General features: G+C 69.6%; 824 protein-coding genes, 55 pseudogenes and 1 riboswitch (2 of these 880 cut by a window edge). Of the genes and pseudogenes, 429 read left to right on the plus strand and 450 right to left on the minus strand.

Going from position 1 to position 922746, the window contains the following annotated elements; all coding sequences use genetic code 11:
• The 8 genes from OG522_RS00595 to OG522_RS00630 all read right to left on the minus strand — a co-directional run.
• Positions 1–86, minus strand: partial view of a hypothetical protein gene (locus tag OG522_RS00595; RefSeq protein ID WP_329460934.1) — the 5' end (the start) only. It extends 1747 nt beyond the left edge of the window; 86 of the gene's 1833 nt are visible here — the first part of the coding sequence; it begins with the start codon at positions 84–86; its stop codon lies beyond the left edge, outside the window.
• Positions 83–346 carry an acyl carrier protein gene (locus OG522_RS00600; protein ID WP_329460935.1) on the minus strand — a complete coding sequence of 88 codons (264 nt, stop codon included), beginning with the start codon at positions 344–346 and terminating at the stop codon, positions 83–85. The genes OG522_RS00595 and OG522_RS00600 overlap by 4 nt, the downstream gene beginning before the upstream one ends.
• Entirely contained in the window at positions 343–1212 is an 870-nt protein-coding gene (locus tag OG522_RS00605; protein ID WP_329460936.1) for an aspartyl/asparaginyl beta-hydroxylase domain-containing protein, read from the minus strand. The genes OG522_RS00600 and OG522_RS00605 overlap by 4 nt, the downstream gene beginning before the upstream one ends.
• Positions 1213–1252: 40 nt before the next feature.
• Positions 1253–2254, minus strand: coding sequence for a proline racemase family protein (locus tag OG522_RS00610; RefSeq protein ID WP_329460937.1), 1002 nt, complete (start codon positions 2252–2254; stop codon positions 1253–1255).
• A gap of 1 nt (position 2255) precedes the next feature.
• Positions 2256–3089, minus strand: coding sequence for a PhzF family phenazine biosynthesis protein (locus tag OG522_RS00615; protein ID WP_329467426.1), 834 nt, complete (start codon positions 3087–3089; stop codon positions 2256–2258).
• A 2-nt stretch (positions 3090–3091) separates the two neighbouring features.
• Positions 3092–4192, minus strand: a complete 1101-nt coding sequence (locus OG522_RS00620) for a DUF6421 family protein (protein WP_329460938.1) — start codon at positions 4190–4192, stop codon at positions 3092–3094.
• A 23-nt stretch (positions 4193–4215) separates the two neighbouring features.
• Complete coding sequence (locus OG522_RS00625; RefSeq protein WP_329460939.1) at positions 4216–5001, minus strand: DUF6202 family protein; 786 nt, start codon at positions 4999–5001, stop codon at positions 4216–4218.
• Between the two features lie 784 nt (positions 5002–5785).
• Complete coding sequence (locus OG522_RS00630) at positions 5786–6271, minus strand: IS5 family transposase (protein ID WP_329467427.1); 486 nt, start codon at positions 6269–6271, stop codon at positions 5786–5788.
• 200 nt (positions 6272–6471) lie between these two features.
• Here OG522_RS00630 and OG522_RS00635 point away from each other — a divergent pair, with 200 nt between their 5' ends.
• Both OG522_RS00635 and OG522_RS00640 read left to right on the plus strand, forming a co-directional pair.
• A complete protein-coding gene (locus OG522_RS00635) occupies positions 6472–7674 on the plus strand; it encodes an IS110 family transposase (RefSeq protein WP_329460940.1) in 1203 nt (400 codons plus the stop codon).
• 187 nt (positions 7675–7861) lie between these two features.
• Positions 7862–9523 (plus strand): IS4 family transposase, encoded by a 1662-nt coding sequence (locus tag OG522_RS00640; RefSeq protein WP_329460941.1) that lies wholly within the window; start codon positions 7862–7864, stop codon positions 9521–9523.
• A 14-nt stretch (positions 9524–9537) separates the two neighbouring features.
• On the opposite strand, the pseudogene OG522_RS00645 reads toward OG522_RS00640, so the two are convergent.
• Positions 9538–9885: pseudogene (locus OG522_RS00645) on the minus strand (transposase); the annotation flags it as partial.
• 419 nt (positions 9886–10304) lie between these two features.
• Between OG522_RS00645 and OG522_RS00650 the strand changes: the two are divergent.
• The 3 genes from OG522_RS00650 to OG522_RS00660 are packed head-to-tail and all read left to right on the plus strand — an operon-like array spanning position 10305 to position 11709.
• Entirely contained in the window at positions 10305–10484 is a 180-nt protein-coding gene (locus OG522_RS00650) for a CopG family transcriptional regulator (protein ID WP_329460942.1), read from the plus strand.
• A 1-nt stretch (position 10485) separates the two neighbouring features.
• Positions 10486–10830, plus strand: coding sequence for a VOC family protein (locus OG522_RS00655; protein WP_329460943.1), 345 nt, complete (start codon positions 10486–10488; stop codon positions 10828–10830).
• A 21-nt stretch (positions 10831–10851) separates the two neighbouring features.
• Complete coding sequence (locus OG522_RS00660; RefSeq protein ID WP_329460944.1) at positions 10852–11709, plus strand: class I SAM-dependent methyltransferase; 858 nt, start codon at positions 10852–10854, stop codon at positions 11707–11709.
• A gap of 31 nt (positions 11710–11740) precedes the next feature.
• Here OG522_RS00660 and OG522_RS00665 read toward each other — a convergent pair whose 3' ends face one another.
• From OG522_RS00665 to OG522_RS00675, 3 genes are all read right to left on the minus strand, one after another.
• Positions 11741–12478, minus strand: a complete 738-nt coding sequence (locus OG522_RS00665; RefSeq protein ID WP_329460945.1) for an MFS transporter — start codon at positions 12476–12478, stop codon at positions 11741–11743.
• Positions 12479–12607: 129 nt separating this feature from the next.
• On the minus strand, positions 12608–13195 hold the full coding sequence (locus OG522_RS00670) for a nuclear transport factor 2 family protein (RefSeq protein WP_329460946.1): 588 nt from the start codon (positions 13193–13195) through the stop codon (positions 12608–12610).
• 136 nt (positions 13196–13331) lie between these two features.
• Positions 13332–13625 (minus strand): cupin domain-containing protein, encoded by a 294-nt coding sequence (locus OG522_RS00675; RefSeq protein WP_329460947.1) that lies wholly within the window; start codon positions 13623–13625, stop codon positions 13332–13334.
• Positions 13626–13724: 99 nt separating this feature from the next.
• Here OG522_RS00675 and OG522_RS00680 point away from each other — a divergent pair, with 99 nt between their 5' ends.
• Positions 13725–14210 carry a MarR family winged helix-turn-helix transcriptional regulator gene (locus OG522_RS00680; protein WP_329460948.1) on the plus strand — a complete coding sequence of 162 codons (486 nt, stop codon included), beginning with the start codon at positions 13725–13727 and terminating at the stop codon, positions 14208–14210.
• A gap of 980 nt (positions 14211–15190) precedes the next feature.
• On the opposite strand, the gene OG522_RS00685 is transcribed toward OG522_RS00680, so the two are convergent.
• The gene (locus tag OG522_RS00685) at positions 15191–17023 is read right to left on the minus strand and encodes an FG-GAP-like repeat-containing protein (RefSeq protein ID WP_329460949.1); all 1833 of its coding nucleotides are present in this window, start codon (positions 17021–17023) and stop codon (positions 15191–15193) included.
• Positions 17024–17090: 67 nt separating this feature from the next.
• Positions 17091–17810, minus strand: coding sequence for a hypothetical protein (locus OG522_RS00690; protein ID WP_329460950.1), 720 nt, complete (start codon positions 17808–17810; stop codon positions 17091–17093).
• A gap of 373 nt (positions 17811–18183) precedes the next feature.
• Here OG522_RS00690 and OG522_RS00695 point away from each other — a divergent pair, with 373 nt between their 5' ends.
• Positions 18184–19278 (plus strand): hypothetical protein, encoded by a 1095-nt coding sequence (locus OG522_RS00695; RefSeq protein ID WP_329460951.1) that lies wholly within the window; start codon positions 18184–18186, stop codon positions 19276–19278.
• Between the two features lie 40 nt (positions 19279–19318).
• Positions 19319–19819, plus strand: coding sequence for a hypothetical protein (locus OG522_RS00700; protein WP_329460952.1), 501 nt, complete (start codon positions 19319–19321; stop codon positions 19817–19819).
• A gap of 52 nt (positions 19820–19871) precedes the next feature.
• Here the strand turns inward: OG522_RS00700 and OG522_RS00705 are convergent, their stop codons facing one another.
• From OG522_RS00705 to ltrA, 4 genes and pseudogenes are all read right to left on the minus strand, one after another.
• Entirely contained in the window at positions 19872–21392 is a 1521-nt protein-coding gene (locus OG522_RS00705) for an NHL domain-containing protein (RefSeq protein ID WP_329467428.1), read from the minus strand.
• Between the two features lie 1116 nt (positions 21393–22508).
• Positions 22509–23024, minus strand: a complete 516-nt coding sequence (locus OG522_RS00710) for an RICIN domain-containing protein (RefSeq protein WP_329460953.1) — start codon at positions 23022–23024, stop codon at positions 22509–22511.
• Between the two features lie 326 nt (positions 23025–23350).
• Positions 23351–24055, minus strand: a pseudogene (locus OG522_RS00715) (ISAzo13-like element transposase-related protein); the annotation flags it as partial.
• A 121-nt stretch (positions 24056–24176) separates the two neighbouring features.
• Positions 24177–25292 carry a group II intron reverse transcriptase/maturase gene (gene ltrA, locus OG522_RS00720; RefSeq protein WP_329460954.1) on the minus strand — a complete coding sequence of 372 codons (1116 nt, stop codon included), beginning with the start codon at positions 25290–25292 and terminating at the stop codon, positions 24177–24179.
• 151 nt (positions 25293–25443) lie between these two features.
• Between ltrA and OG522_RS00725 the strand changes: the two are divergent.
• Both OG522_RS00725 and OG522_RS00730 read left to right on the plus strand, forming a co-directional pair.
• Positions 25444–26247 (plus strand): annotated as a pseudogene (locus OG522_RS00725) (transposase).
• 91 nt (positions 26248–26338) lie between these two features.
• Positions 26339–26854, plus strand: a complete 516-nt coding sequence (locus OG522_RS00730) for a hypothetical protein (RefSeq protein ID WP_329460955.1) — start codon at positions 26339–26341, stop codon at positions 26852–26854.
• A 212-nt stretch (positions 26855–27066) separates the two neighbouring features.
• Here the strand turns inward: OG522_RS00730 and OG522_RS00735 are convergent, their stop codons facing one another.
• Positions 27067–27378 (minus strand): hypothetical protein, encoded by a 312-nt coding sequence (locus OG522_RS00735; RefSeq protein WP_329460956.1) that lies wholly within the window; start codon positions 27376–27378, stop codon positions 27067–27069.
• Between the two features lie 976 nt (positions 27379–28354).
• On the opposite strand from OG522_RS00735, the gene OG522_RS00740 reads away from it, so the two are divergent.
• The 8 genes and pseudogenes from OG522_RS00740 to OG522_RS00775 all read left to right on the plus strand — a co-directional run bounded on the left by OG522_RS00740 (position 28355) and on the right by OG522_RS00775 (position 36165).
• The gene (locus tag OG522_RS00740; protein ID WP_329460957.1) at positions 28355–28855 is read left to right on the plus strand and encodes a GNAT family N-acetyltransferase; all 501 of its coding nucleotides are present in this window, start codon (positions 28355–28357) and stop codon (positions 28853–28855) included.
• Positions 28856–28990: 135 nt separating this feature from the next.
• Positions 28991–31003 (plus strand): S9 family peptidase, encoded by a 2013-nt coding sequence (locus OG522_RS00745; RefSeq protein ID WP_329460958.1) that lies wholly within the window; start codon positions 28991–28993, stop codon positions 31001–31003.
• A gap of 116 nt (positions 31004–31119) precedes the next feature.
• Positions 31120–32211 (plus strand): annotated as a pseudogene (locus tag OG522_RS00750) (IS3 family transposase).
• 358 nt (positions 32212–32569) lie between these two features.
• On the plus strand, positions 32570–32746 hold the full coding sequence (locus OG522_RS00755; RefSeq protein WP_329460959.1) for a hypothetical protein: 177 nt from the start codon (positions 32570–32572) through the stop codon (positions 32744–32746).
• A gap of 147 nt (positions 32747–32893) precedes the next feature.
• Positions 32894–33220, plus strand: a complete 327-nt coding sequence (locus tag OG522_RS00760) for a nucleoside triphosphate pyrophosphohydrolase (RefSeq protein WP_329460960.1) — start codon at positions 32894–32896, stop codon at positions 33218–33220.
• Positions 33221–33420: 200 nt separating this feature from the next.
• Positions 33421–33675 (plus strand): DUF2283 domain-containing protein, encoded by a 255-nt coding sequence (locus OG522_RS00765; RefSeq protein WP_329460961.1) that lies wholly within the window; start codon positions 33421–33423, stop codon positions 33673–33675.
• 39 nt (positions 33676–33714) lie between these two features.
• The gene (locus tag OG522_RS00770; RefSeq protein ID WP_443074638.1) at positions 33715–34836 is read left to right on the plus strand and encodes an IS630 family transposase; all 1122 of its coding nucleotides are present in this window, start codon (positions 33715–33717) and stop codon (positions 34834–34836) included.
• A gap of 52 nt (positions 34837–34888) precedes the next feature.
• Positions 34889–36165, plus strand: a pseudogene (locus OG522_RS00775) (IS701 family transposase).
• A gap of 99 nt (positions 36166–36264) precedes the next feature.
• Here the strand turns inward: OG522_RS00775 and OG522_RS00780 are convergent.
• Entirely contained in the window at positions 36265–37386 is a 1122-nt protein-coding gene (locus OG522_RS00780) for an IS630 family transposase (RefSeq protein WP_443074639.1), read from the minus strand.
• 74 nt (positions 37387–37460) lie between these two features.
• Between OG522_RS00780 and OG522_RS00785 the strand changes: the two are divergent.
• The 4 genes and pseudogenes from OG522_RS00785 to OG522_RS00800 all read left to right on the plus strand — a co-directional run.
• A pseudogene (locus OG522_RS00785) lies at positions 37461–37787 on the plus strand (IS701 family transposase); the annotation flags it as partial.
• A 283-nt stretch (positions 37788–38070) separates the two neighbouring features.
• On the plus strand, positions 38071–38403 hold the full coding sequence (locus OG522_RS00790) for a hypothetical protein (RefSeq protein ID WP_329460962.1): 333 nt from the start codon (positions 38071–38073) through the stop codon (positions 38401–38403).
• 300 nt (positions 38404–38703) lie between these two features.
• A complete protein-coding gene (locus tag OG522_RS00795; protein ID WP_329460963.1) occupies positions 38704–39090 on the plus strand; it encodes a helix-turn-helix domain-containing protein in 387 nt (128 codons plus the stop codon).
• 85 nt (positions 39091–39175) lie between these two features.
• Positions 39176–39349: a hypothetical protein gene (locus OG522_RS00800; protein WP_329467883.1), complete on the plus strand. Its 174-nt coding sequence runs from the start codon at positions 39176–39178 to the stop codon at positions 39347–39349.
• Here OG522_RS00800 and OG522_RS00805 read toward each other — a convergent pair.
• Positions 39330–39833, minus strand: coding sequence for an AAA family ATPase (locus OG522_RS00805; protein ID WP_329460964.1), 504 nt, complete (start codon positions 39831–39833; stop codon positions 39330–39332). The genes OG522_RS00800 and OG522_RS00805 overlap by 20 nt on opposite strands.
• 217 nt (positions 39834–40050) lie before the next feature.
• On the opposite strand from OG522_RS00805, the gene OG522_RS00810 reads away from it, so the two are divergent.
• Positions 40051–41259 (plus strand): IS701 family transposase, encoded by a 1209-nt coding sequence (locus tag OG522_RS00810; RefSeq protein WP_329467431.1) that lies wholly within the window; start codon positions 40051–40053, stop codon positions 41257–41259.
• A gap of 144 nt (positions 41260–41403) precedes the next feature.
• Here the strand turns inward: OG522_RS00810 and OG522_RS00815 are convergent, their stop codons facing one another.
• A complete protein-coding gene (locus OG522_RS00815) occupies positions 41404–41862 on the minus strand; it encodes a hypothetical protein (RefSeq protein WP_329460965.1) in 459 nt (152 codons plus the stop codon).
• 4 nt (positions 41863–41866) lie between these two features.
• Between OG522_RS00815 and OG522_RS00820 the strand changes: the two genes are divergently transcribed.
• Entirely contained in the window at positions 41867–42085 is a 219-nt protein-coding gene (locus OG522_RS00820; RefSeq protein WP_329460966.1) for a hypothetical protein, read from the plus strand.
• Positions 42086–42100: 15 nt separating this feature from the next.
• A pseudogene (locus OG522_RS00825) lies at positions 42101–42472 on the plus strand (CopD family protein); the annotation flags it as partial.
• 130 nt (positions 42473–42602) lie between these two features.
• On the opposite strand, the gene OG522_RS00830 reads toward OG522_RS00825, so the two are convergent.
• The 4 genes from OG522_RS00830 to OG522_RS00845 form a co-directional block, all read right to left on the minus strand.
• A complete protein-coding gene (locus OG522_RS00830; protein WP_329460967.1) occupies positions 42603–43067 on the minus strand; it encodes an RICIN domain-containing protein in 465 nt (154 codons plus the stop codon).
• Between the two features lie 258 nt (positions 43068–43325).
• Complete coding sequence (locus OG522_RS00835) at positions 43326–44096, minus strand: MBL fold metallo-hydrolase (protein WP_329460968.1); 771 nt, start codon at positions 44094–44096, stop codon at positions 43326–43328.
• A gap of 73 nt (positions 44097–44169) precedes the next feature.
• Positions 44170–44301: a hypothetical protein gene (locus tag OG522_RS00840; protein ID WP_329460969.1), complete on the minus strand. Its 132-nt coding sequence runs from the start codon at positions 44299–44301 to the stop codon at positions 44170–44172.
• 752 nt (positions 44302–45053) lie between these two features.
• Positions 45054–45296 carry a hypothetical protein gene (locus OG522_RS00845; protein WP_329460970.1) on the minus strand — a complete coding sequence of 81 codons (243 nt, stop codon included), beginning with the start codon at positions 45294–45296 and terminating at the stop codon, positions 45054–45056.
• Positions 45297–45584: 288 nt separating this feature from the next.
• Here OG522_RS00845 and OG522_RS00850 point away from each other — a divergent pair, with 288 nt between their 5' ends.
• From OG522_RS00850 to OG522_RS00860, 3 genes are all read left to right on the plus strand, one after another.
• Positions 45585–46142 carry a hypothetical protein gene (locus tag OG522_RS00850; protein WP_329460971.1) on the plus strand — a complete coding sequence of 186 codons (558 nt, stop codon included), beginning with the start codon at positions 45585–45587 and terminating at the stop codon, positions 46140–46142.
• Between the two features lie 31 nt (positions 46143–46173).
• The gene (locus OG522_RS00855; RefSeq protein ID WP_329460972.1) at positions 46174–46677 is read left to right on the plus strand and encodes a hypothetical protein; all 504 of its coding nucleotides are present in this window, start codon (positions 46174–46176) and stop codon (positions 46675–46677) included.
• A 102-nt stretch (positions 46678–46779) separates the two neighbouring features.
• A complete protein-coding gene (locus OG522_RS00860) occupies positions 46780–46935 on the plus strand; it encodes a DUF6131 family protein (protein WP_329460973.1) in 156 nt (51 codons plus the stop codon).
• 298 nt (positions 46936–47233) lie between these two features.
• Here the strand turns inward: OG522_RS00860 and OG522_RS00865 are convergent, their stop codons facing one another.
• On the minus strand, positions 47234–47656 hold the full coding sequence (locus OG522_RS00865; RefSeq protein ID WP_329460974.1) for an HAD family hydrolase: 423 nt from the start codon (positions 47654–47656) through the stop codon (positions 47234–47236).
• A 6-nt stretch (positions 47657–47662) separates the two neighbouring features.
• Positions 47663–47911, minus strand: a complete 249-nt coding sequence (locus OG522_RS00870; protein ID WP_329460975.1) for a hypothetical protein — start codon at positions 47909–47911, stop codon at positions 47663–47665.
• Positions 47912–48031: 120 nt separating this feature from the next.
• Between OG522_RS00870 and OG522_RS00875 the strand changes: the two genes are divergently transcribed.
• Both OG522_RS00875 and OG522_RS00880 read left to right on the plus strand, forming a co-directional pair.
• Positions 48032–49264, plus strand: coding sequence for an IS4 family transposase (locus OG522_RS00875; RefSeq protein WP_329460976.1), 1233 nt, complete (start codon positions 48032–48034; stop codon positions 49262–49264).
• Positions 49265–49870: 606 nt separating this feature from the next.
• On the plus strand, positions 49871–50134 hold the full coding sequence (locus OG522_RS00880; protein WP_329460977.1) for a hypothetical protein: 264 nt from the start codon (positions 49871–49873) through the stop codon (positions 50132–50134).
• 46 nt (positions 50135–50180) lie between these two features.
• On the opposite strand, the gene OG522_RS00885 is transcribed toward OG522_RS00880, so the two are convergent.
• From OG522_RS00885 to OG522_RS41130, 5 genes are all read right to left on the minus strand, one after another.
• On the minus strand, positions 50181–51257 hold the full coding sequence (locus OG522_RS00885) for a Rieske 2Fe-2S domain-containing protein (protein WP_329460978.1): 1077 nt from the start codon (positions 51255–51257) through the stop codon (positions 50181–50183).
• An 86-nt stretch (positions 51258–51343) separates the two neighbouring features.
• Positions 51344–52150 (minus strand): class I SAM-dependent methyltransferase, encoded by an 807-nt coding sequence (locus tag OG522_RS00890; RefSeq protein ID WP_329460979.1) that lies wholly within the window; start codon positions 52148–52150, stop codon positions 51344–51346.
• 83 nt (positions 52151–52233) lie between these two features.
• Positions 52234–53280 (minus strand): terpene synthase family protein, encoded by a 1047-nt coding sequence (locus tag OG522_RS00895; protein ID WP_329460980.1) that lies wholly within the window; start codon positions 53278–53280, stop codon positions 52234–52236.
• Positions 53281–53392: 112 nt separating this feature from the next.
• On the minus strand, positions 53393–54481 hold the full coding sequence (locus OG522_RS00900) for a polyprenyl synthetase family protein (RefSeq protein WP_329467432.1): 1089 nt from the start codon (positions 54479–54481) through the stop codon (positions 53393–53395).
• A gap of 43 nt (positions 54482–54524) precedes the next feature.
• Complete coding sequence (locus OG522_RS41130) at positions 54525–55508, minus strand: zinc ribbon domain-containing protein (RefSeq protein ID WP_443074640.1); 984 nt, start codon at positions 55506–55508, stop codon at positions 54525–54527.
• 57 nt (positions 55509–55565) lie between these two features.
• On the opposite strand from OG522_RS41130, the pseudogene OG522_RS00905 reads away from it, so the two are divergent.
• From OG522_RS00905 to OG522_RS00930, 6 genes and pseudogenes are all read left to right on the plus strand, one after another.
• Positions 55566–55754 (plus strand): annotated as a pseudogene (locus OG522_RS00905) (hypothetical protein); the annotation flags it as partial.
• Between the two features lie 232 nt (positions 55755–55986).
• Positions 55987–56340: a DinB/UmuC family translesion DNA polymerase gene (locus tag OG522_RS00910; protein ID WP_329467433.1), complete on the plus strand. Its 354-nt coding sequence runs from the start codon at positions 55987–55989 to the stop codon at positions 56338–56340.
• A gap of 8 nt (positions 56341–56348) precedes the next feature.
• Positions 56349–56837: a hypothetical protein gene (locus OG522_RS00915; protein WP_329467884.1), complete on the plus strand. Its 489-nt coding sequence runs from the start codon at positions 56349–56351 to the stop codon at positions 56835–56837.
• A gap of 1528 nt (positions 56838–58365) precedes the next feature.
• On the plus strand, positions 58366–59019 hold the full coding sequence (locus OG522_RS00920; RefSeq protein WP_443074811.1) for a GmrSD restriction endonuclease domain-containing protein: 654 nt from the start codon (positions 58366–58368) through the stop codon (positions 59017–59019).
• Positions 59019–59297 carry a hypothetical protein gene (locus tag OG522_RS00925; protein WP_329460981.1) on the plus strand — a complete coding sequence of 93 codons (279 nt, stop codon included), beginning with the start codon at positions 59019–59021 and terminating at the stop codon, positions 59295–59297. Before OG522_RS00920 ends, OG522_RS00925 begins: the two co-directional genes overlap by 1 nt.
• A gap of 219 nt (positions 59298–59516) precedes the next feature.
• Positions 59517–60125, plus strand: a complete 609-nt coding sequence (locus OG522_RS00930; protein ID WP_329460982.1) for an SMI1/KNR4 family protein — start codon at positions 59517–59519, stop codon at positions 60123–60125.
• Between the two features lie 171 nt (positions 60126–60296).
• On the opposite strand, the gene OG522_RS00935 is transcribed toward OG522_RS00930, so the two are convergent.
• Positions 60297–60425, minus strand: coding sequence for a hypothetical protein (locus OG522_RS00935; RefSeq protein WP_329460983.1), 129 nt, complete (start codon positions 60423–60425; stop codon positions 60297–60299).
• A gap of 377 nt (positions 60426–60802) precedes the next feature.
• On the opposite strand from OG522_RS00935, the gene OG522_RS00940 reads away from it, so the two are divergent.
• The 3 genes from OG522_RS00940 to OG522_RS00950 all read left to right on the plus strand — a co-directional run bounded on the left by OG522_RS00940 (position 60803) and on the right by OG522_RS00950 (position 64425).
• Positions 60803–62167: a NucA/NucB deoxyribonuclease domain-containing protein gene (locus tag OG522_RS00940; RefSeq protein ID WP_329460984.1), complete on the plus strand. Its 1365-nt coding sequence runs from the start codon at positions 60803–60805 to the stop codon at positions 62165–62167.
• A 120-nt stretch (positions 62168–62287) separates the two neighbouring features.
• Positions 62288–62782, plus strand: coding sequence for a hypothetical protein (locus OG522_RS00945; protein ID WP_329460985.1), 495 nt, complete (start codon positions 62288–62290; stop codon positions 62780–62782).
• A 65-nt stretch (positions 62783–62847) separates the two neighbouring features.
• On the plus strand, positions 62848–64425 hold the full coding sequence (locus tag OG522_RS00950) for an IS1182 family transposase (protein WP_329460986.1): 1578 nt from the start codon (positions 62848–62850) through the stop codon (positions 64423–64425).
• 117 nt (positions 64426–64542) lie between these two features.
• Here OG522_RS00950 and OG522_RS00955 read toward each other — a convergent pair.
• The 3 genes and pseudogenes from OG522_RS00955 to OG522_RS00965 form a co-directional block, all read right to left on the minus strand.
• Positions 64543–65043 (minus strand): annotated as a pseudogene (locus OG522_RS00955) (hypothetical protein); the annotation flags it as partial.
• Positions 65044–65165: 122 nt separating this feature from the next.
• The gene (locus OG522_RS00960; RefSeq protein ID WP_329460988.1) at positions 65166–65981 is read right to left on the minus strand and encodes an ExeA family protein; all 816 of its coding nucleotides are present in this window, start codon (positions 65979–65981) and stop codon (positions 65166–65168) included.
• Complete coding sequence (locus tag OG522_RS00965) at positions 65978–66256, minus strand: hypothetical protein (RefSeq protein ID WP_329460989.1); 279 nt, start codon at positions 66254–66256, stop codon at positions 65978–65980. The genes OG522_RS00960 and OG522_RS00965 overlap by 4 nt, the downstream gene beginning before the upstream one ends.
• Before the next feature lie 131 nt (positions 66257–66387).
• Here OG522_RS00965 and OG522_RS00970 point away from each other — a divergent pair, with 131 nt between their 5' ends.
• From OG522_RS00970 to OG522_RS00980, 3 genes are all read left to right on the plus strand, one after another.
• Positions 66388–66519, plus strand: coding sequence for a hypothetical protein (locus tag OG522_RS00970; protein ID WP_329460990.1), 132 nt, complete (start codon positions 66388–66390; stop codon positions 66517–66519).
• A 72-nt stretch (positions 66520–66591) separates the two neighbouring features.
• Entirely contained in the window at positions 66592–67854 is a 1263-nt protein-coding gene (locus OG522_RS00975) for a tyrosine-type recombinase/integrase (RefSeq protein WP_329460991.1), read from the plus strand.
• A 1256-nt stretch (positions 67855–69110) separates the two neighbouring features.
• On the plus strand, positions 69111–70049 hold the full coding sequence (locus tag OG522_RS00980; RefSeq protein ID WP_329467435.1) for a tyrosine-type recombinase/integrase: 939 nt from the start codon (positions 69111–69113) through the stop codon (positions 70047–70049).
• Here OG522_RS00980 and OG522_RS00985 read toward each other — a convergent pair.
• The 4 genes and pseudogenes from OG522_RS00985 to OG522_RS01000 form a co-directional block, all read right to left on the minus strand.
• Positions 70000–70524 (minus strand): annotated as a pseudogene (locus OG522_RS00985) (transposase); the annotation flags it as partial. The gene OG522_RS00980 and the pseudogene OG522_RS00985 sit on opposite strands and share 50 nt — an antisense overlap.
• Positions 70525–71316: 792 nt before the next feature.
• Positions 71317–72390, minus strand: coding sequence for a DDE-type integrase/transposase/recombinase (locus OG522_RS00990; protein WP_329460992.1), 1074 nt, complete (start codon positions 72388–72390; stop codon positions 71317–71319).
• A gap of 105 nt (positions 72391–72495) precedes the next feature.
• Entirely contained in the window at positions 72496–73080 is a 585-nt protein-coding gene (locus OG522_RS00995) for a DUF6431 domain-containing protein (RefSeq protein ID WP_329460993.1), read from the minus strand.
• Positions 73081–73241: 161 nt separating this feature from the next.
• A complete protein-coding gene (locus OG522_RS01000; RefSeq protein WP_329460994.1) occupies positions 73242–73964 on the minus strand; it encodes a hypothetical protein in 723 nt (240 codons plus the stop codon).
• A gap of 161 nt (positions 73965–74125) precedes the next feature.
• On the opposite strand from OG522_RS01000, the gene OG522_RS01005 reads away from it, so the two are divergent.
• Positions 74126–75310 (plus strand): IS701 family transposase, encoded by a 1185-nt coding sequence (locus tag OG522_RS01005; RefSeq protein WP_329460995.1) that lies wholly within the window; start codon positions 74126–74128, stop codon positions 75308–75310.
• A 329-nt stretch (positions 75311–75639) separates the two neighbouring features.
• On the opposite strand, the gene OG522_RS01010 is transcribed toward OG522_RS01005, so the two are convergent.
• Positions 75640–77010: a hypothetical protein gene (locus tag OG522_RS01010; protein ID WP_329460996.1), complete on the minus strand. Its 1371-nt coding sequence runs from the start codon at positions 77008–77010 to the stop codon at positions 75640–75642.
• Positions 77011–77343: 333 nt separating this feature from the next.
• Here OG522_RS01010 and OG522_RS01015 point away from each other — a divergent pair, with 333 nt between their 5' ends.
• The gene (locus OG522_RS01015) at positions 77344–78714 is read left to right on the plus strand and encodes a hypothetical protein (protein WP_329460997.1); all 1371 of its coding nucleotides are present in this window, start codon (positions 77344–77346) and stop codon (positions 78712–78714) included.
• Between the two features lie 521 nt (positions 78715–79235).
• Positions 79236–79742 (plus strand): annotated as a pseudogene (locus tag OG522_RS01020) (DUF998 domain-containing protein); the annotation flags it as partial.
• A gap of 53 nt (positions 79743–79795) precedes the next feature.
• On the opposite strand, the pseudogene OG522_RS41135 reads toward OG522_RS01020, so the two are convergent.
• Positions 79796–80142, minus strand: a pseudogene (locus tag OG522_RS41135) (transposase family protein); the annotation flags it as partial.
• Between the two features lie 96 nt (positions 80143–80238).
• On the opposite strand from OG522_RS41135, the pseudogene OG522_RS01025 reads away from it, so the two are divergent.
• From OG522_RS01025 to OG522_RS01035, 3 genes and pseudogenes are all read left to right on the plus strand, one after another.
• Positions 80239–80993, plus strand: a pseudogene (locus tag OG522_RS01025) (transposase family protein).
• A 101-nt stretch (positions 80994–81094) separates the two neighbouring features.
• The gene (locus OG522_RS01030; protein WP_329460999.1) at positions 81095–82003 is read left to right on the plus strand and encodes a phytoene/squalene synthase family protein; all 909 of its coding nucleotides are present in this window, start codon (positions 81095–81097) and stop codon (positions 82001–82003) included.
• Between the two features lie 492 nt (positions 82004–82495).
• Positions 82496–82744, plus strand: a pseudogene (locus tag OG522_RS01035) (FAD-binding domain-containing protein); the annotation flags it as partial.
• A gap of 52 nt (positions 82745–82796) precedes the next feature.
• Here the strand turns inward: OG522_RS01035 and OG522_RS01040 are convergent.
• The 5 genes from OG522_RS01040 to OG522_RS01055 form a co-directional block, all read right to left on the minus strand.
• A complete protein-coding gene (locus OG522_RS01040; RefSeq protein WP_329461000.1) occupies positions 82797–83069 on the minus strand; it encodes a hypothetical protein in 273 nt (90 codons plus the stop codon).
• A gap of 317 nt (positions 83070–83386) precedes the next feature.
• The gene (locus OG522_RS01045; RefSeq protein WP_329461001.1) at positions 83387–83698 is read right to left on the minus strand and encodes a WYL domain-containing protein; all 312 of its coding nucleotides are present in this window, start codon (positions 83696–83698) and stop codon (positions 83387–83389) included.
• A 272-nt stretch (positions 83699–83970) separates the two neighbouring features.
• A complete protein-coding gene (locus tag OG522_RS41140) occupies positions 83971–84474 on the minus strand; it encodes a VOC family protein (RefSeq protein ID WP_443074641.1) in 504 nt (167 codons plus the stop codon).
• A gap of 698 nt (positions 84475–85172) precedes the next feature.
• Positions 85173–86090, minus strand: coding sequence for an IS3 family transposase (locus tag OG522_RS01050; RefSeq protein WP_329461002.1), 918 nt, complete (start codon positions 86088–86090; stop codon positions 85173–85175).
• Entirely contained in the window at positions 86087–86395 is a 309-nt protein-coding gene (locus OG522_RS01055) for a transposase (protein WP_329461003.1), read from the minus strand. Before OG522_RS01055 ends, OG522_RS01050 begins: the two co-directional genes overlap by 4 nt.
• A gap of 373 nt (positions 86396–86768) precedes the next feature.
• Here OG522_RS01055 and OG522_RS01060 point away from each other — a divergent pair, with 373 nt between their 5' ends.
• The 5 genes and pseudogenes from OG522_RS01060 to OG522_RS01080 form a co-directional block, all read left to right on the plus strand.
• Positions 86769–87224, plus strand: coding sequence for a hypothetical protein (locus tag OG522_RS01060; RefSeq protein ID WP_329461004.1), 456 nt, complete (start codon positions 86769–86771; stop codon positions 87222–87224).
• A gap of 50 nt (positions 87225–87274) precedes the next feature.
• Positions 87275–88468 (plus strand): hypothetical protein, encoded by a 1194-nt coding sequence (locus OG522_RS01065; RefSeq protein ID WP_329461005.1) that lies wholly within the window; start codon positions 87275–87277, stop codon positions 88466–88468.
• On the plus strand, positions 88468–88674 hold the full coding sequence (locus tag OG522_RS01070; RefSeq protein WP_329461006.1) for a hypothetical protein: 207 nt from the start codon (positions 88468–88470) through the stop codon (positions 88672–88674). The genes OG522_RS01065 and OG522_RS01070 overlap by 1 nt, the downstream gene beginning before the upstream one ends.
• Positions 88675–89793: 1119 nt before the next feature.
• Entirely contained in the window at positions 89794–90255 is a 462-nt protein-coding gene (locus OG522_RS01075; protein ID WP_329461007.1) for a hypothetical protein, read from the plus strand.
• Between the two features lie 355 nt (positions 90256–90610).
• Positions 90611–91543 (plus strand): annotated as a pseudogene (locus OG522_RS01080) (transposase); the annotation flags it as partial.
• Between the two features lie 32 nt (positions 91544–91575).
• Here OG522_RS01080 and OG522_RS01085 read toward each other — a convergent pair.
• From OG522_RS01085 to OG522_RS01100, 4 genes are all read right to left on the minus strand, one after another.
• Positions 91576–92787, minus strand: a complete 1212-nt coding sequence (locus OG522_RS01085) for an MFS transporter (protein ID WP_329461008.1) — start codon at positions 92785–92787, stop codon at positions 91576–91578.
• 201 nt (positions 92788–92988) lie between these two features.
• Positions 92989–95118, minus strand: a complete 2130-nt coding sequence (locus OG522_RS41145) for an IS4 family transposase (RefSeq protein ID WP_443074642.1) — start codon at positions 95116–95118, stop codon at positions 92989–92991.
• 771 nt (positions 95119–95889) lie between these two features.
• Positions 95890–97440, minus strand: a complete 1551-nt coding sequence (locus tag OG522_RS01095; RefSeq protein ID WP_329461010.1) for an FG-GAP-like repeat-containing protein — start codon at positions 97438–97440, stop codon at positions 95890–95892.
• A 213-nt stretch (positions 97441–97653) separates the two neighbouring features.
• Positions 97654–98172 carry a hypothetical protein gene (locus OG522_RS01100; RefSeq protein ID WP_329461011.1) on the minus strand — a complete coding sequence of 173 codons (519 nt, stop codon included), beginning with the start codon at positions 98170–98172 and terminating at the stop codon, positions 97654–97656.
• A gap of 323 nt (positions 98173–98495) precedes the next feature.
• On the opposite strand from OG522_RS01100, the gene OG522_RS01105 reads away from it, so the two are divergent.
• From OG522_RS01105 to OG522_RS01150, 10 genes and pseudogenes are all read left to right on the plus strand, one after another.
• Positions 98496–102425 carry a polymorphic toxin-type HINT domain-containing protein gene (locus OG522_RS01105; RefSeq protein WP_329461012.1) on the plus strand — a complete coding sequence of 1310 codons (3930 nt, stop codon included), beginning with the start codon at positions 98496–98498 and terminating at the stop codon, positions 102423–102425.
• Between the two features lie 32 nt (positions 102426–102457).
• Complete coding sequence (locus OG522_RS01110) at positions 102458–102742, plus strand: hypothetical protein (RefSeq protein ID WP_329461013.1); 285 nt, start codon at positions 102458–102460, stop codon at positions 102740–102742.
• Between the two features lie 170 nt (positions 102743–102912).
• Positions 102913–103068, plus strand: a pseudogene (locus tag OG522_RS01115) (helix-turn-helix domain-containing protein); the annotation flags it as partial.
• Between the two features lie 280 nt (positions 103069–103348).
• Positions 103349–104212, plus strand: a complete 864-nt coding sequence (locus OG522_RS01120) for an IS630 family transposase (protein ID WP_329461015.1) — start codon at positions 103349–103351, stop codon at positions 104210–104212.
• A 358-nt stretch (positions 104213–104570) separates the two neighbouring features.
• Positions 104571–105119: an EF-hand domain-containing protein gene (locus tag OG522_RS01125; protein WP_329461016.1), complete on the plus strand. Its 549-nt coding sequence runs from the start codon at positions 104571–104573 to the stop codon at positions 105117–105119.
• Positions 105120–105273: 154 nt separating this feature from the next.
• A complete protein-coding gene (locus OG522_RS01130; RefSeq protein WP_329461017.1) occupies positions 105274–106683 on the plus strand; it encodes an FAD-dependent oxidoreductase in 1410 nt (469 codons plus the stop codon).
• Positions 106684–107240: 557 nt separating this feature from the next.
• Positions 107241–111623 carry a non-ribosomal peptide synthetase gene (locus tag OG522_RS01135; protein WP_329461018.1) on the plus strand — a complete coding sequence of 1461 codons (4383 nt, stop codon included), beginning with the start codon at positions 107241–107243 and terminating at the stop codon, positions 111621–111623.
• Between the two features lie 281 nt (positions 111624–111904).
• Complete coding sequence (locus OG522_RS01140) at positions 111905–112657, plus strand: hypothetical protein (RefSeq protein WP_329461019.1); 753 nt, start codon at positions 111905–111907, stop codon at positions 112655–112657.
• A 77-nt stretch (positions 112658–112734) separates the two neighbouring features.
• Entirely contained in the window at positions 112735–113832 is a 1098-nt protein-coding gene (locus OG522_RS01145) for a terpene synthase family protein (protein WP_329461020.1), read from the plus strand.
• A gap of 83 nt (positions 113833–113915) precedes the next feature.
• Positions 113916–115277, plus strand: a complete 1362-nt coding sequence (locus OG522_RS01150; RefSeq protein ID WP_329461021.1) for a cytochrome P450 — start codon at positions 113916–113918, stop codon at positions 115275–115277.
• Positions 115278–115679: 402 nt separating this feature from the next.
• Here OG522_RS01150 and OG522_RS01155 read toward each other — a convergent pair whose 3' ends face one another.
• From OG522_RS01155 to OG522_RS01180, 6 genes are all read right to left on the minus strand, one after another.
• Positions 115680–116102 (minus strand): hypothetical protein, encoded by a 423-nt coding sequence (locus tag OG522_RS01155; RefSeq protein ID WP_329461022.1) that lies wholly within the window; start codon positions 116100–116102, stop codon positions 115680–115682.
• Positions 116099–116929 carry an IS5 family transposase gene (locus OG522_RS01160; RefSeq protein ID WP_329461023.1) on the minus strand — a complete coding sequence of 277 codons (831 nt, stop codon included), beginning with the start codon at positions 116927–116929 and terminating at the stop codon, positions 116099–116101. Before OG522_RS01160 ends, OG522_RS01155 begins: the two co-directional genes overlap by 4 nt.
• 471 nt (positions 116930–117400) lie before the next feature.
• The gene (locus tag OG522_RS01165; protein ID WP_329461024.1) at positions 117401–117844 is read right to left on the minus strand and encodes a DUF7144 family membrane protein; all 444 of its coding nucleotides are present in this window, start codon (positions 117842–117844) and stop codon (positions 117401–117403) included.
• A gap of 534 nt (positions 117845–118378) precedes the next feature.
• Positions 118379–120154 carry a cation:proton antiporter gene (locus OG522_RS01170; protein WP_329461025.1) on the minus strand — a complete coding sequence of 592 codons (1776 nt, stop codon included), beginning with the start codon at positions 120152–120154 and terminating at the stop codon, positions 118379–118381.
• A gap of 121 nt (positions 120155–120275) precedes the next feature.
• Positions 120276–121196, minus strand: a complete 921-nt coding sequence (locus OG522_RS01175; RefSeq protein WP_329461026.1) for an aldose 1-epimerase family protein — start codon at positions 121194–121196, stop codon at positions 120276–120278.
• A gap of 217 nt (positions 121197–121413) precedes the next feature.
• Entirely contained in the window at positions 121414–122367 is a 954-nt protein-coding gene (locus OG522_RS01180) for a DUF389 domain-containing protein (RefSeq protein ID WP_329461027.1), read from the minus strand.
• A 239-nt stretch (positions 122368–122606) separates the two neighbouring features.
• Between OG522_RS01180 and OG522_RS01185 the strand changes: the two genes are divergently transcribed.
• From OG522_RS01185 to OG522_RS01200, 4 genes are all read left to right on the plus strand, one after another.
• On the plus strand, positions 122607–124433 hold the full coding sequence (locus tag OG522_RS01185; RefSeq protein WP_329461028.1) for a glycoside hydrolase family 15 protein: 1827 nt from the start codon (positions 122607–122609) through the stop codon (positions 124431–124433).
• Between the two features lie 3 nt (positions 124434–124436).
• On the plus strand, positions 124437–125381 hold the full coding sequence (locus tag OG522_RS01190) for a cyclase family protein (RefSeq protein WP_329461029.1): 945 nt from the start codon (positions 124437–124439) through the stop codon (positions 125379–125381).
• Complete coding sequence (locus tag OG522_RS01195) at positions 125378–125893, plus strand: gluconokinase (RefSeq protein WP_329461030.1); 516 nt, start codon at positions 125378–125380, stop codon at positions 125891–125893. Before OG522_RS01190 ends, OG522_RS01195 begins: the two co-directional genes overlap by 4 nt.
• A 172-nt stretch (positions 125894–126065) precedes the next feature.
• Positions 126066–127646 carry a GMC family oxidoreductase gene (locus OG522_RS01200; protein ID WP_329461031.1) on the plus strand — a complete coding sequence of 527 codons (1581 nt, stop codon included), beginning with the start codon at positions 126066–126068 and terminating at the stop codon, positions 127644–127646.
• A gap of 36 nt (positions 127647–127682) precedes the next feature.
• Here the strand turns inward: OG522_RS01200 and OG522_RS01205 are convergent, their stop codons facing one another.
• The 6 genes and pseudogenes from OG522_RS01205 to OG522_RS41150 form a co-directional block, all read right to left on the minus strand.
• Positions 127683–128723 (minus strand): cytochrome d ubiquinol oxidase subunit II, encoded by a 1041-nt coding sequence (locus OG522_RS01205; RefSeq protein ID WP_329461032.1) that lies wholly within the window; start codon positions 128721–128723, stop codon positions 127683–127685.
• Positions 128723–130210 (minus strand): cytochrome ubiquinol oxidase subunit I, encoded by a 1488-nt coding sequence (locus tag OG522_RS01210; protein ID WP_329467436.1) that lies wholly within the window; start codon positions 130208–130210, stop codon positions 128723–128725. The genes OG522_RS01205 and OG522_RS01210 overlap by 1 nt, the downstream gene beginning before the upstream one ends.
• Positions 130211–130300: 90 nt before the next feature.
• On the minus strand, positions 130301–131638 hold the full coding sequence (locus OG522_RS01215; RefSeq protein WP_329461033.1) for an NAD(P)/FAD-dependent oxidoreductase: 1338 nt from the start codon (positions 131636–131638) through the stop codon (positions 130301–130303).
• A 6-nt stretch (positions 131639–131644) separates the two neighbouring features.
• Entirely contained in the window at positions 131645–132451 is an 807-nt protein-coding gene (locus tag OG522_RS01220) for an SDR family oxidoreductase (RefSeq protein WP_329467437.1), read from the minus strand.
• A 29-nt stretch (positions 132452–132480) separates the two neighbouring features.
• Positions 132481–133059: a hypothetical protein gene (locus OG522_RS01225; protein WP_329461034.1), complete on the minus strand. Its 579-nt coding sequence runs from the start codon at positions 133057–133059 to the stop codon at positions 132481–132483.
• Positions 133060–133119: 60 nt separating this feature from the next.
• Positions 133120–133332, minus strand: a pseudogene (locus tag OG522_RS41150) (zinc finger domain-containing protein); the annotation flags it as partial.
• 446 nt (positions 133333–133778) lie between these two features.
• Between OG522_RS41150 and OG522_RS01230 the strand changes: the two are divergent.
• Positions 133779–134518, plus strand: a pseudogene (locus tag OG522_RS01230) (transposase family protein).
• Positions 134519–134620: 102 nt separating this feature from the next.
• Here the strand turns inward: OG522_RS01230 and OG522_RS01235 are convergent.
• Together OG522_RS01235 and OG522_RS01240 are read right to left on the minus strand one after the other, a co-directional pair.
• Positions 134621–134905 (minus strand): hypothetical protein, encoded by a 285-nt coding sequence (locus tag OG522_RS01235; protein WP_329461035.1) that lies wholly within the window; start codon positions 134903–134905, stop codon positions 134621–134623.
• A gap of 353 nt (positions 134906–135258) precedes the next feature.
• Entirely contained in the window at positions 135259–135702 is a 444-nt protein-coding gene (locus OG522_RS01240; protein ID WP_329461036.1) for a transglycosylase SLT domain-containing protein, read from the minus strand.
• 579 nt (positions 135703–136281) lie between these two features.
• Between OG522_RS01240 and OG522_RS01245 the strand changes: the two genes are divergently transcribed.
• Positions 136282–136743 carry a hypothetical protein gene (locus OG522_RS01245; protein ID WP_329461037.1) on the plus strand — a complete coding sequence of 154 codons (462 nt, stop codon included), beginning with the start codon at positions 136282–136284 and terminating at the stop codon, positions 136741–136743.
• On the opposite strand, the pseudogene OG522_RS01250 reads toward OG522_RS01245, so the two are convergent.
• Positions 136721–137254: pseudogene (locus OG522_RS01250) on the minus strand (SDR family NAD(P)-dependent oxidoreductase); the annotation flags it as partial. The gene OG522_RS01245 and the pseudogene OG522_RS01250 overlap by 23 nt on opposite strands.
• 345 nt (positions 137255–137599) lie before the next feature.
• Here OG522_RS01250 and OG522_RS01255 point away from each other — a divergent pair.
• Positions 137600–137926, plus strand: coding sequence for a DUF2399 domain-containing protein (locus tag OG522_RS01255; protein WP_329461038.1), 327 nt, complete (start codon positions 137600–137602; stop codon positions 137924–137926).
• Between the two features lie 18 nt (positions 137927–137944).
• On the opposite strand, the gene OG522_RS01260 is transcribed toward OG522_RS01255, so the two are convergent.
• The gene (locus OG522_RS01260) at positions 137945–138301 is read right to left on the minus strand and encodes a hypothetical protein (protein ID WP_329461039.1); all 357 of its coding nucleotides are present in this window, start codon (positions 138299–138301) and stop codon (positions 137945–137947) included.
• Between the two features lie 414 nt (positions 138302–138715).
• On the opposite strand from OG522_RS01260, the gene OG522_RS01265 reads away from it, so the two are divergent.
• From OG522_RS01265 to OG522_RS01280, 4 genes and pseudogenes are all read left to right on the plus strand, one after another.
• The gene (locus tag OG522_RS01265) at positions 138716–139090 is read left to right on the plus strand and encodes a VOC family protein (RefSeq protein WP_329467438.1); all 375 of its coding nucleotides are present in this window, start codon (positions 138716–138718) and stop codon (positions 139088–139090) included.
• 160 nt (positions 139091–139250) lie between these two features.
• Positions 139251–140195, plus strand: coding sequence for an RNA polymerase sigma-70 factor (locus OG522_RS01270; protein ID WP_329461040.1), 945 nt, complete (start codon positions 139251–139253; stop codon positions 140193–140195).
• A 113-nt stretch (positions 140196–140308) separates the two neighbouring features.
• A complete protein-coding gene (locus OG522_RS01275; protein WP_329461041.1) occupies positions 140309–141511 on the plus strand; it encodes an NAD(P)/FAD-dependent oxidoreductase in 1203 nt (400 codons plus the stop codon).
• Between the two features lie 342 nt (positions 141512–141853).
• Positions 141854–142075: pseudogene (locus tag OG522_RS01280) on the plus strand (transposase); the annotation flags it as partial.
• Between the two features lie 222 nt (positions 142076–142297).
• Here the strand turns inward: OG522_RS01280 and OG522_RS01285 are convergent.
• Complete coding sequence (locus OG522_RS01285) at positions 142298–143419, minus strand: PP2C family protein-serine/threonine phosphatase (protein WP_329461043.1); 1122 nt, start codon at positions 143417–143419, stop codon at positions 142298–142300.
• A gap of 564 nt (positions 143420–143983) precedes the next feature.
• On the opposite strand from OG522_RS01285, the gene OG522_RS01290 reads away from it, so the two are divergent.
• From OG522_RS01290 to OG522_RS01300, 3 genes are all read left to right on the plus strand, one after another.
• Entirely contained in the window at positions 143984–144184 is a 201-nt protein-coding gene (locus OG522_RS01290; RefSeq protein ID WP_329461044.1) for a hypothetical protein, read from the plus strand.
• A gap of 302 nt (positions 144185–144486) precedes the next feature.
• Complete coding sequence (locus OG522_RS01295; RefSeq protein ID WP_329461045.1) at positions 144487–144900, plus strand: hypothetical protein; 414 nt, start codon at positions 144487–144489, stop codon at positions 144898–144900.
• 92 nt (positions 144901–144992) lie between these two features.
• A complete protein-coding gene (locus OG522_RS01300) occupies positions 144993–145904 on the plus strand; it encodes a hypothetical protein (RefSeq protein ID WP_329461046.1) in 912 nt (303 codons plus the stop codon).
• A gap of 1121 nt (positions 145905–147025) precedes the next feature.
• On the opposite strand, the gene OG522_RS01305 is transcribed toward OG522_RS01300, so the two are convergent.
• On the minus strand, positions 147026–147883 hold the full coding sequence (locus OG522_RS01305) for a hypothetical protein (RefSeq protein ID WP_329461047.1): 858 nt from the start codon (positions 147881–147883) through the stop codon (positions 147026–147028).
• A gap of 74 nt (positions 147884–147957) precedes the next feature.
• Here OG522_RS01305 and OG522_RS01310 point away from each other — a divergent pair, with 74 nt between their 5' ends.
• The 5 genes from OG522_RS01310 (at position 147958) to OG522_RS01330 (ending at position 153288) form a co-directional block, all read left to right on the plus strand.
• Positions 147958–148923, plus strand: a complete 966-nt coding sequence (locus tag OG522_RS01310) for a DUF1152 domain-containing protein (RefSeq protein ID WP_329461048.1) — start codon at positions 147958–147960, stop codon at positions 148921–148923.
• A 128-nt stretch (positions 148924–149051) separates the two neighbouring features.
• Positions 149052–150758 carry an IS1182 family transposase gene (locus OG522_RS01315; protein ID WP_329461049.1) on the plus strand — a complete coding sequence of 569 codons (1707 nt, stop codon included), beginning with the start codon at positions 149052–149054 and terminating at the stop codon, positions 150756–150758.
• A gap of 103 nt (positions 150759–150861) precedes the next feature.
• Entirely contained in the window at positions 150862–151173 is a 312-nt protein-coding gene (locus OG522_RS01320) for a hypothetical protein (protein ID WP_329461050.1), read from the plus strand.
• Positions 151174–151263: 90 nt separating this feature from the next.
• Positions 151264–151584: an integrase core domain-containing protein gene (locus OG522_RS01325; RefSeq protein ID WP_329461051.1), complete on the plus strand. Its 321-nt coding sequence runs from the start codon at positions 151264–151266 to the stop codon at positions 151582–151584.
• A 132-nt stretch (positions 151585–151716) separates the two neighbouring features.
• Positions 151717–153288, plus strand: a complete 1572-nt coding sequence (locus tag OG522_RS01330; protein WP_329461052.1) for a hypothetical protein — start codon at positions 151717–151719, stop codon at positions 153286–153288.
• A 132-nt stretch (positions 153289–153420) separates the two neighbouring features.
• On the opposite strand, the gene OG522_RS01335 is transcribed toward OG522_RS01330, so the two are convergent.
• Positions 153421–154821 carry an NF041680 family putative transposase gene (locus OG522_RS01335; protein ID WP_443074643.1) on the minus strand — a complete coding sequence of 467 codons (1401 nt, stop codon included), beginning with the start codon at positions 154819–154821 and terminating at the stop codon, positions 153421–153423.
• Between the two features lie 277 nt (positions 154822–155098).
• Here OG522_RS01335 and OG522_RS01340 point away from each other — a divergent pair, with 277 nt between their 5' ends.
• Complete coding sequence (locus OG522_RS01340; protein ID WP_329461054.1) at positions 155099–155422, plus strand: hypothetical protein; 324 nt, start codon at positions 155099–155101, stop codon at positions 155420–155422.
• Between the two features lie 151 nt (positions 155423–155573).
• Here the strand turns inward: OG522_RS01340 and OG522_RS01345 are convergent, their stop codons facing one another.
• Together OG522_RS01345 and OG522_RS01350 are read right to left on the minus strand one after the other, a co-directional pair.
• A complete protein-coding gene (locus tag OG522_RS01345) occupies positions 155574–155723 on the minus strand; it encodes a hypothetical protein (protein WP_329461055.1) in 150 nt (49 codons plus the stop codon).
• 194 nt (positions 155724–155917) lie between these two features.
• The gene (locus tag OG522_RS01350; RefSeq protein ID WP_329461056.1) at positions 155918–156532 is read right to left on the minus strand and encodes a class I SAM-dependent methyltransferase; all 615 of its coding nucleotides are present in this window, start codon (positions 156530–156532) and stop codon (positions 155918–155920) included.
• A gap of 350 nt (positions 156533–156882) precedes the next feature.
• Here OG522_RS01350 and OG522_RS01355 point away from each other — a divergent pair, with 350 nt between their 5' ends.
• A complete protein-coding gene (locus OG522_RS01355; protein WP_329461057.1) occupies positions 156883–157122 on the plus strand; it encodes a hypothetical protein in 240 nt (79 codons plus the stop codon).
• A 587-nt stretch (positions 157123–157709) separates the two neighbouring features.
• Complete coding sequence (locus tag OG522_RS01360; RefSeq protein WP_329461058.1) at positions 157710–157934, plus strand: hypothetical protein; 225 nt, start codon at positions 157710–157712, stop codon at positions 157932–157934.
• Positions 157935–158224: 290 nt separating this feature from the next.
• Here the strand turns inward: OG522_RS01360 and OG522_RS01365 are convergent, their stop codons facing one another.
• Together OG522_RS01365 and OG522_RS01370 are read right to left on the minus strand one after the other, a co-directional pair.
• Positions 158225–160549, minus strand: coding sequence for a heavy metal translocating P-type ATPase (locus OG522_RS01365; RefSeq protein WP_329461059.1), 2325 nt, complete (start codon positions 160547–160549; stop codon positions 158225–158227).
• Between the two features lie 32 nt (positions 160550–160581).
• Positions 160582–161082 (minus strand): response regulator transcription factor, encoded by a 501-nt coding sequence (locus OG522_RS01370; protein WP_329461060.1) that lies wholly within the window; start codon positions 161080–161082, stop codon positions 160582–160584.
• A 306-nt stretch (positions 161083–161388) separates the two neighbouring features.
• Here OG522_RS01370 and OG522_RS01375 point away from each other — a divergent pair, with 306 nt between their 5' ends.
• The 3 genes from OG522_RS01375 to OG522_RS01385 all read left to right on the plus strand — a co-directional run bounded on the left by OG522_RS01375 (position 161389) and on the right by OG522_RS01385 (position 162854).
• Positions 161389–161775: a hypothetical protein gene (locus tag OG522_RS01375; RefSeq protein ID WP_329461061.1), complete on the plus strand. Its 387-nt coding sequence runs from the start codon at positions 161389–161391 to the stop codon at positions 161773–161775.
• A 100-nt stretch (positions 161776–161875) separates the two neighbouring features.
• Positions 161876–162262, plus strand: a complete 387-nt coding sequence (locus OG522_RS01380) for an IS3 family transposase (protein ID WP_329461062.1) — start codon at positions 161876–161878, stop codon at positions 162260–162262.
• Positions 162192–162854, plus strand: coding sequence for an IS3 family transposase (locus OG522_RS01385; protein ID WP_329467439.1), 663 nt, complete (start codon positions 162192–162194; stop codon positions 162852–162854). Before OG522_RS01380 ends, OG522_RS01385 begins: the two co-directional genes overlap by 71 nt.
• Here the strand turns inward: OG522_RS01385 and OG522_RS01390 are convergent.
• Both OG522_RS01390 and OG522_RS01395 read right to left on the minus strand, forming a co-directional pair.
• Positions 162778–163695: a GNAT family N-acetyltransferase gene (locus tag OG522_RS01390; RefSeq protein ID WP_329461063.1), complete on the minus strand. Its 918-nt coding sequence runs from the start codon at positions 163693–163695 to the stop codon at positions 162778–162780. The two genes, OG522_RS01385 and OG522_RS01390, sit on opposite strands and share 77 nt — an antisense overlap.
• A gap of 97 nt (positions 163696–163792) precedes the next feature.
• Entirely contained in the window at positions 163793–164071 is a 279-nt protein-coding gene (locus OG522_RS01395; RefSeq protein ID WP_329461064.1) for a hypothetical protein, read from the minus strand.
• Positions 164072–164913: 842 nt separating this feature from the next.
• On the opposite strand from OG522_RS01395, the gene OG522_RS01400 reads away from it, so the two are divergent.
• Positions 164914–165312 (plus strand): recombinase family protein, encoded by a 399-nt coding sequence (locus OG522_RS01400; protein WP_329461065.1) that lies wholly within the window; start codon positions 164914–164916, stop codon positions 165310–165312.
• On the opposite strand, the gene OG522_RS01405 is transcribed toward OG522_RS01400, so the two are convergent.
• Positions 165293–166231 (minus strand): alpha/beta fold hydrolase, encoded by a 939-nt coding sequence (locus tag OG522_RS01405; RefSeq protein ID WP_329461066.1) that lies wholly within the window; start codon positions 166229–166231, stop codon positions 165293–165295. The genes OG522_RS01400 and OG522_RS01405 overlap by 20 nt on opposite strands.
• Positions 166232–166456: 225 nt before the next feature.
• On the opposite strand from OG522_RS01405, the gene OG522_RS01410 reads away from it, so the two are divergent.
• Positions 166457–167101, plus strand: coding sequence for a TetR/AcrR family transcriptional regulator (locus OG522_RS01410; protein WP_329461067.1), 645 nt, complete (start codon positions 166457–166459; stop codon positions 167099–167101).
• Positions 167102–167360: 259 nt separating this feature from the next.
• On the opposite strand, the gene OG522_RS01415 is transcribed toward OG522_RS01410, so the two are convergent.
• Together OG522_RS01415 and OG522_RS01420 are read right to left on the minus strand one after the other, a co-directional pair.
• Positions 167361–167516, minus strand: a complete 156-nt coding sequence (locus OG522_RS01415) for a hypothetical protein (protein ID WP_329461068.1) — start codon at positions 167514–167516, stop codon at positions 167361–167363.
• A 40-nt stretch (positions 167517–167556) separates the two neighbouring features.
• A complete protein-coding gene (locus tag OG522_RS01420; RefSeq protein ID WP_329461069.1) occupies positions 167557–168591 on the minus strand; it encodes a helix-turn-helix transcriptional regulator in 1035 nt (344 codons plus the stop codon).
• Between the two features lie 103 nt (positions 168592–168694).
• Between OG522_RS01420 and OG522_RS01425 the strand changes: the two genes are divergently transcribed.
• Together OG522_RS01425 and OG522_RS01430 are read left to right on the plus strand one after the other, a co-directional pair.
• The gene (locus OG522_RS01425) at positions 168695–169099 is read left to right on the plus strand and encodes a hypothetical protein (protein ID WP_329461070.1); all 405 of its coding nucleotides are present in this window, start codon (positions 168695–168697) and stop codon (positions 169097–169099) included.
• Between the two features lie 103 nt (positions 169100–169202).
• Positions 169203–169904: a TMEM175 family protein gene (locus OG522_RS01430; protein ID WP_329461071.1), complete on the plus strand. Its 702-nt coding sequence runs from the start codon at positions 169203–169205 to the stop codon at positions 169902–169904.
• A 543-nt stretch (positions 169905–170447) separates the two neighbouring features.
• Here the strand turns inward: OG522_RS01430 and OG522_RS41155 are convergent.
• Positions 170448–170735 carry an IS3 family transposase gene (locus OG522_RS41155; RefSeq protein ID WP_443074644.1) on the minus strand — a complete coding sequence of 96 codons (288 nt, stop codon included), beginning with the start codon at positions 170733–170735 and terminating at the stop codon, positions 170448–170450.
• On the opposite strand from OG522_RS41155, the gene OG522_RS01440 reads away from it, so the two are divergent.
• From OG522_RS01440 to OG522_RS01450, 3 genes are all read left to right on the plus strand, one after another.
• A complete protein-coding gene (locus tag OG522_RS01440) occupies positions 170649–171017 on the plus strand; it encodes a nuclear transport factor 2 family protein (protein ID WP_329467440.1) in 369 nt (122 codons plus the stop codon). The two genes, OG522_RS41155 and OG522_RS01440, sit on opposite strands and share 87 nt — an antisense overlap.
• A gap of 338 nt (positions 171018–171355) precedes the next feature.
• The gene (locus tag OG522_RS01445; RefSeq protein WP_329461072.1) at positions 171356–171832 is read left to right on the plus strand and encodes a hypothetical protein; all 477 of its coding nucleotides are present in this window, start codon (positions 171356–171358) and stop codon (positions 171830–171832) included.
• A gap of 295 nt (positions 171833–172127) precedes the next feature.
• Positions 172128–172970 carry a serine protease gene (locus OG522_RS01450; RefSeq protein ID WP_329461073.1) on the plus strand — a complete coding sequence of 281 codons (843 nt, stop codon included), beginning with the start codon at positions 172128–172130 and terminating at the stop codon, positions 172968–172970.
• Positions 172971–173123: 153 nt separating this feature from the next.
• On the opposite strand, the gene OG522_RS01455 is transcribed toward OG522_RS01450, so the two are convergent.
• Entirely contained in the window at positions 173124–173624 is a 501-nt protein-coding gene (locus OG522_RS01455) for a hypothetical protein (protein ID WP_329461074.1), read from the minus strand.
• Between the two features lie 436 nt (positions 173625–174060).
• Here OG522_RS01455 and OG522_RS01460 point away from each other — a divergent pair.
• Positions 174061–174432, plus strand: a pseudogene (locus OG522_RS01460) (scabin-related ADP-ribosyltransferase); the annotation flags it as partial.
• Between the two features lie 336 nt (positions 174433–174768).
• Here the strand turns inward: OG522_RS01460 and OG522_RS01465 are convergent.
• Entirely contained in the window at positions 174769–175227 is a 459-nt protein-coding gene (locus tag OG522_RS01465; RefSeq protein ID WP_329461076.1) for a MarR family winged helix-turn-helix transcriptional regulator, read from the minus strand.
• A gap of 63 nt (positions 175228–175290) precedes the next feature.
• Here OG522_RS01465 and OG522_RS01470 point away from each other — a divergent pair, with 63 nt between their 5' ends.
• From OG522_RS01470 to OG522_RS01480, 3 genes and pseudogenes are all read left to right on the plus strand, one after another.
• Positions 175291–175659 (plus strand): VOC family protein, encoded by a 369-nt coding sequence (locus OG522_RS01470; RefSeq protein ID WP_329461077.1) that lies wholly within the window; start codon positions 175291–175293, stop codon positions 175657–175659.
• A gap of 518 nt (positions 175660–176177) precedes the next feature.
• A pseudogene (locus OG522_RS01475) lies at positions 176178–176579 on the plus strand (transposase); the annotation flags it as partial.
• Positions 176580–176592: 13 nt separating this feature from the next.
• The gene (locus OG522_RS01480; protein ID WP_329461078.1) at positions 176593–176799 is read left to right on the plus strand and encodes a hypothetical protein; all 207 of its coding nucleotides are present in this window, start codon (positions 176593–176595) and stop codon (positions 176797–176799) included.
• Here the strand turns inward: OG522_RS01480 and OG522_RS01485 are convergent.
• Together OG522_RS01485 and OG522_RS01490 are read right to left on the minus strand one after the other, a co-directional pair.
• Positions 176793–177686, minus strand: coding sequence for a hypothetical protein (locus OG522_RS01485; protein ID WP_329461079.1), 894 nt, complete (start codon positions 177684–177686; stop codon positions 176793–176795). The genes OG522_RS01480 and OG522_RS01485 overlap by 7 nt on opposite strands.
• Before the next feature lie 294 nt (positions 177687–177980).
• A complete protein-coding gene (locus OG522_RS01490; RefSeq protein ID WP_329461080.1) occupies positions 177981–178232 on the minus strand; it encodes a hypothetical protein in 252 nt (83 codons plus the stop codon).
• A gap of 325 nt (positions 178233–178557) precedes the next feature.
• On the opposite strand from OG522_RS01490, the gene OG522_RS01495 reads away from it, so the two are divergent.
• On the plus strand, positions 178558–178953 hold the full coding sequence (locus OG522_RS01495) for a DUF6183 family protein (protein ID WP_443074812.1): 396 nt from the start codon (positions 178558–178560) through the stop codon (positions 178951–178953).
• A gap of 61 nt (positions 178954–179014) precedes the next feature.
• Here the strand turns inward: OG522_RS01495 and OG522_RS01500 are convergent, their stop codons facing one another.
• Positions 179015–179407 (minus strand): hypothetical protein, encoded by a 393-nt coding sequence (locus OG522_RS01500; protein WP_329461081.1) that lies wholly within the window; start codon positions 179405–179407, stop codon positions 179015–179017.
• 509 nt (positions 179408–179916) lie between these two features.
• Positions 179917–180318 carry a hypothetical protein gene (locus tag OG522_RS01505; protein WP_329461082.1) on the minus strand — a complete coding sequence of 134 codons (402 nt, stop codon included), beginning with the start codon at positions 180316–180318 and terminating at the stop codon, positions 179917–179919.
• Positions 180319–180433: 115 nt separating this feature from the next.
• Between OG522_RS01505 and OG522_RS01510 the strand changes: the two genes are divergently transcribed.
• The 6 genes from OG522_RS01510 to OG522_RS01535 all read left to right on the plus strand — a co-directional run bounded on the left by OG522_RS01510 (position 180434) and on the right by OG522_RS01535 (position 187088).
• On the plus strand, positions 180434–180586 hold the full coding sequence (locus OG522_RS01510) for a DUF6332 family protein (RefSeq protein WP_329461083.1): 153 nt from the start codon (positions 180434–180436) through the stop codon (positions 180584–180586).
• 494 nt (positions 180587–181080) lie between these two features.
• Positions 181081–181818, plus strand: a complete 738-nt coding sequence (locus tag OG522_RS01515) for a helix-turn-helix domain-containing protein (RefSeq protein WP_329461084.1) — start codon at positions 181081–181083, stop codon at positions 181816–181818.
• 69 nt (positions 181819–181887) lie between these two features.
• Entirely contained in the window at positions 181888–183333 is a 1446-nt protein-coding gene (locus OG522_RS01520) for a CoA transferase (protein WP_329461085.1), read from the plus strand.
• Between the two features lie 164 nt (positions 183334–183497).
• The gene (locus tag OG522_RS01525; protein ID WP_329461086.1) at positions 183498–184691 is read left to right on the plus strand and encodes a CaiB/BaiF CoA transferase family protein; all 1194 of its coding nucleotides are present in this window, start codon (positions 183498–183500) and stop codon (positions 184689–184691) included.
• 64 nt (positions 184692–184755) lie between these two features.
• Positions 184756–185925, plus strand: coding sequence for an acyl-CoA dehydrogenase family protein (locus OG522_RS01530; RefSeq protein ID WP_329461087.1), 1170 nt, complete (start codon positions 184756–184758; stop codon positions 185923–185925).
• Positions 185925–187088: an acyl-CoA dehydrogenase family protein gene (locus OG522_RS01535; protein ID WP_329461088.1), complete on the plus strand. Its 1164-nt coding sequence runs from the start codon at positions 185925–185927 to the stop codon at positions 187086–187088. Before OG522_RS01530 ends, OG522_RS01535 begins: the two co-directional genes overlap by 1 nt.
• 118 nt (positions 187089–187206) lie before the next feature.
• On the opposite strand, the pseudogene OG522_RS01540 reads toward OG522_RS01535, so the two are convergent.
• The 3 pseudogenes from OG522_RS01540 to OG522_RS01550 all read right to left on the minus strand — a co-directional run.
• Positions 187207–187626 (minus strand): annotated as a pseudogene (locus tag OG522_RS01540) (transposase); the annotation flags it as partial.
• Between the two features lie 21 nt (positions 187627–187647).
• Positions 187648–187998: pseudogene (locus OG522_RS01545) on the minus strand (helix-turn-helix domain-containing protein); the annotation flags it as partial.
• Between the two features lie 699 nt (positions 187999–188697).
• Positions 188698–188868, minus strand: a pseudogene (locus tag OG522_RS01550) (IS701 family transposase); the annotation flags it as partial.
• Positions 188869–188998: 130 nt separating this feature from the next.
• On the opposite strand from OG522_RS01550, the gene OG522_RS01555 reads away from it, so the two are divergent.
• The gene (locus OG522_RS01555) at positions 188999–189205 is read left to right on the plus strand and encodes a hypothetical protein (RefSeq protein WP_329461089.1); all 207 of its coding nucleotides are present in this window, start codon (positions 188999–189001) and stop codon (positions 189203–189205) included.
• Positions 189206–189523: 318 nt separating this feature from the next.
• Here the strand turns inward: OG522_RS01555 and OG522_RS01560 are convergent, their stop codons facing one another.
• Complete coding sequence (locus tag OG522_RS01560) at positions 189524–189841, minus strand: BTAD domain-containing putative transcriptional regulator (RefSeq protein ID WP_329461090.1); 318 nt, start codon at positions 189839–189841, stop codon at positions 189524–189526.
• A gap of 292 nt (positions 189842–190133) precedes the next feature.
• Positions 190134–190754, minus strand: a complete 621-nt coding sequence (locus OG522_RS01565; protein WP_329461091.1) for a TetR/AcrR family transcriptional regulator — start codon at positions 190752–190754, stop codon at positions 190134–190136.
• 37 nt (positions 190755–190791) lie between these two features.
• On the opposite strand from OG522_RS01565, the gene OG522_RS01570 reads away from it, so the two are divergent.
• From OG522_RS01570 to OG522_RS01585, 4 genes and pseudogenes are all read left to right on the plus strand, one after another.
• A complete protein-coding gene (locus tag OG522_RS01570; RefSeq protein ID WP_329461092.1) occupies positions 190792–191586 on the plus strand; it encodes an alpha/beta fold hydrolase in 795 nt (264 codons plus the stop codon).
• Positions 191586–191800: pseudogene (locus OG522_RS01575) on the plus strand (helix-turn-helix domain-containing protein); the annotation flags it as partial. The gene OG522_RS01570 and the pseudogene OG522_RS01575, both read left to right, overlap by 1 nt.
• A gap of 124 nt (positions 191801–191924) precedes the next feature.
• Positions 191925–193133, plus strand: a complete 1209-nt coding sequence (locus tag OG522_RS01580) for an IS701 family transposase (RefSeq protein ID WP_329467442.1) — start codon at positions 191925–191927, stop codon at positions 193131–193133.
• Between the two features lie 158 nt (positions 193134–193291).
• Positions 193292–194292 (plus strand): annotated as a pseudogene (locus OG522_RS01585) (IS5 family transposase).
• Positions 194293–194311: 19 nt separating this feature from the next.
• On the opposite strand, the gene OG522_RS01590 reads toward OG522_RS01585, so the two are convergent.
• From OG522_RS01590 to OG522_RS01605, 4 genes are all read right to left on the minus strand, one after another.
• Positions 194312–195160, minus strand: coding sequence for an inositol monophosphatase family protein (locus OG522_RS01590; RefSeq protein WP_329461093.1), 849 nt, complete (start codon positions 195158–195160; stop codon positions 194312–194314).
• Positions 195161–195329: 169 nt separating this feature from the next.
• Positions 195330–195734: a hypothetical protein gene (locus OG522_RS01595; protein WP_329461094.1), complete on the minus strand. Its 405-nt coding sequence runs from the start codon at positions 195732–195734 to the stop codon at positions 195330–195332.
• Between the two features lie 397 nt (positions 195735–196131).
• Positions 196132–196776 carry a GAP family protein gene (locus tag OG522_RS01600; RefSeq protein WP_329461095.1) on the minus strand — a complete coding sequence of 215 codons (645 nt, stop codon included), beginning with the start codon at positions 196774–196776 and terminating at the stop codon, positions 196132–196134.
• A 162-nt stretch (positions 196777–196938) separates the two neighbouring features.
• Positions 196939–197136 carry a hypothetical protein gene (locus OG522_RS01605; RefSeq protein WP_329461096.1) on the minus strand — a complete coding sequence of 66 codons (198 nt, stop codon included), beginning with the start codon at positions 197134–197136 and terminating at the stop codon, positions 196939–196941.
• A 484-nt stretch (positions 197137–197620) separates the two neighbouring features.
• On the opposite strand from OG522_RS01605, the gene OG522_RS01610 reads away from it, so the two are divergent.
• The 3 genes from OG522_RS01610 (at position 197621) to OG522_RS01620 (ending at position 199723) form a co-directional block, all read left to right on the plus strand.
• On the plus strand, positions 197621–198076 hold the full coding sequence (locus OG522_RS01610; RefSeq protein WP_329461097.1) for a DUF6325 family protein: 456 nt from the start codon (positions 197621–197623) through the stop codon (positions 198074–198076).
• Positions 198077–198108: 32 nt separating this feature from the next.
• Positions 198109–198387, plus strand: a complete 279-nt coding sequence (locus OG522_RS01615) for an SHOCT domain-containing protein (protein WP_329461098.1) — start codon at positions 198109–198111, stop codon at positions 198385–198387.
• Between the two features lie 502 nt (positions 198388–198889).
• On the plus strand, positions 198890–199723 hold the full coding sequence (locus tag OG522_RS01620; RefSeq protein ID WP_329461099.1) for an IS5 family transposase: 834 nt from the start codon (positions 198890–198892) through the stop codon (positions 199721–199723).
• On the opposite strand, the gene OG522_RS01625 is transcribed toward OG522_RS01620, so the two are convergent.
• Positions 199683–200216 (minus strand): hypothetical protein, encoded by a 534-nt coding sequence (locus OG522_RS01625; RefSeq protein WP_329461100.1) that lies wholly within the window; start codon positions 200214–200216, stop codon positions 199683–199685. The genes OG522_RS01620 and OG522_RS01625 overlap by 41 nt on opposite strands.
• Before the next feature lie 773 nt (positions 200217–200989).
• Here OG522_RS01625 and rho point away from each other — a divergent pair.
• The gene (gene rho / locus OG522_RS01630) at positions 200990–202153 is read left to right on the plus strand and encodes a transcription termination factor Rho (RefSeq protein ID WP_329461101.1); all 1164 of its coding nucleotides are present in this window, start codon (positions 200990–200992) and stop codon (positions 202151–202153) included.
• 199 nt (positions 202154–202352) lie between these two features.
• A complete protein-coding gene (locus OG522_RS01635; RefSeq protein WP_329461102.1) occupies positions 202353–202679 on the plus strand; it encodes a hypothetical protein in 327 nt (108 codons plus the stop codon).
• Between the two features lie 147 nt (positions 202680–202826).
• On the opposite strand, the gene OG522_RS01640 is transcribed toward OG522_RS01635, so the two are convergent.
• The 5 genes from OG522_RS01640 to OG522_RS01660 all read right to left on the minus strand — a co-directional run bounded on the left by OG522_RS01640 (position 202827) and on the right by OG522_RS01660 (position 205666).
• Positions 202827–203453 carry a flavodoxin family protein gene (locus OG522_RS01640; protein WP_329461103.1) on the minus strand — a complete coding sequence of 209 codons (627 nt, stop codon included), beginning with the start codon at positions 203451–203453 and terminating at the stop codon, positions 202827–202829.
• A gap of 92 nt (positions 203454–203545) precedes the next feature.
• The gene (gene sigJ, locus OG522_RS01645) at positions 203546–204436 is read right to left on the minus strand and encodes an RNA polymerase sigma factor SigJ (protein ID WP_329467443.1); all 891 of its coding nucleotides are present in this window, start codon (positions 204434–204436) and stop codon (positions 203546–203548) included.
• Between the two features lie 275 nt (positions 204437–204711).
• Complete coding sequence (locus OG522_RS01650; RefSeq protein WP_329461104.1) at positions 204712–204873, minus strand: hypothetical protein; 162 nt, start codon at positions 204871–204873, stop codon at positions 204712–204714.
• A 122-nt stretch (positions 204874–204995) separates the two neighbouring features.
• Entirely contained in the window at positions 204996–205166 is a 171-nt protein-coding gene (locus OG522_RS01655) for a hypothetical protein (RefSeq protein WP_329461105.1), read from the minus strand.
• Positions 205167–205372: 206 nt separating this feature from the next.
• Positions 205373–205666 carry a DUF1330 domain-containing protein gene (locus OG522_RS01660; protein ID WP_329461106.1) on the minus strand — a complete coding sequence of 98 codons (294 nt, stop codon included), beginning with the start codon at positions 205664–205666 and terminating at the stop codon, positions 205373–205375.
• Positions 205667–205824: 158 nt separating this feature from the next.
• Between OG522_RS01660 and OG522_RS01665 the strand changes: the two genes are divergently transcribed.
• Together OG522_RS01665 and OG522_RS01670 are read left to right on the plus strand one after the other, a co-directional pair.
• Positions 205825–206727, plus strand: a complete 903-nt coding sequence (locus OG522_RS01665) for a LysR family transcriptional regulator (RefSeq protein WP_329461107.1) — start codon at positions 205825–205827, stop codon at positions 206725–206727.
• A gap of 54 nt (positions 206728–206781) precedes the next feature.
• Positions 206782–207171 carry a LysR substrate-binding domain-containing protein gene (locus OG522_RS01670; RefSeq protein ID WP_443074645.1) on the plus strand — a complete coding sequence of 130 codons (390 nt, stop codon included), beginning with the start codon at positions 206782–206784 and terminating at the stop codon, positions 207169–207171.
• Positions 207172–207394: 223 nt separating this feature from the next.
• On the opposite strand, the gene OG522_RS01675 is transcribed toward OG522_RS01670, so the two are convergent.
• Together OG522_RS01675 and OG522_RS01680 are read right to left on the minus strand one after the other, a co-directional pair.
• On the minus strand, positions 207395–207607 hold the full coding sequence (locus tag OG522_RS01675; protein WP_329461108.1) for a hypothetical protein: 213 nt from the start codon (positions 207605–207607) through the stop codon (positions 207395–207397).
• A 139-nt stretch (positions 207608–207746) separates the two neighbouring features.
• The gene (locus tag OG522_RS01680) at positions 207747–208355 is read right to left on the minus strand and encodes a helix-turn-helix domain-containing protein (RefSeq protein WP_329461109.1); all 609 of its coding nucleotides are present in this window, start codon (positions 208353–208355) and stop codon (positions 207747–207749) included.
• Positions 208356–208497: 142 nt separating this feature from the next.
• Between OG522_RS01680 and OG522_RS01685 the strand changes: the two genes are divergently transcribed.
• Positions 208498–209484: an alpha/beta fold hydrolase gene (locus tag OG522_RS01685; protein ID WP_329461110.1), complete on the plus strand. Its 987-nt coding sequence runs from the start codon at positions 208498–208500 to the stop codon at positions 209482–209484.
• Positions 209485–209744: 260 nt separating this feature from the next.
• A complete protein-coding gene (locus OG522_RS01690; protein WP_329461111.1) occupies positions 209745–210506 on the plus strand; it encodes a class I SAM-dependent methyltransferase in 762 nt (253 codons plus the stop codon).
• A 1291-nt stretch (positions 210507–211797) separates the two neighbouring features.
• Here the strand turns inward: OG522_RS01690 and OG522_RS01700 are convergent.
• From OG522_RS01700 to OG522_RS01720, 5 genes and pseudogenes are all read right to left on the minus strand, one after another.
• Positions 211798–212775 (minus strand): transposase, encoded by a 978-nt coding sequence (locus OG522_RS01700; RefSeq protein ID WP_329461112.1) that lies wholly within the window; start codon positions 212773–212775, stop codon positions 211798–211800.
• The gene (locus tag OG522_RS01705) at positions 212699–213094 is read right to left on the minus strand and encodes a hypothetical protein (protein WP_329461113.1); all 396 of its coding nucleotides are present in this window, start codon (positions 213092–213094) and stop codon (positions 212699–212701) included. The genes OG522_RS01700 and OG522_RS01705 overlap by 77 nt, the downstream gene beginning before the upstream one ends.
• A gap of 523 nt (positions 213095–213617) precedes the next feature.
• A pseudogene (locus OG522_RS01710) lies at positions 213618–213842 on the minus strand (amino acid permease); the annotation flags it as partial.
• Positions 213843–214117: 275 nt separating this feature from the next.
• A pseudogene (locus OG522_RS01715) lies at positions 214118–214846 on the minus strand (sensor histidine kinase); the annotation flags it as partial.
• Between the two features lie 218 nt (positions 214847–215064).
• A pseudogene (locus OG522_RS01720) lies at positions 215065–215572 on the minus strand (response regulator transcription factor).
• A gap of 483 nt (positions 215573–216055) precedes the next feature.
• Here OG522_RS01720 and OG522_RS01725 point away from each other — a divergent pair.
• The 5 genes and pseudogenes from OG522_RS01725 (at position 216056) to OG522_RS01745 (ending at position 219743) form a co-directional block, all read left to right on the plus strand.
• The gene (locus OG522_RS01725; protein ID WP_329467445.1) at positions 216056–216526 is read left to right on the plus strand and encodes a pyridoxamine 5'-phosphate oxidase family protein; all 471 of its coding nucleotides are present in this window, start codon (positions 216056–216058) and stop codon (positions 216524–216526) included.
• A gap of 69 nt (positions 216527–216595) precedes the next feature.
• A pseudogene (locus OG522_RS01730) lies at positions 216596–216709 on the plus strand (IS5/IS1182 family transposase); the annotation flags it as partial.
• Positions 216710–217074: 365 nt separating this feature from the next.
• Positions 217075–217941: a helix-turn-helix transcriptional regulator gene (locus tag OG522_RS01735; protein ID WP_329461114.1), complete on the plus strand. Its 867-nt coding sequence runs from the start codon at positions 217075–217077 to the stop codon at positions 217939–217941.
• The gene (locus OG522_RS01740) at positions 217938–218837 is read left to right on the plus strand and encodes an aldo/keto reductase (protein ID WP_329461115.1); all 900 of its coding nucleotides are present in this window, start codon (positions 217938–217940) and stop codon (positions 218835–218837) included. Before OG522_RS01735 ends, OG522_RS01740 begins: the two co-directional genes overlap by 4 nt.
• A 129-nt stretch (positions 218838–218966) precedes the next feature.
• Positions 218967–219743, plus strand: coding sequence for an alpha/beta fold hydrolase (locus OG522_RS01745; protein ID WP_329461116.1), 777 nt, complete (start codon positions 218967–218969; stop codon positions 219741–219743).
• 1308 nt (positions 219744–221051) lie between these two features.
• Here OG522_RS01745 and OG522_RS01755 read toward each other — a convergent pair.
• Both OG522_RS01755 and OG522_RS01760 read right to left on the minus strand, forming a co-directional pair.
• Positions 221052–222152, minus strand: coding sequence for a methyltransferase domain-containing protein (locus tag OG522_RS01755; protein ID WP_329461117.1), 1101 nt, complete (start codon positions 222150–222152; stop codon positions 221052–221054).
• 546 nt (positions 222153–222698) lie between these two features.
• The gene (locus tag OG522_RS01760; protein ID WP_329461118.1) at positions 222699–223388 is read right to left on the minus strand and encodes a DJ-1/PfpI family protein; all 690 of its coding nucleotides are present in this window, start codon (positions 223386–223388) and stop codon (positions 222699–222701) included.
• Positions 223389–223486: 98 nt separating this feature from the next.
• Here OG522_RS01760 and OG522_RS01765 point away from each other — a divergent pair, with 98 nt between their 5' ends.
• The 3 genes from OG522_RS01765 (at position 223487) to OG522_RS01775 (ending at position 225247) form a co-directional block, all read left to right on the plus strand.
• Positions 223487–224455, plus strand: coding sequence for a GlxA family transcriptional regulator (locus OG522_RS01765; protein ID WP_329461119.1), 969 nt, complete (start codon positions 223487–223489; stop codon positions 224453–224455).
• A gap of 199 nt (positions 224456–224654) precedes the next feature.
• Positions 224655–224945 carry a hypothetical protein gene (locus OG522_RS01770; protein WP_329461120.1) on the plus strand — a complete coding sequence of 97 codons (291 nt, stop codon included), beginning with the start codon at positions 224655–224657 and terminating at the stop codon, positions 224943–224945.
• Positions 224946–225112: 167 nt separating this feature from the next.
• On the plus strand, positions 225113–225247 hold the full coding sequence (locus OG522_RS01775; protein ID WP_329461121.1) for a hypothetical protein: 135 nt from the start codon (positions 225113–225115) through the stop codon (positions 225245–225247).
• 190 nt (positions 225248–225437) lie between these two features.
• Here OG522_RS01775 and OG522_RS01780 read toward each other — a convergent pair whose 3' ends face one another.
• The 4 genes from OG522_RS01780 to OG522_RS01795 form a co-directional block, all read right to left on the minus strand.
• Positions 225438–225722, minus strand: a complete 285-nt coding sequence (locus OG522_RS01780; protein WP_329461122.1) for a hypothetical protein — start codon at positions 225720–225722, stop codon at positions 225438–225440.
• Between the two features lie 83 nt (positions 225723–225805).
• A complete protein-coding gene (locus tag OG522_RS01785; RefSeq protein ID WP_329461123.1) occupies positions 225806–226018 on the minus strand; it encodes a hypothetical protein in 213 nt (70 codons plus the stop codon).
• 90 nt (positions 226019–226108) lie between these two features.
• A complete protein-coding gene (locus OG522_RS01790; RefSeq protein ID WP_329461124.1) occupies positions 226109–226639 on the minus strand; it encodes a GNAT family N-acetyltransferase in 531 nt (176 codons plus the stop codon).
• A complete protein-coding gene (locus OG522_RS01795) occupies positions 226620–227141 on the minus strand; it encodes a hypothetical protein (protein WP_329461125.1) in 522 nt (173 codons plus the stop codon). The genes OG522_RS01790 and OG522_RS01795 overlap by 20 nt, the downstream gene beginning before the upstream one ends.
• A 599-nt stretch (positions 227142–227740) precedes the next feature.
• On the opposite strand from OG522_RS01795, the gene OG522_RS01800 reads away from it, so the two are divergent.
• Positions 227741–231703: a Pls/PosA family non-ribosomal peptide synthetase gene (locus OG522_RS01800; RefSeq protein ID WP_329461126.1), complete on the plus strand. Its 3963-nt coding sequence runs from the start codon at positions 227741–227743 to the stop codon at positions 231701–231703.
• 479 nt (positions 231704–232182) lie between these two features.
• Here OG522_RS01800 and OG522_RS01805 read toward each other — a convergent pair whose 3' ends face one another.
• Complete coding sequence (locus tag OG522_RS01805; protein WP_443074813.1) at positions 232183–233103, minus strand: EamA family transporter; 921 nt, start codon at positions 233101–233103, stop codon at positions 232183–232185.
• A 52-nt stretch (positions 233104–233155) separates the two neighbouring features.
• On the opposite strand from OG522_RS01805, the gene OG522_RS01810 reads away from it, so the two are divergent.
• Complete coding sequence (locus tag OG522_RS01810) at positions 233156–233692, plus strand: MarR family winged helix-turn-helix transcriptional regulator (protein ID WP_329461128.1); 537 nt, start codon at positions 233156–233158, stop codon at positions 233690–233692.
• Between the two features lie 110 nt (positions 233693–233802).
• On the opposite strand, the gene OG522_RS01815 is transcribed toward OG522_RS01810, so the two are convergent.
• A complete protein-coding gene (locus tag OG522_RS01815; RefSeq protein WP_329461129.1) occupies positions 233803–235011 on the minus strand; it encodes an NRAMP family divalent metal transporter in 1209 nt (402 codons plus the stop codon).
• An 86-nt stretch (positions 235012–235097) separates the two neighbouring features.
• Positions 235098–236444, minus strand: a complete 1347-nt coding sequence (locus tag OG522_RS01820) for a magnesium transporter MgtE N-terminal domain-containing protein (protein WP_329461130.1) — start codon at positions 236442–236444, stop codon at positions 235098–235100.
• A gap of 1761 nt (positions 236445–238205) precedes the next feature.
• Here OG522_RS01820 and OG522_RS01825 point away from each other — a divergent pair.
• A complete protein-coding gene (locus tag OG522_RS01825; protein ID WP_329461131.1) occupies positions 238206–239909 on the plus strand; it encodes a S53 family peptidase in 1704 nt (567 codons plus the stop codon).
• A 103-nt stretch (positions 239910–240012) separates the two neighbouring features.
• On the opposite strand, the gene OG522_RS01830 is transcribed toward OG522_RS01825, so the two are convergent.
• On the minus strand, positions 240013–240609 hold the full coding sequence (locus OG522_RS01830) for an NADPH-dependent F420 reductase (protein WP_329461132.1): 597 nt from the start codon (positions 240607–240609) through the stop codon (positions 240013–240015).
• Between the two features lie 42 nt (positions 240610–240651).
• Positions 240652–241470: an inositol monophosphatase family protein gene (locus OG522_RS01835; RefSeq protein WP_329461133.1), complete on the minus strand. Its 819-nt coding sequence runs from the start codon at positions 241468–241470 to the stop codon at positions 240652–240654.
• 136 nt (positions 241471–241606) lie between these two features.
• Between OG522_RS01835 and OG522_RS01840 the strand changes: the two genes are divergently transcribed.
• Together OG522_RS01840 and OG522_RS01845 are read left to right on the plus strand one after the other, a co-directional pair.
• A complete protein-coding gene (locus tag OG522_RS01840; RefSeq protein ID WP_329461134.1) occupies positions 241607–242512 on the plus strand; it encodes a LysR family transcriptional regulator in 906 nt (301 codons plus the stop codon).
• A 660-nt stretch (positions 242513–243172) separates the two neighbouring features.
• Positions 243173–243937, plus strand: coding sequence for a hypothetical protein (locus OG522_RS01845; protein WP_329461135.1), 765 nt, complete (start codon positions 243173–243175; stop codon positions 243935–243937).
• A gap of 61 nt (positions 243938–243998) precedes the next feature.
• Here OG522_RS01845 and OG522_RS01850 read toward each other — a convergent pair.
• Positions 243999–244616 (minus strand): annotated as a pseudogene (locus OG522_RS01850) (IS5 family transposase); the annotation flags it as partial.
• A gap of 523 nt (positions 244617–245139) precedes the next feature.
• On the opposite strand from OG522_RS01850, the gene OG522_RS01855 reads away from it, so the two are divergent.
• The 3 genes from OG522_RS01855 to OG522_RS01865 all read left to right on the plus strand — a co-directional run bounded on the left by OG522_RS01855 (position 245140) and on the right by OG522_RS01865 (position 248342).
• Positions 245140–245466: a hypothetical protein gene (locus OG522_RS01855; RefSeq protein WP_329461136.1), complete on the plus strand. Its 327-nt coding sequence runs from the start codon at positions 245140–245142 to the stop codon at positions 245464–245466.
• Positions 245467–245588: 122 nt separating this feature from the next.
• Entirely contained in the window at positions 245589–246956 is a 1368-nt protein-coding gene (locus OG522_RS01860) for an ammonium transporter (RefSeq protein WP_329461137.1), read from the plus strand.
• Positions 246957–246995: 39 nt separating this feature from the next.
• A complete protein-coding gene (locus OG522_RS01865) occupies positions 246996–248342 on the plus strand; it encodes an ammonium transporter (RefSeq protein WP_329461138.1) in 1347 nt (448 codons plus the stop codon).
• A gap of 198 nt (positions 248343–248540) precedes the next feature.
• On the opposite strand, the pseudogene OG522_RS41160 reads toward OG522_RS01865, so the two are convergent.
• Positions 248541–248659: pseudogene (locus OG522_RS41160) on the minus strand (alpha/beta hydrolase); the annotation flags it as partial.
• Positions 248660–248957: 298 nt separating this feature from the next.
• Between OG522_RS41160 and OG522_RS01870 the strand changes: the two are divergent.
• The 3 genes from OG522_RS01870 (at position 248958) to OG522_RS01880 (ending at position 251100) form a co-directional block, all read left to right on the plus strand.
• Positions 248958–249161: a hypothetical protein gene (locus tag OG522_RS01870; protein ID WP_329461139.1), complete on the plus strand. Its 204-nt coding sequence runs from the start codon at positions 248958–248960 to the stop codon at positions 249159–249161.
• A 250-nt stretch (positions 249162–249411) separates the two neighbouring features.
• Positions 249412–249795: a beta/gamma crystallin domain-containing protein gene (locus OG522_RS01875; protein WP_329461140.1), complete on the plus strand. Its 384-nt coding sequence runs from the start codon at positions 249412–249414 to the stop codon at positions 249793–249795.
• 378 nt (positions 249796–250173) lie between these two features.
• Positions 250174–251100, plus strand: coding sequence for a helix-turn-helix domain-containing protein (locus OG522_RS01880; protein ID WP_329461141.1), 927 nt, complete (start codon positions 250174–250176; stop codon positions 251098–251100).
• Positions 251101–251547: 447 nt separating this feature from the next.
• Here the strand turns inward: OG522_RS01880 and OG522_RS01885 are convergent, their stop codons facing one another.
• The 3 genes from OG522_RS01885 to OG522_RS01895 all read right to left on the minus strand — a co-directional run bounded on the left by OG522_RS01885 (position 251548) and on the right by OG522_RS01895 (position 255346).
• Entirely contained in the window at positions 251548–253110 is a 1563-nt protein-coding gene (locus tag OG522_RS01885) for an FAD-dependent monooxygenase (protein WP_329461142.1), read from the minus strand.
• A gap of 175 nt (positions 253111–253285) precedes the next feature.
• Positions 253286–253822, minus strand: coding sequence for a TerD family protein (locus OG522_RS01890; protein ID WP_329461143.1), 537 nt, complete (start codon positions 253820–253822; stop codon positions 253286–253288).
• A 120-nt stretch (positions 253823–253942) separates the two neighbouring features.
• A complete protein-coding gene (locus OG522_RS01895; protein ID WP_329461144.1) occupies positions 253943–255346 on the minus strand; it encodes an amino acid permease in 1404 nt (467 codons plus the stop codon).
• Positions 255347–255630: 284 nt separating this feature from the next.
• On the opposite strand from OG522_RS01895, the gene OG522_RS01900 reads away from it, so the two are divergent.
• Positions 255631–257571, plus strand: a complete 1941-nt coding sequence (locus tag OG522_RS01900) for a galactose oxidase early set domain-containing protein (RefSeq protein ID WP_329461145.1) — start codon at positions 255631–255633, stop codon at positions 257569–257571.
• 23 nt (positions 257572–257594) lie between these two features.
• Here the strand turns inward: OG522_RS01900 and OG522_RS01905 are convergent, their stop codons facing one another.
• On the minus strand, positions 257595–258122 hold the full coding sequence (locus OG522_RS01905) for a MarR family winged helix-turn-helix transcriptional regulator (protein ID WP_329461146.1): 528 nt from the start codon (positions 258120–258122) through the stop codon (positions 257595–257597).
• A 252-nt stretch (positions 258123–258374) separates the two neighbouring features.
• Positions 258375–260165, minus strand: coding sequence for a chloride channel protein (locus OG522_RS01915; RefSeq protein ID WP_329461147.1), 1791 nt, complete (start codon positions 260163–260165; stop codon positions 258375–258377).
• 1105 nt (positions 260166–261270) lie between these two features.
• Here OG522_RS01915 and OG522_RS01920 point away from each other — a divergent pair.
• Complete coding sequence (locus OG522_RS01920) at positions 261271–261627, plus strand: hypothetical protein (RefSeq protein WP_329461148.1); 357 nt, start codon at positions 261271–261273, stop codon at positions 261625–261627.
• 1227 nt (positions 261628–262854) lie between these two features.
• On the opposite strand, the gene OG522_RS01925 is transcribed toward OG522_RS01920, so the two are convergent.
• Genes OG522_RS01925 through OG522_RS01960 form a run of 8 tightly spaced genes read right to left on the minus strand, consistent with a single transcriptional unit; the run spans position 262855 to position 268799 of the window.
• Positions 262855–263148 carry a Dabb family protein gene (locus OG522_RS01925; RefSeq protein WP_329461149.1) on the minus strand — a complete coding sequence of 98 codons (294 nt, stop codon included), beginning with the start codon at positions 263146–263148 and terminating at the stop codon, positions 262855–262857.
• Entirely contained in the window at positions 263145–263408 is a 264-nt protein-coding gene (locus tag OG522_RS01930; RefSeq protein ID WP_329461150.1) for a chorismate mutase, read from the minus strand. The genes OG522_RS01925 and OG522_RS01930 overlap by 4 nt, the downstream gene beginning before the upstream one ends.
• Entirely contained in the window at positions 263401–264591 is a 1191-nt protein-coding gene (locus OG522_RS01935) for an aminotransferase class I/II-fold pyridoxal phosphate-dependent enzyme (protein WP_329461151.1), read from the minus strand. Before OG522_RS01935 ends, OG522_RS01930 begins: the two co-directional genes overlap by 8 nt.
• Positions 264581–265864, minus strand: coding sequence for an MFS transporter (locus tag OG522_RS01940; protein WP_329461152.1), 1284 nt, complete (start codon positions 265862–265864; stop codon positions 264581–264583). Before OG522_RS01940 ends, OG522_RS01935 begins: the two co-directional genes overlap by 11 nt.
• 52 nt (positions 265865–265916) lie before the next feature.
• Positions 265917–266666: an SDR family NAD(P)-dependent oxidoreductase gene (locus tag OG522_RS01945; protein WP_329461153.1), complete on the minus strand. Its 750-nt coding sequence runs from the start codon at positions 266664–266666 to the stop codon at positions 265917–265919.
• A gap of 14 nt (positions 266667–266680) precedes the next feature.
• On the minus strand, positions 266681–267448 hold the full coding sequence (locus OG522_RS01950; protein ID WP_329461154.1) for an SDR family oxidoreductase: 768 nt from the start codon (positions 267446–267448) through the stop codon (positions 266681–266683).
• Positions 267445–268161 (minus strand): cupin domain-containing protein, encoded by a 717-nt coding sequence (locus tag OG522_RS01955; protein WP_329461155.1) that lies wholly within the window; start codon positions 268159–268161, stop codon positions 267445–267447. Before OG522_RS01955 ends, OG522_RS01950 begins: the two co-directional genes overlap by 4 nt.
• Complete coding sequence (locus OG522_RS01960; protein WP_329461156.1) at positions 268158–268799, minus strand: hypothetical protein; 642 nt, start codon at positions 268797–268799, stop codon at positions 268158–268160. The genes OG522_RS01955 and OG522_RS01960 overlap by 4 nt, the downstream gene beginning before the upstream one ends.
• Before the next feature lie 1031 nt (positions 268800–269830).
• Between OG522_RS01960 and OG522_RS01965 the strand changes: the two genes are divergently transcribed.
• Entirely contained in the window at positions 269831–269971 is a 141-nt protein-coding gene (locus OG522_RS01965) for a hypothetical protein (protein WP_329461157.1), read from the plus strand.
• Between the two features lie 693 nt (positions 269972–270664).
• Positions 270665–271711, plus strand: a complete 1047-nt coding sequence (locus OG522_RS01970) for an SGNH/GDSL hydrolase family protein (RefSeq protein ID WP_329461158.1) — start codon at positions 270665–270667, stop codon at positions 271709–271711.
• A gap of 90 nt (positions 271712–271801) precedes the next feature.
• Here the strand turns inward: OG522_RS01970 and OG522_RS01975 are convergent.
• Together OG522_RS01975 and OG522_RS01980 are read right to left on the minus strand one after the other, a co-directional pair.
• Positions 271802–272212 (minus strand): annotated as a pseudogene (locus OG522_RS01975) (transposase); the annotation flags it as partial.
• Positions 272213–272362: 150 nt separating this feature from the next.
• Complete coding sequence (locus OG522_RS01980; protein ID WP_329461159.1) at positions 272363–272755, minus strand: hypothetical protein; 393 nt, start codon at positions 272753–272755, stop codon at positions 272363–272365.
• Between the two features lie 824 nt (positions 272756–273579).
• On the opposite strand from OG522_RS01980, the gene OG522_RS01985 reads away from it, so the two are divergent.
• Together OG522_RS01985 and OG522_RS01990 are read left to right on the plus strand one after the other, a co-directional pair.
• Positions 273580–275799, plus strand: coding sequence for a sialidase family protein (locus OG522_RS01985; protein WP_329461160.1), 2220 nt, complete (start codon positions 273580–273582; stop codon positions 275797–275799).
• 466 nt (positions 275800–276265) lie between these two features.
• Entirely contained in the window at positions 276266–276553 is a 288-nt protein-coding gene (locus tag OG522_RS01990; protein ID WP_329461161.1) for a hypothetical protein, read from the plus strand.
• A 787-nt stretch (positions 276554–277340) separates the two neighbouring features.
• Here OG522_RS01990 and OG522_RS01995 read toward each other — a convergent pair.
• The 3 genes from OG522_RS01995 to OG522_RS02005 form a co-directional block, all read right to left on the minus strand.
• The gene (locus OG522_RS01995) at positions 277341–278018 is read right to left on the minus strand and encodes a class I SAM-dependent methyltransferase (RefSeq protein ID WP_329461162.1); all 678 of its coding nucleotides are present in this window, start codon (positions 278016–278018) and stop codon (positions 277341–277343) included.
• 894 nt (positions 278019–278912) lie between these two features.
• The gene (locus tag OG522_RS02000) at positions 278913–279755 is read right to left on the minus strand and encodes a hypothetical protein (RefSeq protein WP_329461163.1); all 843 of its coding nucleotides are present in this window, start codon (positions 279753–279755) and stop codon (positions 278913–278915) included.
• 262 nt (positions 279756–280017) lie between these two features.
• On the minus strand, positions 280018–280608 hold the full coding sequence (locus OG522_RS02005; protein ID WP_329461164.1) for a TetR/AcrR family transcriptional regulator: 591 nt from the start codon (positions 280606–280608) through the stop codon (positions 280018–280020).
• A gap of 126 nt (positions 280609–280734) precedes the next feature.
• Between OG522_RS02005 and OG522_RS02010 the strand changes: the two genes are divergently transcribed.
• From OG522_RS02010 to OG522_RS02015, 3 genes and pseudogenes are all read left to right on the plus strand, one after another.
• Positions 280735–281688, plus strand: coding sequence for an NADP-dependent oxidoreductase (locus OG522_RS02010; RefSeq protein ID WP_329467446.1), 954 nt, complete (start codon positions 280735–280737; stop codon positions 281686–281688).
• 685 nt (positions 281689–282373) lie between these two features.
• Positions 282374–282652: pseudogene (locus tag OG522_RS41165) on the plus strand (hypothetical protein); the annotation flags it as partial.
• Positions 282653–282708: 56 nt separating this feature from the next.
• Positions 282709–282960: a hypothetical protein gene (locus OG522_RS02015; protein WP_329461165.1), complete on the plus strand. Its 252-nt coding sequence runs from the start codon at positions 282709–282711 to the stop codon at positions 282958–282960.
• Between the two features lie 533 nt (positions 282961–283493).
• Here the strand turns inward: OG522_RS02015 and OG522_RS02020 are convergent.
• Complete coding sequence (locus OG522_RS02020; RefSeq protein WP_329461166.1) at positions 283494–283766, minus strand: hypothetical protein; 273 nt, start codon at positions 283764–283766, stop codon at positions 283494–283496.
• A gap of 456 nt (positions 283767–284222) precedes the next feature.
• Here OG522_RS02020 and OG522_RS02025 point away from each other — a divergent pair, with 456 nt between their 5' ends.
• From OG522_RS02025 to OG522_RS02040, 4 genes are all read left to right on the plus strand, one after another.
• The gene (locus OG522_RS02025) at positions 284223–284519 is read left to right on the plus strand and encodes a transposase (protein ID WP_329461167.1); all 297 of its coding nucleotides are present in this window, start codon (positions 284223–284225) and stop codon (positions 284517–284519) included.
• 15 nt (positions 284520–284534) lie between these two features.
• Positions 284535–284705, plus strand: a complete 171-nt coding sequence (locus OG522_RS02030) for a hypothetical protein (protein ID WP_329461168.1) — start codon at positions 284535–284537, stop codon at positions 284703–284705.
• Entirely contained in the window at positions 284702–284953 is a 252-nt protein-coding gene (locus OG522_RS02035; protein ID WP_329461169.1) for a hypothetical protein, read from the plus strand. The genes OG522_RS02030 and OG522_RS02035 overlap by 4 nt, the downstream gene beginning before the upstream one ends.
• A 283-nt stretch (positions 284954–285236) precedes the next feature.
• Positions 285237–285503 carry a hypothetical protein gene (locus OG522_RS02040; protein WP_329461170.1) on the plus strand — a complete coding sequence of 89 codons (267 nt, stop codon included), beginning with the start codon at positions 285237–285239 and terminating at the stop codon, positions 285501–285503.
• A gap of 540 nt (positions 285504–286043) precedes the next feature.
• Here the strand turns inward: OG522_RS02040 and OG522_RS02045 are convergent.
• Complete coding sequence (locus tag OG522_RS02045) at positions 286044–286256, minus strand: hypothetical protein (RefSeq protein ID WP_329461171.1); 213 nt, start codon at positions 286254–286256, stop codon at positions 286044–286046.
• A 104-nt stretch (positions 286257–286360) separates the two neighbouring features.
• On the opposite strand from OG522_RS02045, the gene OG522_RS02050 reads away from it, so the two are divergent.
• Entirely contained in the window at positions 286361–287212 is an 852-nt protein-coding gene (locus tag OG522_RS02050; protein WP_329461172.1) for a class I SAM-dependent methyltransferase, read from the plus strand.
• A gap of 76 nt (positions 287213–287288) precedes the next feature.
• A complete protein-coding gene (locus OG522_RS02055) occupies positions 287289–288089 on the plus strand; it encodes an inositol monophosphatase family protein (protein WP_329461173.1) in 801 nt (266 codons plus the stop codon).
• 311 nt (positions 288090–288400) lie between these two features.
• Here OG522_RS02055 and OG522_RS41170 read toward each other — a convergent pair whose 3' ends face one another.
• Positions 288401–289150: an NAD(P)-dependent oxidoreductase gene (locus OG522_RS41170; protein WP_443074646.1), complete on the minus strand. Its 750-nt coding sequence runs from the start codon at positions 289148–289150 to the stop codon at positions 288401–288403.
• A gap of 461 nt (positions 289151–289611) precedes the next feature.
• Here OG522_RS41170 and OG522_RS02070 point away from each other — a divergent pair, with 461 nt between their 5' ends.
• Entirely contained in the window at positions 289612–289857 is a 246-nt protein-coding gene (locus OG522_RS02070) for a hypothetical protein (RefSeq protein ID WP_329461174.1), read from the plus strand.
• A gap of 749 nt (positions 289858–290606) precedes the next feature.
• Here OG522_RS02070 and OG522_RS02075 read toward each other — a convergent pair.
• Positions 290607–291959 carry an alpha/beta hydrolase family protein gene (locus OG522_RS02075; protein ID WP_329461176.1) on the minus strand — a complete coding sequence of 451 codons (1353 nt, stop codon included), beginning with the start codon at positions 291957–291959 and terminating at the stop codon, positions 290607–290609.
• Between the two features lie 455 nt (positions 291960–292414).
• Positions 292415–292795 carry a winged helix-turn-helix transcriptional regulator gene (locus OG522_RS02080; protein ID WP_329461177.1) on the minus strand — a complete coding sequence of 127 codons (381 nt, stop codon included), beginning with the start codon at positions 292793–292795 and terminating at the stop codon, positions 292415–292417.
• 89 nt (positions 292796–292884) lie between these two features.
• Between OG522_RS02080 and OG522_RS02085 the strand changes: the two genes are divergently transcribed.
• Complete coding sequence (locus OG522_RS02085) at positions 292885–293709, plus strand: polysaccharide deacetylase family protein (protein WP_329461178.1); 825 nt, start codon at positions 292885–292887, stop codon at positions 293707–293709.
• Positions 293706–294632 carry an NmrA family NAD(P)-binding protein gene (locus tag OG522_RS02090; RefSeq protein ID WP_329461179.1) on the plus strand — a complete coding sequence of 309 codons (927 nt, stop codon included), beginning with the start codon at positions 293706–293708 and terminating at the stop codon, positions 294630–294632. Before OG522_RS02085 ends, OG522_RS02090 begins: the two co-directional genes overlap by 4 nt.
• 133 nt (positions 294633–294765) lie before the next feature.
• Here OG522_RS02090 and OG522_RS02095 read toward each other — a convergent pair whose 3' ends face one another.
• Both OG522_RS02095 and OG522_RS02100 read right to left on the minus strand, forming a co-directional pair.
• The gene (locus OG522_RS02095) at positions 294766–295254 is read right to left on the minus strand and encodes an aldehyde dehydrogenase family protein (RefSeq protein ID WP_329461180.1); all 489 of its coding nucleotides are present in this window, start codon (positions 295252–295254) and stop codon (positions 294766–294768) included.
• A 768-nt stretch (positions 295255–296022) separates the two neighbouring features.
• Positions 296023–297063, minus strand: a complete 1041-nt coding sequence (locus OG522_RS02100) for a polysaccharide deacetylase family protein (protein WP_329461181.1) — start codon at positions 297061–297063, stop codon at positions 296023–296025.
• Positions 297064–297241: 178 nt separating this feature from the next.
• Here OG522_RS02100 and OG522_RS02105 point away from each other — a divergent pair, with 178 nt between their 5' ends.
• From OG522_RS02105 to OG522_RS02115, 3 genes are all read left to right on the plus strand, one after another.
• On the plus strand, positions 297242–298831 hold the full coding sequence (locus tag OG522_RS02105; protein ID WP_329461182.1) for a putative glycoside hydrolase: 1590 nt from the start codon (positions 297242–297244) through the stop codon (positions 298829–298831).
• A 292-nt stretch (positions 298832–299123) separates the two neighbouring features.
• On the plus strand, positions 299124–299966 hold the full coding sequence (locus tag OG522_RS02110; protein WP_329461183.1) for a class I SAM-dependent methyltransferase: 843 nt from the start codon (positions 299124–299126) through the stop codon (positions 299964–299966).
• A gap of 256 nt (positions 299967–300222) precedes the next feature.
• Entirely contained in the window at positions 300223–301050 is an 828-nt protein-coding gene (locus OG522_RS02115) for a ZIP family metal transporter (protein ID WP_329461184.1), read from the plus strand.
• A gap of 155 nt (positions 301051–301205) precedes the next feature.
• Here OG522_RS02115 and OG522_RS02120 read toward each other — a convergent pair whose 3' ends face one another.
• On the minus strand, positions 301206–301652 hold the full coding sequence (locus tag OG522_RS02120) for an alpha/beta fold hydrolase (RefSeq protein WP_329461185.1): 447 nt from the start codon (positions 301650–301652) through the stop codon (positions 301206–301208).
• Positions 301653–301735: 83 nt separating this feature from the next.
• On the opposite strand from OG522_RS02120, the pseudogene OG522_RS41175 reads away from it, so the two are divergent.
• Both OG522_RS41175 and OG522_RS02135 read left to right on the plus strand, forming a co-directional pair.
• A pseudogene (locus tag OG522_RS41175) lies at positions 301736–302619 on the plus strand (IS5 family transposase).
• Positions 302620–302789: 170 nt separating this feature from the next.
• Positions 302790–303893, plus strand: a complete 1104-nt coding sequence (locus OG522_RS02135) for an IS110 family transposase (RefSeq protein WP_329461187.1) — start codon at positions 302790–302792, stop codon at positions 303891–303893.
• Positions 303894–303995: 102 nt separating this feature from the next.
• Here the strand turns inward: OG522_RS02135 and OG522_RS02140 are convergent, their stop codons facing one another.
• Positions 303996–304337, minus strand: a complete 342-nt coding sequence (locus tag OG522_RS02140; RefSeq protein WP_329461188.1) for a DUF5713 family protein — start codon at positions 304335–304337, stop codon at positions 303996–303998.
• Between the two features lie 133 nt (positions 304338–304470).
• Here OG522_RS02140 and OG522_RS02145 point away from each other — a divergent pair, with 133 nt between their 5' ends.
• Positions 304471–305562: a CehA/McbA family metallohydrolase gene (locus OG522_RS02145; RefSeq protein WP_329467449.1), complete on the plus strand. Its 1092-nt coding sequence runs from the start codon at positions 304471–304473 to the stop codon at positions 305560–305562.
• 611 nt (positions 305563–306173) lie between these two features.
• On the opposite strand, the gene OG522_RS02150 is transcribed toward OG522_RS02145, so the two are convergent.
• The 3 genes from OG522_RS02150 to OG522_RS02160 all read right to left on the minus strand — a co-directional run bounded on the left by OG522_RS02150 (position 306174) and on the right by OG522_RS02160 (position 309293).
• Positions 306174–306923 (minus strand): hypothetical protein, encoded by a 750-nt coding sequence (locus OG522_RS02150; protein ID WP_329461189.1) that lies wholly within the window; start codon positions 306921–306923, stop codon positions 306174–306176.
• A gap of 50 nt (positions 306924–306973) precedes the next feature.
• On the minus strand, positions 306974–307672 hold the full coding sequence (locus OG522_RS02155; protein ID WP_329461190.1) for a helix-turn-helix transcriptional regulator: 699 nt from the start codon (positions 307670–307672) through the stop codon (positions 306974–306976).
• A gap of 166 nt (positions 307673–307838) precedes the next feature.
• The gene (locus OG522_RS02160) at positions 307839–309293 is read right to left on the minus strand and encodes an amidase (protein ID WP_329467450.1); all 1455 of its coding nucleotides are present in this window, start codon (positions 309291–309293) and stop codon (positions 307839–307841) included.
• Between the two features lie 327 nt (positions 309294–309620).
• Between OG522_RS02160 and OG522_RS02165 the strand changes: the two genes are divergently transcribed.
• The gene (locus OG522_RS02165; RefSeq protein ID WP_329461191.1) at positions 309621–310256 is read left to right on the plus strand and encodes a hypothetical protein; all 636 of its coding nucleotides are present in this window, start codon (positions 309621–309623) and stop codon (positions 310254–310256) included.
• Between the two features lie 298 nt (positions 310257–310554).
• Here the strand turns inward: OG522_RS02165 and OG522_RS02170 are convergent, their stop codons facing one another.
• The 4 genes from OG522_RS02170 to OG522_RS02185 all read right to left on the minus strand — a co-directional run bounded on the left by OG522_RS02170 (position 310555) and on the right by OG522_RS02185 (position 316283).
• The gene (locus OG522_RS02170) at positions 310555–313329 is read right to left on the minus strand and encodes a hypothetical protein (protein WP_329461192.1); all 2775 of its coding nucleotides are present in this window, start codon (positions 313327–313329) and stop codon (positions 310555–310557) included.
• A gap of 87 nt (positions 313330–313416) precedes the next feature.
• Positions 313417–315231: a peroxidase family protein gene (locus OG522_RS02175; protein ID WP_329461193.1), complete on the minus strand. Its 1815-nt coding sequence runs from the start codon at positions 315229–315231 to the stop codon at positions 313417–313419.
• A gap of 55 nt (positions 315232–315286) precedes the next feature.
• Positions 315287–315676, minus strand: a complete 390-nt coding sequence (locus OG522_RS02180) for a hypothetical protein (RefSeq protein ID WP_329461194.1) — start codon at positions 315674–315676, stop codon at positions 315287–315289.
• Positions 315677–315824: 148 nt separating this feature from the next.
• Positions 315825–316283, minus strand: coding sequence for a hypothetical protein (locus OG522_RS02185; RefSeq protein WP_329461195.1), 459 nt, complete (start codon positions 316281–316283; stop codon positions 315825–315827).
• Positions 316284–316911: 628 nt separating this feature from the next.
• Between OG522_RS02185 and OG522_RS02190 the strand changes: the two genes are divergently transcribed.
• Complete coding sequence (locus OG522_RS02190) at positions 316912–318705, plus strand: alpha-L-fucosidase (protein ID WP_329461196.1); 1794 nt, start codon at positions 316912–316914, stop codon at positions 318703–318705.
• Positions 318706–318961: 256 nt separating this feature from the next.
• Here OG522_RS02190 and OG522_RS02195 read toward each other — a convergent pair whose 3' ends face one another.
• Positions 318962–319525 (minus strand): TetR/AcrR family transcriptional regulator, encoded by a 564-nt coding sequence (locus OG522_RS02195; protein WP_329461197.1) that lies wholly within the window; start codon positions 319523–319525, stop codon positions 318962–318964.
• 83 nt (positions 319526–319608) lie between these two features.
• On the opposite strand from OG522_RS02195, the gene OG522_RS02200 reads away from it, so the two are divergent.
• Positions 319609–320493: an NAD(P)H-binding protein gene (locus tag OG522_RS02200; protein WP_329461198.1), complete on the plus strand. Its 885-nt coding sequence runs from the start codon at positions 319609–319611 to the stop codon at positions 320491–320493.
• A gap of 712 nt (positions 320494–321205) precedes the next feature.
• On the opposite strand, the gene OG522_RS02205 is transcribed toward OG522_RS02200, so the two are convergent.
• Complete coding sequence (locus OG522_RS02205) at positions 321206–321880, minus strand: Pr6Pr family membrane protein (RefSeq protein WP_329461199.1); 675 nt, start codon at positions 321878–321880, stop codon at positions 321206–321208.
• A 409-nt stretch (positions 321881–322289) separates the two neighbouring features.
• Between OG522_RS02205 and OG522_RS02210 the strand changes: the two are divergent.
• Positions 322290–322435, plus strand: a pseudogene (locus OG522_RS02210) (transposase family protein); the annotation flags it as partial.
• Between the two features lie 143 nt (positions 322436–322578).
• Positions 322579–322704, plus strand: a pseudogene (locus tag OG522_RS02215) (dTDP-4-dehydrorhamnose reductase); the annotation flags it as partial.
• Positions 322705–322828: 124 nt separating this feature from the next.
• Here the strand turns inward: OG522_RS02215 and OG522_RS02220 are convergent.
• Positions 322829–323755 (minus strand): SMP-30/gluconolactonase/LRE family protein, encoded by a 927-nt coding sequence (locus tag OG522_RS02220; protein ID WP_329461200.1) that lies wholly within the window; start codon positions 323753–323755, stop codon positions 322829–322831.
• Positions 323756–323839: 84 nt separating this feature from the next.
• Between OG522_RS02220 and OG522_RS02225 the strand changes: the two genes are divergently transcribed.
• Positions 323840–324292 carry an Lrp/AsnC family transcriptional regulator gene (locus OG522_RS02225; protein WP_329467451.1) on the plus strand — a complete coding sequence of 151 codons (453 nt, stop codon included), beginning with the start codon at positions 323840–323842 and terminating at the stop codon, positions 324290–324292.
• A 362-nt stretch (positions 324293–324654) separates the two neighbouring features.
• Here the strand turns inward: OG522_RS02225 and OG522_RS02230 are convergent, their stop codons facing one another.
• Complete coding sequence (locus OG522_RS02230; protein ID WP_329461201.1) at positions 324655–325149, minus strand: GNAT family N-acetyltransferase; 495 nt, start codon at positions 325147–325149, stop codon at positions 324655–324657.
• Positions 325150–325241: 92 nt separating this feature from the next.
• Positions 325242–325721 (minus strand): MarR family winged helix-turn-helix transcriptional regulator, encoded by a 480-nt coding sequence (locus OG522_RS02235; RefSeq protein WP_329467452.1) that lies wholly within the window; start codon positions 325719–325721, stop codon positions 325242–325244.
• A gap of 211 nt (positions 325722–325932) precedes the next feature.
• On the opposite strand from OG522_RS02235, the gene OG522_RS02240 reads away from it, so the two are divergent.
• Positions 325933–327063 carry an NADH:flavin oxidoreductase gene (locus tag OG522_RS02240; protein ID WP_329461202.1) on the plus strand — a complete coding sequence of 377 codons (1131 nt, stop codon included), beginning with the start codon at positions 325933–325935 and terminating at the stop codon, positions 327061–327063.
• A gap of 133 nt (positions 327064–327196) precedes the next feature.
• On the opposite strand, the gene OG522_RS02245 is transcribed toward OG522_RS02240, so the two are convergent.
• Positions 327197–327682, minus strand: a complete 486-nt coding sequence (locus OG522_RS02245) for a hypothetical protein (RefSeq protein ID WP_329461203.1) — start codon at positions 327680–327682, stop codon at positions 327197–327199.
• A gap of 319 nt (positions 327683–328001) precedes the next feature.
• Between OG522_RS02245 and OG522_RS02250 the strand changes: the two genes are divergently transcribed.
• Both OG522_RS02250 and OG522_RS02255 read left to right on the plus strand, forming a co-directional pair.
• Positions 328002–328166 (plus strand): cold-shock protein, encoded by a 165-nt coding sequence (locus tag OG522_RS02250; protein WP_329467885.1) that lies wholly within the window; start codon positions 328002–328004, stop codon positions 328164–328166.
• 156 nt (positions 328167–328322) lie between these two features.
• Entirely contained in the window at positions 328323–328697 is a 375-nt protein-coding gene (locus OG522_RS02255) for a hypothetical protein (protein WP_329461204.1), read from the plus strand.
• A gap of 191 nt (positions 328698–328888) precedes the next feature.
• Here the strand turns inward: OG522_RS02255 and OG522_RS02260 are convergent, their stop codons facing one another.
• On the minus strand, positions 328889–330262 hold the full coding sequence (locus tag OG522_RS02260) for a M14 family zinc carboxypeptidase (RefSeq protein WP_329461205.1): 1374 nt from the start codon (positions 330260–330262) through the stop codon (positions 328889–328891).
• Positions 330263–331128: 866 nt separating this feature from the next.
• Here OG522_RS02260 and OG522_RS02265 point away from each other — a divergent pair.
• Entirely contained in the window at positions 331129–332139 is a 1011-nt protein-coding gene (locus OG522_RS02265; protein ID WP_329461206.1) for a DUF1259 domain-containing protein, read from the plus strand.
• Between the two features lie 729 nt (positions 332140–332868).
• On the opposite strand, the gene OG522_RS02270 is transcribed toward OG522_RS02265, so the two are convergent.
• Positions 332869–334476: an MFS transporter gene (locus OG522_RS02270; protein ID WP_329461207.1), complete on the minus strand. Its 1608-nt coding sequence runs from the start codon at positions 334474–334476 to the stop codon at positions 332869–332871.
• Between the two features lie 606 nt (positions 334477–335082).
• On the opposite strand from OG522_RS02270, the gene OG522_RS02275 reads away from it, so the two are divergent.
• The 5 genes and pseudogenes from OG522_RS02275 (at position 335083) to OG522_RS02295 (ending at position 338975) form a co-directional block, all read left to right on the plus strand.
• Complete coding sequence (locus OG522_RS02275; RefSeq protein ID WP_329461208.1) at positions 335083–335229, plus strand: hypothetical protein; 147 nt, start codon at positions 335083–335085, stop codon at positions 335227–335229.
• A gap of 139 nt (positions 335230–335368) precedes the next feature.
• On the plus strand, positions 335369–336577 hold the full coding sequence (locus OG522_RS02280; RefSeq protein ID WP_329461209.1) for a cytochrome P450: 1209 nt from the start codon (positions 335369–335371) through the stop codon (positions 336575–336577).
• 20 nt (positions 336578–336597) lie between these two features.
• Positions 336598–337149 carry a cupin domain-containing protein gene (locus OG522_RS02285; protein WP_329461210.1) on the plus strand — a complete coding sequence of 184 codons (552 nt, stop codon included), beginning with the start codon at positions 336598–336600 and terminating at the stop codon, positions 337147–337149.
• Positions 337150–337410: 261 nt separating this feature from the next.
• Positions 337411–338460, plus strand: coding sequence for a quinone oxidoreductase family protein (locus OG522_RS02290; RefSeq protein ID WP_329461211.1), 1050 nt, complete (start codon positions 337411–337413; stop codon positions 338458–338460).
• A 90-nt stretch (positions 338461–338550) separates the two neighbouring features.
• Positions 338551–338975, plus strand: a pseudogene (locus tag OG522_RS02295) (VOC family protein).
• 83 nt (positions 338976–339058) lie between these two features.
• Here the strand turns inward: OG522_RS02295 and OG522_RS02300 are convergent.
• From OG522_RS02300 to OG522_RS02335, 8 genes are all read right to left on the minus strand, one after another.
• Entirely contained in the window at positions 339059–339403 is a 345-nt protein-coding gene (locus tag OG522_RS02300; RefSeq protein ID WP_329467453.1) for a gas vesicle protein K, read from the minus strand.
• Between the two features lie 61 nt (positions 339404–339464).
• Positions 339465–339692, minus strand: coding sequence for a gas vesicle protein (locus OG522_RS02305; protein WP_329461212.1), 228 nt, complete (start codon positions 339690–339692; stop codon positions 339465–339467).
• The gene (locus OG522_RS02310; protein WP_329461213.1) at positions 339689–340522 is read right to left on the minus strand and encodes a GvpL/GvpF family gas vesicle protein; all 834 of its coding nucleotides are present in this window, start codon (positions 340520–340522) and stop codon (positions 339689–339691) included. Before OG522_RS02310 ends, OG522_RS02305 begins: the two co-directional genes overlap by 4 nt.
• Positions 340519–340932, minus strand: a complete 414-nt coding sequence (locus tag OG522_RS02315; protein ID WP_329461214.1) for a gas vesicle protein — start codon at positions 340930–340932, stop codon at positions 340519–340521. The genes OG522_RS02310 and OG522_RS02315 overlap by 4 nt, the downstream gene beginning before the upstream one ends.
• An 18-nt stretch (positions 340933–340950) precedes the next feature.
• Positions 340951–341199: a gas vesicle protein GvpG gene (locus tag OG522_RS02320; RefSeq protein WP_329461215.1), complete on the minus strand. Its 249-nt coding sequence runs from the start codon at positions 341197–341199 to the stop codon at positions 340951–340953.
• Between the two features lie 49 nt (positions 341200–341248).
• The gene (locus OG522_RS02325; RefSeq protein WP_329461216.1) at positions 341249–341965 is read right to left on the minus strand and encodes a GvpL/GvpF family gas vesicle protein; all 717 of its coding nucleotides are present in this window, start codon (positions 341963–341965) and stop codon (positions 341249–341251) included.
• A gap of 3 nt (positions 341966–341968) precedes the next feature.
• The gene (locus tag OG522_RS02330; RefSeq protein WP_329461217.1) at positions 341969–342442 is read right to left on the minus strand and encodes a gas vesicle structural protein GvpA; all 474 of its coding nucleotides are present in this window, start codon (positions 342440–342442) and stop codon (positions 341969–341971) included.
• Positions 342443–342470: 28 nt separating this feature from the next.
• Positions 342471–342845, minus strand: coding sequence for a gas vesicle protein GvpO (locus OG522_RS02335; protein ID WP_329461218.1), 375 nt, complete (start codon positions 342843–342845; stop codon positions 342471–342473).
• 194 nt (positions 342846–343039) lie between these two features.
• On the opposite strand from OG522_RS02335, the gene OG522_RS02340 reads away from it, so the two are divergent.
• Both OG522_RS02340 and OG522_RS02345 read left to right on the plus strand, forming a co-directional pair.
• Positions 343040–344029 carry a histone protein gene (locus tag OG522_RS02340; RefSeq protein ID WP_329461219.1) on the plus strand — a complete coding sequence of 330 codons (990 nt, stop codon included), beginning with the start codon at positions 343040–343042 and terminating at the stop codon, positions 344027–344029.
• A 3-nt stretch (positions 344030–344032) separates the two neighbouring features.
• On the plus strand, positions 344033–345076 hold the full coding sequence (locus OG522_RS02345; protein ID WP_329461220.1) for an SRPBCC family protein: 1044 nt from the start codon (positions 344033–344035) through the stop codon (positions 345074–345076).
• A gap of 252 nt (positions 345077–345328) precedes the next feature.
• Here OG522_RS02345 and OG522_RS02350 read toward each other — a convergent pair whose 3' ends face one another.
• The 3 genes from OG522_RS02350 to OG522_RS02360 all read right to left on the minus strand — a co-directional run bounded on the left by OG522_RS02350 (position 345329) and on the right by OG522_RS02360 (position 347691).
• A complete protein-coding gene (locus OG522_RS02350; protein WP_329461221.1) occupies positions 345329–345727 on the minus strand; it encodes a nuclear transport factor 2 family protein in 399 nt (132 codons plus the stop codon).
• Positions 345728–345895: 168 nt separating this feature from the next.
• Positions 345896–346885 (minus strand): aldo/keto reductase, encoded by a 990-nt coding sequence (locus tag OG522_RS02355; protein ID WP_329461222.1) that lies wholly within the window; start codon positions 346883–346885, stop codon positions 345896–345898.
• 218 nt (positions 346886–347103) lie between these two features.
• A complete protein-coding gene (locus tag OG522_RS02360; protein ID WP_329461223.1) occupies positions 347104–347691 on the minus strand; it encodes a flavodoxin family protein in 588 nt (195 codons plus the stop codon).
• 238 nt (positions 347692–347929) lie between these two features.
• Here OG522_RS02360 and OG522_RS02365 point away from each other — a divergent pair, with 238 nt between their 5' ends.
• Positions 347930–348658, plus strand: coding sequence for a TetR/AcrR family transcriptional regulator (locus OG522_RS02365; protein ID WP_329461224.1), 729 nt, complete (start codon positions 347930–347932; stop codon positions 348656–348658).
• Positions 348659–348819: 161 nt separating this feature from the next.
• Here the strand turns inward: OG522_RS02365 and OG522_RS02370 are convergent, their stop codons facing one another.
• The gene (locus OG522_RS02370) at positions 348820–349260 is read right to left on the minus strand and encodes a VOC family protein (protein ID WP_329461225.1); all 441 of its coding nucleotides are present in this window, start codon (positions 349258–349260) and stop codon (positions 348820–348822) included.
• 519 nt (positions 349261–349779) lie between these two features.
• On the opposite strand from OG522_RS02370, the gene OG522_RS02375 reads away from it, so the two are divergent.
• A complete protein-coding gene (locus OG522_RS02375; protein ID WP_329461226.1) occupies positions 349780–350478 on the plus strand; it encodes an ATP-binding protein in 699 nt (232 codons plus the stop codon).
• A gap of 243 nt (positions 350479–350721) precedes the next feature.
• Here the strand turns inward: OG522_RS02375 and OG522_RS02380 are convergent, their stop codons facing one another.
• Positions 350722–351549, minus strand: a complete 828-nt coding sequence (locus OG522_RS02380) for a class I SAM-dependent methyltransferase (RefSeq protein WP_329461227.1) — start codon at positions 351547–351549, stop codon at positions 350722–350724.
• 72 nt (positions 351550–351621) lie between these two features.
• On the opposite strand from OG522_RS02380, the gene OG522_RS02385 reads away from it, so the two are divergent.
• On the plus strand, positions 351622–352224 hold the full coding sequence (locus tag OG522_RS02385) for a TetR/AcrR family transcriptional regulator (protein ID WP_329461228.1): 603 nt from the start codon (positions 351622–351624) through the stop codon (positions 352222–352224).
• Between the two features lie 293 nt (positions 352225–352517).
• The gene (locus OG522_RS02390; RefSeq protein WP_329461229.1) at positions 352518–352922 is read left to right on the plus strand and encodes a hypothetical protein; all 405 of its coding nucleotides are present in this window, start codon (positions 352518–352520) and stop codon (positions 352920–352922) included.
• A 141-nt stretch (positions 352923–353063) separates the two neighbouring features.
• Here the strand turns inward: OG522_RS02390 and OG522_RS02395 are convergent, their stop codons facing one another.
• From OG522_RS02395 to OG522_RS02420, 6 genes are read right to left on the minus strand one after another with little or no spacing between them, the layout of a single operon-like run.
• Complete coding sequence (locus OG522_RS02395) at positions 353064–354122, minus strand: class I SAM-dependent methyltransferase (RefSeq protein ID WP_329461230.1); 1059 nt, start codon at positions 354120–354122, stop codon at positions 353064–353066.
• A gap of 45 nt (positions 354123–354167) precedes the next feature.
• The gene (locus OG522_RS02400; RefSeq protein WP_329461231.1) at positions 354168–355364 is read right to left on the minus strand and encodes a glycosyltransferase; all 1197 of its coding nucleotides are present in this window, start codon (positions 355362–355364) and stop codon (positions 354168–354170) included.
• Entirely contained in the window at positions 355361–356218 is an 858-nt protein-coding gene (locus OG522_RS02405) for an alpha/beta fold hydrolase (RefSeq protein WP_329461232.1), read from the minus strand. The genes OG522_RS02400 and OG522_RS02405 overlap by 4 nt, the downstream gene beginning before the upstream one ends.
• Positions 356209–356562, minus strand: coding sequence for a phosphopantetheine-binding protein (locus OG522_RS02410; RefSeq protein ID WP_329461233.1), 354 nt, complete (start codon positions 356560–356562; stop codon positions 356209–356211). Before OG522_RS02410 ends, OG522_RS02405 begins: the two co-directional genes overlap by 10 nt.
• Positions 356559–361073, minus strand: coding sequence for a type I polyketide synthase (locus OG522_RS02415; RefSeq protein WP_329461234.1), 4515 nt, complete (start codon positions 361071–361073; stop codon positions 356559–356561). The genes OG522_RS02410 and OG522_RS02415 overlap by 4 nt, the downstream gene beginning before the upstream one ends.
• Before the next feature lie 34 nt (positions 361074–361107).
• Positions 361108–368097 (minus strand): SDR family NAD(P)-dependent oxidoreductase, encoded by a 6990-nt coding sequence (locus OG522_RS02420; protein WP_329461235.1) that lies wholly within the window; start codon positions 368095–368097, stop codon positions 361108–361110.
• Positions 368098–369019: 922 nt separating this feature from the next.
• On the opposite strand from OG522_RS02420, the gene OG522_RS02425 reads away from it, so the two are divergent.
• Positions 369020–369397 carry a hypothetical protein gene (locus OG522_RS02425; RefSeq protein WP_329461236.1) on the plus strand — a complete coding sequence of 126 codons (378 nt, stop codon included), beginning with the start codon at positions 369020–369022 and terminating at the stop codon, positions 369395–369397.
• 340 nt (positions 369398–369737) lie between these two features.
• Here the strand turns inward: OG522_RS02425 and OG522_RS02430 are convergent, their stop codons facing one another.
• Positions 369738–371039, minus strand: a complete 1302-nt coding sequence (locus tag OG522_RS02430) for an acyltransferase family protein (protein ID WP_443074647.1) — start codon at positions 371037–371039, stop codon at positions 369738–369740.
• A gap of 399 nt (positions 371040–371438) precedes the next feature.
• On the opposite strand from OG522_RS02430, the gene OG522_RS02435 reads away from it, so the two are divergent.
• From OG522_RS02435 to OG522_RS02445, 3 genes are read left to right on the plus strand one after another with little or no spacing between them, the layout of a single operon-like run.
• Complete coding sequence (locus tag OG522_RS02435; protein ID WP_329467454.1) at positions 371439–371870, plus strand: GntR family transcriptional regulator; 432 nt, start codon at positions 371439–371441, stop codon at positions 371868–371870.
• Entirely contained in the window at positions 371867–372778 is a 912-nt protein-coding gene (locus OG522_RS02440; protein ID WP_329461238.1) for an ABC transporter ATP-binding protein, read from the plus strand. Before OG522_RS02435 ends, OG522_RS02440 begins: the two co-directional genes overlap by 4 nt.
• Entirely contained in the window at positions 372775–373731 is a 957-nt protein-coding gene (locus tag OG522_RS02445; RefSeq protein WP_329461239.1) for a transporter, read from the plus strand. Before OG522_RS02440 ends, OG522_RS02445 begins: the two co-directional genes overlap by 4 nt.
• Before the next feature lie 308 nt (positions 373732–374039).
• Here the strand turns inward: OG522_RS02445 and OG522_RS02450 are convergent.
• Positions 374040–374578 (minus strand): annotated as a pseudogene (locus tag OG522_RS02450) (phenolic acid decarboxylase).
• 95 nt (positions 374579–374673) lie between these two features.
• Here OG522_RS02450 and OG522_RS02455 point away from each other — a divergent pair.
• Positions 374674–375111, plus strand: a complete 438-nt coding sequence (locus OG522_RS02455) for a MarR family winged helix-turn-helix transcriptional regulator (protein WP_329461240.1) — start codon at positions 374674–374676, stop codon at positions 375109–375111.
• A gap of 276 nt (positions 375112–375387) precedes the next feature.
• On the opposite strand, the gene OG522_RS02460 is transcribed toward OG522_RS02455, so the two are convergent.
• Positions 375388–376590, minus strand: a complete 1203-nt coding sequence (locus tag OG522_RS02460; RefSeq protein ID WP_329461241.1) for an alpha/beta hydrolase family protein — start codon at positions 376588–376590, stop codon at positions 375388–375390.
• A 113-nt stretch (positions 376591–376703) separates the two neighbouring features.
• Between OG522_RS02460 and OG522_RS02465 the strand changes: the two genes are divergently transcribed.
• The 3 genes from OG522_RS02465 to OG522_RS02475 all read left to right on the plus strand — a co-directional run bounded on the left by OG522_RS02465 (position 376704) and on the right by OG522_RS02475 (position 378801).
• A complete protein-coding gene (locus OG522_RS02465; protein ID WP_329461242.1) occupies positions 376704–377327 on the plus strand; it encodes a TetR-like C-terminal domain-containing protein in 624 nt (207 codons plus the stop codon).
• Between the two features lie 284 nt (positions 377328–377611).
• Positions 377612–378172, plus strand: coding sequence for a GNAT family N-acetyltransferase (locus OG522_RS02470; protein WP_329461243.1), 561 nt, complete (start codon positions 377612–377614; stop codon positions 378170–378172).
• 221 nt (positions 378173–378393) lie between these two features.
• Entirely contained in the window at positions 378394–378801 is a 408-nt protein-coding gene (locus OG522_RS02475; protein ID WP_329461244.1) for an amidohydrolase family protein, read from the plus strand.
• Between the two features lie 407 nt (positions 378802–379208).
• On the opposite strand, the gene OG522_RS02480 is transcribed toward OG522_RS02475, so the two are convergent.
• Both OG522_RS02480 and OG522_RS02485 read right to left on the minus strand, forming a co-directional pair.
• The gene (locus OG522_RS02480; RefSeq protein WP_329461245.1) at positions 379209–380213 is read right to left on the minus strand and encodes an IS3 family transposase; all 1005 of its coding nucleotides are present in this window, start codon (positions 380211–380213) and stop codon (positions 379209–379211) included.
• 20 nt (positions 380214–380233) lie between these two features.
• The gene (locus OG522_RS02485; RefSeq protein WP_329461246.1) at positions 380234–380617 is read right to left on the minus strand and encodes a hypothetical protein; all 384 of its coding nucleotides are present in this window, start codon (positions 380615–380617) and stop codon (positions 380234–380236) included.
• Between the two features lie 124 nt (positions 380618–380741).
• On the opposite strand from OG522_RS02485, the gene OG522_RS02490 reads away from it, so the two are divergent.
• Positions 380742–381320, plus strand: a complete 579-nt coding sequence (locus OG522_RS02490) for a GNAT family N-acetyltransferase (protein ID WP_329467455.1) — start codon at positions 380742–380744, stop codon at positions 381318–381320.
• A 35-nt stretch (positions 381321–381355) separates the two neighbouring features.
• Here the strand turns inward: OG522_RS02490 and OG522_RS02495 are convergent.
• Positions 381356–381502, minus strand: a pseudogene (locus OG522_RS02495) (arabinofuranosidase catalytic domain-containing protein); the annotation flags it as partial.
• A 187-nt stretch (positions 381503–381689) separates the two neighbouring features.
• On the opposite strand from OG522_RS02495, the gene OG522_RS02500 reads away from it, so the two are divergent.
• The 6 genes from OG522_RS02500 to OG522_RS02525 all read left to right on the plus strand — a co-directional run bounded on the left by OG522_RS02500 (position 381690) and on the right by OG522_RS02525 (position 386632).
• The gene (locus OG522_RS02500; protein ID WP_329461247.1) at positions 381690–382358 is read left to right on the plus strand and encodes a DNA polymerase ligase N-terminal domain-containing protein; all 669 of its coding nucleotides are present in this window, start codon (positions 381690–381692) and stop codon (positions 382356–382358) included.
• A 6-nt stretch (positions 382359–382364) separates the two neighbouring features.
• Complete coding sequence (gene ligD / locus OG522_RS02505) at positions 382365–383375, plus strand: non-homologous end-joining DNA ligase (RefSeq protein WP_329461248.1); 1011 nt, start codon at positions 382365–382367, stop codon at positions 383373–383375.
• Entirely contained in the window at positions 383372–383521 is a 150-nt protein-coding gene (locus OG522_RS02510) for a hypothetical protein (protein ID WP_329461249.1), read from the plus strand. The genes ligD (OG522_RS02505) and OG522_RS02510 overlap by 4 nt, the downstream gene beginning before the upstream one ends.
• A 37-nt stretch (positions 383522–383558) precedes the next feature.
• Entirely contained in the window at positions 383559–384485 is a 927-nt protein-coding gene (ligD, locus tag OG522_RS02515; protein ID WP_329461250.1) for a non-homologous end-joining DNA ligase, read from the plus strand.
• A gap of 55 nt (positions 384486–384540) precedes the next feature.
• Entirely contained in the window at positions 384541–385017 is a 477-nt protein-coding gene (gene coaD, locus OG522_RS02520; protein ID WP_329461251.1) for a pantetheine-phosphate adenylyltransferase, read from the plus strand.
• An 823-nt stretch (positions 385018–385840) separates the two neighbouring features.
• On the plus strand, positions 385841–386632 hold the full coding sequence (locus OG522_RS02525; protein WP_329461252.1) for an alpha/beta fold hydrolase: 792 nt from the start codon (positions 385841–385843) through the stop codon (positions 386630–386632).
• A 323-nt stretch (positions 386633–386955) separates the two neighbouring features.
• On the opposite strand, the gene OG522_RS02530 is transcribed toward OG522_RS02525, so the two are convergent.
• On the minus strand, positions 386956–387273 hold the full coding sequence (locus OG522_RS02530; protein WP_329461253.1) for a hypothetical protein: 318 nt from the start codon (positions 387271–387273) through the stop codon (positions 386956–386958).
• 356 nt (positions 387274–387629) lie between these two features.
• Entirely contained in the window at positions 387630–387977 is a 348-nt protein-coding gene (locus OG522_RS02535) for a hypothetical protein (protein WP_329461254.1), read from the minus strand.
• A 22-nt stretch (positions 387978–387999) separates the two neighbouring features.
• Between OG522_RS02535 and OG522_RS02540 the strand changes: the two genes are divergently transcribed.
• Positions 388000–388608, plus strand: a complete 609-nt coding sequence (locus OG522_RS02540) for a polysaccharide deacetylase family protein (RefSeq protein ID WP_329461255.1) — start codon at positions 388000–388002, stop codon at positions 388606–388608.
• A 153-nt stretch (positions 388609–388761) separates the two neighbouring features.
• Here OG522_RS02540 and OG522_RS02545 read toward each other — a convergent pair whose 3' ends face one another.
• Genes OG522_RS02545 through OG522_RS02555 form a run of 3 tightly spaced genes read right to left on the minus strand, consistent with a single transcriptional unit; the run spans position 388762 to position 391658 of the window.
• Positions 388762–389856, minus strand: a complete 1095-nt coding sequence (locus OG522_RS02545) for an ABC transporter substrate-binding protein (RefSeq protein ID WP_329461256.1) — start codon at positions 389854–389856, stop codon at positions 388762–388764.
• 60 nt (positions 389857–389916) lie between these two features.
• Positions 389917–390798, minus strand: a complete 882-nt coding sequence (locus tag OG522_RS02550; protein WP_329461257.1) for an ABC transporter permease — start codon at positions 390796–390798, stop codon at positions 389917–389919.
• Positions 390795–391658, minus strand: a complete 864-nt coding sequence (locus OG522_RS02555) for an ABC transporter ATP-binding protein (RefSeq protein WP_329461258.1) — start codon at positions 391656–391658, stop codon at positions 390795–390797. The genes OG522_RS02550 and OG522_RS02555 overlap by 4 nt, the downstream gene beginning before the upstream one ends.
• A 236-nt stretch (positions 391659–391894) precedes the next feature.
• On the opposite strand from OG522_RS02555, the gene OG522_RS02560 reads away from it, so the two are divergent.
• The 4 genes from OG522_RS02560 to OG522_RS02575 all read left to right on the plus strand — a co-directional run bounded on the left by OG522_RS02560 (position 391895) and on the right by OG522_RS02575 (position 396422).
• Entirely contained in the window at positions 391895–393559 is a 1665-nt protein-coding gene (locus OG522_RS02560) for a sensor histidine kinase (protein WP_329461259.1), read from the plus strand.
• Positions 393556–394245, plus strand: coding sequence for a response regulator (locus OG522_RS02565; protein ID WP_329461260.1), 690 nt, complete (start codon positions 393556–393558; stop codon positions 394243–394245). The genes OG522_RS02560 and OG522_RS02565 overlap by 4 nt, the downstream gene beginning before the upstream one ends.
• 705 nt (positions 394246–394950) lie before the next feature.
• Positions 394951–395502, plus strand: coding sequence for a hypothetical protein (locus tag OG522_RS02570; protein WP_329461261.1), 552 nt, complete (start codon positions 394951–394953; stop codon positions 395500–395502).
• Between the two features lie 533 nt (positions 395503–396035).
• On the plus strand, positions 396036–396422 hold the full coding sequence (locus tag OG522_RS02575) for a hypothetical protein (RefSeq protein ID WP_329461262.1): 387 nt from the start codon (positions 396036–396038) through the stop codon (positions 396420–396422).
• Between the two features lie 767 nt (positions 396423–397189).
• On the opposite strand, the gene OG522_RS02580 is transcribed toward OG522_RS02575, so the two are convergent.
• Both OG522_RS02580 and OG522_RS02585 read right to left on the minus strand, forming a co-directional pair.
• Positions 397190–397735, minus strand: coding sequence for a hypothetical protein (locus OG522_RS02580; protein WP_329461263.1), 546 nt, complete (start codon positions 397733–397735; stop codon positions 397190–397192).
• 571 nt (positions 397736–398306) lie between these two features.
• The gene (locus OG522_RS02585; RefSeq protein WP_329461264.1) at positions 398307–398546 is read right to left on the minus strand and encodes a DUF5302 domain-containing protein; all 240 of its coding nucleotides are present in this window, start codon (positions 398544–398546) and stop codon (positions 398307–398309) included.
• Positions 398547–398706: 160 nt separating this feature from the next.
• On the opposite strand from OG522_RS02585, the gene OG522_RS02590 reads away from it, so the two are divergent.
• Positions 398707–398811 carry an EF-hand domain-containing protein gene (locus OG522_RS02590; RefSeq protein WP_329461265.1) on the plus strand — a complete coding sequence of 35 codons (105 nt, stop codon included), beginning with the start codon at positions 398707–398709 and terminating at the stop codon, positions 398809–398811.
• A gap of 321 nt (positions 398812–399132) precedes the next feature.
• Here the strand turns inward: OG522_RS02590 and OG522_RS02595 are convergent, their stop codons facing one another.
• The 3 genes and pseudogenes from OG522_RS02595 to OG522_RS02605 all read right to left on the minus strand — a co-directional run bounded on the left by OG522_RS02595 (position 399133) and on the right by OG522_RS02605 (position 401887).
• Entirely contained in the window at positions 399133–400779 is a 1647-nt protein-coding gene (locus OG522_RS02595) for an APC family permease (protein ID WP_329461266.1), read from the minus strand.
• 175 nt (positions 400780–400954) lie between these two features.
• A pseudogene (locus OG522_RS02600) lies at positions 400955–401154 on the minus strand (transposase); the annotation flags it as partial.
• A gap of 124 nt (positions 401155–401278) precedes the next feature.
• Complete coding sequence (locus tag OG522_RS02605) at positions 401279–401887, minus strand: dihydrofolate reductase family protein (RefSeq protein ID WP_329461267.1); 609 nt, start codon at positions 401885–401887, stop codon at positions 401279–401281.
• Positions 401888–402730: 843 nt separating this feature from the next.
• On the opposite strand from OG522_RS02605, the gene OG522_RS02610 reads away from it, so the two are divergent.
• From OG522_RS02610 to xdhC, 3 genes are read left to right on the plus strand one after another with little or no spacing between them, the layout of a single operon-like run.
• Positions 402731–404194 carry a xanthine dehydrogenase small subunit gene (locus OG522_RS02610; RefSeq protein WP_329461268.1) on the plus strand — a complete coding sequence of 488 codons (1464 nt, stop codon included), beginning with the start codon at positions 402731–402733 and terminating at the stop codon, positions 404192–404194.
• Entirely contained in the window at positions 404191–406617 is a 2427-nt protein-coding gene (xdhB, locus tag OG522_RS02615; protein ID WP_329461269.1) for a xanthine dehydrogenase molybdopterin binding subunit, read from the plus strand. Before OG522_RS02610 ends, xdhB begins: the two co-directional genes overlap by 4 nt.
• Before the next feature lies 1 nt (position 406618).
• Entirely contained in the window at positions 406619–407428 is an 810-nt protein-coding gene (xdhC, locus tag OG522_RS02620; RefSeq protein ID WP_329461270.1) for a xanthine dehydrogenase accessory protein XdhC, read from the plus strand.
• Between the two features lie 254 nt (positions 407429–407682).
• Here xdhC and OG522_RS02625 read toward each other — a convergent pair whose 3' ends face one another.
• From OG522_RS02625 to OG522_RS02655, 7 genes are all read right to left on the minus strand, one after another.
• Complete coding sequence (locus OG522_RS02625; protein WP_329461271.1) at positions 407683–408186, minus strand: nucleoside deaminase; 504 nt, start codon at positions 408184–408186, stop codon at positions 407683–407685.
• Positions 408187–408917: 731 nt separating this feature from the next.
• Positions 408918–409535 (minus strand): histidine phosphatase family protein, encoded by a 618-nt coding sequence (locus tag OG522_RS02630; protein ID WP_443074648.1) that lies wholly within the window; start codon positions 409533–409535, stop codon positions 408918–408920.
• A gap of 5 nt (positions 409536–409540) precedes the next feature.
• Positions 409541–410020, minus strand: a complete 480-nt coding sequence (locus OG522_RS02635) for an SRPBCC family protein (RefSeq protein WP_329461272.1) — start codon at positions 410018–410020, stop codon at positions 409541–409543.
• Positions 410021–410239: 219 nt separating this feature from the next.
• Complete coding sequence (locus OG522_RS02640; RefSeq protein ID WP_329461273.1) at positions 410240–412051, minus strand: carbamoyltransferase family protein; 1812 nt, start codon at positions 412049–412051, stop codon at positions 410240–410242.
• Positions 412052–412073: 22 nt separating this feature from the next.
• Complete coding sequence (locus tag OG522_RS02645) at positions 412074–413120, minus strand: NAD(P)/FAD-dependent oxidoreductase (RefSeq protein ID WP_329461274.1); 1047 nt, start codon at positions 413118–413120, stop codon at positions 412074–412076.
• An 85-nt stretch (positions 413121–413205) separates the two neighbouring features.
• Positions 413206–414165 (minus strand): hypothetical protein, encoded by a 960-nt coding sequence (locus tag OG522_RS02650; protein WP_329461275.1) that lies wholly within the window; start codon positions 414163–414165, stop codon positions 413206–413208.
• Positions 414166–415023: 858 nt separating this feature from the next.
• Positions 415024–415206, minus strand: coding sequence for a hypothetical protein (locus tag OG522_RS02655; protein ID WP_329461276.1), 183 nt, complete (start codon positions 415204–415206; stop codon positions 415024–415026).
• 1064 nt (positions 415207–416270) lie between these two features.
• Between OG522_RS02655 and OG522_RS02660 the strand changes: the two genes are divergently transcribed.
• From OG522_RS02660 to OG522_RS02670, 3 genes are read left to right on the plus strand one after another with little or no spacing between them, the layout of a single operon-like run.
• Complete coding sequence (locus OG522_RS02660) at positions 416271–417281, plus strand: ABC transporter ATP-binding protein (protein WP_329461277.1); 1011 nt, start codon at positions 416271–416273, stop codon at positions 417279–417281.
• Positions 417278–418636, plus strand: coding sequence for an ABC transporter permease (locus tag OG522_RS02665; protein ID WP_329461278.1), 1359 nt, complete (start codon positions 417278–417280; stop codon positions 418634–418636). Before OG522_RS02660 ends, OG522_RS02665 begins: the two co-directional genes overlap by 4 nt.
• A gap of 4 nt (positions 418637–418640) precedes the next feature.
• Entirely contained in the window at positions 418641–421397 is a 2757-nt protein-coding gene (locus OG522_RS02670; RefSeq protein ID WP_329461279.1) for an alkaline phosphatase family protein, read from the plus strand.
• Between the two features lie 233 nt (positions 421398–421630).
• Here the strand turns inward: OG522_RS02670 and OG522_RS02675 are convergent, their stop codons facing one another.
• Positions 421631–421972, minus strand: coding sequence for a hypothetical protein (locus OG522_RS02675; protein ID WP_329461280.1), 342 nt, complete (start codon positions 421970–421972; stop codon positions 421631–421633).
• A 421-nt stretch (positions 421973–422393) separates the two neighbouring features.
• Positions 422394–423575: a glycerophosphodiester phosphodiesterase gene (locus tag OG522_RS02680; RefSeq protein ID WP_329461281.1), complete on the minus strand. Its 1182-nt coding sequence runs from the start codon at positions 423573–423575 to the stop codon at positions 422394–422396.
• Positions 423576–424300: 725 nt separating this feature from the next.
• Here OG522_RS02680 and OG522_RS02685 point away from each other — a divergent pair.
• Entirely contained in the window at positions 424301–424864 is a 564-nt protein-coding gene (locus tag OG522_RS02685; RefSeq protein ID WP_329461282.1) for a papain-like cysteine protease family protein, read from the plus strand.
• A 10-nt stretch (positions 424865–424874) separates the two neighbouring features.
• A complete protein-coding gene (locus OG522_RS02690) occupies positions 424875–425738 on the plus strand; it encodes a hypothetical protein (RefSeq protein WP_329461283.1) in 864 nt (287 codons plus the stop codon).
• Between the two features lie 505 nt (positions 425739–426243).
• Here the strand turns inward: OG522_RS02690 and OG522_RS02695 are convergent.
• The 5 genes from OG522_RS02695 to OG522_RS02715 form a co-directional block, all read right to left on the minus strand.
• A complete protein-coding gene (locus OG522_RS02695) occupies positions 426244–426399 on the minus strand; it encodes a hypothetical protein (RefSeq protein ID WP_329461284.1) in 156 nt (51 codons plus the stop codon).
• A gap of 68 nt (positions 426400–426467) precedes the next feature.
• Positions 426468–426929 (minus strand): hypothetical protein, encoded by a 462-nt coding sequence (locus tag OG522_RS02700; RefSeq protein WP_329461285.1) that lies wholly within the window; start codon positions 426927–426929, stop codon positions 426468–426470.
• A 496-nt stretch (positions 426930–427425) separates the two neighbouring features.
• Positions 427426–427947: an HAD domain-containing protein gene (locus OG522_RS02705; RefSeq protein ID WP_329461286.1), complete on the minus strand. Its 522-nt coding sequence runs from the start codon at positions 427945–427947 to the stop codon at positions 427426–427428.
• A gap of 159 nt (positions 427948–428106) precedes the next feature.
• Complete coding sequence (locus OG522_RS02710; RefSeq protein WP_329461287.1) at positions 428107–428964, minus strand: oxidoreductase; 858 nt, start codon at positions 428962–428964, stop codon at positions 428107–428109.
• Entirely contained in the window at positions 428961–429182 is a 222-nt protein-coding gene (locus OG522_RS02715; RefSeq protein ID WP_329467456.1) for an Atu4866 domain-containing protein, read from the minus strand. Before OG522_RS02715 ends, OG522_RS02710 begins: the two co-directional genes overlap by 4 nt.
• 203 nt (positions 429183–429385) lie before the next feature.
• On the opposite strand from OG522_RS02715, the gene OG522_RS02720 reads away from it, so the two are divergent.
• The gene (locus tag OG522_RS02720; protein ID WP_329461288.1) at positions 429386–430228 is read left to right on the plus strand and encodes a helix-turn-helix transcriptional regulator; all 843 of its coding nucleotides are present in this window, start codon (positions 429386–429388) and stop codon (positions 430226–430228) included.
• A gap of 149 nt (positions 430229–430377) precedes the next feature.
• Here the strand turns inward: OG522_RS02720 and OG522_RS02725 are convergent, their stop codons facing one another.
• On the minus strand, positions 430378–431154 hold the full coding sequence (locus OG522_RS02725; protein WP_329461289.1) for an Atu4866 domain-containing protein: 777 nt from the start codon (positions 431152–431154) through the stop codon (positions 430378–430380).
• Between the two features lie 149 nt (positions 431155–431303).
• Positions 431304–432698 (minus strand): amidohydrolase family protein, encoded by a 1395-nt coding sequence (locus OG522_RS02730; RefSeq protein ID WP_329461290.1) that lies wholly within the window; start codon positions 432696–432698, stop codon positions 431304–431306.
• Between the two features lie 575 nt (positions 432699–433273).
• On the opposite strand from OG522_RS02730, the gene OG522_RS02735 reads away from it, so the two are divergent.
• Positions 433274–433954, plus strand: a complete 681-nt coding sequence (locus tag OG522_RS02735; protein WP_329461291.1) for a pyridoxamine 5'-phosphate oxidase family protein — start codon at positions 433274–433276, stop codon at positions 433952–433954.
• A 95-nt stretch (positions 433955–434049) separates the two neighbouring features.
• Here the strand turns inward: OG522_RS02735 and OG522_RS02740 are convergent, their stop codons facing one another.
• The 3 genes from OG522_RS02740 to OG522_RS02750 all read right to left on the minus strand — a co-directional run bounded on the left by OG522_RS02740 (position 434050) and on the right by OG522_RS02750 (position 436617).
• Complete coding sequence (locus tag OG522_RS02740; RefSeq protein WP_329461292.1) at positions 434050–434283, minus strand: hypothetical protein; 234 nt, start codon at positions 434281–434283, stop codon at positions 434050–434052.
• 283 nt (positions 434284–434566) lie between these two features.
• Positions 434567–435400 (minus strand): PIG-L family deacetylase, encoded by an 834-nt coding sequence (locus tag OG522_RS02745; RefSeq protein WP_329461293.1) that lies wholly within the window; start codon positions 435398–435400, stop codon positions 434567–434569.
• Between the two features lie 326 nt (positions 435401–435726).
• On the minus strand, positions 435727–436617 hold the full coding sequence (locus OG522_RS02750; RefSeq protein ID WP_329461294.1) for a helix-turn-helix domain-containing protein: 891 nt from the start codon (positions 436615–436617) through the stop codon (positions 435727–435729).
• 136 nt (positions 436618–436753) lie between these two features.
• Between OG522_RS02750 and OG522_RS02755 the strand changes: the two genes are divergently transcribed.
• The 3 genes from OG522_RS02755 to OG522_RS02765 are packed head-to-tail and all read left to right on the plus strand — an operon-like array spanning position 436754 to position 439322.
• On the plus strand, positions 436754–437671 hold the full coding sequence (locus tag OG522_RS02755; RefSeq protein WP_329461295.1) for an MBL fold metallo-hydrolase: 918 nt from the start codon (positions 436754–436756) through the stop codon (positions 437669–437671).
• 29 nt (positions 437672–437700) lie between these two features.
• Entirely contained in the window at positions 437701–439155 is a 1455-nt protein-coding gene (locus OG522_RS02760) for a carboxylesterase/lipase family protein (RefSeq protein ID WP_329461296.1), read from the plus strand.
• Positions 439152–439322, plus strand: coding sequence for a hypothetical protein (locus tag OG522_RS02765; RefSeq protein WP_329461297.1), 171 nt, complete (start codon positions 439152–439154; stop codon positions 439320–439322). The genes OG522_RS02760 and OG522_RS02765 overlap by 4 nt, the downstream gene beginning before the upstream one ends.
• Here OG522_RS02765 and menC read toward each other — a convergent pair.
• The 4 genes from menC to OG522_RS02785 all read right to left on the minus strand — a co-directional run bounded on the left by menC (position 439319) and on the right by OG522_RS02785 (position 442854).
• Positions 439319–440431 carry an o-succinylbenzoate synthase gene (gene menC / locus OG522_RS02770; RefSeq protein WP_443074649.1) on the minus strand — a complete coding sequence of 371 codons (1113 nt, stop codon included), beginning with the start codon at positions 440429–440431 and terminating at the stop codon, positions 439319–439321. The genes OG522_RS02765 and menC overlap by 4 nt on opposite strands.
• Complete coding sequence (locus tag OG522_RS02775) at positions 440428–441222, minus strand: GNAT family N-acetyltransferase (RefSeq protein WP_329461298.1); 795 nt, start codon at positions 441220–441222, stop codon at positions 440428–440430. Before OG522_RS02775 ends, menC begins: the two co-directional genes overlap by 4 nt.
• Positions 441219–442301: a M20 family metallopeptidase gene (locus OG522_RS02780; RefSeq protein ID WP_329467458.1), complete on the minus strand. Its 1083-nt coding sequence runs from the start codon at positions 442299–442301 to the stop codon at positions 441219–441221. The genes OG522_RS02775 and OG522_RS02780 overlap by 4 nt, the downstream gene beginning before the upstream one ends.
• 241 nt (positions 442302–442542) lie before the next feature.
• Positions 442543–442854: an ABC transporter ATP-binding protein gene (locus OG522_RS02785; protein WP_329461299.1), complete on the minus strand. Its 312-nt coding sequence runs from the start codon at positions 442852–442854 to the stop codon at positions 442543–442545.
• Positions 442855–442976: 122 nt separating this feature from the next.
• Between OG522_RS02785 and OG522_RS02790 the strand changes: the two genes are divergently transcribed.
• Positions 442977–443402 (plus strand): isochorismatase family protein, encoded by a 426-nt coding sequence (locus OG522_RS02790; protein ID WP_329461300.1) that lies wholly within the window; start codon positions 442977–442979, stop codon positions 443400–443402.
• Between the two features lie 22 nt (positions 443403–443424).
• Here OG522_RS02790 and OG522_RS02795 read toward each other — a convergent pair whose 3' ends face one another.
• The 3 genes from OG522_RS02795 to OG522_RS02805 form a co-directional block, all read right to left on the minus strand.
• Positions 443425–445092, minus strand: coding sequence for a PucR family transcriptional regulator (locus tag OG522_RS02795; protein ID WP_329461301.1), 1668 nt, complete (start codon positions 445090–445092; stop codon positions 443425–443427).
• 382 nt (positions 445093–445474) lie between these two features.
• On the minus strand, positions 445475–446911 hold the full coding sequence (locus OG522_RS02800; protein WP_329461302.1) for a sensor histidine kinase: 1437 nt from the start codon (positions 446909–446911) through the stop codon (positions 445475–445477).
• The gene (locus tag OG522_RS02805) at positions 446904–447581 is read right to left on the minus strand and encodes a response regulator transcription factor (RefSeq protein ID WP_329461303.1); all 678 of its coding nucleotides are present in this window, start codon (positions 447579–447581) and stop codon (positions 446904–446906) included. Before OG522_RS02805 ends, OG522_RS02800 begins: the two co-directional genes overlap by 8 nt.
• Before the next feature lie 134 nt (positions 447582–447715).
• Between OG522_RS02805 and OG522_RS02810 the strand changes: the two genes are divergently transcribed.
• Entirely contained in the window at positions 447716–448294 is a 579-nt protein-coding gene (locus OG522_RS02810) for a hypothetical protein (RefSeq protein WP_329461304.1), read from the plus strand.
• Positions 448295–448612: 318 nt separating this feature from the next.
• On the opposite strand, the gene OG522_RS02815 is transcribed toward OG522_RS02810, so the two are convergent.
• Positions 448613–449329, minus strand: a complete 717-nt coding sequence (locus OG522_RS02815) for an SDR family oxidoreductase (protein WP_329461305.1) — start codon at positions 449327–449329, stop codon at positions 448613–448615.
• Positions 449330–449405: 76 nt separating this feature from the next.
• Here OG522_RS02815 and OG522_RS02820 point away from each other — a divergent pair, with 76 nt between their 5' ends.
• Complete coding sequence (locus OG522_RS02820; RefSeq protein WP_329461306.1) at positions 449406–450218, plus strand: helix-turn-helix transcriptional regulator; 813 nt, start codon at positions 449406–449408, stop codon at positions 450216–450218.
• 223 nt (positions 450219–450441) lie between these two features.
• On the opposite strand, the gene OG522_RS02825 is transcribed toward OG522_RS02820, so the two are convergent.
• Both OG522_RS02825 and OG522_RS02830 read right to left on the minus strand, forming a co-directional pair.
• Positions 450442–452787 carry an ABC transporter permease gene (locus tag OG522_RS02825; RefSeq protein ID WP_329461307.1) on the minus strand — a complete coding sequence of 782 codons (2346 nt, stop codon included), beginning with the start codon at positions 452785–452787 and terminating at the stop codon, positions 450442–450444.
• Complete coding sequence (locus OG522_RS02830; RefSeq protein ID WP_329461308.1) at positions 452784–453527, minus strand: ABC transporter ATP-binding protein; 744 nt, start codon at positions 453525–453527, stop codon at positions 452784–452786. The genes OG522_RS02825 and OG522_RS02830 overlap by 4 nt, the downstream gene beginning before the upstream one ends.
• A 137-nt stretch (positions 453528–453664) precedes the next feature.
• Here OG522_RS02830 and OG522_RS02835 point away from each other — a divergent pair, with 137 nt between their 5' ends.
• The 12 genes from OG522_RS02835 to OG522_RS02890 all read left to right on the plus strand — a co-directional run bounded on the left by OG522_RS02835 (position 453665) and on the right by OG522_RS02890 (position 471044).
• The gene (locus tag OG522_RS02835; protein ID WP_329461309.1) at positions 453665–454516 is read left to right on the plus strand and encodes a sensor histidine kinase; all 852 of its coding nucleotides are present in this window, start codon (positions 453665–453667) and stop codon (positions 454514–454516) included.
• Positions 454513–455277 carry a response regulator transcription factor gene (locus OG522_RS02840; RefSeq protein ID WP_329461310.1) on the plus strand — a complete coding sequence of 255 codons (765 nt, stop codon included), beginning with the start codon at positions 454513–454515 and terminating at the stop codon, positions 455275–455277. The genes OG522_RS02835 and OG522_RS02840 overlap by 4 nt, the downstream gene beginning before the upstream one ends.
• Positions 455278–455819: 542 nt before the next feature.
• Entirely contained in the window at positions 455820–457706 is a 1887-nt protein-coding gene (locus OG522_RS02845; RefSeq protein ID WP_329461311.1) for an Ig domain-containing protein, read from the plus strand.
• Positions 457707–457789: 83 nt separating this feature from the next.
• Positions 457790–458284: a hypothetical protein gene (locus OG522_RS02850; RefSeq protein ID WP_329461312.1), complete on the plus strand. Its 495-nt coding sequence runs from the start codon at positions 457790–457792 to the stop codon at positions 458282–458284.
• A 324-nt stretch (positions 458285–458608) separates the two neighbouring features.
• Complete coding sequence (locus OG522_RS02855; protein ID WP_329461313.1) at positions 458609–461926, plus strand: BTAD domain-containing putative transcriptional regulator; 3318 nt, start codon at positions 458609–458611, stop codon at positions 461924–461926.
• A gap of 341 nt (positions 461927–462267) precedes the next feature.
• Positions 462268–462858, plus strand: a complete 591-nt coding sequence (locus OG522_RS02860; protein WP_329461314.1) for a snapalysin family zinc-dependent metalloprotease — start codon at positions 462268–462270, stop codon at positions 462856–462858.
• Between the two features lie 785 nt (positions 462859–463643).
• Positions 463644–464636 (plus strand): glutathione S-transferase family protein, encoded by a 993-nt coding sequence (locus OG522_RS02865; protein WP_329461315.1) that lies wholly within the window; start codon positions 463644–463646, stop codon positions 464634–464636.
• Positions 464637–465654: 1018 nt separating this feature from the next.
• Positions 465655–466956 (plus strand): phosphatase PAP2 family protein, encoded by a 1302-nt coding sequence (locus OG522_RS02870; RefSeq protein WP_329461316.1) that lies wholly within the window; start codon positions 465655–465657, stop codon positions 466954–466956.
• 290 nt (positions 466957–467246) lie between these two features.
• Positions 467247–467672 carry a hypothetical protein gene (locus tag OG522_RS02875; protein WP_329461317.1) on the plus strand — a complete coding sequence of 142 codons (426 nt, stop codon included), beginning with the start codon at positions 467247–467249 and terminating at the stop codon, positions 467670–467672.
• 311 nt (positions 467673–467983) lie between these two features.
• On the plus strand, positions 467984–468973 hold the full coding sequence (locus OG522_RS02880) for a phospholipase (protein WP_329461318.1): 990 nt from the start codon (positions 467984–467986) through the stop codon (positions 468971–468973).
• A 256-nt stretch (positions 468974–469229) separates the two neighbouring features.
• Positions 469230–469991 carry an endonuclease/exonuclease/phosphatase family protein gene (locus OG522_RS02885; RefSeq protein ID WP_329461319.1) on the plus strand — a complete coding sequence of 254 codons (762 nt, stop codon included), beginning with the start codon at positions 469230–469232 and terminating at the stop codon, positions 469989–469991.
• A gap of 660 nt (positions 469992–470651) precedes the next feature.
• Positions 470652–471044, plus strand: a complete 393-nt coding sequence (locus tag OG522_RS02890; protein ID WP_329461320.1) for a hypothetical protein — start codon at positions 470652–470654, stop codon at positions 471042–471044.
• A gap of 96 nt (positions 471045–471140) precedes the next feature.
• Here OG522_RS02890 and OG522_RS02895 read toward each other — a convergent pair whose 3' ends face one another.
• Positions 471141–472103 carry a DUF1259 domain-containing protein gene (locus OG522_RS02895; protein WP_329461321.1) on the minus strand — a complete coding sequence of 321 codons (963 nt, stop codon included), beginning with the start codon at positions 472101–472103 and terminating at the stop codon, positions 471141–471143.
• Between the two features lie 735 nt (positions 472104–472838).
• On the opposite strand from OG522_RS02895, the gene OG522_RS02900 reads away from it, so the two are divergent.
• The 8 genes and pseudogenes from OG522_RS02900 to OG522_RS41180 all read left to right on the plus strand — a co-directional run bounded on the left by OG522_RS02900 (position 472839) and on the right by OG522_RS41180 (position 481057).
• Positions 472839–473423 carry an alpha/beta hydrolase gene (locus OG522_RS02900; protein WP_329461322.1) on the plus strand — a complete coding sequence of 195 codons (585 nt, stop codon included), beginning with the start codon at positions 472839–472841 and terminating at the stop codon, positions 473421–473423.
• A gap of 22 nt (positions 473424–473445) precedes the next feature.
• Positions 473446–474711: an IS701 family transposase gene (locus OG522_RS02905; protein WP_443074650.1), complete on the plus strand. Its 1266-nt coding sequence runs from the start codon at positions 473446–473448 to the stop codon at positions 474709–474711.
• 149 nt (positions 474712–474860) lie between these two features.
• Positions 474861–475982 carry an IS630 family transposase gene (locus OG522_RS02910; RefSeq protein ID WP_443074651.1) on the plus strand — a complete coding sequence of 374 codons (1122 nt, stop codon included), beginning with the start codon at positions 474861–474863 and terminating at the stop codon, positions 475980–475982.
• Between the two features lie 6 nt (positions 475983–475988).
• Entirely contained in the window at positions 475989–476339 is a 351-nt protein-coding gene (locus OG522_RS02915; RefSeq protein WP_329461323.1) for a hypothetical protein, read from the plus strand.
• Positions 476340–476432: 93 nt separating this feature from the next.
• Positions 476433–476909 carry a nuclear transport factor 2 family protein gene (locus OG522_RS02920; RefSeq protein ID WP_329461324.1) on the plus strand — a complete coding sequence of 159 codons (477 nt, stop codon included), beginning with the start codon at positions 476433–476435 and terminating at the stop codon, positions 476907–476909.
• A gap of 329 nt (positions 476910–477238) precedes the next feature.
• Positions 477239–477865, plus strand: a complete 627-nt coding sequence (locus OG522_RS02925) for a TetR/AcrR family transcriptional regulator (RefSeq protein ID WP_329461325.1) — start codon at positions 477239–477241, stop codon at positions 477863–477865.
• 101 nt (positions 477866–477966) lie between these two features.
• Positions 477967–479556, plus strand: a complete 1590-nt coding sequence (locus OG522_RS02930; RefSeq protein WP_329461326.1) for an FAD-dependent monooxygenase — start codon at positions 477967–477969, stop codon at positions 479554–479556.
• Between the two features lie 81 nt (positions 479557–479637).
• Positions 479638–481057: pseudogene (locus tag OG522_RS41180) on the plus strand (MFS transporter).
• Positions 481058–481090: 33 nt separating this feature from the next.
• Here the strand turns inward: OG522_RS41180 and OG522_RS02945 are convergent.
• The 4 genes and pseudogenes from OG522_RS02945 to OG522_RS02960 all read right to left on the minus strand — a co-directional run bounded on the left by OG522_RS02945 (position 481091) and on the right by OG522_RS02960 (position 484248).
• Positions 481091–481828 (minus strand): LysR family substrate-binding domain-containing protein, encoded by a 738-nt coding sequence (locus tag OG522_RS02945; RefSeq protein WP_329461328.1) that lies wholly within the window; start codon positions 481826–481828, stop codon positions 481091–481093.
• 94 nt (positions 481829–481922) lie between these two features.
• Positions 481923–481994: pseudogene (locus OG522_RS02950) on the minus strand (hypothetical protein); the annotation flags it as partial.
• A 226-nt stretch (positions 481995–482220) separates the two neighbouring features.
• Positions 482221–482625 carry a hypothetical protein gene (locus tag OG522_RS02955; protein WP_329461329.1) on the minus strand — a complete coding sequence of 135 codons (405 nt, stop codon included), beginning with the start codon at positions 482623–482625 and terminating at the stop codon, positions 482221–482223.
• A 240-nt stretch (positions 482626–482865) separates the two neighbouring features.
• Entirely contained in the window at positions 482866–484248 is a 1383-nt protein-coding gene (locus OG522_RS02960) for a cytochrome P450 (RefSeq protein WP_329461330.1), read from the minus strand.
• Positions 484249–484433: 185 nt separating this feature from the next.
• Between OG522_RS02960 and OG522_RS02965 the strand changes: the two genes are divergently transcribed.
• Positions 484434–484790, plus strand: a complete 357-nt coding sequence (locus OG522_RS02965; RefSeq protein ID WP_329461331.1) for a VOC family protein — start codon at positions 484434–484436, stop codon at positions 484788–484790.
• A gap of 28 nt (positions 484791–484818) precedes the next feature.
• Here OG522_RS02965 and OG522_RS02970 read toward each other — a convergent pair whose 3' ends face one another.
• Complete coding sequence (locus OG522_RS02970; RefSeq protein ID WP_329461332.1) at positions 484819–485661, minus strand: COG4705 family protein; 843 nt, start codon at positions 485659–485661, stop codon at positions 484819–484821.
• A gap of 200 nt (positions 485662–485861) precedes the next feature.
• Positions 485862–487745: a ricin-type beta-trefoil lectin domain protein gene (locus OG522_RS02975; protein ID WP_329461333.1), complete on the minus strand. Its 1884-nt coding sequence runs from the start codon at positions 487743–487745 to the stop codon at positions 485862–485864.
• A 589-nt stretch (positions 487746–488334) separates the two neighbouring features.
• Here OG522_RS02975 and OG522_RS02980 point away from each other — a divergent pair.
• Positions 488335–488440: pseudogene (locus OG522_RS02980) on the plus strand (IS5/IS1182 family transposase); the annotation flags it as partial.
• 75 nt (positions 488441–488515) lie between these two features.
• On the opposite strand, the gene OG522_RS02985 reads toward OG522_RS02980, so the two are convergent.
• A complete protein-coding gene (locus tag OG522_RS02985) occupies positions 488516–489424 on the minus strand; it encodes a LysR family transcriptional regulator (RefSeq protein WP_329461334.1) in 909 nt (302 codons plus the stop codon).
• Positions 489425–489496: 72 nt separating this feature from the next.
• Between OG522_RS02985 and OG522_RS02990 the strand changes: the two genes are divergently transcribed.
• From OG522_RS02990 to OG522_RS03000, 3 genes are all read left to right on the plus strand, one after another.
• Positions 489497–490129, plus strand: a complete 633-nt coding sequence (locus tag OG522_RS02990) for a carboxymuconolactone decarboxylase family protein (RefSeq protein WP_329461335.1) — start codon at positions 489497–489499, stop codon at positions 490127–490129.
• A gap of 37 nt (positions 490130–490166) precedes the next feature.
• Positions 490167–490598, plus strand: a complete 432-nt coding sequence (locus tag OG522_RS02995) for a tautomerase family protein (RefSeq protein ID WP_329461336.1) — start codon at positions 490167–490169, stop codon at positions 490596–490598.
• Positions 490599–490753: 155 nt separating this feature from the next.
• Entirely contained in the window at positions 490754–491176 is a 423-nt protein-coding gene (locus OG522_RS03000; RefSeq protein ID WP_329461337.1) for a DUF3592 domain-containing protein, read from the plus strand.
• A gap of 48 nt (positions 491177–491224) precedes the next feature.
• Here OG522_RS03000 and OG522_RS03005 read toward each other — a convergent pair whose 3' ends face one another.
• Together OG522_RS03005 and OG522_RS03010 are read right to left on the minus strand one after the other, a co-directional pair.
• Positions 491225–491347: a hypothetical protein gene (locus OG522_RS03005; RefSeq protein WP_329461338.1), complete on the minus strand. Its 123-nt coding sequence runs from the start codon at positions 491345–491347 to the stop codon at positions 491225–491227.
• A 214-nt stretch (positions 491348–491561) separates the two neighbouring features.
• The gene (locus tag OG522_RS03010) at positions 491562–491891 is read right to left on the minus strand and encodes a hypothetical protein (RefSeq protein ID WP_329461339.1); all 330 of its coding nucleotides are present in this window, start codon (positions 491889–491891) and stop codon (positions 491562–491564) included.
• A 208-nt stretch (positions 491892–492099) separates the two neighbouring features.
• Between OG522_RS03010 and OG522_RS03015 the strand changes: the two genes are divergently transcribed.
• The 3 genes from OG522_RS03015 to OG522_RS03025 all read left to right on the plus strand — a co-directional run bounded on the left by OG522_RS03015 (position 492100) and on the right by OG522_RS03025 (position 496261).
• Positions 492100–493644 (plus strand): AMP-binding protein, encoded by a 1545-nt coding sequence (locus OG522_RS03015; RefSeq protein ID WP_329461340.1) that lies wholly within the window; start codon positions 492100–492102, stop codon positions 493642–493644.
• A 256-nt stretch (positions 493645–493900) separates the two neighbouring features.
• On the plus strand, positions 493901–494632 hold the full coding sequence (locus OG522_RS03020) for a hypothetical protein (protein WP_329461341.1): 732 nt from the start codon (positions 493901–493903) through the stop codon (positions 494630–494632).
• 306 nt (positions 494633–494938) lie between these two features.
• A complete protein-coding gene (locus tag OG522_RS03025) occupies positions 494939–496261 on the plus strand; it encodes an LmeA family phospholipid-binding protein (RefSeq protein WP_329461342.1) in 1323 nt (440 codons plus the stop codon).
• A gap of 905 nt (positions 496262–497166) precedes the next feature.
• Here OG522_RS03025 and OG522_RS03030 read toward each other — a convergent pair.
• From OG522_RS03030 to OG522_RS03050, 5 genes are all read right to left on the minus strand, one after another.
• Complete coding sequence (locus OG522_RS03030; RefSeq protein ID WP_329461343.1) at positions 497167–497922, minus strand: MBL fold metallo-hydrolase; 756 nt, start codon at positions 497920–497922, stop codon at positions 497167–497169.
• 81 nt (positions 497923–498003) lie between these two features.
• Entirely contained in the window at positions 498004–498522 is a 519-nt protein-coding gene (locus OG522_RS03035; protein ID WP_329461344.1) for a LeuD/DmdB family oxidoreductase small subunit, read from the minus strand.
• Positions 498522–499775, minus strand: a complete 1254-nt coding sequence (locus tag OG522_RS03040; RefSeq protein ID WP_329461345.1) for a 3-isopropylmalate dehydratase large subunit — start codon at positions 499773–499775, stop codon at positions 498522–498524. Before OG522_RS03040 ends, OG522_RS03035 begins: the two co-directional genes overlap by 1 nt.
• Positions 499766–500686: an isocitrate lyase/PEP mutase family protein gene (locus OG522_RS03045; protein ID WP_329461346.1), complete on the minus strand. Its 921-nt coding sequence runs from the start codon at positions 500684–500686 to the stop codon at positions 499766–499768. Before OG522_RS03045 ends, OG522_RS03040 begins: the two co-directional genes overlap by 10 nt.
• A gap of 26 nt (positions 500687–500712) precedes the next feature.
• Entirely contained in the window at positions 500713–502158 is a 1446-nt protein-coding gene (locus OG522_RS03050) for an MmgE/PrpD family protein (protein WP_329461347.1), read from the minus strand.
• A 123-nt stretch (positions 502159–502281) separates the two neighbouring features.
• On the opposite strand from OG522_RS03050, the gene OG522_RS03055 reads away from it, so the two are divergent.
• On the plus strand, positions 502282–503001 hold the full coding sequence (locus tag OG522_RS03055) for a GntR family transcriptional regulator (RefSeq protein ID WP_329461348.1): 720 nt from the start codon (positions 502282–502284) through the stop codon (positions 502999–503001).
• Between the two features lie 58 nt (positions 503002–503059).
• Here OG522_RS03055 and OG522_RS03060 read toward each other — a convergent pair whose 3' ends face one another.
• The 3 genes from OG522_RS03060 to OG522_RS03070 all read right to left on the minus strand — a co-directional run bounded on the left by OG522_RS03060 (position 503060) and on the right by OG522_RS03070 (position 505565).
• A complete protein-coding gene (locus tag OG522_RS03060; protein ID WP_329461349.1) occupies positions 503060–503914 on the minus strand; it encodes a helix-turn-helix domain-containing protein in 855 nt (284 codons plus the stop codon).
• A gap of 9 nt (positions 503915–503923) precedes the next feature.
• Positions 503924–504109, minus strand: a complete 186-nt coding sequence (locus tag OG522_RS03065) for a hypothetical protein (RefSeq protein ID WP_329461350.1) — start codon at positions 504107–504109, stop codon at positions 503924–503926.
• Between the two features lie 601 nt (positions 504110–504710).
• A complete protein-coding gene (locus OG522_RS03070; RefSeq protein ID WP_329461351.1) occupies positions 504711–505565 on the minus strand; it encodes an alpha/beta fold hydrolase in 855 nt (284 codons plus the stop codon).
• A 218-nt stretch (positions 505566–505783) separates the two neighbouring features.
• On the opposite strand from OG522_RS03070, the gene OG522_RS03075 reads away from it, so the two are divergent.
• The gene (locus OG522_RS03075; RefSeq protein ID WP_329461352.1) at positions 505784–506326 is read left to right on the plus strand and encodes a GNAT family N-acetyltransferase; all 543 of its coding nucleotides are present in this window, start codon (positions 505784–505786) and stop codon (positions 506324–506326) included.
• A gap of 79 nt (positions 506327–506405) precedes the next feature.
• Here OG522_RS03075 and OG522_RS03080 read toward each other — a convergent pair whose 3' ends face one another.
• From OG522_RS03080 to OG522_RS03095, 4 genes are all read right to left on the minus strand, one after another.
• Positions 506406–506780, minus strand: coding sequence for a hypothetical protein (locus OG522_RS03080; RefSeq protein ID WP_329461353.1), 375 nt, complete (start codon positions 506778–506780; stop codon positions 506406–506408).
• 74 nt (positions 506781–506854) lie between these two features.
• Complete coding sequence (locus OG522_RS03085; protein WP_329461354.1) at positions 506855–507289, minus strand: roadblock/LC7 domain-containing protein; 435 nt, start codon at positions 507287–507289, stop codon at positions 506855–506857.
• The gene (locus tag OG522_RS03090; RefSeq protein ID WP_329461355.1) at positions 507286–508080 is read right to left on the minus strand and encodes a DUF4388 domain-containing protein; all 795 of its coding nucleotides are present in this window, start codon (positions 508078–508080) and stop codon (positions 507286–507288) included. Before OG522_RS03090 ends, OG522_RS03085 begins: the two co-directional genes overlap by 4 nt.
• Positions 508077–508469 carry a hypothetical protein gene (locus OG522_RS03095; protein WP_329461356.1) on the minus strand — a complete coding sequence of 131 codons (393 nt, stop codon included), beginning with the start codon at positions 508467–508469 and terminating at the stop codon, positions 508077–508079. Before OG522_RS03095 ends, OG522_RS03090 begins: the two co-directional genes overlap by 4 nt.
• 400 nt (positions 508470–508869) lie before the next feature.
• Between OG522_RS03095 and OG522_RS03100 the strand changes: the two genes are divergently transcribed.
• Entirely contained in the window at positions 508870–509187 is a 318-nt protein-coding gene (locus OG522_RS03100; RefSeq protein ID WP_329461357.1) for a hypothetical protein, read from the plus strand.
• A gap of 207 nt (positions 509188–509394) precedes the next feature.
• Complete coding sequence (locus OG522_RS03105; RefSeq protein WP_329461358.1) at positions 509395–510771, plus strand: S41 family peptidase; 1377 nt, start codon at positions 509395–509397, stop codon at positions 510769–510771.
• Between the two features lie 103 nt (positions 510772–510874).
• On the opposite strand, the gene OG522_RS03110 is transcribed toward OG522_RS03105, so the two are convergent.
• Positions 510875–512146, minus strand: coding sequence for a phosphatase PAP2 family protein (locus tag OG522_RS03110; protein ID WP_329467461.1), 1272 nt, complete (start codon positions 512144–512146; stop codon positions 510875–510877).
• A 321-nt stretch (positions 512147–512467) separates the two neighbouring features.
• On the minus strand, positions 512468–513616 hold the full coding sequence (locus OG522_RS03115) for an FAD-dependent oxidoreductase (RefSeq protein ID WP_329461359.1): 1149 nt from the start codon (positions 513614–513616) through the stop codon (positions 512468–512470).
• Positions 513617–513901: 285 nt separating this feature from the next.
• Here OG522_RS03115 and OG522_RS03120 point away from each other — a divergent pair, with 285 nt between their 5' ends.
• The gene (locus OG522_RS03120) at positions 513902–515524 is read left to right on the plus strand and encodes an alpha/beta hydrolase (RefSeq protein WP_329461360.1); all 1623 of its coding nucleotides are present in this window, start codon (positions 513902–513904) and stop codon (positions 515522–515524) included.
• A gap of 128 nt (positions 515525–515652) precedes the next feature.
• Here OG522_RS03120 and OG522_RS03125 read toward each other — a convergent pair whose 3' ends face one another.
• From OG522_RS03125 to OG522_RS03140, 4 genes are all read right to left on the minus strand, one after another.
• Positions 515653–516357, minus strand: coding sequence for an SRPBCC family protein (locus OG522_RS03125; protein WP_329461361.1), 705 nt, complete (start codon positions 516355–516357; stop codon positions 515653–515655).
• Positions 516358–516887: 530 nt separating this feature from the next.
• Positions 516888–518033 carry an RNA polymerase sigma factor gene (locus tag OG522_RS03130; protein WP_329467462.1) on the minus strand — a complete coding sequence of 382 codons (1146 nt, stop codon included), beginning with the start codon at positions 518031–518033 and terminating at the stop codon, positions 516888–516890.
• Between the two features lie 8 nt (positions 518034–518041).
• Positions 518042–518449, minus strand: coding sequence for a YciI family protein (locus OG522_RS03135; RefSeq protein WP_329461362.1), 408 nt, complete (start codon positions 518447–518449; stop codon positions 518042–518044).
• Between the two features lie 138 nt (positions 518450–518587).
• Positions 518588–519517, minus strand: a complete 930-nt coding sequence (locus OG522_RS03140; RefSeq protein WP_329461363.1) for a LysR family transcriptional regulator — start codon at positions 519515–519517, stop codon at positions 518588–518590.
• Positions 519518–519588: 71 nt separating this feature from the next.
• Here OG522_RS03140 and OG522_RS03145 point away from each other — a divergent pair, with 71 nt between their 5' ends.
• Entirely contained in the window at positions 519589–520476 is an 888-nt protein-coding gene (locus OG522_RS03145) for an SDR family NAD(P)-dependent oxidoreductase (protein ID WP_329461364.1), read from the plus strand.
• Positions 520477–520546: 70 nt separating this feature from the next.
• Here OG522_RS03145 and OG522_RS03150 read toward each other — a convergent pair whose 3' ends face one another.
• The 4 genes from OG522_RS03150 to OG522_RS03165 form a co-directional block, all read right to left on the minus strand.
• Positions 520547–521458, minus strand: a complete 912-nt coding sequence (locus tag OG522_RS03150) for an AraC family transcriptional regulator (RefSeq protein WP_329461365.1) — start codon at positions 521456–521458, stop codon at positions 520547–520549.
• Between the two features lie 94 nt (positions 521459–521552).
• A complete protein-coding gene (locus tag OG522_RS03155; protein ID WP_329461366.1) occupies positions 521553–522428 on the minus strand; it encodes a geranyl diphosphate 2-C-methyltransferase in 876 nt (291 codons plus the stop codon).
• Positions 522429–522442: 14 nt separating this feature from the next.
• Positions 522443–523771 carry a family 2 encapsulin nanocompartment cargo protein terpene cyclase gene (locus OG522_RS03160; protein WP_443074652.1) on the minus strand — a complete coding sequence of 443 codons (1329 nt, stop codon included), beginning with the start codon at positions 523769–523771 and terminating at the stop codon, positions 522443–522445.
• 119 nt (positions 523772–523890) lie between these two features.
• The gene (locus tag OG522_RS03165; protein ID WP_329461367.1) at positions 523891–525303 is read right to left on the minus strand and encodes a family 2B encapsulin nanocompartment shell protein; all 1413 of its coding nucleotides are present in this window, start codon (positions 525301–525303) and stop codon (positions 523891–523893) included.
• 531 nt (positions 525304–525834) lie between these two features.
• On the opposite strand from OG522_RS03165, the gene OG522_RS03170 reads away from it, so the two are divergent.
• Both OG522_RS03170 and OG522_RS03175 read left to right on the plus strand, forming a co-directional pair.
• The gene (locus tag OG522_RS03170; RefSeq protein WP_329461368.1) at positions 525835–527079 is read left to right on the plus strand and encodes a S53 family peptidase; all 1245 of its coding nucleotides are present in this window, start codon (positions 525835–525837) and stop codon (positions 527077–527079) included.
• A gap of 355 nt (positions 527080–527434) precedes the next feature.
• A pseudogene (locus OG522_RS03175) lies at positions 527435–527523 on the plus strand (short-chain dehydrogenase); the annotation flags it as partial.
• 28 nt (positions 527524–527551) lie between these two features.
• Here OG522_RS03175 and OG522_RS03180 read toward each other — a convergent pair.
• The 8 genes from OG522_RS03180 to OG522_RS03215 all read right to left on the minus strand — a co-directional run bounded on the left by OG522_RS03180 (position 527552) and on the right by OG522_RS03215 (position 534725).
• Positions 527552–528166 (minus strand): endonuclease, encoded by a 615-nt coding sequence (locus OG522_RS03180; protein ID WP_329461369.1) that lies wholly within the window; start codon positions 528164–528166, stop codon positions 527552–527554.
• A gap of 154 nt (positions 528167–528320) precedes the next feature.
• Positions 528321–529091, minus strand: a complete 771-nt coding sequence (locus tag OG522_RS03185; RefSeq protein ID WP_329461370.1) for a maleylpyruvate isomerase N-terminal domain-containing protein — start codon at positions 529089–529091, stop codon at positions 528321–528323.
• 159 nt (positions 529092–529250) lie between these two features.
• A complete protein-coding gene (locus OG522_RS03190) occupies positions 529251–529730 on the minus strand; it encodes a polyketide cyclase (RefSeq protein WP_329461371.1) in 480 nt (159 codons plus the stop codon).
• 149 nt (positions 529731–529879) lie between these two features.
• Positions 529880–530749: a YihY/virulence factor BrkB family protein gene (locus OG522_RS03195; RefSeq protein WP_329461372.1), complete on the minus strand. Its 870-nt coding sequence runs from the start codon at positions 530747–530749 to the stop codon at positions 529880–529882.
• Complete coding sequence (locus OG522_RS03200; RefSeq protein ID WP_329467463.1) at positions 530746–531588, minus strand: RNA polymerase sigma factor SigF; 843 nt, start codon at positions 531586–531588, stop codon at positions 530746–530748. The genes OG522_RS03195 and OG522_RS03200 overlap by 4 nt, the downstream gene beginning before the upstream one ends.
• 198 nt (positions 531589–531786) lie before the next feature.
• Entirely contained in the window at positions 531787–532227 is a 441-nt protein-coding gene (locus OG522_RS03205; protein WP_329461373.1) for an ATP-binding protein, read from the minus strand.
• A gap of 214 nt (positions 532228–532441) precedes the next feature.
• Positions 532442–533416, minus strand: a complete 975-nt coding sequence (locus OG522_RS03210) for an SMP-30/gluconolactonase/LRE family protein (RefSeq protein WP_329461374.1) — start codon at positions 533414–533416, stop codon at positions 532442–532444.
• 136 nt (positions 533417–533552) lie between these two features.
• Positions 533553–534725, minus strand: coding sequence for an alpha/beta hydrolase family protein (locus OG522_RS03215; RefSeq protein WP_329461375.1), 1173 nt, complete (start codon positions 534723–534725; stop codon positions 533553–533555).
• A 198-nt stretch (positions 534726–534923) separates the two neighbouring features.
• Between OG522_RS03215 and OG522_RS03220 the strand changes: the two genes are divergently transcribed.
• Together OG522_RS03220 and OG522_RS03225 are read left to right on the plus strand one after the other, a co-directional pair.
• Positions 534924–535916 (plus strand): MsnO8 family LLM class oxidoreductase, encoded by a 993-nt coding sequence (locus tag OG522_RS03220; RefSeq protein ID WP_329461376.1) that lies wholly within the window; start codon positions 534924–534926, stop codon positions 535914–535916.
• A 123-nt stretch (positions 535917–536039) separates the two neighbouring features.
• Positions 536040–536384: a hypothetical protein gene (locus OG522_RS03225; protein ID WP_329461378.1), complete on the plus strand. Its 345-nt coding sequence runs from the start codon at positions 536040–536042 to the stop codon at positions 536382–536384.
• Positions 536385–536410: 26 nt separating this feature from the next.
• Here the strand turns inward: OG522_RS03225 and OG522_RS03230 are convergent, their stop codons facing one another.
• Positions 536411–536881, minus strand: coding sequence for a Dps family protein (locus OG522_RS03230; protein WP_329461379.1), 471 nt, complete (start codon positions 536879–536881; stop codon positions 536411–536413).
• A 266-nt stretch (positions 536882–537147) separates the two neighbouring features.
• Between OG522_RS03230 and OG522_RS03235 the strand changes: the two genes are divergently transcribed.
• On the plus strand, positions 537148–537417 hold the full coding sequence (locus OG522_RS03235) for a GlsB/YeaQ/YmgE family stress response membrane protein (protein ID WP_329461380.1): 270 nt from the start codon (positions 537148–537150) through the stop codon (positions 537415–537417).
• Between the two features lie 70 nt (positions 537418–537487).
• On the opposite strand, the gene OG522_RS03240 is transcribed toward OG522_RS03235, so the two are convergent.
• A complete protein-coding gene (locus tag OG522_RS03240) occupies positions 537488–538624 on the minus strand; it encodes a hypothetical protein (RefSeq protein WP_329461381.1) in 1137 nt (378 codons plus the stop codon).
• A 519-nt stretch (positions 538625–539143) separates the two neighbouring features.
• Here OG522_RS03240 and OG522_RS03245 point away from each other — a divergent pair.
• The 5 genes from OG522_RS03245 to OG522_RS03265 all read left to right on the plus strand — a co-directional run bounded on the left by OG522_RS03245 (position 539144) and on the right by OG522_RS03265 (position 541878).
• On the plus strand, positions 539144–539800 hold the full coding sequence (locus tag OG522_RS03245) for a HemK2/MTQ2 family protein methyltransferase (protein ID WP_329461382.1): 657 nt from the start codon (positions 539144–539146) through the stop codon (positions 539798–539800).
• A 28-nt stretch (positions 539801–539828) separates the two neighbouring features.
• The gene (locus tag OG522_RS03250; RefSeq protein ID WP_329461383.1) at positions 539829–540023 is read left to right on the plus strand and encodes a CDGSH iron-sulfur domain-containing protein; all 195 of its coding nucleotides are present in this window, start codon (positions 539829–539831) and stop codon (positions 540021–540023) included.
• Positions 540020–541015, plus strand: a complete 996-nt coding sequence (locus OG522_RS03255; RefSeq protein WP_329461384.1) for an iron-containing redox enzyme family protein — start codon at positions 540020–540022, stop codon at positions 541013–541015. Before OG522_RS03250 ends, OG522_RS03255 begins: the two co-directional genes overlap by 4 nt.
• A gap of 94 nt (positions 541016–541109) precedes the next feature.
• Positions 541110–541271 carry a DUF5670 family protein gene (locus tag OG522_RS03260; protein ID WP_329461385.1) on the plus strand — a complete coding sequence of 54 codons (162 nt, stop codon included), beginning with the start codon at positions 541110–541112 and terminating at the stop codon, positions 541269–541271.
• A 433-nt stretch (positions 541272–541704) separates the two neighbouring features.
• On the plus strand, positions 541705–541878 hold the full coding sequence (locus tag OG522_RS03265) for a CsbD family protein (protein ID WP_329461386.1): 174 nt from the start codon (positions 541705–541707) through the stop codon (positions 541876–541878).
• A gap of 77 nt (positions 541879–541955) precedes the next feature.
• Here the strand turns inward: OG522_RS03265 and OG522_RS03270 are convergent, their stop codons facing one another.
• Positions 541956–542804 carry a Rieske (2Fe-2S) protein gene (locus OG522_RS03270; protein ID WP_329461387.1) on the minus strand — a complete coding sequence of 283 codons (849 nt, stop codon included), beginning with the start codon at positions 542802–542804 and terminating at the stop codon, positions 541956–541958.
• Positions 542805–543019: 215 nt separating this feature from the next.
• Positions 543020–543937 (minus strand): DUF6891 domain-containing protein, encoded by a 918-nt coding sequence (locus OG522_RS03275; protein ID WP_329461388.1) that lies wholly within the window; start codon positions 543935–543937, stop codon positions 543020–543022.
• A gap of 445 nt (positions 543938–544382) precedes the next feature.
• On the opposite strand from OG522_RS03275, the gene OG522_RS03280 reads away from it, so the two are divergent.
• Positions 544383–545306: a glutaminase gene (locus OG522_RS03280; RefSeq protein ID WP_329461389.1), complete on the plus strand. Its 924-nt coding sequence runs from the start codon at positions 544383–544385 to the stop codon at positions 545304–545306.
• Between the two features lie 145 nt (positions 545307–545451).
• Entirely contained in the window at positions 545452–545835 is a 384-nt protein-coding gene (locus OG522_RS03285) for a tautomerase family protein (RefSeq protein ID WP_329461390.1), read from the plus strand.
• Between the two features lie 84 nt (positions 545836–545919).
• Here the strand turns inward: OG522_RS03285 and OG522_RS03290 are convergent.
• Positions 545920–546242 (minus strand): annotated as a pseudogene (locus tag OG522_RS03290) (oxidoreductase); the annotation flags it as partial.
• A gap of 165 nt (positions 546243–546407) precedes the next feature.
• On the opposite strand from OG522_RS03290, the gene OG522_RS03295 reads away from it, so the two are divergent.
• The 5 genes from OG522_RS03295 to OG522_RS03315 all read left to right on the plus strand — a co-directional run bounded on the left by OG522_RS03295 (position 546408) and on the right by OG522_RS03315 (position 552429).
• Complete coding sequence (locus tag OG522_RS03295; protein ID WP_329461391.1) at positions 546408–547238, plus strand: alpha/beta fold hydrolase; 831 nt, start codon at positions 546408–546410, stop codon at positions 547236–547238.
• 117 nt (positions 547239–547355) lie between these two features.
• Entirely contained in the window at positions 547356–548771 is a 1416-nt protein-coding gene (locus OG522_RS03300; protein ID WP_329461392.1) for an amidase, read from the plus strand.
• Positions 548772–548968: 197 nt separating this feature from the next.
• Complete coding sequence (locus OG522_RS03305; RefSeq protein WP_329461393.1) at positions 548969–550354, plus strand: hypothetical protein; 1386 nt, start codon at positions 548969–548971, stop codon at positions 550352–550354.
• A 57-nt stretch (positions 550355–550411) separates the two neighbouring features.
• On the plus strand, positions 550412–551818 hold the full coding sequence (locus tag OG522_RS03310) for a PLP-dependent cysteine synthase family protein (protein ID WP_329461394.1): 1407 nt from the start codon (positions 550412–550414) through the stop codon (positions 551816–551818).
• A 134-nt stretch (positions 551819–551952) separates the two neighbouring features.
• Positions 551953–552429: a hypothetical protein gene (locus OG522_RS03315; RefSeq protein WP_329461395.1), complete on the plus strand. Its 477-nt coding sequence runs from the start codon at positions 551953–551955 to the stop codon at positions 552427–552429.
• A gap of 25 nt (positions 552430–552454) precedes the next feature.
• On the opposite strand, the gene OG522_RS03320 is transcribed toward OG522_RS03315, so the two are convergent.
• From OG522_RS03320 to OG522_RS03365, 10 genes are all read right to left on the minus strand, one after another.
• A complete protein-coding gene (locus OG522_RS03320) occupies positions 552455–554098 on the minus strand; it encodes an ABC transporter substrate-binding protein (protein WP_329461396.1) in 1644 nt (547 codons plus the stop codon).
• 53 nt (positions 554099–554151) lie between these two features.
• On the minus strand, positions 554152–556275 hold the full coding sequence (locus OG522_RS03325) for a hypothetical protein (protein ID WP_329461397.1): 2124 nt from the start codon (positions 556273–556275) through the stop codon (positions 554152–554154).
• Positions 556276–556490: 215 nt separating this feature from the next.
• Positions 556491–558143, minus strand: a complete 1653-nt coding sequence (locus tag OG522_RS03330; RefSeq protein ID WP_329461398.1) for an APC family permease — start codon at positions 558141–558143, stop codon at positions 556491–556493.
• A gap of 111 nt (positions 558144–558254) precedes the next feature.
• Positions 558255–559115 (minus strand): DUF4190 domain-containing protein, encoded by an 861-nt coding sequence (locus OG522_RS03335; RefSeq protein WP_329461399.1) that lies wholly within the window; start codon positions 559113–559115, stop codon positions 558255–558257.
• 87 nt (positions 559116–559202) lie between these two features.
• The gene (locus tag OG522_RS03340) at positions 559203–560117 is read right to left on the minus strand and encodes a glycoside hydrolase family 25 protein (protein WP_329461400.1); all 915 of its coding nucleotides are present in this window, start codon (positions 560115–560117) and stop codon (positions 559203–559205) included.
• Between the two features lie 184 nt (positions 560118–560301).
• Positions 560302–562221 carry a phospholipase C gene (locus OG522_RS03345; protein ID WP_329461401.1) on the minus strand — a complete coding sequence of 640 codons (1920 nt, stop codon included), beginning with the start codon at positions 562219–562221 and terminating at the stop codon, positions 560302–560304.
• A gap of 184 nt (positions 562222–562405) precedes the next feature.
• Entirely contained in the window at positions 562406–563638 is a 1233-nt protein-coding gene (gene efeB / locus OG522_RS03350; protein WP_329461402.1) for an iron uptake transporter deferrochelatase/peroxidase subunit, read from the minus strand.
• Complete coding sequence (locus tag OG522_RS03355; RefSeq protein ID WP_329461403.1) at positions 563635–564909, minus strand: EfeM/EfeO family lipoprotein; 1275 nt, start codon at positions 564907–564909, stop codon at positions 563635–563637. Before OG522_RS03355 ends, efeB (OG522_RS03350) begins: the two co-directional genes overlap by 4 nt.
• 160 nt (positions 564910–565069) lie before the next feature.
• The gene (locus tag OG522_RS03360) at positions 565070–566002 is read right to left on the minus strand and encodes an NADP-dependent oxidoreductase (protein WP_329467464.1); all 933 of its coding nucleotides are present in this window, start codon (positions 566000–566002) and stop codon (positions 565070–565072) included.
• A gap of 195 nt (positions 566003–566197) precedes the next feature.
• Entirely contained in the window at positions 566198–569356 is a 3159-nt protein-coding gene (locus OG522_RS03365) for a bifunctional cytochrome P450/NADPH--P450 reductase (protein WP_329461404.1), read from the minus strand.
• 105 nt (positions 569357–569461) lie between these two features.
• On the opposite strand from OG522_RS03365, the gene OG522_RS03370 reads away from it, so the two are divergent.
• The gene (locus OG522_RS03370) at positions 569462–570136 is read left to right on the plus strand and encodes a helix-turn-helix transcriptional regulator (protein ID WP_443074653.1); all 675 of its coding nucleotides are present in this window, start codon (positions 569462–569464) and stop codon (positions 570134–570136) included.
• Positions 570137–570184: 48 nt separating this feature from the next.
• Here OG522_RS03370 and OG522_RS03375 read toward each other — a convergent pair whose 3' ends face one another.
• On the minus strand, positions 570185–571741 hold the full coding sequence (locus OG522_RS03375) for an alpha-L-arabinofuranosidase B (protein WP_329461406.1): 1557 nt from the start codon (positions 571739–571741) through the stop codon (positions 570185–570187).
• Positions 571742–572351: 610 nt separating this feature from the next.
• Between OG522_RS03375 and OG522_RS03380 the strand changes: the two genes are divergently transcribed.
• Entirely contained in the window at positions 572352–574145 is a 1794-nt protein-coding gene (locus OG522_RS03380; RefSeq protein WP_329461407.1) for an RICIN domain-containing protein, read from the plus strand.
• 216 nt (positions 574146–574361) lie between these two features.
• The gene (locus OG522_RS03385; protein ID WP_329461408.1) at positions 574362–576461 is read left to right on the plus strand and encodes a glycoside hydrolase; all 2100 of its coding nucleotides are present in this window, start codon (positions 574362–574364) and stop codon (positions 576459–576461) included.
• A gap of 217 nt (positions 576462–576678) precedes the next feature.
• On the opposite strand, the gene OG522_RS03390 is transcribed toward OG522_RS03385, so the two are convergent.
• Both OG522_RS03390 and OG522_RS03395 read right to left on the minus strand, forming a co-directional pair.
• Positions 576679–577128: a hypothetical protein gene (locus OG522_RS03390; protein ID WP_329461409.1), complete on the minus strand. Its 450-nt coding sequence runs from the start codon at positions 577126–577128 to the stop codon at positions 576679–576681.
• Positions 577129–577514: 386 nt separating this feature from the next.
• Positions 577515–578624, minus strand: coding sequence for a CorA family divalent cation transporter (locus OG522_RS03395; RefSeq protein ID WP_329461410.1), 1110 nt, complete (start codon positions 578622–578624; stop codon positions 577515–577517).
• Positions 578625–578793: 169 nt separating this feature from the next.
• Between OG522_RS03395 and OG522_RS03400 the strand changes: the two are divergent.
• Positions 578794–579120: pseudogene (locus OG522_RS03400) on the plus strand (trehalase-like domain-containing protein); the annotation flags it as partial.
• Between the two features lie 158 nt (positions 579121–579278).
• Here OG522_RS03400 and OG522_RS03405 read toward each other — a convergent pair.
• Positions 579279–580886, minus strand: coding sequence for an adenosine deaminase (locus OG522_RS03405; protein WP_329461411.1), 1608 nt, complete (start codon positions 580884–580886; stop codon positions 579279–579281).
• A gap of 180 nt (positions 580887–581066) precedes the next feature.
• Between OG522_RS03405 and OG522_RS03410 the strand changes: the two genes are divergently transcribed.
• Both OG522_RS03410 and OG522_RS03415 read left to right on the plus strand, forming a co-directional pair.
• Positions 581067–583256 (plus strand): hypothetical protein, encoded by a 2190-nt coding sequence (locus OG522_RS03410; protein ID WP_329461412.1) that lies wholly within the window; start codon positions 581067–581069, stop codon positions 583254–583256.
• A 31-nt stretch (positions 583257–583287) separates the two neighbouring features.
• Complete coding sequence (locus OG522_RS03415) at positions 583288–583989, plus strand: HAD family hydrolase (RefSeq protein WP_329461413.1); 702 nt, start codon at positions 583288–583290, stop codon at positions 583987–583989.
• A 7-nt stretch (positions 583990–583996) separates the two neighbouring features.
• Here the strand turns inward: OG522_RS03415 and OG522_RS03420 are convergent, their stop codons facing one another.
• A complete protein-coding gene (locus OG522_RS03420) occupies positions 583997–584575 on the minus strand; it encodes a TetR/AcrR family transcriptional regulator (RefSeq protein WP_329461414.1) in 579 nt (192 codons plus the stop codon).
• A gap of 405 nt (positions 584576–584980) precedes the next feature.
• On the opposite strand from OG522_RS03420, the gene OG522_RS03425 reads away from it, so the two are divergent.
• From OG522_RS03425 to OG522_RS03440, 4 genes are read left to right on the plus strand one after another with little or no spacing between them, the layout of a single operon-like run.
• Positions 584981–585562 carry a (2Fe-2S)-binding protein gene (locus OG522_RS03425; protein WP_329461415.1) on the plus strand — a complete coding sequence of 194 codons (582 nt, stop codon included), beginning with the start codon at positions 584981–584983 and terminating at the stop codon, positions 585560–585562.
• A complete protein-coding gene (locus OG522_RS03430) occupies positions 585559–586551 on the plus strand; it encodes an FAD binding domain-containing protein (protein ID WP_329461416.1) in 993 nt (330 codons plus the stop codon). The genes OG522_RS03425 and OG522_RS03430 overlap by 4 nt, the downstream gene beginning before the upstream one ends.
• Entirely contained in the window at positions 586548–588686 is a 2139-nt protein-coding gene (locus OG522_RS03435; RefSeq protein ID WP_329461417.1) for a xanthine dehydrogenase family protein molybdopterin-binding subunit, read from the plus strand. The genes OG522_RS03430 and OG522_RS03435 overlap by 4 nt, the downstream gene beginning before the upstream one ends.
• 37 nt (positions 588687–588723) lie before the next feature.
• A complete protein-coding gene (locus OG522_RS03440) occupies positions 588724–589911 on the plus strand; it encodes an XdhC/CoxI family protein (RefSeq protein WP_329461418.1) in 1188 nt (395 codons plus the stop codon).
• Between the two features lie 68 nt (positions 589912–589979).
• Here OG522_RS03440 and OG522_RS03445 read toward each other — a convergent pair whose 3' ends face one another.
• From OG522_RS03445 to OG522_RS03455, 3 genes are all read right to left on the minus strand, one after another.
• Positions 589980–590429 carry a nucleoside deaminase gene (locus OG522_RS03445; RefSeq protein ID WP_329461419.1) on the minus strand — a complete coding sequence of 150 codons (450 nt, stop codon included), beginning with the start codon at positions 590427–590429 and terminating at the stop codon, positions 589980–589982.
• Positions 590430–590500: 71 nt separating this feature from the next.
• A complete protein-coding gene (locus OG522_RS03450) occupies positions 590501–591103 on the minus strand; it encodes a dihydrofolate reductase family protein (protein WP_329461420.1) in 603 nt (200 codons plus the stop codon).
• 109 nt (positions 591104–591212) lie between these two features.
• Complete coding sequence (locus OG522_RS03455) at positions 591213–593471, minus strand: eCIS core domain-containing protein (protein ID WP_443074654.1); 2259 nt, start codon at positions 593469–593471, stop codon at positions 591213–591215.
• A gap of 241 nt (positions 593472–593712) precedes the next feature.
• Here OG522_RS03455 and OG522_RS03460 point away from each other — a divergent pair, with 241 nt between their 5' ends.
• Complete coding sequence (locus OG522_RS03460) at positions 593713–595143, plus strand: serine/threonine-protein kinase (protein WP_329461421.1); 1431 nt, start codon at positions 593713–593715, stop codon at positions 595141–595143.
• Between the two features lie 8 nt (positions 595144–595151).
• Here the strand turns inward: OG522_RS03460 and OG522_RS03465 are convergent, their stop codons facing one another.
• The 15 genes from OG522_RS03465 to OG522_RS03535 all read right to left on the minus strand — a co-directional run bounded on the left by OG522_RS03465 (position 595152) and on the right by OG522_RS03535 (position 611000).
• Positions 595152–595583 carry an STAS domain-containing protein gene (locus OG522_RS03465; RefSeq protein ID WP_329461422.1) on the minus strand — a complete coding sequence of 144 codons (432 nt, stop codon included), beginning with the start codon at positions 595581–595583 and terminating at the stop codon, positions 595152–595154.
• A 388-nt stretch (positions 595584–595971) separates the two neighbouring features.
• A complete protein-coding gene (locus tag OG522_RS03470; RefSeq protein WP_329461423.1) occupies positions 595972–596784 on the minus strand; it encodes a transglycosylase SLT domain-containing protein in 813 nt (270 codons plus the stop codon).
• A gap of 2 nt (positions 596785–596786) precedes the next feature.
• Positions 596787–596981, minus strand: a riboswitch (cyclic di-AMP (ydaO/yuaA leader).
• 1041 nt (positions 596982–598022) lie between these two features.
• Positions 598023–598709, minus strand: coding sequence for a hypothetical protein (locus tag OG522_RS03475; protein WP_329461424.1), 687 nt, complete (start codon positions 598707–598709; stop codon positions 598023–598025).
• Between the two features lie 147 nt (positions 598710–598856).
• Positions 598857–599474 (minus strand): phosphatase PAP2 family protein, encoded by a 618-nt coding sequence (locus OG522_RS03480; protein ID WP_329461425.1) that lies wholly within the window; start codon positions 599472–599474, stop codon positions 598857–598859.
• Positions 599475–599640: 166 nt separating this feature from the next.
• Positions 599641–600828 (minus strand): MFS transporter, encoded by a 1188-nt coding sequence (locus OG522_RS03485; RefSeq protein WP_329461426.1) that lies wholly within the window; start codon positions 600826–600828, stop codon positions 599641–599643.
• Positions 600819–601193, minus strand: a complete 375-nt coding sequence (gene crcB, locus OG522_RS03490) for a fluoride efflux transporter CrcB (protein ID WP_329461427.1) — start codon at positions 601191–601193, stop codon at positions 600819–600821. The genes OG522_RS03485 and crcB overlap by 10 nt, the downstream gene beginning before the upstream one ends.
• On the minus strand, positions 601190–601537 hold the full coding sequence (locus OG522_RS03495) for a DUF190 domain-containing protein (RefSeq protein ID WP_329461428.1): 348 nt from the start codon (positions 601535–601537) through the stop codon (positions 601190–601192). Before OG522_RS03495 ends, crcB begins: the two co-directional genes overlap by 4 nt.
• Complete coding sequence (locus OG522_RS03500; protein ID WP_329461429.1) at positions 601534–602025, minus strand: fluoride efflux transporter FluC; 492 nt, start codon at positions 602023–602025, stop codon at positions 601534–601536. Before OG522_RS03500 ends, OG522_RS03495 begins: the two co-directional genes overlap by 4 nt.
• Before the next feature lie 226 nt (positions 602026–602251).
• Positions 602252–602746 carry a universal stress protein gene (locus OG522_RS03505; RefSeq protein ID WP_329461430.1) on the minus strand — a complete coding sequence of 165 codons (495 nt, stop codon included), beginning with the start codon at positions 602744–602746 and terminating at the stop codon, positions 602252–602254.
• A gap of 7 nt (positions 602747–602753) precedes the next feature.
• Positions 602754–604010 (minus strand): SLC13 family permease, encoded by a 1257-nt coding sequence (locus OG522_RS03510; RefSeq protein ID WP_329467467.1) that lies wholly within the window; start codon positions 604008–604010, stop codon positions 602754–602756.
• Positions 604011–604085: 75 nt separating this feature from the next.
• Positions 604086–605954 (minus strand): bifunctional metallophosphatase/5'-nucleotidase, encoded by a 1869-nt coding sequence (locus tag OG522_RS03515; RefSeq protein WP_443074814.1) that lies wholly within the window; start codon positions 605952–605954, stop codon positions 604086–604088.
• Between the two features lie 675 nt (positions 605955–606629).
• Entirely contained in the window at positions 606630–607310 is a 681-nt protein-coding gene (locus OG522_RS03520) for a formylglycine-generating enzyme family protein (protein WP_329461432.1), read from the minus strand.
• 53 nt (positions 607311–607363) lie between these two features.
• Positions 607364–609265, minus strand: a complete 1902-nt coding sequence (locus OG522_RS03525; protein ID WP_329461433.1) for a bifunctional metallophosphatase/5'-nucleotidase — start codon at positions 609263–609265, stop codon at positions 607364–607366.
• 219 nt (positions 609266–609484) lie between these two features.
• Positions 609485–610327 (minus strand): SDR family oxidoreductase, encoded by an 843-nt coding sequence (locus OG522_RS03530; protein WP_329461434.1) that lies wholly within the window; start codon positions 610325–610327, stop codon positions 609485–609487.
• Positions 610328–610385: 58 nt separating this feature from the next.
• Positions 610386–611000: a TIGR03086 family metal-binding protein gene (locus OG522_RS03535; RefSeq protein ID WP_329461435.1), complete on the minus strand. Its 615-nt coding sequence runs from the start codon at positions 610998–611000 to the stop codon at positions 610386–610388.
• Between the two features lie 62 nt (positions 611001–611062).
• Here OG522_RS03535 and OG522_RS03540 point away from each other — a divergent pair, with 62 nt between their 5' ends.
• On the plus strand, positions 611063–612079 hold the full coding sequence (locus OG522_RS03540) for a helix-turn-helix transcriptional regulator (protein ID WP_329461436.1): 1017 nt from the start codon (positions 611063–611065) through the stop codon (positions 612077–612079).
• Here OG522_RS03540 and OG522_RS03545 read toward each other — a convergent pair.
• Positions 612067–613332 carry an RNA polymerase sigma factor gene (locus OG522_RS03545; RefSeq protein WP_443074655.1) on the minus strand — a complete coding sequence of 422 codons (1266 nt, stop codon included), beginning with the start codon at positions 613330–613332 and terminating at the stop codon, positions 612067–612069. The genes OG522_RS03540 and OG522_RS03545 overlap by 13 nt on opposite strands.
• 112 nt (positions 613333–613444) lie before the next feature.
• Here OG522_RS03545 and OG522_RS03550 point away from each other — a divergent pair, with 112 nt between their 5' ends.
• The 3 genes and pseudogenes from OG522_RS03550 to OG522_RS03560 form a co-directional block, all read left to right on the plus strand.
• Complete coding sequence (locus OG522_RS03550) at positions 613445–613843, plus strand: MerR family transcriptional regulator (RefSeq protein ID WP_329461438.1); 399 nt, start codon at positions 613445–613447, stop codon at positions 613841–613843.
• A gap of 174 nt (positions 613844–614017) precedes the next feature.
• Positions 614018–615193 carry a glycoside hydrolase family 88 protein gene (locus tag OG522_RS03555; protein ID WP_329461439.1) on the plus strand — a complete coding sequence of 392 codons (1176 nt, stop codon included), beginning with the start codon at positions 614018–614020 and terminating at the stop codon, positions 615191–615193.
• 125 nt (positions 615194–615318) lie between these two features.
• A pseudogene (locus OG522_RS03560) lies at positions 615319–615582 on the plus strand (esterase); the annotation flags it as partial.
• A 143-nt stretch (positions 615583–615725) separates the two neighbouring features.
• On the opposite strand, the gene OG522_RS03565 reads toward OG522_RS03560, so the two are convergent.
• Positions 615726–616604: a class I SAM-dependent methyltransferase gene (locus OG522_RS03565; protein WP_329461440.1), complete on the minus strand. Its 879-nt coding sequence runs from the start codon at positions 616602–616604 to the stop codon at positions 615726–615728.
• 251 nt (positions 616605–616855) lie between these two features.
• Here OG522_RS03565 and OG522_RS03570 point away from each other — a divergent pair, with 251 nt between their 5' ends.
• Positions 616856–617299 (plus strand): SPW repeat protein, encoded by a 444-nt coding sequence (locus OG522_RS03570; protein WP_329461441.1) that lies wholly within the window; start codon positions 616856–616858, stop codon positions 617297–617299.
• Between the two features lie 96 nt (positions 617300–617395).
• Here the strand turns inward: OG522_RS03570 and OG522_RS03575 are convergent, their stop codons facing one another.
• On the minus strand, positions 617396–617965 hold the full coding sequence (locus OG522_RS03575) for a GNAT family N-acetyltransferase (RefSeq protein WP_329461442.1): 570 nt from the start codon (positions 617963–617965) through the stop codon (positions 617396–617398).
• A 767-nt stretch (positions 617966–618732) separates the two neighbouring features.
• Between OG522_RS03575 and OG522_RS03580 the strand changes: the two genes are divergently transcribed.
• Positions 618733–619788: an isopenicillin N synthase family dioxygenase gene (locus OG522_RS03580; protein ID WP_443074815.1), complete on the plus strand. Its 1056-nt coding sequence runs from the start codon at positions 618733–618735 to the stop codon at positions 619786–619788.
• A gap of 10 nt (positions 619789–619798) precedes the next feature.
• Here the strand turns inward: OG522_RS03580 and OG522_RS03585 are convergent, their stop codons facing one another.
• Positions 619799–621040: a styrene monooxygenase/indole monooxygenase family protein gene (locus tag OG522_RS03585; RefSeq protein WP_329461443.1), complete on the minus strand. Its 1242-nt coding sequence runs from the start codon at positions 621038–621040 to the stop codon at positions 619799–619801.
• A gap of 151 nt (positions 621041–621191) precedes the next feature.
• Between OG522_RS03585 and OG522_RS03590 the strand changes: the two genes are divergently transcribed.
• Both OG522_RS03590 and OG522_RS03595 read left to right on the plus strand, forming a co-directional pair.
• Positions 621192–621794: a cupin domain-containing protein gene (locus OG522_RS03590; protein WP_329461444.1), complete on the plus strand. Its 603-nt coding sequence runs from the start codon at positions 621192–621194 to the stop codon at positions 621792–621794.
• A gap of 224 nt (positions 621795–622018) precedes the next feature.
• Positions 622019–623224, plus strand: a complete 1206-nt coding sequence (locus OG522_RS03595) for an ATP-grasp domain-containing protein (RefSeq protein ID WP_329461445.1) — start codon at positions 622019–622021, stop codon at positions 623222–623224.
• 14 nt (positions 623225–623238) lie between these two features.
• Here OG522_RS03595 and OG522_RS03600 read toward each other — a convergent pair whose 3' ends face one another.
• From OG522_RS03600 to OG522_RS03610, 3 genes are all read right to left on the minus strand, one after another.
• Positions 623239–624120: a PIG-L family deacetylase gene (locus tag OG522_RS03600; RefSeq protein WP_329461446.1), complete on the minus strand. Its 882-nt coding sequence runs from the start codon at positions 624118–624120 to the stop codon at positions 623239–623241.
• Between the two features lie 176 nt (positions 624121–624296).
• A complete protein-coding gene (locus tag OG522_RS03605) occupies positions 624297–625289 on the minus strand; it encodes a zinc-binding dehydrogenase (protein WP_329461447.1) in 993 nt (330 codons plus the stop codon).
• A gap of 235 nt (positions 625290–625524) precedes the next feature.
• Positions 625525–628695: a GH92 family glycosyl hydrolase gene (locus tag OG522_RS03610; RefSeq protein WP_329461448.1), complete on the minus strand. Its 3171-nt coding sequence runs from the start codon at positions 628693–628695 to the stop codon at positions 625525–625527.
• A gap of 415 nt (positions 628696–629110) precedes the next feature.
• On the opposite strand from OG522_RS03610, the gene OG522_RS03615 reads away from it, so the two are divergent.
• The gene (locus OG522_RS03615; RefSeq protein ID WP_329461449.1) at positions 629111–630118 is read left to right on the plus strand and encodes a LacI family DNA-binding transcriptional regulator; all 1008 of its coding nucleotides are present in this window, start codon (positions 629111–629113) and stop codon (positions 630116–630118) included.
• Here OG522_RS03615 and OG522_RS03620 read toward each other — a convergent pair.
• Positions 630081–631922, minus strand: a complete 1842-nt coding sequence (locus OG522_RS03620) for an immunity 49 family protein (protein WP_329461450.1) — start codon at positions 631920–631922, stop codon at positions 630081–630083. The genes OG522_RS03615 and OG522_RS03620 overlap by 38 nt on opposite strands.
• A gap of 649 nt (positions 631923–632571) precedes the next feature.
• Here OG522_RS03620 and OG522_RS03625 point away from each other — a divergent pair.
• From OG522_RS03625 to OG522_RS03650, 6 genes are all read left to right on the plus strand, one after another.
• Entirely contained in the window at positions 632572–634854 is a 2283-nt protein-coding gene (locus OG522_RS03625; RefSeq protein WP_329461451.1) for a D-alanyl-D-alanine carboxypeptidase, read from the plus strand.
• A gap of 555 nt (positions 634855–635409) precedes the next feature.
• Positions 635410–635976, plus strand: a complete 567-nt coding sequence (locus OG522_RS03630) for a DUF2165 domain-containing protein (protein ID WP_329461452.1) — start codon at positions 635410–635412, stop codon at positions 635974–635976.
• 484 nt (positions 635977–636460) lie between these two features.
• Complete coding sequence (locus tag OG522_RS03635) at positions 636461–636919, plus strand: hypothetical protein (RefSeq protein ID WP_329467469.1); 459 nt, start codon at positions 636461–636463, stop codon at positions 636917–636919.
• An 80-nt stretch (positions 636920–636999) separates the two neighbouring features.
• On the plus strand, positions 637000–637680 hold the full coding sequence (locus OG522_RS03640; protein WP_329461453.1) for a toxin: 681 nt from the start codon (positions 637000–637002) through the stop codon (positions 637678–637680).
• A gap of 77 nt (positions 637681–637757) precedes the next feature.
• Entirely contained in the window at positions 637758–639005 is a 1248-nt protein-coding gene (locus OG522_RS03645; protein WP_329461454.1) for an MAB_1171c family putative transporter, read from the plus strand.
• Positions 639002–639601: a hypothetical protein gene (locus OG522_RS03650; RefSeq protein ID WP_329461455.1), complete on the plus strand. Its 600-nt coding sequence runs from the start codon at positions 639002–639004 to the stop codon at positions 639599–639601. The genes OG522_RS03645 and OG522_RS03650 overlap by 4 nt, the downstream gene beginning before the upstream one ends.
• A gap of 9 nt (positions 639602–639610) precedes the next feature.
• Here OG522_RS03650 and OG522_RS03655 read toward each other — a convergent pair whose 3' ends face one another.
• The gene (locus OG522_RS03655) at positions 639611–640411 is read right to left on the minus strand and encodes an AraC family transcriptional regulator (protein ID WP_329461456.1); all 801 of its coding nucleotides are present in this window, start codon (positions 640409–640411) and stop codon (positions 639611–639613) included.
• A gap of 49 nt (positions 640412–640460) precedes the next feature.
• On the opposite strand from OG522_RS03655, the gene OG522_RS03660 reads away from it, so the two are divergent.
• Together OG522_RS03660 and OG522_RS03665 are read left to right on the plus strand one after the other, a co-directional pair.
• Entirely contained in the window at positions 640461–640892 is a 432-nt protein-coding gene (locus OG522_RS03660) for a DUF2000 domain-containing protein (RefSeq protein WP_329461457.1), read from the plus strand.
• Between the two features lie 340 nt (positions 640893–641232).
• Complete coding sequence (locus OG522_RS03665; RefSeq protein ID WP_329461458.1) at positions 641233–641841, plus strand: histidine phosphatase family protein; 609 nt, start codon at positions 641233–641235, stop codon at positions 641839–641841.
• Between the two features lie 36 nt (positions 641842–641877).
• Here OG522_RS03665 and OG522_RS03670 read toward each other — a convergent pair whose 3' ends face one another.
• From OG522_RS03670 to OG522_RS03710, 9 genes are all read right to left on the minus strand, one after another.
• Complete coding sequence (locus tag OG522_RS03670; RefSeq protein ID WP_329461459.1) at positions 641878–642699, minus strand: ATP-grasp domain-containing protein; 822 nt, start codon at positions 642697–642699, stop codon at positions 641878–641880.
• Between the two features lie 5 nt (positions 642700–642704).
• Positions 642705–643640, minus strand: coding sequence for an ATP-grasp domain-containing protein (locus tag OG522_RS03675; protein ID WP_329461460.1), 936 nt, complete (start codon positions 643638–643640; stop codon positions 642705–642707).
• Between the two features lie 105 nt (positions 643641–643745).
• Positions 643746–644714 carry a DUF6397 family protein gene (locus OG522_RS03680; RefSeq protein WP_329461461.1) on the minus strand — a complete coding sequence of 323 codons (969 nt, stop codon included), beginning with the start codon at positions 644712–644714 and terminating at the stop codon, positions 643746–643748.
• A gap of 124 nt (positions 644715–644838) precedes the next feature.
• Positions 644839–645252: a roadblock/LC7 domain-containing protein gene (locus OG522_RS03685; protein ID WP_329461462.1), complete on the minus strand. Its 414-nt coding sequence runs from the start codon at positions 645250–645252 to the stop codon at positions 644839–644841.
• Between the two features lie 125 nt (positions 645253–645377).
• A complete protein-coding gene (locus OG522_RS03690) occupies positions 645378–645971 on the minus strand; it encodes a GTP-binding protein (protein ID WP_329461463.1) in 594 nt (197 codons plus the stop codon).
• Positions 645952–646368, minus strand: coding sequence for a DUF742 domain-containing protein (locus OG522_RS03695; protein WP_329461464.1), 417 nt, complete (start codon positions 646366–646368; stop codon positions 645952–645954). The genes OG522_RS03690 and OG522_RS03695 overlap by 20 nt, the downstream gene beginning before the upstream one ends.
• Positions 646365–646868, minus strand: a complete 504-nt coding sequence (locus OG522_RS03700; protein WP_329461465.1) for a roadblock/LC7 domain-containing protein — start codon at positions 646866–646868, stop codon at positions 646365–646367. Before OG522_RS03700 ends, OG522_RS03695 begins: the two co-directional genes overlap by 4 nt.
• Positions 646865–649360 carry a sensor histidine kinase gene (locus tag OG522_RS03705; RefSeq protein WP_329461466.1) on the minus strand — a complete coding sequence of 832 codons (2496 nt, stop codon included), beginning with the start codon at positions 649358–649360 and terminating at the stop codon, positions 646865–646867. Before OG522_RS03705 ends, OG522_RS03700 begins: the two co-directional genes overlap by 4 nt.
• Positions 649361–649406: 46 nt before the next feature.
• A complete protein-coding gene (locus OG522_RS03710; RefSeq protein ID WP_329461467.1) occupies positions 649407–650174 on the minus strand; it encodes an MHYT domain-containing protein in 768 nt (255 codons plus the stop codon).
• Between the two features lie 170 nt (positions 650175–650344).
• On the opposite strand from OG522_RS03710, the gene OG522_RS03715 reads away from it, so the two are divergent.
• The gene (locus OG522_RS03715) at positions 650345–650953 is read left to right on the plus strand and encodes a class I SAM-dependent methyltransferase (protein ID WP_329461468.1); all 609 of its coding nucleotides are present in this window, start codon (positions 650345–650347) and stop codon (positions 650951–650953) included.
• Between the two features lie 38 nt (positions 650954–650991).
• Here OG522_RS03715 and OG522_RS03720 read toward each other — a convergent pair whose 3' ends face one another.
• On the minus strand, positions 650992–651750 hold the full coding sequence (locus OG522_RS03720; protein WP_329461469.1) for an alpha/beta fold hydrolase: 759 nt from the start codon (positions 651748–651750) through the stop codon (positions 650992–650994).
• Positions 651751–651862: 112 nt separating this feature from the next.
• Here OG522_RS03720 and OG522_RS03725 point away from each other — a divergent pair, with 112 nt between their 5' ends.
• From OG522_RS03725 to OG522_RS03740, 4 genes are all read left to right on the plus strand, one after another.
• Positions 651863–652384, plus strand: coding sequence for a PadR family transcriptional regulator (locus tag OG522_RS03725; protein ID WP_329461470.1), 522 nt, complete (start codon positions 651863–651865; stop codon positions 652382–652384).
• 446 nt (positions 652385–652830) lie between these two features.
• Complete coding sequence (locus tag OG522_RS03730) at positions 652831–653097, plus strand: hypothetical protein (protein ID WP_329467470.1); 267 nt, start codon at positions 652831–652833, stop codon at positions 653095–653097.
• A gap of 92 nt (positions 653098–653189) precedes the next feature.
• On the plus strand, positions 653190–654383 hold the full coding sequence (locus tag OG522_RS03735) for a hypothetical protein (RefSeq protein ID WP_329461471.1): 1194 nt from the start codon (positions 653190–653192) through the stop codon (positions 654381–654383).
• A 455-nt stretch (positions 654384–654838) separates the two neighbouring features.
• On the plus strand, positions 654839–656365 hold the full coding sequence (locus OG522_RS03740; RefSeq protein WP_329461472.1) for a DUF4429 domain-containing protein: 1527 nt from the start codon (positions 654839–654841) through the stop codon (positions 656363–656365).
• Between the two features lie 53 nt (positions 656366–656418).
• Here OG522_RS03740 and OG522_RS03745 read toward each other — a convergent pair whose 3' ends face one another.
• The gene (locus OG522_RS03745; RefSeq protein ID WP_329461473.1) at positions 656419–657339 is read right to left on the minus strand and encodes an undecaprenyl-diphosphate phosphatase; all 921 of its coding nucleotides are present in this window, start codon (positions 657337–657339) and stop codon (positions 656419–656421) included.
• Between the two features lie 236 nt (positions 657340–657575).
• On the opposite strand from OG522_RS03745, the gene OG522_RS03750 reads away from it, so the two are divergent.
• Positions 657576–658085, plus strand: a complete 510-nt coding sequence (locus OG522_RS03750; RefSeq protein WP_329461474.1) for an SAM-dependent methyltransferase — start codon at positions 657576–657578, stop codon at positions 658083–658085.
• Between the two features lie 157 nt (positions 658086–658242).
• Here OG522_RS03750 and OG522_RS03755 read toward each other — a convergent pair whose 3' ends face one another.
• The 3 genes from OG522_RS03755 to OG522_RS03765 all read right to left on the minus strand — a co-directional run bounded on the left by OG522_RS03755 (position 658243) and on the right by OG522_RS03765 (position 660212).
• Entirely contained in the window at positions 658243–658794 is a 552-nt protein-coding gene (locus tag OG522_RS03755) for an MOSC domain-containing protein (protein ID WP_329461475.1), read from the minus strand.
• A gap of 84 nt (positions 658795–658878) precedes the next feature.
• Positions 658879–659061 (minus strand): hypothetical protein, encoded by a 183-nt coding sequence (locus tag OG522_RS03760; protein ID WP_053724879.1) that lies wholly within the window; start codon positions 659059–659061, stop codon positions 658879–658881.
• Positions 659062–659150: 89 nt separating this feature from the next.
• Complete coding sequence (locus tag OG522_RS03765; RefSeq protein WP_443074656.1) at positions 659151–660212, minus strand: fatty acid desaturase family protein; 1062 nt, start codon at positions 660210–660212, stop codon at positions 659151–659153.
• Between the two features lie 256 nt (positions 660213–660468).
• Between OG522_RS03765 and OG522_RS03770 the strand changes: the two genes are divergently transcribed.
• Positions 660469–663321: an SNF2-related protein gene (locus OG522_RS03770; protein WP_329461476.1), complete on the plus strand. Its 2853-nt coding sequence runs from the start codon at positions 660469–660471 to the stop codon at positions 663319–663321.
• Complete coding sequence (locus OG522_RS03775) at positions 663318–664592, plus strand: SWF or SNF family helicase (protein ID WP_329461477.1); 1275 nt, start codon at positions 663318–663320, stop codon at positions 664590–664592. Before OG522_RS03770 ends, OG522_RS03775 begins: the two co-directional genes overlap by 4 nt.
• Positions 664593–664618: 26 nt before the next feature.
• Here the strand turns inward: OG522_RS03775 and OG522_RS03780 are convergent, their stop codons facing one another.
• Positions 664619–665041, minus strand: coding sequence for a hypothetical protein (locus OG522_RS03780; protein WP_329461478.1), 423 nt, complete (start codon positions 665039–665041; stop codon positions 664619–664621).
• Between the two features lie 448 nt (positions 665042–665489).
• Between OG522_RS03780 and OG522_RS03785 the strand changes: the two genes are divergently transcribed.
• The 9 genes from OG522_RS03785 (at position 665490) to OG522_RS03830 (ending at position 676995) form a co-directional block, all read left to right on the plus strand.
• Entirely contained in the window at positions 665490–666518 is a 1029-nt protein-coding gene (locus tag OG522_RS03785) for an acetamidase/formamidase family protein (protein ID WP_329461479.1), read from the plus strand.
• Positions 666519–666534: 16 nt separating this feature from the next.
• A complete protein-coding gene (locus OG522_RS03790; protein WP_329461480.1) occupies positions 666535–667113 on the plus strand; it encodes an N-acetylmuramoyl-L-alanine amidase in 579 nt (192 codons plus the stop codon).
• A gap of 86 nt (positions 667114–667199) precedes the next feature.
• Positions 667200–668492 carry a GAF domain-containing protein gene (locus tag OG522_RS03795; RefSeq protein WP_443074657.1) on the plus strand — a complete coding sequence of 431 codons (1293 nt, stop codon included), beginning with the start codon at positions 667200–667202 and terminating at the stop codon, positions 668490–668492.
• Between the two features lie 56 nt (positions 668493–668548).
• On the plus strand, positions 668549–670072 hold the full coding sequence (gene adh, locus OG522_RS03800; RefSeq protein WP_329461481.1) for an aldehyde dehydrogenase: 1524 nt from the start codon (positions 668549–668551) through the stop codon (positions 670070–670072).
• A 544-nt stretch (positions 670073–670616) separates the two neighbouring features.
• The gene (locus tag OG522_RS03805; RefSeq protein ID WP_329461482.1) at positions 670617–673976 is read left to right on the plus strand and encodes a CHAT domain-containing protein; all 3360 of its coding nucleotides are present in this window, start codon (positions 670617–670619) and stop codon (positions 673974–673976) included.
• Complete coding sequence (locus OG522_RS03810) at positions 673973–674308, plus strand: hypothetical protein (protein ID WP_329461483.1); 336 nt, start codon at positions 673973–673975, stop codon at positions 674306–674308. The genes OG522_RS03805 and OG522_RS03810 overlap by 4 nt, the downstream gene beginning before the upstream one ends.
• A gap of 535 nt (positions 674309–674843) precedes the next feature.
• Positions 674844–675005, plus strand: coding sequence for a hypothetical protein (locus OG522_RS03815; protein ID WP_329461484.1), 162 nt, complete (start codon positions 674844–674846; stop codon positions 675003–675005).
• A gap of 114 nt (positions 675006–675119) precedes the next feature.
• Positions 675120–675440 (plus strand): hypothetical protein, encoded by a 321-nt coding sequence (locus tag OG522_RS03820; protein ID WP_329467886.1) that lies wholly within the window; start codon positions 675120–675122, stop codon positions 675438–675440.
• A 559-nt stretch (positions 675441–675999) separates the two neighbouring features.
• Positions 676000–676995 (plus strand): hypothetical protein, encoded by a 996-nt coding sequence (locus OG522_RS03830; RefSeq protein ID WP_329461485.1) that lies wholly within the window; start codon positions 676000–676002, stop codon positions 676993–676995.
• Here OG522_RS03830 and OG522_RS03835 read toward each other — a convergent pair.
• The 13 genes from OG522_RS03835 to OG522_RS03895 all read right to left on the minus strand — a co-directional run bounded on the left by OG522_RS03835 (position 676986) and on the right by OG522_RS03895 (position 697109).
• Positions 676986–679574, minus strand: coding sequence for an AAA family ATPase (locus tag OG522_RS03835; RefSeq protein WP_329461486.1), 2589 nt, complete (start codon positions 679572–679574; stop codon positions 676986–676988). The two genes, OG522_RS03830 and OG522_RS03835, sit on opposite strands and share 10 nt — an antisense overlap.
• Complete coding sequence (locus tag OG522_RS03840; protein WP_329461487.1) at positions 679571–680965, minus strand: hypothetical protein; 1395 nt, start codon at positions 680963–680965, stop codon at positions 679571–679573. The genes OG522_RS03835 and OG522_RS03840 overlap by 4 nt, the downstream gene beginning before the upstream one ends.
• On the minus strand, positions 680962–681636 hold the full coding sequence (locus OG522_RS03845) for a 4Fe-4S single cluster domain-containing protein (protein ID WP_329461488.1): 675 nt from the start codon (positions 681634–681636) through the stop codon (positions 680962–680964). The genes OG522_RS03840 and OG522_RS03845 overlap by 4 nt, the downstream gene beginning before the upstream one ends.
• A complete protein-coding gene (locus OG522_RS03850; RefSeq protein WP_329461489.1) occupies positions 681636–683207 on the minus strand; it encodes a vWA domain-containing protein in 1572 nt (523 codons plus the stop codon). Before OG522_RS03850 ends, OG522_RS03845 begins: the two co-directional genes overlap by 1 nt.
• The gene (locus tag OG522_RS03855) at positions 683204–684607 is read right to left on the minus strand and encodes a sugar kinase (protein WP_329461490.1); all 1404 of its coding nucleotides are present in this window, start codon (positions 684605–684607) and stop codon (positions 683204–683206) included. Before OG522_RS03855 ends, OG522_RS03850 begins: the two co-directional genes overlap by 4 nt.
• On the minus strand, positions 684607–687051 hold the full coding sequence (locus OG522_RS03860) for a hypothetical protein (RefSeq protein ID WP_329461491.1): 2445 nt from the start codon (positions 687049–687051) through the stop codon (positions 684607–684609). The genes OG522_RS03855 and OG522_RS03860 overlap by 1 nt, the downstream gene beginning before the upstream one ends.
• On the minus strand, positions 687048–688163 hold the full coding sequence (locus OG522_RS03865; protein WP_329461492.1) for a TRAFAC clade GTPase domain-containing protein: 1116 nt from the start codon (positions 688161–688163) through the stop codon (positions 687048–687050). The genes OG522_RS03860 and OG522_RS03865 overlap by 4 nt, the downstream gene beginning before the upstream one ends.
• Before the next feature lie 48 nt (positions 688164–688211).
• Entirely contained in the window at positions 688212–690002 is a 1791-nt protein-coding gene (locus OG522_RS03870) for a hypothetical protein (RefSeq protein ID WP_329461493.1), read from the minus strand.
• Between the two features lie 536 nt (positions 690003–690538).
• Positions 690539–691615, minus strand: coding sequence for a hypothetical protein (locus OG522_RS03875; RefSeq protein WP_329461494.1), 1077 nt, complete (start codon positions 691613–691615; stop codon positions 690539–690541).
• Positions 691616–691674: 59 nt separating this feature from the next.
• Complete coding sequence (locus tag OG522_RS03880; protein ID WP_329461495.1) at positions 691675–692352, minus strand: RES family NAD+ phosphorylase; 678 nt, start codon at positions 692350–692352, stop codon at positions 691675–691677.
• Positions 692352–693035, minus strand: coding sequence for a hypothetical protein (locus OG522_RS03885; RefSeq protein WP_329461496.1), 684 nt, complete (start codon positions 693033–693035; stop codon positions 692352–692354). The genes OG522_RS03880 and OG522_RS03885 overlap by 1 nt, the downstream gene beginning before the upstream one ends.
• Positions 693028–696462 carry a CHAT domain-containing protein gene (locus OG522_RS03890; RefSeq protein WP_329461497.1) on the minus strand — a complete coding sequence of 1145 codons (3435 nt, stop codon included), beginning with the start codon at positions 696460–696462 and terminating at the stop codon, positions 693028–693030. The genes OG522_RS03885 and OG522_RS03890 overlap by 8 nt, the downstream gene beginning before the upstream one ends.
• A 104-nt stretch (positions 696463–696566) precedes the next feature.
• On the minus strand, positions 696567–697109 hold the full coding sequence (locus OG522_RS03895; RefSeq protein WP_443074658.1) for a hypothetical protein: 543 nt from the start codon (positions 697107–697109) through the stop codon (positions 696567–696569).
• A gap of 120 nt (positions 697110–697229) precedes the next feature.
• Here OG522_RS03895 and OG522_RS03900 point away from each other — a divergent pair, with 120 nt between their 5' ends.
• From OG522_RS03900 to OG522_RS03910, 3 genes are all read left to right on the plus strand, one after another.
• Entirely contained in the window at positions 697230–698945 is a 1716-nt protein-coding gene (locus OG522_RS03900; RefSeq protein ID WP_329461498.1) for a protein kinase family protein, read from the plus strand.
• 160 nt (positions 698946–699105) lie between these two features.
• The gene (locus OG522_RS03905) at positions 699106–699552 is read left to right on the plus strand and encodes a hypothetical protein (protein WP_329461499.1); all 447 of its coding nucleotides are present in this window, start codon (positions 699106–699108) and stop codon (positions 699550–699552) included.
• A 50-nt stretch (positions 699553–699602) separates the two neighbouring features.
• Positions 699603–699944, plus strand: a complete 342-nt coding sequence (locus tag OG522_RS03910) for a hypothetical protein (protein WP_329461500.1) — start codon at positions 699603–699605, stop codon at positions 699942–699944.
• Positions 699945–700357: 413 nt separating this feature from the next.
• Here OG522_RS03910 and OG522_RS03915 read toward each other — a convergent pair whose 3' ends face one another.
• The 14 genes and pseudogenes from OG522_RS03915 to OG522_RS03980 all read right to left on the minus strand — a co-directional run bounded on the left by OG522_RS03915 (position 700358) and on the right by OG522_RS03980 (position 717158).
• Complete coding sequence (locus tag OG522_RS03915; RefSeq protein WP_329461501.1) at positions 700358–701893, minus strand: DUF4189 domain-containing protein; 1536 nt, start codon at positions 701891–701893, stop codon at positions 700358–700360.
• Positions 701894–701979: 86 nt separating this feature from the next.
• Entirely contained in the window at positions 701980–702753 is a 774-nt protein-coding gene (locus tag OG522_RS03920) for a protein phosphatase 2C domain-containing protein (protein WP_329461502.1), read from the minus strand.
• A gap of 374 nt (positions 702754–703127) precedes the next feature.
• Entirely contained in the window at positions 703128–703805 is a 678-nt protein-coding gene (locus OG522_RS03925) for a vWA domain-containing protein (protein ID WP_329461503.1), read from the minus strand.
• A gap of 297 nt (positions 703806–704102) precedes the next feature.
• Positions 704103–704555: a hypothetical protein gene (locus tag OG522_RS03930; protein WP_329461504.1), complete on the minus strand. Its 453-nt coding sequence runs from the start codon at positions 704553–704555 to the stop codon at positions 704103–704105.
• Positions 704552–707935 (minus strand): CHAT domain-containing protein, encoded by a 3384-nt coding sequence (locus OG522_RS03935; RefSeq protein WP_329461505.1) that lies wholly within the window; start codon positions 707933–707935, stop codon positions 704552–704554. The genes OG522_RS03930 and OG522_RS03935 overlap by 4 nt, the downstream gene beginning before the upstream one ends.
• A 265-nt stretch (positions 707936–708200) precedes the next feature.
• Entirely contained in the window at positions 708201–708554 is a 354-nt protein-coding gene (locus OG522_RS03940; RefSeq protein WP_329461506.1) for a hypothetical protein, read from the minus strand.
• Positions 708555–708790: 236 nt separating this feature from the next.
• On the minus strand, positions 708791–709276 hold the full coding sequence (locus tag OG522_RS03945; protein ID WP_329467476.1) for a serine hydrolase: 486 nt from the start codon (positions 709274–709276) through the stop codon (positions 708791–708793).
• Positions 709165–709908 (minus strand): serine hydrolase domain-containing protein, encoded by a 744-nt coding sequence (locus tag OG522_RS03950; protein WP_329461507.1) that lies wholly within the window; start codon positions 709906–709908, stop codon positions 709165–709167. Before OG522_RS03950 ends, OG522_RS03945 begins: the two co-directional genes overlap by 112 nt.
• 278 nt (positions 709909–710186) lie before the next feature.
• Positions 710187–710506: pseudogene (locus OG522_RS03955) on the minus strand (flavoprotein); the annotation flags it as partial.
• Positions 710507–710629: 123 nt separating this feature from the next.
• Positions 710630–710962: a hypothetical protein gene (locus OG522_RS03960; RefSeq protein WP_329461508.1), complete on the minus strand. Its 333-nt coding sequence runs from the start codon at positions 710960–710962 to the stop codon at positions 710630–710632.
• Between the two features lie 415 nt (positions 710963–711377).
• The gene (rph, locus tag OG522_RS03965) at positions 711378–713981 is read right to left on the minus strand and encodes a rifamycin-inactivating phosphotransferase (protein WP_329461509.1); all 2604 of its coding nucleotides are present in this window, start codon (positions 713979–713981) and stop codon (positions 711378–711380) included.
• 1398 nt (positions 713982–715379) lie between these two features.
• Positions 715380–715523 carry a hypothetical protein gene (locus OG522_RS03970; RefSeq protein WP_329461510.1) on the minus strand — a complete coding sequence of 48 codons (144 nt, stop codon included), beginning with the start codon at positions 715521–715523 and terminating at the stop codon, positions 715380–715382.
• Between the two features lie 572 nt (positions 715524–716095).
• The gene (locus OG522_RS03975; RefSeq protein WP_329461511.1) at positions 716096–716305 is read right to left on the minus strand and encodes a hypothetical protein; all 210 of its coding nucleotides are present in this window, start codon (positions 716303–716305) and stop codon (positions 716096–716098) included.
• Between the two features lie 277 nt (positions 716306–716582).
• Positions 716583–717158, minus strand: coding sequence for a CGNR zinc finger domain-containing protein (locus tag OG522_RS03980; protein WP_329461512.1), 576 nt, complete (start codon positions 717156–717158; stop codon positions 716583–716585).
• Between the two features lie 84 nt (positions 717159–717242).
• Between OG522_RS03980 and OG522_RS03985 the strand changes: the two genes are divergently transcribed.
• The 3 genes from OG522_RS03985 to OG522_RS03995 all read left to right on the plus strand — a co-directional run bounded on the left by OG522_RS03985 (position 717243) and on the right by OG522_RS03995 (position 720110).
• A complete protein-coding gene (locus OG522_RS03985; protein WP_329461513.1) occupies positions 717243–718136 on the plus strand; it encodes an alpha/beta fold hydrolase in 894 nt (297 codons plus the stop codon).
• A 253-nt stretch (positions 718137–718389) separates the two neighbouring features.
• The gene (locus OG522_RS03990; RefSeq protein WP_329461514.1) at positions 718390–718569 is read left to right on the plus strand and encodes a hypothetical protein; all 180 of its coding nucleotides are present in this window, start codon (positions 718390–718392) and stop codon (positions 718567–718569) included.
• 407 nt (positions 718570–718976) lie between these two features.
• A complete protein-coding gene (locus OG522_RS03995) occupies positions 718977–720110 on the plus strand; it encodes an FAD-dependent monooxygenase (RefSeq protein ID WP_329461515.1) in 1134 nt (377 codons plus the stop codon).
• A gap of 284 nt (positions 720111–720394) precedes the next feature.
• Here OG522_RS03995 and OG522_RS04000 read toward each other — a convergent pair whose 3' ends face one another.
• From OG522_RS04000 to OG522_RS04045, 10 genes are all read right to left on the minus strand, one after another.
• The gene (locus tag OG522_RS04000; protein WP_329461516.1) at positions 720395–722119 is read right to left on the minus strand and encodes an acyl-CoA dehydrogenase family protein; all 1725 of its coding nucleotides are present in this window, start codon (positions 722117–722119) and stop codon (positions 720395–720397) included.
• Positions 722120–722198: 79 nt separating this feature from the next.
• A complete protein-coding gene (locus OG522_RS04005) occupies positions 722199–722753 on the minus strand; it encodes a PadR family transcriptional regulator (protein WP_329461517.1) in 555 nt (184 codons plus the stop codon).
• 194 nt (positions 722754–722947) lie between these two features.
• Positions 722948–723943, minus strand: a complete 996-nt coding sequence (locus OG522_RS04010) for an alpha/beta hydrolase (RefSeq protein WP_329461518.1) — start codon at positions 723941–723943, stop codon at positions 722948–722950.
• A 269-nt stretch (positions 723944–724212) separates the two neighbouring features.
• Positions 724213–725637 carry a serine/threonine-protein kinase gene (locus OG522_RS04015; RefSeq protein WP_329461519.1) on the minus strand — a complete coding sequence of 475 codons (1425 nt, stop codon included), beginning with the start codon at positions 725635–725637 and terminating at the stop codon, positions 724213–724215.
• Positions 725638–725685: 48 nt separating this feature from the next.
• Entirely contained in the window at positions 725686–726492 is an 807-nt protein-coding gene (locus tag OG522_RS04020) for a serine/threonine protein kinase (protein ID WP_329461520.1), read from the minus strand.
• Positions 726493–726829: 337 nt separating this feature from the next.
• Positions 726830–727813 carry a methylmalonyl Co-A mutase-associated GTPase MeaB gene (gene meaB / locus OG522_RS04025; protein WP_329461521.1) on the minus strand — a complete coding sequence of 328 codons (984 nt, stop codon included), beginning with the start codon at positions 727811–727813 and terminating at the stop codon, positions 726830–726832.
• A gap of 5 nt (positions 727814–727818) precedes the next feature.
• Positions 727819–729993, minus strand: a complete 2175-nt coding sequence (gene scpA, locus OG522_RS04030; RefSeq protein ID WP_329461522.1) for a methylmalonyl-CoA mutase — start codon at positions 729991–729993, stop codon at positions 727819–727821.
• A complete protein-coding gene (locus tag OG522_RS04035; RefSeq protein ID WP_329461523.1) occupies positions 729993–731807 on the minus strand; it encodes a methylmalonyl-CoA mutase subunit beta in 1815 nt (604 codons plus the stop codon). Before OG522_RS04035 ends, scpA begins: the two co-directional genes overlap by 1 nt.
• 281 nt (positions 731808–732088) lie before the next feature.
• A complete protein-coding gene (locus OG522_RS04040; RefSeq protein WP_329461524.1) occupies positions 732089–732892 on the minus strand; it encodes an alpha/beta fold hydrolase in 804 nt (267 codons plus the stop codon).
• 77 nt (positions 732893–732969) lie between these two features.
• Complete coding sequence (locus OG522_RS04045) at positions 732970–733428, minus strand: cupin domain-containing protein (RefSeq protein ID WP_329461525.1); 459 nt, start codon at positions 733426–733428, stop codon at positions 732970–732972.
• Between the two features lie 165 nt (positions 733429–733593).
• Between OG522_RS04045 and OG522_RS04050 the strand changes: the two genes are divergently transcribed.
• On the plus strand, positions 733594–734208 hold the full coding sequence (locus tag OG522_RS04050; protein WP_329461526.1) for a TetR/AcrR family transcriptional regulator: 615 nt from the start codon (positions 733594–733596) through the stop codon (positions 734206–734208).
• Between the two features lie 128 nt (positions 734209–734336).
• Here the strand turns inward: OG522_RS04050 and OG522_RS04055 are convergent, their stop codons facing one another.
• From OG522_RS04055 to OG522_RS04065, 3 genes are all read right to left on the minus strand, one after another.
• Complete coding sequence (locus tag OG522_RS04055; protein ID WP_329461527.1) at positions 734337–734753, minus strand: TOBE domain-containing protein; 417 nt, start codon at positions 734751–734753, stop codon at positions 734337–734339.
• A 170-nt stretch (positions 734754–734923) separates the two neighbouring features.
• Complete coding sequence (locus OG522_RS04060; RefSeq protein ID WP_329461528.1) at positions 734924–736075, minus strand: hypothetical protein; 1152 nt, start codon at positions 736073–736075, stop codon at positions 734924–734926.
• A gap of 147 nt (positions 736076–736222) precedes the next feature.
• On the minus strand, positions 736223–737347 hold the full coding sequence (locus OG522_RS04065; protein ID WP_329461529.1) for a hypothetical protein: 1125 nt from the start codon (positions 737345–737347) through the stop codon (positions 736223–736225).
• 404 nt (positions 737348–737751) lie between these two features.
• On the opposite strand from OG522_RS04065, the gene OG522_RS04070 reads away from it, so the two are divergent.
• The 4 genes from OG522_RS04070 to OG522_RS04085 all read left to right on the plus strand — a co-directional run bounded on the left by OG522_RS04070 (position 737752) and on the right by OG522_RS04085 (position 740615).
• The gene (locus OG522_RS04070) at positions 737752–738399 is read left to right on the plus strand and encodes a TetR/AcrR family transcriptional regulator (RefSeq protein ID WP_329461530.1); all 648 of its coding nucleotides are present in this window, start codon (positions 737752–737754) and stop codon (positions 738397–738399) included.
• Between the two features lie 159 nt (positions 738400–738558).
• Positions 738559–738966, plus strand: a complete 408-nt coding sequence (locus OG522_RS04075) for a hypothetical protein (protein WP_329461531.1) — start codon at positions 738559–738561, stop codon at positions 738964–738966.
• A gap of 285 nt (positions 738967–739251) precedes the next feature.
• Positions 739252–740481, plus strand: coding sequence for a PP2C family protein-serine/threonine phosphatase (locus OG522_RS04080; RefSeq protein ID WP_329461532.1), 1230 nt, complete (start codon positions 739252–739254; stop codon positions 740479–740481).
• Complete coding sequence (locus OG522_RS04085) at positions 740478–740615, plus strand: hypothetical protein (RefSeq protein ID WP_329461533.1); 138 nt, start codon at positions 740478–740480, stop codon at positions 740613–740615. Before OG522_RS04080 ends, OG522_RS04085 begins: the two co-directional genes overlap by 4 nt.
• A 58-nt stretch (positions 740616–740673) precedes the next feature.
• Here the strand turns inward: OG522_RS04085 and OG522_RS04090 are convergent, their stop codons facing one another.
• Positions 740674–741360 (minus strand): SDR family NAD(P)-dependent oxidoreductase, encoded by a 687-nt coding sequence (locus OG522_RS04090; RefSeq protein WP_329467477.1) that lies wholly within the window; start codon positions 741358–741360, stop codon positions 740674–740676.
• Between the two features lie 102 nt (positions 741361–741462).
• Between OG522_RS04090 and OG522_RS04095 the strand changes: the two genes are divergently transcribed.
• The 3 genes from OG522_RS04095 to OG522_RS04105 all read left to right on the plus strand — a co-directional run bounded on the left by OG522_RS04095 (position 741463) and on the right by OG522_RS04105 (position 745033).
• Positions 741463–742059 carry a TetR/AcrR family transcriptional regulator gene (locus tag OG522_RS04095; protein ID WP_329461534.1) on the plus strand — a complete coding sequence of 199 codons (597 nt, stop codon included), beginning with the start codon at positions 741463–741465 and terminating at the stop codon, positions 742057–742059.
• Between the two features lie 695 nt (positions 742060–742754).
• Positions 742755–743681 (plus strand): adenosine kinase, encoded by a 927-nt coding sequence (locus tag OG522_RS04100; RefSeq protein ID WP_329461535.1) that lies wholly within the window; start codon positions 742755–742757, stop codon positions 743679–743681.
• A gap of 110 nt (positions 743682–743791) precedes the next feature.
• The gene (locus tag OG522_RS04105) at positions 743792–745033 is read left to right on the plus strand and encodes an ROK family protein (RefSeq protein ID WP_329461536.1); all 1242 of its coding nucleotides are present in this window, start codon (positions 743792–743794) and stop codon (positions 745031–745033) included.
• Between the two features lie 81 nt (positions 745034–745114).
• On the opposite strand, the gene xylA is transcribed toward OG522_RS04105, so the two are convergent.
• The gene (gene xylA / locus OG522_RS04110; protein WP_329461537.1) at positions 745115–746284 is read right to left on the minus strand and encodes a xylose isomerase; all 1170 of its coding nucleotides are present in this window, start codon (positions 746282–746284) and stop codon (positions 745115–745117) included.
• A gap of 164 nt (positions 746285–746448) precedes the next feature.
• On the opposite strand from xylA, the gene xylB reads away from it, so the two are divergent.
• From xylB to OG522_RS04135, 5 genes are all read left to right on the plus strand, one after another.
• Positions 746449–747930 (plus strand): xylulokinase, encoded by a 1482-nt coding sequence (gene xylB, locus OG522_RS04115; RefSeq protein WP_329461538.1) that lies wholly within the window; start codon positions 746449–746451, stop codon positions 747928–747930.
• Between the two features lie 156 nt (positions 747931–748086).
• Positions 748087–748755, plus strand: coding sequence for a GntR family transcriptional regulator (locus OG522_RS04120; RefSeq protein ID WP_329461539.1), 669 nt, complete (start codon positions 748087–748089; stop codon positions 748753–748755).
• A complete protein-coding gene (locus OG522_RS04125) occupies positions 748752–749663 on the plus strand; it encodes a dihydrodipicolinate synthase family protein (RefSeq protein WP_329461540.1) in 912 nt (303 codons plus the stop codon). Before OG522_RS04120 ends, OG522_RS04125 begins: the two co-directional genes overlap by 4 nt.
• Positions 749660–751381: an L-arabinonate dehydratase gene (gene araD / locus OG522_RS04130; RefSeq protein WP_329467478.1), complete on the plus strand. Its 1722-nt coding sequence runs from the start codon at positions 749660–749662 to the stop codon at positions 751379–751381. Before OG522_RS04125 ends, araD begins: the two co-directional genes overlap by 4 nt.
• Before the next feature lie 191 nt (positions 751382–751572).
• The gene (locus OG522_RS04135; RefSeq protein ID WP_329461541.1) at positions 751573–752352 is read left to right on the plus strand and encodes an ATP nucleotide 3'-pyrophosphokinase; all 780 of its coding nucleotides are present in this window, start codon (positions 751573–751575) and stop codon (positions 752350–752352) included.
• 36 nt (positions 752353–752388) lie between these two features.
• Here OG522_RS04135 and OG522_RS04140 read toward each other — a convergent pair whose 3' ends face one another.
• Positions 752389–752616 carry a DUF5133 domain-containing protein gene (locus OG522_RS04140; protein WP_329461542.1) on the minus strand — a complete coding sequence of 76 codons (228 nt, stop codon included), beginning with the start codon at positions 752614–752616 and terminating at the stop codon, positions 752389–752391.
• A 224-nt stretch (positions 752617–752840) separates the two neighbouring features.
• On the opposite strand from OG522_RS04140, the gene OG522_RS04145 reads away from it, so the two are divergent.
• From OG522_RS04145 to OG522_RS04155, 3 genes are all read left to right on the plus strand, one after another.
• The gene (locus tag OG522_RS04145; protein ID WP_329461543.1) at positions 752841–753074 is read left to right on the plus strand and encodes a DUF6479 family protein; all 234 of its coding nucleotides are present in this window, start codon (positions 752841–752843) and stop codon (positions 753072–753074) included.
• 83 nt (positions 753075–753157) lie between these two features.
• Positions 753158–753712, plus strand: coding sequence for a DUF6328 family protein (locus OG522_RS04150; RefSeq protein WP_329461544.1), 555 nt, complete (start codon positions 753158–753160; stop codon positions 753710–753712).
• A gap of 217 nt (positions 753713–753929) precedes the next feature.
• On the plus strand, positions 753930–754256 hold the full coding sequence (locus tag OG522_RS04155; protein ID WP_329461545.1) for a plasmid stabilization protein: 327 nt from the start codon (positions 753930–753932) through the stop codon (positions 754254–754256).
• A gap of 71 nt (positions 754257–754327) precedes the next feature.
• On the opposite strand, the gene OG522_RS04160 is transcribed toward OG522_RS04155, so the two are convergent.
• Both OG522_RS04160 and OG522_RS04165 read right to left on the minus strand, forming a co-directional pair.
• A complete protein-coding gene (locus OG522_RS04160; RefSeq protein ID WP_329461546.1) occupies positions 754328–755200 on the minus strand; it encodes a class II glutamine amidotransferase in 873 nt (290 codons plus the stop codon).
• Positions 755201–755352: 152 nt separating this feature from the next.
• Entirely contained in the window at positions 755353–755892 is a 540-nt protein-coding gene (locus OG522_RS04165; protein ID WP_329461547.1) for an ATP-binding protein, read from the minus strand.
• A gap of 265 nt (positions 755893–756157) precedes the next feature.
• Between OG522_RS04165 and OG522_RS04170 the strand changes: the two genes are divergently transcribed.
• On the plus strand, positions 756158–757252 hold the full coding sequence (locus tag OG522_RS04170; RefSeq protein ID WP_329461548.1) for a carboxylate-amine ligase: 1095 nt from the start codon (positions 756158–756160) through the stop codon (positions 757250–757252).
• A 279-nt stretch (positions 757253–757531) separates the two neighbouring features.
• Here OG522_RS04170 and OG522_RS04175 read toward each other — a convergent pair whose 3' ends face one another.
• The 4 genes from OG522_RS04175 to OG522_RS04190 all read right to left on the minus strand — a co-directional run bounded on the left by OG522_RS04175 (position 757532) and on the right by OG522_RS04190 (position 764730).
• Positions 757532–758542 carry an SDR family oxidoreductase gene (locus tag OG522_RS04175; RefSeq protein ID WP_329461549.1) on the minus strand — a complete coding sequence of 337 codons (1011 nt, stop codon included), beginning with the start codon at positions 758540–758542 and terminating at the stop codon, positions 757532–757534.
• Positions 758543–758620: 78 nt separating this feature from the next.
• Positions 758621–759736: an enolase C-terminal domain-like protein gene (locus OG522_RS04180; protein WP_329461550.1), complete on the minus strand. Its 1116-nt coding sequence runs from the start codon at positions 759734–759736 to the stop codon at positions 758621–758623.
• Positions 759733–761547, minus strand: coding sequence for a thiamine pyrophosphate-requiring protein (locus OG522_RS04185; RefSeq protein ID WP_329467479.1), 1815 nt, complete (start codon positions 761545–761547; stop codon positions 759733–759735). The genes OG522_RS04180 and OG522_RS04185 overlap by 4 nt, the downstream gene beginning before the upstream one ends.
• An 81-nt stretch (positions 761548–761628) precedes the next feature.
• Positions 761629–764730 (minus strand): FAD-binding and (Fe-S)-binding domain-containing protein, encoded by a 3102-nt coding sequence (locus OG522_RS04190; protein ID WP_329461551.1) that lies wholly within the window; start codon positions 764728–764730, stop codon positions 761629–761631.
• Positions 764731–765044: 314 nt separating this feature from the next.
• Here OG522_RS04190 and OG522_RS04195 point away from each other — a divergent pair, with 314 nt between their 5' ends.
• The 5 genes from OG522_RS04195 to OG522_RS04215 all read left to right on the plus strand — a co-directional run bounded on the left by OG522_RS04195 (position 765045) and on the right by OG522_RS04215 (position 768648).
• Positions 765045–765998, plus strand: coding sequence for an LLM class F420-dependent oxidoreductase (locus tag OG522_RS04195; protein ID WP_329461552.1), 954 nt, complete (start codon positions 765045–765047; stop codon positions 765996–765998).
• A 116-nt stretch (positions 765999–766114) separates the two neighbouring features.
• On the plus strand, positions 766115–766318 hold the full coding sequence (locus tag OG522_RS04200; protein WP_329461553.1) for a hypothetical protein: 204 nt from the start codon (positions 766115–766117) through the stop codon (positions 766316–766318).
• Positions 766319–766434: 116 nt separating this feature from the next.
• On the plus strand, positions 766435–767079 hold the full coding sequence (locus tag OG522_RS04205) for a diguanylate cyclase (RefSeq protein WP_329461554.1): 645 nt from the start codon (positions 766435–766437) through the stop codon (positions 767077–767079).
• Positions 767076–768059, plus strand: a complete 984-nt coding sequence (locus tag OG522_RS04210) for an SMP-30/gluconolactonase/LRE family protein (RefSeq protein WP_329461555.1) — start codon at positions 767076–767078, stop codon at positions 768057–768059. Before OG522_RS04205 ends, OG522_RS04210 begins: the two co-directional genes overlap by 4 nt.
• Positions 768060–768111: 52 nt before the next feature.
• Entirely contained in the window at positions 768112–768648 is a 537-nt protein-coding gene (locus tag OG522_RS04215) for an isochorismatase family cysteine hydrolase (protein ID WP_329461556.1), read from the plus strand.
• 37 nt (positions 768649–768685) lie between these two features.
• Here the strand turns inward: OG522_RS04215 and OG522_RS04220 are convergent, their stop codons facing one another.
• Together OG522_RS04220 and OG522_RS04225 are read right to left on the minus strand one after the other, a co-directional pair.
• A complete protein-coding gene (locus OG522_RS04220) occupies positions 768686–769360 on the minus strand; it encodes an HAD family hydrolase (protein ID WP_329461557.1) in 675 nt (224 codons plus the stop codon).
• Between the two features lie 57 nt (positions 769361–769417).
• Positions 769418–769552, minus strand: coding sequence for a hypothetical protein (locus OG522_RS04225; RefSeq protein ID WP_329461558.1), 135 nt, complete (start codon positions 769550–769552; stop codon positions 769418–769420).
• A gap of 220 nt (positions 769553–769772) precedes the next feature.
• Here OG522_RS04225 and OG522_RS04230 point away from each other — a divergent pair, with 220 nt between their 5' ends.
• Genes OG522_RS04230 through OG522_RS04240 form a run of 3 tightly spaced genes read left to right on the plus strand, consistent with a single transcriptional unit; the run spans position 769773 to position 771599 of the window.
• Entirely contained in the window at positions 769773–770738 is a 966-nt protein-coding gene (locus OG522_RS04230) for an LLM class F420-dependent oxidoreductase (protein ID WP_329461559.1), read from the plus strand.
• A 48-nt stretch (positions 770739–770786) separates the two neighbouring features.
• Positions 770787–771158 (plus strand): VOC family protein, encoded by a 372-nt coding sequence (locus OG522_RS04235; protein ID WP_329461560.1) that lies wholly within the window; start codon positions 770787–770789, stop codon positions 771156–771158.
• A 48-nt stretch (positions 771159–771206) separates the two neighbouring features.
• Entirely contained in the window at positions 771207–771599 is a 393-nt protein-coding gene (locus tag OG522_RS04240) for a hypothetical protein (protein WP_329461561.1), read from the plus strand.
• A gap of 124 nt (positions 771600–771723) precedes the next feature.
• Here OG522_RS04240 and OG522_RS04245 read toward each other — a convergent pair whose 3' ends face one another.
• A complete protein-coding gene (locus OG522_RS04245) occupies positions 771724–772155 on the minus strand; it encodes an SsgA family sporulation/cell division regulator (RefSeq protein WP_329461562.1) in 432 nt (143 codons plus the stop codon).
• 282 nt (positions 772156–772437) lie between these two features.
• On the opposite strand from OG522_RS04245, the gene OG522_RS04250 reads away from it, so the two are divergent.
• Positions 772438–772593 carry a DUF6131 family protein gene (locus OG522_RS04250; RefSeq protein ID WP_329461563.1) on the plus strand — a complete coding sequence of 52 codons (156 nt, stop codon included), beginning with the start codon at positions 772438–772440 and terminating at the stop codon, positions 772591–772593.
• A gap of 116 nt (positions 772594–772709) precedes the next feature.
• Positions 772710–773933 (plus strand): GDSL-type esterase/lipase family protein, encoded by a 1224-nt coding sequence (locus tag OG522_RS04255; protein WP_329461564.1) that lies wholly within the window; start codon positions 772710–772712, stop codon positions 773931–773933.
• A gap of 33 nt (positions 773934–773966) precedes the next feature.
• Here OG522_RS04255 and OG522_RS04260 read toward each other — a convergent pair whose 3' ends face one another.
• From OG522_RS04260 to OG522_RS04270, 3 genes are all read right to left on the minus strand, one after another.
• Entirely contained in the window at positions 773967–774509 is a 543-nt protein-coding gene (locus OG522_RS04260; protein WP_329461565.1) for an FABP family protein, read from the minus strand.
• Positions 774510–774669: 160 nt separating this feature from the next.
• Positions 774670–776115, minus strand: coding sequence for a glyceraldehyde-3-phosphate dehydrogenase (locus OG522_RS04265; RefSeq protein WP_329461566.1), 1446 nt, complete (start codon positions 776113–776115; stop codon positions 774670–774672).
• A 93-nt stretch (positions 776116–776208) separates the two neighbouring features.
• Positions 776209–777339 carry an AI-2E family transporter gene (locus tag OG522_RS04270; protein WP_329461567.1) on the minus strand — a complete coding sequence of 377 codons (1131 nt, stop codon included), beginning with the start codon at positions 777337–777339 and terminating at the stop codon, positions 776209–776211.
• 404 nt (positions 777340–777743) lie between these two features.
• Between OG522_RS04270 and OG522_RS04275 the strand changes: the two genes are divergently transcribed.
• From OG522_RS04275 to OG522_RS04320, 10 genes are all read left to right on the plus strand, one after another.
• Positions 777744–777920, plus strand: coding sequence for a hypothetical protein (locus tag OG522_RS04275; protein WP_329461568.1), 177 nt, complete (start codon positions 777744–777746; stop codon positions 777918–777920).
• The gene (locus OG522_RS04280) at positions 777917–778375 is read left to right on the plus strand and encodes an MrpF/PhaF family protein (RefSeq protein ID WP_329461569.1); all 459 of its coding nucleotides are present in this window, start codon (positions 777917–777919) and stop codon (positions 778373–778375) included. The genes OG522_RS04275 and OG522_RS04280 overlap by 4 nt, the downstream gene beginning before the upstream one ends.
• Positions 778368–778628 carry a Na(+)/H(+) antiporter subunit B gene (locus tag OG522_RS04285; RefSeq protein ID WP_329461570.1) on the plus strand — a complete coding sequence of 87 codons (261 nt, stop codon included), beginning with the start codon at positions 778368–778370 and terminating at the stop codon, positions 778626–778628. Before OG522_RS04280 ends, OG522_RS04285 begins: the two co-directional genes overlap by 8 nt.
• The gene (locus OG522_RS04290) at positions 778625–779365 is read left to right on the plus strand and encodes an MnhB domain-containing protein (protein WP_329461571.1); all 741 of its coding nucleotides are present in this window, start codon (positions 778625–778627) and stop codon (positions 779363–779365) included. Before OG522_RS04285 ends, OG522_RS04290 begins: the two co-directional genes overlap by 4 nt.
• Before the next feature lie 22 nt (positions 779366–779387).
• Complete coding sequence (locus tag OG522_RS04295; protein WP_329467480.1) at positions 779388–779735, plus strand: sodium:proton antiporter; 348 nt, start codon at positions 779388–779390, stop codon at positions 779733–779735.
• Positions 779732–781480 carry a complex I subunit 5 family protein gene (locus OG522_RS04300; protein WP_329461572.1) on the plus strand — a complete coding sequence of 583 codons (1749 nt, stop codon included), beginning with the start codon at positions 779732–779734 and terminating at the stop codon, positions 781478–781480. Before OG522_RS04295 ends, OG522_RS04300 begins: the two co-directional genes overlap by 4 nt.
• A 287-nt stretch (positions 781481–781767) precedes the next feature.
• The gene (locus OG522_RS04305; RefSeq protein ID WP_329461573.1) at positions 781768–782724 is read left to right on the plus strand and encodes a hypothetical protein; all 957 of its coding nucleotides are present in this window, start codon (positions 781768–781770) and stop codon (positions 782722–782724) included.
• A 168-nt stretch (positions 782725–782892) separates the two neighbouring features.
• Positions 782893–784344: an amino acid permease gene (locus OG522_RS04310; protein WP_329467481.1), complete on the plus strand. Its 1452-nt coding sequence runs from the start codon at positions 782893–782895 to the stop codon at positions 784342–784344.
• A gap of 55 nt (positions 784345–784399) precedes the next feature.
• Positions 784400–784795, plus strand: a complete 396-nt coding sequence (locus OG522_RS04315) for a DUF779 domain-containing protein (protein ID WP_329461574.1) — start codon at positions 784400–784402, stop codon at positions 784793–784795.
• A gap of 82 nt (positions 784796–784877) precedes the next feature.
• Entirely contained in the window at positions 784878–786113 is a 1236-nt protein-coding gene (locus OG522_RS04320) for an epoxide hydrolase family protein (RefSeq protein ID WP_329461575.1), read from the plus strand.
• 58 nt (positions 786114–786171) lie between these two features.
• On the opposite strand, the gene OG522_RS04325 is transcribed toward OG522_RS04320, so the two are convergent.
• The 7 genes from OG522_RS04325 to OG522_RS04355 form a co-directional block, all read right to left on the minus strand.
• Positions 786172–787347 (minus strand): winged helix DNA-binding domain-containing protein, encoded by a 1176-nt coding sequence (locus OG522_RS04325; protein WP_329461576.1) that lies wholly within the window; start codon positions 787345–787347, stop codon positions 786172–786174.
• Positions 787344–787538: a hypothetical protein gene (locus tag OG522_RS04330; RefSeq protein WP_329461577.1), complete on the minus strand. Its 195-nt coding sequence runs from the start codon at positions 787536–787538 to the stop codon at positions 787344–787346. The genes OG522_RS04325 and OG522_RS04330 overlap by 4 nt, the downstream gene beginning before the upstream one ends.
• 273 nt (positions 787539–787811) lie before the next feature.
• Positions 787812–788471, minus strand: a complete 660-nt coding sequence (locus tag OG522_RS04335) for an ABC transporter ATP-binding protein (RefSeq protein ID WP_329461578.1) — start codon at positions 788469–788471, stop codon at positions 787812–787814.
• Positions 788464–789372: an ABC transporter ATP-binding protein gene (locus OG522_RS04340; RefSeq protein ID WP_329467482.1), complete on the minus strand. Its 909-nt coding sequence runs from the start codon at positions 789370–789372 to the stop codon at positions 788464–788466. Before OG522_RS04340 ends, OG522_RS04335 begins: the two co-directional genes overlap by 8 nt.
• 44 nt (positions 789373–789416) lie before the next feature.
• Positions 789417–790283, minus strand: a complete 867-nt coding sequence (locus tag OG522_RS04345) for an ABC transporter permease (protein WP_329461579.1) — start codon at positions 790281–790283, stop codon at positions 789417–789419.
• A complete protein-coding gene (locus OG522_RS04350) occupies positions 790276–791238 on the minus strand; it encodes an ABC transporter permease (protein ID WP_329461580.1) in 963 nt (320 codons plus the stop codon). The genes OG522_RS04345 and OG522_RS04350 overlap by 8 nt, the downstream gene beginning before the upstream one ends.
• Before the next feature lie 32 nt (positions 791239–791270).
• A complete protein-coding gene (locus OG522_RS04355) occupies positions 791271–792863 on the minus strand; it encodes an ABC transporter substrate-binding protein (RefSeq protein ID WP_329461581.1) in 1593 nt (530 codons plus the stop codon).
• Between the two features lie 147 nt (positions 792864–793010).
• Between OG522_RS04355 and OG522_RS04360 the strand changes: the two genes are divergently transcribed.
• The gene (locus OG522_RS04360) at positions 793011–793865 is read left to right on the plus strand and encodes a class I SAM-dependent methyltransferase (protein ID WP_329461582.1); all 855 of its coding nucleotides are present in this window, start codon (positions 793011–793013) and stop codon (positions 793863–793865) included.
• A 90-nt stretch (positions 793866–793955) separates the two neighbouring features.
• Here OG522_RS04360 and OG522_RS04365 read toward each other — a convergent pair whose 3' ends face one another.
• From OG522_RS04365 to OG522_RS04375, 3 genes are read right to left on the minus strand one after another with little or no spacing between them, the layout of a single operon-like run.
• Positions 793956–795065 (minus strand): acyl-CoA dehydrogenase family protein, encoded by a 1110-nt coding sequence (locus OG522_RS04365; RefSeq protein WP_329467483.1) that lies wholly within the window; start codon positions 795063–795065, stop codon positions 793956–793958.
• Complete coding sequence (locus tag OG522_RS04370) at positions 795062–796243, minus strand: acyl-CoA dehydrogenase family protein (protein ID WP_329461583.1); 1182 nt, start codon at positions 796241–796243, stop codon at positions 795062–795064. The genes OG522_RS04365 and OG522_RS04370 overlap by 4 nt, the downstream gene beginning before the upstream one ends.
• Positions 796240–797208: an NADPH:quinone oxidoreductase family protein gene (locus OG522_RS04375; RefSeq protein WP_329461584.1), complete on the minus strand. Its 969-nt coding sequence runs from the start codon at positions 797206–797208 to the stop codon at positions 796240–796242. The genes OG522_RS04370 and OG522_RS04375 overlap by 4 nt, the downstream gene beginning before the upstream one ends.
• 185 nt (positions 797209–797393) lie before the next feature.
• On the opposite strand from OG522_RS04375, the gene OG522_RS04380 reads away from it, so the two are divergent.
• Positions 797394–798302 carry an SDR family oxidoreductase gene (locus tag OG522_RS04380; RefSeq protein WP_329461585.1) on the plus strand — a complete coding sequence of 303 codons (909 nt, stop codon included), beginning with the start codon at positions 797394–797396 and terminating at the stop codon, positions 798300–798302.
• A 13-nt stretch (positions 798303–798315) separates the two neighbouring features.
• Here the strand turns inward: OG522_RS04380 and OG522_RS04385 are convergent, their stop codons facing one another.
• Positions 798316–799152, minus strand: coding sequence for an enoyl-CoA hydratase/isomerase family protein (locus tag OG522_RS04385; RefSeq protein WP_329461586.1), 837 nt, complete (start codon positions 799150–799152; stop codon positions 798316–798318).
• A gap of 252 nt (positions 799153–799404) precedes the next feature.
• Between OG522_RS04385 and OG522_RS04390 the strand changes: the two genes are divergently transcribed.
• Positions 799405–800832, plus strand: a complete 1428-nt coding sequence (locus tag OG522_RS04390; RefSeq protein WP_329461587.1) for an alkaline phosphatase family protein — start codon at positions 799405–799407, stop codon at positions 800830–800832.
• Positions 800833–800934: 102 nt separating this feature from the next.
• Here OG522_RS04390 and OG522_RS04395 read toward each other — a convergent pair whose 3' ends face one another.
• Positions 800935–801531: a hypothetical protein gene (locus OG522_RS04395; RefSeq protein ID WP_329461588.1), complete on the minus strand. Its 597-nt coding sequence runs from the start codon at positions 801529–801531 to the stop codon at positions 800935–800937.
• Positions 801532–801809: 278 nt separating this feature from the next.
• Here OG522_RS04395 and OG522_RS04400 point away from each other — a divergent pair, with 278 nt between their 5' ends.
• The 7 genes from OG522_RS04400 to OG522_RS04430 are packed head-to-tail and all read left to right on the plus strand — an operon-like array spanning position 801810 to position 809358.
• Entirely contained in the window at positions 801810–803174 is a 1365-nt protein-coding gene (locus OG522_RS04400) for an efflux RND transporter periplasmic adaptor subunit (RefSeq protein WP_329461589.1), read from the plus strand.
• A complete protein-coding gene (locus OG522_RS04405) occupies positions 803171–804022 on the plus strand; it encodes an ABC transporter ATP-binding protein (RefSeq protein ID WP_329461590.1) in 852 nt (283 codons plus the stop codon). Before OG522_RS04400 ends, OG522_RS04405 begins: the two co-directional genes overlap by 4 nt.
• Positions 804019–805230: an ABC transporter permease gene (locus tag OG522_RS04410; protein WP_329461591.1), complete on the plus strand. Its 1212-nt coding sequence runs from the start codon at positions 804019–804021 to the stop codon at positions 805228–805230. The genes OG522_RS04405 and OG522_RS04410 overlap by 4 nt, the downstream gene beginning before the upstream one ends.
• Before the next feature lie 29 nt (positions 805231–805259).
• Positions 805260–805850, plus strand: coding sequence for a hypothetical protein (locus OG522_RS04415; protein ID WP_329461592.1), 591 nt, complete (start codon positions 805260–805262; stop codon positions 805848–805850).
• A gap of 49 nt (positions 805851–805899) precedes the next feature.
• Positions 805900–806625, plus strand: a complete 726-nt coding sequence (locus OG522_RS04420) for a response regulator transcription factor (RefSeq protein ID WP_329467484.1) — start codon at positions 805900–805902, stop codon at positions 806623–806625.
• Between the two features lie 12 nt (positions 806626–806637).
• A complete protein-coding gene (locus tag OG522_RS04425) occupies positions 806638–808134 on the plus strand; it encodes a sensor histidine kinase (protein WP_329461593.1) in 1497 nt (498 codons plus the stop codon).
• Positions 808135–808194: 60 nt separating this feature from the next.
• Positions 808195–809358, plus strand: coding sequence for an ATP-binding cassette domain-containing protein (locus OG522_RS04430; RefSeq protein WP_329461594.1), 1164 nt, complete (start codon positions 808195–808197; stop codon positions 809356–809358).
• 89 nt (positions 809359–809447) lie between these two features.
• Here the strand turns inward: OG522_RS04430 and OG522_RS04435 are convergent, their stop codons facing one another.
• From OG522_RS04435 to OG522_RS04445, 3 genes are read right to left on the minus strand one after another with little or no spacing between them, the layout of a single operon-like run.
• Positions 809448–810386, minus strand: a complete 939-nt coding sequence (locus OG522_RS04435; RefSeq protein WP_329461595.1) for an ABC transporter substrate-binding protein — start codon at positions 810384–810386, stop codon at positions 809448–809450.
• Positions 810383–811057 carry an ABC transporter permease gene (locus OG522_RS04440; RefSeq protein WP_329461596.1) on the minus strand — a complete coding sequence of 225 codons (675 nt, stop codon included), beginning with the start codon at positions 811055–811057 and terminating at the stop codon, positions 810383–810385. The genes OG522_RS04435 and OG522_RS04440 overlap by 4 nt, the downstream gene beginning before the upstream one ends.
• Positions 811054–811734 carry an ABC transporter permease gene (locus tag OG522_RS04445; RefSeq protein WP_329461597.1) on the minus strand — a complete coding sequence of 227 codons (681 nt, stop codon included), beginning with the start codon at positions 811732–811734 and terminating at the stop codon, positions 811054–811056. Before OG522_RS04445 ends, OG522_RS04440 begins: the two co-directional genes overlap by 4 nt.
• 186 nt (positions 811735–811920) lie before the next feature.
• Between OG522_RS04445 and OG522_RS04450 the strand changes: the two genes are divergently transcribed.
• Positions 811921–812211, plus strand: coding sequence for a hypothetical protein (locus tag OG522_RS04450; RefSeq protein WP_329461598.1), 291 nt, complete (start codon positions 811921–811923; stop codon positions 812209–812211).
• 59 nt (positions 812212–812270) lie between these two features.
• Here the strand turns inward: OG522_RS04450 and OG522_RS04455 are convergent, their stop codons facing one another.
• Positions 812271–815453, minus strand: coding sequence for an amidohydrolase family protein (locus OG522_RS04455; RefSeq protein ID WP_329461599.1), 3183 nt, complete (start codon positions 815451–815453; stop codon positions 812271–812273).
• Positions 815454–815566: 113 nt separating this feature from the next.
• A complete protein-coding gene (locus OG522_RS04460) occupies positions 815567–818155 on the minus strand; it encodes an alpha-L-arabinofuranosidase C-terminal domain-containing protein (RefSeq protein WP_329461600.1) in 2589 nt (862 codons plus the stop codon).
• Between the two features lie 235 nt (positions 818156–818390).
• Here OG522_RS04460 and OG522_RS04465 point away from each other — a divergent pair, with 235 nt between their 5' ends.
• The 7 genes from OG522_RS04465 (at position 818391) to OG522_RS04495 (ending at position 826728) form a co-directional block, all read left to right on the plus strand.
• Positions 818391–819551 carry a mandelate racemase/muconate lactonizing enzyme family protein gene (locus OG522_RS04465; RefSeq protein ID WP_329461601.1) on the plus strand — a complete coding sequence of 387 codons (1161 nt, stop codon included), beginning with the start codon at positions 818391–818393 and terminating at the stop codon, positions 819549–819551.
• Complete coding sequence (locus OG522_RS04470; RefSeq protein ID WP_329461602.1) at positions 819548–820561, plus strand: zinc-dependent alcohol dehydrogenase; 1014 nt, start codon at positions 819548–819550, stop codon at positions 820559–820561. The genes OG522_RS04465 and OG522_RS04470 overlap by 4 nt, the downstream gene beginning before the upstream one ends.
• 82 nt (positions 820562–820643) lie before the next feature.
• Positions 820644–821624, plus strand: coding sequence for a hypothetical protein (locus OG522_RS04475; protein ID WP_329461603.1), 981 nt, complete (start codon positions 820644–820646; stop codon positions 821622–821624).
• Positions 821624–822739 (plus strand): multiple monosaccharide ABC transporter substrate-binding protein, encoded by a 1116-nt coding sequence (gene chvE / locus OG522_RS04480; RefSeq protein WP_329461604.1) that lies wholly within the window; start codon positions 821624–821626, stop codon positions 822737–822739. Before OG522_RS04475 ends, chvE begins: the two co-directional genes overlap by 1 nt.
• A 32-nt stretch (positions 822740–822771) precedes the next feature.
• The gene (mmsA, locus tag OG522_RS04485) at positions 822772–824292 is read left to right on the plus strand and encodes a multiple monosaccharide ABC transporter ATP-binding protein (protein ID WP_329467485.1); all 1521 of its coding nucleotides are present in this window, start codon (positions 822772–822774) and stop codon (positions 824290–824292) included.
• A gap of 5 nt (positions 824293–824297) precedes the next feature.
• Positions 824298–825533 (plus strand): multiple monosaccharide ABC transporter permease, encoded by a 1236-nt coding sequence (gene mmsB / locus OG522_RS04490; RefSeq protein ID WP_329461605.1) that lies wholly within the window; start codon positions 824298–824300, stop codon positions 825531–825533.
• 37 nt (positions 825534–825570) lie between these two features.
• Entirely contained in the window at positions 825571–826728 is a 1158-nt protein-coding gene (locus OG522_RS04495; RefSeq protein ID WP_329461606.1) for an aldose epimerase family protein, read from the plus strand.
• 55 nt (positions 826729–826783) lie between these two features.
• Here OG522_RS04495 and OG522_RS04500 read toward each other — a convergent pair whose 3' ends face one another.
• Together OG522_RS04500 and OG522_RS04505 are read right to left on the minus strand one after the other, a co-directional pair.
• Positions 826784–827626 (minus strand): SMP-30/gluconolactonase/LRE family protein, encoded by an 843-nt coding sequence (locus OG522_RS04500; RefSeq protein ID WP_329461607.1) that lies wholly within the window; start codon positions 827624–827626, stop codon positions 826784–826786.
• Positions 827623–828393, minus strand: coding sequence for an IclR family transcriptional regulator (locus tag OG522_RS04505; RefSeq protein WP_329461608.1), 771 nt, complete (start codon positions 828391–828393; stop codon positions 827623–827625). The genes OG522_RS04500 and OG522_RS04505 overlap by 4 nt, the downstream gene beginning before the upstream one ends.
• Before the next feature lie 375 nt (positions 828394–828768).
• On the opposite strand from OG522_RS04505, the gene OG522_RS04510 reads away from it, so the two are divergent.
• From OG522_RS04510 to OG522_RS04520, 3 genes are all read left to right on the plus strand, one after another.
• Positions 828769–829368, plus strand: a complete 600-nt coding sequence (locus OG522_RS04510) for a hypothetical protein (protein ID WP_329461609.1) — start codon at positions 828769–828771, stop codon at positions 829366–829368.
• Positions 829355–830107: a class F sortase gene (locus tag OG522_RS04515; protein ID WP_329461610.1), complete on the plus strand. Its 753-nt coding sequence runs from the start codon at positions 829355–829357 to the stop codon at positions 830105–830107. Before OG522_RS04510 ends, OG522_RS04515 begins: the two co-directional genes overlap by 14 nt.
• A gap of 147 nt (positions 830108–830254) precedes the next feature.
• Complete coding sequence (locus tag OG522_RS04520; protein ID WP_329461611.1) at positions 830255–831157, plus strand: carbohydrate-binding protein; 903 nt, start codon at positions 830255–830257, stop codon at positions 831155–831157.
• Positions 831158–831184: 27 nt separating this feature from the next.
• Here the strand turns inward: OG522_RS04520 and OG522_RS04525 are convergent, their stop codons facing one another.
• Complete coding sequence (locus OG522_RS04525; protein ID WP_329461612.1) at positions 831185–832219, minus strand: sphingomyelin phosphodiesterase; 1035 nt, start codon at positions 832217–832219, stop codon at positions 831185–831187.
• 190 nt (positions 832220–832409) lie between these two features.
• Here OG522_RS04525 and OG522_RS04530 point away from each other — a divergent pair, with 190 nt between their 5' ends.
• Both OG522_RS04530 and OG522_RS04535 read left to right on the plus strand, forming a co-directional pair.
• A complete protein-coding gene (locus tag OG522_RS04530) occupies positions 832410–833492 on the plus strand; it encodes an NAD(P)H-dependent amine dehydrogenase family protein (protein WP_329461613.1) in 1083 nt (360 codons plus the stop codon).
• The gene (locus OG522_RS04535) at positions 833489–833968 is read left to right on the plus strand and encodes a carboxymuconolactone decarboxylase family protein (RefSeq protein ID WP_329461614.1); all 480 of its coding nucleotides are present in this window, start codon (positions 833489–833491) and stop codon (positions 833966–833968) included. The genes OG522_RS04530 and OG522_RS04535 overlap by 4 nt, the downstream gene beginning before the upstream one ends.
• Before the next feature lie 51 nt (positions 833969–834019).
• On the opposite strand, the gene OG522_RS04540 is transcribed toward OG522_RS04535, so the two are convergent.
• Positions 834020–835669 (minus strand): GMC oxidoreductase, encoded by a 1650-nt coding sequence (locus OG522_RS04540; protein ID WP_329461615.1) that lies wholly within the window; start codon positions 835667–835669, stop codon positions 834020–834022.
• Positions 835670–835741: 72 nt separating this feature from the next.
• Positions 835742–836833 carry a hypothetical protein gene (locus OG522_RS04545; RefSeq protein WP_329461616.1) on the minus strand — a complete coding sequence of 364 codons (1092 nt, stop codon included), beginning with the start codon at positions 836831–836833 and terminating at the stop codon, positions 835742–835744.
• Positions 836834–836897: 64 nt separating this feature from the next.
• Here OG522_RS04545 and OG522_RS04550 point away from each other — a divergent pair, with 64 nt between their 5' ends.
• Both OG522_RS04550 and OG522_RS04555 read left to right on the plus strand, forming a co-directional pair.
• The gene (locus tag OG522_RS04550; RefSeq protein WP_329461617.1) at positions 836898–837074 is read left to right on the plus strand and encodes a hypothetical protein; all 177 of its coding nucleotides are present in this window, start codon (positions 836898–836900) and stop codon (positions 837072–837074) included.
• A gap of 32 nt (positions 837075–837106) precedes the next feature.
• Positions 837107–837700: a helix-turn-helix domain-containing protein gene (locus OG522_RS04555; protein WP_329461618.1), complete on the plus strand. Its 594-nt coding sequence runs from the start codon at positions 837107–837109 to the stop codon at positions 837698–837700.
• A 9-nt stretch (positions 837701–837709) separates the two neighbouring features.
• Here OG522_RS04555 and OG522_RS04560 read toward each other — a convergent pair whose 3' ends face one another.
• Both OG522_RS04560 and OG522_RS04565 read right to left on the minus strand, forming a co-directional pair.
• Positions 837710–838300 (minus strand): TetR/AcrR family transcriptional regulator, encoded by a 591-nt coding sequence (locus tag OG522_RS04560; protein ID WP_329461619.1) that lies wholly within the window; start codon positions 838298–838300, stop codon positions 837710–837712.
• A 99-nt stretch (positions 838301–838399) separates the two neighbouring features.
• The gene (locus OG522_RS04565; protein ID WP_329461620.1) at positions 838400–839176 is read right to left on the minus strand and encodes a LysR family transcriptional regulator substrate-binding protein; all 777 of its coding nucleotides are present in this window, start codon (positions 839174–839176) and stop codon (positions 838400–838402) included.
• A gap of 57 nt (positions 839177–839233) precedes the next feature.
• Here OG522_RS04565 and OG522_RS04570 point away from each other — a divergent pair, with 57 nt between their 5' ends.
• The 3 genes from OG522_RS04570 (at position 839234) to OG522_RS04580 (ending at position 841089) form a co-directional block, all read left to right on the plus strand.
• The gene (locus OG522_RS04570) at positions 839234–839650 is read left to right on the plus strand and encodes a DUF5997 family protein (RefSeq protein WP_329461621.1); all 417 of its coding nucleotides are present in this window, start codon (positions 839234–839236) and stop codon (positions 839648–839650) included.
• Between the two features lie 366 nt (positions 839651–840016).
• Positions 840017–840466: a MarR family winged helix-turn-helix transcriptional regulator gene (locus tag OG522_RS04575; RefSeq protein WP_329461622.1), complete on the plus strand. Its 450-nt coding sequence runs from the start codon at positions 840017–840019 to the stop codon at positions 840464–840466.
• Positions 840467–840501: 35 nt separating this feature from the next.
• Positions 840502–841089: a hydrolase gene (locus OG522_RS04580; protein WP_329461623.1), complete on the plus strand. Its 588-nt coding sequence runs from the start codon at positions 840502–840504 to the stop codon at positions 841087–841089.
• A gap of 7 nt (positions 841090–841096) precedes the next feature.
• Here OG522_RS04580 and OG522_RS04585 read toward each other — a convergent pair whose 3' ends face one another.
• Positions 841097–841597: a flavin reductase family protein gene (locus tag OG522_RS04585; RefSeq protein ID WP_329467486.1), complete on the minus strand. Its 501-nt coding sequence runs from the start codon at positions 841595–841597 to the stop codon at positions 841097–841099.
• A 252-nt stretch (positions 841598–841849) separates the two neighbouring features.
• On the opposite strand from OG522_RS04585, the gene OG522_RS04590 reads away from it, so the two are divergent.
• Complete coding sequence (locus OG522_RS04590) at positions 841850–842197, plus strand: PRC-barrel domain-containing protein (RefSeq protein WP_329461624.1); 348 nt, start codon at positions 841850–841852, stop codon at positions 842195–842197.
• Positions 842198–842247: 50 nt separating this feature from the next.
• On the opposite strand, the gene OG522_RS04595 is transcribed toward OG522_RS04590, so the two are convergent.
• The 5 genes from OG522_RS04595 to OG522_RS04615 all read right to left on the minus strand — a co-directional run bounded on the left by OG522_RS04595 (position 842248) and on the right by OG522_RS04615 (position 846305).
• Positions 842248–843165: a cation diffusion facilitator family transporter gene (locus OG522_RS04595; protein ID WP_443074659.1), complete on the minus strand. Its 918-nt coding sequence runs from the start codon at positions 843163–843165 to the stop codon at positions 842248–842250.
• 57 nt (positions 843166–843222) lie between these two features.
• Entirely contained in the window at positions 843223–844410 is a 1188-nt protein-coding gene (locus OG522_RS04600; RefSeq protein WP_329461625.1) for an SRPBCC family protein, read from the minus strand.
• Positions 844403–845065 (minus strand): DNA primase, encoded by a 663-nt coding sequence (locus OG522_RS04605; protein ID WP_329461626.1) that lies wholly within the window; start codon positions 845063–845065, stop codon positions 844403–844405. The genes OG522_RS04600 and OG522_RS04605 overlap by 8 nt, the downstream gene beginning before the upstream one ends.
• A gap of 107 nt (positions 845066–845172) precedes the next feature.
• Complete coding sequence (locus OG522_RS04610) at positions 845173–845889, minus strand: GvpL/GvpF family gas vesicle protein (RefSeq protein ID WP_329461627.1); 717 nt, start codon at positions 845887–845889, stop codon at positions 845173–845175.
• Complete coding sequence (locus OG522_RS04615) at positions 845886–846305, minus strand: gas vesicle structural protein GvpA (RefSeq protein WP_329461628.1); 420 nt, start codon at positions 846303–846305, stop codon at positions 845886–845888. Before OG522_RS04615 ends, OG522_RS04610 begins: the two co-directional genes overlap by 4 nt.
• A gap of 466 nt (positions 846306–846771) precedes the next feature.
• Between OG522_RS04615 and OG522_RS04620 the strand changes: the two genes are divergently transcribed.
• The 7 genes from OG522_RS04620 to OG522_RS04650 all read left to right on the plus strand — a co-directional run bounded on the left by OG522_RS04620 (position 846772) and on the right by OG522_RS04650 (position 851620).
• Positions 846772–847176, plus strand: a complete 405-nt coding sequence (locus tag OG522_RS04620) for an STAS domain-containing protein (protein ID WP_329461629.1) — start codon at positions 846772–846774, stop codon at positions 847174–847176.
• A gap of 149 nt (positions 847177–847325) precedes the next feature.
• A complete protein-coding gene (locus OG522_RS04625) occupies positions 847326–848180 on the plus strand; it encodes a DUF1206 domain-containing protein (RefSeq protein ID WP_329461630.1) in 855 nt (284 codons plus the stop codon).
• A 122-nt stretch (positions 848181–848302) separates the two neighbouring features.
• Positions 848303–848590 (plus strand): hypothetical protein, encoded by a 288-nt coding sequence (locus OG522_RS04630; protein ID WP_329461631.1) that lies wholly within the window; start codon positions 848303–848305, stop codon positions 848588–848590.
• 278 nt (positions 848591–848868) lie between these two features.
• Complete coding sequence (locus tag OG522_RS04635) at positions 848869–849363, plus strand: STAS domain-containing protein (protein WP_329461632.1); 495 nt, start codon at positions 848869–848871, stop codon at positions 849361–849363.
• 224 nt (positions 849364–849587) lie between these two features.
• Complete coding sequence (locus OG522_RS04640) at positions 849588–850139, plus strand: hypothetical protein (RefSeq protein ID WP_329461633.1); 552 nt, start codon at positions 849588–849590, stop codon at positions 850137–850139.
• A 76-nt stretch (positions 850140–850215) separates the two neighbouring features.
• A complete protein-coding gene (locus tag OG522_RS04645; protein WP_329461634.1) occupies positions 850216–850845 on the plus strand; it encodes a DUF3887 domain-containing protein in 630 nt (209 codons plus the stop codon).
• Between the two features lie 124 nt (positions 850846–850969).
• Positions 850970–851620, plus strand: coding sequence for a carbonic anhydrase (locus OG522_RS04650; RefSeq protein WP_329461635.1), 651 nt, complete (start codon positions 850970–850972; stop codon positions 851618–851620).
• A gap of 119 nt (positions 851621–851739) precedes the next feature.
• On the opposite strand, the gene OG522_RS04655 is transcribed toward OG522_RS04650, so the two are convergent.
• The 3 genes from OG522_RS04655 to OG522_RS04665 are packed head-to-tail and all read right to left on the minus strand — an operon-like array spanning position 851740 to position 856408.
• Positions 851740–853293, minus strand: a complete 1554-nt coding sequence (locus OG522_RS04655) for a GMC family oxidoreductase (protein WP_329461636.1) — start codon at positions 853291–853293, stop codon at positions 851740–851742.
• Between the two features lie 33 nt (positions 853294–853326).
• A complete protein-coding gene (locus OG522_RS04660; RefSeq protein WP_329461637.1) occupies positions 853327–854895 on the minus strand; it encodes an APC family permease in 1569 nt (522 codons plus the stop codon).
• 43 nt (positions 854896–854938) lie between these two features.
• Positions 854939–856408: an aldehyde dehydrogenase family protein gene (locus tag OG522_RS04665; protein WP_329461638.1), complete on the minus strand. Its 1470-nt coding sequence runs from the start codon at positions 856406–856408 to the stop codon at positions 854939–854941.
• An 855-nt stretch (positions 856409–857263) separates the two neighbouring features.
• Between OG522_RS04665 and OG522_RS04670 the strand changes: the two are divergent.
• Positions 857264–857970 (plus strand): annotated as a pseudogene (locus OG522_RS04670) (glycoside hydrolase family 2 TIM barrel-domain containing protein); the annotation flags it as partial.
• A gap of 73 nt (positions 857971–858043) precedes the next feature.
• Here the strand turns inward: OG522_RS04670 and OG522_RS04675 are convergent.
• The 3 genes from OG522_RS04675 to OG522_RS04685 form a co-directional block, all read right to left on the minus strand.
• Positions 858044–858547 carry a flavodoxin domain-containing protein gene (locus OG522_RS04675; protein ID WP_329461639.1) on the minus strand — a complete coding sequence of 168 codons (504 nt, stop codon included), beginning with the start codon at positions 858545–858547 and terminating at the stop codon, positions 858044–858046.
• A 231-nt stretch (positions 858548–858778) separates the two neighbouring features.
• A complete protein-coding gene (locus OG522_RS04680; protein WP_329461640.1) occupies positions 858779–860053 on the minus strand; it encodes an APC family permease in 1275 nt (424 codons plus the stop codon).
• Positions 860054–860133: 80 nt separating this feature from the next.
• On the minus strand, positions 860134–862038 hold the full coding sequence (locus OG522_RS04685) for a PAS domain S-box protein (RefSeq protein WP_443074660.1): 1905 nt from the start codon (positions 862036–862038) through the stop codon (positions 860134–860136).
• 244 nt (positions 862039–862282) lie between these two features.
• Here OG522_RS04685 and OG522_RS04690 point away from each other — a divergent pair, with 244 nt between their 5' ends.
• The 3 genes from OG522_RS04690 to OG522_RS04700 all read left to right on the plus strand — a co-directional run bounded on the left by OG522_RS04690 (position 862283) and on the right by OG522_RS04700 (position 864235).
• Positions 862283–862747 carry a cyclic nucleotide-binding domain-containing protein gene (locus OG522_RS04690; protein ID WP_329461642.1) on the plus strand — a complete coding sequence of 155 codons (465 nt, stop codon included), beginning with the start codon at positions 862283–862285 and terminating at the stop codon, positions 862745–862747.
• A 36-nt stretch (positions 862748–862783) separates the two neighbouring features.
• Positions 862784–863440, plus strand: coding sequence for a CBS domain-containing protein (locus tag OG522_RS04695; RefSeq protein ID WP_329461643.1), 657 nt, complete (start codon positions 862784–862786; stop codon positions 863438–863440).
• 102 nt (positions 863441–863542) lie between these two features.
• Positions 863543–864235, plus strand: a complete 693-nt coding sequence (locus tag OG522_RS04700) for a response regulator transcription factor (RefSeq protein WP_329461644.1) — start codon at positions 863543–863545, stop codon at positions 864233–864235.
• A gap of 218 nt (positions 864236–864453) precedes the next feature.
• Here the strand turns inward: OG522_RS04700 and OG522_RS04705 are convergent, their stop codons facing one another.
• Positions 864454–865359, minus strand: coding sequence for a universal stress protein (locus OG522_RS04705; protein WP_329461645.1), 906 nt, complete (start codon positions 865357–865359; stop codon positions 864454–864456).
• 352 nt (positions 865360–865711) lie between these two features.
• Here OG522_RS04705 and OG522_RS04710 point away from each other — a divergent pair, with 352 nt between their 5' ends.
• Entirely contained in the window at positions 865712–866695 is a 984-nt protein-coding gene (locus OG522_RS04710; protein WP_329461646.1) for an Acg family FMN-binding oxidoreductase, read from the plus strand.
• Between the two features lie 114 nt (positions 866696–866809).
• Here the strand turns inward: OG522_RS04710 and OG522_RS04715 are convergent, their stop codons facing one another.
• Positions 866810–867490 (minus strand): helix-turn-helix domain-containing protein, encoded by a 681-nt coding sequence (locus OG522_RS04715; RefSeq protein ID WP_329461647.1) that lies wholly within the window; start codon positions 867488–867490, stop codon positions 866810–866812.
• An 18-nt stretch (positions 867491–867508) separates the two neighbouring features.
• Complete coding sequence (locus tag OG522_RS04720; RefSeq protein WP_329461648.1) at positions 867509–868582, minus strand: zinc-dependent alcohol dehydrogenase family protein; 1074 nt, start codon at positions 868580–868582, stop codon at positions 867509–867511.
• Between the two features lie 175 nt (positions 868583–868757).
• On the opposite strand from OG522_RS04720, the gene OG522_RS04725 reads away from it, so the two are divergent.
• Positions 868758–870179 carry an MBL fold metallo-hydrolase gene (locus OG522_RS04725; RefSeq protein WP_329461649.1) on the plus strand — a complete coding sequence of 474 codons (1422 nt, stop codon included), beginning with the start codon at positions 868758–868760 and terminating at the stop codon, positions 870177–870179.
• 100 nt (positions 870180–870279) lie between these two features.
• Positions 870280–870924 (plus strand): CBS domain-containing protein, encoded by a 645-nt coding sequence (locus OG522_RS04730; RefSeq protein ID WP_329461650.1) that lies wholly within the window; start codon positions 870280–870282, stop codon positions 870922–870924.
• Positions 870925–870964: 40 nt separating this feature from the next.
• Here the strand turns inward: OG522_RS04730 and OG522_RS04735 are convergent, their stop codons facing one another.
• From OG522_RS04735 to OG522_RS04745, 3 genes are all read right to left on the minus strand, one after another.
• Complete coding sequence (locus OG522_RS04735; protein ID WP_329461651.1) at positions 870965–871813, minus strand: universal stress protein; 849 nt, start codon at positions 871811–871813, stop codon at positions 870965–870967.
• A 25-nt stretch (positions 871814–871838) separates the two neighbouring features.
• Entirely contained in the window at positions 871839–874181 is a 2343-nt protein-coding gene (locus OG522_RS04740) for a phosphoketolase family protein (protein ID WP_329461652.1), read from the minus strand.
• A 77-nt stretch (positions 874182–874258) separates the two neighbouring features.
• Positions 874259–875170, minus strand: a complete 912-nt coding sequence (locus OG522_RS04745; RefSeq protein WP_329461653.1) for a universal stress protein — start codon at positions 875168–875170, stop codon at positions 874259–874261.
• A gap of 212 nt (positions 875171–875382) precedes the next feature.
• Here OG522_RS04745 and OG522_RS04750 point away from each other — a divergent pair, with 212 nt between their 5' ends.
• The 3 genes from OG522_RS04750 (at position 875383) to OG522_RS04760 (ending at position 879668) form a co-directional block, all read left to right on the plus strand.
• Entirely contained in the window at positions 875383–878076 is a 2694-nt protein-coding gene (locus OG522_RS04750) for a bifunctional acetate--CoA ligase family protein/GNAT family N-acetyltransferase (RefSeq protein ID WP_329461654.1), read from the plus strand.
• 13 nt (positions 878077–878089) lie between these two features.
• The gene (locus OG522_RS04755; RefSeq protein WP_329461655.1) at positions 878090–878821 is read left to right on the plus strand and encodes a CBS domain-containing protein; all 732 of its coding nucleotides are present in this window, start codon (positions 878090–878092) and stop codon (positions 878819–878821) included.
• 154 nt (positions 878822–878975) lie between these two features.
• Positions 878976–879668 carry a response regulator transcription factor gene (locus tag OG522_RS04760; RefSeq protein WP_329461656.1) on the plus strand — a complete coding sequence of 231 codons (693 nt, stop codon included), beginning with the start codon at positions 878976–878978 and terminating at the stop codon, positions 879666–879668.
• A gap of 28 nt (positions 879669–879696) precedes the next feature.
• Here OG522_RS04760 and OG522_RS04765 read toward each other — a convergent pair whose 3' ends face one another.
• Together OG522_RS04765 and OG522_RS04770 are read right to left on the minus strand one after the other, a co-directional pair.
• A complete protein-coding gene (locus OG522_RS04765) occupies positions 879697–881409 on the minus strand; it encodes a sensor histidine kinase (protein WP_329461657.1) in 1713 nt (570 codons plus the stop codon).
• 204 nt (positions 881410–881613) lie between these two features.
• A complete protein-coding gene (locus OG522_RS04770) occupies positions 881614–882486 on the minus strand; it encodes a universal stress protein (protein ID WP_329461658.1) in 873 nt (290 codons plus the stop codon).
• A 334-nt stretch (positions 882487–882820) separates the two neighbouring features.
• Here OG522_RS04770 and OG522_RS04775 point away from each other — a divergent pair, with 334 nt between their 5' ends.
• The 4 genes from OG522_RS04775 to ppdK all read left to right on the plus strand — a co-directional run bounded on the left by OG522_RS04775 (position 882821) and on the right by ppdK (position 888940).
• Positions 882821–882976 (plus strand): hypothetical protein, encoded by a 156-nt coding sequence (locus OG522_RS04775; protein WP_329461659.1) that lies wholly within the window; start codon positions 882821–882823, stop codon positions 882974–882976.
• Positions 882973–883710 (plus strand): HAD family hydrolase, encoded by a 738-nt coding sequence (locus OG522_RS04780; protein ID WP_329461660.1) that lies wholly within the window; start codon positions 882973–882975, stop codon positions 883708–883710. The genes OG522_RS04775 and OG522_RS04780 overlap by 4 nt, the downstream gene beginning before the upstream one ends.
• Positions 883707–886187, plus strand: a complete 2481-nt coding sequence (locus OG522_RS04785) for a glycoside hydrolase family 65 protein (protein ID WP_329461661.1) — start codon at positions 883707–883709, stop codon at positions 886185–886187. Before OG522_RS04780 ends, OG522_RS04785 begins: the two co-directional genes overlap by 4 nt.
• Positions 886188–886276: 89 nt before the next feature.
• On the plus strand, positions 886277–888940 hold the full coding sequence (ppdK, locus tag OG522_RS04790) for a pyruvate, phosphate dikinase (RefSeq protein ID WP_329461662.1): 2664 nt from the start codon (positions 886277–886279) through the stop codon (positions 888938–888940).
• Here the strand turns inward: ppdK and OG522_RS41185 are convergent.
• From OG522_RS41185 to OG522_RS04810, 4 genes and pseudogenes are all read right to left on the minus strand, one after another.
• Positions 888859–889311: a cation transporting ATPase C-terminal domain-containing protein gene (locus tag OG522_RS41185; RefSeq protein WP_443074661.1), complete on the minus strand. Its 453-nt coding sequence runs from the start codon at positions 889309–889311 to the stop codon at positions 888859–888861. The two genes, ppdK and OG522_RS41185, sit on opposite strands and share 82 nt — an antisense overlap.
• A gap of 34 nt (positions 889312–889345) precedes the next feature.
• Positions 889346–889765 (minus strand): annotated as a pseudogene (locus OG522_RS41190) (cation-transporting P-type ATPase); the annotation flags it as partial.
• A 44-nt stretch (positions 889766–889809) separates the two neighbouring features.
• Entirely contained in the window at positions 889810–890673 is an 864-nt protein-coding gene (locus OG522_RS04805) for a universal stress protein (RefSeq protein ID WP_329461664.1), read from the minus strand.
• Positions 890670–891578 (minus strand): universal stress protein, encoded by a 909-nt coding sequence (locus tag OG522_RS04810; protein ID WP_329461665.1) that lies wholly within the window; start codon positions 891576–891578, stop codon positions 890670–890672. The genes OG522_RS04805 and OG522_RS04810 overlap by 4 nt, the downstream gene beginning before the upstream one ends.
• 309 nt (positions 891579–891887) lie before the next feature.
• Here OG522_RS04810 and OG522_RS04815 point away from each other — a divergent pair, with 309 nt between their 5' ends.
• Positions 891888–892496, plus strand: coding sequence for a CBS domain-containing protein (locus tag OG522_RS04815; protein WP_329461666.1), 609 nt, complete (start codon positions 891888–891890; stop codon positions 892494–892496).
• A 140-nt stretch (positions 892497–892636) separates the two neighbouring features.
• A complete protein-coding gene (locus OG522_RS04820) occupies positions 892637–893515 on the plus strand; it encodes a universal stress protein (protein ID WP_329461667.1) in 879 nt (292 codons plus the stop codon).
• A 78-nt stretch (positions 893516–893593) separates the two neighbouring features.
• On the opposite strand, the gene OG522_RS04825 is transcribed toward OG522_RS04820, so the two are convergent.
• The 3 genes and pseudogenes from OG522_RS04825 to OG522_RS04835 all read right to left on the minus strand — a co-directional run bounded on the left by OG522_RS04825 (position 893594) and on the right by OG522_RS04835 (position 896264).
• Positions 893594–894415, minus strand: coding sequence for a hypothetical protein (locus OG522_RS04825; protein WP_329461668.1), 822 nt, complete (start codon positions 894413–894415; stop codon positions 893594–893596).
• A pseudogene (locus OG522_RS04830) lies at positions 894412–895272 on the minus strand (ABC transporter ATP-binding protein); the annotation flags it as partial. The gene OG522_RS04825 and the pseudogene OG522_RS04830, both read right to left, overlap by 4 nt.
• Positions 895273–895667: 395 nt before the next feature.
• Positions 895668–896264 (minus strand): Rv1733c family protein, encoded by a 597-nt coding sequence (locus OG522_RS04835; RefSeq protein ID WP_329461670.1) that lies wholly within the window; start codon positions 896262–896264, stop codon positions 895668–895670.
• Between the two features lie 895 nt (positions 896265–897159).
• On the opposite strand from OG522_RS04835, the gene OG522_RS04840 reads away from it, so the two are divergent.
• Together OG522_RS04840 and OG522_RS04845 are read left to right on the plus strand one after the other, a co-directional pair.
• Positions 897160–897588 (plus strand): cyclic nucleotide-binding domain-containing protein, encoded by a 429-nt coding sequence (locus tag OG522_RS04840; protein WP_329467488.1) that lies wholly within the window; start codon positions 897160–897162, stop codon positions 897586–897588.
• A gap of 24 nt (positions 897589–897612) precedes the next feature.
• Positions 897613–898290 (plus strand): CBS domain-containing protein, encoded by a 678-nt coding sequence (locus OG522_RS04845; RefSeq protein WP_329461671.1) that lies wholly within the window; start codon positions 897613–897615, stop codon positions 898288–898290.
• 86 nt (positions 898291–898376) lie between these two features.
• On the opposite strand, the gene OG522_RS04850 is transcribed toward OG522_RS04845, so the two are convergent.
• Complete coding sequence (locus OG522_RS04850; protein ID WP_329461672.1) at positions 898377–899195, minus strand: universal stress protein; 819 nt, start codon at positions 899193–899195, stop codon at positions 898377–898379.
• A gap of 268 nt (positions 899196–899463) precedes the next feature.
• Here OG522_RS04850 and OG522_RS04855 point away from each other — a divergent pair, with 268 nt between their 5' ends.
• The 4 genes from OG522_RS04855 (at position 899464) to OG522_RS04870 (ending at position 902404) form a co-directional block, all read left to right on the plus strand.
• Complete coding sequence (locus tag OG522_RS04855; protein ID WP_329461673.1) at positions 899464–900342, plus strand: universal stress protein; 879 nt, start codon at positions 899464–899466, stop codon at positions 900340–900342.
• A 234-nt stretch (positions 900343–900576) separates the two neighbouring features.
• Positions 900577–900822 carry a hypothetical protein gene (locus OG522_RS04860; RefSeq protein ID WP_329461674.1) on the plus strand — a complete coding sequence of 82 codons (246 nt, stop codon included), beginning with the start codon at positions 900577–900579 and terminating at the stop codon, positions 900820–900822.
• Positions 900823–900929: 107 nt separating this feature from the next.
• Positions 900930–901802 (plus strand): universal stress protein, encoded by an 873-nt coding sequence (locus OG522_RS04865; protein WP_329461675.1) that lies wholly within the window; start codon positions 900930–900932, stop codon positions 901800–901802.
• 461 nt (positions 901803–902263) lie between these two features.
• Positions 902264–902404, plus strand: a complete 141-nt coding sequence (locus tag OG522_RS04870) for a hypothetical protein (protein ID WP_329461676.1) — start codon at positions 902264–902266, stop codon at positions 902402–902404.
• Positions 902405–902428: 24 nt separating this feature from the next.
• On the opposite strand, the gene OG522_RS04875 is transcribed toward OG522_RS04870, so the two are convergent.
• Genes OG522_RS04875 through OG522_RS04885 form a run of 3 tightly spaced genes read right to left on the minus strand, consistent with a single transcriptional unit; the run spans position 902429 to position 903791 of the window.
• A complete protein-coding gene (locus OG522_RS04875; RefSeq protein ID WP_329461677.1) occupies positions 902429–902680 on the minus strand; it encodes an acyl carrier protein in 252 nt (83 codons plus the stop codon).
• The gene (locus OG522_RS04880) at positions 902677–903066 is read right to left on the minus strand and encodes a 2-oxo acid dehydrogenase subunit E2 (RefSeq protein WP_329461678.1); all 390 of its coding nucleotides are present in this window, start codon (positions 903064–903066) and stop codon (positions 902677–902679) included. The genes OG522_RS04875 and OG522_RS04880 overlap by 4 nt, the downstream gene beginning before the upstream one ends.
• Entirely contained in the window at positions 902988–903791 is an 804-nt protein-coding gene (locus tag OG522_RS04885; protein WP_329461679.1) for an E3 binding domain-containing protein, read from the minus strand. The genes OG522_RS04880 and OG522_RS04885 overlap by 79 nt, the downstream gene beginning before the upstream one ends.
• A gap of 165 nt (positions 903792–903956) precedes the next feature.
• Here OG522_RS04885 and OG522_RS04890 point away from each other — a divergent pair, with 165 nt between their 5' ends.
• On the plus strand, positions 903957–904532 hold the full coding sequence (locus OG522_RS04890; protein WP_329461680.1) for a YidB family protein: 576 nt from the start codon (positions 903957–903959) through the stop codon (positions 904530–904532).
• A 50-nt stretch (positions 904533–904582) separates the two neighbouring features.
• Here OG522_RS04890 and OG522_RS04895 read toward each other — a convergent pair whose 3' ends face one another.
• The 8 genes and pseudogenes from OG522_RS04895 to OG522_RS04925 form a co-directional block, all read right to left on the minus strand.
• Positions 904583–905353, minus strand: a complete 771-nt coding sequence (locus OG522_RS04895) for a biotin/lipoyl-containing protein (RefSeq protein WP_329461681.1) — start codon at positions 905351–905353, stop codon at positions 904583–904585.
• Between the two features lie 2 nt (positions 905354–905355).
• Positions 905356–905628, minus strand: coding sequence for a transketolase C-terminal domain-containing protein (locus OG522_RS04900; RefSeq protein WP_329467489.1), 273 nt, complete (start codon positions 905626–905628; stop codon positions 905356–905358).
• 58 nt (positions 905629–905686) lie between these two features.
• Positions 905687–905764, minus strand: a pseudogene (locus tag OG522_RS41195) (hypothetical protein); the annotation flags it as partial.
• A 59-nt stretch (positions 905765–905823) separates the two neighbouring features.
• Positions 905824–905991: a hypothetical protein gene (locus OG522_RS04905; RefSeq protein WP_329467490.1), complete on the minus strand. Its 168-nt coding sequence runs from the start codon at positions 905989–905991 to the stop codon at positions 905824–905826.
• Complete coding sequence (locus OG522_RS04910; protein ID WP_329461682.1) at positions 905981–906934, minus strand: AMP-binding protein; 954 nt, start codon at positions 906932–906934, stop codon at positions 905981–905983. Before OG522_RS04910 ends, OG522_RS04905 begins: the two co-directional genes overlap by 11 nt.
• A gap of 178 nt (positions 906935–907112) precedes the next feature.
• On the minus strand, positions 907113–908138 hold the full coding sequence (locus OG522_RS04915; RefSeq protein ID WP_329467491.1) for an alcohol dehydrogenase catalytic domain-containing protein: 1026 nt from the start codon (positions 908136–908138) through the stop codon (positions 907113–907115).
• Between the two features lie 89 nt (positions 908139–908227).
• A complete protein-coding gene (locus tag OG522_RS04920; RefSeq protein ID WP_329461683.1) occupies positions 908228–909748 on the minus strand; it encodes a bifunctional aminoglycoside phosphotransferase/ATP-binding protein in 1521 nt (506 codons plus the stop codon).
• Positions 909741–910610: a universal stress protein gene (locus OG522_RS04925; protein ID WP_329461684.1), complete on the minus strand. Its 870-nt coding sequence runs from the start codon at positions 910608–910610 to the stop codon at positions 909741–909743. The genes OG522_RS04920 and OG522_RS04925 overlap by 8 nt, the downstream gene beginning before the upstream one ends.
• Before the next feature lie 208 nt (positions 910611–910818).
• Between OG522_RS04925 and OG522_RS04930 the strand changes: the two genes are divergently transcribed.
• The 6 genes and pseudogenes from OG522_RS04930 to OG522_RS04955 all read left to right on the plus strand — a co-directional run bounded on the left by OG522_RS04930 (position 910819) and on the right by OG522_RS04955 (position 917676).
• Positions 910819–911640, plus strand: coding sequence for a universal stress protein (locus tag OG522_RS04930; RefSeq protein WP_329461685.1), 822 nt, complete (start codon positions 910819–910821; stop codon positions 911638–911640).
• Positions 911641–911871: 231 nt separating this feature from the next.
• Positions 911872–913272, plus strand: coding sequence for a nicotinate phosphoribosyltransferase (locus OG522_RS04935; RefSeq protein WP_329461686.1), 1401 nt, complete (start codon positions 911872–911874; stop codon positions 913270–913272).
• A pseudogene (locus OG522_RS04940) lies at positions 913239–913406 on the plus strand (DNA-binding protein); the annotation flags it as partial. The gene OG522_RS04935 and the pseudogene OG522_RS04940, both read left to right, overlap by 34 nt.
• A gap of 198 nt (positions 913407–913604) precedes the next feature.
• Positions 913605–914507: a universal stress protein gene (locus OG522_RS04945; protein ID WP_329461687.1), complete on the plus strand. Its 903-nt coding sequence runs from the start codon at positions 913605–913607 to the stop codon at positions 914505–914507.
• Positions 914508–914560: 53 nt separating this feature from the next.
• Positions 914561–916972, plus strand: a complete 2412-nt coding sequence (locus OG522_RS04950) for a glycoside hydrolase family 65 protein (RefSeq protein ID WP_329461688.1) — start codon at positions 914561–914563, stop codon at positions 916970–916972.
• Positions 916973–917256: 284 nt separating this feature from the next.
• The gene (locus OG522_RS04955) at positions 917257–917676 is read left to right on the plus strand and encodes a CBS domain-containing protein (protein ID WP_329461689.1); all 420 of its coding nucleotides are present in this window, start codon (positions 917257–917259) and stop codon (positions 917674–917676) included.
• Positions 917677–917744: 68 nt separating this feature from the next.
• Here OG522_RS04955 and OG522_RS04960 read toward each other — a convergent pair whose 3' ends face one another.
• Positions 917745–918710: a pirin family protein gene (locus OG522_RS04960; protein ID WP_329461690.1), complete on the minus strand. Its 966-nt coding sequence runs from the start codon at positions 918708–918710 to the stop codon at positions 917745–917747.
• 376 nt (positions 918711–919086) lie between these two features.
• On the opposite strand from OG522_RS04960, the gene OG522_RS04965 reads away from it, so the two are divergent.
• The 4 genes from OG522_RS04965 to OG522_RS04980 are packed head-to-tail and all read left to right on the plus strand — an operon-like array spanning position 919087 to position 922542.
• The gene (locus tag OG522_RS04965) at positions 919087–920400 is read left to right on the plus strand and encodes an MGDG synthase family glycosyltransferase (RefSeq protein ID WP_329461691.1); all 1314 of its coding nucleotides are present in this window, start codon (positions 919087–919089) and stop codon (positions 920398–920400) included.
• Complete coding sequence (locus OG522_RS04970; protein WP_329461692.1) at positions 920397–921146, plus strand: polysaccharide deacetylase family protein; 750 nt, start codon at positions 920397–920399, stop codon at positions 921144–921146. Before OG522_RS04965 ends, OG522_RS04970 begins: the two co-directional genes overlap by 4 nt.
• Before the next feature lie 58 nt (positions 921147–921204).
• On the plus strand, positions 921205–921588 hold the full coding sequence (locus tag OG522_RS04975) for a BlaI/MecI/CopY family transcriptional regulator (RefSeq protein ID WP_329461693.1): 384 nt from the start codon (positions 921205–921207) through the stop codon (positions 921586–921588).
• Positions 921589–921591: 3 nt separating this feature from the next.
• A complete protein-coding gene (locus tag OG522_RS04980; protein ID WP_329461694.1) occupies positions 921592–922542 on the plus strand; it encodes a M56 family metallopeptidase in 951 nt (316 codons plus the stop codon).
• 33 nt (positions 922543–922575) lie between these two features.
• Here the strand turns inward: OG522_RS04980 and efeB (OG522_RS04985) are convergent, their stop codons facing one another.
• Positions 922576–922746, minus strand: partial view of an iron uptake transporter deferrochelatase/peroxidase subunit gene (efeB, locus tag OG522_RS04985; RefSeq protein ID WP_329461695.1) — the end only. 1101 nt of this gene lie beyond the right edge of the window; only the last 171 of its 1272 coding nucleotides appear in the window; its start codon lies beyond the right edge, outside the window; the stop codon is at positions 922576–922578.

The raw sequence follows: 922746 nt of genomic DNA on the forward strand, positions 1-922746 counted from the left end.
GAACGGGCCGACTGGAACTCGGTGACGGAGCGTTCGAAGTCCGAGGCGGTGACGACCGCGCGGAACATGGTCCGCGGGCCTGTCATTTCGGCACCCCGTCATTCGTGATCGCGGCGGCGAGGGCGGTGATCGTGCGGTGCTCGAAGATCACCCGGAGAGACAGGTCGCAGCCGAGTTCGTCCCCGAGCCGGGACGCGGCTCGCATCGCGCCCAGCGAATGACCGCCGAGTTCGAAGAAGTCCTGGTCGGGCTCGATCCGGTCGAGCGACAGGACGTCCGCCCAGACCTCGGTGATGCGCGCCAGCAGCTCCGGACGCGAGAACCGGTCCTTGTCGGCCACGCTCATCCCGGCAGGAAGGTGAAGTCCTCGCCGACTTCACGGGAGAGGACGAAGAACTTCTTGGCACGCTCGGCGATGTCGATCAGTTCCCGATCGCCGGACTCCCGGGTGATGTCGATGAGCCAGTCCCAGGAGGCGCCGATCGGCACCTCCTCGGTGAAGTGGATCCGGCCCAGCAGGAAGGCGATGTCCTTGATGTTGTGACGGGAGACGACAGTGCTCAGGGCGCGCAGCCGCTCGGGCAGCTCCGGCGATGCCGGTTTGCGCTCCACCAGGGCCGGCCGCAGATCGGGGTCGTAGAACTCGGGCCGGGCGAAGATGTCGGCCGGACGGAAACCCGGACCGGCCACGAAATCGAGGCAGAGCGACCAGCGGCTGCGTGAGGACATGTTCATGCCCGCGTGGACCTGGGCCGCGTCCAGGAACCACACCTCGCCCTTGCGCATGTGGAAGACCATGTCCTCGTCGGAGTTGACCGCGTGCTCGTTGTCCTCCAGGAAGAGGATCACCCGGAAGAACTCCTCCACATCCCCGGCCTCGATGAAGTCGCGGTGCGGGATGATGGAGAACTCGACGACGTTGCGCCCGCGCACCATCGTCATCCGATCCAGGTTGAACCGGGTGGTCAGCACTTCCCGGAGATAGGGGAGCTCGTCGAGGAGCTCGGTGGGACGTCCCGGACGCTGCTCGTGGCCGTACCAGAAGCCGTCCGCGTGGTCGCCGGAGGCGTTCCACAGATTGAGGTTGAGCCAGGTGCCCGTGGTGAAGACCTGGTAGGGCTCCTGCGGGACGGGCAGGGTCGTGAGCCGGGCGATGTCCTTGGCGAGGCGTTCGTCGTCGAACGGAATGCGGCCGAGTATCACAGAGGCCATGGGGAGGCGTGCCCTTCGTTACGAGGCCTTACGGGGGAGGTCAGAGCTCGAAGCCTGCGGGGAAGGGATCATCGGGAGACAGGAAGTACTGCGCGGTGCCCGTGATCCAGGCCCGTCCGGTGACGGCCGGCACGACGGCCGTGCGGCCGGCGACGGTCGTCTCCTCGACGAGGCGGCCGGTGAACTTCGATCCGATGAAGGACTCGTTGACGAATTCGGCGCCGAGGTCCAGCTCGCCGCGGGCGTGCAGCTGCGCCATCCTCGCGCTGGTTCCTGTGCCGCACGGTGAACGGTCGAACCAGCCGGGGTAGATGGACATGGCGTGGCGGGAGTACGAGGCGTCGGACCCCGGCGCCGCGAAGTACACATGCCGCACGCCCCGGATCCGGGAATCCTCGGGGTGCACCGGCTCGGCGGTGGCGTTGATCGCCTCCATGGTGGCCAGCCCCGCGGCCGTGATCTCGTTCTTGGCCTTCCTGTCGAACGGCAGCCCGTAGTCGTCGAGTTGGACGATCGCGTAGAAGTTGCCTCCGTAGGCCAGGTCGTAGCGGACGGAGCCGAACCCGGCAACCTCAAGCTCGGCGTCCAGCCTCTCGGCGAAAGCCGGAACGTTCCGCAAGGTGACATGGCGTGCGACGCCGTCCGAGACCGCCACATCGACGACGACCAGACCGGCCGGGGTCTCCAGGCGCACCGTCGTGACCGGCTCGGTCACGGTGACCATGCCCGTCTCCACCAGAACGGTCGCGACGCCGATCGTGCCGTGCCCGCACATCGGAAGGTAGCCGGACACCTCGATGAACAGCACACCCCAGTCCGCGTCGGGCCGGGTCGGCGGCTGGAGGATCGCCCCGCTCATCGACGCGTGGCCCCTGGGCTCGGTCACCAGCAGGGTCCTGATGTGGTCGAGGTTCTCCCGGAAGTGGATGCGGCGTTCCGCCATCGTCGCTCCGGGTATGACCCCGATTCCGCCGGTGATCACACGTGTGGGCATGCCCTCGGTGTGGGAGTCCACCGCGTGGAAGATTCGCTGGGTGCGCACGTTATCCCTCTCGGTTCTGGTCGAGGTCGTCGTCGGCCAGGCGGATCGTCCCGGCCATGTACGGTCTGGCCGCGCCGGACAGGGCGACCCGGTCCCCGTCGAGGCCGCAGTCAAGGCTGATCGTGAGCGTCCGGCCCAGCCGCGGCGAGAACTGGTGGGCGCGCAGCCGGGACTTGCCCAGCCGCTGCGCCCAGTACGGGACGAGCGCGCAGTGCGCCGACCCGGTGATCGGATCTTCTGGGATGGACAGCTTCGGCCCGAAGAAGCGCGAGCAGAAGTCGGCCTCCGTTCCCGGCCCGGTGATGACCACACCACGCAGGTCGAGCGCGGACAGCGCGACGAGGTCCGGCACCACCGAGCGGACCTGGGCCTCGCTGTCGTAGACCGCGACATAGTCCATGGACCGGTAGACCGCCGACGGCGCCACCGGACCCAGGCCCCGCAGCAGGTCCACCGGCGGTTCCACCGGGGAGAATTCGAGGGCGGGAAACGTCAGGCCGAACATGTCCCCGTGTCTGGCGACCACGAGAGGTCCGCTCGCCGAGTGGAACGTCACCTCGTCCCAGCCCGGCTCCAGATGCGTCAGTACGACATAGGCCGCCCCCAAGGTGGCGTGTCCGCACAGGTCCACCTCGGTGGCCGGCGTGAACCAGCGCAGATCGTAGGCGTCGCCGTTCCGGACGATGAAGGCCGTCTCCGGGAGGTTGTTCTCCAGGGCGATGGCCTGCATGACTGGCTCGGGAAGCCATTCCTCGAGCGGGCAGACGGCCGCTGGATTCCCCCACAGGACCCGGTCGGTGAAGGCGTCGACCTGGAAGATCGGAATACTGATCATGGTCACACGCCCAGCTTCCGCTTGGCTTCGGCGAAGAAGGGGATGTGGCGGTAGTCCTTCGCCTCCTGGTCGTAGTCGGTGTACCGGTTGGTGAATCGCAGCAGCCGGTCCCGGACCTGTTCAGCGGATTCGCTGTGGATGTGCCGTTCGATCGCCTGGATCTCCCCCAGGAACTCGGCCAGCACGGCGGGCAGCCCCGGGCTCAGATGGATCAGACCGTCCTTCAGCCGGATACCGTCCGCGGCGATCAGGTAGTTGAAGAGCAACTGGGAGGCCACAGCGTCGTAGTTGGGCCGGGGTATCCCCTCGACCGCGTAGCGGAGCAGCCGTTCGGACAGGACGTACTCATAGGTGAGCCTCGCGCCACGCTCAGGCAGCGCGGAGTCATGGAGGCAGGCCAGCATGGCGGACACGTCGACCCGCAGTTCCTCCAGTCCGGCCAGCGGCTTCAGCTTCTTCACCGGGAGGAAGCCGGGAATCGGCATGTCGCCCTGCCGGTGGTGGTATTCGTGCAACCGCACCCACCAGGCCGACGCCTGCTCGACTTCTTCCGGCCGCGCGGCTTCGACCAACGGGAACGATCCCTCGGCCATGACGTTCTTCGCCAGAAGCCGGGTCAGGCGCAGATGCCGTTCCACGAACTTGTCGATGAAGTAGAAGACAAGGTCGCCGCGCTCCTGGCGGCCGTCGATGTGGTTCTCGGGGAAGAGCGCCACCACGGGTCGTGCCTCGAAGCCCTTCGACATCCGCTCGATCGTCACCGGCATGGTCGGGCTGGGGTACCCGGCGTCCAGGCGCTCGTCGGTGGGCAGCGTCCGGTAGGTCAGGAATTCCAGGGACAGCGTCGGGAAGTAGGACGCGTCGAACAACGAGAAGATATGGTTGTCCGCCCGGGTGTTGATGTGCGCCTTGGTGCGGAGCAGCCGAGGATCCTCGGCGAACGCGAGGGCGTCATCGGCGAACGTCTGGACGGCTGGCACCTTCCGGAGCACCGGCGACGTGGTCAGCTCACGGGCGAGACGCTTGAGGAACACTTCGTCGCGCACTTCGTCGCGTCGGACCGAGCCGCGCAGTGCGTTGACCGCGTCGATGATGTCGTTCACTGGCTTTGTACGTCCTTCCCGGATCAGCCCGCGGAGATCTGATCGGCGAAGTCGTCGAGCGCGCCGGCCCAGTGGGCCGCGTAATCCGTGGCGAGCAGCACCAGCTCTTCGGCGTCCTCTTCACTCTCGACCAGGGCGGTCATGCCGGTCTCCGCGTCGCTGACCGACTGGGCGTGACTCGTCTCGGCCTTGATGTGCGCGTCGATCCAGACCAGCGCGTCGGACGCGGCGAAGAGCTTCTGCCCGCCGACAAGCACCTTGCCGTACATGCGCCGGAACGCGACGGCGATGTCCAACGCCGTGGCCTCCACGACCCGCAGCTGCACCGCAGCGCCCAGCCGATGAGTGGACAGCGACTCCATCGCCCCGAGCAGCTTGGCGACGCCCGCCGGCAGATCCCGTGGCGTCTCCTCGCCGGCCGCTTCCGCCAGCGGCCCCACAATCGAGTCCGCCCACCACAGGTAGTGGACCCCGGCCGCTCCACGAGGCGCCACCGCGCTGAAGTCCACGGCCAGGTTGTCCAGATCGTCGCCGATCACCCGATACGCCGTCTGGAAGGCCCCCAACGCCTCCCGCCCCGGAGCCTGCTGCACCACGAAGTGCCGCGCCGCCGCGCCGAGTCCCGAGATCGTTGTGAACATGAACGCCTTGGTCATCGCCTCCCACTGCCGCGCCACGGCCAGCGCGTCCGTAACGGAGACCACGTCAACAGCCCTCGCCGCCGCGAAGAACCGGTTCTCAGGCCTCACCAACCCAGCCGTTCTCACGACGGCGGCCACCCGCTCGTCAAGCCCCGTGTCAGTGGGCACGGCACTCCCCCTTTGCGCAGTAACATTTCACATGTCACAAGTTACATAGCACTGAAAGAGGCGTCAACAGCCGTCAGAGTGGCGGCGGGGCATCAACGCAGCATCGGGAGGGGACCAGGCACGCGGACTGAGGGAGGGGGCCTGGGGCCGTTCGGCGTTCGATCACGGCCCACGCTGGCGAAGGACTTCACGAGGGAGTACGACACCCTCCAGCGGAGCGCAGCCGGCTTCCGGACCGGCGTCGGCGCCGCGCAGGCCGATGTCCGTTCCGGCGTGGCGCTGCTCACCCGCCATGCGGCGCCGCGCTTCACCTCGGCCCTGCGCATGGTGAAGACAACAGCCCAGTACGTGCTGGTGGATGGCACTTCGACTGAGCGCGACCGGGTCGGCGCGATGCACCTGCCGACGACAGCGCAAAGCACCGCCGCCAGGCGTGAACCTCCAGGTCATCACGCCCTCGACAGCAGGTCCGGTCGTTATCCCGGGTGCGGCCCGGCCGCACGCACGTCCTCACCGCGTCCCTCGGCACCCCATTGTCACCACCCGTCGGCGCCTGGGTGTCCCCGCCCTGGCCGGGCCTGGGCTATCTCGGTGCTGGCGCAAGCATTCCCGTCCGGCGCCGCCCCGGCAATAAACTCCCCACCCGACAGAGGCCGTTGAGCAAGGCCCATGCCCAACTGCGTTACTGCGTTACCGCGTCGAGCGTGGCATGGCGAGACTCAAGACCTGGCGAATCTTCCGCCAGGCCCGCTCCAGCGCCAACTGGCACACGTCAGACGTCATCTCATTTGGCTAGCCTTCGGTAGCAGATGCGGGTGCAGGCGACGCTGGTGAAGGCGAGGAAATGGTCGGCCTTGCGCTCGTAGCGGCGATGAAGCCGGCGACAGCCGGCCAGCCACGACATGGTGCGCTCGATGGTCCAGCGGTGGCGTCCCAGGCGGGTTGAACTCTCCATTCCCCTGCGGGAGATGCGGTGGGTGATGCCCCGGCCGCGTAACCATTTCCGCAGATGGTCGTAGTCGTAGCCCTTGTCGGCATGCAGCTTGCCCGGCCGCCGCCTGCGGGGCCCGCGGCGCGAGCGGATGGGCGGGATACCCCGTGCCAGGGGCTCGAGCGCCTGGCTGTCGTGCAGGTTCGCCCCCGAGATCCCGACGGACAGGGGCAGACCGGTCCGCTCCGTGATCAAGTGGATCTTCGAGCTGTACTTGCCCCGGTCCACAGGATTCGGACCCGTCAGGTCCCCGTTACCGTCTTCGTGGCCCTGAATCAGGGCTCCCGGCCTCCGGCCCCGGTATGACTCGGTCCCCCAGTCGATGATGATCGAAAAGGTGGTGTCGCCGGTGTCGGAGGCATTGGCAGACCGCTGATTAGAGGCACGAGCGCCCCTTGGGCAGTCTCTTCGTAACGTGGATGCCGGCACGCTGATGCCGCAGGTGAGGCCGGGAGGAATACGAGCGCGGGAGCGAAGGCATGTCGGACGAGACGGGCATCGACATCTATCTGGGCCTGGACGTCGGCAAGGGCGATCACCATGCCGCTGCCGTGAACCAGGCGGGGAAGAAGGTTTTCGACAAGCCGCTGCCGAACAGCGAACCAAAGCTGCGGGAGCTGTTCGACAAGCTTCAGGCCAAGCACGGAACGGTACTGGTGGTCGTCGACCAGCCTGCTTCCATCGGGGCCCTGCCGCTGGCGGTCGCCCGGAACGTGGGTTGTCAGGTCGGCTACCTGCCCGGACTCACGATGCGGAGGATCGCCGACCTTTACCCTGGTGAGGCGAAAACGGACGCCCGTGACGCGTTCATCATCGCCGACGCGGCCAGAGCGATGCCTCACACCCTCAGGACCATCGATCTCGCGGATGAGGCCGTTGCCGAGCTCGCGATGATCGCCGGGTTCGACGACGATCTCGCGGGCGAGTCCACCCGGATCGCCAACCGGCTCCGTGGTCTCCTCACGCAGATCCACCCGTCCCTGGAACGAGTCTTGGGACCGCGGATCCAGCATCCGGCCGTGCTCAAACTGCTGGGCCAGTTCGGCTCCCCGGCCCAGATCCGCAAAGCCGGACGCCGTCGCCTCGTGACCCTGATACGTCCCAAGGCGCCGCGAATGGCCGAGCGACTGATCGAGGACATCTTCACCGCACTCGACGAACAGACCGTCGTCGTTCCGGGCACTGAAGCAGCTGCGCTGATCGTCCCCAGCCTCGCCGACTCACTCCAGTCCGTCCTTGACCAGCGAAAACTCCTCGCGACCCGGATCAAAGAACTCCTGGAGGCCCACCCTCTTTCCCATGTCCTGATCTCGATGCCCGGCATCGGGATCAGGGCCGCTGCCCGCATCCTCATCGACGTCGGTGACGGCAGTGGCTTCGCCACCGCAGGCCATCTCGCTGCGTACGCCGGCCTCGCGCCGGTGACCCGCAACTCCGGCTCCTCCATCCGCGGCGAACATCCCTCCCGGCGAGGCAACAAACAGCTCAAGAGGGCGTTCTACCTGGCTGCGTTCGCCTCGCTCTCCCAGCCCGAGTCACGCGCCTACTACGACCGCAAACGCCGCGAGGGGAAACACCACGTTGCCGCTCTGATCGCGCTCGCCCGACGCCGCATCGACGTCCTGTTCGCCATGCTCCGCGACGGCACCTTCTACCAACCACCCACACCAGCATCGGCTTGACGAAAACCATAGAGGCACCTTTTCAACGCCAATGCCACGTAGTTAAGCCTTGGCCCGATTCGTCAACTGCCGTCCGCAGACCCGAGGGTGGGCGCGGTGCGGCAAACGGGACCTCTGGTAAAGCAAGGAAGCTCGCCAAGATCTTCCTGTTACGAGAGGTCCCGTGTCCTGCCAGCCTGCAAACACCATGCTGACCCGTACTGTCACCGTGGCCGGCGGTGTCTACGCACCCGGCCACCTGGGCGAGTTGACCCCGTACGTGCCCTTCGAGCTGGTCGATGACGTGCTCGCGCGAACGCGCAGGGTTCAGCGGCGGCTGCGGCAGCTCCCGTCACGGGTCGGGGTGTACTTCCTGCTGGCCCTGGGCTTGTTCCCTTCCCTGGGGTACGCCCGAGTGTGGGACAAACTCACCGCTGGCCTGCAAGGACTTCCTCTTCAACGCCCGTCGGAGAAGAGTCTTCGGGATCTGCGCCGCCGGCTGGGGCCGGCTCCGATGAAGGAGCTGTTCGAGGTGCTGGTCGGGCCAATGGCCCAGCCCACGACACCCGGCGTGTGTTACCGGCGGTGGCGGACCGTCGCCTTCGACGGCTGCAGCTCTCTCAAGGCTCCCGACCAGCCGCAGATCCGCGGCCTGCTGGACAAGATCCGCCACCACCGGGGCATGGCCGGCTATCCGGCCCTGCGCCTGCTGGCCCTGTGCGAGACAGGCACCCGCGGCCTGCTCGGTGCGGTCTTCGGCCCGTCGGCCACGGGCGAGATGGCCTATGCCGCGCGGCTGCTGCCTCTGTTGACCCCGAGAACGCTGTTGCTCGCCGACCGCGGCTTTGACGCGGATGCGTTCCTCGCCTCAGTGTCCGACACCGGCGCCCAACTCCTGATCCGTCTCAACCCGCGCCGTCGTCCGGCCGTACTGGCCACCTTGCCTGACGGGTCCTTCCTGACCCGTTTCAACGGTCTCAAGCTCCGCATCATCGAAGCTCACATCACCGTCACCACCAACGACGGCAAGCACATCGGCGACCACTACTGGCTGGCCACCACGCTGCTCGACCACCGCACCGACCCTGCCGACGCCCTGGCGCGTCTCTATCACGAACGCTGGGAAGTCGTATCGGCCTTCTACGCTCTCCGCCACACACTGCTCACCGGCCGGGTGCTGCGTTCTTGCGATCCGTCCGGGCTCGAACAGGAGGTCTGGGCGCTTCTCACGCTCTATCAGGTACTGCGCAGGGCCATGGTGGACGCAACGGAATCCGCCCCGGGCACAGACCCGGACCGGGCGAGCTTCACTGTCGCCCTCCAGGCCGCCCGCAACCAGCTGATCACCGCCTCCGGCGTCCTGCCCGCCGACGAGGCTGCCGACACGACCAACATCCTCACGAACTCCGTCCTGACGGCCCTGCTTCCCAAGCGCCGCCCACGCATGAGTGCTCGCAGGGTGAAGTGCCCGCTGTCCCGCTACCCCTTGCGTCCGACCGAATCTCGGCCGTTGACCAGCCAGAACATCACACAGCTGGCCATCAGCATCCACCGCCCGCACGACACGCACCCCCCATCCGGGGGTGCGGAGACCACCGTCCGGACGCCCGGCACCGCGTTGGCCAGGACCGGCACGAAAGACCGCACGCTCCAGCTCCTGCGCTCCGACCCACACCGGACCTGGCGCGTCCGCGAGATCGCGCACGCGCTCCAGTATCCCAACTTCCACAGCCTATGCGCCCAGTTGAGCCGGTGGACTCGAGAAGGACTCCTCCATAAACCGGATCACGGCACCTACAGGCTCACCGCCTCGTGGATCCACCACGAACCGCCAGCGCCTCTGCCATTGACGGATCGGGCCAAGGCCTAACTACGTGGCATTGTTTTCAACGCCCGCATGTTCACCGAGTCGATCGCGCACCTCGACCAGTCCAACTCCCCACGGGCGCCGAGCTCGTCGAGGACCAGGCGGTGCAGCTTCGCCCACACCCTGGCCTTCGACCACTCGGCAAACCGCCGATGGGCCGTCGCTCCCGACGGCCCGAAGGACGCCGACGGCAACGGCTGCCAGGTACAGCCGGACGTCGCCACGAACACAATCGCGGCCAGCACCTCGCGATCACCGTGCCGACGCCGACCGCCCCCCTGAGGACGCAACGGCGCCTCCGGCACCACCCGCTGGAACAGCTTCCACAACTCGTCCGGCACCAGCCGCTCAACAATACCCGCCACAGCCGACAGCCTACCGAAGCAGCCAAATGAGATGACGTCTTACGGGTGTGAGACGGGACGGCGAAGCGGTGCAGCACCGTGATCGTGTCGTCCACGGTGGTGTGGAGGGCCAGGGTGCGGGCCGCGGTCGAGATGGCCAGGACCGTGATCCTGTCCCTCTGAGGCAGCCCCGACAGCCGGTCTGCACGGTCACCGGCGAGCGCGCTCGCAGCGGTGGCCATGGGCTCGGACATGAGCACGGTCTCCAGCCAGGCCAGTCCGGCCGGTGCCGGCACGGCCCGCGCATCCATTCGATCCGGGGCCGAGCATCATCAACCCCGCCCTGGCCGATCGACACCGATGTCCTGAAACCGGCTCGGGTTGGTTTGCCGTACCGTTGCACAAGGTGATCTAGCTTGCTAGGATGCTAGCATCTGCTTGTGAGTGATGAGGAAGTCAAGCAATTCAACGTGTACCTGCCGATCGGACTGATCAAGCAGGTCAAGTACCGCGCCATCGAGTCGGGCATGTCGTTGTCGGCGCTCGTCGCTGACGCGCTGCGCGCTTACCTTGACGACGCCCATGGGAACAAACAGCAATCGCCCAAGAAGGAGACCTGACATGCCGACCGAAGGAATCGAGGCCGTGTTCCTGACGACGCACAACTGGGGCAAGGCGGCGAAGTTCTTCCAGGAGCTCGGGTACGAGCTGGAGTTCGCGACGGACCACAACTCCGGCCAGCTCCGCAACGGCGGCGGTCCCTACGTGTTCATCGCCGAGGTTCCCGAGGACCAAGAGCCCCAGACGCGGATCGTGCTGAAGGTGCCGGACGCGGACGCGTTCCGTCCCGATCCTGTCGTCGAGGTGGTCACGCCGTTCGAGGACACGCATTACGGGACCAAGGAGATGACCGTCCGCGACCCCGACGGGCGCCTGTGGAGCCTTCAGGCTCCCGCCAAGAACTGACTGCGACGAAGGGCGAACACCATGGCGCACGAGGAGACAGAGGCACCGGACAACACCGCAGTGCGGACCGCCCTGTGGCGGGCGATGCACCTTCAGGTCGACGCGCCCCCGCATGTGGTTGAGGACGAGATCGGCCTGCAACTGGCGGCTCCCGGCGATGACTGGCGCGACCGCCCGGACATGGACCCGCAGGCCACCAGCGGGTTCCGGGCAGCCATCGTTGCCCGCGCTCGTTTCATCGAGGATCTGATCGCTGAGCAGGCCGACCGGGGAGTGACCCAATACGTCATCCTGGGAGCTGGTCTGGACACCTTCGCCCAGCGCAAGCAGGAGCTCGCCTCCCGCCTGCGCATCTTCGAGATCGACCAGCCTGACACCCAGGCATGGAAGCGCCACCGCCTGGTCGAGCTCGGCTACGGCATCCCCGACTGGTTGCACCTGGTGCCGGTCGACTTCGAGGCCGGCGCGTCCTGGTTCGAGCAGCTGTCCACCGCCGGCTTCGATCCCGGCCGCCCAGCGGTCGTCGTCTCCACCGGCGTCACCATGTACCTCACCAAGGACACCACCGTAGCCACACTGCGCCAGATCGCCGGGCTTGCTGCCGGCACAACGCTCGCCATGACCTTCCTGCTGCCGACCGGACTTGTCGACGATGCCGACCGCCGCGGCCTCCGGGCGAGCGAGGAAGGCGCGCGAGTATCCGGAACTCCGTTCATCAGCTTCTACACCCCGCAGGAGATGCTGGCACTGGCGCGCGAAGCCGGCTTCAAAGACGCCCGGCACGTACCGGGGACTTTGCTCGCCGAGCGCTACTTCACCGACCGGACCGACGGCCTTCGCCCGTCAAGCGGAGAAGACCTCCTGCTGGCCACCACCTGATCCCTCCTCAACGCCGTCTGGCCTCCGAGCCCTATGGTTCAAAAAAAACACCTAGCGAGCACTCCGTTTGCTCAACTGACCATTTAGTGAAGGTGCCAGAGGTGGAGATCGTGCTGCTCCTAGTGCTCGCCTTGGCCGGTGGGCGTACGTCGTCGGTGTACGTGAAGTCGGTGACGTACGGGGCGGGGCGCGGATGGGCGCCCGTGGCTCTGGGGTCGCGCGGCTGGCTGGGCGTCCGCGCGGCAGCCAGGTAGGCGGGGGAACGCACTCGATCCTCGGAGGGGATCGCACCCGCGACGAGTGCGCCCTCGGCTGACCGGCCCACCGATTCGAAGAAGGCGACGAGGCTTGCCACCGCCAGGAATTCCGTGAAGTCACCGATCAGGGCGTAGCAGCACAGGAGCAGGGCTTCCGCGACGCGTGCGGAGGCCCGTAAACCACGCGGGCCGCGGACGTCAGCGAGGCGTCCGGCGGGCACTCCTCCTAGCAGCCCCATCACTGAGGCCGCGGTGAGGCCGAGGCTCACCCGCGACACCGACAACCCCAGGGCCTGAGTGAGGTAGAGGGGGAGCACGGTGTGGAAGGGACCACGCCCCGACCGGCTGGCGAACGTGGCAACCGCGAGCGGACGGGCGGGGCCGGGATCAAGGATGACAGATTTCCGGATTCGGGCGACCGCGGAACTACTCATGCGGAGAACCGGCTGCCCACGCTGGCCAGGGTGTGATCGATAGCGGTGATCGTCTGGCGTGTCGTCGGTTTCCTGCATACGCTCGCCGCGGCCGTTCTGTCCGCAGGACACGGGGAGTTCACGGACGGGAAGGCCTTGCTGGTGGCCCAGGTGCTGACGTGGGTGATGCAGTGGCGGAGCGGGCCGAGCGACCCTGCAAGGAGCTGGTTACCCCTGGGGGCCGAGCCAGTCGAAAAGCGACCGGTAGAGCCGCTGGACCGGTGCGGGGCGATCGTCGCCGTAGAGGTCGTCGGCGACGGGGTAGCCCCTGACGTTGAGCAGGTGGGCGAGCATCCGATAGGAAGGCCGCGTCCCGGCCAGGGCGTCCGGGTCGATCTCCAGATGTGTTCCCGGCACGCTGGGGAGCAGGCTGTCCCGCTCGTAGACGGAGTCCAGGGAGACGATCAGCCAGCGGCCCGTACGCCGCTCGGCGCGGTACAGGAGCCGCGTGTTTGACGTGAGGTCCGCCTCCACGCCGTTGAGCTCGCTACGCATGTGGATGGCCACGGCGACCTCCACCACGGCCTTCGCGCCGAGAACGTCCACGACGGGCGGGCCGAGGGTGTGGGTCGCGCTGTCACCGCGGGCGGCCATCTCCCGCGAGGCGGCCACGAAGTCGGCGCCGCTGCCGCGAAACCAGCTGAGGCGGATGGCCGCGTCAGCCGCCAGACACTCCCGCATCTGCGACCACCAGCCCCGATCGCGGCTTCGGCGCTCGTGCAGGATCAGCCGTGACACCTCGGTGACGTCATCCATGAGCGGACCTTTCTGCTGGACGGAGGCGCGGCGCGCCTGCCGTGGAAAATTTGGCTCACTGTGCCCAGGGCGGCGGGAAGGTGGTGCCGCCGACGGTCGCCTTCATACCGGCCGAGGTCCCCGCCGTGACTGCCGCCTAGGCATGTGTTGAGGCGTTGTGCAGCCGCAGGACGGAACGGGCGGGGACGATGACGGCATCACCCGGCCCGGCGAGCACCTCCTTGCCCGCGATGCTGGCCGACACCTCTCCGTTGAGGACGACGAACGCCTCCTCGCGGTCCATGTGGTGCGGTTCGCTTTGTGCGCCCGGCGCCAACTCCAGCGACCGGACAGCCAGTTCTGTGCTGCATCGGGAAAGCACGGCCAGCGGACGGAAGGCGAAGCCGCCGCGGTCGAAGCCCGGCGCACCGGCGAGGGTGAACAGGGGCATGGCGCTCCTCCAGGAGATATAGTCAATCTGCTTGACCACTTCACACTATGGCCGCAGACGCGGACAGGTCAATGCGGTTGACCAATCGAAGGAGGCGCCGTGCCGTCCAACCCCAACCTCGCCGATCGCCGCCCGGGGCAGGTGCCCCTGCTGCTGGCCATCGCCTACCGGGCGATGACTGATCACTTCCACAGCCGCCTGGCCAAACTCGGACGCGAACCACTACGTCCCGCACACGGCTACACCTTCCGCTACCTCGCCGCCCACCCGGGCGCCACCACCGTCGACCTCGCCGCCCACCTGGGCATCACCAAGCAGGCCGCCTCCAAAGCCGTCGCCGAGCTCCAGGACTGGGGCTACGTCCAACGGCAACCCCACCCCGTCGACAAACGGGCCCAGTCGCTCACCCTCACCGAACGAGGCCACGAGTACCTCCGCCTGGCCGACCAACTGTGGGCGGAGGTGGAACAGCGGTTCGCCGAGCTCATCGGCTCCGACCGCCTCGCCGCACTCGACCAGGACCTGCGCGCCTACATCGACCACGTCTACGGTGACCAGCCCGTCCCGTTCCGTCCGGTGTGGTGACCGCACCGGCAACCCCAGCGCGGTCGAAGGCGTCTCACAACCTCTTTCCGTAGATCACGGTGCAGTACTCCAGCCGTAGATCGTGACCTTGGTCCCAGGGGCGTTACGGGCGAAATCCTGACGCTGAAAAGACGGTCGTGACGCTCATTCTGGGGCTCTGGCACAGCTTCCGTGCTCGATGACGCTCCGTGGCCTGTATTCATCGGCGGAGACCCTGGGGTCTGTAAGGCGAGCGGCCCTGTCTCACATCCGGTGGCAACGGACTGTGATGGCTGCGAAGGGTAGTTCCGTTGGCCCTTGATCCGCAAGGTCCGGAGGTTGAAGTGCCCCTTCCGTGGAAACGGCCGCCGCGCTGGAGGGAGCCGCACAATCGCCGGACGCGGAGTTCAACTCCAAGGTCATTGGAAACGAATCCCCAGGTCAGGAAGCTGACTTCACTCTCCGCGCTTACGGATACAGTCCGTTACCACCGGATGTGAGACAGGGCCGCTCGCTTTACAGACCCCCTTTTACCTGCTCGACCAGCAACTGCACACCGTGCCGACGTCGCTCCCGCACTGGCCTGACTGCGTGACGCACTCGGCGAGCCAGGGCGAAACGCCGCCCGGGAGGCGGCGCCTGCCGCGGGGCGGCGAACCTGCGTCCGCGGCTCGCCGCCCGCTTGGTCAAGGCGACGCTCGCGCCGCCAAGCTGGCCGCGTTCACTGCCTACCTACACACGGCCCTGGAGCGCCCTGGACCCGGTTCCCGATCGCGCGAGCCCGAGGTGTTCTAGGCTGGACCAACTCCCGACGAGAGTGCGTCGGCCCCGGTGCCGGGCGCACTGCCGACAAGTGACAGCACCTCTTCGGTGCGACGTCGGTTTCGGCGGGCACCCACGGCCAAGCAGATCGGGCTCGTTCGTGGCCATCATGGTCAGGCGCTTGCAGTCGCTCATCGATCGCGCACATGTTCCGTGATGGGTTGTGGGTGCCTCCGGCGTCACCGGGTCCGGAAGCGGCGGTGGAGGTTGCGGGCCACGTGTACGCCCGGGCCGCCGAAGCCGACGATGTCGACGCGTCCGTCGCCCGTGATGTCGGTGAGGAACCGGGGGTGACGGTCGACCCGCCAGGCGCCCGCGTCGTCGTTGTATCCGAACCCGCGGCACACCAGCTGGGCCTGCTCGAAGGTGCCGTCGCCGTTGTTGTGCGATACCCAGACGCCCTCGTTGCCGAAGCCGACGATGTCCGGGGTTCCGTCGCCGGTGGCGTCGGCCAGGAGCCGGGGGTGTTTCTCGCCCGTCCATCCCTGGGCCTGCCCGTAGTCGTTCAGGACGAGCTGGGAGGGCTCGAACGTGCCGTCGCCGCGTCCGCGTGCGACGGTGACGCCCTGCGGGCCGAACCCGACGATGTCCGATACCCCGTCGGGGGTAGTGGCGACCACGAACCGGGGGTGCTCCCTGATCGAGCTCCATCCCTGGTCGACCCCGAAGTCGTCGAGGACGTAGAGAGGTTCGGCGAATGCCCCGTCCTCGTCCTGGAGGGAGAACCAGAGGCCGTCGTCGTGGAAGCCGATGATGTCGAGCCTGCCATCGCCGGTGGTGTCCGCGAGGAACCTGGGGTGCCTGTCGATGAGCCAGCCACCGGCCTCCTCGCTTTGGCCGAACGCGCGGAGGACGGGTTCGTCGGCGAGCGGTGCGAACTTTCCTTCCTCGTCCTGGAGTGATACCCAGAGGCCGTCGTCGTGGAAGCCGACGATGTCGAGCCTGCCATCGCCGGTGGTGTCCGCGAGGAACCTGGGGTGCCTGTCGGCGAGCCAACTGCCGGCCTGCGGGCCGTGGCCGAACGCCTTCAGGACCAGTTCGCCGCCCGCGGGCGTGAACCTGCCATCCTCGTCCTGGGCGGACACCCGGACGCCTTCGGCGGCAAGCACGACGACACCGGGACGGCTCTCGCCGTTGAGGTCCGCGAGGGTCCACAGATCCTTGGGACTCGCGGAGGACGCGGGTGGGTGCAGAACCCGTTGCTCGTCCTCGAAGGTCCCGTCCCCTCGGCTGGGGGAGATCACCGCGCCCTTCGCGGGTTTGAGCCCGACGATGTCCGCGATCCCTGTCCCGGTGGTGTCGGCGAGAAACCACTCACCGAGCCCTGCCCACCAGCCCGGCTGTCTGGCAGGGCAGGGGCTGGAGTTGACGGGCTTCCACCCTCCGGCGTCCTGGTCGCTGCCGAGCTTGTCCAGGACCAGCAGTACGTTGCTGAAGGAGGGTGTCGCGTCGGGCGCCGGCCGCAGCGAGGTCTTGTTGTGGGTCAGCCTCCAGGACTGGCGGCTGTTCCAGTGGCTCAGCGGCGCCCAGTCCAGCACAAGGTCGCTGGTGCGCTCCGGATCGGCCGGGACCAATCGCCAGCGTTGGCTCTCCGCGAGGTCGTCGTACTCGCCAAGGACGATCCGGGTGTCGTCCTTCCCGGGTTCGTCGAGGTCGAGCACGGCGCCGTCGGCCGCGCCCTCGATGAAGTAGAGGCCCGCTTCGCCCGCGACAGGGACGAGGCGCCACTGCTGGCCCTTCTTGCCCGAGGCGTCCGACTGGCGGACGCCCTGGCCCGCGGCGGCTGGGGTGTCGAGCACTTTGCTGCCGGCCGTGTTGCGGATGACGTACGCCGGGTCGTCCTGCGAGCCCGGCACGGGGGTGAACTGCCACAGCTCCGGGCGCGGGCCGTCCTTGGGGTAGTCGCGGACGACGAGCGTCCCGTCCGCGGCCGGCGTGGCCTTCGCGCCGAGGGGCTGGCCTGTGGCGGCGTTGACGATCTCCAGCTTCAGTTTTTGCGTGGGCACGGGCATCGTGGTGCCTCTTCCAGGCGGTTGGTGCGACGGCTCGGGACGGGGGCGGGGCGGTGGTGGCTGCGGCTCACGTGAAGACGTGGTGGTAGGGGACGTCCCACTCATTGGGGAGCCGCGGGTAGAAGGTGTTGATGACCGTCCCGGTGAAGTCCCCGCCCCAGTTGTAGGTGAGCCGCGCTTCGCTGTCTTTCGCCACCGTGTGGTCCTTGAACCCGAGGATGGCGTCGGGGTGGGTGATCGGCACGAAGGTGATCCCGCCCCACGGCGTCACCGTGACGACCCAGAGTTGGGTGTCCTCCATCGCACCGTTCTTCCCGCGCCACTTGTCGGCCACCTTGGCGGGCAGACCCACCTGCAGAGTGTCGGCCGTGCTCTGCGGGGCATCCTGGTGGACGGTGACGCGCCGGCGCTGCGGCTTCGGGGTTCCGTCGTCGCCGCGACCGGCATCCGCGTCGGCCGTGCCGACGGGCGGGGGCGTCACCTGGCCCGCGGCGCTCTCGACGAAGTACAGCGGGCGCTGGCCGAAGAAGCCGCCGGGGGTGATGTGCCAGAGGTGGCCACCGGCGTCCTTGGTGGCCGGGTCGAGCGCGGTGGCCAGCTTCACGCCCTTGTCGTGACTGCTCGCCGCCAGTTCTGCGGGGCGCAGGTAGCCGCCGTTGAAGGCGTGGACGAGCATGACCGGCCGGTTCTCGACGAGCGCGGCCACAATCGCGTTGTCGTAGCTGTTCACCGCCACCGGGCCGCCGACCACCAAATTCGCCATTGCCGTGCGTTCTTGGGTGTACATCGCCGAAACCTCACCAGTTCTTGATGTGGAGAACAACGCCTCAGGCGCTCAGTGAAATTGTTTATCACGTGCCATTACCGGACTCTCCATCACGCACGATCGATTCGGCTCCATAAGCGAATATACGATCGGAGTAAATGCACCCAAAGTAGCGACTTTCGAGGTCAGGACGCTAAGAGGGCAAGCTGGAGAGTCCTCGATCGGGTGATCAAAGCCGCCACAGATCCTTGATCACCCGTTTGAGTGCGATACACAGAGACGCCTCCGCGCGCTGATGGGACCCTGCTAGCTTCGCTTGCCGGAGCGTGTGCGGATTCCCCTTTTTTGCCATTTCACCGAGTGCGGTTTCGGCCAGATCAGTCGAGGACAGAAATTGCCTTCCAACGCGTACAACCTGGAACGGGCCAAGCGCCAGCCGCTGACGAAGAAGAACCTGCGGGAACTCAACATCGAGCAGAACTGGCAGTCCATCCTGGAGCACCCCAACCTGGTCTACGTCGACGACTACGGGGTGCGGCACAAGCCTGTCGGCTTCTCCGTGAACAAGTCCAGCTTCGGCTCCTTCCCCGGCACCGCGTACGGGCTGGGCTGGCTCGCCTACATGAACCTCGGGGAGCCGCTGATCGAGGAGCGGCGCAACATCACCCAGCCGCCGCCCGACACTTTCTCCTCGCGCACCTACGTCAACCGCAGCGGCTCCGATATGACCTTCACCGACTCGGTCGACTTCAACGTGTCGAACGGTGCCACCTGGTCACTCTCGGGGGACACCAAGCTCACCTTCGGCGGCAACGTCAGCGCCCAGCTCCAGCTCCAGCTCCAGAACAAGCTCGGCCTGAACCTGCAGGGGCAGCTCGGGACGCAGCTCAAGAACGAGATGGCGAACAAGAACGCCAACACGATGACCAACAAGAACAGCAAGGACAGCGTGGGCGTGGACAACGCCAACACCGTCGACACGTCGGTGAGCAACGGGATGACGAACTCCGCCTCGGCCTCGATGACCGGCTCGGTGGACTTCACCACCACAGGCAGCGCCTCCGGCACCGCGGGCCTCAACGCCGCCCTGGCCCAGGGCATCACAGCCTCCGTCGGCGGTTCCCTCACCACCAGCTGGGCCTCGAAGTCCCAGATCTCCGGCACGGTCCCGCCAAACTCCCGCGTGGAGACCATCGTCACCCAGCGCCGTGCCCTCAAGCAGTACACCTACGAGATCCCGGTGACCTTCTCCGGGCTGCTCGCGGTGAAGTACGACGTGCCGGTGACCGTCCTGTCTCCCCCGCAGCCGGACGACTACCCCGGGCTCGACCAGTTGGTCGCCCGAGACATCAGCAACCTCGACCTGGCCGGCGGCGGCTTCCGCATGAAGGGCCTGGCCGAGGTCGTCTCCGCCCTGGAGGTCCACCACACGATGTTCGACGGCGAAAGCCTGACCGACAGCGAACGAGACCTGTACAAGAAGCCGTGACCGGCGGACGGCGCCGCCACAACGACCAGAGGTGACGACCATGGTGTTCAAAAACGTCTTCGACTCCGCCGGAACAGGCGCGGGACTCTTCTCGGTGACCACCGACCGCGACAAGCCGCAACCGGGAGCGGGTGTCGACTTCGAGGACGCCGACGACGACACGTATGACGACACGACCACGAGCCTGTTCACCAGCGGGATCCACGGTGCCTCCCACCGGGCGAAGACCGTGCAGGAACAGACGCCCGAAGCACGGGCAATCCTGGGCTTCCTGGCCTCCTTCATCCAGACTACCCAGGCGTCCGCCGGCACCCAGGCCGCCTACGCCCAGGACCCCGGCTCGGTGTCCACGGCCGCGGCCGCCGGCATGGAGAAGTCCAGCGAGACCGTGACGCAGCGCGGCGACCTGCAGAAGGATGAGGGCCTGCAGGCTCCGAAGAGGGACGACTTCAAGGCACCGGACGCCCCGGCGTCGCCCACGGCCGAAGAGCCTCCCAAGGCGCCCAAGGCCAACGCCGAGAAGCCGTCCGATCCCAAGTAGGTTCACAGGTCCGAGTGGTCAGGGGCGGCGACGCCCCTGACCAGTCGTGCGTTCACACGGGGAGCAGTTGCCATTGCCGGTCGCGGTGGTCGCCCTGCGCCCCGTACTGCTTGATCACCGTGGGGGCGTTGGTGTCGACCCGCAGGAGCAGACCGCTGTTCCGGTTCGCGATCTCGTACACCCGCGGGGTATCGGCCACGGAGCCCACCGGGATCAGCCTCCACTGCTGATGGCGCGCGTCAACACCCTCGTAGACGCGCTGCGCGACCACTGCCCCGGCCGCCACCCCCGCTCCGACGACCTCCAAAACCTTGCCGCTGCGCACGTTCTCGATCCTGTACAGGATGCCGCCGTTGTCCTGGCCCGCCGCGACCAGCCGCCACCGCTGGTGATCCCTGGGGACGGCGAGCGCCTGGTGGATCTCGGCCCCGTCCTTGGTGGACTCACGCAGGACCCCCATCCGCAACCTGCTGCGGACGTTGGCCAAGGAGACCACCGTGCCCGAATCGGGCAGCCCGGCCATCCTCGCCGACGCGACCCTCCGTACCCGGTTGTCGACGTGGTCGGCGATGTAGAGGGTGTCGACGCAGTCCACAGCGAGCCCGCGTGGGTTCTTCAGCTGGGCCGATGCGGCCGGGCCGCCGTCACCGCCGGAGCCCGCGGAGCCCACGATGCCCGCGACCGTGCTGATCTTCCCATCGGCCGCGACCTTCAGAACCCGGTGATTGCCGGAATCGGCGATGTAGAGGTCGCCTGCGCTGTCCACCACCACCCCCAAGGGGGAGTTCAGCTGGGCCGAAGCGGCCGGGCCGCCGTCACCGCCGGAGCCCGCGGAGCCCACGATGCCCGCGACCGTGCTGATCTTCCCATCGGCCGCGACCTTCAGAACCCGGTGATTGCCGGAATCGGCGATGTAGAGGTTGCCCGCGCCGTCCACCGCCACTGAGTGCGGGTTCTTCAGCTGGGCTGAAACCTCTGGACCGCCGTCTCCCGCGGACCCGTTCCCCACGAACGTGCTGATCTTCCCGTCAGTGGTGATCTTCCGGATTAGGTTGTTGTAGTAGTCGGCGACGTAGAGGGCGCCGGTGCTGTCCACCGCCACCCCCAAGGGGAGGTTGAACTGGGCGGCGGTGGCGGGGCCGCCGTCACCGCTGCATCCCGCGGTCGTGCCGGCGACTGTGTCGATCTTCCCATCGGCCGTGATCTTCCGGATCCGGTGGTTGTTGCCATCGGCGATGTAGACGGCACCTGCGCTGTCCACCGCCACCTCGCGCGGGTAGTTCAGCTGGGCCGAGACGGCAAGGCCCTTGTCACCCCGGGAGCCCGCGACCCCGTTCCCCACGACCGTGCTGATCTTCCCGTCAGTGGTGACCTTCCGAACCCGGTGGCTGCTGTACTCGGAGAAGTAGAGGGTGCCGGTGTGGTCCACCGCGATCCCGTACGGGCCGTTCAACTCGACCTTAACCGCAGGCTCGTTGTCCTCTTTGGACCCCGCACCCACGGTCCCCGCGACCGTGCTGATCACCGGGGCGGATTGCTCGCCGTCCGTGGCTTCCACCTGGGCAGTGCTCATCGTCATCCCTTCACCGTTCACCGGCCGCCCACTACAGCCGGTTGTAGGTCGATTCCAACAAGCCATGCGGGCATCCGGTCGGCAAAGTCACCAATGGGTGCCTTCACGCATTGCGTTGACGGAGGCCCGCGCCGATCGGCCGCGATCCACGGTCAGCGCCTGGAGGTGACAAACGGGCGCGGCGAGCCAAACAGTCGGTGATCTGCGGCGGACACTTACCCGGTGCCTGACATGCTGCGCATCTGGATGAGACACGAATCCCGGCGGACCGAACGGCGTGCCGCCCTTGTGCCTGAAGACGCCCACAAACTGATCGCGCGAGGCGTTCACCTGACCGTTGAAGAGTCTCCGCAGCGCGTCTTCCCCGCCACGCGTACGCCGACGCCGGCTGCGCGATCACGCCGCAGGGCAGCTGGACGAGCCGCTGCCCCGAGACGGACATTGTCCTGGGACTCAAGGAAATCCCCGACGAACCTGCGGACCTGATTCATCGGCACGTCTTCTTCGGACACGCCTGCAAGGGGCAGCAGGAGGCTCCGCGGCTGCTACGGCGCTTCGAGGCAGGCGGCGGCAGTACCGCAGGCCACCCCTGTCGAAAGGGCCGGGTGTGCAGCGCGGTCCGCGGGCAGAGGTGGTTCGGGTCTCCGTGGTCTACGCGGTGAGGAAGTGCACGGGGCCGCAGCCAAGGCGACCGGCACCTGGACGGGGCTCTCCTCCGTACTCGACCGCACCGGCCAGACCCGCCAAGGCGGCAGCCCTCCCCCGGACCCCTGACACAGAGCCGAGAGGACCGGCCCTCCCCCGCGCCGGTTCTTGCCAGCGCAGGGCGGACGCCGCCTTGGTACACGCACTTCGTCTCGCGGGACACCGACGAGCGCCGCACAGCGCGAGGCTGTGCAGCTGCGCCTCCAGCCGTTCCCCGAGGCCAGCCCGCCGGTGCTCAGCCCCCTCCTGAACGTCCTGCGGAGTCGCCGAGCAGGCCGGACGCGCAGGCTTCTTGCGGCTGGAGGAAGCCGGGGCCCCGGCGGGAGTACGAGCCGTTCCTGAGGTGCCCGTCGTCCGCCCGCGGGCGCCGGTGCACGGGCGGCTTCGCGAGCCCGCTGCCTCAGGCAGAGGCTACTTCCAGACCTGGTACTGACCGCCGTTGCACGCCATGGTGTACACGTCGCCGCTGGAATTGCTGTCCAGGCACTGACCGGTTTCGCGGTTGACCAGGTTGAAGCCGTCCCCGGTCCACTTCTCGTACCACTGCTCGTAGTAGTTGGCCGGGCTGGAGCACGGCTCGGTGTAGACCTGGCCCTGCCAGTAGGCGGTGAGGCACTCGCCGTTGGACGCCTTCTCGGTCCAGGCACCGTTGGAGTTCTGCAGGTTGTCCTGACCGTCGTACCAGTCGCTCTTGAGGTGGCCGATCGGGTCAAAACAGTGGACCAGGCCCGGAGCGTCCGTGCTGACGCGGTGCTCCGCGCCCACGGTGGACTCGGTGATCAGGCAGCCGCCCGTCTTCGCGTCGCGCCAGTGGACCTGGCTCTCGGCGAAGGCACTGCCCGACGTCGAAAGAATCAGAACGGGCGTCACAGCAGCGGCGGCCAGGACTGTGGTTATGCGCTTCTTGAACACGGGCGTCTTGAACACGGCAGACCCATTTCTTGGATGGAGGTGGTTGTCCGGGCGGGCGTCGGCCGGGCAGGCGGTGATCAGATCCGCCGCATGCCGACGCTCATCCGGTGCAACAGGAAACTAGCGCGGGGGCCGGTACGGTCACGCGCTGCCGGGCCACTGGGACGTCCCGACCGTGTCCCAACCTCCTGACCTGCGGTTTGGGACATCTCGGGGACACCTTGGCCAAGACCCGCGAGGCACCCTGAGGACACCGAGAGGCGTCTGGGTGCGGCGAGCCGGGGGCGGCCGGTGGCATAGGCGAGGAACACACCGATCTGGCTGTTCTCGGTACGTCCGGGGGCTTGTATTTGAATAACTGTCAGCGACGGGTTTGGGGGGCGCTCGGGCGTGTAGCTGTTCCCATGTGCGGGCGGCCGATCCGGGTATAGGTGTGATGAGGACCCGGTGCAGGTCCAGGAGCCGCTTTTCGTCCTGGTACTGGATGGACAGGTTGGTGCGGTTGACGCCCAGCAACTGGGCCAGGAACGTAATGGTTACGGCCCTTCGGCGGCGCAAGATGGCTGCCAGGAGCCGGTGGAGGTGGTCGATGCTGCTGATCTGCGGGTGGAGATAGCCGCGCGGACGGTGAAAGCGTCGTTGGAAGGCGGCTTCGGCCAGGGCGTCCCAGTACGGTTCCGAGACCGCCACGAGGTGGTCGAAGTCGGAGCGGTCCATGCCCGTCAGGGCTGGGTCGGTGAGCAGTTCGGTGAGAGCGGGTTCGATCCGGAGACGACTTCGTGGTGCCTCGGGAGGCATGGGTGGGGCGGGCGCGAGCGTGTAGTTCCAGTCGCCGTGGAACGTGCTCGGTGTGATCGGCAGGGCGCGGAACTCTGCGGGCGAGACGGTCACGCCAAGTGGATAGCTGCCGGTGTCGAGTCCGCGCCGATCGAGAGCCCGGTCGTGGTGGTCGTTGCGGAGATGGTCTCCAGGACGACCTCGTAGCTGGTCAGCGGCCGTCCTCGCCAGTTCGCGGCGATGTGGCAGAACATCCGGTGGTGAAGTCGGCCCAGAGCGCGGTCTCGTCTTTCGATCGAGCCGTTTCTCTGGACCGCTTCCCGCACCCGGCGTGCCACTCTCACGGCACCGGGCGCTCCACAAGTCCCGCCCAGCTGCAGATAGTTGTCCTCATCTGGCGGATGGCCACGGAGAAGGGATGATTGTCCCTCGGTATCGGTAGCGCGTGGTGCGTACCTTGCCGGGGTCGAACAGCGTCCGTTCCTCTCCTGATGGCCACCACCCTCCACCGCAGTAGCGGCGGCGAAGGTCCTTCCTGTTGATCCGGTGGTGCTTGCGGCGCAGCCACTTCATGACCTGGCTCCACGTGTACGAGCTCAGGTACTGGAAGGTCGCGCTGGACACTCCGGGGCGGAAGTACATGCACCAGCCGAACAGCATCTTGTTGATCTGGATGAGCAGTTCGTCCAGTGGCAGGCCGGTGGCCGTTCTGCGGCGGATCGCCTTGACCTTGTCCATCGCGGCCTTGAGGGCCTTGCGCGAAGGGTAGGTGTAGACGTAGCAGCGGCTGGAACCCCGTTTGCGGTGGCGCTGGATGTGCCACCCGAGGAAGTCCAGGCCCTCGTCGATATGGGTGATCAGGGTCTTCTCCACGGACAGGCGCAAGCCCACCGTGGACAACACCTCTGCGATCTCTTCGCGCAGAGCTTCGGCGTCGTCCTTGGTGCCGGAGACCATCAGACACCAGTCGTCCGCGTACCTGGAAAGCCGGTAGTTGGGGAGACCTTGGCGACGTCGCTTGGCCCGAGCCCAGGGCATGGACCCCGGATCTCCCGGCGCCTGGGCGACGTACTCGTCCAGGGCCGAAAGAGCCACGTTGCTCATCAACGGCGAGAGAATCGAACCCTGTGGGGTGCCGGCGGTGGTCTCTCGGAGCAGACGATCCTCGCCGAGGATGCCCGACTTCAAGAACGCCTTCACCAGGGCCAGGACGTGTTTATCTCCGACGCGCTTTCGCACCCGGTCCATGAGAGCGGAGTGTGAAATCTCGTCGAAGCAGGCTTTGATGTCGCCCTCCACGATCCACTCATACGACTTGGACGTGAAGATGCGCACCTCGGCCACCGCGTCGTGGGCCCGGCGGTTCGGACGGAACCCGTAGGAACACGGGAGGAAATCCGTCTCGAAGATCGGCTCCAGTACCAGCTTCAAGGACGCCTGCACCACCCGGTCCGTGATCGTGGCGATCCCCAGCCGACGTAACTTGCCGCCCGACTTGGGGATCATCCGCTCCCGCACCGGCAGCGGACGGAAACTGCGGTCCTTAGACCGACCGGCAAATGGTGGGCAGGGGTTCTCGGACGGGCCCGGACGCAAGGCAGGCACGAGCCTGAGTGATCATGGAGTTCTTGACGCTCAGTGATCACCCGGAGGGCTCGTGCCTGCGGTCCCATCATGCCTTTTGGAACCCCTGTGGGACCAATTTGCTGCTCTGCTACCCGTGCGGAACGGATACGCCGAGAGCCATCCGCTGGGGTGTCACCGGCGGCGGGTTCCGGACCGCACCGTCTTCGAGTACATCGTGCTCGCCCTGGTCCACGGCTCAGGGTACGAACGGATCGCTGGCGCCGGATGCTCGGACCGGACCATCCGGCGCCGCGTCAAACAGTGGGCTGAACTTGGGATATACGGGGCCTTGGTGATGCAGCCGTCTACCGAGATCTCACTCAGCCCGAGACCGATCATTCGATCGTAGGCTTCGAGTGCAAGGGCGTGGACCTTCTCGGAGCTGAAACGCTCCGTCGCATCCGATGCCTGCGGTGTCCCGCTCGGGATCGTCTCCGACGGTGCCAACCGGCACGACTCGCCCCTGCTCGGCCCCACCCTGGACGCTGCGCAAGCACAGGTCGGCGCGATGCCGGAGACCGTCAACATCAACCTCGACCGCGGCTACGACAGCGCCAAGTCCCGTGCACTTATCGCCGAGTTGGGATTCACGGCCGAGATCGCACGCAAGGGAGTGCCTGCCCCGATCCAGGCCGGCAAACGCTGGGTGGTCGAGCGCACGCACTCGTGGATGAACGACTACGGCAAGCTCCGGCGCTGCACTGAGAGGAGCGGCGCGGTCGTTGACTTCTACCTCTACCTCGCCGCCACCCTCGTCACGCTCCGCATGCTCATCCGACGCTCGACGAGCCGCTACCGCTGGGATGGCCGGCCCACCACCCGACGTCTCCAGTGATCCATTTGCCGGTCGGTCTAAACTGGTATTGATCGGCACTGGTCTGTCGGAGGGGGAGAGGATGAGGATGCCACGATGGTTGCGGCCTCCCGTGAAGCAGGCGTTGTCGGTTGCCCCGGAGGAGGAGCAACCGCAGTATCGGCCTGCGGATCACGTTGTCGTCAGCGCTGTGATGGCGTTGGAGACGCCCAAGTCGGCCGACGCCGTCGCAGCCGCGATCGACCTTGAGCGGGGCTTGGCTCCGGTCACCGCCGTTTCGCAGAGGACGTCGGTTGGCGCCGTCCACGGGATGCTGCGGCAGATGGCCTCCGAAGGACGGGTCACGGGCATGCGTCCCGTCGAGTGGCACGACAGGGGTGTGCGTGTTCCGGGGTGCTGGGGCAAGTCCGACTGGTGGTGGCCGACATACAAGTGGGAGCAGGTACAGAATGCCCGCAGCCAGCGCCAGACATCGGGGCCGTTGTGGTCCGAGGCAACGGAGAACCGCCGGCAGCGTAAGCAGCCCCCGGAGAAGAGCGGGGTAGCCGAGGCCGTCGACCGCGTCATCGCCGCGAACGAAGCTCACTACCAGGCTCACAAGAACGATTTCGGCCCCGGCGCTTCCTGAAGGCTCCTCCGCCCGACCCTTGGCGCTGGTCGGTGTTGGTGGCGTTCTGCCAGGCCGTGAGTTCGGTGTTGAGTGTGTCGAGGTCGCCGAACCGGCGGTCGAGGCATTGCCGGGTGAGTGCGGAGAGTTCGATCTTGTGATGTGGCGTCTGAGCTGTGGAATTTCGGGCTCTGCCGGGGATCTTGTGATATTCCGTCGGCAGGGACAGCGAGTCACTTCGCTTCCTGTCCTGTCGGCGTCACCGGCTCAAGGCGCAGAAGCTCCTCGGCGGAACAGCCAGAGTCAAGGTCTTCTGCCAGGCACAGATTGAGTCCGTGCTCGTCCCGCCGGACCTGAACTGAGAGAAGACAGGAATCCTTCGGGTCGTCGATGCGCACAGAGATGGTGTCGCCGCTGGTGAACCTGTCATCGGCGAACATGGAACCCGCCTTGTCAGGCGAGCTGAAGAAGCTCCAGTGTCCGGTTGCAGTGTCCGGGCATGATGTGCCTCCCAGCATCGCACTGTTCAGGCGTTCCCCCGTCATGGCGAGGTCCTTCCCCAGGTGAAGACGAGTGCCGCCCGGACTACTCCACTGGCCCGTAAGCGCCGACCGGTCAATCCGGGCTATGTCTCCACCTGCATCGGCGCAAGCAACGCAGGCCCACGCCAACGCGGCGACCAGAGCTGCCCACCGGCTCACTGAAGTGCTCATCCACATCCCGCCCCACCCCGACTGAACGCGTTCAGAATAGACGGCAGGTTCAGGCGATCTCACAGCGGGAGGTCCCTGTCGCAGGGTCATGGGCCCAGAAGTACGCGCTGGCGCAGGAGGTCGAGATTTGCTCGTCCATAGGCCATACGCTTGAGGAGTTTGACCCGGGTGACGTGGCCCTCGACCTGCCCGGAGCTCATGGGGTGGAGAGGCTGGCAGTGGCGGCGTCGAAGTCTCGTCGTAGGCCGCTGACCAGGGAGTGCAAGGCAGGGAGGTCGTCGGCAAGGACACGGTCCATCCAGTCCGGGAGCTGGTCTCCCTGGAGGCTGTGGAGCATCTCGGCGAAGTCGTGGACGTGCCGTGCGGCGCGTCGAGGTGAGAGCAGGCCGTACGGATCTCCTTCAGTTCCGCGGCGTCGGCGGCCGCGAAGGTGCTGGGGGTGCGGTCATGATCCAGCTGACAACGCGGCGGGGCTTCGGGGCCGGCCTTGGCTGCGGCCGGGACACCGGCTGCAGCTTCCGGCCTGGCTGGCGGGCAGGGCGGAAGGCACGGAAGTAGCGGTGTCCGCGCCCGCCGGTAATCGACCTGGCAGACGCAGCGCACGATGCCCCCCGACGAGCTGTCGGGGAGCATCGCTGTGTCGTGCGGGTGGGTGCTCAGAACAAGGCGTCCTGGTCAGGCTCATCGCGGGGCAGTGGGGCGACGTCTTCCCCCTCCCATTTCGCCTTCAGGTAGGCGCGCCAGTCCTTGGGGGGAGGCCAGGGCTCAGTCGCCCCGGCTTGGGGAGCAGCGTCGATAGGGTGTCGCCATGCCGTATTCGCCGATGCCGCTCCAACTCGACACCGCTCGGCTGACGTTGCGTCAGTGGACCGAGCCCGACATCGATGCCCATCGCGTGCTCGTCGCCGAACGGGGTGGTGGCATGCCGTCGATCGAGGACAACCGGCAGATGATCGAGGATCAGCGGGCTGCGTCGGCGCTGACAGGGATTGCTCTGCTGCCTGTCATCCGCCGCGAAGCGGGCGACTTCATCGGGTATTGCGGGCTCACTGTCGGTCGGGCTTCCGTTGACGAGCCGGAGATCGCCTATGAACTGTTCCAGCGCGTGCACGGACAGGGCTATGCCACCGAAGCGGCGTCCGCGGTGCTCGACGCGGCGATCGCGACTGGGCGGAAACGGCTCTGGTCGACGGTGGCTCCCTGGAACGCGCCATCGTTGCGCGTCCTCGAAAAGCTTGGGTTCGAGCGCGACCACGTCTCGGCCGATGACCGTGGCGAAGTGGTGTGGCTTACCCGTTCCCTGCCGTAGGAGACGCGCTGCGGTCAGTTCGAAGTGGCTCCGCCACGTCGGAGGCACCACCGCCGAGCCGGTTCTCCTCAGTCAGGTCCCCTCAGATTGTCGGATCCCTGTCACAGTTCGGGGGCGGCGGGCAGGATGATCGTCATGATCCATGCCTTGGATGATGCCGCCTCGTTCCACGACCTGTTCGCTACACACCCTCGCCTGACCGACTTGGTCCTGGCATCCGACGGATCGCGCTTGATCGCGTCCGTGCAGATCATCAACGACCAGGGAACCAGGTACGTTTCGAGGTTGTGGGAGGTGGACCCCTCGGGCGAGCGCGAGAGCCGTCTCGTGGCCCGGTCCGTGCAGGGTGACTGCGCTCCCGCTTTCGCTGCCGACGGCGCCCTGTTGTTCCTCTCCGGCCGCGAGAACACCGATTCCGCCGCTGAAAAGAGCGAGAGTCAGGGCGTCGGACTGTGGGCGCTGCCGGACTGCCGCGAGGCCAGGCAGATCGCCCACCACCCGGGAGGTATATCCGCCTTCGCCGTCGCCAAGGATGCCCGCGCGGTCGCTTACACCGCTGATCTGCTGGCTGGCGCGGTGAATGCCGAGGTATACGCCGAACTTCTTCGTGAGCGCGAGAGCGCCATGGTCAAGGCAGTTCTGTACGAGGCGACCACAACGTGTGCCTTTGGCGCAGGTCTCGGTCCTGACGAACCCCACACCTTCGTCCTGCACGCCGACGGGGCTCCGGTGAACGCCGGCAGCCAGGGCCTGGCGGGCACAGGAGACATGGCGCTCTCGCCGGACGGATCGCTGGTGGCCTACACGCGGGCCGCGACGGGCCGCGCTCCCGACATGAATGTCGTGGTGGTCGCCGACGCGGCCACTGGCGTCGAGCACCATGCATTCTCGCGCACCGGTCAGCAGTACTGCCGCCTGGCGTTCACGGCCGATGGCTCGGCGTTGGTCTGCCAGCGCCAGCGAGAAGAGACCTATGACACCGAGTGGCGAGTCACCCTGGTCGCGTTCGACCTGGCTTCGGGGGAAGAGACTGACCTCCTGCCGGAGTTCGACAACTGGCCGTGGCCGGGACGGGCGGTCCTCTCGCCGATCCGTGGGGATGCCACGCTGTGGTTCACCGGTGACGAGCGGGGCTACTGCCCGGTCTTCCGCCGCGACGCGGACGGCACGATCACCCGCCTGACTGCATCCGGCGCCTACGCCTCTCTCTGCGTGTCGCCCGATGGGACCACCCTCTATGCACTGCGCAGCACGATCGACGGCCCGCCTCGAGTGGTTCGGCTGGATGCCGTCACAGCCGATCAAGAACCCTCCTTTCTTAGGGCGCCCGGCGACCTCGACTCGCTTCCCGGCACGCTGACCGAGGTGCACGTCGAGGCGGACGACGGTTTCCCGTTGCGCGCCTGGCTCGCGCTGCCCGAGGGTGTCTCGGCCGAGCGCCCAGCGCCGCTGATCATCGCCCCGCACGGGGGACCACAGATGTCCTGGAGCGCCTGGACGTGGTTGTGGAACCCATGGCCGTTCGCGGCCCGCGGCTACGCGGTGCTGCTACCGGATCCGGCGCTGTCCACCGGCTACGGGCAACGTATGCAGGAGCGCGGCCGGGGCCAGTACGGCGGTCAGCCCTACCGTGATCTCATCGCGCTGACGGACGCGGCACTGGCACGCGACGACCTCGACGCGACCCGGACCGGCCTCGCCGGCTGGTCCTACGGCGGCTACCTGGCCAACCGGGCCGCGACCCTCACTGACCGCTTCAAGGCGATCGTCACCCACGCCGGGATGTGGAACCTGGAGGCGTTCCAGATCGACACGGACATGCACGCATACTTCCGGAAGATCTTCGGCGACCCGCGGACGCAGCGCGAACGGTACGAAGCCAATTCGCCACACTTCCACGCGGCGAAGGTGACGACGCCGATGCTGATCGTGCACGGCGGCAAGGACCACCGCGTCCCGATGGGCCAGGCACTGAGCCTGCACAGCGATCTGCAGCGGCTCGGGACGCCCGTCAGCTTCCTGCACTTTCCGGACGAGGGCCATGGGATCGGGGCGCCGAACCACATTCGCCTCATGTACGAGACGGTGCTGAACTTCCTTGACCACCATGTCCTCGGACAGGCATGGCGGCGTCCCGGAATGCTCTAACTGATCAGTCGATCTCGTGGAAGCCCAGACCACCAAACCGCAGAAGACGCCGCCCGCGATCAGGACTGAACCGTTCCGGGTTCGGTAGGGACTCGATCGTTTGAGAGGATCGAGTCATGGCACGTCCTTTCCAATACCCGCTTGAGCTGCGCCGTCGTGCGGTGCGGATGGTCGCCGAGGTGCGGCCGGAGTACGACACCGAGTGGGCCGCGATGAAAGCCGTCGCGGCCAAGCTCGGTATCGGCACGCTTAGATTCAACCGGCCACACACACGCTCGTAGCGTTCATCGACGAGCACAAGGACCGCTTCGGCGGCGTCGAGCCGATCTGCCGGGTCCTCACCGACCACGACTGCAAGATTGCCCCGTCCACCTACGACGCCCACCACAAACGCCAGGCCGCACCCGCGGTCCGCACCGTCCGTGACGCCGAACTGAAGACCTTGATCATCCAGGCGTACGAGGCGAACTACCGTGTCTACGGCGCCCGGAAGATCTGGCGCCACCTGAACCGCCAGGATGTTGCGGTGGCCCGCTGCACCCATCGAGCGCCTCATGCGTGAACTCGGTATCACCGGAGCGGTCCGCGGCAAGAAGGTGATCACCACCATCCCCGACGCGAGCGCGGAACGGGCCCCGGACCTCGTGGACCGTGACTTCGTCGCCCCCGCCCCGAACCGCTGCTGGGTTGCCGACTTCACCCACGTCACCACGTTCGCCGGCATCGTCTACGTCGCCTTCGTCGTGGACACCTTCTCCCGCCGGATCGTCGGCTGGTCAGCAGCCACATCGAAGGAGACCCGGCTCGTCCTGGACGCACTCGAGATGGCCCTTTGGCAGCGCGACCGAGCCCAACGCCCCTATCAGAAAGGCGAGTTGATACATCACTCCGATGCCGGGTCGCAGTACGCATCGTTCGCGCTTGCCGATCACCTCGACCGGGCAGGCATCGCCGCATCGATCGGATCAGTCGGCGACGCCTACGACAATGCCCTGATGGAGTCCACGATCGGCCTGTTCAAGACCGAGCTGATCAAGCCCCGACGGCCATGGAAGACACTCCCCGAGGTCGAGCTCGCCACCGCTGAGTGGATCGACTGGTACTGCCACCGCCGACTCCACGGTGAAATCGGACACATCCCGCCCGCCGAATACGAGACCAACTACTACCGAGCAACCACGAAACCCCACATCACAGTCAACATCTGAGATCTCTACCGAACCCGGAACGGTTCATCCAGTGCAAAACACCGTCGCAAACCGCTGCAACTCACACGTCGCCCATCAACATCCGACACTGGGCTCCGCTCTTCGAGCGGCGGCTGAGTTCGACGGCCTACTGCGCGCGGGGGGCGCCCGCGGCGGCGGCCCAGCCGGTGGCCGCTCCAACGGAGATGCCGAGGACCTCGCTGAGGACAGCGGAGGGCAACTGCGCTGCGAGGTCGATCAGCGCGCTGTTGCGTCCGCGCCGGGAGGGCAGGCGGGACGGTTGAAGGAAGGAGAGTGAGTCGCCAGCACTGCCGTGAGCCCCGGGGCCTGCTACCAAGAGGTGGGCACCTACGCGGTCATGATCGAACAGCTGGCGAGGGCACGGGCCGAGGCCCTGGCCGAACGGGATGAGGCCCTCACCGCGAGGGACGCCGCCCTGGGCGTCACCGCCCTGCCCACCACCCCGCCGCAGCAGCGGGCCGCCCCTTCCGGCGGACGGACCCGCCGCCCGCTTCCGCCGCGGGGACGGCGGTGACGAACCGCTGCGGCGGCACGGGCCCCTCCGAACGGGTGGGATTGGCGGTTCGCATGGCGAGTGGTGAGGCGACTTCTCTAGGCTGCGGCGGCATGAAGGGGCGGCGTTTGGCGATCGCCTCACGAAGACAGGTGCGGGAGAGCACGGGTGGAGCCCTACAGCAGGCACGGCAAGTTGGTGCGGGACCGGATTCCGCAGATCATCCGGGAAGACGGGGCCGAGCCGGTCACCTACACCGCGGGCCGGGAGGAATACCGCGGCCGTCTGCGGGACAAGCTCGGCGAGGAGGTCGCCGAGTTCCTTGAGGCGGATGAGGACTCGGCGCCGGAGGAACTCGCGGACGTGCTGGAGGTCGTGCGCGCGCTCGCCGCGGACCTGGGGATCGACGCGGATCAGCTGGAGAAGATCCGTGAGGCCAAGGCGGGTGAGCGGGGCGGCTTCGCCGACCGGATCGTCTGGACGGGCAACCGCTGACCGCAGGCCGCTCTCGGCGACGAGTCGGTACGCGACTTCGTGCACAACTGCGTACGAGGCTGGGGACGTTGGTGGCTCTGGCAAGATTTTCGTAGCCGGAGATCATCCCGGGGCGAGGGCGAGGGCGAGGCTTTGCGGCATCGCCTTCAACTCGAATTTCGGCGAGGCTCTGGATCGACACCGGTCAAACCAAGGGGGGCATGTCAGCCGTGGCAGACGTCAGAGTCACCTACGACGAGAGCGCGAACGCAGCGTACGTCTATCTCACCGATCCGCAGGTTCGCGCCAAGTCCTCGCGCATGTACCCCTGCGATCCGGTGGAGGTCGGCGGCATGATCAACCTGGACTTCGACCAACAAGGGCGCCTCATCGGCATCGAGGTACTGGCGGCGAGCTCCAAGCTGCCCGAGTACCTGCTCACGTCGTCTGAGCGTCTGGACGCCAAAGGTGCATGAGCTAGTGTCCTGCGCCAGTAGTGGTTCGTTAGTTGTTGTGTGACTTCTGCTGCTGGTGCGTCAGTTCCTCGTCGGGGTCCGAAGCTGGAGCCGTTACTCCTGGCCGAGGACGAGCGTGCGGTGCTCGAGCGGTGGACCCGCCGTGCGAAGTCGGCGCAGTCACTTGCTCTGCGGGCGCGGATCGTGCTGGCGTGTGCGGGCCCGCAAGTGCCGCCGATCGTGGAGGTGGCCCGGAACCTGGGGGTGGCTGCGGACACGGTCCGCAAGTGGCGGCGCCGGTTCCTGGCTCAGCGTCTGGACGGGCTGGTGGATGAGCCCCGGCCGGGCCGGCCGCCCGTCATCGGTATCGATGCGGTGGAAGCCGTGGTGGTGGCGACCCTGGAGGAAATCCCGAAGAACGCGACCCACTGGTCGCGTTCTTCGATGGCGGACCGCAGCGGGCTGTCGAAGTCGACCGTCGGCCGGATCTGGCGGAGGTTCCAGCTCAAGCCCCATCTGACGGACACCTTCAAACTGTCGACGGATCCGTTGTTCGTGGAGAAGGTCCACGATGTCGTCGGCCTGTACTTCAACCCGCCCGAGGGCGCGGTGGTTCTCTCGGTGGACGAGAAGTCCCAGATCCAGGCCCTGGGCCGGTCCCAGCCCGTACTGCCGATGATGCCGGGCATGCCCGAGCGACGCACCCATGACTATGTGCGCAACGGGCTGACCACCCTGTTCGCCGCGTTCGGCGTCGCCACCGGTGAAGTCATCACCGCCCTGCACCGACGCCACCGGGCCCTGGAGTTCAAGAAGTTCCTGATCCGGATCGACAAGACAGTCCCTGCCCACCTGGCGGTCCATCTCATCGTCGACAACTACGGCACCCACAAGACCCCCACGATCAGAGCATGGCTGGGCAGACACCCCAGGTTCCACCTGCACTTCACCCCGACCTACTCATCCTGGCTCAACCAGGTCGAGCGGTGGTTCGGCTTCCTCACCGACCAGAAGATCCGCCGCGGCACACACCACAACGTGCAAACCCTAGAAGCCGACATCCGCACATGGGTCAAGGAGTGGAACACCAACCCCAAGCCATTCATCTGGACCAAAACCGCCGCAGAAATCCTCGACTCCCTCGCCCGCTACTGCCAACGGATCTCCGGCGCAGGACACTAGTAGGGCTCCGTTAGGTCTGTCTCGCGGTCCTGTTTGGGGGCATGTTAGGGGTGTGGACGCACATGAAGTGAACCGTGCCCGAGCTCAGTTGGCGTTATTCGCAGCCGACGTGTTCTCGTCGGTGCCGCGCAAGGACCAACGGGCGAAGGGCGACTGCTATCTGCGGGGACTCATGCTGGACGGGCGGCGTAAGTCGATCCAGCCGATGGCGGAACGGCTGCCGGATGGCAACGAGCAGAACCTGCAGCAGTTCGTGAACCAGTCGACCTGGGATCCGGTGCCGGTGCGGCGGCAGATCGCCCAGCGGATGGTGCCGCTGATCGGCCCGGATGCCTGGGCCATCGACGACGTGTCGTTCCCCAAGGACGGCCGGATGTCGGTGGCGGTCACGCACCAGTACTGCGGTGCCTTGGGCAAGCAGGCCAACTGCCAGGTCGCGGTGAGCGTGCACGCGGTCTCCGATACTGCCTCGTGTCCGCTGGAGTGGCGTTTGTTCGTGCCGCAGGAGTGGGCGGACGATGCCGTGCGGCGGCAGAAGACCGGGATGCCACAGGAGGTCGGGCACCGGGAGAAGTGGCGCCTGGCCCTGGACAGCATCGATGAGCTGGCCGGGTGGGGTCTGGTGCCGCCGGTGGTGGTGGCCGACGCCGGCTACGGTCAGAACGCCGACTTCCGTGACGGCCTGAACAGCCGGGACATCGGCTATGTCGTCGCCATCCGCGCGGATGTGACCGTCCACCCGCACGACGCCGAACCGGTCACACCGCCCTGGTCGGGCAACGGCCGCAGGCCCCGGCACCGCTACCGCGACAAGCCGTCCTCGGTGGCCGCCCTGGTCACCGGCCAGGGTCGGCAGGCGTTCACCGAAGTGACCTGGCGTGAAGGCTCCCGCGGGCCGATGCGCTCGCGCTTTCTGGCACTGCGGGTCCGGCCGGCCGGAGTCCGCTCCCGACGCCTCGCCCAGGCAGCCGCCACCACCGAACACGGCCACTGGGACGGTGTCCTGCCCGAGGTCACCCTGCTGGTCGAATGGCCCGAAGGCGCCGAAGCACCCACCGACTACTGGCTGTCCAGTCTGCCCGCCGGGACTCCGCTTGCTGAGCTGGTCCGCCTGGCCAAGATCCGCTGGCGGATCGAGCACGACTACCGGGAACTCAAGCACGGCCTCGGCCTGGACCACTTCGAGGGACGTTCCTGGAACGGCTGGCACCCCACGTCACCCTGGTCACCGCCGCCCACGCGTTCCTCACCGAACAGCGCCTGGCCCCAAAAGCCGATACACCGGACTCACCCTCTACCAGATCCTCGACACCATCCAAGACCTGCTGAACTGCTGGACCGGCACCTGCACCACCTGCCACCGCCCCCTGCCAAGAACATCCACCACCAGCCCAAACCCAAGAGCCAGAGCGACCTAACGGAGCCCTACTAGTGTCCTGCGCCGGAGATCCGTTGGCAGTAGCGGGCGAGGGAGTCGAGGATTTCTGCGGCGGTTTTGGTCCAGATGAATGGCTTGGGGTTGGTGTTCCACTCCTTGACCCATGTGCGGATGTCGGCTTCTAGGGTTTGCACGTTGTGGTGTGTGCCGCGGCGGATCTTCTGGTCGGTGAGGAAGCCGAACCACCGCTCGACCTGGTTGAGCCAGGATGAGTAGGTCGGGGTGAAGTGCAGGTGGAACCTGGGGTGTCTGCCCAGCCATGCTCTGATCGTGGGGGTCTTGTGGGTGCCGTAGTTGTCGACGATGAGATGGACCGCCAGGTGGGCAGGGACTGTCTTGTCGATCCGGATCAGGAACTTCTTGAACTCCAGGGCCCGGTGGCGTCGGTGCAGGGCGGTGATGACTTCACCGGTGGCGACGTCGAACGCGGCGAACAGGGTGGTCAGCCCGTTGCGCACATAGTCATGGGTGCGTCGCTCGGGCATGCCCGGCATCATCGGCAGTACGGGCTGGGACCGGCCCAGGGCCTGGATCTGGGACTTCTCGTCCACCGAGAGAACCACCGCGCCCTCGGGCGGGTTGAAGTACAGGCCGACGACATCGTGGACCTTCTCCACGAACAACGGATCCGTCGACAGTTTGAAGGTGTCCGTCAGATGGGGCTTGAGCTGGAACCTCCGCCAGATCCGGCCGACGGTCGACTTCGACAGCCCGCTGCGGTCCGCCATCGAAGAACGCGACCAGTGGGTCGCGTTCTTCGGGATTTCCTCCAGGGTCGCCACCACCACGGCTTCCACCGCATCGATACCGATGACGGGCGGCCGGCCCGGCCGGGGCTCATCCACCAGCCCGTCCAGACGCTGAGCCAGGAACCGGCGCCGCCACTTGCGGACCGTGTCCGCAGCCACCCCCAGGTTCCGGGCCACCTCCACGATCGGCGGCACTTGCGGGCCCGCACACGCCAGCACGATCCGCGCCCGCAGAGCAAGTGACTGCGCCGACTTCGCACGGCGGGTCCACCGCTCGAGCACCGCACGCTCGTCCTCGGCCAGGAGTAACGGCTCCAGCTTCGGACCCCGACGAGGAACTGACGCACCAGCAGCAGAAGTCACACAACAACTAACGAACCACTACTGGCGCAGGACACTAGGTGAAGTCGGAGTAGGCGAGGTGGGTTGCGCAGACCCGGCACTGGGTCATCGCCCGCCGCAGTGTCCGCCCGCCCGAGGAGATCTCCTACTCCATCGCCTACTGCCCCGCCGACACCACTCTGAATGAGCTGATCGCGGTCGCGGGCAGCCGGTGGGCCGTCGAGGAGTGCTTCCAGAGCGCGAAGCAGGAATGTGGCCTGGACGACTACCAGGTCCGCCGCTATCCCGGCTGGCACCGCCACATGACCCTGGCCATCGCTGCCCACGCCGCGCAGACCGTCCTGCGGGCCCGCGAACTCGACACGGAGAAAGCAGAAACGGATCCTCCGACCTCATCCACCTCAGCCTCGCCGAGATCAGACGCCTGGCTGTTGGACGACTCGCTGCATGAGCATGTAGGTGGGGGTTCGCGACTCTCAGCTTGAACATGATTGGTGATCTTGACGGGTGGGTTGGTGCCGCTTCGTGTGCGACGACACGGTGAACACGAAGGAGCCCTGGGAACGTGGTTGTCCGTGGCTGACGGTCTTGGCATGATCGCGAAATGAGTGGAAGCGCGGACCAAATTGCCTTGTGGGGGCGTTCACTGTTTGAGCGTCAGCGGGACCCGTCGCGTGGGCGGGCCGGGTGCTCGAGGCTGCTTCGGTGACGCTGGAAAAGTCCCCGGAGATCCAAGCCGCGCTGGCTCTTGCCGTAGACAGCACGCAATGGCCGGAGGGTCGGCCGGTCTTCGATCGGATCCGTCAGCGCGGGCTCGACAGGGACAGGCTCCTGACGGCTGCGGAGGGCCTGTGCTTCCGGCTCGCGGAGCTGGTAGCGAAGCTCGCGCACAATGCGGCTGGTCCGCCTCCGCCTTTCGATTATCACGCAGGCTGGCAGGTGGGGCCGATCGCTTACCGTCTGGCTGGCGAGTTGAAGGATCCGGCTCTTCGCCACCGCCTGGCTGCCGCCCTGGACGGGTGGCCGGAAGCTGAGTGATTCCCCGTGATCGTCCGGACTCCACATGATCCTTTAGGTGTTTGGGCAGGCTGGCTGTGCCTTGTCCGTGCTCGGGAGGTGAGCACGCTCCACCTTGCGGAGGCCGCCGGGTGCTGATCGTGGACATCGACGCGCTGCTGGTCGAACAGCATTTGCGGGAAAGCAAGTTGAAGTGCCCGTCGTGCAAGGGGGTCCTCGCGCCGTGGGGGCACGGCCGGCTGCGGGAAGTACGCGGTGATCTCGGGGCCCGTTTGGTCGTGCGTCCTCGCCGGTCGCGGTGTTCGGGCTGCCAGGTCACTCATGCCGGAGGCGATCTGGCCGCGCCGGGCGGATGCGGCCGAGGTGATCGGGGCGGGGCTGGAGATAGCGGCCCTGGGGATGGGGCACCGGCAGGTGGCCGCGCATCTGGGACGGGCCGAGGGCACGGTCCGTGGCTGGATCCGCCGCTTCAGGGGACGGTCCGAGGACGTTCGCCGGTACTTCGCCGTCGCCCTGGTCGCGCTTGCCGACGACCCGGTGATGCCAGATCCGTCCGGGACTCCGCTGACGGACTCCGTCTCGGCGGTCGTGGCCGCCCATCAGGCGGCCGCGACGAAGTGGTCTCAGATGCGCACGGTGTCGCGGTGGGAGCTCGCCGGCCGGGCGATAACAGGACGCGTTCTGACCTGCTCTCTTCCTGCAAGTTGATCAACACGGGCCGCCCCTGGGCGGCGATCAGAGGTGACGTGAGTCTTGATCGTGTCCGTCCGCGAGGAGACAGACACCGTTCGAGATGCGAGGTGAGACGCGCGCCCTGCGATGGCGCAACGCCAACGCCCGCCACCTCGACGTCCTCGCCGCCCAGCGGCGCGAGCGCGCACACATCCGCTGCGAGAAGGGCATCCGCTGGGAAGGTCGTCCCGTTTCCACTGAACGGCTTCAGGTCCTCAAATCGAGGGCTGCATGACGACCTGCTCACCCTCTCCGTCCGGTTCCTCGAACTTGGTCAAGTAGCGGCCGAACAGGGTCTCGTCCACTGTCACGGAGTTGGGGCCCTCCTCGTCGTTCCGTGTTTCAAGGCGACGTTCCAGCGTCGTCCGATCCGCCTTGAGATGGATCAGTTCCCAGCGGCCGCCGTGCTTCGCGATCAGCCCCTTGTAGTCATCACGGGCGGCACGACTCCAGAAGCTGTAGTCCACCACCACATCGCGCCCGGCCAGCATCAGCTCGACCAGTTGCTGCCGCTGCTCGCGGCGGACCTCTTCCTTGAGCTGGTCGAACGCCTCCGCGTCCAGCACCAGGCCGACGTCACGCCGCCCGAGTCGCTGCCAGACCACCTCGTCGATCGACAGGCGAACGTAACCGCGTCGCACCAGATCCATCGCGTAGGTGGTCTTGCCCGCTCCCGGAAGACCACACATCAGCACCACCGTGCTCAATCGCTGCGTCACGGAGCCAGGTTAAACCCGAGGACTCGCCGTCCTCCGTGGCGATCAGTGCGCCCGCTGAAGCCCAACCCGGCCAACCTATGCGGTCAGAGCACTAGTAGTGCTTGGTCAAGTTCGTTCGGCGGTGGCGTGTCTTCTTGATCGGTTGTGTCGTTGATCGTGTGTGCTGGGTGGGGAGTTGGCCGCGGTCCGGTGTGATCTGGAGGACTTCGCGGCGGAGATGTTCGAGCCGTTCGGGCGGGTGGATCAGCGTCGGTGGGGTGCCGTCTACCTGCGAGGGCTGCTGCTGGAGGGCGGGCGCAAGTCGGTGGAACCGATGGCCGCCCGCCTGGGCGAGGACGGCAACCGGCAGGCGCTGGCCCACTTCATCACGTCCAGCCCGTGGGACGCGGCACACGTGCGGGCCCGGCTCGCGTGGCGGATGCAGCCGGTCGTCAGACCGACGGCGCTGGTCATCGACGACACCGGGTTCCTCAAGGACGGGGACGCGTCCGCGTGTGTGTCTCGGCAGTACACGGGGACGGCGGGCAAGGTCACCAACTGCCAGGCGGGAGTGTCGCTGCACCTGGCGTCCGACAACGCGTCGGCGGCGGTGAACTGGCGTCTGTTCCTGCCCGAGAGCTGGGATCCGGCGTCGCCGAAGGCCAATGCGGCCAAGGTGGCCCGGCGTGGCAGGTGCGGTATCCCGGCCGGAGTGGGGCATGTCGAAAAGTGGCAGCTGGCCCTCGACATGGTCGACGAGACGCGGTCCTGGGGTCTTGATGTCCCCCTGGTCATCGCGGACGGCGGCTATGGCGACACCGCCGCCTTCCGCCTCGGCCTGGAGGGCCGCGGGCTCGACTACGTGGTGGGCATCTCGACCACGACCACCGCGCAGCCTGGGGACGCACAGCTGTGCATCCCGGCCTGTTCCGGCCGGGGCCGACGAGCGGGGCCGGCCTACCCAGAAGCGGCGAAGACGGTGAAGAGTCTGGTCCTTGCGGCGGGGAAACGGGCTGCGCGGCCGGTGCAGTGGCGCGAGGGCTCGCGGCCCGGGACCGGCCGCAACGGGCACAAACGTATGTACTCCCGCTTCGTGGCCCTGCGGATCCGGCCCGCCGGACGCGAGATCCGCAAAGCCACGGCCGGGGGCGAGTTGCCGGTGCGCTGGCTGCTGGCCGAATGGCCGGCCGACCAGGACGAACCAGTGCAGTTCTGGCTGTCCAACCTGCCCGAGACCACCCCACTGGCCACCCTCGTCCGCACCGCGAAGCTCCGCTGGCGCATCGAGAACGACTACCGCGAGATGAAACAGGCCCTGGGCCTGGCCCACTTCGAGGGCCGCACCTGGCCCGGCTGGCACCACCACGTCACCCTCGTCTCCGTCGCCCACGCCTTCTGCACCCTCCAGCGACTGACCCGGTCCCCAAAAGAGACGGCGTCGGCCTGAGCCTCTACCGAGTCGTCCGCGAACTGCAGTTACTCCTCGCAGCCTGGACCGGCGCCTGCCCCACCTGTCACCGCAACATCCCCGACCCCGCACCAACCTGACCAAGCACTACTAGAGACCCCACCGCTGCCCGCCCACCGCGGGTCACCGACCTCGCGGGCTGACCACCGGATCCTCGTAATCGCCCGAGAAGTCGGCAGGCACCTTGGCGCACGGGGAGTAGACGTTCACGGCGAGGGTGCTGCCGTAGCTGTTCCAGGCCAGGTCGAGCTTGTCACCGCTCCCAGGGTCCTCCATGCGGAAGCCGAGCTCGGTCCAGCCCGGCCCGTACCGGGTGTCATCGGAGGTCAGCTTCCCCTTCTCCGACGTGAAGCGGGCTCGTACCCGGTCAATGGCGGCCTTTGCCGTCTCCTGCGAGACGTGCGGAATCTGCCAGCGGTGGCGGACACCAACCACGTCGTCCTCCGCCACGTCGATCTTGATCCACCCGCCCCCGTAACAGGCCCCGGTGTCCACGTAGCTGCCCTCCACGGGCAGCTGCGGCAGCTCGGCCGCAGCCCGCGCGAGCTGGAAGTGATCCTGCAACCGGTCCGCGGTCACCACGGGATTGGCCTCTGGAAACGTTCCTCCCCCGAAAAAGCCACCCACGGCGCCCGTCCTCGCCGCACTCGCCACCAGCCGCGGCAGGCTGAGCGAGAACGCCGGGCCGCTGTGGGCGGACCTCTGGCGCCGCTTCAGCCTCGTCGCGCTGATCTGCGTCGGCGCCGTGCTCACCTCCGGTCTGTGGATGTCCTGGAAGCACGTGGGCACCATCGGGCAGCTGTAGAGCACGAGTTACGGACTCTTCCTGCTCATCAAGATGGCGCTGGTACTGGGCATGGTGACGGCCGGTGGCGTCAACCAGTTCTGGCTGATGCCCCGCATCGCCCAGGCCCGCCGCGCCGACACCACGAGCTCGCTGCTGCACCTGACGCTGCGGCACTTCCCCAGGGTCGTGTGGGCCGAAGTCGCCCTGGGAGTAGCCGTGTTGGCGGTGATCCCCTTCCTCGCCGGCTCGGCCCGCTCCGAGGCGGGCAGCCCCCCGCCCGTCACGAGCGGCAGCGTCCTCGCGGCGGGAGCCGCCCTGGTCCTCACGCTCGCGGCGTCGCTCTGGATCACGGCGAGGACGTCCGACGCGCTCGCCCGGCGCGGAGGTTCGGCCGTCGCCGCCTGACCTCGTACCGAGTGAAGAGGCACCGTGGCGGCCCGCACGGACCGGCCGTCGGGAGCGACGGCCGGTCCGCGTCCCGGCGGACTGGTGCGGTCACCTCGGCCGAGAGCGCGTCACCTCGGCCCGGCGTGGCTCACAGCCAGAGCTGGTAGTCGCCGCCGTTGCAGGCCAGCATGTAGACCCGGTCGCCGTTGCTGTCGAGGCACTCGTGGGTGGCCTTGTTCTTCAGGTTCCAGCCGTGCCCGGTGTCGATCTCCTCCCAGCGCTGGTAGTCGTTGCCGTTGCAGGGCTCCATGTAGGCGTCGTGGTCGGTGTAGGCGACCATGCAGTAGCCGGGGTCGTACTTGCTCCGCTCCAGCCACGTCCCGTCGCCGTTGTTCACGTCGTGCCAGTCGGTGTCGCGGTCCGAACAGCCGGTCCGGAGCGTGACGTCGGTCGGGTGGGCGTTCTTGTCGTACACCGGGTACAGGCAGTGATCGCTCTTCTTGTGCACCCAGTGGGTGTCGGAGTCCGCGTGCGCCGCGGACGTCATGGCCACCACCAGCGCGGGTGCGAGCAGTGCGGTACCGACGGCCTGAGCAACGCGCTTTCCGCGCATTCCGAGCATGGTCAATCCCCTGTTTCCTGTCGTGTTCCGTGGTCTACGGAACGCACGCACAACCCTCTTCGGGGTGCCTGGGCGCTCCTCGCCGGCTCCCCACCGGCGTTGCGCCCCACTCTTGTTGAGCCGGGCATCGGGCGACAGCGGCCCGGAGCCTCCCGAGAGGCGTCCCGGCCTTCCCACCGCTGTGAGCAGGCACTTGGGACGCTGCCCACGGCCAACCGGGGACGTCCCGCGCCGTCGGCCGACCCCGGTCTAACCGATCGAGAAGGTGATCCCGGGTGCGGCATGGCCGACGGGACCGTCGAACCCGACCGAGGCACGGGCCACCGCCCGCTCCGGGGTGAGGGAGCGGCCCACGTGGGTCACGAGCAACCGGCCCGCCCGCGCCGCGCGGGCCGTGTCCCCGGCGTCTTCGGGCGTGTGGTGCACCTGCTCCTCTCCGGCCGGCGCGTGCGCGCTCTCGGCCTCGCACAGCAGCACATCGCACCCCTCGGCCAGCCGCGTCAGGTTCGCGCAGGGGGCCGTGTCCCCGGAGAAGACCAGCGACCGGCCTTCGGTTTCGATGCGTACGGCGAAGGCGGGCATGCCGTGGCTCACGGCCCGGCTGGTCAACGTGAGGGCGCCGACGCGCACTTGGTGCCCGTCGTACAGTTCATGAACGGCGAAGGCGGACTCGACCGGACTGCGCTTCGGGCCGTTGGTGAGGAAGTGCGCCAGGCGGTCGGCGGTGCCGGGCGGGCCGTACAGGGGGATGGGCGCCGCGAGCCGCAGGTCGGCGTAGAGCGCCGCGTAATAGGCGGTGAGCAGGTCCGCGCTGTGGTCGGCATGGAGGTGGGAGATCCAGATCGCGTCCACCTCGTCGAGCCGGACGTGCCGCTGGAGCTGCGCCAGCGTCCCGCTGCCCGCATCGACCCAGATCCGGGTGCGACCGCTGGACACCAGGTAGCCGGAGCAGGGGTTGTCGACGCTCGCGTACGGAGTCGCACTTCCCAGAACCGTGAGACGAAGAGGATCGCTGGCCATCCCGGGAGCCTACAGAACGACTCGCGCCGGCCCCCGAGCCCCGTCCGGCCGCGTGACGGCCGATCCGGGCTGGTCAGAGGAGGCCCAGGTCACGGAGTTCCTTGTGCAGGTCCGCTCGGCCGGGGTCCGGGGCGGCACCGGGGCTTCCTTCGGCGGAGACGGGTGCGGGACGGTGGCGGTCCCGCAGGAGGTAGGCGCCGGCCATCCCGCCTACCAGGCCGCCGAGATGCGCCAGCCAGCTGACGCCCGGGGTGCCCGGGACTCGTCTCGCGCACAGGTGTCGGAACGGTGCTGGCCAAGAGGTCCGTGTCCTGCGGGTACCCGCCCTGGCTTGGCGCGTGGGTCGCTCGTTCGGGCGGGGCTGCCGGGCCGTGGGGGCCCAACCAGAACCGGCCGGTCCGGCAGCCCCGGATGGCCGGGCAGGCTTCCGGGGCTGCCGGCCCAGGTGGGCGTGGTGTGGGGCCCCGGGGGAAGGCCCGCTGCGCCACGCCGGTCTATCGGGTCGGCCACGCAGGGCGGCTCACGAGCATGTTCCACTCTTGGTCAGCCTGGCCGGGCACGACACGCCCCGCGCTCGCCCACCGGGTTGCCAGCGCGGTGTAGATCGGCTCGTTCGCAGGGGCACAACGGCTTCACCCGAGGGGACGACCGGGGCGCTGACGGGCACCGGCCGCAGCGTCATCGTGGTCATGGTCCTACCAACGCGCGAAGCCGCTTCAGGTTCCGATGTTCCACGACCGGGCCGCCAGTCTCCCTGGCCGGTTGCTCGTGCAAGTGCTTTTGCGGGGCGGTCGTGGTGGAAATGGAAATGGGAGGGCGCCAGCCTGTCGCCGGCACCGTGGGTCACCGTGTCCGTTGTTGCCGCGGGAGCAGTGCCGGTATCGGTCGCAGCTGGCAGCTTGCCGTCCTTTGCCATGTCACGCGCGGGGTGCTCGCTGTGTCGGGTGCGTGGCTGGGTCAGCCAGGCGAGGCCGCCCCGGTGAGCGCTACGGGCCATTCCACCACTCCGGCGACGCCGAGCACCCCGGCTCCGGTGTAGACCGCCATCCGGCGGCCGCGTGGAGAGATGGCTGCGATCCGGTCCAGTGCACTGCCGGCGACCATGTTCACCTGCTCGGCTCCGGGCAAGCGGCACAGAGCGGAGGCGACGGCCCGCAACGGCTGAGGGAGATCCGATGAACTCTCCTTGACCTGGTTCATGGCGAGCTCCCTCCCGCGGGTCTTTCAAAGGGGCACGCGCCCGAGTTTCCCGTTGCCGCACCGCCTATGCCGTATGGCAGCAGGGCCCGGATCGGTGACACTCCCCGAGGATCGGCCGGCACCCGGCTGGTCGAGGCCGCACGCCCGCGAGGAACGTGGGCTCACGATCAGAGTCCGGCGAACTGCCGCGAAGGAATGTTACGAGACCCATCCGGGTATCACACTTATGAGTGAATTGCCCTTATTATTCCCTTAAGGGAGACAAGTAGTCGGGCGGGAGGCGGTCCGATGTCTACAGGAACTCTTCTGGCGATTGTCATTCCCGCGGTGATAGTCCTGGCCTTGATCGTGTGGGGCCTGACTCTTTTCATGCGGCGCCGCAGGCTGCGTGAACGCTTCGGCCCGGAGTATGAGCGGACGGTCCAGGAAGCCGACAGCCAGCTCGCCGCCGAGCGTGAACTCAGCGAACGCGCCAAGCGACACGACGAACTCGACATCAAGCCCTTGCCGGACGGTGCCCGGGACCGCTTCGCCCGGAACTGGGACGCCGTGCAGCAGGAGTTTGTGGACCGGCCGGAGGACGCGGTGCACGACGCGGACCGGCTGGTCACCTCATTGATGCAGGCGCGCGGCTACCCCACCGAGGGCTTCGAGCAGCAGATGAAGGACCTCTCGGTGGAGCACGGCCGCACCCTGGAGCACTACCGGACCGCCCACGAGATCGACATGCTCAGCGCGGGCCACCAGGCCACCACCGAACAGCTGCGCAGCGCCATGGTGCACTACCGCGCCCTGTTCGACGAGCTGCTCTCCGACGGCGGCCAGTCCCGCCACGCCCCGGCCTGACACCCGTGGCCCGAACCCGCACGGAGGAGCCATGCAGCGCGACAACACACCGGAAAGCTCTGACAGCGGCCTGTCCACCGAGGACTTCGCCCAGCCGCACCAGACGGCGGACGAACCACCGGGCGCCGCATCGTCGCCCCCGGTCTTCCCCGGCGAAGGTGACGAGAGCGCCGCCACCGGCAACAGAAGCGAAACCGAGTCCCGACCCACGGATGCCCCCGCCACGGAGGCGTCGACGGCGCAGCAGAGCGCGGACCCCGACGAGACCCCGCGGCTGCTGAAACCGCAGGACGAGGACGATTTCCATAAACGCTGGGAGAAGATCCAGAACACGTTCGTCGACGACCCCCGCGAGGCCGTACAGGCAGCCGACAGCCTGGTCGCCAACGTCATGCAAACGCTCGCCACCACGTTCGACGAGCACAAGAAGCAACTGGAAGAACAGTGGAACCGCAGCGGCCAAGCGGACACCGAAGCCCTGCGCACCGCCCTGCGCCACTACCGGTCATTCTTCAACCGCCTGCTCACCACCTGACGACCCCACCCACGCGGAGCCGACAGGACAACAGTCTGCGACGCCTCACGTGGCGCCGCCATCAGCGGCCGGCACGCCTGGCCGCAGAGGAAGGAGGCCACCATGATCGTCCTCGGCGTCATCCTGCTCATCGTCGGGCTCATCCTGCACATCGGCATCCTGTGGACGATCGGGATCATCCTGCTCGCCATCGGGCTCGTCCTGCTCCTCCTCGGCTCCGTGGGACACGCCGTCGGCGGCCGACGCCACTACTGGTAGACCGCACCGGGCCTACCCCGACCAGCGACGCCATCGCAGCCATAACACGCTGTCCGTCCTGGGGGCGCGGCGGCTACCCGGAACGCGAAGAGCAGCAGTTGCTCCCTACGGCCCGCACGCGGGCCAACTCACCTAAAGGGCAATGGCGTTGCTGCTCCGCTCGGTGGGAGGTCTTCTGTTGTCTGCCATGCCTGCGGTTCTATCGTGGACCCGGGCGAGGAGGGGCGACATGGTGCGCGATACCCGGCTGGTGCAGACGGCTGTCGTCGGTGATGAGCACTCCGACGTGCCTGTCGTGCTACCGACCGAGCTCTTGGGCGAAGGGACCAGCGACTACACCTACCTCACGCTCATTAGGGCTGTCGAGGAGATCAAGCGCCTGCAACGGGTGGGACAGGACAACGTCAGCCGGTTCGCTCGCGTCATACATGTGTCCCCAGGACGCCGCGCCGCTGCGGCTCCCGGCCGCCGCCGCGGCACGCAGGTCCAGCCGGGAGTCCCCGACATAGGCCAGCCCTGCCGGATCCACACCGATCTCGTCCGCAGCCACAAGTATCCCGTCAGGAGCGGGCTTCGGCCTCGACACCTGGTCTCCGCCAATCAGCACGTCCGCGTCCAGACCGGCGGCCTTCAACAACGCCCCAGCCGCGCGGGTGCTGTTACCCGTAAACACCGCCAGAGCATGACCCTGCGCGCGCAGTCGATCGAAGACGTCGGTCACCCCGGGCTACGGTGCCACCTCGACGCCCTCAAGCTCGCGGTAGTACACCTCGGTCTCCGTGACCGTGAGCGGCCGCCCGACCAGATGTTCCAAGATGACCTCCGGAGTGCCTCGCCAATACGCGGCGACGACCTGGCCGGCATCGACGGCGGGTCCATCCAGCGCACGCACCGCGCGCACGAACGCCGCGGGCAACACGACGGTCGTGTCCACCAGCGTTCCATCCATGTCCCAGACAAGCTCTTCGACAGCCATTCCCAGATCCTCGGACAACTGGCCTCCAATGATCCAAGGCTCGCCGAACGCGAAGGCCGCCCACTGACCCTTTAGTGACAATACCGGTGACTTTGTGCTGGGTGGGTCGTTGGGTGTGGTGTGCCGAGGCCTGGTCAGGTGAAGTCGTCGGGTGAGCGTCTGTCGGATCGGATTGCTCTGGGTGTCCTGACGCGTGTGTTTCCGCCGAGGTTGGTGGACGAGGTGATTGCGGAGTGCGGTCGTCTTGAGCAGAGGTCGCGGCTGTTGCCGGCCCGTGTGGTGGTGTACTTCGTGCTGGCGATGTGTCTTTTCTCGGGCCAGGGTTATGAGGAGGTGGCCCGGCTTCTGACGCAGGGTCTGGAGCACGCGCGGAGGTGGGAGAAGCCGTGGCGGGTGCCGACGACCGGGGCGATCGGCCGGGCCCGGCGCAGACTGGGGCTGGAGCCGTTCAAAGCCTTGTTCGCCCAGGTGTGCCGTCCGGTGGCCGACGAGGACACGGCCGGTGCCTGGTACCGGCAGTGGCGGCTGGTCGCGGTGGACGGCACCGTCTTCGACATCCCGGACACCGACGCGAATGCGGGCTTCTTCAGCCGCCCCGGCTCGGGCCGCGGGCAGCAGCGCAGTGCGTATCCGCAGATCAGGGTTGCCACGCTGGTCGAGTGTGGCACGCACGCGGTGTTCGCCGCGGCAACGGGACCACTCAAGGTCCACGAACAACACCTCGTTACCGGCCTGTTGGACCGCCTCGAGCCGGGCATGCTGGTGCTCGCTGACCGGGGCATCACCGGATTCGAGCTGTGGCGAGCCGCCACGGACACAGGCGCGGACCTGCTGTGGCGGGTCCGCAAGAACATCGTGCTGCCCGTCCTGGAACACTGCGGCGACGGTTCTTACCTGTCGGAGATCGTCGCCACCGACGACCGCTTCCGCCGGAGCAACCCAGCTCCGGTCCGGGTCATCGAATACACCCTGGCCGGGAGCGACGACACGGTCTACCGGCTCATCACCTCCCTCCGTGACCCGCAGCAGGCCCCTGCCGCCGAGCTCGCCGCCCTCTACCATCAGCGGTGGGAGATCGAGAACACCCTCGACGAGATCAAGACCCACCAGGGCGGCCCCCAACTCGTCCTGCGCTCGCGCCATCCTGACGGCGTCGAGCAGGAGGTATACGGATTCCTCCTGGTCCACCACGCACTGCGGGACGTCATGCACCACACGGCCCACCAGGCCGGGCTCGACCCGGACCGGATCTCCTTCACCCGCACTCTGAACGCCGCCCGCCGCCATGTCACCGGCCAGGCGGCACTTTCCCCCCTCACGACTCCACCACGCTCTCACCCGCACCTGCCGTGAACTACTGGAACGACTCCTGCCACCCCGCAGACCACGTGCCAACCCCCGTGTCATCAAACGCAAGATGTCCAACTGGCACCTCAAACACCCCGGCCACCGCAACCCACCTCAGCCCCCGGCTCCAGTAGCCACACTGGTCCCACCCACCAAACCCACCAGCAGACACCAGAAAAGCCCTTAAAACAGCGGCATTGCGCCTAGCCACCAGTTTCGCGGCGCCTCCCGAAGAGGCGGAAACAGTGCAAGCCATCCGCGACGGTGTGCTGGCGGACATCAAGGCGCCGAAGTACGCGAAGAAGCCCCCGCGAGTCAGTGCCGACGCCACTCAGCTGTCCGTAGCAGTCTGAGGGCACGTCAGGTCACCCGGTCACTGCTCTGGGGCCAAGACGTTGTTTCGTGCCGCGGCAAGACGGCGAGGCGGGCGACTTCACGACCGCCGCGCGGACGATCGCGGTCCGCGCGGGAAGACGGCGGCGCTCACGCCGAACGAACCCGCACACCACCCGCCAACGGACGGCAGTCCCGCCGCTGGGCGGCAACGACCACACCCGCGGCTGGGCCTGTCAATCGAACGGCTCTGGCGGCCGGAAGGGGCGCCGGTTCGTCGTGGTGGGCGAGACGTTCGGCGAAGTGCGGGTCGTCGTTGCGGTCGTCGGGGAGCTGCTGGGCTCGGAACTCATCGAGGCGTTGCTCGAGGGACTTGGAGTGGGGCACGTAGTGGGCGGGGTAGATTCGGGCGAGCCGCCAGGCGAGCGCACGTCTCTGGGCGCGCAGGTAGCGGGTCTGGCGCTGGATGACCTCCACCCCGGACTCGGGGTCGATCCACGTAGGGGTATCGCCGAGGTAAGCCCCAACGCCGCCAATAGTTGATCTCGGCAGCGTTGGTCGCGGCCAAGCTGCGCAGGGCGGCGGGTTGTCAACCACCACGGGCTGCAAGGGTGTCGGGGCGCGGGTAGAACTGCTCGGCCCACTTGCGGAACGCGCCGATGGGGCCGTCGCTGTCGTTGAGCTTGGGGTGGTGTAAGTACGTCTTGTGGTGGAAGACCAGGCAGTCTACCGATCCGTCCCGGACCGACCACTTGTTCAGCAGTGATGCGCCGACCCACTCCGCGGGGCGCCGCGGAAGCCGCCGCAGGGGGGCCGGAAGGCTGTCGTAGTCGATTGCTGCCGCGTACCACAGCCGCATGCGCCACGGGCCGGTCGGAGTGGGCATGAGCCAGGCATCGGCGGTGGAGTGGCGGCCGAAGGTGAACTTCACATGCATACACCCCATGCCGATCAAGGTGACCTTGATTTGGGTGTCGACGCAGCCAATGAGGGGAAGGGGACGTTGAAGACGGTATGACATTACATATGTGCATCCATTGACTTTCGGTTCTTCAAGTACCTGAATGCCCACTTTGTGCAGTTCTGGGACGTGGCCGTAGTCGATCGCGTTTTCCATCTGGTCCTGTGGGTGCCCGCAGAGATCCACGCCATGGCGGGCGAGGTACGTGTCCCCGACCGGGAGTACGGGAAGATCCCAGCTGGGCTCCTCGTCGCGCTCGCTGTGCCAGACCCATACGATTCCGTACAGCTCACGGGAGTGAACCAGCGAGAGCCGCGCGCGCGGCGGCTTCCCGTAGGGAGTCTTCGCGCACGTGCCGTCCACCGCGAACCCGAAGTGGTGGAAAGGGCACACCAGCAGTTCTCCCTCCACTTTGCCGCCCGCACCCAGATGAGCACCCAGATGTGGGCAGTAGGGACGTGTAACCCTCAGCCTGCCGCTCCGGGTGCGGTAGATGACGACCTCTCCGTCCATGAACGGCACCGGCGCCACCGTTCCCGGTTTGAAGTCCTGGGAGAACCCCACACAGAACCAGCCCTGCGGGTGCGGCAGATGCGGCACTGGGGGAACTGCCGGCGCGGCACCGTACGGGCTTCGGTAAGGGTGATTCCGCATGATCGCTCCCTTGAATGTTTGCGGGGAATTGCTTGGTTGTGCGGTGGTCATGAGGTCTTCTGGGCGCATCGGCCGGCCAGTCCCCTAGCTGATCGCGTACCACTCCGCGAGGCCTGAGTGACGCCCACCGCATCCAGTCAGGCAGGTGGCCGTCGACCCCAGGCGGACAGGCTCAGGAAGGCGAGATCGGTGTAACGAGCGTTGTCCAGCAGTCGAGTGCAGTCGGTGAGGTCCTGTGGCTGGATGAAGCCCCGGGCCACCATGGCGGGCCCGGTCAGCGACAGTGCGAGCCGCAGAAGCGCGTTGGCATTGCCTCCGGGGCCCACCAGGCCCGGAGTGCAGCGCAAGCCGACGTCTTCTAGGCCGGCTTGGGCGAGGAGCCGGGGCACCGCGGTGGCCCACCGAGCATCCGCTCGCATACTGTCGGCCAAGGCCACCAGGGCGTCCAGACAACGATGGCAGGCGTTGCGCGCGCCGTCGGTGGACGTCACCACGATTACCCCTTCCACACACACCCAGCGGCCAGGGGCAGTCCAGCGCACCATCTTTGCCAGCACGTCCTCCCGTTCGGGCAGGTGCTCCAGCAGAGCGCGAGTGTGGACCAGGTCGAAAGAGGCTTCGGGGAAGTCCTCGCCCACCACGTCGTGGCGCAGGACGGTCAGGTTCGGTACGTTCTTCGGGAGCAGGCTGATGTCCAGGTCGGTGGCCACCACCTCGCCCGGCGCACAGCGCCCCGCCAACCAGCGCGCGACTGAGCCGGCACCGCCGCCCACCTCCAGGCACCGCCACCCGGCTTGGAGGCCGCAGCTGTCCAGAGCCGCGCGGCTGCCCGGGTCCGCAAACGCTTCCAAGGCTCTCAGCCGCCGGGCCTCCAGCGGGAGGTGATGGTCGAGCAGCCCCGCACCGTAAGCGGGGGTATTGGACGTCGTGGGTGGCTCTGCCATAGCCGTTCCCTTACTGCCGTGATGAGGATCTGGTCCGCTCCGTGATCCCTCCGATAGTCGGTGGGGTTCTTGGGGCTGGCGAGCTACGGGCCGTCACCGAAAGATGTTCGTTCCGGCGTGAGGACGACAGTTCCTGAGCGTTGACCGTTCCACACGAATCCGGTCCCGTGATAGCGGGGAGTCAGATAGGACCACTCCAAGTTTCCGGACATGCAGTACCCTAATTCGTCGAGGTAGGCGCGGATATCGCTGCGTGAACCGAGCGGGCCGGAAAGAATCTGGCGGCGCAATACAGTGAATCTGGATTCAGCTTCCTCGATCAGTGAGCATAGTTTGTCCACGGACTCCTGGAGGCTGAGCCCTTCATTTAGCATGAACACTGAAATTGCGTTTCCGTAGTCCCCCTGAAAGTATTCCTTGCGGAATGAGAAGAGGTCGTTGGCGTACACGAAGCTTTCGTGGACGATTCTGCACGCTTGCCGCAAGTTCGGGTACTGCTGGAGTTCCGTCGTGAGGTCCATGCCCAGGCCGTGTTCGGCGAGTGTCGTATTGCACCAGCACCCCGAGGCGGTATGAATCGCCATGTATGCGGGGAAGTCGGGAATCTCTCCGCGCATGCGCATCTCGACTTCCTGCTGGTAAAGCGTGACGAACTCCAGCATCTCCCCGATGAACCGGCCGCGGATTCCCTCGGGCATGTCGGCATAGATGGGGTACAGGGTCGACTTCGCTGCCCGCCGGTGTTCGCCCTCACCGTGATCAAAATCCCTGTACTGCAGAACAGGGACGATTTCGCTGATTACTGCTTCGGCGACCTCCGGGAAGCAGCCGGCTTTCTCAGCGTCCGACAGCAGGTCGTCCACCGCAAACCAGTTGCTGATCCAGTGGGCATACTGAATAGAACGGGATGTGGTGGAGCTCGGGTTGACAAGGCATCCCCACAGCGCATGCAGGTCCTCCAGGTTGCACGCGAGTTCATCGCCATTGCGGTAGTAGGGGCGCCGCAAGCTGGGGATGAATTTCAGATTTTCCGCCTCGACGGTGGCGTAGGAGGGATGCCGCTTGGTCGGCAAAACCCGCTTGATCTCTGGTAGATGGAAGCTCACTTGCCCATCGATGAGTTTGGTCATGAAAGGCTACCTCCGTACCGGTTTGACCTTGGGGCGAGGGGTGCAAGGGCGTTACCGCAGCCGATGGTGCACAACTCCCGAGTGGGCCGAGTTGGCCGACGCTGTGGCGCTGTCATGTGGTCCTCGTGGTGGCTGCGTGGGCGATGTGTCGGAGTGCCGCTTTGGCGGTGGCGGGGAAGGAGGCGTGGTCCAGTGCGGTGAGGGCCTGTTTGTGCCGTGCGGTGATCATTTGTTCCACGGTGTGGTGAGCCCCGGTGGCGGTGATGATGTGGCGGGCCGCCTCGGCCTGGTCTTCGGTGAGGGTGGGGCATCCGAGAAGGTGGCGCAGGTGGCCCGCCTGCGTGCGGGAGGCCTGTTGGAAGGTGAGGGCGATTAGGGCGGTATGTTTGCCCTCGCGCAGGTCATCCAAAGACGGCTTGCCGGTCACCTGTGGGGTGCCGAAGATGCCGAGGAGATCGTCGCGCAGCTGGAATGCCTCACCGACGGGCAGAGCGTAGGCACTCAGCGCCTCCCGCACCCCGAGCGGAGCACCGGCGAGGGCGGCGCCGATGTGCAGCGGGCGCTCGACGGTGTACTTGGCGGTCTTGTACCTCGCAATGCGCAGGGCTTGCTCCACATCCGTGGTGGAGCGGCCGGCGGAGGTGACGTCCAGGTACTGGCCGTACATCACCTCGCTGCGCATGTCGTCGATCAGCGGGAGCACCGCGCCGAGTTGAGCGCGGGTGAGGCCGGCGGTGTGCAGGAGTTCATGCGACCAGGTGAGTGCCAGGTCACCGATGAGGATCGCGCCGCTGGCCCCCACCTGCTCGGCGCTGGCGGCACTGCGACCGTGACTGTGATGCTGCGCGAGGCGGCGGCGGATAGTGGGGGCGCCGCGGCGGCTGCCGCTGTCGTCCATGACGTCGTCGTGGATGAGACAGAAGGTGTGGAACATCTCCAGCGACGCGGCCGTCTGGATCAGGGTCTCAGGGGTGCAGTGACCGCCGGCAGCCTGCCAGCCGGTCACACACAACAGGGGCCGCAGCCGTTTCCCGCCGACGGCCAGGAAATCGCGTAGACACTCGGTCACCTCGGTCGGCATACGCAGCTTCGCGGCTGCAGTGGCCTTGTGTTCCAAGAAGCCGTCGAGCACGGTGGTGACCTGCCGGCGTAGTGCGGCCGCCCCCGCAGGCTCGGCTGCGGCCCCTTGCAGTACGGTCATCGCCACGCTCCGCTCCTGTACGTCTGGCGCCCGGTACGTGGTGTCAGAAGTCCCGCCTGCGAAGCTGAGGCCCGGTTGCGGCACATCGAGGTCTCGATACACACCAGCAAAGGCCATTGCCACTAGCGGAAACAGGTGTGCACAGGAGGGCGCATGGGCGCACTTTCAGGGCGTTCACGGACGGCTGTTCAACGACCGGCGCCCAGGCCGGACAACCGCCGGGCGCCGGGCGCCTGCACCATGGCCGCCACCCGCCGAGGGGCTGGCAGAGGCGACCGGATGCTGCTTGAGGGGCTGCCTGGTGTCTCGCCGGTCCGCCATGTAGCAGCGGGCGAACCACCACACCTCCGGGACTGCAGTGGCGTCCGTCCTGGAGGCTGACGAGAAGAAGGTCCGCCGTCTGCTGGTGAGGGACTCTCCCCACGAGACGTAGGTCATCGAGGACGACGCCGGGCTCCCGGTCGCCCAGGGTCTGCCCGGTGTCGATCCAGTCGCACCGGTGGCAGGTCTTCGACGAGGGGAAGAAGGCCGGGACGCGAGCGATGGTGACGGCGTGCCACCGGGCCTTGTACTCGATCTGACGGTTGATCTCCCCGAATCCGACATCGAGCACTGCCTTGTTAAGGCCTGCTTCCTGGCGCACGTTACGCCCGGGCTTGTCCGCGGTGCCCTTCGCGGAGCGGGATCTTCGCGACCGGAGTGACACCGAGTGCGCCAGGAGCCCGCGAGTCGCCGCCAACACGACGTTGATCCGGCGCTCCCGCCGAACCGGCTCTCCACCCGGCCCGCTGACAACGAATCCGCGATCGTCGGGACGGGAAGGAACGTGCTTTAGCCCGTTGCGCAACAACTGCCCGAGCTGGCCCGGGAGATCGCGGTGCAGATCCGGGACGGGATTCTCGGTCCCCGCTACCAGCCGCATCTCCCCGACACCGTCGACGCCGACTTGACCGGGGCCTTGCGCGTCTGGGCGCCACGCGGCCCGTACGAGATCGCCTCCGTGCTCCGCCTGCGCGCGCTGGCCCATGCCGGTACTTCCTCAACCGCAGGCGTGGGCGTGGGCCCCTCCCCGATGATCGCGGCGATGGCCGCGGCCGCGACCCCGCACGGCCAGATCACCGTGGTCGGCCCCGACCCGGTCGCGGTCACTGCGTTCCTGCGGCCCCGCCACGTCGCGACGTTGCCGGGCGTCGGACCGGCCACCGCGAAAACCCTCGCCCAGTTCGGCATCCTCACCATCGGCCAGCTCGCCGACACCCCGCCCGCCACCCTGGCCCGCCTCCTCGGCCTCGCAACCGCGCGCGAACTCCACACCCGCGCCCGCGGCATCGACGACCGCCCCGTCCAGCGCGCCGCGCTGGTGCGCTCCACCACCGCCAGCCACCGCTTCACCCACGACGAACTCGACCCGGCCGCCCACCACCGGGCCCTGCGCGCCCTGGCCGAAGAGCTCGGACTGGCGCCTGCGCGGCAGCCGGGAGGTCTGCCGCAGCCTCGCGCTGACCGTGCGCTACGCGGACAACTCCACCACCACCCGCAGCCACCGGCTGCCCGAGGCAACCGCACACTCCGCCGCCCTCGCCCGCACCACCCAGGACCTGTACCAGTCACTCGGACTGCAACGGGCCCGCGTCACCGCCGTGTCGCTGCGCGCCGACGGCCTCGCCCCGGCCGACCATGCCCACCACCAGCTGCTCCTGGACCCCGGCGACGACAAGGCCCGCCGCATCGAGCAGGTCGCCGATGCCGCCCGCGCCAAGTACGGCCCGCACGCCATCGGCCCGGCCACCCTCGCCACCCACCAGCCCTCCCCGCCCGGCCGCGCCCACCGCCCTCCGGTACGACGAACACCCCTGTAGGAGCCCCTGTGAGACCCGAGCGCTTCCGCCAGTTCTGCCTCGACACCCTGCCCCAGCATGGGCCCGACATCACCGCGGCCGAGGTATGGGAGGGCGACGGCGCCCCGCCGTTCGGCATCGTGATCACCTTCGCGAACGGCAGCCGTCTGTGGGCCACCATCACCGGCGTCCTGGCCCCCGGCACCAAAGTCGACGACGCCGACATGCCGGTCACCGGAACCGCACCCGAACCCGTCGCGCTGCCCGCGCTGTGCATCGACGGCCAGACCAGCCCGGCGCTCGCCGAGGCTTACCTCGCAGCAGTTCTCGCCCAGAGCGGTAACAATGAAGTCTCCAACATCTACGGCTACCAGCAGCGCTTGAACCAGGCAGCCGCCTACCCCGGCGTAGGGATCGGCTTCCACAACGGCGCCCGCATCTACATGCCGATCACGCACACTTCCCGGCCCGGCCAGAACATGGGGCGCGAACCGTACCGGCTGCAGAAGGATTTCTAGCCCATTCTCTGATCTGGAGATGCAAGACCGTTCCAGCAGCCGCTGCCTGCACGTTTCGGCACTGGCGTGGTCAAAGCAGCCTGCGCCGCGCGTCCGCCTCTCTAGACTTTCGGACTCGGCAACAGAGAGGGTGACTCATGTCCACTGGCGTCATCGAGTTCTACTGCGAGGGCCCGTGCCGCAGTTGCTGTCGTGTCGGTGAACTCGCGGGGAATGACACCTACGTCGACGTGCGAGAAGTCAAAGTCAAGGCAGGTGGTGACGGCTGGACGGCCAAGGGTGAGGGGGTTAGCCCTTGCCCCAGGTGCGGGGCCATGGCCCGGATGATCACCCACCGGGTCCCTTTGGAGCTTCAAGGGCTGTCCTGCTCGCAGGGTCACGAGGCTGCTGATTACCAGGTCGCTCTTTCGTGCGTCACCACTGATGCCCGGCAATTCACCTTCACGGCATCCATTACCTGTCCGGTGTGCGCCAGAAAGTCCGTCTTCCGAAGGCTGATCGAGAGTCTGCGCCGAGTCAGACGGATTCAAGTAGGCCCAACCGGCGTAGAACTTGAACTTGAGAATGGCACCAGATTCGCCGCTGAGTAGGTCCAGCACCCACGCCTCAGTTGGCCTGCCTCCTGGAGCAGGCTCTGCCAGCATGCTGGCAGAGCCTGGAGGTCAGGTGCCCGTTCGGCGCGCTCGCGGAACGTGGGCATTCCTAGATGTTGCGGGGTCGTGAGGTTGTTGACAGGGTGCTGGCGGTGTCCGCAGTTGGCGACCCGCCTGTGACATGAGCGCGAGGCGGTGGCGGACAGCTTTGGGGGCGGTTCCTGTAGTCGGTTACTTGTTGGCGAGTCGGGCCTTTTGACCCTGTTGCCGCAGGTGTTCACCCCGCCCCGGTGGTACTCGCTGGGGCGCTGACGCCGTACATGCGGCCGGTCGCCAACGTGCGGGAGACGACCGGCCGCGCAAGCACTCTCGGGAGCACTCCGGATCACCGTACGGCCGCACTGATGCTCCTGCAGATCACCAGCACCCGGACCAGTCCTGGTGGCGCGCTCCGCGTGCGCCCCGCCGCGACAGCTCCGCAGCGGCCAGGAAGTCAGCCAGAGTGGAAGCCAGGCCCTCATAGGGGTGACGCGCGCGGAGCCATTCGTGGGGTTGTACGCCGACACGGGCCGCTATCTCTTGACGCGTGATCACTTCTCGCGGGTGGCTGCTGTCAGCGTTCGCGTAATTCCCCACCTCGACGTTCTTCGTCCCCACGTGCCGACACCCACACGGTGGTTTCGGCCGAGGAGGCCGCCCGATCTCGAAGTGTGCGGGTCGAGCCGGGCCGTCAAGGACGCCTTCGGCGTCGCCAAGGCGATGAGCTGCGCTCATCCTTGACTGCCCGCCCCGCCCCCGAACCTCTGCTGGCTATCGGGCGGCCCGGGGAGGTGCGACATCCCCATGGAGACGACGGAGTAACTCCGCCATCCCCATGGCCCATTCCGTGACGCTGGGGGTGGGGAATATCGGCGGCGTTCACAGCGCGCGCCGCCATCGCCCTGGCCGGTTTCTCCGCCGTCCTTGCCCCTGCTACTCCGGCATCCGCCACTGCCCCCGCCCTCACAGCCCAGTCCTCCCCCGCGCTGCGGCGTGCACTGCCGGAGCCGCCTCCGGCCGACGTCGCCCGCAACGAGCTCGGAGACCTGAACGTCGAGGCTCCCCACGCCATGACCGGTTACAGCCGGGCCAAGTTCCCGCACTGGGCCAAGCAATACGGCGAGTGCGACACCCGCGAGGGCGTCCTGCAGCGCGACGGCCAGAACGTCGTCCAGGACGACAAATGCCGCGCAATCTTGGGAACTTGGTGCAGCGAGTACGACGGCAAGACCCTCACCGCCTCAGGTCAGGTCGACATCGACCACATGGTGCCGCTCGCGGCCGGATGGCGGACCGGCGCGGACCTGTGGGACACCGCCAAGCGCAAGGCCTTCGCCAACGACCTGGTGCACTCCCAGCTGATCGCCGTCTCCGCCGCCTCCAACCGGTCCAAGGGCGACCAGACCCCCGACCTGTGGAAGCCTCCGCTGAAATCGTACTGGTGCACGTACTCGCGGGCCTGGATCGACGTGAAGCACGTCTATCAACTCAACGTCACCGAGCCGGAGAAGACGGCGCTCGGCGAGATGCTCGACACCTGCGACCGCTGATGCCCATCCCGGAACCGGCGGTGTGCGACGACCAGGTCAGCGCCGGTCCGGGCGGGGCGATGACCGACGACGTCGGCGTGATTACCGGCGATCTGACCGTCCGCACCACCCGCCAGGCCGACAACCGCGTTGCCATCGCCGTCCAATACAGCGGCGCGGACGAGTGGTACACCCTGACCGGCAGCCCTGCTGTCGTGCCCGACGGTGAACTGGAGGAGTACCACCACCGCCTCCTGGACGCGATCGAAGCCGGCGCGGAAGCTATCGCCCCTGTATGACCACGGACCGGTGCCCGATGGCCACGGGCGCCGGTCACGCCGGCAGGCGCGGTCGCCACACCTCCGCGGGGTTTCTTCACGGCTGTTGGCGGGCCACGCGCGCCAGGTCGACGCCGCTCGGCTCGGTGCTCACGCGATCACCTCCCCGGTGCCGTCGTCGTCCAGCGGGCGCGCGGCGATGGGCATGGGCCACCGGCACGCAATGCTCTGGCGCTGCCCGTGAAGGCTCGCGATCCGTGCTCTGGCACGCTGTCCCGGTGGACGCTCTCATCGGAACTCAAGTACCTCGTCAGCGACTGGCTGATCCGGCCTCGGCGGTCGCGGCTCTGGAGGAGGCCGTCCCCCGGCCTCGGCGTCCTTCGACATACGGTTCCAGCTGGCATCGACTGGGCGCGGGTCGAGGAATGCCTGACCACGGAGCTGCCCTCCGACTACAAGCTGCTTGCCAACAGCTACCCGTCCTTGGCCTTCGGCGACTTCCTTTGCGTCGGCTTCCCGATCCCCGGGCAGGAACGGGCCTGGTCAGAGGACCCCGAAGGCCTTGAGATCCTCGCTGAGTGGTGTGCGGACGCAGAGATGTCGACTCCGCTGCACCCCTTTCCTGCCCCTGGGGGCCTGCTGCCCTGGGCCACGTCGAACCAGGGCGACTACTTCCTCTGGAACACCACAGGGTCTGGTCCCGACTCATGGACTGTCACCGTAGCCTCACGCAGCGGCGGCTGGTGGCACTACACAGGAGGCGCGGTTCAGTTCCTCGCCGACCTGATCAGCGGAGCTTTGGAACTGTGGGAGCTGCCGTCGGTACGGCCTCACGTCGAGGCCTTCTGAGCGAACGACGGCTCTAAGACTTGCTCGTGTTCACCATGTCGTCGCACACGAAGAGACAGACCGGTCCCGGGCACAACTACATCCCGTGCGAACGGGAGTGTCGCCCCCCGCCACCTGACGATGCACCGGGCGGTCGTAATGCGCTCCAACTGGGGGCCACATCGGCAGGTTTCAGGCGCCGGTGTGCGTGTCGAATCCCAGGGCCTGGACGTGCCTGGCGAGCTCGGGCGCGGCCACGGCGAGCATGTCGTCGAACCGGGTGGGGACGCTGCCGTCGGCGGCCGGGCGATTAGGCCGCACTCGAGTCGGCGGTACAGGCGGTCTACGGCTCGCTTGTGCTCTCTCAGGGGCATGGGGGCGGGGGTATCGGCGACCCGGGTTGGTCCTCGCGGCGCCCGGTGGGCGGCGACTGACCGCCGCGGGGCTGGATTCCAGCCAACCAGCCGAGACTCGTTGACCGTGTACATACAGAGTGTGAGTGTGGTGGGTCGCTGCCGCATACACGGGGTCCTTCCGGGGGGCACGGGCGGCAGGCAGGTCCAGAAGGAGAACCGCTTGTGATACGCCCAACGTCAAAGCGTTCGTTATTAAGGCGACTTGCCATTCGAGCCAGAGCCGAGCGAACGCCACGCCCGGCCAGGCCGTCCAGGACACGACTCGTCACGCTCCTGAGCGCCATGGCGCTCGTGGTCCCCGTGGCTCTGGGCGCCGCCCAGAGCGCAAACGCCACGGCGCCCTCGCCCCATCCGCAGTCCGCCCGGGCCGCCGCCGACGCCGCCGCCCGGGCGGTAGCCGGTCGGACCGCCCGCCAGATCGCTGCGGCCGACTCCGGCGCGGCCACATCGAAGCGGCCTGACTACAGCACCACCGTGCTCACCGTGGACAACAAGCCGACCGGCGCCCTGGGCGGCCCGGCAGGCAGCATGACGTTCGATCAGCTCGCCGCACTCGCGCCGCATACTGGCAAGGGGGTACCGCGGCACTCCTCGAACACCCCCGCCCTCTCCGCAGCGCCCGCCGGACAGGACGATATGACGGTCGACGAATGCCGCAAGCACGATGCGGCCTTCTCGGGCCAAGGCTGGGGTAAGTCACGCTTCGTCTCCTGCCAGGCGCACGGACTCCATTTCCTGCGGATCGACTGCTGGTTCTGGGATATCGGCTGTCGTGTCACCGGCGCGGCGGACGTCGATGTCACGGACATTCAGTACACCCAGAACGTGGGCCGCGTCGCCGACGTGCTCCAGGTCTTCAACAACTGGTTCGTCTGGCGCAAGATGAACAGCCAGGTGATGAGTTCCAACGTGGCGTGCGATGCGGAACGGAATTCTGGAGCCTGCCAGCCGGGGGTCTTCTCCGGCCCGTACACCGCCACGCTGGGGGAGATGTCCCACGAGAATGGCGGCACCGCCAGCCGGTTCTACGACTTCACCCAGCCGGAATCCGCGGGCTGGGGGCCGGACAAGCTCAGCTACGCTTCCCTGAGTTGGCACTTCAAGGTGGACGACGCCGAACCTGATCACGCAGACGGGCCGAAGAGCCAGTTCCGCTGCGATTCGGCCACCTACATCGTCAACACCAACGCGAGCGTGGGCTGCGTCTTCCCGTGGGTCACCGAGACCATGCAGTTCTCCGTCCAGCAGTCGAAGACGGCGGCGCAGCACATTCTCACAGCGCTGTACCACACCGACCAGACGCTCCCCGAGAAATCCGGAAAGGTGATTCCGGGCAAGCCCGGCACCAGCCCGCTGCACAGGACCACGAACGCGAGCCTCATCAATTCCCATCGAGACGTGGCCATTCCGACCTGTCAGTTCTACTGGCCGGGATACCCGTCAAATGGCCTGGAATGCGACGAGTTCCCCTTCGCCAGCACTCTTGAAGGGGCGACACTCGACGACAACTTCTCAGTTGAGGCGATTCCCGGGGCCGACAACTCCTCCGGCGGAGGTGTCATGAACGCCTTCTACAGTTATCGCAGGATCATCGGGGACGACACCGACAAGGTGAACGATCCCTTCTTCGTCGACGTCGGCTTCTAGGCTCTCCGAGCCTTCCGGCGCCGAGGATTCCGACCGTGTGCGATGGTGCCCGCAGCAGTCTCCGGGCACCATCGCACCGTGCACCGACGGCCTGCCACCGATTCCGGGAAGAGTCCCGCCATGAGCCCCGACAGCTTGCCCCGACCGACCTTGATCGCCTCCGCTGAAGGCGAGGTCCTCGCTGAGCGAAACATGTTCCGCCTGGACGACATCGGCTCCCTCCTCGCCCTCGACGAGGACGACGAACCACCCGTTCCCGACGGGGAACTGGTGACGAGCGCGTACGGTTCCGCGATCTTCAGCAGTACACTCTCGCACCACTATCCACGGGTGACGCTGGAACACTGGTCCGCCCGCCCGGCCCCGCCCGGGCGGAACTGGGAGCTCGACGCCGAGGTACACCTGGAAATCGACGGCGGCCAGATCGGCCTGTCGTCCGGTGCCTCCCGGCTTCCGGGACCCCACCGCCTCAGCGTGCCCCGCGGACCGTACACCCTCGCGGTGTGGTGCCTCGGCCGGGAAGCTACGCGCATACGGCACGCGGCAGGCGAGGCCACGCCCCATGGCGTGGAGGAGTGGCTGCTCAGACTGTGGCCCGCGGACGGTTCCGCCTAGAAGATCACTGAAAATGTTGCGGGTTCTGGCCCCGGCCCGGCAGGGCCGGGGCCAGTCTTGTAGGCATGCAGGGGGAATGGGCCGGGGAGATGGCCGGGCCGGATGTGTGGGAGGCCTGCCGGGAGTTGATCCCGGCCGGGAGCGTGTTCGCGTTTCTGGCCGAGCACCGGGAGGCACTGTTCCCGCCGTCGATGTTCGCCGACATGTATCCCTCGTCCAACGGCCGTCCGAGTATGCCGCCGCAGGTCCTGGCCGCGACGGTGGTGCTGCAGAGCCTGCAGGGGCTGTCGGACTTCGAGACGGTCCAGGAACTGCGGTGTGATCTGCGGTGGAAAGCGGCCTGCGGACTGGGCTTGTACGACATGGCATTCGATCCGTCGCTGCTGACGTACTTCCGGCGCCGGCTGCGCCACTCGGCCGATCCGATGCGGATCTTCACCAAGGTCAAGGAAGTTGTGGCCGCGACCGGGGTGCTCAAGGGCAGGCAGCGGCGGGCGCTGGACTCCACCGTCCTCGATGACGCGGTGGCCACCCAGGACACCGTCACCCAGATCATCTCCGCCATCCGCCGGGTGATCCGCGATGTCCCCGGAGCCCAGGAGGTGGCCGCAGAGCACTGCTGCGCGCACGACTACACCGACCCGGGCAAACCGAAGATCGCCTGGAACGACGAGCAGGCGCGCGCCGCGCTGGTCGATGCGCTGGTCACCGACGCCCTCAACCTGCTCGGGCATCTGCCCGAGCGCGAGCTGGGCGAGAAGGCCGCGAACGCGGTGGGCCTGCTGGCCCTGGTCGCCGGGCAGGACGTGGAACCAGCCGAGGACTCCGACGGACGCGACGGACGCTGGCGCATCGCCCAGCGCACCGCGCCCGACCGGACGGCGTCCACCGTCGATCCCGACGCCCGGCACATCCATAAAAACCGCACCCGCCACCAGGACGGCTTCAAAGGACACGTCTCCTTCGAGCCGGAGAGCGGGCTGTTCACCGCCGTTGCTGTCACCGGCGGCTATGGTCCCGGCAACCACGAAGCGGCCGTTGCCCGTGATCTGCTGGACGGGGAGGACGGCGAATTAACCGTGCTCGGCGACTCCGCCTACGGGACCGGCGAGCTGCGTGAACAGCTGCAGGCCGAGGGCCACATCCTGGTCATCAAGCCACCGCCGCTGCGGCAGGTGGTTCCCGGCGGCTTCACCATCGACGACTTCCGCATCGACCCAGCGGCCGGCACCGCGACCTGCCCGGCCGGACACACCGCCAACCTCGGCCAGGTCAAAGCCGACGGGGCCCGCACCGCCCAGTTCAAGCGGCTCTGCACCGACTGCCCCCTGCGCGGGCGCTGCACCACCTCCAAGACCGGACGCACCCTCAATGTCCATCCCCAGCACGCATTGCTGACCGCCGCCCGTCGAGAGGCGGCCGACCCGGCCTGGCAGGCCGAATACCGCAGATGGCGGCCCCCGGTCGAACGCGCCATCGCCTGGCTGGTCGCCAAGGGCAACCGCCGCGTCCCGCACCGCGGCATCATCGCCAACAACATCTGGCTCCACCACCGCGCCGCCGCCCTCAACCTCCGCCGACTGATCAACCTCGGACTCACCCGAACCGGCACCACTTGGCACCTCACCCCGGCCACCGCATAGCTAAAAGGGTCGCCCGGCCTACGGCCGGACAGCCCCAACAACAAGATTTTCAGCAGCCTTCTATAGCAGGCCGCCACACCGCTGCCCCCTGCCGGGCCCGACAAGGGCGCCCATCCCCTACGTGAGACCGAGCCTGGCCAGTGCGGTCGTCCAGTCCGTCGCGATCGCGTTCTGCGCCGCGGCCAGCGAGGCCTTGCCGGAGCAGATCGCCGTGTGCAGTTTGGACTCGACGCTGTCCTTCGGGTTGTTGGGGCCGGCGCCCGCCTTGTGTCCTGGTGACGGCGGTTCGACCCAGAGGTTGTGGGGGTCGTTGGGGTCGCCGCCGAGTTCCAGGCTGATGAGGTGGTCCTCTTCGGCATCATGCAGGCTGCCGGTGTAGCCGTAGGACTTGGCGTTCGCCCTCTTCTCCGGATCCGTGATGCTGGCGGGCGGCCGGATCGTTGAGGTGTATCCGGACTGGCAGATTGTGGTCTTCAGCGTCACTGGGGTGACCTTCGGGTTGAGCGAGCCTGGCGTGCACGTCACATCTGGGAGGGGCTGTTTGTCCGCTGTATAGCGGTATTGGCAACTGCCTGCTGCGGGTTGAGGCTGAACCGTGTACTTCGTCTGTGGACCGGGTGTTGAGCGACGCTGAAGATGTACATGAGGGCGACGTGCTGGTTGTCGACGGAGTGGGATGAAACGACCCCGGCGGCCGTCAGGCCGCCGGGGTCTTCGTGGTCACGGTGTCGTTTTCGTGGTCACTCTGTCGCGTGTGTCTCGGTGATGGCGAGGCGGGTGGAGGACTCGTCGACGATGCTCTTCTCGTCGGCGACGGCGGCGATGAGGGACTGCAGGGCGATGTTGTTGACCGAGCGGGGCAGGCCGCGGCTGGTGAGGTGGATCAGGTCGACGGCGTCGTCGGAGAACAGCGGGTCCGACCGGCCGGCGATCGTCAGATGGTGCTTGATGTAGCTGGCGGTCTCCTCCTTCGTCATCGTGGGCATCTGGTAGCTGATCGAGATCCGCTGGTCCAGGGCCGCCAGGACGCCGTGCTTCATCCGTTTCCGCAGGGTGGGCTGGCCGATCAGCAGCACCGCGAACGGCGTCGTGGAGTCCATGTCGTAGTTGGCGAGCATGCGGATCGCGTCCAGCTCCTGGTGATCGAGAAGGTGCGACTCGTCGATGACGACGGCGGGGGTGCGGCCGCGCTCGTCGACCTCGGCGGCCAGCGCGGCGGACGCCTGAGCTGCGAGAGCGACGGACTGGTATTTCGGGGTGCCGCCCAGGCTGGTGACGATGCGGTCATAGAGGCCGCGCATCCCGACCTCCGGATTGGGCTGGTAGATCACGGTGAAGCGGGCCGGGTCCAGCGAGGCGACGGCGCCCTTGAGGGCGCCGGTCTTGCCGGCGCCGACCTCGCCGGTGACCACGCCGATCGCCTTGTTGTTGATGCACCAGGCGATGCGGGCTGCGGCCTCTCGGTGGGAATTGTGCTGGTGGAGCATCGAAGGGGCCAGGTCGCGGCCGAAGGGGACGCGGGTGAATCCGTAGTAGCCCTGGACGCGGTCGATCAAGGAGTCCTCCTGGGGCAGGGGCAGAACTCTGCCTGGACGGCGGCCAGTTCGGCCGAGGTGTCGGCTGCGGCCCGTGCCGCGAGCCGGACGGCGAGACGGACCGCGCGGAAAGCGGTGCGGACGGCAGGAGTGTCGAGGGGGTCGGCGTCCTGTTCGGCTCGTCGGCAGCAGACCTCCGCCAGGGCCAGGGCCCGGTCGGCCAGCTCGCGGGGCGTGAGCATGAACAGGTCGGGCTCGGGGTCGAAGTACAACTCCTCGGCTCGGGACGGCTTCACTGCCGGCCCCGCGAATCGTTCATCAGGGACGAGTAGTTGATGCCCTTCGCGGTGTTCGCGGTGTGGGCCTCGTCGAGGATCTTGAGGTAGTCGATCCCGGTCGACGTCTCCGGGCTCGCCTTGGGGTGGGCATGACGGCCGACGTGGTGCGGGACCGCCTTGCCCAGGGCCTGCCCGAGGACCTCACCTCGATGTCGGTCAGGTCGAACGGGTCGAAGACCAGCTCGATCCTCATCCCGGCCAGCGACGGGTCGACCTCGTAGGAGTTCCCTGTTGACTGAACTACCGGGCGTATCTTCGCACTTCAGGGCTGCTGTGCTCTATGGTCCTCAGCCATGTCTGGATCAGTTGAATCAGGGCATGACCTTGCCCGGCTCGTTGTCGCACGAATAGGTCGTCTGGAGGAGACCAACGACCCGTTCGCTCCGTATCGGCTCGTCGACCCGAACCGCCGCGCCGTCGCCGCGGTCGCCGAGTACCTGAAGGACCTCCAAGCGGCCGGGCGGAGCATGTCGACGCAGCGCTCGTATGGCATGGACCTCCTGCGGTGGTTCCGCTTCCTGTGGGCGGTCGATGTCCCGTGGGAGCAGGCGACGCGGGTGGAGGCTCGGGACTTCTGCCGCTGGGTGCAGATCGGCGGCAAACCGTCGACAAGGCACTGGCGCCGCGAGACAGACAGTCCTTCACCTGCACCGACCGTGCTGTCACCGGCCAGGCCGAACCCGGTCACGGGCAAGTCGTCACCCGGGCCGAAGTACGCATCGACAACGGCAGCGCACGGCGAGAGCGTGCTGCGCGGCTTCTACGAATTCCACCTGGATGCTGGATCCGGCCCGATCATCAACCCCTTCCCGCTGGCCCGCGACCGACGTGCAGGGAGGGCCGGCGCCCACCGCAATCCGATGCAGACCCAACGACATGAGCGAGTTGGCCGGTATCGGCCCAGGCTCCCCGTCCGGCCGCCTCGCTGCATCCCGGATGAAAAGTTCAACGAACTGTTCGCCAGGCTCGTATCGCATCGCGGATCCCTCGTGTCGTTCTTCGTGTCGACCGGCGCGCGGGCCTCAGAGCTGCTGGGTGTGCGCTGCGGAGATCTCGATATCGGCTCCCAGCTGATCACGGTGATCCGCAAGGGCACCAGGGCACTGCAGCAGCTGCCGGCCTCGCCGGATGCGTTCGTGTGGCTGCGGCTGTATCAGGCCGACCTCCATGGACAGGTCCCGACCGGCCGCGACGATCCGCTGTGGTGGACTCGGCGCCAGCCGTTTCGCGCGCTGACGTACCAGGCCGCTCGGGCGATGTTCACCCGCGTCAACGAGGTGTTGGGGGCGAACTGGTCGCTTCATGACCTCCGCCATACGGCGGCGTATCAGATGGCTCGCGACCCGGAGATGCCGCTCACCGACGTGCAGTGGGTCTTGGGACACGCCCAGTTGACCATGACTCAGATATATACCTCCGCCCCTGTCGAGGAGACGATCGCGAGCGTGATGGCCCACTATGCCCGACGGGCCGCAGGGCCGTCGGGACCCGTCACCCACGCTCCGGAATACCGGTCGGAGTCCCTCAACACTCTGTTTCCGGGCGCTTCGTCGTGACCGGGGCGTCCGTGTCCGCTGGGGCCGCAACCGTCGTCGAAGGCGACGGAGGAGGGCGCCGCTCCGAGCGGCGTGACCTGTTCGTGCTGCGCAAGCAGTTCCCTCCGCGGAAGAGCCAAGCCCGGTGGGAGGCGACCGCAGCCTCACGAGGCCGCGTGCTGGCCCGGGTGCTCGCAGCACCGTTCGCGGCCGACAGCCCCAGCTACCAGGCCGAGGTACGGCGAGGCACATGCAGCGTGCTGGACTGGCTGGCCACTCTGCCGGGGAAGTCCTGGCAGCAACGATGGAACGCCTCCGGCGCCGAGGGGAGCACCGACTGGCGGGTGCTCGCCGCGGCACCAGCCGCGCAGGGCCGCACCGACACGGCTCGCCGCAGCCTTCAGCACCGCTGCTCCAAGGGCCTGGGGGTCCTGATCTGCGCCGATGTCATACGCCCCAGTCTTGGCTGGCTGCTGTCCACGCCATCGCCGAAGAACCTGGCCGCCGGGATGGCCCGCACCCGCGACCCGGAGGGGTTCGCCGCGCTCACCGCTACCTGCCACAAGCTGGCGGTGGGCGAGGCCGCCCGGCAGGTCGCGCTCGCCCGGGTCGCCATGATCATGGCGGCGAAGGGCGGCAGCGCACGCGACATCACCGTCGGGGACTGCCTGGAGATGGTGCAGCTCTCAGCCGAGGTCGCCCGCGCGAACGGACGCGACCGCGGATACCGCAGCTCGTTCTTCTACCAACTGGTGCGATCCCTCGGTCACTTCCCGGACAACGCGCCGGTCACCACGCGAGCCTTCCACGTCTTCGGGCAGATGAGCATCGAGGAGATGGTCGACCGCTACGGCATCGAGTGCGGCCCGATCCGGGACCTGCTTGTCGACTACCTGCGGGAGCTCCAGGTCAGCTCGGACTACAACACGGTGCTGCGACTGTCCTACGTGCTGGGCAAGCTGTTCTGGCGCGACCTGGAACTGCACCACCCGGACATCGACTCGTTGCGCCTGCCCACCGACGTGGCCGCTGCATGGAAGCAGCGCATATCGGTGAAGACGACCCGGACAGTCGAGGACGACGGAGTTGTCAAGCGTGACGCCCCGCGATTGTCCGCGATCCAGGACATGGGCACTGTCCGCGCGTTCTACCTGGACATAGCCCAGTGGGCTGCCGATGACCCCTCCCGCTGGGGACCGTGGGTCGCGGTCTGCCCCATCCGGGACGGCGAGCTGACCAGCGCCTGCAGCAAGACCGCCGCTGCCCGCAAATCGCGGATGGACCAGCGCACCCGCGAACGTCTCCCCGTCCTGCCCACCCTGATCGCCGCAGCCGAGAAGCGGCGTCACCTCGCCGCCCAACTGCTGGCCGCGGCAGTGGCCAGCGAACCCGGACAAGAGTTCACCGCCGCGGGTGAAGTTCTGCGTCGGCCAGGGCGTCTGACAGAATCCGGCAGCCACCTGTGGGTCGAGGACCCCACTGCGGGCCGGCGCCGCGACGCGAAGGCCGAAGAGCGACGGGCCTTCTGGGCATGGGCTGCCGTTGAGGTCCTTCGGCTGACCGGGATCCGCGTCGAGGAACTGACTGAACTTTCCCATCACAGTCTGATCCAGTACCGGCTTCCCTCCACCCGTGAGCTCGTCCCGCTGCTGCAGATCGCCCCCAGCAAGACCGATGCCGAGCGCCTCCTGGTCATCTCCCCGGAGCTGGCCGACGTCCTGGCCGCGATCATCACCAGAGTCCGTACATCCGACGGCGCCATCCCCCTGGTGACGGCCTACGACTACAACGAGAAGGTCTGGAACCCTCCCATGCCACTGCTGTTCCAGTGGCACTGGCGACTGGAAGACCGGCCGATCAACCCCACCGTCATCCGCAGCCTCCTCAACAACACCCTGGCTGACACCCGACTGACCGACGCCAGCGGGTCCCCGCTGCGGTTCACCCCCCACGACTTCCGCCGCCTGTTCATCACCGACGCGATCATGCACGGGATGCCGCCGCACATCGCGCAGCTCGTCGCCGGCCACCGCGATGTCAACACCACCATGGGCTACAAGGCCGTCTACCCAGAAGAAGTCATCAACGGCCACCGAGCCTTCATCGCCCGCCGCCGAAGCCAGCGTCCCGGCGAGGAATACCGTCTGCCCACTGAGGAGGAATGGGAAGAGGCCGGTTCTGCCATTCGTGCATGCCATCGAGCACCTTGTCGGTGATCGTGGAGATCGTGGTCTTGGAGACCTCGGCACCGTAGACCTCGGCGAGATGGGCGGATATCTCGCCGTGGGTGAGCCCTCGGGCGGACAGTGAGAGCACCATCTCGTCGACGCCGGTCAGCCGGCGCTGCCGCTTCTTCACGATCTGCGGCTCGAAGGTGCCCTCCCGGTCCCTCGGCACGTCGATGGCGACCGGTCCGACCTCGGTGAGGACGGTCTTGGACCGGATGCCGTTGCGGGTGTTGCCACTGGTGGTCTTCTCGTGCTTCTCGTGACCGAGGTGGTCGGTGATCTCGCCTTCGAGGGCCGACTTGAGGATCTTCTTCGTCAGCTGCTGCAGCAGCCCGCCCTGGCCGGTCAGCTTGATCCCGTCGGCCTTCGCCCGGTCCACCAGCTGACTGATCAACTGGTCATCCAGAGCATCCGGTGCCCCGGCAGGCTGCACTTCCTCGACGGCCTCAGCCGAGACGATCACGTCTGTCATCAGGTGTTACTTCCTGTTCGAAGATCCACCGTTGACGGTACAGACCCTCGAACATCGCTTGGGGTAGTGAGACTGTCGGCCAGCAATTTGGCGTGGGGAGGATGAGCTGGTCGGCCTGGTGAACGAGGACGTGACGTTGACAGGGGTCGTGGCACTGAACAGGATCAGATGACGACATGTCAGGGCCGGTCCGGGAGCGTTCCAAGGGAGGCAGCATGGAAAAGTGGACCTGGGTTCAGGTTCCGGGCCCGTGGGAGGCCAGGGAGCGGGGGCCAAGGGAGTACTCGCAAGTTTTCGCTAACGGCTTCTCCCGTGCCGAGAACTTCAAAACGTTCGACACCGCCAGCCAGGCGAGCGCCGATCTGCGCACCTTTCTGCTAGGCGAGGGCGACGGCCAGTTGCCAAGCTTTGCGACTTGCGCGGCGCTCTTGACCACCGATGTCACGGGCGGTGAGTTCATGCTGTGGGGCATGGAGCCACCCCGGGCATGGCTGGTATTCCGAGTGCCTGACGGTGCACACCCAGCCGTGGTCGGGGCCGCTATGCACAAAGGATGGAAGGCGCAAGCTCATGACGCATTCATGAAGTCGTCATTCGTCTACCGAAGGGGAGAGCTCCAGGGCTATCGCCCTGGTGTTTGGGCTCCCGGCAGGCGTCGTGCTTAGGCCCTGACCGAACTCGACAGCGTCAACACGGCCCTGGTCGCACAGGCCGTCACCTGCGCGGCCGGGCATTGGCACTGAACCATGGGACAAACACCGCGAATCTCGCCAGATCGGCAGTTCAGAGAATGCCGTGCAGACTGACCGTCGAGGTCTTCGTCACGGTGCGGAACTCCGACCACAAGAACGCCTCCCGCAGATCCGCCGTGGACGGCAGCGGCAGCGGCTTGGGAATCGAAGAAAGCCAGCGTTCGATCGGCGGCTGCCCGGTCTCCGAGTGCACCGCGCGGTGATAAACCGTCTCCACCCAGGCGATGAAAAGCCTGTTCAGCTCGGTGAGATGCTCGATCTGACCGACACGTTCCTCGTCCAGTTCGACGAGGAACTGGTCACGGACGGTGCGGAAGAACCGTTCGATTTTGCCGCGGCCCTGCGGCCGTTCCGGGCGGGAGTGGGTCAGCCGGATCGCCAATGAAGCGCAGGCCCGCAACAGCCACGTGTCCACGAACGCGGACCCGTTGTCGACATAGATCGACTCCGGGACCCCGCGGGCCGACAACGCCGGCCGCAGGGCGGCGGCGAGGCGGACGGTGTCCTCGGCGAACCCGAACCGGTGCCCCACGATCGCCCGGGAATGGTCGTCGATGAAGGCGAACAAGTACGTCTTGCGGCCGCCGATCTTCGGCCCGTGCAGGGCATCCCCGGTCCACAACTCGTTGCCGCGGGTTGCCTCGAACCGGCCGAACACGCTCGTCTCGCCGCCGGTGCCGGTCAGTCCGGCGTTGACGAAGTGCCGCTGCAGCGTGCGCTCGGTCGGCGACCAGCCCTGCGTGGTCCGCAGGATCCGCTGGATCTGCGCGGCCGTCCGGCCAGGGTTCTCCCGCTTCAGCGCGGCCGCCAGCTCCAGCACCTCCGGCGGCGTCCGGGGAACCATCTTGCGCGGCTCGGGAACCAGCGCGGCGAACCCGCCGCCGCGGTAGTCCCGCGTCCACCGGTCGATCGTTCCCCTCGACACCTTCACCTGCCGGCCGAACGGATCGGTGTGTTCTTTCTCCGCCAACTCCCGTGCCAGACGGCCGCGTTCACGGGTCGTCAGGCTCGCGTCCAGCAGGTCCTGGATCAGGGAATAGCGGAACAGACCGACCTGCCGGGCCTTCTCGGCCCGGCGGCGGTCCTCGTCCTCGCTCGATGCCATGCGCGGACTCTCCTCGCATCTCGATCACAGTCCGCCCCGGTCGGGGACGGACACGATCAAGACTTCCGGCGCCTCCGATCACCGCCCAGGGGCGGTCCGTGTTGATCAATTAACTGAAGGAGTGCAGGTCAGCACCCGGCCGTCTATCGCCCGGCCGGCGAACGCCCACCGCGACACCGTGTTCATCTCCGGCCACATCACGGCCGCTGTCCGATGAGCCGCGACAACGACCGAGACGGCGTCCCCCAGGGGCGTCCCGGCGGGCTCGGGCATCACGGGATCGTCCGCGAGCGCGACGAGCGTCACCGTGAAGTATCGGCGAACGGCCTCCGACCTGCGGCGGAAGCGGCGGATCCAGCCGCGGACGGTGTCCTCCGCCAGCCCCAAGCGGGCGGCGACCTGGCGATGCCCCATGCCCAGGGCCGCTATCTCCAGCCCAGCCCCGATCACCTCGGCCGCATCCGTCCGCCGCGGCCACACCATCTCCGGCAGCAGCACGTGCGTGACCTCGCAGCCGGTACAACGCGAACGACGAGGACGTACGAACAACCGTGCCCCGAGATCACCACGGACTTCCCGCGGCCGGCCGTGCCCCCACGGCGCGAGAGACGCCCCGCACGACGGGCACGCCAACTCACCAGCCCGCAGCCGGCGTTCCACCAGGACGACGTCGGCGTCGACGATGAGCACTCGCTACCTCCATCGTGCACACCGCGTCGTCGTGCACGAAGCAAGATCAGACTGCCCACCAAGATCAGCACTCATGTCCACCGCGACTGTCGCGAACCCCCACCCACGTGCTCATGCAGAGAGTCGTCCACCAATTACCGGCCGGCTTGCTCGCGGGCGACTCAGTACTGCTCGGCCACTTGCTCGGCGATCGAGAACTCGGCGCCGCACTCGCCGCACCTTCCCCTGCCGAACAGATAGGTGAGGGCGAGCGCGATGGTGTCGACCCCGGCCTCGCTGGCCGCGTCATAGAGCATGCGGACAGGCCCCGACAAGTCGTTCGGCTCGGCGGCGCGAAGCGGCGGGCCCTCCGGATCGCCAGGCTCCCAATCTCCGACGGCGGAGAAGTAGCCGGCCTCACCGATGGAGACGAACACCCCCATCTCGCATTCGGGGCAGAACACATCGATGGTCCCGTCGGCCAAGCCCTCTAGGGCCGAGGACCAGACGGGGACACCGCCAAGTGCCATCACGGTCTGCAGTAGATAGATGTAGAAGGCGGGCTCCGCGGGGCGGCGGATCCGAGCCTGGGCCAGAGTCCGTAGTCGCTCGATTGAGGCGCCGTGCCGGTCGCGGGTCTCGTCATCGGCAGCAGCGACGATCGCTCCGGCCAGGAGCAGGGCGTTGTCGCCGCCCTTACCTGCCTCGCTTCCCAAACCGGCAAGCAGCGCGAGGGCAGCGAAGCTCGCTGTGTAGACACTGCCTTGATGGCACAGCCGTGACCCCAGGTCACTCCAGGCCTCGTCGTTCGGCTCGGTGCCAAGCCGTTCGAACAAGGCCGGGATGTCCTCGGCGGTGCCGTACGCGTGCTGCAACTGCGACCAATCCGTCATGCGGGCATCCAACCAAGCCCTCCCTCGTCGGCTCGCAGCAGGGCGGACCTACCGATGCCATCGCCGCGGTGGGGAATGGAGGTGAGTGTGTCTGGCCTGCACCAGAGCAGCCACCGACCTAGTACTGCAACGGTGTTTTGTGTGACGGGTGGGCAGGTCGGTCGTTGGTGGTTATGGGTGGGGATCTTGCTGATGTCGGGTTGTGGGCTGGGGAACTGGGTGCGGTGCACGGGCGGTTCGTGCACCGGTTCAGCCGGGAGGAGCCGCGTCAGTCGGCGCTCGCCTATATGCGGGGGCTGATTGCTCCGCTGGAGCGGAAGAACGGCTGGACGCTCGCGGAGGAAGCCGGCCATGCGGGTCCTGACCGGATCCACCGGCTGCTGAACCGGATCGAGTGGGACGCCGACGAGGTCCTGGACGACGTGCGCGAATACGTGGTTGAACACCTCGGGGACCGGGATGCCGTTCTGATCACCGATGACACCGGGTTCCTGAAGAAGGGCATCCGCTCGGCCGGAGTGCAACGGCAGTACTCGGGCACCGCCGGACGCACGGAGAACAGCCAGATCGGTGTGTTCCTCGCCTACGCCACCGCCCGCGGACGCACACTGATCGACCGCCGTTTGTACCTGCCCACGTCGTGGACCGACGACCGGGAAAGGGGCCGGCAGGCCGGCATCGACGACAGCGTCGCCTTCGCCACGAAGGTGGAGATGGCCAAGGCGATGGTCCGCCGGGCGATTGCGGACAAGGTCCCGTTCGGGTGGGTGACGGCGGATGCCGCCTACGGCTACAGCAAGGGGTGGCGCTTCGAGCTGGAACAGGCCGATGTCTTCCACGTCATGGCCACCACCCGGCACGACACCGTCGTCACCCGCTGGTCCATCGACCACCCCGTCCACGACCTGTTCCCGAACCTGCCCCGGCAGAAGTGGAAACGACGCTCATGCGGCCAGGGGGTACACGGCCCGCGGATCTACGACTGGGCCCGCGTCGAGGTCCGGCCCTGGCACCGTGAGGACCGCCGGCACTGGGTGATCGCCCGCCGCAGCATCCGCCGGCCCGAGGAGATCTCGTACTACATCGCCTACTGCCCCGCCGACACCACGCTGGACGAACTGATCCATGTCGCGGGCAGCCGGTGGGCGGTGGAGGAGTGCTTCCAGAGCGCGAAGCAGGAGTGCGGCCTGGACGACTACCAGGTCCGCCGCTATCCCGGCTGGCACCGCCACATGACCCTGGCCATGGCCGCCCACGCCGCCCTGACCGCCCTGCGGGCCCGCGCACTCGACACGGAGAAAGCAGAAACGGATCCTCCCCACTCATCCACCTCAGCCTCGCCGAGATCCGACGCCTGACCAACCGCCTCGCCCACCGCCGGCCCGCCTCCGTCGAGCACGTCCTGCACTGGTCCCACTGGCGCCGGAAAAGGCAGTACCAGGCCCGCCTCAGCCACCACAAACGACGCGGCCACACACCACCAGAAACTATCCACCCGTCACCACAAGCACCGTTGCAGTACTAGTACGTCCGGCGACGCCACCCGGAGCCGCACACTGCGCCTGAGGGGCCGGGCCCCGGGCCGGGGAGGCTGTGTCCGAGCGCGCCCAGTCCACGGACCAGCATCACCCCGCCCCGCACCGCTGAAAGAAGCTGACGCACCGAGCTGAAAGCCGTATGCCTGGCATCACAGAGGCGGTGCGGAGGGCACGAAGGCGGCAACTGCGGCCATCCACTGATGATCGCAACTGCCGGCGGCCGCGTAGGTGCCGGTAGCGGTGACCATCTTGTACCCGGTGGCCAGCTGGTCGTGGGAGACGAACAGCGTTGGCAGGGCGGTGAATCCGCTCGACCAGGTCGCCGCAGTGCCGCCCTGAACGCCGGCGACACCGAATACCAGCTCGAAGTTGGCGGTGGTGGCCGGCGTTGATCCGGAGTTGAAACTGGTACCGGCGGCGCCGGTCGCGGCGGCGTGCTGGTCGACCGCCTTGACGTTCGTCAACTCCTCCACGGTCAGGTGCTGCTCGCCCGTGGAGGGATAGCCGACGGTGATCGAGTCCGAGGTCGACAGTGCCTTGACCGCGGTCGCGGTGAGAATCAGGATGCGGTCGCCGGCGCCCCCGTCGGTCTGCTCCGCTGCCGTGGTGTAGGTGTTGCCCCGGCTGTCGGTCGCACTGACCGTCCCGGTGTGGGTGTTGGTGAGCATCATCGGCACCACGAGGGTGTCGCCCGCGGCGACCGCGTGCCCGACCGCCAGTTTCGTCGACGTCGCGGACGCGGTCCCGGTCGCCGAGGCGATGCGGGCGACATAGCCGGGCGCGCCCGGTGCCGGGTCCGTCGCCGTGACTGTCGCCTCATAGGTGGCGAGCACCGTTCCGGCTCCGATCGCGGCGCCGAGTATCAGCGCGACCAGATGGGTGAGGACACGGTAGCGCCGCGGCGAGTGGCTCGGACATCGCTGCGCGGCCGTAGCAGCAGGCACTGAGGACTTTGGGGGGCTGGAGTGGCCCGGCTCCGCTCCGACGCCGATGAGTGCGCCCACCGCACGCGTCAGCGCGTGCGTTCGGGAGTGGCGCTGGCGCGCCGGGTGTTCGGGCGTGGCCGGCTGATCGTGTCTCGGCTCGGGTGGGGTGCTGCCGGGGGTCCGAGCGGTGGTGTCCGAAGGACCGCCAGTGGCGGACGTGATCCCGCCCTCGGACTCTTGCGAGTCAGGGGGCACGTTCGGGAGCCGTGTGGGGCGCTGGCCGGCATCTGCTCCCAGGTCGGCCGTCTCCGAAACGGACACGGCGTTCGCGGCAGCCATCCAACGTTGGTGCCACTCGGCTTCGCGGCCGCCGCAGGCCTGGACATAGACCCTGGTGGTGGGCCAGGACGGCAGCCGGGAACCCGATGTCGCCTCGTGCAAGGTGGTGTGGGATATCGCCCCCGTGGCCCCGGCCATCGCCCGGAACGAGGGCTTGCCCGCTTCCAGGCGCAGTTGGCGAAGAGCGGCGGCGAAGTCCGCCACCGCTGCCCGGCGTGCCGCTACGACTGCTGCGCCCGGCTCGGTCTCACTCACTGGTGTCCCCCTCGGTGTTCGATGTTGTCAGATCCCTGTCAGGGGCTACCGAACACGTGACGCATCCCCACTATTGGGACCAGGCATCCCCGAAGGCGGCCCCGGATTAGTCCAAGGCCGCCCTTCAGCGGAGCGAACCGCGACTTGGCGGCCGGGATCGGCCAGCACGACGCCGACCGGCAACACTCACGCCTCAAACGGCTGCGAACAGCAGCGACGACGCTCTACTCGCCTGGCCACACCGGGCCCCGCTACCAGCGGTGCCATCCAGGCGATCGACATCAGATCATCAAAGGCTGATATAGGGGGACAAGGTTGAAAAGGATGACTTTCGTGGCGGTGACCGCCGCATCGGTTCTCGCGGTGACGGCGGCGATCGGGGGGCCCGCGTGGTCTTTCGCATCCGCGCCAACTTCGGGCTCGAGCCACCCGGGCATCGGGGCGACACTGCCCGGTGGCACTCAGGCGATATACAAGGCGCAGCAGCCGTTGCTCAAGCTGGCAGACACGCTGCGCGCCATACCCGACACCGCGATATCCGGCTTCGGAAGCGCGACCATCGATCCCGCGCAGCACTCCCTGCATCTGTACTGGAACGGCGTGGTGCCGGCGCAAGTGGCAGGCCTGGTGCGCAGCGCCTCGGCTCAAGGGCTCTCGGTGAAGGTGGATAGAGCCGCCTACACCATGACCCAGCTACGGCACGAGACCAAGCGACTCGAAGCGCTCAAATACAAAACGGCCCGGTCAGGTAGCGCTCACGTGGTTGATGCGGTCATGAAGAACGACGCCAGTGGCATGGATGTCGATGTAGCCGGCAGTGGGCTGGCACCGGCCGCGGTCGCTGACCCCGCGGTGGTGGCTTCCGTGCCGAGCCTTCGGGGATCGGTCCACCTGGTCGTCCACAGCGTCAACGACATGGCTTCGCAGGACTTCGATTCGCGGGGCGCCCCGACCCCGCACTACAACGGCGGCCAGCTGCTCGTGATGGGTGATGCAAACGCAAAGAACGGAATGTGCACCAGCGGGTTCGGCATCCGTGACTCCTCGTCGGTCAACGGAGGAGCAGGGCGCCGGTTCCTGCTGACGGCGGCGCACTGCGGCTGGGACGATTTCTACACTGGCGACAACATGGTGCACGGCACCGCCAGCGCGTACATCGGCCGCACAGTTGCGCTGAGCACGACCGACGATGTGCAGCTGATCAGCACGGGCTCCGACCAGTATGTGTGGTACGGCCCCGGCATCGACCAGGACAGCCAGCCGCCGCAACAGTCGTACACGCCCGTGTCCGGTACGGGCTCTCCGTACCCGGGTGAGTGGCTGTGCGCATCCGGCGCCTTCACCGGCAATGGCATCTGTGACGTGGTCGTCGACAGCTACGCCGGGACCGGAGCGTTGCTCGCGACGCACTCATACTACGGCGGAGTTGCCGCCGGCCACGGTGATAGCGGTGGTCCCGCATATACGTCCACCGACGGCTGGAGCACCCTCACCGCGGTAGGCATGATCAAAGGCTGTGGCCATGTGTCCGGCTACCCGTGCAAGAACATGTCCTGCCCGGCCGGGTACTGGAACAACTGGGGGCAGCGCGCCGGCACGGACGGATGCCTCTCAGAGCTGGACCTCGTCGACCTCAACAGGGCGTTGAGCGACCTTGCCGGTTCCAGCTCCACGAACTACTCCGTGGCCACGACGGACTATTGATCGGCAGCATGCCCGCCGCCGGGGTGTCAGCAGACCGCATGGTCTGCTGACACCCCCAATCGTCCAGGACTTCGTGCCGCCGCCAGGCGTCCACCGAAGGAGCCGGGCGCTCCGGAATGCGGTACGCACGCCGAATCGGAGTCGCCGCCAAGCTCCGACGAGACCAGATGATCGAATTCTGCGTCGTGCAACGGCCCGGTGTAGGGCCATACGCCTTGGCGTTCGCTGCTCGGGCGACCCCATGACTCGATCTTGCCGTCACCTTCACGATCCGAGCCGGAAAGCCGCGCCGTGCGCGGGAGAACGTACCCGTTCACCGGGGTCCGGCCGCAGTGAAGCGCTCTAGCCTCGTTCCGCGAACTCCTATTCCCCGCCGCAGTAGGGCCTGCCCCACCCTGTTCCCGGGGGCTCCCCGGAGTGCCTGAGTCCGGCCCCACCTGATCGGCTGTACGCACGTGGTTCGCGTGACGGAAGGTGGACAAGTGAGAGTCCGGATCGGGTACTCGGCATGGATCGTGGGCATGGTGCAGTTCTTCGTCATCCACTGGATTGCCGAGTCGGCTTGGGCCAGACCGTATAGCTGGGCGGGGAACAACATCAGCGATTTGGGCAACGCTCACTGCGCTCTGCAGCCAGATCCTGAGCCGCGGTATATCTGTTCCCCCGAGCACGGCTTGATGAATGCTTCATTCGTCGTCCTGGGAGTGCTGCTTGTTGTTGGCGTCGCGCTGACCGGTGGTGTCCTGTGGCGCAGAGGACGGGCCGTTGCCATGGCCCGCCTGCTGCTCGCGTGTGCCGGCGTGGGATTCGTGCTGGCCGGATTGGCACCTGCGGACGTCAATGAGAACCAACATGTCCTGGGCGCCCTCCTCATCATGGCAGCAGGCAACATCGGTCTCGCCATGGCGGGGTTCGCCCTGGCAGAACCCGTACCGACCCCCCTGCGGTGGGGCACCAGCCTGCTGGGAGTCACAGCGATCACCGCCTTCGGACTGTTTCTCTCCCACAACTACCTCGGTCTCGGCATGGGCGGCATGGAACGGGTCGCTGCTTTTCCTCTCCTGTTCTGGGCACTGGCTGTCGGCGTTCGTGGCGTCATTCGTCGGGCAGGTCGTTGCGTCCACGATGAGCACGGTGCCCACCGGATGCCGGCGGCGGGCGGGGCGAGCGCGAGGTAGGGCGCGATGTGGTCGATGTCCCGGTCCGCGTCCGACTTCGAGACCCCGAACAACGGACCGATCTGTCGCATCGTCAATCCGCTCGCCCGTAGGCGGCCACCAATAGAATCCAGTCCCCAAGAGCGGCAGCGCCCACTCCCGCCGGTCGGCGCTCCGCCACCTCGACGCCGCACGATAACCAGCTTGCGGAACTACCGCTCACTCAGCCCCGAGAGCAGTCCGATCCAGCCCGCTCCGACGCCGTGATCAACCCACCCGCACCAAGATCATCCCATCCCTGGGCAGGGCTTACGGGACAACCTCCAAAGGGTGTTGCACAAGGCCGTGAACTCGGCATCTCCGGTGTATGGCTGAGGTGTTGGGTACTGAACGGGTGTGGGTGGCCACGGGGCTGCGGGTGGCGCAGTTCGCGCGACTGTTGAAGGTGGTGCGGGAGCGGGGCGGCGACGACACGATGCGGGGCCGACCGTGGCGTCTGCCGCTGGCGGAGCGGGTGCTGATCGTCGCGGCGTAGTACCGGACGAGCCTGACTACGCGGCAGCTGGGGCCGCTGTTCGGCGTCTCCTCCTCCACCGTCTGCCAGGTGATCCAAAGGCTCGGACCAATGCTCGCGCTGGAGCCCCTCTCCCCTCCGACCGATGCCGCTGACCGGTTGTGGATTGCGGACGGCACCCTCATCCCGGCCCCTGACCGGCAAGTCGGTGCGTCCAGCCGCAACTACCGGTTCTCCGCGAACCTCCAGGTCATCGTGGGTGCCGAGACACGTCTCGTGGTCGCGACCGCCCGTCCGGTGCCGGGCACCACCGCGGACGCCCACGCCTGGCGCGCCTCCGCTCTGGCCGAGCGCTGTCAGGACGTGACCATTCTCGGCGATGGTGCCTACGTCAACTGCGGGATGGTCGTGCCGCACCGAAAACGCCCCCGACGGCCGCTCCCGGGCGAGGAAGCAGACAATGCCGCGCACCGCAAGGTCCGAGCGCGGGTGGAGCATGTGATCGGCCGGATGAAGAATTACAAGATCCTCCGCGACTGCCGACAGCACGGCAACGGCCTCCACCACGGGCCGTCGCCCACCTGCATAACCTCGCCCACACATCATGACCAGAGGACCGTGCTCGCACACCCCGGCCTGCCCGAACACGGCCTTGTGCAAAGCCCTTTAGGCTCAGAATGCCACCACCACTCACCGGGAGCCCGTCCGTATGCAAACATGGAACAAAGCCCTTACAGCAGCAGGCGTCGACAGCCCCTCGCTACGCCAGGACTACACCCAGCAAGGTGCGCTCGTCTCGGGCTATCGACGGCACACTTACGTGGCAATACGGCTGCTGCTCCCGCCGGTTCTCGTTCCGCACGTTGTCGCTGCGGTTGCGTTCATGCACCACACCGACGCCCTCCTTGATGCCACCCCCGCGACAGGGCCGTCCAGTGACTCGTACGCCGCGTGGGAGGAGGAGGTCCGAAGGGGCCTGACGACGGGCGAGAGCACCGACCCGGTCCTCCGCCCCGTTCTGCACACCATCGCGGCGTACCCGCAACTGCGAAAGCCGGTTGAGCAGTTCCTCGCCGGAGCGCCGATGGACCGGAACTTTTCAGGCTTCGCAGCCGAGGCGGACTACCAGCGCTACGTCGACGGCTACTCACTGCCGGCGTTCATGCTCGTAGCCTGCCTGCTCCTGGCTCCGGACGCCGACGCGGGTGAGGTCCACCGTTCCTGCCGGTCCTACATCGACGGCAGCCAGCGTCTCGACTTCGTATGTGACCTCGCTGAGGACCTGAGCGAAGGCCGACTTGGGCTCCCTGAAGAGACCCTCAAGAAACACGGCGTCTCCCGCGAGGACCTTGAGCACGGACGGGACACGGCAGGAACCCGAGCGTTGCTCCAGGAAGTGTTGGAGCAGGCACGGCTGGATCTGAACAACAGCCGCAAGCTGGTGGCTTTCGTACCACCGGAACACCGAGCGTTCACCCGGGCCTTTGTCTCACTGGAGATTCTGACCGCTGATGCGGCGATTGCCAAGGGCACCCAGGTCCTGCGCAACTCCGCGCGGCCATCGGTGCCTGACGCACTGCGTGTGCTGGCCTTTGAGTACTCCAGGCGCGGCGTCTGAGCGCGCGAAGCCGAACGGACGGGCGCTGTCGGCTTACCTCGCAGACTGCGGGGAGGTCGATCTCCGGGCTGTTCACATCGATGGCTGCTTGCACGTCACTGTCCGGTGCGGGCCAGCCACTCCTGACGTGCGTAGCGACTTCCTGACCGGCGCAACCATGGGCAACCATGGGCAACCATGGGCAACCGGATGAAGCGGATGTGGAGAACGTGCGGCAGTGACGCTTTGCGGTGAGTACCGCGGGCTCGCCGAGGTGGGGTACCGCCGGGCGCCAGGCCGCTGTCACGGCAGCTCGGGCTTGCTCCGTGCAGACGTCCCACTCGCCGGCCAGAGTCAGCGGCGTGCGGATGTGCGCGTGGAGATGAGGTCGCCGCACAAGTGCCGTGGCGACGCCGGCGCACTGCTCGGTAGCGCTGCCGGAGATGGTTCGGCGTGCGCCAGCGTGGCCCACAGGGACGACTGGCGCGCCGGTTCGTTTCGACGAGTCGAGTGCTCAACTGGCAGTGCGTGGCCGGGACCGGCACCGAACCGGGTCCTCAACCGGTGGTCCAGGGCAAGCGCTTCGACCCGTACGGCACCTACGTGAGCCGCTGGGTGCCCGAACTCGCGGGCCCGGAGGGGAAGTTCAGCCACGAACCCTGGAGACTGAAGGCGACGGACCGGGCCGGGTTCGACTCCCCCGACCCGATCGTGGACCTCATGGAGGCGCGCGCCCGCTTCGAGCAGGCGCGCGGCATCTGAGGCCGGTCCGCCGACCGGGATCGGCAGCCCTTGACGCAAGACGCCTACGACCTCACCAGCGGTCGATACCCATCGTCTGCGCCGCACTGTGGATGGCGTTGTAGTGCGGGATCGACATGCCGGACTTCTTCTGCTTCGGCGGAAGGTTACGATCCGTGTGCCGGAACTCGTCGCGCGCGGCGGCGAGCAGGCTCGTGCCGTAGCTGACGGGCACGTCGTCCTTTCCGTGAATGGGATGCGACTTGGCCGCCGTCTGACTGCCGGCCTTGGCGGCAGCCGCGCTGGCGGCCGTCCTGGCCGCAGCCGTACGGACGATGAACTGCATACGATTCCTCGCTTACTGGATGAAAAGCGTGCTGAACCTTGCACCTCGAAGCCTGCCGCATGCGGGCAAACGGGGACGAGTACCGCTGGCCGGATCCCGGTGGCCACTCCCCCGCCACGAGGCGGCGATAGGCGCCCCTACGCCTGGTAGGAGGCGGCGGGCATCAAGGCGCCGTAAGTGTCACATCTGTCCGAATTCGGCGTCCTGTGCGGCGGGGGGCGTTGGGTGGGGATCAGGGAGCTGTCACCCATGTCGCTTACGTCGCACGGGAGTTGGGCAGGTCAACTGCCTGGGGGTGGCCCGGCTGAAGTCGGTGGTCAACCAGTGTTCGATGGACTCATCGGGGAAGCCGTGGGCCGATAGGCGCCCGCCGCTGGGGAGATGTCGGTAATCGGCTCCAGCCGGAAGAGGCGCCAGTCGTCCCGGTCGGCACCGAAGGCCACGAGGTACCACGGTCCGGCGCGCGGGCAGTGGCGGTACGGCTCGACCAGGCGGGTCGACACACGGGGCCGTGCCGGCCGACGTACCGGAGCCGGGAACCGGAGCCGATCGTCCGCCGCCACCGCTTCGGCGATCACGCCGACGGTAGCCGCCGCGCCCACCCAGCGGCTGAGTCGGCTCAGATACACCGTTAATGCCCGTCCCGGGCTCAAAGCTCGACCAGATCCTGCCTCGCCGACTGCGTCGTCGCACCGCCGCGACAGACCTCGCCCCGAGGTGTCGCGGCAGCCGGCGCGGCATCACATCGTACGGTGCGCATGCTCGTGCCAAGCCTTTCTGCCAGGTCTCCGGCCTTTCACTCAGCCCCCAACCGCAACAGCGTCAGCATGGTCAGGTCCTGTTCGTCGGGTCGGGGTCCATTCCCGCAGCCCTCCCGAAAAGCTTGAAAAGGAGGACAGCTTCAGGCCGCAAGCCGCCGACAGGCAGGACCCCACTTCATGGGAGCGCCACCTGATGCGGCACCAGCCAATGTTGCGCGGCGGGGGTCGTACGTGCTGATCTCGACCAGGTTTCCATCCGGATCGCGCAAGTATCTGCTGGTAATGAGGCCTTGAGCGCCGGTGCGCGCTACGGGGCCGTCTTCCGCGGTCACTCCGTGGGCGGCGAGAGTGGCCAGGATCTGGTCATGCGGGGTGTCGGTGAGCAGGCACAGGTCGGCACTGCCCGGGGGTGGGGCGCGTGGCGTGTGGGCGAAGTTCGTGGTCGACCCGGCGGAGGTTGATCTTGCTGGTGCCGAAGAACAGCGCGGCGGGCCTTCGCCGAATGTGACCGGATACATGCCCAGGATGCGTTCGCAGGAGCCGATGGTTCGTTCGATGTCGGCGACGGTCCGTACCAGGTGGTCCAAGGCGGTGATCCGGATCGACGGCCCCGCGTCGGGGGCGTACCGTCCGGGCTGCCGCACGCAGGCGCCTCACGCCGCGGTGGAGAGAAGGTCCGCACGCGGCGGTGAACAGCTTGTGCAGGGCGGGTCCGTAGCGGTCGGCCAGCTCGGCGTTGTGGGCCAGCACGTCGAGTTCGTTGGCCGCCGTCACTTCGAGGAAGGCGCGTACGTCCCGCTCCGGTGGGGGTGCTCACGGCCGGTGAAGCTGCCATGAAAGCCACCAGTCGCCCGCTGCCGAGTCGCGGGTATACAACGCCGCGGTCACCGCTCGCGTACAGGTGGAGCCCCACGCCGCGGCCTGTTCGCCGCTCAGTGCGGCGAGAAGGGCGCGCTCGGTGGTGTTCGCCAGGGCTTGACCGAATCCGTCGGTTCCGTACACCGCGTGACCCGATCCCACCGCTTGGCCGAGGGGTAGCGCTCGCGCGGCACGGCGAGGTAGCCGAGGCCGTTGAGCAGCGCAGCCACGAGCGCGTCGCCGAGGACAGGGGCGGTACGCGGTCGAGCGCCTGGTCCAGCGTGGTCTGCTCGACGCAGGGATCGGATCCGTGTTCCCCCATCAGCCGAGGCGATCATGCCTGGCTTCAGGGCCGCAACAAAGTCCGGCCCAGCTCATCCGGGCCGTACGATCACTTGCCCACCACCGGAAACGCAGTTCCTGAGGAGAAGGACGAGCACGCTCATCACCAAATTGAGGTTCCCCCGGCGTGTGGGGGGGCTGATCAGCTGGCCAGTGCGGGTTGACGGGGTTTCAGGTTCGTTCGTTTGGTCGTTGCCTGGTCGGCGTAGTGCTTCTCCTCGAACTCGACGGGGCTGAGGTAGCCGAGCCGTTTTTGGATGCGCCGGGAGTTGTAGAAGCCGTCGATGTACTCGAAGAGCGCGAGGTTGGCCTCGGCGCGGGTGGTGAAGGCGCGTCCGCGGATGCACTCGGTTTTGATGAGCATCCAGAGGTTCTCCGCGAGGGCGTTGTCATACGAGTCGCCGACCGAACCCATGGATGCCTGAACTCCCGCCCGTAGGAGTCGAGTTGTCAGCTTCACGGACGTGTACTGGCAGCCGTGATCGGCATGGTGAATCAACTGTCCTGGCTCTACCTCTCGGGAGGCGAGCGCGTATTCCAGCGTGGTCAGGACCAGGTCGGCGTCCGCGTGGGCGGACGTCTCCCAGGCCACCACCCGACGCGAGAACGCGTCCCGGGTCGCGGACAGCCACAAGGGTCCCTCGCCGGTCGAGATCATCGTCAGGTCGGTGACCCACAGCCGGTTCGGCGCGGGCGCGGTGAAGTCGCGCTCCACCAGGTCCGGGGCGAGGGTGGCCTTCGGGTCGCGGCGTGTGAAGCCCGTGCGGCGCGGGCTGATGCCCGCGATGTCGGCCTGGCGCATCAGGCGCTCGACCCGCTTGCGGCCCACGTGGACGCCCGCGCGTTTCAGTACGGCGTGCACACGCGGGGATCCGTAGACGCCGCCGGCTTCGGCGTGGATCTCCTTGATCTGCTCGGTGAGTTCGGCGTCGCGGCGCACGCGCTCGCATGGCTCGCGCTCGGCACGACGCCGGCGGTAGTAGGTGGAGGAGGCGATGGACAGTTCCCGAAGGACGGGCTCGACCCCCAGGTGAGGGTGCGCGTCGAGAAGCGCCGTCACCTGGGCCGGGTCGGATCGAGCTGGGCCGCGAAAAAAGCGGACGCCGTCCGCAGTACCTCATTGGCCCGCTTGAGCTGGAGGTTCTCCTTCCGCAGCGCCGCGAGCTCAGCACGTTCGCCGGTGGTCAGCCGGTCGTCGCGCTCGCCGGCGTCGGCCTCGGCCTGCCGGATCCAGCCGCGCAGGGCCTCCGGATGCACGCCGAGATCGCCTGCCCGCTTCTTGATCTGGGGCTTCGGCTCGGTGGCGCGGTACATCCACACCGCACGCTCACGCAACTCCAGCGAGTACTTTCTGGGGGCGGCCATGGTCAAAGGTCCTCTCATGAGCCCCATCTGACCCCCTGTCACCATCCTCCGCATCTCGGGGGAACCTCACCCCGGAGCCGGAGGCAACGAAGATCCGTCCACCCTGCCACGGCAGGGCCGCATCTTCAGGCTGTTGAGGCAGGGCTCTGTGCCGCGAGGCCAAGGAGACTGACAAGTACCCCATACATTTCGGTGTTGCCGCCCATGGCTTCGAAGGACGGTCTGTCTCGTCGGCGGGCGTCCTCCGGGCGTCTGATTCCGCGTGGCCGGCGGCGAGTAGGAAGGCAGTACCCCTGCCCTGATCACGCAAGATCGCTTGGTAGTGTCGCCGCGTCGTTTCATCGGTCGTTTGCTACGGGGAGGTGTGCGGTTCATGGCAGGTACTGAGCCGGCAGCAACGGACAGCACGCCGACAGGCCGTCCCGTGGGTGTGGAGCTCAACCAGATGCCGGCCGACGCGGGCGGGGCGACTTTTCCATCAGGGTCGGCCGGGGGCCGAAAAGACTTTGCGTCGAGTCCGGCTCAGAAGGCGGCGGCAGCGCAGGCAATCGAGCAGCACATCGAGCCGGATACCCGTGCATCAGGCGCCTGGGCTGACGAGCAGACCTCAACAGTGGTCAGGGAGTTCGGGGCGAGGAACGGTCACGGCTGGCTGGCTTCAGCCGCACTCGCCAAGGCACACGAGGCCTGGGATGGGCAGGTCAAAAACCTGATGAACAGGCTCGGTTCGGAGAAGGGCGCCCTGCGCAGTACCAACTCCCTGTGGCAGAGAACCGACGTGGGTGTTGGCAGCCAGGTCGGGCCGCCGTCAGCCCTCGACAAGTACTGAACCCTCTCCGCACGGCAACAGGGGAACGCATGCCGACCTACCACGAAATCATGAGCACGGATCTGGCGACGCTCACCAGCGCAGCCGACCGTTGGGACGGCATGGCCAAGGAGTTCGAGAAACGCGAGAAGGCTTACAAGCGGGACGTCCATGGCATCTCCATGGGCACCTCGTGGCAGGGTCTGACCGCCGATGCGGCCAGCCGGCGCTTCGACATCACGCTCCGGGAGTTCCAGTACGCGCAGACCGAGGCGAAAGCCGTCGCATCGCTCCTGCGGGAGGCCCACGCGAACTTCGCCGGCCTCAAGGGCAAGCTGACCGCCGCGAGGCACGAAGCTCTCGAAGCGAAGATGCAGGTCTCGGACCAGGGAGTGGTCACCTACGACTACACGCAGCTGTCCGACGGCGAAAAGACCGCACTGCACCACGACCCGGACTACCAGGAGGGCATACGCAAGGCAGTGGCCTCCTGGCAGGATCGCGTCGACCACCTGGTCAAGGCCATGGGGGACGCCGACTCAGACCTCACCACCGCGCTCAAAGCCGCCGTCGTCGACGCGAACCCCCTGGACGGGACGCTCAACGGATTCAATGGACAGGCAGTCGGCGACATCGGGACCTACGAAAAAGCGGCCAAGAAGGCGGAGGCGGAACGCAAGGCCGAAGCCGACCGTAAGGCCAAGGAGCTCGCCCACAAGGCCGGGACACTGAGGGCACTGGCCCGAGGGGTCAACGGCGCTGCTCGCGGATTCTCCCAGCCCGGCAACCTCGGCAGCAAGCTCATGAGCGCCACCGTGGAGGGGCTAGCGGACGCCACCGGCTTCAACAACACCCAGGGCATCAGCCTCAGTGGCTCACTCGGGTTCGGAATCGGCATCGGCGGAGAGATCTCCCTCGTCAACACCCGGACCCCCGACGGACGATCCCAGATCAACCTCATGTACGCCGGCTCCACCGCCACCGCGGGATGGGACTTCGGAGCGTCCGCCAACGTCGGCATCGTCAAAAGCAACGCCGACGACATCAGCCAGCTCAAAGGCACGGGCTGGGACAAGAGCGGCTCCATCCACCCAGGCGTCGGCCTCTGGGGAAGCCACCAGAACGCCATCGGAACCACCAACTCCAAGGGCGACGACGTCGCAACCTTCGAAGGCGGCCTGGGCCTTGGCCTGGGAGCCGAGATCTCCACTGGCTTCAGCCAGGCCGACGGATGGACTCTGTGGGAACAGAAGAAGGAGAAATGATGTTCTTCGCGGCAATCGGTGCCGTCTTCCTCATCGCCGGCCTGCTCTTCGTGACCAACATCGCGCAGGCCGCCGAACGCGCCTTCCACCTGTACGCGCAGCTCACTCCGCGCGTCGGCACCGCAACGCCCAAAACTCTGCGCATCGTCGGCGCCTTCTGGGTCCCCCTCGGCGCCTTCTTCCTCGCCGTCGGCATCCTGCGGTAACCACCTCACGCACGGCAAGGACCGAACCCCAACCAGACGCCAACTCTTCTACGCAGGAGGACGCCCCGTAGCGCCGCGCCCTCATGACGAGTCGAATGTCCCTCCAGCACTACCTCGGGATGATCGACTTGTCAGCCGTGGTCTTCCCAGTCCGCTGCACAGAACCGGGCCCCGCTGACCGCAGCATCCCCAGCCCGGGCGGCTCGTATGTACATGTTCATTCCGTCTACGCCGAGGTCCCGAGCACCCCATGGCCAGGGCCATCTCATTGTTCTCCGCCCTCTCTGTCAGGGCCGGGCCGTATCAATGGCGCAGACCGTCTTGCCGATGAGATCGATATCTCCGAAGGCGACTTGAGGTCCGGTACGCCCGTGCACAGTCACAGCCCCCAGGACAGGGGATGCCGTCCGGATACCAGTAGCGCGCACTCACCCCGGCCTTGTCGAACCGGTCCGTGCTCAGGATCCATGTCTCGGCCTTCTTGTGCCACCACGAGGCATGGTGCCCTTCGCGGCCGGCCGGGACCTCGTGGTCCAACGCAGCCGCCAGCTGCTGTGGACTCATCCCGAACCGCAACGGACCGACTTGCTCCGAGGGCGTCCACTCCCAGCGTGGCCGATCGCAGTCAGCCGTCACCGGCCAGGACCCGTCGTTGCTCTCCCGCTCCCGGACATCCAACCAGTGGATCACCGGCCCGGCCGCGTACGGATCTTCAGCCTGCTCGGGGCCGACCAGCAGTGCGGACGTGACCATCGTGTCCCTCCGCTCAACGCATCCCTCGGACGACAGCCCCCTGCTCGTCCCCCATGGATACCCCCAGGCCGCGATCTCCGGATCGCCGCTCCAGTTCACCCGCACCGACGCCCCCCTCCCGGCGTGCGAGTCGACACAGACCCGAGCGTGCCGCCGACGGAACCCGGCCGAACGCTAGTCCTGACGGGTTGCCAGTGATGCGCCCGCCCGGCCGTTTCACGGCCGAGGCCACGGGCGTAGGGTGCCGGACGTGATCGAACTGAACTTCCGGACGACGGACCGGAATCGTCCGGCGAAGTCCCACGTTGTGCTGGCACTTGTCGTCCTGCTCGTCGAGGGTTCCGCCCGTTCGTCAAGCTCGGCGCGGTGGGCTTCTCCTGGCTGATGGGCGGAAGCATCGCCCTCCTCGCCCCGCTTCTCCTCATGTCGTCCCGGAGCTGGAGCAGGGTCGGGGCCGACGGAATAACCATCTGTTGGGGACTCGGGCATGGCCACACCTACCCCTGGCACGACATCCGGTGGATCGACGTGCGCGAGACCAAGGGCCAGAACTCGTCGTCGTACGCTGCCCGGATATTTCTGGAGGGCGGACGGCGACGTTCGCTGCCCGGGCTCTACCGCAGCGCCATGAATCCCGCCCCCGACTTCGACGAGCAGTTCCAGCGGGTCGTCAACTGGTGGGAGCTGAGCACGGACCAGACCGCACGGGTCCGGCCCCCGAAGCAGTTCCGGGACCGGCTGACTCCCACCGTGATCGGCCTCCTCACCGTACCCGTAACCGTTGTCCTCGTGGCGGTCGTCGCTCTCGTGATCCACGCGCCGCACTAGGGTCTCTCCCGACCGGGCCTGCGCCGATCCGAGCATGCAGACGATCCAGCCCCGCAGCCCAGCCGTGCACCGCGTCAACCCTGACACCCCCACCCATGACTGGCGCGACGAGCGCGCGGGCAGCCACGTCAACTGCCCTGCAGTTCTTGGGCGGAGGCTCCGGGCGCCCGCTGTCGCCGGCATAGAGGAATACCTCGTACCGGAATACGTGACGGGTACCAGCAGTGCGCACCGACCTCACGCCCTCCGAGACCCCGATTCAGCGAGCGCGGCTAGCTTGACTCTGTCGTGGATCTTGGAGTTGTCCGGTGCGGCAGCGTGATCAGCGGGCATGCTCGGGTAGTTCCGATGACCGATGCAGCTGTCGAGGTGCCCGTTGTCCCTCCGCCCGCGTTCCGGTGAGCAAGTTCCGCCTCTGACCGCGCAGATCGCGCGGGCGAGCAACCCGGGTGGTACGACGGCGATATGGGTGCGCGACCGGCTGGATGGGTTGTGGTGCGACGAGGACTTTGTCGGCTGGTATCCGAGGGATGGGCGTCCGGGGCTTTCGCCTGCTCAACTGGCCACCGTCTGCGTGCTGCAGTTCCTGTTGGGCCTGTCGGACCGGCAGGCCGCCGAGGCGGTTCGCTGCCGCATCGACTTCAAGTATGCGATGGCGATGGAGCTGCATGATCCCGGGTTCCACCACAGTGTGCTGGCAGACTTCCGCGACCGTCTCGCTGCAGACGACCGTGCCGATCGCCTCCTCGACCTCACGCTGGCCCGGCTCAAGGAGGCCGGACTGGTGCGGGAACGCACCACGCAGCGCACAGACTCCACCCAGGTCCTGGCCGCGGTGCGTAACCTGACCCGTCTGGAGTTGATCACCGAGGCGGTCCGCGCCGCGCTCGAAGAAGCCGGCACCTGGCCCGGCATCCATCGCCTCACCGGACGTCCCTGGGTCACCGGAACTTGGCGGGTGATGCTGTCTTCGAGTCCGAAGAGTCGAATACCCGCAGGGGGCAACCGGGGGCCGTTCACCACGTACATGACGGTCGAGCAGACCTTCTGGGGCCTGCACGCCACACTCCGCACCAAGGAGAGCGCCTCGCAGTCGAGCACCGCCACCGTCACAGCCCCGGAGAACTCCGGAATCTTCGAGATCGGGTTCCTGTACGACAACAGGCCCCGGGTGGAGCATCAGCACCGCAGCCCCCGACACGAAGGGGCGTGCCGTATCTCGTTCACCGGCCTCACCCCCCGGGCAGCCACTGGGCACTACTACACCAGCCGGTTCACCGCAGGCGACATGGACTTCACCCTGCTCAACCGCTCCACCGACTACGCCACCTTCGCCGAAGCACAAGCCTCTCCCCGTTCGCACACCGCCGCCGCGATCGCTCCGGCCCCGGCCATTGCGGCGGCGAGCGCGAACACTATGCCCGCCCCCGACCGGTCCAGCACCATACCGGCGACGGCCGAACCCGCGGCGACGCCCAGGTTGTAGGCGGTGTTGACCCACGCCCCCGCCTCCATCTGCGCGTCCCGTACGACCATCGAGTCCACCAGCAGGTACGAGGTGATCAGCATGGTGGCTTCGCACGCCCCGGCGCACAGCAGGGCGACGGCGGCCACCGGGACGAACGTCGCCAGCACCGGCAGGGCGAAGCAGGCCGCTCCGGCGGCGGCGATCAGTGCCAGTCGCCGTGCGAGCGAGGCCTGCCAGGCCCGCCGCCCGTACGCCAGGCCGGCGAGTACCCCGCCGATGGAACACAGCGCCAGCAGCGAGCCGGTCACGCCCGCCCCCCAGGTGGCGATGGCCGCGATCTCTTCCACCGCGATCGCGCACCCGGAGGCGAAGACGACCAGCAGCATGGCGGCGAACCCCGGTGCGCGCAGAGGCCCCTGCGGCGAACGCGTGGTCCTGGTGTCGACTGCGGGGCGTGGCCGGGCGGGAGATCGTCGCAGCGCGGAGGTGAGTGCCGAGAAGCCGACGAGCACCAGTGCGGCGCAGGACGCCAGCGCCGGCGGAGCGGATCCGGCACTGATCAGGATGCCGCCGGTGGCGGGGCCCAGGGCGAAGACGGTCGACTCCGATACGGTGTCCAGGCTGAGTGCGCTCTGCCGCTGGGCCTGGTCGGCTGCGAGCCGGCCCCACAGAGTGCGCATCAGCGGTCCGACTGGCGGCGGGACCACCCCGGCAGCGGCGGCCAGGGTGACGGCGAGCCAGGGCGCGGCACCAGCCGCGCCTGCGGCGGCGATGACGGTAAGCAGGCCTGCGTAGAGGCCGGCCAGCAGCATCAGCGTGCGTGGCCGACGTTCGACGAGCCGCGCGCGTACGGGACCGAGCAGCGCGGCGAGCAGGCCGAAGAGGCCGCTGGCCGTACCGGCGATCGCATAAGAGTCGGTGGCCTGCTTCAGCGTGAGCAGGAGTGGCAGTCCCACCAGCCCGTACGAGAGCCGCGCGAGCATCGAGGCGGCGAACAGGCTGCGGGCATGGGGCAGTGCGAGGATGGCACGATAGGACGCGCCGCCCCGAGAGGGGGGTGACATGGGAATTCTCCGGTTTCAACGCACGGACATGACCGATCGCGGTACCGCCCGGCCGTTTGCGGCGCGGTGCGGTCGATGGTCTGTCAGTGCGGTCCGGAAATCATGGAGGTGACGTTAGCAGCTGGCCCGGTGCGGGTCGTCCACCGGGCTCGAAGAATTGCTCCAAAGCCCCATGCCACGACGACGTCGGGGTGGTCCTGCCTACCGGAGAGCGGAGCCGAGTTGATTCCGCCCCTCGACCCATCGGGTCGGGCACCCCCGCAACCGGTAACCGGCCGCAAGGGTGCTGAACACCGGTGGTGTGTCGGGTCCTTGCCGCCGAATGTCCGTGAGGACCCGACCATGTGCCCCTCCTGGGGTAAGGGGCACGACCTCAACGACTCCACGGCCGCGGTTTGCGGGCAGCGGACTGTAACGGGGCATCGTGCCCACGGTCGCCCCTGGCCTCTCCGCGCATCGGTCGGCCCCGCGGGCCCGGCGGCTGATGGCCGTGCAAGTGCCCACGTTCCGTGCCGCGTTGGAGGGTGGAGAGTTGGTTCGAGGCACTGATGCGGATTCTTGAAAATCACCAGGTCCGCTCTTCGCCTCACTCGGTACAGAGTTCAACGGAGTGGGGAGTATCAACGAGCGAGGCACGCGTTGTCGGACGGGGCCGCCCGCTCGTGGAGTGTGCGGGCCGTTCCGAGTGGTCAAGGGCGCCTGCGGCGTCGCTCCGCAATGCCGAGTAGTTAGGGCCCGGGATCCTCCGTCAAGAGGGTCGGTGCAAGTCTGTAGTGCCCCTGTTTGGGGCGTTCCAGGAAGCCGAGAGTGGCCCATTCGGTGAGTTGGGTTCGTAGGCCGTGGCTGGTGTCTCCGAGTCCGGTTGTGAGTTCGGTGACCGTCCATAGGCGGTCGGGGCGGGTGCGCATCAAGGCGGTCACGCAGGCGCGGCGGGTGCCGGGCTGGGCGAGCTGGGTTCCGGGGCGGCGAGTGTGGAGACTCCGGGGCGGCGGTGGGGCGGGGGGGCGGTTGGATGGTGACGTGGAACTCGATGACGGGGGTGCTTGCCCGGGGACGGGGCAGAGCGCGGTCGCAGGCGATGTAGCGGGAAGTGGGGTGCTTGACGCGGCGGGCGCTGATGCGCGCGCGGCGCGGCGGTAGCCGGTGCCGTTGGACGGCGTGGTGGACGGGGTTGGGGTGGTCATCGGACAGGGGCCCGGTGGTGATGCTGGCGCGGGCGGCTTCCAGGGCAGCGGTGTAGCAGCCTCGGTCGGGGTCGTCGCCGGCGAGGGCGTCGATGATGGCCATGCGTAGGAGCTGGTGGCAGATGAGCATGGCCCACAGTTCCTGTTCGAGTCCGGCGCGGTGGCCGGAGCGGAGCGGGCGTCCGCCCCGGGTGGTGGCGCGGATTTCGCGGTAGCCGGTCTCGATTTCCCAGCGTTCGTGGTAAAGGCGGGCTATGTCACCGGCCGGGTGGCGTACGGGGTCGAGGAGGGTGGTGGCCAGGCGGTAGTCGTGTGTGAGGATTTCGCCGTCGGGGCCGGTGAGAGTGAACCGGGCCTGCACGATGCGCACGGTCAGGGTGCCGAAGGTGCTCAGGAAACTGCCGTCGGGCAGCACGGTGTGCGCGCGAGGAGTTCGCCGAATTGTCATCCGGACCAGGAAATCGGCGCCGGTGGCGTGTACTTCCGCGAGGAAGTCGTTGGCGTCGAAGCCCCGGTCGAGCAGGACCAGCATGCCGGTGGCGAGTCGGTGCAGCAGCGTGCGGGCCAGGTCTCTTTCATCGCACTGGCGGCGGTTTTCGCCGATGCTGGCGCCCAGCAGGCCGCGGGTTCCGGTATCCATCAGCGTCATCACGTTGAGCGCGGGGTAGCCGGCCCAGCCCAGACGCGTGCGGACGCGTCCCAGCCAGGCTCGGTTATCGGCGGTGTCCGGCACGTGCAGTGAGTGACAGCCGTCGAAGGCCACAGTGCGAAGGCCGCGATAGCCCACGCCCGGCATTCCTGGCGATGCCAGCGGAACCGTCAGGACCTCGAACAAGACGCGGAACGGCGTCGGCCCCAACCGGGCCCGCAGATGCCGCAGCGCCGCCGCGGTGGGATGCGTGGCCTGCGTGCCCCACGCGTGGACCAGCTTTTCCCACACCAACACCATCCCCAGGTGCGGGAACAGACCCAAGGCGAGCACGAAGTACACACCGCAGAGGGATGGCAGAAGGCGCAGGCGTTGCTGGAGCCGGCCGGTCTCCGTCAGGACCGCCTCCACCAAATCCGGTGGCAGGTAGGCAGTGAGCGCGCCCAAATGCCCTGGTAAGAAGCGGTCGTCCACAGCGGAAGTCGACGGGTCGGGCACGGCAGGCTGACGGAGCAACGGGACCTCGGTGCAGGTGAGTTCTCGGCAGAGCGATCACGCTAGCCGAGGTCCCGACTCGCATGCTCGTGCCTCTTGACAACGCATCAGCCCTGCTTAACTTCCCGGCATTGCGGCGCTCCGCGCTGGGCTCCGCCCACCCTGGACAACTCAGCCCCGTCCCTGGACCTGGCTGGCTATCGGGCGGCCCCTCCCTTGTGGCGTCCGTCCGCAGGTCAAGTGCCGTATGGGTGGGGAGATCCACTGAGCAGGTGTGGGGTCACCCCCGAGCATGCGGTGGCCGTTTTCAAATAGCGCCATCAGCACTCGGCCATCCGGTCGAAATGGCCGCATGGACAGGGCCTGGTTGGGACGACAGCCCGGGTCCTGGCCGTGGAAGCGGCCGCGGCAGGGCCGGTATTCCCGTGGTCGCGCTTCCAAGTGACCGGCGACGTGTGGGGACGCCCGCAGCCTGTCGTACTTGTGTGCACTTCACTGACCGCTGGTTCAGCGACCCGCCGTTCCTGCGGTCACCAGCGTCAGCAGCCCCGCCGCTACCGAGGGGTGGTCTCCGGGAACGCGTCAGGCCTGCGCAGCCGGATGTCTGTGCAGGCCTGACGGCGTGTATCGATGAGGTTGAGGCATCGGTTCAGCGAGGCCACGGCCGGTGAGTTCCGGGCAAGTAGACTGCGGCCGCCGGGTCGGGCGCATTCCACGGCCGACTACGTCCTCGGGGCCCCGCTGATGGCTATACCTGACGCGCGGGGTGAGCGCTTAGCGGGTCCAGGCGTCCTTGCCGTCGGTGAGGGTGCCGTCGCCGTTGCCCTGGTAGATGGTGAACTTCTGCTGGTTGTTCCAGAGGCTGCCGAGGTCGGTCTTGCCGTTGCCGTCGAAGTCGCCGCCCAGGATGGCCTGGACGCTCTTCCAGCTCTTGTCGGGCCACATGGATGCGCCGTCGCTGAGGCCGCCCTTGCCGTTGCCGTAACGGACCAGTGCTCCGTCGCCGTTGGTGATGACGACGTCGTCGCGGCCGTCGCCGTTGAAGTCACCGGTGGTGAGCTTGGAGGCGACCTTCCAGGACGGGTCCTTCCACATACTCTGCGCGGTGCCGTTCAGCGCACCATCGCCGTTGGTGGAGTACGCGTACAGGTCGCCGGTGGACCAGACGGTGAGCAGGCCGTCGTGGCCCGAGTTGTCCGGCTTGAACCGGGCGATCTGGAGCATGCTGTTCCAGTTGGTGGAGTCCGGCCACATGAGCTTGCCTTCGGCGAGTGTGCCGTCCGACTTTCCGGCATACAGGCGAAGGTGTCCGTCGTTCCAGACGGAGGCGATGTCCATCTGGCCGTCGCCGTTGAAGTCACCGGCCACGATCTTGGTGGCGGCCTTCCAACTGCTGTCGCTCCAGAGCTTGCGCCCGTACTCGAAGGTGCCGTCGCCTCGGGCGGCGAAGGTGTGGAGGGTGCCGTCCTTGAGGACCACCGCCAGGTCGCTGCGGCCGTCGTTGTTGAAGTCACCCGCCGTCATCACCGTAGTGACATTGGGGAGCAGCTTGCTCAACTGCGGCCGGGTGGCAGTGGTGTTGCCGAGCGGCTGGATGAAGGTGCCCAGGTCGTCGACGCGGGTGTCGAGGGCGCTGGTGCGGGTCTCGGCGGGGTCGGTGCCCAGGCAGCCGCCCTGCCAGGAGCGGCTGTTGACCGCCACCAGTTCAAGGGTTCCGTTGACGTTCCGTACCGCGGGTGCGCCGGTGTCGCCCTGGCACAGCACCGCCGCATCCGACCCGTTCAGAGCGACCGAGCCGCCATCGACGGAGGCGACCGTGAAGGTGCCCGAGTGTGGCTTGTTCGGCACCCACTCCGTCTTCGTCCGCCCAAAACCCACCGACTGCAACTGCTCACCAGCAACGGGAGCCGATGTACTCAGCTTGATGGGCTTGGCGTTGGCTATCGGCCAGGCCAGTTGCACCAGCGCTACATCCCGGTCCGGATGCACGTTCACGTATGCGGCGTCCACCACGCTGCCGGCCGCCGCCCCCAGGTCGGGACGGCCCACCGTGACCGTCGTCCGCACCACGGGCTTGCCGGACTTCGCCGGCAGACCACCATCAGCGAAACAACTCGCCGCCGTCATCACCCACTGCGCCTCGACCAACGCGCCGGAGCAGGCTTGTTTGTCACCGAAGTTCAGCTTGACGGTGTAGCCAAGGTCGCTCTCCCTGGCATCGGTGCCCGAGAGGGCACCAGCAGGATTGGCGGAGATGAGACCCGTCGCCATGGAGAGCGCAAACAGGCCAGTGAGCCACGCGATACGTGGACTCTTTCCAGACATGATGGTCCTTATGAATGGTTGTATGCGGGAGCGCAACGCAGGCTGCACGGCGGAGAGTAGCCTTCGTCGGTAAAGCATCAAGAGCTGGCAGTCCCGGTGGTCCGTGCTTTGCGACCTCACCGCAGAATGCTCAGCACTACAGGTCTGCCGAACAGGCTTGCTTGCTAGTCGTGTTCACATGTCGGCGATGAATCCGGAGCCGATGGCGCTGGGTCAGCCGTTGACGCGGAGTTCGACCAGCATGGACGGTGTTCCGTCGTTCCCCGTCTCGCCCATGGGCTTGTAGACGCCCTTGGGAGCGTTGATGATCGTTTCCGTGCCGTCGGCGGTGATCTTCGCCTGGACCGGGCGGGTCTGGGCCCACAGGCCGTAGGCCTCGGGCAGTTCCATCGTCACGAAACCTTGCTTGCCGGTGACGGCGAAGCAGAAGTACATACCGCCGGTTCGTGACTCGACCTTGATGTCATACGCAGAGGCGCAGTCGGTCAGGAGGATATGACCATCACCCTGCTTGAGGGTGATCTTCTGGTCCTTGAGGATCTGCGCCGCATTCGGGTACGCGAACTGCTCCACCGAGGACGGCATGCCTGCCGTGGGTGAGGCTGCGCTGCTTGCTTCTTTGGTGTCGCGGGGCGCCGCCTGGGCAACAGAGAGGGCCGCGACGGCGGCGCAAGCGGTGAGTGCGGCTATGGCGCCGGTAACTACGGTTTTCCGGGCAGGAGTTGTCGCCACGGGTACTTCCGATCGATGAGAGGGGCGCTATGTGCCCGCGAGGTGAACACAAGTAAAGCATATGTAAGAATCAAGCATCGCTTGCCCCAAGCTCTCTTTGCCTGGGGCCTGTTGTGGCGCGTCTACCTTGAGGTCTCCGCTTGAGCGGTTTGACGCTAGAGCGGAATATGGCCTTCCGATTGTGTGCAGCTCCTGCCTTGGAAGGTGATTTTCGCCCCAGTTGCGTGCCGCAGCAGCGCGTCAACCGGAGGGGAAACAATATGAAATGGCGCCCGCACTCCAAACGAGTGCCGCAGTCCGCAAGAACCGGCCGCCCCAGAACCGTGCGTCTGCGCAGTACCTGCGCGACACTGATCCCCGCTGCCCTGGTCGCGGGCCTTCTGGGGGTCTCGCCGGCGTCGGCTGATGACGCTTCCAAGCCGCCTGTCGACCGTCGAAGCGTCGTGCAGTTGTGGGAATCAGGCGGGCGCGGCATCAAGTGGGAGGCCGAGAAGGCCCTTCTGGGCTCGGACGATGACATCAACGCGTTCCTGGTCGGCAAGGACAAGACGCAGTACATAGATGACCGTGTGGCTGTCAGTCGCATGATCAACTTCGGTGGTCGGGGAGTCCGGATCGCGGGCACCGCGGCGCTTGCGACCGGTAAGCCCGAGGATGTGCAGGCATTCCTGCGGGACGGATGGAAGGCTCCGCTCGACCAGGACCGGCGTGTTGAGGTCTCCACGATCATCAACGCCGGTGGCCGGGGCGTGCAGATGGCGGGCACCGAAGCCCTGAAGGACACACCGGAGGACGTCAAGCAGTTCCTCGAGGTCGGCCAGTACAAGGCCCAGGAGACGGATGACCGCGTCGCGGTCTCCAAGCTCATCAACTTCGGCGGGCCCGCGATGCAAGCCGCCGGAACGCTCGCCCTGCAGGGCACCCCGGACGATATCCGTGAGTTCCTGGAGATCGGGCAGTTCACGGCCCGCAACCGGGATCAGGAAACCGCAACCCTGCAACAACTCCTCGACCAGGCCAAGCAAGCGGGCGCACAGGCCGATGTGGCCACCAAGGAGGCCGAGGAGGCCTCTGCCCGCGCGGTGACCGCCTCCGAGCTGGCCAAGCAAGCTGCACAGACCGCGGCCAAGGAGGCGGCTGCCGCCAATATCGACTCGAAGACGGCCGCGTACAAGGCGCAGCAGGCCGCACAGGCGGCCATGGCCGCGGCAGAAGCCTCCCAACAGGCCATCCAGTCCGCCAACGCAGCCAACCGGTCGGCCCGCATCGCAGCACTGGCCGCCGCGCAGACCTCTGCCGCAGCGACCGCTGCCGCCGACGCCGCCAGCCGTGCCTACGATTCCTCTGTCGCCGCGCTCGGCGATGCCTCCAAGGCGGACAAGGCCAAGAACGACGCCGTTGCCGCCCGAATGGCCGGCAATCTCGCCAGGGAATCTGGCATCGCGGCCGAGCACGCGGCTGCCGCGTCACGCGCTGCCGCCACCGCGGTGAACGCGGCCTTGAGCGCCGCGGGTAATTCTGATGCTGCAGCAGATGCAGCCGAAGAGGCCAACAAGAGCGCGGACGCTGCAGGGGCGCACTCCGAGGAGGCCCACCAAGCCGCGATCCAGACCCGCCGCCACGCTGCCGAAGCCAACCGCGCTGCCCAAGCGGCCATCACGCTGGCCAACAAGGCCGCCGACGCCGCCATCGAAGCGCGGGATGCGGCCAACTCGGCAGCCGGGCACGCGAACAAGGCCGCCGACGCGGCCGAGGAAGCCGTCAAACACGCCGGCGAAGCCGACAAGGCCTCAGCCCAGTCCAGCGCCTACGCAACAGCTGCTGCGGAAGCCGCCTCCAGCGCGGAAGCCGCCGCTACCACCGGCAAGAAGGTGTTTGCTCTGGCCCGTGAGGTCGAAGCAGAAGACCTCACCACCCGCACCAACGCCGCTATCGAACGCGCCAAGTCCCAGAAGACCAGCACCGACACAGCGGTCTCCAACCTGGCGAAGGCCGCGCTGGAGGGCAAGGCGATCGACGACGACACAACGGCCCTGGCCGCCGAAGCCGACAAACCCGGCGCCGATACCAAGGCCGTCGCCGTCAAGGGCCGCGCCATAGCCATGCGCGCCATGAAGGCCTTCGACTCCTGGCGCCAGTCCGCTGCCGCCCAAGCCCTGGCCGGCAGCGACGACGACGTCCTCACCTACCTGCGTACCGGTGCGAAAAAGGCCGGCAGCGACGAAATTCGGCAGCAGGTCTCCGACCTGGCCTCCCAGAGCCCCTATGAGCAAGTCCGTACCGGTGCCGTCGAGGCGCTGAAGGGGACGGACCAGCAGATCAGCGACTTCTACTCCACCGGCCAGTTTCAGGTCGCGCTCGTGGAGTACCGCGTCCTCATATCGAAGATCAACAATGCGGGCGGGCCCAGCGTCAAGAAGGCCTCCCAGGACGCCTTGGCCGACGGTAGCGTCCAGGCTCTGACAGCCTTCCTCAACAACGGCCGCTACCAGGCCCAGAACACCGACGAACGGGTCATCGCCACCAAGCTCTACAACGACGGCGGACCCGAGGTGAAGGGCGCCGCCATGGTTGCCCTCACAGGCCCCGCCGCCAAGCTGCATGACTTCGTCGAGATCGGTCAGTACATGGCCGACCGCAAGGACAAGCTCACCGACAACCACGTCGCCCAAGGCCAGCGTCTCCTCAACGAGACCTTCGAAGTCGCCGCCACCGCCCGCCAGAAGGCGAATACCGCAGCTCAGGCCGCTGCCATCGCCAAGGGCGCCAAGGCCGACGCCAACAAGGCCGCCGCCGACGCCCTCGCCTCAGCCGCCCTGGCCAAGACATACGCAGCTGACGCCGCCCAGTCGGCCGACGCCGCCCAGGCCAGCGCGAATCAGGCTGCCAAATCCGCTGCCACGGCCCGCGATGCCGCCGACAGAGCTAGCAACGACGCCGCCGCAGCCGAGGAATCCGCCGCCCAGGCCCAGTTCTCCGCCACCTACGCCCGACAGTCCGCCGATGCCGCTAACCGCTCCGCCGCCATCGCCTATGACGCCAAACTAGATGCGGGCAAGAGCCGCGACGAAGCCCTCCAAGCCGCCAGCGCAGCCTGGGCTCATGTCAACGAGGTGCGCCAGGCCGAGGAAGCCGCTGCACGTCAGCAGGCAGAAAGCGACCGAAAGAAGCAGCAGGAGGGTAAGAAGAAGAAGCCCTGCATCCCGCGAATCAACCAGGACCATCTCCCGCTCTGTGTGTGGAACACGGAGGACTACGTACTCCAGCAGCCGGACATCGATAACGCGTTCAACCGCTTCCTGGCCAAGGGCTTCATGATCGCTACGGGCCTCGAGGGCGTAGTCAAGTGCATGGAGAACCCCACACTGATGGAGTGCCTGGGCGCTGGCGCCGATCTCGCGGGAGCCAGCAAGATGTCGGCCGCTGAGAAACTCCTATCCAGAGGCCTCTCAGCCGTCGAAGACCTCGCCAACGACAGCCGCTTTTACAAGCTGCCCCCTTGCACCAAGTGCTTCCTCGCAGGCACCAAGGTACTCATGGCGGACAGCAGCACCAAGAACATCGAATCCGTCAAGATCGGCGATCAGGTCACAGCGACCGAACCACTCAGCGGCAAGACCGAGCCGCGCAGAGTGACAGCCCTGATCGTCACCGAACACGACAAAATCTTCAACAACCTCTCCATCAAGACCCGCCAGGGCCTTGAGCATCTCATCGCCACTAACGAGCACCCCTTCTGGTCACCGTCCCAACACGCCTGGGTCGAGGCCGGAAAGCTCACCAAGGGCATGACCCTGCGCGCCGTTGACGGCACCACCGTCGACATCGACGGTAACTACTCCTATGAGCAGAACGCCCGCACGTACAACCTCACCGTCGACGACCTTCACACGTACTATGTACTGGCCGGGACCACACCGATCCTCGTTCATAACTCCAACTGCATGGGGCCAATGCTTGATGACACAAGTGAGGCTTACATTCGCGGGAAGCATTTTGCTGGCGGGGCGAACTTGGATGCAACCAAGGGTGTGTTCAGTCACGATGTCGATCTCGATCAGCTTGCTGAAAAGGCAGGTGGGGTTGCTTCATCTGAACCGAACGCGAGCGGTTTCTATGAGCGGGTAGTCAATTACGAAAAGCCTATCGGGGAGACGTCAGCCCAAGATGGGGCGCGACAGACGTCGTGGTTCATGCTTGTGCAGGACAAGTGGGGCGGCGTGATCACGATGTATCCGATTCCGCCCAGGTAAGTTGCAGCAACGGAGGATCCTACGCCATGGGTATGGCCATCTACATCGAGAATCAAATTCATGAACGCGTTGATCAACTGCTGGACGATAAGGACGAGACGCTAATGCGTGTCTGCGAGTCTGGCCCTTCAGGGAGTATCCGAAAAGCCATCTCGCGCTACGGTGACACGATGTTGAACATCTATCAGTTGCGCTTGCTGATCGATGAGCTTCAAGCGCTGCCGCAAGACTTGTCGTCGCGTACTGTGAAACGCTTGGAGGAAGCCGCGCATGTGGCGATCAGAAGTCGCGGGTACCTTTACTTCGTAGGGGACTAGCCATTAGGCCCCCTGCTGCGTAGAGTCTCCCTGATTGCCGAGACGAAATTCTGAAGACGCCCCTCTGAAACTGTTTCAGAGGGGCGTTTTCAGCGCTTTGACGGCAGTAGTTGCTGCTGAGATTGAAAGGGTGGGGTGGCAGAAGGCGTTGGCGATGCTACATCCTCGTCATGAGGTACGCGGATGGCGGCGGTCTGACGGCTGCGGGGCGGGCGAAGCGTGAGGCAGTGCGCTTCGAGGCCGCGGAGATGTTCGAGCAGCGGACGCGGCCGCCGGAGGTGGCCCGCAGGTTACGGGTGTCGCGGAAGTCGGCTTACGCCTGGCACGACAGGGAACAATGCCCGCCCCTCCCCTACCGCCCCGCGGACCACACGCGCACCCCAACCGGCTGAGCGCGCCCCCTTCAGCCGAATGTTCCCGGATTCGGTTGCGCGCACAGCCGCCAGACCCGTCAATGGAACAAGGCAGGTGCCCCGGCACCTCTGTGCCTCTTCCGTCCGGAAGAGACCCAACGCCCCCTCGTTGCTGGCGGATTCTCGGGGTCCTCGCAACACCTGGTGGCTTATTGAGCCGAAACTGTCTGGTTGCCTTGCTCGTTGAAGGTGTGTGATCGAGCTTGGGGGTGCGCGGGGCCTGGGGCCTGCCGCGCAGGAGGTGGTGCGGCTGCGGGTGGTGGCCGCGCTGGAGTCGGGACAGGTGCGGACGTATCGGCGGGCGGCCGAGGTGTTCGGGGTGTCGGAGCGGTCCGTGGGCACCTGGTGGCGCAAGTACAAGGCCGCGGGCAGGGAGTCGCTCGCCGCGGTGGGCAAGTGGCTGCGCCGGCACGGCTTCTCCCCACAGCGCCCCGACCGCCGCTCCTACCGGCAGGACCAGGCGAAGGTGGATGCCTGGCTGGGCGCCGAGTACCCCGCGATCGCTGCCCAGGCGAAGGCGGAGCACGCCGTGGTGGCCTGGGCGGACCAGTGCGGCCTGCGCTCGGACACCGCCCCGCCGGGACGGTCGTGGGCCCCGGCCGGGCAGAGCCCGACCGTGAAGGTCAGCGGCCGGCGGTTCCGCGTGAACATCATGTCCGCGATCGCCTCCCGCGGCTCGCTCTGGTTCACCGTGTTCACGGGGAAGTTCACCGCGAAGGTGTTCACCCTCTTCCTCGACCGGCTCGCCCGCCAGGCCGGACGCAAGGTTCACGTCATCGCCGACCGGCACCCCGTCCACCGCAGCAAGGCCGTCCGTACCTGGCTGGATGCGAACGCCGAGCGGATCGAGCTGCACCTGATGCCCGGCTACAGCCCCGAACTCAACCCCGACGAGATCTTGAACGCGGACATCAAGCGGAACGTCCACGCCGCCCGCGCCCGCTCGGTCAACGACCTCGCCCGCGAGACCCGGCGATTCCTCCACCGCCGCCAGCGCCAACCCCGCCGCGTCCAGGGCTACTTCCACGCCCGTCACGTCCGCTACACCCTCGAATAGGCAACCAGACGGTTTCGGCTCAATAACTCGGCCCTCCACAAGGACGGTGAGGCCAGACACGTGGGCGCTGTTGAGCCCTTGCCAACTTCACATGTCGGCCGAGCAGTTGGCCTGACAGGCGGATGAAGCCCTTGGCTGCCGACGGAAGGAGCCTACGCATCCACGGCACGGAGAAGAGATTCATCGCGGGGCATTCAATTCGAACGTTACTGTGGTCATATGCTTGCCGTATTTGGTGAGTCTGTCAGCGAGGTGTATTACTCCTCCAGGTTGGATAGGACCCTCTAGCCTGGGGCCGGGGTCGGGGCCGCCGGACCTTATCAGTACCCAGAGAAGACGTTCATGGAGGAGTCGCGCAGTGACCACGGAAGCCGTTATTCGTAAGTACGACCTGATCTTCGACCGGCTCGACGCTGACGGCAATGGAGTGCTGGAGTTCGCAGACTGTGAGCACATGGGCCGAGAGGTAATTCGCTCAGGTCGCGTGTCTGCGGACTCCGCCAAGGCGATCGCACTGTTCGCGGCCTACCGAGAGGCGTGGGACCGCCTTGTGGAGGCGGCCGACAGCGACGGGGACGGCATCATCACCCGTGAGGAGTTCCGGTCGGCCATGTCCGACACCCTCGGGCGCAGGGAGCAGGTGGTCTCTGGATGCCGATCGGTACTGGACGCGGAGTTCGCGGCCATCGACGCCGACGACGACGGGCTCGTCCCGGTAGCTGATTTCCAGGGCTATCTGGAGGCTTTGGGCTCCAGCCCGGCGGAGGCCGCCGCTACGTGTTCGCAGCTGGACACGAACAACGACGGGCAGGTCTCCCGGGCAGAATTCCACGCGGGCTGGGAGCACTACCTGCTCAGTGATGAACTCTCCGGGGCCGGCAACAACTTCCTTGGAAGCCCGGCCTGACCGACGTTGCGTTGTCCTGGCGGCTCTCGCCTGCGCGGAGCCGCCCACCCACGAGGTGGACATCAAGAGAGCGCGGTTCATCCGTGCCGCTTTGGCGGGCGCCCTGCCCGCTGGTGCAGTCGGCCGGGGGCACTGACCAAAGGGGGGTATCCATATGTCAGCACGCCGTCAGGTGATGTTGGCGGGACGGGCGGTAGTGATCGGGGCAGGCATCGCAGGGTTGGTGGCTGCCCGGGTGCTCGCAGAGCACTTCGAGAGCGTTGTCGTGGTGGAAGCCGCGCCCTTGCCGGCTGCCGCTGTTCCTCGCCGCGGGGTTGCGCAGGCTCCCCATCAGCACGGCCTGTTGGTCAGTGCTGCCTTGGAGCTGCAGCGTCTCTTCCCGGGGTTACGCGAGGAATTGTCCTCGGACGGGGCACCTCTGTTCGACTTCGGGCTGCGGGCATCGATGACGGTCGCGGGCAGCCGGCTCCCGCGTGCACCCATGGACGTGACCGTGCAGGCATTCTCGCGGGACCTGCTGGAGTGGAGGTTGCGTCAGCGCGTCCTGTCGGACACGTCGGTGGACGTACGTGATCGGTGCCGGGTCGAGGAGCTGTGCTGGGATCGCGATGCATCCCGGGTGGTCGGGGTCCGCTTGGGGGACGGGCACACGCTCGAAGCGGCTTTGGTCGTGGACGCCTCCGGGCGGTTCTCCACACTGCCCGACTGGCTGGAGCACGCCGGCTATTCGCGGCCGACGCAGAGAGTCACCAACGCGGACCTGGCCTACGCGACCATGACCGTGGAGGCGCCGTCACAGACTTTCGACGCGTTGTTCCAGCCGTACGACGCGCCCGAGCAGCCGCGTGGTGGGTTCGCCGCGCGGCTGGAGCATGGGAACTGGCTGGTCACGCTGTTCGGTGCGGGTGGTGACCACCCGCCCGCCGACTCTGACGGATGGCGACGATTCGCCGCGAGCCTGAAGAACCCCGATCTCAACCGCCTGCTCGCGGACGCCACCCCTGTGCCGGGCAGCAAGATTCACGTCTACCGGCGTACGGAGAACCGTCTCACCCAGTATGCGCAGGTGAGACGGTGGCCTGATGGGCTCGTCGCGGTCGGCGACTCCGTCGCTGCCTTCAACCCGGCCTTTGGGCAGGGTATGGCCACCGCCGTCCTCGAAGCACGGGTCCTGGCGGGCCACCTGGCCCGGGTGCGGCGAAGGCAGCCACACACCGTTGATGGGCTGGCTCGTTCCTTCCAGCGGCATATCGCGCGCATCGCCCGCAAGCAGTGGCTCATCACGGCCAGCGACGACCTCGTCTGGCAATATGACGCGCAGCGCAGGCCACTGCCTCTTTGGCTGCGCCCTGTCTCTTGGTACAAGAAACGTCTTCTACGCCTCATGGCGACCGATCGGGCTCTGCACCGCCGGTTCATCAACGTCTTCCACATGCTCGAACCTCTCACCTCACTGGCCAGCCCCAGGATCGTCGCCAAGGTCCTCCTCGCCTCAGGCACGGGCATGGCCGACATGAGTGAGGCCGGCTGCCCAACAAGCCGTCAGATGGCCACGAAACCGTAAGCAACTTCCGTCCGCTCCCGTTTTCGGAGCGGCGAAGGCGGTGCGCTGCCGTTGGTCGGCAGCCTCCACGTCCCACAGCAGGACGACGCCATCACCGCGTCGCCCGGACGTCGTTCGTGGCCGAGGAAGAATCTTCGAGGCCCGCCCGATCAGGCAGGGTCGCCCATCGGCCTTGGCTCTCCCGAGTGACGGACTGTCACCCGGCACTGGTGGTCCCCTATGGCGCGCACGTCTTGTCGCCCCTGTGCCGTCGCGCAGCTTCCCGGCGTCAATCAGCCGCTTCCTATTTGCGGTGAATGCGGCCCCAGTGGCAATCCATACTGGACCGAACCACTCAACACTGCATTCTTCTTGAATGGCCGAGAACTTTCGACGGCCGCTGGGGAGAAATGAGATGTTTGCCACGCCGGTGACCCTGGGGAGCACATTCGGGCGGATCGGTACTGGCCTGGCAGCCTTTTGGGACTACGGGACGGTTCCCGTCCGAACGTTCCTGATTCCGCTTCGATCCTTGGTTCTTTGGGTCTATTTCCGCAATCGCTATCTTCGGGAGAATCGTGACTGACGTTCTTGGGGCGTACGGGATCCGTTCAGAGTCCCCCCGTCCGGAACCCAGCACCACCTTGTGGCGGCTGCTGTGCGAGCGTGCGCAACAGCTGTCGGGCGCGGCAGCGGTGACGGATGCGTCGGGAAGCCTGACGTACGCCCAGCTCCTGGACGAAGCTCGGGCGTGGGCCCGGTCCTTGCGTGCGGGTGGGGTTGGTCCGGGTGTCGCCGTGGCATGCATGGTGCCGCGAGGTGTGCGGGCGGTGGTGGCGCAGCTGGCAGTCTTTGCGGCGGGGGCGGTGTATGTGCCGGTGTCTGCCGATGACCCGCCGCACCGGGTGCGTGAGCTGCTGGCCGGGGTGGATGCGCGGCATGTCCTCACCCTGTCCGGACAGAGCCCGCCCGTCGGCGTCGACCGGTTCGACATGGACGAGCCGGTGCCGCATCACCAGGGCGTCGACCCAGTGGATGTGCAGGAGCTGCCGGGCCCTTCGCCGGAGATGCTCGCCTACATCATCCATACCTCCGGCACGTCGGGTCGGCCGAAGCCGGTCGCGGTGACGCACGGGGCGATCGCGCACACCATGCAAGCCTATGCGCGCCGCTTTGCCGCACCGGTGCGGTGCATGGCGGTGGTGTCGCCGATGACGACGGATGCGTCGCTGCCGGGGATCTGGTTGCCGCTGCTGGCCGGCGGAACCGTGTGGCTGGGATCGGCGGAACCGCAGCAGGCCCTGACCGACCTTGCCCACCAGTTGTCCGCGGGAGCGGTCAGTCATGTTCTGCTCACGCCTTCGCTGTACGGAGCGGTCCTGCCCCGTCTGGAGGGGCCCTCGGCACACCTGCGGCAGGTCATGGTGGGGGGAGAGCCCTGCCCGAGCGAACTGGCCGCCGACCATCACCGCAGGATGCCGGGCGTAGAGCTGGTCAATGCCTACGGGCCGACGGAAGCCGCTGTGTGGTGTGCGGCGGGAGTACTGCGGCCCGGGGAACCCGTCACGGTCGGCACCCCACTGCCGGGTACGCCCGTCCTGGTGATCGGGGGGAACGGCCAGCCCGTGCCTCCGGGCGAGACCGGTGAGGTGTGCATCGCGGGTGCCGGCCTGGCACAGGGGTATGCGGGGGATGCCGAACTGACCGCTTCCCGTTTCGTGGCCCACCCCGGCGACGGGGCACAGCGGATGTACCGCACGGGTGACCTGGGCCGGTTCAACGGAAGCGGCAGGCTGGAGTTGTTGGGCCGGCGCGACGCCCAGGTCAAGGTGCGGGGCTTCCGGGTGGAGCCCGAAGGCATCGCCCGGGTACTTGGGGAGGTGCCGGGGGTGCGGGACGTGGCAGTCGGCGTCCACCAGGACCGCCTGGTCGCCCACGTGGTCCCGCAGTGGGACGAGCAGAGCGCGGCCCGGCAACTGCACGAGAGTTGGGAGGAGCTGTTCAGCGGCCTCGACTTCCGTGACGAACGAGCGGGGTGGACCAGCAGCTACAGCGGCAAGCAGCTCCCGGACGCGGAGATGAACGAATGGATCGATGCCACGGTGCGGCTGGCCACCGAGAACGGCCCCCCGGGCAGCCTGTTGGATCTGGGCTGTGGTTCAGGCATGATCCTGGCCCGGCTGGCCGGGGCGGCGGTACGTGTCGTGGGCGTGGATGTCTCCGCCGAGTCCCTCACCGCCCTGCGTACCCGGCTGGACGGCATGGGACTGTCCGGCATCGAGCTGCGTCAGGGGGATGTGACCAGCGCGCAGGACGTCACGGGAATGGATCTGGTGCTGTGCAACTCGGTCGTGCCCTACCTGCGCGGGGACACCCATCTGTCCCGCGCCGTGACGGCCGCGCTGGGGGCGGCTGCGCCCGGCGGTCGCGCGGTGTTCGGGGACGTGAAAGACCGTTCGGTGCAGGACGCCTTCCACGCGTCCGTTGTCCTGGATGGGGCCGACGACGGCGTGGAAGTAGAGGTGTTGCGCACCCGGTGGCGGCGGCGGGTCGCGCTTGATCCGTATCTGCTGGTGGACCCACGCTGGTTCACCCGCTACGCCGCCTGGCACGCCGAGATCCGGCCGCGCACCGGTCTGGCCCGCAACGAGATGAACGACTTCCGCTTCGACGCCGTCCTCACCCCCCAACCGCCGCAGCATGTGGTCGAGGTGGACCAATGGCATCGCTGGCCCGGGAGCCTGGGCGGGCTGCGTGAGCTGCTGTCGGCAGAGTCGGGCCCGGTGGGCATCCTGCGGGTGCCCAGTCGTCGTACGGCCGGGGCGTGCGCGGTGCGGGACGTCCTCGCGTCGGGCCGCAGCGGGTTCACCGCCGGCGAGCTGCGTGCTCTGGCCGCCCGTGCCGAAGCCGACGCCGTGCACCCCACGGCCTTGGAGGAACTGGCGGCGGAGCTGGGACGGCCGGCGCGGCTCTCGCGCGCGGCGGGATATCGCGACGGTGCCCTTGATGTCGTGTTCCTTCCCGCCGCCCGCACCGGTGCGGAAGCCCGGCAGGTAGTCGCGGTGCGGTGGCCGCAACCTGTGTGCGACGACGAGTTCATCTCGGCGCCCCTGCACCGGCACGTCCTGGCCCGGGCATCCGAGGACCTGCTTCCGGCGTTGCGCCGTCAGGCCGATGCCCGCCTGCCCGGGCACGAGCGGCCCAGCCGGTACGTGCTGCTGACCGAACTGCCCCTGGGCAGCAACGGCAAGCTCGACCGGGCGGCCCTGCCCGTACCGTCGAGCGAACGGCCTGCGATGTCCACGACCTACCGGGCGCCCGAGTCGCCGGTCGAAGAGACACTCACCGCAATCCTGGCGAACGTTCTGGAGCTCGACCGGGTGGGCATGGACGACGACTTCGTGGAGCTGGGCGGCGACTCGCTGCGGGCTGTCCGAGCCGCCACACACATCGGTGACGCCCTGGGGCAGTGCGTCCCGTCCCGTACGGTGCTGGAACACCCCACCGCGGCCCGGCTGGCCGCCCACCTGGCAGGCCCGGCCACCACCACGTCCCTGCCCGCGCAGCGGACCGCGTCCACGCCCGACACCCTGCGGGAAATCGGTCCGGACGGGGTGCGGCTCGCTGCCGGGCCCACGCACCAGTTCCTGCGCGTCAACGACGACCGGGCCGGCGGGATCCTTCCCAGCCACGGGCCGCGCTTCTCACTGGAATGCCACTACCGCATCCGCGGCCCTCTCGATGTCCGTGCTCTGTCGGTGGCCGTGGACCGTCTCGTGGCCCACCAGCCCGCGCTGCGCACCGCGGTGCAGCTGACCGGCGAACCGGGTGGACTGCACCAGACCGTCCACGCCGCTTCCGAGGCGGTCCTGCGCCATCATGCCTTGGAGGCAGCCGACTCCCGCAGCCCTGCGGAGTTCCTGGCGGCCCTGGACGCCGCCGATCCCCTCGACGCCGCTGCCGGGCACGTCTTCACCGCGACCCTGCTCACCGCCGGCCCGCACGATCACCTGCTGGGCCTGCGCCTGCACCACCTCACCTCCGACGGCTGGTCCCTCAACCTCGTGGAACAGCAGCTGTCCACCCTCTACGCGGACGCCACCGCGGGCCGCACCACCACGCTGCCGACGACCAACTACCAAGCGCTCAACGCGCCGGAGGAACCACGCGCCGACGACATCGCCTTCTGGACGCAACGCCTCTCAGGAGCCCGGCCCGGTCTCCTGATCCCGCCCACTCAACTGGGCAGCCACACCGATGTCCACGACGCCCTGCTGCGGACCCGCCGCATTCCCGCCGCCACCGCCACCGCCTTCCACGCGCTGGCCCGCACTGAGCGCCTGACCCCGGCCAGCGCCCTGTACGCGCTCTTCGCCGCCATCGTGGCGGCCGACACCGGGCAGGACGAGACGCTCCTCCTCGCCGTCAGCGCCGCCCACCCGGCGGACACCGCCCACACCGCCGGCCTGTACGCCCAGGCCGTCCCCGTACGCCACCACGTGCCCCAAGATCCCGCGCTGACCGTGCGACAGGCTCTGCACGCCGCGGATACGGACCTGCACCAAGCCCTCCGTCACGACAGCGCCTCCCTGCTCACCCTGGCAGGCGTCCACCCACCGATCGGAGAACTCTTCGCCGCCTCGCAGTTCGTCTTCTACGACTACCTACCCCCCGTCGAGGGGCTGCGTCTGAGCGGCTGCGCCGTCGAGCGCACGGACCAGCTCGACCCCGCCTTCACCGGACAGCTCTTCCAACTGCCCTGCGACCTGGGCTTGCTGGCCCGCGAAAGCAGAGACGCACTGGACCTGGCCGTCATCTTCGACCCCGCGTACGCCCCGCCGCACTACGCCGAGAACCTGCTGCGCCGCCTCGCGGACGCGCTCACCGCCCTGGCCGACTCCGCCGACCGCCCCTGGAAGGGCCTGGTCACCGCCGATTCCTGGCTCGCCGGCCTGCGCTGACCCACCGCCACGGGCCCGCTGACCGAAGCAGTCCCAGCAGTCAGCGGGCCCGGCGCCACCAGCGGCACGAGCCCCGGCCCACTCCGCTCCCAAGCCAGCCATCCCCTCACACCCTGGCTTCCAGGGCAAAGCGGCCTGCCCGGATGCCGAGGCTCGGCCTGAACGCGCCCCATCACGCTGCTCCAATGCGCGGGCACCCTCCAACGGCCGCCCGCGCTCACACCGGCGAGCCCTGTCCGGGCATCGCCTCCATCCCGCTGCCTATCGCATAAGGACACGCCATGCTCAACGCCCACGACGAACGCCGCGAGGCCAAGGTCGCCGGCTGGATCGGGATCGCCATGGTGGCGTTCTTCCTGGTCCCGCTCCCCTTCGTCCGCAACCCCCTGACCCGCCCCTTCCCCTACTGGAGCGACTCCTCCGACAGCATCAGCACCTGGTTCGCCCAGAACCCGTCGATCTCCGGCTACACCATCGACATCGCCTTCGGCCTGCTCTTCATCTGGTTCGCCGCCGGCCTCAAGCGCTGGCTCACCGGACCGGGCCGCGCCCCCCTGTACGCCGAACTCCTCATCCCCAGCGCCCTGTCCGTCGGCCTGTGCTGGATGATGTCCAACGCCGCATTCCTCCTCGGCCCCATCGCCGCTCAGCGCCCGGCCGCCATCAACAGCGCCTACCTGCACCTCAGTTACGACCTGTGCGTCACCTTCGGCTACGCCGGGTCGCTGCCCCTGGCCCTGTTCTCCTACGCCGCCGGCAGCCTGATCCTCAAGAACACCACGCTGCCCCGCTGGACCGGCTGGACCTCCCGCGTCCTGGCCGTGGCCCACTTCGCCTACTTCTTCAACGTCCTCACCACGGACGACTCCCCCTTCACCCCTTGGGGCTGGGGCAGCTTCGGCTCCTACGTCGGCTTCGCCCTGTGGTCCCTGGCCCTGGGCGTGATGATGATCCGCTCCCCGCGCCCCACCCCGCCGCCGGCGCCCACCCCCTCACCCGCCGCCCCCGCCGCGGTGACCGTGCCCACACCCTGACCTTCTCCGCACGTCCTCGAGCCGGGTCACGGCTGGCCCGGCTCTTCTCAACTGCCCCTCAACGTGCAGGAGTTACCGTGACGACGCATACGCACACACCGCTTGCCGTGCCATCCCTGTACTGCCCCTTTCCCGCACGCCGCTCCCCACACGCCGAGGCCATCGACGCCGAAAGCCTCACCTGGATGCAGCGCTTCGGCCTCTTCCAGGACGAGGCACACCACGAGTACACCCGCCGTGCCCACGTCGGGGACTTCGTCGGCCTCGGCATTCCCGACGGCCGCGCCGACACCCTCCTGGCCGGTACGAACTACTGCAACTGGCTCTTCGCCTTCGACGACGCGCTCTGCGACGAGACCCTCGGCGGCACCGCCCCCGAAACCCTCGCCCCCTACCTCGCCCGCCTCAGCCGTGCACTGCAGACCCCCAACGCCCCGCTGATGCGCGACGACAAGTGGGCCGCCTCCCTCCTCGACATCCGCGCCGCCCTCGACCGCCAGGGCACACCCGCCCAGGTCTACCGGTGGACCGACCAGGTCGACGCGTACTTCTCCGGCCTGGTCTGGGAGGCCGCCATCCGCCAGAAGCCGCACTCCGCGAGCCTGGACGACTACCTCATGATGTGGCAGAGCAGCAGCGCCGCCCTGTCCGCGCTCGCCTTCATCGAAATCGCCCAGGACTACGTCCTGACCGCCGAGGAGTACCACGACCCGCGCATCCACGTCCTGCACGACCTGTGCGTCGCCCTCATCGCCTGGCACAACGACACCACCTCCTACAACAAGGAGGCATTCCGCGAGCAGCACTTCGGCTACCCCGAAGCCATGAACCTGGTGCCCGTCCTCGCCCGCCATCACAGCTGCACCCCCCAACAGGCCCTCCGCGAGGCGACGTTGATGCACGACCGGGCCATGCACCGGCTGCACCAGCTCGCCCAGCGCATCACCGAAGGCGACAACCCCCGGCTCGCCCGTTACGTGCGCGCCCTGACCGACTGGGTCGCCGGCAGCCTGCACTGGCACCTCACCAGCGGGCGCTACAACGACCCCAACAACCCCGGCGAGACCGTGGCACCCCGCATCCAGATGCCCGCCATCATGTCCCGGCCAACTGATCTCGCGCGCCTCGGCCAGCCTCTCACCACGCCGGTCGCCGCCTGGTGGTGGAACGCCTGATACGCCGCGCCCACAGCACACCTCGGCATGCCGCCACAGCGGCCGTCGCCGTCCGTATCCCGCCCACCGTGATCAGGAGAACCATGTCGCACACGGCCTCTCGCACCCACACCGTCCCAGCGGCGCTGCCGCTGCTGCCCGGCGCGCTGCCTCTGATCGGACACGCCCTGCGCCTGCTCCACGATCCAGCCGGGTTCCTCACCACCGCGCCCGCCCACGGGCCGCTGTCACGCGTACGGCTGGGTCCGCTGACCGCCACCCTCGTCAGCGACCCCGCTCTCACCCGGGAAGTCCTCCTCGACGACGCCCTCTACGACAAGGGCGGCCCGCTGTACGACCGCATCGCCGACGTCATGGGCAACGGTCTCCTGGCCTGCCCCCATGCACGTCACCGACAGCAACGGCGCCTGCTCCAGCCCGTTTTCCACAAAGACCGCGTGCCTGCCCACCTCGACCTCATGGCCGCCGAAATCACCGACGGCATCGATCAGTGGCGCCCGGGTCAGACCCTCGACATGGCCGCCCAGGCGCAGGCCCTGACCGCCCGCGCCATCGTGGCCACCCTCTTCGACGGCACCCTGGACGGCGCCACCGTCACCACCATGGTGGAAGACATGTCCGCCATCACCGCAGGCATCTACTCCCACGCGCTGCTCCCCGCCGCCTACACCCGCCTGCCGCTGCCGGCCCACCGCCGCTACACCCGCGCCCAATCACATCTGCGGGCCACCTTGGGCCGCATCATCACCGAACACCGCGCCCGCACCACCGACCACGGAGCCTTCCTCAGCCTCCTGACCGAACCCGGCCCGGACGGCCACACCCTGACCGACAAGGACGTCAGCGACCAGGTCATCACGTTCTTCATCGCCGGCATGGAAACCACGGGCAACGCCCTGGCCTGGGCCGCCCACCATCTGGCGCAGGACGCCGCACTCCAACAGCGCGTCCACGCCGAAGCCGCCGCCCTGCCCGCAGGCCCCCCTACCCACACTCATCTGCCCCACCTGGAACTCACCAGCCGCGTCATCACCGAAACCCTGCGGCACTACCCTCCCGTCTGGCTCCTCACCCGCTCCGTCACCCGTGACACCACGCTGGGCGACCACCCTCTGCGCGCCGGAGACACCGTCGTCATCAGCGCCCACCTCGTCCAGCACCTGCCCTCCGCCCACCCTCGCCCCCACCACTTCGCCCCCGACCGCTGGAGCCGCCCCACACCTCCCGTCCCTGGCTCCCTCATCCCCTTCGGCCTGGGCGCCCGCAAATGCATCGGCGACACCCTCGGCATGGGCGAACTCACCCTCGCCCTCGCCGCCCTCACTCGCCGCTGGCACCTCATCCCCACCACCGCCGCGCCCGTCCGCTACGAAAAAGACATCGTCATCCGCCCCCGCAAACTCCACCTGCACCTGCGCCCCCGGCAGGCACCATCCCCGTCTTGAGACGGACCGCCGCGCCCCTGTAACAGGCATCCCCACGGGGGCAGCAGCCGGCCCACCGCGTCGCGCAGCTCACGGAGATGAGCAGTGAGCCTCGCCACGGCCAGGACCACCCGCCCGAACCGGCGACTGGCAAGGTGGTCCTTCATGAGGCGGGGCCGCGGCATGACGGGACGACATAGCGTGGCTTGCTTCCACAAGGTCGCCGGCTTCCCCACGCTCTGGACGATGGGTTACCTCTTCGCACGTCGGTGGTGCCGTTGTAGTCGGTGTTCTCGTACATGCAAAGGCTCTCGCTCGGGCACTCGGCCAAGCCGTGGCCTCTCAGAGTGCGGAATGTGAGCCCTTGTCTGTTTTGTAGTTGAGGTTGGGTAAGGATCGCTGGTCACGGGCGTGAGATGGTCCTCAAGCGCCGGGTGGGGCAAACAGGCCGGGTTCGGGCTCGGCGAGGATGCCGCGGCTGACCAGACGCTTCAGTTTCGAGCGGATGCCTTCGGTGTTCTTCGGGAGGATCGGCAGGTCGAGGGCCTGGCAGAGGTCGCGGGCGCGCATCGGCCGGCCCGCGTCGGCCAGGGCGGTGAGGATCTGCTGGTAGGCGGGGTGTTCCGGGCTGTCGGGGCGGTCCGGCTCGGTGGCGGATGAGAGCACGGGGAGAGCGAGGAGGGTCTTGCGGGTGGTCCGCAGGTTCTCGCTCTCCGCATCGATCTCACTGAGCTGCCGGGTGAGTTCTTCGATGCGGTCTCTCAACTGCGCGTCCTGATCTGCAAGTTCGCGATCACGAGCGTCGATGTGCTCCAGGATGGCTCTCGCATGCAGGTTCTCGCTCATGCGGTCCGCCAGGAGGCGATGGTGTTACCGGTGAGGCGCCGGCTCATGACGGAGGTCATCGCCCAAAAGACGCGGGAGCGGGAGGAGGCGGGGCGGTGTTCGTAGTCGCGTACGAGACGGCGGTAGAACATCAAGATCCCGTTCGTCTGCTCCACGATCCACCGCTTCGCCTGCGGAACGAACCCGACCTGCTCCGGGTTGCGTTCGACGATCTCGACGTCGATGCCCACCGTCTTGCCGTGCTCGACGACCTTGTTCTTGAAGCCCTGGTCGACCAGGGCCTTGGTCACCGTGTCGCACTGTGCGACGACACCGTCCAGCAGCGCGATACCGGCGATGTTCTCGTGCGCGGACGCGGGCAGCACGGCACAGTCGATGACGAGGCCCAAGACGTCCACGGCCAGGCATCTCTTCCTGCCCGGAACCCTTTTCGCAACATCCTTGCCGGTCGTCGTGGCGGGGACGCCGACCGCGGTGTGGATGCTCTGCGTGTCCAGGACCACCAGGCTCGGATCGGCTAACCGCCGCTTCTTCTCCCGAAGTTGCCACCGCATCAGATCATGGATGGTCTGGTCGGTGCCATCATCGCGCCACTTGTAGAAGTAGTACTTCACCGCACCGGCGGGCGGCAGGTCGTGGGGCAGCAGGTCCCACTGGCAGCCGCCGCGGTTCTGGTAAAGGATCGCGTTCACGATCTCCCGCATCTCGTATCTGCCCTGATGGCCGCTGACCGACGGATGCGTGGCCTTCCAGGCTGTGACCACGGGCTCGACCAGGGCCCACTGCTCATCGGAAGCGTCACTCGAGTACGGCTTGCGCATGCTCATGCCACAACCCAAGCGAACCCCGAACGCCTGACCGGCCGCGATACCCCAACATCACACCATCGAGCGATCACAAGCCGGACAGAAGATCACGTTCCGCACTCTCAGAAGGACAGGTCCCTGCAGGGACGGGTCACGCCCCGCCAGGAGAGGCGCCGCGGCGAGCCAGGAACAAGACGACGAGCTGTTCGACCTCATCGGCGCGACAGGTGCCGGGATGGGCGTCGCCAAGGAGCAACAGCTTCCCCCCGGCCGCTCGTCGGATCGGCACGGACGTTGCGGAGAATGCCGCAGCACGAGCTCGCGGAAAAGAATGCAGTCCGCGCTGCTCCCCGAGCGCGGGCCGGCTGCCGCCGCTCGGTGTGCGCCACAGACACCGAGCGGGCAGGGTGTCGGCAGGGGTGCCACCACAGGCGCGACAACCACCGCAAGTCGTGCCCCAGACGGGGCAATGTCGTCCGGGCCTGCGCTGCGCTACAAGCGCGCGCCGTGCACGTGTCGCGGCTCTGCCAGCAGACCGTAGATGACCAGCACGGACACCAGCATCGTGAACAGAGACCAGAATGGGTAGACCGGAAGGAAGATCATCTGACCGACGAGACAGAACACTGCCAGACAGATGCCCGTCAGCCGCGCCGCTCTGGAGCCCACGAGTACACCGAGACCCGCCAGGGCCATCACGATGCCGATGGCGACCCAGATCCAGCCCCAAGCCGTGTAGTTGAAGATGAGCAGCCGGTTGCCTCCGGAATAGACCTTCGAGTAGTAGCCGTGATTGAGGATCGCCACAAATCCATTGAGCAGGTTGAAGAGGGCGCTGACCATGAGCAGGATTCCGGCGAAGGCCACCCAGTGCGATCGCTCCATCGGAGGCACGGCACTGTCCGGTGGAGAGGTTTGTTGCTGCATGGGATCCATGAGATGCGGCACCACCGCAGCCCGCAATCGGTAGTGGCCCAGAAGTGTTGCGCGACTGCCTGTGCTCTCGGGGGACCGGCTCGTGGGTACCGCGGGGCCGATGGCCCTGTCCGCGGCTCCGAGAGGCGCCCGGATACGGCCTGCCGGCCCGTGGGATTGGATGGTGTCCCGCCAAGCTTCCTGGGACGCGATCCGGACCACTCATAGCCCCTACCTTCCGATGGCCGACCGACCTCGGCCGGAGTCAGGAGGACCAGGCTGTCTCCTGACTCAGGCAGTGGCGTGCTGCCGTGGCGCCCGACACAGAGAAGGTTGCTGTCGGGAGGGAGCATCATTTGATCTTTGCCCGACTATTCCTGATTCTTGTGTCCTCAACGCCTGCCTCGGGTGCGCGAACGCAAGCGGGAAGGCCAGAACCGGCAGCTCGCGGACAGGATTCGAACCCGGCCGCAGCGGATTCCCCCTCCAACGCGCAGAAGCTCGGCCCCCGGTACTTGGGGTGGAGCTTCCGGACGGCCGACAGCCGACGCCGGCCTACTCCGGCGTGTCGGTACCCCGAGCACCCGGCGTCAGCAGAACAGCCGTGTCCCCCGGCCGGGGCAGGGGTGTGCCGGCTTCCGTGACCGGGTCGAGGCGGCCGTCCCGGCGCACGAGGAACAGCAGATCGCTGCCTGGCCGCAGGGCCTCTTCGGCTGGCTGCCCCAGAACGGCTGCCCCCTCCTCGTACCTGCGGGAGAACGTCGGCCAGGTCAGATCCGGGCCGAACAGAATCTCACCGCCGATGAAAGGCGCCACTGCGCCGTGGCTGTCGGCCGGTGCGTTGAGACGGTGGACCGTGCCCTCCACGCTGCCTCGCAGAAGCACTGCCGCGAGTGCGTTGAAGTCGTCCTCGGCGGTGAGAAAGTACAGCGCCGTGATGCCCTCCAGCTCGGCGGCCCCGCCCGTGGCGGCGCCCAGCAGCTCACCGGGCGCAAGCTCGATCCCGGCCTGCCGGATGCGTTCACGCTGTTCCTCTTCCCCTGCCCACATCAGCACCTCCAACCCTGCCGACTTCAGGGCCACGCCCAGGTCGACCACCCAGGGGTCACCGCCGACCAGCAGGGGCCGCGAGCGGGACGGGCGCACCACGCCCAGGCGCCGGGCGACGGGCGAGGCGGTCAGGCCGTAAAGCGTCACGGTCGCGACGATGACCACGAACGTGGCCGGAAGGATCTTCGAAGCGCCGCCGATCCCCTGGGCCACCAGGTCGGACGAGAACGTCGAAGCCGTGGCGGCCGCGACGATGCCGCGCGGCGCCATCCAGCCGATGAAGCCCCGCTCGCTGCGTGTCAGGTCGGTGCGGAAGGTGGACACGACCGCGACCAGCGGCCTGACGATCAGTACCAGAAAGGCGGCGAGCCCGAGCGCGGGCAGCCACACATGGCGCAGCGAGTGCGGGGTGACGGTGGCCGAGATCGAGATGAAGAGCAGGCCGAGGATCAGGCTGACCAGGGTCTCGAAGAACGGCCGACGCGCGGGTACGTCCATGCCGGGGAGGTTGGCGACGGCCAGGCCCATCACCACGGCGGCGATGAGTCCCGTGTCGTCGCGCAGGACATCGCAGAACGCCGCGACACCGATCACCGCGGCAAGCTGCGCCGTGGTCCCGAGGACCTCGCCGAGCCGCAGCACCCGGAACAGCACCCACAGCAGAGCCGCCCCGACCGCTCCACCGGCCACTCCGATGCCCATGCTGCCGAGGAAACGCTCCATCCCACTGCTGAGGTGGTGGCGCGAGCCGGCCACGACCGCGTGGAAGACCAGCGCTCCCAGGACGCCGCCGACCGGGTCGATGAGGGAACCTTCCCACATCAGGATGTGCTGGAGGCGGTCCTTCGGCCGCACGAAGCCGAGCAGCGGTCCGACGACCGTCGGCCCCGAGACCACGAGGATCGTGCCGATCATGACGGCTGCCCGTGCGGACATCCCCAGCAGCGGCGCGGCGAGGAGCGTGCCGAGCAGTCCGGTGATGGGGACACCGATGCAGATCAGCCGGAGGACGACGCGGCGGGTGTGGCCCTTCAGTCTCGCCAGGTCCAGCCCGAGGCCGGCGTCGTAGAGGATCACGGCAACGGCCAGCGACACCAGGGGGGAAAACGCAGTGCCCAGGAGTTGCTCGGGGGCGACGTCGTCGATCAGCGCGCCGGCGCAGAAGCCGACCGGCAGCAGGACGATGAGGGCGGGGATGCGCAGGCGGCCGGCCAGGATCTGCGATCCGACGGCCAGGACCAGGATCACGCCCACGCCGATGAGCACCTGGTTCGTCGTCACATTCGGCCCTTCCGGTGCGGGGTGGTGGGACGAGCGGGTGCTCTTGCCTGCCGGCCGCGTGGCCGGCCGGGTCAGACATCCGCCGAGTGCCGTGTGACTGTCGGGCGCCGTGACGGCGTCGTCACTCCTCCCACGGGGTGATCCCCCAGCGGACGGTGTGCTGTTCGCCGGAACCAAGGCTGACGAGCCCGGTGCCGCTGCGGAAGGCATCGGGCGGGCAGGTCATCGGCTCGATGGCGACCGCACGACGGCGCTCCCCCGGCGGGAGGGTGTCGCCGGTGTAGAGCTGCACGTAGCCGGCGCCTTCACCGAGCCACACGTCCGTGCCGAACGCGCCCGACGGATGGGCCAGGCGCACCACGGCCCGACCGTCAGCGTCCCGGTCGAGGTCGCCGAAAGGGGTGTCCAGCCGGAGCGTACCGACAGCTCGGGGCGTGCGCAGGTCGTACTCGCTCCCGGCAACCGGCTCGGCAGCGACCGGCAGGCCGCGCTCATCGGTGCGCAGCCACGTGTGTGCGGGGACGGTCAGCACCGCCTGGTCGACGACGGCGGTGCCCGCGGTGACGTAGGGATGCTGGCCGAAGCCGTACGGAGCGGCGCTCGCGTCAAGGTTGCGTGCGGTGACGGCGACTTCGAGCCCGCTCTCGCCCAGGGTGTACTCGGCGCGGACGTGGAGGTGGAACGGGTAGCCCGGCTGCGGCCACAGCGAAACCTCCAGGACGGCGCGGCTGCCGCTCGCCTCCACGACCCGCCACGCGACCCACCGGAGCAGCCCGTGGATGGCGTTGCCGCCGGTCGGCTCCGTGAGCGGCAGCTGCAGATCCTGCCCGTCCCAGGAGTAGCGGCCGTCGCGGATCCGGTTGGGCCACGGCACCAGGATCTGGCCGTGTCCGCCGGTGATCCGGTCCCGTGCGGCGAATCCGTCGATCACGGTGCGCTCACCGACCGTGTACGACCGAAGGGCCGCGCCCAGTTCGACGACAACGGCACGGTGCGTGCCGTGACGAAGGGTCAGTTGCCGTCCGGTGCGGCTCTCCTGCACGCGTGGCCTCCTCGGTCTACCCGGCCGTCCTCGGACGCCGGCGTTGTGGTGGCCTGCGGTGCCGGCCCTCCCGTCGGGAGCGTGCGGCCCCTCATTGGCCCGGTCAAGCACGACACGTTCCTGTCGGCGCGATCGCCGGGCAGGTTCGCCCGCTGAGGCCACAGGGGCGGGCCGCGGTCGGTGCAAGGGCGCTCGTGCCGGTTCCCGGACGACGGCGTCACCCGCTGCCCGCCCGCCCGTAGCGACGGCCGATGCGCCGCCAGACAGCCCGTTGGAATCTGATCATCAACACGCCCACCAGGATCAGCAGCACGATGTTGAGCAGGAGCTGGATCAGGGATCCGCGCGCCTCGCTCCAGCTGGAGAACGCGCAGGAGACGCCGACGTCGGCGGCGGCCGGGATGGTGGTGACCGAGATGAAGACGCCGAGCAGAGCGCTCGTCCTGGCCTGGGTCAGGGACATGATCCCGACGATGCCGGCCAGCACCGCGACGACGACGGAGAAGGCGTTGGGGGCGTCGATCAGCGTGGAGACGGGCCTGAATCCCAGCTCGAATGCCTTCGGTTGAAAGTCGAGGCCCCGGACCGCCCACGAGAACAGGAAGGTCACGAGGATGGCCAGCAGGAATCCCCCGGTCAGGGCGAACAGGCCCTGGCGGATCCTGGTGCCGTTGCTGCGGTCGATGCCCAGTGCGACGCTGGTGATGGCGCCGTACTCCGGTCCTACGACCATCGCCGCGACGATCAGGATCTGGGAGTTGGTGATGATTCCCACCGCCCCGATGACGCCTGCGATGACCAGGTAGACGTAGAAACTCGGCAGATAGCTGCCCTCGGCGCGAATCCGCGCTTCGACCTCCTCCCAGACCGGCGCGTGCGCGAGCGCCCCGAGCTGCTGCTGCTCGGCTTCGGCCGCTGTACCGGAGAAGGCCATCTCGACCGGTTCGATGACGATGGATCCGCGGCGGTCGAGTCCCAGCTCGCGCAGACCGCGCAGCACGGCGTTGGCCGCACCGGCCAGGATGTCGCACTCGATCGCGTCGCCGTCGGGGTTGTGCGCCAGTTCGGCAAGGACGACCAGGTTGAAGACATAGCGGTCGTCGGTCAGCAGCCCGACCGCCCGGGCAGTGAGATCAGCGGGGCTCACCAGCCGGACGTGGATCATCTCCATGCACCACCTCCTTCGCTCGCCGACTGCGCCACCGCGGCGCCACGGTGCCCGAGCGCCGGAGCTCCCCACTTGTGACCGGCTGACTCCAGTAAGTAACGCCCGGTGGGTGGGGGTCGGCAAGCCGGGTGCGCTGCTCGGGCACCGGCATCTCCGGTCACTTCGGTCACCTCCGGCGCGCAAGGACCACCCGATTGACCCATAGTGGACTCAGGGGTTCTTTCCGACTTTTCGGAGCAACCATGGATCGCTACCCTCCCATCGCCGAACACGGCCTGGTGGGCGACCTGCAGACCGCCGCGCTCGTCTCCTCGCAAGGTGTCGTGGACTGGTTCGCCGCTCCCCGCTTCGACTCGCCCAGCATTTTCGCCGCCCTGCTCGACCACGACGATGGCGGGTACATGCGGCTGGCCCCCGAGCACCCGGACCAAACCTGCAAACAGCTCTACTATCCCGACACGGCCATTCTGGTGACCCGGTTCATGTCACCGGACGGGGTGGGCGAGGTGGTCGACTTCATGCCTCCGGACCGGACCGGCACCGCCACCGACCGGCACACCCTGATACGCGTCGTGCGTGCCGTGCGCGGGAGCGTCGACTTCACACTCGAGTGCCGGCCGCGCTTCGACTACGGCCGGGCCGAGCACCAGCTGGAGCTCGGGGAGGGCGAGAACAGCGGCCTGTTCCGGTCGCCGGGGATGGACGCGCACCTGCAGACCTCCTTCCCGCTCGAGCGGGACGGCCAGGACGTACGCGGCAGGGTGGCGTTGCGCGCCGGCGAGTCGGGCGGCGTCGTGTTCACCGTCTGCGCGTCCGGCGGCGAGGCGCCCGCACCCCTCACGGTCGACGGGCTCACCGCACAGGTCGACGACACCGCCCTCTTCTGGCAGGACTGGCTGCACCAGTCCCGCTACCGGGGCCGCTGGCCCGAGCTGGTGCACCGTTCGGTCATCACCCTCAAGCTCCTCACCTACGCCCCCACCGGCGCCCTCGTCGCGGCGGCCACCATGGGCCTGCCGGAGCAGGTCGGCGGAGAGCGCAACTGGGACTACCGGTTCACCTGGGTCCGCGACGGCGCGCTGTCCGTGCGGGCCATGCTGGACCTGGGTTTCATCGAGGAGGCCACCGCCTTCGTCCACTGGCTCGTCGGCAGACTGCACGAGCGGGAGGGCAAGGAGGAGGAGCCGCTCCAGACGATGTACCGGATCGACGGCAACCCCGACCTGCCGGAGGAGACACTCGAACACTTCGAGGGCTACCGGGGCTCCTACCCCGTCCGCATCGGCAACGGCGCCGCCGACCAACTCCAGCTGGACATCTACGGCGAGGCCCTCTACGCGCTGTCCCAGGGCCGGGAGATCGGGCCGCAGGCCACCTACCGGGCATGGAAGACGATGGCCAGGACGCTGGACTGGCTCGCCGACCACTGGGACCGGCCGGACGAGGGCATCTGGGAGACCCGCGGCGGCCGCCAGGACTTCACCTACAGCCGGGTGATGTCCTGGGCCGCCTTCGACCAGGGGCTCAGCCTGGCCGAGCACTACCGCAGGCCCGCCGACCTGGACAAGTGGCGCAGCGCCAGGGACGCCATCCTCGAACAGGTCATGGAGCGCGGCTGGAGCGAGAAGGAGGGCGCCTTCGTGCAGCACTACGGCGGTGACGTCCTGGACGCCTCCCTCCTGCTCATGCCGAGAGTCGGCTTCATCGCCCCCAGGGACCCGGCCTGGCTCGCCACGCTCGACGCAATGGACCGCAAGCTCGTCTCCGACAGCCTCGTCTACCGCTACGACCCGGCGGCGTCGCCGGACGGGTTGCGCGGCTCTGAGGGCACCTTCAGTCTGTGCACCTTTCTCTACGTCGACGCGCTGGCCCAGGCGGGACGGCTGCCCCAGGCCCGCTACACGTTCGAGAAGATGCAGACCTACGCCAACCACGTCGGGCTCTTCGCCGAGGAGGTCGGTCCCAGTGGGGAGCAACTGGGCAACTTCCCGCAGGCGTTCACCCATCTGTCGCTCATCATGGCGGCCACCACCCTCGACCAGGCGCTCGACGCGGAGCAAGGGCGCTGACCCATGGCCACCCGTGCCCGTCCGGCAGGACCGCCACGGCTGACCAAGGCCGAGTTCGATGTGCTCCACCGGCACCTGCTCTCCCGCGCCACCTGGGCCTCTGGGGACCGGGGCGCCCTGGACGCGATCACTCCTGCCCGGATGGCGGCCGCCGCCCAGGAGGTGCGGACCGGCCGGACGGTGACGCTCGCCGCGCCGGTGGAGACGCTGCCCGGCCCGGACAATCCGGAGCCCGCGAGGCACCGGATGAGCGGGCCGCCGGAGGAAGACGCCTCTGGCGGGCTCCACTTCGCGAGGGACAGCTTCGCGATGAACGTGCACGGCGACGCCGACAGCCACATCGATGCCCTCTGCCACGTGATCTACGACGGCACGCTGCACGGTGGCGTCGCCGCGAGCAGCGTCACGGCACACGGGGCCACGACGCTCTCCATCGAGGCGGCTCGCGACGGGATCGTGGGACGCGGTGTGCTGTTGGACGTTCCGCGGCTGCGTGGCGTGCCCTGGCTCGAACCGGGCGATCACGTGACCGCCGGCGACCTCGCCGCGGCCGAAACCGCCCAGCACCTCCGCGTGACCGAGGGCGACCTCCTGTTCGTCCGCGTCGGCCATCGCCGACGCCGTGCCGAACTCGGGCCGTGGCACGCTGCGCGCGAGCGCGCCGGACTCCATCCGTCGGCACTGGAATTCCTCGCCGACCGGCGGGTCGCCGTGCTCGGCGGCGACGGTAACAACGACACGGCGCCGAGTTCCACCGAGGGCGTCGACTTTCCCGTGCATGTGCTGGCGGTCCACGCCATGGGCCTGCACCTGCTGGACTACCTGCAGTTCGAGGACCTGGCACCGGTCTGCGAGGCGGAGGGACGCTGGTCCTTCCTCTGCGTGATCGCCCCACTGAGGCTGCCGGACGCCACCGGCTCGCCGGTCAATCCGATTGCCGTCCTGTGACCCCGGCCCCCTCGGTCGTGGTGGTCATGGGTGTCTCGGGATCGGGCAAGTCCACCGTGGGACTGCTGCTCGCGCAGCGGCTCATGGTGCCCTTCCTGGAGGCGGACGACGCCCACCCGGCCGCGAACCGCGCCAAGATGGCCGCGGGTCGCCCACTCGACGACGAGGATCGCCGCCCGTGGCTGCGGTCCGTCGCCGAATGGATCCGCGAGGCGACCGACGCCGGACAGGGCAGTGTGGTGGCGTGCTCGGCCCTCAGGCACGAGTACCGGGACGAGTTGCGCAGGGCAGACGCAGGCGTGTGGTTCCTGTATCTGGCGCTGGACCGCGCGATCGCCGACCAGCGGGTCACAGGCCGAGTGGGCCATTTCATGCCCGCCCGGCTGGTCGATTCCCAGTACGCCGCCCTGGAACCGCTGCGGCCGGACGAGCCCGGCCTGACCGTCGACGCGCGGGCCGACCCGCAGACCCTCGTCGACCAGGCGGTGCGCGCCGTCCGGGCCGTGAAGTGATCTGCCGCCTGATCGACTCCGCCGGGTCGCAGTCAGCCGACCCACCCGATAGTTTGGGAATTGGCACTGAATGTCCCGAATGCGTGAATGCCTGTGCGGAACAGCACAGCCGTGGCCCCCGGACGGGCGCTTCGGCCCGGACAGTCGACGACTCCTAGGACGGGACCCTCTCATGGCCGACGATCAGCACTACGACGTCATCGTCATCGGTACGGGAGCGGGCGGCGGCACGCTCGCCCACCGACTGGCCCCCTCCGGCCGGCGGATCCTGATCCTGGAACGTGGCGGCTACCTGCCGCGGGAGCGGGACAACTGGGACTCCACCGCCGTCTTCGTCAAGGGCAAGTACCGTGCCCCGGAGTTCTGGTACGACAAGCACGGCAACCAGTTCCCGCCAGAGGTCAATTACTACGTCGGGGGAAACACCAAGTTCTACGGCGCCGCGCTCTTCCGGCTCCGGCCCGAGGACTTCGGCGAACTGCGCCACCACGACGGCATCTCTCCGGCCTGGCCCATCCGTTACGAGGACCTGGAGCCGTACTACACCCAGGCCGAGCACCTCTACCTGGTGCACGGCCGGCACGGCGAGGACCCCACCGGAGGGCCGACCAGCGCGCAGTACGCCTACCCGCCGGTCGAGCACGAGGCGCGCATCCAGCAGCTCAGCGACGATCTGGGGAAGGCCGGCCTGCACCCCTTCCACCTGCCGATCGGCGTGAATCTCACCCAGGACGAGCACGGCCGGGCCACCCACGACAGCGTCTGCATCCGCTGCGACCGGGTCGACGGCTTCCCCTGCCTGGTGGGCGCCAAGTCCGACGCGCAGGTGATCTGCGTCGACCCGGCGCTGAAGTACGACAACGTCACGATGGTCACCAACGCCGACGTGCGCCGCCTGGAGACCGACCCGACCGGACACACCGTCACCAAGGTCGTCGCCGAGCTCAGGAACGGAACGACGGAGAGATTCAGCGCCGACATCGTGGTGGTCGCGGCCGGCGCGGTCAACTCCGCCGTTCTGCTGCTGCGTTCAGCCAACGACAAGCACCCCGCCGGTCTGGCCAACAGCTCGGACGTGGTGGGTCGCCACTACATGCGGCACAACAACCTGGCGCTGATGGCGGTGTCGAAGGAACCGAACCCCACGCGTTTCCAGAAGACCCTGGCGCTGAACGACTGGTACCTGGGCGCGGACGACTGGGAGTTTCCGCTCGGCGGCATCCAGATGCTCGGCAAGTCGGACGCCGACCAGATCCACGGCGAGGCTCCGCGCTGGGCCGGTGCCGTCATGCCCGACATGCCCTTCGAGGTACTTGCCCACCACGCCGTCGACTTCTGGCTCTGCGGAGAGGACCTTCCGCTGCCCGAGAGCCGGGTCACCCTCGACAAGGACGACGCCATCCACCTGGCCCTCGACGAGAAGAACAACATCGCCGGGTTGAAGCGCCTCCAGCACAAGCTGCGGGGGATGCTCGGACACCTGGGCATGCACGAGCACCACTTGCTGGATCACAGCATCTACCTGCACAAAGGCATGCCGATCGGCGCCACCGCACACCAGGCCGGCACCGTGCGGTTCGGCGACGACCCACGGAGTTCGGCCCTGGACGTCAATTGCAAGGCCCACGACCTCGACAACCTCTACGTCGTGGACACGAGTTTCTTCCCCAGCATCGGCGCGGTGAACCCGTCGCTCACCGCCATCGCCAACGCCCTGCGAGTCGGCGACCACATCGCCGCCCGGCTGAGGTGACCGGGACACCGTCGCTCCGTGACCGGCTGAGCGTCGCTACAGGTTGTCGCCGGACGTTCTGGCGGCCCGCGTGTCGGCGTCGGTGAGCTCCTCCAGCTCACCCATCGCGTCGAGCCGGTAGAGCAGTACCAGCGCCGGACCGACCAGCACGATCGCGATGGCGGTGACGATCACCAGCCAGCGCAGGGTGTGGGTGGCCCCGGCCGCCGCGGTCACCGTCAGCGAGGTGGGCAGCACGTAGGGCCGCTGCGCGAAGCCCCAGGCGCCGACGACCAGGGCCACGCTCGCCACCGAGGTGTAGCGGGACCAGCCGTGGGACCGGCGCAGCAGAAGCAACACCGTGGCCAGACCACAGACCGCGGCCAGAATGATCAGCAGCAGGCCCCAGCCCCCGGTGAGGCCGTCCCAGACGTAGCGGGCGTCATCGTGCGTGACGGGCAGGGCGATGAGCGCGAGGACCACAACGGCGCCGAAGGCGCACAACGCCCGTACGCGGAAGTAGTCGACGAGATCGAGCGCGCCGAACCGCAGGGCGTCGGAGCAGAGGAAGATCGCTCCGAGGAAGGCGGTGGCGGCGACGGCCAGCAGACCCGTGAGGACGGAGGTTCCATTGGCCCAGGCGTCAGCGGAGGCGGTCGTGCCGACCTCGACCCGGCCGGAGGCGATGCCGCCGAGCACCGCCCCGAGGAAGAACGGCGTCATCAGTGACGAGACGGCGAACGTCGCGCCGTAGATCCGTTGTTGGGCCAGGCGGCGGGTCGGCTTGCGCAGGGCGAACCCGGCGCCGCGCAGGACCAGACCGACGGCGGCGAGGGCGAGCGGCAGCCACATCGCAGTGAAGACGGCCTGGAACATCGTCGGGAAGCCGGTCCACATGATGACCAGGACGAAGATCAACCAGACGTTGTTGGCCTCCCAGACCGGTGCCATGGCGTGGTCGATGAGCCAGCGGGGCCGCTTGCCGCGCTCGGCGCCGCCGGCCAGGAGGTCCCAGAAGCCCGCGCCGTAGTCGGTGCCTCCGGCGCAGGCGTAGGCGGCGATGGCGAGCACCAACACCCAGGCGATGAATTCGGCCATTACGACGCACCGCCAGGGGTGTGGTCGGATCCGCCACCGGGCACGGTGCCGGCGGTTGTTGGCTCGGGCTCGCTTCGGGGCCCGTAGGGGGTGTCGGTCTCCGGCGGCAGTTCGGCGCGCGCGGCGGCCGCGCCCTCGTCGGTCATGCGCCAGCGGGTACGCATCTTCAGGACGACCGCGAGGAACGAGCCGAAAACGACCACGTACACGACGATGACGATGCCGAGCATCGCCCACAGCGATCCGGCACGGGTGCTGGTCACCGCCTCCGAGACCTTCATGTACTGGTAGACGATCCAGGGCTGACGGCCGACCTCCGTGGTGATCCACCCGCACTCGACGGTGAACAGGCAGGCGACTCCCGCGAGCGCGGCACAGCGGTAGAACCAACGGCTGCCGGGGTTGTCCCGGTGCCGCCACCAGGACCAGGCGTACCAGAGCGCGAGCAGGATGAGCACGCTGCCGATGGTGGCCATGATGTCGAAGGCCCAGTGGGCGATGGTGGCCTGGACGGCGGTGGGGCGGTCGGCGGCCGGCACCGACGTCAGCCCGATCACCTGGGTGCTGGGCTTGAAGCCGGCGAGGATCGAGTCCAGCTGGGGGATCTTGAGTCCGCCGGAGATGATGCCGTTGGTGTTCAGCCGCCCGAACATGTACTCGGGCACATGGGAGTCGGTCTTCCAGACGATCTCCAGGGCGGCGAACTTGACCGGCTGCTTGTGGAAGACGGCGCGAGCGGCGGAGTCGCCGAGCATGAACTGGATCGGGGTGAGGATCGCGGCGACGGTGAACGGCACGGTGAAGCCGAGCCGGTGGTAGCGGTCACGGCGCCCGCGCAGCCAGCCGACCGCGTAGACACCGGCGACCACGTAGCCGGCGGTCATGAGCATCGCGACCACGAAGTGCCAGTACTCCGGGCCGAACATCGGTGTGAAGACCGCCTGCCGCACGTCGACGTCGACGGGATTGCCCTGGGCGTCCAGGCGGAACCCCTGCGGGGTGTTCATCCAGGAGTTGGCCGCGATGATGCCGAACGCCCCCATCAGGGCGACCGGCGGCAGCGGCACGGCCAGCCAGAAGTGGGTCCAGGGCTTGAGCCGGCGCCAGCCGTAGAGGTAGATCGCGATCAGGACGGCCTCCAGGAAAAATGCCCACGCCTCGACGCCGAACCCGAGACCGAAGACGTCTCCCCAGCGGCCCATCATGCCGGGCCACAGCAGACCGAACTCGAAGGACAGCACGGTGCCGGTGATGATGCCGATGGCGAACTGAACGGCCATCACCGCCGACCAGCGTCGCGCGAGCTCGAGAGCGACGGCGTCGTTGCGTCGCAGCCCCCGGTGGTGCATCAGCAGGGTGATGAACGGCAGTGCCACACCGAACGGGACCAGCAGGATGTGTGAGGCCAGGGTGAAGGCCATCAACTCTCGTGCCGGCAGGAGTTGGTCCGGGGTGCTGTTCGCCAGAAAGTCGACGGTGTTGAGCATGTGCGCCTCGATGGTCTGCCCTGTGGGGGTGGCGGGGCTGAGGAGGGACAGGATGCGAAGGGGCACCCGTAGAGGATCGGCCCGGGCCCGTCAGGGAGGCGGAGGTGCCTCCGGGCCGCCCGCCCGGGCCGCCGACACGCCGGTGTCGGGCATGGTGAAGGCGCGTTCGCGGCGCGAGCCGGTGGCGAAGGCGACGGACCAGCTGAGCACCGCTCCCAGCCTGCTGCGGAAGCCGGTGAGGAAGGCCAGGTGGATGAAGAGCCAGGCCAGCCAGCCGGTGAAACCCGACAGATGCAGCGGGCCGGCCTTGACCACGGCCCGGCCGCGGGCGATGTAGGCGGCGCTGCCGAGATCCACGTACTTGAAGGGCTTCGGTTTCTTCGTCCTGCCTTCGACGGCGTGGCGCACGCTCCGGCCCGCGTACGCACCCGACTGCATGGCGACCTCGGCCAGACCCGGCAGCTTGTTCAAGCTCATCACGTCGCCCGTGACGCGGATCTCCGGATGGCCCGGGATGGTGAGGTCGGGTTCGACGAGGATGCGTCCGGCCCGGTCCTGTTCGGCACCGGTTGCCCGGGCCAGCGCGGCTGCGATGGGCGGCGCCTCGACCCCCGCCGTCCACAGGACGGTGCGTGCGTCGAACCGGGTCGCCTTGCCGTCACGGTCTTTCACGGTCAGGCCGTGAGCATCGATGTCGGTGACCATCGTGCCGAGGTGGAGCTCCACACCGAGACCCTGCAGGGTTCGGGCCGCACGGTGGGCCAGTCGAGGACCGAACGCACCCAGCACCGCGTCGGACCCCTCGAAAAGCAGCACCCGGGCCTTGGCGGAATCAATCGTCCGGAACTCCCGCTCGAGCGTGTGGCCGGCGATCTCCCGGATCTGTCCCGCGAGTTCGGCACCGGTCGGTCCGGCGCCGACGAGCGCGAAGGTGAGCCATTGCTGCCGTTCCCGGTCGTCCGCGGCCGTTTCGGCCATCTCGAACGCCCGGTAGATACGTCGGCGGATGTCGAGCGCGTCGTCCAGGGTCTTCATGCCGGGGGCGTGCGCAGCGAACTCGTTGTGCCCGAAGTAGGACTGACGCATACCCACCGCGACGATCAGTTCGTCGTACGGCAGCACGACGGTTCCGCCCTCGGGTCGCCGGGCGTGGACCAGCCGAGCGCCGGCATCCACGTCCGTGGCCTCGGCGAGCACGCAGCTCACGTTGTGGTGGCGTCGCAGGACCCCGCGCAGCGGCTGTGCGATCTGTCCCTCGGACAGGATCCCGGAGGCGCACTGGTACAGCAGCGGTTGAAAGAGGTGGTGGGCTCGGCGGTCGACCACGGTTACCGCCACCGGTGACCTCCGCATTGCGCGGGCGGCGAACAGCCCTGCGAACCCTCCGCCGAGGACGACCACCCGGCGGGGCGTGACGTGATCCTCCACCGGAGATCAGCCTCCGGTGGCGAAGCCGGGAAAGAGCGTCATTCCCCCGTCGACGTAGAGGGTGGTCCCGACGACGTAGTCGAGCAGGTCGGACGCCATGGCGACGACGGCGTTGGCGATGTCGTCCGGGTCGCCCACGCGGCGGTACGGGATCAGCCGCAGGAGGTCGGCCTCGGCTTCGGGGGTGGACCAGGCATCGCGGTTGATCGGCGTGCGGATGGCGCCGGGCGCGACCGCGTTGACCCTGATTCGATGTGGGGCCAGCTCCTGCGCGAGGGTCTGCATCAGCATGCCCACACCGCCCTTGGAGGAGGCGTAGTTCACGTGCCCCGACCACGGGACGACCTGGTGGACCGAGCTCATACAGATGATCTTGCCCGCCGAACGGGAGACCTCCTCCACCACACCGCGCCGCATGAACTCCTTGGCGGCCTCCCGCGCGCACAGGAACTGGCCCGTCAGGTTGACGTCGATGACCTTCTGCCACTGGGCGAGCGTCATCTCCGTGAGGGCCGCGTCCCGCTGCAGGCCCGCGTTGGCCACCATGATGTCGATGGTGCCGAACTCCTCGACCATCCGCGCGACCATGGCGTTCACCTGGTCCTCGTCGGACACGTCGGCCTCGTGGGCGTAGGCGCGGGCCCCGAAGCCCTCGATCTCCTTCACGACGTTCTCTGCCTCGTGCGCACCGACTACGTAGTTCACCACTACGTCCGCTCCGGCCCGGCCCAGGGCGATGGCGGTCGCAAGGCCGATGCCCGAGTTGGCACCGGTCACCAGCGCCTTCTGGCCCCTGAGAAGCTGCCCGGGCATCGCCCTGCGCCTCTCGCTGACGTTTGCTGTCACCACGATCTCTCCTTCTGCGTTGCGGACGGACGCCCTCGGCAACCGGACGACGCGCAGGAGAACGGCTGGACGTCGGCCGACCCCTTAGGACCGACACCGGAGCCGTCGCACACCCGGCCCCCCCGACGAAAGCACCTGCGTCGCGGTGGGGACCGACCGGCGCGCAAGGCAGCCGCACTTCGGCCGGGCACGTCACACGGTCGGGCTACGAGCTGCTCCCAAACACCGTGAGCTGCTGAAGAAGATCTCTCGTCGGCTTTCATCCTGCGGACCATGTCGATCTGCGCGCGGATCATCGTGTCGAACAGGGCCTCCGGATCGCCGTCGGGTCCAGCGTTCGCAGCCAGCAGCGAGGCGACTTGGCTGGCAAGGACAGTGACCACGTCGGCCGTCCCCACCGGGCCGCGGACCTCGATCAGTTTGCGCACGGCGTCGTCGATGCGGTCCATGGCCTCCTCGCCCTGGAGGAACAACCCGAGCCGGTCGGCGAGGAACATCCGGACGACCGCCACACCGTCGGCCAAGGCGGTGTCCACGTTGAAGTCGCCGCGGGCCTTCTCCGACTCCTTGAGCACGGCCGGAATCGTGTACGTCCGCTGCTCCGGGATGAGGCCCTCCTTTCGCCACTTCGCGTACGGGATGGGGCCGATGGCGTCACGGCGTGCACGGTGTTCGTTGGTCGGGCGGCCGCCCGCGGTGCGGCAGGCCCGCCCTGCGGCTGCCTTGCAGGTCGGGCATTCGACACGGCGCATCCACGAGCGCACGAGACCCGCCTCGGCACCGGAGCGGAGGTGACGTCGCCACTCGCCGCCCCACGGGATGCTCTGCGATCCGTTCTCCACGCCCATCGCCCCCTGGGTCCGGTGGTGCGTGCCGTCTTGCCTGCCATGAAGCTGACCGTACCTGTGGTGGCGACCCTCAGCGGTCGATCGGGAGAATGCCGTCCAGGCCGCTCTCGCGCAAGTGGGTGGTAGGCGGCACTTACACGGTGACCGTCGATCCGCAGGGCATTGCCCCGCTCAGGCGGGGGACAAGCCCGGGCCCCCGGTGATCCAGCAGTTCCTGCAGATCCCGCTCGGCCTCGGCCTGGCCTTCGCCCTGTGGCGGCCCGCAGGGCTGCTCCTGCGCCGACAACGCGTCCCGTCAGCCGGACCCACTCAGCCATAGGGGCTGTGACTGAGCTGTTTCAGAGTGGCCACTGATCGGGTGATGCCGACGGTGCGCGCAACGCACGAGGCTCCCGTGCCGTTGGGGGAGGTGTTCGAAGTCTCAACCCACAGGCACAGGAGCCGCGTTGGCTCCGTGTTCTGCCGCACTCGACCTGCCTCATGCCCTGGTCGAGTGGGTCACCATGACCATCGTCACCCGCGAAGGTGACCGCCGCTGCAAGCTCCCGCCGCACCAGCGTGCGCTGGTCGGTCTGGTGTACCTGCGGCGGCACGACACTCTCGCCCAGCTCGCTGCCGGGTTCGGCATCTCCGTCGGCACCGCGCACGCCTACGTGGCAGCCGTCATCGACCTGCTGGCTGACCGCGCGCCCGGCCGTGCCCTGCGTGAGGCCGATCCGGACTACGTCCTGTTGGATGGCACGCTTGCGGAGTGCGACCGGGTCGGCGACAGCCGGGCCGACTTCTCTTACAAGCACCGCCGGCATGGGGTGAACGTACAGGTGGTAACCGACCCGGTTGGGCGGCTGGGGTGGATCTCGCCCGCACTGCCCGGCCGTGCGCACGACCTCACCGCGCCCGCACCCACCGGATCATCCGGATCTGTGAGCGCCAGGGCGTCCCGGTTCTCGCCGACCGTGCCTATATGGGAGCCGGCCCATGGGTGACGACGGCCCTCAGACGCCTGCCGGGCCGTGACCTCACACCCACGCGACAGACCGTCAACCGCGCACTGTCCGCAGCACGGGCACCGGTCGAGCGTGGCGTCGCACGACTGAAGTCATGGCGGATCTTCCGCAAGGCCCGGTGCAGCCCGAATCGAATGACGTCAATCGCCGCCGTCCTCACGCTGGAGCGGCAACGCTGAAAGACCTCCATGACAGTCTGCGTGGGGACGCGGGGGCGAAGTTCTCGCTGCGTGATCATCCAGGCACGACAGGCGATCTTGTCGACTTCGGTCGATAAAAGGTCAATGCGGGTACGTCACCCACCGCCTGGCAGACGTGTCGTACCACGCGAGCGTCCCGGACAGTATCGCGCTGAACGGTATCCACTCATCGTCCGGATTCCACTTCTCGCCGCCCGTGGCTTGCATGAAGATCGGGCTGGGTGCCCAAGCGACCGATACCCGATCGTCCGCGACCTCAGCGATCCAGCCGAGAAACTCGCGACCGTCGACGAGGCTGAAGCCGACCTTCGCCGCGTTGTCCATGCAGCCGGCAAAAAAGATCTTCACCCTCGAGGCATCGGCCATAGCCCGAGCATAGAGCGGAGTTCGTCAAGAGGATGCAGACGAGGATCGCAGCCATCACCCGCCCCGTCGTGCCGACCGCCGACCGGCATGCCACCTGGGCCTGCGACCTGCGCCCGGACTTCGGCCGGGCCGACACCCCCGCGGTCGCCGCCGAGATCACAGGAACGTCGGATCTCCACCGGCGGCGATGCCTACCCGCGCTGACTGTAGGGTCAGGCTGAAAAAGCTCACTGAGCGGCGGCGGGGCGCCGGCAATCTCATCCGCTGGTCGCGGGAGTGAATCACCGAATCCGACATGCCCGCCGCTGAAGCGGCGGGCATGTCGGATTCGGGTGGGTGAGTCAGCTGGTGGCTCAGTACCAGTGGTGGGCCTGCCAGAAGTTCCAGGCGCCGACCGGGCTGCCGTAGCGGGAGTTCATGTAGTCCAGACCCCACTTGATCTGCGTGGCCGGGTTGGTCTTCCAGTCCGCGCCGGCGGACGCCATCTTCGACGCCGGCAGGGCCTGGACCAGGCCGTACGCCCCGGAGGAGGAGTTCGTGGCGGTGTGGTTCCAGCCGCTCTCGTGGGAGACGATCTTACTGAAGGCCGCGAACTGCGCCGGGTCCTTGATCATCTGCTGAGCGATCGCCTTGGCGTTCACCGGGGCCGCCTGGGCGGGAACCGTGGCGAACAGGGAACCGGCGGCGCCGACGGCGACGACGGCGCCCGCGAGGGTCTTCTTGGAGGCGGCGATGCGGCGGATGACTGCGTTGGACACGAAGAGGCCTTCCGAAGGGAACAGGGACGGTCGCGGCATGCCAGGGCATGCGTGAGCCACTCACACGATGGGGAGGGGTTCGTCCGCGGCGGGTGGAGCACCCGTGCCGCCCGGCGACTCATCCAGTTCTACCGACCCCCGCACGGCCTGACAAGGCCCCGCTTCTCCTAACGGACTTCGCAGCAGCCGGTACCGCCGCCCCGCGCGCGGCCCGGCACGCGCAAGGCGTGCCCGGGTGAAGAAGCAGTGCCCAGCCCATCGATGGCCACTAGGCCCACTCGTATGTGACCTAGGTCCTGTGGGCCGCCTCACGACGGATATGCCCGAATATCATTTATTGCAACTGTTTGAACTCTTTGATGGCTGGGGCGGCAGACTCCAAAGACCCTTCAATCGAAGGAGCGCGAGCGCCCAGAACAGCCAGCCCAGAGGCCCCCGCCGACCACCCCAGCCCCTGCCCGGAAGGCCTCCCACGGCCGCCCGGACCACTCCCCCACGGCGCTGCCACGGCAGGGCGGATGACCAGATCGGCTCCCTGGGCCCACTCCTCAACCCCTCGTACAGATCCCCGGGGCCCGTATGGGGCGGGCTTCGGGACGGAACCGGGTCCCGGTTCCTGTGAGGTACGTCGGCCTCAAAGCCCTGTTGGACGAGGGGGCGCTGGCGACGGGCATCGTGCCCGGGGTGACCTGGCACGGCGACGACATCGGACACCGACTCACCCGCCAACAACGCGACTTCCACCGACTCAACCCGGAGCAGCAGAAGAGACTCGCCCAGCTTGGCGTCGAGGCGGCCACCACCCCGGCCCGGAGGCCGGCGCCGAGCGGCACGAAGACCGGGACCGCGGCGGCGGGCGCGGGGGGTGCGGAGGCGTTCCCGCGGGGCCTGGCCGCGCTCGCCCGGTACATCGAGCGCGAGCAGAAGACCGTCATCCCCCGCCAGCACCCCGAACGGATCACCATCGAGGGCCAGGAACACGACGTACGCCTCGAGGTATGGCTCTCGAACCAGACGAGCCGCCGCGACAAACTCGGTGTTCCTGTTGTGGGGTTGTTCAGCGGACCCAGGTGCGGGTGAGGGCCTGGACGGCGGAGCCGTCGAGGTCGGCAAGGGTGGTGGCGACGAAGTCGCGGGCCCACTGGGAGGTCTGGATGCGGAAGGCAGGGCGGTCGGCGGTCAGGGCGTCGATGATCGGGGCGGCGGCCTCGTCCGAGGTCTGGGCGTTGCCGAAGGTCTCCCGCGTGCGGGCGATGTACGCCTGAAGGGCCGGCGTGTAGGGCCCGGACGCGGCGAGCACGGCGGGGACGTCCAGGCCGAGGTTGGCGATGAACTCGCACGCGACCGCGCCGGGTTCGACCACGGTGACGCCGACGGTGGCGGCGACGGGGGCGGCGACGGGGGCGAGGGACTCCATGAAGCCCTCGACGGCGAACTTGGCCGCGCAGTACGCCTCGTTGAAGGGCTGGCCGACGACGCCGCCGACACTGGTGACGGTGATCACCCGGCCCTGGGCCGCGCGCAGGTGCGGCAGGGCGGCCCGGGTCATGGCGGCCACGCCGAAGAAGTTGACCTCCATGGCGGTGCGGACGGGAACGCATCCTCGAAGCCGCCGTACGCGCCTTCTCCGAGAAGGGCGCGGACGTTGCGATCGAGCGTCGCACTGGTCACCAGCGCTCCTGCCCAGCGCGAACGGGCCGGCCGCCTCCTCGACCTGCTCCTCGACGGCCTCCGCTACGGAACAGACCGATAACACCCCATCCTCATCCTCTTCGGCACACCCGCCCGGCCCCGGCAGCGGACGGCACCAACGGCATCAGCAGAACCCTGGACTGTCGGGAGCTGCTGCGAGCCCTGCAAGGAGTGGCGAGAGGATCGTCCGGGTGAGCCAGCAGTTGAAGACGATCAAGACGAGTAGCTCCGTGCACCACACCTGTTGCATCCGCTACAGTGCTCCGGACCGCTCCTGAGCTGCGAGAACTCCCGTCGAACGCTCGCGGAGCCCCGGAGAAACCTGGGCGACTTCGACTGGGGCGGCCTGCGCATCGCCGCCACCCTGCTGCGCCACGTGCCCTGGCAGCCATGGCACTGCACGGCCGCCGACTACCGAATGGCAGCCGCCACCGCCACAACACCCGTTCCCCTGTCCGGCCCCCCTGCCGAATCCCCCTGGGAGCCCGGCCTTGCCCGCGCCCTCACCGACATCGGCCACCGCGTCGAGGAGGAGGCGGTGCTGGGCACGCTCCTCGCCGACCTGGGGTGACGGACCTCGGCGCGGAGCTCACAGACCGTGCTCGTCCAGCGTCTTCATCAGGTTGCGCTTGCGTTTCTGGTCGGCGCGCAGGGTGGTTAGGTAGGCGGCGAACTCCTCCTGCGTGCCCAGGTTTTGGTGGCACTCCCGGGCGGCGAGCAACAGCCGGGCCATCTGCTGATAGGTGCGGTCCCCCGTCCTCTGCTTCAGCGGTTCGATCAGCCGCAGGTAGACCGCGAGCACATCGGCCGGCCGCGTCCTTCGAGCGGTCCGCGAGGGTGAGCCACTGCCGGTCGTCGGCACGGCCCTCGGCCGCCTGCCAGGTGGCGTCCAGGTCTCCGTCGTCGAGCAGGGCGTCGACCAGTACGGGCCCGCGGTGCCAACCACGGCGCGGCTCCGTCGCATCGGCACGCAGAACCTCCAACGCGGCTTCGCGTTCCGTCTTCCAGCAGCCCGCAGCCTCGGCCGCGGTGCGCAGCACCTGGTATGCGGCGAGGGAGCGGTGTGCCTGAAAGCGCTCTCGGCGGACCGCGTCCAAGTTGAGCCCGTAATACGACCACGAGCCACGTGAGGAGCCGGCAAACAGCCGACCGCCAACCCGTGGTCGTGGCCGACAGGACCAAGTAGGGTCCCCCGACGTGAACACCGGACCGGCTCTGCGCCACACACGGATTGGTCACCCGGTGGGGGGCTGATCGCACAGCGGGTGCGCGCGTGGCACCCCGTCAGTTCGGCCCGCGGACCAGGGCTTCTGCCCTACGAGTCCGTTAATCCGTGCCGAACGACAGCGAGGTCGACCACATGCCAGCCACCTTCGACCACACCATCATCGCCGCCAAGGACCGCGGCGAGTCGGCTCGGTTCCACCGTGAGCTCTTGGAGCTTTCCCAGGCGCCGTCCTGGGGCCCGTTCACCAACATCCAGTTCACCGACGGCGTGCTTCTTCAGTTCGCCGAGCCGCCGGTGGAGATCCAGATGCAGCACTACGCGTTCCTCCTCGACGACGAGCTGTTCGATCGGGCGTACCAGCGACTGTGCGAGCGCGGCATCGAGCACTGGGCCGATCCGCAGATGCGGCGCTCGGACGAGATCAACACCGAGCACGGCGGTAGAGGGGTGTACTTCAAGGACCCCGCCGGTCACGCGATCGAGTTGATCACCCGACCGTACCTGTAACCGAGGCGGCGCATGGTCGGGCAGCCCACGCAAGGCGCCCGGCCAGGCGGCCGGTTCGGGGAACTCGCCGATCTCCAGGCCCCGTCCGGGCACCGCGCGGCTCCCTGGGACACGGCACCTCTTCTACCGCACCACCCAGGCGGCGCCTAGGATCGCGGGCATGGCGCTGATCATGAGTGACGTGGACCGGTTCGAGGCCGCCAGGCCCCGGCTGGAGACCATCGCCTACCGGCTGCTCGGCTCGGCGAGCGAGGCGGAGGATGCCGTGCAGGAGACGTTCCTGCGCTGGCAGGCGGCCGACGTCGAGCGGATCGAGGTGCCCGAGGCCTGGCTCACCAAGGTCCTCACCAACTACTGCCTCAACCAGCTGAGTTCGGCACGCGCCCGGCGCGAGACGTACGTGGGACGCTGGCTCCCCGAGCCGCTGCTCGCGGGGGACCCGATGCTGGGCCCGGCCGACACCGTCGAGCAGCGCGAGTCGGTGTCGTACGCCGTCCTCGTCCTGCTGGAACGCCTCTCACCCAACGAGCGGGCGGTGTACGTGCTGCGGGAGGCGTTCGACTACCCGCACCGGGAGATCGCCGCGATCCTGGACATCTCCGAAGCGGCCAGCCAGCAGATCTACCACCGGGCCAAGAAGCACGTCGCGGACGGCGAGGCCCGCACCGACATCGACAAGGGTGCCGCCCGGCGCATCGTCGAGGAATTCCTGACGGCGGCGACCAGCGGGCGCACCGAGCCCCTCGTACGCCTGCTCACCCAGGAGGCCGTCGCGGTCGGCGACGGCGGCGGCAAGGTCCCGGCCCGCGCGAAGGCGTTCGAGGGGGCGCTCGCGGTCGCCACGTTCCTGCGCGGCATGTTCAAGCCCAGCGACGCCAAGCGGGCCCACATCGGCGGCGTACCCGACATCTACGCCACGACGGCCAACGGCGAGCCTGCCATCGTCGCGATCGTCGACGGCAGGGTGGTCGGGGTCATCTGCCTGGAGGTCACCGCGGAGGGCATCGTGGCGGTGCGCAGCCAGGTCAACCCCGACAAGCTCACCCGGGCGAACGAGCGGTGGGCCGCCGGGGACCACGAGGAGGCCCCGCTCTACACCCTCTGAACGCGAGTGACGCAGGTCACATCCTGATCCTGTCAGGAAACGAGGGGCTGTCCGGTTCAAGGGGCGAAACCGCGCCGGACAGCGGCGGAACCCCTCCAGACAGGAGCACGGACATGCAGCACCGCATCGTCGTCCTCGGAGCCGGCTACGCCGGCGCCACCGCCGCCGGCCGCCTCGCCAAGCGGCTGCATCGCGAGGACATCGCCATCACCCTCGTCAACCCCGAGCCCGACTTCGTGGAGCGCGTCCGGCTGCACCAGCTCGCGACCGGCCAGGACCTCAAGCCCCGGCTGTTCAGCGAGATGTTCGCGGGCACGGGCGTGGAGCTGAAGCTCGCGAAGGTCACCGGCCTGGACGTGGACCGCAAGACGGTGACGGTTGACTCGGCGGACGCCCTCGGGCGCGAGGAACTGGCCTACGACACCCTGGTCTACGCCCTCGGCAGCGGCTGGAACGACGGAGGCGTCCCCGGCACCGCCGAACACGCCCACGAGATCTCCAGCCGCCCCGGCGCCCTGCGCCTGCGCGAGCGCCTCGCCGCCCTGGAGTCCGGTCGGCCAGTGCTCGTGGTCGGCGGCGGCCTGACCGGCCTGGAGGCGGCGACGGAGATCGCCGAGGCCCGCCCGGACCTCGACGTTGCCCTGGCCGCCCACGGCGTACTGGGCGACTGGCTCTCGGAGAAGGGCCACGCCCACCTCCGCAAGGTGGTGGCCAAGCTCGGCATCACGGTCCACGAGCACGCGGCGGTCGACGCCGTGAAGGCGGACCGCGTCACGACCGCCGACGGCCGGACCATCCCCGCCGAGGTGACCGTCTGGACGACCGGATTCGCGGTCCACCCGATCGCCGGTGCCACCGCCCTGGAGCTCAGCGGCCGCGGCCAGATCGTGGTCGACGCGACGATGCGCTCGGTCTCCCATCCGGACGTGTACGCCGTGGGCGACGCGGCGATGGCGATGGGCCCCCAGGACAAGCCGCTGCGGATGTCGTGCGCCTCGGGCGTCCCCATGGCCTGGCAGGCCGCCGACGCCATCGCCGCCCGCCTCACCGACACCAAGGTCCCCCAGGTCTCCATCCGCTACTTCCAGCAGTGCGTCTCCCTCGGCCGCAAGGAAGGCCTGATCCAGTTCGTCACCGCCGACGACCGAGCGGTCGACCGCGCCTTGACGGGCCGCGTGGCGGCCATCTACAAGGAGCTGATTTGCAAGGGCGCGGCCTGGGGCGTCGCCAACCCGACGGCGGGCATGCCGACAAGGCGCCGCCGGGTTGCAGGCCAGGAGAGCGAGAGTCGCGTACAGGCGGAGGCGTCGGCCTGACGCTCACCGACCCGAACTGCCGCTTCGGTGCAGCCCCGTGCGCCCCGTCCCGGATTCCACCGGTGGGATTACCCTGCCGCCTCGCTCCAGCTGGGAGGCGGTCGGGCAGCGGTGCGTTGGCGCAGCTCGGCTGACGGGACGGGGCAGGGCGCCGTAATGACGGTGGCCATGCCAAGAGCATTCCGCCACGGCCCGGGGGCTCGTCGAACGGCATGTACAGAGAGGCGAGTTCCGGATCCCCACGCAGGGCCTGATTCTCGGAGGCTATGCGCTCGGCAGACCAGATGAGACCGTCCCCGTACTCGTCCTCGATGCCTGGATCAGTGACGATTCGGGCGCGGGGCGCTGATCGACCGGGAGCTGTATCTTCCCACCTCGTGGACGGACGACCGCGAGCGGTGCCGGGACGCGAGCGCCCCGGACGAGGTGGTGTTCGCGACGAAGACCGAGCATTTCAAGGCCATGCTCCTGCGTGTGGTGGAGGCGGGTGTGCCGTTCGCGTGGGTCACCCCGGACGAGGCCTACGGGCAGTCGAAATCCCTGCGGTGGTGGATGGAACAGCGGCCATCTTGGCCCATGTGCGCGGTAGATGGTCCGCAGGGTAGCGCCTGAACCATCCCAGGCAGGTGTTATAGGAGCTCTGCCATGTTCGCGATTTCTGCACGGTGTCCTTGCGGCATGTTTGACGCTGACCTGGGATGCGTGTGGTCTCACCGGCGGCTTGCACCCTCTCGTGATGAGTCGACACCGGCGCACGCGCCGTCGGGAGCTTGTCCGATGCGGGGATCAGAGGGCCAGGCGGCGGATCGCGACCGCGGCCGCGTCGTCGTCGAGGTGTCCGTGGACGTGAGCCAGCAGGTCGTCGTGGAGAGCACGCAGGAGCTCGTCCGGGTCGTCCCTGGCCCATGCGGGCGCCCGTTCGCTGAACGGGTAGAAGAGCCCGCCGGTGTTGCGCGCTTCGATGACGCCGTCCGTATAGAGGAGAAGCAGGTCGCCGACCTCGAACGGGAACGTCTGGACATCGTAGGCGGCGATACCGAAGGCGCCGCCGAGCCCGATCGGGAGGTGGCTCACCTCCGGCGTGAGGGGAGTGACGTGAGTGCCGCGCAGGAGCAGCGGCGGTGGGTGGCCGCAGTTGATGAGGTGAACGACCGGCTCGTCGTCGGGAATGTCCAGCAGGATCGCGGTGGCGAAGTCCTCGTCGGTGTCCTCCTCCGACGGTGACCGCCACTGACTGGTGTCCCAGCGGAACGCGGCGTCCAGGTGAACGGCGAGGCGAGGCAGGGTGGCCTGCCGATGGGCGGCCGCGCGGAAGGCGCCGAGCAATAGGGCGGAGTTGCTGATCGAGGCCAGGCCATTGCCGCGCACATCACCGATGAGGAGCCTGGTGCTGTGGTGGTCGGTCCGCGCTGCCGCGTACAGATCTCCACCCAGGTCGGCTTCTTCCTCGGCGGGGACGTACAGCCCGGAAATCCGCAGCGGACCGGAGCGGGCTGGCAATGGCTGCAGCAGCACACTCTGCGCTGCCTCTGCGACGGACCGCACCCGGTACAACTGGCGCTCACTCCGGTCCCGCACCACGCAGATGCCGGCACACACGGCCGAGACAACGACCAGAGCGGTGATCTGAGCCTGGATATTGGCGGAGGACAAACCCTCCCTCAGCACACCGATCAGCACCTGCGCCGTCACGGCGAGCGCCCCCATCAGCGCCGTGACGCGGGCGCCCGCGAACGCCACCGTGATCGCCGGTGCCGCCACCAGCAGGGGCCCGAGATGAATGCGCGGCGGAGCCAGCACATCGACCGCGCAGACCGCGACGATCAGCCCCAGAGGGATCACCACCAGCGCGGGCGCGTGACCCGGCTGCCAGCCACGCCAAAACACCCGCCACGCTCGCAAGGCCATACCCCAAGCTTTCCACCCATCTTCCCCCTGCGGGAGCGCGCCGCTCCGAAGGCCATCCACTGCACATGAGGACTGAACGCGCCACCGCGCTTGCGTCATGACGGCCTCATGCCGGTGGGGCGCCGTGCACGGCTCTCCTGCGCGAGGGGCGCGGGGGCACTCGCCACCCGCCCGGTGACACCAGGATCCGAACTGTGCATCGCATTTGTCCATCCGGGCCACCTACCGTGCACAGTCACAACAGCTGTGGCTGAGCGCTTCAGTTGGCGGATGAGCGCCGTAGTTAGCGGACTGAGCGGGTGAGCTGTCGGATCGAGCACCTTGCAGGTCAGCGGCCCGATGGAGCGCTCCGACCTACCGGTGTCCCTCCCGCCCGCGACCGTGTCGGTTGAGGCGGGAGCATTCCTGCGCGTCACGACGGATGCCGACTTGGCGGAGCATCGGTACAGCCCGTTGGCGCCGAGATTGATCACGGTCGTGACCATCGCGTGGACGACGCCACGGGACCGGCTGTAGGGGCCCCAGTGGTCTCGGCAGCACGACGCCGCGATCCGCCTCGTCCAGATGGCCCGCGGCGGATCACAGCTGAGCGCCGCCCGCTACCTCGGTATCCCGCCTGGAACTCTGGAGTCCACCACCCTCCTCGTCCGCACCTGGCAGAAACAGCCCGGCAATGCCGACACGCACCAGGCGGCGCTGCACGCCATCGCGACGATCGTCATGAGTACCAGCGGTCCGGGACCGGCGGCCCTGACGATTCCGTAAGACAGGGCCCGGCGGTTCTGGAGGATCGCCTAACGGTCGTGGTGGTTGCGAAAGCCGCCAGAAGGTGACCACGGGCCGGTGGTCCCAGCGCACGTGCCGGGGCCCGCCGCTGCCGATCCGGGAAGTCCCCTACGTACTGTGGTTCGACGCCGTCGGGGCCCCATCGGCTGGTCGAGGCAGAAAAGCGCGTCCCTGGCGCGATCGTGCGAACGTGCAGGTCAGGGCGATGAGTTGATATTGTGCCCAGCGTTTGGCCCGTCAGTCTGACGGGCCCTGCTCTACTCGCATAGATCGGGTTTCTTGTGAAGAAGTCGCTTTCCGCGCTGACCGTCGCCGGCATAACTACCGTCTCCCTGGTCACTCTGGCGCCCACTGCTTCGGCTTCCGGGTGCGTCTCGACCTGGCTGCGGAGCCCGGGAACGACGACGAGCGGTGCCATGGTCGCGGTCAAGGCCGACTCGCCTTGCCACGACCTCAACGTGTCTTGGTCGCAAGCCGCCGGCGCCCCCGAGGTCAAGTACTCCGGGTACATGGGCATGTACCGCAAGTCGAGCTCGGTGGGCTGGACGGGCGGGTCCAAGGGCTATGTCCAGATGGACAACGGCTACCACGACATCAACAACTCCTACTTCGCTCTGGTCACGGACCTGACCCCGGGCACCCAGTTCACCGTGATCAGCCGAACCCCCGGCGACCAGGTCACCATCGTTCACTGATCTCGCGCCGTGCCTGCCTGTCGGGAAACCCCGTCCGGCAGGCACGGCCCGCGAATCCGGTGGTCCACCCTCGTAATCGGAGGTAGGCGGACATGCCCCGCCCCGCCCGGCACTCCCGCCGCCCCCGCTCCTGCGGCGCTCTTGGAGCGGTGCTCGTCAGCACGCTCCTGACCCTGTCGTCCGGCTGCTCGGCGCCGGCGGCTAGCGCCCCCACGCGCCCTGACGCCTCCGCGCCCGCCGTCGAGCCCGCCACGCCCGTTTCGTACGGCCTGCCGCAGGACGTCACGCCCATGGTGCTGCCCGCCGGCGGCGCGGACACCCGGCTCACCCAAGGCCTCGAAGGCTTCACCAGCCTGATCCGGTCGGAGACCGTACGAGCCTGCTTCACGTCGGCACACGCGCAGCTGCCGGATGCCCCTCCGGCCATGTTCGTGCGGCTGTACGAGATTCCGGACCTGGAGACCATCGCGCACAACGGCTTCGCCCCCGCCACGGTCCCCGGCCAGCAGATCTCCTCCGCTGGTGGTGCGGCGCCGGACAACGCGCTGGTGCAAAGCTGCGGCCAGAAGGGCGATACGGCGGCCGCCGAGCTCCAGTCCGTCTACGGTCCGTTGTTCTCCCGCTGGCTGAGTGGGCTCGCCCCACTCGAGACGGAGGACACCGTCGTGTCCGCACGCAAGACCTTCACGGGCTGCCTCGCGGATAAGGGCGTGCAGGCGAAGGACGAGAACGACTTCTTCAACGGGGTCGACAAGAAGATCCAGGAGATCGACGACCGCGACGCCATGAAGGCGGAGGACCGCAGGCTCGGAGCGATCTACGCGACCTGCATGAAGCCCGTCGAGGCGGCGCGTGAACCACTGCGCGCGAAGGCGCGGGGGCAGTACGTTGCCGAGCACAAGGACGAGCTGGCGCAGATCCGCATCAGCCTGCCCGACCGGATCGCCACCATGGAAAAGCGCTACGGGATCCGCTTCTCCGTCCCCGCCCCTGCCGGGCGCTGACTGGTGCGCAGCACGCACTGAGTCACGGCGGTACTGCCTCGGTGGCCGCGGGAGGCGCTCCGCTCAAGACCCCATGGTCTCTGAAGTGACTGCCATCGAGTCCCACCTCTCGGTGACACGCGGGTCACCGCAGTCGGTGTTTTTGGTGAGGTGGCCGCAGGCTTTGCCAGCAGGCCGTCGTCGTCCAGGGCGTGAACGGCCTTTCTCGCATCGCGGGCACACCACTGGGCGGTTTCCAGCAGGAGCCACTGCCCAAGTTGTTCGATGCTCACCGGTCCCTGATGCAGGCGCTGCTGGCCAGGGTCAGCAGCGCGAGGTCGGTGTGACTGAGCGCTCTGCCTGGCGGTTGAGCGGCCGACCTGGCGGATCGAGCACTCCCCAGGTCAGCGCCGCGATCGGGGCCTCCACCGTCCGGCTTGGGTAGCGATGAAACGGGGGCAATACGCGCAGCTCAGGACGTTGCGAAGTGAGCACTGGAGTTGGCGACTCCCGCCAGGTAGCGCGCTCAGTCACAGACAGCGCGCCGGTGACTCTCTGTGCGGTGGCCCGGAGGAGCGGTCCTGTCTTCGCGTTGTGTAGGCAGTCCGGCTCTTCCGTAGGCGAGTGCGTCAGCGTCCCGGTCACGTGTAGGCGGGCTTCGCAGATGTCGGCTTGAAAGCTCGGGCTGTTGTGACTGCGACGGATAGGGGCACGCCTTGTGCCGAGAGGGCTGACGGCGGCGGTCGGGGCAGGAACCCGGCAGGCCATTGTCACCAACCAAGTACATCCCCGCCGACCGCGACGAGCGTGGGCACTACAACGGCGCTGAGGACACTGTGAGCGATCACGGGCCGGTCGAGGCGTCCTACGGCTGTCCCCGGTCGCATCCAGCCCAACTTGGACGCCCGAAAGCGCCACGACGCATCCGCGTTCGTCTGGGCACAGATCACTCACGGCGAACCGCTCTTTGCGCCCCGGCCGATCGAGGCAGAACAAACCGAAGAACTCGGGAGAGTATGGCTCAACCAGCGCAGCCACACCTGGGCCAAACTCGCCCGCCCAGGCCGGATTCATCACTTCACGGCACTCCGCGGGCCCCTGCTCCAGCACGCCGAGCACCTCATCGGAATGATCGACAGCGGTCAGACCGACTCCTGGTCCAGCTGCGGATAGCCGATCTCGGAAATGTCCTGGGCCAGGTCCGTCAAGCTGACCTCAGGGTTCAGCAACGATACGAGTTCCTGGTCCAACGGCCGCAACGCATGGACCTGGCTCACCGCCTCCAGGTCGACCGAGACCTCGTAGTAGTCCTCGGCGAAGCGCTGGAACGCTTCCGGAGAACGGTCGACCAGGAGGCCGAACAGGCTCGTCGCCCCGTCAGGATCGACAGCGTCCTCGGGATATTCGATCGTCCCGTGGTGCCACTGCTCGTCCGTCGGTCCCCGCCACAAGCAGGCCGTCACGACAGGCACCCTCTCATGATCAGTGAACGCCGGCTCCTCGACGAAGGCCCTGAAGGGCTCGGGAACTTCGTCGACCACACCCGGCCAGGGCTCGCCATCATTGCCAAAGGGGCTCATCGGCGATTCGTGATCGAAGCCGCGCACGTAGGCCCCGGCCGCCGAGAACACGATCGAGTACTCATCCCCCGAGCCGTTGCGCATCGAGGCCATCTCCTCGCCGTCAGCCCAACCAGCGTTGAAGGAGTAGTACCGGCCCTCCCAGTCCGGGCTCAGGATCGCATCGAGCATCGCCAGTGAACGGCACAGGTCCCGCAGGTCGGCGACGGCGGGGAGCTGGCGGGCCACGTCATAGACAGTCACAGGTTCATCCAACCCGATGCCACCGACACTCCGGCCCGCCAGGGGAATCGTGAGCCACTCGGTTCCAACATGCATGGCCAGGTTCCAACTATCGTGTCCCGGCTCAACCAGGGTGAACGGAAACTTCGTTAGCAGCGATGTTCCGCCAGTCTCCCGCCAATAAGCGCGAACGGTCACACTCACCGATCCTTGACCGATCTCACAAGATTGATCGGCCCGGTGCCGGCTTGCCCTCCTGCTAGCGTCCTGCGGTGATCTCTCTGGGGGAACCCGCCTTCTTCACTCGCCTGCACGACGCGCGACGGGTGCTTATCGCCGGTGCGGGCGGCGGCTTCGACGTGTACGCCGGGCTGCCGCTCGCACTCGCGCTGCGGTCGGCGGGCAAGGAGGTGCACCTCGCCAACCTGTCCTTCGCCGACTTGTACGGCCTGGACCTCGATGTGTGGGTGGACCAGGACGTCGCGGCCGTCGGGCCCGACACCCCCCTGCGCGGCGACTACTTCCCTGAACGGACGCTCGCCCAGTGGCTCGCGACGCAGGACCTGCCGCCGACCGTGTACGCGTTCCCGAGCATCGGGGTCGGGCCGCTACGGGCGGCCTACCGGACGCTAATCAAGCATCTCGGCGGTGTCGACGCGGTCGTGCTGGTGGACGGCGGTACCGACATCCTGATGCGCGGCGACGAGCACGGTCTCGGCACCCCGGAGGAGGACATGGCGAGCCTGGCCGCCGTGAGCAGGCTCGACGAGGTCCCGCACCGGCTGGTGGCCTGCCTCGGCTTCGGGGTGGACGCGTATCACGGCGTGAACCACTCGCTCGTGCTGGAGAACCTGGCTGCCCTGGACCGGGATGGCTCCTATCTCGGCGCGTTCTCGCTGCTCGGGGCCGGGCGGGAGGGCGCGCTGTATCTCGACGCGGTGGCGCACGCCCAGCGCCACACCGCGAGCCACCCGAGCATCGTGAACGGATCCGTGGCCTCCGCCGTGCGTGGTGACTTCGGCAACGTCCGGTTCACGGAAAGGACCAAGGACAGCGAGTTGTTCATCAACCCACTGATGGCGCTGTACTTCTGTGTGGACCTGCCCGGACTGGCCCGCCGCAATCTCTACCTCGGCCTGCTGGAACGGACTTACTTGATGCGGCAGGTGAGTTCCGTGATCGAGGAGTTCCGCACCTCGCTGCCCCGTCAGCGTCCGCCTCGGACATTCCCGCACTGAGCCCCGGCCACAGCCGTAAGACTCCCGCATCCTCACAGTCGGGGATCTTGGAGTTTTCCGGTGCGGCAGCATGGCCGACGGGCATGCCCGGGTAGTTCCGCCGACCGATGCAGTTGTCGAGGTGCCCGTTGTCTCTGCGCCCCCGTTCCGGTGAGCACGTTCCGTCTCTGACCGCGCGGATCGCGCAGGCGAGCAACCCGGGTGGCACGACGGCGATATGGGTGCGAGACCGGCTGGATGGGCTGTGGCACGACGAGGACTTCGCGGACTGGTACCCCAGGGACGGACGTCCGGGGCTCTCGCCCGCTCAGCTGGCCACCGTCTGCGTACTGCAGTTCCTGCTCGGCCTGTCGGACCGGCAGGCCGCCGAAGCGGTCCGCTGCCGCATCGACTTCAAATATGCGATGGCCATGGAGCTGGACGATCCCGGGTTCCACCACAGCGTGCTGGCAGACTTCCGCGATCGTCTCGCTGAGGACGGCCGTGCCGACCACCTCCTGGACCTCGCGCTGGCCCGGCTCAAGGAGGCCGGCCTGGTGCGCGAGCGCACCACGCAGCGCACCGACTCCCCCCACGTCCTGGCCGCGGTGCGTGACCTGACCCGCCTGGAATTGATCACCGAGGCGGTCCGCGCCGCACTCGAAGAGGTTGCAGGCATCTCCCCTCATCTGCTCGACGAGCTGGTCGATGAGGACTGGGGGCTCCGCCACGGTCGGCCGGTCCGTCTGGGGAAGAACCCCACCAAGCCCGTGACCAGGATCCATGCCACCGGAAACGACGCAGTCCGGCTCCTGGAGCACCTCTACCGTCACGGAGCGGACCGCGTGTCCGGTCCTCGTGTCCAGTCTCTGCGGCAGATCGTGATGCAGAACTACCACCGCGATGCTGCTGGACACCTTCGCTGGCGCACCGCCGAGAAAGAAGGCGGGGCGGGACTGCCGCCGTCGTCGAGGGCGATCGTCTCGCCCTACGACATCTCGGCCCGCTATGCACGGCACGGGCACATCATCAGCTGGAAGGGGTTCGCCGCTCATCTGACCGAGACCTGTGCTCCCGACGGCCCCAACGTGATCACGGATGTCGCGACCACTGCGGCCACCACCCACGACAGCCAGGTCCTGCCCGGCATCCACACCCGCCTGTCCCGCCGCGGACTGCTGCCCGCCGAGCACCTGGTCGACGCCGGCTATACCTCCCTGCCCCACCTGGAACATGCCGCCCGGGAACACCAGGTCACCGTCTCCGGGCCGCTGAAGAGCAACCCCACCCGCCAACATCGCCGCAACGAGGGCTTCGCCCGGGACGACTTCCATATCGACTTCGACCGCCAGCAGGTCACCTGTCCCCAGGGGCAGGTGAGCGCGGGCTGGCACGGCCCCTACCCGACCTCCTCGCCCACCGCGGCCCCGCTGATCGTGGCACGGTTCACCAAGAGCCAGTGCCGTCCCTGCCCAGCCCGCACCCAGTGCACCAGCACCGCCGACAGCGCCCGCACCGTGGGCTTTCCCCCGCGCGAGCTCCGTAACCTGCAACTCCGTGTCCGCGCCGAGCAACAGACACCCGAGTGGAAGACCCGCTATGCAGTCCGCTCCGGAGTGGAGGGCACAGCCAACGAGTTCGCCCATGGACACGGCATGCGGCGCTGCCGCTACCGGGGACAGGGAAAGGTCCACGTCCAGCACGTCCTGACGGCCATCGCCGTCAACATCGAGCGCCTCAGCGGACTACCAACCGCCAAGGAAGCCCCCAGGCCCCGCCAGCCGACGGCCTTTCAGAACTACCTCGACCAGCGCGAGATACCTCGCCCGACGTCCTGGCGAAACCTGGGCAGTTGACTCCGCCGACACCAAGATCCCCGACAGAGTCAAGCTGAGCGACAGCACCGCCATCCCTGGCGGCTTCGACGTCCTGGTCAAGGGCGCCAAGCCAGGAGTGAAGGTGCAGGTCAAAGAACCGCACGGAAGTGCCTCTGGCACTGCGGACGCCAACGGGGAATTCAAGTCCGGCTTCGGGCCCCAGGGTCCCGCAACCGCCACTCAGGGGAAAGCCAAGATCTCCTGCGGCACTGTCAGCCAAGCCAATCAGCATGACGCCCAGGCTCAGTACAGCAAGGGCTTCCGCCAGGGTCTGGCCGACACCAAGGCCGACTGCAAGAAGCAACCGCCGCAAGGGCTGACCGCCGTCGACCCGAACTTCGAGAAGGGCTACAACGCGGGTGCTGCCGCCGGGCTGGCGAAGTTCTGCAAGTAATGACCGCTTCAGGCCGATCAGGGCGCGAGTGCCGGTCTCCACCAGGGTCATCAGCTCCAGCTCGCGGTCCGCGGCGGCAACGTGAGCGGGGTGATCTTCCACGCGGGCAGGGGCGCCCAGTACACCTCCGCCGCGTTCGCCCAGGTCTGCGACGACTACGGGATCCGCAGGAGCATGGGCCGGGTCGGCTCGAGCTACGACAACGCCCTCGCCGAGAGTTTCTGGCAGGGCCTCAAGCGGAAGACGATGCACCGGAGAATGTTCTCGACGGTGCATCAGGCGAGGCTGGAGATCTTCCAGTGGCTCACCTACTACAACGCCCGCAGACACCACAGTGCCCTCAACTACCTCTCACCAGCCCAGTTCGAACAACAGCACCTGCGAGCAGACACACTCACAATCGCAGCATGAGCCCCGGTGTCCACACTCCGGTGGATGCCTCAGTTCACAGCATCCCCGAAGAGTTTCCCCGATGCACCCCGACTGTTGGCCGCGCCTGGCTATCTTCACCTCCCGATTCCGGAGACAGGAGAGGCAACGTCCATGAGCACCCCGGTCCACCGCACCCCGACGCCACAGTCTGCAGCCGCCCTTACGTCGGCCCGGCAGCGCCGGGAAGGGAGTCTGTCCGGAAACTCACTGGAGCACGCCTTGCTCCAGATGCAATCCAGCGCCGGCAATCGGGCCACGACTGCGGCGGTGCAGCGCGCCAGGGGCATGGACAAGGGGAAGGGGAAAGCGCCTGAGGCCAACGGCGCGCCCGCCGGAGCGAAGAAGAACTATCGCGACCAGATCGCCGGGATCCTGGACAGGTTCAAAAAGAATCTCGAGCCCATCGACACCTTCATCAAGGGTGTGCAGACCCCCACCAACGCGGGCTTCACCCAGCAGGCCGCCGCCGCGGCCAACGAGGGTCTCAAGCACTCCACCGCCGCCTCGGGGACCTCCGCCGCGTCAGAGAACCTCCTCACGGAGGTCACCGGCACTGTGGTCAATGGCATAGACGCGTACAAGAACATACGGGACGCCAAAAAGCACGAGACCGGGGCCGGCCACCACATGGCGAAAAAGAAAGCCAAGACCAAGGGGGCCGACACGGTCATCGGAGCCGCCGGTTCGGCAAGCTACAGCGCCGGAATCGCCAAGGAGGTGACCAAGCTCCAGAAGGCGGCGGATGCCGCGGTGGCGTCCGAGGCGAGCGGTATCGCCAGCGCCTCCGTCGGCGCGATCAAGGGAATACGGGCAGCCTTCCGCGTCGGTGGAGCGGCCAGCAAGTACAGGAAGGTGAAGGAGCTCGGAGATCCTCATCTCGTCCACGCGGGGTCACTGGCCCGGCTGAACGAGTCACGGGAGCAGGCCGAGTGGGCCGCGGCGGAGGCGTACGTCGCGCTGGATGCCTACTGGGACCACGAGGGCGAGGGACGGCTGGAGCTCGTTTCCGAGGCCATCGACGCCGCCTGGGAGGCAACGGGTGAAGCCCGTGACGCCGCCGAGAGCCTCCAGCGCGCAGAGAGAGACGTGGAAAAGCTGAGCACGGTGCAGGAGTACGCGAAGAAGAAGCAGCTCATCAAGATCGGCAAGGAGACCATCGGTGGCGCGTTGGGCGAATCCACCAAGGCCGCGGCCGGCGTCGTGACGGCGGTCACGGCGGGAACAGCCGGGCTGGCGAGCAACCCGGTCGGATGGGGTCTCGCCGGGGCCGGGGCCGGCCTCGTCCTCGGCGTCACCCTGTACAAGGCGCTCCGCGCCGCCACAAAGCGCTACGAAGAGGTCCGCCATCCTGAGTATTGGGCACCGGAGAGCGAGACCCCAGCGGAGGCCGCATCCCGCAGTGAATCGCTGAAGCATGCCCTGAAGTTCTGGCAGAAGGTGTCGAAGGGGGAACGCCAGGCCATGGCTCGCGAGATCTACGCCTTGGCGGCGGGTCCCGACATCCAAGGCACCGGCAGCACAACGGCCGAGATGAGGGACTCCGCAAGGGCCCTCCTCATCGCTCTCAAATCAGGCCCCACCAACCACAAGCTGGAACCGGAAGCGTGGGCGGACAGCCTCAATGACCCGGCGAAGACCACCGGTTGGATCAAGGAGATAGCGGAACAGTTGGCGTCGGGTTGACCGTAGCCGTGGGTGCGGGGCTCGGGCATGCCCGGCATCTTCGGCAGCACAGGTGCTGACCGATCCAGCCGCCTGGATCTGCGCCTTCGTGCGCCACAAGGCGCTGCGGGATCGAGCGGGGGTGAGGGGACGTTAAGTCCGTTTCCGGTAGCGGCCTCGTCCGGGTTCGGTGTGATCCTGACGGAGGTCACGTGGCCGGCCCTGATTCTTCGAGCCAAGTGGGCGCCCTGGTCCGCAAGTTGAGGGTTTGGGCGCACGGACCGGGTTGTGCAGGTGAGGGCAGAGGTTCCTGAACCCCCGGCGGACGCGGGCCGGGGTGAGCCGGGCGGGCTCGGTCCGCTTCTCCCAGGGCCGGCGGAGATCGGCTGCGGCTTTGCGGGCGAGCCGGAGCTGAGTGTGCGCCGCGATCACGAGCCACGTCCACCGGTCCGCGGCATCGGGAGTACGCAGCCTGGGGCGGGTCCGGCCGAGCGTCTGCTTTACAAAGCGGAAAGTGTGTTCAAGATCGAATCTGCGGAGGAATGCCTGCCACCGCAGGTTGACGTCCTCGCTGGTCATACCGGTCTTGGAGGACCACAGCCAGACGGGCAGCGGGTCGCCCCCGCCGGGCAGGTGGTCGACCTGGAGGCGGATCAAGGTGCCCTCGATGATGGGGAGTTCACCATCGTGGTCGATCCGCGCGGAGCGGGTGGTGAGACGGGGGTGGAGGCGGTCCCAGGCTCTGGCCTGGACGGTGCCGTACCGGTCGGTGACCTGCACGGTCTCCACGTCCGCCTCGCCCCAGGTCTCGGGCTTGGCGTTGCCGTGCTTCGGCGGTAGCCTGTCCTGGGGATAGGCTAGGGCGTACTCCTTGAGCGTGGGCGTCGGCCGTCGCATGACGCGGTCCGAGCGCATCCGCCCCAGCACATCCACAGGCAGGCCGTCGAGGAGAACGGCCATGCGCGGAGCGTCGTAGCCGGCGTCGAAGACGACCAGGATGTCGTCATCGCCCTCTTCCCACTGCCCCTGGCCGATCAAGTCGGTGACCACGCGGCGGACCTGGGCCGCGGTGACCACGGCGACATCGTCGCCGGAGCCGAGCCGGACCGCGTCGAGCAGCTGGCACCACGACGTCCGCCCGGTCTCCAGCGCGGCGACGAAGGAATTGGGCCAGCCGGGGATGAACTGGTCACTGGATCGTCCCGAGCGTCCGCAGACATGACAGAACGAGCGGTCCGGGCTGGTCGGCGCGTCGAGACGCAGCCACGCGGAGACATCGACCGCCAACACCAGACGCCCGTCGGCGGCCTTGCGCTGCGGCAGCATGGCCAGCGCGCGGCGCAGCCCGGCCGTGTCGATGCGGCCCTGGTTGAGCGCGTCGCACAACGCACCGTGCCCACGCCGGTGCTCGGCCAGCAGCGTCAGATCGACCGGCGAGATTACCTCCCCGTCCTCGCAGAGCATCGCGTCGCCCAGCTCGAACAAGGTGTCACCGCGCCGGGTCAGGCACGTATAGAAGTCCTCTCGGAAAGTGGGACGCGAAGTCGAAAGCATCCCGCCGGGCATCGTGGTCGAGCACACTCACCTCTGCAGCCTTCGTACGAACGTACCGTGGCGGAACGCATGCTCACGCGAGGGCCGTCCAACTGCCCGGCGAATCCCCGGACGAGTGAAACCATTCGAGGCATCGTTCGAGGTCGTGGCACCATGTGCGGTATGACGACGACTCGAAAGGTCCATGCCGCGTAGACGGCCAGGACATGTCCGGGTGGGCCTTCCCCGCAGACACCGGGCCCAGAACACCAGACACATCGGCGACTTGCCTCCGCGAGTGCTGTCCGAGATCGATCGCCTGGAGCGCACCCGCAATTACCTTCACCCAGGGGACGTCAGCAAGGCAGTGCGTCTTTGGGAGGACTTCGTTCATCTCCCCGCGCGCGAGCTATGGCGCGATTACGACGGACTCTGGCACGACGACGACTCGCTCCACCTCCACTGGTACTGCTGCGGCAACCCCCTGGAAGCCCGGCTCTTCCTCGACGCTGCGATGCGAGCCATGTCACCCCGCGGCGCCCGGGAGCTCCTGAAGATCATCGACAAGCTCGACGCCTTCTGGACCCCGCCCTCGCCATGGCCAACGACGGTCGGAGGTTAAAGAACTTCCCAATGACGTTGTCAAGCCGCAGCCGTGACGGTTGGTGGTACCCCGTAACACGCCCCGTCACGCAACATGGTGACCTGCCGCAGTCTCCGGTCGGCGAGGCTGGGGAACCATCCCTCGATCAGCGCGGCCCAGTCGGCTTCGGTCATCGGCGGGCGCCCGGGGTGATCCCGGACGCCTCTGCCGGGGCCAGGTACTTCCTGACCGTTTTGCGGTCCACCCCCAGCGACGCGGCCAGCGCGCTCTTCGAGCGGCCCGTGTACCAGTGGATGTAAATCTCGGTGATGTCGACCACGACGAACGTTCTCCTCGCCATCCGGGCTGCCCATCAGCCTGCCGAGCCACGGGACGAGGAAGAGCAGCTCCGCGACGACCAGGTCCCTCGATCCCGGACTCCGCGCTACCCATGGCCAATGCGTAGGGACCGCCACAGAGAATCACATGACGCTCAAACCGCCCCAGGAAGCGAAAACCGCCATCGATGCCAGATCAGCGGGCGGGTTTCTCCCAGGTCAGCGAGTACCGGCGCAGCACATGCCGGCGATAGCGCACGCCGGGCAGCAGCCGCCGGGCAGCAGCCCTCACCTGCCCATAGCTCATCTGCGGGTCGGCGACCGGCATGCCCTGCGGAGCACTCGCGCGACGCAGCACCTTCGTGATGCGCACGACCGGGGCAGCCGCGATCAACGCCGCCCACTCCGTCACGCTGGCCTCGCGTGCCAGACCGACCACGACCAGCGTGCCGCCAGGCCGCAGCAACTCACGCATGCGGACGAGGGCCGCCTCGAAGTCCATGTGGTGGATCGTGGTCACCGAGCAGACGAAGTCGTACTCCGCACCGGGAAGTTCCGCGGTGAGGAAGTCACCCTCGACGAAGGCGAGTTGCCGATCGCCGGCAGCAGACTCGCGTGCGCAGGCGATCATGTCCGGCGACGTGTCGATCCCGGTGACGTGTTTCGCCCGCCCGGCAAGCTTCCGGGCCAGCAGCCCGTCCCCGCAGCCGACGTCCAGGGCATCACCGCACCCCTCGGGAACAGCCCGGAGGATGCCCGGGTGCCGGGCAACGTTGGTGTTCCAGTACGGATCTGCGGCGGGCTGGCGCATCGGATCATCGTAGAGGCCCGTCATGGCCCGCCGAGTGCACACCGACGGATTCACCGTCCCCATGGGGAGTCGTGATCGCGAGGGTGGGGAATTGCGTGAAGCTGATCACGTAGATCGTGGGGAATTGCCTGATCGTCGACACCCGTCAGGGTCCCCCGGCCCATTTCGGCGGCCGGGCTCAGGCGGCCCTTGGACCAGGTCCCCGGCATCAAGGACAAGCTCGCTCTCGTTCTGATGGCCGTTTACGTCATCCGCCCCAAACAAGTCGCCGAGATCCAGCTCGACGACCCCAACCGCTCCACCGGACGCTGCGGATCCGCAGGCCGAACCGGATCGACCACGAGGTCAGTTTGGACGACTTCGCCCTGCGGCTCGTCAAGGACTGGCTGATCGAGCGCCACCGGCGGTGGCCGCTGAGCACCAACCCCTACCTGATCGTCAGCCCCAGCACCGCCCTGCACGTCGACCGCCCCGCAGCCGGCACCTCCAACTTCCAAGCGCTCCGCGACCGGATCGGCCTCAACCCCACCCAACTCCGGCAGGACCGGTTCCTCGACGAAGCCCGAGAACTGCCGATCCGATCCGGCTGATGCGACTGTTCGGGATCACCTCTCACACACCGCGATCCACTACGTCCGCACGGCCTACCTCGAGCGCTTCACCATCGATCCCACCCAGGCCTAACAGGCGCTGGAGATCCAGTCCTCGTTGTTGCGGTGGCGGTCCAGCCCCACGGCCTCGAACTCGTCCGCACCCAGGCTTTTTCGTGCGCCTAGCCGCCGCAGGGCCTGGGAGATGGGGCTGACTGCTCACGAGAACCGCTTCTTCGTCGGCTCATCCAGTGGCCCCAGCGCGAGCGCGCCGCCAACCCAGACGGCGGCTCGTTGCTCGCCGACTCCCCCGAAGTATTCGGCCTCCACATAGGCGATCGGCCCTGCGGCGGACCACCGAGCCAACAGTGTGCCGAAGCCCCCCCGGCAGCCGCCAGAACCCCAGGCCTCCGCCGCCGCTCCCGTCCGTGACGGCGTCGAAGACCTCATCGGTCATCGGCATCAGCGACAGGCCCTGGCCAAGAGGGACCACTTGGGACTCCGGAACTCCCGCGACGCGACGCGCATGCACGGCGAAATACATGGCGCCCATGCCGTTGGGGTCGTAGATGCCGTTGAGCGGTCCGGTGAGGAGTTTCGCCGTCGCCGGGCAGATCGAGCGCAACTACATCCGCGAGGAGACCCTCGAAGGGCAGGTCAGCGCCGCGAAGAAGGGCAACCACGGCGGACGGCTCAAAGTCATCGACGACAACATGCTCACCTTCGCCCTCGCGCGGTCAAGATCATTTGCCCGAGGACGGAGAGGCCCTGGACGCGCGCAGGCGAAGGCTGTGGCCGCCCGCTCACCGTAGCGTTACGGAGCTTCTCCAGCCGGGCGGCCTTCAGGGGTGCCAGTGGGTTACGGCCGGGATAGGGGTGAGCAGGCGTCGTGTGGTGTTGATGGCCCCCAGAACAGGCGGGGTGCGTTCAGGCGCAGGGCCGGAGTTGTCGGCCCTGCCGGTGACGGGCGCTGTGGAGGTGAAGGTGGCGCTGAAGACTGCAAGGAGGTCGCTGAGGCGGCCGCCCGGCTGCTCTTGCCCGGCCGGGCGGGTTGGGGCGGGGCGCCCCCCGTCAGGTGCGCAAACGGCGGCTGGCCTGCGTTCTACGGCGCGAGGGAGAAGTAGTTCTCTTCTTCCTGCGTGAAGTGCAGCCGCAGCACGGTGTTGAGGCCATAGAGGCAGGCGCGCAGGTCGTCGAGTTGTTCGGGGGCCAGGCCGCCGTCGCTGTGGGCGAGTTGGAGGTGGGTGGCGATGCGGCGGGAGAGGCGTTCGATCTCGGTGTGGGCGCGGCTCATGGTGGCGGTGGCTTCGGGGCCGCCGAGGGTGGGGGCGAGCGCGGGGTAGAGCTGGTGTTCTTCGGCGTATTCGTGGGGCAGGAGCCGTTCGGTGAGCAGGTGGTGGGCTTCCTCGACAGCGGCCAGCGCCGTGGGGCCGGGGGTGTCGGAGAGGCGGTCGGCGGCGTCGCGTACGGAGTCGAGAACGTCCTGGAGGTCGTCGTGTTCGGCGGCGAAACGGTGGATGAGGGCTTCGGCGGCGGGGGTGAGGGCCGGGCGCGCGGCCTGATCGACGCGCAGGGCACGCAGGGCGTTGAGGATGACGGCGATGTCGATGCCCTCCTGGAGCAGTGCGCCGGCGGCGGGCGGGAGCAGGCCGGCGGCGGCTGCGGCCATGGCGGCCAGGGACATCAGCATGCCGCCCAGCGCGCTCTGGACGGCGATGCGGCGGGCGCGTTGGGCGATGGTGACGGCGTCGGCGAGACGGTCGACGCGGTCGGTGGTCAGGACGATGTCGGCGGCCTCGGAGGAGGCGGTGGAGCCGCGGGCGCCCATGGCGACGCCGATGTCGGCGGCGGCGAGGGCTGGGGCGTCGTTGACGCCGTCGCCGACCATCACGGTGACGGCGTGTTCACGTTCGGTCCGTACGGCGGCGACCTTGTCGGCCGGGGTGAGCTCGGCGCGTACGCCGTCGAGGCCGAGGACGGCGGCGACTTCGTGGGCGGGTGCGGCGCGGTCGCCAGTGAGCATCAGTAGCCGTTCGATGCCGGCCGACCGCAGGTGGCGCAGGGTGCGCGGGGCGTCGTGACGCAGAGGGTCACGCAGCAGCACGGCCCCGGTCGGCTGTCCGTGGAGGGTGAGCCAGGCGACGGCCGCGCCGTCGAGGAGTGCGCGGTTGTCGACCGCCTTGGCCCAGGTGGGGCGCGCGGCTGCGGGGTCGAGGCGGCCGATGGAGACGTGGTGGCCGTCCACGGTGCCGGTGGCGCCCCGGCCGGGCTCCTCGGTGACGTCCGTCGGAACCGACAGCTCCAGCTTGCGTTCCCGGGCGGTGTCGACGATGGCCTGGGCCAGGACGTGCGGCGAGTACTGGTCGACCGAGGCCGCCAGACGCAGCACCTCCGCAGGTTTCAGGCCGGGCGCGGCGATGACGTCGAGGACGCGGGGACGGCCGCGGGTGAGGGTGCCGGTCTTGTCGAGCAGGAGGGTGCGGGCACGGCCGAGGTTCTCCAGCGCGCCCCCGTCGCGGATGACCACGCCGAGGCGGGAGGCGCGCGAGAGGCCGGAGACGATGGCGACCGGTGCGGCCAGCAGCAGGGGGCAGGGGGTGGCGACGACCAGGACGGCGACCGCGCGGACCGCGGATCCGCTGATCAGCCAGGCCAGCCCCGCCACCACGAGGGACAGAGGGAGGAACCACGCGGCGTACCGGTCGGCCAGCCGCACGACCGGTGCGGACTCGGCCCCGGCCTGCTGGGCCAGGCGGACGATCCCGGCGTAGGTGCTGTCCTGCTCGGTGGCGGTGGCGCGCAGTTCAAAGGCGCCGCCCGCATTGACCACACCGCTGCGCACCCCTTCGTCCCGGACCCGTTCGACCTGCAGGGGCTCACCGGTGAGCGCCGACTCGTCGAGGACGGCGGCGGCGCTCTCCACACGGCCGTCGACGGGCACGACTTCCCCGGGGCGGACGACGAGCAGGTCACCGACGGCGACCTCGGCCAGGGGCACCGTGGCCACTCCGGTGTCGGTGCGGCGGTGTGCCGAGCGCGGGGCGTGTTCGAGCAGGGCGCGCAGGTCGTGGGAGGCGCGCCGCTGGGCGGCGGCTTCCAAGGTGCGGCCGGTGGCGAGCATGAGTGCGATCAGAGCGCCGGCGAGATATTCGCCCACGGCCAGGGTGCCGCCGAGCGCCAGTACGGCGATCAGGTCGACACCGGCGTGCCCTCGGCGCAGTGCGGCCACCACCCACCCGATCGCGGGGACGACGGCAGCCACGGTGCCCAGCGCCCAGAACAGGTCGGCGAGGTCGCGTGCATCGGCGAGCCAGGCGATGCCGCCGGCCGTCAGGGCCGCGGCGGTGACAGCCAGGAGGACCGGTTCGAGCCGTGGGGACATGACCGCGGTGGTCAGGCGGCTGAGTCGTGCTGCGGTGTGATCCATGGCGCACCTCGGTCTGTGCGGCGCGGCGACCGTCAGGGCTGGCTGTTGCTCTCCATTCCATCGTGGCAGCCGGCGTCGGCGGCAGGGGCCGTCCGGCACTGTCTCGGGCCCGGACGGCCGGTGATGGCTCCTGCTCTCATGTCCGGCCGACGTCGTCGAGGTGGAGGGCCAGGCGGGGGCAGGCTGCGACGCTCGGCCAGCCCGAAAGGCTTGACCAGGTAGTCGTCGGCGCCCTCGTCCAGGGCCAGCGCCCGGTCGGCCTCCTCGCTCCGAGCGGTCACCGCGATGATCGCGGCGTCCGAACGTGCCCGGAGTCGCCGGCATACCTCCACACCGTCGATGTCCGGAAGCCGCAGGTCCAGCAGGACGACGTCGGGTGTGGGCGCCGACGGCGCCGCCCGCCCGGTCCGGACGCCCTCGACTCCGTATCCGGCCTGCCGAGGGCCGCGCACCAAGGACTCCGCGATGCCACGGTCGTCCTCCACGACCAGCACCCGCGTCTCCTCGGCATCGCCCCTGGTCTGGGCGTTCATACGGGTCGCCCGCCTCCCGGGTGAGGGGATCTACTGCGCTGACTCCCCCAGAGTGCGTCAGCGCCCCGTGCTGACGGTAGGGCCAACCGTCCCCGTCGACGCGAACGGCACCCACGTCGACCAGACCATAGGGACCCCGACTGCCGACACAGCAGTGAGCGTGTGGGAGACGCCGCCCTGTGCACCCCGCCCCGAACCAATCCACTTCAACACGCTGAACTTGACAGGGAACAGTACATGTCTCCTGGCGCACCGCCGTGTCGGCCGGGGCCTCCGAGTTCGCGGACGGATGAGGCAACCCGGGCGATGCGTACCGGACTTGGTCTCCCCGTTGCCCGCCATCTCCTGCGCACCACCACGGCGGCCGCCTGGTGGTTCGCCGCGGCCGTCCTGACCATGCTGATGTGGGCGGGCGCCACCGTCGTGCGGGACGCAGGGCACCGCAGGCAGATGACGGACGCCGAACGGCAGATCTCAGCGGAACAGACCGTCGACCGGGCAGCAGACGCCGCGCTGGTGGTCGTCGCCGCCGGCGCACTGCACTGCGTCATCCAGCAGGTCCACCGCGACCGGCGGCCCCGCCCAGCTCATCCTCGGGCCCAGGATGAACCACGACCCGAACACGATTGGGACGACGCTGGCCATCTGGGTGTCGAGGGCACGGGCGGCCGGCAAGGCCGGTCCGACGGGTGAGAGCGAGGAACTTGCGCGGTTACGACGGGAGATGCCCAGCTCAAGCGGGACAACAAGGAGCTGGTCATGGAGGTGATGTCCTCAAACGCCGCATGGTCCTGTGGGCGAAGTAGCTGTTGCGGACCCGGCGGCGCTCGTCGGGGTGATCAGCGACCAGAGGACCGATTTCAAGATTCCGCATCGCACCTCCTGTCGAGCCCTGGGGGTGTCGGAGGCGTGGTTCTACAAGTGGCGGCGCAGACCGTCCGAGCCGACGAAACGAGAGGTCACATGGGCACTGCTGGCCGAGCTGATCTCGTACTTCTTCGACCGATCGGGCCGCACCTACGACTCGCCCAGAATCACGCTGGACTTGTGGGAGGAGGGCTGGCAGGTGTCGCAGAACACCGTCGCCGACATCATGGGCCGGACTTGGCCTGCAGGGCCGCAAGCCACCACGCCGCCGGCGTTCGCAGCCCCGTCCCGGGAAGCGGAAGACGGTACGTGACCTGGTGCTGCGCAGGTTCGACGCGATCGCGCCGAACATCTTGTGGCGGGGCGACATGACCGAGATCGACACCGACGAGGGCAAGCTCCACCTCGCGAGCGTGCACGACGCGTTCCCCCGCCGGGCCCTGCGCTACGCGATGGGCGACCGGCACGACACGACGCTGGTCAGCGCCGCCCTGCAGATGGCGATCGCGACCAGAGGCGGCCAAGTGGACGGCGTCATTTTCCACACCGACCGCGGATCGGAATACAACTCCGAGGCGTTCAGGCAGCTTTGTGGCAGGTGGGGCGTGGTGCAGTCGATGGGCCGTGTCGGCTCCGCCCTGGACAACGCCGCCGCGGAGTCGTTCCACTCGGTCCTCAAGGTCGAATATGTCCACCGACACCGTTTCGCCACCCGCGCCGAGGCACGACTGAAGACCGCCACCTGGATCGCGAACTTCTACTGTCAGTATTCGAAGACGGCTGCGCGAATGTCCACAGACCCATGCACTGCGGTCTTGTGGCTGATCATTACTCCCCCAGTAGATTCTTTTGGAAGACCGTGGAGCTGTGCCGGACTCCCATACCCACGCTCAGGTACAAGTTGAGTGCGCCGGTTTCTGAGTGCGTCCCGAGGGTGCACGCCTGCCGTCCCTGCTGATGGAAGCTGCGGAACGCAGTACGGAGCAGCAGACGGGCGATGCCGCGGTTGCGGTGATCGCGGCGGACCGCGACTTGCTCGATGTAGCCGTCGCCGGTGTCCGGAAGATCCAGCGAGAGCGCAACGCCGACCAGTTGGCCATCGGCGAACGCCAGCGCTGACATCGCGGGGGCGAAGGTGGGGCGTTCGACTGTGTGCCGGGCCCACTCCTGGTAGGTCTGGCGCCGCTGCTGCCATTCGTCGAAGGCATCCTCGACAACTTGGTGCGCGTCGTGCTCGTCGCCGGGGCCGAACGGCCGGACCGTAATGCCTGCGGGAGGCTCGGGCACGGTCGGTTCCTCCGGCATGAGGAACTCCAGCAGCCATTCGGTCACCATCGGCTCGTATCCGCGCGAGCGCAGCAGTGCGACAGCATTTGTGTCGTTGTCCGGGACGGTCTGGACGATTCGCGTGCTACCCGTCTGTCGGGCGCGGGTCTCGGCCCAGTCCAGGAGCGCACCACCCAGGCCGCGGCCGCGGTGCTCGGGGTGGACGTCCACCTCCGAGCGCCGGTTCACCCAAGCCCGAGCGGCCAGCTGCCCTGCCCGGTCGTGGATCTGTCGGGTATCCAGCTCTGGGGCCAGGCCCGGTCTGGCCAAGTCGGCGGCGATGCGGCCGAGATCGGTATGCACCTGCCCGTAGAGTTCCCGCTCGCAGGCCGTGACCAAGTGATGGATATCGCCGAGGTCGTCGGCGGTGGTCGGGCGCGATCGGTATCCCGGCGGCAACCCCGGCGTGAGATCTGACAACTGTGGACGCTCCTCCCCGTGCGGCGGTACCGGAGATCAATCCCGCCTCATGGCCCAGTGCCAGCGTAAAGAAGGAGGTTCGACTTCGACACGGTCATCACGACCCCTCGGTCGATGCGGCGGGGTTCACTTCCGCCCGGTAGCGGTGCAGGGAGGTCTTGGGGGTGCCGGTCTTGGCCGCGATCTCGCCGAGGCTGCTGCCTTGCTGCTTCAGCAGCCGCGCATACTCGATCTTGTCGGCGGGGTGGGCGACGGGTCGGCCGATGCGGCGGCCGGCTGCTTCGGCGACGGCGCGGGCGCGGGCGGCGCGTTCTGCGGTGGAGGTGCGCTCCATCTCAGCGAACAGGGCCAGCCACAGGAAGGCGACGCGGCCCAAGCCCGCGTCGGCGGGGCCGGTCGATCGGCAGCCGGTGCTGCTCGTCCACCACGATCACGTCCACCGGCGTGTGGTCGATCTGCGCCTGCCCCAGCAGATCGGTGACCGCATGCGGCACACCTCCGGCCGACCACAGGCGGCGGGCCGCCTCACTTCCCTCCCGCGCGGCAGTGGAAGAGACCGGCTCCCACCGCACGATCCGACGCACCACCGCTCCCGCGAGGGAACCCGCAGCCCACGCGTCCGGCACTGGCGCGCAAGCTCCCGGTGGACGGCCGCCACGCTCCGACGCTGCCGCGTCAGATACCGCCTGTGCAGCACCTCTTGAACGATCTCCTCGACATCGTCGGACAGCCGGCCGCCGCCGCGTCCGCCGCTGGAGCAGCCCGGCAGCAGCTCCGACACCATCCCCCTCACCCGCCCGCCACCACCCGAGCAGCACATACACCTGACGCCGGGATATCCCCAGCATCGCGGCGGCCTTGTCCGTATCCGCCAGCCCCACCCTGCCCTTCTCAGCGAGCGGTCCGATCACCTCGGCCTGCCGCACCGCGGCATCCCACAGCTCATCCGGCGCGGTCAGCACCCCACGCTCGGTCACCGGCCCATCGACCATCCAAACCCCCTGCCGCGCACCCGACTACGGCCAACTCGACCGTAGAGCAGGCGGCTTCGGAACGTCCGGCGGTTCATAGTTCCCTGCACGCAGCGACGGAATCCCAGCTCATCAGTGCACGCCACTGCGAACATTCACAGCTCAGATCCAATGAGGTCCGATGACGGTTGGCGACAGGGGTAGATGACACCCGAGGTCCGATCAGCCGTCAGAAGCGAGGAAGAGCGTGGCCAATCTGGTCTACAAACGGGTCTCGACCGACCAGCAGTCGACCGACCCCCAGAACCTTGTCCTCGCCGAGGCGGGCATCGAGGAGCCGGTCGTCTTGAAGGAGGAGCCCGGCACCTCCAGCCGCCTCCACCCGCTGCAGCGCCCGAAGTTCGGCGAGCTGCGCGCGCATGCGCGGCCGGGCGGCACCGTGCATGTCTCCAAGATGTTCCGCCTGGTGCGCGGCACCGGGCACATCCTCGGTGAGTGTCGCGTGCTGGATGGATCGCAGGCGGTCCTGAGGTATCTGGCCGTCCAGGGGCATGGCCGACGGCAGAGCGCAGTGCTGGACGGCCGAGGGTACCGGCCCGTGTCGGGGGGTGGTGGGTCGACGGATGTCAGCCGGCGTGGGCGATGAAGTCGGTTATCGCGGCAGCGATGGCTTCGGGCTGTTCGTCGGGGATGAAGTGTCCAGCCTCGGGCACGACGATCGGGGTGGTGTTGTCGGCCCACGGACTGATGGAGGCGGCCATGTCCGCAACGGAGCCGTGGCTGCTGGAGATTCCGAGGATGGGCACGGTCAGGTGCCGCGACTTGAGCGCCTCGCGGTTCTTGCGTGCTGACTCCGCGGCGTCTCGGTAGTACGCGAGGGAGGCGCGCAGGCCGCCATCGGCGGCGACGGCCGCCGCGTAGTGGTCGAGTTCGGCGTCGTCGAACGTGTCGGGAGCCAGGGCCTTCACCTTGAGGAACCAGCCGACGTACTCGCGTTCGCGACCGGCAAGCAGTGTCTCGGGCAGCTCGGGCACGATGTGGAACGCGAAGTGCCAGGTTTTCCACGCTCGATCCGGGTCGGTGGGAATCGCCTCCGGGAGAGTGATACCGGGAATCCCGGCGTCGAGCAGAGCGACCCCGCGCAGGTGACTCTCGAAGGTGAGGGCGAGGGAGAAGGCGACCCAGGCGCCGATGTCGTGGGCGACCAGAAAGTACCTCGAAACTCCGAGCGCCTTCACGGCGGTGTGGACGTGCGTGGCAACCGTGTGCGTGTCATAGCTGCGCTCCGGGCGTTCGGAGTGGCCCTGGCCCGGCAGGTCGATCGCGATGACGTGGAACCGGTGGGTGAGGCTGGGCATCACCTTTCGCCAGGCCCACCAGGTTTGCGGGAATCCGGCGAGCAGGACGACGGTCGGGCCGTCCGGCCGTCCGCCTTCGACGGCATGAAGGCGGACGCCGTCCGCGTCGACCCAGCGGTGAGTGAATCCGGCCAGATGCTGCAGGGGCAGGTCGCGGATGGGGTTGCGCTCGGAGACATGCGGAGTGCTGGTGGCTGGGCCGGTCACGGGGATCATCCTCCGTCGGTGTCAGGTATCAGGTGTCAGGTTGGGACGGTGTGGCTGATGGCGGTGGCCGGGACCGCGCGGTGTTTCTGTCCAGCGGGCGTGAGGTGAGCGGCACGCCTGGCCATGATCACGCCCGAAGGCTAACACATCTTGAACTGATCAGTTCAAGATAGAATGGGTGGGCACACAGTCCGAACCATCGACGCATCGGCAAGGAAGTACCGCGTGGCAGGCAAGAAGCAGTTCGACATGGACACGGCGCTCGACGCCGCGATGATCCAGTTCTGGCGCGACGGCTACGCCGACACCTCATTGGACGATCTGTCTCGGGCGACCGGTCTGAACCGCAGTTCCATCTACTCCTCTTTCGGCGACAAGGACACGCTCTTTCTGCGCTGCCTGGATCGCTACGCCGCGCGCTACGGCGCGAAGTACGACGCCGCCCTGTCGAGCGCGGCCGCGGAACCCGTTGTCGCTCTGCGTGCGTTCTTCGACGTCACTCTTGAGCGCATCGCTGATCCCGAACTGCCTGATGGATGTCTGATTGCCCAGTCGGCCATGGCGATTGCGGGACTGAGGCCGAGCGTCGTAGCGCACGTCAAGCAGGCGCTCGGCTTGCAGCGCCTGCGCCTGCGCGCCGCGCTGAAGGCCGGTCGGCTGACCGACCAGGACGCCGACGCCTTCGCTGTACACGCGGCCGCCGTGAACCAGTCCCTCGCCGTCATGAGCAGGGCCGGGGCGAGCCCGGCACAGCTCCTGGCCATCGTCGGCGTGACCGTCGACGCACTGTCGCAGGTGTTGCGCGGGTATCGAACTCTGAAAGAGCCGTCGGAGTTGCCGTCTGGTGCGCACAGTCGCGTCGTGAGCTGAGGCGTGTGTGCCAGTGGTGCCAAGGGGCTCGGCCTGGTGGTGCGTCGTCCATCGGACCAGGCCAGGCGGAGGGGTAGGTCCAGGGTCGGGGGGATTCGCCGCATGATCTCGGTGAGAAGGCGGAATCCCTGCACCTCGAAGGCGCTGACCCCACGACAGGAACGAAGTGTGACTGCCGTACGGGGTGACGTCTGCTCTCGCCCTCCCCGGCGATCCCCGGCGATCCCCGGTTCAGGCTGCCTCCAACTTCACCTCGTCGCTACGACGGCGAGGCGACGGTGGTCTGCACCTCCGTCCGAAACAACAGCGCCTCGTGGCGCACCGACAGCGTTCTTACCTGCACCCCAAGGAGCCTGCGCTCGCGGGTGGCGCGGCCGGGCTGTTCCAGGTAGTCGACGAGCCGGAGGAGCGGCACGCTGCGTGCCAACCCCGGCGGAGCCGGGGAAACGGTTTGCTCACAGGTCCAGGATGGTGGCCACCAGTTCGCGGCGGCTGCGGACACCGGTCTTCACGAAGACGCTCTTCAGGTGGTCCTGGACGGTGGCTGCGGTGATATGCAGTTCCATGGCAATGGCCCGTGAGGGCAGGCCGGCGACGACCCGCGCCAAGACGTCCCGCTCGCGCGGCGTGAGCCCGTACGCGAGCAGCAGTACCTCGGCCACGTCGGCGGCCGGCGTCGGGTGCATCGTCACGGCGAGGGGCGCCGGGTTTGGGCCACCGCTCAGGGATGAGGCGTGCACCGAGAGCCACCGGCCCGACCGGCCGCGGATCCGCCCATAGGCCGGCAGCGTCGCGCCTCTCCCTCGCGCGGCGACCTCCAGGATCGCGATGGGCAGCTCCGCCGCGGACCAGGCCAGTTCGTCCCGCCAGAGTTTCGCGGCCGGATTCTCCGAGAGCAGCCGCAGGTCCTGATCGAGCAGGAGCACACCCGCCTCGGCCGGGCTGGGAGAGGCGTCGGCGGGTGCCCGGTAAACGGCCCGGCGCAGGGCCGCAGCCACCGGGGCGGACAGCCGCCGCAGAACCTCGACGTCTGCCGGGGTGAAGTCGGGCCGCCCACCGCCGCGGAACAGGGCGATTGCGCCCCAACACCCGCGGTCCACCACGAAGCTCGCCCGCAGCTCGTGGCGCGCGTCGATCAGCGGGAGCACGGCCCGGTACCGGTGGCTGGACTCCAGGGCGCCGCCGGTGGCCGTACTGAGCGTGCCCGCGGATACCTCGGAGCGGGCGAGCGCCGCGAACTTCAGTACGTCGTCCACCAGATACTCGTTGTGCACGGCGGCTACGGCCGCAGCCGCCGTGAGCCCGGCACTCACGTCGTCGGTGATCAGCAACGTTGTCGGGTCGATCGCGCCGAAACAATAGGAGTCGGCCGGGACGAGCCGCGTCAGCCGCTTGATGATCCGGCGTCGCAGCTCCCGCGAGCCGAGGTCGAGACGGCAGATCCCCTCGATGTCGCGCACGGTCTCGCGCCGGGCCACCGGGGAACTCACCGGCCGAACGATATCCCAGAAGTGTGGGATGACCGCGCGACCGCCCCGACGCCTACCCTCGGTCCGGAAAACGGAAGACACCGGCAACAGGAGGTATCGCAGCATGTCCCCGTCCATGCTCACCGTCGGACTTGATCCCGCGCTGGTGGACGACGCGCCCTCGTCGCGGGCGGCGTTCCCGGAGATCGACGCCGAAGCGGTCCGGGCCGGAGTGGCCGCCGGGCGGGCCCGGCTCGAGGAGCTCGGCTTCACTGTCGACGTCTGCCTGCTCGACTACGGCCGCACGGCCGAGGCGGTCTACCGCGCCGCGCTGTCCGGGAAGGACTACGACGTCGTGATGGTCGGCGCCGGCGTCCGGCTGGACCCGGAGCTGACCCCACTCTTCGAGGTCTTGGTCGACACCACCCGCGAACTGGCACCCCGCGCGAAGCTCTGTTTCAACGTGAGCCCCTCGACCACCGCCGAGGCTGTCCAGCGGTGGTGGCCCGAACGCAAGCCACTGGACTGATAGTTCAGCCGTCGAATGTGGTCTCCATGGCTGGAATGCGGCAAACAGACTCCGGTAGCGGCGGCAGGGCCCGGCGAACCGGACAGAGGAAAGGTGCGAACACATGGGTGCCAGCAACGCCGTCGCCGACACCGGGACGGGAGGGCTCGACCCAGTAGAGCCGCCGGTTCCCGCGTCGGACAAGATCGAGGTGGGCGCCTCGGGGGAACGCCTGGTGCTCTTCACGGACGCGGTCACCGCGATCTCCATAACCCTGCTGGTCCTACCGCTGGTGGACCTCGTCCCAGAGGCCGCGTCCGCCCACAAGAGCGCCAGCGAGGTGATCACCGGCCACCTCGACCAGATCTGGAGCTTCCTGCTCAGCTTCGCGGTCGTCGCGAACATCTGGCGGGAGCACCACCGGACCTTCTCGTCCGTCGCGAAGCTCACCCGCTCTCTGATCATATGGAACATGGGGTGGCTGCTCTCCGTCGTCGTGCTCCCCCTCCCGACGGAGATGATCGGCACCTTCGGCCGCGACCGATTCGTGGGGGCGCTCTACTACTCAACCCTCCTGGCCAACATGGTCTGCCGCTACGCGATGCTGAGGATCCTGAAAACCACCCCGGCACTCGTCGAGGATGACGGCCAGGCGGCCCGCCAGAGGACCGAGGACCTGTACACCGAGAGCTACCTCAACGTCTTGGCCCTGGTCATCGCCTTCGCCATAGCGTTCGCCGTGCCTGTCCTGCAGTACTACAGCCTGCTACTGCTCACCGTCCTGCCGAGGCTGGCGCGTCTCCGACGCCGGCGCACCCCCCACTGACCATCGGATGACGTCGACGACGCCCGTCCCCTGCCGTCACCATCGGCTACGAGTCCGCCTGCTCCGGGAAGGACGACACCTTAGACCCAATGCCGTTGCTTTACGGGTCTGGAGGTGGGGGTCGTTTGATGCGGATGGCTTGGGTGCCGGTGTGGGTGGGCTGAGGCCACGGGTAGTGCTCGGCTCGCTTGAACCAGTATTTGGGCATCCTGCGCTTGACGACACGGGGCTGGCTGCGGGCCCGTCTGGCGGGCAGGAGCCTTTCCAGCGGGTCCTCTTGGAGTACTTGCAGTGCTTTGACCAAGAGTTCAGGGGAAAAACCGCCCGGCGTTACTGTCACACTGAGTCGGGCGGACCGCAGAGTCTCGGTGAAAGAGATGCGGTCCGGGTCGAGTTTTCGTGTGGCTGCGGTTCTCGGCATCAGTTCCCGCAGCGCGTGGTGGACCAGCAGGTGAGCCCAGATCTGTTGGAGGACACCATCAAGTGTCTTGCTGCTGAGGATGAGCCGCCCTGCGTTCCTCGGACAGTGGCGTTGAGGGGTTTCTATGCTGCGGCCTGCAACTCTTCGTACTCGGCGTGCACTTCTGCGGGGGTTCGGTAGCCGAGGCCGGAGTGGAGGCGTTTGTGATTGTAGAACATCTCGATGTATCGGACGATTGCCCGGCGAGCGTGCGCGCGCGTCGGGAGTCCACTCCCTGACCAGGACGCGCCGGTCAAGGCTGCGGCGACCGCGATCCGCCTCCGCTGGCGGTCCTCCAGTTCTTCCGCGCCTCCAAGGCAGGCGATGCCGATGTCTGGGCCCAGGCTTTTGCCGCCGACGGTGTCTTCCACGACCCGGTCGGCGCACCGCCCATTACCGGCCGCGCCGCCATCCGCGATTTCATCGCTTCTGTGCTGCCCAACTTCCAGCCCTTCCTCGGTCTGCCCCCCCTGGAGGCGCACACAGTCGGCAACCGGGTCGCCGTCTCCTGGCGCGGCGCCGCCGTCGCCCTGGACGGCAAGCCGGTCAACTGGTCCGGCATCAACATCTACGAACTGGGCGAGGACGGCCTCATCCAGGACGCCAAGGCGTACTTCAACCACGCCGCCTTCCAAGCCCAGCTCGCCGGCTAGGCCCGGACCACAGCTCCCGGTGCGGGCCCGGACGAATGCACAGCACGAGCCCGTACCGGGTCCGCACCATGGCCCACCAGGACGCGAGCCTCGGCCCACAGCCGCACCGTGTCGGGCGAGTGCTTCTCTCGCCCCAGGTATTCCGAGTACACCCCTACTGGGGCCACGACCAGCCACCCCGGTCGAGGACGACGCAGGCCACCTCATCGCCGGTCACAACACGCTGCCGAACAGCCGCGGTACCGACCGTACAGATCGGCAGGGGCGTGCAGGCACGATCGTCAGCGGCGTCACCGTCACGGGCGAATTACCCCGGATAGAGCCATAGATAGGAGCCGTTGCGGCAGTGGATCGACTCGTCGCCGTCGTCAGCGGCGCCAGCTCAGAACACCGGACAGCACCTGATCTCCCTGGTCCTGGGCGGCGACCCCGATGATCCGCGCAACATCTGGGTCGAACCGCCCTCCCCCGCCCACAAACCCGGCGGCGGCCCCAACAACCCCAAAGACACCGTCGAAGCCAAACTGTCCAACGCCGTCTACTCAGGCAAAATCCAGCTGGCCGCGGCACACAACGCCATCGCCACCAACTGGACCACCGCACTGGCCAAACTCGGCCTCACCCGAGGACTGTCCCGTACCTGCCGGTCCTGGGTGATGCGGCTGAGCCGCACACCCAATCCGGCTCGCGGTGTGCCGCACACGCCGGACCGCGAGCAGGCACCCCACGCTTGCACCGTCGACCAGGGCGCGAAGTACCAGCAGTACAAGCGCAGTCCCTCTTCCGCGCGACGACCGGCCAGGGCTGACAGGTGATCCAGGAGAGAGCCACCACGCTTTCCGGATGAATCGCATCACCCGGCTCAGAGACAACCTCAGCCCACGCAACAGCTGTAGCTCGGAGCCGATCCCTTGCCGCCGTGGCCAACGCAGTGCACAGCGGCTCGGGGAGGGCGAAGACCATGAAGTCGTCGTTGGCCATGGGCGCCACGTCACGAAACGGGCTCTCCACGCCTGTCAGCAGGGCGCCCCACTATGTCTTCACCTGTTCGGGTGGCGGTACTGCCGGGCGTCTGCCCTGGTAGGCGTTGCGTCTGTGATGGTCACTACTATGAGTGATGAACTGAACGTCAGGGGAATTCGCCGGTTGTGCCGGCGCCCGTGGCAGTGGGTCGCGAGTTCAGTGGCGGCGGCCGCGGCCCTGCTTCTGCCGGTGGCTGCGGCCGAGGGGTTCCTGGCGGCGCCAGCCAGTGCGGTGGTCGGCGGCCAGGAGGTCTCCCCCAGGTTCAAGTACCCGTTCATGGTCTCCCTCGGATACAGAGGGAGTCACTCCTGCGGCGGCACGGTGGTCGCGGCGCGCTGGGTCCTCACGGCCGCGCACTGCACGAACGGGGCGACAAGCTCGTGGACTGTCAGGCTCCACCGGCACGACCTGAGCAAGACGGACGCCGAGGAGCAGGGGCACACGTACAAGGTCGTCGAAAGGATCAAACATCCGCAGTACGACGCCGTCACCAGCGACAGCGATATCGCGCTGTGGAAGCTCGACAGCGACCTGCCGCGCGGCTCCTTTGCCGCGTTGCCGGCACAGGGGACCGGCCCGGCCGCGGGCACGCCGGTACGCGTCATCGGATGGGGCACCACCAGTGAGAGCGGACCTCTCTCCCCAGTCCTGAGAGAAGCGACCCAGTCAGTGGTGGACCACGAGTACTGCGACAACGCCTACAAGAACCATGGCCCCATCACCGGCAACATGGTGTGTGGGGAGAACCCTCAGACACAGCGCGGCGCCGCCTGCGTGGGCGATAGCGGCGGAACATCCTTCACCACGGGGCCGGCCCCTGAGCTGGTCGGCCTCGTCTCCGGAGGGGAAGGTTGTGGGAGAAAGGGCAAGCCCGACGTCGAGACCCGCATCGCTCCGTTCGTGTCCTGGATCAAGAACACCACCACCTAGAACGCACGGCTCCGACCGGGAGTCCCCGAAGTGGGCCGCGCCCATCGCCTGCAGGGTCGATGCCGCTCTCCTGGTCGTGGTCACGACCGCCGAGCGCAGTCCCCCACTGGACCGGACACCAACTGCCTCCCGAGCTGCTTCGGTCAAGCCCTGTCACCCAGCGATCACTTCTGGTCCGCAGGAAATTCTGCGGGCCCTTGGCCGCACCAGGTGGCCCTGGGCGTCACGGATGTGAGCCATGCGTTCCTTCCATGCCTGCGCGACCTGCGGTGTCAGCCGCAGCGAGTCGATGCCGGGATGATGAACCTCCAGGTCGCGCCAGAACAGCCGGCGCAGGTTGCGGGCGATGGAACGCAGCGAGACGTGGTCGAGTTCGGGAGCCCGCTCGGTGAAGTACTCGACCAGTAGATCGCGGACGGGCCAGCACTCGATGCCGTACCCGTCGACGATCTGCTCGACGCTGCGGCGGCCCTCGATACGAAGCACTCGAAGCCGCAACGGTGCGCTGGCCGGCAGCACGCCGGTCTCCTTGAGCAGGGCGTAGAACAACGGGCGCCCCGCGCTGCCCCGGAAGTGGTGTTCGTCCAAGGCAGCTGTCAGCTCGATGCAGTCGCCGACGGTGATGTCGCTGACCAGGCCGCCCTTGCGGATCACGATCCAGGTGAGCTTGTTCAGGGCGTCGGACCTGGCCGCGGCCGTCGCCTGCCAGCCAGTCGGTCAAGGCGCTGGAAAGCCTCAGGATCGCTGACCGCCCGGGTCTCGGCGAGCATCACCGTCACACGTTGCCTCAGCAGCCACGGGTAACTGGGCCGGATCGCTTGCCCGGCGACCAGGAGCACCAGCCCCGTGGCGTACAGAACCTGCATGCCGCGAGGCTCCAGAAGCCCGGCCGTCAGACGACCCCCGTCCCCCAGCCGACCGCGGGGTTCGGACGCAGCCAGTTCGGCCTGCATCCGAGCAGGCTTCCCACTCTGCGGCATGACGCACAGGGGCGGCCCGCGCCCAGAATCGAGTACCGGGCGGACAGCGAGCCGCTCTACCGCTGGGACCGGCACCTTCCCGATGAGATCTTCCCGCAGGGTTCCGGTCCTGGAACGTCAAGGTGCCGAACAGTCTGAGGTCCTACCAGAAGACGCTCACGGAATCCCGGCGCTCCGCTCTCGTATCCGTCACGCGCTCAGGTGACGGATACGCCCCTGAGTGGGCCATCGAGAACGGCCGCGCGATTCGCTACACGATCCGGGCGCCGGGTGGCATGGACCTGGTGGAGAGCCTGGGGACCGTCGCTTTCCACCAACAGCACGAGGTCGCGTTCTGGAAGGGCGTCCGGCCGGAGTTCATCCAGTGTGTCGACATCCATCAGGTCGCTCCGGACGGCACGCGCACGCTCGCCGAGCACAGTGACAACCCCGGATTCAAAAACCCGCAGCAGGATGGCGACGCCATGGACACCAGCTGGTGACCGGGCGGTCGTGCCGCAGGTCGTGATTCTGCGCAGGCGGCGCGCGGCGGCACCACAGGCAGGCAGTTGTGAGGAAGCCCTCATCCGAGCGGGTGACGGCTTCCGCGCTGTCGCGCCACTCCAAGGCGTCGCGGCGGCTGTGCCGCAGCCCGCTGAGAACTGGAGCCGCTTCGCCGGCCCGGGGCTCAGGGGCGCCTGCCGGTGCGCCGACGAGGCGGGCGGGGCACCGAGCCGCGAGAGGCGCGCGAGGTGAATGCCCTTGCTGGACACGGGGCTTGAGCAGCGCCACCGGGACGAGTCCACCAGCGCGCTGCGCGGCTCGCGCCGAGAGACTGGCTATGCGCCGTCGCCGCCGGCCCGCAGGGAATCGATCATGCTCTGCAGGATCCGGAACGCCCTCGACTGCTCGGCTCCGGTCATGCCGGACAGCATTCTGACCTCGACGGACCGGACCGCGACCGTCGCCTTCTCCAGGCTCCGTCGGCCACGAGGCGTGAGCCGCGCGGGAAGCGCCTTCCCTACGGGCGCCGCCGCGGGCCTGGTCACGTAGCCGTCACGTTCCAGGGTCTGGAGCAGTACGTTCATCGACTGGCGGGTCACGAAGGCGCCACGCGCGAGCTCGGAGTTCGACAAACCCGGCCGTTGCGCCAGCAGCTCCAGGCAGGAGTAGTGCGTCACGCTCATACCGAGCGGCCGCAGCACCTCCTCCATGGCTGCGCGCAAGGCGCTCGAAGCCTCTTTCAGCAGGTAGCCCAGTGATTTGTCCAGGTCGACGCCGGCACCCTTTTGACTCATGTCAGCATTCTGACATACCGTGGTCCATGTCAGGAATCTGACACGAAGGGAAGGAAAGTCACCATGCCCGTCACCGGCCCCGACTTCATCTCGCTCCAGGCGCGCGACCTCGACGCGTCGCGTGTGTTCTACGAGCAGTACCTCGGCCTCGTCCGCTCGCAGGCTGGACCCCCGCACGCCGTCGTCTTCGAGACGAAGCCGATCGCGTTCGCACTCCGCGACGTCGTGCCCGGCACCGATCTCGCATCCGTCGCGCAGCCCGGCATCGGTGCCGCGATCTGGCTGCACGCCACCGGTGTCCAGGCCATCCACGACGCTCTCGTCGCCGACGGCCACACCATCGTCTCCGCACCCATCGACGGCCCCTTCGGCCGGACCTTCACCTTCGCCGACCCCGACGGGTACCACATCACGCTCCACGACCGCGTCTGATACGCCGGACGCCACCGACGAGCACCGCCCCTCTACCGCATCGCCCTGGTCCGGATGTCCAGCGATTGCCGCACCCGCGAATACGTCGTCCGGCAGACGCCGTCGGCCGGACGAAGAAGGAGGTCATCCGGCTGCTGAAACGGGCCATCGTCCGGGAGGTGTTCCGCTGCCTGTCCACCACGGTCACCGTCCCGGGCATCGCTGACCTGCGGCCACTGAGGCAGTCCAAGAACATCACCCCTCACCGCCGCAGCCCGCCACCTCGGGGTGTGGCCGACCGTCATCTCCACCCTCGAACGCGGTATCCGCCGGGACGACGACCTCGCCCGCACCTACAGCGACTGCCTCAACGCCGCTTGATCACGGGCGAGGCCCTGCCACGTCCGGCACCTCGGGCCACAGCCGGCCGCCGGGAGAAGCGTCCGACGGCCGGCCGGCACGCACGAAGTCGCCGTACTCATCCTGGACGATGCCGTCGTTGACCCACCGACCCCGCCCGGCTCCAGTGCGCTGCTCGGCAACGACGGGGCGAACACACAGGTCCGAGTCCCGTGGACCGGGGTAAGCCCGGTTCCAAGATGCACGTCCTGTCGGACGCGGACGGACTGCCCTTACGCGTCGGGCTCTCCGCGGCCAACACTCACGACTGCCTTGCGCTGAAGCCGATGCTGTCCCATTTCCACATGGGACACGAATCCCATGCAGCCGATTCCAAGCCGCAGCGACTCCACGCGGACAAGGCATACGACGTCCCTCACCTGCATAGATGGCTATGGGGCAAACACATCGGCGTCCGCATTGCCCGCAAGGACATCGAGTCCAGCGAACGACTTGGCCGTCGCAGGTGGGTGATCGAGCGGACCATGTCCTGGCTGACCGGCTACCGCCGACTCAACCACCGCTACGAACGCCCCGGTCGGACTGGGAGAAGTGATGCGCGACGGCGGCGTCGGCGAAGTGGTTGCCTCGAACGCGCCCACGCTCCCCATTGGCACGCACGTCTACGGCGAACTCGGCTGGCAGGACTACGCCGTCGGCACATCTGACAGCCTGTACGGCATCCACCCCGCACCACGCAACCAGGCGGGCATTCTTCCGAGCGGTGCCTGTGCCGCAGACCCACAGCAGCATGCTCACTGAGTGCGGTCGGCCGTCGGGTTGGCTGCCCCATTGCCGCTGTCCAGATCAGGGCGTTCATAGTGCTGAAGGATTCCACCGCAGGAGAAGCAGAGAGCACCAGTGAGGGTGCCCCAGTTGGCGATGTCGGCGTTGATCAGGCTGCCGGTGGCGGGGCGTGTGTAGGCGGCAAGGGCGGAGACCATGAAGAGGGCGGAGCCGAGCTGGTTCACGGCGGTGATCCACCAACCGAGGTCGTGCGGCAGCAGGCGAGGCCGACCGTGGCAGATCTCGACAATCGCAAGGTGACCGGAGAGCAGGAAGAGGACGCAGCCGATCAGGTCGGGGGCCCAGATCAGCCGGTTGATCTGTTGGACGGTCAGGCCTTGCAGGAAAGAGTCGAGCAGGTCGACGGCGAACACCAGGGTGCCGGCGAACAACACGAAGGCGCTCAGCCAGTCGACCCGCGTCGGTTCGTAGCTCCACCATCGCCACCGTCGGGTGACCAGGGCTCCTTCACCCCCGGGCACGTGGCGCGGGGCGTTGATGACCTGGAGCAGGGAGACGTATCCGCCGGTGTTGAAGAACAGGCCGCCGGCGAAGTAGATCGAGGCACAGGTGGTGGCGTCGCCGGAGCCGAACTGGGCGACGGCGGCGCCGGCCGCGAAGAGCGCCCCGCCGATGATGAAGGCAGTGGCGGCGATCGCGTTGAGCCTGCGCAGCCGAGCGAGGGCGGTGTCGTCGGCGCTGGCGTGATGGGGGGCGGCCGCGCCGGGCGGGTGGACGGCGATGAGTCCGCGGCGCCGGGCGAGCCGGGATTCCCAGGTGGCGGTACCACCGCCGGGCGGGTGCCAGGTGAGCTGGGTGGTGAACGGTCCCGCGCCTTTGGCGCGCTGGTCGGGCTGTCCCACAGGCCAAGACTAGAGGGCTCGCTGGTCATCGGCCGGGCGAAAACGCCGCCGGCGGGTGCTGGGCTTCGGCCTGACGTGCCGGCGGGCGCATGGGCCGACGCGGGCGGGATGGTGGCGATGCCGCCCCCTTCCTCAGGGCTGGTCGAGGAACGCGGCTTCTTGGCGCCGCGCCACCACCGCAGGCTCGGAGGGCGTCCGAGCGCCGTCGGCGGCCCGGTCCGGATCCGGGCGGGCCCCGTCTCCTGCTTCAGTGGCCGTGTCTGAACCCCTGCTCTGGTTTCGCGGGGCAGGCGCTTATCGTGTGGCGCCGATGGGGACGGCCATGGCCGCGGCTTCGGTGGCGTCGACGGGCACTGCGGCTGCGGGGCGGCGTAGGTCGAGCACGATGAGGAGGGCGGCGGCGATGCCCAGGTAGACGAGCAGGGTCGTCAGGGCCTGGCCAGTGCCGTGGCCGTCGAAGTAGATCGTGTGGTGCAGCAGGACGCATCCGTTGCGGGGTGGCAGGTAGGGGCCGATGTCGCGCCAGAAGGCGGGCAGGTACGGCACTCCGGTCGCGCCGCCGGAGGACGGATTGCCGAAACAGGATCATGACGACGACCGTCACCAGGGTGCCCACGGGCCCGAGCAGTTTCTGCAGGACCGCGGCGACGAATGCGACCACGACGACGCTCAGCGAGCAGATCGGCCAGGTGATCCAGAACTTGTGGCTGGGGAATCCCTGCAGCCAGTAGCACACGATCAGATCCACGACCAGGCCGCTCACGACGCCGAATCCTGCGAGCTGGGCGGTGAGGGTGCGCACGACGCTGCCGGGCGAGTCGTCAGGCGGCAGCTGCCGGATGCGTAGGCTCAGGGCCGTGGCCCCGAACCCCTGGACGCCGAGTCGGTCCCGACCGCGCTCCTGACGCTGGGGCTGGAGTGTCTGCACGGGGCGGGGAAGAAGAAGACCGCTCTGTCAGTCGCTGTCCGTCCGCCGGCCCAGGCATGGCGGGTACTCTTCGCCGCGGCGTCAACGGGAGGGGCGTACAACTCGGGTTCCTACGGCGCCTACGGTCGTCTGTCGGCCTGGCAGTCCCTGGCCGCGCTGGCCGGAAGCGCAGAAGGAGCCAGCGCCGCTGAGGTCGAAGCACATGTGCTGGACTGCGTCTGGTACGGCTTCGGCGCCGACACGAAGTGGTTCGAGCAGGTGGCCTGGGACATTGGTCTGGCCGCGCTCTCCCCAGGTCGACAGCGCCTGGCCGTGCTTGCCGCGACCGATACCGACTGAGCTGGCAGTTGTTCGTGTGTCGAGGACCTGGACCGAGTGAACTACGCGAGCCCTGCCGGGATCAGCGGCTCTCCAGCGGGTCGGCCTGGCCGAGCAGCTCGGCGAGCGGGGCACCGGTGCGAGCGGCCACGATGCGGCGGGCGCGCAGCTGGGCACGGGTACGGGGGCGGAACTTCGGAGCCCGCCCGCAACCGCACGGCTCGAAGCCCTCGTAGCGCAGCCCGGCGCCCAAGACTACGGCGACGACCGACCATGCCTTCCGGTTACTGCGGCGGGGTGCCGCGAAGTCGTGGCCAGCACACAGCAGCGGCCCGGTGCAGCGGGGGCACGTGTGTCCGGCGTCGGCGGGATGCCGTTTGAAGCTGATCCGGCACGATACGCACGCGTAGTGCAGCTTGTAGTGGACGAAGGCGTAGGTGCACACGGACTGACCGTACCGGCGGCGCTTCGTCATGGGCCAACAGGTTCCGCTTCCTCAGCCGGTGGCTGTCGGCTGCGGTTCGCCCGTCCGTTGAGCCGGAATGGGCACGAGGGAACCGAGATCGAGACGGCTGTTCATGTCCAGCTCAGCCTGCCGTACGGATTCACGTGGGTCCGGAACTGGCTTGCACGAGCGCGTCTGGTTGCCTCCAAGAGACCTCGACTCACACCGGATGGCTTTGACCAGCGACAGTCGTCCCGGGGATGACCAGTTGGAGCATGTCGGGGTGCCGGTAAGAGCTCTCTCACCGATCCTGCTGGCCTATTCGGTCAGAAGCAGGGATTCGAAGGAGCCCGGTGATCCCTGTGAGTGATGGCCCTCATGAGGCAGGGGTGGGACAGTCAGCAGAATGCCTTGCCCCCTGATGGCCACTGGAGAGGCCGGTTCACGCAGCGCGGCCGGGCCCGCGACGTGAGGCGGCGTACTGCCTTCAACGGCATCTACGCCGTCCCGGTCCACGGCACGAGGTCTCGCACAGCTTCTCAGTGATCGCCCTTGGGCGGGCGCACGGGGTGTGGCAGTGGCTGACGCCAGTCGCCCAGTGCCGTGAGGAGGAACTGGCGGGCGAGGGAACGTATTTCGTCCCACGCCGGATCTGTGGCCAGGGCGTTGGTCCAGAGCCCGGTGCGGCAGGCGGCATCGATCTCGCCGAGGCGACGGCCGATGGTTTGAAGACCGCACAGCTCCTCGGGCTCGAAGACTCCGCGCTCTGCGAGTTCTTCGGAAATGCGGCAGAGCAGTTCCGCTTCTTCAACGACGGACTCCGTCTCCGTCTCCAGCTCACGCTCGCCCAGCCAGGCAAGCTGATTCTGGGTGTCAGCTGCGAGGAGGGTCATAAATCGCAGCGTCCAGGTGTGCTGGTGTGCGTCGCCGAGAGCGTTCATACATTCAGGATTGCACCTGCCTCGACCTTGGCTTCAACGGCCTCTACGCCGCCCCGGATCCGACTGTGAACGCGGAGCGGTGACGGGGTAGGCCCAGTGCCTTGCAGGCGTGTGCGTGTTCGTGTTGCCGGTGCTGTACGGCCTGTTGTCCGGCTCGGCGAAGAGTGGATTCGTCACCGCTGCAGGAGCCGCGGCAGCCGTGGCGTTCATCGCCCGGATGGTCGAGGTGCTGTGGCGGTTCGGGCAGCGCGGCCCTGAGGCCGACTAGGCTGAATGATGGGTTGGCTGGTCCCCCCTTCAGACCAGCCTGGACCGCGCACTGGCTGTTCCGGACCTCGCAGGGACTCGCTCCAAGCCCAGGCCACATCGGGGAGATCGGTCGCGGTCTGCGTGGAGCGCGCCCCCCACATGGACTTGATCCTCCTGTGGCCCCATCTGTGGCTCACCCTTCCCGAGACCACCGCACCGAGATCACGATCGCCGAACAGGCCTTCACGCGCGCTGGAGTCCTCGACGACTGGGCCTGCTCTGCATACCGCTGACCGCCTGATGTTGGCCCGCCGCGCTGCTCGCCGCCGTCCTCGCCCTGACAGCTCGGTCCCGTCCGTCGTCGCGTGAACCACCTTCTGTCACCGGCCTTGTGGCGTCTGCGGGGGCTAGGGCCGGGGCCGACTTGATCGTCGGGGTGGAAGGGGGAAACGATCGGCGGGACGTGTCGGCCCGAGCGGCCGGCGACGCACGAGGAGGACAAGGTGGGGCGGGATGAGTGAGCACGGTCGGCGGCGGCGTCACCGTACGGTAGACCGGGTTTCGTGGATCCTGGAGGCCGCCGCGCGGGCGCCGGGCGGGGTGACCGTGGCCGAGGTGGCGCGGACGGTCGGGGCGCCGGCGAGTTCGGTGCAGGATCTGGTCAACGGCCTTGTCGCGACGGGCTTTCTGCTGGAACAGCACGGGCGCTTCAGACTCGGGCCCGCCCCGCACGTCCTCAACCTCATCGCCGGCCGGGTCGTGCCGCGGATCGGACAGGCCGAGCTCAACGAGCTGAGCCGCGTCGCGGGCACCCCAGTGCTGCTCACCGTGCGGGTCGGGCTCGACGCCGTGCACCTCGCGCGCGGCGGCGAGGACGAGATTCCCCGCCTCGTGCCGCTCGCCGACGGGCACTTCGCGCGGCCGCTGCTGCGTACCGCCGCGGGCCGTCTGCTGCTGGCCTTCACCGACGAGGCGGAACGCCGCGGGCTGCTCGACGAGCTCGCCCGCCACGACCCCGAGGCGGTCGCCGAGTTCCACTCCGCTCTTCCTGCGATCCGCGCGTCACGGATCAGCCGCAGCGAGGGCCTGGCCGACCCCGAGGTCAGCGCACTCGCGATCCCCGTCACCGACGGCCCCGTCGTCACGGGAGCCCTCGCCCTGATACACCGGCGTCGCGGCCGCTCGGAGCGGCTGAGTCTGGACCGGGCGGCAGCCCGGCTCCTCGCGCACATCCAGGAGGGGCGGACGTGACGTTCGCATCGATTCACGGATATCCGTGAATGCCGGCGCTCATACAGGGCCGGGAACGAGCATCCCGGCATGCCTTCGAACACGCTGACCACGGCCGAGCCCACGCCTCCGTCGTCCACGGGAGAGATCGTCTCCCGGCTGCTGCACACTCTCGGCGACCCCGATCCGGCCCGGGGGGCCGAGGACATCACTGTTGTCGGGGCGGATCCCCTGGTGCCGTCGGTGCACCGCCTCGCCGATGCCATGTCGGCCGCGATCGGGGTTTTCGGGCGGCAGACGGCGGCCGTCGGTGAAATGCGCGGTCACCGGCGCCAGAGGGTTCAGGTGCAGGCCGGGGCCGCGATCGACCAGCTCATGGCGACCTATCACACCACGCTGTCGGGGCGCTCGCTCGGCGCTCTGCTCGACGATCCGGCGCTGCTCGGCAACAACGACTTCTACCGGGCACGCGACGGCCGGTGGATCTTCATCATCACCACCTATCCGCACCTACGCGACGCAGTCTGCTCCGTTCTGAGGTGCGGCCTCGACAAGGCGGGGATCGCGCAGGCCGCAGCCGGCTGGGACGCCTTCACGCTGGAGGAGGCCATCTGCGCGCGGGGCGGCGTCGCCTGCGCGGTGCGCAGCCGGGAGGAATGGCTCGCGCACCCCGCGGGGCGGTACGTGGCGCAGCGCCCGGTCGTCGAGATCGAACGCGTCGGTGACGGGCCGGTCCGGCCTCTGGAGCCGATCGGCGAGGCCGACGAGGCGCTCACAGGCGTACGGGTGCTCGATCTCACCCATGTCATCGCAGGTCCCGTCGGGGCACGGCTCCTCGCCCAGTTCGGCGCCGACGTGCTGCACCTGTCGCGTCCCGACCGCCCCGACCCGATCCCGATGATCGTGATGACCGGCGGCGGCAAGCGCAATGCCTACTGCGACCTGCGCGACGACCACGACCGTGCGGCCTTCCACGAGGTGCTCCAGGACACGGACGTCTTCGTGCACGCCTACCGGGGACTTGCCCGGCACGGGGCGTCGACCGAGGAACTCATCCGGCGCCGCCCCGGACTCATCACCCTCGAATACCACGCCTGGGGCGCCGACGGCCCCTGGGGCGAACGCGGCGGGTTCGACCAACTCGCCTGCTCGGCAACCGGATTCGCCGTCGAGGAGTGGACCGACCGGCCGTCACTGCCACCGACGTACCTGCTCAATGACTACCTCGCCGCGTACCTCGGGGCCGCCGCCGTGGCAACGGTCCTGCGCCGGCGTGCGACGGAGGGCGGCTCGTGGCGGATCCGCGTGACCTTGGCCGGGGTGTGCCACTGGGTTCAGGAACTCGGGCTGCTGTCACGGGAGAACGTCATCGACCTGCCCCGTCCCGGGCGCGCGCCGCTCGCAGCGCTGTCGACCACCGGGACCGACTTCGGCCCGCTCACCGAACCGGCGACACCGTTCGCGTACAGCGCGCGCACGGTCCCACAGCCCGGTCGGCGTTCCCCGCTCGGGTCCGCTGCGCTCCAGTGGCGCTGAGCGCTCCGCGGGAAGTGCCGTACGTCATCTGCGGGCCGGTGGGGGCTGACCGCGCCCCCGGCGGAGCCGCATATCGACACAGCCCCGCGTCCCTTCGGAGCGCGATCCCGTACCGCACCACCCCGTTCACCCACCCCATCCGATCTCCCAGGAGGCACCGAAACATGTCCGAGAAGCCGAGCGGCCCGTCCGGCCGCGGACTCCTCGCCGGAGTCCGCGTCATCGAACTGGCCAGCGTGATCATGGCCCCGTACGCCGCCCAGCAACTGGGCGACCTGGGAGCGGACGTGATCAAGGTCGAGCCGCCCACCGGTGACATGACGCGCCATTACCCGCCGCGGCGCCACCCCGGCATGGGCGGCCCGGCCCTCAACCTGAACCGCAACAAGCGCAGCGCCGTCATCGACCTCAAGGCCCCGCACGGCCGCGACGCCCTGCTCGCCCTGCTGCGCACCGCCGACGTCTTCATCACCAACCTGCGCCCGCAGGCCCTGGACAAGCTCCGCTTCGGCTACGACGACGCCGCAGCCGTCAATCCCGGCCTGATCTATGCCAACGCCCAGGGCTTCCGCAGCGACAGCCGCTACGGCACTCACGCCGCCTACGACGACATCATCCAGGCGGCCAGCGGCCTGGTCTGGCTCAACCACCAGGTCTCCGGCCAACCCCACTACGTTCCCACCGTGCTCGCCGACAAGATCTGCGGCATGCAGATCGTCCAGTCGGTCCTGGCCGCGCTGCACTACCGGGAACACGGCGGCACGGGACAGCACATCGAGGTCCCCATGGCCGACACCATGCTCGCCTTCAACCTGGTCGAGCACCTGGGAGCGGCCGCATTGGAGACCGACGGGCAGTTCGGCTCGGCCCGCTCACTCAGCCCACAGCGCCGCGCCCTGCGCACCGCCGACGGCTGGATGTGCATCCTGCCGCACAGCGACCGCAACTGGCGAGACTTCACCGACTTCGTCGGCCGCCCTGAACTGGCCGCCGACCCACGCTTCGCCACCGGACCCGAGCGGGCCCGCAACGCCGACGCGTTCTACCCACTGCTCGCGGAGCTGGCGCTGCGGCACACCAGCGCCGAATGGCAGGAGTTCTGCGACCGGGCGGGCATCGCCGCCGCCCCGGTACTCGACCTGGAGTCTGCCGCCACCACCGCCTACGCCCAGGAGGGCGGTTTGCTGCGCCATGCCGAGCACCCCACCGAGGGTCCCTACCGGGTCATCGGCTGCCCGGTCCGCTACTCGGCCGACCCGGAGCCGGAGCTCCGGCCCTGCCCGCGCATCGGCCAGCACACCGACGAGGTGTTCCGCGAAGCCGGCTTCGACCCCTCGCTGCTGCACCCCGCGAACTGACCGCGAATTCTCGTACCGCAAAGAAATGCACCGCCCATTCACCGACCCCAGGAGCGAATGAGCCATGTCTCCTTCGACGCCTTCACCGATCGCATTCCCCGACGTCGTCCTGCCCGAATCGGCCCGCCGGCTCCGCTGCGAGGTCCGCGGCTTTCTCGACGAGGAGTGCGCCCGCGGCACCGTGCTTGGCCGACCCGACTCCTGGCTGGCCGGTTGGGACGACGGCTTCAGCCGCCGTCTCGCCGAGCGCGGCTGGGTCGGCATGGCCCTGCCCACCGAGTACGGCGGTGCCGGCCGCGGCTTTCTGGAGCGCTATGTGGTGATCGAGGAACTGCTCGCGGCCGGCGCCCCGGTCAGCGCCCACTGGGTCTCCGACCGGCAAGCCGGCCCGTCCATCCTCCAGCACGGCACCGAGGAGCAGCGCCGCTACTTTCTGCCGAAGATCGCCGCCGGGCAGTGCTTCTTCTCCATCGGCATGAGCGAGAAGAGCAGCGGCTCCGATCTCGCCTCGGTCGCCACGCGCGCTCAACGCACCGCCGACGGCTGGCGGTTGACCGGCACCAAGATGTGGACCGGCGGCGCCCACGTCAACGACTACGCCATCGTCCTGGCCCGCACCGACGACGCCGAGGACAAGCACGCCGGCCTGAGCCAGTTCATCGTCGACCTGCGCGCTCCGGGCGTACGGGTCGAGCCGATCCACCTGATGAGCGGCGAGCACCGATTCAACGCCGTCCACCTCGAAGGCGTCGACCTCCCCGACGGCGTGCTGCTCGGACAGCAGGGTGACGGCTGGAAGCAGGTCACCGGCGAACTCGCCTTCGAACGCAGTGGCCCGGAACGCTACCTGTCCACCTTCCCCTTGCTGGTCTCCCTGCTCCGTGAACTCGAGCGGCGCCCGGCCAGCGCCGAACAACTCACCCAGGTCGGCATCCTGACGGCCCGTCTGCACAGCATCCGCCAACTGTCCCTCGGCGTGACCGCCGACCTGGACGCCGGAGCCTCGCCCGACACCCAGGCCGCCCTGGTCAAGGACCTCGGCACCCGCCTGGAGGGCACGCTGATTGACACCGTCCGCAGCATCCTGCCGACCCCGGCCGACCCGCACGCCACCCCCGGCAGCCACCCCGAACTGCTCGCCTTCGCCCTCCTGCACAGCCCCGGCTACACCCTGCGCGGCGGCACCAACGAAATCCTTCGCGGCATCATCACTCGAGGTCTGGAACAGCACTGATGAACACCCACACGATCGAGAACAACACCCCGGTCATCCCCGCCGACGCCTACGACACCACCGCCTTCTACGCCGATCCGGACGCCATCGCCACCGTCACGAACACCACTGCCCCCGACGCCGTGGCCCTGCCCTCCGAGGACGCCTCCACCGCCGAACTCCTCGCTACCGCCCAGGAGGCAGGACATCGCGCCGTCCCCGCGCCCCTTGCCGAGACCGCCCTGGTCGCCCGCCCCCTGCTGCGCCGCGCCGGACTCCCCGTCCCCGACGGCCCGCTCAGCTACGCTATCGCCCCCGAGCTGACGATCCATTACGCGCACCCGGCCGCGTCTCCCATCGGCTCGGCCGGCTGCCTGGGCGACGACGACACTCTGCTGGTCACCGGTACCCTGCGCCGCGTTCCCTGGGCCCGCGCCGCCGACGCGGTGGTCGTCCTGGCCGCCGCCCCCTTCGGCCCCGTCCTGTTCACCCTCACCCCCAGCCAGGCCCACGTCACCCCCGGCACCAACCTCGCCGAGGAACCCCGCGACGACCTGCACCTCGCCGCCCTGGAGATCCCCGCCTCACAGGTCCGCCGGATCGGGCCCGAACTAGTCGACGAGGCCCGGCTCCGCGCGGCCCTGGCCCGCTCCGCCCTGATCGCCGGAGCCGCCGAACGCTGCGTCGACCTGACGGTCGCCCACACCACCGCCCGCACCCAGTTCGGCCGTCCGCTCAGCCGCTTCCAGGCCGTCAAGCAGGAAGAAGCCCGGCTGATCGAGGAGACCGCCCTGGTCCGCACTGCCGTCCAGACCGCAGCCACCCCGCTGGACATCGGTGGCCCAGCCGCCCACTTCGCCGTCGCCGCCGCCAAGACCCAGGCATCCGCCTCGGCCGCCGAGATCGCCCGCATCGCCCACCAACTCCACGGCGCCATCGGCATCACCCAGCTCCACCCGCTCCACCTCGCCACCACCCGCCTGTGGTCCTGGCGCGACGAAGACGGGGACGAAACCTACTGGGCTCACCGCCTGGCCCGCCCCCTCACCCCCACCACCCTCTGGCCCGCCCTCACCACCACACAGATCGCCCCGGCCGCCCAGGCCATCGAGGTGTCGCGCGGCAACGGCTCCCCTGAGCGGATCTGGGCCGACTACGCGGACGCGACGCGGTCCGCGTCCTGACGGCCCGAGCCCAGCCCTCGCCCGCCGCCGCCTGTCGACGGTGCGTAATTGGTTCAGGCCGCGATTCCGTGAATCCCCGGGTGTGTCCAGCCACTGGTGTAACTCGGTTGTCGGGGTTCTAGCGGCGGGCGGCCGAGAGGCGTCCGTCGAAGGTGATGTCGAATGCTTGCAGCGCTGGCTTCCACCGGATCGCCCAGCGTCGCCGTCCTGTGCGTGCGTTGATCGACTCGATGGCATTGGTAGTGCATACGATCCGGCGGATCTCCACGTCGAACCGCAGGAACGGTACGAACTCCGACCAGGACGACTCCCACAACCGCACGATCGCCGGGTATTTCTTCCCCCACACCTCGGCGAACTCCACGAACCGCTCCAGCGCGGCGTCCTCGGTCGGCGCGGTGCAGACCGGCTTCAGTCCACGCGCGATCTTCTCCCAGTCCTGCCGCCCGCAGTACTTGAACGAGTTGCGCAACAGGTGAACAACGCACGTTTGCACGATCGTCGCAGGCCAGACCGCATTGACCGCGTCCACGAGGCCGTTGCGGACCAGGATCCGGTGGACGGTCGCCCTCGCCGGCGCCGCCGGCACCCCGGTCCTGGCGAGCTCGTGGGAGATCCGGCGGGCGCCCCAGCGAGGGTGGGCCCGGCGCATCTCGCAGGCCAGGGCTTCCACGTCGGACGCGATCCGGGTCGGGCTCGTACGTGGCCGCCGGGAGCTCTCGCGCAGGGCCTCGAACCCGCCCGCGGCGTACTTCGTCTTCCAGGTGTAGATCGACTGGCGGGACACCCCGTACCGCGCGGCCACCTCGGTCACCGGCTGGCCGTCGAACACCTCCAGGACAGCCCGGTACCGCTGTTCCAGTAACCAGTCGCTCTGCTGCTGACCCTCTGCATCTGATGCCACAGCCATCAGCAGCTGAATAACAGTCAGCAACTGTCAAGAGAGTCCCGAGAACATAACGTCAAAGAAGTCCTGAGACTTCACACCGACCAGTCGGGATGATGGGAGCGCAGCGTCACGGCCGCCGGTACCGGAAGCGGTTCCGCCCGCACTCCCGTCTCCTCGAACAGCTCCGGCGGGCCGCCTCTCGCGGCCTCTCCCCGGGATCGGCTTTTCCCGCCCGGCGCCACCCACCCCTGCCAACGATGATTCACCAGCAAGACGTGCGCCAAGGACTCGTCGAACACCCACGTTTCAGTGGCCGGCGGACCAGCCCAGGCCACATCAGGGCGCAACAGCCACTCCAACGCACCGTCGTAGTCAGCAACAGCTCGACGCGCATCACAGATCGCAGCTTCGAGACTGCGCGGCTCCAGCCGAAGGCCCTTCACCCACCGGAGACTACGGCCGGCCCCTGACAACCGAGCCGCGCGGGCCGGTCCCCAGGGGTTCAAGGACGGATTGTCACCCCCCCTGCATGCCGGGGGCAACGAGCCGCGCGGGCCTACGGACACGCCGACACCACGATCCCGGCGCCCCGGATTCTTCACCGTCTCACCGGCGCGTGTGGTGGTGCGCCCGCGGCCCCGGAAGCCGCCGCGACAGAGAGCAGCGGACGCACCCGTCCGCCCACCCCGCCCGCCTGCCGCAACACCCGAGCGGGCCGCGCCACTTGGCCCGGTCCAGCAGGTGCTGCATCCCGTCCGGCCTCGCCTCGCCGGCCCACTCAGCGATGGAACAGCCGTCCTTTCGGGGCAGGTCCGAATGCGGCCCAAGCACCAACCGCCTTATCCTGCACCGGCGTTCAACCCGGACGAACCGTAATGCGATCCAGCCCATCAGGCCCTCGAATGCCTCCTGCCACCCGGCAGGGTCTAGGCTGTGCCCCGCAGCCACCGCACGATCTTCAGTCCTCACACATCAACGGTGGTTGCACCCGTCTTCCTACCGGGTTGGAGTGGGGTGCGAAGTGTCGACATCGTCTGAGTTCCGTGGCTTCGATCTGGTGCGGCGTGGCTATGACCGCCATCAGGTCGATCAGTATCTCAAGACCCTGTCCGAAGCCAACTCGCCGGCCGGCCCGCCGCCGTTCCGGATCGCGGGGCGGGGCTACGACCGCCATCAGGTTGACGTTCGCATCAGGGACCTCCTGGCGGACAGAGGCATCAACGGCTAACCACCCGCGTCCCCCAGGCAGTGCTGTCTTCACGTCCGAACCCGAGGCGTCGGTGACCGCGGCGCAGGCTCCGCCTCGGCGTCGCCGTCGCCTCGGGTGATGGCCAGGGTCTGTCCGAGCCGGATGTGGAGTTGTTGTTCCTGGTGCGCAGTCGCGGCCTGGTGCGGCGGAGCGATGTCGACCAGCCGTATTCCGCGGCGCAGCCAGACCTCCGCCTGGTCGTACGCCCGCTGGCGCTCCGACAGTTCGGCGGCACGCAGCAGCCGGGAATGGCCTGCTGGGCCGACAGCACTTCCTTGGCGTGCCAGGTGTGGTGGGTCAGTCGTTCGACCTCTTCGTCGGACACCTGCCCGTGGTTGCGGGAGGCCAGCGCGTCGGCGACCCTTGCGTGCCGCCGACGGCGCCACCGCCCCGGTCGTGCTCGCCGAGCACCGCACAGGTGTCCGCCAGTTGCTCGACCGTGGCGAGTCTGCTCTCCGCCAGCGCGTTCGTGGCAGCGAGCAGCGGGGCCGTGCCATTGATCCCGCCGAGCGCCGGCCCCTGCCACAGGGCCAGCGCCCCGCGCAGCATCAGCGCCTCGTCGGCCGGCTCGCGCTGCCGTCGGGCCGGCGCGACCAGGTCCTCGAAACGCGCCACAACTCCATGTGCGTGCACTCTCCGGCGGGCCGACGGAAACAAAAGGACGAGGGTGACAAGGGTCTCGCCAGGAGTTACTGGCGAGTTCTGGCGCTCTATGGCGGTTGCGATCCTGCGGGGTGCGCCCAGGCCCTGCGGCGGCCCCGTAACGCCGGTTCGACCGGGTCGAGGTGTCGCGCACGGACGTGAGGCCAAGGGTCAGGGTGTGGTGGTAATGGGCGGCCAGAGAGTGGTGGCGGTGAGGGAGCGAGCCAGCGGACAGCCGACTCGTGGCCCAACTGGGCGTTGTGGGTCAGGAAGTTGTCGACGCGCGTCCGCCAGGCAGCGCCGAGACGACGAGATCCGCTATACGGAGCAGGTCGTTGCGCCCGAGGCCCTGGTTTGACTGCACGGACAGTCCATGCCACAAAGTTTGAAGCGATGCAGCGAGTGTGGCCGGGTCTGTGCCCTTCGGGACTTGTCCATCGTTCTGAGCTTGGCCGATGCGCTTGTGCAGCAGGCGCTGGTTCGACGCGTAAAGGTCGTCGAGGTAGGCGCGAGTGTCGATCGTTTCCGGACTGTCCGTCATTGCAGCGCTGCTCACCAGGCAGCCCGGATGCCCTGAGTTGGGCTGGGTGAACTCTTCGACGGATCGACGGAACAACTGGTCGAGGGTGTCAGAGAAGTCGGGTTGCGCACACGCATCCTGGTAGATGATCCGGTACCGCTCGGCGTACGTTCGCACCGCTTCCTCGAACAGCCCCGCCTTACTCCCGAACGCGGCATAGATGCTCGAAGTGGACAGCGTAAGCGCGGTGCTCAGTTCCCGCGTGGACGTGCCGGAGTAGCCGCGTTGCCAGAAGAGCCGTGCCGCTTCGAGCACAACCGTGGCTCGATTGAACTGGGGGGGTCGTCCTGCTCGGCTGGGATGCATGCTTGCATTGTAGAGCGGATGCTCCATAATCCATCTTATGGAGCAACCGATACAGAAGAAGGTGCCGCGTCCAGACGGCAGTTGGGTGAGCGTCGACATCTACGGCGATGCTGCGGAGCCGGGGCTGCTCATGATGCCCGGCGTGATGAGCGATGCGCACAGTTGGCGGCACGTCGCTCGCTCTCTTGAGGCGTGGGCGTCGGTGTCTGTCGTCAATCGACGGGGGCGAGCACCCTCAGGACCGCTCGGAGGCCAGTATTCGTTGCGAACCGAGGTCGACGACCTCTGTGCAGTGATCGAGGTCGTCGGTGAGCCGAAGGCCGTCTTCGGTTGGAGCTACGGGGGCCTGATCGCCCTGCTTCTTGCGTGCGAACGTCCGATGAGCCATGTGATCGCTTACGAGCCAGTCGACCCCACCTTCGGCAACGCCGCGCTGCCTTCGCTCCACGCCGCAGACGCTGTACAGGATTGGGATCGAGTGGTCGGGATCGTGAACGAGCAAGTGTCAGGCTTCTCCACGAAGTACGTCGATGCGCTGCGAGCTGATCACGGTGCGTGGTCGACGTTGCGCAGACTGAGCGAACCGCTCTACTCGGAACTGCAGGCGCTATCCGATGCCGAACTTGGCGCAGATCTCGGCTCCCACGCGGCCGTCATCGACCTGATCGTCGGCGAGCGGAACATCGGCGCGGAGCCGTACGGAACCTCGTTCCAGCGGGTCGTGAGCAGACTCCGCGGTTGCACGGTCCATCCACTGGCCAGCCAAGGACACCTCGCCCACCTCGAAGACCCCGCCGCCCTGAGTAGGCTCCTCGACAAACTCGAAGACTGATGGGAGTGCGACGGGTACATGCAAACGCCCCGCTCACCGTGAAGGGCCGACATCGCCTGATCGAACGCTGCAAGACCTGACCGTCGCACATGTTGCCGCGGAGATGGGAATCTCGCGGGATTGCGCGTCGAAGTGGGTGAATCGGTGGCGCAAACACGGTGATGTCGGGCTGCTGGACCAGTCGTCGACCTCGCGCCATCGGCCTACGGCCACTAGTAGTGCTTGGTCAAGTTCGTTCGGCGGTGGCGTGTCTTCTTGATCGGTTGTGTCGTTGATCGTGTGTGCTGGGTGGGGAGTTGGCCGCGGTCCGGTGTGATCTGGAGGACTTCGCGGCGGAGATGTTCGAGCCGTTCGGGCGGGTGGATCAGCGTCGGTGGGGTGCGGTCTATCTGCGGGGGCTGCTGCTGGAGGGCGGGCGCAAGTCGGTGGAACCGATGGCCGCCCGGTTGGGCGAGGACGGCAACCGGCAGGCGCTGGCCCACTTCATCACGTCCAGCCCGTGGGACGCGGCACACGTGCGGGCCCGGCTCGCGTGGCGGATGCAGCCGGTCGTCAGACCGACGGCGCTGGTCATCGACGACACCGGGTTCCTCAAGGACGGGGACGCGTCCGCGTGTGTGTCTCGGCAGTACACGGGGACGGCGGGCAAGGTCACCAACTGCCAGGCGGGAGTGTCGCTGCACCTGGCGTCCGACAACGCGTCGGCGGCGGTGAACTGGCGTCTGTTCCTGCCCGAGAGCTGGGATCCGGCGTCGCCGAAGGCCAATGCGGCCAAGGTGGCCCGGCGTGGCAGGTGCGGTATCCCGGCCGGAGTGGGGCATGTCGAAAAGTGGCAGCTGGCCCTCGACATGGTCGACGAGACGCGGTCCTGGGGTCTTGATGTCCCCCTGGTCATCGCGGACGGCGGCTATGGCGACACCGCCGCCTTCCGCCTCGGCCTGGAGGGCCGCGGGCTCGACTACGTGGTGGGCATCTCGACCACGACCACCGCGCAGCCTGGGGACGCACAGCTGTGCATCCCGGCCTGTTCCGGCCGGGGCCGACGAGCGGGGCCGGCCTACCCAGAAGCGGCGAAGACGGTGAAGAGTCTGGTCCTTGCGGCGGGGAAACGGGCTGCGCGGCCGGTGCAGTGGCGCGAGGGCTCGCGGCCCGGGACCGGCCGCAGCGGGCACAAACGTATGTACTCCCGCTTCGTGGCCCTGCGGATCCGGCCCGCCGGACGCGAGATCCGCAAAGCCACGGCCGGGGGCGAGTTGCCGGTGCGCTGGCTGCTGGCCGAATGGCCGGCCGACCAGGACGAACCAGTGCAGTTCTGGCTGTCCAACCTGCCCGAGACCACCCCACTGGCCACCCTCGTCCGCACCGCGAAGCTCCGCTGGCGCATCGAGAACGACTACCGCGAGATGAAACAGGCCCTGGGCCTGGCCCACTTCGAGGGCCGCACCTGGCCCGGCTGGCACCACCACGTCACCCTCGTCTCCGTCGCCCACGCCTTCTGCACCCTCCAGCGACTGACCCGGTCCCCAAAAGAGACGGCGTCGGCCTGAGCCTCTACCGAGTCGTCCGCGAACTGCAGTTACTCCTCGCAGCCTGGACCGGCGCCTGCCCCACCTGTCACCGCAACATCCCCGACCCCGCACCAACCTGACCAAGCACTACTAGGGCGTGTGCGAAGTCGTGATCAGCGGGCCGGTAGAACATTCGTGTGGCGAGGCGCGAACTGAGCGATGAAGATTGGGCGTTGGTGGAGCCGTTGCTGCCGATAGGCGGGTACGGGCCGTATCCGCACCGGCTGCGGGATCAGTTCGAGGGTGTGGTCTGGCGGTTCCGTACTGGGAGCCAGTGGCGGGAGATGCCGGAGGAGTTCGGGTCTTGGTCGACCGTCTACGACCGGTTCCGTCGGTGGCGCGATGCCGGGGTGTTCCAGGCCCTGATGGAGGCACTGATCGCCGAAGCCGCGCGGCGCGGGCAGGTGGACCTGTCGCTGGTCAGCGTGGACTCCACGACCGCCCGTGCGCATCACGATGCGGCGGGCGCACGGGTGAGTGAGGACATGCTGGCCACCCTGGAGGAGGCTGGCGAGCAGTCAAAGGGGGCCACAGAAAGGGACAAAAAGGTCAAGAGAGTGCGGAAGAAGCCGACGCTGCCGACCCCGCCCGTGCCGAGCGGCGCCGGGCTCGCCGACGGCGGCGCGCACGGCTGAAGGCCGCCGCCCTGGGGCGTTCGCGGGGCGGGCTGACCAGCAAGGTGCACCTGGCGGCCGAACGGCGCTGCCGTCCGCTGTCCTTCGTGCTCACCCCCGGGCAGGCCGCCGACAGCCCGCAGTTCATCCCCGTCCTGCGGGGCATCAAGGTCCGCGGCCCAGTGGGCCGGCCGCGCACCCGGCCCGACGCCGTCGCCGGCGACAAGGCGTACTCCTCCCGCCGTAACCGCACCTATCTGCGCAGCCGTGGGATCAAGGCGGTCCTACCCGAGAAGGCCGACCAGGCGGCCAACCGCAAGAAGAGGGGCCGTCGCGGAGGACGGCCCGTAGCCCACGACGCCGAGCTCTACCGGGACCGCAACATCGTCGAGCGCCTGATCAACAAACTGAAGGCGTGGCGCGGCATCGCCACCCGGTACGACAAGTCCCCCGAGAGTTATCTCGCAGCACTCCATCTTCGCGGCGCTATCATCTGGCTCCGCAGCCTCCGCCCCTCCAATTGATCAAGAACCTGCGCAGGTCCTAATTCCCATCGGTGAGGGCCTGCCAGTCGCGACTGCGCGGCAAGCCCTTCACCAGCTGCAAGAACTCCTCATGCAACCGGCCGTTGGTGACCAGCACCGACATGTCGCCCTGCAGCACGGACGTCCCTCCCAGGTCGGTCACCCGGCCACCGGCCTCCGCCACGATGACCGGCATCGGAGCCACGTCCTCATAACCCATCGGCGGACCGGCAATCACTCCGGCATCGGCCCACCCCGTCACCAGGGCCGCGATCATGCCGCTGGAAGGGATCAGGAAGACCCGGCGGTGGAGAGCGGAAAGGAGTTCCTCCGGCCAGCCTGCCGGATTGTGCATCAGCGTCCTTGCTCCGCCCAGGCTGGTCCGCTCCGTGACCCGAGCGCGGCGGCCCGACTTCAGGTCCGGGTCCTGACCCGGCAGCACCCAGCAGCCCAGACCGCGGCCCGCCACCACCATCTGCTGCCTCAGCGGCATGTTGATCACGCCGATGGCCGGCCCGTGCTCGTCCTCATAGGCGAGATCGTTCGAGAACAGCGGCACCCGGTGAGTGAAGTACGTGGTGCCGTTGATGGGGTCGATGATCCATCGACGTCCCGATGACCCGCTGGTCGCGCCTCCCTCCTCGCCGAAGATTCCGTCGTCCGGCACCCGGCGGCTTAGCTCGGCCCTGATGAACTCCTCGACGGCCACGTCGATCTCGGTGACCTCGCTGCCGTCTTCCTTGCGACAGCTGTGCCAGTCGCCACCGAAGAAACCTTCCGCAGACATCTGCCCAGCACGACCGGCCAGCCGCACAGCGAAGTCCAGAAGCTCCCGGTCAACGGGAGGAGCATCGAACACATAGTCCATCCGGCGAGCCTTTCACGACCTCCATGGCCGCGTGGCGCCAGATCAACTTCCCACGCCACGGAGCCAACATGATCACGACTTCGCACAGGCCCTAGTGCAGACACGGTGACCAAGATCGAGTCGATGCGACGCGAGCACAAGTAGTCAGCGGCTCGGATCGCGTTTGAACTCAACGAGACTGGCGTAAGCACCAGCCGTCGCACCAACGAGCCGAATCCTTGCCCAGCTCGGGTTGAACCGTCGTCGCGAGCATCACGCCCGCGTTCACGTCGGACGGCGGCGTGGTCGCGGCCCCCGTGGGGTCCTGCCGCCGGTCGCCCGGCTTGCAGGTTTTGTTTCGCTGCCTTTCGAAAGTGCGCTCCTTGATGAAGTCGTCCTTGTTGAGGCTGAGGATCCAGGTGACCAGGGCCGCGGCGGCGGCAACCAGCCCCATGTAGACGGCGTCCCAGGTGGGGCCGTCGGACAGGAAGGACTCGGCGAAGGTACGGGCGACGTCCGCGAGGACCTGGCGGACCTTCGCGTCGTGGGAGGAGGGGCTGTGGTCCGCCTCCCAGACCTGGATGTTGCCCGACATCCACCGCTCGGAAGCGCTCTTGAACCAGTACGCGTTTGGCCGAAATCCCTGACCGATCCAGCCGAGATGTTGCCGTATTCAGGCGTGTGCATGACGATCTGGGCTTTGCTGTCGCCGACCGCGCCGGTGCCGCCCACTCCCTGCCACCGCCCGGCGGCGCCCCCGGACCCTTGGAGGACAAACACCCACCCTGGGCAGGGACGGCGGCTGCACAGGGCCGTGGAGCCACTGAGCGGAGAACCGGGGCGCCGATCCGCGCGGCTCCGGCGTCGCTGAGCGGGCACCGATCGCCGCGCCCGGTAGACCGTCCAGCACTGCCTTCCGGCACTTCTTCCGTCGAATCCGCGCGGTCCAGGCGCCGTTCCGTCCGAGGCGGTCTCCAGCGGACGAGTTGGTCTCAACGGACGAGCTGGTAGATGCTCTCGCCCACCAGCCAGAGGCCGATGCCGAGCGAAAGGGACACGATCGCCTGATCCTGATGGCCTTCGATCCAGGCGCGCACACCGGCGAGGCGCGGAACTGCGGCAGCAGGGCTGAACGTCGTGTACAGCTCCATCACCAACAGGCTGGCGGTGGCCAGGAGGACGTAGCCGATCAGGGCGACGTAGGTGGCCAGGGAGGACATGGCGGCCTGCACCACGGTCGCCCCGCCTGCCGCGACCAGGGCCCACGGCTGGAGCAGAAATCCCAGTCCCGCCGCGTACCACCCCGAGACACTGTCGAGTCGCGCGAACCACTTGGGGGACCGGTGGGGCCGGCTCCCCTGGCGGCGTTTGCGCTCGCCGTAGACGACCATGGCGAAGCCCAGCGTTGCCTTCAGGATCAGCGCGGCGGTGGAGGTCGCGCTCTTGTGCACGGGGGGTTTGCCACCGGTGATCAGGACCACTGCCGCGATGACAAGCACCAGACAGCCGAGCCAGGCCAGGATGAACGCCACCCCCTTGCGTACTCCGCTCGGCCCCGAGAGCAGCAGAATGAACGCGATGTTGTGGAGTGGCCCGAGGGTGATGGCCACGCCGATGAGTACGAGCTCAAGCACCATGGCCGACCTCAAGGGAGCGTCGTGTCCGGCAGGATGCCGAGGCCGTTGCGCCGCGGCCCCAGGGGGCTTGACGGTTCTGGTGCGGTTCCATCTGCGCCATCCGATCAAGGGGCGGGTCACTGGTCGGGGGTGTGCGGGCCCCCCACCGACGAGGGTCAGGAGCTACCGGACGCCGTCGCTGATGATCTGCGCGATGGCGAGGGGGTCCTCACCGAGTGACTCCAAGCGCTGCGCGAGCCGACGAATCTCGGCCCCGCCGTCGAAGACACGACGGACGAAGTCCTCAGCTTCGGGACGTCGGACGTCGGGGGCCCTGGTCAGGAGCTCGTCCACGTACGCATTGGCCGGATGCGGGTCCATGGAACCCATCTGAACGCCGATCGACCTCTCCCGCATCCCCGAGGCAGCCCGGCACGCACGCGGACAGGCGGACGGGTTCGGAGCGTCACCGTGCGTCAACGACGGTGCGAAGCGGGCCGATCCACCGGGCGCTGCCGCCCCTGCCCGCCGCTCGGTCGTGCGGCGCTTCCCTCCGTGGCGGTGGCGCATCCGGGCGGCGAGGACGGCCAGGCGTCGGCAGGGCGCCTCCGGCGGCCGTGGCCGTGGCGACGAAGGCGTCGGTGCGGCGGGCGGGTCCTGGCGCGGTACGGGCCGCCGAGCACGGGACCGGGATGCGACGGACGCGGCCCGCTGATTCACTTTCCATGACGGAACGTGCCGAACCGGCGCGTCCACGTTAGCCGCGGCACGTCGCCCGCCGAAGCGGGTGCCGCGGCGCCGTCCAAGGTTGGCCGTACAGCCTGGACCGCCGACCCCGTTTGGCCCGATCCGATGAGGAGCCGACGTGAGCAACGAAACCGATGAAGCAATCGAACCGGGGCCGATCGACTATCTGGTGGTCGAGTTCCCCGGAAGCCGCATGACCGGTGAGGGGTTGCCCCTGCTGGTCGACCTGGTCGACCGGGGCATCATCCGCATCCTGGACCTGGCCTTCGTCCGGAAGGAACAGGACGGTTCGGTCACGGCCGTGGAGCTCGCCGATCTGACCGGCGCGGGCCGGCTCGACCTGGCCGTCTTCGAGGGTGTCTCCTCGGGGCTGCTCGGCCAGGACGAGCTCGACGATGTGACCGGAGTCCTGGAGCCGGGCAGCTCCGCCGGCATCCTCGTCTACGAGAACGTCTGGGCGGGACCGCTCGCCGCGGCGCTGCGCCGGGGCGGCGGCAGGCTCGTCGCCAACGGACGCATTCCGGTCGGCGACATCCTGGCCGCGCTCGACACCGTCGAGACCAGCGCCTCCTGAACCCCGAAGTCGACCCGTAGAGGAGAATTGTCATGCCAGGTCTGCTTCGCGGTGTCGCGCGCACCGCCGTCGTCGCCGGAACCGCCACCGCCGTCTCCAACCGGGTGTCCCGGCGTCAGGCCGGCCGCTGGGCCCAGCAGGAGGCCCCCGCGCAGCCAGCCGCCCAGCCCGCCCCCGCCGCCGAGGCCCCGCCGGCCGACGACATGAGCGCCAAGCTGGCTCAGCTCAAGGATCTCGGTGAGCTCAAGGACCAGGGTGTGGTCACCCAGGCCGAGTTCGACGCGCAGAAGGCCAGGATTCTCGGCTCCTGACGCACACCCGCATCGCGTGACCGCGACCACGAACGGTGTGCCGCGGTCGGCTGACGGGAGGCTGCGCCTGGGCCCGGGTGCGTTCTCCCGCGGGCCCGGGGCAGCGTACGGCGTCTTGGCGGGGTCGACGTGGCGAACGCGCGGGAAGGGAGCCGGGTGCCGGCCTCACCCTTCCTGTCGACCAGAGTGAGGAAGCGCCGGACGCAGCAGTGGTGCTTGCCGAAACCGTCAGAAGCCGTATCTCTATCGAGCATGAGGGCGGTTCTGTCGAACGGGATACCTGGTTGGGTGATCTTGGCCGGGTAGACGCATGAAGGCAGGGCCTCCGGTGCAGCACGAGGGTTGTTGAGGCCAACTCGAGTGCAGGGAGACCCTGTTGATGCAGTTGTACGCGGTTTCGTCCTTCGAGTTCAACTCGGCGCCCTCGGCGTGCGATTGCCTCGCTCACCGGTTCGGGAACGCGGCCGACCACCCGGACAGGGTGCGGCGGTATCCCTCGGACATGACGGACGCGCAGTGGGCGGTGGTGCGCGACGCCATGCCGGTGCCGGCCTGGCTGGAGGGCCGGGGCGGACAGCCGGAGGGCTACTGCCACCGGCAGATGTTGGACGCGGTCTTCTACGTCACCGACAACGGCGTGAAGTGGCGCTCCGTTCCTGCGGACTTCCCCGCCTGGGACCGCGTCTATGCGTTCTTCCGCAGGTGGCGGGAGAACGGTCTGGCCAGGGAGTTCCACGACCGGCTTCGCGGCCGGGCCCGCGAGGCCGCAGGCCGCGAGAGCGAGCCGACTGCGGCCATCATCGACTCGCAGTCGGTCAAGGGAGCCGCCTCGGTGCCCGCCGCCTCGCGCGGTTACGACGGTGGCAAGAAGATCAACGGCAGGCGCCGGCACATCATCACGGACAGTATCGGCCTCATCCTGATGGTCCTGGTGACCGCCGCGGATGTCACCGACCGCCAGGCCGCCCGGGTCATGTTGCCGCTGCTGCGGGCACGGTTCCGCAAGATCACCCTGGTCTGGGCCGACGGCGGCTACACCGGCGACCTCGTCACCTGGGCGAAGGAGGAACTCCGGCTCACCCTGCAGATCGTCAAGCGCGGTGACGGCATGACGGGGTTTGTGGTGTTGCCGAGACGGTGGGTGGTGGAGCGAAGTCTGGGGTGGCTGCTGCGCACGAGGCGCCTCGCCCGGGACTACGAGACGCTGCCCGCCAGCAGCGAGGCGTTCATCTGCTTCTCGGCGAGCATGCTCATGGCCCGCCGCCTGGCCCGCACGCCGGCCGCCGGCCAGACCCTCAGCACGCCGCGTCAGGGGCAGACGGCACGCGCGGCGTGAACCGGCCCGACGGCAGGGCGGCCAGCCAGCCCCGCTCGACCAGCCGCTTCGCCTTCGAACGCACCCCCTCGATCTTCGCCGGCACCAACTCAAGCCCGAGCCGGTCCGTCATCTCCTTCGCCATCAACCCCTCTTTGCCATCAGGGAGTCCGCCCTCCAGTAGCTCCACGATTCGCCGGTAGTCCGGCGCGAGCGCCCCAGTTGTCGCCCCCTCCCGCCACCTCGACACGATCGAACCGGCAACCGGGGCCCTGCCCTTGGTCGCCGGAGCCTTCGCCGTCACGTTCTGCGGAGCGTCAACGGGCACCTCGATCACCGCCCCCGGAGCGGCCAGAGCCTCCGCCAGCTCGGCTTGGGCGATCACCCGCCGTTCCAGCACCGTCTCCGCCTCGCGGAGTTCGGCCAGGACCCGGTCCGCTTCCGCCTGGAGCTCCTCCACCCGCACCCGGGCAGCCGTCTCGCGTTCCTCCAACAACCCCATCACCGAAGCCACCGGTCATCTCCGCATCGCCGAGCGCGAACTGGTCGCCCGAACCCACAGACACAGGCTCTGACTCTGACTCTGACTCTGACCACCGGCGAACCGCTCGTACATGTCGTGGTTCTTCTTCCATGCGGCCTCTGAGTTGCGGGCGGGAGAACCTCGCGGCGGCCCGCGCCTACTTCGCCACGGCCCGGGACCCTGGCCGCACCACGCCACGCCACCGCGCTCGACAGACCGTGACCAACGACAACGAGGGCCTGCCGAACCAGAAGTGGGCCCTCAAAAACTTCCGGTAAGGGCCGCTTAGTCCCGAGCCAGGGGCGGCCCAGCACTCCCGGGCTCGGCAGGATGTCCCTTCGGGCAGCGCCGGGCCGGTGACGCGGTCCGGATCCGGCGCCCAGCCACATATCCACCCCGCCCGGCCACCGGCAGAACCATGATCGCGGCCCGCACGGCGCCGGGGGCGGCCGGGCCCCGGCGCCCAGGACGGCTGCGTACTGTCCGGTGGCCGGGGTAGCCGGGAGCCCGGTACGGGGTGCTACTCTGCGAACAGCACGTGTGTACGCCCCTTCTTCGCGGCGTCCGTGCTGGTTTCCTCCCGGTGCCACCTCCAGTGCGGTGCCCCCCGTTTCCCCTCCCGGCCACGGCACGGCCCACCCGGATCCATGCGGACACCTCCGGATCCTCATCCGGACGTCAACCCAGCGGATCCGTCCGGACACTCAACCGGTGCTGTACGGCTCGGACTTCTCCTGCGCCCCGTCGCGCGAAGGGACCCTCCTGTGCTCAGCACGCTCGAACACCCCACAGCCACTGAACCCATCACGACCCCCAACCCCACCACCCCCATCCACTCCGACCGCACCGCCCAGGCCCCACTCACCGGAGTCCTCGACCTCACGGGCGGGCAGGGCACACTCCGGACCACCGGGTACACCCCGGCTCCGGGAGACGCGAAGTTCCCGACGTCCCTCATCCGTCAACTCAGCCTCCGCAAGGGTGACTTCGTCGAATGCGAGGGCCCGGCGCCCGAGCGGGTCGTGCGGGTCAACGGCCGCCCGGCCGAAGCCCTGCGCGGAAGGCCGCACTTCGCCGATCTCACCCCGCTGCACCCGCGCGAACGACTGCGCCTCGAAACCCGGCCGGACCGGCTCACGGGCCGCGTCGTCGACCTCGTCGCCCCCGTCGGCAAGGGGCAGCGCGGCCTGATCGTCGCCCCGCCGAAAACCGGAAAGACCATCCTGCTCAAGGAGTTGGCGCAGGCAGTCGCCGAGAACCATCCCGAGTGCCACCTGATGGTGGTCCTCATCGACGAACGGCCCGAGGAAGTCACCGACATGCGGCGCTCGGTCCACGGCGAGGTGCTCGCCTCGACGTTCGACCGGCCACCGAAGGAACACATCGCCCTCGCCGAACTCGCCGTCGAACGGGCCAAGCGTCTGGTCGAGCAGGGCCGTGACGTCGTCGTGCTCCTGGACTCGCTCACCCGGCTGTGCCGCGCGCACAACAACGCGGCCGGACCCGGCGGGCGCACCCTCAGCGGCGGGGTCGACGCGGCCGCGCTGCTCGGCCCCAAACGGCTGTTCGGTGCCGCGCGGCTCACCGAAGAGGGCGGCTCGCTCACGATCCTCGCGACCGCCCTGGTAGACACCGGTTCGCGCGCCGACGACTACTTCTTCGAAGAACTCAAGAGCACCGGCAACATGGAACTGCGCCTGGCCCGCACCCTCGCCGACCGGCGCCTGTTCCCGGCCGTCGACATCACCCCCTCAGGCACCCGCCGGGAGGAACTCATCCTGGGAAAGGCCGAGTTGAGCGGCGTTCGAGGACTACGCAGGGTGCTCCACCACCAGGACGCGTACGGCGCCCTCGACGCGCTACTCGTCAAGATGCGGCAGGCGCCGGACAACGCAGCCTTCCTGCGACAGATCCACCTGACCGCGTGAAGCGCGTAAGGCTTCCTGCCGGCCTCCCTGCCGGACATGGCAACTGCACCTGGACGCCGGTGAGGCGCTGACCACCACGGCGGGCGACGTCGTACGCCAGGGCGAGGACCTGGGACGGTGGGTGACCTCGGTAAGGCTCGGGGGGGGGGGGACCAACTCACCGGGGCGCAGCAGTCACGATCGGGATGCGGTGGTCGTGATGGGCGTCGTCGTCACCGCGGACGCCGCGCTCGCGGCCGGCTATCTGCTCGGGCGGCTGCGTCCGTGGCAGCGGGCGGGTGACTGGGCGGCCGATCAGGCCCGCTTCACCGGGACGTGGGTGCGGGGCGACTCCGGCCGCCAGGCCGTCGCCGTCCGGCCTATGTCGTGGCTGGAACAGCGCGTCCCTGGTCTTCGCGGCGGCCGGGCGGCCGTGCTGGAGATCCTTTCATCGCTCTCGCGGAAATGGCTCATCCCATGGCTCTCACGGTCAGGGGTTGGTTCGGTCAACAGGAAGCGATGCTCAACACGGCCGCCATCACGCTGATGACCCGCCACTACCCCAGCGCCGCCCCACCGCGGCCCGGCGAACTCGTCCAGGCCGCGTGCCGCCAGCTGTACGGGTGGCACGCGTGGAACGGGACGGCCGGGCGCGTACATCTCCCACGGGCGCCCTGCACCCGTGGGAGGCGGATCAGGCGGCGACCGCAGCGCGACCGGCGGCGTACACCGCGGCCTGGGCGGCGACTCGTCGGCCGAGGTGTTCGGCGGTTGCTATGTCGGCCTTGTGGACGCCGTCCGGGCCCCGGTCGGTGTCGGTCTGCGCGCCAGCGCCCAGGTAGAAGCCGAGGCGGTTGAGGTCGTTCTCGGAGGCGGTGGTGGAGTGCCAGCCGGACGGCAGGCCCAGGTTGATCCAGTGCATTCCGTGCTGGGCGGCCAGCACGGAGAAGAACTGCAGGGTGTGCAGCTTGTCGCCGCTCTTCGAACCGGAGTTGGTGAAGCCCGCCGCCAGCTTGTCCTGCCAGGCGCGGGTCGCCCAGCGCTTCGAGGTGGCCTCGGCGAAGACGTGGAAGGCGCCGGACGCGGTCCCCATGTAGGTCGGCGAGCCGAAGACGATCGCGTCGGCGGTGTCGAGCAGAGCCCACTGCTCCTCGGTGATCTCGTCGACCTTGACCAGGTGGACGGTCGCCCCGGCGTCGGCGGCGCCCTCGCGCACCGCCTCGGCCAGCACCGAGGTGTGGCCGAAGCCCGAGTGATGGGCGATGGCGACGACCGGCGGGACGGCAGCGGCGGAAGAATCGGCCGGGGCAGGCGTGGTCATGATGGCAGGGCTCCTCAGGATCGTGCCGCGTGGCGCGGCGCGAGGCGGTCAATTCACCAGGGAGACGAGGTAGCCCCTCCAGGTGTGACAGCTCAGACGTGCACGAGTTTGTCGGGATTGATGACCCTGCGGTACGCGGTGATCAGACCGTCTGTGATCTGGACCGTGTCCACGGAGTGGACCCGGCCTTCGCGGTGGAACACCAGGGCGAGCTCGCCGCCGACTTCAGCGAAGGCGATACGGTCCGGACGCCACCGGCGTCCCACACGCACCATGACCTCGGCAACGCGCTCGCCGCCGTGGATGAGCTTGCGTGCCGCGAATGTCTTGCCGCCGCCGTCGGTGACGAAGACGGCGTCCGGGTGCAGGAGCCTGACCAAGCCGGCCAGGTCCCCGGCCTCGTACGCGGCGCGGAAAACCGCGAGGACGCGTTCGCGCTCCGCCTTCGACGCCTGCGGCATGGACTGTTTCGCCTTGGCCACTCGCCGTCGCGCCCGCGAGGCGAGCTGCCGGGCGCCCGGCGCGGAGACGTCCAGCACCTCGGCGATCTTGCCGAACTCAAGGCCGAAGACATCGTGCAGGACGAAAGCCACCCGCTCCGGCGGGCTCAGCTCTTCCATGATCAGCAGCATCGCCGAGCTGACGGATTCATCGACGAGTACCGGCTGCGACGCGTCCGGCCCCGTCAGCAGCGGCTCCGGCAGCCACGGCCCGACATAGCTCTCCCGACGGAAACGGGCACTCTTGAGAATGTCGTACGACCGCCGCGCGGCCACCGTCACCAGCCAGGCCCGCAGATCACCGATGTCCCCCAGATCCGCTCCGGCCGCCCGCAACCACACATCCTGGGTCACGTCCTCGGCATCAGCCACACTCCCCAGCAGCCGGTAGGCCACACCGAAAACCGCAGGCCGGTGCCTCTCCCATCCGGCTCCGAGCGCCTCTTCCTGCTCAGACCGTCCGGGCCCGTGCCCATCACCCATACCGATCGCAACCTCCTCCAGCATGCGGATCCAGCGTAGCTACCCGGACTCGGGATCTTCGAAGGCGAACTCGTCGCCGGCGGCGCCAATACGGTCACCAGGCCACTCAGGGCGCTCTGCGGGATACGGCGGGTGAACCACCCCCTCCAGCGCGTGGTCTCACGAACCTGCATCGGCAGCCATCCGTACCACCCACTCACACACCTTCACTGCTCGCTCGATGCGGCTGGATCTGACCAACAGTGGTCCGCCGAGCTCTCGGTCGATCCGGTTGATCAGCGCGACGAGGGTGAACGTGTTGCGACCGAAGTCGCTCGCATCCCGATGTAGGCGTCGCGCAGCCACTTGTACCGTGCGTCCAGGTAGCGGCCGGTCTGCGTGCGCACGTACGCCTCGATCGGTGCGACGTCGAAGCCGAGTTCCACCGCGTACCGCATAGTGGGCGTGGCGTACCAGGCGGGGCCCTCGGGGTGGTTGCCCTTCGGCGTGAACAGGGAGGGCAGCCGGGTGCCGTCGATGGTGCGGCCGTTGATCTGGACGCGGCAGAGCTCGACGTGGCTCAGGTCGACCAGCCTGAGTCGGGCAGTGTCGGGTCGAACGTCGGGTTGCCGGTCAGGCGGGTCGTCCGGTTCAGCCCGATCGTGAGGCCGTTCGCGGCCGCGGCGAACGACATGTTGATGCCGACCGCGACCAGGCCCTGGTCCACACCCCCGAGCACACCAACACCCATCGGCCAGCGGATCAGAACTGACGAAACTGAGACAGCGTCACCCCCATGCAACAACGCCCCGAGACAGCAACCCCCCGCAGTTCTCTCCCACCCAGGACAGCGGCCCCACACCTCGAACCGCCACCGACCAGCAACAACACACCCAGACCCCCACTGCCTCTCAACCCACTGTCCCAAAACCGAGAGATCGCAGCTGGGCCCGCCGGTCAGTCGATGCCTTCGATGATGCGGAAGTCGCGCTCGACGCCGTCGGGGAGGGCCGCCAGCGCCTTCTGGTATGCCTCGCTCTCGTATGCCGCGACGGCCTGTTCAAAGCTGTCGAACTCGATCAGAACGACGCGTTGCGTGATTCCGGCCTCGTGGGCGACGACTCGACCGTCACGGGACTTGGTTCGCCCGCCCGCAGCCCGGACAGCCGGACCGGCCAGCTTGTTGTAGACAGTCAGCCCCTCAGGGTCGGAAATGGCGGGGTAGACACTGACCCAGTAGCCCTTAGCCATGGAAACCTCCTGTGTTCGGCCGGACACGTCCGACTTCGAATTGACACTCGGATCGATCGATCCCGGCTTGCGCAGGCTAGGGCTTGATGCGCGGTCGAGGGAAAGACCGGTACGGAATAGACTCAGAACGGATCGTTATCAATCGGCGGGGAGGGCACATGGCGCCGGATACGGTGAGCCTGCGGTACTTCCTGGTGTTGGCGCAGGAGTTGAACTTCACCCGCGCGGCCGCACGCATCGGCATCGCACAGCCCGCACTCAGCGCCCGGATGCGCCGATTGGAGGCGGAACTCGGTACAGCCCTACTGGTCCGCAACACGCGTAGCGTCGTATTGACCACGGCCGGTGCGGCTTTGGCGGAATCCGCGCCGCCCGCGCTGGCGGCGCTGGACCGGGCGTGGGACACCGCCCGGAGCGCGGCGGCCGGTGAACTGGGCACGCTGCGCATCGGATACAGCCTCAGCACCGGGGCCGGGACGACACCGGCCTTGGTGGACAGGCTGATTCGCAGCAACAGCGGACTCGAGGTCGGTGCGGTCCCGATGGCGACACCGGAGATCTCCCCCGCGGTCGCCGACGGCCGCATCGATGCCGGGATCACCCGCGGTGAACAACCGGGCCGTGGCGTGCGCCGGTTCCTGCTGCGTCGTGCGCGCATCGGAGTCCAGCTGGCGCAGCACCATCCGCTGGCCGAACACCCGGAGATCGAGATCGCCGATGCGGCCGTATATCCGCTGCGACTCCCGGACCGTGCGGCCAACCCCGTGATCCACGATCAACTGTCCGCACTGTTCCGAGACACCCGAGTACACCCTCTATTCCACACGCCCGCAGTCTCTTTCGACATGTCTCAGCGCGACCTGCGCGACGGAGTCACCCTCGCCCCGGCCGGAGAAGCCGCGGCCGCGGCACAACCAGCCGGTCTCACCTGGCGACCGCTGCGAGGCGCACCCAGCCTGACGATCCACCTGGTCCTCCCACGCGAGCAGTCGCCGCTACACCGCCGCATCCGTGCCGTCGCCAAAACCCTGGCGCACGAGCTGCACTGGCTGCCGGACTGACGCCCAAGAGGTCAAGCGAGACGGACGCCTGCGGTACTGATCTCCGCTACCCGCGTGCTGGCCCTCTCCACCCGGCACCCCTTCGCGAAGAGGCCCTCCGTCCGGGTCGACGACCTCGCCGGGGACAAGGTGCTCAGTCTCTCGGGGCCCGTACCGGACTACTGGCTCGACCATCTCCTGCCGCGCACGACTCCGGCGGGCCGTCTCATCGAGCGCGGTGAGCGGGCGGTGACCCGGCAGGAGCTCCTAGCCCTGGTCGGGGCGGGACGCGGGGTGCATCCGGCCGCCGCACACGAGATCAGGTACTACGCCCGGCCCAATATCGCGTACGTCCCTTTCGACGACGCTCCCCCGCTGGAGTACGGCCTGGTGTGGCAGGCCGCAGCGGACACGCACCGCATCCGCGCCTTCGCCGAGACGGCGGTGGAAGTGGTACGGCGGTAGGGGGGCCGTCTGTGCGGAGTGCCGCTGATCCGGCCCAGGTGAGTGGCCCAGTTCGAGGAACGTTTCGCCCCTCTCAGACAACCGCGAAGCTCACCCCGGGCGATGCCCCCTGGCACACAGCGGCGGCCCCCGGCCAAGGCGTCTGGTTGGGGGCCGCCGCGCGCGTACTGAATGGAGCCGGAGAATGGCTCGGCGAGTCCGATGTCGGCGGGACGCCGACCGATCAACTGGTGAGCACTTCCACGATCTGGGCCTGGTTGCGGTCGATCTTCTTGTCCAGGGCCTCGACCTTCTGGCCGAGGTTCCCGACCTGGAGGCGCACCGCCGTGAGGTCGGACTTGATGATCCCGAACCCGCGGGCGTGCTGCCGCGCCACCTCCTCGAAACGCCGGGTCAGGGCAGCGAACTCGCTGGGGGCGATGGAGTCCTCAGGCACCCATCACTCCTGCCAAATCAACAAAACCGCAGATGAGGGACTTCCACGCCAACCCGCTCTCGACCGAGGCCGTGAAGGGTCCGAGGCATGCAGAGGGTGGGTGGCTGCACCAAGTCGGGACGGCATGAGGGCATGCGGGCTACCGGGCCCCGCGACCGGCGGTTGGGGTCCGCGGCCGCAGTCGTTCTCCCTGCGGCCCGAACAAGATCAGGTACTCGACCGGCCCGCCGGGGCCGGCGTTCGCCACCCCGTGCGGGGTGCGGGTGTCGAACTCGGCGACGTCTCCGGCGGTCAGGACAAGATCCTGGTTGGCGAGCGCGAGCCACAGTCGCCCGTACAGGACGCACAGCCACTCGTAGCCCTCGTGCGATACCTGCCGGGGCCGTACGGGCGGATCCTCGACGGCGGGCAGCACGTGCTTGTGGGCGTGCAGGCCGCCAACGTACCGGGTGAGCGGCAGTACCACCTTGTCGTCCCCGAAGCTGTGCGGCGCCGTGCTGCGAGGCTCGACGGCGCGGGCGAGGGCATTACCGGCCAGCTCGTCCAGGGAGATGCCGTACTCCTTTGCCAGCTGCAGCACGACCTCCAAGGTGGGCTTGCGCCGCCCGGTCTCGATCCGCGACAGCGTGCTCGGCGAGATGCCGGTCGCACAGCTGATACCGGCGAGCGTGGCGCCGTGCTGCTCCCGCGCGGCTCGCAGCCTGGGCCCCATCGCCGCCAGCGTGCCGTCCAGGTCGTCGCCTGCCATCGTTCCGCTCCTTCCAGCCACCCACCGCTCAACCCCCTGTCCTGCGATCTTGCCAGAATGGCAATGCCGATGGCGGCGCGAGGCCGCCGCGCCGCATGATCGACGGGTAGCCGCATCCGCCCGTTGAACCGAGGAGAAGCCCATGCAGCCCGAGCCGACCGCCGAGCTCCGCCACCGCACCATAGAGGCCCCGGCCGGCCGCCTGCATCTGGTCGAGCAGGGCACCGGCCCGCTGGTCCTGCTTGTGCACGGCTTCCCCGAGTCCTGGTATTCCTGGCGCCACCAGCTCCCGGCCCTTGCCGCCGCCGGCTACAGGGCGGTGGCGATCGACGTGCGCGGCTACGGCCGCTCCTCCAAGCCCGCCGCGACCGGTGCCTACCGGATGCTCGACCTGGTGCAGGACAACGTCGCAGCGGTGCGCGCCCTCGGCGAGGAGAGCGCGGTGGTCGTCGGCCACGACTGGGGATCCAACATCGCCGCCTCCGCGGCGCTGCTCCACCCCGAAGTCTTCCGCGCCGTCGGCCTGCTGAGCGTCCCCTACGCGCCGCCGGGCGGTCCCCGCCCCACCGACGTCTTCGGCCAGATCGGCGGCCCTGAGCAGGAGTTCTACGTCTCCTACTTCCAGGAGCCCGGCCGGGCCGAGGCGGAAATCGAGCCCGACGTCCAAGGCTGGCTCGCCGGCTTCTACGCGGCACTGTCCGCCGACACCATGCCCGCCCAGGGCGAGCCCGACCCACACTTCGTCGCCCCCGGCGGCCGGCTCCGCGACCGCTTCCCCACCGGCCCGCTCCCGGCCTGGCTGAGCGAGGACGACCTCGACGTCTACGCCGCGGAGTTCGAGCGCACCGGCCTGACCGGCGCCCTCAACCGCTACCGCAACATGGACCGTGACTGGGAAGACCTCGCCGCCCACCGCGGAGCCCCGATCAAGCAACCGTCCCTGTTCATCGGCGGCACCCTCGACGCCTCCACCACCTGGATGGCCGACGCCATCAACGCCTACCCCACCACCCTCCCCGCCCTGTCCGCCTCCCACCTGCTGGAAGGTTGCGGCCACTGGATCCAGCAGGAACGCCCCGACGAGGTCAACCGCCTGCTGACCGACTGGCTCACCGCCATCCACGGCTGAACCAGACACACCGAGCAACCCGGCCCCGGACGCCCCGCTCGCACAGGCGGTACGGCCCTATCACAGGTGAGCCCCCTCGCCTGCCAACTGGAACACACCGCCCGACAGATCCAGTGCCGTGTCAGAACGTTTGCCTGCCGCTTTGTCGAGTGGTCTAGCTCCAGGGTGCATGGCGGCGCGGCAAGGAAGAGGTTTCCTGACGCGGCGCTACCGTTATGCGGGTGACAGGAATCAATGCCGACCGGCGATGGTCCGAATCTATGCCGACGGCCTATGAGCAGTACCTCGTGCCGGTGGTCTTCCGGCCGTTCGCCGAGGATCTGACCGCACGGGCGGCGGCACTCCACCCTCGGCGAATCCTGGAACTCGCTGCGGGAACCGGCGTGTTGACAGCGGACCTGCTCGCAGCGGCACCCTCGGCCGAGGTGACGGCCACCGACCTGAACGTGGCCATGGTCGCTCTCGGGTCGACCCGGGCTCCGGGCGCGGTGTGGCGGCAGGCCGACGCGCAGCAACTGCCGTTCCCGGACGGAGGTTTCGACCTGGTGGTCTGCCAGTTCGGTGTGATGTTCTTCCCCAACCGCGTTGAGGCCTTCGCCGAGATCCGCCGGGTGCTGGCCCCGGGCGGCCGATTCCTGTTCAACACCTGGGGCCCACTCGGGAGGCACGGCTTCGAAGTCGCGCTGCAGGCCGGTCTGGAGCGGGCCCTTCCGGTCGACCCGCCACGCTTCTTCCAGACGGTTCCGCACGGCTATGCCGACCCCGCTGTCGTGGCCGCTGATCTAGCGGCTGCCGGGTTCGCCGTCGAGGACGAGCAGGAGCTGACGCTTGAGGGCCGGGCCGAGTCGACCGCCGACCTTGCTACCGGGTACCTCACGGGGACACCGGTGCGCGCGGCCGTTGAGGAGCATGGCGACGAACCGGCTGTCCGGGCCATCGTCATCGAAGAGATGACGGCACGGCTGGGCCCGGGTCCGGTCACCGCCCCGATGACGGCGTACGTCTTCCAGGCCGCGGCCTGAACCGAGGACGCACCTGCGCAGGGGATGGGCGTGAGTCGGTCTCGACGGGGCGCGTCACACGGACGCCTGTCATCAGGCAACGTTCGCCCTGGTGACGACCATGTGTAACCGTTCGTCGGCGTCGTGCTTGTTCCGCCAGATGATGTAGCGGCGGATCGTGCTGCCGTGCTCTTTGTGGCTGGCGTGGTCGGTGCCGTCGGGGGCGAGTAGCGCAGTCCCGCTCGACGTCAGCTTCTGGCCGGAGCCCGGACCAGGTACAGGATGCGTGAAGGGTGAGGGCAGCTCTGCAGCGAACCAACCGGGTGGGCCTCGATGTAGACGACGACTACGCGTGCTGCCTGGGAACAGCTGTGTGTCGACGTTCACGTAACTTCTAGGGGTGCCCGCCCTCGCACCCGCTGATCGTCCACATCGGCGACGCAGCACAGGCACCGTGACGATCCACCGGCTCGTCCAGGCCCTACGTTGGGGCCCTGGACGATCACGGCAAGCACCCCCGCGCATTGCTGGTGAGGAACGTCCACCGGCGGGTCCCGGTGACCCCTGGCGCCAGCAGCCATCCCCGCCCTGCCTCGCAGCATGATGGCGACGATCACAACAAGGTTTCCTCCCGGCCGACAACACCCAGCCGGGTTCCCCCAACTCCCGCGGCCAGCAAGCGAACCTGTGAAGGCTTGACAATCACCAGAAGGGGTGAACAGGACGACTCCCCTTGGCAGTTGAGGCGTCAAGGCCCGCAAAGCGGGCATCCGGTTGGCATGACGTTCGTAATGCTCTCGATCCCACCGCTCATCATGGCCGTCATCCTCACCTTCAGCCCCGGCCGCGCCCAGCGCCACCGGCACCGCCGCAGCCACTGACCAGAAGCGCCAGATCCACCCCGGGCGACGGCCGCAGGTACTCAGACCGCTGTCGGCCAGATCCTGAACGACCTTCACGGATCTACGCACGCCGATGAGATCACCGCTGGGAGGGCGAGGCAGCCGGTGTCACGATTGCTCTGCCAGTCCGCAGCTACCCCTACCAGGTAGGCAAAGGCGCGCAGCTCCAGGAGGCACCCCGCCCCGGCCTGAGCCCCATTCGCACCATGCCCGCCCCGCGACGCTCGCCGGCGGGCCTGCTGAAGCGACTGGCCGAGGTGCCCGACCCCGCGATCCGCGCGGCATACGGCGCACTCTGGTCGTTGTGCTCGTGCTGACCGCGGCGCGGTTCTGGCCGGAGGCCCCCTGCCGGCATCGCCACCCTGCGGGGCTCTGGCGAGGGCCCGATCAGTGGAAGGCACAGTGCTGGCTCACCACCTGGTCGAGTGCGTGAGACGCCGGGCAGGGGTAGTGGTGCATAGTGAGGTGACCCCCGGAGTGACTCTGCTGGTCTTTTCACGGTGATGAGAGTGAGAGGCGGAGGGTGTCGAAGCGTGAGGTCCAGCTGCCGCCGAGTGGGGTTCCGGAGAGCCATGCGTCGATGCGGACGAGGTTGAGGGCCATCGCGGTGAGTACGTGTTGCAGGTGGGTTTTGGCAGTCCCCTTGAGCGGGCGTGGTGGATGTCGCATCGGCGGGATGCCTGGGACATGGTGCCCTCGATTCCCGAGCGCAGGGCATATTGCTTTCGCCAGGCGTCAGTGGACTGCTCGGCACGCAGGCGCTGTTGGGCCTCGAACTGCGGGCGGGGTCGGAAGGTCAGGGACCGGGCATTGACCGTCGAGCGTGTGCAGCGGGCGCGCTGCGGGCAGGGGGTGCAGTCCGGGAGACGGAAAGTGACCTGGATGGTCGGCAGTCCGTCGGCACTGATGGACTCGCGCCAGTTGCGGCTGGTCGCGCCGGTGGGACAGGTGACATGACGCTGTCCGAAGTCGACGGTGAAGTGTGTCAGGTCGTAGGCGTCCGGGTCACGGGTCTGCCACTGGTGGCCGGCTGGGACGGGACCGAACAAGTCGACGCCGTGGACGGCAGCGGCATCGAGGATGTGGTCGACACTGACGTAGGCGGCGTCCACCAGCTCCCGATCGGGCAGCAGGTCGGCGGCGGCCAGGTCCGCATGGCGAGCGGTGACGGTCTCCACATCGCTCAAGGTGGCTGCGGTCGTGGCGACATGGACGATGACATGGGGCCGGTCCGGCTCGCAGACCTCGGTGAAGTGTCCCTTGAATCCTCGCCAGCCCATGCCCCGCTTGATGCCGTAGCGGGCGTCGGTGTCATACGGACTGCCGATCGCGGTCGCGCTGGGCGGAAGGTCGCTCTTGCCGCGCCAAACGGTGTCTGTGCTGGTCACGGTAGTGCTGCTGGACCCAGACCTGGCGCAGGACCTGCAGTGCGGGAAGCTCGCAAAGCCAGGCCGGGGCGGTGGGGCGATGGACCGCGTCCAGGAGCCGGTAACCGTCGGCGCCCACGGCGGTGGCCAGTGCGGTGCGGGCAGCCTCAGACTGGGGCAGCCGGTAGTCGTCCGCGCGCTTCGCGTACCGGTCCCACCAGGCGGCCGGGGCGTGTTCGAGTAGCCAGACCGGGGCGGCGACCGCCAGGGCTTCCAGGGCCGCGCGCATCGTCTCCATCGCCAGTTCCAGGCGGTTCAGCAGGCGGACCGCGGCGTGCACGTGGGTGGCGTCGGTGCGCTGCCGCCCGCCCCGCTCGAGCAGCCCGTGTTCTCGCAGGTGCCGCAGTTCCTCCTGGGCCTGCGGTTGGAGGACCCCGGGTTCGATGCCTCGGTACTCAGCGAGTTCCGCACTCGTCTGACCAGCCAGGATTCCAGTCCACCCGCCCTCGCACGGCCTCCGCGGCCTGGCGGTCCGTCAGGCCCTCGGCGTACCATGACCAGCCGGGCCGGCGAGGTAGCAGGATGCCCACGGGTCGCGAACAGGTGGGCGAACTGCTCATCGACGAACACCTCGCCCAGCGCGTCACGCATCCGGATCGCCAGCGAGCCCTTCGGGAACGCGGCCCGCGCCACCTGCTCCGTCAACGCCGGAACTTCATAACCGGGCCTGGACCACAACGACATCACGGATCACCCCACCGGCTCCCCGCGAACGCCTATCCGCCCTCACTGTCCCGCCCTCACGAAGATCACGCAAGACTCACCGTGAAAAGACCAGCAGAGTCACCACGGGGATCACCTCACTCGCCGAACGCCTCACGGGCGTAGACATAGGGGCCGCCGCTTGCCGCGACACGCTTGGACAGCGCCCCGAAGGTCAGTGCCAGGGCGAGTGCGCCGAGCGGGACGGCGACGAACGCCACCAGTGAAATGGGTCCGTACGGTGCGAGAGCCGACGGCAGAGCGAAGACACCGGTACCGATGATGCTGCCGACCACCAACGCGGTGGCCGCCGGCAGTCGGAGCAGGGTCTTCGTACCGGGAGAACCGTCCGCCCCCGCTTCGCGGGGACGTTCGGATTCTCGTGGGGTCACGGGCATGACAGCGCTCCTTGTTACGGCCGGCCCAGCAGACGAGTCGATCTACGACTGATCCTGCTGCGCCAGGAGCTTCCCGCTCAGTGGCCACCAGTCCCCCGCGGGAGGCCGATGGTCCCTATGATTCGGTTCCGTCCGGGCCGCCGGGCGTCGAGCCGTCGCCCCTGCGCGACGTCGCCGCCGGACGACAGGGCCTGCCTCTCCCACACCGGCACCTGCCACACCAAGGTGGTGCCCCCGCCATCCGGGCAGGTCCAGGTGAATGCGCCGCCCCAACTGCGGGCCCGTTCCGCCAGGTTGGCCAGTCCGCTGCGGCGTCCCCCGGCCGGGATGCCCACGCCGTTGTCAAAGATCTCCAGCCGCGCCTCGCGTCCGTCCGTCCCGAGCGCGATGTCAGCGCGGCTCGCCCGCGCGTGCCGGGCGGTGTTGGTCAGGGCCTCGGAGAGGACGGCCACCATGTTGTCGGCTGTGTCCCGCGATACGTGGGTATCCAGCAGACCTTCCATCCGCAGACCGGGAGCGAAGCCCAGGACGGGCGCGGCTTCACCGAGCGCGCGTACCGCACGGGCGCGCAGACCAGACCCGGAGCCGCTCTCCCGCGCACGGAGACCGAAGATCGTTGACCGGATGATCGTGATGGTTTCGTCCAGGTCGTCCACCGCGCGGGCCACCCGCTCGGCCGCCTCCGGGTGTTCGATGAAACGCCCCGCGCTCTGCAGCGTCATCCCGGCCGCGAAGTGCCGCTGGATCGCCAGGTCGTGCAGGTCCCGGGGGATGCGGTCGCGATCGTCCAAAAGGGCCATCTGCTCGGCGGTCCGGCGGCGCTCAGCGAGTTCCTGCGCGGCGAACGCCTCGAGCGGCGCTGTCTCCTACTCGGAGAAGACGGCCTGGCCCGCTACGCGGACCAGGAGCACCACCCCCCGCACGTCATCGCCGAGCGTGGCAGCGGTTCTCAGCCGCGTGGGAGCCGATCGGCGACGTACGTTGATGCCCACGCGTACGCTCACGTCCGTCGCCCCCCGAGGATGTCCCGCTGGTGTCTGTGCCATCACCTGCGGGCAGGCAGCGGGCCGGGGCTTGGGTCGTACGGGGAGCAGACGGCGGGACCTTCGGCCCGCGGCACCGTCCGTGCCGCGGGCATCGAGGGCCGGTGTCAGCTGCCCTGCTGCCGCATCCGGTCCTGCGCCTGGGTGGCGATGACGGCGGCCTGGATGCGCCGTTCGACGCCGAGCTTGGCCAGCAGCCGGGAGATGTGGTTATTCACCGTCTTCTCCGCGAGGTAGAGCCGCTGACCGATCTGACGGTTCGTCAGTCCTTCGCCGATCAACGCCAGGATCTCCCGCTCGCGTTGGGTCAGTCCCGGCAGGGCGTCCGGCTCCTCCTCCTTCTGCTGCCCGCCGCGCAGACGCGCCATCAGCCTGGTGGTGGCGCTCGCGTCGCACGCCGTCTCCGTCCGGCAGGCGCACGTCGAGGACCGCTACCTGCGGGCGCAGCGCGGGCACGCGTACCAGCGCCTGCTCGACCGTAGCGGCCTCACCTACCACGGTGATGTCGGGTTCGTCGTTCAGCAGGTCGTGCACCCCCCGCCGCACGACCTCATGGCCGTCCAGCAGAAACACCCGGATCGGATGCTCAGGGCCGGTCCGCTCGCCGTCCGCCATGCCATGCTCCTCGTCACGTCTTGGTGCCGGCGCCCGTCAGCTGGCACAACCGGCGTACGACCTGAATCTTTCTCGCCACCGAACCCAAAGACCAGGGCCGGTCGGCCCTCACATCCCTCCCGAGGCCGTCGCGGTCGACACCTACTCGGCCCGGACGGACGGGCATGTGTTCCCCCTCGTCGACGAGTTCCCGCCGCGCGTCGGCCGGCGCCCAGAGGGACCGATCGGGGCGTAATCGGGGCCGACCGGCCCTAGTGCTCCATGCTCGTCCGACGTTCCATCGGGAATACCCCTCCACACGCGACTCGTCGAATGCCCGGCGCTTGAGGCTCCGTGACCTCCGATGACCGCTCCAGCCCAGGAAGGCAGAACACGCGCCATGTCATTCCGGCCCACCGTCCGCCGGTGCGACCAGCCTCCCCCAGGCACTGGCAGGTTTGCCCACAGCACGCTCTGCACCGTTTGCCCGTGCGGAACTCCGTCATGAGCGCCGAGCGCCCCCGGCTCGCGGGCGGACCCTGCCGGAGCGTCGAATTGAGCGCGACCGAGGCCCTGCGGCTGCTCGGCAGCGTGTCCCTGGGAAGAATCGTCTTCACCCGGCACGCCCTGCCAACCGTTCGCCCGGTCAACCACGTGCTGGACGACGGGGAGATCGTCATCCGTACCCATGAGGGAGCGGCCCTGAGCGCCCACGCCCGACAGGGCGGCGCGGAAGGAGTTGTCGTGGCCTATGAGGCGGACTCCATCGACCCCGACACACACTTCGGTTGGAGTGTCGTCGTCACGGGGTATGCCCGGTTGATCACAGATCCAGGTGAAGTCGCACGATATCGGACGATGCTCAGTCCGTGGGGGACGGAGACTATGAACCACACGGTCCGGATCCACCCCGATCTCGTTACCGGTCTCCGGCTCGCACCCCACGGCATCGACCTGCCCGAGGTCGCCGAGTGAGCGCGGGAAGGCTGACCGGTCACACCGCAGGGGCGCTCTCGGTAAGCGCCCCTGCGGTCACCCATCGCTCAGGCGCTCGGACGCTCCCGGGGCGGGCTGAGTACCAAGGGCCATCTGGCCGCGGACAGCGGCGCACAGCCTCTGGGTTTCACCGTCACCGCAGGCCAGGCAGGTGACGCACCCACCTTCGAGACGGTCCCGCATCCGCGTGCCCCGAAGCGACCCGGGGGCGGCGGCGGACCACGGGCGGGGCGAGGGTGCTGGGGAGTTGGCGCTCTGGGCGGCGCCCAGTGTCACGGGGACCACGAGCGCCATGGCGCTCAGGAGGGTGACGAGTCGTGTCCTCGAGGGGCTGGCCAGGTCGGGGTGCCCTGCCCGACGACAGGGCCGCGATGAAGGGGTACGGCCGGCGCACGATCCGCCTCTCGAAGTGCGGTAGCGGCAGGCCGGCCAGCAGGTCACGGAGCCGGTCCGCGTCGAAGCGACCCTTCCCGGGTGGGTGCAGCGCACCCACGCCCCGGCGACCGTCGCCGAATAGCGTGGCTGGCATGGAAAGTGAGAACGAACTCGGCGACTACCTGCGTGCCCGTCGCGCGGCGGTCGCACCGGCGGATGTCGGCCTGCCCGACGACGGGCCCCGGCGGGTGCCGGGGCTGCGGCGTGATGAGGTGGCATTACTGGCCGGGATGAGCACGGACTACTACATCCGGCTGGAGCAGGGCCGCGAGCGGCACCCGTCGGAGCAGGTGCTGCGGGCGATCGCCGGGACACTACGACTGGACGACGCGGCGACCGCCCATCTCTTCCGGTTGGGCCTGTCCGTCGTCGGGACGGTGGCTGCCGCGAGGACCGTCGCTCCTGAGTTGCTGCGGCTGATGGACGGCATGCGTGATGCGCCGGCCTTCGTGGTCGGGGCGGCGCAGGACGTGCTGGCGGCCAACGCGATGGCGCGGGAGCTGTACCGCGGTTTCGCCCGGTACGACAACCTGCTGCGGATGATCTTCCTCGATCCCTTCGCGCGTGAGTTCTACGCCGACTGGGACCACGCGGCGAGGATCGCGGTGGGCAACCTGCGGGCGTCCTCCTCGCAGTTCCCGCAGGACGAGCGGATCGAACGGGTCGTCGGCGAGCTGAGCGTGCGCAGCCCCGCCTTCACGGGCCTGTGGGCGCGCTACGAGGTCCGTCCTCGTACGCACGAGGACAAGCACTTCCGGCACCCGCGGGTGGGGGAGATACGTCTGCACTTCGAGGCGCTCGCCGTCACCAGCGCCCCCGGACAGCACCTGTCGGTCTACAGCGCGGAACCCGGCAGCGCCAGCGCCGACGCCCTGGTCCTGCTTGGCCGACTGTCCGAGCAGGAAGCGACCCTGACGGACCGGACCGATCTCGCAGAAGAAGGAGAATTCCGATCATGACCGCGTCACTGGCCGACGCCGTCGGCACCTTCGAGATAGCCGGAAAGAAAGTCGCCCGTCTCGGCTTCGGCGCCATGCGCCTGACCGGACTCGGGGTGTGGGGTGAACCCGACGACCGTCAGGAGTGCGTCCGCGTGCTGCGCCGCGCCGTCGAACTCGGCGTGCAGCTGATCGACACAGCGGACTCCTACGGCCCGTATGTGAGCGAGGAGATCATCCGGGAGGCGATCCATCCCTACCGCGACGACGTGCTGATCGCGACCAAGGCCGGGCTGACCCGCAACGGGCCTGATGTGATCAGGACCAACGAGGGACTGGTGCGCCTGGGTCCGGCGGCGTGGCCGCCGGTCGGGCGCCCGGAGTACCTGCGGCAGCAGGCCCTGATGAGTCTGCGCCGGCTCGGCGTGGATCACATCGACCTGTTCCAGTTGCACCGCGTCGACCCGAAGGTCCCGTTGGAGGACCAGGTCGGCGAGTTGAAGAGGCTCCAGGACGAGGGCAAGATCGTCGCGGTCGGACTGTCCCAGGTCACCGTCGGCCAGATCGAGCAGGCTCGCGCGATCGTGGAGATCGCCACCGTCCAGAACCGCTACAACCTCACCGACCGCAGCTCCGCCGACGTCCTGGAGTACTGCACCCGCCACGGCATCGGCTTCATCCCCTGGGCGCCGGTGGCCGCCGGTGAGCTGGCCCGCCCCGGTGGCCCGGTCGACCGGATCGCAACATCTCACCACGCCCGCCCGTCGCAGGTGGCGCTGGCCTGGCTGCTGGCCCGCTCCGGGGTCGTGCTGCCCATCCCCGGTACCTCCAAGGTTGCGCACCTGGAGGAGAACCTGGCGGCGGCGACCCTGCGGCTGAGCGACGCGGAAACCGACGAACTGACCGCCGCGACGTGACAGCCGCCCCAGGAAGGCAGGTCTCCCGCGCCTTCGCACCGTGAGTCGGCTGTCTTCCCGTTTCCGTCTCCCACCCCTTTCCCATCGCCTGTTCCCACTGCCTGTTCCCACCGAAGAAAGATGCTTGCCATGCTGCTGCCCTCCGATGAGACGGGCCGAGGCCGCCCTGTGGTCCTGCTGCACGCCCGTCCCACCGACCGAACCATGTGGGGCGCCCACCTCCCTCTGCTCGCCGACGCGGGCGTGCGGGCCATCGCCCTGGACTTGCCCGGCCACGGCGACGCGGTCGTGCCCGAAGACCGTGAAGTCGCCCCCTGGACAGATGTACTCGACACGCTCGACCACCTCGGGGCAGACCGCTTCGTCCTGGCCGGGAACTCCCTCGGCGCCCTGGTGGCGCTCCAGGCCGCCGTCACGGCACCCGAGCGAGTCGAGGGCCTGGTGCTCGTCGGGTACCGGCCCCACGACCAGCCGGCCTCCCCACGTCTGCAAGCCGCCTGGGACGCCGAAAGGACGGCGCTCGCCGCCGGAGACCTGGACGCAGCGGTGACAGCCGGCGTCGAGGCGTGGACCTCGGCCGGCGCGACCGACGAAATACGCGCTCACGCGGCGCGTATGCTCCGCGGCCAGCTCACCGAACAACTCGCCCATGGCGAGCCGACACTGGCGGCGGACCCGCTCGGCGAAGGAACGGCAGCGCTGCGCACACTGACCGCTCCCGCCTTGGTCGGCGTCGGTGAACACGACATGCCCGACTTCTTCGAGGGTGGCGAGGGACTGGCCCGCGACCTCGACGCAGGCGAGACCGTGATCATCCCCGCCGCGGGGCACCTCGCGCCGTTGGAACAACCCGCTGCATTCTGCACCCTGCTCCTGGACTTCATCCGCCGTCTCCCGGAGCGGTAACACCGAACTCTGCACCCGAGTCCGAGCCGCTCTGCCGGAGGAGCAGGCCGCCCGCCAGGCCAGGATCCTCCCAGCACGATACGGTCACCGCGGCCGCACACCAGCAGGGCCTCCCCCAGCGGGTCCTCGACCAGCTCCACTCGGCAGTCCAGGGCACGCCCAGGCGGTGGCGCCCGCGTCTGGGGCCGTCTTCAAGGGCGAGGACGAGATCGTGCGGACCCTGCTGGCGCATGGAGCGGACCCCTCTGCCGGGGATCCGTCCGCCATCGAAGCGGCTGGCATCTTCGGCCGACAGGACCTGGTGGGGCTATTCAGGGGCGAGTAAAAGAACACCCCCCTGTAGGCGTTCCGCCATTTCCGGCGCCGGAGGCCTAAAAGTGGGCTCATGGAAGGTGCCGTGACCGGCGGGGGATGACCGGACGTGTGAGCAACAACAGTCACTGGGTACAGAACGGGCGTCTCCGACCACAGCTCCAGCCGCACGGGCTGTCCGGCCTGGCTGTCGACACGGTAGTCATCGGCCGCCGACTCGACAGCCGCCCAGAATCCTGTGGGGCCACTGAAGGAGGGCGGGGCGTCCACGGCGATCTGCGTGTCATCCCGGATGACGTCCCACGAGGTCCGGCCGGAGTGGCCGGCCATGCCGACGTACTCACACATCCGCTTGTAATCACGCTCCGTCTTGGCCAGCACGCCATCACTCGGGAGCACATAGAACAGCTGACGAAGCGAGACAGGAACGCGGTCGCGGTAGCGGTCGAGGACGCCTTCGACCGCCGTCAGCACCCGCACCGTCTCCCGCTTCGGCCGCCGCTGCGGCTGCGGCCCGCGCACCCGCCTGTCCGGCATCACAACCCCGCTCACACACCGAAAATCCGCCGTGGCGTACTTTCCCCACAATGCGGTGGCGCTCACACCGTGGCAGCCAGTGCCAGGCGGACGGCTTCCACAGAACCGATCCGGCTCCGACTCGTTGAACAGCCCGCCTCCCCCAGTAGGTGCATCGCCCGCAGGGTCTCGCCATAGCGGGGCCCTTCGGGCGTTCCCTGCCCGCCAAGGAGCCACCCAGCCCGGCCCCGCGCGGTCCGGCCCCGCGTCCGCGCAACCAGACGCTTCGGCTGCCGAGGTCTACGGGGCCGGTGCCGAGGGGACCTCGGCCGAGACGTGCTGCGGGCCGTGAAACCGGGAGAAGGAAGCCTCGGTCAACCCCGCGCGCAGCGCGCCCCAGCCGATGCCCAGGGGAGAAAGACACCTCCCTCCCCATGGGGAAGGAGGTGTCGGCACGCTCAGATCGGACGTCCTGATGCATCAGCCTGGCAGCGCGGCCCTGTCTGGTTCGTCGAGCCACAGGTGCTGTCCGTGGTGGTCGAAGGTCAGGCCGTAACGAGTGGGGTGGGGCTGTCCGGCTGTTCGCCATGTGGTGTAGGCCGCCACGACGTCGTTCCACAGGTTCCTCCGGCCCCAGATCGTGACGGCGTCCTGGTCCCACCAGTCGGCGAACCGGACGATCGTGACGGACTCGCTGGTGTCGTCGCGGATCTGGGCCTGGCGGCTTCCGTCGGCATCGTTCCTGATGTCGACGCTCAGGTGAGGGACGTACAGGCCGATGCAGAAATCCTGTGCCCAGGTCCGGTCGAGTACTTGGTCCGGGTCGATGGGTGAGGCCTGCATGGTGTAGGTGTCCGCGTGCGCGGTGGACAGCGCAGGACGTTGGGAGCGAGCCCACATGTAGGAGGCCGATCCGACGAACCGGCCCGAGGCGACGCCGCCTTGGACGTGGAGTTTGAGGAGCCCGCCGCCGGCATACAGCGTGTTGAAGGGCGTCAGGATGATGCCGTCGTCGGCTGTCTGTTCTCTCCACGCGGTCGGGATGGTGCGCAGCGACGCCGTGTTGATGATCCGGTCGTAGCGTGCGTTCTGGGTGCAGTCGGCCAGACCGTCACCGGTGATGACGTCCGGCTCGTACCCGGCTTGTTTCAGGTTCCTGGCCCCCCACGCCGCCAGGGCCGGGTCAATCTCGACCGTGGTCACCCGGTCCGCGCTGACCCGTTCACACAGCAGCGCGGTGTGATACCCGGAGCCGGTACCGAGCTCAAGGACCCGGTGGTATGGCTCAAGGCCGAGGTGATTGAGCTTCTCGAAGACGATGTCGAGAGCCGAGATGCTGCTCGTGTAGTCGCCCCGGGCCGGCCCCTCTTGCGGTGTGCGGCCGTCGTCGATCTGCGTGATCAGGGAACGGTGGGTATCCCACACCGCTCGCTGCCAGGAGTCGGTGTCAAGGGACCGGTCCACGACGGGAAGCAGGCCCTGTTCATCGGGTTGGAGCGCCCAGAACCGTGAGGGCGCGAAGCTCTCGCGATCAACAGCATCGAACGCGGCACGCAGCCATGGCGACCGGAAGACGGCCATAGCCTCGAGTTCCCTGCCGGCCACGGCACGGTAGTCCATCGGCCCAGCTACTTTCCGCCACTGCCGTCAGGACTCGGTGGAGTCGGCGGCGGCGTCCACGGCTTGATGGGAGCAGGGTCGCCTTTGTGCTTGCTGTCGGGCACTGCCGCCTCCTCACGAGCCGTAAACCGGCCGGGTCGATGAGACCCCACAGTGACATCACCCAGCCGCCTTGAAAAGGACACGTCCGCCGCCACCCGCCGGCCCACACGCACTGAGAGCTCCTGCTGGCTTGCGCGTCTCGGCTCTCGTGCTTGGCCCGCCCCGACAGGCCCTTCATCGTGAACCATCCAGGCCGGTATGGCTCAAGGGTGGGCCGGAGGCTTGGGAGCCGAGCTGACTGCTTGACCGCCATAACATCTACGAGGGATGGGGTGCCCCGATCCTGGGTTGACGCCACGCTCGACCTGCACCGGAGTGGCCGCGCGACCGTCCGCGCCCAATAGTCATGCTTCCGGGTTCAACGTGGTGCGGCACCGGGCGGGGGCCTTCGCCGCCGGGCGATGCTCAGGATGTCAGGCGGGTCAGGAGCGCGGGATGCTCTGCCAGGGCCGATTCCACCATGGCCTGGGCATGGGGCCTGAAGAAGTCGAGGTCGGCGGAGTGCCAGTCGATGCCGCCCAGAGGTGGCTGCGGGTCGTACTCGATGAGGAGCTGGACAGTGCGGGCGGTCTGCTCACCCGCGAGGCGCTCAACCAGGTGGAGGGCCATATCAATACCGGCCGACACTCCCGCGGCGGTGATCACGGGACCGGCCTCGACCCAGCGTTCGGCGACGGGCGTCGCGCCGAACTTGGCCAGCAGGTCGCGGAATCCCCAGTGAGTGGTGGCCTGACGACCGTCGAGCAGGCCGGCGGCACCCAGGATCAGCGAGCCGGTGCACACCGAGCCGACTACCTCAGCCGTTCGCGCGGCCTGGCGGATCCAATCCAGCAAGGGCTCGTTGGCCAGAGCGGCGAGGGTCGGCTCGGTCCCTCCTGGCACGATCAGCGCGAAGGGCTCGGTGACCTGGTCGAAGGTGTGACTCGGCGTCAGCGTCAGCGGGGTGTCGGTGTGCAAGGGCGCGAGGTCCTGTCCGACGACGACCACCTCGAACGACGGGTCGATCTGGGCCAGCGCCGACAGCACCTGGAGCGGCCCCACCAGGTCGAGCGGGGTGATGCCGGGATAGAGCACGAAGGCGAGCGTCTTGGTCATGCCGTCACCTTCAGCCTTTGGCCATGGCAGTGCCAAGGGCAACAGCGATCAGGTCGGAATTCTTGGGATACATGTCATTCCGACATAGGGTCGCGGTCATGGAGGAACGAGTGGTGGTCCTCGTCGGATACGACGAGGCCGAGTTGCTGGACATCTCCTGCGTGACGACAAGCTTGACCACCGCCAACCGGCTCGGAGCCAGCCCCGCCTACGCCGTGAGCGTGGCCACCCCGGGTGGCCACGCGATCACCTGCGACTCGGGGCTGACGCTGCAAGGCCAGCGGTCCCTGGAGCGGCTGCGGGGGCCGCTGGACACGCTGATCGTTTCGGGAGGGTTCGGCCATGAGGCCGCAGCGGACAATCCTCTGATCGTCGGCCATGTCCGCCGCCTGGCCCGGGAGAGCCGCAGAGTGGCCTCGGTCTGCACAGGGGCAACCATCCTGGCCGCCGCTGGCCTGCTCAATGGAAGACGCGCCACAACTCACTGGCGGTATGCCGAGCAACTGGCCTTGGCCTACCCGGAGATCACCGTGGATCCCGCGCCGATCTACATTCGCGACGGAAGAGTGTCCACAGCGGCGGGCGTCACCAGCGCCCTGGACCTGACCCTGGCCTTCATCGAGGAGGACCACGGCGCGCGGTTGGCGCGCGCCGTGGCCCGGGGCCTGGTCACCTATCTGCAACGGCCCGGCAACCAGGCACAGATGAGCATGTTCACAGCCGCCCCAGCACCCACGAACAGCCTGGTCAAGCGAGCCGTCGACCACATCACCAGCCACCTGGCCGACGACTTGAGCGCACCCGTGCTGGCAGCCGACGTGGGGGTGAGCGAACGCCACCTGACCCGCCTGTTCATCGACCATGTTGGAAGAGCGCCAGGCCGATTCGTCCGCGACGCGCGCACCGAAGCTGCCGCTCACCTGCTGACTTCCACCTCCCTACCCGTGGCAAGCGTGGCGGCACAATGCGGCTTCGGAACCGCCGAAACGCTCCGCCAGGCATTCGTCAGCCGTTACGGGACACCTCCATCGCACTACCGGGCAACACACAGCACATCGGCTACCTGACGGCAGCACGACACTCTCCCGACCAGGAAGTCAGAGTTGGGCACTGCACCCGACGTCCAGACCCAGGCATACGGACAGTTCCAATGCCCGACTCCACCATTGCGGGGCAGCCAGGAACGACGGGGTTAGGCCGTCGACCGGGTCACCGCCCTGCAGTTCGACCGTCGCGGGCAACCGCGTCTGGCGCAAAGCACAGGCGATGCTGGACTCCGAACATGTACGGCGGGCCATCGGAGAAGTCCCCACGGCCTACGGCATCTGCCTGGAACAGCACAACCTCGTAGCTGCCTGGCAGAGTTGCCCGCTTCGCATCCGCTGCGTCGGCTGCGACGACTTCCACACCGACGTCTCCTGTCTTCCCGACCTGGAGCGCTACCTCGCTGACCTCCTCCGGAGTCGCGAGCGACTCATACCGACGTTCGAGGCCGACGACTGGGCCCGCAGCGAGGCCATACCTTCGAAGAGGAGATCCGCCGCATCCGCCGCCTGATCATCCAGGTCAAGGCAGACCTGCACAACCTGTCAGAAGAAGAACGCGCGCCCAGATCCATCCGTCGCCGTGGTCCGCCGCGGCCGCACGGTGATGCTGGGGATACCCCGCATGGGCATGCCCCGCGTCGGCCAGCCACTTCCCGAGGTCAGGCCCTGGAGGCTGCCATGATCCCCGTCATGCGCGACGGCTGCCAGGCAGACGCCGAGCGCCGCCGCCAACGAGTGGCCACAGCGGTCAGGAACGCCACGAAGAACGGCACCCCGATCAGCATCTCGGCTATCCGCCCGGCAGAGCTCTGAACCACCGCGGCTGACCACATTGAGAACCGGGTCGCGACCGGCTTGGCCGCGACCCGGACACTCACAAGGCGCCGCGGCACGTCACCGTGCTTCTTCACGCATTCCGTGCGCAGGGCTCAGGCGCGAGGCGGCAGTAACCGCAATTGCGGTGCCGGCAAGGGCAGCGCTGACCCATGCAGCATGTCGGTAGTCACCCGTCGGCCCCAGTCGCGGCGCCGGCGAGCAGTGGTCCCAGGAAGGCACCGGCGTTCAGCGCCACGGTGGCGAACGCCCCGTTCAGGGACGGGGCATCGGCCGCGACATGCATGACACGGTTGACGAGGGTCGATCCAATTCCGAACGACAGGCCGCCCTGGACAACCGCGACGATGAACAGCGGCGCTGTCTGCGTGCTGGTCATGGCCAGTACCGCCCACCCGGCAGGCAAAGCCCACATCGCGAGGACCATGCCTTGCCGGAGCTGACCGTCGGCCATAAGACCGGCTGCATTCACTCCGATAAAGGCACCGACTCCGAACGCGGCGAGCAGTCCACGTGGCCTTCGACTACGCCCGCGTTTCAGGGCAGTGCGAGGTCGGCGATGACCGCGGCGCGATCTCGGTCGATGCCGGCGGCGAGGGTATGGAGGCCCTGGGTCTCGACGCCGTCGATCTGCAGCCGGATACCCTCCGCCTCGGAGTATGCGAACACGTCCGCCAGAGTGTGCAGCCGGATATCAGAGCGGTCGGGCACGGCGAAGCCGCGCGCCGCCGGCAGCGGGCGACCGATCACCAATGGGTGTCGTTGGTTCTGCGGAACTGTCTGAGCTGGGCACCTCGCTGCGGAAGAGCTACCGCAGCCAGCACAGCACCGGCCCGAGCATCAGGGCCTCAGCAGTCCGCCCACCCACCAGTCGTGCGGCTTGCCATCGTTGGCAATGCCGCGATTGCGCAGTGTCCCTTCTACCGTGAAGCCGAGTTTCTCGGCGACCGCACGTGAGCCGGTGTTCCCGGCCATGGCCCACCACTCGATGCGGTGCACGTCGAGCGTGGCCCAGCCCCAGTCGCACAGGGCCCGAGCGGCCTCCACCGAAAAGCCCTGGCCGCGCTGCTCGTTGACCGCCCAGTAACCGAGTTCCCAGACGCCGCGGCTGAGGAGGGTCAGGCAGTACGAGCCGACCAGGGCACCGGTGTCCTTGCGGAACGCGCCGAGGGTGCAGTCCCTGTCCTCGGCCCACTGCGCGGGCAGCTTCTCGCCGACGAGCTTCTCCGCGTCCGCACGCCGGTACGGCACCGGCACCGGGGTGTAGAACTGGATGTCCTCGTCCTGGCAGGCTTCGTACACCGCATCCACGTCAGCAGCTGTGAAGGCCCGCAGCACCAAACGGTCGGTCTCAAGAGTCACCGGATCCATTGCGGAAGTATGAACACCATCGGCAATCGGCGACCAGCGAATTTCCGCCTACCGCCGCACCACTGGGCCCTCGGCCGGCCCAGTGGCCGTCGCAACACCCTGTTCCCGAGAGGGAGTTACGCCTACACCCATCACCAATCGCGGGCGAAGCCGTTGGCTTCACCTCTGCCACGTGAGTGGCGGACATGGTCTGCGCGTGGTGGTCGGCCACGCCGTCTCGCAGTCCGTCACGAATCGAGTTGTGGAAGGCGCGGAGGGCCCGCAAGTAGGTCAAAGCCGCCTTGAGGACCACAATGGGAGCGCAGAGCTCGAGCTGGTGCCGTATCTGATGGCAGCGCGCGAAGACCACGTTGGCGGAGTTGAAGTAGGAGCCGTGCTCATCGTCCGGCTCGTCATCGCCGCCGAAAGGGCTCCAGAAGGTGAGCAGCAGGTCCGGCGCGACGCATGACGCGGGGTCCTCGTCGTCAGCGGCGATGGCCGTGACGTTGGGGATCTGGGTCACGACCCGGCAGGTTGGCCTCGACCTTCAGCACGCGCCGAAGGCACAGCGCGGCCGGCGCACTGCCATCGGTGGAGTTCGGACGGATCATCAGCGAGAAGCGTGCTGAGGCCCGTTCACGGCTCAAGCCGCATCGACGAAGACTCCACGCTCCCAGGGGATTGCCAGATCGCCTTGCCTCGCCACGGCGTCGACGCCCTCTTCGAGGACCCGCACGGAGGCGAGGAATGCGCGGTGGACCCGGCGGCCGCCATCGGCCTCGATTCGTAGGTGATCGGAGCGTCGGCACGACCGCCGTCGCCGCACCGCGTTCGGCGAGTCGCCGGCCCGGCCCAGTGGCTCGAATTAGGCTCATCACCGTAGGTGTAGTGGTTCCTGACCTCCGAGGAGCCCACAAAAACAACGCCGGACGGACAGAAAACCTTCATATGAGAGTTCGATGAAGAGCCCCTACTCGGCGTAATCTCGCCGGCGGCGTCCGTTAGCCTCGGCAGAGGATCGACGCCAACGCGGTCAAACGTTCGATGTGCGTCCTGCCCCTTGGCTGCGGCACCACGAGTTCCGCGCCATCTCCCGAGTCGCAGACCAGCAAGAAAAGACTGATGGACGTCATCGAGAACCGTGGTTTGGCCGCTGGCGCGATCTGGCCCGTCGCTTCCGCTCCTCCCGTCCGGACCCTGCTCGACATCCTGGTGACCTCCGCCGAGGCGTACCCGCATGCCCCCGCCCTGGACGCGGGCGGCACCGTGCTCGACTACCGGACGCTGATGCACGAGGTGAACGAGTTCGCCACGCGGCTCGCGGCGTACGGGGTCGGCAACGGCGACCGGGTCGGCGTCCGGGTGCCGTCGGGCACCTCGGACCTGTACGTCGCCATCCTGGCCGTGCTGCGGGTCGGCGCCGCGTACGTGCCGGTGGACGCCGACGACCCCGACGAGCGGGCCGCGATGATCTGGGAGGACGCGCAGGTCTGCGTGGTGCTCGGCGCCGGCCGGAGCATCACGCCGAGCCCGACCGTGCGCCCCGGCGGGCGGCCTTCCTGGCCTGCCCCGGACGACGACTGCTGGATCATCTTCACCTCCGGCACCACCGGACGGCCCAAGGGCGTCGCGGTCAGCCATCGCGGCGCCGCGGCCTTCGTGGACGCCGAGGCCCGGATATTCCTCCAGGGCGCCCCGGTCGGACCGGGCGACCGGGTGCTGGCCGGCCTGTCCGTCGCCTTCGACGCCTCCTGCGAGGAGATGTGGCTGGCCTGGCGGCACGCCGCCTGCCTGGTGCCCGCGCCGCGATCGCTGGTCAAGACCGGCACCGACCTCGGCCCCTGGCTGGTCGAGCGCGGGATCACCGTGATCTCCACCGTGCCCACCCTGCTCGCGCTGTGGCCGGTGGAGTGCCTGGAGCGGGTCCGCCTGGTCATCGTCGGCGGCGAGTCCTGCCCGCCCGACCTGGTGGAACGTATTGCCTCGCCGCATCGCGAGTTCTGGAACACCTACGGCCCGACCGAGACCACCGTCGTCGCCACCGCCGCCCAGATGTTCCCGGGCCAGCCGGTCCGCATCGGCGCCCCGCTGGACGGCTGGGAGATCGCCGTCATGGACGAGCAGGGCCACCCGGTGGCCTGGGGCGGCACCGGCGAGCTGGTGATCGGCGGCGTCGGCACCGCCCGCTACCTGGACCCGGCCAAGGACGCCGAGAAGTACGGCAGCAACCCCTATCTGCACAGCCCGCGCATCTACCGCAGCGGCGACCTGGTCCGCGCAGAGCCCGACGGCCTGATCTTCGTCGGCCGCGCCGACGAGCAGGTCAAGCTGTCCGGCCGCCGGATCGAACTCGGCGAGGTGGACGCGGCGCTCCAGGCTCTGCCGGGCGTACGTGCCGCCGCCGCAGCCGTCCGCAAGACTCCGGCCGGCGGCGAGCTGCTGGTCGGCTACCTGGTGCTGCACCCAGGCGCGCCGTTCGACCCCCCCGCCGCCCGCGCCTTGCTGCTGGAGCGGCTGCCGCAGGCGCTGGTCCCGGTGCTGGCCACCGTAGACGGGCTGCCGACCAAGACCTCCGGCAAGGTCGACCGCAACGCGCTGCCCTGGCCGCTGGCCACCTCCGGCCCGGACCCCTCCGCGGCGGGCCCGCGCCCGACGGGCACGGCCGGCTGGCTGGCCGAGCAGTGGGAGGCCCTGCTCGGCATTCCGGTCGGCGCCGACGGCGACTTCTTCGCGCTCGGCGGCACCAGCCTGGCCGCCGCCAAGCTGGTCTCGGTGCTGCGCACCCGCTGCCCTGGCATCTCCGTCGCGGATGTCTACGCCCACCCCGGGCTGCTCGGCCTCGCCGCCAAGCTGGACGACCTCAGCGGACCGACCCGGCAGGAAAGAAGGGTGCGTCCGACCCCGCGCCGGGTTGGCGTGATCCAGTTCCTGGTTCTCGCCGTCCTCTACACGATCAGCAGCCTGCGCTGGGTGATCGGCCTTGCGGCCCTGGACAACCTGACCTTCGGCACCCTGCGCTGGGCGCCGCACACGTCCTGGTGGGTGATCCTGGCCGGCTGGTTCCTGCTGTCCAGTGCCCCCGCCCGCTTGGTGATCGGCGCCGGCGCGGCCCGGACGCTGACGGCCGGCATGAAGCCGGGCAGCTACCCGCGCGGCGGCTCGGTGCACCTGCGGATCTGGACCGCCGAGCGGGTGGTCACGATGTTCAACGTCGCCTCCCTGATGGGTACTCCCTGGGCCGGACGCTACGCCCGGGTGCTCGGCTGCCGGGTCGGCAAGAACGTCGACTTGCACTCGATGCCCTCGGTGACCGGCCTGGTCAAGCTCGGCGCCGGCTGCTCGATCGAGCCGGAGGTCGACATCACCGGATACTGGCTGGACGGCGACATCCTGCACCTCGGCGCGCTGGAGGTCGGCCCGGAGTCCCGGGTCGGCACCCGCTCCACGCTGCTGCCGGGCGCCAAGGTGGGCGCCTGGGCCGAGGTCGCCCCGGGCAGCTCGGTGCTCGACCCGGTCGCCGACGGCGAATACTGGCACGGCTCCCCCGCCCGGCCGTCGGGCCGCCCCGCGAACGGCTGGCCCGCGCCGGACCACCGACGCTCCCGCTTCTGGGACCTGATGTACGGCGCCGCGCTGCTCGGCCTCGGCCTGCTGCCGCTGATCGCCGCTGTGCCGTCGCTCCTGCTGCTGTACCCGCTGATCGACACCGACAAGACGCTCATCCCCGCGATCGTCCAGATGATCGTGGCCACGCCGCTTCTGGTGCTGGTCTCGTTGGCCACCTACTCGCTGCTGCTGATCCTGGTGGTCCGGCTGTTCAGCGTGCCGATCAAGCCCGGCTACCACCCGGCGCACGGCAAGGTCGCCTGGTGCACCTGGATCGTCTCCAGCCTGATGAACGGCGCGCGCGGCACCCTCTTCCCGTACTACGCCAGCCTGTTCACCCCGGTCTGGCTGCGCCTGCTGGGCGCAAAGGTCGGCCGCCGGGTGGAAGCGTCCACCGTGCTGACCATCCCCAAGCTGATGCGGGTGGACGACGGCGCCTTCCTCGCCGACGACACCCTGATCGCGCCGTACGAGGTGCGGGGCGGGTGGCTGCGGATCGGCGCCTCCCGGGTCGGCCGCCGGTCCTTCGTCGGCAACTCCGGCATCGTCGGACCGGGCCGCGAACTGCCCGACAACGCCCTGGTCGGTGTGCTCGCAGACGCCCCCGAGCGGTCCGAGCCCGGCTCGTCCTGGCTCGGCCGGCCCGCCATCGCGCTCCCCCGGGTCGCCGACGGCGGCGACCCGAGCCGTACCTACGACCCGCTCCCCCGGCTGATGCTGGCCCGTGCCGTGGTCGAGCTGTGCCGCTTCCTGCCAATCGTCTGCACCGCGCTACTCGGCGATGTCGCCTTCGGCGCGCTGCAGGACGTGGTGGACCGTTTCGGCTTGACGGCCGCGGTGGCCGTCGGCGGGCTGATCCTCATCGGGCTCGGCGTGGTCGCCTGCGCGATGACAACGCTGGCCAAGTGGCTGCTGGTGGGCCGGTTCAAGGTGGCCGAGCACCCGCTGTGGTCCAGCTTCGTGTGGCGCAACGAGCTGTACGACGTCTTCGTCGAGGAAGTCGCGATGCCCTGGCTCGGCAGCACACTGATCGGCACACCGTTCCTGAACATCTGGCTGCGCAGCCTGGGCGTGAAGATTGGCCGCGGCGTATGGTGCGAGACGCACTGGCTGCCGGAGACCGACCTGATAACGCTGGGGGACGGCGTGAGCGTGAACCGGGGCACGGTGCTGCAGACCCACCTGTTCCACGACCGCGTGATGCGGCTGGACACCGTCCACCTGCAGGAGGGTGCCACCCTCGGCCCGCACTCGATCGCGCTGCCCGGCTCCCTCCTCGGGACGGCCGCCACGGTCGGCGCCCATTCCCTGGTGATGCGCGGCGAGGAACTCCCGGGCGGCACCCACTGGCTGGGCAACCCTGTCGCCGCCTGGCCCTCCGGCAGCCCGCAGGTCCAGGCCCAGCACCGGCACTCGGCGGGCCGCCACCGCAGCCGCCGCCAGGGCCGGGCGTCAGCCCGCCAGCGGGTCGGTGTGTAGGGAGAGCGAACAGCGGCGCGCGCGGACGCTCGGTCAGCAGTGCCGTTGCTGCGTCGCAGTTTCATCCCGTTGGCCCGGCGGCTCAGGTGAGTAGTTGGGCGGCTTTGACGGAGCGTCGGCAGAAGACGCGGTGTCGGTCGCGGTGGCGCGTGAGGAGTCCGGCTCGGCCTTCAAGACGTTCGCCAGAGAGGTGCCCGGCACGTACTGCATACGATCACCGGCTTGCCGTCGCGCTCGACGCGGTCGTACACCGCCACGATGCGCCTGTTCGTCCAGCCCGTACTTGCCACCGGCTATGTCCCCGATTGCCACACCGGGCAGGACAAGCGGAAAGTGACGCGCAGTCAGGGCTAGCGGGGAGACTACCTCGTTCATCACGGGAGTCCAGGTCTCGATGGGGTGATGACGGGACTCGACTCGTACACGCCTCCTGCCGCAGCGCCTGAAGTTGACAGCACTTCCGGGAGCCCCCGGCGTCCTTACCGGGGACCGCAGGCAGAGGGCGTTGGCGCGGGGCACTCGTCGGAGACGGGAGGGGCAGGTGGCCGGCTGCTGCCGCGTCGGCTCGCGCGTGCGGGCCGGCCAAGGACAACTCCCGTCAGGACCAGGCCCAGTCCGCACAGCTGTTGGGCGGTCAGAACCTCTGCGGCGAGTGCTGTGCCGAGCAGCACGCCCGTGACGGGGTTGAGCAGTCCGATCAGACCCACTGTGCCCGCGGGCAGGTGCCGCAGCCCCGTGAACCAGGCGGCGAAGGCCAGCGCGGTGGCGACCAGGGCGACGTAGACGAACGCGGTCAGCGCCGACGCGGAGAGCGCGGGCGGAGGGCCCTCCATGGCGGCGGCGGCCGGGAGCAGGAACAGACCTCCGGCAGTGAGTTGCCAGGCGGTCGAGGCGAGCACGTCAGCGTCGGAGCTCCATCGTTTGGCCAGGATGTGGCCGAAGGACGACACCAGCATGGCGGCGGCAGAAGCGAGGATTCCCGGCACGCTCACCCCGTCCGCTCCCGTGAGCAGCATGAGACACACTCCTGCGACCCCGATCGCGGCACCGGCCAGGTGGGCGGCCCGGGGCCGCTCGGACACGACGGGCCAGGCGATGAGCATCATCGTCAGCGGGGACACCGCCATGACGGTCGAGGCGATGCTCGTGGGGAGCAGCTGAGACGCAACGTAGACGAGCACGAAGAACACACCCACATTGAGCAGCCCGAGCACCGCCGATCGCCACCACCACGCGCCACGCGGCCGTTGCCTGCACAGAGCCAGCAGGACGAGGCCGGCGGGCAGCGCCCGCAGAGCAGCTCCGTACAGCGGGCTTCCCGCGGGGAGGAACTCGTGCGTGACGAAGTAGTTGGTCCCCCATGCCACCGGCGCGACCGCGGTCAGCACCACCCAACGCATATTAGCTTCCATGGAAGACAATATAGCTTCTCGGGAAGCTATCATGGGCTCCATGGAAGACTGGGAACCGTTGGACCGCGTGGCCCGCATCCAGACCGACTGGCGCCGCGAACGGCCTGACGTCGACGTCTCCCCCCAGGGAGTGATCGGCCGACTGCACCGCCTGGCGGACCAGCTCACCGAGGAACTCTGCCTCGTCTACCGCCGCTACGGCCTGAGCGAGGGAGAGTTCGACGTCCTGTGCGCGCTGCGCCGCGCGGGCGATCCCTACGAACGGGCACCCGGCGAACTCGCCGCGCACACCATGGTCACGACAGGCGCGATGACGAAGAGGATCGACCGCCTGGAGCAGGCCGGACTCGTCACTCGCCGCCGCTCCGACAACGACCAACGCGGCCGGATCGTCGCCCTCACCCGCCCCGGACGTGAACTGATCGACCGGGCGTTCACCGACCACATGCGCAATGAACGCTACCTACTGGATCTGCTGACTCCCGCTGAGGCCGAGACGCTCGAATCACTCCTCACGGCCTGGCTCTCACGCATGGACAGCAGCCGGGGACAGGATGTGAACCCCCGCGAGCTCTGAGTTACGAGCCCGGCGAGCTACCGGGCTGCTCCACCCGGCGCGGGTAGTTTCGCCCTCCGGTTATGGCGCGCCGCTCAGCCAGGGCGCCCTGTCGTGCTGGTGGTCCGGGGTCAAGCCCAGCCGAACCAGCTCGCGATCGTCTGGATGAGCAGGATGGTGGACATGGCGGCTACGGCGAGAACGACGAGCGCAGCGGCGATGCGGTAGCGCGGTCCGTTGACTGCGGAGCCGAGTACGGAACGGCGGTTGGTCAGGACCAGTAGGTAGACCAGGACGATGGGGCTGATCAGCCCCTGAAGTACTTGGGTGCCGATGAGGAGCTGGATGACGTTGACGGGGGTGAGGGCGACGGCGGCGCCGAGGATGATCTGCGCGGTGAACAGGCCCAGGAACAGGGGTGCGTCACGGAAGCGTCGGGAGACGGAGCGCTCCACCCCGGCGGCTTCACCGATCGCGTAGCTGGCTGACAGCGGAACTACGGCTCCGGCCAGGGCGGACGCGCCGATCAGGCCGAACGCGAAGAGGAGTTCCGCGCCTTGTCCCGCGACGGGTTCGAGTGCTTGGGCGGCTTGGGCGGCGGATTGCAGGGGGCCCTTGCCGCCGATGACGGACGCGGTGGCGATGATGATGGTCAGGCTGATGAGGCAGGCGAAGACCGCGCCCAGGACCGCATCGGCACGGATCAGTTTGTAGTCCTCGGGCTTCGCGCCGCGGTCCACGACTCCGGCGGCCGCGTAGAACTGCATGTAGGGACTGACGGTGGTACCGATCAGCGCGACCGCGAGCAGGATGAACGCCTGGCTGCCCTCCATGTGCGGGATCGCCAGGTGGGAGCTGACCTGGCCCCAGTCGGGGTGGCCCAGGACCATGGCTACGGGATAGGCGAAGAAGGCCAGCGACATGATGAGGAAGATGCGCTCGGCCCAGCGGTAGGAGCCGAAAAGCACGAGGGCCCACAGCAGCAGCGCGGCTGGAGGGATGACGGCCCACTTGGGTACGCCGAGGAGTTCGAAGGCGGCGCCGATCCCGGCGAATTCAGAAACGACGAGGCCGGTATTGGCCAGTAGCAGGCAGAACAGGGCGAGTGCGGTCAGACGCAGGCTGAACTGTTCGCGGATCAAGGCCCCCAGGCCTTTGCCGGTGTGTGCGCCGAGCCGAACCGCCATCTCCTGGACCATGACCAGGGCGATCGTGACCAGCACCATGAAGAACAGAGTGCCGTAGACGAACTGGGAGCCGGCCGAGGCGTAGGTGGCGATGCCGGCCGCGTCGTTGCCGGCGTTGGCGGCCACCAGCCCCGGGCCGGCGACCGCCGACACGGCGACAATCTTCCGCCAGCCCCTGCGGGATGTCGGTTGCACCGTGCTCCGAGGAGCGACGTCCGCCAGGGTGTCTGCGTCGCTGGTCACTGCAAGAACCTCCGGAAGTGGCGGCGCCCGCGCTCGGGTAGGAGCGCGTCGAGGATGTCGTCGGCAAGCATGCGTCCCAACGGTCTCTCGTTCTCGTCGACGACCAGGAGAGAGGAGGCGCGGGAGGAGAGCAGGTGGTCGGCGACCTCGTCGACGGGGGTGCCGGGAGGCACAGCGATCTGCGGTCCGAACTGGGCGAGCCAGTCCACCGCGTCACCCATGGTCGAGGAGTCGTCGGCGACAGTGAGGTGGAACAGCGGGATGTCCGCGATGAGCCGTCCGTCGGTGTCGACGACGGCCACGGCGTCGATCTCGGTGCGGTGCTCGGCCAGTTCGGCGAGCTGGCCGCGGACTTGGGCGATGCTGTGCTCACGCAGGGCGGTGACAAGCCGCGTGGTCATGGCGCCGCCCGCGGTGCCCTCGGGGCGGGCCAGCAGCCCGCGCAGGCCGGTCGCCTGTCCCGGGGCCATGCGGTCCAGGAGGTTCGTGCGCTCGCTTGCGCCGAGGTCACGCAGCGCGTCGACGGCCTCGTCGGGTTCCATTTCGCCCAGCATCTGTGCGGCATAGGAAGGGCCCGCCTCACGGAGAAGGTTCTCCAGCTCACCGGGCTCCATCTCCTCCAGCGCATCGGCAGCGTGAGCGGGCTCAAGCCAGGCCAGCAACTGTTGGCGTTCCGCGCGGCCAAGATCCTCCAGTACGTCGGCCAGGTCCGCCGGCCTGAGCTGGTGCAGCGAGGAGCGCGTGCCGCGAAGGCTGACCTCGGCCGGCCCTTCAGTGGCGTGTTCCGCGAACGGGGCCACCGACTGCCAGTCCAGTACCCGCTCGGGGGTGGGCCGAGCCTGCCAGCGCCGCGGTCCCAGCCTGCGTAGCAGCGTGGGCAGCGAGACATCTACGCCCACCAGCACGATGCGTTCGGCCAGCGGTGCCAGATACAGATCAGCGGCGCGGGTGACCTGGACACCGTCCACGTCCACCAGTTGGTGGTCGAGCACGTCGCGGGCAAGCAGCACCTCACCGGGGCGACGCTTGTACTCACGCAGGTCCATCCGTGCCGTCCGCAGACCGACCCGCCCGGCGGCCACCTGTTCAACGGCATCAACCTGCAGGAAGGCGCGTCGCCGTCCAACACGGATGACCAGACCGGTCACCGGCGGGTAGGGGTCCGTACCGTACAAACGGGCCACCACGTCGACCACCCGCCCGACATCGTCGCCTGCCTGGTTGGTGACCGGACCCCCGACCAGACCTGCTACCGATACCAGCGAGCCACGCACCGCTCTGGCGGCGGTGGCACGCCGTGCGAGCTTGACGCGACGGTCGCGCAGAAGGGCGGATGTGGTCATGCGGAGATGGTTTGCAGACAAGGCGAGCTCCCTGTACCCGCCACGGCGGGACATGGGCGGCACCAGGAGACACCACACACGTTCCCGGGCCCCCAAGAGCGGCGCTCGGACGGGACCACGCAGAGCAGCGGTTACCTGATGCCGCGGAGTGACGGCGAAGAACACAACAGGAAGGACCGACTATGGCCCGGACTACTGTCCATCCCGCCTCCCCCCGCTCACGAGCACCCAGCGCTCACCATCGCCACTGACACCAACAGTCGGCGGCGCTCGCACCACACGGCCCGCCCTCGCCAACAGTGGCTCAGACGAACACGGTGCGCCTCCGCAGCATACTGGAAACACTTGCCTAATTGCGCAAGCGGCGCTAGACCCGGGCCGTCGAACGAATCGACGCCCTGCGCCCGCTCCGAGTCAACCCGCCCCGCATGAACAGCTGTTACACGACCTCGCCGCTCGCCCTCCAGAGCCACGACGCCCCAAGCCTCGTTGCATCCGCGCGAGGTGTCGCTTGCTGGTCAGGGGACAGCATGAGCGGTTGGATCCCGTCCATGGGTTGCCACCCTGGGGTTGAGCACGACCTGTTGGGCTGCGCACGGTGCAGTAGGAGTACCGGGGCCGGTCGGCGATGGCCTGCATCGAGAGGCGGCGGCGCAGTACGCTCCGGACGATATGCCGCCGCTGAAGGGGCGGCTCGCAGATAAGAACGCAGGGCAGATGCAGAAGGCGCGCGCCGTCCCCTGGCGCGAACTGGGCCGCCCGGATCTGACCCCTGCCCTGTTGACCAGCAGGCCCGAGGAGCACTCCTGGCCCTCTTCGAACGCTACTCGTGAATTCCGTGGCAGCAGCGACCGCTACGAAGGCTCCCTGCCGCCCACGGGCAGTTTCGCCGGTTCCGGGAAGAGGACCTCAACTGCGCCTGGCACGCCACCTCACCACCCTTGCACCTGACAAGACAGCAGGAACGACAGGGAACTTGGAGTCAACCCCCGAAGAACTCCCGGGGCCAACCGCTTAGGGATGCCCAGCCCTCGCCCGAGTCGTTCGACATGCCAAACCTACGAAATCCGCCCGGACTCCCACAAGTTGGCGGCCAATGCCATCAAGCCGCTCGAACTGAAAGCGCGAAGTTGGGTGTCGCGGGCGGCTGAAGGACTTGACGCCTTCCGTCCGAATTCCGGCAAAGCGGGGCTCCAACTGCCCTTACGGTTCAAAGCAGTTGAGCGGTCGGCTTCGACGCTCCGGTCAACGAGTGGTCAAGATCATCCCATGCATTTCTGTTTACCGGTTCAGGTACAGGCCAATTCCCGTCCAGTCGCGGGCAACGACCTGCTGGACATTTACCGGCTCTGGCCCTGATCTGTCCGTCCTGTTCACGTTCCCGTAACGAGTTGAGGGGACGAACCCGAGGTCACACTGTTGACCGGTGCTCGTCAAGTCTGCTTTGCTTCCGCCCAGCGAACGTGCCACCACAACCCGTGGTGACAGTTCGTTAGATAAACGGGGTTCGCGTTTCGGTCCGGGGGCTCACTTCCCTGTCTGCGGAGAGAGTAATTCCCCGCGAAATGACCACCGCACGCCCAGGGGAATCCCCTGCGCAATCGCGGTGCCGCTTTTCGCTGCTCTCTTCACGCTGATATTTCGGCGGGGTGGAGTGTCTGTTTCGGCCGTGGCCCGGTATGTCGTTCGCCACTGTCCAGCCGAAACGGTCACAGGCGTCGACCGACGCGCGGTGACCGGTACGAGAGAGGCCCCCCACCCATGGGTATCCCCCATATATCAAGAGCCGCGCAGCGGACCGCCCTGACCGGGCTCGTCTCGCTGGCCTTCGCCACCACCGGCCTGGTCGCAGCCGGTTCGGTCCAGGCCGCCGACGCGTCGGCCTCGACCACCCCGCACGTCAAACGGCTCTGCTCGCAGCCCACCAAGCACCGGCTGATGGCCTGCAAGGCACTCGCCCGCACCGACATCGTCCAGCCGCACGCGCTCACGGTCAACGCGGTCTCGCCGCTAGCCGTGCCGTCCGGCTACGGCCCGTCCGACCTGCTGAGCGCCTACAACCTGCCCGCGAACGGGGGTGCAGGTGCGACGATCGCCATCGTCGACGCCCAGGACGACCCCAACGCCGAGTCCGACCTGGCCGCCTACCGCAGCCAGTACGGCCTGCCCGCCTGCACCACGGCCAACGGCTGCTTCAGCAAGATCGACCAGAATGGCGGCACCAACTACCCGACGGCAGACGCCGGTTGGGCGGGTGAGATCTCCCTGGACCTCGACATGGTCTCGGCGGTCGCCCCCAACGCCCACATCCTGCTGGTCGAGTCCAGCACGGCCAACATGAGCGACCTGGGCACCGCGGTCAACACCGCCGTCGCCCAGGGAGCCAAGTACGTGTCCAACAGCTACGGCGGCTCTGAGGACTCCTCCGACCTCACCGCGGACAACCAGTACTTCAAGCACCCCGGGGTGGCGATCACCGTATCGGCGGGCGACTCCGCATACGGCGCCGAGTACCCGGCGGCCTCCCAGTACGTGACCTCGGTCGGTGGCACTGCCCTGAAGCGGGACTCCAGCGCCCGTGGCTGGTCCGAGTCGGTGTGGCACACCAACAGCACCGAGGGCACCGGCTCCGGCTGCTCGGCGTATGACCCCAAGCCCAGCTGGCAGACCGACAGCGGCTGCTCGAAGCGCGCCATCTCCGACGTGTCGGCCGTCGCCGACCCGGCCACCGGTGTCGCGGTGTACGACAGCTACCAGGCCAGCGGCTGGAACGTGTACGGCGGCACCAGCGCCGCCGCGCCGATCATCGCCGGCGTCTACGCGCTGGCCGGCACGCCCGGCACCGGCGACTACCCGTCGAAGTACCCGTACGCGCACACCAGCGCGCTCAACGACGTCACCGTGGGCAGCAACGGCACCTGCTCGCCGAGCTACCTGTGCACCGCCGGCTCCGGCTACGACGGCCCGACCGGTCTCGGCACCCCGAACGGCACCACGGCCTTCGCCACCAGTGGGAGCACCAGCGGCGGCAGCGCACTGACCAACGGCACCTTCGAAGCAGGCACCCTAAGCGGCTGGACCTCCACCGGTTCCGCCACCGCCACCACCGACGCCGCCCACACCGGCAGCTACGGCGCGTTGGTCGGCTCGTCCAGCCCGACCAACACCTCCTCCATCGCCCAGACCTTCACCGCGCCGACCGGCAGCTCCAAGGTCTCCTTCGCCTACGACATGACCTGCCCCGACACCGTCGCCTATGACTGGGCCACCGCCACGCTGAAGGACAACACGACCGGCACCACCACGACCGTCCTGCCCAAGACCTGCACCAACGGCGCCGGTTGGAAGGCCGTCTCCGGCTCCCTGACCGCGGGCCACAGCTACACCCTCACGCTCACCAGCAAGGACGACGACTACGCGGGTGACGAGACGTACACCTACTACGACGACGTGACCGTCTCCTGACACCAGACTGACGTGTGACGTCACCGGTACGCCCTCTGGACCCCTCTCCCGCCGGTTGCGGGAGAGGGGTTTCCTGTGCGTGGCCCTCGCTGCGCTGTGCGGATCAGCGGGCGATCGAGATCGCGAAGGGCGCGAACCCGCTGGACCGAATCACGTGCGGTACGAAGAGTATTGCGGCCTCCGTGGCGCGGGCGGTCCGGATCCCGCCGAGGTCGGTGATCCATTCCGTGCGCCAGCCGAGGTCGGTGAGCAGTTCGCGGACGGTCTGCTTGGCCTGTGTGTCCTCGCCGGAGAGGAACGCGGTCGGCGGCTGAGTGAGTGCGGCCGGTGCGGTCATCACCGGGAAGAGCATGGTGTTGAGCGTCTTGACGACGCGCGTTTCGGGGAGCGCTTCCTGGAGTTGCTCGGCGAGGCTTGAGCCCGGGTAGATCAGGTCGGCGGGCAGTCCGTCCGGTCCATCGACGGTGGCGTTGGAGACGTCAATGAGGATCTTGTCCCGTAGTTCCTCGCGCAGGGCGACGAGCCGGTCCAGCGAACCGGCGCCCGGGGTGGCGTTGATGACGACCTCGGCTGCCCGGGTAGCGCCGGTGGCGGCGCCGGGCGAGCGGTCCGCCACCGTCACTTCATGTCCAGCCCGGGTGAGAGCCGTGGTCAGGTTGCCGCCGACGCGGCCGTTTCCGAGAACTGCGATCGTGGTCATGACGTGTGGTCCTTCCGTACGGGTGAGTGGTGGTGTGCGCGGTCAGCGCGAAAGCGTGGCGACGGCCTGGGCGTGGATGCCGGGCGCGGTGGCCAGGAAGCTCTCGCTCTGCGGCGTCCAGGGGCGGCCCTGGGCGTCGGAGATCCGTCCGCCGGCCTCGGTGACGAGCAGCACTCCGGGAAGCAGGTCCGCTCGGGCGCCGGCGAACTGCCAGAAGGCGTCGATCCGGCCGGCGGCAACGTTCATCAGGTGCAGGGTGGCGGGCACGGCGGTGCGGACGACGAGCGCGTCGAAGAGCATCGCGGTGATCGAGGAGCCGACGCGTCGCACGACCTTCTCGTCCTCGTCCGGCCGGGCCTGACTGGTGGCCACGATGCTCAGGCCGAGGTCCGTGGTTCGGGAGACGTGCAGCGGCCGGCCGTCGAGGTGGGCGCCCGCGCCGGCAAGCGCGGTGTAGGTCTCGCCGGTCAGCGGCAGGTGGACCGCGGTGAGGACGGGCTGGTTCTCGCGCACGAGGGTGGCGGTCACCGCCCAATCCGGCAGGGCGTGCAGGTGGTTGACGTTGCCTTCGGCCGGATCCACGACCCACCATTCGCCGGGCGGCAGCGCCCCGCCGTCGAGCTCGTCCTCCACCCAGCCGGCCTGCGGGCGCAGGTGCGTGAGGCGGGGGCGCAGGATGTCGAGGGCGGCGTCGTCGTTGGCGGCGAGCGCGCGCATCAGCTCTTCGCGACTCGGGTGGTGGACCACGTCGCCGAAGCGCTCGCGCAGCGCGGAGCCGGCTGCGCGCAGGGCGGACGCGGTCTGGGCGAGCAGGTCGGCGTCAGTGGCGGCGACGTCGGTGGTCTGGAGCGATTCGGACATGGTGGTGCTCCTGTCTAAGGAGGGGGATGAGGCCGGTCAAGCCAACTGGGCGTTCCGTCGTGCGCTCTCGTGATCGAAGATATGCAGCACCACCATTAACTTCAACTGCATGTCAGGAACCCTTAGAGTTACTCGCATGCAATTGGATTTGAATCTCCTCACCGCGCTCGACGCGCTGTTGGAGGAGGGCAGCGTGGCCGGTGCTGCCGCGCGGCTTCATGTCACAGCCCCCGCGATGAGCCGGAGCCTGGGCCGGATTCGGCGCACGACCGGGGATCAGATCCTGGTGCGCACCGGCCGAACAATGACGCCGACGCCGTATGCGATCGCCGTCCGGGAACAGGTGCACGAGCTTCTGCACCAGGTCCAGGGAGTGCTGGCACCGAGCCGTGACCTCGATCTGGCGACGTTGGAGCGCACCTTCACGCTCCGCTGGCACGATTCCCTGGTCGCATTGAGCGGCCCCGCACTGCTCACGGCGGTACGCGAACAGGCGCCGGGGGTGCGATTGCGCTTCATTGCGGAATCGAGCATCGACACCCCCGAGTTGCGGCGCGGCGAGGTCGACCTGGAGGCGAACGCCAACCGTCCGAGTGCACCGGACATCCGGGCCGAGAACGTGGGCGAAAGCCGCCTGGTCATCGCCGTGAGACAGGGGCATCCCCTCACTCGCGTCACAGCCGTCACCGCACAGCAATACGCTGCGGCTGAGCACGTCACCGTCTCTCGACGCGGAAACCTCAGCAACGCTCTCGATGACGCCCTCGCCCGGCTCGGCCTCACTCGCCGTGTGGTGGCGACCGCGCCCACCGAAACGGCCGCGCTGGAGTTCGCGCGCGGCTCCGACCTCCTGGTCAGCGTCCCCGAAGCCACCACGCGCTCCGAGGGCACCGACTTCGGCCTGGCCCTGCTCCCCCTCCCGCTCGAACTGCCGTCGGCACCGGTCTACCTGTCGTGGCATCAGCGCTACGACACCGACCTCGCTCACGCCTGGCTGCGCGGGCTCGCGCGCACCACGCTGACCACGTGCGTGGCCTCGTAGTCGGCGACTCCGCACACGCAACCCCGGGGTTCGCCAATCGAGCGGCACTCCGGGTGAGACGCACACCCGAACGGTTCCGTGGACGCCGCGCCATTCACAGGGCCATCAGCAGTTCCAAGAAGGCCAGGTAGCGGGCGCGGCCGATGTTATGCGAAGCGCTTCGACAATCCTGCCCCCAGGTGAAAGAAATATGTTTTCCTGCGCAGACCCTTGCTGTTCAGGTGCCTCATTATTACTGTCCACGCAAACGCAAGCGCTTCGACATCTTTACCTCACCGAGTCCAGCTATCCCGGTGCTTGAAAGTAAGGGGCCCGAGCACCGTTCCCGCAGTTCTTGAGCGCGCCACCTCGACGACACGAGCCACCCACCATCGCGAGCAGTACCGCATGCGAACAGAGCGAAGGTGTCAACCCGTCAGCTGATCGACCGTCTCGGCCGCCTCGCTTTCGGCGGGGACTCCAACTGCGAGCAGCGGAAGGAGTCACTTCGCGCAGGGCCGGCCGTCTAGCCGATCAGTCGGCCGACTGCGCAAGCGCTTCGGACGGGGCTGGGTCGCGCCGCCCCGAGCCCGAACTCGCCGGTGAGCGACACCTCGCGGCGCCAGAGTCCGCCACCAGACCGGGGCGCGGAACCGCCCATCGCCGTCCTTGGAGGGACACATGAGATGGCAAACGCGTAAATCCATCAGCAGTAAGTCGGCCGGGTTCGGCCGGCTGGCCCTGATCGTCGCCGTGATCGCCGGGTTCCTGAGCTTCGCGTCGCCGGCACAGGCCCAGGGGGCTTCCACCTGTGACCAATGGGGTCAGTACACGCAGGGCACCTGGACGATCTACAACAACATCTGGGGCGAAAACCACGGCACGCAGTGCCTGACCGTCAACAGCATCAAGTCCTGGTACGTCGATGCCAACCACTCCGGCGGCGGGGTCAAGTCCTACCCGAACACCTCAGTCCAACCCCAGACGCCGCTGTCACAGTTGAACTCGGCGGGCTTCTGGTACAACACGTCGTCGGCTCCCGTCGCCGGCAGTGACTACTGGGACTGGACGAGCGACATCTGGTCGGCCGGCAACCAGGACGAGATCATGGTCTTCACCAGCTGGTCCGGGAGGGCAGGCGGCTGGGGACGGCAGATCGCGTCCAACGTGACCATCGGCGGCGTCCTGTACTCGTCGGTCTGGCAGGCCAATCCCGGCTGGAACGTCCTGCAGCTCATCCCCGCCCAACAGAGCAACACCGGCACCATCGACGTCTCGGCGGTCTGGCGATGGGCCGCGTCGCAGAACCTCCTGCGCAACACCACCTTCGAGACGATGCAGTTCGGCCTTGAGATCACCTCGACCAGCGGCGTGCAGAAGCGGTACTCGCTGAACGCCTACAGCGCCTGGTGGAACAACGCCTCCGGCGGCGGATCAAGCATCTAGCCGCAATACGCGCGACGCGACGGTGCGCTACGTCCGCACATGGGGACGAACGCCAAAGTCCACGAAGCCGGCCGCCAGCGGCCACGCAGACATGCTCCAGAACGGGCATGAGCTGGGGGTCGTCGCCGTAGTGTCCGGGCATCAGAACGAGGGTGAGGGGGCGGCACCGTCCGTCGGCGGCGAGGTGGATTTTGGCGGTGAATCCGCCGCGGGAGCGTCCCAGGCACTCGCTGATCGGACCACTCCCTCCAGCCGGACGGCCAGCTTCCGCCGTACCGGATCGACCTGGTTCGTCCCCCGGCCGACCCCCTGTTGGGCGTCAGTGGCCGCCGGTGTCTTCCTCGCACCGGCGGCGTGCTGGTGAGCCCGCGCCGTTGTCGAGTCCACCGAAACGTCCCAGTCGATCTGACCCGCGGCTTCCCCAGCGGCCTGGATCCGGTCCAGCAGCATCGTCCACGTTCCATTCGCGAACCAGCGGCGATGGCGTTCATGGACGGTCCACCATGGCCCGAGCCGCTCCGGTAGACCCCTCCACTGCACGCCCGTCCGGACCCGGTGGAGCACCCCATTGATCACTTCACCGGCCCCCACGAGCCTCGCCAGGAGGCAGGAACGACTCCAGCCGGTGCCACTCCCCGTTCGTCAGATCCCCAGACCCATACGTACAGCGCGGCCTCAACACCCCACCTCTGTCCGGAGAAGAGCCATCACCGTGCTCAGGCCGAGGATGCCAGCCGCTGCGGCAGAGCGTCGTTGTCGTCGTGGCTGGACGGCCTCGTCAAATCGCCAGCCACAGCCCGTGCTTGCCCGTCGGCCCGGGACTTTGCCGGAACGTACACGGTCAATGGCAAACCATCCTTGACCGTCGCATATCAAGTGGAAGCCGATGATTTCCATCAACTGCCCGTTGGCCAGCTCGTTTTCGCTCGCGGCCATGGATAAAGAAAAGCCCAAGCCCTTAAGTCATGCGTTGACGAACCCCATGGTCACCCTTACGTTGCATCTCAAACGGAAATAGCTTTCCGTAATGCGGAATATTCCCTCAATGGATGCCGCCCACCTCAACGCGCGGACGTCTCCCCGCCCGCAGAAGGAGCGCCTCCATGAATCTCGCTCCACTGGAGATCGACAAGCTCTGCGTCAACGTGGTCGCCACACTGGCCTGTCGGCGCCCTGGTCGTGATCCGATCGGCGCCTGAGAGATGAGACCGACTCCCCGATCCCGCCTGTGGCACCCCCGGCACGCCGCCCTTGTCCTGGTCGAAGGGCACGAGAGCGCCCAGGCCAACAGCCTCGACCCGCTCGCCGACGATCGGCTCGCATTCCGCGCCAACTCCGTGGGCCGGGATCTCACACATGCGGTCACCGCCGCGCACAACTCACGGTGCCACCAGCGCACCGTGGTCAACGCCGCTCACTCGGTCAACGTCCTCGCCACGGCGACCATGCCCACCGAGTACCCCGGGGCCCAGCTCAGCGTCGTGGCACCCACTCCCCCACGGTTACCGCAGCCGTACACCGGCTCCTGATGCCGTACGCCGGGTCCTGATCGGCATACCGGCCCCGGTGATGCGCACGCCGCCCCTCACACTCCTTTGCCTGACCGCCACCGTGCCGATCAAGCACGGCGACCCAACACGGAAAGACTCGGATGCCCACCACTTTCGATACGGGCAACACAGCGTGGCTCATGGCGAGTACCGCCATGGTGCTGCTGATGACGCCCGGCCTCGCCTTCTTCTACGGCGGCATGGTCAAGACCAAGCACGTGCTGGTCATGCTCAAGATGAGCTTCGTCTGCCTGGCCCTGGTCACCCTGCTGTGGCTGGCGATCGGTTACAGCCTGGCGTTCGGCAAGGACGTCGGCGGCTGGGGCCTGATCGGCTCCCCGGCCCACTGGATGATGCACGACGTCGGGATGACCAGCCTGAACGGTTCCATCCCCACCGTCATCTTCTCCGGCTTCCAGATGGCCTTCGCCATCATCACCGTGGCCCTGATCAGCGGCTCCATCGCCGGTCGCGCGACCATGCGCGGCTGGCTGTGGTTCGTCGTGGCGTGGACCCTCTTCGTCTATGTGCCAATGGCGCACTGGGTGTTCGCGTCCGACGGGTGGGTCACCGCCCACCTCGGCGCTCTGGACTTCGCCGGTGGTATGCCGGTGGAGATCAACTCCGGTGCGGCCGGCCTCGCTGTGGCGATCGTGGTCCGCAAGCGCAAGGACTTCGACCGGGAGACCATCCGACCGCACAACCTGCCGCTGGTCGTTGTCGGTCTCGCGCTGCTGTGGTTCGGCTGGTTCGGCTTCAACGCCGGCTCCGCGCTGCAATCCGGTGGCAGCGCGCCGATGGCCTTCCTCAACACTCAACTCGCAGCCTGCGGCGCGATGGTCGGCTGGCCGCTGATCGAGAAGTGGCGGCTCGGCCACGTCGAGATGCTCGGTGTGGCGTCGGCGGCCGTCGCGGGAATGGTCGCCATCACCCCGGCCTGTGGTGAGGTCTCGCCGATCGGCGCCCTGGTGATCGGCTTTGTCGCGGGCGTGGTCTGCGCGTTCGCGATCAACCTCAAGTACAAGCTGCGCTACGACGACACCCTCGACGTGGTGGGCGTGCACGGCTGGGGCGGCATCGTCGGTGTCCTGGGTATCGGCCTGTTCGCCACCTTCCAGATGAGCGGCAAGAAGGGCCTGTTCTACGGCGGCGGCGTCGACCTGCTGTGGCGCCAGGCCGTCGGCGTGGTGGTGTGTGGGGCCTTCTCCTTCGGCGTGACCTGGCTGATCGCCCAGGCCATCGAGAGGACGGTCGGCTTCCGGGCCGCCGAGGACTACGAGCATGTCCCCGGCGCGGAGGAGGAGCAGGCGTACGACGACGAGACCATCGCCGAGATCAGCCGGCGGCTGGTGCAGGCCAGGGTCCCGGTCGCCGTGGGCGCGGAGTCCGGTTCCGGCAGCTCCGACGCCGACGCCGAGCTGCTGGCCGAGCTCCGTGAGGTCCTCCAGCGACGGGAGCAGGAGAAGTGACGACCACTCACCCCCAGCCCGTCGAATCGAGGAACTGACGTGTCCCACATCTTCGACACGGGCAACGCCTCCTGGCTGATGATGGCCGCGGCCATGGTGCTGCTCATGGCCCCGGGACTGGCCTTCTTCTACGGCGGCATGGTGAAGACCAGCCAGGTCATCACCATGCTCAAGATGTGCTTCGGCTGTGTGGTGGTGGTCAGCATCATCTGGTTCGCGATCGGCTACACCCTCGCCTTCGGCAAGGACGTCGGCGGGCTCGGGCTGATCGGCGGGCTCGGCCATGTCTTCATGTCCGGCGTGGGCCTGGAGAGCCGCACCGGCGACATACCCACCGTGACCTTCTCGGTCTTCCACATGTCCTTCGCCATCGTGACGGTCGCGCTGATCAGCGGCTCGGTGGCGGGCCGGGCCACGATGAAAGGCTGGCTGGTCTTCGTCTGCGCCTGGACGCTGCTCGTCTACGTCCCGATGGCGCACTGGGTTTTCGCGCCGGACGGATGGGTGTCCAGGCAGCTCGGCGCGGTCGACTTCTCCGGCGGTACGGTGGTCGAACTCGCCTCCGGCGCGGCCGGCCTGGCACTGGCCGCGGTCGCCGGGCGGCGGGAGGACTTCGAGCGCCAGCCGATCCGCCCGCACAACCTACCGCTGGTGGTCATCGGCCTGTCCCTGTTGTGGTTCGGCTGGTTCGGCTTCAACACCGGCTCCTCCCTCGGTGTACCGGGCGCGGCCGCGATGGGCTTCGTCAACACCCAGTTCGCCGCCGGTGCCGCCATGGCGGGCTGGGCGGTGACCAGCTACTGGCGCACCCGCCAGGTCGGTCTGCTCGACATCAGCATGGGCGCCGTCACCGGCATGGTCGCGATGACCCCGGCCGCCGGCGACGTCACCCCGTTCTGGGCTGTCGCGATCGGCTTCCTGGCGGGGCTGACGTGCGCCTTCGCGATCAGCTGGAAGTACCGCTTCGGAGTTGACGACACCCTGGACGTGGTCGGCATCCACGGCTGGGGCGGCCTGTTCGGCATGGTGATGGTCGGCCTCGCGGCGACCGGAACCATGACCGGCAAGAAGGGCCTGTTCTACGGCGGCGGCTGGGACCTGCTCGGCAAGCAGCTGGTAGCCGTACTGGTCATCGGTCTGTTCTCGTTCGCCATGACCGCGCTGATCGGCAAGATGGTTGACCGCACCATCGGTCTCCGCCAGTCGCACGGCGCCGAGGAACACGAGCAGGTCTACCAGAACGACTGGGACGTCCAGTTCAAGGAGATCGCGGACGCTCTCCGCGGCAGCGGTCTCGACGAGGGCGCGTCAGAGCCGGATGCGAGCGCCCTACTCGACCGGGTCCGCCGCATCCTGGCGGCAGACCCGGAGCAGCTGCGGGACTGATCACCTGAAGGTCAGCATCCACCATGGGCTGCCTCCCGAGTCACGGCTCTCGCGGCAGCCCACTGCTACGGGGCCGGGTCTCGTCGTCATGGGCCCCAGGCTGCTTCGGGTCCTCGGTGACCATGACGACGGCCGGCGTGCCGTCCGCGCGACGGTGCGCCTGCCGACAATCTCGCCCGTACTGGTCAACCCGGCTGCGTGGCCGCAGCCCGGCAGCACGATCGGCTCGCGGTGCGGGTTGGGCATCAACTCGGGGAGCATTGCGACGAGTTCAGGCTACCCGGGAAGGCCGGGACCAGGTCACGGTGGCCGCGCAGACCAGCCCTTCCGAACCCAAGACATCACGCTGAGGCCCCATCAGGTGGGGGCCGATGATGCCGTGGTGCGTAGTGCTGGTGCTGGTGCTGGTGCTGGTGCTCCTACGATGAAGCGGATTCCGCGGGACGGTGTGCAAGCCACGGTGGCGGGTACGCCTCATCAGCAGGTTCAGCATCGTCATCCAGCTCACCGCGCGCGCGAGCAGCACGGCCAACCGCTCCAGCCCGCCCGGCCAGCGCGGCGGCCACAGCCTGCAACATCCCACGCGCAGCAGGGGTGCGCCGCTGGTAGCGCTCGGTGAGCCCCTCGACCTGCTCGACGAACGCCGCCCTCGGACCCCGGTCGTTCTCGCAGTACAACGGGCTCACCGACAGCTCGATCGCCATCCCCCGCCCGCCGACCGCGCGCTCCGCGGTGCGCCGCTTGTACCGGCTGTGCTCATGCACGCAGACCGTGCCGCAGACCGGACACGCCTGCGGCCCGCCCGCGTTCGCGCAGTAACGCACAACAAATCTCCCTCGACCTCGACGGCCACCACGTCGACTGCCGCGAGACAAGGCATCAGCACACTTACATCGACGTCACACAGTCACAGCGTCCACCCGGCTTCGGCAACCTGCCGGGACCCAACGTCCCGACGCTACGAAAATCTCGCCAGAGCCATATAGAGAACGCATAGAGCTTCCGGCTTCAATCGGTCGTGGTCGCCCATTCCGGAGCAGTTGACCCGACTAGTCAAAGGAGATGGAAGATGAGCAGCGCGACGAAGAGGGTTGCATCACTGGCCATGGCAGTCGCCGGCGGAGTCCTACTCGCGGTTGTGCCAGCAGCCGCACACGCCAGCACCAACATCAGCCTCCGCCCCGCTAATGCCAATAGATGCTCGAATGGCGCTGTGGACATTCACCGCTACGACGGTACCGACGAGTGCTTCCCCAGCCTCACGGGGTCTCACGATATGTACACGACTAACGTGGAGTGGGTCAACAGCGGCAACAACTGGATAGCTTTTACGTGGGCGAACGGCCAATGCGTTGGTGAGTCCGCACCTTTCTACGCACCGGGGATGCCGCCCGGGTCGACGTGGACTGCCGGCGGGCCATTCTGCATCGGCAGGCTCGATATCAACACGTGACTGAGACCGCCCCGCGCTGAGCTCCGGGCATCAGAGATCCAGCTGCCCAATGACACAGAGGACGGCTGTTCGCGTCGGGCTGTGAAGCCCCGGCTCCGGTTCGTGGGCCGGGGATGATGAGCATGGACGCGAGTCAACCAGCTCGGCGCGACTGCACTTCGTTCAGCGGAGTCTGGAGACCCTTCAGGGCCCGCCGCGCCGCTGAGGTCTCGTTCCTGCAATCACTCTTGGAGAGGCCCTTCAGATCGGCCGCGAAGGCGCCTTCCAGCCTTGTGTATCCGCGGCGACACGGGCCCGAATTCGCTCGGGTCGCCGCCCAGTTCGGAATCAATCAAACTCGCAGCAGGACGTGCCGTTGCATGTCGCCGGTGGGAAAGCTTGCCCGTCCATACACGTCCACCGGAAAAACTCGCCAAGGCGCTTCACCAGGTCGCCCACAGCCTCGGAGTCGATCGCAAGACGGTGCACCGGCAACTCCCGCGTTCCGGCGCGACCTTCTCGTCCGTACTCAACGCCATCCGCGTTCGGCTCTCCCAGCAGCACCTCGGCAACCAGCGCCGTTCGCTCACCCAGGTCGCGGAACTGCTCGGCTTCTCCGCACCCAGCGCATTCTCCCGCTGGTTCCGCGAAGAGTTCGGCACCAGCCCCACGACGTGGCGCGCGGCCCGACGCGACGAGTCCACCAGACCCGCGTCTGCCGCAGCCGTGAACGCTCGACGTCACGGCGTCTCAGATACCCGTTCCAGCGTGCGCCCCACCCCCGCCCGGATCCTGCGCCGGCGAGTGACGCAACTCGACGCGGCAGGCGATCTGACCGCCGACGTGGGCGCCCCGCTGCGCCATTTCACCCCCGTCATGACGCGACGGACCGAGCCCGAACTGACGGCCCTGGCGGGCGGTCCGGCCGTCCTCGCCCCCTCCGAAGCGGAGGAGACGGACGAGATCGCCGACAGCTGCCTGCCGTTGGGCACGCTCGCCCGCAGCGAGGCCAGTCTCGTCCGGGGCCCTCTCGACCGGACCCGCCAGTACTGGATCAGCACCAGCACGACCTGGTGCCACACCGGCGACCCGCCCTGGACCAGGAGCGGTTCACCGCGCCCGGCGGGCACCCCGGCCTACCCAGTAGGAAGCCATTCCCCCCGGGGCTCTACACGTCCACGACTCGGCGTGACAGTCCGGGCATGTGGCGGACATACCTCGACCTCGGATCGAGTCTCCACCCCCGGCCCTGGCAGACGTGGCGAAAAGAAGTACTCTCGCCCCGCTGGCGGCAGGACACTCAGCATGCCATCAAGCTATGTCTGAGGGCTCGACGTGTCTCTCTTGCCCAACAGGCACCGGGCCCGGCCGCCATGGCGGCCTTCCGCGGAACTGCCCTCCCCTGACGGGGCTGGCAAAGATCACCTGCACCGTCAAAGGCCCCGCCGAGCTCGAACCCCGCCCGTATCGAGGAGTACTTCCTGACCGCAGTCGAGGAGTCGGCCCTCGGTGAACTGCCCGTCCTGCCTGCCGAGTTCGACGTTGCCCAAGGCAGCGGGTGGGAGGAGCGGACGTGTGACCTCGGCGTGCACCTCTGCTCGCGCCGTCGCCGGAGACACTCCAGGCACATCTCCCTCGACTTGGATGGCGCCGATCGCGATACGAGCCCGCCATGCTGGGCCAGGGCTGGTGCGGGCGGCCGCCACACCTGGTGGGTGTGGCGGCCGTAGGTGGGATCGGCTCGGGATTCGCGTCAGTCAGCGGAGCGGCGGATCAGCCCGGCGTCACCACACCCTCCGGCACTCCGAACCACTCCTCCAACGCCTCCGTCAGCCCGGCCGTCGACGTCGGCGCCTGCGTCCCCGCGTCGGCTGCCCAGGCCGTGAAGCCGTCCGGACGGACGAGGACCGCCGCCAGTTTCGGGCGCGACGGGCAGCCGGCCGTCAGGGTGTCGACGCGGCCGGCATACCCCGCGGCGAGGGCCCGCAGCTCCGGGTCGTCGGTGAGGTCGAGCAGGAGCGCCCGGCCGCCGTGGAGGTGGTCCGCGAGGCGGCTGCCGTCGGTGAGTTCGAGGTCCGGGGTGCTGCGGCCGGTCAGCGGGTGCTCCCCCGGCAGCTCGTACCGCACCGCGGCGCCGTTGAGCCGCGCGACGAGGTACGTGGTGCCCGTTACCGTCTCCGCCAGGTCGCCGACGATCTCGCGCAGGGCCCGGGACTGCGGGTCCGGGCGCATGGCCGCGACCTGGGACCGGGTCCAGTCCAGGACCCACGCGCCGACCGGGTGGCGCTCGGCGGTGTACGTGTCCAGCAGCCCTTCCGGCGACCGGCCGGCAATCACCGCGGCGAGCTTCCAGCCGAGGTTCATCGCGTCCCCGATCCCCAGGCTCAGCCCCTGGCTGCCGAACGCGGAGTGCACGTGCGCCGCGTCGCCCGCCAGCAGCACCCGGCCCTTGCGGTAGTCGGTGACCTGGCGGGCGTGGTCGGTGAAGCGGGTCGCGGTCCGCACTTCGGTGATCGTGACGTCCACGCCGGAGACGCGGCGCAGGCGCGCTTGCAGGTCCTCGGTGGTGACCGGTGCGTCCCGTTCGGCCGGCGGGCCGTCGAACTCCACGGTGACGATGCGGCCCGGCATCGGCCCGTGGGCGTACACCCCGGTGTCCGTGGTGGTCCAGCCGACTGTCAGGTCCTCGGCGCCGGTCATCTCCACGACCGCCTGGTGACAGGTGATCTCCGGGTCCGTACCGGGAAATTCGAACCCCGCGAGTTTGCGGACCTTGCTGCGGCCGCCGTCGCAGCCCACGAGCCAGCCGGCGCGTATGGCCCCGTGGCTGGTCCGCACCGTGACGGCGCCGTCGTCCGCGTCGAAGCCGGTCAGCTCCACTCCCCGGCGCACGTCGACGCCGAGTTCGTCCGCACGCCCGCCGAGCAGCCGCTCGATGTCCTGCTGCGCCACGAAAGCGATCTCACCGGCGGGTCCGGTGTCGCCGAGGCCCGGCTCCATACGATCGACCAGGTCGGCGCGCAGCATGATTCCGGCGAAGTGCCCGACGATCCCGAGCCCTTGGGCCGCGTCCCCGCCTCCGTCCCCGCCGTTCTGGTCGCGGATGAATGCCTGGAAGCGGTCGATCGTCTGCCGCTGCACCTCGGCAAGCGCGGGCAGCATGCCTCGGCGGTAGAGCGCCTCGGCGCTGGGCGTGGTGATCGCCCCGCCCTTGATCGTCGGGTTCACTTCGGTGAGGCGCTCCAGGACGGCCACCCGCGCGCCTCCGAGCCGGAGCTCGCAGGCCAGCATCAGTCCGACCGGGCCGCCTCCGGCCACCACTACGTCATAGTCCATGGCGCCGACTATGACCGAGGGCCGAAGAAGCCAAAAAAGCGTCGCGGTGTCAAGGGACCGGCCCCGATTGGAGAATGGGGCCGGCTCGACCGCTTGGCACCGTGTGGTGTCTACCGCCTCGCCAGCTCCCGAGCCATCAAAGACCCCGTCTCATCTGCCCGCCGCACGCGTGGCGTCAGGTCTGCCGTGCGCCGCCCATCCGCGCGATGAAGGTGACAGGGTCGCTGTCGAACCCCCGCACCATCGCGTGGAACTCCCACTCGCCCGAGCCGCTGTCCCTGGTGAGTTCCGCGACGGTCGCCGCGGTGGCCCCCGCGACCTGGGCGAAGTCATCCGCCAGTAGTTCGGTGTATTTCTCGATGACCACGACTCCCGCGTTGGTCAGGTCACCGAACACCCGCGGGCCACCGTCCTGGTGGATGACCACGCCGACCACCACCCTGGCGAACGAAGGCGCCAGCCGGTCCAGTTCCAGCACCATGGCCTCGACGAAGCCGAGACCGAGACCCGTCCGGCTGTGCCGGATCATGCTGATCGTTCCGTCCGGTGACCGGCTGTCGTAGTGGACGACATGCACCGGCCGACCGTACGGATCGTCCCCGCCATAGGTCGCGGCGACAATGTCGAGGTGGCGGGGCGGCTGTCCCAACGGGCTGGGATCCCAGCGGAGTTTCACCTCCACCTTGTCACGCACCTTGCCGTTTATGCCCATGCCGATCGTCTCCCCCGTCGAAACCAGCCGGAGCCTCCCGCTCCATCTCCTCAAGTATGGCCGCTGACCAGCGAGTTGACGCTCCCTTAACTGTCTTCACCGCTGCGCATGGCCGCTGCGTCAGCTCGTGGACGCCTCCGCCCGGCTCTCGACGTCCTCGATCCCGGTGGGTCGCCCGGCTCGTACCCAGCGTGCGTACAGGCCGCCGGCGATCAGGAGCGTGCCCACCAGCGACAGCATCGGCCAGCCGCGCAGCAGGTTCACCGCGAGCGTGAAGGCGACAGCCGTCGCGGCAAGGGCGTTGCACCAGGCCAGCGCGGTCTTCTGCTCGGTGCGGGCGAAGCTGGTCATGGCCAGCAGGCCGACCAGGAAGCTGACGAAGACGGCCACGGCGTAGAAGAGGACCAGTTCCTGTTCCTGGCCGGCCGCGGCGACGATGATCAGCGCGGCGGCGGCGAGGTAGACGACCACCGACCAGTACGGAGTGTGGTGCTTGTTCGTGCGCCCCAGGTACGAGGGCAGCACCCCGGGCGCCTTGGGCGTTCCGGCCAGCGCCTTGAGCAGCCCCGGCCCGGCCTGGAAGGACGAGCTGGCCGCGGCGAGCAGGAGCAGCGAGCTGGTCAGCTGGAAGGCTCCGTACAGCCAGCCGGGTCCGGTGGCGGCGTGCGCGATGTCGGCGATCTGGGTGGAGTCGGCACCCGGGATGCCGATGCGCAGGTGCACGGACAGGGCGGTCAGCGCGAGGGTGAGGCCGCCGACGATGACGACCAGCAGGGCCAGGGTTCCCCGGCCGAAGCGGCGGCGGTCGGCGTCGCCGAGCTGGCCGAGCTGGGCGATGGCCGTGGAGGGGGCCTCCACACCCGTGGCCAGGGCCATCGCGACGGGGAATGCCAGGACGACGGCGAGCATGGCCGGCCGCCCCGGGTCGGTGTTGGTCACGGCGTTCCCCCTCTCGTGCGGGGAGAGGAAACCGAGCACAAGAACAGCGACGGAGACCGCGACGAACAGCACGGTCATCATGGCGAACAACAGCCGCCCGCCATGCCCGAACCAGGTGAGTCCCGCGACCACGACCAGCAAACCCAGCGCCAACGGAACCCGCACGGAGCCCAGTTCGGGGAACAGGGCGATCATCGCACTGGCCGCCGCCGAGATGGAAATGCCGATGGTCAGGACGAAGTCCACCACCAGTGCGCCGATGGGCAGAAACGTCCAGCGCGGCCCGAAGGCCCGCCCGGCCGCGGCCGCAGCGCCGCCGCCCCGGGGGAATCGACCCACCAGCTGCCAGTAGTTGGCGGTGACCATCACGACCAGGCCCACCACGAGCGCCATGGTCGGCAGGAGCAGCACGAGGTCACCCCGCAGGGCGCGCAGAGCCGCCTCGATGGCGTATGCGACGGAGGAGACGGGGTCGGCGATCACGGCGAAGGCGAACGCGAAGAACAGCACCGAACGGCGCGGAACCCGGCTCGCACGAGGAGTGGCCGCGCGGGAAGCAGGGCGGTCCCGCCTGGGAAGAATCATGTTCCGCTGCCTTTCGGGCGAATTCCTCACGCGTCGCCACGCGCACGAGCACGACATTCGCCGACCAGGCTTCCCGGCACACCAGCCAAGAGCGTACGTCAGAGTTTCGACAGCAACGCGTTAACAGCGTGTCAAGGCTCCGGTGCGCCGTGCCAGAGCATGCCCACTGCGCCCTCCGGGCCATTTTGCACTGTGCAAAGCAGAGTGTCTCCCCAGGCTGGACCACTGCCTGCGGTACCTGTCGATGCAGTCGGCACCCGGCCGGTCCCTCCCGGAGGTCTTCCATGCCCCTGCGCCCGAGCCGCCTCAAGGCCCGTCTCGCCTCCCCCCGGATGTGGCTCGGGGCCGGGGCGGCGCTCGTGCTGGCCGCCGCGAACGCACCCGCCGTGCTCGGCTTCGCCACGCAGCAGTACCACGCGTACGAGATCGAGACCGACGGCTACAAGGCGGCGCGGGGTCACTGGGACGTCGTGGCCATGCCCGCCGCGTACCAGCTCAACTCCATCCACGCCGTGCTGCTGCGGACGGGAAAGGTGCTGCTGATCGCGGGGTCCGGGAACAACATCAAGCACTTCGAGGGCGGCACGTTCAGCTCCACGCTGTGGGACCCGGTCAAGAACACCTTCAAGAAGATCGACACTCCGAAGGACATGTTCTGTGCCGGGCACGCCCAGCTCCCGGACGGAAAGGTGCTGATCGCGGGCGGCACCGCCCGCTACGAGGTGCTGGAAGGGAACGTGAAGCGGGCCGGCGGGACGATGCTGGTCAAGAACGAGGACCCGGACCAGGACCGCACCTTCCCCAAGGGCACGGTCTTCCGGTCCACCTCGGGACACACCTATCGCTCCCAACTCCCCGTCCACGTCCCGGCCGCGCACAAGACCATCGACCCCGCCACCAGGAGGGCGACCGTCAGCGCCAACGAGGCACGCGTCTACGTCGAGGCCGACCAGGAGGGCCCCCAGGGCATCACCAACACCACCGAGCAGTACGAGATCCAGGGCCTGGCCGGCGAGGACGGCGACAACTTCTACGGCATCGCCAACAAGCTCGGCCTGGACAAGAAGGACTTCCAGGGGATCAAGGACGCCTACGAGTTCGACCCGGCGACCGAGAAGTACACCCGCGTCGACCCCATGAGCGAGGCCCGCTGGTACCCCACGCTGCTCACCCTCAGCGACGGCAAGGTACTGGCCACCTCCGGGCTCGACGACGTCGGCCAGGTCGTGCCCGGCAAGAACGAGATCTACGATCCGGCCCGGCGCACCTGGTCCAAGGCGCCCACGCGCTACTTCCCCACCTATCCGTCCCTGTTCCTGATGAACGGCGGCAAGGTCTTCTACTCCGGATCCAACTCCGGTTACGGGCCCGCCGACAAGGGGCGGGTGCCCGGTGTCTGGGACCTGGGTGCCAACACGTTCACCGCTGTTCCCGGGCTCAAGGACGCGGACACGCTGGAGACTTCGGGCTCTGTGCTGCTACCGCCCGCCCAGGACCAGAAGGTCATGGTCTTCGGCGGCGGAGGCGTCGGCGAATCGAAGAAGGCGACGGCGCGCACCGCGATCGTGGACCTCAAAGCGGCCCGGCCCGCATATGTTCCCGGCCCGGACCTGGCGCACAAGACGCGCTATCTCAACCCGGTCCTGATGCCGGACGACACCGTCTTCACCACGGGCGGCTCCGGCGACTACCGCGGACGCGGGCAGAGCGACATCCTCGCCGCACAGTTCTACGACCCGAAGACCAACACCTTCCGCGCGGCCGCCGATCCCACGGTCGCCCGCGACTACCACACCGAGGCTCTGCTGCTGCCGGACGGCCGGGTCGCGGTCTTCGGCTCGGACCCGCTCTACGGTGACGAGAACAACACCAAGCCGGGCACCTTCGAGCAGCGCGTCGAGGTCTACACCCCGCCCTCCCTCTACCGCGACCACCGGCCCGCCCTCGGCGCCGGGCCCCGCTCGGTACGGCGGGGCGAGAGCGTCACTTTTCACACCGCGGACGCGGCCCGGATCAGGACGGCCCGGCTGATCCACCCGGGATCGGCCACCCACGTCACCGACTTCGATCAGCGCTCGGTCGCCCTCGACGTCAGCCGCACCGGCGACACCGTCACGCTCACCGTCCCGAAGGACCCGGCTCTCGTACCGGCCGGCTGGCACATGATCTTCGTGACCGACGAACACGGCACCCCGTCACAGGCCACCTGGATGGAGATCGGCTAGCCGGGCACGGGTCGGCGGCCGGCTCAGGTGGTGCGGCGGGCCTGGGTGTCGGACCAGCCCAGCGGGTAGAGCGAGACCTCGTCGGGGGCCACGGGTTCACCACCCGCCTCGGCGAACGCCGTCAACGCGTCGACCAAGGCGGCCCGCTGGCCGGGAGCGAGCCGTTCCACCACACCGGCGATCTCCTGGCGCCGTCGCGCGGTGACGTCCTCCACCAGGCGGCGGCCGTCGTCGGTCAGGCGCAGCAACGTCTCGCGGCGGTTGTCGGGGTTGACCTGGCGGTCCGCGAGCCCGGCGACGATGAGGCGGTCCATCATGCGCATCGCGGTCGAGGGGTTCACGCCCAGCAACTCGGCCAGGACGACCAGTTTGGCCGTTCCGTGGGTGGACAGCACGACGAGCAGCCGGAACTGCGGCAGCGTCACCCGGTCCTCGACCGCCGCAAGCGATCGGGCGGAGACGGCCACCAGGACGCGTGAGGCGGTCAGCACCGCACGGGTCACGCCGTCGACGTCTCCCAGGACGGATGCGGGGTGCTCATGCTCGGTCATACCTCTTTCTACCGTGCCGTGCCGCACCTTCAGCCGCCCGGTGCCTGATGTGCGGTGGCGCGCAGTAGTGACAACCCGCTCAACCCCACAGGGCCGGCCCCGCTCCCGATTGGGCGGCGTCACACGCCGACCCTGCTGCCGGTCCACCTCTACCGGCTCGGCCTCGGGCCGCTGTTCGGTCGGCGACTGCTCCTTCTGATTCATACGGGCCGCGTCTCCGGAGGAATCGGGCCCGGCTCCACCCGACGTGCGTCAGGCCGGAACGGGGTGAAGGGCGCGCAGCGCGCTCTGGTGGGTGAGCCAGCCCACCAGGCGGTCCTGGTCCAGGACCGGTAGGCCGGTGCCGGGCTCGGCGACCAGGGCGTGCAGGGCCTTGGCCAGCGGGGCGTCGACCGCGAGCGGGGCCGGCACTTCGGCGAGCTCGCCGACCGTTACAGGGGGCGCCGTCGGGTCCGGTTCCTCGGCCAGCGACTCGGCGACGGCCCGCGCGGTGATCGTGCCCAGATAGCGGCCTTCCTTGTCCGCGACCGGCAGGACGCCATGGCGGGACAGGGACAAGAGCACCGCGGCGGCGGGCAGTTCGGTGGCGGCCGCGATGACCTCGGGCGCCTGCTCCATGACCTCTTCGACCCGCTGCGTACCGAGCGCCTTGCCCGCGGCCGGCCCCTCCAGGTCGATGCCGCGCCGGCGCAGCTTGAGGGTGTAGATGGTGTCGCGGGAGAGCAGCTTGCTGGTCAGGGTGGCGGTGACGATGGCGAGCATGAGCGGCAGGATGATCGAGTACTCGCCGGTCAGCTCGAACAGGATGACCACGGCGGTGATCGGCGCCCGGGAGGAGCCCGCGAACACCGCGCCCATGCCGACCAAGGCGTACGCGCCGACCGCACCTGACGTTCCCGGCATGAGGGTATGCAGACCCGCGCCGTAGGCCGCGCCCAGCATCGCGCCCATGAACAGGCTGGGCGCGAACACGCCGCCCGAGCCGCCGATGCCGATGGTGAGGCTGGTGGCCAGGATCTTCCCGACCAGGAGCAGCAGCAGGAAGGCCGCCGCGTACTTGCCCTCGGCCGCGTTCTCCAGGACCGGGTAGCCGACTCCGTACATCTCGGGCAGTACCAGGAGCACCACGCCGAGGAGCAGTCCGCCGGCGGCGGGGCGCAGCCATTCGGGGCCGCGCCAGGCCCAGTCGCACGCGTCCTCGATCCAGTACAGGATCCGGGTGAAGCCGATACCGACACCGCCCGCGACCACACCGAGAAGCGCGAACAGGCCGTACTGGGCGACGTGTTCGACGTGGAAGGCCGGCAGGTTGAGGAAGGCGACGTCGCCGAAGGCGGCCCGCCCGATCACGCTGGCCGCGACGCTGGACAGGACGACCGCGCCGAAGGACTCGATGGCGAAGTCGCGCAGGATCAACTCCATCGCGAAGAAGACTCCGGCCAGCGGCGCGTTGAAGGTGGCCGCGATGCCGCCCGCCGCGCCGCAGGCGACCAGGAGCTTCATGCGGCCCTCGGTCACCTTGGTGATCCGGCCCAGGGTCGATCCGAGCGCGGAACCGATCTGCACGATCGGCCCCTCGCGGCCCACCGAGCCGCCCGAGCCGATGGTCAGGGCCGAGGCGAGCGCCTTGACGACGGAGACCTGGGGGTTGATGCGCCCGCCGCGCTGGGCGACCGCGAGCATCACCTCTGGCACTCCGTGCCCGCGCGCCTCCTTGGCGAACCGGTCCACCAGCGGGCCGTACAGCAGCCCGCCGATCACGGGCGCGAGAAGCACGAAGTACGGACCGAGCCACGGGACGTGCGGGTTGGCAGCGTTCCCGGCCGCGGCATAGTCACCGTGGCCGGACAACAGCCCCGTGAACGTCTTGATCAGCCAGCGGAAGGCGATCGAGCCGAGCCCCGCCCCCACCCCGATCGCCAGGGCGAGCGCCGCAAGGCCCCACTGAGTCTCGCGGGCCCCGAACCGGGCCCGCTCGCGCCACGAAGCCCGTATGGCCTCCGGCGCGGCGGCCACGGCGGCCCTCGTCATCGTCTCGTTCATCAGCCTTTTCCCCTTACTCGCGCCATTTTGCATTATGCAAAGCTTGTCAAGTGCGGCGATGACGGGACAAGGAGGAAGGGACGATCGCCGAGGGCCACGAACGACCTGAGCGGCGACGGGAGCGACGGCTACCAAGCGGGCAGACAAGGGCCCCGACCCCGCTTGCCGCCCCTGTAGCCGCGCACGCCAGCAAACCCTCGCCGAACACCCTCCCACCGCCTAACCCCGCGCCCTCCCACCAACCTGGACCACTGGCAGGGGTTTGGGCGTGCCCCAACGGGAGACCCACATCACCGGAGTGCCCCATGGGGGTGCTGGGGCACGACGAGTCGGCCGCGCTGATCCTCCTCACAGCGCGGCCGACTGGCCGGGGACTGCGGCTGGGCGGCCGGTCAGGATGCGGCCAGACGCTCAGAGAGTGCTGCTGCGACCCCTCCCCCCGGCACCACACCGACCAGGGGCTCCTCCCGCACTCCTGGGTGCCGGGCCGAGGGAAGTGCGCCCGAGGGGGCGGAGGGGAGTCGGCTCCCCCGGGCGCACGCAGCCGCCTCCCGGCAAACCCGGCGGCATCCTCCGCCGCTCACGGCCATCCACCGCCATCCGCGGACGACACCGTCTGCGTCTCAGGACAATCCCCGGCGCCCCTCCTGCGGCCATGAAAGAGCTACCCCCGCAGAAAGAGCCACCGCCCAAGAGCACTCCGTGCTGCCCCGGTCTGCTCCCCCAGCCCCGCCCACGACACCAACCGGACGCCACAACTCACCCTCAGGAGCACCGTTCATCGGTAAGGCCACACACATAGCCGTGCGGCATCTTCGGGTACGACTCGACGTCCCCAGGTTCTGGACGCTGGTCCGGACCTGGAGGCCGACCCGAGCAGGACAGCCGGTATTGGCGTCCGCACTCGAAACAAGAGGCCCCGGCAGATCAAAGACGAACAGGACAGCCGACTCATGAGACGTGCGAAGGATCGATACGCCAGTTCCCGTGCGGGTGACATGGCGCATCAGGGAGCTGTCGTCAGGGGATGGCCCAGAGGAACAGCAACGCGCCAGGGTGCGGCTCCCCAGTGGAGCCGCCGACTTCTCAGACAGAAAGAGGTTTCATGCGCCTTCGCCACACCGCTGCCGCCGCACTCGGCGCGCTCACTCTCCTCCTGACGCAGTCCGGGTCGGCGAGCGCCGCCACCGGTGACTTCTCCTACGAGTTCGTCGGGCTCCACGGCCATCCACAGTCGGTCACCCTCCACGACCCCGCAAGTCCCGGCTGCGTGGTGCTCCCTGAAGTAGCGGACCCGGGCTCTTCCGAGCCTGCTTTCGCCCCGCACAACGACACGGACGAGTGGGTGATGGTGTTCACCGAGCCCAACTGCACCGGCGACTCCTGGACGCTGCGCCCGCACGGGAACCCCACCACAGCCCGCCTCAAACTGCGCTCGGTGTTCCTGACGGGCCGGCACTGAACTGCCGCGTCATCATCCTGGCTTCCAACCGTCGTCCACGGTGAAAGCCCGTTGATGATCCTGCGGCGGCTGCCCCAACAGCCGCCGTGGCTCACGGACTTCAAGTACCTGCTTGTGAGCCTTGCACCCTGAGCACACGTATGCCAGGCGGGCGGCCGGGAGCTGCCGTGACGGATCGCCACGCGTCGAACAAGGCTGCTCGCACGGAAGTTGTCGGCCATCGTCGGGGATCGCCCTGCTGCACCACTGGTACGTGCCATGCTGCACCCGCCCCGGGGCAGGCGACCGGCCCTCTGCCGACGTGACGGAACACCGCGCCCCGGAGCCCCGCGCCATAGGGGCAGCCGTGTCTCTGCCTGGCCTGGTGAGCTTTCCATCGCGAGCGGTTTGACCCAGCAATGAAGAAGACTCTGCCCGCCGCGGGCTCCCCCGCGCGACAGCAGTGATCAATTCCCCTGGACGGTGACCCGGAGATGCGACTTCGGCAACCGCGACCCGAAGGGGGAGACGGTGTTTCTTAGGTCGTTTCATGAGTTGTCGCAAGCGGCTAAATGTCTGAAACGACCTCATGCAACGGCGCGTGACCCTCGTCGTTCACGAGCACAAGCGGCTCGGCCGCGGGGGCTCGTCATCACAACCGGTGCGAAGAAGGGACAGAACCCATCGCCCGCGAGCGCCCCAGCCCGTGATCGCCGGGTTCGGAGAAGACACCGCCCAGCGGTTCCTTCTGCAGGTCGCTCTGCTCGCGAGCACCAGCCGCATGCTGATGGGCACGGCACACCGTGGAGTCGACGCTCAGGTCCCATCTGATCGCGCCCTTCGCGTCGGCCAACCACTGGAGCCGGGTGAGGAGTCCGGTGCCACGTGTCGTCCCGCTGCCATCGGCGGACCATGTCGTAGGCCCAGCCCCAGGAGCCCGTACTCGACGGGTGCATCCCGCCACGGGCCACCGGTTCGGACGCGGAACCGCAGGCCGTCGATCAGTCGCGGCCGGACCGAACGGGCAGTCGCCCCGCCCTCCTTCCCCTCGGCAACAGCCGCTCCCACATCGCCCATTGACCGTCCGTGAGCTCACCCCGCGCCATGGAAAGCGACCATTCACAGATCAAGATCCATTTTCGATACACGGCCTCGCGGCACGCGGAAGGCGCTTGCCCGGGGCTTTTGCCCTGGCAGGCGCCTTTCGCTCGGACCGCTCAGCCGGTCTGCTCCCGGAGCGGCCTTCTGTCACACCTCTACGTCGACGATGACCCAGTCGCTGATCTCCCGCCACTGCCGGATCGCGTCGTGGTGAAAGGGATGGACGAGGTAGCGGTCGACCTTGTCCATGTCGTCCATGACTCCCTCGGTGAGAAAGTCGTATGCGATGTCCCGCGCGGACACGTTGCGCCCGTATCGCCAGTCACGGACTTCGGGTACTTGGCTGCCCACCTTGGCGGCGGTGCGTTCCGCCGCCAAGGCGCGCGGGTCGTTCCAGTCGACCCCCGGCTTGAACTTGAAGAGCACGATGTGGCGGATCACAGGGCTTCTCCTCGGCACAGTTTGAGTACGTTCATCGCGATCTGGGTGCCGCCCGCTCCGAGTCCGTCCTGGTAGCGGGACAGAATGTCCATTTCCCGGGAGAACACCATGCGCGGCCCGCCGGAGTGCATGCGGCTCTGCTGGATGCGGGCGGATATCCGGGCCCGTTCGGCGAGCAGGTCGATGATGCGCACATCGAGGCAGTCGATCGCTACGCGATCCGCTTCGATCCGGGCACCGGCTTCGTTCGTGTCAGTCATGGTCGGGGTCCTTGTGTGTGCCGTTTCGTAAGTCGGCCAGGCGGATGACGGCCTCCTTGAGCCGGTCCTCCGGTGCCAGCAGGCTCACCCGTACGTATCCTTCGCCGTGTTCTCCGAACCAACGGCCGGGTGCCACCGCCACCTTGGCCCGGGTCAGCAGGTCGTCGGCGAACGCGCTGGAGCTGCCTCCGCCGGGCACCGGCAACCAGGCGAAGATCGACTGGGGCAGGTCGATGTGCCATCCGGCGTCCCGTACTCCCGCCACGAAGACGTCCCGTCGGCGCTCGTAGGTCCTCGCCAGTTCCTCAACGCAGTCCTGGGGGCCGGTCAGGGCGACGGCGGCCGCCCGCTGGATGAAGGACGGGAGGGAGACGTAGTAGTGCTCCTGGAGGAGGTTGATCGCGGCGACGACATCGGGGTTGCCGACGACGGCTCCGATCCGCCATCCGGCCATGTTGAACATCTTCGACAGCGAGATGAACTCGACGCCCACTTCCATGGCACCGTCCGTCTGCAGGAAGGAGCAGGGGGCCCGGCCGTCGAAGCCCAGCGCTGCGTACGCGAAGTCGGATGCCACGACCACCTGGTTCCGTGCGGCGAACCGGACCGTTTCCTCGTAGAACTCCGGCGGTGCCGTCACGGAGGTGGGGTTGTTGGGATAGTTCAGGAACATCAGCTTCGCCCGGTCGCAGGTGGCCGGGTCGAGGGCCGAGTAGTCGGGCAGGAAACCGTTCTCCCGCAGTAGCGGCATGGCATGCATCCGCGCCCTGGCGAGGACCACTCCTGACCAGTAGTCGGGGAAGGCCGGGTCTGGCATCAGGCAGACATCGCCCGGATTCAGCAGACACTGGCTGATCTCCACCAGACCCGCTTTCGCGCCGAACAGGATCGCGACCTCGGACTCGGGGTCCAGGTGAACCTGGTGATGCGTCGCGTACCACTGGGCGACGGCAGCCTTGAGTTCGAGCAGCCCGGAGAAGGCCGGGTATCGGTGGGTGGCGGGGTCGAGCACTTCCCTGCGCAGCGCTTCGACGATGTGGGGCGGGGTCGGAAGATCGGGATTCCCCTGGCACAGGTTGACGACGTCCTCTCCAGCCTTGACGAGTTGGTCGATCCTGCTCACGGTCGTCGCGAACGAACTTCTGGGCAGGTCCAGGAGCCGACGTGCGAACTCAGTCTTCACCGGCGACCACCTTCGTCTCGTGTTCCTCGGCCTCAGCGCCCGCACGGGCCGGCTCCCCTTCGTTGCGGCGCCCGTATGCCCATCCGCTCAGGCCGAACGCGACGAGGGTGATACCGCCGCAGGCCCAGCCCACCGCGGTAAATCCGTGTGCGGCGAACAGGGGGCCGAGGACGGCGGCCCCCATGGCCACGGCGAGGTTGGTCGTGAAGCTGTAGAAGGCGAGGACGGTCCCGCGATAGTGCTGAGAACTTTCGCTGAGCAGCGTGCTGAGCAGCGTGACGACCAGGCTCTGCATGGCGCCCCACAGGAAGAGACAGACCATCAGCAGCGGTGTCCAGCGCACGACCAGCGGGACGACCACCAGTGCCGGGACCAGCCCTGCCAGCAGCCCGACGAGCACCTTCTCCTTGCCCAGTTCGTCGGCCCACCGGCCGGTGACGAAGCTCGTCGAGAACCCCAGCCCGTAGACAAGGATCATGATGCCGGTCAGGAGACTCTGGGAACCGAACTGGTACTGCAGGGCGCTGCCGAGATAGGTGTACATGCCGTAGAAGCCGAGCATGTTCAGGAACGTCGCCAGTATGTACACGAGCACGTTGGGCGCCAGGAAGGCACGGGCGGCCGATCGCGCCCAGCCCTTCCCCGAGGGCCCCGTCGCATCCTCTTCCGACGCGTGTGACGGGGTGTCAGGACGGGGCCGGCTCTCGCTCCGAACCCGCAGCAGTACGCAGATCACGAGGACACCCAGGACGGTCAGCAGGGCGAACGCCCACCTCCAACTCACCCACTTCCCGATGAAGGATCCCAGCGGGACCCCCAGGACGAGTGACAGCGACCAGCTCGATACGACGATCCCCATGGCCTTGGCCCGATGGCGATACGGGATCTGATCACCGACGAACGCGTAGGCAGTCGGCACGAACGCACCCGTCGCCAGGCCGGACAAGGCCCGTCCGGTGAAGAACACCCCCGGCCCGCCGGCGGACGCGCACAGCACGGTGCCCAGGACGAACACCGTCATCCCGACCAACAGGCTGAGGCGTCGTGACACCTTGTCCCCGAGCGGGGCGAAGAGCAGGGCACCAACCGCCGTACCGATGCCGTAGACGGTGACGGAGAGCGCCATCACGGCCACCGACATGTCGAACGACCCGGCCATGTCCACGAGGAGGGGTGAGACAACCAACTCCTCCGAACCGACGGCGAATATCCCCGCCATCAGCGCGAGCACCGTGAGTAGGGGGAACCCCGCCGTGCCCTCCCTGCTGCTCAATCCATCCGGCACTCCGGCCAACCTTTCTTCCAGTTGCATGCGATGGGCACGGCTAGATGGCCGTGTAGCCGCCATCGACAGTGAGCGCGGCACCCGTGACGAATGACGACTTGTCCGATGCGAGGAACAGGATCGCGTTCGCGACGTCTTCGGGGGTGCCCAGCCGCCCGATCGGATTCAGCTTCGCCTTCTGTTCCTTCACAGCGGCGTCGTTGCCGATGGACGTGTCCGTCATCGGCGTGTCGATGATGCTGGGGCAGACACAGTTGGCCCTGATGTTGTACTTCGCGTAGTCGGCGGCGAGCGATTTCGTCAGCATCATCACTCCCCCCTTGGTGGTGTTGTAGGCAGCGATGCCGGGCCAGGCCACCAGCCCGCTCACGGAGCAGACGTTCACGATCACGCCGCTCGTCGCCTCGATCATCTGGTGCAGGGCGTACTTCGAGCACAGGAACATGCTCTTGAGATTGGTGTCGAGCAGCTTGTCCCACTCGGCCACGGGCATCTCGTGAAGCGGCGTGGAGATCTCGATGCCGGCGTTGTTGACCAGGATGTCGACCCGGCCGAAGTTTCCGGCCGCGGCAGCCATCAGGTTCTCGCAGTCCTCCTCGCTCGTGAGGTCGGTCCTGACGAAGACCGCATCGTGTCCTTTGCTCGTCAGCCCGGCGACGACAGCGGTGCCGCCTTCCTCGTCGATGTCCCCGACGACGACCTTCGCGCCCTGGCGGGCGAACTCGATCGCGGTCTGCTTCCCGATCCCGGACGCGGCACCGGTGACCACGACCACGCTGTCCTCGAACATGAACTCGTCCCCTTTCACACGCATGTCAGTTGCCCCCCGTCGACCGAGATCTGTTGCCCGGTCAGATAGGACGCCGCGTCGGATGCCAGAAACCCGATGACGGCGGCGACCTCGTCGGCGCTCCCCGGCCTGTCCACGGGAATTGCCTCTCTCAGTCGGTCCTCGGCCTGTTGCCGCGATATCCCGCCGGCCCGGCTCATCTGCTCCACGGCTCGGTCGTAGCGCTGGGTCCGGATGGTGCCGGGGTGCACGCAGTTCACGGTGATGTTGTGCCTGGCGTACTGACTCGCCAGATACTTGCTCGCATTCGAGACGGCCGCATTCACCAGACCGGAGAGGAACATGCCGGGGGCGGGCTCTTTCCCGATGTTTCCGACGACATTGACGATCCGGCCGAATTGATCCCTCATCATCACCGGCGCGACGGACTTGATCAGGTCCAGGTAGGGCACGAGCTTCTGGCCCATCGCAGAGCTCACGTCATCGCTGGTCACATGATCGAAGAAGCCGGGCGCCGGGCCTGGCGCGTTGTTGACCAGCACGTCGATCCTGCCGAATCGGCGTTTCGCGTAGTTGACCAGTTCATCACGGTAGGACGGCACGGTGATGTCGCCCGGAAACACGTGGACCGGCTGCCCGCCTACGGTGTCTCCGGCGACTCTCTCCAACGCATCCGAACTCCGGGCACAGAGTACGGTCACGTAGCCTTTGGAGCTCAAGTGCAATGCGGTTGCCCGCCCGATGCCGCGACTGGCGCCCAGAACTATGGCAACCCGCGTCACTCAGATTCCTGCCCATTCTTCTCCGGCCCGCTGTCCTCTTTGGGCACCCGGTGATAGCGGGGCGGAATGAAGATGTTGAGGGAGCGCGCCACTCCCGTATTGGGGTTTGCGGCGCCGTGGCCCTCCTGGCTCGCACAGAAGTAGGTACCGCCGAACCGCAGCTCATGACTCGCCTCTTCGACCGTCATTTCGTACCTCCCTTCGAGGCATATCCCTATCTGCTCGTGTGAGTGCTTGTGATAGGGCATCTCGCCGCCACTGGGAATATCGGCGATCATGAGCTCGATCCAGTCGGCCAGAAAGAACGTGACGTCCATCCCGACGAACTTGCGCGACTCGATCGGCTCCAGAAAGTAGCCGTCCGGCGCGGGGTAGGAATCGCCCGGGGTGCCGCGCCGGATCTCCAGGACCACGGTTTCTTCCGCAGACGTGTTGACGGCCGCGAGCGCAACGCCGACAGGGGCGACGTAGACGTCCCCCTCGGGCCTCATCAGCTTCGTCACGTCCCCGACCGTCACGGACAGTTCGCCGCGAACCACCATCCCGACCTGCGCAGCATCGGAGGAACGAGTCTCCAGGACGGCGCCGGGAGGCATGAAGGCAACCCTCACCTCGGTGGCTTCACGCCGATAGGACTCGAAACGGATCCCATCCTCGTTGAGCATCACGTCGGGAGCCGGGAAGTAGCGGCGCTCGTGAGTTTGCGCGGTCATTTGCGGTCCTTCCTTCGGGAGAACACAGTCCACGTCATGGGGATCCGTGAGAATTTGTAGACGAACTTCAGGCTGTGCTGCTCGACGGCCCGCTCATTCGTGATGGCGATGTTGTACCGCCCGTCGGCGACACTTCCGGCGGCCTGACTCGTGGAGTCCGCGATGGCCAGTTTCACCGGACCGTCGAAATGGTGACCCAGCAACGGAACGGGCGCCGGATGGGATACGACAGTATCCCTGTAGAGCAGTTCTTCACGGAAGGCGAAATTCAGCCTGGTCGCCAGGCCGTACTCCGGAGTACTCCCACGAAAAACAGCTGCTGGCTCCAAACCCGGGTTCATATAGAAGGCGTTTATCTTGGGATAAGCATGGGCCACCAACACGAGGTCGACACGCCCTCCCGTAAGGGAATTTGCGCATTGTTCGTACGTGTTCTCCAGGAGGATTTGAAATCCTCCACGGTCACCGAGGGTGCGCGCCAGAAGTTGGGCAATGTACTCACTGCTGGTCCCTTCTGGCCCCAGCGTTCCGAGCCTTACAGAGGGTGCGGAACCGACTGGAACAAGCGCGTTCAGTGCGCGTCTTTCAATGTCAGGGATCTGGAGTATCTCCACGCCCACCCTCTTTCCTGTCGCCATTTCGAAAGCCTTCGGCCCCATTGACTGCAAGAAAACGCCTACATCCAGTCATTGTTCGGACATGGCGAGATCCACAAAGAACGACACTGCCGAGCGGGTTAATTCGGAGGCAAATCCGGAGGTCACCACAGAAATATCCCCTCGCCAGGCGTCATACTCTCCACGCTCTTCACCCTCTTCACGCGAAGCAATGGGCCGCGATTGACCTCTTGCTCGAAGCGCACGCCACTATAGGCATCGCGATCTTGAACGAGTCAAGGAAGTGGATCACCGAAAAGTCTCATTGTGTCCATTTCGCGCAAGCCAGAAACCAGACCTTAACGCCGTTACGCAAACCGAGCGGATTTGGCCAGCCGGGCCGATTTTGATGGCTGTGGCCAAAAGGAGCCCGGCGGGAGGACGAGAACCCCCCTGCATCCCGCCCTCCTGCCGGTTGTGTTCGTCACCACCGGCAGGCAGATGGCTGGATCTCACCACCCGGAGGGCCGGAGCTGGACGTTCCATCCGAATAGTTGCCCCTGTCGGTCACAGGAAGGGCAGATCCGACGCAGGACCGAGCCCATGGCGGTGCACAGGGCGATGCTGGTGCGAACCCGGTCACCGACCCTGCTGGCTTGCTCCGTGCCCAGCAGGGCTGACGACTCGTGGCCCAGGACAGCAGCGGCCGTCTTCGTGTTCCCGGTCGCGGGTGGGCGTGCGGCATATCGGTGCAGTCGAGGCCGTGGCCGCAACTGCCGGAGCTAAACGCGCAGATGGCGCGGCAGTGACGGCGCGGGGCCCGTACCCGCTGGCAACGCGGGTACGTGACGAACTGAGCAAACTGTTCACAGCCACTGAGTTCGCCGAGGTGTTCTGAGCGCGGGGGCGGCCGGGCTGGTCGCGCTTGTGGCAAGCAGCGCACCGACTCCACCCGCGTGCTGGCGGCGGTCAGTGACCGAACCGGCTGGAGCTGGCCGGGGAGACGCTGCGGACCACACGAGCCAGTAGGCCAGGCACCTCCGGCGCCAACACCAGCCAGCACCGCAGAACACATGCGATTCACACAGTCCAACTCCGGGGCTCGTATGGGCGGCATGCTCGACGCCTACGGACGGATCGCCACCCTGGGCTACGTCTACGTCGCCAACGAGAGCGGCCTGCTGGCCCTGGCCACCGGCGACGGCAACCACTGAACCCTCATGCATTTCTCCAGCCGCGAAGGCACCGCACCTGCGCGCCGAGAGACGCAGCACGCTGCTCATGCCGCAGGACGACTGGCTGCCACCTCTCTGGCGTCCGGGCCGGTGAGGTGCCAAGCCAACTCCAGGCACTGGCTGTGCATGTCACGAGACGTGGAGAGCGGGACGGCGGGAGTTCCATCAAACGGCGCGCCTGGGCGGCGGAATCATCAGGGAGGCGCGCACGGCATCTGGAATGGGGGGATGGTGGAACGAGCGGCTTCACCGAGCTTCTTCAACTTGGTCACCCGAGCGTGGCGATCTATGCCTCTGACCTGCTTGTTCGTCAGATCGCATCACCCGATCGATGGCCATTCTGAAGCAGCTCACTGATCGTTCCAGAATGAGGCTGCCCTCCGGCGCCCAGGTCCTCCTGGTGCAGTCCGACGCCGCCAGTTGTCTATAGCCGTCTCTTCGCTGTCGTGGGTTGGCCACCCGACGCACTCGAAGCGACCAGAGCCTCAGCGCGATACACCTGGGTGGTTTACCCGGCGTACCTGCCGGTCGGGCGCATGCCCTCCCCTAACTTCAATGCGTAGTCATAGAACTACGTTGAGTGAAAGAGGAATTGGGATGCGTCCGACGCCTATGGGCCGACTGGCAGCCCTCGCCTCGACGGCCCTTCAGCTGGCCTGTCCTGGAAAATCCATGCGGCACCCCGTTAACCGCCCGCGAACGCGAGCACTGGCCGTGGGGCTCGCGCTGACAGCGGCCGCGCTTCTTCCCTCGGGCTCCGCCGGTGCGGCCGACCAGTACGAATGGGCCGCGCTGGGTGACTCGTACACCGCCGGCGGGTTCGTCGGGGACCCGCAGCCCCCGCTCGGCAGTGCGTCGCGGGATGGATGTGACCGGACCACCGACGCCTACCCCGGCGTTGTCGACCGGGAGCTTGCCGAGTTCCCGCCGGGCAAGTACGTCCACCTGACCAACGTCAGCTGCGGCAACGCCACCATCGCCGACATCGCCACGGCCAAGCAGACACCGATCAGCCCGGTCCAGCCCCCCGCCGGTGGCTGGACGGCGGTGGACCCGCAGATCCAGCGAGCAAAGCTCAACGACAAGACCGACATCGTCACCATCGGCGTCGGCGGCAACAGCCTGCCCTTCGGCGGCATGCTCCTCAAATGCCTCGAACTGGGCGCGATGCCCGGCAAGTCGTGCCGCGAGCACTACACCAGTCCTCCCGAGGGGGAAGAGAGCATCCAGGACAAGCTCGCCAGGGTCCAGGACGAGTACATCGAAATGCTGGCCAAGGTGCACGAGGCAGCACCCAATGCCAAGGTGATCACCGTCGGCTATCCGGCCGTCCTGCCGCAAGAGGGCAGTGCCTGCAACCGCCTTGCCCTCACCGAGCTGGGCGCGATCAAGCACGCCGACATCGACTGGCTCCGTGACAATGTCCTCAAGCCGCTGAACAGCACGATCCAGCGCGTTACGTCGTTCTTCGGCGACCGCTACGTCGACGTCTACTCCTCCAGTGTGGGCCATGACGCCTGCCAGCCCGCCGGCACCAAGTGGGTCGAAGGAATCTGCGGCGACGCCGCCGACTACTGGCCCGCCAAGCTCCCCGGCACCCTGCTGAACTGCGCTCCCATCAACAAGCGCGTCACCCTGGTCCACCCCAACGCCCAAGGCCACGCCAACACCGCCGCCCACGTCGAACGAGCCATCCGCATCGCCCTCCTCGACCACTGACCAGCAGGCCGAACCCGACACCAGAGCCACGGCACCTGCATAAAAACGCAGCCCGGAACACCTGGCCGACCAGCACAAGGAACGCCTTGGCTATTGCGGGACAGCGCGAGCCGGGGCCTGTTGTGACAGGCGTCGCCAGCAGATGAGCGCACATCCCAGGGTGAGGAAGGCCTCGTGGATGTCGTCGCGGATCTCCCAGCGGATCCGTAGGCGGCGGAACCGGTGCAGGTGAGCGAAGGCGCGCTCGGCCACCCAGCGAACCTTGCCCAGTCCGGAGCCGTGAGCGACGCCGCGGCGGGCGCTCAGGGGTCTGATGCCGCGTTTCACACAGCAGGCGGCGGTACTTGTCGAAGTCGTAGCCCCGGTCGGCGTACAGCCGCCGGGGCCTGCGGCGCGGGCGGCCCCGAAAACCCCGGATCGGCGGGACCGCATCCGCAAGGGCAGGAGTTGGGTGACGTCGTGTCGGTTGCCGCCGGTGAGCGTGACGGCGTGCGGGGTCCCGCGTTCCGAGCCGTCGGCGGACTCCAGCTCGACGTGATTGCCGGCCTCGGTCTACCAAGCCCTGATCCCGCCGGCGCGGAAGACCTCGCCCTCGAACCCAGCCCTGCCTTCAAGCCGACCCACCGGCAGCCTCCCGTCGACTCGTACCCCTCAAGAGGCGGCCTGCCCAGTCCCCTTGGTCATCGGCCGCAGGAAGAACTCGCGGACAGGCAGAAGCAGCCCGGCGAGCGACAGCGCGATGAACACCACCTGGTGGACGTGGTCCTTGCCCGGCGGCAATCCACCCACGAGGTGCGCACCCCAGAAGACCGGGTAGTACCACAGCACGAGCCACGCCCACCGTTCCCGGCGGCGGAACGGGACCAGGGCGATGAGCACGCCAAAGAGGCCCATGCCGGTCGCCGCGACACCGTCGGCCCGCATGAGCCGCTCGTCGCCGGACGAGGGTGCCACTGCGGCGATGACGCCGAAGACCAGGATGCCGACGCCGACGACGGCCAGGCAGATCGATGCGACCTTCACACGGGTGTTGTCGCGCTCCACAGAATGAACCTACCCGCGGCGGGCTGGGCGCACTCCAGCCAACGGCCCCACCAGCCTGGTTCCATTCCCCCCCCACCACCACCACGCACCGCACCGCACCGCACCGCACGGAGCAGCCCGACCCGCGCCCCACCCCGCCACGCACCGCACCGCACGGAGCAGCCCGACCCGTGCCCCCCACCACACGCCGCACGAAGCAGCCCGATCCGCGCCTCACCCCGCCACACACCGCATGGAGGACCTGGAGAACCGCCAAGGACTCGCGCATCCGCGTCCCTGACAGCCTCAGTAAATTCCTGGTTTCCCGTCGACGCCGTGTGCCACTCCCCTTGCGTGGTGGCATGTCCAGGACGACACTCCCGGATTGCGCACATGCGGGCACCTTTTGCGTGAAGGTCCTTCGCTAGCCGTACCCGTACCAACTCCGGGTTCAAGAAAGGATGTTCAGTGTCACGTTCCCTAGCCGGCAGACGCCACCCCGTCAGCCAGCAAGCCGCCCTCGGCCGCCTGGCGTGCCGCCTCCCCACCCCTGCCCAACCCGCACGTCACCGCCGCTCCCTTCGTGCGACGCGAGGAGCCCGGCGCCTCCCCCGTCCACGGCAGGGGCTAGCGGCGGCTGGGTGATCGCCCCAGGCCCTCCTGCCCGCTGACGCCGAGGAGCAAGGAGAGCAACCCCGCAGGCCCCTGCGCCGACTCCCCTCTACAACTACGCCCCCAGGACCGCCCCGGCCCCTGGAATCCGGCTATCGGCAGGGGAGAGAACACCCCCGCCCAACCCCCGTACGCACGTCGCTCATGTCCGCCTTCCTGAAGAGAGGCAGTCCATGATCAGACCTTCGTTACGCCGCAGCCTTCTCGCCACAACGAGCGTCACCGCCCTCACCCTCGCCGGTCTCCTGTTCGCGCAGCCTGCCATGGCCGACGTCACCAACGGCGGTTTCGAGACCGGCACCCTGTCCGGCTGGACCACCACCGGGACCACGACAGCGATCAACTTGGGTGCGCACAGCGGCACTTACACCGCCCGGGTCGGCGGCACCTCTCCCACCAACGGCAACTCCTCGATCGCGCAGACCTTCACCGCGCCGGGCGGATCCCCCTCGCTCAGCTTCTGGTACGACGTGTTCTGCCCGGACACCGTCACCTACGACTGGGCGACCGCCACCCTCAAGGACAACACATCCGGCACCACCACCACGCCGCTGACCAAGACCTGTACCAGCGGCCAGGGCTGGAAGCAGAAGACCGCCGCGCTCACCGCCGGGCACTCCTACACCCTCACCCTGATCAGCAAGGACGACAACTACGCCGGTGACCCCACCTACACCCTGTACGACGACATCGTGGTGTCGGGCACGGTAGCCAATGACTTCTCGATCTCCGACAGCCCTGCGTCGGCGACCGTCAACGCCGGTTCCTCGGCGACGTCCACGATCTCCACGGCGGTCGTGTCCGGTACCGCCGAGACCGTGAACCTCTCGGCGAGCGGCCTGCCGTCCGGGGCGAGCGCGGCCTTCAGTCCGGCGTCGGTGACCGCAGGCTCGTCATCCACGCTGACCATAACCACCGCCACGAGCACACCGTCCGGGACGTACCCGATCACGGTGACCGGAACGAGCCCCTCGGCGACGCACTCCGCCGCCTTCACCCTGACCGTCAACGGCAGCGGGGCCGCTCTGAGCCAGGTCAGCACCGACCCGTTCACCAACACCTCCAGCCAGCACGCCACCGAGCTGGAGCCGGACACCTTCGCCTACGGCAACACCATCGTCGCCTCCTCACAGGTCGGCAGGTTCACCGACGGCGGCTCCTCCGACATCGGCTGGAACACCTCGACCGACGGCGGCGCGACCTGGCAGCACGGCATGCTGCCCGGCATCACCGTCTACCAGGGCGGCGGCAGTTGGGCCCGGGTCTCCGACCCTGCGGTCGCCTACGACGCCAGACACGGCACCTGGATGGTCTCCGGACTGGTCATCGACGCCAACGCCAACGGCGCGGGCGTCACGGTCAGCCGCTCCTCGGACGGCCTGAGCTGGCAGAACCCGGTGCTGGCAGTCGGCAACGACGGCCGGGGCTACGACAAGGAATGGATCGTCTGCGACAACACCGCCACCAGCCCCCACTACGGCAACTGCTACGTCGAGGTCGACATCACCTCGTCCGGCAACGCAGTCGTGATGAGTACGTCTAGCGACGGCGGCGCCACCTGGTCCGCGCCGGTCGCCCCGTCCGGCGGCCCGACCGGCCTCGGCGGCCAGCCCCTGGTCCAGCCGAACGGCACCGTGGTGGTGCCCTACTCCGCCAACGGCTCCTCGATCCAGGCCTTCAACTCTGCCAATGGCGGCACCAGTTGGAGTTCGACGTCACTGGTCGCGAACGTCAGTAGCCATGGTGTGGCGGGCGGCCTGCGCGACGGCGAGGGCCTGCCCTCCGCCGAGATCGACGCCTCCGGAAAGATCTACATCGCCTGGCAGGACTGCCGCTTCCGCTCCGGCTGCCCCGCCAACGACATCGTGTACTCCACGTCCACCAACGGAACATCCTGGTCCGCCGTGACCCGCGTCCCGATCGACGCGACCAGCAGTACGGTGGACCACTTCATCCCGGGCATTGGCATCGACCACGCCACCTCCGGCACCACCGCCAGGATCGGCCTGTACTACTACTTCTACCCGCAGGCCAACTGCACCGCATCCACATGTCAGTTGGAGGTCGGATTCCTCTCCTCCACCGACGGCGGCACCACCTGGAGCACCCCGCAGACCGTCGCGGGACCCATGTCACTGTCCCAGATCGCCTCCACCACCCAGGGCAGCATGGTCGGCGACTACATGTCCACCTCCGTCGTGAACGGCAAGTCCGTCGCCGTCTTCGCCGTCGGCAAAGCCCCCACCTCCGGCCAAGCCTTCGACGAGGCCCTGTACACGGCCGGCGCGCTCAGCCTCACCGGCGGCACCGTCACATCCCAGCAAGCCACAACCGCGCAGAACGCCGACGCATCTCGTACGCCGCGACAGATCCCGCTGACCACCCTTCGCTGATTCCGAACCCGTAGACCAGTCAGTGTGGGCGCACCCTCAAGAACCCGAGTGCGCCCACACGGCTGTCCGGCAGCGGGAACCGAGGCGCGGCCCTCGGCGTCACAGTGGCATGCATCGGCAAGTGGAGAACGTTGTGGCAGCGGCGCCGAACACAGGCAGCCGGGGACACGGGCCGAGCCTGCTGTGGCTCGGGGTCGCCCTGGTCGTGACCTCCTGCTTCCTCACCGCCTGCGGAGACAACGACACCGGTACGCAGGCGCGCTCGGCACCCGAGCGCCCTTCCGCCGAGGCACCCTCTGCGGCACCATCGGGCAGCGGCCCCAGCACCCCCGAACCCCCGGCTTCTCTGCCCAGCACGACACCCGCAAGGTCGTCAGCGCCGGCCCGGACAATACCGGGGCCCCCGACAGGGACTCCCCCGGCTCCCGGGGCTGGTTCTGCGTCTTCGGGTTGCGCCACCGGTTCTGTGACCACCACCCACGGCAGCACGGATCCAGCCGCCCGGCGGCTGTGCGTGCGGCCCGGAACGACAGTGACGGTTGTCCTGGAGCCCCGTCCTGGAGGTTCCTGGCCGCCGCCGCACACCAGCAGTCCGATGCTGGCCACGGTCATCTCGACCGCGACGGACGGGGACGGGACGAGCCACGTCACCTTCCGGGCCGCGCGGACCGGATCGGTAACCATCACCTGGGGCCCCGTCGACGCCCCTGCCTTCACCCTCCAACTGGACGTCGCGGCCTACCCAGTTCAGTGACTCACGGCGATCACTGCCCCGGGCCGAGAAGCACGGAACGGCCGGCGCACCCCGCGAAGGCATGCGCACCGGCCGCCGCAGGACGGCGCAGGGACCGGGTCCGATGTGGTCAATCGTTGCCAGTCGGAGTGGGTGGTCGAAGTGCGTGGTCGAAGTGGGTGGTCACCGGTCGGCCTGGCCGGGTCGATGCTCTAGCACGGGAGCGGGAAGTCTGTACGGGCCGGAGGTGATCCAGTTCGTGCCGCACCCGTCGGCAGGTGACAGCCCCCGTCCCAGCCCATCCGCACACGCAGCGCCCCGCTCCGAGAACACCGGAACAGGGCGCTGCGTTGTATGTGCACACGTTCTGCGCACGGCACTGGTCCCAAACGCGTTGGTGAGGCCGCCACCGTAGCGATCCGGAGCAGCGAGGGCGCCGCAGCCGGGCGGCTGCCTTGCGCGCGGGATGGATTCACCGAGTTCCTTCCACGGTGGCGCCTCCAGGCCTATTCGCGCGGGTTCCACGATGGCGCGGGCCAGGGGGAGTTCGCTGAGGTGCTCGGCAGCCGCAGTGTTTGCGGATAGGGCTTCCTCGTCAAAGCAGGTCGGCGCCGACACGGGGGGGGCGCTACCCGCGCACCCTGCCGCTGCCCGCCGCCTACGTCATGGCCGCCGAAGGCATCATCCGCTGGGCCTTCGTCCACGCCGACTGCACGAAACGCGCCGACCCGGCCGACATCCTCGCCGCACTCCATGCGCTGAGCTGAGCAACCATCCTGGTGCCAGGGCGAGTTCACCGCTCTCTGGATCAGCCTTTACGGGTCGCCCACACCTCGACATACGGGCCCGGGTCCACGCGATCGACCTCGAACCCCGCCTCGGTCACGGCGGCGGCGAACTCGTCCTGGCCCCAGACCGTGTACCAGCGGCGTCCATCAGGCTCATCGAGCCAGCCCGTACGGCCAGTGGCCTTGAGACACACGTACAGCCTGCCACCTGGCCTCAACAACCCGGCGAACTGGCCGAGTACATCCACCGTCTCGGCCTCAGCCAGGTGGACGAGCGAGGCAGAAGCCCAGATGCCGTCGAACGTCCCAGCCGGAAACTTCGATCCGACTTCGCGCAGATCGCCCTGGGAAGTAGGAGCGTGGGCGCGGGCCATGGCTACGAACACCGGGTTGAGGTCGACCCCGCGCACCACATGGCCGTACGCACGGAACCGGGCCAGATCCCGACCAGGGCCGCAGCCGGCGTCCAGGATCAGCGAGGGCCGCGGCAACCAACCCGCGAACCGCTCCACTCGATCGGTCATCTTCGGAGCATGCGTGGCCGAGTAGTCGTCGGCCCCGTCGCTGTAGACGGCGACAGACACGGCAACCGGGTCCAGACCCGGGTCGGGGTCCAGGCCCGGGTTCGCGAACGGGTCGGGGTCCGGGTCCAGGCCCGGATCCGAGTCCGCACCATTGACCGCGCCGTGTGTAGCCATGTCGCCCCCATCATCCAAACCGCAACGCGTTCCACACCCTTCCGGGCGTTCCTGGCACAGTCGACCAGTCTGCCACCCCCTCCGCTGCCGCTCAGGCCTCGCCCGCAGGGCCTCCTCGGGTCAGCCAGATGTTGCACGGCAGCGATGTCATGGGCGCGCGACCCTGGAAGCATGAACCTTGAATTCCTGGTCGTGCCGGAGTGTCCGCACACCGGCCCAGCGGCCGCGCTCCTGCGTCAGGTACTCGACGAGGTGGGCCTGCCGAGGACGGCCTACTCAACACGGGTGATCGCCAACGAGGCCGTGGCCGAGGCCGCCGGCTTTCACTGGGTCGCCCACGATCCTGACCGACTGCCGCGACCCGTTCACCGAGCCGGGCCGCCCCCGGGGCTCACCTATCGGATGCACCGGACCTCCGATGGTCTGGCCGGGCTCCCCCAGCCCGACCACCTGCGCCACACCTCCCAACTGCCAAGCCCTACAGCAGACTTCATCCTGGAACCATCAGTAAGACGCCTCGGGCAGCGGCAGTCACGCAGCTGCGGCCCTCGAGGCCACGCAGCTCGCCCAGCTCCGTGAGGCGACAGCGTGCTCATGCGAAGCGAGTTCGGCTATCCGTCGATGTTCATCGACACGCTGGGCGCGCGGATGTCCTGGGCTGCGAGCCGACCATCATGGTGCGCCGGGCGCCGAGCGCGCCGATGCGGTGGCGCCTGTCGACACAGCCGCCGAACGCGTCCAGTACCCGTTGCGGACGTGGACTGAGGACGGACTGCTGCCGGTGTGGACGAATTTCTACCGATGCGGATGACGCAGCCGAAGCACAGCCCTCTCGCTCGGGCCAGCATGCAGCGCCGCAGTGATCCGAGCGCCGCTGCGCCTTGGCCGGCGTACCTAGTTGGGGCTGTCGGAGGTGATGCGGGCCAGCAGTTCGCGGACCTGCCGAGTTCGTCGGTGTCCCAGGGGCAGGAACTGCTCGCAGTCCACGAGTGCTTGGCGGGCTTCTGCTTCGGCTTCCGTGCGGCGGCCCAAGCCGTGCAGGGCGGTGGCAGCGCCGAGCGCGACGGCCCCGGCGCCGCCCCGACCGTGCTCCGGGGTCGGCTTGCGGGCCTCGGCAAGCGCCTCTTCATAACGGCTCTGGCCGTTGAGGCTGCGCACCAGGCCGCAGCCCAGGGCCATGGCGGCCTCTCCCTGGGCACGGGGCAGCGCACCTCGGGCAATGGCTCCGGCCTCCTCATGGCGGGCCTGACCGTTGAGGGCGTGCACCAAGCAGTGGAGCGCGGCAAGTTCCACCTTCACGGAATGCTGCGTGATCCGCGCCAGGGCGATCAGGACATCCCGGCACTCGGTCTCGGCCTCGCCAGGCCTGTCCAGGGCGCACAGCGCCAGCGCACGGTTCACCCGGACCGCGAGCGACGTGACGTAGTGACTCATGCTCGGCGGGTCAACCAACGCCGCCAGCAAACCATCCAGTTCGGACAATGCCTGCGCGGCGCGCCCTTGGGCGAGGACGGCGCGCGCGGCCAGCAACGAGGCGGTCACGTTCGTCAGGTCGCCCTGTCCCGGGGCACGCACCGCCGCACCCTCGAAAGAGCGCGCCTGTGCCTCGGCCTCCTCGGCGCGGCCCGCACGCAGGAGCTCACTGATACCCCGCAGCACCAGCGCCGCGGCCTGGTCAACCCCGCCTGCGGCCGACTTGGACTTCTTACGGGTCAGGAGGGTGCGTATGGACTTCACGGATCGTGAGACTACGGGAGTCGCCCGTTGTTGATCGTCGGTGCTGCCCTGCCCGTCTCATCCATATCTGCCGGTCCCCAGGCCGCGATCCCCCAGCGCCGGCGTCACGGCCCTCCTACGATCCGCTGGGCGGTACGGGAGGGGCGAGATCGTCCAGCGGTGACACCGGCGCCGACCGCCGAGTCCAACCGCATACGGGAGGGCTCGTCGGCGGCACCCCTGCGGCTCGCTCAGCAGGTTCTCGGCCAGGCGGGCGAGTTCATCACGCCCTCCGGCTAGCCGGCCTGAGACCGTCCATAAGCAGGTCGAGCAGGCGCCGGGCCTGGGCAGGATCTCCGGACTTGGCGGCGACGGCGAGCATGCCGAGGATGCCGGCAGAGACGTCTTCGGCGCTAGCGTCGGCACGGATGTCCCCCGCGGCGGCTCCGGCATCGAGGATCGTGGAGATGGCCGACAGGAGCTCCTGCCGGGTGTGAGCGAGGGAGATCTCGCCGGAATCGATCATGGCGAGCAGAGTGTCGGTCATGCCGTGTTTGGTGGCCACCCAGTCCCCGAACAGGTCCATCCACAGACGCAGCGCGTGCGCGGGCGGATGGGCGGCGACCAACTCGTGTGCCCCGCCCGTCAGCCGGACGACCTGATCCCTATAAACGGCGTCGACAAGCGCTTCCCGGGTTGGGAAATGGCGATAGACGGTGGCGACGCCGACGCCCGCCTGCCGGGCGATCGCGCGCATCGATGGCTCGGTGTCGGAGGTGGCGAAGGCGCGGGTGGCCGCCGCGAGCACGATCTCGCGGTTGCGCGCAGCATCGGCACGCAGCTGCTGCGCGTTAGGGGAGGGATTGGTGGCCATATCTAAACGGATCGCGTTCCGGTTGAGGTGCTCACCGGGTTAGTCTAGGCCCCGAGCTAACCGGAGCATGTTCCGATTACCCCTGGAGGAGACCTCATGTCCCAACTCCCTTCCGCGCCGGGCACCATGCGCACGGTGCGCTTCCACGAGCACGGCGAGCCCTCTGACGTCCTGCGCCTGGAGACCGCTCCCGTACCTGAGCCCGGCCCCGGCCGCATTCGCGTCGCCGTGCACGCGTGCGGACTGGCCCCGGCCGACTGGGCCCTGTGCCGCGGGCTCATGCCCGGGACCCTGCCGCGCGGCATCGGTTGCGACGTCTCGGGCATCGTCGAGGCTGTCGGCGCGGGCGTCACGGACGTGGCCGTCGGCAACCGCGTGTTCGGCACCGCCGACTACGCCGACCAGCCGAGCGCCGGCGCAGCGGACCGCGCCGTTCTGGATCACTGGTTCCCCGTGCCCAAGGGGCTGGACCTCACCCGGGCCGCCACGCTCCCCATGGCGCTGAGCACCGCATCCTGGCATCTCGCGCGACTCGGCCTGGCCGCGGACAGCACGATCCTGATCAATGGCGCCGGAACCACCGTCGGCTACGCGGCGGTACAGATCGCCCTCATCCGCGGCGCGCGGGTCATAGCGACCGCCGGGGATACCTACGCCGAGCAGTTGCGCGACCTCGGAGCCACGGTCGTCGGCTACGGCGACGGGCTGGCCAACCGCGTCAAGGCCCTCAGCATCGGCCGGGTCGACCTCGTCTTCGACACCGCGCCGCCCAACAACGCTCTGCCGGAACTCGTCAAGATCGTCTGCGGCGATCCCAAGCGTGTGCTGACCTGCTCCGACATGGCCGGGGCAGCGGAACTCGGGGTGCGCGACAGCTTTCACGAAGACCCCGCGACGTGGACCGACGACGAACGCTTCGGCGTCTTCCCCGAGTTCGCACAGCTGGCCGCGGAAGGCAGGTTCACCGTGCCGGTCGCCGGGACCTTCCCCCTTGCGGACTGGCGCAAGGCTCTCAACATCAGCCTGACCGGGCACGCCCACGGGAAGCTCCTGCTCCTGCCCGCCGACAGCTCCGATTGACCAGGGGGATCGACGCGCTTGAAACAGTCGAAGACGTTCAGGTCGGGCGGAGTTGGGCTGCGGGAGCCGTCGGGCACGTCCCTGTGTCAGCCCGGGACAGGGGTCGTTTCGCCCTCGTCCAGCCATTTCGTCGAGCAGGTAGCCGTTGCGGGGCCATGGCATGGCTTCGCCGGTGCCGGGCGGTGTCGGTGTCGATGCCAATGTCAGTGTCGGTGTCGGTGTCGGTGTCGCATGGAAGGCCCGTAGAAGTGAGGCGCGGCGCTCGCCGACGAGCCCCAGCATGAGAGAGCGACTGAACTGCTGTTCGGCGGGCAGGGACTGCGCGACGAGCCGCAAGACAACAGCGACCCCAGGCCGCGGCCGTCTTTGCCACCCGAAACAGTCATCCCAGGTCGCGGATCGGCACACAGTGTCACGAGGCCGCATTGACAGCGAAGTCAGTCCACGCAGGTCAGTGCCTCGCGTCGGACCAACTTCACTGTCAACCGACATTCGAGATCCAGCGTGCGTATCAGGATGCGATTGTCCCGTCCTGGTCGACCGGGTTCTCGTCTCACATGATCTGGTCTGATTCGTTCGCTGTCCCAGATTGTCTGCCCCGAGTTGTTCCTCCCCGGTCGGGGGAACTCGTCCTTCTCGGGGTGGACGTCTGGGCGCTGTTGCTCTTGCAATGCCGGCAGACATGATGCCTGGGTTTACGAGTACGGCAGCACCTTTGGTGGGTCGCGCCAGATGGCCGGGATATGCAGCGGCGGCGTGGGGGCTCGTATTCTCTCTGCCCATTTTCTACTGGGCGGCAGGTGGTGTGGCGGGCGCCGCAACCACCGTTGCTCCCGCCTTGGTAAGACTGGTTCAGGAACGGGTCACCTGGTTCATCGTGGTCCTGTGGGTGACCTGTCTGCTCAAGGTCGTCGGCGGTCTGCTCGGTCTCGCATTGGTGGGCAGTTGGGGCCGGTGGGGGAGCCGCCTTCTGCAACTGGCAGGCTGGGGTGCGGGGGTGTTGCTCTTCTGGCACGGGGGTTGTTCCTGGTCCAGGGGCTGCTCGTACAGAGTGGCATCGTCACGATCGCGCCGGAGCTGCTGTCGGTCAGCCGTTGGTACACCTTCCTGTGGGGTCCCTGGTTCATGGCCGGTGGGCTCTTGTTCATCATGGCCGCGCGGATCCACCTGCGATCTGTACGCGACTGGCGGAGTGGCGCGATCGCGGGCGCGGTCGGCGGGTTCGGCACACTGGGTCTTTCGGTGGCCATGCTGACGGCGGGTATCGGATAGCAAGTCCGGGACTACCAATTGTGGCTCAGCGCCCTGAGATTGGCACCACTTCGAAACAGCACCGGCAGACCAGACCAGATCGCCCGAGACGCCGACAGCGACCGCACGCGCCAGACCAGACAGAGCATCTGAGATTTCGGGTCACCGCCCGTCGCAATCGATCTGGTCGTCGCAGGGCGCAGCCCCGGCCTTGGACCAGATCAGCTGCGACGGGACAGCGATCCACGCCCCGCGGCCGCGCAACCAGACGCTCACGGGCCCATCCCCGCCCCGCCCGCAGACCAAGCCGCGGCCCTTCTCTTTCTTGACCATCGGGCGCAGGGAGGCCGGCGGAAGAGGTTGTCACCCCCCCCTCCACCTCCAATCGCGCGGTCTGGCCAGGCCGTTCCCGTCGGGTACCGGATGCTGGGGGCAGCAAATGATGCAGCAGATGCGGCGATTAGACACTTGCCGGGGCGGCTGGCTTCAGCCCGCCGCATCCGCCCCCGCTATGGGTGGCTCAGCATCCATAAGGAAACGCCGCCGAGCCTTGTCTAGTGCGCCGAGAAACACACGCTGGAGAACGAAGTGTCGGCCGGTCCGTGCTGCCCCAACGCCAGGCGCTTTGATCCGCCGTCGCACTTCTTACCGGTGTAGATAGTCACTGGGCCCGTAGTGCCGTTGTACGCGCCGCGCGCCTCCTGGCTCATGGCCAGGCACTTACCGTCCGGCGGGTTCTCGACGAAGAACGGCTTGCCTTTGGGGCCCAGCCACGTAAAAGAGCCCTTGCTGGCGAAGGCATCGCTGGCGGGAAGAGTTGCGGCCAAAACCAACCCTTACAGCACGGCGATGCCGGAACGACGCATACGCGTAAGTGATCCCATGCCGGGTCAACGAGCTTGCCGGACCCCGGTCACGACTTGACGAATACTGCTCGGCGACAGGAGGACGCATGCAAACAGGTGCCCAATTTGTCGTTTATGGTCCGGGGTCGAAGGCGGATCGAATTTGTTGAGCGTTTTCGCAGTTCGCCGGATGCGGAAGTGGCCTTCCGTTGATCCTTTGCTCCGTCACAGCGGCAGAGGAACCAGCTTGGAAAGGCCGTGGTCGTGAATTTGGTGCATCAGGCGTCCTGCAGGATGCGTTCGCGGAAGCGTCACACTTCCCGCGGAAGCGTGACACTTCCCGTCGGAGCTGCACGCGTATCTAATCGCTCGGGGCGACGCATTGTACGAGCTGTGCGACGCGCTGTTGTGCCCGGACGGCCGGGGTGCCGCTGTCCCGTGGCCGCGCTGGAGAGCGCCACGATGACAACGGTCCAGATCCGCGAGGTCATCGAGCGGCTCGTGGAAGCCAGGCAGTGGCAGGAGGGCGATCCGGAGGTGCTCGTGGTGATGGAGGCCGGATATGACGCACCGCGCATTGCTCACCTGCTGGACAGTCTGCCAGTACAGGTTTTCGGCCGTCTCCGCTCCGACCGGGCGATGCGACGGCCGACGCCGCCGCGGATCTACGATCCGCAGGGAGGCCAATCACCCAAATACGGTGGGGAGTTCGTCCTCGGCCACCCTGTCACCTGAGGAACCGAGAAGGCTGTGACCACCACGGACACCCGCCGCCACGGGCAGGCGACCGCGCAGGCATGGGACTGGCTGCACCCCAGGTTGACCCGCAGGGCGACTTGGCTCGACCACGACGGACCGCTGCCCATCATCAAGGTCACCGCATCCGCCTGGTTGCCGAGAAGCCCCCCAGCGGCGGGGTGAACAAGCCCGTCTGGCTGGGGTGGTCGGGTACCGGTGCCACCACAGCGGACATCGACCAGTGCTGGCCGTCCTTCCTCTGCCGCTTCGACCTGGAGCACACGTTTTGCCTGTTCAAGCAGACACTCGGCTGGACACAGCCCCGGCTTCGCAGCTCGGATGCGGCCGACCGGTGGACGTGGCTGGTGATCGCCGCCTACGCCCAGTTCCGGCTGGCCCGCCCGCTGACCACCGATCTCCGGCGGCCCTGAGAGGAGCCGGCACAGCCGAACAAGCTCACGCCCGACCGTGTCCGAAGGGGCTTCAGAAACCTGCGAGCGAAGACCGGTTCTCCAGCCAATGCACCGAACCCGTCCTCCCGCGGTCCCGGCCGCCCACTCGGCTCGAAGAAGCACCGCCCTGCCACCCGTCACGACGTGGGCCGAGTCCTCACCACCGACGAGTCCTACGCCCACCCCGCACGCCACAAGGTCGGCACGAAAAACGCCGACGAACAGGCTGACAAGGGACAATGAGGATCAGCACAATGAACACATGCGATACGAGGAGAAAGCCAAGCTCATGGCCGTGAAGGGCCTGATCCCGCCGGCCATCCTCGTCGCGTCACCCGCGTTGCTGATAGCAGGAGCGCCGATCCGCCGCCGTTACCTCCGCTACGTCTGCCGCGATGAAGCCCCGCAAATCCTCGACAAGGAGCGGGGCTGGGTCAGTGCCCACTACTTCGTCATCAGCCATCCGCTTCTCGAATGGCTCTGCTGGCCCACAGAGACACTTGCCCGGCTCGTCGAGCACCGAGGTTAAACCAGCTCACCTTGCCGGTCGAGCGCACCTTGCCCCGGGCCGGTCCGTTCTGGGGGACGCCGAGCCCCCCCCCCGTCGCTCGGACACCACCGTAGCCGCGCAACCAACAACGCCCAGGCCGCCCATCCCCGCCTCACCCACTCACCCACTCACCCACTCACCCAAGCCCCCACCCGCTGTTTCGACTACCCCGCCAACCCGAGCCAGAAGCTCTGGACACCCCTCCCCCGCGCTATCACTGCGCCCAGAGAGCAGGCGAGGCCCGCCCCGTTCGGGCGTCGGACCGGCGCGCAGAGCGCTGCGTTGGCGCCACCGCCGCCCGGGGATACCGCGATGCCGCTGACAACTCGGGGTTGTCACTCCGAACCCGCCACGGGCGGCCCGCGACGACGATGCAGCGGATCGCGGAGTTGAACCGCCGGAACGGAGTGAACTCCCCCCGGCGTTCTCCCGTACAACTGCGCCGAGTCGACGCACTTCAGTCTGGGGCGCAGGTTGGGCCCGGACCTCCTCGGTGCACTCATTGAAGCCGAACGGGCCTCAGATCTTCATCCGGTGCCGCTTGATCGCCCGCCCCGACCAAGTCGTAAACGGCGCTTCCTCCTCGGGCACCTCCACCTGCTGAGCGATGCACGACACTGCCGGCACCGAAATCTCTCCAGCGTCCTCCGGGAACCGGGCCTCCGCCTCAAAGAACTTCAGACACAGGGCGAACCCCCAGCCAGTTCGCTCCCGACTGGTGATCGCTTCCAACTGGTTCAGTGGTTGTAGGTGGTCAGCGCCTGCGTGTCCGGGTGGCCGCGCATGAACCTGGCTCCACTCATCAGGCCTTGGAATCAATCCTCTAGGCTGACGTGATGACTGATGAGCAGGAGCGGGTGCAGCCGTCGGGAGTATGGGCCACGGCGGTGGGGGTGGCCAGGGTGCGGGCGCGGGAGACCGAGCGGGAGAACGCGCTGTTCCGCGACCCACTGGCACAGGCCTTCGCCACCGCTGGCGGCCGGTGGCCCTCCTCGCCGCCGCAGCCCGATGACGAGGCTGCGCGGCGCCGCAGGCTGGGAGTGGCGTTCTCCATCGTCATCAGGACGAAGTTCCTCGACGACCTGTTGCAGGAGGCTTCAGCGTCCGGGGTCCGGCAAGTCGTACTCCTCGGCGCCGGTATGGACAGCCGGGCCTTCCGGATGGACTGGCCCGAGGGCACCCGGCTGTTCGAGGTCGACACCGCCGCGCCACTGGACTTCAAGGCTTCGGTTCTGCGCCAGGAGCGGGCCGTCGCTGGCTGCGAGCGGATCACCGTCGCGGTGGATCTGCGTGAGGACTGGCCAGGCGCGCTGGCCGCCGCCGGGCACGACCCGACGGTGCCGACCGTGTGGATCGCCGAAGGGCTGCTGATCTATCTGCCCGAAGACGCGGTGGAGCTGCTGCTGGCCCGGATCAGCACGCAGTCGGCGGCAGGCAGTCGGATGGGGCTGACGTTGGGCTCGCGCGGCGTGATCGAGCGCTTCGGTGCGGGCGCCGTGCCGGGATCGGCGGCGTCCATGTGGGTATCGGAGATGCCCGACGACCCGGTGGGCTGGCTGGCCGAGCACGGCTGGGAGGCCGCCAGCCACACCCTGCGCGAGCGCGCTGCCGCCTACGGCCGCCCGATCAGCACCCCGCCGCAGCACGAAGAGGGGCCCGGCGGACTGATCTCGGCGGTGCGCCGGTAGAGCGCCTCCTGGTTCGGCGGCCCTCTGACCAGGAAGGTTCACCAGGGCGGTACTTCGCCTCGATAGTCTGCACGGCGTGATCAATTCGTACGCGGGTTCCGACGATGCTGAAGTAGCGATAGCCGGGGCGCGGGCCGGCGCACATGTGGTCCGCGCCATGTACGCCCAGCAGCTCAACCGCATCGACAAGGGCGCCGGGGACTTTGCCACCGCCGCCGATGTGGAGGCCGAAAAGGCGATCCTCGGCATCATCCGTGCCGCACGGCCCGATGACGCGGTGCTCGGCGAGGAGGGCGGGCAGCAGGGTGCCACCGGCGCTGTGCGCCAGTGGTTGGTGGATCCCCTGTGCGGCACACTGAACTACGCCGTCGGCAACATGTTGGTGGCTGTCAACGTGGCGCTGCGCGATGGGGCGGCCGCGGTGGCCGACCCGTTCAGCGGCGAGGTGTTCTTCACCGACGGGGAGTCTGCCTGGGTGCGGCAGGACGGGGCTGATGACGCCGTGCTGACGCCCTCGTCCGGTACCCGTCTGGTGGACGTCAACCTGGATCCGCCGTTTCCGAATGCACCCGGGTTCCGGGCGGTGAATCTGCTGGCCCACTCTGAATTCGTCGGGTGTTTCCGGCCGCGGGTCGTGTCCACGACGCTGGCGCTGGCTTGGGTTGCTGCCGGCAAACGCGCCGCGTATGTCACCGATGGCGGCGACCTGTCCAGGAGTGTGCACTTCGCCGCCGGCATCGCTGTATGCCGAGCCGCGGGATGTGTTGTCACCGGGATCGACGGTGGCCCGATTGGTGAATCGGGTCGTGGGCTTGTGGTCGCCGCGGACAACGAGACCCACGGGCTGCTGGTGTCGATGATGCGCAGCCGAAGGTAATCCAAGGGAAGCCGATGAGGTGTTTGCTCAGCCAGGTCTTGGTCTCGGCAGTGTTGTGGGTGGCGCTGTCACGCACCAGGTGCACGCCGGATCGGGTGGGTACGGCCTTGTCGATACGGATCAGGACTTCTTGACCTCGATCGCACGGTGGTGGCGGTGGAGTTGGGATATCCACGTGGCAGCGCCACCCTTAAGTCCTGGGGAAGTATGGCGTGTTGACCGAAGTATTCCGTCATCGCTGCCTTCCGCCCAGAGTGCCGAGAAACGGCGCCGCGGCGGCCGCGATCGCAGTAACGGTGGCGGCCGAGGCGTCATCCGGGCTGGCCGATACCGCGGTCACGGTCCTTGGCCGTCGGTGGTCGCCGCGGCTGTTGTTCCGCGATGACCGCCCAGTCGTCTGCCCCGTGACCGTCGGCGATGGCTTGATCGAAGACAGCGTGCAGCAGCTGACCGATCGGGAGCGGAGTGTCGTGGTCGGTGGCCGCATCGAGGGCGAGGTGGAGGTCCTTGCGGCCCAGGATCGTGGTGAATCCGGCTGGCTGGTAGCGCCGTTCGGCGATCATCGACCCATAGCCTGCGTAGACGGCTCCCGGGAAGAGTGTCGAGGTCAGCAGTTCGACGAACTGCCCGGAGTCGACACCGGCGCCTTCCGCGAGGCTGACGGCCTCGCCCAGTGACTGAATTGCGCAGGCGATCAGATGGTTCCCGAGGATCTTCACGATGTTGGTCTGCTCCGGACGTTCGCCGAGTCGCCACGTCCGCGAGCCGATCACATCGAAGAACGGCTGCACGCGGTTGATCTGCCTGCCCTCACCGGCCGCAAGGATGTTGAGTGCTCCGGCTTCGGCGACCGGAACACGGCCGAAGACCGGTGCCGCGACATACCCGACACCGGACTCGGCGTGCGCTGCGCCGACCCGGCGAGCCAGGCCGGCACTCACCGTGGCGAGGTTGACGTGAACAATCCCGGCCGGGATCTGGGAGAGGACACCGGAGTCGATGAACGTCTCGGCGACGGCCCGGTCATCGGACAGGACCGAGAAGACCACCGGCGAGTGCATGGCCTCGGCGACCGAGGCGGCACGTCGCCACCGCGCGGGTGCACGTCCTGGACGCCGACACCGTCAACCGCGAACTACCCATCGCACGCAAGGCGATCCGCTGATCCGAAACCGTGCCCGAGCCCCGAGAAACGCGGCAACCTCACCGATTGGTTCGCGGCTGCCGACCCCGTCGGCACCTGCTCACCGCCCGCACTTACCGCACCGAAACGCACCGAAACGCCCCAGCGCTTCACCGTCTGAAGGCAGGCCGTCGGCTGCTCCACCACCGCTGGCGGACGCGGCCGGCCCACAGGGAATCCCCACTCTGACGCGCCCTCAAATCCGCCATCTCCGACAACGTGACAGCGCCACTTCGCCAGCACGGGGCCGTTTGAGTGGGACCGCCGGGCCTCCCGGTGCCTCGGCGAGCACCGCGCGTTAGACCGGACACCCCATCCCACGAGAACGGGAGAAACCCGATGCGTGTCCGCTCCATCGTCACCGCCCTGCTCCTGGCCGGCGCAGCCGTCATCCCCTTGTCCAGCCCGAGCACCGCGAAGCCCAACCCGACGCCTTTCGGGTCCTGCCAGCGGGAAGGGGCAATGTCCGTTGGAGGACAGGGGTTCTACACCTGCACCCAAGGCCGGTACATCCCGCGTGACTGTGTCCCCGGCGCCCGGCCCGTGCAGATCAGCGAGGACATCGTCATGTGCACCGACGAGTGACGGCGCTCGCCGCCCGGCGCGGAGCCAGGTACCCCACAACACGGCCCGCACTCACCAGCGGTGCCCGGCCACCCCGGCCGGGCACCAGTTGCACGACGGTGCCATACAGGGCGCGGCAGTCGCCGGACAGGGCGTAATGGCAGGCCACAGACCGCGGCCGAGCGGTTCATCGAACTGCCCGCCGGACACCGCAAGACGGTCAGCGACTTCATCATCACTCAGGTAGGCCGGGGGTGACTTCACCCATCAGCTCACCGATGGCGTACTCGCCCGCCGCAAGGCTTCTGGCCGTCGTGGCCCGGGTGATTCGTGGCCCGGGTGATCAGGTCGCGGACCTGATCACCCGGTGCCTCACCTCCCACCCTCGCTTTCTCACCAGGCAGGCGAGTTGCGTCGGTGCCATCGTCAGTCGTCGCCCACCGCGAGCAGGATCACGAAGTGCTCGGCGCAGGTTCCCGCACCGACGACATCGATGCCCTGCCGGGTGACGAGCGGCCACGCACAGCGGTTGCCCACAGCCGCCGTGTTCGTGACCCAGCTCGCCCCCCCAGCCCACCAACTTCGCTTCTCGCGTCTCCGCCTGCTCCGCGCGAACACGGTCCCGAAGAAGGCGCCGCGAGTAGACGAGGTTGAGCTGGTGCGGGTCGGTGCAGCCGCGTTGTCGGGGCTTTTGAGGCGCGCCGTGGCCGCCCCGGTGGCAGACGCCGTGGCCGCCCCGGTGGCAGTAACTGCCCCACGTCGTGCTTCAACTATGGCGTCGTCAGGCCCCAGAACAGGGCCCAGGCCAGGAACAGTGTGCTCGCGAGACCCAGTAGCCCGAGTCGGGCATTGGTCCAGCCGGAGACTGACGTCCTGACGCGCCACCAGCCCACCGCTGTCGCCACGGCCGCCAGTGCCGTCCCGGCTGTCAGAAGTTGCAGGACGAGCCAGAACACCGGACGGTTGCCAAACACCGGGCCAGGGGTCAGCGTCATCGTCACGAAGCCGAAGTAGCCCAGGAAGCCGAGCAAGGTGGCCAGTCCTGCCGCGGCCAGCCAACGCGGTGCCCGGCCCGCCCCGGGAGCACACGGGCGCCTGCGCAGGAGGCGTACCAGTTCCCCCAGCAGATGTGCCGCGAACGAGACGACCATGAGTACGAATGCTGCGGTCTGAGCTCCGGATGCCTCGTATGCAGGTAGAGGAGCCAGAGCATGGCTTCGCCTCGCTTGATGAGGTAGCGCATCGTTGGTCCGGTGTCCGTGGCCCGCGACCCAGGCTGCCATGGTGTCGACGTAGCCAGGCACCAGTTGCTCGCCCCGCTCGAACCCGTCCCTGGAGGTGTGCAGTTTGTGATCGGCATGCGGGAAGAAGCGGAGGGTCACATCGGTGTTCCCGCCGTCCCCCAGTGCCTTCGCGATCGCCACGGCGCTCTCCGCCGGTGGCGACTGTTGGTCGTCACCCCACACGGCGAGGACCGGCTGGCGCAACCGCCGCAGCGCGGGCAGCGGGTCGTAGTCCGCCTCGGGGAGCAGGCGTGCGTCTGCGAGGAACCGCGTGCCGGTGACGGGTACGGTCCGCAGCAGCGATCCCCCGACGCCTTCGTGCCGCAGCTTGTTCTCCAGGGACCACGCCGATTGCCGGGCCGGGGACACCCCGGATGCTCCTACCAGGACCACATACGAGACATCTGCCGAGCGTGAGGCCGCGAGCGGAACAACCCAGCCGCCTTCGCTGAAACCCCAGAGCCCGACCTTGCCGGGATCCACATCGGCGCGCCCGTGCAACACCTGGACACCCGCCAGGGCGTCGTCAGCGAGTTGGGCATAGGACCGCTGTGTGAGCGAGTATCCCGTGGTTCGTTTGTCGTAGCTGAGGACCACGAACCCGGCCCGTGCCATGGCCTGTGCCTCGGCGCGGTACTTCGCCCGGGTCTCCGGGCCCGAACCGTGCACCAGCACGACCCCGGGCCGCCGTTGTCGTGCCGCCCCCGCCGGTGCGGTGACCGTGCCATGCAGCGTCACGTCCCCACTGTGGAACTCCACACTCTGCTCGATGTCCTGCACCGCCCGCGCCGGACCCGCCACGGCCGCCCCGCTTGCCGTCGCCACAGCTGCCAGCGCCACGACCAGACACATAACCAACCAGGCCCGCATTCCGCCCCCTGACCGCCAAGACTTCCCGCCCGAAAGCCTCGGCCGGTTTCCCCCTTCGTCAATCGTGCTGCGCAAGGCAGCAGCAACCCATCCAGCAAGCCCCCTAACGTTGAAGGGGGATACCACCACCCATCTCCCGAGCCAGCCAGCGGACCGAGCGGCGACGGCACCGGCCACCTCCACGAAGAACAGCCGAGCCGCCCCATCTCTCCCGCCGACAGTGGGAGTTCAGGCCCGAGCAGCAACGAACAATCGCCCACATACGGAAAGCGGATGCCGTCTGAGCGCAGCGACGGCGCCTGGAAGAGGCCGCGAGGAGGTGGCGCGGCTGTGGGAGGAGCCGTCGAAGCGGTGGTGCGGCGCGCCGAGACCGTCCCCGGCCAGATGTTCGGCGTGGTCGAAGCCGCCGGGCTCGTCCTGGTCCTTCAGCAGTCTCCCGGGACGCCCGAAACAACCTCGTCGGTTTCGGACTCTCGGAATTCCACCACGGCCGCGCCGTGCTCGTGAGCCCACTCGGTCAGCACGGCGATCGGCTTCACCAGCGTCCGGCCCAAGTCCGTCAGCACGTACTCGATCCTCCCGGCCTCGGCATGGCGGTCCACCAGGCCGTACCCCTGCAACCGCCGCAGCGTCTGGGTCAGCACCTTCCGCGAGATTCCGCCGATCAGGTCGACCAACTCACCGTGTCTGCATGGTTTCCGGCTCAACGCGAACAGCACGACCACCGCCCACTTGTCGGCGATGATCTCGATCGCCAGCCGAGCCGGGCAGTCGGCGAGGAAGACACTGCCGGAGTACTCACGCATGCCCCTGACGGTAATCCGTTGTCAGGAACCCGGAGGTACCTACCGCCTCACTAGCGTCCACGGCGCAAGCTACCGAGCAGGGGAACCGAATGAGAGCACAGACCCAATGGCCGGGCGGGCGGAAGGTCGTCGCGCTGGTCACCGTCGCGCTGGAGCTGTGGTCACCGGGGCACTGGCCCGCCTACGCGCCGATGGCCGCGGCGTGGCCGGTGCCCGGCGTCGACGACACACACAGCACCTCCTGGGCGGACTACGGCGTAACCACCGGCATCTGGCGGCTGCTCGATGTCCTCGGTGACCTGCCCGCCACCGTCGGCGTCAATGGGCTGGTGGCCGAGCGGCACCCCGAGACCGTCATGGCCGTACACGAGGCGGGTCACGAGATCGCCGCACACTCCTGGGCCCAGGAGGTGGTGCCCGCGCTGCTCGATGTCGATGCCGAGCGGACCAACATCCGTCGTTGCACCGACATCCTTCGCCAAGTCACCGGCGTTCGCCCGACGGGCTGGATGAGCCCACGCGCCACCGGTTCGAGGCACACTGCCGACCTGCTCGCCGAGGCCGGCTACCGCTGGACCGGCGACCACAGCGACCACGACCTCCCACAGGTGCTGTCCACCGCTCACGGTCCGCTGGTCTCCCTCATGCACAGCGACCACTCCGACGTCCGCGACGCTGCGGCCGGTCCGTACGCCTACCGCGACCTGCACCGTGAGCTACTGGACCAGGTGCTCGCCGCCCCCGGCCCAGGCGTCTTCCACCTGACCATCCACGCCCACGTAGGAGGCCGACCGCTCCTCGCGGGCATGGTCGGCCAGATCCTCGACCACATACGTGAGTCCGGCGACGTCTGGGTTGCCACCCACACCCAGCTGGCCGAACACGTCCTGACACACCAGGGAAGCACGCCATGACCCACGTCCTCGTCGTCGGCGGCACCGGAGCCATGGGCCGCCACGTGATCCAACATCTGTTGGCCACCACCGACGCCACCATCATCGTCCCCACCCGCCACCCGGAGTCCACCCACGCCACCGAACTCGCCGCCACCGCGCCCGACCGCGTGCGACTGGTCCGCTCCGACCCGGCGGCCCTTGAGGTCCTGATCGGGCGGGCCGACCACGTGTTCGCCAACACCGATTTCTTCGCGACGGGCAGCGCCGTGGGCGAGTATCGGCAAGGGCTGCACTTGCTGGCCGCGGCGGAGCGAGCGGGAGTGGAGCGTTTCATCTGGTCCTCGTTGGACAGCGCGGTGTCCCTGACCGGCCGCCCCGTCCCGCACTTCGACAGCAAAGCCGCCGTCGCCGCCCACATCGGCCTGATGCGATCGGAGGAAATGCTCCGCAGGGAGACCGACGGCTGGTACACAAACCACGTCTCCGTACTGACCACCGCGCCGTACTTCGAAAACCTGCGGGACCGACTCACCCCCCGACCGAACGGCCGGGGCGGCCTGACCTTCCGGCTCCCCCTCGGCGCCGCCCACTACCCGCTCGTCGCCCTCGACGACATCGCCTGGTTCGCGGTCCACATGTTCGACAACTGGCAGTCCTGGGGCGCCCGCGACCTCGCGGTGATCGGCGACAGCCTCACCGGCGACGAGATCGCCGCTACCTTCGCGCAGGTCACGGGCACCCCCAGCACCTACATCCCGATGCCGCACGACGACCTGCACGCCGCCGTCCCCGACTTCAGCCACGATTACGCAGCGATGTTCCAGTTCTTCGCCGACCGTGACCTCTACGCCCAGGACCGGGACATCAACCTCCTGCGCCGCCTGCACCCCGACTTGATGACCTTCGAAGACTGGCTCCACCACACCGGATGGACGGGATGACCGCACACATGTCAGCCACCGTGCCCCGGCCATCTCGCGCCCCGCCATGACATCGTGTGGCTGGACGTCCGTGTCGCCGCCATCCCACACTCTGATGACCTGCACGTAGTCAGGATGAAAGAGGTTAAGAGGTTCACTGACCCGTGGCGGCTTCTTCCGCACGCGGCCGCTGAATGATCTTCAGCCGGCCGAACGCCAGGAGCCCTTGACTGCCCCCTTCGTAGCCGTAGCCGCTCGCACCGCGACCGCCCAGGGGCGCGTCCGGGGCGGCGCCCGCAGTGCAGTTGAGGGAGACGCTGCCCGCGTTGAGAGAACGGCACAGGCGGTCCGTCCGTCCCGGATCGCCGAAGACGTAGGCGGACAGTGCGTAGTCGGTGCTGTTCGCCAAGGCGATCGCGCTGTCTTCACCGTCGTAGGCGACGACGGGCGCGATGGGCCCGAACGGCTCCTCCAGCAGGACGCGGGCATCCACCGGAACATCCGTGATGACCGTGGCCGGGTAGTAGCGGCCGCTCCGGTCCGAAGGAGCACCCCCGAGCCGCAACCGGGCTCCTCGGCGCACCGCGTCGAGAACCAGTCCGTGGACTGCCTCCACCCGGCGGGCGTTGTTGAGGGGGCCCATCGTGCCCGGCGCGCCGGACGGGTCCTGCTGGATCTGGGATCTGAGGTCCAGAGGAAGTGGTGCCGTGCCGGGTGGGAAGCAAGTACACGAAGCGGTACACAAAGCGGTCCACGAAGCAGTACTCGGACGAGTACGAGCGCGACGCGATCGAGGTCGTGAGCCCGTGCGCTCGGGGGCTCGGGGGCTCAGGGGCTCGGGGGCTCGTCCAGACGGAGGGTGATTGATGTCGCCCGCGAGTTGGGCATCAGCTCCGAGAGTCTGCACTGGTGGGCCAAGAAGTCGCGGGTCACGGACCCACGGGGCACGGAGCCGCGGACCCACCGGTAACGGAGCCGTGGGTCACGGAACCTGCGAGAACACCGGCTCAGGCGGTGCGAGTGCGGCCGAGCGGGACGGGGAGCTCAAACAGCCAGCCGCGGCTTCCACGCTGTCCGCCTCGGCATGAAAGCCGTCGGGCCCTGTGATTCACACCGGCCGCAGGGCAGGTTGGAGTACCCCTCGGCCCAATTGCGCGACTGAATCGAGGAGTTGGGTCCGCGGCGAAGCATGGGGCGGGCCGGGACCTGCTTGGACAACGCGGCGGCCGAGTCGCTCTTCGCCGTCCTCAAAGAGGAGATCGGCACCCGCTTCCGGCCCGGCCCAACCCCAGCCCGCACCCCGCCCAACACCCCAACACCCCAACACCCCAACAAGCCACCCCCGCCCCTCGCGGCCGGAGGCGGGAGTCCGGGAACCATGGTCGTCAGGTGGGAATGTGCGTTTCCTCGTTCAGTACGGTCGGGCGGCCTGCCGATTGGCCGGGGCCAGGCGGGCTGCCTCGGCCTTGGGGAAGCTGATCTTCTTCGGGTCTCCGTCCGAGGTGTAACGCTTGACCGTCCCGTCGCGCAGCTTGTCCAGCCAGACCGTCGAGGTGAACTGCGCATCCGGGCCGGTCGCCGCCTGGGAGCGGATCCGCGGGATGGCACCCGGGTCGAAGGCGGCCGAGAAGGGGGAAGGAGCGGGGTTGGCTCCCACCAGGTAGACGCCCTGATGCTGGTAACGCACACCGTCGGCGGCCCCCTTCAGCACCAGTTGCCGGGACTGGGACATCGAACCGTTGGGGAGTGCGAGCGACACCACCGACAGGCCGGGCACGGCTTGGGTGATCGCCCTTTGGTTGTCGGCGATGGCCTTCTGGGCGGTGTCGTCGTCCACCGTCCCCAGGGCGGTGTGTCGCAGCGTGTGGTTGCCCACCTCGAATTGGTGCTTGACGAGCCAGTCCAACGACTTTCGACCACCTGGCTCGCGGAACGGGTCGGCGTTGACGAAGAAGGTGGCCACGGGGCGGAATCCGGGGTGCTTCCGGGCGACGTCAAGGAGGATGCCCACCGCGGTGTCGGACGCGGGCCGGCCATCCGCGCCCAGGTGGAACTGGGTAGCGGTCGAGTCGTCGAAGGTCAGCACCACCGGGTGGGTACCGGCGGGAATGTCAATCTTCCCACTGCTGAACTCCCGTGCGGTGACGGGTACGTACCCCTCCCCGGCCAACCGTTCCAGTTCGGCGCGGAAGTCCTGCGGCGTGCGGTCGTACACACTCCCGGGCTCGGCCACCAGTTGGTGGTACATCAGCACCGGGACCGCACCGAGCTCGTCGGCCTGCACGGTCGCCGGGTCGGCAACCGCTACCTGCCCGCCGACCTTGCGCGCCCGTCCCGACGGCCCGTCCTGACGGCCCCCTTCCGGCGGGGACTGGGCTGCCGAGCAGGCGGTGAGCAGCAGGATGGCCGATGCCACGACGACCGCGCCGCCGCTTCGGTGGGATTGACGCATGATGCCTCCGGATGTGAACGAGACGCTTCCCGTCACCTCCAGCCTCGGGCAACAGCGTGCCCCACACCCCGGCTTGATAGGCCGAACGCATGATTACCCGCTCGAAACCTCTTGGGCGGACGGCGTGGCGGTTATGTCATATCGCAAGGAACCCTCATTCGAGAACGGCAGAGTGAACATGCGCGGAAAACGACCCCGAACGCGGTACGCCGTCATAGCAATATCCCTGCTGGTCCCGGTCTGCACGGCGCTCGGGGCCTTCGCGATACAGTCCTCCTCCCGCCAGCTCCAGGTCGAAGGGCTCAGCTCCAGGGACGTGCTGGGCCGAGCCGACGTCAGCAACCCGCGCCTTGCGATCACGGCCAAGGAGGGGGCCGACCTGGCCGAGATAGAGGTGCGGCTCGACGGGAAACCGGTGCACACCCACCGGGCCGACGGCCGCCTCGTACTCGACACCCCCTCGCTCACCGAGGGCAAGCACGAACTCACGGCCACGTCCCACAGTGGCCTGCCCTTCCTGCACGACGTGTCCCGGACGTTCACCGTGGACACCACCGCCCCGAAACTGCGGCTGTCCCCCGCCCCAGCCACCAAGCCGGGCGCACCGGTGACGGTAAGCGGCCGCGTCGAGGACGCCGGGCAGGTGAAGGTCTCCATAGCCGGTGCTCCCGTGCCCGTCGGCGACGACGGCACCTTCTCCCGGCGGCTCGAAAAGCCCCCCGCCCGTATCGAGGTGGTGGCCACGGACGCGGCCGGCAACATCACCCGCGAGCACGTGAACGCGATCGCGCCCTACCCCCTCACCCGGGCCGCGCACCTGACCGCCATCGGCTGGTCCTCAGATGTGGTCCGCGACCCAGTTCTCCGGCTCGTCAAAGACAAGAAGATCAACGCCGTCGAGCTCGACATCAAGGACGAAAACGGTGAGGTCGGCTACAACTCCTCCGTGCCGCTGGCCCGCGAGATCGGCGCCGTGAAGAACCGGTACGACGCACGCAAGGTGATCGACACCCTGCATGGCATGGGAGCCCGCGTCGTCGGCCGCATCGTCGCCTTCCGCGATCCCATCCTGGCCCAGGCGTCCCACCGCCAGGGCAAGGACAACCGTCTGGTCCAGGCCCCTGACGGCAGCCCCTACGACGGCGGCCACTACGGCACGCTCTCGTTCACCAACTTCGCCGATCCCGAGGTCCGCGAGTACAACATCGCCCTGGCCACCGAAGCGGCCAAGCTGGGCTTCGACGACATCCTGTACGACTACGTGCGCCGCCCCGACGGAAAGCTCTCCACACTGCGCTTCCCCGGCCTGGGCAAGCAGACGCCCGAGAAGTCCATCGCCGACTTCGTCGCCGACACCCATCGCCGCCTCCAGCCCGAAGGAAAATACCTCGGGGTCTCGGTCTTCGGCATCGCCGCCACCCGGCCCACCGAAATCGCCCAGGACATCCCCGCCCTGGCCCAACACGCGGACTACATCGCTCCCATGGTGTACCCCTCACACTGGGCCGAGGGCGAGTACGGGGTCGCCAGTCCGAACGCCAGCCCGTACGAGATCGTCAACCGGTCGCTGGCCGACTTCGCGAAGCAGGTCAAGGGCACCAGAGCCACGGTCGTCCCCTGGCTCCAGGACTTCTCCCTGGGCGTCCACTACGGCCCCACCGAAGTAGCCGACCAGATCAGGGCGGCGGCTGGAGACGGCATGAACTCCTTCCTGCTCTGGAACGCCGGAGCCAGCTATCAAGGGGCGGCACTGACCACCCTGCGATGACGAGAGCCTTGAACCCCGGCAGGAGGACCGTAAACAGAACGGTCCCTGAGCAGGTGCCCGGCGTGTTGGACCGACACCAGCGCCGCACGTCCCGTTCGCCGACGAGATCGGGACGGCGGCTGGTGGGAACGCCGGCACGGTACTTGGTCATCCGGTCTTCGAGGCGCTGTCGGCTACTCGGCACACCCCGCTTTCCCACAGCACGCAACCGCAGGGTTCACCTCCGGGGCAGGGGCGCCGTCTCATGGAAGGCGCCCTGTCGGTCAACGACCTCGGCGCGTAGCGTGCGTACATGGCGAACGGGACTCCGAACAACGCTGCGCCGTCGGCGCGGGCACGCCGCCACACCTTCGGCGACGATGCCGAGGAGTACGACGCGTTCCGGCCCGGCTATCCCGCCCAACTGATAGACGAGGTCCTGGACTTCGCCGGCCTTGATGACGGCGCCCTTGCCCTGGAGGTGGGCGCCGGCACAGGCAAGGCGACGCGGGCTTTCGCACAGTCCGGCGTACCGGTGACCTGCGTCGAGCCCGACGCCCGCATGGCGCGTGTACTACAACACCGCTGCGGAGGGCTCCCCCAGGTGACTGTCGAGATCGCCGACTTCGAGACCTGGCGGCCCACACGGCGTTACGGGCTGCTGTACTGCGCCCAGGCATGGCATTGGGTGGACCCAGCCGTGCGCTGGCGCAGAGCGAAAGCCGCGCTGTCGCCGGGCGGAGCGATCGCCCTCTTCTGGAACCACTGGTTTCTGGAGTCCGACGACCTGACGGCTGAGCTGACGGGCGCCCACACTCGACACGGCATAGATATTCCTGAGCACACCATCCTGGATCCCCGCCCCGGCCCAGCGCGCTACGGGTCCGAGGCCCGCCAGTGGCGTGACATGGTGGCCGCCGGATTCGTGGATCCGGCCCACCGCCTGTACGGATCCGTACACGACCGCTCCCCTTCCGCTCTGATCGGCCTGCTCGCCTCCTACTCGGGCTACCGGATACTTCCGCCCCGCAAGCGGGAGCGAATCTTCGCGGACATGGCCCACACCATGGCCGAACAGGGCGGAAGCGTACGAGTGAAGGTGACGACAAGTCTCTTTCTCGGGCGGGCGAGCGCCGACGGCAACCCTCCGCGCTGAGGGATCGATCAGTGGTTGCTGCCGCTTGGTGGCTACGGGACCGAGTCCCTGGCCGAGGTGCGCTCCGACGCCGACGTGATGTACCTGCCCTGCATGGCCAATGGCGTACTTCTGCGAGGACGGCGCTCCGGGCCATCGTCAAAGTTTCACCAAAACCAGACAAGGAACTATTAGGCAAGGCTCCCCTAACCTAGTGTTTGTCTGTCCCCGAGGACCATCCCCACGGGGTCCTCACAGCACTTTCCCCGGAGCCCCCATGTCCAGCGCGAACATCGCCCTGCTCGGTGCGATCGCAGGCTTCACCATCTACCTCGGCCTCCCGCTCGGCCGACTGCGCACACCGACGCCGCGCTTGAAGGCCGGGCTCAACGCCGTCGCCATCGGCATCCTGATCTTTCTCGTCTGGGACGTACTCACCCATGCCTGGGAACCGGTCGACGCCGCACTGAGCGACCATCACTGGGGAACGGTCGCCTCGACCGGGTCCGTGCTGGCTGCCGGACTCGCCGCCGGCCTGCTCGGTCTCGTCTACTACGACGCCTGGATGGCCCGCCGCCGGGCCGCCGCCGACCGTGCCGCCGGTCCCGGCTGCGCCACCACTGCGGAACTGTCACCGAAGACCCGCAGCCAGGCGGGCTCCCTCGCACTCATGATCGCGACCGGCATCGGGCTGCACAACTTCGCCGAGGGCCTGGCGATCGGCAACTCCGCCGCCAAGGGCGAACTCTCCCTGGCAGTCCTCCTCATCATCGGCTTCGGCCTGCACAACGCCACCGAGGGCTTCGGCATCGTAGCCCCGCTCGCCGCCGACGGCGAGCGCCCCTCGTGGATCAGCCTGATCTGGCTCGGCCTGATCGGCGGCGGCCCGACATTCCTCGGCACACTCGTCGGCCAGCACCTCGTCAACGACACGCTCTCCATCGCGTTCCTTGGGCTGGCCGCCGGCTCGATCCTCTACGTCGTCATCGAGCTACTCGCCATCGCCCGCAAGACCGGCCTGAAGACGCTCACCACCTGGTGCATCCTCATCGGCCTGCTCCTCGGATTCGCCACCGACGCCGTGGTCACCGCGGCCGGAGCCTGAACCGCCATCAGCTGATCGCGCACCCGCGAGCGCGGGTGCGCGATCTCTGGTGTCGGTCATCTCCGCGGACGCGGCGGCAGACCACCTGTTGCAGGTCGAGCGCCTCGTACTCGGCGAGGGCCTCACCCTTCACTGCGCGGAGTACCCACTTTTGTTCAGGCTGCCTGCTCGCAGTACCTGACGAAGGCGTCGAGTCTGGTCGCGAACCCCCTGGAATCGACCAGGTGGACGAAGTGCCCGTCGCCCAGCCACTCCTCGACCTGTACGTCCGGCAGTCGGTCGAACCGCTCGCGCTCGCCGTCAGTGACAGGACGGCCGAACACCGCGAGGCATGGAACCCGGATACCGGCCGTATTTTCGTCGATCCAGGCCTGCAGCTCCGCCGGATCGGTGGTCAGGACCTGATTCCAGTAGCCGAGCACGACATCCTGCTCGACCTTGTGCGTATCCAGCACCAGCGTGCGTGTCGGCTCGGGGATGCGGTCGAGCCCGAGGCTCTTGTCGATGTTCGGCCAGACCTGGGTGAAGGCGGGGCCGCGCAGCATCGGTGCGATCGAGCGGAGCATCTGGGCGAAGGGGAGTACCTCCGTCGCCTGGTCCACCCAGACAATGCCGCGCGCCGGGTTGCACGGCCGCGTAGAGTCCCGCCACTGCGGCCGCCATGGAGTGCCCAACATCACCAGCCGTGGGGCGTGGAGATCTGACGAACGACCAGTGGGCTCGGCTTGAGCCGTTGCTGCCGCTGGGCAAGAAGCCGGGCCGTCCACCGGTGTGGACCCGGCGGCAGTTGATAGACGGCATACGGTGGCGGACCAGGACCGGTGCCCCGTGGCGCGACGTGCCGGAGCGGTATGGGCCGTGGGACCGGGCCTACGACCTATTCCGGCGCTGGCAGCGCGACGGCACCTGGAAGCGGATCTTCGAGCAGCCGCAGGCCGAGGCCGACGTGAAGGGCCTAATGACGTGGGACGTCAGCGTGGACTCCACGATCGCCCCAGCCCATCAGCACGCCGCCGGGGCGCGTAAGAAGGGCGCTGCAGAAGGGGCCTCCCAGCGGCGTCGACACCGAACCCGACGATCACGGCCTGGGACTCTCGCGCGGCGGGCTGACTACCAAGCTGCACCTGGCGGTTGAGCAGGGGCAGAAGCCTCTTTCGCTGCTTTTCACCGCTGGCCAGCGGCACGACAGTCCGCACTTCCAGCCGGTCCTGGAGGGCATCCGGGTGCCCCGCATCGGTCGGGGCCGGCCGCGAACACGGCCGGACAAGGTCCGCGCCGATAAGGCATACGGCTCCCGCGGAAACCGCGCCTACCTGCGCAGACGCGGCATAGGCTCCACCATCCCGGAGAAGGCTGACGAGGTCCGCAACCGCAAGAAGCTCGGCTCTCGCGGAGGCCGTCCGCCGAAGTTCGACAAAGCCGATTATAAGGAGCGCCACGCGGTGGAATGCGGAACCAACCGCCTCGAGCGCCACCGCGCGGTCGGCCACGAGATACGACTGTGAGGATGGTCGGGTGCCGCCCCGGGCGGTGGTCTGGCCCGAGGTACGACTGGCGCTGATGCCTTGAGCTTGATCTGCCGACCACTGCCCGAGGCGGTGCGTGCTGCCGCCGGACCAGTGGGCGTGTCCCGATAGGGGCCTTCGCGACGCGCACCGTCACAGTCCTGACCGCCTCACCGGCCCGGCGCCGGCCACCAGTCCCCCCAGGCGTTCAGGAGACAGACGACCGTGCCCAGCATGACCCGGCAAGCCCCTCCGCCGCACGACACGACCAGCCACCCAGAGGACATCGTGCTGGGCGTGGACACCCACAAGGATGTGCACGTCGCTGCGGTGATCACTTCTACCGGAGCCATGCTTGACACTCGTAGCTTCCCGACCACGCGAGAGGGATACCGACAACTCCTTTCATGGGCACGGGCCTTCGGAATTCTGAAGCGGGCTGGAGTCGAGTGCACCGGCTCCTATGGTGCCGCGCTGACCCGCTACCTTCAGAGCGAAGGCATCGCGGTCACCGAGGTCAACCAGCCGGACAAGGCCTTGCGGCGCCGACGAGGAAAGACCGACGCGATCGACGCGGCGGCCGCCGCCCAAGCGGTGCTCTCAGGCCGCGCCACCGCCACCGCCAAGACCACCGACGGTCCGGTGGAGGCAGTCCGGATGTTCAAGATGGCCAAGAGCTCTGCGGTCAAGTCACGCTCGCAAGCGATCAACCAGCTCAAGGCCGTCCTGGTCTCCGCAGACCCCGCGCTGCGTGAATCGCTGGCAGGCCTCAGCAACCCTAAACTCATCCGTCGATGCTCCGAGTTGGAGGACTCAGCCGGGGCCACCCCGGCCATGGCTGCACGCCACACCCTGCGGCTGCTAGCCAGCCGGATCCGTCACCTCACCGAGGAGATCAACGACCTCACCAGACGGATCACCTCGGCGATCACCTCCTACGCGCCGAAGCTCCTGGACTGCTACGGCGTCGGCCCTGACACCGCGGCCGCATTGCTGATAGCAGCCGGCGACAACCCGGACCGGATGGGCGGCGAGGCTTCCTTCGCCGCCCTCTGTGGCGTCAGCCCGGTGGAGGCATCATCCGGCAAGACTCAGCGTCGCAGGCTCAACCGAGGCGGTGACCGACAAGCCAACTCCGCCCTCTACGCAATCGTCCTGGCCCGACTGCGCTGGGAGAGCCGCAGCCGCGAGTACCTGGAACGACGCATCGCCGAAGGCAAGACCCGCCGCGAGGCCATCCGCTGCCTCAAACGCTACGTCGCCCGCGAGATCTACCAACTCATCACCATGCACGGGAAGGCCACTCCTGCACCAGCGCCAGCCGCAGGACGATATTGACATCCATAGGGGCATCAAACTCGCCGTCCGCTACGAGGCGACCGTGCTGATCGCAGCCATCAACGAATGGCTCTGACCGGCAGGCGACCTCCCGGTCGTCGCTCACCAGTCCCGGGTGGCAATCAGCTTCTCTACATCCGCGTCCGTAAACCCGTATGCCGACGCGACAAACCAGAAGTCCTCAGCGATCATCTCGCGCGCGACCGTCTCGATCTCACTCCCGGCTGCCTCGAACTCCGCTTCCAGACTGTTGAACTCCTCGGTTGCAGCCTGGGTGAGCGCATACAGAGCCTCCAGATTCGACGGCTGCTCAGCCTCAATCCGCTCGCACAGCCGCAACAGGATCGCCCTGCCCCGGTCGACGACATGATCGGGGAAGTACGAGTCCGCATACATCTGCCGCAGGAACACGTGCCCTGCTACCTGCTGGTTCGTGACTGGCATGGCGCTTCCCCATCCCCGTAGAAGAACTGACGCGCCGATCATGCACGACACCACTGACAACGACGCCGCCCATGTACGCCAGGCCGCTCGTGGCCAGCACTTTCACACCAGGCCCTAGGCTTCGGGAATGGATATGGGTGACGTAGCGGGAAGGGTTCTTCCGGTGTCTCGGTTCCCGCCGGTGCGGGTAGCCGGTCGGGCGCGTGGCTGGTATCGAGGTGACTGCCATGTGCATACCGTGTCCTCGCACGGCGGTGTGCTGACGCCGGCGGAGCTTGTGGCAGGTGCTCGTGCGGCGGGACTTGATTTCCTTGCCATCACCGAGCACAACACTGCTGAGACGCATGGCGCCTGGAGCCGGCACGTCGGCGACGACTTGCTGGTGATCCTGGGTCAGGAGGTCGTCACGCGGACCGGACACTGGCTCGCGCTGGGGTTGCGCCCGGGTCAGGTAGTCGACTGGCGCTACGGCGTGCGGGACAACGTGGTCGATCTGCATCTGGATGAGGTTCACCGAGCCGGTGGGCTCTGCGTGGCGGCTCATCCGTACGCGCCCTACGCCTCGGGCACGCTCATGTACTCGTATCAGGGCTTCGATGTGGTGGAGGTGTGGAACGGGCAGTGGAGTTCGGATGTGCCATGGCAGGCGGACAACGAGGCGGCCTTGGCCGAGTGGGGACGCACTCTGGCCGCGGAGATCTGCCAGGGACGGTGGCGGCCTGCGGTAGGGAACAGTGACACCCACCTGGAGGGCCAGATCGGCAGCCCCCACACCGTCGTGCTGGCTGACGAGCTGAGTGTCGACGCGGTCCTCGCCGGTATCCGCGCCGGCCACAGCTGGATCGCGGCATCAGGAGCCATCGAGCTGTCGTTCACGGCCTCTGCTGGTGATCGCAGCGCTGGGATCGGGGAACGATTGAAAACCGGCGATGAGCCAGCCGTGGTGCGAGTTGCCGTACACGGCGTGCCCGGCGGCACTGTCAGCCTCCACACCGAGAAGGGAAAGGTGTTCGTCGAATCGTTGCCCAGCACGGGATCGGGCGCCGTGAAGTGGCACATCGGTGCCGACGAATCAGCGTTCATTCGCACCGAGGTTCGCGATCGAAACGGTCACATGGCGGCGCTCAGCAACCCGATCACGTTGGCCGGACGGTACTCCCCCCAGGCCAAACCCCTGATCGCCACGCCCCAGACCTGCATCTCCCCAACCGGAGACGCCAGTTGAGCTCGGCAGCAGCAGCGGAAGGCGGGCCGCAACGTGCTGCGGAAGACGCACGCGAGAGCATGGCTGGCGCACCACGGGCGGGGCGGCGCATCGAAACCGCGAAGTAGTCGCCCGTGCAAGGCAGTTGGGTGGTGACTCACCAACATCCGCCGCGCCCGGTGGTCCAGGCAGAGACCCGGTACGCGCCGACCAGCTCGCGGTGGTCGATCCGGAAGCCACCGTCGCCGTCTCCTCTCCGGAGTCTCAACTCGTACGGAGAGCGGAACAGTGGAAGAGGTGTATGAGTGCCACCCCCGGAGTGCCACCCCCGTAGCATGCCCGGCCAGCTCACCGTCCTGCCGCTGTCCAGCGTCCCGCTCGCCGACTCCACGGTCCTGGTCCCCCACTCGGTATCGAAGGGCTCACCGGCCGCGCCTGTCTTCGGGGTTGTCCGCGAGCCGGCCGCCGGGCCGTCCAACCGGGCTCGTGCCGCTGAGCCTGGCGCTCTCAGCACGCCAGGCTGCCGACTTCATCGCAACGACTGCCCCGTGCGGTGATCACAGTTCTCCTCCTCCGGGATGAACCGCGCTCCGCTCAGCCCGACTTGGCCCCCTCCTCTGTGGGCACGGGCTTCAGTAGCGGAATGGACGAATGCCCGTCAGGGACCACGCGCGCGCGAACCGGCCGGAGCGCACCGTCAGGAGGTCGACACCGCCGACGGAGGCACCGTCGGCCCCGGTTTCGGCTGTCCAGAGGAACGCTACGTGCCTGCGCCCGGGGTCGACGATGGGCTGCCGGTGGATCGTGATGACGGGCGGGTCGTTGGTTTCGGCCTGTCGCTCGATCAGGTCAGCCAACTCGGAGGGGCCGTGCGCGTCGCCAGCCGCTTCGGCGCCCGAGAACAGATCGAAGTCGCCCGTCACCACGTCCTTGGCCAGCTCGGCCCGGCCGTTGCGGAGCTGAACCCACTGGCGGCACAGATCCTCGATCGTGGCCGGGTCGGTGTGACCGGCCGCCCCGGGTTCTGGATCGGATCGCTCACAACGCCGCTCCGCCACGAACGTCCAGTTCTCCCGTACGCGGCCATCCTTGAGGTGGTTGACGTCGATGCCGGTCAATACCTGGCCGTCGGCCTTCCTCACATCCCACAGGTACGCGAACCGATCACCGGCGTCGGCGAGTACTCGTGGGCTGAAGATGTTCACATGCCTCGCGCGGTACCCCGCGACGAAGCGTTCCTGCTCGTGTGGGCCGACCACGGTGTCCAGTCCGGCCCCGTGATCCGACCACTGCGTGCAATCATCGGTCATCAGGTCGTGGGCCAGGGAGGGGTCTTCGTTCCACATGCGGCACCACGTGGTCATGCGCTTCTCGTTGTCCATGGTGAACAGCATTGCGGCCCCTCGCGACACCGTGCTGTCGGTGTTTCAGATCACAGAGCGAAGGGTTCGGCATCCAAGCGCTTCAACTCGGCGCTCCACTGCGGCTCCCGGGCCGCCACTCGTTCGTCCGACGGTTCCAGTGAGGTGATCCGGTCGAGCTGGAAGCCTCGGACCGCCGACCGTAGGCGGCACCACGCCGCCAGGTACCAGCCATTCGGTCCCCACAGGAGCCCCAGCGGCTCGACGTCGCGCGTGGTCCCCGCGCCGGCCCGGTCCGTATAGGTGAGGTGCAGGACATTTCCGGAGACCACGGCCTCGACGATGATCTCGCTCAGCACGCCGCTCCCGCCAGGCGCGTGGTCCCCGACCCGGTACACCAGCCGCGCCAGCGCTTCCTCCCGCTGTCTCACGTCAGCGGGCAGCACTGCCAGCACCTTCTGAGCGGCGCGGTGTGCGGCTGCCGCGAACGGCGTGGACGCAGCCGTACGAAGCGCGACGCTGACGGCGAGAGCCTCGGCGGCGCTGAGTGTCACGGGCGGGAGCGTGCGGTCCCGGTCCAGGCTGTATCCACCAGCCCGACCGGCATCACTGCGGATCGGCAAGCCCGACTGCCTCAACGCTTCGAGATCCCGCTCTATGGTGCGCACACTGACCTCGAACCGCCGTGCCAGCCACGGAGCACTGCGCGGCCGGGGCGCCACCGCTCGAAGCTCCTCGACCAGCGCATACAAGCGATCTGTGCGGTTCACCGCCCCACCCTAACCGCCGCCACCGAGCCGATCCCCGAGTTCCACACCGTTGACGCCCTCACCCGCTCCGTCAGCCTTCCCGACAGTTGAGGTGTCGGAGGAGGCTCCGGCCTGGTCCGAGCAGATGGGTTGCCCGTACGGCCTCGCACCACAGGCTGGCGTACGCCTACTTCGGTGCCTGGAAGCCCCCGATGCTCTGCTCCAGGAGTTCGGCCAGTCTCAGCGGGGTGTGGTCTTCGAGCATGGGACCGATGATCTGTACGCCCACCGGCAGGCCCTCAGGGGACCGCCCCGCGGGTATGGCGGTGGCGGGCAGGCCCGGCATGGTGGCCAGACCGGCCCAGACGAGCTGGTCGAGGTAGGGGTACTCGACGCCGTCGATATCGATCCGGCGTCCCCTCGGATCGGGTCTGTGGTCGTGCGGAAACGCGGGAGTGGGGGTGATGGGACACACCACGGCGTCGAACTGGGTGAAGAGCTGCCGCCAGCCGTGGCGGTGCACCTCCCGTCGGTTGTTCACCTCGATCCAGTCCCGGTGACTCAAGACCATGCCGCGCACCCGCGCCGCGTCGAGGCTCTGGTCGTCTGCGCCCAGTTGGGCGGCGCGGGCCCGCAGTTGCTCGTACACCTCGTCGGGAAAGTGCGCAGCGGATCCCGAGCACCGCAACTGCGTGTAGATCAGCGCGGCTTCGGTGAGATCGGGCAGGAGCGGGCTGTTGTCCCGTTCGACGCGGGCGCCGCCATCGGCGAGCGCGTCGGCCACCCGGTTCACGGCCGCCCGCACCGCAGACCCGGTCGGAATGAGCGGATGCTCTTCGAGGACCAGGACCCGGAAGTCGCAGAGCCGCTCATGGCGTGCGGCCGGCAGCGTCACGGCGTGTGCCACACCGAGTGTCAGCGGGTCCGGTCCGGCCATGACGTCGAGCAGAAGCCTGAGGTCGCGGGCAGTGCGCGCCATCGGGCCGACTACTGCGAGGTCGTGTTCGGCCGGCAAGGCCGGCACGCGTGGCGGCACCATGCCTCGGTTCGCCGCGAGCCCGAGTGTCGGCTTGTGTGCGTAGATCCCGCAGAAGTGGGCGGGGGTGCGCAGCGACCCAGCGATGTCGGAGCCGATGGACAACGCGCCGAATCCGGATGCCAGGGCCGCTGCTGACCCGCCGGAGGATCCGCCCGGCGTACGAGCGTGGTCCCATGGGTTGTTGGTGGTGCCGTAGATCTCGTTGAAGGTCTGCACATCCTGCAGTGCCACGGGCACGTTGGTCTTGCCGAGCACCACCGCGCCGGCGGCCTTGAGCCGCGATACCTGCACCGCGTCCTCGGCGGGCAGGTAGTTCCGGTGTAGCGGCATGCCCCAGGTCGTGGGCAGGCCGGCGATGTTGTAGGACTCTTTGACCGTCACCGGAATACCGAGCAGCGGCCGGTCCTCGCCGCGGGCGCGCGCCTGGTCTGCGTCGCGCGCTGCGGCCCGCGCACGCTCGAAGTCCGGCACACAAACCGCATTGATCGCCTTGTCGTCCCTCTCGATACCCGTGATCGCCTGGTCGGTCAGTTCCACCGAGCTCACTTCACCGGCACGCAAGGCAGCAGTGAGTTCCCCGGCCGCTCGAAAATTCCACTCCATGACTAGAACGGTACGGGTCTGTACGAGGGCCACGAAATGCCGCTTCGCGCAAGAGGGTTGGCGCCGCCTCTGGCCGCGGAGGCGTCCGGCGGACCCAGACCATGAACGACCCCGATCAACAGCAACAAGCCCGCGGCCACACCGCCGGCCGGGGCGCGCGTACACCATCACGGCGTTAATTCCGGACGCTTGGCAGGCTGGCGAATAGCAGCGTCGGGCGGCGTCGCGGGGTGAGCCTGACCGGACTTCCGCGCGCAGGATTTGATGATTCCGCAGCGAAGGCAGACGATGGAAAAGATAGCGACCTCGGGGCTGGGAGGTATGACTATGTTCAGGCGAATCACGGCCTCGGCGATGGTGCTTGCCGCCGGGATCGGCGGCGGGCTCATCGCACCGTCGGCCGCCAGCGCTCAGGACTCCGGGCCCAGCACCTGCAGACAGGGATATGTGTGGCGGGTCGCGCGTGCCAGCGATCTCACGTGTGTCACACCGCAGACACGTACGGATACCGCCAACGACAACGCTCTGGCCCCAGGCCGGACCCTCCCGAACGGCTACTGCAAGCAGGGCTTTGTCTGGCGTGAGGGCTGGGGCTCCGACGACCTCACCTGTGTGACCCCGGAGACCCGCGCGCAGGCGCGATACGACAACAGTCAGGCCGATGACCGGCGGTTGGCGGTACGGGTGTGGGTCAATACGGAAGGCGGCACCCTCAAGGTCAGCGGCGACCACTTCAACGTCAACAGCCCGGTCCGCATCGTGTTCTCCGGCGCTGTCAACAGGTCCTGGACGGTCACTGCCACCAGGTACTCCGGACACGCGGGCGGAAGCTTCGGTTTCCTCCCCGGCTTCACAGGACCGTGCGCTCCCGGAAACCCGAACTCCTCGGTTCACGCGGTCGATCTGACGTCGGGTCGAAGCACGGCCAGCGTCCCGTTCGTCTACTGCGTCAGGTTCGACTGAAGCCCGTTCGGGGCCGGGTAGTTGCCGCGCTTCGGGTGACCTGCGGGTCACCCGAAGCGCGGCTTCATGTACAGGTAGCTCCGGCTGACGGCGCCCGCCGCCACTTCTCGGCCGACGGTCCGACCGACCCGCCGCCGCAAATCAACCCGCGCATCACATCACCGATCGGCTTTTGAGTTCATGGCGGTTGTCGGCCTCTGTGTTTACGGCGCCGATCACCGCTACTCGTTTGGGGTCCGCAGGATTTCTTCGTCCGCGCTTACCGCCGCAGATGTTCCGGCTGGCCCTGCATCCACGATCACGAGTTCGTATGCCTCACGAGCAGCGTCTCGGCCTGCTTGCCGATCGCTCGGCCGAGTGTCTGGTAGGCGTCGAATCGCCGGTCGTCGAACCACTGGTCGCTGGTGCCGTCGTGCGGGAACTCCTGGTCGGCCTGGGCGTAGGCGAGGAGTTCGTAGGGCATGCCCGGGGTCAGGGCCGCTCGGGCGACGATCAGCCGTCCCGTCGTGCCGAGCCTGCGGCCCTCGTCGTCCACCAGCTCGCGCGGATAGGTGATCGTGCCCTCGACCACTGCCGAGGCCGAGAGCCGGAGGTTGAGCCCGGCCAGCGGGTTCGGTGGGTCCAGCGTGCCCGGCGATGGTTGCGGGTTTCGCGGTTCGAGGGGAGGCGCGCTGCCGGGGATGAGCTTCAACCACTCCTCGTGGGCGATCGAGATCTCGACGCCGAGTTCCTCCCATGCCAGGGAGATCGCCTCGCCCAGAGCGGCGGCGAAAGCCCCGGACCCCCCGCTGGCGTCGACGCACACGGCGGTGGTGACGCCGTGCCGGAGCAGTTCGACCAGTCCGAGGTTCTCGTAGTGGCCGCCGTCCGTGACCAGTAGCATCCGGTCGTCCATCGGATAGCGGCCCGACACCTCCCGCAGCAGGTACGGCAGACGGCGGATGCCCGGCATCGGAGGCAGTCCCCAGTCGGGGTCCTTGCACCAAAGGGCGCCCAGCACGCCGGGGTTGGGCAGCCAAGCACCGAGCCGGGCATTGGAGAGCGCCAACAGCGTCTGGAACGCGCGCGCCTGACGTCCCATGGCCGAGGCGAAGGCCGCGCCGGAGACGGCCATGGCGGATTCGACGGTGAGGTCCCTGCGGATGACTCGCCTGGCGCGGTGGAACAGGACGTCCGTACGGGCGTATCCGACGTCCGGACCGCCGAGGTAATCGTGCGACAGCGTGAACGACACCGCGTGCCGCCCCGGCGGTGTCCGGTCGTCGCCGGACAGGTTGGCCGCCGCGGCGAAGATGACCTGGGGGAAGTCGCGGTGTCGTCTGTCGTACCAGGCAAGCGGTGTCGGCTCGTCGAACTGGTAGGGCACCGCGATCTGTTCGCCGTCCGGGGAGGTCCTGCGGCGGACGGCGAACGCGGAGGCCAGCCGGGCACGGTAGAAGGGGTGGAGGCCCATCCATGTCTGGTCGAGGCTCAGCACAACCAGCCCGAGGACGGCGACGAGGGCGATCTGGCAGGGCTTCGGCCAGGTCCGGCCGGTGGCGATCACCCAGCCCAGCAGGAGCAGGGAGGCCGCTGCCACCACCACGAGGACCAGCCACACCAGGAGGTACTTGGCGAACCCGTTGGGCACGGCACGCGCCAGCCGGGAGCGCTCGGCGGCGCCGACCGTGTGCCCGGCGGACTCGATGCGTCGCCATGTGGTGCTCAACAGCACGGTCACATAGGTGAGCAACGCGGCGCCGCCGGCGCTCGCCCCCGTCGCCGGGGCCTGCAGTTTCCACACGTGCGGCGTCACCCACGCCAGGGCGGGGCAGACGACCACCACAACGCCCAGCAGCAGCCCCGTCACCACGAAGGTGAGGAAGACCCACTTCAGAGTGCTTGACAGGAGCCCCCTGGCAAGGCACAGGGACACCAGCCAGAGGAACCAGAACACGACGGCGAGACCGGCCAGAACCGCGAGGGCCCACAGCGCCGGTCCCCGGAAGACCAGATGCTGGGGCGGCGGGGTCGCCTCCGTCAGCGGAACGAGGTGGTAACCCCAGCTCAGGGCGAGCCCCAGGACCAGCAGTGCGGCGGTGAGCAGGCTCAGTGAGGCCAGCAGCCCCCGCAGCACGGTGCCCGCGGCGGCCAGCCACTGACCGGTGCCTTCCGCGACGTACTTGGAGTGCCGACGGGTGTGGTCCTCCTCCGGCGTGCCGGGCATGAAGACATCGCCGGGACGAGGTCCGTCCCGGTCCTTCCCGGCCAGCGCGAGTTGGAGGGCGCCCGTCGTGTAGCCGCCGCCGGAGACCGACACCAGGTAGCGGGCCCGGCACAGGTGGGAGCGGAGGACCTGCAGCGCGCCCAGCGTGACGCAGGCCGAGCGGATGCCGCCGCCCGAGACGCAGAAGCCGAGCCCGCCCTGTTCCCGGCCCGGCGGCACCTGGCTGCCGTTCTCCCACCGGGCCTCCCGGGAGCGGGGAGGAACCTTGCGCACCGCCGCCGGCCAGCGGCGTCCGTCCGACTGCATCACGGGCCAGGGCAGGATGACGTCGGGCCCGCGGGGACCGGGGGCGCCCGGGTGGTATTCGCCTGCCCCGTCGCGGTCATATCGGCGCTGCGCCCACCCATAGCACAGGGCCCGCTTGAGGACGATCACGACCACGCACGCCGCGACGGGCACGGTCAGGACGAGCAGCAGCCACTTGACCGTCGCGAGGCCCGCCGCCACCGCGAACGGCCAGTCCGCGCCGTCGAGTCCGTGGAGCAGCAGCAGCTTCTCCGCAACGGCACACCCGCACGTGATGAGGGCACCGGCGATCCCGTACCGGACGAGGCAGCGGTGCCGCATGCGCACCGCGATGGTCCGGGTGCTCAGCCAGAACACGAGCACCGTGCTGATCGTGTACGCCCCGATGAGGAAGAAGTCGGCCGTCAGCGCCTTGTGGAATTCGGCCGTCCGGCCGCCGACTACGGCTTCCGCCGCCCGCGCGCTGCCCGCCAGTTGCAGCCCCACGTCATCGACGGCGGGGGCGTTGTGACGGATCCAGAGACCCACGGCGAAGACCGCCATGGCCAGGACGGCCACCATGATGGCGACCCCTCGCGGCAGGCGCGGAGGGTCGCCAGCCTTACGGTACGAGTGCCAGGCTGCGCGTTCCATCACCCACCCCCGGTCTCACCGTGAAGGCCCCGCCGCGGTCCACGGCGCGAAGGCGTTGTCCACCGACCGCAGGGACGCACGCAGCCCCGGGAAGTGCCGTAGCAGCACACTGGTCATGTCATTGTTCTCGATCCAGTCCAGACCGGTCTGCGAGTACACCTGAGGCGTGTAGTCCCTGGTGAGGTACCGGTCGCTGTTGAGGCGGCGGGACGCCATCAGGACGAAGATGCGGAAGGCCGTGTCGCTGAACGCGAAGCCCCGCGGGCGGGGTTCGGCGAACATGCCCACCGAGAGGTCCACCCGCTCGATGTCCCCGTCGTAGGCCCGGCGCAGTTCCTCGGCCCAGACGGGATCGTCCGTGAGGGCGTCGAAGTCGGCGGCCGGCAGGAGGTGGAGCTGGCGCCGAAACTCGTTGTAGCGGGGCACGCCGACCTCCCGCGAGCGCAGGATGTCCACGGCTCCGAGGTCCATCAGCTTGCCGTCCGGCCGCTGGAACTCCTGTAGGAACCGCGGGTAGTTGTGCAGGGTGACCAGGCCGGGGTGCGAGGTGCCGAAGGAATAGAGGAGGTCGGTCAGGGTGTGTTTGCCGAGGACGTCGTAGGCCTTCCGCCCCGTCAAATCCCGGAAGGTGGTCTCCTGCAGCAGCGTGTCATCGGCGGCCGACCGGAAGCTCCAGTCGTCGGGGATGAGGGGGTGCATGCGGTAGACGGCGACGAACTCCTCGGTGAGCGAGTACGGGACGCCGAAATGGTCGGTGCGGCCGCCCACGATGCCGCTGAGCACCTCGCTCTTGCTCAGGCGCCCAAACAGCTTGTGCAGGCGCCCGCCCAGCAGGCCGTACCAGTTGGCGTGCATGGCGGCGACGGTTGTCGGGTGGCTGATGACGGCAGGAGTCCACTCCACGGTGTGAATCTTGGCGATGAGCGCGGCGGTGATCAGCCGGGCCCGCTGGAAGAGCTCTTCGTCGGGCCAGACGGGGTAGGCCTCGTGCAACCTGTCGCAGATCGCGTTGTGTTCGAGCAGGAAGACCATGTGCATCATGGCGAGACCCAGCCAGAAACCGGGTACGCCCGCCGGGTCCTTGTCCGGTGCGTCCGGGAACAGCGGGCCGTTGGGAACCCGCAGCCTGCCGCCCTGGCCCGCGCGCCGTGAGCGCTGCTCGTCCACGCTGGTGCCGTACAGCTGGGAGCCGTCCCACCAGGGCGAGTTGTCGTTGAGGAACGTTGGCGGCAGGCCGTCGTCCCCGGCGGGGCGAGTCGGGTCCGCGATAGTGCGCGGCACGACCATCGGGGGCGCGGGCCACGGGTCGTCGGCGGCCAGGCCGATGTGCCAGGGGCGGTCCGTGCTGCCTTGCCCGTGGCTGACCCAGTCCTTGATCATGAACTGCAGCCACGCGGCGACCAGGACGTTGACGGACTCGGCGGGGATGAACTCGCGCCGGGTCAGCAGCGCCCGGCTCACCTCACGGGGGCTCGGTGAAAGGATCCCCGGCTCGGGTTCGGGGAAGGCCCGCTCCGGTGGCACGTTGCGGCCGAAGCGCGAACGGGCCATGCCCATGCGCGGGTCCGCCAGGTCGTTGTACGTCCCGTCGGCCGTCCGCCCCGTGACGTCCTGCGCGCCCGGCGGAGCGATGTCCGGCAGGTTGCACGAGGGGTAGGAACCGGTGTCGAAGAGGTTCTTGCGGCGCAGGTTGTCCCGCAGCCCGATGAGGGTCAGTAGTCCGAGCGGTTTGGGCAGGTTCTGCCAGCCGACCTTCTGGTCGACGGCGACCGCCAGCCTGTCGTGCAGCTGCACGAACCACGGCGCGGCGCCGCGTGGTGCTGCGCTCATGAGGAGGCTCCTTCCGGCGTCTCGGCCAGGGGAGTTTGGCAGGGCGGCGCCGACGTCAGCCGGAGTCCGGTGGCCGGCACGGCCACCCCTGGGCCACGAGGGTCAGGGCGACGTTGACCGTCGAAATGACCGTGGTCGCCGCGGCCATGCGGCATGGGAGAAGGCCTGCGCGGCCGGCGCCGGCGGCCGCCAGCGCGTCGCTCGCGTGGATGAGAGTGCCGGTCCGCAGCGCCCGGACGAGCTCGTCCGCGTCCGCGGGGCACAGCAGTTGGGCGCCGATGACCACGGTGCGCACACCGAACATGCGGAGCACGTAGATCAGCGCAGGCTGCTCGGGGTCCGCGCCCAGTCGGCGGGCCATCACTCGCGGGGCCAGCAGTGCCGCTGCACCGTTCATCAGTCGGATACCGGCCAGGGAATAGCGCGCAGCGGTCCGCGCGTCCATCTCAGCGCCCCCTTCCCGGGGGACATCCAGCGGAGTGTTGCGCCCTTGGTTCGACGATATGGGAAGTGCTCCCGATGCGCGCGCTGGGATGGTGGCGCGAACGGTGGCCGCGAATGGATACGGCATCTCAGGCACCTTCGCCCCGGCTTCAGGGTTGCGGATCGCGGAAACTCAGGCCGAAATGGAGAATCCTGTGCCGCCCCCAATAGACGACGCCGAGATAGGTCCCGTGGCCGGTGCAGCGAATCTCGTCGCGGATCCAGTGGGCCAGGAGCGAGGTGTGCGAATAGTCGAGAACGATGCATTCACCGTCGTCCAGCCAGCTCTCGTCCCGGTAGACCTTTGCCCTCACGGCGCGCACTCCGAACGGCGTGACCATATTGCGCAGTTCGCCACGGTCGTAGTCGAAGACCTTGCCCTGCCAGGCGAGACGGCGCACGAGCGTGGCCGCCACGGTGGAGACCTTCGTTCCGCGCCCCAGGAGCACCGTGCCGATTCCCTTGCCCCACGGAATCCCGCCGGGCGGACTGGCGAGAAACAGCCGATCCAGCTCGGGCCGTGACATCGCCAACAGCCGGCCGGTGTCGAATCCGGTGCCGTGGCTCATCGTGCACCTCCATGAGCCCGTGCCGGTGCTCATTGGCTACAGCCATCGTAGTTCGGCCCGTATCCCTCCGGCATCTCGACCGCTCCCCGGCTACCTCGCACCCGCCGCCTTCCAACAGAGACCAACTCAGCCCGCATCGCCTCATGGCAACCCGCGTCCACGATCAAGGTGAGCCCCTCACCGCTTCACCACCTGGAAGCAGGTCACCGGCTCCACAGCAACCGCCTGAAGCGACCAGCACACCCAACGAGGCCAGTTCGGAGGCGGTGGTGCGCAAAGAGCCCGGAACGACTCTGACCCGATGTCTATGCCCAGCACCACTACTTACAGAGGATGAGTTCCGCAGCACCCGCCCGCAACTCGCCTATTCAAATCGGTCTTACTCGGACAATTAGCCATTCCACTAGACACGCCGCGACCGGGTGACCCTTAATACATCCTATGTTGGTCGAGGAGTCATCGGTGGTATCACGGATTCCATGCCGCTTCCCGAGCCTGGCAGGCCGAGTTCGTCCGACCTGCTCCGCAGCTCGCCCCCTGGAACTGGCCGCACCGCCGTCCCCGAATCTCCTTGCGCACCCGCCGTATTCGCCTTCCCGCGCCCTTCGACACTGCCAGGAGCCGCTCCATGTCCTCCGCTCTCAGTAGACGCTCCCTCATCAAGGCCGCCGCCCTCGCCGGAGGAACCGCGGCCTTCGGACTGCCGCAGGCCCTGTGGCCCGCCGCCGCCGAGGCGTACTCGGTCCCCTCGAAGATGGACTGGTGGTACCAGGCCCGTTTCGGGATGTTCATCCACTTCGGGTCCTACTCCTACCTCGGCCACGGAGAGTGGGCCTTTAGCGCCGAGAACTGGACCAAGGCCAACTACCAGGCCCAGGTGACCACCCCGTTCAACCCGACCAGCTTCAACGCCGCCACCATCGCCGAACTGGCCAAGAACGCCGGCATGAAGTACCTGGTGATCACGGCCAAGCACCACGAGGGCTACGCGATGTGGGACTCCAATGTCGCGGGCTTCACCGACACGACCGGCACCAAGCAGTACAACCTGCACGACTACAACGGCTACCAGACCGACCTGCTGGCCCAGTTGAAGACCGAGTGCGAGAACCGGGGCATCAGGTTCGGGCTCTACTACTCGATCCTGGACTGGAACCACCCCTCGCAGACCTGCGACAACAGAACTCTGTACTCCGACATGGCATCGCAGAGCGCCCGCACCGGCTACATCAACGACATGAAGGCGCAGTTGCAGGAACTTCTGGACCGCTACGACCCGGCCGTCCTGTGGTTCGACGGTGACTGGTGCGGCAATCCCTCCACACCCACGCTCACCGACTGGTGGACCGAGGCCGACGGCCAGGACCTGTACAACTGGCTGATCGCGCGCAAGCCCCGCCTCGTCGTCAACGAACGGGTCAAACGGGACCTGGGCCTCGGTGACTTCGCCTGCCCGGAGCAGACGGTTCCCGCCGCGCCGCTGGACCGGCCCTGGGAGACCTGCGCCACCATGAACGGCGCATGGGGTTACAACAGTGGGGCGGAGAACTCCTACCGGTCCGTGAAGGACATCATCCGGGAGATGGTCACGGTCGTCTCCCGCGACGGCAACTACCTGCTCAACATCGGCCCCAAGGGCGACGGCACCGTGACCCCCGGAGCCGTGACCGTCCTCAACGGCCTGGCCTCCTGGATGGCCACGTCCTCCGACAGCGTCCACGGCACCAGCGGCAGCCCCTTCGCCACCGAGCCGTCCTGGGGCAGGGTCACCAAGAAGAGTGGCAAGCTCTTCGCCCACGTGTTCACCTGGCCCACGAACGGCACGCTCCAGATTCCCGCCGTCTACAACACCATCAACCGCGTCTACCTGATGAACAATCCCTCCACGTCGCTCCCGTACACCGTCAGTGGCGGCACCATCAACGTCACCGTGCCGGCCACCGCGCCGAACGCGAACGACTCGGTGGTCTGCGTCGAGGTCAACGGTGTGCCGGCTGTTCTCGCCGAAGGTGTCTACCGGTTGGTGAGCGTCCGCAGCGGCAAGGCACTCGACAACGGCAACGTCACCACCGACGGCAGCCAGGTCATTCAGTGGACCCGGAACGGCGGCTCTCCGCAGCAGTGGACGGTCACGGGCCTGGAGCACGGCTACTACAAGCTAGTGAGCGTCCGCAGCGGCAAGGCACTCGACGACAACGGCAGCACCTCCGCGGGAGCGGCGATAGTGCAGAAGACCGACGACGGCAGAAAGCAGCAACAGTGGGCCGTCACCGCGCTGGACAACGGCCAGTACCGCATCACCAACCGGCACAGCGGAATGGTGCTGGACAACGGCAACACCGACGCGGACGGGAGCCCAGTCATCCAGTGGTCCGACAACTCCGGGGCACCGCAGCGATGGGCCATGACCAAAATCGGCTGACCGCAACACCGCAAGCCGCCCCGGGAATTGCCCGGGGCGGCTTCGTATCGCCGGCAGCGGGTTTCCCGGGCCGTTCTGCCGACCATTCGTAGGGTGCCCGGCTGGCTGCGCGAGCGGGTCGGCATGTCCCCGGCTCAACCCGGCCACCTCGTCCCAGGGTTGCGTCAGTGAGAGAGTTGCCCAGTTCGATCGGACAGACATGCTGAACGACGGTGCTCTGCTGCACCCGCGGATGATCCGAAAGCTCGGTATTGGGTCAGCGTTCGGGGCCGCGGATGCCCTCAAGCAAAAGCGCGACGTACCTACGCCAGTCACCGGTACCGGTCATGTTCGCCATGGCGCCACGGGTGATGAGGACGAAGTCCTGAGCGTGAAAATCCGTACGCAGGCGACCGGCGGCAACGGCACGCTGCACGATGCGATCGGTGATCGCCGAGAAATCTGTCTTTTCGGCGGCGATGTCGTTCCAGCTCGGCTCTTCCGGGCCAATGAGCGCGAAGCGGAACGCGGCGTCGGCCTGCGCGGACTCCAGATACGCGTAGAGCAGCGTCTCGAACGCCGCCCACGGGTCCTCGGTCTCGTCGGCGGCGCGGGCGAGGGTGGTCATCGCCTCGAACCGGCGGCCGATGATCGCCGCGAGGAGCGCTTGCTTGTCGGCGAAGTGCCGGTAGAGGGTGCCGACGCCCAGACCGGCGCGCTCGGCGATCTCGTCCATCTGTACGGCGTCGCCTCGCTGGGCGAACAGCTCGCCGGCGGCGTCGAGGACGGACTCGCGGTTGCGCCGGGCGTCGGCGCGCAGCGGGCGTTCGGGAGCGGTCATGGTCGCTCCACTCTAGTTGACGACGTGCGGAAGTTGCCCCTACATTCGGAACCGGAGTTCAGGTTCATGTTAGAGGAGATGCGATGATCGTCGTCACCACGCCGACCGGACAGATCGGCAGCCATTTGCTCCGCCAATTACTCGATCAGGACAAGGAGATCCGGGTCATCGTTCGTGACGCCTCGCGTCTGGATCACTCGGTCCGCGAGCGCGTCGAGACCATCAGTGGTTCCCACGACGATCCGGCCGTGCTCGACAAGGCCCTGCCCGGGGCCGAGGCGCTGTTCTGGCTGGTCCCGCCGAACCCGCAGGCGCCGAGCGCCGAGGCGCACTACCTCCATTTCGCACGGGCGGGCGCCGCCGCCATCGCCCGCCACGAGGTCGGCCACGTCGTCGGTGTGTCCAGCGCCGGACACGGCTGGCCGGCCCCGGCGGGCCTCCTCTCGGCGGCCTTCGCGATGGACGCCGAACTCGGCAAGTCCGGTGCGGCGTACCGGGCCTTGTCCATGCCCTTCTACATGGAGAACCTCCTGCGGCAGCTCGATGCCATCCGCGAGCAAGGCGCGTTCTACCTGACCTGTGCAGGTGACCTGCCACTGGCGTCGATCGCGACGCGGGACATCGCCGGCGTTGCCGCCGACCTGCTCACCGATCTGTCCTGGAGCGGGCAGGAGAACCTCCCCGTGTTCAGCCCCGACCGGCTTACCCCCGACGGAATGGCCGAGGTGATCAGCCAGGAACTCGGGCGTCCGGTCAGCTACCGCCGCATGAGCATCGACGACTACGCGTCACTGCTCCGCTCCCAAGGCGCGAGCGATCAGACGGTCAAGGACATGACCGAGGCGTTCGCCGCGCAGGACCACGGCATCTACGACCCGGACTGGGCGATCGCCAAGCCGACACCAACGGACTTCCGCACCTGGTGCAGGGAAGTACTCAAGCCCGCCGCAGACGCACGGGCAACCTGACGACATGAGCGCGGCTTAGCCTGCCGGAGCAGACCCGGCAGTTGTCGTGGCGATCGGGCACCCCGCTCCCTGTCGCAGCACTCGGTCGAGCTTCTCGTTCAGCCCCTTCTGCCACTGCGGCGAAGACGCCTACCTTTGCCGCCCAGCCCCCTTGTGGGCCGGTGGGTCAGCCGGGACTCAAGCCGCCGGTGTACGCCCTGGCCGAGGCGGACCGGGAGTCACCGGACGCCGTGGAGCGGAGGGCGGCTCGGCCTGGGAGCCCGTGTTACGTGCTCGTTGGTGTCGGCTGTCGCAGAAGTCCACTGGTTGCGCCACCTGTTGTCCTCCACCGGCGGCCTACGTGCTGTGCTGGATCCACAAGGAGGCAAGGCTGACGAGGGCTGTGCCGGATCCGTAGCAGATGCCTCGGAGCACGTGGCCAGTGGCGGTCCGCCGATGACGCGCCGTCCAGGAAAGCAGTCGGCGTAGAGGGCGGGCGGTCTTGCGCCCGGGGGCTGGGGCGGGGCTACTGTGCATGGCGGATGCCCTTCACCTTGAGGGTGTTCGCGCGAGGAGCCCTTTCGACCCGGTGGGCAGTGGAGATACACACGATCAGCCCGACAAAACCCCAGCCCAGCGACCGACCTCAAGGCATGCACCGGACGCCCCCCATCCCGCTGAGGCCATCACCCCGCCCACTCACAACTGGTCAAACCCGCTTGCCCAGTTGCCCTCAGGTCGTCGTCATTTCCCGGTCACGGCCGTCATGCTCACTGATGCCGGTGCCGCCACTTTCGCCACTCCTGCTCCGCGCGTTGGCATACAGGACAAGCAGCGATGCCACCAGCGTGAAGGCCAGCGTGATGATCACCGACCAGATCGCCACGTGCCCATAGCCTCCCGGCTTGCGGGGGTCGAGGAAGTCGTACGGATACCAACCGGCACTCGGCCCGCGCAGCAACGAGTAAGCAAGGTAGAGCAGCGGGAAGGCCAGCCACGGGAGAGACCTGGTCCAGGGGATACGGCGCAGTGGAGGGCGCAATATCCAATCGGCGAGGAAGACGGCCGGCATGACGCCGTGCACGACGTCATTGGCCCAGATGATCGTGTGCGCGTCGATGGTTCCGGCCAGCAAGGTCCAGTAGACCGCTCCGGTGATCACGAGATAGAGCGTGGCGGCGCCGCGCAACAGCTCGGGGACGGGGCGGGTGGCCCGCAATAGGGCCAGCCCACCGGTCAGCAGGACGGTGGCGCCGAGCAGGTTGGAGAGATTGGTGAAGTACGAGATCCAGTTCGCGGCGCCCTCGTCGGTGTGTACTGCCTGGTTCAGTGAAGTGGCGAGGGCGGCGACGGCCAGCAGCGCGAGCCCTGCCTTGACCGACCCTTCCAGCCTGGTGCTTAGTGACATGGCCTGGATGTTACTTGCGTGTAGACCGGCGGAGACCTCAGCGTCGCGCCGAGGTGCTGAACTCCCGGGACACCTGGTCGACAGCCCCCGCGGCACGGGCTCCATCCACCCCCTGGCTGCGCCGTACGTGCTGGTCCGGGGCCTTGCACTCGCGGTCCTCACCGCCCACCAGTTCCTGATCCATTCGCTACCCACAGCACGTGCGGCACGGGGGGGGTCTCCTCCCACGACGAGCACCCGGCCGAGCAGCTCACCTCCCCCGCCTGTCCCCAGGCGAAAGCACCAGCACCCACCCGAGCACCGGGACCGTCGACTGCGCGGAGATCTACGGCAATGGCAAGGCGATCCGCAGCCGATGGCCGAACTCCGTAAACGGCTCGACCGCCGGTGAAGTACGACGGCGTACGGACTCGCGCCGGCCCATCTGCGGTGCGGGACGCCTATGCCCAACTCGCCGCCGGATTCCGCGTCCGGGCTGCGGCGGTCTACCGCTACATACGCGAGGCCGTCGAGGTCCTGGCCGCCACCGCCCCTACCCTGGCCGAGCTGATGAGCGGCATGCACACGAAGGGGGTCCGGCAGGCCTGGGCAACCGGGCACGCCGTGACGGCGACCTTCACGAGCAGCGCCGGCGACATCTCCGGGATCCGCTGGATGCCTAGGGACCTCCGGCGCAGCCAGGAGATCACACCAGTGCCGCCGGCCGCCGCGCCGACACCGGTTCCCCAGGGGCGCTGGACGTCCGCTTGGACAGCACCCCGACGCAACGCACCTTGCGCACCACGCTGCGCGGTGCCCGCGACTTCCTCCGGCGCGAGCACTGACGCGTACCTCCTTCCTCAACACCACCAGATCAGAAGCGAGTTCGCCGTCCCGCGGGCCAACTCCGGCGCTCAACAGGGCCAGCTCAAGCCCTCACGGACCGGCGGAACAGGCGACCGCCAGGGTTCAGGCCCGTACCCGTGGCAACCCGGTAACACTCATCACCACCGAATAGAGAGAGGTATTGGCGGTGATGAAGAGGCGGTTGTTCTTGGGCCCGCCGAAGGCGACGTTGGAGACGGGCTCGGGGATCAGGAGCCGTCCGATGAGCGTGCCGTCGGGGTCGTAGCAGTGCACGCCGCCCGCCATGGCGGCCGCCCAGAGCCGCCCGCCGTCGTCGAACCGGATGTTGTCGAACCGGCTGCCGCCGTCGGAGGCCTCGGCGAACACCTTGCCGTCCGAGAGCGTCCCGTCCTCCCCCACGTCGAAGACGCGGATGCACCCACCCCGAGTGTCGGACACGTACAACTGACGCTCGTCGGGCGAGAAGACGAGCCCGTTGGGCGCCTCGAACCCGTCCGCGACGATCCGCACCTCGCCGGTCGACGGGTCGGCCCGGTAGACGTGGCAGCCGCCGATCTCGGGTTCGGCGCGGATGCCCTCGTAGTCGCTGGTGATGCCGAAATCGGGGTCGGAGAACCAGACGGACCCGTCCGAGCGCACGACCGCGTCGTTGGGACTGTTGAACCGCTTGCCCTCGAAACGGTCTGCGATCACGGTGATCCGCCCGTCGGGCTCGGTGCGGGTGACCCGGCGATTGCCCTGCTCGCAGGTGATGAGCCGCCCCTCGCGGTCGAGCGTGTTGCCGTTGGGATGCCCGGCGGGCGAGCGGAAGACGGAGACCGCGCCGGTCGCCTCGTCCCAGCGCAGCATCCGGTCGTTCGGGATGTCGCTCCAGATGAACTGACGCCACGCGGGCAGGTAGAGCGGCCCCTCGGCCCAGCGGCAGTTGTCGTGGAGCACCTCAAGCCGGTCGTCCCCGGCGGTGTACCGCCCGGTCCGGAACCGCTCGTCCAGGATCTCGTACAGCGGTGTGTGGGGCTGGAAGGACACGGTATCCCCTGACGTGATCGAACTGAATGACATTCTCTGGATCACGACTATGCCAGAACGAGATATGGTTCGGCCATGGGAAACGTGGACGAGATCGACCGCAGGCTGATCGCCCTGCTCCAGCAGCACGCCAACACGGCGTACGCGGCGCTGGGCAAGGAGGTGGGGCTCTCGGCCGGCGCCACGCATGAGCGGGTTCGCAAGCTGCGCGAGCGCGGGGTGATCAGGCGCACGACGGTCGAGGTCGACCCCGCGGCCCTGGGCCAGGGCGTACTGGCCTTCGTGATGGTCGACTCCACCTCGTGGATGGGCGACTCGGCGGCGGCCTTCGCGGCGATCCCCGAGATTCAGGAGGCCCATGTGATCGCGGGCAGCGCCTCGGTGCTGGTGAAGGTGCGCACATCGACGACCGAACAGCTCCAGGACGTCCTGCGCAGGCTGTACGCGATCGACGGTGTGAGCGGCACCCATGCGACGGTGTCCCTGGAGACGTTCTTCGAACGCCCGGTCTCCCCGCTGCCTCCGGCCGGAGGCTGACCGAAGGGTCGCGGGGTGGGGCCGGGCGCGGTCACCGGCATGGGCCGAATCTAGGAACGGGGCCAGCCACCCACCCGCACCCCCTGCCCACACACAATGCCGTCGAGCTGCCAGCGCGCGCCCTACGCGGGATGCCTGACCTGCCAAGACGGGCTGGGGCTGCCTTTCATGTTCATGCCTTCGTCCGCGGCGGATGGCGCCCCGCACGCCGACCTGTACCGGCGCAACGCCAACGGCCGACACCTCGACGCCCTGGCCGCCGAACGCCGCGAACGCGCTCGCATGGGTAGCGAGAAGGGCATCCATCGGCGCGGACGCCCTTCTCGCCGTGGTCGCACGGCCAAGCGGACCCGGTGGTCTGCCTAGTTGTTCGTCAGGTCCTTGGTCATGACCAGTTCCCTGCCCGTGCCATCGGCCAAGAGGTCGCCCAGCACATCGGTGTCCCTGAACCCGTGGCGCTCGTAGAGAGCAGCAGCCCGCTTGTTGTCCGGCATCACGGACAAACTCAGAGACTTGGCACCCCGCTCCGCAGCCCACCGGGCAATCTCCCGGATCAGGCAGTCGCCGACCCCACTGCCCCGGGCCGCGGGACTCACCCACATCGAGATCAGCTCAACGCCGTCCTGCTCGCCCGGAATGCCGCTGGCCATCCCCGCAGGACGGCCGTCAACCACGGCGACGACATTGTGTGCGCCGGGGATCTCCATACGGGCACGCCAGCGGTCTTCGCGATCACCAGCTCCCTGCCACTGGGCGAGCGTCGACCCGAACGCGTAGGGCGCCTCCGCCAGGGCTGCCTGTCGCAGTTCCCGCCAGATCGGCCAGTCGTCTGATTCCAAAGTGCGCAGTTCAAGCATGACGCAGACCCTGCCGTACCGGCGGAAGCAATGGCAACGGGATAACGTCCGATCTCCGTACCGGTGCACCTCTGCGGTCACAGGCACTAGGACTAGGTGGCCCGCGGCGCGGATTCCTGCCCGGTCGGCGGGTGGCACGCGGCGTGGGCGTCGGCTTCCTCCGTGCGCGGCCAGTACCGCCCTTCGAGGGCCTCGGCGCTGCGGTTGAGCCGAACCAGGGCGTCCTCCAGCTGCCGCACCTCCTCGGGGGACCAGTCCGCGACCACCTGGGCCAGGCACGACCGGTTGACATCACGGTCTCCGGCAAGCCGACGCCCGCCTTCGGCCGTGATGCGCAGCTTGCGGGCCATGCCGCCGTCCGGGTCCGCGACGCGCTCGGCCAGTCCGCAGCGCAGCAGTGCCGCCGTCTGGCGGTTCACAGTCGAGGTGTCGAGCCCGAAGGCTTCCGCCAACTGCCCGATGGACATGGGGCCTTGGGTCTCGATCCGGCTGAGCAACAGGTACGCCGACCGCTCCAGGCGTTCGGCATCGCGCTCGCGCCGGGCCAGCACCTGGTACCGCGAGAGCAGCATCAGCTCCCGCTCCAGTTTCTCCAGCACTGCACCTCCCGCTCCTTCCGGCGCTTCATTATCGCGGACCCATGGACCGGTCGGCCTCGGCGGGGTGGTCTGAGGACGACTCCGCGGGAAACCGGGCACGGCAATATGCATGATACATAACATGTGTACTATGCACTCCTCGTTGTGACTCCGACGAGCCACAGCCTCAACCCGGAGGACCCGCATGCCCGACACCACGCCCACCGCATCCCGCGCGGCAAAGATCCTGTCCCGGCCCATCACCCTGAACGGCCTGACCGTCCCCAACCGCATCGCGATGGCTCCGATGACGCGGATGTTCTCCCCCGGCGGCGTACCGGGCGAGGACGTGCAGGCGTATTACGCCAGCCGGGCCGCCGCCGGTGTGGGCCTGATCGTCACGGAAGGCACCTACGTCGGCCACGAATCCGCCGGCCAGAGCGACCGGGTGCCGCGGTTCCACGGCGAGGACCAGCTGGCAGGGTGGGCGAAGGTCGCCGCAGCCGTACACGAGGCGGGCGGCACGATCGTGCCCCAGCTGTGGCACATAGGCATGGTCCGCAAGCAGGGTGAGGCACCGTACGCCGACGCACCCGCCGTCGGGCCCTCCGGCATTCGCGTCGACGGCACCGAGGGCACCGGCAAGGCCATGTCGCGCACCGACCTCGACGACGTCATCGGCGCCTTCGCCGACGCAGCCGCAGAGGCCGAACGGATCGGCTTCGACGGGATCGAACTGCACGGCGCCCACGGCTACTTGCTCGACCAGTTCCTGTGGGAGCGCACCAACCGCCGCACCGACGCGTACGGCGGCGACGCGGTGGCCCGTACGAAGTTCGCCGCGGAGATCGTGGCAGCGGTCCGCGAACGCGTGGCAGCCGACTTCCCCGTGATCTTCCGCTACTCGCAGTGGAAGCAGGAGGCGTACGACGCCCGGCTCGCGCAGACCCCGGAGGAACTGGAGGCGATCCTGGCTCCGCTGGCGGAAGCGGGCGTCGACGCCTTCCACGCCTCCACCCGGCGCTACTGGCTCCCGGAGTTCGAGGGCTCGGACCTGAACCTGGCGGGCTGGACCAAGAAGCTCACCGATCGGCCGACCATCACCGTCGGCTCGGTGGGCCTCAACGGCGACTTCATCCGCTCCTTCGCGGGCGAGGGTGCGGCGCTCGGCGACATCGACAACCTCCTGGACCGCATGGAACGCGACGAGTTCGACATGGTCGCCGTCGGCCGGGCCCTGCTCCAGGACCCCCAGTGGGCGGCGAAGGTCCTCGGCGATCGCTTCGACGAACTGAAGCCCTACGACGCGGCAGCGCTCACGTCACTCAGCCGGTAACCGAAGCCGGCTTCGGCTCAAGCGACGCGACGGTGGCGGCGTAGCGGTACGTGCACACGATCCTGCTGGCGGTTCGGAGGTCCCGCCGTGACGGTGCCACCAGACCTCGGTCGCCGCTACCCCGCCGTCGCGCTCAGATCTTGAGACTGCCCAGGGGAACAGCACCCCGGTAGGCGTGAATGGTCACGGCAGTGCTGTCCAGCTTGATCAGAACGAGGGCGATGATCGACCCGTCGGGCGCGCGGACCACTGTGCCCGTTCGGACGGTGTTCCGCGGGGTGACCAGGACGGTCCCGCCTCGGGTACATCCGGAGACGATGCGGACGACCCGTAGTTGGGCCTCACCGGGGGCGGGAGCGTCGCCGTAGGGCGGGGGCAGGAGCGAATCGGCAGGCGCCTGCGGCTCGTCGTGCGGGGGGCCGAGGCCTTGGACCGTAGGCACCTCGGCGGCCCGGCTCAGGGTTGTGCCACAGACGCTGAGTGTCCTGACTGCCTCGTGGTTGTGCGGTTGCGTGGTGCTGCATCCCGCTCCAGCTACCAGCAGTGCTGCGGCGACCGTGAGCACGGCGCGGGCGGGTGCGCCGTGCTCACGGGGCAGACCGGTCGTGTTCAGTTGCACTTCTCCGATTTTCCGTAGTCCTGCCAGGTCGTGGTGAATCCGCCGCCCGTACTGTCGAGCGGGCCGGCCACGCATGGGCCTTGAAGGCGCCATCGCCCCGCTCCGTGTGACGCCCGCCCCTCCAGCGACACCACCGGTCAACGGCCTGCTGACCAAGCGGACCACGACCGCGTACACGGACCACCGCGGTTTGCGCGCCCAGTTGGGCGCCCGGCACGACTGCAGGCAGCGAACCGGCGGCCCAGGGGCCCCGCTCACTCCGCTTCCTGGTCCGACGGACTGCGGACCCCCGACGCAGGGCCCCCCATAAGCACGCCGCGTGCAGGACCGCGGTGGTCCGGACGTGATCGTCCACTTCCCCGCCATCCAGTTCTCCGCCATCCAGACGACCGGCGTCAAGGAGCTGGCCGAGGGTACGGCCATCGAGTACGACGTTACGCAGGCCCCAAAGGCCCCAGACGAGAACGTGGTGCCGCACCGCTGACGGCGCTTCACGAGATCAGGGTCACCAAATGCAGACGCTGGGCGCTGCCTTGGCCGCCTGAATGACCGAGCAGGGGCCGACGGTGACCAGCGCGGCCACGGTCGCCGCACTCTCTTCCGTACCCGAGCGGCTTGCCGGCACCGCCGTGGGGTCGTAGTGGACCTTCCACAACCTCGGCGGGTCGGGCTCGCGGTCGGCATGGCGGTCTACCGCTGGTCGGCGCAGGACTCGCTCACCGGGAGCCTGGCAAGGAACCACATCCCGGGCGGCTACTCGACTCGCGACGTCGTCAGGAACCCCGAGGACGGCGTCCAACTGCTCCGCGACCGCACCGACCTCGGAGCCCAACAGGTCTCCCAGGTGTACGAGTCGCTCTTCACCCAGGGCAACCAGGCCGCGATGTGGCTGCTCTTCGCCACGTCGGCGATTGCGCTCTGCGTCATCGGCGCGCTTGGCCTGCGGCGCACGAAGGCGCCGGAGCCCGGCCCCGCCCCGGCAGCGGCGCAGCCCCTGCACAGCGAGCGGCGCTGAGCGAGCCATCGCGGGGGCCGACCCGTGGTACGTACCCCGGGGTCGGCCCCCGTCCCGACCCCGGGGGTGAGGAAAGCACCATGCAGTGACCACCCTCCCGAACGGCAACTCAGCGTGCGCTTCCGGGAGGTGGGTTGAACGGCGATCGAGGTCGGTTCAACGGTGATCGCCACAGCTGGGGGCCACCGGCTTCAGCCCTTGGCGGCGACGGTGGTCTGGTAGGGCGCCGCCGCGTGCTGGGCGGCGTACAGCAGGGCGGGCTTCATCTTGGGCCAGAAGTAGCTGTCCTGGCAGGAGTAGGGCGGGGTGAATCCGTCGCAGCCGCGGCGGTCGCTGTCGCCGACCTCGATGGTGAAGCTGGCGAGGCCCAGTTTGTCGAAGGTCCAGTCGTCGGTGCCGCCGGACGCGTCGTACAGGAGCTCGCCGGCCTGCCCGGACTTGTAACCCGTGATCGAGCCCATCTCAGTGGCCAGGGCGCGCAGCGCGGAGTCGTTCCCGGTGTGCGCGGTGTGGTCGAATCCCCAGGGCAGCAACACCATGTTCGCGTCGCCGTGGAGGCTGATCATCATGCCCCGGGCGTCGGCCGGCGCGGGGTCGTCGTCCTCGGTGCCGGTACGCGCGGCCGGGTACAACTGCCGGAACAGGCCTTCCAGGGCGGTGTTCTCCGGCTCGGAGTCGGCGGCCGGGCCGAGGTACTCCTGGCCGCACGCCTGCCGCGAGGTGCCCAGACCGCCCCAGTGGGTGCCCGCGTTGCGGTTGAGGTCGATGCCGATCTGGCCGTTTCGGCCGCAGGTCGTGCCGTGGGAGTCGTTGGCGTTCTTGCGCTGCAGTACGGGGTTGTCGCCGCCGGAGGCGACCATGTCGACGCCGTCCGGGTTGGCGATGGGCACGACCCACATCTCGGTGGTGTCCATCAGCTTGGTGATGTCGGCGTCCTTGCCGTACTGACTCGTCAGCGCGTCGATCCACCGCAGGGCGACCTCGCCGGTGGTGATCTCGCGGGCGTGGATCTGCCCCATGAGGAAGAAGCGGGGCTTGCTGGAGTTCGGGACGAGCGCGCAGTCCCCCGGCCGCATCTTGGTGACGCAGATGGCCTTGAGATCCCGCCCACCGGCGCTGTCCTGCTTCTTTCGCCAGGACTGGCCGTACGTCACGACGGTGGCCAAGTCCGGGTGCTGGGTGGCGACTTGGTCAAGGTGGGCGTAGTTCCCGTCGACCGTGCGGTAGCCGCCATAGTAGGTGTCGCCCACGGCGGGGCGAGCCGTGTCGGGGGTGGGCCGCGGCTGGGTTTTGACGGCGGTCGGGCCGAACCCGATGTGCCGCAGGGAGGCGGCCGTCGTCGGATCGCCCAGGACGAACAGGTCGTTGCCCTCCCTCCGCTCCAGGACGTCGTACCCGGCGGCGATGAGAGTCTGCGCGTCCTGGGTGCGCCGGATCGGTACGCGGTAGGTGACGAGGGTGTCGGCATGCGGGGCGGGGGTGTCGGCCGGTGCCACTTGGGGAAGCGCGGCGCCAGCCAGGACGAGGCCTCCGGCGGCCATGAGCACGAGCCGTCTGCGGGACATGAGCGGGCCTTCCCTGGGGTACGGGGCGCGCGGGGCCGACGAAAAAGGCCCGGCGGACCTCGCGCGCGCCACGAGCCGTCGCCTTGTGTCTTATGTCTTATGTCTTATGCCGGGACGCTAATGGCTTGTGACGGGTCGTGCCTCGGCAGCGGCGGAGGTGGGTGATCTTCGGGCCATTCAGGTGAGAGCCGAGGTGTTCACGAGCGGGCCTGACCGGGCGCGGCGCATGTGGTCTTCGACTCGCTGATGTCCGGGCAGTACGTGGGGTCGCCCCCGACCGTTCGCTGACGCAGCCGCCCGCTACGTGAGCCCGGCCTTCGCGCCCGACCAGGAGCCCATCCAATGAAGCGCTCCTCCTTCCGCCCCTGCGGCCACGCCCTCGGCTCCATGTCCGCGGAGACCAGGCCGTCGTCGACCAGTTCCGCGCGATGCTCAACGCCGCGCGCAGCCCGGAGCCCTGGACGCCCGGCCACGCCCAGGACATTGCCGTGAGGGTCGGCCCGTTCATCGAGCGCGCCCTCCCGCGCCCTGGCGACGACCACTGCACCGAGATGATCGCCATCGCCCTTGTGAACCCCGACACCGGCCACGCCGCGGCATACCTCCACGACCACCAGCTCGGCTACACCGGCAAGGGTTGGTGCGCGGCGAGACCAAGGTCGCTGTCAATACAACGCGAGCATCCGGTTGTCCGGACGCGAATGGGACGCGGCCCCCGAGGTAGGGCGAGGCAACCTTTGTCGGCCAGGCGGGCGAACGCGGGCGCGGGCGCACACATCTGGCCCCGGACCGGGAAGTCACACAGTCATCGAGTCATGTAGTCGTAGGCGTAGGCGGGGGCGCTTACCTGGGCGAAGAAGGTTCCCATGTCTGCCACCCGACGCGGCCGCACCCGCGCGCCGTCAGTTCTGGGCGCGCTGGCCGCGCTCACCGCATCCGCCCTCGTCCTGGCCGATTGCGGTGCCGCCGGTGGGCACCGCGCCGACGGCCACGCGGGAGCCCCGGACCGCGCCCACTGCCCCCGGCAGCAGCGCCCGATCGCCACGAAGGAGGCCGACTGGAAACCAGTCGCCGAGGTGCTGGGCCGCACCGGCGCCTTGCGGGAGAACGTCGTTTTCGGGATCTCGCTGCCCCGCAGGGATCTGACGGTCACCAGCCGGGGAGTGACGATCGGGACCTCGCTCGCGCTCAACGGCAGCGCGGACTTCGCCCGGTACTGCGACGGCACCATGCTCATGGGCGACCTCGTCCTCACTGAGGACGAACTGCCCAGGGCCATCGAAGCGCTTCAAGAGGCGGGCATCGAGCAGACCGCCCTCCACAAGCACCTCCCCGATCAGACGCCACCCATCTGGTGGACGCACTATCAGGCCATGGGCGACCCGATCACCCTCGCCCGCAAACTCAAGACAGTGCTGGAAGTCAGCGGTGACCCCATCGCGGTGCCACCGCCGCCGAGCACCAAGCCCATCGACCTGAACACCGCCGGAATCAACGAGGCACTGGGCCGCAAGGGCATCGCCGAAGGCCGGGTTTACAAGTTCTTCATCGGCCGCGGGGAGACCGTCACCGCACACGGCCACGTGCTGCCCGCGCCCATCGGTGTCGACACCGTAATCAAGTTCCAGGCCTTGGGAGAGGAGCGGGCCGCGGTCACCGGCGACATCGTGATGACCGCAAGTGAAGTGCAGAAGGTCATCCGGATCCTGCACAGGGGCGGCTTCGAACTCGTCGAGCTGCACAACCACATGCTGGACGACCAGCCCCGCCTGTTCTACGTGCACTACTGGGGAATCGGGGACGGCGTCCAGCTCGCCAGGGACCTGCGTCCGGCCCTGGACGCCACCAACCTGGCGGCGCCCACCCCAGGGTCATGACCCACGCGGACGAGGAGCGGACGGGGGGCGGACGGTAAGGGCTGATGTGACAGCCGTTGCTGTTGAGGTGAACGTCTGCCCAGGCGGCCCATGGCGGCCCGGACACCGGGCCGTCCCCTCCCCCGCGCCCGGCCCGTCCCCGCTCGTCGGCCGAGGAGGCGCGGTGCTGGGAGTGGGCGTCGGTCGTACCCCTCCAAGGGAGGCCCGGGGCAGGAGGGGGTGAGACGGAAGCTCTGGCCGGACACACCCGCTGTGCCCTGAGCGGGTGGCGGCCATGTGGCAGTGCCCGGTGGGGTGGACCACGCCGGCAAGGTGAAGAGCCTCGTCGGCGCCCGGCGGTGTCGGATGTGTCCTCGCACGGTCGCCTGGCCGTCAACCAGGTCCTCAGCTCTGGCGTCCGCGCCGGTCCGACCCGTATCAAGGATGCGGCCAAGGGGCTTCGCCAAGTCTGATGAACCCGTCCCGCAAGCCGCGCCGCCCAGCGACGGCGATCAACGGACGACGGCGGCCACCACCACCGGGACACATCAACCGGTGACGGTCAACACCACCAGGACACCGGGACACCGGGACACCGGGGGCCAAACTCACCCGGAGCTTGTCCCGCCGCAGCCCCGGACCATCAGTACGACGGCACGTATGACGGCACGTATACGGCCGCGCACTGCGGCAATCAGTGACGGGACCGCTGGTCGGGGCGGACGACCGCGCCGACCGTCGGCCCCACGCTCACCCTTCGCTCCTCGCGCTCACCTTTTCCTGTTCGCGGGCGGGCGGCCCCTGAGAGGTGCCGCGCGGCAGGAAGACCAGGGTCACAATCGCACCGAGAGCCGCGACCCCGGCCGATGCGGTCGCGGTGACGTGCATGGCGTGGACGAACGCGTCGTTGGCGGGCTGGACCAGCGCAGTGCCCGCCGGCCCCAGCTTCTGCGCGACCGCCAGCGTGGTCTCCACCGACTCGCCCGCTGTGCGCCGCAGGGCCTCGGACAGCTCGGGGATCCCCGCGAGATGGCTGTCGATGCCGCTGTGGTAGACGGTGGACAGCAGGGAGCCCAGTACAGCGACCCCCAGCGCACCGCCGACCTGCCGGAAGGTGTTGTTTACCGCAGAGGCGGAACCGGCCTTCTCACGCGGCAGCGACGACATGATCATGACGGTGGCGGGTGGCATCACATGCGCCATCGCCGTGCCCATCAGAAAGAACACCACCTCAAGTACCCAAATCGGCGTGGCAGTACCAAGTAGCAGGAAGCCGAGGAACGCGACCGCGTCCAGGGCCAATCCGGTGGTGCACACGGCACGTGCGCCGAACCGGGCGACGACCAGGCGGGCCCGCGGCGCGAAGATGATTTGGGCGGCGGCGAGCGGAAGCATCAGAAGGCCGGACTGCAGGGGCGTGTAACCGCGCACGCTCTGGGTGTAGAAGACACTGAAGAAGGTCACGCCCACAAGCCCGAAGAAGACGAAGCCGATGGCGACCACGGAGGCGGAAAAGCGCCGGTCGCGGAAGTACGCGATGTCGAAGGCCGGGTGATCGCTGCGGTGCTCATGGAGCACCCAGCCGCCCAGAACGGCGACACCGGCGACGATCGTCATCCACGACTCGGGCGCGGTGAAGTCGGCGAGCTGGCCGCCCTTGATGACGCCGTACGCCAGCAGGACCAGACCGACGATGGACAGCAGCACCCCGACCGGGTCGAGCCGGCCGGGGTGGGGGTCCTTGGAGTCCGGGACCAGCACGGCCATCGCGATCACGCCCATCGCCACGATGGGCACGTTGACCAGGAACACCGATCCCCACCAGAAGTGCTGGAGCAGCAGCCCGCCGACGATCGGGCCGAGCGCGATACCGAAGCCGACCGTGCCGGTCCAGATGCCGATGGCCTTGGGCCGCTCCTCGCGGTCGAAGACGTTAGCAATGATCGCCAGGGTGCTGGGCATGACGAATGCGGCACCGAAGCCCATCAGTGCACGGAACGCGATCAGTTCACCGGAGGAGTCGGAGATCGCGGAGAGCAGGGAGCCGGTGCCGAAGACCAGCATGCCGAAGATCAGGGTTTTCTTGCGTCCCAGCCGGTCGCCGATCAGCCCGGAGGTGAACAGCAACCCGGCGAAGACCAGTGTGTAGGCGTTGATCGCCCATTCCAGCTGGCTCTGAGTGGAGCCGAGTCCGGTAGGGGGCGGCTGGGAGATGGTCTTCATCGCGACATTGAGGATCGAGTTGTCGAGCACGACAACGATCAGGCTGAAAAGCAGCACGGCCAGAATTGCCCAGCGGCGGGAATGCACCGCCTCGGGAATCTGTGCGGTCGCAGGCCGGGACTCGGTGGCAGACATGCTCCCACGCTAGAGTCACTCAGCGTACATAATCGGCACTATATCGTAGTTATCCCCCGAATGGTGGATCAATCGGCTATCAGCGGGGTTCCCCTCGTTTCAGGGGAGGACCCGCTCACCTATCGCCAACCAGGTCGTCCCCGGCGGCCTTCCGCTCCTGGCGGGCGGGTCCTCGCACCGGCGGTCCACCGATCCCACCCGAGTAGCCCGAGCGCGAGGCACTGAGGGGCCCGGCCGTTCGCGTGTCCACACTGCCGGGAGGTACCGACGGGACACGGCCAGGGGGCACCGTCGGGGGTCACTGCCAGGGGTCACCTCGTCGCGGGCTGTCCTAACGCGCTGGTGGAGCGGTATGCGGGCTTCGACGTGCGGGGCTGTACAGGCTGCCCTAGCGTGGAACGCGGCGCCCAACAGGACCCCGTCCTTGAGGAGCAGACCCATGGCCCTACTGCACAAACCGGCAATCGCAGTCCTCGATCACAACATCCCGAACACGGAGGACTGGCATCTCCTACGCGGTCCGGTCCACCGGTCTTCAACTTCCAGCTGGACAAGGACAATTGGGTTCGGAGCCCGACAGAGCCGCCCACCCCGGCCTTGCGCGCGGTGGCGGAAGAACACGACTGGGGCGCCCGCCACAAGCTGGACTTCTACCTCATCCACGCGGGCCGGCCACCCCTCTTCGACGATCTGAGCCGCTTCCTGGGCATCCCGCCCGAAGCCTTCCGGTTCCGCCGCGCAACCCCTCACTGAGTGCGGCACATCACCAGCGCCGTGGTGCCCAACGCACTGGCATGCCTTTTGACGAGGTGTCGCGGCACTGAGGCCACGGACCAGGCAGCTTGAAACCCCGCCCGCACCCGCACCCGCACCCAAGCAGGAGGTACGCATCATGAGCAGTCAGACGGATGAGCCACCGGTCCGCTTCTGGAGCGTTGACGACGTCGAAGCCCTCGACTTCGACCCGGCGATGCAGGAGATGCTGGAAGACGGCCGACTCGCCCGCATCCGGATGCCGCACGGGGAAGGCGAGGCGTGGGTGGCGACGAAGTACGAGGACGTCAAGCTGGTCACCACCGACCCGCGGTTCAGCAGGGCGGAACTGGCCGGTCGCGATGTCACCCGGCTCGCCCCGCACTTCATCCCGCTCGACGACGCGGTGGGGTTCACCGACCCTCCGTACCACACCGGGCTGCGCAAGACGGTGGCGCAGATGTTTACCCGCCGCCGCGTCGAGCAACTGCGCCCGCGTGCCGAGAAGATCGCGGGGGACCTTCTGGACACCATGGAACAGGCCGGGGCACCGGCCAACGTGATGGAGCACCTCAACACGCCCTTCTCGGTGGCCGGGATCAGCGAGCTGATGGGTGTGCCGCAGGAGGACTGGTCCCGCATCCTCGACTGGACCCTGCTGGTCATCTCGTCGCTGCACGGCCGCCGGCGCAGCGAGCAGGCCAAGGAGGAGATCGGCGCCTACTTCGACGCGCTGGCCACCCAGCGGATGGCGGAGCCCCGCGACGACGTGCTCAGTCATATGGCCGCCGCTGAGCGAGACGGCCAGCTTTCCCGAAAGGAGCTGGTGTCGTTCGCCGTGCTGATGGAGGTCAGCGGCATCAACTCGGTGCGGTTCAACAGCGCCAACATGGTCTACTTGCTGCTCACACACCCGGAGCACCATGCCAGGCTGCTGGCCGAGCCGGACTTGCTGCCGCAGGCAGTGGAGGAGTTGCTTCGCTACATCCCCCACCGCAACGCGGTGGGCATGGGCCGCATCGCCACCGAGGACGTGCAAGTCGGCGAGGTGACCATCCGGTGCGGCGATCCGGTCTATGCCTCGTACGTGGCGGCCAACCGCGACCCGGAGACGTTCGACAACCCGCACAGCCTCGACTTCGACCGCTCCTTCAATCCGCATCTGGCTTTCGGTAACGGACCGCACTACTGCGCCGGCCCCTGGTTGGCCCGGATGGAGATGCAGGTGATGCTCCGCGGACTGCTCGACCGCTTCCCCGGCCTGCGCCTCGCCGTTCCGCCGAGTGACATCCGCTGGCGGCGAGGCGAGCTTATCCGGGGTCCAGAAGCGCTTCCAGTGACCTGGTGACACGGACGGAGAACCTCCCGATGACCGATCTGACGACTCCTACGATGGACGGCCTGGTGCTCCCGCCGGGCGCGGGACGGACCCTGGTGACCAGCGCCCAGGAGGTGACGATGAAGATAACGGGCGCGCGCACCCAGGTGGGTTCCCTCTTCGAGGTGGTGGTTCCCCCCGGGTTCGACGTGGGCGCACACGCCCACGCCAACAGCGAGGAGGTGTTCTACCTCCTCGAAGGCGAGCTGGAGATACTCGCGTTCGAGCCCCGGGAACGTACGCCGGACAACTGGCAGCTGTGGGAGTCCCGTTCTGGCGAGCGGCCGGTGCTGGCCACCCCGGGATCGGTGGCGCATGTGCCGCCCGGCTGTCCACACGCCTTCGCCAACCGGACGGACAAGAATGCCAGGATGCTCGTGCAGGCGGCTCCGCCCCCGCACCACGAACGCTACTTCGAGGAGCTGTTGGAGATCCTGAACGCCGACGGCCCCCCGGACGAGGCGGCGGTAGCCGACCTGCGCGAACGCTACGGGATCCAACAACTGACCCCGCTGCGTACCCGGTTCAGCGGGCGGCCGTGATTCGGTCCTCCCTCCGGTGACATGATCCCAGGTGCTGAGGACGGGGAACTTCACGTCCCTCATCGTGAACGCACCGGGAGGAGATCCCAGAGTTCCGTCGGGTGTGGTGGTTCAGATGCCCGACCCGACCGATGGTGCCTGATGGCGCGAGACAGAGAGTGCATACGGTCGTACCGGCACCTCTGCCGCCACACCATCCGGCGACACCACCCTGCCGACGGCGAACGTCGGCGCCGCCAAGCCGACCGGAGGTATGGACCGGTGAAAGCGCTCGTCATAGAGGAGTTCGGCGGCCCGGAGGTGATCCACCTCGCGGAACTGGCTGATCTCGAACCTGGGCCCGGCGAGGTCCGGGTCCGGGTGTCGACAGTCGTTGTCGGCCGCACGAAGGACATCGCGACCCGGGCCGGACGGCCTCCTTTCGCGGAGCAGGTGCCGGGGTTCCCCCATGTACTCGGCAGTGAGCACGCCGGCGTGGTCGACGCCGTAGGTCCCGGCGCGGACCGGGCGCTGATCGGGAGACGGGTAGCCGTCTCCGCGGTACTTTCCTGCGGAAACTGTCGCGCCTGCCGGGCCCGCCGCGAGGAGGCGTGCTCGTCGTTCGGTTTGATCGGCATACACCGGCAGGGCAGCTACGCGCACGCGTGCCTGGCTCCGCAGTCCAACGTCTCGCTGCTGCCGGACGACGTGCCCTTCACCCAGGCGGCGGCCCTGGCGGGCAACGGGCCCGTCGCCAGAGCACAACTCGACGCCGGTCATGTCGGACCGGGCAGCAACGTACTGGTGATCGGTGCGGCGGGCTCGCTCGGTGCGACCGCCGCGTCGCTCGCCAGCTTTCGCGGGGCCCATGCCATCGGTGTCGACCGGCTGGCCGCCAAACCGGGCTGCATGGACGGCCTGCCACTGCGAGCGGCCCTCGACGGTGAGGCGCACGACCTCGCCGACGCCATTCGCGAGGTGACCGGCGAGTGGGGTGTCGACTGCGTCATCGACAACCTCGGCATCCCTGCGGTGTGGCACAAGTACCGCGAAACACTGGCTGACATGGGCCGCATCATCGTGTCCGGAGCGATTTCGCACGAGCCACTGCCTATGTCGCTGCTGCCGTTCTACCTCCACACTCAATCGCTCATCGGTATCCGCACCGGCAACCGCTCGCAGATCACCGCCTTGTGGCGGGATGTGGCGAACGGCTTCCGCATCCCTGAGGCATTTGTGGATCCCAGGCCGTGGGAAACCGCGGGCGATGCCCATCGTGCCGTCGAGACGGGGGCCTCCCGGGGCCAGGCAGTGCTCGAAGTGGAGGGCTAGGAGAGCGATTCCGCCGGCGGCGTGCTCCAGTCGATCACGTCGGACCGGGGCGTGGCACCCTGGGCACGTGCCAAATACGGTGGCCCGGTGATGTCGGTCAAGAAGTTCCAGGTCACCTTCGACTGCGCGGAACCTGAGCGCCTCGCCCGTTTCTGGTGCGAGGTGTTGGGGTACGTCGTACCGCCGCCACCGGAAGGGTTTGCCACATGGGACGACTTCAAGCGTTCCCAGCCACCCGAGCAGCAGGACGCGTGGTTTGCCTGCAGCGACCCTTCTGGGGTGGGCCCGCGGCTGTACTTCAGCGCGTCCCCGAAGGGAAGGCCGCCAAGAACCGGCTGCATCTCGACGTGCGGGTCGGCACCGGACTCGTGGGTGAAGAGCGCCTCGCAGCACTTGAAGCGGAGTGCGCACGACTGGTCCCGCTGGGAGCGGTACACCTGCGAACGCTGTATGACGGCAACGATTCGTGCATCCCGATGCTGGACATCGAGGGCAACGAGTTCTGCATCGACTGAGGGTCCGAACAAGTCGTGTCCGTCGATGACGGGGAGCGGCCCGGCGGATGGGCCCGAGCGCCGGGGGCCGCAAGCGGGTGGTGTCAGTCCTCGCGCGGGAGCAGTGTGCCGAGGGGGCCGAGGTCGAGATTCAGGTCTTCCAGCGAGTAGCCGTGCTCGGCGCACAGCTCGGCGAGGCTGTCGTGGAGGGCGAGCAGGGTGGCTCCGAGTTCTTCTTCCTGTTCGTCGGTGAGGTCGCCGACATCCACACGGCGCAGGGCCTGGCGTTCGATGAGCTGGCGCAGGAGCTCGATGAGGGTGAGGACGAGTTTGAGGAGGTCTTCCCCCACGGTGTCGGGGTCGGCGTGGATGCGGTGGGCGGCATCGGCCGATCTGGCGTCGTCGCGCGGGGTGGGGGGCGCCTGGACCAGCCGGAACGCCCGCGACATGGTGTCGCCCACGCTGTCCAGACCCGGGTCGGTACCGGGGCGGCGGGGCTCCTGCGCAGGGTCACGGCCCACTTCGGCCTGCCGGAAGCTCCGGTGCCGCGGAGGGGACCGTCTGGGAGCTGACGGACACGATGAGGGCACGCAGCGAAATGCGGACGAGGTCGATGTCCGCGATCGACAGGACGATGTCGCCCGCCACCACCACTCCCCCGCTGAGCAGCCGGTCGAGGAGGTCGACCAGGGCGACCTGGCGGCCGGGCAGCGGTGGGCGGGGCTCCGCGGGGGTCATGGCCCCTGCCCCACGGAACCGGCCGGGTCCGCCGCCTGGTCGGGTGTCATGGCGAAGGAGTACGGAGCCCAGGGGCCCGTCACTTCGATACGGATGTCGGGGAATTCCCGAGCGGCCTGTTCGATGTCGGTCCGGAACCGGGGGGCGTCCCCGTCGGGCACGAGGTAGGCGTCGTTGAGGACGTTTTCCCGGCGGTCTTCCCGGGGGCCGGCCAGGGCTCCGCTTTGCGGGGCGTGGCGTACCCGGTGCGGGGTGTAGTTCGCGGCGATCGCCGCGACGGCCTGGGCGGCCTGCTGCGCCTGCTGGTAGACCGTCTCGCGGGCGTGGTGCTGTGCTTTGCGGCGTTGCAGGTATGCCTTGCCCGGCGTGGTGGGGCCGGACAAGGAGGCATCTCCGGGGGGTGTGGCGGCGGGCGGGGCCGACGGGTCGAGGTAGACCTTGACGCCGTATTCGGTATGGCCGTCGAGCTCGGCCAGCCGCCGCGCGAAGGCGGGCTGCTGTTCGGTCAGGGCCCGGCGTGCTCGGCCGTCGTCCTGGTAGACGGTGGCCATGCGCAGCGGCAGGACCGTTTCCCGGGCGGCAACGGCCTGCACCACTTCGTGGTGGGCGCGGGCGACTTCTTCGAGCCACTCCAGATCCTCGAAGTGGTCCTTGAGGGCCGTCTCGTTGAAGTCCTGTTGCGGGACCGGGCTGACGAGCAGGGCGAGAGCGGCCAGCAGTACGACGGGGGCCCGGCCGACGCCCTGGAGACCGGCGAGGAGCTCCCGCAGTGGCTCCGTCTGCCGGGCGATCGCGTACACGTAGGTGAGGGTGTCCTGTCCGGTGTTCACCGCGGGTGCCTCCGGGTCGTCCCACCGGCCGCTCCGCCCGGCTCCTCGGTGCTCTCCAGGGAGTCGCGTCCGCCGGTCGGCTCCTGGCGCAGGGCCTCCAGCTCGGCGCGCAGGCGGCGGTTCTCCTGTTCGAGGGGGCTGCCTGTGTGCCGGGAGGACAGGGAGGGGTCGTACTCCCACCAGTCGATGCCCATTTCCTTGGCCTTGTCCACGGAGGCGATCAGGATGCGGAGTTTGATGGTCAACAGCTCGATGTCGAGGAGGTTGATGCGGATGTCTCCAGCGATCACGATGCCCTTGTCCAGCACGCGCTCAAGGATGTCGGCGAGGCTGGAGGAGGAGTTCTGCCCGTACGGCATCGGCGCGCGGGAGGCGAAGGATCCGGGTCGGCCTGGCAGGGGTTCGCTCACGGGTGGCTCCCGGTGTCCTCAGGGCAGCTGCTGGCGGAACTCGGAGATCTCTTCCAGCCGGTCGAGCAACTCGTCCTCCTGGCGGTCGAAGGTTTCCTGGTCGATTTCGCCGTGCAGCAGCTGCTGTTCGAGTTCGGCGAGCCCTCGCCAGACGGGTGCCGGGTCGTAGTACTCCTCTTCGGCCTTGTCCACGACGCGCTGGGCGACCCAGGTGACGGCACGTACCGGCGCGACGGGCAGCGTGAGAAGGCTGGTCAGCAGTCCCATCCGGTGTACCTCCTCTCCACGTGGTTGGCTGTGCGGTGTGGTTGCCCCGTCACACGAAGCTGTAGGGCGGCAGAGGGCCGGAGAACCGCAGCTCTACACCGCCGCCGATCTCACGGGTCAGGTTGGCCTCGGCCACGCGGAGACTGTCCTGCTGCCCCTCCGGCACGAGCAGCGAGAGGTTGAGGAAATCGTCCGCCGACGGCGGATGGGCGATGTGCTCGCGGGAGAAGGGGACAAGCGCCTCGGTGAGGCCGGCGGCCAGGGTCTCCTGCCTGGCTTCCACCTCGCGGGCGATCAGTTCTCCCAGGGCCAGCGGCAGCCGCGGGTCCTGATCCCCGCCGCGGATCCGGTCGTTGAGGTCCCTCGCCTCAGGCAGATCGCCGAGGATCTGGTGCAACAAGGGCGTCTGGTCGGCCTGTGATGCGCGCACGTGGTACTCGGCGCAGCCGTTGAGGCGATCGAGGGCGCTGAGGTAGCTCTCGGCGTTGCTCTCCAGGGCCTGACGGACCGCGAGGTCGTCAGCGGCGGTGTACCCGAACTGCAGTGGCAGGACCGGGCCGTCGGCCATCAGGCGCTCCTGGACCTCCTGGTGCGCGGTGAGGTCCCGGCGCTTGGGCCGGACCTCTTCCTCGATGTCGCTGACCACCGCGCACAGGGAGCCGGCGGCGACGGTCCGCAGCGCTGTGGGTTCGGATCCGACACCGCTGACACCGTCCAGGTGGCGGGGGTGGTCCTCGGCGGTGATCGAGTACACGTAGAGAGGCATCGCTTACTCCTTCTCCCGCCGTTGCCGTACGGGCCGCCGGGCAGTGGGCCGGCGCCGCCGGGGCTCCTCCTCCGGCTCTTCCTCTTCCTCTTCCTCGGGCTCCGCGGATTGGGACGATTTGCCGGTCAGGGCATCGGTCACGGCCTCGGCGGCCCCGCCGAGGGCTCCCTTGGTCTTCCCCCGGGCCCCGCCCTCCAGCATGTCGCCCATGACGTCCGGCAGTTGGGCGGGGGCCTTGCGGCCCGCTTCGAGGTCGAGGCGGTTGCAGGCCTCGGCGAACCGGAGGTAGGTGTCGACGCTGGCCACCACGATCCGCGCGTCGATCTTGATGATTTCGATGCCCACCAGCGAGACGCGGACGAAGACGTCGATGACGAGCCCGCGGTCGAGGATGAGCTCCAGGACGTCGTAGAGGCTGCTCGTGCTGCCCCCCTGCCCTCGCGCGACGGGGCTGCCGCCCTGCGGCACCATGGTCATGGTGCCTCCTTCCGTCGGCGGAACCCGTTCAGGTCTGCCGGTCGATCATGCCGCGGCTGTAGCGGCGGGTGCGTTCGTAGGAGATCAGCTCGCCCTCCTCGTCCAGCGCGACCCGGTAGCTGGCCATCACGCTGGTGGTGTCGGGGATCCGTTCCAGCTCCACCACCTCCACCTGTGCTTCCCAGCCGTCCTCGACCGGTTTGAGCGAGGAGACGGACTCGGGGAAACGGCCGAGGAGTTCCGCGAGTTGCTCGGCGGCGGCCCGCATCGCCGCCGCCGCACCGGGCGTACCGGAACGGTGGCGGGGCGCGGCGCGCCGGGGTGCTTTCCGCTCCGGAACTCCGCCCTCACCAGCGGCGTGCGACGAGGCGCGCCGGGGGCGTGCTGATTCCGCTGCGGCCATAAATCCCTCCCTGGAGAAAGACCGCTTCACAGAACCTAGAATGTCACCATATCCACTGATAAGTCTCGCCGAGGGGCAGAACTTTCTTGAGGACCGCCCCGGCCGGACCTCCCGCTCCCGGTGGGCGGCGCGGCGTCGCAGCCGCCGCCCCTGGGCGATCAACCAGTCCGTCAGTGCCCTGGTAGGGGATGATCATGGAGGACACCAGCAAGATCGCGCTCGCAGCCGCCTTGGCTGGGGGCTATGTACTCGGCCGAACGAAGAAGGGCCGCCTGGCCTTCACCATGGCGACCTACATCGCCGGACGGCGCTTCGGACTCCAGCCGGGGCAACTGCTCAAGGAAGGCGCCTCCCGGCTCAAGGAGATGCCTCAGTTCGCCGACCTCAGCGAGCAGCTGCGCGGCGAAGCCCTCGACGCCGGCCGCCAGGCGCTGGCCACGGCGGCCGACCGCAAGCTCGCCGACCTCGCCGGCTCCCTCCACGAACGCACCCTGGAACTGTCCCGCGGCAGCGCCGGCAGGGGCCAGGACGAGGAGGACCAGGGCCAGGGCGAGGAGCCCTACGAGGACGAGGAGCCGTACGAGGACGAGGGCGCGGAGGGCTACGCCGAGGAGGACGAGGAGGAGCCTGAGGAGGAGGAACCCGAGGACGAGGAGGAGCCTGAGGAGGAGGCACCCGAGGAGGAAGAGGAAGAACCGCCTCCGCCGCCACACCGGACGCGCACCCCGGCCCGCTCCCGTGGCGCCAGGTCTTCCGCTCGCGCCAAGAAGGCCGCGGGGGGTCCCGCCCCCGCGAAGAAGACGGCCCCCGCGAAGAAGACCGCGGCCGCCAAGCGCGCACCGGCGAAGAAGGCGGAGCCCGCCAAGAAGGCCACGGCGAAGCGCTCCGCACCGGCCAAGAAGGCGACGGCCAAGAAGACCACGGCAAAGAAGACCGCCGGCGGCAGGACGGCGTCGAAGAGCGCGTCCACACCCGCCAGGAAGAGTTCCGCCCTCAAGGCGGCCCCCTCGAAGCCTGCCGCGAAGAAGAGCAGCGGCGCGCCGCGCAAGAAGACGACGGCTCAGAGCCCGGGACGCAAGAGCGCCCCTTCCAAGGCCTCTGCCAAGAAGACCACCGGCCGCACCCCGGCCCGGAAGACGGCCGCGAAGAAGACCGCGGCCCGCAAGACGGCCACGCGGAGGTAGGCCATGGCAACCTCAGACCGCTCCTCGTCTCAGCCCTCGGGGCTGGACCAGCTGCTGAAGGAAGCGTCCGGGTACCTCGGCGCTCAGGCGAACCAACTCGCCGACAAGGCCACGGACAAACTCTCGGACATCACCGACCAGCTCTACGACGTCGCCGACAACGGCGGCAGCCTCTCCGACGTCGCCGGCATCGGCGGTCGCCTCCTTCAGGGCGACTCCCCGATGAAGGCCCTTGCCGGGCAGAAATTCGGCGACCTCAAGGACAAGGTGACCGACACCGTCTCCCAGGCCTTCGGCGGCGGTGGCAAGGGCCGCGGCCGCAAGAGCGGCGGCAAGGTGGTCAACATAGTCGAAGCACTCGACGTCGGCCTCCCGCTGCGCACGGTCTACGACTTCTGGACCCAGTACGAGGAGTTCAGCGGATTCGCCAAGGGCGTTCGCGACGTCTCCCGCGGCGACGAGACGACCAGCGACTGGAAGGTCAAGGTGGGGCCCTCCACGCGGAGTTGGAAAGCCACCGTGCAGGAACAGATACCCGACGACCGCATCGTGTGGACCTCCGAAGGCGCCAAGGGCACCACACGCGGCTGCGTCAGCTTCCACGAGCTGGCCCCGACACTGACCCGCATCATCATCGTCGTCGAGTACTACCCCTCCGGGTTTTTCGAGAAGACCGGCAACCTGTGGCGGGCACAGGGCCGCCGACTGCGCCTCGACCTCAAGAACTTCCTGCGCCACACCACCCTCACCACCGACGAACCGGAAGGCTGGCGCGGCGAGATCCGCGACGGCGAGGTCGTCCGGACCCACGAAGAAGCCCTTGAGGAAGAGGAGAACGAGAACCCGGACGAGGAAGAAGGGGAAGAACCGGACGAGGACGAGGACGAGGGCGAGTACGCGGACGAAGAAGAGGACGACGGGGAGTACGCGGACGAGGAGGAGTACGCGGGAGAGGAGGAACCGGAGGAAGAACCGGACGAGGAGGAGGAAGAGGAGGAGTACGAGACCTCCCCGCCCCGGCGGCGCCGCCGCGCACGCTCCGCGTAAGTGCGGGGGCTCATAGCTCCCTCCACTCACGACGGCTCAGCCAGTCGCGCTCCGCATGAACGCTCCAGCCACGGGAGAACCGCGTTCGTCCCGCCGTAGCGGTAACACCTTCGCCGAACACCGGATGGCTACGACCTGCCGCCGCGGAGACGGTCGGGGCGGGCCCGCGGCCGGCCTGGGTCGCGCCGCCAGGTACACAAGGACCAGACACGGGCCTGCCACCGGTGACCGCCTCCCGGCGCCGGGAGGCGGCTACATCACCGCATCGGTCTGCAGAGGGCCCGCTGTGATGCGCAGTTCACGGACGCGGACGGGTTCTTCGTCGGCAAGGTAGAAGATGTGCATGAACGGAGCGCGCACCACGCGGTCCGGTTCACTCTTCTTGGCCATGGTCGCCTCTCCGCGCAATATACGTACGCCGTCGCCCGCGGTCCAGAATTCCAGGACCTCGTGGGCGATGATCAGCGGCCCGTCAATCTTGACGAAGAACTCCTTGATGGCCTCGACACCGTGGATGTGTGCGGTGCCGAAGAACATGTCGGTGTCCTCGGTCAGTGGCGCGAAGCCCTCCTCGAAGTCCAGTGTGTCGATGGCTCCCATGAACTTCAGGACCCATTCGGGCACACTCGTTGCCTGTGCTGTGTTTGGCATATCCGTCCTCTCCATCAGGGTTGCCCACCGTAACCCGGGCGTCTGGGACGACATCGCCGGACCACGCTGCGGCATCGACTGCTCCACCCGTGTGTTCATGGACCAGCCGCACACCGTCAAGGTCGTTGCGGCGCAGCCCGGTTGGGCGTGGCTCTCCTGGCCCGGATCTCAAGTCCAGGTCGGCACGTTTCCCCCGGCGTAGCGGGCGCCGAAGCCGCCGTGGGGAAGGATCCCGTCGATGGCCTTGAGCTCGGCGTCGGTGAGGGTGAGGTCGGTGGCCCCCACGTTTTCCTCAATGCGCTTCGGGCTGCGGGTGCCGGGAATGGGCACGATGTGCTCGCCGCGGGTCAGGAGCCAGGCCAGAGCGAGCTGGGAGACGGTGGCGTCCTTGGTCGCCGCGAGTGAGGCGAGCCGGTCGACGGCTTCTACGTTCTTCTCGAAGTTGCCCGGCTGCCATCGCGGGTCGACGTTGCGTATGTCGCTGCCTTCGTACTGGTCGGCGGGCTTGGCGGTGCCGGTGATGAACCCGCGGCCGAGTGGGGAGTATGCGACGAAGCCCATGCCGAGTTCGTCAAGGACCGGGAAGAGCTGCTCGACGTCCCGTTCGAACAGGGAGTATTCGGTCTGCAGGACGGAGACCGGCTGCACGGCGTGCGCCTTGCGGATGGTCTCGGGTCCGGCCTCGCTGAGGCCGAAGTACTTCACCTTGCCTGCGTCGATCAGTTCTTTGACGGTTCCCGCGACCTCCTCGATGGGCACCTCGGGGTCGACGCGGTGCTGGTAGAAGACGTCGATGTGATCCACGCCGAGATGGCGCAGACTGTTCTCGGCGACCTTGCGGATGTTGTCGGGCCGGCTGTCGAGAGGGCCGCCGATCTGCTCCGCGGGCACCGACATGTCGACGCCGAACTTGGTGGCCAGGACCACGTCGTCACGGAAGTCCCGGACCGCCCTGCCGACCAGGATCTCGTTGGATCCGATGCCCCAGCCGTACATCTCGGCGGTGTCGAAGAAGGTGACGCCCAGGTCGTGGGCGCGGCGGAGGGCGGCGATGCCGGCCTCCTCGTCGGTGGGTCCGTAGGCCATCGTCAGGCCCATCGCGCCGTAGCCGATGGCCGAGACCTCAAGGCCCTGGCTTCCGAGCGTCCGGTTCTGCATGGCTCACTCCTCCGAGGGGGGTAAAGGTGTTTTGTGGTCGACGGGGCTCGCGCCATCCGCGTACGGGCTCATGCGCCTGGCAGGTACTGAAGTCTTCTGCTGGGCTCGTCGGCGTGAACCCGTCGCGCGGGGGCGGACCCAACCATGACTCCCTGGTCCGGAGTTGCTGTTCGCTCGGGCTGGTTGGGACCGCCGGGGTGGTTCCGAATCGCGGTGTGTCAGTGCGCTGCGGCAGCCAGTCCTGCGCGGTGGATCCGGGTGTGCTCGGCGACGCGCCGACCGAGGTGGCGGGCGGTGCTCAGGTCCGCGTCGTGGACGGTGGCAGTGTCATTGAAGCTCTGCGCGCCGGCACCGAGGTAGAAGCCGAGGCGGTTGTCGTCCTGGGGGCTTGATGTGGTGGTGTTCCAGCCCGGCAGGAGGTTCAGGCTCACCCAGAGCATTCCGTGCTGGGCCGCCAGGAGCGAGAGGTACTGCAGCGTGTGCAGCTTGTCGCCGCTCATGGAGCCGGAGTTGGTGAACCCCGCCGCGAGCTTGTCGCTCCAGGCTCGGGTGCTCCACCGCTTGCTGGTGGCCTCGGCGAAGGCGTGGAACGCCCCCGACGCGGTGCCCATGTAAGTGGGGGTACCGAAGATGATGGCGTCCGCGGCGTCCATCAGTTCCCAGTCGGCATCACTGAGGGAAGCGACGTCCACCCGCTGGACCTGCGTCCCGCCGACGGAGCGTGCGCCGTCCTCGACGGCCGTGGCGAGTTGCGCGGTGTGGCCGTAGCCGGAGTGCGACGCGATGACGATCGAGATTTCGGACATGGGTGTTCCTCTCCTGCCGCAATAGCGGCGGTGCGGTGGGGTGCCGGCGGACGATGAGCTGCCCGCTGCGGCCGTGGCTCGCCCTGCTCCACGAGTCAGGGACCGGCGGCCCCGTACAGGGTGCGGCGCATGCCCGGGTCGCGGGCTGGTAACGACCAGAACCTGCCCGGATCACCGTTCCGGCTATTTGAGTATCACTGATAAGGCGGCGATACGCAAATTGCGATATCGTTGTTCCATGAACGAGGAACGGCGCGCTACACGCCGCCAGGTGCTACAGGTGGCCGCCAAGCTCTTGGAAGAGGGCGGCAGCGAGGCGGTCTCCACGCGCGCGGTCGCCGCGGCCGCAGGCGTCACGGCGCCCGCGCTGTACCGGATGTTCGGCGACAAGGACGGGCTCCTGGCCGAGCTGGCCGCCTACGGGTTCGAGATGTACCTGACCGAGAAGCGGGAGGCGCTGGCGCTGACCCCCGATGACCCGGTGGCCGACCTCTACCGCGGCTGGGACCTGCACGTCGACTTCGGAGTGCAGCACCCCGCGTTCTACATGCTCATGTACGGCACCGTGCAGCCCGGTCGGCGGCCCCCCGCCGCGGACGAGGCACACGCCCTGCTGGTGAGACTGCTGCGCCGCGCGGCCGAGACCGGGCGGCTTCGGGTTCCGGTGGAACAGGCGACCCGCGTCATCCACGCGGCAACGACTGGTGCCACGTTGGCACTGATCGGCGAAGCGCCCTCAGAACGGGACCTCACCACTTCGGCACGGCTTCGGGACACCGTCATCGCCTCCGTCACCACGGACCAGCCCGCCCCGACCGAATCGGACCTGGCTTCGCGCGCACTCGCCCTCGACGCCGCGCTCGAAAACGCGCTCACCTCCGGGCACCCGGCCGTAGGCACCGAGGTGCCGCTGCGAGACACGGAAACGGCTCTGCTGCGCGATTGGCTGCAGCAGCTGGCAGGCTGAACTCGCCGCTTACGGACCGGAGCGGCTGCATGGCGAGGTCGACGGCCCAAGTACGCTGAATCCTCAACTCCGTGGAGCCAAGGTAAAGTTGACGTGAAGTGCCCTGCCGTCTCCCCCGTCGGCAGGGCACTTCCCCCCCAGGGGCGTTCCGGTCATCCCCCTCAGCGCAGTTGCTCGGCCAGTCCGATGATGATGCCCTCCGGGCCGCGGAGGTAGCAGAGCGAATAGCTGTCCTCGAACCGGGCGATCTCGCCGACGAGTTCGGCGCCGTGAGGCCGCAGACGGGCAACGGTGTCCTCGATGTCGTCGACGGCGAACATGACGCGGTGCGTGCCCACAATGTTGTGCGGCCGGTTGCGCGGCCCAGCGTCGATCACCGCTGGACTACGGTACTTCGACAGCTCAAGCCGGCTGTGACCGTCCGGGGTCCGGAGCATCGCGATGTCACAGCGGACGCCGTCAAGTCCGGTGCACTGGTCGGCGAAAAGACCCTCGACCTCCGACCTTCCCTCCAGCTCCATACCCAGTTCCACAAAGAACGCGACGGCGGCGTCCATGTCCTGAACGACGATGCCGACGTTGTCCATCCGCTGAATTGCCATGCCGGTTTCTCCTTCTCCTCCGTGCGACCGGTGATGGCCGCAGATGCCCCTGGGACGGAGCCGATGACACCTTCTCGACATCCGCAGTCTGGCAGTGGACGACCCCGGCCGGTCTGCCCCAGAGGCATTGCGTGTCCTGCGAGCGGGCGGGGCACTGGCGATTGCGCGGGCAGGCGGGCAGCGCCTAACGCCTTGGGTGCCGCCCCAGCGGGGCGAGGCACCGGGCGGCCACGCCGACGCCGTGCGAGCCACTCCCGACGGCCCGCGCGCCTTCTGACCACTCGGCTCGAACCGGGAGTTGCCGATCGGCGAGGTGCCGGCGGCCGGGCGAGCGGGGTTGCTCCGCCGACATCCATGCCCGCGACCTCACCACCCGCCCTCCTGAGCGATCACCACCAACTCGCTTGAAATGAACGCAAGTTGGTCGCCTCGGCACCCCAAACCGCAAGAGATGGGCACGTCCCCAGGCAGACTGATCCCACGCAAGGCGCCCGTGATCTCCGCCCGCATACTTCTCGTATGGACGCACCAAGAAGTGCCTGGCGCAATACGACACACGACTGGGCGAGCACCGTCGACCCCGGCCACCTGGAGCACATCCGCCAGGACCCGGCCGCCTTCGCCCCTGGTGGCCTTCGGCACCTGATCCTTGAAGTCATCGCCTATGCGGCCGACGAGGCCGAATGCACCGGCGGCGGGCACTGCCGCATCGCGCTCCACGCCGATGGCTCCGTCGCCGTCGCCGACGACGGACGGGGCACCGACACACGTTTCGATGAACACGGCCACCTCATGAAGAAGCCGGTCATGGCGACGAAGGACCTCCGCTTCTTCGACCAACCCGACACGCCCCGGCTGCCCGACGAACACCCCCGCCGCGGCATGTCCACCGTCGCCGCACTGAGCACCTGGCTCGTCCACACCAACCGCCGCCACAACGGATCCTGGACCCAGCGATACGAACACGGCATCCCCACCACCGACCTACAACCGATCACCGACGACCGCACGACCGGGACCATCGTCCACTTCCTCCCGAGCGAACCCCTGCGTACGGCCCACGAGATGACGGCGGAAGAGCTCACACGACTCGCCGAGGCATGGCCCCGGCTCGCCGTCACCATCGACGACCGCCACGCCGCCTGGACCACTCCGCCCAAAGCCACAACACGTGGCGTCCATCCTGGCGTGCCGAGCGGCGGGCGGAGAGGCGGTTGACGGCGGGGCTGAAGGAGGTGCGGGGCAAGGAGGGCACGAGCTCGCCGACGCCGCGATTGGCAAGCCGGACGAGATCGTGCGCACGGCCCTGTAACCGAACAAGCACCCGACCCCATCGGCATCCCCGTCGCCACCGGCAACCCGCCCGCCAGCAGCTCCTGGCCGAGGTGGTCGCCCGCGCGGCCGACAAAGCACCGAACGGCCGCGCGGATTCCTGGGGTGGCGACGGCTTGGCGGATGGGCTCAGGAAGGGTCAGCGCGTACGGCGGTCGCGGCCAGGGTGGTGTAGTTCATCGTGAAGCGTCCGCCCAGGGAGTCGATGGCGCACCCGACCGCGTCCAGTATCTCGGCCAGTTTGCCGGGACGGAGTTGGGTGAGGCTGCCGGTCGTGGGCAGCAGGTCCAGCCATTGGTCGCGCGTGTAGGACTGCTCCCAGTCGAATCGCCACTGTTCGGGATCATTGAACTGTCCGGTCTCGCGGATCTTGTCGGCGGACTTCGCGTATGCGGCCTCGTAGAGGTCGAGCGGCCGTCGGGCCGGTTGGGCGTTGAGCGGGGAGTCCGGCGCCGCCCGCCGGTAGGCAGCGGCGAATGGTTCGGCCACCTCAGCAGGCGGCTCGTACACGTGCCCGAAGATCGCCAGCCGTCCCCCTGGGCGCAGCACACGGGCCGCCTTCACGGCGCCGACGGCCGGGTCCACCCAGTGCCACGACTGGGCGGCGACGACCGCGTCGAACGTCCGTCCGGCCGGCTGCCAGGACTCGAAGGACGCCACCTCGACCTCCAGGCCGAGGACTCGCGCGAAGTCGGCCATCCGCGCATCGGGCTCGACGCCGAGCACGGTGCATCCGGCCGCTTGGAACTGGCGGGCTGCGATGCCGGTGCCGCAGCCGACGTCGAGCACGTAAAGCCCCGGGCCCCCGGCGACGATCCGCGCCACCAGTGCATCGGGGTAGCCGGGCCGGGCCTGGTCGTAGCGTGGGGCGTCCAAGCCGAACGACTCGGCCATACGCCGGGCCTCATGCGGCTCCGCCGGGGACGGTTCCGGTTGTTCTCGCGGTAAGGTGGGCATGCGCCCACCTTAGTGGGCGTGCGCCCACTGGGCAACGGATGCCAGCAGGCTGACGCACGAGAGGATCTCTGAATGCCGACCGGGGTGCACCTTCGCGACGCGCGGCAGCAGCTGTTCGGCGCTGCCGAACGCGTGCTTCTGCGGGACGGCCCGAACGGGCTGACCAGCCGGGCCGTCACCGACGAGGCGGGCTGCGCCAAAGGGGTTCTGCACCGGCACTTCAGTGACTTCGACGCCTTCCTCACCGACCTCGTGCTCGACCGGGCCACGCAGCTTGAGAGGCAGGCGAGTGCGCTGCGTGAGTCCGCCGGCACCGGTACGGTGGCCGACAACCTCACCAGCGCACTGACCACCCTGTTCGGACCAATTCCGGTAGCGATCATCCCGCTCATCACCTTTCGGGATGAATTGCGCGCACGACTGCGGACGGCGACACCTGGAGGCGGCATCGCGATCCTGGCCCAGGCCACGACCGAGATCTCCGCTTATCTGGCCGACGAGCGTGACCTGGGTCGCATCGCGGCCGACGCCGACATCGACTCACTCACCCTCTCCCTGGTCGGTGGCGGGCATCTCCTGTTCGCCGACCGCGACGCCGGCCCGCCAGCCACGGCAGTCGTCAACAAACTCGTGACAGCGGTCATCGCCGACGCCGTGCAACGACGACCGGCCTAGGGACCCGGAGTGTCGGCCAACGACCGTCTGCCGACACTCCGCCCCGTGATCACGAACCCGCAGGTGGGGCACTGTCGGCAACTCTCGTCGGAATTCAACGTCGATGAACGGTCGCTTCGGGAGTCAACGTCGGTGAACGGTCGCCGAGGTGGTTTCCGACAACGCCTCTCGGCCACTGCCGCCGCACATCGACAGCCCACCGGAACCCTGATCACCAGATCGCCGCGCTTCTCCGCCACGCCGTCGACGGCGACCTTGTCCGCCGGGATGACCACCTGCCACACTCCGCGCTCATGAGTTCGACGATTCGCCGCGCGGCGGGGACCCAAAGCTTTTCCGACGTACTGCTTCGCTGGCTGTGGATCAAGCGTCCCTCCGCGGCGAAGGACGCCGAAGACTACGCGGCCGGCACCACACTGAAGGTGACCTGCTTCTCGCGGACCGTCGCAGGCGCCTCCGGCCGACGCCGACTCGGCTATCTCCACCTCACCCACGGACAGCCCATCACCTGGCACCGCGCCGGCAGCCAACCCGTCGTGCTCCGTGCGCCGTTCGTCCTCACCCCGTCCGAGGCCAGGTCCGGACACTGGAAGTTGGCAGCCTTCGACCTCAACACCGCTGAGGGATCACGCGACTTGGCGATCCCGAAGGCCGACATAGAACTAGTGGAGCGGGCTCTGAAGTCCGCAGATGCCTGAAACGCACGGGAGCCCCACCACCCCGTCGCGTTCCGGCCTCCCACTCGTCGGCGGACTCGGCGAATCCGGCTGTACGCCCAGCTGGAGGGACCGGTCCGGTACGACCTGGCACAGGTGCGGTCGGGCGGGCACCCGCGACGCTCACGCGTCGCGGCGGGCGATCACACGGTAGGCGTTGGAGAACCGGGTCCGCCTGGCGATCGGGTTGAGCAGCTGGTCGAGCCCGTACACCGCGATCAGCACCGGCACGGCCGCCCACACCAGCGCGAACCGAACGGCTCGGGCGGCGCGCCCCGGACGGTGGGGCCGCCAGGGTGAGTCGTCGCGCGGCAGCAGCCGGTCGAACAGGAACCACGTGGCGCACGCCAGGTCGGCCGGGATATGGGCGTCGCGGCGCTCGGCCACTTCGACGGTGAAGCCGAGTTCGCGCAGCCGCCGGCACAGATTGCCCATCGGGACCATGTTCAGGTGCTGGGGCTGGAACCAGGGCAGCCAGAGCCGGCCGAGCAGTCGTCCCGACCACGATTCGGGGTCGGGGACCTCTATCAGGAGATGGCCGCCGGGTGCCAACGCCGTGTGCGCGGCGGCGAGTTCACGGTGCGGGTCGAGGGTGTGCTCCAAGTAGTGGAACATGCTGACCGCGTCGTAGCGGCCCGCCATCTCGTCGGCGAGGTCCACGAACAGCCCTCGGTAGGCCTCCTGGACGCGGCCCTCCTTGGCGGCCTGCTCGACGCCTTCGCCCATGTCGAGCCCGTCGAACTCGGTGTCGGGCAGCACCTCCTTGGCGGTGGCACAGAAGTGGCCCAGCGAGGTACCGACGTCCAGCCACCGGCCGGGCAGGGCGAGTCGCCGCAGAGCACGGGCGCTGCGGCGGAACCGTTTCTTGCTGCCGTTGCCCTCGAACATCTTCGCGGTCGTCTCGGCGCCGAGCCCGTCGTAGAAGTCCCGGTAGTAGAAGTCCAGACCCTCCTGGCTCAGCTTCGGGTTCTGGAAGACGTGCCCGCAGCCCCGGCACTGGTCGAGGACGAACTCGCCCGGCTTGCCCTGGATGAGGTCCGTGGTGCGGAACTTGCGACGCAGGTCGGTGCCCAGGCACCACGGACAGTCGGTGCGCGCCGGCAGGAAGAAGCGGCCCGTGCCACGGGCCAGCTCTTCCTGGTACGAGGGTCGGAGCTGGGCGATCCGTTCACTGTCGGGCATGTGCGTCCCTTTCTGTGGCGGCTCTGTTGGGGCTGGGCGAGAGCTTCATCGGGGGTGGCCCGCGACGGGCGCGGCGGCGACGAGTTCTTCCAGGTGCGTGGCGGCGGCCGACTCGCCGCCGGCGGCGCGGAAGGCGTCCCGGACATGGCGTGCCGCGTCCCGGTAGCCCGGCTCGGTCACCACCGTGTCCAGGGCCGCGCCGATCTGCTCGCGCCCCGCCCGCGCGAACTTCACCCTCAGCCCGGCCCCGGCGCCGACCACTTGGGCCGCCACGACCGGCTGGTCGTCACGGATCGGGGCGACCACCAGGGGCACCCCGTGCCACAGCGCCTCGGTGACGGTGTTGTGGCCCGCGTGGCAGACGACCGCCGACATCCGCTCCAGGACGGCGACTTGCGGCAGGTCCGCCCTGACCAGCACATCGGGCCCGGGTGGCACCGCCCCGAGCAGCCCGCCGGGGTCACAGACCACCGCCCGCAGCCGTCCGGCGCGGGCGCGGACCGCCGCGACGCTCTCGGCGAGGAAGCGGCCGCCCGCGTCGGTGTTCGCCGTACCCAGCGTGACCAGGACGGATGCCGTCCCCGGCGCCAGGTCAAGCCACTGCCAGGGGAAGTCCCCCAAGGCTGAGCGCCGGGCGGCCAGCGCCGGTCCGACGAAGCGCAGGTCCGTCTCCGGTGCGGTGTACGGGCCAGTCAGCTCGGGGGTGGTGAAGGCGAGGGTGAGCGCCGGTGAGAAGCGCGGGTCATAGGTGGCGGCCGGATCGCCGATGCGCTCGCGTAGCTCCCGGAGCAGTCCGGTGAGCCAGCTGCGCACGCCCGGCATTCCCGCCATGCTCTCGGTGAGCTCGGCCGATGTGGTGGACGAGGTCGCGAAGGGCACGCCGAGCCGTTCCGCCACCAGGGCGCCCGCCACGGTCTGCTGGTCGGCCACCACCACGTCCGGCCGGAAGGCTGTGATCGCCGCCGCCACCCCGGGCGCCATCGCCTCGGCGAGCGGGCCGAGGAAGTCGGCCCACAGGAACTTCAGGGCCGCGATCCCGCGCAGTTGGGGCGGCCGCCCCGCGAGGTGGTCGGGCCCGGCGCACACGTACACCCGGGACCGCTCCCCCACCAGCCGCTCGACGATCGCGCGCCGCCCCGCCCACGCCACCTCGTGGCCGCGCGCGGTCAGCTCGGCGGCGACGGCCGCCGCCGGGTTGATGTGCCCGGTCAGCGGCGGCACGACGAACAGGAAGCGGCTCACCGGACCGGCCCCGGTCCACTGGGCTCGGGCGCGGCCCCGGCGTGCTCGCGGACCCAGTCCAGGACGAGCCGCCCGACGGCTACGGAGGCCTCGACCAGGACCGAGTGCTTCTGTCCGGGCACCACCGTGACCCGGCAGTGCGGCAGCAGCGACCGCAGCCGGGCGGACTCGGCGGCCACCAGGCCCTCCTGTCCGTTGACCAGGAGCACCGGGCAGCGGACCGCGCCGAGCTGTTCGTCGGTGAGCACCCGTCCGGTGGGCATGTCATCGGCGATGGTGGTGGAGCGTACGAGCCGGGCGGCGGCTCGGCCGAGCCGACGGATGTGCGCGTCATGGCGAGCGTCGCCGGTCCGGGTCGAGGAGAGCGTCCCGTACTGTTCGGTGAACCACACCAGCGCCTCGTCGTCCCCCATGTCCCCGGCGTGGCGCAGGGCGGAGGTCATGGTGTGGGACCAGGCCCGGCTTGCGGGGCCCGACTCGACCACGGTGACGGTGGCGACGCGCTCGGGCCGGTGGACGACGAAGTCGAGGGCGACCGTGCCGCCGAAGGAGTTGCCTACGAGGTGAACGGGGTGAGCGATGCCCAGTGCGTCGAGCAGGGCGTCGAGATCGGCGGTGAAGTGCTCCAGGGCGTACCCGCTGGGCGGGCGCTCGCTGCGGCCGTGTCCCCGCAGGTCGTACATGAGGGCGTCGAACCCGGCCTCCGCGAACCGGGGGCCGAGGGTGAAGTAGTAGCTGGCGAGGCTGTCGATGAAGGCGCCGTGGACGAACACCACGGTCGCGTACGGCTGTTGTTGGGGTGGGTGTAACCGCTGGACGTGCAGGCCGAGACCGTTCGCGCGGATCATGACCATGGAGCTGCTCCCGCTTCCGGGGCCGCGCCGAGGCTGTGCAGCACATGGTTGACGAGCCGTCCGACGGACAGGGCGATGACCTCGTCAATCTCCAGCGAGGCCACGAACTCGGCGAAGTTGACCTGCTCGCCGTACCGCTCCTGGAGGTGTCCGGACAGCATGACGAGGTCGATGCTCTCCAGCTCCAGGTCGTCGCCGAACAGGGTCTCGGGGCGGATGTCGGCGGGGTCGGGGGCGTAGTCCCCGAGCACCTCCACGATCAGTCCGGCGATCTCGGCCAGGACCCTCTCCTCGTCCGGCGGTGCGAGGGGGGCGGGGCCGGGGGGCCGTTCGCTGGTGGTCACTGAGTGCTCTCCTTGAGGGTCGTCGCAGACGTGGTCCAAGCCACGACATGGGTGGGGTCGACGAGAGTGCAATGGACGTGGTAGCGGCGGCCGTCGACGGTGACGGTGAGGGATTCGGCGTCCGCTTCGGTCACTTCGAAGGCGTGCGGCCGTCCGCCGAAGCCGGTGCCCTCCGCCTTGGCGGCGGCCTCCTTGGCCGCCCAGAACCGGGTGAACCACAAGGCTTCGGACTCGCCGGACCCGGCGGCGACGAGCCCGCCGAGAAGGGCGAGTTCGCGGGCGCCGAGGGCGACACGGTGGGTCTGCGGAGTGTGGTCCGCGATCTCTTCGACGTCGATGCCGACGCCGATCGAGTACGGGCTGTGCCCCGGCGGGCGTACGAGGGCGACCGCGAGGTCGCCCCGGTGGGCGAGGGACAGGTCCAGCGCCGGGAGCGTACGCCCGTGCACTCCCACCGCACGCGGCCGACCCGACTCCTCATTCACGATCTCGATCTCGGCCGGGAACACCGCGCCCTCGCCGCGCTGCCACAGCCACCGCCGGACCGCGTCCTTGGCGGCGATCCGGCCGAGCAGCCATTGCCGCCGGCCGCGCGGCGGCCGCGCCTCGTACGCCTCCCGCTCGGCCCGGCCCAGTTGCATGCGCGTCAGCAGATCGCGGGAGGCCAGGTCCGGCCATACGTCCCGCAGCAGGCACCAGCCGCCCGGCTGCGCCTCGGCGAGGGCGCGGTGTTCCGGGTAGCCGCCGGACTTGCGCGCGTCGAGCCCGGAGAACCGGCGGTCGCGCCAGCCGGAGAGCTCCGCCCACACCGTCCCGTCGGGCAGGGTGACCCGGACGTCGGCGAGGAGGGTGTCCTCGGTGAGCGAGGTGATGACCGCATGGCAGTCGACGCGGGTGCCGGTGGGCGGGGGCGGTCCGTAAAAGCGGGCCCGCTCCAGGGCGACCGGGAAGATCACGGTCCGGGTGGGGTGGGTCGACATCAGCCAGTAGCCGAGGAGTTGGCCCACGTTGTCGAGGAGGGCGCCCGGCGCGGACGGCGTGGTGATCGTGCCCCGGACGTGGCCGGGTCCGATGCCGCGCAGCGCGGTGACGCCCCGGAAGGCGGGCCCGTGGAACATCCACCGGTCCTCGTACAGCTGGGCCGCCGCGATGTCGGGCGGACGCTCGTCGGCCGCGTCCAGGGGTGGCGCGGACGGCGGGGCCGGGTAGGCGGGGGCGAGGTGGACGGTCGCGCGGGCGTACGGTCCGAACGCGACCGCCCACCGGTCGGCGCCCTGCGGCCGGGCGGTGATGGTCACGTCCACGGCCGGGATGGCGTTGACCCACTTCTCCAGCCGTACGTCGTCCACGGCGACGGCCCGCTGCCCGGACGCGGCACGCTCGGCGGCGGCCATCAGGTGGTGCAGGACGGTGGTGGCGGGGACGACCGGATGCCGGTCGGCGGGATCGGGCCAGCCGGGCCGCTGCGGGAAGAAGCAGTGGTCGAGGAGGTAGGGCATGGCCGTGGTGGAGACGCGGAGTTGGGTGCGGTGCTCGGTGGACGGGGCTGCGCTGTCGGGTGTGGTCGGTGTGCCGGACAGCGCCGCCCCCGGCGAAGCCGAAGCCGCCACGGGATCCCTCGCCCCCTCCAGTACGGCCGTGACGCTGTCCACCGTTTCCCGCATCAGCGCGTCGAGCTCTGCGGCGACGGGGTGGCTCCGGGTGAGGGATTCACTCAACAGGTTTGTGGAGGTGGCGAGTTCAGCCTCCGATTCCGTACGGGGGCACAGCTCGGCGCGTAAGTCGTCCAGGCGGTGGGGGGCGATGGGGACCAGCGCGGCCGTGAGGTCGAGAGGGATGGGGGCGGAGGGGCGCGGCCCGTCCGGCCGGGCGAGCGCCGGCGGGTAACCCTCCGCCCACAGCCCCGTCTCCACCCGCAGCAGTTGCGCGAGTCCGCCGCGCTGGGGCGAGTTGGCGGAGAGCGTGAGGTGGTCGCGGTCCTTGAGGGTGTCAGTGATCAGCGAGGTCAGGCGGCCCGTGCCCACCTGGACGAAGGCGCGGAAGCCAGCCGCGTACATGGCGTCGATGAGCAGCCGGAACCGTACTGGCTCCAGGAGGTGGCGGACGAACAGGGCGCGGACCTCGTCGGGGTCGGCCGGGAACGGGGCCGCCGTGGTGCCGGACCAGACCGGGACCCGCTGCGGAAGGATCTCCGCCGCGTCCACGCCCCGCTTCATAGGGCCCAGATACGGGGCGAGCATCGGCGTGTGGAAGCCGGAGCGGAACGGGAGCACCTGGCAGATCACACGCTCGGCCCGGAGCTTCGCCGCGAACTTCTCGACCGGCTGTTGCGGGCCGCACACCATCGACTGACTGGGCGAGTTGTCGTGCGAGAGGACGAGATCCGGCCAGCCGGTGAGCGCCTCGCTCACCCGTGCCGCCGGGGCGCCGATCGCCGCGAACGTCAGGCCCGGCACGCGCAGCGAGTCGGGGTCGAAGGAGGCGAAGAAGTCGTCCGCCTCGCCGGCCGCGAACATGCCGCCCGCGATCATCGCCGTCCATTCCCCGACGCTGTGTCCGGCGACTCCGTCGGGCCGGACGCCGAGGGCGCGCAGGGCTTCGTCCAGGATCCTGCCGACGCGGAGCACCCCGAGCCCGTGCCGGGCGACGTCGGTCGCCTCGGTGTAGGCACGGCCCGGCAGCCGCAGCCCGTAGTGCTCGGCCACCTCGTCCACCCGGGGGGTGAACTCCGCCTCCAGACCGGGGAAGACGAACGCCACCTTGCCCCCGCCCGCCTTCCCGAGCAGCGGGCGCGGGGCGAACCACACGTCGCTGCGACCACGCCACGGGCGGCCCTGGGCCACCGCCCGGCGGGCGAGCGCCAGCCGCTTGGCGGTCGGGGCGACGATGCCTAGCCGGGCGGCGGGGGCCTGCCAAGTGCCCTGCGGGTTCGGGACGAGGGCACTTGGCCGGTACGGGGCGGAGACACCCTGCGCGTACGAGGCGTCGCCCCGCTGCCGAACCGTGGTGTCGTCCGTGTCCAGGAGCCGCGCCAGCTCCCCGGGCGTGTCGGCGCTCAGGCGCAGCACCCGCTCCGGTTCGCGCACGGCCGCCCGGCGCGGAGCGGCCACAGCGCCCGGGGCCTGCTCCAGGACCACGTGGGCGTTGATCCCGCCGAATCCGAACGCGTTGACGGCGGCCCGGCGCAGCGGCTCCTCCCACGGGCGGGCGAGCGCCGCCGGGCGGAACCGGGTGCGGGCGAGGGCGGGGTGCGGCTCGTCGCAGTGCAGGGTCGGCAGCAGGGTCGCGTGGTACACGGCGAGGGCAGCCTTCACCAGTCCGGCGATGCCTGCGGCGGGCATGCAGTGGCCGATCATCGACTTCACCGAGCCGATGACGGGTGCGGCCGCACCGTGCGCGCTGGGCCCGAACACCTCGGCCAGCGTGGCCAGTTCAGCCGCGTCGCCCGCCGGGGTGCCGGTGCCGTGCGCCTCCAGGAGGCCCACGGAGCCGGGGGCGCGCGGGTCGAGGCCCGCCGCTCGCCAGGCCTGGCGGACCGCACGGGTCTGGCCGCCCGGGTCGGGGTTCATCAGCCCGGCGGCGCGGCCGTCGCCCGCGACGCCGGTGCCACGGATCACCGCGTACACACGGTCGCCGTCGCGTTCGGCGTCCGCGAGACGTTTGAGGACGACGACGCCCGTCCCCTCACCAATGAGGATGCCGTCGGCCGCCGCGTGGAAGGGGCGGCTGCGCTGACTCGGCGAGAGGGCGCGCAGCTGGGCGAAGACGCTCCACAGGGTGACGTCGTGGCAGTGGTGCACACCGCCCGCGAGCATCATGTCGCAGCGGCCGGCGGCCAGTTCGCCCACCGCCTGGTCGACCGCGATCAGCGAGGACGCGCAGGCCGCGTCCACCGTGTACGCCGGCCCCCGCAGGTCGAGCCGGTTGGCGATGCGGGACGCCGCCAGATTGGGGACGAGCCCGATGGCCGACTCCGGGTGCTCGGGTCCCAGCGTCTCGGTGAACGCGGCCCGGATCCGGTCGAGCTGGTCCGGGGCGAGGTGGGGCATGAGCTGGCCCAGGGTGCGCGTCAACTGGTGGGCGGTACGCACCCGTTGGTCGAGCCGGACGAGGCCCGGGTTGAGGTATCCGCCCCGGCCCAGGACCACCCCGACCCGGCCGCGCTCGGGCAGCCGCTCCTCACCGCCCGCGTCCGCGATGGCGCGGGCCGCGACCGAGAGCGCGATGAGCTGGTCGGGCTCGGTGCCCGCGACCGAGCTGGGCATGATGCCGAAGCGGGTGGCGTCGACCTCGGCGAGGCCGTCGACGAAGCCGCCGCGCCGGCAGTAGATGCGGTCGGCGGCGCCGCCCGGATCGCCGGGCCGGTAGTAGACCGGGTCCCAGCGTCCCTCGGGCACCTCCCGTACGGCGTCCACGCCCTCAACGAGGTTGCGCCAGTAGGCGTCGAGGTCCTTGGCGCCGGGCAGCAGGACGGCCATGCCGACGATGGCGACGGGTATCTGACGATCCATCAAATCCGTTGTGTCTGGAGTCTCGTCGGCCATGTCACAAGGCCGATGCCGTGTAGACGACGGACGTGGCCGACTCGTCGCCCCAGGCCAGCTCCCGCAGCAGGGCCAGCGCGCCCTCCTCGCGGTCGATGAGGGCCACACCACGCCGGGCGTACTCGCGGGCGAGGTGCGGGGTGACCATGCCGCCGTGCACTCCGGACGGCGCCCACGGCCCCCAGTGCACGGTCAGCGCCCGCTGCCCGGTGCGCCGCGCCCACCGCTCGCCGAGGCTCGCGAGCGCGTCGTTGGCGGCGGCGTAGTCGCTCTGGCCGCGGTTGCCCAGTACGGCGGAGACGCTGCCGAACAGCACGGCCGTCCGGGGGCAGTGGGGCAGCGCCGACGCGGCGTCGAGCAGCGCGCGGGCGCCGTCCACCTTCGTCGCGTACACCCGCCGGAACGACTCGGGGTCCTTCTCCTCGATGAGCCGGTCCTCGATCACGCCCGCCGCGTACACCACCACATCGATGCGACCGTGCTCCGCCTGGATCTCCTTGACGGCCTGGGCCACGGCCGCGCCGTCGCACATGTCGGCGACGCGGTACGCGGCCTGGCTGCCGAGCCGCCCCAACCGGTCGAGGGTGTGGGCGACTTCACGGCCCGCGAGGACGTTCCTGACCTCGCGCTCGATCGCGGCGGGGGCCTGCTCGCCCCGGGCGGCGAACAGCGCCCGCAGCGCGGTGGCGTCGGTGGCGCCCGCGAGTTCCGGGGCCTCGGGCCCGGCGGGCAGCGGGGTCCTGCCGAGGAGCTCGATCCGGCAGTGGGAAGCCGCCGCCAGCGCCACGGCGAAGTCCGCGGTGATGCCGCGCGCGCCTCCGGCGAGCACGACCACGGAGTCCCGGTCGAGTCCGAGCGCCGCGGCTTCGGCGGCCCCGTCCCCGGCGGGCCCCGCACCGGTGTGCGCCAGGCCGCCGAGGCCGCGCTCCGCGAGCGCGTACCCGTACCGTCCGGCATCGGTGCGCACGACGACGGGGGCGTGGTCCTCGGCGTACAGCTCGGCCATCAGGAAGTCGGCCCGCCGAGCGGCGGTGGCCGCCGGGTCGAGGTCGACGACGCGGGCGGCGATGTCGCCGTACTCCCGCCCGATGGTCCGGAACAGGCCGTGCAGCCCCGCCCCCGCATTCTCTCCGGCGCCGGGCGCGGTCCTGCCGCAGATCAGCCAACGGGGTGCGAGGCGCAGGGCGGCCCGGAAGATCTCGAAGGCCCCGGGAAGCAGCGCCCCGGCGCCGTCGGACGGGGCTGCGGGGACCACGGCTCCCAGGTGGAAGACCCCGTCGAGGGGACCGTCGGCCTGGTCGAGTCGCCGGTCGGTTGCGTACGCGACGATCTCGGCGCCCCTGTCGACCAGCCGGGCTGCCAGTTCCTCGGCGGTCGAGCCGCCTCCGAGCAGGGCGAAGCGCCTGCCGTGGAGGTCCGGGTCCGTCGGGATGACCGGCAGGCCGAGGGGCGTCTCCTCAAGGAGGCAGCGGCGCGGGGCCACGCCCTGGGCGGGCTCGGGTTCGGGCGGAGCCGGGGCGGCCGACGCGGGCACGGCAGCGGCCGCTTCCGGCTCGGCCGGGCTCTCGTGCCCAGTGATCCACGCGGTGATCGCGGCGACCGTCCGGGCCCGGGACAGCTCCTCCATCTCCGCGTCGTCGAAGGTGCGGGTTCCCGCGAGGTGACGGGCCAGCTCACCGACGATCTCGGTGCGCTTGATGGAGTCGATGCTCAGGTCCGCTTCGAGGTCCAGATCGGGTTCGATCATGTCGGCCGGATAGCCGGTCCGTTCACTGATGACGGTGAGCACGGCCTGCTCGATGTCGACCACGACCGGACGTGGGGCCTCGGCGGCCGGAGCCTCCTCGGCCACGGCCAACTGCGGAGCGGCTTGCGTACGAGGAGGGAGAGGGGACACCGGTGGCGGGGAGGCGGCACCGCCCTGGGCCCCCAAGTGCGTGAGCAGAACGTCCCGTTGGGCCGCGACCAGCTCGCGTGTCGTACGCAGGAAGTCCGCGATGAGTTCGCGCTCGTCGTACTGGGAGTCGCTGTCGCGCATCACCGTCGTCGTCTCCAGACTGACCCGTCGGGCCGGTTTCAGGGCTCCGGGCAGCAGGTCGCCGGAGCGGGTGCGGACGAGTTGGCCGTCCACGGTCCAGCCGGGCGGCTCCGGCATTGCCGTCACCGCGCCCCGGCCCTGGAGGAGCCGTCCGGCGCGTACCGGCACACCCGCGACCGCGAGCCGCGCCAAAGACTCCAGCAGGCCGCGCAGCCCGGCGCCGGGGCGCGGCTCGCAGGCGACCGCCAGGTGTGGACGGTCGCCCAGGATCTGGCCGACGAGGCCGGTCAGCACCGTGCCCGGACCCGCCTCGACGAAGATCCGCGCCCCGGCCGCGTACATCGCCTCGACCTGTTCGGCGAAGCGCACCGGGGACCCGATCTGCGCGGCCAGTTCGGCACGTACGCCATCGGGCCGGGCCGGATAGACGGCGGCCGTCCGGTTGGCCCAGACCGGGAACTCCGGCACCCTGACCGGGTGCCGGGCCAGGACCGGGGCGAACCGCTCTCCCGCGCCCGCGACCAGGGGGCTGTGGAAGGCGCAGGCGACCGGGATGCGCCGCACTCCGTGTCCCGCGCCCCGGAGGTGCTCCATCGCCTCGTCCACCAGGGCGGTGGGGCCGGAGACGATGGTCTGCCGGGGGCCGTTGCGGTTGGCGGCCACGACCCGGCCGCCCAACCCGGCCCCCGCCAGGACGCGCTCCACGTCGGCGGGGGCGGCCGTGACCGCCGCCATCGCGCCGGGGTCGTCGCCGAGCGAAGCCAGGATCGACTCGGCCCGGTGGGCGCTCAGGTCGAGCAGCGCGTCCGGGGTCAGGGCTCCGGCGGCCGCCAGGGCCACCAGCTCCCCGTAGGAGTGCCCGCCCGCCATGTCGGGGCGTACACCTGCCCACTCCAGTACGTGACAGATCGTCAGGTCGACGATTCCGAGGGCTGGTTGCGCCATGCGCGTGTCCTTCAGCACCTCCTGCTGACGTTCGGCCGCACCCGAGTCGAAGGCTTGGGGCGGATAGAGCGCGGCTGCGTACGCCCCGCCCTGCCGCACCAGTTGCGCGGCCTCCGGGAACGCGACGAGGAGCTCGGCGAGCATGCCAGGGCGCTGGCTGCCCTGACCAGGGAAGAGAAAAGCGACCTTGGGGTCGATGCCGAGGCCGTCGGCATCGGAGGCGTCCGGCCCATCCACCCCGGGCCCCCCGGAGAACCTGCCCGACTCGGACCCTGCTGCCCCCGGCCCATCCGCCGCGAACCCGCCGGAAATTCGGCCCACCCCGGGCCCGTCCGTCCCCGGCCCATCCTTCCCGGGGCCGCCGGACTCGGACCCGGCTGTCCCCCGGCCATCCTTCCCGCGCCCGCCGGTAAATCCCCCCGTCCCCGGCTCGTCCGCCGAGTACACCCCCCGGCCCCGCTCCCCGTCCGCCGCCTTTCGCAGCAGCTCCCGCAGTTCACTCACGCTCTCCGCGACGACCGCGATCCGCACCGGGGCCGGACGGGTCGCGGCGCGCCGGGCCGCCACCAGCGCGGCGTCGCGAAGGCGGAGGCCCGCAGCCGGGCCGTCCAGCTCCCCGAGGAGCCACTGCGCCTCCCGTCCGGCCGCCGCAGCATCCGCGCCCCGCAACAGGAACAGTTCGGCCGGCCACGCCTCGTAACCCTGAGCCGGTGGCGCACCCGCGTCGTGGGCAGTGAGCACCGCGTGAAAGTTGGTGCCGCCGAAGCCGAACGCGCTGACCCCGGCGCTCCGTTCGGCCGCCGGGGTCGCCCACGGCCGAGCCTCGGCATGGAAGACGAACGGACTGGTGGCGGGGTCCCAGGCGGCGTTCGGCTCCTGGAGGTGGAGCGTGGGCGGAGTGATCCCGGTGTGCAGGGCCATCGCCGCCTTGATCAGGCCCGCCAGGCCCGCCGCGCACTTGGTGTGGCCCAGCTGGGACTTGACGGAGCCGAGGGCGCAGCCGCCCGGCGCCGCGCCCGACTCGGTGAACACATCCGTCAGCGTGGCCAGTTCGGTGCGGTCACCGACCACGGTCCCGGTTCCGTGCGCCTCGACCAGGCCGACCCTGGCGGGCGAGACCCCGGCCGCCCGGTAGGCCCGTTCCAGCGCGGCCCGCTGGCCTTCGGGCCGGGGTGCGGTGAGTCCGAGGGAGCGGCCGTCGCTCGCGCTGCCGATGCCCTTGACCACGGCGTACACGCGGTCGCCGTCCCGCTCGGCGTCGGCCAGGCGCTTCAGCGCCACGCAGGCCACCCCTTCGCCGAGCACGGTGCCGTCGGCACCGGCGTCGAACGTACGGGAGCGCCCGCGCGGGGAGAGAGCGCGGACGGAGGAGAAGAGCAGGTAGTCGTTGATCCCGTTGTGCAGATCGGCGCCGCCGCAGAGCACCATTTCGCTGGTACCGGCGGTGAGTTCCTTGCAGGCCACGTCCAGCGCGGCGAGCGAGGAGGCGCAGGCCGCGTCGACGGTGTAGTTGGCGCCGCCGAGGTCGAGGCGGTTGGCGATCCGGCCCGCGATGACATTGGCGAGCATGCCGGGGAAGGAGTCCTCGGTGAGTTTGGGCAACTGCTCCTCGACGGCGGGCGGCACCTCCCCCAGGTAGGCGGGCAGGACCGTGCGCAGGGTGGTCGCGCCGGAAAGGTCACTGCCGGACTCCGCCCCGAAGACCACGGACGTACGGGAGCGGTCGAAAGGCCGGTCGCCGTACCCGGCGTCCTCCAACGCCCTCCGGGCCGCTTCGAGGGCGAGCAGCTGTACGGGTTCGATGCTGCCGAGCGAGGCGGGCGGGATGCCGTACGCGAACGGGTCGAAGGGGATCGGCGGCAGAAAGCCTCCCCACCGCGACGCGGTGGTTCCGGCGCGCTCGCCTGTGGCGTCGTGGTAGATCTCCGGGTCCCAGCGGTCGGCGGGGACTTCGGTGACCGCGTCGACGCCGCCGACGACGTTCGCCCAGTACGTCGCCAGATCGGGGGCCTGGGGAAACATGCAGGCCATGCCGACGACAGCGATGTCGATCGGCTGCGCGGCAGGCTCTTCGACGACGCCCTCGGCAGCACCCAGAGCCTCGGCCAGCTCAGCCGCTCGCCGCTCGGCGAAGGCGGCGGCGCCCCGGCTCACGGCGTCGTGCAGCGCGCCGACGGTCGTGGCCGCCGAGCGCAGCACGGCCACCTCCCCGGCCATGAACATCCCGGCGTCGAGCTGGCGTTGCTCGGAGACCGGCCGCAGCTCGCCGCCCTCCCGATCCACCCCCTTGCTGGCGATCCGCAGCCGCCCGATGTTCAGCCGCTCCAGCTCCTCCCAGACCTGGCGGTCGGGGGTGCCGTCGGCGTGCAGACGCGTACGGGCGGCGGCGTAGTCGGCGGTGTACGGGCTGGCGACGCAGCGGGTGGCGTGGCCCGGGGCGCTCTCCAGGAGCGCGGTGGCCCCGGCGGCGATCACCTGGCGCTGGAAGACCGGCTGGATCGCGCCACACTCGACCGCCTCGGCCGTGAAGAGGTATGCGGTGCCCATGAGGACGCCGACCGCGACCCCGCGTGCGGCGAGCGGCGCGGTGAGCACGGCGGCCATGGCCGAGGAGCGTTCGTCGTGGATGCCGCCCGCGAGCAGCACCTGGAAGTCGCGCGCGGTGCCGGGCGCGCGAGCCACGTACTCCTCGACCACCGCCAACTGCGCTTCCCAGAGCGGAAAGCTGTTGCGCGGTCCCACATGTCCGCCGCATTCGGCGCCTTCGAAGACAAATCTGCGCATGCCCATGTCAATGAACTGTTTGAGCAGCGTATCGGACGGGACGTGCAGGAACGTCTTGATGCCTGCCGCCTCCAGGTCGGCAGCCTGGGAGGGGCGCCCCCCGGCGATGATGGCGTGCGCGGGGCGGACCGCTCGTACGGCCGCCAGTTGTTCGGCCCTGACCTTGCTGTCCGTGAAGCCGAGGATGCCCACGCCCCAGGGCCGATCACCCAGTTCGTCACGGGTCTGTTCGAGGAGGGCGCGGCTCTGCTCGCCGTCGGACAGAGCGAGCGCCAGCATCGGCAGCGCCCCTTCGCGCGCCACGGCCGCCGCGAAGCCTGCTCGGTCGCTGACCCGGGTCATCGGGCCCTGCACGAGAGGCAACCGGGTACCGAGGGCGTCCGCCATCGCTGAGCCCGCCGTCATGGTCCGCAGGCCAGCCTGATCGGCCACGGCGGCCAGAATGGCCTCGCGCACCCCACGCACAGCACCGGACACGGTGTCCCACCGCTCGGCGAACCGGGCGGCGAGGAACCCGTCCTGACCGACGGGGAGTTCGAGACCGGTGCGGGCATTTCGCAGCGCCCGCACGCCGTTGACGACACTGGTCTCCGACCCGTCCATCGTGCGCAGCGCGGCCGCCGCCTCGTCCGCGATCCCGGACTCCGCGAGCAGCGCGAGCTGAGTATCGAGGACGACCCCGGCCGCGCCGCCGACCACAGCGGCCGCCGCCGCGCGGGGGCCGATGCCCCCGCAGGCCCACACGGGGAGCTCGTACGCCGGGTCGGCGAGCAGCGCCTGGAGGAGCACGAACGTGCTCAGATCTCCGCTGCGACCGCCGCACTCGCTGCCGCGCGCCACGAGCCCGTACGCGCCGTCCGCGGCAGCCCGGCGTGCCTCCTCCCTGCCCTCTATCTCGGCCAACACCCGGCATTCATCGGCCAGTTGACTGATTTTCCAGTCGGCGTCGGCGGCGAGCAGCACCACCCGCGGGAGGGCGCCGCCGCACTCCTCGGCGACCTCTTCGGGTGTCAGTGCGCAGGACGGCCCGACGCGGACGGCGAACGCGCCCGCCGTCCAGCGCCGTACGCGCGCGAGCGCCTCTCTTGCACGGCGGTCGCCCGCCCCGAGATCCAGTACTCCGAGTCCGCCGGCCCGGCAGACCGCGGCGACCGGGCGCGGGTCGGGCAGGCCTAACGGGCTCAATCCGATGACAAGTTCAGGGTTCGGCGCTACGGGCGTCATGAACACTCCGAATCAGACCGATGAGGCCGGGAGGGGGGTGGCGACAGCGGTGACCCCCGGGGGATCGGGGGCGGCGGGGCCACCGGAGGACCAGGGGGCGGACCGTCCGACGGCACCGAGCCGCGGGTGGAGCTCGTACCACTGCCTGGACGTGCGCTGATACGGGGACGTGCGCTGCCGATATGGGGAGGTGCGGTGGCGCGGGGACGTGCGCTGACGCGGGGAGTTGTACTGCCGATACGGGGAGGTGCGCTGACGCGGGGACGTGCACTGGTGCCGGAACTCGTACCGCTGCCGAGAAGTGCGGTGGCGCTGGGTCACGCGGGGGCCGACTTTACCGATCGCGAGGAGCGGCTGCCAGGGCACCTTCCGCCCCGCCACCCCCGGTCGTCCCGGTCTCCCCATCGACTCCTCACCTTCTCTGACGTTCCGTCATATCTGACATGCCGTCACATTGCAATCGTTGCGAGCCTTCGGAGGCGGGGGTGCCTGGGTCTGCTTCGAGGACGAGGCAGGTCAGGGCCTGCGGCCACCCAAGGGCAGAGCAACATCCCCGCCGGCCTCCGCCCCGCCGCGCGGATCAGGCCGCCCCACGGCCGATGCTTCGCACGGCTCAAAGCCTGGCGGATCTTCCGCCAGGCCCACACCAGCCCCAACCGACTCACGTCAACACGGACACGCAGGAGGGCTTTCCCGGTGGTTCCTCGCCGCCTCGTCTCGCGTTGCCGCCCTGCCGAACTCCGAAGTCGCGTAATGATCGTTCGTCCCCCGGTGGACAGCGCACCGTCAACCGGGCGGCATCCGAACGTCCCTCGACCAGCACAACACGCGATCCTGATCCGCTAGCGTGCGGACTCCACGCATCTGGAAACTTGGGCGACACCGCGCCCTTCCGGGTTCCTGCTCAGAGGAGGACGCACGAATGGACAGCCTCACGAATGCTCTTGAGCAGGCGCTGGCGATCGGTGGGGCAGCAGGCGTGGCCATCGTCGATTTCCGGCAGCGCAGGGTCCTGGGCTCGCTCGACCGCGGCAGCGGCCTGGACATGGACAAAGTCGCCTACGGCGACAGCGACGTCATGCGCGCCAAGCTCTACACCCTGGAACTTCTCGGCTACACCCCCGACAGCGTCGAAGACATCCTCATCACACTCGACACCGAACTCCACATGATCCGCCCCCTGCCACGCCTGCGCGAAGGCGGCATCTTCATCTACCTCGTCCTTCAGCGCCACCACGCGCAGCCCCTCGACGAAATCCGCCAGCAACTGCGCGCCCTGGAACCCCTCCTGGAGCTGTAAAGCACGAGACAGGTGGTATGCCCTGCCCACGTGCAAAGCATCAACCACTGCCGAGCCGTGGGCGCGGGAGCGGCCCGTGACTGCGTGCGCGTCCAGGTGGGGAGCGATGGTCCAGCCCATCCCCGCGGCCGCGGGCGAGGTCGTCAGAGCCGGACGTCGCACAGTCCCCAGGGCTCACGCGGAGGAGATCGCGGTCCAGCGCGAGGCGGCGGCGACAGTCGTGAAACTGGGGGTGTGGATCTCCGACACCATGTCGAGGCGCGACAAACTCCCCCAGGAACAGCGCGCGGCAATGAAGAGTGCTGGGCATGGAATCGGCGTAGCAGGGGTCGTCACCAGATCACCGGTGGACGCCATGGCCGTGGGCGTAGGCACCGTCTACCTGATTGCAGCAGTGTGCCGAAGGCTCATTCCCGGCCTCGGGTGCCGATGGCGCGTCAGTGTCGGGTGCTGGTGTGTGCGGGTTGTCGGGAGCGAGCGGTGTGGGCCGGGCTTGCTCGGCGGGGGCGGGGTTGAGGGCGGTGGTGAGGTGGTGGCGTAGGAGGCGGCCGAGTTTGCGGTCGATCAGGCGGTTCAGGGTGGCGGCCAGGAGGACGGAGAAGAGGAGCCCGAGGGCGATGGAGGGGAGCAGACCAAGGCCGGGAGTGGTCTTGAGGATGCCGCGGGTGACGGGTATGCCCAGGCTTTGGTGGACGAGGTAGAAGGGGTAGGTCAGGGCGCCCGCGTAGATGAGAGTTCGCCACTGGAGGTGGCGCAGTGGGCCCCAGCCGGTCAGGGCGAGCAGGAGGAGGAAGCCGGTGAGGACGGCTGCGCTGATGGCCCAGTTGGAGGTGGCATGTGTGGCGACGCGGTCGTTGAGGACGGTCAGGGTGTAGCACCAGGCGAAGCCAGCCAGGAGCCACAGGAGCAGGTTGGGTCCGAAGCGGTGCATCAGGTAGAGCGCGAGTCCGGTGACGAAGAGTCCTGCGTACTGGCTGAGCAGGAGCTCGTCCAGGACGGTGGAGTGCAGTTCGCGGCCCATGGATGCCAGGACGAGCCAGAGGAACCCGAAGGCTATGGCGCGCCGGTAGGTCAGGCCGATCAGCAGCAAGGCGCCCATCAGGAGGTAGAAGCGGGCTTCCACCCAGAGCGTCCAGGCGACGCCGGCGGTGAAGTCCAGGCCGAGCGGGCTGGGAATCATGGTCAGGTTGCCGAGAGTTGTGCGCAGGTCCGTGGGCGCTCCTGATCGTTGTCCGGCAAGGACGGTGATGGCACCCGTGACGACGATGATCAGGACGACGGCCCAGTACAGCGGGAAGAGCCGGGAGATGCGGGAGACGGCGAACTGCGCCGGGGTGCGGCCCCAGCAGCTCATGCAGATGACGAAGCCGCTGATCAGGAAGAACGCCTCGACGCCGAGCCAGCCGTAGCCGCTGACCGCGTGGAGGAGGGGTGCTGCCCGCGGCAGGTCGTAGGCCTCGCCCCAAAAGTGCGGGGTCGGGGTGCCGAGGTAGTGGTAGGCCGCCACGGCTGCTGCTGCGAGCAGCCGCAGCCCGTCGACTCCGGCCAGGCGGCCGCCCCCGGCCGACGCACGAGATGTTCGCTGCCTGACGGCCTGGGCCGGCCGGCGCAGGCCGCGGGCCACTTCGCTAACTACGGACACGGGCATGGAAACTCCTGTGGCAGGGCGGCCGACCGAAGCGGGCTGCCGGTAAGGGAAAGGGAGGGGCACGCCGCCTGACCGCCGGGCGGCGGGGCCGGTATGCAGTACGCGTGGCGCCCGTGTCAGCGGCCGGGACGGTTCCGCCTGCCGCCGGCGGGCGCGCGAGCCACCATGCGGGTGGCCCAAGCCCGGCAGGAAGGGCCTGGACTGCCAGCCGGACAGCAGGCCGCGCAGGCCCGTGAGCAGCATGATTCGCCGGGCCGCTGCTACGTAGGTCAGCGCGACAGCGACGACCAGAGCCGCTCGGGTGGTGCTCCGGATTTTGACATCGCTGCCGTACCTCCATCATGCTTGTATTAATTCATTAATGGAAGCACACAGGAATCGTGGAAGGTGACCGTGGTCGAGTACCGGATCGACCGTGGCAGCGGCGTCCCGGCCTACGTGCAGATCATCGAGCAGACCGAACGGGGACTTCGGATGGGCACGTTGAAGGTCGGGGACAAATTGCCCACGGCCAGGGAGGTGGTGGCCGCGACCGCCATCAACCCCAACACCGTGCTCCGGGCCTACCGCGACATGGAGCAGTCCGGCCTGGTCGAACTGCGCCGCGGGCTGGGGACTTTCGTTACGCGGTCGCTGGCGCGGCCCGGCTCAGAGGACGACTCACCCCTGCGGGCGGAACTCACAGACTGGACAGCACGCGCGCGGGCGGCGGGATTAGAACGGGCCGACATCCTCGCCCTGGTCACAGCGGCTCTGGACATCCACGACAACGAGCAACACAGCCGCACCCCGCGCGACCGGGGGCGGAAAGAGGAGGACGCATGACCGGGCCTGACGCGACGCCCGCGCTGCGCGCTACGGGACTCGGATTCCGATACCGGGCACGGGGCGGCTGGACCCTGCGGGACTGCGAGTTCACCGTGCCCAGGAGCCGCATCACCGCCCTCGTCGGACGCAACGGCGCCGGCAAGAGCACCCTGCTGCACCTGGCCGGCGGCCTGCTGCGCCCCCGCGCCGGGGAGATACGCGTGCTGGACGCGGCACCTGGTACGTCCGAAGCCCGCACCCGCATCGCCCTGCTCACCCAGGGCAAGCCGCTCTACCCCCGTTTTACCGTGGCGGACACCCTGCGGATGGGCGAGAAGCTGAACGCCTCTTGGGACCAGACTGCCGCCGAGCAGACCGTCCGCGAGGGCGGGATCCCGCTCCCCGCCCGCGTAGGCGAGCTCTCCCCCGGGCAGCGCACCCGCGTCGCACTCGCGCTGGCACTGGGCAAGCGGCCCGAACTGCTGCTGCTCGACGAGCCGATGGCCGACCTCGACCCCGTGGCTCGAGGCGAGATCATGGCGGCGCTGATGGCTGAGGCCGCCGAGCACGGCACCAGCATTGTGCTGTCCTCGCACGTCCTGCCCGAACTGGAGCAGACCTGCGACTGGGTGCTGCTGCTGCGGAACGGACGCATCGAGTTGAGCGAGGACGCCGACACACTGCGCGACAACCACGCCGTGCTGACCGGCCACATCGACCAGTCCGGCACCCTGGCCGCATCGCACACCGTGATACACCGCCGGGTCAGTGGCAGACAGATGACCACCCTGGTGCAACAGCGCGGACCGCTGCGCGGCGACTGGCACGTCGAGCGGCCCAGCCTGGAGGACATCCTGATCAGCCACCTCCAAGCCGGTGGCACGATGGACGCCGTCACCGCCCACCGGACGGGGGCGACGGCGTGAAGGGCTCCCTCTGGCTCGCGTGGCGCCAGCAGCGCGTACTGATCGGCATCGGTGCGCTCCTCCTGACCGCCGCCGTGGCAATCGCGGCGTACTCCCACTCGGGCATGCTGGACGACCTGCGAAGTGGGCTGTTCGCCCACTGCGCCCCTGGACCGCTGCAATGCACTCGACCCGAAACCGGCCTGCCCCTGCTACTGGGCATCGAGCCGCTGAAGTACCTCGGAGTGCTGAACATCGCCCTGCCCGTCTTGATCGGCGTCTTCTGGGGCGCCCCGCTGCTGGGCCGCGACCGCGAACTCGGTACGTACCGCATGGTCCTGGCCCAAGGCGTGAGCCGCACCCAGTGGTTCGCGACGCGATTCGCCCTCGCCGCCACGACGACGGTAGCCCTCTCCGGGCTGCTCGCGGCAGTGTTCGCGTGGTGGTGGCGACCGGCCGCCAACCGGAGCTACGGCCTTTTCTGGTACGAGAACACGGCCCTGAGCGGCTCGGGCCCACGCGTCATGGCGGCCGCCCTGTTCGGCCTGGCGGCAGGCACACTGCTGGGTCTGCTGGTCCGCCGGGTCCTGGCCGCGATGGGCCTGTCCCTCCTGGTGACCGGGGCCGTGACGCTCCTGCTGGAGTGGACGCACAGGACACGCCTGCTCGTCCCCCCGCACACCTACACCAGCCCCGGCAGCATCCCCAAGCCGGCCATGGGTGAGAAGTGGTCGACCGGACACTACGGCCTGATCACAGCCTCCGGACGTCACGAGGACGTGATGAACTGCCCCTTCCCGTCGGGCGCCCAACTCAGCGAGTGCATGGCTCGGCACGGTTACGTCGCCCGTTTCTACGAAGCCAACCCGGCAGGCGACTACTGGGCCTTCCAGTGGACCGACACCGTCGTCCTCGGCGGCCTCGCCTTCCTGCTGACGGCTGTCACCATGCTGCTCCTGCGCCGCCGCGTCTGAGCGAGCCGCGGCCACGTCACCCGTCAACCCGTTGTGTCTGTCATCGTCCGTTGAGGGCTCTGGTCCAGTGACAGTACGCCCGATCACGCGGCTGCGGTTGGGCACACGAAGGTGGGCGGCGGAGGGGTGACCGCCGAGCCGGGCGAGCTCGTAGTCAGCTCCCCCCCAGGCCGACCCGGCCCTTCAAGAGGCCGCCCGGATCGCCTCACCCGTGGTGGATGACTCCGAACTCGAATGACGAATGCAGTAACAGGTCAGCGACGTCGGGGGCGCCCCGGAGATCGCGACGTGCGGCGCGGCGCGTGGGCTCAGTTGGTGCGGTTGGACCAGCCCTGCGGAAGGTCTCCCGGGGCGATGGAGATGAGGGTGTCGTCGTCGGCGCCGACGTGCTCGAAGAGGGTGATCTTCGCGAACTCGGGGACCACATATATCGGGTAGGTCGGGCCCTGGTCGCGGTACTTGCGCATCTCGTCCAGGTGGTCGTTCTGGTAGCAGCGGTGCGCTCGCCGTCCTCCTCGACCCAGTGCGGGAAGAAGATCACGCCGTGCAGGCGCCGCTTGGCGGGCATCACATTGACGGCGACCGAGGTGCCGGTGGGCTCATTCCAGGCGATCTTGTAGCTGTCGTCGTCCAGCTGGACGAGGTCGACCTGCTGGTCCTTGACCCAGCGGCCGCCGACCATGCCGCTGTGGATGCGGTAGTCGATGGTGGTGGCGTTCTTCACGTACATCTCGTACTGCCAGCCGTTGGCGTACGTGTAGATGAAGCGGTGGCCGACGATCCCGGACAGGTCCTGCGGCGGGACGGGGTTCTGGACGGTGGTCTCGTGTGCTCCGTTGCTGGTCATGTGTCTCCTCCTCGTGATGCTGTCGCAGTGGCGACACATTCATTTTGTCACAAAATTGTTTTGTGACAAAATGAGATCTCGGGCACAATGGAGCCATGGACACCGCGACCGAGTTCGGCCAACTGCTAGGCCCGCTACGCCGGGCCGTACTGCGCACACGCCGCTCCGACGACCTTCCCGACCTCCCCGAGGCCCAGATCGAGCTGCTGCGGGCCCTCTGCGGGACCGGTCCGCTCACCCCGCGCGAGGCCGCCGCCCGGCTGCGGGTCGCACCGTCCACCGTCAGCAACCTGGTCCGCGCGATGACCGCCTCAGGCCTCATCGAACGCACACCCTCGTCAACAGACCTGCGCACCGTCCACCTCGCGGCCTCCCCCAGGGCCGTCGACCTGCTGGACCGCTACGACCGCGTGAGCACCAGAGCACTGCAGGGCGCACTGGACCAACTCACCCCACAGAGCCGAGAAGCCATCGACCGCGCCCTGCCCGCACTCGCCGAGTTGCTCGCCACACTGGAGGACGGACACGGCTGAACGCCGTTGTGCCGTTGCGCAGTCCGAGAGCAACTCGACAACGTAGGACGCCGAGTTCAGGTCGACGCCGGGCAGATCGCGCCCCCTGACCGGTACCGGCTGTGCGGTCACTCCTGCTTGGTGGAATCGACACTGACGGCGGATTGCCGTGACTCACGGTCAACGGCCAGACACTGACGGGCTGGATCGCCGTCGAGTTGGATCGCTGGCGACTTGGATGGCCGGTGCCGTCCGGGAACCTGCCCTCCAGCGGCCCCCACGCCTGGGGTACAGCACTCAAGCCGACGCCAGGGTGCCGTCGAGCCAGTCGAAGGTGACTTGGTGGAAGCGGGACATGGCACCCATGTGGCAGTGCTCCCCCGCGCCCTCGGACTCGCGGAGGGTGACCAGAGTGTGCGGGCAGGTCAGGGCGGCCTGGACGCGCTGGGGCTGGCCGCGGAAGAACTGGTCGTCCTCGGCGTCCAGGATGAGGGTGGGGCAGTCGATGAGCTGGGCGACGCCGTCGAGGGTGTAGTCGGCGGTCCGGCGGATGTAGTCCGCGACCGAGGCGGCGCCGAACGCCCACACGCCATTGCGCAGGGCCCAGCGGAGTTGGGTGCTGGCCTTCATGAGCAGGCCCACGACGGGGTTGGCGAGGTCGTCCCGTCCGGTCTCGACCCACTCCCGCAGGAACGGCGGCATGGCCTGGGTGTGCGCGTCGTAGTAGTTGTAGAGGCCGTCGTCCAGGATCAGGGCGGCCAGGCGGTGTTCGTGGGCGGCGGCTCGGGCGGTGAGGTAGCCGCCGAGGCTGTACCCCAGGAGAGCGAGCCGATCGGGAGCGATCTCGGGGCGGGTCAGCGCGTAGTCGACGACGGGGGTGACGACGGCTTCCCAGTCCGGGCGGAAGACCAGTTGCTGCTCGCGCAGCACAGCTCCCTGGCCGGGCCCGTCGTAGGCGAGCACGTTGTATCCACGGCGCAGCGCGGCTGCGGCGACGGCGAAGTAGGCCTCCTCCAAGGTGGAGTCGAAGCCACTGGTGAAGATGAGGGTGGGGCGGGGAGCGCCGGAGTCGTCTACGAGGAAGAGGTAGCCGGGCAGGCTGGTGTCCTCGTAGGGAATGCGCACGGCCTCGACGGGGGTGTCCATCAGGGCAGCGGCGGCCGCGAAGGTCTCGCGGGAGAGCGTGGACAGGAGCTTGGCCTCGGGGTCGTTGGCAGGGTCGTCGCGACGGTAGAACTCGGCGGTGCGGTAGTAGTTCGAGGCGCGCAGCAGAGCCTCGCGGGCGCTGACCCGGTGCCCGTCCGCCTGGGCGCGGGTGGCGATGGCGTGGACGCGCTGCGCGGTGCTCTTCCACTCGCGTAGCCACGCCTCTTCGTCTCCCTCGCTGATGTTGCGGACGGTGGCGATGACCTCGCCCAGGTCGGCGCCGCCGTCGTTGGCGAATCCGGCCGCGCGCAAAGTCTCGAAGGAGAACGACTCGTCCTCGAACAGGAATCGCATGGTGAGCCCCAATCGAATTGTCGAGACGGATACGTTCCGTCTCGACTACTGCCAAGACTCTAGGCCTCACCTAGCCGAGACGCAACCGTTCCGCCTGGTGGTAAATTCGGGGCATGCCCAGCTCCTCCGCGTCTCAGGCCCCCGCCCCTGATCCCGACCGTCGGCCCCCCGGGGGGCCCGTACTCCAGGACTCGGTGACCGAGGCGATCTCAGCCGCCTTCTTCGAGGAACTGGCGTCGGTCGGCTACGCGCGACTCTCCCTGGAAGCGGTCGCCAAGCGGGCCGGGGCGGGCAAGGCCGCCATCTACCGCCGCTGGCCATCCAAGCTGGAGATGACCGTCGCCCTGGTCTCCGCGGTGGCCGTGGACGCACCCGAGGTCGCCGACAGCGGCACCCTGCGCGGCGACGTGCTCGCTTTCCTCACCGAGCTCGCCGGCGCATTGCGACACCGGCTCATTTCGAAGATCATCCCCGACCTGGTCGCCGAGGGCACCCGTAACCCCGAGTTGGGGCAGGCACTGTTCACCGCTGTCCGCGATGCCCGGCGCATCAAGGCCACCCACATGCTTGAACGAGCGATCGAGCGCGGCGAACTCCCCGCGGACGTGGACCGCGAATTCGCGCTCGACCTCCTCGCGGGCCCGCTCTACTGGCGCCTCGCGGTCGTCCACACCCCGACCGCCCCCGACTACCTCGACCGCCTCGCCGACAAACTCCTCGCCGCCTTCATTGCCTGACCACCTGGCGGCGGACGGGCATCGACAGCACGTGGTACGGGCGAGGAGTGGTCGGCCGGGTACGGCGAAGTCCTCGCCGGCCACTTCGCCTTCGGAGACTGGAGAGGACCATGTGACGAACCGCGCGACTGATCAGGGTGGGGCACTCCAGCGGATCCCCATCTCCGCGCGAGGGCAGGACCGGAGAGGGATCCCCTCACCCATTCCCAGCGGGGAAGTCCCCCTGACCGGCCCGCCACCGATATCCGGTGGCGCACACAGCAGCCTGTAGTGAAGATCGCGCCATGCATGCCTTCCTGGAAACCGAACAGCTCGTGCTGCGCCCGTTCACCGACGCCGACGCCGACGGCCTGTTCGCGCTGGACAACGACCCCGACGTCATGCGCTTCATCAACGGCGGCCGGCCGGTGAGCCGGGGGGCGATCCATACGCAGACCCTGCCGCGGCTCCTCCACGACTATCCGTGCTTCGGTACCCGCGGCTACTGGGCCGCCGAGGAGAAGACCACCGGGGCCTTCCTGGGCTGGTTCGAGTTCCGCCCCCTTGACGAGCACAGTCCCGCCGTGGTCGAACTCGGCTACCGGCTGAACAAGGCCGCCTGGGGCAAGGGCCATGCCACAGCGGGATCGAGGGCCTTGATCAGCAAAGGCTTCACCGCCCTCGCGGTGGAGCGGGTCACCGCGAACACCATGGCCGCGAACACACGGTCCCGGCGCGTGATGGAGAAGGCGGGACTGTCATTCGTCCGGCACTTCACCGGAGACTGGCCAGAGGCGATCGCAGGATCCGAACACGGCGAAGTCGAGTATGACCTCGCCCGGACCGACTGGGAACAGCGTCGGTAGCCGCCAGTTGTGCGGTCTGAGCCGAGGTCTCCGTTCCACACAGTTCCCAGGTGCTCCACAGTCATCCACAATCCTTGACTACTGCTCAGCGAGTGCCCATCGCCCCACAAGCGAGAGTTCCGTGACGCACGGGATCCTGACGCCCGACATCCGGCCTCAGGTTTGTGGGTTCTCGGTGGCGGCAATCGTCTGGCGCAGAATGCGGTGGATGACGGGCAGCGGTGATCGACCCGGTGCTCCGGGCGGCGGCCGATCATGGCGGGCTGCCCGTGGTCGTGCACGGATTCGCCCCGACGACGGCGGACGATCTGGTAACTCTGTCGGCGCTCGCCGGCCGGTACCCGACGGTTCCGCTGGTGGTCAGCCAGCTCGGGGGGCTGAACTGGATGCAGGCTGTCGAGCTGGTCCGGGACACTCCGAACATGTACCTGGAACTGTCCACGGCCAACGTCGTTTTCGCGGTCCGGCTGGCCATCAAGGAGATCCCGGACCGGACCCTGTTCGGTTCCGATGCCCCGTACGGGGATCCGGTTCTCACCCGGGCGATGGTGGAGCGGGTCACAAGCCCGGGTGAGATACGCGACCGCGTGCTCGGCGGGACGATCGCCGAATTGGCCGGTCTCGCGTGACCTGACCTGTCGGGGACCTTGGGGTGGTCGAGGTCAACTGCCGGAGCCCAGCGGGAGTTCGATTACGGATGATCGGCTCCAGCCGGGTCAGGTCGCGTACTGCGGCCAGGTCGTGCGTGAAGTCGGTTCGCTGCATGGTGCGTTCGCGTACGAGTCGAGCCTTCTTCAGGCGCGCGAGCACGAGGTGAGGCGCGGAACCCCTTACGCGTCCAGCCTCATCACAGGCGTGACGAGCCGCCTCCGTGGCCTGGGCATCGCCACATGGCTACGCTGGCGAGATGGCTAGACGCCCGGTCGCAGGAGGCGGACGTGGTGATGGACGCGCTGGTCCGCCACGGATTCCTGTACCGCGAACCGGTCGGCGCCCGACAGCGGAAGATTTCAAGTCCAGTGAGACGGTCGTGACGCTATGAGGTTTGTGGTGCGGGTTCCTGGTGCTTGGCCGGGTCGTTGATCCATGCCGTCTGGGGTATCTCGGGTGGTCGGGGGCGGCGGCCGAAGCGTTCGGGGTGGCGGGCGTATGCCTCGGCGAGGGTGACCGCGCGCTGGTCGCGGACCTCCTCGGCGGTTCCGAAGTGGACGGAGGCGGGGGTGTGCCAGCCGATGCCCGAGTGCCGGTGCTCGTGGTTGTAATACGCGATGAACGCGTCGAACCATTCGCGGGCGTGGGCCAGCGAATCGAACCGCTCGGGGTAGTCCGCCATGTACTTCGTGGTCTTGAACTGGGCCTCGCTGTAAGGGTTGTCGTTGGAGACCTTCGGCCGCGAGTGTGACCGCGTCACGCCCAGATCGATCAGTAGTTGGGAGACCTTCTTCGACGTCATCGAGGTGCCGCGGTCCGCGTGCACGGTCTGGGGAACGATGCCGTTGCGGGCGATGGTCTCGCGGAGCAACTCCTCGGCCCGCACCGCTGATTCGGCTCGCTCGACGGTGTGGCCGACGATGTACCGGCTGAAGATGTCGATGATGACGTAGGCGTGATACCAGACGCCCTTGACCGGTCCGGCCGCCTTGGTGATGTCCCAGGTGAACACCTGCGAGGGTCCGGTGGCGACCAGCTCGGGCACTGCCTTGGCGGGATGGGTGGCCTGCCGTCGGCGCTCGCCGGACTGGTCCTGCTCGCGCAGGATCCGGTACATCGTCGAGACGGAGCAGTGGTAGCGCCCGGCATCCAGCTCGCGGGCCCAGATTTGTGCGGGCGCCAGCTCGGCGTACTCGTCGCCGTTCATCAACTCCAGTACGGCGGCCCGCTCTTCGGCCGTCAGTGCCGACGGCTGCATCTGCGGGGCACGTGCTCTGCGTGGTGGTGCCGGCCGGAGCTGGCGGTAGTGCGTGGCGCGGGAGCGGCCGGTCAGCCGACAGGCGGCCGTGATGCCCAGCTGAGTCTCGACGCCGGTGAACGCCTCGTCCACGACAGGGTCGGCGGCAGGCTTCAGTCCGCGCTCTCGGAGATCATTTCCAAGAGCGCGGAAGCTTTTCCCATAACTTCCAGCGCGGCCTTGTTCCGGGCCAGTTCCTTCTCCAGCCGTTCCACCTGGCGACGCAGCTTCTCGTTGTCTGCCTCGGCGGCCGACTTCTTCGGACGGGCCGGGCTGGTGCGCTTGTCGACCAGCTTTTCCAGGGCCCCGGCATCCCGCGCAGCCCGCCATTCCTTGACATGCGAGTGGTACAGGCGCTCGCGGCGCAGGACCGCGCCCTTCTCGTTCTTGGGTGCGGCGTCGTACTCAGCCACGATCCGCAGCTTGTACTCCGGGCTGAACGTGCGGCGCTTTGGCCTGGGAGCCGGGTCGGATCCGGCGGGCTTGGTGCTGGTCATGAGGGGGTGGCTCTCCTGTCGTGCCCTCTCAGGCTAACCCGCCGAAGCGGAACGTCTCACCCAAGGCTGACAGAGAGGGCAGAAACAGCCGAGGTATCTCACCCAAGGTCAGGAGTTGAGCCAGGTGGAACCGCTCCAGATCACCGGCGACAAGTCGCTCACGGCGCGTCCCATGCTGCCGGAGGACGAACCCGCCGCGAGTCGCGTGCTGGCGGCCTGCGAGGACCATTTCCTCGCGGCCACCGGTTCTCCCGCCCTGGCCGCCGACGTACAGAGCCTGTACTACTCCCTGCCGGACTGTGCCGACTTCGAACAGAAGCACCTGCTCGTCCTGTGCGACGGGGCAGAGGTGGTGGGCGTGGTCGACGCCGTCGCGGGCTGTCCCGACGCGCGCAGCTGTTCGGTGGGGCTGTTCCTCCTCACCCCCAAGGCCCGCCGTAAGGGCATGGGCACGCTGGTGGCCCGGCACCTGCTCCGGGAGGCCGCGGCCCGGGGACTGCGACGGGTGACCGCCACCTGTCCGCAAAGCTGGACGCCCGGCTTGGCGTTCCTTGAGAAGCTGGACTTCGAGGTGCACCCACCGCGACAGAAGACCGCCTCGACAGTGGGTAACCGGCGTGGTTCCGCCACCGAGAGGGACTTGTGCACCGCCGTCCGGGAAGAGCACGAGCCCCCGCGCGGTGTCGGCCAACACGACAGGTAGCCACGATGTACTTGGCCGCACTGTCGGGAGGCCCACTTCACCTGGTGGAGCGGGCTGTTGTAGGCGGAGATGAAGGCGCGTGTGGTGCTGTGGGCGGCGAGGCACGGGGGGTCGGCGCTGCCGTAGATGTCGCAGGGTGAGGGCGAGGCGGCCTGTGACGCGCCCGGCAGCACCAGCAGCATGCCGAGCACGACGGACACAACGGCGAGGCAGCGCCGGCTCCTTCCCCGTCACACAGAGCCACCGCCACAGCGAGCTGGTGCCCACGACACCACCGCGGGCCATGATGGGAGGAGGAGCGTGCATGACCGGTGCGGTGAGGGGCACACACACTCGCACAGGCCCGCCGACCGAGAGAGGGAGGTCACGGTGGGTGAGAAGGACGGCTTGCGGACCTACCGCGGGAAGCGGCACTTCGACAAGACGAGCGAGCCGCGCGGCGAGAGCTCCGAGGGAGCAGAAGCGTGCGGCGACGGCAGCGAGCCCACGTTCGTGGTGCAGATCCACGACGCAAGCTCCCTGCACTTCGACTTCCGTCTGGAGGTCGACGGTGTACTCAAGTCCTGGTCGATTCCCAAAGGGCCGTCCACCGATCCGCGTGACAAGCGACTCGCCATCCCCACCGAGGACCACCCCTTGGACTACCGGGACTTCGAGGGAGTGATCCCCCGGGGCGAGTACGGCGGTGGGACCGTCATCGTCTGGGACCGCGGCACGTATCGGCCCACCAGCCACGACAAGCGCAACCGTCCGGTGCCCTTCGCGGAGGCACTGGACAACGGCCATGCCACGTTCGACCTGCACGGAGAGAAGCTTCACGGACAGTACGCGCTGACCCGGTTCCACGGTCGCGAGGAGGCGAGCGAGGGACCGGCCCGGAAACCGACGTGGCTGCTGGTGCGGACCGGCTCGGGCCGCGGCGCCCGCGGCGGCGGCACCCCCGACCCGCGGCGGGCCCGCTCGGTACGCAGCGGCCGTACGCTGCGCCAGCTGGCACAGGCACCGGACGCCGAGACGTGGGACCCGGAACGGCGGTGATCGGGAGTGACCGGCCTGCTGGACACGTTGCCGCCCGAGTTGGCCGACCGCACGACGGAGGCGGCGCCGGGCGTGGAACTGGCGGCGTCACCGATGCTGGCGACGCTCAGCGACCGCCGTGACTTCGCCGGGGGCTGGGTCTTCGAGCGGAAGCTGGACGGCATCCGCGTCCTCGCGGTGCGGGAAGGGGGCAGGGTCACGCTCCGCTCCCGTTCGGGGCGACGGCTCGATGCCACATATCCGGAGATCGTCGACGCGCTCGCCGCCCAGAACTGCGCGGACTTCACGATCGACGGCGAGATCGTCGCCTACTCACACGGCAGGACGGATTTCGCCCGGCTCCAGCAGCGCATGGGACTCACCCGCCCCGCGGACGTGGCCGCGAGCAATGTGGCGGTGACGTATTACGTCTTCGATCTGCTGCGCCTGGAGGCCACGGACGTGCGGCACCTGCCGCTGCGCACCCGCAAGTCCCTGCTGCGACGCGCCCTGACGTTCGCGGCGCCGCTGCGGTTCACCACGCATCGCAACGAAGGCGGCCCCGAACTGCTCGATGACGCCTGCCGACGGGGCTGGGAGGGGCTCATCGCCAAGCGGGCCGACAGCACGTACCGGACGCGCCGTTCCAAGGACTGGCTCAAGCTGAAGTGTGCCCAGGGCCAGGAATTCGTCGTGGGCGGCTTCACGGAACCGGCGGGCAGCCGGGAGGGAATCGGAGCCCTGCTCATCGGCTACCACGCGGACGGACTGCTGCACTACGCGGGCAAGGTCGGCACCGGATTCGACCGGCGCACCCTGCTCGACCTGCGGCACAGGCTCGACGGACTGCGAGCCGCCGACTCGCCCTTCGCGGACCGTCCCGCACTGCACGGCGCGCACTGGGTACGGCCGCGGCTCGTGGCGCAGATCGCCTTCGCGGAGTGGACGCGCGACGGCCTGCTGCGGCACCCCCGCTATCAAGGACTGCGGGACGACAAGGAACCGGCCGACGTCATCAGGGAGCACCCCAAGCCATGACCGACCACAGGAAAGTGATGCGGGCCCTGGCTGCGCGGGTACGGCAGACGTACGCGGGCGACACCCCGCGCACCGAACTGGCAGTGCTCAACCGGGCCGCGCTCGACCGGAAGGCGGCGGAAAACTGCCTGGCGCGGGCCACCTGAACCGGACCGATCCCCCCTACAAATTAAGGGTGCCGCGATGCCTGATACCGAGTCCCTGCGCGTTGGCCGGCGAACGCTGACCCTGCACCGGCAGGACAAACCGCTCCTGCCCGCCGCTGATTCCGGCGGCCATGCCATAACCAAGGGCGACCTCGTCACGTACTACCGGCAGATCGCCCCGTTCATGCTCCCGCATCTGCGCGGCCGCCCCCTGATGCTGGAACGCCTCCCCGACGGCCTCGATGGGCCGCGCATCATGCAGAAGAACACCCCGGCCAACTTTCCCGAGTGGATCACCCGGGTAGAGGTGGCCAAGGAGGGCGGCAGTGTTGTGCACACGGTGTGCGACGACACCGCGACGTTGGTGTTCCTCGCCGACCAGGCCGCCATCACCCTGCACCGATGGCAGTCCAGGACGCCCCAGGTAGATCACCCCGACCGGCTGGTGTTCGACCTCGACCCCTCCGAGGACAGTGACTTCGACACCGTCCGCTCCGCAGCCCATCTGGTGCGGGAACTGCTGGATGACCTGGGGCTCGCTTCCGGAGTGATGACCACCGGCTCCCGCGGCTTGCACGTCGTGGCCCTTCTCAACGGCAGTCACGGCTTCGATGACGTCCACGACTTCGCCAAGCGGGCCGCCGACGTGCTGGCCGCGGCCCACCCGGAACACCTCACCACCGCCGCCCGCAAGAAGCAACGCGGTGGTCGGCTCTACCTCGATGTGCAGCGCAACGCGTACGCGCAGACCAGCGTGGTCCCCTACACCGTGCGGGCGAAGGAGGGCGCCCCTGTCGCCACCCCCCTCGCCTGGGAGCAGCTCGACGACCCCGCTCTGTCCGCGCGGCGCTGGGCCATCACCGACGCCGCGGACCAGGCACGCACCGACCCGTGGAGTGAATTGCCGCTCCGGGGGCGGTCATTGGGCCCGGCCCGTCGCAAACTGGAAGAGCTGAGTACGTGATGCGGCCGCCGAAGTCGCCACTACCGGGGACGGCCGCTTGTTACTCTTTCCGGTCATGCGAGCCCTCTTCCCAGGATCCTTCGACCCAGTCACTCAAGGGCACCGGGACATACTCCGGCGCGCCGCCCTCCTGTTCGACGAGGTCGTCGTGTGCGTGATGTTCAATTCGAACAAGACCGGCCGCTTCCCCATCACGGAACGGCTGGACCGGTTGCACGCGGCGGCAACTGACTTGAGCAACGTCACGGTCGACTCCCACACCGGCGGCCTGCTGGTCGATTACTGCCGCCGAGTGGGAATCGACGTCGTCATCCGCGGAGTCCGCGGCGTTTCCGACCTCGACTACGAAATGCCGATGGCCCGCATGAACCACGAACTGGCCGGAGTGGAAACGTTCTTCATCCCTGCCGACCCCTCCCTCGCCCACATCTCCTCCACCCTCGTCACCACGATGAGTCAACAGGACCGTGTCCCGAAGGATGACTTGAGCAAGCTTCATCCCGCGGCTGGGGGCGGCAGCGGCGGTTCCTAAGACGTGTCCTACATGTTCATTTGAGGAAGCCTTCGTAGCAGCAGATGGCTGCGGCGAAGCCGAGAAAGGCCAGGCGGTTCCGAGGGCGCGGCGTTCGCAGCGGTGGTTGAGCCGACGGTAGTCGGTCAGCCAGGACATCGTCCTCTCACCGACGCGTGGCTGTCTCGCGACCACGGGGCGGTGCGCGACCACAGGGCGGTGCGCGGTTACCGCGACCGTATCCGCGCCGGGGGCGGCCGCCAGGCCTGGTCGCACTGTTCCCCACCCGCGAAAGCTTGGTGGGCTACCTCCTTGACGGACACCACAAGCCCGCCGCGTACGAGCAGACCGGGACCCCTCCGCTGGTCATCAAACTGACCCCCAAGTGCCCCGCCCCATCCGGCGCAAGACCTTGACTGGGTCCAGGGCATTCTCCGACAGCGCACCCCAGCATCAGGGCGACGCACTGGGCAGGGCCCTCTCCTACCCGCAGGCGGAATCCGTCTGACTCACCTGGGCAGCACCGCGGCCTTCCTCACGCCAGTGTCGGATCCCGGTGTGGGACCTCACCCTCCCGCTCACCCCGTCGCTGTAACGGACGGTGCACACCTGCCCCGGCTGGGCCGGGCACTGCGCACACGCGGTCTCGATCCAGACCACCGCCGGATCCGCACACGCAGCGCGATAGGCCCGCGAAACGGCGGAGGCGTCAGGCTTCCGCTGCCCAGTCAGACGCTCGGGCAGCAGCCAGGCGTTTTGCTCAGTCCGAGCAAAGTGCCGGACGGTCTGCTCAGCCCGAGCAAAGTACTGTGCTCGCCGACACCTGAGTTGAGGAAACCAGCCGATGACATACACGACGACACCCGACGGTACCCGCATCGCCTACCAACTCCAGGGCGAAGGGCCAGTGTTGGTCCTGTTGGCGGGCCAGGCCAACAACCACCACTGGTGGGACTCGGTCCGCACAGACTTCCACCCCGCCCGCAGCACCCTCACCCTCGACTACCGCGGCACCGGCCAAAGCGACAAGCCCAACACCCCCCACAGCACCGAACTCTTCGCCCAGGACGCCATCGCCGTCCTCGACGACCTCGGCATCCACCGGGCCGACATCTACGGCACGTCCATGGGCGGCCGCGTAGCCCAGCAACTCGCCGCCCGCCACCCGCACCGAGTCGGCGCACTCATCCTCGGCTGCACCTCACCCGGCGGCCGGCACAGCATGGAACGCGGCAACGACGTCCGCCAGGCCCTGGCCCAGACTCAGCCCGGAGCCGCGCGCCAGGCCCTGCTGGAGCTCATGTACACGCCCCGCTGGCTCGCCGACCACCCCGGCCCGCACCACACCCTCGGCGACCCCGGCATGCCGGCCCACTCCCGCCGCCGCCACCTCGCAGCCAGCAACCGGCACAACGCCTGGGACCTGCTGCCCAGCATCAGCGCACCCACCCTGGTCCTCCACGGAACCGACGACCTCCTCAACCCCACCGCCAACGCCCCTCTGCTCGCGGACCGCATCCCAGACGCCCGACTCCACCTGATCCCCGATACCCGCCACGCCTACTTCGAGGAAGCCCGCACCCACACCAGCCCCCTGGCCCTGGACTTCCTCACCACTGCCTCGCACCAGCCGTAGAAGCGCGCCGGTCCCGCCCGCCGCTCACCCCGCCCGTCGGCAAACGTTGGCACCCGGAGTGCACTAGCCATGGGGCTTGCGGGGACGATGGGTGAGTTCGTGCGCAAATGGAGTCCAGGTCAGCCGGGCTGAACCTGCGGAGGCCCGCCCCTGGGTGAGGTACTGCCGAACCATTGGTGCCGCGCCGCCAGGGGCTCCGCGGTTTGCAGAGACAGATCGGTATCCCGGTCCCGGCGGTGATGGCTTGGTGCTTGGCCATCTCCCAACCCCGGTCCCCGACTGGCGTCGCGGCGCCCCACTCCCTAAACCCTGGCGGGGACGGGTCACTTCACCTCCACCCTGACTTTCCAGGGCACGACGACGAGCGGGCAGAGCTTGCCCCGGTCTGGGCGGCAGTGTCGCTGAGCGCTGAGGGTGGTGGTGCCGTTCTTCACGGCACGGAACCGCGCGGTCGCGTCCCCCCTCGGGGTCGTGACCCCCTTGATCCGGTGGAGCACGCTGGAGTCGCTCACCGGGATGCTCCAGGTGTAGTTGAGCCCGTGGTCGCGGTGGCCGGTGAGGATGACTTCGATGCCGTCGCCCGTATGCGCGAACACGGTCCTGCCGTTGTCCGCGTTCGTGAGAGCAACGCGCTCGGCCACCCGGTGCGGTGTCTGGCTGTGAGCAGCCGCCGGCGCTGCCGCAGATGTCATCACGGCAGTGGTTCCAGCGCACAGCCGTCCAGCTGTCCCCTCCAGCCCGCAGCCGTTCACCGTGTCGGCCAGGATCCAACGGGATGCAGATCACACGGCGAGCCCCTGGGTTACGGCTCTCGATTCCCCTACGGTTGTCCGCATAGCACACAAAACGGACTATTTGCGTTCGGTTCGTCACGCGGAGTGGTCGTACCAGGAGAGCAAGCGCATCGGAGGCCGACGTCGTCACGGCGGCCTGAGCCCGCGATAACGACCGCGCAGCCCGCTCCCCGCCCCCGCCGTGTGCGGCACACCACCACCCATCACCGCTGAACAGGCATGCCCGCCGGGGTGCCGTTGGAGGGACCTGCTGTGGCATTGGCCAGTGCGAAGAAGGCGGCAGCCGCCGTTGCGGTGACGCTCACCGGAGCCACCCTGGCGGCGTGCGGAGCGCATGCGGCGCAGACGTCGGCGGCAGAGCCGCCCTCCGCCTCGGCTACCCGGTCCACCGTCGCCGCAGGCCCGGCCTCCGCTTCCCCGACCCCGTCGCACAGCGCGCCGTCCTCGGCGTCGAGTGCCGCGCCGTCATCCTCGTCGCCCGCCACCCCCTCCTCCTCGGCCACGCCCTCCTCCTCGGCCGTCTCACCGAGTGGCCTGGCCGGCGCTTCCATCGGCTCCTCGAGCGGGTTCAAGGTGAGCAACGCGCTGCTTCAGTTCGGCACCCAGGGAGGCGGCAGGTCGGTCGCGCTGACCTTCGACGACGGCCCGGACCCACGCTGGACGCCGCAGGTACTGGCGCTACTGGCCCAGCACCACGCCAAGGCCACGTTCTGCGAGATAGGCCCGAACGCACAGCGCTACCCCTACCTGACCAAGTCGATAGCCGACGCCGGTAACCGACTGTGCGACCACTCCGTACACCACAACGAGCGCCAGAGCAGCATGCCCCTGGACTACAACGTCCACGAGATAGCCGACGCCCAGCGGGAAATATCCGACGCGGCCGAGCCCGGGGCCAAGCTCTGGTACTACCGGGCACCCGGCGGTGACTTCAAACCCGTCATCCGAGACATCGCCGCTCAGCACGGACTCCGGCCGATCGGCTGGAGCGACGACTCCGACGACTGGAAGCGACCGGGCGTCGAGAGCATCCTGCAGAACATCAACCGGAACCTGCAGCCGGGCTCGATCATCCTGATGCACGACGGCGGTGGCGACCGCTCGCAGAGCGTCGAAGCGCTCGCCAAGCTGCTGGATCAGCTGGACGCCCAGGGCTACGCCTACAGCTTCCCGACCCGCTGAGCCCCCCAACTCGCACCCTCCGGTATCGGGGTGAACCTGCATCGCAGCCACCCGCACGCCGCTAGACCTACGTGCCGGGCACCGCGCCGCAGCCACCACGGCCGGGAGCCGCCCAGTTGGCTGTGGCTGGGCGGCCCCGCAAACGGTGAAGGCTCAGCCGTTCGGCCCTGCCGGGGTCGTGGTGGTCTTGAAGCCCTCGGTCTTGTTGGCCTTGATGGCGAAGTCGTTGGTGAACGTCTTGCTGAGGTCCACCGAGCCCTTCACGGTGCCCACCAGCTTCTCGGTCGCCAGAGAGGTCGTCGGACCGCCGGCCGGCATGAGGCCGTCCGGGAGGAACTGGCCCTTGTCCTTGGTCAGGGCCGAGATGTAGTCGGCCTTGGTGACCAGCTGGTTCTGCACGTACGACGCCGGCAGCTCGTTCGCGATGTCGGCCGCGGTGTGGGTGTTGATCCAGTGCATGGTGGCGACCAGCGCGTCGACGACCTTCTGCGTAGCGTCCTGGTGCGAGTTCACCCAGTCGGTGCGGGCGATCACACTGGCAGCGGGATAGGCACCTCCCAACGCCGCCGTGGCGCCGGCCGTGGTGGCCAGGTCGATCGTGGAAGTGCCGATGCCCTTCTTCTCTATCGCGGCCACCGTCGGCTGCGTCGTCATGACGCAGTCGACCTTGCCGTTCTGTAGCGCGGCGATGGCGGTGGAGCCGCCGCCGACGCCGATCCGGTGGAACTGGCTGGTCTCGACGCCCTTCTTGACGGCCAGGAACTGGGTGAGGGTGTCGGTGCCCGAACCCAGGTCGGTGATGCCGAGGGTCTTTCCGTTGAAGTCGGCGCCCGAGTGGACGCCCGACTTGCTGGTGCACATCTCGCGCTCGCCCGGCGCGCCGGAGAGCTGGACGATGCCCTCGACCGCCTTGCCCTTCGCCTGGAACTCGATCGTGTGGTTGTACCAGGCGCCCGCCATGTCCACCTGCCCCGAGGCCATGGCTTCCTCAGCGCCGACACCGCCGTCCTGCTCGGTGCTCAGCTGCACCTTGACGCCGTACTTCTTGTAGTAGCCGAGGTTCTCGGCAAGTTCGTACGGCAGGTAGATCTGCTTGTCGATGCCGCCGACCATGAGCTTGACGGTCGGCGTGCCGCCGGAGCCGCTGCTCGCGGAGGTGCTGCCTGAGTTGCCGGAACAGGCGCTGACCGCGCCGAGAGCGAGAACGGTGAGGATGGACGCGGCGACGGCGACGGGTCGTCTGGACATGGCTGGCCACATTCCTTTGGTTGAGGTGGTGCGCGGAGGTACAGCGGGGAGGGACGGAGGTCAGATGGCGTTCGACGCCTCGGTCGGTGTCGGCGGGCGCCAGGACAGCAGCCGGTGCTCCAGCTTGGCGATCATCCACTCGGCACCGAGCACGATCACCGAGATGACGAGCATCGTCGCGAACACGCCGTTGGGGTCGAACTGGTTCTGCGCGGTCTTGATGACCAGGCCGAGGCCGCTCTGCGCGCCGAGCACCTCACCGACCAGCGCGCCGACGATGGCGAAGCCGAAGGCGCTGTGCAGACTGGCGATGATCCAGGTGAGCGCGGACGGCACGATGACGTGCCGGGTGATCTGCGTCTGGGAGGCGCCCAGGACCTTGGCGTTGGCGAGGATGTTGCGGTCGACCTCACGGACACCCTGGAAGGCGTTGAAGAAGACGATGAAGAACACAAGAACCGCGGCGAGCAGGATCTTCGGCAGCACACCGATGCCGAACGCCACGATGAAGATCGAGCCGAGGACGATGCGCGGTATCGCGTTCACCATCTTGATGTAGGGGCCGAGCACGTCGGAGAGGTAGCGGCTCTGGCCCATCGCGACGCCGAAGACCACTCCGGCGACGGACCCGACGGCGAAGCCGGCGAGCGCCTCCTGAATCGTGGTCCAGATGTTTGAGTAGAAGGACCCGAACTCGGTGCCGTGCTGGAAGAAGTCGACCAGCCGCTTGGCGATGCCGGACGGCTGTCCGAAGAAGAACGGGTCGACGATCCCCCAGGCGGTGAACGCCTGCCAGCCGCCGATGACGAAGACCGCGAGGCCGATGCGGCCCGCCCACACCAGCGCGACGCGGCGCCGGACGGCACGCCTGGCGGCGGCCGTGGTCGCGGCGTGTGTGCTGCCGGTGATCGGAGCGGGGGAAACGGTGGACGTCGTACTCATGCTGTCTTACCTCCTGCGGTGCGTGCGTAGGCGCGCTCCACCTCCTCCCGCAGCGAATCCCAGATCTGGTGCTGAAGTTCGATGAAACGGGGCTGGAAGCGGATCTCCTGGACCGAGCCGCGCGGGCGCGGCAGGTCAATGTCGAAGACCGCCTTGACCGAGCCGGGTCCGGACGTCATGACGACGACCCGGTCGGCGAGCGCCACGGCCTCGTCGAGGTCGTGGGTGATGAAGATGACGGATGGACGGATCTGCTCCCACAGCCCGAGCAGTTCGGTCGACATGATCGCCTTGGTCTGCACGTCCAAGGCGCCGAACGGCTCGTCCATGATCAGGATCTTGGGTTCGTTGATCAGCGCCGCGGCCATCGCCACGCGCTTGCGCATGCCGCCTGAGAGCTGGTGCGGGTAGCGGTCCTCGAACCCGGTCAGGCCCACCCGGCGCAGCCAGTCGCGTGCCGAGGCCTGGGCCTTCTGCTTGGGGACACCGCGGAAGACCGGGCCCATCAGCACGTTGCCGAGGACGGTCTTCCAGGGCAGCAGCGCGTCGGTCTGGAACATGAAGCTGACACCGTCGGCGACGCCGTCCACTTCACGGCCGCCGACTTTCACCGATCCCTCGCTGGGCCGGTCGAGCCCCGACACCATGCTCAGCGTCGTCGACTTGCCGCAGCCGGTCGGACCCACCACCGCACAGAACTGGCCCGGCTCCACGGTGAACGACACGTCCTGCAGTGCCGTGAACACCTCACCCGCAGGGGTCAGAAATCGTTTGGTGAGCCCGGAAATCTCGACTCGGGCGCTGTCCTGGCCGACTTTCTCGGCGACCGGACTCACCGCCGCATCGTTTCGTGAAGCCATCTGGGGCCGTCTCCTTTCCTGACCTCGGAGGTCGAGGAAGGCAGACGCTAAAGGCCGCTCGGTATTACGTCGCTGTTCCACACGTAACTCGCGTTAGCCGTGTTAACGGGGGTTCTGCGCGTTCTGCTCAGCGGGCCGGGGGGTGGGCAAAAGGTCCTCGGTGGGACACAATCACGCCACCACGGGTACGGCGAAGGGTCGGGCCCGGCAGCACGACAAGGGCAAAGGCACCTGTGATGCCCATCCGTCTCCGGATCGGCCGCGGCGGGAACGGGAGGCTCTCCGCGCGGATCCTCGCCAGCCAGCTGGCCATCCTGGCTCTCACCGGCGCCATCGGCTTCGTACTCTTCGCGGTCGCCCAGCGGGCCGAGATCGACCGTGCCTACGAGCAGCGGGCACTGGACATCGCCCGCACCACGGCCGCCGAGCCGCAGGTCCGGCAGGCCATGGAGTACGGCGACGACGGCGACATCGTGCAGACCACCGCCGAACGGATCCGGAAGGCGTCGGGGGCGTCGTACGTGGTCGTGATCGATCTGCACGGCATCCGCCACTCACACCCCGACCCGGCGCTCATCGGCAAGCCGGTGGACGAGCCGATCGTGGTGCTGGACGGCCACCCGCGCACAGGCTCCGACCAGGGCGCGACCGGGCGTTCCGCCAACGGCAAGGCTCCGCTGTACGGGCCCGCGGGCACACTGGTCGGCGAGGTTTCGGCCGGCATCCCGGAACACGATGTCCTCGGCGAGCTGTGGCGGGAGCTGCCCACCTTCGGCCTGTATGCCACGATCGCCGTCGCGCTCGGCTCGGCGGCGGCGTTCCTGCTGGCCAGGCGGCTGAAGCGGTCGACTTTCGGGCTGGAACTGGAGGAGATCGCCGGACTGCTCCAGGACCGCGAGGCCATGCTTCACGGCATCCGCGAGGGCGTGATCGCCTTCGATCCCGACGGCCGGATCACGGTGGTCAACGACGAGGCCCGCGACCTGCTCGGCCTCGGCACGGCGCTCGGCAGCAGGCTGGAGGAGCTGTTGCCCGACGGGCGACTGCGCCGCGCACTGGACGGCACCCTGACCGGCGCCGACCTCAGCGTGCTGACCGACAACCACTGCCTGGTGGTCAACCGGATGCCGGTGACGTTGCACGGCCGTGAGCTGGGCTCCGTGGTCACCGTACGCGACCGCACCGAGCTCATCGGGCTGTTGCGCGAACTGGACTCGGTGCGCGGGCTCACCGACGCCCTGCGCGCCCAACAGCACGAATTCACCAACCGCATGCACACCGTGGCTGGGCTGCTGGACATCGGCGACCATGACGCCGCCTACGAATACGCCGTCGAGTCGGCCGGCGCCGACCAGGAGCTGACGGAGTCCGTACGCGAACGGATCGGCAACGCGCTGCTCGTGGGGCTGATCGTCGCCAAGACCACGGTGGCCGCGGAACGCGGGGTTCGGATGGTGCTCAGCGACGACTCCGCCCTCGGCGAGGACCCGCCGCACCTGCACCGGCTGCTGACCATCGTCGGCAACCTGCTGGACAACGCGATCGACGCGGCGGCAGGCGGACCGCCCCCGGAAGGGGGCCGAGAGGTGGAGCTCTCGCTGATCGAGGCCGTCGACCAAGTGATGGTGCGGGTCGCGGACAGCGGCCCGGGGATTCCGCCCGGCGCAGGCGAGTCGATCTTCGAGGACGGCTGGTCGACCCGGCCCGACCGCGGCACCGCTCGGCGCGGGCTGGGGCTGGCCCTCGTCCACCGGCTGACACAGCGGCATGGCGGGACGATCACGGTCAGCGAGGGGCCGGGCGCGGTCTTCACGGTGGCAATGGCACTGCCGGATGCCACACCGGTACCCGTCCACGCAGAGTCCACGATGGCCTCGCCGACAAGAGGTGACCACGGATGATCCGGATCCTGGTGGTGGAAGACGACTTTCGCGTCAGCCACATCCACTGCGACTACGCGTCCCGCGTCGAGGGCTTCGAGGTGGTCGGCCAGGTGGCGACCGTGACTGAGACGCTGGAGACCGTGCGCACCCTCCACCCCGACCTGCTGCTGCTCGACGTCTTCCTGCCGGACGGCAGCGGACTCGACGTGCTGCGGCAGCTCAGCGGGGACGAGGGCGGCGCCCGCCCCGACGCGATCATGATCACCGCTGACCGGGACATCACCTCGGTACGGACGGCCATGAAACTCGGCGCCGTGGGGTATCTGGTCAAACCGTTCGGCTCCACCGACCTGGCCGAGCGGCTCACCGCCTACCGCGAACTCCAGCACCGCGTCGACGCCCTCGGCCTGGCCCCTCGAACCGACCAGGCCGACGTGGACGCCCTCTTCAGCGCCGCACGGCCACCGGCCGTCCCCCGGGTCCCGGCCAAAGGACACTCCGCGCCGACGCTCGCCCTCCTGCACCAGGTCCTCCGCACCGCCCGCGAAGCCCTGTCCGCGGCCCAAGCCGCCGAACTCACCGGCGTTTCCCGCGCCACGGCCCAGCGATACCTCTCGTACCTCGTACGGGAGGGCTTGGTCCGACTCGAACTTCGCTACGGAGCCACAGGCCGTCCGGAACACCTCTACCGGATCGCACCTTGAGGTGACCGCGAGCTCACCTGACAGCGCGTCGGTGTGCCAAGCGGCCCAGAGAGCGTGGCCCCTCCCTGCACCCGCATAACAGAACTGTGCCCGGATCCCGAACCGGATCACTGTGGCGGTCACAGGGATGAACTGCGGGGCGTTACCTGTCTGCCCCACGACTTCTCGCCATGAGAGACGGTCTACGCCTACTTCGCCGCCTGACAAAGGTGACTCAGCAGCCATCTCAGCAGCGCTAGCCAGTCGGTGCCGTCGGCGAAGTGCACACACAGCAGCCCAGAGCGGCGCAGGGGTAGAGAAAAGGCAGACGCCACAGTTGGGTGTTCCGCCGCACCATTTCGTGGGCGACTTGCCACAGTTCGGTACAGCTTCCAGTTCTGCCGGAAAAGACCCGCGTCGCTACCCGCCTCGCATACCTCGCCCTTCGTCATCCAAGCCTGGGGATGGATTACCCAACTGGCCTACCTCGCAACGCAGTTGAGCTGAACTCGGCGGTCAGGACGGGCGCCGTCCAGTTGGGAGAAGTCGGGTTCGAACAGATTGCGGTCTTCGTTGAGGATCTCGATGAGGGATGAGGAAGGTGTGATTCTCCTCCCTCATCGCTTGCCGCCCAGAAGCTGTTGATGGCCCGGGGGGCGTAGGACAGGATGAGGGTCGCGTCTGCTGATGGTGCGCAGTCTTGCGGTGACCGGGGGAACCATGGGTATGGCACTGAACTCGAACGACCTTCTACCAGGCGAGGCTGTCCAGCTCCGCAAGAAGGCGAACGCAGTCGTGAATGTCGCCGACGCGGGGCTGAAACGCTACTCCCACGACCAGTTGATGTGGACGGTCGGCATGCAGGGAGGGGAAGCGATCGGCGGGCAGTTGCACGTGACGAACTACCGGCTCGTCTTCAGCTCACATTTCTTCAACCGCGCCCGTGGCCGCTTCAGTATCTTCCTTCCTCTCATCACCGGAGTCCGCGACACCTCCTGGGGGATCAAGCGACAGATCGAGGTCTCCACGGCAACTCACCAGTTCACGTTCGTTGTCTGGGGGATTCCCGCGCTGATTGCTGCGATCGAACACCACCGTCAGCACTGGAGCCCCGATCGGGTGGTGCGGCTTGCCGAAACCGCCACTGCGGAATACGCCAAAGTGGGCGAAGGGCTCGTTCCACGATCCAGTCAGGCCCTCAGATCGGACATGAGACCCATCGAGTTCGTTGGAGCGATGGGGCTGCTGGAACTTCAGGAACTCGCTCGCTGGGCTTGAGCTTGACGCCGGACGGCCGACGCGGAACTGGACCTTCACGCGCCGGGCAAGGCCCGCCCGTGGCGGGGACAAGGAGTCGCCTGCTGCGCGGCACGCCTTACCGTGCCTCCGGAGGGGAACCGCCCTGCCGCCGCCCTCCCCCATCTTGAACCGGCAACGCCGTCCGGGTCCTGCTCGAAAGCCTTCAGGAGCCGCACGATCCATCGCGCCACCTCGACCGCCTGCCCCGCGCCTCCCGACTGGTCTTCGCCGCGCCCGCCCCGGACGCGTGGCCGCCGGCGGGGGGGCTTGGAACGTCCTCGGCGCTGCCGTGCCGGACATGCGCCTGCCGCGTGGGCTCAAATCGCCGGCTGCCGTAACTCGTTCGGTCGAAACCTGTTGACCTGGGCTGGTTGCACGACGCATCCACTGGTTGTGTAACCCCGAAGTCATGTCCCGGCTGCTCAGGCCGGATTGGCGGAGAACGCCCCAGACCGTCGCGGAGGAACAGGTACTCATCCGTGCCGCGGGGGCGAACAGAGAGGGGAATCACAATGAGGATCGTCCGCAGCATGTGGGGAGCCGGAGGCGTCACCCTTGCAGCGTTCGGAATGGCCGCTGCCATGGGAATGGCCCCGGCTCAGGCCGCAAACGGATTCCTGACCGTCATCGAACGAAACCAAGACGGCCATGAGTTGAATCGCATGCGTTGGGACTTCGAGCACGCCGGCGGTTGTCAAGTGGTGCAGCCCAGCCAGACCCAGGCCCGCATGGAGGTGCGCAACCACACGGGCGGCGATGTCGTGGTCTACCAGGATGCCAAGTGCAGCAAGCTCTGGTTCCCCAAATCTGTTGACAAGAACTCGGTCAAGAGGGACGCCACCAAGGTATTCGAGAATACGATCAAGCCTCCGGTGACCGCCTCCATCAGGGTGCGTTGAGGCCCTACGGACTACACATGCAGGCACGCTCCCGTTTCGTAGGTCGTCACCTGCGATCCGGGGGCCGCGTTGCCAAGTCGCTGGTGTGGATGGCGAGTTGGGGAACATCGGCAGAGGCCCTCGCCCCCGGCGGCCCCACACCGCGGACATCAGAGCGCCTCGGCCAGCGGGCGGGCGTGAGTCAGGGTTCCGTGTACCCGCGGACATCGCCGACCTGCGGTGCCGCTGGCCCCGGTCACCGTTCCGCGACGAGGCGGGTGAGTGTCTGGGCGACGAGTTCTTCCAGGGCCTGGCGGCGGCCGGTGCCTGCCCACAGGTGGATCAGGGGCGGTGTCCCGTGCCGTAGTTGCGGCTGTTCGCAGGGGCAGTGAGGTGGTGGAGGGCGGGGTAGCCGAACGGGGCGGGGTCCGTAGATGCCGGTGAAACGGTTTGCGCAGGGCGGGGGCGGGGCGACCGGTGAAGGTTCGGGTCAGTGTGGTGCCCGTGAACGCCGGGTAGGCCAAGACGGGCATGTGGGGTGCGGACCGTCGTTGAACCGGTGATCGCGATGAAGTGCACAAAGGCTCGGAGCGGTCATGTGCACGGCATGGGTCGTTGGTGCATGAATTCCGATCCGGGGTATACAGCGCCGAACAGGCGTCCTCTGCCTCGCCACACTCACCACTGCCAGTCCGGCGACGTACCCACACACCCCATGCTGCTGCACGCAACCCCCCTGCCGTGCGGACACGGCAAGAGGGTTGTGGGACAAAGTCAGCCGCTGCTGGTCAGAGCAGCTTCTGCGGGGCCTGGAACTGGTCGACGGGTGCGACGTTGCACGCGGACTTCGGGCCGCCGAGCGCGTGTCCGCCGATGCCCTCGCCCTCCGGCAGCGGCGCCAGGCAGCGCCCGTCGATGTTGATGAGCGGGGCACCGTAAGTGTTGCCGATGCCGCCCGCCTCGCCGCCGATGACGGTGTCACCGTTACGCGTCGCGAAGTCCTTGGCACCGACGCTGGCCCCGCTGGAGCCGCTGGAGCCGCTGCCGGTGGTGCCGCTGCCGCTACCAGTACCGGTGGTGCCGCTGCCGGTGATGCTGCTCACGACGCCGGTGAGGCCGCTCATGGCGCCGTTGCCGGTGCTGTCGGTGCCACCGACACAGCCGCAGCCGGTACCGCTCATGGTCGGGCCCTGCGCGAGCGGGGCGGCGAGGATGTTCTGGAGTGCGTTGGTGGGGGCTTTCGCGGCCTGGGGCGCCGCAGCCGACGCGGGCGCCGCGACAGCCATCGTTGCCGCAGTGGCGAAAGCCGCCCCAGCCAGAACCTGCTTGATCACGATTTGTGCTCCCATTTCAATGGAATCGGTAAGAGGTGCAAGACCCGCCACGCGGGAACCCGCCACCCCCACAACGACAACCATTCACAACACGTCACACATTGCACCCATTCAGACCAGGATGAGGTGACCTGACCTGCGGTCGATCGTCGAACGGTCCGGAGGTGCACCAACGGTCCCGAGACCCAACCAGCCCGGGGCCATTGCACGTTGCAACACCCTCGGCCTTCGGAGAGCCGGAGAGCGCCGAAGGGGCCCCGGACACAGCTCCGGAGCCCCTTCGACTGACAGGCAGATCCGCCGAGTTGTCACACATTCCGGCATCGGAATGGCACCACCCACCCGTCGAGGGCGGTCAGAGCCCAGTGACGGCGGCCGCCGTCTTCCAGATCAGCGTTCGTCCCACCGGAGACGATGCCGAGAGCTGCCGAGGGCAGTCATCTCGCACAGCAGGTCCTGGCCCTGACGCGCGGTCGGGGTGGCGGTGCAGGGACGCCTGGAGTCGACAGGGCATGACCGGGATGAGCTCCCGGCCATGCCCTGCCGAGTTCCGCGGGCAGGTTGTGCAGCCTCAGCCGCTCTTGCGCCGGAACGAACGCTGGCTCGCCGCTGGGCCGTGCGTGTCACGGACCTTCGACGTGTCGGAGTCCACAGCGAGGGCGGCGGCGTCCGCCTGGCTGCCGCGCTTGCGCGCCAAGGCTTCACGGAACTTGCGCTTCAGGTCATATCGACCGTCGTCGTCCGGCACCAGGCCAGGACTCTCGGCCTCAGTCGGCTCCGAACCTTCTCGCGATACATGCTCTGCAGTCATACGTGACCCCTCGGTTCGGGCAGTGGAACCGCACAGCTTGGCATGGCGGGCACCGCACTGGTCACCGGCACCCGGAATTGTCGGCTATCGACGGCGCGTGGCTGCCACGCACGCCCGCCCCCGGGGCCGACCGCGTTCACCGATTCAGACAGCAGATCCCGTGCGCGTGCTCTTCCGCGCCGCGGACACCGACAAGAGCGGATATCTGTGCGCGGACGAGTACCGCGTCCTGTTCGGGGCCCGCGCGTCCACCCCGCCGAGCTGAACGATGCCTTCCGGCAGCTGGACGCGGACGGTACGGCCGGATCAGCGAGGAGGAGTTCGTCACCGCGTTCACCGACCTCTTCACCGCTCGTGCGGACACTGCCGCGGGCGTGGCGCTGCTGGGCCGCCCCTGACCACAGCCCAGCCCCTGCCAGGCCCTGCGTACCAGCACGCTCGGCGACGCCACTCGGCCTGGCCGGGCTCCCCCAACTGCATGCTCCACTTGGGCACCGGCATCCGCGACAGCACCGACCAGGCGCCCGGCGAAAGCGGGACGCCGGTGACCTGGTCGGACGCGCGTACGGCCAGCCGCTGATGCGGATCAGTGGATGTCGGCTTCCTCCGGGATGACCACCTGGTCGATCATCCGCTGGATCTTCTCGGTCGGGAGGGCCACCGCCATCGCCCAGTAGTAGATGAGGAGGCTGAACACCGCCACGACGCCCATGTCCCACCACAGGGGGAACCACGGATGCTTCAGCGGGCCGAAGTCGCTGAAGTAGACGATGAACCCCATGCCGATCAGGTAGACGGGCAGCCACTGCGCCGCTCGCAGGTCGAGCTGCGGCGTGATCGGGTTCATCTTGAACACCCGGTTGGCGATCAGGATGACGTAGCCGATGAGGATCGCCACTCCCAGTTTCCAGTCGGTGGTCCAGCCCGACCACAGAATCAGCAGGTTGGCTACGACGAACGCCAGCGGCGACATCCAGCTTCCGCCGGGCAGGCGGTACGGACGTTCGGTATCCGGCAGGCGGTTGCGGAAGACGCCGAAGGACAGCGGCGCGCCGGCGTACATCAGCACGCTGGCGCTGGTGATCAGCCCCACCAGCGACTGCCAGCTCGGGAACGGCAGGAAGCAGATGCAGCCGGTCACGAACGCGGCGATGAGTCCGGGCCACGGCACACCGCGCCGGGTGGTCTTCTCGAAGACCGACGGCACGTAGCCATTGCGGCTGAGTCCGTAGGCGACCCGCGAGGATCCGGTGATGTAGATCAGGCCCGTACCGGCAGGAGAGATCACCGCGTCGAGATAGAGGATCGTGGCCAGCCAGCCGAGGCTGAGGAGCGTGGCGAGTTGGGCGAACGGTCCGGTCAAGGTGTTGAACGCGGCGTGCGTCCACGTGCCCTGGACCTGCGAGGAGGGCAGCGCGGCGAGGAAGGTGATCTGCAGCAGGATGTAGATGATCGCGCCGATCACGATGGAGCCGATCACCGCCCGCGGAATGTCGCGTTTCGGGTTCGCGCTCTCACCGGCGAGCTGGTCGGCCTGCTCGAAGCCCAGCAACGCGAAGATGATGCCGCTCGTGGAGACCGCGCCCAGGATGCCCTTCGCGCCGTAGGGGTTGAACCCGTCGGCGGCGGTGAAGTTACTCCCGTGGAACTGGACGATCGCCAGCACGAAGATCGTCAGCAGCGGGATGCCGACCTTCCACCAGGTCGCGGCGCTGTTGGTGCGGGCCAGCAGCCGGATGCTGAGGAAGTTGATGGCGGTGATGACCGCCATCAGCGCGATCGCGACGGCGATACCGGAAGCGGTCAGCAGGTCCTGGCCGCCCTTGATCGTCAGCCAGCCTTGCGCCCATGAGTAGTGCTGGCCGTACGTGATCATCGCCAGCACTTCAATCGGTGCGACGGTTGCTGCCTGCAACCAGGAGAACCATCCGAACGACGCTCCGGCGGCTCCGCCGAACGCGTAGTGGGGGAAGCGGGCGGTGCCGCCGGAGACCGGATACATACCGCCGAGCTCGGCGTGCACCAACGCCAGGATCAGGATGGCGACACTGCCGATTGCCCAGGAGATGATCGCCGCAGGACCGGCAACTCCCAGCGCCTTCTGCGCGCCGAACAGCCAGCCGGACCCGATGATCGACCCCTCCGAGGCCCAAATCAGCCCCACGAAGCCGATCTCTCGCCGCAAGCCGGGGTGACCCTCGTGCGCGACGGGTGGCGTTTCGGATACGCCCATAGCCCAGCCCCCTCCATGCAAGGTGAGGTACGTCACAATCGTATCGCTGTATCCGGCAGCGCTCGACTAGAGGCACCCGATCGGGGTGAGCGTGCAGGTGAGGGCCGGGGAGGGGCACTTCATGACCTTCGCCAGGGCTGGTGCCGTCGGGTTTGGGGCTGGTCGCGTTGGTCATTGCGGCGAGGGCCATCACGCGTTTGAGCTGCCGGTTTGCGCCGCTGGGTGCGTGTTCGCCGTGGATCGAGATCCCGTATTGCCTTGCGGTCGGGGCGGCGGTGGAGACGACGCCGGTGGGAAGTTGGTGCTGTCCCCGACGGTGGTCAGCCGGACTGCGGCGGTCCTGGCGCCGACGCCGGGCATCGAGGTCAGGACTGGGGGACGTCAGGACTGGGGACAGTTCGCCGGCGGACGACCCGATACGGACCGGCGACGGCGCCAGGCGCTCCGGCCCTCAGGCACCCAGGCACCCAGGCACCCAGGCGCTCACGCGACCGCGCGCTCAGCCGACCACCCGGTATCGCAGGTGCGTGACCCCTGGGGCGTCGATGACACGGACAAGGGCCAGCTGACGGGGCGAGCCAAGCGCGCCGAAGAGCGACCGGCCGCCGCCGAGCAGTACGGGGACCTGGTGGATCTGAAGCTCGTCCAACACCCCGGCCTGCAGCGCCAGCTGCGCCGTGGTCGCCCCGTGGACCAGCACGTTGCGCTCACCGGCGGCCTCCTTGGCCCGCGCCATGGCTGCCTCGATGCCATCGGTGGCGTAGTGGACGTTGGGTCCTTGGACGTCATCGGCGTTCGCCTCGGAGCGGGTGAACACCTCAATGTGGACGCCATCGTGATGGTCGCCGCCCCAGCCGCCGGCCGCGTCGAACGTGCGCCGCCCCGTCAGCACTGCGCCGGTGGCCAACATCTCGTGGACCACCGCAAGGCTGGCCGCGTCGGTGCGGACGACCGGCACGCCGACTCCGCCGCGGGCCTCGTGGTCGCCGCGGAACAGCCACGCGTGCAGCTGCTCGCCGCCGGTGCCGAGGCCGTTCTCGGGGCCGTCATCGGGGCCGGCGATGAAGCCGTCGAGCGACATGGACATGTACAGCACGGAACGGGACACGATCGGGTCCTCCTGTCGTTACGGAGTGTGGACGGGCCGAGCGAACCATCGGGCTGCTTCATCTCGGCTTCACGCTTCTACCGACCGTCGGCGCGCCAGGAACTCATCGTTAGTCCGGTCCTGACCGGCGTCCACCTGATCTCGCCCCTGCTCAAATGCTGGGCCATCGGCTGCTCAAAGGCTGGGTCATCGCCGCCTGCACCATTGGATGGTGTGGCGTCTCCCGCAGACGCGTACTTCGCAGTCGGGCCCCGCGCCTTGGGGTGCGAGCCCCCAGCCCGGCCAGGCTGTCCACCGTGAGTCGGCCGGTATTGGTGAGGCCGGGCGCGCTCCAGGCCGAGCACGCCGGTCTGCCGGGCGAGAGACCAACCCCGCAGCTGGCGCATACGAGGGCTTCGGGCGGAAGGAAAGTGCACCAACGGGACAGGTGTGGACACGACGGGTTTCACGGACGAAGACCCGCCACACGAAGGGGCCCGCCTCCAAGGATTCGAGCCAAATTTGGCTTGACCGATGAACTACGGCGACGTAAATTCGACCGCAACGACTCGTGAGCTACTGGAAGGAGGCGAAGTCGGATGTCGATCATCTCCGAACTGATTCGCCTCGCTCACCAGATCGCCTGGGCTCCCGGCCGTGTAGCACACGGCTGCTGAACAGCCCCCTTCCCGGTAGGCCCAATTGCGGCTCCGGGCATCTTTGCGTCTCCGCCACCGCCTAGGCGCGTCGTCACGCGCCGAATTGTTGCGCTCCGCGTTCTTGAGCTGCGCCACCGAAATAGAAAGCTCCTGAGATGGCTACTGAGATAGTCCGATCGACCATGCGCCGAAATGAGGACGTGCCATGGTAGCGGCGCGTATTACGGTCAACGGGAAAGAAACGCCGATTTCACCGGCCACACCCCACACCACGGTGCTGGATTTCCTGCGCGAGCGTGGACTCACCGGCACCAAGGAGGGCTGCGCCGAAGGCGAATGCGGAGCCTGTTCGGTCCTGGTGGCCCGGCCCGGAGTGAACAAGCCCACGGACTGGGTGGCCGTCAACGCCTGCCTTCTTCCGGTCGCGGGGCTCGACGGCCAGGAGGTCATCACCTCCGAAGGTCTGGCCACCGTCGATGAATCCGGCACGCCGACCGCGTTGCACCCCGTACAGGAGGAGATGGCCGTCCGCGGCGGCTCCCAGTGCGGATACTGCACCCCGGGATTCATCTGCAGCATGGCCTCCGAGTACTACCGCTCCGACCGCTGTACGCATGCGGACTCGGATGACGCCGCCGATCCCGAGCACGGTCCGAACGGTTTCGACCTGCACGCGCTGAGCGGGAACCTGTGCCGCTGCACCGGCTATCGTCCGATTCGCGATGCCGCGTTCGCCGTCGGCATGCCCGCCGAGGACGACGCCATGGCGCAGCGTCGCGAGCAGCCCGCGCCCGAAGCGGTCGCCACCGAATACGCCCAGGACAACAGCTCGTTCCTGCGGCCGAGCACCCTGGCCGACGGGGTGCGGCTGCTGCGCGAGCGGCCCGACGCGGTGGTGGTCGCCGGTAGCACCGACTGGGGTGTGGAGGTGAACATCCGTGCTCGCCGGGCGAATTGCGTGGTCGCGGTCGACCGGCTGCCCGAACTGCGGGAGCTGCGGATCGAATCCGACTACATCGAGATCGGGGCGGCGCTGACGCTCACGGAGATCGAGCGCAACCTCGACGGCAGCGTCCCGCTGCTGGCAGAGCTGTTCCCGCAGTTCGCCTCGCGCCTCATCCGCAACAGCGCGACGTTCGGCGGCAACCTCGGTACCGGCTCCCCCATCGGTGACAGCCCGCCGGTGCTGCTCGCCCTTGAGGCGTCGCTGGTTCTCACCGACGCCGATGGCGAGCGTGAGGTGCCGCTCGCGGACTACTTCACCGGCTACCGGCAGAGCGTGCGCCGTCCCGGCGAACTGATCCGCTCGGTACGCGTTCCCCTGCCGCTGTCGAAGGTCACCGCTTTCCACAAGATCGCCAAGCGCCGCTTCGACGACATCTCCAGTGTCGCCGTCGCCTTCGCCCTCGACATCGAGGACGGCGTCGTCCGCAAGGCCCGCATCGGCCTGGGCGGCGTGGCCGCGACCCCGATCCGCGCCCTCGCCACCGAGGCTGCCCTGGAGGGCAAGCCGTGGTCGACGGAGACCGTCGACGCGGCGGCGAGAGTGCTGCGCGGCGAGGGCACGCCGATGAGCGATCACCGTGCCAGCTCCCTCTACCGTTCCGCGATGCTCGGCCAGAGCCTGCACAAGCTGTACGCGCAAACCACCGAGGCGGTTTCGTCATGAGCCATCTTTCCGAACTCCCGGAGAAGCCCGTCGTCGGCGTCTCCATGCCGCACGAGAGCGCCACACTGCACGTCACCGGCACCGCGCTCTACACCGACGACCTCATCTACCGCACCAAGGACGTGCTCCACGCGTACCCGGTGCAGGTCATGAAGGCGCACGGCAAGATCACCGCGCTGCGCACCGAACCCGCGCTCGCCGTGCCCGGCGTGGTGCGCGTGCTGACCGGCGCGGACGTGCCGGGCGTCAACGACGCCGGCATGAAGCACGACGAGCCGCTCTTCCCGGACGAGGTCATGTTCCACGGCCACGCGGTGGCCTGGGTCCTCGGCGAGACCCTGGAGGCGGCCCGGCTCGGCGCCGCCGCCGTCGAGGTCGAGCTTGACGAGCTGCCCGCCCTGGTCACCGTCGCCGAGGCGATCGCCGCGGAGAGCTTCCACGGCGCCCGCCCGCTGATGGAGACCGGCGACATCGATGCCGGGTTCGCGGAGTCCGCGCACGTCTTCACCGGCGAGTTCACCTTCTCCGGCCAGGAGCACTTCTACCTGGAGACACACGCCGCGCTCGCCCTGGTCGACGAGAACGGGCAGCTGTTCATCCAGAGCAGCACCCAGCACCCCTCGGAGACCCAGGAGATCGTCTCCCACATCCTGGGCGTCCCCGCCCACGAGATCACCGTGCAGTGCCTGCGCATGGGCGGCGGCTTCGGTGGCAAGGAGATGCAGCCGCACGGGTTCGCGGCCATCGCCGCGCTCGGCGCCAAGCTCACCGGCCGCCCGGTCCGCTTCCGCCTCAACCGGACGCAGGACCTCACCATGTCCGGCAAGCGCCACGGCTTCCACTCCTCGTGGAAGATCGGGTTCGACGCCGAAGGCCGCATCCAGGCCCTCGACGCCACCCTGACCGCCGACGGCGGCTGGAGCCTGGACCTGTCGGAGCCGGTGCTCGCCCGCGCGCTGTGTCACATCGACAACACGTACTGGATCCCCAACGCCCGCGTCGCCGGCCGCATCGCGAAGACCAACACGGTCTCCAACACGGCCTTCCGCGGCTTCGGCGGCCCCCAGGGCATGCTGGTGATCGAGGACATCCTGGGCCGCGTCGCCCCGCAGCTCGGCATGGACGCCATGGAGCTGCGCGAGCGCAACTTCTACCAGCCGGGCCGTGGCCAGACCACGCCGTACGGCCAGCTGGTCACCCAGGCCGACCGGATCTCCGCCGTCTGGGAGCAGGTGAAGGAGGACGGCTCCGTCGCCGACCGCAAGCGCGAGATCGCCGCCTTCAACGCCGCGCACCCGAACACCAAGCGGGCGCTCGCCATCACGGGCATCAAGTTCGGCATCTCGTTCAACCTCACCGCCTTCAACCAGGGCGGCGCGCTGGTCCTGATCTACAAGGACGGCTCCGTCCTGATCAACCACGGCGGCACCGAGATGGGCCAGGGCCTGCACACCAAGATGATGCAGGTGGCCGCGACCACCCTGGGCATCCCGCTGCACAAGGTGCGGCTCGCCCCGACGCGTACCGACAAGGTGCCCAACACCTCGGCCACCGCGGCGAGTTCGGGTGCCGACCTCAACGGCGGCGCGATCAAGAACGCCTGTGAGCAGCTACGGGGGCGCCTGCACCAGGTGGCCGCCACCCAGCTCGGCGGCAACCCCTCCGACGTACGCATCGTCGAGGGCGTCGCCCGGGTCCTGGGCAGCGACAAGGAACTGGCCTGGGACGACCTGGTGCGCACCGCGTACTTCCAGCGGGTCCAGCTCTCCGCGGCCGGTTTCTACCGGACCGAGGGGCTGCACTGGGACGCGAAGACGTTCCGCGGTACGCCGTTCAAGTACTTCGCCAACGGTGCCGCCGCGACCGAGGTCGAGGTGGACGGCTTCACCGGCGCCTACCGCATCCGGCGCGTCGACATCGTTCACGACGTCGGCGACAGCCTCTCCCCGATGATCGACATCGGTCAGGTCGAGGGCGGCTTCGTGCAGGGCGCGGGGTGGCTGACCCTGGAGGACCTGCGCTGGGACACCAGCGACGGCCCGCACCGCGGCCGGCTCCAGACGCAGGCGGCGAGCACGTACAAGCTGCCGAGCTTCTCGGAGATGCCCGAGGAGTTCAACGTCACGCTGATGGAGAACGCCACCGAAGAGGGCGCCGTGTACGGCTCCAAGGCCGTGGGCGAGCCTCCGCTGATGCTGGCATTCTCGGTGCGCGAGGCGCTGCGTCAGGCCGCCGCCGCGTTCGGGCCGAGCGGGACCAGTGTCGATCTGGCCTCGCCCGCGACCCCCGAAGCGGTGTACTGGGCGATCGAGGAGGTCCGCAAGGCCTCCGAGAGCGGGCCCGCGCTCGACGGGTCCGCCGTGAACGGCCATGCCTCCAACGGCAAGGTCCGCACCGGCGCTGCAGCGATGAGCGGTGCCTGACATGACGTGGGTCGCCGCGGTCGCACGGTTGCGGGCACGTCGGGAGTCCGGCGTGCTGGTGACCGTCGCGACCGTGCGCGGCCATGCCCCACGCGACGCCGGCGCCAAGCTGGTGGTGGGGCATCGGCGGACGTGGGGCTCGATCGGTGGCGGCAATGTGGAAGCCGTCGCGATCGACCGGGCCCGGGAGATGCTGGACGCGTCCAAGCCCGAGCCGGAACTGATCGACTTCGCCCTCAACGACAAGGTGACCAACCAGCACGGCGTTCAGTGCTGCGGCGGCACGGTGTCGGTGCTGCTGGAGCCCCTGCCGGTGGTACGGGCGGTGGCGGTATTCGGCGTCGGACACGTCGGGCTGGAGCTGGCGCGCATCCTGGCCCGCCAGGATCTCGACCTCCACCTCATCGACTCCCGCGCCGACATGCTCACCGAGGAGCGGCTCGACGTCCTGGGGGACGCGGTGGCGCAGGTGCATGTGCACCACACGCCGCTGCTGCCCGAGGAGGTCCTCGAAGAGCTGCCGCGCGGCACCCATGTGCTGATCATGACCCATGATCACGCCGAGGACGCCGCGCTGTGCGACGCCGCCCTGCGCACCAGCCACCTCGGGTCGATCGGGCTGATCGGCTCGGCGGCCAAGTGGGTGCGGTTCCGCAAGCGGCTTTCCACCGAGGGCGGTCACGACGACGCCACCATCGACCGGATCAAGACGCCGATCGGGCTGGCCGACATCACCGGTAAGGAGCCCGCGACGATCGCTGTGAGCGTCGCTGCTGATTTGCTGCGCACCTTCGAAACCGAGGGCGACTGACCATCTACCGGGATCGACGACCCGGATCGACAAAGGTGCCCCGCGCGCGAGCGTTCGCTCGCATGCGGGGCACTCTTATTCTTTTCGGCACCGAGCGCCCGCTTGACCCGCTTCTCGACGCTGGATTCCGTCTGGTGCGGCAGGGAGCGGAAGATTCCCACCAGTGCGGAACTTCCAGGTATTTCAAGCATGTTGGCGATGAGTGCAACAAAGCGAGTTGAAGCACCCATCGCGAATCAACATCAAACGAACTCTCAGTAGTCGACGCGGTCGGACTTGGCGATCCACGCGTCGAACGGCGCCGTACGGTTCACCATCTCCACGCGCTCGACCTCCATCGGCCACAGTTCCGCGGGCTGCTTCTCGAACAGGTCGTAGAACTTGCGGTCGTCGAAACCGGCCACCGCGGCGTCGTCCCGATCAGCCGCGAAGATGATCCGGTCGACTCTCGCCCACAGCGCGGAGGAAAGACACATCGGGCACGGCTCGCACGAGGTGACCAGGACGCAGCCCTCAAGCGAGAAGGTGCCCAGCGTCTGGCAGGCGGCACGGATCGCGGTCACCTCGCCGTGCGCCGTCGGGTCCAGGTTCGACGTGACGTTGTTGTTCCCGGTCGCGACGATTTCGCCATCCTTGGCGATCAGTGCGCCGAACGGACCGCCGCCGTTCTTCACACTGTCGGTGGCAAGGCCGATGGCCTCGTCCATCCAGGTGCGCTCAAGCTCCTGGATGCTCTTCTCTTGAGTGTGCGTGGCCATGGTCTCTCCTGTGTCGCAGCTGTGGGGACTCCCCGGATGCTCTGCCCGCGCGGCATCGCGACGGGCAGAGCATCCGGGCAACAAATGGGGATCCGTGGGTGCCGCCTTGCGATCAGGTCGGTGGGCGGCACTCGCGGGAGATCGGCGCGGCTGGGCGCCGACAATGTGTTCCGGTGAGACCGGGGTGCGGGCCGGGTTCGATCCCGGCCGTGTTCCGTCCGATTTCAGCGGGCCGTCGCCGATTCCACTGGTGAACGACTCATTGAGGTCCTGCGAGGTGCGGGCGGGAGAACGCCGGGTGGTCATCAAGAAACCTCCACTGTCCCTTCAGGGCTTCGTTCACTCGCTGTTAATCCGGAATAGCGCAAGTACATCTGCCCTGGCCTGCCGGGGAAAGTCACCGAAACCCTAAAGGAGTTGGCTGGTCAGCTGGCCCCTCTTGTAGAGTCGTACGAAGCCGGGCGACGGCTCCGGCCCGTCGATCCGGGGTAACCCGGCGGCTGGGTTGATCTCGATCCGTGAACGGCGGGGTTCGGCCGTCGACAGGCCCGTCGGTTCACACAGAGTGATCCCGTGCCATTCGGGAGCCGTGCGCGACCCCGCCGGTGCGCCGGGATCCCCAGGTCCGTATGCACTGGTCAAAGCCATCGCGTGGAGCAATGTGGTGGAGCTGCGTCCCACGTCATGGGGTCCGGCGCATGTGATGTGTGCCGGACCCCAGGACGTGCGATTCAGTTCAGGTGGTGGGTGTCGTTGAGGGCCTGCACCGTGGCGATGCCGTCCGCGTCGTACGTCACCGTCGACAGGGAGGCCGCTGCGACTTCCATGCGGAACAAACTGTGTGGTGGGGCCTGGAGGGCGAGCCGGATCAGGGTTCTCAGTGGCCCGACGTGGGAGACCACCACAACCGTGGCGCCGGCGTACTGGGCCAGGAGGCCGTCTCGTACGGCGGCGGCCCGGCGGGTGACCTGTTGCATGGTCTCCCCTGCGCCCGAAGGTGGTGTCTCGGGCGAGGCGAGCCATGCGCTCAGGTCGTCCGGGTAGCGTTCACGTACTTCCGTGAAGGTCAGACCCTCCCAGGCGCCGAAGTCCGCTTCCCGCAGGTCCGGGTCGACCTGGATGCTCTGGCCGAGGCCCGCGGCCACGGTCAGGGCGGTCTCCCGGCAGCGCCGCATCGGTGACGTGACGACCGCCTCGATGTCGCCGCGGTGGGCGAGGGCGTCTGCCGTCGCCTGGGCTTGACGGCGTCCAGCCGGTGAGAGTCCCGGGTTGGACCCCCCGCTGCCGGAGAGCCGTCGTTGCGGGGTGAGCAGGGTTTCGCCGTGCCGCAGCAGCACGAGCGTCGTCACGTCACTCACTGCGCGGTCTTCGCGAAGTGGTCTCGTACGGCGTCGGTCTGCTTCTCCATGACGCCGATGATGGCTGCCACCACGTTCAGGTCGGCGTCGTCGGCGATCTCCAGGGTCCGCGACCAGTCGAAGAAGCTGCGGGCCGGGTCGTTGGTGATGGCGTGCACGCGGATGGTGGCCTCATAGCTGGCGACTCCGCTGGTGGGAGCGATGGCCCGGTAGGACTGGGTCTTGTTGATCTCGTCGCGGGCGGCGATCTCCTGCTGGACGAGACGGCCGTTGAGCGTGAGCTTGAAGTCGTAACGGGCCGGGACCGTCTCGACCGAGCCGCCTTCCGTCCAGGTGACGTCCCTGTGGATGTCCAGGTCGCCCGGGGACACGATGTCCAGGATCTGCATGGCGTCGCGGACGGTCGCCCACACGGTGTCCGGGTCGGCCTCAAGGATGGTCGAGTGGTACATGGTGTGCTTGCGCTGAATCTGCATGGGTTTGCTCCTTCTTCTGGTGGTCGATTCGGTCGATCGTGGTGATCCACGCGTCGAACGGAGCGATGCGGTCGGGGAGGCCGAGCTGTACGACCCGCATCGGTCACGCTTCCCGGGGCTCCGTCTCCAACCGGCCTTGGAAGCGGCGGTCGCCGACTCAGGCCACCGCGGCGCCGTCGCGGGCGGCGAAGACGTGCCGCTCGACGCGCGCCCACGTGGTCATCGCGTGGACCCCGGGGAGTCGTTCTTGGTGATGAGGTGGTTTCCGAGGACCAGATAGTCGATCTCGGTGCCCATGAAGCAGGCCAGGGCGTCGGTGGGGGTGCAGACGATGGGTTCGCCGGCGACGTTGAACGAGGTGTTGATCAGGCAGGGCGTGTCGGTGAGTTCGATGAACTTCCGCAGCAGTGCCGTAAGCCGTGGGGTTCCCTCTTCTGTCAGGGTCTGGATACGGGAGGTGCCGTCCACGTGTACGGCCCCGGGGATGCGGTCCTTGTATTCGTCGCGGACGGGGAAGACGAAGGTCATGTACGGGGAGCTGGTCTTACGCCCCATGTCGAAGATCTTCGGCGCCTGCTCTTCGAGGACAAGGGGAGCGAACGGGCGGAAGGGTTCCCGGTGCTTGACCCGGGTGTTGATGATGTCCTTGATGTCGGTGAAGCCGGGGTTGGCGATGATGCTGCGATGCCCGAGCGCGCGTGGCCCGTGCTCGACGCGGCCTTCGACCCAGCCGATGACGACCTTCTTCGTCAGCAGCTTCGCCACCTGCTCGATGACCTCGTCGTCCTCCAGACGCGAGACGAGGACGCGGCCGGTGAAGCCCTCAAGGGCCTCCTCGATCGCGGCGTCGTCATAGGCCGGGCCCAGATAGGGGGTGACGGGTGCGGCGGCGAGGGCGCCCGCGGGATCGGTGTCGGGGTGGTTGAGCCAGGCGTGGGCCGCGGCTCCGATGGTGATGCCCGTGTCGGAGGCGCCGAAGCTGACCTGCATGTCATCGAAGCGGGACCCCTCGAACATCGGGGTGTTGTTCAGGCAGTTCAGGGCGACGCCACCCTCGAACAGCAGCCGGTCGAGATCCGTCCTGTTCTCCAGGTGACGGACCTGGTGGGCGGTGGCGACGTTCAGCATCTGCTGCGCGGCGGCGGCGACACGGGCCTTGTATTCGAGGGTGTCTTCGAAGGGTCCGAAGTACTCCTCGAACAGGGCATCGTGGCTGTGCAGGTTGTCGGTCTGAAGGGGCTTGGTGAAGGTGTAACGGCCGCCGTCATGCAGCGTCAGAAGCTGCTCGATGAACGGGTTCGGAGTCGGGGGGTTGGTGTATCCGGCCAGGCCCATCACCTTGTACTCGTCGTTGTTGGGGACGAAGCCGAGGAAGCGGGTGATGGCGGAGAACAGGGTGCCGATGGAGTACTCGGCCCCGGTGACGGTGTCGTCGAAGACGGTGATCCGGCCGTCGCGGATCTCGCCCATCAAGGTCGAGAAGCGTTCGGCGCGCCCGTCGCTGACGAGGAACGCGGCGTCCTTCATGCCTGCGAGGTAGTAGCCGGTCGTGGCGTGAGCCAGGTGGTGCGGGACGAAGCGGACCTTGGCCGGATCGGGACGGTGTCCGGTGCGGGCTTCGAAGTCCGCGAGGATCGCTTCGTGGCTGACGATCTGATCGAACAAGTCCGCTATGTCGCTCATGAGATCGGCCTTCGCGGCCTGCGGCATCGGCGAGGTGCGAATGCCGTTCAGGATCTCGTTCAGAACTTGGGTGGACCAGTCCCAGGGGAAGGCGAACAGGTCGACGTCATCGAACGTGATTCCGGCTTCCTTGAGGCACCAGTCGATCGCGTTCGTGGGGAAGTCGGTGGTCTTCTTCTCCCTGTTGAGGCGTTCTTCCTCCACCGCGGCGACGAGGCGGCCGTCCATCAGGAGTGCGGCGGCGGCATCGTGGCCCAAGAGGTAATGCTTGTTGATGCCGGTCGCACCGAGGCGTTCGGAGAAGAACTCCGACACCCGGCTGAAACCGTTACATCCCAGAACAATCACGGTATTTCTTCCTGTTTTGAGGCTACTTGGCGATCAGCAGGTCGCGGAGCTTTCCCCCGGCCGCGGGTGCCTGACACAGACCGGCACCGGTGAAACCGGCCGCGTACAGGAAGCGGCGGGTGGGGTGTTGGCCGATGAAGGCGGTGTTGTTGGGGCTGGCATCGAAGTCGCCGGTCCACGCGCGATGCAGGCCGATGCCCTCCAAGGCGGGGAACAGGGTGCCGAGATGGCCGCTGATGCGGCCGAGCCAGGCTTCGCGTGCTTCCCCGGCCTTGGGTACGCCCATGGCGAGGAGGATGCGGTCCTTCCACGAGCGGATCCGCAGGCCGGATGTGGCATGCATCGTCATGGGCATCTCGCGGTGCGGGAAGGGCGGAATATCGGTGAACAGCATCTCGATCGCGTGGGGTGTCATCGGCAGGTCGACCGATGCCATGGATGCCACCTCGCCGGACCAGGGCCCGGCCGCACACACAATGCTGTCCGCCTTGATGCTGCCCCGGGGGGTGTGGACGGTGTTGTCGTCGTCGATACGTGTGACGGGTATGTGGGTGAACAGATCGGCGCCGTGATTGCGGGCGGCGGCGGCGTAGCCACGGACGATGTCCAGGCTGTCTACGTGGTACGCCTCGGGAGACCAGGCGGCGGCCAGGACGGCGCGTTCGTTGACCAGCGGATTGAGTCCGGATGCTTCGCGGGCACTGATCAGGCCGACTTGGACGCCGGCGTCCTGCTGGGCTTGATGGGTGGCCTCGAATTCGGCGATCTGCTTTTCATCGGTGAACAGCACCATGAACCCGAGCCGCCTCAGGGCGAGAGGGGTTGCGGTGTGGCGGGCGAAGTCGTGGTAGGCGTTCAGGCTGTCCACGGCCATGCGCCCGGTGTGGGGATCGCCGGGGAAGTAGGTGCGGACCATGCCCGCGGTGTGCGCGGATGCTCCACCGCCGAGGCCACCGCGCTCCAACAGCACGGTGTTCACGCCGGCTTCGGCGAGGTGGTAGGCGGCGGAGGTTCCGATCACTCCCCCGCCGATGACGACGGCGTCAGCGCGGGCAGGCAGGGCGCTCAAGGGCTTCTCCTGTGATGTGGGCTTCTGGTGGCGGGGATGCGTACGGGTGTCGTCAGCTGCGCGGCGGACTCCGCTCCGGCCATGGCTACGCGCCTGTCTTGACGCCCTGCTGGCGCAGGTGGTCTCCGGTCTCCCACGGGTACAGCTGGAGGTTCCAGCCGCCGAGGCAGTTGATGTAGAGGGCCATCTGGCTGGTGACGGCGTAGAAGTCGTCACGGTCGAGGCGGTTGAGGACGTCGAGGAAGCGCTGGGTGAACGCCCAGAGCTTCTCCAGGCCGCAGTAACCCAGGAACTCGGCGGGGACACCCACCAGGAGGCGAGCCATGTGGACGAGGGAGTCCATCGGCATGTCCTGGACGGCGGCGCGGACGAGTCCGCCGTAGGCGGCGTAACCCAGCGGCCGGGTCTCACCGTTGACGAACAACAGGGTGGGAAGGACAGTGCCGAAGTTGCCTGCCTGGGAGGGGATGATGCCCTGGTGGAGGCCCTCCAGTTCGGCCGGGGGCGCGAGCCAGATCTTCTCGGTCTCGGCCGCGATGTCGGCGATCAGGTGGCTGGCGGCCGTGTTGGTGGCCTGGAGCATCGGGATGCGGTGACCACCCGGCCCACCTGCGCGGCGGACTTCGGCGAGGATCTGCTTCTTCGTGGAGTAGACGGCGTCCCAGATCGCGGCCCCGGCTTCCAGCAGGGCGGGCATGTCCGCCTCACGGATCTGGCCAACGGGGGTGGCGGGCATCGGCTCGGTCAGGGTGCCGTACTTGATGCCCAAGTGCTGCAAGCCGGAGCAGAACACGGTGCCGTTGGGGGCCTCGCGCCGGTCGGGGATACGGGTGGTGTGGGGGGTGTGCAGGAGCGTGGGTATGGGCGCTACGTGGTAGAGGTGTTCCCCCGCTATGAGGGCGTGTCCCTGGAGACTCTGGTAGGGCAGGGACTCCCACAGGGCGTCGGCCAGTGCCGGGTTGCGGTCGTCAAGGTCGGCGGTGACCGTGATGCCGAAGTTGGGCCAGGAGATCTCGATCTGACGGGCAGACAGCTTCTCGGACAAGGCTTTTCCCGTTCGTTGATTCGGCTTGTCCGAGGAGTACATCCCCAGCCGGAGAGATCCAACAGGCGTCAAAACCATGAAACTTGATCATCCCGAGACCCATGGTTTTCGTGTGTTTCTACTGAACCGCAGCTCAGGTGGGCTGGCGCGGTGGCGGCTCCCGGGATGTCCGAGTTGGAATGGATCGTCGCTTTCCCGAAGCGAGTTGGCCGCGCTCGCCGGGTAACTGGTGAGCAGTCTCAGGAGGTTCAGGGGCAGTGGGAGTAACTGGCCGACCCCGCAGACATGTTGTTCCGTCGGGCCGAACAGAACCGAGCCGAAGGGGGACGCCGCTGATGCGGCGGCTCCGGCGGAAGCGCAGGTGGCGGGGCCCGCCGGGCAGTTGATCTCGCACCGCCGCCGCCAGCCCCTTCGGCACCCGACGGCACCGCGCCGGCCAGCCGGAACAGTTCATCGTGGCGAACGGTCAGACACGCATGGAACTCACCCCGGAAGCATGCGACGACTGCGCCCCGGACCACCACGACAAGGCCCGAGTCCGCCACCGAATCAACCACGACGCACGTCAAGTGCGGTAATAGGTAAGCAAGTTCAACGAAGCACACCTGGAGGTTGCCCGCCCGATGTGGGGCGCCACATCAGCCCCCGACCAGCAACCCATCTCCACATGGGAACGGAACAAGGCTGAAACCACTGGAGTTCGGGAGGCGAAGAGCTCAACTCCCCCGAGCGGGGGCACACCGACTCTGGCTGCACCCCCGAGCGGGGGCACACCAACTCTGGCTGTGCCCCCGCCTGTCAGACATCCGCGGCGTTCAAGACACGCCACGGTTGGAACCATCGGGTGAGGTTGCCGGGTCAGAGGAGGCCGACGACGACGCCGACCAGGTTCAAGACGAGGCCGACGACACCGCCCAGGCCACCACCCCCGTCCAGGCCACCGCTGTCGGCGGCCTGGGCGGGAGTGGCTAGCGCGATGCCTGCCAGCGCTAGAGGGACAGTCGCCGAAGTGGCGACGGCGAACCGGCGAAAGGGGCTCATGACATGACTCCCAGAGGTGTGTGTTGGTGCACGGGTGGTGTGGGCTGGCAGTTCCCCGCCCGTAGGCCCCTCGCATCGGCGTACTAAGGCGTATGCGAGCTTCCAGGGACGCTTGAACCACCAGGGCGCCGCGACATGCGCGACAAGCCAATAACAGACATATCAGACAGGCACTACCTCCGCCAGCCACGTCCCATCCCCGATACTGCAAGCGTGGAGCGGGCCGTCGTAGCGGGCATCCACGGGCGGCGAACCAATCCGGCGCCGACTCGTCGAACAGCCCGGTCTCCCAGTAGACACACCGACACAGGGCCCCCGTCATAGTGAGAAGCCCAGCGGCCGTACCCGGCCCACCGAGGGCCGTCCCGGCCCCACCCCCGCGCACACCCGCAGCCCCGAAACCCGCCACGCTCCCGGGCCCAACCATGCAGTCCGGCATGGGCGTTCCCATCGGGGCGGGACGCGAGGCGCCGCAGACGACGTAGCAAATGGCTTAGCAGATACGGCGATTCGACCGTCGCCCGTTGCCTGCCAACGGCGGTGCACACGCGCCGGATGAGGCGGGTCGGCGTGCCTGACAACGGCGGTGCACGCGGGCCGGATGAGCGGGTCGGCCGAAGGTGGCTAGCGCCGCGAAGCATCCCCACACGGCGAGCAGCCGCCCATTGGGCCGACCCTCTCTCCCCCCGCCCAGCCGACGGCCCCGGCCGCCGAAACAACCGCGACGGCAACCGGCAACCCGCAGCCGACAGCACAGAAAGCCGGAGCCGCCAGCACCACGGCAGCACTGCCGATACCCCGCTGACATCCGCCGCTCCGATGGACATGCACTCCATAGTGTCCGGTACGGCGCACGTGGGGCGGCGGTACGGACCATCTCATCTCCCCTGTCCTGCAGGCCAGTTGCGCGCCCGCGTCACCGTTTCCCGACCGTCAAAAACGAGACGGCTGCCGCCGAGAGTGATGTGGGTCACCTCTCGTTCCCGTAGCGTTCAACTCCTCGTCCCTGCAGGCGTTGTACGCACTTCCCTATGGTCCTTGGGGTTCTTCGAAAGAGGGGGCGCATGAACACACTGCCGGCACTCCGGGCACGCGAGATCACCAAGTGCTTCGGGGACGTCGTCGCGCTCGACAGCATTGACCTGAATGTGGCGCAGGGTCAGGTCCATGGCCTGGCCGGACCGAACGGGGCGGGCAAGACAACCTTGCTCGGCCTCCTGCTCGGACTGGCCATCCCCGACAGCGGCCGCCTCGAAATCCTGGGCACGCCAGTGGGGCGGGCGCTCGCCGCGCCGGACGGTGTCGCCGGCTTCGTGGACGGGCCCGGTCTTTACCCCTCGCTCACCGCCCGGCAGAACCTCGCCGCGCTGGCCGCGCTACGCGGGCACGACGCGCGGACGGCGGGGATCGACGACGTACTCGCACGGGTCGGGCTCACCGATGTCGCCGACGACCGGACCCGCGGGTTCTCGCTCGGGATGCGCCAGCGGCTCGGGCTCGCCGCCGCCCTGATCACCAAACCCCGACTGCTCGTGCTCGACGAACCGTGCAACGGCCTGGACCCGGCCGCCAAGAGGCACGTACACGGTGTCCTCACCGAGCTCGCCGCGGACGGAACCAGCATCGTGCTTTCCAGCCACCGCATGGACGACCTCGAAGCGCTGTGTTCCGAGGTCACCATCCTCGCCACCGGACGGGTCGTCTTCTGTGGGCCGCTGAGCAAGCTCGCCGCCGAGAACGACGAACTCGACTACCGGCTGCTCACCTCCGAGCCACAGGCCGCCCGTCGGCTGGCATCCGAGACGGACGGGATCCGGGTCACCGCCGCCACCCAGGGGCGCCCCGACCCCGGCGTGCTGATCGTTCGCGCCATCGTGCCCGCCCTTGACGAACTGGTACGGCGGCTCGTTCGCGCGGGCATCGCGTTGCGCGAGCTCGCACCCGTGGTCTCGCCACTCGAAGCGGCGTTCCTCTCCCTCACCGGGCAATCGACCGACCAACCGGCCCCGTCTGCCGCCAGGCAACCATCGCCGCGCGGGAAGCGGCGGACCGAGCCGCAGGAGGCCAACCGATGACCACCACCCTCGCCGCCCGGTCCGCCTCCGGCATCCGTCGCGTATCCGTGGTTCGCGGCTACCGCTTCGAGCTGGTCAAGCTCGTATCGCAGTGGCGAGTACGCCTGCTGGTCCTCGCGTGCTGGACCGTTCCGGCCGTCTTCGTCGCCGCGGTCAGCCAACAGAGCACGCTCCCCTCCGACACCCTCTTCGGGCGCTGGATGCTCGCCACCGGGTGGGCGGGGCCGCTGGTGACGCTGGGTTTCGCGGGCACTTGGGCACTCCCCTTGCTGACGTCGGTGGTCGCCGGTGACGTGTTCGCCTCGGAGGACCGGCTCGGTACCTGGCGTCACCTCCTCGTGGCGGTGCGGTCGCCGCGGCGGATCTTCGTGACGAAGGCGCTGGCCAGCCTCACGGTGATCCTGCTACTCGTGGCAGGCCTCGCCTGTTCCAGCACGGCCGGGGGGCTCTTGGCGGTCGGCAACCACCCCCTGGTCGGCCTCGACGGGCACACCCTGAGCGGCTCGGAGGCCGCCGGGAAGGTCCTGCTGGCCTGGCTCTGCGTGCTCGCCCCGACCCTCGCCCTCGCCGCGATCGGCCTGCTGGGATCCGTCGCCCTCGGACGCTCCCCGATTGGGCTGTTGCTGCCCGCGCTCGTAGCGCTCGCGATGCAACTCGCCCAGATGCTGCCGTTGCCCACCCCGGTACGCCTCGCGTTGCCGAGCTACGCGTTCATCGCCTGGAACGGGCTGTTCACCAGCCCGGCCCAGGCCGGACCGCTCCTGATCGCCGTCGTGGTCAGCCTGCTCTGGGCCGCGACCGCGACCGGGCTGGCCCATCTCCTCTTCGTACGGCGCGACTTCACGAATCCGGCGCACGACGGCTCGGGGCGCCGCGCGCTCACCGCCGGTGCCCTGCCCCTCGTCGGGCTCCTCGTGGTGACGGTCGTGGTGGTCGCCGTGGCGACCCCGGCCGCCGGTTCCGGCATCGGGCAGGACAAGGTGCAGCGCTCGGTCGCGACGGCCTTCGCCCACCTCTACCGCTCACAGGCCGAGCAGCTCAACCGGCCGCGTGTCACCGAGGCGCAGCTCAAGGCCGCCGCGGCGTGCACCAAGGGCAGCGTCCAGACGGGCGCCCAGGGGCCGGGCAACGACTGGCGCTGTGTCGTGTCCTGGCACCTCCCTGACGTCGAGGCCACCGGGCAGGCCGTCTACCAGCTCGACGTCACCGCAGACGGGCGGTACGTCGCCGACGGCGACGGGCCGAAGGAAGTGAACGGCTACTTCCTGGTGCGGACTCCGCACGGGGACGCACCGAACCCGCTCTGGCAGTTCGACGGCAACGTCGAGCTGCTTTCCGCCACCCCGAAGGGATGACCCCATGCAGGTAACACGCCGCCGCAGGCGTGTCGAGGAGCATCGTTCCGGCCTTCTGCCCGGACGCCTCGGCCGCCGGAGACCTCTCGCCACGGCGGGTGCCGTCGTTCTCGCGCTGGCCCTCACGGGCACGGCCTTCGCCCAGACCCACCAGTTCGGGACCGATCAGGTCGGCCAGGTCACGCCGCACGGCCAGGTCATCTCCAGCGACCAGTACGTAGCGCCGTACGGCGACCGTCTCGTGATCAACAACGGCAAGATCATGTCGTCCTCGGTCAGCCCGGACGGCAGCCACCTGGCGGCCTCGGTCACCGACGGCGGTCTGGCGCTGACGATCGTCAACCTCAAGAGCTGGAAGGTGCAGCAGCGCGTCGGGAACAACGCGTCCGCGGACCTGCGGATCAGCGGCAACGACGTGGGCCAGGAGGGCCCGACGTACTCCCCCGACGGCAAGCAGCTCTGGCTCGGCCAGAGCGACGGCTACACCAAGTTCACCGTCAACCCGGACGGCACCCTGGCCGGCCCCACGTCCGTGAAGATCCCGGCGGACGGGGCCAAGCAAGCCCTGGTCGGCGCGGCGGTGTTCGCTCCCGACGGGTCGACGGTCTACGCAGCGGTCAACGGCCAGAACCGGGTGGTCGCCATCAACGCGGCGACCGGCGCCATTCAGCGGAGCTGGGCCGTCGGCAACGCGCCGCGCGACATGGTCCGGATCGGCTCGAAGCTGTACGTCAGCAACGAGGGCGGGCGTCCCGCGAAGCCCGGCGACAGCACGCTCAACTCATACAACACCCAAGTGCCGGCCGACCCCGTGACGGGGGCGACCACGACCGGCACCGTCAGCGTCATCGATCTGGGTCACCCGGCCGCCGCCGTCACGAGCATCGACGTCGGCCTGCACCCGACCGCGCTGTACGCCAAGGACCGGGCGCTGTTCGTCACCAACACCGCCACCAACGACGTGTCGGTCATCGACACCGCGAAGAACAAGGTCGTACAGACGATCTCCACCAAGCCGTGGCCCGAGGCTTCGGTCGGCTACGAGCCCGACGCGGTGACGCTCACCCACGACGGCCATCTCCTGGTGACGCTGGGCCGCGCCAACGCGGTCGCCGTCTACCGGTACACGACCCCGCAGGAGCCGGTCAGTTACGTCGGTCTGCTCCCCACGGACTACTTCCCCGCCGAGATCGCCACCGTCGGCAACCAGGTCGTCGTCTCCAACACCCGCGGGATCGACGCCCGCCGCACCGGCAACCCCGCCGGGCACGGCACTCATGACACGACGTCGAGCCTTCAGCGGTTCACGCTGCCGAGCGACCGCGTCATCAAGTCCCAGACCGCCAAGGTCTTCCAGCAGAACGGCTGGACCCGCGGCGCCGTCGACAAGGCCAACAGCGCGAGCCGCGCGAAGCCGGTGCCCGTGCCGGTGCGGCTCGGCGATCCTTCGACGATCAAGCACGTGTTCCTCATCGTCAAGGAGAACCGGACCTACGACCAGGTCCTCGGTGATGCCTCGCAAGGCAATGGTGACCCGGCGCTGGCCGAGTTCGGCGAGAACGTGACGCCGAACCAGCACGCGCTGGCCCAGCAGTTCGGCCTGTTCGACAACACCTACGACATCGGTACGAACTCCGCCGAGGGGCACAACTGGCTGATGCAGGCCGACGACCCGGAGTACACCGAGTCCTCGGCCGGTGAGTACGCGCGCAGCTACGACACCGAGGACGACGCGCTCGGCCACCAGCGCACCGGTTTCCTGTGGACCGGCGTCCGGGCGGCCGGCAGCTCCGTGCGGGACTTCGGCGAGTTCCAGCAGTTCCTGACCAAGCCGGCGGCCGCGAGCTGGCAGAACCTGTACTGCGACACCAAGAACATGGCGTCGACGGGCCAGGGCACCGCCTACCCGTTGGTCTCGTCCTCACCGATCCCGTCCCTCAACGACGTTTCGGTGCACGGCTTCCCGAAGTTCGACACCAGCGTCCCGGACATCTACCGGGCCGAGATCTGGAAGCGCGACTTCGACAAGAACGGGCCATCGAACCTCAACATGCTCTGGCTCTCCAGCGACCACACCGGCGGCCCGGCCAACGCGCCCGCCCAGGTCGCGGACAACGACCTCGCGACCGGCCGGATCATCGACACGATCTCGCACAGCAAGTACTGGAAGGACTCCGCGATCTTCGTGGTCGAGGACGACTCCCAGGCCGGTCTCGACCACGTCGACGGCCACCGGGCGCCGATCCAGATCATCAGCCCCTGGGCCAGGCACGGCGTCGTCGACAGCCACTACTACTCGCAGATCACGATGATCCGCACCATCGAGCAGATCCTCGGGATGCACCCGATGAACCAGAAGGACAGCGCGGCCAGCCCGATGGCTGCCGCCTTCACCGGGAAGCCGGATCTCACGCCGTTTACCGCGCTGCCCAACCGCATTCCACTGACCGATGGCCTCAAGACCCCGCCGTCCTGCGGCGTGGACACCCCGGCGCCCCAGAACCCGCGCGCGGCGGCTGTGCCCGCGACTAAGGTGCCGGCCGACAAACAGGCGCTCGCGACGGAGTGGGACGCCTGGAAGGCGCAGCAGCGGCTCACCGGCCCTGACGCCAAGCCCGACTTCGCCAACCCCGCCCAGATGAATCACCTCACCTGGTACCAGACACACAGCTGGACCAAGCCGTACCCCGGCGAGAACAAGATCTACGCGCCGAAGGACGTGCCCGGCGCTTACATCCCGTCAGCGGAGAACGACGGCTGACGCAATGCCCAAGCCGGGGGCCCCGACCAACGTCACATGCGGCCGGGGCCCTTGGCTGTGGTCACGCCCGTGGGGTGGTGATCGCCGCCTCCCCGAACCACGCGAGGACGGCCACGATCCCGCTCTGCGCGCACAGTTGGCCGCCGCGGTCGCGCCGCCACCACGTGTCGTTCGAGTCGCGCAGTGCGCTCCCCGGTGCCCAGCCGGCGGCTCGGCACCGGGGCTGCCTGTCCTTACTTCTCGAAGGCGGCGTTGTTGCAACCCATGCTGGAGCCCAGCTTGTTCTGCTGCGCACCCGCGTTGCCCTCGCCGTTGAGCGCGCCTCCCAGCACGCCGTTGAGGACGCCGACCGCACCGAGGACGTCGATGTTCAGGTCGTGCGACCGGCACTGGGTGCCCTGGGAGACGTTGAAGACATCGCCCTTCCCGCCTCCCTTTCCGCCATTCTCTCCGTCGCTGGAGAAGGAGTTCGTCCCGCCCCGGCTCCCACCATGGGCGTTCGCGGTGCCTGCGCCGAGGAGGCCAACGCTGCCCAGCACGGCGATCACAACGGCGGCCTTACGAAGCTTGCGCAATTTCATCTCCGGTAGGTCGAACGGAAGCAATCAGGAGTTGATCGACTTCGTACGACCACGAAAACTAATGCGGGATATGCCCTAACTCCTCAGCGACACGCTGAATTTCACGACTGCCGCGATCTGAATCCGCCCCGCTAATCCGATACTCGCACCCCCGGTGACCTCAGGACATCGGCCGCAGCGAACGGATCGGGGCGAACCGCAGAGCATTGCCGCGGAGCCAACTCCGAGTGCACGACGTCCACTTGTGCCCCACAGCCATCACCTGGGCACAAGAATCGGCTCCGGAATTCGGAGTTGGCATCCGGTTCCGCTGGGCGGACGATTTCAGCCTCCCGACCGCGGGCAATCCGGAGGCGGGATCAATAGTTTGCCGAAATAAGTACGCGGGCGGGTGGGGCTCTGGCCCGGGGGCGGGTCAGTGCCGGCGGAACTCCTCGGCGGCGAGCAGCGCGGTGTCCGGGTCGTCGGAGAACAGGCCGTCGATTCCGGTCGCGAAAAGCGCCCTGAAGTACGCGAGCGAGTTGCCGTAGTCGCCGGGGTTCTTGCCGACCCGGAAGTCCAGCGGCAGGAAGCTGTTCTCGTTCCGCACGGTGTACGGGGTGAGGAACAGACCCGCGGCATGCGCGTCACGGACGAGGGTGGTGGGCTCGCCGAGTTTGCCCTTGTCGTCCTGCGCGATGATCTGCGGCAGCCAGGGACCGATGCCCTGGGCGAAGCCGGCGATCCACTTGAGCCCCTCGGGCTTGAGGAGGTCGGCGGTGGTGCGCGGGTCGCCGGACTCGACGAAGTCCGCGGGCCTGACGGACGGCTCGTCGAGCAGGACGGTCTTGGGGCACTTCACGCCCAGTTCGCTGAGCCGCTGGAGGCTGCTGGGCTCGAAGGACTGCAGGAGGTTGGGAGCGTGCGCGGTGTGCCGGCCGTAGCGGCGCAGCAGCTTGGCGAGCGGCTCCTCGATGCCGAGGCCCAGCTTGCGGAAGTAGGTGGGGTGCTTGGTCTCGGGGTAGATCCATATGGGGCGGCCGCGGCGGCGTCCCTCGCGCTCGGCCCACTGGAGGACCTCTTCGAAGGTGGGCACCTCCCAGTAGCCGTTGTACATGGTGTTGTGCTGGCGGAGATCGGGGATGCGCTCCTTGGCGCGCAGGGTCTTCAGCTCGGCGAGCGTGAAGTCCTCGGTGAACCAGCCGGTGATCTTCTTGCCGTCCACGGTTTTGGTCGTCTTGCGGCCGGCGAACTCGTGGTGCTCGGCGACATCGGTGGTGGCGGAGATGTCGGGCTCGTGTCGGCAGACCAGGTGTCCGTCCTTGGTGGGGACGAGGTCACCGGCCTCGATGACGTCCGCGCCCATGTCGAGGGCGAGTTGGTAGGAGCCGAAGGTGTGCTCCGGGCGGTAGCCGCTGGCGCCACGGTGGCCGATGACGAACGGCACGGGCAGTTTCGCGGGCCGCCCCGCGGGCGTCGGCCGTGCCGCCGGGTCACGGTCCGCCGGCCCCGTGCCGGCCGCGTTCGCCTGTCCCGCGCCGGCCAGTACCACCGCTCCGGCGCCCAGGGCCGCAGCCCCCAGTACCGTCCGCCGCCCCGGCTCGTGCCGCTTGTCCATGCCGCGCTCCTTGCTCTGTGTCGGGCCCGCGATACCTGGTGGAGATCCGGGTATTTCAGGGTTTTCCGGTACGTCAACGTGCTCCGGTAGGCCACTTCGCACGCCTCCCGGAAGCACCTTGATCGTAAGCACGGGCGGGTGATGCCCATGAGACGCGGGGGGTCTCGCCAGGAATGGCTGCAACGCTCACCGACTCTGCGTATGGCTCCCGTGGCCCGGAGGGCCGGTCAAATACCCGGTGTTCATCATCGGCAATGACGAGCACGTCAAGGCCGAAGGATCGCTTGAAGACCAGGGGCCACAAGGGCTGGCCCATGTCCTGGTTCTCCGGCGCCTTCGGGACTGGGCCCGTGGTGAATCGCCCCGGATGGTCCGGGCTCGATGCTGGAGTGCCGGGTGGGCACATGAGGCGTGACAGCGCCTGATGTGAGCAGCGCAAGGACTTCGAGGACGGTGGGTACGTCCACCTGCCTCCTGTAGCCCGGAGTGTCTGGGCGGGCGGTCCGAGCCGTGGGACCCCGGGAAGGGCCCCGTCCGCCTGCACTTGGTGTGAGCAGCGGGATCGTAGGACGTACCGAGCACGTCGACCTGCACACCGCTTATATGGTTATTCACCCTTACGGGCATACTTTCTGCGTACGCTCTATATGTCGATTTCATTTCACGCTGTCATATTCCTGCCAGATCACCCGGCACTCATCGCATTTACGCGGGAAGGCAGGAAGATGGGCAGATTCACGCTCGCGACCACGGCGTCGGCCATCGCGCTGACGGCTTCGGGATTGCTTGTCGCCGTCGGAGGCCCGGCACATGCCGAGGCGGGGCAGGACACCATCAGCATGTACAAGCAGGAGAAGACCCAGTGGTGTTGGGTCGCCTCCGGCCTGACGATCGCCAAGTTCCAGGGCCTCGGCAGCACGCAGACGGACTTCTGCAACCGGGCCCAGCCCGCCTACGGCTGCAACAACCAGCCCGCCACCCTTGACGACATGGCAAGGGGTTGGGGCAGCCTCGGCATGTCTCATACCGGCTCGGGCCTGAGCACCGCGGCCACGTTCAACCAGGTCTACACCGACGTCAAGGCGGCCCATCCCATCGGCGCGCGCATCGGGTGGACCTCCGGCGGTGGCCACATGAACGTGGTCTACGGCTTCGACACGTCGAACAACACGATCGCGGTGGCCGACCCATGGCCGGACACCGCCACGTACACGTGGTGGAACTACAACGACTACGTGAGCAACAGCTCGTCCAAGTGGACCCACTCCCGCATCGGCATCTCCCGCTAAGGCAGGCGACATGCGCGAAACAAGAACGTCCAGCCGTCGGGCGGCCTCCCGCCTGACTGCCATCCTGGTACTGAGCGCGTCCGCACTGCTGTCCATCGTCGGCCCCGTCCACGCGGCCCCGGCCAAGGACCCGCTTCCGGCGGACATCCCCGACTACCAGGCCGCCCTCGACCTGGTGAAGTCGACCAATGTCCGCGACGCCGTCTGCCGCTTCCTCAGCGTTCCGGTGCCCCAGGGTGACGGGGTCGGGACGGCGCAGCCGATCCCCGACAAGGCCGACCCGTGCCAGGGAATGCCGGCGTTCACCGTCAAGGACCCGTTGGCCCTGAACGAGATCACCGCCGGCTTCGTCGCGGGGACGTCCCAACCGATCGCCACCGAGGCGGTCAAGCTGAGTGGTCTGGTCTCCGCACTGAGCGCCTCCGTCAACGGGCGGAACGTCACCGTCATGCTCGCCCCCACCCAGGGCGGCGGCTGGCATCTGGCAGCCGTACGCGAGGGTGACAGCGACGCGACGTACGCCGGTAAGGGCACGCTGGGGACCCTGGTGTACACCGAGCCACAGATCCGCGGTTGGTACCAGCTGAAGTTGACCACGGTCGAGCCGCTCAACGACCAGGCACGGCAGGGTCTTGGCGGGCAGTCCTCGGTCTCACTGAGCGACTACCAGAAGCTGGTCAAGGCCCGTTACGCCGACAAGCTGCCCGGCTCGGAGTACGACAACAAGGGCATGTCCAGCGGCTACGGCACCGCGAAGAAGACGCAGGACGGCTCGCTTTCGACACCGGCACTCCTCGGCGGTTCGAGCGCGGCGCTCGCACTCGCGGGCGGCGCCTTCGTCCTCCTCCGCCGTCGGCGCAGCACCACGGGCTGAACCCAGCCCTCTTCGCCCCGGCCCCGGCATCCGGCCGGGCGCCGGGGCGAAGCCGTGCACCACAGCCCACGAGCGCGTTGAGACCGCGGACACCTGGGCGATGAACCCGCCGGCAACAGCAGCGAAGTATCCATGGACGACTCCCATGCCGCGGTCTTGCCCCACAACCGACAAACACCGTCCGGCCCCCACTGATCGGATGCGTCGGCCCACTCGGCGGGGCAACGCCGGGGTCGTGCGGTGGCAGAGGCCGGACATCTTGCCGTCGGCCGTCAGCGGTGCTGACGGCGGCGTCGGGGGTGTACGACGGCACCCGATTATGGGCGCGATCCACACCGGCAAGCCGTGGCGAGAAGGCGTGGGGTGGCAATGTCCAGTGGGGCAGCGTGAGAGCGATCCGGGATGCGCTTGGGCCCGCACCCGAATTGCAGGTGCGGGCCCAAGTGCCGTGAAGGGAGCGTCCGAGGGAAACAACTTCCCCTCAGCAACGTCCTGTTCGCCTCGTCTACCGGCGTTGCCACCAACGTGCCACGCCACCGATAGCCGCTGCGGCAGCGACCGCGAGTACCCAGCCGAGCCAGCCGCTGACCTGGGTCACCAGGACACCGGCGACCACGGCGGCTGCCACCACCGCGATGGATTTCGCACGGTTCGCTTTCAATTCAGCTGCCATCATGGGCTACTCCGAGTTCAGCGGTGTTGTCCGCGGACAACCGTGGATGGGGATGCTCAACAGGTCGAGATGCCGCTGGCGGCACCGGCGATGGCTCCGACTCCCGCGCCGGTCACCGCGCCAGGTGCGCATCCCGTCTCGATGTCGGCCACGCAGCCACCGACGGCCCCGCCGACCGCGTAGCCCTTCGACGCCTTGCCGACGCACGTGACCCAGCCCCAGAATCCATACGACTCGATGACAGGGGCCAAGTGGCCCTTAACCGACGTGCCGTTGATGGCGATGTGCTGGTAGACGGTGTCGCCCTTGAGTGTCCACGTCACCTTGTGGCGGACTCCGGAGGTGTCGATGACATCACTCGGAGTGAATTTCATGACCGGCTTACCTTTGGCGTTTACGTATTCGAAACCGCCTTCGGGGTTGGAAGCAAGATGGTCGCCGGTCGGAGCGGTGATCTTCCAGTAGGTGTCCCGTGCAAAGGTGGTGTCCTTGTCGGGCTTTGCCAGCAGATCGTTCACATCACCGTGAACGCCTGGCGCAGTGGTGGGGGTGGCTGCGTAAGAGGTCGTTGCCCCGCCGATGACTCCGGCTATCAGTGCTGTGCCGAAGGCGAAAGACGTAAGTGCGCGCATACTTCATCCCGTTGTTGTTGTGCTGTAAAACCGGCGGTTGGTCCTTCCGCCGTCCGAGACGCTACAGACGAAATGATCACGCCATCAAGCGGGGACCCGTCACCGCGGCCGATATCCCGAGACCGTCACCAAACCGGCACTCCAGAGTCACTCCAACTGTGCAAGCGCCGCCAAAACTCCAACCGACACGCGCCCGGTCCGTTTCGAGTGACTGGCTGACCTGGGTTTTTGCCCGAGGGGGCTATGCCACGTCCTGCGCGCCGACGAGTTGAAGACCACGACAAACCGCAGCTCGAAGCTGGCGGCGCTCCGTCCCACGGCTCGCCGTCCTCACGGATGGCGGCCCGTCCCTCCCGCAGTCTCTTCACGTGCCGCAGCTGTGTCAGGCCAACTGATTCAGCCACGAGTCGAGAGCCGCGAAGTCGCCGCCAGTCAGGCCATGGCGGGGATCGACACGATGGAGCAAGGCTTGCCCCGGATGATGAGCAGCGACCCAAGACCGATCCGTGTCGGTGATCTCGTCGTCAACCCAGGCGAACGGGCGTCCCGCAGCCCATCCGACAAGGGCACGGGTCTTCCAGTGCAGTCCGTTCCGTTCGTCCTGGTCGTCGATGTCGGACGGCTCCGGCCAGACCACCACTGCCAGCTGCGGCAGACCGAGGCGGGGCGCGATGCACTCGTTCGCGTCCGCCATCCATGTCGTCGCCCAGACCACTTCGCACGGGAGGGCCGCCAGCCGGGGCCCGTGCTCGGGATTGATCCTGGCCAGGAGCGGATTCGCGCCAGCACCATGCAGTTCGGGACCCGTCGCATAGGTCGGATACGGCTCTGACGCCGCGCCGAACGGGATGAGTGGGCCGTCGACATCGAGAAACAGCAGTGCACGCTGCACGGAACCAGCCACGCAAACACGATAGCCGTGGACTCGTGCCGGTCGACCAGGTCGCACGGGAACTGGGCGTACTCCGCGGCTTGGGCGGTGTGCGGCCGAAATGGCCGCCTCTGCCCGTCCCCGGCCCCATCCAGGGGGCCGCCCCGGCGCCGGGTTGCGGGCACAGGCGGTCTACGGCGTTTCGGTGGCGCGGGTGTAGTCGGTGGAGAGGGTGAGGTGTTCCCACGTGTCGAGGTCGTGGTCGACTGCTTCGCGTCCGGCCCGTACCAGGCGCAGGGCGTCGGACCCGAGGACGAGGTGGGCCGGGGGGTTCGGTTCTTCGAGGATGCGCAGGACGGCGGCGGCCGCCTTGTCCGGGTTGCCGAGTTGGTTGCCGCTCGCGGTCTGCCGGGCGGCTCGGATGGGCCCGAACAGGTCGTCGTAGTCGGGGACGGAACGCGGTGCGCGGACCATGGAGCGGCCCGCCCAGTCGGTACGGAAGGAACCCGGCTCGACGGCGGTGACGTGGATCCCGAAACCGCGGACCTCCTTGCCGACGGCTTCGAGGATGCCTTCGAGGGCGTACTTGCTGCCGCAGTAGGCGGAGACGCCGGGGAAGGAGGCCAGGCCGCCCATGGAGGTGACAGCCAGGATGTGCCCCCGGCGCCGCTCGCGCATGAACGGCAGGACGGCCTGCACGGTGGCGGCGGCGCCGAAGACGTTGACGTCGAACTGGGCGCGCAGGGCGGACAGCGGCGTCTCCTCGAAGGTGCCCTCCAGGCCGTATCCCGCATTCGCGATCAGTACGTCGACGGGGCCGACGGACTGCTCCACCTCACCGACCACGGCGAGGACCGCAGCGTCGTGGGTGACGTCGAGCAGGCGGGCGTGGGCGCGCTCGGGGTTGAGAGCGGTGAAGGCTTGAGCGTCGGCGTCCTTGCGGACGGTGCCGACGACGGTGTGGCCGGCGTCCAGGGCGGCCGTGGCGAAGGCGCGGCCGAGGCCACTGCTGACGCCGGTGATGAGAAGGATTTTGGTGGTGGTCGTCATGGCTGGTCTTCCCTGTACAGGACGAGGTGCTCGTGGAAGAGCACGCCGTCGCGGATGTCGCCGGTGGCGCTGAAGCCGGTGGCGTCGATGTAGTGAAGGTGGTTGCCGGTCACCGTGTAGCGGCCGGTGCAGGCGCTGCGGCGATCGCCGCGGGCCTCGTCGTAGCGTCCGTCGGCGCGGAGCTCCTGGCGGATGTGACCGTCCCCGGTCACCCACATCCCGACCACGTCCACGTCCACCTCACCGGCCCTGCGTCCGGCGGCTTCCTCCGGTCGGCTCGACTGCTCGTTCACCGTGTGCTCCTTCTCGTGGCCTGGTGCGATCACCAGCCTGCGCGGCCTGGGATACGGGAGCCAGGACGAGTCGTGCCTGGGTACGGCGCACCCAGGCACGCGAGTTGGGTGCCGCCTAGGCTGAAGGGGTGACCAGCAACGATCTCGGAGATTTCCTGCGTGCTCACCGTGCCCGCCTGCGTCCCGACGACGTCGGGCTCGCCTCATACGGCGCCCGTCGGGTGGCCGGGCTGCGACGCGAGGAGGTCGCCGTCCTCGCCGGCATGAACAGCGACTACTACGCACGTCTAGAGCAGGGCCGCGAGCGCAGCCCGTCCCCGCAGATCCTTGAGGCGATCAGCAACGCGCTGCGGATGAACGACGAAGCGCGGGAGCACATGTACCGGCTGGCGGGGACCGCACCGGAAGGTGAGCGGCCGCAGCCGAGAGAAACGGTGAGTACGGCGCTGCGGCAGTTGCTGGACGGATACCCGAACGCCGCGGCGTTCGTCCTGAACCCGGCCACCGACTTCCTGGCCTCGAACGCGTTGGCCGACGCACTGTTCTCACCGTTCGACACCATGGACAACATGGCCCGCATGACGTTCCTCGAACCGGCCGCCCGGACCTTCTTCACCCAGTGGGGGCGGGCAGCGGAGGCAGTCGTGGCGGCCCTGCGACACGCCACGGGCCTCGACCCGCACTATGGGCGCCTGAACGACCTCGTCCCCTCCCTGACCGAGGCGAGCGGGGAGTTCGCCGCCCTGTGGTCCTCGCACGCCGTCCACGGCAAAAGCCGTGATGCCAAGGACCTTGTCCACCCCGACGTCGGGCCTCTTGCCCTGACTTACCAGACCTTCGACGTCCGTGGAGCGCCGGGCCAGCAGCTGGTCATCTACCACGCGGAACCGGGAAGCCCCAGCGCCCAGGCGCTCGCCCTGCTCGGCAGCCTGCACGCCACACGCCACCAGCAGTCAGCCACGGAGCAGTAGCAACCCCGTATAGGCCCGCGCCCATCGCGCCACTGTGGCGATGGGCTCAGGTACGCGAGGTGCGTTATTCGGGATGCTGATTGCGCAGGGGCGGCACTGCCAGGAAGGCGCCAGGGACGCCCTGGATTCCTTGCCGGAGATGCGGGCGGTCAGCGTCGGGTGAATCGGTAGCCCGCGTGGTGCAGGTGGCCGTCCCTGAACTCGCCGAAGGCCCAGAAGCCCAGGTCGTCGAGGTAGTCGATGCGGTTTCCGTTGATCCAGTAGCGGCCCTGGTAGGCGCTGGGGCGATCCCCGCGAGCCTCGTCGTAGCGCCCGTCGGGCAGCAGTTCCTGACGTACGAAGTCGTTGTCGTCCACCCACATCCCGAGGAATGCATGCGCCTGATCGTGGGTGGTCTGCCCTTCGGGTGCCGCAACGGTGGCGGTGGTCGCGTTCAGGGGACGGACGTTCCAGAGTTCGGGAGCCGCCACGGCAGTGGTCGCGTCCAGAGGGCGGCCGTTCCAGAGGCGGACCTGTCCGCCGGTGACCAGGATGTCGAGGCGGCTTTCGTCGGGGGCGGCTTCCGTGCCGTCGGCGGTGCGGGGGGCGTCGGTCAAGCGCAGGACGGCGATGTCGGCAGCTTGGCCGGGGGTGAGGGTCGCTCCCCTGTGAGGCGTGGCGAAGTCGGCGGCGGCGGGGAGGACGAGGGTGCCCGCGCAGTCGATGACGATCATGTTGTCGTCGCCCGCTGCGGTCAGCAGGCCGGGGCCGATTCCCACGATCACGGTGCCTCCGATGAGGACATCGGCTTCCCTCCAGTCGCCCATTAGGGGATTGCCAGTGATCACGGTGCCGCCGGTCAGCAGGAGCGGCCGGCCGTTCGGGGCGCGCAGATCGCGCAACACGTCGCCGTCTCGGCACGGGTTTGTACGCGGAGTGGTGGTCATGCCAGTACCTGATTCGGTCGTGAGTGAGTGAGTGAGCGAGCGGCGGGCGGCGCGTGCCCGGGGCGAGAGCGCCTGCGCAAGGGTGTGGCACGGGCCGGGGAGAAGAGCGTGCTGCCTTCTCCCCGGAACGGGCAGGTGCGGAGCGGATGTCAGGCGGCCTGGGTGTTGAGCACGTACTCGCGCGAGGCGTGGACCTCGCCGCGCAGGGCGGGCAGGTCGACACCGAGGACCTGGCCGTTCCACTTGCGCACTTCGCCGTTGATGAGGACCGCGCTGATGTTGCGGGCGTCCGAGCCCAGGACGACGGTGCCGATCGGATCGTTGAGTGGCATGTTGTTGAGGTCCTCGGCCTGGATGACGAGCAGGTCGGCCTTCTTGCCGGCAGTGAGCGAGCCGGTGACGCCGGCCAGACCGTTGGTGCGGGCGCCCTGGAGCGTGGCGAAGTCCAGGACGTCGTGGGTGGTGATGCGTGCCTGCTGTTGGCCGGTGCCGTGGACGGCGTTGACCGCGCGCATCCGCTGGATGGCGTGCAGAGCCCGCATCTGCGTGAACATGTCGCTGACCAGGGCCACTTCGACGTCGATGCTCAGCCCCGGGCGGACCCCGGCCGACAGGGCCTCATCGATCGCCGGGATCGCGGTCTCCAGTCCGATCTGCGCGTCCGAGGTCGGGGCCAGCGCGATTGTCGTGCCGCTCTCCCCGATCGCCTTCCACGCCGCCGGAGTCAGGCCGGTGGCGTGGATGAGGGTGACTTCCGCGCCGAGGATGCCGTCCTTCGCCCACTGCCCGATGGCCTTCGAGGAGGACGCGCCGAAGACGGCATCAACACTCACCCCGATCCCCAACTCCTGTGCCGTACACGCGAGTTCACGACCAAAGGCGAGAGCGGGCCCGGCAATCTCGTCGGTGGCCAGCGCCGCCAGGCGCAGGGTCAGCAGGTGGTCGTCCCCGGAGAAGTACGTGTCCTTGAGGCGGGCCAGGTCACCGGGCCACTGCTTGGCCCAGTCACCGAAATGCGGGCCCATGGAGGCGTGCACGCCACGGATGCCGGTGTCGATGAGGGCTTGGACAGCGGCGTCGGAGTGCTCGGGGGTGCGGGAGTTGTGGGAGAAGTCGAGCATGCAGGTGATGCCGCTGTCGATCGCCGTCAGCGCGGCGAGCTTGGTACCGGTGTACATGTCGTTGGGCCGGTAGACGGTGGCGTAACCGGCGAGGGTGGACATCACATAGGCGCCGAGGTCGTCCACGTCCGGCATGATCCGGCGCAGCTGGGTCTCCCAGGCGTGCCGGTGTGTGTCGACGAAGCCGGGCATGAGGATGGTGCCGGTGGCGTCGACGACCACCGCGCCGTCCCGGCTCAGATCGGGGCCGATCGCGGTGATCGTGTCGCCCTCGACGAGCAGATCGGTGCCATCCAGGACTCCGGAACCGGGATCCATGGTGACAAGGGTCGCGCCGGTGAACAGAATGCGCCGCTTCGGGTCCGCGGAGCGGCGCTGAAGCTGTTCGAGCACGGCAGGGCTGGTGGTGCCGGAGGCGATCAAGGAAAGGTCCTGTCTGTCATGCCAGGGCGATGCGCCTTTGCGGGGCGAGCGATGACCTCAGCATCGGTCCGGCCGACGGCGGCAACCAGGCACCCGTCTGCCCAGGTACGGCACACCCGGGCTCACCACCGCCATGCGCCCCCGCGACCCGCAAGAACCGGCCGCCGCCGTCGCTCGGTATCAGCCGCACCTCCAGACACTGTCGGCACTCTCACTCGGCCTGATCACTGGGGCACGGCTCGGTCGAGGTGGATTCGCTCGGCGAAGTAGAACCCGCTCCCCGGACGGCAGACAACTCGGGGAGGACCAACGGCTGTTGGAGGCGACGAACGCCACCGGGGCAGCCGGGCAGGACACTTGGAGCGTAGCTCCGTCGATCACGAGGCCCGGATGCGCGGATCGGTCAGCCATGTTGGGACGCCCCCTCCCGGAACAAGCGATTCCGTCGCCAAGAGTATTTTGAACAACGGATTGAGAAGATCTATAGCTCCTTGACGATGAAATCAGTAACATCTCCCACTGCTCATCCCGCCACGGGACCACAACCCGGCCGCCCCTCGGAGAGGAAGCACCCCATGGACTCCGCTAATCCGGAACGCCAGTTGCCGGTCACCGATCGCACCCGGCACCGCCGCTTCCGGGAACAGGGCAGCCTGGATCGCGACCAGCTCGACGCGATCCTCGGCGCAGGCTTCATCTGCCACCTCGGCGTCACCGTCGAAGGGACGCTGATGGTCATACCGACCGTCTACGGTTCCGACGGCAGCACCCTGTACTTCCACGGCTCGGTTGCCAGCCGCAGCCTGCTCGCGTCACCCGACGCCACGGTCTGCGTCACGGTCACCCACGTCGACGGCCTCGTCCTCGCACGCTCGGTGTTCGAGCACGGCGTCAACTACCGCAGCGCCATGGTCTACGGCACCCCCCGACTGGTCACGGACCCCGACGAGAAGCTGGCCGGTCTGCGCTGCCTGACCGAGCACGCCACGCCGGGCCAATGGGACTATGCCCGCCAACCGAGCCGCAAGGAAATCGCCGCGACCGCCCTGCTCGCCCTCTCCCTGAACGAGGCGTCCGTCAAGATCCGTACCGGCGCCCCGGACGATGGCGACAGCGAGGACGCCCGACTCGGCCTGTGGGCAGGTGTCCTGCCGCTACGCGCCACGTGGGGCGCCCTGGAGCCTGACCCTGCGCTGCCCGAGGGCGTCGAAGCCCCCGCCCATTTGACGAAGCGGGTCGGCGCCCCGGCGAACTGAATGCCACGCCGCCCCCGGTGCGGCCCACATGGCCGACCTGCCGTACCAGGGTTCACAACGCCAGAACCATCCGCCCAAAGGGCTGATCCGCTCTTTCAGTCCATGCAGTGGAACACTGCCGTCGCGGCGGCAGTCACGGTGAGGATGGTGAAGCCGAGCATGAAGACCCGCAGCCTCGCTGCCAGCACCAGGGCGCGCACGCTACGCGGTGCGCACCAGCCGCATTCGTCTGCCTCGTGTCCGGCCAGCTCCAGCCAGTAGACACTCGGCAGCTCAACGCGCGAAAAAACGGTGTCCATCGTCGCATCGTCGCTGTCGTTCAAGTTCATGCCAGCACCAACGCCGATGCCGCGCGGCAGGCAACGCCGACTCAGGTCAACGCAACCCAATCGTGCTCTGGCTGGTGAAAGTCATACTGGAACTGGATGAGTCGGGCACGCCAACTCGCCGTGTACCAGCGGAACTTCAAGCCGCGCCGGGACTTGGTCGGTCCCTGCGAGCACGGCGCCTTCGCGCGCTACGCGGCCCTCCCGGAGTTCGCAAAAGAGCATCCGGGAGGGCTTTCACATAACCATCGTCGGCAAGGCGTGGGGCCCCGGCAGGACGGGAGGGTCAGCGCAGTCCGGCGAAGAGATCGTTCTCGGGCAGGGCCGCTCCGGTGGCGTCCTTGACGCGTACGAAAGTCTCCATGCCCATCAGCTCGCCGAACCTCTCCTTGCCCATCTTGAGGAAGAAGATGTTCTCGCCCTGGCTGGCGTGGGCGGCCAGCGCATCGAACTTCTGACCGCTGAACGCGGTGGTGTCCACCCACGTGGTGATCTCATCGTCGGGCAGGCCGATCTCGGCCAGCGCGGCGGCCTCGGCGGGATCCGGCTCCGGCATGTCCTCCTGAAACTCGCGCATGGTCTCCCCGAACCGCTGCATCGCCGAGCGGGGCATCGTCGTCCAGTACACCTTCGGTGTCAGCGCGGTCATCTCCAGCGCCGCCATCGTGATGCGGTGGGCCTGGATGTGGTCGGGGTGGCCGTAGAAGCCGTTCTCGTCATAGGTGACGACCACATCGGGTCGGTAGTGCCGCATGAGGTCGGCAAGTCGGGCGGCGCCTTCCTCAACCGGGGTCTGCCAGAAGGATCCGGGGGCGTCGTTGCTCGGCCAGCCCATCATCCCGGAGTCGGCATAGTCCAGCATCTCCAGATCGCTGATCTTCAGGACGTCGCAGCTCGCCTCAAGTTCTTGACGGCGCATCAAGGCGACGGCCACCGGGTCGTGCCCGGGATCGCCCGGCTTGGCGCCCCCCGTTCCGTCACCGCAGCCGCCGTCGGTACACGTCACGAGAACCGTTCGGAAGCCTTCCGCCGCATATCGCGCGAGGACCCCTCCGGTTCCGGTGGCCTCGTCGTCGGGGTGAGCGTGTACTGCCATGAGCGTCAAGGGCCGGTCAGTCATGAAACAGTCCTCCTGCGGAGCGGAAATACGTCTTGGTCCGAGTGCGCGGCGGGCGTACCGCCATCGCGGGGTCCGGATCCTGGTGGGGCGGAGACCTTGTGGTCTCCGTGTTCCCCGCCCGTGCGGCGCCGGCCCCTCGGTCGATGCAACCCTGCCGACCGGGCCGGCTGTTCCCGGCACGGCCGATCGGCCTTCCAGGGCACGTCGGCGTTTCAACGCCAACGAGGTACCGGCGCGACCTGGTGCGCGTCTCAGCGACGTGGCCCACTGGGCAAGCAGTGGCCAGTAGGCCTGAGATTTGGCACCGCCTTGACCTGTCGGGTCGGCTACGTGGAAACGCCGACGCCGTTCGCGTGCGGCGCCCGGTCGGCGCTCACCTGCCGGAGGAGCGCGAGGGCCTCCTCGGCAGGGGAACCAGCGGGGGTGGTGCACACGATGAGCGCCTGGTCCGGTGAACGGGCCACGGACAGCGTCTGCTGAGTCACCGTCACCGTGCCGACGACGGGGTGGCGCAGCTCGTAGGAGACGGCGTCGCACGGCGCCACGCGGTGGTCGGCCCACATCGCGACGAACTCCGGGCTGTTCATGGTCAGTTCACCGATCAGCGCGGCAAGGAGCGGGTCGTCCGGGTGCCTGCCGACGGCGATGCGCAGGTTGCCGACCACCGCGCGGGCCTTGCGCGTCCAGTTCGCGTACAGCTCCCGGCAGTGCGGGTCAAGGAACAGCATCCGGCTCATGTTCGGGCGTCGCCCCTGGTCGTCCGGGCCTGCTGGGTCCAGGTGGCCGGCCAGCAGGGCGTGCCCAAGGGCGTTCCAGGCCAGCACGTCGGTGCGGCGACCGAGCACGATCGCCGGGACGCCCTCGACGGCGCGGAGGAGGTCGCGGGTTTCGTCGGCGAGCTTCTCGGGTCGCGGGCGGCGCGGCCGGGGTGCGTGGCGGGCGGCACCGGCGAGCCGGTCGAGGTGCTCGCGCTCATGGACATCGAGCAGGAGAGCGCGGGCGATCGCGTCGAGCACCTCGGCAGAGGCCCCGCGGGACAGGCCCTGTTCCAGCCGTGCGTAGTACGAGACGCTGACGCCCGCCAGCTGGGCCAGTTCCTCGCGCCGGAGCCCGGCCACCCGTCTGCGGGGCCCGAGGTCGCGCAGGCCGACGTCCTCGGGTCGCAGGCGCGCGCGTCGGGCTTGGAGGAAGGCGCCGAGCGGTCCGGGTGCGTTCATCACCCCAGTATTCGGTGCGCCACCGGATCCCAGCCACACCCTGCGAGGGGTAGGACAACACGGGAGTGGCGCGAGCCCGTCCACGTGCCCAGGCTCGGTCTCACGCACCACCCACCCCGGACTTGAGGACGGACACATGGATCACAACCCGGAGCAACTCACCCTGGGCGACGTCAGCGTCACCCGCATCAAAGAGTTCTACGGCTCGGTCGAAATGCCCCCTGGCCAGTTCTTTCCCGACAGCCAGGACAGCATGTGGGACAAGCACCGCGACTGGCTGGCCCCCGACTTCTGGAACCCGAAGACGAACGAGTGTCATACAGCGATCCAGTCCTGGCTGCTGCACAGCGAGGGACGCACCATCCTCGTCGACACCGGTGTCGGCAACCACAAGGACCGGCCCTACGCACCGTTGTGGAGCCGCCTGGATACCAACTACCTCGCCAACCTGGCCGCCGCCGGGCTGCGCCCCGAGGACATCGACATCGTGGTCAACACCCATCTGCACATCGATCACGTCGGCTGGAACACCCGCCTCGACGGCCGCGATTGGGTGCCGACCTTCCCCAACGCCACGTACCTGATCAACCGGCGGGACTTCGACTTCTGGGACCCGGCCAACGAGAACAAGTCCGTACTGGGCCGCGGGAACCAGAACGTCTTCGAGGACAGCGTCACGCCGGTCCACCAGGCAGGGCTCACCCACCTGTGGGAGGAGACGTACCGGATCGACAAGAATCTGCGTCTCGATCTCGCTCCCGGGCACACTCCCGGCTCGTCCGTACTCACCCTGCGATCCCGCGGCGATCAGGCGTTGTTCGTCGGGGACCTGGTGCACACCGCGCTGCAAATCGCCGAGCCCGAGACCAACTCCTGCTTCTGCGAGGACCCGGCACAGGCCCGCGTCACGCGGTACGAACTGCTCGGCCGCGCCGCCGAGAACAACGCGCTCGTCTTCCCTGCGCACTTCGGCGGCCAAGGCGCCGCGGAGGTCGCTCGCAGCGGGTCGAAGTTCGCGATCAAGGAGTGGGCGGCCTTCTCCCCCATCTCCTGATGTCCCCTTCCAGAGAGGAAGAGTGTCCCATGGCTCAACAAGCAGACCCGGTGGTCGAAACACCCGCGGGCGCTGTGCGCGGCGTCCGTGACGGATCCGGGGAGCGCTACCGCGCCCTGCCCTACGCGGCGGCACCGACCGGCGCCGGCCGTTTCGCCCCGCCCGCGCCGCACCCGGGCTGGTCCGGTGTCCGCGACGGCACTCAGCCCTCGCCCACGGCTCCCCAACCGGTCCGCGACTTCGGCCGACTCGACATGACACCCTACTTCGGGCCGGGCTGGGTGCGCGGTGAGGAGTATCTGACCGTCGATGTCCACACGCCTTCCGCCGACGGCGGCAGACGCCCCGTCATGGTCTTCGTGCACGGCGGCGGGTTCGTCACCGGATCGAACCGCGCCGCGCTCTACGACGGCGGCGCGTTCGCCCGGGACGAGGTCGTTCTGGTGACGGTGAACTACCGTCTCGGCATCCCCGGGTTCCTCGATCTGGCCGGTGCTCCGGCCAACCGCGGGCTGCTCGACGTGCTCGCCGCCCTGCGCTGGGTACAGGACACGATCGCGGCATTCGGCGGCGACCCCGACAACGTCACGGTCTTCGGCCAGTCCGCCGGTGGCACGCTCACGGGCGCGCTGCTCGCGACCCCGGCGGCAGGGGGCCTGTTCCGCCGGGCGATCGTCCAGAGCGGCAACGGCACCGGCGCGTTCACCCCCGAGCAGGCGCAGCGGGTCACCGCCGCGGCGGCGGCCGCACTGGGCGTCGAGCCGACCGCTGAGGCGTTCGCCCCGATCCCGGACGAGCGCTTCCTGGCGGCCCTGCCCGCGTTGGCCGGCCTCGACCTCCGCACCAGGACTACAACGGACCCGCTGGCCGGGCTCAGCCCGTTCAGCCTGGTCCTGCCGGTCCAGCCCGCCGAGGCTCTCGCCGACGGCCCGGCCGGCGACGTCGACCTGCTCATCGGCACCAACACCGAGGAGGCGCACCTCTACCTCGTACCGCGGGGCGACTTGGAATCCACGACGGAAGCCGACGTGCTCAGCGTCGCCGCCCGGATCCATGCGGACCCGGAAGCCGCCGTCGCCGCGCACCGCACGGCACGGCCGGGCGCGACACCGGGCGAGCTGCGCTCCGCTGTGCTCGGGCAGGCCCTGTTCGGGGCCGGTACGACGCGCATGGCGCAGGCCCACGCGCGGATCTCGGGCGGCCGCACCCATCTCTACTCCTTCGGGTACCGTTCGACGGCCCTGGGCGGGCGACTCGGCGCTGCCCACACCGTCGAGCTGCCCTTCGTGTTCGACATCGCCGACAACCCCCTGCTGCACGGGGACACCCGCCTACTCGGCCCCGACCCCACCCCGTCAGGACTCGCGGCCCAAATACATGGCGCGTGGGTCGCGTTCGCCGGCACCGGCAGTCCGGGCTGGGCTCCCTACGACCCGCAGCGCCCCAGGGCAAAGATCCTCGGCAGCCGTCGTCCGGAAGGATGAGGGGCGCCGAACGAGTCTCCCGGCGCTCCAGCGTGTGGGGCGCCGCGCTGCCGGACCGGGCGGAGGGCGTCGCCGACCTGGAGAGGCGGCTCAACCAGTGGGAGGCGGACCGCACCCCGTTCAGCCTGGTCCGGGGTGAGTCACAGGGGGCGGTGGCACCGCTCTAGAGGGCGATCCACTCACGTGATGTGGTCACCCGGTCGAGGACGTCCGGGAGGGGCTCGATGCCCAGACCGGGGCCGGTGGGGACCTCCAGGTGTCCGTCCTTGAGGAGGAACGGCTCGGTGATGTCGGTGGCGAAGTAGCGGTGTGAGCCCGAGGTGTCGCCGGGGAGTGTGAAGCCGGGCAGGGCGGCCAGAGCGAGGTTCGCGGCGCGTCCGATGCCGGTTTCGAGCATGCCACCGCACCACACCGGTATGCCGTGGGCACGGGCGAGATCGTGGATGCGCCGGGCTTCCAGGTAGCCGCCCACCCTGGCCGGCTTGATGTTGATGATGGAGCAGGCGCCGAGGGAGATGGCAGCCGCGGCGTGGGCGGCGGATTCGATGGACTCGTCCAGGCAGATGGGGGTCCGCAGGAGTTTGGCGAGCTGGGCGTGCTGGACCATGTCGTCGTTGGCGAGGGGCTGTTCGATCAGCAGGAGGCCGAAGGCGTCGAGACGGGCGAGGTGTTGGGCGTCGACGAGGGTGTACGCGGCGTTGGCGTCGACTTGCAGGAGCAGGTCGTCACCGAAGCGCTCCCGCACGGCGCGGACGGGATCGACGTCCCAGCCGGGTTCGATCTTCAGCTTGATGCGGGCGTAGCCCTCGGCGACGTACTGCCCGACGGCGTCCAGGAGTTGGGGGATGGAGTCCATGATGCCTACGGAGACGCCGCACGGTACGCGGTCCCGTGCGGCACCGAGATACGTACCGAACGACTCGCCCGTGATGCGGAGTTGTGCGTCAAGGACCGCGGTCTCCAGTGCGGACTTCGCCATGTGGTGTCCGGTGAAGGGCTCCAGCGCGCGGCCCACGGCGGCCGCGTCCACGCCGTCCTTGGGCAGAGCGGGGATCAGGAACTTGCTCAGGACGTTCTGCGCGCCGTCGACGTATTCGCTGCAGTAGCGGGGCTCGGACATCGCGGCACACTCGGCCCAGCCCTCTCCCTCGGTCGTGACGACGCGGACGAGGAGGACGTCGCGGCTGGTCTCGACGCCGAAGGAGGTACGGAACGGGGAGACGAGCGGCATGGCTATCCGGCGCAGTTCGATGCCGTCGATCTTCACTTTGGTCATTGGTCGCTCCCGGTGGGCAGGTGTGCGGAGGTGCGGTGGACGAGGTAGCTGCGCCGGTCGTGGAAGCCGATGACGCGGGCGCCGCCGTCGAGCAGTTCGCCGAGGGTGTGCCGTACGGCCAGCCTCCAGGCATGTGCGGCGGCGGGATCGGTGCGGCGTAGGGCCTCGATGTCGTCCGGTACGTCGATGAGGATGAACTCCGCCTCCGTCGTGCCGAGTTCGGGGTGACCGTCGAGGTTGCGGACTGCGTGTGCCGCGCCGTCGGGCAGCGGGGCACCGGCGTGGGCGGTGTCAGGTGGGGCGGCCAGGTCCCAGGCGGCCAGGATCCGGTCGGATTCGTCGCCACCGTTGATGGCGTCGTCCATGGCGCCGTAGAAGGACCGCAGATACTCCTCGGGGCGGGCGCCGAGTTTGGTGAGGTTGAAGTGGGCGTTGCGGCGGATGAGGGGGTCGTAGGTCCAGGTGATGCGCTTCAGGCCGCGTTCCAGGGCCCATTGGCGCTGGTGCAGTTTGAGGGCCAGGCCGATCCCGCGGCCCGGGAGGGCACCGGTGATGTGGGAGTGGAGTGTTGTTCCGGCGGGTTCGCCGTAGAACGCGACGGATGCCCCGGTCAGCCGGCCGTCCTCGTCGTAGGCTCCGGCGACGTAGTTCCCGGCGTGGGCCAGGGCACGCATGATCTCCGCCGAGATCGGGGCCTTGTCCGGGTGGGTGCCCCAGATGTCGGCGTAGAGGCGGCGGGCGGTGTCGAACTCGTCCATGGAGTGGAGTTCGCGGATGTCGGGGCGGTTCACAGCATGGCTCCGACGAGGTGGGCCAACAGCTGGGCGCGGGGCCCCATGGTGGCGGTCACGACGTGCTCGTGGTCGGCGTGGGCTCCGTCGCCGACGGCGCCGAGGCCGTCGAGGGTGGGGCAGCCGACCCCTGCCGTGTAGTTGCCGTCGGACGCTCCCCCGACGGCTGCTTGTCGCAGTGGGCCGAGTCCGAGTCCGGTGGCCACATCGCAGGCCAGCGCGAACAGTTGGCGGGAGGCGCCGGCGTCCAGGGGCGGGCGGTTGGGGCCGCCGCCGATGTGCAGGCGCGCTTCGGGGTGACGCGGGGTGAGGGCGGTGATGAGGTCGTCGACGGCTTGCTGGGCCGCGGGCGTGGCGACGCGGGCGTCGATACTCAGCTCGGCGCGGGCCGGGACGGTGTTGGTGGTGGTTCCCGCCGACATGACCGTCGGGGTGATGGTGGTGCCCGGTCCGGTGCGCGTGGTGACGGTGTCGGTGATGTGCTGGAGAGCCAGGAGATGGTGGGCCAGTTCGGTGGCGGCGTTGATGCCGTTCTCCGGTTCCAGGCCCGCGTGGGCGGCGCGTCCGAGGACTGTGAGGTCGTAGTTCGAGACCCCCTTGCGGCTGGTCTTGAGCGCGCCTCCGGTCGCCGAGGGTTCGAGGACGAGCGTGGCCCGGCAGGCTCGCGCCGTGTCCTCGATCAGTGCGCGAGAGGTGTCCGAGCCGACCTCTTCGTCGCCGGTGACCAGAACGCACAAGCCCTCAAGGGAAGGCAGCGTGGCCAGGGCGTGGAACATCTGGACCAGGCCGGCCTTCATGTCGAAGACGCCGGGGCCACGGGCGATGCCCTGCTGGACGGAGAAGGGGTGGGTCTTGAGGGTGCCAACGGGCCAGACGGTGTCGTGGTGGCCGAGGAGCAGGATGCGCGGGGTTCCGAAGGTCCACCGCACATGGGTCACGCCGCCGATCGTGACCGTCTCGGACCGGGCGCCGAGCAGGCGGCTGCCTTGTTCGGCGACGACCTCGGCGCTGGCCGCGACGGCCGCGTGATCGGCGGAGTAGGACTCGCAGGACACCAGCTCTTCGAGGTCGGCGAGCATGGGGTCGAGAGGCGGCGGGGCGGTCTTGGACACGTGAAGGGCCTGCACGGGTGTCTCCTCCAGGGGGTGGGATGAGACCCACGCTAGGCAGCCTGCGGGAGGCGGAATTGGTACGTGGATCACAACGTCGGGGGTGTCTTCGTACCGGGAAACGAAGGGAAGTTGGGTGTGCTGCCCGACGGCCGGCGCGAGGGTCGCCGGGCGGGCCCGGCTCAGCCCAAGTGCGCGCTCATCAAACGCTTCAGGTTGCCGCCGGGGACCTTGCGGATGGCGTCGTGGTCGAGCCCGCGGTCGAGGAGCGCGGCAGTGAGCAGCGGCATTCCGGCGAGGCCTTCCATGCCGGGGAAGTCGAAGGGGGCTGGCGTCCGGGGATGGTGACCAGCGGCAGGGCGCGGTCGGTGTCCATGTCGGGGGTCGAGCCGATCAGGGCGCGGGTGTAGGGGTGGCGGGCGGGTCGCAGGGCGCCGGCGGGGAGTTCCTCCACGATGCGCCCGGCGTACATGACGGCGACGCGGTCGCACAGTTCGCTGATGACGGCGATTCTGGTGATCATCGATGTGCAGAGCGAGTTCTACCCGCGGCGCCGGCTCGACGTGGACCGCCTGCGCTTCGACGAGATGGTGCGGCGCATCGCCTGGATCACCTCGGTGGCCGACAGACTGCGGATCCCCGGTCGTGGTCACCGAGGAGGACCCCGACGGCAGCGGGCACACCGTCCCGCAGATCCGGGACGCGCTGCCGGCCGGTGCCATGACCCTGCCGAAGAACGCGTTCGCCGTCTGGGACAACCCCGACATCGCCGCTGCCCTGGAGGCCACGCAGCGCTCCACGATGGTGCTGGTCGGCATCGAGACGGACATCTGCGTGGCCCACTCCGCGATCCAGCTGCACCACGCGGGTAAGCGCGTCGTCGTCATCGACGATGCCACCTACTCACCTGGCCCCGCCCATGAGCGCGGGCTGCGGCGCCTGTCCGGCCGGGGCGTCGAGACGCTCTCCACCAAGGAACTGTTCTACGACTGGGTCCGCACCATCGAGCAGGCCAACGCCTTCCACGACACCCACGCCGGCCTCGCCGTACCGCCGGGGGTCCGACTCTGAACCGAGACCGCGGACGGCACGCTCACGAGGCGGTACCGCGGCCCCCGTGGGTGGGCTCCGCGCCGGTGTCGTACAGGCCCATCAGCCGCAGTTCCAGCATCGCGGCGAAGCGTACGGACGGATCCCGCAGGTCGATCCGACCCACCTCGGCGACCCGGCGGATCCGGTAGCGGAAGGTGTTGTGGTGGACGAACACACTGGCCGCAGCGGGGAGTACGTCGCCGAACGCGTCCAGCCACGCCCGCAGCGTCTCCACCAGATGAGCGTTGTGCCGGCGGTCGTACTCCACCAACCGGGCGATCGGGCCGGACAGTTCATCGCGGTGGGCGACCGCGAGGTCCTGCATCTCCAGCAGCAGCGCGTCGATGTGCACGTCGTTGATCGCGGCGACTCGCCGCGCTCCGCCGCCGTGCGACAGCACGCGTAGCGCCCGGTCGGCGTTGGCCCGCGACCGTGCGAGTGCCGCGGGTTCCAGGGCCACCGAGCCGATCCCGATGACGGCTCCCATCCGCTCTCCGGTGCGTTGCAGGAAACTCGCCGCCACCTGCACGGCCCGCTCCCGCGCGGCCGCCGAGACGTCCTGGACCGGCAAGAGGGCGTAGGCCACGTCGCCCAGGAGCGCCACCGCCGACCTTGGCTGCACCGCCGCCATGTGCACGGCCAGCGCGCTGGAGAGCCGCTGGCGCTCGGCGGTGAGCTGGGCGTGATCGGTGTCGGCTGCGGGTTCGAGACCCATCGCCAGGACGAGAAGCGGGTCGTCTGCGAGGCCGAGGCGTCCCAGCGACTCGATCGCCGCGGAACCGCCCTCCAGCGCGCTGGTCACCAAGTCGGCCCGTAGCCGGTTCTCGGCATCCGTGCCCGCGCGAAAGCGCAGCATGTGCAGGGCGACCAGCTTGGCCGCCTCCCGGAACGCTTCTTCGCGCTCCGGGGTCAGCGGCTTGCGCAGCGCCGCCCACACCGACCCCAGGATCTCGTCGCCGGCCCGCACGGCGATCGCCACTCGGGGCAGCGCGACCTCGTCCCCCAGGGTGGGCGGCGAGATGTGGACCGGCTGGTCGCTGCGGTAGAGCTCCTTGAAGACGCCTTGCTCCTCGTGGAGACGCAGGTAGCGCTCGGGCACCCGCCGGGCCAGGATGCTGGCCACCCGCGGCGGGTCCGCTTCGTCCTGGCGGCCGGAGAAGGCAAGGATCCGGGAGCGGCGGTCCTCGATGGTGATCGGAGCGTCAAGGAGGGTCGCGATCGCGTTCGCCAGCGCGAACAGGTCGCCGGACGGCACACCACCCAGGGTCTGTCCCCCGCTCTCCCCCACGTCGCCCTCGGCGAGCAGGGTGCGCAGCATCGCTGCCAGCTGTGCCCAGGACGCCCCCGGGGTGAGAGCCAGGAGGGCAATCCCGGTGTGTGCGGCCACGGCTTCCAGTGCGCCGCATTGCTCGACGGGGCCGCGTACGACCAGTGCGGCCGCACCCGCTTCGGCGAGCTCACACAGGAGCCGCGATATCTGCTCCGTACCGTGGACGCTGACCCCGAGCACAATGGCCCGCTCCGGGTAGTGCTGCTCGTCGTGCGGATCGTGAATGCCGACGCCGCCGAGCTCCGGCGCGGCCGCGGGATCTCCGTGCACCAGGTCCAGCAGGGTGGGGCCGAGGTCTTCGAGTACCCGGCTCAGACCGCGGGCGGGGTTCGTCGACATGCGCCTGATCATCTCCGCAGGTTAGGGCCGGTGCGGCCCTGCGCGGTCGTGGGTGGGAACGAGATTACGTGACCGTTCCTGTTCGCTGGAACGAACGGCGCCTGAGACGGTCGCCACAGCCGCTCCACCGCACACCGCGCGAGAGCGTCGGCGGAGTCGACCACCGCCAGCAGCCGGGCCGCCGCCCGGACGACCAACGGGATCTCGGTACAGGCCGCGATGACGACCTGCGCGCCCCCGACACCACGAGGCTGTCGCCAACTCCAAATGGAGCGAGGCCAATTGGGTGCGGCGACTATAGGGGCCCGTGCTCGGGTGAGCTCGCCGGGAGCCACGGGCCTTCCCGGCGAGGGGAGAGGGCGAGCGCCGGTTCGCCTGCTCGTCAGCAGGTGTCCAGCGGGAGCCGGGCCACCAGGTGGGCTCCCCGTTCCGAGTCCTGGACGGTGAGTGAGCCGCCCAGGTGGGTGGCGATGTCGCGGGCGATCGCGAGGCCGAGGCCCGAACCGCCTTGGTCACGGCTGCGGGCGTCATCGAGCCGGGTGAAGCGCTCGAAGACCCGTTCACGGTCGGCGGGCGGGATGCCCGGTCCGTCGTCGCGGACCTCCAGCACCGCTGTGCCCCGGTCTTGGTCCACGCGCAGCGCGAGCAGGACCGAGTGGTCGGCGTGCCGTTGGGCGTTGTCCAGGAGATTGGTGACGAGGCGCGCCAACCACAGCGTGCTTCCGCGCACGGTGACCTCCGGAGCGATCTCGGTGTCCACCGGCACCCGGTCCCGCTTTCGGGTTCGGGCCGCTTCGCGGACGACTTCCGTGAGGTCCACCGCGGCGCGAGGGGGTGCCTGAGCGGTGTCGAGCCGGGCGAGCAGCAACAGGTCGGAGGCCAGGTCCTGGAGCCGGACGGTGTCTTCCAGGGCCCCGTTGACGAGTTCGCCCCACAGGTCGGGGTCGGGGTGGGCCTGGGCGACTTCGAGTTGCGTACGGAGCACGGTGATGGGGCTTCGCAGTTCGTGTGAGGCGTCGGCGATGAACTGGCGCTGGCGGATCACGGACGCTTCGAGACGGTCCAGGGTGGTGTTCATCGTGGCCGCGAGCCGGGCGATCTCGTCCTGGCTGTGCGGCACGGGTACTCGGCGGTGCAGATCGCGGTCGCTGATCTCGGCGACCTCGGCCCGGATCGCCTCGACGGGGCGCAGGGCCCAGCCCGTGACCCGCCAGGTGACCAGGGCGACGGTGAGGACGAGCAGCGGCACCGCGAAGATGAGGCAGGCCCGGATGAACTCGTCCGCGGCGTCGGCCTCCCTCAGCGAGGTGCCCGCGTACACGGTGACGAGGCCGCTCCCGGTGGCGGTGGTGACCTGGACGACGCGCTGGCGGTGCTCCTCGCGCACCGGTCCGCCGTTCCAGGTTCCGCGGACGGTCCCCGGCGAGCTGGGGCGGGCAGCCGAGAGGGCGGGGCGGCCGGTCAGGTTGGGGCTGGCCGCGAGCACCCGGCCGTGCGCGTCGACGACCTGGAGGAAATCGGTGCCGCGGTCCGGTGTCAGCACGGCGCCGAGCCGGCCTTCGGCCGCGAGACCGGCGGTGAGGACGGCCTGTCGCTCCGCGTCGGTCTGGGCGTTGCGCATCAGGTTGTTCTCCAGCAGCCCGAGCAGCCCGAAGGAGGCGACGCCGAGCGCCACGGCGACCACGACGGACGCGCCCAGCGTGGCGCGGGCTCGCACGGACCGGGGCCGGAGCCTCCGGGCGAGGCACCGCAGCCGGGCGACGGCTCGGCGGCGCGGGGCGCCGGGCGCGGCATCGCTGTGCTCGTCCGGCTCAGCCACCGTCGGCCGCCAGCCGGTAGCCGGCCCCGCGGACCGTCTCCACCGCGGCCCGCCCGAAGGGGGCGTCGATCTTGCGACGCAACGCGCTGACGTGGACCTCCACGACGTTGAGGTCGCCCTCGTAGGCCGCGTCCCACACCTGCTCCAGGATCTCCCGCTTGGGCACGATCTCACCGGCGCGGCGGGCCAGGTGCACGAGGACCGCGAATTCGCGCGAGGTCAAACGGGCCTCGGCCCCGCCGCGCGTGCAGCGCTGCTTCGCCGGGTCGATCACCAGGTCACCGAACTCCATGATCTGCGGGCTGCGCCGGCCCGTGCGCCGGATGAGCGCGCGCAGCCGGGCCACCAGGACGACGTACGAGAACGGCTTGGAGAGGAAGTCGTCGGCGCCGGTGTCGAGGGCCTCCGCCTCGTCGTACTCGCCGTCCTTCGCGGTGAGCATCAGGATGCCCGACTCGCAGCCCGCCGCGCGCAGCCGGGCGCAGACCCGGTAGCCGTTGATTCCGGGCAGCATGATGTCGAGCACGATGACGTCGTAGTCGTGCTCACCCGCCAGCCAGAGCCCTTGCGGGCCGTCGTGGGCGACGTCCACCGAAAAGCCTTCGGCCTGGAGCCCCCGTTGCAGGGCCGCGGCCAGCCGCCGCTCGTCCTCGACCACCAGTACGCGCATGGGGTCAAGGTTCTCAGGTCGCGGCGCCGGGTTGCTGAAGGGTTCTTCAGGTCGCTTCAGCAAGGCTTCAGCATGCGCCCCGCAGGATCTGACCGAGCCGGGCGCGTGTCCGGTGGAACGCGAGGAGCAACCAGATGACTCAGTCCAATCCCCAGCCTCCCGAGCACCCCGCGGGTCCGGGCGAGGAGGCTGCCGGGCCGACCGGCAAGGCGGCGGGGCGCCGCGGCCGGTTCACCCGGCTGACCCGGCAGGGACGTGTGCGATGGGTGGCGCTCGGTCTGGTGGTGCTGATCGGCGGCGGTGCGGCGGCCGCGGCGGTGGCGGAGCACCACCACGAGGAGCGCGCCGGCGGCCGGTACGCCGCCGAGGGCCGGGGTCACCGGGGCGGGCCGGGGACGGACGGCCGGGACGGCGCGAAGAAGGTGCGGGAGGCCGGGCAGGACCGGCGGGGTTCCGCCGCGGGCTCACTCGCGCAGGCCCCGGCGCCGCTGCCTGCGCTGCCGGCCGCGCAGGCGGTGGACAAGGCGACGGGTGCCGTGTCCGGCGGCAAGGTCGAATCACTGCGGGTGGTCGCCCAGCAGGGTGGTGGCAGCGCCTGGCAGGCCGTGGTGCTGGGCCCCGACGGGGTGCGCCACTCCGTGACGCTGGCCGGCGCCGACGGCACGGTCACCAGCAACACCGTCGCCGAGTACGGCCCGGTAATGGCCCGCTGACCGAGCCGCCACGAACCGCTCGACGCATCCGTCCGGCCCCGGCAGGACGGATGCCGAGCGGTGCGCGGCCACGGGTGTGATCAACTACCGCCCCGCGCAACCCACTTGAATACCATTCGGCGCGTTTCCGCGGATCGTGAACGCCTCGGTGCGCTGGACGGGAGGCACGCTCCAGCGCCTGTGGTTTTCGGCCGACAGCCCGCGGGCCGCCCCTCTCCCTGCACTCCCGACCAAGGCGCGGCTTGGGGCAACGACCGATCACTCGCGAGCGCGGCATCACGGTGATCGGCACCGGGGCCCCCGCGCCGGGTTCCGCGCTCACCACGGCACGGGCGTTCCGTCCCAGGAGAAGAAGGCTCCGGTGGGCCCGTCGTTGGGCAGGAGTGCCAGGCGCAGGGCCCCCTGGGCGGCCTCGGCGGGGTCGCCGCCCGCCTCGGCCGCTCGGGGGTTGAGGTCGGTGGCCCGCAGACCGGGGGCGAGGGCGTTGACCTTGAAACCCTCCTCTGCCAGCGTCTGGGCGTACAGGACGGTGAGGGCGTTGAGGGCGGCTTTCGAGGACCTGTACGCCGCCGCACCTCCGCTGCCGGGGACGAACTGGGGGTTCGGGTTCGTACTCCAGGTCAGCGATGCGGTCCCGCTGGAGACGTTGACGATCCGTGGTCGCGGGGAGCGGCGCAGGGCGGGCAGAAAGGCGTTGGTCACCGCGAGGACCCCGAACACGTTGGTCTCGTAGGTACGCCGGAATTCGTCCGCGCCGGTCTCGGTCGGCGGGCCGAGCGAGGGTGAGATGCCCGCGTTGTTGACCAGCACGTCCAAGCGGTCCAGCTGACCGGCGGCCGCGCCGATGCTGTCCTGGTCCGTCACATCGAGGACCAGCAGACGGGCCGCCCCGCCGATCTCCTCGACGGCCCGCCGCCCGCGCCCGGCATCGCGGGAGCCCACGTACACCCGGAAGCCCTCAGCGGCGAGAAGTCGGGCGATGTGCTTGCCAATGCCCTTGTTGGCACCTGTGACCAGCGCTGTGCGATCGTTCATGACAGCCACGATCGCCTGGCGGCGAGCGCCCTGCCAGGGACGACCTGTACCAGTCAGCGGGAGGGGGTGGGGCGCGATGGCGCGGCAGGAGCTCGCCCGATTCCTGCGGGACCGCCGCGCTGCCTTGCGTCCGGAAGCGCTCGGCCTGCCCACGAGCGGCCCGCGCCGCACCCCGGGCTTGCGCCGTGAAGAGGTGGCCGGTCTCGCCCATATGTCCGTCGACTACTACGTACGTCTCGAACAGGCCCGCGGTCCCCGCCCGTCGCACACCATTCTGGACGCGCTGGCCGGGGCCCTCCGTCTGACGTCGGCCGAACGCAGCCACCTGTTCCGCCTGGCCGGCACGAGCGCACCGCCGCCCGCCACCGGCGCGGTACGACACGTGCGCGCGCACGTGGCCCGGATGCTCCAGCGTCTGCCGGAGACCGGCGCGATCGCCACCGACGCGTCCTACGGCGTCATCGCCTGGAACCCACTGGCCCAGGCTCTGTTGGGCGGCGGCCTCGGACACGGGACGACGAACCTGGCCCGGCGCCGGTTCCTCGGTGAAGGGCGGATGTACGAGAGCTCCAGCACCGAGGAGTTCGGACACATCGTGGTGGCGCGGCTGCGCCGGGCCGCCGACCGCTATCCTCACGACCCGCAGCTCGCCGCGCTGCTCACCGAACTGCACGCCGGCAGCGAGGAGTTCCGCCTTCTCTGGGAGACCCGCCCGGTGCACGCCCCCGGCCACCGCACCAAGACCGTCGAACACCCGACGGCAGGCAGCCTCCGGCTGAACTGCGACGTTCTCCTCGTCCCCGAGGACGACCAGGAAGTCGTCATGATCACGGCAGATCCCGGGACACCCTCGGCCCGAACCCTGCGCAGGCTGGCCACGGCGCTGTAGAGCCCGCCCCCAGAGTGATCAAGTCACCGCGTGAACTACGCTGCCAGCGGCGGGAGTTGTCCGCCGCGACGGGCGGCAAGCCGCGTCGGCGGGCGCGCCCGAGACCCTCCGTCGAGACGAACGGCAGGGCGCATCGGCCCCCCGGCCCGAGACCCTCCGCCGCGACGCACGGCAAGCCGCATCGGCCCCCCGGCCCAAGGCCCTCCACCGCGCCGGCGGGCCGTCACTCGGTGTGCAGGACTCGGGCGATGGTCTGCCGGGCCGCCGTTCGTGCCGGGATCACCGCGCCCAGTGCGGCGATCGCCACTCCCGCCAGGGCCAGCAGCGCCATGGTTTCCGGGTGCCAGACATGCAGCATCCGGTCCGGGAGAGCGAGATGGGCGCTGCTCTCGGTCAGCGGGATCACTACCCGGTAGGCCGCCACGCCCAGCGGGAGTCCGAGGATCCCGCCGATCAGGCCGAGCCCCGCCATCGACACCACCAGCATCACGGTGACCTGACGTGGGGTCATGCCGATCGACTTCAGCATTCCCAGGTCACGGCGCCGCTCGCGGCTGCTCAGCACGACCGTGTTGAACACCCCCATCGCGGCGACCACCGACAGCATCAGGGTCAGCGCCGAAGCGGAACTGATCACCGTCATGGCTCCGGCGTTCACCGATGTCTGCTCGGTCGGTGCGAGCCCGGGATCGGCGGCCCGCACGGCCTTCATGTAGGCGGCGGTATCGGGGTGGGAAGTGAGCCGCACCCAGTACTGGTTGGCCTGCGTCCCAGGTGCCAGGGCGGTCAAGGTCGGCCAGTCGGCCCGCATCATGTCGGCCGGGCCGGACATGACCTCACCGACCAGGGTCACCCGCTCCGTGCGGCCGTCCGCCGCGCCCAGCGTGAACGAGTCACCCAGGCGCAGACCGTGCTTGGACAGGAACCTGCCGGAGGCCACGACCTCTCCGGGGGTGCGCATCCACCGGCCCCTGGCCAGGTCGTCCTGGAGTACGGACCGGCCCTCGCGCGCGCCTTGGATCGTCACGCCCTCGCTCTGCCCGAGTAGCCGCACGTCGGCGAAGCCCACGGCTGAGACGTCCGCCGCCTGCGGCAGACCGCGCAACAGCGCCTGTGCCGCGGCGTCGTCATGCTGCGGGACGGTCTGCCCGAACCTGGCTTCCCCGCGCCAGACGACGACTTGCAGTCTGCCGGAGCCCTCGACGGCGTCGCCGTACGAGACCATGGTGGTCGCAAGCCCGGTCGCGAAGGTCACCGTCGCCACCCCGAGCAGTACCGCCGAGACGGTGAGCAGGGCCCGTCCGGGCCGTGCGAAGGGCAGGCCGAGCCCCAGCGTCACCGACCGCGGCAGCCTCGCCCCCGTCAGCCACCGCTGCACCTTCAGCCCCCGCCCGCCGCTGGGGGCGCTGCCCGCGCTGATGGCACGTGCCGCGGAGAGCCGGTGCGAGCGCAGCGCCGGGATCAGTGCGGCCAGCACGACGACCGCGGGCATGCCCAGTGCCGTGGCCACGTACACCCAGGAGCTGACCGTCGGGTTGACGTTGACCGTGCCGAGGTCCGCGCCCTGGAAGACCTGGTGCAGGAGTGGCCGCGCGACCACCCCACCGAGGGCCGTGCCGATCGCCGCGCCCACGGTGGCCGGGACGCAGACCATCACCAGATAGACCGCGACCACCTGGTTGGGCGTGAATCCCAGGGACTTGAGCACCCCGATGTGCCGGAAGCCGGACACCACCGCACCGCTCACCACGTTGCCCACGATCAGGACGGCCACCAGCAGGCCGAGGATTCCGAAGGCCATGAGGAACGGCACGAAGGCGTTGGGCTGCGAGGCGACCTGCGCCTTCAGCGTCAGGTACGACTGGTGGGCGACCAGCGATCCGGACGGCAGCCCCGAGGTCGCCGCCGTGGTGGCGGTGGTGATCTCACGGGACGTCGCGGCTTGGTCGAACCGGTACAGCATCTGGTACGTCGTGGGGTGCAGGGCCTCGATCTGCTGCGGGGAGACCCATGCCTGTGCGGTTCCGCTCACGCTGGACGCGAGGCCGACGACGGTCAGCGGTGCGAGTCCGGGCAGCTGGATCCGTTTGCCGAGCGGGGAGTGCGGCCCGGTGCCCATCCCGGGCGCGTCCGGCAGCGCCAGGACGAGTTGGCCGGGCCCGGTGGCCCAGTGTCCGGCGAACAGGTCGAGGCGGTCGACCGGCCCCCCGGGGTCCGCCCGCCCCACCACGCTCATCAGGCCCGTTCCCATTCCGGGCATCTCGTCGGCCGCGCTCCGCGGCAGGTCGACCACGGCTTGCGGGAACGGCCCCGCCGCAGCCTCAACTCCCGGACGGTGCACGGTCGCTGACACCTGCTCAGCCGACACTTTCGCCGCGTCGAAGGTGGCGACGACATGGGCTCCGTGCGCCTGGCCGAAGAGCCGGTCGAACGGTCCGGACGCGACGTCGAGCAGGCCCAAAGCGACCACGAGGGCCATGCTGGAGACGAGGACGACCACCCCGATCACGGAGGTCTGTAGCCGGCGACGGCGTACGGCCGCACGAGAGGCCCGCCACACCGCGCTCATGCCGAACGCTCCAGGGTCCGCTCGCCAGTGATCCGGCCGTCCGCCATCGTCACCAGACGACTGGCACAGCGCGTGGCGAGACGCTGGTCATGCGTCACCAGCATCAGGGTCTGGCCGAGTTGGTTGAGGTCGATGAGCAGGTCCATCACCTGCTCGCCCGCCTGACTGTCCAGCGCGCCGGTCGGCTCGTCCGCAAGAAGCAGCGCGGGTCGGTTCATCAGCGCGCGGGCCACCGCGACGCGCTGGCGCTCGCCGCCGCTGAGGGCGGCGGGGTAGACGTTCCTGCGGTCGGCGATGCCGAGCTCGTCGAGCAGCTCCAGGGCCCTGCGCCGGGCCTGGCGGGCGGGTGTTCCGGTGAGCTGGGCGGCCAGGGCGATGTTGTCGATCGCGGGCAGGTCGTCGATGAGGTTGAAGAACTGGAAGATCATGCCGATCCGGCGGCGACGGAAGAGGGCGAGGCCGGTCTCGTTGATGCTGCCGAGGTCCTCGCCGTGCACGCACACCGAGCCGGCGCTCGGCCGGTCAAGGCCGGCGATCATGTTCAACAGGGTCGACTTGCCGCAGCCGGACGGGCCCATCACCGCGACCGCCTCTCCGGCGCCGATCTCCAGCGACACTCCGTCCAGGGCAACGGTGTCGCCGTACTCCTTGCGCAGTCCGCCCACTTGGACGACTGCCTGGTCGCGCACCGCGGCCGGCCCGGTTGCTGGGGCCGTGCCCCTGATGTCTTCGGTGGTCATGGCAGGGACGGTAGGCGGCGAGGACGGCCTCGGCGTCAACCTCCGGAGGTAATCGGCGGCGGCACTCATCCTGGCGATGTACGGGGTGGTCCCGGAGGTGGACGCCGGCCCGTCGGCTGCCCTGGGAAGATCGTGCCGTGTGGATATCGGGAACGGGCTGGCTGCTGACCGCCCTCGTGACGGGGAGCCTGGCCGTGGCCGTCGGCTCGACCGTGCTGCTGGCGCGCGCCCGCCGCCGCTATCGCAAGGTCCTGGAGGACCGGCGCTGGCTGCTTGAGCGCGAACGGGAGGCCGCCGCACGCACCGCGGTGACGGCCGAACGCGCCCGTATCGCCCGCGAGTTGCACGATGTCGTCAGCCACAAGGTCAGCCTGATGGTCGTTCAGGCGAGCGCCGCCCGCGAGGTGCTGGCCACTCTGCCGAACGAGGCGGAGACGGCACTGCGCGCCGTCGAGGGTGCGGGGCGCGACGCGATGACCGAACTGCGGCATCTCCTGGGCCTGTTGGCGCCTTCGCCCAACGGCGACGACGACGAGGAGCGGCACGGCGACCTCTCCGGGCTCGCCCCTCAGCCGAGCCTGAGCCAACTGGGCGTCCTCGTCGACCGGATCGCCTTCGCCGGACTCCCGGTCGAGGTGCGCATCTCCGGTGAACCGCGCCCGCTGGCGCCCGGCATCGACGTCACCGCCTACCGGATCATCCAGGAGGCGCTCACCAACGCGCTCAAGTACGGCGACGGCGGCAAGGCGGCGGTGACCGTGCGCTACGCCGATCACAGCCTGCGGGTCGAAGTCCTCAACAGCGGACCGAGCGTGCTGTCCGCCGACCCGACGAGCCCGGGTGACCGCAAGCACCGGGACGACGGAACGGGCCGCGGTCTGATCGGCCTGCGCGAGCGCGTCGCCGTCTACGGCGGCCACTTCGACGCCCGGCGGCGCATCGGCGGCGGCTACCGCGTCCGCGCCCGCATCCCTCTGGAGCGCCCGTGACCGAGCCCGCCCCCGACCGAAGTGCCCACCGGCATCCCCGCGAATCCGACTGCCCCCGCGTCCTCATCGCCGACGACGAGGAGCTCATCCGCACCGGCTTCCGCCTCATCCTCACCTCGCGCGGCATAGAGGTCGTCGGCGAGGCCGCGGACGGCGTGCAGGCCATCGCGGAAGCCCAGCGCCTGCGCCCGGACGTGCTCCTGATGGACATCCGGATGCCCAACCTGAACGGCCTGGAAGCAGCCAAGCGCGTACTGCACCTGCTCCCCGACTGCCGGGTCCTCATGCTCACCACGTTCGACCTCGACAGCTATGTCTACGCGGCCCTCGCCGCCGGTGCGAGCGGCTTCCTCCTCAAGGACGTCACCGCCGCCCATCTCGCCGCATCCGTACGGCTGGTGAACACCGGCGACGCGCTGCTCGCCCCCTCGATCACCCGTCGTCTGGTGGAGCGCTACGCGGCCCCCCACCAGGGCGAGCGGTCCTCCGGCCCAGCCGCCGCCGGGGACCCGGTAGCCCGCACACCCGCCGTCCACCGTGACCTGGCCGCGCTGACCCCGCGTGAACTACAGGTGCTGGCCCTGATGGGCCGAGGTCTGTCGAACACGGACCTCGCCGAAGCCCTCACCCTCAGCGAGGCCACCGTCAAGACCCATGTCGCCCGCATCTTCGCCAAACTCGCCCTCCGCGACCGCGCCCAAGCCGTCGTCCTGGCCTACGAAACGGGTCTCGTCACCCCTGGCGGCTCGGCCTCCGGCTGACCCGGATTCCGCTCCTGCACCCGCCCCGGCTCCGCCTGTTGGGACGGGTGGCTCAAACGCGACGGCTCCGCGCCCCTCGTGGGCCGCGAACATCCACCCATGGGCCAGTAGAGATTCCTACCCAGTGCGGTCAAGTTGGCATCGATGTCTTCCAAGAGACGGGAAAACCGCTTTCGATCAATTGACCGGGGCACGTCATCCCTGCTTGGCTTCCGGCCAGCGATCGGCGCACCACCGCTCCACACCGCACCAAGGTCACATGCCGTGTCACACCACGGTTGGTTCCACCTTCCCGCCGGAGCCGGTCGGGAGGATTCGCGCCAAGTCTGCACACCGGTCCCGAAGGCCTCAACAGGCGTCTGTCGCAACGGCGTTCAGAACTGCGCGAACATCCCCTCTCCCGTCCAGCAGCGCGCCACCGGCGTCCCGTACGACCACTGGAAACATCGCTCCATCGGTTGCGCCTCGCTGCCCGCATCCAGGTAACAGATCGCCCGCCGACCGGCGCCACGCGATCTGTTCGAGAGAGGATCCCCCTACACATGGGTACCCCCTACATACGCGGCACGGCACGAAGAGCCCTGACCGGCCTCGCGTCGCTGTCGCTCGTCACCGGTGCCATGGTCGCCGTCGTCGCACCCCAGGCGGCCGCCGCCCCGGTCCCGGATACGGCGAATGGCCACACGGTCACCAACCCGTACAGCCCCGCCTACCAGCACAGCTACCGGCACGGTGTCGTGCCGACCGCGCAGCAGAACGCCAAGATGAAGTCCTGGCAGGCCACCCACGCCTCGCGGAACGCCGCGACCGGCCCCGAGACGCTGTCCTACGGCGGCGGCATCGACGGCATCGGCGTCCAGAGCGGACACTCGAAGGTCTACCTCGTCTTCTACGGAACCCAGTGGGGGGCGCAGAGCACGGATGGCAACGGGAACGCCAAGTTCTCGGGTGACTCGGCCGGAGCCGCGGGTGCGGCCCAGCAGATGTTCAAGGGCATCGGCACCGGCAACGAGCTGTGGTCCGCCGACCTGACCCAGTGGTGCGACGGCCCCAACGTGGCGGCGGGCGCGACCAGTTGCCCCTCGAACGCCAACTTCGTCCCGTACCAGAGCGGTGGCGTGCTGTCCGGCGTGTGGTACGACAACGCGGCCGCGTCACCCAGCGCCGCGTCCGGGCACCAGCTCGGCCAGGAGGCCGTCAACGCCGCCGCCCACTTCGGCAACACCACGGCCGCCTCGAACCGCGACGCCTACTACGTGATCCTGTCCCCGCACGGCACCAACCCGGACAGCTACCAGGGCCAGTACTGCGCCTGGCACGACTACAACGGTGACAGCACGCTGACCGGCGGCGCGGTGAACTCGCCTTATGGCGACGTCGCGTTCAGCAACCAGCCGTACAACATCGACTCGGGCTCCGGCTGCGGCGTCGGCTTCGTCAACTCGCCCGGAACCCTCGACGGCTGGACCATGACGCTCGGCCACGAGTGGCACGAGATGATGTCGGACCAGAACCCGGCCGGCGGCTGGACCAACCACACCGGCAGCTCCTACGACGGCCAGGAGAACTCCGACGAGTGCGCCTGGCTCAACCCCGGAACCGCGGGTGGAGCGGCCAACGTCACCATGGGCACCGGCACCTTCGCCGAGCAGGCCAGCTGGTCCAACGACACCAACGCGTGTGCCATCTCGCACCCGATCGTCGGCGGCGGATCGACCGGCAACACCGTGACGGTCACCAACCCGGGCGCCCAGAGCACCACGGTCAACACCGCCGTCTCGCTGAAGGTCAACGCCTCCGACTCGGCGAGCGGACAGACCCTGACCTACTCGGCCACCGGCCTCCCGGCCGGCCTGTCGATCAACTCCTCCACCGGACTGATCAGCGGCACCGTCACCACCGTCGGCAACTCCTCGGTGAGCGTCACGGCCAAGGACTCCACCGGCGCCTCGGGCAGCACGTCGTTCGGCTGGACCGTCTCCGCGGCAGGCGGAGGGGGCGTCACCAACGGCGGCTTCGAAACCGGCACTCTGTCCGGCTGGACCGCCAGCGGCAGCGCCACGGCCAGCAGCGCGGCGGCCCACAGCGGCAGCTACGGCGCGATGATCGGCTCGGCCAACCCGACCAACACGTCCTCGATCGCCCAGACCTTCACGGCGCCCAGCGGCTCCTCCACGGTCTCCTTCTCGTACAACGTCACCTGCCCCGACACCGTGACGTACGACTGGGCGACGGCGACCCTCAAGGACAACACCACCGGCACGACCACCACCGTCCTCGCCAAGACCTGCACCCAGGGCGCGGGCTGGAAGCAGGCCTCCGGGTCCCTGACCGCGGGCCACAGCTACACGCTCACCCTCACCAGCAAGGACGACAACTACGCCGGTGACGCGACCTACACCTACTACGACGACGTGACCGTGTCCTGACGCGATCACGACCGCGGGGGCGGGCCGGTCGGCCCGCCCCCGCACTCATCGGTACCAGTCGAGGTCCCTCCCCTGGAGAAACCATGACTCCTCGACCGTTTCAGCGCCGCGCCGCGCACCGCGTCGGAGCGGCGCTCGCCGTCGCTCTCGTGGTCGGTGCGGTCAACGGCTGCTCGCCATCGGGCAGTTCGCCACCCCCGCCGGTACCCGGTGACGCGTCCGCTCGTGTCCCGGGGGCATCGGCTTCGGCGTCGGCCCGGACGATCACCCTTGACGAGCACGCCGCAGGCACGGTCATCAAGGTGAGTGTGGGCACGAGGGTGCTGATCCGGCTGCACAGCACGTACTGGTCCGTGCCCACCAGCTCCGACACTCAGACACTGGCCCCCGTCGGCAAGAGCGGCAGCATACCCACGGGGACCTGCGAGCCGGGCGCGGGCTGCGGCATCGCCGCCGCCGACTTCACCGCCCGCCGGACAGGCGCGGCGCAGGTCGTGGCCCACCGCAACTCCTGCGGTGAAGCGCGGCGTTGCGGGCCGGGCCAGGGCAGTTACGCCGTCACGGTGCAGGTCAGCTGACGCAGGTCGGGTCATGGCAGTGCACCCGTAAAGGTTCCTGGATGGCCCGTCTCCGACCATCACCACATGCACGCCGCCAAAGCGACGAGTCGGCGCATATCGTCGGCGTATCGAAGTCCCCGGAATCAGCTGGTGACGACCGCGTAGGGCCGATGCCCCGGCGAATCTCTCTGGCCGGGCTACAGGTGATCGCGGGCCTGGCAGCGTGTCCGCCGAGCCCATACCTCCCGGTTGGTATGAGATCCGGGTGGCCGCCGCGTGGCAGGGTTGTCAGCCGCATACTCATGGTGCGGCCGGTTCGCGGGGGCAGGAGGGGGCTGTTCAATGCTCACGTTCAGGGTGCTCGGTCCCTTGGAAGTGGCGGGGAACGGCGGGCCCGTCGAAGTGCAGGGACCTCAGCGCCGCATGATGCTCGCACGACTGCTGGCCGCGCAGGGCCAGGTGGTGTCCGTCGAGAGCCTCATAGACGGGCTCTGGGACGGGGAGCCACCGCTGCGCGCCACGGGCGTCCTGCGGACCGTCGTCTTCGGGCTGCGCAAGGCGCTGGAGCCGGACCGGCGCCCGCGTACACCGCCACGGCTGCTGGTATCCGCCCCCACCGGCTATGCCCTGCGGGCACCCGAAGAAGCGGTGGACGCCTGGCGTTTCGAGGCGGCGGTGCGGGTGACCCGCGCGAACGGCACTCCCCCGAAGGCAGTGCTGCAACAGCTCGACCACGCGCTGGCGTTGTGGCGCGGCCCCGCCTACGCCGAGTTCGCCACCGCGCGCTGGGCCGCACGGGAGGCGGCCCGGCTCGAAGAGCTCCGCGCACGGGCGGTGGAGCAGCGGGCCCAGGCGCTGCTCTCGCTCGGCCGTGCCGCCGAACCGCTGCCCGACCTCGAAGCGCAGGTCCTCGACCACCCGCTGCGTGAGGAGAGCTGGCGACTGCTCGCGCTGGCCCTCTATCAGGCCGGGCGCCAGGGTGACTCGCTCGCGGCGCTGCGCCGCGTCAGGCGCGTGCTCATGAAGGACCTCGGAGTGGAGCCCGGTGCGGAACTGCGTCGCCTGGAGGCCGACGTCCTCGCCCAGGCGCCGCGCCTGGAACCGGCCGCCGCCCGGCCCGCCGCCCGGCTCACCCCCTCGGTCGCCCTCCCCGCCGCCCCGCCCTTCGTGGGGCGCGCGGACGAACTGGCGCGCCTTGAGGCGACCGCGGAGGTTACCGCCGCCGGGCGGCTGGCCCTGGCCCTGGTCACCGGCGAGCCCGGGGTGGGCAAGACAAAGCTGGTCGAGCAGGTCAGCGAAGGGCTCGCCCAGCGCGGCTGGACCTGTGTGCGGGGGCGCTGTCCGGAGAGCGGCGGCGCACCGGCCGCCTGGCCCTGGACCGAGCTTCTGTCCGAACTCGCCGACGCAGGCCACGAGCCGCCCCCCGAAACGGCCCGGGTGCTGGCCCCGCTGCTGGAGGACGCGTCCGAGCACACCTCCCACGACGCGACGGGCGGCCGTTTCCGGATGCGTCACGCGGTCGTCAACCACCTCACCGCCACGGCCCGTTCGGCCCCGCTGCTGATCGTCATCGAGGACCTGCACCGGGCCGATGAGGAGACCCTCGACCTGCTGGCCCACCTCGTCGACGGCGCCGCCAGAGCGCCGATCATGGTCGTAACGACTCTCCGGCACCACGAGGAGTCACCCGGGCTGCGCAACGCGCTGGGCCAGCTCGCTCGCTGCGCCCCGGTCCGCGTCGAGCTGGCGGGCCTCTCCGAGGAGGCCGTGGCCGAACTCCTGTGGTCCGGGGCTCCCGAATTGGACGAGGCGACGGTCAGGGCGATCGCCGAGCGGACCGGGGGCAACGCTTTCTTCGTATGCGAGACCGCGCGGCTGATCAGTGCGGCGGGGGCCGAGGACGCTCTCTCTCAAGTGCCCGCCGGGGTACACGCCGTGGTCCGGCAGCGCCTCGCCCGACTGCCCGAGACCGCCCAGGCCCTGCTGCGGCAGGCCACCGTGCTCGGCCGCGAAGTTGACCTGGACGTCCTGACCGCCATGACCGACAGCGACCCCGAGACCGTGGCCACCGCCGTTGAGGCGGCCCTGGCCGCGGGGTTGCTCGTGGAGGACGGCCCCGACCAGGTGCGCTTCGTGCACATCCTGGTGCGCGACGCACTGTACGAGGAGGCCCCGAAACTGCGCCGCGCGCGCTGGCACGCGCGAGCCGGCACCGAGATCCAGCGGCTGCGCCCCACCGAAGTGAGCCTGCTGGCCTACCACTTCCTGGCAGCCGGTGACCGGGCCAGCGCCCCGCGCGCCGCACGGTATGCGAGGGCGGCCGCGGAACAGGCCACCTGGCGGTTCGCCCACCACGAGGCGGCCCGGCTGTGGCAGGAGGCGGTCGCCGCCCACGACCGCTCGCAGGTCCACGACGAACGAACCCGCCTCAGCCTCATCATGGGCATGATCAGAGCGCTCGCCCTGGCCGGTGATGTGGTCACCGCCCGCGAGCGGCGCAACGCGGCCATCGCCGACGCCGAGAAGCTCGGCGACCCCGCGCTCACCGCGGACCTGCTCTCCGCTTTCGACGTACCGACCATCTGGACCAACCGCCGTTACGCGGCCAAGGACGACCACGTCGTGGCCGCGGCCGAGCGCGTCCTGAACCTCCTGCCCCCGCGCGCCGAGGAAGCGCGCTGCCGTGTGCTCACCACTCTGGCCCTGGAACTCGATGGCACCCAGGACGACCGGGGTCGGCAGGCCGCGCACCAGGCCGAGGCCCTCGCTCGCGGCCTGGACCGGCCGGATCTGCTGGCACAGGCCCTCAACGCCCGGCACGCGCACGCCTACCACCGCGCGGGGCTCGCCCGCGAACGCCTTGCCATCGGCCGCGAGCTACTGGCCCTCGGGGTCCGCCACGAGCTGGCCGCCGTCGAGGTCCTTGGCCATGTGATCCTCGCCCAGGCACATGCCGCACTCGCCGAGCCGGAGACGGCCGATGAACACGCCGACGCGGTCGAGCGGTTGGCAGACCGCTACGATCTGCCGCTGCCGGGGACGCTGCTCGGCTGGTACCGCGCGATGCGGGTGTCGATCGCGGGCCGGTTCACAGAGGCCGACACCGCCTACCGCCGGACCACCGAGCGGCTCGGCGAGTCCTGGATGTGGGGCATCGAACGCGATCTGCTGCACTTCGCCCTCTTCTGCCTCTACATCCAGAACGGCACCCTGCTCGACCTGGCAGGAGAGGCCGACGAGCAGTACCAGCGCTGGGGCTCCAACTACGCCCGTGGCAAGGCCCTGATGCTGCTGGCCGAGGGCCACACCGCGCAGGCGCGCGCTGTCACCTCGGCCGCGCGTGAGCTGCCCCGCGACTACCTGCTGGAGGCCCGCCTCGGCCTCGCCGCCATTTTGGCCGTGTCCCTCGACGATCGGGAGATGGCCGCGTCGGTCTACGAGGAACTCCTGCCCGCCGCCGACTGCCTGGCCGGAGCGGGCAGCGGCGTGGTGACCCTCGGCCCGGTGTCCCACTACCTCGGCGAGCTCGCCCACTGCCTGGGCCGACCGGAACAGGCAGCGGCGCACCACCGCCAAGCGCTCGGCATCGCCGAGCGAACGGGGGCCCCGCACTGGGCCGAAGCCGCCCGTACCGCTCTCACCCGCAGCGGACACGGCTGAGGGCCGCCAGTACCGGGAACTTGGCTGCCGCAACCGCGAACGTATCCCGGCCTCCGTCGTACATGGCGATGGAGCCAAGGACTGGTCGGTGGGCGGCGGTGGGGCGGTTGGTGTCGTACCGGTTGGTGGGTACGGGCGGCAGCACGACCGTCGAATGGCTCTTGCCTCCGTCTCGCGTCCTCTCTGCTCTGGCCTCCTCTGGTCTGCGTTGCTCTCAACCCCGTGCATTTCGAGCCAACTTGAGGGCTATGGGACCGAGCGCCATCCGAGATATTGTCATGTCCGCGATGAACTTGTTTACTGCGGGCAGCAGCTGAGACTCAAGGAGGCGCAGCAGTCTCATGAGCAAGCGAACCGCCGTCCTGACGGCACTCATCCCGGCCTTGCTGAGCACCACGGTCGGCTTCTCTTCCGCTCACCCCGCGCCGCGCCCGCCCGCAGCGGTGGTCACCCTCACCTATGACGCCGGCGCGGCCGGTCCGTGGGCGGACTCGGTCGAGCAGGCCATTCAGAACTGGAACGACGCGGTGCACAACGTGCACTTGGAACCGGCGAGCACCCCCGGCTCGGCCGACTACGTCTACGAGGCGACCAGTGGCTGGCCGCAGACCACGTTGGGGCCGATCTTTCCCGGTGGCAACGGTGACGTACAGCTGGGCCAGCAAGCGGTGGACGAGGGTTACGACGCGACCCGGATCACGGCGCACGAGACCGGACACGTCCTCGGGCTGCCCGACGACTACAGCGGCCCGTGCTCGGAGCTCATGTCCGGCCACGGCCCCGGCACGTCCTGCACGAACGCCAAGCCCGACGCGGCCGAGGCGGCGCAGGTCGACAGCAACTACGCCCCCGGCATGGCTGCGACCCGCCGCCAGCACCACCAAGTGGTGATCGACATCTGGTCCGGCCGGGCCCTCGCCGGCCCGCGCTGAACGGCGTCACAGCGCGCTACGTGTATTGACCCGCAGGGTTGTTCACGCGGGTGATGGGTGGCTTGCCGCCCGAAACGGCGACGGCAGGGAGCCAGGCGGCTGCCCGGCGCGGCGGATGTACGGATCCGCCCCGGCTTTCGCAGCAGCGGGCCGGGGCATACCGTCGCGGCGCCCCGGCTCCGGCCCGCCTGGGCCACCAGCACGTTCGCGCGCCCGCGCCGAGGCAGCACCGGTTGGCGCTACCTCGGCGCGCGATCTGCTGCGGCCGCTGACTGGGGGGCAGTCAGTACGCGCCCATGGATGGGCTCAGCCACCGCGCCTCCAGCGGTGGGAACGGACGCCACCGCACATCCAGCCCCCCGACCGCCAAACCCGGCGAACCTGCTACGGAGCCGGATGGCTCCTTCCACCGCTGACGGCTGCCCTGATCCGCGGCCGGATAGCCCCTTCCACCGTTGGCGCCGCGAACGTGATCCGCAGCCGGACGCCCCTCCCACCCTTGGCACTGTCTGTCTGATCCGTAGCCGGACGACCCTCCCACCCTTGGCACTGTCTGTCTGACCTGATGGTTTGCGCGGCCCATTCCCTTCTGGCGCCCGGACCGGCCCGCCGCATGGACGATTCCGGGGTCAGGGCAACCGGGCGCGCCAGGGCCTCAACGAGCGCGTCGCGCTGAGAGTCGGGACTCTTGTCTTGGGTGCGGACGCGTGCTGGGCGCTGACGCTCCCCTAGCCGAGCCGGGCGCCGACTAGGAGCCTGGAAGCCTGAACAGGGGTTTCTTACCTATGAGCTATGTGAATCCCGGCAGTTCCTACACGCGGGACAGCCGGTACATCACCACTCGGATCACTGCCGACGGGCGCGACGGATATCCCGTCGAACCTGGCCGGTACCGGCTGGTGGTCAGCCGGGCCTGCCCGTGGGCCAGCCGGGCGGTCATCGTGCGGCGGCTGCTCGGGCTGGAAAGCGCGCTGCCGATGGCCGTGGCCGGGCCGACCCACGACGAGCGCAGCTGGACGTTCGACCTGGACCCTGACGGGCGCGATCCGGTGCTCGGAATCGAACGGCTCCAGGAGGCCTACCTCGCCCGCGATCCCGGTTACGACCGCGGCGTCACGGTACCGGCGATCGTCGACGTGCCGACCGGCAAGGTGGTGACGAACGACTTCGCTCGGATCACGATCGACATGTCGCTGGAATGGACGGCTCACCATCGTGAAGGGGCCCCGGAGCTCTACCCGCCAGCGCTGCGGCAAGAGATCGACGCCGTGAGCGAGACGGTTTACAAAGACGTGAACAACGGCGTCTACCGTGCCGGTTTCGCGGGTTCGCAGGAGGCCTATGCCTCGGCGTACGCCTCCCTGTTCGCGCGTCTCGACTGGCTCTCGGAACGACTCACGACGTCTCGCTACTTGGTCGGTGACACCATTACCGAGGCGGACATCCGGCTGTTCACCACACTCGTCCGCTTCGACGCGGTCTATCACGGCCACTTCAAGTGCAACCGGCAGAAGCTGTCCGAGATGCCCATTCTCTGGGCCTACGCGCGCGACCTGTTCCAGACGCCGGGCTTCGGCGACACAGTCGACTTCGACCACATCAAACGCCACTATTACCTGGTCCACCAGGACATCAACCCGAGTGGCATCGTGCCGGTGGGCCCGGACTTGTCGGGCTGGCTCGACGCCCACGACCGGGCGTCACTGGGCGGCCGCCCCTTCGGCGGCGGAACCCCGCCCGGCCCAGTCGCTGCCGAAGAGGCCGTACCGGAGTTGTGACGCGTCAGACGGGGCGGCCAGGTGGGCTGGGCCCCGGCGCGGGCGCGTACTGCCAGCCGGACCGGCCAAACCCGATATGCTTCCCCATCCCAACTGGCCTGACAGCAGCCCTCGTTGAGGAAGAGCCGCCGATCCAGTAAGCGACACGGAGCCCCGAGTCCAGGGCGCGCGTCGCCGGACCGCCAAGCCCGGATCGCGCGTCGCCAGACCGACGGGCCCGGGTCGCGCGTCGCCAGACCGCTAGCAGGCCGGGGCACACCTCCCCGGACCACCGAGCCCAGGCCCCACCTCCCCGGACCACCAGACCTGGATCGCGCGTCGCCGGGCCACCGGCCCGGGTCGCACCTCCCCGGACCGACACATCGCCGGTTCACCGGCCCGGCCGAATCGCTCATCATGCCGACGACCCGACAGCAGTGGTCGTATCGCCGAGCAGATCCACGCCCAGCTGACCGACCGAGGGACCCGCGCCGTAGCCGGTCCGTCTTGCACGGACGCGGGCATGGGTGGGCCACCCCGATGAGGGTCAGGACTCGCTGCGCAGGCCGTTGAGCCACGGGCGAGCCGGGGCTCCCGTGAAGCCGATCGACGCAGTCGGCCTGGGGCGTACCCGGTCGCGCGGCGGCCCGCCGTTCGCGCCGAGGCCCGCCGAGTGGGCATTCATCGCCTTACGCGGGCCAATACCCCGTTGCCCGAATCGGGCGAGCCGGGGTGGCATCAGCACGGCTCCAGGAGGCGATCCGCCGATACGGCACGTCGGCCGCGGCTGGGGCGTCTCCGGCCTCGTCACGGCTTGGCTGATGCCCGCGAAACCACTCGTACCGCTCCGATGGCATGATCAACCCTTCGGCATCCACCCGCATCGCCCTTCCTCTATCGGAAACGGCGCTGTGCCCCTGAGGGTGATCTAACTCAACCAGCATCTAACAAATCGGCAAAACAATTGATACCTACACTTTCTAAGAGATTTCAGCGAATAAGCCGCAGAATAAACTTCACCGCCTGGCGTCGGCCCCGCGTGATTCTTTGGGCGACGGCAGGCGCGGTGGCCATCGGATTCCTTATCGCCCTGGAGATCATCGCGAGGCGCTACGGAGGCGAACCGGGGCCGGTCACCAACCAGGCGCGAGAGCTGATATTCGCGCCCAAACCGGGGCCGCTGTACGGCGGCCTGGCGTTGATGATGGTGGTGCTGACCTGGCGGCAACGGTTCATCGCGGCTGGTGCCGCGATCGGCATCGACGCCGTCTTCATACTGGCGCGATGGGCATTGGACGTCAGGGTGCCCGAAGGCCATTTCTTCGGCAACGGCGCACTGTGGGCGATGTCGGGCTGTGCAATCTTCGCGATCACGCGCCGAACCGGCCAGGAACGAACCCTGCTCCTGAAGGGCGTCGGCCTGGGGCTGCTCCTTGTGACCGGCCGCAAGATCGGGGATTCCTGGCTGCTCATCACGGCGAAGACCCGCCCGACCGTGCTCGACCCGTACGTCGCCACCGCCGATCACGCACTGGGCAACCCGTCGTGGCTGGCAGGCCGCATACTCAACGCCACCGGCCCGATCGGCTCCCATGTCCTCGGCCTGATCTACGCCCAGCTCGCGGTGGCCGCGATCGCCGTCGCCCTGTACCAGCTGCGCAACGTAGCGGCCGAGCGGCGCTTCCCGCGCCACCACCTGGTGCGCACCTTCCTGGTGATCGGCCTTCTCGGCCCGGCCATCTACATGATCTTCCCGGTGGTCGGCCCGGTCTTCGCCTACGGTCCCGGCGCATCCGGCACCGGCGGTGTCCAGTGGGCGGTCACCAACCTGTGGCCGCACACACCGCCGCCCATCACCGCCCCGCACCCGGTGCCCTACGACGGTCTCACCCCGCGCAACTGCATGCCCAGCCTGCACACGGCGTGGGCCACCGCGATCTTCATCCACTCCCGCAAGGGCCCCCGGCTTCTGCGATACGCGGGGACGTTCTGGCTGGCAGCCACGCTCAGCGCCACGCTGGGCTTCGGCTACCACTACGGCGTGGACCTGGTCGCCGGCGTGGTGTTCTCGCTCACCATCGAGGCGGCTCTGCGCACACTCGACCGCGGCTGGGACCGCTCGGGAATCCAGCTGGTCGCCTACGGCACGGCGGTCTTCGCCGCCCTCCTGACGTCGTACCGCTGGCTGCCGACGCAGATGGCCACACATCCGTGGGTGTTCGGACCACTGGTCATCCTGTCGATGGTCTCGGTGATCTACGGCTACCTCCGGACCACCAAGTCGTGGAAACCCAAGGCCGCACCAGCTCTCCACACGGAACCGCAACCCGAACTGGTCTGAGTCATGCCGCATCACGCCACGGGCACTCCACGCGGTACCGCACGCCGCCTACAGCCGGACGGGCCGCTCGGCAGCCTCCTGTTGCCGAGCGACTCTCCCTCCGCATGAGCTGCTCCTGAAGCTGGTGCGGGGCGCAGTGCGCCCGATGCCGTTGTGATGGATTTGTGAAGGCGCCGCGCGGGGTGCAACGGCCGGGGCGACCGGCTCATCTGATTGGTCGGCGAGGCACACCGAGCGCCTTGGTGGACACGGCCTCGCCAGGCAGGGGGAAACCCCCGGGAGGGAAGTCCATGACCAGGACGAAGAAGACCGGGATGAGGGCGCGGGGCGGCCGGATGGCCGCGATCGGGGCGCTGGGCCTGGCCGCGGTGACGCTGGCCGCCGGGCCGGCGTTCGCGAAGGGAGGCGTGAAGATCACCGCGCCGCAGACGGCGCATGTCGGCCGTACCTTCGCGGTCACGGCCCACGGGGACGAAGACGCGGCGAGCTACTTGCAGATATGCCTGGAAGCGCGCAGCGGCGGACCCGCGTGGCACCAGGCGACCTGCGGTGCTGTTGTCGCCGCCGGCTCCGATGCGCACGTCACCGCGCACGTCAAAGCCGCGCACAGCGGCGGCCAGGAATACCGTGCGGTGGTGTACGGCCTGATCGCTCCCGGCGACCGTCACCCGGTACGCGAGAGGACATCTGGCGTGGCGAAGGTGGCCGTCCGCTGAGTCCCGCAGAGGGGCGACGGATGTGGCGCGCCGGAGGCTCGGCACCCGGCTCCGCGAGAGTGCGGTAGCGCAGGCGCCCCGCGTCCCGCGCTCCGCAACGAGTGCTGCGATGCCCGTACTTGGCCTCCTCTGACAGGCTCTGACAGGCTCTGAGGCCGATCGACCCCATTCCGCCCGTGACATCGTTCCCGCACGAGGTGCTTGCGGCCGTTGCCGGACGGCGAACCTGATCGTCACGCGCCGTCTGCGCTGCGGAAACCGCTTTTCGCGGAGCACCGGATTTCACAACACGAAATGAAGGAGCAGTCTCCTTGACCATTCACTTACGACGAGGCGGCCGCCCGCAGGTGTTACTGGCGCTGATGGCGGCGCTGTGCGGGATCGTCGGTGCCACCGTGCTCGGTTCGACCCCGGCGGCAGCAGCCGATCAGCGTCACGCGATCTACGCCATCGCGCACCGGGTCGACACCCTGGACGGTGTGGACGCCGCGCTCAAGCACGGGGCCAACGGCATCGAGATCGACGTCTGTGCCTGGTACAACCCGAACGAGTGGCGTGCTTATCACGACTGCTCCTCGGCCGGTGAAACCCGGCACGGCCCCAGCTTCGACAGCATGATCGACCGCATCGTCTCGAACGCCAAAGCAGGGCGCCGACTGGCACTGGTCTGGCTGGACATCAAGGACCCCAACTACTGCGGAGAAGCACCCAACCGCGCGTGCAGCGTCGCCGGTCTGCGTGACAAGGCACAGAGGCTGACGGCTGCCGGGATCCAGGTCCTCTACGGCTTCTACGAGTACCACGGCGGCAGCACCCCCGACGTCGGCGGCAGGGGCTGGAAGAGCCTGGAGAACAGGCTCGGCCCCCTGGAGGGCATCACGACGACCGGAACCCGCGACCAGGCCCAGGGCGCCTTCAACCGGTCCGGTTCCGGATTCCCGGCGGGTCACCGGGCCATGGACTACGGCGACTCCGACATCTCCAAGGGTTTCGGCAACTGCACCGAAGCCACCTGGAACACGTGCGCTGAACTGAAGAAGGGCGCCGGGGACCGGTCTGCCGGACGCCTCGGGGCAACGCTGTCCTGGACGACCACGTACAACGACCCTTGGTACGTGGACAAGTTGCTGGGCGATGCGCGCGTGGACGGCATCATCGCGGGCTACGGTGCCTTCACCGGAGTTCGCGAGTACGACGACAGCTGGCAGTGCGCCAACGCCATCAACCTCGTACGCGACTGGGTGAACCACCACAGCTCCACTCACCGCATGGCCACCAGCGCCGACCGCCTGTTCAAGTAGCGCCCCCAGCCGGGCCCGTGCGGCCTGGGCACACCATGGGCACCATGGGCAGCCAAGGCCGTGCGGCCTGGGCGCCATTGGGGCTGGAGACCGTCGGCCGGAACCCTGGCCGACGGTTTCTCGTTTCTTGAAAAGATCGTCGTGCGAAGCCACCAGATGCCTGGAGGCCGACGAACAGGAATGGGACGCCGCAGCACCCCCGTCCGGGCAGCTGAGCGCCATCTCGCATCGCGCCGTCCCGGTGGAAAGGTGAGGCATGGAGAGGGAAAGCGTGCGGGACCTACCCGGATCGGCGACGGAACCCGACGGCTCCGTGGTCGTGCGCGTGCTCAGTTACAACATCCGCTCCATGCGGGACGACGTCCCGGCCCTCGCCCGGGTGATCCGGGCCTGTCGGCCCGACGTTGTCTGCGTTCAAGAGGCGCCGCGGTTCTTCCGCTGGCGCAAAGCCGCCGCCCGCCTCGCCCGGACGTCCGGGCTCGTGTACGTGTCGGGCGGCGCCACCGCTTCCGGGCCCATGATCCTCTCCTCGCTGCGCGCCCATGTGGAGCGCACCGAGGACGTTCTGCTGCCCCGCACTCCCGGCCTGCACCAGCGGGGCTTCGCGACGGCCGTGCTGCGGTTCGGCCGGGCCCGGCTCGGCGTGCTCAGCTGCCACCTGAGCAGCAACGGCCAAGAGCGCTACGAGCAGGGCCGACTGCTCCTTGAGCGGCTGTCCGCCCTGGACGTGCCGTACGCCGTCGCCGCGGGCGACCTCAACGACCGGCCGGAGGGTCGTACCTTCGGCCTGCTCGCGGGTGCCCTCCAGGACGGCTGGGCGACGAAGCCGTGGGGGCGAGAGCACACCACCCGGCTCGGCGATCCGCTTCAGCGGATCGACGCGGTGTTCGCGACGGAGGGCGTGGAGGTGCTGGGGTGCGGAGTGCCGATGGGACTCCCCGACATCTCGGAACGAGACCTCCGGGCAGCCACGGACCACCTGCCAGTACTGGCCGCTTTGCGGGTCCCCTCCGCATAGCACGGGCTCTCCCCCCGGCTCCGGTCCTCGAACTACCCGGCTACTACGGCGAACTTCCCTGCGGGCGGGCTGAGTTCACGTGACCGGATGGTTCGGACTGGACTGTACGGAGGAAGCCGGGTGACCTAGCCTGCATGCCGTCGTTGAAGGGGTCGGAGAAGCACGCAAGGGTCCCGAGGCCTGACCGGCCCCGGGACCCTTGTGCGCTCAAGTCCCAGCCGACCGGGCCGGGGTATCGGACATGCGTGTCCATGCCGGTGGGCGCCGGCGGCCAAGAGGTTCGCTTCTGCGGGTGCGCTCGGCCGCTGCCCGTCGGTGGAAGGCGGGCGTACCAGTTCCCTACTGGCGACTACCCACAGCCCAGCCTCCCGTCCGGCCCTGACGGAGCGGGCGGACTTGCCGGGGCCCGGCCTTGACGGCTGCTCGGCTCCGTGTCCGGTGCCGGTGAGCGGCTCGCCCGTAACGGGCTGGATGCGGGTATGAGCCGCTACGGGAGAGCACGGAGCGAGTGATTGTCCATTATCAGGCCAGTGAGTTGCATATTGGTCTGAATGAGTGCAATTTGTGACGTCTTCTGCCTGCTCCTCGTTCTAGGGGCGGCGGGTTTCCCACATGGCAAGCCTGTCACCCCTCTCTGATCCATTGAATGGGAGCACAACCGTGATCAAGCAGGTTCTGGCCGGGGCGGTTTTCGCCACTGCCGCAACGATGGCCATCGCCGTGCCCGCCTCGGCGCACACCATGGGGCCCGAGGCCAAGACCATCCCCACCAACGCGCACGACAGCATCCGCTCTGCCCGCATCGGCCAGGGCCCGACGTCGAGCGGCACCGGTGCGACGGACTTCGGGACCCGCAGCGGTGACACCGCCATCGCGGGTGACTCCGGCGGCATCCTCAACACCTACGGCGCCCCGCTCATCAACGTCGACGGACGCTGCCTGGTTCCGCTGCCCGAGGGCGAGGGCATCGGCGGACACCTGCTCGGTGGCCCCAAGGCCGCGTGCAACGTCGCGCCCGTCGACCAGTTCCAGGCCCCGCAGAAGCTGCTCTGACCTTCGCTGGCCTTGCTCCACAGCCCCCTGCCGCGCAGGCTGCCCGCGCGGCAGGGGGTTTTTGGTATCAGCACGAGCCACGGTTCAGGTGCGTGGTCAGGTGCGTGGTGTCGTGTTGGTGGCGCTCACCGCACGTCGCAGGGCTCTTGCCAGGGTGACGGCATCGCCGACGGCCCAGACGTGGGTGAAGAAGAGTCGGGGGTCGTCGGCGAGGGCATGGTTGTGGAGCCCGACGATGTCGATGTTGCCCTGGCGCAGCGCGGCAAGGACGTCGTTGACTTCGTCAGCGATCATGACCAGGTCACCGTTGATCGCGGCTTGGCTCTCGCCCAGCGGCTGGAAGTTGAGCGCGGAGGTCGAGCCCAGCCCCGGGGGCAACACCAGCCCCTCGTCGGTAATGGTTTCGCGGCGGACGAAGATGCATTTGTAGACACCATCCTCGCTGTAGCCCTTGACTCCCAGCGCGGCGTCGATGCCGGCGGTGTCCAGATCGACCGGCTCGTGAGCCGCCGACTGTACGTCCATGGGGGTCCGCGTCGCGTCCAGTGCCGCGCGCAGCCCTCGGGCCAGCGCCACCGGATCGCCGCCGCGGGCGTGGGCATGGGTCCACCACAGATCCGGTGTGTGGGCGAGCAGGTGCTTGTGGACCGCGGTCTGCATGAACCCGTGAGCCTGCAAAGCGTCCGTCATCTGTTGTAGCTCGCCCTCGGTGGCAACCAGATCGCCCATGACCATGCTGCTGCCATCCGCGTAGCGCACAAACCCCACATGGGACCCGAGTGCGAGGCCCGGCATGACCGTCACGCCGTCCGAGATCACCTCGAGATCCGTGCGCAGGAACGCCGTGTGGTAGTCGAAAGCACCCATCATGTTGCCGGGACGACCCAGGGCCCCGGCCACTGCCCGCCAGTCCCCCGCGGTGGTACGCAGCGGCCGGATCGGCTCCCGGCGCACCGAGGCGACCGCGCGGGCGGGTCCGGCAGACAGGGCGGTCGCAGCGCCTCCGGCCAGTACGGGTACGGCCGCGGCCAGCACCCGCCGACGCGGCGTCAGTGCCACGGCGGAACCGTCCCGTTCTCGATGGACGTTCATCAGATCAGCACCTCCATGGCCACGAGAGAACCACGCGCCAAAGGCGATTCCCCGCAGACATGACCGGCGGGGTACGAGACGTCCCTCCCCCGGGCGCTCGCAGATGGATGGTTACGGTTCCCTGCCCGCCCCGGTTGGTAGACCTGCCTGGTCAAGAGCCACCGGCGGGAGCACCTCCGCCCCGTAGGCGCAGATGCAGGACAGGCCCTCTCACACATCCGGCCGCAAGGACCAGACGCCGCGGCGGCTGTGGGGGGCCGTGTCAGCTGCCGTGGACCCGCACAAGATCATGGACGGTCCCGAACGTGGCGCCGCGCCGCCTTCTCACGGTGGACCGGCCGCCCCCGCTCGCATCACGATGCTGAACAACGACAAGGCGCTCAGCTCTGCCCCGCCCGGCTCCCAACCCAGCTTGTCCGAGGCGGAAGTCGGGTCGGAAGGCAGGAAGATCACGAGGGGCCCGGAACGACGCTGCTGCGGCCGTCCACTCCGAAGCGGGTTTGATTAGCCACGCTCAACGTGTCTTGAGCCATTCGGCGTTGTCGGTCGGAGCCTCAACCGCCAGCGTGTCAGGGGCAAGTGGGCAGGCCATGTCTCCATCCATGAACGCGCGTGCCCCCAGGCATCGGGCTGACCAACTTCTCTCGTATGACGGTCAGTTGACGACCTTCCGTACGCCTTCCTACTTGAAGGAGTCCTGACATGCCACTACGTGAACGGATCAGCTTCGCCGGTGAGGGGGCCGAGCTCGTCGGCAACCTCTTTCTGCCCGATCCCTCGGGCACCGATGACGCCACCCCGCTTCAGGGCGTCGTGGTCGCCGGCACCTGGACCAGTGTGAAGGAGCAAATGGCCGACCGGTACGCCGAGGAACTCGCCCGGCGCGGTTACGCCGCCCTCTCCTTCGACTTCACTGGATACGGTGAGTCAGCCGGTGAGCCGCGGGACTACGAATCTCCGCAGCTGAAAGTCCAGGACCTCAGCGCGGCGGCCGACTTCCTGACCGGGCATCCAGCGGTGGACGACGGGCAGTTGGGCGTGCTCGGAGTGTGCGCGGGCGCGATGTACGTGAGCGCCCTCGCCGCCGAGGACCCGAGGGTGAGGTCGCTTGCTCTGGTGGCCCCATGGCTCCACGACGGCCGCATCTGCAAGGAGAACTACGGCGGCCCGGAGGGATCGAAGCGAAGAAGGCGGCAGCGGCCGAAGCCCGGCGCAGGTACGAGGACACCGGCGAGGTCACCTAGTAGGGCTTGGTCAGGTTCACTCGCTGGCGGCGTGTCCGTTTGATCGGCTGTGTCGTTGACCGGGTGTGCTGGGTGGGGAGTTGGCCGCGGTCCGGTGTGATCTGGAGGACTTCGCGGCCGAGATGTTCGAGCCGTTCTCGCGGGCGGATCAGCGCCGGTGGGGCGAGGTCTACCTGCGGGGCCTGCTGCTGGACGGTCGGCGCAAGTCGGTGGAACCGATGGCCGCCCGACTGGGTAAGGACGGCAACCGACAGGCCCTGGCCCACTTCATCACCACCAGCCCATGGGAGGCGGCGCATGTGCGTGCCCGTCTCGCCTGGCGGATGCAGCAGGTGATCAAACCGACGGCACTGATCGTCGATGACACTGGCTTCCTCAAGAACGGGGAGGCGTCGGCGTGTGTGGCCAGGCAGTACACCGGCACCGCGGGCAAGGTCACCAACTGCCAGGCCGGCATCTCGCTGCACCTGGCCTCCGACGGCGCCTCGGCGGCCGTTGACTGGCGGCTGTTCGTGCCCGAGAGCTGGGACCCCGCCTCGCCGAAGGCCGATGCGGCCAAGGTGGCCCGCCGCACCACGTGCGGCATCCCCGACGAGATCGGCCATGTCGAGAAGTGGCAGCTGGCCCTGGACATGATTGATGAGACGAGGTCGTGGAGTGTTGATGTCCCGCTCGTCGTCGCCGACGGTGGCTACGGCGATGCGGCAGTCTTCCGACTGGGTCTGGAAGAACGCGGGCTCCGCTACGTGGTGGGGATCTCCACCACGACCACCGCCCAGCCGGAAGCGGCACGGCCGCATGCCCCGCCTTATCGCGGTCGCGGCCCACGGCCGCGGCCCGCCTACCCCGAGCCGGCCCGGACGGTGAAGAAGCTGGTCATCGAGGCCGGCAAGCGGGCCGCGAAGCCGGTGCAGTGGCGGGAAGGCTCCCGACCGGGCAGCGGTCGCAGCGGCGTCAAGCGCATGTACTCGCGGTTCGTGGCCCTGCGGATCCGGCCCGCTGGACGCGAGATCCGCAAGAACACCGCCGGTCCGGAACTGCCCGTGCGCTGGCTGCTGGCCGAATGGCCTGCCACCGAACCCGAGCCCGTGCAGTTCTGGCTGTCCAACCTGCCCGCCGACACGGCGCTGGCCACCCTCGTGCGCACCGCGAGACTGCGCTGGCGCATCGAGCACGACTACCGCGAGATGAAACAGGTCCTGGGCCTGGCTCACTTCGAAGGCCGCACCTGGAGAGGCTGGCACCACCACGTCACCCTCGTCTCCGTCGCGCACGCCTTCTGCACCCTCCAGCGCATCACCCGATCCCCAAAAGGGACGGCGCCGGTCTGAGCCTCTACAAGGTCGCCCGCGAACTGCAGTTGCTCCTCGCGCTCTGGACCGGCGCCTGCCCCACCTGTCACCGCAACATGCCAGAACCGATATCAACCTGACCAAGCACTACTAGTGTCCTGCGCCAGTAGTGGTTCGTTAGTTGTTGTGTGACTTCTGCTGCTGGTGCGTCAGTTCCTCGTCGGGGTCCGAAGCTGGAGCCGTTACTCCTGGCCGAGGACGAGCGTGCGGTGCTCGAGCGGTGGACCCGCCGTGCGAAGTCGGCGCAGTCACTTGCTCTGCGGGCGCGGATCGTGCTGGCGTGTGCGGGCCCGCAAGTGCCGCCGATCGTGGAGGTGGCCCGGAACCTGGGGGTGGCTGCGGACACGGTCCGCAAGTGGCGGCGCCGGTTCCTGGCTCAGCATCTGGACGGGCTGGTGGATGAGCCCCGGCCGGGCCGGCCGCCCGTCATCGGTATCGATGCGGTGGAAGCCGTGGTGGTGGCGACCCTGGAGGAAATCCCGAAGAACGCGACCCACTGGTCGCGTTCTTCGATGGCGGACCGCAGCGGGCTGTCGAAGTCGACCGTCGGCCGGATCTGGCGGAGGTTCCAGCTCAAGCCCCATCTGACGGACACCTTCAAACTGTCGACGGATCCGTTGTTCGTGGAGAAGGTCCACGATGTCGTCGGCCTGTACTTCAACCCGCCCGAGGGCGCGGTGGTTCTCTCGGTGGACGAGAAGTCCCAGATCCAGGCCCTGGGCCGGTCCCAGCCCGTACTGCCGATGATGCCGGGCATGCCCGAGCGACGCACCCATGACTATGTGCGCAACGGGCTGACCACCCTGTTCGCCGCGTTCGGCGTCGCCACCGGTGAAGTCATCACCGCCCTGCACCGACGCCACCGGGCCCTGGAGTTCAAGAAGTTCCTGATCCGGATCGACAAGACAGTCCCTGCCCACCTGGCGGTCCATCTCATCGTCGACAACTACGGCACCCACAAGACCCCCACGATCAGAGCATGGCTGGGCAGACACCCCAGGTTCCACCTGCACTTCACCCCGACCTACTCATCCTGGCTCAACCAGGTCGAGCGGTGGTTCGGCTTCCTCACCGACCAGAAGATCCGCCGCGGCACACACCACAACGTGCAAACCCTAGAAGCCGACATCCGCACATGGGTCGAGGAGTGGAACACCAACCCCAAGCCATTCATCTGGACCAAAACCGCCGCAGAAATCCTCGACTCCCTCGCCCGCTACTGCCAACGGATCTCCGGCGCAGGACACTAGGTGCCCGTGGTCAGTGGCAGCGAACCGGACGCCGCCATGCCCTTCGACATCGACTTCTACCTCAACCCGCAGCGCGGCGGCACCAAGCGGTGGCCCAACCGCTTTGCCGTCATGGCTTGGAGCGGCTGGCTGGACTTCGACGCCATCGCGATCGCACCGCAGTTGACCGCTCCGTACTGCTCGTACACAGCGAGGACCCCGCCCATCCCGGACGGCGCCCGCCGCTTCCACGACAACCTCGCCGGGCCCAAGACCTTCCTCTGGACCGAGGGCGTCCAGTTCGACTTCTACGACCAGCCGCCCCAGGTCGGCCTCGCCGCGGACGCGGCGGCCGAACATTTCGCCCGCACGCTGTGAGCAGGCTGCGCCCCACATCCCGCAGACCACATCCGCATCCGCATCCGCCACCCAACCTCCCCCTTCCTCACCCTCACTGGAGACCGCTTCGCCATGCCCGACTCCCCTGCAGCCGCCGTGCCGTGTCCTGCTCTGACCCGGATCGAGGTGGCCGAGACCTGTACCCGGATGGCCGTGCACGCGGATCGCCGTGAATGGGAGCTGCTGCGTGGCCTGTTCGCCGACGAGGTGGTCCTCGACTACACCAGCTTGAACGGCGGCGAACCGGTCCGGCTCACGCCGCACGAGATCGTCGACGCCTGGTCGGCGACGCTCGGCGGCTACGACGCCGCCCAGCACCTGATCGCCAACCACCTGGTCCAGTTCACCGGGGACCGCGCCGTGTGCAGCGCCTCCTTCCAGGCCACCCACCGTCTCGCCGGTCCCCATGGGTCCCCCTTGTGGACGCTCGGCGGCGACTACCGCTGGGAACTGGCACGGACCGCCGACGGGTGGCTAATCAACTCCGTGGTCATGACGGCAACTTGGGGCGACGGCAACAAGGGTCTGCCTGCGCAAGGGGCCGGTTGACCGACCGCACGCGGGGCGGCACCCTCGCCGCCCGGCATCGCGCCGCTTCACCGCGCCCCCCACCGGCCGCGGCCGACGCGTCAGCGGTCACACCTGCCCCCGATCTCGCTCGCACATCGTCAAGCACGCCTCAGTGATGGGGCTCTTTGAATTTCCCCACCGTCTGCTCAGGGGTTGGACAAACCTGCTCAGTTGATCTCCCCGCCCATCCCCTTTGTGGGCTTGCTCGGCGTGGCGGGATGGGTCCGTGCTCCGTGTTGCTCTAACGACAGAAAGTTGCCATATCGGTAAGCTTGCCAATTCGGCAATATTTGCCTACGGTGGCTGACATGACAGAGGGAGACGACACGCGCATCGGGCTGCGGGAGCGCAAGAAGCGGGAGACCCGCGTCGCGCTGAGTCAGGCCACGATCGGCCTCTGCGTGCAGCGAGGGTGGAACAACGTGACGGTGGAGGACATCGCCGCCGCAGCGAACGTGTCCGTGCGCACCTTCCGCAACTACTTCTCCAGTAAGGCCGAGGCGATCGCAGCCAGCCATCTGGAGCGCATGCTGCGGATCGCCGACTCACTGCGCGCGCGGCCGGCCACCGAGCCCTTGTGGGACTCGATCGCCCATGCCGTGCAGGCCCAGTTCGTGCCGCAAGGCGACACCGTGAGGTCTCCCCGTGACCGGCGCTGGACGGACGGGCTCCGGCTCATGCTGGCCGAACCGGCCCTGCAGGGGGAGGTCGTCAAGGCGAACGCGGCCGCACAGGAGGAGCTGGCCAAGGCGATCGCCGAACGCACCGGTACTGACGTCACCCGGGACGTGTACCCGAAGCTGGTTGCCGCGGTGATCGGCGCGAGTAGCGCCGTGGCCGTGGAGCACTGCCTGCACGCGGATCCGCCCGCCCCGCTCGCCCCGGCGCTGCGCGAGGTCTTCGACCGGGTCGCCGCGGGCCTTCCCGCTCCTTGAGAACGCGTACGAACCGATCCCGATCGGCCGGTGCCTGGCCGGTCCGCCCTGCCCTTCCTCCATCCACATAAGACTCCACTCATGTAAGAGGGGACACGCTGGTGATCACTGATGTCGTCATAGTCGGCGGCGGCCCGAACGGGCTGATGCTGGCCTGCGAACTAGCCTTGGCCGGGATCCGTCCGGTCGTGCTGGAAAGCCTGCCCACGCCGAGCGAGGAGCCGAAAGCGAACGGACTGCTCGGCCAGGTCGTGAAAATGATCGACCGCCGAGGGCTGTACGAGCGCCTCAGCGGAGTGCCGGGGCCGCCGCAGCCGAACTCGGCCTACTTCATGTTCGCCGCGATGGGCCTGAACCTGAGCCTGCTCCAGGACAGCCCGATCTACGGCCTGCCGGCGCCGCAGCAGCGCATCGTCCAGGTCCTCCAGGATCGGGCCATCGAACTCGGGGTGGAAATCCGGCGGGGGCACGAGGTCGTCGGCCTGTCGCAGGACGACCAGGCAGCGACCGTGGACGTCGCGGGGACGGACGGGGCCTACCGGTTGCGCGTCCCTTACGTCGTCGGGGCGGACGGAGCACGCAGCATCACGCGCAAGCTGTCCGGCATCGGTTTCCCCGGCGTCAGCTATGACCGCAGGACCACCCGGACGGCGCACGCGACGGTACCGGCGGCATGGGTGGATCCCACGACCGGCGCGCTGGACGTGCCCGGCTACGGACCCGTCCTGCCGTTCCTGCCCCACCGCACCGAGCACGGCGGGTTCTCCTACGCGCCCTTCCCCGGCCACCCGCCGCTGGTCAGCACCACCGAGTGGGACCAGCCCGAGACTGAGACGCCGATCAGCCTCGACGAGCTCGGGGCGAGCATCCGCCGCGTACTCGGCGCCGACCTGCCCCTAAGCCCGCCCGCCGGCGAGGGACCACACGTACTGCGCCGGTTGACCGGCGGCAACACTCGAGTCTCCGAACACTTCCGGGACCGCCGCGTGTTCCTCGTCGGCGACGCGGCCCACGTCTACGCCGCAGGGGGCGGCCCCGGGCTCAACCTCGGCCTACAGGACGCGGTCAACCTTGGCTGGAAACTCGCCGCCGCCATCCACAGCAACGCCGGGCCCGAACTGCTCGATAGCTACGAGGCCGAGCGCCGGCAAGCCGCCCACCGCATGGTCGTCAACGCCCAGGCACAGTCCGCGCTGACCGCCCCGGGCAGCGACGTCACCGCGCTGCGCGAGCTGTTCACCGAACTCCTCGGCCACCCGAACACCATCCAGCACCTCGCCGACCTCACTGCGGGCACCGACGTCCGCTACGCCATGGGCGGCCCCGACACGCACCCCCTGGTCGGCCGGTTCGCGCCGGACATGGAACTGCACACCCCCACCGGGACGGTCCGGCTGGCGGAACTCACCACAGCCGCACGGCCACTGCTGCTCGACCTGACCGAAGACGCATCGGCTGCGCAGGCACTCGCACACTGCCACGACCAGATGGACATCGTCACCGCACAGCCCCAGCACCCCGCCCCCGCGGCCACCGCCCTGCTGCTGCGGCCCGACTGCTATGTGGCATGGGCAACAGCCGCCCCCCACCCCGACCCGGCCGACCTGGACGCCCTCCGGATGGCCACCCAGCAATGGTTCGGCGTCATTGAACCCGCCCGCTGCGAGTCGGAACCCCTCAGAACGACATGAGGGTCGTTGAGACCGCAACCAAGTGGGGAGTCTGAGTACCCCTGGGGAAAATCACAGATCCTCATCATCAGGAGTGCCCTGGTGAAATTCACCCTCAAGTCCGCCCCTTCCCCCGGCGCCGCGGTCGCTGCACCGCAGACAGGCCGCGGCGGTTCCTCCCTCGTACTGGGGGCAGCCCTGTTGGGCTTCTTCCTCATCTCACTGGACGCGTTGATCGTGACCGTTGCGCTGCCCGACATCGGCCGCGGTCTTGGCGGCGGCATGTCCGGCCTGCAGTGGGTGGTGGATGGATACACGCTGATCTTCGCCGCCCTGATGCTCTCCGCGGGCGCCCTGTCCGACCGGGTCGGGGCCCGGCAGGCGTACGGTGGCGGGCTCGTCCTCTTCGGATTGGCCTCGGCGGCCCGCGGGTTCGCGCCAAGCCTCGGCGTACTGGTGGCGGCGCGGCTGGTTCAGGGAGGCGCGGCGGCCCTGATGATGCCGGCGTCGCTGGCGCTGATCCGGCAGGGCTTCCCCGACCAGGCCAGGCGGGCCTGGGCGATTGCGGTCTGGACCGTGGGCGGCGCGGTCGCGGTGGCGGCCGGACCGGTCCTCGGCGGAGCGCTCACCGCATCCGTGGGCTGGCGCTGGATATTCTTCGTCAACCTGCCGGCAGGTCTGCTGGCGCTCGCCCTGCTGGCTCGCGTACCAGTCTCGCCGCGGCTGCCCTGCACGTCTCGACCTGGTCGGGCAGGTGACGGCGGTAGTCGCGATGGGTGCCCTGACGTACGGGGTGATCGAGGGTGGCGACCAGGGTTTTGGTCGCCCGCTCGTGGTGGTGTCGCTGCTGGTGGCCGTGGTGGCGGCAGCCGTATTTCTGGCAGTGCAGGCCAAGGGGGCGCATCCGATGCTGCCGCTGGCGCTGTTCCGCTCGCGGGTGGTGGCGGTGTCCTTGGTGGTCGGCTTCATGCTCAACGCCGCTTACTACGGTGGGGTGTTCGTCTTCAGTCTGTATCTGCAGCAGGAGCGCGGGCAGTCGGCGCTGCACGCGGGCATGATGTTCATTCCGATGACGGCGCTGGTCGCCGTGGTGAACCTGGCCTCGGCGAAGCTGGCCGCGCGGTTCGGCCCGCGGGTGCCGATGGCCGCGGGTCAACTCATCGGAGTTTCAGGCCTGTTGGCACTGCTCACCGTCGAGCCCTACACGAATGTGTGGGTGGTGGCGACACTGATGGTGCCGGTCGGTCTCGGCGGTGCGCTGACGATGCCGGCACTGACCGCCATGCTCCTCGACGCGGTACCCGCGGACCGGGCGGGCACGGCCGGCGCGGTCCTCAACACCGGCCGCCAGGCCGGCGGAGCGATTGCGGTGGCCGTGTTCGGGGCGCTGCTGACCGGAGCCAACACGTTCCTGGCCGGTATGCGGTCGAGCATGCTGCTCGCGGCGGCCGGACTCGTCCTGACCACTCTCGCGACGCTGACGTTGCCACGGGGCAGGCCGCACCGGGCCTCCAGACCATGAGACGTGTCGCGGGTCGCGAAGGGCCCTGACGTATCAGGTCCGGCCGACCGCCTCTGGGATGAACTCAAGGACGGTCGATATGAACGCCCGGAGCTCGGCGGTACAACCCGCGTCGCGCCACATGAGCACGTAGTCGACGGACGGCGCGTCGCGAAACGGGACGTACACGATGTCGGGTCGACCGTGGTAGTGCCTCGCCCGGACAGAGGCCACCGTGGCTCCCTTGCCCACCCCGACCAGTGAGAGGACCTCCTGCCATCCCACAGCGGCCGGTCCGTGTCGGATCGGGCGGCCCTGGGGGGTGCGGCGGGGGAAGAAGGCGTCACGCCAGGCGCGGGACACCCCGACAGCCGTGATCAGCGGCAGCACCGCGAGATCCTCCAACGACAGGGATTCCTGAGCCGCCAGAGGATGGTCGGCGGGCACGAGGAGGGCACGCGGTTCGGAGAACACGACGGGTCCCACGGTGATGGCCGGGTCTTCGACGGGAGGCTCGGCGACCACCAGGTCGACGTCCTCGCTCTGCAGGGCCACGATGGCCGCGTTGTACGTCACTTCCTGCAACTCGACGGTGCAGTGCGGGTAGCGCGAGTTGAGTACGTCGGCCGCCCGGACGATGAGGTCACCGGACCACGGCGCGGTGAATCCGACGCGCAACACACCGGCCAGGCCCCGGCACGCTGCTGACGCGTTGGCGACGGCCTGCTGGACCCGCTGGTATGCGGGAAGCAGTTCGGCGTGGAGCTGGCGGCCGACCGGGGTGAGTGCCACACGGCGGTTGTTGCGTTCGAACAACGTGCCCCCGACGCGGCGTTCGTTCCAGCTTCTTGATCGTCTGGCTGACACGGCCCGGCGAGACAAGGAGACGCTCAGCAGTACGGGTGAAGTGGAGCTCCTCGGCCAAGGCAAGAAACGTCTCGATCTCATACCGCTCCACCGTCTCCCCCGCTCCTCGCCTCGGCCGTCTCCGCCCCGGGCCACCCAGCCCTACCGCCGACAGTAAAGGCGCTTACTGGCCAGTCGTCCACAGCGCTGCGGACCGCCGACGATCACCTGACCGCCCGGAGAAGCAGGCCCGCAAGGGCAGTTGGGGGGGCGCAGTCCAGCCGATCGAAGGATCCGCACCTGTCGGAGCGGATCCTTCGCGACCGGGGCCTACCGCGTCACCATCGGTCGATGCCCATGGTCTTCGCTGCGCTGTGGATCGCGTTGTAGTGCGGAATCGACATGTCCGACTTCTTTTGCTTCGCCGGAAGGTTCCGGTCGGCGTGCCGGAACTCGTCGCGGGCCGCGGCCAGCAGGCTGGTTCCATAGCTGACCGGCACGTCGTCCTTCCCGTGAACGGGGTGCGACTTGGCGGCAGTCTGGCTTCCGGCGTTGGCCAGGATGCTCCGCGCCTGGTTGTACGCGGCGGCCTTGATCGTCTTCGGGTTCGCCGCCACGGCATGCGCAACGGCTCCCACGCCGGGGTTCTCGGCAGCGATGGCGGCGGAGGCGGGTAAGGCGGCCGCGGCGAGGGCTGCGGCCGACGCCACGATGGCGAGCCCGGTCCGGACGATGAGTTTCATTCGGTGCTCTCTCTTACTGGTCGAAGATTCCGGCTATGACAGGAGAAAGTCTGCCAACGCGGGCAAAGGCCCTTGAGCGTCGCTGGCCGAGTTTGCGCCAGACTTGATCGCGGCGTAGCGGGACGCATGGCGCTTCGGGGCCCGCCCTTCAGCCGATGCGGCCCTCAGCTGGGCGCAGTCGACAGGTTGAAAGCGTGGGAGATTCTTGTCCTGAATGCGCCTGCTGCACAAAAGCGGCGGTCAGTTGTCGCGCAAGCGCTCCTCGGCGTTCCTGCTGCTCAGGGTCGCGTGGAGTGGAGTGGCGGGTTGCAGGAGCAGGCCGGCGTGGGCCGTTACCTCGGTGGCGGGCAGGTCGAGGCGGAAGCGCTGGGCGAGGGTGGCGAGTACCAGTACGGCTTCGACCTGGGCGAAGCGGGCGCCGAGGCAGGTGCGCTGGCCGCCGCCGAAGGGGTACCACGCGTGATCGGGCACCGCGTGTGGAGCGTCGGGCGCCCAGCGTTCCGGTCGGAATTGATCGGGGTCGGGGAACCAGCGGGGGTCTCGGTGAGTGGTCCACTGGCTGCACCAGACAATGGTTCCGGCCGGGATGCGCAAGCCGCCCAGCGCGGCGCCTTCGCGGGCGACCGCGGGGATGAGCCACACGGGCGGGTAGAGGCGCATGGCCTCTTTGACGATCTGCTGGGTCCAGGTGAGGCGCTCGTAGTCGTCGATGGCGGGCGGGCGGCCGCCCAGTACGTGCTCCAGCTCGGCTTCGAGCCGCACACGGACCTCCGGGGCGCGGGACAGCAGGTACAGGGCCCAGGTCAGGGCCGTGGAGGTGGTTTCGTGACCGGCGGCCCAGAGGGTTACGGCTTCGTCGCGTACCTCCTTGGGCGAGAGCGGACGGCCTCCTTCGTCGCGGGCTGCGAGGAGCCTGCTGAGCAAGTCGTCGCGCTCTTCGACGGCATGGGTTCGGCTTTGTCGCTCCCCGATGAGTCGGTGCACTTCGGTGTCGATGGTGGCTACGGCCGCCAGCAGCCGCCGCCGGACCGGGGTCCGTGCCCAGCCGGGCAGGAAAAGGCCAATACCGCGAAGCTCTGCCCCCACCGCGTGCTCGGCCACGTCCATCGCATCACCCAGCGCCCCGGTCTGTTCCCCGAGGTCGCTGCCGAACAGGGTGCGCAGGACGATCCGCTGGGTGATGAGCGCCATCTCTCTGCGGACGTCGATCCGTTCACCGTCGCGCCATCCGTCGGCCGCCGCTCCAGCGGAGTCGACCATGACGTCGGCGTACGAGCGGACCTGGCGCGGCCGGACGGTGGGCTGGACCAGTGAGCGCTTGCGCCGCCAGTCGCCGCCACTGCTGCGAATGACGCTCTGCCCCGTGATCTGTTTGAACGCCCAGCCGATTTCGAGGATCTCGTACGTGTCCTCCCGCGATGCCAGCAGCTCCATGATGTGCCGGGGGTGGGAGACGAACAGGCTGCGCCGGGGGCCCAGGGACCAGGTCACGGCGTCGCCGAAGTCATCGCGCAAGCGCGTCAGGAAGCCCAGGGGGTCCCTCCCGAAAGCGGGGAGGTTACCCAGCGGCGGCCAGCCGCGCGGGCCACGGACGGGGTTGAGCGGCAGTGTGCATTCGGACAACGGAACTCCCCGGTGTGCCTTTGAGGCCCAACACCCAGGGTGTGGGCGCGCTTCATGAGAGTGCTTCGTGGGCCTGGTCAAGGCTCGGTCCGGGTGGCTTGGTGCCAGGTCCGTCGGGCATGGCGCGCCAGCGGTCACGCGGCGAGTTCGGCGTGCAAATCCCAACGGGCTGATAGCTTCCACGGGTGATCAACGGTGCACACACGATCGTCTACGCGAACGACGCGGAGGCGGCGCGCTCCTTCTTCCGCGATGTGCTCGGGCTCGCGCACGTCGACGCCGGAGGTGGCTGGCTCATCTTCAAGTCTCCACCTGGCGAACTGGCCGTACACCCAACCGATCCGCACTCCACCGGCCGCACCGAGCTGTTCCTGATGTGCGACGACCTCACCGCCACGGTCGCTGATCTGAAGGCCAAGGGTGTCGAGTTCACCACCGACATCACCGAACAGCGCTGGGGACTGGTGACCAGCCTTGCTGTGCCGGGTGCGGGAACAGTCGGTCTGTACCAGCCGAAGCACGACACGGCGTACGACCTCTGAGGTTCCGCACCGCCGTCAGGCATGGGGCTCAGGTCCGCGCCGTGGAGGGGTCGGCGATTGAACGGGCAGGCGCCGGGCGGGCGTTGGGGCGCTGAGGCAGACCCGTGCGGCGATCGTGTGGGGCGGGGAGAGGTTCCATGGGGTGCCGCCGGACCTGCCGTGTTTGATGGGCGATCAGCACGGCGAGGACGCCGAGGAGCGCCGCGGAGCCCCATAGCGTGCCCCAGCCGAGGCCGCCTTGGGCGCTCGGCTTGGTCAGCGAATCGCCTCCCGCAGCGCCCAGCGGTCTCGTCAGGACGAAGGCCAGCCAGAACAGAACCGTGCGGCTGATACCGGTGAACCAGTACGCCGCCACGATCAGCAGCATGATGGCTGAGATGACGAGGAAGGCGTTGCGGAACCCAAGGCCCGCGTCGTCGGCCAGCCAGTCTCCGCTTGAGGTGCCCAGCGTGTTGGATACGAGGATGGCGATCCAGTACAGGATTTCTCCCTGGCGGCTGGCGAGGCGTTCCACGTCGAAGCTCTGCCCGGTGCGCCACCACACCACGAAGACCATCGCCAGCAGGCCGGTGAGGACGGCCGCGCCCGCGGCGTATCCGATGCCGTCGGCGGCGCTGCCGTGCCCGAAGCCGCGGTTGAGGAAGTCGGAGATCTCGGTGCCGACCATGCTGGTGCCCAGGATCACCGACCAGTACAGGGCGGAGTGGAAGCGTCCGGCCCGCACCTGAGCCACCGCGACAGCCGCCAGGAAGACCAGGAAGACGATCGCCGTCGTCACGTAACCGACGCCCAGGGTGATGCCCAACAGGTCTCCGGAGGTCTCCCCCAGCGTCACCGCCACCGTCTTCAACGCCCAGAAAAGCAAAGTCACTTGGGGAAGCTTGCGCAGTACGTACCCGGTCCGGACTTGACACGAAGCGGTGTTCGGCATTTTCACGGCCGTCATCATGCCAGCGCCGACGGCCCGAACGGCCTTCCCAGGGCAGTAGGGGCTGATCACCACCCGAAAGAGCGCATGAGCAGGAGAGGGCCGTCCGGACTGACTGCGCGTCAGCCCGGACGGTCGGTGGTTCAGGGGTTCACCACGCTCCAGCGTTCGGCCCGGATGTCATTGCACGAGTAGAGCTTGACGTTGCCCTGGTAGGCGTCGGGGGCCGTGAGGCACAGGTGGTTGGCCTCGTTGCGGTAGCGGACGGTGCCGTCCGCGTAGTTCTCTGCCAGCCAGCGCTGACCGCTGCCGTCGGCGGCGCGCGCGTCGTCGCACGTCCGCAGCAGGGCGTCCGTCTCGGATTTGGCGTGCTCGTCACGGACGCCCAGGCACCGGTTGTCGCCGTCCAGGCTCTGGATGCGCACCAGGTTGTCGGCCGTGTCGATCCGCTGGATGTTCCAGCCGAAGTCCCTCCGCTCGTACGCCAGCCAGTAGAGCCACCACCACTTGGGCGGTGTGGGCCGGGTGGCGACGCCGGTGCCGGGAACCGAGCCGGACCGTCGCAGACGGCTGCCGCGCGCCGCGTCCTCCAGGCGTACGTTGCCGGTGGTCGTCGGCCAGTCCTTGGGCAGCGCGGCGGGGTTGTCCCACCACCGCTGGGCGGGGTCATCCGTGCACCGTTCCACGGTCACCTGTTGGTTGGACGGGGTCAGGCACATCCCGGGGAAGGCCACGCTCTGCCAGCGCTGCGGTCCACCGGTGTCGCTGTTCCACCCCGGGTCGTCCTCCATGTGGCTGATCGTCCACTGCGCTCGCGGATCGGCGCAGTCACCGGCGACGGCCCGGGAGGAGGTATCCCGGCGGGAACCCGTCGGGGCGGCGATGCAATCTCCCGTGCCGGGGTTCCGCAGGAAGTGGGTGTTGGAGTCGCCGTTGGTGTACATGCGCCATATCTGGCCGGAGTCGTAGCGGGGGGCGCCGATGCCCATCGAGTGGTTCGCGCCCACTTGCAGCATGTTGCCGTTGGGTGTGGCCAGTGTGGTGGCGTAGACGTGCGACGGGCCGGTGGGCGCGACAGGCGGTGGTGTCCGCGCGAAGACCACGGCCACGTGGTCGGATCCGGCACCGTCCGAGCGGGACGCGGTGAAGCCGCCGGGCAGTCCGCTCGTGACCGCGTAATCCAGCTCACTCGGCTCGTCGCTGTTGATGAACGTCGGCTGACCGGTACGCAGCAGCGCTTCGCCGGGCCGCAGATGCAACGACCGGTCGCGGGCCTCGGCGTTGGTGCGGTTGAGGATGTTCACGTTGTAGTCACCCGCCAGGACCCAGTTCCGGCCGCGCTGGTCGCTCCCTGCCATGAAGCCGCGTACCCGGTCGAGCAGGCCGGGCCTGGTCGCGTCTGCGGTCACGTCCTCGCCGCGGGCGTGTGTGTTCCAGTACCACGTGTTCCCGAACCGCAGACCGAGCAACGGGCGTGCCCGGTAGCGGTTGTTGGGGGCGTTCGGGTCCGGGTCGTAGTACGCGTTCTCCAGCACTCGTACTTCGTCGGCCCGGGTGTCGGTGACCGTCGCCAGGTTCATCTGGCCGCCGTCCCACGTGTCCTCGTTCGTGTTGCTGATCCTGCGGGGGTCGGTCTGCAGGTAGTACACGTAGCGGTTCTCGTGGTTCGGGCCGCCAGCCCAGGTCGAGATCGTGTAGTTGCTGGGTTGGGGGCTGCGGCTCGGAACGATCCGCATGGACCGGTATTCGGTCCGGTGATCGCCCACCGCCGGAGGTGGGCCGCTGCCGGCCTCCTGCAGCATCACCACCGGGTAGCTCGCGACCAGCCGGTTGATCTCCGAAGTCCACCTGGAGCCGTTGTCCGAGCCGTGCATGTTGTACGTGGCGAACGTCGAACTGCCGTCACGGTTGACGGCGTGCGCCGCGGTGACGGTGAGTGGAACGGTCAGCAGCGCCGCCATCGAGCCCAGGACGGCGACTACGGCGGTGACCCAGCGCCGTCGTGTCCTCGTGGTCCGCTGGGTCATCTGGGTCCGCGGTCGGTTGTCTCTACTCAACGATCAAGCCTCTCCCGTCGGCCCCGGTCCGGGCGGCCCGGGGAGCTGCCGGCGCCGCCGACTCCACGTGACGGCACCGTGCTGCCATTCCGGCAGCGAAGCGGATGGGGAGCGTCCCGGATCCGCTGTCGAGCGGGTGGTGCACGGATCACCGGCCGAGCGGCCGCCGACCCGTCGGTCAGAGGAGACGGAAGATCGAGGTCAGCGGTTCAGGGCCCCATCGATATCCGGCCCCTCTCCAGTGACCCGCTGCTGTGGCAGTCACCGGGCGACTGGCCAGTGCGGATGGAACGGCGAAGTTCGCGTGTGCACTCGCCAGAGCGGCTCGGCGCCCACGGGACCGGACCGTCCCGGAAGGCGCCCCGACCTGGCGATACGCCGCGTCGGGCCCAACTCCCGCACGCCAAGCCGATGTTGTCCGTAATCGGGACCCGTGGAGGGGAGAGGTGGAGGGGGGCGGTGATGCGGTGGGTTCTGGGGTACGAGAGTGGGCTGGACGGCCGGGCACGGCCCGCGGCCGACCAACAGCCCAGCAAAAGAGGGTACTTGGCGCGGCACGAGGGCCATGGCCGGAGCTCAACGCCACGAATCGCCGCTGCTCGCGCCCACCCTGGACCTGCTGGAAGGCCTGAGGCCGCTGCCCGATGACATCACCGTGCACCTGGAGCGCCCACACCGCCGGGCGGCCACGGATGTCGCGGCGCGGCCCCGGCTTCGACTCGGACTATCTGCGCGCGTTCCTATTCGGCGAGGTCGGCGGCGTGTCGGCGAAGGGCGTGGACGAGGGCGTCCGTCGAGGGTGTGGTGGAGCCCGGCAGGCGCACCAGGCTGACGCGGCGGCGTTCCTCGGGGAGGTCGTCGATGGTGATGAGGCGGACACCGGGCGGGATCGCGGACAGCAACATGGAGGGGACCGTGGTGATGCCGACGCCGGCTGCGACCAGATGCAGTTTGGTCAGCCAGTCGCGGGTGGCGTGGTGGACCCGGGGCCGCCCCGGCAGGCCCGGCCAGATGCCCAGCAGGGGCCCGTCGGTGCCGGCCGGGCTGGCGATCCACGTCTCGCCGGCGATGTGCTGAGCGGTGACCGCGGCGCGGTCGGCGAACCGGCCGCCGGCCGGCACTGCCAGGACCAGACGGTCTTCCAGCAGCGGTTCCGTATGCAGGGGTGGATCGTCGGCGTCTGGTGAGCGGTGCGGCGGCCGGGAGGTCACCAGGGCGAGGTCGAGGACGCCGGTGCGCAGCGCCCTCAAGAGCGATGGGGTGGTCCCCTCCCGGGTGGTGACCTGGACGCGGGGGGATTGCCGGCTCAGGGTTGCCAGGGCGCGGGCCACGAGCACGGCTCCTGCGGCGGGGAAGAAGCCGAGCCGCACGTGGCCGGTGTTGTCCTCTGCGCCGCTCAGTTCCCGGTCGGCCGCCTCCAAAGCGTCCAGCGCGGTCACGGCGTGGGGCAGCAGGGCTCGGCCCGCGTTGGTCAGTCGTACACCGCCTGGATAGCGGTCGAAGAGCCGGACGCCGGTGGCCTGCTCCAGGCCGGCCACCTGCCGGGAGACGGCGGACTGCGTGTAGCCCAGTGCCTGGGCCGCGGCCGTGAAGGTGCCTCGCTCGGCCACCTCGCGCAGCACCCGCAGTCCGACCACCGTCATGTCCATGAGTAATCAGCATACCCAGCATGCGAGGCATTCGCTGGCCGAATGGCTGCCGGGGTTCCTAACGTGGCGGGCATGAACGAACACCCCACCGTCGGGGCCTCCGGATTGGGCGGCCGGTTGCCCCTCCTTCCCCTCGGCGCCCTCGATGAGGCGCAGCGCGCCGTCCATGCCCAATTGCAGGTCACGCGCCTGCCCGGGGCAGCTGCGGCGGGCTATACGGCCGCGCTGCCCGATGGACGGCTGATCGGCCCGTTCAATGTCATGCTGCGCAACCCGCGCATAGCCAAGACCCTGCTGGAATGGGCTCAGGCGATCACTGAATCCGGCATCCCGGCCGACGTCCGTGAGGTGGTCGTGCTCACCGTGGCCGCCCATTGGCGGGCCGAGTACGCGCTCTACGCCCACACCGCGGGAGCGGCGCGGGCCGGCCTGCCCCAGGCCGCGATCGAGGCGCTTGGGCAGGGCGATGACATGCCGTGCGGCCTGCGCGCCGAGGCCGACGTCGCCCACCGCGTGGCCACCGCTCTCGTTCGCGACCACCACATGCCGGACGACCTCTATGCCGAAGCGGTGGCCACGTTCGACACGGATGGTCTCGTCGCTCTGGTCAACCTCATCGGCCAGTACCTGAACACCTGCGCGCTACTGACCTGCTTCCAGGTCCCCGCACCCACCCAGCGCCCCACCTCGGCGCCCACCGCCTGACCCCAACTCCAGATACCGCACCGGAAAGAGAACGACCATGCCACTGATCAACGTCTCCCTGCGCCAGGGCACCACCCCCGAGTACCGCCGCAACGTCTCCGCCGCCCTGCACAAGGCGATGATCGACGTCCTGAAGATCCCCCACGACGACCAGTTCCACGTCTTCCACGAGGTGACGCCCGACAACTTCCACATGCAGCCGGTCGCGTTCGGCCTGTCGCGCAGCGAGCGCACCATGTTCATCCAGCTCTCCTTCAACCAGCGGCCGGCCGAGCAGAAGAGCGAACTGTTCCGGGCGATCGTCGACAACCTCCGGCTGTTCGCCGGTGTCCCCGAAGAGGACGTCATGCTGATGGTCTTCGAAACAGCCCGCGAGAACTGGTGGGCCGCAGGCCGTGTCGTCAACCCCGAAACCGGCTACGACGCGCGCATGACCGAGGTCCCCGCTGAAACGCCCGCCACGAACTGACCGCGTGCGGCCGGACGATCCCTCAACAGCACCAGTCCAACACCCGCGCGGCGCCGCCTCCCGAGGCATCCAGCGTCGGTCTGACGGATGCTCCACGAGTCGGACGCGTGTGACGCCGGAGGCCGCGGCGCCGGGCAGGTCTCCAACCTACGGGCATGAGCATGCTTTTTCTGGGGGGGGCAGTCCTAGTCCTTCTGGCCACAGCCGGTACCGGATGCGGGTGGCTGACCTGGCGTCTGGCCAGCCGGCTGCGTTCGGTGTTCGGCGGCATAGCGGTGGAGGGGCGCTGCGTGCGCCGCTACTCGACCGAAAGCAGCGACGGCGACACCATGTGGCACCACGTGCACGGTTTCACCACCCTCGATGGGCAGTATCTGGAGTTCGAGGAGGACGTCATGCTGCTTGCCGAGGGAGAGAAGCTGACAGTGCGCTACCGGCCGGAGAACCCCGTGCGCTCCGCGACGGTCATGGGGCCGGGTGGGGCCGTGGTCCCCCTGTTCGGCCAGGCATTCGCGATTCTGACCACCGGTTTCAGCCTGCTCGGCCTGCTCTTCCTGTGGTTGAGCCTGGTTCAGTAGGCGAGGCTCGTCCATCCCCTCCAGGTTTTGATGAGACCGGGCGCCGTCTCATGGGTTCAGGCGGCGGAACACTTCCCCGCTGTACGGGGCCTCGCCCTCAGTGCGCCGCAGGAAGCCGCGTGCCGGTTCGGCGGCCATGCCGCGCTCGGTGTACTGCCCGGCGAGGCCCATGGCCCAGGGGGTGAGCGAAGCCGGGTCAGGGCCACGCCTCAGGGCGTCGAAGATCTCCTCCGCCAGCCAGGCCGCCAGTCGCGTGGGTCAGAGCGCTTCGAAGCCTTCGCCGCCGTCGAGGCCGAGCAACTCGCACTCGCGCTCCGCCTCCGCCATCCGCTCCCGGGTGACCCGGTCCGCTCTGGGCATCAACTCCCTTACAACCAGCCGGACTTCAAGTCAGTCGGGGCGGCGTTCGCCGTCCGCGTCCAGGGGCGTCCCATCGGATCGACCGCTCGGCCGGAGCCGCGAGCCCCGCCCGCCCGGCCTGTACGCACAGTTGCCCCAGCAGTCGGTGCGCCTCGGCGGAGCGCTCCTGGCGGCGCCACTGAGCCGCGAAGCGATCGGCCCGCTCGGCGGTGAGCTGTGGCGCGGGCCCGCGGCCTGAGCGGTGGTTCTCATACGCTTCGAAGAGATCCCAGAGCGACTCGGTCCAGCCGCAGCTGACGGGCGGCGCCTCGGCGAGCACCGCCGCGAGCGCGTCCAGTACCCCCGGCTCTCTCATCGTTGATCCCCCAGCATCCGCCCGTTCGGCGCCTGAAAAGCGTGCACTGGAAGGGTACGTGGACGCCGCGGGCCACCTGCTGGATCCCCCCGGCTTGGAGATGTTGATCAGAAGGCGCTACGCTGGTTTTGGTTGCCTTTAGCAACCATATGCAGAGCTACACCACCGGAGTGCGTGACCAACGCGCCACCCCCAGGAGGAATCTGACATGGCATCAGACAACCAGGCTTTTCGCACGTACGTAGTGGAAGTGCTCGACGCGCTGGAGGGCGACCCGGGGCGCGAAATCCTCGTACACCAGGAACGGCGGGTCACCGCAGGCGAGTTCCGGGATCTCGTCCACCGGGTGGCGCGGGCGCTGTGCGCTCAGGGCATCGACCGGGGGCAGACCGTCACCCTGCTGTGCGGCAACCTGCCGGAGACGATCGCCGTGCGCTATGCGGCCCATCTGATCGGCTGCCGGGTCAACCACCTTTACAACAAGCTCTCGGCCGAGTCACAGGCCGCCATCGTCCGCGATGTCGAGACGCGCGCGCTGATCGTCGATCCCCGATACCTGGAACGTGCTGTCGAGGTAACCGAGTTGGCCCCGGTTCCCGATGTCCTCGTGCTCGGCCCCGCGAAGGTGGGCACGGACCTGCTGGAGCTGGCGGCCGGGCAGCCCGCCGAGCCGCTGCCGAGCCGGGCGCGGCCGGAGGACATGTGCACCATCCGCCACACGGGCGGCACCACCGGTCACCCCAAGGGCATCTGCACCACTCACGAGCAGGTGCAGGCGTTCCGCGGAGCGACGACGGAATCCGAGGAGCAGGCGCCCCGCCTGCTGGTGTGCACCACCCTCGCACACGCCGCCGGAATGATCGCCGACGGTGTGCTCCGCGCCGGCGGCTGCGTCGTCCTGCTGGAGGACTTCGACCCCGCCGCCGTTTTCGATGCCATTGAGCGCGAGCGCATCAGCCACCTCTTCCTGTTGCCGCCGCTGCTGTACCAGCTGATGGATCACCCCGACTCGGACGTGCGCGACACCTCCACGCTGCGCAGCATCGCGTATGGGGGCTGCCAGTCCTCGCCGGCCCGCATAGCCGATGCCGTACGCCGCTTCGGCCCGGTACTTGTCCAGTTCTACGGTCAGAACGAGGCGGGCGGCATCAGCCTGCTCACCGCCGCGGATCACGACCTGCGGCGCCCGGACCGGCTGCGTTCCGCGGGCAAGGTGCTGCCCCAGGTGGAGGTGGCGATCCGTGACGGGTCCGGCCGCGACCTGCCGACGGGTGAACACGGCGAGATCTGCGTACGTTCCGCCATGCTCATGAAGGAATACTGGAAGCAGCCCGAGCTGACCGCCGAGGTGCTGCGGGACGGCTGGCTGCACACCGGTGACATCGGATTCCTCGACGGCGATGGCTACTTGACCGTCGTCGACCGGCTCAAGGACATGATCGTCGTGGTCGGCGGCCACGTGTACACCACCGAGCTGGAGGACCTGCTCAACTCCCATCCGCAGGTCCTGCAAAGCGCCGTCTTCGGGGTCCGTGACGCCGACAACATGGAGCAGGTGCACGCGGCCGTGGTCCCCGTGCCCGGCAGCGGGATCGACGGGCAGCAGCTGCGCGACCTGGTGCGCGAGGAGCGCGGCGCGATGTACGAGCCCGCCGACATCACGTTCGTCGACGCGCTGCCGCTGACCGGCGTCGGCAAGCCGGACAAGAAGCGGCTGCGGCAGCGTGCCGAGCGGGCATTCGGCGCGGCCTGACCCCGCGAGGCGGCGACCGGGTTCCGGAGTGTCCGGTTCACGTCACCGAACAGCCACGGCGACTGTGACGCCGACGGGAGCAACCCCAACCCGCCGCACCCCGTGTACACAGATGTGCGGTGGTGCTTGTACGTCCCACTGACCTCGGGGCCGGGCCGTCACCGCCGGCCAACGCAGCGAAACACGCGAACCCGCTGAGCACCGCGAGACAGCGAAGCCTGCTCGGCATTTCGAGACAGGGAAACGGGAGTCAAACATGGTTGTCCATCGGCACGTGGTTCCGCTCACTCTCGTCGCCGCCGCGGCGTCGCTGGCCCTGACCGCCTGTGGCGGCGGCAGCGGCTCGGACGGCGCATCCGCCACGCCGTCCGGTACGAGCTCGGGTGCGCCGAGTGCGACCGGCACGGCCTCGGTCGGGCAGAACGGGGGCGCCAAGGGCGGCCCCTCGGCCGGGGCCAAGCCCGGCTCGTCCACGGGCACACCGGCGGGCGGCGGCAGGAACGCCTCCAATGACGCCTACGCCTACAAGCACCTGTGCGCCGCAAGTCAACTCACCGTCACGGCGAAGGAGTTGGACTCCGACCCGGACCAGTACGTCATCGCCGTGACCAACCGGGGCCAAGCGGCCTGCGGCATTTCCTCGTTCTACCCGCTCGTCGCCCTCAGCCCCAAGAACGCCGCCGACCGGTCCAAGAGCACCCACCCCCTGGTCCCCAGCGGCCTCGGCGGCGCCCCGGCCGCCCCCGTGTACGCGGGACACACCGTCTACGCGGTCCTCGACACGGACCCGGATGGAGCGAAGGGCGGCAACGGCGGCATTGACGAGATCAGCGTCCTCGTGGACCAGCGGTTCCCGAACGCCGAAATCCACAGCTTCCCCATGGACGAAGGAGCCACCGTCACCAAGCACCCGAAACTCGGCCTCTACCGCGACACCATCCGCGACGCGGTCACCAGCATGCGCTCAGCAGACATCAACAGCAGTTGACCGCCCGGTCGCAGGCCAGTGGTTCGGGCCCCTGACCCGCCGAACGGCGCACGAAACCGACAGCCCCCGCCGAGGAATCGCGGCACGGCGGCGCGCCCTCCCGTCGCGGTGTCGCCGCGCCTGGGTCACGGTGGCGAGCGGCACGCAAGCAGCGCAGCACACCCACGGCCGGTCCGCCGCCTCACGTGTTGTTCGCCACGCTTGCGCGCTCTCCGGGCGCGCAACGGGCGCCGACGTCCGGCCATTTCCGGACGTACCGCCGGCAGCGGTTGCGTACGAGTGGATCATGTGTGGTGGGATGAGGCGATGCGAACCCCCACACGCATGCAGCCCCCTTACCGCAACCCGTACGACGAACTGGCGGCCCTGGCCGACCCCGAGCCCGACCCCTACCCGGCCGACGACGCCCCCTGGACCGGCCCCGGCTCCGTACCTCAGGAGATACCGGGCGCAGTACCGCCGGGGCCACCGGTCTCCCCCGGCCTGGGTCCCGCCGACCCCCACATCGGCCCCGCGGACGCCGAGCTCGACGACGACTTCTTCTCGGCCCCGCCCGACCGCCGGCGGGTGGCACGCGGTCGCCGGGCCGGACGCCGACGCCGCAGGAGCCCGTTCGCCGCCCTGCCCCTCCTCGCCAAGCTGCTGTTCACCCTGGTCGTGGGCGCGGGGTTTCTCATCCTCGCGGACCGGTGCGCGGTGATGTACGCGGAGAAGAAGGCGCAGCAGGCGCTCCAGGACGACCTCCACCTGGCGGCCGCGCCGCAGGTGGACATCCACGGCTTCCCCTTCCTCACCCAGATCCTGGACAAGCGCCTTCAGCGCGTGGACGTCACCGTGCCGCACGTGCCCGCGGACCGCGTGTCGCTGGCGAAAGTGCAGGCCAGCGCGCACGACATCAAGTTGACGGGCAACCTGCCGAGCGACATACGAAGCGCGGTCATCGGCAATCTGGACGGCGAGATCACGCTCTCCTTCGACGACATGAACCGTGAACTCGCCGCCTCCCAGATCAAGTTCAGCCGCCGAAGCGACAACACGGTCGGCGCGGACGGCAAGCTGACCATCGCGGGTCAGGAACTGCGCGTCAGCGCGGAGGCCCAGTTGCGGCTCGACGGTAGTCGCGGCCTGTCCACGGACATCGACGGGATGAGCCTCGACATGCCAGGTATCGCCACCTACCGGCCGGGCAGGGACAGGGGCCTGACGCTGCACCGCGAGACCGCCGAACTCATCAGCCGGGACTCGGCACGGATGAAGGCGCTGCTCTCGGTACCGGCCGTGGTGAAGCGGCTCGGAGTGCCGGACAAGGACGTCGAGTTGGCGCTGCGCAGCGACGAGAAGCTCCACCAGCTCGTGGGCACCCCCCGATTCGTCGAGCAGCTCATGCGCGTGAACCTCGTGGACGTCGTGGCGGACCACCCCTGGTTGTTGTCGAAGATCGGCATCGATCCGAAGCTGATCACCGGCCTGCTGGCCATGCGCCCCCCGGAGCTGTCCGACCGCCTGTCCTTCTCGTTCACGCTGCCCAAGGAAGCACAGGACCTGCGACTTCGCGGGGTACGCGTGGAGAAGAACGGCGTCGTGGCGACCGTCTCCGGGACGGAACTCGCGGTGGGCAAGGGCCACTAGGGCCCGGTCAGGCGGGTGGTGGGACCGACAGCGCGGGGGCGTCGGCGAGCACTACTCATGGCTGGAGAGCCACCCCCTGCCCTGCGGCGGCCTCGCCCGGGTCACGACCCCGCCTCAACCTGGCCTGAAATCACGGGAGTTGGCCGCCGCGAGACCCGGGGCAGGTCACCGTACGCCCGCGGGAGTACGCCCAGGGCCTTCCTGTATGGGACGCGCGGCACGAGCCGCTCTGTGAGGTTTGGGGCACCGGGGTCGGGCTTCCCGCTCCGGCGTCATCACTCACCTCAGAAGGGGCCGCCTCCATGACCACCGCCACGCTCACCGGTAGCACAGCGCAGCGCCGGAACCCCGGCGCTCTGAGCGGCCTGCTGTACGTCCTGTTCTTCGTGGCCAGTCTTGTCGTCGCCGGCGTACTGGGCTCGTCCTCCGTAGTAACGCCGTACTCCAGCGACGCCGCTGTGCAGGCGTATCGGCTGGAGGACCCTGCCACCCTGGAGAACCTGTTCCGCGTTCTGGGTCTTCTCCAGGGGCTGTCCGCCCTCTCGCTGCTGGCCTTCGTCCCCTGGCTGACCGGGTTCGTTCGGAGGTACGGGAGCGAGGCCCGAGCGGGTGTGGTCCGCGCGCTGGCCACTGTCGCCGGAGCGCTGCTCATGCTCTCCGCGAGCACCAGTTGGGTACTGGCCCAGATCGGCTCCAAGGCGGAGCTGTCCACCTACCGGGCCGTCTCTGACCTGTCCTTCATCACCGGTGCGGGCCCGGCCATCGCCACCCTCGGCGCGGCCGTCCTCCTGGTCGCGACGACGGGACGCACCAGTCGTGCCATGCCCGCGTGGGTCGCGTACAGCGGCATGGTGATCGGCGCGGCCGGCATGCTGTCGATGAGTTCCCTGGTCGCCCAAGGCGGCTCAGTGTTCATCCCCATCGGTCGCTTCCTCGGCTTCATCTGGTTCATCGCGGTCAGCGTGTTGCTGTGGCGGCGCGGTGAGCTGAAGGAACCGCTGGAAGGTGTCCACGTCGCCTCCGGTCATGGGGGCACCGTGGGCGAAGCCGACCGCCTTGAGGTCCTGAGGGATGCGGGCCAGGCTGCCGGGGCGTAGGTCGGGATCGGCGGCGAGCGCGGCGGGGCCGATGGCGAGTTTGCCGCGGTTGAAGGCCGCGTCCCCCATGAGGACTGTCCGGCTCGGTTCGTGCAGCAGCACGATGTGGCCGGGCGAGTGGCCGGGCGTATGGATGACGTGCAGGCCACCGCTGCCCTCCACTACCTCTCCGTCGCTGACCGTGCCGTCGGCGATGGTGGGGGTCCAGTGGAGTTTGGGCAGGTGGTCGATGAAACGGCCGACGGCGCCGGAGCGGCCGTGGGCCGGGACGCGTCCGGCTTCGAGCCATGCGCGGTCGGCGTCGTGGATGAGGATGCGTGCGCCGGTGTGGCGGCGGAGTTCCGCGGCGCCTTGTACATGGTCGGGGTGGGCGTGGGTGAGGATGACGCGCCGGATGTCGGTGGGCTTGCGGCCCAGGTCGGCCACTGTGTGGAGAAGCAGGCCGGGAGACGTGGCCCAGCCGACGTCGACGAGGGTGAGGCCGTCGTCGCCTTCGACGAGGAAGGCGTTGTCGCGCTTGCTGGTGGCGATCCGGGTGACGCCGGAGCTGAGCTGACTGTGCATCAGAATCCTTTGAGTTGAGAAGAGTTCGGTGTCGATCGCGGGAGGTGCCGGGGACGGTACGGGCGCCGTCCCCGGGCCGGATCAGCGACCGTGTGCCGTCGGGGTGGGTACGTAGCCTTCGCGGGCGAGTCTGGGCAGGATGCCGCCGGCGGCGAGGATGTCCAGGACCAGGGGCGGCAGCGCTCCCCCGTTCAGGCGGGTTCCGGTCGCGGTGTTCTCGGCCCAGCCTTCGGCGAAGTCGAGACGTGCCGTATCGCCGTCGGTGAACGCCTTGGTGGCTCCGGGGGCGGTGAGGGCGGGCAGCCCGTGGTTGATGCAGTTGCGCAGGAACAGCGAGTTGAACTCTTCCGCGATCAGCGCGGCGATGCCCAGTTCGCGGAACAGCGCGGCGACGGGCCGGGACGAGCCGAGACCGAAGTTGCGGCCGGCCACGACGATGTCACCTGCCGTGACCTGGTCGGTCCAGCCTGGGCGCAGCTCGTAGAAGATGTGCTTCGCGGCTTCGGGCACGGGCATTTTCATGGCGAAGGCGGGGTACATGGCGTCGGTGGTGACGGAGTCGCCGACCACCCAGACGCGGCCGGTGATGAGGGTGTCCATCAGGTGAGTTCCCCTCGTGGGTCGGTGACGTGGCCGGTGAGCGCGGAGGCGGCGACGGTGGCCGGGGAGGCCATGTAGATCTCCGCGTCGGGGCTGCCCATGCGCCCGGGGAAGTTGCGGGTGGAGGAGGTCAGGCAGACCTCGCCGGGGGCGAGCAGGCCCATGTGGTAGCCGAAGCAGGCGCCGCAGGTCGAGTTGGTGACCACCGCGCCGGCATCGGCGAGGTCCTGGAGGTAGCCGGCGCGCATGGCGTCCCGGTAGACCTCCTGGGATGCCGGAGTGATCAGGAGCCGTACCCCTGGTGCGACAGTGCGGCCGCGCACGATGTCGGCGGCGGTCTTGAGGTCTTCGAGTTGTCCGTTGGCGCAGGATCCGATGAAGCACTGGTTCACCGGGCGCTTCTCGATCGCCGAGACGGGCAGGGAGTTGTGGCTGACCGTGCCGGGACGGGCCACGTACGGTTCGAGGGAGCTGAGGTCGACGGTGCGTACGGCGGCGTAGGTCGCGTCCGGGTCGGGGTCGGCCGCCGTATAGGAGCCCGGGGCGGTGCCGCGGGCTGCGAGGAAGTCGCGGGCGAGGTGGTCGATGGGAAAGGTGGAGAAGTCGGCGGAGATCTCGGCACCCTGGGTGGCGATGGTGCGCCGGTCGTTCATGGGGATCGAGGCGAGGCCTGGTCCGCCGTATTCGAGGTTGTGGTTGGTGGCATCGCCATAGGTGCCGGCGAGGTACAGGAAGATGTCCTTGCCCGAGACGGCGTTCGGCTTGGTGCCGGTGAATTCGTAGCGGATGGTGGGTGCGGCCTGGAACCAGGTCTTGCCGGTACACAAAATGGCGTACACCTCCGCCGGGCCGAGACCGCGGGCCGCTGTGTTGAAGGCGCCGCCCGCGCAGGTGTGGGAGTCGGTGCAGGCGAGGATTTCGCCGGGCCGGGCAAGGCCGTTCTCTGCGATGACCTGGTGGCAGATGCCGTGGCGGCCCACGTCGTAGAACTTCTCTATGGCGAAGTCGCGGGCGAAGGCGCGGGCGTGGGTGCCGCCGATGGCGTCGTGCACGTTGGGGGCGGGCACGGCGTGGTCCATGATGACAGCGACCCTCGCCGGGTCGTTGATCTTCAGGGGCTGGATCCAGTTGGTGGCGAACTGCAGGTCGATCATCACTGTCATGTCGACGTCGCAGACCACTGTGTCTCCGGCTCCGACGCGATCCACGCCGGCTTTGCGGGCGAGGATCTTCTCCATCATCGTCATACCCATCGGGCACCGTCCTTCGCGTGGTGGCGGTAGCGCTCGCCGATCGCGGACCACTCGCGCAGGCCGACGAGTTCGAACAGGCCCTGCGGGCCGGGCGCGGCCTCGGGAATGGAGCCGCCGAGGCGCTTCAGCGCTTGCAGCCCGTGGAGTACGTACGGGGTGAGCAGCGCGCCGGGATGGATGGCGATGCGGAAGCCGAGGTTCGCGAGCCGGTCGGGGGCGGTGTCGGGGGTGAGACCACCCTGGACCAGGTTGATCAGCAGGGGGGCATCGACCTCGGCGGCGATCTTGTCGATCTCCTCGGTGCTCTGCGGGGCTTCGATGAAGATGACGTCGGCGCCCGCGGCCGCGTAGCGTCCTGCGCGGTCGATCGCCTCGTCGATGCCCAGCGGCCCCCGGGCGTCGGTACGGGCGATGATGACGAGATCGGGGTCGGTGCGGGCCTGGAGGGCGGCATCGAGCTTGTCGGTGAACTCCTCGGGGGTGAGGAGTTCCTTGTCGGGCAGGTGTCCGCACTTCTTCGGGAACGCCTGGTCCTCCAGGTGGAGGGCGGCGACTCCGGCTCGCTCGTACTCGCGCACGGTGCGGGCGACGTTGATGGGAGCGCCGTAGCCGGTGTCGGCGTCGGCGATCAGCGGGATGCCGTCGAGCGCGGTGACCACGATGCGGGCCCGCTCGGTCATCTCGCTCTGGGTGAGCAGCCCGATGTCGGGCAGGCCGAATCCGGCGACGGACACGCCCGCGCCGCTCAGGTAGGCGGCGCGGAAACCGGTACGGGCCACGAGGTGGGCGGAGAGTCCGTCGAACACGCCCGGGGCGGTGATCAGACTCCCCTCGGCGAGCAGGGAGCGCAGTCGGCGACCGGCGGTGATCGGCGAGGTGGGGAGGTAACTGCCTTGTGGAGATGGTGACATGAGAATTCCTCGCGGGTCGTCGTAGGTCAGTCGAGGGCGCCGTGGGCGGGGGCGGCGAGCAGATCCACCAGGCGGCGGAGATCGGTCTGGCCTTCGAGGTCCAGGGCGATGCGTTCGATCTCGGCGGCCCGTTCGGCGGCGATGACTCCCGAGGTCAGCGCCCGGTACTTCGCGCGGATCTCGGCGTTGGTGAGCGGGTCGTCCGGTCCGCCGTGCGGTTGGTTGAGGGCCTGGGTAAGGACTTCGCCGCCGCGCAGGGTGACGGTGAGGCGGGTGTTGTAGCCGCGCCGGGTCCAGGTCGGGTCCTGCGGCTCGTCGACCTGCTCCACCTCGGTGCGGCCGATCAGTTGCCACACGTCGTCGGCGTCAAGCCGGGCGGGCGTGAACTGTTCGGGCCGCACGTGGCCGTCCAGGAGGGCTACGGCGGTGGCGTAAGCGATGTTCATCTGGGCGCCGATGGTGGTCAGGGGGCGCTCCGGGCTCCACCAGCCGTGGTGGTGGATCGCGTCGGGAACCTCGATGCGGATGGACTCGATGTCGTCGGCACTCGGCGCGCGTCCGCCGGTCAGGGCGATGGCCGCGTCGATGGCGGGGTGGAGCCCGCCCATGGCCGCGTGGATCTTCACCGTGATCTGCTCGGTGTTCCACAACTCACCAAGATCCTTGGTGAGTTGGCCGGCATCGGGGTGGTGGCCCTCACCGAACGTGGACAGGAAGCCGCCGTAGGGGCGCTCGAAGACCTTCTTGATGCCGGTGTAGCCGGCTTGGGCGAGCCCGGCGGCGTAGAAGCCGTTGCGGGAGGCCAGGCCGTGGTGCATCCGCTTGGACATGGCCTCGTACTGCGCGGCCATCAGACCGGCGGATTGCGTGGCGGCCAGGCCGAGCGCGTCCTCGAAGGCGGCGGCGTCCAGGCCGCGCATCGCGCCGGACGCGGCGGCGGCCGCGTGCGTGCCGAAAACCGAACCGGAGTGCCAGCCGCGCGAGAGCATCTGCGGGCCATGCAGCGCCAGGCCCACCCGCGTTCCGGTCTCGATGCCCAGAACCGCGCCACGCAGGAACTCCGCCCCGCTGGCCGACGGCAGCTGCGACGTGGTGGACAGCAGTGCGGGCAGCACCAGGGAGGCGCTGTGCAACGGCGCGGCCGGGTAGTAGTCATCGAGCTCGAAGCCCTGGATGAACGTGCCGTTGAGCACCGCGGCCGCCGGGCCACTGGTGGTGCGCCCCCAGCCGATCACCGGGACGTCCCCGGCGCCCTCCAGGCTCAGGACCGCTTCGACGGCTGTGCGTGACCACGGCAGCTGAGCGCCGATCAAGGCGCAGCCCAGACCGTCGAGTACGAGATGCGCGGCCCGCTCCCGTACGGACGCGGGTATCTGTTCCAGCGAGGTGGTGGCCAGCCAGGTGGCCAGTCGCCCCGTGGGGCCGGCTGGGTCGGTGGGCTGTCGGGCAGACGTCGGCGTCGGTGCGAACACCGCGCTCACCTCCAATGTTGTGGGCCCGGATCGGGCGCACGAGCGTGCCCCTGTCCCCCGCGGGCGGCTCGCATTACAATTTATAACATCTAGTTTTACCGGAGCGGCGGATAGCATGGTCGGGTGGCACTGAAGCGAACCTCTCTCCCCCGTACCGCCGAGGCCGTGGCCCTGGCCGAACTGCGCGACGCGATCGTCCGCGGCGACCTGGCTCCCGGCGCGCCGATCCGCCAGAGCGCGGCCGCCGAAGAACTGGGCCTGAGCGTCATCCCGGTCCGCGAGGCGCTCAAGACTCTGGCCGGGGAGGGGATCGTCACCTACGTCCCGCAGCGCGGATACACCGTCACCGAGCTCAGCCCGCACAGCGTTGACGGCATCTTCCGGATCCGGGAGATCCTGGAGGGCGAGGCCGAGGCGAACGCGGCGGCCCGGCTGCGGCCCGAGGACATCGCCGCGATGCGCGGCGCCCTGGAGGCCCAGCGCGCCGCCGTCGCCGCACTCGATGTGCCGGGCGTGATCTCCGGCAACCGGGGTTTCCACTTCGCGCTGCTCGACCGCTGTGACAACGAATGGATGCTGCGCTTCGTCCGACAGCTGTGGGAAGCCCTGGAGCCGCACCGCGCCTTGTCCTACCGCCGCGGTGCCGCCTCCCGCGACCTCGCGCGGATCGAGGCGATCCTCGGCGAACACGATGGCATCGTCACCGCTTTCGAGAACGGCGAACCAGCTCTGGCGCTGCGCCTGCTGGCCGAGCACCGCACCCAGGGCCGCTCGGACTTCCACCGCCTGCTTGATTCATCCCAGGACCACGTAGGTGTGGCAACCGGATCGCTCGACCTGTAGGCCGCCTCCAGCCGCTGCCTTCCGGACCGCAAGGCAGCGGCTGTGCTCGATGCCCGCCTCAGCCGTCGGCGGTCGTCCCCTTCCTCGTCCGCCAGCACACCTGGCAGCTTCCCGTCTGCCGTCCGACGTCCGAGAGACGGGCTCGCCCCACCGAGTCGCAATAGGTGCAGCGGAAGGACCAAGGCGCGGTGAAACCGTGGTACGGCTCCAACGGTTCCATTCCCACGGCACGGAAACTCGCCACTGCCCACTGGGCGCTGCCGCGGCCGCCCAGCGAAACGGCTGCCTGGGAGTCGCGATCCACGTAGTAGGGCCCGCCCTGCCAGGATTCGTCCCGATGACTCCTCTGGGCACTCACCCACGCACGGACCCACTTGGGACGCTCCTGTTCCGTCACCTGGCACGCGGTGAGAAAGGCGTGCAACTGCCGCTGAGTGCGGGGTACGGACTGCCGACGCAGGATCCGGTGAGCCGCCGAGCGCGACAGCGGGCCGTGCCGCGACACGTTCTCCTCCGCCCGTCGCTCCATCACCCGCACCGGGGGCGCGCCGTTCTGGTAGTGGAGCTCGATCAACGCACTGCTCAAGTCACGTAGGTTCGACACCAGGTGGAGCAGCGGCCCGGTCGGGCTCGGGCCCAACAGCTGCTTGCGCTGCTCCTTGTACGCCGCCTGCCACAAGTCGCGCACCTGCCCCTTTCCGCCACCGCACGCCCGGTCGTAGGCCAGTACCACCTCCAGCGCGGGCAGGGTGGCCCCGCTGGCCGCGCGCTGCAACGTGGAGCGGCTGAGGTGCGTCCGCTCACTGAGCTGCGAGTACGTCAGGCCCCTGCGGGCGCGTTCACCGCGCAGGTACGCGGCCAGGCGGCCAACCGCGCTCGTGGCCGAGGGAATGGGTCTCTCCGGCCGTCCCACGACGCGCCCTCACCCCTGCGAACCAAGGTGGCACAGCACCCTGCCCGCCAGGCGCAGCACCCCTGCCGGGCCCGCGGCCGCCATCCGGACCGCCACACCACCCAACAGGGTCGTCTCGGCCAGCAGTCTCAGGGCGGCCGGCTCCCGCATCCCGGTCTGGATCAGGATTCCCGAGAGAACGACGACAACGATCACAACAGCGGCTTCGGGCCCGCCAAGACGGCGGACGGAGCGGGCACCGTGCACGAGGCACGGAGTCACCGGACGGCGCGGAAACACGGGTCGACCTCCCCAGATGGGTGCCCGACGGCTTCAGGCCGCCGGACACCGCTCGTTGGCTCCAACTCACGTTCGCGCAGGGGCGGTTGGCGCCGCCGGTTCCTGCTCGATGGGGAGCATGGTGCCAGTCTCGGCGGCCCTCGAAGGCCAGTTGATTCCGACCAGTCCCGGGGTGGAAAACACTGGACGAGAGGTCGAGAACAATCGGTCTCGGTAAGACGCGCAATCGGTCAACTTGGGGCGTGGCTCTACGCTGCAACGTCCCGGGAGCGTCCGAGCCTTCGGTGGCCTTAGTGATCGCGACCGGTGGTGGTCATCTCATTCTGTCCCATTTTCGCTTGCTGCCACCGCGGGCCCCTGCCACTATCCAGAACGCGTCGCACCCACGACGTCCCCCTGACCGCTACTGGCTCCAACCATGGCCGAACAGGGAACAGCGCACGCCACGTTGGCGCGTGAGCGTGCCGAAAGAGCCGGTACCGCGTCGCGCGGACCGGCTCTTGTCGTACCCGCGGCTTCAGTCGGGCAGTCCTCGAACGAACCCGGTGACCAGCGTCGCCACCGTTTCCGGAGCCTCCAGGTTCATGATGTGGGTGGCGTCGATCCGCTCGACACTGATGGTGCTCCGGGCACGGGAGAGCGCGGCCAGCTCGTCGGAGACACCTTGTGCGAACCGGGCGTTGAACTCGCCGAACCACTCCATGCCGGGCGCGGAAGGCAGTCGTCGGCCGGCCTGTACCAACAGGAGCGGGCAGTCGACCCCGTCCAGCCACCCGGCGACACCGGGCTCGCCGAGCCGGTGGAGTTCGTCGAGGATCTCCAGCGCCTCCGTCCGCCCCGGAAACAGCTGCCACTTGCCGTCGGGCAACGGGCGTACGGCCGCGCGAATGGCGGCCTCCGCACGGTCGGCGGGAATCCCGAACCGGGCGGCGTTGACCACGTGCTCCTCGATGTACTCGGGCGGGGCGATGGCCCCGGCCGACGCCAGCAGCCCCGCGCTGATTCGTTCAGCGCCGGTGTATCCGCGACCCCACCAGAAGCCGTCGAGGTTCACGGCGCCGCGCGCACGCTCGGGGTTCAACCGGGCGTACTCGACCGCGACCAGCCCGCCGAGGGAATGGCCCACGACAACGGCCTCTCCCACGCCATGCGCGTCGAGCGTGTCCGCGATGTGCCGCACCGCTGTGGGGATGGTCCAGGGGGAGACACGGGGAGAACGGCCGTGCCCGGGGAGGTCGATTGCGAGGACGTGGTGCCCGGCGGTGAGCAGACTGGCCGAGGCGTCCCAGTCGGCGAGCGACCGTGTGTAACCGTGCAGGAGAACCAGCTGAGGGCCATCGCCCCCGTAGTCATGAACATGTAGAAGTGTCATTGAGCTTCACTGTACGGGGCAACCGGTCTTTCGAGCAGCTGATTACAACCGCCGGCGAGGGCGAAGTGGCGTGCTCGCGCTGCGACTTGGGCACGGCGTGCAGTTCGGGTGAAGGGCCACCGGCGCGCTCGGAACGAGCCACCAGGGGATCGGGCTCTCGGGCGGTTGGGCGAAAGTGGTTTGTCGGCTTCGATGTCGCGTGGGTAGCGTCGCGACGCGTGACCCCGACTCTGCGCACCGAGCGGCTGCTCCTGGAGCCGTACATCCCCGAGGACGAAGAGGGCTTCGTCGCTCTGTTCCAGGACACCAGGGTGTCGCGGTGGATGGGGGACGGCCCTGCTTCCGAAGCGGCAGTCCGGGCCTTGTTCGGGCGGATCTTCACGAAGGTCTACGCCCAGGACCTGTTCGACGTCTGGGCCATTCGTCGTGACGGACACCTGGTCGGGCACGCCGAAATCAAACCGAGCGACGTCGTCGCAGGCCACGAGATCATCTACGCACTGGCGCCGACGGCGTGGGGCTCCGGCCTCGGGACCGAGCTGGCGGAAGCGGTCATCGCCCATGGCTTCGACGCCCTCGGACTGACTGAGGTTCACGCCACCGTAGCCGCACCGAACAAGGCTTCGCTGACCCTGCTGAGCAGAATCGGGTTCGAGCACGTCCGGGACATCGAAGAGGATGACGGCAGCACGACCGGGGTGTTGGTCCGTCGTTCGCAGACAACCGTCACATCCCCGCCCCGGTCAGCCGGCCACCGCTGAGGCCGGGGCACTGCCCGGATGACGGGCGGGCGGCACCTTGCGCCTTGGGGCCGTGCCGCCCGCCGGGGGTCGAGGTGGCTCAGACCTCCAGTTCGGTCTCGATCTTCTTGAGCTGGTGGCGTGCCATCGCAAGGTTGGCCCGGCTCTTGTCGAGGGCGAGGTACAGGAACAGGCCGGTGTTTCCACGCCCCTTGAGCAGACGGATCAGGTGGTACTGCTCGCCGAGCGAGATCAGGATGTCGTCGATCTCGTCCTTCAGGCCGAGCAGTTCCATGGTGCGCACCTTCGCGCGTACGACGTCGGTGTTGCCGGCGGCGGCCACCGCGAGGTCGAGGTGCTTGCCGCCGCCCAGCGTGCCGAGGGCCATACCGCTGCTGTAGTCGACGAGTGCCACGCCGATGGTGCCGTCGATCGACGTCATGGCTTCTTTCAGTGCAGTCTCGGTGTTCGCCATGGGATGGGTACTTCCTTTCGTTCCGGTGTTGTTCGTTGTGCTCCGGGACCGGTTGGTCGGGGAACCGGTACTGGTCATGGGGTCTCCGAGCGGTTGAGCGCGCTGTCGACGAGGGCGCCGATGCGGACACCGGCCCGCCGTGCTTCCAGGTGCAGGCGGCCCACGTTGGTGCGCGGCAGGGCCAGGAGCGTGAGGACGGCGGAGGCGCCGGCCGCGTAGGTGGCGACGTAGCCGTGCTCGCCGCGAACGAGCAGTTCCTGGAAGGCGCCCTGCCCGGTGGTCTCGGTGAGCTGCCGGGCAACCCCCAGGGCAGCCGCGGTGAGCGCCGCGAGGGACTCGGCGGTCTCGGGAGCGGTGTCCCGCGCCAGGACCAAGCCGTCGGTACTGGCCGCGAGGGCGCCGGTGAGATGCGGCAGTCGGGCCCTGAGGCCGCGCAGTTCGTCGAGCAGGTCGGCTTCCGTCGCCACCAGCTGTCTCCTCTCGGCTCGTTGTCGCCGGGCGCGTATCACGGCGCACCCTCCAGCGCGTCGCGCAGACGCCGGAGCAACGCGACATCGGGGTCGGTGGTGGTCTCGGCGGTGATCCGGGCGAACCAGTCCGGGGCGGTGTCGGCCGCGGTGGGCGTACGGGGTGTCTCGATCGCCCCGCATGCCGCGAGCCTGCGGATATCGGTCAGGGTGTGGAAGGCAGGGCGGCCGAGCGCACGCGCGATCTCCGGTGCGGTCCGCACTCCGTCGGCCAGGTCGAGGACGGCCCGGCGGCGCAGCGGAATGGGGCCGTCCGGGCCGTGGTGGCGGCGTACCACCGGCGCGGTGTCGACGTCGGGGTAGGGCCACAGCCGGTCGAGGAGTTCGCGGCGCCGGGCCGCTTCCCGCTCGACGGCGTCGGCGGGTACGGGGTGGATGGGGCCGATCCAGTGGGCCGCGCCGTACCGGAAGCGGGTGGGGCCCTTGCTGGGGGCGAGCACGAAGAACGCGGCGTCGTGCAGGGCGCCGAGATGGCAGAGCTCCAGCTCGCCCTCGCGTATTCTCCCGCTCTCGACCAGGAAGCGGCCGACCCGGCCGCGCGGGCCCGCCTGGTCCACGGCGTGGTACCAGTCCTCGGGACGCAGCCGCCCGGCGGTGGTGAGCACCGACTCGATGCCGGGTGCGGCCGGGCTCTCGGCGTGCACGACGTGCCCGTCGGCGAGGTAGAGAGTTCCCCGGTCCCGCAGCAGGGCTCCGGTGGCGCGCTCCCTGACGAGGCGGTCCAGGAGAGGTGAGGCGGCTGCTCTGGCCGCGGGTTGCGCTGAAGCGTTCACGCCAGCACCAGTCGCTCGGCCAGGTCGCGCAGCCTGATCCGTGCGAGGGCGAGGTTGCCTTCCTCACGGCTGAGCCAGAGGTGCAGGAAGACGCTGCTGTCGAAGGCCGTCTCGATGAACCGCAGCACGTGGAAACCGCGGCGGGTCGTGATGATGAGGTCCTCGACGGCGAGGCCCGTCGCGTTGCCGTCCGGTTCTTGACCGAAGTCGGGGTGCTCGGCGGCCGTTCGGGCCAGTTCGGCCGTCTCGGCCGCGGTCGCCTCGTGGTCTCCGCCCGGAGCGTCGCCGATCGTGCCGAGCGCGAGCCCGCTGGTCCAGTCGACGACGGCGGCGCCCAGCGCGCCGGGCACCGCGATCGCTTCCAGCAGGCACTCGTCGATTCCGGGCACGCGTCTCTCCCCAGGCATGGCGCAGGAATGTCACCAGCGAAACCGCACCGCTCGCCGTGGTGCGGTGACCAGGACATTACGGATCGTGCGCGGCCTGCGAAGGAGTTCTGGCATTTTCCAGCGGAACATGCCGAGCTTCGTTAGGGTCCGCCATATACCTGATGGACCGTCAACTTGCTTGCTGCGCAAAGGGGACGGGCTCACTCGAATCCCGCCGCATCCTTCACGCCAGTGCGGACAGCGCCGCGAGGTAGTCGGACAGCGCCGTCGCGGTACCGGCGAGGGGGAAGCGCACGCCGACTTGATCGTCACCTCGGAGAGCTGAGCGCCTGGGTGGTGAACCGGCCGACCGGAAGCCTGGCCACACCGTCGGGCCGGGCAGCGGCACTGTAAATACCACGTGAGCGTCGAAGAGTTCCGCAACATCACGGCGGCCCGAGGCGAGGCCGCGGGCTTCGCCCCCTATGACCACGGCAGCCGCCCACTCGCCGTGGGCATCAGCAACGGCTGCGCGCCGGGAGACCTCATGTTCGCCGCGGTGGGAAGCAACAGCGGCCCCGCGCCCCAGCTGGCCTCCGGCTGGCAGCGGCTGCCCGAGCTCAAGCTCTCCTCGTACCGGCTGACCGTCGCCTTCCGCCGCGCCGCCCGCCACGACGATTGCAGCCTCACGGGCACGAGCACCGCCCAGTGGGAAACGGCGCTGGTCAGCCTCCGCTAACGGGGGGCCGAACTCTTGCCGACGACGTCGGGGTGGGGTTTACCCCCGCCTTGGTGGGCCAGTCAGCCGGATTCCGGCGCGGGATCGTACGGAAGAACATGAATCCCGGAGCTGACAGGACGGGCTGGAAGGGGCGACGTGCGCGGCAGGAACGTACCGGTCGAAGAAACCGGGGTGCTCAAGGGGCGAGTACGGAGCAGGGGTGCGGTGGCCGTTGCTCTCCTCGCCCTGGTAGCAGGCACGGAGCTGGCTGTCGGCCCCGTCGCCGCCGCGCCGCGCGCGGCCGACGGTGTGGACGGGGTATGGCGCGTGGACGGTTACGGCACCGTGCTGTCCATCGCGGACGGGCAACTGCAGGAATACCAGACGACCGCTGTCAGCTGTCTGCGGGGCGACACCGCACGGCGCACGGGCCAGGTTGGCGGTGCGGTCAGTTACGCCGGCGGTGACGCGACCGTCTACCGAGTGCGGCCCGCGGCGGGCGGGGCGAGCGCGACCTTGCACTTCGACGGCTCGGTCGGCGACCGCGGGCTGCGACGCCTTCCGGCGCTGCCGGCCGGATGCGCCAGGACCGCACCGACGGGCGCGCTGGCGACCTTCGACGTCTTCTGGCAGACCTTCGAGGAGAACTACCCCTTCTTCGCAGCCAAGAAGATCGACTGGCAGGCGGTCAGGGACCGGTACCGTCCACGGGTCCATGACGGGATGCCGGACGCCGAACTCTTCGCCCTGCTAAGGGAGTTGGTGCTGCCGCTGTACGACGCGCACGTGACGGTCGACGCCGGTGACACCGGGCGCTTCGGGCAGAGCCGCCCCGGCACCACGACCCCCGGTCCCGGTCTCGACCTGTCGGCCCAGCGCTTCGTGGAGCAGCACGATCTCGCCGGTATGAGGCTGCGGACCTTCGCGAACGGTCGCATCGGCTACGCCGACCTACCGGACAGGACCGGCTACCTGCGGATCTCCGGCTTCGGCGGATACGACGCCACCAGCCCGGCCTACGCACGCAACAGCGCAGTCCTGGATCAGACGCTGAGCCAGGTGATCACGCCAGGGCTGCGGGGTCTGGTGCTGGATCTGCGGGTCAACGGGGGCGGCTCCGACGCGCTGGCGCTCCAGGTCGCCGAACGCCTGACCGACCGCCCGTACGTGGCGTACGCGAAGCGGGCACGCAACGACCCGGCCGATCCTGGTCGCCACACCCGCCCCCAGGCCGTACGCGTGCGGCCCTCGCCCGACCGGTTCCGGTACACCGGCCCGGTCGCGGTACTCACCGGCGGTGAGACCTACAGTGCCGGCGAGACCCTCACCCAAGCCCTGATGGGGCGCCCGGCGAGGACCGTTCGGATCGGGCAGAACACGCAGGGCGTCTTCTCGGACGTTCTGGAGCGCGTCCTGCCGAACGGCTGGACCTTCGGCCTGCCCAACGAGGAGTACCTCACCCCGTCCGGCGGCAAGACCTTCGACGGCGCGGGAATTCCCCCTGACATCCGCACCGGTAATTTCCTTGAGGAGATCGCCGAGGGCAGCGACGACTCGGCGTTCGCACGAGCTCTCGCGGAAATGCGGCACCACGCGAAGTAATTCCCCCGCTCCCCATGGGAACTCGGCCGCCCGGCCTCTCGCACGAGTTGCTTCCCGGCCCCATCCGGGAAGCAACTCGGCCGACGATCTCGATCAACATGGCTCAAGCCAGCGCGGGTTGCGGTTCCGGTTTCGCCACTGGTGCGGTCTCCGGTTCCCACATTCTGGTGGTCCGCAGGTAGCCGTGGACCACTGAGGCCATCGCCAGAATGAGAAGCGGTCCGAACACCCACGGGTGGTTGGCCATCTCCAGCGGCAGATAGCGGTACGCCAGCAGGAGCGCGGCGAAGACCGTGGCACCGTAGGCGACCAGCTGGATTCCTTGCCGGTCCCAGCCACGGTCGAGCGAGCGCAGTGCGGCCTCGATCGTGAACGCGAAGATCACGCCGGTAATGATGTCCGTGCCGTAGTGGTAGCCGAATCCCAGCGTGGCACCGAGCGTGGCGATCAGCCAGAAAGTTCCGGCGACGCGCAGAGCCCGTGGGCCCTTGCGGGAATGAATGAAGATCGTGGTGGCCCACGCCGTGTGCAGGCTGGGCATGCAGTTGCGCGGGGTGAACTCGTCGAACGGCATGTGGTGCGGGGCACTGATCGTCGGCGGCGTGTTGGGCCACAGGTTGGCCACCGCCCAGTGGCCGCCGTCGCCGCCGTAGGCGAAGATCGGCCCGACCACCGGGAAGATCATGTAAATGGCCGGTCCGAGCAGTCCGATGACCAGGAACGTGCGGACCAGGTGATGCCCTGGGAAGCGTCGCTCGGCCGCCACGTTGCGCAGCTGGTACACCGCGACGATGACCGCGGCCACCGCGAGCTGGATGTACACGTAGTCGAGGACGTGGGCACCGATCGGGCCGGTGGCCTTGACGATCCGGCCGGCCAGCCACGACGGGTTACCCAGCGCGTGGTCGGCGGTCGCCACGTACTGGTCGAGCACCGCGGGGCGGGTCTTCGAGGTGATGAGCAGCCAGGTGTCGCCGGTCTTGCGGCCGGCCACGAGCAGCAGGCCCAGCCCGACGCCCTTCAGCAGCAGGACGCGCTCCCGGCCGGTGCGGCGCGTGATGGCGATGACCACAGCGCCCAGCAGCACCCACAACGCGCCGTTGCCGAACATCATTTTGGCGTCGAGCGCCCAGCGCACCAGGAAGAAGACAATGTCGATGGCGATCGCGGCACCCACCGCGATGAGCCGTTGCCGCCAGGTGAGCACCACCATCATCAGTGCCATACCGGCGTACAGCAGCGGCCCCGATTTGGGCGGGAGTATCACCTCCTTCGCCTGGTTGGTGATCGGTCCCGGAAGGCCGTAATGTCGTGCGGCTATCTCCAGCGCGATGAGGAATCCGAGGGCTACCACACTCACCGCGGTCCACAGCATCGCCCGTGGCTGGCGCCACGCGGTGAGTACATTTCTGAAGTTCATTCGCGAAGATATTCGCGATTCATTAGATATCAATTAATTGGCCGATTTGTGAGTTATTGGTCATGTAACTCACCCTTCGTGCTAGATGGCGTGGTTTCTAGTGAAGGGCGACGGCCAGGACGGCCATCATGAGTTCGATCATGTTACTCGGCGGGGTGCGGGTGATTTTCGCCGGGTATGGGTGGACGAACGCATAGGGCTGTGACCTGGCCGCATGATTCGGGGAGCGGTGAGAGACGGCTTCAAAAGAGGTGCGGAGCCGGGTTCGGCCGCGCGCTAGTCCCGGCCCTGCCGGAACCGCTCGGGCTCGTCGGGTTCGTCCACGGACAGCAGGTGCTCAGCGCCGCCTTCGAGCATCCGAGCCGTTTCGGCCGAGCGCGGAAGCATCGACTTCTCATAGCTGCGCACCGCCTCGTCGATGGTGGTGGCGCCGACGAGCGCGAGCGCGAGTTCGGCCGCGTCGAGCATGGCGAGGTTGACGCCGACGCCGAGCGGCGGCATGAGGTGCGCGGCGTCCCCCAGGAGCGCCACGCTGGGCGAGTGGTCCCAGGTGTGCGGGACCGGCAGGGCGAAGAGCGGACGATCGACGTAGGTACCGTCGTTGTCGGTGATCATCCGGAGTATCCGCGGCGACCAGGCCGCGAACTCGTTGAGCAGGTGCGCGCGGATTCCTTCGGTGTCCTCGGGGTGAAGCCCGTTCGCCGCAATCCAGTCCACGGGAACGCGCCGCATGACGTAGACGCGCATGTGGCCGCCGCTGTTGCGCTGGGCGAAGAGCCCCCGCTCGCCATCGGCGATGTGGGCGCTGCCTTTCCCCACCAGCTGGGAAAGCTCGGCATGCGCGCCCTCCATGTCGTCGAACCACGCCTCAAGGAAGCTGACCCCGGTGTAGTGCGGTGTCGCGGGCGACACCGCGGCGCGGACGCGGGAGAAGGCGCCGTCCGCGCCGATCACCAGGTCCGCCTCGATGGTCGTCCCGTCGGTGAACGTCAGCGTTCGCGGCCCCTCGGCCGGTCCGCTCACCGATGCGAGATTTCGTCCCCACTGAATCGTCCCCGCGCTGAGCGAGCGTACGAGGAGGTCACGGAGCTGTCCGCGGTCGATCTCGGGGCGGGCCGTTTCACCCTCGTCCGGCAGATGGTGGGCAAGGGCGCGCCCCGACGGGTCGAACTGGCGCATTTCCTGTCCTTCGAGCCTGGCGAGCGCGAAGAACTCCTCCAGCAGGCCCGCCTCTCGCAGTGCCAGCTGCCCGTCGTCCTCGTGCAGGTCGAGCGAGCCTCCCTGGTTGCGGGAGCCCGCATCCGGATCGCGGTCGTACACCGTCACGGCCATGCCGTGCCGCTGCAGGATGCGTGCGCAGGTGAGGCCTCCCGGCCCGGCTCCGACGATGCTGATGCGAGCGCTTGCGGGCGTCGGAGAGTCCACGGTGGGTTCCTTTCGTCGGTCGGGGTTTCCCGGTGACGCCATGGCTCGGCGACGACCGGCGCCGCTGCCTACCCGAGCGGCGCCCCATGGGAACCAACAAAAGCAGAACGAATAAAAAAGTGCAACCACTAAACTTTCAGTCTCGCTGAACCTTTGGGCTGAGTCACGGGCCGCCACCGCGGCCCGGCGCCAACCCTCCCGCCCCCAACTCCCCTTGAATCACAGCTCGATAACGTCCCGTCAGCGCTCTAGCTGTAACATTGCACATGTCACATCATGCACTCCATGAGAAAAGTGATAGCCCTGCTCTCGGCAGCCGCGGCCGTCGCCGCCGCCCTCGGTGGAACGTCCGCCAGCGCCGCCCCGAAGAACGCCACCCCCGAGGACACCGGGCAGGGGAAGCTCGTCTGGAGCTCCTGCGGCGACACCACCACGCCCGCACTCCAGTGCGCGATGCTCGACGTGCCGGTGGACTACGCACACCCGCAAGGCCGCAAGATCAAGATCAAGGTGAACCGTCTCCCCGCCACCGCGCCCAAGAACAAGCAGCAGGGCCCGATTCTGCTCAACCCGGGCGGCCCCGGGGACTCCGGACTCTGGATGCCCGCCTACATCGCGGGGCAGATCCCCAAGGACGTCGCCTCGACCTACGACTGGATCGGCTTCGACCCGCGCGGCACCAACGGCAGTGACCCCCATGTCACCTGCGACCCCCACTACTTGGACGGCGAGCGTCCCGACTACCAGGTGAGCCAGGGCACTTCGCAGGCGTGGCTGAAGAAGGCGGCCGGGTACGCCGCCGACTGCGCGGCCGGCTGGTCCTGGCTGCTCCCCCACATGACCACCGTCGACAACGCGCGCGACATGGACAGCATCCGGCGGGCACTCGGCGCACCCAAGATCAACTTCTACGGAGGCTCCTGGGGCACCTCACTGGGCTCCACGTACGGCCAGCTCTTCCCCTCACGCGTCCGGCGCATGGTCCTCGACAGCATCGTCGGGCCCACCATCACCTGGTACGACCACAACATCCTCCAGGACAAGGAACACCAGCGCCGCTTCGACGCGTTCGCCGCCTGGGCGGCCAAGGCCGACCCGGTCTACCACCTGGGCACGGACCCCGCCGCGGTCGAGAAGGCGTACCAGAAGGTCGAAGCCGCGCTACGGACCGACCCCGTCGCCGCCGCGCCGGCGCCCGGGAAGATCGGCCCGGCCGAGTTCGAGGACACCTTCTACGGCGGCGGGTACAACTTCCTGCGCTGGCCCCGGATGGCCACCGTGCTCTCGGCCTACCTCACCCAGCACGACACCCGGCCGTTGAGCATCGCCTACAACCTCTATGCGGCGCCGGGCGCCGACGACGGCACCTTCCCGGCCTACAACGCGGCGCAGTGCACCGAGAACGCCTGGCCGCGTGACTGGGAGTTCTGGAAGAAGGACCAGGCCAAGGTCAACGCCACCGCGCCCTTCTACACCTACAACAACATGTGGTACAACGCCGCCTGCATGTTCTGGCCCTACCAGGGCAACCCGGCGGGCCGCATGAAGATCACCGGCAAGGGCCTGCCGCCCGTCCTGCTCTTCCAGGCCACCGAGGACGCCGCCACTCCGTACGAGGGCGGCCTCGCCATGCACGACGCGCTGCCCGGATCGAAACTGGTCGTCCAGAACGGCGGCAGCTTCCACGAGATCCTCTTCCACGGAAATGCCTGCCTGGACGACACCTTCACCTCCTACCTCCGCGACGGCAGCCTGCCCAAGGGGAAGGGCCGCATCGCCAAGACCTGTGCCCCCGAAGCCGATCCCACCCCCGTCTACGTGACCCCGCCGCCGGCTCTCACCGCCAAGACCGCCACCCCTGCCCTGCGGCCCACCGACCCCGAGGCCGTCCACGGCGTCCTGCGCTAGCCAACGGGTCAACCCACCCCAACCGAGCGGCCGTTGGCGCCCGCCAACGGCCGCCGGCCGCCTGTCGGAGACGTGCGCGTACCGCTCGCGTCGGGCGGGCGGGGCGGGCGCCGGTTCCAGTGGAGGTGTCAGCCCTGCCCCGGGGTGTGGACGGAACCGGCCTGGCCCTCGGCGGTGGTCTTCAGCTCCTTGAGCCACTCCTCAAGGCCTCCTCCGAGGTACTTGGTCGAGGTGGGCACGTCCGCCTCGACCTGGGCGCCGGTCCAGGTCTCCTCGGTCTGTACGAGGACCCCGCCCCAGACCTTGGTGAAGGTCCAGACGTGGACGCCCCTGTCGATGCGCAGACCCTCGCCGATCGCGGGCCCGGTCCAGCGGATGCACGTGCCGTTCTTGAGCTGGTGGACGGTCGAGGTGATGGTCAGGGTGGTGGCGGGCGTCGTGGGAGTGGCGGGCACCGGGGTGGTCCACCGGAACTGCGAACCCTTGCGCAGCGGCCCCGCGTCCAGGCGCTTCATGCTGGTGACGGGCGGCTGCCACGAAGGCCAGCGCTCCACATCGGTCTGAAGGTTCCAGACGGTGCTCAGCGGCGCGTGGATGACGGTCGCCGTCCGGTACCGGATCTTGGCAGCGGGGTCGACACCATTCCCCCGGCAGGTCAGCGAAGCATCCGCGTGATCGGTTCTGCCGGTCTGGGTGGGCGCGGCAGCCGAACTGGGAGCGGCGGCGCCGAGGACGGCGACGGCGGCAAGGGGAACCGCCAGCAGGGCGGCCCGCGCACGGAGAGCGGTGCGCGAGGTGGCGGATCGGGCCTGCTCGTTCAGTATGTGGGACATGGTTCCCCTCCGTGTTCAGTGACGGGGACGTCGCTCCGTGGCGGGCCCCTTCATCGCAAGGCCGGGCACGGCGTTGCGACTCCCTGTCGGTCAAGCCCGCTCCAGCGAACGGGAGTTCACCCATGATCACCCCTGAACCATGCGTTCCGGGCGTCGATCGCCTCCCGTGTTTCAGCAGCACGCTGTACGCATGGACCCGTCACGCCCCCCGTGTCGGCGCCTCCCGGGGAAACGACCCGCCGGGGCACGACCCAAGATCCATCCGTCGATGACCGGTTCCCTCACCAGCGTTTGCTCACGGTCAGGTTCACCAGCACCACCCATCGGGGGATGTCGATGCGTACGAGGTCTACGAGGTTCTCCGCGCGGCCGTCGCGCTCGGCGCCGCCGCGCTGCTGGTCACCGGATGTTCGAAGGGCTCGGACAGCGCGGGGCGTTGAGCGTGGCGGGGATCAAGGGCCGGGCGAAGGCGACGGGCACCGCCGGCGCGCCGAAGAGTCACGTGCCGCGGCGAATCCGAGCGCGGCGCGTCAGCGAGACCGGCGGGAGTTGAGGCGGGCGGCCTGGCGGGTCAGGTGGTCGCGCTCGGCGAGGTTGGGTGCCTTCTGCGCGGCCTCGGCGTACAGCCGGGCCGCGGTCGCCAGGTCACCGTCGCGCTCGTGGAGGTACGCCGCGACCGCGGTATATCGGGGCAGGGAGTCGTCAAGCGTCGCGAGCGCCGCCAGGCCGGCCCGCGGCCCGTCGGCCTCGCCGACGGCCACCGCCCGGTTGAGCCGGACGACCGGGTTGTCGGTCAGGCGCACCAACTCGTCGTACCACTCGGCGATCTGCACCCAGTCGGTCTCCTCGGCGGTGGGTGCGTCGGCGTGGAGGGCCGCGATGGCGGCCTGGGCCTGGAACTCGCCCAGTCGGTCGCGGGCGAGCGCCGCCTGCAGGATGTCGACGCCCTCGGCGATCGAGGCGGTGTCCCACCGGCCGCGGTCCTGCTCGGCGAGCGGCACCAGGCTGCCGTCGTGCGCGGTCCGGGCGGCGCGACGGGCGTGGTGGAGCAGCATGAGGGCGAGCAGCCCCGCCACCTCGGGGTGATCGATCGCAGCCGCGAGCTGCCGGGTCAACCGGATGGCCTCGGCGGCGAGGTCGACGTCTGCGGAGTAGCCCTCGTTGAAGACCAGGTAGAGCACGCGCAGCACGGTGGCCACGTCGCCAGGCTTGTCGAACCGCACGCCGGAGACGGTGCGTTTGGCCCGGCTGATGCGCTGCGCCATGGTCGCCTCGGGCACCAGGTAGGCCTGCGCGATCTGGCGGGTGGTCAGCCCGCCGACGGCGCGCAGCGTGAGCGCGACCGCGGACGAAGGGGTCAACGACGGGTGGGCGCACAGGAAGTACAGCTGGAGCGTGTCGTCCACCGCGGGCACGGCCCCGGGCGCCGGCTCCTCGTCCATGCGGTCCTCACGCCGGCGGCGGGCGGTGTCCGCGCGGGACGCGTCGAGGAACCGGCGCCAGGCAACGGTGATCAGCCAGCCCTTCGGGTCCCGCGGCGATTCGGCAGGCCAGACGCGGACCGCCTCCACGAGCGCGTCCTGCACCGCGTCCTCGGCCGCCGCGAAGTCGGCTCCGCGGCGGACGAGGATGGCGAGCACGCCCGGCGTGAGGCTCCGGAGCAGGGCCTCGTTCATCTCAGGAGTCACTCCGTGATGGTGGGCGGCGCGGCCATGAGGGGGCGCAGCTCCAGCCACTCGTGGATCGGCTTGCCGTCCGCTCCGGGGGCGGCCGACAGCTCCCCCGCCAGTTCGAGGGCGCGCTCGTGGCTGTCGACGTCGATCACCATCCAGCCGGCGATGAGGTCCTTGGTCTCGGCGAACGGGCCGTCGGTGACCGGCGGGCGCCCCTCGCCGTCGTAGCGGACCCACGTCCCTTCGGGGGCGAGCCCCTGCGCGTCGACGAACTCGCCGGTCTCCTCCAGCCGGGCCGCGAAGTCGTGCATGTACTGCACATGATCCGAGATCTCCTGCGGCGTCCACCGGTCCATGGGCACGTCGTTCACCGCAGCCGGGGCGCCGCGGTAGTGCTTGAGCAACAAGTACTTGGCCATTGTCGTTCTCCTAGGTGCGGTGCGACCCATTGTTGTCGCGTTCACAGCTGGGACGGAGCCGGTCACGGGTTCTCGACATCGCCGCCAGGATTTTTTTGACCCGCCTGGATGAGCCCGGGGCGGGCCGTCGCACGGGCGTCACGGATCCGGGACGGTGTCCGTCGCGAGGGCTGCGGCCCGCAGAGCGGCCGCGAGGCGGACCACGGGTTCGCCGGGCGGCTGGGGAAGCCGGGCCAGGAGCACGCGCCGCAGTTCCTGCGGGCCACCGCGGACCGGCAGGACGCGCACCCCGGTCGGCACGGCGGCGGCCATCGCGGCGGGCACGGTGGTCAGACCGCAGCCCGCTGCCACGAGATGCAGCTTCGCCAGCCAGTCCCGGGCCGTGTGGACGATCTCGGGGCGTTCGTCCAGGCCGGGCCACACCCCCATGAGTCCGTCCGCGCCGGATGACGAACCGACGATCCAGCGCTGCCCGCGCAGGTCGGCCACGTCGACGAACTCGCCGCGGGCCAGCGGGTGCGCCGCGGGCACGGCCAGGCACAGGGCGCGCTCGGTGAGCGTCTGTAGCGCCAGCGGGGGTGATTCGGTGTCCGGTGCGCGAAAGGGCGGCGCGGATGCCAGCAGCGCCAGATCGATGCTGCCCGCCCGCAGGGCGCGCACCAGCGCCGGGGTGCCCCCTTCGCGGCTGATCACATGCAGCCCGGGATCGCTGCGTCGCAGCGCGGCGAGGGCCTGCGGTACCAGGGTGGTACCGGCGCTGGGGAACCAGCCCAGGCGCACGGTGCCACCGGGGCCGGGCAGGCCGGACAGTTCACGGGCGGTCGCCTCGATCTCGTCCAGCACGACCGTCGCACGGCGCATCACCACCCGCCCGGCCGCCGTCAGCCGTACCCCGTCGCGCCGTCGTTCCAGCAACTCCGCACCCGCGGCCCGCTCGATCGAGGCCATCTGGCGCGACACCGCCGACTGCGTGTACCCCAGCGAGGCCGCGGCCGCGGTGAAGGTCCCCTGCTCGGCCACCGCGCGGAACACCCGCAGCGCGGTCAGCGACACATCCGTGAAGTCCATGACTTTTACTCATACCACGGGTGCTGAACTTTCGTTGGACTCATGGATCGGATGCTCCTAGCGTTGCAGGCATGAACACTCCTCGCATCGCCCTCGTCACGGGCGCCAATCAGGGCCTGGGCCGCGCACTCGTCGAAGGCCTCGCGGCCCGCATGGGAGCGGACGACCTGGTCCTGCTCACCGGACGCAGCGAGCTGCGCGTCACCGATGCTGCCCGCGAGGTGGCGCAGTTGCCCGCCACCCGCGCCCTAGTGCGGGGGCGGGTCCTGGACGTCACCGACGCCGACGCGATCGGCCGGCTCGCCGACGAGTTGCAGGGCCAGTACGGCGGCGTCGACGTGGTGATCTCCAACGCCGTCGCCCGCCTGCTGCCCCACGAGTCGCAGGCGGAGCACGCCGACGAGGTCATCGACGTGTCCAACACCGCCACCCACGCGGTCCTGCGCTCCTTCGGTCCGGTCCTGCGCCCCGGCGGCCGGCTGCTCGTGGTGGCCAGCAGCCTGGGCACCCTCGGCCATCTCGATCCCCGCGTGGGTCGGCTGTTCGACGGGGCGAGCCTCGACCAGGTCGAGTACGCCGTCGAGTCCTGGCGCACCGCCGTGCACAACCGCACCGCGCAGGAGGCGGGTTGGCCGCGCTGGCTGAACATACCGTCGAAAGTGGCCCAGGTCGCCGCCGTGCGCGCGTTGGCCGCCGAGCGGCGCGAACGTGACCTCGCGACCGGCACCCTCATCGCCTCCATCTGCCCCGGCATGGTCGACACCGCGACCTCGCGGCCGTGGTTCAGCGATTTCAGCGACGCCCAGTCGCCGTCCGACGCGGCCCGAGCAGTGCTCGACGTGGTGTTCGCCGAGGACGTCGACCCCGTCCTGTACGGCGAGTTGATCCGCTTCGGCAAGGCCCTGGACTGGCACAGCGGCGCGCCCCTGACGGAGCAGGACCGCCTGATCAAGCCCTGAGCGGTCTTGCCGCGGCCTCAACTCACTTCAGAGTATGGGGAGTTCGTCCGTGCCGCCTCCCTCGGCCCGCTCAGCGGTCACGGCCGGCGCGGTCGCTTCGCCGGAAGGCGCCGGGGGTCATGTCCGCTTCCCGGGAGAAGAACTTCCCGAAATTGGTCGGCTCGCCGAACCCGACGGCCCGGCCGATCGCGGCGACCGCCAGATCGGTGTGCACCAGCAGGCGCTTCGCCTCCAATGTGACCCGCGCGTCGAGGAACTGCTTGGCGGTCCTGCCGGTCGCCGCGAGGCAGGCGCGGGTGAGGGTCCGGGGCGCGTATCCGAGCCGTACGGCATAGTCCTGCACATCCCGGGTGTCCGCGAAGGAGCGTTCCACTTCACGCTGGAAGGCGCGGAAAACCTCGTTCACCTGGGCCGAATCGGAGCCGGACGGACGCGGCAGCCGCGCGATGCGAAGGAGCGTCACTCCCAGGAGATGACGGAGCAGCTCGACCGCCAGATCTGTGGCGGCCTCGTCACCAGTGCCGAAGTGCCGGTATTCGGAGGCGAGTTCCGCTGCGGACCGGTGAACTGTTTCGCGTTCGCCGGCCGGTGCCGACAGCGCCGCCGGCCCGAAGTCGAGGTCGAGCAGTGCGGAGGCGCCGGGCATGAGGGGCGGGAAGTCCGCGGTGAACAGTAGGACGATCGCGTCCAGTTCGGCCAGGCGTCCGCCCGGCCCCGCGGGCAGCCGCTGCACCTGGCCCGGCCGCACATGCAGCACGGTTCCGGGTCGGCAGTCGTGGGATACGAAATCGACCATCGCGACGCCTCTCCCGGAGCGGACCACGGTGAGCTGGTGGAAGTCGGCGCGAATTGGCGACGAGGCGACTCGCTCCTTCGTCCGGGAGCTCAACTGCGCGAAGGTCAGCGCCTCCAGTCCCAGGCGTGGCCGGTCCGGGTTCTCGTATCCGAAGTCGATGATCTCGGCGTGTCCGGAATTGACCATAGTGGGACCGCACCTTACTTGAGGCCCCAGGGCGTTGACGATTGAGAGGGCCGGGTCGTCGGATGACGGCCCGGCCCCTTTCGGGCGAGATGGGTCAGACGCGATCGGCGGCGATCAGGAGGTACTGGAAGGAGCCGTCCGCGTACGAGTTGAGGAAGGCCTCTTCGATGCCGGTGACCAGGGATGAGGTGGCCCGCAGCTGCCAGTACGGCGTGGTCGCGGCCGTCAGGTCGATGACCGCTTGCGGTACGAGACGGTTGTTGGCCATGGCGCGCATGTATTCCCGGCGGGAGTGGATGTTGCACTCGAAGTGCGCGTTGATCTGGGAGACCCACTTCGAGGGCTGCCCGTAACGCGGGTTCCAGCAGCCGGTGATGGTGACGTAGCGGCCGCCGACCGCAAGAACGCGGGAGTGCTCGGCGAAGAGGTCGTCGAGGTCGACGTACATGCTCGACTCGTTGTTCCACGAAGCCGCGGCCTGGCCGGTCTCGAAGGGTGTGTCGAGCATGTTGCACACACGGGCGCGGATGTGGTCGTCGATGCCGAGTTCGTGGGCGCGCCGGTTGGCGAACTCGGCCTGCTTGGCCGACAGGGTGACCCCCTCGACCCTGCATCCGAACCGCTGGTGGGCCATGACCATCGATCCGCCCCGCCCGCAGCCGGCGTCCATGAGCATGTCGTCACGCCCGATGGAGCCGAGGTGGCTGAGAAGGACTTCGGCCTGCGCCGACTCCAAACGGTGGAGCTCGGTGATCAGTTTCTTCTCGTACTCGCTGTCGTCGACGTCACCGAGAGCGGCGTGGTCGACGTCACCGATGCCGTAATGGTGGTGGTAGAGCCCGTCGACGTCCCCGAGACGCAGGTTCACGGGCCTGGCCTCCTGGTCCCAGTACCTGGCGATGTCCCCCTGATAGGGCGACACCGGGGCGGGGATGAAGGCGGACGTGCTGGTGGTCAGTTCGGTGGTCACAGGAAAGCCACTCCTTACCAGAAATCGGGCAGGCTATATCGGTAGGTGTTGGTCTGATGCCAGTAGTGGTTGCCGTCGACCCAGACGGCCACGCCCCGGAGGAATCGCAGGACGCTCGGGACGGGGTACGCGGCAGCCACCGCGGCGGCTTCGGCTTCGAAGTCGTGCATGAGGTCGTTGTGGACCTCGACCGCCTTGAGGTAGGCGTCCTGGTCGGACAGGTCCTCACGTTCGGCGAGCACCACCGGCAGGTTCAGGTGTCGGCCGGGGCTGTTGAGTTCCTTGGTGTAGGAGTACAGGTCGTTGACGATCGTGGTGGCGTTGCCGGCGAGCGCGATGACCCGCTGCATGGCGGGCTGGGCGTGCAGGTCCGCCGGGAGTTCGTAGCCGCCCACGGTGTCGGTGATGGTGGGGCAGGGGCGGAAGTTGTTGAACTGGCGCATCGCCAGGTACTCCCACACGTCGGGCACGTGGCCCGTCTCGGCCCATGCCGCCTCGGCGAGGTATCCCAGGTGCAGCCGGGCCATGTCGTGCCGGAACCGGTCGGCCTGGGAGGGGGTGGCGTGCTGGTTGAAGTACTCCATGGCGGAGCGGTAGGCGCGCCGGGGAGCGTCCGACTGGAGCGAGGCGGCCCACTCCGGTTCGTACTCCTTCGTGGTGTGCAGCGGGTCGAGGGCCGTGTGCGCCAGTAGGAGGCGGCTGCCGAGACCGACGGGTGAGCCCCCGTGGTCCTCGCAGTAGCAGTCGTCCACCGCGTTCTCGGCGACCATCAGACGTGCGGCGACCATCAGGTGGTCGATGGTGGGGGCGTCGGGATGGCAGGCGACCATGTAGCGCGCGACGGAGAAGCCGTCGAACTGGTCCTCCCACTCCGGAGGGTAGGCCTGGACCTCGTTCACGGCCCATGTCTTGATCCTGCGGCCGACCTCCTCCACCCGAACGGGGTCGGGTTCCGGCACCGGGTGGTGATAGAGACCCGGCACGGGGGTGCCCTGCGTCGGTGACTCGGGCGCAGGGGGCTCCTCCTCGCACCGGCCCAGCCGCAAACCGGTCGTGCCCAGCCCCGTCGGGCCGCGCAGGACGCGTGCCAGGGCAGGGCCCAGTTGGCCCGCCGGGGCGGCGCCCTCCGGTACGTGCCGCTCGATCAGGTCAGCATCGGGGGCGAGGTCGGGTACGGACGTGTCGGGGGCGGCCGCCGGTGCGGCGGGGACGGCGACATGGGGTGGGCCGGGAAGGGCGGGCCGGGTACCGGCTTCGACGCCGGAGGCAAGGGTGCGGTCCCGAAGGCGGGCCGCGTCGGCCGACTGGCTCGACTGCACAGGGGCAGCACCAGGCTCGGGCATCCGTAGCTCCTGAGGTGAGGTGAGGCACGCGGGCCTGCTGGCGCGTGACGGCAAGGGCAGGGCGGACTGCGCCGGGGCGGGCCCGGGTTCGCCCGGAACAACAGGGCCGTCGAACGGCTCTAGTCGCGCCTGCGGGCGATCTGCACGTTCTCCAGCACGCCGAGCGCGTTGGGCACCAGGATGGCGGCGGAGTAGTAGGCGGTGACCAGGTACGAGGAGATCGCCTGCTCGCTCATGCCCATGAAGCGGACCGACAGACCGGGTTCGTGCTCGTCCGGCAGGCCGGTCTGGTGCAGACCGATGACGCCCTGGTTGTCCTCGCCGATGCGCATGGCGAGGATCGAGCTGGTGCTTTCCCTGCTGATGGGGATCTTGTCGCACGGCAGGATCGGAACGCCGCGCCAGGCCCGCACCTGCTCCCCGCAGAGCTCGACTTGGTCGGGGTAGATCCCACGGGCGTTGAACTCGCGCCCGATGGCGGCGATCGTCCGGGGGTGGGCGAGGAACATCCTGGTGCCGCGGCGACGGCAGAGGAGCTCGTCGAGGTCGTCCGGGGTGGGCGGGCCCGAGTGGGTCTGGATCCGCTGCTTGAAGTCGGCGTTGTGGAGCAGGCCGAACTCCCGATTGTTGATCAGCTCGTGCTCCTGGCGCTCTCGCAGCGCCTCGATGGTGAGCCTGAGCTGTTCCTCGGTCTGGTTCATCGGCCCGTTGTAGAGGTCGGCGACCCTCGTATGGACCCGCAGCACCGTCTGCGCGACGGACAGCTCGTACTCGCGTGGGCGAAGCTCGTAGTCGACGAAGGCGCCCGGGAGTTGGGCTTCTCCGACGTGACCGGCCGACATCGCGATCTCGGCCTCGCCGTGCCGGTTCTGTCGCTGCCGGGGAAGGGCGCCGAACCGTTCGATGTGAGCCTGGAGGCCCGGCGCCGCGGAAACCACTGCTGCGAAGTCCGCGCGGGACAGCGTGAGCAGGGTGCCGCCGGTCTCGGCCGTGGCGGTGTAGTCCCAGGTGGCGTCGGCGTCCAGAAGGGCGTTCTCGCCGAAGTGCTGGCCGTCGGCCAGCACGGCGACGGCGATCTCGTCACCGTACTGGCCGACGGAGGTCTGCTGGATCCGGCCGTGGGCGATCAAGTGGATCTGTTCCGCGGGGGCTCCATGCCGGACGAGCACCTCACCGGCGCGGAAGTCGCGCTGGACGCACCGGTCAGCGATCGCGGTCAGTACCTCGACGTCCTCGAAGCCACGCAGCAGGGCCAGTTCGCCCAGCTCACGGGGGATCACCCGGGCGTCGGCGCCGTCCTGGACGAATTCGATGAGCCCATCGCCGACGGCGTAACTCAGCCGACGGTTCACCCGGTAGGCACCGCCCTTGACCTCCACCCAGGGGAGCATCCGCAGCAGCCAGCGAGAGGTGATCTCCTGCATCTGCGGAGCGGACTTGGCCGTGGTGGCAAGGTTGCGGGCAGCCGCGGTGCTCAGACTGTTCCGCCGAGGCGCCTCCAGCTCCGCTTCGGGGCTGGTCTCAATCGTCATCCGCCGGGCTCTCCTTCGCGAGGGTGTCGGGCAAGCGGGCCAACCGGTGCGGGAGGAACCAGGGCGGATCCCAGGAATCCGTCCAGCTCCCGAGGACCAGTAAAGGGCCCGTACGCCCAGCTCACGCCGAGAGTCCGTCGGTGTTACCACGATGCGGTGATCTTGCGCCGTATGAGGTTTGTCCCGGCAATCGAAGGTATTCGGCCTACCTGTCCGACAGCGCACGCACCCGCCGGTCGCCGACGACGGGGAGGACCCGCGCGGCACGCGCTTCGCCGCCCCTCCACGCCGGGCCCGGGATTCCAACCGAATCCCTTCACTTTTGCACGACGAAAGACACACACCTACACACAGCCGATAGCAAGCCTTTGCCTTTGCGTACCTGTCAACTGGCCCTACCTGTCGGTACGTTCATGACTGCCACCACTTTTCGGGGTGGCAGACCCTCAACGTCAACTTGTCATGCACCTGGCGTTTCTTCGCGTTCCCGCCCGTCCCTGGGCAGGGCGCTCCCCCCATGGAGGAAGAACCGTGCACCAAAAACGAACCCTCAGGTTCGGACGTCGTTCCGCCGGCACCGCGTCCGCGCTGGTGTCCCTTCTCGCCCTCGTCACCGGCGGGCTGCTCGCCGCGACCCCGTCCACCGCCGCCCAGCAACCCGCCGCGTCCGGCCCCCACGTCAAGCAGTTGTGCGCGAAGCCGGCCACGCCCGGCACCATGCACTGCCTGGCGCTGGCCCGTACGGACGTCAAGCAGCACCTCGGCATATCCGCCGACGCCGCCCCCTCCGGCCTCGGTCCGACCGACCTGCAGAGCGCCTACAAGCTGTCGGCCAGCGCCGGATCCGGCGCGACCGTGGCGATCGTCGACGCCCAGGACGACCCCAACGCCGAGTCGGACCTGGCCACCTACCGCAAGACGTACGGTCTTCCGGAGTGCACGACGGCCAACGGCTGCTTCAAGAAGGTCGACCAGAACGGCGGCACCAGCTACCCGACCGCCGACTCCGGCTGGGCCGGTGAGATCTCCCTCGACGTCGACATGGTCAGCGCCGCCTGCCCGCAGTGCCACATCCTGCTCGTCGAGGCCAAGTCGGCCAACATGGACGACCTCGGCACCGCCGTGAACCGCGCCGTCACCATGGGCGCCAAGTACGTCTCCAACAGCTACGGCGGTGGCGAGGACGCCTCCGACCTCACGGCCGACAGCAAGTACTTCAACCACCCGGGCGTCGCCATCACCGTCTCCTCCGGTGACAGCGGCTACGGCGTCGAATACCCGGCCGCCTCCCAGTACGTCACCGCCGTCGGCGGCACCTCGCTGAAGCGCGACAGCAGCTCGCGCGGCTGGTCCGAGTCGGTCTGGGGCAGCAGCTCCGGCGGTGACGGCGCCGGTTCCGGCTGCTCGGCCAACGACCCGAAGCCGTCCTGGCAGAAGGACTCCGGCTGCGCCAAGCGCGCCGTCGCCGACGTCTCCGCGGTCGCCGACCCCGCCACCGGCCTTGCCGTGTACGACAGTTACCAGGCCTCCGGCTGGAACGTGTACGGCGGCACCAGCGCCTCCTCGCCGATCATCGCGAGCGTGTACGCCCTGGCCGGCACCCCGGCCGCGGGTACTACCCCGGCGTCCTACCCCTACGCCCACCCCGGTTCGCTCAACGACGTCACCTCCGGCGCCAACGGCAGCTGCAGCAACTACCTCTGCAAGGCGGGCACGGGCTACGACGGCCCGACCGGCCTCGGCACCCCGAACGGCACCGCGGCCTTCACCGGCTGACACCCCCCACGGGGCCGCCGCACGCGGCGGCCCCAACGGGCTTCGTGATGAGGCACCGAACCAGCGGCCCCGCCCTCACCCACGCCCCGCCTACGGCGAGTTGACCAACCCCCGATCCGTACCGGCCGGTCCGGCCGGGCCCCGGTGCGGGCGGTGGCGATTCGCCGACAGGCGGGGCGTGGGCGGGCGGGGCCGGAGCCCGTTACGGCTGGAGGTTCCGGTTCAGAACTCCCGCGCGGGCAGGCAGGCCAGGCCAGGCCACTGTCGCGCATGACGCGGTCGACGGTCTCCTCCAGGGAACTGTCAGCGCCGATGACGTTCTGCGTCCCCAGTACCGCAAGGAGTTCGAGGCCCCGTCGAGCAGGGAGCCGACATCATCGTCCGCACGGCCCCGACGGGCCCACCGGCGGCTGCTTCGACGCTGCGGGGCCGCTTCCCTGGTAGGCCAACGGCGGTCACGCCGAGCGGCGGTTCAGTGCTCCAGGCCGGAGCGGACGAGTGCCGCGGCCAGTCGTGGCAGGTCGCCCGCCGGGACAAGTCCGGCCAGGCCCTTGGAGGTGGCGGGCAGGCCGAGTGAGGCGGCGGTGGATCGGGCGCGTTCGTCGAAGAACGGGCGAAGCTCGGGCCAGATCCCCTGCACCTCGCGGCAGAAGATGTCGGCGCCGACAGGGCCGATCCGTGGCACCTCCTGAAGCAGCTCACGCAGCCGCTGGGGTTCGCCGTCCGCCTCGTCGCGCATGCGGCGCAGGTCACCGCGCCATCGGTCGAGGAGCAGTTCGGCTCCCTTGAGCAGGGCGGTGGCGGTGCTCTCGTCGTAGCGGACGTAGTGGGCCCGGCCGAGCGCGTCGACGATGGTCTGCCAGTCGGTCGCCGCCATGGTGCGAGGGGTACGCAGACGCGCGCGGAACAGCTCACGCGCGGCGTCGGTCGCGATGTCCGCCTTGATCCGGGTCGAGCACAGCACGGTCAGTACGAGCAGCTGGTACAGCGGCGACGGCTTGTCGCGAAGCGTGATTCCGGCCTCCTGCGCATACGTCCGGCCGTACTCACGCAGCAGCTCGGCCGTCACGTCCGCGGTCCTCTTCACCGTTTCGCCTCTCTCCCGAGCACCGCTCCAGGGCCGCGCCCGAGTCGCTCAGCGGGGTCGCCGGCATGCCGGCGCCTTTGGGCGCCCCGCATCCCGCTGTCATGGGCGGCTGGGCTCCCCGTGACATCCGGGAATGACGGGTGCCTGCCACTGCTCAGTAGCCGCTGAGCAGCGTTCGCAGTGACCGGAGGGCCTCCGGTCCCGCGTCGCTGTGCCATCGCGCGGGGTCGGCCGGGCGCCGGCCCCACAGGAGAAGGGCGCGTACGGCCGCGTCGCTCTCGATGGTGGCGGGCCCCTCGGCGGGGGCGAAGTCGATGCTCGTGCCGTCCGCGTCGGCGGTGACCACGATGTCATCGGTCCCGGGTGTGCGCAGGCGTCCTTCGAACCGGCCACCGGGACCCAGGTCCAGGCCCGCCGAGCCCCGGGCCAGCAGGGGCCGCCCGACGGAGATCACGCTGTGCCGCGTCATCCACGGCTCGGTCAGTGAGTCCACCGCGGTGCTGTCGTCACCCGTCAGGTCCCACCTGTGCAGGATCAGTTCTTCTCGCATGTGTTCGGCGAAGAACGCCGCGGTCACGGGGCGTCCGGTCCACATCACCGTGGTCTCCGGCGCCAGGTCGCGGGCGGCCGTCTCGGTGACTTCGGTGAGCTCTTCGCACCTCGTGGTGAACGCCGACCACAGTTCGGGGTCGGACAGCGCGCGGTAGGGGTCCTCGCGGTCGAAGCCCCGGGTCTCGACCGGCTCGCCGGCCAGGTGTGCGGCGAGGACACGCGCCAGTTCCTCGGCGTTGCCCGTCTGGTGGATCAGAACATCGCGGACCGTCCACGCTTCGCACCACGTACCGCTGTCGGGACGGCGCAGCTTCACGGCGTGGGCGAACGCCTCCCACTCCGGGAGGATGTCTTTGACTCGGGATGCGACCACGAGGCTTGCAGTATCCCGAACACCCGGATTCGAAACCTCGCCTTCCCCGCGCCGGCAGGGGGGGTCAGGCCGTGTCTTGGTCCGCCGTCGCACCGGCCCGCACCCGCGAGGGCCCGCGTCGAGCGAACGCGGCCAAGGTGATCGTCTTGGTTTGCGCCGTCACCTGCCACAGACAAGCTCCGCCAAGTGGTTCAGCGAGTTGGGAAGATGCTCGGGGCCGAACGGCGGGAAGGTGATGCCGCGATCCCGGATGTACCGCGGCACCGCCGACCAGTCGTAGGTGAGCGTGACCTCGGTCTCGGACGGACCGAGCGGCACCAGGTCGTAACGCCAGATCCAGCCCCCGAACTCCAGCTGTCCGTCGCCCTTCTCCTGCCCCGTCAGCCAGCCGATGGCGCGCGGCGTGTCGAGCACCTGGACCTTGTTGACCGTCTGGTAGTCACCGTCTGGATGGTTGGGGTGGTACATGGCCATCCGGAAGATCTGCCCCACCTCGGTCAGTGGCGCCCGGTCGACCGCGTCCTGAACCCAGCCGGTGCCATCGATCGAGGCATGGGTGGCCGGGTCCGCCAGCACCGCGAACACCTTCGCGGCGGGCGCGGCGAAATTCAGGGTGGCGCTCACGCTCTCCTGGTCCACGGTGTGCACGCTCCTCGTCATCGCATCTCGGGCCGCCCGCGGGCACGGGAGGCGGGACGGCGGTCCCACCATGCAGACGACTCCGCGAGGCGGAACTCATCGGTCGCGTGGGCGCAACCCACGCCGACCACCGAGGGGGCGCACAAGGGTCAGGTTTCGCGGGCCGGGGTGGCAGTCTCACTCATACGTATCTCGCGGCACGCCACCGCGGAGCGGTACCGCGTGGCGTTGAACTGGGCTCCGGTCAGCAGGGCGAGGTTGGTGAACCAGAGCCAGACGAGGAACACCACCACACCGGCCAGCGAACCGTACAGACGGCTGTAGGAAGCCAAGTGGCCCGCGTAGAAGGTGAATCCCGCGGATGCGGCGAACCAGAGGACCACCGCGAGCACACCGCCCGGCAGCCCCCGGCGGATGCCGCGCGCCTGGGCCGGTCCGGTGTGGAAGAGGACGAGCACCAGCATCGTCACGACGCACAGCAGCACCGGCCAGCGCAACGCGTCCCACATCCCCGCCGCATGGGCTCCCACCAGCGGGACGGCCCGGCGGGCGAGCGGGCCCGAGACCACGATCGCGGCCGAGCCCGTCACCAGCAGAGCGAGCAGCAGGAGCGCGGTGACGACGATGGTGTGGGCCGTGCGCAGCGCAGGCCGGTTGTCGGGCATGCGGTACATCGCGTGCAGGGCCCGGCGGAACACCGCGAGGTAGCTCGACGCCGACCACAGCGCGCTCACCGCGCCCGTCACCACCAGCACCCATACCGTCGACTGCGTGGCGGTCATCTCACGCAGCGCGCTGCGCAGCGCGCTCGCCGACTGCGCCGGACCGTACGCGGTCAGATCGTCGATGAGCCGGCCGGTCGCCTGGGGAGCCGCCAGGCCGATGGCGGAGACCGTGGCCAGGAGCGCGGGCACGATCGCGAGGACGGCGTAGTAGGTCAGCGCGGCGGCCCAGTCGGACACGTTGTCGTTCCAGACCGCCACAGCTGTGCGCCGCAGGGCTGTCGTCGTCTGGTTCACACCGCTTCGCTGAGCATTCCGGTGCGCAGTTTGGTCAGGATGCGGGAGAGCAGACGCGAGACCTGCATCTGGGAGACCCCGAGTTCGCCGCCGATCTGGGCCTGGGTCATCTCAAGGCCGAACCGCATGTCCAGGATGTGCCGTTCCCGCTCGCTGAGCCGCTCCATGAGCGGGGCCAGCGTCTGAACGTTCTCGACCTTCTCCATGCCCGGGTCCTCCTCACCGACGAAGTCGGCGAGGGTGCGGCTTCGTACGCCGGAGCTTTGGCCGCCGCCGTCCGGGTCGGCGGACGTGTCGAGCGAGCCCGCGGTGTAGCCGTTGGAGGCGACCAACCCCTCGATGACCTCCTCCTCGCTCAGCTCCAGATGCGCCGCGAGTTCCTTCACGGTGGGGTCGCGGTCGAGTACGAGGGCGAGGTGTTCCTTGCCCTTGGCGATGTCCACCCGCAGTTCCTGCAAGCGGCGCGGAACGTGCACCGCCCACGTCGTATCGCGGAAGAACCGCTTGATCTCGCCGACGATGTACGGCACCGCGAACGTGGCGAACTCGACCTCGCGCGACAACTCGAACCGGTCGATCGCCTTGATCAGACCGATCGTCCCGACCTGGATCACGTCCTCCATCTCGCCACCGCCGCGGTTGCGGAACCGACTCGCGGCATACCGCACGAGCGCCAGATTCATCTCGATCAGCGTGTTGCGGGCGTACTGGTGCTCACGCGTGCCCTCCTCCAGCTCCTGGAGCTGCGAGAAGAAGAGTTTCGACAGTTGGCGCGCGTCCCGGGGCGCGATCTTGCCCGTGTCCTCGATCCAGGGCAGCTCTGTCGCCCCGGACTCCATGGTGATGGTCGCCGCCCGGTTCTGCTGCTCCGGTCCTGCCACCGCTGCCATGAGGAATCACTCCCTAGCCGTCGCCGATCTTGAAAACAGACGTGTGCCCCCGATGCTCCGGATCATTCCTGCGCGGCCCACGAAAATCGCTCGCGACGTTCTCATGACCTACGAGAAGCGGGGCGCGTCGGCGCCGACCGCCGGTGGTCAGCGCGCGAGGACGGCTTCGATCGCCTTGCCGCCGCCGGCCCGGGGCAGGACGCTGACGCGGTGGGCGAGGAGCTGCACCATCGGCCAGCCGAAGCCGCCGCCGTGACCGCTGAGGTCTGGGCAGCGCTCCTGGGGGCGGGCGGGGCTGGAGTCCTCGACGATGACGCGCAGGGTGTCCCGGTCGGCAAGGATCGTCATCGCCTCCACACCGCCCGCGTGCCGGAATGCGTTGGTGACCAGCTCCGACACGATCAGCGTCAGATTCTGCGCGGTGTCCGTATCAACGTCGGGGCACTGACTGGCGAGGAAGGCCGCGGCGTCGTGGCGCGCCTCGGCGGCCAGCCGCGGACGACACACCACTTCCGCGAGCCGGTACCGCTCGCCGTACTCCCTCACGTTGCCGTACTGCACACAGGTCACCTCGTCCGGAATTCGCACAGCGCACAGCGCACCTTAAGGGGAACGCCTGCCCGGTGAAAGCGTGGTGTAAAACGCACGGCTGCACGAAACACCAAGTTGTCCGCTTGTTGATGGGATGACCACCTTCGCCCCACCCGATGGGAGCCACGAGCTTTTGGGGCCCGGAGCCCCATCGCCGTCGGCCCGAGCCCCCTGTGCCCGCCCCTCTCGGCATGGTGCCGCGGGCGGAGCCCTACGACTGGCCGGCCGGCGGCTCGGCACCGGCGGGGACTTCGTAGATCCCTCCGTCGACACCCGACCGGTAGAGCTTGCCCGCCGAGAATCCTCGCTCGCCGCGGCCGTAGGTGACCTGGGTGGAGAGATACATTCCCGACTCGACGGCGCAGAGCTTTCCGCCCTCGGCCCGCCAGATCTGTCCGGCCGCGTGAGTGGCGATCAGCGGACGCCCGCGGCTGTCCAGGGTGAGACCGTCAGGAAGCGCGAGGGCGTCGGTGAGGGCCGCGGAGATCCAGCGTCGCGGGTGTGCCGGGTCGCCGACGGGAATCCGGTACAACCCCGGGGCGACGGTGGTCTGGATGACGTACACCTGGGTTCCGTCCGGGGACACCGCGATGCCGTTGGGCTGTCGCACCTGCGCCCAGGCGGGCTCGACCTGCCCGTTCGGTGTGACGCGGCCGATGTTCCGGCCGCCCAGGGTCGTGGTGTACACGGTGCCGTCGCCGGCGAGGGCCACCCCGTCGATGCCGCCGAGCCCCGAGGCGTACGTGGTGGCCTTGCCGGATTCCGGGTCCACGAGGAGGAGCTTGGACACGGGAAACGCGTCTCCGCCGAGGGAGTGCGCGAGGTCGTTGCCGGTGCCGACGAGGAGTTGACCGTCGTCGCGGACGACGATCCCGCCGTTGGCGCCGATGTCCCCGGTGAGGGCGACCGGCGCACTGCCCGGCGCGTCGATGCGGTAGACGCGGCCACTGAAGTACGCGGTGACGAACATCCGGCCCCGCCGGTCGACGGCGATCGACTCGACCCAGTCGGGTACGTGCGCCACTTCGACCGGCGGCGCCGAGCGCGTGGCATCGCAGGCCGGCGCCGCGTGGGCGGGAGCGGGCACGAGTGCGCCCGAGGCCGCGGCCAGGACGAGCGCTGACGCGATCTTGCGGCGCGGCCCCCGCAGGGCGGCGTGGAGCAGCCTGCTCAGCTTCCTCTTCATCGATGCCTCTCCGCGATCCGGGTCGGTGTGCCCTGCGAAGTATCGGCGTCGGGATCTTCCTGCGCCACCCCGCCTCCCCAGCCGCCTGATTCGTCAACTACGGCTGGGGATACGGGAGTTAGCCTGGTCGCGAGGATCACGGAAGGCGGACGGTGACCTCCGGGTCGGCCGCGGAGGGCCCGTCGAGCACGGACTGCGGGATCCCCTTCAGATGCAGGTCCAAGAAGGCCGCGACGTATGTCCGGGTGAGCTCTTCCGAACGCTGCGGGGTGATCCCGCCCGCGGAGGGAGCACCCACCAGGGAGGCGAGCAGGGGCAGGTCGGTGAACGTGCCGTGCTCGGAGCCCGCCACGGACAGCCAGCGCTTCCAGCCGTTCAGGTGCGACCATGCCGCGTTCCAGGTGTCGTCCTGGTCACTGGTCTGCTCGCCGAACATCAGGAAGGGACGGCCGTCGAGACCGTTGTCGGGCACCGGGGCGAAGAAGGTTCCGTCCAGGTTGATCCCGGCCCGGACGCGGTGGTCGGCGGCCATCGTCACCGCGCTGGCGGCGCCGCCGATGGAATGACCGGCCATGGCGATGCGTCCCGCGTCGATCATGCGGGCATGGCGCCATGCCGGATGACGCCCCGTCAACTGGTCGAGCACGAAGGAGACGTCCCTGGCCCGGCTCTCCTCGATAGTCGCGGGGCCGCCCGCCGGTGGTTGGTCACAGATCGCGCAGGGCAGGGTGCGCCCGTCGGGGAAGGTCGTCCCCGACGACTCGTAGGTGTGGTCGACCAGGGCGACGACGTATCCACGGCTGGCCAGGTCCTCGGCCAGTCCGCTGAGCGTGGCCCTCGGCAGGGTGAAGCCGGGAGAGAGCACCACTAGCGGGAACCTGCCGCCCGCGGGGGCGGCGTCGGAGCGGGCCCATGTGCGGAACTCGCTGATCTTCTCGGCCGGGAAGGGGGAACCGGGCGCCTTCTCCTGGAGCAGGAGCCGTGCTTCGTCCTCAGTCATGTAGGGCGCGGGACCGCCGGTGCGGGGCCGGGCGGGGTAGTACATCGACACCATCAACTGCCGTGCCCCCGCCGACGGTACCCAGGGGTCCTGGCGGTGCTCGTCGACGAGGTGGAGGATGCTGCGGCCGACGGCATGGGGGCCCGTCGGGCGGGGCAGCCCGGAGGGGGCCTGGACCGCGTTCGAGGCCGTGGGGTTGGTGGCGGGTGGGTGGGCAGGCGAGGCCAACGCCGAGGTCGTACCGGCGGCCGACAGCGCGAGTGCGAGCACGCACACGGTGGCCATGGCGGTGGAACGGGCTCTGTTCATGCCCAAAACGCTAGGCCGGGACCGCGTGGCACGGCATCGCCCCACGGACGGAGCCGATGACCGTCCCGAGGTCCATGACGGCTCACCTTCAGGGAGGAGTGGCCCAACTCTCCGTCATACCTGAGTAGTTGGTGGTCCTGCGCCGGGAACCCGAGGACTGCACCCGTCGATGTCGGACCCGCTGTCTATCCTGGGCACATGATCGATCTGCCGCTCTCCGCGCTGGAAGTCGCCATGGTCCAGAACGGCACCCGGGCCGTGGACACATTGCGGGATACCACCGAGTTCGCCCGCCGCCTCGATGCCCTCGGCTACCGACGGCTTTGGTACGCCGAGCACCACCACTCCCCCGCGATCGGGGCGTTCCCGCCCGTTGTCCTCACCGCCCACGCCGCGGCGTCGACGCGAGCCATCCGCCTGGGCTCCGGAGGCGTACTCGCGCCCAACCACGCCCCGATCATGCTGGCGGAGCAGTTCGGCACGCTCGCCGCACTGCACCCCGGCCGGATCGACCTCGGCATCGGCCGCGGCCCCGGAACGTTCCACGAGCCGACCGCCCGAGCCCTGCGGCGCGGGGCGGGTCCGACGACGGACGAGGAGTACCGGGACGACGTCGCGGCGACGCTGCGCCTGCTGCTGGACGAGGTCGCGCTCGGGCCGCTCCCCGAGCCGTGGCTGCTGTCCTCCAGCACGGCCGGCGCCGCGCTCGCCGCGGAGCTCGGCCTGCCGATCGCCTTCGCCCACCACATCCGGCCGGACAACACCCTCGCCGCACTCGACCACTACCGTGCGCACTTCTCCCCCTCCCGATGGTGTGAGCGCCCGCGGGTGCTGGTCTGCGTCGAGACGGTGTGCGCCGAGACGCCGCAGGAAGCGGCGCGGCTCGCGGGGCCGATGAACGTCATCAAAGCCGGTCTCCTCAAGGGGGAGAGTGACACGCCGTTCCCGTCACCCGAAGAGGCTGCCCGGCATCAGTTCACCGCGCAGGAGGAAAGGGCACTGGCTGCCTTCCTCGCTCATCAGGCACACGGCACACCCGAGATGGTCCTACGGCGCCTCACCGAGCTCGCAGCCGCGACCGCGGCGGACGAACTCATGCTGGTCACGCCCATATACGCGGTGGCCGACCGGTTGCGCTCCTACGAACTGGTCCAGCAGTGCAGCGTGCCGCCGACATCGCCGGAACGCTGAGTGCGCCCGAGAGCCGCTCTGGTGCGGAACTCCTTTGACGGTCCCGGGCGTTGAACCGAAAGAGCCGGCCGCCGGGCGCCCCGGACCACGGGCGCCCTCCCCTCAACAGAGAGCAGGACAGGAATGACGTACGAGCAACCGCTGCCTGAGCCGGACCCGGCGGCGAAGGGACCCACCGCGGCGGAGCGGGCGGGGCGGGAGGCGGTGCGCCACCAGGCGCAGGGGATGGGTCATCACGAGGCCGCCCAGGCGTTCCGCCGTCTGGCCGCTGCCGCGGACAGCCCCTCGCAGGACGAGGTGAACGGTCCGGCCGACACGGCGGACGAGGGCCGCCGCCTGGCCGAACTCGCCGAGTGGGAACGGATAGTGGGGCAGCTGTCCCTCCACGCGGGCACCTACGATGTCGCGTCCGATCCGTACGTCCAGGGGGAGCGTGCGGCGCACGAGCGGCTGCGCGCCGCGCGGTAGCGCCGTCGGGCCTTGGCCGCGAGCCGTCAATTGTTCTCCGCCTGGAACATCCAGGCGTGCTTTTCCAGGTCGGCCGTCAACGTGATGAGCAGATCCTGACTCACCGGGTCCGGCTCCCCGGTCACGGCGATCCGCTCGCGCATGCGCTCCACGACCTTGCCGAGGGAGACCACCAGGATCTCGACGGCTTCGGAGTCCTTGATCCAGCCCTCCGGCAGCGTCCCGATCGCGCTGGTCGCGGCGACGGTCGCCGAGCGGCCGTCCGGGTTGACCCCCAGGGCCGAGGCGCGTTCGGCCACCGTGTCGGAGTGCTGGCGTGCCGTGGTCACGACCTCGTCCAGTTGCAGATGGACGGAGCGGAAGCGAGGTCCGACCACGTTCCAGTGCACCTGTTTGGCCGCAAGCGAGAGATCCACCAGGTCCACGAGTGCGCCCTGCAACGCTGCGCCGACCGCCTTCAGGTCCTTCTCCGGCAGCGAACTCTTCACGACAGACACGCGTACTCCATTCGTCGTTCTCGATTGCACGTCCTTTTTTCGCGTGCCTCGGAATTCGACGCTCAAACGTCGTCCGAAAGCCGCCCCGGCGCACCGAGGGAGCCGCCGCCCATGCGTGCGGCCACTGGCCCCCCAATGCGCCACTCGACTGGCATAACCGCTCCTGGCCTGGGCACCCTACGCGGCGGGGCCTTGGGCGGCCCGGAACGACTCAACCGCGTGCACCGTGTCTGACGGCCCGGTCACACCGACGCCTGGAGATCACCATGAGCATCATTGCCTGGGTTCTGATCGGCCTTCTCGCCGGCGCCATCGCCAAAGCAATCATGCCGGGGAAGGACCCAGGCGGCTGCTTCATCACCATGATCATCGGAATCGTGGGCGGCGTCCTCGGTGGATGGCTCGGGAAGGTCATCTTCCATGTCCACTCCATCAAAGGTTTCTTCCACCTGTCGACGTGGATCGCGGCCATCGTCGGCTCCGTCATCGTGCTGATCATCTACCGCCTGATCACCGGCAGCCGCAGCCGCCACTGAGTTCCGGCGGAGCCGGCCGAGGCCGGATTCCACGAGGTTGTGCGTCCTCATGGCATTGCGCACACCTCTGTCAGCGCCGCAGCCACAGATCGCTGTTGCCCGCGATGACCACCGTGCCGTTCGCCAGGGTCGTCACGGCGGACGGCGGCTGGGCGTGACAGCCGAGTTCGCCGCGCTGCCAGCCGGTCGGGGTGCCGTCACCGGTCCAGACCGCCCCGCAGTACGTCGGCATCGTCTGGGGGTTCTTCCCCGGTACGCGCAGGCTGCCCACCACAACGGGGTGGCCCTGAGCATCGACGGTCGCCGCGACGACACCTCCCGCACCCATGGCGGAGGTGTCGGCCTTGGTCCAGGCGGCGCCGTCCTGACTGGTGAGCAGTACCGGCACTTCGGGCTTGGTGGGAGCGCCCGTGAGGCCGCCCACGGCGAACCATCGTCCGGCCGCCCGGAAAGCGCCGGTCATGACCGTGCCCGTCGGCAGCCCCTCGACCGTGCTCGCCGTCCAGTGCAGTCCGCTGTCGGCGGAGTGCCAGACCAGCAGCGTGCCCGTGGGCACGGTGGTGAAGGCGTTCGAGGAGTACCTGCCGACCACGATCACCTCCTGGCCGTCGGCGGCCATCGGTCCGGCCGTGGTCTGTGACCAGCCGGCCGGGGCCTCTGGCAGCGACACGCGCCGCACCGTCGCGCCGCGGTCGTCGGAGACGTACAGGAAGGGAGCGGTGCGGCTGGAGACGGTCTCGCCGCCGGCGATCAGCAGCCGACTCCCGCTCCGTACGGCCGAGTTGACCTGACCCTGGTCCGAGGTGTCCGTCTGCTTGACCGCCCAGGGCAGCTTGAGGTCGGCCAGCTTCCGTATCCGCCCGTTCCGTTCGCGCATGTGCACAACATCGGATACGAAGCTCTGGGAGCCGTCGTCCCAGTCGACCACCGCCTGCGCCGGTACGCCGCCGCCGGGGGCTCCATGCCGCATCGAGTTCGGCACGTCGGACTCATCCTTGGGCGAATCCGCGGGGTCGGGATGCAGGGTGAGCTTGATACAGTCCGCGTTGCCCGACCAGTTGACGGGCACGTTCTCGTATCCGTTGGGGTAAGTCCCCACACCCAGCACGCAGTTGCCCTCTCGGGCGAGGAGTCGCAGCCCCTCGCCGGGCGGGAGATATCCCTTATCGTCGGCCGCCGGCCATTGCACACTGTCGGCGTACCGCACGAACCCCAGCTTCTCGGCCCCGACATGCCCCGTGCCAAGTGGCGAACCAGCCGTGCGCGTGCCGCAGGCCGACAGCGAAAGCACCAGAACTGCGGCCCCGGCGTGCGCAACGAGGCGCCCCCGTCCCCCGCGAAGAATCATCCGGACACCCTAGCGATCCCGGTGAACGCCCGGCAGTGGCAGGCCGCCCGCTGCGGTCCCACACCACATCCCGTGCCGGGCCTGGGCCCGCCGTATGCCCGCCGCGCGGACGGGGCCGGGATGCGCACCCCACACCCAAACCCCCGGCCCCTCCCTGGCGAAAAACCCTCGCGCCCTGCATCACCGCGGTCCCCCTGGGCACCTGTACCCGCCACGGTGCGCCCCGTCGCATCGTCCCCAATGGACGTCAGGCAGAAAGCGAGGAACGCTGGTGGAGGACCCTGATTCCTCAGTCACGCGGGGTTTGTTCCAGGAACCCGCTCAGCGAGGTCGACCATGGCGCGTTTGATCACTCCCAGCGCCCCCTCGGCTCGGTTCATGGTTCCCGAACGCCTGTGGCGGCTGCCCGGTGTGTACGCCCCGCAGGCCGACACCCGGCTGCTCGGTGACGCCCTGCGCCGCGAGGGCGCTCTGACCGGTCTGGACGTACTGGACATCGGCACGGGCAGCGGCGCTCTGGCCCTGTACGCCGCACATCAGGGCGCCCGGGTCACCGCACTCGACGTCTCCCGCCGTGCCGTGTGGAGCACCCGGCTCAACGCGTGGCGCGCCGGGCGGCGGATCACGGTCAGGCACGGCAGCCTTGAGTCCCTCACCGACCGCCGCTTCGATCTGGTTCTCAGCAACCCGCCCTATGTCCCCGCCCCACATCGCAGGCCGCCCGCGCGGGGCGCCGCGCGGGCCTGGGACGCCGGCATCGACGGCCGCCATGTGCTCGACCGGCTGGGCGAGACCGCGCCCGCCCTGCTGCGTCCGCACGGCGTGCTGATGCTGGTCCAGTCCGCACTGAGCGGCACGGACGCGACGCTGCAGTTGCTGGAGGCGGCCGGTATGCGGGCGAAGGTGTCCGACCGGGCCGTCATCCCGTACGGGCCCGTGCTGCGCTCGCGAGCGGCGTGGCTGCGCACCCGAGGGCTGGTCGGCCCCGACGACACGATGGAAGAGCTGGTGGTGATCCGTGCCGAGCGCTCCTGAACATCCCCGCCCCGCGCCCGCGCGGCGGGTGACTGTCGATCCCGAAGGTCCGGTGCTGGTGGAGGGCCCCGTCGAGGTGACGGCGGCCGACGGCACCACCGCACGCTCGGACCGCTTCGTCGTCGCCGTCTGCACCTGTCGGCGCACCCGCACCCCGCCCTGGTGCGACACCAGCCACCGCCGCCGCACGAAGGACCCCAACGCCGTGAAGGACACTCAGTGACCGCCCTGCCCAGCCCGCGCGGCCCCCTTTCCCATGCCGTGATCGCCGCGTTGCGCGACGGCCCGGTCGATCAACTCCCCGGCGCGGCCGACACCCGCACCGCCGATCCGTACGGTGACGACCTACAGCTCGCCCTGTATGTGCTGTACGAACTGCACTACCGCGGCTTCGCCCTTGTGAGCGACGACCTCGAATGGCACCCGGCCCTGCTCGCCGTGCGCCAGTGCCTGGAGGCCCCGTTCCTGTGCGCCCTGCGCGCCGATACACCGGACAACCGCGGCGCACGGCAGGCTCTGGACGACCTGCTCGTGGAACCGGTCGACCGCACCGGCAGCGTCAGCCACCACCTGGCCGACGACGGAGAGCTCTGGCAGATGCGGGAGTACGCGATGGTCCGCTCGCTCTACCACCTCAAGGAAGCCGACCCCCATGTCTGGGTCGTACCGCGCCTGCGCGGGCGGGCCAAGGCCGCGATGGTGGCCGTCGAGTACGACGAGTTCGGCGCCGGGCGCGCCGAACGCATCCACGCCCGGCTCTTCGCGGACCTGATGGAGGATCTCGGCCTGGACACCGGCTACGGCCATTACGTGGACCAGGCGCCGGCCGAGGCCCTGGCCGTCGTCAATCTCATGTCGCTCTTCGGACTGCACCGCGCGCTGCGGGGCGCCCTGGTCGGCCATTTCGCCACCGTGGAGATCACGTCCTCGCCCGGCTCACGCCGCTTGGCCGCCGCCATGCGCCGCCTGGGGGCGGGCCCCGCGGCGGAGCACTTCTACACCGAGCACGTGGAGGCGGACGCCGTTCACGAGCAAGTCGTCCGCCATGAGGTGGTCGCGGGTCTCCTGGCCGACGAACCCCATCTGGACGCCGACATAGCTTTCGGTGCCGACGCCACCGAACTCGTCGAAGCCCGGCTCGCCGATCGCCTCCTGACGGCTTGGAACAATGGGCGCTCGGCCCTGTACGACCCCCAACCCGTGGCAGCGCACTGACCCCAGGAATTACGCCCTCACAAAATGCGCCCTGCGAATCCCCGGGTGTAATCTGATATCCGCTGGGTACTCGGTGGCTCGGAGGGTGATAACCATGATTCCGTTGCTTCTCGTCCTTCTGCTGATCCTGATCCTCTTCGGTGCCGGCTTTGCTCTGAAGATCCTTTGGTGGATCGCGATCGTCGTCCTCGTTCTGTGGCTGATCGGTTTCGTGGCCCGCCCGAGGGACGGTGGCGGCCGCTGGTACCGCTGGTAGCCGGTCAGGCGGGCTGAGCCCCATCTGCACAGGTCACACGTCATGTGTGGCGATGGCGCGTCACACCCCTCGCGGTGCGGCGCGCCACTGTCATGTCGGTAGCCGCTGTCATGTCGGTGGCACGGGAAGCCGGTTGCCTCCACCGCCCCGGCGATCGCACCGGTTTCTCGTGAAGCGCCGGGCGCGGACCGGGCGTACGGTTTGAGACGCAGAGTGTGCGTGGGATCTCCACGAGCGCCGCGGGGGAACAAAGGCGCCCCGGGGAATTCTCGCCAAACTGCCGAACACTATTGGCGGCGCACTGTTTGCGCCTCGTCGAGAAGCATGTGTGGAATCAGAGGAGCAGTTTTCGAACCACCACGTTTGGATCGGCCGCGCGCGTGCACACGTATGTATGTCGTTGCTGTCCGACGAGTCCACAGGAGTGATTTCTATGTCCGGTGAGAAGAAGACCAAGGCCAAGGCCGAGCAGGCGAAGGGCAAGGTCAAGGAGGCGGCGGGGCGCGCCGTCGGCAACGAGAGCATGGAAGCGAAGGGCCGCGCCGAGCAGGCCAAGGGGGACGCGCGTCAGGCCAAGGAGAAGACCAAGGACGTGTTCAAGCACTGACCCACTGCGCAGTCGAGCCCGGCCGGAAAACCGGCCGGGCTCCGCCGTGCTCTCGCCGGATCCCGCGCAGTGCGGGGTCAGCCGACGGTGGGGAGGCGGACCTGCAGAAGGCCGTCCTCGGTCACCTTGGTCTCGAAGACGGGCTGCGGCGACGTGGCGGGACCGGCCACGTTCATGCCGTCGGACAGGCGGAACACACTTGAGTGCCAAGGGCATTCGACACAGCCGTCGGAGACGGTGCCCTCGGAGAGCGGACCCGCGAAGTGGCTGCATCCGTCGGCCAATACGTGGAAGTCACCGTCCGCCGATCGCATGACGAACAGGGGCACCGTGTTCAGCATGCGCCGCACCGCTCGGCCCACCGGCAACTCCGCCACCGTGCCCACGCTGTGCCAGCCGGGCTTCACCAGATGCGCCACGGCCTCCGTCTTGTTGGAGCCCGCCGCCTGCCGGAAGGCGATGTGCCCACCGATCACGCCGCCCAGACCGGCCGCGGCGAGCCCGGCGAACGCCAGCGCCCTGCCGAGCACCGGCTTGCCGCGGCCCCGTACCCTCCAGGACCCGGCATACAGCCCGATCGCGGTGGCATTCGATACGGCGTGCACCAGCCCGGAGCGCAGTTGCTGCGGCGGCTGTTCCGCCCAGTCCACCCACCCCGACAGTGCGGTCGGCGCCGCGGAGACCACGCCCACACCGACCAGCAGCCGCGCGCTGCGTCCCGCTCCCGGCACGAGGTCGAGGACCGCTGCGGAGAGCCAGGCGCCCATCGGTACCTGGACCAGTGCCGGATGGAGGGGATGCCCGATCTGGCGACCGTGCAGAACGTCGCGGCAGCGTCCCAGCGGCAGACCCCGCACGGCCCGCTGCAAGGGGCTGATCACCCGGTCCAGAGCCTCGGCCCCTCCCAGCGCGTCGAGCGCCTTCACGAGCGGGAGCCCGCTCGGGCCTGCCGCCCCACATCGCTTTCGCTGACCTTTGGCAGGGCCGGAACTCACGCTTGGCTTCGCAAACATCGCTGACAGCAGTCGCATGTCGTGCGGGTTACCTTCCCGCCCACCGCCCAAACGGCTTCGGGTCTTCTCCACCCCGCTCGGCCCGCGATGCCACCTCGTCTGGCCTCATCGAGGCTTCGCCACCCGACTCAGCCCACGAGACGTCTGCGCCAGTCCAGCGGCGCCACCGTGATGGCCTGGCCGGGGTCGCCGTCCCATTCCACCGTCAGGCCGCACTCCTTCAAGGCGGCGACCGCCTCTCTGCCGACAGCCGCGGTGGTTTCCGGCGAGCCGTCGAACCCGCCGTACAAGAGGGTCAGTCCGTGCCCGGACGCGGCCGCGTCGGTGCACTGGGAGTGGAAGTAGACGAAGCCGCGCGCGTCCGGCGAACCGGCGCCGCCTATCTCCGACTGGCCGCACGAACGGCAGCACGTGAAGTGCTCCCGTGCCGTGATGCCCGCCGCGTCCAGCGCGGTGAACGCCCTGGAGAGCCGGTCCGGATCCGTCTCCCCCACCCAGCCGGCCTGTTCCTCGACGCGCTCCAACCACATGCGGTCCACCAATCGCCGGGCCTGCTCGGGCGAGACCGGCCGGGCGGCCGCGGTGACGAGATAGTCCTCGGCCAGCTCCGCCAACTCCGCGCGGGTGGCATAGCCACCCAGTATCACTTCACGGACCCGGGCCTCCAGCAGCCCGCGCTCTTCGTCGCCGAGTTCCAGCGCGGGAACGGGCGCAACTGGTCCGAAGTCCAACCGCTCCCAATCCGGCCCGGCATTCCAGTCCTCGCTCAGGCGGGCCCAGCCGGTCATGGCCGCGATCACCGCTTCCGGCCCGTCGAGCGTCGCCCGGAAGTGCCGGTCGGGTGCGCCGTCGCGGTACTCCAGCGTGTAATCGGCCCCGGCGTCGTGCCACACCTGAATGAACACGTCGGGCAGATCAGGGATCCGCTGGACGACCAGGAACCTGTCGCCCTCCGGGCCGATCCGCCGCACAAGCCCGGCGAACTCCTCCGCGGCCACCCTGGAGTGCCGCTCGCCGTGCTCCGTCTCCACCGTGATCTCCAACATGCCAGCCACGATCGCATGCCCCACTGACAATCCACCGGACTGCCCACCGCCAACACCGGCGTCGGCAACGGCAGCTCGCGCCGAGCGCGGTCGCCCCCGCTCGTACGGGCCCGGTCCCCGCGGGGAGCGGATGTGCGCAGGGGGCGCCCGAGGTCAATGGCGGCTATGGAGCCAATAAACCAGCGTGCACTTACACCACCGCGGGATCGCTCCCGACCGCCGGGGTTCGAACCCGGACCACTGATTCCCGAAGTACCCATCGCCTGCGCACCGGGCGCCTCCTGCGCCGCCACCGTATGCGGATCGAGCCCGTGGGGGCACACGACTAACGGCCTCGCCGCCGACCGGTCCCGCAGGCGCCGCCCCCGGCGGGCCGGTCGGCGGGGACATCCGGGCGGCTGTCGTAGGGTGTCTCCGTCGCAGCACCGTACGGAGTCGGAGCAAGTTGAGCGTGTCCTCTTCCTTCCAGCCGGTCCTGGACCGCATCGCCACCGAAATCGCGGCCACGCCGGGCCGCGGCCGCCCGGCCGACTACATTCCGGTCCTCGCCTCGGCCGACCCGCAGCGCTTCGGGATGGCCGTCGCCGAACTCGACGGCACGGTGTACGGGGTAGGCGATTGGCAACAGCCCTTCTCCACCCAGTCGATCACCAAGGTCTTCACCCTCGCGCTGTGCCTCTCCAGCGAGGGCGACGCCCTGTGGGAACACGTCGGCCGCGAACCCTCCGGCAACCCGTTCAACTCCCTGGTGCAGCTGGAGTACGAGGCCGGCATCCCGCGGAACCCGTTCATCAACGCGGGCGCCCTCGTCGTCACCGACCGCCTCCAGACCCTGACCGGCGACGCCGCCGGCACGCTGCGCGACTTCCTGCGTGCCGAGTCCGGCAACGCCCGTCTCACCTTCAACGAGCAGGTCGCCACGTCCGAGGCCGCGCACAGCGACCGCAACGCCGCGCTGGCCCACTTCATGGCGTCGTACGGGAACATCACCACCCCCGTCCCGCACCTCCTCGACCAGTACATCCGGCAGTGCTCCTTCGAGGCGTCCTGCGCCGATCTGGCGCGGGCCGCCGGGTTCCTGGCACGCCACGGCATACGTGCCGACGGCTCGGCGCTGCTCACCCGCAGTCAGGCCAAGCAGATCAACGCGGTCATGCTGACCTGCGGCACCTACGACGCCGCCGGCGACTTCGCCCACCGCGTGGGCCTGCCCGGCAAGAGCGGGGTGGGCGGCGGCATCATCGCCGTCGTGCCCGGTCGCTGCACGCTGTGCGTATGGAGCCCCGGGCTGGACGAACGCGGCAACTCGGTGGCCGGTGTGGCGGCACTGGACCGCTTCACCACCTTGACGGGCCTGTCCGTGTTCTGACCCGGCGTCACGACCGCCGCATCCCCCCATCTCAGGCTCTGGCGGCCACCCTTCCTTTCTGTACCTACTGGTATGTACAGTCCCTTGTCGAAGGCTACGCCGCCCGCTGGACATCCACATCCGGCGACAGAAGGGACCTGAAACCATGCCGTTTGTCCGCATCGACGCGCTGGGAGCCGACAGCGATCGCCTGGACGCCCTCGGCCGCGCAGTCCACGACGCCCTGGTCGAGAGCATCGGCATCCCGCCCGACGACCGCTTCCAGGTCCTGGTCGGCCACGACGGGGTGAGCAGCACACTGCGCTACGACAACTACCTCGGGATCCCCCGCGACCACGGCATCGTGTACATCTCGATCACCATGCGCTCCGGGCGGACCCCCGGGCAGAAACAGGCGCTCTACCGGCGCATCGCCGAACTCGCCCACGCCTACGCGGGCACAGAGCCGGGGAACGTGTTCGTCACCGTGACGGAGAACGAGTCGATCGACTGGTCCCTCGGCAACGGCTTGACGCAGTACGCTCCTTGACCCGGTGCGGCCGCCGCACCGGCCCGGCAGATCCGGCCCAGAGCAAGGTGTCAGGCACCCGCGCGCCCAGAGGCACGGCCCGAACTACGCGTGCAGGGTGCCGTCCAGGACCGTGACGGCGTTTCCCGTGAGGAGGACACGGTCGCCGTGCAGCGCCGTGCGGACCAGGCCCGTGCGCGCCGAGGCCTGGAGGCCGGTGAGCCGGGTGCGGCCCAGGCGGCCAGGGCCTCCAACAGGCCTTGCGGGACGGGGACTTCGGCACTGGGCGCGGCCGGGAAGTCCAGTGTGATGGCGCCTTCCCGGTCGGCGTGGGTGGCCAGGGTGCCGTACTCCCGGCTGCGGAACCGGACGGTGCCGAGGAGCCCGCGTTCGATGCGCAGGACGTGGGCGGCGGCCAGGGTGGCGTGGCTGGGACAGCGCACCCTGCACGACCGGCCGGAACGGGCGGGGCCAACCGCCCCACGCCGCCCTCATTACTCCGGAGGTAATCGCCCCCTACCTCCGCCCTGGGCCACAGTGTGGGCACACCACACGACAGCGGTCGGTGTCACCGCACCAACGGGGAGAGCCTCATGCCGTACTTCACCAGTTCCACCGACGGGACCAAGCTCCACTTCATCGACTACGGACCGGCCGAAGGACCCACCCTGGTCTTCGTCAACGCCGCTTACTTCGGCACCGAGATGTGGGAGTTCCAGATACTGCCCCTCGCCTGCGAGGGCTACCGCTGCATCGGGCTCGACCGGCGCGGCCACGGCAAGTCCGAGGACGTGTGGGACGGTTACGACCTCGACACGCTCGCCGACGACCTGGGCTCGCTCCTCGACCACCTCGATCTGCACGACGTCACCCTCATCGGGCACTCCATCGGAACCACGGAATCGGTGCGGTACTTGACCCGGCACGGCAGCGAGCGGGTAGCGCGGCTCGCCCTGGTCGCCGGCATGGCACCGGGCATCGTACGCAGTGACGACAACCCCGACGGGCTGCCCGCCGAGGCCATCGAGGCGGCCAACGAGACCTTCCGCAGGGACCGGGCCGAGTTCTTCTCCAGCGGTATGGAGGACTACTTCGCCCTCGGCCTGCCCGGCAACGACGTCTCCGCCGCGTACGCGCAGAAGGTGGTCCGGGACTGCCACGGCGCCACGGCCCGTGCCGCGACCGCCATCGTGGCCAACTTCGTGACCCTGGAAATGGCTCCCGAGATACGGAAGATCGACGTTCCGACGCTCGTGATCCACGGCGACAAGGACGCCTCCGCGCCCATCGATCTCACGGGTCGCCGCGCCGCCGCCCTCATCCCCGGCAGCGTCTTCAAGCTGTACGAGAACGGGGGCCACGGCCTGTACGTCACCCACGCCGAGCAACTCAACGCAGATCTGCGGGAGTTCACCGGCCGCTGACCGAGCGGGGGGCCGGTTCGCCTGCGCGAAGATCCACGGTGTCGACAGAACACATGCGGGTCGGACACAGTGGCCTCCCCGTCCTTGTGACCGAGCCATCAGCGCCGAGGAGCCACCGTGACCCAGTGGGCAGGCCGGACCGCCACCGACATAGCCGAAGCGGTGCGCCGCAGGGTGGTCACACCCCGGGAGGTGGTCGCCGAACACCTCGCCAGGATCGACGGGCAGGACGGGCGGATCGGTGCGTTCCGAGTGGTGCGCGCCGCAGCCGCGCTGGCGGAGGCCGAAGCGGTCGGCGCACGGGCGGACCTGTCCCAACTTCCGCTCGCCGGTGTGCCCGTGGCCGTCAAGGACAATCTGCCGGTACGCGGCGAGACCACGCGCAACGGTTCGGCCGCGACGCCCGCCACACCGGCCGCCGAGGACCATGTCACCGTGGCGCGTCTGCGGGCGGCCGGGGCCGTGGTGCTGGGCCTCACCCACGTACCGGAGCTGTGTGTCTTCGGCACGACGGACGGGGTGCATGGCATCGCGCGCAACCCGTGGGACCCGACGCGCACCGCCGGCGGCTCCTCCGGCGGCAGCGCGGCCGCCGTGGCGGCGGGCCTCGTACCGATCGCGCTCGGCAACGACGGCATGGGTTCGCTGCGCATACCCGCCGCGCACTGCGGCCTCATCGGCCTCAAGCCGGGTACCGGGCGAGTGCCCGTCGATCTCGGCGGCGGCTGGTTCGGGATGTCGGAGAACGGCCCGCTGGCGACGACATCGGCCGACGCACGGCTGATGTTCTCCGTGCTCGCGGGCGAACGGTTCGACGCGGCCGACGGTGAGTCGGTGGCGAGTGGGGCGGACGAGGGGCCGAGGGCAGGCCGCACCACACCGTCCGGCCACCACCCACTCAAGATCGCCTTCTCCGCGCGCAGCCCGATCGCGGGGGTGCGGGTCAGCGGGACGTACGCGGCGCTCGCTCGCCAGGCCGCGCGGACCCTCGGTGGTGCGGGCCACCATGTGGCGATCGCACACCCGCCCTACCCCCTCTCCTTCGGCACCGTCGTCCTCGCCCGCTGGGCCGGGGGCACCGCGCAGGACGCCGAAGGCCTCGACCCGCGGCTGCTCGCTCCCCGCACCCGGCGCCACGCGGCGGTCGGCCGGTTCGCGGGGCGGCTGGGCCTGTTGCGCACGGACCACCGGGCCGCGCTGAACAAGCGCCTCGATCCGTTCTTCGCGGAGTACGACATCCTGCTCACCCCCGCGCTCGCCCGGCGAGGCCCGGCGGCCGCCGCCTGGCACGAGCGCGGATGGCTGGCGAACGTGCTGGTCAACACCGTCTGCTCGCCGATGACTCCGCCCTGGAACCTCTCCGGTCTGCCCGCCCTCGCGATGCCCTTCGGCACTCTGGCGACGGGACTGCCCGGTTCCGTCCAGCTCGTCGGACGGCCCGGCTCGGAACGCCAACTGCTCAATGTGGCAGCCCAGTTGGAAGAACTGTGCCCCTGGGAGCGCACCGCACCCACCGCCCGCGCGCACCGCTGAACCCGACGAGGGGCCGACGCCGACAGGCGCCCGATCACATCCGGCCCGGCCCCGCCTTCGGTGAAAGATTCAACCGTCTTGCGCCGCAGGTGAGTTGGGGGTTCTCAAGGTGACTGCCCCGCCGCACACATGGCATGATCATCCTTCACGTTACTTGCGGGTAACGCCCCTCCCCCAACTTCGAAGGTCACACCTACGTGCGCATGCTCACCAGACGCCTCCTGCTCCCCGGCCTCACCGCCGTGGCGCTCGCCGCCACGGGTTGCTCCTCGCCGACGCACACCGGCGCCGCCGAGGTGCCGAACGCCGCCACCACCACATCGGCCGACGGCGCGCAGCAGCTCGACGTGGCCGCCGCGCCACAGGGGTCGTCCGCACCGACACCCCTGGCCCGCACCCGTACTGGCAAGGGCCAGCCGGAGAAGTCCTCGCTGAAGGTCGCCTCCTACGACAAGGCGAGCCAACGGGCCGTCATATCCACGGCCCCCCAGGGGCACACTCCGTCGCCCAGCCACTCCCCCGCACCCGACAAGCCCGTCGCGGTGGGCGACATCATCGCCAGTGCCCCGGCGCCCGGCGCCCCCAACGGCCTGCTCGCGAAGGTCACCGATGTCGTCGGCAAGACCGACCACGGCACCGAGGTGAAGACCGCGTCCACGACGCTGGCCTCCGTCCTCAAGGACGACAAGGCCGACGGCAAGGTGCCGGTCGATCCGGCCTCGGTCACCGTCGTGCCCCTGATGAAGGGCGTGACCTTCTCCTGGGCGAAGAGCCAGGGCGTACGGTTCGGCCCGCAGGGCGCGAAGCTGCCGCTGGGCAACCTGCGGCTCGACGTCAACGCCTCGGTGGACACCGCCAAGGACGCCCCCGCGTCGGCCGCCGCGTCGGTCTCCGGTTTCGTCCAGCTCGCCCCCGAGGTGGAGTTCTCGTACGACGGCAGGACGGACGGCGGGCTCGGACTGAAGTCCGCGTTCCTCGGGATGAGCGGCGACTGGTCCTCACAGTGGGCGCTCAAGGGGCGCGCCGCCGCGAGCACGGGCGCACCCAAGCGGATCCCGTTCGCCCAGCTGCACACGGCTCCCGTCATCCAGGTGGGCCCGGTGCCGGTCGTCGTCAACCTCGACCTGACCTGCTATGTCCAGGTGGAGGCCGACGGCCACGTCACCCTCGATGTCCAGCAGGACGTCAAGGGCGACTTCCGCGTCGGCGGCAGCTACGCCTCGGGCAAGGGCTGGGCCCCGGTCAGCACCTCGGCCGTGCACAGCACCCCGGTGCAGGCGAGCGTCACCGCCTCCGGACGCGTCAAGGGCGCCCTCGGCGCGGAGGCCTCCGTCGGGCTGTACGGAGCCGTCGGTGTGAGTGCCGACTTCGCTCCGTACGTACGCGGCGAGGCAGACGTCAAGGCTGCCGCGTCCAGCGACGGCAAGACGTCGCTCACCGGAGCCTGGGCGCTGTACGGCGGCTTCGACCTGAGCGGCCAACTCCATTTCCAGCTCTCCCTGTTCGGCACGCCCGTCATCGAGCACCGCATCCCGCTGGGCACCCTCAACCGTGAGTGGTCACTGGCCGGCGGACACTCCTAGCCGCGATCCGATCGGGTACGGACCTTGCGTGGACCGGCCATTGGCTAGGGTGCCGTGATGGATGTCTACGAGTCTGCACTCGACCTCATCGGCGGCACCCCGCTGGTCCGTCTGCGAACCGCCAGCCCCGCCGCTGTCTACGCCAAACTGGAGTATCTGAGCATCGGGGGCAGCGCCAAGGACCGGATCGGCCGGCTCATGGTCGAGCAGGCGGAGCGGGACGGACTGCTGCGGCCCGGCGGGACCATCATCGAGGCGACCTCCGGCAACACCGGGATCGGACTCGCCCTCGTAGCGGCCGAAAAGGGGTACCGAAGCGTCCTGGTCGTCTCGGACCGGGCCAGCGTGGAGAAGGTCGCCACCCTGCGGGCCTTCGGCGCCGAGGTCGTGGTCAAACCGGGCGGCCTGCCGCGCCAGCACCCCGACCACCCCATGAGCACCGCCGCCCGCATCGCCGAAACGACGCCGGGAGCGTGGCTCGCCAACCAGTACGACAACCCGGCCAACCCCGAGGCCCACTACCTCACCACGGGGCCGGAGATCTGGCGCCAGACCCAGGGGCGCGTGACCCACCTGGTGTCCTGCATCGGCACCGGCGGCACCATCAGTGGTGCCGGCCGGTACCTCAAGGAGGTCAGCGGGAACAGCGTCCAGGTGATCGGGGCGGACCCCGCCTCCTCCGTCTACTCCGGGGGAGACGGCCGCCCCTACTTCATCGAGGCGGCGGGCCACTTCCTGCACCCCGAGACCACCGACGACGTATGGCCCACGTCCTACCACCAGGACGTCGTCGACCGCGTCATCCCCGTCGCCGACCGGCTCGCCCTGGACACCCTGCGTCAACTGGCGCGTGAGCAGGGCCTGTTGGTCGGCGGCTCGTCCGGAACGGCGCTCGCCGCGGCCCAGCAGGTCGCGGCGGAGTCCGGACCCGACGCGGTCGTGGTGGTGATCATGCCGGACTCCGGAAGGCTCTATCTGTCCAAGTACTTCAACGACGCGTGGATGCTGCGCCTGGGCTTCCTCGACGGCGACGAGAGCCGGGCCCGGGTCGCCGACGCCACTCCCCCCGACGCGCGCGCCACGCCGCTGCCCTACCTCAACACCCGCACCACCGTGGGCGAGGCGCTCGCCGTGCTGCGCACCAGGGAGCTCGGCGGCGCGGCACCCGTCCTGCCCGCCGGCCCGTGCCCCGCCGGACCCGACCGCCGCCCCACCGCACCCGAACTCACCGGTTCGGTAAGCCTGTCCGGTCTGGAAGCCGCCGTCCACGACGGCGCGGCCACCCCCGCGGACCCGCTGTCGGACCATCTCGACCCGCCGCTCCCCCACTTCGGCTACGGAGAACCGGCCAGGGAGGCGCACGACCAACTGACCCGGACCGCGCACGACACGGCCGTTGTCGTGCACGACGGCTGCGCCGTGGCCCTGATCACCGCGGCCGATCTGCACGCGGCCGCCCGCTGACTCCTCCCGCGCACCGGCCCGGCGTTCGGGCCGGCCGACCGGCCCAACAGGAGGGGTTGTTGCACCAGAACGACCGCGAATGCGCCTTGCTGCCCGTACCGTCGTGTTCAAGGTGCCTGGCGGAAGGGGCAGTTGTGGAGATCGATGAGCTCGTCGTCATCATGCGTGCCATGCAGCGGATCAAGGAGCTGCTGACGGAGGAGGACCAGGAGCTGCGCGCCGGGTACGGCAAGATCCCCAACGAATCCAGCGCCGGCGGCCCGTCGCAGACCCTGCTGGGCCTCCAGGAGCTGACCTCGGCCGCCGAGCAGACCATGACGAGCCTCGCCACGGCGATCGGATTCAGCGTCGCCGGCATGACGGCGCGGGCCGAGAACCGGATCCGGTCGGCGCGACACCTCGTCGGGTTCCCCGGCGGCGCCTCACGGATGGCCAGGCCGCTGGGCAGCCGGGTCGTCGAGGCCCTGGAACTGGCCCTGAGCCTGGACGAGTTCTACCACCGCCCGCTCGGCACCGAGATCGAGGCCGCCCTGGCAGCACCCGAACCCACCTGGCCCCCCGACGACTGGGCCGCATACGACCGCTCCCGCATGACCCGCCCCGAACCGTGACGAACCGGGTGCGCTCGGGGCGCGGTCAGCAGCCCGGCGCCCCCTTGCCCCCGCGCTGCGGCAGGCTCAGGTTGGGGCTGCCGTCCGGCCAGGTCAGGGCGGTGGTCCTGGCGGAGCCGTCGGCGCCCAGCTGGACCACCGGTGTGGGCTTGCCCGCCGGGTTGCCGTCGCTGCCGAACGACAGCCAGCCGCTGGCGCCGGGCAGCATCTGAGCGCAGTAGAACTGGTGCAGGATGCCCGTCTCCAGGCCCGGGTTCTTCAGCCCCACGGCATCGCGCCGGGCCGCGCTGATCCCCGCCACCGCCGCGTCATGGGTGAGCATGGCCTGGCCGCTGCCCAGGTCCGCGGGGTCGAAGGAGAGGGTCGCCACGTCCTTGTCCGCGGTCAGGGGCTGGCCCGTGCACGGGTCGGGCCGTCCGGTGAAGGCGGTCCAGAACTGGTCGTAGTTGTGCTTCGCGTCCGAGCCGGGACACTCCTTGCCCCATTCGTCGGGACTGGCGAGCGCGGTGTACGCGACGGTGACGCGGCCGGAGGCGATGCCGTTGAGCACGGCCTTGTCGTGGATGCTCTCCGAGGCGTCGTCCCCGGCGAGGATGTGCAACTGGGCGATGCCGCACGGAGTGCCCTGCACCCAGTTCTCCACGAAAGCCCCGAGGTCGCGGCCGCGGCCGGCGAAGTAGACCACGGAGGGGGCCGCCTGGCACAGGTTGGCGTGCATCAGGTTGAACTGCTGCACCAGGTAGTCCTGGCGCCCCGAGCCGGCCGGCAGGTCGTTGGGCGAGGTGTACGGGAGCACGGTCACGGTGCGGTTCGGCGCCCGGAACCGGGTCTTGGCGTCCGCGGCGAGCGTCTGCGTGTAGTCGTCGCCGGTGACGCTGTCGGCGACGACGGCGAGGGAGCCCACCGCGGGGTGCAGCGTGGAGACGTACTGGTTCGCGGCAGTCACCGAGTCCGAATTGGTCGGCGAGACCCGGAACATGTCGACGATCTGCTTCTTTCCGGCCGGGTCGCCCGGGTCGGTGTTCATCGAATTGCCGGTCACCGTGGAGCCGATGACGGGGATGTGCAGCTGGGCGGAGATCGCCGCGGCGGCCTGGCGGGTCTGCTCGGTGGACTGGCCCAGGCCCACGACTGCCGAGATGTGTTCGGCGCTCGCGTGCTCCTTGACCCGCGCCACGGTCTCGGCCCAGGAGCCGTACTGGCTGCCCATGTTGGCGAGGTACAGCTTGATGGCGGGCGTACTGCCGTAGGCGGCGGTGTTGTTGGCCCGCCACACCGCCGTCAGGGCCCCCTCGATGTTGGGGTAGAGGGAGTCGTAGGTCAGCGTGTCCACATCGGAGACGGGCGACAGGTCCAGCATCAGGACGATGCTGGTGTACGGACCCTTCACACCGTCGTTGGCGGACTTGACCAGTTTCTCCAACTCCCGCATACGGGCGGGCTCGTGGGAGGTGAAGGGCGCGCTGTCGATGTTCACGCCCGCGCAGGCGAGCGGCGTCCCGGTGGCGGTCATGCCGGTGCCGCAGGTCAGCGACGGCGGGAACAGCCGGCCGTAGCCCCAGCGGCCGCCGAGCAGCAGGCCGGACAGGATCACGAGGGCCGCGACGACCGACAGCACCGGATGGCGGCGCAGCCGCCCGAAGCGGGGGTTGCCTACAGCGGGTGGCATGGACACTCCTTGCGGTGCGGTCGAGGGCGCGGGGTGCTGCGGCCGTCTCGGGGCTAGGCGAAGGCCGCTGCCGCCTGCTGGAGCGGACTGACGTCCAGCAGCCGGGAGTTGTGTGCGAGACGGCTGAAGCACTCCTGTATCTCGCCGTCCCAGCGCCGGGTGTGCTCGGTCAGCGGGTCGTTGTACAGCCAGAGCAGTGCGAGCAGCTTGGCCGTGGCCACCGCGAGCACCGTCTGACCGCCGTCCTCGACGTCGCCGAGCAGGAGTGCGTACGCCTCCTGCGGGGACCGCTCGTACAGATGGGGGCAGGGCGCCGACGACAGGTAGTCGAGCAGGCGGATCCACGCGCGGTGGTCCTCGTCGAACCGGTCGGCCAGCGCCGCGGCCACCGGCGCGAAGCGGCCCAGGGCCAGGTCGTGGAAGAGTCTCCGCTCGACCGCGGCCGCGTCGCCGCCGTGGACGGGCGCCGTGGCCAGCGCGACGGACTGCGCGGTGAACACCTCGTCCCAGCGTTCCCCTTGCGCCGGGTGGGCGGCGCTGAGCGCGGTGAGGGCACAGCGGGCCAGCCAGGGATGCAGGGTGGCCGGACCGTCGGCGTCGCCCCAGCCGATGTCCCGGATGCGGGAGGGGCGGTGGGTGAAGGTGCTCACCCACAGGTGGCGGCGGAGCAGTTCCAGGCTGCGCGGAAGTTCCGGCATGCCCGCCGGCAGGCGGGGGTCGTGGGCCGTGCGGACGTCGGTGAGGTAGGCGGCCGTGAGCACCACCGCGGGGGTCGTGCTCCAGGTGGAGCCGGGGACGGGCAGCCCGTCGGGCAGGCTGGTCTCCAGGGCGGCCGACCACAGGGGCGCGCCCTGCTCGTCGGCGGGCGAGAGCAGGGAGACGGCGGGCCCTGAGCCGTGCTGGGCGGGGCGGGCGCCGAACTGTTCGTCGAGGACGGCCAGGACGGCGCCGCGGTGGCCTCCGGTGAGCCGGTGGACGACGGACGAGGCAAGGGGGCGGGCGGGCGACGGATCGGAGCTGTCCATCGCGTAGCCGACCTGTTCCTCGGTCATCGGGTCGAGCCACACCGGGTACCACCAGGCAGCCGCCGGGCCGCGCTCTACGCGGACGGCCGCCTCGTTCTCCTGTGCCCACAGGCCGCGGGTCGCGCGGGAGAGCAGGGGAACGCGGCGCTGGGGTGTGGCGGCTCGGGGTGTGGGGCGCCAGGGCTCGCACCACCACGACGTCCACTCGGACTGCCACTGCCCGCACGCGGCCAGGACCAGAAGGGCGTCCGCCGCGCCCGAACCGTCCACGTCCGCCTGCTGGTTGCGGGCGCGGGCCCCCGCGAGCTCGGTGAGGAAGCGCCGCCCGCTGGGGGTCTGGGCGCCGTCAACCAGGAGCATCCACGCGTGGTCGTGGCGGTCCCGGCGGCCGGCCTGGACCGGCAGCACGCACGAGCAGGCGGAACGCAGCGGCGGATGCCGCTCGGCCTGGTCCTTGACATCGGCGAGGAACGCGGCCATCAAGGGACCGACCGAAGCGGAGCGGGAGGTGGAACTCAGCCTGATCAGCGCGTCGATGGAGCGCGCGGACTCGGCTTCGGGCACGCTGATGTGCCAGCGCAGCGCGTCCCTTACGCCCCAGCGCGCGGCGCTTTGCAGCAGGAATCCGATGACGGGCTTGGCCTGCTCGCGGACCGCGGAGACGACCTCGCGGCCCGGTCCCGAGACCAGCGGGCTGAGCGCTCCCTGGGCGACGTCGATAGTGGTGGCCGCCGCCTGCTCCAGGCGGGTCGCGAACCTGCCGCCGCGGGTGTTGCGGGTGTACTGCTGGATGAGGTCCTTGATCTGGTCCGCGGCCCGGACCCGGTCCGCGTCCAGGTTCTCGTTGAGGGCGAGCAGCCCGAGCCCGAAGCGGTGGAAGACCGGGCCGTGGCGCAGGTTGTCCCAGCCCCGCATCATCTGGAAGGCGACCAGTGCGGCTGCCGACACCGGGTCGAGAGGGTTCTCGTCGAAGTCGAGGGCCGCGTGCACGACGGTGCCGCCGCACGCCCGCGACACCGCGCGCAACAGATCGCTCTTGCCGGACTGCCGGGGACCGAGCAGCGCCACTATCGGCTGCCGCTGCCCCGGATACCGCCACAACATGTGCCGCAGGAACGCATCCGCACCCTCTGCCGCATCAAGATCCCCCACCGCACTCACCGCCCCCCTGAACCGACGCGCACAAGGCGCACCCTCCGCATCGATCGACACGGAAGGTAACACCAGGAGGACACGCCGCGACGGGTGTTCCACCACATCCGTGCGGATGATGCTGATTCGTAAGGCAGTTGAGCGGCCGACACCTCGACCTGCCCAGGCGGTCACGAGACAACCGGATGCGGCCCCGCCTGGTCAGGTCGAGCCGGTCAACCCGTCGGGTTATTCGGCGGTACTGGTCCGGCCGCGGGCGGCAGCGCGGTGGCCGGAGCCGTCCTCAGGTAGGCGGCGCCGGAGCGGACCGCCCAGGCGAACACCGCGAGCGAGATGACGCCCACCGCCACCGAGTCGTACGGCGCCGGCAGGTGTCCCGAGCCCCCGAAGGTGCCGAGCCACGACAGCAGGGTGAGCGCCGCCAGCTGGAAGATCAACCAGGCGCCGTTCCTCAACTCGGCACGCCGGGAAGGCTCTTCGCTGTCACGGCGCAGCATCAGGAACAGCGGGACGCCGGCCAGCACCAGCGGCAGCGCGAGTCGCAGGTGGTGCCAGCCGGACCAGTAGACGAACTCATTGGACACGACGAAGCTGATGGGCGCGATCCAGTGCACGCCCGCCACCTGGCCCTCCGCCGGCGGCGCCCCCCGCTCCGCGTCGTGGGCCCGGAACACCGCCGCGGCGACCGCCGAGGCGGCGTAGATGAGCAGGTACATGTCGCCCATCACGCTCACGATGTCCTGCCAGCCGCCGAACGGCAGCATGAAGACGATGATGACCACGAGGTTGAGGAGCAGGGCCCGGCGGGCCATGCCTGAGCGGGGGTCGATCCGCATGAAGAAGCGGGGCAGCAAGCCGTTCTTGGCCAGCGCGTAGGTGTGGCGGGCGTCGAGCGCGACACCGACGTAGGCCGATCCGCCGGGTGAGACGACCGCGTCGACGTAGAGCAGGGTCGCCAGCCAGTGCAGGTTGAGCACGAGGGCGAGCTGCCCGAAGGGTGAGTCGAAGTTGACTCCGTGCCAACCGTGGGTGAGCAGCGAGTCGGGAACGGTGAACAGGAAGGCCAGTTGCAGCCCGAGATAGACCAGGACGGCGAGCCCGATCCCGGTGAGCACCGCGGACGGTACGGTGCGGCGCGGGCTGCGAGCCTCACCGGAGAAGTCCAGGGGCGCCTGGAAGCCGTTGACGGAGTACACGATCCCGCCGCCGGCCAGCGCGGTCAGACATGCCGCGTAGCCGTACGGGGCGAAGCCGCCGTTGTCCGTGAGGCGCCCGGAATGCGTGCCCGAGAGGAACAGGGCGACCACCGTGAGGACGGGGATGAGGACCTTGAACAGCGACACCAGGTTGTTGAGGCGCGCGAAGATGCGCACGGCGAACCAGTTGAGGGCCGTCAGGAGCACGCTCAGCCCGGTGGCCACGGCGAGTCCGGAGCCGGTGAGGCGGCCACCGGAGTACAGGCCGGGCAGGTAGTGCGCGGCGTACTGCATGATCGCGCTGATCTCCGCGGCCGTGCCGCCGACCGACAGCAGCACCGACCAGCCGATCACCGTGCCGACGAGCCGCCCGCTCGCGTACAGCGGCCAGCGCACGGTGCCGCCGCCTTCGGGTCGGGTGGCCCCGAGTTCGACCATGACCAGCGCCACCAGCGCGCACAGCACTCCGGCGGCGACCCAGGACAGCAGGGCGGCGGGCCCTGCTGTCTGGGCCGCGAACATGGCGGCGAACAGCCAGCCCGAGCCGAGGATGTTGGAGAACCCGATCGCGGTCAGGCTCCAGAATCCGAGTTCCTTGTGGAGCCGGCGTTCCTCCCCCATGGCCGTCAGGGGCGAAGGGGTCTGACCGGGCTGGATCGGCCGCACGCGCATCCGCCTCCTTGGACGACTTGAGGACACAACTGAGGACACAAGAGTGCCCAGCGTGTCACGGCGTGCGCCCCACACCGCCCAGGAATCACAAATGGATCCCGCGCACGGCCCTCAGGTAAGAGGCCCACTCCAGTACGCGTCATCCCACTTCATCGCGTCGGGGCTGAACTCGACCTCGGCGCTGGAGGCCGCGTCGGGCGGCAGGGAGAAGGCGTACTTGCCGATGGCTTCCCTGCCCGGCAGGAGGTACCCCGTGATGACCTTCTGACGGCCGCTTCCGTCGATGACCAACTCGGCGGAGGCGCCGTCGGCGTCGTTCACGCTGGGCAGCCCCGACTTGACGTCGATCCGCTCGGTGCCGGTGTTGACGACGGTGACCGTCACTTGGACGGCCTTGTTGCCCTGGGCGTGACCCAGGACGTAGCCGTCCGGGACGAACGGCTCCGGCTTGGCGACCGTCACCTTCAGACCGTTCTCGAAGGTGTACGTCTGGCCGAACGGCAGGTGTCTGGCCTTCTCCGCCGCGGCCGACGCGGACGCCGACGCCTTCACCGACTCGCTGTGCGCACGGGAGTCGTCGGCGAATTCCCTCACCTTCACCACGGCGAACACCCCGGTGCCGACGGCGATCAGCATGCCGACGACACCCAGGATCACACCGCTGAGCGCCATGCCCCGGTTGGTCGCCACGCCCTTGCGCACTTGGCTCAGTCCTACGAAGCCGAAGACGACGGCCAGCAGGGCGGGCAGCCACGACATCCAGAACAGGACGACGAACAGGCCGAGCACGACGCCGATCACACCCAGGACCAGCGCGGTGACGCCCATGCCGTTGCGCGGCTGCGCCCCCGGCGCGGGGTACGACGGCCAAGGGGCCGTGAGCGGGCCGGGTGGCGGCGGGCCCCAGGGGTTGCCGCCCTGCGGACTCTGCTCCACAGGAGTGTTGTCGTCGGGCGGTACGGGCACGGTCATGCGCGGTCCTTCGGCGGTCAAACGAACGATCCGCCGACACTACCAGGGGGTTTTACCTTTCCATTACCCGTATGCCCGTCCCGGCGCTCACCAGGTCTCGACCGCGTAGGTGACGCCCGGCGTGTCCGTCTGGAGGCTCAGTTTCACATCGCTGCTGTCGATGTCCACGTCGACCGTTCCCGCGGCGGCTGCCACCTCGACGGCCTCGACGCCGTGCCACACGGTGCCGTTGTGAAGGGCCACCCGGACCGAACCGGTCACGGGTGTATCGGTGATCTGGTCCATGCCGAGGTGCAGTTTGCGGTTGAACGCGGCCCATGCGCTGCCGTGCGGCAGCAGCACGACGGTGGGCTGGGCGCCCGGGTCGATGCGGCCGGTGATCCATTGGGGCATGTCGGTCTCCTGAGGCGGCGAGTGCTGGAACGAGAGCGCCCAGTCGCGGAGTTCTGTCGTGCTGCGCAGGCGGCAGTAGTCGCGGTCGAGCCCGTTGGACTCGCCGTACTGGTGGAAGAGCCAACTGGCCTGGATACCAGGGTCACCGGCGGCCCGTCCGGCGGTCGCGATCCAGAGGAAGTCGCCGTAGAAGCCGTCCTGGTCGACGTTCCACCAGTAGTCGAGGTTGGCGTACATCCCGACGGGATTGTGCGGCAGTCGGCTCTTGACGTATTTCAACCAGGCGTCCTTGTAGGCGCGTTGGGTCGACTTGGCGACGCGTGAGTTCGCGGCGTCGTACCCCTCCCAGTCGAGGATCACGACGTCGCCGGGCTGCCAGTTGACCTGGGCCAGGAAGTAGTTCGCCTCGGCCTGGGCGCTGTTGCCCATGTTGGGGTAGTGGTAGCCGCCCCACACCAGACCGTTCGCCTTGGCGTGGTCGCGCTGCGAGGCCCAGTTCGGGTTGATGTACGAGAGTCCCTCGGTGACTTTGACGAAGGCGAAGGACAGTCCCCTCGTGTCCGGTGTCGCCGACTGGTACGACGCCCAGTCCTGCCCGTAGATCCCCATCGGAGTCCTTCCGCGGTGACCCGCCCGGTCACCGTGACGCCGCGTGGCCGGCGGTCCGCAGCCAACCGGAACCGCCTCTTCTCTCCTTCTACTTCCCCACGAATGAGGCGGACGACGCATCGTCCGCGACCACAACACGAAGGGGCCGCCGACATGTCGTCGGCGGCCCCCGGTCGTGCGGGTCTTAACTGGCGCTGCTGGTACGGGACTTGCGGCGGTACGCCGTGAAGGCGATGCCCGCGCCGCCCGCCGCGAGCGCGGCAGCGGTGAGCCCAGCCGGGAGGAGCGCCGAGGAGGAACCGGTCTCGGCGAGGGTCTGGGTCTGTGTCTGGGTGGACGGGGCGTTGCCGTAGCCACCCGTGGTGCCGGTCGTGCCAGTCGTGCCAGTCGTGCCGCCGGTGGTCTGGGAGGCGGGCGGCGCCGGGTGCTCGGGGATGTCCTTGACGGACTTCACCGAGCCGTCCTCGTTGAGCAGCACCTGCTTGCCGTTGGGGTGCTTGAAGTCGAAGGCCGAGGTCAGGGATGCGGCGCGGGCGTCGAAGGAGGCGTCACCGATGCGGCCGGTGTGCCAGTTGTCCTCGATGAACCGGGTGATGGACGCCTGCTCGGTCCGGGTGTGGTCGACCGCGTTGACCCTGCTGTACGGCGAGATGACGAGCAGCGGCTGGCGCGTGCCGGGGCCGCAGCGGTCGGCGTAGCCGCCGACTGCGGCCGGGCCGGCCTGGCAGGCGGGGCTGTCCGCGGCCTTGCCGTCGGAGCCGGCCTTGGTGTCCTTCGAGCCGTTCAGCGGCTTGGCGTACCCGTGGTCGTACCAGCCGTCGGAGTCGTCGTAGGCGACGACGACCGCGGTGTCCTTCCACTCCGGGGACTGCTGGATCTTGTTGATCTGCTCGACCAGGAAGTGCTGCTCGTCGATCGGGTCGGAGTAGCTGGCGTGGCCGTCCTGGAACTCCGGGGCCTTCAGGAAGCTCACCGCGGGCAGGTTGCCCGACGTGAGAGCGGCGTCGAAGTCGGTGAGGTCGTAGTTGTGGTTGGCCTGCCCGTTGTGGCCGATCTCGGCGGTGTTCTTCGGCGGCAGGTGGTGCGGGTTGGACGTCGACTTGTAGTACTGGAACGGCGAGTGGTGCGGGCTGTAGTCGACCACCGCCGCGCCGCCCACGTTGGCGTGGGTGGCACCCGAGCACTTCGCGTAGTCGCCCTGCTTGCCGTCCCAGGCGGTGCTGGGCCTGAAGCCGCCCTGGAACCAGCCCCAGGAGACCTTCTGCTGGTTGAGGAGATCGCCGATGTTGCGGCCCTGCAACGCGCCGAGCGCGTTCTTGCTGGTGTGGTCCTTGCCCGAGCAGTCGTCGTACGCCGGGTCGGGGTCGTTGACGAGGGTGCCCACGCCCTTGGCGTCGGGCGAGAGGACGGTGTAGGGATCGGGCGTCGCCGTCTGCTTGGGGTGCTCGGTGCCGGACGCGGGGTCGGTGGAGATCACCCCGTGGGTCTGGGCGGAGACGAGGTTGATCGCGCCCGGCGTGGACGGCCCGTAAGTGGTGCTGAAGGAGTTGTCGCCGAGCGTGTAGTGCTGGGCGTAGTTCCACATCGCCGTGACGGTGTTGCCGTCGTAGTAGTCCATGACCAGGCCGGGCTCGCCGAACAGGTTGCCGGAGCACTTGCCGGAGTCGGTGTTCTGCACGTACTGGTCGGCCTTGCCGGCGTTGGCGGCGTACTGCTCGGGGCCGTAGCTGTGGTTCTGGTCGCAGGTCATGGCCTGCTGCGGGGTGAGCCGCTTGGGGGCGTACTGGTTGGGGTTGTTGGTCAGCAGCCCGGCGTTGCGCAGGGTGTTGACGTCCTTCGGCGTGTGCTTGTCGGCCGTGAACTTCGTGCCGTCGGTGTTCGCCGCCACCGGGTAGGCACCGAAGTAGTGGTCGAAGGACACGTTCTCCTGGAAGAGCACCACCAAGTGCTTGACCGGGGTGGCCGTCTGGCCCGGGTGGTGGTCGGCCGAGTCGGCCGCGGCCGGGACCGTACCGCTCAGCAGGCCGAGTGCCGCGGCACCGGCGAACGCTCCCCACCGTCTGGCCCAGCGCCCCGGACCAACCGCGCTACGTGTGCTGCCCATGCTCCGCATGCCTCCACTGGCGTCCGCTCCGGGCGCCTTGTTGATGTCGTTGACGAAACGCGATGTTTCGCGCGGACCACTACACCGCGACTGCGCCACTGTGTCGCCACGGTGAACAGCGAGTCAGGAATACCAGGCCAAAACTTGACCCTCTGTTGGCCGACTTTGACCGGTTCAGCGGTATTCAGCCGAGCAAAGCGCGGCCGAACCAGTCGGTGCGGTCCCGCACGCCGGGCAGCGCGAAGAAGTATCCGCCGCCGAAGGGCTTGACGTAGTCGACCAGCGGCTCCCCCGCGAGCCGCTTCTGCACGGCTTCGAACTGCCGGGCCAGGTCCTGCTGGTAGCAGCAGAAGATCAGCCCCATGTCGAGGTCGCCGTTGGTGTCCATGCCGCGGTCGTAGTTGTATCCGCGCCGCAGGATCCGCTGCCCCTCGCTCTGCGCGGTCCGCGGATTGGCCATCCGGATGTGGCTGTCCAGCGGGATCACATCGCCCTTGGGGTCCTGAGCGTACTTCGGCACGTCGAACTCGCCGGAGCCGTCCAGAGGGGCGCCGGTATCGCGGCTGCGGCCGAACATCCGCTCCTGCTCGGTGATCGAGACCCGGTCCCAGAACTCGACGAGCATGCGGATCAGCCGCACGACCTGGTAGCTGCCGCCCGACGTCCATGACGGTTCGCCGCCGCCGGCGCCCACCCAGACGAGCCGGTCCATCGCGGCCGGGTCCGCGGTGTCGGGATTGGCGGTGCCGTCCTTGAAGCCGAGGTGGTTGCGGGGAGTGCCACTGGGTCTCGGGGGGCTCGTGAACCCGTCCATGCGCCAGCGCACTTGCAGCGCGCCACGGGTGTGCCGGGCGATGTCGCGCAGCGCGTGCAGGACCACGTCAGGGCTGTCCGCGCACAGCTGCACGCTCAGGTCGCCGTGGCACCACGCCGCGTCGAGGTCGTCGTCCGGGAAGGCGGGCATCGGCGCGAGCCGGGCGGGTTTGCGGCTCTTCAGTCCGAACCGGTCATCGAAGAGAGAGGCGCCGACGCCCGCGGTGACCGTCAGACCGCCGGTGGGGACCTGTGGGCCGAGCACTCCTGAGTCGCTGGGCTGCGCGGTGATCCCCACCGGGGGCGGGGTGCCGCCGGTGGCAAGGAAGCGAGCCCGGTCGGTGAGGGCGCGCAGTGCTTCCGTAAGCTCCCTGCGGTCCGCGGCGGTGACGTCGAAGGACACGAACGCCGTTGCGCGCTGCGGGAGTTGGAGGATGCCCGCCTGGTGCACACCGTGGAAGTCGACGGCGGGCGCGGCCTTGTGGCCACCGTCCGCGCGCGCGGACGTACGCGGGCCCGCACCTGTCAGGGCGGCCCCGGTAACCGCCGTCCCGACCCCCGCGGCAGCACCCCGAAGGAAGCCGCGCCGCCGTACCTCGCTCATGCTGTCCTCCGCGCGTCGCAAATGGCCGCCACCGGGGCCAGGAGTTCCACCGCCTGGCCGATGTCGCTGTTGAGTCGTTGCCGGTCCGGATGGTTCAGCCGGTCGAGCGGCGTCCAGCGACCGCCGCTGTCGAAGCGGTCCAGGGTGTGCTGGGTGCGGTCCAGCCAGGCATCGAGGCGCGGCAGGTCCGGGTAGCGGGTGGCGAGCAACGGGCGCAACAGATCGAGGAGTTGGCGGGTTCCGTCGAGATTGGCGCGGGCGGTGGCCAGATTGCTGCCGCTGCCGTAGTCGGTGCGGCCGGTCAGCTCGGACTGCGCCGTGGCTTCCAGGATCTCGTGGGCGCGCAGGCCCATCTGGGCGGGATCCATCCGGGCCTGCGGCCAGCTGTCGTGCAGGGCGTGCACGGCTTGGGCGAGCCGGTCCGCGGGACCGCGCAGCGACGCGGCGGACTCCTGGTGCCACAGCCCGTACTCGACGCGGTGGAACCCCTCGAACCCGTGGTCCGACGCGGCGGCGGACAGCCCCGGTCCGGCGCTGTTGATGGCGGCGTCGGCCTCACCGAACGTACCGTAGGCCGCGCCCATCCGCTCGTAGACCAGGTGCGCGGGCAGCCACGCCGTCCGCGCGGCGGCGAGGTCGCCGTCATCGACGGCCTGCTTCAACTCGTCTGTCTTCTGGGCGAGTTCGATGATCCTGTCGCCGACCCACCGCTGGTAGGCGAGGGTCGGCGGGATCAGGTCGTGCTGGGTCACCGGAACCGCGGCCGGTCCGGCGCCCGCGCTGGGGCCCGCGATCTTGACGGTGGGTCCGGTGACCGCGTCGGCATCGTCGGGCAGGCACTTGAACGCGTACGAGCCGCCGCCGAGCACCACCCGCATCTCGCGCGTGGTGCCGGGCGCGAGGCCCTCGATCTCCCCGTAGACGGCGCCGGTCGCGGGGTCGGTGAGGTCGATCTCGGTCGCCGTCGCGGAGGCGTTGTGCAGCGCGAACACGTGCGGGCCGGGTGTGGCGCCGCTCCAGCCGCCGCCGCACGCGCCGGCCGACACCTCGACGTTCGTCGCCCCCTTCGCCCCGGGGGCCGGGCCGTTGGTGGGCGGCGGGCTGTCGCCGGAGGCGGCGGCGTAGAAGGCGCCGCCCGCCGCGACGACCGCGACGGCCACGGCCGCCCCGATCCACCGGGCGCGCACCGGCCGAGCCGTGCGGCCGGCTATGCCGGACTCCCCCTCGGGCTCAGCCGACTCCTGGCCGGCACCCGGACCGAGGTCGGTCATCACGGCGCTCCGTTCCTGCCAACTGCGAAAAGACGACGCCGCTCATGCTAGACACCCGCTTGAACGCGAAGTCCCCTCAGGGCAGCCCGACGTCCAGATTTACCTCCGAGTTCACCGGTCCGACACCACGTGCGAGAAGGCGGGACGGGGAGACACCTGCTTACGCGGAGTCCTCGCTGACCTTGATGAGGATCTTGCCGTGTGCGTGGCCGGTCCGGCTGAGTCCGAAGGCGTCCGCGAGCCGGTCGAGGGGGAACGTCTCGGCCACCGGGACCTTGAGCTGTCCCGAGTCCGCGAGACCGGCCAGGGTCGTGAGCCCTTCGCCGTCGGGGCGCACCCACATCCACTGGCCGCCCGCTTCCATGACCGAGGGGTCGGCGATCGACGCGTGCCGGCCGCCTTCCCGCAGGACCTCGCGGGTGGTGTCGAGAACGCCTCCGACGTAGTCCACCACGACGTCCACACCGTCGGGGGCCAGCGCCCGGACTCGCTCGGCCAGGCCGCCGCCGTAGGTGACCGGCTCGGCTCCCAGCTCGCGCAGCCGGTCGTGGTTGCGCTCGGAGGCCGTGCCGATGACGCGGGCGCCCAGTGCTCGGGCGATCTGCACGCCGAACGTGCCGACGCCGCCGGCGGCGCCGTGTACGAGCACCGTGTCGCCCTTGCCGGTGCCGAGCCGGGTCAGGGTCTGCTGGGCGGTGAGTCCGGCCAGCGGGACGCCCGCCGTCTCCTCCCAGCTCAGGGACTTCGGCCTGCGGGCCAGCGCGCGCACGGGCACGGTCACGAACTCCGCGAAGGTGCCGCCGTGCACGTAGTCCTTCCGGGCGTACGCGAAGACCTCGTCGCCCGCCTTCCATTCGGGGGTGTCGATGCCGACGCGCTCCACGACGCCTGCCACGTCCCAGCCCGGTACGACCGGGAAGACGGTGTCCATCATGCCGTCGAGCCCGCCGGACATGATCTTCCAGTCGACGGGGTTGACGGCGGCGCAGCGCACCCGGACGAGCACTTCACCCGGTCCCACCTTGGGCAGCGGCTGGTCGGTCAGGCTGAGCACGGCGTCGTCCCCGTAGGAGGAGTACGTCATGGCCTTCATGGTGCTGTTCTCGGTGCTGCTGGGCATCGCTTGCTCTCTCCCGACGTCAAGGGGGCGGGGAGAGGCCGGTCGCGCGGGCGGGTGCTGCCCGTGCGACCGGCCCCTCCCCTCGGTCCCACGATTCTCGTTCGTGCGGCGCGGCCCCGCCCCCCGGACGGGCTTCGCGCGCCCGCCCGGGGTGAGGGAGGGACCTCGTCAGCCGGCGTACACGTCCTCCACGTACCGGCCCTCGGCGGTGAGGCGGGCCAGCCAGTCCTCGGCTTCCCCGGCCGAGGCACCGGTGCTCCGCGCGTACAGCTCGCGGAAGGCGGCGCGTACGCCCGGGGCCATGCGGCTGCCGTCGCCGCACACGTACACCCGGGCTCCCTTTTCCAGCAGGTTCCACAGCTCTTCGCCCTCGGCGGCGATGCGGTGCTGGACGAAGCGGACGTCGCCCTCGGGGGCGGCGCTGAAAGCGGGGCGCAGCGAGAGCACCCCGGACCGCTCGGCGGCGCGCAGTTCGTCGGCGTGCAGGAAGTCGGCGTCCGGCGCGTCGCAGCCGAAGTACAGTACGGCAGGCGTGGGTTGACGAACCGTCAGACGATCGGCGACGGCTCCGCGGAAGGGGGCCAGGCCCGTCCCCGCGGCGATCATGATGACCGGCTCCGGCGCCTCGGGCGCGATGCGGAAGGCGTCGCGGCAGGGCTGGACGCGGGCCAGCACCGTGTCGCCGGGCCGCAGGGAGTGCAGATGGGCCGAGCCGGTACCGCCGGGCTTGAGCGAGACCATCAGGTCGGCGTGGCGCGGTTCGCCGGCGGGTGAGGAGGACACGGAGTACGGGCGGGGGCGCAGCGGGGGAAGGAGCTCCAGGATCGTGGGCCAGTCCAGCGCTCCGCGCAGGGCGGGGTGGTCCTCGATGAGGCGGAGGAGGGTGCGGGGGTCGTCGGCCGACAGCTGCTCCAGAGCGGCGCGCTCAGGCGGGCAGGGGTTGTGCGCGGCGAGCAGTGCCGCCTGGGCGTGGGTGGCAGCGGCGTTCAACTCGACGTAGTGGGTGAGGAGTTCACGCACCGACAGCGGCCGGTCGACGGGGAAGGCGGCCGGTCCGGCCCCCGAGGTGTGGATGTTCAGGACGGTGTCGAGGTCCGTGCCCAGCGCCGTGGCGGCCCGGGTCACGGCCGCCGGGTCGTTGGCGGGCAGCACGGCGAGGTGGTCGGCCGTGCGGTAGTCGACGCCGTCGGGCAGGGCCACGCGCACGAAGCGCTTGGGCCGGGGGTGGCCGGGCGCGGTCAGGTGGCGGGTCTCGGTGACGGTCATCGGGACGAGGCCGTGGCGTGCGGCGAGCGCGTCACGCGGTCCGCCGGTGACCTCGCTGACGGTGTACGCGGCTTCGGCGGGCGGCGCCGAGGCGCCGACGCTGTCCGGGTCCCCGTACCGCTCAAGGAGTGCCACGCGCAGGGTTTGGGCGAACTCCCTTACGGTACTGGTGAGTTCACCGGAGGCATCGGCTTCGGCACGGGGCAGCAGCCGCTCGGCGCCCAGGGCGGCGAGCCGGTCGTCGATGAGGGTGGGGACGCGCTGGTAGGTCGCGGCCCAGTTGCGGTCGCCGACCCCGAGCACCGCGTACGGCACCGCGTCCGCCGCGCCCGGTTCCGCGTCCTCGATCCACCGGACGAACCGCGCCGCGTCGTCGGTCGGCTGCCCGTTGTACGAGGCGGCGACGATGACGACGGGGCGGTCCTTGGGCAGGGTGCCCGCATGGTCGTCCAGCGGGGCGACGTCGGCGGTGAGGCCGAGGCCTGCGGCTTCGGCGGCGAGGCGCTCGGCGAATTCGCGGCAGGTGCCGTAGTTCGTGCCGTGCAGGAGCAGCAGCCCGGTGCCCTGGCGGACCCGGGAGGGCAGGCCGGGCGCGCCGTCGGTGGCCGTCGAACGCGTCGGGCGGGTCCCGTTCCCGGGGAGCGCGGCCCGGTTCAGGGCACGGTCGGCGGGGGTGCGCGGGATCAGGGAGAGGGTGAAGCCCTCGGGCTTGAGAGTGAGGGTCTCCTTGATCCGCAGCTGGTAGTCGGCGGTGTCCACGAGGCGGTAGCGGTGCACGAGCAACGCGAGGAGCATCGTCGCCTCGTGGAGCGCGAACTGCCGCCCGATACAAGCCCGTTCACCGGTTCCGAACGGCTTGTACGCGTGCGGGGAGCGGGCCGCCTCCGCCGCGGGCGTGAACCGCGCGGGGTCGAACAGCTCGGGGTTGTCGCCCCACACGGGATCGCGGTGCAGCATCGGCGTGAGCACGGTGACCAGCTCGCCGGCGCGCAGCGGGTGGCGGCCGCCGAGCAGGGTGTCCTCGCGGGCCTGCCGGGTGAAGGCGGCCGCGGTGGGCCACAGCCGCAGGGCCTCGCTCAGCACCTGGCGGGTGAAGCGCAGTTTGCCGATGTCCTCGAAGGCCGGGTCCGGGTCGGGGTCGTCGCCCCACAGCTCGTCCGCCTCGCGCTGGGCCAGACGCAGCGCCAAGGGGTCCTTGAGCAGGTGATAGAGGGCGAAGGAGAGGGTCCCCGAGGTGGTCTCGTGGCCGGCGATCAGGAAGGTGATGACCTGGTTGCGGATGTTGGCCGCGTCCAGGGTGGTGCCGTCCTCGGGGTGCGCGGCGCCCAGCATCAGGCCCAGCAGATCGTCGACGGAGGTGTCCCCGCCGCGGGTGCGGGCGGCGATGACCTCGTCCACCACGGAGGCGAGGTAGGCGGAGTCCCGCTCGAACTCCCGGTCCTGCTCGGTGTGGTCGGCGTCCTCGGTGCGGCCGAGCCGCTTCATGCTCCACTCCAGGCAGCGCACCATCGCCTCTACGAAGGGGTGGGGGGTGTCCCGGCCGAACGAGTCGAAGTCGAAGCCGAACCCGGCCAGGCCGATGGTGTCCAGCGTCATCCGCGTCATGTCCTCGGCGACCTCGACGGCAGACCCCTTGGCCGCGTGACCGTCCCAGCTCGCGATGACGCGGCGAGCCACGCGCAGCATCGCCGGATGGTACGTGCGCATCGAGCCGAGCGCGAAGGCGGGCATGAGGATGTCGTGCGCCTTGGCCCAGTTCGGCTCGTCGTTGTAGGCGGTGAACAGCCCGTCGCCCGCGAACTCGCGCACGTAGTCCAGCGTGGCGGAGATGCCCTTGGAGAAGCGGGTCTCGTCGGCGAGCTCGGTGACCAGGTCCAGCGAGCTGACGAAGAGGGCCTGGTGCTGGTTCAGTCTGCGCCGGTACACCGGCCCGTGCTCCCGGGCCAGTTCCATGGCCTGTTGGACGGGGGTCGCGGTGAGACCGCTGTCCGAGATGTCCACCAGGGGGATGGCTTCGTCGGTGGGGCATGCGTCGGCAGGGATCAGGATCGTGTCCGTCATGTCTCCAGCGTGGCCCGCCCGGTGTGCCGTCCCATGGCGGGCGACTGCATGATTGTGCAGTGGCTTCTCACGTCCGGCACTTGCGGACCGGGCCGAAAAGGAGTGGTGACGCACAACATGGCCGACGAGCCGGTGGTGGTGGAGGACATGGGGACGTGGCGCAACCACTTCCTGACGCTCCTTGACCGCATTCCCATGCCGATCGCCGTCTGCCGGATCGACGGAGAGGTGATCGTCGCCAACCCCGCGATGGCCGCCGAGTGGGGCACCGCCCCCGGCCGGTTGCGCGGGCGCTCGCTGCGCGACCTGTTCACGCCCCGGTCGGAGCCCCAGCTCGACCGACTGGTGCGGGCGCTGCGCACCGGCCGCACGTCCCGCTACCCCATCGAGGTGACCTGGCGCACGGGCACGGACGGCGCACTGCGCGAGGGAGAGTTCACCATCGACCCGGTGATGGCCGTTCCCCACCCCGCGCCCGTGCTGCTCGCCATGTTGTACGTCCGCGACGAGCGCCCGGAGCCGACGCCGTCGCCACACGGTGTGGTCAGTGAGGCGCAGGCCCGCATCCTGGCTCTGGCCGCGTCAGGTGCGACGACAGCGGCCATCGGCAAGGCACTCGGCCTGACCGTGGACGGCGTCAACTACCACCTCACCCGGCTCGCGCACCGCTGGCGCGTCCAGGGCCGCACCGCGCTGGTGGCCAAGGCGTACGCCCTGGGCGTCCTCGCCCCCGGCCGCTGGCCGCCGGCCGCGGCGGAGGGCGTCATCGGGCAGCCCTGAGGAGCGCGTGTGCGACGTTTTGGATTCACGGTCGCTACGGACTGCTCGTCAGTTCCATGGGGCAGCCGCGAGCCAGCTGGTGTCCTCGTGCCACAGCGAGGTGGAGTCCCAGGCGTTGGTGCCGCCGTTGCTCGCGATGTAGGCGGTCGAGGCGTAGTGGCGGATGTACTTGGCCGGGTAGTTGAGGGACTGCAGGGAGTAACCGGTGCCGCTGTTTCCTGGCTGTGGGCAGAACGTGGCGTCGGCGGCGAACTGGGTGGTCCCGTCACTGGGGTTGAGGTGGAGCTCGAACGCGTAGTGCCTGAGGTACCTGCCGGGCGCGTTGGCCGCCTCGAAGGAGACGCAGTTGCTGTTGGCGAGGCCGCTCCTGACGATCCACGTGGCGTCGGCCTTGTCGGTCGATGAACTGCCCGTGGTCACCGCCCCGATAGCGACCTTGTCGTCGCTCATGTCGTGCCGCAGGTAGTCGGTGGTGCAGCACGCGGTGGTGGCCTGTAGCGAGAGCCTCGCGCCAGGGGTGAAGGGGGTGGCGGTGCCGCTGGCGTAGCCGGCCGCGGCGATGTTGGCCTGGACCGCGGCGTCGGTGGCGTCGGAGGGGTAGCCCTTGACCATGGCGCCCTCGTAGAAGGTGCCCGCGCTCGCGTTCTTGTTGGTCTGGCAGCAGTCGCCGCCGCTGCCGAGGATGATGGCGCCCTGCTTGTGCATCGGGTTGTATCCGCTGGGCAGTGAGCCGCTGTAGAGCTGGGTCAGGCTCCCCAACTGGGCGTTGGCGCCCTTGATCGCCATCTCGGTGGTGCCGTTGTTCTTGAGCATCGCGGTGACGAAGTGGCTGGTCTCGGCGACCTGGCCGGGGTTCCACGTCGTGCTGCCGCCGGAAAACAGACCGTTCTCCAGGTCCGCCTGCACCCACGGTCCGGTTCCGCTGCAGCCGCCGAACCAGCACGAGGTGCTGAAGTTGATCGCGTCCATGGCGCCGTTGCCGTCGGCGTGGTGGTCGGTCTCGCTGTTGCCGTAGTCGAAGCAGCAGCCGTTGTTGACGTGGCTGCCGCTGGTGATCATGTATGCGCCCTCTGGCGAGCTGCCGGTGGGCACGCCCGAGCCGTTGGCGAAGTAGCTGTTGCCGGGGTTGATGTAGAGCGCGTAAGCCTTCTGGCCGCCCACGGTCACCGGTTCGGTGGTCGCGGTGGCCGCGGTGTCGGCGCCGCCGGTCCCGCCGGGTCCCTGGTAGAGGAGGGTGTTGCCGCTGCTGCCGGTCTGGTCGTAGACGCGGGTGATGGTGCACTCGGTGTTCGCGCAGAACGAGTCCTGCGCGGCCGCGTCGGCGACGCCTCCGGCGGACCGCACTCCGATGTTCCGCGAGGTGCCGTCCGACGCCCGCCGTACCTGGTAGAGCGGGCCGTTGTAGGAGACGAACAGAGCGCGAGTGGTGCTGTGCGCCGCGACGCATGGCGTGCCGCCCGCCGCGTAGATGTCGCAGGGCCCTTGCGCCGCGGCCTGCGAGGCGCCGCTGAAGGCGACAAGGCCGGCGAAGGCGAGCGCCACCGCGGCCAAGGAGCTGATCAGCCCCCGGCGTAGTCGGCGAAGAGTGTGCAGCGCAGGCACCATGAACTCCCTGGTTCATCGATACGGGACAGCAAGCCGCGCCCCGGCCAACTGGGTTCGCGGTGAGCTGATGGGGGTGAGGGGCTGAGCGCGGGCCGACGCGTCCGGGCGGGCGGACCCGCCGACGGCCCGCCGCGAAGGTGAGCGCTCACCATCCGAGGGGAGGGCCGGATTTCACTCGGCCGTTCGCATCAGGCCATCACTGTCAACGACCCCTGGATGAACGTCAAGACGTCGAACCGGTTCGTTTCAACAGGATGAACACGACGGGCCTCACCCGCGAGCGGAAGGAACCACTCGCCCCGCGACGGCACTATCTCTCGTCTCACCTGCGGTTCTTGCACAAAGCCTTGACGCTCACTCACTCCTGACCCTAGCTTTCCGGTCGCGAACCGATTCGACTCGTTGTCTCTAGCCCTCCCCCAGCCCGTTGTCCCTCGCCGGGTCCTGCTCCTGCGGACAGGGCCCGTGCGGACGGGTTGGAAGGCAGCGAGCAAGCACGCCCGGACTGCGACCCTGGAGACCCTCAATGGCACTCCCCCGCTTCCTCCGACCGGCCGGCCCCACCGGCAGACCGCGAACGGCACGGCCTCCCCGACGCCGCACGACAACCGTGCTCGCCGTCCTCCTCGCCTCACTCGGCGCCACCGCCCTGCCCGGCACCGCCGCGCACGCGGCCGACACCGGCGTCACCGTGGACTTCGCCACCGCCGGAGGCGCCCCCACCTACCGTGCCTCGGGCATGATTTACGGGATGTCCCCCGACGGCTCACTGCCGCAGGACCATTTCTTCACGGACATCAAGTGGCACTTCATGCGAGCCGGCGGCGCCCAGCTCAACCGTGGCGGCTACGCCACCAGCCTGGCCGAGTACCGGACCCGCTGGAACGCGACTCTGGCCCAGTACAAGCGCACCGCAGCACTCGGCGGGACCTTCGTGCTGCTGCCGCACGACCTGTGGGGCGCCGACAGCACCACCACGGTGGGCTGGCCCGGCGACAACGGCGACTGGACGCAGTTCGACAACTTCGTCACCCAGCTCATAGGCGACATCAAGGCCAACAACATGACCGTCGAGTGGGACCTGTGGAACGAACCCGACGGCAAGGGCTTCTGGGGCGCTTCGCAGAGCCAGTACCTGCAAATGTGGTCCCGGTTCTACGCCCGCGTGCGGGCCGCGTTCCCGGGCCAGCTCATCGTCGGCCCCAGCCTCGCGAGCCAGCCCAACTCCTCCAGCAGTTGGTGGAACGCCTTCCTCAACCACGCCAAAGCCAACAACGTGGCTCCCGACATCTGGAGCTGGCACGACGAGCCGGGTGACCCCGTCACCGACGTGGGCCGCGCCAACGCCACCCTCGCCGCCGCGGGCCTGCCCCACACCCGCCCGTACCAGATCAACGAGTACGCCACCTCATCCATGCAGAACCCCGGTGGCGGCGCCTGGTTCATCGGCCGCCTGGAGCGGGCCGGCGCCGACGGGCTGCGCGGCAACTGGGCGTCGGGCACCAACCTGCACGACGACGCGGCCGGCCTGCTCACCAAGAACAGCGCGGGTCAGTACCTGCCACTCGGCGAGTGGTTCATGTACCGCTACTACGGCTCGCAGACCGGCAACATCGTCAACCTCGTCCCCGGCTCCGGCACCGACGGCCTGGCCACCAAGGACATCGCCGCCAAGAACGCCAAGGTGCTGCTCGGCAGCAACGGCAACACCGGCAACGTCACCGTCAACCTCACCGGTCTGGGCACCACCTCGGTCGTGGAGGGGGGCAAGGTACGCGCCGTCGTCCAGCGCATCCCCTACAACAACGGCGCCGCGGTGACAGGCCCGGAGACCATCTCCGACACCACTCTGAGCGTCAGCAACAACGCGGCCTCGGTGACCCTCCCCTGGACCAACGCCAAGGACGGCTACACCATCACCCTGCTCCCGCCGTCCAACACCACCACCTCCACCGTGGCGGTCAGCGAGAACAGCGGCCAGTGCCTGGACGACACCAATCTCAGCACCACCGACGGCACCCAGTACCAGCAGTACAACTGCGAGGGCGGCTACCAGCAGATGCTGGACCTCAAGCCGGTGAGCGGCCGGACCAACACCTACACCGTCGTCAACGAACACAGCGGCATGTGCCTCGACGTCTCCGGCGCCTCCACCGCCAACGGAGCCGCCGTCATCCAGTACACCTGCAACGGCGCCACCAACCAGCAGTTCACCCTCAACTCCGTCACAGCTCTCGGCAACAGCAAGGACTACCAACTCGTCGCAGCCCACAGCGGCAAGTGCGTCGACGTCAGCAACATCTCGACCACGGCCGGCGCGCCCGTCCACCAGTGGACCTGTGACCCGGCGAGCGCCCTCGGCACCAAGAAGAACCAGATCTGGCGGCTGCAAGGCATCGGCTGACCGAAGGGCCGGGCATCCGGCGATCGCGCGGGAGGAATTCCCGATCACTCGCCGACCGGAGCGACTTCCCCGCTCCCGGTCCGCGAGTGGATCGCTGGAGCGCCGCGGTGTCTTGCGTGGCGTCTGCGCGTCCTCGGCTGGACGGCCGGGGCCCCCAACTCCTTACTCCCCACTGCCTCTTAGAGTTCCCTTACACCTCTTCGTTATCACTGCGCCATGGACACCACTACGGCGAAGTCATCCCTCGCGCGCCCGGCCCGCCGAAGCGGCCGGCGCTCCCTTCTCGTTCTTGCCGTCGCCACCGCTCTCGCCGCCGGGCTCACGCCCGCCGCGACCGCGGGCAGCACGGACCAGGCCGGGGTCCGGATCCACCACGGGCAGGTCGAACTCCCGGTGAGCGGCGGCACGGCCACGATCGACCCCGCGACCCTGCGGATCGACGCCCGCGCCGACGACGGGCGCACCCTGCGCATGTCGGACCCGGCAGCCGACGCCCCTGGTACGCCCGCGAACCTCACCGCATCGGGCACCACCGCCCGGTGGTCGTACCCCGGCCGGGGCCTCAAGGCCGAGGCCCGTGCCGAGCACGGCAGGCTGCTCGTCTCAATCACCGCCGACCGGGACGAAGCCCTGGCGTGGCCGGTCACCGGCACCGACCCCGCCGCCTCCGCCCTCCAACTCCCGCGCGGCGAAGGCCTGTCGCTCCCGGTCACCGATCCGTTCTGGAACTCCTCGCGCGCCCAACTCGTCGGCACGCAGGAGGACGTGGCCTCGCAGCTCTCCCTCCCGATGTGGGGGTACTCGTTCGGCGGGCGGGGCGTCAGTTACCTCGCCCCGACCGACATCGGCACCTCGCTCGCGTACACCTCCCGGGGCGGGCACCTGACCACCACGGCCAAACACGCGTTCTCCGGCGGCGACGGAACCCGCGGCTACACCGTCGCGTTCTCGCTCACCGACGGATCACCCATCGCACCCGCCGTCGACTACCGGCACTGGCTCGCGGAGCACGGGCAGCTCGGCAGCCTCAGCGAGAAGATCAGGAAGAACCCGGAGACGGGCCGGTTGCTCGGCGCTTTCCACGCCTACGCCTGGGGCGACGACCGCACGGCGGCGGGCATCGCGCGGCTGAAGGCGATGGGCGTCTCGCGGCTGTGGCTCGGTTACGACGCCGACGACGCGCCCATGAAGAGCCAGGACGTCGCGGCCGCGCAGCGGGCGGGGTACCTGGTGGGCCCGTACGACTCGTTCGCCAACGGGCGCGACAAGGGCCCGGACACTCCCCCGAACTCCGTGTGGCCCAAGGGCGTGTACCCGTCGTTCTGTGTCCGCCGGGCGGACGGCACCGTGCAGCCCGGCTTCCACAAACAGGGCTGCTATCTCAGCTCGCAGGCGTTCGAGCAGGCCGAACCCGGCCGCCATTACCTCGCCGACCGCACGCGCTCGCTGGTCGCCAACGGCGCCGCCAGTTACTTCCTCGACGTGGACGCGGCGGGCGAGCTGTTCCGCGACCACGACGCCGCGCACCCGATGACGATGGCCCAGGACCGCGCCAACCGCCTGGCGCGGATGCGAAGGCTCACGGACGGCTCGGACGACGCGCGGCACGCCCCGCTCGTCCTGGGTTCGGAGGCGGCCGGGGCCTGGGCCAACCAGGTACTGGCCTTCGACCACGGGTCGGCCACCCCGGTGGACGGCAGGCTGTGGCCCATGGAGACCGGGCACTTCGACACCGCCTCCGACCAGCCCAAGGACGACCCGGCTTGGGGCGGCTACACCCCCGAGGCCGCTGCCGACACGTTCTTCAAGCCGGTGCGGGTGAGCGACTTCAAGCCGGAACACCGGGCTGCGGTGGCCGACGCCCTCAAGGCGATGTACGACCCGGCCTACCGCGTGCCGTTGTACGAGGCCGCGCTGCACGGCTCGCTGGTCAACGTGGAGCGCTGGGAGCTGCCCTTCGGCAAGCTGCCCGAGCAGAAGACGACGCGGGCGCTGCTCGCGATGCTCTACAACACGCCGCTGAACTTCGTGCTCAGCGGCAAGGACAAGCACGACGCGCAGAACGTGCGCGAACTGGCCGCGCTTCAGAAATACTTCGCTCCGCTTCATCAGGCGGCCGGTACCCAGGAGTTGACGTCCTACCGTCGGCTGACGGCGGACGGCACGGTGCAGCGGACCGTCTTCGGCAACGGCACCCTGACCGTCACCGCCAACTTCTCCGCCGCGGCCCACGACGGCCTTCCGGGCGGCTGCGTGGACGCGACACTCAAGGGCGGCAAGCCGCGGCGCCTGTGCCCGGCGACGGTGGTGTCGTAGCGCGCGGGCGGGCCGGTGGGGGCCGCGCGTGTGTGGCGGCCCCGCCCGCGTACCGCCAACCGTGTGACCGCCCGGCCCGCGTGAACCCCGATCCGGTACGGCCGGGTATCGAATGCGGGGTGTGACGAAGAACCAGAGCAGGTGGGGCCGTACCGCACAGCTCCATGGTGTGCGGCCTACGCGCGCGCGTCCGGCCGGCCGGGCGGGTGCGCGCGTCCTACTGGTCCGCCGCAGCGGCGCGGCGCCGGACCTGGTCCTCCTGGGCGAGCCGGCGCAGGAGCTCGAAAACCGGAGCGCAGATCGCGAAGACGATGACCGCCCGCTCGGCCAGCTCCACCGGATCGTCGAGGCCGGCCGCGCGCTCCAGGTCCAGCCGGGCCACCGACTCGGCGAGCCGCGCGTAGGCGGCCAGTTCACCGGGGCCGTACTGCGCGTCCAGCCGCCGCAGTTCCTTCAGCGCCGCCGTCAGTCCCTGTACGTGCGGTGACGCGCCGGGCGCCTGCCAGTCCAGGGCCGTGAGCAACTCCGCCACCTCGGTCCCGGCGGCCGCTTCGGCCACCGCCTCCTCCTCGTGGCCCGTGGCCCGCTGCGCCGCCACCGGCACCGGCACCGGGAGGGCGTAGCTGACCGCTCCGAGGGCGCCCTCGGAGCTGTCGGCCCGGTCCACCGCCCCGAGCACGTCGCGGGTGGCGGCGATGGACAGACCGGGACCGCTGAACCCACCGAGCCGGCCGAGGCCGCGGCGCCCGCCATGGCCTGATCCGACCGGGCCGCCACGGGACGCCGTGGCGGGGTTCGGCGGCCGGCTCCGAGATGTGCGCGACGCGGTGCGGGGCCATCATGGCGGAGGCCGTTGTGCCCGCGCCCGCGGTCCGGCCACCGCACATCCGAGCCGGAGGCGAGGCATGCACTTGGACGAGTCGCAGAGGGCCTGGGCCGCGATCGTCGGCGTCGTCGCCCTCATCCTCGCCGATCTCGTGGCGATCATCCTGATGAACACCCTCGGCCGGTGACCGGTCGGACTGCCCCGGAGTCGGGCGCGCCGGGCGCGGGTCAGCGAGGGGGCCGGCCGCCTCGTCTTCTGGGGATATGGCCCAGCCTCCGCGTCGAGCGCTCCGGCCGGTCCGGGAGGTCGGCGTCACCGTCGGCTTCGGCTTCGGCTTCGGCGTCGATCGCGCGGGCGGGGCCGCCGCCGAGCTGGCGCCAGTGCGTGCGGTACAGCACGAAGTAGATCGCCACGGCCAGGGCGAACACCTGCATGCAGACGCCCAGCGTCAAGAAGGACCGCTCGCTCGTCAGGCCGTTGGTCAGGTACGTGAAGTTCATGCCGAAGAACCCGGTGATGAACGACAGCGGCAGGAAGATCACCGAGGCGATGGCGAGTTTGTTGATCACGAGGTTCTGCTCGTCGGCGACGAGCGAGGCGTAGGTGTCCGCGGCCCGCCGGGTTTCGTCCCGCAGGGACTCGATCTCCATCGTCACCAACTGCACGGTGCGCTCGTGCTTGAGGTTGAGCGCTCGCCACTCCTCGGAGATCTCGTGGTTCGCCATCCTGCGGTGCGTCAGGAACTCCTGGGCGACCGCGGCGTAGGGCAGGAACGCCCGGTGCAGCTGTGCCGCGCGCCGTCGCAGCCGGGCCAGGCGGTGCACGTGGTGCGGCTGCCGCACCTCGAACATCTCCTCCTCGAGGTCCTCCACCTCCAGCAGCGTCCGGGCGGCGGTGCGGCGGAATCCCTCCATGACACCGTGCATGAAGAGGAACGCCATGAGCGCCCCGTCGGTGGGCCGGTCCTGGGGCAGGCGCTCGAAGAAGGACTCGATCAGTCCCACGGGCCCCTGGTGGACGGTGATGAGGTGCCGGTCGCTGGCGAGGACGTGGATGTGGGTGATGCCCGTGCCCTCGACCACCGGCACGACGCACCCCACCGCGCCCTCGTGGTATTCGGCGCGTACGGGCTCGTGCCGTCTGCCGAACCACTCCCAGCCCTGCCCGGTCAGCCCGAGCAGGCGGGACAGCGGCTGCTCGGGCCCATCGGGCGGGGGATCCTCGCCCTGGTCGATGTCCACCATCACGAGATCGGGGCTCGCCAGCCGCTCCCGGGCCTCGGACAGCTCCGTGCGAGTGACGACGCCTTCCGGCACCGACACCACCGATACGATCATCGCGCCTCACCCGGGATGCGTGCACAAACGTGTCGATGTGATTGAGCACCTACACGGCAGCTCCCCATGGTAAAGCCGCTCACCGGCCCCCGCAGGAGAGGCCTGCCCGACGGGCTCGCGGGGAATTCGGCGCCTAAGCTGACTGGGTGGCGTCCGAAAGGGTCCTCCCATGGCTGACTATCCGCTGATCGAAGACCATGGCCTGATCGGTGATCTGCAGACCGCGGCCCTGGTGACGACGGACGGAACGATCGACTGGTTCTGCTGTCCGCGGTTCGACTCCCCCAGCGTGTTCGGGGCCCTTCTCGACTGGGACAAGGGCGGCCATTTCTCGGTCAGACCCGCGGAGGACGCGTACACCACCAAGCAGTTGTACTTGCCTGACACCGCGATTCTCGTGACGCGCTTCATGACCGAGGCCGGTGCGGGTGAAGTCGTCGACTTCATGCCGGTGACCGGGGAAACGGCCACCGACCGCCAGCGCCTGGTCCGCATTCCCTGGCCGTGGCCGAGTTGGTGGCTGCCGCGGTCCGGCCGGAGTCCGGGCCGGTGGTCGCCGTCGGGGCGGCCCCCGTCGACAGGACACCGGACACTCTCAGGGAGTGTGGTCGTCAACGTCGGCTAGGGGCCGGGTCCGGCCGGACGCCCCGGACCTCAGCGCTGTGCGTACCGGTTCTCGAAGTCCCGCCAGTCCGACTCCAGTTGCCACTGGAGGGCGGCCTTGGGGCTGGCGTCCAGGAACGCCTGGCAGTCGGCGCCGGGCGGTCGGTCCGCGTCCGGGGTGTCGTCGCGGCACGGCCGGGCGAAGGTGTCGTAGCGGTCCTGTTCCTGCCACAGGCCGGGGCCTTCGATGAAGGAGTGGTCCAGCGAGGCGCGCACCATGGTCCTGAGCTGACGAATCGTCACATGTTGTTCCGTTACCGCCTGTTGGAATACAGCGGTGAGGTCGGACCGGCTGACGCCCGGGTCGTCGGTGGCCAGGGCGACGGGCACACCGGCGTCGAGGTAGGTCCGCAGCGGGTGGCGGTCGCCCTGGACGCGCAGGATTTGGGCGTTGCTGACCAGCGGGGCTTCGACCAGCACGTGGCGGCGGCGCATCCGCTCGGTCAGTGCCGCCGGGTCCGTCTCATGGGCGAGGTCGACTCCGTGCCCGATCCGGTCGGCGCCTGCGATGTCGACGGCTTCGTTGATGTGGAACGTCAGGTCACGGCCGCCGACCCCGTGGAGGCCTTCGGCGAGTTCGCCCGCGTGCAGGCTGACCCGCACCGAAGGGGAGCGGGACTTGAGGTATCCGACCATCTTCATGTGCAGGGTGTAGTCGCGCAGCGCGATGGGGTCGTCCTCGGGCTGGACCATGTTCACCCCGACCATCCGGCCGAGCCGCCGTCGTACGAGCTCGAAGCCCAGGATCTGCTCGGCGAAGACATAGCGGGGATCCTGGGCGCGCAGCACCTGGTAGTCGAAGCGGACGCCGACCTGACAGGCCCGCGGGGCGGGGCGGTTGTCGCAGCCGAGGAGCTTGCGGGAGTCGCGGACGGCTGCGTCGTTTTCGGCCGCGGTCCGCTGGACCAGGGCCTGGAACCGCGGATCGGCCGTCAGCCGGGCGTGGAACCGCGCGAGACCGGCCGGCCCCGGATCCTTGAGGTGGATGCCGTCGACCACCTGGTTGAGGGCGCCCGACGATGGCGTGACCAAGGTCTCCAGGTAGCCGGTGTGTTCCCTGGCCGCGGCCTGCGTCACCTCTGCGAGCATGTCCGCGTCGTGACCGGTCTCGGCCTCCTCGAACTTGCCGAACGTGGCGAAGAAGTGGTCGTGTCCGGGCTGCGGGTCACCGTCGGGGGGCAGGACGAATCCCCGCATCGACCACGCCTGGACAGTGTGCCGCCGGAAGGGGCCCGGCGGTAGCGCGTCCTGTGCCGGACGCTGTCCGGCCGCGCAGGGCTGGGGCCCCGGCACCACGACGTAGGTGGTGGCGTCGATGCACTTGCGGTCCCGTGCCGCGTAGTTGATGAGCGACTCGGCCCGCACCGCGCCACCCAGATGGTGGTGCAGGTCGCCGCCCTTGGGCAACTCCTTCATGAAGTTCCCGAGTTCGGCGGGTGAGTTGGCGATGCGGGTCAAGTACGCCTGCACTTGCGCCTGTTCACCGTTAAATTCAACTGGTCCCGGCGCGGTGGCGGCTGCGGGAAGCGCCCCCGCGGCCACCGCCAGCGCCGTCAGAGCGGCCAACACCGGCCACCGGGCTCCGTACCTCTTGCGCATGTCGTTCCTCTCTTCGCCCGCGACCTCGTCCGACAGGGTGCGGCGGGGCCGGGCATGTGCAGGAGCCCCTCCCCTCACGGCCGCCCCGTCATACGCACCGGACACCAGGGGGCAGTCCGGGTAGGCGGCTGGGGCGACCGGCCCGGTCCGGTGTCGGACCCGGCTGGCACGATGCTCCGCATGGAACTCGTACGCCCCCTCGACGGCCTGGACTCCCACCCCTGGTCCACCTTCTCCCATGCCTACGGCAGCGCGGACGACCTCCCGGATCTGCTGCGGGCACTGGTCGGTGCCGACGCGGCCGCGGCGGACGAGGCCCTGTCGCAGCTGTACGGGAGCCTGCTGCACCAGGGCACCGTTTACGCGGCCAGCGCGGAGTCGGTGCCGTTCCTGGCCAGGATCGCGGTGGCCGGCCACCGGACGGCCGACGTACTCGCGCTGCTCGGTGGCATGGCCGAGAGCGAGGACGAGCACGGCATGGCACCGGGCACGCTCCGGACGGCGCTGGCCGGTCAACTCCCGTTGCTTCTCACGCTGTTGACCGGCGCCGACCCCATCGTCCGGCGGACCGCCGCCTGGGCGGTGTCCCACACCCGCGCCGCCACGAGCGTGCTGCCTGCCCTCGGTGAGCGATGGGAGGAGGAGTCCGAGCCACTGGCACGCGCGGAGGTGCTGGCCGGGATCACCCGGCTCGACCCGTCGGCCGGTGCTGCGCGGGCCGCCACCGTCCTGGGCCCGTCCCAGCCGGCCGCACTGCGCATGGCCGCCGTCTTCGCCCGTCTCGACGCCGGCGCGCCCTGGACCGAGGCGCTCCACACGACGATGCTGTCGTTGCTGCCCGCCGAGCCGTTGCGTTCCGACTTCGACATGGAACGCGCCGAACCGCTGGCAGCCGTTGTCGAGGCACTGCTCGGGCGCGGCCGGGGTGCGGACCGGGAGGGAGCGTTCGCCCTCATCGACGCCTCGTTGCGCGACAGCCGGGCCGAGGTACGTGAAGAGGCTTTGTGGGCGGCCGACCGTGCCTGCATGCTCTCCCGCGGCGCCCCGCAGCGATTGGTGCCGGGGCTGTGTGCGGCGGCCGTTGACGAGGAGGCCGTGGTCGCGTTGTCGGGCCTGCTCGGTGGTCTTGGCACCGCCGCCGCACCGGCCGCGGACGTGCTGGCCCCGCTCGCGGGCCGGGACCCCGAGCACGACGACGATGAGGCGGACCGGGCACTTGCCGCGCTCGTGCTGGTCGCGCCCGCACAGGCCGCGCCGCTCCTGGCCGCCGGGCTCGGGCGGCGCCCGCGGGCGCTCGACGCGGCGGCCGGGTTCCTGAGGCCGACAGCCTCCGCCTTCCCGTACGACGGCGAACTCCTTGACGCCGTGCGGCGCCGGCTCGCCCGGCCCGAGGACCTGAGCGGCAATGAACCAGGGCTGCTGACGGGCCTGCTCGCCGAGTGGGGCAGCCTGGCCGCCGCGGCCCTGCCCGAGCTGTACGCGGCCCTTGCGCGCTTCCCGGCGGCCGCCCGCGCCGTCGCCGCCATCGCCGCCGACAGTGCTCCCGGCGAACGCGCGCGGGTGGTGGGGGTGTTGCGGGCAGCCGCCGACCAGGGGTCGATTCCGGCGGCGAAGGCGGTGTTCGACCTCGCGGGCGAGCACGAGCCCCTGCTGCGCTGCCTCGATCGGGACATCCGGCTCGGCGGCCGAGGTCTCACGGAGGCCGCGGGGGCGGCCGGCCCGCTCGGTACCCGGGCGGCTGAGCTTGCCCCTGTGCTGCGTGCGGCACTCGCCGGCGGGGGCGGCGGCATGGGTACGCCCACGCTGGACGCGGACATCGCGATCGCCGGGGCCCTGTGGCACATCACGGGTGACGCGGCCGAGGCGGTCGCTGTCCTGGACTCGGTCTTCGAGCGGGCCCAGCACAACCCCTGGTCCCAGTGGTCCATGGTGCGGGCGGCGCGCACGACCGCACTCCTCGGTCCTGCGGGGCGGCCGCTCACCGCCCGTCTGGAAGCACTGCTGGACGATCCGGTGCAAGCTCCTGCCGCGGCCCTGGCACTCACGGCCGTGGCGGAACCAGCCTCCCTGGATCGCATCGCGCTCGCCGCCGCCGTGCTGTGGTCCGCCGAACGGGACGCCGATCCGACAGGTGCCTGTGACGCCCTGGAAGCCCTCGGCGCGGACGCCCTGACAGCCGATCACCTGCGCCGGCTGTCCGACCTGGCTGAGGGCGATGCCCGGGTCGTCCGCTCGGGAGTGGAAGGACGTGTCATTCGCCAGGACGAGGCCTTCCGGATCCGCGCCCGTGGCCTCCTCGCCGCCCGCGCGGCGAACCGGGCCGACGCACCGGGCCCAGGAGCGCGGGGCAGAGGACACGGAGCCCAGTAGGGTGAGCCGCCCGGGTTGGAAAGGTGCCGGCATGGCGCGGTTGCGCGTACTCGCGCTTGATTTCGTCGGCACCCTGGCCGGGCACGGGCCCGCCCCGGACGGGCAGTTGGTGGTCGAAGCAATCCGGGGCCTGCCCGGGGTGGTGGTCCCGGACGGTTTCGCCACCCGGTTCGATCTCGTCACCCGCCGGCTGCGGCAGAGCGACCGCGCGCGGGGCGTACGCAGTTCCTTCGCGACACGGCTGCGGCGCAGCGCCCTGGAGTGCGGCGCGGTCGTCCCCGATCTGAGGCTCGCCACCCAAGCGGTGTTCACCGCGCTGCCCGACGCGACGGTCGATCCGCGCGCGGCGGCGGCGCTTCGGCGGCTGCACGCGGGCGGTCTGCGCTGTGTGCTGGCTTCCAATACCGATCGCCCCGAGCCGGTACGGCTGCGCACCCTGCGATCCGCCTCGATCGCGGACTGCTTCGACGCACTCGTGCTCTCCGGCACGCTCGGCGTGGGCAAACCGGACCCCCGCTTCTATGCCGCGGTGGCCGCGGCGGCGGGCTGTCCGCCCGAGGAAGTCCTGTTCGTCGGGGACAATCCGCACACCGACGCCTTCTGCCCGCACGCCTACGGCATGTCCGCCGTGCTCATCACCTCCTCGCCCCGCCCGCCGGACCTGCCCGCCCGGATCGGCACGATCGGACACCTCAGCGAGCTGTCCGCCCACCTGGACCGCATCAGCCGCTGACGGCTGCTCACCTTCCGGGAGCGCCCACGCGCAGCCCGTCCATCACGAGGTCCATGAGCCGGCCGGCCCGCGACTGCCAGTCTCCGTGCGGGTCGATCTGCCAGAGCCCGGCGATGGCGAGCACGAAGTCGTCGGGGGTGACTCCGGGACGGATGGTGCCCGCCTCCTCGTTCGCCCGCAGCAACAGCTCCACGGCGGAGAGCACCGGCTCGTAGCCGAGCCCGGCCAGGCTGCCGCATGAGCTGGTGGCCTGGCGCATCGCGTCGGCGAGGCCTGCCTTGGCCATGGCGTACTGGGTCAGGCGGTCCATCCACTCGCGCAGGGCCCGGTCGGGCGCGCGGGTTTCGAGCAGGTGCGACGCGGCGTCGGACACCTGCTGGACTTCGTAGCGGTAGACCTCCAGGACGAGGGCCTCGCGGCTGGGGAAGTTGCGGTAGAACGTCCCCTGCCCGACGCAGGCCTTCTTCGCGATGGCGCTGAGCGGGACGTCGGCCGAGTGCGTCAGCTCCACCAGTGCGACTTCCAGGATGCGTTCGCGATTGCGCTGCGCGTCGGCACGCAGCTTCGCGTCCTTGTTGTCTCCCACTCGTCCTCCCTCCACGCACACTCCCGTGCACGCGCTTCCCAGCGCCGCGCCAGAAATACCCTTGCTAAGCGGACAACTGTCCACTAGGTTCAACTCCCAGCGGACACTTGTCCGCTTGGGCCCACCATAGCGGCAGACACAGCTCGTACGGGCGATCGGTGGCGATCGCGGCCGGCTCCCCCGCCGCCGCACCGCCGGGCCCGGGACGACACCTTCTACGTACAGCGCCACCCCTCATGTACCGCCCGCACGCGGTGTCCGCATCACGCACGGTCCGCCGGGAGCACCGCGTACGCCGCGACGGCCGCCAGGTGACAGGCACGGCTCGGCGCTCGGTCGACCACGTCGGCAAGGGGCCCGCGCCTCGGCACCCGCCGCGCACCTTCACGCGAAAGAAGGCTGATCATGGCCCCATCGACGTCCAGCGCCATCGCCCTCACCGTCAACGGCGAAAAGCACACCCTGCCCGTCGACCACCGCACCACCCTGCTCGACGCGCTGCGCGAGCGCCTCGACCTGACCGGCACCAAGAAGGGCTGCGACCAGGGCCAGTGCGGCGCTTGTACGGTGCTGATCGACGGGCGCCGGGCCCTGTCCTGCCTGCAACTCGCCGTCGCTGCCGAGGAACGCGAGATCACCACCATCGAAGGGGTGGCCCAGGGCGATCAACTGCACCCGGTGCAGCAGGCGTTCCTCGATCTCGACGGCTATCAGTGCGGCTACTGCACACCGGGGCAGATCTGTTCGGCGATCGCGGTGATCGAGGAGCACGCGGCGGGCTGGCCCAGCGCCGCGACGACCGACGTGCGGCCCGAAGCGGGCGTGCCGGCGCTCACCGCCGAGGAGATCCGGGAGCGGATGAGCGGCAATCTGTGCCGCTGCGGCGCGTACGTCTCGATCGTGCAGGCGGTGGCGAGGGCCGCCGAATCCGCGCAGGCCCCGCCAGGCGATTCGGGCGACGCCGCCGGAAAGGGCGTGGCGGCATGAGGGAGTTCGGCTATCGGCGTGTGTTCGACGTGCCCGGCGCGGTCGCGCTGCTCGGCACCGACCCCGAGGCGCGCTACCTCGGCGGCGGCACCAATCTGGTCGACCTGATGAAGGCCGGGGTGGAGCGGCCGGCCCTGCTCGTGGACGTACGCGAACTCCCCCTCGACCACATCGAGGCCACGGCGGACGGCGGGCTGCGCATCGGCGCGACCGTCACCAACAGCGACCTCGCCGCCCATCCCGACGTACGGCTCCGCTATCCGGCACTGGCGCAGGCCGTGCTGGCCGGGGCGTCGGGCCAGTTGCGCAACATGGCGACGGTCGGCGGAAACCTCCTCCAGCGCACCCGCTGCGGCTACTTCGTCGATGCGACCAAACCCTGCAACAAGCGGGCCCCCGGCACTGGTTGCCCCGCCATCGCGGGTGAGCACCACAATCACGCGATCCTCGGCGCCTCGGAGCACTGCGTCGCCGTCCACCCCTCCGACATGGGCGTGGCGCTGGCCGCCTTCGACGCGGTCGTCTCGTACGAAACGGCGGACGGGCCCGGCGAGTTGCCTCTCGCGGAGTTCTATCGTCCGGTCGGCCGGACCCCGCATCTGGAGACCGCGCTGCCGTCCGGCGCGCTGATCACCGCCGTCACCCTGCCGCCGGCTCCGGTCGCCGCCGCTTCCCGCTACCGCAAGGTGCGCGAGCGCGCTTCCTACGCGTTCGCCATCGGCTCGCTCGCCGCCGCGCTCGACGTCCGGGACGGGAGGGTGCACGAGGTGCGCCTCGCCTTCGGCGCGGTGGCGTCCCGGCCGTGGCGGGCACGTGAGGCCGAGCGGGTGCTGACCGGCGGTCCGGCAACCGCCGAGGCGTTCGCCGCGGCCGCGGACGCCGAACTGGCAGTCGCCAAGGTGCTGCCCGACAACGGATACAAGGTGACGTTGATGCGCAATCTGGTCGTGGCCCTGCTGACCGAGCTCACCGAGGAGGCTGCCCGATGACGACCACGCCCACCACGGCGGTGACGGGATCCGTCGGCAGCGCCCACACGCGGGTGGAGGGCCGCGACAAGGTCACCGGCGCGGCCCGTTACGCCGCGGACCTTCCCTTCGCCGAACTCGCGCACGGCTGGCTGGTGTTGTCGACAGTGGCTCGCGGGCGGGTCCGCTCGGTGGAGTCGGCACCCGTCCTCGCCATGCCGGGCGTCCTGACGGTCTTGCACCACGGGAACGCGCCGCGCGTCGACGGTGACTACTCCGGCCTCCTGGGCCGCCCCGACCCGATCGTCGCGTGCTTCCAGAACGATCAAGTCCCGTGCGCGGGCTGGCCGGTGGCGCTGGTCGTGGCGGAGACGCCCGAGCAGGCCAGGGAGGCAGCCGAAGCGCTGGTCGTCCATTACGACGAGGAGCCGCACGACGTCGACTTCGCGGCCGGACGCCCCGGAACGTACACGCCCGAGAACTCCCCCGCGCTTCAGGCGGAGACGGACAAGGGAGACCTCGAAGCCCAACTCGCCTCTTCCGCCGTCGTGGTGGACGCCGAGTACAGCACGCCGGAGGAGTACCACAGTCCACTGGAGCCACATGCGGCGACGGCGCGCTGGGAGGGCGGACGTCTCGAAGTAGTCGACTCCAACCAGGGCACCATGTGGGTCGCGGACGAACTCGCGAAGCTGTTCTCCCTCGATCCGGCGTCGGTGCGGGTGCGTTCCGAGCACATCGGCGGAGCCTTCGGCTCCAAGGGGTTGCGTCCGCACCAGGTGCTCGCCGTGATGGCCGCGACCGTCCTGGACCGCCCGGTCCGCGTCGTACTGACGCGCCGTCAGATGTTCTCGGTGGTCGGCTACCGCAGCCCCACCGCGCAGCGCGTCAGGCTCGGCGCGGACGCCGACGGACGGCTGCGCGCGCTCGACCACCAGGCCCACAACCAGACCTCGCGCGTGCACGAATTCGTGGAGCAGAGCGCCTCGATCGGGCGCGTGATGTACGACGCCGACGCGCACCACACCGTGAACCGGGTGGTTCCACTCGATGTGTCCACCCCCACGTGGATGCGCGCACCGGGCGAGGCGCCGGGCTCGTTCGCACTGGAGTCGGCGCTCGACGAGCTCGCCGAGAAGTGCGGCATGGACCCGATCGCGCTGCGCGCCCGCAACGAGCCGGTCGCCGGGCCGGTCTCCGGGCTCCCGTTCAGCAGCCGCAATGTGCTCGCCTGTTTCGCGGAGGGGGCCCGCAGGTTCGGCTGGGCGGAGCGGGACCCGCGCCCAGGGCTGCGGCGCGAAGGGCGCTGGCTGCTGGGGACCGGCACCGCGGCGGCCACGTACCCCTCGGGAGTCGCACCGTCCACGGCCGCGGTGACGGCGGAGGCCGACGGCACCTTCACCGTCCGGATCAGCGCGGCGGACATCGGAACGGGGGCGCGGACCGCGCTGACCCTGATCGCCGCGGACGGGCTTGAGGTCGAGCCGCGGCGGGTCCGGGTGCGGATCGGGGACAGCGACTTCGGCCCGGCGATGGTCGCGGGCGGCTCCATGGGCACCCGCTCCTGGGCGTGGGCGGTCATGGCGGCGGTGGCCGAGCTGCGGGAGCGGCTGGTTCCGGGCGGCGACATTCCGCCGCAGGGGGTGACCGCGCGCTCGGACACCTCTGCGGCGGTAGGCGCTCTGGTGGCGAAGGAACGGCACTCCTTCGGCGCGCAGTTCGCCGAGGTCGCCGTGGACACCACCAGCGGCGAGGTGCGTGTGCGCCGCATGCTCGGCATCTTCGCCGCGGGCCGGATCGTGAACCCGCTGACGGCGCGCAGTCAGCTCGTGGGCGGGATGACGTGGGGAATCTCGATGGCGCTGCACGAGGAGGCGGCCCGGGACCGGGCTTCGGGCTCGCACGTGGGCGCAGACTTCGCGGGCTACCACTTCGCGGCCAACGCCGACGTACCGGTCATCGAGGCGGACTGGGTGGACGACCCGGACGCGGACGATCCCGTTGGGATCAAGGGCATCGGCGAGATCGGGATCGTCGGGGCCGCTGCCGCCATCGCCAACGCGGTGTGGCATGCGACCGGCGTACGCCACCGGGACCTGCCGATCCGTCCCGACCGGGTGCTGCGCGCGGGCACCGGCCGGGCCGCCGCCCACTGAGCCCACCCCGGAGCACGGATCACGAGGAGAGACTCACATGCTGGACATAGCCGATGAGTTGCACCAATGGGTGGAGCAGGGCCGGGACTTCGCGGTCGCCACGGTCGTCGCGGTGGGCGGCAGCGCGCCGCGCCGGCCCGGCGCCGCCCTCGCGGTCGACAGCGAGGGGCTGGCCATCGGCTCGGTGTCGGGCGGCTGTGTGGAGGGAGCGGTCTACGAGCTGTGTGTCCAGGCGCTGCGAGACGGCACCTCGGTGCGCGAGCGGTTCGGCTACAGCGACGAGGACGCGTTCGCCGTGGGGTTGACCTGCGGCGGGGTCATCGACGTCCTCGTCACACCGGTCCGCACCGAAGCGCCGGGCACCTCGGTGATCGCGGCGGGTCTCGTGGCCGCGCGGCGCGGGGACACGGCGGCGCTCGCCCGCGTGGCCGCGGGCCCGTCCGGGCTCCTCGGCGGCGCCCTGCTCGTCCACCCGGACGGATCGTACGAGGGCGGTCTCGGCGGGCGTCCCGAGCTGGATTTGACGGCGGCGGCACAGGCGCGGGCGATGCTCGTCGCAGGGCGCACCGGCTCGTTCACCGTGCCGGAGAGCGGATCGCACCGCGGAGCTTCGGTGACGGTCTTCGTGGAGTCGAGCGTGCCGCCGCCCCGCATGATCGTCTTCGGCGCGGTCGACTTCGCGGCGGCGCTGGTGCGTACGGGGAAGTTCCTCGGCTACCACGTGACGCTGTGCGACGCCCGCCCCGTGTTCGCCACCCGGGCGCGGTTCCCCGAGGCGGACGACATCGTGGTGGACTGGCCGCACCGCTACCTCCAGGACACCCGGACCGACAGCCGCACGGTGCTGTGCGTGCTCACCCACGACGCCAAGTTCGACGTGCCGCTGCTGGAGACGGCGCTTCGCCTTCCGGTGGCCTTCATCGGCGCGATGGGCTCGCGCCGCACGCATGAGGACCGCAACCGCCGGTTGCGCGAGGCGGGCGTGAGCGAGGCCCAACTCGCACGGCTGCACTCGCCGATCGGGCTCGATCTGGGCGCGCGTACGCCGGAAGAGACAGCCCTGTCCATCGCCGCCGAGATCGTCGCGGCCCGCCAGGGCGGCACGGGCGCGCCCCTGACCGGGCTGCGCACACCGATCCACCCGGCCCTGGGCGAGGGCCACACCCATGGGGCCGGGACATGTGGGTTCGGGACACATAGGGCCGGAACACATGTTGCGGCTTGATACGGACACCGCCGGAGTCGCCAACTACCCGCCCATTCTCCGCTGTTGGCAGTGGCATGGGCGGGCGGTCACTCGCCGATGTCCTCGCTCCACAGTTCCGGATTCGCGGCGATGAAGTCCTTCATCATGGCGGTGCATTCCGGATCACCGAGAACCACGATCTCGATTCCGTGCCGGGCGAGCCATTCGTGTCCGCCCCGGAAGGTCTCGTCCTCGCCGACGACGACCCGCGAAATGCCGAACTGCCGAACCAGCCCGCTGCAATACCAGCACGGGGCGAGGGTCGTCACCATGGTCGTTCCCCGGTACGAGCGTTGGCGACCGGCGTGGCGAAACGCCGCCGTCTCCCCGTGCAGCGAGGGATCGCCGTCCTGCACCCGCCGATTGTGACCACGCCCCAGCACGGTGCCGTCCGCACCGTAGAGCGCCGCGCCGATGGGGATGCCGCCCTCGGCGAGCCCCGCCCGTGCCTCCTCCACCGCGGTCGCCAGCCACTTCCGGGCCAGTTCCCTCTCCATGCGTACCTCCCTGTTCCGGCTGTCTGTTCTGGCTGCCTGCCGTATCTCTGTGACCGTTCTCCGTGTAGCCGTTACGCCGGTGTCCGTACCCGCTCGTGGCGCAGCAGGACCACTCCGTTGCCGAAGGTCCGGGTCTCGATGAGGCGGAGCTTGTACGTGGGGTCATGTGCGGCGGGACCGGCGGGAAAGAGGAGATGCCCCTCTCCGAGCAGGACGGGGTGGACGAAGAGGCGGTATTCGTCGATCAGGTCGTGCCGCCTGAACGTGGCGGCGAGGTCGGCCCCGCCCAGCACGAGGTCTCCACCCGGCTCCGCCTTCAGGGCCTCGATCTCCGCCACGACGACATCACGTTTGACCGTCGTGTTCCACTCGGTCCATTCGGCCTTCTCCAGGGTCCTGGAGAACACGATTTTCGGCATGTCCCGCCAGATACGGGCGAATTCGGCCACGGGGGCGGGATTCGAAGGATGCGCGTCAGCCGTCGGCCAGAATCCGACCATGAGTTCGTGGGTGACCCTGCCGCTCAGGAAAGCACCCATGGGGCGGAGCTGCTCATTGACGTAACGATGCAGTTCGTCGTCAACCAGATGCCAGTCGATCTGGCGCTCGGGGCCCTCGAAAAACCCGTCGAGGGAGACCGACATGTGGAGGATGATTTTTCTTTTCGCGGTCATTCACGGGACGATACGCCCGCCCGGGGCGCCGTAACCGTCATGCGTGCGGGGTGTCCAGCGGACGGGTGACGCGTCGTGATGACGGGTCGGAACCGGGCTTCCCGGACTCCTAGCTCCTCTTCGGGTACTTGAGGTTCTTTCCCTGATTGAGCTGCTCGATCAGTTTGAATGCGGCCAGCGCCAACGGCTTGAGGTTCTCCGCCGGTACCCGGTCCTGCATCCGGCGCAGTTCGGCGACCAACAGCTGGATCTCGCCCTTCTTGGTGGCCACCCGGTTGTCCTGGTCGCCCAGCGCACCCAGCGATTTGTGTACCGCCGCGGCGCCCGGTTCGTCGCCGACCAGGGCGCTCTGCTCGGCGGTGAGGTGCTCGGCGTTCTTGAGCAGGTCGTGGCCCTCCGGCAGCGCACTCAGCCATTGCCGCCGGGTGAGCCGGACGACGGTCTGGGTGCGGTCGTTCGCGAGACCGCGTTCCACCGAGGCGCCGAAGAGCCTCTCCGCTCCGCTGTTCCCCCGGTCGGCGGCGTCCAGGACCAGATCCACGAAGTGGCCCTGGTGGGTTTTGAAGTATTTCTGTACGCCGTCCGGCAGCAGTCCGAAATTGTGGGCGAAATCGGTACGGGCCATCAGGCCGCCCGCGATCGATTTGGCGTTGGCGCCGTCCTGCATTTCCTCTCCCGCGAGCACATATGCGGCAAGGTGCATGACCAGACCCGTGAGGCTGCCGATATCACCGGTCGACAGGGAAAGGCCCTCGGGTGCCGAGGCCGTGAATTGCTGAACTGCCCGTTCGGCGCCCGCCTTGGCCACGGGCAGTGTGCCGAGCCCGCCACCGAAGAGGTCGCGCTGCGCCTGCGCGCGACGGTCCGCGGTGTGGGTGACCGCTCCGTACATACGGCGCAGCGCCCCGCTCACCGGATTTCCCTCACGCTCCTGGTTCGTGCCGGACAGATAGCCGATCAGATCCGGCAGCCGGTCGAGCCGCATTCCGGCGGTGGTCTGCGGGGCGAAGGCAAGCCGTCCGCCGAAGGGATAGATCCGCAGCCGCGGGATGGGCGTGCCACCGCCCGGGGTGATGTCCTCGCTGGGAATGAAGGCGTCGCGCTCACGCCCGTTGAGATAGGTGGCCATCTTGGTGATGCTGTCGAGTACGGTGCCGACCTCGGCCACGCTGTTCAGCGGATCGGTCACCCACTCCAGGTTGGAGCCGCCCGAGGGGCTGGCGTCGGCGGTCAGGTCGAACTTGGCGCCGCGCACCACCAGGCCTTCCGGCACCCGGCCCTTGCCGAGGTTCTCACCGACAAGGGGTTTCTCCGGGACCTCGCTGGAGACCATCAGGCTCATCTCCGCGGCGGCCCGCTGCTGGCTGCCCCGTCCAAAGCTGCTGTTCTTCAGGCGCAGTTCGCCCGCGGGGCTCAACAACTCGCCGTTGAACCACTGGGCCCTCAGGTCCTCCACGCTCGTCGCCTGCTCCTGCGCGCTCAGCTCCTTCCGGCAGGAGCTCTCCGGGTTCAGGAAGCGCCCCATGAGCTTGGCGTCGAGCAACCGCTCCCGGTCCTCGGTCCGTTGCCGATGCAGCGCCTGTGCGGCGTCGGGGTCCGCGACCCGGCGGACGTTCCACTGTGCCTCGAACTCGAACCCGACCGCGCGCTGCACCACGTCCGAGTTCTCGGTGTGCGGGCGACTCCCCATCGGGCACTCTCGCTGGACGGCCCCGCCGTCGGAACCGGGCACCGGCCCAGGTACCGCGCCGGGCCCTGATCCAGGCGCGGTCACCCGGTCGGGCAGGGGGGTCGACAGTGCTCGGGTGGCGTTGGCCTCGGCAGCCCGCTCGAAGGCGTCCGACGGGTCCGAAACGCGCAGCCCGTCACCGGTGTCCATACCGGCGACCGGGCCCTGCCGCTGCTGGATGACGTGGGTCAGCTCATGGGCGAGGGTGTGCCGGTCGGCGCCGCCGCCTCCCACCACTATGTGGCTCCCGGACGTGTAGGCGCGGGCGCCCATGTCGGCCGCGGAGCGCTGGGCTACGGCGTCGTCGTGCAGGCGCACATCGCCGAAGTCGGCACCGAGCCTGCTCTCCATCTCGGTGCGTACGCCGGCTTCGAGCGGGCGGCCGGGACTGCGTAACACCTCCTGTACGGCGGAGCGCTGCACCGGCTCAGCGGCGCGCACCGCCAGCAACCCCGACACCGCGGCGTTGCCCGCTGAGCGCTGGAGGGCGAGCATCTGCCCCGGGGTGAAACCCCCGGCGAGCGCCCCGCGCCCGGCCTCGTTGCCGCCGCCGGCCCGCGCCGCGCTGGTGCCACCCGCCCGCGAGGTGGGTGCGGCGGGCGTGGCGGGCCGGCCCTGCTGCCTGTCCTGCGCGTGCACGTGAGCCCCTTTGGTGGCGAAACCCGATGTCCGGCTCCCTGTGGATACCACTGCCGGAGCGGGGGTTGAAGGTACTGAAGGGCAGCCGGAAGGGCAGCCCGCCCTGGCCCGATCCGCGGTACGGCTTGTGCGGAACGCCGCCGGAGCCCGCCCACATGTGGTGAACGCCCGTGTGGGCGGGCCCTCCGGCATAGGCCGGGGTGATGGGGGCGACGGCTAGTAAAGTGACCGATTCCAGGGCGTGTTCGAGCAGGGGCCGGTGGTCTGCTCACTCGCCCCGGGGCGGGTCCGGATCAAGGCGGGGGTGGCCGTGGCGCAGGAGACGAGCAGGGGGCGGGTGGTCGGTGGCCGCTATCGGCTGCTCTGCGACATCGGCTCCGGGGGGTTCGGCCGGGTCTGGAAGGCCCGGGACGAGACCCTGTGCATCGACGTGGCGGTCAAGGAGTTGTGGCTGCTCCCCGCGATGTCCGAGGCGGAGCAGTCCGAGCGGCTGACCCGCGCCGCCCGTGAAGCGCGCAACGCCGCGCGGCTGCGCGACCATCCGAACATCGTCGGGGTCCACGATGTCGTCGTCGAGGACGGGCTGCCATGGATCGTCATGCGGTTCATCGAGGGCTCCTCACTACAGCAACTCCTCGACAAGCAGGGGCCGTTGCCGGTGGAGCAGGCCGCGGTGGTCGCCGCGAAAATGCTGGAGGCGCTCGGTGCGGCGCACCAGGCCGGGATCGTGCATCGCGATGTGAAACCGGCCAACGTGATGATGGCGTCGGACGGCGAGGTACTGCTCGCCGACTTCGGCATCGCCGTGCACCATGCCGACACCGCGTTGACGTCGACGGGGGCCGTCATCGGCTCGGTCGAGTACATGGCTCCCGAGCGGGCGCGCGGCACCGACGGCCTGGCGGCCAGCGATCTCTTCTCGCTCGGGGTGACGTTGTATCAGGCCGTCGAGGGCGTCTCGCCGTTCCGCCGCGGCACCCCCACCGGGTGCCTGGCCGCGGTCCTGTTCGAGGAAGCGGCGCCCTCCGAGCGGGCGGGGCGGCTAGCGCCGCTGATCACAGGGCTGTTGGAGAAGGACCCGGACCGGCGTCCGACCGTCCTGGAGGCTCTTGCCCTGCTGCGGATGCCCGAGTCGTCCGCGTCGACCCCACAGGCAACGGCAACCTCGCGGACCGAAGCCACCGCTCCCGGTGCAACCCCCACCGGCCCCCGCACCACGCAGTTGCGTCCCGGGAACGACGCCGACGCGGCCACAGACAGGGGCGCCCCGACCCCAACACGGCGTCGCGGGGTGCTTCTGCCGTTGCTCGTGGGCCTGTTGATCGTGGCGTGCGCGGGAGTCGCCGTCGTACTGAAATGGCCGTTCTGGGCGGAAGCCGGACCCAAGGACGCCTGCGATCAAGCTCTCCGGGCCATCGATACGTTCCAGCGGAACCATCCGGCGATCAGCGATGCGACGCTCGGTGAGCCCGCGGAGAAGTCCGCGGCCGGAAAGCTGGCGACCAAGGTACGCGCCGCGTCGGCCAAGGCACCCAAGTCCGATGTGAGCATCGCCCTTCGCGATTACGCGATCACCGCCGAGTCCAAGGTCGGCGACAGGCTTCGGGCGTCCTCCTACCAGTCGGTCGTCAGCGCCTGCAAGAAGGTGGGCAGCGAGGTCCCTAGCTCCTAGGCAACGTCCTACTTCATTTCCTCGCCGAGCGTCCGCGGCATGGCGAGGGTCGCGGCCTCCACCGTGGCGGACGGCCGAAAGAGGGTCTCCATGCCACCCGCGGCGAGGATCCTCAGATGCCAGGGCCGCGCGCAGACCAGGCCGAGCTGGCCGCCGCGCTCACGGATCCTGCGATGGGCCCGGCACAGCAGCGTAAGGACGGCGCAGTCGAAGAAGGCCACCGGCCGCAGGTCCACGATCACTCGCGCTCCGGGCGTGTGGGTGGCCGCGTCGAGATGGACCTGTACGCCGGGCGCGGTGGCCAGGTCCACGGTGCCGTGGATCTCGACCACCGTGAACCCCTGTGTCAGGTGGGTACGGGCGTTGCCGCACGGGGCCGGAAGCAGACCCGGAGGCAGCGGCACCGGTGCGGAGACGGATGGCCGAGCGGTGGTTCCCATGGCGGCTCCCGGGGCGGAACGACTCCCGCGAACACGGGAGTACACGGTCGTCGGGCAGTCACCGTGTTCCGGGGTGACGCACTACCACCCTAGGAACACGCCCGCATGCAGAAACGTGCACCCTCTGAACAGTTCACCCTGCGGGGTGAACGAAAGTTGCACCGCCTTCCGCACGAGTTCCGGCCGCGCAGAGACGAGGGCAGTTTTCGCAGGCAGGGCACCGGTCATCAACCATCGGGCCACTCCCGCCACGCGGGTTTTTCGTCAAGGCGCCAAGACGGTCTTCTGGTGCGGAAGCGGACGCGCTGAGTCACGGACAAGGCAGAGGCCCGGCGCGCCCGTTCACCGGCGCGCCGGGCCCGAAACCTCCCCGTTCGGCGAACGCCTGTCAGTAGGCGCCGAACACGTTGTCGATCGAGCCGTACGTCTTGGCGGCGTAGTTGCACGCGGCGGTGATGTTGGCGACCGGGTCGTAGAGGTCCAGGGAGGTACCCGGCACGTGGAAGGCCTGGAACGTCGGCTGGATGACCTGGAGGAGTCCCTTGGAGGGCGTGCCGGCCACGGCGTTGGAGTCCCAGTTGTTGATCGCCAGCGGGTTGCCGGAGGACTCCCGCATGATGTTGCGGTAGATGCCGTTGTAGCTGCCCGGGATGCCGTGCTGGGCCATGATGTCCATCGACTGCCTGATCCAGCCGTCGAGGTTGTTGGCGTACTTCGGCGCGCTCGTCACGGCGGCGACGTTCTGGACGGAGAGGGTGGTCGGCCGCGCGGAGCGGTCGGCGCGGCCGGACGCGGTGGCCCGGGAGGTGTCGGCCGGGGCCGCCGCGGCCTTGGAGCCGATGGTGAGCTTGATGCCGGGGTGGATCAGAGCCGGGTCCGAGCCGATGGCGGCGCGGTTGTCCTGGTAGAGCTGCTTCCAGCCGCCGCTGACGTTGAGCGCGTCGGCGATCTTGTACAGGGAGTCCCCGGAGACGACGGAGTAGGTCGTGGGGGCTGCCTTCACCGCGGTGATCGGCTTGGCGGGCGCGACGGCCGCCACGGCGGCCTTGACGGTGCCGGTCGGCACCGTTGCGGGCGCAGCGGTGGCCGCGGTCGCACCGATCACCGGCATGGCGAGTACTGCGCCGCCCGTACCCGCGGCCGCGAGGCCCCGGGTGAGCGAGTTGGACTTGGGGCGGCGGTGCTTGCCCTTTGCAGGCATGGTGAATTCCTCTCCTTCGCCTGCGAGGTGAGCTGTCGGGTTCGGACAGGAGCTGTCCGGTCGCAGTGCGTGTGTGCATGCGACTTCACCCCGGAGTCGTTCCGGAAGTCCGGATCGGCGGCTTACCTGGGTCCCCCGCTCCTGCCGTACGTGTGTGGGAGGTTCCGGACGGCGGCAGGATTCGGCGTTCCACCCGGATTGACGGTGAACTTAAGCGAATGGGCCGACTGGAAACAAGGCCGGAATTCAATTCCGATGATCCAGAATAGGGATTCCCGGAACTCCGCGACCCTCGTCGGCCCCTGCCGCGGCCCTCAACTCTCTTGTGCTGGAACGAAAGTGACGTCCGCATCCCCCGCCCATCGATGGAGCCATACGTGACTTACTTCACTCGCCCAGCGAGGTCCTTCACGCCCTGCACACAAAAGCGACGGCACGCAGGCAATAGCACCAATTGCGACATTACCGATCCAAGAACAAGGGGTACTAAAGTCCATTAATTTCGGACAAAAGGCACCTCTCGGTGCAGGTGCGCCCCCGAGACACCCACCCGGCCCCCCGCCCCTTCCGGCAGCACGGCCGACCGCTGGAGATCATTTCGGCGCCGGGGGCCGCACGAGCTGCCGCACACTCGGTGGCCACACAGACGGCGCTTTGATCAAGGAAAGCGCGGCGGAAATCATGAATGCCGTCATGAATTCAGGGCCCTCCCGCAGACCGCTCTCGCTGATCTTCCGGGCGCCGACAGCTGCTGGATATCGGCATTCGCGCCTTCTGGTCGCCGATCCCGCGAGTGGCCGGTCCGGCGTTCACCGTGCGGTGCCCTCCGCGTGACAACGTCATACGCTTTCCCGTCTTCACCCGCGGCGACATTCCCTTACCGGCGGCCAAGTCCGTTACCGCGGCACTGAATCGCTGCGGCGGGGTGTTCGTGGAGCCCGGAGATCGGTGGGGGCCTACAAAGGGAGCGTCATGGTCTCCCCACGCCCGGGGAGAGAAGGTGCTCCTCGACGCCCGGCGGAAGTTGGCCGGCAAAGCCGACGGGACCCTCGATGTCAGGGAGGAGGCGCACCGCGCCCGCATCGACCAACTCGTGGGCGGCAACGGCTTCGATGACTGAGCGACAGACGCGCCACCAAAGGGAGTACGTCCGCCCTGCGCTGCGGGCTGCCCGCAAGTGCCGTGCCGAATACGGGAGTTGGACCGCCGATACCATCACGACGGTGCCGTTCGGCGCGTCAGTACCTGCCCACCTCACGGACGAGTTCCAGGCCCAGCACGCGGTCGGCGTAGGAGAAGGTCTCGAACTTGGCACCCGGCGGTACGTCGGGGTTCGCTTCCAGGGCGTGCAGCAGGCACAGGACCGCCGGGGTGTCGAGCCGGCTGTCCAGGGCGGCGCGGGCCGCGCTCTGGAGGTCGGCGGGGATCGCTTTCGACGGCTGCTCGGCCCACGTCGCCACGGCGCGCCGCCAGCGGGCGAGCGTGCGGTCCGCTTCGCCGAGTTCGTCGGCGGTGACCGCGACCGGCTCCTCGTAGGGGTGGCCGAGCAGCAGGAAGCGTACGGCCAGCGCGTCGACGCCTTCGGTCGCGGGCAGTGTGGCTTCGCCGATCTGGAGGCAGGCGGCGCCGCCGCCCTCGTAGGCCTCGGTGGTCAGCCGGACGCCGGGCGGACCGGCGAACGCCTCGGTGATCTCCTCGGCGTTCCCCTGGGCATCGGCGGGGCGGATTCCGGCGGCGGCGGCCAATGCGTTGCGGGGGCCCGTGCACCCCATGAGCACCGCCCTGCCGCGCATCTCCACGACCCGCGCCAGTACGTCCGCCACCAGGAGCACCCGCAGGCCGGTACCCGTGTCGGCGTCGGCGGGAGTGTGGGCGCAGATGCGCAGCGGACCGGGGCCGGCGAGTTCCTCGACGATATGCAGCACATCGCCGAGCCTAGGGGCTCCGGCCCGGCGGGGACACCGGCTCGCGGCAGCGAACGACCCGGATGCCGTCCGCTGCCGCCCGGGTGGGGCCCACGGTGCTCGCCCTGAAGGACAATCACCGCTCCCCGCACGGGAGTTCCTCGGGTCTCAGGTCAGCAGCGGCTTCAGCGCGCCGCCCCGCAGCCGGGTGACCGTCGGTGTCGCGAACCGCCGCGCGGACCAGGTCACCGCGAGGGCCACCACCGTGCCCACCACGAAGGCGACCAGCACGTCGTGCGGATAGTGCGCTCCGACGTACACGCGGGACGCGGCCATCAGCAGCGCCGCCAGCGAGGCGATGGCGCCCAGCCGGCGGTTGACCAGGAACAGGGCGACGGCCGCGGCGGCGGCGACCGTGGTGTGGTTGCTGGGGAAGGCGTAGTCGTCCATCGGCGGGCACTTCTCGATCAGGAAGTCGTGCGGAAGCGCGCGGCAGGGGCGCGGTTCCGTGAACACGGACTTGATCCCGTCGTTGACCAGATAGGCCAGCACCACGGCGAACGGCGCGGCCAGCGCGGCCGCCATCACGGAGGCGTCCTTGCGCCGGGCGTACCACCAGCCGACGAGCATGAACACCGCGAACAGGGCGACGCCGTAGCTCGTGTAGGCGAACACCGGGCCGTTCAGCCAGTGCGTGTGCCGGGCGAAATCCGTGATGTCGCCGTACAGGCCGCCATCGATGGACGCGCCGTCCAGGGCCTGCGTCGTGAGGGTGGAACTGGTCATGGGGTGCGGTTCTCCGGGGGATCGAAGGGCGATGCGCGCCCCGTGGGAGAACGGGGCAGGTCGTACGGGGGGCTGCCAGGTGACGGCCTGGTGAGCAGCATATGACCGTCTACAAGCCCGTAGACGCAAAATGATCGGGATCGGTTGCGCACGCCCGGGGCCGGGCTCAGACCCTCTTGATCAACAAGGCGGCGAGCAGGGCCAGCGCACCGACCTGGATCGCGGCGACGACGGCTACGAGCACGGGGATCGAGTAGCCGTACAGGGCTCCCATGAGCGCGCCCCCGGCCAGGCTCGCACCACCGATGACGCCCGCGAAGATCCCGTACGCGGTGGCCCGGCGGCCGGCCGGAACGAGGTCGGCGACCGTGGCGCGCAGGGTGGACTCCTGGATGCCCATGGCCGCTCCCCACACCAGCGAGCCGCACACCGCGGTGACGAGGGTACGGGTGAAGGCGAGGGCGGGAACGGCGGCCGCGAGCAGCGGCAGCACCGCGAGGACCCGCGGTCCGATCCGGTCGTACGCCCATCCCGTGGCCAGCGCGGCGAGCGCGTCCACGGCCATGGCCCCCGCGTACAGCACGGGCACCCACGCCACGGCGAGCAGCCCGCGCTGGATCAGGTGGAAGGAGAGCAGCCCGAAGGTGGCGAACCCGGCGGTGGTGGCGGCGATGAAGGCGGCGTACATCCAGAACGCGGCGGGCAGTTGTCCCTTCGGTACCGCGCCGGGTTCGGCCGCCGCCGGGTGTTCGTAGACGCCCGGGTTCGGAACCCGCCGCCGCAGCCGGACGAGGAGCGCGAGGACGGCCACGCCGGGGGCCGCGAGCACGCCGAGCGCGGGAGCGTAGTCGCCGCCGGTCAGGGCGAGCACTCCAGCCACGGTCAATGGGCCGATCAGCGCGCCGATCTGGTCCATCGCCTCGTGCACGGCGAAGCCGCGTCCCCGGCCGGTCGCGGCGGTCGCGTACGAGAGCAGGGTGTCCTTGGCCGGGGACCGTACCGCTTTGCCGACCCGCTCGGCGATCACCAGTACGCAAGCCGTCCACACCGTCGCGGCCAGGCCGAGCAGCGGAACCGAGACCACGGTCAGGGCGTACCCGGCGATCGTCCACGCCCAGAACCGTCCCGAGCGGTCCGCCAGCGGCCCGGAGACGAGGCGGAGGCCCAGCGCCGCCGCCTCGCCCGCGCCGGTGACCACGCCGACGACGAGGGCGGAGGCGCCGAGCGAAGCGAGCAGGGCTCCGGTGACCGAGCGCGCGCCCTCGTAGACGAAGTCCGCGAGGAGGCTGACCGTGCCGAACCAGACCACGAAACGCCACGGCCGCATGCCTGCCGCGGCCGGTCTCAGCTCCACAGCGCCTCGGCGAGCGCCACTCCCGTGAAGACCGCGCCGAGTCCGGCCACCACACTCACGACGACGTTGGCGGCGGCGTACAACTTCGCCCCGTCCTCGGCGAGCCGCAGCGTCTCGTACGAGAAGGTCGAGTACGTGCTCAGCGCCCCGCAGAGGCCGGTGCCGATGAGCAGCTGCACCTGCGAGTTCGCGGCGCCCGCCGTGACAGCGCCGGTGAGCAGGCCGAGCACCAGGCAGCCGACGACGTTGACGGTGAAGGTGCCCCAGGGGAAGACGGTGTCGTGCCTCTTCTGCACGGTGAGGTCGGTCAGGTAGCGCAGCGGGGCGCCGACGGCCGCGCCCGCCATCACGAGCAGCCAGTTCACTTGGCGCGCTCCCGTCCCACGTACCGGATGACCTCGCAGTCGTCCAGGATCACCAGGCCCTCGGCGACGAGTTCGTCGAGCTGCGGCAGGAAGTCCCGGATCCGGCCCTCCTCGTCCACGATGACGATCGCCACGGGGAGGTCCTCGCTGAGCGACAGCAGTCGCTGGGTGTGGATGAGGGAGGAGGCGCCGAAGCCCTCGATGCCGCGGAAAACGCTGGCCCCTGCGAGTCCCGCCGCATGCGCGCGGTGCACGATCTCGGCGTAGACGGGCTTGTGGTGCCACACGTCGCTCTCGCCGACGAAGATCGTGGCCCGCAGAGCCCGGCCGGTCAGTCTGGTCATCGCTGCCTCCACGCCAGTGCGCGGCGCGTCAGCCACACCGCACTCCACACCGCTGCGAGGGCCGTCAGCAGTGTCAATGCCAGATAGGTCAGACCCGTGCGCACCTGTCCGCCGGCCACGAACTTCTGGATGTCCACGGCGTACGTGGAGAAGGTGGTGAAGCCGCCGAGCACGCCCGTCCCGAAGAAGGGCCGCACCAGCCGGTGCGCCGCCCACACATCGGTGATCACCACCATGAACACACCGATCACGGCGCATCCCACGGCGTTGACCAGCAGGGTCGTCCAGGGAAAGGCGCCCGGCGCGGTGGGCCACAGGAGGTTCGCGCCGTAGCGGGCGCAGGCGCCGATCACCCCGCCGAGCGATACCACCGCCAGGACCGGGCCGAGGCCGCGGGCGAGGTCCCGCCGCTGGGCGGGTACGGCCAGGTCGACGTCGGGGTCGGTGGGCTCGAAGGCCGCCCTCGGCTGCTGGGCTCCCTTGGACATACGTCTCCTACCTGCAGGGCACCCTTCCCCAAGCTCTCGGCTTGGTTCGAGCAGGGGATATCCCAACCCCGGGCGCACGCGCTCGCAAGTAGGGACCGTTGGCGGCGGATGCCGCGGTTCGGGTACGGCGGGCCCCACCGCCGCGCGGTGACCACAGAAGGTCACCGCTTCTCCAGGCTAGCGCCCGGTCCCGGCCGTTCGCCAACCGGCCCCTGCCGGGCGCGGGTCAGGGCTCGGGGCGATGGGGCGGGCGCGGTGGAAGCGAGCCGAGGCCGGGGGCCGCGTCCGGCCAGACCAGCAGCACCGGGCACGGCGCGTGGTCGATGACGAACCGGGTCGCGGGGCCCAGGCTGCGCGGGCCGAGGTGCGTGCGGTCGCCGTCACGGGCGCAGACGAGCAGATCGGCGCCCTCCGCGGCGCGGACGACCTGCTGCTCGGGGCGGCCGTGGAGGGCGAGGCGGCGGGCCGGACGGCCCAGGCGCCGCTCCGCCTCGGCGAAGAGGCGGTCGGCGGCATCCCGGGAGAGGTCTTCGAGACGGGTGCCGGGGTCGCGTTCGCGGTGGCCGCGGCCGAGCAGTCCGGCGAACGCGCCGTGCGCGGCCTCGGACACCGCGTCGTCGGTGACGTGCAGGAGTACGAGGTCGGTGTCGTCGGCGCGCCGGCGGGCCGCGTCGACGCAGGCGGGCCAGGTGCCCTCGGTGATCCAGATGATGGCGCTCATGGCGCGGTCAGCCTCCGATCGTGTGCAGCGCGGCCCACAGCGCCGCGGTGGACGCGACCAGTGTGGCGGGAACGGTCAGCAGTCCGAGGCGGGTGAAGTGGCCGAGTCGGGGCGCGTCGTCGTGTTCGTGCAGGATGCGACGCCACAGCAGGGTGGCGAGCGACCCGACGTAGGTCAGGTTGGGGCCGAGGTTGACGCCGATGAGGACGGCGAGCACCGGGCCGGGACCGCCCGCCGAGGCGACCGGCAGCAGGGCGAGCACGGCGGGCAGGTTGTTGATGAGGTTCGAAAGGACCGCCGCGACCGCGACGACGGCGAGCAGGGCGGGCAGCGAATCGCCGCCGGGAAAGAGGTGGCCGATCGCGGAGCCGAGGCCGTTGTCCACCACGGCCTTGACGACGATGCCGAGCCCGAGGACGAACAGGCAGAACGGCAGCCCGGCCGAGTCCACGAGTTTGCCCACGGTGGTGCGCCGCTGGGTGAGTCCGCGGGCGGCCAGGACGAGCGCGCCCGCGAGGGCGGCCCAGGCCGGGCTGATGCCGGCGAACGAGGTCACCACGAACCCGCCGAGCGTCAACGCGAGGACCACCAGCGTGAACACGGGCAGCTCGGTGTGCCCGGCCGCCCGCACCTCGCGCGGGCCGGCCGCCAGGTCGGTGCGGAAGAAGGCGCGGAAGACGGCGTACTCCACGGCGATGGCGGCGGCCCAGGGCAGTGCCATCAGTGCCGCGAACCGGGTGAAGGACAGGCCGCTGGCGGCCAGGGCGAGCAGGTTGGTGAGGTTGGAGACGGGAAGCAGCAAGGAGGCCGAGTTCGCCAGGTGGGCGGTGGCGTACACATGGGGCCGGGCGCGGACACCGACGCGCGAGGCCGTCGCGAACACCACGGGCGTGAGCAGCACGACCGTGGCGTCGAGACTGAGCACGGCGGTGATGACCGCGGCGACCACGAACACTCCGCCCAGCAGCCGCTGGGCGCTGGCGCCGCACACGCGGGCGACAGCATCTCCCGCCGCTGTGAACAGGCCATCGTCATCGCAGAGTTGGGCCAGTACCAGCACCGCGGCCAGGAAGCCGACCACGGGCAGCAGATCTCGGGTCTGCTGCCACGCCTCGGTGGGCGACACCGCGCCGAGCCCCACCACCAGGCCTGCCGCGGGCACCGCCGCGACCGCCTCCGGCAGGCCCCTGGGACGTACGACGGCGAACGCGAGCACCGCGAGGAGCAGGAGGGCCGAGACGGTCTCGGCAATGACGGTACTCAGGGTCGGCCTCCCGGCAGTGAACGATCGCGGCCCAGGAGGCCCGGGGCCGCACCACCCTACGCTGCGGCGAACCGGTCAGCAGCGCCCCGGCCCGCCGTTTCCGCCCGCCACCGCCACCCGGGGGGTGTCGTCCGCGTTGAGGGTCCGGGGCAGGGGCATCAGGCGTCCGGTCTCCGCGCGCAGAGCGGTGGTGTTGCGCGGGGAGACCCGGCCGAGGGGGGCGGGGGTGAGGACCGACTGGCTCTGGACGTACGCGACGAACGATTCGAAGTCGCGGGTGTGGCGCACCGGTTCGGTGTGGTTGAGCAGCGCGGGGTAGTCGTCCGCGCCGATCAGGGTGTACGCCGTCGTGGCGAGCCGGTAGGTGGCGTGTGGATCGAGCGGGGTGCCGTCGATGAGGACGTCCGCCGGGTTCACCCGGTTTCCGGCCGACCCGGCGGCGTCGAAGGTGTACCGCACGTTGTGCGACACGGCGAGCGGCGCGTAGGTGAGGACGGTGCCCTTCATCGCCCACTGCTGTTCCAGCGCGTCGTGGATGGACTGGCCGGTGACGGTGGCCGTGAGGATGGGGTTTCCGTAGCCCACCGCATTGAACGCCTTGCGGTAGGAGACCGCGCCCTGGGTGGTCGCGTCGAGGGTGAGGTCGGTGTTGATGACGCTGGGCCCCTGCCGGGGGGCGAGCGCGATCAGAGCCAGGTCGGCGGGGACGTTGGAGTAGATGTTCCCGGTGTCGAACGGGTCCAGGGGCTGTGCCCCGGCCCACAGCGCCCAGTCCGCCGCGAGGTTGCCCATCGTGCTCTCGCCCGAGCTGTTGAGGGTGCGGGTGAACGACGCGGTCTGCCGGCCGATGCGGGTCGCGCCCCGGTTCTGGGCGTATCCGGTCCAGTAGTCGGCGGTGTCCTTGAGGTCCTGATCGGGCGTCACGTCATGGGTGTTGGGGTGGTTGGTCGACGTGGTCAGGGCCCGTACGACGCTGCCGGTCACCGGGTCGAGGCGGAGGTTGATCTCGTTGATCATCTGCGCGTGGCAGCCCGCCTCGATGAACGGGCGGGGCCGGCCGGCCGGGTCGGGCACCATCATGTTGAACGCGCAGTGCCAGTGCCCGGTGACGATCGCGTCGATGTCGGGCGACGCGGCGAGCGCGAGGTCGTAGGCGGGACCGGTGGGCTCGGTGCCGCTGTTGAAGTCGCTTCCGGCCACCGCCCCGTCGTGCATGCTCAGCACAATCGCGTTGACTCCCTGCGACTTGAGGAGCGCCGCATAACGGTTCGCGGTCTGCAACTCGTCCAGCATGCGCAGCGCCGTCTGGAATCCGGTCGAAGAGGTTTCGGTGCCGGTGACGGTGAGATGAATGAATCCGATCGGCAGCCGTCGGCCGCCCGGCCCCTGAACCCATTCCACATTCACCGGGGGAAGGACGGTCTTTCCCGAATTCCCCCACAGCATGTTGGCGCAGTAGTAACGGAAGTTCGCGCCGGGAAAGGTCCGCCCGGTGGAATCGGGGAAGCTGTTGGTCCAGCCCGAGCCCGTATACGGTCTGCCCTGCTCCATATGGTCGATCATGAAGCCGGGGGTGCGGTCGAACTCGTGGTTACCCGCCGTCGCGAAGTCGAGCCCCATCCGGTTCAGGGCCTCGATGGTCGGCTCGTCGGCCAGCGTCTCGGCCGGGAACTCCCAGCCGGAGAAGAGGTCCCCCGGCGCGAAGAAGATCGAGTTGGCGCGTCCCGCCCGCAGGGCCTTCAGGTGCGCGGCGAGGTAGGGCACTCCGCCGACGACGAACTGCTCGCCGCCCGCGCCGGTGATGACCGCGTCCCCGGCGGGCGGGGCCTGTAGATAGCCGTGCAGGTCCGTGATACTGAGCAACTGCACGTCCACGTACTCGGATGCGCTCGCGGCGTCGTGTGCGTGGCCGGTGGCCAGGGCCGGAGTGCCCGTTGCCGCCATCGTCACGAGTGATCCCGCCACAGTCATGAAGCTGCGCCGACCCACGCCCCACATATCGACTCCCTCATTCGAAGCTACGCGACCACGCCGGGAGCGGTGTTCCGGCTCCCCACCTGGCGGCCTGAAGAACTACGCGACTCGAATCCGCTGATCGCGGGCACAAGGAATACAACACAACCCGAGGGCCGAACCCATGACACGCCGCCGCCGGGCATCGACCAGCACCCGCGAGCTGCCGACGACCGCTACTCAACCGTACGAAGGGCACGGAAAGAAAAAGACGCGCGGAACTCGCAGGATGTGTCACATGACCAGTTGCTGAACTGAAATCAGGAAGCCTCAACCCTGCTTGGACACCGGCAGGGTGAATATGGGTCAACCTCTCGCGGAATGCGTCCGTGCCAGGGATCCCATTTCGCATTCCGGAGCGAGGGGCACCTGAGAGGGGCTGGGATTGATCTCTCCTCATCGAAGGCCGCCCTTCCCCGGTCCCGCGGCTCACTCCGCCGACGGGCCACCGCTTCCCGCGCCACGGTGTGCCCGACTCCGTTCACAAAGCTGTGCCCATGGGGATTCTCCCCCGCAGCCGCTCGCTCAAATCGGCGCTACCTCAAGGGAGTTGGGGTCGGCAGGGGGAAATTGACCACGGCGGCCAGAAGCGCGGGCCGGCGGGGGTCAGGACGAGAGGGACCGTGCGACCCGGAATCCCACGTCGTCGATGCGGAAGGTGGGGTGGCTGCGGCGCCGTACCGATGCCCGGCAGCTCCAGGGTTCGTCGAACCATCCGCCTCCACGCAGCACCCGGTAGCTGCCGTAGACCTCGGGGTCATACAGGTCCCAGCACCACTCCCACACATTGCCCAATGTGTCGTACAGGCCCCACGGGTTGGGGATCCTGCCACCGACGTCGTGAATCCGGTCGTGCGCGTTGCCCCGGTACCAGGCGATCTCGTCGAGCGGCCCGTAGCGCGCTCCGGCCGTACCCGCACGGCACGCGTACTCCCACTCGGCTTCGGTCGGCAGTCGGTAGCCGTCGGCGGAGGTGTCCCACTCGACGTCCTCCGAGTCGCCCTTCAGGCGGTAGGCGGGCGCCAGTGCCTGCTGCCGGGACAGCTCGTTGCAGAAGGCGACCGCGTCCAGCCAGGAAACGCCCTCGACGGGCAGCCGGTCGCCCTGTGCGACGCTCGGCCGCCGACCGGTGACCTGTGCGTAGCGCGCCTGAGTTACCGGGAACGCCGCCAGTCGGCAGGCCTCGACCTCGACGGTCCACCTGCGTTGGGTGCGCCGGTCCGCCAGCGTCACCTGCCCCGCCGGGATGGCGATCATCTGCTCTGCCGCTACCGCGCCCACATCCATGATCGGACGAGCCTAGCAACGCCCCGCGCGGGGCCGGACCGGTGCGAACGGACTCAAGGCGCGCGCTTCGCCGGGGCCAAGAGCTGGTCCTCGCACGTCCGGACGCCCGGGACGGGCGCGGCGCGGAGAAGGAGCCGCGGGGCCCGACAGCCGATCCGGGCGCCCGGAGCAGATCCGTTGATCACCGTCACCCGGTTCAACTCCCTCGGCGACAGGCTGGAGTTGAGACGCACGAAGGCGGCGAAGCTCTCGAAGTCGCGGGTGTGGCGGACGGCTTCGGTGTATCCGCTCAGAGCGGGATAGCCGTCCGCGCCGATGAAGGTGTACGAGGTCGAGGCGAGCCGGTAGGTGGCACCGAGGTCGAGCGGGACGCCGTTGATGAGGACATGGGCGGGGTGGACGCGGCCGCCGGGGGGCGCGGCCGCGTCGAAGGCGTAGCGCACGTTGGCGGAGACGGCGAGGGGCGCGTAGATGAGCTGCGTGCCCGACAGGCTCCATTGCTGTTCGAGGGCGTCGTGGATGTGCTGCCCGGTGACGGTTGCGGTGACGATCGGGCAGCCGTAGCCGACCGACCGTCGGACCTGGTCGAAGGTGATGGTCCCGTCCGACGAGGCGTGGCGCGGCAGGCCCCTGCTGATGACGCTGCGGCCGATGCGGGGTGCCACGGCGATCAGGGCCAGGTCGGCGGGCGTGTTCGGGTGGATGTTCCCGTTGTCGAAGGAGTCGGGCTTCTGTCGGCCGGCCCACAGGGCCCAGTCGGCCACCAGGTTTCCCATCGGGCTCTGCCCCGTGGGGTTGAGGCGGTCACTGAAGGAGGCGGTGACGCGGCCGACGGGGGCGGTGCTGCGCCGGATCGCGTAGCCGGTCCAGTAGTCGGCGACCTCCTTGAGTGCCGGGTCGGGGGACACGTCGCGGGTGTTGGGGTGGTTGGTGGAGGTGGTCAGGGCGCGCACGACCGCGCCGGTGCGCGGGTCGAGCCGGAGGTTGATCTCGTTGATGATCTGCCCGTGGCAGCCCGCCTCGACGAAGGGGCGGGGCTTGCCGCGGGGGTCGGGCAGCATCATGTTGAACGCGCAGTGCCAGTGCCCGGTGACGATCACGTCGATGTCCGCCGAGACGGTCAGCGCCAGGTCGTAGGCGGGCCCGCTGGGGCTCGTGCCGGCGTTGAAGTCGTCACCGGCCACGGCTCCGTCGTGCATGCTCAGGACGATGGCGTTGACGCCGCGTGCCTTCAGGTCCGCGGCGTACCGGTTGACGGAGGCGACCTCGTCCAGTGTCGCGAGCGCGGGCTGGAAGGAGGTGGAGAAGCGTTCCGTGCCCAGCGTCGTGAGGTGGATGAAGGCGATCGGCAGGCGCCGCCCGCCCGGCGCGGTGACCCATTCGATGTTGTACGGGGCGAGCACGGGGCGCCCGCTGTGCCGCCAGACGGCGTTGGCGCTGTAGTAGCGGAACTTCGCGCCGTCGAACGGATCACCCTGGGAGTCCTGGAAGGAGTTGGTGTTCCCCATCCCCGGGTACGGGATGCCGTGTTCCATGTGGCCGGTCAAGTAGCCGGGCGTGCGGTCGAATTCGTGGTTGCCCGCCGTCGCGAAGTCGAGGCCGAGCCGGTTGAGTGCCTCGATGGTGGGCTCGTCGCCCAGCGACTCCGCGTCGATCGTCCACCCCGAGAACAGATCACCGGGAGCGAAGAAGAGCGAGTTGGCACGGCCCGCGCGCAGCCGTTCCAGATGGGCCGCCAGGTAGGCCACCCCGCCCACCCGGTATACGCGGCCGCCCGCTCCGGTGATCCGGGCATCCTCCGCGGGCGCGTCCTGGAGGAAGCCGTGCAGGTCGGTGATGCTGAGCAGCTGCACGTCCACGTACTCGTACGCGCTCGCGGCGTCCCGGGCGTGCGGGGTGGCGAAGGCGGGCGCCCCGGTCGCCACGAGGGCACCGAGCGATCCCGTCGCGGTCATGAAACTGCGTCGGCTGAACTCGCGCACACCGGCCCCCGTCTCGGGTGAAGGACTCCCCCGCGCCCGGGGACACGCGTCGGACACGCGTCGCGACGGACGCGTTCCTTCGCCCCCGTGGCGCAGGGATCAGGCGCGCCCAACCTAGATCGTCGGCGGGTGGCGGACACGCTTACGCGGCGGTAGGGAGCGGCCGTGTCGCGGACCGGCCGCTGATCCCGTTCACCGGAACGCCGCGCTGTTGCGCGCCGCCCAGTCGGCGAAGGTGCGCGGCGGGCGGCGCAGGAGCTGCTCCACTGCCGGGCTCACCCGCTGCTCGGCGGGCGACGGTTCGCCCAGGATGCCGAGGGTGCCGTCCACGACCGGTTCCGGCATGAACCGCGAGAGCTCCGCCCGCGCCGCGTCGCGGCTCAGGGCGACGAACCGTATGGGGCTTCCCACCGCGTCGCCGATGGCTCGCGCCTGTTCGCGCGGGGAGACCGGCGCCGGGCCCGTGAGCTCGTAGGTGCGCTCCGCGTGAGCGGGGTCGCGCAACGCCAGGGACGCCACTTCCGCGATGTCGGCCGGGTCGACGGCCGGCAGCCCGGTGTCGGGGAAGGGTGCCGCCACGGTGCGGTGGGAGCGGACCGACTCCGCCCACATGAAGGCGTTGGAGTGGAAGCCGCCCGGTCGCAGGATCGTCCATCCGAGACCCGACCGCCGCACCGCGTCCTCGAACGCCGCGAGGTGCAGATGGGAAGCCGCGCCGGGCCGTGTGCCGACGATCTGGGAGGACTGCAGGACCACGCGTCGCACCCCGCCGGACTTCGCCGCGTCGAGGACGCGGTGCGGGTCCACGTGTTCGCTGCCTCCGGCGATGAGGAGGTGGAGCGCTTCGGCTCCGTCGAGGACGGACGCGAGGCCGGCCGGATCGGCCAGGTCGGCCGCGACGTGACGCACTCCATCCAACGGGTGTGAGGAGGAAGGGAGTTGACGCGACACGGCGGTCACTTCCTCGCCCGCGGCGGCGAGCGCCCGCACCAGCGGACGGCCTACGTTCCCGGTTGCTCCGGTTACTACGATCATGATCAGTCCTGGGTTCGGTGGTCGGTGGGGGCGTACTGTTCGGAGGTCACGGGCGCGCTCATGGCCTGCGGCCGTACCAGGCCACGAGTCGGTCGATGTCGGGGGCGTCCGCCGCGACGTCCACGACGGCGCCGAACGGCACCCGGCCTCCGCGCGGTTCGGCCGGGACGGCGCGGTGCATGGCGGCGACGGCTGCGGCCAGCACGGCCGGATCCCAAGCGGGCTGCTGTCCGGTCGCGGTGGCCAGGTCCCAGGTGTGGAGGGTGAATTCGGTGCTGTACCGGCCGAGGACGGCCGCGCCGGTCAGCGCGCCGAACGGCAGTCGCAGCACTCGGCTCAGGGCTTCGGGTCGCGCCCATGCGGCAGCGGTTTCCCGCGCGGCGGCGTCCCAGGCGGTCTGCCACGCGCCGTCGGCGACGTCCGCCGCGAGTCCGGGCAGCGCGAAGGGGTCCTCGCCCCGCCCCATCGCGGCGACCCTGCGCAGTACGGCGACCAGGTGGCTCGCGAGGTCGCGGACGGTGTAGCCGGGGCAGGGGGTCGGTGCGTCGTACTGGTCGGGCGCGAGGGCGGCGATGGTGCGTCCGGCCAGGGTGACGGCCTGGGCGAAGTCGCGGGGGACGTTGGCGGTGGAAGCGGCGGCGGAAGCCGTTGCGGGGTGCGCGGTTTCGGTCATGACCTCAGCATCAAGGCTTAATTGGCCATCTTCTGGCCAGTTTTCCGGCGAGAATGATCCCCATGCGAGCTGACCGCTTGGTGGCGACCCTGTTGTTCCTCCAGACCCGTGGCCGGGTGACCGTGGCCGAGCTGGCGGCAGAGCTGGAGACCTCCGAGCGCACCGCGCGGCGCGACCTGGAGGCGCTCGCCGCATCCGGTGTCCCGGTGTATTCGCAGCGCGGGCGCGGTGGCGGCTGGTCGCTGGTCGGCGGCGCCCGCACGGACCTCACCGGGCTGACGGCCGACGAGATCCGTGCGCTGTTCCTGGTCGCGGGGCCGCTGTCGACCACGCCCGCCTCGCGTACGGCGCTGCGCAAACTCGTCCGGGCCCTGCCGTCACCCCTGCGTTCCGGCGCCGAAGCCGCGTCGCGGGCCCAGATCTCCGACGGCCTGGACTGGTCGCGCTCCCCCGTCGCGGCCCAGGGCTCGCACCTCGACGCGCTCCGGCACGCCGTGGTGGACGGCATACAGGTCCGGCTCGGGTACGCCCGCCCCGGCAGCCCCGCCGGCGAGCGGACGGTGCATCCGCTGGGCCTCGCGTCCAAGGCGGGCACCGAGTACCTGGTGGCGGGCACCGACCGGGGGATGCGGATCTTCCGGCTCAGCCGCATCACCCACGTTGAACCGACCGGCACTCCCGTCGTGCGGCCGGACGGCTTCGACCTCGCGGAGGCCTGGCGGTCGCTGGCCGCACGCATGGAGGACCGCATGCTCTCAGCGACCGTCCAGGCCCACGCCGATGCGGACGCCGAACCCGTCCTGCGGGGACTGTTCGGCAGCCGTCTGCGCATCATGGGCCCGCTGCCCAACGGCCGGATGGAGATCGAAGTTGACGGACCATCAGTAGAGGTCGTCGCCGCGCAGATGGCCGGGCTCGGCCGGCGTGTCGAAGTCCTGGCGCCCCCAAAGGCCCGGCAGCGGCTCGCCTCCCTGGCCGGGGAACTCGCCGCACTCTACGGGCCTGCGGGAAACGCCCCCACGGCGGCGGCCGGGGGCTCGGGCGGCCCGGAGCACTCCCGCACCCCTCACCCCGCTTGACCACCACCGGGTCCGATGCGCGAGGCGCGCTCCAGGAGGAGTTCCTTCTCGCGTGCGTTGCCCGTCAGAGCCGCGGCTCGTTCGAACTCGGCACGGGCCTCCCGCGCCCGCCCGAGGCGCAGGAGGAGGTCTCCTCGTACGCTCGGCAGCAGGTGGTAGCCCTTCAGGGCCCCTTCACCGCGCAGCGCGTCGACCAGTGCGAGCCCGGCGGCGGGGCCCTGCGACATCGCGACGGCGACCGCCCGGTTCAGCTCGATCACGGGCGACGGCGTCAGTTCGACGAGGCGGCCGTACAGTGCGGCGATCGACGCCCAGTCGGTGTCCTCGTAGCGGGTCGTGTGCGTGTGGCAGGCGGCGATGGCGGCCTGCACGGAATACGGCCCGTCGCCCGCGCGCTGGAGAGCCTCGATGCCACGCCGGATGAGCAGGCGGTTCCACTGGTTGCGGTTCTGGTCGGCGAGCAGCACGGGCTCGCCGTCGGGCCCCGTACGGGCCGCGATGCGGGAGGCCTGAAACTCCAACAATGAGGCCAGGCCGTGGACTTCGGGCTCCTTCGGCATCAGGGACGACAGCACCCGCGCCAGCCGGAGCGCGTCCTCGCACAGCGCCGGGCGCACCAGGTCGTCGCCCGCCGTCGCGGAATACCCCTCGTTGAAGATGAGGTAGATGACTTCGAGCACGGAGGAGACGCGGGCCTCGCGGTCGGCGCCGTACGGCACCTCGAAGGGGACTTTGGCCTCGGCGAGGGCGCGTTTCGCGCGGACGATGCGCTGGGCGACGGTCGGCTCCGGGGCCAGGAAGGCGCGGGCGATCTCCTGTGTCGTCAGGCCGCCGAGCAGTCGCAGGGTGAGCGCGATGCGGGCCGGGGTGGACAGGACGGGATGGCAGGCGGTGAAGATGAGCCGCAGCAGGTCGTCGTCGATGCGGTCCGGATCGTCCAGGTCAGCCTGGTCGGGCGGCGGCACGTCCTCCATCGCCCGGCCGACCTCGGCCAGCTTGCGGGCGTACGTCTCCTTACGGCGTACCAGGTCGATCGCGCGGTGCTTGGCGGTGGCCATGAACCAGGCGCCCGGCTTGTCCGGGACGCCGGACGCGGGCCACTGCTCCAGGGCGGCGACCAGAGCGTCCTGGGCGAGTTCCTCGGCGATGCCGACGTCCCGGACGATGCGGGCGACTCCCGCGATGATCCGCGCCGACTCGATCCTGAATACCGCTTCGACCGCTTCGGTCGCGCTTGCTGCCGTCACGGCCACCCATCAGAACAGCCCCACGGGAACGGGGCAAGCTCGGCCGTTCGCCCCTGGACCGGCCTCGCGAACTCGCCCGGGTGTGAGACTCGGGACATCGAGCCGCGAGGGGGAGCACATGCGTATCGGAGAGCTGTCGGAGCGCACCGGCACATCGCGTCGGCTGTTGCGCTACTACGAGGAGCAGGGCCTCATCGTCTCCGCCCGCTCCTCCAACGGCTACCGCGATTACGGCGAGGACTTCGTGGACCGGGTCATGCAGATCCGGGGGCTGCTCGACGCCGGGCTCCCGACGCGCATCATCAAGCAGATCCTGCCCTGCCTCGACAAGCCCAGGGTCATCCATTTCCCGGACGCCACGCCGGAGATGATCGCCACTCTGACGCTCGAACGCGATCGGATGACGCAGCGCATCGCCTGCCTGATCCGCAACCGTGACGCCGTTTCCGAGTACCTCGACACGGTGACCGGCACCATCAGCGCCGACCCCACGCCTGAAGCGTCCGGGATGCGTTGACGCCGGGAGCGCCTCGCTGCCTCACTGGGAGGCATCTGGATGCACCGGCCCACCATTCAGGTATGTGACCACTGATCAGTATTTCAGTCAGCATGCCTGCACTGGACGCCCCGTGGACATGTCAGGGATTCGCGTGCAGGATACGGAACTCCGCCACCCGAGAGGTGTCCAGTCATGAACCGACGTCAACTCCTCTTCAGCAGCGCGGCGTTGGCCGCCGCAGTCCCCCTTGCCTCCGCGCCCGCCGCCGTCGCCCACGCCCGGCTGCCGCGCCGGGACGAAATCGTGGCCGTCCTGCGCCGGGTCGCCGACCACTGGATCGGCGCGCACGCCGACCCCGGCGACAACGGCTGGGCGCGGGCCACGTTCTTCAGCGGTCTGATGGCCCTGCACCGGATCACGGGCGAGGCGCGCTATCTCGCCCATGCGCAAGGCTGGGCAGAGAGTCACTCCTACGGCCTCATCGGCGGCGTCACGACCCGGCACGCCGACAACCAGTGCGCGGGCCAGGCCTATCTCGACCTGTACGCCGTCGAGCCCGATCCACACAGACTCGCGGCCATCGAGGAGTGTCTGCGCCGCATGGTCTTCGTCGACCGGCCCGACAAGGATGACGACTGGTGGTGGGCGGACGCGCTGCACATGGCGATGCCGCCGTTCGCCCGGATCGCGGTGCTGCGCGGCGACTACGCGTACGCCGACAAGCTCTACCGGCTCTACCTGCACGCCAAGCGCGCCGAGGGGGGACCCGGGCTCTGGGATCCGGCGCTCGGGCTGTGGTTCCGCGACAAGAAATTCGTGCCCGGCCTGCCGGGAGCCGTCACCTCGCCGTCCGGGAAGCCCGTGGTCTGGTCGCGCGGCGACGGCTGGGCGGCCGGCGCCCATGTCAAGACGCTCAAGGCGCTCCCGCCGGGCGCACCGCACACCGACGAGTACCGCGCGACCCTCGCCCAGCTGCTCGGCGCGGCCGGGCGGGTGCAGCGGGCCGACGGCTTCTGGAACGTCAATCTCGCCGACCCCGCCCATTTCCCCGGCCCCGAGACCAGCGGCACGGCCTTCCTCACCTACGGCACCGCGTACGCGGTCCGGACCGGGCTCGTCGGCCACCGAGCGTTCCTGCCGGTAGCCGCGCGTGCCTGGCAGGGCCTTGTCACCACCGCCGTGCACCCTGACGGTTTCCTCGGATACGTCCAGGGCGTCGGCGACCGCCCCGACTCCAGCCAGCCCGTCACCTACGACACGACCGCGGACTTCGGCGTCGGCGCGTTCCTCCTGGCGGGTACGGAGCTCGCCGCGCTGTGCCAGGCGGGCGCCGGGCGGGCGGTCTCACCGTACCCCTCGGCCTCTTGACAGCCCGGTGCTGGAACGGATCGGCCGCCATCGCTATCTACTCTCCTGAGCACCCCTGAGCGGTGCCACCCGGGCCGTCATGCCCGATGCCCGGGTGTACTTCTGGCAGAGAGTTCTATCGACCCATGGGTCTCACGAGTAACACCGTGCTGGCACTGACCGTGCTCTGCGCCGTGGTCATGTTCACGGTCACCATTTGGCTGTGGCCGCGCATGGCACGTCAAAACTGGAAAACCGTTCTGGGCCGGCTGGGGCTGCTGCTCGCCACTCAGGTGCTGGTGTTCGCCGCCGTGGGGCTCGCGACGAACAAGTCCTTCCTGTTCTTCGGCTCGTGGACGGACCTGTTCGGGCAGGAGCAGGGCGTGGGTGTGGTCGTCGACCACTCCGCCCAACTGGGCTCCGGAATCCAGGAGATCCTCTCGCCGGCCGCCTCGGCGCGCTAGCGGGAACGTCACGGCCGCCCGTCGGCTCCTGGACCCGGACCCCGGCGCCGCGGGCGGCTCGTGCGGTCGAGCCGCCCGCGGCGCTCCGCTCAGCGGCGTCGGCTCCCCAGCGCGCGGGCCAGCAGACCACGGGGGCGCGCCGCCGGAGCGGGGGCGGCCACCTCTGTGGAGTCGAACCCCGCGCCTTCCGCCTCCGGCCGCACCGGACCGAGGGGCTGCGGTGGAGTCGGAGCCTGGGCCTTCTTGCCGCTGATCCGGATGAGCGGCGCACCCGCCACCTCTTCCACCCCGTGCCACAGGTCCGTGCGGGATGCGAGCCACTCCAGCAGTTCGGCCCGTACCGGCTGCGCGTCACCCCAAGTCCCGTACGCCTTCGTGCCGGTGATGCAGATGAGCTTCAGCTCCTTGGTCGCGACCGCCTCCCAGACGGCCGCCGCCACCCCCGGGCAGTGCTCGGCCCGGAAGTCGTCGAACGCCACGATCGCGTCGGGCCCGGCCAGTTCCCTGGCGGCCTCGATGTCGCCGTGCACGTGCTCGTACAGGTGCGAGGCGTCGATGTGGATGAACCGGCAGCTGTCCGGCCGGAGCCGGGAGGCGATCACCGATGTCGGCGCCTGGACGACGGTGGGCAGTTCCGCATGGAAGGCGAGGTAGTTCGCCTCGAAGGCGCGGCGGGTCAGTGTCGCGTACGACCGGCCCATCTCCGCGCTGTTGGGATCGTCGGGAGCCGGCGAGTCGAAGAGGTCGCAGACCGTGAACTCCTCGCCGGGCCGCAGGTACCCACCGAGGAAGATCGCGCTCTTGCCCAGATAGGCACCGAGTTCCAGCAGGTCTCCGGCCTGACGCGGGGCCTTGTCCTGACGCGTCAGGAACCAGTCGAAGAGCAGTTGATCGGCCGGCCAGAACCAGCCTTTGACATCGGAGAAGCGGGCCGGGGACGCGGCCGGAGCACTCGTCGTTTGTGACATGGCCCGGTCCTACTCCTGCCAGATGACCGGCAGATGGCCATGGGACGTGGCCCGGACAACCCGCCCGCCACCATCGGGTTTCCGCACTCGTCGCAATCGGAAGGACACCCTGGGTAATGGTCGACCGCGCGTCACATATCTCATATCGGATACATCTACACATAAAGCCCAGATAAGAGCACAATGGGACAGCGACATCCTGTCGCCAGCGCGGCCAGACGTGCAGAGTTTTCTAGAAGGAGGCGAGTCGGATGGCCGACGTCTCACACCGCCCCGGTGATATCTCCGGGCACCCCGATGTGTCGGAGATGCGGGACCGCTACGCCCGCGTGATGGAAACCCGAGGTGTTGCGGCGGTCGAGGAACTCGTGATCCTCGCCGGAATCTACGCCGCGATTTCCGGCTGGACGGTCCACTTCTCGGCAGCGAAGCCGACCTTGGCTCTCAGCAACCTGGTCGTCGGCATAGCCCTCGCGGTCCTGGGTCTGTGCATGTCCATGGTCCCCGAGAGGTCCGCGGACCTCAACTTCGTGGTCCTGTTCCTCGGTGCCTGGCTGATCGTCTCCCCGTGGGTCGTCGCGCGTAGCGCCGGCACCGGAGCGATCCTCAGCAACGTCATCACCGGCGCCTGCGTGTGCCTGTTCTCGCTCGTCGCAGGCGGCATGCTGATGACAAGGTCCCGTAGGACACCGTGAACCCAGGCGTCCGGCCCCTTTCCGGTGAGGCCCGGTCTGTCGTACGGCACCTCATGGAACCCCGGTCGCGGCGCACCCCTCGTAGGGCGCCCGCGCTCAACTCCCGGACTTTGATCCCGAGTTGGCGCGGGCGTCGCCGGTCCGGGGCCCGGTGGTACGAACCCATCTGACCTCGCCGTCCTGCCACACCGCGCTGGGCGTGAGGCCGCAAGCGGCGGCCACGGCGGCGGACGCGCGGTGTTCCGGATGAACGTGGGCGATGACCGACGACACACCCTGTCGACCGAGCCACGCGACGAGCCCCCGGGCGGATTCGGTGGCGATCTTCCGGCCCTGCCACGGCGTGCCCACCACCCAGGCGATCTCGGCGACGACGTCGTGCCCCGCGGGCCCGATCGTCGCCTGGACGGTGCCTGTCGATCGGCCCTCTTCGCGGAGTCGGATCACCCAGTTCAGCCAGGTCACCGCGGGATCGGGAGAGCCCGCTGTCATGCGCTCGTAGCGCGAGCGGAGGGCCTCGGCCGTGTCCGGGGTGCCACCGATGAAGGTGTGCAGAGCGGGGTCGGAGAGTACGGCGGCCATCTCCTCGGCGTGGGCGACACGGAGCGGCAGCAGGTCGAGCCGCTCGGTCCTGATGGGCCCGGCCACGATGGCCTCGGTATTCACGCTGAACCCTCCTCCCGTCGCGCCCCCCCAAGTACCGGGCTCCCGCGCGATCTTGACAGCATGCGAACGGGCGCACCGGAACGCAAGGGGGCTTGCGGCCAGACCTGGATCCGTGATGGCCGTTGCGCGTCTGGTGCGACCCCGCCCCCGGGGGCGAAGATGCTCCCCACTCGACCACGGGCGGAGGGAGGCAGCGGGAATGCGGGGGACAACGATTCCGGCGGCCGACGGCGAAGCCGCGTTATCGAGGGAGCTGCGAGAGGCTCATCGGCCCCAGGCACCGCGCCGCCCCCGTGCGGGCCCGAGCCCTCGCCCGACCTGCCAACTCTGCGGGGCGAACGCCGTAGCCCAGGCAGCCCGCCCTTCCTGCGCGGCCCGGCTTGCTGTGGGCGGGCCCGGTGCGGCCGGACTCGGAATGGCCCAGCTCCATATGGCCGGGCCGGGAACGGCTGGGCTCCGTGGGGCCGACCCACAGGTGGCTCACCCGCACGCCCAAGTGACCCACCCCCCTGCGTCCCGCCTCCCCGCAGTTCACCGCCCATGTGAGGCCGGTCACAGCTCGCGGGGGCCTCCGGGAGTACCCTTGCGCCATGCCTCCGCTCGTTCGACGCCGCCACGTGGACTACGTCCGCGTTACGAGCATGGCCTGTCGCACCTACCGCTGACCCAGGCCCCCTTTTCACCTCCCCGTGCCTCCGCGGCGCCCGCCCCACCCCGGCGGAGCCGTGACCGCGCCCACCCGCGCCGGCCGGGGCATATCCCAGCGGATGGCTCTCATGTCGCACGTGTCCTCGTCGCAGCTCCCGATCATCGACCTCTCCGCCGCCGACCGCGGCCCCGAGTCCCGCAGGCGGCTGCACTCCCAGCTCCATGACGCCGCTCACGGCGTCGGCTTCTTCCAGCTCGTCGGGCACGGCGTCACCGACGCCGAGACCGCCGCGCTCAACGACACCATGCGGGCGTTCTTCCGGCTGCCGGAAGCCGACCGGCTGGCCATGGACAACGTCAACTCGCCCCACTTCCGGGGCTATACGCGCATCGGCGACGAGCGCACCGGCGGCTCGCGCGACTGGCGCGACCAGCTCGACATCGGCGCGGAGCGCCCGGCCCGGATACCCGGCGCCGGCGAGCCCGCGTACTGGTGGCTGGAGGGCCCCAACCAGTGGCCCACCGCCCTCCCCCAGCTGCGCACCGCGGCACTCACCTGGATCGACCGCCTCAGCGCTGTCGCCGGGAAGCTGCTGCACGAGCTGCTCGCGGCGATCGGCGCGCCCGGGGACTTCTACGACGACGCGTTCGGCGACCGCGCCCATCTGCACCTGAAGCTGGTCCGCTACCCGGGCAGCGCCGAGGACGGCACCGCCCAGGGCGTCGGCGCCCACAAGGACTACGGCTTCCTCACCCTGCTCCACCAGGACACCGTCGGCGGGCTTCAGGTCCAGCGCGACGACGGCCGCTTCCACGACGTGCCGCCGCTGCCCGGCGCGTTCGTCGTGAACCTGGGCGAGCTGCTCGAAGTCGCCACCAACGGCTATCTGCTCGCCACCAACCACCGCGTGGTGAGTCCGCCCGGAGCGACCGAGCGCTTCTCGGTGCCGTTCTTCTACAACCCGCGCCTCGACGCCCGCATCGAGCCGCTGACCTTCCCGTACGCGGCGCACGCGCCCGGCGCCACCGCGGACCCGGCGAACCCGCTGTTCGCCGAGTACGGGCGCAACGAACTCAAGGGCAAGCTCCGCGCCCACCCGCTCGTCGCGGCCCGCCACCACGCGGACCTGCTGCTCACCGAGCGCCCGCTCGCGGGATCCGCAGTGGCTTCGTGACGACGCCGCGTCAGCCGTCCCGAACGATCTCCGCGAGGTACCCGTCCGCGCTCGCCGGATCCATCAGCCAGTCGCGGTAGTCGAGCGGGTCGGCGTACCCGTTGGTGAAACGGTGGGCGATCGCCGGGTACTCGAAGGCGGCTCCGAGCAGCCGTCCGAGATGATCGGCCGGTGGCTGATGCAGCATCAGATCCGTGAAGGCGTGCACGTGTTGCGCGTGATCCCAGTACTCCTCGAAGGTCTGGCGCATCCAGGGGCCGTCGAACGGGAGGGTGCCGCGCCGCACGATCGCGTCGAGGTAGTGGGCCGCGGACCGGGCGGCGTTGTTGGCGCCCTGGCCGGTGATGGGGTCGTTGACGACGACCGCGTCCGCCATGCCCAGCACGTACTGGCCGTCGCCCAGCGCGGCGACGCCGTGCCGGACAGCCGGGGTGACCGCGCCGTACAACGCGGCCCCGGCGTCGGTGGGTTCGGACTTGGCGAAGCGCTCGTACTCCCAGGGCGCGTACACGCGCAGCAGGTCCAGGGCCCGCCGCAGCCCTTCCTCGGGAGCCGGCCGATCGCCCCAACAGTCGTACGGGCCACCAAACTTGCCCTCGATGAGGAGGATGTCGCACCTGCCGCCCACGGTCAGCGCCCGCATGACGATGGCGTCCCCGACCGGCGAAACGCCTGTGACGCGCGCGTACGCGTCGGACGCGGCGCCCAGGCCTTCGACGCCGGATGCGTAGAAGCAGGCGAGGGTGCGCTGGGGGCTGTCGTAGAGGGAGCGTTGTGCGTCGCGGCCGAACAGGGAGGAGAGGGCCCCTCGGCCGGTGGCGATGACCGTGAGGTCGTGGCGCCCGGCGATCACGGGGAGTTCCTCGGCGCCGACGGCCCGGTATTCGACGCGGCCGCCGCGCGTCTCGAACAGCTCAAGCCAGACCGAGAGTTTCAGCCGTTGGTCCACCGAGCGGACCTCGTCGTCGAAGGAGGCGGCGAACCGCGACCGGGACGCCTGTGCCGCCGGGTCCCATTGGGTCATCTCGAAGCCGCTCATCACGGGGGCCAGGTCGTCCCAGAGGTTCAGCCCGGCAGCCCGTTCCAGGGCGAGGGCCGGCCCGAACATCAGCTGTGTCGACATGACCCTGCCGTTCCGGACCTCGTCCGCGGTGCGCTCCGACACCACCGTCACGTCGTAACCCGCGCCTTGCAGCCCCAGCGCCAGCTGAAGCCCGGCCTGCCCCGCCCCGATGATCGCGACCCTGCGCACGTGCGCCTCCACCCGGTCCGCACCCCGGCGGCCGCCGGGGTCGCTCCACCGTTGTACTGGGTCGCGGGCGCACCTGCATAGACGACCTCGGGCAAACGGGACGCTCCTGCGCTTCGGAGCCGCCAACCCCATGACCTCTAGGATTGCCGCCATGAACGACCCGGACCCCGCCGCCCCTCCCCCTCCGCCCGGCTCCCGCGATCCGGAGCTCGGCTTTCCGCCGCCCGGCGAGGTACTGCACCGGCTCCGTACGCGCAAGGGCATGTCGCTGCGCCAAGTCGCCGCCGAGTGCGGGCTCTCGGTGTCGTTCCTCGCCTCTCTGGAGCGCGGCGAGACGGATATCGCGCTGGAACGGCTGGGCCGTCTGGCCAAGGTGTTCGATCACGACGTCGGCTCGTTCCTCGGGTTCTCCCGGGGCCGGGCCACACCCTCCCTCTACCCGCGCGAGAAGCAGGAGGTCCTGCACCGGGCACCCGGCGTCGTCTATCGGGTGCTGCGCGCCCCGGAGCTCGGATACCAGGTGGTCACGGGCGACTTCGCGCCCCGCAGTGCCCTCGTCGACGACCTTCAGCACGAGGGCTCGGACCTCATCACGGTGACTCGGGGCGCCTTGGTCGCCCGGTACAACGGCGTCGACCACCAACTGCGCACCGGTGACTACGTCCAGTGGTCGGCCGGTCACCCGCACAGCTTCCGCAACGACACCGACGAGCCCGCCCAGATGATCGCCGTCCTGTTCTCCAGTCTCTACTGATCCAACCGGCCGCGACCGGTACCCCCACACACTCCAACTGCCCTGCGGACACGTGTCCGTGGGGCTTTTGGCTGCGTGGGCACATGACCTCGTACGGAAGCCCCGACTCCACTCGGATCAGCCACGCACTACTCGCGGCGAGCAATATTCTGCACTACAGTGCGTTTTAACGCACAACCCAGGCACGCCGTGCCCCTCAGTCACGAAGGTGAGGCCAGCAACCGATGACCAACGTCGCAGTGATCAACTACGGGCCGCGGCTCGACTACCCCGCGATGCTTTCCGAACTCACCGACAGGCTCCATGTGTTCAGCCACCACGAGCTACGGAACACCCAGGGGTTGGCCCACTACGAATTCGTCGAGGACTGCGAGTCGGTGCCCTACGCGGAGTTGATGATCCGACGCCTGGCTCGCGACGAGCCGTTCACCCACGTCATCACGGACAATGAGTACGACCTCGAACGGGCCGCCCGTCTCCGCGAGGAATTCGGCATTCCCGGTCAGTCCTCCGCGAGCGCCTTGTCCTTCCGCGACAAGCTGGTCATGAAGGAAACCGCGAGCCGCACCGTCGCCACGGCTCGCTTCGCCCGCCTGGAGACGGTCGCCGACCTGACCCGATTCATCGAGCGGTGCGCGTACCCGGTCGTCGTCAAGCCGGTGAAACAGGGTGGGTCACGGGACATCGTGGTGCTGCGCGGCGATGAGGATCTCGTCGCCTTCAGTCGGCGGCCTTGGCGCGACGACCTCATGGCCGAGGAGTTCATCGAGGGCCCCATGTACCACGTGGACGCGGTACTGGGCCACGGATACCGGTTCGTGGCGTCCTCCCGGTACCTGCGCAGCTGCCTCGGGGTGTTCTCCGGACAGAACAACGGCTCGGTGCAGCTGCATCCGCAGGACGCATTCGCCAGGCGCCTTGAGGAGTTCCTCGACCGTACACTGGAAGCCTTCGACACCCCGGACGTCAGCGCGTACCACCTGGAAGTCTTCCACACACCTGAGGACGAACTCGTGTTGTGTGAAATCGCCTCGCGCATCGGAGGCGACCGCATTCCCCTGCTGACCCGAACCACCTACGGCGTGGACCTGCACACCACGTTGCTGCGCCAGTTGTGTGACCTGCCCGTCGACCCGCCGCCGACGGCTCCCCCGGCCGAAATACACGGCTCGGTGTCGATCCTTCCGCAGGGCCGTCCCGTGCGGGCGCCCGGCCGGCCGCCGTTCGAGTGGGTGCGGCACTACGAGGTGAACGAACAGCTCGCGCCGGACGCGGTGACCCTCCACAGCGCCTCCCACCTGTGCTTCGTCGTCGTGTGCGGTGCCGACTCGGCGGAAGTGGAACAACGCCTCCTGCAAGCCGAGGCCTGGCTCCTCGCACGCCTCGAAGGGCCTGCCATGGAACCTGAGTTGACGATGCATCAGGTCTGATGAGCGCGGTTCCGCTACGTCCGGAATTGCCGGAACAGCCAGCCCTGGTACGACGCCCACAGCGGGCCGGTGAAGTCGGCGCACGCTCTGGTGCACATCGTCGTGGACAAGTACCGCCGGAACAGGGCTTCCTTGCGCCGGGCCGCCCGCAGTGCCACGTTGGGGCGCAGCGCGGTGATCGAGTAGCCCCGGTATCCGACGACCGTGGGCTTCGGCCCCGGCACGGAAGCGGCGGCCGCTCGCGCGAAGCGCGCCGCCACCTCGTGATCGCTGTGATCGCTCCGGGGGCCCCTTCCGTAGTAGGTGTTCCGATAGTCGAGGGTGCGTACGGTCCTGGCGTGCGAGTCCGCGATCATCCAGGACAGCATCGCGGTGAGTTCCTTGGTGTCGTAACTCGCGCTGCGGTCAATGGCCGTGATGCGGCGGATGCGTCCCCTTTCGAGTTTGAGGAGGCTCTGCCCCGCCTGTGCGCGGGTGCCGGAGCCGTCGTGAAGGCCGTCGGGGAGGCGGAGGAAGGCGACGCGGATGCCAGGGTGACCGGCCGGAGTCAGCGCGAACGCGCGGATCGTGCGCGCGGAGTGCGCGCGGTCGCCGCGGCGCCAGTCGTTACGTACGCCCGCCATCAGGGCATACGCACGGCCGACGCCCTGCTCACGCCGTTCCGCGTACCCGTAGCCGATGCTTCCCGCATCGCCCGCGGTGAGGTACGCGACGTCGAGACAAGCTCCCCGGCTCCAGTCGTCCACCAAGTCCGGACTCATGAAGAGGAGATCGTCGTCCTCGTGCGCCACGGCGGCGAACACCGTGCCGCGGCAGGGGGTGGGGGCCGCCGCGGAGGAACTCGCGGGGACGGCCACCTGCCCCCACAGCGCGATGGCCGTGCCGCATGCTGCCACGACGCACCGGATTGCGATTTTTCTCAGCCGAGCCGCTGTCCCGTTCACGGGACGGATTATCGGTGCAGAGCCCACTCGGGTCCTGGATTTGCCCCCGGGCGTGCCGCGAGCGCCAGCTCATCGGGGGCCCTGTCCGCGTGGTGGTGCGGTCGGCCGGGCCCACCGTGCCGTCGCGGTCAGGCGGCCTCCACGGCCACCCGGACGTTGGCGCGCGGCCGGGTGTAGAGGCGGCCGCGGACCTCGCCGCGGGCCAACCGGTCCATCGCCGCCGGGAGTTCGTCGAAGGGGACCTCGTGCACCGTGGGCTTGAGCGCCCCGCTCGCGATGAGGTCGTACACCTCGCGCAGTTCGTCCTTGCTCGCGCCGAGGGAGCCGACGAGCCTGACGTTGCGCAGCACCAGGGAGGCGGTGGGGATCGGCGCGACGGCGCCGCCGAGCCCGACGAGCACCACACAGCCTCCCGGGCGCACGGCCTCCACGGCGGCCGCGACCGTCGAAGGGACACCGGCGAAGTCCACGATGACATCGGGGTTCTTGGCCGCGAGCTCCCGGGCGTCCTCGAAGCACGCGACAGCTCCGGCCTCCTTCGCCGGAGCGTGGGAGGCCGGGCTGATGTCGACTCCGTAGACGGTCGCGCCCAGCAGATCGGCGATGCGGACGCCGTTGAGGCCGAGGCCGCCGAGACCGATGACACCGACCGTCTGCCCGTCTCGCACCGATCCGGCCGTGCGTACCGCGTGGAAGGCGGTGGCCACCGCGTCGGTCGCGACGGCGGCTTCGGCGAACGTCACGTTGTCGGGGATCCGCACCAGCGTTGATGCGTGGGCCAGTTCCTGCTCGGCGAACGCACCGTCGTGCGCCACGCCGGGCGCGAACATGGCCTCTTCGATCGGGTGCGTGACCAGCGCGATGCCCACCCGGTCGCCCACCGTGAACTCGTGCACGCCGTCACCCACCGCGGAGATCACGCCCGCACCTTCGTGGCCGAGCGTGACCGGGGGTGTGACCGAGAGGTCTCCCAGGTCCATGCCGCTCATGATGTGCAGGTCCGAATGGCACAGCCCGGCCGCTTCGATGTCGACGACCACCCATCCCGGTCCGGGCTGCGGGTCCGGAACCGTCTCCAGCACGAGCGGACGTCCCGCACCGGCGAACCTCATGGCCTTCATCTCTGCATCCCGCCTTCAGCCGCACATCGCACAGATGTTCCCTGCGCTGGTGGTTGAATTCCCGACACTCCTGCATTTTATGCGTATGAATCGTTTCTGCACGGAGCGGACGAGTATGCCGAAGTTCGTGTCGCCCAGAGGCGAGAGCAGAACGGCGGGCCGCCCCCACAGTGTTGGGCGGCCCACCGTCGTCGGCCTGTGTGCGGTGGCCCCATGATGGCGGGCCGCATGTCGGTCAGGTGCCGTTGACCTCCAGCTCGTAGATGCGGGCGGCCTGATCGCTGTTCTGCGTCGGTGTGATGACGGCGAGCCGCACATAGCGGGCCGCCGTTGTCACCGGGCTGGTCGTGGAGTCGGCCGTGTTGGCACGCACCTGAGCCACCGTGGTCCAGGTAGTGCCGTCGGCGGAGGCACTCAGGTCGAAGTCCTTGGTGTTCCAGTCCGCGCTCTCGCCTCCCGCGCCCGCATGGCGGACGGTGATGGAGCTCAGCGGGTGGGACGCGCCCAGATCGACCTGGAGGTTCTTGGTGCCCGACGCCTTCGAGCACCACTTGTCGCTCGTGCCACCGGTGAAACTGCCGTTGACCGCCTTGTCCGGGGTTTCCGAGGAAGCGCACGGGGCGGAGCCGGTGGCCGGCCGGCCGATCGCCAGGTCCCGGCTCCCGGTACCCGACCCGTAGACCTCCAACTCGTAGACGCGGGCCGCGTCGCTGCCGCCGCCGCTCGTGTTCGACGGGTCGGAGATGGCAAGCCGTACGTAACGGGCCGACCGGGGGGTGACGGGATGGTACGTACGGCTGGAGCGTGAGCCGGTGACCGTGGCCGCGGTGGTCCAGGCGGTGCCGTCGGTGCTGGTCTGGAGCTGGAAGGCACCGGTGTTCCAGCCGGTGTTCTCGCCGCCGAGCCCGGCGTGTTTGACCACGAACGAGGACACCGTTCGCAGGGATCCGAGATCGACCTGGAGCGAGGGGTTCGACGCGGCCGAGCACCACTTGCTGTTGTTCGCCAGCGAGCCGTCCACCGCCTTGTCGGCCGATTCCGCCGTGGCGCAGGTCGCCGATGAGGTCACCGGCTTGCCGAGTGCGAGGTCGGTGCCGAGTTCGGGTGCGGCGGGCACCGGGGTGGCACCGTCCTGGAAGGACGGCGGCACGTCCGAGGCGCCGGTCCCCCAGGTGCTGCTGGGAGCGCCGCCCATGGTGTAGGTGAGGGTCGCACCGCCCGCGACGTCCGGATAGCGCAAGTAACTGTGGCTGGTGGACACGCCGTTGACATTGAGGCCCTGCACATAGGGCCCGGACCCCGAGCTGTTGATGGTGATGTTGCCGGCCGGGCGCTGGATCAGGATGGACGGGAACTGCGGACCGTGCAGCGCGAGTGTGTCCGCGCCGGGTGTGGCCGGGTACATGCCGAGTGCGGCCCACACATACCAGGCCGAGGTCGCGCCCAGGTCGTCATTGCCGGGCAGCCCTCCCGCACCGGTGGTGAAGGACTCCGACATGACCTTCCGCACCGCGTCCGTGGCGCCTGCCGGATGGCGCGCGTAGTCGTAGGCCCACGGCACGCCGTGCTCGGGCTCGTTCCCTATGTAGTAATAGGGCCTGCTCTGGCCGGCGTTGACCTCGGTGAAGTGGTGGTCCAGGCGCTGCACGGCGGTCTGTGGTCCGCCCATCGAGTTGATCAGGCCGGAGAAGTCGTAGGGGACCATCCAGGTGTACTGGGAGGCGTTGCCCTCGGTGAAGGTGGACTGGCTCGCCGGATCGAGCGGCCAGCTCCATGAGCCGTCGCTCTTGTGCTGCTGCACATACGAGGACTCGGAGTTGAAGGTGTTGCGCCACCACTGGGCGCGCCCCATGTGTGTCGTGTAACTCGACACGTCGCCAAGCCCCTTGGCGAACTGGGCCACCGCGAAGTCGGATGCCGAGTATTCGAGGGAGTCGGAGGGGTCGTCGAGATAGTGCAGGCTCGTGTACGTGGACTGGCGGCCACGGATGGCGCTGCCTTGTGTGGTTCCGCCGTTGGACGCCTTCTCCATGAGAGCCAGTGCGGCCGAGGTGTCGAAGTCGCGGGCCCCGAAGGCGTACATGCTGCTGACGATGATCGGGCCCGGGTCGCCCGTCATGACGAAGTCCTCGTTCGTCTGCTGCGACCACTTCGGGAGCAGTCCGCCCTGCTGTCCGTCCAGAACCATCGACTTGGCGATGTCACTGGCCTCGGTGGGCGCCATCAGCGCGATGAGCGCCGCCCAGGAGCGGTAGATGTCCCAGCCGGAGTAGTTCTGGTAGACCGGCCGGGCCGAGTGGTGCACCGCGTTGTCGAAGCCCCGGTAGTCGCCGTTGACGTCGCTGGAGACGTTGGGGCTCTGGAGCACGTGGTACAGCGCGGTGTAGAACTTCTGGCGGTCGGTGGCGCTGCCGCCGGAGACCTGGAGCCGGTTGAGCATCTGGTTCCAGGAGTCGTCGGCCGCGGTGCGCACCGCGCCGAAGTCCCAGCCGTTGTTCTCGGCGGTCACATTGGCTTGGGCGCCCGCGACGCTGACGTAGGACAGGCCCACCTTGAACTGGACCGTCGCGTTGCTCGTGGTGTCGAAGGTGACGTAGGCGCCGGTGTTGGCGCCGGAGGCGTTGGCCGAGCCGTCGGTCACGGTGCCGCCCGACCAGGTGCCGAAGCCCGTCGGTGCCCGGTCGAAGCGCACGTCGAAGTAGATCTGGTACGTCTTGGACGAGCCGCAGAACCCGCCGGCGGTCACGCTTCCGGTCAGCTCGTCGCCGTTGACGCGCACCGTTCCGGCGCGGTTGCCCGTCGCACTGCGCCCGGTGTTGATCAGTAGACGGGACGTCGTGGATGCGGGATAGGTCAGCTTGCCCATGCCGGTGCGCGTGGTGGCGGACAGCTCCACGTCGGTCGCGTACCGGTCCAGGCGGGTCTTGTAGTAGCCGGGCTTGGCGACTTCGTTCGCCTTGGTGTAGCCGGAGGCGTAGCTGGTCCAGTTGGTGCCGGGAGAGGCGCCGAGCGCGCCGGTGACCGGCAGCAGCGGGAGGTCCTCGTTGTTGGCGCAGCCGGCGCCGTCGAAGTGGGTGAGACTGAAGTCCTCGACGGAGGTGTCCTTGAAACGGTAGCCGGATGGCGAGGCGGTCGGGGTGTCGGGGCTGAACTGCACGCCACCGAACGGGACCACGGCCCCCGGGTAGGTGCTGCCTCCCGCGCCGCCGGGCACGGGGTTGGGGGCGCTGCTGTCATCGGTGCCGATGTACGGATCGACGTACTGGGTCAGCGGGAGTGTCCCCGCGTGAGCGGGGGCCGCTGCCAGGCCGACGACTCCTAAGGCGGAGAGCGCGAGCGCACTCAGGGCGCTGACACATCTGGACCGGACCGGGGATCCGGAGGAAGAGGGCACGGAGCGGAGCACGAGGGGGGACCACCTTCTCGCAAAGGACCGCTCGCCGTCCGGCGGGCGGCTCGGGGCGGGGATGCTCGGTGTGCATGTGAACGTTACCAATCAACTCTGGATTGTTGAGGTGTCCCTGACCACCCGTCAAGAGAGCGGGATGAATTTGAGCCCACCGTTCACCTTTGGGGTGCCCAGCATCACCCGTGATTCGATCAATTGCAGCCCATCTCATAGCTTTTGATGGTTCGTCATCATGGGCCGCTCATGCACTCCGCCATGAATGGGAACGTTACCAAGTGGTGGACGGCATGCTCGGCTGATCCGCACCGGCTGCCCCAAGCTTCCCGTGAACAGCCTGACCAGCGGCCCGGTCTGCCATCATCGACCAGTCGCCGTGCCGGACCCGGGCACGGATCGCTCGATGAGGAGGCCCGTGAAACGCCCGACGATGAAGGACGTGGCCCGTGCGGCCGGCGTGAGCCCCATGACCGTGTCGCGCGCGGTGTCGGGCGAGCCCGGAGTCTCCCCGGACACCGCTGCCCGAGTCGAGCAGGCCGTTCGGCAGTTGGGCTACCAGCGGAACGACAACGCACGCAACCTGCGACAGAAGAACCTCCGCACCTCCACCATCGGGCTCGTCGTCGACGACCTGGCCAACCCGTTCTACGCACTCATGGCCCGCTCCGTCGAGGACGAGGCACACCGGCGCGGCTTCCTCGTCCTGGTCGGCAGCACCAACGACGAGCCACGGCGCGAACGCGAGGTCATAGCCGCCTTCACCGCCCGCCAAGTGGACGGCCTCATTCTGGTGCCCACCAACACAGGCCATGGGTTCCTCAAGCAGCCTATGGACGGCGGCACTTGTGTGGTCTGCGTGGACCGGCCCGCCAGGGGCCTGGCCGTCGACACCGTGACCGTCGACAACAGGGCCGGGGCCGAACGGGCCGTCAGCCATCTACTCGGCCACGGCCACACCCGTATCGCCTACCTCGGCGACCGCTTCGACATCTGGACCCAGCGCGAACGCCACGCCGGCTACCTGGATGCCCTTGCCTCCCACGGCATACCCGAGGACCCCGCTCTCGTACGCCACGAACTGCGCTCCCAGTTGGATGCGGCGTCCGCCCTGGCCGATCTGCGCAGGCTGCCCGATCCCCCCACGGCCCTGTTCACCACCAATGACCTGATCACCATCGGGGTGATGGACGGGCTCGGCTCCCCCGACCGAGTGGCCGTCGTCGGATTCGACGACTTCCCGCTGGCCGACCGGCTCAGCCCGCCGCTCAGCGTGGTCAGCCAGGACCCGGTCGCGCTCGGCGCGACGGCCGCGAACCTGTTGTTCTCCCGCATCGAGGGTGACCGGTCCGCTCCCCGTTCCGTCGTTCTGCTGACCCGACTCATCATCAGGGGCTCGGGGGCCGGCAGGCGTACTCCGGATTAGGGACCTGGGCAGGGTCGTCGGGGACGGTGGACATGCCCCGGCGAAGCAGCCCCTCCGGCAGGTACGGCGACCGTATGGGGACGGGCCAGCCGATCCGCCGGGCGTGGCAGGCCAGGCCCAGGATGTCGAGGTTGACGGCTGCCTCGATGTCGTTGCCCCGGTCGCCGACCGTGTAGTGCTCGCGGTGCTCCTCCAGTGCGTCGGCCAGCGCAAGCGCGAAGCCCTGCTGGTCCCCCTGGACCAGTTGGGACAGCAGCACAACCGGTGGGCCGAGGAAGCCCGCGCTCCGCATCCGGGCGGCCGTGCTCAGCGCGTGGTCCACGGCGGGCTCCGGTTCTACGCCGCGCAGGTAGTCGTGGAGCGCCGCGCAGTAGGCACCCCCGGGCGAGGGATAGTCGTCCTCCGCGAAGAACCCTGGTTCGACCAGTACGCAGTCGGCAAGGGTCCGGCGCGCGCCGACGGTCAGCGCGAGGGCCACGGCCTGCTGCCACTGGTGCGGATTGGGCCGGTAGGAGCTGCGCCACGCAGGCAACGGCCGCGTGGTACCGCCGATGGAGACCTCCACGTCGGTGCCGGGCTCGGCACGCGCCACTCGGAGCGCGCCCGCCCCGGCCTCGGCGCCCAGCAGCAGTGCCTCGTACTGGCGCGGGTCCCTCGCGTCCGGGTCGTGCACGGCCCGGACGAGAAATCGCCGGCGCTGGTCCCCCATGAGAGAGGTGAGGTCCCTCGCGAGCAGTTTCGGTTCCTCCGCCCAGTCGTGGAAGCGCGCCATCTCCTCCGCCGCGCAGTCGTCGTACGGCGCCGGGCTCGTGGACCGCGCCGCGAGAGGGTGCGGCGGCCGCTCGACCACGAGGGGTCCGGTGGCGAGCGCGGCCACGGCGCCGGCCCGCTTGTCCCGGCCGCAAGCCCGGACCCTCGGCGCGGCCGGTGCGAACCCCGTCACCAGCGCGCGTGGCAGATAGCCGGAGTCGATGCGGGGCCGCCACCCGTGCCGGTCGTGGGCCATCGCCATGAGCGCGATGGCGTCGAGCGGGAGCAGGCTGCCGGGCCCGGCGTTGGCGCCGGCGGTGCGGCTCCGGTGCTGCTCCAGCTGCGCCGCGAGGTCGCGCGTGAAGCCCGCTTCGTCTGCCGCGGCCAGGGCCCTCAGGATACTGAGGGCGGCGCGGAGGCCGGGCCAGTCGTCGCCGTCGCCGAGCGTGGCGACGACCATGTCGATCAGCGCGCACTTCTCGATGTCCTGGACAGGGCCTGGTTGTGCGGCCGTGTCCGGGCCTTCTTCATGGCCGAAGACGTACGCCATCAACGCATGGACCAGCGCGACATCGGCCCGCCCCTCGTTCCCGCGCCACGGCGGTGCCGCTTCGATGAACACCTCGGCCTCGCGGTCGCAGATCCTGGCGATGTACGCCAGGAAGAAGGCGGTCAGCCACTCGTGGGTGCGGACCGGTCTGACCCGCACCTGGTCCCCGTCGTCATCGGACTCACCGCCGTAGGAGACTCCGGCCCCCACATAGTCGATCAGCACACCGAATCGCCGACCGGGGAACACGCTCAGCTCCAGCACCCCCACCGCGGCTGCCGCCGCCGAGCCGAGCGCCACCTCGGCGTCCTTACCGGCCAGTTCGGGCAAGCGCACGGATCGCGCGCCGAGGTAGTCCAGAAAGGCGTCGGCCACTATCCGCCACCCCGCGGCCGGATGCTCGTCGTGCTGCATCCGGTGCACGTCCGCGCCGATCCGCTCGGCGAAGCCGGTCTCCGCCGCGGCCAGCGCGGCATCACTGACTTGATGGCGCTCGATCCTCATCCGTGCCTCCCGACGAGTCCCCGTTCGATCTTGCCCTGCCAGCATAGGAAGGGGGTCTGACAATCCCCCGCCATCGCCGGTCCGCCCAGGTGGGCGCTTGCTGGACCACACGTCGACGCCCAGGGCGGCTTTGTCATCGTTTGGTCATACGGACATGCGATCGTGGTGCTGCTGGTTCGGCCACCGTGCACGGCGAAGGGCACGGTTCCTCGGAAAGTGAGGGCTTACGACTGGAACGTCTACGTACGTTCCGAACGTCTAGGCGGCCGACAGCGCAGAGGACAGGGCGAGATCAGCAAGGCGGGCTGCACGAGGTATGAACGAGAAGAACAGCGCGAAGGCGGGCGGGCTTTCCGGCACGGAGGAGGCATCGGGCAACGAAGCGGCGAAGCCGGCCGAGCGGGAACGGCTTGACCGGGGTCCCGAGCAGGGCCGGGACCCCCGAACCGCAATGACCTCGGAACGGACGGCTCCAGCCTCCACCCGGCCGACCGAGACCGGCCCCAACTCCGCCTCTCCCGAGCCGACTCGGGATGAGTCGACTCGGGATCAGTCGACTCGCGCGGCCGGATCCGGCGGGGTGGGATCTGGCGCGGTCGGAACTGGCGCGGTCGGATCCGGCGGCAGCGAGACTTCCGCCGACGAAGTTGTGGACGGCGAAGCTGTGGACGAGGCCTCGGCCAATGGGCCCGCGACCACCCAGCCGGTCGCCGGTACCTCGGGCGGCACGACCGTGGACGACACCTCGACGGCCGCGCCCTCGGGTGACGAAGTCGTGGACAGCCCCTCCGCCCACGAGCCCGTCCCCGACTCGACCGCAGACGACAGCGCGACCCACGAGCCCTCCACCGGCACGACAGTGGACCACGCCTCGACCGCTGCGCCTTCGGCGGACAAGACCGTAAACGGCCCTTCGGCCCACGAGCCCACAGCGGAAGCGACCGCGGCCAAGGGGTCTTCCGCCGAACCCGCAGGCGACGAAACCCGAACCGACAGCTCGCGGAGCGAACAAGCCTCGCAGACGCCACAGGCCTCGCAGACCGAACAAGCGCAGCAGGCCGAGCAGACCCACTCCCCCGCCAGGACCTCCTCGACCTCCACGCCCGACGCCGACGAAGCGTCAGCCGGGCAGGATCCTTCGGTGGTACGCGCCCGGGTGGCTCCCCGCGAGCCAGACTCGGCATCCCACGAACCGAGTGCGACATCCGAAACCAATGCCCCGGTTACCCCCGCCCGGGTGGCCCCCCGCGAGCCTGACTCGGCATCCCGCAAACCCGGTGCGGCATCCGAAACCACAGCCCCGGCTCCCCCCGCCTCGCCCACCCCGCCCACCGCGAACGAGTCGTCCTCCGAGCGGACCAGCGAGTTCGTCGCGCTGAAGCCGGACCTGCCGCCCCCGCCCCGGCCGCGCCCGGACGATTCGCCCCGCCCCGCCGCCCCTCCGCCCGCATCCGCATCCGCTCCCGCTTCCGCTTCCGGTTCCGGTTCCGACGAGCCGGAACGGACCCGGGAGTTCGCCGCGCCGCCCCGCGTGGACAGCGACCGCACGATGGCGCTGACGCGGCCGCCCGCGCCCGAGGCTGCCGCACCCGCGACCGCGACCGGTAGCGGCGGTGCGGCGGAGCCGCCGCCCCCGCTCGATCTCCTCGCGCAGTTGACGAACACGCCGCCGAAACCCGAGACGCTCGGCCGCACGCTCACCCGCAGGATCAAGATCTGGGGCACCCTGGCCGTTCTGCTCGCGATCGTCCTGGTCACGGTGCAGGCTCTGCGCCCGCTTCCCACCCCGACGCTCAAGCTCACCGGAAAGTCGGGCTACACCGCCGACGGTGGGGCGCTGTCGCTGCCGTGGCCGTCCGAGGGCCAGGCAGTGGTGGACATCAACGGCCTCGGCCACATGGGTTCGTACGGGGAGATGAATCCGCTGCCCATCGGCAGTGTGGCCAAGGTGATGACCACGTACCTCATTCTGCGTGACCACCCGCTCAAGTCCGGCGACAAGGGGCCCTCGATCCCGGTCGACCAGAAGGCACAGGACGACTACACCAACGGCGTCAAGGAGAAGGAGTCGGTCGTCGAGGTGAAGGCGGGCCAGCAGATCTCCGAACTGGAGGCCCTGCAGGCCGTCATGCTGCCGTCGGCGAACAACGTGGCTCGGCTGCTGGCCCGTTGGGACGCGTCCACGGAGGAGGCATTCATCAAGAAGATGAACGACACCGCCAAGGAACTCGGCATGACCAAGACCACGTACACCGACGCGAGCGGGCTCATCGAGTCCACCGTCAGCACCGCCGAGGACCAGGTGAAACTGGCAAAGCGGGCGATGGCCGATCCGATGTTCCGGCAGATCGCCAAGCTGCCGTCGTACACCTCGACCACCACATCCGGCGGTGGCACCGTGGAGACGGCCAGGACGCAGCGCAACTTCAACAAGCTCGTCCCGCTGTACGGCGTCGTGGGCATCAAGACGGGGTCCACGACCAAGGCGGGCGGCAATCTGCTCTTCGCAGCGGAGAAGACGGTCGGCGACAGCAAGCAGCTGATCATCGGAGCCGTGTTCGGCCAGCACAAGCCGAACATCATCGAGACCGCGACCGCGGCGAGCAAGAGCCTCGTCCTCGCCGCCGGCAAGGCGCTCAGGATCGAGACGGTGGTGAAGAAGGGCGAGGTGGTCGGCCGGGTGGAGGACGGCCTCGGCGGCAGCGTGCCGGTCGTGGCGGCCAAGGACCTGACGGTTCCGGTCTGGTCGGGCGCCACCGTCGACATCAAACTGACCGACGGCGGCAAGGAGTTGCCACACTCCGCGAAGGCCGGCACCGAGGTCGGCACACTGACCGTGGGCAGCGGCGCCGGCGAGGCGAAGGTTCCGGTCACGCTGCAGAGCGACCTGACAGAACCGTCGTTCGGCGCGAAGCTCACCCGGATCGGCTGACCCCGAAGGGGCCGCGGCCCAAGCGCTTCTCACACGGCATGTGGCCCCGCCGGATCTCCGGCGGGGCCACATGCCGTTTCACGAGGTCAGCAGGGGACGGCGCCCCCGCACTGACAGGGTCCACCGTTCTGACAGCCGCACTGGCAGCTCGGCCCGCAGCTGCAATTGGCCGCGCGCGGCGGCGTAGTCGGCGCCGGGCGGGATGTCATGAACGGGGCGGGGTGTGGGCTCGGTGGAGCCGTGGGAGGAACAGGCTGTTCGAGGATCATGGTCACGCTCCCTTCCCTGGTGCGCTGTCTTCAGCCCGAGTCAACTCCTGGACAGATCCATCGTCAACTCATGGTCCAGGAAAGGGAGTTCGGATCCCAAGAGTCCCCTTCCACGAGGCGCCGTCGACCCGGCGTGTGTCGCGTGCCACCTGATCGCCCGCGAGGTCGGTTGAGTTGTCAGTGGCACCCGGCACCATGGAAAACGGGCATGCTGATCATCGCGCGCATGGAGAGCCCGTGCGTCGGCGCATGACACGGCTCGGTCCGTGCGACAAGGGAGTGCGGGATGACCTCACGATTCAGGTTCGGGGCACGCGGGACGGCCGGGGTGCCGCCCACGAGCGGGAAGCCGCTGCCGGCGCTTCCGGTTGCCGCGGCGCTGCTCACCGCGACCGTCGCGCTGTACATAGCGCTCGTCGCCTTCGGCAACATCACGGACTTCGACACCAACCGCCAGTTCGTCCGGCACGTCTTCGCGATGGACACCACGTTCAAGGATCCGGACCTGATGTGGCGGGCCATCACATCGAGCACGATTCAGGATATCGCGTACGTAGTGATCATCATCTGGGAGACGCTGGCCGCCCTGGTGCTCATAGCGGCGACCGCGGCGTGGACCAGCGGACTGCGGCGGCGGTCCGGTTTCGGGCGGGCCCGGCGGCTGAGCAGCGTCGGACTACTGATGATGCTGCTGTTGTTCGGTGCCGGGTTCATCGCCGTCGGCGGCGAGTGGTTCGCCATGTGGCAGTCCAAGTCCTGGAACGGCCTGGAAGCCGCCGCCCGCAACTTCATGATGGCCGGCATCGTCCTCGTCGTCGTCCACCTGCGCGGCAACGAGCCGTCGGACGAGTGAGTCGCCGGTCCGGATGGCTGGAACACTATCGCTCGACAACTGACTGAATACGACCGGGAGTTGAGCGATCCGGTCGATTCCAGGTCAACTGTGGGGCGCGAACCGCACAGACAACGTGCATAATGCATGTGTAGCCCTTCGCGCGTCCCCCGTCGCGAAGGGCTACGCCTGCTTGCCGCTGCTGTGCCCTGGGTACGCATGAAGCGCCCAGGGCACAGCAGCCACTCGAGCAAGGAACTCCCCTCGTGGCTCCTTGTTCGTGTTTTTTCGAGTTAACAGTGACGTAGAGTGTTTACGCAAGTCCGGTTCCGATCGCGGAGCAAGATGCTCCGTTTTGTCACCAGTGTTCGTGGCCGCCGACGGGCTCCCCCCGCGGACCCGGCTCTTTCACCAAGGTCGGTTAAAGTACGAATCCGTTGACCGAATCGAACATCTCGCATCGTCGGACAGCGCACGAGCGGCGAACGTGGACGTGGGGACCCTGATGGACAACGGCGAAGAGCGCACGCCCGAGCTGACGACGTTGCAGCAGAAGGTCGAGTACATGGTGGAGAAGACCTTCCCCGGCGAGAAGATCTCCGGCCGGGTCTTCGCCGATCTGGTCAAGGAGCGGGGCGGCTCCCTCTCCCACAGCTACTTCTCCAACATCCTCGCCGGCAAGGTCACCAACCCGTCCGAGGAGATCCTCAAGGCGCTCGGGCTCGGTTTCGGTGTGGACTGGCGGTTCTTCAAGGACGAGTCCGAGGTCGTGGACGACGTGGTCGCGGGGCTCCAGTTCCTCGCCAAGCGCCGTACCGGAGAGATCAGCGGGCTGGCGGGCCGTGGTCTGGACGACGACGGGCTCGATCCGGAACTGCTCCAGTTCGTCCTCTCCCTGCTTGAGGACAACAAGGACGGGCGGGACAACGGGCCCGAAGCCGCCGCAGGCGGACAGTCCGGGTAGGGGCCGCTGCGTGTTCATGATGATTGGCTAGGATCGCAGACCGCTTGTCACACACGCGTGACTATGATCAAGAGGTCTCAATGTCCATGCGCGAGCTGCGGAGAGAGTGCGAAGCCGGACTGGCGGATCTTCCCATCCCGGCCCCGTTCAGCATCCCGGGTCTTGTGGCGAACATGGAAGAGGCCCGCGGCCGCACCATCGTGCTGCACGAACTGCCCGACCGGCTGGCCCGGGTGAACGCGGCCTGCGGGCTCCGGCTCAAGTCCGGCGGCACCAGCTTCGTCCTCTACCGGCGGCGCCCGACGGCCTACCAGACCCAGCACGTCATCCTGCACGAGCTGTGCCACGAATGGTTCGACCACGGTACGACCCTGAGCGCGGACCAGCTCCGCCAGCTGCTCCCCGTCTTCAACACCTCGCTGATCAACCGGGTGCTGGCCCCCCGCGCCCCCGCGCCGGGCGAACGCCGGCCCGGACACGCCGAGGTCGCCGCGGACCAGGCGGACGATGCAGAGCAGACGGACCAGAGGGACCAGGCTGATGGACTGCCGCCCGCCGTCGCCGAGGCGTTCCGCGCGGGTGGCCCGATCCAGGCGCGCGCCCAGTACGACACGCACGACGAGCGGATCGCGGAGTTCGGTGCCTCGCTCATTCCCCGTATGGCCCGGGACGTGACGAGCGACGACATGGTCGGGCGGCTCGCCAACTCCCTCTCCCGGCCGGTCGCCCACCGCCGCCGCGGCTTCTTCCGCCGCTCGTGACCCCGCTCACCCCCTGCGCCCCGCCCCTCACGCCGCTCCATCCCCCGTCCCCTCACTCGTGACCCCGAGGAATGCCCGTGACCGCGCTTGACCTTGCCGGCTATCTCATAGCCGGCCTGATGACTGCCGTCGCCCTGTGGCGCATGCCCGCCGCGCTGTGGGGTGACGAGGAGGACAAACGCAGGCGCGCCCTGTGGGGCTGCTACGCCGGATTCGCCATCGCCCTGTGGACCAAGACCAAGGTCGTACGCATCGGGCTCAACAACAGTCCCGTCGTGGACCTCGCGGTGCTGATCAAGCACTACACGGCGACCATCGCGATCCTGGCGATCCTCAGCTACATCGTCGCGATCTACGGGCACTTCCCGGAGGACGGCGCCGTCCCCCGCCACGTCCGGTTCGCCCGGGTGATCCAGCAGGTGGCGACCAAGGCATCCGTCGCCACGCTGGTCCTGCTGACCGTGCTCTTCTTCACCGTCGTCGACCGCTCGTACGCCTCGGACCGGTTCGTCTCGGACCACGCCGGGCAGTGGGGCGCCACGCTCTACATGAGCGTGTTCTACCTGTACTTGGGCGCCGCGTCCGCCGTCTGCGCCTACCAGTGGGCGCTCGCCACCGCCGGTGCCGTGGCCCGTCATCTGCGCATCGGGCTCGGCATGATGACGTTCGCCATGTTCATCGGCGTGGGATACACCGTCAGCCGGACCCTGTTCATGTGGGTCAGCGTCGCCGACCGGCCGAGCCCGGCGTTCGCCCTGAAGTTCGACGAGATCACCGAAGCAGCGCAGCTGGTCCTGTTCGCGTTCTTCGCGCTGGGCGCCTCGATCCCCGCGTTCAGCAAGGGGTGGCGCCGAGTGCGGCTGTGGCGGGCACAGGCCCGGCTGCATCCGCTGTGGCGGGAGCTGATGACGGCCTTCCCCGACCAGCCCTTCGAACCGCCGGCCTCGCTGACCCGTGAACTGACACGCTTCGGCACCCCGGCCGACCTGCGGATCGACCGTTGGGCCGCCGACATCGCCGACGCCGTGGAGAAGCTGCGCCACTATGTACCCGACGGACTGCTCCCGGCCGCCAAGCGGGCCGCATCCGACGATGCCCCCGCGCCGCGCGACGCGGAGCCGTTGGCCGAGGCGTACTGGATCAAGGCGGCGCTCGCCGCCAAGGCCGAGGGTGCTCCCGCGGGCGACGCCGCGGCCGTCGAGACCAAGCACGCCACCGACCAGGACGGCGAAGTCGCCTGGCTGGTCCGGGTGGCCGCCGCCTACCGGACGGTGAGCGGTGAGCGGGCCCGCAACGTTCTGAACTCCCTGGAGAAGACCGCGTGAGCGACACCCTGACCGACGACGTGAGGCGTACGACTGCCACGGCCCGCGCCGTCACCGATGTGCTGCAGCCCCGAAACGTACTGCTCGCCGGGATGCTCGGCATTGGTCTGGCCGCGGCCGGCGAGTGGACCGGTCTGCTGTGGGGGCTGCTCGGCGCCCTGTGTGCCGGGCTCATCCCGGCCGGCTACATCGAGTGGGAGCGCAAGCGAGGTACCTGGGGCGACCGGCACGTGGTCGACCGGACGAAGCGGGCGCCGATCTTCTTCGTCATCCTCGGCTCGATCGGGGCGGGTTCGGTCGTCATGGTGCTCGGCCACGCACCGACCGGCATCCTGGCCTCGATGCTCGCGCTGTGGGTCATGACGATCTTCCTGCTGGCCGTGAACACGGTCTGGAAGATCTCGGTGGACGCCGCTGTTGCATCGGCGGTCGTGGCCCTGCTCGCGGTGGTGCACTCCCCGTGGTGGCTGCTCGCCTACGCGATGACGGTCGCGGTGTGCTGGTCCCGGGTCGCCCTGCGGTACCACACGGTCGCGCAGACGGTGGCGGGCGGCGCGCTGGGCGCGGCCACCTCGGCGGCGTTCCTTTTCGTCTGAGGCGGGGCGTCAGGTGCGCCCGGAACGGGTGTAGCGGCCCGGCGCCGTGCCCACCACGCGTTTGAAATGCCGGGTCAGATGGGACTGGTCGTAGAACCCGGTGGCGCGGGCCACGTCACCGGGCGCCCGTCCGTCGAGGAGCAGCCCGCGGGCCCGGTCGATCCGACGGGCCGTCAGATACTGGTGTGGGGCGATGCCGAACTCGCGGGTGAAGGCACGCACCAGATGGGTGGGGTGCGCGTGCACCAGGCGCGCGGCCTCCTCCAGACTCACGCCGTCGACCGTCCGGGCGTCGAGGAGTTCGCGCAGGCGCCGCGCCACCGAGCGGTCGGTACTCGGTGGGCGGGGTGCGAGCCGGGGGCGCAGGTGGCCGCGCAACCGCTCGGCGATGAGCGCGAGCCTGCTCTCGGCCTCCAGTTCCTCGCCCCGGTGCGCGAGGGCAGTGTGCAACTGCCCGACCCGATGTCGCAGCACGGGATCCGCCAGGTCCGGGCCATCGACGGCGGGCGCGATGAGACGGTCGTCCAGCTGGGTCCTGTCGAGGTAGACGACGCGCTTGCGGAAACCCTGGGCGGTGGCCGCGGAGCCGTTGTGCGGTACGTCCGGCGGCAGCAGGGTCACGACGTTGCCGGGAGTGCCGTGTTCCTGGCGGTCCAGGTCGTAGCGCACGGCGCCGTCGTCGACGATGAGCAGCGTCCAGCTGTCGTGGACGTGCATGGGATAGGCGTGCTCGGTGAAACGGGCGTGGAAGACCTCCACGACCCCGGCGACCCGGGGTCGCCAAGCGGAGATCTCCTGTCCTGCCGTCACGCAAGGAACGTACAAGACCCGGCGGGTTCGGGCCCGGCAGTCTCATTCCATGACATCAGAGAGTGTGCCCGTACGTTTCGACACCAAGATCGCGGTGCTGCTGCGCGACGACCTGGAGACCTGGCAACGGCTCAATGTGACGGCCTTCCTGGTCAGCGGGCTCGGCTCGGCGCTGCCCGAGACGATCGGCGAGCCGTACCACGATGCCGACGACACCCCGTATCTCCCGATGTTCCGTCAGCCGGTCCTCGTCTTCGAGGGCGGCAAGGAGGTCCTGCGCGCCGCCCACACCCGCACCCTGGGCCGCGGCCTGACCCGGGCGGTGTTCACGAGCGACCTGTTCGCCACCGGCAACGACCGGGACAACCGGGCCGCGGTCCGCGCCGTCACCGCCGCCGACCTCGATCTGGTCGGCCTGGCCGTCTACGGGCCGCGCAATGCGGTGGACAAGATTCTCAAGGGCGCCCGCATGCATCCCTGACCGGTGGGAAGCCGCACGACCGGCCCCGCAATGCGCACGGAGACCGTCCATGGCGCTCCTGGCCGGCGGGGACCGGCGTCGGCAACACCGTGATCGTTTCGGTGTCGAGCGCCGGTACGAGATCGGCCCGCTCCTCTCCACGGGCCCCGGCCGCGGGCATCCGGGCCCGGCCCCCCACGCCTCGCTGTCCGGCCCGGTGCTGCGGTCCGGGGCGCGTGGATCTCGGTGGTGGACACGCCGTACCGTGCGGAATGCGAACGCTCCGCCGCAGGTTGTCCCCGCGTACGGCCGGATCGATACGGGTCCGGCGCATGAGGCACGGAGAACGGAATACACCGCCATGGGTGAGTTGATCCTCGTACGTCACGGGGAGACCGAATGGTCAATTTCGGGTCGTCACACGAGCTACACCGATCTGCCGCTCACGGCGCACGGAGAAGAGCAGGCCCGCTCGATCGCCCCTCTGCTCGCCGACCGGCCCATCGGGCTCGTCCTGGCGAGCCCGCTCCAACGAGCCCTGCGCACCGCCGAGTTGGCCGGTCTCAAAAATGTCCGTATCACCCCGGACCTCCACGAATGGGACTACGGCGGCTACGAGGGCATCAAGACGGTCGACATCCATCGCGGCCGACCCGACTGGAACCTGTGGACCGACGGTGTCGCGCCCGGCCCCGCCGATCATCCGGGAGAGAGCCCGGCCGAGGTGGGTGAGCGGGTCGACCGGGTCCTGGCCGAGGCCGCGGCCGCCCTGCGCGCGAGCGACGAGGACGTCGTGCTCTTCGCCCACTCCCACACCCTGCGCGTCCTCACCGCCCGCTACCTCGGACTCCCTGCCTCCGGTGGCGCCCTGTTCGTCCTCGACACGGGTACGGTGTCCCGGCTCGGCCGTGAACACGGCCGCCCGGTGATCACCGCATGGAACGCCGGAACCCAGAACACGGCGCACTGACCGCGCCGGCCGACTGGCAGGTTCGGGACGCCCGGTTCAGGCCGCCGCGACCGACTCGCGGGCCCTGCGCAGCGCCAGCGCCGCCAGGGCCGCGGGGGCGCCGCTCTGCCCGCGGATGCCGGGGAACGCGTTGACGTCCACGATCAGCGGGACTCCACCGCCCGTGTCTATGACATCTACCCCATAGACGTCGAGCGCGAAGATCCTGCCGACCTCGACCGCCAACTCGGCCCAGCCCGGGGGCAGTTCACCCGCGGTGAGCGGCAAGCTCGGGCCGAGACCTTCGGCTGACAGCTCTGAGCGGCGCAGCGCCGCGAAGACCTGACCGTCGATCACCCACAGCTTGTGGTCATAGCCGCTGTTCTCGGCGAACTCCTGCGTCACCACCGGTTCGTCCGCCCATGCGCCGACCAGTGCGTCGAGCTGGTCACGACTGTCGATCCGGGCCACGAGGTCGTGTCGCCTGCTGTGGCGGCTCTTCACCACCAGCGGGCCGACCGGGCCCCCGGCAGCCGCGATCTCGGCGAGCGTGGCGAAGGTGCGGGTCGCCGAGAACGGCAGCTCCGCCTCCCGGGCCAGCTCCCACATCGCCGTACGGTCCTGGCACAGGGCGGTCGCGGCCGCCGAGTTCAGCACCGGGACACCCTGTGCCTCCAGGCCGCGGGCCAGCGCGAGAGCGCGGGGCGTACGGGCCTTGAGCAGGTAGACATCCGCGAGCAGGCCCGGCGCCGCACTCGCCGTGGGGCCGGGCAGCCGCGGGTCCACCGCCACCACCCGGTGTTCGCGACGCAGCAGCTCCGTGGTGGCGGCGAGCAGCGGATGCTCCGGGTCCGGCGTGATCAGGCCGACCGTCGTCATGGTCTTCACCGGACCTCGCCCGCCGCTGCCGAGGTACGCACCGGCTCTGCCCTGCCCACGGACCCGCCGCCCCCGACGGGCTGCTCCGGTATCCCTCCCCCGGGGACGAAGGCCGCCGCGGCGGCCTCGCTGCCGGTGCGGGCCAGTTCGAGTACGGCGCGGGCCACCCTGGCCGCCGCGTCCGGAACCTGACGGAAGCTCGGGAAGTCGTTCACGTCCACCACGACCGGCCCGTCCGGACCGAGCAGCACGTCCACGCCGTACAGGTCGAGGCCGTAGACCGCACCGACCTGGTCGACGATGGCGGCCACCTCGGCGGGCAGCGGGACGTGCCGCTCGCGTACCCCCTGGTCGGGATGGAGCGGGGAGCGGCGCTCCGTCGCATACAGCTCTCCGCCGACGCAGTACACCTTGAGGTCGATGCCCGAGTTGGGGACGTACGGCTGGGCTATCAGCATGCCCTCCCCCGCGAGGGCCGGCAGCATCGCGGCCAGCCGGGCCGGCGACGGCACGAGGTGCACCGCTCGCCCCGAACTCCCGTCAGCGGGCTTCACCACCAGGGGGAACTCGGACTCGGGTATCTCCGCGAGCAGTTCGGGCCGGGCCGCCGCGTAGGTCATCGGCACGGGCAGCCCGCGACTGCGGCCGATCGCCGCCGCGAGTGCCTTGTCCCGCACACCGCGGATGGAGCGCGCGTCATTCACCGTGGTCAGGCCGACGGCTGCGGCGGCTTCCAGGAGCGGCAGCCCCGGGCCGCCGGAGACCGTCTTGAGCACCCAGGCATCGTGGCTGCCCGCGCGGACCGCCTCGGAGATCCGCAGCAGCGAACCGCCAGGCCGCACCACATCGACCTGGTGACCCCAGGCGGCGAGTTGGCGGATCACCTCCACGGGCATGCCGTCATGGCGGTAGTGCTCTTCCACCAGAAAGCAGAGCCTCATCGACCTTCCCCAGTAACCCCCGGACGTCCGCCGATCCCGTCCGGCGAGCTGTGACGTCACAGGATGTCATGAACCGCGGTGGGGTTGCCGCCCACCCCGGTCCGCCTACTTTCCCCGCCGTAGTCGGCGCAGCAGACTTCGCTGTACCGGCGGTCGTCCGTCGGCCGCGGCGGGGCATGGTGCACTGCGCGTCACCGGCGGAGGGTTGTGCACCAGGGGCCGCGAGGCGTGCTGTGCCGTGGGCGCGGGGGCATGGCGATCCTCGGCGGGAGCCACGATCGGCCGCGGGGCCGGGCCCTGGTCCCGCGCGTCCGCCAAGGCCTCCACCAGGCGCAGCCGGTACCACTCGATCTCGTCCGGCTCCTCCGCGAGGAGCAGGCCGTCGACCAGGGCCTGGGCGGTGGTGGATTCCGGGTGGAACCGGAACGTCTCCGGTTTCAGGCGGCGCAGGCAGGCTCGTTCGTACGGATCACGGACGATCTCCGCCAGGTGTGCGTTGTCGAGGGCGGAGGCGACGGCGGCTGCCTGTTCCCACTGGTCGTCGGTCTGGCGGGCCAGCATGGCGATCCTGCGCCCGCGCCAGTTGCGCGCCCGCCAGTCCTGACAGCCGTCCGGCTCCGGATGGCGGCCGATCAGCAACTCGGGCTCCCGCAGGGCGAGTTCAACCAGTTCGTCGGCGAGGTAGAGCCAGACGATGGCCCGGTAGCGGTTGAGGTAACACCGCACGGGAGTGAGGTGGCCCGTGCGGGCCAGTTTGGTGAAGCGCCCCGGGGCGACACCGAGCAGCTCGGCGCCTTCGCGGGTGCCGACGGTGCGCACCCGTTCGCGCAGCGCCTCCGGGAAGCCCCGTACCGCCTTCAGCCGGGCGACCTCGCGCGCGGTGACGCGGCGCTGCCCGCCGTTCGGATCCGGCACGGTGCGGATGTGGCCGAGCTGGACGGCCAGCTCGAACTCGGCCCGCCTGAGCTCCAGTTCGCGGGCCGCGACACTCGGTGCGAGCCGCGGCCCGGCCGGGGCCGCCACCCCGGCGGCATCAGCGCGTACAACGGCACTCCTGGTCGTGACTACGGTCATCGGGTCCTCCCCCGTGAGGAACGATCAGCCGAGAGACGAATACTCTCGGTGACGACCGTAACCCGCCCTGCCGACCTCCCGCCCGGCCTGTGGATAACTCAAAGCCACGGCGGGCAATGCCAGTTCAGAGCTCTGGGGTGTCGAAGTTGCCGGGCTGCCGCGCGGCCACCGACAGGTGCTCTCCGACACGGTTGACCAGCAGGGTCATCTCGTAGGCGATCTGACCGATGTCGGCCTCCTCGGTGCTCAGCACGCACAGGCAGCTGCCGTCGCCCGCGGCGGTGACGAACAGGACGCCCTCGTCGAATTCGACCATGGTCTGGCGGACCTTGCCGGCCCGGAAGTGCCGGCCCGAGCCCTTGGCGAGGCTGTGCAGGCCGGAGGAGACCGCGGCGAGGTGTTCCGCGTCCTCGCGTTCGAGGCCGTCACTGGCGCCGGTGACCAGACCGTCGTTGGACAGCACGATCGCGTGGCGTACGTGCTCGACCCGTCGGGTCAAATCGTCCAGCAGCCAGTCGAGTTCCTTGTTCAGTGCCATGTCAGGCCTCCCCGGTGACGCGTTCCCCGTTTCCCCGTTCTCCTGCCACCCTTCCCCACCGGCGCGCCACGGGCAAGCAGTCCGCGATGCCGGGGAGTCGCGCGGCGCCGTCGCCACGGCCGGCGTCAGCCGACCGAGTCGAGCAGCCGCGCGGCGTGCCTGCGCCCGGCGTATTCGACGAGCCGGATCAGCACCTCCTTGCCGGAGTCGCGCTCTCGGGCGTCGCACAGCACGACCGGCGTGCCGTGGTCGAGATCGAGGGCCGCGCAGACGTCCGCGGTGCCGTAAGTACGGGCTCCGGCAAAGCAGTTGACGGCGACGACGAACGGGATGCGGCGGTGCTCGAAGTAGTCGACCGCCGGGAAGCAGTCCTCCAGGCGGCGGGTGTCCGCGAGGACGACCGCGCCCAGCGCCCCTTGGGAGAGCTCGTCCCACAGGAACCAGAAACGATCCTGCCCCGGCGTTCCGAACAGGTACAGGGACAGACCCGACCGGATGGTGATCCGGCCGAAGTCCATGGCGACCGTGGTCGTGGTCTTCTGGTCGACGCCACCGGTGTCGTCCACGCACTGCCCGGCCTCGCTCAGCGGTTCCTCGGTGCGCAGCGGCCGTATCTCGCTGACCGCTCCGACCAGGGTGGTCTTGCCCACTCCGAATCCGCCCGCGACCAGGATCTTCAACGCGAGGGCGGGGGTGGGTTCACAGGGCTCGGAGGCCATTGATCACTTCTCTCAGGATCTTGTCGTCGGGTAGCTGGGCCGGTGGCACGGGTCGGCTGACGACCACGTGGGAGGCTGCGACCAGGTCCCCGACGAGAACGCGGACGACCCCGACCGGCAGGTCCGAGTCGGCGGCGAGTTCGGCGACGGACTGGCTCTCCTTGTGGCACAGGGCGAGCAGAGCCAGATGCTCGGGGCCGAGCAGGGACTCCTCGGCGGGCTCCGGTCCTCCCGGCACGGCGAGGGCGACCAGCGCGATGAGGTCGAGGCGCACGCCACCGGCGCCCGGCGCGGTCCGACCGCCGGTCATGGCGTACGGGCGGACCAGCGGCCCCGCGTCGGCGTCGTACCAGCGTCTCGGTTGCTGCACGGGGTCGTCCGACGGTGGTTCGTTCATGGGGGTGGCGTCCGTTTTCCGGTCAACCGGCCGCCGGGGGGGCGCACGATGTGGCGCGGCGGTGTGTAGAGGTGTTCGCCGACGCGCTTGACCAGGCGGGCCATTTCGTACGCGATGAGTCCGATGTCGGTGGTGAGCGAGGACAGCACGGCGAGGCAGGAGCCGTCTCCGGCGGCCGCGACGAAGAGGAAGCCGTCGTCCATCTCGACCATGGTCTGGCGCACGCCTCCGGCGTGGAAGTGGCGGCCCGCTCCTTTGGCGAGGCTGTGGAAACCGGAAGCGACGGCGGCGAGGTGCTCGGCGTCCTCGCGGGTCAGCGCGCTGGAAGCGCCGACGGCGAGGCCGTCGTTGGACAGCACGACGGCATGGCGGACTTCGCCGACGCGCTGGACCAAGTCGTCGAGCAGCCAGTCGAGTTCACCCGTTCCGGAGCTTGAGCCGGGTCCCGAATCCGGGCCGGGACGGTGGTGCGGGGCGTCGAGTCTCTGGTGGTCGATCATGCGCGGTTTCCTTCGCTCGTGTCGTCGCTGCCGGGCGCGCCCGACGCGGGAGTCCTGGCGGCGGTGCCCCAGGCGCCGCCGCGGGCCCAGCCGCCCATGTAGGCGGTCATGCGGTCCCGCGCCTGTTCGGGCGTGGGCGCCGTGTCGTCCGGGCCGGTGTCGGCCTCGGGTGAGGGGGTCGCGCGCAGTTGGGGGGCGAGGCTCGCCTGCCGTATCCGGCGCGGGAGTTCGTGCTCTGCGCTGTCGGGGGCGATACCGCGGGCCCGTTGGCGCAAGGTGGTGATGCCGGGCGGGGTCGCGGGCGGCTCCGGCCTCGCGCCCGGGGGCTCGTGCTGGGCGTCCAGGGCCGGTCGCGGGCCGGCGAGTGGCGTGTCGCACAGCGTGCGCGGCTCGGCGCGAGGGCGCTCTTCGCGGTCGCGGGCGGTGGCTCGCCGAGGGTGGGAAGCGGCCGGGAGCGCGGATTGGAGGAGCCCGGTCGGCAAAAGGACGACCGCGGTGGTGCCGCCGTACGGTGAGCTGCTCAGGTGCACCTTGATGGCGTGGCGGGCGGCGAGGCGGCTGACGACGAAGAGGCCGAGCCGGTCGCTGTCGAAGAGGTCGAGCGCCTCGGACTGCTCGATCCGCCGGTTGGCCTCGTCCAGGGTCTCCCGGCCCATGCCGAGCCCGCGGTCCTCGATTTCGAGGGCGTATCCGTTGCCGACGGGTTCGCCGCTGACCCGGACCTTGGTGTGCGGGGGCGAGAACTGGGCGGCGTTCTCGACGAGTTCGGCGAGCAGGTGGGTGAGGTCGGCGACGGCGCCGCCGGTGACGGCCGCCTCGGGGAGTCGGCGCACCTCCACGCGGGCGTAGTCCTCGATCTCGGAGACGGCGGCGCGTACGACATCGGTCAGCGGGACCGGCACGCTCCAGGCGCGGCCGGGCGCGGCACCGGACAGAATGATCAGGGACTCCGCGTGCCGACGCATGCGGGTGGTGAGGTGGTCGAGGCGGAACAGGTCACCGAGCTCACCGGGGTCCTCGGCGCGCCGTTCCATGCTGTCGAGCAGGTTGAGCTGGCGGTGGACGAGAACCTGGCTGCGGCGGGCGAGGTTGACGAAGACGCCCGAGATCCCGCTGGCGAGTTCGGCGCGTTCCACGGCTGCCGACAGGGCGGCGCGGTGGACGGTGGCGAGGGCCTCGCCGACCTGCGCGATCTCGTCCCGTGGCGTCGGCCCCGGCGGCGCCTCCGCCTGGATGTCGAGCGTTTCCCCGGACCTCAACCGACCCATGGCGGTGGGGAGTTTGCGCCGGGCGATCTCCAGAGCGCTGTTGCGCAGGCTGATCAGCTCGACCACCAGGCCGCGTCCGATGCGTACGGAGATGACGAGGGAAGCGGCGACGGCGGCGAGGCCGAAGAGGACGGCCGCGCCTGACGGGGTGAGCAGTCCGTGCGTGAACGCATCCGTGCGGGCGGTGACGGTCGTGGTGGCTCCGGTCTCGATGGCGGCGAGTCCCGTGCGCACCGTGCCCATTGCCGCGTCCCAGACGGCCGGGTCCACGGCGGTCGCGGCCCCCCGGCCCGGTTCGGCGGCCTGGATCCTGTCCTCGGCGGTGCGCAGAGCGGCGTACGCGCTCTGGCCGCTCAGCTCGGTCCAGGCGGCACGTTCGGACCCGGTCAGGTCCGCGGTGGCCGCCTCGGTGAGGGTGCGGCGGCTGTAGACGGCACCGGCCAGGCCTCGCAGGTGGGCGACCGTGAAGGTGCGGCCGAGTTGAGCGGAGGAGACCAACGAGTCCTCGCGGGCGAGCATTTCGCCCGCCCGGCCGACTTCGTACAGGACCCGCGCCTCGGCGCCGAGCGCCGGTTCCTGGAGACCGGCCAACGCGCCGTTGACGTCGAGGCCGTCTCCGACGGTGTCGGTGTACTGCTGGTAGGCGGCGTCCCATGCGGTGCCGCGGGCGTGGACGCGGGCGCGCAGCACGGGCAGTTTCCGGGCCTGGGTGACGAGCTCGCGAAGGCGTGCGGCGGCGACTGCGGGCAGGTCTCCGGCGTCGGCGACGGTGTGGTTCCGGTCGAGGCGGAGCCTTGCGACCGCGGTGTCGGTGCGCTGGGCCTGCTGGTCGAGTTCGGCGGCCCGGTCGGCGGCGGGGTCCGCCAAGTACCGTACTGCGGCGCGTCGTTCGGCCTGGAGTTGTGCCACGACGGCCGTGACGGGCCCGCGGACCTGCTCGTCCACGCGGCGCGCGTGGCGCAGCGCGGACAGGTCCTGCGCGGTGGTCACGGTGGCGAAGCCCCATAGGGCGAGCAGGGAGACGACGGGCACCATGAGCAGCGAGACGATCTTGGCGCGTACGGTGCGCGGGCGCAGCCGCCACCGTGCTTCGGCGTCTTGGGCCGCGGGCGCCGACGCCGCGGGGTGTTCGTCGACGGCCGGCGGTCCTGCGTGGGCGCGCCGGCCGCGGGCCCCAACGGCGGGTGGGGGTTCGGCATCCGGTGTCTTGCGGGGTGTGCGCACGGATCTCCTGGCTTACGGGTCGGGGCCGGTCGCGGCGCGGATGGGGTCAGGGGGCCGGGGCGAGTAGTTCGGCGGACGCGTAGTCGGCGCGTTCGCGGGCCGACGGGGAGAGTGCGACGAAGGCAGCGGTGATGAAGAGGTAGGACCCGAGGCAGACGGCGAGGGGGAAGATGAACTGCATCGCCGTGGCCCCGGGCAGTGCGGCGCCGCTCGGCGTGACGTCCACGCTCACCGCGATCATCCCCGTGTAGTGCATGCTGCTGACGGCCGCGCCCATCACCAGGGAGGCGACGGCCACGGCGACGGGGGCCTTGATGTTGAGTCCGGCCCACAGCGCGGCGGTCGCCGCGACCACGGCGATGACGACGGAGAGCGCCACGAGCACCGGGTCGTAGTGGACCGTTCCGTGCAGCCGCAGAGCCGCCATGCCGAGGTAGTGCATACCGGCGACGCCGAGTCCCGTGGCGAGTCCGCCGAGCAGGAGGGAGCGGGTGCGGTCCTTGCCGTAGCCGACGGCGAAGACCCCGGCTCCGACGACGACCATGGCGACGAGCAGGCTCAGGATGGTCAGGAGCACGTTGTAGCGGATGTCGGTGCCGGTGACGGCGAAGCCGAGCATCGCGACGAAGTGCATGGTCCAGATGCCGCTGCCGATGGCTGACGCGGCGGTGATCAGCCAGTTGCGCCGGGAGCGGCCGCTCGCGCCCAGGGCGCGGACGGTACAGCGCAGCCCGAGGGCGGCGCCTATACAGGCCATCGCGTACGACAGCACGGGTGTCAGCCAGCCGAAGGCGGCGTGGTCCAGGTGTCCCATGGCCCAGGGACGCTAGCCCGACAGGGGGCGCACGGCGGGGGCGCATTTCGAAAGCCGCTGAAATATGACGAAGAAAAGTTCCAGGACGATCGTGCCCTGTTCGAACATGCGCGCAGCAGTCGAGTTTCAGCCACTGCGAGATCGGAGGACCTGTGAGGGATCATGGGAGCATGGCCGTAGATCACAGGGATCACACACAGGTTCAGGAATTCTTCGCCGCGCGCGCGGCCGACTGGGACCGCAAGTTCCCCGACGACGGTCCGGCGTACGCCGCGGCCGTCGCGGAACTCGGGCTCGCGCAGGGCGATGTCGTCCTCGACGCCGGTTGCGGCACGGGCCGCGCACTGCCGCCGCTGCGCGCGGCGGTGGGCGCCAAGGGAACCATCCTCGGCGCGGACCTCACCCCCGAGATGCTCACCGAAGCGGTGCGCAACGGGCGCGACCAAGACGGCGTTCTGCTGCGTGCCGATGTCGGCCGGCTGCCGTTGCGCAGCGCTTCGGTGGACGTGGTGTTCGGCGCCGGTCTGATCTCACACCTGTCCCAACCAGCCGAGAACCTGCGGGAGTTGGCCCGGATCACGCGTCCCGGCGGCCGCCTCGCGCTGTTCCACCCCATCGGCCGCGCCGCGCTGGCCGCCCGGCAAGGCCGTCAGATCACCGACGACGACCTACGCGCGGAGCCCCGACTGCGCCCCCTGCTCGCCTCGGCGGGCTGGCACCTGGTGTCGTACGCGGACGAGGACCGGCGGTACTTGGCGGTGGCAGTACGCGAGGGGTGAGGGCGCGGGGCGGCGCGGGCGGGTGAGCGGTCGGCGACTCAGACCCGCCCACTCACCTCACGCACGAACGCCGCCGGATTGTCGAACATGATGTTGTGGCCGGCGTCCGCGATCGTCACGACCCGGACGCCGGAAGCGACGAGTTCGGCGCGGCCGGGCAGTTCGTCGTCGCGGCCGCCCACCAGGTAGGTGCGCTCGACCGGCAGCTTCATCAGGAGCTCGCGCATCGTCGGCTCCGTACCGCGCACGAGGCCGCGGGCGGTGCGGTGCAGGCCCAGCGGGTCGGCGAGACGCATGGTCGCCGCCCACAGCGGGCCGACGCGCGCGAGCACCGCGGCGAAGCCCCCGCCGTGCACGAACTCGTCCTCCCCGTAGGTGGCGATTCCACTGCTGCCCGCCGTCGGCACCGGGTTGGGGTCGAGGTTGGCCTCGGTCAGCAGGAGCCGCGCCACCAGGTCGGGGCGCCGGTCGGCGAGCACGATGGCGACCGCGCCGCCCATGCTGTGCGCGACCAGCTCCGCCCCGACGACCCCGGCCGCGTCCAGGGCCGCCGCGAGGGCGCCGGCGTGATCCTCCAGGCTGTAACCGAAGTCGGCGGGACGGTCACTGATGCCGTGCCCCGGAAGATCCACGAAGAGCTGGCGTCGGCCCGCGAGCGCCGGATACGCGGCGATGTGCGCGTGGTAGACGGCCGACATGGAGCCCAGGCCGTGTACGTACACGAGCGCGGGCCCCTCCCCCTCGGTCTCCGTCCACCGGATCCGGCTGCCCCGCCCTTCGAACTCCGCCTGCCGCATGACTCACTCCCCTGTCGTGGTTGCTTCCTTCGAGGTGGACCATACATCGGTAGCGTAGTACTACGCCATCGTTGTACCGCGCCGATGCGGCAGAATGCGGCAGGATGTGAACATGCTCGAACTCGCCATCCTGGGATTCCTGTACGAAGCGCCGCTGCACGGCTACGAGCTGCGCAAGCGCATCACCGCGCTCACCGGCCATGTGCGCCCGGTCGGCGAGAGCACGCTCTATCCGGCGATCAAACGCCTGGAGAAGGCCGGGCTGCTCGCGCGCGAAACCCAGCCGGGGGCGGCGGCCGCTCCTCGGCACGTGCTCACCCTGACCGCAGCGGGCCGCCAGGATCTGCTCGACCGACTCGCGGAGCCGGACCGTTTGGACATCACCGACGAGAACCGCTGGTTCACCCTGCTCGCCTTCCTGCGCCATCTGCCCGACCCGGCACGACAGGCCCAGGTGCTGCGGCGCAGGCTCACGTTCCTCGAAGAACCGGCGAGCTTCTTCTACGACGGTGAACGCCCTGTCGCGGCAGAGGAGTTGGACGATCCGTTCCGCCGGGGCATCCTCACGATCGCCCGCGCCACCAGCGCGGCGGAGCTCAAGTGGCTCCGCACCACGCTGCGTTCACTTCACTGATGCCGCCCACTCGGACGCGTCGGCCGGGCCCCGCAGAGGCGGTTCGGGGCCGCCGCGTGCGTCGCCGGAAACCGGAAACGTGCCGAGCGCTGGCACGCGATACCTGCCCGGGTAAACCCTTGACCTCTGAGTTCTGGCGCGCGTAGTGGGGCGCGGCGGGAGCAGGTGTACGGTGCGGGCCCGCAGGCGCGGGGGCGCCGCGGGGCGGGGCGGCGGGGTGTAGCGGAAGGGGCGGAGCAGCGAGTCGTCACCAGAGCTGCCGCGATCGGGTGGATCGCGCGGAAGTCCCGTTCAGGATCACGGAGTTGGATTCGACGCAGCCGGTCCGGAACGATTCAACGCTGCCCCCTATCTGCCGACGGAGCTCCAACCCTACGTTGGCAATGAGCGTTTCCGAGTTCGGCGTCGCCGCCCCGCGGTCGGCCGCCCAGGGGAAGGTGGTCCCGATGTTCGGGAGATTCCGCAAGCCGGCCCGTTCACAACCGGCCGCCGATCGCCAACACAACATCTTCGAGGCGGCGGCCGCGTACGTCGCGGCGTGCGCGGAGGACGACCAGGACGCGATGGAGGAGGCGGCGGGCTGGGTGTCGCCGGAAGCGCTGTCGTTCGGCGTGCGCGAGCTCGCCTGCCGGGCGGTGATCGTCCTGGCCCGCGACCGCGGAGAGACCCCGCGCGCGGTCGCCGACGAGCTGATGGGACTACCGGCCGCCTGAAAGGCGTGCCATGGATCGGGTTCCTGGCCCTCGACGTCTGCGTTACCGGGTGGTTAAGGTGCGCCGACGAGCGAACCGAAGGGGAGGATTCCGTGACCGGGACGGACGAGGCCGAAGCGGCCGCAACCGCCGCAGATGACGCGCTGTACGTGCTCACGGCGATGCTGCTGACGCCCGCGCAGTTCCCCAGCGTGCTCGGCGACGACTACCCCGAGGCGTGCGCGGCGCTCGGCCTGGGGCCGTACGCCCAGGGCTACGGCCTCGTGCTCGGCCAGGACGGCGCGGGCGCCCGCTGGACCGTGGTCATCGACGACGTGTCGCTGGTGGCGGTGGCGATCGCGTCCTGGGACTGCGGAATGGAGTACGACCTGTCGCCTGACGAGCGCACGGTGGTGGCGGCGCTACCGGGCTGGCCGGTGGAACTGGCCGTCGCGGCACCTGACGTACCCGCTCCGCACGACCCCGCCCCCGGCCCCGAGGACCCGCCCCCGCTCACACCCCCCGACACCAGCACCTGGGGCCCGGCCCAACGCCGCCTGGGCGCGGACATGATCGCACTCCAATGGACGGCGTGGCGCGAGCAGTTGAGCGATGACGCGTTCTTGCCGGAGGCCGACGCGGGGAAACCCGACGAGGCCGAACGTCCCGAAGCCGCCGGAGGGTCCGGCGAGGCCGGAGGGTCCGGATCCTCCGGAGAGTCGGGCGAAGCCGGAGGGTCCGGGGAATCCGGAGGACCCCGGGGGGCCGATGGGCCCGAGGGCATGAAGGCTCCCGACGGATCCGAGGGCGTGAAGGCTCCCGAGGGCTCCGAGGGATCCCAGGGGTCCCAGGGCTCGGAAGTTCCCGAAGACTCCGAAGGCTCCGAAGTTTCCGCCGGCTTCAAGGCGCCCGAGGGATCCAGCGATGCCGCCCGGGGCAACAAGCCCGCGGTATCCGAGGAGCCCGCAGCGTCCGGAGCGGGATCGGATAGAGAAGGCGACGACGGCGTACGCGGCGAGGAGGGGGCGGTAGGCCCTCGGGCCTTGGGGGTCCAGCGGGTGCTTGAGGAGGTGGGCGGCTACCTTGAGTCGCCACCCCCGGTCGGCCGGGTCCGGTCCGCGTTCGCGCCGGGCGGCGCCCGGACGCTGCGTGCCGACGGCCCCGGATGGTCCCTCGTCGCCAGGACCGACGACATGGCGTTCGTCCTGTTCGACGACGACCCCGGCGAGGTGCACCCGGTGGGCCGCGGATCCAGACTTCCCGCGCTCCTGGAAGCACTGGACGCGATGGCCGTACGTCCGTCCTGAGCCCGGGAGCCCTGGAGGCCCACTTCGCTTCGGAGCCCCCGCCCTTGGTGTCCCGCCTGCCCAACAGGGCATCTGACAGGGCACGGTGGGAGAACCCGCCGCAGCTTGTGCGTTCGTGATGCCGCGGGCGGGTGAACCGAGTAGAAATGACGGTGGCAAGTTACCTCGCTGCAAGCTGTATGAAAGGGGGTGGGAGAGTGCCATGGAGATTCAACCCCGCACCAGGGTGGCCCTCCGCGCCGCAGAACTTCTCACCGCCGCCGGATTGGCGTCCTGACCCGAGCTGGCCGTCGGCACCGGGCAACTGGCCATTCTGGGTATGGACCGACGACCTACCGCCACAGACCGCACTCACGCTCCCTCCAACTACCCTCTCCCCGGCCGTCGCAGCTGTGTCTGCCGGGGCGACCAGCGTGCGAATCAGCACTAACGAACTTCGTGGCGAAGATGGCACGATGACGCTCCACCCCGATTCACTGGAGCTGAGGTTCTCGGTGGGTCGGCTCGGTGATCCACTCAAGGCCGCGCTTCGGATCCGCCGTTTCCCGCTCTCGGCGGTGACCGGCGTGCGCTATGAGCCGCCAACGGGCCGACGCCGCGGGTCTCTTCAGCTCCTGATCGTTCCCGGTTCGGATCCGCTGCGTCCGCTACTCAAGGAGCCTGATCCCGGACCGGGGACTGACCCCGACACCCTGGTCATTCCCCTGGGCCGGGCTGTGGAGGCAGCGGCGTTCGCCGGGGTGATCCGCGCCCGCTTGGCTGAAGGCCTGCCGGTCGCTGGTGCTCACGGCACTCCCCGGGTTGAGAGCGGCGACCTGCCGATGGAGGTGTCGGGGACCGATGGACGTGTCTCCTTCGACGGGGAGACAGTGGTACTGCAGTTTGGTCGCCTGGCTTCACAGGAGAAGCGTCATACGGCTCGTCGGGCCATTCCCCTGGACGCGATCGCCGACGTTCGCGTACATCACCCTGGGCTTACGGGTTGGCTGCACTTCGCCCTTGCAGGCGCACTGGTCGCGCAGCCGATCACGCCGAAGACCGATGTCAACACGCTACTGCTCAACGCGGACCGTTCACAGGCCTACGCGATTCTCGGGGCAGCCGTTCTCACACGAGCCCACAGGGCTGGGGCCCACACCCAGGCGGAGCCGCTCCCCACGCCCGACCCCCCGGTGGCGAGCCGTGACGAGCAGCAACCCGCCTGCCTCACCAGTGCTCCACGGCAAGCAGTGCGCAGCGTTCCCACATGGGCAGAACCCGCCAGCGCAAACACCGACCCAGAACCAGGGCCGCCCCTGGCAGCCGTCTCGGATCGCTCCCCCTCGCCCACACGCAAAGAGCGACGTGACGCCCGCCGTGCCACAAAGGAGTACCAGAAGGAATTGGCGAGTTGGGAGGAAGATCAGCAGTTACTGGACGAGATCGTCGCCGCCGCCTGCCGAGCGGGCGCGGCTTCCGCGGGCACGGCTTGCACAGCCTCGACACCCGCTCTCATCATTCTCAAAGCGAATGAAACCGCTCTCTGGACCGGTCAAGCGTCACTGATCGAACCTCGGCGACGCCCGGGGCACTACGCCGGCGGTTCCTCCGGTGTCCGGGTGAAGGTCGCCAAAGGGCTGTCCTTTCGCGTCGGGGTCTCCAACCGCCAATACGTACCGGGCCCCGAGGTTCAAACGCCGACCGACCGAGGACAAGCCATCGTGACCACCCAGCGCGTTGTCTTCAAAGGGACGCACAACAACAAGGAATGGGCATTCGTCAAGCTCCTCAGCGTAGAGAACGCCACAGGGGGCAAGAGCGTGCTTCTTCCGGTCTCGAACCGGCAGAAGATATCCGGCCTGCTGCTCGGCCAGCTGGCGGAGGAATTCTCTGCGTTCCTGACTCTCGGGTTGGCCATCTGGGAAAACGGGCCCAGGATGGTCATCACGGAGTGTGAGAAGTCAGCCAAGGCACACCGCGAGCAGCGGCCCCTTCAACCGTGACCGTTTGCGGAGAAAGCGGCGGCTGACGCCGGTCGGCCCCCTCCCACTCCCTCTCACCCCACCGTCAGCCACGCCAGGCTGCCGAGGCCGGCGAGTGTGCAGTAGATGGCGAACGGGGTCAGGGTTCGGGTCTCGAAGTACTTCGTGAGGAAGCGGACGGCGACGTACCCGGCGACGAAGGCGGCTGCGCTGCCCGCCAGGACCTGGCCGCGGATCCCGTCGCCCGCCGGGCCGAGCAGGGACGGCACCTTCAGCAGGGCGGCGGCCGCGATGACGGGCGTGGCGAGCAGGAAGGCGAAGCGGGCGGAGTCCTCGTGGGAGAGACCGCGGAAGATGCCCGCGCTGATCGTGGAGCCGGAGCGGCTGATGCCGGGGCAGAGTGCGAGGATCTGGGCGGCGCCGATCCAGACGACCTGACGGTACGTGAGCTGGGTCAGGCGCCGGTCCGAGAGTTCGTCGGGGTCCAGGTGCTCTTCGCCCGGCGCCACCGAGGCGCCCGCGCGGCGGCGCCCCGTACCGCCCCGGCGCAGCTGCTCGGTGAGGTAGAGCACGATGCCGTTGAGGGCGAGGAAGACCGCGGTCGGGATGGGCTTTCCGAGCGTGGAACGGAAGAGGTGGTCGAGCGCCAGGCCGGCCACCCCGACCGGAATCGTGGCCACGATGAGCAGCCACGCCAGCTTCTGCTCGACCGTGACGACGCGGCGCTCACGTATCGAGCTGACCAGACCGCGTATCACCCGGACCCAGTCCCGGCGGAAGTAGACGACGAGCGCGAGCGCGGTGGCCAGGTGCAGCCCGATCAGAACGTTCAGGTACGGCGATCCGTCGGCCGACACGTCGAGGTCGTGCTTCCAGTGTCCGCCGAGCAGCGCGGGCAGCAGGATGCTGTGGCCGAGGCTGGACACGGGGAACAGTTCGGTGACGCCTTGGAGCAGGCCGACGCCTATTGCTTCCGGGTAGGTCAGAACAGACATCGACGGCTTTCGGTGCGTGAACGGGTCCCTGACGTGGGAGCGCGCGCAGGACAAAGCGCGGCCTGGCGAAGCTACTACACGCTGTGGAAGGTGAGTTCCGACGGGCGGAAGTGTTCAACTCGTCGCCGCCTGACGTTCATCGACGCCGGGGCGGACCCGCGTTCTGAATCGCCTTGTTTACCGTCCGCCCCCGGTGTTCACTTCGATCAAGAGCACGGCTGCCGGGAGGAACACGCATGACGGACAAGGGCGTTGAGGGCAACGTCGCGGGCGACGGCGCAGTGGATGTCGTCTGTCGGCCTGTGGGATGGGTGGTCGGCGGGCGGGGCGAGGTCGCCGATGATCACTGGGGCGGCGAGACCGCCGTGATCCGGCTCGACGGCGAGCAGTTCGGGCCCGAGGCCCTGTACGGGCTCATGGACTTCTCCCATCTCGAAGTCGTCTTCCACTTCGACCGGGTCGCCCCCGAGAAGATCGAGTCCGGCGCCCGGCGCCCTCGCGGCAACCCCGACTGGCCGCTGGTCGGCATCTTCGCCCAGCGCGGCAAGAACCGCCCCAACCGGCTCGGCGTCTCGCGCTGCCGCGTCCTCGCTGTCGACGGGCTCGATGTGCAGGTCGCCGGGCTCGACGCGGTGGAAGGCACCCCGGTGCTCGACATCAAGCCGTATCTCGCCGAGTTCGGCCCGCGGGGCGAGACCGTGCAGCCTCCGTGGTCGGTGGAGCTGATGCGGGACTACTACGAGTGAGAGGCGCGGACCGCCTCGCACTCCGGGCGGAGGGTGGGCGCGGGCCACGCCTCCCCGGCGCCCCGCCATGGCACGTTCGACCCACGCCCCGCCCCCGTCAGCTCAACTCGCCTGCCACCAGGGCCAGTTGACGCTCAGCTACACAGCAAGCCAGTGCTCACACCCGCTCCAGCGGCCGGTGCGGCCCCTGCGGCAGTTCGGCCGTGATCGTGTCTCCCGGGCGGATCTCGCCGCCCACGCGGACCACGCTCATGATGCCGGCCTTGCGCACGATCGTGCCGTCCTCGTCACGGCCAACGACCTGCTTGAGCAGCCCGTCCTGGAAGGCGTCGATCTGGAGGCACGGGTTGCGCAGGCCGGTCACCTCGACGACCGCCTCGGCGCCGATGCGCAGCAGGGTGCCGGTGGGCAGGCCGAGGAGGTCCATGCCCGCCGTCGTCACGTTCTCGCCGAGCTGTCCGGCACCGACCTCGAAGCCCTGCTCGGCCACCTCCCCGAAGAGCTCCTCGTGGATCAGGTGGACCTGGCGCAGGTTCGGCTGCGTCGGGTCCTGGGCGACGCGTGAGCGGTGCTTGACCGTCACACCCGCGTGTACATCACCTTCCACCCCGAGCCCGGCCAGCAGTCTGATGCTGTCCCGGTTCGGCTTCGTGAAGGAGTACTCACCATTGCTGCTGACCGCCGTGACCGTCCCACTCGTCCCGCTCATCGCGCCGAGCTCCCCTCTGCCGTACTCATGATGGCCGAAACCCAAGATCGGTCCTGAGCCTATCCCGGCAGGTCAGAGCAGCTGCTAGCGCCCGAGCTCCTTGCGGGATATGTGCCGCAGCCTCCGCCGCTGGCTCGGGTCCAGCATCAGATAGGCCGCTACGGGGACCCCGATCAGGACCAGCAGGGCCAGCCAGAATCCGATCAGCGGGATCAGAATGAGCCCCGCCACCACTCCTCCGGCGGCGATCATCGCGCGCTTGGACATGTCCGTCGCCTTCCTCCTCGCGGCGATCTGCCGCTCTGCCCAGGGAACGCGCGGCGGCGCCCCCTGGTTCCACCTGCTTCCACTATGCGTCACTTCCGCAGTGGTGCGCCGACCTCGCGCATGTGCTCCAGGGCCTGGCGGTAGGAGTCGGTCAGCGAGGTCTCGGCGTACGGGATGCCCAGGGCGGCACAGTGGGCGCGGACCATCGGCTGGGCGAGCCGGAGGTGCGGGCGCGGCATGTTCGGGAACAGATGGTGCTCTATCTGGTAATTCAGACCGCCCAGGAGCCAGTCGGTGACCGGGCCACCGCGTACGTTGCGCGAGGTGAGGACCTGGCGGCGCAGATGCCCCCAGGCCGCGTGGCCGGGGTCGTCCGGGTCGGGCATCTCCATGCCCTTGTGGTTGGGGGCGAAGGTCATGCCGAGGTGCAGGCCGAACAGCGCGTGGTGCAGCACGGCGAAGGCCAGCGCCTTGCCCGGGGACATGACGGTCAGGAGCAGCGCCACATAGCCGGCGAGGTGGAGGATCAGGAGGGGGGCCTCCACGGCCCGCTCGCGCGGCGGCTGCCGCTTGAGGTCCTGGAATCCGTACACCTTCAGGGCGATGCCTTCCAGGAGCAGCATCGGGAAGAAGAGCCCGGCCTGATTGCGGGTGAGCCAGCGGGCGAGGCCTTCGCGGCGTTCGGCCTGCTTCTGGGTCCAGACGAGGGCGCCGACGCCGACGTCCGGGTCCTTGTCGATGTGGTTGGGGTTGGCGTGGTGGCGGTTGTGCTTGTCGTTCCACCAGGCGTAGCTCATCCCGAGGAGCAGATCACTGTGCAGCAGGCCGATGAACCGGCCCGCGCCCTTGCCACGGGTGATCTGGGCGTGGCCGGCGTCATGGCCGAAGAAGGCGGTGCGAGCCCAGAGCACGCAGAGCGGCACCGCGTACAGCAGGGTCCACCAGGTGTCGCCGGTGAGCGCCATCGCGGTGACCGTCGCGGCCAGCGCCAGCAGGTTGAGCACGATGCGGACGGCGTACCAGCCGGTGCGGCGGTCGAGCAGACCCTGGCCCTTCACCGTCTTGAGCAGGGGCGCGAACTCACTGCCCGCCCGCGGCTCGGCAGGGGCGCCGAGGCCCGTGGCGGGCTGCGGCATGGTGGCCTGTGGCATGACGTCTCCGGTCGGTCGTCCCCCGCAGTTCCCTGCGCTGACCTGACTGAACGTACGGATCGCCACCTGTTGACGGCCATGGCGCCACCACCCGTGCTGCGGCGGGGGCCTGCCCCCGCAATCACCGGTGGTGCTGACCCCACCCACGCGGATCCATGTGATCTGGGTCACTCGGTGACGCTCCCGATCGGCCGGTCCTTCCTGTACCCTCGGCCGCTCCGGCAACGTAGTCAAATTTGAGGAATGCGTTATCGCTGTGCAGAGGCTCCCCGTTCCCACGCCGCCCCAGCTCGCCGAACTCGCCCGCTGCCGCGTGGCGTTCCTGCCCGCGGACCCGCCCCGCACCGGCCGCGTCGCCTTCTGGCACCCCGACGGCGAAGAGCCGCCGACCGCGGCCGGCACGGTCGAGAACCTGACCGTCGTCGACGCGGACGTCACGCCCCAGGACGTACCCGCCCTCCTGCTGTCCGTCCAGGACGCGCTGCCCGTGCTCACCCGGGCCCGTGCCTCGGCCGAGGCCTCGCGCCCGGCCGCCTTCTGGGGCTCCGCCGCGCTCCTCGCCCTCCAACTCGCCGCCCGGGGGCTCCTGTTGCCCGGTCTCACGCCGAGCGATCACGACGCGTGGCGGGTCGGCCCGCTCGGCGCCGACGAGCTGGACAAGGTGCGCGAGCTGGCCGCGGCGATGCCGCCGGAGGCGCATGCAGTCCCGCTCGACACCACCGCCGGCCCTGTGTTGCTGGCCGACCCCGAGCGACTCCTGCGCGCCTTCCTCGACGCGGTCGCGGACGGGCTGCCCCGCACCCCCGGCGCGGCGCGGGCCACCGGCTCGCCGGCCTTCGCCGCCGACGAGCCGCGGCGGCTGCCCGAACAGCGGGCCTGGGCCGCGGAGGTTGCCGCCGGGCACGACGCGGGCGTACGGATCTCACTGCGCGTCGAGCTGCCGGGACTCGCCTCGGCCGCTATGGACAGTGCGCCGGTGTTCCGCGCGGTGCTCCAGATGCACGGCGTCAGCGATCCGGCGCTGGTCGCCGATGCCGCCGAGGTGTGGGCCGAATCCGGCGCTGGCGGCCGGTTCGGGCCGCGGGCCCGCATGGACGCGCTGCTCGCGCTGCGCCGGGCGGCCCACGCCTGGGCGCCGCTGGCCCCGCTGCTCTCGGCCGCCGTTCCGGATGCGATCGAGCTGGCCGACGAGGAGGCGGCCGAGCTGCTTGGTGCGGCCTCGCGCACGCTGGCCGCGATCGGCGTCCAGGTGCACTGGCCGAAGGAGCTCGCGCGCAAGCTGACGGCGCGCGCGGTGATCGGCCCGCAGGAGCAGGCGCGGGAACGGCTCGGGACGGGGGCGCCTTCCGTCCTGTCGGCGGACGCGCTGCTCGCCTTCGACTGGCGGTTCGCGCTGGGCGGGACGGAGTTGACGCGAGCGGAGCTGGACCGGCTCGCCGAGGCGAGTCGTCCCGTGGTGCGCCTGCGCGACCAGTGGGTGCTCGTCGATCCGCAGGAGGCCCGGCGCGCCCGCGACGCGGCACAGGACCGCAAGGTCACCCCGGTCGACGCGCTCGCGGCGGTCCTCACCGGCTCGACCGAGATCGACGGGCGGCTCGTCGACGTCGAGGCGACCGGCTGGCTGGCCCGGCTGCGCGACCGGCTCGCCGATCCCGAGGGGGACCGCGAGCAGCCGGTGGCGCAGCCCGCGGCGCTCACCGCCCAGTTGCGCGACTATCAGCTGCGCGGCCTCAACTGGCTTGCCGACATGACCTCGTTGGGCCTCGGCGGCTGTCTCGCCGACGACATGGGACTCGGCAAGACCATCACCCTCATCGCGCTGCATCTGCACCGCCAGAGCGATCCGGCGACCGCAGGCCCCACTCTCGTCGTCTGCCCCACGTCCCTCATGGGCAACTGGCAGCGCGAGATCGAGAAGTTCGCGCCCGGCACCCCCGTCCGCCGCTACCACGCCGCCTCGCGCTCACTCGACTCCCTGCTGGACGGCGAGTTCGTGCTCACCACGTACGGGACGATGCGTCTGGACGCCGCGAAGCTGGCCGGGACGTCGTGGGGCATGGTGGTCACCGACGAGGCGCAGCACGTCAAGAACCCGTACTCGGCGACAGCCAGGCAGCTGCGCACCATTGAGGGCCGCGCGCGCGTCGCGCTCAGCGGCACGCCGGTGGAGAACAACCTCTCCGAACTGTGGGCGATCCTCGACTGGACCACCCCCGGACTGCTCGGCCGCCTCGGCACGTTCCGTACGCGATACGCGGCCGCCGCTGAGAGCGGCTCCGATCCGGCAGCAGCCGAGCGCCTCTCCCGGCTTGTCCGGCCCTTCCTGCTGCGCCGCCGCAAGTCCGACCCGGGCATCGCGCCCGAGCTGCCGCCGAAGACCGAGACCGACCGCGCCGTTTCCCTCACCCCGGAGCAGACCGGTCTGTACGAGGCCGTGGTGCGCGAGACGCTCGCCGAGATCTCCGCGGCCGACGGCTTCGAGCGGCGGGGCCTGGTGGTGAAACTACTGACCGCCCTCAAACAGATCTGCAACCACCCGGCGCAGTATCTGAAGGAGAACTCCCCCAGGATCAGCGGTCGTTCGGGAAAGCTGGAGCTGCTCGACGAGCTACTCGACACCATCGTCGCCGAGGACGGGTCGGTGCTCGTCTTCACCCAGTACGTGCAGATGGCGCGGCTCATCGAGGAGCATCTGGCGACGCGCGGCGTTCCGGCGCAGTTCCTGCACGGCGGGACGCCGGTGGAGCGGCGCGAGGAGATGGTGCGACGCTTCCAGGACGGTGAGGTCCCGGTGTTCCTGCTGTCGTTGAAGGCGGCGGGTACGGGTCTGAACCTGACCCGGGCCGGTCATGTCATCCACTACGACCGGTGGTGGAACCCCGCCGTCGAGGCGCAGGCCACCGACCGGGCGTACCGCATCGGGCAGACCCGCCCGGTGCAGGTCCACCGGCTGATCGCGGAGGGCACCGTCGAGGACCGGATCGCCGAGATGCTGGACCGCAAGCGGGAGTTGGCGGATGCCGTGCTCGGCGCGGGTGAGTCCGCGCTGACCGAGCTGTCCGATGCGCAACTGACGGATCTGGTGGCGTTGCGAGGGAGCGGGCGATGAGCGACACGTACGAGGACGAGCGCACCTTCGAGCCGCTGCCGCCCGCGCCGGGGCGCGGCTTCGCCGTGAGCTGGTGGGGCCAGGCGTGGCTGAAGGCCCTGGAGGACACCGCGCTCGACGGGCAGCAGCTCAAGAAGGGGCGCCGCTTCGCGCGGGAGGGCGCGGTCGGCGCGGTCACCGTCCGCCCTGGCCGGATCACGGCGGTGGTACGGGGCCGGGACGGCTCCCGGCACCGCAGCGATGTACTCCTCCAGGAGCTGGACGCCGCCGCCTGGGATCGCTTCCTGGAGATGGCCGCGGAGCGCGCCGGGCACATCGCGGCGCTGCTCGACCGCGAGATGCCGCCCCACCTGGTGGAGGACGCGGCGACCGCGGGCGTCGAACTCCTTCCCGCCATCGGCGACTTGGAACCGGCGTGCACATGCGACGCCTGGGACCACTGCCCGCACACGGCGGCGCTCTGCTACCAGGTGGCGCGCCTGCTCGACCAGGACCCGTTCGTGCTGCTGCTGATGCGCGGCCGCACCGAGCGGGCGCTGCTCGACTCCTTGCAGGAGCTCAGCGCGGCGCCTTGCGTGAGTGAGCCGACGGCAGTGGAGGGCGTACCGGCCCAGGAGGCGTTCGCGGCCCGGGACATCGTGCCGCCGCTGCCCGCGCCGCCGACGCTGCCGCCGGAGCCGGACGGGCCCGCCCATCTGGACACCGAGACCGCGCCGGAGCCGGGGGTCGATCCGGCGGCACTGGAGTTCCTGGCGGCCCATGCCGCGGCGCGAGCCCATCGCATACTGGCGGACGCGCTCGCCAAGGATCACCAACTACAACCCGTTGAACCCACTTTGACGGTGGATCAGGACACCGTCCGCCTTGCGGCCGACTGCCTCGATCGCCGGATTTCCGCACGGCTGGCCGGCGCGTCGGGGCGGCGACCCGCCGACCTGGAGGCGGCCGTACACGCCTGGCGACTGGGCGGGGTCGCTTCGCTCCGCGTGCTGGAAGAGGAGTGGACTCCGGGGACGGAGGAGCTGGCGCGGGCCGTCGCGGGCCTCGACCGCGCCTGGCCCGAGGGCGAGCGCCCGGCGCTGCGGGCGACCGGCGGCAACCGGTGGACGGTGACCGGCCGGGACGCCCAACTGCGGCTCGGCCCGGACGGCCGGTGGTGGCCCTACCGCAAGGAGCACGGACGCTGGGGCGCGGCGGGTCCGGCAGACCGGGATCCGGCGGCGGCGCTGGAGTCGATGTTCGCCGCTGCCGAGGGCGAGCGCGGCGATTGAACCGGCGCGACCGAGCGTCGCGGCGTTCACCGCGTGTTCGTCACCTCCCCAGCGATCCCGGACAGCAGTCCGCTGGGGAGTTCCGTCGGGAATCCACTCGTCAACTCCGTTGGCAGTGACGGTAGTTCGGTCGGCCAGCCGGTGGGCAGCGACGTGGGCCAGCCGCTCGGCAGGCTCAGGGACGGGGTGGGGCTCGCAGTCGGGGTGGGGCCGGCGGGACTCTTACCGTCGCCGCCGGATCGGGTGACCGCGAACGCGATGGCGACGATCGCCGCGACCGCCACGACGACCGCGACGACGATCAGCGGCCCCCGGCCACCGCCCCTGCCCGGCGGCCGGGGCGGTGGCGACGGCGACTGCCAGGTCGGCGGCCCGAACCCACCCCCCGACGGCGGTCCGAAACCTCCGCCGGACGGCGGACCGGGCGGCTTGGGCGGTACGGGCGGCATGGCCATACCCTCCAGAATCGGCGGGAAGGGGGCATCCCGCGACCCCTGTACGGAAAATTCACCAACCGGCCCACAGCACATCGACGTTCCGCTCACAGGCCGCTCGAAACGGCGTCCCCTTCCACCCCGCGCGCCCCGGACCGTACGGTAACTACCGCGACATTCTTGCCCGTTGACGGACAGAGGGGGCCGATGGTGCCCGAGCGATCCAGTACGAGCACGGGCACCGGGCTGGCTCGGAACGCCGTCGGCCTGCGGGAGTTCCTCTTCCAGAGCGTCACCGCGATGGCGCTCGCGGCGGCCGTCGCCGCCTCCGTTCCGGCGAGCCCGGCCTGCGCGGGCGGCAGCCGCGTGGTGCCGGCGCGCCGCTACCCCGGCTGGCACAGACCGGCCGCGTTCACCTCATCGATCCCGATGGGGACCACGAGCAGACAGGAGCGCTACGAGGATGAGCGACGATCCGCGGATTCTCACCGTGCGGCCCAAGGAGGGCGAGTACGCCTGGATGTTCGGCGGCGCGCCGCCCGTCGCCCGCATCGCGCCCGGGACCGTGCTCGATCTGTACACCGAGGACTGCTTCGCCGGACGAGTGCGTTCCGAGCACGATCTGGTCTCCCGCGTCTGCGAGTTCCCCTTCCTCAATCCGCAGACCGGGCCCTTCTACGTGGAGGGCGCGGAGCCCGGCGACACGCTCGCCGTGCACTTCGTGTCGATTCGGCCCGCCCGGGACTGGGCCGCCTCGACGACCGTCCCCCTGTTCGGCGCGCTGACCTCCACGCACACGACGGCGACGCTCCAGCCGCCGCTGCCGGAGGTGGTGTGGATGTGGGAGCTCGACCGGGTCCGCGGCACCTGTCTGTTCCGGGCCCGCGAGAGCGACATCGAGGTCGAGCTGCCGATGGACCCGATGCACGGCACGGTCGGCGTGGCACCGGCCAATCTGGAGGTGCGCTCGGCGCTGGTGCCGGACGCACACGGCGGGAACATGGACACCCCTGAGATGCGCGCGGGCGTCACCTGCTACCTCGGCGTCAACGTGGAAGGTGCACTGTTCAGCCTCGGCGACGGGCATGCCCGCCAGGGTGAGGGCGAGACGTGCGGAGTCGCCGTCGAATGCGCCATGAACACGGTGGTCGTGGTCGAGCTCCTGAAGGGCGTCGAGACGCCCTGGCCGCGCATCGAGTCCGACACGCACATCATGGCGACGGGATCGGCGCGCCCGCTCGAAGACGCCTTCCGCATCTCACAGCTGGACCTGGTGCGCTGGGTGGAGCGCGACTACGGGCTCTCCGCGCTCGACGCGTACCAGTTGGTGTCCCAGGCGGGCGAGGCTCCGCTCGCCAATGTCTGCGACACCAACTACACCTGCGTCGCCAAGATCCGCAAGGAATGGCTGCCCCGGCAGGGCGAGCCGCACCGGGGGCTGCACCGCCACCTGCGCGACATGGCAGCTCAACTTCCGTTATTCAACGCCTAGTTCAGGGATGCGCTCGATGAACCGCAGAAGACTCCTCCAGGGCACCGCCGCTTCGATCGCCGCCGGAATCCTGTTCCCGGCAGGCGAGGCGGAGGCGGCCAACGGCACCACCGACTACCCGGGCGCGCACTGGATGCCCGCGTCGACGTCCAACTACACGGCGTCCACCAGGCCTTCGGCGTACCCCATCGACTACGTCGTCATCCACGTGACCCAGGAGACCTGGGCGAACACCATCGACATCTTCCAGAACCCGGCGAAGAAGGTCTCCGCGCACTATGTGACGCGCTCCGCCGACGGGTACATCGCACAGATGGTCCGGGAGCACGACATCGCCTGGCACGCCGGGAACTGGGACTACAACACCCGCAGCATCGGCATCGAGCACGAGGGCTGGATCGACCAGCCCGACTACTTCACCGACGCGCTGTACGAGCGGTCGGCCGCGCTGACGGCCTCGATCTGCGACCGGTGGGGCATCGTGAAGGACCGGGAGCACATCATCGGCCACTACCAGGTCCCCGGCACCGATCACACCGACCCGGGACCCGAGTGGGACTGGGTGCGCTACATCAGGCTCGTCAACTTCGCCTGAATGATGGCTACTTCCGTGCTCCTTGCCGGACGCTCACACGGTGACGAGGATGGGAACCGGCCCATACGGCGTGCGGGGAGACCGAGTTGACGGACAGGCGCGACGAGTCCTGGGTGGCCCTGGAAACCGGGTCCGACCCGGCCGAGCTGAGCGGTCGACTCCGGCTTGCCCACGACCAGTTCACCTCGGCCGGACGGGTGGTGCGTCCGGTGCGTCCGCTGGTGGCCGCGTCCTGGCAGCGCTCCGCGCGGGCCCGCGTCAGCCCGGAGGGGGCGGCCTGTGTGGAGCTGGACGAGGAGGACGTCCTCGCATACCGGGACGGGCACCCGCTGGCTCGCGCCATGCCGGTGATACGCGAGCTGACCGGGGCGTACGCCTCGGATGGCGAGCACCTGGCGGCCGTGTGCGACGCGCAGGGTCGCCTCCTGTGGGTCGAGGGGCATCCGCGGATCCGCGGTGAGGCCGGACGCATGAACTTCGTTCCCGGTGCCCGCTGGGCCGAGTCGGCCGTGGGCACCAACGCGCCCGGCACCGCCCTGGCCGAGGACCGCCCGGTCCAGGTGTTCACGGCCGAGCACTTCCGCCGGCCGGTCCAGCGGTGGACCTGCGCCGCCGCCCCCGTCCACGACCCGCGTACCGGAAGGCTGCTCGGCGCCGTCGACCTCACCGGCGGCGACGGCCTCGCCCACCCGCACAGTCTGGGCTTCGTCCAGGCCGTGGCAAAGGCCGCCGAGTGCGAACTGGCCCTGCTCGCCCCGCCGCCCGTCGGTGAGGCGGTCTGCCTCAGCGCGCTGGGCAGGGACGAGGCACTGCTGGTCGCGGACGGCCGCAAGCTGCGCCTCAGTCGCCGCCACAGCGAGATCCTGGTCCTCCTCGCCCGCCACCCCGAGGGCCTGAGCGGCGACGAACTGCTCGTGGCGCTGTACGAGGACGAGGCCGTCAGCCCCGTGACGCTGCGCGCCGAACTGTCCAGGCTGCGAAGGCTGTTGGGGCCCGAACTCCTCGCCTCCCGCCCCTACCGGCTAACCGCCCCGGTGGACGCGGACTTCGACACGGTGGCCCGGCGGCTCGGGTCGGGCGCGGTGGCCGCGGCGATGACGTTCTACTACGGGCCGCTCCTTCCGGGCTCCCAGGCTCCGGCCGTGGTGCGCCTGCGCCGACGCCTCGCCGGCCAGGTGCGGGCCGCGCTCCTGGCGCGCGCCGACCCGGGGCTGCTCGCCGACTGGGCGTACAGCCCGTGGGGCGAGGACGACCTCCCGGTGTGGCAGGCCCTGGCCGCCGCCCTTCCGAGCTGCCAACAGACCGCAGTTCAGGCCAGGTTGAGGGAACTGTCGGCCGAGCAGGGCCTCGCAACGGGGTTGCAACCTTCCCACCCCTAGCCTGCCCTGCGAGCGCCGCCCAAGGGCGGGCGGCGCGGCAGAGGGAGGCCACGGAGATGACCCGTTACGCAGCACCCGGCACCGAGGGCGCGCTCGTCTCGTTCCAGTCCCGCTACGACAACTGGATCGGCGGCGCGTACGTGCCGCCACGGCTCGGCCAGTACTTCGAGAACCCGAGCCCCGTCAACGGCCGCCCCTTCACCGAGATCGCCCGCGGTACCGCCGAGGACGTCGAGCTCGCCCTTGACGCGGCGCACGCCGCCGCACCGGCCTGGGGGCGCACCTCCCCGGAGGCCCGTGCGAACGTCCTGCTCAAGATCGCGGACCGGATGGAGGCGCACCTGGAGGAGCTGGCGGTCGCCGAGAGCTGGGAGAACGGCAAGCCCGTACGCGAGACGCTGGCCGCCGACATCCCGCTGGCCATCGACCACTTCCGGTACTTCGCGGGCGCCCTGCGCGCTCAGGAGGGCTCGCTGAGCGAGATCGACGACGACACCATCGCCTATCACTTCCACGAACCGCTCGGCGTGGTCGGCCAGATCATCCCGTGGAACTTCCCGATCCTGATGGCGGTGTGGAAGCTGGCCCCGGCACTGGCCGCGGGCAACGCTGTGGTGCTGAAGCCGGCGGAGCAGACCCCGGCCTCGATCCACTTCTGGATGAGCCTGGTCGCGGATCTGCTGCCCCCGGGGGTGGTCAACATCGTCAACGGCTTCGGCGTGGAGGCGGGCAAGCCGCTCGCGTCGAGCCCGCGCGTCGCGAAGATCGCGTTCACGGGCGAGACCACCACCGGGCGGCTGATCATGCAGTACGCCTCGGAGAACATCAAGCCCGTCACCCTCGAACTGGGTGGCAAGTCACCCAACATCTTCTTCGACGACGTGTGGTCGGCGGACGACGACTTCCGCGACAAGGCCCTCGAAGGCTTCACGATGTTCGCCCTGAACCAGGGCGAGGTATGCACCTGCCCGTCCCGCGCCCTGATCCAGCGCGGCCACTACAGCGAGTTCCTTGAGGCGGCTGTCGCCCGCACGGAACGGATCGTCCCGGGCCACCCGCTGGACACCGACACCATGATCGGCGCCCAGGCGTCCAACGACCAGCTAGAGAAGATCCTTTCCTATCTTGACATCGGCCAGCAGGAGGGCGCGAAGATTCTGACGGGTGGTCACCGCATTGAATACGACGGTGAGTTGGCGGGCGGCTATTACGTCCAGCCGACCATCTTCGAGGGCGACAACCGCATGCGGATCTTCCAGGAGGAGATCTTCGGCCCGGTGGTGGCGGTGACCTCGTTCACCGACTTCGACGACGCGATCGGCACGGCGAACGACACGCTGTACGGCCTGGGAGCGGGCGTATGGACCCGCGACGCGAACACGGCCTACCGCGCGGGCCGCGCCATCCAGGCGGGCCGCGTGTGGACCAACTGCTACCACGCCTACCCGGCGCATGCCGCCTTCGGCGGCTACAAGCAGTCGGGGATCGGACGCGAGACGCACAAGATGATGCTGGAGCACTATCAGCAGACGAAGAACATTCTTAGCTCATACAGCCCACAGAAGCTTGGGTTCTTCTAGGACCTGAAGTTGGGTTCCTGAAGCCAACGTTGTGCTTCAGGAACCCAACCTCCGCGATAACTGTCCGTGACGCCCTGGAGCGATCCGACACTGCAGGGCGTCAATTGGCAAGGCTCCCGGACCGATCACGGACCGGATTCGATCTCGCGATCATCCAAGACCGACGCGGGGACGAGATCGTGCACGCGACGGCGCATGCGCCGCCAGGAGGCCTGTGCGGCTGCTTTCGTTGGGCCGCCCAGCTTGCACGGGCACTCCCCGATTTAGCGGTTGACTCCCCGCCATCGTCGCGTCACCCAAGATACCCGTCGGAGCAGGCCGGTTCCGGGGCGAGTCCTGGTCGTTGTCCGGTTGAGCATGCCAAGCCCGCCCGGTGGAGCGGGCAAGCGGGGCATGATGTGATCCGTTGGCGCTGCTCCAACCGACGGAGTTCTGTATGGTGGTCAGTCAAGATCCTTCGTCAGACGAGTCGTTCACGGATAGCGGAGGGCTTCGAGGGGTTCGGGCTTGGGCGGAGGCGGCAGAGGGGCGGGCGGAGCTCGTCTTGCTGCCGGACCCCAGCCAGCCGTTCCGACTCCAGCTGTCCGACCAGGCGACCGAGGACCAGCTGATCGCTGAACTTGAGCAGCTGGTGGGCCTGCTGGACCAGGACGAGGCGCTCTGGCCGGTGCTGGCGGCCCGGCTCGGCGGACTGCTGGCCATCCGGCAGCAACAGCGCCCCGGTACGGCCGGGGACCGGTCGCGTGCCATGCAACTGCTGCGTGCCGCGCGGGCCAGCGGCACGGGCCTGGCCCGCTGGGACCGGCAGCGGGCCGCCCTGTACCTGTTCACCCTGCTGATTCCGCTGCCCCACGGCGATCCGCGTGAGGCGGTGAGCGACTTCGGAAGCATGGCTGAGTGGGGCCGGAAGTACGCAACGGTCATGAGTCCCGACAGCCCGACGCACAACGAACTCAGGGATCTGCTCGCCGAGCTCAATGAGGCTCCGCTGCCGCCGCACCTGCGCCAACAGCTCGGAGTGATGTCCGTCGCCCTCCGCACGGCGCCGGCCGGGCCCGATCAGATGATTGCTCAGCTGAAGACGATGTGCGAGCTGTTACCGCCAGGATTCCCCGTCGCGGAGCAGCTGCGGACGCTGCTGAGCACCGGTCCGTCTCCGACGAGGCCAACCAGTGGGACAGCTTCCGGCCCGGCCGATCCGACGGTCACGGTGGCCGACCAGCACGAGCCCGACTCCACGCTGCTCGACCTGTTGGGACAGGCTCTGCAGGGAGACGTGACAGCCGACCAGCTGAACACCCTCGCTGAGCTCGCCGCGACCGCCCGGAGTTCGGCAGGCCCGGAGGCCGCCCCGTTCGGCGCCCTGACCCACGCCATGGCACGGATGGTGCAGACGCAACAGACTGGTGACCCGCAACAGCTCGCCGATGCCGCTGAGTCCGTGCGGCAGGAAGCAGAGCGCCTGTCATCGGCGGACGGGTGGCTTCCCCCTCTGGGCACCATGCTTTCGATGCTGATCGGTGCGTCTCACACCCTGACCGGGAGCCTGGAGGACGCCGCAGCCGCCGAGGAGCAGCTCGCCAAGGTCGTCGAGCAGCTCCAGGGGTCGCCATTGAACAACCCCGACCATCCCATGGCCGACCTGGTCGGTATCTCCAGGACGGTCATGCTCGGCCGCCATCACGCCCGCGAAGGGAATGCCGATGGTCTGCGGGAGTGCATCGCGACGATCGCCGCGGTCCGCGACACCCTCGTCAAGGACGAGGACAAAGCGATGGCCACCATGCCGCTTGGCCTGCTCAACGGCGAGCTCTGGCGGATCACCAACGATCCCGAGGCGGGCCGCCTCGCAATCCGCCTTCTCGCCGAGAGCCAGGCCCAGCCGATGGTCCCCTACATGACATCCGTCCTGGGATCGGAGACCCTTCGCACCCAGATCGCGGGCATACAGGCGCTGGTCAACGGCGATCCGGAAGAGCTGCGAAACGTGCTGGCGACGTCCGGGGCCGAGCAGAGCAGCCCGTCGCCAGGGACGTCGTGGAGCCGGATGAGCGAGGCGACGGTTCATGGGCTCCTCGCGGATCTCACTGATGACCCTGCTGATCTCCACCGCGCCATCGAGGCGTTGGAACAGGTCCGCCCCGATCCGGCCCGAGGCGACGGCAGCTGGCTCGACGCCACGCTGCTCTGGAACCTCGCGCTGCTCTACAGTCGCCGGGATGCCCCCCACTCCGGTGAACAGACCCCGGCCGCGGAGGCGATGATCCAGTCTCTGGAGGCCACCGCCGCCGCCGTGCTGCTGGAGTCCAATGCTGAGCACCGCCTGCAGCAGGCCCGGGACGGCGCGGCGCGTGCGCTCCAGGGTGCTTGGTGGTCCGGCGCAAACGGGCGGGCCGAACACGCGATCACCATGCTGGAGTTGGGCCGCTCGATGGTGCTCCAGGCGGCGGCGGTATCGGCTCAGGTACCGGACCGCCTGGCCGCCGCCGGTCACCCGCAGCTGGCCCGCCAGTGGCGCGCGGCCGAACACACCGACGCGCCGAAGACCGCGATCCCCAGCCAGCTGCGCCGCCAGGCGCTGACCGCACTGGGGTACCGGGCGGGCACTGGGCCGTTCGCGCCGCCGCCACTGCCTGAGCTCAGGGCCGCGCTGCGCTCGGCGGACGCCGACGCCTTGGTGTACGTGGTGCCGGGCGGTGCCTCCGAGCACGGGCTGGCTGTCATCCTGGGCCCGGAGATCGAGCCCTTCGCAATCCAGCTGCCCCGGCTCGGCCGGGCCGGCCGCAACCCGCTGGACGCCTACCTCGATGTCTGTGCCGAACGCTCCCGGCTCCGCGGGGACGACCCGGACGGCAGGCTGGAGGAGGTCGAGGCGCGCTGGCAGCAGGCGCTCACCGAGCTGTGCGGCTGGGCCTGGCCGACGGCGGTCGGGCCGATGCTCCAGGGGATCGAGGAGAAACTGGCTGACGCCCCCGAGCGGCCAGGCGACCGGCCCGGCGGACTGCGCCTGGTGCTGGTCCCGTGCGGCAACCTCGGTGTGGTGCCCTGGCACGCGGCCCGGCTGCCCGAGGACTCCGAGCACCGCTACGCCTGCGAGCTCATGGTGCTCTCCTATGCCCCGTCGGGCCGGCAGTTCCTGCGGTCGGCCGCCCGGCGGCGGCTCGCCCCGACCAGTCGCCCGGTGCTGCTGGCCGATCCCTGGATGGACCTGACCTGGGCCGAGGAGGAAGTACTGGCGCTGCGCGATGGCTGCTATCCGTCCGCCGAACTCTACGGCGAGTACTACGAGTTGCCAGATCAACTGGTGGCCGCCGGCACGCCCGAGGAGGTGCTCGCGCTGCTGCCGGGCGCAGGCCAAGCGGCGGAGCGCCCGCCGTCGCTGCTTCATGTGGCCTCGCATGGGTCGGCCGGGGTGCGTCCGACAGTCTCGGCGCTGTTCCTGGCGCCGGGCGGACCGGCCGCCGGGCAGCTGACGGTGACTCAGCTGCTGGACCGGCCCGCACCGAGCGAGCCGGCCACACCCGGTCCGCTGGTCGTGCTCAGTGCCTGCGAGACAGATCTGAGCACCCGCGACCACGACGAGGCGCTCACCCTGGCCACCGCCTTCCTCGCCGCCGGGGCCACTGACGTGGTGGGCTCGCGCTGGGCCACCCAGGACGCCGCGTCGGCGCTGATGATGGCCGTCTTCCACCACCACCTGGCCGTGCGCGGGCTGACTCCGGCGGACGCCCTGCAGGCAGCCCAGCGATGGATGCTCGATCCACACCGCACCCCGCCCCCGGGGCTGAGCCCAGGACTGCTGCGCCAGGCGAGCCAGCCGCAGCTGGCCGAGCCCGCCGTCTGGGCGGCCTTCGTGCACCACGGCCGCCCGGGCCCCGCTTCGACCGACAGGAAGGCCGGGTGAGCCCCCAGGAGCTACTGAATCGTCTCACCCAGCATTGGGACGAGGCCGGTGCGGCGCTCGATCCCGAGGGCCGGGCCGGTCTGCTCACGAGCCTGCGGGTGCTGGCCGACTCGATCAACGACGGGTGGGTCGCCCGCAAGGCGCTGCAGGACGTGAAGAACGCGCTCAAGCCGCTCCCATTGGGGCACCCGGTACTGCGCGTGCTGGACGGCACCCGGTTCGTCGCCACGGACGTCGTACCCCGCCGCCGCGGCGGCGGACGAGCTGCTGGAGCAGCTTGCGGGTGTGCTCATTTCTCACAGCGACGATCTGACGATCCGTCAGCAGAGTGACGCTCTGGCCGTTAGCGCGCACAAGCCTTCGAGGGCAAAGCGGAGCCAAACGGCTCGATCAAAATCGAATGAGAGAAAGGTCGGCATGGCCAACGAACGGGCAGATGAGCAGGGCACCCTCATCGCCAAGATGATCGCCCGTAGGGCGACGCCAGGCGATGTGGCGCGCCTCAACGCGAACTTCAAGCAGTGAGAAAAAGAGGGGTGGGGGAATTCATACTTCGCCATCGCCGCATGCGTAGATGAGCTTGCTAGAGCATGCGAGGGCAGCCGCGGTGAATGGGGGACACTGACGGAAGAGGAGCAAACTGCCCTCGTCCACTACTTCGGCCTCCTGTACCTCCCTACCGAGTCAGGCATCGAGGACGACGCTCGCGCTTTCCGGGAAGAGATCCGTCACCGCGGCGCAACGTTGCATGCTTTCGCCCAAAACGTTCTAATACTCTTCGGGAAAGCGTAGGTCTGCCCCGCTGCGGCCCGCAAAGATCCTGACTATCGGCTTCGTGGCAAGAGGGGCCCGGCGGCCGAGCGCGGGGTGCTGACCGCGCCGGCCCAGATGCGGGAGACCGCGGTGCGGCAAGCCGCGGCGATCGGGCCGCTCGCGGCGAAGGACACGGTGAGGCTAGCCGACGCGGATGCGGCCGCTGAGCGGCTGCGGATCTCCCGGCTCCAGGAGTACGTGCTGCTCGGGCGGTAGGGCGTCGGCGAGGAGTGGTGTCGGACCTGCGAGGGCGGGGTTCGCGATCGACTACGTGCAGTACTACTGCAATGCGCTCAGCCGTGGATCGCCGATGAGCGGCCGGACCGGTCTGTGCTGCGTCGCGACCCCCTCGGCATCAGCCGGATCTGGGTCCTGGACCCAGACGGCATCGCGTACGCGGGGGTGCCCTACCGGAAACTGTCGCGGCCGCCGATCAGCGTGTGGGAGCAGAAGGCCGCCGTCCGGCGGCTGCGTGAGCTTGGCCGTGCGGAGGTCGACGAGAACACACTGTTCTCCATCGTGGCGCAGATGTGGGAGATCGCAACACAGCCGTGGCCACCACCCTCACGGTTCGCCGCGACCGGCAGCGCCGCACTGAAGTTTCTTCGCGGCCGCGGTCGGCGCCGCCCAAGCCGCCGGTGCCGGACCTGAGTCAGGACGGCGAGGTTGTGGCCAGGCCATTCGAGGTGATCGAACAGTGGTGCACGAAGGCGAGGACATTCTGGTGGACCTGTCACTCCTGTGCCCGGCCGCGCAGCATTTCACGCGGCTGCCGGATGCGGGAGCGGCTTGGGTATGTCCGGGCGGACCGGTGGATCGGCTACCCGCGCGCCACCGAGGCCCTGGAGCAGCTGGAGACGCTCCTGGTCGGCCGTCCAAGCAGTGGATGCCGAACCTGCGTGGGGCTTCTCTGCCACTTCGGCCGCGCCCGGGCGGATGCCGTTCTCTGTTCGTGCGTCTAACAAGCGTCGTGGGTCGTACGACGATCTCGCGCGCCCGTGGCAGCGGGTGGCCACGATCGAGCCACTGGAACCGGGTTTGGGAACTCAAGGCCGAGACCGCAGAGTTGATGCGGCGGCGCGTGCGGGACTCATAGATCTGGTCGGCGTTGCAGGAGTGGCCTCGACACCCGGTTCACGGCGATACGCTTGCGCCCAGGACGGCCCGGGGCACCGAGCGACCCCCGCCGAGGACTCCACGAGGGGACATCGTGCGAGACAGCAGGCAGGAGATCGCGGACGCGCTGGCGGCCTCCGGGCGCACCGACCGGGAGACGGCACTCCATGTGCTGGGATGCACCGTCCGGTGGGCCGCCGACGCCCTCGGCAGGCCGGACCGCGCATCTGATGGTGACGCGCCGAACGATTCCGACGGAGCCGACTCCCTGGCCACCCTGTACGCGCTGGTCGACGCGTTGACGGATGTCAGTGACCTTGCCAAGGCGCTGCCCGGGCTGCTGGAGGCGGCCCGGCCCGGAGAGCTGGTGGGACAGGGCATCAGGGACCTGATGGATGAACTCACCGCGGTGATCGAGCGGGTGACGTCCGAACGCGCGGCACTGGAACAGCTCACGGCAACGGAGAAGGAGCTGCGCCAACGCTTGGCGGAACACGGGAAGCTGCGGCGCGAGGTCGACGAACTGCGGGGGCTGGAACAGCTGGTGGCGGAGCTGGACGCGCTGCACGAGCAGCGGGAGGTCATCGACACACGGCTGCGGGAGCTGCGCGGCCGGGACCTCGGGGCGGTCGACCGGGAGCTGCGCGGCGCGGCCGACGCCCTGCTGCGGCTCACCGAGCGGCAGCTCGCCGTGCTGGAACCTCAGACCCGGCAGGCCTTGGAGCGTGCCGCGACAGCGCAAGAGGTGCTGGCGGCCACGGAGTACAAGCTGATCGAGGGCTCCCGCCAACTCGCCGCCGACCAGGACCGGCTGGAGCGTATTCAGGCGGAACAGGGCAAGGTGTCCGCATCCCTGACCCGCTATGCCCAGGCCGACCGGGAGCTGGCGCAGGCCTTGCGCGAGGCCGCCGGCGCGGATGCCCGCGACCTCGTACCGGGCCAGGGCCTCTCCCTGGAGGAGGTCGAGACCCTCACCCGGACCGTTGAGCAGCGGCTCATTGATGCGGACCGGACCCTGAGCCGCGCCCTGACGGGCCGCCAAGGGACGGAGGAGGGCGGCGGAACGAAAATCACCGGTGCTCAGCCCTGACCGACGGGCAAATCCGGCACGTCCTCGGGCAGATACTCCGAATCCTTGTCACCTTGACTCCACCGCGCCGCCTTGCGGCCCTCCATGAGCTCCAGCAGTCTGCGCACCTCCCGGGCATTGCCGAACGACTCCCGACGGCCCTCCCGGGTCGCTTCGAGCCACAGCCTGGCGCGCTCCGCGGTCCCGAGGCCGAGGGTGTAGCCGCTCTCGGCAGCCATCCGATGGAGGATCTCCACCAGGCCGTCCAGGGCGTAGTCGGGGAAGGGCACCTCGGTGGTGAACCGTGACCGCAGGCCTGAGTTGAAGTCGAGCAGCCGCTCCATGTCCTGCGGGTATCCGGCCGCGATCACGACCAGTCGGCCGCGCCGATGCTCCATTTCACGGAGCAGAGTGTCCACGGCCTCCGCGCCGAATCCGCCCTGTCCCCCGGTGTCCCGGACCAGACTGTAGGCCTCGTCGATAAACAGCACGCCGTCCAGGGCCCGTTCGACCGCCTCGCGGACCCTGGGCGCGGTCTGCCCCACGAACTCGGCGACCAGGTCGGTGCGGGTCACCTCCACGACATGCCCCCTGCGCAGGAGCCCCAGTCCGCGGAACAGATCGCCGATCAGCCGGGCCACCGTGGTCTTGCCGGTGCCCGGAGGGCCGGTGAACAGCAGGTGGGGCGGGGCGAACACATCATGGCCGCGCTCCTGGCGCATCCTCAGCCGGTTCGCGAGTCCTTCCAGCTCCCGGCGGACCGGGCCGAGGCCGATGTACCGGTCGAGTCCGGCCAGCAGTTCGGCGAGCTCGGGCACCGGACGCGGCAGGTGGTCCCGGTACTCCTGCGGGATGTCGTCGATGATGACGGGCTGTTCCACGTCCCGTCCGACGCGCACGGCCCACGGGGCGCGGAGCGCATCGGCGAGGGTGCGCATCTCCCGGGCGTTGCCAAAGCCCTCGTCCCGGGAGCGGTGCATGCCCTCCACGATCTGCCGCAACGCCCCTTCCGTCTCCTCCCCAGGACGCAGGCCGTGCTTTTCCAGGCGGCCCAGCAGGATCGTGTGCAGGGTGGCGGGGTCGTAGTCGGGAAATTCGACAGTGGTGGGAAACCGGCTCTTGAGACCGACGTTGGAGTCAAGGAACTCCTTCATCTTCTCCGGGTAGCCAGCCACGACGACCGCCAGGCGGCCACGGTCGTCCTCCATACGCTTGAGGAGCGTGTCGATGGCCTGTTCTCCGAATCCGTCGCTCTGGTCACTGAGCATGTACGCCTCGTCGATGAACAGCACACCATCCAGAGCCCGGTCCACCACCGCGTTCGTCTGGATGGCGGTCTGCCCTACGTAACCGGCTACCAGATCGCTGACCTGCGCCTCCACGCAGTGGCCACGGGTGAGCAACCCCAGGTCCCGGTACATCTCGCCGACCAGCCGGGCCACGGTCGTCTTCCCGGTCCCGGGGTTCCCGGTGAACACCAGGTGCCGGGCGGGCGGTTCATCGACCGCGGCCAACCCACGGGCCCGCAGTTCCTCGGCCGCCTCTGTCTCCATCCGAATGGCTTCGAATCGCCCTACCAGCTCCTGCATGCCGGGCATCGCAGCAAGTCGCTCCCAGGGCGAACGTTCGTCGGACACGTCTCCTCCTAGCCAGCGCCGGACCGAGTGGAGACTCAATGACGCCTCCTCAACTGGCAGTTGTTCAAGGCGCGCACGCCAGACGCGGGCCGTCTCGGGCTGGCCGGCCATCGCCCGGACCAGCCGGTCCAGGTCCTGCCACTCGACCCGCAGCCCCTTGCGCAGCCGTACCGAGTGGACCAGCCGCTCCAATTCCGCCGCCTGGGGAAGTTCGACCCGGAAGGTACCGCCGCGGGCGGGCTCGTCCCGCCGTTCGTACACAAAGGTCTCCAGCTGCGGATAGCGTCCGAGCCCCGCCAGGAGTTCGGCCACCGCGTCCAGGGAGGGCTTGCGGAACACGAGGATCCACTGGTTTCCCTCCACTGTGTCGGACGCCCACTCGGCCATGGCTCCGGCCAGTTGCCGCGAGGCCCGGTTGTGGAGCAGGAACTCGTCCGCGTGCGGGAAGACCACGGCCGTACGGTGTTCCGGGTCGCGGAGATGCGCGCTCACGGTCATCACGCCGAAGGGATCGGAGATCCCGGACGCGGGTGCCGCACCGGCTTGTCGGGCCGGGTCCGGGGCGGATTCCGCCGTAGACCGGGGGGCGGCACCCAGCAGCCGCGTCCCACCGAGGGGCCCTTGCAGGCTTGCGTGCCGCATGGTGCGCAACCCGCGCCGGCCGGCCAGTTCTGCTGTGCGGCCGGCCGGCCGGCGGGACAGATCCCTCGACGCCCTGTCCCGGAAGTAGACCGGGTTGTGCAGGGTGCTGAAGACGATCCGCTCAAACCCGGCGGCACGCAGCATGCGCCAGAGCGCCTGCTCCATGGAGCACACCTGGGCGGCGCTGTCGACGAAGACGTCACCCACACCGGGCCCGTGCAGGACCGTGAAGGGTTCGCCGGTGCGCACCGCTGCCGGGTCCAGCCGCTCCGTCCCCGGCGGACGGGCAGGAGGGCCTTCCTTCCTCGAGGTCTCGTTCATGCGCCGGGAGTTTCCCGGCCCGCCCGGTGCTGCGCCTGCTCCCCTGGAAGGGGGACTGACGGGACTGGAGGGTGGGGCTCCTCGACGGGCAACGATGCGACCAGCCCCACAGGCACGCCTTGCTCCCGCAGCGCCTGGTACACCGCGTCGGACCGATCCCGAAGCTCGGCCTCGGATGTGATGTCGTGATCGTGGGACACCACACGGATCACGCACTGGTCCGAGTCTTTGTCTGCCTGCTCGATCTCGACCGTGATCTCGTTGCCGTTGGCCTCGTTGCGGAGCCGGGCCCGGAACACTCCCCGCGGGTCATCGTCTACGTACCCGGCCTCCTTCTCCACGAGGTCGTAGAAGGCGATCTCGGCGAGTGTCTCAGCCACGACGTCGGCCAGGTTCACCCTCATCTGCGAGGTGAGCTGGCGCATCCCGGCCCTCTCGACGGTCTCGCCCAGGCTCCGCTCGAGCCGAGGCGCCTCGTCGTCGCGCAGGGCGATCAGGTCCTCCACACCCGTCTGCGGGTCACGGGCCCGGGCTAGTGCCTGAGTGGTGTCCTGCCGTACCCGGTCGTACTCGCCCTCGGACCAGTGCGCGACGTCGAGCACATGACCGGCGATGACCTCGTCGTCCGGTCCGACGACCGGACGCTGCCGGTTCTCCTCGGCCAGGATATCCAACTGCACCAAGGCCTCGACCGCCTCCTCCTGAGCCAGGCAGCGCTCGAACTCCCGCTGCTCTATGTCCACCCGCAGATCGCTCAGCTCGTGGAAGGTCTCCTGCGCCACGGCCAGAGCGGCGTCGAAGCGGCCGTCCGCGGCGGTCTCCTCAGCCGTGGCGATCCGGCGGCGCAGCCTGTCCAGCCGGCCGGGCGCGTACCGATCGTGGGGCAACTCCCCGTCGATCAGGCCAGCCATGGTGCGGGCGTCCGCCAGCCAGGTCCGCACGGTGGCCTCGGCACGCGCCCGGTCCTGTTTGAGTTCGTCGATCTCCCCTTTCACCACGGCCATTTCGGCGCGACGCTCGGCCCGCTCGGCGGCGATGGCGCGCTCGGTCTCTCTGCGCTGCTGTTCCAGCCGCTGCCGGGTGTCCTGCTCGATCCGGCCAGCCGTCTCCCGCAGGTCCTGGTGCAGACGGTCGGCCTGCTCCCGAAGCGTGCGAGTGGTGTCGGCCTCCAGGTCGCGGGTCCGGTCGCTCAGCCTGTCGACCGCCTCTTGCTGGCGGCGCTGCCGCTGCGCCACAGAGGAGAACGCCCGGTCGATGTCGGCCTGGGTCCGTGCCCGCACATCGGCGAACAGCCGTGGGATGTCCCGCTTGACCTCCCGCAGCTGCCGCGCCCTCTGTTGCAGGCGGTACCACTCCGACTGATCGACCTGAATCCGTTTCCTGCAGCTCATGGCCGCCCTTCCTCTCCTGGACTCGGGCTGCTGGTGTCCGCTCCTCGCATACTGGCGCGAACCTTGTCGACCGCTGTCTCGAACACCGCGCCGAGCCCTCTCGGCGCCACCCCGATGAGCAGCGTTTCCGGGCCGTTCACGGCTATCTCCGCGTCGCGGGCCCGGTTCGCGAAGTCGTATCCGCTGTCCTCCAGCCGCGGGCTGAGATGGTGGATCCGCTGGTTGGTGCTGCCGCGCAGACCGCGCCCGTCGTTCAGCCCGGCCACGTACAGCCCGTCGATCAGTACGTCGACGACGGCGAGCAGGTCCGGTACGCCCTGCGACGGAGGCCGGGCCAGCAGCCGTTCCCGGCGATAGCCGGTGAAGCTGATCACTGAGACGTCCCGGATCTCCCGCGCGTGCCGGACCAGTTCGGCCAGTCCGGCCGCCTGCCGCATCGGCTCGCCTCCCGACAGGGTCAGGCCTGTGACCCGAGGGTCGGCGAGCAGCTCGGCCGCCAGCTCCGCGGGGCCGGCCTGGCGCGCTGGGCGGTCGGGAATCCACTCCGGGGCCAGGCACTCTGGGCAGTGGAACGGGCACCCCTGCACCCACACCACCGACCGGACACCGGGCCCGAGCGCCCGGGTGCCGACATGGGTGGCTGCCACATTGAGCAGCGGGTGGACGGTCATCAGGACCGCCCGCTGCCCGGCGCCCCGGGGCCGGCGGTCGACTCGTGCGGGAGATGGGTGAACGACAGGCCGCCGACCACGACTTGGCCCCCCGGCCCACAGGTCACCCGGTCCGGCCGTCCTGAGGCGCCGTCCGGCGTGTAGCGGATCAGCAGATCGACCCGGCGCCCCTCGGCCGACCTACGACGCCGGCCGTACACCATGCCCCGCCCTCCGCAACGTGGCCGGAACCCCACTCGCCTCCCCGACAGCGCGATCCGGTCCGGGATCTCCACGCCGAACACGGGAACGGCCGTCAGCATCCCGTGCAGCGGAGGGCGGTTGACGCTCCGCCACCACAGCCACCCGAGCACCAGGACCGCCGCCAGCGCCGAGAACAGGCCCGGCAGGAAGTACACCGAGCCGACCTCGGCCCGCACCCTCAGCGGATCGCCGGTGACCCCGGCCGCGTCCGGGATCTTCAGGTCCAGGTCGGGGGCGAGCGCCCGTTGCCACGAGGAGGACACCTGGCCAGACACTCGCAACGCGGCGTTGCCGTCCTCGGTGCGGCGGTAGGGCAGTCCACCAGCCCGAGGGCTCCCCTCCAGTCGGACGGCGTACTTGCGGGACTCCCCCGGTTTCAGGGTGAGTTGCTTCGGCACGCCAGTGACGTCGAGCGGGACTCCGGCTGTCGAGACCCGCACTCCGCTCACTGCCAGCGGCACGCGCTGGGTGGCCGAGTGGAAGGTGACGGAGGCGGTGGCGGAGCCGTCGGTGAGGTCGCGGACACCGGTGTCCGTCCAGGACACCGTGACGCCCTTCGCCGTGTCCGAGGCGAGCAACCGCGCCGCCGACCGGGCTCGGGTGCTGTCCCCGGCCCGCTGCAGATAGGCGCCGAGGTTCTGGATACTGTCCGGGCGCAGGACCAGCGTATGGTCCACGACTTTTCCGAGCAGGTCCACTCCGGTCGCACCGCTGCCCAACGGCAGCCCATATCCGGCGAGTTCGGTGTGCGCGGCAAGAGCCTCCGCCCGCTTGCGCAGCTTGTCCCAAGGGGCGCCGGACGACGTGGGGTAGCCGGAACCGCGTGGCGGATCGTGTTCGCCGTCGGTCAGCATGACCACGGAGGCGACGTTCGCGGCGTCCGTCCGTTCGAGTTCGCGCAGAGCTTGGTCCAGAGCGCCCCCGATGTCGGTCCCGCCGGACGGGTTGGGTGCATTGGGCAGCCGGGAGATGATCTTCGCTGTGTCACCGGCCGCTCCGATGTAGCGTTCCTCGGGACGGTCATCGAAGGTGATGAGGTCGACATGGTCGGCGGCCGACAGCCCGTTCAGGAAGGTGCTCAAGGTGGAACGTACAGTGCTGTAGCGGCCTTGGGCGGCCATCGAACCGGAGGTGTCCACCAGGACGACGTAATCGACTGGCTGATCGGCCACGCCGAGTTCCCGGTAGATCTCGTCCCGAGTCGGTGCCGTCCCGGCTGCGATCGCCGGGACGACGGTCGCGGACACGGCGGCAAGCAGGGCGGCGGCCACGGCGGCCCCGCGCCGCAGCGCGGTCACCGCGCGTGGTGACCAGGTGGATCGCTTCACGTACGGGCTCCCTCACTGTCGGGCGGTGAGTCGAAAGGCGGGTCGAGCCGGAGGTCGGTCGGCAAGATGCCCAGCGCGAACTCTTCGGGCGGGTGTTGCGCGGCCAGGCGGTCCTCGGCCGGGTGCACGCCGAGCGGTTGCAGGACAAGGCGAGCCGTCCCGTCGACGGCGAGGCGCACACCGACGTGGAAGCGCGCACCGTCGCCGGACGGAGGGACGGTCACCACGCCGGCTTCGGCGGCGGCGCCTGTCCCTGACGCGCGGACCACTATCCGGACCTCGCGTCCAGCCGTCCCGTCGGCGAGGCCGGTCCGGACCCGGACCCGTTCCCCGTCGGCCTCGGCGAACACTGTGGGCCCACCCGGCTCCAGCGTGCCGGGCGGGCTGATCAGGAGTTCCCCGTCCCGTGGCCGACCCACCGTGGTCCGCTGAACGCGCACGCCCACGGCATGCGGATAGCGGTCGGCCGGGTCGATGTGTCCACTGGCGACCAGGGCAGCCCCGAACACCGCGGCCAGCGCGGGGTCCGTCCCGCCGGTCAGCAGGACCGGCCGGCCCAGACGGCCGGTCAGGTACCCCAGGAGCGCCCCGGACCGGGCGGGACCCCCTACCGCGATCACCGCTGTGCGGGACGGGTCGGGTCCGGTGGCCCGGTGTTCCGGCAGGCCGTCCAAGGCCCGGTCGAGGCCGCCCGTGAGCCGGTCCAGCGCCCGGTGCACCATGCCCGCGGTGATCTCCCGGCCGGCCACCTCGTAGAGCACCGTGTCCGCGAACCGGGCGGCTCGGTCGGGCCGGGCCGCCATCCGGTCGAGCGCGACCTCTGTTCGGCGGGCGTTCCGCGCCCTGGCCCGGCCGAGCTCCCACAGCACCTCGGTGTGGTCGGTCGGCAGCCCCGCCCCGGCCAGCACTGCCGCGTCGAACGCGGCACCGTAGCCGTCGTGGTCGGGGGCGTACCGGGCGACCCGGACCACGGCCAGCGACCCGCCGACCACGGCGCACTCCGTGACCTCGGCCGCCGAGGCGCCCAGGTCGCACACGAGCCAACGGGGCGCCATCGGGGTGCCCGCGTGCCGCAGCAGCGCCAGCACAGCGTGTGGGACGTCCAGCAGACGAGGTCGCGGCATGCGGTCGTCCCCGGGCGGCACGGCCCGCTCCTGCGGCGGGACCACCAGCGCCACCTGACCGGGCGTACCGCAGTGCTCGCGGTACGCGGTGTACGCCACGCTCAGCGCCGCCCCGCGGTCACCACGGACGCCGGCGGGCGTGGGCAGCCCCTCTCCGGGCACCGTCCCCGGCAGCTCCACCAACTCCGGCGTCCCGTCCGCACGGGTCCGCGCGACCCGCAGGAAGCGTGTGCCGGGGTCGATCGCGATGGCGGGCGGCGCGGCGGCAGTCGTCATCACAACCTCCACCGCCGACTCGTCTTCGGATCCCGGCTGTGCCGCAGTTCTGTCAGAACCCGTTCGTGCCAAGCCTTCTGGTCCTCGCTGTGCCGCATCAGCAGGTCACACAGTTGGCCGTACCTGTTCCCGCGTGCCACGGCCGCGTACAGTTCCAGCCCCGGCCGGCCCGACGCCGCCAGGCCGTCCATGAACCGGGCGAGCTGCTCCAGGTTGTACTCACCCACCTCGAGCGTCCACGTGGCGATCGCGTCCAGCAGCTGTGCGGGGAGAGGTCCCTGTCCATGGGCTTCCAGAACGATCCGGGCCAACTCCTTGTACTGCGCCACGTCCTGAACTGCCTTCCGGAAGGCGTGGACCGGCCGCAGCCACCCCAGGTCGTACCGCTTCGCCAGCTCCTCCATGAGGTACGCGGGGACGTCGAGATCATTGAGGAGTCTGCCCCGTCCGGTGAGCCGCCCGTGCAGTACCTCGCAGAGTTGCGGGAGGAGGCTGTCCGGCAGCGCGCGGCTCAGCTCATCGATCACCCGCCAGGTGTTCCGGGACAGCTCCCCGCCCAGAAGTGCCTCGGCCATCAGCCTCCTGAGTTCTCCGTCGGACTGGATCCGGCGGATCAGAACAGCCGCGTAGTCCTGCAGTTCCGCTTGTGCGGTGAGCCGCTCCAGCCGGAGCATGCCCTCCGTGGCTCCGCCTCGGACAGCCGCGCAGAACAGGTCGGCATCGGCTGCCACACTGCCGGACGTCTGCGGCTCCCCGGCAGGAACCAACTGCTCTACGGATTCCGCCAGTTCGGGCTGTGTGCGGGCGACCCTCCAGAGCCGCGGCCACATCAGACCGAGCACCTCTGGCCGCCGCTGCGCCTGGGCGATCTCCAGGGTGACCCGCCAGCCCCTCTCGGCGACCTCGGCGAAGTCGGCTGCGTCCGTGGCGGTGGCCAGGTCCAGGGGCTCACCGAGGAGCACGGCCGCGAAGCGCAGCCAGCCGGGGGTGACGTCGGCGGCCATGTCGTCCCGCGCCCGCTGTACCAGGCGGTCGAGCGGTTCCAGGCTGCGGTCCTTGTGCGCCAGCAGGTACTTGAGCCAGGTCTTCCCGACAGCGGGCACACGAACGAGGCTGCGGTCGGCTCTGTCCGTGCTGCGGCCCCACTCGTTCTCAGCCATGTAGATGAGCGCCCCGGTCCATTCGTGCGTCGGTTCCGGGGCCTCGACCAGGGTGTTGAACAGTTCGTCGAAGCTGCCCCGCCGGTGCGGCTCGACGTTGTGGTCAACGACGCCCAGGTACTCATGGGCGTGTTCGAAGGAAAGGGCGGGAGTTCCGGCGCCCAGGATCTTCTGGGCGAGCAGGGACGGGGTGCGCCCGGTCCAGTGCTCCGCCAGCAGACTCCCCGCGACCGCGTCGCCGCTGTGCGCGCTTCGGACCAGGAAGAAGGTCAGCGTGCCCAGCCGGCCTTCGTCCAGGGATACGGCCTGATGCCGTTCCAGGACCCGTCCTACGTCCTCGACCGTCCCTCCGCCCGACCGGATCTCCTCGATCACGGCGTCCATCAAGTCCGCGTCGCGCAGGGCCCTGAGGGCGGCCCCGGGGCGTGGGGCCGTAGCCGGTTCCGCGGCCGTCACCAAATGCTCCACGATCACGGTGGTGTCGCCGGTCTTCACCCGCAGCCGGCGAAGCCCGCGCAGATAAGCCCGCGCGGTCTCGTCCCGCGGCTCACCCGGCGGGCTGCCGCCGAGCACCGCCGTGATCTGCCCCGTCCGGGCCGCGGACGCGAAGAACAGCCTCAGGTCGTGCTGCGACTGACCGGTCCAGGTCGCGGCGCTGAGCCAACCCCGGCATTCGTACGGCAGCAGAGAACAGACCGCGTCGAGCACACGGACGCGATCGGAGACGTCCGGCAGCGCCTTGCCCGGACTCGGCGTGATCGCCACCTGCCGGTTGCCGAGCAGCAGCGCGGCCACGCCCGCCGCCCACTCGAAGCCCAACTCATCTACCACTGCGGCAAGTTCAGCGGGAGGCGTGCGCGACACGGTAACGGTCAACGGGACCGCGTCGCCGGGCAGATCGGGTGGCTCCGACAGCAGCGCACGGTCGATACCGGACCAGGTCAGGGCGGTCCGGCCCGCCTCCGGCCACTCCAGCAGGATCAGCCTCCAGGTGTAACTGGGGGCGCCGGTGCCGTCGGTCGATCCGTCCCACGTGGCCTCCACGGAGGCGCAGACGGGTTCCGGGTGCGTATCCGTTCTGCCGAGGAACACCCGCCACGGCAGTTCGCCCTCCGGGTCACGGCCTCCCGGTGCGCCAGTGGCGGATGCCTTCCAGAGGTAGGTACTCGCCCGGTCTTCCGGAAGGCTGCTTCGCAGCACCTCGTAGCCCATGGTCTGCCCCGGATGCTTGCCCAGCACCGCCCAATGCGCGGTCAGTCGTTCCTCTCCGAGGCCCTCGTTCACTTCCGCTTCCCCCCGAGCCAACCACCCCGGCCGCGGTCCCGGTGTATCCGGCTCTCCAGGTCGATCAGCGGCTCCAGAACGTTGATCGGCACCGGGGAGGTACGAATGTGCGGTTTCCCTCCCACCTCGACCGGTTGGACGTAGTCGTTGTAGTCGAACACCTGCTGCGGGTTCAGCCGGAAGCCGACAGCGGAGGCCGCGTAGAAGGAGATACGCCGGGGGTCGAAGTGGGAGTACAGGGCGTCGCGTACCAGCCGCGCGTTGGATCCGCGGAACTCGTTGCACATCCATTGGAAGAAGTTCTCGCTCTGTTCCCGGGGCACGCGGGGCAGCCGTGAGCCCACCATGTCCTGCGTGACCCACCCCGCCTCCGCCGCGGGCCGGAAGATGTCCGGGTGGTCGAACTTGGCTATGCAGACGGACACATGGTGCGGAAGCATGCCGTCGACGAGCTCGCCCCGGTCCCTTACCCTCGCGGCCAGCTGGGTCAGAGTCGCCTGGAGATAGGTGAAACTCTCGGTGGCCTCCTCGGCGTCACCCACGGGGTCGAAGAGATAGATCACCCCGTGGGACCGCGCGAGATGGCCGACGAGCTGGGCCTGCTGGGGATGATCGTGCCGGAACACCTCCCCGGCCGCGTCCTGGATCTCCAGCACGAAGTTGGGGCGCCGGTTCCGGAATCCCAGCTTTCCCTTCTCTTCCGGCCCCTGGAGGGCCCAGGCCAAGCCCTGGACGCCCATGGTGGCCTCGGGAAAGGCCCGCTGCCGGGTCAGCAGATCCGTGCCCTGGGCGAGGAAGGCGTTGGCCTCCTGCGTCATGCCGGTGATGCTCCAGCTGCCCGCGTTGTGCCGCTGGTACTGCATCGCGGCGATCTGGAGAGCGGCCAGATAGGTCGTCTTGCCTGAGCGGGGCGCGCCCCACAGCCCGATTCTTATGCGGTCTGGTGCGTTCCCGTTCACCTGGCCGGCGGACGGAACCGGCACGGGTTCCGAGACCGGGACCGCGTCCGGTATCGGCACCGGCTCCGGGGCACCGGCCCCGGTCGACGCGGTCACAAGGGCCGGCTCCGGGCCTCCGGACTCCTTCTTGTTCGGGTCGTAGAGATCGGGCATGAACTCTCCTCGTACCGGGGACGCGGGGGCGGAGGGGCGCAGGCGGTGTCACACGAGCGGGACGGCGAGGGCCAGACGGCAGTCCGTGCCCTCCACCTTCCAGGGCGGGGCGAGGCTCTGGACCACAGCTGCCGCCGGGTCGGCGCCTGGGCGGAAGACACCGTCGGCGCCGAGGGCTCTCCAGGCCTCATCGGCGTACCGTCGGGCGCCATTGCCCGGACGGTCCGACGGTGGCAGACCGGCTACGGGATCCGCCCGAGTCATCACCCGGACGCCGCAGGAGCGCAGTCGAGCGAGGGCCGTCCGCCAGTCGGCGCCCTGCGGACAAGCCTGGACGACGCCGAGCTGGCGGGCCGGCGCGGGCGGGCGGCGGGCGACAATCAGGACCACCCTCCGCGCGTAGGCGGCACCCGGGTCCTCGGTGGCGAGCCGGGCCACTGCCAGCAGAGCGTCCTCCAGGGACGACACGGCGTCCTGGCGTCGCGGGGCGTGCGACCAGCTGTTCAGGGCGGCCGGCAACTCGGCGGGCGGCCGCGCGGAGACGGGGGCCCGCAGCAGGATGCTCTCCTGAGCCATGTGGCTCTCGTAGACGGTGTGGTCGTAGTGGCCGACGGCTCCGACCCGGATCGCGGCGCCGGCCCGATCCCGCCGGGCCAGCAGGCCGACGATGTCCCGCACGAAGGTGAGGCGTTCCCCGGTCTCGGCCTGATCGGCGCCACTGAGCTCGACGGTGAAGTACAGGTCCAGCCGCGGCGGCCGCACGATCCGCCGCGGCAGGGAAGAGAGCAGACCCGGAACGTCGATGGTGGCTGGATCTCCGCGCCCGCCGCGCGTGCGAGCACCGGGTGCGATGAGGTCCACCTCCCCCGGTCCGCGGAGTACGAAGGTGAGTCGCGCCGGTTCCAGTGCTCCGACCTCGATCTGATGCATGCTCACGGGTGCAGCGCCGGCCCCGTCGGCGACAGGTGCACCGGCCAGCACCGGGAGGTACAGGGGGCCGCGGCCGGTCACTCCGCCGTACACGGTGACCTCGGCGGTCCTGGTCTCACCGGGGCCCAGCCGAGAGCCCGCGGGAAAGAGCACATGAGTGTGGGGGTGGACGGCGCCGGTGTCACGGTCGGCCCGGGCCAGCAGCAGCGTGTGGTCGGTCAGGAGCGGCAGGGTACGCAGGAGTCGGCGAACCGCATCGGCGGTCGCAGGGCGCGCCGACGGGCCTTCCGCCGACTCCGCACTGCCCGCGCGCAGTTCCACCCGGGAGCCGCAGGCCTCCCGCACGGCGGCAACCGCACGCTCCAGCAGCTCCCACCCGGGCGGGGGCCGCAGCAAGACGACCGGAGGGTCGGGAACCGTCGACACGCATGATTTGAGCCACTCCAGTACGGCGGCGTCGAATTCTCTGCGGTCCACAGGCGGGAGGGTTCCTATTCCTCCCGCGAGCTGGAAACGGCACACATCCTCGTCAGAATCGAACGCCGGTATGACAAAACGCCATTTCGCGCTTCCCGCGTCGTTCTGCAACGGGATTCCGGCCTCCCCGACGGTCACCCTGATCATGTGGAGGCCGTCGGCCGTGAATTCCACGAACGACAATTCCTTGAAGTAGCCGTGATGGAGGCCTTCGAGGAGATCGCCGTGCCCGGACGGAATCCCGAGGTCGACCCAACCGGAGTCGGGCGGCGGCCTCTCCTCGGCCCGCTCAGACGGACCTCCCCGGGTCACCTCCGCGACCTGTCGGGCGCTCTCTGGGCACCGGGCCGAAAGGGCCACCGCCCGGATGTCCCAGGCATGCTCGGCCGCCCCGAGCGCGGCCTCGGCGATCTCCAGGTCTCGAGCGGTCAACTCCCCCAATACCGGGTCACCTTGGAGACGCCAATCGCACACGGCACAGAAGTCGCTATGCTGATCCGGAGTTGCACACACCGGGCAGACAGCCTGTGGATCACAGACCCTCGTCATCTGTCCACTTCCCCGACTCCCCGACTTGGTCCGAACCTTGCTTCGCGGCGCGTCGGCAGTCGCAGACGACCGCCCCACGCAACACCCGTTCCATGGACGCATCATGATGACACGACGCTCGGACCAATTCCCCGGTTCCACGGACCGCCGACAATCCGTTGACGAGCCCATCCGGGTTCAGTTTCCGGAACTTCATACTCCGATTTTCCGTCCTCAATTCACCGAACAGGGAAGCGGTTCAAACACGTCAAATGTGTTGGCCGCCCGACTCCGCGACTGTCCAGGCACGCCACCATGAACCCATTCATCCGTCCCTCCGCTCCGCATCCCCCTCACGCCCCCTGCATCTCCTCATGCGGAGCGGAAGGACGTTCCTCCATTCCACTGGGTCGCCCGGGCGAACACCGGTCGCGGGCCGGTCACATCCCGGCTGGGATGCGCTCAACCATCGCCGCCGCCTCGGGAGCGCGCACCAGGAAGTGGACTTCCCAGGACGCCCCGCGCGCCAACTCCGCCTCGACGGCGGCCCATACGGCGGCCAGACTGACGCGGTACGACAGTTCGCCGCGCCCCGCACCGAGCAGCGGGAAGCACACCGACCTCAGCGCCGGCGCGTGGCGGTCGGATTCCTCGGCCAGCAGCGCGAGGGCGCGGGACACTGCACGGGTGACGTCGGCCGGGAGCACGTCGTAGTCGTTGGTCCCCGCCCGGGGAACGGCTATCGCGGCGTGGTATATCCGCCTCACGCCCTGTCCGGCCAGGGCCCCCGAGCCAGTGGCGGCCACCGTGCCCGGCAGCACCGGGCGTCCGGCAGTGCCGTGCCGGGCAGCCCACTCGCGCAGTTCGTCGTGGACCGGGTCGTGCAGCACGTCGCCGGTCACACCACGCACGGCGGCCGCACGGCGGAGCGACGCGGCGACCGAGGACTTGTACTGCTCGGGGAGCGCGAGGTGCACGTTGACAGGGGAGACGATCACGTCCACGTCCCGCAGCAGGTCCACGGGGTGCACATGGAGGGTGAGCCTCACCTCTCGGCCACCGGCCCGGACCTGAACGAACCGGTGCGTGCCGACACCCCGCCCGGCGCCCTCGGCGCCGGGCGCCCCCGAACCCTGCGACACCAGCCGGAGGATGTGCTCGGCGACCTGCCCGAGGACCATCACCTCGTGATCCTTGCGGAAGCGCTCGACGCTCACGCCGTACACCGAGGCGGCTCGGGCACGGCGCGAGGACGCCGGCCAGTCCCGAGTTCCCTGCGCCAGTCCCAGGGTGTACTCGGCGGCGGTGCGCAGCGTGCCCGCGTCCAGGCGCGACACGGCGAGCCGCAGCAGCGTCTCGACGGCCGCGCCCGGCGTCCGAGCCGCGACCGCGGTCACCGCTTCGGCGCCCGACTCCAGAGCCGGCAGCGAGCGCCCACGCAACCGGACCAGTCCCGCGCGCCGAACTTCCCTGAGTTCGGACAGGAGTGACGCAGGGTCAGGTATTGACGATGCCATGCATGCACCATGGCATCACGATTCACCTGGGGACAAGCAGGAACGCAGGCCCGAGGATCTCACCCCCGTCTCGGCCGCGAGATCTCCGAACGCAGCGGCTTGAGGAGCTGGTTCGCCCTTTCGATGCCGGCATCGGAGTCCAGGTCCGCAATACCTCGCTCCGGCAGCACCTCCAGCGGCCCGCCGTCGCTGTGGTCGAACCGGTCATGGAAGAGCACCAGGGCTAGCCGGGGCCGGTTGTGCCGGGACTGCCAAATCAGCCCCATGGCGTCGGGTACCTGCGCCCGGATCTCACTCGCCCAGCGCCTTGCCTGTACGTAGTTCCTCTCGTCTTCCAGGAGCGTGGAATCCTGGCAGACGGCGGCAAGATCTGGCGCCTCGATCAGGGAGACCAGGTTCAGCTCGCCCCTGGTGCGCAGAACGCTCAGCGACCGGCGCCAGATCACGGCGTAGGGGATCAGCCGCATGCTTGCCGAAGGTTCGAAGGGCCTGGAGCGCAGCACGCTCTCCGCGAGGGCCGTGGTCGGGGTGTCCGCCAGGTAAAGGCAGTGATACGGATCGAGCAGCGTGCCGTCGAAGCGGCTGCCGCCCTTGGACTCGAAGGGGTCCGCGAGTCTCGGATTGAACTCGTTCGGCGCGTACTTGGTGTTGTGCACGCGCCACAGTTCGGTGCCGGCCGGGATGAGACGACGGTTGGGGCGCAGTTCCAGCGGGGTCATGGGGAAGAGGCCGCTCATCAATCCCCCTCCACCAGTGCGGTGGCCGCGCCGACCAGCTGCTGGTCGGTCAGCTGGCCGAGGAGTGACGCAGGTGTCCCGCCCAGCCAGGTGTTCCCGCTGAGCCACCAGGCTGCGGCCCCCCAGGGGTCGATGTCCGCGAGGAGAAGGCGGTTGACCGTGAGGACGACCTCGTAGGGGGTACCGCCGCCCGCGGCGAACTGGAACTCCGGGTAGCGGTCGCTGCCTTGGGGGTCAGCCAGCTTGATCAGTTCGGGGGGTGGAACCGCGCCGCCGCACCGAGCCCGCGCCTCGTCCGCCGAGAGGGCCGACATCGAGAGCAGCTGGTCTTGTGCGTCGGCGGGGGGCTCGGGGCCGAGGGACGGCGGCGAGCCCGCCAGCAGGACCATCAGCTCCCGCGCTCCCGCCACGGCCGTCGGCCCGGGCGGCGCCGCGACAAGGCGCACGGAGTCGAGCGCGGTGCGCACCGGATGGTCGAGCGGTAGCGGCAGCAGGGCAAGGCGCACGCCCTGGAGCGCCCTACGGACCGCCCTGTCGTCGTCGGGCGCCGCACTGGCGAGGGCACCCAGCCTGACGAGCAGCAGCGCGTGCTGCACGTCGTCGAGCGCGTCGCGGATGGTTGCGCGGTGCTCCCCGATCAGGGCTAGCAGTCGGCCGGTCGAACTGTCACGGCCGTCATTCATCCATTTCTCCTTCTTCTCCCGCTTTCCCGTCCTGGCTTCTCCCTGGCTTCTCTCCCCGGCCCGGATGCCCTTGATGGATGAAGGCGGCCCAGAGCGGTATCCGGTCGAGATCCGGCCGTTCCATCTGCCGCAGCAGCTCACTGCGGAGCGAGCCCGGGTTCTCGCGGCGGGGGTCGAGCATCCACCGCTGCGCGGCCCTGAGCGCATCGACGGGGCTGAGCCCGTCGACGGTCAGGTAGTGGTGGAACACCGCCATCAGCAGCGCCGACGCGCTGTCGTTGGTCGTCCACCGTGATCCGATGGCGTCCCGCGCTCCGCCCGCGAGGAACGCCGTGGTGAGGGTCAGCGCCTCGTCGTGATCGCGGGTACTCAGGTCGGTCTGACAGGCACTCAGCACCACTAACGGCCCGTCCTTGGCGGCCTGTTGAGCGTGCGGTCGATCGAGGAGTCGGGTCACCGTCAGCATGCCCGGCTCCGCCCCCGTCTCCGGTCGGCCGTCTTCGGCGGGTGTGTCCCCGCCGCGCTCGGGGGCGGCGAGGTGAAGGGCCGAGACCGTGGGACGGGTACCCGCCGATCCGTGCGAGGCCATGTGGAGCAGTGAGGCCCCGTCGGCGAGGAACGTGAGGACGTCGTCGGGCGTGCCGGGGACCAGCTCCTCCTCGGGCAGCTCAAAGATCCCCCCGCACATCCGGGCCCGCCGGTAGAAGGCATCTCTGAGGGCCATGACCTCGACCTCGGCATGCGTCAGGTCCAGGGTAGGGTCGGCCAACAGAACGGGGGCCGCCGCCGGGTCCCGCGGCGCGCGTTTCACCGTACGCAGGAACTGACTGCCGGACGCCGCGTAGCTGATCACGTCTGTCTCGCAGAGGTAGTCGTGGGGTGCGTCGTCTGGGTAGCGCGCGGCGTGCCAGGGGACGATGCCGAGTCGGCCGCAGGGCACCAGGACGATCCTGAGCGGCCGACCGTCGGCCTCGAGCCGCTTGTCCACATCGGCGAGCACGGGGCCGAGCACCTGGTAGGCCCAGCCGCAGAGCGTCTTGAGGGCCTCCTCCCAGGCCTGTTCTGCGGACGGATTGTTTCGGCCGCCGTCGCGTGCCGCGGCATCGCGCGCAGCTGTGGCGTCGAGATAGCGCTCCAGCGGGCCGCTCTCGGCGCCGGACAGGTGCGACCGCACCGCGAGCCCGGCTCCGAGCCGCGGGCCCACCACGATCGCCAGGCCGGCGTCTCCGTCCTCGCAGGGGACCAGATAGACGAGCGCATCGGCGCCGCTCTCCTCGACCCCGTCCGCGAGTTCACTCAGCGTGGGAGTGCCGAGCAGACCGCCCTCCTGCCGGTAGCCGAGGGCTTCGAGGGCCTGACGGCGCAGCGTGCTCAACAGTTCGCCCGGGACACCGTCCGCGCCGGCGCCGGGACTCTGGGGGGCGTCGGCTGACCGCCATGCCTGAGCCAGGTCGTGGTGCCCGCCCTCGTCCAGGAGTTCGGGTACGTCGGACGAGGTGGACGCCGCGTGCAGCACCAGGGCCCGGCCCAGTTCCAGAGCGGCCACGGCCTCGTTCGGCCGTCCCTGCGAGCCTGCCCACAGCGCGGCCTGCACGCCTCTGCTCGCCCCGGAACGGGCCGCCAGCAGTCCGTGCTCCGCACCGGACTGGAGGAGGACGTCAGCGGCCAGCGCCGCCAGCGCCTCCTTGGCGGCTTCCAGGGCCGTGAAGTCCTTCACGTCCTGGTTGAGGACTCCACGCTCGCGGTAGGCCATGGCCAGCTGCCACAGCGCGTCGGCGGCGATGTCTGGTGCCCTTCCGTTCCGGACACCCTCACGGACCCGCTCCAGCTCGTCGATCAGGGTGTCGAGATCCACGCGGTCGTGGGTGAGGGAGTAGCGCACGGCCAGAGAGAGCGCGGAACTGTGCAGGTCATCCGTCGAGGCCCCCGCAGGCGGTGGTACGTGCTCCGGAAGCGCCTCCGTGCCGTCGCCGGAGAGTCCGGCGCGCAGCAGACCGAAGTCCGGGAGGTATCGATGAGGCATGTCGTCGGCGAACGGAAGTCCGCTCTCCCTGACGCCTGTGATTCCCTTCTCGATGTATGGCAGGGCGCGCAGAATCATCTCCTTGTCCCCGGTGACGGCGCCGAGCCTGCCGTAGGCGGCGCCCAGGGCCGCGAGGACGGTGAATCGGTACTGATGACCTTCCGGAACGGTCTTCTCCAGCGCTTCGGCCTCGTCCACGAGGTCGCGGAGCGCCAGGACGTCCTCCGCCTGCCCGGCATCCATGACCCGGGCGTACAGCGACAACGTCCGTCCCACGACGGCAGGATGCTCCGTTCCCGGAGGCAGCTGCCCGATGGTCTCCTCGAAGTGCTCGAGGTCGCTGACGATTTTCTCCAAGTGGGCACGGCTGGCCGACTGGTCCTGGATCGTGCCGCCGACTCTGGAGCTGCTGTTGAGCAGGAGTGCCCTGAGCGCCTCCAGCGCGGAGGCCGGGTCCAGCCCGGGGGGCGGCTCCTTCTGTACGACGTTCAGCCTGCGGAGAATTTCGTTGAACGCCTGGGGATCGCCGCTCTTGAGTACGTCGTCGAGGCCGTACGAAGAGGCGTTGAGGGCGTCCAGGCCGGCGGCGATCCGCCGGATGTCGTCAGGCCTGAGCGTGGGAGCCGGTTCCGGGGACGAGTCGGGCTTCGAGTCCGCGTCGGGCACCGGGCTCTTAGGCCATGAGTTATCCAGCCCCGAGGCGTCTGTCGGCCCACCCGTCGGGCCACCGGCCATGTCGAACATCTGGTCCATCATCTGCCGCACGTGGTCCGTCCAGGGATCCCCGGCGGGCATGCTGCTGGTCACCAGGTCGGTGAACTCCGCCCCCGGGGGAGCCGAGAAGACCCCCCTCATCCGTCGCAACTCCCCCAGGAACTCAGGCGGCAAAGGCAGTTCCAGCACCTCCGCGGTCAGCTCCTCAAGCTCCGTTGCGAAGGCCATCATCCCGGCGGGTCCCGCCTGTGCAAGCCAGTCGACGATGGCGGAGAGGTCAGGTACTGCCCCGTACCCGCCCTGCTGCGACCGTATCGGCGTAATGATCGACACTAGGTGCAAGGCCGCCCATCGCCGGTCCTCCTCGGTCGCTGCAGCGCCAAGGGCCGTCCCTCGATCCCGCGCATCCCGCAGCAGCCGCTCCGCGCGCTCTCCGTCCCCCGGCTCACCACCCCCGGCGGACTGCCGCATAGCGAGCGCACCGCCCAGCCATATACTCACCGCGCTGTGGAGCGCGGGGTCATGGTCCAACAGCCGTGCCAACTGGCTGAGTTCGGCTATCGACGAGTCGTACGCCCCAGGCGGAACATCTCTCGCACCCATGGCGGGGGTCAGCCGCTTAACCCGCTCCGCGACGTCCGCCGCCCAGGCGCGCAGCCCCTGCACGCCGCCGCTTTCTTCTTCGCTCACCGACACCCCGCCCCTCCCCCTGGACCTCGACAGCCCTCGGAATCAACGCCGCCACTATGCCGACCCGCCGGGCGTATGGCGACAAGCTCCCGCGCTTCTCCTCCTCAACGCCCCAAATCCGCCCGAGACTCGCCCAGATCGGCCCGCATCGCGCGTCGCATCTCACGCAGTCCGCCCCATAGCCCGTCAATGCTCCCGTGCACGGCGGCCGACGAGTCCCCCGCCCGCGGCACGCCGTCTTCCAGACGCCGAGCCATGCCATACACCACGCCCAGATCATGATTTAGGTCGCCCGCGAGTTCGAGCACGCCCTCCGGAACCCGCATCTGAGCCTCGGCGTACACGTCCCGGTACTGATCACGCGCCTCGGTCAGCCGTTGCCGCACGGACCGTGGATCCTCGTCGCGGCTCAACGCGTGCAAGTGATCGGTGAGCGCAGCCAGATACTGCCGAGCCGAGGTGTTGAGTGCCACGTAGCACGACCGCAGCTCCTGAGCCTCGTCGCGCCACTCCCGCACCCGCTCGGCCCGCTCCCGCTCGCGCTGCCGACTACGGTCGGCCGCGCGCTGCGTCAACAGCGCGGACATCAGTGTCCCGACAACTCCAATCACCGCTGCCAGGAAGGCCGTCATGCTGCCGTCATCCACGCAACCTCCTGTCGTGTTCCGGCACACCGCCAGCGAAGCAGCGGGTCCCTCGTCGTGTGAACCCCCCACCCGGAGATCGCCCGAAGTTCGGCCCATCACCGACCAGTCGGGCGGGAGCCAATGGGTGACACAGCGGGGAGCACAAGCTGTCGGGGTGGTCTCCGGACGACGGACGTAGAACCGCGATGCGTTGGCCGCGGCAGGATAGGCGTCGTCCACCGCGTGCGACACCTCGGGTGGGGCATTGACCCAGCCGTCAAGTCCCCGCTGCCGCAACATTTCGTCCACCCCGGAGATGTCGAACGCTTCATCGCTGAAGCCCAGACCTGGGTGTCCCTGGGGCTGCACCCGAATGTCTGCAGCTGCTACTACGTGCGCGTGCTCAACGGTGTCCCGCGTCTGTTCGCGGAGTACGTCCGCGGCGGCAGCCTGCCCGAGTCGATCGACACCGGCGTCCTGTACGCCGGTGACTCCACGACCGTCATCGCACGCATCCTACGCATCAGCAGCCAGATTGCGCGCGGACTCGAATTCGCCCACGACAGCGCCGTCTTGCATCTCGACATGAAACCGGCGAACGTTCTACTCGAAAGCGGCGTCGACGGCGTCGCGAAGATCACGGACTTCGGCATCGCTCAGGCACTGACCACGGTTCCCGGCCGCCGGTCCGGGAGCAGAACCACCCTGGTGGCTCAAGGTGGGGGCGGCCTGACTCCCGCAGGACGGCCGCCGCGCACGATCAGCGGCAGCGGACAACACCGTCCGCTCATGGAACGTGAGGGTCCCTGTCGGGTACCACGCCGCATTGCGCATCAGCCAACCTCACCCCGCCGTCGACCTCGCCCGCTTTGGCGACGCGGTCCGCGAGCTGACAGCCCGGGCAGAGGCGGCTATCGCCGCATCCCACTACCGGACCGCACACGAACATCTCAGCAGGGCGCGCGATCCCGGGCTATTGAGCGACGTGAGACTTTTGCGGGCCTGGCGAGAGCTCGGCGGCCGTTCCCTCGAACCGGTCCGCGTGCAGCATGGATCCAGCGATCGATGTCCGTACAGGGCACGGCATTCAACAAGTTCGGAATGAGCCTCTCCGATGACGGCCGCTATGCGACATGCGGGAGTCAACTCACGTCGAACCTCTGGGATGCACGGAACGGGACGCCGCTGCTCGAATTCACCGACGGCGTGCTGACTACGACACTCAGCGGCAACGGCCAACGGGTCGCGGGCGTCCTGTCCACGGGGACCACGCACGTATGGTCAACGTCGAGCGGGAAGGAACTCGCCTCGTTCGCCCCGCTGGACCCGCAAATACTGACAGCAGCTTCTATCGCCGACGACATAAGCCGACTGATCGTTGCCAGCACCGACCGCGCGCTCCAACTCTGGGACCTGACCACCGGACGGCACCTGCGCACTCTCACTGGCCACACCACGCGTATCAACGCAGTCCGGATCAGCGCGGACCGGCGAACCGCTGTTTCCGGAGCGCCTGGCTCGATCCGATTCTGGGATCTCGCGAGCGGCAAGTGTCTCCTCGACATCCCAGTCGATGACACCTGCTACCCGCGGGACGTATGCCTGACCGACGATCGCCAACTCATCCTCGCATGCGGGGACGAAGCGCCGCACATACGCATGTGGAACGGAGTCGGCGAGTGCGCCCACGAATTCGCGGGGCAGACAGGTCATCTCGTGTCCACGGGTTTCAGCCCCGACGATCGATTCGTCTTCGCGGGTGGTATGGAAGGCATGATCACGGTCTGGTGCGTTCAGACCGGTGACCTGGCGCACACCCTTGAGACAGGGCAGAGCGGTGTGCTCGACTTCAGCTGACGCCGGATGGGCGGTACTTGCTTGTCGGAGGGTTCGAGGGGGCTGCGAGCCTCTGGGAGCTGGACTGGGAGCTCGCCAGAGCGGAGTCCTGACAAAGCGTTCCGGGACCTGTCCTCCGCAAATCGCGCCCCCCGCCTTGAGAACCTGGGAGTGGAATCTCATGCGCAACAACCTCGCCGCCGCCGACGACATCCGTGCGGCCCTCGGTAGCGAAACGGTCGGCAAGCTGCGTGCCGCCCTGGTGCCCGTGGACTGTCTGACCTGCGGAGAGGAGATCACCGACGAGGACACTCTCAACCTCGCGATCGACGACTTGAACGTCGGGCTGTACGCCTCGCTCCACCACCAGGAATGCCGCCCCTCGGCGTGGGTGCGCCACTCGCAAGCCGAAGCCGGGAGCGTCAGCTTCAACCTGACGTGGCGGGCATGCGTGCTGGTATGGGAGGCGGCCGGTGTAACCGTGCTGCTGGTGAACCCATCGTGCGAGGCGGCGATACTGACCCAGACAGGCACCTGGCCCCGGCACTGGCGGATCGCCACGTTGGACAGATTTATCAACACGGAACCACACTTGGAGCCGTCGCTCGCCCAACAGGGCGCGACCTGATGATGGTCGTGCTTCTGGTCGCCGGGTTGTAGGCCGCGACCGAGGGGCCCGTGCGCGTGATGACCCAGGACGGTCACGTGGCCCGGCAGCTGACGGACGCCTGCCGGAAGATCTTCAGCCCGGGTCTCTTCCCGGTCAGCCGGGTCGGCGAGCCGAGCTTCACCTCGGAACGGCGTATCTCTATCGGCACCTACAAGGAAATCGCCGCCGCGTGGGGGCGCTTCGAAAACCATCCCCGCGCATCGGCCAACGTTCTGCCACTGGCCTTTGCGCTCGACCCCATACCCGGCAGCGAGCACGAAGCCGTGCGCGCGCTACGCCCGCCTCGTCGAGCTTTGAGCAGATGTGGTTCTCGTCGAGTGACCCTTCGAGCGGGACACAAAGAACGCTGAGGCAGACCGTGGCCGCTTCAAGAACCGCTTTGCGTAACGTCTCGACGTCCAAGGCAATGATCTCGTATTCACCATCGACAAGTCCCACGACCAGGACATTCCCGCTACGACCGTGATGCCTACGGGTGGCGCGGCCGACGACCGCGGTGTGTATCGAGTCTGTCCACGCTCCCGGGTACGGGCTACGCTCGGACGGTACGACCGAGCGTAGCCCGATCCGTGGGCCGCGTCTGGATGGTGGCGCGCTCACGCTGATCCGTGAACACTGACGGCGGGAAGTGGGACGAGACACCGGGCCATCAGCCTGCGGTGCCAGGCCGGCAGCGTCCCCGGCCTGACCGGAAAGAGACAGTTCAAGGGTTGGCGCGGGCTCCCACCTGCAGCGATGCCCTTACGAGCCCCACTTGCCCAGCTCAGTTCCGAGTGGTGCAAACGTAGGCGAGCCAGCGACCGCCACCCACATGAGAGATGGCATTGTCCTCGGCTTCGGCCGGCGTGGCGCCGTGACCTCCCCAGTATTGGCGGGAGTTGGAGTTGTAAGCGACGGCACCGCAGCTGTTGACGAACGTCGTGAGGACCTTGCAGCCCGTTCCCCGGCACCTCGACAACGCCCCTTCCTGTGCGGCGCTCGCGGACTTGTAGTCCCAAGACTTGCCGATACTGCCGTCTTGGCTCACGGCGATGGCGCCGTAGTAGTTCGGCCGTGGCGGGGGCGGTGGCGGCAACGGGGGCGGTGGCAGCAACGGGGGCGGCGCCGGCAGCGCGGGCAGCGGCAGGGCGGTCGTCGGGGCAGGGGCGGGGGTGTTGTCGTCCGTCGTGTCTTGGGCAGGTTTCGTCGTTGTCTCCTGTGTCGGCGTGTCCGGGTCGGTGGGATGGGTGGGGTCCACCAAGACTTGGGGGCGCGGTGTGACCCCAGTATCGGAGCTGTCCGCGTCGTGCATGTGCGGGGCCGCGATGGCGAGGATCGCAGCCAGGACGACAGCGGCTATGGCCCCAGCCGCCTTGCCGGACACCCGGATGCCGCCCGGGATGGTCGCCGACCCTGCAGCGTGTCCTGGCAGGCGCCCCGGCCGTGGGCCGATGCCGGCTGGTGTCGGTGGCCGTGCGAGCGGCCTCTGGCCGGCGGTGTGTGCCGGGGATGCCACGGTGGGAGCCTTTGACGCCGTCCTGACCGTCGCGGCCAGTTGTTCGGCCCACTGGGAGGGAGCAGGGCGAAAGGCCGGGTCTCGGTTGAGCCCTTCGCGGGCCATGTTCGCGAGTATGGGGCTGATTCCTGCCAGGACGGCCGGATCAGTGCAGGTCTGGTCACGGGCGAAAAGCCGGATGGCGAGCAGCGTGAACTTGTAGACGTCGCCGGGCCGGGTCGCCTTCTCCTCCCCGGCGATGAGCTGCCAGTCGGGCGTCTCGGCCTGGGGCAGAACGGTCGCGCCCCGCAGCCGCGCGGCGTCGCAGTCGATGAGGAAGCACTCGGGCCGCGGGGCGGTGGTGAAGAGAAGGTTCTTGGGAGAGAGATCCCCGACCGAGATGCCCATGCGGTGGAGCTTGGTGAGCGTGGTGGCCAGGTCGGCCAACAGGGCGAGCCGCTCACGATCACTGATGGCCAGGCCGATTCCGGCGACGTAGGAGTCGTCGTTGAGCAGGTACTCCAGGTTGGCGAGCCTTCGGGTTCCGGGGGTTGTTCCGGTCAGGCTCCGGAGCGTGAAGTAGAAGCGGTCGGGCACGGCACGCATGAGAAATCCGCAGGCGCGGCCCTGGCGTAGGACCGTGGCCGCGGGCCACGCGGTCTTCTCGCACAGCCACTTGCCTTCGGTGAAGCCCGGCTCACCGACGAGTGCTACGGCCGCCTCCAGAGCGGCAGTGTCGAGTTGGGGCAGGACGTTAGCGCTGTACTCCTTGTAGACCACGTCCCAGCCGCCGTTGTCGGCCTCGTTGATCTTCCTGTTGACCACCTGGTGAACGGTGCCCTGGCCACCTTGGCCCAACTGGCGCCCAAGGATCAGCGTGCCGTAATCGACCGGGGGTAAACGCGCGGGTGTCATCGCGGCGCCCTGGTGGTGCGGGGCCAGATCGCGAGCAGCGTCCGGTCGTCGTCGAAGGTCTCCCGGGTGAAGTCGACGAGGTGGGCGAACCAGAGCAGCGTCGGCGGTTGGGCGAGGTGGTGCGCGAACAGCGCGCCGACCTGGCCGTCCCCCTCGCCGAGCGGGTCGCCGAAGCCGTCGGTGCCGATGAGCAGTGCCTCATGAGCGGCCAGGCGTGTGCTGGTCACCGGCAGCGGATCGGGCACGTGGGGCAGTGGCGACACGTCGTTCGAGAGGATCAGGTCGTCCGGCCCGGTTTTGGCGTCGAACAGCGGCTGATACCGGCCGGTTGGGGTCGTCGTCCTCGACGGATCGAGTAACCACGCCCCGGAGTCACCGATTCGGCAGAGCGACACGATGGGGCCTGCCGGATCGGGACGCACCACACCGGCCACGAGCGTCGTCGCATACAGCCCCGCCACCTCGGCCGGCTCGGGCTCCTCCTTGTTCAGTCGCCGCCGTGCGAGCCGGCGCAACCCTTCGGCGGCGAACTCGACGACATCCCGGAAGTCCGGCGGCTCCTGCCCCTGGGAGAGCAGGTGGAGCATCCGCTCCAGGGTGGACCGGCACGCCTCAGCGGCTCCGAACTCGGCGCTCGTGGCGCTCGATACGCCATCGGCGACAGCGAACACAACATTGCCGGTCGCCTCGTGCACCGCCGCACGGGCAGCGTCCTGGCGCGGCTGCTCGTAATAGCGGTGTTTGGCCCCCCGGATGGAGGCAACTCGCATGGACAGAAATGGAGTTGACCACCCATCACATTCAGTGTCCGGGAACTCATGGGCGTCCTGACCCGGTGGCCGCGCCTCGAATTGCGGCCCAGGCACTCCGATCGAGACTCGTTGCCAGGGCTGGGTCGCGCAGGCTGGCCCCGAAGCGGGCTCGGGCGGGTGCGGGGCCCGAGGATTGTGCGGGGCTTGTGGGGCGCGCGGAGATAGCGGGTCCAGATGGACGTGCGGAACCTGAGGAACATACTGAGGCGGTGGGGCCTGCGGTGAGTTCGGACGCGGCAAGGCAGGTGCTGCAGGCGGCGGGGGCGGCGCCGGTTTTTCGCTCCGGCCCCCGCCTCTGAGCCAACTCCAGGCTCCGGTCGAGTGGTTCACGGTCAGACCTCGTCGATCGCCATCGTGAACTGATCGGGCTTCTGGATCACAAGTTGCGGGCTTGCCGAGTGGAGTGCCTGACCCGAAGCGACCAGGCTCGCGGTGAGCGCGTGGAAGAACTCGGAGATGGCCTGGCCGATGTCGGTGCCCGGCTTGGCGACGAAGGCGAACTCGGGGCGTGTCGCCACTTCGAGCATCGTGGCCGGCTGGGCATCGCCGATCCCGCAGGCGATGATGTTGGGCGAAGTCGGCGTCCGCGCCTTGTCCGTGAGCTGTGCGTGCGGCTTTCGCCAGGTACCGCCGTCGGTGGGCTGACCGTCGCTGAGGAAGAACACGACGGGCCGGTGCACCCTGTAGCCCTCGCTGCGCAGCCACTGGACGTCGGTCGGGATACGGCCGAGCAGGTCGTCGAACGCCGCCTCGTAGTTGGTGAGGCCTCGGATGACCACTTGCGGAAGGCTGGTCTCGGTGCGCATGTCGGCCACGCCGAGACGGACTTGGACATCGTCGGAGAAGCCGAGCACCGCCAGGCGCAGCTTGGCGGCGATCATCGGTTCGGACCGCAGTCCCTCGCACAACGAGACCAGACCGTTGGACAGTTCCTGTACATAGGGCGCCATCGAGCCCGACTCATCGGCCAGAACATAGGCCGGCAGCAGCACACCCTTGACCTCCGCCATACGAATACGTCTCCCTGCTTCCGTGCCGAGTGGTGCATGTCCTGCCCCTGCCAGGGATTACTCCCGGACGCACCCGGGCGGTTATCCCCGCGAGTGCCACTGGGGGCTTGTCCCCGGTGTGCCCCTGCCGCCTGAGGCCAGCCGCCACGCCGTCGATCACATGGCGTCTGTCCCCACCTGTTCAACGCTGTTCATTCACACCGTGCTTTCCAGTCCAGCAGGCGGCCTGGGCGCGATGGGGTCGGGATCGGGTCGCTCTCCGGTCGGCACCTGGGGCTCTCGCCCGGGTCAGCGTCCTCACCAGCAGCCCTGCGGCCGAGCGCAGTGGCGGATCGGACCCAGGCGGCGCCGGCGGCGGCTCGTTCCCCGCCGGACCCCGCGCGGGGGATCTGGTGCCGCGCGGGGGTGGCGGGCCGCCGCGGCCAGTGCCGCCTCCGTCGCGGTGTCCGGGGGCAGGGCGGTGAGCCAGGCGTGAAGTTCCCGCGCCGCCTCCGTCAGAGTCGGGGCCGCCACCGAGGGACCGACCAACCGCGTCCCGTCCAGCGCGGAGCGCACAAGGTGGCTCGGCGGCGGGGCCAGCAAGGCGAGCCGCACACCCTGCACGGACCGACGTACGGCTCGCTCGTCGGCGGATGCGAGGGCCAGCGCTTCGAGCCGGGCAATGAGCAGTTCGCGCTGCTCGTCGTCGAGGGCGCAGCGGATGTCCGGCCAGTGCGCACGGATCGAAGCGAGGATGTCTTCCGGGTTCATTCGACGCCCCCCGTGCTGGTGTCGCCGTGCGAAAGGCCGGGATGCCCCTGGTGGATGAAGGCGGCCCAGAGCATCGGCCGCTCCAAGTCCGGCGCTTCGGCATCGCGCGCCGCAATTCCCTTCACTCGGCAGGGCAGCTGACGCGCCGGATTCAGCATCCAGAGCTGCGCCGCCCGCAGGGCGGCGGCCGGGTCTAGGCCGTCGACGGCCGCAAAGTGGTGGAAGACCGCCATCATCAGCGCGGAGGCGCCGTCGGCTGTCGTCCAGCGCGAGCCCACTACGTTGCGCGCGCCCCGCGCCACAAAGGCGGTCGTCAAGGTCAGCGCCTCATCGTGGTCCCGGGTGCTCAGGTCGGTCTCACAGGCACTCAGAACCACCAGCGGCCCACTGTCGCGTCGCGCGGTGTCCTCGGCCGGGCGGTCCAGGAGGCGCGTCACGGTCAGCATGCCGGCGTCCGGCAGTGCCCCGGGGCCGCCCAGCCCGGCAGGCCAGGACTCGGAGTCGCCAGGGAATGCCAGGCTGAGTGCGGAAACGGTCGGGCTCGGCCCCGCGGAGCCGTGCGAGGCCACATGAAGCAGGGAAAGCGGTGGCTCGTTCGCTGCTGTCAGCAGCGCAAGGAGTTCCGCTGGTGTTCCGGGTGCCTCGGGTGGCACGGGTGGCTGGTAGAACTCGCCGAACAGCCGCGCCCGCGGATAGAAACCGGACTGCAGAGCACTGATCTCCCGTTCCGCATGGGTCAGTGACAGCCGGGGGTCCGCCACCAGCACCGGCGCCGAGTCGATCGCGCGCTGTTCGCGCCCCACCGTGAGGAGCAGCTGACTGCCCGAGGCGGCGTAACTCACCACCATGTCCTCGCAGGCGTAGCGGTACCGGTCCCCGTCGCGCACTCTCGCCGCATGCCAGGGCACCACGCCCAGGTTCCCACAGGGCACCAGGACGACTCGGGGCGGCGACGCGTCCGGCTCACCCTCGCCGTCGTAGCCGTCGCGGCCGTCGGCGCGCAGTAGCACGGCCATCTCGCGTACGTGTCCCATCATCGCGGACCAGGCCCAGTCGCAGAGCTGTCCGAGTGCGTCCTCCCAGACAGTTTCGGCCGCCTCGGTCTTGTACCGGGATCTGGCCGCGGCCGCTTCCAGGTATGCGGCCAACGGCCCGCTCCCCTCCCCGGACAGCGCCGGCACCAGGAACGCCTTCGACCCGATCCCCGGCACCAGGAAGACGGCGACACCCGGATTTTCCGCGTCCCCCGGTACCAGGTAGACCAGCGCGTCGTTGTCGGCCGCCGCTGTCGCGTCGCAGAGTTCCTCGATCGTCGGGATGCTGAAGAGCTGCCGCCGATCGTCATGGCGCCGGTAGCCGAGCGCTTCCAGCGCGCGGCGGCGCAGGCTGCTGGGGAGTTGTCGGCCCGGCTCGCCCGGCGGCGAGGAAGACATCCCGCTCCAGGCGTCGGCAAGCTCCCGCTGCCCACGAGCCCGCAGCAGTTCGGGTACTCCCGCGGAGGCCGAGGCGGCCTGGAGCACAAGCGCCCGGCTCCACTCCAGCGCCTCGACCGCCTCCTCCAGGTGGCCGCACGCGGCAGCCCAACGCGCGACCAGGACCCCGCGTTCGCCCCCCTTCCTGGCTGCCAGCAGGCCATGCTCGGCGCCGGACTGCAGCAGGACATCGGAGGCGACGGAGTGCAGTGAATCCAGGGCGGTGGCGATGGCTGCGTCCAGATCGGCCGGATCCTCCGTGCGGTCGGACCGGCAGGCGTAGGCCTCGGCCAGGTTCCACAACACACTCCCCGCCAGCGTCGCCTCCTCGCCTTGCCGGATTCGTTCACTGATGCGCTCGAACCCCGCGATGGCCTGGTCGAGAGCGGACGGATCCTTGGTCTGGTGGTACAGGGCGAGCAGGCCCCTCGCCGACCGGGACTCCGCCTCGCTCCTCAGAACCGTTGTGGGCTGTAGGACGGAGAGGCCCTCCCGGATGAGCTCTGGATCGTTCTCATCCATCCCGCGCTGGATCCGGATCAGGCTGACCAGGTGGCCGATCGGCTCCTTCAAGGCGGGCGAGAAGTCCTCCAACTGCTCGATCTTCTCAAGGCACTCGAACATGCGCAGACGATCCGAGCCGTCGCCGCGCACCGCACCTCGCGCCTGATAGGCCTCGGCGAGCGCCATCAGGACGTTGACGGAGAGGTCGTCGTCCCGTGATGCGATGTCCCGAAGGCTCAGGAGTTCGTCGATGACCCCGTCCAACTCGGCTAGGTCTTCCGCATGTTGGGCCCGCTCCAACCTCGATTGCGCGGAAAGCAACCGGACCAAGACGGTGAGGTGCCACGGAGGCGAGGTTTCGGATGCGGTGAACCGTTGCCGTAACGATTCGAGGAGCTGGTGTCCGAGTTCAGCGTCCTGGAGATTCCCGCCGTTCGCATCCCCGCCGCCCACGAGTACGGACCGCAAAACCTCCATCACTCCGGCCAGTTCGTGCCCCTGTGGGAGCAGGCCCAAGGCATCGGCCATGTGGTCGAGCGCCACGTCGAGCTGATCGGGGTCACTGTTGCGGACGGCCGCCAGCGCCTCTTGCAGGACTCTGGGGAGGGCCTCCAGTGCCCGGTCATCCGGGCGGGCCCGGGAGTGCGCGGGGTCCCGCTCCAGTTCCTCATTCATCCTCCGGAGCGCGTCCGGGCTGATGAAGCCCGGAGTCACGGCCTCCATCGAGGACAGGATCCGGGCTCTCTTGCGCCGCTCGCTCTCCGCTCGGGCTGCCTCCGACTGTTCGGCCCGCGGCTCCTCGTCCGAGGTGCGCGGCTGATCACGGACCCGCGCCCGGACCCAATTCACCATCCGGACCTGGTCGGCCCAGGGGAAGTCGTCCGGGAGTACGCTGCTCACCTGCTCGCCCGTCACCTTGGCCACCCCGCCGGGCCGCAGCATCTCCTTCAGCAGGGCGAGCGCGGGGACCGCCTGGTCGATGACCTGCCGCAGCTCCGGCGGCATCGGCAGGGCTTGGACGTCGGTGAAGAGCTCGGGCAGCTCCGCGACATCAAGACTCGCACCGTCCTTGAGGCACCAGTCCATGAAGGCCGCATGGTCGGGAAGCCGGCCGTCTCGCCCGCCGAGCTCCGGACTCGGGAACAGCACCACCAGCAGCCCGGCGGCGGCACACCGCCGTTCCCAGTCGGGCGCCTTCGGTTCGGCTGCGCGAACCTCGCGCATGTACCGCAGCACCCGCTTGCGGTCCTCGGCGGCTCCGCCGCCCGCGCCGGCGTACCGCAGTGCGAGCAACGTGCCCAGCCGTGCGACCACCGCATGCCGTTCGGTGTCACCTGGCTGCAACAGGGCTTCCAGGCGCGTGAGTTCGCCGATCGTCCGGTCCTGGATCCCCGGTTCGGACATGGTTGGGAACCGGCTCCTCCACGGAACCTCGGTGAACGGAATCAGCAGATCGGCCCGGGCCACGACGTCTTGCGCCCATATCCGTATCGCCCGCACCCCACCACTGTCGCCACCCATCGCTCCCCCGATCGAGCCAACGTCCCCGTTGTTGCGGCCCTCCCATCATGCCCACTCGGCCCGTGCCGGACAGGGAATGCCGGTCAGCGTCCGGAAATCGACCTGGAACCGACCGCACATCGCCCCGCTCAGCCGTCCTGCTCTCAGGTCAGCACCCGAGGTTGGCGCGCATACGCTGCCGCGTCAGGCGTACTTGGCGCCACAGCACATCGATGTCAGCCCGCACGGCGTCGAGCAGGTTCCCGGGACGGGCCCCGCCGTGGTCGAGCCGCATCAGCATCCCGTAGGCCGCGCTCAACGAGCGGTTGACAGTCCCAGCGAGGTCGAGCAGCAGGGCCGGGACCTGCGGCTGAGCCTCGGCGTAGCGGTCCCGGTGGGTGTCGCACGCCTCTGTCAGCCGCCGGGTCGCGGCGCCGGAGTCGTCCGCGTTCAGCGAGGCGTGCGTCTGGTCCGTCAGGGCGGCCGGCCAGGTACTGCCGGAAAGCGGTGTTGAGCTCGGCATATGTGTCCCGCCTCGTACCGAGAACAGTGCTTGGCATCGACACCGCAGGTGCACGGCAGGCTGGGGCCCGCACGCGGCAGCCGTCGGAGCTGGCCGACGGCAACTCGCTCCCGGTATTGCCCGACAGGCCGGCTCGCCGTCCGCCAGCAGCGGCCGCCGGCGGGCAAGGACGGGCTCGCGTGTGCGGGATCCGGGCGGTCCGTTCGGCACGGGTGGTCAAGAGAGGTGGGCCCCTATCACCTCGGCGAGCAGGTGGAGAGCCAGCTGGGCCAGTGGGCTGGGGCCCAGTCGCCGTTCATCTGGGTGACGATGGTGCGTCGGCCATCGCGGTCGCCCATGACGAAGGTGAAGGAGCCCTGGATCATGCCGCCGACGCCCCAGGCGGTTCGGCCGTTGGGCAGGGGCATGGAGCAGATGCCGGCGCCGTAGTGGGCTCCGTCAATCCAGACGTGCGGCGGTACCGGGGTGGTGGTGAACATCTCGTGCTGCTGCTGGGGCGGCATCAGTTCGCCGTGGAGGAGGGCGGTGAGGAAGCGGTCCAGGTCGTCACAGGTGGAGACGGCTCCGCCGGCGGCCCAGGCGACAGAGTCATGCCCGGCGTTCTGCTCGGTCACATCGTGCACAGGTGCGGCAAGGTCGCCGTCGGCGGCATTCTTGGAGTAGTGCCGGGGATGGGTGCCCCGGATCTCCGTCTCGCCGCCGGGCGCGTAGGTGCCGGCCAGCTGGAGCGGGCGGGTGACCTGCCCGCCGTCAACAGCTCGGTGAACGGCAGCCCGCCTGCTTTCTCGGCGATCATCGCGGCGAGGATGTAGTTGGTGTTGCTGTAGGCCCAGCCCTTGCCGGGCGGGAACTGGGCCGGGTGACCAACCGCGATCTGCACCAGTTCCTGCGGTGTGAGCCGGTCGAAGCGGCCGGTGAGGAAGCCGGGGTTGAAGAAGCGTTCCATCCTGGCGGGGTCCATGCCATAGGGGAAGACACCGCTGGTCTGGCGGATCAGGTGCCGGACGGTGATACGGCTGCCGTCGTGCCCGTTGCCGTGCAGCAGGCCCGGCAGCCAGTGCTCCACCGTGTCATCCAGGCTGAGCCGGCTCTCGGCGGCCAGCCGCAGCACCACCGCCGCGGTGAACGCCTTGGTCACACTGCCGATCCGGAACCGCTCCCGCGGAACACGGGCCCGGCCGCTGCGCATGTCCGCGACACCCGCCGCCGACCAGCAGACCCGGTCGCCGTCACGGGTCCGAGCAACCATGCCGGGCACGCCCTCGCGGACAGCGCGCTCGATCACCTCGCGGACCTGTGGGGCGACGGGGGCCATGGGATCGTCGGCGTCGGTGGGGCAGTGCGAAGTACCCATACGACTCCTCCAATCGAACGCTGGGATCCTAGTTTTGCCCACCAAGAAGCTACGTCGCATTGGGACAGCCGACAATGGAACCGTTCCGCCCGGCAAGCCGGGCAACCCCTATGCCATGAGGCCTTGTTGAGGCATTTAGGCCGGTCGCGTGCATGATCGGGGAGCGGCGACCGTTTGCCATCGGGAGCCTTCCGCTCGCGCGAGGAAGAGCCGGGCTCGCAGCCGCGCGGTAGCCTCACCCACACCAACTCCACAGTCACGGTTCGCCCCTACTCGACCGGATGGGAGAGCTCCTTCACACCATGGGGGTAGAGAGTGCCGCAGGAGTGGACGTTGGGGACGATCCGCGGAGCCATTCGGCCGGAGCCTGGAGGCGCTCGGCTAGGGCGACGCGGAATTCGCCGACGAAGGTGAGGTCGGGACGGAAGCCGGTCTGCCTGATCACCTCATCGACCGGGCCGAGGCGGCGGCCGTCCTCGCCGGCCAGGACCAGTTGGCCGCCGACCCGCCCCCGCGAAGGAGCCGCATCGTGTTCACCCACGACGACCTGGCATCCGCCGCCATCGTCCGCTGGAAGCCGGGCAAGCCGACGAAGTCCTGGCGATCTGTCAGGCCGGGGCGCTTGGAGGGTTCTTGACGGGAACGGATGCCCGAATGCGGCGGCAGAAACTCATATCCCGGACTGTGTGGCCCTGAAACCTCGCATCTCCCTGGCGGCGGCTCAGCACGCCGCTTCGGCCTCCCGGGTGGTCTTGGTCCAGCCCGTCTGCCCGCGCACCATACGGAACAGGGCACTCCACGCGCAGAGGAAAGACATGTAGTTCATGACGACGAAGGAGTGCCCGAGCATCAGGGCCCGCGGCAGGCCCACGGCTTTGTCCCGGCGCGGATACGTCCAGGAGGTGATGAGGGCGGGCGTGAAGGTGAGCAGGTACCAGGCGGCCAGGTTGGCGGCCCACTTCAGCCAGGTGGCGTTGAGGGCGGTAGTGCGCCGACCGTGCAGCACCAGGAGGTTGGGGCTGCGGATGAACCAGATCTTTCCTGTCACCAACACCGTCGACGCACCTGGACCACAAAGGCTCCACCTGCCCGAACGGCATCGATCTAGACCACATGGACCCCAGAAGGCGCTCCCGCCTACCTGTGCCAGGTGGTACCGCGGGGAGCCCCGCCCTCACAGGCACCACACACCAAGATCCGGACCAGGGGCGGACCAACTCGCCTCCGCATCGGGCCATTCCATCCGTCTCCGCAGGTCAAAAGTAAGAGAGGCCGCGTACCACCAGCAGACGAAGAATCTTCTCGTGTCGTACTCGCCGAAGAAACTGGGCTTCTTCTAGAAGCCCAAGAAATGGCGCCTGACCTGGGCTTAAGGCCGGTCAGGCGCCATTTACTCATCTGCTCGGGGCGGAGACCGCCCCGACTTGCTCATGGCTGGAAGCCGCAGATGGGCTTCTCGGTGTGGTCGGTCAGGGCAGGATCTCGACGTACCCGTCGGTTCCGTGCACGCGGATCCGCTGCCCGTTCCTGATCAGCCGCGTGGCCTGCTCGACGCCCACGACGGCCGGCAGGCCGTACTCCCGGGCGATCACCGCGCCATGGGTCATCAAGCCGCCCACCTCCGTGACCAGGCCCGCGATTGCGACGAACAGCGGTGACCAGCTGGGGTCGGTGAAGGGCGTGACCAGGATGTCGCCCGCTTCGAGGTCGGCATCGGCCATGTCCAGGATGACGCGGGCCCTTCCCTCGATGGTCCCGGCCGAGACCGGCAGGCCGACCAGGGCGCCGGCCGGCACGTCGTCACGCCGGTACGCACCGGTGAGGGCCTCGCCATCCGATGTGAGCACCCGGGGCGGTGTGAGCGTCCGGTGCGACCGGAACGCTTCCTTGCGCTGCTGGATGAGTCCGCCATCCACCTGGTTCGAGCGCACCGTGTCGTGGAGTTCCTGGAACGTGAGGTAGAAGATGTCCTCCTTCTCGGGCAGCACGTCGGCCTTCACGAGACGCTCGGCCTCCTCCAACAGGGCCTGCTTGTAGACGAAGTAGCGGCTGACGATGCCGTACTTCGGGTACTCCCGGTATCCGGCGAAGGCACGGACCTGGTCGATCATCCGCTTGGTCTCGTCGGCCTTCCGCTCCCCGTCCGGTAGGGCCCGCAAGCGGGACAGCACGTCCTGTTCCTTCTTCCGGGCCTTGAGCCGCCCCTGCTCGAAGCGCCGTTCGGCGGCGCCCGGTTCGAAGTTCCTGACGTTGTCGAGGATCACGGGTAGGAGCGTGGTGGGGCGCTCGCGCCACCGCGGCCTCGTGATGTCGATCTCGCCGACGCAGCGCATGCCGTACCGGTCGAGGTAGGCCTCGATGGCGTCGCGCGCCTCGGTCCCGCCCGCGAGCTTCGGCAGTTCGTCCAGGAAGCCCTCGTCCTCGACGCCCTGTAGATACGCCACGACCTCTGGATGCGGGCGGATCACGTCGGCGACGTCGAGCAGTTCAAGTCCCATCTCCGACGTGATGTTGTCGGGCGCGGACAGTGTGAGCGTGTCAGCCGCGTTCTTCTCGCCCAGCCACTCCCGCAGCTTGTCGTTGAGCCACCACGTGGCCTCCATCCCCGCCATGATCGCCTGGAAGTTCGGCGGTTGGGTGAGCACTCGCTTGTGCTCCTCGAAGGCCTCCAGGAGGAAGTCGAACAGCGCCGGTCCGGTCTTCGTACGGATGTCGCGCTTCAGCGCGGCGATGGACGCCTCGCTGCGCTCGATCAGCTCGGTGACGATGGCCGGGTCGGGCTCGACCGGGGAGGACGCACCGCCGGACGGCGGCCCGCCGGGGCCGGGGTCCGGGTCCGGGAGCGACGCGACGAGGTCGCCGCGATCGAGGACGGTCTCCAGTGCGTCCCTGGTCAACGGATCGCCTCTGCCCATGAGGTCCAGGAGACCCGCGCGGCTCGCGGGCGAGGCCAGGCGCCGGGTGACGTCGACGAACAGCCGCCCGCCTGCCTCGTACATCGCCACCATGGCCGTCAGCTGCCACATGGAGAACCCGAGGGGTTTCATGGCGTCGGTCATCATCTGCTGGTGGCCGACGGAGACGTAGATGTGATTGTCCTGGTCGCCGGCCTCGGGAACGGGGAACAGCGTCGTGATCGGCCGGCTCTGAACGATCTGGAAGCCGTCGTCCACCAGGCACCATTCGATGTCCTGCGGGCGTCCGAAGTGCGCTTCGATCCGTCGCCCGAGCTGGACGAGCCGCAGGACCTGCGCATCGGTCAGCGCCGGCTGCTCCTGGCGCTGCGAGTCGATCGCCACGTGTTGCGTTCCGCCGGCCGGCAAGGCGAGAACGGCACGCTGCTTGGCGGCGATCGTCTTGGCGATGACTTCTCCGTCTCGCACCTTGAAGACGTCCGGGTTCACCAGGCCGGAGACCAGAGCCTCGCCGAGGCCGAAGCCGGCGTCCACGGTGGCGACCTTCCGGTTGCCCGTGACGGGATCGGCGGTGAACAGGATGCCGGCCGCCTGCGGGAAAACCATCTGCTGCACGACCACGGCCATGTGGACCGTGCGGTGGTCGATGCCGTTCCGCTGGCGGTAGGTCACGGCCCGCTCGGTGAACAGCGAGGCCCAGCACCGACTGACGTGCTGGAGGACCGCCGTCGGCCCCATCACGTTCAGGTACGTGTCCTGCTGCCCGGCGAAGGAGGCCGTCGGCAGGTCCTCCGCGGTCGCGCTGGACCGGACGGCGTAGGCGGCTCGCTCGCCGGACCGGGCGAGCACGTGGGTGATCGCCGCCGCGAGCTCGTCCGGGATGGCGGTCGCTTCGATGGTCCGGCGAATCTGCCCGCTGAGCGTGCGGATCGCCTCCCGGTCGTCCGGGTTCAGGCGGGACAGCTGATCGAGTCGTTCGTCAAGTGACGGCGCGTCAGCCATGATCCGCCGGAAGGCGCCTGTCGTCACACAGAAACCGCCGGGCACGTGGATGCCCTCGATCCGCGACAGGCCACCCAGGTGGGCGCCCTTGCCACCCACGACCGCGACCTGGGTCTCATCAATCTCTTGAAGATCCAGCACGTACTGCTCGTTCACTGCGTTACCTCCGAGGCAGCCGTGCGGCGTTGTACTGCGGTGGCCGATCGAATCACCGGCGACTCCAACTCCATCGAACCCCCTGTCGGGCACGTCCTCATCCCTGCCTGCTTCCCTGCGACGAGTCGGCCGACCGCTCCGCCCCGGCGGCACACCCCCGCACCTCCACGCCGGGCACCCGCAACCGCGCTGCCGGTCCCATCACTGGTTCGACGTCACCGCATCCCTCATACGTCGACGACAACACACGCACGTCGTGCCCCCATTTCCGCAGGTTGTGGCCTCGGCCGACGATTCTGCGCCGTGCCCCGGGGCTTGTGGCAAGCCCCCCAGTGCGCTATACGTTGAGAGAGGCAAGGAGAGAGTTCTCCTTGCCTTCGTCTTTTGCCGCCCGATGGAACTGGCCGCCTTGCCGCGAAGCGGTGGCCCGCCGCGCACGGATATGCGTCACTGGCCCAGGCGGATGACCCATCGGCCCGTGGAGATACGACGCGGATGCGACCACGGAACCAGAGGTACTAGAGGCACTTTTCCTAGTCGGCGAGCCCGGACGTCGAGCGCGAACGACATCTCCCGGAGGTCGTCGCACCACACGAGCGTTGGGCACATCCCGGCCCCCGCCGCCGAGGTGCATGAAGTCCCGCGCGGCATCCCTCAGAATCGTCTCCGCCAGCCGGGTCGCAGCCAGGGCGTGCAGCGTGGCCGGGTCTGCCTCGCCGAAGCTCGCCGCCCCGCCCCCGTACCCGTAGCTTCCGATTGGATCACCTGTCTCCCCCGCCGACCTCCAACGGACCCAACCCGGCAACCTGCTCACTCACCCCCGACATCACCACGACGACCTGCGCGATCGACCACATTCTCGTGCGGGAACTCTCGTGGGTCGTCTCCGCGCTGTCGCGTTCACTCGCACTCCGGCGCAGGCGCGCGTCGCGGCACCTCACGGGCGCCGCCTGCCGCGACCTCACAGCGGGCCACCCGGCCGCCCCGCCCGCGTGATCAAGTACGGGGTCAGCAACCAGCCACCTGCTGCCTCTCCAGCGCCAGCCACGTCCATCACCCGGGCGTCTTCCTCGTAAGGATCGCTTGGGAGACCGGCTGCCGCTCGCCGTCGCCCTCGATGCCGGCTCCCGCCCCGCGTCTAAGCGCAGCTCGCCGCCCACGGCCGTCCGATCACACAGCACAACGGAGCCGACCAGCTCCATGTCCCCAACGCGGTCACCCGGGTTTCACGCTCGCTGCCCGGTGACCGCCTTCGCCGCCCAACTGGCATGTGTCCCGGCGGGCTTCCGGCTCGGATAGCCCGCGACGGGGCGAAGCACGCGGCCGCCCCGGGGGATTCGTTCAGTCGCTGTCCCGGCCCAGTCTCTGTCTCGTTGTTCCCCGAGGCTGAACTCGTTACTACAACAGACCGATGTTGGTGAGTGGGAAGTTCCAGTCGTTGCTCTCGGCATGGCGCTGACCGTCCTGAGCCGCGGCCGGTACCGCGAACAGCATCAGCCCGGCGACGACAACGACCAAGGCGGCGACAATACGACGCTTCACAATTCCTCCTCGACGACGACACTACCGACCACCGTGCCCGCGGCTCTCACCCGCCGGGCCACGCCGCCCACCCCCCGGATCCACCGCTCGGTGGTGACGCCCTCCGCGCGGCGCCCCCCTGCACCGGCCGATCCCCGCGAGGGACGCCGGTTCGTAACCCAGCCCGTCATCTTGCCCTCACTTCCGTCGAACTACCCGTCCGCCAGAGGGACTTGGGCGATGGCCCGCACGTCGTTCAAGGAGCAGTCGCCGACGCTGGATGCGCCCCCGGGCAGACACCCGCGAGTCCATGACCCCCTGGGGGTTGATCACCGCACGCCCCGGTGCGTGCGCGAAGCGGGGAACGTGGCAACTGTCGAGACCGGCGCACATCGCAGCGCACCACGGTCCAGACCGGTGGGCCCAGGGACGCTACAGCGCGCGTCCTTGGACCCACTCGGGTGTGGCGGTCTCATGCGCGAATGCGGGTTCCGGCGTGGCCCACGCCCGAAGGTGTGTGGCGCGGGGGATCTGTCTGGAACCGCATTCGGGCACGGAGAGGAATGTCGCCTATGGGGCTGGGACGCGGTTGATTACTGGCCGCCGCCCCACGTGGCCACGGCATTGGCCTGCGAGCTGGCCACCGCGGTGCCGTACGTGGCCACGGCGTTGGCCTGCGAGCTGGCCACCGCCGTGACCTGCGGAGGGGCGTTGTAGCCGTCGGCGAAGCTGACGCCGATACCGAGGGCGGACAGCCCCGTGACCGCTGCGACTACGACGGCAGCGCGCTGAAACTTGCGCATGATTTGGCCCTTTCTTACCTGGGCGTGAAGCCCTGGGTTGAGTGCTCGGCATGAAGATATAGATAAGAATTGCGGCAATTTGGGATCTTTGACCCTCAGTGCGTCGTGTCGGCTCACGGCGAGGCACCCTTTGGACCGTGCCCTATGCGGCGAGGCGGACGTGTGACTCATAGCCGAGATAGGGGCGGCGAGAGTAGGGAGAGGCCAGTAGTTGTGGGGGTGGCGTTCACGGTGGAGCCTTCGGGCCTGAACGCCACCCGCGACGTCAACTGCCGGATCAGTCAGCGGAGTTGTGGCGTCGGTAGTGCCGGGCGACGCGGGCGCGGTTGCCGCAGCGAGTGGGAGAGCACCAGCGGCGGCGGGGGTGTGACGGCAGGAAGACCATCACGCAGTCACCAGCTTCGCACTCCTTGAGCCTGCCAATGGCCGGGTCGGTGAACAGGTCGGCCGCAGCATCGGCGAGCAGCGCCGCGAGGCGGTCCCCGAACGGGCCGGTACGGCGACTGACGGCTGTGACCGTGGCGCCGTCCCAACCGAGTTCACGTACGGAAGGCGCCGCGCGCTGCGCCTCGGTGAGTCCGCGCAGGGCGGACGCGGGGGGCCTGGTTCCGGCGAGCAGGGCGCGCACGACGGTTTCGATGTGGGTGCGCACGGCGTGAACGGGGGCTAGATCGCCCCGCGTCGGCGCGGCGCCCGAGACCTCCCCCGGCAGCCGGTACGCCTCCCGTTCGAGCCAGTCGGACAACTGCTGTGCGGTGGCGAGGAGGTCGACACGGCCGTCGCCGCCAGCCGGACGGGTGTTCACCAGATCCAGGGCCAGGGCCTCGCCGGTCAACGGTTCACTGTCGGACATGGACTAATGCTACATCACGCAGTTGACGCATTAGTCATCCTGAAGGTAGAACTAATGCATCTTCTCTCCAAGGAGGCATGTGACATGTTGTCTGCGTCCACGTCCCACATGGCCGTTCCGGCTCGCACCGCCCATCGGGTCGTCCACGTGGACGGAGTGGAGGTCTTCTACCGGGAGTCCTTGCCCGAGCGTCCCGACGCCCCGGTGGTGCTGCTCCTGCACGGCTTCCCTTCTGCCTCGCACCAGTTCCGCCGCCTCATGGACACCCTCGGCAAGCACTACCGGCTGATAGCTCCCGACTATCCCGGCTTTGGACACACCCGTGCTCCGCACGGCTTCACTTACTCCTTCGACCAACTCGCCGATACCGTCGAGGGTTTCACCGAACACCTCGGACTGACGCGCTTCGCGATGTACCTCTTCGACTTCGGCGCGCCCGTCGGCTTCCGCCTGGCGCTGCGGCACCCGGAGCGGATCGCGGGCCTCATCGTCCAGAACGGCAACGCGTACGCCGAGGGCCTGTCGGACGCGGCCCGCGAATTCACCGCCCTCACCCCGGACACCCCCGGCGCCGACCAGGCCATCCTCGACCTGTTGACCGTGGACGCCACCCGCGCCCAGTACGAGGGCGGCACCGCCCACCCTGAGCTGATCGCCCCCGAGGGCTGGCTGCTGGATCAGCACTTCCTCGACCTGCCCGGCCGCAAGGAGGCGCAGCGCGCGCTCGCCTACGACTACAAGAGCAACGTCGCCGCCTACCCCGACTGGCAGGCGTGGCTGCGCGAGCATCAGCCGCCGACTCTGATCACCTGGGGCATTGGCGACCCCTTCTTCCCCGAGCCCGGAGCCCGTGCCTACCTGCGCGACCTGCCCGACGCTGAGCTCCACCTGTTCGACACGGGCCACTTCGCACTGGAGGACCGCCTGCCCGAGATCGCTCCGCTGATCGCCGACTTCCTCGACCGCACCTGGGCCTGAACCACCGCTGCCGCCTGGAGGCTGTTCCCTTTCCTGGCCGAGCGTCGCCCGGGTCGGCTGGCGCGTCGTGGAGCGAGCTGGGCCGGGACGGGGGGATCAAACCAATCAAGCCGCTTTCGCCCTTCGGCAAAGCGGACGCGGGAGTTGATCATTTCATCCCGGCCATTTGGGTGGTGGGGTGCGGGTGCACGTTGCTGCGCGGACCGGCGTGACGTTGCACAAATTCCAACCAGCCATGCAGGAAAGGGTCATCATGGAACGCCGCATTCTCCGCGCCGCAGCCATCGCCATCGGGGCCGCCGCGCTCATTGGACTCACAGGCACGTCAGCCAGCGCCACCGGTCTTGGCGGCGCCGAAGGCACGGTCAACGCCGTGCGCGTTCTCGCCGACGGAACGATTACTGCCGTGAGTAACCTCGCCGGCCTGCGCTGAGGGCCCGCCTGACAGCAGTTTCGTCCGTTGCCCGGATTACCGGCCCTCTCTCCTGGCCCGACCGGGCTTCATCGGCCGGTAATAGGCAGGTCTGGCGTCACAGCCCATCCGGCAGGTGATCACGGCAGCAACAGCCGGACAAAAAACGAGGGTGCCCGTGCCGTGGAAGACGTAGGCCTTCTCCCCTGCCTCGTCGCCACGGCCCGGACTCCCTTGAGTACGTTGACTCTCCAGGCCAGCCGGCGGTGAACTCGGTTTTGCAAGACGGGAGTTATTGCCCGGAACGGAACTATCACGTGCCGAACTGTGCATTGCCGTCACCTCATCCCTGGCGAAGACTCAAGGAGTCCGTGGACCGCGGCTGATGCGGTCACCGGGATACACGTCGGCAGCACTGGGAGAAGACCATGCGGAACACGAATGTCTTGATATCCGGAGCGAGTGTGGCAGGGCTGACGCTGGCTCACTGGTTGCAGCGCGCGGGGTTTCGTCCCACGGTGGTGGAGCGGGCGCCCGGCCTGCGCAGGGGCGGGCAGGCCATCGACATCCGGGGCACCGCGTTACAGGTCGTGGAACGGATGGGGCTGCTCGACAAGATCCAGGCCGCGACGACCAACATGCGCGGGATGTCATTCGTGGACGGTCGGGGCGAGGAGTTGTCCAGGTCCACCGAGGCCACCCTGACCGGCGGGTTGATCGACAACGACGATGTCGAGATCATGCGCGACGACCTGACGACCATGCTCTTCGACGCGAGCCGCTACGGGACCGAGTACTTGTTCGGCGATGTCATCACCTCCCTCACACAGAACGACGACGCCGTTGAGGTCCGCTTCCGGCACGAACGTCCGCGCAGTTTCGACCTGGTGATCGGCGCGGACGGCCTGCACTCGGGCGTGCGCCGCCTGGCCTTCGGCCCCGAGTCGGAGTTCCTCCACTTCCTCGGCAGCTATCTCGCGATCTTCAGTCTGGAGAACTACCTCGGCCTCGACCACTGGCAGATGTACCACCAGGCCGGTGACGCGGTGGTCGGCGTCTACAGCGCGCGGCAGAACACCGAGGCACGGGCGATGCTCCTCTTCCGGTCCCCGGAACTCGACTTCGACCACCGCGATCTCGATCAGCAGAAGAACCTCCTCGCGGAACGCTTTGCCGACGTCGGCTGGGAAACACCCCAGCTGTTGGCAAGCATGCGGGAGGCGCCGGATTTCTACTTCGACTCGATGAGCCAGGTTCGCCTCGACCGCTGGTCGAACGGGCGCATCGGGCTCGCCGGCGACGCGGGCTACTGCCCTTCACCACGATCCGGCCAGGGCACCAGCCTGGCCCTGGCCGGCGCCTACGTACTCGTCGGCGAACTCGCGAGCAGCCGCGGCGACCACCGCGCGGCCTTCGACCGCTATCAGCAGGTGATGCGAGCCTACGTGGACGAGAACCAGCAGCTCGCCCATCCCCGGCCCGACGGCAGCAGGGCCACGTCCGACGAACTCACCCACGCGTCGAATGCCATCACCCTTCCTGACTATCCCCACCACGGCTGACGCGGGGGTCCCAGGCAGGCGCGGCGAGGTCGTCGCCCTGTCAGGACGGGCTCGCCCCCTCCCCCTGCACGGCCTCCGACCCCGCGAGGTTGCGACCCCGCAGGCCCCAACTACCGCATGTCCTCGGGTAGTTCACGGCAGCTTCGGCGGTTCAGCTCTTGCAGCGGCTGACCCGGCCCAAGGCCACAGGTCCCCGGGCCGGAACCCGGACGACGGCCTCAATCGCGCCGCCTGACCTGGTGGTTGGGCGGCGCGACCGTGTGGCCAGGAGGCTCGGGCGGCGGTTAAGGAGCCATCTCGTACGTCCCGGCCAGCGCTTCGACGCGTTCCCAGACGCGCGCCGAGCGGGCCTCGTCGACGACCGGACGCCGTACCGCGCCCAGCGCCCAGTTCTGCTGCTCCGCGGTGGCGGAGTCCTTGCCGTGCAGTTCGACGGCGTGCGCGGAGAAGTCGCGGACGAGGACGGCGAAGAGCTCGTCGAGTACGTCCTGATCCAGGCCGGTCAGCCGCGCCTGCTCCAGGATCAGCTGGCCGTGCACGACCAGCGCGAACAGCTGGCCGACGGCGAGCAGGAGGTCGAGGTCGCGGCTCTGCTCCTCGTCGGGGGCGGCGGCCGCGACGAACTCGCACAGGGCGTCGGCCTGTTCACGGAAGCGGCCGACGTTGGGCACCTCGGCGTACGCGTCGTAGGCGGTGCGCCAGTCGTGGAAGCGGATCGCGCCCAGGCCCCGGGCCGGTCCCTGCCGGAAGAGGAAGTCGTCGTCGGCCGCGTCCAGGCGGGTCGGCACGGGCGCGTACTCGGCCGGGTTCAGCAGGTGGTTGCCCATGAACTTCAGGATCAGCGCCAGGTTGACGTGGACGGTGCCCTCCAGCTTTGGCAGGCCGCGGATCTCGACGGCCGCCTGAGCGAAGTAGTTGTCCTTCTCGAAGCCCTTGGCCGCGATGACGTCCCACATCAGGTCGATGACCTTCTCGCCCTCCGTGGTCACCTTCATCTTCGTCATGGGGTTGAAGAGCAGGTAACGGCGGTCGTCGGGGCCCGCGGAGCGGAAGTAGTCCACGGCACGGTCGCTGAACAGCTTCATGCCGACGAGGCGGACGTAGGCGTCGGTCAGCTCGCGGCGCACGTGCGGGAAGGCCGTGACGGGGCGGCCGTAGAGGATGCGCTGGTGGGCGTGGGTGACGGCCTCGTACATCGCGTGTTCGCAGATGCCGATCGAGGCGGTGCACAGGTTGAACTTGCCGACGTTGACGGTGTTGAGGGCGGCGTCGAAGGCGGCACGGCCGGTGTGCAGGACGTCCTCGGCACCGACCGGGTAGTTCTCCAGGCGGAATTCGCTGACGTACTTCGAGGAGTCGACGACGTTCTTCACCAGCTGGTACGCCTCGTGGCGGCTGTCGGCGGCGAAGAAGACGTAGCCGTCGGGGCCCTCGACGTCGGTGCGCCGGCCGAACACGGAGACGAGCCCGGCGGCGTTGCCGTTGCCGATGTAGTACTTGGAGCCGGTGGCCCGGAAGCCGCCCTCGCCGTCGGGCTCAAGCAGCATGTCGGTGGAGTAGATGTCCGCGCCGTGGGTCTTCTCGGACAGGCCGAAGGCGAACACCTCGCCCTGGGAGAGGAGGTCGGCCGCGCGGGTGCGGGCCACCGCGTTGTCGCTCTGCCAGACAGGGCCGAGACCCAGGATGGTGACCTGCCACGCGTACCAGTAGTCCAGGCCGTAGAAGCCGAAGATCTCGTTGAGGGCGGCGATCCGGGCGGTGTCCCAGCGCTTGTCGTCCTCTCCTTCCCCGGCCGCGGAGGCCGGGGTGAGGAACGTCGCGAACAGCCCTTCCTTGGCGGAGAACGCGAGAAAGTCCGCCAGCCACGCGCGCGAGCGGTAGTCCTCGATCAGCTTGCGCTTGCCGCGCTGCTCGAACCAGTCGACGGTGGCGCGCAGCAGCCTGCGGGTCTCGGGGTCGAAGTGCGTCGGGTCGTAGGTGCGCGGGTTGAACAGCAGCTGGTCGGCCATGGCCATTCGCCTTTCCGGCTCGGGGAGTTGGGGAGGGGAGGGAGAACTGGGATGCCCGAAGGCGGCGCGCCGCACCGGTTCAGCGCTCGGCACCGAGCCGGTGGAGGGTGGCGATCACGTCGTCGAGCCAGGCGAGCGTCATCCGCTCGTACGCGATGCCGCCGCGCAGCACGACGTGCTGGAGCTCCCGGCCGGTGTCGGATGCGGGGGCTTCGGGGCCGGTGAAGTCGCGCCGCTCGCCGGCGAGATAGTGCGCGAGCCGGTCGACGTGCGCCTGACGGTGTCGCTCCACCTCGCGCAGCAGCGCGGCCGGGTCGTCGAAGGCCGCGCCGCGGATCTTCACGGCGAGTTCGTGCCGGACGCTCTCCGGCTCGATCGGCTCGTGCAGCCATCCGGAGAGTGCGGCCCGGCCGGGAGCGGCGACGGAGTACTCCTTCTTGTCCGGCCGGTTGTGTTGCGCCACCTCACGGGCGTGGATCCAGCCGTCGTTCTCCATGCGCTTGAGGATGCGGTAGATCTGCTGGTGGGTGGCGGCCCAGAAGTAGCCGATGGAGCGGTCGAAGCGCCGGGCCAGCTCATAGCCGGACCCCGGCTTCTCCAACAGCGAGACGAGGATCGCGTGCTCAAGCGCCATGCCCGAATCCTTCTATGCAACTCGTTGCATAGACAAGCGGCACCGCCCAGGTGAGACACGGCTCACCCCCGGCCCTGGGCAGCCCGGATGCCGACGGTCCCCGGACGTGCCGGTGGGCCGGGCGGGTGCGGCCTGGGTCCTCCCAGAGCGTCACCCGGTCCCGGCCCACGGGGCCCACGGCCGGACGCCGGGCGTTACGCCCTGCGGAGCCGGCCGATGATGCCGTCGAGGTCACGAATGAACAGGTCGGGGCGCACGAAGTGGCCGCCGGGGACCTCGTACCACTCGTGCGGGATGCCGGCGCGGTCGAGGAAGCCGCGCCACTCCCGCTGGGTGTCGAGCACCCCGGTCTCGTTGAACGTGTCCCAGAACGTCGGCTGGGGGCTGGTGCCCGCGACCATGAAGATCCGCTTGTTGCGGTAGCTCTCGACCCGCTCGACCGGGTTGTCCATGCTGACCCGGTTCTGGTCCCACGGCACGCCGTAGACCGTACCGCCGCCCAGTTCGATGGCCGCGGACGAGGCGTTGGCCCAGTGCACGACGCCGCCCGCGACGCCGCCCGCGACACCGCGCAGACTGGCCGGGCCGGAGTGGGAGCTCACCGAGGCGAAGTGGCCGTAGTACTTGGCCGCGTACTTCAGCGCGCCGAAGCCGCCCATCGAGAACCCGGAGACGGCACGGCCGTCGTACTCGGCGAACGTCCTGAAGTTCGCGTCGATCCACGGGATCAACTGGTTGATGTGGAAGTTCTCCCAGTTGCGCGGGCCGACGGTGGAGCTCACCGGGTTGGAGTACCAGCCCGCGTGGCCGCCGTCGGGCATCACCACGATGACCGGCTTGCCCGCTGTCCAGTCGCGGATGCCCAGGCGGTCGAAGGTGATGAAGTCCTGGCCGTCACCGCCGCCGTGCAGCACATAGAGCACGGGGTAGGTGCGTCCGCTGGAGTGGTAGTCGTCGGGCAGCAGTACGTTGACGGCGGGCTGCCAGCCGATCTCGGCGGTCTGGAAGCGGTAGTACCACATGCGGGGGTCGGTCTCGCCGCGCTCCACGATGCGCAGCCCGAAGCCGTCGTCGGCCGCGTTGGCCGCCGACGCCGTCGAGAGGACGGTCCCGGCGCCGAGTGCCAGCGCCGCGGAGGCTCCGCCGACGGCCTTGAGGACATTCCTGCGGGTGGGGCGGTGCTCGCTCAACAGAACCTCCTGGTCGGTGAACTTCGGGTACGTGCGGCCGAGTGGCGGCGGGGAAGAGCCGGCAGCATCCGCACGGTAGCCCTCGCAACACGGGGCCGGACATCCGGAACGATCCGGGGTGACACGCGGGAGGATCCGCGATGGACTCTGCTCGTGCCGATGCCCTGTGCCCTTCGGCCCTCCGCCTTGTCGGTCGGGGTGGTTGACCGTGGCGGCGAAGGGGCTCGGGGCTCGGAGGTACCCATGGCGGCCGGGGCTCCGGGGGTCCCTCACCGAACGGGGGTGGGAGAGGGGCACTCGGGGACCGGTGGCCGGTCCTTCGTGCGCACGGCGGGCAGCCAGGCGGTGGGCCGATCCGGAGTCCCGGGCAGGCGGACGCGGTACCAGTCGGCGGAGTGTGTGCCCGCCTCGTCGATGATGGGCATGCCTCGCGTCCGGCAGTCGGCGGTGACTTCGTCGCCCTGCCACACCCGGGTCGGTACGACGTTGTCGATCGTGTAGGGCCGCAGCGGGTCGATCGCCAGGCCGAGACTGCACTGCGGGTCCCGGTCCGTATGGCCCCGGCAGTTCGGGTCCGCGTTGAACACCCGGATCCGGCCGGCGGCTTGGTCGGTCGTGGCGCCGGGTCCGGTGGATGTGGCGTCGTACCCGACGTGGGGCCAGACCGTCGCGCCGACCGCGCACATCGCGAGGGTGACGAGCGCGGCGCGTCGACGTCGGCGGCGGGGTGTCGTGTGCCGTCCGGGCGGCACGGTGGCGTCTACCTCGGTGGCCTGCCGGGCGCTGATGCGCGCCAGCAGGCTCTCGGCGGTGTGCTGGGCGCGTACGCGGTGGGTCGGGGCCAGGCAGTCGGCGGCCAGCGCGCGCCAGAACGGCGGCACCGCGCCGTCCAGGCGCAGCGTTGCCCGCCCGTCGGCGTACTCCTGTGCCGCGGCGCCGCGTGCCATGGGAGTGGCGCCGGGGAACGGCGAGGCGCCGCGGGCGAACAGCTCGTGGACCGTGATCCCCAGGGCCCAGATGTCGGCGCTCGGGCGGACCTCGACGCCGTGCTCGCCGAGCGGCGCCTTCCAGCGTTCGGGCGGGAGGTAGTCGAAGGTGCCCATCGGAGGCGCGTATCCGTGGGTGCCGTGGGTGCCGGTCAGCTGGGTGACGAGCCCGAAGTCCGAGAGCTTCACCGAACCGTCCGCCATGAGCAGGATGTTGTCCGGTTTGAGATCGCCGTGCACCCATCCGCCGCGGTGCAGATGCGCCAGGCCCTCACAGATCTCGGCGACGAGCCGGGCGCCCTCGGCCTCGGTCACGCCGGAATCGAGGAGATCCCGAAGACTGCGTTCGGCCCGCTCCATGACCAGCACGATCGCGCCGTCCAGCAACGGATCGTCGGGTTCGGCGAGTACCACGGTGTCCAGCAGGCGGATCAGCCTCGGATGGTTGGACCGCCGGCCGAACTCGACTTCGCGCCGGGCGGTTTCGGCGACCTTGCGGGCCTGGCGCGGCGCGAGGCCGGCGGTCGGCAGGACCTTGAGCGCGACGGCCGCCTCCTGTGCGGCGTCACCCTCAACTGGCTTGCCCGCATGGACAGTTGCCCAGCCCCCGGCCCCGATCGGCTCCGTGACCTCCCAGCCGCCCACGCGGTAGCCGCGTGGAAGGAGTTCCGTACGGTCACCTCCCGGTGTGTTCGCCGCGCCGTGCACCGTATCCCCTCCCGGTCCGCCCTCCGTCGCGGTCTGCGGGTCGCCGTCTCACCGCGCCGGCCCCCGCTCCCGCGCGCCCGCCGCGGCCCTCGGCGGCAGCAGCGCGAGGTGTTCCTCCCGTACCAGACCGAACCGCAGCACGAGCCCGACGATCGCCTCCCGTTTGCCGTTGCGGCGGGCTTCCCTGCGGGGCCCGGACTCGGCCGGTGCGCTGATCCGCATCTTCTCGTCGGCGAGGTAGTCGATGTGCGAACTGACCGCCCGAGCCGTGAGCCGGGCGCACGCGGCGTGCCCCTTGAGACGTTCCACGATCTGGGGTGTGGTCGGCACCGCGACGGGCGACTCGTCGCGCAGCCGCGGTTCGCAGAGCGCCACGAGGATGAGGAAGTAGAGGGCCGTCTCGTCCAGGGAGTACGCCGTGAGCGTGCGACTCCCCCACTGCCCGCCCATGCCTTCGGGGTCGAGGTACACGTGGTCGGGCGCGAACACCTGGAAGGCGACCGAGGTGTTGCGCCGGGCGGGCAGCACGACCCGGGAGAACTCGAAGGGGATGGGTGCGCCGGCCCGTCGCGGCGGCACGCGCAGGTACTCCCCCGCCCCTTCCGGGTTCTCCACCAGATAGCTCTGCGTCGTACTGAGGTTGCTGAGCTGCCAGTGGTCGTCGGTCACCCGGATCTCGCCCGCGAGCCGGGAGATGGCCTCGTCCTCGAGGCGGAGTTCGACCGGGGTGGTCGCGGAGCCGCGCCCGAAGCGTGCCACCTCCCCCGGGCCCAGCCGCAGTGTCACCGCGTCACCGCACGGCTCACCCGCCACATCGCCGCTTGCCCGCGGCAGGTAGATCACTACCCCGCTCACTGCCCCCTCCTCGCCACGCCTCACCAAATCGTCACGCACATCGCACGTTACACATCCTGGCGATTGGTCAACTCATGGCGCCTGGCCGGTTTCACACCATGCGAGGGGGACGATCCACCCATCCAGCGCGCTCGCCCTGGTGGGCGCGTGTTCGCACCCGGCCGACTCGGCTTGGCTGAACAACAGTGCCGGCCCTGTCGAGAATCGGCCTCGCGTCGTGCGCGAGCCGGGGCCGCCGCCCGTTGCACCTGCCTTCGTACGCCACCCTCAGGTTGGCCGGCTCACGTGGCTCGGAGAAGGCGGGCACCCACGGCCTGTTCCGCGAGGCGCGCCCCGGTCAGCCCGCGCCGCCGAACGCGTCGAGGATACGTTCGGCGGCGCGGGTGGCCGTCAACTCGCCCTCGCGGACCTGCCGTTCGAGGGAGGGTGCGAGGGACCGTACCGCGGGATCCGCGTGCAGACGGCCGAGCAGCTCGTCACGGACCATCGTCCAAGTCCAGTCGACCTGCTGCTCGCGGCGCTTGGCGGCGAGCCGGCCGGTCGAGTCGAGCAGGGTGCGGTGCTGTTCGAGGCGTTCCCATACGGCGTCGAGGCCGGTCGACTCCCGGGCGCTGCAACTCAGGACGGGCGGGGTCCAGGCCGAGTCCGCGGGGTGCATCAGCCGCAGGGCGCCCGCCAGTTCGCGGCCCGCGGCCTTGGCGTCGCGCTCGTGCGGGCCGTCCGCCTTGTTCACCGCGATCACATCGGCCAGCTCCAGGACGCCCTTCTTGATGCCCTGCAACTGGTCCCCGGTGCGCGCGAGGGTGAGCAGCAGGAAGGAGTCGACCATGTTCGCGACCGCCGTCTCCGACTGGCCCACACCCACCGTCTCCACCAGGACCACGTCGTAGCCCGCCGCCTCCATCACCACGATCGACTCCCGGGTCGCCTTGGCCACCCCGCCAAGCGTGCCGGCCGTGGGCGAGGGCCGCACGAAGGCGGCCGGGTCCACGGCCAGGCGCTCCATGCGCGTCTTGTCGCCCAGGATGGATCCGCCGGTGCGGCTCGATGACGGGTCGACGGCCAGCACCGCGACCCGGTGCCCGAGCGACGTGAGCATCGTGCCCAGCGCGTCGATGAAAGTCGACTTGCCGACGCCGGGAACGCCGCTGATGCCGACGCGCCGGGCCTTCCCGCTGTGCGGCAGCAGCTCGGTGAGAAGGGACTGCGCCAGGGCGCGGTGATCGGGCCGGGTGGACTCCACGAGGGTGACGGCCCGCGCGATGTACGCCCGCTTCCCGTCGAGTACGCCCTTCGCATAGGTGTCGACGTCGATCGCCATGGGGCTCAGAGGCCGTGTCCGAGGTCGGCGGCGAGCTTGTGGACCAGGTCGTGCGCCGCGTCCGGGATCACGGTGCCCGGCGGGAAGACCGCCGTGGCTCCCATCTCCAGGAGGGTCGGCACGTCCTGCGGGGGGATCACCCCGCCCACCACGATCATGATGTCCTCGCGTCCTTCCTCGGCCAGTTGCTCCCGCAGCGCCGGTACGAGCGTGAGGTGACCGGCGGCCAGCGAGGACACGCCGACGATGTGCACGTCGGCCTCGACGGCCTGGCGTGCGACCTCCGCCGGGGTCTGGAACAGCGGGCCGACGTCCACGTCGAAGCCGAGGTCGGCGAAGGCGGTGGCGATGACCTTCTGGCCGCGGTCGTGGCCGTCTTGGCCCATCTTGGCGACCAGGATGCGCGGACGGCGGCCCTCGGCCTCCTCGAAGGCGTCCACCCGCGTGCGGGTGCGCTCCACGGACGGCGACTCCCCTGCTTCGTTGCGGTACACACCCGAGATCGTACGGATCTGGCTGGAGTGCCGCCCGTACACCTTCTCCAGGGCGTCGGAGATCTCCCCGACCGTCGCCTTCGCCCGTGCCGCGTGCACGGCCAGCTCCAGGAGGTTGCCGGTGCCCGCGGCGGCGGTGGTCAGCGCCCGCAGCGCGTCCTGGCAGGCTCCCTCGTCGCGTTCCGCGCGCAGTCGCCGCAGCTTCTCGATCTGCTGCACGCGGACCGAGGAGTTGTCGACCTTGAGGACGTCGATCTGCTCGTCGCTGTCGACGCGGTACTTGTTGACGCCGATGACCGGCTGACGGCCCGAGTCGATCCGGGCCTGGGTGCGGGCGGCGGCCTCCTCGATGCGCAGCTTGGGGATTCCCGCGTCGATGGCCTTGGCCATGCCGCCCGCCGCCTCGACCTCCTCGATGTGCTGCCAGGCCCGCCGCGCCAGGTCGTACGTCAGCTTCTCCACGTAGGCGCTGCCGCCCCACGGGTCGATGACCCGGGTGGTGCCGGACTCCTGCTGGATCAGCAGCTGGGTGTTGCGGGCGATGCGCGCCGAGAAGTCGGTGGGCAGCGCCAGCGCCTCGTCCAGGGCGTTGGTGTGCAGCGACTGGGTGTGGCCCTGGGTGGCCGCCATCGCCTCCACACACGTGCGCGTCACGTTGTTGAAGACGTCCTGCGCGGTCAACGACCAGCCGGAGGTCTGCGAATGGGTGCGCAGCGAGAGGGACTTGGCGTTCTGCGGGTCGAACTGCTTGACCAGTCTGGCCCACAGCAGGCGCGCGGCCCGCATCTTGGCGATCTCCATGAAGAAGTTCATGCCGATCGCCCAGAAGAAGCTCAGTCGGGGCGCGAACGCGTCGACGTCGAGCCCGGCCTCCTGCCCGGCCCGCAGGTACTCCACGCCGTCGGCCAGCGTGTAGGCCAGCTCCAGGTCGGCCGTCGCTCCGGCCTCCTGGATGTGGTAGCCGGAGATGGAGATGGAGTTGTAGCGCGGCATCCGCTGCGAGGTGAAGGCGAAGATGTCGGAGATGATCCGCATCGACGGCTTCGGCGGATAGATGTAGGTGTTGCGGACCATGAACTCCTTGAGGATGTCGTTCTGGATGGTCCCCGCCAGCTTCTCCGGCGGTACGCCCTGCTCCTCGGCGGCCACGATGTACAGGGCCAGCACCGGCAGCACGGCGCCGTTCATCGTCATCGACACGGTCATCTTGTCCAGCGGGATGCCGTCGAAGAGCTGACGCATGTCGTAGATCGAGTCGATGGCCACGCCCGCCATGCCGACGTCACCGGTCACCCGCGGGTGGTCGCTGTCGTAGCCGCGGTGGGTGGGCAGGTCGAAGGCGACCGACAGGCCCTTCTGCCCGGCCGCGAGGTTGCGCCGGTAGAAGGCGTTGGACTCCTCGGCGGTGGAGAAGCCCGCGTACTGCCGGATGGTCCAGGGCTGGTTGACGTACATCGTCGGGTAGGGCCCGCGCAGATACGGCGCGATGCCCGGGTAGGTGCCGAGGAAGTCCAGGCCCTCCGTGTCGCGACCGGTGTACAGCGGCTCGACGGCGATGCCCTCGGGCGTCTCCCAGAGCGGCTCGCTCCCGCCGGCCGCTCGCTTCAGGGCCGTACGCCATTGGTCGGCGGAGCCCTCGGCGCGCGGCACGCCCAGTTCGACCCCGGAGAAGTCGGGGATTCCCATCAGGACACTCCCATGCGGTCGAGGGTGGCGGAGAGCAGGGCGACGGCGTCGCAGCCCGCGAACACATGGGCGTCGACACCGGTGTACGGCGTGGGCCGCCCGGCGAGGAAGATGTGCGCGGCACCGGCCGACGCGAGGGTGCCGGCCGCAGCTTCGGCCTGCTCCTCGTACAGCGCGTCGCTGGAGCAGAGGCAGGCCTCGGCGGCGCCGGAGGCCCGGAAGGCTTCGGCGGTGGCGTTCCCGGTGACCGGTTCGATGCCGCCCGCCTGGAACAGGTTGGAGGCGAACGTCGCCCGCGCGGTATGGGCGGCGGCCGGTCCCAGGGTGGCCAGGAAGATCCGCGGCCGAGCGCCGGTGGCGGCGAGGTGGGCGTCGGAGCGGGCGCGCAGTGCCTCGAACTCCTCGTCGCGTCGCACCCGGGGCAGTCCGCCGGACGGCGGCCGGGGCGCGGGCACACGTTCCACCGGGGGCTCGGCGAGGTTGGGGAACTCGCTGACGCCGGTGATGGGTTCGCGCCGCTTGGCGATCTTCGCCGAGCGCACGGCCCAGGTGTTCGCCAGGTCCTCACCGATGAGGTCCGAGCGCAGGGCCGCCGCCTGGCCGCCCGCGCGCTCGACCTTCTGGAAGAACTCCCAGCCCGCGCGGGCGAGTTCATCGGTGAGCCGTTCGACGTACCAGGAGCCGCCGGCCGGGTCGATCACCCGGGCCAGGTGTGACTCCTCGACCAGGATCGAGGAGGTGTTGCGGGCGATGCGCCGGGCGAACGCGTCGGGCAGGCCGAGGGCGTGGTCGAAGGGCAGCACGGTGACGGCGTCGGCGCCGCCGACTCCGGCGGCCAGGGTGGCGACCGTCGTGCGCAGCATGTTCACCCACGGGTCGCGGCGCGACATCATCACCGGCGAGGTGACGGCGTGCTGGAGCTGCGCAGCGGGCGCGCCGCAGACCTCGGTGACCCGCGCCCACAGCCGGCGGGCGGCCCGCAGTTTGGCGATGGTCAGGAACTGATCGGCGGTGGCGGCATACCGGAACTCCAGCTGGTCGGCGGCCTGTTCGGCCGAGAGTCCCGCCTCGGTCAGCTCCCGCAGGTAGGCGACGCCGGTCGCGAGGGAGCAGCCGAGCTCCTGCGCGGCGGAGCCGCCGGCCTCGTGGTACGGCAGGGCGTCCACGGTCAGCGCCCTCAGCCCGGGGTACTGGTCGGCGCACAGCCGCGCGAGCCCGGCCACCGACGCGAAGTCGAACGCCTCCCCCGTACGAGCCTGGTGCCCCAGCGGGTCGGCCCCGAGGTTGCCGCGCGCCGCCTCCTTGGCGACCCCGCGCTCCTCATACAGGTGGAGCAACTCCCTTGCCGCGGGCTCGACTTCACGCCCCGCTTCCAGGACGACGGCAGCGAGGTCGAGATAGACACCGTCCAGGACCCGGGGCAGCCACTCCACCGGGAACCCGCCGTCACCGGCGACGAGCCACAGCGAAGTGACCCCGTTCTCCAGGTCACCGAGCACCGCGCCGTCCGAGACGGCCGCATGCCGCTGCCTCACGTCCCAGCCGCCAGTGGTGTTCCCCTCAGCTCGGCCTCCTCGTACGAAAGGCGCGAAGCCGGGGAAACCGGGATCGGGCGCGGAGTCGCGCGCCGTGTACAGGGGACGCGTACCGAGCCCGTCCTCCAGCGTGGTGGACAGGGAGTCTTCGGCTGCCGCACCCGAGACATCCTTACCCGACTTGCGCAGTACGCCTTCGACAAGGCGCTGCCACTGCTCATGGGTCGCATCAGGAAACTCGGCTGCCAGCGAAAGCCCGTCGTCAGGCAGGACCGTCATGCTCGCATGCTAGGCCAGCCGCACAAAGGAGCAGCAGTGGTCAGGGCTGTGACCTTGCACTCTTCCGATCGCCCTTGATCCTTCGAGTGCTTCCGTACTAGGCCATGGACGGGTGTAGGGGAGGTGGCCCTGTCGGAGGGGACGCCATCCTTGTCGACGGAATCCCCGCCTGCGCGGTTCCCCGCGCGCGCCCGGCGCGGCGGGGACATGTCGGCGGCGAAGCCCGTCCCGGCATGTGTGCCCCCAACCCCTCCCCTCCCCCTGTTCGCTTTCGGGAGTGGTCAGCGATGGGAGCCACCCGTGGCGTACAGGTCCGCGAAGTGACCTACCACGGCCAGGAGTTGGTCCGGGGTCTCGATCTGGGGCAGGTGCCCGGTGCGGTGGAGCAGTTCGAACCGGGCTCCGGGGATGGCGGTCGCCCAGGCGCGTCCATAGGTGGAGTCGACGACCTGGTCGCTCTCGCCCCAGGCGACGAGGACCGGGGGCTCAACCTTGGCCAGGCGCTCCTGCAAAGTGGGGTCGGCCATGGCGTGCGGTCCGGCGTAGACGGTCAGGGCGGCACGGTTGGCGGCCATGGCGGCCCGCTGGGCGTCGGTGGGCGCGGCGGGGACCGGGGACTTGGCCGGGTCGTGGAAGGAGAGCCGGGACAGTTCGGCGGGCGTGAGGGAGAAGGTGTCGGCGATGGGATGTCCCGGAACGTGGATGCCGACGGCGTTGACGAGGACCATGCCACTGATGCGGTCGCCCGCGCGCAGGGCGAGTTCGGCGGCGATCCAGCCGCCCATGGAATTGCCGACGACGGTGACGTCCGTCAGGCCGAGTTCATCGAGCAGCGCCGCGTACGCCTCGGCGAGACCGGCCACATCGGTCAGCCAGTCGGGCCGGGGAGTGCCGGCGAAACCGGGATGAACGGGCGTGATGATTCTGAACTGCCTCTGTTCCGCCATGAGTTGGGCGAACGACGCCACCGTCTGCGGCCCGCCTCCGCCGTGGAGGAGCAGGACGACGCGCCCCTGTCCCCGGTCTTCGACGGTCACATCGAGGGAACCGGCCGGGAGGGTGAGCGCATGGACGGTGCTGGTCATTGCTTCTCCTGAGGTGAGCGGTGTTCGGGGGTGGCGCTGGCAGGCGTGACGGGGCGGCGGGTTTCGCCGTGCTCCGCTCAGCCGAAGTCGGTGGCGGGAACGGTCGCGTAACGGCTCATTACTTCGATGCTCGCCTCGGGGGTCAGCTCCCGGCCGCCGGCGATCATGTCCCGCAGGTCCCGGAAGTACTGCACGTACAGGTCGGGCGTGAAGGTGTTGACCATCACGGCCGGTTCGTCGCCGAGGTTGGCGAACGTGTGCGGGGCGCCCGGCGGGATCATGGCGAGGGTGCCCGGTGTGCCGACGTACGTGGTCTCGCCGACGGTGAAGTGCACGGTGCCCGAGACGACGTAGAACCCTTCGTCGTGCTGGGCGTGCCGGTGCTGCGGCGGGCCCTGGGTGTGCGGGGCCAGGACGATCTCACCGATGCCGAGGCGGTGCCCGGTGGTGCTTCCGTCTTCGAGGATGCGGAGTTGGACCCGGCCCAGCTGGATGGTCTCGCCGCCGTCGGGGCCGACCACGGATACCTCGTTCATCGCGAACTCCTTCGTGAGAGTTGTCTCTCATGAAGGTAGAGAGCCGGACCGCTTCGTGCAAGTGCTCTCTCACGAAGACGGCCGGGAATGCTACGGTCGACACGGAAGGTCGACCTGAGTCGACCGGAACGTTGGCCGGAAGGGACTGCCGGAAGGGGCGCATCGATGGCTACGGCGCGGATCGACACGGGGCGGTGCGACCAGAAGAAGCGCACCCGGACGGCGATCGTCAACGCCGCCCGCACCTTGATCGGCACCGGCGCCGATGTCACCATGCCGGCGATCGCCCGCGCGGCAGCGGTGTCGGACGCCACCGCCTACCGGTACTTTCCCGATCTCGCCTCGCTGCTCAGCGAAGCGCTGGTCGGCACCTGGCCCGCTCCCGCCGACGCGCTCAAGCCCGTCGCCGACTCGGACGACCCGGCCGAACGCGTCGGCTTCGCCTGCGAGTTCCTGCTCCGCGGCGTGCTCGCCCGGCAGGGCGCCGTACGCGCGATGATCGCGGCCACCATCACCCGGCCCCGTACGGCGACCGCGCGGCCCGGCTTCCGCTTCGGGCTCATCGACCACGCGCTCGCGCCCTTCGGGGACTCGCTCGCCGCCGCGGCCCCCGACGTGTTCGCCCAGCTCAAGAGGGATCTGGCGGTGGCCATCAGCGCGGAGGCCCTGTTCAGCCTCATGGACCTGTGCGGACTCGACGCCGAGGAGGCCGTGGCCAGCGCGACCCGGACCGCGACCACGCTGACCGAGGCCGCGGTCCGGGCGGCAGCCGCGCGCTGACCTCGTTCCGCGCGGCACCCGGCGGCCCCCCGCGCGCGTCGGATGCGACGCCGCAGACGCAGGGCGACGGGGAGCGGGTGCCGACCACGTACGCGAAGGGCTTCGGGGCCCCTCACGCCGCCCGGGGATCAGACGGAGAGGGAGATCTCGGTCGACTTGATCAGCGCGACAACGGGTGAACCGGCCGTGAGACTGAGGTCGGCGACGGCGTCCTTGGTGATGGCGGCGGTGAGCTCGCCACCGTCGACGGCGACCTTGACCGCCGCCATGGCGCCGCCCGCGGCGACATCGGCGACGACGCCCGCGATCTGGTTGCGAATGGACAGGCCCTCGACCGGACCGGTCGCCAGCGACACCTCGGTGGATTTCACGAGGGCCTTGACCGCGGAGCCCTCGGCGAGACCGAGTTCCTTGACGGCCTCCAGGGTGATCGCGGCGGTGATGTCCTGGCCACCGGCGAGGCGGACCTTGACGGTCGCCATGACTTCACCCGGATTCACGGAGCGGACCGTACCGGCGATCTGGTTGCGGATGCTCAGGCTCATGAAGTAGCGCCTCACAGAGTGATGGGTGGGGTCCGTCAGGCTGTGGGGCCTGCGGTGTTCACACGCTAATGCCGCGAAAAGGGCGCAGCGCGGTAACCATCGCCTGTGCCAGCCCGAATGGCCCTGGGGCCCGGCAGCCCTACGAGGGCCGGGCAGTGGCGGCGCGTGTGCTATTTGTTCGGGTCGCGGAAGCGGCCGAACGCCTTCGTCAGGGCGTTCAGCGGCGAGCCGTCCGTCTTGGCCGGCCTCGGCAAGGGCAGCCGGGGCACCCCGTCGCCGCCGCTCGCCTCGGCCAGCGCGGCCTGCGCCGCCTCGGCGGCCTCCCGGTAGAGGTCGCGGGAGTTCGTCATGGCTTCGAGCGCCTCGGCGTACTTGGTGACCATGCCCTGGGCGTGGACCAGTTCCTCGTCCGGGGTGAGCAGGTGCCAGCCCTGGCGCAGCCGCGTCAGGGCCCGCTCGGCGTCGGTCGGCAACGGCCGGGCCAGCGCGGCGAACTCCTTGATCCTGTCGAGGAGTTCGGTCGGTTCCGAGCCGTCCAGGAAGACCGTGCGCACCGTGAAGCGCTCCGCGTCGTAGTCCGGGTTCTGCGGCACCGTGGGCAGGACGACGGCGCCGCCGCGCGGCATCCTCACGTTCAGCTCCCGCTTCATCGCGAAGTCGGCGATCTGCGCCTGCTCCGGTGTGCCCCGGTGCTCGACCACCCGGTGCCGCAGACTCGGCGGCAGGAACGCCGAGACCGGCCGCTGCCCCAGCGCGTCCGGCGTCATGGCCTCGTGCACCACGACATGGATGAACCAGCTCTGCCGAGTGCAGTCCCGCAGCCGGTGGCGCAGCTCGTCGTCGTCCTTCGGCAGGTGGTTGACCGTCCGCAGACGCAGGTCCGGCACCGTGTCGTGGTCCCAGGCGATCCGGTCGCTGTCGGGCCAGAACATCGTGGCGGGCGAGGCCCAGCGCATGTCCCACGCCCGCTCCGCCTCGGCGGCGAGGACCCAGGTGACGCCCTCGCCTTCCTTGCGGCGGGTCTCCGGGTCGTACGTGGTCAGCTGGGCACGCACCATGACGTCGTCTGCCACCCGCCAGCGGGCCTCGAACAGGCGGCGGGCCGACGGCCCCGGGTCGGCCGACTCGTCCCGCGGGTGCAGGACGGTGGAGCGGGCCGCGTCAGCGGGGGCGAGGTCCAGGAAGTCGTCGAGCACCCCGGCCGCCTTGAGGGCGATGAGGTTGCGCCGGACGTCCTGCTCGGGCTCGGGCCCGAGGTGGCGCCCGCGTCCCAGCCATGCGGTGTCGGGGACGGTGGACGAGAAGGTGCTGTTCTTGGCCATGGACTCGCTCTGTGGGTGATCGGGGGCCCGACCAGTATGGTGCGTGGGCCGGTCGTCGCAAGCGGCAGTACGCCGGCGACTTCCCGGCCGTCGATGCGGCGGACCCCATGAGCGTTCAGGGCCCGCCGGTCACCCAAGGCCTGCGGCCTACGGCAGGGACCACCAGTTGACCCAGAGGTCGGACGCGTCGGCGATGACGAAGGCGTACGGGCGCTGCGTCGCGTTCTTGTTGTCCTGCACGGTGATGGCCTCACCGGGCCGTTCGATGACGCGGCCCGCGGGCGTGCCCTGGGCCGCCCAGTTCCACTTGGAGCCGTCCCACCAGTTCACGTACAGCTTGGAGTCGTCGCCGATGACGAAGACGTAGGGGCGGGTGAAGGCGTTCGGGTCGTCCTTCATCGTGATCGTGCCGACGGAGTCGAGGATGAGCCGCCCGCTGGGCGTGCCCTGAGCGCTCCAGTTCCACCTGGAACCGTCCCACCAGTTCACGTACAGCTTCGAGTCGTAGCCCTGGACGAAGACGTACGGCCGGTCCGCCGCGTTCGGGTTGTCCCGCACGCTGATGACGCCGGCGCCCTTCTTGACCGGCTGCCCGGACGGCGCGCCCTGGTCGCTCCAGTTCCACTTGGAGCCGTCCCACCAGTTGACCCAGACCCGGGAGTCGTCGGTGATGACGAAGGCATAGGGGCGGGTGAAGGCGTTCGGGGCGTCCCGCACCGTCGTGACCCCGAGGGGGCGCGAGACGGTGCGGCTCGGCGGTGCGCCCTGGTCGCTCCAGTTCCATTTCGAACCGTCCCACCAGTTGACCCACAGCCGGAAGTCGTCGGTGATGACGAAGACGTACGGACGCTGCGGCGCGCTGGGGTTGTCCTGGACGGTGACCACCCCGACGCCCTCGCGCACCAGGCGCCCGCTGGGCGTGCCCTGGTCGCTCCAGGTCCACTTGGAGCCGTCCCACCAGTTCACGTACAGCTTCGAGTCGTCGCCGATGACGAACGCGTACGGGCGCTGCGCCGCGTTCGGGTTGTCCTGAACCGTGACGGCGCCGACCTTCTCGATGATGGCGCGCCCGCTGGGTGCCCCCTGGGCGCTCCAGTGCCACGCCTTGCCGTCCCACCAGTTGACGTGCAGTTTCGAGTCCAGGCCGCGTACGAAGACGTACGGACGCTGCGCGGCTTGCGGGTCGTCCTTCATGGTGACCGCACCCATGGTGGCCCTGACACCCACCGTGCCGGTGGGCCGCTGCTGATCGCTCCACTGCCATGAACCCATCGAGTTCCCCTCTCCGGCCCGCGCCCGGCGTGACACCAAGCGGGGCATGCTGAGGCGTGCTCCAGGAGCCGGGCGCCGCGGACGGCGGCGCCGGGTGACAACACGGACGGGTCCGGCCGGAATCCCGCAAACGTGGCGTGCGCGCACACTCTGGCAGCGCGCTGGCCGCCTGTCACCGCCCCCGCACGGAAGGCGACCTTCCGTGGAACCGATCCGGACACCGCCGGGTTCCGGCGCCCCGGGCCGAGGACGGACCTGTCCGGCGGCACGCCCGCCGACGGTGTGCGGCCTCCGCGAACACCTGGGCCGAGTCTGATCCAAGTCTTTCTGTCGTGAGAGCCAAGAGGGGTAGTGATAGCGTCTAACGAACATTGAAGCGGTAGTCGCGAAGCCTGGAGGCGGGCGTGGCCGAATCGGAAGCAAGGACTCCCCGGGAGCGATATCGCGCCCAAGTGCGGGAGGAGATCAAGAAGCACGCCTGGGAGCAGATCGCCACCGCCGGGGCCTCGGCCATCTCCCTCAACGCCATCGCCAAGCAGATCGGCGTGAGCGGGCCCGCCCTCTACCGGTACTTCGCAGGCCGGGACGAACTGATCACCGAGCTGATCCGGGACGCCTACCGCAGCCTCGCCGACACCTTCCGTACCCGCGCCGCGGCAGGCACGGACCTCGCCGGGCTCGCGTACGCCCTGCGCCAGTGGGCCCTGGACGATCCCCAGCGGTACTTCCTCGTCTTCGGCACCCCCGTGCCCGGCTACCGGGCTCCCGAGGACACCACCCGGATCGCCTCCGAGATCATGGCCGTCATCCTCGACGCCTGCGCAGCCGAGCAGCCGCCCGCCACCCCACTACCCCTCGACACGCATCTGGCCGGCCACCGGTCCTGGGCGGGTGAGCACCAGGCCCCGCCCTCCGCACTCAGCCGCGCCCTCACCTTCTGGACCCGCCTCCACGGCGCGCTGTCACTCGAACTCGCGGGCCATTTCACCGGGATGGGATTCGACGCCGCGGAGCTCTACGCCGCCGAGACCGGCTCGCTCAGCAACGGCTGAACTCCGCTTCACAAAAGGCGCGAGCATGCTCGGCGTTCACCCCCCTCTTCACGCCAACGGGTGAATACAGGAATGGATGTCCACCCATTTCGCCCGTCGTGCGGTGTGCTGGGGCCGCCCGCCAAGCGCGAACAGGCGGGCGGAGGGATGGGGGGGAGCATGCGTGCTCTGGTCTGGTGGGTCTGGCTACTGACGGCCGGGCTGGGGAGTTACCTCGCCACGGTCTGGATCCGGCACGGTGGACTGAGCCAGCGCCTGCCCGGGGTGACGAGGCTGCCGCTGTGGCTGGTCGGAGGCCATGTGCTGCTGGCCGCGGGTGGGCTCGTCGCCTGGAGCGCCTACCTCATGGGCGGAGTGCGAGGGTCGGCCTGGGCGGCCTGCGCGGTCGCGCTGATCGTGGCCGCGTTCGGCTTCATGATGCTGCTGCGCTGGCTGCCCAGCTCCGGACGGCACTCCCAGGCCGGGACGGCGGAGCGACACTTCCCCCTCGCCGCGGTCGTCGCCCATGGGATGTGCGCGGGCGCGACCGTACTGCTCGTCGTCATCGTGGTGCTGCGTCGCATGTGACCCGGCGACCGGCGGTACTGCTCGTCGTCATCCTCCACATGTGACCCGACGACCAACGGCGCTGGGCGCCGGAGCGAGCGAACGGTCCCCGGGACCTGTGAGCCGCCGTACGGCCGGGTCGCGCCGTGGTCGTTTCCGCTGCACACTCGTCCAGACCGGTACCGCGTCCTGCCGCTTGCGGGCCATCCGATTCCGGAGGCCGTACGGAGGGGAAAGCGACAGACACGGGACCGCGCCCGGCGCCCTCGCCGCACTCGAGTGGCACGCAAGGAGACGAGAGCTGTCGTGAAGCAACCCGGGATCGACTACGAGGCGGTGTTCCAGGCCCTGCCGGGCTCGGTGGCCCTGCTCACCACCGACCTCGTGTTCGCGGATGCCAACGAGGACTTCCTGCGGATGGCGGGGCGCACCCGCGAGCAGGTGGTGGGCCACTACCTGTTCGACGTCTTCCCGGACAACCCCGGCGACCCCGCTGCCACCGGCATGCGCAACCTTCAGGCATCCCTCATGCGTGTGGTGGCCGGCGGCGAGCGCGACACCATGGCGTTGCAGCGCTACGACGTCGAGCGCCCGGACCGGACCGGCAGGTGGGAGAAGCGGTACTGGAGCCCGGTCAACGCCCCGGTGTTCGGCCCGGACGGGGAGGTGGCGCTGCTGCTGCACCGGGTGGAGGAGGTCACCGAACTGCTCCGCGCCCGCGACCGCAGCAATGGCGGGGACCGGGCCAGGGTGCTGGAGGCCGAGCTGTACACACGTGCTCGCGAACTACAGGAAGTCAACGAACGGTTGCGCCGGGCTCATGCGCGTGAACGCGAGGTGGCACTGATCCTCCAGGCCGCGATGCTGCCCGAGCCCGTGGCGCTGGCCCATCACCGGGCAGCCGTGCGCTACCGCCCCGCCGTCGGCACCCTCAACGTGTGCGGCGACTGGTACGACCTGGCCGAGCTGCCGGGCGACCGCATCGCGGTCGCTGTCGGCGACGTCGTCGGCCACGGCCTGCGCGCGGCCGGTGTCATGGGACAGCTCCGCAGCGCGCTGAGCGCGGCCGTACGGGTGGCCGACGGCCCCGCGACCGCCCTCGAAGCACTCGGCCTGTACTCCCGCGACGTGGAGGGCGCCGAGTCCAGCACCGCGGTCCAGGCCGTCATCGACTGCCCCAACCGCACCCTCACCTACAGCAGCGCGGGCCACCCCCCGCCCGCGCTGCTCCATGCCGACGGCACGGTCGAGTTCCTCGACCAGGCCACCGACCCGCCGCTGGGCGCCCACCCCGAACACACACGCCGACCCGAGGCCGAAACCGCCTTCGCCGAAGGCTCCACTCTCGTCCTCTACACCGACGGACTCATCGAACGCCGCGGCGAGGACATCGACGCGGGCCTTCAGCGGCTCGCCGACTGCCTCACCCGCCACTGTTCGGCCGACGCCGAAACCCTCGCCGACGCCCTGCTGGCGGAAATGATCCCGTCGGCAGGCAGCACCGACGACACCGCACTGGTCATCTTCCGCCTGTGACCCCGCACGCCCGCCCCGCTGTCCACCCCGTGGGCGACACCCTGGTGGGTCTTACGGGCATGTCACCGAACCAGCCGACCGCGGTACGGGAGTCCGCCGATGTGTGCACGGCGGCCATCCGCGCCCGGGGGTGAGTGAGCCGCACCGGCTGTCACCGTACGGATTCCGGCTCGGCACGGGCGTCGGGGAGCTCTACCAGGGGACGGTCTCACCGTGGCGGTCGAGGAACCGCAGTCCATGGGCGCCGGTCTGCGCTTCGAGGACGTCGACGACGGCCGGGATGCTCTCCTGGGGGGTGAGTGGCCCGTCGGGTCCGCCGAGCCGCGTTCGGTTGTGGCCGGGGTCGATGAGCAGCTTGGTCTGTCCGTCGTCGCCGTAGCGGGTGGCGTAGCTGCGCATCAGCTGGTTGAGCGCGGCCTTGCTGGCCTTGTAGAGCTCGTACCCGTCCTCGGTGTTGCGCGAGATGCTGCCCTGTTCGGAGGACATGACCGCGACGGTTCCGCCCGGCGCGACGAGTCCGCGCAGGGCCTCCAGGGCGCGCAGCGGGCTCAATGCGTTGGTGATCATCACCTCGGTGAACATGTCGGTCGGGACCTTGTCGATCGGCAGATCGCCCCGGTCGATCGCGGCGTTGACGAAGAGCAGATCGAGTCGAGAGCCTTCCAGGCGCTCGCGCAGAGCGGCCAGTTGGTCGGCGCTCGTCATCTCCAGCGACTCGACCGTCAGCCGTCCCTTCCAGGCATCGGCGTTCGCCCGCAACTCGGCGTCGTCCTGTCGCGCCGTGGCGATGACGCGCCAGCCGCGTCGGGCGAGCTCGTCGGCGAGGACGAGTCCTAACCCTCGCGAGGCTCCGATCACGAGGGCTTGGCGGTTGGACATGGTGGACACAGTCAGCGCTCCTTCAGAGTGGGAAATTTAGCTTAGACGAGACGTTGCGTCTAAACAACAACACGGCGTCCACTGGCGGGTATTGTGTGCTTCATGCCCGCCACCAGCTCTCAGCCCCGCAGGCCCCGCTCCGGCAGCCGACGCGACGAGGCCGCACGTCTGGCGGTCCTGCATGCCGCGGACGATCTGCTCGTCGAGCACGGCTTCGGCGCGCTGACCGTCGAGGCGATCGCGCGCCGCGCCGGTGTCGCGAAGCAGACGATCTACCGCTGGTGGCCCTCGAAGGTCGAGATCCTCCTCGACACACTCATCGAGGACAGCGACAAACGCCTTCCCGTCCCGGAGAACCCCACGGCCCAGAGCATCAGCGGCTACCTGCGCGGCTTCGCCCGGTTCCTCAGCCGCGACCCGGCCGGCAAGGTCCTGCTCGCGCTCATCGCCGAGGCACAGCACCACCCCGGCACGGCCAAGAGCTTTCACGAGCGCTACCTCGGCCCACGCCGCGCCCAGGAACGCGCGATGCTCGCGCGCGCGATCGACGCCGGGGAGATCTCGCCCTCGCTCGGCCCCGACGCCACGATGGACGCTCTGGTCGGCCCGATCGTCTATCGCGCCCTGATGGGGGCGAGCATGCCCCGCGGTCTGGTGGACACCCTGGTCGAGGACCTGCTCAGGCCCCGCTCACGCTGAGTTCCGCTCAGCGGCACCGGGGCCACCGGCGCCGTCGGCCATCGAAGGGAACCCGCGTCGCCGCCCGCACCCGGCGGCCGGGGACGGCGCGCCCTGGCATCGTGTCGGTCAACGACATGGCCGACCGCCCGCCGCGCCCGTTGAGCGACGGAGAGGTGCTGGACCTCGGAGGCAAGCGGGTACGGCGCCTTGAGACGCCTCATGTGCAGCACGGCTGGGACGCCGGAGTGATGCACGAGGAGACGACCCGGACCCTTTTGTGCGGCGACCTGTTCACCGCCATCGGCAACGCCCCCGGCCCTGGCGGAGAGCGAGATCATCGGCCCTGCCCTCGCGGCCGAGGACGTCTTCAAGGCGTCGTGCCTCACGGCCGAGACCGCATCGACCATGCGCAGGCCGGCCGGACTCGCTGGGGCTGATGCACGGCCCGTCCTATACGGGCGACGGCAGCCAGGCGCTGGGCGACCTGGCGTCGGCTTACGAGGCACGGTTCACCGACTCGCTGCGGAAGTGACACGCGCGTAAGGGGTGGCGGCTGTCGCGTCGGCCGTCACTCGTGGAGGGGCTCGTCTCACCGCACCCCCCACCACCATCAACTTGCAGAATCTTTCAGCAAGTTCTTGCCCGGGGGTCGAAGTTGCTGCTTGACTCGGCCACCCGGTAGGGCGGCAAGTCAACGATCAGGAGTGGTGTTCATGGCCGGCGACACCGATGTCCTGGTGCTGGGAGGCGCCGGCGTCGACACGATCGTCCACGTGCCCCAACTGCCGCTTCCGTACGCCGACAGCTATCTGATCCGGCCCGGGATCGAGACGCGCGCGGGGCAGACCGGGGACTTCGTCGCGCTCGGTGTGAGCGCGCTTGGCCTGCGCACCCATCACATCGACATGATCGGTGACGATCACGAGGGCGACCTGGTCCGCGCGCTGCACCGGGACCGTGGCATCGCGCTGACCGAGGTGCCGCAGCCCGTCGGCACCAAGCGGGCGGTCAATCTCGTCGGACCCGACGGGCGGCGGCTTTCGCTGTACGACGACAGCCGCGCGCGGGAGGCGGACCGGCTGCCCGAGGACGCGGTCCTGGCCCTGGCAGCGCGCAGCCGTCATGCCCACGTCTCCATCACCCACCCGTGCGCGTTCGCCCTGCCCGCACTGCGCAGCGCCGCGGTGACGATTTCGACGGACCTGCACGACTGGGACGGCCGCAATCCCTACCACGAGCCGTTCGCCCGTGCGGCGGACGTCGTCTTCGTCTCCACCGCGGCCCTCGCCGACCCGGAGCGGACCATGCGCCGGATCGCCGAGCGGGGCCGGGCCCGGGTGGTGGTGGCCACGGCGGGGGCCGAAGGCGCGTATCTGCTGGCCGACGACGAGGTGACCCACGTGCCCGCCGTGCCGCCGCCCGCGCCGGTGGTGGACTCCAACGGCGCGGGCGACGCCTTCGCTTCCGGCTTCCTCTTCGGGCAACTGACCGGAGAGCCCCCGCTGCGGTGCGCGCTCTACGGTGCGGTCGCCGGGGCGTACGCCTGCACGGTGGCATCGACGCGGACCGACCCCATCGGTCGCGACGCGCTCCTCGCGCGGGTGGCGGAGCTGGAGTCCGGGATGCCCGCGCACCGCTGAGAGTCCCGGCGGCCGACGAAGACCGGTCTCGCATCCCCTCGCCCGCCTCGCCTTCCCGCCACCGGGCCCGCGGTCCCCTGCCGAAGGGGATCGCATAGGCTCGACCGGACATGAAGAGCAACTTCACCCCGCAGGAGAGCAAGGCCGGCAACGACTCCGTGCGGCGGCACAATCTGAGCCTGGTGCTGCGTGCCGTCCACGACGCGGGTGAGGCCACGCGGGCCGCGGTGGCGGCGCGGGTCGGGCTGACCCGACCGGCCGTCTCCTCCCTGGTGGAGCAGTTGCTGGAGAGCGGATTCCTCACCGAGTCCGGCAAGACGTTCAGCGGTCAGGCCGGGCGGCCCGGCACGGTCCTCACCCCCGCCCGCACGGGCGCCGCCGGCCTCGGCGTCGAGGTCAACATCGACTATGTGGCCGTCTGCGTGGTGGACCTGGCCGGGACGGCCCGGGTGCGGCTGACCGAGCACGTCGACAACCGGGGGGCGCGGCCCGCCGACGTGCTGGCACGAGCGGCGGCCATCGCATCGCGCGCACTGGGCTCGGCGCACGAGCAGGGGCTGCGGCCGGTGGGTGGGACGCTCGCCCTGCCCGGCCTGGTCAGTGACGGCACGGTCCGCCAGGCACCCAACCTCGGGTGGAGCGGGGTGTCGGCGCAAGAGCTGTTCGCCGAGGCGCTGGCCGAGCTGCGCCCCGCCGGCCCCGCGCTGCCGGTGCGCTCGGAGAACGAGGCCAATCTGGCGGCGCTGGCCGAGCTGTGGTTCGGCGGTCTGGGACGGGTCCGCAGTTTCCTCTACGTCTCCGGCGAGATCGGTGTCGGCGGCGCGGTGGTCATCGGGGGTGAACTGCTGCGCGGGGCACACGGCTTCGCGGGGGAGATCGGCCACACGGTGATCGATCCGGCGGGCCCCCCGTGCCGGTGCGGTGCGCGCGGCTGTCTGGAGCAGTACGCGGGCCAGGGTGCACTGCTGCGCGCCGCCGGAATCGACGAGAGCTCCGGTGCGCACGGCATCGCGCAGCTCGCGCTGAAGGCGGAGCGGGGCGACGGGCCTGCGGTGTCCGCCATCGAGCGGGCGGGCCTGATGCTGGGGCGCGGGCTGTCTGGAGCAGTGAACCTACTGGACCCGGACGCGGTCGTACTGGGCGGAATCTACCCGGAGTTGATGCCCTGGCTGGCGCCGGCGGCCGACCGGGTGCTGGCGGGCCGGGCGGTGTCCGGGCTGTGGTCGCCCGACAGCGGGCGGCTGCGCGCCTCCTCCCTGGCGGGGGACGCGGCACGTGGTGCGGCCGCCCTGGTCGTACGAGACGTGCTGGCCGATCCGGCGGCGTGGACGGAGCCCGCGGACGGCCGCTGACAAGCGGCCCGCGCCGCGCGGCCGCGGCGGCTGACATGGGTGACGGCCGGCCGCCGCCCGCCTCAGCCGCTCGCGGGCTGCTCAGCGAGCACCGAGCAGGTGGTCCATCGCGAGCTGGTCGAGATGCTCGAAAGCCATGCCGCGCTCCCCCGCCGCCTCGACGTCGAAGTCCTCGAAGGCGGAACGGTCGGCGAGCAGTCCGGCGAGACCGTCCTCGGCGGTGGGACGGGCGAGGTCGTGCAGGCGGGCGGCGCGCAGTGCCTCGCGCACCTCGGGATCGGCCCTGAAGGCGGCCGAACGAGCCTTCAGGACAAGGTAGTTGCGCATGTTCCCGGCTGCCGAGGCCCACACACCGTCGATGTCCTCGGTGCGCGGCGGCTTGAAGTCGAAGTGCCTGGGGCCCTCGTAGCCGGCGGATTCGAGCAGGTCGACGAGCCAGAAGGCGTCGCGCAGGTTGCCGGAGCCGAAGCGCAGGTCCTGGTCGTACTTGATGCCGGACTGTCCGTTGAGGTCGATGTGGAAGAGCTTGCCCGCCCACAGCGCCTGGGCGATGCCGTGCGTGAAGTTGAGTCCGGCCATCTGCTCGTGCCCGGTCTCGGGGTTGACGCCGACCAGTTCGGGGCGTTCCAGACGCTCGATGAAGGCGAGGGCGTGACCGATGGTGGGGAGCAGGATGTCGCCTCGCGGCTCGTTGGGCTTGGGTTCAACGGCGAAGCGCAGGTCGTAGCCCTGTTCCGTGACGTACTCGCCGAGCAGGTCGAAGGCCTCCTTCATCCGGTCCAGGGCGACGCGTACGTCCTTGGCCGCACCGGATTCGGCTCCCTCTCGGCCGCCCCAGGCAACGTAGGTGTGCGCCCCCAGCTCGACGGCGAGGTCGATGTTGCGCAGCGTCTTGCGCAGCGCGTAGCGGCGGATGTCGCGGTCGTTGGCGGTGAACGCGCCGTCCTTGAAGACGGGGTGGGTGAAGAGGTTGGTGGTGGCCATCGGCACGACGAGGCCGGTGGCGTCGAGCGCCTGCCGGAAGCGTTTGACGTGGGATTCCCGCTCGGTGTCCGATGCGCCGAAGGGGATCAGGTCGTCGTCGTGGAAGGTCACACCGTACGCGCCGAGCTCGGCCAGGCGCCGGACCGACTCGACCGGGTCCAGGGCGGGACGGGTCGCGTCGCCGAACGGGTCGCGGCCCTGCCAGCCCACTGTCCACAGCCCGAAGGAGAACTTGTCCTCGGGAGTCGGAGTGAAGCGTTCCGTCATCCTTTTCGCCACCTTGCCAAGGTCCGCCCGGCGACCACCGGAGCTATTTGTTTTCTTGCTTATCGAATCCTGCATGATCGTGACGGCTTCCGTAACCCCAGACCTTCGCCTAATTTGTTTCCTTAGCACTCAAATCTCACCCTGCCCCGCAGAGAGGTGTCTCGATGCCCCGCAGCCAGGTCGTCATCGGCGTGGACAGCTCCACCCAGTCCACCAAGGCCCTGTTCGCCGACGCCGCCACCGGCAGGACGCTCGCCGTCGGCCGGGCGGCGCATCGCGTCCAGGGCTCGGCGGGTGCTCGGGAGAGCGACCCGGAGCAGTGGTGGCAGGCGCTGGGCGAGGCCGTCGCCGCCGGCCTGAAGGAGTCCGGGGCGCCGGCGTCCGCGGTCACCGGCATCGCGGTCGCCGGGCAGCAGCACGGCCTGGTCGCCCTGGGCCGGGACCGGCGTCCGCTGCGTCCGGCGCTGCTGTGGAACGACACCCGCTCCGCCCCGCAGGCCGCCGCCCTCACCGCGGCGCTCGGCGGGCCGCACAGCTGGACCGACCGCACCGGTTCTGTCCCCGTCGCCGCGGTGACCGCCGCGAAGTGGCAGTGGCTGCGCGAGCACGAACCCACAACCGCCGCCGCCTGCACGGCGGTTCGCCTTCCCCACGATTTCCTCACCGAACGGCTCGCGGGCGTCGCCGCCACCGACCCGGGCGACGCATCCGGCACCGGCTGGTACTCCACGGCCGACCGGGCATACGACGCCGAGATCCTCCAACTCCTGGGATTGAACGCCGAGTTGCTCCCCACGGTCGCCGCCACCGGCGGCGCCCGCATCGGCACCCTCACCCCGGGCGCCGCCGAATTCCTCGGGCTTGCATCCGGGATCGCCGTGGCCGCCGGGACGGGCGACAACATGAGCGCGGCCGTGGGCCTCGGACTGGGCGGCGCCGGACTCCTCGACCATCCCGTCCTCAGCCTCGGCACCTCCGGCACGGTGTTCGCGGCGACCCGCACGCGCCCCACCAGCCCCGCTCTGAGCGGGTTCGCCGCCGCCGACGGCACCCACCTCCCACTCGCCTGCACCCTGAACTGCACCCTCGCCGTAGACCGGATCGCCGCGCTGCTCCGCCTGGACCGCGACGACGCCGAACCGGGCGGCGACGCCGTGCTCCTGCCCTACCTCGACGGCGAACGCACCCCCGATCTACCGGCCGCCTCCGGGCTGCTGACCGGCCTGCGCCACGCCACCACACCGCGGCAACTCCTCGGTGCCGCTTACGAGGGCGCCGTCGTCACCGTGCTGCGCGCCCTTGACGAGGTGCTGCGCGCCTGCGGCCTCGACCCCGACGCGCCCGGCGTCGCGGCCAGACCGCTGCGTCTCATCGGGGGCGGGGCCCAGGGGCGTACCTGGGTCGAGACGGTACGACGCCTGTCCGGTCGCCCGCTGGTGATTCCGGCCGCCACGGAGCTGGTCGCCGTGGGCGCGGCCGCGCTCGCCGCCTCGGCCGCCTCCGGCGCCGATCCGGTCGCGATCGCGCAGGACTGGGACACCGGCCGCGACACCGAACTACCGCCGGTGGAACGAGATGTGGAGACCTGGGAGCGCGTCGGGTCCGTACTCGAACGCGCCGCTCCCACGCTGCTCGACCGCTCCTGAACGGCACGGGGGATATCTCTGCCGAACTCCGCACCGCCCTTACGTGGCACGGGAGTTGCGCGACCCATTGACGGGATGCCGGGGTCGCTCTAGCTTCATCGCGTTGCACGTCGTACGTCATATATGAGACGCGATACGCGAGGTCCGAGAGTGCCGATGGCCTTCAACTCCCTCCCTGTCCCCATCCCCTCCCGCACCCAGTTCGTCCTCGACGCGATCCGGCACGCCATCCTCACCGGCGCGCTCAGCCCCGGCCAGGCCCTGGTCGAGGTGGACCTCGCGGCCCGGTTCGGCGTGTCGAAGACGCCCGTGCGCGAGGCGCTCAAGACGCTGGCCGGCACCGGCCTGGTGGTCATGAGTCAGTACAAGGGCGTCACCGTCCGCAGGGTCGACGCGGACATGGCCCGCGAGGTCTACGACGTCCGGCTACTGCTCGAACCGGAGGCGGTACGCCGCACGATCGCCCAGCGGGCCGGTCTCGCGGCCGCCGAGGAGGCCCTGGACCGCGCCGACCGCGCCAAGGACGCGGCCGAGCGGTCCCTGGCCAACCGGGAGTTCCACCGCGCGCTGTATCTGCCGTGCGGCAATCCCCTGCTCACCCGGATGCTCGACGAGGTGCGCGACCAGGCCGCCCTGGTCGCGGCCGCGGCCTGGGCCGCCCAGCCGTCGTGGCAGCGCGAGGCGGCCGAGCACCGCGACATCCTGCGCCGCGCGCTCGACGGGGACGCCGACGGCGCGGCCCGCGCCCTGCACGACCACATCGGTTCGTTCGTCCGACGAGCCTTCCCCGAACAGACCGCGCCCGACGAGAGGGGCCAGGCATGACCACCCGCGACTTCTCCGCCCAGCGGGCTGCGCTCGCCGGTGTCGTGGCGATCCCCGTCACCCCTTTCACCGCAGTCGACACCCTGGACACCACCGCGTACCGCACCCTCGTGACCCGGCTCCTCGCGGCCGGCGTCCGTACCCTCACGCCCAACGGGAACACCGGGGAGTTCCACGCCCTGAGCCCCGAAGAGCGGCACATCATAACGGAGTTGACGGTTACCGAGGCGGGCGGCCGGGCGGCGGTCCTGGCGGGCGTCGGCCTCGATCCGGCGACCGCGATCGCCTCCGCCGAGCACGCCCGGTCCGCCGGGGCACAGATGGTGATGGTGCATCAGCCCGCCCACCCCTACGTCTCGCAGGGCGGTTGGGTCGACTACCACCGCGCCATCGCCGAAGCCGTGCCCGAACTGGGCGTCGTCCCCTACCTGCGCGATCTACGGCTGGATGGCCAACGCCTCGCGGAACTGGGCGAGTTGTGCCCGAACGTCATCGGGGTGAAGTACGCGGCGCCGGATGCCGCCCGGTTCGCCGCGTTCGCCCGCGACGCGGGGCTCGACCGGTTCGTGTGGATCGCCGGACTCGCCGAGCTCTACGCCCCCTCCTACTTCGCGGTCGGCGCCACCGGCTTCACCTCGGGCCTCGCCAACGTCGCCCCCGCCCTCTCGCTGGAGCTCCTCGCCCGCCTGCGCGCGGGCGACCAACGTGCGGCCATGAAGATCTGGGAGCGGATCAGACCCTTCGAGGAGCTGCGCGCCGCGCACGGGTCGGCCGACAACGTGGCCGTGGTGAAGGAGGCGCTCGCCGCGCTCGGACTGTGCCGCCGCGATCTCAGAGCACCGAGCAGCCAACTTCCCTATCATCAGCGCGAGTTGGTCTCCACCTTGATCGCCGGGTGGACCTTGTGACCGTACGCCCCGAGCAGCTGCGCAGCCATCGGTGGTACGGGTCCGGCGGACTGCGCGCGTTCTCGCACCGGGCGCGCACCCGGCAGCTCGGCTATCTGCCCGAGGAGCACCTGGGCAAGCCCGTCATCGCGATCCTCAACACCTGGGCCGACATCAACCCCTGCCACGTCCACCTGCGCGAGCGGGCGCAGGCGGTGAAGCGCGGAGTGTGGCAGGCGGGCGGATTCCCGCTCGAATTCCCGGTGGCCACCCTCTCGGAGACCTTCCAGAAGCCGACACCGATGCTGTACCGCAACCTCCTCGCCATGGAGACCGAGGAGCTGCTCCGCTCCTACCCCGTGGATGGGGCCGTGCTGCTCGGAGGCTGCGACAAGTCCACCCCCGCCCTGCTCATGGGGGCGGCGTCGGTCGATCTGCCCACCGTGTTCGTGCCCGCCGGACCGATGCTGCCCGGCCACTGGCGCGACCAGGTCCTCGGGTCCGGTACCGACATGTGGAAGTACTGGGACGACCGGCGGGCCGGGCTGATCGGCGACTGTGAACTCGCCGAGCTGGAAAGCGGGTTGGCGCGCTCGCCCGGTCACTGCATGACGATGGGCACGGCCTCGACGCTGACGGCGGCGGCCGAGGCGCTGGGCGTCACGATGCCGGGCGCGTCCTCGATCCCGGCGGTCGACTCCGGCCACGACCGCATGGCGGCGGCCTCCGGACTGCGGATCGTCACCCTCGTACAGCAGGACCTGAGGTTGTCGCGCATCCTGACGGCCGAGGCGTACGAGGACGCGGTGGCCACCGTGCTCGCACTGGGCGGCTCCACCAACGCGGTCATCCATCTGATCGCGATGGCCGGACGGTCCGGGGTGCGGCTGACGCTTGACGACTTCGACCGGATCGCCCGCACGGTGCCGGTCCTCGCCAACGTGCGCCCCGGCGGCCGGTACCTGATGGAGGACTTCCACTTCGCCGGCGGGCTGCCCGGCTTCCTGTCCCGTCTGACCGACGTTCTCCACCTCGACCGGCCCACGGTCGGCCACGGCACCCTGCGCGAACAGCTCGCCGGGGCGCTCGTCCACAACGACGACGTGATCCGGCCGCGCTCGCGGCCGCTGGCCGACGAGGGCGGCGTGGCGGTGCTGCGCGGCAACCTCTGTCCCGACGGGGCGGTGATCAAACACATCGCCGCCGAGCCGCGCCTGCTCCGGCACACCGGCCCCGCGATGGTCTTCGACGACTACCGGAGCATGCAGCGCACCATCGACGACCCGTCCCTTGGCATCACCGCCGACCATGTCCTCGTGCTGCGCAATGCGGGCCCCCGGGGCGGCCCTGGAATGCCGGAGTACGGCATGTTGCCCATCCCCGACCACCTCCTCAAGCGAGGAGTGCGGGACATGGTGCGGATCTCCGACGCCCGGATGAGCGGTACGTCCTATGGTGCGTGCGTGCTGCACATCGCGCCCGAGTCGTACGTCGGCGGGCCCCTCGCGCTCGTCCGCACGGGAGATCCCATCACCCTCGACGTCGAAGCCCGTATCCTCCAACTCGACGTGAGTGAGGGGGAGTTGGCCCGTCGCCGGGCTGCCTGGACGCCGCCGCCCGCCCGCTACGAGCGCGGCTACGGAGCCCTGTACAGCGAGCAGATCACCCAGGCCGACACGGGCTGCGACTTCGCCTTCCTCGCCGGGCCGGGCACGGTCGCGGACCCGTACGCGGGGTGAGCGGTGGGCCGATCAGGGGCCGGATCACATCGGGACGCGGTGCGATCAGGCCAGATTTCGTCCGGTTCCGGGTGGCGTGATCACCTGGAAGGGGTTGTTCCTGTTGGGTCGTTCGTCAGAGGCCGCGCCGCCGGCCCGTGTATCGCCCCGGGCAGCGGACGGTCGTCACCGAGAAAGGAACGACCACCCCGATGAACCTCAGCACCACCCTCTCGCGGGCCGCGACCGCAGTCGCCCTGGCCACCGCCGTCGGCGCGGGCGCCGTCCACGGCGCCACCGCGGCGTCCTGGGCCGACAAGCCCGGCAAGGCCGGCCTGCTCAACAAGTCCGCGGATGACGGAGGTTGGAGTGGTGAAGGCCTGTCGCTGAACGCCACCGACAACGCCGCGGTCGACGCCTTCTACGACCGGGCGAAGTCGGCCGAGCAAACCATCAGCCCCCAGGTGCAGGCGGCCGCCCGGATCAGCGGCGCCGAAGTCATCGGGTTCGACCACCGCCTCAAGTCACCCGACTCGCTCAAGCGCAAGGTCGCCACCTCCCTGCTGGAACATCCGGGAGAGGAAGTGAACGAGGCACTCGCCGAGATCAAGGACTCCGTGCGCTACACCTTGCAATGGCCCGACGGCCGCTACACCCAAGGGGTCGCGATCGCCTCCGAGGTGCTGTCCTCCTGGGGCAACGACACCATCAAGTGGTCCAACACATGGGCCCGGGGCAAGGGGTACAAGGCCATCAACTCGGCGTGGCGAGAGCCTCGTTCACGACACCCCTTCGAGGTCCAGTTCCACACCCCGCAGAGCAAGGACGCGCAGGAGGTCACCCACAAGCTCTACGAGGAGCAGCGCCTGCCCACCACCAGTGCCGAGCGCGCCCGCGAACTCCAGGCCCAGCAGGACGCGATCTTCGCCGCCGTCCCGGTCCCGGCGGGGGCGGACGAACTGACCGCCCCCGAAACGCTGCCCGTCGGCTGACGAAAGCGTGGTCCGCTGCCCGCCGGAGCACTCCGTTCAGGCAGTGAGCACCGAGTCGTCGAAGGTGCGCGCACCGGGCAACCGGTGCCGCGCGGCGATCACGGCGGCGTCGATGTCGCGGGTCCCCGTCGACACACACAGCGTGTAGGCGACGTCGTCCAGCCGCTGACGCGTCGCCCGGTCCCCGTCGGCGGCCTTCAGCGCACTGAGCACCTCGTACTCGTCCAGCAGGTCACGGAGCACAGCCGGGTGAGCCATCAACATGAGAGGGAACCCCCCTACTCGAAGCGGATACGACACACCCCCTGGTGCCCCGACTTCCGGCCCTCACACGCCCCAACCGGAATCCGCCGCCTTCACCCCGACCGCCGCGCCCCCTACGCTCCGGGCGAGACCGCGGATGGCGCCCCTCCCCCGCGCGGTGAGGGACACCGGCAGCCGGGGGACTCCCGGTGGCACTTACGCCCCGCCCCGGGTAGGGCTTGTTCATGAGCACCTTCGTTTCTTCGCAGACGCTCGCCGCCAACAACTCGGCGGCGTGGCTGTTCGTGATCGTCGGCATCGCCGTCGTCGCCGTGCTGATCGCGGCGTTCTGGTACGGCGCCCGTCGCGCCGCCCGCATGACCGCGCCGTCGCAGGAGCCCCAGGCCCGCTCGGAGTCCTGGCACAACCCCGACCCCAGCGAGACGCACCACGACACGCATCCGGAGGACCACAAGTAGGCACGTCCCTCTTCGGCCCGGCATCCGGGAGAGCGGCTCCGCGCGTCGGACTCCCCGTCTGTCCTCCCAGGAAGGAGTGCGGTGTGAAGAGCGATCGGAGCGACGACGAGCCGCCCCCCGGCGCCGGACGGCGACCAGGGACGAACGGGTCCGCCGCCGGGGGCGGGCGGGACGAGACGGAAGACGAGCGCGCCGACCGCAAGTGGAGCGAGCTCATGCAGGAGGTGCGCGTCGCCCAGACCGGCGTGCAGATCCTGTTCGGCTTTCTGCTGACCGTCGTGTTCACGCCCCGCTACCAGCAACTGGAGCAGTTGGACAGAACCATCTACGTCGTCACGGTGATGCTCGGTGCGGCCTCGACCGGCGCCCTGGTCGGGCCGGTCTCGCTGCACCGGCTCCTGTCCGGCCACCGCATCAAACCGGAGACCGTTCTGTGGGCCTCGCGTCTCACGCTCGTCGGCCTGACCCTGCTGCTCGCCACCATGGCCTCGGCCCTCCTGCTCGTCCTGCGGGTGGCGTCCCACCACCACGCCTTCGTGCCCTGGCTCGTGACGGGGGTGGTCACCTGGTACCTCGCCTGCTGGTTCGCGCTGCCGTTGTGGACCCGGCACCGCTACGCGAGTCCGGAGCGCGGCTGACGCCGGGTGTGTGGGAACGGAGCCGGGGGTACCCCTCCCGGACCGCCCCGCGTCGCGGCCGGCGGCGCTTGGCAGTGAACTGTTGGGGAGCGGTCGTCGCGTGCCCTGCGGCGCGGCGTGGACGACTCGGGTCCGCGCCCGCCCCGTACACGTACACGCGGAGATCACGCGTATGGAGACCGCGCACTCAGAGATCACACACATGAGGAGTGACGTCATGCCGGCAGGTTCCAGCAACAAGCGAGAGCGTCAGTACGAGCACATCAAGGAGAGCGCCGAGGAGCGCGGGGCGTCCGACAGGCGCGCCAAGGAGATCGCCGCGCGCACGGTCAACAAGGAGCGTGCGCGGGCGGGCGAGTCGAAGACCGCCAGCAAGACCTCGACGCAGGACATGAAGTCGGCCTACCAGCGCGGTGGCGAGCGCTCCCACAGCGGCGCGCAGGGGCCGACCAAGGACCAGCTCTACGAAGAGGCGAAGAAGCGCCACATCGACGGCCGCTCCTCCATGAACAAGGAGCAGTTGCGCAAGGCCCTCGGCCGCTGACCGGCCGGGCACGAAGCGCTCGGTCCGGGCGGCCGGGGCGGGTCAGCGCCCCCTCGGTGCCTCGGCCGGGCTCACCCGTGCGGCTTCTGCGAGGCTGCAGCGCGGGCCGACATGTCGCTGAGGCGCAGCGGGTGGGCCGGCGGGTCCGGCAGGACGAGCCGCCGGTGCGCGCGGCCGTCGGGCGCGACGTGGAGCAGTTCGCCGGACTGCAACGGGCGCCACTGTGGATGGTCGTCCATGCGCTCGCTGGCGACCACGACCGCCGGAGCGTCGGCGAGGTCGCCCGAGTGGACGCGCATGAGGCCGGCCGTGCCGCTGTGGTCCAGGTGGCGCGCTCCGTGCTGGCCGCCCGCGGGGCGCTCAAGGACATGGAGTTCGTGGGTGCCGGGGTAGCGCAGCGCCCACAGTTCGTTCGGGGTGGTGAGGATGAAGTTGAGGGAGTAGACGGGCAGATGGGCGGCGACCCAGCGGGCGGCGCGCTCGATGCCGGTGCCGATGTCGCCGCGGCGCCCACGGATCTCACGGGTGATCAGGGCGAAGAACCGTTCGGAGTCCGTGTCACCGCCCACCAGGGACAGGTCCGTTCCCAGCTGGGCGTCCAGGGCTTCCAGGCCCTCGATCACCCCGTTGTGTGCGAACAGCCTCCCGTCCTGCTGGAAGGGATGGGTGTTGCGGGCCGTGAGGCTGCCGGTCGACGCGAGGCGGATGTGGGCAAGGAAGGTGGCCGAGCAGATCTGCTTGGCCTCGCGGGCGAAGGCGCGGTCCTGGTACGCGGCGTCGGGCGCCTTGCGGACCTGAGGTGTGCCGTCGGGCTCGAAGTACCCGAGGCCCGTGCCGTCCGGGTCCCGGTGACTCTGCGCCAGGAGGCTGTCGGGGGCGTCGAGCAGCCAGAACGTCGCATGACTGCGGCGCGGGGCACTGCTCAGGCCGAACAGACGACACATGGACGCCACCTCCACCGACCGGACCCGGGACTGGGGAGCTGCCCCGGGCATCGTGCACCGGCGGCGCAAGGAACGCAACGTGGCCGGGCCCCGCGAGAGCGTGCGGCGGCCGCCCGCCCCGCGCGGACTCGTTGCCGGGTCGGCCCCGTACCTCACGCGATGCCGGCGCAGGGCGAGGGGACCGGCTGCGCGAAGGCGCGGGCCGGTCCGGCGAAGCGGGGCACTCTGGCGGGCAGGGCTGCGGCCGCGGCCAGGCTGGGCTCGGGGGGCAGGGATCTGAGCGGGCGCAGGGCCTGGGGCTGTGCGGTGAGGGTGAACCAGACGACTTTGCCGTCGGCGGTGGGGTGGGTGCCCCAGCTGTCGCTGAGGTGGGCGACCATGGCCAGGCCGCGGCCGCGTTCGGCGAAGGGGCGTGGCCCCCGGAGGCGGGGCAGGCGCGGGTCGTTGTCGGCGACGGACGCGGTGAGCTGACCGCGGGCCCAGCGCAGTTGCAGCACACACATGTGGTCGCCTGCGGTGTGCCGGTGGACGTTGGTGAGCAGTTCACACACACCGAGGCTGACAGGCTGGATGACCGCGTCGAGACGCCAGTGCCGCAGGTGCGCGGCGACGATCCGGCGCACCTGGGGTATGCGGTCCGGCGTCGCGCGCAGGTTCAGGGTGTACTGGCGGGAATGTTCGATGGTGATCACTGCTGCTCCCTTGTCCGGCGGGAGCGGCTCGTCGGCCGCTCCCGCGTCCGCCACCACGCAAGGGCTACTAAAAGTAGCCGGATGAGCACAGCGCGGATTCCTCCAGCATGCCGCGTACGGCGGCAAACGCAACAGGAGCGGAGAATGGGCCTGCGATGACTGGCCGGAACAGGCTTTCGCAGCGCGGTTTCGGAGCCGGTCTTCAGTGGCAGCCGGGCGGCCGGGAAGCCGGTACGCGGAGCAGGAAGCGGGGTACTCACATCTCGTGATCACCATTGGGGTCGAAGAAGAGTATTTGCTGGTGGACCCGGATTCCGGGCAGCCCGCGCCCCTGTCCGATGAGGTACGGGCGGCCGCGGGCCTCGGACCGGTGGTGCAGGAGCGCGAGCTGCAGGCCGAGCTGCTCCAGTCACAGGTGGAGGTCGCGACGCCCGTCTGCGAGACCCTCGACGAAGTGGGCGGTCATCTGCTGCGTCTGCGCCATGCCGTCGGCGCCGCCGCGGAGCCGCTCGGCTGTCGGCTCGCGGCGACCGCGGCGGCCCCGCTGGCCGGGGACTCCCTCGTCGCCGTCACGTGCCAGCCGCGCTATCAGGACCTGCACGTGCGGGCCCGGCAGCTGGTGAACGAGCAGCTGATCAACGGGATGCACGTGCACGTGGCGATGCCGGACCGGGAGGTCGCCGTCGCCGTCCTGAACCGGATCCGTGTCTGGCTGCCGACCCTGCTGGCCATGTCGGGCAACTCCCCGCTCTGGCAGAGCCACGACACCGGTTTCGCGAGCTGGCGCACCACCGTCTTCAGTCGCTGGCCGGTCTGCGGCGTCGCGCCCGCCTTCGCCGACCTCACGGACTACGAGCGGCGTACCGCCGCGCTGGTCGAGTCCGGGGTCATCGCCGACACCGGGCAGCTGTACTGGCAGGCGCGTTTGTCGGAGCGCTATCCCACCCTTGAAGTCCGTTGCCTGGACGTGCAGTTGAGGGCGGACGACGCCGTGATGTTCGCGGGCATCGTACGCGCCCTGGCGGCCACCGCTCTTCGTGAGCACAAGAGCGGCGAGCCGGAACCCGAGTGCGCGCCCGAGCTGTTGCAGGCCGCGATGTGGCAGGCCGCCCGGCACGGCCTCAGCGGCAAGCTGGTCGATCCCACCGGCCGCCCCCGCAGTGCCGGCGACACCCTGTACCTGCTCACCCAGCACATCGCCGAAGCGCTGGAAGAGGCCGGCGACGACCGGGAAGTTGGCGCACTCATCCACCGGTTGCTCCGCCAGGGCAACGGCGCCGACCGCCAGCGTCAGGCTCTCGCGCGAGCGGGCATGCCGGCCCTGATCGACCTCATCACCACCGAAGCCATCGCGCCGTAACCGCTCTCAGGCGCCGTGACGCCCGGGATCACGGGGCTGCGCGAACCGCGCGGCGCCGGGCCCTGGGCCGAGGCTGTCCAGCAGGGGTCTCGGCCGGGGCCGGCGGATCTGGCGTATGCCGCCGCCCGGCACCCGATCGCGCGGAACCGGGGCCGGACGCGGGCGGCGCCGGCGGCTGATGGTCCCAACCCGTCCGGCGCCTACGCCCCTTCGTACGCAAGGGACGCCCTACCGAACTACCACGGACCCGGAAGGGAAAACCTCGGGCCGAGACCCCTTTCACGCCCTGTTCCGGTACCGGCGCACGGCCCATCCCGTCGCGACGAGCGCCCCGAGGGTGGTGCCCGTGGTGACGAGGGGATGGTGCGCCGCCGCCGTCTGGGGCGAGCGGGACGTGGCTTCGTCGTCGAAGATGCCGTGGGCGCCGTGGTCGGACCCCGGCGCTTGGTCGAGGGGATGCCACAGATTGCCCCGTACGGTCTCCGGAGGCAGGTCGTCGCGCTGCTGCGAGGCGAAGCCGGTCCGGGCGAGGTAGCGGTCGAGAACGGCGGGCATGAACCGGTTGGCCCAGATGGTGGCGACCGTGGACGCGCCCACGTAGTACTGCTTGCGCCGCGGGTGGTCGGCCGCGAACAGGACGGCGCGGGCGGCGACTTCGGGCTGGTAGATCGGCGGGACCGGCTGCGGGTGGTGGGGCAGGCGGGTACGCACCCAGGAGAACTGGGGGGTGTTGACGGCCGGCATCTGCACGGTGGTGATCCGCACGCGGCTCTTGCGGTGCAGGAGTTCGGTGCGCACCGACGAGGTGAAGCCGTTCACCGCGTGCTTGGCTCCGCAGTACGCGGACTGGAGCGGAATGGAGCGCTCGCCGAGTGCGGAGCCGACCTGCACGATGGTGCCCCGGTCGCGCGGCAGCATCCGGCTGAGCGCGCTGCGCGTGCCGTGGACACAGCCGAGGTAGGTGACCTCCGTGACGCGCCGGTACTCCTCCGCGGAGATCTCGGTGAAGGGGGCGAAGACCGAGGTGAAGGCGACGTTGACCCAGATGTCGATGGGCCCGAACGTCGCCTCCGCGATGTCGGCGGCCTTCTCGACCTGCTCGGGGTCGGCGACGTCGGTGGGCAGCGCGAGGGGGCGCCCACCGAGCCTTTCGACGTCCGCTGCGGCCGCGTCGAGCCCGGCTTCGCCGCGGGCGATGAGGGCGACGTTGGCGCCGCGCCGGGCGAACAGCCGGGCGGTGGCACGGCCGATGCCGGCGCTCGCGCCGGTGATGACGACGGTCTCGGGCATGGCGGGCCTTTCGTTACTGGGCGGCGACAGGGGCTCGGCGTGGACCGGCCGCATGCCGCGGGCTGGGCCCGAACCCCCTCAGCCGCTGCGGTGGCGCTCGGCGACGGCGGTTCTCAGGGTCAGCCCATGGCCCGGGGCGCCGTCGGCCCCGGGGGTGATGTGGCCGCCCGCGGGGTCCAGGGTGCCGTCGAAGAACAGGGACTCGATGCGTACGTGGTCGTGGAACCACTCCAGATGGCGCAGATTGGGCACGGCCGCCGCCACGGCCGCGTGCACATGCGGGGCGCAGTGCCCGGAGATGTGCAGGCCGAACGCCTCGGCCAGGGCGGCCGCGCGCAGCCAGACGGTGAGGCCGCCGCAGCGGGTGGCGTCCGCCTGGAGGCAGTCCACCGCGCCGGCCCGCAGCATGTGCCCGAAGTAGGAAAGGGTGTAGCCGTATTCACCCGCGGCCACCTCGGCGCCGATGGCGGCTCTGATCCGGGCCAGGCCTTCGAGGTCGTCGGAGGAGACGGGCTCCTCGAACCAGGTGACGCCGTGGTCGTGCAGGCAGCGGGCGATGTCGACGGCCTGTTTGACGGTGTAGGCGCCGTTGGCGTCGACGTACAGGGCGGTGGCGTCACCGATGCTGGCGCGTGCCTGGGCGATGCGTTCGCGGTCGCGCCCCTCTGCGCTCCCCCACGACTCCCCGATCTTGATTTTGACCCGCGCGATGGCCAACTCCTCGGCCCAGTGCCGCAGTTGACGATCCTGCTGCCCGGCGTCGTACGTGGTGAAGCCTCCGCTCCCGTACACCGGCACGTCGGCGCGGGCCTGGCCGAGCAGCCGGGTCAGCGGAAGGCCGAGGAGCCTCGCCTTGAGGTCCCACAGGGCGATGTCGACGGCGGAGACCGCCCCGGCGACAAGGCCGGGGCGGCCGTCGTTGCGTACCGCCCGGGTCATCGCCTCGTTGGCCGCCGGGACGTCCCAGGCGGAGCGGCCGGTGGCCACGGGGGCCAGTCTGCGGCGGATGTAGGCGGCACTCTCCGGCGCTCCGTAGGTGTAGCCGAGTCCGGTGGTGTGGCCGGCGCGGGCCTCGGCCACCACCAGGGTGGTCTCGTCCCACGCCAGGGTGCCGTCGCCTTCCGGGGCGTCGGTCGCCACGGTGTAGGCGGCGGCCCCGACCTCCTCGACCAACGGGGCGTCGGACTGGATCACTTGGCGTGCTCGCTGCCGGAGCCGTCGCGGTGCTTGTGGCCCGGGAGCATCTCCTGGACCTTGGCCTTGAGGCCCTGGCGGATCATGCCGGTGCGGTCGCTGTCGCCCTTGACGATCGCAGCGGCCGCGGCCTCGATCTGGTCGAGGGAGGCGTGCGGCGGGATCGGCGGCACGGCCGGGTCGGTGCGGAAGTCGATGACGAACGGCCGGTCGCACGCCAGCGCCTGCCGCCAGGCCGCCTCGACCTCGCCTGGCTTCTCCACCCGTACGCCGTCCAGGCCGATCGAGCGCGCGAAATCGGCGTACGGAACGTCGGGCAGCGACTGCGACGGCAGGAACTGCGGGGCACCGGACATGGCCCGCATCTCCCAGGTGACCTGGTTGAGGTCCTGGTTGTTGAGGACGGCGACGATCAGTTGCGGATTGGCCCACTCCTGCCAGTACTTGGCGGCGGTGATCAGCTCCGCGAGGCCGTTCATCTGCATGGCGCCGTCGCCCACGAGCGCGATGCACGGCCGGTCGGGGTGGGCGAACTTGGCGCCGATGACGTACGGCACGCCGGGCCCCATGGTGGCCAGGGTGCCGGACAGGGAGCCCCGCATGCCGCCGCGCAGGCGCAGGTGGCGGGCGTACCAGTTCGCGGAGGAGCCCGAGTCGGCGGCCAGGATCACGTTGTCGGGCAGCAGGGCGTCCAGGGTGTGCACCACGTACTCGGGGTTGATCGGCTCGGCCTCCACCGCGGCCCGCCGCTCCATGACCTCCCACCAGCGCGCGGTGTCCTTCTCGACCTTCTTGCGCCACTTGCCGTGTTGCTTGCGCTTCAGCTGCGGCAGCAGCCTGCGCAAGGTCTCGCCCGCGTCGCCGACCAGATTGACCTCGAAGGGGTAGCGCAGGCCCACCATGTGCGGGTCGATGTCGATCTGCACCGCGCGGGCCTGGTCGAGGTCGGGCATGAACTGGGTGTAGGGGAAGCTCGATCCGATGACGAGCAGGGTGTCGCAGTCCTGCATCAGCTCGTAGCTGGGCCGGGTGCCGAGCAGTCCGATCGAGCCCGTCACATAGGGCAGGTCGTCGGGCAGCGCGTCCTTGCCGAGCAGCGCCTTGGCCACCCCGGCGCCCAGCACCTCGGCGAGTTGCTCCACCTCCGCGCGGGCGCCGCGGGCACCCTGGCCGATGAGGATGGCGACCTTCTCGCCCGCGTTGATGAGCTCGGCCGCCCTGGTGATCTCGCTCTCGGCCGGGATCGGCAGGTAGGCGGCCATGCCGAGGCTGGAGGGCACCATCTTGAAGGCGTGGGTGGGCGGGGTGTAGTCCAGTTCCTGCACGTCGGCGGGGATGATGACGGCGGTCACCGTGCGCTTCGCGTACGCGGTGCGCATCGCCCGGTCGATGACGTTGGGCAGTTGCTCCGGGACGGTGACCATCTCGCAGTAGTCGCCCGCCACGTCCTTGTACAGGCTCAGCAGGTCGACCTCCTGCTGGTAGGAGCCGCCCATGGCGCTGCGGTTGGTCTGCCCGACGATCGCGACGACGGGCACGTGGTCGAGCTTCGCGTCGTACAGGCCGTTGAGCAGGTGGATGGCGCCGGGCCCGGAAGTGGCCGCGCACACTCCGACCTTGCCGGAGAACTTCGCGTAGCCGACCGCTTCGAAGGCGGCCATCTCCTCGTGCCGGGCCTGGATGAACTGGGGCTTGTTGTCGGCCCGCCCCCAGGCGGCGAGCAGGCCGTTGATGCCGTCGCCCGCGTAGGCGAAGACATGCTCGACCTCCCACTCGCGCAGCCGCTGGAGAACGTAGTCGGAGACCTTCATCGACACGGGACAGCCTTTCGCTTCGCTGGATTGCTGAGTTGTGGTGGGCGGGCGCACCTGGTGGCGGAGGTCGCGCGGAGGTCACCCGCGCCGTCGGCGGGTCCAGGCGTACACCGCGACGGCGCTGCTGGCGGCGGTCAGCAGGGCCGCGCCGGTGGCCATGCGGGCCTGGCCCGGGGACGGTTCGGGGCGGACGAGGGCCTTCTCCGGATGGTCGGCGGGGGCGTGCCCGTCGAGCCCGAGGGCCAGCGCCTCGGCCAGGTGCATCGCCCGTCGTCCGGTGTCGCCCTGCTCGATCTGGGTGCGGCAGCTGAACCCGTCGGCGACGACCAGGGCGCTGGGTGCCGCGGCGCGGACGGCCGGCAGGACGGCCTGTTCGGCGATCTTCATGGACAGGTCGTGGTGGCCCTGCTCGAAGCCGAAGTTGCCGGCCAGACCACAGCACCCGGCGTCCAGAACGTCGGCTTCGAGTCCGGCGCGGCGCATCAGTTCCCGGTCGGCGTCGTCCTTCAGGACGGCGTGCTGGTGGCAGTGCGGCTGGACGACGGCGGCGCGGGTGAGCGACGGTGGCCGCCAGTCGTCGGGGGCGTGATGGAGCAGGAACTCGGCGAACGTCGACGTCTGATGGGCAAGACGCTGGACGTCCTGGTCGTCCGGCATCAGCTCGGGGGCGTCGGAGCGGAACACCGCGGTGCACGACGGTTCGAGCCCCACGATCGGCGTACCGGCCTCCAGCCACGGCCGCAGTACGTCGATGGTGCGACCCAACACCCGTTTGGCTGCTATGAGTTGACCTGTTGAGATCCAGGTGAGTCCGCAGCACACGGCCCGGGTCGGCACCGCGACGTGGAAACCGGCGCTCTCCAGGACCCGTACGGCCGACTTGGCGACGGCGGGGTGGAAGTAGGTGGAGAACGTGTCGGGCCACAGGACCACGGTCCGCGGGTCGGCCGGGTCGGGTTCCGGCAGTCCTCGCGCGGCCCACCACTGGACGAACGACTGCTCGGCGAAGACCGGCGCCTCGCGCCGGGGTGCCACGCCCGCCAGGCGTTTACCGAGTCCGGCCAGGGCGGGAGCGTGCAGCACGGCGTTGGCCGTGCGCGGGGCCAGCCGCGACATTCGGGCCCACAGGGGCAGCCAGCCCATCGAGTAGTGCGCGGCCGGGCGTAGCCGACGGGCGTAGTGGTGGGAGAGGAACTCGGCTTTGTAGGTGGCCATGTCGACGCCGGTGGGGCAGTCGGACTTGCAGCCCTTGCAGGCCAGGCACAGGTCCAGGGCGTCATTGACCTCGCTTGAGCGCCAGCCGCCGCTCACCGGCGAGTCGGCGTGCCCGTCCAGCATCTCGAACAGGAGCCGGGCCCGGCCGCGGGTGGAGTGCTCCTCCTCTCCGGTGACGCGATAGGAGGGACACATGACGCCCCCGGTATGGGTACGGCAGTTGCCGATTCCCACGCAGCGCAGCACGGCCCGGGTGAAGGAGTGGCCGTCGTCGGGGTAGGCGAAGTGGGTGTCCGTCTCCCGAGGCCGCCAGGCGGGGCCGAGCCGCAGGTTCTCGTCGGTGCGGTACGGGCCGACCACCTTGCCCGGGTTCATCCGGCCCGTGGGGTCGAACACCGCCTTGACCTCACCGAACGCCGTCACGAGCGGTTCGCCGAACATCTTGACGAGGAGCTCGCCGCGGCCTTGCCCGTCGCCGTGCTCCCCCGACAGCGAGCCGCCGAAGGAGACCACCAAGTCGGCTGCGCGGAACAGGAATTGGCGGAAGGCTGCCACTCCGTCGGCGGTCTTCAGACCGAACGGGATCCGGGTGTGGACACAGCCCTGACCGAAGTGCCCGTACAGGGACGGGTGGTCGTAGTCGAACTCGTCGAACAGTTCCTTGAGGGCGCGCAGGTAGTCGCCCAGGCGCTCCGGCGGCACCGCGGAGTCCTCCCAGCCCTCCCACGTCTCCCGCTCGTCGGGCGGGCGGGCGGTGACCCCGAGCCCGGCCTCGCGGGCCTTGAGCATCTCCTGTTCGCGGGCGGTGTCGTCGGAGAACGCCACCGACGGGTCCTTCTCGTCCCGGCCGAGCGCCCGCAGCAGGGCGCGGGCCTGCCCGTCGACGTCTTCCTGGCTGTCGCCGGTGAACTGTACGAGCAGCCAGCTGTCGCCGTCGGGAAAGCGCTCCAGGGATTCGAGGTAGGCGTGCTCCTCGCGCATCAGCTGCGCCATCCGCCCGTCCAGCGCCTCCAGTTGGGCCGGTTCGCCGTGCTTCAGGAGCCGGGGCACCTCGTCGGCGGCGGCGCAGATGTCGGGGTAGCCAAGGACCAGCATGGCGTCGTACGGCGGCACCGGCACGAGGTCCAGCTCGGCGTGCAGCACCGTCACGAGCGTGCCTTCGCTGCCGACCAGGGCGCGGGCCAGGTCGAAGCCGTTCTCCGGGAGCAGCGAGTCCAGGTTGTAGCCGGACACCCTGCGGGGGATCTTCGGGTAGCCGCGCCTGATCTCCGCCAGGTTGCGGTCGATGACGTCTTTGAGCCCCTGGTAGATCTCGGCCGGGCGGCCGCCGTCGGCGACGATCGCCTCGAACTCCTCGGCGGTGGTGGGACCGACCCACATCCTGGTGCCGTCGTAGGTGAGGACTTCGAGGCGCCGCACGTTGTCGACGGTCTTGCCGTAGGCCTGCGCGGACGCGCCGCACGAGTTGTTGCCGATCATGCCGCCGAGCGCACAGTGGCTGTGCGTCGAGGGCTTGGGCCCGAACTTCAGCCGGTGCGGGGCGAGTTGACGGTTGAGTTCGTCCAGGACGATGCCTGGTTCGACGATGCAGGTGCGCCGGACGGTGTCGACGCTGACGAGGGCCGAGCAGTACTTCGTCCAGTCGATGACGACCGCCGCGTTGGTGCACTGGCCCGCCAGACTGGTGCCCGAGCCGCGCGACAGGACGGGCGCCGCGAACTCCGCGCAGACGGCGACGGCTTCGGCTCCGGCGTCGACCGAGCGGGGCACCACGACGCCGATGGGGACCTGGCGGTAGTTCGACCCGTCGGTGCTGTAGGCCCCCCGGCTCCCGGCGTCGAAGCGCACCTCCCCGTCGACGCGTGCGCGAAGGGCGCGTTCCAGGGCGGCGACGTCCACGTCCGCCGCCGCGCCCCACGCCGCTCGTCCACGGCCGGGCGAAGCGGCGCTGTCGGCCACATCCATCGCTCCTCCTCGGTCAGGTGTCAGCTGCGCCAGTACCCCTGAACGAGGTGGCAACACCCCTCTACGGCTACCTGTAGGCCCCGGCTCCCGCCAGTCGGCCGGCGCCCGGCCGCGGGGCACGAGAACAGGTCAATCGCGGTCTTCGACGGCCCGGCTCGGGGCGGCTCTCGCATGCGGCGGCCGGTGGCCGCGCCTAGGGTGACGAGTGACGGAGCCGGATCACCGCTGTCCGAACGGCGGCCCCGGGCAGTTTCGCTGCCCGTTCTTCGGCCACCCGGGTGGGGATGTGACGCGCCGCCTGTGAGGAGTCTCGAATGACGGAATACGGCTACTTCCTGTCCAGCGAGGAGCACACCCCGGCCGAACTGGTGGAGCAGGCCAGAATGGCGGAGCAGGCCGGATTCACCGCCCTGTGGATCTCCGACCACTACCACCCGTGGAACGGCGAGCAGGGGCAGAGCCCGTTCGTCTGGTCCGTGATCGGCGCCCTGTCCCAGGCGGTGTCGCTGCCGGTGGAAACCGCTGTGACGTGCCCACTCGTGCGGATGCACCCGGCCGTGGTCGCCCAGGCGGCGGCCACCAGCGCGGTGCAGCTGGGCGGCCGGTTCCGGCTGGGAATCGGAACCGGTGAGGCCCTCAACGAACACATCCTCGGCGATCCCTGGCCGGAGACCTCCGTACGGCTGGAAATGCTGGAGGAAGCCGTCCGGGTCATGCGCCAGCTGTTCACCGGGGAGCAGGTCAGCCATCACGGCAAGCACTACACCGTGGAGAACGCCCGGCTCTACACCCTCCCCGACGAGCCCGTGCCGATCGACGTGTCCGCCTTCGGCCCGCATGCCGCCGAAGTGGCGGGGCGGGTCGGGGACGGCTTCATCACGATGGCCCCCGACTCCGCGGGCATCGAGCGGTTCCGGCGCAGCGGAGGGGGCAGCAAGCCGGTGTACGCGGGCCTCAAGGTGTGCTGGAGCACCGACGAGGAGGAAGCGGTGCGCACGGCACACCGGTTGTGGGCCAACGAGCAACTGCCGGGTGAGCTGCCGCAGGTACTGCCCACCCCCCGCCACTTCGAGCAGGCCTCCGAACTCGTCACACCCGACCGCGTCTCGGCGAACGTCACCTGCGGGGCGGATCCGGAGGCCCATGTGGCGGCGGTCAAGGAGTACGTGGACGCCGGGTTCGACACCGTCTACATCAACCAGATCGGCAAGGACCAGCAGGGGTTCTTCGACTTCTACCGCACCAAGGTGCTGCCCCAGCTCGGCTGAGACCGACCGGGTCCGGTCGGCCGAGACCGACCGGCTCGACCGGGCAGAACGGGGTACGCGAGACCCGGAGATCACAAAGCTCCAGCCGCGCTGGACCGACCCGACCAGGGAGTGACATGACCCGCCCGAAGAAGCAGGACCACGACCGCGGCGAGCCGCGCCCCGACACTGCGCTCGGCGAAGCACTCAAGGAGTTCGAGGAGGCGGAGACCCGCAACGTGGGCAAGCCGGAACCCGACAAGGATCCGCACGGCGGCAGTGGCGGAGGGGACGCCCTCACGCCGAACGAAGGGGCCCAGGAGGAGGCGGGCCACGGCTGAGCGCCGGCCGCCCGCCGGGCCCGCGGAGCAGCCGGCGCCACCCGCGCCCGGCAGCGCCCCGCGGCCGGTTCCGCGCGCCCGCCCACCTCTTCCGCCCGCTTTCCCAGGAGGCTCCCATGGCTCTTCCCGGCAGCACCCTCGTCCGGAACTGGCACCACTGGCGGCGCGGCCGCGACCTGTCGGTCCCGGCCCGTTCCACCGATGTCGAGGACGTCAACCGCCGCTTCCTCCTCTACGGCGTCCTGCCCCTGTGGGTCCTGCCGGGCCTCGCCGACTGGTGGATGCACCGGCGCACCCGCATCGAACACACCACGGGCGTCAAGGAATCCGCCGTGCACGCGCTCATGATGACCGAGGCCGGGCTCCCGGTCGCCATGGGCCTGCTGGCCAGGATCAATCCGCTCGTCCTGTCCGCGATGGGCGGGGCGGCCGTCGCCCACGGCGCGACCGCCCTGTACGACGTGTCGCTGGCGACCGAGAAGCGCGAGGTGCGCCCCCTGGAACAGCACATCCACAGCTTCCTCGAAGTGCTGCCACTGGCCGGTCTGGCCTTCACCGCGTGCCTGCACGCCGACGAGGTGCGTGCTGCGCTGCGCGGCGGCCGCGGCCCCGAGGACTGGAAGCTCCTGCCCAAGTCCCGGCCGCTCCCCGTCACATACCTCCTCACGCTCGGCGCGGTCATCGGCGCGGGTGTGATCGCCCCGTACGCGGAGGAAATGACCCGCTGCCTGCGGGCCCGCCGTCCGCTGCCCGCTCCGTGAGGCCGGCGAAGCGCGCGGCCTCACCGCTGCCGCCGCTCGGCCTGCTCGGCATCGGCGCCAGGGGCCCGGAGGACGTCGTGGTCGACGGCGGCGGGCGGGTGCTGACGGGCACCGACGACGGCCGGATCCTGCGGATCACGCTGCCCGCGCCGGGCGGCGTGATCCGCGTCGAGGAGATCGCCCGCACCGGAGGCCGCCCGCTCGGCCTGGACGTCCTGGCCGACGGCCGCCTGCTGGTCTGCGACGCCGAGCGCGGGCTGCTGCGCATCGCCCCCGAATCCGCCGGCCCGCCCGAGGTGCTCGCGGCGTCGGTGGCCGGCCGGCCCCTGCGGTTCTGCAGCAACGCGGCCGCCGCCGCGGACGGCACCGTGTACTTCAGCGTCTCCAGCCGCCGCTACGGCCTCGCCCACTGGCAGGCGGACATCGTGGAGCACTCCGGCACGGGTCAGCTGCTGCGGCTGCGGCCGGGCGGCACTCCGGAAGTCCTGCTCGACGGGCTGCACTTCGCCAACGGGGTCGTCCTGTCCGCCGACGAGTCGTACGTGGCCGTCGCGGAGACCGGCGCGTACCGCCTCACCCGGCTGTGGCTGACCGGTCCGCGCGCCGGACGGCACGACACACTGGTCGGGGACCTGCCGGGATTCCCCGACAACCTCTCCCGCAGTGCCGCCGGGACCATCTGGACCGCCCTGGCGGCGCCCCGGCAGCCGCCGCTGGAGTGGCTGCACCGCACACCCGCCGGGGTGCGGCGGCGGGCCGGAGCCGCGGCCACCCGGCTCCGGCCGCCGCCGCGCAGGGGTGTCCGCGTCCTGGGCATCGACCCCGCGGGCCGCGTCCTGCACGACCTCGGACGCGGGCGCGCACGCTTCCGGATGGCGACCAGTGTGTGCGAACACCGAGGCAGGCTCATCCTGGGCAGCCTGGTGGAACGGGCGATCGCGGTGTGCGACCTGCCCTCCCCCGCCCCGCCGACCCCCTGACCAGCGTCTCCCGACGGGCGCCGCGGGGGAGGCCGGATGCAAGGTGGAAGGCATGGACAAGACCGCCGTCATCGTCATCGACATGATCAACACGTATGACCACGACGACGCCGACCTGCTGATCCCGGCCGCCGAGGCGGCGCTGCCCGCCATGGTGGATCTGCTCGACCGGGCACGGCGCCACGATGTTCCCGTCATCTACGCCAACGACAACTTCGGGCAGTGGAGGTCGCACCACGGCGAGCTCCTGGAACGGGCCCTCGCGGGCCCGCATGCCGATCTCGTACGCCCGCTCAGCCCGGACGAGGACTCGCTGTTCGTGGTGAAGGCGCGGCACTCCATCTTCTACGAGACCCCGCTGAGCTATCTCCTGAGGGAGCAGGGGATCACGCATGTGGTGCTGTGCGGGCAGGTCACCGAGCAGTGCGTCCTCTACTCGGCGCTCGACGCCCACATCCGGCACCTCAAGGTGACCGTCCCCCGCGACGCGGTCGCGCACATCCATGAGGACCTGGCCGATGCCGCCCTGCGGATGATGGGGCGCAACATGGACGCACGCATCACGGTCGCCAGGGAGCTCCGGTTCTGAAACCAGCGGCGGGCCCATGGCGTCCGGACGCCGGAACTCAGCCCGCTCGCTCCATCTGGGCGAAAATGCTGGTGTCCAGGCGTGAGAGCAGCTCCGCGGTGTCGCCGTACACGACCTGGGCGCCCGCCTCTTCGAGATCGGCGCGGGGGATCCCGCCCGCGAGCAGCCCGACGGCGCGGACGTCAGCGGCGCGGGCCGCCTTCATGTCCCACACCGTGTCGCCCACGAACACCGCATCCGCGGGGTCGGTCTTGGCCAGTTCCAGCGCCCGGTGCACCGGATCGGGAGCGGGCTTGCCCTCGGCCACGTCATCCGCGCTCGCGACGCCCGCGATGACGTCGTCGGCGTCGATGGCGCGGCGCAGCGCCGCCAGCTCCGCTCCTCCCGCCGAGGTGGCGAGCACGATCCGCCACTCCCGGCCGGCCAGCTCCCGCAGCAGGTCGCGGGCCCCGGGCAGCGCCGGAATCCGCTCGAAGTAGGTGGCGTACAAGGTGGTGTGTGCGGCGCTGAGGGCCTCGTCCTTGTCGCGGTCGCGGTCCTCTCCGAGCAGCCTGGCGACGAGGTCGTCGGAGCCCAGCCCGATCGAGCGGTGGATGTCGTGCATGGCCACGTCGTGTCCGGCCTGGCGGAACGCCTCCCACCAGGTCGTCACATGCAGGTGGTTGGTGTCGACGAGGGTGCCGTCGACGTCGAACAGAGCCGCACGTGCCATACGCCCCACGCCTTTCGATCCGTTGTACCGCGATGTCGCCCACTGCCGATCATGCCGTCATTTGCGGCCCGGAACATCTCGGCGGGCCCGGTGCACCGGCGGCTGCCCGCCCAGCATGAACTCCTCGTACCGGGCCAGCACGAGCACCACGCCCAGCATGACGTGAGGAAGCAGAACGGCTATGACGACCACGACGACTCCTCGCCCGGAAGTCCTCGCCCGGAAGACGGGACCGCTGGTCGGGTTGCCCCCGCGTCGGAGACGAAACCTGTCCGCGCCCGCCAGCCGGGCCTGACTCGGCCATGTCGCTCGCCGACCGCCCTCCATCGCGTGTGCGCCCGGGTACGGGGGTACCCGGGCGGTTCGAGGGGGCCGGAGGTTTCAGCTGGAGCAGTTCGGCAAAGGGTGAAATATGGTTCAAATCGGCTACACGATGATGACCGAGCAGGCCGGCCCCCGCGCCCTCGTCGGCGATCTGGTCGCCGCGGAGCAGGCGGGCTTCGACTTCTCCGTGATCTCCGACCACTACTTCCCGTGGCTGGCCTCCCAGGGACACGCGCCCTACGCGTGGAGCGTGCTCGGCGCGGCGGCCCAGGCGACCACCCGGATCCCGCTGATGACCTATGTGACGTGCCCGACGAGCCGCTACCACCCCGCCGTCGTGGCGCAGAAGGCCGCGACGATGCAGCTGCTGTCCGAGGGCCGTTTCCGGCTGGGTCTCGGCTCGGGTGAGAGCCTCAACGAGCATGTGGTGGGCGGCGGTTGGCCCTCACCGCAGGTCCGCCTGGACATGCTCGAAGAGGCCATCGAGATCATCCGCGCCCTGTTCGCGGGCGGTACGGTCAACCATGAGGGCGCCCATTTCGACGTGGCCAACGCCCGCCTGTGGGACCTGCCGGACGAACTTCCTCCGATCGGAGTCGCCGTCTCCGGCGGCCGGTCGTGCGAACTGGCCGGCCGCATGGGCGACTTGGTCATCGCGACCGAGCCCAAGGCGGACCTGCTCGCGGCCTTCGACCGGCACGGCGGCCAAGGCAAGCCCCGCATCGGTCAGTTGCCCGTGTGCTACGACCCCGACCGGGACGCCGCCAGGGCCCGCGCCCACGACCAGTTCCGCTGGGCGCTCGGCGGCTGGCCGGTGAACGCGGAACTTCCCGGACCTTCCGGTTTCGAGGCCGCCACCCAGTACGTCACCCCGCAGGACGTCGCGGAGACCATCCCCTGCGGCGACGACGTCGACACCTTCGTCGAGGCCGTACGGCCCTACGCCGAGGCCGGGTTCACCGAGATCGCCCTGGTCCAGGTCGGCGGCGACCAGCAGCGCCCGTTCATCGACTGGGCCGAGAAGAAGCTGCTCCCGGCACTGCGCGAACTCTGACCGCCGCCCGATCACCACCACCGCGAAACCCCGAGGAGAAAGGCCGACATGCCCGTCGCAACGTACTGCCTGGTGGCCCTGGACTGCCCCGACCCCAAGGCGCTCGCCGCGTTCTACGCCGGGATCCTGGGCGGACACGTGACGAACGACGGCGAGGACTGGTACGACCTGTACGCCCCCGGCGGCCACCGTATCGCCTTCCAGCGGGCTCCCGGCCTCACCCCTCCCGACTGGCCGCGCGCCGACCACAACTCCCAGCAGCTCCACCTGGACTTCGACGTACCGGACATGGAGACGGCACACCAGCTGGTGCTCGACCTCGGCGGGACCCCGCTCGACGTGGACGACGGCAACGGCGAACGAGGTTTCCGGGTGTACGCGGACCCGGCGGGCCACCCGTTCTGCCTCTGCCGCGAGTGACTCCGCGACGCCCATCACTCCACCCGAACCACAAGTACGGAGAACAGTGTGAACGACTCACCATCACCGGCCTCCCCGGACGCGGCGGCCGACTCCCCGGATCTGGTGCACGTCATGCTCGGCGAGTGTGACGCGGCCGACGCCAACGCCGTCTTCCAGGTTCTCGGCAGCCACTTCACCTCGGACCGCGCCGACGACGTACCCCGGCGCGGCCCGGGGCCGAGGCCGGACGCCTGGGCCGGCAGCTACGTCGTCGACCATGCTCCCGACCAGGTCGCCGGGGTGCTCCTGGCCGGGCCCGTCACCGCCGACCTGCAAGGCGGCCCGGTCGCGGTGGACCGGCTGCGACGGACGCTGGCAGCGGCCTTCGGCGTCGAGACGGCGAGCGCCGCGGCGGGCGACCAGGAGGTCGACGTCCAGCTCCGGCTGACGAACGCCTAGGAGCACGGCGGGAGCGCCTGCGCTCGGTACCGCGGCGGGCGCCCGCAGCGCCCGCCGCGGGCAGTTCACTCGCCGGGGCCGTCGCGGTCCGCGGTCGGCCCCCGGACTGCGCGGACACTTCGGTTCAGTCTCTCGTGAACAGCTCGGCGAGGAACCCGTCCACGTCGGCCTCCTCCTCCCCCGCCGGTACGGCCTCGTACGTCCGCTCCAGGAACTGCTGGAGGGCGCGGGCCGACACGGAGAACACCGCGCGGCCCCACTGGCCGTCGAGGCCCGCGCCCATCAGCTCGATGCGCACCTCGCGGCGTGGGCCGAGAAGTTGAGGAGCGGCACGCACATCCCCCTCACCCACCGGATGCTCGATGCCCTGCGCCAGCAGGTCCCGCGCCAGCCGCCAGGTGACGGACATCCCCGCATGCAGTTCGAAGTCGACGGTGATCGCGAACGCGTCGGTCGCGTCATAGGTGAGCCGGGCCGTGACCGGCACCTGCTGGGCCGCACCGGAGTCCAGCTCCAGCTCCATCTCCATGAACAGCGTGTCGCATACGAAACTCACAGAAGGCCTCCGCGGCTGGGGATCGGGCCCTCCCCTTGTGCCCAGCGGCACCTTCGTCATGCACGAAGTGACGCTGTGTGTTTGTGCGGGACGCGTTGGGTGAAGGGGCGGGGTGAATCGCGGCGCCGGCCGTGCGCAGGGGGCGCCCCGCCGCTTCGGGCGCGGGTTTCGCACGGCCTCGCGCGGCCTCGCCGGGCCGGGTGCCCCACCGGTCGCCATGACCGAAGTCGCGGAACTACCCTGGGATCCAAGGCTGGAACTCTTCCGAGATCGGAGGACATCATGGTTGTCCTCGGAGTCATTCTCCTCATCATCGGCTACGCGGCGGGCATCGCCATCCTGTGGACCATCGGCATCATTCTCGTCGTCCTCGGCGCCATCCTGTGGCTCCTTGGATCCCTCGGACACGCGGTCGGCGGACGGCGGCACTACTGGTAGCCGCCGCCGAGGTCCGTCCCCGAGCCGCCCGGCCGGATCGGACCGCACCGGCCAGTGCCCCGCGACGCGTCGGAAATCGGTTTGCGGAAGAGGTATCCGATTGACAGCCTGAGATCATGAGCGCTCAACACGACCCCGTTTCCGGCCCGTCCAGCACGGGCCGGGCAGCGGACTGGACCACCACGCCCATTACCGCGGACCTCCTGCGCGGCGCGCTCGACCTGGAGCGCACCGAGCACGGGCTGCTGCCGCACCGGCTGCCCGCGTGGGCCCGCGCGCAGTGCGCCGACGGGCAGTTGGCCATGGCGGAGGCCCAACCCTCCGGTGTACGGCTGGTGTTCCGCACCCGCGCGACCACCGTCGAGCTCGACACCCTGCCCACCAAGATGGACTACCGGGGCGCCCCGCCGCGCCCCGACGGGGTGTACGACGTGCTCGTGGACGGCCTGCTGTCCGGGCAGACCAGCGTCGCGGGCGGCAACGTGCTGACCATCGACATGACCACCGGCTCAGCCGAGACCCGGCCCGGCCCGGTCGGCACCGCCCGGTTCACCGGTCTGCCCGAGCGCGACAAGGACGTCGAGATCTGGCTGCCCCACAACGAGATCACCCAGCTGGTGGCGCTCCGTACCAACGCCCCGGTCGAGCCGGTGCCGGACCGGGGCCGCAAGGTGTGGCTGCACCACGGCAGTTCGATCAGCCACGGCTCCGACGCCGCGAGCCCCACCACGACGTGGCCCGCGCTCGCCGCCTCCCTCGGGGAAGTGGAGCTGGTGAACCTGGGCCTGGGCGGCAGCGCTCTGCTTGACCCGTTCACCGCCCGTACCATGCGCGACGCTCCCGCGGACCTGATCAGCGTCAAGATCGGCATCAACCTGGTCAACGCCGATCTGATGCGGCTGCGCGCCTTCACTCCGGCGGTGCACGGCTTCCTCGACACCATCCGCGAGGGGCATCCCACCACCCCGCTCCTGGTCGTCTCGCCGGTTCTGTGCCCCATCCACGAGGACACCCCCGGCCCCAGCGCCCCGGACTTCAGCGAACTGGGCGCGGGCAGGCTCCGGTTCCGCGCCGCGGGCGACCCGGCGGAAAAGGCCGCCGGGAAGCTGACGCTCCAAGTCATCCGGGACGAACTGGCCCGGATCGTGAAGCAGCGCGCCGCGCAGGACGCGAACCTGCACTACCTCGACGGCCGGGCCCTGTACGGCGAGGCGGACTTCAGCGAGCTGCCGCTGCCCGACCAGCTGCACCCGGACGCCGCGAGCCACCGCCGCATGGGCGAACGCTTCGCCGCCCAGGTCTTCGCCGTCGGCGGACCGTTCGGCGCCGAGCGGTCCTGAAGAGCCGCCCGCACGACCCTCACCCCGGTGCGTCTAGCCCTTACGGCGCAGGCTCGCCGAGAGGTGGTGCTGCAACGGCCGGCCCACGGCCGCGAGGTCGTGGACGAAGGTGAGCGTGCCGTCGTCGGTCAGGACGTACCGGCGCCGGGTGCCGTTGACTTCCTTGGCGGTGGGTGTGAGGGCCACCTCGTGGGTGGCGAGGTCGACCGTGTTGTCGCTCGCCCGGCCCACCGCGATCTCCGCGATGCCGGTGGGCTGGGTGATCAGCGCCTCCACCCGGCCGTCCGGCTGGAGCCGCCACCAGCCGCTCTCCCGGGCCGACGGACGCAGCGGCGCCCCGTCCGCGTCGATCAGCCAGGCCCTGGCCTCGTACCGGAGGAAGGGACGGCCGTCATGGCTGAAGGTGACCTCCTGCGCGTACCCGAAGTCCTCCGCCAGCGTCGGGTATCCGCCCCGTCCCCGACCGTGCCAGGTGCCCAACAGGCCGGTCACGGGCGCGAGCAGCGCGTGCGGGGCGGGCGCCTCGTCCACTCGGTGGCCGTCGGGGTACGGATGATCCGGTACGGGGTCGAACACGATGTGCGCTCCTGAGCTGGGGGCCGGTGTCGCGTGGCAGCCTAGGGGGTCGCTCCGGGCGCCGACCGCGCAATGCCCCCGCTCGGGTGCCGTCCGGCAGACGGCAGGGGGAGGGCGACCGTTCCCGGTCACCCTCCCCCTGCCGGACGAGTCCGCGCGATCAGACCACCGGAACGGGGTACGTCGGGTACTCGACTCCGGAGACGTGCTGGACGACCCGGATGACCTGGCAGGAGTAGCCGAACTCGTTGTCGTACCAGAGGTAGAGGATCGCGTTGTCGCCGTCGACCTTGGTGGCGCCGGCATCCACGATCGAGGCGTGGCGCGAGCCGATGAAGTCGCTGGAGACCGCGTCCGGGGCGGTGGTGAAGTCGATCTGGCGCTTGAGCGGCGAGGTCAGCGACACGTTGCGCAGGTAGTCGAGGACCTCCTCGCGCGTGGTCTCGCGGCCCAGGCGCAGGCTGAGGATCGCGATCGAGACGTCCGGCACCGGCACCCGGATCGAGCTGCCGCTGATCGGCGCCTTCAGCTCGGGCAGCGCCTTGGCGACGGCGGAGGCGGCACCGGTCTCGGTCATGACCATGTTGAGCGGCGCCGAGCGGCCGCGACGGTCCGCGCTGTGGTAGTTGTCCAGCAGGTTCTGGTCGTTGGTGAACGAGTGGACGGTCTCCACGTGACCGCGCAGCACGCCGTACTCGTCCGCCATCGCCTTCAGCGGCGGAACGATCGCGTTGGTGGTGCAGGAGGCGCAGGACAGGATCTGCTCGTCCGGCTTGATCGTGTCGTGGTTGACGCCGTGCACGATGTTGGGCACGTCGCCCTTGCCGGGCGCGGTCAGGACGACCTTGTCGATGCCGGGGCGCAGGTGCTTGGAAAGACCCTGGCGGTCGCGCCACTTGCCGGTGTTGTCGATGAGGATGGCGTCCTTGATGCCGTACGCCGTGTAGTCGACCTCCGTCGGGTCGCCGGCGTAGATCACCTTGATCTCGTTGCCGTTGGCGACGATGGTGCTGTTCGCCTCGTCGACGGTGATGGTGCCCTGGAACTGGCCGTGGATGGAGTCGCGGCGCAGCAGCGAGGCACGCTTGACGATGTCCTGGTCGCCGCCCTGCCGGACGACGATGGCCCGCAGCCGCAGGCCGTTGCCGGAACCGGCCTTCTCGATGAGCAGGCGGGCGACGAGGCGGCCGATGCGGCCGAACCCGTAGAGGACGACGTCGCGTCCCTCACGGCACTCGATCTTGTTCTCACCCGTGGCTCCGGCGACGGCCTCGGCGGTGAACTCCTCGACCGACAGGCCCCGGTCGTCGCTCTTGTACGTCGCGGCGAGCATGCCGATGTCGATCTGCGAAGGGCCGAGATCGAGGGCGGTGAGCGCCTTCAGGAACGGCAGCGTCTCGGTGACCGAGAGCTCCTCGCCGGCGATCTGCCGGGCGAATCGGTGGGTCTTGAGAATGCTGACCACCGACTTGTTCACCAGGGAGCGGCTGTGCAGCAGGACCGTGACGTCCCGCTCCCGGTGCAGCTTCCCGATGATCGGGATCATCGACTCCGCGATCTCCTCGCGGTTCTTCCAGTTGGTGAACGAGTCGTCATTGACAGTCACAGGTTTATCTTTCGAGCTAGGCGGCGCTCATATGCTAACCCCACCTCTTTTTTGATCGTTCAAAGGGTGCCGCTCAGAGGTCCGGGCCCTGCGTCAGGACGTGTCGGTCCGGGAGAAGAAGTGTTCCTCCAGGACCAGGTCGATGGCGACGGCGGTCGGGATCGCGACCAGCGCCCCGACGATGCCGAGCAGCGCACCGCCGATCAGGACGCCCACGACGGTGACCAGCGGGTGGACGTCGACGGCGAACCGCATCACCCGGGGCACGATCAGATAGTCCTCGGCGACCCGGAACCCCACGTAGAAGCCCGCTGTCGCGAGCCCGATGGGCAGCGACACCGAGAGGGCCACCAGGCTGACCACGAAGCCGCCGATGGTGGTCCCGACGATCGGGATGAGGTCCATCAGGGCGATGAAGACGCCGAGCGCGGCGGGGTAGGGAACGCCGGTGGCCACGCACCACAGGAAGGTCGCGAGCCCCGCGATCACGGAGGTGACCACATTGCCGAGCATGTAGCGCCCGACCCGGTTCAGGATCTCGTCGGTCACGTCCTGGACGTGCGGGCGCTTGCTCGCTGCGACGAAGCGCAGGCCGAACCGCTTGAGGCCGGGCAGGAACACCATCACGTAGACCATGACCACGAGCACGACGACGGCCGAGGTCACCGCCCCGACCACGAGCTTTCCGGCGCCGAGCAGACCACCGGCGAGACCGGACGCCGCCCCTCCCGAGGAGAACTGCTGCTTGATCTTGGCCAGCACGTGGTACCGGTCCTCGAACCTGCCGAGCGCCGAGTTGTGGTTGTGCAAGGCCCGCAGCCAGCCCGGCGCCGCCTTCACCAGGGCGTTGACCTCGTCGGCGACCGGCGGCACGACCAGCGCGAGGAATCCGCCGAAGAGGGCGACCAGAAGGACGAGCACGACCGCGACGGCCCAGCTGCGGCGCATCCGGTGCCGGGCCAGCCAGGCGACGACGGGCTCCAGCGCGATCGCGATGAAGCCGGCCAGCAGCAGCAGCGTCAGGAGGCTGCCGACCTCCAGGACGGTCTGGACGGTCAGCCATGCCAGCGTCGCTCCGAGGCCCAGTCCGAAGCCGATGGCGGCCCACGACCGGCCGCCCGGCCCCGTCCCGCGACGTCGCCGCACCCCTCCGTCCCAGGACGCCTGCGCCGGCTCGCGGTCGCCCTCGCCCTGGCCGTCGCCCTCAGGCCGGGCGGGCGTCATCGCCGCATCCCTGTCCGCCTGATGCGGCTGAGGCGCGGGCAAGCGCTGACTGCATCTGCCAGTACCCCTCTTCGAGATCTGCCAGTGCCTCTCCTGGAGGCCGGGATCTTACTGCTCCGACCCTAGCCAGGTATCCCGTCGGCGGCCTTGTATGCCGAGCGCGCACCCGCCATCCGGCTGACCGCGACGGGCCGCCGCCGAGAGGCGAGTGCCTCGGCCCGGGGAATGGCCATGAGCCCGCCGGGTACCCGCTGGTCCCGGAAGGACCGCTTCCAGGGGCCCGTCGCCGCCACCGTGACACCGCGCGTCGTCCCCGGCCCCCAGGTCGGCGGTGCTTTCATGACGGGGCCTGCACAACGGACAGAACACAGATGTCGCTTGCGAAATGGCGAGGTGAAGCACACATGGGACGAGCGGTGGGCCTGACCGCCGAACTCCTCGCATGGTGGCTCCTCCTGATGGGCGGATGGCTGGTGCTGATCAGCACGATCGACGCCTTGGAGCTCTTGGTCGGAGCGGCGTGCGCGCTGCTGTCGGCGGTCGCGGCGTGCGCGGCCCGGCGGGCGATGAGCGACCGGTGAACGGCTGGCTCGCCGCTGCGGCCGCGCTGCTCGTGGCAGGGCTGGGGCCGGTGGTCTGGGGCGTGGCGACCGGCTCGCTGGGACGCCGTGTCGTCGCCCAGAACTTTGCGACCTCGGCGGTCTGCCTGGTCATGCTGCTGCTCTCCCAGGGCTACACCCGGCCCGCCTACGTCGACCTCGCCCTGGTCCTCGCCGTACTCGGGCCGGCCGGCACGCTGGTGTACGCCCGGCTGCTCGCCGATGAGCTGAACGACGATCCCCCACACGCCAATCTGCTCACCGCGCTGGCCGCTTCGGCGACCGCGGTCGTCGTGGTGGCGACCTGTGTGGCCACCGGGCCGGGCCGGGCGATGGTGAAGCTGGTGCTGATCGGGGTGCTGATCGTCGCGGGGAACGTGATCGCGTCACGGGCGCTGGCGGGCGGCTACCCCGGGACGGGGGTGGAGCGTGACTGACGCCCTGATCGTGATCGCGCTGCTGCTCGTCGCGGCGTCGGCGACCGCCGCCGTCGCGGTGCGCGACCCGGCCCGCCAGGCTCTCGTGCTCGCGGTGCTCGGGCTGTCGCTCGCGGTGCTGTTCACCGTCCTACAGGCCCCCGACGTGGGCCTGTCGCAGCTCGCGGTGGGCGCGGCCCTGACCCCCCTGCTGATTCTGCTGTCCGTACGCAAGGTACGGCGTCGCGGGCAGCGCAAGGGCGGTGACGGATGAGTCGGCGGCTGCGTCTTTGGGTCCTCGCCGTGGGCGGACTCGGGGTCGCGGCGCTCTACGTCGCCGCCGCCCTGCGGCTGCCGAGCTTCGGCACCGCCTACCACCCCTACGGCACCCGCGCGGTCGCGGCCTCCCTCGCCCGCCGCACCGCCAACGTCATCTCCTCCGTCAACTTCGACCAGCGCGCCTTCGACACCCTGGGCGAGGAGAGCATCCTGTTCGGCTCGGTGCTCGGGACCGTCGTCCTGCTGCGCCAGACCCGCGACGAGCGCGAGGTGCCCCCCGCCCCGGCCCGGGTCGCCCCCGCGGTTCGCCGCTACGCGATGCTGACGCTGCCGGTGGCGCTGCTCGTCGGCCTGTACGTCATCGCCCACGGCCAGCTCAGCCCCGGCGGCGGTTTCCAGGGCGGCGTGGTGGTCGCGACCGCGCTGCACCTGCTCTACATCGGGGCGGACTACCGCGCCCTGGAACGAATCCGGCCGGTCGGCCTGTACGAGGTCGGCGACGCGGCGGGCGAGGCCGCGTATCTACTCCTCGGCGCCGCGGGGGTGCTCAGCGGTTCGGCGTTCCTCGCCAACACCCTGCTTCCGTACGGGACGTTCAACACGCTTTCCTCCGGCGGGACCGTACCGCTCCTGAACGCGGCGGTCGGCATCGAGGTCGCGTGCGCGGTCGTGGTGCTGCTCGCCCGCTTCCTCGACCAGGCCGTCGAGATCGAGGAGGAGAACGGTCGATGAGGAGGGATGGGAGCCGATGGTGATGTCCGTGCTGCCCTATCTGATCGCCGGGTGGATCTTCCTGGTGGGCTGCTACGGCCTGGCCACCAGCCGCCATCTGGTCCACGCGGTGGGGTGCCTGACGGTATGTCAATCATCCACCTATGTCCTGCTGTTGGCGGTGGGCTACCGCGACGGCGGCACCGCTCCGGTCTTCTCCGACGTGACTCCGGGTTCGCGGCCGCTCGTCGACCCTGTCGTCCAGGCCCTGACGCTCACCGATGTGGTCGTCGGCGCCACGGTCACCGCCCTGCTGCTCGCCCTGGTGATACAGGTCGCCAAACGGCACGGCACCGTGGACCCCGACGAACTCTCCGAGCTGCGCGGATGAACCACCTCCTGCCACTGGTGGTGGCCCTGCCGCTGCTCGGCGCCGCCGCACTCGTCGCGGCCGGGCGCCGACTGCCGCGCGTCGCCGCCGAGACGATCGGCTGCGCCGTCGCCGCCGCGACGGCCGTGCTCGCCGTCGTCCTCCTCGTCCACGCCTCGCCGGACGCCGTCGAATGGGTCGGCGGCTGGCAGCCCAAGGGCGGCGAGGGCGTGGGCATCGTTTTGGTGGGCGACGCGGCCGGTACCGGTCTCGCCGCGCTCGTCTCGGTCCTCGTCGTCGCCGTACTCGCCTATTCCTGGCACTACTTCGACGAGCCGCCGCAGCGCCACGCGGGCTCCTTCCCCGCTCTGGTGCTGCTCTTCCAGGCCGGCATGTGCGGATTCGCGCTCACCGGTGACCTGTTCAACGCCTTCGTCTTCTTCGAGCTGATGAGTGTCGTGGCGTACGCGCTGACCGGCTACCGCGTCGAGGAGGCGCGGGCCGTCCAGGGCGCGCTCACCTTCGGTGTGGTCAACTCCCTGGGCGCCTATGCCACGTTGACGGGCATCGTGCTGCTGTACGCGCGCACCGGCGAGCTGGGCATGCGGCAGATCGGACAGCGTCTGGACGCGCACGGCGGGCCGGACGCACTGGTCCTGGCGGCCTTCGCGCTGGTGCTCACCGGCCTGCTGGTGAAGGCGGCCGCCGCGCCGTTCCACTTCTGGCTGCCCGACGCCCACGCCGTGGCGCCGACACCGGTGTGCATGCTGCTGTCCGGGGTCATGGTCGAGCTCGGCGTGTACGGAGCGTGGCGGGTGTACGCCACCGTGTTCGCGGGCCCCGGCGGGATTCCGGCGGCGGACGCCGAGCGGGCGCTGGCGGTGCTCGGCGTACTGACCGCGCTCGTCGGCGCCGTGATGTGCTGGCAGCAGCGCCACATCAAACGGCTCCTGGCGTTCTCGACGGTCGCGCACACTGGGCTGTTTCTCGTCGGCATCGGCCTGCTCAAGCCCGAGGCGACCGGCGGCGTGGCGATGTACGTGCTGTCCCACGCGGGCGCGAAGGCGGCCCTGTTCGCCTGCACCGGCATCCTGCTCGACCGCTACGGCAGCGTCGACGAACACGAACTGCACGGCCGGGCGCGGGAGTTGCGGCTGGTCGCCGCCCTCTTCGTCATCGGCGGTCTGGCCCTGGCGGGTCTTGCGCCCTTCGGTACGGGGCTCGGGAAGGCCGTCGTTGAGGAGGCGGGGGGCGGCGGCTTCACCGTGCTGTTCGTGGCCGTCTCGGCGCTCACCGCGGGCGCCGTGCTGCGGGTGGCGGCGCGCGTGTTCTTCGGGCTCGGGCCGAAGCCGCTGGGCGACCCGCCGAACGAGACGAAGGGTGAGGACGAGGAGCCGGAGACCCGGGGCAGGATCGGCCGGGTGCCCGGCACGATGATCGCGGTCCCGGCCCTGCTGCTCGCCGGATCCCTGGCCGCCGGCCTGGTACCGGCCCTGTCCACGGCGGTGGGCCGGGGCTTCGGAGCCGAGGCCGGCCGCGCGCCGCACTGGACCCTGTCCGGCGTGCTCCTCGCCCTCGCGTCGGCGGTCCTCGCCGCCGGTCTCGCGGCGGCCGCCGTGCGGGGACCCGCGCGCCGGGAGCCGTACCGCTGGACGCAGCCGCTGCGCCGGCTGCATTCGGGTCACATCGGCGACTACGTCGCCTGGCTCCTCGCGGGCACGGCCCTTCTCGGCGCCCTCGCCCTGCCCGGAGTCCTCACGGGCTGATCCGAACACCCGCCCCGAATATGCCAAACAAATACGCTGCGTCACTGCGCGCGGGAATGCCGGTCCGGCGGCGCGGCCAACCGCAGGGGATTTACGAGACGTTGGAGCCGCGTCCCGGCAAAGCGGCGGAAGCAGAACTTCCGGACAATGAGTTTCGATACGACTTAAGGATGAGTAAGGTGTGGCTCGCTGTCGGTGAACCTGCGTAAGCACTCGGGCTCCGGCTCAATTCGGCATGGCCGGAAATTTTTTGGCGCAGGGTGTCGTCTGCGGGACGGGGGAGGATCGTGGCTGCCGGCTCGTTCGAGGGACACTACGTATGGCATCCGGCCGCCGACGATCGCGAGCTCGCACGAGCGTGCACGGACGTCCGCGCGGGGCGGTATCTGGGCGCCCACAACGTGCTCAAAGAAGCGCGCGGAGACTTCGAGTTGCGGGCCCACCGCTCGCTGGTCCTGGCGTCGGAGGCGGCGGACTCGGACCTGGCGGAACGCTGGATGGCCGAGGAACCGGGCCCGGAGGCAGCCCTGTTGGGGGCGCGGGTGGCGATGCTCCGCGCTCTGCGGATGGCCGATGCGCGGGACGCCAGGGCGGCCGCGCTGCTCCGCATAGCCCAGGCCGCCTGTGACCGGGCGGCGCGGCTGCTGCCCCAGGACCCCACCCCGTGGGTCGCGCAGTTGGCGCTCGCCCGCATCGACAGCCCCCGCGATCCCGCCCCGAGGGGGCTGTTGACCGCGCCGCCGGGCCCTTGGCAGTTGTTCGCCCACGTCCTGCGTCTCGACCCCTGGCACCGCGAGGCGCACCACCGCTTTCTCGCCTGCTTCTTCACCCGGCACGGCGGTTCGGCGAGCGCGCGCTGGGACGTCGCCTCGTTCCTCAGCCACCGGGCGCCGGCCACCTCCGCGCTGCGGCTGCTGCCGCTGGTCGCGCTGGTCGAGGACTACGACCCGGGCGCCCTCCTGGCCGACCACACCTGGCAACAGCCGCAGTGGGCCACGACCACACTCGGCATTTATCACAACTGGTTTCCGCAGGCGGCCAGTTACCGGTTCACTCCGGTTCTCGACCTCGCCTATCTGGCGCACGCCCTGTTCATGGCGAACCGTGAATTCGAGGCGCGCGAAGTACTCACCGCCATGGGCCCCTACGCCTCCCGCATGCCCTGGAGCGCGTTCGGCGACCCCGGCGAGCAGCTGACCAGGGCCAGGCGATCCTGCGGACTCCCGATCCCCGCACCGGCCTGACCACGCCGGAGCGTTCACCGCCGCTCCCGCGCGGAGCGGCCAGACCCACGCGCCCTTCACCCCACAGGAAAGGTTGCCACTGTGTCCGAGCAGACGTCCCACAGCCGCCCGAAATCCCAGGAGCGGGAAACGTCCGCCACACTGGACGACGATGCCACACTGCACGCCATGGGATATCCGCGGAAACTCACCCGGAGATTCCACGCCTTCGACAATTTCGCCATATCCTTCACGATCATCAACATCATATCCGGCATCTTTTCCGCATTCGGTTTCGGAATGGGCGCCGGCGGCCCGCGAATTCTCGTCTTCGGCTGGATCGGCGTCTCGGTCATGGTGCTGTTCGTGGGCGCCGCGATGGGCGAAATCGCTTCGGCCTATCCGACGAGCGGCGCCCTGTACTTCTCGGCCGGCAAGCTCGCCAAGCGGCACCGCGGCGCGTGGTCCTGGTACACCGGCTGGCTGAACTTCGTGGGCCAGGTCGGCGGCACGGCCGCCACCAACTACGCGGCCGCCACGTTCATACAGGCCTTCATCTCGATGCAGTGGCCCTCGTACGAGGGCACCCCACAGCAGACCGTCGCCATCGCGGCCGCGATCCTGCTGGTGCAGGCGCTCGCCAACACCTACACCGTGCAGCTGGTCGCCCTGGTGAACCGGATCTCCGTCTGGTGGCTGCTTGTCGGCATGGTGGTGATCGTCGTCGCCCTGACCGTGAAGCCCGCCTCCCACCAGCCGGTCTCGTTCGCGACGCACTTCGTCAACAGCACCGGGTTCGGCAACGGCCTGTACGCCGCGATGCTGGGCCTGCTGGTGACGAGCTGGACGTTCACGGGCTTCGACGGCAGCTTCCACATGTCCGAGGAGACGGTGAAGGCGACCGTGAACACCCCCAAGGGCATCATGCGCGCGATCATCTACTCGGCGCTCGCCGGTCTGGTCCTCATGCTCGCCCTGGTGTACGCGATCCGCGACTACGCGGCCGAGATCGGCGCGGCGGCGCCGCCGGTGCAGATCCTCGTGGACGCCCTGGGCGGCGGCACCGCCAAGCTCCTGCTCCTGATCGTCATCGGCGCCATGCTGTTCTGCGGCCTGGCCAACATGACCAGCAACACCCGCCAGATCTTCGCCTTCTCGCGCGACGGGGCGATGCCCGGCTCGCAGTGGTGGCATTCGGTGTCGCTGCGCACCCGTACCCCCGTCAAGGCGGTGTGGCTGGCCGCGACCTGCGCCCTTGTGCTGATCATTCCCGGCTGGTGGTCGCTCACCGCCTTCACGGCCATCGTCAGCGTCAACGTGGTCGGCCTGTACCTGGCGTACGGCGTGCCCATCTTCCTGCGGCTGCGCCTGGACGACTTCGAGCCCGGCCCCTGGAACCTGGGGCGGTACGGCAAGCCGGTGGCGGCGATCGCCGTGGTCTGGATCGCGCTCAGCAGCGTGCTGTTCATGCTGCCGCAGGTCTCCCCCATCACCGCCGACTCGTTCAACTACGCGCCGATCGCCCTGGGCGCGGTGCTGCTGATCGCCACGGTCTGGTGGTTCGCCACCGCCCGTCGGCGCTTCCAGGGGCCGGTCAGCTACGGCAGCCCCGACGAGGTGGCGGCGATGGACCTCATCTGACCCGCTCGGCCCGTTGCAACCCGGTTGCAACGGGCCGCGTGGTGAAGTGGTCACCATGTCCGAACCCACGGAACCCGCCGCGCCACCGTCTGTCCAACTCACCTCTGCCGCCGCCGAGTTGCTGCGCACACTGCGGGCCAAGCACGGCCCGCTGATGTTCCATCAGTCGGGCGGCTGCTGTGACGGCAGCGCTCCCATGTGCTACCCCGAGGGCGAATTCCGCACCGGCGGCTCGGACGTGCTGCTCGCCTCGCTGGCGGTGGACGGCGTGAACGAGCACGTGCCGTTCTGGATCTCGGCGAGCCAGTACGAGGTGTGGCGACACACCCGGCTGATCGTCGATGTGGTGGAGGGGCGCGGCAGCGGTTTCTCCCTTGAGGCACCGGAAGGGGTGCGGTTCCTCATCCGGTCCCGGCTGATCCGAGAACCCGCCGACCGACCGCGCCGGTGAGGGGTGCCGACCCTTTCGCGCCTGTGTGATGACGAGCTGCTTTGCCCCACTTCTTCCGCCCAGTCCAGTAAGGAACCACGCCATGACCGCCCCCGACGTCTTCCCCCTGGAGCCCACCCCGATCCACGTGTCCGAGCGGGTCCTCGATGACCTGCGGGCCCGTCTCGCGTCGACCCGCCCGCCGCTGGACGAGGGGAACGAGGACTGGGCCTACGGCGTCCCGGACAGCTATCTGCGCGAGCTGGTCGCGTACTGGCGGGACGGCTACGACTGGCGCGAGGCCGAGGCGGCCATCAACGTCCACGAGCACTACCGGGTGAGCGTCGCCGGTGTCCCGGTGCACTTCATGCGCAAGCCCGGCCGGGGCCCCAGCCCGATCCCGTTGATCCTCACCCACGGCTGGCCGTGGACGTTCTGGCACTGGTCGAAGGTGATCGACCCGCTCGCCGACCCGGCCGCGTTCGGCGGTGACCCCGCCGACGCGTTCGACGTGATCGTGCCCTCGCTGCCCGGCTTCGGTTTCCCCGGCCCGCTCACCGGCTTTCCGGACGTCAACTTCTGGAAGGTGTCCGACCTCTGGCACACACTGATGACCGAGACCCTGGGATACGAGAAGTACGCCGCCGGGGGCTGCGACATCGGCGGGATCGTCTCCAGCCAGCTCGGCCACAAGTACGCCGACGAGCTGTACGGAATCCACATCGGCTCCGGGCTGCCGCTCGACTTCTTCACCGGCCCCCGCGCCTGGGACCTCGCCCAGAACCGCCCCCTCACCGACGACCAGCCCGCCGACGTCCGTGCCCGCGTCATCGAACTGGACCACCGCTCGGCGTCCCACCTCGCCGTGCACATGCTCGACGGCGCCACCCTGGCCCACGGGCTGAGCGACTCCCCCGCCGGACTGCTCGCCTGGCTGCTGGAGCGCTGGAACGCCTGGAGCGACAACGGCGGCGACGTCGAGTCCGTCTTCAGCAAGGACGACCTGCTCACCCACGCCACGATCTACTGGGTGAACAACTCCATCGCCACGTCCATGCGTTACTACGCCAACGCCAACCGCTACCCATGGACCCCGGCCCACGACCGCACCCCCGTCGTACAGGCCCCGGTCGGCCTCACCTGCGTCACCTACGAGAACCCGCCCGGCATCCACACCGCCGACGAGCGCGTCCGGGCGTTCAAGACCGGCCCGCAGGCCCGTTGGTTCAACCACGTCAACGTCAACGCCCATGACCACGGCGGCCACTTCATCCCATGGGAGAACCCCGACGCCTGGGTGAACGACCTGCGCCGCACCTTCCACGACCGCAGGCCCTGAAGGACCCCGCGCTCCCGCCGGGCGAGCGTCGCCAGGCGGGAGCGTGCGCGCGGGCCCGCTAGCCGGCGAGTCGCCGTTCCAGCGGGGTGCGGAAGCTCGGCTTGACGCGGACGTCGCCGAAGAACGCGGCCAGCCGCTCGGCCTCGGCGTCGATCGCCGCACGAGCCTCGCGCGGCAGGCCCCCCTTGATGAGAGGTGCCGTGACGATCTCGCCGTCCGCGCGCTGGGCCCAGCCGCCGACGACCCGGCCGTTCCACCACACACTGGGGCCGATGTTGCCGGTGGTGTCGAAGAGTTCCGCCTTGTGGTCCGCGTCGACATACCAGTCGCGCCCGCGCCAGCCCATCGGGGTGGGGTCGAGCGCGGGCAGCAACGCCGCCCAGGGCTCGGGCTCGGCGGGCGCTTCCAGGTGGGCGGGCAGGACGTGGCACGGACCCTCGTCGAGGTCGGCCTCGACGGCGCCGGTGCGGGCCAGCGCCTTTCGGGTGTCGGTGAGCGTCCAGCCCGTCCACCACTTGACGTCCTCGGTCGTGGCGGGCCCGAACGCGGCCAGGTACCGGGCGGCGAGCTCTGTCTTCGCCTCGTCGGCGGGCAGTTCGGGGTGCGGCTCGGCGGGGATCCAGCGGAACTGGCTGGAGGCCCAGGTCCCCAGCGGCCGGCCGCGCCGGATGCGGCTTTCGGCGGCCATCACCCCGAGGAAACGGCTGGTGATGCGCGGCCGCGCCTCGTACGGCTTCCCCTCCGACTGGACGATCTGCGACTTCAACTCCGGTACTTCGTCGGCAAGTTGGGCGGCCGTCGCCTCGCCCCGCCGACGCAGTGCCGCGAGCACCGCGTCCTCGGTGGCGGCGAACCAGCGTCCGTCGAAGCCGAGCTGCTCCTGGATGACCTTGGCCAGGTTCTTGCGCTCGCGGGCCGCCACGGCTCGGGCGGCCGAGGCGTCGACCACCGGGGCGAGTTCGCGCGGCACCACGAACATGGTGCGCCGCATGCAGAGCATCCGCACCAGCGTCCGGTCCTCGTACAGGGCGCGTTCGAGATCCGGCACGGACGGGTCCTTCAGCCGGGCCGCGACGGCGAGGTACACCGTCGCGGGATCCGTGGCGTGCAGGCCGATGAGCGCCTCGGCGACCGCCTCCGGGGTGTTCGCGCGGGCGGCGGGGGCGAGCAGATGGCGGGCGCCGAGCCGGGCGCGCCGTTCCTCGGCGGTGATCTTCCGGCGGGCTTTGGTCATGGCTTGAGGCTACCGACCACACCCGCCGTCGCGTTCAGACCGTCCTGGATCGTCGACGCCATGCTGGTGCCGGCCAGGAAGAAGCCGAGCAGGGCACAGACGATCGCATGCGAGAGCTTGAGCCCCCCGTTGCGCAGAAAGATCACTGCGAGGACCAGCAGCAACAGCACCACCGAAACCGAAACAGCCATGACGAGCCTCCTCCACCGCGCCACAATTGCGGCATTCGGGCGCCAGTGTGGCGGAGCGGGCGTGCCGGTCCGGCCCAAGACGTGTCCGCCGTACGGGTGTTGACTGCGTGTGACACCGCGCTGGGCGCCGTGTGTTGCGCAGTAACCCCTCCGGACCGGCGAGTTCGCCGGAGGTGAACCAGTCGATCCCGGCGCCCCGCGGCTCGGGCCACCCGGCATGGTGTTCGGGCCCGGCGAGGTCGGGCGTCGCCCACAACCGCAGCCGCAGCCGCATCAGGCGACGGGCGGATCCGCCCAGCTCACCGTCCGGTCGCACCAGCGATCAAGCAGGATCTCGTCGTGGCCGACGGCGAGCAGGGACGCCTGTGTCTCGCGGCGGTAGTTCTCGACCGTCGCGACCAGCGCGGCCGTGGTCGAGGCGTCCAGCATCGCCGTCATCTCGTCGCAGATCAGCAGTCGCGGCCGGAGCACCAACGCCCTTGCCAGACAGGCGCGTTGGAGCTGCCCGTCGCTCACCTCGTGGGCGTGTCGCGTCAGGAGGTCGCCGCCGAGGCCGACCGCCTGAGCCAGTTCGTCGACCCGTTCTCGGATCTCGATGCGCCGACCGGTCGCCTTCAGCGGCTCGGCGATCAGATCCCGCAGCCGCAGTCGCGGATCGGCCGAGAGCCGCGGCGACTGGAAGACGACGCCCACCGTGGTGCGCAGGGCGCGCGGGGCGCGATGGCGGTGGCCGACGACGGTGGTGCCGTCGATCACGACCGTCCCCGCGTCGGGGCGGTGCAGCAGGGCCGCGACCCTGGCCAGCGTGGACTTGCCGCAGCCGCTGGGCCCGAGCAGGCCGACCGCCTCGCCGCGCGCCACGGCGAGGCTCACGTCCCGCACGACCGGTTTGCCCCGCTCGTAGCCGGCGGTGATGTTGCTGAGCTCAAGCACGGCTGGAGTCCTCTGCGTAGGCGTGGTGGCAGGCGACCCGGCCGTCGAACCGCGGCTGGCTGCCGCAGCGGTCGTCGGCCCGGTCGCAGCGGGCTGCGAACGCGCACCCCGCCGGAAGGTCTCCCAGCTCCGGCGGCATGCCGGGGATGGGCCTGAAGGAACGTTCCGGCAGGGCATCGAGCAGACCACGAGCGTACGGGTGACGGGGACCCGGCTCGCCGAAGAAGCCGGCGGCATCGGCGATTTCGACAATGCGGCCCGCGTACATCACGGCCACCCGGTCGGCGATCCGCGCGGCCGCCGCGAGGTCGTGCGTGATCAGCAGGAGCGCGCGCCCCTCGTCCACGGTGCGGCGCAACTCGTCGGCGGTGCGGTCGACCAGCGCGCGGTCGAGTCCGATGGTGGGCTCGTCGGCCAGCAGCAGGGGCGCGTCGCCGATGAGGGCGAGGGCGGTCGCGGCGCGCTGGGCGAGCCCGCCGGACAGCTGGTGCGGATGGCGGTCGAGATGGCCCGCAGGGAAGGACGCCCGCGCGGCCGCCACCTCCCCGGCGGCACGCAGCTCCCTACGCGGCCTCTGCGTCAATTCCCTTACGGTTTCCTCCAGTTGACTGCGTACTGTGCGTACGGGAGTGAGGTGCGCGGCGGGGCTCTGCGGTACGAGTCCGATGCGCCGGCCCCGTACCGTCCGCGCGAGCAGCCGCTCGTCGGCGGTCGCCAGATCCGTCCCGCCGGGCAGCAGCGCGGCCCCGGCGGTCGCGGCGTTCGCGGGCAGCAGACCGAGCAGCGCGGAGGCGAGGACCGACTTTCCGCAGCCGCTCTCGCCCACGAGCGCGAGGCACTCCCCCGCCGCCAGGTCGAAACTGGCGTCGGTGACGGCGGCGACGTGACGGCCGCCCCGCATCGAGAAGCGCACGGAGAGGTTCCGGACCGACAGCGCGTACTCGTTCACAGCATCAGCTCCGATCGGCGGCGTGGGCTGAGCCGTTCGCGCCAGGCTCCGGCCAGGCCCGCGACGGCAAGGGTCGCCACGATCAGCAGGAGGCCGGGGAACAGCGTGGGCCACCAGTCGCCCGCGAGCAGCGAACCGCGCGCGCCCTGGACAAGGTTGCCGAGGCTCGCCCCGTGGCTGGGCAGGCCAAGGCCGAGGAAGGACAGGGCGGATTCGTGCCACATGGCGTGCGGCACCATGAGGACCGCGGCGAGGCCCGCCTGCGGCAACACCCCGGGCAGCAGATGGCGCACCGTCACCCGCCACCGGGAGGCGCCGCCCGAGATCGCCGCGTCGATGTAGGGCCGGGTGCGCAGCGACAGGATCTCGGCGCGGACGATGCGGGCGGTCGACAGCCAGTGGGTGAGGGCGACCGACGCCACGACAGGCCACACCCCGGGGCGGAACATCGCCACGACGAAGATGCCGAGCAGTAGATGAGGCACGGACGAGAAGGTGTCGACGAGGCGCATGACCACTCGGTCGCTCCAGCCGCCGAGGGCTCCGGCGACCGCGCCGACCGCCGTGCCGACGAGGGTGGCGGCCAGCGCCGCGACCACTCCCACCAGGAGCGAGATCCGCAGCCCGTACACGCACCGGAGCAGTAGGTCGCGACCCACGTCATCGGTTCCGAACGGGTGTGACCAGGACGGTGGTTGGAGCCCCTGCGCCAGATCCACGGCCTGCTGGTCCAGCTGGACGGCGAGCGGCACGAGGAGCGCCGCGAGCACCAGGAGGGCGATGATCACGGTCGAGGTGCGCACCCGCGGGGCGCGGGTGGAGCGGCGCGGATGCCCCTGCGGGTGCCGGAGAACGTCAGCCATCGAAACCCACCCGGGGATCGGCGAGTCCGTACAGCAGGTCGGAGAGGAGGTTGCCGAGCAGCACAGCGGCGGTCGCGAGCACCGTGAGGGCGGCGAGCAGCGGGAAGTCGACGGAGGTCGCGGCCTGCACGGTCGCGGCGGCGATGCCCGGCCAGCTGAACACCGTCTCCACGAGGAGCGCGCCGGTGATCAGCTCGGGCACGCGGGACCCGATCAGCGTCAGCATGGGGAGCATGCCGGACCGCAGGGCGTGGCCGGTGAGTACGGTCCGCTCGGCGAGGCCGCGCGCCCGCGCCCCGCGCACCGGGTCTTGTGCGAGGGCGTCTCCCACTCCTTGGCGTACGTACAGGAAGAACCAGGGCAGTTGGGACAGGCCGAGCACGGCCGCCGGGAGCACCAGGTGGCTGAGGGTCTGCCCGAAGGTCACCGTGTCGCTCGCGGTGTCGGTGAGTCCGCCGGCGGGCAGCACGCCGAGCTTCAGGGCGAAGAGCCAGATGGCGAGCAGCCCGAGCCAGAAGACGGGTGCGGCTTCGAGGGTGTACGCGGCGGAGCTGACGCAGCGGTCGAGCCGGCCGCCGCGCCGCGCGGCGAGCACCCCGAGGGCCGTGCCGAGCAGGACCGCGAGCAGGAAGGCGGTGGCGGCCAGGAGTACGGACCAGCCGACGCGTTCGGCGATGACGTCGGCGACGGGCTGGCGCAGCGCGCTGGAGTCGCCGAGGTCGCCGGTGAGGGCCGAGGTGAGCCAGTTCCACCAGCGCTCCACGAACGGCTGGTCCACGCCGAGGTTGGCCCGTAGTTGGTCGAGGTCGCCCCGCGAGGCGGTGAGCCCGGCGGTGCCCGCGTACGCCTTCACGGGGTCGAAGGGGGAGGCGGCGGCCACCGCGAAGACGCCGAAGGTGACGGCGAGCAGGACGGGCCCGGCGGCCAGCACCCGGCGTGCCGCGAGCCGCGCCATCGGCCCCCAAGGGAGCCTGATATATGGCGAGTTCACTTCTTCGGCGCCCACTTCTCGACGTTCCACCACGGCCCAAAGGCGAGACCGTGGTCGTGCGGTTCGACCTGCGTGGTCAGCCCGCTCCATCGGTCGTTGACGACGTACAGGTGGTCGACGTGGGTGAGGAAGGTGTAGCCCGGGTTCTTCACCAGCTCGCGCTGGATGGTGTCGTAGGCGCTCTTGCGGACGGCCCGGTCGCCGCTCTTGCGGGCGTCGTCCAGGGCCCGGTCGACGGTCGCGTCGGCGTACGAGGCCATGTTGTTGAAGCCGTCGCCCGCGAGCGTGGACTTCAGGAGGTTGTACTGGTCGAAGTCGGGGTCGCCGGGCGAGCCGCCGCCCGCGAGGACCGCGTCCTGCTTCATGCGCGGTTCGATGACCTCCCAGGTGCCGGACTGGGTGGTGATGTCCAGGCCCGCCTTCTTGGCATCGGAGGCATAGGCGAGCGCGTGGTCCTGGCGGAGCTTGTCGCCGGAGAGATACCACAGCGGGAAGGCGGCCCGGACGCCGTCCTTCTCGCGGATGCCGTCGGCGCCCGGCTTCCAGCCCGCCGCGTCGAGAATGGCCTTCGCCCGGGTGAGGTCGTGGGGGCGCTCGGTGCCGGCGGCGAACCATTCGCTGCCGGTCGGCACCGGGCCGTGGGCGGGCTTGCCCGCGCCGTCGAGGATCCGGTCGACCATGGCCCTGCGGTCGACGGCGAGGTCGAGCGCCTGGCGCACCGCGGTGTCGCCCGCGACCTTGTTGGCGGTGGGCAGGGTGACGTTGCGGTAGTCGTACGTCTTGGCCGCGTAGGTCTTGCGGCCCTCGTCGTTCCTGAACGTCCTGGCGAGGTTGGGCGGCAGGATCGCGCCGTCGAGGTCGCCCGCGCGCAGCCGGGTCGCCCGCACGTCGTCGTCCTTGATGATCGCCATGGTGAACTTCTTCACCGCAGGCGCGCCGCCCCAGTAGGAGGGGTTGGCGGCGAAGGTGATCTTCTCGCCCTTCGACCACTTGACGAGGGTGTACGGGCCGGTGCCCACGGGCGCGCCGGAGAAGGCGCCCGAGTTGACGTCCTGCCGGGCGGCGACGTGCTCGGGGACGACCGGCAGCACGGTCCGCTCGGCGAACGGGGCGTACGGGTAGCCGAGGGTGAAGACCACCGTGTCGTCGCCCTTGGCCTCGACGGACTTCACCGCGTCGAGCTCGCCCTTGGACGGGTTGTTGGTCTTCGGGTCGAGGATCCTGGTGTAGGTGAAGACGACGTCCTTGGCCGAGAAGGGCTTGCCGTCGCTGAACCTCACGCCCTGGCGGAGCTTGTAGGTGTACGTCAGCCGGTCCGCGCTCACCTCGGGCAGGGCGGTGGCGAGCGCGGGCCGCAGCTTCATGTCGGCGTCGAAGGCGAGGAGTCCGTCGAAGAGCTTGGAGTTGCCGTCCTTGCCGTAGCCGAGGAGGGGGCTGAGCGTCTCGGGCTCGTACGCGATCCCGACGACGGCCGCGTCCTTCGCGCCCTGCCTGCCCGTGCCGCCGGGGCTGGAGCAGGCGGCCGCGCCAATCGCGAGCACTCCGGCCAGCACGGCGGCGGCCGTGGCACGTATGGAACGGGCGGTCATGCGGCCCACACCCCTTGTTGAAGATCGACCACTATTGCGAACAAGTCGCAATTAAACAGTACGTAAAGGGGTGGTCAAAAACGGCAGGTACGCGCGGGTCCCTGTGAACTAACCTCGAACTGCCCGCCCAGCACAACGAAGGACCATGTGAACAACATCGATCTCACCGCCCAGGCACCGTCGATCGCCGCCCTGATGGCCGCCTTCCGGGTCAGCCCCGACGTCCAGCGCACCCAGACCGCCTACCGCGCGGCCCTCGTCGACGCCATGGGGGTCTGTGACGGGGCCTCGGTGCTCGAACTCGGCTGCGGACAGGGCGACATGACGGCGGTCCTCGCGGAGGCGGTCGGCCAGGAGGGCCACGTCGTCGCCCTCGACATCGCGGACCGGTCCTACGGCGCTCCGGTCACTCTCGGGCAGTCCGCCGAACACCTGCGGGCCGGCCGGCTGGGCCCGCGCATCGACTTCCGGTTCGGCACGGACGTGCTCGACGATTCGGTGGACTTCCCCGACGGGGCCTTCGACCACGTCGTCCTGACGCACTGTTCCTGGTACTTCGCCTCACTCGGCCAGGTGGGCGAGGTCCTGGCCCGAGTCCGGCCCTGGGCACGGCAGTTGTCCTTCACGGAGTGGGACCTGGAAGCGCGATCCGCGGACCAGCTGCCCCATCTCCTCGCGGTCCTCATCCAGGGCCAGATCGAGGCGAGCGGCTCACGCGGCGAGGGCAACGTCCGCACACCGTTCTCCCGCAACGCCCTGCTGCGCCTCCTGCCCTCGACGGGCTGGACGGCGACAAGCGAGCGGTCCCTGGACACGGCCCGGCTCCAGGACGCCGACTGGGAGATCGACGCCTGCGAACGGCTCCTGGCCACCGAAGGGCGGATGGCCGCCCTGCCCGAGCCGGTCCGGGACCTGGTGCACAGCCAGGCGGACGCGCTTCGCGCCCGTGCGGGGACACGCGGGAACACCCCGCTGCCGTCGTACACGGTGACCGCCCACTGACCAACAGGGGCACGCCCCCAACGGGGCGCCGATGATGCCGGCGGGTGAGCGGGCCGTCCCCGTCCGCGGTGGACGGGGACGGCCCGGCTGTCACGGGGCCTGGAGGTCGGCCAGGGCGGCGATCGACGCCCGGTGTTCGCCCGCCGAACCCAGGGCGATCTGGGCCGACTTGGCGCGCTTCAGGTACAGGTGCGCCGGGTGCTCCCAGGTCATGCCGATCCCGCCGTGCAACTGCACGCACTCCTCGGCGGCGCGGACCGCGACCCCCGAGCAGTACGCCTGGGCCAGCGCCACCGCGAGGGGCGCCTCGGGACTGCCGGTCGCCAGGGCGTCGGCCGCGTTGCGGGCCGCGGCCCGCGCGGAGACGACCTCCAGCCAGAGCTGCGCCATCCGGTGCTTGAGCGCCTGGAAGGAGCCGACCGGACGGTTGAACTGCTTGCGCTCGCGGGTGTACGCCACCGTCTCGGTCAGGCACCACTCGGCCACCCCGAGCTGCTCGGAGGCGAGCAGCCCGGCCCCGGCGAGCAGGCCCCTGCGCACGGCTGCGAGCGCCGTGGCCGCATCCGCGAGCAGCGTGCCGCTCACCGCGTCGAGGCCGACCGCGGCGAGCGGTCGGGTCAGGTCGAGCGGGGTGAGCGGGGTGAGCGTCGCCCCGGTCGCGTCGACGGCGTACAGGCCCTGCCCGGTCGGCACGAGCAGCACGTCCGCGGTGGCGGCGTCGGCGACCGCCGAGACGGTCCCGGCGAGCGTGTCCGGCAGCCGCACCGAGTGCGGGCTCGCCGAGAACGGCACGACGAGGGCCGCGGTCCGGTGGCCTGACGCCAACTCCCGTAGCAGGGCGCCCACTTCACCGCTCTCGGCGTTCAGTGCGAGCAACGTCTCGGTGGCGATGACGGAACTGGTCAGATACGGGACCGGGGCGACCGCGCGGCCGATCTCCTCCAAGGCCACGGCGGCTTCGCGGTGCGAGGCGCCCTGTCCGCCGAGCTTCTCCGGGACCAGGAGCCCGGCCAGGCCCATCTCGGCTCCCAGCGCCCTCCACAGTCCGCTGTCGTACGGGGTGGCGGACTCCGCGCGCGAGAGCACCGAGGGAGTGTCCGTGCGGTCGGCCAGCAAGGAGCGCACGGCGGACCTGAGGTCGTCCTCCGCCTCGGAGTAGAGCAGATCCGGGGTCGCCTCGGCGGCGGTCTCGGCCGTCATCGGGTCAGGTCCTTCCATGCGACGTCCTTGTCGTTGCGCGGCTCGGCGGGCAGGCCGAGGACGCGTTCGGCGACGATGTTCAGGAGCACTTCGCTCGTCCCGCCCTCGATGGAGTTGCCCTTGGAGCGGAGGTAGCGGTATCCGGCGTCGCGCCCGGTGAAGTCGACGAGTTCGGGCCGTCGCATGGTCCAGTCCGAGTACAACAGGCCTTCCTGGCCCAGGAGTTCGACCTCCAGGCCGCTGATCTCCTGGTTGAGCCGGGCGAAGGCGAGCTTCATACCGGAGCCCTCGGGTCCCGGCTGGCCGGCGACCAGCTGTTGGCGCAACCGCTCGCCGGTGAGCCGGGCCACCTCTGCCTCCACCCAGAGGGAGAGCAGGCGCTGGTGCAGGTCGTGCGTGCGCAGCTCGGGCCGCTCGCGCCAGGTGCGGGCGACCGGGCCGATCATGCCGCCCTCGCGCGGCAGGCGCATGCCGCCGATGGAGACCCGCTCGTTCATGAGGGTGGTCTGGGCGACCTTCCAGCCCTCGCCGACCTCGCCGAGCCGGTGCGTGTCGGGAATCCGCACCCCGGTGAGGAAGACCTCGTTGAACTCCGCCTCCCCGGTGATCTGCCGCAGCGGCCGCACCTCGACACCGGGGTCGGTCATGTCGCAGATGAAGTAGCTGATGCCCTGGTGCTTGGGCAGTTCCGGGTCGGTGCGGGCGATGAGGATGGCCCAGCGGGCGAGGTGGGCGCTGGACGTCCACACCTTCTGCCCGTCGACCACCCAGGTGTCGCCGTCACGGACCGCACGCGTGCCGAGGGCCGCGAGGTCGGAGCCCGCGCCGGGCTCGCTGAAGAGCTGGCACCAGACCTCCTCGCCCACCCACAGCGGCCGCAGGAAGCGGTGCTTCTGCTCCTCGGTGCCGTACCTGAGGATGGTCGGGGCGGCCATTCCGAGGCCGATGCCGATCCGCCGGGGGTCGTTGTCCGGCGCCCCGGCCGCGGCGAGTTCCGCGTCGACGACGGGTTGCAGGGAGCGCGGCGCGTCCAGGCCGCCGAGGCCGACGGGGTAGTGCACCCAGGCGAGACCGGCGTCGAAGCGGGCCTTCAGGAAGTCGACGGGGTCGGTGGTCGCGGGCGGCTGCGCGGCCAGCAACTCGCTTACCAGTGAACGGAGTTGGGCTGCGTCGGTCATCGGCCGACTCCGTCCGCGACGACGACCACACGTCCGGTGGTCGTGCCGTCGGCCACGCACTGCACGGCGGCCGCGGCGTCCTTCAGCGGCACCCGCCGGCTGATCAGCGGCTTGACCGTGCCCTCGGCTGCGAGCCGGGTGAGCTGCTCGTGGCAGCGCAGGACGGACGCCGGGTCCTTCTGGTTGTACAGGCCCCAGTGCAGGCCGACGATCGAGTAGTTCTTGACGAGGGCGTGGTTGAGCGCGGGGGCGGGGATGCTTCCGCTCGCGAACCCGACGATGACGATCCGGCCCTCGAAGGCGACGCACTTCGCGGACTTGGCGTACGCGTCACCGCCCACCGGATCGAAGACGACATCGGCGCCGCGCCCGCCGGTGGCCTCCTTCACGGCCGCCACGATGTCGTCGGCGCGCCGGTCGATGACCGTGTCGCACCCCAGCTTCCGTGCCACTTCGGCCTTGTCGGGACCGCCGACGACACCGATCACCCGGGCCCCGGCCGCCTTGCCGAGTTGCACGGCCGCGCTGCCGACGCCTCCGGCGGCGGCGTGCACGAGCAGCGTCTCGCCCTCCTGGACGCGGGCCCTGCGGTGCAGAGCGAACATCGCGGTCTGGTAGCCGATGTGCAGCGCCGCGGCCTCGGCGTCGTCCAGGGCGTCGGGCGCGGGCAGCAGGGCCGCCTCGTCGGCGACGACGTACTCGGCGAAGCCGCCGTTGGGCAGGGCGGGCGTCGCGATGACGCGCCGGCCGTCGGCCGTCTCGCCGCAGATCTCCACACCCGGCGTGAACGGCAGCGGCGGCCGGATCTGGTACTGCCCCCGGCAGAGCAGCGCGTCGGGGAAGTTGATGTTCGCCGCACGCACCCGCAGCAGGACCTGGCCCTCGCCCGGCACGGGCCGGTCCACCTCGTCGAGCCGCATCACCTCGCCCGGCTCACCGTTCTCGTGCACTCGCCATGCCTGCATTCGGGGCCTCCACACGCTGGGCGCGATACGGCTGCGTACCGCTGAGTACGTTGCACTGCTCCGCGGCATACTAAGCGGTCGCTTGCCCGCTTGGAAACAGCCGGGCCCTTTTCGGCCGCCCGGTTTCGCGATGACCTCGTGCACGACTCTGGCGCATGACGGCCCCGGCGGGTACGCATGCGGCCATGACGCACCAGAACGCACGGCCGGCGCACCCCGGGCTCCCCGCGCCCCCTCCGCTCGGCGCGTGCGCGCTGCCGCCGGGGACGTACGAGGGCAGCGTGGTCCTGGTCACCGGGGGCGGGTCGGGTCTTGGCAAGGCGATGGCCACCGAGTTCGCGCGGCTCGGCGCCGACCTCATGATCGTGGGCCGCTCGGCGGACCGCCTCAAAACCGCCCGGGAAGAGCTCGCGGAGCTCGGCGGGCGGGTGGCGGCGGCGGTGTGCGACATCAGGGAGCCCGAGCGGATAGCCGAGGTCTTCGACGCGGCCGAGGCAACGCTCGGCCTCCCGGCCGTCCTGGTGAACAATGCCGCCGCCAACTTCCCCTCCCCCGCCGAGGACTTGTCGCCGAACGCCTGGCGGGCGGTGCTCGACATCACCCTCACCGGCACCTGGTTCATGACCCGGGAGTTCGGTCGCCGTCATCTCGCGGCAGGCACCCCCGGATCAGTGATCAGCATCGGAGCCTCGTACGCCTGGACCGGCGGGCCGGGCTATGCGCATTCGGCGGCGGCGAAGGCGGGGGTCCGCAATCTCGTGGAGACGCTGGCCGTGGAGTGGGGCCCGTACGGCATCCAGGTGAACGGCCTGGTGCCCGGTCTGTTTCCGCACCAGGACCTCCCCGAGGCGGTCCGCACCCACCTCGACCGCGCACAGGACTCCGCCGAACTCGCCCTGCGCCAGCCGGCGTTGCGTGTGGGCCTGCCCCGCGAGCTCGGCTGGGCCGCCACCTTCCTCGCCTCTCCCTACGCGCGTTTCATCAGCGGCCACACCTTGGTGGTGGACGGGGCGAACTGGCAGCGCCGCACGCTGGTGACCCCGCCGGTGAGCAGCGTGCGGGAGCAGCTGGGGCGCGGCGCGTTCGAAGAGTGACCCGGCCGCGCCCTCACGTTCCGTCGAAGGACGGCGGGCGTCGCGCCGCCTTGGCCGCATAGCCCTCACGGGCGTCCTCGGAGGTGAGCGTGAGAGCCGCGGACAGCGCCGTACGGTCGAGGGCCTCGGCGAGGCCCGCGTCGGCGAAGGCGTCGATGCCGCGCTTGACGGACCGTACGGCGAGCGGCGCGTTGGCCGCTATCTCGGCGGCGATGCCTTTGGCGGTGGACTCCAACTCGGCTTTCGGCAGCACCTGTTGGACGAGGCGGAGTCGCTCCGCGGTGGGGGCGTCGATGCGGCGGCCGGTGAGGGCGAGCAGTTTGGCCCAGCCCGCACCCGCGTCGCGCGCGATGCGCAGATCGCCTCCCGCGTCGACCGCCACGCCGATCCCGGTCTCCGGCAGGGCGAACACGGCGTCGTCGGCCGCGATCCGAATGTCGGCCATCAGGGCCAGTTCGAAGCCGAAGCCGAGACAGTACCCCTGGACGGCGGCGATCACGGGCTGCGGCAGCCGGGCGAAGGCGGCGAAGCGCTCGTGGACCCAGCGGATGCCCTCGTAGTAGCGGTGGGTGCGTTCGGCGGCCGAGCGTCCGGTGATGGCTCCGCCAGGCGCGGTGACGTCGATCCCGGCACAGAAGGCCCGCCCCTCGGCCCGCAGCAGTACGACCCTGACCGACTCGTCGAAGCGGATGCGGTCGGCGAGCAGCCCCAGTTGGCGGCTGGACTCCCAGCTCCATCCGTTGAGCTTCTCCGGCCGGCAGAGCGTGAGGACTCCGGTGCCCCCGGCGGTGATGTCGAGCCGGATCCGTTCCTCGCCTTCGCCGACCCGCCGGTCCAAGGTGTCGATCACCGGGCCACCCCTTCCCTATGCTGACACTCCGTCAGGCTACCGAGACTAAGGGACGGCCGGGCACGACGCACCCCGGTGCGGACACCGGCCGGGTGACGCTTCGGCCCACGCTTGGCGAAGCTCTTGCTTTTCGTTGGGCGCGAGTTCACCGGTTCACTCCACCTCCCCACACCGAACGGCGCCAGACTGGACGCGGATTGGCTGGCAGGTCCACGTCACTGGTCTCAACCGACAGCTCTGAAAGGGGCGTTCATGGCCGAGTTGACACGACGCAGACTCCTCGGATCGGCAGCCGGGGCGATCGGCGGGGCGGCGGCACTGACCCTGCTGCCGCCCAGTGTGCAAAAGGCCGTCGCCGCCGGCGCGCCGCGCCACGGGTCACTGCAGGACATCGAGCACGTCGTCATGCTGATGCAGGAGAACCGGTCGTTCGACCACTACTTCGGCACCCTGTCCGGCGTCCGCGGGTTCAGTGACCCGGACGCCCTCAAGCTGCCCAACGGGCGCTCGGTGTTCTACCAGCCCGACCCGGCCAATCCCCGGGGCTACCTGCTGCCCTTCCACCTCAACACGCGCAGCACGAGCGCGCAGGCCATCCCGTCCACCAGCCATGCCTGGGCCGTGCAGCACCAGGCGTGGAACGGCGGAAAGATGGACCGGTGGCTGCCCGCGCACCGCAAGGCGGACGGCGTCAACGGGCCCTATGTGATGGGCTACTACACCCGCGAGGACATCCCGTTCCAGTTCGCGCTCGCGGAGACCTTCACCATCTGCGACAACTACTACTCCTCCGTCTTCGGCCCGACCTGGCCGAACCGCCTGTACTGGATGACCGGCACGATCGACCCGGGCGGCACCAAGGGCGGCCCGGTGGTCAGCAACCGCGCGCCCAAGCCGTACCGGTGGACGACGTACGCCGAGCGCCTCCAGTCCGCCGGCGTCAGCTGGAAGGTCTACCAGCAGGACGACGACTACGGCTGCAACCTGCTTGAGCAGTTCCAGTCCTTCCGCGACGCCAAGCCCGGCTCCCCGCTGTACGAGCGCGGGGTGCGACCGCAGCCCGCCGGCACCTTCGAGGACGACGCCCGCGCCGACCGGCTGCCCGCGGTCTCCTGGATCATCCCGACCAGCCACCAGTCCGAGCACCCCGACTACCTGCCCGCCGCGGGCGCGGACTTCGTGGCCCAGAAGATCGAGGCCATCGCGTCCAACCCGAAGGTGTGGGCGAAGACCGCGTTCATCCTCAACTACGACGAGAACGACGGCCTGTTCGACCATGTGGCCCCGCCGACACCGAAGGCGGGCACGGCGGACGAGTTCGTCGGCGGGCTGCCCATCGGGGGCGGCTTCCGTGTCCCCGCCATCATCATCTCGCCGTGGACCGTGGGCGGCTGGGTGGCGAGCGAGGCCTTCGACCACACCTCCGCGCTGCGCTTCCTGGAAGAGTTCACGGGCGTCAAGGAGCCCAACATCAGCCAGTGGCGCCGCCGCACCTTCGGCGACCTGACCACGGCCTTCCGGTTCAGCAGCGCCCCGCCCCGCCCGCCGCGGCTGCCGGACGACACGGCGAAGCAGCTGGAGGAGGCCAAGCGCGAGGTGGCCACCCTTCCGAAGCCGACCCTGCCCGGCGCCGACCAGACCTTCCCCAAGCAGGAGCGCGGGCACCGGCCGCACGTGTAAGCCCAGGCCCGCCGCGTGCGGCCCCCTCGGCCCGGACTCCCCGGGCCGAGGGGGCTGAGCGCTCCACGGGGCCGCCGGACTTCCCCGGACCGCTTCGCCCTCTCAGGCCGACGGGCTCGCGGAGGGCGACGGCGCTCCCGAGCGGCGCTGCGGGAGCAGGGCCTTGCAGACCTGGAAGGCCTGGGCGGACTTCGGGTCCGAGGTGTTGAAGCCGCCGCGCATGCCGCCGGCGCCCGGGGACGCCGAGGGCAGGACGACGCCGTGGTCCTTGAGGCAGCTCGTGAAGGCCTTCATCGCCGTGCCGTCGCCACCGCCCCGGCCGCTTCCGTTGAACTGCGGGCGCAGGCTCGCGCAGGCCTGGGCGGCCTGCTGCCGGGCCGGATCGGCGGACGCCCCGCCTCCGCCGAAGCCACCGAAGCCGCCGCCTCCCCCGCCGGGCCGCCGGGTGCCACCGCTCGGCCGGGGCGCCATCGTGACGCCGTGCTGCGCCAGGCACTGGCGGTAGGCGTCCATGCCCTTGGAACCGGTGGCTCCCGCGGAGGCGGAGCCGGCGGGCTTCGCCTGGGCGCTCGGGGCGGAGCCCGAGGACGAGCAGGCCGCGAGCAGTACGCCGCACGCCGTGACGGCGGCGGCACAGACCGCGGCCCGCACGACGCTCGCGGTGCGCGCAGTGGCCGGCCGGCGCTTGGTCCAGGTCATGTCCGGTGTCTCCTCGGTGCGTTGGACTGAAGACGGCCTCGCTGGGGTCGGTACGCCGTCGGCGACCCATGACTGAACCCCACCCGGGTGGGCGCCGCCGGGGGAAAGGCTGGGAATTCCCTGAGTGCCGGGGCCCGGCCGGGGCCCTTGGGGCACAGATGGTGGCCGGTACGTCACGCCACATCCGCAATGCGGAGAATCGGCGGGGTTCGCGCTCCCAGGGAACTCCCAGAAAGCTCCCAGACCCTCCAAAGTGCGGGCCGCCAGGATCCGCCGTCATGAAGGTGCTTCCACGACGGCGCAAAGCCGTCCTGATCAACTCGGTGCTCGGCGTGGCCGTCCTCGCGGGCGCCGGTGGCGCCTACGCAGCGGTGACCAGCGACAGCGGCACTCCCGCGAAGAGCGGCGCCCGGACCGCGACGGTCGCCAAGGACACGGTCCTCGCCACCGTGTCCGGCTCCGGCTCCCTGACCTCGCCCAGCGACGCCGGGGTGAACTTCACCACCGGCGGCCGACTCACCGAGGTCGACGTCAAGCCGGGCGACAAGGTCTCCAAGGGGCAGCTGCTCGGCAAGGTCGACGCCACCGCGGCCAAGGAGACCCTCTCCCAGGACGAGGCGTCGCTGACCGCGGCCCAGGCCAACCTCACCAAGGTGCAGGAGGGCCAGCCCAGTTCGAGCACGTCGACCGGCTCGGGCGGCGGCGCCACCCGGGGCGGCGCGAGCACCGCGACCGCGACCACGCCCACCGCCTCGCCGACGGTCGACCCCGCCCAGCTGGCCCAGGCCGAAGCACAGCTCACCCAGGCCCAGAACGCGGTGGACGCGGCCCAGCGGGCCGTCGACGGGACCACGCTCACCGCCCCGGTGGCCGGGACCGTCGCGTCCGTGTCGGCGAAGACGGGCGACACCGTCACGGGCACCGGCGGCAACGGCACGAGCAACGGCGGCAACGGCGGCGGCTCCAACTCGGCGTCCAGCAGCGCCAGTTCGGCCTCGTCCTCGGCCCTGTCCGGCTTCGTGGTACTCACCAACCCCTCCGGCATGCAGGTCACCGCCAACTTCTCCGAGGCCGACGCGCTCAAGCTGAAGCCCGGCCAGGCGGCCACCGTCACGCTCAACGCCGAGTCGGACACCGTCCTCAACGCCAAGGTACTCTCGGTCAGTTCGCTGCCCGTATCCAGCGGTTCCGGCTCCGGCGGTGGCGGCCAAAGCAGCTCGGGCAGCGCCGTGCAGTACGCGGCCACGCTCACCATCACCAGCCCCACCACGTCGCTGCGCACCGGCCTCAGCGCCAGCATCCAGGTCGTCACGGGCGAGGCGTCCGGCGCCCTGTCGGTGCCGACCGCCGCGGTGAGCGGCACGGGCGCCAACCGCACCGTGACCGTGGTCAAGGCCGACGGCAGCACCCAGCGCACCCCGGTGACCGTCGGCGTGGAGGGCGACACCACCGACCAGATCCTCAGCGGACTGAGCGAGGGCGAGAAGGTGCAGCTCACCACCGTCTCCACGACCGGCAACGGCGGCTTCCCGAGCGGCGCCTTCCCGGGCGGTCTCGGCGGGGGCGGCGGGCGGACCCGCGGCGGGGGCGGCACGGCAGGCGGCGGCTTCCGTGCCGGTGGCGGCGGGGGTGGCCGCGGATGACGCCACCCCTGTGGCCGCGCGGCACCGCGGCGCTGCCCGAGGCGCCGTCGACCGACGGCCCCTGGGACCCGCCGCCGGTGATCGAGGTGCGCTCGCTGCTCAAGACGTACGGGCACGGCGACGCGACCGTCCGTGCGCTCGGCGGCCCCGTGGACCCGGCGACCGGCACGTCCCCGGGGGTCGAACTGCTCGTCAAGCAGGGCGACTTCGTGGCCGTGATGGGAAGTTCGGGTTCCGGCAAGTCGACCCTGATGAACATCCTCGGCTGCCTGGACGTGCCGACCTCCGGCCGCTATCTGCTCGACGGCATCGACGTGGGCGGGCTCGACGAGCACCAGCTCTCGCTGGTCCGCAACCGCAAGATCGGCTTCGTCTTCCAGTCGTTCAACCTGGTGCCGCGCACACCCGCGCTGGCCCAGGTCGAACTGCCGCTGGCGTACGCGGGTGTCAAGCCCGCCGAGCGGCGCCGCCGGGCTCGGGCCGCGCTCACCCTGGTGGGTCTCGCCGACCGGATGGACCACCGCCCCAACGAACTCTCCGGCGGCCAGCAGCAGCGCGTGGCCGTCGCCCGCGCGCTGGTCACCGCGCCCGCGATGCTGCTCGCCGACGAACCCACCGGCAACCTCGACAGCCACAGCACCGAAGAGGTACTGGCCGTGGTGGACCGGCTGAACGCGGCTGGGCGCACCGTCGTGCTGATCACCCACGAGGACGAGGTGGCCCGGCACGCCAAGCGGGTCATCCGCCTGGTCGACGGAACCATCGTCGACGATGTACGCCAAGCCCCCGTCGACGGCCCGCCGCCCGCCCTGCGCGAGGACAACTCCCTTGTCGGAGGCGCCCGGTGAACCCGTTCGAGACGCTGCGCTTCGCCTTCGGCGGGCTCGCGGCGAACAAGGTGCGCTCCGCGCTGACCATGCTCGGGGTGCTGATCGGCGTGGCCGCGGTCATCGTGCTGCTCGCCGTCGGCAACGGCTCGTCGCAGGCCGTGAAGAACTCCATCGAGAAGCTCGGCACCAACGCGCTCACGGTGTCCTCCGGCGGCGGCTTCGGCGGCTCGCGCTCGGCCACCGTCACCAAACCCCTCACCGTGGATGACGCGAGGGCACTCGCCGATCCCGCGACGGCCCCGCACGTGGAGTCGGTCGCCCCGGAGACCACCACCTCGCAGACCGCGCTGTACGACGGAACGTCGCACCCGGTCAGCCAGGTCGTGGGCACCTACCCGGCGTACTTCAAGGCGTCCAACAGCAAGGTCACCAAGGGCGACTACTTCAGCTCCGACGACGTGCTCGCCTCCCGCAAGGTGGCCGTCATCGGCTCGACCACGGCAACCGACCTGTTCGGCACCGCCGATCCGGTCGGCAAGAAGATGACGCTCGGCGGTACGCCGTTCACGGTCGTCGGCGTCCTCGCCACCAAGGGCGGCACCGGCTTCCAGGACCCCGACGACGTGGTGATCGCCCCACTGCCCACCGTGCAGAACGCCTTCACCGGCTTCGGCTCGCTCGGCCAGATCCTCGTCGAGGCCAAGTCGGCCGACGCGACGACCGACGCGCAGACCGAGATCACCACCGTCCTGATGGGACGGCACGGTCTCAAGGACCCGAACGCGCTCGACTTCCGGGTGAGCAGCCAGGCGTCCCTGCTGACCACCCAGGCCGACACGAACAAGACGTTCACGGTGCTGCTCGGCGCGGTGGCCGCGATCTCGCTGCTCGTCGGCGGGATCGGCATCACCAACATCATGCTGGTGACGGTGACCGAGCGGACCCGCGAGATCGGCATCCGCAAGGCGATCGGCGCGCCCCGGGGCGTCATCCTCGGGCAGTTCCTCGCCGAGTCGACGCTGCTTTCGCTGATCGGCGGCGGGCTCGGGGTGGCCGCGGGACTGATCGGCTCGCACTTCACCATCGTCGGCATCAAGCCGGTGATCATCCCCGAATCGGTCGTCGGCGCGTTCGCCATCGCCGTGGCGATCGGCCTCTTCTTCGGCGGCTACCCGGCCAACCGCGCCGCGAGCCTGCGGCCCATCGAAGCGCTGCGGCACGAATGAACCCCATGTACGGACAGGGAGAAGCGGACATGTTCGGCAACGCCGAGATTTTGGAGAGCGCCGGCCCCACGGAGGCCGGCCACCCCGAGGACATCCTCGCCGAGCCGCCGGACACCCGGGACATCTCGGCCGAGCTCAGTGCTCCGCCCCGGCCCCGGCTGCCGTGGCTCACTCTGCTGCTTTCCGGCGGCCTCGTGGCGGGGCTCGCCTTCACCGCCGGCGCCCTCGTGGAGAAGAACCAGGCCCCGGGCTCGTCGTCGGCAACCCAGCGCACCCCGGGCGCGACCAGTCGCGGGGGCGCCGGCCAGACCGGCCAGCGAGGAGGCTTCGGTGGCGGCCAGGGCGGCGGCGGCAACCCGGGCGCGGCTGCCGGGCTGACCATCGGTACGGTGAAGCTCGTCGACGGCAGCACCATCTACGTCACCGACACCCAGGGCAACGTCGTCAAGGTGACCACGGCCGGCAGCACCCAGGTCACCGAGGCCAAGAACGGCAAGGTCTCCGATCTGCAACCGGGCCAGACGGTGACCGTGCGCGGCAGCCAGAACGCCTCCGGCGATGTCGCGGCGACCACCGTCACCCAGGGCGGCGCGAGCGGTTTCGGCGGTGGCCGGGGCTGACCGCGCGCCCACCGACCACGCCGTCACGAGGAGGAACCCGATGGCCCCGATGGACACGGCCACGCCCGAGGCGAGCCTGCTGGTCGTCGACGACGAGCCGAACATCAGGGAACTGCTCTCGGCGTCGCTGCGTTTCGTCGGCTTCAAGGTCGTCTCGGCGGCCACCGGCGCCGACGCGCTGGCGGCGATCGCCAAGGAGCGTCCCGACCTGGTGGTCCTCGATGTGATGCTGCCCGACATGACGGGCTTCGCGGTGGTGCGCAAACTGCGCGAGGAAGCGGGCGGCGGCCCGGGTCCGGACCATCTGCCGGTGCTCTTCCTCACCGCGAAGGACGGCGTCGACGACAAGATCAGCGGCCTGACGGCGGGCGGCGACGACTACGTCACCAAGCCCTTCAGCCTGGAGGAGCTGATCGCCCGGATCCGCGCGATCCTGCGCCGCACCGGCGGCCCGAGCGGCGAGGGCCGCCTGGTGGCGGGCGACCTCGAACTGGACCCGGTGGGCCACCAGGTCCTGCGGGCCGGGCGGCCCGTCTCCCTCTCCCCCACCGAGTTCAAGCTCCTCGCGTACCTGATGACCAACGCCGACCGCGTGGTGTCCAAGCCGCAGATCCTCGACCACGTGTGGGCGTACGACTTCGGCGGCGACCTCAGCATCGTCGAGTCGTACATCTCCTATGTGCGTCGCAAGGTGGACTCCGGGACCGGGGGCGCGCCCAAACTCATCCACACCGTGCGCGGCATCGGCTACGTGCTGCGCCGTCCGCAGTCCTGAGGTGTGCCCCCGATGCTGAGGTACCTCCGGGCGCGCCTTGGACGGCTGCCGCGCCGCTTCGCCGCCCTTTCGCTGCGCTCGCGGCTCGTGCTGCTCGCCATGGCGTTGGTCGCGCTGGGTCTCACCGTGAGCGACACCGTCGTACTGAGCTCGGTACGCGGCCAGTTGGTGCAGCGGGTGGACCAGCAGCTCGACCGGTTCGGGGCGTCGGTGGCGCACCGGGTCCGCGTCGAAGGCACTCCGGCGCCGCGGCTGAACCGGCCCGGCGGCAGTCGGGCCTGGCTGCCGAGCCAGTATGTGATCGCGTTCGCCGCCGACGACGGAAAGGTCACCGAGCAGTTCCGCCAGCCCGTCGCGGCGGGCGACCCGCGGCCGGTGTGGCCGACGATGGACGCACAAGCGCTGCGGGCCCGGCTCGGCAAGCCGTTCGAGGTGCCCAGCGATCACGGCGGCGGTAGCTGGCGGATGCTGATCGTGCCGGTGGACAGCGCCGATCCCGCGATTCCCGCCGGCGTGGTCGTGGCGGCCCCGCTGGAGGAGGTGTCGTCGACGGTCGACCATCTGGCCACCGCGTTCGAGCTGATCGGCGTCGTCGTGGCGCTGCTGCTCGGGGTGGCGGGCTGGTTCGCGGTGCGGGCGGGCCTTCGCCCGCTGCGCCGCATCGAGGCCACCGCGGCGGAGATCGCCGCCGGGCGTCCTTTGTCGCACCGGATGCCGGACGCGTCGCCGCGCACCGAGGCGGGCCGGCTCACCAGCGCGCTCAACGGGATGCTGGCCCAGCTGGAGTCGGCGTTCGCGGCACGCGCCGAGTCGGAGGAGCAGATGCGACGCTTCGTCGCGGACGCCAGCCATGAACTGCGCACCCCGTTGGCCGGCATCCGGGGCTTCGCCGAGCTGTACCGGATGGGCGCGCTCGCAGACGACGCCGACGTGAAGCGCACGATGGCCCGGATCGAGAGCGAGGCGGTGCGCCTGGGTGGTCTGGTGGAGGACCTGCTCACGCTGGTCCGCATGGACGAGCAGCGGCCGCTCCAGCTCGCACCGATGGATCTGCGCACCCTGGCGGTGGACGCGTTGCACGACACCCGCGCCCTGGACCCGACGCGCGAGGTGACCCTGACCGGGCTCGGCGGCAGCGGTGCGCCGGGACCGGCCCCGGTACTCGGCGACGAGTCGCGGCTGCGCCAGGTGGTCGCGAACCTTGTGGGGAACGCGGTGGCGCACACGCCCTCGGGCTCTGCGGTACGCATCGGGGTGGGCAGCACCGACGGCCACGGCTTCATCGAGGTCGCCGACTCGGGGCCCGGTCTCGCCCCGGAACAGGCGGCCCGCGTCTTCGAGCGCTTCTACCGGGTCGACGCCTCGCGCAGTCGGCAGACCGGGGGCGGCGCGGGGCTCGGCCTCGCCATCGCCTCGGCGCTCGTCCAGGCGCATCAGGGCGGGGTCGAGCTGGACACCGCGCCGGGCGAGGGCGCGGTCTTCAGGGTGCGGCTGCCCACGGCCCCCTGACAGGCACCCCCCGGGGCCGGCCCGAGTGCGGGCCGGTCCCGCGCCTCCTAGCGTGGATCCATGATCCGGTTCGAGCAGGTCAGCAAGGTCTACCCGGACGGCACCACCGCCGTCGACGATCTGTCCTTCGAGGTCACCGAAGGCGAACTGGTCACCCTCGTCGGCCCGTCCGGCTGCGGCAAGACCACCACGATGATGATGGTGAACCGGCTCATCGAGCCGACCTCCGGCCGGATCCTGGTGGAGGGTGAGGACATCGCCACGCTCGATCCGGTGAAGCTGCGCCGGAGGATCGGTTACGTCATCCAGCAGGTCGGGCTCTTCCCGCACCGCACCGTCCTCGACAACACCGCCACCGTCCCGGCGCTGGTCGGCTGGAAGCGGGCCAGGGCACGGGCGCGGGCGGCCGAGCTGCTCGACCTCGTCGGCCTCGACCCGGCGACGTACGGGCCGCGCTACCCCGCGCAGCTCTCGGGTGGCCAGCGACAGCGCGTGGGGGTCGCGCGGGCGCTGGCCGCGGACCCGCCGGTCCTTCTGATGGACGAGCCGTTCGGCGCGGTCGACCCCGTGGTGCGCGAGCGGCTGCAGAACGAGTTCCTCGGCCTTCAGGCGACGGTACGCAAGACGGTGCTCCTGGTCACCCATGACATCGAGGAGGCGGTGCGGATGGGCGACCGCATGGCGGTGTACGGGAGTGGGCGCATCGAGCAGTTCGACACCCCGGCCTCGGTGCTCGGCGCGCCGTCCACGTCGTACGTCGCCCAATTCGTGGGATCCGACCGGGGGTTGAAGCGATTGTCGGTGACGTCGGTGGAGCCGGACGATCTGGAGCAGCCGCCGGTCGTCCGGCTCGGCGAGCCAGTCGGGCCCGCCGCGGCCCGGCTGCGTCAGGAGGGCGCGCGCTGGGCGGTGGTGCTCAGCGACTCGGGCGAACTGCACGGCTGGGTCGGGGTGGACGAGCTTTCGCTGGCCGGCGCGGGGTCGGTCGCCGATCTGGCCCGGCGCATGGACGCGTGGGTGACGGTCGGGGCCCCGCTCAAGCAGGCCTTCAGCGAGATGCTCCAGTACGACGCGGGCTGGGTGGCCGTCCTGGACGGGGCTCGGTTCCTCGGCGTCCTGACCCCGGCGAAGCTCCACGAGGCGCTGCGGCGCTCGGTCGACGCGGATGCGCTGGGAGTGGCGCGGGGGGAGGTCGAGTTCAACTCGATCGCGGATCCCCCGTGACCGGCTGCGCCCCTCGAACCCCCTCGCCGACCGGCACCCACACCGCGCAGGATGTTCTCAACTCCACGACGCAGGAGCGGAGTTGACGCTCAGAGCAGGCCCTTGGACTTCAGGTAGGTCCTGGCCACGTCCTCGGGCAGCCGTCGCCAGCTGTCCACCTGCTCGTTCAGAGAGGCGAGGTCGGCGGTGGTGAGCACCGCGTTGAGCCGGCCCAGCGCGCCCGTCACCCCCGCACTGCCCGCCCGCGCGCGGTTCACCACCGGAACGATGTAGTCCGCGTTCTGGAGGTGCTTGTCGTCGGCGAGCAGCACCAGGCCGAAGCCGGCGAGCGTGGCATCCGTCGTGGTGGTCAGGACCATCTGGTCCTGACCGCTCTGGACGGCCTGCTTGGCCTGTGTGGTGCCGACGCCCTTGGGGTCGACGGCGGTGATGTCGATGCCGTACGCCTTCTTCAACCCCGGTTCGCAGTAAGGGCGTTGGACGCACTCGTCGCCCGCCGCCAGCCGCACCGGGAGCTTCGCCGCGCCGAGGTCGCTGAGCGTCTTGAGCCGGTGCTCGCGCGCATGGGCCGCCGCGACGGCGAACGCGTTCTGGTCCACCGCCCGGCCCGGGTCCAGGGTCGTGAGGCCGCGCGGTGCGGCCAGGGCGCGCAGCGCCGTCATCGTGCGGGCGAGGTCCGGTGAGCCGACGGGAGGCGCGTCAACGCCGTGGGTCTTGGCGTTCAGCCAGTCCGCGAAGGTCGCCGCGTACTCGGGCACGACGTCGATCTGGCCGCTCTCCAGGGCGGGTTCGTAGATCTCGCGGTTGGTGACCGACAGGATCTTCGTGCCGTAGCCCGCCTTGCCGAGGAGCAGGACGTACATCTGGGCCAGCAGGTCGCTCTCGGTGAATCCGGCCGTGCCGATCGTCAGGTGCTTGCTGTCGCCGGGCGGCGCGGTGACCGCGCCCTGCTTCTCCAGGCTCGGCCCGGTGGTACAGGCGCCGGCAGCCGTCAGGGCCAGAGCCGCGAGCAGCAGGCGCGCCCTCACCCCGGTCCGCCCCTCGCCCACTGCGGGGCGAACCGCTGGACCGCCTCGAAGACCGCCTCCACGATCAGTGCGAACACGGCCACGAGTACGGCGCCCGCGACCACTTGGGGGGTCGAGGCGAGATTGAAGCCCGCCGTGATGATCCTGCCGAGCCCGCCGCCGCCCGCGAGGGCCGCGAGCGTGGCGGTCGCGACGAGCTGCACGGCGGCGATCCGCACCCCGGTGAGGATCAGCGGCAGGGCGAGGGGGAGCTCGACGCGGAGCAGGAGTTGGCGTCCGGTCATGCCCATGCCCCGGGCGGCGCGCACCACATCGCGGTTGACCTCGCGCATCCCGACGTAGGCGTTGGTCAGCAGGGGCGGTACCGCGAAGAGGATCAGCGCGACGATGGTCGGCCACTCGCCGTGCCCGCCGAGCGGGGTCAGCAGGAGCAGCACGAGGACGGCGAAGGTGGGTACGGCCCGGCCGATGTTGGAGAGGTTGACGGCGAGCGCGCCACCCTTGCCGAGGTGGCCGAGCACCAGGGCCACGGGCAGCGCGATCAGACAGCTCAGCACGAGGCACACCGCGGTGAGCCAGAGGTGTTCGCCGAGCCGGTGCCAGATGCCGTTCTCGCCCGACCAGTGGGCGGCCGAGGTGAGCCACGACCAGGCGTCGGACAGCGTGGTCATGATCCTGCCGCCCTCGTCCACGGGGTCAGCAGCCGCTGGATGCCGAGCAGCAGCAGATCGGCGGCCACGGCGATCACCACGCACAGCACGGAGGCGGTGAGCACCTGCGCCTTGAAGTAGGTGTTCATCCCCGCGTAGATCAGGTTGCCGAGGCCGCCGTAGCCGACGATGGCGCCGACGGTCACCAGGGAGACCGCGGAGACGGTGGCGATCCGCAGTCCGGCCATGGCGGCGGGCAGCGCGAGCGGGAGTTCCACGGCCAGGAGCAGCCGGAACGGTCCGTATCCCATGCCGCGCGCCGCCTGCCGGGTGTCCTCGGGGACGGCCCGCAGCCCGGCCAGGATGTTCCGTACCAGCAGGGTCAGCGAATACAGCACGAGGCCCGCGATGACGATGGACGCGGAGAGCCCGTACAGCGGGAGCAGCAGCGAGAACATGGCCAGGGACGGGATGGTGTACAGGACCGTGGTCACACCGAGTACGGGTCCCGCGGCCCAGTGCCAGCGGCGGGCCGCGACGGCCAGGGGCACGGCGATGAGCAGGCCGAGCAGGACGGAGACCGCCGTGAGCCTCAGGTGCTGGAGGACGGCGGCCCAGAGGATCTCGCCGCGGGAGGAGAGGTAGGCGCCGCAGATCCAGTCGTTGCGCGCAAGGCAGTCGTCAGGGGGCGCGGTCACCCGTTCATTGGAGCCCGGCACGGGCGGCGCCCGCGCGGGCTGGTGGGCTGTTCGGGCGTAGGGCGCACGGCGCTCTCACCCGCTCGCGTTGTGGTCATGTGGCGAAGGGGGGACGCTTGAGGTATGTGCGGCCGGGAGCCACCGGTGCGTCCACACCACCCGCCCGGTCGGGAAGGGGTGAGTTCCGTGCGGGTGATGTTGCGGGCCGAACTGGACACCGAGAAGGGCAACGAGGCCATTCGGAACGGGTCCTTGCAGAAGACGATGCAGTCCGCTCTGGAGGCACTGCGGCCGGAGGCCGCCTACTTCGGCGCCAACAACGGCTGCCGTACGGCGTACATCGTTTTCGACCTGGCCGACCCGTCCCAGATTCCGAAGGTCGCCGAGCCGTTCTTCATGGAGATGGGCGCCAAGATCTCCATCGACCCCGTCATGAACGGCGAGGACCTGGAGAAGGGCCTGTCGGCCCTCGGCTGACCCTGTCGCCACCTGGCATTCCCCGGGCCGGGCCGACGGACGGCCCGACCCGGTCCGGCTCAGAACTCCGCGTCGCAGCATCCGTCGCGGCGCATCAGGCGTCCCACTTCGAGCCAGTCGTGTGTTGTTGCCGCGTGCCGCTCGTGCGGCTGGAAGGCGGCCACCAGATCGGCGGTCGAGTACGGCACACCTCCCCTGAGCACGGCCGTCGTCCGCACCAGGGTGTCGAAGTCCGTGAACGGGTCGCCGTCGACCAGGGTGAGGTCGGCGAGCTTGCCGCGCTCGACCGTGCCGAGGTCCCTGTCGAGCCCGAACAGCCGCGCAGGCAGGACCGTCGCGGTGCGCAGGGTCGCGGCCGGGGAGAGGCCGCCCAGGTGGAGGGCGCGCAGGCTCAGATGGAGGGAGAGCCCGACAGGGACGAGGGGCTGGTCCGTGCCCAGCGCCACCAGGCCGCCCGCTTCGAGGACCCGGCGGTAGACGTCGGTCTCGGTGCGCAGGGTGGCCAGCTGCGCGGGGGTCGGCGGGGTGCTCGCCGACTGCCGCACGACAGCCGTGTCCCACGGCGGCATCACGGCGGTGACCCGGGGGTCCTCGGCGAGAGCGGGGTCCGCGCCGACCAGCGGCGCGGAGGTGAACGGGGTCACGATGAGCGCGAAGTTGATCCCCGCCGCGGTGTAGATCTCCAGAACGTCCTCGTAGGAGTGACCGGTCGCGCTGGTCGCATGCCCGAACTCGGCGCGCTGGGTGGCTTGCAGATGGGTCGTCAGATCCTGGCCGACCTGGACTCCCGGCGACAGGAGATGGCTACCGGACCGCACTCCGAGCCGCTCGTGCGCGAAGCGAGCCGCCTGCTCCATGACCCAACTGGGCGCCCTTACATAGGTTTTGACGAAGTCCCAGTCGAGGGCGGCGCCGCGTTCCAGGGAGCGCCGCAGGCCGTCCTCCGTGCGGTGGGCGCGGCCCATGCTGTAGGCGACGCGGGATCCGTCGAGCAGTTCCCCGGTGGTGAGGAGCCTGGGGCCGGCGAGCTGGCCGGTCGCCACCGCCTCGCGGATCCGGGCCTGTTCGTAGGCGAAGCCGCCGAGCGAGACGGCGGTGGTGATCCCGTAGCTGAGCTGGCCGACGGTCTGGCGGCCACCGTAGGTGCTCTGCCAGGGATGGGTGTGGGTGTCCCACAGGCCGGGGACGACGGTGCGGTCCGAGGCGTCCACGTAGCGCGCCGCGCCGCGCTTGCGGTGGGGTTCGACGGAGGCGATCCGTCCGCCGCGTACGACGATGTCCACGTCGTCCCGCACCGATTCGCCGGTGCCGTCCCAGAGCCGTCCGGCGTGCACCACGGTGTCGGCCGGTGCGGGCCTGCGCTGGTCGAGCGGTACGCGGACGGTGCGCGCGGTGCCGCCGGCGACGCCGATGAGCCGAAGCCGGGCGCCCGACAGGTAGAGCAGCGTCTTCGAGTCGCCGGACCAGGAAGGGTGGTCGGCCGGTTCGGTGGTGAGGGTGCGCGGCGGGCCCTGCGGGGTGCCGTCGGGGGCGACGGGCAGCAGGCACAGGGCGGATTCCACGACGACCGCCATCCAGCGGCCGTCGGGCGACCAGACGGGCCCCGAGTCGTAGCGGTCGGCGATGGAGACGTGCGGGGCCACGGCGTGCAGTCGGTCGGTGCCGGTGGTCGTGTCCACGACCCTGATGACGTTGTAGCCCTCGCGGAAGCGCAGGTTGAGGCGGTTGCGGTCGCAGAGCGCGAGGTAGCGCCCGTCGGGTGACCAACTGGGCCGGCCGGGCAGGCCGCCGCCGCCCATCGGGGTCGCCAGGACGCGTTCCGCACCGCTGGCGAGGTCGCGGACGACGAGTCGGCCGGTCATGTCGATGGCCGCGAGCCGCTTCCCGTCCGGCGAGAGCGCCGGATGCACCCGGCCGCCGGTCGCCAGCGCGCTCTCGTCGCCGGTGGCCAGATCGTGCCGGTAGACGCCGAGCAGCCCGTCGCGGTCGTCGGCATACAGGAGGCAGTGGCCGTCGCGCGCCCAGACCGGTCCGAGCAGATAGCGGGTGGCGTCGGCCTGGCGCAGCCGCTGGGGCGGCGTGGTGCCCGATGTGTCCGCGATCCAGAGCGAGTTGAGGGCGGCGAACGCGATGCGGGTGCCGTCGGGCGACAGCGCGGGCAGATGGATGCCGCGCACCGGACGCACCCGCTCCTCGCCGAGGTCGTACTCCTTGACCTGGTAGCGCGGCCGGTCGACGGGGAGCACGCCGTCGAAGGGCACGCTCGTGGCGTCCGCCGGATTCTCGGGGCGTACGAAGGTGAAGTGGCCGTCCACGGTGAGGAGCAGCTCGCCGTCGGGGGTCCAGCGCGGGGGTACGGGGGCGACATCCCCGGCGACCGGCACCGGCTTGCCGTCGACGACGAGCACGCAGGAGGCGTTGGGTGCGGCGGTGGTGCGCAGGTAGGCGAGACGGCGGCCGCCGGGGTCGACGGCCGGGGCCATGACCTGTGCGTTCCCGGTCTCGGTGTGCTCGGTGGTGACCGCGCCGGTGTCCTGGGCCGCGACCGCGGCGATGGTTTTGGCGTCCATGCCGAGCCCGAAGGGGGTGCTGAGGGCCGTTCCCCGCACGAACAGGATCCGCCGCCCGTCGGGCGACCAGGTGGGGTCGAAGTCCTCCCACGGGCCGTCCTGCAGGGGGCCGTCCTGGCCGGGGAGACCGGTCACGCGGGTCAACTGGCCGGTGCGCAGATCGAGTACGTGGATGCGGTACGGGCTGCCGGCCACCGGGTCGCCGCCCCGCTCGGAGGCGAAGGCGATGCGGGTGCCGTCGGGCGACCAGGCGGGCCCGCGGTCGTCCCAGGGCCCGTCGGTGCGCTGACGCACCTGCGATCCGTCGGGCCGCATGGTCCAGATGTGGTACCCACCGCCCTTGTAGGCGCAGAACGCGATGAGCGAGCCGTCCGGCGCGTGCACGGGCCGGGTGGGCTCAAGCCCGGCCGGCGTGAGGGGTTCGGCCTTGCCGCCGCCGCGCGGCAGCGACCACAGGACGTCCTGGACCTCGGCGATCAGCCGGTCTCCCGCGGGCGAAAGGCTCGCCGAGCCGTTGGTGGCGGCCGTGAAGGACAGCGAGAGACCGGTGCGCGATCCGGCCAGCGCGGGCACGGGGGCGACGGCGGTGACGGCCCCGGCCGCGCCCGCGGCGGCGAGCAGTTGGCGGCGGGAGAGGGAGAAGGCGGTGGCAGTGGTGTGGTCACGATCCATGACACAGCACGCTCGCGCACCGTGCGCCGCAGGGGCAACACCGCCATTCACGCCAAACGGGTACGACTGCCCCTCAACCCCCCTGATGAATCAGTGCCGTTGGGTGTCGGCTGTCAGCCCACCCGGACTTCCAGAACGGTGACCGAGTACGGCGCGAACGTCGCGGTGAAGGACGGGGCGACGCCGTTGACGGTACGGCCGCGGGGGACCACCGCCCGGGGATCGGCGAGGGTGTTGGTGGCCTCCTTGTCCGCCGCCGCGAGCACGGTGACGGCCGCCGTCGGATCGGTGCGGGTGACGCCCTCCAAGTTGACGGCCGTCCGGCGCGCGGTGCCGCCCGTGTTGATCACGGCCAGGTGGATGCGGCGCGTGCGCGGGTCGTGGGTGGTGACGGCGTTGAGTCCGGGCAGGGCACGCACCGCGGTGGGCAGCACGACCGTGCCACGGCGGGTGAGCAGCATCTGCTGCGCGTAGTAGCTCGGCGAGCTGTAGCTGGTCAGCGTGTCGTAGGCGATGAGGTTGGTGGCCCAGGTGTTGTCCCGTACGTGGCTGAACAGCGGCGCGTAGGACTCCATCAGGACCTGGTCGGAGTTGCGGATGAGCCCCGCGAGCCAGGAGGCGTCGCCGAGCGCGGCGTTGAGGTCGGGGGTGGGCCGCCCCTCCTGCGCCGCCCATTCCCCGACGAAGACCTTGGGGCTGTTGCGGTCACGCTGGTCGTACTTGTGGGAGCCGGCCTGGAAGGCGGAGGGCGACTGGTAGTAGTGCTCGTCGATCAGGTCGTACGGGCGCGAGGACACGGGGGTGGTGGCGATCAGCTTCAGCGCGGGGAAACGGGCCTTGATGGCGTCATGGAACGCGGCGTAACGCTCCTCGTAGGAACCGGACTTGTCGAACCCGTCCTCGTTGCCGATCTCGACGTATTTCAGCGGGAACGGCTTGGGGTGACCATCGGCGGCCCGCCGGGCGCCCCAGGTGGAGGTGGCGGGGCCGGTGATGTATTCGATCTGGTCCACGGCGTCCTGCACCAGGGGCTTCAGGGCGTCGCCGGTGACGTGGGCGCCCTGGAGGGAGTACCCGGCGTACACGCACAGCAGCGGCATGCAGCCCAGGTCCTCGGTCATCTGGAGGTATTCGGGCAGGCCGAGGCCGTCCGTGGACCAGTAGCCCCAGGCCGAGTTGCGGTGTCCGGGGCGCTGCTCGACGGGGCCGATGGTCTTCTTCCAGTCGAAGCGGTCGGCGATGACGTTGCCTTCGAGGTAGTTGCCCCCCGGGAAGCGCAGGAACTTCGGTTCCAGCGCAGCGAGTTGCTCCATGAGGTCGATGCGCAGTCCGTTCCTGCGGCCCTTGTAGGTGGGCGGGAAGAGGGAGACCTGGCTGAGCCAGAGCGTGCCGGGGGCGGAGGTGGTGACGGTGAGGCGGGCGTTCGCGGTGGTCGGGGCGGACGGGCCGGTGCGCAGGGCGAGTTCGTAGGAGCGCCAGCTTCCGGTGAGGGGCGCGGTGGTGCCGGTGGCGTAGACCTTGCCGTCGCTTCCGGTGAGGGCGATGGTCAACCTGCCTGATTTTCCAGCCGACTTGGCGTACAGGGAGGCGCGGTAGGTGGTGGACGGCCTGACCGGGAAGCCCCAGAACCCTTCGTTGGCCACGCCGTCGCCCGCCGATTTGGCCGTGACGCGCAGCGACTGGGTGAGGGCGGCGTTGAGCGGCTGGGCGGTGTCGATGGCTGCCTCGGCGCCACCGGTGACGCTCCAGTGCAGCGGGGTGTCGGCGGCCATGAAGCTGCGGTTGTTGACGAGTTCGGCGTAGAGGCCGCCCTCGCCGCTGTGGTTGATGTCCTCGAAGAAGATCCCGCCGAGATCGGAGCTGACCTGCGGGCCGGGGTGGGCGGTGTCGACGGTCAGCAGGGGCTGGGTCGATTCGACGGGTACGCCGGCGAGTGCTGCGGCGTCGGCGGCGCTCAGCGCGCTGCCGAAGACCTGGACGTCATCGATGCGGCCGTGGGCCTGGTCGACCTGGGCCCCGCCGAACAAGCCCCGGCCGACGGCGGTCGCACCGGTCGCCGGCCAGCCCCCGGTGTAAGGGGCCTCGCCTTCCAGGACGCCGTTGACGTAGAGGCGTATGGCACCGGCGGCCGTGTCGGCCACGCCGAGCAGGTGGTACCAGGTGCCGGTCACGGGCGCGGCCGCGGCACCGGCGACCGCGGCCCCGCCGTTCGCCGAGGTCGCGTCGGACGGCAGCCGGGTGAACGCGAACGCACCGGTGTCATCGCGGAGTTGGAGGTAGAAGCCGCTCACCGCGAGGCCGTCGACCGAGACGAAGGTCTGGTATCCGGCGGCGGAGGTGAGCTGGACCCAGGCGGCGACGCTGAAGCTCTTGGCGGTGTCCACCACGGGAGCGGCCGCCGACGCACAGCCCCCCGCCGAGAGGTCGAGGCTGGACGCGCCGGACTTCGCCGCACCCCACTTCGCGCCCCCGGTGAGAGTGAGCGTGCGGCCGTTGCCGGAGCTGTCGGCGGCGCTCGTCCCGGCGCCTTCGTCGAAAGGCCAGTGGGCGAGGGGCGCGGGCAGCGAGGACTCGGCGCCCCGCGCGGGGGACGCCGCGAAGGCGGGAGCGCCGACCACACCGGCCAGCGGTAGGGCGCCGAGCGCGGTGACGACCGCTCGGCGGCTCGGCCCGGGAGCGGCGGCGGAGGTGGACTGTGTCATGCGGGGGCTCCTCAATTCTCGGTATACGTTCGAGATTTCGGGCAATGTTCTGCATTTCGACGCCGGGGAGCATCCCCTCTCCCCGAGCACCTCGTCAACACCCCGGGACATCCCGGAAACCGTTCCTGCTCGACCCATTGACACCCCCGGTCGCACGTTATTACGGTCACGCCAGCATTTCGAACGCATGACGAAATTTCGAACGTCACAGACAGCAGCCTCGGGAGCAACTGCCTTGCGAATCACGGGAATCAGCACCCATGTAGTCGGAACCCCCTGGCGCAACCTCACTTACGTGCAGGTCCACACCGATGAGGGCCTGACCGGCGTCGGCGAGACCCGGATGCTCGGCCGCACCGACGCACTGATCGGCTATCTCCGCGAGGCGGAGGCCAACCACATCGCGGGCTCCGACCCGTTCGCGATCGAGGACCTCGTGCGGCGGATGAAGTACGGCGACTACGGGCGGGCCGGCGAGATCGTGATGTCGGGCATCGCGGTGGTGGAGATGGCCTGCTGGGACATCAAGGGCAAGGCGCTCGGCGTCCCGGTGTGGGAGCTGCTGGGCGGCCGGGTGACCGACCGGGTCAAGGCGTACGCCAACGGCTGGTATACCACCGAGCGCACACCGGAGGCCTACCACAAGGCGGCGGCCGCGGTCGTCGAGCGCGGTTACCGGGCGCTGAAGATCGACCCGTTCGGCACCGGCCACTTCGAGCTTGACCGCCGACAGTCCCTGTACGCCGTCTCGTTGATCGAGGCGGTGCGGGACGCGATCGGCCCGGACACCGAGCTGATGCTGGAGATGCACGGCCGGTTCTCGCCCGCGACCGCCGTCCGCCTCGCCCACGAGCTGGCGCCGTTCGAGCCCGCGTGGCTGGAGGAGCCGGTCCCGCCGGAGAACCTCAAGGCGCTGGCGAAGGTCGCCGGGAAGGTCGACATCCCGCTGGCGACCGGTGAACGCATCCATGACCGGATCGAGTTCCGCGAGCTCTTCGAGTCGCAGGCCGTCGACATCATCCAGCCGGACCTCGGCCACATCGGCGGCATCCTGGAGACCAGGAAGCTCGCGGCGACCGCTGAGACGCACTACATGCTGGTCGCGCCGCACAACGTGGGCGGTTCGGTGCTGACCGCGGCCTCGCTCCACGTAGCGGGCTGCACGCCGAACTTCAAGATCCTTGAACACTTCAACGACTTCGCGGACGCCGAGATCAAGAAGGTCGTCAAGGGTGCCCCCCAGGTGGTCGACGGCTACTTCGAGCTGCCCAAGGGGCCGGGTCTCGGCGTGGAGCTCGACGTGGACGCGGCGGCCGAATTCCCGCAACAGCAGGCCCGGTTCGACCTGTGGGCCGAGGGCTGGGAGAAGCGCGACCCCTCCGGGGCACGGGGATGAGCAGCCGTGCGATCGTGGTCGACGCGCCGGGCAGCCACCGCCTGGTCACCGGCCCGCGCCCGGAGCCCGGCCCCGGCGAGGTCGTCGTGCGGGTCGCGGCCGCCGGCATCTGCCTGAGCGACCGCGAAGTGTACGAGGGCCACCGCGCCCCCGGTTACGTCCGCTATCCGGTCACCCCCGGCCACGAGTGGGCCGGGACCGTCGAGGCGGCCGGGGCGGGCGTCGATCCCGGGCTCGTCGGGCGCAGGACGGTCGCCGAGGGCTTCCGCAGCTGCGGCACCTGCGAGCGGTGCCGCAGCGGCGAGACCTCGCTGTGCAGCGCCGCGTACGCCGAGACCGGCTTCACGCATCCCGGCGGCTTCGCCGACCACGTGGTGGTCCCGGCCAGGCTGCTGCACCCGCTGCCGGACGACGCGGACCTGCGCGCCGCCAGCCTGCTCGAACCGGCCGCCGTGGTCGCCGCCGCCGTACGGGCCGCCGCGCCCGAGGCGGGCGAGCGGATCGCGGTCGTGGGGGCGGGCACGCTCGGCCTGCTCGCGGTCCAGTTCCTGGCCGGGTACTCCCCCGCGGAACTGACGGCGATCGACCCCCGCGTCGAACGCGCCGAACGGGCCCGCGCCATGGGAGCCACCGAGGCTCGCACCCCCGACCTTTCGTCCGATGTGCACGGCCGCTACGACCTCGTCGTCGAGACGGCGGGGGCGCCGTACACCGCCGCCGATTCCTGCCTGCTCGCCCGGCGCGGCGGTCGGGTGGTCCTGACCGGGATGTTCGCCGCGGGCGCGCGGGGGATCGACCCGGTGCACCTGTCGGTCAGCCAGCTCACCGTGCGCAGCGTCTTCGGGGCGTCCTCCGCCGCCTGGTCCTTCGCCGTCCGGGCGTACGCCGCCGGGCGGATCGATCCGGCCGCGCTGATCACCCACGAGTTCCCGCTGGACCGGTACGCCGACGCCCTCGCGCTGGTCGGCGGCGGGGACCCCACGACCGGAAAGGTCGTGCTGCGCCCTTAGGCGCGGCTTCATGCCCTATGACCCGAACCTCGTTCGAGATACCGAACATTCTTGACCCCCGCTCACGCAAGGAACCCCGCCTGTGACCGATACATCAGCCCTCCCCGAAGACAGGCGGCCCCGCCGCCCCGGCGAGCGGGCCCTGACGGCCCTCGGCCTCGCCGCGCCCGCCGACAACCCCGCCGACTCCTCCCCTCACCTCTTCCCCGACGGCGGCGCCTGGCGCACCGAGATCCCCTCGGTCGAGGGGCCGGAGGCACTGGGCGTCGTCCTCAAGGAGTCCACGCGGCTCGACGTGCCCGTACACCGCATCAGCCAGGGCAGCGGGGTGTGGATGCTGTCCGATGCCGAGATCACCGAGATGGCCGGGGCGTGTGCGGCACGCGGCATCGAGCTCTGCCTCTTCACCGGCCCGCGCGGCACCTGGGACACCGGCGGCTCCACGCGCACCGGCTCGGGCGGCGCCGGACTGCGCGCCCGGGGCCACGACGCGCTCGCGGGATGCGTCGAGGACGCCCTGCGGGCAACGGAGTTGGGGGTTCCCTGCCTGCTCGTGGCCGACGAGGGGGTGCTGTGGACGCTGCACCGGCTGCGCGAACAGGGGCTGCTGCCCGCGGACACCACCCTGAAGGTCTCGGCACTGATCGGCCCGGTCAACCCGGCCTCGGTCTCGGTGTACGAGCGGCTCGGCGCGGACTCGGTGAACGTCCCCTCCGATCTGACGGGCAGTCACTTCACGGAAATCCGGCGGGTGTCGGGGGTGCCGCTCGACCTGTACATCGAGGCGCCGGACGACCTCGGCGGCTACGTGCGCATGTACGAGACGGCCGAGCTGATCCGCAGGGCCGCGCCGCTGTACCTCAAGTTCGGCCTGTCCAGGGCGCCCGGCATCTACCCGTACGGCGCGCATCTGCGCGACACCGCCCTGGACACGGCACGCGAACGCGTGCGCCGCGGCCGCCTGGTGCTCGACCTGCTCGCCCGGCACGGCGCCGACGGCGGCATGTCCCCGCTCGGTTCCCGCCTGCCCGGCCAACTCAACCGCTTCTCCCAGAAGGACTGATGACCATGCGCCACACCCGCAGAGCAGCCCTCGCCATCCTCGCCGGCTCCCTGGCCCTCGCGCTCACCGCCTGCGGCCAGAGCAGCGAGGGCGGCAGCAAGGACACCAAGAAGGGCGGCAAGGGCTCCACCATCGGCATCGCCATGCCGACCAAGTCGTCCGAGCGGTGGATCAACGACGGCAACAACATGGTCAAGCAGTTCCAGGAGCTCGGCTACAAGACCGACCTCCAGTACGGCGAGGACAACGTCGACCAGCAGGTGGCCCAGATCGAGAACATGATCACCAAGGGCGTGGACGTCCTGGTGGTCGCCGCCATCGACGGCCGGGCCCTGAGCGACGTCCTCAAGCAGGCTGGCGACCAGCACATCAAGGTGATCTCCTACGACCGGCTCATCCTCGGCACGCCGAACGTCGACTACTACGCCTCCTTCGACAACGAGAAGGTCGGCGTACTCCAAGCCACCTACATCCTCGACAAGCTGGGGCTCAAGGACGGCAGCAAGAAGGGGCCGTTCAACATCGAGCTGTTCGCCGGATCACCGGACGACAACAACACCCGCTACTTCTTCCAGGGCGCCATGAAGACGCTCCAGCCCTACCTCGACAAGAAGCAGCTGGTGGTGCAGAGCGGGCAGACCCAGCTCAACCAGGTGACCACACTGCGCTGGGACGGCGCGACCGCGCAGAAGCGCATGGACGACCTGTTGACCAAGGCGTACTCCTCGGCGCGCGTGGACGCCGTGCTCTCTCCGTACGACGGGATCTCCATCGGCATCCTGTCCTCACTGCGTTCCGCCGGTTACGGCAACGCCGCCAAGCCCTACCCGATCGTCACCGGGCAGGACGCGGAGGTGGCGTCGGTGAAGTCGATCATCGCGGGCGATCAGACCCAGACCGTCTACAAGGACACCCGGGCGCTCGCCAAGCAGGCGGTGCAGATGGCCGACGCCGTGCTGAACGACAAGACCCCGCAGGTCAACGACACCAAGACGTACGACAACGAGAAGAAGGTCGTGCCGTCCTTCCTGCTCAACCCGGTGAGCGTCGACAAGTCCAACTACCAGTCGGTGCTGGTGGATTCGGGCTACATCAAAGCGAGTGCCCTGAAGTGAGCACCGCGGTCCCGGACGCGCCGGTCCTCGAAATGCGCTCCATCGTCAAGACCTTCCCGGGTGTGCGAGCCCTGTCCGACGTCTCGCTCACCGTCGCCGCGGGCGAGGTCCACGCCGTCTGCGGGGAGAACGGCGCGGGCAAGTCGACCCTGATGAAGGTCCTCAGCGGTGTCCATCCGCACGGGAGCTACGAGGGCGACATCCTGTTCCAGGGCGAGCCCTGCGCCTTCAAGGACATCCGGGCGAGCGAGGCGCGCGGCATCGTCATCATCCACCAGGAACTCGCGCTCGTCCCGTACCTGTCGATCGCCGAGAACATCTTCCTCGGCAACGAGCACGCCACCCGCGGGGTGATCAGCTGGCACGAGACGCTGAAGCAGGCCGCCCGGCTCCTGAAACGGGTCGGCCTGAACGAGCACCCGCAGACCAGGGTCGCGGACATCGGCGTCGGCAAGCAGCAGCTGGTGGAGATCGCGAAGGCTCTCTCCAAGGAGGTCAGACTGCTCATCCTGGACGAGCCGACGGCCGCCCTCAACGACGAGGACAGTGCCCATCTCCTGGACCTCATCCAGGAGTTGAAGCAGCAGGGCATCACCTCGATCGTCATCTCGCACAAGCTCAACGAGATCGCCGCGGTCGCCGACTCCGTCACCGTCATCCGCGACGGCCGCACCATCGAAACCCTCAACGTGAAGGATCCCGCCACGACCGAGGACCGGATCATCCGGGCCATGGTCGGCCGCGACCTCGACCACCGCTTCCCCGACCGGACGCCGTACGAGGGCGATCCGGGCGCCCATCCGGCCCTTGAGGTACTCGACTGGACCGTGCACCACCCCATCGACCAGCAGCGCAAGGTCGTCGACGGTGTCTCCGTGCAGGTGCGGCGGGGCGAGATCGTCGGCATCGCGGGCCTGATGGGCGCCGGCCGCACCGAACTCGCGATGAGCGTGTTCGGCCGCTCCTACGGGCGGGGCATCAGCGGCACGGTACGCAAGGACGGCCGCGAGATCCGCACCCGGACCGTGCCCGAGGCGGTCGGCCACGGCATCGCCTACGTCACCGAGGACCGCAAGCAGTACGGCCTCAACCTCATCGACAACATCGCCCGCAACATCACCACCGCCGCGCTCGGCAAGGTGTCCCGGCGCGGGGTGGTCGACGAGCACGAGGAGCGGCGGGTCGCCGAGTCGTACCGCAGGTCCATGAACATCAAGGCGCCCACCGTCTTCGAGCAGGTGGGACGGCTGTCCGGCGGCAACCAGCAGAAGGTCGTACTCAGCAAGTGGATCTTCGCGGGTCCCGATGTGCTGATCCTCGACGAGCCGACCCGCGGCATCGACGTGGGTGCCAAGTACGAGATCTACACCGTCATCGACCAGCTCGCGGCTCAAGGCAAGGCCGTCGTCTTCATCTCCTCCGAACTCCCCGAACTGCTCGGCATGTGCGACCGCATCTACACGATGGCGGCCGGCCGGCTCACGGGTGAGATCGCGCGGGCGGAGGCGACGCAGGAAGTGCTGATGCGCCACATGACCACGAACAAGAGGTAGTCGCCATGGGTCCGGTCTCCACCGATACCCCCAGGAGCGCCCCGTCGGCGCCCGGTTCCCCGCGTCCGGCGCCCGGTGCGCTGCTCCTTGACGCGGCGCGCCGCAACATGCGCCAGTACGGAATGCTGGTCGCGCTCGGCCTGATCGTCGTGCTGTTCCAGATCTGGACCGGCGGGGTGCTGCTCAAGCCGAACAACGTCACCAACCTGGTGCTCCAGAACAGTTACATCCTGGTCCTCGCCATCGGCATGATGATCGTCATCATCGCGGGCCACATCGACCTGTCGGTCGGCTCGCTCGCGGCCTTCGTCTCGGCGGCCTGTGCCGTGATGATGGTCGAACACCATGTGCCCTGGGTGCTCGCGCTGGTCGTGGCGCTGGTCATCGGCGCGGTCGCGGGCGCCTGGCAGGGCTTCTGGATCGCGTACGTCGGGATTCCGTCGTTCATCGTCACACTGGCCGGGATGCTGCTGTTCCGCGGCGGCACCCAGATCCTGCTCGGCTCACGCTCGCTCGGCCCGTTCCCCGACGGCTTCCAGAAGATCTCCACCGGCTACCTCCCGGCGGTCGGGCCGAACACCAACTACCACAACCTGACACTGCTGTTGGGCCTGGCCCTGATCGCCGTCGTGGTGGTCCAGGAGCTGCGGTCGCGGCGGCGCCAGCGGGCGTACGAACTCGATGTGCTTCCGCAGGGCCTGTTCATCGCCAAGCTGGTGGCGATGGTGGCCGCCGTCCTCGCGTTCACGATGACGCTGGCCAGCTACCGGGGTGTCCCGGTGGTGCTGCTCCTGCTCGCGGGGCTGCTCATCGGTCTCGGCTTCGTGATGCGTAACGCGGTCGTCGGGCGCCATGTGTACGCGCTGGGCGGCAACCAGGCGGCGGCGAAGCTGTCGGGCGTCAAGGACAAGCGGGTCACCTTCCTGGTCTTCGTCACCATGGGCGTGCTCGCGGCGCTGGCCGGCGTCGTTTTCGCGGCCCGCCTGAACGCGGGCACCCCCAACGCCGGCGTGAACTTCGAACTGGAGGCGATCGCGGCCTCGTTCATCGGCGGCGCGTCGATGAGCGGCGGCGTGGGCACGGTGTTCGGCGCCATCATCGGCGGCCTGGTCCTCGGCGTACTCAACAACGGCATGTCCCTGGTGGGCGTCGGCACGGACTACCAGCAGGTCATCAAGGGGCTCGTGCTCCTGGCCGCGGTGGGCTTCGACGTCTACAACAAGCGCAAGGTCGGTTCGTGAGTCCCTCCGATTCCCCTCTCCCCGAAGGAGCCGCACCATGAGCACCAGCAGGCGCACCGTACTGGCGGCCGGCGCCGCCGCCGGACTGGCCGCGACGGTCCTCGGCACCACCACCGCCCACGCCGCCGCACCCCGCCACTCCCCCTCGAAGAAGCACTTCGGCACCCTGGCCGACGGCACCGTGGTGGACGTCTGGACCGTCGGCAACGGCGGCATCCGGCTCCAGGTCCTGTCCTACGGCGGCATCATCCACTCGCTCGAAGTCCCGGACGCCGAGGGCCGTTTGGCGAACATCGCGCTCGGCTTCGACAACCTCGCGGACTACGTCGCGAAGAGCCCGTACTTCGGCGGGCTCATCGGAAGGTACGGCAACCGCATCGCCGCGGGCCGGTTCACGCTCGACGGCCACACCTACCAACTCCCGCTCAACGACGGTGCGAACAGCCTGCACGGCGGCACCCGGGGCTTCGACAAGCAGATGTGGCACGTGGAGCCGTTCACCCGCGGCTCGGACACCGGTCTCGTCCTGACCCGGACCTCGCCGGACGGCGAGATGGGTTACCCGGGCACCCTGAAGGTCCAGGTCACCTACACCCTGACCGCGCGCGGCGCCTGGCGGATCGACTACGAGGCGACGACCGACCGGCCGACCGTCGTCAACCTCACCAGCCACACCTATTTCAACCTGGCGGGCGAGGGCAGCGGTTCCGTGTACGACCACACCCTGGAACTGGCCGCCTCGCGCTACACACCCATCGACGCGGGCCTCATCCCGACCGGCGAGCTGGCCCGGGTGGCCGGCACGCCCTTCGACTTCCGGTGCGCCAAGCCGGTCGGCCGCGACATCCGCGAGGGCGATCAGCAACTGGTCCGCGCCAAGGGCTTCGACCACAACTGGGTGCTGGACAAGGGGATTTCGTCCGCGCCCCGCTACGCGCTCACCCTCGCCGAACCGACCTCGGGCCGTGTGATGCGGATGTACACCACCGAGCCGGGGCTGCAGTTCTACAGCGGCAACTTCCTGGACGCCACTTTGGTGGGCACCTCGGGCCACATCTACCGGCAGGGCGATGCCCTCTGCCTGGAGGCCCAGCACTTCCCGGACTCCCCCAACCACCCGGCGTTCCCCTCGACGGTGCTGCGGCCGGGCGCGACGTACCGGACATCGACGGTGCACTCCTTCTCGACGCGCTGAACACAACCGTGCGCCCCGCCGGATTCCGGCGGGGCGCACGGCATTTGACGGACGGTCAGCCCGCGAACGCGAAGCCCGGCAGTCCGCGTCCCGCACCAGGGAGCACCAGCACCGACCCCGCGAGGGGATGCGGGGCGCTCTCCGCGACGCGGGCGGTGGTGACGTACAGGTCGGTGAGGTCCGGTCCGCCGAACGCGCAGGCGGTGGGGCAGTGCACGGGTAGCTCGACGACCAGGTCGAGGGTGCCGTCCGCCGCGTACCGCCGGATCGCGTTCCCGCCCCACAGCGCCACCCAGACGCCTCCCTCGGCATCCACGGCGAGCCCGTCGGGATGCCCCGCGATTGCGGGTATCTCGGCGAACGGCCGCCTGTCATGGGCTAGTTGGCCGTCGAAGTCGAAGACGTCGATGCGCCGGGTCGGGGTGTCGATGTAGTACATGAGCCGACCGTCCGGGCTCCAGCCGATGCCGTTGCTGACGGTCGCGTCGCCGAGGACCTCGGTCGCCGTGCCGTCCGGGGCGACCCGGGCCAGCGAGCCGCCGGCCGGCGCCTCGTCGTACCGCATGGTCCCGGCCCAGAGCGCCCCGTCCGGGGCGACGGCCGCGTCATTGGCGCGCCGTCCGGCCACGGCGTCGCGCACCAGCCAGCGGAACCCGCCGTCGGGACCGTACAGTCCGACGCCGTCCCGCAGGTTGACGACCAGACCGCCACCGGCCCTCGGCTTCGCCGCGCCGACGTGCTGTTCGGTGGCCATGACGGTACGGTGCCCGTCGCCCGGCGCGTAGGTGTGGATCCGGGAGGAGAGGATGTCGACCCAGATCAGCCGCCCGGTCACGGGGTCCCAGGTGGGCCCTTCCCCGAGTGCGGCCGCTTCCCGGACCGCGAGCTCGTACCTCATCGCGCCCCCCGGTGACCCAGGCGTACGGACAGGTCCGCCGCGCCCTTCTGGGCGAGCTCGGCCAGCTCCGCCTCCCGCTGCCCGCTCCACCTGACCATCGGCACGGAGACCGAGAGCGCGGCGACGACCCGGCCCGCGCTGTCCCGGACCGGCGCGGCCACACAGCTCACGTCCGGATTGGACTCCTGGTGCTCGACGGCGACGCCCCGGGCACGGATGCCGTCGAGAGCGGTGCGCAGGGTGGCGGGGTCGGTGATGCTGGCAGCGGTCATGGCGGCGAGTTCGCGCCCTGCCAGCCGGGCGTCGAGTTCGGCCTCGGGCAGCGCGGCGAGCAGCATCTTGCCGACGGAGGTGCAGTGCGCGGGCAACCGGCGGCCGGCGGCCGAGACCATGCGGACGGCGTGGGTGGAGTCGACCTTGGCGATGTAGATGACGTCGGCGTCCTCCAGGATCGCGACATGGACGGTCTCGCCGCAGGTCTCGGCGACCTCGCGGGCCACCTGCTGTCCCTCAGCGGCCAGGTCGAGCTGCTCGGCGTAGCGGCTGCCGAGCTGGTAGTTGCGCACACCGAGGCGGTACCGGCCGGGCTGCTCGGGCACGGGCGCGAGGTAGGAACGCGCGGACAGGGTGGTGAGCAGCTCATGGACGGTGGTGCGGGGAAGCTGGAGTCGGCGCGTGACATCGGGCGCGGAGAGGCTGCCCTCGCTCTCCAGGAAGAGTTCGAGGACGTCCATCGCCCTGGCCACCGCGGGAACCAGTCGGCCCATGCTCGGCCACCCACCCTCCGTGTTCGAAACTCCGGCCATCGACCGGCATGACGAACACAGGCTATCCACTGAGGTGTTCACCCGGCAATGGCTCCAGACCTGTGACCCGAGCCGCACACCGCCAAGGGTCCAAGGAAGCGCCGCACCAACGTACCGAGGGGCACCGGAGCCGCGTCCGGGCAAGTGCGGCCGCCGGGGCAGCGTGCGGCCCCCCGCCCGAGGGCGCGGTGGGTAGCCGCTCCCGGCCGCGTTGCGTCGCACGGGTGAGATCCGGGGCGTGTCGCGGCGGGGCGCCGCCACCGCGCCGGGCGGGCGTGAAAGGGAGTCACTCAACACCCGATTTGTATGACCATCATCCGAATCAGAGGAACGCGTATGCCTGCCTCAGCACTTCCCGCCCGCGCCCGCACGCGTGCCACCGCCGTCGTGGCGCTCGCCGTAGCGGGAACCGCTCTCATCGGCGCCCCGGCCGCCGTCGCCGCACCCGGCGACAACGGCGACGTCAAGATCCACGCAATGGGGACGCTCTTCACCGACCCGCGCAACGAACCCAAGGTCTGCGGCTTCTACCTGGACGCCTCCAACTTCGACGTCGCCCAGGGCGTCACCTGGGACATCAGCACCCAGCCCGAGCGGGTCGGCGGCGCCACCCTGTCCGGCGCCATCACCCTGGCGGCCGGCCTCGGGCACACCCTGCCGCTGACGCTGCCCAACGGTCAGTACAAGCTCGTCTGGAACGTCACCGGCGGCAACGGAGTGGCCAAGCAGAAGGTCTTCCAGGTCGACTGCACGGTGACCCCCGGTGCGCGCGCGGCGGGCGGCCCCCCGCGGGGCGGCGTGGCAGCGGGCGGCGGCGGTCTCGCCGAGACACCGGGCATCCCGCAGGCCGGCGGCGTGGCAGCCGTCGGACTGGTCTCGGTCGCCGGAGTACTCTTCGTCCGCCGGCTCCGACGCCGCCGCGATGGCGCAGCGTAGACGCACCCCCACCGCCCGGCACCGGACGCGCGCCTACCGCCTGACGAGGACGGCGGCGATGGCCCTGTCCCTGGTGGTGGGCGGCGCCTGGTGGGCCCAGACCGACGAGGGGGCCGCACCCTCCCCGTCGGCCGCCGTCGACGCCGGGCCCCACTATGCCGAGGCGGCTGCCATGCCCGTCGGCGACAGCCGGGGCCCGGCGCCCACCCGCCCGGCGCCGCCGCGTCCACTGCCGCCCTCCCCCGCGGTCTCACTGGCGGTTCCCTACCTCGGCATCGCGGCCCCGGTCACCCCGCTCGGACTCGACGCGCAGCAGCACCTGGCCACCCCGCCCGTCGACAACCCCAAGCTGGTGGGCTGGTACCAACACGGGCCGTCCCCGGGCGAGTTGGGCACGGCCGTGGCCGTTGGCCACCGCGACACCCGCACCGGGGCGGCCGTCTTCGCCAGTCTCTACGCGATGCGCCCCGGCCGACTGGTGGAGGCCCGCCGCGCCGACGGCAAGGTCGCCGTGTACACGGTGGACGCCGTCAGGACCTACGCGAAGGCCCGCTTCCCCAACCGGGAGGTGTACGGTCCGACGGGCCGCCCGGAGCTCCGGCTGATCACGTGCGGCGGCAAGTTCAGCCCGAAGACCGGCTACGCGAGCAACGTCGTCGTCTTCGCCCATCTGACCCAGGTCCGCTCCGCCCCGCTCTCCCAACTGGCGGCCGGAAAACGCCCCTTGAAGAAGCGGTGACGTCCAGCCCTTATTGACACCGCTGTCAATGACATGGACATTACTAGTCGCTCATCCGGCTCCCCGGCGCCCCACCCACGCGCCGGGGAGCCGTGCTCCACCCCCCACCCTCGTCACATCCATGACGCACGGTCCTGGAGGAGCCAGATGAAGAGACGCAGAACCGCCCTGGCCGCAGCCCTGTTCACCGCCGCCGTGGGACTCGGCGCGATGCAGAGCGCCGCGCCCGCCGCCGCCCGCCCCACCGCGACCCCCTCCCCCGACGCCCCGCACCGCGGCACGGTGGCCGGGGCGCGCACACCGGACCGGAACCCGGCACGTGAGCGTGCCGCACAGGCGCTCAGGAAGAGCCGCGCCGGCAAGTTCCGTGAACCGGCCGACGATCCCACGCACAACTGGTGGGGAGTCTTCCCCCAGCCCGGCACGCACGACGGCATCACCGCCACCCACACCGTGGACCCCGACTACCGGGTGAGCCAAGCCGACAACTTCACCTACGCACCCACCACCAAAGCGCAGAACTCCTGCATGGAGGTGGTCACCGCCTACTGGAACAGCGGCGACGAGATATGGGCGTGGGACTGGTGCGGAGCGGGCGGACCGGCCAAGACCGTCACCGTCGACGCGGACTTCAAGGCGAAGTACACCCAGTCCTCCGGCTCGGGGCTCGCCTACAGCGTCCAGCTGGTGCGGGACGACGGGCCCGGCAACAGCTGGTCGTCCTATCTCTACAACTACCGCTCGGCGCAATGGGAGTTGCTGTACCGCCAGTCCGGGCAGGACCAGAGCGGGCTCGACCACGGCTGGGACATGTTCGAGATATACGCGAGCGTCAACCCCTCCACCGGCGTGGGCTACTACTGCACCGAGGCGCGGAACAGCGTCTTCGACAGCAGCGCCATAGAGCTGCGCAGCAATGGAACCTGGAAGCCGGCGAGCCCGGCCGACTCGCCGTGGACCGAGCAGAATCCCTCGGGCCAGGACTTCCTTTGCCCGCGGCTCCGCTTCATCCAGGCGGGCGCCGACGACCACTGGACGGTACGCCAGTAGTCGCCGCCACCCTCGCCCCGCCCCGGGTCAGCCGAGCTGGAAGGTCGCCTCGACCGGGTAGTGGTCGCTGGGCGAGCGGGTGTCGAGCTGGCCCTGGGCCCAGCCGGCCTGCGGGTCGAAGTCGCTGGTGACGGTCGGCAGAGTGGAGGGCACCGGGCGGCCGGGGGCGTTGAGGTAGCCGAGGTAGTCCAGGTTGTCGCGGTAGTCCTTGGGGAACGTCTCGACGTCGGCCATGTACTGGCACCAGGCGGACACCGCGCAGTCCATGGTGGCCGGCCCCGCCCCTGCCGCCGGGGTCCCGAGTGAACCACCCACGGCCGACTGGGAGTTGACGAAGTCACCGCGAGTCCGGCCGTGGTTGTACTCGACGTTGAGGTCGCCTCCGATCAGCACCGGCGCCGAGGCACCCACGACGCCGTTCACCCAGTCGCGTATCTCGCCGAGCTGGCCGAGGCGGGTCTTCTGGGTGGTGTCGGTGGAGGTGTTGGACTGGTCGGCCTGAAGGTGGGTGCCCACCACCCACGTCTTGGTGCCGTTCTTGTCGATCTGGGCGAGGGCCGCGCCCTTGTTGGCGTTGTAGTCCCAGGTGCCCGAGGTGGAGTTGCTGAAGACGTGCGCGTACTGGGCGGTGATCGGGTACTTGGAAAGGATCATCGTCCCGCCGTTGATCACGAACCAGGAGTTGGAGCAGTTGCCGCTCACACCGTTCCAGCCGCCGCCCGAACACGCCTGGCCGACCACCGGGGTGCGGTAGGGGTAGAGGTCGGCGAGCTTGGCCGAGATGTCGTCAGTGGAGGCGTGGTTGAACAACTCGTCCAGGATCACGACGTCCGCACTGTGCTGCCGGACGATCGACTCGATGACAGGGGTGCGCTGGGCCGCCTTCTCGTTCTGCGTCGAGTCGACGATCGCGGTGCCCAGGTCGACGTTCCACGCGAAGACCGAGAGCGTCGGGGCGCCGGCCGCCGCGTCGGCCGACGGCGCGAGCAGGACCGCGCCCCCGGCCAGGGCGGCCGCTGCGGTGAGGGCGGTGAAGGCGGAGGCGGTTTTGGGCGCGCGCATGGGAGGACTCCTGATGGTCGCTCAGCGGTGGGGAACGGCGGAACTTTAGCTACTGGCGAGTACTTCCGGAAGAACTGCGGCTGACCCAGCCATGGCGACCCGGTGTCCCTGCGATCACCAGGACTCCACGGGCCGTACATTTTCCGGCACGGCACTAGGAACCTCCGGGCCCGCTCGCTACCCTCCGCGCATGATTCCCACGGTTGTCTGGGGTACCGGCAATGTCGGCCGTGCGGCGATACGTGCCGTCGAGGCCCATCCGGCGCTGGAACTCGTCTCCGTACTGGTCCACGACCCGGCCAAGGTCGGGCGCGACGCGGCCGAACTCGCCTGCCTGGGATACGAGTTGGGGGTCGTGGCGACCGATGACGTGTCGGCCGTACTGGGTGCCGGACCCCGGGCCGTGGTGTACGCGGCGTCCGGGGACGTCCGGCCGGACGAGGCACTCGCCGATGTCACCCGGGCCGTCCGCGCCGGTGCCGTGGTCGTCACCCCGGCGCTGTACCCGCTGTACGACCGGCTCGGCGCCCCGCCGGAATTCCGTGACCCCGTCCTCGCCGCCGTCGCGGACGGCGGCGGGTCCCTGTTCGTCTCCGGCGTCGATCCCGGCTGGGCCAACGACGTCCTGCCGCTGCTGATCAGCGGCCTCGGCACCACCGTGGACGTCATCCGCTGTCAGGAGATCTTCGACTACTCCACCTACGAACAGGAGGAGTCGGTGCGGCACCTGGTCGGCATGGGGCAGCCGATGGAGTACGAGCCCCTCATGCTCGCTCCGTCCGTTCCGAGCATGGTGTGGGGCGGGCAGATCCGGCTGATGGCGCGGGCGCTCGGGGTGGAGCTCGACGACATCCGCGAGACCATGGACCGGCGCGCGCTCGACGCCACGGTGAGCACCCTGACGATGGGCACCTTCGAGGCCGGCACGCAGGGCGCGGTGCGGTTCGAGGTCCAGGGCGTCGTGGCGGGTGAACCCCGCATCGTCATCGAGCACGTCACCCGCATCCACCCGTCCTGCGCGCCCGACTGGCCGGTGCCGCCCGGCGGCGGCGACGGCGCCCACCGGGTGATCGTCGAGGGCCGCCCGCGCATCGAGGTCACGGTGGAGGCCACCGACGAGGGCGAGAACCGCTCGGCGGGCGGCAACGCCACCGCGGTCGGCCGTCTGGTGAACGCCATCGACTGGCTGGCGGCCGCGGATCCCGGGCTCTACGACGCGCTCGACGTCCCGCTGCGCCCGGCAGTCGGCAGACTCGGAAGGAAGCAGTCATGAGGATCGACATCCCCGAGGGCCAGGAACCGATCGGGTACGTGTGGGGCGACATGGTTCCCGGGATCGGCATGGCCGCCGCGAACTTCTCCCTCTCGGTGTACTCCCACACGACCCTGGGGCTGCGGGAGTTCGAGGCGGCGCGGCTGCGGATCGCGCAGATCAACGGATGCCTGTTCTGCCTGGACTGGCGGACCGACCGGGACGGCGAGAAGGTCGAGGCCTCCTTCGCCGACGCGGTCACCCAGTGGCGCACCACCGAGGCCTTTGACGACCGCACCCGGCTCGCCGCCGAGTACGCCGAGCGGTACGCCCTCGACCACCATGGGCTGGACGAGGAGTTCTGGGGCCGGATGACCGCGCACTACAGCCAGGTCGAGATCGTGGAGCTGAGCATGAGCATCGGCTCCTGGCTGGCGTTCGGCCGGCTCAATCACGTGCTCGGGCTCGACGCCGTGTGCGTACTGCCCACGCACTGAGCACCGAGTGAGGGGCCGCCCGGCGCCTCGGGCGGCCCCTTCGATGCGCGGTCACCGCAGATCGGTGGCGATGATCTTCTCGATGTTCCGTTCGGCGAGCGCCGTGATGGTGACGAACGGGTTGACGCTGGTGTTGCCCGGGATCAGCGAGCCGTCGATGACGTAGAGGCCCGAATAGCCGTACAGGCGCCCGTAGTTGTCGGTGGCCCTGTTCAGGACCGCGCCGCCCAGCGGATGGTAGGTGAGCGTGTCGTTCCAGATCTTGTAGACGCCGAAGAGGTCGGTGCGGTAGATCGTCCCCTCCGTCGCGTTGATCTTGTCGAAGATCGTCTTGGCCATGTCGATGGAGGCCTGCTTCCAGGCGGTCTGCCAGTCCAGGTCGACCCGGCCGGCCGTGGGGTTCCAGGAGAACGTGCCGCGGTTGGGGTTCTTGGTGATCGAGAGGTAGAACGAGGCGTACGTCTCGATCCCGGTGGGGAGCGGCGCGACTTCGGCGAAAGCGCCGCCGGCCGTCCAGTTGTCGATGCCGCCGCAGGGGATGGCCGCCTGGACCTGGCCTGTCGGGTCCCACATGTAGTTGGCCCGGCCGCACATGACGTTGCCGTTGTCGCCCCAGCCCCGGCCGATCTCGCCGTTCAGAGCGGGTAGCGCGCCGGTGGCCTTCAGCTTGACGAGGAGCTTGCTGGTGCCGACGCTGCCGGCCGCGAAGAACACCTTGTCGGAGGTGACGGTCTTGGTGGCGGTGACGTCGCCGTTGGTGTTGAGCTGCTCGATGACGACCGTGTAGCCGCCGCCCGACCCCGGGGAGACCGAAGTGACCCTGTGCAGCGCGGAGATGGCGACCCGGCCGGTCGCCTTCGCCTGCGCGAGATAGGTCTTCTGCAGCGACTTCTTGCCGTAGTTGTTGCCGTACAGGATCTCGCCCGCGACCGCCGACTTGGGCACGGTGCCGGCCGCCTCCTGCTTCATGTAGTCCCAGTCGTACACGTCGGGTACGAAGACGAACGGGAACCCCGAGCGCTGGGCCTGTTTGCGGCCGACCCGGGCGAATTGGTAGCAGTCGACCGTGTCGAACCACGCCGGATCGATCAGACCGCTGCCGAGACCGGCGTTGGCGCGCGGGTAGTAGGTGCCGTACATCTCGTCGGGATCGACCGACGGGAGGATGGCGCCGAAGTTCTGGCGCAGGGGCGTGACCGCCATGCCTCCGTTGACCAGCGAACCGCCCCCGACGCCGCGGCCCTGGTAGACGGTGATGCCGCTGAAGTCCTCGGCGTCCAGGATCCCGGTGTAACGCGGGATGTCCTTGTCGATCGGGATGCCGAAGAAGTTGCTCAGCGGCTGTTTGGTCCTGGTGCGCAGCCAGTACGAGCGGTAGTCCGGCGCGGTCGTGTTGCAGAAGATCTTGCCATCGGAGCCCGGGGTGTCCCAGGCCATGCCCATCTCGACCATCTGCACGTCGACGCCGGCCTGCGCCAGGCGCAGCGCGGCGACGGAGCCGCCGTACCCGGTGCCGATCACCAGGGCCGGGACGTGGGCCCCGTCGCCGATCGGAGCGGCCGGGTGGGCGACGGTCTGCGCATGGGCCGCGGTGGCATGTCCGGCGACGGCCGCGAGCCCCAGAATAGAACCAGTTCCAGCGATGAATCTTCGGCGCGAAACTCCCTGTGAGCCTGAATCATGCGCGGTAGTGTCACTCATGTGACATTCCTCACTCTCGATGGAGTGAGAACAGGTTCTACTGGCACTGAGGCGATAAGTCACTAGAAACCTCTAGGTAACTTGCGGCGGCCTGCGGTCGATCGGAGTGACCGGAGTGCGGATGGCGACCGGCGTGCGGCGCACGCCCGACCAAGGGGCCGGCACGGCGTCGATGTCCCGCGCGAGCCGCTGGGCCAGGGCCTCGTAGTTGACCCGCCACCCCCGGAAGTGCGGCCACGCCTCCTCGGGGGTGCGCTCGGCCGGATAGCCCTGCTCCCGCATGCGCGCCACCCCGGCCAGGAAGTCCTCGTAGCCGAGCGCCAGCGGGCTGTCCGGGTGCGGGTCGGGGTCGTAGGCGATGCCCAGCGTGTCGGCGATGTCGCGCAGGCACACGAAGCCCGCGCGCAGCGCCATCCGCACATCGGACTGCGGCTGGGAGGGGTTGAAGGCGAGCCGCAGAGCGGCGGCGTCCATCACCGCGAGGAGCGCGATCAGCCAGTTGCGGGTCGCCTTCGGGGAGCGGAAGTGGATGAGGACCGGGTAGGTGGTGTGGCTCTCGCCCACCTCCGCGCTCCACCGCTCCCAGTTGCGGAACAGTTCGCCGATGCTGCTCACGAGCTCGACCTGCGCGTACCGGGCGAGGATCTCCGGCCCCCAGGGCGGGTTGCCCGCGCGGGCCCCGAGCAGGGTCACTTCGGTCTCGCGACGCTGGTAGGCGGCGTACAGGGTGGGCAGATAGCCGATCTGGAGACCGATCACGATCGGCCCGGTGGCCGCCGCGCAGAAGTCGATCGCGTTCAGGGACGCCCTGTTGCTGGTGGCGAAGCCGAGCGTGAAGAGCGAGGAGCCGGACTCGATCAGCGAGTCGCGCAGACCGAGTCCGCTGACCGCCGCTTCGAGGAATCCGTAGCCGGCCATGAAGCACAGGAGCCAGCCCATCAGGGTGACCACGATGGACAGCGGCGCCACGGGCGCCAGCACCCGGTCCTTGGCCTCGGCACCGTGCATCAGGTCGGCCACCCGCTGGAACGGCCAGTGCACCGAGCGCTGCACGAGCCGGGTGAAGCTGGACCGGGTCGGCCGGGGAATCACCAGGGTGCGCAGCACCGAGGAGAAGATCCCGAGCACGAGGACGGCGCCGACGACGCCGAACACTGCTCTCACCGCGACTGTGTTCCTTTCAGATACGCCTCCGGGCCCTGCCCTCGCCCGGCCACAGGAAGGTTACGTGCCGTCAACACCCGCTGCGGCCAGGCCCGGCCGCAGTTCACAGGCCGTGGCACCGGTCACCGAGGACCACCTCGCCCACCTCGCGTTCCAGGTGTGCGGAGAACGGCGGGCGGTGACGGCCCCGGGGGTGTCCTCGGCGATCAGGTGGGCGTCGATCGCGGCCCTCCTGGGTTGACAAAGCCCCTTGCCGTTGTGGCAAATGAGAGGATGGCCCAAGACGACCTCACCGATGTACTGACCGGCGTGGGACCGCGGCTGCGGGCGCTGCGGCGGGCGCGCGAAGCGACCCTGGCGCAGGTCAGCGAGGCGACCGGGATCTCGCTGAGCACCCTGTCGCGCCTGGAGTCCGGGCAGCGCAAACCGACGCTTGAGCTACTGCTTCCGCTGGCCAAGGAGTACCGCGTCCAGCTGGACGAACTCGTCGGGGCGCCGGCCACCGGCGATCCCCGCATCCACCCGCAGCCCTTCAACCGGCACGGCCAGACCTTCGTACCGCTGACCCGGTTCCTCGGCGGGCTGCACGCCTACAAGCAGATCGTCCCGGCCCGCAAGACGGCCGACGGCCTGCGGCCGGAGCTGAAGGTGCACGAGGGCTACGAGTGGCTGTACGTCCTGTCGGGGCGGTTGTGGCTGGCGCTCGGCGAGCACGACCTGATCCTCACCGCGGGCGAGGCCGCCGAGTTCGACACGCGCACCCCGCACGGCTTGGCCAACGCGGGCGACCGGCCCGTGGAGTTCCTCTCCCTGTACGGGGCGCAGGGCGAGCGCATGCACGTACGTGCCCAGCCCGCCGCGGACTGACCGGCCGGCTCAGTTCCGGGTGGGCGATGCCGCCTGCCAGCCGTGTTCGAGGAGCTCGAAGGCGCTCTCCACGGCCTTGCGGGAGTCGGCCTGGTCGCGGGCGAGGCCGAGCGTCTCCAGGGCGAACCGTGCCAGGGCAGCACAGGCCGGATCGTCCTCGGGCGCGCCGATGTCCTCGGCGATGGCGTGTGCGAGCGCCACCTCGTGGCGCAGCCACATGCGGTGCGAGTAGTCGCGCAACGCCGGGGTGGCGTCGACCAGTTCGACGAAGCGGATGAACTCCGGGTTCCCGTCCCGGGGGTCAATCTTGTTGCGCAGGATGTGGTCGCACAGCGCGGCGGGGACGGAGCATCCGGCGGGGCGCTCGCGCACCGCGGCGACCAGGGCGGCCTCCTGCCCGGCGTCCTCGTCGAAGAGGAGTGCTTCCTTGCCCGGGAAGTGCTTGAACAACGTGGTCGTGGAGACGTCCGCGGCATCCGCGATGTCCTTGATGCCGACCTGGTCGTAGCCCCGTTCGAGGAACAGCTTCAGCGCTGCGTCCGCCAGCGACTGCCGGGTGGCGGCCTTCTTGCGCTCCCGGCGCCCCATCGTCTCGCTCATGCGGACACCCTACCTCCGCAGTTGACTCGATGGAAAAGTTGCTTCGCTGCACTTTTATCGAGGGAAGCCCCTTGTGAGGCCGAGGCGGTGCGCTCGCGGTTACGACTTACGGCGGGGCTTTCCGCGCTTGGCGCCCTTCGGAGCACCCGAGGCACCGCGGGCGCCCTTGCCGGTGGGCTTGCCCGTCGACTTTCCGGCCGCGGGCTTGCGGGGGGCGCCGCCCTTGTCGGGACGCTTCTTCTTCGGCTGGGGCGGGGTCGGCGTACGGCCGCGGGAGCTGTTCACGGTGCGGCCGCGAACGATCCCGATGAACTCCTCCACCAGATCAGGAGTGACCTCCTCCTCCGGCCACGACAGCGCCACGCGCGACTCGGGGACGCCCGTGATCGTGCGGTAGGTGAGGTCCTTGCGGTGGTAGAGGCGGGCGAGCGACTGCGGCACGACAAGCAGCCCCACCCCGGCCGCCACCAGCTCGATGGCGTCCTCCGTCGTGGCCGGGCGCTCCAGCGCGGACCGGCCCGGCGGGCGCTCCCAGTCGAGGGTGTCGTCCAGCGGGTGCAGCACGATCTCGTCGGCCAGTTCCTCGGCCGACACCTCCTCGACCGCCGCGACGAGGTGGTCCTTGGGGACCACGACGACCGTCGTCTCGGTGTAGAGGGGGATCGCGCTGAGTTCGCTGCGGTCGATCGGCAGCCGCACGAATCCCGCGTCGGCGCCCCGGCCGCGCAGCACGTCGGGCGCCTCGGCGGCGGACACCGTACTGAGGGTCAGGGGGACGTCGGGCAGCCGCTCGTTCCAGATCCGCACCCACTTGCTCGGCGTCACACCCGGAACGTAGGCGAGCCGGAACGATGGGGATTCTTGCGAGCCTGTCACGTGGCCAGGTTACCGGTCGTGGTCGGAGGTATCGCACACGCTCGCTACTCTTGACACATGACGTCGCACCAGACCACCCAGACGATGAAGCCCGCGACCGCGGCGAAGAAGCTGGGTGTGTACCTTGAGGCCACCCCCGCCGAGTTCCAGGAGGGTGTCGTCTCGCGGGCCGAGCTCAACGCCCTGCAGGCAGACCCGCCGCAGTGGCTTCAGGAGCTGCGGCGCACCGGCCCCCACCCGCGGCCCGTCGTCGCGGCGAAGCTGGGCATCTCCATCGCGGGTCTCGCCCGCGGCGGGGTCACCGAAGCCCTCACCACCGAGCAGATCGACGCGCTGAAGCAGGACAACCCCGAGTGGCTCCAGAAGGAGCGGGCCACCCAGGCCGAGGTCCGCAAGGAAGCGGTACGCATCAAGGAGAAGAACAAGGAGAAGGAAGCGCAGCAGGCCGACCAGCCGCGCGCTCCCCGCTCCTGACCCCTCGGGGTACGAGCCCCGTTCCAAGGCGCCGCCGACCGGCGATTATCCCGGTCAGCGGCGCCGTTTCTGTTGCCGTTGCCGTTGCCGTGGGTCCGGTGCGGGGCGCCTGCGGCACACAGCTGCACTCGCGCCAGAGCCGCACCTTGGTCAACAGCAGCCACGGATAAGGAAGTTGGCCCATCCGGCCGTGCAGCCCGCTCCTGACGCCGTGGCGGCGGCCGCCGTACCCGTGGACACGGGGGGCCTCCGGGGGTTCAGTGGGCCCGGGGCCACGCGGGCTCAGGGGCCGTGGGGCCAAACCCCTCAGCTGAAACTGTTCAGGCCACACTGGACAGCCTGGCCTGAAGAAATTACCGTTGGGGCATGGACGACATCGCCGACGGCATCTCCACGTCCGCCCTGCGCGCAGCGCGCGACGTGCGCGTGGTGTTCAACCGGCTGCGCCGCCGGCTCCGGGAAGTCGCCGACATACAGGACCTCACCCCTTCCCAGGTGTCCGCGCTGGCCCTGGTCGACAAGTCCGGGGCCGCGTCGGCCAGCGCCCTGGCGGCGGCGGAGGGCGTACGTCCGCAGTCAATGGCCGCCACCCTCGCCGCCCTCGACCAGCAGGGGCTCATCCAGCGCCGACCGGATCCGCAGGACGGCCGACGTCAGCTGGTCACCCTGACCGAGGCGGGCCGCGAACGGGCCGCCGGCAACCGGCAGGCCCGGGTGGAATGGCTGACCCGCGCCCTTCAGGACCGCTGCACGGAGGAGGAACGCGGCACGATCATCGAAGCGATGGCCCTGATGGAACGGCTCGCCCAGCCATGAGGGACACACCGTCCACACGAAAGGCCACCATCAGCATGGCTCTCACCACTCTCGACCCGCACACCGCGCTCGTCGTGATCGACCTTCAGAAGGGCATCGTCGCCGCCCCCACCCAGCCTCACCCCGCCGCAGACGTCGTGGCCCGCAGCGCCGAACTCGCCGACGCCTTCCGCTCGCACGGACTCCCCGTCGTCCTGGTACGCGTCTCCGCCGCCGCCGACGGATCGGACGCCACCCCCGGCCGCACGGAGGCCGGTCACGGTCGCGGCGGCCAGCGGCCCGAAGGCTGGGACACCGTCGTCGACGAACTGTCCGGCCACCCCGAGGACATCACCGTCACCAAGCGGAACTGGGGCGCCTTCTTCGGCACCGACCTCGACCTCCAGTTGCGCCGGCGCGGCATCACCCAGATCGTGCTGACCGGCGTGGCCACCAGCATCGGCGTGGAATCCACCGCCCGCGCCGCCCACGAGCACGGCTACCACGTGACTCTGGCCACCGACGCCATGACCGATGTGGACCCGGAGGCGCACCGCAATAGCATCGACCGGATCTTCCCCCGCCTCGGTGAGAGCGGCACCACCTCGGAGATCGCGGAACTGCTGGCGAAGACCCGCGCCTGAACCTCCCTCAGGCCTCCGGCACTGGGTGGCCGGCCTCAATGCTCTGGCCGTCGCTCAGCCGGAACGGCTCCCACTGCGGCGGCTGCCGGGTGGGGGCTGCCGCCTCCAACGGGCTGAGCAGGAACCCGACGTGGTCCCCGCCCTCCGCGAGCCCCTCGACGCGCCCGACGAACCAGGCCGCGGCGTCGTCCAGGACGACCGTACCGGCGGGGCCCTCGTGCCAGCCGACGCCGGCGAACTTGTCCACTTCGTCGCCCGTCAGCCCGCCGAAGTGCTTGGCCAGCGCGTACTGTTCGCGGGCCAGCAGGTGGACCGCCAGGCTGTCGGCCTCGCGTGCCACGTGGTACGTCCGGTTGGCCGTGGACAGCCACACCATGAAGCGCACCGGCACGAGAGAGCACTGCGAAGCGAATCCGACGAGGCAGCCGGCCCGCTCCCCGTCGGCCACGGCCGTCACGATGTACATCGGATAGTCCAGGCGGTCGATGAACGACTCCATGGCGGTCACGATGCTCACCCTCCCTCGTGGTGCGCGGGCTGCGTCCAGGCGACCACGTTAGTGACCCCACGGCAGCCCGTCGGGCTGCCGCTCGGCCGATCGGCGCAAGGTTTCGGCACGAACCGGCCGGGCCGCGTGTACTGGGTGTAGGGGCAGCGGCGCGGGGAACCCGGGCGAGGTGCGGGCCCGACGCGCCGTGCACCAGCGGCGCTCACTCGCCCGCACTCCGCACGAGCCACCGTTCGAAGGGACTCCGTCACCATGGAAAACATCTGGGCCTACCCCGAGGCGGCCGCGTATCAGCCGGGTACCGACCTGACCGGGTACAAGGTCGAGGCGACCGACGGAAGCATCGGCAAGGTCGACAAGCACTCGGAGGCCGTCAGCTCCTCCTACATCGTCGTCGACACGGGCCCGTGGATCTTCGGCAAGCACGTCCTGCTGCCGGCCGGGCTGCTGACGCGCATCGACGTGACCGAGCAGAAGATCTACGTCGCCTGCACCAAGGAGCAGATCAAGGACTCCCCCGAGTTCGACAAGGAGAAGCACCTCGGGGACCCGGCCTACCACGAGCAGATCGGCGGCTACTACGGCGGACCGCACATGTGAGGTCCCCCAGCCCACGCTGCCCGGCCGCTGTCCGCGGCCGGGCAGCGCTGTCAGCGGCGGGTGTTCGGCGGTGCGTCCGTGATGTCGAGGAAGACCTGGTCGGCTGTCGGCCAGGTTTGCGCCACGGACGCCTTGATGCGTTCGCAGACCAGCTCGACGTCCTCGCTGTCGAGCCCGGGACGCAGGTCGATGCGGGCCGCCACCAGCGTCGAGTCGAGGCCGAGCCGCATCGTCAACAGGTCGGCCACGCGGTCGATTTCGGGCTGGTGGTCGAGCAAGGCGCGGATGCTGTCCCGCAGTTCCGGATCGACGGCTTCGCCGATCAGCTGGTCGCGGGCGTCCTTGCCGAGCCGGTAGGCCACGTACACCAGGAGCAGTCCGATGGACAGCGAGGCCGTGGCTTCCCAGACCTCCCGGCCCGTGACCATGTGCAGGACCATCCCGGCCAACGCAAGGAGTACCCCGAGCACCGCGGTGCTGTCCTCCGCGACGACGGTGCGCAGGGCCGGGTCGCTGCCGATGCCGCCGCGCTGGCCGCGTACCTGGTGCAGGGCGCGAAGCAGTGAGCCGCCTTCGGCCGCCAGTGACACGCCCAGCACCGCGAGCCCGGCCACGTAGCCGACCGTGGACTCGCGGTGGTGGGAGTGCAGGGCCCCGATCCCCTGGACGAAGGAGAAGCAGCCGCCCATGACGAAGATGCCGACGGCGGCGAGCAACGACCAGAAGTACCGTTCCTTGCCGTAGCCGAAGGGGTGCCGCTGGTCGGCCGGGCGGCGGCTTCGCCGCAGCGCCGCGAGCAGGAAGACCTCGTTCATGCTGTCGGCCACGGAGTGCGCCGCCTCCGAGAGCAGCGCGGGCGACCCGGCCACCAGCCCGGCTGCCGCCTTGGCGGCGGCGATGAAGAGGTTGACCCCGAGCGCGACGAGAACGGTCACCCGCGTCCTACGGTCCTTCGCCTGCCCGCTCACCGCTCCACGCCTGAGCGGTATACGACTTGACGGCCCGTCACCTGGCGAGCGTGATCGTCATCGGCGGCCGCTGCTACGGGAGTTGGCGTACTCACGGCGTTTGCGCGTGGATGCGCTCTCCTCGCCGTCGGCCGCCGTCCCTTCCTCGTCGGCGTACTCATCGTCGCCTTCCTCGTCGTCGTACGTCTCAGAGGATCCGCCCTCGTCCTCGTACGTCTCAGGAGACCCTTCCTCGTCCTCGTACGCCTCGGAGGATTCGTCCTCGGCCCCGTACGCCTCGTCGGGTTCGCCCTCGCTCTCACCCTCGCTCTCGCGACCGTCGTACTCCTCGTACTCCTCTTCGGGTTCGTCCTCGTAGGCACTGTCCGCCTCGGGGTCGCCGTCGCTCTCCTCGGAGTTCTCCGGCTCCCGTTCCGCTTCCTCCTCGGCGACCGCGTCCTCGTGGCTCACGACCACTTCGCCGTCCCTGATCTCACCGCGCCAGCCGTCCTCGGCCTCGCCGCGCAGGGTGATGTGCCGCGCGAAGTTCTTGAGGTCGAGCCGGGCGCGCCGGCCCTGGGAACGCCAGATGTTGCCGGTCTTCTCGAACAGGCCCTTGGGGTAGTACTCCATGACGAGGAGGACCCGGGTGAGGTCCGGGCCGAGGGCGTGGAAGGTGACGACGCCCTTGACGGTGCCCTTGGCGCCCTCCGAGGTCCACGAGATGCGCGAGTCCGGCACCTGTTCCGTGGTGCGCGCCTTCCAACTGCGGCTGGACCAGAAGACCTTGACCTTCCAGTCCGATGTGGTGTCGTCGGCGACGGTCGCGCTCTTCACCCCCTTCGCGAAGGTGGAGAACGACTGGTACTGGGTCCACTGGTCGTAGGCCTCGCGCACCGGGACGCCCACGTCCACGGACTCCATGATCACGGTGGGCCTGCGGCCGCCACCGCCCTTCTTCCGCTTGCCGCCGAGCCCCTTGAACAGGTCCTGCGCGCCGTCCTTGAGGTGGGAGGCCCCGAGCTCGACGGCGGTACGGACCGGGCCCTTTCCCTCGGCGACCTTGCGGCCGCCTTCGAGAGCGAGCTTGGCGAAGCCCGGACTGCGGCCCTCGGCGATGTCGTTGAGCTTGACCGTGCTCTCGCCGAGCTTGTGGCCCACGCCCACCAGGAGCCGCTCGCCCTGGGCGAGCAGATAGGACTGGAGTTCCGACTTGAGGCGGTCGGTCGCGGCGCTGCTGGTCAGGGGGTTCTTCGACTCAGTCACGGCCGTCACCGCCCCGGCTGCTGCGCCGGCTCGACGCCTTCTTGGCGGGTGTCCGTTTGACGGTGCGCTGAACGGACTTGGCGGTCTTCTTCGCCGCGGAGGACTTGGGAGCGGACTTGGCGGTGCCGCCCGACTTGCCCGCGGCGGAGGACCTGGCGGACTTGGCCGATGAACTCCTGGCGGCGGAGGCCTTCTTGGCCGGAGCCCGTTGCCTCCGCCCCGCCGACCCCTCGCCACGCCCCGCCGAAGTCCCGTCCTCGTCCTCGTTCTCCCCCTCGTGCTGGTCGCCGTCCTCGTCCTCCTCCTCGTCCGAGGCGGCGGAAACGTCCGGAGTCACTCCCGAGATGCGGTCCTGTACGTCCAGTGTCCGGTCGTGCAGCCGGTCGGCGAGGCCTTCGATCTGCCGGTTGAGGAGGGCGCCCGTGGCTGCCTTGCCCACCCCGCGCAGATCCTCCCGCAACTGGTCGCCGATCTCCTTGAACTGCGGATTTTCGGCCAGTTGGGCCGTCGCGAAGTCCGCCAGCGCCCGCGGGTTCAGCTGGAGTCGCTTTCCCATGACCAGCGTCCCGATGCCGAAGGCGAGCTTCGCCTTCTTGGTCCGTCCGAGCAGATAGCCCGCGCCCACCGCGAGCCCCAGTCCCAGCCGATTGTTCATGCTTGCCCGTCCTCTTCTCCGTGTCGCGGTCTCGGTGCTCTGTCGTCCGTCGTCCGTGGCCACCAATCCCCGTACCTGTCGCCGCGCGTTCCGGCGCGGCCGCCACGTCACTCCACGAAGCTGTAGGGCGGCAGCGGGCCGTTCAGCTGGAGTACGAGCCGGGGGTTGTCCGACTGGAGCGCCCGCACCGCCGAGATGAATTCGTCCTTGTGCTCGCGCGCCACCAGGAATGACATGTTCGCCAGCCAGCCGCTGCTCTCGGGCCCGGGGCTGGTGTCCTCGGCGACGCCCGTGAGGACCTGGCCGATCAGGGCCGCGTCGCGGGCCTCGCACTGCTGCACTGCCGCGACGACGAGTTCGCCGAGCCGCAGCTTCTGTGCCTGACTGCCGCCTCCGGCCTTCCTGTTGGCCTCACTGAGCGTCCGCAGTTCCGGGTTCTCGGCGAGCACCTGGTGCAGGACGGCCTCTTCGTCGTGGGTGGCCTTCACGTTGTACTCGACCCTGCCGTCAAGGGAGTTGAGCCGCTCCAGGTAGTGCTCCTCGCGCTCGGCGAGCACCGAGGCCACGGCGTCGTCGTCGGGTGCGATGCCGCCGAACCGCATCGGCAGGACGACACCTGCCGCACCCGCCACGGCGAGGACACTCTGGTGCGCGAGGAGATCGCGCCGCTTGGGCTTCAGGTCTTCCGGGGCATCACTCACCAGGGCGACCAGCGCGCCGCGCTCCACTGTGCGTACCGGGCGCGGCGGGTCGCCGACACCGCTGACGTCACCGGTCAGCGGGGGCGGGGAGTTACGGGCTATGCCGTAGACGTAGGTGCTCATTCCTGCTCCTCCTTCCGGCGCGAGGTGGTGCGCCGAGCACGCGGCTTGGGCTCCGGCTGCCCCTCCTCGCGGGCCTCCTTGAACGCGTCGGAGATGGTCTGCGCGGCGCCCGAGAGCGCTCCCTTGGACTTGCCGCGCGCGCCGGATTCCGTGATCTCGCCCACCAGGTCGGGCAGACCCGGATCGCGGTGCGGGCCGGCCTCCAGGTCGAGGCGGTTGCACGCCTCGGCGAACCGCAGATACGTGTCCACGCTGGCGACCACGACCCGGATGTCGATCTTCAGGATCTCGATGCCGACGAGGGACACCCGCACGAACGCGTCGATCACGAGCCCGCGGTCGAGCACGAGCTCCAGAACGTCGTAGAGACCACTGGTACCGCCGCTGCCGCCTTGCTGTGCCGGGACGACCGTCATTGCGTACTACCTCCTTGTGATGTGTGTGCCGGGGGCCGTCGGCCGACCCCCGGCACGGGAGACCGCGAGTCGGCGGCCGGCCTCCGCCCCTCATGGCCACCGCCACCGGGACACACTCATGCGCGTGCCCGGCCGCGAGGCATCGGGGACGGCGGGATCCGGCCACCCAACTCCGGTTCCGTCCAACCGAGTTCACTGGGATGTGTGCATTGACACCCTCACCGTGAGAGCAGGTTCATCACACCGGGTAGCCAGCAAGGCCAGAGCCAAACCCGACGGCCAAAACTGGCGAAATTACGGAGTGTCACGCACGTGAGATTCGCTGATCGTTGGGGCATGACGACTAGCAGGGGCTTTGCGTATCGACTTCTCTTCACGATCCCCCCAGAAGTTACGGAGAGTGAGATATCGCGTGCGGGGCGCGACATCCAGGCACCTGGCGCACAGGGAGACGGGCAGGCACGACGTGGGCGCAGACGAACTGGCCTTCCGGCTACGGACTCGCTCCGTGGAGGGCACCATCATCATCGAACTGCACGGCGAGCTGGACATGCTGGCGCATCTGGAGCTCGGCCCGCGCGTGCACGCACTGACGCGACTGGCCACCCGGGGTGTCGTGGTGGATCTGCGTGCGGTGACATTCCTTGACGCGGGCGGCATTCGCCTTCTTTTGACGGTGCGTCAGGAAATGGTCCGCCGGGGAGGTGAACTGCGTCTGATACGCGGCATACCGCAGATATCGAAGGTGCTGCGGATCGTTCGCCTGGACGAGGTGTTCACCGTGCTCGACGGGCTCCCCACCGCCCTGGCGGACGGCGCGACCACCACCACCCAGGACCCTCCCCCCGGTACCCCTGTTCCGCTGTGCTGAGGGGCGCTTGCGCCGTTGTTCCGCCGGTGTGACGGGTACGGCGGCGGGTCGCCGGGGCCGTCCTGGCCTTGACAGCCGGTGTCCGGGTGAGCAGACCGCTTCGTTCGGGGCATGAGAGAGACAAGGCGGCCACAGAGGAGGACATCGTGATGTCATCGCACGCACACCGTCCGGGAGCGCCGGGCTCCGCCTCCAGGTCCACGGCCCGGCGTTCCGCGCAGAACGAGACACTGACCGCCGCGGGGCGGGCGGGATTCGGCGCCCGCGGCCTCGTGTACGTCCTCATCGGCCTGCTGGCCATCCGCATCGCCATGGGAAGCGGCGGTGGCGAGGCCGACCGGCAGGGCGCGCTGCGCGAGATAGCCGCCCGGCCCTTCGGGAACGTGCTGCTGTGGGCGCTGGTGGCCGGCTTCGGTGGCATGGCGCTCTGGCGCGCCTCGCGAGCCGTGCCGCTCAGGGGGCCCCACCGCAAAACCGGATCGCGACTGCTGGACGGCGGCCGGGCGCTCTTCTACGCCTTCGTCTGCTGGGGAACCGCCGCGTTCGCCGCCGGACGGGGTGGGGGCGGCGGGGGCGCTGGTGGAGGCGACGCCAAGTCGCGGGACTGGACGGCCTCGGCGCTGAATCTGTCCTACGGCCGGGTCCTGGTCGCCGTCGCGGGCTGCGTGGTCATCGGCATCGGCCTGACACTGGCGGTGCGGGCCGCCCTGCGCCGGTTCCTGCGGCAGTTGGACACCGGGGCGATGAGCCGGCGTACGAGGGAGATCGTCACCGGCCTGGGCGTGGGCGGCGGCGTGGCGCGGGGCATCGTGTTCGCCGCTGCCGGGCTCTTCGTCCTGGTCGCGGCGGTCCGCTTCGACCCGAACCGGGCGAAGGGCGTGGACGCGACGCTCCGCAGCTTCGCGCACACGCCCGCCGGTCCCTGGCTGCTGGTCGCCGTCGCGACCGGACTGATCCTCTTCGGCGCCTTCTCCTTCGCCTCGGCCCGATGGCGCCGCCTATAGACGACGGTGTATCCGGCCCGATCCCCAAGCCCTGGACGCTTGGCGCTTGGCGCTTGGCGCGGCCGGTCGTCGAGCAACATCCCCCGAGGTGTCAATTCCTGTACAATCAGGAGGAGTTGAGCATGTCCAGACGCTACGGTGGAAACCCCGCGGCTACGATCATCATCGTCATCGCGGACCTGGCGGCGCTGATTCTGCTCCTGTGGATATTCTTCTTCCTGCTCGACGCCAACACCGCCAACAGTGTGGTGTCCTGGGTCCACAGTGCCGCGGACTGGCTGGCGGGCTGGTCGCGCGACATGTTCACCGCGAAGTCGGACAGCTGGCGCACCGTCCTCAACTACGGCCTGCCCGCCGTCGTCTACCTGCTGGTCGCCCACGCGGTGGCCGGCCGGGTGAACCGCCCCTGACGCAGAGCGCCGGTGCGCCCTGGCAGGCGGGAACACAGGGCACCACACAGGCCCGAGCCCCGAGGCAGCTCGGGCCGTGCGCGAGGGGGCAGCGCGCGAGGACAACCGGCGGATCGGATCACGGCCGGGGACGGGGACGGCGGATCAGGGCTGGGGACAGCCGGTGATCACGGCCAGGGACGGCCGGATCAGGGCCGGGGTCGCCCTGATCACCGGATACGCCCTAGGCTGGTAGCCAACCCCCGGCAGCGACAGGATCCGCTCCGAGGAGGCACACGGTGACCAAAGACCCCGGCAATCCCACCGACCCCGCCGCAGAGCCCCGCCCGCAGTCCTCGGGGCCGGGCACTCGCACGGTCGGGCGGCGCCGCTCCCCCGCGCCCCCGCTGTCCACCGCCGCACGACGATCCGCGCTCCCCGGCACGGACGAGGTACGCACCGTCGCCCTCACGGGAAGCCTGGGCCTCACCACGGTTCCAGCCGCACGGGAGCGGCTGCTGCGCGCGTGCGACGGTCCCGGCATCAGCCTGCTGCTCGACCTGTCCGGCGTCACATCCTGCGACACCCTGGGCCTCGGGCTGCTCGTGGCGATGGCACGCAGGGCGCGGTCCTTCGGCAGCGGCCTGCGCCTCGTCGCCCCGAGCCCGGCCGTGGCGCGGGCACTGGAAGACAGCGGCCTCATCCGGCTGTTCTGCGTCTGCCCCGACATCGATACGTCGGCGCGCACACCAGCCACCGGGCCACCCGGCCCGGTCCTCCCGGAAGCCGCCTAGGCGTGTTCCTTGAGGCTCGCTCCGGGTCTCCGTCGAAGACGTGCCTGGGATGCACTCGCTTCCCGCGGGGCGAGGCTTCCCGACAGCGGAACTGCCGCCTGGCGGCGTGCCGTTGAGACGCACGCCTTCGGCGGCGTAGCGAGAGCGTCAATATCGGCCACCCGCGCGTCAGCACCGCGACAACGGGCGGCCAACGGCCCGTTCGCACACCTACCGTCGCCACTATGGGAAGACGGACCCCTCGCAGCGCCGCGAAGCGACTTCCGACCGCGGCCGACGGTCTCGTGCACGACACCACCTGGGCCGGTGACGCTCGTTCGGCGGTCGGCTCCGCGGTACTGCTGCTGGCGCTGCTGCTCGCCGTCGACGCCGGCGCCGGCACCCTCAGCGACGCACGCGCCGCCCTGTGGGCCACTCTCGCCCTCCTGCTGTTCGCCGTGCTGTGGCCGGCCGAGGTGTCGGTGGGCCCCGGCCGTCTCGTGGTCCGTGGGCTGCTGCGCCGGACCGCCATCCGCACCGACCGGCTGGTCTCGGTCCGTACCTTGGCCGGGGTCGCCCAGCGCCTGGTGTTGCGCGACGCCGACGACAACCGGGCCGAGATCGATCCGCAGGTACTCATCGACAACCCCGCGATGTGGCACGTACTCCAGGCGGACCTCCGCACCAGCACCGGCCGGGGCACCGTCCGCAGCGGCGAAACGGCACTGCGGCAGGTCGAGGCGCGCCTCGACGGGGAAACGGCCCGGACGGTGTTCAGGCTCTCCGGCCTTGAGTAGCCGTGCCCCCCTTCCCCAGAGCGCGCACGTAAAGACATCCTTGACATGGGTCACCGCGTAAAGACATCCTTTACGCATGGCAGATTCCTCGCAGAGCCTCGCCGCCCTCAGCGCCCAACTGGCCGAACGGGCCGCGGCCCTGGCCGCGTCGGTGGGTGGCCCGTTGACCCCACCGGCCTACCTCGAACTGGTCAGGTCGTCCGACAGCGTGAAAACCATGGCCGACCAGCTCCTCAAGCTGTGCGTGCAGCAGTCCCGGGACGCAGGCCACACCTGGCAGGAGATCGGGGACCTGCTCGGCGTCACCCGGCAGGCAGCCTTCCAGCGGTTCGGCAAACCCATCGACCCCCGAACGGGAGCACCCATGGACAAGGCAGTGCGGATGACCGACGCCGCGGAACGTGCCGTCGAGATCGTCACGGCGGTCCTGGAAGACCGTATGGCCGAAGCCCGGCGGTCCTTCAACGCCCAGGTCCTGGAGGCGTTCACCGACGAGGTGCGCGGCAGCGGCCTGGCGACGGTGACCGGTCTGGTCGGCGCGTTCGAGGGCTTCGCCGAGGGCGAGCCGTTCGTCCGGCGCATCGGCGATCACACGGTCGTCGACATCCCGCTGCACTATGAGGCCGGCGACATGAAGGCCCGGGTCGCGTTCGACACCGACGAGAAGGTCGCCGGGATCTTCATCCTGGCGCCCGACACCCCGTAAGAGCGACCGCCGTGTTGACCGGCTCCGCCGATCCGTCGTCGGCCACGCCGTGGATCGCGATCGTGCCGGTCCGGTCACATGGCCTCCGGTGGGCCCGCGCTCAACTCCGGATTACGCTTCCGTCATGGCATCCACCCCTGTCTCTCCTGGCCAGGCCCTTGAGTCCCTCCTCTCCGGGAACCGGCGCTTCGTTGCCGGGGGCCCGGAGCACCCCAACCAGGACGCCGCAAGGCGGGCCCAGCTCGCACCGGCCCAACGACCCTTCGCGGTACTGCTGGGATGCTCGGACTCACGGCTCGCTGCCGAGATCATCTTCGACCAGGGGCTCGGTGACCTGTTCGTGGTCCGGACCGCCGGCCACGTACTCGGCCCGGAAGTCCTCGGCAGCATCGAGTACGGCACGGCCGTGCTCGACTGCCGCCTCGTCGTCGTCCTCGGCCACGACTCGTGCGGCGCCGTCGCGGCGGCACGCGCCGCCGTCGAAGACGGGCTGTCGGCCACCGGATACGTCCGGGACATCGTCGAGCGGGTCACCCCGAGCGTGCTCGCCGCCCGTGCCGCGGGGCTGCACACCGACAGCGACCTGATCGACGCGCACGTGCAGCACACGGTGGACCGCCTGCTCGAACGCTCCCGAGTGCTGGCCGACCAACTCGACTCCGGCCACACCGGCATCGTCGGCCTGTCCTACCAACTCGCGCAGGGCAGCGCCCGCCTCGTCACGGCCCGCGGCGTCCCCGCCATCGCGCCGTCCACCCCGGCACAGCCGGGCTGATCCACGCTGATCGGCCGCGAGAGCGAGCGCCACCGCCGACGGGGTCCACCGTGGCGCTCGGTCTCGACGTCGCCGTCCCGGGACATGCCCCGAACTCGCTCTTCCCTCACGCCAGTTGGTCACCCCTTGGCGTCCTCCTTGAGCATGTCGGCGCACTTCTCGCCGATCATCATCGTCGTGATGCACGGATTGACGGTGACCAGATCGGGCATCGCGGAGCCGTCGGCGACCCGCAGGTTCTCGATGCCCTTGACCCGCAGGCGAGCGTCCAACGGGGCGCTCGCGTCGTCGTCGGCGCCCATCTTCACCGTGCAGGCGGGGTGGTAGACGGTGTTGTGGGTGGTGGCGATGTAGTCGAGCAACTCGTCGTCGGTGCGTACGTCCGGGCCGGGGGCGAGTTCGGCGCCCGCCCACGACGCCAGCGCCGGCTGCGCGGCGATCTCGCGGGCGAGCCGAAGCCCGTACGTCATCACCCGTACGTCGTGCTCGTGCGTGAAGTAGCGCGGGTCGACGCGCGGCTTGTCACGGAAGTCGCGGGTGCGCAGCCGCACGGTGCCGCGCGAGCGGGCTCGGGTGACGTTCGGCGTGAGGCAGAACGCGTTCTCGCTCGTCGGGTAGCCGCGCCGGTAGGTGTTCATGTCGAACGGCATAGAGCCGTAGTGGAACATCAAGTCGGGCCGGTCCAGGCCCGGTTGGGTGTCGACGAAGATGCCGATCTCCCACCACTGCTGGGACGTGGTCACCATGGGCTGCCGGGCTTCCCACATGATCACTCCCTCCGGGTGGTCCTGGAGGTTCTCGCCCACGCCCGGCGCGTCCAGGACCACGTCCACGCCCACTCCCCGCAGCTGCCCGGCCGGCCCGATGCCCGAGAGCATCAGCAGCTTGGGGGTGTCGATCGCGCCGCAGCTGACGATCGTCTCGCGTCTCGCGGTGACCGTATGGGAGTGGATCAGGTCCGGTGCGAGGTAGGCGGCGCCCGTGCAGCGTCGCTGGGCGTCGATCAGCAGCCGCTGGGCCCGGATCCCGGTTCGCACTTCCAGATTCGGGCGCTTGCCGAGCACGGGGTGCAGATAGGCGACGGACGAGGACTGACGCATGTTGTTCTCGTCGGAGTTGATCTGGAACCAGCCCGCACCCCGCACGACGGTCGTGCCGGTATTGAACGAGGTGACGGGGATGTCGGCCTGCGCGCACGCGTTGAGCACGGCGGTGCCGCACGGGTCGTCGGGCTTGACGGTACGGATCTTGACGGGGCCGGTGCGGCCGTGGTGGTCGCCGGGTCCGTCGTTGGTCTCCAGGCGCCGGTAGAGCGGAAAGGTGTCGGCCGCGCCCCACCCGGTACAACCGGCGGCGGCCCAGGCATCCAGGTCCTCCGCGGGAGCCCAGAAGGCGATGCAGGAGTTGTGCGAGGAACAGCCGCCGAGGACCCGGGCGCGGGCGTGCCGCATGAAGCTGTTGCCGCGCTCCTGCGGTTCGACGGGGTAGTCCCAGTCGTACCCGGACTCCAGCAGGCCCATCCAGCGCTCCAGGCGCAGGACGTTGTCGTCGCCGACGTCGCTGGGCCCCGCTTCCAGGAGGCACACCGTGACCGACGGGTCCTCGCTCAGCCGGGCGGCGACGACGCACCCGGCGGTGCCGCCGCCGACCACCACATAGTCGAACTCGTCCACGTCAGCTCCTTCTCGTGGGTTGGGTGTGCGCTGCTACGGTCCGCCGTGGGCCATCGGTTCGGGCACCTCGCCCACGGCGTGCTCGGCGAGCACGCCGGTCTGCTTGCGCTGGACGAACCAGTAGTAGAGGAAGCCTCCGACGCTGACGGCACCGACGAACAGGACGCCGCCCCACCGCAGATACCAGTGCTGCGGTCCAGTGGCGTTGTAGACCGCGGCGCGCGGCCACAGCAGATTGACGGTCATCGCGGCGCCCCAGAGCACGGCCAGGATGTTGACCGGAATCCCGAACCGGCCCAGCGAGAAGCTGCCGGGGGCCGGGCTCCAACGGCCGCGCAGCCGCTGTACCAGCAGCGGCAGCGTCACCAGCAGATAGGCGATGTAGATCATCACGATGGCGATGCTGGTGACGACGGAGAAGATCTGCGGCTGGTTGATGTTGACGACGAGGATGACGACGGCCACGATCCCGATCAGACACGTGGCCAGCACCGGGGTCTGGAATCTCGGGCTGAGCCTGGCCAGTTTCGAGCCGCCCGGCAGGTTGTTGTCCCGGGCCATCGCGAACGCCAGCCGCAGCCCCGCCGTCTGCACGGACAGCGCGCACACGGTGATGGCGATGACGACGCACCACAGCACGACCACGCCGATCGTATGGCCGAGCACGGCCTTCACCACGTACTGCAAACCGTCCACGGACAGCTCTTTGGCGTGCAGGTCGGGGGCGGCCAGCAACGCGAAGAGGAGGATCAGCCCGCCGATGAGGAACGAGGCGACCAGTGCGCGCAGGATGGCGCGGGGTGCGTTGCGGGCGGGGTCGATGGACTCCTCGCCGAGCGAGGAGGCGGTGTCGAAGCCGTACATCACGTACGCCGAGGCGAGCGAGGCGGTCAGGAACGCGCCGAAGTAGCCGAGCGGCTGCCCCTGTCCGTAGCCGTGGGTCTGCAGGATGGCGCTCGGACCGCGGGTGATGTTCGCGCCGAGCAGCACCACCAGGACGACAGCCGCGATCAGTTCAATGAAGACGCCGCCGGAGTTGATGGTGGCCATCAGTTTGACGCCGAACGCGTTGACCAGGGTGGTGAACAGGATCAGGATCGTGCCGAGCAGGACCGCGTTGGCGGCCGCGTCGTACTTGCCCGTGCCATCGCCGACCACCTGGAAGAAACTAGAGATCTGAGGGAGCGTCAGCTGGTAGGCGAGGGCGACGGCGGCCAGCGACACCATCGTCGCGACCGTCATCATCCAGCCCGCGAGCCAGCCGGTGTGCGGACCGCCGCAGTGCTTGGACCAGTTGTAGACCGAGCCCGCGACGGGGAACCGGGCGGCGAGTTCGCAGAAGCACAGGGCCACCATCAGCTGGCCGAGGAAGACCATCGGCCAGGACCACCAGTAGGCGGGCCCGCCGAAGCTGACGCCGAAGTAGAACAGCTGGAAGGTGCCGGTCAGGATGGAGATGTAGCTGATCCCGGCGGCGAAGGTGTGGAAGTTGCCGAGCGTCCGTTTGAGGCCTGGCTTGTAGCCCAGCTCGGTGAGCGCCGCGTCGTGGTCGGAGGGCGCGCTCGCGACCGGTCCCTCCGGACCTGCCGGGGTGTCCGCCATGGCAATCTCCTCGTTCCGTACGGGCAGGTGGGCAGGGCGGCGGTCAGTCGAACCAGCGCTGCGGTTCGGGCGCCGTGTTGCGCCAGACGTGCTTGGCCTCGGTGTATTCGGCGAGTCCGGAGGGGCCCAGTTCGCGACCCACGCCGGACTGCTTCATGCCGCCCCACTCGGCCTGCGGGACGTAGGGGTGGAAGTCGTTGATCCAGACCGTGCCGACCCGCAGGGCGGCGGCCACCCGGTGCGCCCTGCTCTGGTCCGTCGTCCACACCGCTCCCGCCAGGCCGTAGACGGTGTCGTTCGCGAGCGCCACCGCCTCGGCCTCGCCACGGAACCGCTCCACCGTCACGACCGGTCCGAACGACTCGTCCTGGACGACGGACATCTGCGGGGTGCACTCGTCGAGGATGGTGGGCGGGTAGTAGAAGCCGTTCGCGAGCGCGGGATCGTCGGGCCGGGCGCCGCCGAGCCGCAGCACGGCACCCTCCGCGACACCGGCGGCGACGTACGCCTCGACCTTGTCGCGGTGTCCGGCCGAGATGAGCGGTCCGGTGCGGGCGTGCTCGTCGAAGGGGCCGCCCATGCGGATCTGCCGGGCGCGCGCGGCGAGTTCGTCGACGAAGCGGTCGTGCAGCTCGTCCTCCACGAGGAGCCGGGCACCGGCCGAGCAGACCTGCCCCGAATGCAGGAAGACGGCCATGAGCGCGTAGTCGACAGCGGTCTCGAAGTGCGCGTCGGCGAAGACGATGTTGGGGTTCTTGCCGCCGAGCTCAAGGGCCACCTTCTTCACGGTGGCGGCGGCGGCCGCCATGATGCTCCGGCCGGTGGAGAGCCCGCCGGTGAAGGAGACCAGGTCGACCCGCTCGTCCACGGTCAGCGGCGCGCCGACCACGGCCCCGGAGCCGAGCACGAGGTTGGCGGCCCCGTCCGGCAGCCCGGCCTCCTGGAGGAGCCTCATCAGCATGATCGCGGTATGCGGTGTCAGCTCGCTCGGCTTGAGGACGAAGGTGTTGCCCGCTGCCAGCGCGGGCGCGACCTTCCACGCGGTCTGCAACAGCGGGTAGTTCCACGGCGTGATCAGGGCGCACACTCCGACCGGCTCATGGACGATGCGGCTGTCGACGGACGGGTTGCCCGCGTCGACGATCCGGTCCGTGCCGCCCGCGGCGACGAGGTTGCCGAAGTAGCGGAAACAATTCGCGATGTCGTCCATGTCGTACTCCGACTCGACCAGGCGCTTGCCGGTGTCGAGCGACTCCGCCCTGGCGAAGTCGGCCTTGTCTCGCTGGAGGAGGTCGGCGACCCGGAGCAGCAGCGCGGCCCGGTCGGCGACGGAGGTGTGCGGCCACGGACCGTGGTCGAAGGCGTCCCGGGCTGCGGCCGTCGCGGCGGCCGCGTCCTTCGGCCCGGCCTCGTCCACCTGGGCGACGAGAGTGCCGTCCGCGGGGCACCGGATGTCCCGCTTGCCCCCTTCCGCGGCCGCCGTCCACCGGCCGGCGATGAACAGCTCGGGCATGGCAATCCTCCAGGTCAGGCCGTACGGGGCCGGCGGGCACCGGCACTTCGGCCGCTACGGCGTGGTCGTCCTCATGACGGGCATGTGACTTTCCACACCTAACACGGCCCGGTCCGGGCCGCGCGCAGGCAAGGATGAGCGCTCATCCCCCGCGCGGGAGAACGCCGGGCGTCGCCGCGCAGCGCACCGTACGACCGCGCTGAGGCCACCGTGCGCCGGGTCTCCGCGAGTCGGCGGCGACGCCCTCGACGCGGCGACCCGCACCGGTTCGCCACCCGCGCCCCCAACTGCCTGCCGCCTGCCGCTTGACCGACAACCGGGCAGGCCTGCCCGCTCACTGGCGGCGCGGTCGTCGGCGAGCGGGCGCACCCGGGTGGCGGCGGTGCCGGTGGGCGCCGCGGATGGTAGTGCCGTCCACGGCCTGGCCCTCGGCGAGGTCGCCGCGATACCGTCACCGGCCTGGGCACCGCCCCGCGCGAGGTCGACTCCATAGGGCCCGCGAGATCACCGTCTCGCGGCCCTGATGTTCGCCGAACCGACCGGCCGACACCGTGGTCACCTTCGACGTCCCGCACGCGCAGACCGCCCGCGCCCCCTCCCCGACGGAGGGCGAGGCCACCCACCACGCCGTGACCACGGAGAATCAGCCACCGCTGGACCGACTCCCGAAGGCCGCGCGAAATCCGCGGCAGTACAGCCCACCAGCGGCACCCTGCGCGGCGACGTGGTCGCGCCTCCCCGACGGCCTCGACGGGCCGCGCGCCCTGGAGCGGCCCGTGTCATGGCGGCGCTTCCCGCAACACGCCTTCGATAGTACGGTCGCCCGCATCACCTACGGCTGCCGGAGGATTCCGCATGTCCGCGCGCTATTTCGAGGACTGCGCACCCGGCCACGGCAGGGCCGCGCCGCGTGCAGCCCTGGACTCCGACGCGCCCAGGGTCGACCTCAACGGGGACTGGGCGTTCCGGTTCTCGCCCGTCCTGCGCCCGGAACCGGACGGCTTCGAAGCCCCGGACTTCGACGACAGCTCCTGGGATGCCCTTCACGTCCCCTCGCACTGGCAACTGCACGGCCACGGCCGGCCCATCTACGTCAACATCGCCTACCCCATACCGCTCGACCCGCCCTTCGTCCCGGACGAGAACGAGACCGGGGACTACCGCCGGACCTTCGACCTGCCCGCCACCTGGGCGGGCACTCCGGCCGTGCTTCGCACGAGGCCTACGTGGCCACCGGCAGCGAGCGGGTCCGGGTGCGGGTCGGGTTCCGCAGCGTGGCCGTCGACGAGACCGGGGTGCTCCGGGTCAACGGTCGCCGGGTGGTGCTGCGCGGCGTGAACCGGCACGAGTTCGATCCCGATCACGGCCGTGCCGTATCCCTCGAAGTCATGCGCCGCGACGTGGAGTTGATGAAGCGGCACAACATTAACGCCGTGCGCACCGCGCACTACCCGCCGCATCCCGCGTTCCTCGACCTGTGCGACGAACTCGGCCTGTGGGTCATGGTCGAGTGCGACCTTGAGACCCACGGCTTCGAGTCCGCCGATCCCGAGCGCTGGCAGCGCAACCGTGACGTGCCTGCGTCGGGATGCTTCTCGAACATCGCGTACCTCCGCAGTTCAGCCCGTCGTGTCCCTACTGCGGACCGGTGAGTTCGGCGCTGATGTGGTGGGCCCACGTGCGGATCCGCTCGGGTTCGCGGTAGTCGCCCGCCTTGCCCGCGCGGGCCAGCATCTTGGCGGCGAGGCCGGGCGTGTTCTCCGTGATGCTGCCGCCGAAGGTGACGTGCTGGCGTGCGCCCAGTCGCTCCATCTGTTGCGCGACCGCCCGTACCGGCGCAATGTCGCGCTCCTCCGCGGAGTGATCCAGGGGACCACTGCTGAACAGCCAGACCGGCCGGTGCTGCAGATAATGGGCGTTGCGTTCGGCGCAGCGCTTGGCCTTGCGGCTCCAGTGTCCGGCGTACAGGGCTCCGCCCAGCACCACGGCGTCGTAGCCACGCACGTCGTCCACGTCGTCGGCCGGGACGACGACCGCGTCGAGGCCGTCCTCGCGAAGGGTCGCGCCGATCTGCGCGGCGATGCCGGCGGTGGCTCCGTGCTTGGTGCCGTAGGCGACCAGTACCCGCTTCGAGGCCATGGCGATTCTCCGATTCTGTCTGCCTTGCCACGCGGCTCCGGCGTCGTATCCCGGAGGTCATCGGTCCGGCGCGGCTCCCGGCGCTGCGTCTGGCTTCCACGATCCCGCCGGGCGACGCCCGGCCCGCAGTGCCGAGGGGGCAGGAGCAGGGGGCCGAGTGGGCCCCGCCGGAGGACCCGGTCGGCCCCCGACGGGGTTGCCGTGCGCCCTGGCCCGGCCGCCGCCCGTGAATCAGCGTCCCTGCCCGCCTGCCCTCGTCTTCCGCACGCCGTACAGGCCGGCACCGAGTGCGAGGACGATGGCGCCCCAAACCACGGCGGTCGGCGGAAGGGCGAACGCGAGGGCGGCGCATCCCGTCAGGCCGATCACGGGGATGAGCAAGGGCGGGCGCCCTTCGTCGGGGGCGAGGGTCCACGCCGCCACATTGGCGACGGCGTAGTAGGCCAGCACTCCGAAGGAGGAGAAGCCGATCGCACCGCGGACATCGGTTACGGCGGCCAGAACCACGACCACGCCGCCGACGGCCAGTTCGGCGCGGTGGGGCACCTGGAAGCGGGGATGGACCGCGGCCAGAACGTGCGGGAGGTGACGGTCGCGGGCCATGGCGTAGGCGGTGCGTGAGACACCGAGGATCAGGGCGAGGAGCGAGCCCAGCGCTGCGAGCGCCGCTCCGGCCCGCACAGCGGGAACCAGCCCCGCGACACCGGCGGCACGCACCGCCGCGGCGAGCGGCGCGGCGGTCCCGGCGAGACGGTTCGGTCCCAGCACCGCGAGCACACCTACAGCCACGGTGGCGTATACGGCGAGGGTGATGGCGAGCGCGAGGGGGATCGCGCGGGGGATGGTGCGGGCCGGGTCCCGGACCTCTTCGCCGAGTGTGGCGATCCGGGCGTAGCCGGCGAAGGCGAAGAACAGCAGGCCGGCTGCCTGGAGCGTCCCGCCCGCCGTCACGTCCGTGCCGATGCCGAGGTGCACCGCCAGGGCGCTGTCACTGGTCAGGCAGGCGGTCACCACGGCCGCGAGGACCGCCAGGACGATCACCACGACGACACGAGTGAGCCACGCGGACTTCTGGACGCCGGTGTAGTTGAGCGCGGTCAGCGCCACCACGGCCCCGACGGCAATCGCGTGGGTCTGGCCCGGCCACACATAGCTGCCGACGGTCAGGGCCATCGCAGCGCAGGACGCGGTCTTGCCCACCACGAACGCCCATCCGGCGAGATATCCCCAGAAGGCGCCCAGCCGCTCGCGGCCGTAGACATACGTGCCGCCGGACATGGGATACCGGGCGGCGAGCCGGGCCGACGACGTCGCGTTGCAGTACGCCACTACGGCGGCCAGTGCCAGTGCGGGCAGGAGCCCGGAACCGGCGGCGCCGGCCGCCGGACCCAGCGCGGCGAAGATCCCGGCGCCGATCATCGAGCCCAGCCCGATCATCACCGCGTCGTTCAACCCCAAACGGCGCTGCAACTCGCTCGCGCCCGCCGGGCCTTCGTCCGTGCCCATCTCTCGTCCCTCCGCCATCCCCGCCGCCGAATCCGGCGCAGGGTAGCGAACGAAGGTGTCGGGCAAGGGCAGCCGTAGCGCTACCTACCCGCATGTAACCCGCCGCCCTCCCCTTGTCGGACGGGCGCGGGAAGGGGCAGCGCGAACCACACGGCCTTGCCTTCCTGGGTGGGGACGGTTCCCCACGATGTGGCCAGTTGATCGAGGAGCGCCAGCCCCCGGCCGGACTCCTCGTCGAGGGCCGCCGTCCTCGCCTGGGGCAGGACCGGACTGCCGTCGCTCACCTCGACGTTGAGTTCGTCCCTGGCGCGCCGCAGCCTCAGCCGCAGTGGCTCGCAGGCGTGGCGGACCGAGTTGGAGAGCAGTTCGGAGGCGAGCAGGCAGGCGGTGTCGATCAGGTCCTCGCAGTTCCAGGCTTCCAGGGTGCGGCGCAGGAAGCGACGCCCCTCGCCCACGCTGACCGGTTGTGCCGGCAGGCAGGCGGAGACGGCGGTCGGCGGCGCGGAAGGGATGCGGACGAGCAACAGGGTCACGTCGTCCGCGTAGTCCTGGGGACCGGGCAGCAGGGAGGCGAGTACGGAGTCGGCGGCCTGTTCCAGGCATGGGGCGTCGGCGATGGATTTTTCCAGCGCGACGGTGAGGGCGTCGATCTGCGCTCCGATGTCGCTGGTGGGGGTCTCCACCAGGCCGTCGGTGTAGAGCGCCAGAACCGAGGCCGGGGGCACCGTCAGCCGGGTCTCCTGGTGCGGCACCTCGCCGACGCCCAGGGGAACACTGACGGGAACGGGCAGTCTGCGGACCTGCCCGGTGGGTTCGGCGAGCAGCACGGGAAGGTGACCGGCCGAGCACACCGTCAGGGTGCTCTCGTCCGGGTCCAGGATCAGGTAGCAGCAGGTGACGAGTTGGTCGGGCAGCTCGCTGACGACGGCGTCGAGGGCGCGCATCAGCTGCCAGGGCGGCATGCCGGTCTTGGCCAGGGCATGGGAGGCGGAGCGCAGCTGTCCCATGACGGCCGCCGCCTCCAGGCCGCGGCCCATGACGTCGCCGATCAGTACCCCGACGCGGCCACCGCCCAGGGCGATCAGGTCGAACCAGTCGCCGCCCACGCCCAGGCCCTGGCGGGCGGGGAAGTAGCGGCTGGAGGTGTCGATGCCGGGGAGGGCGGCCGGTGAGCCCATCAGGCTCCGTTGCAGGGTCAGGGCGACGTGACGCTGCTGCTCGTACAACTCGGCCAGTTGGGCCTCGGCCTTCTTGCGCTCGCTGACGTCGCGAATGGCCGCGGACACCAGAGTCCCCTCCGGGGTCTCCAGTGGGCTGAGGCTGATCTCGACCGGGAACTCGACCCCGTCCCGGCGTACCCCGTAGAGGTCGAGGCCGGCGCCCATGGGGCGAACACGCCGGTTGTCGACATAGCCGTGGCGGTGGGTGGGGTGGTGGTGGTGGAACCGCTGCGGGACCAGTATCTCGACCTGGCGTCCCAGGAGTTCTTCGCGCTGATGGCCGAACAGGGCCTCGGTCTGCGCGTTGACCAGTTGAATGGTGCCGGCGTCGTCGACGATCACGATGGCGTCCGGTGCGGCTTCCAGCAGGGCCCGGAAGCGTGCCTCGGCGGCCTTGCGTTCGCTCACGTCGCGCACCGCGGCGGAGATCAGGAGTCCGTCGGGGGTCTGTAGCGGGCTGATGCTGATTTCGACCGGGAACTCCGCCCCGTCGCGGCGCAGTCCGTACAGTTCCAGGTCGGCGCCCATGGGACGGACTTGCTGGTTGGCGGAGTAGCCCATGCGGTGGCCAGGATGCTGGGCCCGGAACCGTTGCGGCACCAGGATCTCGATCGGGCGGCCGAGCAACTCGTTGCGCGGGTAGCCGAACAGTGTCTCCGTCTGCGCGTTGACCAGACGGATCACGCCGGCGTCGTCCACGATCACCATCGCGTCCGGGGCCGCCTCCAGTAGCGCTCGGAAAGGCTCCTCGGTCACGGAGATCATGCGTGACGGTGCTTGCTCAGGGCCCGGTTGCATGGCGCATTTCAGCATCCATCGGGTGCCGCGCGAGGGCGTTGTCGCGAAGTTTCCGGTTCTGACACAACTCTGCCGTGATGGGTGGGCGCCACACGTATGCGAGCCGCCTGCGCCACCGGGTCCGTCCAGCCGCGAAAGTGGACCGGTCGGCCCTCCCCCCACGCGCCTGTCACGCCGGAGACTCGGAGCAGGAACAACGGAGGAGGCCACCATGAGCGCCCTGTCCCGGACCCGCATGACAGCCACCCTGTCGACGGATCACCGCACGCGCCTGATGGAGCTTGCCCGCGAAGTCGACTTTCCCGCCGGGACGCGCCTGTTCAACGAGGGGGGCCGGGCCGACCGGTTCTGGATCGTGCGGTCGGGCATCGTCGCACTGGACGTCCACGTGCCTGGCCGACAGGCGACCGTGGTGGACCGCCTCGGTCGCGATGAACTCGTCGGCTGGTCCTGGCTGTTCCCGCCCCACCAGTGGCATCTGGGTGCGGGTGCGGAGACCCTCCTGCGCACCCACGAGTTCGACGCGGCGGCGGTTCGCCTGCTGATGGACGCCGACCCCGCCTTCAGCGCCGATGTCAATCACTGGGTGGGGCAGGTCCTCGCCCGTCGGCTCACCTCCGCGAGGGTCCGGCTGCTCGACCGGTTCGCCCCCTATGGAAGCGGCAAGACTCTGTGACGCTTGCCGACGGGCCCGATGCACGAGGAGTCAGCGATGCCCGCATCCCAGTACACCGTCAGTGATGTCATGACCCACACGGCCGTGGCCGTGGGCCGCAGGGCTTCCTACAAGGAGATCGTCGAGGTGATGAACCAGTGGAAGGTCAGCGCCCTGCCGGTCCTGGAGGGCGAGGGTCGTGTCGTCGGCGTGGTGTCGGAAGCAGACCTGCTGGTCAAGGAGCAGTTTCGGGGTGCGGACCCGGCGCCGCTGGACCGGGCCGGGGAGACCGTCAAGGCCGCTGCCGTCCTGGCCGAGGACCTCATGTCAACCCCGGCCGTCACCGTGCATCCGGCCGCCACGGTGTCCGAGGCCGCCCGCATCATGGCGCGCAAGGGCGTGAAGCGGCTTCCCGTGGTCAATGACGTGGGAATGCTGGAAGGCGTGGTCAGCCGCGGTGACCTCCTGAAGGTGTTCCTGCGGCCGGACGCCGAGATCGAGCACGAGGTCCGGGGCGCGGTCCTCGGCGAGCTGACGCTCCCCGTACACGTCGATTGCTCGGTCGAGGATGGCGTGGTCACCCTTGGCATCGGCCGCCGCGGCGACCGTGCGCTCGTGCCCCTGCTGGCGCGGGCCGTCCTCGCTGTGGAAGGCGTCGTCGACGTACGCATGCGTACGGAGGGCGAGGAGGTTTCCGGCGGTGCAACCGCCTGAGACCGCCCTGCGCCGCTCGTCCCCTCACGGTCGCTCGGCAGGTGTTTTCCGCCCGGTGCTGGGACAATGCTGCTGAGGCTTGAGCCAACGCCAGGGGCAGGGATGTCCGAGACACCAGAAGGATCACCGCAACCACTAGTCCGGGTGTTCATCCTCGACGACCACGAGGTCGTCCGACGGGGACTGCACGACCTCCTGGACGCGGAGCCCGGGATCGAGGTGGTCGGCGAGGCGTCGACAGCCGAGCAGGCACTGGCCCGGGGGCCCGCCCTGCGGCCGGATGTGGCGGTGCTCGATGTCCGGCTTCCCGACGGTGACGGCATCACGGTGTGCCGCGAGCTGCGGTCACGCATGCCGGAGCTGGCCTGTCTGATGCTCACGTCCTTCGACGACGAGGACGCTCTTCTCGACGCGATCATGGCGGGGGCGGCGGGGTATGTGCTGAAGCAGATCAAGGGGGCCGATCTGGTCTCCGCCGTCCGTACGGTGGCGACAGGCCAGTCCATGCTCGATCCCGCCACGACGGCCCGGCTCATGCACTCCCTGCGGGACACCGAGGAGGACAAGCCGCCCGAGGACGTACGGCTGGCCGCACTGTCCGAGCGGGAACTCTCCGTCCTCGAACTCATTGGTGAGGGGCTCACCAATCGACAGATCGCGGGACGGCTCTATCTGTCCGAGAAGACCGTCAAGAACCACATTTCCCGGCTGCTTTCCAAGCTGGGCGTCGACCGTCGAGTTCAGGCGGCTGTGATCGCGGCCCAGGTGGCCGAGCACGACGAGCCTCGCCATTGAGCCCGATCGGGCCCCAACGACGGCCCTGTTGCAGGCTGTTGCCCCGGGCCGGTCGCCCCCGATCACACCCCAGCCCCGTATGCGGCTTCCGCCAGGACGACACCGGGCTCGCTCAGCCGGCCGGACGGTGGGCCTGGTCCACCGCCCAGGCGAGAGCCGCCCGGCCGGTGAAGAACGGGTCGATGCCGACAGCGAGGTACGCCCCTCCGCGATGTCCGTCACGGCGTACTCCGGTGCCCCGCGTCTCGCCGGGGTATGAGCTCCACCGGGCAGTGTGCATGGTGGATGAGACTGTGCGTCGCCCGCCCGAGGTTGGGGCCGATGTGCCCGGGAGACCGTTTGCCTCCCATCACCAGAAGATCGGCGTGGTTCGATGCTTCCACGAGGACGGCCGCCACCGAGGGGCTCGATTCGGCATCGACGCGCAGGGAGAGATCGGGGAACTCCTCCCGGATCAGGTCGGCCACCACGACGACGCTGCCCATGCGGCCCGGGGCCGGCTCGTTCACGTCGTCGAGCATGGCCGCGACATCACCGACCGGATGCAGAACGTTCCCGATGTGGAGGATGCGCAGCTCCGACTTACGGGCTGCGGCTTCGCGAGCGGCGTGCCGCGCACAGACGAGGTCGTGTTCGTCCCGCACGCCCACCAGCACCGGCCCCGCCCCGGCCGTCTCCGTGGCACCTCGCACCACGATCACGGCCGTCCTCGCACCAGCCGCGACCTTCAGTCCGACCGATCCCAGCAGCAGGGAGTTGAATCCGCCGAGGCCCCGGTTGCCGACCACGATGATGCCGTCGTCGGAAGCCGCACCGTGCAGGGTGGGGACGGGCCCCCTGCGGCTGAGCTGCGTGGTGACGGCCAGGCCGGGGCAGCGCTCGCTCACGGCCGCAGCCGTGTCATCGAGCAGTTCACGGCCCTCGGCGCAGAAACGGCGGACCTCGTTCTCCATGATGAAGGCTTCCCGGCCGTCGGTGTCCGTCGCGTGGACGAGGTGCAGGGGACGTGCGAGCCGCACAGCCTCGTCCGCTGCCCAGAGCGCCGCCGCGAAGGCGTGATCGGAGCCGTCGACCCCTACGACGACCGGGCCGGATCGCACTTCACCCGTGATGCTGTCGTTCATGGCCTTCTCCTCATCGAGTGCCGACCGCCGGTCAGCTCAACGCTGGCATCCGCGGACGTCTCGGAAAGAGGGCCGCAAGGGGCTGGCCCGGGACCAAAGGTCCCTGTCCGGCCGCCGCCGTTCGGGCGAGGCACGCTCCCTGGCCCGGTCGGTCCGGGCGCGGGACCGTTCGGCCCTCGATCGGGGGCGGAGCACCGGCGGAAGGTGAGGTGAGGGACGCCGGCGACAGGCGCCCGTCCGGGCTGGGCCATCATTCGCCCGCCGATGATCTACGCGATCATCGAAGGTGACGGAGGACGCAGTGCCGCGAACCTGCTGCCGCGCGACCGCATCGCACAGACAGGAGCCTCCCGTGCCCTCACCACACCCGGACACCGCCGCCGTGACCTCCCTGGTCGAGGACGCCATCACGGCACCCTCCATGCACAACGCCCAACCATGGAAGTTCCACCACCGGTCGGGCACCCGCACCATCGAGCTGCACGGCGACCGCGAACGGACCATGCCCCGCACCGATCCCGAAGGCCGCGCCCTGCATCTGGGCTGCGGGGCCGCCCTCTTCAATCTGCGGGTCGGCGCCGCGAAAGCCGGATTCGAGCCGGTGACACGGCTGCTCCCCTCCCCCGGCGACCCCTGGCACCTGGCCGACGTGGAACTCCGCGAAGCCTCACTGCCGGACGACGAGATGCGAGGTATGTATCCCGCGCTGCGACGCCGTCACACGAGCCGTTTCCCCTTCACCGACGAGGAGGTGCCGGGCGCGATCCTCGACGGACTTCAGGCAGCCGCTCTCCTGGAAGGCGCCAGGCTGCTCGTGCCCGACGCCTGGCACGTCGACGTCCTGCTCGGCCTCGTCCAGGATGCCGAACATTACGAGGCCGTCGACCAGGCGGCCCGGGAGGAGACAGAACGCTGGACGAGCCTCCCGGACGAAGGATCACGCGCCGATGGAATTCCGGCGTCCGCCTTCGGGCCTCGTCAGTCGGGCGCGAGCGCTCCGGTACGGGACTTCGGCGGCCGGCGCCCCGACCCCGACCGTGTGACCGCCCGCTTCGAACGCCGTCCCCAGATCGCGATCCTGGGCACGGAGCTGGACACGCCCCTGGACTGGCTCCGCGCCGGACAGGCGATGCAGCGCGTCCTGCTCCGCGCCACCCTCGACGGTGTCGTCACGTCCATGACGTCGCAGCCCCTCGAATGGCCCGAACTCCGCTGGACCGCCCGCGACCCCGTCTCCGCGATGGGCCACGTCCACATGATCATGCGTCTCGGCTACGGCCCCGAGGGTCCGCCCACGCCCCGCCGGCCGGCACGAGAGGTGCTCACCATCGTGTGAGGGGCCGCTCCGAGTCGCGTGCCGAGGCGGCCGGCCGGACCCCGGTTGGGCCCGGCCGGCCGCGCATTTCTCTCCCTCGTGGTCGATCACTCGTGGTCGATCACTCGTGGTCGATCACTCGTGGTCGATGCGGCGTCCCGTGAGCCGCTGTGGTGCGACGGTCATCCACAGCGGGCGATCGCCTCCCGCCCACGGCAGGGAGCGGGCGGTGTCCTCCAGCCGGCGCACGGCAGCGTCGTCCGTGACTCTTTCGAGCTGCCCGACCGCCAGCACGCTCCAGCCCCGGCGCATGGCGTCGTCGATGTGATCCACCTCGAAGGCCACTTCGGTGCCCGAGGCCTCGGCGAGCGCGCCCTGCTCCGATGTGCGGAAGGCCACACCCGCCCCGGCCAGCACATAGTTCACCGGAAGCACGGCCGGCCCGTTGGTTCCATACGTGGCCACGCGCCCCACGCCGTGGGTCGACAGCAGTCGGCGGCACTCGTCCTCGTCGAGGGACACCAACGCGGCGTCCCTGGCGGCGGACGCCCTGCCCGGCGGCAGGTCGACGGTCGTGCCGGACAGCTCGTCCACGCTGGTGCGCAGTGCGTCCGCGAGGCGTATCAAGACGCCGCGTCCGGGTGCGGCGGCGCGTTCTTCCAGATAGGCGATGTATGTGGTGGCGGCCCCGCTGCGCTCTGCCACCTCTTCGCGGCTGAGCCCGAGTGCCGCGCGGCGCTCCGCGATCCGCCGCCCGAGGTCACTGTGGCCCGTTGGTTCCGTGGCGGATGACGGTCCGGACTTGTCGACAGTCATGATCCTCACACCTCTCGCTCATGCCTGGCCCGAAGTGGCCACGGTGGCGTGCTGAGGGGCGCCGAGGGCCACCTTCAGAGCGCCGGTGTCACCCGCCCGCGAGAAGACGTCGTACGCCTCTTCCATCTGGCCCAGCTCGAAGCGGTGGGTGATCAGGGAGGAGGCGGGGAGGTGTCCCGCTGCCATCATGCGCAGCAGCATCGGCGTGGAGCGTGTGTCCACGAGCCCGGTGGTGATCGTGACGTCCTTGATCCACAGGTCCTCGAGGTGGAGGGCAGCGGGCTTGCCGTGGACCCCGATGTTCGCGACCCGTCCGCCGGGGCGGACCATACGGGTGCACATCTCGAAGGCTTCCGGAACACCCACGGCTTCCATCACGACGTCGGCGCCCAGACCGTCGGTCAGGTCCGCCACCAGTCGTTCCGGCTCCTCCTCGGCGTTCGCGGTCGCGTCCGCGCCCAGCTCGCGGGCGGCATGGAGCCGCGACTCCGCGAGGTCCACCGCGATGACGCGGCCCGGCGAGTACAGGCGGGCGGTCGTGATCGCGGCGAGGCCGATCGGGCCGGCACCGACCACGACGACGGTGTCTCCGGGCCCCACCTGGCCGTTCAGGACGCCGACTTCGTAGGACGTGGGGAAGATGTCCGCCAGCAGGACCGCGTCGTAACTGTCGACGGCACTGGGCAGCGGGTACACCGAGAGGTCTGCGAACGGCACCCGCACATATTCGGCCTGGGTGCCGTCGATGGTGTGGCCGAGCACCCAGCCGCCGCCCCCTCGGCACTGCCCGTACCGGCCCTCGCGACAGAAGCGGCAACGGCCGCACGCGGAGATGCAGGAGATCAGCACACGGTCGCCAGGGCGGACCGTCGTGACGTCCCCGCCCGTCTCCACCACGGTGCCGACGGCCTCGTGGCCAAGAATCCGGCCGGGCACCACATCGGGTACGTCCCCCTTGACGATGTGGAGGTCGGTTCCGCAGATGGTCACGGCGTCGACGCGGACGATCGCGTCCCCGGCGTCTTTGATGTCGGGGTCCGGTACGTCCTGCCAGGACGTCTGCCCGGGTCCTTGGTAAACGAGTGCCTTCATGACATCAGCCCTCTTCCTGGCTGTGCTCCGATAGCGGTCAGCCCCAGGCTGTCTCGGTCACGGGCGCTCACGCATGGGCCGGACGGTCCCCGGCGGGGACCTGACGGGCCTATCCGCCACCCCCACCACCGGTGCGACGGTGAGATCCGGCCCCGCCAACCGAAGGAGGGGCGTCATGCCCGACACGCTCCCGGGCCCGGTCACTCCCAGACCGGCGCTGCTCAGGTTCCTCGGCGGTGTGCGCACCGTGACCGGCAGCAAGTTCCTCGTGGAGAGCGATCACGCGCGCATCCTCGTCGACTGCGGCCTCTTCCAGGGTCTCGCGGACCTGCGGCGCCGCAACTGGGCCCCGCTGCCCTGTGACGCCTCCGACATCCATGCGGTGGTCGTCACCCACGCCCATCTGGATCACTGCGGCTATCTGCCGCGCCTGGTACGGCACGGCTTCCGGGGGCCGATCCTGACCAGTGCGCACACCGCGCGGCTCGCCGGGATCGTGCTCCGTGACAGCGCCCGCCTCCAGATGGAGACCGCCCGGCACGCCAATGAGAACCGGTGGTCCAGACACCGGCCCGCGAAGCCGCTGTACGACGACGCCGATGTCGACCAGACCCTTCGGTACTTCGATCCGGTGCCGATGGGTGCCGATGTCGAGATCATGGCGGGCACCCGGCTGCGGCTCCATCACGGCGGGCACATCCTCGGCTCGGCGTGGGCCCATCTCATCCTTGAGGACGGGCACACACTTGCCACCAGTGGCGACCTCGGCCGTCCCGGGCACCCCCTCCTGCTGCCCCCCGAACCGTTCTCGGGAGCGGACGTGCTGCTGATGGAGTCGACGTACGGCGACCGTCTGCACGACCCGGAGACGGGCCGCGCCGAGTTCACCGCAGTCCTCACCCGGACCCTCGCACGGGGCGGGACGGCCGTCATTCCCGCGTTCGCGATCGACCGCACGGAGGTCGTCCTGCACGAACTGGCCGAACTGCGCAGGGCCGGGACGATTCCCCCGTCGGTGCCGGTGTACGTCGACAGCCCCATGGCGCTGGCCGCTCTCGACGTCTACCGCGACGCGATCACGGCCAGGTCCCCCGAACTGCGCCCGGAGATCCTGGCGCAGGGGGCGGGCACGCTCAGTCCCGAGCCCTTCCTCGCCGCCCGCACCGTCCAGGAGTCCATCGACATCAACCGCACGAGCGGCCCCGCCATCATCGTGTCCTCCGCGGGCATGGCCACCGGAGGCCGTGTCCTGCACCACCTCAAGCGGCTGCTGCCCGATCCCCGCAACGCGGTCCTCGTCGTCGGGTTCGCGGCGGCCGGCACCCGCGCCCGCGACCTGGTGGACGGCGCCCGGACGCTCAAGATGTTCGGCGAATACATACCGGTACGCGCCGAGGTGGCGGACGTGCCGCACCTCTCGGCGCATGCGGACGCCGCGCAGATCATCGACTGGCTGCGTGGCGCTCCGCCGCCCCGCACCACGTACCTCATCCACGGCGAGGAGGATTCGGCCCGCGCGCTGCGGGACCGCATCGATCACGAACTGGGCTGGACCGCTGTCGTTCCGCGCTCGGGCGAGGCGGTACTGGTCCGTTGACCGCGCAGGGGAGGGCCCGTTCGGCCCCTTGTGGTCGGCGCGGCCGAGAGCATGCTGAAACAAGCGGGCGCCTCCCGTCGCGCGCAGTGAGGACAACGTCATGGCCGACAGCCGTTACACCGTCGCCGATGTGATGACCACGACCGTCGTCACCGTCACGCCCGACGCCGGGTTCAAGGAGATCGTCGTGGCCATGGGCCGGTGGAGGGTCACAGCCGTGCCCGTCATCGAGGGCGAGGCCAGGGTCGTGGGCGTGGTCTCGGAGGCCGACCTGCTCACGAAGGAGGAGTTCCAGGGGCAACAGCCCGGCATGATCGAACAGATGCGCCGACTGGACGAGACCGCGAAGGCGGGCTCTTCTTTGGCCAAGGACCTGATGACATCTCCCGCCGTCACCATTCACGCCGACGCGACTCTCCCGCAGGCCGCCCGTCTGATGGCCGGACGGGGTGTCAAGCGGCTGCCCGTCGTGGACAACAGCGGGGTGCTCAAGGGGATCGTCAGCCGGGCCGACCTGCTCAAGATCTTCCTACGGTCGGACGCCGACCTCGCCGCAGAGGTTCGCGGCGAGGTCGTCGACCGGCTCTTCGCCCTCTCCCACCAGCACGTACGGGTCCAGGTGGAGGACGGCATCGTCACGCTGTCGGGGTCGGTGCGGGACAGCGACCTCATTCCGATCGCTGAACGCCTCGCCATGACCATCGAGGGTGTGGTGGACGTGAACTGCACTCTGACCGGACCGTAGTCCGGGGCGGCCCGCCCGTGCGAACAGAGCCGCCTTCGCGCTAGACGTGTGCCACCACTGCAACGGGGCACAGGCTGTGGTGGATCACGGAGTGCGCAACCGGCCCCAGACGAGGGCCAAAGGGGATGCTGCGGCCGACCACCAGCAGGCTCGCCTTGGTGGACGCCACGAGGAGGTGGTGTGCGGCACGGCCGTGGACCGATCGCTCCGTGACTTCCGTGTCGGGGTACTTGTGCCGCCATGGTGTCAACACCGCTGCCAAGGCCCGCATCTTCTCCTCCTCGGGATCATCCGCGGCACCGGAGGGCGCCAGGGGCACCATCCAGGTGTGCACCACGAGCAGCGGCGCCCGGCGCACCGTCGCCGCGTCGAAGGCGTACTCGACGAGCTCGTCGCACGGATGGTCCAGATCGAGGCCCAGGACGACCGGGCGATAGGGGCCGGCCGCCGAGTCCCAGTGCTCGTCCTCGATCCGCTCCCCCGCCCTGACGAGGACGACCGGGCGGTCGGCCCGTGCCGCGACCGCAAGGGCGACCGAGCCGACCAGGAATCCGGCGAACCCGGTGAACCCGCGGGACCCCAGGACAAGGGCCTCGGCGGATCCGGCCGCGGCCACCAGGGCCTCGGCCGGCGGCCCCGGTACCCGTCGGCGGACGATTTCGAGGGCGGGGTGGGCGAAGGCCAGGGCCCTCGCCGCCCGGTCCAGCACATGGCCCACCAGGGCGGCCGGCGCATCGAGTTCCGGCAGGCCGGTGCGGGCGTCCGGGGTGTCGCCCGCGTGCAGCAGATGAAGCGGCAGTCCTCGGCGGAGTGCTTCCCTGGCCGCCCAGTCAGCGGCGTCCAGGCTCTCGGCCGAGCCGTCGATGCCGACGATGATGCTGCTGTTCATGACGCACCTCCTTGGTGCGATGGGGTCATCCGGCCCAGGTCCAGTCGGCGACCTCGGGCAGGTCGGTGCCGTGCTCACGGATCCACGCGTGGTGGCGGGTGCGGGTGTCCGCCATGAGCTGGCGCACGGCGGTGGCCCGCACGGCGAGGCCCGGGACGCGGTCGATGACGTCCATGACCAAGCGGTAGCGGTCGAGGTCGTTGCGGACGACCATGTCGAAGGGCGTGGTCGTGGTACCGGATTCCTTGTATCCGCGCACGTGCAGGTTCGCGTGGCCGGTGCGGCGGTACGCGAGGCGGTGGATCAGCCAGGGGTAGCCGTGATACGCGAAGATCACGGGCGAGTGGCACGTGAACAGCGCGTCGTATTCCGCGCCGGTCATCCCGTGCGGATGTTCCTCGTGGGGCAGCAACTTCGCCAGATCGACGACGTTGACCACCCGCACCACCAGGTCGGGGAGATGACGGCGGAGCAACGCCGCCGCGGCGAGCACCTCCTGGGTCGGCACGTCACCGGCGCAGGCGAGGACCACATCGGGCTCCCGGGATCCGTCCTCGGTCCCGGCCCACTCCCAGGTTCCGGCGCCGCGTGCGCAGTGCGTACGGGCCTCCTCCAGCGACAGCCAGTCGAAGCAGGGCTGCTTGCCGGCGACGATCACATTGACGTAGTCGCGCGAGCGCAGGACATGGTCCGCCACCGAGAGCAGCGTGTTGGTGTCCGGCGGAAGGTACACGCGCACGACGTCCGGGCTCTTGTTGAGTACGTGGTCGACGAAGCCGGGGTCCTGGTGCGAGAAGCCGTTGTGGTCCTGGCGCCAGACGTGCGAGGTCAGAAGGTAGTTCAGGGACGGTACGGGAGCGCGCCACGAGAGCTGCCGCGCGGTCTTGAGCCACTTGATGTGCTGGTTGACCATGGAATCGACGATGTGGACGAATGCCTCGTAGCAGGAGAACAGCCCGTGCCGGCCGGTGAGGTTGTAGCCTTCCAGCCACCCCTGGCAGACGTGTTCGGACAGGATCTCCATCACCCGTCCGTCGGGGCCGAGGTGTTCGTCGGTGTCCAGGACTTCGGCCTGCCACGCCTTGTTGGTGACTTCGAACAGCGCGCCCAGGCGGTTGGATTCGGTTTCGTCCGGGCCGACCACCCGGAAGTCGCGCCGCTCGGCGGTGTCGGCCATGACCTGAGCGAGGAGCCGCCCCAGGACCCGCGTCGGTTCGTGCAGTGTCGCTCCGGGCTTGTCGACCGGCACGGCGAAGTGCTCCAGCGGCGGGATCGGCAGGGCGCGGGTGAGCAGGCCCCCGTTGGCGTGGGAGTTGGTGCCGAGGCGCAGGTCGCCGTCGGGGACGCAGGCCAGCACCTGCTCGCGGGGCCGGCCGTCGGCTCCGAACAGTTCCTCCGGCCGGTACGAACGGAGCCACGCCTCCAACTGCCGCAGATGCTCGGGGTTTTCCCGGACGTTCGCCAGGGGTACCTGGTGCGACCGCCAGGTTCCCTCGACCGGCAGGCCGTCGACTTCCGCCGGACCCGTCCAGCCCTTGGGCGTGCGCAGGACGATCACCGGCCGGCGCGGGCGGCCCCCCGACTGCCTGTCGGCGGCGATCCAGTCCAGGGCTCGGTCCATCGCACGCGCCATCTCCATGTGGACCTTGTCGGGGTCGGACCCGGACACGTGCAGGGGTTCGTAGCCGTACCCCGTGAGCAGCGCGTCGAGTTCGGTCTCGGGGATGCGCGACAGGACCGTCGGGTTGGCGATTTTGTACCCGTTCAGGTGCAGGATCGGCAGGACCGCGCCGTCGTGGACCGGGTCGAGGAACTTGTTGGCGTGCCACGACGCGGCGAGCGGCCCGGTCTCGGCCTCACCGTCCCCGATCACGCAGGCCACCAGCAGGCCGGGGTTGTCGAGGGCCGCGCCGTACGCGTGTGCCAGGGAGTAGCCGAGCTCGCCGCCCTCGTGGATCGAACCCGGTGTCTCGGGTGCCACATGGCTGGGCACCCCGCCGGGGAAGGAGAACTGGCGGAACAGCTCGGCCATGCCCGTGGCGTCGCGGCTCACGTCCGGGTAGACCCGCGAGTAGGAGCCGTCCAGCCAGGAGTTGGCCAGCACGGCCGGCCCGCCGTGACCCGGCCCCCAGATGCACACGCAGTCCAGCCCACGGTCCTTGATCACCCTGTTGAGGTGGGTGTGGACCAGGTTGAGGCCCGGCGAGGTGCCCCAGTGACCGAGGAGACGCGGCTTGATGTGCTCGGGCCTGAGCGGTTCGGTCAGGAGCGGGTTGCGCATCAGGTAGATCTGCCCGGCGGCCAGGTAGTTCGCCGCCCTCCAATGCGCGTTCAGAGCGCTCAGGTCCACCGGTCGGTCCTTCGTCATCGTCTCTCCTGGGTCTGGGCAGCGGGTGGGATCGGTAGGGATGGGTACCGCGTACCGGTCGTGCGCATACGTGTCGCTCAGACGTGCGGAACCACGGCCACCGGACAGGCCGCGCGGTGCAGCACGGCGTGGTTGACCGGCCCGAGCTGCATCCCGAGGTGGCTCGTGCGCCGACGGGCTCCGACCACGAGGAGATCGGCCGACCGGGCCGCGTCCAGGAGCGCCTCCCTGGCATGCCCCTCGACCGCCTGCCGCCGTACTTCCACCCGGCCCTTCGTCTCGGCGACGGGCCACAGGGCTTCGGTCAGCGTGTCCTGCGCCAGCGTGCGGTGCCGCGCGGTGTCCGCCCGGTGGTCCGGGTGGTCGGCCACTTCCCTGGCCGGGCACCGCCAGGCGTGCACCGCATCCAGCGCGGCACCCCTCAGCTGAGCCTCGCACAGCGCGAACTCCACTGCGCGGCGGGCCTGTTGGGGCTCGTCGATGCCCACGGCGATCCGGCCGAAGGCACGGTGCACATGGCGGTCGTCGCCGCGGACCACCACCACCGGGGACTGTGCGTGGGCGGCTACCGCGAGCCCCACCGAGCCCAGCGGCAGCCCGGCGATTCCCCCCGCGCCGAGGCCGCCCACGACCAGCACGGACGCCTCGCGGCTCATCCGCGTCAAGACGGCCGCGGGGTCCTCCGTCACGACCTCCCCGTACGCCTTCACCGCCGGGGCACGTTGGCCGGCACGCTCCACGGCCGACCCGACGACGTTGTCCGCGTACACCCGAAGAGCGCTCCGGTCGGTGCCGAACGACGGGCCGTACCCCTCGTACCAGCCCCACGCCTGCGAATGCACGACACACAGGGGCGCACCGTGCAGGGCTGCCTCGTCCGTCGCCCAGTCAAGGGCCCGCAGGCTCGGATCCGAACCGTCCACACCCACGATCACCGGCTTGTCCACGGTGCCACCTCCTGAGGGCTCGCCCGCATCCGGGGCGCTCATGGAGGACGCTTCCACTGCCCGGCCCGGAGGGGGAGGGCCGAACCGGCCCCAGCCGGGGACGGTCGGCCCTGCCGACGGCACGGAGCGGTACCGGGTGCGGGGTTCTGGCCCATGGGGCCGAACGGCCCCTGCCCTTGCCCTGGGCGGCCTCTGGGGCGGGGCTCGCGTGCGGCGGATGCTGCTTGTGTCGACTGGCGAAAGTGGGTTTCGAGATGACCGACAACAAGGTCACCGCACGGCCGGTGCACGCGCTGCTGACCGACGGCACGACCATACGGATACGGTCGGCACAGCCCGGCGACCACGCTCAGGTACTGCGCATGTTCGATGAGATGTCGACCGAGAATCTGCGCTTCCGGTTCTTCTCGATCGCCCGCACCTCCGCACGGCAGGCCGCCGACCGCTGCTGTCGCAGGGCCGAGCCCGGTCATCTCGTTTTGGTCGCCGAGGCATCCGGGCACCTGCTCGGGCTGGCCGAATACGAGGTCATCGAGGCGCCCGGGACCGCCGACATCGGGCTCGCGGTCGCCGACGGACACCACCACCTCGGCATTGGCACCCTGCTCCTCGAACACCTGGTGTCCGCCGCACGAGAGGCTTCCATCACCGCGTTCACCGCCGATGCGCTCGTTGAGAACCACGAGGTCATCAAGGTGTTCGCCGATCTCGGCCTGCGGACGACCCGGTACGTCGAAGGACCGGAGGTGCGCTACACCGTCCAGCTCGACCAGGACGAGGCCTACCTCTCGGCTGTGGACGAACGCGCCCGGTCGGCCGCCGTGGTGAACCTGCGGCCCCTGCTGCGTCCGAAGTCGATCGCCGTGATCGGAGTGGGCCGCAAGCCCGGCTCGGTCGGGCGGGCCATCCTGCGCAACCTCCGCACCGGCGGCTTCACCGGGCAGCTCTGCGCCGTCAACCCGAGCGCGTCGTCCTTTATGGGTGTGCCGGCTCATCCCTCGGTGAACTCGCTGCCGCTCGTGCCCGAGCTGGCCGTCCTCGCCGTACCCGCCGCGGCGCTGCCCGGCGCTGCCGCCGATTGCGGCAAGGCCGGCGTGCGGGCACTCGTCGTCGTGTCCGCCGGCCTTGACCACGCACAGGCGGAAGGGGTGCTGGCAGCCTGCCGCGAGTACGGCATGCGGCTCGTCGGCCCCAATTGCCTCGGCATCGCCAACACCGAGCCCGGATTCTCCATCGACGCGACGTTCGCCGCGAACCACCCGCGCCCTGGCACGGCAGGCGTGGCCGTGCAGTCCGGGGGTGTCGGAATCGCCCTGCTCGACGGGTTGTCCCGGCTGGGCATCGGGGTCTCCAGCTTCGTCTCGCTCGGTGACAAGTACGACGTCAGCGGCAACGACATGCTCCAGTGGTGGGAGTCGGACGGCCGCACCGATCTGGCCCTGGTGCACCTGGAGTCCTTCGGCAATCCGCGGGCGTTCTCCCGCACCGCACGCCGGGTCTCGCGCCAGATGCCGGTGCTGACCGTGGACGCCGGCCGCACGGAAGCGGGCCGGCGTGGCGCCGCCTCGCACACCGCGGCGGCGGCGACCCGCACCATGACCAGGCGTGCCCTGTTCGCTCAGGCCGGCATCACCGCCACTCGGACCATCTCCGAACTCCTCGAAACAGCGGCGCTGTTCCACGCGCAACCGCTTCCGGCCGGGAGCCGCGTCGCCGTCGTGACCAACGCCCAGGGCGCGGGCGTGCTGGCGGCCGACGCCTGTGCCGAAGCGGGCCTGGATGTACCGGTTTTCGGTGACGAGCTGATCGACGCTCTCCTGGCGGATCTCCCCGAGGGAGCCACCGCGGGCAACCCGGTCGACGTCACCGCGGCCGTCTCCGAAGACCAGCTCGGTCGGTGTCTCGACCGACTCGCCGGGGACACCGGCATCGCTGCCGTCCTGGTGGTGCTCGCCCCCACCGCCGTCGCCGCGGCGACCGGTGACGATCTCGGCCGTGCTCTGCTGCGCGAACCCGGATCCGGAGCGTGCCCGGTCGTCACCGTACGCCTGGGGCAGAGCCCGGCCGTGGAGCTGCTGCCCGCCGAGGGAGGCGGCGCGGTCCCGGCCTACGCCGATCCCCAGGCCGCGGCACGCGCCCTGGCACACGCCGCGGAGCGTGCCCGGCACTTGGAGCGGCCACCCGGCAGCATGGGCGACCTCGACGGCGTCGACACCGACTGCGCACGGGCCCTGGCCGACTCCTTCCTTGCCGACCACCCGGACGGAGGCTGGCTCTCACCCCGGGAGTGCGCGGCCCTGCTGTCCTGCTACGGCATCCCCCAACTTCCCTGGGCGTGGGCCGAGACCGAGGACGAGGCGGTCCTCGCGGCCGAACGGCTCAAGGGCCCGGACGGCCTGACCGTCCTCAAGGCCCACTGGCCGGGGCTGCTGCACAAGACGGTGCAGCACGCGATCCATCTCGATCTGCGGGGCGATTCCCAAGTACGCGCCGCCTACCGGGACTTCGAAGCCAGGTTCGCCGGCCTGCTGACGGGCGTGGTGGTCCAGCCGCTCGCGGAGCGCGGCGTCGAGCTCTTCGCCGGCGTGGTCCAGGACGACGTCTTCGGGCCCCTCGTCCTGTTCGGCCTCGGCGGTACGGCCACCGAAGTGCTCGCCGACCAGGCCGCCTGCCTCGCCCCGCTCAGTGACCTGGATGTGCACGACCTGATCACGGCTCCGCGCTGTTCCCCGCTGCTCTTCGGACAGGACGGCAACGGGCCGGTCGACCTGGAGGGGCTTGAAGGACTGCTGCTGCGGCTCTCGCGCATGGCCTGTGACCTGCCCCAGCTGGCCGAGGCCGACTTCAACCCCGTGCTGGCCCGGCCCGGCGGCATCAGCGCACTCGACGTCCGGGTACGACTGCTGCCCCGCACGGCCGGGGACCCCTATCTGCGGCGACTGCGCTGAGGAAGAGGCAGAGATGAAGCACAGCAAGGTCGGCTCCGTGATGACCACCGAGGTGGTCACCGTCCGCCCCGCCACGCCGTTCAAGGAAGTGGCCCGGCTGATCGCCCGGCATCGCGTCAGCGGACTGCCGGTGACCGACGCCGACGACAAGGTGCTGGGAGTGATCTCCGAGACCGATCTTCTGGTCCGTGAGGCGGACGCGCACGCGTCGGCCTCACCGGGACGCCGGATCCGGTTGCCCGGTCTGCTCCCCGCGGCCCGCAGGGAGCAGGCCAAGTCCCGGGCTCGCACGGCGGCACAGCTCATGTCGCAGCCGGCCGTGTGCGTCCACTCCGACAACACCATTGCCGAGGCCGCCCGGTCCATGGCCCGGCACAAGGTCGAGCGGCTGCCCGTGATCGACGACGAGGACCGGTTGGTCGGCATCGTCACGCGCCGCGATCTGCTCCAGGTGTTCCTGCGCCCGGACGACGAGATCCGCCGCGAAGTGATCAGCGAAGTGCTGGTCAACACCCTGTGGCTGTCGCCCCGGACCATCAGGGTCTCCGTGACGGACGGCGAGGTGACCCTGGACGGAAAGCTGGAGCGCCTCAGCGAGGTGGCGATCGCGGTGCACATGACGCGCCAGATCGACGGGGTCGTGACCGTGATCGACAAGCTGGGCTACCACGCCGACGACTCCCGCCTTCGCCCGAGCGAACAGGCCTTGCACGGTGTCACCGAGGAGTGGCTGCACAAACTGTGAAGGACGGACCGGGCGTCAGCGCCGGATGCCACCGGCCCCGCGCGACCACCGCGCCGGCCGGGTGGGGCCGCGCAAGGGCCGTTCGGCCCCTGTCGCTCCCCACGACCGGTCGGCACGCTCGAACCCGAGCCATCGACAGTCAGGGGACATCGACGTGAGCGACGTACGGGCCTTTTCACCACTGCATCCGATCCGGGTCTTCCTCCTCGACGACCACGAGGTCGTGCGGCGCGGAGTACACGACCTGCTCGACGCCGAACCGGACATCGACGTGGTGGGCGAGGCGGGCACGAGCGAACTCGCGCTGACGCGCGCTCCCGCGCTGCGACCGGACGTCGCCGTACTCGACATCCGCCTGCCCGACGGCGACGGCATCACCGTCTGCCGCGAACTGCGCTCCAGGATGCCGGAACTCGCCTGTCTGATGCTGACGTCGTTCGACGACGACGACGCCCTGCTCGACGCCATCATGGCGGGGGCAGCCGGCTACGTCCTCAAGCTGATCAAGGGATCGGACCTGATCGACGCGGTTCGGACCGTGGCGTCGGGCCAGTCCATGCTGGACCCCGCCACCACCGCGCGCCTGATGAGCACACTGCGCGGCCCCGACAAGGACACCACGCACGAGGACCCCCGCCTGGCGGGGCTGTCCGAACGCGAGCGCCGGATCCTCGATCTCATCGGCGAAGGGATGACCAACCGGCAGATCGGCCAACATCTCTATCTGTCGGAGAAGACCGTGAAGAACCACATCTCCCGGCTCCTGGCCAAGCTCGGGGTGGAACGCCGCATCCAGGCAGCGGTGCTCGCCACCCGGTTCAACCGGCCGACGGAGGAGCCCTGTTGACTCCCTCGGTCCCGCCGGCCCCGCCACGTCACTCGCGGGCGGACAGCGGGACGCACCACTCCAACCGGGTTCCGCCCTCCGGCCCCGTACGCGCAGTGAACTCCCCGCCCAGTCGCCGCGCGCGCTCGGACAGATTACGCAGCCCGCTGCGCCGTCCGCCCTCGCCGATGCCCACGCCGTCGTCCACGACACCGACCGTCAGCGTCCCCCGGCGCACGACCAGGGAGACATCGACCGACGAGGCCCTCGCGTGACGCGCCGCGTTGGCCAGCGCCTCACCCAGAACCGCCAGCGCCTCGTCCGCCAGCGCGTGCGGTACGTCGGTGTCGAGCAGCCCTTCCATTCTGAGTGACGGCGTGAATCCGAGGGCGGGCACCACCTCCTCCACCGCCCGCACCACGCGAACCCGCAGCCCGGCGCCGGGTTCCGTCACCTCGTGCGCCCGCAGCCCGAAGATCGTCGAACGGATGATCTTGATGGTTTCGTCGAGATCGTCGACCGCCCTGGTCAGCCGTTCCTCCGCCTGCGGATGGTCGACGAACCGCTGGGCGCTCTGCAACGTGATGCCGGTGGCGAACAGGCGCTGGATGGCGAGGTCGTGGAGGTCCCGGGCGATCCGGTCGCGGTCCTCCAGCAGGCTCACCTGCTCGGCGTCCCGGCGCCGGTCGGCCAGCTCGAGCGCGAGGGCCGCCTGCCCCGCGAACCCCGGCAGGGGAGCCGTCTCCGTCGCGCTGAACGTCGGCCGTCCGGACGTGCGAACCAGCACCAGCACTCCGTGCACTCCCATCGGCACCGCGACCGCGGGGCCCATGCCCTTCCACCGTTCGGGCTGGTGGGTGACCCGGGGATCGCCGCTGACGTCCGCCGTCGCGACGAGGCCCTGCTCAGTCAGGGCGGCACCCGCGAGACTCCCTTCACGCGGCAGCATGACCCCTCGGTGTGCCTCGGCCTGTTTCCCCACCGCCAGCACACCGCGCAGTTCGCACGTGCCCTCCTCCACCAGGTTGACCACTCCCAGTTCGGCCGAGGTGATCTCCTTGGCCTGCTCGACCATCGCCTCCAGTACGCGGGACTCCGGCATCCCGGACAGGAGTCCGGCGGTGAAGTCCGCGCTCGCCGCCAGCCATTGCTCGCGCAGCTGGGCCTCCGCGTACAGGCGGGCGTGCTCGATGGCCACCCCGGCGGCCACGGCCAGCGTGGCCAGCAGCGACTCGTCCTCGTCGTCGAATTCGGCCCCGCCCCGCTTCTCGGTCAGATAGAGGTTGCCGAACACCTCGTCCCGCACGCGGATCGGAACACCGAGGAAGGAGCGCATCGGCGGATGGTGCGCCGGAAAGCCGGACGACGCCGGATGCTCGGACAGTTCGGCCAGCCGAAGCGCGTCGGGATGCCGGATCAGCTCTCCCAGGAGGCCATGGCCGGAAGGCAACTCACCGATCCGTTGCCGCAGTTCGTCGTCGATGCCCACGGGCAGGAACTCCGACAGGCGTTGTCCCTGCCCGATCACGCCCAGAGCCCCGTACTCCGCGTCGACCAGCACCACCGCGGCCTCCACGATGCCGCGCAGCACCTGCGGCAGGTCCAGCTCCCGCCCCACCGAAAGCACGGCTTCCAGCAGGTTGTGCAGCCGGTCCCGTGTGCCGCGCACGGCATTGATCCGTACCTGGAGCTCGTCGAGAAGGTCGTCCAGCCGTAGCCTGCCCGGCTGACCTGCGGTGCTGTCCCGCTCCTGCGCGTTCAAGGGTTCGCCCCCACCAGCTAGAGCAGCAGATGTACGTGCTTGCTCTCACGGTAGCGCTGGATGGCTCGGAAGCCCGCCTGGACGGCGAGCACGGCCGGTAATGGTCCAGGCGTCCGGGCCGGCGGCCCCGGTCACGGTGCGGCCACGGCGCGGGGTGTCCACCGCGGAGCCGTGCCCTGGTTCCGGTCCTCGGCGGCCGGCGAGTCAGCCGTGCTGCGGCACCACCGCCACCGGGCACGCGGCGTGTTGCAGCACCGCGTGGCCGGTCCGGCTCAGTTGGACTCCGAAGCCCTTGTTCCGGCGCGCGCCGATGACCAGGAGGTCGGCGGCCGCCGACCGTTCCACCAGCACCCGGTGGGTATGACCTTCGACCGCGACCGTCCTGGTCCGCACCTCGGGGTGCCGGTCCCGGGCGACGCGCAGCGCATCGTCGAGTTCCGCCATGGCCTTCTCCTCGTCGAGATCCCCTGTCCTCGGGCCCGACGACAGGGGAGCGAAGCGCCCCCGTGCGGGACCGCGCCACGTGCGGACCGCGTCGAGGGCGCTCCCCCTGGTCATCGCTTCCTGGAAGGCGAACTCGACTGCTGAGGAGTTCCGGTCCGGGTGTCCCACACCCAGCAGGATCCGCTCGTGCCGCCCGTCCACGGCCACCTCGTCGCCGCGCACGACGACCACCGGGCATACCGCCCAGGAGGTGACCCCAAGGCCGACGGATCCGAGGAGAACGCCTGCGATGGCCCCCCGGCCCCGCGAACCGACGACGACGGCGGAGGCAAGCTCGCTCTCCCGCAGCAGCGCTTCCGTGGGCTCCTGCGGAAGGACCGCGCACGTGGTGCTGATGCCGGGCCTGCGGCTCTGGGCCCGCGCGCTCGCCTCGCTGAGCAGGGCATCCGCCAACGCCCGGTCCGAGGCGTGCGGCGCGCCGTAGTCGTAGGCGGCACCTTCGTAGTGCTCCCACAGGGACGCGTACACGATCCGAATCGGAAGACCGCGCCGGGTGGCCTCGTCGGCCGCCCAGTCCACCGCGCGCAGGCTCTGCTCCGAGCCGTCCACTCCGACGACCAGGGGGTGCTCCATGACCTGTTCTCCCTTCGGACCGCGCCGGACGTGGCGCGAGGTGGGCGACGCCCACGACGAACGAGCTGTAGCCGGAGATCGTCAACGCCCGAGCGCTCCCGCGCCGAATAGGATGAGGGCGTCCGTGCGGCTTCCTCCGGCCCGGCACCGCACGGTGCCATCTCCAGGAGACACCCGGCGACCATGGCGCGCAGTGGGCCGTCCGGGCCAAACCCGGTACCGTTCGACTTCCTCCGGCGCCGGCTCGGGCCCTCATGGCCCTTCGTCAGGGCCCACCGGCACCTGCTCGCCGTCCGGCCGCCGCGGCACGATGCACATGGAGGAGGTGGTCATCATGCTCCGATCGATCACCACGGGCCCGGACGGCCCGCTCACCCCGCCCACCCACCTGGACGGATATCCGGCCGAGGTCTTGGGCCCGGACGACCACGAGGGAGGCCGCAACGACCGGCTGCTCGGCCTCATCGCCCACGCCGCCGAGCCGCAGTGATCTCCCGCGCGTTGCACGGCATCCGCGCCGTGGTGTTCGACACCGACGGAGTGATCACCGACTCCGCGCATGTACACGCCGAAGCCTGGAAGGCGGCCTTCGACGCCCACCTCCGGCGCGATCCGCCCGAGGACCCCGCCCAGCGCAGGCCGTTCGACACGGGCGGCGACTACCTCACGTACGTCGACGGCAAGTCGCGCCTCGACGGCGCGGCGGCCTTCCTGGCCTCCCGCGGCCTGCCGACGGACCCCAGGACGGTCGCGGCGGTAGCCGCGGACAAGGAGCTGCGGTACGTCCGCCGGCTGCGGGCAGGCGGCATCGACGCATACCCGGGCACGGTCCGGCTGCTGCGGGTGCTGCGGGAGGAGGGGGTCCGCCTCGCCGCAGCTTCGGCCTCACGTCACGCGCGGGAGCTCCTCACACACGCCGGCGTCCTGAACCTGTTCGAGGTCCTGGTGGACGGCGCGGAAATGGCCCGGCTCGGGCTTCCGGGCAAGCCCGATCCCGCTCTGTTCCTGGAAGCCGCCCGACGGCTGGCGGTCCCCGTACCGCGGACCGCCGTCGTGGAGGACGCCCTGGCCGGAGTCGAAGCCGGCCGGCGCGGCCGGTTCGGCCTGGTCGTCGGAGTGGACCGGACGCAAGGGCCGGGAACGGGAGACGCGCTGCTCAAGCACGGGGCCGACCTGGTCGTACGCGACCTGGGCGAGTTGCTGACGGAGGGGAGCGCGGCATGACGGACCGGGTCTGGCGATACGAGGGATACGACCCCGCCCAGGAGCAGCTGCGGGAAGCCCTGTGCACCCTCGGCAACGGTTACTTCGCCACGCGAGGGGCCTTCCCGGAGTGCGCCGCGGACGCCGTCCACTATCCCGCCACCTACGCGGCGGGCTGCTACAACCGTCTCACGTCCACGGTGGCCGGCCGCGAGGTCGCGAACGAGGACCTGGTCAACCTTCCGAATTGGCTGTCCTTCCGCTTCCGGCTCCCGCACGACGCGTGGTTCACGCCGGACAGCGGAGCGCTCCTTTCCCATCGGCTCTCCCTCGACCTCCGGATCGGGGTCCTTGAGCGCGAGTCGCGCTACGCGGTTCCCAGCGGCGGCACGTTGCAGGTGCGCCAGCTCCGCCTCGTGCACATGGCTGACCCTCATCTCGCCGTCCTGCGAACCGAGTTCACGGCCAGGGGCTGGTCCGGCGAACTGGAGGTGGAGGCCGCGCTCGACGCGACGGTCACCAATGCCGGCGTCGAGCGCTACCGCGCACTCAACTCCTCCCACCTCACGGGGGTCGACACGGGTACCACGCGCCCCGACACGGTCTGGCTGCGCTGCCGCACCAGTACCTCCGGTCTGCGTATCGGCATGGCGCAGCGCATCACCACCGCCCCGGGAGCGTCCGTGCGGGTGCTCGACGAGACGGACAGGGCCGTCCAGCGCATCCGCCTGCGCCTGCCGTGCGACCGTGCGGTCACGGTCGACAAGACCGTCGCTCTGCACACCTCGCGGGACCCGGCGATCGCCGACCCCCTCGACGCAGCCATCGACCGGGTGACCGGCGCGCGGAAGTTTCCGGCGCTGTTGGGCGGACAGCGCCTCGCCTGGCAACACCTGTGGCAGAAGGCCGAATTGACCGTGCCGGGGGAAGCGGGACGCATCCTGCGGCTGCACCTCTTCCACGTGCTGCAAACCCTTTCCCCGCACACCGCCGAGCTGGATGTCGGGGTCCCCGCTCGCGGGCTGCACGGCGAGGCGTACCGGGGTCATGTCTTCTGGGACGAGCTCTTCGTCCTGCCGTATCTCAACCTGCACTTCCCCGAAGTCTCACGAGCCCTTCTCGGCTATCGCCACGGCCGCCTGGGCGCGGCTCGTGACGCCGCGCGGGCGACCGGCAGGCCGGGTGCGATGTACCCCTGGCAGAGCGGCAGCGACGGCCGCGAGGAGACCCAGGAGATGCACCTCAACCCGCGTTCCGGACGCTGGCTGCCCGACCACTCACGGCTGCAGCACCACATCGGCTCGGCCGTCGCGTACAACATCTGGCGGTACGGCGAAGCGACGGGCGACGCGGAGTTCCTGCACACCAAGGGTGCCGAGATGCTGGTGGAGATCGCCCGGTTCTGGGCCGGTTCCGCCATGTACGACGAAGGTCTCGGCCGCTACCGCATCCGCGGGGTCATGGGCCCCGACGAGTATCACGACGCATATCCCGGCGCGACGGAGCCCGGCCTCGACGACAACGCCTACACGAACGTCACCGCCGCCTGGGTGCTGGCGCGTGCGGTGGAACTCCTGGCCACGCTGCCCGAACCGTGCCGGCGCGAACTCACCGAGCGCGTCGCTCTCGACCCGGACGCCCCGTCCCGCTGGGAGGACATCTCCCGGAAGCTGTACGTCCCCTTCCATGCGGGCGTGATCAGCCAGTTCGAGGGCTACGCCGACCTGGCCGCGCTGGACTGGGACGACTACCGCGCCCGGTACGGGGACATCCGCAGGCTCGACCGGATCCTGGAGGCCGAGGGAGACACGGTCAACCGCTACCAGGCGTCGAAGCAGGCCGACGTCCTCATGCTCGGCTACCTCTTCTCGCCGACCGAGCTGCACGAGCTGTTCGCGCGGCTCGGGCACCGTCTTGACGACGGGATGTGGAGCCGCACGGTGGACTACTACCTGCGCCGCACGAGCCACGGCTCCACCCTCAGCGGTCTCGTGCACGGGTGGGTGCTGGCCAGGGCCAAGCGGTCCGAGGCCTGGCAGTACGTGCACGAAGCCCTGGAGGGCGACGTGGCCGACGTGCAGGGCGGCACCACGGGCGAGGGAATCCACCTGGGAGCCATGGCCGGCACACTCGATCTGGTCCAGCGCGGTCTGACCGGCCTGGAGACCCGCGGCGGCGTGCTGCGGCTCGACCCCGTACCGCTGCCCGAACTGTCCGAGTACGGGTTCACGATCCGCTTCCGGGGGCACTGGGGCATACGGCTCCAGATGCGGCCGGGACAGCTGCATGTGCACATCCCCTCGTCCGACCGGGAGCCGGTCGACCTCGATCTGGAGGGCAGGACCCTCTCCCTCCCGCCCGGGGCCACGTGCGAACTGGCGCTCACGGGCCGCACCCCGCCGCTGTCCGGCCCGTCGGAACCGGCCGGGCAGGGCCGTACGGACCCCGGCGATGCCCCGGTGGCCCCTCCCTCACGAGATCTCCGACGACCACGCTGATGAGGGGAGCGGAGGGGCATGCGCCCCTGCGGTCGGCCCGCTGTCGAGGCCCCCCGTTTCCCGAGGTGCGAACGCCCGAGAGGACGGCCATGAACCACTACGTGTACGAGTTCTCCGAAGGCAGCCGGGACATGGCCGACCTGCTCGGCGGCAAGGGCGCGAACCTCGCCGAGATGACCCGCCTGGGGCTGCCCGTCCCGCCCGGCTTCACCGTGACGACCACCGCGTGCCGGGCCTTCCTCGCCACCGGCGTCGAACCGCCCGAGCTTGCGGGCGAGGTCGCTCACGCGCTCGCCGCGCTGGAGAGGGCGGCGGGACGCGGCCTGGGCCGGGCCGGGGACCCGCTGTTGCTCTCGGTCCGCTCCGGCGGCCGCTATTCCATGCCGGGGATGATGGAGACGATCCTCGATATCGGGCTGTGCGACGCCACCGTGGCCGGGCTGGCCAAGGCGTCCGGGCAGAAGCGCTTCGCCTGGGACTCGTACCGCAGGCTGCTGCAGATGTTCGGCCACACGGTCATGGGCGTCGACGGTGAACTCTTCGAGCGGACCCTGGCCGCGCTGAAGGCCGGACGCGGTGTCGCCGGCGACCACGAACTGGACGCCGCGGATCTCATCCTGCTGACCGAGCAGTTCAAGGCACTCATCCACCGGGAGACCGGCGAGCGGTTCCCCCAGGACCCCGTCGAGCAACTGCACCGTGCCATCCGTGCCGTGTTCGCGTCCTGGAACGGCGAGCGGGCACGCGTCTACCGCAGGCGCGACCACATTCCCGACGACCTGGGCACCGCCGTGACCGTCCAGGCGATGGTCTTCGGCAACCTGGGCGAGGACTCCGGGACGGGTGTCGCCTTCACGCGCGACCCGGCCACCGGCGAACGCGGTGTGTACGGCGACTATCTGAGCGATGCCCAGGGCGAGGACGTCGTCTCGGGTGTCCGCGATGCCGTGCCACTGGCCCGGCTGAAGCAGCTCGCCCCACGTGCCTACGTCGAACTCAGCGACCACCTGCGGACGTTGGAGCGGCACTACCAGGATCTGTGCGACGTCGAGTTCACCCTGGAACGCGGCAAGTTGTGGATCCTCCAGACACGCGTCGGCAAACGAACCGCCGAGGCCGCTTTCCGGATCGCCTACGACCTCCTCGACGAACGCCTCATCGACCGCCACGAAGCGCTGTCGCGCGTCAGCGGCGCGCAGCTCACCCGACTGCTCTTCCCGTGCTTTGCCACGAGCAACGACGTGGCTCCGCTCGCGACGGGTATCGCCGCCTCGCCTGGCGCGGCCGTGGGCGCCGTCGTCTTCGACTCGGCGACCGCGGTGCGCCGCGCGGCCGCGGGAGAGCCCGTCGTTCTCGTCCGCACGGAGACGACGCCCGACGATCTTCCCGGCATGATCGCCGCGCGAGCCGTCCTGACCACTCGCGGCGGCAAGACCAGCCACGCGGCCGTCGTCGCCCGCGGGATGGGAAGGGTCTGCGTCTGCGGCGCCGAATCCGTGGTGGTCGACCTGGAACGCCGTTCGCTGACCACCCGCTCCGGTGTCACAGTCCGCGAGGGCGACACCGTTTCAGTGGACGGGACCGCGGGAACCGTCCATCTCGGCGCCCTGCCGCTCACCGCCTCCGACGTCGGCCGGGCCCTGGAGTCCGGCGAACGGACCGGGCCGCTGTCCCAAGCCGTCCGACGCGCCCTGTCGCACGCCGACAGGGTCCGCCGCCTGGAGGTACGGGCCAACGCCGACACCCCCGAGGACGCGGCGCGTGCCCGCCGCTTCGGCGCGCAGGGCATCGGGCTGTGCCGCACGGAGCACATGTTCCTCGGCGAACGCAAAGCCCTTGTCGAGGCGGTGATCCTCGCCGACGACGAGGCGGCGCGCGAGCAGGCACTGGCCGCCCTACTGCCACCCCAGCGGTCGGACTTCACGGCGATCCTGGCCGCGATGGACGGGCTGCCGGTGACCATCCGGCTGCTGGACCCGCCCCTGCACGAATTCCTTCCCGACCGCACGGAACTCGCCGTCCGGGTGGCCACCGCCGCGTCCCCCGATCCGCACGACGTCCAGCTCCTGGCCGCCGTCGAGCGCATGCACGAGCGCAACCCCATGCTCGGTCTGCGCGGCGTGCGGCTCGCCCTCGCCGTACCGGGCCTGGTTGCCGTGCAGGTACGGGCCATCGCGGAGGCCGTCGCCCAGCGAATGCGGGACGGAGGGCACCCGCGGGCCGAGATCATGATCCCGCTCGTCGGCGCCGTCGAGGAACTCCGCCTCGTTCGAGCCGAGGTGGAGCGGGTCCTGGCCGAGGTCTCCGGCGAGACGGGACAGTCGGTCCGGTGCCCGGTCGGCACCATGATCGAGTTGCCGCGTGCGGCGCTGACGGCCGGCCGCATCGCACAGGCCGCCGACTTCTTCTCCTTCGGCACGAACGACCTGACCCAGACGACGTGGGGCCTGTCCCGCGACGACGCCGAGGCATCCTTCTTCCCCGGCTACCTGGACAAGGGGATCCTTTCCGGGTCGCCGTTCGAGACCTTGGACGAGGAGGGCGTCGGCAGACTGATCACCATCGCCGTACGCGAAGGGCGAGCCGCACACCCTCGTCTGACGACGGGCGTGTGCGGCGAGCACGGCGGAGACCCTGCCTCCATCGACTTCTTCCACCGCGCCGGAATCGACTACGTCTCCTGCTCGCCCTTCCGCGTCCCCTCGGCCCGACTCGAAGCGGGCCGGGCCGCCCTTGTCGCCAAGCTCCCCTGAAACACGCGACCCACGCAGGGCCGGGGCAGGACGGCCGCGCAGGGCCGACGCGGGTTTTCAGCCGCTACGAGGCAGGGTGGGGGCGGCGGATCAGGGAGGCCGACCGCCGGGCTTCCGTGGAAAGCGCTCCGCAGGAGGCGGGCCGCGGCGAACGCCGCGAGAGCGGCGCCCGCGGCGAGGCACAGGCCACGCCAGTCCACGGGCACGGTGTGGAGCAGTGACTGCAGGGCCGGGACGTAGAGCGCGGCCGCTCCCAGGAGCGCAGAACCGGCCACGGACGCGGGCAGGAAGAGGTTCGCCGTGGTCAGCAGGCGGGCCCGCAGGCCGAGGGCCACCCCCAACTGGGCGGCGAGCAGGGAGAGGAAGAGCACGCTCTGCCACGGCAGGCCGACGGAGCATCGATTCGTCGGTCAGCAACGCCGATGCCTCGGTGAGGTCGGCGTCCGCGGCGACGATGTCTCCCTCGCCGAGGAGCAGAGTGTCGCCGGGCACGACCAAGGCCGTCGCAACGTCCCGGGCGACGCCGTCGCGCAGCACTCGGGCGTGGGGGGCCGAGAGGGCGGAGAGCTCGGCGACGGCGCGGTCCGCCCGTACCTCTTGGGCGACCCCGACCGTGGTGTTGACCGCGACCGCCACCGCGATGACAACGGCGTCCGCGTGGTCGCCAATGGCGATGGTCAGCAGGGCCGCTCCGAGCAGCACCATGATGAGCGGGTCGCGCAGTTGGGCCAGGATCCGAAAACGCAGGGGTGTGGGGCGGGGCGGTGCGACCTCGTTGCGGCCGTACCGGGAGCGTCGGCGTTCGGCCTCCGCCTCTGTCAGCCCGGCCGCGCTCGCGGCGGCTCGGCGCGCGGCTGTCCGTCACCGGCTCAGCGGGTGGGGACGGTGATCACCGGGCAGTGGGCCCGGTGCAGGAGGCCGTGGGAGACCGAGCCCAGACGCATGCCCGTGTATCCGCCCCTGCCGCGGCGCCCCACGACAAGGGCGAGGGCGTGTTCGGCGGCGCGGGCCAGTTCCTCGACCGGATGGCCGGTGAGGGCTTCGTGCGTGACGTGCACGTCGGGGTGGTTGCCCGCCAGACCAGCCGTGGCCTCGGACAGCAGGAGCCTCTGGGCTTTCAGCGCCACCTCTTCGTCGTTGAGCATGAACAGCGCCGGCTGCCACACACAGACGACCCGCAGGTCGGCACCCCGCCGGTCGGCCTCGTCGAAAGCGAATGCCAGGGCGTCGGTGGCGGCCGTGCTGCCGTCAATGCCGACGACGAGGTAGGGCGGCTGCTGAGTGACGTGCTCGGCGTCGCCCACGACGGCAACCGGGCACGCGGCCTGGGCGGTCACGGGGACCGTGGTCGAACCCGCGCTGAAGAACTCCGCCGCACGGCCCAGGTGCCGGGAGCCGAGGACGACGAGACGGGTGTGCCGGGACTGCGCCGCCAGGACGCGTGCGGGTGAGCCCGCGAGGAGGTCCGTGCTGACGGTGACTTCCGGGTGCCGGTCCCGGACCCAGCTTTCGGCCTGGCGCAACCTGTCCGCGCCGCTGCTGCGCAGCGCGATCTGCCGCGGCGTGTCGTCGACGTGCTGCGTGTCGTGCTGTGGCGGGACCGCCAGCACCAGACGGAGCGGCAACCGGCGCCGATGGGCTTCGTCGGCGGCCCAAGCCACCGGGAGGCGCCAGTCGCGGACCGGGTCGACGCCGACGACGATGTCGCGAGCCCGCTCCCACGTGGCGTTCATGACGAGCCTCCCAGGTCGCTGCCGAACCGGGGGATGAACAGCACCGGGCAGTGGGCATGGTGCAGCAGGGTGTGCGTGACCCGGCCCAGGTTGCGGCCGAGGCCGAGGGGGGCGTGGGCACGACGGCCGCCCATCACGAGCAGGTCCGCCTGGCGGGATGCCTCGGCCAGGACGCCGGCCACGGAGACGCTCTTCTCCGCGTCGCCGGCGATGGTCAGGCCCGGAAAGTCGTCTCGGATCGTGCCCGTGAGGGCCCGCAGGGCCTCCTCGTGCCGGCCGGCGATCTCGTTCATGCCGTCGAGCATGGTCACGACGTCGCCGACGGACCGCAGCAGATTCCACACGTGCAGCAGCCGCAGCGAGGCCTTGCGCAGTTCTGCTTCCTGGGCTGCGTAGCGGGCACACATCAGGTCGTGCTCGTCACGGACGGCGACGAGCACGCTGCCGCGCTCCTCCGCGTCATCCGTGCCGCGGACCACGACGACAGGGGTCCTTGCCGTCGCCGCGATGTTCAGGCCGACCGATCCGAGCATCAGGGAGTCGAAGCCGCCCCGGCCCCTGTCGCCCACGACGATCGTCCCGTGCGGGCCGGCGGCCTGACGCAGGCTGGTGACGGCGTCGGCACGGCTGAACTCGGTGGTCACATGCAGACCCGGGCACTCGGCGGCCACAGCCTTCACCGTGTCGTCCAGCAGTTCCCGGCCCGCGGCGCGGGTCCTTTCGATGGTCTCCGCCGACTGGAAGAGGATTCGGAGGTCGGTGTCGGAACCGTAGACGACGTGCAGGGGGCGGCTGCGGCGCGCTGCCTCACCCGCGGCCCACAGAGCGGCGGAGCGCGCCTGCGCCGAGCCGTCCACGCCGACGACGACGGAGCTGGTGTCCGGGCTACGGAAGATGGTTTCCACGATTCCTCCTGACCAGAATCCGACGAGGCTCACCACTGACGCTGACACCGGCGCAGGGTTCGAGAGAGGGCCGTCAGGGGCCTGCCGAGGGACCAAAGGTCCCCATCAGGGCCGCCCAGCGCTTTCCGGCCGGGCCGATGGACCTTCCGGTCCCCGGACGGGACCGTTCGGCCCTCGAAGCGGCTCTTCACGGCGGCGGATCGTGAAGGGCACAGGCCGCCCCCTTCATCACGGCACCGCCCCATCGCCGTCGCCGTCGTCCCGGCGGCGCCTTGTCTCCCCGTCCCCCGTCCCCCACCGGAGGAAGACATGAAGTACCTGCGCACCGTGGACGACGTCATGACGCACGCCGTCATCTCCGTCGACCGGCTCACCGCCTTCAAGGACATTGCCGAGGCCCTGCGCATGTGGGACGTCAGCGCCCTCCCCGTGATCGCCGAGGACAGGCGGGTGGCCGGCGTGGTCTCCGAGGCAGACCTGCTGCCCACTGCGCAGGGGGACGGCACACCCCGCGATGCCACTGCGGAGCAGTTGATGACGCACCCGGCGGTAACCGTGACGAAGGACGCCACGATCGCCGGCGCAGCCCGCCTGATGGCCCGTGGCCACCTCAAGCGCCTGCCCGTGGTCGACACGGGCGGCCGGCTGGTCGGCATGGTCAGTCGCGCCGACCTCCTGAAGGTGTACCTCCGGCCTGATGCCGACATCGCTGCCGAACTCCGCGAGCTGATCATGCACCAGCTCATTCCGCTCGGTCACGGCTCGGCCGAGGTCCGCGTCCACGTGGCGGAAGGCGTCGTCCATCTGCACGGAACCCTTCCGGGCCCCCTGCTTGAGGAAGCGGTCGTACGGGCCGCTCATACCGTGCCGGGAGTCATCGATGTCAAGGCCGAGTTCACCATCACCCTGCCCGTGTGACGGGAGGCCCGCCGTGAGGCTCCTCAGCATCACAGTCCGGCTCTGCCGGAACGTGCACGGCGTCGTAGCCGTGGAGGACGAATTCCTCCCGGATCGAGGGCGCACCGCCCTTGCCAACCACCGTCACAAGGAGCAGAACCATGTCGAACCGCATCGTGGCCGGTCTTGACGGGTCGGACGCGAGCCTGGCCGCCGTCGACTGGGCCGCCCGTGAAGCCGAACTGCATACCGCCCGCCTGGACGTCGTTCATGTCGACGACTGGCCGGACGAGGCGTCCTTCGCCGTGCCTTCTCCCGCGGTACGCCGGCGGTGGGCCGACGACCTCCTGAGCCGGACCCGGGAGCGGATCCTGCTCGAACACCCCGCCCTCGAAGTCGTCACCCACCGCATCGACGGACAGCGGGCGGCTGAGGTTCTCACCACCGCCGCCACGGACGCCGACATGCTCGTGCTCGGAGCACGCGGCTTGCGTTTCCTTACCGGCTTCCTCGTCGGCCAGGTGGGGTCAGCCACCGTCCGAACGGCCGAAATGCCGGTCGTCCTGGTGCGGCCGACCGCGCCCACCACCTCTGCGGGCGACTCCCCGGGGCACGTGGAGTCGGTCGTCCTCGGCGTGGACGTCCGCAGCGACTGCGCATCACTGTTCGCCTTCGCCTTCGAGGAAGCCGACCGGCGCGGCTGCCCCCTGACCGTCATCCACGCCTGGACCTCGCCGCTGGTGTTCGCCCGTGCCCCCGTCATCAATCCCGGGGTCGAGCAGGAAGTCGGGAACGCGCTTTCCAGACAGCTCTCCGGACTCCTCGGGCCGTGGAAGGAGAAGTACCCTCGGCTCGCGACAGAAGCACGCGTCCTCATCGGTCAGCCCGCCGTCCAGATCCTGGACGCGGCCGCCGGCGCCTCCCTCGTCGTGGTCGGCCGGCGCATTCGCCACTCGGCCGTCGGCGCGCGCGTCGGCGCCATCACCCACGCGGTGATGCACCACGCCACCTCACCGGTCGCCGTCGTCGCGCACCACTGAGGCCACGGGCACGAACGCCGCACAGCGCGCCGAAGCCGCGCGCCGTCTTCGGTCAACAGCGCTCCGGATCAGCAGCATTCAGGGTGTGAAGTCCCGGCGCAGGAGCGCCAGATGAGCGACGAGGATGCCCAACAGCCCCGTGCCGGCCAGAACGAGGAACGAGACCCACGGCACGGTGCCGTCCGCCAGGGCGTCGCCCGGCGTGTAGTAGTGGAAGGGGCTGGCGAACCTCAGGGGCCGGGCCGGCGTCCATGCCAGAGCGATGAAGTTGATCGCGAAGCCGGCCGCTCCAACCGCGATGACCGTTCCGAGCACCTGGGCGCGCCGCCGTCCCGCCGCCGAGACGGCCAGCGCCGGCCCGATCAGGCAGAGGGCCAGTCCACAGCCCATGACCCCCGCCGCGAACACCCCGCGCAGCGGCACGGCGTGGTGGATGTCCGGTGACAGGACCACTCCCACCGCGATCGTGAACGTCGCCGCCGCGTTCAGCGCCAGGGCGGCGAGCAGCACGGCCGCCGTCCGCTCCGCCAGCAGCCTGGTGCGGCTGATTGGCCGGACCATGATCAGCTCCATCGTTCCGGACTCCACGTCGGCGGCGACGGCGGCCGCCGCGAGAGAACCGATCGCGGTCAGCTGCAAGGCGATCCAGAACGGGTGGACGAGCCCGGCGCCGAGCAGCCCCGGATAACTGGCGATGGACACCCCGCCGCTCGATCCGCTGAACGCACGGTAGGCCGACGGCGGGCCCTTGCCTCCCGCGGAGAACAGATCCTGGGGGGTGATCGTGTCGGCGACCACCACGATCAGGGCCTCGAAAGCGATCATTCCGATCAGCAGGGCGATCAGCATGGTGCGCCGACGGTAGAGCGCGAGCCACAGTAGTGGCCACCGGCCTCTCATGGCTTCTCCTTCGTCCCCTGTTCCCGGTAGTGAGTCCCCTGGCTCCGGTAGAGGTCCAGGAACGCCTCGTCGAGCCCTGCCTCCTCCACCCGGATGTCGGCCACCGCCAGCTCCAGGAGTCCGCGCAGCGCGCCCACCACCTCGCTCGGAGGAACGAGCAGCTCCACTCTGTCGCCCTGCCAGAGCGGGCCCCACCGGTCGGCCGCTCCCAGCGGCCGGGAACCCGCCCCGTCGGCGAAGGACAGCCGGATCCGCCGGGCACGCGCCTCGCGCAGGCTCGCCACGCTCTCGACCGTCACCAGCCGCCCGTCCCGCACGATGGCCACCCGGCCGCAGCTCCGCTGCACTTCCGGCAGCACATGACTGGACAGCAGGACCGTGCGGCCGGCGGCCGCCGCTTCGTTCAGGAGCATGAAGAACGTTTCCTGTACGAGCGGGTCCAGCCCCTCGGTCGGTTCGTCGAGGATCACGAGCCTGGGATCGTGCTGCAGCGCCTGCACCAGCCCGAGCTTCTGTTTCATCCCACGTGAGTAACTGCCCACGGGGCGGGCGACGATGGCGGGCGTCAGCCCCAGCAGGTCGCACAGCTCGGCTCGCCGGGCCACAGGCGCACCCTGCAGCGAAGAAAGCAGGTCCAGTGTCTGCGTCCCGGAAAGTTCGGGATAGAAGCGCAGCTCGCCCGGCAGGTAGCCGAGCTGCGGTGCCAGCCGCCGATGATCCGCGATCGGGTCGAGCCCGAGCACCCGTACCCGGCCCGCACTGGGGCGGACGAGTCCGCTCAAGCACCGCAGTGTGGTCGTCTTCCCAGCCCCGTTGGGGCCCAGGAAGCCGAACACCTCACCGGGCCGCACCGTCAGGTCCAACCCGTCGATTCCCACGACCGGTCCGTACTTCTTGGTGAGACCGGACAGCTCGATCGCCAACCCGTCGCCCATGACTTCCTCCCTTGCGTTCAGGTGCGGTGGCGGCGGATCCAGCGGCGGAACTCGTCGGTTCCCCACACCAGGAGCGGGAAGGTCGCGATGAGGAGGACGACGTCCACGGGGAGGGCCGAGGTACCGAAGAGGTGCTGGAGCGGAGGGCCGTAGACGAGTGCCGCGGTGAAGGCGAGCGCCCGTACACGGCCAAGCGGCGCGCCGCCTCCCGGCTGGACAGACCCAGCGGCCCGGTGTGCAGGTCCCGGCGGAGGACGGGCAGGGGCTCCAAGGGGCCGAGCGTGATCTCGGGCCCCGTCTTCGTGCCGGTGGCGGCCTCAGTCATCGCCGGCTCCCCGGCCGGGTCGCAGGCGGCCGGACCACAGCGGTTCGATGTCCGCCCACTCGGCCTCCCACGCCTTGATGCTGTGCGCGTCGACGATTCGCAGGCGCACGAAGACCACGGCGCCGGCCGCGAGGACGATCCCGCACAGCGCTCCTGTGCCGTATCCGATGGCGCTCGCGGCGATGTCCACGGTTGCGGGCGGGGCGGCCGCCGCGTCGCCGTTGTCGTCGAGCCACACACGGACGGCGTCGCCCTTGCGCGTGCCGTCCGGCACGGGGACGGTCTGCGTGTGGGCTCGGTTCGCCGGATAGTGCCAGGTGGCGGCCGCCACGGTGACCGGGAGGCCGCTCACGCCGGACGACGCGACGTAGCGGGTCCCGGCGGTCGTGGTGGCCATCGCGGTGTGCCGGTGGCGGGCGATCTCCTCGGCCGCGCCGCTGCCGTGGTTCCACACGCTCTGGCCGATCATGACGCCGCAGACCACGGCCAGCGCGCAGGCCACGGCGAAGGCGACGTGCAGGCGGGTTCGGGTGCGGTCGGCGCCCCGCCTGAGCGGGTTGGCGGTCGTGCTCCTCGTCCGGCGGTCCATGGGGTGCCTCCGCAGCTCCGGCGCGCAGGCCGGCCGCCTGGTCAGGCGGCAGCCGGCTCGGCGCTGATCCGGTGGTTCCGGGCGGGGGCAAGATCGGTGGCGTCGGCGGACAGGGCCGCCACGTCGACTCGCTTGCTGTTCATGCCTTGCTCCGCGCCCTGTGCTCCACGAGGTGGTGGCCGAGTTGTTGTCACTGTCGCGCGGTCGGCGCCTTGCCCGCTTGGGCCGGGCGGTTCCCGGCGAGGACCGTTCGGCCCTCCCTGGTGGCGCCGCTGCCCGGGTTCACCGGGCGGAGACACCTATGGGGCGGGTGGCAGCCAGGCGATCTCGCAATACGGGCGAGGGCCGCGGAGCCCCCGGCCCACGACTGGAGTCAGCCAGGACGGAGGCCCATAGAGGCAATTCTCCCTCCGGCGTGGTTGACGTCGTCGCGGCGGACAAGGGCAATGACGGACGCGCCGCGTGGCATCCAGACGTTTTCATCAGCCGGTCGAATGTTCGCTCGATCACCCAGCGTTTGGGCTGGGGCCGGAATCCCTTGATGGTGGGCCGTTTCACGACCTCGACATCGATTCCACTTGCGGCTCCGTGCTGGAGGACGCTGTGCTGCCCAGCCGCCGTGAGGGCCCCGTGAACACGGTCGCACCGCCCTGGGCCCACCGCGACACACGCTTCGACTCTCGGAGTGCCTCCGCCCAGGTTGCGCCGCGCCGGTTTGCGGCGATGGTGGAGTCATGCGGCCGGGAGCAAGTCGCCGCTGGGTCCCACGCCCCGCCATGGCTTTCGCATTGGCCGCGTGCTGAGACGTCCGTGACCGGACAGGAGCCCGGCTCCGTTTCGAGGTCGCGGAGAAGGGACGGCCATCGTGGTTGCGAGGACCGGCGTTTTCGGCGCCATGACCAAGGAGCACCGCGAGCAGCTCATGTTGCTCGCTCGTGAGGTGTCGTTCGCGGCAGGCGAGCGCATCTTCAACGAGGGCAGCAAGGCCGACCGATTCTGGATCATTCGCACGGGCACGGTCGCTCTCGACCTTCACGTGCCCGGCCGCCGGGCAGTGGTCGTCGAGACCCTCGACGCCGGAAAAATGCTGGGCTGGTCCTGGCTGGTCCCGCCCCATCAATGGCACCTGGGTGCCGAGGCCAGCAGCCCGGTACGTGCCTACGAGTTCGACGCGGCGGCGGTTCGTGACCTGTGCGCGAAGGACCCGGCGCTGGATCACGAACTATGCACTTATGTCTCCGGCGTGCTCGCGCGCCGGCTCCGGTCCACCCGGGTGCGACTGCTCGACCTGTACGCGCCTCACGGCGCGGGCGAGGTCCCCTGACAAGGCGAGACGAGGTGCTTCGAAGTGCCGCAGACCCCGCACATCGTGAGCGATGTGATGACTCAGACGGTCGTGGCCGTCGGCCGCGAGGCGCCTTTCAAAGAGATCGTCCGGACCATGGAGCAGTGGAAAGTCAGTGCCATGCCCGTCCTTGAGGGCGAAGGCCGCGTCATCGGGGTCGTCTCCGAAGCCGACCTGCTGCCCAAGGAGGAGTTCCATGACAGCGACCCGAGCCTCTCCGAGCAACGCCGGCGACTGTCCGACATCGCCAAGGCCGGAGCAGCCACGGCGGAGGAACTCATGAGCACCCCCGCCATCACAGTCCACCCCGGCGTCACCCTGGCCCAAGCGGCAAGGATCATGGCCGTCCGCCATGTCAAGCGTCTGCCCGTGGTCGACGACATCGGCATGCTCCGGGGCATCGTCAGCCGTGCCGATCTGCTGAAGGTCTTCCTGCGGCCGGACGAGGACATCGAGGAGGAGGTTCGCCGCACGGTGGTGTCCTACCTCTTCCCGGCCTTCAGCCACGCCATCCACGTGAACGTGCACGAGGGAGTCGTCACCCTCCGCGGACACATCCAGGACACCTCGCTCATCTCGGTCGCCGTGCGCCTCGTGCGTGCCGTGGAGGGCGTCGTGGACGTCGAGCCCCACCTCACCGGCGAGTCCACCGCTCCGGCTGAACCGAGGGGCTCGCAGTGAAGTCGGGCAATGCGGCACCCCGTGAGGGGCGGCAGGGCCAAAGGGCCTCGCCGACGGACCATGGGGCTCATCCGGGCCCTACCTGGTCATATCTGCGGCACGACCACGATCGGACATGGCGCGTGATGTAGCACTGCATGGTTGACCAAGCCCAGCTGCAAACCGACGTGCCCGTGTCGTCTCCGGGCTCCGACGACGAGCAGATCGGCACCGGACGCGGCATTCAGGAGCGCCTGTCGTGCCGCGCCCTCGACCACCTCGCTCCTCACCGTCACGTCCGGATACCGCTGCTCGGGGCCACGCAAGGCGTCGGCGAGCACCTGGGCAGGCGGGCGATCGAGGGCTCGGAGGGCGTAGCCGGACAGGCCCGGAGGCCCGGGGTTACCGACCGGGACACTCCAGGCGTGCACCGCCAGGAGCGGACAGCGCCGCAGCTGGGCCTCGCGGAAAGCGAACTCCACGGCCGTACCGCTGCCTTCCCCGTCCTCGACCCCGACGACGACGCACCCCAACCGGCCGTGCCGGGGCTCCTCCCCGCCGCGCACCACGACGACCGGGCAGTCGGCATGGGCCGCCACAGCCAGGCTGACCGAACCGAGGAGCAGGCCGGCGAGACCTCCGAGCCCTCTGGACCCGAGTACCAGAGCGAGGGCGTTGCGCCCATCGCTGAGGAGCGCTGACGCCGCGTCTTCGGACAGCACCTCACTCGACAGCCGTACCGCAGGAGCACTCTTCCTGGCTCGCTCCGAGGCGGCGGCGACCAGGTCCGACGCGTCGTGGTCAGCCGGGGCCGCGTGCAGGAGATGGAGCGGCACGTCGTGTCGGACTGCCTCACCCGCGGCCCAGTCCACGGCCTCAAGACTCGCCTCGGACCCGTCGATGCCGACCACCAGGGGAACCGCCATTGCTTCCGCCTCCTCCTCATGCCGGACTTCACGTCCGTCCGTTAAGCCGCCGCTTCCGCAACTACATGCGCCGCGAGGAGATCTGGGGTACTCCTCAGGGGAGAAGCACCGTGCTCACGCGCCGCACAAATGTGCATGTGCTGCGGTGACCACGCCCCGCGGCCGGCCTGCACGGCCACGCGGCCGCCGACGCGCGGGGACGGGAGTAGTCCGGACGACGGCCACACTCACTGTCCTTCCAGCTTCGTACCAGACGGAGGTAGTCGCCATGGAACGAGTCCTCACCGTGGGACTGGACGGCTCACCCGAGAGCCTCGCCGCTGCGCATTGGGCCGCAGAAGAAGCCCAGCGGCGCAAACTCACCCTGCGTCTGCTGCATGCGTGGCCCCTGCTGGTGCCGGAACCCGCCCACGCCCCTGCTGAACTGGACCACAACTACTGGGCGAAGCGGCTCGTGCACAACGCCCAGACGGAACTCCAGGCGCGATACCCGGGCCTCACCGTCGTCGGCAACCTGGTCGCCGACGACGCCCAGGACGCGCTGATCCGAGCGGCGTCGGAGTCCGCAATGCTCGTGCTCGGTTCGCGGGGCCTGACTCCCGTGGAGAGCTACTTCCTCGGCGACATCAGCATGATCGTCGTGGGGCGCGCCGAGCGGCCAGTGGTCCTGGTTCGTGCCGAGGGGCGTACGGAAGGGCCCTCGGCGTCCGAACCAGGTGCGACAGGCGGCGTAGTGGTGGCACTGAAACTGCACGCCTCCTACGACGAACTCCTAGAGTTCGCCTTCACCACCGCCGCGGCACGCAGCCTGCCCCTCCGCGCCGTCCATGGCCGCAGCACGCCGCTCCACGCTTACACCCCCTGGGGTGTGGACCACACCGTGACCCAGGAGATCGTCCAGGGCGTGCAGAAGGACCTGAACCAGGCGCTCCGCCCTTGGCGCGAGAAGTTTCCGGGCGTGAACGTCGCCCACACCATCCGGCTCGAGAGTCCGGCCAGGGCCGTCGTAGGAGCCGCCGAGGGCGCCGGACTGCTGGTCGTCGGCCGACGCAAGCACCACCCCGACCTGGGACCGCACCTGGGCCCGGTCGCCCAGGCCGCCGTCCACCACGCGCGCTGCCCTGTCGCTGTCGTCCCCCATGACTGAGCCGAGCCACTACGGGGATCCGGCGGTGTTGGACCAGCTCGGCTCAAGGACGCGATGCTGGCGTCCACTGTCTGGGCAATTGCCGGGCGAGGCTTGCCGCGCTCGACGGCCACACGCCTGCACAGGGCCGACTCTCGCCGATCAGCGCACCAGGCGGGAGCCAACCGCGAGCACCCGACAGCCCCGTGGCCGCTGACACCGGCGACCCGGTCCTGCTCGGTGGTTTGCTCTCCGGTGAGCCCGCGTGGCAGGTGTGGCCGGGGCCGTGACCACGGGCAGACGAGATCGCCGGTTCTCGCCCCCTGCCCGGCCGGCGCCCGCGCCTGGAGGGCGCTGGACGGCCTGCCGGTCACCATCCGGCTCGTCGACCCACCCCTGCACGAGTTCCTGCCGGACCGCACCGACCTCGCCGTGCGCATCGCCATCGCCGAGGCCCAGGGTGTCGCCCGCCTCACCCCCCTGCTCACCACAAAGCCGTGAACCGCCAGATCAGCCCCCGCGAGGCCGTGACGTGGCGACTGCCGTCGGCTGGGGTCACGCTGGAAGACAGTGAAAGGACGGCGGCACGGGAATCTGCTGGAGGCGCCATGAGCGGTGCGCACGGGCGTGAGCCGATCGTCGTGGGTGTCGACCCCGACCCCTCGAAGCGGCTGGCAATCGCCTGGGCCGCAGACGAGGCGGATCGCCGTGGCCTGCCAGTGCGGCTCGTCCACGCCCAGGGCGTACCGACGGGTGGATACCGCTCTGGCAAGGTACGGCCGTCCTGGGAGGAGTGGAACCGGACTCTGCACGAAGCGGGTGCCGAGGCACTCAAGGAGGCGGTCGCCTTCGTCGAGTCCCGGCGCCCGACGGTGGAGGTGTCGACGATGCTGGCGGAAGGAGAGCCCGCGTGGGTTCTGCGGGACGAGGCGCGGAACGCCTCGCTGGTCGTGGTGGGTTCCTGGCATCTGAGTACCCGGCGCGAAATGTTCACCTCCGCCTCCGTGGTGCTGCCGCTCTCCGCCCACGCTCCCTGCCCGGTCGTCGTCGTTCCGGAGCCGGAGCACATCACCCAGGAGCCCGCGTACTTCGTCGTCGGCGTCGACGGCAGTCCGCACGCGGCGGCGGCGGTGGATGTGGCGTTCGAGGCGGCGGCTCTGCGCGGGGCGAACCTCAGGGCCCTGTACGTGTGGCATCCGCCGCTCCTCGGTGTCCTGGACGAGGACGCAGCGGTGCGGGAATGCCGCCGGGTGCTGTCCGAGACGGTCGCGGGCCGGACCGCGAGGTACCCGGGAGTGGAGCTGCACCACGAGGTCGTCCTCGGCCACCCCGTGCGGGTACTGACGGAAGCCTCGGAACACGCGCTGGGCCTGGTCGTGGGAACCCGCGGGCACGGAGGTTTCACGGGCATGCTGCTGGGCTCGGTGAGCCAGGGAGTGTTGCACCACGCCCGCTGCCCCGTCATCACGGTTCCGGTGTGAGACGCCGAACGGCGCCATCCCATGCCCCGTACGGCCCGGGTGGCGCCGGACGGCCCGTTCCACGATGAGGGCGCTGCCGGTCGGGGGCGGCACATCGGCCGGACGGCCACCGAACTCACTGGAGTCCGTGATGGAGTCTCACGCAAGGCCCTCCGCGCCCGCCCGGCCCCGCCGGAACCGAGGGCCTCGACGCCGTGCGGGTTCGGATGATGCGCACCGGCCTGGACCCGCTGGTACCAGGCGGAGGAGCGGAAACGGCGTTCGACGCCACGTCCGGTTCCGCGCCACGTCCTCCGGTAGGGGAACTCACCGCCGGTGATGTGCTCCCCGCCCTGAACACCTCACGGCGCGGCTTGTCGGCGGAACGGGCACGGGCCGGGCGGAGCGGTACGGGCCCAACGAAATGCCACGGGCCGCGGCGGCTCCGCGCCAGAGGACCCCGCTCCAGCACCAGGTGGCCTGTGCGCCGCCATGCTCTGATCAAGCAGCTGCTGGCGATGGAGGCGCTCGGGCCGACCATGGGTGGTGTGTGCGAACTGTTCGCCTCGGTACGGGACATCGACGACGTGGTTGGCGTCGTCGACGGCACCGAAGCGGTCTGAACCCTCACGTCCACGGAGCGCGCCTCACCCCGTGCGGGCGACAAGAAAGTCCGCACTGCCGGACAGCGTGGCCAACTGGGGCGTGTCCTCGTCCTCGATGCGGACGCCGGAGCGTTCGCTGAGCACCTCGACGAAACTCAGGAAGTCCAGGGAGTCCATCTCCAGCGCGTCACGGAACGCTTCGTCGGGCCCGAGGGCGGCGATGCCGGCGCCAGGGATGACCTGGGAGATCGATTCCCTCACCATGTCCAGTGCGTCGGTTCGGTTGATGTTCACAGCTGCTCCGGGTTCTGCAGGAGGCGAGCGACCGCCGTGAGGTAGCGGGCGCCGTCGGTCGCCCGGTGGTCGGCCGAGAGGGTCGCAGCGACGACGGGCCGCACGCCCAGCATGCCGGAGACGGCGCACGGCCGGTCGACCACCCGTCCGAAACCGACGAGAGCCACCTGCGGCGGGTAGATCACTCCGAACACGGCCTCCATGCCCTGGTCTCCGAGGTTGGTGACCGTGATCGTGGCGTCCGACACCTCGGAGCCCCGCAGTCTGCCCGTACGGGCCCGGGTGACCAGGTCCTTCAGGGCCATCATCAACTGCGGGAGTGCCAGGGTGTCGGCGTGGTGGAGTGCGGGGGCGACGAGCCCTCCACCGCGCAGCGACACGGCCACGCCCAGATGTACGCCCTCGCCGGCCGAGAAGTGTCTTCGGTCCAGGAACCGTTGAGCTCGGGGACGTCCCGGGCCGCCAGGGCCGCCGCCTTGAGCAGCAGGGCGGCGGGAAGCAACCGTTCGCCGATCGGGCTGCGCCGATTGTGCTCGTGCAGCCAGTCCATCGCGGCGGCCAGGTCCACGGTCGTGGAGAGGTAGTAGTGGGGAATGTCCCGGTTGGGGCGGCTCATCAGGCCAGAGATCGCGCGGCGCACGCCCGCCCCCCGATCATCGGGCACGTGTACGACAGAAGGACGTTCAGCGGAAGGGCGCACCGCGACGGCGTCCGCAGAGGCGAGCGGAAGCGGAGTCGACGGACCGGGGGCCGCCTGGCGTACGTCCGCAGCGCGGACGGCCGAGTCCCTGCCCGTCCCCTGCACGGTGGCCAGGTCGACGCCCACTTCGGCGGCGAGCCGCCGGGCGAGGGGCGTGGCCCGCACGCGCGGTTGTCGGGTGGTGGCCCCGGCGGCCGCCGCTTCCTCGACGTCGGTTCGGGTGACCCGGCCGCCGGGTCCGGAGCCGTGCAGCGTCTCCAGGTCGACGCTGCTTTGCTCCGCCAAGTGCCGGGCCAGGGGGCCAGCCTCCGTGTGGCCGCGCTGTCGAGCGGTGGACGGCACCAGGGCCCGGCCCCTGGCGGGTTCGGGAGGCGTGGACGGGAGCTTGGTGGGCGCGCTGGCTTTGTTCACGAGGACGGGCAGCACTTCGACATCGGTTCGGGAGTCGCAGCCTGGCCGAAATATTCACGAGGCTCGACAGCACTTGGGCCTGCTGGGGCTGTCTCGTAGCAGTGGACCTTGCAGAGGTCAGATCCACCTTGCGTTTGATCTTGCCTGGGCGGGAAAGATCCCCGCATGACCGATCCTGTGAACGACGGCGTGGCGACGCCGACAACCGTGTCGATCTCGGTGAAGGGCCTCTCGGACGCCGGTCTGGAACCGCAGCTGCGGTCCTGGATCAGCTCCGGACCCAACGAGCCCGTGACCGCCGATCAGATCACCCGGGCCATCGGGGAGGACCGGCTCGCTCAGGCCGCCGAATCTCTGGGCCGGGAGCCCGGCGACCTCGCCGCAAGTCTCGCCGCCGATCTCCCCGGCCTCATCGACACCGCCTCCCCCAACGGCCGCGTCGAATTGGCCCGCACCCAGGACGAAGCCGGCGCCATCCAGGCCCGAACGGCAGGCAGCATCCACGCCTACATCGAAGGAGGACCCGCCTCTCTCTACAACGGGACCGACGCCATCGCACTGACCACCGCGTTCAATGGCGTGACGCTGACCGCAACCCCTCAAGAGGTCGTGGACGACGCGACTTCCACTCCCGGAACCCAAGCCGACATGACGATCATCGCCGCACGCCCGCTCGACACCCGAAACGGGCTCTACACGGCCGACATGACCGTGATCTTCGACGCTGTGCCCCGCCCCTAGTAAGCCCAAGACCGATCACTTGTGAGGTTGCGGAGGTTTTGGTTGCCCGGTCAGACCTGGCAACAACAACCCACGCCCTCGCAGATGCGGGGCATGTCCGGACCGGGCGGGATGCCACGGCGTCGGCACCGCGTGTGACACCGTGCCGACGCCGTGGGATGTGCAGGCTTGGTCTGAACAACCCTGCAGTCGGGTGCAGCGCAGTCGACACCAAGAATCCCCAGGGCGGCCTGGCCGCCCGGTCCCGCACCACCAAGACGCCGAAGCCCGGCGGGGCGCGCTGACCGGCGCGCGGCCCAACCGACGCGTACCTCCACCCGTCGGCGGGAGGGCCCGCGAGGTGCCTCCCGTTCTCGTGAACACCGCCTATTCGCGCGAGCGTGCGACTCCCAATGTCGCGTCAAAACGACGTCGCTACTCGTGTACAAAGCCAGCGCGCCCTTCTTCGGTGCGCGACGGGCCGCTCGTCGCTTCTCCGCCTTCTCCGCCTTCTCGGTCTCCGTGGGGCCCTCGGGTCCACGGACCTTGCGTGGTTTGCGGGTTCTGTGCGGCTTCCCCTCTCCTTCCGGGTGCTCGGGTTTCTTCACCGTCGCCCCGATCAGCGCGAGTGGTGTGCCCACCGGCACCGTCGTGCCGGGCTCGACGAGCAGCTCGGCCATGGTTCCGGTTTCGAAGCACTCCACCTCGATGGTCGACTTCGCGGTTTCGACGACCGCGACCGGATCGCCTCTGTGTACGAGGTCTCCGGGTCCCACCAGCCACTCCAGGAGCGTGCCCTCGTCCATGTCGGCGCCGAGGGACGGCATGGCGAACTGGGCCATGATCAGTCCACCGCCCGGTGGGCGGCCGCGACGATGTCGGCGGTCTGCGGCAGGGCGGCCTCTTCCAGCTGCCGGGCGTAGGGCATGGGCACCTGCGCGCTGCACACCCGCTCTACGGGCGCGTCCAGTTCGTAAAAGGACTCCTCGGCCATACGGGCGGACACCTCGGCGGCGAAACTTCCCGTCCGCCATGCCTCGTCGACGACCACCGCACGGTGGGTACGGGCCACGGAAGCGGCGATGGTCTGGGCGTCGAGGGGCCGGAGCGTACGCAGGTCGAATCACTTCGGCGCTGATGCCCGCGGCGGCCAGCTCGTCCGCCGCCGCGAGGGTCTTGGGCAGCGAACCTCCGTACGTGATCAGGGAGATGTCGGTGCCGGGTCTGCGGACCGCTGCGTGATCCAGGTCCATGGGCGCGGTGGCCGGGAGGAGCTCATCGGAGACGTTGTAGAGGCTTCCGTGCTCGAAGATCAGTCGGGGTCGGGGTCGGCGAGCGCCGAGGCCAGCATGTGGCGTGCGTCCTCCAGGGTGGCGGGGGCGAGGACGCGGATTCCGGGGATGTGTGCGTACCAGCCCTCCAGACTGTGCGAGTGCTGGGCGGCGAGCTGCCGTCCGGCGCCCGTGGTCCTACAGGACAGCCTCCGGGTTGAGGGGCTCGCCGACGGAAGCGATGAAGCGCAGGGCCGACAGGTCGTAGGAGCGCGGCAGGTCGTACGGGCCCTGGCGCGGTGTGGCGCGCATCAGCATCCGCAGGGCCGTGGGAGCGGTGTACCAGACACTGACCCGCTGTTCGCCCAGGATCCGGTACCAGCGGCGGGCATCGTAGTCGCCCTCGTCGACGACTACCGTCACGCCGTGGACGAGCGGGGCGATGATCCCGTACGACATGCCGGTGACCCAGCCGGGATCGGCGGTGCACCAGTACACGTCCTCGGGGTGCAGGTCGAGGGCGTACGCGGCGGTGGCGTAGTGGGCGACGACGGCATCGTGGACGTGGACGGCGCCCTTGGGGGTGCCAGTGGTGCCGCTGGTGAAGTGCAACAGGGCCATGTCGTCGAGGGAGGTCGGCGGGATGGTGAAGGTGTCCGGAGCGGCGGCCATCAGGGCGTCGAAGGAGGCGGTGCCCGGCAGGTCCTCGGCGCCGGGTCCCACGATCAGGACGAGTTCCAGTCCCGGAAGCGATGCGCGGTGCTCGGCGACCTTGCGCCGGTAGAGGGCCGCGGTGGTGACCAGGATCCTCGCGTCACCGAGACGCAAGCGCTGCTCAACGGGGTCGGGGCCGAAGGCGGAGAAGAGCGGGCAGAGCACGCTGGTGTTCTTCAGCGTGCCCAGCACCGTGGTGTACAGCTCGGGGCAGCGGCCGAGCAGGGTGAACACCCGGTCGCCGCGGCCAACGCCGAGTGAGCGCAAAACGTGAGCGAAACGCGCCGTACGCCGGGCCAGTTCCGCGTAAGTGACGGTGGAGACGGAGTCGTCCCGGGCCGCGCAGCGCGGGGCGACCTTGTCGGCGTGGGCGGACGCCGCGTGCAGGTCGACCGCCTCGTGGGCCATGTTGAGGCCGCCGCCGGGCAGTCCGGCCAATTCGGTGCGCGCCTGTGCCCAGGTAAAGGCCGAGCAGGCTCGGTCGTAGTCGGCGAGACGGTGTTGGGACGACCGATGTGGTGTGCTTGTGGATGGTTTCCCGGTGCATCGGTTCTCCTCCCGGCACTGCGTCCGATAGACCGGCCGGTCCGTTCGGGCTCCTGCTCCAGGGCTGCTCTCACTGCCGGTGAAGCACGACCTTGAGGGCGCCTGTGGTGGTGCCCTGCGAGAACACCTCGTAGGCGTGCTCCACGCGGTCGAGGCCGTAGGTGTGGGTGACCAACCGGGAGACGGGCAGGCGTCCGAACCTCAGCAGCTCCAGCAGCCACGGTGTGGAGGACGTGTCCACCTGGCCGGTACTGATCGTCACGTTCTTCCGCCACAGGGACTCCAGGTGCAGCGTGACCGGTCTGCCATGCGTCCCGATATTGGCGATGTGCCCTCCCGCCCTGACGGCCTGGGTGCAGAGAACGAAGCCATCCGGTTCGCCCGATGCCTCGATGGCGACCTCGGCGCCCGGTCCCTCGGACAGCTCGGCGATCATCTTCCCCGGCACTTCGGCGGCATCGGCCACGCGGGCGGCGGCTTCCAGCCGGGCGTGGGACAGGTCCACCGCGATGATCCGGCGGGGTGAGTAGAGCCGTGCGACGACCACCGTGGCGAGACCGACGGGACCTGCGCCCACCACGACGACGGTGTCTCCAGGGCCGACATGCCCGTTCCGTACCCCGACCTCGTAGGCGGTGGGGAGGACCTCGGCGAGCAGGAGAGCGTCGTCGAGCGGGATCGCGGGAGGCCGTCGGTGGGTGGAGTGGTCGGCGAAGGGGACCCGCACGAACTCTGCCTGGGTTCCGTTGATCTGGTTTCCCAGGATCCAGCCACCGCCCCCGCCGCATTGCCCACGCATGGTGTCCCGGCACGCCTGACAGCGGCCGCAGGACGAGACGGACGACACGATCACCTGGTGCCCGGAGTGCAGACCGTGGACATCACGGCCGACCTCCATGACCTCGCCCACGGCCTCGTGACCGAGAACCGTCCCCGGCTTCACGTCGGGGACGTCTCCTCGCAGGATGTGCAGATCGGTGCCGCAGACGGTGGTGGCGTCGACGCGCACGATGGCATCGGTCGCCGCCTCGATCGCGGGATCCGGGACGGCGTCCCAGGAGATGTGCCCCGGGCCGTGATAGACGAGCGCTCGCACAGTGCCCACTCCCTCGCTCCCCCACCTCCACGGTCTCCCCGGCGGAACACCCCGGCAACACGGACCGCCGGGGCGTCGTGCGTCTCCCGTCAGTCCGGATCCATGTAGGGACGGCGGAAGACTGGGGCCTGGCCGGTGCCCCAGGGACGTACGGCTGCCAGCGCCCGCGCCACCGCGGAATCCAACGTGCCACTGGTGTCGAGGGCGACGGCCTCGGGCCACGCAGCTTCTCTGGCCGCCATGGCGGTGGCGATGTCGAGGTCGGCGTCGGACGGGCCGGAGTGGCGCGTGCTCAGTCGGGCCGCTGACACGCCATCCGGAACATGACAGCGCAGGGCCACCAGGTCGGCGCTGGTGCGGTCGGCCACGCGCCGTGCCGCTTCACGCTGGGCCGGGTTGGACCATGTGGCGTCCAGAACGACGGACTCACCGGCGTACAGCAGGGCGGCCGCCCGGTCGAGGAGGGTGGCGTAGGTTCTGGCGGTCCACTCGGGTGCGTACAGCCCTTCGCCGTAGCCGGCCGCCGCGGACTGTTCCGCGGGAATGCCCGCCAGTTCCTTGCGGACGCGGTCGCTGCTGAGCAGGGTGACCCCCAGCCGGTCGGCCAGCGCACCGGAGAGGGTGGACTTCCCGCTGCCCGGCAGCCCGCCGACGACGGTCAGGCCGACGGCGGAGGTGCGCAGGTGGCGCAGTGTCGTCGAGACCAGCCTTCGCGACGCCGCCTCCGCGCCCGGAGCGCCCTGGCGGGCCTGGATCAGGGAGACCTTGGCACGGACGAACGCGCGGTAGGCGACATAGTGGTGCCACAGCGACGCGGGAGCGGGATCACCGGAGTACTCGCTGTACTGCGCGAGGAAGTAGGCGGCGGCCTCCGAGGCGCCGAGCTGTTCCAGGTCCATGGCGAGGAAGGCGGCGTCGTCCAGGCCGTCGACGTAGCGCAGCCGGTCGTCGAACTCCAGGCAGTCCAGGATGCGGGGGCCGTCGTCGAGGCAGAAGACGTCCTCGGCGAGGAGGTCTCCGTGGCCGTCGACCACCCGCCCTTGCTCGATACGGGACGCGAACAACCGCTCGCGGCCTGCGAGATAGCGGCGCACCAGCTGTTCCGTCTCCGTCATCCCCTCGGGCACGGAGCCGTCGTCGGCCAGCGCGTGGATCTGCGCGAAGCTGGCCTCCCACCGCGACGACAGGGCGTCCCGCGTGCCCTGCTCGTCCACGTCCGGGCCGCGGGGCGCGTCCGCGTGCCATGCGGCGAGGTGCCGGGCGACGTTCCGCAGGACGTCGTCCAGGACGGCCCCTTCTCGTACCAGGCGGGAGAGACGCCTGTCCGCGGGCATGCGGCGCATCACCACGAGGGGTTCGGGTGCTTCGGCGTCCGGGCTGCTGAATTCACCCAGACCCAGATAGACGTCGGGAGCGAAACGGCGGTTGAGAGCGACTTCGCGTTCGCACGCGGTCCGGCGCGTCGGCAGCGTGGTGTAGTCCAGGAACCCCAGGTCCACCGGCTTCTTGACCTTGTAGGCGCGGTTGCCGGCGAAGAACACGATCGCGGTGTGCGTCTCGCACACCTCCGCGCGCGGGGGCGATGGCCCCTGGTGGCCGGGCTCAGTCATGGGGGGCCACCGCGACGGGACAGCGCCCGTGGTGGATGGCGGCGTGGGCGACCGGGCCCAGATGGGGCGCCATGCCGTGCCGGTGTGCCCGCCGGCCGACGACCAGCAGTGCGGCGCCTTCAGCGGCCTGCACAACGCCCTTGGCGGGACTCCCGAGACGGATGCTGTCGGCCACGTCCACCTGCGGGTACTTCTCGCGCCAGGGGCGGAGCGCCTCGCTCAGCTGCTTGTGCACGTCCCGCGTGATCTCTTCGGTGACGTTGTGATCCACACCCCAGGGCACACGTGCGTGGAGCGGCACGCTTCGGCCGTGAACGGCCAGCAGGGGAACCCCTCTGGCCGCGGCGGTGCGGAACGCGAAGTCGAGCAGGCCGTCGGAGGATCCGTGCAGGTTCAGGGCCACGACCACGCCTTTCTCGGGTGCCGGAGGTGCCCCCGTCTCCCGGCTCTCGGCACGGACCAGTACGACCGGCCGCTCGGCCCGTGCCACCACCGGCATGCTGATGTCGCCCAGGACGTAACTCTGCACGGGCTCCAGCCCCCGAGAACCGAGCACGATCATCTCGGACTCCGACGCTACCTGGAGCAAGGCGTTCTGGGCGTCGTCGGCGACCAGGCTCCCGATGACGGACAGGCCCGGGTGGCGTGCCTGCAGCTCCGTCTGGGCGGTGTGGACGAGGCGCTTCGCCCAGTAGTTCTGATCGACTTCCGAGGGGACGCGGGCCGCTTCCGGCGCCAGCAGCGGCCAGGCGTGCAGCAGGCGCAGAGTGAGCTTGCGCTTCTCCGCCTCGTCGGCCGCCCAGCGGGCGGCGGCAAGGCTCTCGGGTGAGCCGTCGAGGCCCACGGTGATCGCTGGCTGCATGGCGGCGGCCTCCGTCTCGTAAGAAGCTGGTAAACGACGGTGAACGTCAGTGAACGAGTCCGATTGAACGGACGGTTCGAACATCGTCGGCATACCTGGCGCGGTGCGTTCTCTCATTCGAGGATCACCCCAATCCCCTCCGCGGCGCATGTGGACCGGTGGAGGAGGCCCGGAGTCCTGGAATCCGGCACGAGAGGAGACAGGGGCGGTGACGATTCCGCTGGTGGTCGGCATCGACGGGTCAGAGGCGAGCCTGGAGGCAGTGGACTGGGCCGCCGACGAGGCGGCCCGGCATGGGTTGCCGCTCCACCTCTTGTACGCGGCAGCGGGGGACCACGAGGCGTCTGCCGTGATCAGCGCTGCTTCGGAACGTGCCAGGGAGCGGGCTCACACGGTGCCGCTGTCGAATGAGGTACTGCACGGGGACGCGGCCTCCGCCCTAGTCGACAAGGGACGCAACGCCTTCGCGCTGGCGCTCGGGTCCAGAGGGCTCGGAGACCTCGCCGACATGCTCCTGGGCTCGGTCAGCCTGGCCGTGGCGGCACGAGCGGACTGCCCGGTCGTCGTGGTGCGCGGTGCCCCGGACCACCGGGAGGGCCGGTTCGGGAACATCGTCGTCGGTGTCGAGGAGGGAGAGGGCAGCGACACGGCCTTGCAGTTCGCGTTGCGGGAGGCTCACGTGCGGTGCTGCCGGCTGACGGCGGTGCACGCCTGGAATCCGTCGTCCAGGACTCTGACCACGCGGCCGGCTCCGTCCTGGTACGCCATGGAGGCCCATCGGCGCCCACCGTCCCAGGTCCTCGACGACGCCCTGCGCGGCCTTGCGGAGCGGTATCGCGACGCCCAGGTGAGCTCCAGGGTGATCGAGGGCCCGGCCCGCCGAGCCCTGTTGGACGCAGCATCCGGGGCGGACCTGCTGGTTCTCGGCGCCCGCAGGCGCCAGGGGTACCCGGGCCTGCAGCTGGGCCTGATCAATCACGCCCTACTGCATCACGCGCCGTGTCCCGTCGCGGTCGTACCCCAGATATGACCGACATGACCGCGGTCTGCGGACACGGATCAGGTTGGCAACCGGTGGACCTGGGCCGAAAGCCGGCCCGACAGAGACTTGTGGCCCTGTGCCCCGGAGCCGCTGCCGGTCGACGGTGGGAATCAGGTGGCGGACGGCCGGCGAGTTGGCGCCGAGTGGGGCGTGGTGGAACCACCGTGGTCCGCGCGCTTCCGTCGGTGACGAACAGCAGGCCGGACGGAAACCCAGGAGGTGACACCGGTGTCGGATGCGACGACCACCGATCTGTACGAAGTCACGATGGCCATGTCCTACCTGCGGGAGGGAAAGACCGGCCCGGCGACGTTCAGCCTCTTCGTCCGTAATCTGCCCCCTGAACGCGGCTTCCTGGTGGCGGCGGGGCTGGAGTCGGCACTCGACTACCTGGCCGGCTTTCATGTCGGCCCCGATGATGTCGATGCCTTCGCTTCCGCGCTGCACCGGCCGCCACGCGATCTGGAGCCTCTGCTCGGCTTGACGTTCACCGGCCAGGTGCGGGCGGTACCGGAGGGGCGGATCGTGTTCGCGGGTGAGCCGCTGCTGGAGGTGACCGGGCCTCTTCCACAGGCGCAGTTGGTCGAGTCGTATGTGCTCAACCTGCTCAGCCATCAGACGGCGATCGCTTCCAAGGCCGCACGCTGCGTCCTCGCGGCGGCTGGTCACCCGGTCGTCGACTTCTCCCTGCGGCGCACCCACGGTCCGCAGGCGGGGTTCCAAGCCGCTCGTCTGGGTGCGATGGTCGGCTTCGGCGGGACCAGCAACGTGGCGGCGGCCACCGCTGAGGGCATCCCCGCCGTCGGCACGATGGCCCACTCCTTCGTGGAGGCGTTCGCCTCCGAGGAGGACGCGTTCCGCGCCTTCGCCCGGTGCCACCCCGGCCCGGTGACCCTGCTGGTGGACACCTACGACACGGAGGAAGGCGTCCGCGTCGCGGCACGCGTCCTGCGGGACCTGGACCGTGGTCCCGGCTCCGCCGTGCGGCTGGACAGCGGTGACCTCGCGGACCTGGCGGTACGGGCCCGGTCGATCCTGGACGACGCGGGTTTGGCGGACGTGCGGATCGTCGCCAGTGGCGGTCTCGACGAGTACGCCGTGGACGACCTCGTGCGCTCCGGAGCACCGATCGACACGTACGCCGTGGGCACCCGTGTCGGCGTGTCGGCCGACGCGCCATACCTGGACTCCGCTTACAAGCTGGTCGAGTTCGACGGCCACCCGGTCATGAAGCTCTCGTCGGCGAAGGTGACGGCACCCGGTCGCAAGCAGGTGTTCCGCCGCCCCGGCTGCGCCGACGTGATCGGTCTCGCCGACGAGCAGCCCCCCGACGACAGCGTTCCGCTGCTGGAGACGGTGATGCTGAACGGGCGGCGCACCGGTAGGAGGCCCCCGCTCGACGAGTGTCGGGAGAGACTCGCCGTGGACCTGGGAGAGCTGCCCTCGGCCGCGCGCCGGATCCGAGCGCCCGTCGCGCCCCGGGCGACGACCTCCGAGCGACTGAGCGTACTCACGGCCCGCGTTCGGCAACGCATCGAGGACCAGATGCCGGCCGCCTCCGCACGGCAAGCCCCCAGAAAGAACGGAGCGTCCTCGCCGTCGGCCCGGCGAGCATTGTGACGGAGCCTGACACCGTGCGCAGGCTCACCGAACACGCCCACACCACGCCCTGGCCGGGCGGTGAACGCGGGATGTGGGTGTCTATCCGGCCCGCACACCTCACGGGCCGCCGCATGACTTCGGCCGATGGATGACCAGTCCGTCGCGGACCCCTGAAGAGCGCTCGCGTCCCCATGGCTCTCGAAGGGCCGGCGTGGTCGCGACCGGGCGTACCGCAGCCCGCCGGCGGCCGTACGATCCGAGCGACGGCCCGTGTGTCGCGGCGGTGCGCGGGCGGTGCGACGGTATTCACAGGGGGTTTGTCAGTAACGGGACGAAAGGCGGTGGCCCTGATGGAACTTCCGCTGGTCGTGGGCGTCGACGGATCGGAATCCAGTCTGCTGGCAGTCGACTGGGCCGTGGACGAAGCGGCCCGTCACGGCCTGCCGCTGCGGCTCGTCCATGCCTCGCTGTGGGAGCGTTACGAAAGAGTCGGGCCTTCCTTCGGCGCCAATCGCCCCGCCGGAGAGGTCATGGCGCAGAACATCGTCGCCTCCTGCGCGGAACGCGCCCAGCTTCGTGACCCCCATGTGAAGGTGTCCGCCAACGTTGTGGCCGCCGATGCGGTGTCCACGCTGCTTAGAGCGGGGTCCGAGGCGTTCGCCCTGGTCACGGGCGTTCGTGGGCGCGGCGAGGTCGCCGGGCTGCTGTTGGGGTCGGTCAGTCTCACGGTGGCGGCTCGTGCCATGTGCCCGGTCGTCGTCGTCCGAGGCGAGGAGCGCGACCTTGGGGGGTCCGCCGGCCGGGTCGTGGTGGGAGTCGGCGATTCGACCGGGGGCACGGGTGCCGTACGGTTCGCCGCCCGCGAGGCCGAGGCGCGGGGCTGGGCCCTGACCGCCGTACGGGCCTGGCGCAGTCCGGTTCACGAGCCAGACTCCCCTACCGCAGAGTCCGTCCCGGGAGAGGACCCCCGGCTCGCGGCGGACGCCGCTGGGGCGCCCGAGGAGCAAGCCTCGGCCAACCTCGACGACGCGCTGCGCGAGGTCGCACGGGAGAGCCCAGGGGTCGATGTCAGCCGCCGCGCGGTCGAGGGGCCCGCCCATCGTGTCCTGCTGGAGGCATCGGCCGATGCCGACCTGATCGTCGTCGGCGCTCAGCGCCGGCACGGGCACTTCGGTCTGCAACTCGGCAGTGTCGCCCACGCCCTGCTGCACCACTCCGCCTGCCCGGTCGCCGTCGTCCCTCATCGGGTCTGAGGTTCGCCGTGCGGGCCCCGCTCCCACGACTTGCGAACTGAGGAGGGAGACGGATGACGGAGTGGACGTGGGAGTGGAAGGGGTACGACCCCACTGCCGAACGGCTGCGGGAATCGCTCTGCACGCTCGGCAACGGCTACTTCGCCACAAGAGGTGCGGTCCCCGAGTGCCGGGCGGGCCTGGTGCACTACCCGGGAACCTACGCGGCCGGATGCTACAACCGCACCGAGTCGACCGTGGCGGGACGACAGGTGGTGAACGAGGACCTGGTCAACCTCCCGAACTGGCTGCTGCTGCGCTTCCGCCTGCGCCGCCCCGAGGGAGCGTGGGGCCCGTGGTTCACCCCCCGTCCGCACACCCTCCTGGACCACCGGCACACCCTGGATCTGCGCCGCGCCACGCTCACCCGGTTCTTCCGCCACCAGGACGAGAGAGCGGGCGTGGTGGCCATCGAGCAGACCCGCCTGGTGCACATGGGCGATCCTCATCTGGCCGCGCTGCGCACGGTCTTCACGGCCGAGGACTGGTCGGGAGAGGTCGAGATCGAGTCCTGCCTCGACGGCGAGGTGTCCAACGGCAATGTGCACCGTTACCGTGCCCTCAACCACCACCAGCTCACCCAGGTGCGGACCGGGGCGCGGGAACCCCACACCGTCTGGCTGACCTGCCGGACCAGCACCTCCGACATCAGTGTGGCCATGGCGGCCCGGACGGTCGTCACCGACCGGCCACCGGTCTCCTCGGAGCTCCGCCCAGCCCGCCACCTTGCCGTTCACCGCCTGGTGGTTCCGCTCACTCCTGGCCGGCCCGTCGCCGTGGAGAAGACCGTAGCCCTGCACACCTCACGCGACACAGCGATCAGCGATCCTCTCGGGGCGGCGGTCGACCGGGTGTCCTCGGCGGCCGACTTCGCAGGCTTGCTGAACTCCCACGTCGCGGCCTGGGAGCGATTGTGGCGGCGCGCGGAGATCCAGGTGCCCGGCCGGTCCGGGCGCGTCCTGCGCTTCCACCTCTTCCACCTCCTGCAGACTCTGTCACCGCACACCGCGGACCTGGACGTAGGCGTCCCGGCCCGGGGCCTGCACGGCGAGGCATACCGGGGTCACGTCTTCTGGGACGAGCTGTTCGTCCTGCCCTATCTCAACCTGCACTTCCCGGAGGTCTCCCGTGCCCTGCTGAACTACCGGTACCGACGCCTCGCGCGGGCCCGCGAAGCCGCCGCCGCGAGCGGCCGGTCCGGGGCGATGTACCCCTGGCAGAGCGGCAGCGACGGTCGCGAGGAGACCCAGCAGTGGCATCTCAACCCCAGCTCGGGGCGCTGGCTGCCGGACCACTCCCGGCTCCAGCACCACGTGGGCTCGGCGATCGCCTACAACGTGTGGCAGTACTGCGAGGCGACCGGCGACACCGAGTACCTGCACACCAGGGGCGCGGAGATCCTGCTGCAGATCGCCCGCTTCTGGGCGGACCTCGCCGAATTCGACCCCGACACGGAGCGCTTCCACATCCGCGGCGTCGTCGGCCCCGACGAGTACCACGACGCCTACCCGGGCGCCGACCTGCCGGGGCTTGAGGACAACGCGTACACCAACGTCACCGCCGCCTGGGTACTCGGCCGCGCCCTGGACCTCCTGCGGCGCCTTCCCGCATGGCGCCGGGAGGAGCTGCGCGACCGCATCCGACTGGACGACGATGAACCCCTCAAGTGGGAGGAGATCTCCCGACGGTTGTGCGTGCCGTTCCACCGTGGCGTCATCAGCCAGTTCGAAGGCTACGACGATCTGACCGAGCTGGACTGGGACGCCTACCGCACGCGCTACGACCACATCGGGCGGCTCGACCGGATCCTGGAAGCCGAGGGCGACACGGTCAACCGCTACAAGGCGTCCAAACAGGCCGACGTCCTCATGCTCGGCTACCTCTTCTCACCCGGCGAGCTGCGGCAGTTGTTCGAGCGTCTCGGCTACGACCTGGACGACGACATCTGGCGCGGGACCGTCGACTACTACCTCCGGCGCACCAGCCACGGCTCCACGCTCAGCGGCCTCGTCCACGGTCTGGTCCTCGCCAGGGCCAGACGGGCCGAGGCATGGCAGTACGTCCAGGAAGCCCTGGAGGCAGACATCGCCGACATCCAGGGCGGCACGACCGGCGAAGGCATCCACCTCGGGGCGATGGCCGGGACCCTCGACCTGCTTCAGCGCGGGCTGACGGGACTGGAAACGCGCGAGGACGCCCTGTGGCTGGACCCCGTGCCTCTTCCCGCACTCTCCAAGTACGGATTCTCGCTGCGCTACCGCGGCCACTGGGGGGTGCGCATACGGCGCGTGAGCGGACAGCTGCGGATCGGCGTGCCCGACTCGGAGGAATCGGCGATCCGCGTGATGCTGGCGGACCGGGCCGTGACCGTGGCGCCGGGGGAGACCTGCACGCTCGTGCTGAAGGCGGATGATCCGAGCGAATGAGCGTGGCGTACCCGCATCCGCACCGTCACGCGCCGCACACGGCCCAGGCTCCAAAGGCGGGTTTCCGTTTCATGCCAAAGGTCCGTGGGAGACGCGGATGAAGTGGTTGGCCCACCCGCAGCCCCGGACGTCATCGAGCGCGCTGCCACGCGGGTGACGTGTGCGCGTGTTCCCCGGCATGCGCAGAGGAGGTGAACAGCCGACACTGGTCTTGAGACCGGCCGGTGCGGGTCACACTCCACGAGTTCATCCCGCGCCGACAACGACGCCGGAAGGACACGACCATGACGACTGCCCAGGAGATCATGCACGCCGGTACCACCTGCGTACAGGAGAGCGAAACGCTTCAGGACGCGGCGCGCAAGATGAAGGAACTGGACGTGGGGGCCCTGCCGATCTGCGGGGAGGACGACCGGCTCCACGGGATCATCACCGACCGCGACATCGTGGTGAAGTGTCTCGCCAGGGGCAAGGACCCCAGGACCATGACCGCCGGCCAACTCGAACAGGGCAAACCGATCACGATCGATGCCAAGGCCGATGCCGGCCAGGTCCTGCACGCCATGGAGGAGCACAGGATCCGTCGGCTGCCGGTGACCGACAATCATCGCCTCGTCGGCATGATCAGCGAGGCGGACCTCGCGCGCCACCTTCCCGAGGACCAGGTGGGCCACTTCGTCGAGGCCGTCTGTGCGACCTCCTGACCAGACTGTCATTCCCCGGCGATTCTTTGCCCCCTGAACCACTAGCGTCCGGCGGATATTCGGGCGGCTCAGCGCACCCGCCCCCGCGGTTTCAGGGGCACCGCCGGGAGTTCGGGGGCTGGGATCGGGGCGCCGTCGTAGCCCTTCACCTCGCCGAAGCGCGATCCCGTCATCCAGTCCGAACGGGCTTGCTGGATCTCCTCGTTGGTGCGGCCGATGAAGTTCCACCACATGAGGATCTCCTCCTCGAACGGCTCGCCGCCGAGCAGCATCACGGCCGCGTCGGAGGTGGCACGCAGCGGGAGTTCGGTGCGGCCGCACCCCAGGTAGAGCATCGAGCCGGGGAGTACGGGCACCTCGTCCACGTGGGCCTCGCCGGACATCGCGAGCACCGCGTACTCGAAGTCGGGGTTCAAGGGCAGCCTCGCCTCGGCTCCCGCCGCCAGGGCGAGGTCGGCGCCCACGATCGGGGTGTAGGTGCTGCCGGGCGAGGTGGCGCCGTCGAGTTCGCCAAGGATCAGGGTGGCGTCGACGCCGGGCGCGGTGACACGCGGCAGCTCGGCGTGGTGCTGGAAGTGCGGCTCGACGTGGCGGTGGGCGGCGGGCAGCGCGACCCACAACTGGGCTCCGTGCAGGAACCGGCTGTGCGACTTGGGGGTTTCCTCGGAGTGGCTGATGGCCCGGCCCGAGGTCATCAGGCCGAGCTCCCTGGGGCGTACGGTCTGGAGACTGCCCAGGCTGTCGCGGTGCAGGACTTCTCCCTCGTGCAGCCAGCTGACGGTTTGCAGGCCCATGTGGGGGTGGGGCGCGACCTGCATACCGGGCTCGTCGGCGATGTCGTCGGGGCCGTAGTGATCGACGAACGCCCAGGCGCCGACCATCCGGCGGCCGAGGTTCGGCAGCAGCCTGCGCACCTCGCTGGACTCGCCGAGCTTGACCTTGCGGGGCGAGAGGAGCTCGCGCACCGGTTCGGCGACGACGAAACCACGTCCGCCGCAGACCGAGAGCGTGGGCTGGCGATCGAGATTGCTCATGCGGTCAACCTATCCCTCCCGGGGCGCCGAGCCCCAGGATCCACGCACAACCTCGTGGGTCCGGCAGGCGCCGGGCGGCGCCCCGTGTTTCACCAGGTCAGATGGGCGCCGGATGGGGCTCGTTGGGCCGCTTGGGGTGCGTGTGCCGACGCGTTTCAGGGCCGCCCCCCTGACCCGCCCGGGTCCCGCCGCACCCTGCCCGGCCCCTCGGCCCGCCCTGCCTCCGCTACCGCAGGCCGCCCCGAGTAATCCGTCACCACCCCACCCCTAGAAGTTCTACATCATGTAGTAGATTCCCGTGACAGTCCCCGCCGGGCCGGCGTCACGGCTGTTCGGGGTGGCCTGCTCCGCATGCTCTTCAGGAGGCTGATCGGCTGTGCCCCGTCGCGACATCCCGAATGACGTCCGGCCCACCGGCCCGGCCCGCACCGGCCGGATCACCATCGTGTCCGCCAGTGTCGGCGCGGGGCACGACGGTGCCGCCGACGCGCTCGGCACGCAGTTGGAGGCGGCCGGCTTCCTGGTCGACCGACATGACTTCCTCGATCTGCTGCCCGCCCGGCTCGGCCGGGTCCTCTCCGGTACCTACCACCGGCTACTGACCACTGCGCCCTCCGGCTACCAGCGGATATACGCCGCCACCGAACGCTCCGGCTCCCCCGGGCCGGTGATCCGCGCCCTGTTCCGTGGCGCCGAGCGCCGCATGCTCCGGGCGATCGGGCCGCGGTCACAAGCGGTCGTGTCCACCTACCCGGGGGCGAGCCAGGTGCTCGGCGCGCTGCGGCGCAGCGGGCGCCTGAACATCCCCGCGCTCACCTACCTCACCGACTTCTCCGTGCACCCGCTGTGGGTGGCCCCCGGCATCGACGCGCACCTCGCGGCCCATCGCGTTCCGGCCGCGCAGGCGGAGGCGCTCGGCGCGGCCCGCGTGCTGGTGACCGGTCCGGTGACGGGCGCCCGGTTCGCCACGGTCACGGAGCCCCAACGCCGGGCCGCCCGCGACGAGTTCGGCCTGCCCCACGATGCCCCGCTCGCCCTGCTGGTCGCCGGGTCCTGGGGGGTCGGGCCGGTACGGGAGTCCGCCGCGGAGATACGGGACAGCGGGGCCGCCGAACCGGTCGTCGTCTGCGGGCGCAACACGGCGCTCGCCGAGCAGTTGCGTGCCGACGGGTTCCGGTACGTACACGAGTGGGTGCGGGACATGCCGCTGCTGATGCGCGCCTGCGACGTCCTCGTGCAGAACGCCGGCGGGCTCACCTCGCTGGAGGCGTTCGCGAGCGGGCTGCCCGTCGCCAGTTACCGGTGCATACCGGGCCACGGGCAGACCAACGCCGCCGCCCTCGACGAGGCGGGGCTCGCCGCCTGGATACGGGAGCCGCAAGGACTCACCTCCGTACTCTCCGGTCTCATCGAGGGACCGCTCGGCGAACGCCAGCGGGCCGCCGGTCTCGCGCTGTTCTCGTCGGGCGCCTCCCCCGTCGTCGCCATCACCGCCGTGACCGCTCCGGCCGGGGTTCCGGTCCCGACCAGGCGACCCCAACTGGCGCATCCCAGGCTGAAGTTGGCGGCCGTCGTGCTCGCCGCCACCGTCTCGCTCGGGATCGCCGCACCGCTGGCCCATGCCTACGGGTCCGATCCCGGGCGGCTCTCCACGGTCGCCCACCGTTTCATCGAGAGGTACGAACTGTGAGCTCCCGTGCCGCCAGGGCCGCTCTGCTCGCCGCGACCGGTGCACTGCCCGCCCTCGCCGCCGTGCACGCGGCTCCCGCCGTGTCCGCCCTCGGCCCGTTGCGCAACCGCACGATGCCCCGGCTCTCAGGGCGGGGCCGCCCCGACCACATCGCGCTGACCTTCGACGACGGGCCTGACCACCTGTCCACTCCGCACTTCCTGCGCCTGCTGGACCGCGAGGGGGTGCGCGCGACGTTCTTCCTGCTCGGCTCGATGCTCGCCCGCTCACCCGGGCTCGGCAAGGAGATGGCCGCCGCCGGGCACGAGATCGGCGTGCACGGCTGGGCGCACCGCCCGCTGGCCCTGCGCGGCCCGCGCGCCACCCGCGACGACCTCGCACGGGCCCGCGACCTGATCGGCGATGTCACCGGCGAGCGGCCCCGCCTCTTCAGGCCGCCGTACGGGGTGATGAGCACGGCCGCCCATCTCGCCTGCCGGGACCTCGGACTCACGCCCGTGCTGTGGACGGCCTGGGGCGAGGACTGGCGCCGCCGGGCAACTCCCCGCTCGGTGCACGACACGGTGATGGGCTCGCTGCGCGGCGGCGGCACGGTACTGCTCCACGACTCCGACTGCACCTCGGCCACCGGCTCGTGGCGCACCACACTGGCCGCGCTGCCCGCGCTCCTGGACACCTGGCGCGGCCGCGGCTGGCAGGCCGGACCACTGCGCGACCACGGCTGCGACCGGCTCTACCGCGCGTAGTAGCTTGGGGTCCCGCCCGGTCGCCACCGGGCTGCCACGGTGACGGAGGAGTACGAGCGTGACGGACGACGGCGCCGCAACGGCCGGGCGGCGGGCGCCCGGTGAGCTGGAGAACGAGGTGCTCGCCGCACTGTGGGCCGCTGGTGCCCCCGCCACGGCCGGCGCCGTCCGCGAGCAGGTGGCCGGTGACCCCGCGTACACCACGGTCCTGACCATTCTGTCCCGGCTGCACGACAAGGGCCTGGTCACCCGGGAGCGGGCCGGGCGCGGCTACCTCTACTCCCCCGTACGGGACGAGGCGGGGCACGCCGCAGCGGGGATGCGGGCGCTGCTCGAAAGGGGCGGCGACCGGGCCGCGGTGCTCGCCCGGTTCGTGTCGGAGCTCGGCACCGAGGACGAAGAGATCCTCGAACAGCTGCTGCGCGGGCACAAGGAGGGCTGAGCGGTGCGCGTCGCCCTCTTCACCCCGCTCGGAGTCAGTGCGGTGCTCGCGCTGGCGGCGCCCTGGGCCGGCGGCCGGCTGCCGCCGCGCATGGCGGCCTGGCTGTTGACGCTCGCCTCGCTGGTCGCGGCCCTCGGTACCGCCACCGCGCTGGGCATGACGGCCTTCACCCTCATCGGGCAGATCCCGGCGGTCGCCGCGGAAGGCGAGTGGTCGCCGGGCGTGCTGGCCGCACAGGCCCCGGTCAACTCGCTCGTCGCCGCCGTCTGCGCGCTCGCCCTCGCCGGATGTGCGGTCGCGCTCGCGATCAGCGCCTGGCGGCAGACGAAGGTGTGGCTGACGGCCCGCCGGGAGTGTCGCGCCCTGCCAACCGGCAGCGATCTGGCGGTGGTTGACGATCCAATGCCGCAGGCGTTCGCGCTGCCCGGCTCGCCCGGCCGCGTCGTCGTGTCGTCAGGGATGCTGCGGGCGCTGTCCGCCGACGAGCGCACCGCGCTGCTCGCCCATGAGCGGGCTCATCTGCGCCACCGCCACCATGTGTTCCTGCTGGTGCTGCGGCTCGCCTCGGCGCTCGACCCGCTGCTGCGGCCGGTCGCTCGGGCCGGGAGCTTCGCGGTGGAACGCTGGGCCGACGAGGAGGCGGGCACGTTGGTGGGCGACCGGCCCCTGGTGGCGCGGGCCGTCGCCCGTGCGGCGCTTGCGGCCAAGCGGGCTCCGCGGCGCTCGCTCGCGGCGACCGGTGGCCCGGTGCCGCAGCGCGTCCGGGCACTGCTCGCTCCGCCGACGCCGCTGCGCCGCGATCTGGTCGTGGCGCACGCGCTGCTCATGCTGATCTGCTGCTTCAGCCTGGCCCTGTCCGCCGACGACATGGACGAGCTCTTCGACACGGCCTCGCCGGGCCACCTGCACACGGAGGCCGGCCAGGTCCATCACCACCATCACCGCGACCGGTGAGTCGCGACCGGGGCCCGGCCCGGCCGACGGACTCTACGTGGCGAGCAGGCCCCGGCCCAGCCAGTCGGAGGAGTCCTTCACGCCGGGCAGCGCGAAGAAGTAGCCGCCGCCGGTCGGGGAGATGTAGTCGACCAGCGGCTCGTCGATGAGCCGTTCCTGGGTCGCCTCGAACTGCCGCTTGACGTCCTGCTGGTAGGAGCAGAA

The sequence above is a fragment of the Streptomyces sp. NBC_01431 genome (assembly GCF_036231355.1).
In the GTDB taxonomy this organism is placed as follows: domain Bacteria; phylum Actinomycetota; class Actinomycetes; order Streptomycetales; family Streptomycetaceae; genus Streptomyces.

Coding starts and splice junctions, on each gene's coding strand:
- OG522_RS01285 (WP_329461043.1), bottom strand. CDS start 143,419: ATGGCCTTGCGAGCGTGGCGGGTGTTTTGGCGTGGCTGGCAGCCGGGT.
- OG522_RS04705 (WP_329461645.1), bottom strand. CDS start 865,359: ATGAACGACAGCATCACGGGTGAAGTGCGATCCGGCCCGGTCGTCGTA.
- OG522_RS04120 (WP_329461539.1), top strand. CDS start 748,087: ATGGCCTTCAACTCCCTCCCTGTCCCCATCCCCTCCCGCACCCAGTTC.
- OG522_RS02405 (WP_329461232.1), bottom strand. CDS start 356,218: ATGGTCATGATCCGCGCGAACGGTCTCGGCCTGCACGTCCAGCGGTTA.
- OG522_RS04375 (WP_329461584.1), bottom strand. CDS start 797,208: ATGCAGGCATGGCGAGTGCACGAGAACGGTGAGCCGGGCGAGGTGATG.
- OG522_RS01290 (WP_329461044.1), top strand. CDS start 143,984: ATGGCCCGCGGCGGATCACAGCTGAGCGCCGCCCGCTACCTCGGTATC.
- OG522_RS03790 (WP_329461480.1), top strand. CDS start 666,535: ATGAACCGCAGAAGACTCCTCCAGGGCACCGCCGCTTCGATCGCCGCC.
- OG522_RS03640 (WP_329461453.1), top strand. CDS start 637,000: ATGTCCATGCGCGAGCTGCGGAGAGAGTGCGAAGCCGGACTGGCGGAT.
- OG522_RS04510 (WP_329461609.1), top strand. CDS start 828,769: ATGCCTGCCTCAGCACTTCCCGCCCGCGCCCGCACGCGTGCCACCGCC.
- OG522_RS02810 (WP_329461304.1), top strand. CDS start 447,716: ATGACTCAGTCCAATCCCCAGCCTCCCGAGCACCCCGCGGGTCCGGGC.
- OG522_RS01655 (WP_329461105.1), bottom strand. CDS start 205,166: ATGGGTGTTGGTGTGCTCGGGGGTGTGGACCAGGGCCTGGTCGCGGTC.
- OG522_RS00795 (WP_329460963.1), top strand. CDS start 38,704: ATGCCGGAGGCGATCTGGCCGCGCCGGGCGGATGCGGCCGAGGTGATC.
- OG522_RS01790 (WP_329461124.1), bottom strand. CDS start 226,639: ATGGATCCGGTGACTCTTGAGACCGACCGTTTGGTGCTGCGGGCCTTC.
- OG522_RS04235 (WP_329461560.1), top strand. CDS start 770,787: ATGCCCGTCGCAACGTACTGCCTGGTGGCCCTGGACTGCCCCGACCCC.
- OG522_RS02325 (WP_329461216.1), bottom strand. CDS start 341,965: ATGCCTCTCTACGTGTACTCGATCACCGCCGAGGACCACCCCCGCCAC.
- OG522_RS03015 (WP_329461340.1), top strand. CDS start 492,100: ATGGCATCAGACAACCAGGCTTTTCGCACGTACGTAGTGGAAGTGCTC.
- OG522_RS01350 (WP_329461056.1), bottom strand. CDS start 156,532: ATGCGCCAGCCCGCCGCAGATCCGTACTGGAACACCAACGTTGCCCGG.
- OG522_RS01465 (WP_329461076.1), bottom strand. CDS start 175,227: ATGAGTCAAAAGGGTGCCGGCGTCGACCTGGACAAATCACTGGGCTAC.
- OG522_RS03565 (WP_329461440.1), bottom strand. CDS start 616,604: ATGTCACAAACGACGAGTGCTCCGGCCGCGTCCCCGGCCCGCTTCTCC.
- OG522_RS02750 (WP_329461294.1), bottom strand. CDS start 436,617: ATGAACGCACCCGGACCGCTCGGCGCCTTCCTCCAAGCCCGACGCGCG.
- OG522_RS03690 (WP_329461463.1), bottom strand. CDS start 645,971: ATGGCCTCCGAGCCCTGTGAACCCACCCCCGCCCTCGCGTTGAAGATC.
- OG522_RS02555 (WP_329461258.1), bottom strand. CDS start 391,658: ATGGCTTCACGAAACGATGCGGCGGTGAGTCCGGTCGCCGAGAAAGTC.
- OG522_RS01005 (WP_329460995.1), top strand. CDS start 74,126: ATGGGTGGGGATCTTGCTGATGTCGGGTTGTGGGCTGGGGAACTGGGT.
- OG522_RS02795 (WP_329461301.1), bottom strand. CDS start 445,092: ATGTCGACGAACCCCGCCCGCGGTCTGAGCCGGGTACTCGAAGACCTC.
- OG522_RS03980 (WP_329461512.1), bottom strand. CDS start 717,158: ATGTCCGACAGTGAACCGTTGACCGGCGAGGCCCTGGCCCTGGATCTG.
- OG522_RS02285 (WP_329461210.1), top strand. CDS start 336,598: ATGACCGATCTGACGACTCCTACGATGGACGGCCTGGTGCTCCCGCCG.
- OG522_RS03375 (WP_329461406.1), bottom strand. CDS start 571,741: ATGGTGCCTGCGCTGCACACTCTTCGCCGACTACGCCGGGGGCTGATC.
- OG522_RS03505 (WP_329461430.1), bottom strand. CDS start 602,746: ATGAGCGCCATCATCTGGATCACCGAGGGCACCTGGCCCGCCTGCGTC.
- OG522_RS03985 (WP_329461513.1), top strand. CDS start 717,243: ATGTTGTCTGCGTCCACGTCCCACATGGCCGTTCCGGCTCGCACCGCC.
- OG522_RS04105 (WP_329461536.1), top strand. CDS start 743,792: ATGAAGAGCAACTTCACCCCGCAGGAGAGCAAGGCCGGCAACGACTCC.
- OG522_RS02550 (WP_329461257.1), bottom strand. CDS start 390,798: ATGAGTACGACGTCCACCGTTTCCCCCGCTCCGATCACCGGCAGCACA.
- OG522_RS02005 (WP_329461164.1), bottom strand. CDS start 280,608: ATGGCCACCAATCCCTCCCCTAACGCGCAGCAGCTGCGTGCCGATGCT.
- OG522_RS01840 (WP_329461134.1), top strand. CDS start 241,607: ATGCAATTGGATTTGAATCTCCTCACCGCGCTCGACGCGCTGTTGGAG.
- OG522_RS04195 (WP_329461552.1), top strand. CDS start 765,045: ATGACGGAATACGGCTACTTCCTGTCCAGCGAGGAGCACACCCCGGCC.
- OG522_RS02625 (WP_329461271.1), bottom strand. CDS start 408,186: ATGGCCACGCACACTCAAGAGAAGAGCATCCAGGAGCTTGAGCGCACC.
- OG522_RS03120 (WP_329461360.1), top strand. CDS start 513,902: ATGAGAAAAGTGATAGCCCTGCTCTCGGCAGCCGCGGCCGTCGCCGCC.
- OG522_RS03590 (WP_329461444.1), top strand. CDS start 621,192: ATGAACGACCCGGACCCCGCCGCCCCTCCCCCTCCGCCCGGCTCCCGC.
- OG522_RS04205 (WP_329461554.1), top strand. CDS start 766,435: ATGGCTCTTCCCGGCAGCACCCTCGTCCGGAACTGGCACCACTGGCGG.
- OG522_RS03435 (WP_329461417.1), top strand. CDS start 586,548: ATGACGACCACGCCCACCACGGCGGTGACGGGATCCGTCGGCAGCGCC.
- OG522_RS02685 (WP_329461282.1), top strand. CDS start 424,301: ATGGGCAGATTCACGCTCGCGACCACGGCGTCGGCCATCGCGCTGACG.
- OG522_RS02860 (WP_329461314.1), top strand. CDS start 462,268: ATGAGCAAGCGAACCGCCGTCCTGACGGCACTCATCCCGGCCTTGCTG.
- OG522_RS03520 (WP_329461432.1), bottom strand. CDS start 607,310: ATGGATGTGGGCGCGGTAGCGGCAGAGCAGATGATCGCCATCCCGGCG.
- OG522_RS02780 (WP_329467458.1), bottom strand. CDS start 442,301: ATGCTCGCCGACCTCGAAGAGCTGGTGTCCTGCGAGTCCTACTCCGCC.
- OG522_RS03150 (WP_329461365.1), bottom strand. CDS start 521,458: ATGGTCAATTCCGGACACGCCGAGATCATCGACTTCGGATACGAGAAC.
- OG522_RS04645 (WP_329461634.1), top strand. CDS start 850,216: ATGGCAGATTCCTCGCAGAGCCTCGCCGCCCTCAGCGCCCAACTGGCC.
- OG522_RS02805 (WP_329461303.1), bottom strand. CDS start 447,581: ATGCGCGTACTGGTGGTCGAGGACGAGCGGCGGCTGGCCGCGGCCCTG.
- OG522_RS04075 (WP_329461531.1), top strand. CDS start 738,559: ATGCGTGCTCTGGTCTGGTGGGTCTGGCTACTGACGGCCGGGCTGGGG.
- OG522_RS04345 (WP_329461579.1), bottom strand. CDS start 790,283: ATGGCTGACGTTCTCCGGCACCCGCAGGGGCATCCGCGCCGCTCCACC.
- OG522_RS01055 (WP_329461003.1), bottom strand. CDS start 86,395: ATGGCCGCCCCCAGAAAGTACTCGCTGGAGTTGCGTGAGCGTGCGGTG.
- OG522_RS04750 (WP_329461654.1), top strand. CDS start 875,383: ATGACCGACAACAAGGTCACCGCACGGCCGGTGCACGCGCTGCTGACC.
- OG522_RS01825 (WP_329461131.1), top strand. CDS start 238,206: ATGGGTATCCCCCATATATCAAGAGCCGCGCAGCGGACCGCCCTGACC.
- OG522_RS03395 (WP_329461410.1), bottom strand. CDS start 578,624: ATGATCGTATCGGTGGTGTCGGTGCCGGAAGGCGTCGTCACTCGCACG.
- OG522_RS04680 (WP_329461640.1), bottom strand. CDS start 860,053: ATGGGCACGGACGAAGGCCCGGCGGGCGCGAGCGAGTTGCAGCGCCGT.
- OG522_RS04580 (WP_329461623.1), top strand. CDS start 840,502: ATGGCTCTCACCACTCTCGACCCGCACACCGCGCTCGTCGTGATCGAC.
- mmsA (WP_329467485.1), top strand. CDS start 822,772: ATGCGCTCCATCGTCAAGACCTTCCCGGGTGTGCGAGCCCTGTCCGAC.
- OG522_RS02815 (WP_329461305.1), bottom strand. CDS start 449,329: ATGAACGATCGCACAGCGCTGGTCACAGGTGCCAACAAGGGCATTGGC.
- OG522_RS04615 (WP_329461628.1), bottom strand. CDS start 846,305: ATGACGGTCGTCCCGGCACAGCAAGGCGGCAGCGGCGGTACCAGTGGT.
- OG522_RS04295 (WP_329467480.1), top strand. CDS start 779,388: ATGTCCGTGCTGCCCTATCTGATCGCCGGGTGGATCTTCCTGGTGGGC.
- OG522_RS02095 (WP_329461180.1), bottom strand. CDS start 295,254: ATGGGCCCCCTCAACAACGCCCGCCGGGTGGAGGCAGTCCACGGACTG.
- OG522_RS04665 (WP_329461638.1), bottom strand. CDS start 856,408: ATGCCCGAGCTGTTCATCGCCGGCCGGTGGACGGCGGCCGCGGAAGGG.
- OG522_RS03225 (WP_329461378.1), top strand. CDS start 536,040: ATGACGTACGAGCAACCGCTGCCTGAGCCGGACCCGGCGGCGAAGGGA.
- OG522_RS04200 (WP_329461553.1), top strand. CDS start 766,115: ATGACCCGCCCGAAGAAGCAGGACCACGACCGCGGCGAGCCGCGCCCC.
- OG522_RS00950 (WP_329460986.1), top strand. CDS start 62,848: ATGCAGGGGGAATGGGCCGGGGAGATGGCCGGGCCGGATGTGTGGGAG.
- adh (WP_329461481.1), top strand. CDS start 668,549: ATGACCCGTTACGCAGCACCCGGCACCGAGGGCGCGCTCGTCTCGTTC.
- OG522_RS02135 (WP_329461187.1), top strand. CDS start 302,790: ATGACCCGGCAAGCCCCTCCGCCGCACGACACGACCAGCCACCCAGAG.
- chvE (WP_329461604.1), top strand. CDS start 821,624: ATGACCATGCGCCACACCCGCAGAGCAGCCCTCGCCATCCTCGCCGGC.
- OG522_RS03880 (WP_329461495.1), bottom strand. CDS start 692,352: ATGAGCGGCCTCTTCCCCATGACCCCGCTGGAACTGCGCCCCAACCGT.
- OG522_RS00980 (WP_329467435.1), top strand. CDS start 69,111: ATGGACCAGCGCACCCGCGAACGTCTCCCCGTCCTGCCCACCCTGATC.
- OG522_RS03470 (WP_329461423.1), bottom strand. CDS start 596,784: ATGCCTGCAAAGGGCAAGCACCGCCGCCCCAAGTCCAACTCGCTCACC.
- OG522_RS01960 (WP_329461156.1), bottom strand. CDS start 268,799: ATGGCGACAGGAAAGAGGGTGGGCGTGGAGATACTCCAGATCCCTGAC.
- OG522_RS03630 (WP_329461452.1), top strand. CDS start 635,410: ATGACCTCACGATTCAGGTTCGGGGCACGCGGGACGGCCGGGGTGCCG.
- OG522_RS04685 (WP_443074660.1), bottom strand. CDS start 862,038: ATGATCTCCGTGACCGAGGAGCCTTTCCGAGCGCTACTGGAGGCGGCC.
- OG522_RS00945 (WP_329460985.1), top strand. CDS start 62,288: ATGAGCCCCGACAGCTTGCCCCGACCGACCTTGATCGCCTCCGCTGAA.
- OG522_RS03840 (WP_329461487.1), bottom strand. CDS start 680,965: ATGAGCTGCAGGAAACGGATTCAGGTCGATCAGTCGGAGTGGTACCGC.
- OG522_RS00810 (WP_329467431.1), top strand. CDS start 40,051: ATGTTCGAGCCGTTCGGGCGGGTGGATCAGCGTCGGTGGGGTGCCGTC.
- OG522_RS02010 (WP_329467446.1), top strand. CDS start 280,735: ATGCGCACGGTGCGCTTCCACGAGCACGGCGAGCCCTCTGACGTCCTG.
- OG522_RS04725 (WP_329461649.1), top strand. CDS start 868,758: ATGCCCGACACGCTCCCGGGCCCGGTCACTCCCAGACCGGCGCTGCTC.
- OG522_RS03025 (WP_329461342.1), top strand. CDS start 494,939: ATGCGAACCCCCACACGCATGCAGCCCCCTTACCGCAACCCGTACGAC.
- OG522_RS03445 (WP_329461419.1), bottom strand. CDS start 590,429: ATGGAGAGGGAACTGGCCCGGAAGTGGCTGGCGACCGCGGTGGAGGAG.
- OG522_RS02565 (WP_329461260.1), top strand. CDS start 393,556: ATGATCCGGATCCTGGTGGTGGAAGACGACTTTCGCGTCAGCCACATC.
- OG522_RS04525 (WP_329461612.1), bottom strand. CDS start 832,219: ATGCGCGCGCCCAAAACCGCCTCCGCCTTCACCGCCCTCACCGCAGCG.
- OG522_RS01640 (WP_329461103.1), bottom strand. CDS start 203,453: ATGACCACGCCTGCCCCGGCCGATTCTTCCGCCGCTGCCGTCCCGCCG.
- OG522_RS01755 (WP_329461117.1), bottom strand. CDS start 222,152: ATGGCCGTCTTCCGGTCGCCATGGCTGCGTGCCGCGTTCGATGCTGTT.
- OG522_RS02820 (WP_329461306.1), top strand. CDS start 449,406: ATGGCGCGGCAGGAGCTCGCCCGATTCCTGCGGGACCGCCGCGCTGCC.
- OG522_RS04000 (WP_329461516.1), bottom strand. CDS start 722,119: ATGGCCGACCAGCTGCTGTTCAACCCGCGCACCTACGACCCGACGCAC.
- OG522_RS03010 (WP_329461339.1), bottom strand. CDS start 491,891: ATGAGAGAGCCGGGGGTACTGGACGCGCTCGCGGCGGTGCTCGCCGAG.
- OG522_RS03265 (WP_329461386.1), top strand. CDS start 541,705: ATGTCCGGTGAGAAGAAGACCAAGGCCAAGGCCGAGCAGGCGAAGGGC.
- OG522_RS01660 (WP_329461106.1), bottom strand. CDS start 205,666: ATGGCTAAGGGCTACTGGGTCAGTGTCTACCCCGCCATTTCCGACCCT.
- OG522_RS02190 (WP_329461196.1), top strand. CDS start 316,912: ATGTCCTCCGCTCTCAGTAGACGCTCCCTCATCAAGGCCGCCGCCCTC.
- OG522_RS00605 (WP_329460936.1), bottom strand. CDS start 1,212: ATGGCCTCTGTGATACTCGGCCGCATTCCGTTCGACGACGAACGCCTC.
- OG522_RS03005 (WP_329461338.1), bottom strand. CDS start 491,347: ATGGGCCTCGCCGGGCAGTACACCGAGCGCGGCATGGCCGCCGAACCG.
- OG522_RS04825 (WP_329461668.1), bottom strand. CDS start 894,415: ATGAGAGGCCGGTGGCCACTACTGTGGCTCGCGCTCTACCGTCGGCGC.
- OG522_RS04590 (WP_329461624.1), top strand. CDS start 841,850: ATGGAAAACATCTGGGCCTACCCCGAGGCGGCCGCGTATCAGCCGGGT.
- OG522_RS01740 (WP_329461115.1), top strand. CDS start 217,938: ATGACCGCGTCACTGGCCGACGCCGTCGGCACCTTCGAGATAGCCGGA.
- OG522_RS03360 (WP_329467464.1), bottom strand. CDS start 566,002: ATGAAGGCCATGACGTACTCCTCCTACGGGGACGACGCCGTGCTCAGC.
- OG522_RS04890 (WP_329461680.1), top strand. CDS start 903,957: ATGACCGATCCTGTGAACGACGGCGTGGCGACGCCGACAACCGTGTCG.
- OG522_RS04950 (WP_329461688.1), top strand. CDS start 914,561: ATGACGGAGTGGACGTGGGAGTGGAAGGGGTACGACCCCACTGCCGAA.
- OG522_RS03130 (WP_329467462.1), bottom strand. CDS start 518,033: ATGAACGAGGCCCTGCTCCGGAGCCTCACGCCGGGCGTGCTCGCCATC.
- OG522_RS03480 (WP_329461425.1), bottom strand. CDS start 599,474: ATGACCAGTTCCACCCTCACGACGCAGGCCCTGGACGGCGCGTCCATC.
- OG522_RS04290 (WP_329461571.1), top strand. CDS start 778,625: ATGAGTCGGCGGCTGCGTCTTTGGGTCCTCGCCGTGGGCGGACTCGGG.
- OG522_RS03765 (WP_443074656.1), bottom strand. CDS start 660,212: ATGCCACAGGCCACCATGCCGCAGCCCGCCACGGGCCTCGGCGCCCCT.
- OG522_RS02365 (WP_329461224.1), top strand. CDS start 347,930: ATGAACGAGGAACGGCGCGCTACACGCCGCCAGGTGCTACAGGTGGCC.
- OG522_RS03730 (WP_329467470.1), top strand. CDS start 652,831: ATGTTCGGGAGATTCCGCAAGCCGGCCCGTTCACAACCGGCCGCCGAT.
- OG522_RS02955 (WP_329461329.1), bottom strand. CDS start 482,625: ATGAAACTCATCGTCCGGACCGGGCTCGCCATCGTGGCGTCGGCCGCA.
- OG522_RS04405 (WP_329461590.1), top strand. CDS start 803,171: ATGACGCCACCCCTGTGGCCGCGCGGCACCGCGGCGCTGCCCGAGGCG.
- OG522_RS04330 (WP_329461577.1), bottom strand. CDS start 787,538: ATGGCTGTTTCGGTTTCGGTGGTGCTGTTGCTGCTGGTCCTCGCAGTG.
- OG522_RS04315 (WP_329461574.1), top strand. CDS start 784,400: ATGTCCGAACCCACGGAACCCGCCGCGCCACCGTCTGTCCAACTCACC.
- OG522_RS04610 (WP_329461627.1), bottom strand. CDS start 845,889: ATGAGCACCTACGTCTACGGCATAGCCCGTAACTCCCCGCCCCCGCTG.
- OG522_RS04630 (WP_329461631.1), top strand. CDS start 848,303: ATGTCCAGACGCTACGGTGGAAACCCCGCGGCTACGATCATCATCGTC.
- OG522_RS03930 (WP_329461504.1), bottom strand. CDS start 704,555: ATGAACCCGGAAGACATCCTCGCTTCGATCCGTGCGCACTGGCCGGAC.
- OG522_RS02050 (WP_329461172.1), top strand. CDS start 286,361: ATGACTGATGAGCAGGAGCGGGTGCAGCCGTCGGGAGTATGGGCCACG.
- OG522_RS03780 (WP_329461478.1), bottom strand. CDS start 665,041: ATGCCGCCCGTACCGCCCAAGCCGCCCGGTCCGCCGTCCGGCGGAGGT.
- OG522_RS02760 (WP_329461296.1), top strand. CDS start 437,701: ATGGCTCAACAAGCAGACCCGGTGGTCGAAACACCCGCGGGCGCTGTG.
- OG522_RS04155 (WP_329461545.1), top strand. CDS start 753,930: ATGCCGGCAGGTTCCAGCAACAAGCGAGAGCGTCAGTACGAGCACATC.
- OG522_RS04400 (WP_329461589.1), top strand. CDS start 801,810: ATGAAGGTGCTTCCACGACGGCGCAAAGCCGTCCTGATCAACTCGGTG.
- OG522_RS00705 (WP_329467428.1), bottom strand. CDS start 21,392: ATGAGCACTGCCCAGGTGGAAGCCACGGACGGCGAGCAATCCGCCCCG.
- OG522_RS03285 (WP_329461390.1), top strand. CDS start 545,452: ATGCCGTTTGTCCGCATCGACGCGCTGGGAGCCGACAGCGATCGCCTG.
- OG522_RS03680 (WP_329461461.1), bottom strand. CDS start 644,714: ATGACCGTAGTCACGACCAGGAGTGCCGTTGTACGCGCTGATGCCGCC.
- OG522_RS00900 (WP_329467432.1), bottom strand. CDS start 54,481: ATGACCGTACTGCAAGGGGCCGCAGCCGAGCCTGCGGGGGCGGCCGCA.
- OG522_RS00660 (WP_329460944.1), top strand. CDS start 10,852: ATGGCGCACGAGGAGACAGAGGCACCGGACAACACCGCAGTGCGGACC.
- OG522_RS02690 (WP_329461283.1), top strand. CDS start 424,875: ATGCGCGAAACAAGAACGTCCAGCCGTCGGGCGGCCTCCCGCCTGACT.
- OG522_RS03245 (WP_329461382.1), top strand. CDS start 539,144: ATGGTTCCCGAACGCCTGTGGCGGCTGCCCGGTGTGTACGCCCCGCAG.
- OG522_RS02390 (WP_329461229.1), top strand. CDS start 352,518: ATGAGTTCGACGATTCGCCGCGCGGCGGGGACCCAAAGCTTTTCCGAC.
- scpA (WP_329461522.1), bottom strand. CDS start 729,993: ATGGGAATCCCCGACTTCTCCGGGGTCGAACTGGGCGTGCCGCGCGCC.
- OG522_RS02440 (WP_329461238.1), top strand. CDS start 371,867: ATGACCGGGCCTGACGCGACGCCCGCGCTGCGCGCTACGGGACTCGGA.
- meaB (WP_329461521.1), bottom strand. CDS start 727,813: ATGGCGATCGACGTCGACACCTATGCGAAGGGCGTACTCGACGGGAAG.
- OG522_RS01820 (WP_329461130.1), bottom strand. CDS start 236,444: ATGACCACATCCGCCCTTCTGCGCGACCGTCGCGTCAAGCTCGCACGG.
- OG522_RS01580 (WP_329467442.1), top strand. CDS start 191,925: ATGTTCGAGCCGTTCGGGCGGGTGGATCAGCGTCGGTGGGGTGCGGTC.
- OG522_RS03220 (WP_329461376.1), top strand. CDS start 534,924: ATGATCGATCTGCCGCTCTCCGCGCTGGAAGTCGCCATGGTCCAGAAC.
- OG522_RS02340 (WP_329461219.1), top strand. CDS start 343,040: ATGGAGGACACCAGCAAGATCGCGCTCGCAGCCGCCTTGGCTGGGGGC.
- OG522_RS02080 (WP_329461177.1), bottom strand. CDS start 292,795: ATGCGTGAGTACTCCGGCAGTGTCTTCCTCGCCGACTGCCCGGCTCGG.
- OG522_RS04455 (WP_329461599.1), bottom strand. CDS start 815,453: ATGGATCGTGACCACACCACTGCCACCGCCTTCTCCCTCTCCCGCCGC.
- OG522_RS04065 (WP_329461529.1), bottom strand. CDS start 737,347: ATGGGTTCATGGCAGTGGAGCGATCAGCAGCGGCCCACCGGCACGGTG.
- OG522_RS04255 (WP_329461564.1), top strand. CDS start 772,710: ATGAGCGCTCAACACGACCCCGTTTCCGGCCCGTCCAGCACGGGCCGG.
- OG522_RS04125 (WP_329461540.1), top strand. CDS start 748,752: ATGACCACCCGCGACTTCTCCGCCCAGCGGGCTGCGCTCGCCGGTGTC.
- OG522_RS04955 (WP_329461689.1), top strand. CDS start 917,257: ATGACGACTGCCCAGGAGATCATGCACGCCGGTACCACCTGCGTACAG.
- OG522_RS04220 (WP_329461557.1), bottom strand. CDS start 769,360: ATGGCACGTGCGGCTCTGTTCGACGTCGACGGCACCCTCGTCGACACC.
- OG522_RS04850 (WP_329461672.1), bottom strand. CDS start 899,195: ATGGCGGTTCCCCTGGTGGTCGGCATCGACGGGTCCGAGGCGAGTCTT.
- OG522_RS04675 (WP_329461639.1), bottom strand. CDS start 858,547: ATGGCCTCGAAGCGGGTACTGGTCGCCTACGGCACCAAGCACGGAGCC.
- OG522_RS03275 (WP_329461388.1), bottom strand. CDS start 543,937: ATGTTGGAGATCACGGTGGAGACGGAGCACGGCGAGCGGCACTCCAGG.
- OG522_RS00675 (WP_329460947.1), bottom strand. CDS start 13,625: ATGCCCCTGTTCACCCTCGCCGGTGCGCCGGGCTTCGACCGCGGCGGC.
- xdhC (WP_329461270.1), top strand. CDS start 406,619: ATGACGTGGGTCGCCGCGGTCGCACGGTTGCGGGCACGTCGGGAGTCC.
- OG522_RS02975 (WP_329461333.1), bottom strand. CDS start 487,745: ATGACCCAGCGGACCACGAGGACACGACGGCGCTGGGTCACCGCCGTA.
- OG522_RS03070 (WP_329461351.1), bottom strand. CDS start 505,565: ATGACACTTCTACATGTTCATGACTACGGGGGCGATGGCCCTCAGCTG.
- OG522_RS00885 (WP_329460978.1), bottom strand. CDS start 51,257: ATGACCACCGCACAACCAAGCAATTCCCCGCAAACATTCAAGGGAGCG.
- OG522_RS01365 (WP_329461059.1), bottom strand. CDS start 160,549: ATGGATCACACCGCAGCACGACTCAGCCGCCTGACCACCGCGGTCATG.
- OG522_RS01265 (WP_329467438.1), top strand. CDS start 138,716: ATGCCAGCCACCTTCGACCACACCATCATCGCCGCCAAGGACCGCGGC.
- xylA (WP_329461537.1), bottom strand. CDS start 746,284: ATGACGGAACGCTTCACTCCGACTCCCGAGGACAAGTTCTCCTTCGGG.
- OG522_RS03660 (WP_329461457.1), top strand. CDS start 640,461: ATGACATCAGAGAGTGTGCCCGTACGTTTCGACACCAAGATCGCGGTG.
- OG522_RS04495 (WP_329461606.1), top strand. CDS start 825,571: ATGAGCACCAGCAGGCGCACCGTACTGGCGGCCGGCGCCGCCGCCGGA.
- OG522_RS04275 (WP_329461568.1), top strand. CDS start 777,744: ATGGGACGAGCGGTGGGCCTGACCGCCGAACTCCTCGCATGGTGGCTC.
- OG522_RS01930 (WP_329461150.1), bottom strand. CDS start 263,408: ATGACTGACACGAACGAAGCCGGTGCCCGGATCGAAGCGGATCGCGTA.
- OG522_RS01160 (WP_329461023.1), bottom strand. CDS start 116,929: ATGAGCATGCGCAAGCCGTACTCGAGTGACGCTTCCGATGAGCAGTGG.
- OG522_RS00925 (WP_329460981.1), top strand. CDS start 59,019: ATGCCCATCCCGGAACCGGCGGTGTGCGACGACCAGGTCAGCGCCGGT.
- OG522_RS04045 (WP_329461525.1), bottom strand. CDS start 733,428: ATGAACGAGGTATCCGTGGTCGGCCCCGACGGCGGCGAGACCATCCAG.
- OG522_RS02585 (WP_329461264.1), bottom strand. CDS start 398,546: ATGACTGCAGAGCATGTATCGCGAGAAGGTTCGGAGCCGACTGAGGCC.
- OG522_RS02465 (WP_329461242.1), top strand. CDS start 376,704: ATGCCCAGCTCCTCCGCGTCTCAGGCCCCCGCCCCTGATCCCGACCGT.
- OG522_RS01900 (WP_329461145.1), top strand. CDS start 255,631: ATGCCCCTGCGCCCGAGCCGCCTCAAGGCCCGTCTCGCCTCCCCCCGG.
- OG522_RS03595 (WP_329461445.1), top strand. CDS start 622,019: ATGACCAACGTCGCAGTGATCAACTACGGGCCGCGGCTCGACTACCCC.
- OG522_RS02085 (WP_329461178.1), top strand. CDS start 292,885: ATGAGAGCACAGACCCAATGGCCGGGCGGGCGGAAGGTCGTCGCGCTG.
- OG522_RS02765 (WP_329461297.1), top strand. CDS start 439,152: ATGAGGGGCGCCGAACGAGTCTCCCGGCGCTCCAGCGTGTGGGGCGCC.
- OG522_RS04690 (WP_329461642.1), top strand. CDS start 862,283: ATGAGCGCCCTGTCCCGGACCCGCATGACAGCCACCCTGTCGACGGAT.
- OG522_RS03000 (WP_329461337.1), top strand. CDS start 490,754: ATGAGCATGCTTTTTCTGGGGGGGGCAGTCCTAGTCCTTCTGGCCACA.
- OG522_RS00895 (WP_329460980.1), bottom strand. CDS start 53,280: ATGACCAAACTCATCGATGGGCAAGTGAGCTTCCATCTACCAGAGATC.
- OG522_RS02380 (WP_329461227.1), bottom strand. CDS start 351,549: ATGCCCACCTTACCGCGAGAACAACCGGAACCGTCCCCGGCGGAGCCG.
- OG522_RS01565 (WP_329461091.1), bottom strand. CDS start 190,754: ATGCATCCCAGCCGAGCAGGACGACCCCCCCAGTTCAATCGAGCCACG.
- OG522_RS02655 (WP_329461276.1), bottom strand. CDS start 415,206: ATGAGCCCCTTTCGCCGGTTCGCCGTCGCCACTTCGGCGACTGTCCCT.
- OG522_RS02375 (WP_329461226.1), top strand. CDS start 349,780: ATGGACGCACCAAGAAGTGCCTGGCGCAATACGACACACGACTGGGCG.
- OG522_RS01810 (WP_329461128.1), top strand. CDS start 233,156: ATGGAAGACTGGGAACCGTTGGACCGCGTGGCCCGCATCCAGACCGAC.
- OG522_RS02460 (WP_329461241.1), bottom strand. CDS start 376,590: ATGCGATTCCTGTTCGAGGACGAGTCGTTCTCCTTCGAGACTTTGCGC.
- OG522_RS01060 (WP_329461004.1), top strand. CDS start 86,769: ATGGCAGGTACTGAGCCGGCAGCAACGGACAGCACGCCGACAGGCCGT.
- OG522_RS02385 (WP_329461228.1), top strand. CDS start 351,622: ATGCCGACCGGGGTGCACCTTCGCGACGCGCGGCAGCAGCTGTTCGGC.
- OG522_RS01615 (WP_329461098.1), top strand. CDS start 198,109: ATGCCAGGTCTGCTTCGCGGTGTCGCGCGCACCGCCGTCGTCGCCGGA.
- OG522_RS01860 (WP_329461137.1), top strand. CDS start 245,589: ATGCCCACCACTTTCGATACGGGCAACACAGCGTGGCTCATGGCGAGT.
- OG522_RS02535 (WP_329461254.1), bottom strand. CDS start 387,977: ATGGAAGCGCCGGCCAGGCCACTCGGTGAGACGGCCGAGGAGGAGGGC.
- OG522_RS03950 (WP_329461507.1), bottom strand. CDS start 709,908: ATGGGTACTTCGCACTGCCCCACCGACGCCGACGATCCCATGGCCCCC.
- coaD (WP_329461251.1), top strand. CDS start 384,541: ATGCGAGCCCTCTTCCCAGGATCCTTCGACCCAGTCACTCAAGGGCAC.
- OG522_RS00600 (WP_329460935.1), bottom strand. CDS start 346: ATGAGCGTGGCCGACAAGGACCGGTTCTCGCGTCCGGAGCTGCTGGCG.
- OG522_RS01480 (WP_329461078.1), top strand. CDS start 176,593: ATGCGCGACGGCGGCGTCGGCGAAGTGGTTGCCTCGAACGCGCCCACG.
- OG522_RS03035 (WP_329461344.1), bottom strand. CDS start 498,522: ATGGACACCCTCATCACCGGCCGCGTCTGGGTGGTCGGCGACTCCGTC.
- OG522_RS00840 (WP_329460969.1), bottom strand. CDS start 44,301: ATGGCCGGCGCCTACCTCCTGCGGGACCGCCACCGTCCCGCACCCGTC.
- OG522_RS03605 (WP_329461447.1), bottom strand. CDS start 625,289: ATGAAGGCCATGAGGTTCGCCGGTGCGGGACGTCCGCTCGTGCTGGAG.
- OG522_RS02725 (WP_329461289.1), bottom strand. CDS start 431,154: ATGACCACCACTCCGCGTACAAACCCGTGCCGAGACGGCGACGTGTTG.
- OG522_RS00670 (WP_329460946.1), bottom strand. CDS start 13,195: ATGGATGACGTCACCGAGGTGTCACGGCTGATCCTGCACGAGCGCCGA.
- OG522_RS02415 (WP_329461234.1), bottom strand. CDS start 361,073: ATGGATCGTCAGATACCCGTCGCCATCGTCGGCATGGCCGTCCTGCTG.
- OG522_RS04515 (WP_329461610.1), top strand. CDS start 829,355: ATGGCGCAGCGTAGACGCACCCCCACCGCCCGGCACCGGACGCGCGCC.
- OG522_RS00835 (WP_329460968.1), bottom strand. CDS start 44,096: ATGGCCAGCGATCCTCTTCGTCTCACGGTTCTGGGAAGTGCGACTCCG.
- OG522_RS01945 (WP_329461153.1), bottom strand. CDS start 266,666: ATGTTCGAGGACAGCGTGGTCGTGGTCACCGGTGCCGCGTCCGGGATC.
- OG522_RS04470 (WP_329461602.1), top strand. CDS start 819,548: ATGAGCAGCCGTGCGATCGTGGTCGACGCGCCGGGCAGCCACCGCCTG.
- OG522_RS04735 (WP_329461651.1), bottom strand. CDS start 871,813: ATGAACAGCAGCATCATCGTCGGCATCGACGGCTCGGCCGAGAGCCTG.
- OG522_RS04460 (WP_329461600.1), bottom strand. CDS start 818,155: ATGACACAGTCCACCTCCGCCGCCGCTCCCGGGCCGAGCCGCCGAGCG.
- OG522_RS04715 (WP_329461647.1), bottom strand. CDS start 867,490: ATGACTGTCGACAAGTCCGGACCGTCATCCGCCACGGAACCAACGGGC.
- OG522_RS04925 (WP_329461684.1), bottom strand. CDS start 910,610: ATGCAGCCAGCGATCACCGTGGGCCTCGACGGCTCACCCGAGAGCCTT.
- OG522_RS03550 (WP_329461438.1), top strand. CDS start 613,445: ATGCGTATCGGAGAGCTGTCGGAGCGCACCGGCACATCGCGTCGGCTG.
- OG522_RS03385 (WP_329461408.1), top strand. CDS start 574,362: ATGGACACCACTACGGCGAAGTCATCCCTCGCGCGCCCGGCCCGCCGA.
- OG522_RS02925 (WP_329461325.1), top strand. CDS start 477,239: ATGACAGAGGGAGACGACACGCGCATCGGGCTGCGGGAGCGCAAGAAG.
- OG522_RS04745 (WP_329461653.1), bottom strand. CDS start 875,170: ATGAGCGCCCCGGATGCGGGCGAGCCCTCAGGAGGTGGCACCGTGGAC.
- OG522_RS03665 (WP_329461458.1), top strand. CDS start 641,233: ATGGGTGAGTTGATCCTCGTACGTCACGGGGAGACCGAATGGTCAATT.
- OG522_RS02280 (WP_329461209.1), top strand. CDS start 335,369: ATGAGCAGTCAGACGGATGAGCCACCGGTCCGCTTCTGGAGCGTTGAC.
- OG522_RS03865 (WP_329461492.1), bottom strand. CDS start 688,163: ATGCCCGATCTCTACGACCCGAACAAGAAGGAGTCCGGAGGCCCGGAG.
- OG522_RS03725 (WP_329461470.1), top strand. CDS start 651,863: ATGCTCGAACTCGCCATCCTGGGATTCCTGTACGAAGCGCCGCTGCAC.
- OG522_RS01885 (WP_329461142.1), bottom strand. CDS start 253,110: ATGGACTATGACGTAGTGGTGGCCGGAGGCGGCCCGGTCGGACTGATG.
- OG522_RS04310 (WP_329467481.1), top strand. CDS start 782,893: ATGGGATATCCGCGGAAACTCACCCGGAGATTCCACGCCTTCGACAAT.
- OG522_RS04185 (WP_329467479.1), bottom strand. CDS start 761,547: ATGAAGGTCTCCGACTACGTTCTCCAGCGGCTGCGCGAGTGGGAGGTC.
- OG522_RS02070 (WP_329461174.1), top strand. CDS start 289,612: ATGCGTGTCCGCTCCATCGTCACCGCCCTGCTCCTGGCCGGCGCAGCC.
- OG522_RS02830 (WP_329461308.1), bottom strand. CDS start 453,527: ATGACCACCGAAGACATCAGGGGCACGGCCCCAGCAACCGGGCCGGCC.
- OG522_RS04650 (WP_329461635.1), top strand. CDS start 850,970: ATGGCATCCACCCCTGTCTCTCCTGGCCAGGCCCTTGAGTCCCTCCTC.
- OG522_RS04355 (WP_329461581.1), bottom strand. CDS start 792,863: ATGACCGCCCGTTCCATACGTGCCACGGCCGCCGCCGTGCTGGCCGGA.
- OG522_RS04785 (WP_329461661.1), top strand. CDS start 883,707: ATGACGGACCGGGTCTGGCGATACGAGGGATACGACCCCGCCCAGGAG.
- OG522_RS01800 (WP_329461126.1), top strand. CDS start 227,741: ATGGACGTCATCGAGAACCGTGGTTTGGCCGCTGGCGCGATCTGGCCC.
- OG522_RS04820 (WP_329461667.1), top strand. CDS start 892,637: ATGTCGAACCGCATCGTGGCCGGTCTTGACGGGTCGGACGCGAGCCTG.
- OG522_RS02850 (WP_329461312.1), top strand. CDS start 457,790: ATGACTCCTCGACCGTTTCAGCGCCGCGCCGCGCACCGCGTCGGAGCG.
- OG522_RS02570 (WP_329461261.1), top strand. CDS start 394,951: ATGGCACTGAACTCGAACGACCTTCTACCAGGCGAGGCTGTCCAGCTC.
- OG522_RS00735 (WP_329460956.1), bottom strand. CDS start 27,378: ATGACGGGGGAACGCCTGAACAGTGCGATGCTGGGAGGCACATCATGC.
- OG522_RS01690 (WP_329461111.1), top strand. CDS start 209,745: ATGCCGACGGCCTATGAGCAGTACCTCGTGCCGGTGGTCTTCCGGCCG.
- OG522_RS03700 (WP_329461465.1), bottom strand. CDS start 646,868: ATGATCGACCACCAGAGACTCGACGCCCCGCACCACCGTCCCGGCCCG.
- xdhB (WP_329461269.1), top strand. CDS start 404,191: ATGAGCCATCTTTCCGAACTCCCGGAGAAGCCCGTCGTCGGCGTCTCC.
- OG522_RS02345 (WP_329461220.1), top strand. CDS start 344,033: ATGGCAACCTCAGACCGCTCCTCGTCTCAGCCCTCGGGGCTGGACCAG.
- OG522_RS02235 (WP_329467452.1), bottom strand. CDS start 325,721: ATGCTGCTCTCGCGGTACCAGGTGCTGGCCCGGCGCGAGCGCGATGCC.
- OG522_RS00690 (WP_329460950.1), bottom strand. CDS start 17,810: ATGTACACCCAAGAACGCACGGCAATGGCGAATTTGGTGGTCGGCGGC.
- OG522_RS03990 (WP_329461514.1), top strand. CDS start 718,390: ATGGAACGCCGCATTCTCCGCGCCGCAGCCATCGCCATCGGGGCCGCC.
- OG522_RS02900 (WP_329461322.1), top strand. CDS start 472,839: ATGCCACTACGTGAACGGATCAGCTTCGCCGGTGAGGGGGCCGAGCTC.
- OG522_RS04720 (WP_329461648.1), bottom strand. CDS start 868,582: ATGAAGGCACTCGTTTACCAAGGACCCGGGCAGACGTCCTGGCAGGAC.
- OG522_RS01240 (WP_329461036.1), bottom strand. CDS start 135,702: ATGCCGCGACCGTCCCTGTTCCCTTCGGAAGGCCTCTTCGTGTCCAAC.
- OG522_RS04190 (WP_329461551.1), bottom strand. CDS start 764,730: ATGGATGTGGCCGACAGCGCCGCTTCGCCCGGCCGTGGACGAGCGGCG.
- OG522_RS02150 (WP_329461189.1), bottom strand. CDS start 306,923: ATGGACAACGAGAAGCGCATGACCACGTGGTGCCGCATGTGGAACGAA.
- OG522_RS02735 (WP_329461291.1), top strand. CDS start 433,274: ATGGACTCCGCTAATCCGGAACGCCAGTTGCCGGTCACCGATCGCACC.
- OG522_RS01830 (WP_329461132.1), bottom strand. CDS start 240,609: ATGACCACGATCGCAGTTCTCGGAAACGGCCGCGTCGGCGGCAACCTG.
- OG522_RS00765 (WP_329460961.1), top strand. CDS start 33,421: ATGTCAGCCGTGGCAGACGTCAGAGTCACCTACGACGAGAGCGCGAAC.
- OG522_RS04365 (WP_329467483.1), bottom strand. CDS start 795,065: ATGACGGCCGAGACCGCCGCCGAGGCGACCCCGGATCTGCTCTACTCC.
- OG522_RS04140 (WP_329461542.1), bottom strand. CDS start 752,616: ATGTTGATGGCTCACCCGGCTGTGCTCCGTGACCTGCTGGACGAGTAC.
- OG522_RS04920 (WP_329461683.1), bottom strand. CDS start 909,748: ATGACTGAGCCCGGCCACCAGGGGCCATCGCCCCCGCGCGCGGAGGTG.
- OG522_RS04730 (WP_329461650.1), top strand. CDS start 870,280: ATGGCCGACAGCCGTTACACCGTCGCCGATGTGATGACCACGACCGTC.
- OG522_RS03335 (WP_329461399.1), bottom strand. CDS start 559,115: ATGACCGTGCCCGTACCGCCCGACGACAACACTCCTGTGGAGCAGAGT.
- OG522_RS03210 (WP_329461374.1), bottom strand. CDS start 533,416: ATGAAGAGGAAGCTGAGCAGGCTGCTCCACGCCGCCCTGCGGGGGCCG.
- OG522_RS03260 (WP_329461385.1), top strand. CDS start 541,110: ATGATTCCGTTGCTTCTCGTCCTTCTGCTGATCCTGATCCTCTTCGGT.
- OG522_RS03235 (WP_329461380.1), top strand. CDS start 537,148: ATGAGCATCATTGCCTGGGTTCTGATCGGCCTTCTCGCCGGCGCCATC.
- OG522_RS02560 (WP_329461259.1), top strand. CDS start 391,895: ATGCCCATCCGTCTCCGGATCGGCCGCGGCGGGAACGGGAGGCTCTCC.
- OG522_RS04500 (WP_329461607.1), bottom strand. CDS start 827,626: ATGAGGTACGAGCTCGCGGTCCGGGAAGCGGCCGCACTCGGGGAAGGG.
- OG522_RS02875 (WP_329461317.1), top strand. CDS start 467,247: ATGACCAGGACGAAGAAGACCGGGATGAGGGCGCGGGGCGGCCGGATG.
- OG522_RS03620 (WP_329461450.1), bottom strand. CDS start 631,922: ATGAGGATCGAGCGCCATCAAGTCAGTGATGCCGCGCTGGCCGCGGCG.
- OG522_RS03940 (WP_329461506.1), bottom strand. CDS start 708,554: ATGCCGAGCTCAACACCGCTTTCCGGCAGTACCTGGCCGGCCGCCCTG.
- OG522_RS04095 (WP_329461534.1), top strand. CDS start 741,463: ATGCCCGCCACCAGCTCTCAGCCCCGCAGGCCCCGCTCCGGCAGCCGA.
- OG522_RS03345 (WP_329461401.1), bottom strand. CDS start 562,221: ATGGGCAGCACACGTAGCGCGGTTGGTCCGGGGCGCTGGGCCAGACGG.
- OG522_RS04895 (WP_329461681.1), bottom strand. CDS start 905,353: ATGGCCCAGTTCGCCATGCCGTCCCTCGGCGCCGACATGGACGAGGGC.
- OG522_RS04430 (WP_329461594.1), top strand. CDS start 808,195: ATGATCCGGTTCGAGCAGGTCAGCAAGGTCTACCCGGACGGCACCACC.
- OG522_RS01725 (WP_329467445.1), top strand. CDS start 216,056: ATGAGCGCCGAGCGCCCCCGGCTCGCGGGCGGACCCTGCCGGAGCGTC.
- OG522_RS02920 (WP_329461324.1), top strand. CDS start 476,433: ATGCCCGACTCCCCTGCAGCCGCCGTGCCGTGTCCTGCTCTGACCCGG.
- OG522_RS03760 (WP_053724879.1), bottom strand. CDS start 659,061: ATGTCCAAGCGCGCGATGATCGCCGCCGGAGGAGTGGTGGCGGGGCTC.
- OG522_RS04390 (WP_329461587.1), top strand. CDS start 799,405: ATGGCCGAGTTGACACGACGCAGACTCCTCGGATCGGCAGCCGGGGCG.
- OG522_RS01735 (WP_329461114.1), top strand. CDS start 217,075: ATGGAAAGTGAGAACGAACTCGGCGACTACCTGCGTGCCCGTCGCGCG.
- OG522_RS03755 (WP_329461475.1), bottom strand. CDS start 658,794: ATGAGCGGGACGAGTGGGACGGTCACGGCGGTCAGCAGCAATGGTGAG.
- OG522_RS03415 (WP_329461413.1), top strand. CDS start 583,288: ATGGCGCGGTTGCGCGTACTCGCGCTTGATTTCGTCGGCACCCTGGCC.
- OG522_RS02395 (WP_329461230.1), bottom strand. CDS start 354,122: ATGCCCGACAGTGAACGGATCGCCCAGCTCCGACCCTCGTACCAGGAA.
- OG522_RS01995 (WP_329461162.1), bottom strand. CDS start 278,018: ATGGCTACACACGGCGCGGTCAATGGTGCGGACTCGGATCCGGGCCTG.
- OG522_RS03355 (WP_329461403.1), bottom strand. CDS start 564,909: ATGACCGACCTCGGTCCGGGTGCCGGCCAGGAGTCGGCTGAGCCCGAG.
- OG522_RS02180 (WP_329461194.1), bottom strand. CDS start 315,676: ATGGACGCGCGGACCGCTGCGCGCTATTCCCTGGCCGGTATCCGACTG.
- OG522_RS04145 (WP_329461543.1), top strand. CDS start 752,841: ATGAGCACCTTCGTTTCTTCGCAGACGCTCGCCGCCAACAACTCGGCG.
- OG522_RS04560 (WP_329461619.1), bottom strand. CDS start 838,300: ATGAGCGAGACGATGGGGCGCCGGGAGCGCAAGAAGGCCGCCACCCGG.
- OG522_RS04835 (WP_329461670.1), bottom strand. CDS start 896,264: ATGGACCGCCGGACGAGGAGCACGACCGCCAACCCGCTCAGGCGGGGC.
- OG522_RS04370 (WP_329461583.1), bottom strand. CDS start 796,243: ATGACCGACGCAGCCCAACTCCGTTCACTGGTAAGCGAGTTGCTGGCC.
- OG522_RS02990 (WP_329461335.1), top strand. CDS start 489,497: ATGAACGAACACCCCACCGTCGGGGCCTCCGGATTGGGCGGCCGGTTG.
- OG522_RS04625 (WP_329461630.1), top strand. CDS start 847,326: ATGTCATCGCACGCACACCGTCCGGGAGCGCCGGGCTCCGCCTCCAGG.
- OG522_RS01595 (WP_329461094.1), bottom strand. CDS start 195,734: ATGTCGGGCAACATCCAGGTCTGGGAGGCGGACCACAGCCCCTCCTCC.
- OG522_RS01095 (WP_329461010.1), bottom strand. CDS start 97,440: ATGTCTGGAAAGAGTCCACGTATCGCGTGGCTCACTGGCCTGTTTGCG.
- OG522_RS02185 (WP_329461195.1), bottom strand. CDS start 316,283: ATGAGCCACGGCACCGGATTCGACACCGGCCGGCTGTTGGCGATGTCA.
- OG522_RS03845 (WP_329461488.1), bottom strand. CDS start 681,636: ATGACCGTCCACCCGCTGCTCAATGTGGCAGCCACCCATGTCGGCACC.
- OG522_RS00800 (WP_329467883.1), top strand. CDS start 39,176: ATGCGAGGTGAGACGCGCGCCCTGCGATGGCGCAACGCCAACGCCCGC.
- OG522_RS02710 (WP_329461287.1), bottom strand. CDS start 428,964: ATGACGACCACCACCAAAATCCTTCTCATCACCGGCGTCAGCAGTGGC.
- OG522_RS04350 (WP_329461580.1), bottom strand. CDS start 791,238: ATGGCGCGGCTCGCGGCACGCCGGGTGCTGGCCGCCGGGCCCGTCCTG.
- OG522_RS01955 (WP_329461155.1), bottom strand. CDS start 268,161: ATGACCGCGCAAACTCACGAGCGCCGCTACTTCCCGGCTCCCGACGTG.
- OG522_RS03695 (WP_329461464.1), bottom strand. CDS start 646,368: ATGAACGAACCACCGTCGGACGACCCCGTGCAGCAACCGAGACGCTGG.
- xylB (WP_329461538.1), top strand. CDS start 746,449: ATGCCCCGCAGCCAGGTCGTCATCGGCGTGGACAGCTCCACCCAGTCC.
- OG522_RS04740 (WP_329461652.1), bottom strand. CDS start 874,181: ATGACGAAGGACCGACCGGTGGACCTGAGCGCTCTGAACGCGCATTGG.
- OG522_RS02985 (WP_329461334.1), bottom strand. CDS start 489,424: ATGGACATGACGGTGGTCGGACTGCGGGTGCTGCGCGAGGTGGCCGAG.
- OG522_RS03635 (WP_329467469.1), top strand. CDS start 636,461: ATGGACAACGGCGAAGAGCGCACGCCCGAGCTGACGACGTTGCAGCAG.
- OG522_RS03200 (WP_329467463.1), bottom strand. CDS start 531,588: ATGGAGTCCGGGGCGACAGAGCTGCCCTGGATCGAGGACACGGGCAAG.
- OG522_RS01805 (WP_443074813.1), bottom strand. CDS start 233,103: ATGCGTTGGGTGGTGCTGACCGCGGTCGCGCCGGTGGCATGGGGGACC.
- OG522_RS02110 (WP_329461183.1), top strand. CDS start 299,124: ATGGCGAACGGGACTCCGAACAACGCTGCGCCGTCGGCGCGGGCACGC.
- OG522_RS03330 (WP_329461398.1), bottom strand. CDS start 558,143: ATGCGCGTGCGGCCGATCCAGCCCGGTCAGACCCCTTCGCCCCTGACG.
- OG522_RS03775 (WP_329461477.1), top strand. CDS start 663,318: ATGAGCGACACGTACGAGGACGAGCGCACCTTCGAGCCGCTGCCGCCC.
- OG522_RS01205 (WP_329461032.1), bottom strand. CDS start 128,723: ATGGCCGAATTCATCGCCTGGGTGTTGGTGCTCGCCATCGCCGCCTAC.
- OG522_RS03710 (WP_329461467.1), bottom strand. CDS start 650,174: ATGGGACACCTGGACCACGCCGCCTTCGGCTGGCTGACACCCGTGCTG.
- OG522_RS03855 (WP_329461490.1), bottom strand. CDS start 684,607: ATGACGACTGCCGCCGCGCCGCCCGCCATCGCGATCGACCCCGGCACA.
- OG522_RS01470 (WP_329461077.1), top strand. CDS start 175,291: ATGCCCGTCACCGGCCCCGACTTCATCTCGCTCCAGGCGCGCGACCTC.
- ltrA (WP_329460954.1), bottom strand. CDS start 25,292: ATGATCCCCAAGTCGGGCGGCAAGTTACGTCGGCTGGGGATCGCCACG.
- OG522_RS03785 (WP_329461479.1), top strand. CDS start 665,490: ATGAGCGACGATCCGCGGATTCTCACCGTGCGGCCCAAGGAGGGCGAG.
- OG522_RS04770 (WP_329461658.1), bottom strand. CDS start 882,486: ATGGAGCACCCCCTGGTCGTCGGAGTGGACGGCTCGGAGCAGAGCCTG.
- OG522_RS02320 (WP_329461215.1), bottom strand. CDS start 341,199: ATGGGACTGCTGACCAGCCTTCTCACGCTGCCCGTCGCGCCGGTACGT.
- OG522_RS02200 (WP_329461198.1), top strand. CDS start 319,609: ATGATCGTCGTCACCACGCCGACCGGACAGATCGGCAGCCATTTGCTC.
- OG522_RS01590 (WP_329461093.1), bottom strand. CDS start 195,160: ATGGACTATGTGTTCGATGCTCCTCCCGTTGACCGGGAGCTTCTGGAC.
- OG522_RS01845 (WP_329461135.1), top strand. CDS start 243,173: ATGAGATGGCAAACGCGTAAATCCATCAGCAGTAAGTCGGCCGGGTTC.
- OG522_RS02265 (WP_329461206.1), top strand. CDS start 331,129: ATGTCTGCCACCCGACGCGGCCGCACCCGCGCGCCGTCAGTTCTGGGC.
- OG522_RS00940 (WP_329460984.1), top strand. CDS start 60,803: ATGGCGCTCGTGGTCCCCGTGGCTCTGGGCGCCGCCCAGAGCGCAAAC.
- OG522_RS04300 (WP_329461572.1), top strand. CDS start 779,732: ATGAACCACCTCCTGCCACTGGTGGTGGCCCTGCCGCTGCTCGGCGCC.
- OG522_RS01915 (WP_329461147.1), bottom strand. CDS start 260,165: ATGAACGAGACGATGACGAGGGCCGCCGTGGCCGCCGCGCCGGAGGCC.
- OG522_RS04250 (WP_329461563.1), top strand. CDS start 772,438: ATGGTTGTCCTCGGAGTCATTCTCCTCATCATCGGCTACGCGGCGGGC.
- OG522_RS01855 (WP_329461136.1), top strand. CDS start 245,140: ATGAGACCGACTCCCCGATCCCGCCTGTGGCACCCCCGGCACGCCGCC.
- OG522_RS02485 (WP_329461246.1), bottom strand. CDS start 380,617: ATGACCAGCACCAAGCCCGCCGGATCCGACCCGGCTCCCAGGCCAAAG.
- OG522_RS03340 (WP_329461400.1), bottom strand. CDS start 560,117: ATGGGGATCTACGGGCAGGACTGGGCGTCGTACCAGTCGGCGACACCG.
- OG522_RS02660 (WP_329461277.1), top strand. CDS start 416,271: ATGAACACACTGCCGGCACTCCGGGCACGCGAGATCACCAAGTGCTTC.
- OG522_RS04415 (WP_329461592.1), top strand. CDS start 805,260: ATGTTCGGCAACGCCGAGATTTTGGAGAGCGCCGGCCCCACGGAGGCC.
- OG522_RS01600 (WP_329461095.1), bottom strand. CDS start 196,776: ATGGTGCTTGAGCTCGTACTCATCGGCGTGGCCATCACCCTCGGGCCA.
- OG522_RS03925 (WP_329461503.1), bottom strand. CDS start 703,805: ATGGCGGAGGTCAAGGGTGTGCTGCTGCCGGCCTATGTTCTGGCCGAT.
- OG522_RS02635 (WP_329461272.1), bottom strand. CDS start 410,020: ATGCAGATTCAGCGCAAGCACACCATGTACCACTCGACCATCCTTGAG.
- OG522_RS02305 (WP_329461212.1), bottom strand. CDS start 339,692: ATGACCCCCGCGGAGCCCCGCCCACCGCTGCCCGGCCGCCAGGTCGCC.
- OG522_RS02100 (WP_329461181.1), bottom strand. CDS start 297,063: ATGCGTCAATCCCACCGAAGCGGCGGCGCGGTCGTCGTGGCATCGGCC.
- OG522_RS04340 (WP_329467482.1), bottom strand. CDS start 789,372: ATGCGGGGCGGCCGTCACGTCGCCGCCGTCACCGACGCCAGTTTCGAC.
- OG522_RS02510 (WP_329461249.1), top strand. CDS start 383,372: ATGACCGACCACAGGAAAGTGATGCGGGCCCTGGCTGCGCGGGTACGG.
- OG522_RS04855 (WP_329461673.1), top strand. CDS start 899,464: ATGGAACGAGTCCTCACCGTGGGACTGGACGGCTCACCCGAGAGCCTC.
- OG522_RS02270 (WP_329461207.1), bottom strand. CDS start 334,476: ATGTCTGCCACCGAGTCCCGGCCTGCGACCGCACAGATTCCCGAGGCG.
- OG522_RS01635 (WP_329461102.1), top strand. CDS start 202,353: ATGGGCGTCGTCGTCACCGCGGACGCCGCGCTCGCGGCCGGCTATCTG.
- OG522_RS00975 (WP_329460991.1), top strand. CDS start 66,592: ATGTCTGGATCAGTTGAATCAGGGCATGACCTTGCCCGGCTCGTTGTC.
- OG522_RS02300 (WP_329467453.1), bottom strand. CDS start 339,403: ATGTCGCGGGCGTTCCGGCTGGTCCAGGCGCCCCCCACCCCGCGCGAC.
- OG522_RS00830 (WP_329460967.1), bottom strand. CDS start 43,067: ATGCGCGGAAAGCGCGTTGCTCAGGCCGTCGGTACCGCACTGCTCGCA.
- OG522_RS03320 (WP_329461396.1), bottom strand. CDS start 554,098: ATGCCACCCGCTGTAGGCAACCCCCGCTTCGGGCGGCTGCGCCGCCAT.
- OG522_RS00970 (WP_329460990.1), top strand. CDS start 66,388: ATGACGGCCGACGTGGTGCGGGACCGCCTTGCCCAGGGCCTGCCCGAG.
- OG522_RS03020 (WP_329461341.1), top strand. CDS start 493,901: ATGGTTGTCCATCGGCACGTGGTTCCGCTCACTCTCGTCGCCGCCGCG.
- OG522_RS04230 (WP_329461559.1), top strand. CDS start 769,773: ATGGTTCAAATCGGCTACACGATGATGACCGAGCAGGCCGGCCCCCGC.
- OG522_RS04135 (WP_329461541.1), top strand. CDS start 751,573: ATGAACCTCAGCACCACCCTCTCGCGGGCCGCGACCGCAGTCGCCCTG.
- OG522_RS03750 (WP_329461474.1), top strand. CDS start 657,576: ATGACGGACAAGGGCGTTGAGGGCAACGTCGCGGGCGACGGCGCAGTG.
- OG522_RS04865 (WP_329461675.1), top strand. CDS start 900,930: ATGAGCGGTGCGCACGGGCGTGAGCCGATCGTCGTGGGTGTCGACCCC.
- OG522_RS03715 (WP_329461468.1), top strand. CDS start 650,345: ATGGCCGTAGATCACAGGGATCACACACAGGTTCAGGAATTCTTCGCC.
- OG522_RS04530 (WP_329461613.1), top strand. CDS start 832,410: ATGATTCCCACGGTTGTCTGGGGTACCGGCAATGTCGGCCGTGCGGCG.
- OG522_RS04755 (WP_329461655.1), top strand. CDS start 878,090: ATGAAGCACAGCAAGGTCGGCTCCGTGATGACCACCGAGGTGGTCACC.
- OG522_RS01140 (WP_329461019.1), top strand. CDS start 111,905: ATGCTCAACGCCCACGACGAACGCCGCGAGGCCAAGGTCGCCGGCTGG.
- OG522_RS04535 (WP_329461614.1), top strand. CDS start 833,489: ATGAGGATCGACATCCCCGAGGGCCAGGAACCGATCGGGTACGTGTGG.
- OG522_RS03045 (WP_329461346.1), bottom strand. CDS start 500,686: ATGTCACCATCTCCACAAGGCAGTTACCTCCCCACCTCGCCGATCACC.
- OG522_RS03145 (WP_329461364.1), top strand. CDS start 519,589: ATGAACACTCCTCGCATCGCCCTCGTCACGGGCGCCAATCAGGGCCTG.
- OG522_RS02350 (WP_329461221.1), bottom strand. CDS start 345,727: ATGCCAAACACAGCACAGGCAACGAGTGTGCCCGAATGGGTCCTGAAG.
- OG522_RS02145 (WP_329467449.1), top strand. CDS start 304,471: ATGGGTGACGTAGCGGGAAGGGTTCTTCCGGTGTCTCGGTTCCCGCCG.
- OG522_RS03530 (WP_329461434.1), bottom strand. CDS start 610,327: ATGATCGTAGTAACCGGAGCAACCGGGAACGTAGGCCGTCCGCTGGTG.
- OG522_RS01220 (WP_329467437.1), bottom strand. CDS start 132,451: ATGCCCGGGCAGCTTCTCAGGGGCCAGAAGGCGCTGGTGACCGGTGCC.
- OG522_RS04270 (WP_329461567.1), bottom strand. CDS start 777,339: ATGACGCCCGCCCGGCCTGAGGGCGACGGCCAGGGCGAGGGCGACCGC.
- OG522_RS01920 (WP_329461148.1), top strand. CDS start 261,271: ATGCGCCTTCGCCACACCGCTGCCGCCGCACTCGGCGCGCTCACTCTC.
- OG522_RS01110 (WP_329461013.1), top strand. CDS start 102,458: ATGGCCATCTACATCGAGAATCAAATTCATGAACGCGTTGATCAACTG.
- OG522_RS04540 (WP_329461615.1), bottom strand. CDS start 835,669: ATGAGTGACACTACCGCGCATGATTCAGGCTCACAGGGAGTTTCGCGC.
- OG522_RS02995 (WP_329461336.1), top strand. CDS start 490,167: ATGCCACTGATCAACGTCTCCCTGCGCCAGGGCACCACCCCCGAGTAC.
- OG522_RS00855 (WP_329460972.1), top strand. CDS start 46,174: ATGCAGCGCGACAACACACCGGAAAGCTCTGACAGCGGCCTGTCCACC.
- OG522_RS01065 (WP_329461005.1), top strand. CDS start 87,275: ATGAGCACGGATCTGGCGACGCTCACCAGCGCAGCCGACCGTTGGGAC.
- OG522_RS03920 (WP_329461502.1), bottom strand. CDS start 702,753: ATGCGAGTTGCCTCCATCCGGGGGGCCAAACACCGCTATTACGAGCAG.
- OG522_RS02610 (WP_329461268.1), top strand. CDS start 402,731: ATGGTAGCGGCGCGTATTACGGTCAACGGGAAAGAAACGCCGATTTCA.
- OG522_RS02195 (WP_329461197.1), bottom strand. CDS start 319,525: ATGACCGCTCCCGAACGCCCGCTGCGCGCCGACGCCCGGCGCAACCGC.
- OG522_RS00665 (WP_329460945.1), bottom strand. CDS start 12,478: ATGCAGGAAACCGACGACACGCCAGACGATCACCGCTATCGATCACAC.
- OG522_RS02090 (WP_329461179.1), top strand. CDS start 293,706: ATGACCCACGTCCTCGTCGTCGGCGGCACCGGAGCCATGGGCCGCCAC.
- OG522_RS03080 (WP_329461353.1), bottom strand. CDS start 506,780: ATGGCGAACACCGAGACTGCACTGAAAGAAGCCATGACGTCGATCGAC.
- OG522_RS03405 (WP_329461411.1), bottom strand. CDS start 580,886: ATGCGCAAGAGGTACGGAGCCCGGTGGCCGGTGTTGGCCGCTCTGACG.
- OG522_RS02335 (WP_329461218.1), bottom strand. CDS start 342,845: ATGGCCGCAGCGGAATCAGCACGCCCCCGGCGCGCCTCGTCGCACGCC.
- OG522_RS01070 (WP_329461006.1), top strand. CDS start 88,468: ATGTTCTTCGCGGCAATCGGTGCCGTCTTCCTCATCGCCGGCCTGCTC.
- OG522_RS00700 (WP_329460952.1), top strand. CDS start 19,319: ATGGTGTTCAAAAACGTCTTCGACTCCGCCGGAACAGGCGCGGGACTC.
- OG522_RS01330 (WP_329461052.1), top strand. CDS start 151,717: ATGAGCACCCCGGTCCACCGCACCCCGACGCCACAGTCTGCAGCCGCC.
- OG522_RS04960 (WP_329461690.1), bottom strand. CDS start 918,710: ATGAGCAATCTCGATCGCCAGCCCACGCTCTCGGTCTGCGGCGGACGT.
- OG522_RS03310 (WP_329461394.1), top strand. CDS start 550,412: ATGGATGTCTACGAGTCTGCACTCGACCTCATCGGCGGCACCCCGCTG.
- OG522_RS03675 (WP_329461460.1), bottom strand. CDS start 643,640: ATGAGGCTCTGCTTTCTGGTGGAAGAGCACTACCGCCATGACGGCATG.
- OG522_RS02160 (WP_329467450.1), bottom strand. CDS start 309,293: ATGGAGTGGAATTTTCGAGCGGCCGGGGAACTCACTGCTGCCTTGCGT.
- OG522_RS00890 (WP_329460979.1), bottom strand. CDS start 52,150: ATGGCAGAGCCACCCACGACGTCCAATACCCCCGCTTACGGTGCGGGG.
- OG522_RS00745 (WP_329460958.1), top strand. CDS start 28,991: ATGATCCATGCCTTGGATGATGCCGCCTCGTTCCACGACCTGTTCGCT.
- ppdK (WP_329461662.1), top strand. CDS start 886,277: ATGAACCACTACGTGTACGAGTTCTCCGAAGGCAGCCGGGACATGGCC.
- OG522_RS03685 (WP_329461462.1), bottom strand. CDS start 645,252: ATGGCACTGAACAAGGAACTCGACTGGCTGCTGGACGATTTGACCCGA.
- OG522_RS02740 (WP_329461292.1), bottom strand. CDS start 434,283: ATGAACTTGAACGACAGCGACGATGCGACGATGGACACCGTTTTTTCG.
- OG522_RS00615 (WP_329467426.1), bottom strand. CDS start 3,089: ATGATCAGTATTCCGATCTTCCAGGTCGACGCCTTCACCGACCGGGTC.
- OG522_RS02525 (WP_329461252.1), top strand. CDS start 385,841: ATGACATACACGACGACACCCGACGGTACCCGCATCGCCTACCAACTC.
- OG522_RS02115 (WP_329461184.1), top strand. CDS start 300,223: ATGTCCAGCGCGAACATCGCCCTGCTCGGTGCGATCGCAGGCTTCACC.
- OG522_RS03900 (WP_329461498.1), top strand. CDS start 697,230: ATGGGTGACACAGCGGGGAGCACAAGCTGTCGGGGTGGTCTCCGGACG.
- OG522_RS02680 (WP_329461281.1), bottom strand. CDS start 423,575: ATGGACAAGCGGCACGAGCCGGGGCGGCGGACGGTACTGGGGGCTGCG.
- OG522_RS01030 (WP_329460999.1), top strand. CDS start 81,095: ATGCAAACATGGAACAAAGCCCTTACAGCAGCAGGCGTCGACAGCCCC.
- OG522_RS02105 (WP_329461182.1), top strand. CDS start 297,242: ATGCGCGGAAAACGACCCCGAACGCGGTACGCCGTCATAGCAATATCC.
- OG522_RS04575 (WP_329461622.1), top strand. CDS start 840,017: ATGGACGACATCGCCGACGGCATCTCCACGTCCGCCCTGCGCGCAGCG.
- OG522_RS01375 (WP_329461061.1), top strand. CDS start 161,389: ATGCGTACCGGACTTGGTCTCCCCGTTGCCCGCCATCTCCTGCGCACC.
- OG522_RS04805 (WP_329461664.1), bottom strand. CDS start 890,673: ATGAACGCCACGTGGGAGCGGGCTCGCGACATCGTCGTCGGCGTCGAC.
- OG522_RS03540 (WP_329461436.1), top strand. CDS start 611,063: ATGCGAGCTGACCGCTTGGTGGCGACCCTGTTGTTCCTCCAGACCCGT.
- OG522_RS04425 (WP_329461593.1), top strand. CDS start 806,638: ATGCTGAGGTACCTCCGGGCGCGCCTTGGACGGCTGCCGCGCCGCTTC.
- OG522_RS04060 (WP_329461528.1), bottom strand. CDS start 736,075: ATGGCCAAGAACAGCACCTTCTCGTCCACCGTCCCCGACACCGCATGG.
- OG522_RS01430 (WP_329461071.1), top strand. CDS start 169,203: ATGGGTGCCAGCAACGCCGTCGCCGACACCGGGACGGGAGGGCTCGAC.
- OG522_RS03125 (WP_329461361.1), bottom strand. CDS start 516,357: ATGTCCCACATACTGAACGAGCAGGCCCGATCCGCCACCTCGCGCACC.
- OG522_RS01530 (WP_329461087.1), top strand. CDS start 184,756: ATGTCTCCTTCGACGCCTTCACCGATCGCATTCCCCGACGTCGTCCTG.
- OG522_RS01765 (WP_329461119.1), top strand. CDS start 223,487: ATGGAGGAACGAGTGGTGGTCCTCGTCGGATACGACGAGGCCGAGTTG.
- OG522_RS03495 (WP_329461428.1), bottom strand. CDS start 601,537: ATGACCAGACTGACCGGCCGGGCTCTGCGGGCCACGATCTTCGTCGGC.
- OG522_RS04175 (WP_329461549.1), bottom strand. CDS start 758,542: ATGCCCGAGACCGTCGTCATCACCGGCGCGAGCGCCGGCATCGGCCGT.
- OG522_RS02455 (WP_329461240.1), top strand. CDS start 374,674: ATGGACACCGCGACCGAGTTCGGCCAACTGCTAGGCCCGCTACGCCGG.
- OG522_RS03525 (WP_329461433.1), bottom strand. CDS start 609,265: ATGACCGCGACGGGATCGCTCGGTGCCCTCGTGGCGACCGGGGCGCCC.
- OG522_RS02370 (WP_329461225.1), bottom strand. CDS start 349,260: ATGGCAATTCAGCGGATGGACAACGTCGGCATCGTCGTTCAGGACATG.
- OG522_RS03535 (WP_329461435.1), bottom strand. CDS start 611,000: ATGACCGAAACCGCGCACCCCGCAACGGCTTCCGCCGCCGCTTCCACC.
- OG522_RS01835 (WP_329461133.1), bottom strand. CDS start 241,470: ATGTCCGAATCGCTCCAGACCACCGACGTCGCCGCCACTGACGCCGAC.
- OG522_RS41130 (WP_443074640.1), bottom strand. CDS start 55,508: ATGGGCCAGCGCGCGCAGGCGGAGCACGGAGGCGATCTCGTACGGGCC.
- OG522_RS04320 (WP_329461575.1), top strand. CDS start 784,878: ATGACCGCCCCCGACGTCTTCCCCCTGGAGCCCACCCCGATCCACGTG.
- OG522_RS01895 (WP_329461144.1), bottom strand. CDS start 255,346: ATGATTCTTCCCAGGCGGGACCGCCCTGCTTCCCGCGCGGCCACTCCT.
- OG522_RS01520 (WP_329461085.1), top strand. CDS start 181,888: ATGCCTTCGAACACGCTGACCACGGCCGAGCCCACGCCTCCGTCGTCC.
- OG522_RS03935 (WP_329461505.1), bottom strand. CDS start 707,935: ATGTCCGAACCGGGGATCCAGGACCGGACGATCGGCGAACTCACGCGC.
- ligD (WP_329461250.1), top strand. CDS start 383,559: ATGCCTGATACCGAGTCCCTGCGCGTTGGCCGGCGAACGCTGACCCTG.
- OG522_RS03515 (WP_443074814.1), bottom strand. CDS start 605,954: ATGGCGGCAACGGGCACTCCGGCCCTGGCCACCGGCCACGCACACGAC.
- OG522_RS03555 (WP_329461439.1), top strand. CDS start 614,018: ATGAACCGACGTCAACTCCTCTTCAGCAGCGCGGCGTTGGCCGCCGCA.
- OG522_RS04775 (WP_329461659.1), top strand. CDS start 882,821: ATGCTCCGATCGATCACCACGGGCCCGGACGGCCCGCTCACCCCGCCC.
- OG522_RS04605 (WP_329461626.1), bottom strand. CDS start 845,065: ATGAACAATCGGCTGGGACTGGGGCTCGCGGTGGGCGCGGGCTATCTG.
- OG522_RS03500 (WP_329461429.1), bottom strand. CDS start 602,025: ATGTCCAAGGGAGCCCAGCAGCCGAGGGCGGCCTTCGAGCCCACCGAC.
- menC (WP_443074649.1), bottom strand. CDS start 440,431: ATGACCAAAGTGAAGATCGACGGCATCGAACTGCGCCGGATAGCCATG.
- OG522_RS01270 (WP_329461040.1), top strand. CDS start 139,251: ATGGCGCTGATCATGAGTGACGTGGACCGGTTCGAGGCCGCCAGGCCC.
- OG522_RS02825 (WP_329461307.1), bottom strand. CDS start 452,787: ATGAGCGCGGTGTGGCGGGCCTCTCGTGCGGCCGTACGCCGTCGCCGG.
- OG522_RS01155 (WP_329461022.1), bottom strand. CDS start 116,102: ATGAGCGAGAACCTGCATGCGAGAGCCATCCTGGAGCACATCGACGCT.
- OG522_RS04325 (WP_329461576.1), bottom strand. CDS start 787,347: ATGACCAAAGCCCGCCGGAAGATCACCGCCGAGGAACGGCGCGCCCGG.
- OG522_RS00755 (WP_329460959.1), top strand. CDS start 32,570: ATGATCGAACAGCTGGCGAGGGCACGGGCCGAGGCCCTGGCCGAACGG.
- OG522_RS01190 (WP_329461029.1), top strand. CDS start 124,437: ATGGCCACCCGTGCCCGTCCGGCAGGACCGCCACGGCTGACCAAGGCC.
- OG522_RS01150 (WP_329461021.1), top strand. CDS start 113,916: ATGTCGCACACGGCCTCTCGCACCCACACCGTCCCAGCGGCGCTGCCG.
- sigJ (WP_329467443.1), bottom strand. CDS start 204,436: ATGGGTGATGGGCACGGGCCCGGACGGTCTGAGCAGGAAGAGGCGCTC.
- OG522_RS01210 (WP_329467436.1), bottom strand. CDS start 130,210: ATGCTCAACACCGTCGACTTTCTGGCGAACAGCACCCCGGACCAACTC.
- OG522_RS01905 (WP_329461146.1), bottom strand. CDS start 258,122: ATGACCGAGCATGAGCACCCCGCATCCGTCCTGGGAGACGTCGACGGC.
- OG522_RS04050 (WP_329461526.1), top strand. CDS start 733,594: ATGGCTACGGCGCGGATCGACACGGGGCGGTGCGACCAGAAGAAGCGC.
- OG522_RS41170 (WP_443074646.1), bottom strand. CDS start 289,150: ATGCACTCGCCGGTGGTCTTCTCGGTCCTGTCCGATGACCGGGCCGTC.
- OG522_RS00870 (WP_329460975.1), bottom strand. CDS start 47,911: ATGGCTGTCGAAGAGCTTGTCTGGGACATGGATGGAACGCTGGTGGAC.
- OG522_RS01780 (WP_329461122.1), bottom strand. CDS start 225,722: ATGGCCGACGGTCAGCTCCGGCAAGGCATGGTCCTCGCGATGTGGGCT.
- OG522_RS03040 (WP_329461345.1), bottom strand. CDS start 499,775: ATGGGTATGACGATGATGGAGAAGATCCTCGCCCGCAAAGCCGGCGTG.
- OG522_RS01965 (WP_329461157.1), top strand. CDS start 269,831: ATGCGATTCACACAGTCCAACTCCGGGGCTCGTATGGGCGGCATGCTC.
- OG522_RS01665 (WP_329461107.1), top strand. CDS start 205,825: ATGGCGCCGGATACGGTGAGCCTGCGGTACTTCCTGGTGTTGGCGCAG.
- OG522_RS03160 (WP_443074652.1), bottom strand. CDS start 523,771: ATGCCCGAGCCTGGTGCTGCCCCTGTGCAGTCGAGCCAGTCGGCCGAC.
- OG522_RS03995 (WP_329461515.1), top strand. CDS start 718,977: ATGCGGAACACGAATGTCTTGATATCCGGAGCGAGTGTGGCAGGGCTG.
- OG522_RS02785 (WP_329461299.1), bottom strand. CDS start 442,854: ATGATCACCAGAATCGCCGTCATCAGCGAACTGTGCGACCGCGTCGCC.
- OG522_RS01525 (WP_329461086.1), top strand. CDS start 183,498: ATGTCCGAGAAGCCGAGCGGCCCGTCCGGCCGCGGACTCCTCGCCGGA.
- OG522_RS04840 (WP_329467488.1), top strand. CDS start 897,160: ATGACCAAGGAGCACCGCGAGCAGCTCATGTTGCTCGCTCGTGAGGTG.
- OG522_RS04700 (WP_329461644.1), top strand. CDS start 863,543: ATGTCCGAGACACCAGAAGGATCACCGCAACCACTAGTCCGGGTGTTC.
- OG522_RS01275 (WP_329461041.1), top strand. CDS start 140,309: ATGCAGCACCGCATCGTCGTCCTCGGAGCCGGCTACGCCGGCGCCACC.
- OG522_RS02845 (WP_329461311.1), top strand. CDS start 455,820: ATGGGTACCCCCTACATACGCGGCACGGCACGAAGAGCCCTGACCGGC.
- OG522_RS03135 (WP_329461362.1), bottom strand. CDS start 518,449: ATGGCCAAGTACTTGTTGCTCAAGCACTACCGCGGCGCCCCGGCTGCG.
- OG522_RS03740 (WP_329461472.1), top strand. CDS start 654,839: ATGACGCTCCACCCCGATTCACTGGAGCTGAGGTTCTCGGTGGGTCGG.
- OG522_RS04035 (WP_329461523.1), bottom strand. CDS start 731,807: ATGACGGTCCTGCCTGACGACGGGCTTTCGCTGGCAGCCGAGTTTCCT.
- OG522_RS00860 (WP_329460973.1), top strand. CDS start 46,780: ATGATCGTCCTCGGCGTCATCCTGCTCATCGTCGGGCTCATCCTGCAC.
- OG522_RS01515 (WP_329461084.1), top strand. CDS start 181,081: ATGAGTGAGCACGGTCGGCGGCGGCGTCACCGTACGGTAGACCGGGTT.
- OG522_RS02170 (WP_329461192.1), bottom strand. CDS start 313,329: ATGGTGGCCGTCCTGGCCATGGCGGTCTTCGCCGTGGGTCTCTGGATC.
- OG522_RS03975 (WP_329461511.1), bottom strand. CDS start 716,305: ATGCGCAAGTTTCAGCGCGCTGCCGTCGTAGTCGCAGCGGTCACGGGG.
- OG522_RS04380 (WP_329461585.1), top strand. CDS start 797,394: ATGACGCACCAGAACGCACGGCCGGCGCACCCCGGGCTCCCCGCGCCC.
- OG522_RS01680 (WP_329461109.1), bottom strand. CDS start 208,355: ATGGCAGGCGACGACCTGGACGGCACGCTGGCGGCGATGGGGCCCAGG.
- OG522_RS01890 (WP_329461143.1), bottom strand. CDS start 253,822: ATGGGCATAAACGGCAAGGTGCGTGACAAGGTGGAGGTGAAACTCCGC.
- OG522_RS04005 (WP_329461517.1), bottom strand. CDS start 722,753: ATGGCGCTTGAGCACGCGATCCTCGTCTCGCTGTTGGAGAAGCCGGGG.
- OG522_RS01650 (WP_329461104.1), bottom strand. CDS start 204,873: ATGCGGTACGCGGTGGAACTCGGCTTCGACGTCGCACCGATCGAGGCG.
- OG522_RS02575 (WP_329461262.1), top strand. CDS start 396,036: ATGAGGATCGTCCGCAGCATGTGGGGAGCCGGAGGCGTCACCCTTGCA.
- OG522_RS02230 (WP_329461201.1), bottom strand. CDS start 325,149: ATGCTTGAACTGCGCACTTTGGAATCAGACGACTGGCCGATCTGGCGG.
- OG522_RS03430 (WP_329461416.1), top strand. CDS start 585,559: ATGAGGGAGTTCGGCTATCGGCGTGTGTTCGACGTGCCCGGCGCGGTC.
- OG522_RS02855 (WP_329461313.1), top strand. CDS start 458,609: ATGCTCACGTTCAGGGTGCTCGGTCCCTTGGAAGTGGCGGGGAACGGC.
- OG522_RS01200 (WP_329461031.1), top strand. CDS start 126,066: ATGGCCGACGATCAGCACTACGACGTCATCGTCATCGGTACGGGAGCG.
- OG522_RS00685 (WP_329460949.1), bottom strand. CDS start 17,023: ATGCCCGTGCCCACGCAAAAACTGAAGCTGGAGATCGTCAACGCCGCC.
- OG522_RS00635 (WP_329460940.1), top strand. CDS start 6,472: ATGTCGGACGAGACGGGCATCGACATCTATCTGGGCCTGGACGTCGGC.
- OG522_RS03165 (WP_329461367.1), bottom strand. CDS start 525,303: ATGACGATTGAGACCAGCCCCGAAGCGGAGCTGGAGGCGCCTCGGCGG.
- OG522_RS04660 (WP_329461637.1), bottom strand. CDS start 854,895: ATGGCGGACACCCCGGCAGGTCCGGAGGGACCGGTCGCGAGCGCGCCC.
- OG522_RS04570 (WP_329461621.1), top strand. CDS start 839,234: ATGACGTCGCACCAGACCACCCAGACGATGAAGCCCGCGACCGCGGCG.
- OG522_RS00655 (WP_329460943.1), top strand. CDS start 10,486: ATGCCGACCGAAGGAATCGAGGCCGTGTTCCTGACGACGCACAACTGG.
- OG522_RS03030 (WP_329461343.1), bottom strand. CDS start 497,922: ATGCACAGTCAGCTCAGCTCCGGCGTCACCCGGATCGCCACCAGCAAG.
- OG522_RS01970 (WP_329461158.1), top strand. CDS start 270,665: ATGCGGCACCCCGTTAACCGCCCGCGAACGCGAGCACTGGCCGTGGGG.
- OG522_RS02470 (WP_329461243.1), top strand. CDS start 377,612: ATGCATGCCTTCCTGGAAACCGAACAGCTCGTGCTGCGCCCGTTCACC.
- OG522_RS03215 (WP_329461375.1), bottom strand. CDS start 534,725: ATGAACAGAGCCCGTTCCACCGCCATGGCCACCGTGTGCGTGCTCGCA.
- OG522_RS01450 (WP_329461073.1), top strand. CDS start 172,128: ATGAGTGATGAACTGAACGTCAGGGGAATTCGCCGGTTGTGCCGGCGC.
- OG522_RS03580 (WP_443074815.1), top strand. CDS start 618,733: ATGGCTCTCATGTCGCACGTGTCCTCGTCGCAGCTCCCGATCATCGAC.
- OG522_RS00640 (WP_329460941.1), top strand. CDS start 7,862: ATGCTGACCCGTACTGTCACCGTGGCCGGCGGTGTCTACGCACCCGGC.
- OG522_RS04505 (WP_329461608.1), bottom strand. CDS start 828,393: ATGGGCCGACTGGTTCCCGCGGTGGCCAGGGCGATGGACGTCCTCGAA.
- OG522_RS02205 (WP_329461199.1), bottom strand. CDS start 321,880: ATGTCACTAAGCACCAGGCTGGAAGGGTCGGTCAAGGCAGGGCTCGCG.
- OG522_RS04640 (WP_329461633.1), top strand. CDS start 849,588: ATGGGAAGACGGACCCCTCGCAGCGCCGCGAAGCGACTTCCGACCGCG.
- OG522_RS02040 (WP_329461170.1), top strand. CDS start 285,237: ATGCGATACGAGGAGAAAGCCAAGCTCATGGCCGTGAAGGGCCTGATC.
- OG522_RS03110 (WP_329467461.1), bottom strand. CDS start 512,146: ATGCTGTGGACCGCGGTGAGTGTGGTAGCCCTCGGATTCCTCATCGCG.
- OG522_RS01775 (WP_329461121.1), top strand. CDS start 225,113: ATGATCCCCGTCATGCGCGACGGCTGCCAGGCAGACGCCGAGCGCCGC.
- OG522_RS04440 (WP_329461596.1), bottom strand. CDS start 811,057: ATGACCACGCTGTCCGACGCCTGGTCGTGGCTCACCTCGGCCGCCCAC.
- OG522_RS00845 (WP_329460970.1), bottom strand. CDS start 45,296: ATGAACCAGGTCAAGGAGAGTTCATCGGATCTCCCTCAGCCGTTGCGG.
- OG522_RS01760 (WP_329461118.1), bottom strand. CDS start 223,388: ATGACCAAGACGCTCGCCTTCGTGCTCTATCCCGGCATCACCCCGCTC.
- OG522_RS03295 (WP_329461391.1), top strand. CDS start 546,408: ATGCCGTACTTCACCAGTTCCACCGACGGGACCAAGCTCCACTTCATC.
- OG522_RS02165 (WP_329461191.1), top strand. CDS start 309,621: ATGTTCAGGCGAATCACGGCCTCGGCGATGGTGCTTGCCGCCGGGATC.
- OG522_RS00990 (WP_329460992.1), bottom strand. CDS start 72,390: ATGGCATCGAGCGAGGACGAGGACCGCCGCCGGGCCGAGAAGGCCCGG.
- OG522_RS01085 (WP_329461008.1), bottom strand. CDS start 92,787: ATGTCACCCCCCTCTCGGGGCGGCGCGTCCTATCGTGCCATCCTCGCA.
- OG522_RS01985 (WP_329461160.1), top strand. CDS start 273,580: ATGATCAGACCTTCGTTACGCCGCAGCCTTCTCGCCACAACGAGCGTC.
- OG522_RS02175 (WP_329461193.1), bottom strand. CDS start 315,231: ATGAGCGCAGCACCACGCGGCGCCGCGCCGTGGTTCGTGCAGCTGCAC.
- OG522_RS02745 (WP_329461293.1), bottom strand. CDS start 435,400: ATGACTGACCGGCCCTTGACGCTCATGGCAGTACACGCTCACCCCGAC.
- OG522_RS03885 (WP_329461496.1), bottom strand. CDS start 693,035: ATGAATGACGGCCGTGACAGTTCGACCGGCCGACTGCTAGCCCTGATC.
- OG522_RS03720 (WP_329461469.1), bottom strand. CDS start 651,750: ATGCGGCAGGCGGAGTTCGAAGGGCGGGGCAGCCGGATCCGGTGGACG.
- OG522_RS01180 (WP_329461027.1), bottom strand. CDS start 122,367: ATGGAGATGATCCACGTCCGGCTGGTGAGCCCCGCTGATCTCACTGCC.
- OG522_RS01505 (WP_329461082.1), bottom strand. CDS start 180,318: ATGAACGCTCTCGGCGACGCACACCAGCACACCTGGACGCTGCGATTT.
- OG522_RS01570 (WP_329461092.1), top strand. CDS start 190,792: ATGGAGCAACCGATACAGAAGAAGGTGCCGCGTCCAGACGGCAGTTGG.
- OG522_RS03835 (WP_329461486.1), bottom strand. CDS start 679,574: ATGAACGAGACCTCGAGGAAGGAAGGCCCTCCTGCCCGTCCGCCGGGG.
- OG522_RS02330 (WP_329461217.1), bottom strand. CDS start 342,442: ATGACCATGGTGCCGCAGGGCGGCAGCCCCGTCGCGCGAGGGCAGGGG.
- OG522_RS04395 (WP_329461588.1), bottom strand. CDS start 801,531: ATGACCTGGACCAAGCGCCGGCCGGCCACTGCGCGCACCGCGAGCGTC.
- OG522_RS02545 (WP_329461256.1), bottom strand. CDS start 389,856: ATGTCCAGACGACCCGTCGCCGTCGCCGCGTCCATCCTCACCGTTCTC.
- OG522_RS04555 (WP_329461618.1), top strand. CDS start 837,107: ATGGCCCAAGACGACCTCACCGATGTACTGACCGGCGTGGGACCGCGG.
- OG522_RS01300 (WP_329461046.1), top strand. CDS start 144,993: ATGCCCCGCCCCGCCCGGCACTCCCGCCGCCCCCGCTCCTGCGGCGCT.
- OG522_RS02665 (WP_329461278.1), top strand. CDS start 417,278: ATGACCACCACCCTCGCCGCCCGGTCCGCCTCCGGCATCCGTCGCGTA.
- OG522_RS01425 (WP_329461070.1), top strand. CDS start 168,695: ATGTCCCCGTCCATGCTCACCGTCGGACTTGATCCCGCGCTGGTGGAC.
- OG522_RS04055 (WP_329461527.1), bottom strand. CDS start 734,753: ATGAGCCTGAGCATCCGCAACCAGATCGCCGGTACGGTCCGCTCCGTG.
- OG522_RS03425 (WP_329461415.1), top strand. CDS start 584,981: ATGGCCCCATCGACGTCCAGCGCCATCGCCCTCACCGTCAACGGCGAA.
- OG522_RS02715 (WP_329467456.1), bottom strand. CDS start 429,182: ATGTGGGTGACCGGGGACGGTCACATCCGCCAGGAGCTCCGCGCCGAC.
- OG522_RS02355 (WP_329461222.1), bottom strand. CDS start 346,885: ATGCAGAACCGGACGCTCGGAAGCCAGGGCCTTGAGGTCTCGGCCATC.
- OG522_RS03440 (WP_329461418.1), top strand. CDS start 588,724: ATGCTGGACATAGCCGATGAGTTGCACCAATGGGTGGAGCAGGGCCGG.
- OG522_RS02140 (WP_329461188.1), bottom strand. CDS start 304,337: ATGCCAGTCACGAACCAGCAGGTAGCAGGGCACGTGTTCCTGCGGCAG.
- OG522_RS04160 (WP_329461546.1), bottom strand. CDS start 755,200: ATGTGTCGTCTGTTCGGCCTGAGCAGTGCCCCGCGCCGCAGTCATGCG.
- OG522_RS04520 (WP_329461611.1), top strand. CDS start 830,255: ATGAAGAGACGCAGAACCGCCCTGGCCGCAGCCCTGTTCACCGCCGCC.
- OG522_RS03465 (WP_329461422.1), bottom strand. CDS start 595,583: ATGGGAACCACCGCTCGGCCATCCGTCTCCGCACCGGTGCCGCTGCCT.
- OG522_RS03450 (WP_329461420.1), bottom strand. CDS start 591,103: ATGACCGCGAAAAGAAAAATCATCCTCCACATGTCGGTCTCCCTCGAC.
- OG522_RS01370 (WP_329461060.1), bottom strand. CDS start 161,082: ATGAACGCCCAGACCAGGGGCGATGCCGAGGAGACGCGGGTGCTGGTC.
- OG522_RS02865 (WP_329461315.1), top strand. CDS start 463,644: ATGAGCTATGTGAATCCCGGCAGTTCCTACACGCGGGACAGCCGGTAC.
- OG522_RS04420 (WP_329467484.1), top strand. CDS start 805,900: ATGGACACGGCCACGCCCGAGGCGAGCCTGCTGGTCGTCGACGACGAG.
- OG522_RS01235 (WP_329461035.1), bottom strand. CDS start 134,905: ATGGCCGATGCCTCGAGGGTGAAGATCTTTTTTGCCGGCTGCATGGAC.
- OG522_RS01605 (WP_329461096.1), bottom strand. CDS start 197,136: ATGGACCCGCATCCGGCCAATGCGTACGTGGACGAGCTCCTGACCAGG.
- OG522_RS02360 (WP_329461223.1), bottom strand. CDS start 347,691: ATGTCCGAAATCTCGATCGTCATCGCGTCGCACTCCGGCTACGGCCAC.
- OG522_RS04945 (WP_329461687.1), top strand. CDS start 913,605: ATGGAACTTCCGCTGGTCGTGGGCGTCGACGGATCGGAATCCAGTCTG.
- OG522_RS01620 (WP_329461099.1), top strand. CDS start 198,890: ATGACGGACGCGCAGTGGGCGGTGGTGCGCGACGCCATGCCGGTGCCG.
- OG522_RS02260 (WP_329461205.1), bottom strand. CDS start 330,262: ATGTCCCGCAGACGGCTCGTGCTCATGGCCGCCGGAGGCCTCGTCCTG.
- OG522_RS02670 (WP_329461279.1), top strand. CDS start 418,641: ATGCAGGTAACACGCCGCCGCAGGCGTGTCGAGGAGCATCGTTCCGGC.
- OG522_RS03875 (WP_329461494.1), bottom strand. CDS start 691,615: ATGGCATCGTCAATACCTGACCCTGCGTCACTCCTGTCCGAACTCAGG.
- OG522_RS03365 (WP_329461404.1), bottom strand. CDS start 569,356: ATGACGGACACGATCCTGATCCCTGCCGACGCATGCCCCACCGACGAA.
- OG522_RS02885 (WP_329461319.1), top strand. CDS start 469,230: ATGGAGAGGGAAAGCGTGCGGGACCTACCCGGATCGGCGACGGAACCC.
- OG522_RS03570 (WP_329461441.1), top strand. CDS start 616,856: ATGGCCGACGTCTCACACCGCCCCGGTGATATCTCCGGGCACCCCGAT.
- OG522_RS04215 (WP_329461556.1), top strand. CDS start 768,112: ATGGACAAGACCGCCGTCATCGTCATCGACATGATCAACACGTATGAC.
- OG522_RS01535 (WP_329461088.1), top strand. CDS start 185,925: ATGAACACCCACACGATCGAGAACAACACCCCGGTCATCCCCGCCGAC.
- OG522_RS03745 (WP_329461473.1), bottom strand. CDS start 657,339: ATGTCTGTTCTGACCTACCCGGAAGCAATAGGCGTCGGCCTGCTCCAA.
- OG522_RS01040 (WP_329461000.1), bottom strand. CDS start 83,069: ATGCAGTTCATCGTCCGTACGGCTGCGGCCAGGACGGCCGCCAGCGCG.
- OG522_RS02425 (WP_329461236.1), top strand. CDS start 369,020: ATGGACAGCCTCACGAATGCTCTTGAGCAGGCGCTGGCGATCGGTGGG.
- OG522_RS03905 (WP_329461499.1), top strand. CDS start 699,106: ATGCGCAACAACCTCGCCGCCGCCGACGACATCCGTGCGGCCCTCGGT.
- OG522_RS03410 (WP_329461412.1), top strand. CDS start 581,067: ATGGAACTCGTACGCCCCCTCGACGGCCTGGACTCCCACCCCTGGTCC.
- OG522_RS01745 (WP_329461116.1), top strand. CDS start 218,967: ATGCTGCTGCCCTCCGATGAGACGGGCCGAGGCCGCCCTGTGGTCCTG.
- OG522_RS00740 (WP_329460957.1), top strand. CDS start 28,355: ATGCCGTATTCGCCGATGCCGCTCCAACTCGACACCGCTCGGCTGACG.
- OG522_RS04090 (WP_329467477.1), bottom strand. CDS start 741,360: ATGTCCAACCGCCAAGCCCTCGTGATCGGAGCCTCGCGAGGGTTAGGA.
- OG522_RS02420 (WP_329461235.1), bottom strand. CDS start 368,097: ATGACGCCCGTAGCGCCGAACCCTGAACTTGTCATCGGATTGAGCCCG.
- OG522_RS01185 (WP_329461028.1), top strand. CDS start 122,607: ATGGATCGCTACCCTCCCATCGCCGAACACGGCCTGGTGGGCGACCTG.
- OG522_RS00850 (WP_329460971.1), top strand. CDS start 45,585: ATGTCTACAGGAACTCTTCTGGCGATTGTCATTCCCGCGGTGATAGTC.
- OG522_RS01500 (WP_329461081.1), bottom strand. CDS start 179,407: ATGACGAAGCGCCGCCGGTACGGTCAGTCCGTGTGCACCTACGCCTTC.
- OG522_RS01165 (WP_329461024.1), bottom strand. CDS start 117,844: ATGGATCCCATGCAGCAACAAACCTCTCCACCGGACAGTGCCGTGCCT.
- OG522_RS04695 (WP_329461643.1), top strand. CDS start 862,784: ATGCCCGCATCCCAGTACACCGTCAGTGATGTCATGACCCACACGGCC.
- OG522_RS01875 (WP_329461140.1), top strand. CDS start 249,412: ATGAGCAGCGCGACGAAGAGGGTTGCATCACTGGCCATGGCAGTCGCC.
- OG522_RS04040 (WP_329461524.1), bottom strand. CDS start 732,892: ATGACCAGCACCGTCCATGCGCTCACCCTCCCGGCCGGTTCCCTCGAT.
- OG522_RS01770 (WP_329461120.1), top strand. CDS start 224,655: ATGCTGGACTCCGAACATGTACGGCGGGCCATCGGAGAAGTCCCCACG.
- OG522_RS01130 (WP_329461017.1), top strand. CDS start 105,274: ATGTCAGCACGCCGTCAGGTGATGTTGGCGGGACGGGCGGTAGTGATC.
- OG522_RS01335 (WP_443074643.1), bottom strand. CDS start 154,821: ATGCTTTCGACTTCGCGTCCCACTTTCCGAGAGGACTTCTATACGTGC.
- OG522_RS02755 (WP_329461295.1), top strand. CDS start 436,754: ATGGATCACAACCCGGAGCAACTCACCCTGGGCGACGTCAGCGTCACC.
- OG522_RS03140 (WP_329461363.1), bottom strand. CDS start 519,517: ATGGACTTCACGGATGTGTCGCTGACCGCGCTGCGGGTGTTCCGCGCG.
- OG522_RS01685 (WP_329461110.1), top strand. CDS start 208,498: ATGCAGCCCGAGCCGACCGCCGAGCTCCGCCACCGCACCATAGAGGCC.
- mmsB (WP_329461605.1), top strand. CDS start 824,298: ATGGGTCCGGTCTCCACCGATACCCCCAGGAGCGCCCCGTCGGCGCCC.
- OG522_RS04815 (WP_329461666.1), top strand. CDS start 891,888: ATGAAGTACCTGCGCACCGTGGACGACGTCATGACGCACGCCGTCATC.
- efeB (WP_329461402.1), bottom strand. CDS start 563,638: ATGAGCGAGGTACGGCGGCGCGGCTTCCTTCGGGGTGCTGCCGCGGGG.
- OG522_RS02240 (WP_329461202.1), top strand. CDS start 325,933: ATGCCCGACACCACGCCCACCGCATCCCGCGCGGCAAAGATCCTGTCC.
- OG522_RS04100 (WP_329461535.1), top strand. CDS start 742,755: ATGGCCGGCGACACCGATGTCCTGGTGCTGGGAGGCGCCGGCGTCGAC.
- OG522_RS02595 (WP_329461266.1), bottom strand. CDS start 400,779: ATGGGCGTATCCGAAACGCCACCCGTCGCGCACGAGGGTCACCCCGGC.
- OG522_RS03670 (WP_329461459.1), bottom strand. CDS start 642,699: ATGACGACGGTCGGCCTGATCACGCCGGACCCGGAGCATCCGCTGCTC.